This window comes from Variovorax monticola (assembly GCF_051216855.1).
Lineage (GTDB): Bacteria > Pseudomonadota > Gammaproteobacteria > Burkholderiales > Burkholderiaceae_C > Variovorax.
The window spans coordinates 111,735-998,156 of sequence record NZ_JBPJZP010000002.1 but is presented as its reverse complement, the minus strand read 5'-3'; the positions used below and the strand labels follow the sequence as shown (position 1 = coordinate 998,156).

869 protein-coding genes, 7 tRNA genes, 1 other RNA gene, 4 pseudogenes and 1 riboswitch (2 of these 882 running past the window's edge) are annotated in these 886,422 nt (G+C 67.1%); of the genes and pseudogenes, 441 read left to right on the top strand and 440 right to left on the bottom strand.

Features of this window, described 5'->3' with window-relative positions; all coding sequences use genetic code 11:
• From ACSFA5_RS10275 to ACSFA5_RS10240, 8 genes are all read right to left on the bottom strand, one after another.
• On the bottom strand, positions 1-821 hold the 5' portion of the coding sequence (locus ACSFA5_RS10275; RefSeq protein ID WP_435443911.1) for a branched-chain amino acid ABC transporter permease. 247 nt of this gene lie to the left of the window's left edge; only the first 821 of its 1,068 coding nucleotides appear in the window; it begins with the start codon at positions 819-821; the stop codon falls past the left edge of the window.
• A 13-nt stretch (positions 822-834) separates the two neighbouring features.
• Positions 835-1,818 carry a branched-chain amino acid ABC transporter permease gene (locus tag ACSFA5_RS10270; RefSeq protein ID WP_435443910.1) on the bottom strand — a complete coding sequence of 328 codons (984 nt, stop codon included), beginning with the start codon at positions 1,816-1,818 and terminating at the stop codon, positions 835-837.
• 148 nt (positions 1,819-1,966) lie between these two features.
• Complete coding sequence (locus tag ACSFA5_RS10265; RefSeq protein WP_435443909.1) at positions 1,967-2,695, bottom strand: ABC transporter ATP-binding protein; 729 nt, start codon at positions 2,693-2,695, stop codon at positions 1,967-1,969.
• 145 nt (positions 2,696-2,840) lie between these two features.
• The gene (locus tag ACSFA5_RS10260) at positions 2,841-3,608 is read right to left on the bottom strand and encodes an ABC transporter ATP-binding protein (RefSeq protein WP_435443908.1); all 768 of its coding nucleotides are present in this window, start codon (positions 3,606-3,608) and stop codon (positions 2,841-2,843) included.
• 47 nt (positions 3,609-3,655) lie between these two features.
• Complete coding sequence (locus ACSFA5_RS10255; protein ID WP_435443907.1) at positions 3,656-5,113, bottom strand: extracellular catalytic domain type 2 short-chain-length polyhydroxyalkanoate depolymerase; 1,458 nt, start codon at positions 5,111-5,113, stop codon at positions 3,656-3,658.
• A 162-nt stretch (positions 5,114-5,275) separates the two neighbouring features.
• Positions 5,276-6,463, bottom strand: a complete 1,188-nt coding sequence (locus tag ACSFA5_RS10250) for a substrate-binding domain-containing protein (RefSeq protein ID WP_435443906.1) — start codon at positions 6,461-6,463, stop codon at positions 5,276-5,278.
• A 131-nt stretch (positions 6,464-6,594) separates the two neighbouring features.
• Positions 6,595-6,882: a hypothetical protein gene (locus ACSFA5_RS10245; protein ID WP_435443905.1), complete on the bottom strand. Its 288-nt coding sequence runs from the start codon at positions 6,880-6,882 to the stop codon at positions 6,595-6,597.
• A gap of 7 nt (positions 6,883-6,889) precedes the next feature.
• Positions 6,890-8,413, bottom strand: coding sequence for a sigma-54 interaction domain-containing protein (locus ACSFA5_RS10240; protein ID WP_435443904.1), 1,524 nt, complete (start codon positions 8,411-8,413; stop codon positions 6,890-6,892).
• A 106-nt stretch (positions 8,414-8,519) separates the two neighbouring features.
• On the opposite strand from ACSFA5_RS10240, the gene ACSFA5_RS10235 reads away from it, so the two are divergent.
• From ACSFA5_RS10235 to ACSFA5_RS10215, 5 genes are all read left to right on the top strand, one after another.
• Complete coding sequence (locus ACSFA5_RS10235; RefSeq protein WP_435443903.1) at positions 8,520-9,719, top strand: cation:proton antiporter; 1,200 nt, start codon at positions 8,520-8,522, stop codon at positions 9,717-9,719.
• Between the two features lie 76 nt (positions 9,720-9,795).
• Positions 9,796-10,509 carry a TetR/AcrR family transcriptional regulator gene (locus ACSFA5_RS10230; protein ID WP_435443902.1) on the top strand — a complete coding sequence of 238 codons (714 nt, stop codon included), beginning with the start codon at positions 9,796-9,798 and terminating at the stop codon, positions 10,507-10,509.
• Positions 10,506-12,077 carry an efflux transporter outer membrane subunit gene (locus ACSFA5_RS10225; RefSeq protein WP_435443901.1) on the top strand — a complete coding sequence of 524 codons (1,572 nt, stop codon included), beginning with the start codon at positions 10,506-10,508 and terminating at the stop codon, positions 12,075-12,077. Before ACSFA5_RS10230 ends, ACSFA5_RS10225 begins: the two co-directional genes overlap by 4 nt.
• Positions 12,074-13,276 carry an efflux RND transporter periplasmic adaptor subunit gene (locus tag ACSFA5_RS10220; RefSeq protein ID WP_435443900.1) on the top strand — a complete coding sequence of 401 codons (1,203 nt, stop codon included), beginning with the start codon at positions 12,074-12,076 and terminating at the stop codon, positions 13,274-13,276. The genes ACSFA5_RS10225 and ACSFA5_RS10220 overlap by 4 nt, the downstream gene beginning before the upstream one ends.
• An 18-nt stretch (positions 13,277-13,294) precedes the next feature.
• Entirely contained in the window at positions 13,295-16,429 is a 3,135-nt protein-coding gene (locus ACSFA5_RS10215) for an efflux RND transporter permease subunit (RefSeq protein ID WP_435443899.1), read from the top strand.
• A 67-nt stretch (positions 16,430-16,496) separates the two neighbouring features.
• Here ACSFA5_RS10215 and ACSFA5_RS10210 read toward each other — a convergent pair whose 3' ends face one another.
• The 3 genes from ACSFA5_RS10210 to ACSFA5_RS10200 all read right to left on the bottom strand — a co-directional run bounded on the left by ACSFA5_RS10210 (position 16,497) and on the right by ACSFA5_RS10200 (position 19,656).
• Positions 16,497-18,020 carry a tripartite tricarboxylate transporter permease gene (locus ACSFA5_RS10210; RefSeq protein WP_435443898.1) on the bottom strand — a complete coding sequence of 508 codons (1,524 nt, stop codon included), beginning with the start codon at positions 18,018-18,020 and terminating at the stop codon, positions 16,497-16,499.
• Between the two features lies 1 nt (position 18,021).
• Complete coding sequence (locus tag ACSFA5_RS10205; RefSeq protein ID WP_435443897.1) at positions 18,022-18,558, bottom strand: tripartite tricarboxylate transporter TctB family protein; 537 nt, start codon at positions 18,556-18,558, stop codon at positions 18,022-18,024.
• 138 nt (positions 18,559-18,696) lie between these two features.
• Positions 18,697-19,656, bottom strand: coding sequence for a Bug family tripartite tricarboxylate transporter substrate binding protein (locus ACSFA5_RS10200; RefSeq protein WP_435443896.1), 960 nt, complete (start codon positions 19,654-19,656; stop codon positions 18,697-18,699).
• A gap of 149 nt (positions 19,657-19,805) precedes the next feature.
• On the opposite strand from ACSFA5_RS10200, the gene ACSFA5_RS10195 reads away from it, so the two are divergent.
• The 5 genes from ACSFA5_RS10195 to ACSFA5_RS10175 all read left to right on the top strand — a co-directional run bounded on the left by ACSFA5_RS10195 (position 19,806) and on the right by ACSFA5_RS10175 (position 23,588).
• On the top strand, positions 19,806-20,489 hold the full coding sequence (locus tag ACSFA5_RS10195) for a response regulator (protein WP_435443895.1): 684 nt from the start codon (positions 19,806-19,808) through the stop codon (positions 20,487-20,489).
• Positions 20,486-21,922: a sensor histidine kinase gene (locus tag ACSFA5_RS10190; protein ID WP_435443894.1), complete on the top strand. Its 1,437-nt coding sequence runs from the start codon at positions 20,486-20,488 to the stop codon at positions 21,920-21,922. Before ACSFA5_RS10195 ends, ACSFA5_RS10190 begins: the two co-directional genes overlap by 4 nt.
• A gap of 19 nt (positions 21,923-21,941) precedes the next feature.
• Positions 21,942-22,376, top strand: coding sequence for an RNA-binding S4 domain-containing protein (locus tag ACSFA5_RS10185; protein WP_435443893.1), 435 nt, complete (start codon positions 21,942-21,944; stop codon positions 22,374-22,376).
• 72 nt (positions 22,377-22,448) lie between these two features.
• Positions 22,449-23,255, top strand: a complete 807-nt coding sequence (locus ACSFA5_RS10180) for a PPK2 family polyphosphate kinase (protein WP_435443892.1) — start codon at positions 22,449-22,451, stop codon at positions 23,253-23,255.
• A gap of 141 nt (positions 23,256-23,396) precedes the next feature.
• Positions 23,397-23,588, top strand: a complete 192-nt coding sequence (locus ACSFA5_RS10175; RefSeq protein ID WP_435443891.1) for a hypothetical protein — start codon at positions 23,397-23,399, stop codon at positions 23,586-23,588.
• Between the two features lie 61 nt (positions 23,589-23,649).
• On the opposite strand, the gene ACSFA5_RS10170 is transcribed toward ACSFA5_RS10175, so the two are convergent.
• Entirely contained in the window at positions 23,650-24,321 is a 672-nt protein-coding gene (locus ACSFA5_RS10170) for a hypothetical protein (protein WP_435443890.1), read from the bottom strand.
• 147 nt (positions 24,322-24,468) lie between these two features.
• On the opposite strand from ACSFA5_RS10170, the gene ACSFA5_RS10165 reads away from it, so the two are divergent.
• From ACSFA5_RS10165 to ACSFA5_RS10155, 3 genes are all read left to right on the top strand, one after another.
• Positions 24,469-24,831, top strand: a complete 363-nt coding sequence (locus ACSFA5_RS10165; RefSeq protein WP_435443889.1) for a c-type cytochrome — start codon at positions 24,469-24,471, stop codon at positions 24,829-24,831.
• Positions 24,832-24,968: 137 nt separating this feature from the next.
• The gene (locus ACSFA5_RS10160; protein WP_435443888.1) at positions 24,969-26,924 is read left to right on the top strand and encodes a sensor histidine kinase; all 1,956 of its coding nucleotides are present in this window, start codon (positions 24,969-24,971) and stop codon (positions 26,922-26,924) included.
• A gap of 40 nt (positions 26,925-26,964) precedes the next feature.
• Positions 26,965-27,210, top strand: a complete 246-nt coding sequence (locus tag ACSFA5_RS10155) for an ATP-binding protein (protein WP_435443887.1) — start codon at positions 26,965-26,967, stop codon at positions 27,208-27,210.
• A 480-nt stretch (positions 27,211-27,690) separates the two neighbouring features.
• Here ACSFA5_RS10155 and ACSFA5_RS10150 read toward each other — a convergent pair whose 3' ends face one another.
• The 4 genes from ACSFA5_RS10150 to ACSFA5_RS10135 are packed head-to-tail and all read right to left on the bottom strand — an operon-like array spanning position 27,691 to position 29,354.
• On the bottom strand, positions 27,691-27,936 hold the full coding sequence (locus tag ACSFA5_RS10150; RefSeq protein WP_435443886.1) for a hypothetical protein: 246 nt from the start codon (positions 27,934-27,936) through the stop codon (positions 27,691-27,693).
• 16 nt (positions 27,937-27,952) lie between these two features.
• The gene (locus tag ACSFA5_RS10145; protein ID WP_435443885.1) at positions 27,953-28,387 is read right to left on the bottom strand and encodes a Mor transcription activator family protein; all 435 of its coding nucleotides are present in this window, start codon (positions 28,385-28,387) and stop codon (positions 27,953-27,955) included.
• The gene (locus ACSFA5_RS10140) at positions 28,384-28,821 is read right to left on the bottom strand and encodes a gp16 family protein (protein ID WP_435443884.1); all 438 of its coding nucleotides are present in this window, start codon (positions 28,819-28,821) and stop codon (positions 28,384-28,386) included. Before ACSFA5_RS10140 ends, ACSFA5_RS10145 begins: the two co-directional genes overlap by 4 nt.
• Positions 28,818-29,354 carry a hypothetical protein gene (locus tag ACSFA5_RS10135; protein ID WP_435443883.1) on the bottom strand — a complete coding sequence of 179 codons (537 nt, stop codon included), beginning with the start codon at positions 29,352-29,354 and terminating at the stop codon, positions 28,818-28,820. Before ACSFA5_RS10135 ends, ACSFA5_RS10140 begins: the two co-directional genes overlap by 4 nt.
• 337 nt (positions 29,355-29,691) lie before the next feature.
• Here ACSFA5_RS10135 and ACSFA5_RS10130 point away from each other — a divergent pair, with 337 nt between their 5' ends.
• The 3 genes from ACSFA5_RS10130 to ACSFA5_RS10120 are packed head-to-tail and all read left to right on the top strand — an operon-like array spanning position 29,692 to position 30,528.
• Positions 29,692-30,030 (top strand): hypothetical protein, encoded by a 339-nt coding sequence (locus tag ACSFA5_RS10130; protein ID WP_435443882.1) that lies wholly within the window; start codon positions 29,692-29,694, stop codon positions 30,028-30,030.
• A gap of 24 nt (positions 30,031-30,054) precedes the next feature.
• Complete coding sequence (locus ACSFA5_RS10125; RefSeq protein WP_435443881.1) at positions 30,055-30,282, top strand: hypothetical protein; 228 nt, start codon at positions 30,055-30,057, stop codon at positions 30,280-30,282.
• Positions 30,283-30,288: 6 nt separating this feature from the next.
• Positions 30,289-30,528 carry a hypothetical protein gene (locus tag ACSFA5_RS10120; protein WP_435443880.1) on the top strand — a complete coding sequence of 80 codons (240 nt, stop codon included), beginning with the start codon at positions 30,289-30,291 and terminating at the stop codon, positions 30,526-30,528.
• A gap of 2 nt (positions 30,529-30,530) precedes the next feature.
• Here the strand turns inward: ACSFA5_RS10120 and ACSFA5_RS10115 are convergent, their stop codons facing one another.
• Positions 30,531-31,508, bottom strand: coding sequence for a phage Gp37/Gp68 family protein (locus ACSFA5_RS10115; RefSeq protein ID WP_435443879.1), 978 nt, complete (start codon positions 31,506-31,508; stop codon positions 30,531-30,533).
• Positions 31,509-31,625: 117 nt separating this feature from the next.
• On the opposite strand from ACSFA5_RS10115, the gene ACSFA5_RS10110 reads away from it, so the two are divergent.
• The 14 genes from ACSFA5_RS10110 (at position 31,626) to ACSFA5_RS10045 (ending at position 43,157) form a co-directional block, all read left to right on the top strand.
• Positions 31,626-32,282, top strand: a complete 657-nt coding sequence (locus ACSFA5_RS10110) for a phage tail sheath C-terminal domain-containing protein (protein WP_435443878.1) — start codon at positions 31,626-31,628, stop codon at positions 32,280-32,282.
• A 15-nt stretch (positions 32,283-32,297) separates the two neighbouring features.
• On the top strand, positions 32,298-32,672 hold the full coding sequence (locus tag ACSFA5_RS10105; RefSeq protein WP_435443877.1) for a phage tail protein: 375 nt from the start codon (positions 32,298-32,300) through the stop codon (positions 32,670-32,672).
• A complete protein-coding gene (locus ACSFA5_RS10100; protein WP_435443876.1) occupies positions 32,669-33,028 on the top strand; it encodes a phage tail assembly protein in 360 nt (119 codons plus the stop codon). The genes ACSFA5_RS10105 and ACSFA5_RS10100 overlap by 4 nt, the downstream gene beginning before the upstream one ends.
• Before the next feature lie 157 nt (positions 33,029-33,185).
• Positions 33,186-35,207 (top strand): phage tail tape measure protein, encoded by a 2,022-nt coding sequence (locus tag ACSFA5_RS10095; protein ID WP_435443875.1) that lies wholly within the window; start codon positions 33,186-33,188, stop codon positions 35,205-35,207.
• A 3-nt stretch (positions 35,208-35,210) separates the two neighbouring features.
• The gene (locus tag ACSFA5_RS10090) at positions 35,211-36,473 is read left to right on the top strand and encodes a DNA circularization protein (RefSeq protein ID WP_435443874.1); all 1,263 of its coding nucleotides are present in this window, start codon (positions 35,211-35,213) and stop codon (positions 36,471-36,473) included.
• The gene (locus ACSFA5_RS10085) at positions 36,457-37,584 is read left to right on the top strand and encodes a phage baseplate assembly protein (protein WP_435443873.1); all 1,128 of its coding nucleotides are present in this window, start codon (positions 36,457-36,459) and stop codon (positions 37,582-37,584) included. Before ACSFA5_RS10090 ends, ACSFA5_RS10085 begins: the two co-directional genes overlap by 17 nt.
• Entirely contained in the window at positions 37,581-38,309 is a 729-nt protein-coding gene (locus tag ACSFA5_RS10080) for a phage baseplate assembly protein domain-containing protein (protein WP_435443872.1), read from the top strand. Before ACSFA5_RS10085 ends, ACSFA5_RS10080 begins: the two co-directional genes overlap by 4 nt.
• On the top strand, positions 38,309-38,701 hold the full coding sequence (locus tag ACSFA5_RS10075; RefSeq protein WP_435443871.1) for a phage GP46 family protein: 393 nt from the start codon (positions 38,309-38,311) through the stop codon (positions 38,699-38,701). Before ACSFA5_RS10080 ends, ACSFA5_RS10075 begins: the two co-directional genes overlap by 1 nt.
• Before the next feature lie 23 nt (positions 38,702-38,724).
• Positions 38,725-39,795, top strand: coding sequence for a baseplate J/gp47 family protein (locus tag ACSFA5_RS10070; RefSeq protein WP_435443870.1), 1,071 nt, complete (start codon positions 38,725-38,727; stop codon positions 39,793-39,795).
• Between the two features lie 2 nt (positions 39,796-39,797).
• Entirely contained in the window at positions 39,798-40,370 is a 573-nt protein-coding gene (locus tag ACSFA5_RS10065) for a putative phage tail protein (RefSeq protein ID WP_435443869.1), read from the top strand.
• An 8-nt stretch (positions 40,371-40,378) separates the two neighbouring features.
• Positions 40,379-41,578 carry a hypothetical protein gene (locus ACSFA5_RS10060; protein ID WP_435443868.1) on the top strand — a complete coding sequence of 400 codons (1,200 nt, stop codon included), beginning with the start codon at positions 40,379-40,381 and terminating at the stop codon, positions 41,576-41,578.
• On the top strand, positions 41,575-42,051 hold the full coding sequence (locus ACSFA5_RS10055; RefSeq protein WP_435443867.1) for a tail fiber assembly protein: 477 nt from the start codon (positions 41,575-41,577) through the stop codon (positions 42,049-42,051). Before ACSFA5_RS10060 ends, ACSFA5_RS10055 begins: the two co-directional genes overlap by 4 nt.
• A 136-nt stretch (positions 42,052-42,187) precedes the next feature.
• Positions 42,188-42,376 carry a Com family DNA-binding transcriptional regulator gene (locus tag ACSFA5_RS10050; protein ID WP_435443866.1) on the top strand — a complete coding sequence of 63 codons (189 nt, stop codon included), beginning with the start codon at positions 42,188-42,190 and terminating at the stop codon, positions 42,374-42,376.
• Complete coding sequence (locus tag ACSFA5_RS10045; RefSeq protein WP_435444089.1) at positions 42,345-43,157, top strand: DNA adenine methylase; 813 nt, start codon at positions 42,345-42,347, stop codon at positions 43,155-43,157. The genes ACSFA5_RS10050 and ACSFA5_RS10045 overlap by 32 nt, the downstream gene beginning before the upstream one ends.
• A gap of 214 nt (positions 43,158-43,371) precedes the next feature.
• Here the strand turns inward: ACSFA5_RS10045 and ACSFA5_RS10040 are convergent.
• The 6 genes from ACSFA5_RS10040 to cysS all read right to left on the bottom strand — a co-directional run bounded on the left by ACSFA5_RS10040 (position 43,372) and on the right by cysS (position 48,845).
• Positions 43,372-43,464: transfer RNA gene (locus ACSFA5_RS10040), tRNA-Ser, on the bottom strand.
• A 27-nt stretch (positions 43,465-43,491) separates the two neighbouring features.
• The gene (locus tag ACSFA5_RS10035) at positions 43,492-44,760 is read right to left on the bottom strand and encodes an aspartate kinase (RefSeq protein ID WP_435443865.1); all 1,269 of its coding nucleotides are present in this window, start codon (positions 44,758-44,760) and stop codon (positions 43,492-43,494) included.
• Positions 44,761-44,815: 55 nt separating this feature from the next.
• Positions 44,816-45,790, bottom strand: coding sequence for a tRNA lysidine(34) synthetase TilS (gene tilS / locus ACSFA5_RS10030; protein WP_435443864.1), 975 nt, complete (start codon positions 45,788-45,790; stop codon positions 44,816-44,818).
• A gap of 13 nt (positions 45,791-45,803) precedes the next feature.
• On the bottom strand, positions 45,804-46,784 hold the full coding sequence (locus ACSFA5_RS10025) for an acetyl-CoA carboxylase carboxyltransferase subunit alpha (RefSeq protein WP_116908786.1): 981 nt from the start codon (positions 46,782-46,784) through the stop codon (positions 45,804-45,806).
• Between the two features lie 16 nt (positions 46,785-46,800).
• A complete protein-coding gene (locus ACSFA5_RS10020) occupies positions 46,801-47,451 on the bottom strand; it encodes a DNA-3-methyladenine glycosylase family protein (protein WP_435443863.1) in 651 nt (216 codons plus the stop codon).
• A gap of 17 nt (positions 47,452-47,468) precedes the next feature.
• The gene (gene cysS / locus ACSFA5_RS10015; RefSeq protein WP_435443862.1) at positions 47,469-48,845 is read right to left on the bottom strand and encodes a cysteine--tRNA ligase; all 1,377 of its coding nucleotides are present in this window, start codon (positions 48,843-48,845) and stop codon (positions 47,469-47,471) included.
• 200 nt (positions 48,846-49,045) lie between these two features.
• Here cysS and ACSFA5_RS10010 point away from each other — a divergent pair, with 200 nt between their 5' ends.
• From ACSFA5_RS10010 to ACSFA5_RS09990, 5 genes are all read left to right on the top strand, one after another.
• Positions 49,046-49,636 carry a tetratricopeptide repeat protein gene (locus ACSFA5_RS10010; RefSeq protein WP_435443861.1) on the top strand — a complete coding sequence of 197 codons (591 nt, stop codon included), beginning with the start codon at positions 49,046-49,048 and terminating at the stop codon, positions 49,634-49,636.
• Positions 49,637-49,712: 76 nt separating this feature from the next.
• Positions 49,713-50,318 carry a peptidylprolyl isomerase gene (locus ACSFA5_RS10005; protein ID WP_435443860.1) on the top strand — a complete coding sequence of 202 codons (606 nt, stop codon included), beginning with the start codon at positions 49,713-49,715 and terminating at the stop codon, positions 50,316-50,318.
• A gap of 25 nt (positions 50,319-50,343) precedes the next feature.
• Entirely contained in the window at positions 50,344-50,856 is a 513-nt protein-coding gene (locus ACSFA5_RS10000; protein WP_435443859.1) for a peptidylprolyl isomerase, read from the top strand.
• 19 nt (positions 50,857-50,875) lie between these two features.
• The gene (locus ACSFA5_RS09995) at positions 50,876-51,652 is read left to right on the top strand and encodes a UDP-2,3-diacylglucosamine diphosphatase (protein WP_435443858.1); all 777 of its coding nucleotides are present in this window, start codon (positions 50,876-50,878) and stop codon (positions 51,650-51,652) included.
• Between the two features lie 17 nt (positions 51,653-51,669).
• Positions 51,670-52,461 carry a M90 family metallopeptidase gene (locus tag ACSFA5_RS09990; RefSeq protein ID WP_435443857.1) on the top strand — a complete coding sequence of 264 codons (792 nt, stop codon included), beginning with the start codon at positions 51,670-51,672 and terminating at the stop codon, positions 52,459-52,461.
• A gap of 138 nt (positions 52,462-52,599) precedes the next feature.
• On the opposite strand, the gene ACSFA5_RS09985 is transcribed toward ACSFA5_RS09990, so the two are convergent.
• Positions 52,600-55,470, bottom strand: coding sequence for a DUF349 domain-containing protein (locus ACSFA5_RS09985; protein WP_435443856.1), 2,871 nt, complete (start codon positions 55,468-55,470; stop codon positions 52,600-52,602).
• Positions 55,471-55,669: 199 nt separating this feature from the next.
• Complete coding sequence (locus tag ACSFA5_RS09980) at positions 55,670-59,515, bottom strand: DUF748 domain-containing protein (protein WP_435443855.1); 3,846 nt, start codon at positions 59,513-59,515, stop codon at positions 55,670-55,672.
• 597 nt (positions 59,516-60,112) lie between these two features.
• Here ACSFA5_RS09980 and ACSFA5_RS09975 point away from each other — a divergent pair.
• From ACSFA5_RS09975 to nrdR, 3 genes are all read left to right on the top strand, one after another.
• Positions 60,113-60,952: a lytic transglycosylase domain-containing protein gene (locus tag ACSFA5_RS09975; RefSeq protein WP_435443854.1), complete on the top strand. Its 840-nt coding sequence runs from the start codon at positions 60,113-60,115 to the stop codon at positions 60,950-60,952.
• Between the two features lie 32 nt (positions 60,953-60,984).
• Positions 60,985-61,110, top strand: a riboswitch (ZMP/ZTP riboswitch).
• Between the two features lie 41 nt (positions 61,111-61,151).
• Positions 61,152-62,396 (top strand): serine hydroxymethyltransferase, encoded by a 1,245-nt coding sequence (glyA, locus tag ACSFA5_RS09970; RefSeq protein ID WP_435443853.1) that lies wholly within the window; start codon positions 61,152-61,154, stop codon positions 62,394-62,396.
• Between the two features lie 21 nt (positions 62,397-62,417).
• Positions 62,418-62,861, top strand: coding sequence for a transcriptional regulator NrdR (gene nrdR / locus ACSFA5_RS09965; RefSeq protein ID WP_435435811.1), 444 nt, complete (start codon positions 62,418-62,420; stop codon positions 62,859-62,861).
• 7 nt (positions 62,862-62,868) lie between these two features.
• Here the strand turns inward: nrdR and ACSFA5_RS09960 are convergent, their stop codons facing one another.
• Genes ACSFA5_RS09960 through pilV form a run of 6 tightly spaced genes read right to left on the bottom strand, consistent with a single transcriptional unit; the run spans position 62,869 to position 69,594 of the window.
• Positions 62,869-63,453, bottom strand: coding sequence for a GspH/FimT family pseudopilin (locus tag ACSFA5_RS09960; RefSeq protein ID WP_435443852.1), 585 nt, complete (start codon positions 63,451-63,453; stop codon positions 62,869-62,871).
• Entirely contained in the window at positions 63,450-63,875 is a 426-nt protein-coding gene (locus ACSFA5_RS09955) for a type IV pilin protein (RefSeq protein ID WP_435443851.1), read from the bottom strand. The genes ACSFA5_RS09960 and ACSFA5_RS09955 overlap by 4 nt, the downstream gene beginning before the upstream one ends.
• The gene (locus ACSFA5_RS09950; protein ID WP_435443850.1) at positions 63,872-67,345 is read right to left on the bottom strand and encodes a pilus assembly protein; all 3,474 of its coding nucleotides are present in this window, start codon (positions 67,343-67,345) and stop codon (positions 63,872-63,874) included. The genes ACSFA5_RS09955 and ACSFA5_RS09950 overlap by 4 nt, the downstream gene beginning before the upstream one ends.
• Positions 67,346-67,380: 35 nt before the next feature.
• Positions 67,381-68,049, bottom strand: a complete 669-nt coding sequence (locus tag ACSFA5_RS09945) for a pilus assembly PilX family protein (protein ID WP_435443849.1) — start codon at positions 68,047-68,049, stop codon at positions 67,381-67,383.
• Positions 68,050-68,057: 8 nt separating this feature from the next.
• A complete protein-coding gene (locus ACSFA5_RS09940; protein ID WP_435443848.1) occupies positions 68,058-69,032 on the bottom strand; it encodes a PilW family protein in 975 nt (324 codons plus the stop codon).
• On the bottom strand, positions 69,010-69,594 hold the full coding sequence (gene pilV / locus ACSFA5_RS09935) for a type IV pilus modification protein PilV (protein WP_435443847.1): 585 nt from the start codon (positions 69,592-69,594) through the stop codon (positions 69,010-69,012). The genes ACSFA5_RS09940 and pilV overlap by 23 nt, the downstream gene beginning before the upstream one ends.
• A 169-nt stretch (positions 69,595-69,763) precedes the next feature.
• On the opposite strand from pilV, the gene ribD reads away from it, so the two are divergent.
• The 13 genes from ribD (at position 69,764) to ACSFA5_RS09870 (ending at position 85,976) form a co-directional block, all read left to right on the top strand.
• Positions 69,764-70,891 carry a bifunctional diaminohydroxyphosphoribosylaminopyrimidine deaminase/5-amino-6-(5-phosphoribosylamino)uracil reductase RibD gene (ribD, locus tag ACSFA5_RS09930; protein WP_435443846.1) on the top strand — a complete coding sequence of 376 codons (1,128 nt, stop codon included), beginning with the start codon at positions 69,764-69,766 and terminating at the stop codon, positions 70,889-70,891.
• A 44-nt stretch (positions 70,892-70,935) separates the two neighbouring features.
• A complete protein-coding gene (locus ACSFA5_RS09925; protein WP_435443845.1) occupies positions 70,936-71,613 on the top strand; it encodes a riboflavin synthase in 678 nt (225 codons plus the stop codon).
• Positions 71,610-72,764: a bifunctional 3,4-dihydroxy-2-butanone-4-phosphate synthase/GTP cyclohydrolase II gene (gene ribBA, locus ACSFA5_RS09920; protein WP_435443844.1), complete on the top strand. Its 1,155-nt coding sequence runs from the start codon at positions 71,610-71,612 to the stop codon at positions 72,762-72,764. The genes ACSFA5_RS09925 and ribBA overlap by 4 nt, the downstream gene beginning before the upstream one ends.
• A gap of 6 nt (positions 72,765-72,770) precedes the next feature.
• Positions 72,771-73,235, top strand: coding sequence for a 6,7-dimethyl-8-ribityllumazine synthase (gene ribH, locus ACSFA5_RS09915; protein WP_435443843.1), 465 nt, complete (start codon positions 72,771-72,773; stop codon positions 73,233-73,235).
• On the top strand, positions 73,232-73,786 hold the full coding sequence (gene nusB / locus ACSFA5_RS09910) for a transcription antitermination factor NusB (protein ID WP_435443842.1): 555 nt from the start codon (positions 73,232-73,234) through the stop codon (positions 73,784-73,786). Before ribH ends, nusB begins: the two co-directional genes overlap by 4 nt.
• Positions 73,783-74,988, top strand: coding sequence for a pyridoxal phosphate-dependent aminotransferase (locus ACSFA5_RS09905; RefSeq protein WP_435443841.1), 1,206 nt, complete (start codon positions 73,783-73,785; stop codon positions 74,986-74,988). Before nusB ends, ACSFA5_RS09905 begins: the two co-directional genes overlap by 4 nt.
• Entirely contained in the window at positions 74,985-75,443 is a 459-nt protein-coding gene (gene ybgC, locus ACSFA5_RS09900) for a tol-pal system-associated acyl-CoA thioesterase (RefSeq protein ID WP_435443840.1), read from the top strand. The genes ACSFA5_RS09905 and ybgC overlap by 4 nt, the downstream gene beginning before the upstream one ends.
• On the top strand, positions 75,440-76,159 hold the full coding sequence (gene tolQ / locus ACSFA5_RS09895; RefSeq protein WP_435443839.1) for a protein TolQ: 720 nt from the start codon (positions 75,440-75,442) through the stop codon (positions 76,157-76,159). Before ybgC ends, tolQ begins: the two co-directional genes overlap by 4 nt.
• A 15-nt stretch (positions 76,160-76,174) precedes the next feature.
• Positions 76,175-76,612, top strand: coding sequence for an ExbD/TolR family protein (locus ACSFA5_RS09890; protein ID WP_116908760.1), 438 nt, complete (start codon positions 76,175-76,177; stop codon positions 76,610-76,612).
• A gap of 3 nt (positions 76,613-76,615) precedes the next feature.
• Positions 76,616-77,578 carry a cell envelope integrity protein TolA gene (gene tolA, locus ACSFA5_RS09885; RefSeq protein WP_435443838.1) on the top strand — a complete coding sequence of 321 codons (963 nt, stop codon included), beginning with the start codon at positions 76,616-76,618 and terminating at the stop codon, positions 77,576-77,578.
• A gap of 99 nt (positions 77,579-77,677) precedes the next feature.
• Positions 77,678-79,408 carry a peptidoglycan D,D-transpeptidase FtsI family protein gene (locus ACSFA5_RS09880; RefSeq protein ID WP_435443837.1) on the top strand — a complete coding sequence of 577 codons (1,731 nt, stop codon included), beginning with the start codon at positions 77,678-77,680 and terminating at the stop codon, positions 79,406-79,408.
• Positions 79,409-79,491: 83 nt separating this feature from the next.
• Positions 79,492-80,721 carry a SprT-like domain-containing protein gene (locus ACSFA5_RS09875; RefSeq protein WP_435443836.1) on the top strand — a complete coding sequence of 410 codons (1,230 nt, stop codon included), beginning with the start codon at positions 79,492-79,494 and terminating at the stop codon, positions 80,719-80,721.
• Positions 80,718-85,976, top strand: a complete 5,259-nt coding sequence (locus tag ACSFA5_RS09870) for an AAA domain-containing protein (protein ID WP_435443835.1) — start codon at positions 80,718-80,720, stop codon at positions 85,974-85,976. Before ACSFA5_RS09875 ends, ACSFA5_RS09870 begins: the two co-directional genes overlap by 4 nt.
• A 19-nt stretch (positions 85,977-85,995) precedes the next feature.
• On the opposite strand, the gene dnaE is transcribed toward ACSFA5_RS09870, so the two are convergent.
• Positions 85,996-89,514, bottom strand: coding sequence for a DNA polymerase III subunit alpha (gene dnaE / locus ACSFA5_RS09865; RefSeq protein ID WP_435443834.1), 3,519 nt, complete (start codon positions 89,512-89,514; stop codon positions 85,996-85,998).
• A gap of 61 nt (positions 89,515-89,575) precedes the next feature.
• Here dnaE and ACSFA5_RS09860 point away from each other — a divergent pair, with 61 nt between their 5' ends.
• The 5 genes from ACSFA5_RS09860 to ACSFA5_RS09840 all read left to right on the top strand — a co-directional run bounded on the left by ACSFA5_RS09860 (position 89,576) and on the right by ACSFA5_RS09840 (position 94,924).
• Positions 89,576-90,367: a sulfurtransferase gene (locus ACSFA5_RS09860; RefSeq protein WP_435443833.1), complete on the top strand. Its 792-nt coding sequence runs from the start codon at positions 89,576-89,578 to the stop codon at positions 90,365-90,367.
• A 14-nt stretch (positions 90,368-90,381) separates the two neighbouring features.
• Positions 90,382-91,113, top strand: a complete 732-nt coding sequence (locus tag ACSFA5_RS09855) for a response regulator (RefSeq protein WP_435443832.1) — start codon at positions 90,382-90,384, stop codon at positions 91,111-91,113.
• Positions 91,049-92,665, top strand: coding sequence for a sensor histidine kinase (locus tag ACSFA5_RS09850; protein WP_435443831.1), 1,617 nt, complete (start codon positions 91,049-91,051; stop codon positions 92,663-92,665). The genes ACSFA5_RS09855 and ACSFA5_RS09850 overlap by 65 nt, the downstream gene beginning before the upstream one ends.
• A gap of 155 nt (positions 92,666-92,820) precedes the next feature.
• Complete coding sequence (locus ACSFA5_RS09845; protein WP_435443830.1) at positions 92,821-93,351, top strand: tripartite tricarboxylate transporter TctB family protein; 531 nt, start codon at positions 92,821-92,823, stop codon at positions 93,349-93,351.
• Between the two features lie 4 nt (positions 93,352-93,355).
• Positions 93,356-94,924, top strand: coding sequence for a tripartite tricarboxylate transporter permease (locus tag ACSFA5_RS09840; RefSeq protein ID WP_435443829.1), 1,569 nt, complete (start codon positions 93,356-93,358; stop codon positions 94,922-94,924).
• 106 nt (positions 94,925-95,030) lie between these two features.
• On the opposite strand, the gene ACSFA5_RS09835 is transcribed toward ACSFA5_RS09840, so the two are convergent.
• From ACSFA5_RS09835 to ACSFA5_RS09820, 4 genes are all read right to left on the bottom strand, one after another.
• Positions 95,031-95,954 carry a pirin family protein gene (locus ACSFA5_RS09835; protein WP_435443828.1) on the bottom strand — a complete coding sequence of 308 codons (924 nt, stop codon included), beginning with the start codon at positions 95,952-95,954 and terminating at the stop codon, positions 95,031-95,033.
• Positions 95,955-95,985: 31 nt separating this feature from the next.
• A complete protein-coding gene (locus tag ACSFA5_RS09830; protein WP_435443827.1) occupies positions 95,986-96,537 on the bottom strand; it encodes a flavodoxin family protein in 552 nt (183 codons plus the stop codon).
• Positions 96,538-96,670: 133 nt separating this feature from the next.
• On the bottom strand, positions 96,671-97,081 hold the full coding sequence (locus tag ACSFA5_RS09825; protein WP_435443826.1) for a DoxX family protein: 411 nt from the start codon (positions 97,079-97,081) through the stop codon (positions 96,671-96,673).
• Positions 97,082-97,159: 78 nt separating this feature from the next.
• The gene (locus tag ACSFA5_RS09820) at positions 97,160-97,861 is read right to left on the bottom strand and encodes a pirin family protein (RefSeq protein ID WP_435443825.1); all 702 of its coding nucleotides are present in this window, start codon (positions 97,859-97,861) and stop codon (positions 97,160-97,162) included.
• 162 nt (positions 97,862-98,023) lie between these two features.
• Between ACSFA5_RS09820 and ACSFA5_RS09815 the strand changes: the two genes are divergently transcribed.
• The 5 genes from ACSFA5_RS09815 (at position 98,024) to ACSFA5_RS09795 (ending at position 103,253) form a co-directional block, all read left to right on the top strand.
• Positions 98,024-98,977 carry a LysR substrate-binding domain-containing protein gene (locus tag ACSFA5_RS09815; protein ID WP_435443824.1) on the top strand — a complete coding sequence of 318 codons (954 nt, stop codon included), beginning with the start codon at positions 98,024-98,026 and terminating at the stop codon, positions 98,975-98,977.
• Positions 98,978-99,096: 119 nt separating this feature from the next.
• On the top strand, positions 99,097-100,197 hold the full coding sequence (locus tag ACSFA5_RS09810; protein ID WP_435443823.1) for an NAD(P)/FAD-dependent oxidoreductase: 1,101 nt from the start codon (positions 99,097-99,099) through the stop codon (positions 100,195-100,197).
• A gap of 7 nt (positions 100,198-100,204) precedes the next feature.
• Positions 100,205-101,107, top strand: coding sequence for a tRNA glutamyl-Q(34) synthetase GluQRS (gene gluQRS / locus ACSFA5_RS09805; RefSeq protein ID WP_435443822.1), 903 nt, complete (start codon positions 100,205-100,207; stop codon positions 101,105-101,107).
• A complete protein-coding gene (gene trmB, locus ACSFA5_RS09800; protein ID WP_435443821.1) occupies positions 101,104-101,886 on the top strand; it encodes a tRNA (guanosine(46)-N7)-methyltransferase TrmB in 783 nt (260 codons plus the stop codon). The genes gluQRS and trmB overlap by 4 nt, the downstream gene beginning before the upstream one ends.
• Positions 101,887-102,074: 188 nt before the next feature.
• Positions 102,075-103,253 carry an ABC transporter substrate-binding protein gene (locus tag ACSFA5_RS09795; RefSeq protein ID WP_435443820.1) on the top strand — a complete coding sequence of 393 codons (1,179 nt, stop codon included), beginning with the start codon at positions 102,075-102,077 and terminating at the stop codon, positions 103,251-103,253.
• Positions 103,254-103,444: 191 nt separating this feature from the next.
• On the opposite strand, the gene ACSFA5_RS09790 is transcribed toward ACSFA5_RS09795, so the two are convergent.
• Positions 103,445-104,347, bottom strand: a complete 903-nt coding sequence (locus tag ACSFA5_RS09790; protein WP_435443819.1) for a LysR family transcriptional regulator — start codon at positions 104,345-104,347, stop codon at positions 103,445-103,447.
• A gap of 171 nt (positions 104,348-104,518) precedes the next feature.
• On the opposite strand from ACSFA5_RS09790, the gene ACSFA5_RS09785 reads away from it, so the two are divergent.
• The 7 genes from ACSFA5_RS09785 to ACSFA5_RS09755 all read left to right on the top strand — a co-directional run bounded on the left by ACSFA5_RS09785 (position 104,519) and on the right by ACSFA5_RS09755 (position 110,700).
• A complete protein-coding gene (locus ACSFA5_RS09785; RefSeq protein ID WP_435443818.1) occupies positions 104,519-105,355 on the top strand; it encodes an ABC transporter substrate-binding protein in 837 nt (278 codons plus the stop codon).
• Positions 105,356-105,388: 33 nt separating this feature from the next.
• The gene (locus ACSFA5_RS09780; protein WP_435443817.1) at positions 105,389-106,090 is read left to right on the top strand and encodes an amino acid ABC transporter permease; all 702 of its coding nucleotides are present in this window, start codon (positions 105,389-105,391) and stop codon (positions 106,088-106,090) included.
• Positions 106,087-106,788 carry an amino acid ABC transporter permease gene (locus tag ACSFA5_RS09775; protein ID WP_435443816.1) on the top strand — a complete coding sequence of 234 codons (702 nt, stop codon included), beginning with the start codon at positions 106,087-106,089 and terminating at the stop codon, positions 106,786-106,788. The genes ACSFA5_RS09780 and ACSFA5_RS09775 overlap by 4 nt, the downstream gene beginning before the upstream one ends.
• Before the next feature lies 1 nt (position 106,789).
• Positions 106,790-107,518 carry an amino acid ABC transporter ATP-binding protein gene (locus ACSFA5_RS09770; protein WP_435443815.1) on the top strand — a complete coding sequence of 243 codons (729 nt, stop codon included), beginning with the start codon at positions 106,790-106,792 and terminating at the stop codon, positions 107,516-107,518.
• Between the two features lie 7 nt (positions 107,519-107,525).
• Entirely contained in the window at positions 107,526-108,731 is a 1,206-nt protein-coding gene (locus tag ACSFA5_RS09765; protein ID WP_435443814.1) for a pyridoxal phosphate-dependent aminotransferase, read from the top strand.
• Positions 108,732-108,755: 24 nt separating this feature from the next.
• Positions 108,756-109,427, top strand: a complete 672-nt coding sequence (locus ACSFA5_RS09760; RefSeq protein ID WP_435443813.1) for an RraA family protein — start codon at positions 108,756-108,758, stop codon at positions 109,425-109,427.
• Between the two features lie 94 nt (positions 109,428-109,521).
• Positions 109,522-110,700, top strand: coding sequence for a serine hydrolase domain-containing protein (locus ACSFA5_RS09755; RefSeq protein ID WP_435443812.1), 1,179 nt, complete (start codon positions 109,522-109,524; stop codon positions 110,698-110,700).
• Positions 110,701-110,835: 135 nt separating this feature from the next.
• Here ACSFA5_RS09755 and ACSFA5_RS09750 read toward each other — a convergent pair whose 3' ends face one another.
• The gene (locus ACSFA5_RS09750) at positions 110,836-111,747 is read right to left on the bottom strand and encodes a LysR family transcriptional regulator (protein WP_435443811.1); all 912 of its coding nucleotides are present in this window, start codon (positions 111,745-111,747) and stop codon (positions 110,836-110,838) included.
• A gap of 126 nt (positions 111,748-111,873) precedes the next feature.
• On the opposite strand from ACSFA5_RS09750, the gene ACSFA5_RS09745 reads away from it, so the two are divergent.
• The 3 genes from ACSFA5_RS09745 (at position 111,874) to ACSFA5_RS09735 (ending at position 114,993) form a co-directional block, all read left to right on the top strand.
• The gene (locus ACSFA5_RS09745; RefSeq protein ID WP_435443810.1) at positions 111,874-112,932 is read left to right on the top strand and encodes a TauD/TfdA family dioxygenase; all 1,059 of its coding nucleotides are present in this window, start codon (positions 111,874-111,876) and stop codon (positions 112,930-112,932) included.
• A gap of 34 nt (positions 112,933-112,966) precedes the next feature.
• On the top strand, positions 112,967-113,938 hold the full coding sequence (locus ACSFA5_RS09740) for a Bug family tripartite tricarboxylate transporter substrate binding protein (protein WP_435443809.1): 972 nt from the start codon (positions 112,967-112,969) through the stop codon (positions 113,936-113,938).
• Positions 113,939-114,021: 83 nt separating this feature from the next.
• Positions 114,022-114,993 carry a hydroxyacid dehydrogenase gene (locus tag ACSFA5_RS09735; protein ID WP_435443808.1) on the top strand — a complete coding sequence of 324 codons (972 nt, stop codon included), beginning with the start codon at positions 114,022-114,024 and terminating at the stop codon, positions 114,991-114,993.
• On the opposite strand, the gene ACSFA5_RS09730 is transcribed toward ACSFA5_RS09735, so the two are convergent.
• Complete coding sequence (locus tag ACSFA5_RS09730) at positions 114,990-115,712, bottom strand: Crp/Fnr family transcriptional regulator (RefSeq protein ID WP_435443807.1); 723 nt, start codon at positions 115,710-115,712, stop codon at positions 114,990-114,992. The two genes, ACSFA5_RS09735 and ACSFA5_RS09730, sit on opposite strands and share 4 nt — an antisense overlap.
• A 131-nt stretch (positions 115,713-115,843) precedes the next feature.
• On the opposite strand from ACSFA5_RS09730, the gene ACSFA5_RS09725 reads away from it, so the two are divergent.
• The 10 genes from ACSFA5_RS09725 (at position 115,844) to ACSFA5_RS09680 (ending at position 127,339) form a co-directional block, all read left to right on the top strand.
• Positions 115,844-116,434: an HD domain-containing protein gene (locus ACSFA5_RS09725; protein WP_435443806.1), complete on the top strand. Its 591-nt coding sequence runs from the start codon at positions 115,844-115,846 to the stop codon at positions 116,432-116,434.
• A gap of 33 nt (positions 116,435-116,467) precedes the next feature.
• Positions 116,468-117,235, top strand: coding sequence for a class II aldolase/adducin family protein (locus tag ACSFA5_RS09720; protein ID WP_435443805.1), 768 nt, complete (start codon positions 116,468-116,470; stop codon positions 117,233-117,235).
• A gap of 106 nt (positions 117,236-117,341) precedes the next feature.
• Positions 117,342-118,268 (top strand): LysR family transcriptional regulator, encoded by a 927-nt coding sequence (locus ACSFA5_RS09715; RefSeq protein WP_435443804.1) that lies wholly within the window; start codon positions 117,342-117,344, stop codon positions 118,266-118,268.
• Between the two features lie 77 nt (positions 118,269-118,345).
• The gene (gene tcuA, locus ACSFA5_RS09710) at positions 118,346-119,782 is read left to right on the top strand and encodes an FAD-dependent tricarballylate dehydrogenase TcuA (protein WP_435443803.1); all 1,437 of its coding nucleotides are present in this window, start codon (positions 118,346-118,348) and stop codon (positions 119,780-119,782) included.
• The gene (tcuB, locus tag ACSFA5_RS09705; protein WP_435443802.1) at positions 119,766-121,001 is read left to right on the top strand and encodes a tricarballylate utilization 4Fe-4S protein TcuB; all 1,236 of its coding nucleotides are present in this window, start codon (positions 119,766-119,768) and stop codon (positions 120,999-121,001) included. Before tcuA ends, tcuB begins: the two co-directional genes overlap by 17 nt.
• A gap of 38 nt (positions 121,002-121,039) precedes the next feature.
• Positions 121,040-121,828, top strand: coding sequence for a class II aldolase/adducin family protein (locus tag ACSFA5_RS09700; RefSeq protein WP_435443801.1), 789 nt, complete (start codon positions 121,040-121,042; stop codon positions 121,826-121,828).
• A gap of 74 nt (positions 121,829-121,902) precedes the next feature.
• Positions 121,903-122,898, top strand: a complete 996-nt coding sequence (locus ACSFA5_RS09695) for a Bug family tripartite tricarboxylate transporter substrate binding protein (protein WP_435443800.1) — start codon at positions 121,903-121,905, stop codon at positions 122,896-122,898.
• A 7-nt stretch (positions 122,899-122,905) separates the two neighbouring features.
• Entirely contained in the window at positions 122,906-123,889 is a 984-nt protein-coding gene (locus ACSFA5_RS09690) for an NAD(P)-dependent oxidoreductase (RefSeq protein ID WP_435443799.1), read from the top strand.
• Between the two features lie 36 nt (positions 123,890-123,925).
• Entirely contained in the window at positions 123,926-124,924 is a 999-nt protein-coding gene (locus ACSFA5_RS09685) for a tripartite tricarboxylate transporter substrate binding protein (protein ID WP_435443798.1), read from the top strand.
• Between the two features lie 102 nt (positions 124,925-125,026).
• Entirely contained in the window at positions 125,027-127,339 is a 2,313-nt protein-coding gene (locus ACSFA5_RS09680; RefSeq protein ID WP_435443797.1) for a glycoside hydrolase family 3 N-terminal domain-containing protein, read from the top strand.
• Between the two features lie 28 nt (positions 127,340-127,367).
• Here ACSFA5_RS09680 and ACSFA5_RS09675 read toward each other — a convergent pair whose 3' ends face one another.
• Complete coding sequence (locus tag ACSFA5_RS09675) at positions 127,368-127,715, bottom strand: hypothetical protein (RefSeq protein WP_435443796.1); 348 nt, start codon at positions 127,713-127,715, stop codon at positions 127,368-127,370.
• Positions 127,716-127,902: 187 nt separating this feature from the next.
• Between ACSFA5_RS09675 and ACSFA5_RS09670 the strand changes: the two genes are divergently transcribed.
• Positions 127,903-128,586 carry a class I SAM-dependent methyltransferase gene (locus ACSFA5_RS09670; protein ID WP_435443795.1) on the top strand — a complete coding sequence of 228 codons (684 nt, stop codon included), beginning with the start codon at positions 127,903-127,905 and terminating at the stop codon, positions 128,584-128,586.
• A 30-nt stretch (positions 128,587-128,616) separates the two neighbouring features.
• Here the strand turns inward: ACSFA5_RS09670 and ACSFA5_RS09665 are convergent, their stop codons facing one another.
• Together ACSFA5_RS09665 and ACSFA5_RS09660 are read right to left on the bottom strand one after the other, a co-directional pair.
• Positions 128,617-129,912, bottom strand: a complete 1,296-nt coding sequence (locus tag ACSFA5_RS09665) for an aspartate carbamoyltransferase (protein ID WP_435443794.1) — start codon at positions 129,910-129,912, stop codon at positions 128,617-128,619.
• Positions 129,913-129,929: 17 nt separating this feature from the next.
• Complete coding sequence (locus ACSFA5_RS09660) at positions 129,930-130,859, bottom strand: LysR family transcriptional regulator (RefSeq protein ID WP_435443793.1); 930 nt, start codon at positions 130,857-130,859, stop codon at positions 129,930-129,932.
• Between the two features lie 105 nt (positions 130,860-130,964).
• On the opposite strand from ACSFA5_RS09660, the gene ACSFA5_RS09655 reads away from it, so the two are divergent.
• The 4 genes from ACSFA5_RS09655 to ACSFA5_RS09640 are packed head-to-tail and all read left to right on the top strand — an operon-like array spanning position 130,965 to position 133,942.
• Positions 130,965-131,978 (top strand): hydroxyacid dehydrogenase, encoded by a 1,014-nt coding sequence (locus tag ACSFA5_RS09655; RefSeq protein ID WP_435443792.1) that lies wholly within the window; start codon positions 130,965-130,967, stop codon positions 131,976-131,978.
• Positions 131,975-132,667 carry an RraA family protein gene (locus ACSFA5_RS09650; protein ID WP_435443791.1) on the top strand — a complete coding sequence of 231 codons (693 nt, stop codon included), beginning with the start codon at positions 131,975-131,977 and terminating at the stop codon, positions 132,665-132,667. Before ACSFA5_RS09655 ends, ACSFA5_RS09650 begins: the two co-directional genes overlap by 4 nt.
• 43 nt (positions 132,668-132,710) lie before the next feature.
• The gene (locus tag ACSFA5_RS09645) at positions 132,711-133,688 is read left to right on the top strand and encodes a Bug family tripartite tricarboxylate transporter substrate binding protein (RefSeq protein WP_435443790.1); all 978 of its coding nucleotides are present in this window, start codon (positions 132,711-132,713) and stop codon (positions 133,686-133,688) included.
• Between the two features lie 5 nt (positions 133,689-133,693).
• Positions 133,694-133,942: a hypothetical protein gene (locus ACSFA5_RS09640; protein WP_435443789.1), complete on the top strand. Its 249-nt coding sequence runs from the start codon at positions 133,694-133,696 to the stop codon at positions 133,940-133,942.
• Here the strand turns inward: ACSFA5_RS09640 and ACSFA5_RS09635 are convergent.
• The 8 genes from ACSFA5_RS09635 to urtA form a co-directional block, all read right to left on the bottom strand.
• Positions 133,897-134,247, bottom strand: coding sequence for an alpha/beta hydrolase (locus tag ACSFA5_RS09635; RefSeq protein ID WP_435443788.1), 351 nt, complete (start codon positions 134,245-134,247; stop codon positions 133,897-133,899). The genes ACSFA5_RS09640 and ACSFA5_RS09635 overlap by 46 nt on opposite strands.
• A 232-nt stretch (positions 134,248-134,479) precedes the next feature.
• Positions 134,480-134,824: a zinc ribbon domain-containing protein gene (locus ACSFA5_RS09630; RefSeq protein WP_435443787.1), complete on the bottom strand. Its 345-nt coding sequence runs from the start codon at positions 134,822-134,824 to the stop codon at positions 134,480-134,482.
• 16 nt (positions 134,825-134,840) lie between these two features.
• Positions 134,841-136,073, bottom strand: coding sequence for a formamidase (gene fmdA / locus ACSFA5_RS09625; RefSeq protein WP_435443786.1), 1,233 nt, complete (start codon positions 136,071-136,073; stop codon positions 134,841-134,843).
• 25 nt (positions 136,074-136,098) lie between these two features.
• Positions 136,099-136,788 (bottom strand): urea ABC transporter ATP-binding subunit UrtE, encoded by a 690-nt coding sequence (urtE, locus tag ACSFA5_RS09620; RefSeq protein WP_435444088.1) that lies wholly within the window; start codon positions 136,786-136,788, stop codon positions 136,099-136,101.
• Positions 136,789-136,803: 15 nt separating this feature from the next.
• Positions 136,804-137,547 (bottom strand): urea ABC transporter ATP-binding protein UrtD, encoded by a 744-nt coding sequence (gene urtD / locus ACSFA5_RS09615; protein ID WP_435443785.1) that lies wholly within the window; start codon positions 137,545-137,547, stop codon positions 136,804-136,806.
• 15 nt (positions 137,548-137,562) lie between these two features.
• On the bottom strand, positions 137,563-138,756 hold the full coding sequence (gene urtC, locus ACSFA5_RS09610) for an urea ABC transporter permease subunit UrtC (RefSeq protein WP_435443784.1): 1,194 nt from the start codon (positions 138,754-138,756) through the stop codon (positions 137,563-137,565).
• 31 nt (positions 138,757-138,787) lie between these two features.
• The gene (gene urtB / locus ACSFA5_RS09605) at positions 138,788-139,702 is read right to left on the bottom strand and encodes an urea ABC transporter permease subunit UrtB (RefSeq protein WP_435443783.1); all 915 of its coding nucleotides are present in this window, start codon (positions 139,700-139,702) and stop codon (positions 138,788-138,790) included.
• 153 nt (positions 139,703-139,855) lie between these two features.
• The gene (urtA, locus tag ACSFA5_RS09600) at positions 139,856-141,121 is read right to left on the bottom strand and encodes an urea ABC transporter substrate-binding protein (protein WP_435443782.1); all 1,266 of its coding nucleotides are present in this window, start codon (positions 141,119-141,121) and stop codon (positions 139,856-139,858) included.
• 217 nt (positions 141,122-141,338) lie between these two features.
• Between urtA and ACSFA5_RS09595 the strand changes: the two genes are divergently transcribed.
• The 3 genes from ACSFA5_RS09595 to ACSFA5_RS09585 all read left to right on the top strand — a co-directional run bounded on the left by ACSFA5_RS09595 (position 141,339) and on the right by ACSFA5_RS09585 (position 146,552).
• Entirely contained in the window at positions 141,339-144,776 is a 3,438-nt protein-coding gene (locus tag ACSFA5_RS09595) for a hybrid sensor histidine kinase/response regulator (protein WP_435443781.1), read from the top strand.
• Positions 144,748-145,668 (top strand): response regulator, encoded by a 921-nt coding sequence (locus ACSFA5_RS09590; RefSeq protein WP_435443780.1) that lies wholly within the window; start codon positions 144,748-144,750, stop codon positions 145,666-145,668. Before ACSFA5_RS09595 ends, ACSFA5_RS09590 begins: the two co-directional genes overlap by 29 nt.
• A 113-nt stretch (positions 145,669-145,781) precedes the next feature.
• On the top strand, positions 145,782-146,552 hold the full coding sequence (locus tag ACSFA5_RS09585) for a TIGR04325 family methyltransferase (RefSeq protein WP_435443779.1): 771 nt from the start codon (positions 145,782-145,784) through the stop codon (positions 146,550-146,552).
• 27 nt (positions 146,553-146,579) lie between these two features.
• Here the strand turns inward: ACSFA5_RS09585 and ACSFA5_RS09580 are convergent, their stop codons facing one another.
• Complete coding sequence (locus ACSFA5_RS09580) at positions 146,580-147,068, bottom strand: Spy/CpxP family protein refolding chaperone (protein ID WP_435443778.1); 489 nt, start codon at positions 147,066-147,068, stop codon at positions 146,580-146,582.
• Positions 147,069-147,267: 199 nt separating this feature from the next.
• Here ACSFA5_RS09580 and ACSFA5_RS09575 point away from each other — a divergent pair, with 199 nt between their 5' ends.
• Positions 147,268-148,098 carry a substrate-binding domain-containing protein gene (locus tag ACSFA5_RS09575; protein ID WP_435443777.1) on the top strand — a complete coding sequence of 277 codons (831 nt, stop codon included), beginning with the start codon at positions 147,268-147,270 and terminating at the stop codon, positions 148,096-148,098.
• Positions 148,099-148,160: 62 nt separating this feature from the next.
• Here the strand turns inward: ACSFA5_RS09575 and ACSFA5_RS09570 are convergent, their stop codons facing one another.
• The gene (locus ACSFA5_RS09570; RefSeq protein ID WP_435443776.1) at positions 148,161-148,577 is read right to left on the bottom strand and encodes a response regulator; all 417 of its coding nucleotides are present in this window, start codon (positions 148,575-148,577) and stop codon (positions 148,161-148,163) included.
• A 162-nt stretch (positions 148,578-148,739) separates the two neighbouring features.
• On the opposite strand from ACSFA5_RS09570, the gene ACSFA5_RS09565 reads away from it, so the two are divergent.
• On the top strand, positions 148,740-149,495 hold the full coding sequence (locus tag ACSFA5_RS09565) for a transporter substrate-binding domain-containing protein (RefSeq protein ID WP_435443775.1): 756 nt from the start codon (positions 148,740-148,742) through the stop codon (positions 149,493-149,495).
• Positions 149,496-149,503: 8 nt separating this feature from the next.
• Here the strand turns inward: ACSFA5_RS09565 and ACSFA5_RS09560 are convergent, their stop codons facing one another.
• From ACSFA5_RS09560 to alaS, 3 genes are all read right to left on the bottom strand, one after another.
• Positions 149,504-150,763 carry a D-amino acid dehydrogenase gene (locus ACSFA5_RS09560; RefSeq protein ID WP_435443774.1) on the bottom strand — a complete coding sequence of 420 codons (1,260 nt, stop codon included), beginning with the start codon at positions 150,761-150,763 and terminating at the stop codon, positions 149,504-149,506.
• Between the two features lie 61 nt (positions 150,764-150,824).
• On the bottom strand, positions 150,825-151,841 hold the full coding sequence (locus tag ACSFA5_RS09555) for a 2-dehydropantoate 2-reductase (protein ID WP_435443773.1): 1,017 nt from the start codon (positions 151,839-151,841) through the stop codon (positions 150,825-150,827).
• Between the two features lie 42 nt (positions 151,842-151,883).
• The gene (alaS, locus tag ACSFA5_RS09550; protein ID WP_435443772.1) at positions 151,884-154,508 is read right to left on the bottom strand and encodes an alanine--tRNA ligase; all 2,625 of its coding nucleotides are present in this window, start codon (positions 154,506-154,508) and stop codon (positions 151,884-151,886) included.
• A 253-nt stretch (positions 154,509-154,761) separates the two neighbouring features.
• Between alaS and ACSFA5_RS09545 the strand changes: the two genes are divergently transcribed.
• A complete protein-coding gene (locus ACSFA5_RS09545; protein ID WP_435443771.1) occupies positions 154,762-155,586 on the top strand; it encodes a ferritin-like domain-containing protein in 825 nt (274 codons plus the stop codon).
• 224 nt (positions 155,587-155,810) lie between these two features.
• Positions 155,811-156,128, top strand: coding sequence for a hypothetical protein (locus tag ACSFA5_RS09540; RefSeq protein ID WP_435443770.1), 318 nt, complete (start codon positions 155,811-155,813; stop codon positions 156,126-156,128).
• A gap of 649 nt (positions 156,129-156,777) precedes the next feature.
• On the opposite strand, the gene ACSFA5_RS09535 is transcribed toward ACSFA5_RS09540, so the two are convergent.
• Together ACSFA5_RS09535 and ACSFA5_RS09530 are read right to left on the bottom strand one after the other, a co-directional pair.
• Positions 156,778-157,140 (bottom strand): hypothetical protein, encoded by a 363-nt coding sequence (locus tag ACSFA5_RS09535; RefSeq protein ID WP_435443769.1) that lies wholly within the window; start codon positions 157,138-157,140, stop codon positions 156,778-156,780.
• Between the two features lie 117 nt (positions 157,141-157,257).
• Positions 157,258-157,488, bottom strand: a complete 231-nt coding sequence (locus ACSFA5_RS09530; protein WP_435443768.1) for a hypothetical protein — start codon at positions 157,486-157,488, stop codon at positions 157,258-157,260.
• A gap of 145 nt (positions 157,489-157,633) precedes the next feature.
• On the opposite strand from ACSFA5_RS09530, the gene ACSFA5_RS09525 reads away from it, so the two are divergent.
• The 4 genes from ACSFA5_RS09525 (at position 157,634) to ACSFA5_RS09510 (ending at position 159,371) form a co-directional block, all read left to right on the top strand.
• Positions 157,634-158,023, top strand: coding sequence for a hypothetical protein (locus ACSFA5_RS09525; protein WP_435443767.1), 390 nt, complete (start codon positions 157,634-157,636; stop codon positions 158,021-158,023).
• 76 nt (positions 158,024-158,099) lie between these two features.
• Positions 158,100-158,477: a hypothetical protein gene (locus ACSFA5_RS09520; RefSeq protein ID WP_435443766.1), complete on the top strand. Its 378-nt coding sequence runs from the start codon at positions 158,100-158,102 to the stop codon at positions 158,475-158,477.
• Positions 158,478-158,747: 270 nt separating this feature from the next.
• Complete coding sequence (locus tag ACSFA5_RS09515; protein WP_435443765.1) at positions 158,748-159,059, top strand: hypothetical protein; 312 nt, start codon at positions 158,748-158,750, stop codon at positions 159,057-159,059.
• Between the two features lie 27 nt (positions 159,060-159,086).
• Positions 159,087-159,371 (top strand): hypothetical protein, encoded by a 285-nt coding sequence (locus tag ACSFA5_RS09510; protein WP_435443764.1) that lies wholly within the window; start codon positions 159,087-159,089, stop codon positions 159,369-159,371.
• On the opposite strand, the gene ACSFA5_RS09505 is transcribed toward ACSFA5_RS09510, so the two are convergent.
• From ACSFA5_RS09505 to ACSFA5_RS09495, 3 genes are all read right to left on the bottom strand, one after another.
• The gene (locus tag ACSFA5_RS09505; RefSeq protein WP_435443763.1) at positions 159,331-160,035 is read right to left on the bottom strand and encodes an SOS response-associated peptidase; all 705 of its coding nucleotides are present in this window, start codon (positions 160,033-160,035) and stop codon (positions 159,331-159,333) included. The two genes, ACSFA5_RS09510 and ACSFA5_RS09505, sit on opposite strands and share 41 nt — an antisense overlap.
• 3 nt (positions 160,036-160,038) lie before the next feature.
• Positions 160,039-160,224, bottom strand: a complete 186-nt coding sequence (locus ACSFA5_RS09500; RefSeq protein WP_435443762.1) for a hypothetical protein — start codon at positions 160,222-160,224, stop codon at positions 160,039-160,041.
• A gap of 65 nt (positions 160,225-160,289) precedes the next feature.
• Entirely contained in the window at positions 160,290-160,469 is a 180-nt protein-coding gene (locus tag ACSFA5_RS09495; RefSeq protein ID WP_435443761.1) for a hypothetical protein, read from the bottom strand.
• 65 nt (positions 160,470-160,534) lie between these two features.
• Between ACSFA5_RS09495 and ACSFA5_RS09490 the strand changes: the two genes are divergently transcribed.
• The 7 genes from ACSFA5_RS09490 (at position 160,535) to ACSFA5_RS09460 (ending at position 162,537) form a co-directional block, all read left to right on the top strand.
• Complete coding sequence (locus ACSFA5_RS09490; protein ID WP_435443760.1) at positions 160,535-160,759, top strand: hypothetical protein; 225 nt, start codon at positions 160,535-160,537, stop codon at positions 160,757-160,759.
• Positions 160,760-160,793: 34 nt separating this feature from the next.
• Positions 160,794-160,997, top strand: coding sequence for a hypothetical protein (locus ACSFA5_RS09485; protein ID WP_435444087.1), 204 nt, complete (start codon positions 160,794-160,796; stop codon positions 160,995-160,997).
• Positions 160,998-161,004: 7 nt separating this feature from the next.
• On the top strand, positions 161,005-161,349 hold the full coding sequence (locus tag ACSFA5_RS09480) for a hypothetical protein (RefSeq protein ID WP_435443759.1): 345 nt from the start codon (positions 161,005-161,007) through the stop codon (positions 161,347-161,349).
• 24 nt (positions 161,350-161,373) lie between these two features.
• Complete coding sequence (locus ACSFA5_RS09475; RefSeq protein WP_435443758.1) at positions 161,374-161,616, top strand: hypothetical protein; 243 nt, start codon at positions 161,374-161,376, stop codon at positions 161,614-161,616.
• A 105-nt stretch (positions 161,617-161,721) separates the two neighbouring features.
• On the top strand, positions 161,722-161,898 hold the full coding sequence (locus ACSFA5_RS09470) for a DUF3606 domain-containing protein (protein ID WP_435443757.1): 177 nt from the start codon (positions 161,722-161,724) through the stop codon (positions 161,896-161,898).
• Entirely contained in the window at positions 161,898-162,158 is a 261-nt protein-coding gene (locus ACSFA5_RS09465; RefSeq protein WP_435443756.1) for a hypothetical protein, read from the top strand. Before ACSFA5_RS09470 ends, ACSFA5_RS09465 begins: the two co-directional genes overlap by 1 nt.
• Before the next feature lie 88 nt (positions 162,159-162,246).
• The gene (locus tag ACSFA5_RS09460; RefSeq protein ID WP_435443755.1) at positions 162,247-162,537 is read left to right on the top strand and encodes a DUF3606 domain-containing protein; all 291 of its coding nucleotides are present in this window, start codon (positions 162,247-162,249) and stop codon (positions 162,535-162,537) included.
• Here the strand turns inward: ACSFA5_RS09460 and ACSFA5_RS09455 are convergent.
• Positions 162,526-162,774, bottom strand: coding sequence for a hypothetical protein (locus ACSFA5_RS09455; protein WP_435443754.1), 249 nt, complete (start codon positions 162,772-162,774; stop codon positions 162,526-162,528). The two genes, ACSFA5_RS09460 and ACSFA5_RS09455, sit on opposite strands and share 12 nt — an antisense overlap.
• A gap of 300 nt (positions 162,775-163,074) precedes the next feature.
• On the opposite strand from ACSFA5_RS09455, the gene ACSFA5_RS09450 reads away from it, so the two are divergent.
• Together ACSFA5_RS09450 and ACSFA5_RS09445 are read left to right on the top strand one after the other, a co-directional pair.
• The gene (locus ACSFA5_RS09450) at positions 163,075-163,248 is read left to right on the top strand and encodes a type II toxin-antitoxin system HicA family toxin (RefSeq protein ID WP_435443753.1); all 174 of its coding nucleotides are present in this window, start codon (positions 163,075-163,077) and stop codon (positions 163,246-163,248) included.
• A gap of 75 nt (positions 163,249-163,323) precedes the next feature.
• Positions 163,324-163,725, top strand: coding sequence for a type II toxin-antitoxin system HicB family antitoxin (locus ACSFA5_RS09445; protein WP_435443752.1), 402 nt, complete (start codon positions 163,324-163,326; stop codon positions 163,723-163,725).
• A 38-nt stretch (positions 163,726-163,763) separates the two neighbouring features.
• On the opposite strand, the gene ACSFA5_RS09440 is transcribed toward ACSFA5_RS09445, so the two are convergent.
• From ACSFA5_RS09440 to ACSFA5_RS09280, 33 genes are all read right to left on the bottom strand, one after another.
• On the bottom strand, positions 163,764-164,993 hold the full coding sequence (locus tag ACSFA5_RS09440) for a class I SAM-dependent methyltransferase (protein WP_435443751.1): 1,230 nt from the start codon (positions 164,991-164,993) through the stop codon (positions 163,764-163,766).
• A 143-nt stretch (positions 164,994-165,136) separates the two neighbouring features.
• Positions 165,137-165,736, bottom strand: a complete 600-nt coding sequence (locus ACSFA5_RS09435; protein WP_435443750.1) for a hypothetical protein — start codon at positions 165,734-165,736, stop codon at positions 165,137-165,139.
• Complete coding sequence (locus tag ACSFA5_RS09430) at positions 165,733-166,353, bottom strand: glycoside hydrolase family 19 protein (RefSeq protein WP_435443749.1); 621 nt, start codon at positions 166,351-166,353, stop codon at positions 165,733-165,735. The genes ACSFA5_RS09435 and ACSFA5_RS09430 overlap by 4 nt, the downstream gene beginning before the upstream one ends.
• Entirely contained in the window at positions 166,350-166,703 is a 354-nt protein-coding gene (locus ACSFA5_RS09425; RefSeq protein WP_435443748.1) for a hypothetical protein, read from the bottom strand. The genes ACSFA5_RS09430 and ACSFA5_RS09425 overlap by 4 nt, the downstream gene beginning before the upstream one ends.
• The gene (locus ACSFA5_RS09420) at positions 166,700-167,035 is read right to left on the bottom strand and encodes a hypothetical protein (protein ID WP_435443747.1); all 336 of its coding nucleotides are present in this window, start codon (positions 167,033-167,035) and stop codon (positions 166,700-166,702) included. The genes ACSFA5_RS09425 and ACSFA5_RS09420 overlap by 4 nt, the downstream gene beginning before the upstream one ends.
• 45 nt (positions 167,036-167,080) lie before the next feature.
• The gene (locus tag ACSFA5_RS09415; protein WP_435443746.1) at positions 167,081-167,494 is read right to left on the bottom strand and encodes a tail fiber assembly protein; all 414 of its coding nucleotides are present in this window, start codon (positions 167,492-167,494) and stop codon (positions 167,081-167,083) included.
• A gap of 8 nt (positions 167,495-167,502) precedes the next feature.
• Positions 167,503-168,336: a gp53-like domain-containing protein gene (locus tag ACSFA5_RS09410; protein ID WP_435443745.1), complete on the bottom strand. Its 834-nt coding sequence runs from the start codon at positions 168,334-168,336 to the stop codon at positions 167,503-167,505.
• Positions 168,337-168,410: 74 nt separating this feature from the next.
• Complete coding sequence (locus tag ACSFA5_RS09405; RefSeq protein ID WP_435443744.1) at positions 168,411-169,007, bottom strand: YmfQ family protein; 597 nt, start codon at positions 169,005-169,007, stop codon at positions 168,411-168,413.
• A gap of 3 nt (positions 169,008-169,010) precedes the next feature.
• Complete coding sequence (locus ACSFA5_RS09400) at positions 169,011-170,138, bottom strand: baseplate J/gp47 family protein (protein ID WP_435443743.1); 1,128 nt, start codon at positions 170,136-170,138, stop codon at positions 169,011-169,013.
• Complete coding sequence (locus tag ACSFA5_RS09395) at positions 170,138-170,584, bottom strand: phage GP46 family protein (protein WP_435443742.1); 447 nt, start codon at positions 170,582-170,584, stop codon at positions 170,138-170,140. Before ACSFA5_RS09395 ends, ACSFA5_RS09400 begins: the two co-directional genes overlap by 1 nt.
• Positions 170,581-171,246 (bottom strand): phage baseplate assembly protein V, encoded by a 666-nt coding sequence (locus tag ACSFA5_RS09390; RefSeq protein WP_435443741.1) that lies wholly within the window; start codon positions 171,244-171,246, stop codon positions 170,581-170,583. Before ACSFA5_RS09390 ends, ACSFA5_RS09395 begins: the two co-directional genes overlap by 4 nt.
• A complete protein-coding gene (locus ACSFA5_RS09385; protein ID WP_435443740.1) occupies positions 171,243-172,340 on the bottom strand; it encodes a phage baseplate assembly protein in 1,098 nt (365 codons plus the stop codon). Before ACSFA5_RS09385 ends, ACSFA5_RS09390 begins: the two co-directional genes overlap by 4 nt.
• 3 nt (positions 172,341-172,343) lie before the next feature.
• Positions 172,344-172,907 carry a hypothetical protein gene (locus tag ACSFA5_RS09380; protein WP_435443739.1) on the bottom strand — a complete coding sequence of 188 codons (564 nt, stop codon included), beginning with the start codon at positions 172,905-172,907 and terminating at the stop codon, positions 172,344-172,346.
• Positions 172,904-173,812: a DNA circularization N-terminal domain-containing protein gene (locus ACSFA5_RS09375; RefSeq protein ID WP_435443738.1), complete on the bottom strand. Its 909-nt coding sequence runs from the start codon at positions 173,810-173,812 to the stop codon at positions 172,904-172,906. The genes ACSFA5_RS09380 and ACSFA5_RS09375 overlap by 4 nt, the downstream gene beginning before the upstream one ends.
• The gene (locus tag ACSFA5_RS09370; protein WP_435443737.1) at positions 173,809-175,686 is read right to left on the bottom strand and encodes a phage tail tip lysozyme; all 1,878 of its coding nucleotides are present in this window, start codon (positions 175,684-175,686) and stop codon (positions 173,809-173,811) included. Before ACSFA5_RS09370 ends, ACSFA5_RS09375 begins: the two co-directional genes overlap by 4 nt.
• Before the next feature lie 105 nt (positions 175,687-175,791).
• Positions 175,792-176,076 carry a phage tail assembly protein gene (locus tag ACSFA5_RS09365; protein WP_435443736.1) on the bottom strand — a complete coding sequence of 95 codons (285 nt, stop codon included), beginning with the start codon at positions 176,074-176,076 and terminating at the stop codon, positions 175,792-175,794.
• 3 nt (positions 176,077-176,079) lie between these two features.
• Positions 176,080-176,448, bottom strand: a complete 369-nt coding sequence (locus ACSFA5_RS09360; RefSeq protein ID WP_435443735.1) for a phage tail tube protein — start codon at positions 176,446-176,448, stop codon at positions 176,080-176,082.
• Between the two features lie 30 nt (positions 176,449-176,478).
• Entirely contained in the window at positions 176,479-177,960 is a 1,482-nt protein-coding gene (locus tag ACSFA5_RS09355) for a phage tail sheath subtilisin-like domain-containing protein (RefSeq protein ID WP_435443734.1), read from the bottom strand.
• Between the two features lie 61 nt (positions 177,961-178,021).
• Positions 178,022-178,270, bottom strand: coding sequence for a DUF2635 domain-containing protein (locus ACSFA5_RS09350; protein WP_435443733.1), 249 nt, complete (start codon positions 178,268-178,270; stop codon positions 178,022-178,024).
• A gap of 12 nt (positions 178,271-178,282) precedes the next feature.
• The gene (locus tag ACSFA5_RS09345; RefSeq protein ID WP_435443732.1) at positions 178,283-178,960 is read right to left on the bottom strand and encodes a hypothetical protein; all 678 of its coding nucleotides are present in this window, start codon (positions 178,958-178,960) and stop codon (positions 178,283-178,285) included.
• Entirely contained in the window at positions 178,957-179,277 is a 321-nt protein-coding gene (locus ACSFA5_RS09340; protein ID WP_435443731.1) for a head-tail joining protein, read from the bottom strand. The genes ACSFA5_RS09345 and ACSFA5_RS09340 overlap by 4 nt, the downstream gene beginning before the upstream one ends.
• Positions 179,277-180,326, bottom strand: coding sequence for a major capsid protein (locus ACSFA5_RS09335; RefSeq protein WP_435443730.1), 1,050 nt, complete (start codon positions 180,324-180,326; stop codon positions 179,277-179,279). Before ACSFA5_RS09335 ends, ACSFA5_RS09340 begins: the two co-directional genes overlap by 1 nt.
• 68 nt (positions 180,327-180,394) lie before the next feature.
• A complete protein-coding gene (locus ACSFA5_RS09330; RefSeq protein WP_435443729.1) occupies positions 180,395-181,321 on the bottom strand; it encodes a head decoration protein in 927 nt (308 codons plus the stop codon).
• Between the two features lie 27 nt (positions 181,322-181,348).
• Positions 181,349-181,975 (bottom strand): hypothetical protein, encoded by a 627-nt coding sequence (locus ACSFA5_RS09325; protein ID WP_435443728.1) that lies wholly within the window; start codon positions 181,973-181,975, stop codon positions 181,349-181,351.
• A gap of 40 nt (positions 181,976-182,015) precedes the next feature.
• Positions 182,016-182,891, bottom strand: a complete 876-nt coding sequence (locus ACSFA5_RS09320) for a S49 family peptidase (protein WP_435443727.1) — start codon at positions 182,889-182,891, stop codon at positions 182,016-182,018.
• Positions 182,892-182,901: 10 nt separating this feature from the next.
• Entirely contained in the window at positions 182,902-184,548 is a 1,647-nt protein-coding gene (locus tag ACSFA5_RS09315; RefSeq protein WP_435443726.1) for a phage portal protein, read from the bottom strand.
• Positions 184,548-184,820 (bottom strand): gpW family head-tail joining protein, encoded by a 273-nt coding sequence (gene gpW, locus ACSFA5_RS09310; RefSeq protein WP_435443725.1) that lies wholly within the window; start codon positions 184,818-184,820, stop codon positions 184,548-184,550. Before gpW ends, ACSFA5_RS09315 begins: the two co-directional genes overlap by 1 nt.
• Positions 184,820-185,020, bottom strand: a complete 201-nt coding sequence (locus ACSFA5_RS09305) for a hypothetical protein (protein WP_435443724.1) — start codon at positions 185,018-185,020, stop codon at positions 184,820-184,822. The genes gpW and ACSFA5_RS09305 overlap by 1 nt, the downstream gene beginning before the upstream one ends.
• Before the next feature lie 9 nt (positions 185,021-185,029).
• Positions 185,030-187,033, bottom strand: a complete 2,004-nt coding sequence (locus ACSFA5_RS09300; protein WP_435443723.1) for a phage terminase large subunit family protein — start codon at positions 187,031-187,033, stop codon at positions 185,030-185,032.
• A gap of 52 nt (positions 187,034-187,085) precedes the next feature.
• Positions 187,086-187,694: a hypothetical protein gene (locus tag ACSFA5_RS09295; RefSeq protein ID WP_435443722.1), complete on the bottom strand. Its 609-nt coding sequence runs from the start codon at positions 187,692-187,694 to the stop codon at positions 187,086-187,088.
• A 172-nt stretch (positions 187,695-187,866) separates the two neighbouring features.
• On the bottom strand, positions 187,867-188,490 hold the full coding sequence (locus tag ACSFA5_RS09290) for a hypothetical protein (RefSeq protein ID WP_435443721.1): 624 nt from the start codon (positions 188,488-188,490) through the stop codon (positions 187,867-187,869).
• 241 nt (positions 188,491-188,731) lie between these two features.
• Positions 188,732-189,022, bottom strand: a complete 291-nt coding sequence (locus ACSFA5_RS09285) for a hypothetical protein (RefSeq protein WP_435443720.1) — start codon at positions 189,020-189,022, stop codon at positions 188,732-188,734.
• Positions 189,023-189,228: 206 nt separating this feature from the next.
• Positions 189,229-189,305, bottom strand: a tRNA-Met gene (locus ACSFA5_RS09280).
• 268 nt (positions 189,306-189,573) lie between these two features.
• Here ACSFA5_RS09280 and ACSFA5_RS09275 point away from each other — a divergent pair.
• Positions 189,574-190,185, top strand: coding sequence for a hypothetical protein (locus ACSFA5_RS09275; protein WP_435443719.1), 612 nt, complete (start codon positions 189,574-189,576; stop codon positions 190,183-190,185).
• On the opposite strand, the gene ACSFA5_RS09270 is transcribed toward ACSFA5_RS09275, so the two are convergent.
• From ACSFA5_RS09270 to ACSFA5_RS09180, 19 genes are all read right to left on the bottom strand, one after another.
• The gene (locus ACSFA5_RS09270; protein WP_435443718.1) at positions 190,180-191,001 is read right to left on the bottom strand and encodes a hypothetical protein; all 822 of its coding nucleotides are present in this window, start codon (positions 190,999-191,001) and stop codon (positions 190,180-190,182) included. The genes ACSFA5_RS09275 and ACSFA5_RS09270 overlap by 6 nt on opposite strands.
• 84 nt (positions 191,002-191,085) lie before the next feature.
• Positions 191,086-191,541 (bottom strand): hypothetical protein, encoded by a 456-nt coding sequence (locus ACSFA5_RS09265; protein WP_435443717.1) that lies wholly within the window; start codon positions 191,539-191,541, stop codon positions 191,086-191,088.
• On the bottom strand, positions 191,538-191,726 hold the full coding sequence (locus ACSFA5_RS09260; protein WP_435443716.1) for a hypothetical protein: 189 nt from the start codon (positions 191,724-191,726) through the stop codon (positions 191,538-191,540). The genes ACSFA5_RS09265 and ACSFA5_RS09260 overlap by 4 nt, the downstream gene beginning before the upstream one ends.
• Complete coding sequence (locus tag ACSFA5_RS09255; RefSeq protein ID WP_435443715.1) at positions 191,723-191,998, bottom strand: hypothetical protein; 276 nt, start codon at positions 191,996-191,998, stop codon at positions 191,723-191,725. Before ACSFA5_RS09255 ends, ACSFA5_RS09260 begins: the two co-directional genes overlap by 4 nt.
• Complete coding sequence (locus ACSFA5_RS09250) at positions 191,995-192,330, bottom strand: hypothetical protein (RefSeq protein WP_435443714.1); 336 nt, start codon at positions 192,328-192,330, stop codon at positions 191,995-191,997. Before ACSFA5_RS09250 ends, ACSFA5_RS09255 begins: the two co-directional genes overlap by 4 nt.
• Positions 192,327-192,896 carry a nuclease domain-containing protein gene (locus ACSFA5_RS09245; RefSeq protein ID WP_435443713.1) on the bottom strand — a complete coding sequence of 190 codons (570 nt, stop codon included), beginning with the start codon at positions 192,894-192,896 and terminating at the stop codon, positions 192,327-192,329. Before ACSFA5_RS09245 ends, ACSFA5_RS09250 begins: the two co-directional genes overlap by 4 nt.
• Before the next feature lie 11 nt (positions 192,897-192,907).
• Complete coding sequence (locus ACSFA5_RS09240; protein ID WP_435443712.1) at positions 192,908-193,399, bottom strand: recombination protein NinB; 492 nt, start codon at positions 193,397-193,399, stop codon at positions 192,908-192,910.
• On the bottom strand, positions 193,396-193,584 hold the full coding sequence (locus ACSFA5_RS09235) for a hypothetical protein (RefSeq protein WP_435443711.1): 189 nt from the start codon (positions 193,582-193,584) through the stop codon (positions 193,396-193,398). The genes ACSFA5_RS09240 and ACSFA5_RS09235 overlap by 4 nt, the downstream gene beginning before the upstream one ends.
• Positions 193,581-194,138 carry a hypothetical protein gene (locus ACSFA5_RS09230; protein ID WP_435443710.1) on the bottom strand — a complete coding sequence of 186 codons (558 nt, stop codon included), beginning with the start codon at positions 194,136-194,138 and terminating at the stop codon, positions 193,581-193,583. The genes ACSFA5_RS09235 and ACSFA5_RS09230 overlap by 4 nt, the downstream gene beginning before the upstream one ends.
• A complete protein-coding gene (locus ACSFA5_RS09225) occupies positions 194,135-194,437 on the bottom strand; it encodes a DUF4406 domain-containing protein (protein ID WP_435443709.1) in 303 nt (100 codons plus the stop codon). The genes ACSFA5_RS09230 and ACSFA5_RS09225 overlap by 4 nt, the downstream gene beginning before the upstream one ends.
• On the bottom strand, positions 194,434-194,913 hold the full coding sequence (locus ACSFA5_RS09220; RefSeq protein ID WP_435443708.1) for a RuvC family protein: 480 nt from the start codon (positions 194,911-194,913) through the stop codon (positions 194,434-194,436). The genes ACSFA5_RS09225 and ACSFA5_RS09220 overlap by 4 nt, the downstream gene beginning before the upstream one ends.
• Positions 194,910-196,325, bottom strand: a complete 1,416-nt coding sequence (locus ACSFA5_RS09215) for a replicative DNA helicase (protein WP_435443707.1) — start codon at positions 196,323-196,325, stop codon at positions 194,910-194,912. Before ACSFA5_RS09215 ends, ACSFA5_RS09220 begins: the two co-directional genes overlap by 4 nt.
• Positions 196,322-197,200: a hypothetical protein gene (locus ACSFA5_RS09210; protein ID WP_435443706.1), complete on the bottom strand. Its 879-nt coding sequence runs from the start codon at positions 197,198-197,200 to the stop codon at positions 196,322-196,324. The genes ACSFA5_RS09215 and ACSFA5_RS09210 overlap by 4 nt, the downstream gene beginning before the upstream one ends.
• A complete protein-coding gene (locus tag ACSFA5_RS09205) occupies positions 197,197-197,448 on the bottom strand; it encodes a hypothetical protein (RefSeq protein WP_435443705.1) in 252 nt (83 codons plus the stop codon). The genes ACSFA5_RS09210 and ACSFA5_RS09205 overlap by 4 nt, the downstream gene beginning before the upstream one ends.
• Positions 197,445-199,970, bottom strand: a complete 2,526-nt coding sequence (locus ACSFA5_RS09200; RefSeq protein ID WP_435443704.1) for a DNA methyltransferase — start codon at positions 199,968-199,970, stop codon at positions 197,445-197,447. Before ACSFA5_RS09200 ends, ACSFA5_RS09205 begins: the two co-directional genes overlap by 4 nt.
• Positions 199,970-200,212 carry a hypothetical protein gene (locus ACSFA5_RS09195; RefSeq protein ID WP_435443703.1) on the bottom strand — a complete coding sequence of 81 codons (243 nt, stop codon included), beginning with the start codon at positions 200,210-200,212 and terminating at the stop codon, positions 199,970-199,972. The genes ACSFA5_RS09200 and ACSFA5_RS09195 overlap by 1 nt, the downstream gene beginning before the upstream one ends.
• 19 nt (positions 200,213-200,231) lie before the next feature.
• Positions 200,232-200,543, bottom strand: a complete 312-nt coding sequence (locus ACSFA5_RS09190; RefSeq protein ID WP_435443702.1) for a hypothetical protein — start codon at positions 200,541-200,543, stop codon at positions 200,232-200,234.
• Between the two features lie 259 nt (positions 200,544-200,802).
• The gene (locus ACSFA5_RS09185; RefSeq protein ID WP_435443701.1) at positions 200,803-201,015 is read right to left on the bottom strand and encodes a hypothetical protein; all 213 of its coding nucleotides are present in this window, start codon (positions 201,013-201,015) and stop codon (positions 200,803-200,805) included.
• Between the two features lie 3 nt (positions 201,016-201,018).
• The gene (locus ACSFA5_RS09180; protein WP_435443700.1) at positions 201,019-201,345 is read right to left on the bottom strand and encodes a hypothetical protein; all 327 of its coding nucleotides are present in this window, start codon (positions 201,343-201,345) and stop codon (positions 201,019-201,021) included.
• 43 nt (positions 201,346-201,388) lie between these two features.
• Between ACSFA5_RS09180 and ACSFA5_RS09175 the strand changes: the two genes are divergently transcribed.
• The 16 genes and pseudogenes from ACSFA5_RS09175 to ACSFA5_RS09100 all read left to right on the top strand — a co-directional run bounded on the left by ACSFA5_RS09175 (position 201,389) and on the right by ACSFA5_RS09100 (position 209,769).
• Entirely contained in the window at positions 201,389-202,084 is a 696-nt protein-coding gene (locus ACSFA5_RS09175) for a S24 family peptidase (protein WP_435443699.1), read from the top strand.
• A 19-nt stretch (positions 202,085-202,103) separates the two neighbouring features.
• Positions 202,104-202,619 (top strand): hypothetical protein, encoded by a 516-nt coding sequence (locus ACSFA5_RS09170; protein ID WP_435443698.1) that lies wholly within the window; start codon positions 202,104-202,106, stop codon positions 202,617-202,619.
• Positions 202,620-202,802: 183 nt separating this feature from the next.
• On the top strand, positions 202,803-203,030 hold the full coding sequence (locus ACSFA5_RS09165) for a hypothetical protein (protein WP_435443697.1): 228 nt from the start codon (positions 202,803-202,805) through the stop codon (positions 203,028-203,030).
• Positions 203,027-203,305, top strand: a complete 279-nt coding sequence (locus ACSFA5_RS09160; RefSeq protein WP_435443696.1) for a hypothetical protein — start codon at positions 203,027-203,029, stop codon at positions 203,303-203,305. Before ACSFA5_RS09165 ends, ACSFA5_RS09160 begins: the two co-directional genes overlap by 4 nt.
• A complete protein-coding gene (locus tag ACSFA5_RS09155; protein ID WP_435443695.1) occupies positions 203,302-203,595 on the top strand; it encodes a hypothetical protein in 294 nt (97 codons plus the stop codon). The genes ACSFA5_RS09160 and ACSFA5_RS09155 overlap by 4 nt, the downstream gene beginning before the upstream one ends.
• The gene (locus tag ACSFA5_RS09150) at positions 203,592-204,005 is read left to right on the top strand and encodes a hypothetical protein (RefSeq protein WP_435443694.1); all 414 of its coding nucleotides are present in this window, start codon (positions 203,592-203,594) and stop codon (positions 204,003-204,005) included. The genes ACSFA5_RS09155 and ACSFA5_RS09150 overlap by 4 nt, the downstream gene beginning before the upstream one ends.
• Positions 204,002-204,253, top strand: a complete 252-nt coding sequence (locus tag ACSFA5_RS09145) for a hypothetical protein (protein ID WP_435443693.1) — start codon at positions 204,002-204,004, stop codon at positions 204,251-204,253. Before ACSFA5_RS09150 ends, ACSFA5_RS09145 begins: the two co-directional genes overlap by 4 nt.
• Positions 204,250-204,435, top strand: a complete 186-nt coding sequence (locus ACSFA5_RS09140) for a hypothetical protein (protein ID WP_435443692.1) — start codon at positions 204,250-204,252, stop codon at positions 204,433-204,435. The genes ACSFA5_RS09145 and ACSFA5_RS09140 overlap by 4 nt, the downstream gene beginning before the upstream one ends.
• An 8-nt stretch (positions 204,436-204,443) precedes the next feature.
• Positions 204,444-205,676, top strand: coding sequence for a hypothetical protein (locus tag ACSFA5_RS09135; RefSeq protein ID WP_435443691.1), 1,233 nt, complete (start codon positions 204,444-204,446; stop codon positions 205,674-205,676).
• The gene (locus ACSFA5_RS09130; RefSeq protein ID WP_435443690.1) at positions 205,673-206,491 is read left to right on the top strand and encodes a hypothetical protein; all 819 of its coding nucleotides are present in this window, start codon (positions 205,673-205,675) and stop codon (positions 206,489-206,491) included. Before ACSFA5_RS09135 ends, ACSFA5_RS09130 begins: the two co-directional genes overlap by 4 nt.
• Before the next feature lie 34 nt (positions 206,492-206,525).
• Positions 206,526-207,230, top strand: a complete 705-nt coding sequence (locus ACSFA5_RS09125; protein ID WP_435443689.1) for a hypothetical protein — start codon at positions 206,526-206,528, stop codon at positions 207,228-207,230.
• A gap of 112 nt (positions 207,231-207,342) precedes the next feature.
• Complete coding sequence (locus ACSFA5_RS09120; RefSeq protein ID WP_435443688.1) at positions 207,343-208,017, top strand: hypothetical protein; 675 nt, start codon at positions 207,343-207,345, stop codon at positions 208,015-208,017.
• A 3-nt stretch (positions 208,018-208,020) separates the two neighbouring features.
• Positions 208,021-208,188 carry a hypothetical protein gene (locus ACSFA5_RS09115; protein WP_435443687.1) on the top strand — a complete coding sequence of 56 codons (168 nt, stop codon included), beginning with the start codon at positions 208,021-208,023 and terminating at the stop codon, positions 208,186-208,188.
• A gap of 40 nt (positions 208,189-208,228) precedes the next feature.
• A pseudogene (locus ACSFA5_RS09110) lies at positions 208,229-208,522 on the top strand (DNA cytosine methyltransferase); the annotation flags it as partial.
• A gap of 139 nt (positions 208,523-208,661) precedes the next feature.
• Positions 208,662-209,549 carry a hypothetical protein gene (locus tag ACSFA5_RS09105; protein WP_435444102.1) on the top strand — a complete coding sequence of 296 codons (888 nt, stop codon included), beginning with the start codon at positions 208,662-208,664 and terminating at the stop codon, positions 209,547-209,549.
• Positions 209,550-209,598: 49 nt separating this feature from the next.
• Positions 209,599-209,769, top strand: a complete 171-nt coding sequence (locus ACSFA5_RS09100) for a hypothetical protein (RefSeq protein ID WP_435443686.1) — start codon at positions 209,599-209,601, stop codon at positions 209,767-209,769.
• Between the two features lie 2 nt (positions 209,770-209,771).
• On the opposite strand, the gene ACSFA5_RS09095 is transcribed toward ACSFA5_RS09100, so the two are convergent.
• Genes ACSFA5_RS09095 through ACSFA5_RS09085 form a run of 3 tightly spaced genes read right to left on the bottom strand, consistent with a single transcriptional unit; the run spans position 209,772 to position 210,578 of the window.
• Entirely contained in the window at positions 209,772-210,026 is a 255-nt protein-coding gene (locus tag ACSFA5_RS09095; protein WP_435443685.1) for a hypothetical protein, read from the bottom strand.
• A gap of 39 nt (positions 210,027-210,065) precedes the next feature.
• The gene (locus ACSFA5_RS09090; RefSeq protein WP_435443684.1) at positions 210,066-210,305 is read right to left on the bottom strand and encodes a hypothetical protein; all 240 of its coding nucleotides are present in this window, start codon (positions 210,303-210,305) and stop codon (positions 210,066-210,068) included.
• 6 nt (positions 210,306-210,311) lie between these two features.
• The gene (locus ACSFA5_RS09085) at positions 210,312-210,578 is read right to left on the bottom strand and encodes a hypothetical protein (protein WP_435443683.1); all 267 of its coding nucleotides are present in this window, start codon (positions 210,576-210,578) and stop codon (positions 210,312-210,314) included.
• 32 nt (positions 210,579-210,610) lie between these two features.
• Between ACSFA5_RS09085 and ACSFA5_RS09080 the strand changes: the two genes are divergently transcribed.
• Genes ACSFA5_RS09080 through ACSFA5_RS09045 form a run of 8 tightly spaced genes read left to right on the top strand, consistent with a single transcriptional unit; the run spans position 210,611 to position 214,280 of the window.
• Complete coding sequence (locus ACSFA5_RS09080; protein WP_435443682.1) at positions 210,611-211,480, top strand: hypothetical protein; 870 nt, start codon at positions 210,611-210,613, stop codon at positions 211,478-211,480.
• Positions 211,477-211,680, top strand: coding sequence for a hypothetical protein (locus ACSFA5_RS09075; RefSeq protein ID WP_435443681.1), 204 nt, complete (start codon positions 211,477-211,479; stop codon positions 211,678-211,680). The genes ACSFA5_RS09080 and ACSFA5_RS09075 overlap by 4 nt, the downstream gene beginning before the upstream one ends.
• On the top strand, positions 211,667-212,107 hold the full coding sequence (locus tag ACSFA5_RS09070) for an ASCH domain-containing protein (RefSeq protein ID WP_435443680.1): 441 nt from the start codon (positions 211,667-211,669) through the stop codon (positions 212,105-212,107). The genes ACSFA5_RS09075 and ACSFA5_RS09070 overlap by 14 nt, the downstream gene beginning before the upstream one ends.
• On the top strand, positions 212,104-212,643 hold the full coding sequence (locus ACSFA5_RS09065) for a DUF1643 domain-containing protein (protein ID WP_435443679.1): 540 nt from the start codon (positions 212,104-212,106) through the stop codon (positions 212,641-212,643). Before ACSFA5_RS09070 ends, ACSFA5_RS09065 begins: the two co-directional genes overlap by 4 nt.
• Positions 212,640-212,864 carry a hypothetical protein gene (locus ACSFA5_RS09060; protein ID WP_435443678.1) on the top strand — a complete coding sequence of 75 codons (225 nt, stop codon included), beginning with the start codon at positions 212,640-212,642 and terminating at the stop codon, positions 212,862-212,864. The genes ACSFA5_RS09065 and ACSFA5_RS09060 overlap by 4 nt, the downstream gene beginning before the upstream one ends.
• Positions 212,852-213,415, top strand: a complete 564-nt coding sequence (locus tag ACSFA5_RS09055; RefSeq protein WP_435443677.1) for an NADAR family protein — start codon at positions 212,852-212,854, stop codon at positions 213,413-213,415. The genes ACSFA5_RS09060 and ACSFA5_RS09055 overlap by 13 nt, the downstream gene beginning before the upstream one ends.
• Positions 213,412-213,990, top strand: coding sequence for a hypothetical protein (locus tag ACSFA5_RS09050; RefSeq protein ID WP_435443676.1), 579 nt, complete (start codon positions 213,412-213,414; stop codon positions 213,988-213,990). The genes ACSFA5_RS09055 and ACSFA5_RS09050 overlap by 4 nt, the downstream gene beginning before the upstream one ends.
• The gene (locus tag ACSFA5_RS09045) at positions 213,987-214,280 is read left to right on the top strand and encodes a helix-turn-helix transcriptional regulator (RefSeq protein WP_435443675.1); all 294 of its coding nucleotides are present in this window, start codon (positions 213,987-213,989) and stop codon (positions 214,278-214,280) included. The genes ACSFA5_RS09050 and ACSFA5_RS09045 overlap by 4 nt, the downstream gene beginning before the upstream one ends.
• Here ACSFA5_RS09045 and ACSFA5_RS09040 read toward each other — a convergent pair.
• Positions 214,253-215,557, bottom strand: coding sequence for a tyrosine-type recombinase/integrase (locus ACSFA5_RS09040; protein WP_435443674.1), 1,305 nt, complete (start codon positions 215,555-215,557; stop codon positions 214,253-214,255). The genes ACSFA5_RS09045 and ACSFA5_RS09040 overlap by 28 nt on opposite strands.
• A 225-nt stretch (positions 215,558-215,782) precedes the next feature.
• Here ACSFA5_RS09040 and ACSFA5_RS09035 point away from each other — a divergent pair.
• The 3 genes from ACSFA5_RS09035 (at position 215,783) to ACSFA5_RS09025 (ending at position 216,859) form a co-directional block, all read left to right on the top strand.
• Positions 215,783-215,856: transfer RNA gene (locus ACSFA5_RS09035), tRNA-Gly, on the top strand.
• Positions 215,857-215,930: 74 nt separating this feature from the next.
• Positions 215,931-216,215 carry a hypothetical protein gene (locus ACSFA5_RS09030; protein ID WP_435443673.1) on the top strand — a complete coding sequence of 95 codons (285 nt, stop codon included), beginning with the start codon at positions 215,931-215,933 and terminating at the stop codon, positions 216,213-216,215.
• Between the two features lie 32 nt (positions 216,216-216,247).
• Positions 216,248-216,859 (top strand): hypothetical protein, encoded by a 612-nt coding sequence (locus tag ACSFA5_RS09025; protein ID WP_435443672.1) that lies wholly within the window; start codon positions 216,248-216,250, stop codon positions 216,857-216,859.
• 13 nt (positions 216,860-216,872) lie between these two features.
• On the opposite strand, the gene ACSFA5_RS09020 is transcribed toward ACSFA5_RS09025, so the two are convergent.
• Positions 216,873-217,772, bottom strand: a complete 900-nt coding sequence (locus ACSFA5_RS09020) for a LysR family transcriptional regulator (protein WP_435443671.1) — start codon at positions 217,770-217,772, stop codon at positions 216,873-216,875.
• 110 nt (positions 217,773-217,882) lie between these two features.
• Here ACSFA5_RS09020 and ACSFA5_RS09015 point away from each other — a divergent pair, with 110 nt between their 5' ends.
• The 3 genes from ACSFA5_RS09015 (at position 217,883) to ACSFA5_RS09005 (ending at position 220,630) form a co-directional block, all read left to right on the top strand.
• On the top strand, positions 217,883-219,172 hold the full coding sequence (locus ACSFA5_RS09015; RefSeq protein WP_435443670.1) for an SGNH/GDSL hydrolase family protein: 1,290 nt from the start codon (positions 217,883-217,885) through the stop codon (positions 219,170-219,172).
• 114 nt (positions 219,173-219,286) lie between these two features.
• Positions 219,287-219,511, top strand: coding sequence for a hypothetical protein (locus ACSFA5_RS09010; protein WP_435443669.1), 225 nt, complete (start codon positions 219,287-219,289; stop codon positions 219,509-219,511).
• Positions 219,512-219,607: 96 nt separating this feature from the next.
• Positions 219,608-220,630, top strand: coding sequence for a phosphotransferase enzyme family protein (locus tag ACSFA5_RS09005; protein WP_435443668.1), 1,023 nt, complete (start codon positions 219,608-219,610; stop codon positions 220,628-220,630).
• Positions 220,631-220,648: 18 nt separating this feature from the next.
• On the opposite strand, the gene ACSFA5_RS09000 is transcribed toward ACSFA5_RS09005, so the two are convergent.
• From ACSFA5_RS09000 to imuA, 4 genes are read right to left on the bottom strand one after another with little or no spacing between them, the layout of a single operon-like run.
• Complete coding sequence (locus ACSFA5_RS09000) at positions 220,649-221,425, bottom strand: hypothetical protein (RefSeq protein WP_435443667.1); 777 nt, start codon at positions 221,423-221,425, stop codon at positions 220,649-220,651.
• Positions 221,426-221,485: 60 nt separating this feature from the next.
• Positions 221,486-224,884, bottom strand: coding sequence for an error-prone DNA polymerase (locus ACSFA5_RS08995; RefSeq protein WP_435443666.1), 3,399 nt, complete (start codon positions 224,882-224,884; stop codon positions 221,486-221,488).
• Positions 224,877-226,280 carry a Y-family DNA polymerase gene (locus ACSFA5_RS08990; RefSeq protein WP_435443665.1) on the bottom strand — a complete coding sequence of 468 codons (1,404 nt, stop codon included), beginning with the start codon at positions 226,278-226,280 and terminating at the stop codon, positions 224,877-224,879. Before ACSFA5_RS08990 ends, ACSFA5_RS08995 begins: the two co-directional genes overlap by 8 nt.
• Positions 226,249-227,055 carry a translesion DNA synthesis-associated protein ImuA gene (imuA, locus tag ACSFA5_RS08985; protein WP_435443664.1) on the bottom strand — a complete coding sequence of 269 codons (807 nt, stop codon included), beginning with the start codon at positions 227,053-227,055 and terminating at the stop codon, positions 226,249-226,251. Before imuA ends, ACSFA5_RS08990 begins: the two co-directional genes overlap by 32 nt.
• A 133-nt stretch (positions 227,056-227,188) precedes the next feature.
• On the opposite strand from imuA, the gene ACSFA5_RS08980 reads away from it, so the two are divergent.
• Complete coding sequence (locus ACSFA5_RS08980) at positions 227,189-228,322, top strand: ABC transporter substrate-binding protein (protein ID WP_435443663.1); 1,134 nt, start codon at positions 227,189-227,191, stop codon at positions 228,320-228,322.
• 39 nt (positions 228,323-228,361) lie between these two features.
• Here the strand turns inward: ACSFA5_RS08980 and ACSFA5_RS08975 are convergent, their stop codons facing one another.
• Positions 228,362-228,898, bottom strand: a complete 537-nt coding sequence (locus tag ACSFA5_RS08975; protein ID WP_435443662.1) for a cysteine hydrolase family protein — start codon at positions 228,896-228,898, stop codon at positions 228,362-228,364.
• Between the two features lie 23 nt (positions 228,899-228,921).
• Positions 228,922-230,514 (bottom strand): esterase/lipase family protein, encoded by a 1,593-nt coding sequence (locus ACSFA5_RS08970; protein WP_435443661.1) that lies wholly within the window; start codon positions 230,512-230,514, stop codon positions 228,922-228,924.
• A 185-nt stretch (positions 230,515-230,699) separates the two neighbouring features.
• Between ACSFA5_RS08970 and ACSFA5_RS08965 the strand changes: the two genes are divergently transcribed.
• On the top strand, positions 230,700-231,818 hold the full coding sequence (locus tag ACSFA5_RS08965; protein WP_435443660.1) for an MBL fold metallo-hydrolase: 1,119 nt from the start codon (positions 230,700-230,702) through the stop codon (positions 231,816-231,818).
• A gap of 16 nt (positions 231,819-231,834) precedes the next feature.
• On the opposite strand, the gene ACSFA5_RS08960 is transcribed toward ACSFA5_RS08965, so the two are convergent.
• Genes ACSFA5_RS08960 through ACSFA5_RS08945 form a run of 4 tightly spaced genes read right to left on the bottom strand, consistent with a single transcriptional unit; the run spans position 231,835 to position 235,043 of the window.
• A complete protein-coding gene (locus ACSFA5_RS08960) occupies positions 231,835-232,671 on the bottom strand; it encodes an IclR family transcriptional regulator (protein WP_435443659.1) in 837 nt (278 codons plus the stop codon).
• Between the two features lie 10 nt (positions 232,672-232,681).
• Positions 232,682-233,653: an NAD(P)H-dependent flavin oxidoreductase gene (locus ACSFA5_RS08955; RefSeq protein ID WP_435443658.1), complete on the bottom strand. Its 972-nt coding sequence runs from the start codon at positions 233,651-233,653 to the stop codon at positions 232,682-232,684.
• A gap of 20 nt (positions 233,654-233,673) precedes the next feature.
• Positions 233,674-234,300 carry a 2-hydroxychromene-2-carboxylate isomerase gene (locus ACSFA5_RS08950; protein WP_435443657.1) on the bottom strand — a complete coding sequence of 209 codons (627 nt, stop codon included), beginning with the start codon at positions 234,298-234,300 and terminating at the stop codon, positions 233,674-233,676.
• 14 nt (positions 234,301-234,314) lie between these two features.
• The gene (locus tag ACSFA5_RS08945; RefSeq protein ID WP_435443656.1) at positions 234,315-235,043 is read right to left on the bottom strand and encodes an SDR family oxidoreductase; all 729 of its coding nucleotides are present in this window, start codon (positions 235,041-235,043) and stop codon (positions 234,315-234,317) included.
• A 293-nt stretch (positions 235,044-235,336) separates the two neighbouring features.
• On the opposite strand from ACSFA5_RS08945, the gene ACSFA5_RS08940 reads away from it, so the two are divergent.
• Entirely contained in the window at positions 235,337-236,893 is a 1,557-nt protein-coding gene (locus ACSFA5_RS08940; RefSeq protein ID WP_435443655.1) for a class I adenylate-forming enzyme family protein, read from the top strand.
• Positions 236,894-236,916: 23 nt separating this feature from the next.
• Complete coding sequence (locus ACSFA5_RS08935) at positions 236,917-237,903, top strand: tripartite tricarboxylate transporter substrate binding protein (protein WP_435443654.1); 987 nt, start codon at positions 236,917-236,919, stop codon at positions 237,901-237,903.
• Between the two features lie 53 nt (positions 237,904-237,956).
• Here ACSFA5_RS08935 and ACSFA5_RS08930 read toward each other — a convergent pair whose 3' ends face one another.
• From ACSFA5_RS08930 to ACSFA5_RS08910, 5 genes are all read right to left on the bottom strand, one after another.
• Entirely contained in the window at positions 237,957-238,148 is a 192-nt protein-coding gene (locus tag ACSFA5_RS08930) for a hypothetical protein (RefSeq protein WP_116908634.1), read from the bottom strand.
• Positions 238,148-240,574, bottom strand: a complete 2,427-nt coding sequence (parC, locus tag ACSFA5_RS08925) for a DNA topoisomerase IV subunit A (protein ID WP_435443653.1) — start codon at positions 240,572-240,574, stop codon at positions 238,148-238,150. Before parC ends, ACSFA5_RS08930 begins: the two co-directional genes overlap by 1 nt.
• A gap of 34 nt (positions 240,575-240,608) precedes the next feature.
• Entirely contained in the window at positions 240,609-241,535 is a 927-nt protein-coding gene (locus tag ACSFA5_RS08920; RefSeq protein ID WP_435443652.1) for a lytic transglycosylase domain-containing protein, read from the bottom strand.
• A 14-nt stretch (positions 241,536-241,549) separates the two neighbouring features.
• Positions 241,550-243,547: a DNA topoisomerase IV subunit B gene (locus ACSFA5_RS08915; protein ID WP_435443651.1), complete on the bottom strand. Its 1,998-nt coding sequence runs from the start codon at positions 243,545-243,547 to the stop codon at positions 241,550-241,552.
• Between the two features lie 65 nt (positions 243,548-243,612).
• Positions 243,613-244,509, bottom strand: coding sequence for a LysR family transcriptional regulator (locus ACSFA5_RS08910; RefSeq protein ID WP_435443650.1), 897 nt, complete (start codon positions 244,507-244,509; stop codon positions 243,613-243,615).
• Positions 244,510-244,654: 145 nt separating this feature from the next.
• Here ACSFA5_RS08910 and ACSFA5_RS08905 point away from each other — a divergent pair, with 145 nt between their 5' ends.
• From ACSFA5_RS08905 to ACSFA5_RS08875, 7 genes are all read left to right on the top strand, one after another.
• On the top strand, positions 244,655-245,863 hold the full coding sequence (locus tag ACSFA5_RS08905; RefSeq protein ID WP_435443649.1) for an MFS transporter: 1,209 nt from the start codon (positions 244,655-244,657) through the stop codon (positions 245,861-245,863).
• 109 nt (positions 245,864-245,972) lie between these two features.
• Positions 245,973-247,196, top strand: coding sequence for an MFS transporter (locus ACSFA5_RS08900; RefSeq protein ID WP_435443648.1), 1,224 nt, complete (start codon positions 245,973-245,975; stop codon positions 247,194-247,196).
• Positions 247,197-247,219: 23 nt separating this feature from the next.
• On the top strand, positions 247,220-247,360 hold the full coding sequence (locus ACSFA5_RS08895; RefSeq protein ID WP_435443647.1) for a hypothetical protein: 141 nt from the start codon (positions 247,220-247,222) through the stop codon (positions 247,358-247,360).
• Between the two features lie 43 nt (positions 247,361-247,403).
• Positions 247,404-247,973 (top strand): class I SAM-dependent methyltransferase, encoded by a 570-nt coding sequence (locus tag ACSFA5_RS08890; protein ID WP_435443646.1) that lies wholly within the window; start codon positions 247,404-247,406, stop codon positions 247,971-247,973.
• Between the two features lie 78 nt (positions 247,974-248,051).
• On the top strand, positions 248,052-248,942 hold the full coding sequence (gene dapA, locus ACSFA5_RS08885; protein WP_435443645.1) for a 4-hydroxy-tetrahydrodipicolinate synthase: 891 nt from the start codon (positions 248,052-248,054) through the stop codon (positions 248,940-248,942).
• A 140-nt stretch (positions 248,943-249,082) separates the two neighbouring features.
• On the top strand, positions 249,083-250,174 hold the full coding sequence (gene bamC / locus ACSFA5_RS08880) for an outer membrane protein assembly factor BamC (protein WP_435443644.1): 1,092 nt from the start codon (positions 249,083-249,085) through the stop codon (positions 250,172-250,174).
• Between the two features lie 5 nt (positions 250,175-250,179).
• Positions 250,180-250,956: an MBL fold metallo-hydrolase gene (locus tag ACSFA5_RS08875; protein WP_435443643.1), complete on the top strand. Its 777-nt coding sequence runs from the start codon at positions 250,180-250,182 to the stop codon at positions 250,954-250,956.
• 68 nt (positions 250,957-251,024) lie between these two features.
• Here ACSFA5_RS08875 and ACSFA5_RS08870 read toward each other — a convergent pair whose 3' ends face one another.
• From ACSFA5_RS08870 to ACSFA5_RS08860, 3 genes are all read right to left on the bottom strand, one after another.
• Positions 251,025-251,291, bottom strand: coding sequence for a hypothetical protein (locus ACSFA5_RS08870; protein ID WP_435443642.1), 267 nt, complete (start codon positions 251,289-251,291; stop codon positions 251,025-251,027).
• Positions 251,292-251,385: 94 nt separating this feature from the next.
• Positions 251,386-251,886 carry a hypothetical protein gene (locus tag ACSFA5_RS08865; RefSeq protein WP_435443641.1) on the bottom strand — a complete coding sequence of 167 codons (501 nt, stop codon included), beginning with the start codon at positions 251,884-251,886 and terminating at the stop codon, positions 251,386-251,388.
• Entirely contained in the window at positions 251,876-253,018 is a 1,143-nt protein-coding gene (locus ACSFA5_RS08860; RefSeq protein WP_435443640.1) for a JmjC domain-containing protein, read from the bottom strand. The genes ACSFA5_RS08865 and ACSFA5_RS08860 overlap by 11 nt, the downstream gene beginning before the upstream one ends.
• A gap of 14 nt (positions 253,019-253,032) precedes the next feature.
• Between ACSFA5_RS08860 and ACSFA5_RS08855 the strand changes: the two genes are divergently transcribed.
• A complete protein-coding gene (locus ACSFA5_RS08855; RefSeq protein WP_435435689.1) occupies positions 253,033-253,557 on the top strand; it encodes an FKBP-type peptidyl-prolyl cis-trans isomerase in 525 nt (174 codons plus the stop codon).
• A 64-nt stretch (positions 253,558-253,621) separates the two neighbouring features.
• Here ACSFA5_RS08855 and ACSFA5_RS08850 read toward each other — a convergent pair whose 3' ends face one another.
• The 4 genes from ACSFA5_RS08850 to coaBC form a co-directional block, all read right to left on the bottom strand.
• Entirely contained in the window at positions 253,622-254,122 is a 501-nt protein-coding gene (locus tag ACSFA5_RS08850; RefSeq protein WP_435443639.1) for an outer membrane lipoprotein, read from the bottom strand.
• Between the two features lie 183 nt (positions 254,123-254,305).
• Positions 254,306-254,752, bottom strand: a complete 447-nt coding sequence (gene dut, locus ACSFA5_RS08845; RefSeq protein WP_435435688.1) for a dUTP diphosphatase — start codon at positions 254,750-254,752, stop codon at positions 254,306-254,308.
• A complete protein-coding gene (locus ACSFA5_RS08840; RefSeq protein ID WP_435443638.1) occupies positions 254,753-255,214 on the bottom strand; it encodes a hypothetical protein in 462 nt (153 codons plus the stop codon). It lies immediately after the preceding gene.
• Positions 255,214-256,437 (bottom strand): bifunctional phosphopantothenoylcysteine decarboxylase/phosphopantothenate--cysteine ligase CoaBC, encoded by a 1,224-nt coding sequence (coaBC, locus tag ACSFA5_RS08835; protein WP_435443637.1) that lies wholly within the window; start codon positions 256,435-256,437, stop codon positions 255,214-255,216. Before coaBC ends, ACSFA5_RS08840 begins: the two co-directional genes overlap by 1 nt.
• Before the next feature lie 124 nt (positions 256,438-256,561).
• On the opposite strand from coaBC, the gene ACSFA5_RS08830 reads away from it, so the two are divergent.
• The 7 genes from ACSFA5_RS08830 to ACSFA5_RS08800 all read left to right on the top strand — a co-directional run bounded on the left by ACSFA5_RS08830 (position 256,562) and on the right by ACSFA5_RS08800 (position 262,608).
• Entirely contained in the window at positions 256,562-258,244 is a 1,683-nt protein-coding gene (locus tag ACSFA5_RS08830) for a CTP synthase (RefSeq protein WP_435443636.1), read from the top strand.
• Entirely contained in the window at positions 258,241-258,531 is a 291-nt protein-coding gene (locus ACSFA5_RS08825) for a DUF1330 domain-containing protein (RefSeq protein WP_435443635.1), read from the top strand. The genes ACSFA5_RS08830 and ACSFA5_RS08825 overlap by 4 nt, the downstream gene beginning before the upstream one ends.
• A gap of 49 nt (positions 258,532-258,580) precedes the next feature.
• Positions 258,581-259,864 (top strand): phosphopyruvate hydratase, encoded by a 1,284-nt coding sequence (eno, locus tag ACSFA5_RS08820; RefSeq protein WP_435443634.1) that lies wholly within the window; start codon positions 258,581-258,583, stop codon positions 259,862-259,864.
• Positions 259,865-259,883: 19 nt separating this feature from the next.
• Entirely contained in the window at positions 259,884-260,162 is a 279-nt protein-coding gene (gene ftsB / locus ACSFA5_RS08815; RefSeq protein WP_435443633.1) for a cell division protein FtsB, read from the top strand.
• A gap of 136 nt (positions 260,163-260,298) precedes the next feature.
• Positions 260,299-260,913, top strand: a complete 615-nt coding sequence (gene pnuC, locus ACSFA5_RS08810; protein WP_435444086.1) for a nicotinamide riboside transporter PnuC — start codon at positions 260,299-260,301, stop codon at positions 260,911-260,913.
• A gap of 16 nt (positions 260,914-260,929) precedes the next feature.
• Positions 260,930-261,595: an AAA family ATPase gene (locus ACSFA5_RS08805; protein WP_435443632.1), complete on the top strand. Its 666-nt coding sequence runs from the start codon at positions 260,930-260,932 to the stop codon at positions 261,593-261,595.
• 56 nt (positions 261,596-261,651) lie between these two features.
• A complete protein-coding gene (locus ACSFA5_RS08800) occupies positions 261,652-262,608 on the top strand; it encodes a hypothetical protein (protein WP_435443631.1) in 957 nt (318 codons plus the stop codon).
• Between the two features lie 13 nt (positions 262,609-262,621).
• Here the strand turns inward: ACSFA5_RS08800 and hslO are convergent, their stop codons facing one another.
• Together hslO and ACSFA5_RS08790 are read right to left on the bottom strand one after the other, a co-directional pair.
• Positions 262,622-263,629, bottom strand: a complete 1,008-nt coding sequence (gene hslO, locus ACSFA5_RS08795) for an Hsp33 family molecular chaperone HslO (RefSeq protein WP_435443630.1) — start codon at positions 263,627-263,629, stop codon at positions 262,622-262,624.
• Positions 263,630-263,752: 123 nt separating this feature from the next.
• The gene (locus tag ACSFA5_RS08790) at positions 263,753-264,277 is read right to left on the bottom strand and encodes a gamma carbonic anhydrase family protein (protein ID WP_435443629.1); all 525 of its coding nucleotides are present in this window, start codon (positions 264,275-264,277) and stop codon (positions 263,753-263,755) included.
• 50 nt (positions 264,278-264,327) lie between these two features.
• Here ACSFA5_RS08790 and ACSFA5_RS08785 point away from each other — a divergent pair, with 50 nt between their 5' ends.
• A complete protein-coding gene (locus ACSFA5_RS08785; protein WP_435443628.1) occupies positions 264,328-265,140 on the top strand; it encodes a ferritin-like domain-containing protein in 813 nt (270 codons plus the stop codon).
• A 10-nt stretch (positions 265,141-265,150) separates the two neighbouring features.
• On the opposite strand, the gene ACSFA5_RS08780 is transcribed toward ACSFA5_RS08785, so the two are convergent.
• The 6 genes from ACSFA5_RS08780 to ACSFA5_RS08755 form a co-directional block, all read right to left on the bottom strand.
• Positions 265,151-265,600, bottom strand: a complete 450-nt coding sequence (locus tag ACSFA5_RS08780) for a MaoC family dehydratase (RefSeq protein ID WP_435443627.1) — start codon at positions 265,598-265,600, stop codon at positions 265,151-265,153.
• Positions 265,601-265,637: 37 nt separating this feature from the next.
• Complete coding sequence (locus tag ACSFA5_RS08775) at positions 265,638-266,630, bottom strand: Bug family tripartite tricarboxylate transporter substrate binding protein (protein WP_435444085.1); 993 nt, start codon at positions 266,628-266,630, stop codon at positions 265,638-265,640.
• 29 nt (positions 266,631-266,659) lie between these two features.
• Positions 266,660-266,788 carry a hypothetical protein gene (locus tag ACSFA5_RS08770; protein ID WP_435443626.1) on the bottom strand — a complete coding sequence of 43 codons (129 nt, stop codon included), beginning with the start codon at positions 266,786-266,788 and terminating at the stop codon, positions 266,660-266,662.
• Between the two features lie 3 nt (positions 266,789-266,791).
• Entirely contained in the window at positions 266,792-267,553 is a 762-nt protein-coding gene (locus ACSFA5_RS08765) for a DUF72 domain-containing protein (RefSeq protein ID WP_435443625.1), read from the bottom strand.
• Positions 267,528-268,436: a site-specific tyrosine recombinase XerD gene (gene xerD / locus ACSFA5_RS08760; RefSeq protein WP_435443624.1), complete on the bottom strand. Its 909-nt coding sequence runs from the start codon at positions 268,434-268,436 to the stop codon at positions 267,528-267,530. The genes ACSFA5_RS08765 and xerD overlap by 26 nt, the downstream gene beginning before the upstream one ends.
• A 66-nt stretch (positions 268,437-268,502) precedes the next feature.
• The gene (locus ACSFA5_RS08755) at positions 268,503-269,477 is read right to left on the bottom strand and encodes a tripartite tricarboxylate transporter substrate binding protein BugE (protein WP_435443623.1); all 975 of its coding nucleotides are present in this window, start codon (positions 269,475-269,477) and stop codon (positions 268,503-268,505) included.
• Between the two features lie 113 nt (positions 269,478-269,590).
• On the opposite strand from ACSFA5_RS08755, the gene ACSFA5_RS08750 reads away from it, so the two are divergent.
• A complete protein-coding gene (locus ACSFA5_RS08750; protein ID WP_435443622.1) occupies positions 269,591-270,496 on the top strand; it encodes an AEC family transporter in 906 nt (301 codons plus the stop codon).
• Positions 270,497-270,537: 41 nt separating this feature from the next.
• Here ACSFA5_RS08750 and ACSFA5_RS08745 read toward each other — a convergent pair whose 3' ends face one another.
• Positions 270,538-271,290 carry a sulfite exporter TauE/SafE family protein gene (locus tag ACSFA5_RS08745; protein ID WP_435443621.1) on the bottom strand — a complete coding sequence of 251 codons (753 nt, stop codon included), beginning with the start codon at positions 271,288-271,290 and terminating at the stop codon, positions 270,538-270,540.
• Between the two features lie 40 nt (positions 271,291-271,330).
• Positions 271,331-272,587: an MFS transporter gene (locus ACSFA5_RS08740; RefSeq protein ID WP_435443620.1), complete on the bottom strand. Its 1,257-nt coding sequence runs from the start codon at positions 272,585-272,587 to the stop codon at positions 271,331-271,333.
• A gap of 89 nt (positions 272,588-272,676) precedes the next feature.
• Here ACSFA5_RS08740 and ACSFA5_RS08735 point away from each other — a divergent pair, with 89 nt between their 5' ends.
• The 4 genes from ACSFA5_RS08735 to ACSFA5_RS08720 all read left to right on the top strand — a co-directional run bounded on the left by ACSFA5_RS08735 (position 272,677) and on the right by ACSFA5_RS08720 (position 275,953).
• Positions 272,677-273,585: an AraC family transcriptional regulator gene (locus tag ACSFA5_RS08735; protein ID WP_435443619.1), complete on the top strand. Its 909-nt coding sequence runs from the start codon at positions 272,677-272,679 to the stop codon at positions 273,583-273,585.
• Between the two features lie 67 nt (positions 273,586-273,652).
• Positions 273,653-274,351, top strand: coding sequence for a phosphatase PAP2 family protein (locus ACSFA5_RS08730; RefSeq protein WP_435443618.1), 699 nt, complete (start codon positions 273,653-273,655; stop codon positions 274,349-274,351).
• Positions 274,352-274,496: 145 nt separating this feature from the next.
• Positions 274,497-274,739 carry an acyl carrier protein gene (locus tag ACSFA5_RS08725; RefSeq protein WP_435443617.1) on the top strand — a complete coding sequence of 81 codons (243 nt, stop codon included), beginning with the start codon at positions 274,497-274,499 and terminating at the stop codon, positions 274,737-274,739.
• Entirely contained in the window at positions 274,736-275,953 is a 1,218-nt protein-coding gene (locus ACSFA5_RS08720; RefSeq protein ID WP_435443616.1) for a beta-ketoacyl-[acyl-carrier-protein] synthase family protein, read from the top strand. The genes ACSFA5_RS08725 and ACSFA5_RS08720 overlap by 4 nt, the downstream gene beginning before the upstream one ends.
• On the opposite strand, the gene ACSFA5_RS08715 is transcribed toward ACSFA5_RS08720, so the two are convergent.
• Entirely contained in the window at positions 275,950-276,876 is a 927-nt protein-coding gene (locus tag ACSFA5_RS08715) for a LysR substrate-binding domain-containing protein (protein WP_435444084.1), read from the bottom strand. The genes ACSFA5_RS08720 and ACSFA5_RS08715 overlap by 4 nt on opposite strands.
• Positions 276,877-277,024: 148 nt before the next feature.
• Here ACSFA5_RS08715 and ACSFA5_RS08710 point away from each other — a divergent pair, with 148 nt between their 5' ends.
• From ACSFA5_RS08710 to ACSFA5_RS08695, 4 genes are all read left to right on the top strand, one after another.
• Positions 277,025-278,377 (top strand): M20/M25/M40 family metallo-hydrolase, encoded by a 1,353-nt coding sequence (locus tag ACSFA5_RS08710; RefSeq protein WP_435443615.1) that lies wholly within the window; start codon positions 277,025-277,027, stop codon positions 278,375-278,377.
• 73 nt (positions 278,378-278,450) lie between these two features.
• Positions 278,451-278,894: a DUF2501 domain-containing protein gene (locus ACSFA5_RS08705; protein ID WP_435443614.1), complete on the top strand. Its 444-nt coding sequence runs from the start codon at positions 278,451-278,453 to the stop codon at positions 278,892-278,894.
• 94 nt (positions 278,895-278,988) lie between these two features.
• Positions 278,989-280,710 carry a SulP family inorganic anion transporter gene (locus ACSFA5_RS08700; RefSeq protein WP_435443613.1) on the top strand — a complete coding sequence of 574 codons (1,722 nt, stop codon included), beginning with the start codon at positions 278,989-278,991 and terminating at the stop codon, positions 280,708-280,710.
• A 22-nt stretch (positions 280,711-280,732) separates the two neighbouring features.
• Positions 280,733-281,617 (top strand): LysR substrate-binding domain-containing protein, encoded by an 885-nt coding sequence (locus ACSFA5_RS08695; RefSeq protein ID WP_435443612.1) that lies wholly within the window; start codon positions 280,733-280,735, stop codon positions 281,615-281,617.
• A 30-nt stretch (positions 281,618-281,647) separates the two neighbouring features.
• Here ACSFA5_RS08695 and ACSFA5_RS08690 read toward each other — a convergent pair whose 3' ends face one another.
• From ACSFA5_RS08690 to ACSFA5_RS08670, 5 genes are all read right to left on the bottom strand, one after another.
• Positions 281,648-282,238 carry a DUF3299 domain-containing protein gene (locus ACSFA5_RS08690; RefSeq protein ID WP_435443611.1) on the bottom strand — a complete coding sequence of 197 codons (591 nt, stop codon included), beginning with the start codon at positions 282,236-282,238 and terminating at the stop codon, positions 281,648-281,650.
• A gap of 114 nt (positions 282,239-282,352) precedes the next feature.
• On the bottom strand, positions 282,353-282,760 hold the full coding sequence (gene arfB, locus ACSFA5_RS08685) for an alternative ribosome rescue aminoacyl-tRNA hydrolase ArfB (protein ID WP_435443610.1): 408 nt from the start codon (positions 282,758-282,760) through the stop codon (positions 282,353-282,355).
• A gap of 55 nt (positions 282,761-282,815) precedes the next feature.
• Positions 282,816-284,000: an acetyl-CoA C-acyltransferase family protein gene (locus tag ACSFA5_RS08680; protein WP_435443609.1), complete on the bottom strand. Its 1,185-nt coding sequence runs from the start codon at positions 283,998-284,000 to the stop codon at positions 282,816-282,818.
• Between the two features lie 34 nt (positions 284,001-284,034).
• The gene (locus tag ACSFA5_RS08675) at positions 284,035-284,817 is read right to left on the bottom strand and encodes an enoyl-CoA hydratase/isomerase family protein (RefSeq protein ID WP_435443608.1); all 783 of its coding nucleotides are present in this window, start codon (positions 284,815-284,817) and stop codon (positions 284,035-284,037) included.
• Complete coding sequence (locus tag ACSFA5_RS08670; protein WP_435443607.1) at positions 284,814-285,557, bottom strand: TetR/AcrR family transcriptional regulator; 744 nt, start codon at positions 285,555-285,557, stop codon at positions 284,814-284,816. The genes ACSFA5_RS08675 and ACSFA5_RS08670 overlap by 4 nt, the downstream gene beginning before the upstream one ends.
• A 139-nt stretch (positions 285,558-285,696) precedes the next feature.
• Here ACSFA5_RS08670 and ACSFA5_RS08665 point away from each other — a divergent pair, with 139 nt between their 5' ends.
• Genes ACSFA5_RS08665 through ACSFA5_RS08640 form a run of 6 tightly spaced genes read left to right on the top strand, consistent with a single transcriptional unit; the run spans position 285,697 to position 292,383 of the window.
• Positions 285,697-286,599, top strand: a complete 903-nt coding sequence (locus ACSFA5_RS08665; protein ID WP_435443606.1) for an ABC transporter ATP-binding protein — start codon at positions 285,697-285,699, stop codon at positions 286,597-286,599.
• A complete protein-coding gene (locus ACSFA5_RS08660; RefSeq protein WP_435443605.1) occupies positions 286,599-287,477 on the top strand; it encodes a branched-chain amino acid ABC transporter permease in 879 nt (292 codons plus the stop codon). Before ACSFA5_RS08665 ends, ACSFA5_RS08660 begins: the two co-directional genes overlap by 1 nt.
• Before the next feature lies 1 nt (position 287,478).
• A complete protein-coding gene (locus tag ACSFA5_RS08655; RefSeq protein WP_435443604.1) occupies positions 287,479-288,516 on the top strand; it encodes a branched-chain amino acid ABC transporter permease in 1,038 nt (345 codons plus the stop codon).
• A 23-nt stretch (positions 288,517-288,539) separates the two neighbouring features.
• Positions 288,540-289,724, top strand: coding sequence for an ABC transporter substrate-binding protein (locus ACSFA5_RS08650; RefSeq protein WP_435443603.1), 1,185 nt, complete (start codon positions 288,540-288,542; stop codon positions 289,722-289,724).
• A gap of 8 nt (positions 289,725-289,732) precedes the next feature.
• A complete protein-coding gene (locus ACSFA5_RS08645) occupies positions 289,733-290,566 on the top strand; it encodes an ABC transporter ATP-binding protein (protein WP_435443602.1) in 834 nt (277 codons plus the stop codon).
• Positions 290,563-292,383 carry an AMP-dependent synthetase/ligase gene (locus ACSFA5_RS08640; RefSeq protein WP_435443601.1) on the top strand — a complete coding sequence of 607 codons (1,821 nt, stop codon included), beginning with the start codon at positions 290,563-290,565 and terminating at the stop codon, positions 292,381-292,383. The genes ACSFA5_RS08645 and ACSFA5_RS08640 overlap by 4 nt, the downstream gene beginning before the upstream one ends.
• A 19-nt stretch (positions 292,384-292,402) precedes the next feature.
• On the opposite strand, the gene ACSFA5_RS08635 is transcribed toward ACSFA5_RS08640, so the two are convergent.
• Together ACSFA5_RS08635 and clpB are read right to left on the bottom strand one after the other, a co-directional pair.
• Complete coding sequence (locus ACSFA5_RS08635) at positions 292,403-292,744, bottom strand: hypothetical protein (RefSeq protein ID WP_435443600.1); 342 nt, start codon at positions 292,742-292,744, stop codon at positions 292,403-292,405.
• Between the two features lie 6 nt (positions 292,745-292,750).
• Positions 292,751-295,372 carry an ATP-dependent chaperone ClpB gene (gene clpB, locus ACSFA5_RS08630; RefSeq protein ID WP_435443599.1) on the bottom strand — a complete coding sequence of 874 codons (2,622 nt, stop codon included), beginning with the start codon at positions 295,370-295,372 and terminating at the stop codon, positions 292,751-292,753.
• 139 nt (positions 295,373-295,511) lie between these two features.
• Here clpB and ACSFA5_RS08625 point away from each other — a divergent pair, with 139 nt between their 5' ends.
• Positions 295,512-296,507 (top strand): Bug family tripartite tricarboxylate transporter substrate binding protein, encoded by a 996-nt coding sequence (locus ACSFA5_RS08625; RefSeq protein ID WP_435443598.1) that lies wholly within the window; start codon positions 295,512-295,514, stop codon positions 296,505-296,507.
• 66 nt (positions 296,508-296,573) lie between these two features.
• On the opposite strand, the gene ACSFA5_RS08620 is transcribed toward ACSFA5_RS08625, so the two are convergent.
• Positions 296,574-297,050 (bottom strand): molybdenum cofactor biosynthesis protein MoaE, encoded by a 477-nt coding sequence (locus tag ACSFA5_RS08620; RefSeq protein WP_435443597.1) that lies wholly within the window; start codon positions 297,048-297,050, stop codon positions 296,574-296,576.
• 255 nt (positions 297,051-297,305) lie between these two features.
• On the opposite strand from ACSFA5_RS08620, the gene dapA (ACSFA5_RS08615) reads away from it, so the two are divergent.
• Complete coding sequence (gene dapA / locus ACSFA5_RS08615; RefSeq protein WP_435443596.1) at positions 297,306-298,199, top strand: 4-hydroxy-tetrahydrodipicolinate synthase; 894 nt, start codon at positions 297,306-297,308, stop codon at positions 298,197-298,199.
• Here dapA (ACSFA5_RS08615) and moaD read toward each other — a convergent pair.
• The 7 genes from moaD to ACSFA5_RS08580 are packed head-to-tail and all read right to left on the bottom strand — an operon-like array spanning position 298,186 to position 305,374.
• Positions 298,186-298,437: a molybdopterin converting factor subunit 1 gene (moaD, locus tag ACSFA5_RS08610; protein ID WP_435443595.1), complete on the bottom strand. Its 252-nt coding sequence runs from the start codon at positions 298,435-298,437 to the stop codon at positions 298,186-298,188. The two genes, dapA (ACSFA5_RS08615) and moaD, sit on opposite strands and share 14 nt — an antisense overlap.
• A 5-nt stretch (positions 298,438-298,442) precedes the next feature.
• Positions 298,443-299,738, bottom strand: coding sequence for a molybdopterin molybdotransferase MoeA (locus tag ACSFA5_RS08605; protein ID WP_435443594.1), 1,296 nt, complete (start codon positions 299,736-299,738; stop codon positions 298,443-298,445).
• Positions 299,731-300,276 (bottom strand): molybdopterin-guanine dinucleotide biosynthesis protein B, encoded by a 546-nt coding sequence (gene mobB, locus ACSFA5_RS08600; RefSeq protein ID WP_435443593.1) that lies wholly within the window; start codon positions 300,274-300,276, stop codon positions 299,731-299,733. Before mobB ends, ACSFA5_RS08605 begins: the two co-directional genes overlap by 8 nt.
• 21 nt (positions 300,277-300,297) lie before the next feature.
• Positions 300,298-301,713, bottom strand: coding sequence for a threonine synthase (gene thrC / locus ACSFA5_RS08595; protein ID WP_435443592.1), 1,416 nt, complete (start codon positions 301,711-301,713; stop codon positions 300,298-300,300).
• A gap of 57 nt (positions 301,714-301,770) precedes the next feature.
• Positions 301,771-303,093: a homoserine dehydrogenase gene (locus tag ACSFA5_RS08590; RefSeq protein WP_435443591.1), complete on the bottom strand. Its 1,323-nt coding sequence runs from the start codon at positions 303,091-303,093 to the stop codon at positions 301,771-301,773.
• A 23-nt stretch (positions 303,094-303,116) separates the two neighbouring features.
• On the bottom strand, positions 303,117-304,145 hold the full coding sequence (locus ACSFA5_RS08585; protein WP_435443590.1) for a DUF1176 domain-containing protein: 1,029 nt from the start codon (positions 304,143-304,145) through the stop codon (positions 303,117-303,119).
• Positions 304,142-305,374 carry a pyridoxal phosphate-dependent aminotransferase gene (locus ACSFA5_RS08580; protein WP_435443589.1) on the bottom strand — a complete coding sequence of 411 codons (1,233 nt, stop codon included), beginning with the start codon at positions 305,372-305,374 and terminating at the stop codon, positions 304,142-304,144. The genes ACSFA5_RS08585 and ACSFA5_RS08580 overlap by 4 nt, the downstream gene beginning before the upstream one ends.
• A gap of 136 nt (positions 305,375-305,510) precedes the next feature.
• On the opposite strand from ACSFA5_RS08580, the gene ACSFA5_RS08575 reads away from it, so the two are divergent.
• The 7 genes from ACSFA5_RS08575 (at position 305,511) to ACSFA5_RS08545 (ending at position 310,761) form a co-directional block, all read left to right on the top strand.
• Positions 305,511-305,894, top strand: coding sequence for an Mth938-like domain-containing protein (locus tag ACSFA5_RS08575; RefSeq protein WP_435444083.1), 384 nt, complete (start codon positions 305,511-305,513; stop codon positions 305,892-305,894).
• 151 nt (positions 305,895-306,045) lie between these two features.
• Positions 306,046-306,522, top strand: a complete 477-nt coding sequence (locus tag ACSFA5_RS08570) for a peroxiredoxin (RefSeq protein ID WP_007830801.1) — start codon at positions 306,046-306,048, stop codon at positions 306,520-306,522.
• A 207-nt stretch (positions 306,523-306,729) separates the two neighbouring features.
• Complete coding sequence (locus tag ACSFA5_RS08565) at positions 306,730-308,517, top strand: PhoH family protein (protein ID WP_435443588.1); 1,788 nt, start codon at positions 306,730-306,732, stop codon at positions 308,515-308,517.
• 152 nt (positions 308,518-308,669) lie between these two features.
• Positions 308,670-309,047 carry a VOC family protein gene (locus ACSFA5_RS08560; protein ID WP_435443587.1) on the top strand — a complete coding sequence of 126 codons (378 nt, stop codon included), beginning with the start codon at positions 308,670-308,672 and terminating at the stop codon, positions 309,045-309,047.
• 6 nt (positions 309,048-309,053) lie between these two features.
• Complete coding sequence (locus ACSFA5_RS08555) at positions 309,054-309,503, top strand: EVE domain-containing protein (RefSeq protein WP_435443586.1); 450 nt, start codon at positions 309,054-309,056, stop codon at positions 309,501-309,503.
• A gap of 12 nt (positions 309,504-309,515) precedes the next feature.
• Complete coding sequence (locus ACSFA5_RS08550) at positions 309,516-309,965, top strand: GyrI-like domain-containing protein (protein WP_435443585.1); 450 nt, start codon at positions 309,516-309,518, stop codon at positions 309,963-309,965.
• A 46-nt stretch (positions 309,966-310,011) separates the two neighbouring features.
• On the top strand, positions 310,012-310,761 hold the full coding sequence (locus ACSFA5_RS08545; protein WP_435443584.1) for a helix-turn-helix transcriptional regulator: 750 nt from the start codon (positions 310,012-310,014) through the stop codon (positions 310,759-310,761).
• Between the two features lie 6 nt (positions 310,762-310,767).
• Here ACSFA5_RS08545 and dnaB read toward each other — a convergent pair whose 3' ends face one another.
• The 7 genes from dnaB to ppsA form a co-directional block, all read right to left on the bottom strand.
• Positions 310,768-312,174 carry a replicative DNA helicase gene (dnaB, locus tag ACSFA5_RS08540; RefSeq protein ID WP_435443583.1) on the bottom strand — a complete coding sequence of 469 codons (1,407 nt, stop codon included), beginning with the start codon at positions 312,172-312,174 and terminating at the stop codon, positions 310,768-310,770.
• Between the two features lie 169 nt (positions 312,175-312,343).
• Positions 312,344-312,796, bottom strand: a complete 453-nt coding sequence (rplI, locus tag ACSFA5_RS08535; RefSeq protein ID WP_435443582.1) for a 50S ribosomal protein L9 — start codon at positions 312,794-312,796, stop codon at positions 312,344-312,346.
• A 12-nt stretch (positions 312,797-312,808) separates the two neighbouring features.
• Positions 312,809-313,090, bottom strand: a complete 282-nt coding sequence (gene rpsR / locus ACSFA5_RS08530; protein WP_007830781.1) for a 30S ribosomal protein S18 — start codon at positions 313,088-313,090, stop codon at positions 312,809-312,811.
• An 18-nt stretch (positions 313,091-313,108) separates the two neighbouring features.
• Entirely contained in the window at positions 313,109-313,423 is a 315-nt protein-coding gene (gene priB / locus ACSFA5_RS08525; RefSeq protein WP_435443581.1) for a primosomal replication protein N, read from the bottom strand.
• A 4-nt stretch (positions 313,424-313,427) separates the two neighbouring features.
• Positions 313,428-313,802, bottom strand: coding sequence for a 30S ribosomal protein S6 (gene rpsF / locus ACSFA5_RS08520; RefSeq protein WP_124458694.1), 375 nt, complete (start codon positions 313,800-313,802; stop codon positions 313,428-313,430).
• A gap of 116 nt (positions 313,803-313,918) precedes the next feature.
• A complete protein-coding gene (locus ACSFA5_RS08515) occupies positions 313,919-314,398 on the bottom strand; it encodes a hypothetical protein (protein ID WP_435443580.1) in 480 nt (159 codons plus the stop codon).
• A 124-nt stretch (positions 314,399-314,522) separates the two neighbouring features.
• Positions 314,523-316,916, bottom strand: a complete 2,394-nt coding sequence (ppsA, locus tag ACSFA5_RS08510; RefSeq protein WP_435443579.1) for a phosphoenolpyruvate synthase — start codon at positions 316,914-316,916, stop codon at positions 314,523-314,525.
• A gap of 193 nt (positions 316,917-317,109) precedes the next feature.
• Between ppsA and ppsR the strand changes: the two genes are divergently transcribed.
• A complete protein-coding gene (gene ppsR / locus ACSFA5_RS08505) occupies positions 317,110-317,931 on the top strand; it encodes a posphoenolpyruvate synthetase regulatory kinase/phosphorylase PpsR (RefSeq protein WP_435443578.1) in 822 nt (273 codons plus the stop codon).
• 57 nt (positions 317,932-317,988) lie between these two features.
• Here the strand turns inward: ppsR and ACSFA5_RS08500 are convergent, their stop codons facing one another.
• From ACSFA5_RS08500 to ahpC, 7 genes are all read right to left on the bottom strand, one after another.
• A complete protein-coding gene (locus ACSFA5_RS08500) occupies positions 317,989-318,792 on the bottom strand; it encodes a heme ABC transporter ATP-binding protein (RefSeq protein ID WP_435443577.1) in 804 nt (267 codons plus the stop codon).
• A complete protein-coding gene (locus tag ACSFA5_RS08495; protein ID WP_435443576.1) occupies positions 318,789-319,823 on the bottom strand; it encodes a FecCD family ABC transporter permease in 1,035 nt (344 codons plus the stop codon). Before ACSFA5_RS08495 ends, ACSFA5_RS08500 begins: the two co-directional genes overlap by 4 nt.
• The gene (locus tag ACSFA5_RS08490; RefSeq protein WP_435443575.1) at positions 319,820-320,716 is read right to left on the bottom strand and encodes a heme/hemin ABC transporter substrate-binding protein; all 897 of its coding nucleotides are present in this window, start codon (positions 320,714-320,716) and stop codon (positions 319,820-319,822) included. The genes ACSFA5_RS08495 and ACSFA5_RS08490 overlap by 4 nt, the downstream gene beginning before the upstream one ends.
• Positions 320,713-321,813, bottom strand: a complete 1,101-nt coding sequence (locus ACSFA5_RS08485; protein WP_435443574.1) for a hemin-degrading factor — start codon at positions 321,811-321,813, stop codon at positions 320,713-320,715. Before ACSFA5_RS08485 ends, ACSFA5_RS08490 begins: the two co-directional genes overlap by 4 nt.
• Before the next feature lie 38 nt (positions 321,814-321,851).
• Entirely contained in the window at positions 321,852-324,065 is a 2,214-nt protein-coding gene (locus ACSFA5_RS08480; protein WP_435443573.1) for a TonB-dependent hemoglobin/transferrin/lactoferrin family receptor, read from the bottom strand.
• 159 nt (positions 324,066-324,224) lie between these two features.
• Positions 324,225-325,781, bottom strand: a complete 1,557-nt coding sequence (ahpF, locus tag ACSFA5_RS08475) for an alkyl hydroperoxide reductase subunit F (protein WP_435435627.1) — start codon at positions 325,779-325,781, stop codon at positions 324,225-324,227.
• A gap of 88 nt (positions 325,782-325,869) precedes the next feature.
• Complete coding sequence (gene ahpC / locus ACSFA5_RS08470) at positions 325,870-326,433, bottom strand: alkyl hydroperoxide reductase subunit C (protein WP_435443572.1); 564 nt, start codon at positions 326,431-326,433, stop codon at positions 325,870-325,872.
• A 262-nt stretch (positions 326,434-326,695) separates the two neighbouring features.
• Between ahpC and bfr the strand changes: the two genes are divergently transcribed.
• From bfr to hemP, 13 genes are all read left to right on the top strand, one after another.
• The gene (gene bfr, locus ACSFA5_RS08465; protein WP_435435626.1) at positions 326,696-327,172 is read left to right on the top strand and encodes a bacterioferritin; all 477 of its coding nucleotides are present in this window, start codon (positions 326,696-326,698) and stop codon (positions 327,170-327,172) included.
• A 119-nt stretch (positions 327,173-327,291) separates the two neighbouring features.
• The gene (locus ACSFA5_RS08460) at positions 327,292-327,936 is read left to right on the top strand and encodes a PepSY-associated TM helix domain-containing protein (RefSeq protein WP_435443571.1); all 645 of its coding nucleotides are present in this window, start codon (positions 327,292-327,294) and stop codon (positions 327,934-327,936) included.
• 60 nt (positions 327,937-327,996) lie between these two features.
• Positions 327,997-328,497, top strand: coding sequence for a DUF2271 domain-containing protein (locus ACSFA5_RS08455; RefSeq protein WP_435444082.1), 501 nt, complete (start codon positions 327,997-327,999; stop codon positions 328,495-328,497).
• Between the two features lie 62 nt (positions 328,498-328,559).
• Entirely contained in the window at positions 328,560-329,366 is an 807-nt protein-coding gene (locus ACSFA5_RS08450; protein WP_435443570.1) for a DUF4198 domain-containing protein, read from the top strand.
• 14 nt (positions 329,367-329,380) lie between these two features.
• Complete coding sequence (locus tag ACSFA5_RS08445; protein ID WP_435443569.1) at positions 329,381-330,394, top strand: FAD:protein FMN transferase; 1,014 nt, start codon at positions 329,381-329,383, stop codon at positions 330,392-330,394.
• A complete protein-coding gene (locus ACSFA5_RS08440) occupies positions 330,391-331,755 on the top strand; it encodes a sulfite reductase subunit alpha (RefSeq protein ID WP_435443568.1) in 1,365 nt (454 codons plus the stop codon). Before ACSFA5_RS08445 ends, ACSFA5_RS08440 begins: the two co-directional genes overlap by 4 nt.
• A gap of 232 nt (positions 331,756-331,987) precedes the next feature.
• Positions 331,988-334,384: a catecholate siderophore receptor Fiu gene (locus ACSFA5_RS08435; RefSeq protein WP_435443567.1), complete on the top strand. Its 2,397-nt coding sequence runs from the start codon at positions 331,988-331,990 to the stop codon at positions 334,382-334,384.
• 89 nt (positions 334,385-334,473) lie between these two features.
• Complete coding sequence (locus ACSFA5_RS08430) at positions 334,474-335,154, top strand: Fe2+-dependent dioxygenase (protein WP_435443566.1); 681 nt, start codon at positions 334,474-334,476, stop codon at positions 335,152-335,154.
• 127 nt (positions 335,155-335,281) lie between these two features.
• Positions 335,282-335,554 (top strand): (2Fe-2S)-binding protein, encoded by a 273-nt coding sequence (locus ACSFA5_RS08425; RefSeq protein ID WP_435443565.1) that lies wholly within the window; start codon positions 335,282-335,284, stop codon positions 335,552-335,554.
• Positions 335,555-335,676: 122 nt separating this feature from the next.
• The gene (locus ACSFA5_RS08420) at positions 335,677-336,366 is read left to right on the top strand and encodes an energy transducer TonB (protein WP_435444081.1); all 690 of its coding nucleotides are present in this window, start codon (positions 335,677-335,679) and stop codon (positions 336,364-336,366) included.
• 22 nt (positions 336,367-336,388) lie between these two features.
• Entirely contained in the window at positions 336,389-337,105 is a 717-nt protein-coding gene (locus tag ACSFA5_RS08415) for a MotA/TolQ/ExbB proton channel family protein (RefSeq protein ID WP_435443564.1), read from the top strand.
• Between the two features lie 5 nt (positions 337,106-337,110).
• Entirely contained in the window at positions 337,111-337,524 is a 414-nt protein-coding gene (locus ACSFA5_RS08410; RefSeq protein WP_435443563.1) for an ExbD/TolR family protein, read from the top strand.
• 94 nt (positions 337,525-337,618) lie between these two features.
• Positions 337,619-337,831 (top strand): hemin uptake protein HemP, encoded by a 213-nt coding sequence (gene hemP / locus ACSFA5_RS08405; protein ID WP_435443562.1) that lies wholly within the window; start codon positions 337,619-337,621, stop codon positions 337,829-337,831.
• A 186-nt stretch (positions 337,832-338,017) separates the two neighbouring features.
• Here hemP and ACSFA5_RS08400 read toward each other — a convergent pair whose 3' ends face one another.
• Entirely contained in the window at positions 338,018-338,425 is a 408-nt protein-coding gene (locus tag ACSFA5_RS08400; protein WP_007830736.1) for a GlcG/HbpS family heme-binding protein, read from the bottom strand.
• A gap of 175 nt (positions 338,426-338,600) precedes the next feature.
• On the opposite strand from ACSFA5_RS08400, the gene ACSFA5_RS08395 reads away from it, so the two are divergent.
• Complete coding sequence (locus tag ACSFA5_RS08395) at positions 338,601-339,302, top strand: Bax inhibitor-1/YccA family protein (RefSeq protein ID WP_435443561.1); 702 nt, start codon at positions 338,601-338,603, stop codon at positions 339,300-339,302.
• Between the two features lie 45 nt (positions 339,303-339,347).
• On the opposite strand, the gene rlmD is transcribed toward ACSFA5_RS08395, so the two are convergent.
• Genes rlmD through surE form a run of 5 tightly spaced genes read right to left on the bottom strand, consistent with a single transcriptional unit; the run spans position 339,348 to position 344,304 of the window.
• Complete coding sequence (rlmD, locus tag ACSFA5_RS08390) at positions 339,348-340,796, bottom strand: 23S rRNA (uracil(1939)-C(5))-methyltransferase RlmD (protein ID WP_435443560.1); 1,449 nt, start codon at positions 340,794-340,796, stop codon at positions 339,348-339,350.
• Between the two features lie 30 nt (positions 340,797-340,826).
• Positions 340,827-341,849: a sigma-70 family RNA polymerase sigma factor gene (locus ACSFA5_RS08385; protein ID WP_435443559.1), complete on the bottom strand. Its 1,023-nt coding sequence runs from the start codon at positions 341,847-341,849 to the stop codon at positions 340,827-340,829.
• 4 nt (positions 341,850-341,853) lie between these two features.
• The gene (locus ACSFA5_RS08380; protein ID WP_435443558.1) at positions 341,854-342,759 is read right to left on the bottom strand and encodes a peptidoglycan DD-metalloendopeptidase family protein; all 906 of its coding nucleotides are present in this window, start codon (positions 342,757-342,759) and stop codon (positions 341,854-341,856) included.
• An 11-nt stretch (positions 342,760-342,770) separates the two neighbouring features.
• Entirely contained in the window at positions 342,771-343,544 is a 774-nt protein-coding gene (locus ACSFA5_RS08375; protein ID WP_435443557.1) for a protein-L-isoaspartate(D-aspartate) O-methyltransferase, read from the bottom strand.
• Position 343,545: 1 nt separating this feature from the next.
• The gene (surE, locus tag ACSFA5_RS08370) at positions 343,546-344,304 is read right to left on the bottom strand and encodes a 5'/3'-nucleotidase SurE (RefSeq protein ID WP_435443556.1); all 759 of its coding nucleotides are present in this window, start codon (positions 344,302-344,304) and stop codon (positions 343,546-343,548) included.
• A 127-nt stretch (positions 344,305-344,431) separates the two neighbouring features.
• Here surE and ACSFA5_RS08365 point away from each other — a divergent pair, with 127 nt between their 5' ends.
• A complete protein-coding gene (locus tag ACSFA5_RS08365; protein ID WP_435443555.1) occupies positions 344,432-345,418 on the top strand; it encodes an NADPH:quinone oxidoreductase family protein in 987 nt (328 codons plus the stop codon).
• An 82-nt stretch (positions 345,419-345,500) separates the two neighbouring features.
• Here ACSFA5_RS08365 and ACSFA5_RS08360 read toward each other — a convergent pair whose 3' ends face one another.
• From ACSFA5_RS08360 to ACSFA5_RS08350, 3 genes are all read right to left on the bottom strand, one after another.
• The gene (locus tag ACSFA5_RS08360; RefSeq protein ID WP_435443554.1) at positions 345,501-345,845 is read right to left on the bottom strand and encodes an H-NS histone family protein; all 345 of its coding nucleotides are present in this window, start codon (positions 345,843-345,845) and stop codon (positions 345,501-345,503) included.
• Positions 345,846-346,123: 278 nt separating this feature from the next.
• A tRNA-His gene (locus tag ACSFA5_RS08355) sits at positions 346,124-346,199 on the bottom strand.
• Between the two features lie 76 nt (positions 346,200-346,275).
• Positions 346,276-346,923 (bottom strand): YbhB/YbcL family Raf kinase inhibitor-like protein, encoded by a 648-nt coding sequence (locus tag ACSFA5_RS08350; RefSeq protein WP_435443553.1) that lies wholly within the window; start codon positions 346,921-346,923, stop codon positions 346,276-346,278.
• Between the two features lie 214 nt (positions 346,924-347,137).
• Here ACSFA5_RS08350 and ACSFA5_RS08345 point away from each other — a divergent pair, with 214 nt between their 5' ends.
• Both ACSFA5_RS08345 and ACSFA5_RS08340 read left to right on the top strand, forming a co-directional pair.
• Positions 347,138-347,386 carry a GlsB/YeaQ/YmgE family stress response membrane protein gene (locus tag ACSFA5_RS08345; RefSeq protein WP_435435604.1) on the top strand — a complete coding sequence of 83 codons (249 nt, stop codon included), beginning with the start codon at positions 347,138-347,140 and terminating at the stop codon, positions 347,384-347,386.
• Between the two features lie 86 nt (positions 347,387-347,472).
• Positions 347,473-347,805, top strand: a complete 333-nt coding sequence (locus ACSFA5_RS08340) for a hypothetical protein (RefSeq protein ID WP_435444080.1) — start codon at positions 347,473-347,475, stop codon at positions 347,803-347,805.
• 12 nt (positions 347,806-347,817) lie between these two features.
• On the opposite strand, the gene ACSFA5_RS08335 is transcribed toward ACSFA5_RS08340, so the two are convergent.
• The 6 genes from ACSFA5_RS08335 to ACSFA5_RS08310 all read right to left on the bottom strand — a co-directional run bounded on the left by ACSFA5_RS08335 (position 347,818) and on the right by ACSFA5_RS08310 (position 353,227).
• Positions 347,818-348,498 (bottom strand): histidine phosphatase family protein, encoded by a 681-nt coding sequence (locus ACSFA5_RS08335; protein ID WP_435443552.1) that lies wholly within the window; start codon positions 348,496-348,498, stop codon positions 347,818-347,820.
• Between the two features lie 117 nt (positions 348,499-348,615).
• Positions 348,616-350,529, bottom strand: a complete 1,914-nt coding sequence (locus ACSFA5_RS08330; protein WP_435443551.1) for a SurA N-terminal domain-containing protein — start codon at positions 350,527-350,529, stop codon at positions 348,616-348,618.
• A gap of 78 nt (positions 350,530-350,607) precedes the next feature.
• Positions 350,608-350,683 (bottom strand) — tRNA-Val (locus ACSFA5_RS08325).
• Between the two features lie 29 nt (positions 350,684-350,712).
• Positions 350,713-350,985: an HU family DNA-binding protein gene (locus ACSFA5_RS08320; protein ID WP_099796196.1), complete on the bottom strand. Its 273-nt coding sequence runs from the start codon at positions 350,983-350,985 to the stop codon at positions 350,713-350,715.
• Between the two features lie 230 nt (positions 350,986-351,215).
• Positions 351,216-352,313, bottom strand: a complete 1,098-nt coding sequence (locus ACSFA5_RS08315; protein ID WP_435443550.1) for a tartrate dehydrogenase — start codon at positions 352,311-352,313, stop codon at positions 351,216-351,218.
• A complete protein-coding gene (locus ACSFA5_RS08310) occupies positions 352,310-353,227 on the bottom strand; it encodes an alpha/beta fold hydrolase (RefSeq protein WP_435443549.1) in 918 nt (305 codons plus the stop codon). Before ACSFA5_RS08310 ends, ACSFA5_RS08315 begins: the two co-directional genes overlap by 4 nt.
• Positions 353,228-353,297: 70 nt before the next feature.
• On the opposite strand from ACSFA5_RS08310, the gene ACSFA5_RS08305 reads away from it, so the two are divergent.
• Positions 353,298-354,257: a LysR substrate-binding domain-containing protein gene (locus ACSFA5_RS08305; RefSeq protein ID WP_435443548.1), complete on the top strand. Its 960-nt coding sequence runs from the start codon at positions 353,298-353,300 to the stop codon at positions 354,255-354,257.
• 30 nt (positions 354,258-354,287) lie between these two features.
• Here the strand turns inward: ACSFA5_RS08305 and ACSFA5_RS08300 are convergent, their stop codons facing one another.
• Genes ACSFA5_RS08300 through ACSFA5_RS08285 form a run of 4 tightly spaced genes read right to left on the bottom strand, consistent with a single transcriptional unit; the run spans position 354,288 to position 358,734 of the window.
• On the bottom strand, positions 354,288-355,175 hold the full coding sequence (locus tag ACSFA5_RS08300; protein ID WP_435443547.1) for a DMT family transporter: 888 nt from the start codon (positions 355,173-355,175) through the stop codon (positions 354,288-354,290).
• Complete coding sequence (pgsA, locus tag ACSFA5_RS08295) at positions 355,172-355,738, bottom strand: CDP-diacylglycerol--glycerol-3-phosphate 3-phosphatidyltransferase (RefSeq protein WP_435443546.1); 567 nt, start codon at positions 355,736-355,738, stop codon at positions 355,172-355,174. Before pgsA ends, ACSFA5_RS08300 begins: the two co-directional genes overlap by 4 nt.
• 58 nt (positions 355,739-355,796) lie before the next feature.
• Positions 355,797-357,758: an excinuclease ABC subunit UvrC gene (uvrC, locus tag ACSFA5_RS08290; RefSeq protein ID WP_435443545.1), complete on the bottom strand. Its 1,962-nt coding sequence runs from the start codon at positions 357,756-357,758 to the stop codon at positions 355,797-355,799.
• 49 nt (positions 357,759-357,807) lie between these two features.
• Positions 357,808-358,734, bottom strand: coding sequence for an alpha/beta fold hydrolase (locus tag ACSFA5_RS08285; protein WP_435443544.1), 927 nt, complete (start codon positions 358,732-358,734; stop codon positions 357,808-357,810).
• A 109-nt stretch (positions 358,735-358,843) separates the two neighbouring features.
• Here ACSFA5_RS08285 and earP point away from each other — a divergent pair, with 109 nt between their 5' ends.
• The 3 genes from earP (at position 358,844) to ACSFA5_RS08270 (ending at position 361,653) form a co-directional block, all read left to right on the top strand.
• Positions 358,844-359,935, top strand: coding sequence for an elongation factor P maturation arginine rhamnosyltransferase EarP (gene earP, locus ACSFA5_RS08280; protein WP_435443543.1), 1,092 nt, complete (start codon positions 358,844-358,846; stop codon positions 359,933-359,935).
• Between the two features lie 169 nt (positions 359,936-360,104).
• Positions 360,105-360,659 (top strand): elongation factor P, encoded by a 555-nt coding sequence (gene efp / locus ACSFA5_RS08275; protein WP_028258883.1) that lies wholly within the window; start codon positions 360,105-360,107, stop codon positions 360,657-360,659.
• Between the two features lie 130 nt (positions 360,660-360,789).
• Entirely contained in the window at positions 360,790-361,653 is an 864-nt protein-coding gene (locus ACSFA5_RS08270) for an LOG family protein (protein WP_435443542.1), read from the top strand.
• A gap of 63 nt (positions 361,654-361,716) precedes the next feature.
• On the opposite strand, the gene ACSFA5_RS08265 is transcribed toward ACSFA5_RS08270, so the two are convergent.
• The 6 genes from ACSFA5_RS08265 to ACSFA5_RS08240 all read right to left on the bottom strand — a co-directional run bounded on the left by ACSFA5_RS08265 (position 361,717) and on the right by ACSFA5_RS08240 (position 368,665).
• Complete coding sequence (locus ACSFA5_RS08265; protein WP_435443541.1) at positions 361,717-362,880, bottom strand: MFS transporter; 1,164 nt, start codon at positions 362,878-362,880, stop codon at positions 361,717-361,719.
• Positions 362,877-364,268 (bottom strand): DNA recombination protein RmuC, encoded by a 1,392-nt coding sequence (locus ACSFA5_RS08260; RefSeq protein ID WP_435443540.1) that lies wholly within the window; start codon positions 364,266-364,268, stop codon positions 362,877-362,879. The genes ACSFA5_RS08265 and ACSFA5_RS08260 overlap by 4 nt, the downstream gene beginning before the upstream one ends.
• Positions 364,269-364,311: 43 nt before the next feature.
• Positions 364,312-365,298 (bottom strand): 2-hydroxyacid dehydrogenase, encoded by a 987-nt coding sequence (locus tag ACSFA5_RS08255; RefSeq protein ID WP_435443539.1) that lies wholly within the window; start codon positions 365,296-365,298, stop codon positions 364,312-364,314.
• Positions 365,299-365,324: 26 nt separating this feature from the next.
• A complete protein-coding gene (locus ACSFA5_RS08250) occupies positions 365,325-366,734 on the bottom strand; it encodes a sodium:proton antiporter (protein WP_435443538.1) in 1,410 nt (469 codons plus the stop codon).
• Between the two features lie 50 nt (positions 366,735-366,784).
• Positions 366,785-368,005: a nicotinate phosphoribosyltransferase gene (pncB, locus tag ACSFA5_RS08245; RefSeq protein WP_435443537.1), complete on the bottom strand. Its 1,221-nt coding sequence runs from the start codon at positions 368,003-368,005 to the stop codon at positions 366,785-366,787.
• A gap of 216 nt (positions 368,006-368,221) precedes the next feature.
• Entirely contained in the window at positions 368,222-368,665 is a 444-nt protein-coding gene (locus tag ACSFA5_RS08240) for an acyl-CoA thioesterase (RefSeq protein ID WP_435443536.1), read from the bottom strand.
• A 248-nt stretch (positions 368,666-368,913) separates the two neighbouring features.
• Between ACSFA5_RS08240 and ACSFA5_RS08235 the strand changes: the two genes are divergently transcribed.
• Entirely contained in the window at positions 368,914-369,465 is a 552-nt protein-coding gene (locus ACSFA5_RS08235) for a phasin family protein (protein WP_435443535.1), read from the top strand.
• Between the two features lie 119 nt (positions 369,466-369,584).
• Positions 369,585-370,343: a 3-hydroxyacyl-CoA dehydrogenase gene (locus ACSFA5_RS08230; RefSeq protein ID WP_409170320.1), complete on the top strand. Its 759-nt coding sequence runs from the start codon at positions 369,585-369,587 to the stop codon at positions 370,341-370,343.
• On the opposite strand, the gene ACSFA5_RS08225 is transcribed toward ACSFA5_RS08230, so the two are convergent.
• Positions 370,291-371,232: a YihY/virulence factor BrkB family protein gene (locus ACSFA5_RS08225; RefSeq protein ID WP_435443534.1), complete on the bottom strand. Its 942-nt coding sequence runs from the start codon at positions 371,230-371,232 to the stop codon at positions 370,291-370,293. The two genes, ACSFA5_RS08230 and ACSFA5_RS08225, sit on opposite strands and share 53 nt — an antisense overlap.
• Positions 371,233-371,320: 88 nt before the next feature.
• Between ACSFA5_RS08225 and dnaG the strand changes: the two genes are divergently transcribed.
• Positions 371,321-373,345 carry a DNA primase gene (gene dnaG / locus ACSFA5_RS08220; protein ID WP_435443533.1) on the top strand — a complete coding sequence of 675 codons (2,025 nt, stop codon included), beginning with the start codon at positions 371,321-371,323 and terminating at the stop codon, positions 373,343-373,345.
• A gap of 123 nt (positions 373,346-373,468) precedes the next feature.
• Here dnaG and ACSFA5_RS08215 read toward each other — a convergent pair whose 3' ends face one another.
• Complete coding sequence (locus tag ACSFA5_RS08215) at positions 373,469-373,801, bottom strand: hypothetical protein (protein WP_435443532.1); 333 nt, start codon at positions 373,799-373,801, stop codon at positions 373,469-373,471.
• Between ACSFA5_RS08215 and rpoD the strand changes: the two genes are divergently transcribed.
• The 3 genes from rpoD (at position 373,794) to ACSFA5_RS08200 (ending at position 378,485) form a co-directional block, all read left to right on the top strand.
• Complete coding sequence (gene rpoD / locus ACSFA5_RS08210) at positions 373,794-375,989, top strand: RNA polymerase sigma factor RpoD (protein ID WP_435443531.1); 2,196 nt, start codon at positions 373,794-373,796, stop codon at positions 375,987-375,989. The genes ACSFA5_RS08215 and rpoD overlap by 8 nt on opposite strands.
• 113 nt (positions 375,990-376,102) lie before the next feature.
• The gene (locus ACSFA5_RS08205) at positions 376,103-377,338 is read left to right on the top strand and encodes a multidrug effflux MFS transporter (protein WP_435443530.1); all 1,236 of its coding nucleotides are present in this window, start codon (positions 376,103-376,105) and stop codon (positions 377,336-377,338) included.
• Positions 377,339-377,357: 19 nt separating this feature from the next.
• On the top strand, positions 377,358-378,485 hold the full coding sequence (locus ACSFA5_RS08200) for an HPP family protein (RefSeq protein WP_435443529.1): 1,128 nt from the start codon (positions 377,358-377,360) through the stop codon (positions 378,483-378,485).
• A 138-nt stretch (positions 378,486-378,623) separates the two neighbouring features.
• Here the strand turns inward: ACSFA5_RS08200 and ACSFA5_RS08195 are convergent, their stop codons facing one another.
• The 3 genes from ACSFA5_RS08195 to ACSFA5_RS08185 are packed head-to-tail and all read right to left on the bottom strand — an operon-like array spanning position 378,624 to position 381,822.
• Entirely contained in the window at positions 378,624-379,619 is a 996-nt protein-coding gene (locus ACSFA5_RS08195) for a tripartite tricarboxylate transporter substrate binding protein (protein ID WP_435443528.1), read from the bottom strand.
• 38 nt (positions 379,620-379,657) lie between these two features.
• The gene (locus ACSFA5_RS08190) at positions 379,658-380,866 is read right to left on the bottom strand and encodes a CaiB/BaiF CoA transferase family protein (RefSeq protein WP_435443527.1); all 1,209 of its coding nucleotides are present in this window, start codon (positions 380,864-380,866) and stop codon (positions 379,658-379,660) included.
• Complete coding sequence (locus ACSFA5_RS08185; RefSeq protein WP_435443526.1) at positions 380,863-381,822, bottom strand: hydroxymethylglutaryl-CoA lyase; 960 nt, start codon at positions 381,820-381,822, stop codon at positions 380,863-380,865. Before ACSFA5_RS08185 ends, ACSFA5_RS08190 begins: the two co-directional genes overlap by 4 nt.
• Positions 381,823-381,924: 102 nt before the next feature.
• Here ACSFA5_RS08185 and ACSFA5_RS08180 point away from each other — a divergent pair, with 102 nt between their 5' ends.
• From ACSFA5_RS08180 to ACSFA5_RS08170, 3 genes and pseudogenes are all read left to right on the top strand, one after another.
• Positions 381,925-382,827: a LysR family transcriptional regulator gene (locus ACSFA5_RS08180; protein WP_435443525.1), complete on the top strand. Its 903-nt coding sequence runs from the start codon at positions 381,925-381,927 to the stop codon at positions 382,825-382,827.
• A gap of 115 nt (positions 382,828-382,942) precedes the next feature.
• Positions 382,943-383,842 (top strand): annotated as a pseudogene (locus ACSFA5_RS08175) (MBL fold metallo-hydrolase); the annotation flags it as partial.
• Positions 383,836-384,513: a DsbA family protein gene (locus ACSFA5_RS08170; RefSeq protein ID WP_435443524.1), complete on the top strand. Its 678-nt coding sequence runs from the start codon at positions 383,836-383,838 to the stop codon at positions 384,511-384,513. The pseudogene ACSFA5_RS08175 and the gene ACSFA5_RS08170, both read left to right, overlap by 7 nt.
• Here ACSFA5_RS08170 and ACSFA5_RS08165 read toward each other — a convergent pair.
• From ACSFA5_RS08165 to ACSFA5_RS08130, 8 genes are all read right to left on the bottom strand, one after another.
• Positions 384,510-385,235, bottom strand: coding sequence for an ABC transporter ATP-binding protein (locus ACSFA5_RS08165; RefSeq protein WP_435443523.1), 726 nt, complete (start codon positions 385,233-385,235; stop codon positions 384,510-384,512). The genes ACSFA5_RS08170 and ACSFA5_RS08165 overlap by 4 nt on opposite strands.
• On the bottom strand, positions 385,228-385,989 hold the full coding sequence (locus tag ACSFA5_RS08160; protein WP_435443522.1) for an ABC transporter ATP-binding protein: 762 nt from the start codon (positions 385,987-385,989) through the stop codon (positions 385,228-385,230). Before ACSFA5_RS08160 ends, ACSFA5_RS08165 begins: the two co-directional genes overlap by 8 nt.
• Complete coding sequence (locus ACSFA5_RS08155; RefSeq protein ID WP_435443521.1) at positions 385,986-386,981, bottom strand: branched-chain amino acid ABC transporter permease; 996 nt, start codon at positions 386,979-386,981, stop codon at positions 385,986-385,988. The genes ACSFA5_RS08160 and ACSFA5_RS08155 overlap by 4 nt, the downstream gene beginning before the upstream one ends.
• The gene (locus ACSFA5_RS08150) at positions 386,981-387,853 is read right to left on the bottom strand and encodes a branched-chain amino acid ABC transporter permease (RefSeq protein WP_116907984.1); all 873 of its coding nucleotides are present in this window, start codon (positions 387,851-387,853) and stop codon (positions 386,981-386,983) included. Before ACSFA5_RS08150 ends, ACSFA5_RS08155 begins: the two co-directional genes overlap by 1 nt.
• A 287-nt stretch (positions 387,854-388,140) precedes the next feature.
• Complete coding sequence (locus tag ACSFA5_RS08145; protein WP_435443520.1) at positions 388,141-389,313, bottom strand: ABC transporter substrate-binding protein; 1,173 nt, start codon at positions 389,311-389,313, stop codon at positions 388,141-388,143.
• Positions 389,314-389,482: 169 nt separating this feature from the next.
• Entirely contained in the window at positions 389,483-390,469 is a 987-nt protein-coding gene (locus ACSFA5_RS08140; protein WP_435443519.1) for a PDR/VanB family oxidoreductase, read from the bottom strand.
• A gap of 41 nt (positions 390,470-390,510) precedes the next feature.
• A complete protein-coding gene (locus ACSFA5_RS08135) occupies positions 390,511-391,287 on the bottom strand; it encodes a GntR family transcriptional regulator (protein ID WP_435443518.1) in 777 nt (258 codons plus the stop codon).
• Positions 391,284-392,399, bottom strand: coding sequence for an aromatic ring-hydroxylating dioxygenase subunit alpha (locus tag ACSFA5_RS08130; RefSeq protein WP_435443517.1), 1,116 nt, complete (start codon positions 392,397-392,399; stop codon positions 391,284-391,286). The genes ACSFA5_RS08135 and ACSFA5_RS08130 overlap by 4 nt, the downstream gene beginning before the upstream one ends.
• A 146-nt stretch (positions 392,400-392,545) precedes the next feature.
• Here ACSFA5_RS08130 and ACSFA5_RS08125 point away from each other — a divergent pair, with 146 nt between their 5' ends.
• The 4 genes from ACSFA5_RS08125 (at position 392,546) to ACSFA5_RS08110 (ending at position 397,643) form a co-directional block, all read left to right on the top strand.
• Positions 392,546-393,667 carry a 5-methyltetrahydropteroyltriglutamate--homocysteine S-methyltransferase gene (locus ACSFA5_RS08125; RefSeq protein ID WP_435443516.1) on the top strand — a complete coding sequence of 374 codons (1,122 nt, stop codon included), beginning with the start codon at positions 392,546-392,548 and terminating at the stop codon, positions 393,665-393,667.
• A gap of 36 nt (positions 393,668-393,703) precedes the next feature.
• On the top strand, positions 393,704-394,387 hold the full coding sequence (locus tag ACSFA5_RS08120; RefSeq protein ID WP_435443515.1) for a glutathione S-transferase family protein: 684 nt from the start codon (positions 393,704-393,706) through the stop codon (positions 394,385-394,387).
• Positions 394,388-394,433: 46 nt separating this feature from the next.
• Positions 394,434-395,822 (top strand): phospholipase D-like domain-containing protein, encoded by a 1,389-nt coding sequence (locus ACSFA5_RS08115; protein ID WP_435443514.1) that lies wholly within the window; start codon positions 394,434-394,436, stop codon positions 395,820-395,822.
• A gap of 198 nt (positions 395,823-396,020) precedes the next feature.
• Entirely contained in the window at positions 396,021-397,643 is a 1,623-nt protein-coding gene (locus ACSFA5_RS08110) for an Ig-like domain-containing protein (RefSeq protein ID WP_435443513.1), read from the top strand.
• 46 nt (positions 397,644-397,689) lie between these two features.
• Here ACSFA5_RS08110 and ACSFA5_RS08105 read toward each other — a convergent pair whose 3' ends face one another.
• Complete coding sequence (locus ACSFA5_RS08105) at positions 397,690-398,835, bottom strand: ROK family protein (RefSeq protein ID WP_435443512.1); 1,146 nt, start codon at positions 398,833-398,835, stop codon at positions 397,690-397,692.
• A 111-nt stretch (positions 398,836-398,946) separates the two neighbouring features.
• On the opposite strand from ACSFA5_RS08105, the gene ACSFA5_RS08100 reads away from it, so the two are divergent.
• The gene (locus ACSFA5_RS08100) at positions 398,947-400,482 is read left to right on the top strand and encodes an ABC transporter permease/substrate-binding protein (RefSeq protein ID WP_435443511.1); all 1,536 of its coding nucleotides are present in this window, start codon (positions 398,947-398,949) and stop codon (positions 400,480-400,482) included.
• Between the two features lie 72 nt (positions 400,483-400,554).
• On the opposite strand, the gene ACSFA5_RS08095 is transcribed toward ACSFA5_RS08100, so the two are convergent.
• The 6 genes from ACSFA5_RS08095 to ACSFA5_RS08070 all read right to left on the bottom strand — a co-directional run bounded on the left by ACSFA5_RS08095 (position 400,555) and on the right by ACSFA5_RS08070 (position 406,935).
• Positions 400,555-401,991: an aldehyde dehydrogenase family protein gene (locus ACSFA5_RS08095; protein WP_435443510.1), complete on the bottom strand. Its 1,437-nt coding sequence runs from the start codon at positions 401,989-401,991 to the stop codon at positions 400,555-400,557.
• Between the two features lie 138 nt (positions 401,992-402,129).
• On the bottom strand, positions 402,130-403,464 hold the full coding sequence (gene gudD / locus ACSFA5_RS08090; RefSeq protein ID WP_435443509.1) for a glucarate dehydratase: 1,335 nt from the start codon (positions 403,462-403,464) through the stop codon (positions 402,130-402,132).
• Positions 403,465-403,468: 4 nt separating this feature from the next.
• Positions 403,469-403,918, bottom strand: coding sequence for a nuclear transport factor 2 family protein (locus tag ACSFA5_RS08085; protein ID WP_435443508.1), 450 nt, complete (start codon positions 403,916-403,918; stop codon positions 403,469-403,471).
• 40 nt (positions 403,919-403,958) lie between these two features.
• Positions 403,959-404,870 carry a 5-dehydro-4-deoxyglucarate dehydratase gene (gene kdgD / locus ACSFA5_RS08080; RefSeq protein WP_435443507.1) on the bottom strand — a complete coding sequence of 304 codons (912 nt, stop codon included), beginning with the start codon at positions 404,868-404,870 and terminating at the stop codon, positions 403,959-403,961.
• A gap of 62 nt (positions 404,871-404,932) precedes the next feature.
• Positions 404,933-405,940: a Bug family tripartite tricarboxylate transporter substrate binding protein gene (locus ACSFA5_RS08075; protein ID WP_435443506.1), complete on the bottom strand. Its 1,008-nt coding sequence runs from the start codon at positions 405,938-405,940 to the stop codon at positions 404,933-404,935.
• A gap of 110 nt (positions 405,941-406,050) precedes the next feature.
• On the bottom strand, positions 406,051-406,935 hold the full coding sequence (locus ACSFA5_RS08070; RefSeq protein WP_435444079.1) for a FadR/GntR family transcriptional regulator: 885 nt from the start codon (positions 406,933-406,935) through the stop codon (positions 406,051-406,053).
• Positions 406,936-407,091: 156 nt separating this feature from the next.
• Here ACSFA5_RS08070 and ACSFA5_RS08065 point away from each other — a divergent pair, with 156 nt between their 5' ends.
• The 19 genes and pseudogenes from ACSFA5_RS08065 (at position 407,092) to ACSFA5_RS07975 (ending at position 428,892) form a co-directional block, all read left to right on the top strand.
• Positions 407,092-407,913 carry an NAD-dependent epimerase/dehydratase family protein gene (locus ACSFA5_RS08065; RefSeq protein WP_435443505.1) on the top strand — a complete coding sequence of 274 codons (822 nt, stop codon included), beginning with the start codon at positions 407,092-407,094 and terminating at the stop codon, positions 407,911-407,913.
• Positions 407,903-408,793: an SMP-30/gluconolactonase/LRE family protein gene (locus tag ACSFA5_RS08060; RefSeq protein WP_435443504.1), complete on the top strand. Its 891-nt coding sequence runs from the start codon at positions 407,903-407,905 to the stop codon at positions 408,791-408,793. The genes ACSFA5_RS08065 and ACSFA5_RS08060 overlap by 11 nt, the downstream gene beginning before the upstream one ends.
• 53 nt (positions 408,794-408,846) lie before the next feature.
• The gene (locus ACSFA5_RS08055; protein ID WP_435443503.1) at positions 408,847-409,839 is read left to right on the top strand and encodes a TRAP transporter substrate-binding protein; all 993 of its coding nucleotides are present in this window, start codon (positions 408,847-408,849) and stop codon (positions 409,837-409,839) included.
• A gap of 56 nt (positions 409,840-409,895) precedes the next feature.
• On the top strand, positions 409,896-410,390 hold the full coding sequence (locus ACSFA5_RS08050) for a TRAP transporter small permease (RefSeq protein WP_435443502.1): 495 nt from the start codon (positions 409,896-409,898) through the stop codon (positions 410,388-410,390).
• Positions 410,381-411,733 (top strand): TRAP transporter large permease, encoded by a 1,353-nt coding sequence (locus ACSFA5_RS08045; protein WP_435443501.1) that lies wholly within the window; start codon positions 410,381-410,383, stop codon positions 411,731-411,733. Before ACSFA5_RS08050 ends, ACSFA5_RS08045 begins: the two co-directional genes overlap by 10 nt.
• An 18-nt stretch (positions 411,734-411,751) precedes the next feature.
• Positions 411,752-413,332, top strand: coding sequence for a galactarate dehydratase (gene garD / locus ACSFA5_RS08040; protein ID WP_435443500.1), 1,581 nt, complete (start codon positions 411,752-411,754; stop codon positions 413,330-413,332).
• 32 nt (positions 413,333-413,364) lie between these two features.
• Positions 413,365-414,126, top strand: coding sequence for an SDR family NAD(P)-dependent oxidoreductase (locus ACSFA5_RS08035; protein WP_435443499.1), 762 nt, complete (start codon positions 413,365-413,367; stop codon positions 414,124-414,126).
• A gap of 79 nt (positions 414,127-414,205) precedes the next feature.
• Positions 414,206-415,183, top strand: coding sequence for a tripartite tricarboxylate transporter substrate binding protein (locus tag ACSFA5_RS08030; protein WP_435443498.1), 978 nt, complete (start codon positions 414,206-414,208; stop codon positions 415,181-415,183).
• Entirely contained in the window at positions 415,180-416,259 is a 1,080-nt protein-coding gene (locus tag ACSFA5_RS08025) for a lactonase family protein (RefSeq protein WP_435443497.1), read from the top strand. Before ACSFA5_RS08030 ends, ACSFA5_RS08025 begins: the two co-directional genes overlap by 4 nt.
• A gap of 63 nt (positions 416,260-416,322) precedes the next feature.
• Entirely contained in the window at positions 416,323-417,318 is a 996-nt protein-coding gene (locus ACSFA5_RS08020; RefSeq protein WP_435443496.1) for a Bug family tripartite tricarboxylate transporter substrate binding protein, read from the top strand.
• A gap of 125 nt (positions 417,319-417,443) precedes the next feature.
• Complete coding sequence (gene asd, locus ACSFA5_RS08015) at positions 417,444-418,295, top strand: archaetidylserine decarboxylase (RefSeq protein WP_435443495.1); 852 nt, start codon at positions 417,444-417,446, stop codon at positions 418,293-418,295.
• Between the two features lie 189 nt (positions 418,296-418,484).
• Positions 418,485-418,787, top strand: a pseudogene (locus tag ACSFA5_RS08010) (winged helix-turn-helix transcriptional regulator); the annotation flags it as partial.
• A gap of 215 nt (positions 418,788-419,002) precedes the next feature.
• Positions 419,003-419,353: an FKBP-type peptidyl-prolyl cis-trans isomerase gene (locus ACSFA5_RS08005; RefSeq protein ID WP_435443494.1), complete on the top strand. Its 351-nt coding sequence runs from the start codon at positions 419,003-419,005 to the stop codon at positions 419,351-419,353.
• A gap of 162 nt (positions 419,354-419,515) precedes the next feature.
• Entirely contained in the window at positions 419,516-420,091 is a 576-nt protein-coding gene (gene grpE / locus ACSFA5_RS08000) for a nucleotide exchange factor GrpE (protein WP_435443493.1), read from the top strand.
• 119 nt (positions 420,092-420,210) lie between these two features.
• A complete protein-coding gene (gene dnaK, locus ACSFA5_RS07995; protein WP_435443492.1) occupies positions 420,211-422,151 on the top strand; it encodes a molecular chaperone DnaK in 1,941 nt (646 codons plus the stop codon).
• Positions 422,152-422,260: 109 nt separating this feature from the next.
• Positions 422,261-423,400, top strand: a complete 1,140-nt coding sequence (gene dnaJ / locus ACSFA5_RS07990; RefSeq protein WP_435443491.1) for a molecular chaperone DnaJ — start codon at positions 422,261-422,263, stop codon at positions 423,398-423,400.
• A gap of 673 nt (positions 423,401-424,073) precedes the next feature.
• Positions 424,074-425,996, top strand: coding sequence for a PrkA family serine protein kinase (locus ACSFA5_RS07985; RefSeq protein WP_435443490.1), 1,923 nt, complete (start codon positions 424,074-424,076; stop codon positions 425,994-425,996).
• A gap of 47 nt (positions 425,997-426,043) precedes the next feature.
• A complete protein-coding gene (locus ACSFA5_RS07980; RefSeq protein ID WP_435443489.1) occupies positions 426,044-427,336 on the top strand; it encodes a YeaH/YhbH family protein in 1,293 nt (430 codons plus the stop codon).
• Complete coding sequence (locus ACSFA5_RS07975; protein ID WP_435443488.1) at positions 427,333-428,892, top strand: SpoVR family protein; 1,560 nt, start codon at positions 427,333-427,335, stop codon at positions 428,890-428,892. Before ACSFA5_RS07980 ends, ACSFA5_RS07975 begins: the two co-directional genes overlap by 4 nt.
• Before the next feature lie 15 nt (positions 428,893-428,907).
• Here the strand turns inward: ACSFA5_RS07975 and aroQ are convergent, their stop codons facing one another.
• On the bottom strand, positions 428,908-429,348 hold the full coding sequence (aroQ, locus tag ACSFA5_RS07970; protein ID WP_435443487.1) for a type II 3-dehydroquinate dehydratase: 441 nt from the start codon (positions 429,346-429,348) through the stop codon (positions 428,908-428,910).
• Positions 429,349-429,429: 81 nt separating this feature from the next.
• On the opposite strand from aroQ, the gene ACSFA5_RS07965 reads away from it, so the two are divergent.
• The 9 genes from ACSFA5_RS07965 to ACSFA5_RS07925 all read left to right on the top strand — a co-directional run bounded on the left by ACSFA5_RS07965 (position 429,430) and on the right by ACSFA5_RS07925 (position 436,283).
• Positions 429,430-430,104 carry a Rieske 2Fe-2S domain-containing protein gene (locus tag ACSFA5_RS07965; RefSeq protein ID WP_435443486.1) on the top strand — a complete coding sequence of 225 codons (675 nt, stop codon included), beginning with the start codon at positions 429,430-429,432 and terminating at the stop codon, positions 430,102-430,104.
• A 9-nt stretch (positions 430,105-430,113) separates the two neighbouring features.
• Positions 430,114-430,968: an aromatic ring-hydroxylating dioxygenase subunit alpha gene (locus ACSFA5_RS07960; RefSeq protein WP_435443485.1), complete on the top strand. Its 855-nt coding sequence runs from the start codon at positions 430,114-430,116 to the stop codon at positions 430,966-430,968.
• Positions 430,965-431,606, top strand: coding sequence for a glutathione S-transferase family protein (locus tag ACSFA5_RS07955; RefSeq protein ID WP_435443484.1), 642 nt, complete (start codon positions 430,965-430,967; stop codon positions 431,604-431,606). The genes ACSFA5_RS07960 and ACSFA5_RS07955 overlap by 4 nt, the downstream gene beginning before the upstream one ends.
• Before the next feature lie 40 nt (positions 431,607-431,646).
• Positions 431,647-432,753: an S-(hydroxymethyl)glutathione dehydrogenase/class III alcohol dehydrogenase gene (locus ACSFA5_RS07950; RefSeq protein WP_435443483.1), complete on the top strand. Its 1,107-nt coding sequence runs from the start codon at positions 431,647-431,649 to the stop codon at positions 432,751-432,753.
• A gap of 23 nt (positions 432,754-432,776) precedes the next feature.
• A complete protein-coding gene (locus ACSFA5_RS07945; RefSeq protein ID WP_435443482.1) occupies positions 432,777-433,697 on the top strand; it encodes an alpha/beta fold hydrolase in 921 nt (306 codons plus the stop codon).
• Positions 433,698-433,704: 7 nt separating this feature from the next.
• On the top strand, positions 433,705-434,583 hold the full coding sequence (gene fghA, locus ACSFA5_RS07940) for an S-formylglutathione hydrolase (RefSeq protein ID WP_435443481.1): 879 nt from the start codon (positions 433,705-433,707) through the stop codon (positions 434,581-434,583).
• Between the two features lie 35 nt (positions 434,584-434,618).
• The gene (locus ACSFA5_RS07935) at positions 434,619-435,113 is read left to right on the top strand and encodes a GNAT family N-acetyltransferase (RefSeq protein WP_435443480.1); all 495 of its coding nucleotides are present in this window, start codon (positions 434,619-434,621) and stop codon (positions 435,111-435,113) included.
• A 136-nt stretch (positions 435,114-435,249) separates the two neighbouring features.
• On the top strand, positions 435,250-435,678 hold the full coding sequence (locus ACSFA5_RS07930) for a TfoX/Sxy family protein (RefSeq protein ID WP_435443479.1): 429 nt from the start codon (positions 435,250-435,252) through the stop codon (positions 435,676-435,678).
• Positions 435,675-436,283: a 3'-5' exonuclease gene (locus tag ACSFA5_RS07925; protein ID WP_435443478.1), complete on the top strand. Its 609-nt coding sequence runs from the start codon at positions 435,675-435,677 to the stop codon at positions 436,281-436,283. Before ACSFA5_RS07930 ends, ACSFA5_RS07925 begins: the two co-directional genes overlap by 4 nt.
• Positions 436,284-436,296: 13 nt before the next feature.
• Here ACSFA5_RS07925 and ACSFA5_RS07920 read toward each other — a convergent pair whose 3' ends face one another.
• The gene (locus tag ACSFA5_RS07920; RefSeq protein WP_435443477.1) at positions 436,297-437,025 is read right to left on the bottom strand and encodes an alpha/beta fold hydrolase; all 729 of its coding nucleotides are present in this window, start codon (positions 437,023-437,025) and stop codon (positions 436,297-436,299) included.
• 134 nt (positions 437,026-437,159) lie between these two features.
• On the opposite strand from ACSFA5_RS07920, the gene ACSFA5_RS07915 reads away from it, so the two are divergent.
• The 4 genes from ACSFA5_RS07915 to arsH are packed head-to-tail and all read left to right on the top strand — an operon-like array spanning position 437,160 to position 439,894.
• The gene (locus ACSFA5_RS07915; RefSeq protein ID WP_435443476.1) at positions 437,160-437,477 is read left to right on the top strand and encodes an ArsR/SmtB family transcription factor; all 318 of its coding nucleotides are present in this window, start codon (positions 437,160-437,162) and stop codon (positions 437,475-437,477) included.
• A complete protein-coding gene (locus ACSFA5_RS07910; RefSeq protein WP_435443475.1) occupies positions 437,471-438,763 on the top strand; it encodes an arsenic transporter in 1,293 nt (430 codons plus the stop codon). Before ACSFA5_RS07915 ends, ACSFA5_RS07910 begins: the two co-directional genes overlap by 7 nt.
• Positions 438,760-439,191: an arsenate reductase (glutaredoxin) gene (arsC, locus tag ACSFA5_RS07905; protein WP_435443474.1), complete on the top strand. Its 432-nt coding sequence runs from the start codon at positions 438,760-438,762 to the stop codon at positions 439,189-439,191. The genes ACSFA5_RS07910 and arsC overlap by 4 nt, the downstream gene beginning before the upstream one ends.
• The gene (gene arsH / locus ACSFA5_RS07900; protein ID WP_435443473.1) at positions 439,175-439,894 is read left to right on the top strand and encodes an arsenical resistance protein ArsH; all 720 of its coding nucleotides are present in this window, start codon (positions 439,175-439,177) and stop codon (positions 439,892-439,894) included. The genes arsC and arsH overlap by 17 nt, the downstream gene beginning before the upstream one ends.
• 8 nt (positions 439,895-439,902) lie before the next feature.
• On the opposite strand, the gene ACSFA5_RS07895 is transcribed toward arsH, so the two are convergent.
• The gene (locus tag ACSFA5_RS07895; RefSeq protein ID WP_435443472.1) at positions 439,903-440,871 is read right to left on the bottom strand and encodes an AraC-like ligand-binding domain-containing protein; all 969 of its coding nucleotides are present in this window, start codon (positions 440,869-440,871) and stop codon (positions 439,903-439,905) included.
• 154 nt (positions 440,872-441,025) lie between these two features.
• On the opposite strand from ACSFA5_RS07895, the gene gnd reads away from it, so the two are divergent.
• Both gnd and ACSFA5_RS07885 read left to right on the top strand, forming a co-directional pair.
• A complete protein-coding gene (gene gnd / locus ACSFA5_RS07890) occupies positions 441,026-442,447 on the top strand; it encodes a decarboxylating NADP(+)-dependent phosphogluconate dehydrogenase (protein ID WP_435443471.1) in 1,422 nt (473 codons plus the stop codon).
• A 150-nt stretch (positions 442,448-442,597) separates the two neighbouring features.
• The gene (locus ACSFA5_RS07885; RefSeq protein ID WP_435443470.1) at positions 442,598-443,161 is read left to right on the top strand and encodes a GNAT family N-acetyltransferase; all 564 of its coding nucleotides are present in this window, start codon (positions 442,598-442,600) and stop codon (positions 443,159-443,161) included.
• A 31-nt stretch (positions 443,162-443,192) separates the two neighbouring features.
• Here ACSFA5_RS07885 and ACSFA5_RS07880 read toward each other — a convergent pair whose 3' ends face one another.
• On the bottom strand, positions 443,193-443,693 hold the full coding sequence (locus tag ACSFA5_RS07880; RefSeq protein WP_435443469.1) for a gluconokinase: 501 nt from the start codon (positions 443,691-443,693) through the stop codon (positions 443,193-443,195).
• A gap of 108 nt (positions 443,694-443,801) precedes the next feature.
• Here ACSFA5_RS07880 and ACSFA5_RS07875 point away from each other — a divergent pair, with 108 nt between their 5' ends.
• The 3 genes from ACSFA5_RS07875 to ACSFA5_RS07865 all read left to right on the top strand — a co-directional run bounded on the left by ACSFA5_RS07875 (position 443,802) and on the right by ACSFA5_RS07865 (position 449,880).
• Positions 443,802-447,044 carry an efflux RND transporter permease subunit gene (locus ACSFA5_RS07875; protein ID WP_435443468.1) on the top strand — a complete coding sequence of 1,081 codons (3,243 nt, stop codon included), beginning with the start codon at positions 443,802-443,804 and terminating at the stop codon, positions 447,042-447,044.
• Between the two features lie 92 nt (positions 447,045-447,136).
• Positions 447,137-448,393: an efflux RND transporter periplasmic adaptor subunit gene (locus ACSFA5_RS07870; protein ID WP_435443467.1), complete on the top strand. Its 1,257-nt coding sequence runs from the start codon at positions 447,137-447,139 to the stop codon at positions 448,391-448,393.
• Positions 448,390-449,880 carry an efflux transporter outer membrane subunit gene (locus tag ACSFA5_RS07865; RefSeq protein WP_435443466.1) on the top strand — a complete coding sequence of 497 codons (1,491 nt, stop codon included), beginning with the start codon at positions 448,390-448,392 and terminating at the stop codon, positions 449,878-449,880. The genes ACSFA5_RS07870 and ACSFA5_RS07865 overlap by 4 nt, the downstream gene beginning before the upstream one ends.
• Positions 449,881-449,917: 37 nt before the next feature.
• Here the strand turns inward: ACSFA5_RS07865 and ACSFA5_RS07860 are convergent, their stop codons facing one another.
• The gene (locus tag ACSFA5_RS07860) at positions 449,918-451,012 is read right to left on the bottom strand and encodes a PA0069 family radical SAM protein (RefSeq protein WP_435443465.1); all 1,095 of its coding nucleotides are present in this window, start codon (positions 451,010-451,012) and stop codon (positions 449,918-449,920) included.
• Between the two features lie 120 nt (positions 451,013-451,132).
• On the opposite strand from ACSFA5_RS07860, the gene ACSFA5_RS07855 reads away from it, so the two are divergent.
• From ACSFA5_RS07855 to ACSFA5_RS07830, 6 genes are read left to right on the top strand one after another with little or no spacing between them, the layout of a single operon-like run.
• Positions 451,133-451,729 (top strand): GbsR/MarR family transcriptional regulator, encoded by a 597-nt coding sequence (locus tag ACSFA5_RS07855; RefSeq protein WP_435443464.1) that lies wholly within the window; start codon positions 451,133-451,135, stop codon positions 451,727-451,729.
• 58 nt (positions 451,730-451,787) lie between these two features.
• Entirely contained in the window at positions 451,788-452,210 is a 423-nt protein-coding gene (locus tag ACSFA5_RS07850; RefSeq protein ID WP_435443463.1) for a thiol-disulfide oxidoreductase DCC family protein, read from the top strand.
• Positions 452,211-452,241: 31 nt separating this feature from the next.
• Positions 452,242-453,198 carry an SAM-dependent methyltransferase gene (locus ACSFA5_RS07845; RefSeq protein ID WP_435443462.1) on the top strand — a complete coding sequence of 319 codons (957 nt, stop codon included), beginning with the start codon at positions 452,242-452,244 and terminating at the stop codon, positions 453,196-453,198.
• 46 nt (positions 453,199-453,244) lie between these two features.
• Positions 453,245-454,297 (top strand): SRPBCC family protein, encoded by a 1,053-nt coding sequence (locus tag ACSFA5_RS07840; protein ID WP_435443461.1) that lies wholly within the window; start codon positions 453,245-453,247, stop codon positions 454,295-454,297.
• Positions 454,294-454,920 (top strand): DUF4166 domain-containing protein, encoded by a 627-nt coding sequence (locus ACSFA5_RS07835; RefSeq protein WP_435443460.1) that lies wholly within the window; start codon positions 454,294-454,296, stop codon positions 454,918-454,920. Before ACSFA5_RS07840 ends, ACSFA5_RS07835 begins: the two co-directional genes overlap by 4 nt.
• Positions 454,921-454,927: 7 nt before the next feature.
• Positions 454,928-455,275, top strand: a complete 348-nt coding sequence (locus ACSFA5_RS07830; protein ID WP_435443459.1) for a DOPA 4,5-dioxygenase family protein — start codon at positions 454,928-454,930, stop codon at positions 455,273-455,275.
• Between the two features lie 8 nt (positions 455,276-455,283).
• Here the strand turns inward: ACSFA5_RS07830 and ACSFA5_RS07825 are convergent, their stop codons facing one another.
• A complete protein-coding gene (locus ACSFA5_RS07825; RefSeq protein ID WP_435443458.1) occupies positions 455,284-455,940 on the bottom strand; it encodes a glutathione S-transferase family protein in 657 nt (218 codons plus the stop codon).
• An 81-nt stretch (positions 455,941-456,021) separates the two neighbouring features.
• Between ACSFA5_RS07825 and ACSFA5_RS07820 the strand changes: the two genes are divergently transcribed.
• Positions 456,022-457,239 (top strand): polyhydroxyalkanoate depolymerase, encoded by a 1,218-nt coding sequence (locus ACSFA5_RS07820; protein WP_435444078.1) that lies wholly within the window; start codon positions 456,022-456,024, stop codon positions 457,237-457,239.
• Positions 457,240-457,335: 96 nt separating this feature from the next.
• Here ACSFA5_RS07820 and ACSFA5_RS07815 read toward each other — a convergent pair whose 3' ends face one another.
• The gene (locus tag ACSFA5_RS07815) at positions 457,336-458,301 is read right to left on the bottom strand and encodes a LysR family transcriptional regulator (protein WP_435443457.1); all 966 of its coding nucleotides are present in this window, start codon (positions 458,299-458,301) and stop codon (positions 457,336-457,338) included.
• A 95-nt stretch (positions 458,302-458,396) separates the two neighbouring features.
• On the opposite strand from ACSFA5_RS07815, the gene ACSFA5_RS07810 reads away from it, so the two are divergent.
• Both ACSFA5_RS07810 and ACSFA5_RS07805 read left to right on the top strand, forming a co-directional pair.
• The gene (locus ACSFA5_RS07810; protein WP_435443456.1) at positions 458,397-459,506 is read left to right on the top strand and encodes an adenosine deaminase family protein; all 1,110 of its coding nucleotides are present in this window, start codon (positions 458,397-458,399) and stop codon (positions 459,504-459,506) included.
• 8 nt (positions 459,507-459,514) lie between these two features.
• Positions 459,515-460,492 carry a Bug family tripartite tricarboxylate transporter substrate binding protein gene (locus ACSFA5_RS07805; protein ID WP_435443455.1) on the top strand — a complete coding sequence of 326 codons (978 nt, stop codon included), beginning with the start codon at positions 459,515-459,517 and terminating at the stop codon, positions 460,490-460,492.
• Between the two features lie 118 nt (positions 460,493-460,610).
• Here ACSFA5_RS07805 and ACSFA5_RS07800 read toward each other — a convergent pair whose 3' ends face one another.
• On the bottom strand, positions 460,611-461,066 hold the full coding sequence (locus ACSFA5_RS07800; RefSeq protein WP_435435493.1) for a CBS domain-containing protein: 456 nt from the start codon (positions 461,064-461,066) through the stop codon (positions 460,611-460,613).
• Positions 461,067-461,242: 176 nt separating this feature from the next.
• On the opposite strand from ACSFA5_RS07800, the gene ACSFA5_RS07795 reads away from it, so the two are divergent.
• Positions 461,243-462,580, top strand: coding sequence for an O-acetylhomoserine aminocarboxypropyltransferase (locus ACSFA5_RS07795; protein WP_435443454.1), 1,338 nt, complete (start codon positions 461,243-461,245; stop codon positions 462,578-462,580).
• A gap of 1 nt (position 462,581) precedes the next feature.
• The gene (locus ACSFA5_RS07790; protein ID WP_435443453.1) at positions 462,582-463,388 is read left to right on the top strand and encodes an alpha/beta fold hydrolase; all 807 of its coding nucleotides are present in this window, start codon (positions 462,582-462,584) and stop codon (positions 463,386-463,388) included.
• Between the two features lie 4 nt (positions 463,389-463,392).
• Here the strand turns inward: ACSFA5_RS07790 and ACSFA5_RS07785 are convergent, their stop codons facing one another.
• From ACSFA5_RS07785 to ACSFA5_RS07775, 3 genes are all read right to left on the bottom strand, one after another.
• Positions 463,393-464,403, bottom strand: a complete 1,011-nt coding sequence (locus tag ACSFA5_RS07785; RefSeq protein WP_435443452.1) for a Bug family tripartite tricarboxylate transporter substrate binding protein — start codon at positions 464,401-464,403, stop codon at positions 463,393-463,395.
• A gap of 121 nt (positions 464,404-464,524) precedes the next feature.
• Positions 464,525-465,514: a Bug family tripartite tricarboxylate transporter substrate binding protein gene (locus tag ACSFA5_RS07780; RefSeq protein ID WP_435443451.1), complete on the bottom strand. Its 990-nt coding sequence runs from the start codon at positions 465,512-465,514 to the stop codon at positions 464,525-464,527.
• 13 nt (positions 465,515-465,527) lie between these two features.
• Positions 465,528-466,961, bottom strand: coding sequence for a M20 family metallopeptidase (locus ACSFA5_RS07775; protein ID WP_435443450.1), 1,434 nt, complete (start codon positions 466,959-466,961; stop codon positions 465,528-465,530).
• A 116-nt stretch (positions 466,962-467,077) separates the two neighbouring features.
• Here ACSFA5_RS07775 and ACSFA5_RS07770 point away from each other — a divergent pair, with 116 nt between their 5' ends.
• A complete protein-coding gene (locus ACSFA5_RS07770) occupies positions 467,078-468,016 on the top strand; it encodes a LysR family transcriptional regulator (RefSeq protein WP_435443449.1) in 939 nt (312 codons plus the stop codon).
• An 18-nt stretch (positions 468,017-468,034) separates the two neighbouring features.
• Here the strand turns inward: ACSFA5_RS07770 and ACSFA5_RS07765 are convergent, their stop codons facing one another.
• The gene (locus tag ACSFA5_RS07765; RefSeq protein ID WP_435443448.1) at positions 468,035-468,697 is read right to left on the bottom strand and encodes an NAD-dependent epimerase/dehydratase family protein; all 663 of its coding nucleotides are present in this window, start codon (positions 468,695-468,697) and stop codon (positions 468,035-468,037) included.
• A 43-nt stretch (positions 468,698-468,740) separates the two neighbouring features.
• The gene (locus ACSFA5_RS07760; RefSeq protein ID WP_435443447.1) at positions 468,741-469,133 is read right to left on the bottom strand and encodes a thioredoxin family protein; all 393 of its coding nucleotides are present in this window, start codon (positions 469,131-469,133) and stop codon (positions 468,741-468,743) included.
• A 112-nt stretch (positions 469,134-469,245) separates the two neighbouring features.
• Between ACSFA5_RS07760 and ACSFA5_RS07755 the strand changes: the two genes are divergently transcribed.
• The gene (locus ACSFA5_RS07755; protein ID WP_435443446.1) at positions 469,246-469,584 is read left to right on the top strand and encodes an Mpo1-like protein; all 339 of its coding nucleotides are present in this window, start codon (positions 469,246-469,248) and stop codon (positions 469,582-469,584) included.
• A gap of 6 nt (positions 469,585-469,590) precedes the next feature.
• Here ACSFA5_RS07755 and ACSFA5_RS07750 read toward each other — a convergent pair whose 3' ends face one another.
• A complete protein-coding gene (locus ACSFA5_RS07750) occupies positions 469,591-470,802 on the bottom strand; it encodes a YihY family inner membrane protein (RefSeq protein WP_435443445.1) in 1,212 nt (403 codons plus the stop codon).
• A gap of 66 nt (positions 470,803-470,868) precedes the next feature.
• Between ACSFA5_RS07750 and ACSFA5_RS07745 the strand changes: the two genes are divergently transcribed.
• Positions 470,869-471,303: a DUF2069 domain-containing protein gene (locus ACSFA5_RS07745; protein ID WP_435443444.1), complete on the top strand. Its 435-nt coding sequence runs from the start codon at positions 470,869-470,871 to the stop codon at positions 471,301-471,303.
• Entirely contained in the window at positions 471,300-472,724 is a 1,425-nt protein-coding gene (locus ACSFA5_RS07740; RefSeq protein WP_435443443.1) for an FAD-binding oxidoreductase, read from the top strand. Before ACSFA5_RS07745 ends, ACSFA5_RS07740 begins: the two co-directional genes overlap by 4 nt.
• A 141-nt stretch (positions 472,725-472,865) precedes the next feature.
• Here ACSFA5_RS07740 and ACSFA5_RS07735 read toward each other — a convergent pair whose 3' ends face one another.
• The 3 genes from ACSFA5_RS07735 to nthA are packed head-to-tail and all read right to left on the bottom strand — an operon-like array spanning position 472,866 to position 474,546.
• Entirely contained in the window at positions 472,866-473,201 is a 336-nt protein-coding gene (locus tag ACSFA5_RS07735; RefSeq protein ID WP_435444077.1) for a nitrile hydratase accessory protein, read from the bottom strand.
• A 29-nt stretch (positions 473,202-473,230) separates the two neighbouring features.
• A complete protein-coding gene (gene nthB, locus ACSFA5_RS07730) occupies positions 473,231-473,896 on the bottom strand; it encodes a nitrile hydratase subunit beta (protein WP_435443442.1) in 666 nt (221 codons plus the stop codon).
• Complete coding sequence (gene nthA / locus ACSFA5_RS07725; RefSeq protein WP_435443441.1) at positions 473,893-474,546, bottom strand: nitrile hydratase subunit alpha; 654 nt, start codon at positions 474,544-474,546, stop codon at positions 473,893-473,895. The genes nthB and nthA overlap by 4 nt, the downstream gene beginning before the upstream one ends.
• 70 nt (positions 474,547-474,616) lie before the next feature.
• On the opposite strand from nthA, the gene ACSFA5_RS07720 reads away from it, so the two are divergent.
• The 26 genes from ACSFA5_RS07720 (at position 474,617) to ACSFA5_RS07595 (ending at position 504,962) form a co-directional block, all read left to right on the top strand.
• Positions 474,617-475,468, top strand: a complete 852-nt coding sequence (locus ACSFA5_RS07720; protein ID WP_435443440.1) for a thymidylate synthase — start codon at positions 474,617-474,619, stop codon at positions 475,466-475,468.
• Between the two features lie 13 nt (positions 475,469-475,481).
• Positions 475,482-476,006 carry a dihydrofolate reductase gene (locus tag ACSFA5_RS07715; RefSeq protein WP_435443439.1) on the top strand — a complete coding sequence of 175 codons (525 nt, stop codon included), beginning with the start codon at positions 475,482-475,484 and terminating at the stop codon, positions 476,004-476,006.
• Between the two features lie 285 nt (positions 476,007-476,291).
• A complete protein-coding gene (locus ACSFA5_RS07710) occupies positions 476,292-476,531 on the top strand; it encodes a hypothetical protein (protein ID WP_435443438.1) in 240 nt (79 codons plus the stop codon).
• Positions 476,532-477,012: 481 nt separating this feature from the next.
• Positions 477,013-477,606 (top strand): type VI secretion system contractile sheath small subunit, encoded by a 594-nt coding sequence (gene tssB / locus ACSFA5_RS07705; RefSeq protein ID WP_435443437.1) that lies wholly within the window; start codon positions 477,013-477,015, stop codon positions 477,604-477,606.
• A 60-nt stretch (positions 477,607-477,666) separates the two neighbouring features.
• Positions 477,667-479,166 carry a type VI secretion system contractile sheath large subunit gene (tssC, locus tag ACSFA5_RS07700; protein ID WP_435443436.1) on the top strand — a complete coding sequence of 500 codons (1,500 nt, stop codon included), beginning with the start codon at positions 477,667-477,669 and terminating at the stop codon, positions 479,164-479,166.
• 67 nt (positions 479,167-479,233) lie between these two features.
• Positions 479,234-479,716: an Hcp family type VI secretion system effector gene (locus ACSFA5_RS07695; protein WP_435443435.1), complete on the top strand. Its 483-nt coding sequence runs from the start codon at positions 479,234-479,236 to the stop codon at positions 479,714-479,716.
• Between the two features lie 29 nt (positions 479,717-479,745).
• A complete protein-coding gene (gene tssE, locus ACSFA5_RS07690; protein WP_435443434.1) occupies positions 479,746-480,204 on the top strand; it encodes a type VI secretion system baseplate subunit TssE in 459 nt (152 codons plus the stop codon).
• Positions 480,205-480,214: 10 nt separating this feature from the next.
• Positions 480,215-482,035: a type VI secretion system baseplate subunit TssF gene (tssF, locus tag ACSFA5_RS07685; protein WP_435444076.1), complete on the top strand. Its 1,821-nt coding sequence runs from the start codon at positions 480,215-480,217 to the stop codon at positions 482,033-482,035.
• Complete coding sequence (gene tssG / locus ACSFA5_RS07680; protein WP_435443433.1) at positions 482,032-483,051, top strand: type VI secretion system baseplate subunit TssG; 1,020 nt, start codon at positions 482,032-482,034, stop codon at positions 483,049-483,051. Before tssF ends, tssG begins: the two co-directional genes overlap by 4 nt.
• Before the next feature lie 17 nt (positions 483,052-483,068).
• Positions 483,069-485,855, top strand: coding sequence for a type VI secretion system ATPase TssH (gene tssH / locus ACSFA5_RS07675; RefSeq protein ID WP_435443432.1), 2,787 nt, complete (start codon positions 483,069-483,071; stop codon positions 485,853-485,855).
• Between the two features lie 2 nt (positions 485,856-485,857).
• The gene (locus tag ACSFA5_RS07670; RefSeq protein ID WP_435443431.1) at positions 485,858-487,795 is read left to right on the top strand and encodes a type VI secretion system Vgr family protein; all 1,938 of its coding nucleotides are present in this window, start codon (positions 485,858-485,860) and stop codon (positions 487,793-487,795) included.
• A gap of 5 nt (positions 487,796-487,800) precedes the next feature.
• On the top strand, positions 487,801-488,562 hold the full coding sequence (locus tag ACSFA5_RS07665; RefSeq protein WP_435443430.1) for a toxin-antitoxin system YwqK family antitoxin: 762 nt from the start codon (positions 487,801-487,803) through the stop codon (positions 488,560-488,562).
• Between the two features lie 3 nt (positions 488,563-488,565).
• Positions 488,566-488,955 (top strand): DUF4280 domain-containing protein, encoded by a 390-nt coding sequence (locus ACSFA5_RS07660; protein WP_435443429.1) that lies wholly within the window; start codon positions 488,566-488,568, stop codon positions 488,953-488,955.
• 42 nt (positions 488,956-488,997) lie between these two features.
• Positions 488,998-489,204 carry a hypothetical protein gene (locus ACSFA5_RS07655; RefSeq protein WP_435443428.1) on the top strand — a complete coding sequence of 69 codons (207 nt, stop codon included), beginning with the start codon at positions 488,998-489,000 and terminating at the stop codon, positions 489,202-489,204.
• A 17-nt stretch (positions 489,205-489,221) separates the two neighbouring features.
• Positions 489,222-490,268 (top strand): ABC transporter substrate-binding protein, encoded by a 1,047-nt coding sequence (locus ACSFA5_RS07650; protein WP_435443427.1) that lies wholly within the window; start codon positions 489,222-489,224, stop codon positions 490,266-490,268.
• Between the two features lie 23 nt (positions 490,269-490,291).
• A complete protein-coding gene (locus ACSFA5_RS07645) occupies positions 490,292-491,566 on the top strand; it encodes a dicarboxylate/amino acid:cation symporter (protein ID WP_435443426.1) in 1,275 nt (424 codons plus the stop codon).
• A gap of 13 nt (positions 491,567-491,579) precedes the next feature.
• Positions 491,580-492,323, top strand: a complete 744-nt coding sequence (gene cuyB, locus ACSFA5_RS07640) for a cysteate racemase (protein WP_435443425.1) — start codon at positions 491,580-491,582, stop codon at positions 492,321-492,323.
• Positions 492,311-493,807, top strand: coding sequence for a dicarboxylate/amino acid:cation symporter (locus ACSFA5_RS07635; RefSeq protein ID WP_435443424.1), 1,497 nt, complete (start codon positions 492,311-492,313; stop codon positions 493,805-493,807). Before cuyB ends, ACSFA5_RS07635 begins: the two co-directional genes overlap by 13 nt.
• Positions 493,804-494,277, top strand: coding sequence for a hypothetical protein (locus ACSFA5_RS07630; RefSeq protein WP_435443423.1), 474 nt, complete (start codon positions 493,804-493,806; stop codon positions 494,275-494,277). Before ACSFA5_RS07635 ends, ACSFA5_RS07630 begins: the two co-directional genes overlap by 4 nt.
• Positions 494,278-494,368: 91 nt before the next feature.
• A complete protein-coding gene (gene tssK, locus ACSFA5_RS07625; RefSeq protein WP_435443422.1) occupies positions 494,369-495,709 on the top strand; it encodes a type VI secretion system baseplate subunit TssK in 1,341 nt (446 codons plus the stop codon).
• 39 nt (positions 495,710-495,748) lie between these two features.
• Entirely contained in the window at positions 495,749-496,510 is a 762-nt protein-coding gene (locus tag ACSFA5_RS07620) for a DotU family type IV/VI secretion system protein (RefSeq protein ID WP_435443421.1), read from the top strand.
• 40 nt (positions 496,511-496,550) lie between these two features.
• Positions 496,551-500,636, top strand: coding sequence for a type VI secretion system protein (locus ACSFA5_RS07615; RefSeq protein WP_435443420.1), 4,086 nt, complete (start codon positions 496,551-496,553; stop codon positions 500,634-500,636).
• Positions 500,621-501,916: a type VI secretion system protein TssA gene (gene tssA / locus ACSFA5_RS07610; protein ID WP_435443419.1), complete on the top strand. Its 1,296-nt coding sequence runs from the start codon at positions 500,621-500,623 to the stop codon at positions 501,914-501,916. The genes ACSFA5_RS07615 and tssA overlap by 16 nt, the downstream gene beginning before the upstream one ends.
• A gap of 35 nt (positions 501,917-501,951) precedes the next feature.
• A complete protein-coding gene (locus ACSFA5_RS07605; protein ID WP_435443418.1) occupies positions 501,952-503,475 on the top strand; it encodes a hypothetical protein in 1,524 nt (507 codons plus the stop codon).
• A 166-nt stretch (positions 503,476-503,641) separates the two neighbouring features.
• Entirely contained in the window at positions 503,642-504,427 is a 786-nt protein-coding gene (gene xth / locus ACSFA5_RS07600) for an exodeoxyribonuclease III (RefSeq protein WP_435443417.1), read from the top strand.
• Between the two features lie 4 nt (positions 504,428-504,431).
• Positions 504,432-504,962, top strand: a complete 531-nt coding sequence (locus ACSFA5_RS07595; RefSeq protein ID WP_435443416.1) for a hypothetical protein — start codon at positions 504,432-504,434, stop codon at positions 504,960-504,962.
• A gap of 24 nt (positions 504,963-504,986) precedes the next feature.
• Here ACSFA5_RS07595 and ntrC read toward each other — a convergent pair whose 3' ends face one another.
• The 13 genes from ntrC to ACSFA5_RS07530 all read right to left on the bottom strand — a co-directional run bounded on the left by ntrC (position 504,987) and on the right by ACSFA5_RS07530 (position 519,104).
• On the bottom strand, positions 504,987-506,513 hold the full coding sequence (gene ntrC, locus ACSFA5_RS07590; protein WP_435443415.1) for a nitrogen regulation protein NR(I): 1,527 nt from the start codon (positions 506,511-506,513) through the stop codon (positions 504,987-504,989).
• A gap of 24 nt (positions 506,514-506,537) precedes the next feature.
• Positions 506,538-507,617: a nitrogen regulation protein NR(II) gene (gene glnL, locus ACSFA5_RS07585; RefSeq protein ID WP_435435468.1), complete on the bottom strand. Its 1,080-nt coding sequence runs from the start codon at positions 507,615-507,617 to the stop codon at positions 506,538-506,540.
• A gap of 1 nt (position 507,618) precedes the next feature.
• Positions 507,619-508,125: a hypothetical protein gene (locus ACSFA5_RS07580; RefSeq protein ID WP_435443414.1), complete on the bottom strand. Its 507-nt coding sequence runs from the start codon at positions 508,123-508,125 to the stop codon at positions 507,619-507,621.
• Between the two features lie 159 nt (positions 508,126-508,284).
• Positions 508,285-509,700, bottom strand: coding sequence for a type I glutamate--ammonia ligase (gene glnA, locus ACSFA5_RS07575; protein ID WP_435443413.1), 1,416 nt, complete (start codon positions 509,698-509,700; stop codon positions 508,285-508,287).
• Between the two features lie 146 nt (positions 509,701-509,846).
• Positions 509,847-510,647, bottom strand: coding sequence for a competence/damage-inducible protein A (locus tag ACSFA5_RS07570; protein ID WP_435443412.1), 801 nt, complete (start codon positions 510,645-510,647; stop codon positions 509,847-509,849).
• Positions 510,644-511,540: an EI24 domain-containing protein gene (locus ACSFA5_RS07565; protein ID WP_435443411.1), complete on the bottom strand. Its 897-nt coding sequence runs from the start codon at positions 511,538-511,540 to the stop codon at positions 510,644-510,646. The genes ACSFA5_RS07570 and ACSFA5_RS07565 overlap by 4 nt, the downstream gene beginning before the upstream one ends.
• A 50-nt stretch (positions 511,541-511,590) precedes the next feature.
• Complete coding sequence (locus ACSFA5_RS07560; RefSeq protein WP_435443410.1) at positions 511,591-512,565, bottom strand: sterol desaturase family protein; 975 nt, start codon at positions 512,563-512,565, stop codon at positions 511,591-511,593.
• A 10-nt stretch (positions 512,566-512,575) separates the two neighbouring features.
• A complete protein-coding gene (locus ACSFA5_RS07555; protein WP_435443409.1) occupies positions 512,576-513,388 on the bottom strand; it encodes a polysaccharide deacetylase family protein in 813 nt (270 codons plus the stop codon).
• On the bottom strand, positions 513,372-514,379 hold the full coding sequence (locus ACSFA5_RS07550; protein ID WP_435443408.1) for a YncE family protein: 1,008 nt from the start codon (positions 514,377-514,379) through the stop codon (positions 513,372-513,374). Before ACSFA5_RS07550 ends, ACSFA5_RS07555 begins: the two co-directional genes overlap by 17 nt.
• Before the next feature lie 81 nt (positions 514,380-514,460).
• Positions 514,461-515,210: a pseudouridine synthase gene (locus tag ACSFA5_RS07545; RefSeq protein WP_435443407.1), complete on the bottom strand. Its 750-nt coding sequence runs from the start codon at positions 515,208-515,210 to the stop codon at positions 514,461-514,463.
• Positions 515,211-515,271: 61 nt separating this feature from the next.
• Complete coding sequence (gene ggt / locus ACSFA5_RS07540) at positions 515,272-517,008, bottom strand: gamma-glutamyltransferase (protein WP_435443406.1); 1,737 nt, start codon at positions 517,006-517,008, stop codon at positions 515,272-515,274.
• 37 nt (positions 517,009-517,045) lie between these two features.
• Positions 517,046-518,641, bottom strand: a complete 1,596-nt coding sequence (locus tag ACSFA5_RS07535; RefSeq protein WP_435443405.1) for a class I SAM-dependent methyltransferase — start codon at positions 518,639-518,641, stop codon at positions 517,046-517,048.
• Positions 518,642-518,852: 211 nt separating this feature from the next.
• Positions 518,853-519,104: a hypothetical protein gene (locus ACSFA5_RS07530; RefSeq protein WP_435443404.1), complete on the bottom strand. Its 252-nt coding sequence runs from the start codon at positions 519,102-519,104 to the stop codon at positions 518,853-518,855.
• 60 nt (positions 519,105-519,164) lie between these two features.
• Here ACSFA5_RS07530 and ACSFA5_RS07525 point away from each other — a divergent pair, with 60 nt between their 5' ends.
• Positions 519,165-519,449, top strand: coding sequence for a hypothetical protein (locus tag ACSFA5_RS07525; RefSeq protein WP_435443403.1), 285 nt, complete (start codon positions 519,165-519,167; stop codon positions 519,447-519,449).
• 375 nt (positions 519,450-519,824) lie between these two features.
• Here ACSFA5_RS07525 and ssrA read toward each other — a convergent pair.
• From ssrA to ompA, 4 genes are all read right to left on the bottom strand, one after another.
• Positions 519,825-520,211, bottom strand: a transfer-messenger RNA (tmRNA) gene (gene ssrA, locus ACSFA5_RS07520).
• A gap of 12 nt (positions 520,212-520,223) precedes the next feature.
• Entirely contained in the window at positions 520,224-520,892 is a 669-nt protein-coding gene (gene gph / locus ACSFA5_RS07515; protein WP_435443402.1) for a phosphoglycolate phosphatase, read from the bottom strand.
• The gene (gene ubiG, locus ACSFA5_RS07510; protein WP_435443401.1) at positions 520,889-521,617 is read right to left on the bottom strand and encodes a bifunctional 2-polyprenyl-6-hydroxyphenol methylase/3-demethylubiquinol 3-O-methyltransferase UbiG; all 729 of its coding nucleotides are present in this window, start codon (positions 521,615-521,617) and stop codon (positions 520,889-520,891) included. Before ubiG ends, gph begins: the two co-directional genes overlap by 4 nt.
• A gap of 128 nt (positions 521,618-521,745) precedes the next feature.
• Positions 521,746-522,396 carry an outer membrane protein OmpA gene (ompA, locus tag ACSFA5_RS07505; RefSeq protein WP_435443400.1) on the bottom strand — a complete coding sequence of 217 codons (651 nt, stop codon included), beginning with the start codon at positions 522,394-522,396 and terminating at the stop codon, positions 521,746-521,748.
• A gap of 224 nt (positions 522,397-522,620) precedes the next feature.
• Here ompA and gyrA point away from each other — a divergent pair, with 224 nt between their 5' ends.
• From gyrA to mnhG, 21 genes are all read left to right on the top strand, one after another.
• A complete protein-coding gene (gene gyrA / locus ACSFA5_RS07500) occupies positions 522,621-525,266 on the top strand; it encodes a DNA gyrase subunit A (protein ID WP_435444075.1) in 2,646 nt (881 codons plus the stop codon).
• On the top strand, positions 525,263-525,838 hold the full coding sequence (locus tag ACSFA5_RS07495; protein ID WP_435443399.1) for a DUF2059 domain-containing protein: 576 nt from the start codon (positions 525,263-525,265) through the stop codon (positions 525,836-525,838). The genes gyrA and ACSFA5_RS07495 overlap by 4 nt, the downstream gene beginning before the upstream one ends.
• Positions 525,839-525,908: 70 nt before the next feature.
• Positions 525,909-526,976, top strand: a complete 1,068-nt coding sequence (gene serC / locus ACSFA5_RS07490) for a 3-phosphoserine/phosphohydroxythreonine transaminase (protein ID WP_435444074.1) — start codon at positions 525,909-525,911, stop codon at positions 526,974-526,976.
• 29 nt (positions 526,977-527,005) lie between these two features.
• On the top strand, positions 527,006-528,130 hold the full coding sequence (gene pheA / locus ACSFA5_RS07485; RefSeq protein WP_435443398.1) for a prephenate dehydratase: 1,125 nt from the start codon (positions 527,006-527,008) through the stop codon (positions 528,128-528,130).
• 20 nt (positions 528,131-528,150) lie between these two features.
• The gene (locus ACSFA5_RS07480) at positions 528,151-529,041 is read left to right on the top strand and encodes a prephenate dehydrogenase (RefSeq protein WP_435443397.1); all 891 of its coding nucleotides are present in this window, start codon (positions 528,151-528,153) and stop codon (positions 529,039-529,041) included.
• A 1-nt stretch (position 529,042) separates the two neighbouring features.
• Positions 529,043-531,076 carry a bifunctional 3-phosphoshikimate 1-carboxyvinyltransferase/cytidylate kinase gene (locus ACSFA5_RS07475; protein ID WP_435443396.1) on the top strand — a complete coding sequence of 678 codons (2,034 nt, stop codon included), beginning with the start codon at positions 529,043-529,045 and terminating at the stop codon, positions 531,074-531,076.
• 195 nt (positions 531,077-531,271) lie between these two features.
• Positions 531,272-532,960 carry a 30S ribosomal protein S1 gene (rpsA, locus tag ACSFA5_RS07470; protein WP_187108569.1) on the top strand — a complete coding sequence of 563 codons (1,689 nt, stop codon included), beginning with the start codon at positions 531,272-531,274 and terminating at the stop codon, positions 532,958-532,960.
• Between the two features lie 75 nt (positions 532,961-533,035).
• Positions 533,036-533,362, top strand: coding sequence for an integration host factor subunit beta (locus ACSFA5_RS07465; protein ID WP_093236803.1), 327 nt, complete (start codon positions 533,036-533,038; stop codon positions 533,360-533,362).
• Positions 533,363-533,420: 58 nt separating this feature from the next.
• Positions 533,421-533,756 (top strand): LapA family protein, encoded by a 336-nt coding sequence (locus ACSFA5_RS07460; RefSeq protein ID WP_435443395.1) that lies wholly within the window; start codon positions 533,421-533,423, stop codon positions 533,754-533,756.
• Entirely contained in the window at positions 533,746-534,915 is a 1,170-nt protein-coding gene (lapB, locus tag ACSFA5_RS07455; protein ID WP_435443394.1) for a lipopolysaccharide assembly protein LapB, read from the top strand. Before ACSFA5_RS07460 ends, lapB begins: the two co-directional genes overlap by 11 nt.
• Positions 534,916-535,061: 146 nt before the next feature.
• Positions 535,062-535,382, top strand: coding sequence for a ComEA family DNA-binding protein (locus ACSFA5_RS07450; protein WP_435443393.1), 321 nt, complete (start codon positions 535,062-535,064; stop codon positions 535,380-535,382).
• A gap of 199 nt (positions 535,383-535,581) precedes the next feature.
• On the top strand, positions 535,582-536,550 hold the full coding sequence (locus ACSFA5_RS07445) for a TRAP transporter substrate-binding protein (protein WP_435443392.1): 969 nt from the start codon (positions 535,582-535,584) through the stop codon (positions 536,548-536,550).
• A gap of 89 nt (positions 536,551-536,639) precedes the next feature.
• Positions 536,640-537,173: a TRAP transporter small permease gene (locus tag ACSFA5_RS07440; protein WP_435443391.1), complete on the top strand. Its 534-nt coding sequence runs from the start codon at positions 536,640-536,642 to the stop codon at positions 537,171-537,173.
• A 5-nt stretch (positions 537,174-537,178) separates the two neighbouring features.
• Entirely contained in the window at positions 537,179-538,492 is a 1,314-nt protein-coding gene (locus ACSFA5_RS07435; RefSeq protein WP_435443390.1) for a TRAP transporter large permease, read from the top strand.
• Between the two features lie 23 nt (positions 538,493-538,515).
• On the top strand, positions 538,516-538,893 hold the full coding sequence (gene crcB, locus ACSFA5_RS07430) for a fluoride efflux transporter CrcB (RefSeq protein WP_371084130.1): 378 nt from the start codon (positions 538,516-538,518) through the stop codon (positions 538,891-538,893).
• A 90-nt stretch (positions 538,894-538,983) separates the two neighbouring features.
• Positions 538,984-541,926, top strand: coding sequence for a monovalent cation/H+ antiporter subunit A (locus ACSFA5_RS07425; RefSeq protein ID WP_435443389.1), 2,943 nt, complete (start codon positions 538,984-538,986; stop codon positions 541,924-541,926).
• Complete coding sequence (locus ACSFA5_RS07420) at positions 541,926-542,276, top strand: Na+/H+ antiporter subunit C (RefSeq protein ID WP_435443388.1); 351 nt, start codon at positions 541,926-541,928, stop codon at positions 542,274-542,276. Before ACSFA5_RS07425 ends, ACSFA5_RS07420 begins: the two co-directional genes overlap by 1 nt.
• Positions 542,277-542,358: 82 nt before the next feature.
• Positions 542,359-544,059: a monovalent cation/H+ antiporter subunit D gene (locus ACSFA5_RS07415; protein WP_435443387.1), complete on the top strand. Its 1,701-nt coding sequence runs from the start codon at positions 542,359-542,361 to the stop codon at positions 544,057-544,059.
• Positions 544,056-544,547 (top strand): Na+/H+ antiporter subunit E, encoded by a 492-nt coding sequence (locus ACSFA5_RS07410; RefSeq protein ID WP_435443386.1) that lies wholly within the window; start codon positions 544,056-544,058, stop codon positions 544,545-544,547. The genes ACSFA5_RS07415 and ACSFA5_RS07410 overlap by 4 nt, the downstream gene beginning before the upstream one ends.
• Positions 544,544-544,822 (top strand): K+/H+ antiporter subunit F, encoded by a 279-nt coding sequence (locus ACSFA5_RS07405; RefSeq protein WP_435435442.1) that lies wholly within the window; start codon positions 544,544-544,546, stop codon positions 544,820-544,822. Before ACSFA5_RS07410 ends, ACSFA5_RS07405 begins: the two co-directional genes overlap by 4 nt.
• The gene (gene mnhG, locus ACSFA5_RS07400; RefSeq protein WP_435443385.1) at positions 544,819-545,175 is read left to right on the top strand and encodes a monovalent cation/H(+) antiporter subunit G; all 357 of its coding nucleotides are present in this window, start codon (positions 544,819-544,821) and stop codon (positions 545,173-545,175) included. Before ACSFA5_RS07405 ends, mnhG begins: the two co-directional genes overlap by 4 nt.
• Before the next feature lie 36 nt (positions 545,176-545,211).
• On the opposite strand, the gene ACSFA5_RS07395 is transcribed toward mnhG, so the two are convergent.
• The 7 genes from ACSFA5_RS07395 to ACSFA5_RS07365 form a co-directional block, all read right to left on the bottom strand.
• Positions 545,212-546,234, bottom strand: coding sequence for an XdhC family protein (locus ACSFA5_RS07395; protein ID WP_435443384.1), 1,023 nt, complete (start codon positions 546,232-546,234; stop codon positions 545,212-545,214).
• 16 nt (positions 546,235-546,250) lie between these two features.
• Positions 546,251-546,913, bottom strand: a complete 663-nt coding sequence (locus ACSFA5_RS07390; protein ID WP_435443383.1) for an SRPBCC family protein — start codon at positions 546,911-546,913, stop codon at positions 546,251-546,253.
• Positions 546,914-546,948: 35 nt separating this feature from the next.
• Complete coding sequence (locus ACSFA5_RS07385; protein ID WP_435443382.1) at positions 546,949-548,163, bottom strand: vWA domain-containing protein; 1,215 nt, start codon at positions 548,161-548,163, stop codon at positions 546,949-546,951.
• A gap of 17 nt (positions 548,164-548,180) precedes the next feature.
• Complete coding sequence (locus tag ACSFA5_RS07380; RefSeq protein WP_435443381.1) at positions 548,181-549,083, bottom strand: AAA family ATPase; 903 nt, start codon at positions 549,081-549,083, stop codon at positions 548,181-548,183.
• 67 nt (positions 549,084-549,150) lie between these two features.
• Positions 549,151-549,942, bottom strand: coding sequence for an FAD binding domain-containing protein (locus ACSFA5_RS07375; RefSeq protein ID WP_435443380.1), 792 nt, complete (start codon positions 549,940-549,942; stop codon positions 549,151-549,153).
• Between the two features lie 24 nt (positions 549,943-549,966).
• Positions 549,967-552,417, bottom strand: coding sequence for a xanthine dehydrogenase family protein molybdopterin-binding subunit (locus ACSFA5_RS07370; RefSeq protein WP_435443379.1), 2,451 nt, complete (start codon positions 552,415-552,417; stop codon positions 549,967-549,969).
• A gap of 12 nt (positions 552,418-552,429) precedes the next feature.
• Positions 552,430-552,927 carry a (2Fe-2S)-binding protein gene (locus ACSFA5_RS07365; protein WP_435443378.1) on the bottom strand — a complete coding sequence of 166 codons (498 nt, stop codon included), beginning with the start codon at positions 552,925-552,927 and terminating at the stop codon, positions 552,430-552,432.
• Between the two features lie 176 nt (positions 552,928-553,103).
• Here ACSFA5_RS07365 and ACSFA5_RS07360 point away from each other — a divergent pair, with 176 nt between their 5' ends.
• On the top strand, positions 553,104-554,246 hold the full coding sequence (locus tag ACSFA5_RS07360; RefSeq protein WP_435443377.1) for a helix-turn-helix domain-containing protein: 1,143 nt from the start codon (positions 553,104-553,106) through the stop codon (positions 554,244-554,246).
• Positions 554,247-554,256: 10 nt separating this feature from the next.
• Here the strand turns inward: ACSFA5_RS07360 and ACSFA5_RS07355 are convergent, their stop codons facing one another.
• The 8 genes from ACSFA5_RS07355 to ACSFA5_RS07320 all read right to left on the bottom strand — a co-directional run bounded on the left by ACSFA5_RS07355 (position 554,257) and on the right by ACSFA5_RS07320 (position 562,086).
• On the bottom strand, positions 554,257-554,649 hold the full coding sequence (locus ACSFA5_RS07355; protein ID WP_435443376.1) for a nuclear transport factor 2 family protein: 393 nt from the start codon (positions 554,647-554,649) through the stop codon (positions 554,257-554,259).
• 92 nt (positions 554,650-554,741) lie between these two features.
• Positions 554,742-556,259 carry a M81 family metallopeptidase gene (locus tag ACSFA5_RS07350; protein ID WP_435443375.1) on the bottom strand — a complete coding sequence of 506 codons (1,518 nt, stop codon included), beginning with the start codon at positions 556,257-556,259 and terminating at the stop codon, positions 554,742-554,744.
• Positions 556,256-557,509, bottom strand: coding sequence for a Zn-dependent hydrolase (locus ACSFA5_RS07345; protein ID WP_435443374.1), 1,254 nt, complete (start codon positions 557,507-557,509; stop codon positions 556,256-556,258). The genes ACSFA5_RS07350 and ACSFA5_RS07345 overlap by 4 nt, the downstream gene beginning before the upstream one ends.
• 34 nt (positions 557,510-557,543) lie before the next feature.
• Positions 557,544-558,254: an ABC transporter ATP-binding protein gene (locus tag ACSFA5_RS07340; RefSeq protein ID WP_435443373.1), complete on the bottom strand. Its 711-nt coding sequence runs from the start codon at positions 558,252-558,254 to the stop codon at positions 557,544-557,546.
• Positions 558,251-559,018: an ABC transporter ATP-binding protein gene (locus tag ACSFA5_RS07335; protein ID WP_435443372.1), complete on the bottom strand. Its 768-nt coding sequence runs from the start codon at positions 559,016-559,018 to the stop codon at positions 558,251-558,253. The genes ACSFA5_RS07340 and ACSFA5_RS07335 overlap by 4 nt, the downstream gene beginning before the upstream one ends.
• Positions 559,015-559,986, bottom strand: a complete 972-nt coding sequence (locus ACSFA5_RS07330; RefSeq protein WP_435443371.1) for a branched-chain amino acid ABC transporter permease — start codon at positions 559,984-559,986, stop codon at positions 559,015-559,017. Before ACSFA5_RS07330 ends, ACSFA5_RS07335 begins: the two co-directional genes overlap by 4 nt.
• 8 nt (positions 559,987-559,994) lie before the next feature.
• On the bottom strand, positions 559,995-560,855 hold the full coding sequence (locus ACSFA5_RS07325; protein ID WP_435443370.1) for a branched-chain amino acid ABC transporter permease: 861 nt from the start codon (positions 560,853-560,855) through the stop codon (positions 559,995-559,997).
• Positions 560,856-560,880: 25 nt separating this feature from the next.
• Entirely contained in the window at positions 560,881-562,086 is a 1,206-nt protein-coding gene (locus tag ACSFA5_RS07320) for an ABC transporter substrate-binding protein (RefSeq protein WP_435443369.1), read from the bottom strand.
• A gap of 206 nt (positions 562,087-562,292) precedes the next feature.
• Here ACSFA5_RS07320 and ACSFA5_RS07315 point away from each other — a divergent pair, with 206 nt between their 5' ends.
• Positions 562,293-563,057, top strand: coding sequence for a FadR/GntR family transcriptional regulator (locus ACSFA5_RS07315; protein ID WP_435443368.1), 765 nt, complete (start codon positions 562,293-562,295; stop codon positions 563,055-563,057).
• A gap of 37 nt (positions 563,058-563,094) precedes the next feature.
• Here ACSFA5_RS07315 and ACSFA5_RS07310 read toward each other — a convergent pair whose 3' ends face one another.
• Complete coding sequence (locus tag ACSFA5_RS07310) at positions 563,095-563,838, bottom strand: hypothetical protein (RefSeq protein WP_435443367.1); 744 nt, start codon at positions 563,836-563,838, stop codon at positions 563,095-563,097.
• Positions 563,831-564,787 carry a LysR family transcriptional regulator gene (locus ACSFA5_RS07305; RefSeq protein ID WP_435443366.1) on the bottom strand — a complete coding sequence of 319 codons (957 nt, stop codon included), beginning with the start codon at positions 564,785-564,787 and terminating at the stop codon, positions 563,831-563,833. Before ACSFA5_RS07305 ends, ACSFA5_RS07310 begins: the two co-directional genes overlap by 8 nt.
• 108 nt (positions 564,788-564,895) lie before the next feature.
• On the opposite strand from ACSFA5_RS07305, the gene aptA reads away from it, so the two are divergent.
• Both aptA and ACSFA5_RS07295 read left to right on the top strand, forming a co-directional pair.
• The gene (aptA, locus tag ACSFA5_RS07300) at positions 564,896-566,251 is read left to right on the top strand and encodes an omega-aminotransferase AptA (RefSeq protein WP_435443365.1); all 1,356 of its coding nucleotides are present in this window, start codon (positions 564,896-564,898) and stop codon (positions 566,249-566,251) included.
• 85 nt (positions 566,252-566,336) lie between these two features.
• The gene (locus ACSFA5_RS07295; RefSeq protein ID WP_435443364.1) at positions 566,337-567,776 is read left to right on the top strand and encodes an MFS transporter; all 1,440 of its coding nucleotides are present in this window, start codon (positions 566,337-566,339) and stop codon (positions 567,774-567,776) included.
• Between the two features lie 6 nt (positions 567,777-567,782).
• Here ACSFA5_RS07295 and ACSFA5_RS07290 read toward each other — a convergent pair whose 3' ends face one another.
• Positions 567,783-569,084 (bottom strand): SUMF1/EgtB/PvdO family nonheme iron enzyme, encoded by a 1,302-nt coding sequence (locus ACSFA5_RS07290; protein WP_435443363.1) that lies wholly within the window; start codon positions 569,082-569,084, stop codon positions 567,783-567,785.
• Positions 569,085-569,134: 50 nt separating this feature from the next.
• A complete protein-coding gene (locus ACSFA5_RS07285) occupies positions 569,135-570,160 on the bottom strand; it encodes a TRAP transporter substrate-binding protein (protein WP_435443362.1) in 1,026 nt (341 codons plus the stop codon).
• A 219-nt stretch (positions 570,161-570,379) separates the two neighbouring features.
• Between ACSFA5_RS07285 and ACSFA5_RS07280 the strand changes: the two genes are divergently transcribed.
• The 5 genes from ACSFA5_RS07280 to ACSFA5_RS07260 all read left to right on the top strand — a co-directional run bounded on the left by ACSFA5_RS07280 (position 570,380) and on the right by ACSFA5_RS07260 (position 574,954).
• The gene (locus ACSFA5_RS07280) at positions 570,380-571,537 is read left to right on the top strand and encodes an ABC transporter substrate-binding protein (RefSeq protein ID WP_435443361.1); all 1,158 of its coding nucleotides are present in this window, start codon (positions 570,380-570,382) and stop codon (positions 571,535-571,537) included.
• Positions 571,538-571,680: 143 nt separating this feature from the next.
• Positions 571,681-572,562 carry a branched-chain amino acid ABC transporter permease gene (locus ACSFA5_RS07275; RefSeq protein ID WP_435443360.1) on the top strand — a complete coding sequence of 294 codons (882 nt, stop codon included), beginning with the start codon at positions 571,681-571,683 and terminating at the stop codon, positions 572,560-572,562.
• On the top strand, positions 572,563-573,426 hold the full coding sequence (locus tag ACSFA5_RS07270) for a branched-chain amino acid ABC transporter permease (RefSeq protein ID WP_435443359.1): 864 nt from the start codon (positions 572,563-572,565) through the stop codon (positions 573,424-573,426). It begins immediately after the preceding gene.
• On the top strand, positions 573,423-574,226 hold the full coding sequence (locus tag ACSFA5_RS07265) for an ABC transporter ATP-binding protein (RefSeq protein WP_435443358.1): 804 nt from the start codon (positions 573,423-573,425) through the stop codon (positions 574,224-574,226). Before ACSFA5_RS07270 ends, ACSFA5_RS07265 begins: the two co-directional genes overlap by 4 nt.
• Positions 574,223-574,954: an ABC transporter ATP-binding protein gene (locus ACSFA5_RS07260; RefSeq protein ID WP_435443357.1), complete on the top strand. Its 732-nt coding sequence runs from the start codon at positions 574,223-574,225 to the stop codon at positions 574,952-574,954. Before ACSFA5_RS07265 ends, ACSFA5_RS07260 begins: the two co-directional genes overlap by 4 nt.
• A 141-nt stretch (positions 574,955-575,095) precedes the next feature.
• Here the strand turns inward: ACSFA5_RS07260 and dxs are convergent, their stop codons facing one another.
• The 3 genes from dxs to xseB are packed head-to-tail and all read right to left on the bottom strand — an operon-like array spanning position 575,096 to position 578,153.
• Positions 575,096-576,946: a 1-deoxy-D-xylulose-5-phosphate synthase gene (gene dxs, locus ACSFA5_RS07255; protein WP_435443356.1), complete on the bottom strand. Its 1,851-nt coding sequence runs from the start codon at positions 576,944-576,946 to the stop codon at positions 575,096-575,098.
• Positions 576,947-576,969: 23 nt separating this feature from the next.
• On the bottom strand, positions 576,970-577,890 hold the full coding sequence (locus tag ACSFA5_RS07250; RefSeq protein ID WP_435443355.1) for a polyprenyl synthetase family protein: 921 nt from the start codon (positions 577,888-577,890) through the stop codon (positions 576,970-576,972).
• Positions 577,887-578,153, bottom strand: coding sequence for an exodeoxyribonuclease VII small subunit (xseB, locus tag ACSFA5_RS07245; RefSeq protein WP_435443354.1), 267 nt, complete (start codon positions 578,151-578,153; stop codon positions 577,887-577,889). The genes ACSFA5_RS07250 and xseB overlap by 4 nt, the downstream gene beginning before the upstream one ends.
• Before the next feature lie 182 nt (positions 578,154-578,335).
• Here xseB and ACSFA5_RS07240 point away from each other — a divergent pair, with 182 nt between their 5' ends.
• The 8 genes from ACSFA5_RS07240 to ACSFA5_RS07205 all read left to right on the top strand — a co-directional run bounded on the left by ACSFA5_RS07240 (position 578,336) and on the right by ACSFA5_RS07205 (position 587,117).
• A complete protein-coding gene (locus ACSFA5_RS07240) occupies positions 578,336-579,481 on the top strand; it encodes an aromatic ring-hydroxylating oxygenase subunit alpha (protein ID WP_435443353.1) in 1,146 nt (381 codons plus the stop codon).
• Positions 579,482-579,569: 88 nt separating this feature from the next.
• On the top strand, positions 579,570-580,502 hold the full coding sequence (locus ACSFA5_RS07235) for a DMT family transporter (RefSeq protein WP_435443352.1): 933 nt from the start codon (positions 579,570-579,572) through the stop codon (positions 580,500-580,502).
• Positions 580,503-580,554: 52 nt separating this feature from the next.
• The gene (locus ACSFA5_RS07230) at positions 580,555-581,463 is read left to right on the top strand and encodes a sulfurtransferase (RefSeq protein WP_435444073.1); all 909 of its coding nucleotides are present in this window, start codon (positions 580,555-580,557) and stop codon (positions 581,461-581,463) included.
• Positions 581,460-582,053 carry a DUF2796 domain-containing protein gene (locus tag ACSFA5_RS07225; protein WP_435443351.1) on the top strand — a complete coding sequence of 198 codons (594 nt, stop codon included), beginning with the start codon at positions 581,460-581,462 and terminating at the stop codon, positions 582,051-582,053. The genes ACSFA5_RS07230 and ACSFA5_RS07225 overlap by 4 nt, the downstream gene beginning before the upstream one ends.
• A 4-nt stretch (positions 582,054-582,057) precedes the next feature.
• Positions 582,058-582,816, top strand: a complete 759-nt coding sequence (locus ACSFA5_RS07220) for an ABC transporter ATP-binding protein (protein ID WP_435443350.1) — start codon at positions 582,058-582,060, stop codon at positions 582,814-582,816.
• Positions 582,813-584,075 (top strand): ABC transporter permease, encoded by a 1,263-nt coding sequence (locus tag ACSFA5_RS07215; RefSeq protein WP_435443349.1) that lies wholly within the window; start codon positions 582,813-582,815, stop codon positions 584,073-584,075. Before ACSFA5_RS07220 ends, ACSFA5_RS07215 begins: the two co-directional genes overlap by 4 nt.
• 3 nt (positions 584,076-584,078) lie before the next feature.
• Positions 584,079-584,720 (top strand): DUF3299 domain-containing protein, encoded by a 642-nt coding sequence (locus tag ACSFA5_RS07210; RefSeq protein ID WP_435443348.1) that lies wholly within the window; start codon positions 584,079-584,081, stop codon positions 584,718-584,720.
• 174 nt (positions 584,721-584,894) lie between these two features.
• Positions 584,895-587,117, top strand: coding sequence for a DUF3300 domain-containing protein (locus tag ACSFA5_RS07205; RefSeq protein ID WP_435443347.1), 2,223 nt, complete (start codon positions 584,895-584,897; stop codon positions 587,115-587,117).
• 16 nt (positions 587,118-587,133) lie between these two features.
• Here ACSFA5_RS07205 and ACSFA5_RS07200 read toward each other — a convergent pair whose 3' ends face one another.
• From ACSFA5_RS07200 to ACSFA5_RS07160, 9 genes are read right to left on the bottom strand one after another with little or no spacing between them, the layout of a single operon-like run.
• The gene (locus ACSFA5_RS07200; RefSeq protein WP_435443346.1) at positions 587,134-587,487 is read right to left on the bottom strand and encodes a RidA family protein; all 354 of its coding nucleotides are present in this window, start codon (positions 587,485-587,487) and stop codon (positions 587,134-587,136) included.
• A complete protein-coding gene (locus tag ACSFA5_RS07195; RefSeq protein WP_435443345.1) occupies positions 587,484-588,650 on the bottom strand; it encodes an NAD(P)/FAD-dependent oxidoreductase in 1,167 nt (388 codons plus the stop codon). The genes ACSFA5_RS07200 and ACSFA5_RS07195 overlap by 4 nt, the downstream gene beginning before the upstream one ends.
• Positions 588,647-590,044, bottom strand: coding sequence for an FAD-dependent oxidoreductase (locus ACSFA5_RS07190; protein WP_435443344.1), 1,398 nt, complete (start codon positions 590,042-590,044; stop codon positions 588,647-588,649). Before ACSFA5_RS07190 ends, ACSFA5_RS07195 begins: the two co-directional genes overlap by 4 nt.
• A complete protein-coding gene (locus tag ACSFA5_RS07185) occupies positions 590,034-590,399 on the bottom strand; it encodes a (2Fe-2S)-binding protein (RefSeq protein ID WP_435443343.1) in 366 nt (121 codons plus the stop codon). Before ACSFA5_RS07185 ends, ACSFA5_RS07190 begins: the two co-directional genes overlap by 11 nt.
• A complete protein-coding gene (locus ACSFA5_RS07180; RefSeq protein WP_435443342.1) occupies positions 590,389-591,525 on the bottom strand; it encodes an NAD(P)/FAD-dependent oxidoreductase in 1,137 nt (378 codons plus the stop codon). The genes ACSFA5_RS07185 and ACSFA5_RS07180 overlap by 11 nt, the downstream gene beginning before the upstream one ends.
• 52 nt (positions 591,526-591,577) lie before the next feature.
• Positions 591,578-592,372, bottom strand: a complete 795-nt coding sequence (locus ACSFA5_RS07175) for an ABC transporter permease (protein WP_435443341.1) — start codon at positions 592,370-592,372, stop codon at positions 591,578-591,580.
• Positions 592,373-592,388: 16 nt separating this feature from the next.
• On the bottom strand, positions 592,389-593,285 hold the full coding sequence (locus ACSFA5_RS07170; protein WP_435443340.1) for an ABC transporter permease: 897 nt from the start codon (positions 593,283-593,285) through the stop codon (positions 592,389-592,391).
• Complete coding sequence (locus tag ACSFA5_RS07165; RefSeq protein ID WP_435443339.1) at positions 593,278-594,348, bottom strand: ABC transporter ATP-binding protein; 1,071 nt, start codon at positions 594,346-594,348, stop codon at positions 593,278-593,280. The genes ACSFA5_RS07170 and ACSFA5_RS07165 overlap by 8 nt, the downstream gene beginning before the upstream one ends.
• A 10-nt stretch (positions 594,349-594,358) precedes the next feature.
• Positions 594,359-595,420 (bottom strand): ABC transporter substrate-binding protein, encoded by a 1,062-nt coding sequence (locus ACSFA5_RS07160; RefSeq protein WP_435443338.1) that lies wholly within the window; start codon positions 595,418-595,420, stop codon positions 594,359-594,361.
• Positions 595,421-595,605: 185 nt separating this feature from the next.
• On the opposite strand from ACSFA5_RS07160, the gene ACSFA5_RS07155 reads away from it, so the two are divergent.
• Positions 595,606-596,514 carry a LysR substrate-binding domain-containing protein gene (locus ACSFA5_RS07155; RefSeq protein WP_435443337.1) on the top strand — a complete coding sequence of 303 codons (909 nt, stop codon included), beginning with the start codon at positions 595,606-595,608 and terminating at the stop codon, positions 596,512-596,514.
• 3 nt (positions 596,515-596,517) lie between these two features.
• Here ACSFA5_RS07155 and ACSFA5_RS07150 read toward each other — a convergent pair whose 3' ends face one another.
• Positions 596,518-597,231 (bottom strand): helix-turn-helix domain-containing protein, encoded by a 714-nt coding sequence (locus ACSFA5_RS07150; RefSeq protein WP_435443336.1) that lies wholly within the window; start codon positions 597,229-597,231, stop codon positions 596,518-596,520.
• 204 nt (positions 597,232-597,435) lie between these two features.
• Between ACSFA5_RS07150 and ACSFA5_RS07145 the strand changes: the two genes are divergently transcribed.
• The 8 genes from ACSFA5_RS07145 (at position 597,436) to ACSFA5_RS07110 (ending at position 607,148) form a co-directional block, all read left to right on the top strand.
• On the top strand, positions 597,436-598,605 hold the full coding sequence (locus ACSFA5_RS07145) for an NAD(P)/FAD-dependent oxidoreductase (RefSeq protein ID WP_435443335.1): 1,170 nt from the start codon (positions 597,436-597,438) through the stop codon (positions 598,603-598,605).
• 35 nt (positions 598,606-598,640) lie between these two features.
• Positions 598,641-600,092: a M81 family metallopeptidase gene (locus tag ACSFA5_RS07140; protein WP_435443334.1), complete on the top strand. Its 1,452-nt coding sequence runs from the start codon at positions 598,641-598,643 to the stop codon at positions 600,090-600,092.
• A gap of 46 nt (positions 600,093-600,138) precedes the next feature.
• Positions 600,139-601,734: an ABC transporter substrate-binding protein gene (locus ACSFA5_RS07135; protein ID WP_435443333.1), complete on the top strand. Its 1,596-nt coding sequence runs from the start codon at positions 600,139-600,141 to the stop codon at positions 601,732-601,734.
• A gap of 66 nt (positions 601,735-601,800) precedes the next feature.
• A complete protein-coding gene (locus tag ACSFA5_RS07130; RefSeq protein ID WP_435443332.1) occupies positions 601,801-602,736 on the top strand; it encodes an ABC transporter permease in 936 nt (311 codons plus the stop codon).
• Positions 602,737-602,749: 13 nt separating this feature from the next.
• On the top strand, positions 602,750-603,649 hold the full coding sequence (locus tag ACSFA5_RS07125) for an ABC transporter permease (protein WP_435443331.1): 900 nt from the start codon (positions 602,750-602,752) through the stop codon (positions 603,647-603,649).
• Between the two features lie 7 nt (positions 603,650-603,656).
• Positions 603,657-604,685, top strand: coding sequence for an ABC transporter ATP-binding protein (locus tag ACSFA5_RS07120; protein WP_435443330.1), 1,029 nt, complete (start codon positions 603,657-603,659; stop codon positions 604,683-604,685).
• Positions 604,682-605,677, top strand: a complete 996-nt coding sequence (locus ACSFA5_RS07115) for an ABC transporter ATP-binding protein (protein WP_435443329.1) — start codon at positions 604,682-604,684, stop codon at positions 605,675-605,677. Before ACSFA5_RS07120 ends, ACSFA5_RS07115 begins: the two co-directional genes overlap by 4 nt.
• A gap of 13 nt (positions 605,678-605,690) precedes the next feature.
• Positions 605,691-607,148, top strand: a complete 1,458-nt coding sequence (locus ACSFA5_RS07110) for an N-acyl-D-amino-acid deacylase family protein (RefSeq protein WP_435443328.1) — start codon at positions 605,691-605,693, stop codon at positions 607,146-607,148.
• 6 nt (positions 607,149-607,154) lie between these two features.
• Here the strand turns inward: ACSFA5_RS07110 and ACSFA5_RS07105 are convergent, their stop codons facing one another.
• From ACSFA5_RS07105 to ACSFA5_RS07090, 4 genes are all read right to left on the bottom strand, one after another.
• Positions 607,155-607,370, bottom strand: coding sequence for a hypothetical protein (locus ACSFA5_RS07105; protein ID WP_435443327.1), 216 nt, complete (start codon positions 607,368-607,370; stop codon positions 607,155-607,157).
• A gap of 123 nt (positions 607,371-607,493) precedes the next feature.
• Positions 607,494-608,390 carry a ZIP family metal transporter gene (locus ACSFA5_RS07100; RefSeq protein WP_435443326.1) on the bottom strand — a complete coding sequence of 299 codons (897 nt, stop codon included), beginning with the start codon at positions 608,388-608,390 and terminating at the stop codon, positions 607,494-607,496.
• A gap of 107 nt (positions 608,391-608,497) precedes the next feature.
• Positions 608,498-609,394, bottom strand: coding sequence for a dienelactone hydrolase family protein (locus tag ACSFA5_RS07095; RefSeq protein ID WP_435443325.1), 897 nt, complete (start codon positions 609,392-609,394; stop codon positions 608,498-608,500).
• 121 nt (positions 609,395-609,515) lie between these two features.
• Positions 609,516-610,259, bottom strand: a complete 744-nt coding sequence (locus tag ACSFA5_RS07090; protein WP_435443324.1) for an aspartate/glutamate racemase family protein — start codon at positions 610,257-610,259, stop codon at positions 609,516-609,518.
• 226 nt (positions 610,260-610,485) lie between these two features.
• Between ACSFA5_RS07090 and ACSFA5_RS07085 the strand changes: the two genes are divergently transcribed.
• Positions 610,486-611,724, top strand: coding sequence for a D-amino acid dehydrogenase (locus ACSFA5_RS07085; protein ID WP_435443323.1), 1,239 nt, complete (start codon positions 610,486-610,488; stop codon positions 611,722-611,724).
• On the opposite strand, the gene ACSFA5_RS07080 is transcribed toward ACSFA5_RS07085, so the two are convergent.
• From ACSFA5_RS07080 to polA, 6 genes are all read right to left on the bottom strand, one after another.
• A complete protein-coding gene (locus ACSFA5_RS07080) occupies positions 611,657-613,231 on the bottom strand; it encodes a PepSY domain-containing protein (RefSeq protein ID WP_435443322.1) in 1,575 nt (524 codons plus the stop codon). The two genes, ACSFA5_RS07085 and ACSFA5_RS07080, sit on opposite strands and share 68 nt — an antisense overlap.
• Before the next feature lie 16 nt (positions 613,232-613,247).
• Positions 613,248-615,416: a TonB-dependent receptor gene (locus ACSFA5_RS07075; RefSeq protein WP_435443321.1), complete on the bottom strand. Its 2,169-nt coding sequence runs from the start codon at positions 615,414-615,416 to the stop codon at positions 613,248-613,250.
• A gap of 115 nt (positions 615,417-615,531) precedes the next feature.
• A complete protein-coding gene (locus ACSFA5_RS07070; protein WP_435443320.1) occupies positions 615,532-615,888 on the bottom strand; it encodes a DUF2946 family protein in 357 nt (118 codons plus the stop codon).
• A 146-nt stretch (positions 615,889-616,034) separates the two neighbouring features.
• Entirely contained in the window at positions 616,035-616,934 is a 900-nt protein-coding gene (locus tag ACSFA5_RS07065) for a LysR family transcriptional regulator (protein ID WP_435443319.1), read from the bottom strand.
• A gap of 13 nt (positions 616,935-616,947) precedes the next feature.
• Complete coding sequence (locus ACSFA5_RS07060) at positions 616,948-618,243, bottom strand: M20/M25/M40 family metallo-hydrolase (RefSeq protein ID WP_435444072.1); 1,296 nt, start codon at positions 618,241-618,243, stop codon at positions 616,948-616,950.
• Positions 618,244-618,272: 29 nt separating this feature from the next.
• Complete coding sequence (polA, locus tag ACSFA5_RS07055; RefSeq protein ID WP_435443318.1) at positions 618,273-621,089, bottom strand: DNA polymerase I; 2,817 nt, start codon at positions 621,087-621,089, stop codon at positions 618,273-618,275.
• A gap of 97 nt (positions 621,090-621,186) precedes the next feature.
• On the opposite strand from polA, the gene ACSFA5_RS07050 reads away from it, so the two are divergent.
• From ACSFA5_RS07050 to ACSFA5_RS07040, 3 genes are all read left to right on the top strand, one after another.
• Entirely contained in the window at positions 621,187-621,576 is a 390-nt protein-coding gene (locus tag ACSFA5_RS07050; protein ID WP_435443317.1) for a hypothetical protein, read from the top strand.
• Between the two features lie 61 nt (positions 621,577-621,637).
• The gene (locus ACSFA5_RS07045; RefSeq protein ID WP_435443316.1) at positions 621,638-622,708 is read left to right on the top strand and encodes a homoserine kinase; all 1,071 of its coding nucleotides are present in this window, start codon (positions 621,638-621,640) and stop codon (positions 622,706-622,708) included.
• A 9-nt stretch (positions 622,709-622,717) separates the two neighbouring features.
• Entirely contained in the window at positions 622,718-623,548 is an 831-nt protein-coding gene (locus ACSFA5_RS07040; protein WP_435443315.1) for a BPSS1780 family membrane protein, read from the top strand.
• Between the two features lie 33 nt (positions 623,549-623,581).
• Here ACSFA5_RS07040 and ACSFA5_RS07035 read toward each other — a convergent pair whose 3' ends face one another.
• From ACSFA5_RS07035 to ACSFA5_RS07025, 3 genes are all read right to left on the bottom strand, one after another.
• On the bottom strand, positions 623,582-625,078 hold the full coding sequence (locus ACSFA5_RS07035; RefSeq protein WP_435443314.1) for a DUF3999 domain-containing protein: 1,497 nt from the start codon (positions 625,076-625,078) through the stop codon (positions 623,582-623,584).
• On the bottom strand, positions 625,075-628,878 hold the full coding sequence (locus tag ACSFA5_RS07030; RefSeq protein ID WP_435443313.1) for a DUF2339 domain-containing protein: 3,804 nt from the start codon (positions 628,876-628,878) through the stop codon (positions 625,075-625,077). Before ACSFA5_RS07030 ends, ACSFA5_RS07035 begins: the two co-directional genes overlap by 4 nt.
• 107 nt (positions 628,879-628,985) lie before the next feature.
• The gene (locus tag ACSFA5_RS07025; protein ID WP_435443312.1) at positions 628,986-631,418 is read right to left on the bottom strand and encodes a UvrD-helicase domain-containing protein; all 2,433 of its coding nucleotides are present in this window, start codon (positions 631,416-631,418) and stop codon (positions 628,986-628,988) included.
• A gap of 207 nt (positions 631,419-631,625) precedes the next feature.
• Between ACSFA5_RS07025 and ACSFA5_RS07020 the strand changes: the two genes are divergently transcribed.
• Positions 631,626-632,603 carry a GMP reductase gene (locus ACSFA5_RS07020; RefSeq protein WP_435443311.1) on the top strand — a complete coding sequence of 326 codons (978 nt, stop codon included), beginning with the start codon at positions 631,626-631,628 and terminating at the stop codon, positions 632,601-632,603.
• Positions 632,604-632,639: 36 nt separating this feature from the next.
• Here the strand turns inward: ACSFA5_RS07020 and ACSFA5_RS07015 are convergent, their stop codons facing one another.
• Complete coding sequence (locus tag ACSFA5_RS07015) at positions 632,640-633,506, bottom strand: alpha/beta hydrolase (protein WP_435443310.1); 867 nt, start codon at positions 633,504-633,506, stop codon at positions 632,640-632,642.
• Between the two features lie 89 nt (positions 633,507-633,595).
• On the opposite strand from ACSFA5_RS07015, the gene ACSFA5_RS07010 reads away from it, so the two are divergent.
• A tRNA-Ala gene (locus ACSFA5_RS07010) sits at positions 633,596-633,671 on the top strand.
• A 190-nt stretch (positions 633,672-633,861) separates the two neighbouring features.
• On the opposite strand, the gene ACSFA5_RS07005 is transcribed toward ACSFA5_RS07010, so the two are convergent.
• Positions 633,862-634,956 (bottom strand): helix-turn-helix transcriptional regulator, encoded by a 1,095-nt coding sequence (locus ACSFA5_RS07005; RefSeq protein ID WP_435443309.1) that lies wholly within the window; start codon positions 634,954-634,956, stop codon positions 633,862-633,864.
• Between the two features lie 178 nt (positions 634,957-635,134).
• On the opposite strand from ACSFA5_RS07005, the gene ACSFA5_RS07000 reads away from it, so the two are divergent.
• Both ACSFA5_RS07000 and ACSFA5_RS06995 read left to right on the top strand, forming a co-directional pair.
• Positions 635,135-636,448: a phage/plasmid replication domain-containing protein gene (locus ACSFA5_RS07000; protein WP_435443308.1), complete on the top strand. Its 1,314-nt coding sequence runs from the start codon at positions 635,135-635,137 to the stop codon at positions 636,446-636,448.
• A 316-nt stretch (positions 636,449-636,764) separates the two neighbouring features.
• Positions 636,765-636,998, top strand: coding sequence for an AbrB/MazE/SpoVT family DNA-binding domain-containing protein (locus tag ACSFA5_RS06995; RefSeq protein ID WP_435443307.1), 234 nt, complete (start codon positions 636,765-636,767; stop codon positions 636,996-636,998).
• Between the two features lie 367 nt (positions 636,999-637,365).
• On the opposite strand, the gene ACSFA5_RS06990 is transcribed toward ACSFA5_RS06995, so the two are convergent.
• The 5 genes from ACSFA5_RS06990 to ACSFA5_RS06970 form a co-directional block, all read right to left on the bottom strand.
• Positions 637,366-638,430, bottom strand: a complete 1,065-nt coding sequence (locus tag ACSFA5_RS06990; protein WP_435443306.1) for an AAA family ATPase — start codon at positions 638,428-638,430, stop codon at positions 637,366-637,368.
• A gap of 629 nt (positions 638,431-639,059) precedes the next feature.
• Positions 639,060-639,896 carry a hypothetical protein gene (locus tag ACSFA5_RS06985; protein ID WP_435443305.1) on the bottom strand — a complete coding sequence of 279 codons (837 nt, stop codon included), beginning with the start codon at positions 639,894-639,896 and terminating at the stop codon, positions 639,060-639,062.
• A gap of 160 nt (positions 639,897-640,056) precedes the next feature.
• Entirely contained in the window at positions 640,057-642,552 is a 2,496-nt protein-coding gene (locus ACSFA5_RS06980; protein WP_435443304.1) for a DEAD/DEAH box helicase, read from the bottom strand.
• 30 nt (positions 642,553-642,582) lie between these two features.
• The gene (locus tag ACSFA5_RS06975; RefSeq protein ID WP_435443303.1) at positions 642,583-643,545 is read right to left on the bottom strand and encodes an OST-HTH/LOTUS domain-containing protein; all 963 of its coding nucleotides are present in this window, start codon (positions 643,543-643,545) and stop codon (positions 642,583-642,585) included.
• Between the two features lie 222 nt (positions 643,546-643,767).
• Positions 643,768-645,417, bottom strand: a complete 1,650-nt coding sequence (locus ACSFA5_RS06970; protein WP_435443302.1) for a hypothetical protein — start codon at positions 645,415-645,417, stop codon at positions 643,768-643,770.
• A 332-nt stretch (positions 645,418-645,749) separates the two neighbouring features.
• Here ACSFA5_RS06970 and ACSFA5_RS06965 point away from each other — a divergent pair, with 332 nt between their 5' ends.
• A complete protein-coding gene (locus ACSFA5_RS06965; RefSeq protein ID WP_435443301.1) occupies positions 645,750-646,250 on the top strand; it encodes a hypothetical protein in 501 nt (166 codons plus the stop codon).
• Positions 646,251-646,281: 31 nt separating this feature from the next.
• Here the strand turns inward: ACSFA5_RS06965 and ACSFA5_RS06960 are convergent.
• From ACSFA5_RS06960 to ACSFA5_RS06930, 7 genes and pseudogenes are all read right to left on the bottom strand, one after another.
• Positions 646,282-646,688 (bottom strand): annotated as a pseudogene (locus ACSFA5_RS06960) (IS21 family transposase); the annotation flags it as partial.
• Between the two features lie 207 nt (positions 646,689-646,895).
• Entirely contained in the window at positions 646,896-647,861 is a 966-nt protein-coding gene (locus tag ACSFA5_RS06955; protein ID WP_435443300.1) for a plasmid partitioning protein RepB C-terminal domain-containing protein, read from the bottom strand.
• Complete coding sequence (locus ACSFA5_RS06950; RefSeq protein WP_435443299.1) at positions 647,858-648,757, bottom strand: plasmid partitioning protein RepB C-terminal domain-containing protein; 900 nt, start codon at positions 648,755-648,757, stop codon at positions 647,858-647,860. The genes ACSFA5_RS06955 and ACSFA5_RS06950 overlap by 4 nt, the downstream gene beginning before the upstream one ends.
• Positions 648,754-650,265, bottom strand: coding sequence for a recombinase family protein (locus tag ACSFA5_RS06945; protein WP_435444071.1), 1,512 nt, complete (start codon positions 650,263-650,265; stop codon positions 648,754-648,756). The genes ACSFA5_RS06950 and ACSFA5_RS06945 overlap by 4 nt, the downstream gene beginning before the upstream one ends.
• Positions 650,266-650,855: 590 nt before the next feature.
• Positions 650,856-651,326 carry a hypothetical protein gene (locus tag ACSFA5_RS06940; protein WP_435443298.1) on the bottom strand — a complete coding sequence of 157 codons (471 nt, stop codon included), beginning with the start codon at positions 651,324-651,326 and terminating at the stop codon, positions 650,856-650,858.
• Between the two features lie 181 nt (positions 651,327-651,507).
• Positions 651,508-651,969 (bottom strand): DUF4124 domain-containing protein, encoded by a 462-nt coding sequence (locus tag ACSFA5_RS06935; protein WP_435443297.1) that lies wholly within the window; start codon positions 651,967-651,969, stop codon positions 651,508-651,510.
• Position 651,970: 1 nt separating this feature from the next.
• Positions 651,971-652,846 carry a restriction endonuclease gene (locus tag ACSFA5_RS06930; RefSeq protein ID WP_435444070.1) on the bottom strand — a complete coding sequence of 292 codons (876 nt, stop codon included), beginning with the start codon at positions 652,844-652,846 and terminating at the stop codon, positions 651,971-651,973.
• A 148-nt stretch (positions 652,847-652,994) separates the two neighbouring features.
• Here ACSFA5_RS06930 and ACSFA5_RS06925 point away from each other — a divergent pair, with 148 nt between their 5' ends.
• From ACSFA5_RS06925 to ACSFA5_RS06910, 4 genes are all read left to right on the top strand, one after another.
• Positions 652,995-654,752: a hypothetical protein gene (locus tag ACSFA5_RS06925; RefSeq protein ID WP_435443296.1), complete on the top strand. Its 1,758-nt coding sequence runs from the start codon at positions 652,995-652,997 to the stop codon at positions 654,750-654,752.
• On the top strand, positions 654,753-657,872 hold the full coding sequence (locus ACSFA5_RS06920; protein WP_435443295.1) for an AAA family ATPase: 3,120 nt from the start codon (positions 654,753-654,755) through the stop codon (positions 657,870-657,872).
• A gap of 168 nt (positions 657,873-658,040) precedes the next feature.
• Positions 658,041-658,880 (top strand): hypothetical protein, encoded by an 840-nt coding sequence (locus ACSFA5_RS06915; RefSeq protein WP_435443294.1) that lies wholly within the window; start codon positions 658,041-658,043, stop codon positions 658,878-658,880.
• 62 nt (positions 658,881-658,942) lie between these two features.
• Positions 658,943-660,667 carry an AAA family ATPase gene (locus tag ACSFA5_RS06910; protein ID WP_435443293.1) on the top strand — a complete coding sequence of 575 codons (1,725 nt, stop codon included), beginning with the start codon at positions 658,943-658,945 and terminating at the stop codon, positions 660,665-660,667.
• Positions 660,668-660,675: 8 nt separating this feature from the next.
• Here ACSFA5_RS06910 and ACSFA5_RS06905 read toward each other — a convergent pair whose 3' ends face one another.
• The 7 genes from ACSFA5_RS06905 to ACSFA5_RS06875 form a co-directional block, all read right to left on the bottom strand.
• The gene (locus ACSFA5_RS06905; protein WP_435443292.1) at positions 660,676-662,187 is read right to left on the bottom strand and encodes a hypothetical protein; all 1,512 of its coding nucleotides are present in this window, start codon (positions 662,185-662,187) and stop codon (positions 660,676-660,678) included.
• Positions 662,184-663,293, bottom strand: coding sequence for a DNA methyltransferase (locus ACSFA5_RS06900; protein ID WP_435443291.1), 1,110 nt, complete (start codon positions 663,291-663,293; stop codon positions 662,184-662,186). The genes ACSFA5_RS06905 and ACSFA5_RS06900 overlap by 4 nt, the downstream gene beginning before the upstream one ends.
• A 215-nt stretch (positions 663,294-663,508) precedes the next feature.
• Positions 663,509-664,498 (bottom strand): site-specific integrase, encoded by a 990-nt coding sequence (locus ACSFA5_RS06895; RefSeq protein ID WP_435443290.1) that lies wholly within the window; start codon positions 664,496-664,498, stop codon positions 663,509-663,511.
• A 2-nt stretch (positions 664,499-664,500) separates the two neighbouring features.
• Positions 664,501-664,842 carry a hypothetical protein gene (locus ACSFA5_RS06890; RefSeq protein WP_435443289.1) on the bottom strand — a complete coding sequence of 114 codons (342 nt, stop codon included), beginning with the start codon at positions 664,840-664,842 and terminating at the stop codon, positions 664,501-664,503.
• 141 nt (positions 664,843-664,983) lie between these two features.
• Positions 664,984-666,000 carry a dienelactone hydrolase family protein gene (locus tag ACSFA5_RS06885; protein ID WP_435443288.1) on the bottom strand — a complete coding sequence of 339 codons (1,017 nt, stop codon included), beginning with the start codon at positions 665,998-666,000 and terminating at the stop codon, positions 664,984-664,986.
• A gap of 11 nt (positions 666,001-666,011) precedes the next feature.
• Positions 666,012-666,626 (bottom strand): hypothetical protein, encoded by a 615-nt coding sequence (locus ACSFA5_RS06880; protein WP_435443287.1) that lies wholly within the window; start codon positions 666,624-666,626, stop codon positions 666,012-666,014.
• Between the two features lie 129 nt (positions 666,627-666,755).
• The gene (locus ACSFA5_RS06875) at positions 666,756-667,496 is read right to left on the bottom strand and encodes a hypothetical protein (protein WP_435443286.1); all 741 of its coding nucleotides are present in this window, start codon (positions 667,494-667,496) and stop codon (positions 666,756-666,758) included.
• Here ACSFA5_RS06875 and ACSFA5_RS06870 point away from each other — a divergent pair.
• Positions 667,479-667,937, top strand: a complete 459-nt coding sequence (locus ACSFA5_RS06870; RefSeq protein WP_435443285.1) for a helix-turn-helix domain-containing protein — start codon at positions 667,479-667,481, stop codon at positions 667,935-667,937. The two genes, ACSFA5_RS06875 and ACSFA5_RS06870, sit on opposite strands and share 18 nt — an antisense overlap.
• A 3-nt stretch (positions 667,938-667,940) precedes the next feature.
• Here ACSFA5_RS06870 and ACSFA5_RS06865 read toward each other — a convergent pair whose 3' ends face one another.
• The 3 genes from ACSFA5_RS06865 to ACSFA5_RS06855 form a co-directional block, all read right to left on the bottom strand.
• Positions 667,941-668,555 (bottom strand): hypothetical protein, encoded by a 615-nt coding sequence (locus tag ACSFA5_RS06865; protein WP_435443284.1) that lies wholly within the window; start codon positions 668,553-668,555, stop codon positions 667,941-667,943.
• Between the two features lie 291 nt (positions 668,556-668,846).
• On the bottom strand, positions 668,847-670,088 hold the full coding sequence (locus ACSFA5_RS06860) for a tyrosine-type recombinase/integrase (protein ID WP_435443283.1): 1,242 nt from the start codon (positions 670,086-670,088) through the stop codon (positions 668,847-668,849).
• Between the two features lie 212 nt (positions 670,089-670,300).
• On the bottom strand, positions 670,301-671,008 hold the full coding sequence (locus ACSFA5_RS06855; RefSeq protein WP_435443282.1) for an SDR family NAD(P)-dependent oxidoreductase: 708 nt from the start codon (positions 671,006-671,008) through the stop codon (positions 670,301-670,303).
• A 147-nt stretch (positions 671,009-671,155) separates the two neighbouring features.
• Between ACSFA5_RS06855 and ACSFA5_RS06850 the strand changes: the two genes are divergently transcribed.
• Positions 671,156-671,231 (top strand) — tRNA-Lys (locus ACSFA5_RS06850).
• 511 nt (positions 671,232-671,742) lie between these two features.
• Here the strand turns inward: ACSFA5_RS06850 and ACSFA5_RS06845 are convergent.
• The 3 genes from ACSFA5_RS06845 to ACSFA5_RS06835 all read right to left on the bottom strand — a co-directional run bounded on the left by ACSFA5_RS06845 (position 671,743) and on the right by ACSFA5_RS06835 (position 673,746).
• Entirely contained in the window at positions 671,743-672,252 is a 510-nt protein-coding gene (locus ACSFA5_RS06845; RefSeq protein WP_435443281.1) for a GAF domain-containing protein, read from the bottom strand.
• A 96-nt stretch (positions 672,253-672,348) separates the two neighbouring features.
• Entirely contained in the window at positions 672,349-672,552 is a 204-nt protein-coding gene (locus ACSFA5_RS06840; RefSeq protein WP_435443280.1) for a hypothetical protein, read from the bottom strand.
• A gap of 111 nt (positions 672,553-672,663) precedes the next feature.
• Entirely contained in the window at positions 672,664-673,746 is a 1,083-nt protein-coding gene (locus ACSFA5_RS06835; protein WP_435443279.1) for an acyltransferase family protein, read from the bottom strand.
• A 329-nt stretch (positions 673,747-674,075) separates the two neighbouring features.
• Between ACSFA5_RS06835 and ACSFA5_RS06830 the strand changes: the two genes are divergently transcribed.
• Entirely contained in the window at positions 674,076-674,252 is a 177-nt protein-coding gene (locus ACSFA5_RS06830) for a hypothetical protein (protein WP_435443278.1), read from the top strand.
• A 188-nt stretch (positions 674,253-674,440) separates the two neighbouring features.
• Here ACSFA5_RS06830 and ACSFA5_RS06825 read toward each other — a convergent pair whose 3' ends face one another.
• From ACSFA5_RS06825 to ACSFA5_RS06720, 22 genes are all read right to left on the bottom strand, one after another.
• A complete protein-coding gene (locus tag ACSFA5_RS06825; RefSeq protein WP_435443277.1) occupies positions 674,441-674,902 on the bottom strand; it encodes an acyl-CoA thioesterase in 462 nt (153 codons plus the stop codon).
• A gap of 2 nt (positions 674,903-674,904) precedes the next feature.
• Positions 674,905-675,435: a MarR family winged helix-turn-helix transcriptional regulator gene (locus ACSFA5_RS06820; RefSeq protein WP_435443276.1), complete on the bottom strand. Its 531-nt coding sequence runs from the start codon at positions 675,433-675,435 to the stop codon at positions 674,905-674,907.
• Positions 675,432-676,208: an SDR family NAD(P)-dependent oxidoreductase gene (locus ACSFA5_RS06815; protein WP_435443275.1), complete on the bottom strand. Its 777-nt coding sequence runs from the start codon at positions 676,206-676,208 to the stop codon at positions 675,432-675,434. Before ACSFA5_RS06815 ends, ACSFA5_RS06820 begins: the two co-directional genes overlap by 4 nt.
• Positions 676,209-676,282: 74 nt before the next feature.
• Positions 676,283-677,881 (bottom strand): ATP-dependent acyl-CoA ligase, encoded by a 1,599-nt coding sequence (locus ACSFA5_RS06810; protein ID WP_435443274.1) that lies wholly within the window; start codon positions 677,879-677,881, stop codon positions 676,283-676,285.
• Positions 677,871-678,602: an ABC transporter ATP-binding protein gene (locus tag ACSFA5_RS06805; protein WP_435443273.1), complete on the bottom strand. Its 732-nt coding sequence runs from the start codon at positions 678,600-678,602 to the stop codon at positions 677,871-677,873. The genes ACSFA5_RS06810 and ACSFA5_RS06805 overlap by 11 nt, the downstream gene beginning before the upstream one ends.
• Complete coding sequence (locus ACSFA5_RS06800) at positions 678,599-680,398, bottom strand: branched-chain amino acid ABC transporter ATP-binding protein/permease (RefSeq protein ID WP_435443272.1); 1,800 nt, start codon at positions 680,396-680,398, stop codon at positions 678,599-678,601. Before ACSFA5_RS06800 ends, ACSFA5_RS06805 begins: the two co-directional genes overlap by 4 nt.
• Entirely contained in the window at positions 680,395-681,450 is a 1,056-nt protein-coding gene (locus ACSFA5_RS06795) for a branched-chain amino acid ABC transporter permease (RefSeq protein WP_435443271.1), read from the bottom strand. The genes ACSFA5_RS06800 and ACSFA5_RS06795 overlap by 4 nt, the downstream gene beginning before the upstream one ends.
• A 34-nt stretch (positions 681,451-681,484) precedes the next feature.
• Positions 681,485-682,648, bottom strand: a complete 1,164-nt coding sequence (locus ACSFA5_RS06790; protein WP_435443270.1) for an ABC transporter substrate-binding protein — start codon at positions 682,646-682,648, stop codon at positions 681,485-681,487.
• Positions 682,649-682,697: 49 nt separating this feature from the next.
• Complete coding sequence (locus tag ACSFA5_RS06785) at positions 682,698-683,162, bottom strand: aromatic-ring-hydroxylating dioxygenase subunit beta (protein ID WP_435443269.1); 465 nt, start codon at positions 683,160-683,162, stop codon at positions 682,698-682,700.
• Positions 683,159-684,496 carry an aromatic ring-hydroxylating dioxygenase subunit alpha gene (locus tag ACSFA5_RS06780; RefSeq protein WP_435443268.1) on the bottom strand — a complete coding sequence of 446 codons (1,338 nt, stop codon included), beginning with the start codon at positions 684,494-684,496 and terminating at the stop codon, positions 683,159-683,161. Before ACSFA5_RS06780 ends, ACSFA5_RS06785 begins: the two co-directional genes overlap by 4 nt.
• A 28-nt stretch (positions 684,497-684,524) precedes the next feature.
• Positions 684,525-685,670, bottom strand: a complete 1,146-nt coding sequence (locus ACSFA5_RS06775) for an ABC transporter substrate-binding protein (RefSeq protein ID WP_435443267.1) — start codon at positions 685,668-685,670, stop codon at positions 684,525-684,527.
• 38 nt (positions 685,671-685,708) lie between these two features.
• A complete protein-coding gene (locus tag ACSFA5_RS06770) occupies positions 685,709-686,875 on the bottom strand; it encodes an ABC transporter substrate-binding protein (protein WP_435443266.1) in 1,167 nt (388 codons plus the stop codon).
• 54 nt (positions 686,876-686,929) lie between these two features.
• Positions 686,930-687,661, bottom strand: a complete 732-nt coding sequence (locus tag ACSFA5_RS06765) for an SDR family NAD(P)-dependent oxidoreductase (RefSeq protein WP_435443265.1) — start codon at positions 687,659-687,661, stop codon at positions 686,930-686,932.
• Between the two features lie 145 nt (positions 687,662-687,806).
• Positions 687,807-688,619, bottom strand: a complete 813-nt coding sequence (locus ACSFA5_RS06760; RefSeq protein WP_435443264.1) for a cyclase family protein — start codon at positions 688,617-688,619, stop codon at positions 687,807-687,809.
• 16 nt (positions 688,620-688,635) lie between these two features.
• Complete coding sequence (locus ACSFA5_RS06755; protein WP_435443263.1) at positions 688,636-689,919, bottom strand: SDR family NAD(P)-dependent oxidoreductase; 1,284 nt, start codon at positions 689,917-689,919, stop codon at positions 688,636-688,638.
• Entirely contained in the window at positions 689,916-691,088 is a 1,173-nt protein-coding gene (locus ACSFA5_RS06750; protein WP_435443262.1) for a thiolase family protein, read from the bottom strand. Before ACSFA5_RS06750 ends, ACSFA5_RS06755 begins: the two co-directional genes overlap by 4 nt.
• The gene (locus ACSFA5_RS06745; protein WP_435443261.1) at positions 691,085-692,719 is read right to left on the bottom strand and encodes an AMP-binding protein; all 1,635 of its coding nucleotides are present in this window, start codon (positions 692,717-692,719) and stop codon (positions 691,085-691,087) included. Before ACSFA5_RS06745 ends, ACSFA5_RS06750 begins: the two co-directional genes overlap by 4 nt.
• Before the next feature lie 8 nt (positions 692,720-692,727).
• Positions 692,728-693,216 (bottom strand): aromatic-ring-hydroxylating dioxygenase subunit beta, encoded by a 489-nt coding sequence (locus tag ACSFA5_RS06740; RefSeq protein ID WP_435443260.1) that lies wholly within the window; start codon positions 693,214-693,216, stop codon positions 692,728-692,730.
• A complete protein-coding gene (locus tag ACSFA5_RS06735) occupies positions 693,216-694,529 on the bottom strand; it encodes an aromatic ring-hydroxylating dioxygenase subunit alpha (RefSeq protein WP_435443259.1) in 1,314 nt (437 codons plus the stop codon). The genes ACSFA5_RS06740 and ACSFA5_RS06735 overlap by 1 nt, the downstream gene beginning before the upstream one ends.
• A 19-nt stretch (positions 694,530-694,548) precedes the next feature.
• Positions 694,549-695,541: a PDR/VanB family oxidoreductase gene (locus ACSFA5_RS06730; RefSeq protein WP_435443258.1), complete on the bottom strand. Its 993-nt coding sequence runs from the start codon at positions 695,539-695,541 to the stop codon at positions 694,549-694,551.
• Between the two features lie 14 nt (positions 695,542-695,555).
• Positions 695,556-697,067, bottom strand: coding sequence for an indolepyruvate oxidoreductase subunit beta family protein (locus tag ACSFA5_RS06725; RefSeq protein ID WP_435443257.1), 1,512 nt, complete (start codon positions 697,065-697,067; stop codon positions 695,556-695,558).
• A gap of 4 nt (positions 697,068-697,071) precedes the next feature.
• Positions 697,072-699,264, bottom strand: coding sequence for a thiamine pyrophosphate-dependent enzyme (locus tag ACSFA5_RS06720; protein ID WP_435443256.1), 2,193 nt, complete (start codon positions 699,262-699,264; stop codon positions 697,072-697,074).
• 144 nt (positions 699,265-699,408) lie between these two features.
• On the opposite strand from ACSFA5_RS06720, the gene ACSFA5_RS06715 reads away from it, so the two are divergent.
• Positions 699,409-699,882, top strand: coding sequence for a MarR family winged helix-turn-helix transcriptional regulator (locus ACSFA5_RS06715; RefSeq protein ID WP_435443255.1), 474 nt, complete (start codon positions 699,409-699,411; stop codon positions 699,880-699,882).
• Positions 699,883-699,919: 37 nt separating this feature from the next.
• On the opposite strand, the gene ACSFA5_RS06710 is transcribed toward ACSFA5_RS06715, so the two are convergent.
• The 6 genes from ACSFA5_RS06710 to orn form a co-directional block, all read right to left on the bottom strand.
• Positions 699,920-700,804: a quinone oxidoreductase family protein gene (locus tag ACSFA5_RS06710; protein WP_435443254.1), complete on the bottom strand. Its 885-nt coding sequence runs from the start codon at positions 700,802-700,804 to the stop codon at positions 699,920-699,922.
• Positions 700,801-701,598 carry an alpha/beta fold hydrolase gene (locus ACSFA5_RS06705; RefSeq protein WP_435443253.1) on the bottom strand — a complete coding sequence of 266 codons (798 nt, stop codon included), beginning with the start codon at positions 701,596-701,598 and terminating at the stop codon, positions 700,801-700,803. The genes ACSFA5_RS06710 and ACSFA5_RS06705 overlap by 4 nt, the downstream gene beginning before the upstream one ends.
• Positions 701,595-702,599 carry a 3-hydroxybutyryl-CoA dehydrogenase gene (locus tag ACSFA5_RS06700; RefSeq protein WP_435443252.1) on the bottom strand — a complete coding sequence of 335 codons (1,005 nt, stop codon included), beginning with the start codon at positions 702,597-702,599 and terminating at the stop codon, positions 701,595-701,597. Before ACSFA5_RS06700 ends, ACSFA5_RS06705 begins: the two co-directional genes overlap by 4 nt.
• Positions 702,589-703,662 (bottom strand): NAD/NADP octopine/nopaline dehydrogenase family protein, encoded by a 1,074-nt coding sequence (locus ACSFA5_RS06695; RefSeq protein ID WP_435443251.1) that lies wholly within the window; start codon positions 703,660-703,662, stop codon positions 702,589-702,591. Before ACSFA5_RS06695 ends, ACSFA5_RS06700 begins: the two co-directional genes overlap by 11 nt.
• A gap of 210 nt (positions 703,663-703,872) precedes the next feature.
• Positions 703,873-705,828, bottom strand: a complete 1,956-nt coding sequence (locus ACSFA5_RS06690; RefSeq protein WP_435443250.1) for a DEAD/DEAH box helicase — start codon at positions 705,826-705,828, stop codon at positions 703,873-703,875.
• A gap of 266 nt (positions 705,829-706,094) precedes the next feature.
• Positions 706,095-706,691 carry an oligoribonuclease gene (gene orn, locus ACSFA5_RS06685; protein ID WP_435443249.1) on the bottom strand — a complete coding sequence of 199 codons (597 nt, stop codon included), beginning with the start codon at positions 706,689-706,691 and terminating at the stop codon, positions 706,095-706,097.
• Positions 706,692-706,750: 59 nt separating this feature from the next.
• On the opposite strand from orn, the gene ACSFA5_RS06680 reads away from it, so the two are divergent.
• The 3 genes from ACSFA5_RS06680 to rsgA are packed head-to-tail and all read left to right on the top strand — an operon-like array spanning position 706,751 to position 709,376.
• On the top strand, positions 706,751-708,013 hold the full coding sequence (locus ACSFA5_RS06680; RefSeq protein WP_435443248.1) for a M48 family metallopeptidase: 1,263 nt from the start codon (positions 706,751-706,753) through the stop codon (positions 708,011-708,013).
• A gap of 34 nt (positions 708,014-708,047) precedes the next feature.
• The gene (locus ACSFA5_RS06675; protein WP_435443247.1) at positions 708,048-708,404 is read left to right on the top strand and encodes a 4a-hydroxytetrahydrobiopterin dehydratase; all 357 of its coding nucleotides are present in this window, start codon (positions 708,048-708,050) and stop codon (positions 708,402-708,404) included.
• Between the two features lie 12 nt (positions 708,405-708,416).
• Positions 708,417-709,376, top strand: a complete 960-nt coding sequence (gene rsgA, locus ACSFA5_RS06670; RefSeq protein WP_435443246.1) for a ribosome small subunit-dependent GTPase A — start codon at positions 708,417-708,419, stop codon at positions 709,374-709,376.
• A 10-nt stretch (positions 709,377-709,386) separates the two neighbouring features.
• Here rsgA and ACSFA5_RS06665 read toward each other — a convergent pair whose 3' ends face one another.
• The 8 genes from ACSFA5_RS06665 to rpsP all read right to left on the bottom strand — a co-directional run bounded on the left by ACSFA5_RS06665 (position 709,387) and on the right by rpsP (position 715,521).
• Positions 709,387-710,412 (bottom strand): hypothetical protein, encoded by a 1,026-nt coding sequence (locus tag ACSFA5_RS06665; protein WP_435443245.1) that lies wholly within the window; start codon positions 710,410-710,412, stop codon positions 709,387-709,389.
• 13 nt (positions 710,413-710,425) lie between these two features.
• The gene (hisC, locus tag ACSFA5_RS06660) at positions 710,426-711,517 is read right to left on the bottom strand and encodes a histidinol-phosphate transaminase (RefSeq protein WP_435443244.1); all 1,092 of its coding nucleotides are present in this window, start codon (positions 711,515-711,517) and stop codon (positions 710,426-710,428) included.
• Between the two features lie 16 nt (positions 711,518-711,533).
• On the bottom strand, positions 711,534-712,535 hold the full coding sequence (locus ACSFA5_RS06655; protein ID WP_435443243.1) for a CobD/CbiB family protein: 1,002 nt from the start codon (positions 712,533-712,535) through the stop codon (positions 711,534-711,536).
• Between the two features lie 52 nt (positions 712,536-712,587).
• Entirely contained in the window at positions 712,588-713,307 is a 720-nt protein-coding gene (locus ACSFA5_RS06650; protein WP_435444069.1) for a CoA pyrophosphatase, read from the bottom strand.
• Between the two features lie 129 nt (positions 713,308-713,436).
• Entirely contained in the window at positions 713,437-713,814 is a 378-nt protein-coding gene (gene rplS / locus ACSFA5_RS06645) for a 50S ribosomal protein L19 (RefSeq protein ID WP_435443242.1), read from the bottom strand.
• Positions 713,815-713,924: 110 nt separating this feature from the next.
• Positions 713,925-714,671 (bottom strand): tRNA (guanosine(37)-N1)-methyltransferase TrmD, encoded by a 747-nt coding sequence (gene trmD / locus ACSFA5_RS06640; RefSeq protein WP_435443241.1) that lies wholly within the window; start codon positions 714,669-714,671, stop codon positions 713,925-713,927.
• Positions 714,672-714,686: 15 nt separating this feature from the next.
• Positions 714,687-715,241, bottom strand: coding sequence for a ribosome maturation factor RimM (gene rimM / locus ACSFA5_RS06635; protein WP_435443240.1), 555 nt, complete (start codon positions 715,239-715,241; stop codon positions 714,687-714,689).
• A gap of 16 nt (positions 715,242-715,257) precedes the next feature.
• Positions 715,258-715,521 (bottom strand): 30S ribosomal protein S16, encoded by a 264-nt coding sequence (gene rpsP / locus ACSFA5_RS06630; protein ID WP_093124286.1) that lies wholly within the window; start codon positions 715,519-715,521, stop codon positions 715,258-715,260.
• Positions 715,522-715,701: 180 nt separating this feature from the next.
• Between rpsP and ACSFA5_RS06625 the strand changes: the two genes are divergently transcribed.
• Together ACSFA5_RS06625 and ACSFA5_RS06620 are read left to right on the top strand one after the other, a co-directional pair.
• Entirely contained in the window at positions 715,702-716,226 is a 525-nt protein-coding gene (locus tag ACSFA5_RS06625; protein ID WP_435443239.1) for a GNAT family N-acetyltransferase, read from the top strand.
• 18 nt (positions 716,227-716,244) lie between these two features.
• Positions 716,245-716,691, top strand: coding sequence for a TM2 domain-containing protein (locus ACSFA5_RS06620; RefSeq protein ID WP_435443238.1), 447 nt, complete (start codon positions 716,245-716,247; stop codon positions 716,689-716,691).
• Positions 716,692-716,694: 3 nt separating this feature from the next.
• Here ACSFA5_RS06620 and ACSFA5_RS06615 read toward each other — a convergent pair whose 3' ends face one another.
• From ACSFA5_RS06615 to hda, 5 genes are all read right to left on the bottom strand, one after another.
• Complete coding sequence (locus ACSFA5_RS06615) at positions 716,695-717,705, bottom strand: inorganic phosphate transporter (protein ID WP_435443237.1); 1,011 nt, start codon at positions 717,703-717,705, stop codon at positions 716,695-716,697.
• A gap of 14 nt (positions 717,706-717,719) precedes the next feature.
• A complete protein-coding gene (locus ACSFA5_RS06610; protein ID WP_435435335.1) occupies positions 717,720-718,364 on the bottom strand; it encodes a DUF47 domain-containing protein in 645 nt (214 codons plus the stop codon).
• A 309-nt stretch (positions 718,365-718,673) separates the two neighbouring features.
• Entirely contained in the window at positions 718,674-719,363 is a 690-nt protein-coding gene (folK, locus tag ACSFA5_RS06605) for a 2-amino-4-hydroxy-6-hydroxymethyldihydropteridine diphosphokinase (RefSeq protein ID WP_435443236.1), read from the bottom strand.
• Positions 719,360-720,985 carry a polynucleotide adenylyltransferase PcnB gene (pcnB, locus tag ACSFA5_RS06600; RefSeq protein WP_435443235.1) on the bottom strand — a complete coding sequence of 542 codons (1,626 nt, stop codon included), beginning with the start codon at positions 720,983-720,985 and terminating at the stop codon, positions 719,360-719,362. Before pcnB ends, folK begins: the two co-directional genes overlap by 4 nt.
• Before the next feature lie 17 nt (positions 720,986-721,002).
• Entirely contained in the window at positions 721,003-721,689 is a 687-nt protein-coding gene (gene hda, locus ACSFA5_RS06595; RefSeq protein WP_435443234.1) for a DnaA regulatory inactivator Hda, read from the bottom strand.
• A gap of 150 nt (positions 721,690-721,839) precedes the next feature.
• Here hda and purM point away from each other — a divergent pair, with 150 nt between their 5' ends.
• The 5 genes from purM (at position 721,840) to ACSFA5_RS06570 (ending at position 726,324) form a co-directional block, all read left to right on the top strand.
• On the top strand, positions 721,840-722,880 hold the full coding sequence (purM, locus tag ACSFA5_RS06590; RefSeq protein WP_435443233.1) for a phosphoribosylformylglycinamidine cyclo-ligase: 1,041 nt from the start codon (positions 721,840-721,842) through the stop codon (positions 722,878-722,880).
• A gap of 51 nt (positions 722,881-722,931) precedes the next feature.
• Positions 722,932-724,035 (top strand): AI-2E family transporter, encoded by a 1,104-nt coding sequence (locus tag ACSFA5_RS06585; protein WP_435443232.1) that lies wholly within the window; start codon positions 722,932-722,934, stop codon positions 724,033-724,035.
• Positions 724,036-724,154: 119 nt separating this feature from the next.
• Positions 724,155-724,715 carry an isochorismatase family protein gene (locus ACSFA5_RS06580; RefSeq protein WP_435443231.1) on the top strand — a complete coding sequence of 187 codons (561 nt, stop codon included), beginning with the start codon at positions 724,155-724,157 and terminating at the stop codon, positions 724,713-724,715.
• Complete coding sequence (locus ACSFA5_RS06575; RefSeq protein ID WP_435443230.1) at positions 724,712-725,344, top strand: DJ-1/PfpI family protein; 633 nt, start codon at positions 724,712-724,714, stop codon at positions 725,342-725,344. The genes ACSFA5_RS06580 and ACSFA5_RS06575 overlap by 4 nt, the downstream gene beginning before the upstream one ends.
• Complete coding sequence (locus ACSFA5_RS06570; RefSeq protein ID WP_435443229.1) at positions 725,308-726,324, top strand: GlxA family transcriptional regulator; 1,017 nt, start codon at positions 725,308-725,310, stop codon at positions 726,322-726,324. The genes ACSFA5_RS06575 and ACSFA5_RS06570 overlap by 37 nt, the downstream gene beginning before the upstream one ends.
• A gap of 15 nt (positions 726,325-726,339) precedes the next feature.
• On the opposite strand, the gene ACSFA5_RS06565 is transcribed toward ACSFA5_RS06570, so the two are convergent.
• From ACSFA5_RS06565 to murJ, 3 genes are all read right to left on the bottom strand, one after another.
• A complete protein-coding gene (locus tag ACSFA5_RS06565; RefSeq protein ID WP_435443228.1) occupies positions 726,340-726,768 on the bottom strand; it encodes a bleomycin resistance protein in 429 nt (142 codons plus the stop codon).
• The gene (locus ACSFA5_RS06560; protein WP_435443227.1) at positions 726,768-727,619 is read right to left on the bottom strand and encodes a SirB1 family protein; all 852 of its coding nucleotides are present in this window, start codon (positions 727,617-727,619) and stop codon (positions 726,768-726,770) included. Before ACSFA5_RS06560 ends, ACSFA5_RS06565 begins: the two co-directional genes overlap by 1 nt.
• 73 nt (positions 727,620-727,692) lie before the next feature.
• A complete protein-coding gene (gene murJ / locus ACSFA5_RS06555; RefSeq protein ID WP_435443226.1) occupies positions 727,693-729,246 on the bottom strand; it encodes a murein biosynthesis integral membrane protein MurJ in 1,554 nt (517 codons plus the stop codon).
• A 116-nt stretch (positions 729,247-729,362) separates the two neighbouring features.
• Between murJ and rpsT the strand changes: the two genes are divergently transcribed.
• Positions 729,363-729,677 (top strand): 30S ribosomal protein S20, encoded by a 315-nt coding sequence (gene rpsT, locus ACSFA5_RS06550; RefSeq protein WP_435443225.1) that lies wholly within the window; start codon positions 729,363-729,365, stop codon positions 729,675-729,677.
• A 96-nt stretch (positions 729,678-729,773) separates the two neighbouring features.
• On the opposite strand, the gene ACSFA5_RS06545 is transcribed toward rpsT, so the two are convergent.
• Positions 729,774-730,184, bottom strand: coding sequence for a DUF3579 domain-containing protein (locus tag ACSFA5_RS06545; protein ID WP_435443224.1), 411 nt, complete (start codon positions 730,182-730,184; stop codon positions 729,774-729,776).
• A 161-nt stretch (positions 730,185-730,345) separates the two neighbouring features.
• Here ACSFA5_RS06545 and ACSFA5_RS06540 point away from each other — a divergent pair, with 161 nt between their 5' ends.
• The 7 genes from ACSFA5_RS06540 (at position 730,346) to ACSFA5_RS06510 (ending at position 737,100) form a co-directional block, all read left to right on the top strand.
• Positions 730,346-731,554 carry an aspartate aminotransferase family protein gene (locus tag ACSFA5_RS06540; protein ID WP_435443223.1) on the top strand — a complete coding sequence of 403 codons (1,209 nt, stop codon included), beginning with the start codon at positions 730,346-730,348 and terminating at the stop codon, positions 731,552-731,554.
• Entirely contained in the window at positions 731,551-732,507 is a 957-nt protein-coding gene (gene argF / locus ACSFA5_RS06535) for an ornithine carbamoyltransferase (RefSeq protein WP_435443222.1), read from the top strand. The genes ACSFA5_RS06540 and argF overlap by 4 nt, the downstream gene beginning before the upstream one ends.
• Before the next feature lie 21 nt (positions 732,508-732,528).
• Complete coding sequence (locus ACSFA5_RS06530) at positions 732,529-732,843, top strand: YkgJ family cysteine cluster protein (RefSeq protein ID WP_435443221.1); 315 nt, start codon at positions 732,529-732,531, stop codon at positions 732,841-732,843.
• Positions 732,844-732,917: 74 nt separating this feature from the next.
• Positions 732,918-733,568, top strand: a complete 651-nt coding sequence (gene kynB / locus ACSFA5_RS06525; RefSeq protein WP_435443220.1) for an arylformamidase — start codon at positions 732,918-732,920, stop codon at positions 733,566-733,568.
• Between the two features lie 11 nt (positions 733,569-733,579).
• A complete protein-coding gene (gene kynU, locus ACSFA5_RS06520) occupies positions 733,580-734,899 on the top strand; it encodes a kynureninase (protein WP_435443219.1) in 1,320 nt (439 codons plus the stop codon).
• Positions 734,896-735,756: a tryptophan 2,3-dioxygenase gene (gene kynA / locus ACSFA5_RS06515; RefSeq protein WP_435443218.1), complete on the top strand. Its 861-nt coding sequence runs from the start codon at positions 734,896-734,898 to the stop codon at positions 735,754-735,756. Before kynU ends, kynA begins: the two co-directional genes overlap by 4 nt.
• 93 nt (positions 735,757-735,849) lie before the next feature.
• Positions 735,850-737,100 (top strand): SMI1/KNR4 family protein, encoded by a 1,251-nt coding sequence (locus ACSFA5_RS06510; RefSeq protein ID WP_435443217.1) that lies wholly within the window; start codon positions 735,850-735,852, stop codon positions 737,098-737,100.
• A 55-nt stretch (positions 737,101-737,155) separates the two neighbouring features.
• Here ACSFA5_RS06510 and ACSFA5_RS06505 read toward each other — a convergent pair whose 3' ends face one another.
• The 10 genes from ACSFA5_RS06505 to ACSFA5_RS06460 form a co-directional block, all read right to left on the bottom strand.
• Positions 737,156-738,340, bottom strand: a complete 1,185-nt coding sequence (locus ACSFA5_RS06505; RefSeq protein ID WP_435443216.1) for an FAD-dependent monooxygenase — start codon at positions 738,338-738,340, stop codon at positions 737,156-737,158.
• A gap of 5 nt (positions 738,341-738,345) precedes the next feature.
• Positions 738,346-738,627, bottom strand: a complete 282-nt coding sequence (locus ACSFA5_RS06500) for a DUF6587 family protein (RefSeq protein WP_435443215.1) — start codon at positions 738,625-738,627, stop codon at positions 738,346-738,348.
• A gap of 28 nt (positions 738,628-738,655) precedes the next feature.
• Entirely contained in the window at positions 738,656-740,551 is a 1,896-nt protein-coding gene (feoB, locus tag ACSFA5_RS06495) for a ferrous iron transporter B (RefSeq protein WP_435443214.1), read from the bottom strand.
• Positions 740,544-740,843, bottom strand: coding sequence for a FeoA family protein (locus ACSFA5_RS06490; RefSeq protein WP_435443213.1), 300 nt, complete (start codon positions 740,841-740,843; stop codon positions 740,544-740,546). Before ACSFA5_RS06490 ends, feoB begins: the two co-directional genes overlap by 8 nt.
• A gap of 208 nt (positions 740,844-741,051) precedes the next feature.
• Positions 741,052-741,888: an iron uptake system protein EfeO gene (gene efeO, locus ACSFA5_RS06485; RefSeq protein WP_435443212.1), complete on the bottom strand. Its 837-nt coding sequence runs from the start codon at positions 741,886-741,888 to the stop codon at positions 741,052-741,054.
• Positions 741,889-741,954: 66 nt separating this feature from the next.
• The gene (gene efeB, locus ACSFA5_RS06480; protein WP_435443211.1) at positions 741,955-743,274 is read right to left on the bottom strand and encodes an iron uptake transporter deferrochelatase/peroxidase subunit; all 1,320 of its coding nucleotides are present in this window, start codon (positions 743,272-743,274) and stop codon (positions 741,955-741,957) included.
• Between the two features lie 20 nt (positions 743,275-743,294).
• Complete coding sequence (gene efeO, locus ACSFA5_RS06475; protein ID WP_435443210.1) at positions 743,295-744,482, bottom strand: iron uptake system protein EfeO; 1,188 nt, start codon at positions 744,480-744,482, stop codon at positions 743,295-743,297.
• Positions 744,483-744,491: 9 nt separating this feature from the next.
• Entirely contained in the window at positions 744,492-745,328 is an 837-nt protein-coding gene (efeU, locus tag ACSFA5_RS06470) for an iron uptake transporter permease EfeU (RefSeq protein ID WP_435443209.1), read from the bottom strand.
• Positions 745,329-745,501: 173 nt separating this feature from the next.
• Positions 745,502-745,963: a metallophosphoesterase family protein gene (locus ACSFA5_RS06465; RefSeq protein WP_435443208.1), complete on the bottom strand. Its 462-nt coding sequence runs from the start codon at positions 745,961-745,963 to the stop codon at positions 745,502-745,504.
• A 12-nt stretch (positions 745,964-745,975) separates the two neighbouring features.
• Positions 745,976-748,843, bottom strand: coding sequence for an aconitate hydratase (locus ACSFA5_RS06460; protein WP_435443207.1), 2,868 nt, complete (start codon positions 748,841-748,843; stop codon positions 745,976-745,978).
• 145 nt (positions 748,844-748,988) lie between these two features.
• Here ACSFA5_RS06460 and ACSFA5_RS06455 point away from each other — a divergent pair, with 145 nt between their 5' ends.
• Positions 748,989-749,834 (top strand): helix-turn-helix domain-containing protein, encoded by an 846-nt coding sequence (locus ACSFA5_RS06455; RefSeq protein WP_435443206.1) that lies wholly within the window; start codon positions 748,989-748,991, stop codon positions 749,832-749,834.
• On the opposite strand, the gene ACSFA5_RS06450 is transcribed toward ACSFA5_RS06455, so the two are convergent.
• The 4 genes from ACSFA5_RS06450 to ACSFA5_RS06435 all read right to left on the bottom strand — a co-directional run bounded on the left by ACSFA5_RS06450 (position 749,740) and on the right by ACSFA5_RS06435 (position 755,038).
• Complete coding sequence (locus tag ACSFA5_RS06450) at positions 749,740-751,989, bottom strand: acyl-CoA dehydrogenase (RefSeq protein ID WP_435443205.1); 2,250 nt, start codon at positions 751,987-751,989, stop codon at positions 749,740-749,742. The two genes, ACSFA5_RS06455 and ACSFA5_RS06450, sit on opposite strands and share 95 nt — an antisense overlap.
• Positions 751,990-752,103: 114 nt before the next feature.
• Positions 752,104-752,739 carry a hypothetical protein gene (locus ACSFA5_RS06445; RefSeq protein ID WP_435443204.1) on the bottom strand — a complete coding sequence of 212 codons (636 nt, stop codon included), beginning with the start codon at positions 752,737-752,739 and terminating at the stop codon, positions 752,104-752,106.
• Entirely contained in the window at positions 752,736-753,893 is a 1,158-nt protein-coding gene (locus ACSFA5_RS06440; protein WP_435443203.1) for a DUF2827 domain-containing protein, read from the bottom strand. Before ACSFA5_RS06440 ends, ACSFA5_RS06445 begins: the two co-directional genes overlap by 4 nt.
• Positions 753,890-755,038, bottom strand: a complete 1,149-nt coding sequence (locus tag ACSFA5_RS06435; protein WP_435443202.1) for a DUF2827 domain-containing protein — start codon at positions 755,036-755,038, stop codon at positions 753,890-753,892. The genes ACSFA5_RS06440 and ACSFA5_RS06435 overlap by 4 nt, the downstream gene beginning before the upstream one ends.
• Positions 755,039-755,312: 274 nt before the next feature.
• On the opposite strand from ACSFA5_RS06435, the gene ACSFA5_RS06430 reads away from it, so the two are divergent.
• Together ACSFA5_RS06430 and ACSFA5_RS06425 are read left to right on the top strand one after the other, a co-directional pair.
• Positions 755,313-756,455: a DUF2827 domain-containing protein gene (locus ACSFA5_RS06430; protein WP_435443201.1), complete on the top strand. Its 1,143-nt coding sequence runs from the start codon at positions 755,313-755,315 to the stop codon at positions 756,453-756,455.
• A gap of 13 nt (positions 756,456-756,468) precedes the next feature.
• The gene (locus ACSFA5_RS06425; RefSeq protein WP_435443200.1) at positions 756,469-757,329 is read left to right on the top strand and encodes a hypothetical protein; all 861 of its coding nucleotides are present in this window, start codon (positions 756,469-756,471) and stop codon (positions 757,327-757,329) included.
• Positions 757,330-757,404: 75 nt separating this feature from the next.
• On the opposite strand, the gene ACSFA5_RS06420 is transcribed toward ACSFA5_RS06425, so the two are convergent.
• The 5 genes from ACSFA5_RS06420 to ACSFA5_RS06400 form a co-directional block, all read right to left on the bottom strand.
• On the bottom strand, positions 757,405-759,990 hold the full coding sequence (locus ACSFA5_RS06420) for a bifunctional aconitate hydratase 2/2-methylisocitrate dehydratase (protein ID WP_435443199.1): 2,586 nt from the start codon (positions 759,988-759,990) through the stop codon (positions 757,405-757,407).
• A 90-nt stretch (positions 759,991-760,080) separates the two neighbouring features.
• Entirely contained in the window at positions 760,081-760,632 is a 552-nt protein-coding gene (locus ACSFA5_RS06415; RefSeq protein ID WP_435443198.1) for a hypothetical protein, read from the bottom strand.
• A gap of 34 nt (positions 760,633-760,666) precedes the next feature.
• A complete protein-coding gene (locus ACSFA5_RS06410) occupies positions 760,667-761,665 on the bottom strand; it encodes an HpcH/HpaI aldolase/citrate lyase family protein (RefSeq protein WP_435443197.1) in 999 nt (332 codons plus the stop codon).
• A complete protein-coding gene (tam, locus tag ACSFA5_RS06405; RefSeq protein WP_435443196.1) occupies positions 761,662-762,450 on the bottom strand; it encodes a trans-aconitate 2-methyltransferase in 789 nt (262 codons plus the stop codon). The genes ACSFA5_RS06410 and tam overlap by 4 nt, the downstream gene beginning before the upstream one ends.
• Before the next feature lie 14 nt (positions 762,451-762,464).
• Entirely contained in the window at positions 762,465-763,451 is a 987-nt protein-coding gene (locus ACSFA5_RS06400; protein WP_435443195.1) for a malate dehydrogenase, read from the bottom strand.
• A gap of 185 nt (positions 763,452-763,636) precedes the next feature.
• Between ACSFA5_RS06400 and ACSFA5_RS06395 the strand changes: the two genes are divergently transcribed.
• The 7 genes from ACSFA5_RS06395 (at position 763,637) to gltA (ending at position 769,708) form a co-directional block, all read left to right on the top strand.
• Positions 763,637-764,395, top strand: a complete 759-nt coding sequence (locus tag ACSFA5_RS06395; protein ID WP_435443194.1) for a GntR family transcriptional regulator — start codon at positions 763,637-763,639, stop codon at positions 764,393-764,395.
• A 237-nt stretch (positions 764,396-764,632) separates the two neighbouring features.
• Entirely contained in the window at positions 764,633-765,079 is a 447-nt protein-coding gene (gene sdhC, locus ACSFA5_RS06390; RefSeq protein WP_435443193.1) for a succinate dehydrogenase, cytochrome b556 subunit, read from the top strand.
• 12 nt (positions 765,080-765,091) lie between these two features.
• Positions 765,092-765,457: a succinate dehydrogenase, hydrophobic membrane anchor protein gene (gene sdhD / locus ACSFA5_RS06385; RefSeq protein WP_093124152.1), complete on the top strand. Its 366-nt coding sequence runs from the start codon at positions 765,092-765,094 to the stop codon at positions 765,455-765,457.
• A gap of 14 nt (positions 765,458-765,471) precedes the next feature.
• Positions 765,472-767,280: a succinate dehydrogenase flavoprotein subunit gene (gene sdhA / locus ACSFA5_RS06380; protein WP_435443192.1), complete on the top strand. Its 1,809-nt coding sequence runs from the start codon at positions 765,472-765,474 to the stop codon at positions 767,278-767,280.
• A gap of 47 nt (positions 767,281-767,327) precedes the next feature.
• The gene (locus ACSFA5_RS06375; protein WP_187108365.1) at positions 767,328-768,029 is read left to right on the top strand and encodes a succinate dehydrogenase iron-sulfur subunit; all 702 of its coding nucleotides are present in this window, start codon (positions 767,328-767,330) and stop codon (positions 768,027-768,029) included.
• A gap of 29 nt (positions 768,030-768,058) precedes the next feature.
• Positions 768,059-768,373, top strand: a complete 315-nt coding sequence (locus ACSFA5_RS06370; RefSeq protein ID WP_435443191.1) for an FAD assembly factor SdhE — start codon at positions 768,059-768,061, stop codon at positions 768,371-768,373.
• A 24-nt stretch (positions 768,374-768,397) separates the two neighbouring features.
• On the top strand, positions 768,398-769,708 hold the full coding sequence (gene gltA, locus ACSFA5_RS06365) for a citrate synthase (protein ID WP_435443190.1): 1,311 nt from the start codon (positions 768,398-768,400) through the stop codon (positions 769,706-769,708).
• 160 nt (positions 769,709-769,868) lie between these two features.
• Here gltA and ACSFA5_RS06360 read toward each other — a convergent pair whose 3' ends face one another.
• Positions 769,869-771,530, bottom strand: coding sequence for a peroxidase family protein (locus ACSFA5_RS06360; protein ID WP_435443189.1), 1,662 nt, complete (start codon positions 771,528-771,530; stop codon positions 769,869-769,871).
• Between the two features lie 322 nt (positions 771,531-771,852).
• Between ACSFA5_RS06360 and ACSFA5_RS06355 the strand changes: the two genes are divergently transcribed.
• The 11 genes from ACSFA5_RS06355 to accD all read left to right on the top strand — a co-directional run bounded on the left by ACSFA5_RS06355 (position 771,853) and on the right by accD (position 784,931).
• On the top strand, positions 771,853-772,806 hold the full coding sequence (locus ACSFA5_RS06355) for a LysR substrate-binding domain-containing protein (protein WP_435443188.1): 954 nt from the start codon (positions 771,853-771,855) through the stop codon (positions 772,804-772,806).
• Between the two features lie 46 nt (positions 772,807-772,852).
• A complete protein-coding gene (leuC, locus tag ACSFA5_RS06350; RefSeq protein ID WP_435443187.1) occupies positions 772,853-774,274 on the top strand; it encodes a 3-isopropylmalate dehydratase large subunit in 1,422 nt (473 codons plus the stop codon).
• A gap of 14 nt (positions 774,275-774,288) precedes the next feature.
• Positions 774,289-774,945: a 3-isopropylmalate dehydratase small subunit gene (leuD, locus tag ACSFA5_RS06345; protein ID WP_435443186.1), complete on the top strand. Its 657-nt coding sequence runs from the start codon at positions 774,289-774,291 to the stop codon at positions 774,943-774,945.
• Positions 774,946-774,981: 36 nt separating this feature from the next.
• Positions 774,982-776,070: a 3-isopropylmalate dehydrogenase gene (gene leuB, locus ACSFA5_RS06340; RefSeq protein WP_435443185.1), complete on the top strand. Its 1,089-nt coding sequence runs from the start codon at positions 774,982-774,984 to the stop codon at positions 776,068-776,070.
• 90 nt (positions 776,071-776,160) lie between these two features.
• Entirely contained in the window at positions 776,161-777,303 is a 1,143-nt protein-coding gene (gene asd / locus ACSFA5_RS06335) for an aspartate-semialdehyde dehydrogenase (RefSeq protein WP_435443184.1), read from the top strand.
• Positions 777,304-777,472: 169 nt separating this feature from the next.
• The gene (locus ACSFA5_RS06330) at positions 777,473-780,244 is read left to right on the top strand and encodes a FimV/HubP family polar landmark protein (RefSeq protein ID WP_435443183.1); all 2,772 of its coding nucleotides are present in this window, start codon (positions 777,473-777,475) and stop codon (positions 780,242-780,244) included.
• Between the two features lie 30 nt (positions 780,245-780,274).
• Entirely contained in the window at positions 780,275-781,096 is an 822-nt protein-coding gene (gene truA, locus ACSFA5_RS06325) for a tRNA pseudouridine(38-40) synthase TruA (RefSeq protein WP_435443182.1), read from the top strand.
• A complete protein-coding gene (locus tag ACSFA5_RS06320) occupies positions 781,093-781,794 on the top strand; it encodes a phosphoribosylanthranilate isomerase (protein ID WP_435443181.1) in 702 nt (233 codons plus the stop codon). Before truA ends, ACSFA5_RS06320 begins: the two co-directional genes overlap by 4 nt.
• A 49-nt stretch (positions 781,795-781,843) precedes the next feature.
• Positions 781,844-783,121, top strand: coding sequence for a tryptophan synthase subunit beta (trpB, locus tag ACSFA5_RS06315; protein ID WP_435443180.1), 1,278 nt, complete (start codon positions 781,844-781,846; stop codon positions 783,119-783,121).
• Positions 783,121-783,966, top strand: coding sequence for a tryptophan synthase subunit alpha (gene trpA, locus ACSFA5_RS06310; protein WP_435443179.1), 846 nt, complete (start codon positions 783,121-783,123; stop codon positions 783,964-783,966). The genes trpB and trpA overlap by 1 nt, the downstream gene beginning before the upstream one ends.
• A gap of 92 nt (positions 783,967-784,058) precedes the next feature.
• Positions 784,059-784,931: an acetyl-CoA carboxylase, carboxyltransferase subunit beta gene (accD, locus tag ACSFA5_RS06305; protein WP_435443178.1), complete on the top strand. Its 873-nt coding sequence runs from the start codon at positions 784,059-784,061 to the stop codon at positions 784,929-784,931.
• Positions 784,932-785,006: 75 nt separating this feature from the next.
• Here accD and ACSFA5_RS06300 read toward each other — a convergent pair whose 3' ends face one another.
• A complete protein-coding gene (locus ACSFA5_RS06300; RefSeq protein ID WP_435443177.1) occupies positions 785,007-785,567 on the bottom strand; it encodes a YggT family protein in 561 nt (186 codons plus the stop codon).
• A gap of 49 nt (positions 785,568-785,616) precedes the next feature.
• Here ACSFA5_RS06300 and ACSFA5_RS06295 point away from each other — a divergent pair, with 49 nt between their 5' ends.
• The 4 genes from ACSFA5_RS06295 (at position 785,617) to ACSFA5_RS06280 (ending at position 789,778) form a co-directional block, all read left to right on the top strand.
• Entirely contained in the window at positions 785,617-786,261 is a 645-nt protein-coding gene (locus ACSFA5_RS06295; protein WP_435443176.1) for an LON peptidase substrate-binding domain-containing protein, read from the top strand.
• A 132-nt stretch (positions 786,262-786,393) separates the two neighbouring features.
• Positions 786,394-787,959 carry a lysine--tRNA ligase gene (lysS, locus tag ACSFA5_RS06290; protein WP_435443175.1) on the top strand — a complete coding sequence of 522 codons (1,566 nt, stop codon included), beginning with the start codon at positions 786,394-786,396 and terminating at the stop codon, positions 787,957-787,959.
• A 2-nt stretch (positions 787,960-787,961) separates the two neighbouring features.
• Complete coding sequence (locus ACSFA5_RS06285) at positions 787,962-789,233, top strand: Hsp70 family protein (RefSeq protein ID WP_435443174.1); 1,272 nt, start codon at positions 787,962-787,964, stop codon at positions 789,231-789,233.
• Entirely contained in the window at positions 789,230-789,778 is a 549-nt protein-coding gene (locus ACSFA5_RS06280; protein ID WP_435443173.1) for a M48 metallopeptidase family protein, read from the top strand. The genes ACSFA5_RS06285 and ACSFA5_RS06280 overlap by 4 nt, the downstream gene beginning before the upstream one ends.
• Before the next feature lie 19 nt (positions 789,779-789,797).
• Here ACSFA5_RS06280 and nagZ read toward each other — a convergent pair whose 3' ends face one another.
• The 22 genes from nagZ to ACSFA5_RS06170 all read right to left on the bottom strand — a co-directional run bounded on the left by nagZ (position 789,798) and on the right by ACSFA5_RS06170 (position 809,324).
• Positions 789,798-790,883: a beta-N-acetylhexosaminidase gene (gene nagZ / locus ACSFA5_RS06275; protein ID WP_435443172.1), complete on the bottom strand. Its 1,086-nt coding sequence runs from the start codon at positions 790,881-790,883 to the stop codon at positions 789,798-789,800.
• On the bottom strand, positions 790,880-791,272 hold the full coding sequence (gene acpS, locus ACSFA5_RS06270; RefSeq protein ID WP_435443171.1) for a holo-ACP synthase: 393 nt from the start codon (positions 791,270-791,272) through the stop codon (positions 790,880-790,882). Before acpS ends, nagZ begins: the two co-directional genes overlap by 4 nt.
• 13 nt (positions 791,273-791,285) lie before the next feature.
• Positions 791,286-792,059 carry a pyridoxine 5'-phosphate synthase gene (locus ACSFA5_RS06265; RefSeq protein ID WP_435443170.1) on the bottom strand — a complete coding sequence of 258 codons (774 nt, stop codon included), beginning with the start codon at positions 792,057-792,059 and terminating at the stop codon, positions 791,286-791,288.
• A complete protein-coding gene (recO, locus tag ACSFA5_RS06260; RefSeq protein WP_435443169.1) occupies positions 792,056-792,829 on the bottom strand; it encodes a DNA repair protein RecO in 774 nt (257 codons plus the stop codon). The genes ACSFA5_RS06265 and recO overlap by 4 nt, the downstream gene beginning before the upstream one ends.
• Position 792,830: 1 nt before the next feature.
• Positions 792,831-793,796, bottom strand: a complete 966-nt coding sequence (gene era, locus ACSFA5_RS06255) for a GTPase Era (RefSeq protein ID WP_435443168.1) — start codon at positions 793,794-793,796, stop codon at positions 792,831-792,833.
• A gap of 7 nt (positions 793,797-793,803) precedes the next feature.
• A complete protein-coding gene (rnc, locus tag ACSFA5_RS06250; protein WP_435443167.1) occupies positions 793,804-794,490 on the bottom strand; it encodes a ribonuclease III in 687 nt (228 codons plus the stop codon).
• Positions 794,491-794,507: 17 nt separating this feature from the next.
• Complete coding sequence (locus tag ACSFA5_RS06245) at positions 794,508-794,876, bottom strand: DUF4845 domain-containing protein (protein ID WP_435443166.1); 369 nt, start codon at positions 794,874-794,876, stop codon at positions 794,508-794,510.
• A gap of 34 nt (positions 794,877-794,910) precedes the next feature.
• Entirely contained in the window at positions 794,911-795,876 is a 966-nt protein-coding gene (gene lepB / locus ACSFA5_RS06240) for a signal peptidase I (protein ID WP_435443165.1), read from the bottom strand.
• Between the two features lie 7 nt (positions 795,877-795,883).
• Positions 795,884-797,695, bottom strand: a complete 1,812-nt coding sequence (lepA, locus tag ACSFA5_RS06235) for a translation elongation factor 4 (protein ID WP_435443164.1) — start codon at positions 797,693-797,695, stop codon at positions 795,884-795,886.
• 522 nt (positions 797,696-798,217) lie between these two features.
• Positions 798,218-799,726, bottom strand: coding sequence for a DegQ family serine endoprotease (locus ACSFA5_RS06230; RefSeq protein WP_435443163.1), 1,509 nt, complete (start codon positions 799,724-799,726; stop codon positions 798,218-798,220).
• 118 nt (positions 799,727-799,844) lie between these two features.
• On the bottom strand, positions 799,845-800,927 hold the full coding sequence (locus ACSFA5_RS06225) for a MucB/RseB C-terminal domain-containing protein (RefSeq protein WP_435443162.1): 1,083 nt from the start codon (positions 800,925-800,927) through the stop codon (positions 799,845-799,847).
• A 25-nt stretch (positions 800,928-800,952) separates the two neighbouring features.
• Complete coding sequence (locus tag ACSFA5_RS06220) at positions 800,953-801,627, bottom strand: sigma-E factor negative regulatory protein (protein WP_435443161.1); 675 nt, start codon at positions 801,625-801,627, stop codon at positions 800,953-800,955.
• A 17-nt stretch (positions 801,628-801,644) separates the two neighbouring features.
• Positions 801,645-802,319: an RNA polymerase sigma factor RpoE gene (gene rpoE / locus ACSFA5_RS06215; protein WP_435443160.1), complete on the bottom strand. Its 675-nt coding sequence runs from the start codon at positions 802,317-802,319 to the stop codon at positions 801,645-801,647.
• 10 nt (positions 802,320-802,329) lie between these two features.
• A complete protein-coding gene (locus tag ACSFA5_RS06210; RefSeq protein ID WP_435443159.1) occupies positions 802,330-802,812 on the bottom strand; it encodes a hypothetical protein in 483 nt (160 codons plus the stop codon).
• 13 nt (positions 802,813-802,825) lie between these two features.
• Positions 802,826-804,070, bottom strand: coding sequence for a beta-ketoacyl-ACP synthase II (gene fabF / locus ACSFA5_RS06205; protein ID WP_435443158.1), 1,245 nt, complete (start codon positions 804,068-804,070; stop codon positions 802,826-802,828).
• Positions 804,071-804,169: 99 nt separating this feature from the next.
• A complete protein-coding gene (acpP, locus tag ACSFA5_RS06200; RefSeq protein WP_007830471.1) occupies positions 804,170-804,409 on the bottom strand; it encodes an acyl carrier protein in 240 nt (79 codons plus the stop codon).
• A gap of 99 nt (positions 804,410-804,508) precedes the next feature.
• A complete protein-coding gene (fabG, locus tag ACSFA5_RS06195; protein WP_435443157.1) occupies positions 804,509-805,252 on the bottom strand; it encodes a 3-oxoacyl-ACP reductase FabG in 744 nt (247 codons plus the stop codon).
• 31 nt (positions 805,253-805,283) lie between these two features.
• Complete coding sequence (gene fabD / locus ACSFA5_RS06190; protein WP_435444068.1) at positions 805,284-806,237, bottom strand: ACP S-malonyltransferase; 954 nt, start codon at positions 806,235-806,237, stop codon at positions 805,284-805,286.
• Between the two features lie 52 nt (positions 806,238-806,289).
• Positions 806,290-807,267, bottom strand: coding sequence for a beta-ketoacyl-ACP synthase III (locus ACSFA5_RS06185; RefSeq protein WP_435443156.1), 978 nt, complete (start codon positions 807,265-807,267; stop codon positions 806,290-806,292).
• A complete protein-coding gene (gene plsX / locus ACSFA5_RS06180) occupies positions 807,267-808,364 on the bottom strand; it encodes a phosphate acyltransferase PlsX (protein ID WP_435443155.1) in 1,098 nt (365 codons plus the stop codon). Before plsX ends, ACSFA5_RS06185 begins: the two co-directional genes overlap by 1 nt.
• 61 nt (positions 808,365-808,425) lie before the next feature.
• On the bottom strand, positions 808,426-808,608 hold the full coding sequence (gene rpmF / locus ACSFA5_RS06175) for a 50S ribosomal protein L32 (protein WP_007830466.1): 183 nt from the start codon (positions 808,606-808,608) through the stop codon (positions 808,426-808,428).
• Positions 808,609-808,754: 146 nt separating this feature from the next.
• Complete coding sequence (locus ACSFA5_RS06170; RefSeq protein ID WP_435443154.1) at positions 808,755-809,324, bottom strand: YceD family protein; 570 nt, start codon at positions 809,322-809,324, stop codon at positions 808,755-808,757.
• A gap of 81 nt (positions 809,325-809,405) precedes the next feature.
• Between ACSFA5_RS06170 and ACSFA5_RS06165 the strand changes: the two genes are divergently transcribed.
• The 3 genes from ACSFA5_RS06165 to ACSFA5_RS06155 are packed head-to-tail and all read left to right on the top strand — an operon-like array spanning position 809,406 to position 811,908.
• Entirely contained in the window at positions 809,406-809,987 is a 582-nt protein-coding gene (locus ACSFA5_RS06165; RefSeq protein ID WP_435443153.1) for a Maf family nucleotide pyrophosphatase, read from the top strand.
• Entirely contained in the window at positions 809,984-810,754 is a 771-nt protein-coding gene (locus tag ACSFA5_RS06160) for an SAM-dependent methyltransferase (protein ID WP_435443152.1), read from the top strand. The genes ACSFA5_RS06165 and ACSFA5_RS06160 overlap by 4 nt, the downstream gene beginning before the upstream one ends.
• A 2-nt stretch (positions 810,755-810,756) precedes the next feature.
• Positions 810,757-811,908 carry an MFS transporter gene (locus ACSFA5_RS06155; protein ID WP_435443151.1) on the top strand — a complete coding sequence of 384 codons (1,152 nt, stop codon included), beginning with the start codon at positions 810,757-810,759 and terminating at the stop codon, positions 811,906-811,908.
• Positions 811,909-811,912: 4 nt separating this feature from the next.
• Here the strand turns inward: ACSFA5_RS06155 and ACSFA5_RS06150 are convergent, their stop codons facing one another.
• From ACSFA5_RS06150 to ACSFA5_RS06135, 4 genes are read right to left on the bottom strand one after another with little or no spacing between them, the layout of a single operon-like run.
• Positions 811,913-812,929, bottom strand: a complete 1,017-nt coding sequence (locus tag ACSFA5_RS06150) for a S49 family peptidase (RefSeq protein ID WP_435443150.1) — start codon at positions 812,927-812,929, stop codon at positions 811,913-811,915.
• Between the two features lies 1 nt (position 812,930).
• Entirely contained in the window at positions 812,931-813,299 is a 369-nt protein-coding gene (locus tag ACSFA5_RS06145; RefSeq protein WP_435443149.1) for a Rieske (2Fe-2S) protein, read from the bottom strand.
• A 10-nt stretch (positions 813,300-813,309) separates the two neighbouring features.
• On the bottom strand, positions 813,310-813,981 hold the full coding sequence (locus ACSFA5_RS06140; RefSeq protein ID WP_435443148.1) for an HAD family hydrolase: 672 nt from the start codon (positions 813,979-813,981) through the stop codon (positions 813,310-813,312).
• Entirely contained in the window at positions 813,974-815,074 is a 1,101-nt protein-coding gene (locus tag ACSFA5_RS06135) for an RluA family pseudouridine synthase (protein ID WP_435443147.1), read from the bottom strand. The genes ACSFA5_RS06140 and ACSFA5_RS06135 overlap by 8 nt, the downstream gene beginning before the upstream one ends.
• Positions 815,075-815,635: 561 nt before the next feature.
• Here ACSFA5_RS06135 and ACSFA5_RS06130 point away from each other — a divergent pair.
• On the top strand, positions 815,636-818,902 hold the full coding sequence (locus ACSFA5_RS06130) for an Rne/Rng family ribonuclease (protein ID WP_435443146.1): 3,267 nt from the start codon (positions 815,636-815,638) through the stop codon (positions 818,900-818,902).
• 47 nt (positions 818,903-818,949) lie between these two features.
• Here the strand turns inward: ACSFA5_RS06130 and ACSFA5_RS06125 are convergent, their stop codons facing one another.
• A complete protein-coding gene (locus tag ACSFA5_RS06125; RefSeq protein WP_435443145.1) occupies positions 818,950-819,825 on the bottom strand; it encodes a LysR family transcriptional regulator in 876 nt (291 codons plus the stop codon).
• 108 nt (positions 819,826-819,933) lie between these two features.
• On the opposite strand from ACSFA5_RS06125, the gene ACSFA5_RS06120 reads away from it, so the two are divergent.
• Complete coding sequence (locus tag ACSFA5_RS06120; RefSeq protein WP_435443144.1) at positions 819,934-821,511, top strand: MFS transporter; 1,578 nt, start codon at positions 819,934-819,936, stop codon at positions 821,509-821,511.
• Between the two features lie 6 nt (positions 821,512-821,517).
• On the opposite strand, the gene ACSFA5_RS06115 is transcribed toward ACSFA5_RS06120, so the two are convergent.
• From ACSFA5_RS06115 to hemC, 4 genes are read right to left on the bottom strand one after another with little or no spacing between them, the layout of a single operon-like run.
• A complete protein-coding gene (locus ACSFA5_RS06115) occupies positions 821,518-822,801 on the bottom strand; it encodes a heme biosynthesis protein HemY (protein WP_435443143.1) in 1,284 nt (427 codons plus the stop codon).
• Between the two features lie 6 nt (positions 822,802-822,807).
• Positions 822,808-823,905, bottom strand: coding sequence for a uroporphyrinogen-III C-methyltransferase (locus ACSFA5_RS06110; protein WP_435443142.1), 1,098 nt, complete (start codon positions 823,903-823,905; stop codon positions 822,808-822,810).
• On the bottom strand, positions 823,902-824,675 hold the full coding sequence (locus ACSFA5_RS06105; protein ID WP_435443141.1) for a uroporphyrinogen-III synthase: 774 nt from the start codon (positions 824,673-824,675) through the stop codon (positions 823,902-823,904). Before ACSFA5_RS06105 ends, ACSFA5_RS06110 begins: the two co-directional genes overlap by 4 nt.
• Before the next feature lie 17 nt (positions 824,676-824,692).
• Positions 824,693-825,646, bottom strand: a complete 954-nt coding sequence (gene hemC, locus ACSFA5_RS06100; RefSeq protein ID WP_435443140.1) for a hydroxymethylbilane synthase — start codon at positions 825,644-825,646, stop codon at positions 824,693-824,695.
• Positions 825,647-825,704: 58 nt separating this feature from the next.
• Between hemC and ppc the strand changes: the two genes are divergently transcribed.
• The 5 genes from ppc (at position 825,705) to ACSFA5_RS06075 (ending at position 839,219) form a co-directional block, all read left to right on the top strand.
• Positions 825,705-828,548 carry a phosphoenolpyruvate carboxylase gene (ppc, locus tag ACSFA5_RS06095; RefSeq protein WP_435443139.1) on the top strand — a complete coding sequence of 948 codons (2,844 nt, stop codon included), beginning with the start codon at positions 825,705-825,707 and terminating at the stop codon, positions 828,546-828,548.
• 166 nt (positions 828,549-828,714) lie between these two features.
• Positions 828,715-828,933: a hypothetical protein gene (locus ACSFA5_RS06090; protein ID WP_435443138.1), complete on the top strand. Its 219-nt coding sequence runs from the start codon at positions 828,715-828,717 to the stop codon at positions 828,931-828,933.
• Complete coding sequence (locus tag ACSFA5_RS06085; protein WP_435443137.1) at positions 828,930-837,140, top strand: glycoside hydrolase family 94 protein; 8,211 nt, start codon at positions 828,930-828,932, stop codon at positions 837,138-837,140. The genes ACSFA5_RS06090 and ACSFA5_RS06085 overlap by 4 nt, the downstream gene beginning before the upstream one ends.
• Before the next feature lie 109 nt (positions 837,141-837,249).
• Complete coding sequence (locus ACSFA5_RS06080; protein ID WP_435443136.1) at positions 837,250-837,780, top strand: hypothetical protein; 531 nt, start codon at positions 837,250-837,252, stop codon at positions 837,778-837,780.
• Positions 837,781-837,956: 176 nt separating this feature from the next.
• Positions 837,957-839,219: an MFS transporter gene (locus ACSFA5_RS06075; protein ID WP_435443135.1), complete on the top strand. Its 1,263-nt coding sequence runs from the start codon at positions 837,957-837,959 to the stop codon at positions 839,217-839,219.
• A 15-nt stretch (positions 839,220-839,234) separates the two neighbouring features.
• Here the strand turns inward: ACSFA5_RS06075 and ACSFA5_RS06070 are convergent, their stop codons facing one another.
• Positions 839,235-840,158, bottom strand: coding sequence for a LysR family transcriptional regulator (locus tag ACSFA5_RS06070; protein WP_435444067.1), 924 nt, complete (start codon positions 840,156-840,158; stop codon positions 839,235-839,237).
• A gap of 49 nt (positions 840,159-840,207) precedes the next feature.
• Here ACSFA5_RS06070 and ACSFA5_RS06065 point away from each other — a divergent pair, with 49 nt between their 5' ends.
• Positions 840,208-840,744, top strand: a complete 537-nt coding sequence (locus ACSFA5_RS06065) for a GNAT family N-acetyltransferase (protein WP_435443134.1) — start codon at positions 840,208-840,210, stop codon at positions 840,742-840,744.
• Here the strand turns inward: ACSFA5_RS06065 and ACSFA5_RS06060 are convergent.
• Both ACSFA5_RS06060 and ACSFA5_RS06055 read right to left on the bottom strand, forming a co-directional pair.
• Entirely contained in the window at positions 840,738-841,130 is a 393-nt protein-coding gene (locus ACSFA5_RS06060) for a tautomerase family protein (RefSeq protein WP_435443133.1), read from the bottom strand. The two genes, ACSFA5_RS06065 and ACSFA5_RS06060, sit on opposite strands and share 7 nt — an antisense overlap.
• Before the next feature lie 28 nt (positions 841,131-841,158).
• Positions 841,159-842,106 (bottom strand): nitrilase family protein, encoded by a 948-nt coding sequence (locus tag ACSFA5_RS06055; protein ID WP_435443132.1) that lies wholly within the window; start codon positions 842,104-842,106, stop codon positions 841,159-841,161.
• 114 nt (positions 842,107-842,220) lie between these two features.
• Between ACSFA5_RS06055 and ACSFA5_RS06050 the strand changes: the two genes are divergently transcribed.
• Positions 842,221-842,718 (top strand): winged helix-turn-helix transcriptional regulator, encoded by a 498-nt coding sequence (locus tag ACSFA5_RS06050; protein WP_435443131.1) that lies wholly within the window; start codon positions 842,221-842,223, stop codon positions 842,716-842,718.
• Between the two features lie 4 nt (positions 842,719-842,722).
• Here the strand turns inward: ACSFA5_RS06050 and ACSFA5_RS06045 are convergent, their stop codons facing one another.
• The 3 genes from ACSFA5_RS06045 to ACSFA5_RS06035 are packed head-to-tail and all read right to left on the bottom strand — an operon-like array spanning position 842,723 to position 845,831.
• Positions 842,723-843,991, bottom strand: a complete 1,269-nt coding sequence (locus ACSFA5_RS06045; RefSeq protein WP_435443130.1) for an AI-2E family transporter — start codon at positions 843,989-843,991, stop codon at positions 842,723-842,725.
• On the bottom strand, positions 843,988-844,755 hold the full coding sequence (locus tag ACSFA5_RS06040; RefSeq protein WP_435443129.1) for a LytR/AlgR family response regulator transcription factor: 768 nt from the start codon (positions 844,753-844,755) through the stop codon (positions 843,988-843,990). Before ACSFA5_RS06040 ends, ACSFA5_RS06045 begins: the two co-directional genes overlap by 4 nt.
• Entirely contained in the window at positions 844,752-845,831 is a 1,080-nt protein-coding gene (locus tag ACSFA5_RS06035) for a sensor histidine kinase (RefSeq protein ID WP_435444066.1), read from the bottom strand. The genes ACSFA5_RS06040 and ACSFA5_RS06035 overlap by 4 nt, the downstream gene beginning before the upstream one ends.
• A gap of 56 nt (positions 845,832-845,887) precedes the next feature.
• Between ACSFA5_RS06035 and argH the strand changes: the two genes are divergently transcribed.
• The 5 genes from argH to ACSFA5_RS06010 all read left to right on the top strand — a co-directional run bounded on the left by argH (position 845,888) and on the right by ACSFA5_RS06010 (position 854,839).
• Positions 845,888-847,285, top strand: a complete 1,398-nt coding sequence (gene argH, locus ACSFA5_RS06030) for an argininosuccinate lyase (protein WP_435443128.1) — start codon at positions 845,888-845,890, stop codon at positions 847,283-847,285.
• Positions 847,286-847,307: 22 nt separating this feature from the next.
• Positions 847,308-848,777 carry a rhomboid family intramembrane serine protease gene (locus ACSFA5_RS06025; RefSeq protein WP_435443127.1) on the top strand — a complete coding sequence of 490 codons (1,470 nt, stop codon included), beginning with the start codon at positions 847,308-847,310 and terminating at the stop codon, positions 848,775-848,777.
• Between the two features lie 198 nt (positions 848,778-848,975).
• Positions 848,976-850,208, top strand: coding sequence for an efflux RND transporter periplasmic adaptor subunit (locus ACSFA5_RS06020; protein WP_435443126.1), 1,233 nt, complete (start codon positions 848,976-848,978; stop codon positions 850,206-850,208).
• A 12-nt stretch (positions 850,209-850,220) separates the two neighbouring features.
• Complete coding sequence (locus tag ACSFA5_RS06015) at positions 850,221-853,394, top strand: efflux RND transporter permease subunit (protein ID WP_435443125.1); 3,174 nt, start codon at positions 850,221-850,223, stop codon at positions 853,392-853,394.
• Positions 853,391-854,839 carry an efflux transporter outer membrane subunit gene (locus ACSFA5_RS06010; RefSeq protein WP_435443124.1) on the top strand — a complete coding sequence of 483 codons (1,449 nt, stop codon included), beginning with the start codon at positions 853,391-853,393 and terminating at the stop codon, positions 854,837-854,839. The genes ACSFA5_RS06015 and ACSFA5_RS06010 overlap by 4 nt, the downstream gene beginning before the upstream one ends.
• Here the strand turns inward: ACSFA5_RS06010 and ACSFA5_RS06005 are convergent.
• A complete protein-coding gene (locus ACSFA5_RS06005; RefSeq protein WP_435443123.1) occupies positions 854,836-856,188 on the bottom strand; it encodes a hypothetical protein in 1,353 nt (450 codons plus the stop codon). The genes ACSFA5_RS06010 and ACSFA5_RS06005 overlap by 4 nt on opposite strands.
• A 184-nt stretch (positions 856,189-856,372) precedes the next feature.
• Between ACSFA5_RS06005 and ACSFA5_RS06000 the strand changes: the two genes are divergently transcribed.
• The 3 genes from ACSFA5_RS06000 to ACSFA5_RS05990 are packed head-to-tail and all read left to right on the top strand — an operon-like array spanning position 856,373 to position 858,531.
• The gene (locus ACSFA5_RS06000) at positions 856,373-856,948 is read left to right on the top strand and encodes an RNA polymerase sigma factor (protein ID WP_435443122.1); all 576 of its coding nucleotides are present in this window, start codon (positions 856,373-856,375) and stop codon (positions 856,946-856,948) included.
• A 25-nt stretch (positions 856,949-856,973) separates the two neighbouring features.
• Positions 856,974-857,735, top strand: a complete 762-nt coding sequence (locus ACSFA5_RS05995; protein ID WP_435443121.1) for an anti-sigma factor — start codon at positions 856,974-856,976, stop codon at positions 857,733-857,735.
• Between the two features lie 34 nt (positions 857,736-857,769).
• A complete protein-coding gene (locus ACSFA5_RS05990; protein ID WP_435443120.1) occupies positions 857,770-858,531 on the top strand; it encodes an SGNH/GDSL hydrolase family protein in 762 nt (253 codons plus the stop codon).
• A 20-nt stretch (positions 858,532-858,551) separates the two neighbouring features.
• Here ACSFA5_RS05990 and opgC read toward each other — a convergent pair whose 3' ends face one another.
• Positions 858,552-859,703, bottom strand: coding sequence for an OpgC domain-containing protein (opgC, locus tag ACSFA5_RS05985; protein WP_435443119.1), 1,152 nt, complete (start codon positions 859,701-859,703; stop codon positions 858,552-858,554).
• 172 nt (positions 859,704-859,875) lie between these two features.
• Here opgC and ACSFA5_RS05980 point away from each other — a divergent pair, with 172 nt between their 5' ends.
• From ACSFA5_RS05980 to ACSFA5_RS05925, 12 genes are all read left to right on the top strand, one after another.
• Positions 859,876-865,908, top strand: coding sequence for an alpha-2-macroglobulin family protein (locus ACSFA5_RS05980; protein WP_435443118.1), 6,033 nt, complete (start codon positions 859,876-859,878; stop codon positions 865,906-865,908).
• Between the two features lie 44 nt (positions 865,909-865,952).
• Positions 865,953-866,603, top strand: a complete 651-nt coding sequence (locus tag ACSFA5_RS05975) for a hypothetical protein (RefSeq protein ID WP_435443117.1) — start codon at positions 865,953-865,955, stop codon at positions 866,601-866,603.
• A gap of 37 nt (positions 866,604-866,640) precedes the next feature.
• Positions 866,641-867,039: a VOC family protein gene (locus ACSFA5_RS05970; protein WP_435443116.1), complete on the top strand. Its 399-nt coding sequence runs from the start codon at positions 866,641-866,643 to the stop codon at positions 867,037-867,039.
• A gap of 50 nt (positions 867,040-867,089) precedes the next feature.
• Positions 867,090-867,314: a hypothetical protein gene (locus ACSFA5_RS05965; RefSeq protein ID WP_435443115.1), complete on the top strand. Its 225-nt coding sequence runs from the start codon at positions 867,090-867,092 to the stop codon at positions 867,312-867,314.
• An 80-nt stretch (positions 867,315-867,394) separates the two neighbouring features.
• A complete protein-coding gene (locus tag ACSFA5_RS05960) occupies positions 867,395-867,763 on the top strand; it encodes a SnoaL-like domain-containing protein (RefSeq protein ID WP_435443114.1) in 369 nt (122 codons plus the stop codon).
• Between the two features lie 105 nt (positions 867,764-867,868).
• Positions 867,869-868,786: a LysR family transcriptional regulator gene (locus tag ACSFA5_RS05955; protein WP_435443113.1), complete on the top strand. Its 918-nt coding sequence runs from the start codon at positions 867,869-867,871 to the stop codon at positions 868,784-868,786.
• Positions 868,787-868,930: 144 nt separating this feature from the next.
• Entirely contained in the window at positions 868,931-869,620 is a 690-nt protein-coding gene (locus tag ACSFA5_RS05950; protein WP_435443112.1) for a hypothetical protein, read from the top strand.
• Positions 869,621-869,675: 55 nt separating this feature from the next.
• Entirely contained in the window at positions 869,676-871,019 is a 1,344-nt protein-coding gene (locus ACSFA5_RS05945; protein WP_435443111.1) for an MFS transporter, read from the top strand.
• 7 nt (positions 871,020-871,026) lie between these two features.
• Complete coding sequence (locus ACSFA5_RS05940) at positions 871,027-871,743, top strand: DUF2848 domain-containing protein (protein WP_435444065.1); 717 nt, start codon at positions 871,027-871,029, stop codon at positions 871,741-871,743.
• Entirely contained in the window at positions 871,743-873,089 is a 1,347-nt protein-coding gene (locus tag ACSFA5_RS05935) for an amidase (protein ID WP_435443110.1), read from the top strand. The genes ACSFA5_RS05940 and ACSFA5_RS05935 overlap by 1 nt, the downstream gene beginning before the upstream one ends.
• Positions 873,090-873,152: 63 nt before the next feature.
• On the top strand, positions 873,153-873,752 hold the full coding sequence (locus ACSFA5_RS05930; RefSeq protein WP_435443109.1) for a GNAT family N-acetyltransferase: 600 nt from the start codon (positions 873,153-873,155) through the stop codon (positions 873,750-873,752).
• A gap of 52 nt (positions 873,753-873,804) precedes the next feature.
• Positions 873,805-874,083, top strand: a complete 279-nt coding sequence (locus ACSFA5_RS05925) for a DUF2277 domain-containing protein (protein WP_435443108.1) — start codon at positions 873,805-873,807, stop codon at positions 874,081-874,083.
• A 177-nt stretch (positions 874,084-874,260) separates the two neighbouring features.
• Here ACSFA5_RS05925 and ACSFA5_RS05920 read toward each other — a convergent pair whose 3' ends face one another.
• Positions 874,261-874,467, bottom strand: a complete 207-nt coding sequence (locus ACSFA5_RS05920; RefSeq protein ID WP_435443107.1) for a thrombospondin type 3 repeat-containing protein — start codon at positions 874,465-874,467, stop codon at positions 874,261-874,263.
• A 267-nt stretch (positions 874,468-874,734) separates the two neighbouring features.
• Between ACSFA5_RS05920 and pbpC the strand changes: the two genes are divergently transcribed.
• Both pbpC and ACSFA5_RS05910 read left to right on the top strand, forming a co-directional pair.
• Complete coding sequence (gene pbpC / locus ACSFA5_RS05915) at positions 874,735-877,002, top strand: penicillin-binding protein 1C (RefSeq protein ID WP_435443106.1); 2,268 nt, start codon at positions 874,735-874,737, stop codon at positions 877,000-877,002.
• A gap of 34 nt (positions 877,003-877,036) precedes the next feature.
• Complete coding sequence (locus ACSFA5_RS05910; protein WP_435443105.1) at positions 877,037-878,482, top strand: TPM domain-containing protein; 1,446 nt, start codon at positions 877,037-877,039, stop codon at positions 878,480-878,482.
• Positions 878,483-878,500: 18 nt separating this feature from the next.
• On the opposite strand, the gene ACSFA5_RS05905 is transcribed toward ACSFA5_RS05910, so the two are convergent.
• Positions 878,501-879,394 carry a LysR family transcriptional regulator gene (locus tag ACSFA5_RS05905; protein ID WP_435443104.1) on the bottom strand — a complete coding sequence of 298 codons (894 nt, stop codon included), beginning with the start codon at positions 879,392-879,394 and terminating at the stop codon, positions 878,501-878,503.
• A 306-nt stretch (positions 879,395-879,700) separates the two neighbouring features.
• On the opposite strand from ACSFA5_RS05905, the gene ACSFA5_RS05900 reads away from it, so the two are divergent.
• Positions 879,701-880,381 (top strand): FadR/GntR family transcriptional regulator, encoded by a 681-nt coding sequence (locus ACSFA5_RS05900; protein WP_435443103.1) that lies wholly within the window; start codon positions 879,701-879,703, stop codon positions 880,379-880,381.
• A complete protein-coding gene (locus ACSFA5_RS05895) occupies positions 880,378-881,631 on the top strand; it encodes a CynX/NimT family MFS transporter (RefSeq protein WP_435443102.1) in 1,254 nt (417 codons plus the stop codon). The genes ACSFA5_RS05900 and ACSFA5_RS05895 overlap by 4 nt, the downstream gene beginning before the upstream one ends.
• Positions 881,632-881,710: 79 nt before the next feature.
• Here the strand turns inward: ACSFA5_RS05895 and ACSFA5_RS05890 are convergent, their stop codons facing one another.
• Positions 881,711-883,249: a M81 family metallopeptidase gene (locus ACSFA5_RS05890; RefSeq protein ID WP_435443101.1), complete on the bottom strand. Its 1,539-nt coding sequence runs from the start codon at positions 883,247-883,249 to the stop codon at positions 881,711-881,713.
• A gap of 21 nt (positions 883,250-883,270) precedes the next feature.
• On the bottom strand, positions 883,271-884,065 hold the full coding sequence (locus ACSFA5_RS05885) for a hypothetical protein (RefSeq protein WP_435443100.1): 795 nt from the start codon (positions 884,063-884,065) through the stop codon (positions 883,271-883,273).
• Between the two features lie 64 nt (positions 884,066-884,129).
• Between ACSFA5_RS05885 and ACSFA5_RS05880 the strand changes: the two genes are divergently transcribed.
• Both ACSFA5_RS05880 and ACSFA5_RS05875 read left to right on the top strand, forming a co-directional pair.
• On the top strand, positions 884,130-884,795 hold the full coding sequence (locus tag ACSFA5_RS05880) for an ABC transporter ATP-binding protein (protein WP_435443099.1): 666 nt from the start codon (positions 884,130-884,132) through the stop codon (positions 884,793-884,795).
• A 149-nt stretch (positions 884,796-884,944) separates the two neighbouring features.
• A protein-coding gene (locus ACSFA5_RS05875) for an NADP-dependent isocitrate dehydrogenase (protein WP_435443098.1) crosses the window boundary here: on the top strand, positions 884,945-886,422 show its 5' portion. 760 nt of this gene lie beyond the right edge of the window; only the first 1,478 of its 2,238 coding nucleotides appear in the window; its start codon is at positions 884,945-884,947; the stop codon falls past the right edge of the window.

The following is an 886,422-nucleotide window of genomic DNA, read 5'->3' as shown; positions in this document are numbered from 1 at the left end:
ATCAGCAGCACGTCGATCATGATCTCGAAGCTCAGCGAGGTGTCGGGGCCGTTGTAGCGCAGCCAGATGGCCAGCATGGCGCCGGCCAGCGTGGCGAACAGGGCCGACAGCACGGCCGCCGTGGTGCGGTACACCACCACGCGGTAACCGATGGCCTCGGCGCGAAACTCGTTCTCGCGAATGGCCTGCAGCACGCGCCCGAACGGCGAGTTCACGATGCGCAGCAGCGCGAGCACCAGCACCACGGCCGCCACGAACAGCAGGTAGTAGCACAGCAGCCGGCCGTCGAGCGACACGCCCAGGAAGGGGTCTTCCGAGAACTCGAAGCTCGGCGAGATCAGCTCGGGCATCTTGAAGGTCAGGCCGTCTTCGCCGCCGGTGAAGTCCGACAGCTGCGAGGCCAGCGTCTGGAACGCCGAGGCCACGGCCAGCGTGATCATCGCGAAGAAGATCGCGCGCACCCGCAGCGAGAACAGCCCGATGGCGAACGAGAGCACCAGCGAGACCGCCAGCGACGCGCCCAGCCCCACCGCCACCGCGCCCCAGTTGGGCCCCAGCCGCGACGCCGAAATGGCGATGCCGTAAGCGCCGATGCCGAAGAACATCGTGTGCGCGAAGCTCACGATGCCGGTGTAGCCCAGCAGCAGGTCGAAGCTGGCCACCAGCACCACGAACACCAATATCTTGGCCGCGACGCTGAGCGCCTTCACGCCCGGGAAGATGAACGGCGCGAACGCCAGCGCGATGAACAGCACCACCAGCAGCAGCGCCAGCAGGCGGCTCTTCGGCATGTCGTTGGAGAGAAGTCGTTTCAGGAACATGACGGCTTTCTCCTCAGCGGTTGGCCACGGGGTACACGCCCTGCGGGCGCCACAGCAGCACGGCGACCATCAGGAAGATGCTCGCGAACTGCGTGACCGTCGGCAGCAAAAAGCCGATGTAGTTGGTCATCAGCCCCACCAGCAGCGCGCCGATCAGCGCCCCGCCCGTCGAGCCCAGCCCGCCGATGATGATGACGATGAAGATCAGCACGTTGACCTGCGCGCCCATCTGCGGCACCAGGTTCTGCTGGAACAGCCCCCACATCACCCCGCCCAGGCCGGCCAGCGCGCTGCCCACCACGAACACGCCGACGAACAAGCGCCCGATGCGGTAGCCCAGCGACTCGACCATCTCGCGGTCCTGCACGCCGGCGCGAATGAGCAGGCCGATCTTGGTGCGCCCCAGCGTCCAGGCGAGCACGCCGAACACCACCACGCCGACGGCCACCGCGAGCAGGCGGTACTTGCTGATGGCCGCATCGCCGATCAGCAACGAGCCGCGCAGCGCTTCGGGCAAGGGCAGCGGCACCTGCGCCGGGCCCCAGATCACCTTGATGAGCTCCTCGCCGATGATCATGCCGCCCATGGTGATGAGGATCTGCTTCAGGTGCTGGCCGTACACGGGCCGCACGATGAAGCGCTCGAACGCGAGGCCGACCGCACCGGCCACGAGCATCGCCACCAGCATCGCGGGGAACACGGCGACGAGGTTGCGCCACAGCTCGCCCGAGCCGGTCCAGTCGCCCATCAGGCCGAGCACGCTGCTCGCCACGAAGGCGCCCAGCGCGATGAACACGCCGTGGCCGAAGTTCAGCACGTCCATCAGTCCGAACACCAGCGTGAGGCCCGAGGCGATGATGAAGATGATCATGCCCATCGCCAGGCCCGCGACAGTGAGGGTGAGCCAGGTGGAGAAGGAACCGGTGAGAGGGAGCGCGATGAGCGCGAGCACGGGGGCCAGAAGCAGGGGCTTCCAGTCGAGGTCGAGTGCTTTCATTGCGGCGCTACCTTTTCTTGCTCCTTCCCCCTCTGGGGGAAGGCTGGGATGGGGGCTGACGGCCCTTGCAAGGCCGCGCTGTATCGAAGGCCGCGAGCCCCCACCCCGACCCTCCCCCAGAGGGGGAGGGAGAAATACGTCGAAGACTTCATAGCGCGAGACCCAAAAGAGATTGCTGCAACTGCGCATCCGCAGAAAACGCCGCCATCGAGCCGGCATGCACCACCCGCCCGTTGTCCATCACTGCCACGTTGTCGCCCAGGCGCTGCGCGAAATTGATGTTCTGTTCGACCAGCAGGATGGTTACCCCGCTGCGCTTGAGCTCCGCGAACGCGTCGATCATGTTGTTGATCATCACGGGCGCCAGCCCCTTGCTGGGCTCGTCGATGATGAGCAGCTCGCGCGGCTCCACGATGGCGCGCGACACGGCCAGCATCTGCTTCTGCCCGCCCGAGAGCTTGCCGGCCGGGTGGTTCCAGAACTTCTCCACCGCGGGGAAGAGCTTGAAGATCCACTTCAGGCGCGTGTCGTCGATCTGCGCGGCGTTCTTCGCGCCGCGCGCGGCGAGCAGCATGTTCTCCTTCACCGTGAGGTCGGAGAAGATGCCCATGTTCTCGGGCACGTAGGCAATGCCCAGGCCCGCGATCTGCGGCGTTTGCTGCGCGGTGATTTCCTTGTCGCCGAAGCGCACCCTGCCCTGCGACGCATGCCACAGGCCCATGATGGTCCGCAGCGTGGTCGTCTTGCCTGCGCCGTTGCGGCCCAGCAGCATGGTGAGCTGGCCGCGCGGCACGGCGAGGTCGACGCCGTGCAGGATGTGGTACGCCCCGATGTGCGTGTGCACGCCTTCGAGGGTCAGGAGGTTCGAGTTGGTCATCTGTCTTGCTCCTTCCCCTTCCGGGGGAAGGTTGGGATGGGGGCAAGCGGCGCTGGCAAGGCCGCAGTGGGGTGGAGGCCGCGAGCCCCCACCCCTGCCCTCCCCCGGCGGGGGAGGGAGAAATTCAAATTCATCGTCACGCACTTCATGCAGCGGCCTCCTTCGCAACACCGAGGTAAGCCTCTTGCACCACCGGCGACGCAATCACCTCGGCCGGCTCGCCGTCCGCCACCAGCGTGCCGTTGTGCAGCACGATGATGCGGTCCGCGAGCTCGCGCACCACGTCCATCTTGTGTTCGACCAACAGGATGGTCTTGGTCTTGTCCTGCTTGAGCTTGCGGATCAGGTCCAGGATGACCGGCGCCTCGGCCGCGTTCATGCCGGCCGTGGGTTCGTCGAACATGAAGACCTTGGCCTCCAGCGCCATCAGCAGTGCCACTTCCAGCTTGCGCTGGTCGCCGTGCGGCAGGCTGGCCACGGTGGCGTGTTCACGTGATTTGAGCGCCACGTCGGCCAGGATCTGGTCGGCGCGCTCGGTCAGCGCCTTGTGGTCGCTCCAGATGCTCCACAGGTTCAGGCCGCGCCGGTGCGCACCCTCGCGCGTGGCCTGCACCGCCAGGCGCACGTTCTCCAGCACCGTGAGGTTGGGGAACAGGTTGGTGAGCTGAAAGGCCCGCCCCAGCCCCGCGTGCGTGCGCACCGAAGGCGACAGGCCCGACAGCAGTTGCCCGTCGAGCGTCACCGTGCCGGCGCTCGCCTTGAGCTGGCCCGAGATCAGGTTGAAGTAGGTGGTCTTGCCCGCCCCGTTGGGGCCGACGATGGCCGTCAGCGTGCCCGGCGCGAAGGCGCAGCTCACGTTGTTGACGGCCACGTGCCCACCGAAGCGGATGGTCAGTTCTCGGGTCTCAAGCATCGTTGGTCATTGCAGATCAAAAGTCGGAAAAGTGCGAATGAGCGGCCTCAACAGCTGCCGATCACGTAGTAGCCGGGGCCGGTCTGCTTCAGCGTGGTGGTGGCGTAGATGTTCCACAGCCCCATCGACTGGTTCGAACCGTAGGCATAGGTCAGCCCGTACAGCGCGTAGGCGCGCCCGGCGATGGTGTGGGTGTAGTTGCTCGCGGTGTAGCAGGTGCCCCCACCACCGCCACCGCTGCCTGCGGTGGTGGCGCCCGTGGCCGCGCCCGACATCGCGCCTTCCACGTTGCTCGCGTTCAGGGCCGCCACGGTCCAGCTGTAGGTGGTCGACGCGGCCAGGCCGGTGTCGGTGTAGCTGGTGGCTGCCACCGGCGCCGCGTTGACCTTGCTGCCGCCGCGGTACACGTTGTAGCCACTCGCGCCGGCCACGCCGGCCCAGCCGATCACCATGCTGCTGGCGGTCGCACCCGAGGTGCCCACGCCCACCGGCGCCGGCAGGCCGCTGCCGCCCGCGGTGCCGGTGACGCGGTCGATCATGGCCTTCATCGCCGCCATCTGCGGGCCCGACTTCTTCGCGTAGTTGGCGTTGTCGTAGCCCCACCAGTCCCAGCAGCTGTTGGTGGCCGCGGTGCTGGTCTGCGGGTAGAGCAGCACGATGTTGTTGGTGTCGGCCCAGCGGTTGTAGCCGGTCTTCTTGACGTACTGGTCGCTCACGTCGGTGTAGTTCTGCTTGCAGCCGTGCAGCACCAGGTGCACGCGGCACGACGTGGTGGTGCAGGCCTGCGGCACATAGAGCCAGCCGGTGGCGGCCATGCCGTGGCCGGTGATGAATTCCGACTGGTTGAACTCGGTGAAGGTGCCGCCGAGCGTGCCGTTGTTGCGCGGGTTCAGCGGCCCGTACAGCTGCGTGAGGATCTCGCCCGCGAGGTCGAAACCGCAGTTGTCGATGTAGGGCGCGGCGGTGGTGCTGCACGCGCCGCCGTAGTCGTCGGTGACCATCGCGTGGCCGGCGCCGACGTTGTTCTTGTAGACGACGTTGGCCGCGGGCACGAAGCTCTGGTAGTAGGTCTTCAGGTCGTCCATCACCGGCTGCTTCACGGTGTTGTCGGAGGTGCCGGAGAACAGGTACACCCTGGAGCCGCTCATGTTCGACACCGGATCGACCGTGCCGCTGGCGGCCCAGCTGTTGGTGGTGCTCACGAGCGAGGCCACCGGAATGCTGGTGCTGTGCGTCATGCAGCGCCCGGTGGCGTTGAGCACCGAGCCCTCGGCGCAGTAGTACGGCCCGCCGGCCACCACGCCGGCGCCGCGCTTGAAGGTGGCCGAATAGGCCACATGCAGCTGCACCGACATGAAGCCGCCGGCCGACAGGCCGGACACGCTCACCTCCGCCGGGTTGGCGCCCAGCGCCGGCAGCGGCACTGCCGCCGTCGCGGCATGCGTGGCCATTGCCAAGGCCGCGGCTGCGGCCATCCCCTTCCAGTTGAATCTCATCGCGGGCATCGCTGTCTCCTGTTCTTAGGTTGTCGAACGCTTGCTTGCTGACGAATCGGCCGTGGAAACGCACCCTGCGCGAACGCAGGCGCTCCGCCCGGCGGCCATCCGGGGCGAAAAAAGGGAGTGGCGCGAAGTGCGCCGCGGCTCAGGTGACGGAAGGCGCCGGGATCAGCGCTTGTTCTTGATGGGGATGTCCATCTCTTCGGGCTTGATCTCGTGCACCAGCTCCGGCACGCCCCAGGCGAACGCCGGGTCGACCTTGATCTTGAAGTGGTACATCGACTGCATCGCCTGGTGGTCTTCCTTGCGGAAGGTCATCTTTCCCTTGGGCGTGTCGAAGCTCATGCCTTCCATGGTGCTGATCAGCTTGTTGGTGTTGGTGTCGCCGTTGGTCTTCTTCAGCGCCGTCACCACGGCCATCGCGGCCGAGAAGCCGCCGGCCGTGAAGAAGTCGGGCGGCGTCTTGAATTCCTTGTAGTGCGCCGACACCATCGCGTCGTTCACCGGGTTCTTCGGCAGGCCGAAGTAGTAGTAAGCCGCGCCTTCCATGCCCGGCAGGCTCTTGTAGGCCGCCATGGCCGGCAGGATGTTGCCGCCGGTGGCGATCTCGATGCCGTAGCGCTTCAGGTCGAGGTCGACGATCTTGAACGGGTTGCCCGCGCCGGCCCACACGATCCAGATGATCTTGCGGCCCGGCTGGTCTTTGAGCTTGTCGATCAGGCGCTGCGCGCCGGCGGTGAAGTCGGTGGTGGCGGGCGGCAGGTATTCCTCGTGAACCAGCTTGGCTTTCTTCAGCGCGGAACCGAAGGCCTTCACGCCGTCGCGCCCGAATGCGTTGTCCTGCGCCAGCGTGGCCACGGTAACGCCGGCCTTGTCGACCGCCACTGCGTTGGAGATGGCGTCCTGGCTCGAATTGCGACCGGTGCGAAAGATGTACTTGTTCCACTTGTCGCCGGTGATCGAGTCGGCCACGGCGGGCTCGACCAGCAGGATCTTCTTGTATTCCTCGGCCACCGGCAGCATGGCCAGCGCCACGCCCGAAGCGGTCGGGCCGACGGCCAGCGCGACCTTGTCGTCCGAGTAGGCGGCCGCCAGCAGCGACTTGCCGAGGTCGGGCTTGCCCTGGTCGTCCTTCTCGATGACGACGATCTTCTTGCCGTTGATGGCCATGGTGCCGCCGGTGGCGTAGTCCAGGCCCATCATGAAACCGGTCTGGGTCTGCTTGCCGTAGGCCTCCAGCGCGCCGGTCTTGCTGTAGATGTGGGCGATGCGGATGTCGTTGGACTGGGCCCAGGCGGGCGCGGCGGCTGCGCAGGCGGCGAGTGCGGCCAGGGCGACGAGGTGGCGACGGTTCATTCTTTGTCTCCTGATTAAGGTGACTGAATATTGCACACATCGTGCCACGCGCTAAGCCATTGATAACAAACGTTTCTCCATTCGGGAAACGCGGGTTCGATTGAAATCAGAACACTTGTCGTGTCTGAATTTCAGTCAACTGTCTTTTTATCAGTCAGGGTTTTCGCTGAGGCTTGGCGCTCGTCTATCCACTGCTTGAATTGCCGCTCGGCCTGCATGCGGAACTCGTTGCGCGCGTGGTTGCAGGCGGCGTGGGCCAGGCGGCGGTGCTTTTGCGACCGCACGCCGCCGAGCGTCGCGTCGATCAGATGCTCGATGGTCGCCGACTCGGGCCGGCCGTGCGGCTCGTCGAAGGCCATGGGCAGGCCGCACCAGTGGCAGTGGGGGCCGAATGTGGAGCGCAAGGCTTGGATGCTCATGGGCTCCTCAGTTCTCCTGGCTCGTCATGCGCTCGTACAGCGTCGCGCGCGAAATGCCCAGCAACCGCGCCGTCGCCAGCTTGTTGCCGCCCGTCGATGCCAGCGCCGCCGCAATCGCCTTGCGCTCCAGCTCGACCACCTGCTGCGCGAGCGGGCGCAGCAGCGCGGCTTCTGCGTCGGCGTCGTGCGCGTTCTGCAACACGGCGGGCAGCTCGATCTGCTCCAGCCCCGCCTCGCGCAGGATGCGCTCCAGCTGAACGGCGTCGATGCGCTGCGAGTCGCTGCGCATGGTCACCTGCTCCAGCACGTTGCGCAGCTCGCGGATGTTGCCGCGCCAGTGCTGGCCGGCAAGCAACGCGAGCGCGTCGGGCGTGAGCTCGGGCGGGGCCTCGCCGCTGCGCAGCGCCATGTCTTCGCCGAGTGCCTCGACCAGCGCGGGAATGTCGGCACGCCGGTCGCGCAGCGGCGGCACGCGCAGCGGCAGCACGTTGAGGCGGTAGTACAGGTCTTCGCGGAACTGGCCGCGCCGCACCAGTTCCGGCAGGTCGCGCGAGGTGGCGGCGATCACGCGCGCGTCGAAGGGCACGAGCTTGTTGGAGCCCAGCGGCTCGATCTCGCCTTCCTGCAGCGCGCGCAGCAGCTTGGCCTGCAGGCCCAGCGGCATGTCGCCGATTTCGTCGAGGAACAGGCTGCCGCCGTCGGCCAGCTTGAACTTGCCTTCGCGGCCCCTGCGGTCGGCGCCGGTGAAGGCACCTGGCGCGAAGCCGAAGAACTCGGCTTCGAGCAAGGTGTCGGGCACGGCCGCGATGTTGACGCTGACGAACAGGCCCTTGGCCCGTGCGGACGACGCATGGATCGCATGGGCCAGCAGCTCCTTGCCGGTGCCGGTCTCGCCCAGCAGCAGCACCGGGCTGGTCGACTGCGCCGCGCGGCGCGCATGGCGCTTGACCTCGACCGCCGCGGGGCTGCTGCCGATGAAGCTCGCGAAGGTGTACTTCGAGCGGCGCTGGCCGTCGGCGGCGTGCTGGTAGAGCGGGTTGTTGCGCTGGCTCGCGAGCTCGCGGCGGGCATCGTCGAGGTCGCGCTGCAGCAGCGCGAACTTGCTGATGAGCGGCTGCAGCGTGGTCTCGGGCTGGTCGAACAGCACGATGCCGATGGCGCCGATCACCTCGCCCATACCGCCCTGGCGTTCTTCGCGCAGCGGAATGCGGCTGACGACGAAGGTGCCGGCCTTGTTGGTCAGCAGGTCGACCAAGATCGGCTCGCCGGTTTCGAGCACGCGCCGCATCTGCGTGTTGGGAATCACGTCTTCCACCCTGTGCCCCATGAACTGGTCGATGGACGAGAAGCCCAGCGCCGGCAGGAAGCGCCGGTAGCCCTCGTTCACCCACACGATGCGCCCGCCGCGGTCGACCAGGAACATGCCCTGGCTGATGCTGGAGAACAGATGGAACATCGAGCGCGCGGCGAGCGCGAGGATGCCCTCGGCGTCGAGGGGCAAGGCGGGCGGTGCGGTGGGAGCGGCTGGCATGGGCGGGATCGTAGCGCCCGTCCCTGCCGCGCACCGCGCGACGCACTCATGACAAACTTCGGCGCTCCGCTCCCCTTTCACTTTCAGGCCGCACGGCCCTGCCCTCATGAGCACCTCCGAGATCTTCCTGATCGCCATGCTGATCATCTTCACCGCGCCCTACCTCGTGTGGCGGCTCGGGCGCACCGAATACTTCGCGCCGCTCGTGGTGGTGCAGATCGTCACGGGCATCGTGCTCGGGCCCGGCGTGCTGGGCGCGGTGTTCCCGGAGTACTACAAGTTCGTCTTCAACGCGCCGGTGATCCAGTCGCTCAACGGCATCGCGCAGTGGGCCGTGATGCTGTTCGTGTGGATCGCCGGCATCGAGCTCGACCTGCGCAAGGCCTGGGAACACCGGCGCGAAAGCGGCGTGACCGCCGGCCTGGCGCTGGGCGTGCCGCTGCTGTTCGGCAGCGTGGCCGCGCTGGGCATGCTGGCGTTTCCCGGCTGGGTGGGCGCGAAGGCGCAGACCTGGCAGTTCGTGCTGGGCATCGGCATGTCGTGCGCGGTGACGGCGCTCCCCATCCTCATCCTGTTCATGGAGAAGCTGCAGATCCTGCGCCAGCCCATCGGCCAGCGGATATTGCGCTATGCGAGCCTGGACGACATCGCGATCTGGGGCGTGCTGGCACTCATCCTGATGGACTGGGAGCGCGTGGGCAGGCAGCTTGCGTTCCTGGTGCTGTTCGCCGTGGCGAGCGCGGGCTTTCGCTGGCTGATGGTGCGCATTCCGGAACGTGACCGCTGGTACCTGGGCCTGGTGTGGCTGGCGGCCTGCGGACTGGGTGCCGACTGGTGCGGGCTGCACTACATGGTGGGCGCATTCATCGCAGGCGCGGTCATGGACGCCGACTGGTTCGACCAGAAGCACCTCGACGGCCTGCGCCACAACGTGCTGCTGGTGGTGATGCCGGTGTTCTTCCTGAGCACGGGGCTGCGCACCAACTGGCAAGTGGGCGGCGCGGCGGTGTTCGTGGCGGCGGCCGTGCTGCTGGTGGCGTCGGTGAGCGGCAAGCTCATCGGCACGCTGCTGGCCGGGCGCATCCTGCGCTGGCAACCCGGCGAGGGCGCGCTCATTGGCTGGCTGCTGCAGACCAAGGCGCTGATCATGATCATCTTTGCCAACGTGCTGCTGGACAAGGCGCTGATCACCAACGAGGCGTTCACGGCCCTGCTGCTGATGGCGGTGGCCAGCACCATGCTCACGGTGCCGGTTGTCGCGCCCCGGCTGCAGCGGATGAAAGAGATTGTTTTTCGCACCAGGTAGCCACGGGCGAGCGCCGTGAGCCGAGGTCTTCAGCAGGCCTTAAGTAAATCAATCGTTTGATTTCATGCGTGGTGTAATGCCACGCATGAACGCGAGCGAACCCCTTCCACCCGGCCCCCAGGCCCCGCGCCGCGCACCGCGCGCCGACGGCGCCGAGGCACGCCACCGATTGCTGCACACGGCGCTTCGGCTGTTCGCGCAGAAGGGCTTCGCCAAGACCTCGACCCGCGAGATCGCACGCGAGGCCGAAGTCAACATCTCGGCCATCAGCTACTACTTCGGCGACAAGGACGGGCTGTACGCCGCCACCTTCAGCGAGCCGATGGGCGGCGACGCCAACGACCTGGTGGCCGCCTGCAAGGTGCCGGGCCAGTCGCTCGAAGACACGCTGCGCATCTGCATGGTGTCGATGATCGATCCGCTCAAGCAGGGCGAGATCGTGCGGCAATGCATCCAGCTGCACATGCGCGAGATGCTGGAGCCGACCAGCCGCTGGGCCGAAGAACTCGACCGCGAGATCAAGGGCCCGCACCGCGCCATTGCCGAGCTGCTGTGCCGCCACCTGCAGGTGGACCGCCCGGACGACGACATCCACCGCCTGACCTTCGCGATCACCGGGCTGTCGATGCAGCTCTACGTGAGCCAGGACTTCATCGAGGCGCTTCGCCCTTCGCTGTTGCGCACGCCGCGCGCCATCGACACCTGGGCCGACCGCCTCACGGGCTATGCGCTGGCGCTGGTGGAGGCCGAAGCGGCCCGCCGCAGCGACGAGAGAAAGCAAAAGAAATGAGAAGGCTCCGACTGAAACTGATCGCCACCCTCTTGCTGCCGCTGGGCATGAGCCTGGGCCTGTCGGGCTGCGCCCTGACGCGCCCGCCCGCACAGGTGCAGGCGCCCTTCCCCGCTCAATGGAACGCGCCGCTGCCGCACGGCGGCTCGCTGGTGTCGCTGGCCGACTGGTGGCGCCAGCTCGACGACCCCTTGCTGGTCGAGCTGATCGCCGCCGCGGAGGCCGCCAGCCCCAACGTGGCGAGCGCCGCGGCGCGCGTGGCCGAGGCGCGCTCCACGCGCGTGCAGGCCGGCGCGGCGCTGCTGCCGAGCCTGGACGGCACGGCCTCGGGCAGCCGCGGGGTGTCGGGGTCGTCTTTCAGTTCGAGCGGCACGGGGGCGTCCACGAGCAGCAGCACCAGCAGCACCAGCAGCACTTCTGCCGCGTCGGCCGCCCCGGTCACCACGCTGCAGGCCGGCCTGCAATCCAAGTGGGAGGTCGACCTGTTCGGCCGCCTGCGCGCCGACCGCGACGCCGCGCAGGCCAAGCAGAACAGCGCCGACGCCAAGTGGCACGACGCCCGCGTGGCGGTGGCGGCCGAAACGGCCAACGCCTACTTCGCCGAGCGCGCCTGCCAGGCGCAGCTGCGCGTGTCCGAGTCGGACGCCCGCTCGCGCGCTGAAACCTCGCGCCTCACCGAGCTGTCGGCCAACGCGGGCTTCACCGCACCGGCCGACGCCGCCCTGGCCCGTGCCAGCGCCTCCGACGCTTCGGGCCGCCTGACGCAGCAGCGCGCCCAGTGCGCGGTGCAGCGCAAGGCGCTGGTAGCCCTCAGCGGCATCGACGAACCCACGCTGGCGCAACGGCTCGCCGCCTCGCCCACGCAGCGCGCATTGCCCGCCGTGGGCAGCATCGCCAGCGTGCCGGCCGAGGCGATCTCGCAGAGGCCCGACGTGTACGCCGCCGAACTCGGCGTGGCGTCGGCCAGCGCCGAGGTGGGCTCGGCCGAGGCCGAGCGCTACCCCAAGCTCACGGTGTCGGGCTCCATCGGCCGCTTGCAGTTGCGCACCAGCGGGTTGCGCGAATCGCTGGACACCTGGACCGTGGGCCCCGTGTCGCTGACCGTGCCGTTGCTCGACGGCGGCGCGCGCCAGGCCAACACCGATGCGGCCAAGGCGCGCTACGCCGAGGCCGTGTCGCTCTACCGCGCGAACGTGCGCCAGGCGGTGCGCGAGGTGGAAGAGGCGCTCGTCAACCTCGACGCCACCGACGCCCGCACCACCGACGCCGACAGCGCGGTGAAAAACTACCAGGCCTCCTTCGACGCCACGCAGGCCCGCTACAGCAGCGGACTGGCCAGCCTGTTCGAGCTGGAGGACTCGCGCCGCACGCTGTTCGCCGCGCAGACCGCGCGCGTCTCGCTGCAGCGCGAGCGCACCGAGGCCTGGGTGGCGCTGTACCGCTCGATGGGCGGCGGCTGGAACCGCACCGCTTCCGCGTCCCCCGGTGCGTCCCCTGACGCCTCCCCCTCTTCCCCATCGTCCTCGATGACCACCCCAGCGGCCGCCCAGGTCGCGACGTCGCCATGAAAACAATGAAGCGTTCCACCCTCGTCATCGCGCTGCTGGCGCTGGCCGTCGCCCTCGCGGCGGTCTTCTTCATGACGCGCAAGCCGTCGGACAAGGCGGGTGGCTCCGCCGCCAAGGACGCGGCCCATGCGCCCAAGCCCGCGCTGACCGTGACTGTCGCCAAGCCCGAAACCACCGAACTCATGCTCACGCTCGCGGCCAACGGCAACGTGGCGGCCTGGCAGGAGGCCGTGGTCGGCTCAGAGTCCAACGGGCTGAAGCTCGCCGAGGTGCGCGTGAACGTGGGCGACGTGGTGAAAAAGGGCCAGGTGCTGGCCGTGTTCTCGCCCGAGACGGTGCGTGCCGACATCGCGCAAAGCCGCGCCTCGCTGGCCGAGGCCCGCGCCACCGCGGCCGACGCCGCCGGAAATGCCGCGCGCGCCCGCACGCTGCAGGCCACCGGCGCGCTGAGCCAGCAGCAGATCAATCAATACCAGACCACCGAGCAGACCGCCAAGGCGCGCGTCGAGGCGGCCGAGGCCGTGCTGGCCGCGCAGCAAGTGCGCGGGCGCAACACGCAGGTGCTGGCGCCCGACGACGGCGTGATCTCCGCGCGCACCGCCACGGTCGGCAGCGTGGTAGCCGCAGGCACCGAGCTGTTCAAGCTGATCCGCCAGGGCCGGCTCGAATGGCGCGCCGAAGTGACCTCGGCCGAACTGAGCCGCATCGCCGTCGGCACGCCCGCCTTCGTGGTCAGCGCCAGCGGCGCGCAAGTGCGCGGCAAGGTGCGCAGCATTGCGCCCACCGTCGATCCGCAGACGCGCGCGGCGCTGGTGTATGTCGACCTGCCCGCCGTGCAGCAGAACACCGGCATCAAGGCCGGCATGTTCGCGCGCGGCGACTTCGAGCTGGGCCGCAGCTCGGCGCCTACCGTGCCGCAAAGCGCCATCGTGCCGCGCGACGGGTTCAACAACGTCTTCCTGATCAAGCCGGACAACAAGGTGATGCAGCTGAAGGTGCAGGTGGGTCGCCGGCTGAACGACCGCATCGAGATCACCAGCGCGCTGCCCGAAGGCGCGCAGGTGGTGGTGCAAGGCGCGGGCTTCCTCAACGACGGCGACCTGGTGCGCGTGGTGGAGGCGCCTGCAGTGCCCGAGCAGCCCGCCCGGCCGGCGGCCCCTGCCCCGGCTTCCGCGGCGTCCGCCGCCGCGGTCAAGTAACCCATCAAGGAACACGCCATGAACGTTTCCGCCTGGTCCATACGCAACCCGATTCCGGCGGTGATGCTGTTCGTGCTGCTCACCTTCGGTGGGTTGCTGTCGTTCAACGCGATGAAGGTGCAGAACTTTCCGGACATCGACCTGCCGACCGTCACGGTCTCGGCGTCGCTGCCCGGTGCCGCGCCTTCGCAGCTGGAGACCGACGTCGCGCGCAAGCTCGAGAACTCCATCGCCACCGTGCAGGGCCTGAAGCACATCACGACCAAGGTGCAGGACGGCACCGCCACCCTCATCGTGGAGTTCCGCCTCGAAAAGCCCGTGCAGGAGGCCGTGGACGACGTGCGCTCCGCCGTGCAGCGCGTGCGCGCCGACCTGCCGGCCGACGTGCGCGACCCGGTGGTCACCAAGCTCGACCTGGCGGGCCAGCCGGTGCTGGCCTTCACCATCGCGTCGTCGCAGATGGACGACGAGGCGCTCAGCTGGTACGTGGACAACGACATCACCAAGAAGCTGCTCGCGCTGCCCGGCGTGGGCGCGGTCAACCGCGTGGGCGGTGCGACGCGCCAGGTGCACGTGGACCTCGACCCGGTCAAGCTGCAGGCGCTGGGTGCCTCGGCCGGCGACATTTCGCGCCAGCTGCGCCAGGTGCAGACCGAAAGCGCGGGCGGCCGCTTCGACCTGGGCGGCAGCGAGCAGCCGGTGCGCACGCTGGCCACGGTGCAGTCGGCCGACCAGCTGGCCGACATGCAGATTGCGCTCAGCGACGGGCGCCGCATCCGGCTCGACCAGGTGGCGCGCATCAGCGACACCATTGCCGAGCCGCGCGCGGGCGCGCTGCTCAACGGCAAGCCGGTGGTCGGCTTCGAGGTGGCCCGCAGCCGCGGCGCCAGCGAGGTGGAAGTGGGCCATGCGGTGCAGAAGGCGCTGGCCGACCTGCGCGTGCAGCGCCCCGACATCGAGCTGACCGAGGCCTTCAACTTCGTCGATCCGGTGGAAGAGGAATACAACGGCTCGCTGCACCTGCTGTACGAAGGCGCCATCCTGGCGGTGATCGTGGTGTGGCTTTTCTTGCGCGACTGGCGCGCCACCTTCGTGTCGGCCGTCGCGCTGCCGATGTCGGTGATTCCGGCCTTCATCGGCATGTACCTGCTGGGCTTCTCGGTCAACGTGATCTCGCTGCTGGCGCTGTCGCTGGTGGTCGGCATCTTGGTGGACGACGCCATCGTGGAGGTCGAGAACATCGTGCGCCACCTGCGCATGGGCAAGTCGCCCTACCAGGCGGCCATGGAGGCGGCCGACGAGATCGGGCTGGCCGTGATCGCCACCACCTTCACGCTGATTGCGGTGTTCCTGCCCACGGCCTTCATGAGCGGCGTGGCCGGCAAGTTCTTCAAGCAGTTCGGCTGGACGGCGTCGCTCGCGGTGTTCGCCTCGCTGGTGGTGGCGCGGGTGCTCACGCCCATGATGGCGGCCTACATCCTGAAGCCCATCGTCACGCAGGAAACCGAGCCCGCCTGGATGCGCTGGTACATGCGCGCGGTGACCTGGAGCACCCACAACCGCTTCAAGACGATGGTGATGGCCACCGTCTTCTTCATCGGTTCGCTGGCCATGATTCCGCTGCTCAAGACCGGCTTCATTCCGCCGGACGACAACTCGCAGACGCAGATCTACCTGTCGCTCGCGCCCGGCTCAACGCTGGCGCAGACCACGGCCGCGGCCGAGGAAACGCGGCGCCGCGTGATGCAGATCGCACACGTGAAGAGCGTCTACACCACGGTGGCGGGCGGCAGCGCGGGCGGCGACCCGTTCGCGAGTTTCGGCACGCCCGAGACGCGCAAGGCCACCCTCACCATCAAGCTCGACCCGCGCGGCGACCGGCCGCGCAAGCAGGTGGTCGAGAACCAGATCCGCGCCGCGCTCGAAACGCTGCCCGGCGTGCGCAGCACGGTGGGCCTGGGCGGTTCGGGCGAGAAGTACATCCTGGCGCTGACCGGCGAAGACCCGGTGGCGCTGGCGTCGGCCGCCAGCGCGGTCGAGAAAGACCTGCGCACCATTCCCGGCCTGGGCAACATCACGTCCACCGCGAGCCTGATACGCCCCGAGATCGCCGTGCGCCCCGACTTCGCGCGCGCCGCCGACCTGGGCGTGACCAGCTCGGCCATTGCCGAGACCTTGCGCGTGGCCACGCTGGGCGACTACGACCAGTCGCTCGCCAAGCTCAACCTGGCGCAGCGGCAGGTGCCGATCGTGGTGAAGCTGGAAGACTCGGCGCGCCAGGACATCGACCTGCTCGGGCGCCTGTCGGTGCCCAGCGCGCGCGGCCCGGTGATGCTGAACCAGGTGGCGTCGCTCACCATGGAAGGCGGCCCGGCGGTGATCGACCGCTACGACCGCTCGCGCAACGTGAACTTCGAGATCGAACTGTCGGGCGTGGGCCTGGGCGACGCCAAGGCGGCGGTGACCAAGCTGCCGTCGATCGTGAAGCTGCCGGCCGGCGTGCGCGTCACCGAAGTGGGCGACGCCGAAGTGATGACCGAGTTGTTCGCGAGCTTCGGGCTGGCGATGCTGACGGGCGTGCTGTGCATCTACATCGTGCTGGTGCTGCTGTTCAAGGACTTTCTGCACCCGGTGACCATCTTGTGCGCGCTGCCGCTGGCACTGGGCGGCGCGTTCGTGGGGCTGTTGATCGGGCAGAAGGCGTTGTCGATGCCCTCGCTGATCGGGTTGATCATGCTGATGGGCATCGCCACGAAGAACTCCATTCTGCTGGTGGAGTACGCCATCGTGGCGCGCCGCGACCACGGCATGAGCCGCTGGGACGCGCTGCGCGACGCCTGCCACAAGCGTGCGCGGCCTATCGTCATGACCACGCTGGCCATGGGCGCGGGCATGCTGCCGATCGCCTTCGGCTTCGGCGCGGCCGATTCGAGCTTCCGTTCGCCGATGGCGATGGCGGTGATCGGCGGGTTGATCACGTCGACGGTGCTGAGCCTGCTGGTGGTGCCTGCGGTGTTCACCTACATCGACGACATCGAGCACTGGATACGGCGCACCGTGCGCAAGCTGCGCGGGCAGCCGGCGGATCCGCATCTGGACGACGACCTGGCCGAGACGCCGCCGCCCGCGCGCGCGGCGGGCCGCACCCACTGAGCGGTATCGCAAAAAGAAAAAGCCGGATGCTGGCGGCATCCGGCTTTTGCGATGAGGGCAATGACGCTCAGGCGTCCACTTGCGCCAGCCGCTTCAGCTTGCGGTCGCTCATGCGCTTGGCCAGGCGCGGCAGCACCAGCACGGCCACCACGATCACCACCAGCGTGATCGACATCGGGCGCTGGAAGAACACCGCCGCACTGCCCTCGCCGATCGACATGGCATTGCGCAGCTGCGCTTCGGCGAGCGGGCCGAGGATCATGCCGACCACCACCGGGGCGGTCGGGAAGTCGTAGCGCCGCATCACCACGCCCAGCAGGCCGATGGCGTAGAGCAGGAACAGGTCGAACGCGCTCTGGCGCATGCCGTAGGCACCCACCGTCGCGAAGATCAGGATGCCGGCGTAGAGCTGGGGCTTCGGAATCTTCAGCAGCTTGACCCACAGGCCCACCATCGGCAGGTTCAAGATCAGCAGCATCACGTTGCCGATGTACAGCGAGGCGATCAGCGCCCACACCAGCGCGGCCGAGGTAGTGAAGAGCTGCGGGCCGGGCTGGATGCCGTAGTTCTGGAACGCGCCCAACAAAATGGCCGTGGTGTTCGACGTGGGAATGCCCAGCGTGAGCAGCGGAATCAGCGCGGCCGTCACCGTGGCGTTGTTGGCGGCCTCGGGGCCTGCCACGCCTTCGATGGCGCCGGTGGTGCCGAACTCGGCCTTGGCGTCCTTGTCCTTGGCCAGCTTCTTTTCGACCGCGTAGCTCAGGAACGTCGGGATCTCGGTGCCGCCGGCCGGAATGCAGCCGAAGGGCGTGCCGATGGCGGTGCCGCGCAGCCAGGCGGGAATGGAGCGCTTCCAGTCGCGCTTGCTCATGTGCACACGGCTCAGCTTGTTCTGTGCCTCGACGACCTTGCCTTCGTACAGCACGGCGTAAAGCACTTCGGCCACGGCGAACAGGCCGACCGCGACCAGCACGATCTCGATGCCGTCGAGCAGTTCGGGCACGCCGCCCGTGTAGCGGCCCTGGCCCGAGATCTGGTCCAGGCCCACGCAACCGGCCGCCAGGCCCACGAACAGCGCCGTCATGCCGCGCAGCGTGCTCTTGCCGAGCACGGCGCTCACCGTGGTGAAGGCCAGCAGCATCAGCAGGAAATACTCGGGCGGCCCGAGCTTGACCGCGAACTCGGCCACGAAGGGCGCGAACAGCGTGACGATGACGGTGGCAATGGTGCCGGCCACGAAGGAGCCGATGGCCGCGGTGGCAAGCGCCGCGCCCGCCCTGCCGCTCTTGGCCATCTTGTTGCCCTCCATCGCAGTCACCATGCTGGCGGTTTCGCCGGGCGTGTTGAGCAGGATGGACGTGGTCGAGCCGCCGTACATGGCGCCGTAGTAGATGCCCGAAAAGAAGATCATCGAGGCCGTGATGTCGACCTTGCCGGTGATGGGCAGCAGCATCGCCACCGCCACCGCCGGGCCGATGCCGGGCAGCACGCCCACGGCGGTGCCCAGGGCACAGCCGACCAGGCACCACAGCAGATTGATGGGGGTGATGGCGGTGGCGAAGCCCGCCATGAGTGCGTTGAAGATTTCCATGTCAGAGCCACCCTGTGGAGGTAAGGCCCGGCAGGCTGATGGCCAGGAACTGCGTGAACATCCAGAACACCGGGGCGGCGATGAGCACGCCGGTGACGAAGTCGATGGCGAAGGTGCGCGGCGCGTTCACGCCGGCCTGCCCGCTCGCGCGGCGAAGGCCCTGCACGGCCAGCACGTAGCACAGCGTGCAGCTCAGGATGAAGCCCAGCGTGGTGATCAGCGCCGCGTTGAGCAGCAGGCCGGCCGACACCCACACGAAGCCGGGCCAGTAGGCACGGTCGGCGCCGGTGGGCGCGTCGAGTTCGCGAAAGCCGCCGGTGCGGGCTTCCCACAGGATCCAGCCGCCGCAGAGCGCGAGCACCACGGACACCATCCAGGGCAGGAAGTTGGGGCCGACGCCGCCGTAGCCGGCTTCGGAAGAAATGCCGATGGCGCCGAAGGCCAGCGCCAGGCCGGTCAGCAGCACGCCGGCGCCGACGAGGGTTTGCGGCCAAACAGCCGCTTCTTGCGGCGAAACCGAGGATTCTGGAGTTGTCATTTTTTATCCTGGAGTAGGAGTACGGATGCCCCCTTCCAGAAACACCGCGGAACCGGCTTTGCCGGGCCGCAGGTGTTGCCCCCGGTAGGGGGTTGGCGTAGCGACACGAAGTGCGCGCAGCCTGGGGGCGAGCCAGATTCAGACCATGCCGGACTTGGTCATGATGGCGCGCAGGCTGGCGAAGTCGTCGTCCACGAACTTGCCGAAGGCGTCGCCCGACAGCACGGCCGGCGTCCATTCGTTCTTCTTGAGCGACTCGGTCCACGACGGGCTCTTGAGGGCGGCCAGCACCATGTCGGTCAGCGCCTTGCGCTGGTCGGCCGAGATGCCGGGCGCGCCGTACACGCCGCGCCAGTTGCCGATTTCCACGTCGATGCCCTGCTCTTTCAGCGTGGGCACGTTGATGCCCGGCAGGCGCTGGGCCGAGGTGACGGCAATGGCCTTCATCTTGCCCGCGGCGATGTATTCGGCGAATTCGCTGTAGCCGCTGCCGCCGATGGTGACGTTGCCGCCCAGGATGGCGGCGGTGGCCTCGCCGCCTCCGCGGAAGGCCACGTAGTTGATCTTGGACGGGTCGGCGCCGACCTTCTGGGCGATCATGGCCGCGGCGATGTGCTCGGTGGAGCCGCGCGAACCGCCACCCCACTTGACGCTGCCCGGGTCCTTCTTGAGCTGGTCGACCACGTCCTTCATGGTCTTGAACGGCGAGTTCGACGGCAGCACGAACACGTTGTATTCGGTGGTCAGGCGCGCGATGGGCGTGGCCTGCTCGAGCTTGACCGGCGGCTTGCCGGTGATGATGCCGCCCAGCATGACCGAGCCCATGACCATCAGCGCATTGGCGTCGGCCTTGGAGCCGTTGACGAACTGGGCCAGGCCCAGCGCGCCGGCAGCGCCGCCCTTGTTGTCGTAGGTGACGGTGTCGGCCACCTTGGCGTCGCTCAGCGCCTTGCCCAGCGCACGGCCGGTGGTGTCCCAGCCGCCGCCCGGGTTGGCGGGGATCATCATCTTGACGTTGGCAGCGGCCCGGGCCGACAGTGGCAGGGCGCCGGCGGCGGCCAGCGCTGCCAAGGACTTCAGAAAGGTATCGCGACGCATTGTGGTGTCTCCTGAAAACTGGAAGGAACTTGAAAGGAACCTGACTTGAACCTGAGCGCTATCATGCGCCGCCCCGCTGTCAGTTGGCTGTCCGCCAGACTGGGGAAAACACCGAAGAACCCACCTCCGCCTACCGTTCTGGCCCCCGTATGAAGCTGCTGCTGGTCGAAGACGACCCCTCGATGCAAATCACCCTGCAGCGCACCCTCGGGCGCCGCCGCATCGACGTGCGCGTCTGCGGCGACGGGGCGCAGGCCGTGGCCCAGTGGCGCGCCATCGAGCCCGACGTGGTGGCGCTCGACCTGAGCCTGCCCAACCTCGACGGCCTTCAGGTGCTGGCGCAGGCCCGCGCCGAAGGGCTGCGCACGCCGGTGCTGCTGCTGACGGCGCGCGGCACGGTGGGCGACCGCATCATGGGCTTGAACGCGGGCGCCGACGACTACCTGCCCAAGCCCTTCGACCTGGACGAGCTGGAAGCCCGCATCCGCGCACTGCGCCGGCGCAGCCACGGCGTCACCGGGCAGGACGCGGGCCTGAACCCGCAGGAGATCGGCGGGCTGCGCTTCGAGCCCGACAACGGCGCCATCTACAACCGGGCGGAACTGCTGGAACTCACGCCGCGCGAGCTGGCGCTGCTGAAGGCGCTGATGATGAAGCCGGGCCACGCCGTGACCAAGGAGCGCCTGTTCGAGCTGGTGTTTCCGGGCGAAGCCGACGTGCAGTACGAGGCCATCGAGGTGGTGGTGTACCGGCTGCGCAAGAAGCTCGCGGGCACCGGCGCCGTGCTTATGACCATGCGCGGGCTGGGCTACCTGCTGCGCCCGGAAACATGACCCGCGTGTCTTCGCTGCGCGCGCGGCTGCTGCTGGGCATCCTCGCGCCGATTGCGCTGTTCATCGTGATCAACAGCGTGAGCGTGTACCGCCAGAGCCTGGCCGCGGCCACCACGGCCTACGACCGCACGCTGCTGGCCTCGGCCAAGACCATCGGCGAACAGCTGGACGTGGAGGGCTACGACGACTTGGCGCAGCTGCGCGCCATCGTGCCCTATTCCGCGCTGGAGGCCTTCGAGGCCGACAACCGCAGCCGGCTGTTCTACCGGGTGTCCGCGCTCGACGGCGAGATGGTTTCGGGTTTTGCCGAGCTGCCCTTCTGGCGCGGCCGCATTCCCGACCGAAGCGCCTACGCGGCGCTGGTCGATTTCTACGACGCGCAGTTTCGCAACCAGCCGGTGCGCGTGGCGGTGCTGCTGCAGCCCGTGGCGAGCGCGCGGGGGCGCGGCATGGCGGTGGTGCAGGTGGCCGAGACGCTGGAGCTGCGCGAGACGCTGGCGCGCAAGCTGCTGGTCGACATGCTGTGGCGCCAGTTGCTGCTGATGGGCGTGATCGCGCTGGCGACCGTGTTCGTGGTGCAGCGCGCCACGCGGCCGGTGCGCGAACTGGGCGAGGCCATCGAGCGGCGCCAGGCCGACGACCTGTCGCCCATCGACGCGCCCGACGCGCCGCGCGAACTGCGCCCGCTGATCGACGCCACCACACAGGTCATGGGCCGGTTGCAGCGCTTGCTCGACCACCAGAAGCGCTTCGTGCGCGACAGCGCACACCAGCTGCGCACGCCGCTGGCGGTGCTGAAGGTGCAGGTGCAATCGGCCCAGCGCGGCGACGTGGCGCCCGAGCAGGCGCTCGGCGAAATCAGCCAGACGGTGGAACGCGCGACCGCGCTGGCCAACCAGATGCTGTCGCTCGCCAAGGTCGAGCAGTTGCGCCAGCAGCCGGAGTCGGCGACGCTCGATTTCGGCGAGGTGGCGCGCCACGTTGCGCTCGACCTGTCGCCGCTGGTGGCGGACAAGGCGCTCGACTTCGAACTGGCCATCGAAGGGCCGGTGCACGTGCAGGCCCACCAATGGATGCTGCAGGAGCTCACGCGCAACCTGCTGCACAACGCGATCAAGCTGAGCCCGGTGGGCGCGGCGCTGTCGGTGTCGGTGCGGCGCGAGGGTGACGAAGCCGTGCTCACGGTGCGCGACAGCGGCCCCGGCATCTCGCCCGAACTGCGCCAGCGCCTGTTCGCGCCCTTCTCGGCGGGCAGCGCGTCGAGCGGCTCCGGCCTGGGCCTGGCGATCTGCCGCGAGATCGTGCTGGCGCTGGGCGGGCGCATCGCGCTGGACAACCGCGAGGCCGAGGTGCCGGCCATGCAGGACGGCGCCGCACAGGTCATCGGGCTCGACGCCGTCGTGCACCTGCCGTTGTCGCGGCACAATCCGTGACCCCTACTTCCGAACAACCATGGAACGTCTGCGCATCGACAAATGGCTCTGGTCCGCCCGCTTCTTCAAGACGCGTTCGCTGGCCGCGGAGGAAATCGGCAAGAACCGCGTGCAGGTGAACGGCGACGTCGCCAAGGCCTCGCGCGAGGTCAAGTCCGGCGACACGGTGTCCATGCGCACCGGCCCGATGACGCGGACCGTGACGGTGCGCGGTGTCAGCGCCCAGCGCGGGCCGGCACCGGTGGCCCAGTTGCTGTACGAGGAAACGCCCGACAGCCTGGCGGCACAGGCGAACTTTCGCGAACTGCGCCGCGCCGGCACCGAGCCGGCACTGGCCATTGAACAGGGCCGCCCGACCAAGCGCGACCGGCGCGATCTCGACGGCGCCGTGCGGCACGCCGAGTGGGACAACCGCTGGAGCGCCTCGCTGGACGCGGATGACAACGAGCGCTGATCGCTGACCTGCAGCGGCGTTCGGATCGCTTAGGCTGTGGGCTTCCATCGTTCCTCACGGGAGTTCCGCTTCATGGCCAGCTTCAAGAAATACCGTGTCGGCAGCAAGTTCAAGCTGTCGCACGTCGACCCCGACGACACGCCCTTCTGCGAGGGCGACGAAGCCTCGCAACGCAGCGAGGTCGATGCACTGGCCGTCGAGCTCGACGAGCTGCAGGACCTGCTGCACGCCGAGGGCAAGCGCAAGCTGCTGCTGGTGCTGCAGGGCCTGGACACCAGCGGCAAGGACGGGACCGTGCGCTGGGTGTTCTCGCGCACCTCCCCGCTGGGCGTGCGTGTGACAGCCTTCAAGGCCCCCAGCGACGAGGAGCGCGCGCACGACTACCTGTGGCGCTGCCACGCCGCCGTGCCGCGCACCGGCGAGATCATGGTGTGGAACCGCAGCCACTACGAAGACGTGCTGGTGCCGGTGGTCGAAGGCTGGATCGACAAGGCCGAAGCCAGGCGCCGCTACGCGCAGATCAACGACTTCGAGCGGCTGCTCACCGAGACCGGCACGACGGTCGTGAAGTGCATGCTGCACATCGACAAGGACGAGCAGCGCGAGCGGCTGCAGGCGCGCATCGACACGCCCGGCAAGCAATGGAAGTTCAGCATGGACGACCTCGAGGTGCGCACCAAGTGGAGCGCCTACCAGCAGGCCTACCAGAACGCGCTGAGCGCCACCTCGACCGACCATGCGCCCTGGCACGTGATACCGGCCAACAGCAAGCGGCACCGCAACGTGATGATTGCGCAGTTGCTGGTGAAGACCCTGCGGCAGATGAAGCTGAAGCCCCCGCCGCCGGACCCGGCGCTCAAGGGGATGATCGTCAAGTGAGGGTGTGGGCGAGGGAACGCGGTTTCGTGTCCTGTTTGTAAAGTGCGGCTTCGCCTACGGGGTACCCTGGGGTGCGTCACTAAGCTGCACTTCGTACCGATTCAGGTGCATTTGCGCTACACACAGAAGGACTACATCAACATGAAAAAAACCATCTTCGTTCTTGCAGCTTGCCTGCTCGCTTCCACCGCTGCCTTGGCCCAGCCAGGCCCGCGTCACGGCGCCGGCCCGGGCCCGCGCTACGAACGCCCGCACCATCGCCCGCACAAGGTGTGGGTGCCGGCGCATCGCGAGCACGGCCGCATGGTGCGCGGGCACTACGTCTGGCGTTGACCGTCGGCATGCGGGGGCCTTCTTCGTCGATTGAAGGAGGCCTTCGACATGAACCGGGGACTCAGGATCGGCGGATGAGTGCCTGTGCGAGCACTCGGCACTTGCCGAACTCGCAACGCACGGCCCAGGTGCCTCCGTTGTCGCAAGGCACGTTGTAGGTTTCGTACCCCGGGCCCTTCGCCGTGAGTTCGGCGCGTGGCTGCAGGTTGCACCGGCCGGCCTTGGCCAGCGTTTCCACGTTGTAGGTGTCGATGCCCGTGCGGCGAGGCTTCACGATGACGCCGGGGTCGAAGGTGTTGCCGTAGAAGCTGTCGCGCACGTTGGCGTCGAGGTTGCGATAGCCGCGCTTGGCCATGCAATGCACGATGGCGATCTGCTGGTGTTCGGCGATCAGTTCGGCGTCGGGCCGGCCGTTCCAGTCGATGATCGCCGCGGTGATGCCGGTGTACGACGCGGCGGCAACGATGCCTTGACCGTGCACCGTGATCAGGCCGATTCCCAAGGCGGCCCACATGGCGTCGCCGGTTTCGCTGCGCGCCGTGATGCGGTTGGCTGCGACGCGGCAGGCCGCCACGTCGTTGTCGTAACGCGCCTTGTCCACGCCTTGCATGGCGACCATGGGCACATAGGCAATGCCGGAACCCGTTCCGGGCTCGGTCGGTGTCGGCGGCGGCGGGGTCGCACATCCGGCCAACACCGCAGCGGCCAACGCAATGCTCAGCAACAGCTTCATGCAATCCCTCTTCTTCTTCGCGATAGTTAACAGATTTAACCATACATCTGGTTACTCTTGAGTCACCTTGTCGCGCTCGCACGACGGCGAGCCACGTCGACAGACCGCTGCCAGCAGCTACGATCGCGCGCCAGCACCGGACCCCCTATGCACAAGAACACTCGCACCCCGCGCCTCGTCTCGCCCTTCGCGATCGCCCTGCTCCTGACTGTGGCGCCGGCAGCGCACGCGCTCGATGCCGCGGTGGAGCCATCGGCGGCCGACCTGGCTCGCAGGAACGGCTGCATGGCCTGTCACGGGCTGGTGCACAAGCAGGTCGGCCCGGGTTTCGCGCAGATCGCGGACCGCTACCGCAACGACGCCAGCGCACCGGCACGCCTGGCCGCCAAGATTCGCAGCGGCAGCGTGGGCACCTGGGGCCGGGTCATCATGCCGCAGCAGGCACAGGTCTCGCAGAGCGAGGCGCAGGTCTTGGCGCAGTGGGTGCTGTCACAGCCTTCCGCACGCTGAACTCCGCTCGCCCGAGCTTTGACATCGGCAGCAAGCGCGCCGAAACGGGACATACATCTCGATTGGTTACAGAATGCGAGGCCCAGGTTACAACGCCCGCTCGCCGGCTTTGAACATGGCCCCCACCTGAACGCCTCTTGAACTACCGCCTCGCCCCCTTCATCGCCAATGTGGTGCTCGTCCTGTCGATGGCACTGCTGGGCGCCATTGGCGCGTTCTTCGGGGGAACGGCCGGGCTGCAGCATTCGGAGGCGGTGCTGCACCTGACCCATGCCGACTGGCAGGTCGACGACTCATCGGGCTTCAGCGCCCCGCCACTCAGGCAGGACAGCAGCGCCCTGCCCCCGACCTGGCAGACGGTCGAACTGCCTCTGGCGCTGCCGATCGCGCTGCTGCGCCAGGCCGAGACGGCCAAGCCCGCCAATGCCGCCGAACCGACGCGAACGACCTGGATCCGGCTTTCCACGCGAGACCTGCCACCCGCTTCGGGCCCGCTGGCGATGTACGGCGTGCGGGTCAAGACCGACGGCACCGTTGCCGTGTATGCCAACGGCCAGCTGGTGCACCGCGCACAGCAGTCGGGTCCGCTGTGGAACAGCACCCGCAGCCCGTTGTGGGTGCCGCTGGACCACGGCACCGACACCACGCCGCCGACCGAGATCCTGCTTCGCCTCGAGCACACGCAAAGCGCCCAGGTGGCGCTTTCGTCGTTGTGGATCGGGCCTGCCGATGCGCTGCGGGGCCGCTACGGCATGCGCCAGTGGCTGCAGCAGGAACTGCCCGCGATGCTCAGCGCGGCGTTCATGGCGGTGGGCGTCTTCGCCCTGTTCGTGTGGTTCAGGCGCCGCGACGAAACGGGCTACCTGCTGTTCTTCAACCTCTCGGCCACCTCCTTCATGCGGGGGCTGCATTTTTACGTGGCCCAGCCGGTCGCCAACGACTGGTTTGCCTGGCTGACCGTCAACTCGCTCTTCTGGCTGGTGATGGTCGTGCACTTCTTTCTGCGCCAGCTGCATGGCCGGCAACTCAAATGGCTGACCCGTGGCGTGGTGGCGGCCACCACCGCCGTCGGCATCGTCACCATGCCGGGGCTGGCGATCGTGCAGAACACGCCGCAGGTGACGCCGCTGATCTACGCGGTGGCCGCGCTCATGGGCCTGTCGGTCTGCCTGGTGGGCGGCGTGAGCGCATGGCGCCGTTCCAACGAAGGGCGGTTGGTGGCGGTGGGAATCGGCATCTGCGTGCTGCTGGGCATCACCGACTGGCTGCTGCAGAACAACTTCATCAGCCCCGAAGGCTGGTACCTGGGGGCGTACACCAACGCCGTGACCTTCAGCGTGTTCGGCGCGCTGATGTACCGCCGCTACGTGCACGCCATCGGCGAGGTCGAGCAGCTCAACGCGAGCCTCGCGCAGCGTCTGCTCAAGCGCGAAGCCGAGCTCGAGCTCAGCCACCAGAAGCTGCGCGAGATCGAGCGGCTGCAGACCATCAGCGAAGAACGCCAGCGCCTGATGCAGGACATGCACGACGGCCTGGGCTCCTCGCTCGTCAGCGCCATCCGCTCGGTGGAGAGCGGCGGCATGAGCGACGACAAGGTTTCGCAGATTCTCAAGAGCTGCCTGGACGACCTGAAGCTCACGCTCGACTCGCTGGAGCCGATCGAGGCCGACCTGCTGCTGCTGCTCGCCACGCTGCGCTACCGACTCGAACCGCGGCTTGAGGGCACCGGCGTGTCGCTGCGCTGGGAGGTGCAGGAGCTGCCCGCGCTGGAATGGCTGGACCCGTCGAGCGCGCTGCACATCCTGCGCATCGTGCAGGAGAGCATCTCCAACATCCTGCGGCACACCCGCGCGACCGAGATCCGCGTGGGCACCTCGATGTCCGATGCGGGCGTGCAGGTGACGATCGAGGACAACGGGCAGGGTTTCGACGTGCAGCGCGTGACGGGCAACCCGTCCGCGTCCGGGCGCGGATTGCAGAACCAGCGGCGGCGAGCCCAGGCGATTCGGGGGATGGTGCGCTGGGAGTCGAAGCCGACCGGCACGCGGTTCGTGCTGTGGCTGCCGCTGCAGCGGGAAGCCAAGGCGGCCTAGCAGGTGGATTTTGCGCAGGCACGCGCACAGAATCGGCCCCATGACACACGACGCTCCCCTCGCCCGGCCCCACCGCCCCGGCTGGCGTCCCGATGTGAACACCGCGCGTTGCACGGGCTGTGGCTGGTGCGTCGCTGCTTGCGACCTTCACCTGCTGAGCCTTGAGGCCACAGGGTGGCGCAAGTCGTCGGTGCTGCACCATGCCGACCAGTGCACAGGCTGCAGCGATTGCGCCGTGACCTGCCCGTTTCATGTGATCACGATGCGAAAAGTCGGGGCTGCCTGAGTGTGACCGGACCCATGAGACTGAACTAACCGGGAAGATCCGGGATTTGGTCGGAAGAAGTGGGAAAGTTCAATGAAATCAGGGGTTTGGGGCCGTTCTGGCTCTCCAGGCGGCTACCGGGTTCGGACGCATGAGAAAACGCGCCCTGCGGCCTCCTGACGCGCCGCCTCGCGCCACCCAATCCGCCCCGAAAGGGCTGTTTTCATTGGAGGAACGACTCTCTCCCCTCACTGCACCGCTGGATCCGAGAGCTGCTCTTCCCCCACAACTCGTATGAACTACTACTTGTTCGACGACAGCATACGAGTTCGTCCAACCCATTGATTTAGCACGACTTTTCAATTCCATCCCCGACGCCGTCAGGAACCGAACTCGTATGTTTTTTGCCCAACTTTTAGGCAGAACTCGTATGAAACTCGTAGCTGTTTGGCCCCAAAAAAGCCCCTGAAAAGGGGCTTTTTCAATCAGGCCGAAGGACGTTTAGCGTGCTTTCTCGGCCTCGGCAAGCGCATCGCGGACCTTCGATTCCAGTTCGGACGGAAGCACAAAACTGTTGACGAAAAGGGCGTCATATCCGTGGGCGGCGTCGACCTGCTGCCATCGGTGTTTTTCGTACCGTTGGCGGCCACCCTCGAGGCGAACATCCGCTATTTCGAGAACAGTCTGATTGTCGTCAACGTGTTGGCTTTTCCCATGCGACAACCCGCCAACAAAGAGCACAAACATAGCGTTTTTCCTGGCTTCAAACGGGCTTTTTAAGTAGCCGAAAAAGGTAAGAGCGGCTCACCCGATGGCGACGGCGGATCGCATCGAACGGCTCACCGCCATCGTAGCTCGCAACGATCTCCTGATTGCGCAATTTGAGCAGAGCGGCCTGGCAGGTCGGGACATAAATCCGAGTCGCGCCGAATGCCTCGACCAGTTTGACGGTGGCATCCCGGCCCATCGCTTCGACCAGAGCCGCCCACAGCTTCGACGCACCATCGACGGCTTCGGGAAGATAGAACTCATCACCACCGAACATCTTCACCAGGTCGATCGTCGCATCGATACCGATCACCTCAACCAGCGCCCGCGCGGTCTTGGGCAACTGGTCGACATTCTCAGCCGAGCGCAACGGCGCCGTGCTGTCGAACAGACTCAGCTGCTGCCTCTTGAACGCGGGCGAATCGGTCATCGCGTGGGCGCTCCCTGCTTGCGCTGCTGCACCGCCAGCGCGGCCGTGATCGCATGCAGCTGGTCGTGGTTGCACCACTCGTAGAGATCGACGCCGAACATCTGCTTGGCGATGCCGTCTGCGTAGGTGTCGGGCTTGCGGTCCAGGCTGATCAGCTGGGCCCGGATCCGCCGCACGAGCTGGAGTTTGTCGGCGCTTGGTACCGGTCTTACACGACGCTTCGTGTCGGGCTTGGAAACGGCCTTGAAGCCCATTGCTTTGAGGTAGTCGAGCACGCTCGCGCGACCAGCATGGTCGAGGTTCTTCGAGCTGTGTACCCGGCCCTGAGTCCAGAGCATCGCGCGATAGTCGTCGTCGCTCATGCTGAGCTGCTTCTTGGCCACATGGATCCTGGCCAGGTCCGAGTTGCGGTGGTCGCGGGCAAGCTTGCTCATTCTTCTCCAGGCCTCCGCACAACGATGATGTGATCGCCCAGGCCATCGGTAGCGAATTTGACGAAACCGCGCAGTCGAAGCCAGTCGAAGGCTTCGAGGATTTCCGGATCGGCCTCACCCAGCTTTTTGACCTCTGAACCTGTGGCGCTGACGAGTCCCAAGACCGTGCGGCTCTCATCGCCCGGAACGCAGTTGCTCGAAAGCACGTTGAACATTGACTCATCGGCAATGTCCAGGGCGCGGGCGAACTCATGAGACAGAAAAAGCGCCGGCTTGTGCGCGCAAGCGAGAGTGAGGATCGCCTCGTCGAGGCGCCGCAGCAAAGGCCCATAGAGTGGGTTGTCCAGCGGGGAAAGCAGCTTGCCGCCAACCTGCCGCGGCGCATCGCTGGTGATTCGGTTCATTGCGTCGCTAAGCAATGCCACGAGGTCTGCGTTGCCCCGTTCGTCGACGGCTCGCACGCCACTCGGCGACGAGGTATCGATCGGATGTATGTCGCAGGGGTCAGTGCCGATGGTTTCAGGTGGGTTCATGGTTGCACCAGGTGGGTGAAAAGGCTGCGCTGACCGCCCGCATCGGCAGCTGCATTGCGGCACGCAGGACAAAGGTGTTTGTTCGGGCCCGTCTGGGTTGCATGCGCCTTGCAAAGAGGGCGATCGCACGTGCGCCGGGTGGTGCCAGGCCCGTCGCAAAAGAACTCGCTGGCCACCAGGCATACCTGGGCCTTGCCATCAAGCTGCACCTTCTCACCACACGGCGCGGGGAGCTTGCTGCCCCTCATGTGGAACACGCCGAGGGCCGGGGTTCGGTAGAACGGCATCAGCATCGCTCCCCACGGCATACTTCGCATCCCAACCTATGGAGACTCGAATGCCGACCATTTCCGAAATGTTCAAGCCGTACCTGATGGACTTGTTCGCTGAAGAAGCAGTCTTCGCCGACGACGGCCAATCCAAGCTCCGTGTGAGCCAGGAACTCAGCCCGCCGGTCAATGGTCGACGCTATGCGCAGTCGGTCGTGCTCGACTTCGAGGGCAAAGTGTTGGAGGAGTACTCGCTGGCGCTGGCCGCGGCCAATGTCCCTCGTCAAGACAGGATTGGTGACCGCATCGAGCAGATCGCTGTGTCGCGTCTGGCTGACTACGACCCGCAAGGCCCTGACCACGAGGCGTTCAGAATCTTGATTGACGATCGAGCGCTGGACCTTTGAGAGCCTTAACTTCTGGAGTGGACGATGACTGCATGTGCTGAATGCCAGCAGTTGAACGGAGCGGAAGCGAAGACCTCGCCGCATGCGCAACTCATGCGCACGAGCACCGTTGACCTTGGTAAGGCCAGCCACGGCCGCACCACCGGCGAGTGGCAGTATTACTTCTGCAAGATCTGCGGATCGAACTTGCTGCAAGATCTTGACGAAAAGGACTACGAGCCGACCCAGTGGTCGATCGTTCGCGAGGGCTAAGCCAACATGCCCAAGTCCACGCGCAACGCCAATCAGCTGCAGCAACTCCTGCTCGAACGCATCGAAGCGATTCCGGGTCTGGCAGGACAAGAGACCGATGTGCATCGACGCGGGGTGATCGGCATCCCCGCCGATGAGGGCGGGCCCAACTGGACCGTGCCAGTGGTCAGCGATCGCGCCACACACCGTGCCGACATTGCACGGATCATCCGGCAGCTGCAGATGCAGTTCGATTTGGAAGATTGAGGTCAAGCGGGCACCTCGTTCCATTCGCGGCCGTCGAGCTGGCGGCCTGCGATCTTCTTGCCGAAGCGTTGAATCGGTTCGTCAAACGACTTCGACGTCGCCAGCGCCGCACCATCTGTGCGGCTTCGGTCGTAAGGCGCCCACTCGCCCCACTGCTTGAACAGGAACGGCACGCCGGCCGCCACGCACTGGTCGCGCAGGCTGCGCGCCCAGTCGGGGTGCATAGGGCGGGCACGGTGCCCGCTCTCGCCGCCGACGATCACCCAGTCAACCGTTGCGGTACCGAACTCAACGTCGTCCTCAGGGTCGCCGTCGTATTCGAGCGCGCTGAACACATCAACGCCGACTTTCATGGGCACCTCGATGTTGTTGAGGTCCACCGGCTCAAGCAACGGCTCCATGCTGAGGAAGCGTTTCGCAGCCGGTATAGCCAGCAGCTTAGGAATGTCCCGGTCGGCCTCGGCCTGGTTGACGACGGTTGCACCTAGCCAGACGTTCGACCAAGGCCACTCGGGAAGCTGATCAGGCCCGCCGAACACGTCGTGCTCGCAAAGTGCCCGAGCGATCATCCCTCGCGCGTTGCCGATTCGCTTAGTCAGCAGCAGCCAGTCGAGCTTCGGCGTCGCGGCGATGAGCGCGAATAGATCGCGCCGCCATTCAGGATTCACGGCGTTGTCGAACACATCGCCCAGCGAGGCGCAGAACACGCGCTGCCGACGCCCGTGCTGCGCCTGGAAGGCCTCGTGCTGCGCGTTCCAGCGCATCGGCAAGGCCCAGTTCGCCGCGCCAGTACGAACGCGCGGCGCGCCCGTGCCCCAGGTCTCGGCGCCGTTGCTGCGCAGCACCCGCGCCGGCGTGCTTACCTCGGCGTAGCAGTGGTCACAGCCGCCGCCGCCCGTGGCGGCGTTGGAGACCTTGGTGCAGCCGATCCACGGATTGAAGGTGTGATCGGTCCATTCGATCTTGCTGTTGGCGCTCATTTTTGGCCTTTCAAAAAAGTCCCGTCGAGAGCTGCGCAATACAGCGCGAACGGCAGGTCGTAGTACGACGCCTGAAGCACGCGCGACGGGCTTCGTGCAAGGGTGCGCAGGAAGTTCTTGACGAACTCCAGCGGGAACAGGAGCGAAACAAGGGGCACCCTCGCACCGCTGCTCAATGCAGAGCGTCTGACGATGGGGTGCGGACCTGGCACGTTTACCCCGGCGGAAGAAGTCGCCGCAGGCTATGCCGCCGCAATCGCTGGCGAGGAAGACCCTGCCCGCCCGCTCAACACGCTCCCGCTCCCGAACGTGGCGCCGCCGCCGATCGCGAGCCGTTTGCTGCGCACCGAGCAGGAGTCGGCGCTGAACAACGGAGTCACCCCGCTGCAGGTCGGTCCCGGCGAGGTTGTCCAGATCGTGCGTGCGATCACGAACTACATCCTCAATCCCGGTGGCGTGAATGACATCAGTTGGCTGGATCTGACCACCATCCGGACGATGGACTACGTGGCGAAGGCCTGCCGCGAGCGCATCGAGCTGCGCTTCCCCCGCGACAAGCTCAGCGCACGCACGCCCGCAAAGGTGCGCAGCGAGCTGCTCGACGTGCTCTACAAGCTCGAGGAGCTGGAGATCATCGAAAACGTCGATCTCTACAAGGACGCGCTGATCGTGGAACGCGACAGCCAGGACCCGAACCGCCTGAACGCCAAGATACCGGTCGACGTGGTCAACGGACTGCACGTGTTCGCCGGTCGTCTCGACCTGCTGCTGTAACCCGAGGAACTCTACATGGCACTCAAGGAATACGTGGGCTCGATCAGCCTGGAAGTCGATGGCCGCGAGATCGAGGTGGCCACCGTGTCGCCGAAGACGAGCACTGGTCGTCGCCCCGTCAAGACGATGAATCGCCTGCGAACCATCGCCGGCTTCGCTCGTGGGATCACGACGCATGATCTGCGGGTCACGGCCGTGATCCCGATCGGCGGCGATGCGGTCGATTGGGAAAACATCGAGGGCGCCAAGCTCACGATCGATCCGGGCGATGGCGGACAGCGCGTGAGCTACCTCGACTGTTTCAGCACCGACGTGGGTGAGGAATACCAGGCGGAAGGCGAAGCGCGCCGCGACGTTTCGCTGGTGGCCGTGCGCAAGGTGACTGAATGAGCGCCAAGGGCATCACGCTCACGGGCACCCTGCGGCAGGGCATCGAGGTCGACGGCGTGGTGCACCGGGAGTTCGAGCTGCGGCTGCCGACGCTGGGAGACAACATCGACGCCGTCGACGAGGTCGGTGGGCACAACGGCGTGGCGGTCAGCGCCGCGCTGCTCGCCCGCCAGCTCGTGCGCCTCGGCACGCTGGATCCCAAGCTCATCACCTACGAACTGCTGTGCACGCTGCACCCCTCTGACTACAACCAGCTCGACGCTGCAGGGGGTGACCTCGAAAAAAAGCGGCAGGCCGCGCTCGCGGCCGCGCCGAATACATCCGAGTCCGCGCCGGCCTCGTCCGCGCAGGCCTGACCTGGACTGAGTCCGCCAGCGTCACCTTGGGCGATGCATTGGTGATCCTGAACGCAGCCGCCGGACGCAAGGGCCATGAAATCCCGACGACTTACGTGAGCCGGCGTCTGAAGCGCAAGCCACCCCGCACACCTCTCCGCAAGCCACCGCCCACGACATGACTCAGGATCTCCGCATCGCGCTCACCACCAGCTTGAACGATAAGCTGGTGGCACCGCTGCGGCGCGCCCTGGGTGAAGTGGAGGGCAACCTCAAGCAGATTGAGAAAGAGCTACAGAAGACGAACACGGCCAGCACGCAAGCCAACGCCACGATGGCGAATATGAAGGGTCCGCAGCAGGCCGCCAAGCAGGCGGCCGAGCTGTCACGCGAGACGCAACGCGCGATCGGGCTGGCGGAGCGCCTGCGCAGCGCCTGGACCACCACGGGCAACATGATCAAGGGCGTTGCCGCTGGCGTCGCCGCGGTGCAGGCCGCGAAGATGGTCGTGGCGCCAGCGCTGCAGCAGGCGCGCAGCTACGACCGCCAGTTGGCCGACGCGTCGAATACGGCCTTCTCCGATCGTGATCTGGCCGGCCGAAAAATGGGCATGCGGGAACTCGACGCGACAGTGCAGGCCTCTATGCGCGCGGGCGGCGGCAAGCGGGAGGACATCCTCGGCGGCCTGAACGACATGCTGGCCAGCGGGTCCGTGACGCCCGACCAAGCCAAGAACCTCTTGCCGACCGTCTCGAAGTACGCCGCCGCCGGAAATGCCAGTGTCGGCGACCTGTCGACCATAGTTGTGCGGGCGCTTCAAAACGGCTTTAAAGAGGCCGACATCCCGAAGATGCTCGATATGGCGCTGGCCGCTGGCCAGGCCGGTGGCTTCGAGCTGAAAGACATGGCCAAGTGGCTGCCTAAGTTCCTCGCATCGGCGCAGATGTCTGGCCTGAACGGCATGGACGGCTACGCGCGGATCCTCGCGTCAGCGCAGGGCTCGGTGATCACGGCAGGCAGCAAGGACGAGGCAGGCAACAACCTCCAGAATCTGTTGCTGAAGATCAATTCGTCCGACACGGCGCAGGATGCCAAGAAGCTGGGCATCGACCTGTCGGGCTCGCTGGCAGCCGCGCGCGAAAAGGGGGTGAACTCGCTCGACGCCTTTGTGAACCTGGTCGACAAGATCGCCGGCAAGGATCCACGCCTGGTGGCGCTGCGCAAGAAGACAGCCGCCGCTGGCAACGATGAAGAACGGCAAGCGTCGCTCAGCGCGCAGGCCGACATCCTGCAGGGCAGCGCGATCGGCAAGATCATTCAGGACCGCCAGGCCCTGATGCCGCTGATCGCCGAGCTGAACAAGAAGGACTACATCCAAGGTGTCAAGAAGACGGTGATGGGGGCCAATGGCCAATACGGGGACAGTAATTTCGAACTGATCTCGCAGACTCCCGACTTCAAGGTCCAGCAGAAGGAAAACGAGGAGCTGATCGCACAGACCACCGTGCTGGGCAGCGCGAACACCGCGCTGGGAAAGCTCGCCGAAGGAACCACCGACCTCTACCGGAAATATCCCGGCTATGGCGCTGCAGTCGAGGGGGTGACCCTGACGGTCAAGGCGTTGGCGGTGGCTGCCGGCGTGGCCAGCGGCGCCCTGATGCTGCTCGGAGGTGGGTCACTCAAGAACATGCTGGGCGGTTCCGCTGCCGGCGGCGCTGGTGGTGCTGCCGCAGCCGCGGCGCGCAGTGGAATCATGAACGCTTCGCCAAGTTGGACCGCGCCTGCAGCCAGCGCCGGCGCTGTGGGGCTGGGAACCGCTGGCGCCGTCATCGGCGGTACTGCGGCCGGCCTCGTGGCTGTGGGCGCCCCGATCCTTGGCGCCGGCATGTTGTTGAGCGAGCGGGCGAACAGCCAGGCGGGGCTGACCGATCGCATCGCCTCGCGCAATGCGCGCATCAGCGAACTCGGCCAGCTTGCGGACGCCTCACGCGACAACGGAGCGTCGCCAGCGTACCTGGCCAAACTTGAACAGGAGAAATCGCAACTGGAACAGGACCGCAACGCCCTGTCGCAAAAGCTTGACCAGCTGATCGCCGGCATGAAGGAAGTCGGCGCTCGCCCGATACAGGTGAACCTTGACGGGCGCGAGATCCAGTCGTCGACCAATCAACACAACAGCGCCGACGCGCGGAGGAACTGACCGGTGGCCTGGACAGACACGCTGCTCGACGCCACCTTCCGCGGTGTGCCGTTCCATTGCGCGCGCATCGGACGCGCTGGCCAGCGCTCCGTGGCGGAGCACGAATTCCCCTATGCGGCGGGCGCCGAGCTGGAAGACATGAACCTCGGCCCGCGGCGCATGCGCATGCAGGCGGTTTTCTTTGGCGAAAGCTACGAGGACGAACTAGCGCAGTTCATCGACGCATTGGAGGCGCCTGGCACCGGTGAGCTGGTGCACCCGATTCATGGCGCGATGACCGTGCTGGCTCAGTCGTGGGAAGACGAGCACGACGCGGACTTCGTCGATGGCGCGATCGTCAATGCGATCTTCATCGAGGACAGCGTGCGCGAGCTGGTGTTCTCGGACGACAGCACCTCGGCCAAGACGGATGCGATCGCCTCGGGCGCAGAGATCTGCCGCAACACGGCCGATGACGCGCTGGGCAGGTTTGTCGACGGCCTGTCATCGCTCGATGTGCCGCGCCTAACGGTCCTGACCGACGCCTTCAATCAGGCCAAAAGCTTCGTTGGTCGCATCCTGACGATCACGGGCTCGGCGGGGTTGTTGCTCAGCGCCCTCGACCCATTGCTGTACCCGCGCGCCTACGCCTCCGACTTGCTGGCCAGCGTAGACCGGGCATTCCAGGGCTTGTCGTTCGGAGGGCGCAATACCACTTACATCGGTGCCGTGGTGGCGCTCACGCCCGTTTCGGCTGCGGCCGACTTCGATCTGCTGCGCGTGCAGCTGCTGCCGTCGGCCCTCTTCGTGGTGCCGAATGTTGCGGTGCCCAGCGCCACCACGCTGGCCGACGTTGCCATCGTGCAGGCCCACGCCCAGGTGCACTGCGCCGCCGCGATCGCCGAGGCGGCCGCGGTCGTGCTTGCCGGCGAGGCTGACGTGCCGGTGCTGCAGCGCAAGGACATCGAGCAGCTGACAGCCCAGACCCGCGCCGCCGTGCAGATCGCGATCGACGCGGCGCGTGTTGCGCTGGATCCGGAGGCGCGTGGCCAGGCGAGCGCTGCGCTGGCCACCCTGGCCTGGCAGGTGCAGGAGGCCGCTCGGGCAGTGATCAACCTGCGCCCGCCGCTGGTTCACCGCGCCAGCCCGGTGTCGGGCCCGGTTCGCCTCGTTGCGCATGCCATGTACGGCACCCCCGATCGGGCGACCGAACTGAGCGCACTCAACCAGCTCGGCCGCCACGTGCTTATCGACAAGGGAGACATGCTGTATGCCTACTCCCGCTGAAGTCGAGGTCAAGATCGGCGGCAAGGCGCACCGCGGCTGGACCAACTACGAGATCGACAGCGACCTCTTTATCCCGGCCGATGCCTGGCGCGTAGGGCTCTCGAAGACCCAGATGGTGCTTCCTCCCGAGGTGGTCGAAGGCGCCAGCGTTGAGGTCCGCCTGGTGCGAGACGGAAAGCAGGACACCGTGCTCAGCGGGAGCTTGGACGATCGCGAGCTCGACGTGCATAAAGGCGGTCAGGATCTGCAGCTCAGCGGCCGCGACGGCGCCAGCGCGTTGCTCGACTGCTCGTCGGCGATCATTTCCATGCGTCAGCTCAGCCTCGACGATGTGGTGGTCAAGATCGTTCGCCCGCTCGGTGTGACGCGTATCCGCATCGACGCGGACAACAAGCTGCCGCGCGAGAAGGTCAACATCGAGCCCGGCGACAGCGCCTGGGATTCACTGCGGCGCGCGGCGGAGGCGAACGGCCTGTGGCCTTGGTTCGATCCGGACGGCACTTTGGTCGTGGGTCGACCGCGCTACGACCTGCCTCCCGTGGCCACGCTGATCCTTCGCAATGACGGCAAGGGCAACAACCTCGAACGCCTGGCAGAACGCCGCTCGATCGCGGAGCGGTTCAGCGAAGTGACGGTGCTTGGCCAGGCGCATGCCGGCGGCAGCGGCGGTGGGGAGCGCGCCGGCCGCAACAACGTGCGCACAGTGGTGCGCGACGACGGCGTGAAGCAGTACCGACCGAAGGTCGTCGTCGACCACGAGGCCATCAATGAGGAGATCGCCCGTGCGCGCGGCCGCAAGATCATCAGCGACGCCCGCCTCAAGGGCTACACGCTGACCGCCCAGGTGGTGGGTCACTACACGGACAGCGGTTTGGTGTGGACGCCCGGGCAGCGCATCGCGGTGAAGAGCGAGCCGCACGGCATCGACGGGGTGTACTTCCTGACCGCTCGCCGCCTGACCAACAACAAGCGCCAGGGCAGCATCACGACACTGACGCTGAAGGAAGACGGCGTGTGGCTCCTCGACGCTCATCCCAGTCGCCGCAAGCATCGCCGCGGCAAGAACTCGATGCCCGGCAAGGTCGTGGACCTGACAACGGGGGCCGCATGACCCCGAGCGAAATGGTGCGTCGTGAGATATCCCGTGCGCAGGCCAGCGTGCGCCAGGCATTCCGTGCAGTGCTGAAGGGTCTGACGATCTCGACCAAGATCCAGCGCATTTCCGGTGAAGGCTTGGCAGGCGAAGAGATCGAAGAAATGGAGCTGTTCCAGCACTTCGGCTTCACCTCGGCGCCGCCGGCGGGCACCGAATACATCCCGCTGCCGCTGGGCGGCCGCACCAGTGCGTCAGTGGTGATCGGCACCGAGCATGGTGACTTCCGATTTGTGCTCGACAACCAGGGAGAGAGCTGCGTCTACAACGAATGGGGCGACTTCGCTCACTTCAAGAAAGACCGCTCGATCCATGTGAAGGCGCAGGAGAAGGTCGTCGTAGAGACGAAGGTCTTCCGCGTCGAGGCGTCCGAACGCATCGAGCTGGTGTCGCCGGTATTCCTTACGCAGGCGTCGACTAGCGCCCGCTTCGAGACGCCTGTGGTTCAGGCCACGCAGCTGCTGCAGCCGCAGCAGCTGACGATCGGCGCGGTGCCTGGAGGAGTCGGTGTTGCCGTGGCCACGATGACAGGCGGAACGGTCAATTTCAACAACGTCAACTTCGGCTACCAGAACTGCACGCTCACACTCACAGGCGGCACGATCCGGCACGACAACAAGAACATCGGCAGCACGCACAACCACAACGAAACCGGCGCCGTCACCAACGGCCCCAACGCCTGATGGACGCCTGGATCAACCCTTCGACCCGCGACTACGAGCCCACCACTGCCCCCGTGGGCTCGCTGCAGCGCGATCCTGCAAACGGCCTGGCCAATGCCGCCTACCTGCGTCTGATGACGCCCTTGGGCCAATGGTTCGGAGATATCACTTTGGGCTCGCGGCTGCACGAGCTCAAGCGTCAGAAGGACACACCGCGGGTCGAGCGTCTGGCGCTGCAGTACTCCCGTGCCGCGCTCAAGCCGCTTCTGGCCGATGGTCGGGCGAAGTCGATCGAGATCCAGACGCTGCGCGTCAAGGACGCGACAGCCAGTGGCCGCTTGATGCTCGAGATCGCGATCGTCGATGCGATCGGCGCTCGCCAGACGTTTCAGTTCCCTGTTCGGGTGGCCTGACCCCCTTCAAAGAGGCTTTCGACATGGCATATCCCGTCCCCACTTTCGAGCAGACCCGCAACCGGTATCTGCAAGCCGTGGTCAATCAGTGGCCCGATGCGGCGATCGGGCCCGACAGCGACCACTTCGTGCGTGCGACTGCGGTCGCCGCTGTTGCTGAAGGCATCTATGCCCACCAGTCGTGGGTGTATCGCCAAGCCTTTCCTGATCTCGCGGACGTCGAGCTGATGGAGAAGATGGCCAACCAACGCACCATCCTGCGCAAGGCCGCCGCGGCTGCTGGCGGCGTCGTTCGCTTCTTCGGTACCGCCGGCACGCCTGTGACGGTCGGCCAGCAAGTCTTCACAGCTCAGTCGGTCTACGTTCAGGTCACGACCGCTGGCGTCATCGGCGGTGGCGGCTCCGTTGACCTGGCTGCAAGTGCGGTCGTCGCCGGTGCCGCTGGCAACCAATCGCCCAACACGTCGGCCACCGTGAATGCGCCGCCGGCGGGCATCACCGGCACGGCGACGATCCTCACGATGACGGGCGGGGCCGATGTGGAAAGCGACGACTCGCTGCTGGCTCGGCTGCTGCTCTGGCTGAGCGAAGAGGCACAGGGCGGCAACGCGATCGACTTCAAGCGCTGGGCGCTCGCAGTGCCTGGCGTGAGTCGCGCCTACGTCTTCGACTGTCGCCGCGGCGCTGGCACGGTCGATGTTGTCCCGATGCCTGTAGTCGGTCTGGCCACCGCGCCACTGCTGGCCGCGGTGCAGGCCGTGCTCGACGTGAAGCGCCCGGTCGGCATGCGCAACACGAGCCCTGTCCTGGCCTTGGCGGGAACGCCGATCGTCACAGCTGTGACTGCGTCGTTCGCGATTGCGTCGGGCTACACCTTGGCAGGTCTGTTGCCGGCATTGACGGCGGCTATCGATTCGGTCTTTGCTGCGCTGGCACCAGGCCAGACGCTGGTGCGCAACGAGCTGATCACTGCACTGATGAATGTGCCCGGCGTGACCGACGTCACGTTGGTTTCACCTGCTGCCAACGTGACAAGCTCCGTCACCTCCCTGGCCTTGGAAATCGTTACCTGCGGCCTGAAGACGCTGACCTAATCGTGAACACCCAAGACGCACTGATCGCCTGCTTGCCGCCGGAAGCCTACGAGCCCAACGCTCGTGGCGTCCGTGCGGAGGCGGCGTCGGCGGCCGTCGTGTTGGATGACGCATTCGATAGTGCAGAAGTGCTTCTCGCCGAGCATCAACCCGACCGCACCGGGCAGCTGCTCGGCGACTGGGAGCGGAACTACGCTTTGCCAGACTCGTGTATCGGTGGAGCGGATGCCTCCGCAGATGCCAGACGCTTGAACCTTCTCGCTCGAATCCGCGGCCGTGGAGACCTGTCCAGGCGGCACATGCTGGAGTTGGCAGACGGACTCGGTTACCCCAACTGCACGATCACCGAGTTTGGAGGGATGACGTGCATGGATCCCTGCGACAGCCCTGTCAACGGGGAAGATTTCATCGGTGTGTGGCGCCTCAACGTGCCGATCTCGACAGCGATTTTCCAAGCAACCTGTGAGAGCCCCTGTGACGTGCAGTTGCGCCGTTGGGGCAACACCCAGCTCGAATGCGTGATCGTGCGGCACAAGCCCGCCCACACCGTTGTGCTGTTCGGCTACGCCCCCTAAGGAAAAAGATGGACGTCATTCAGTCAAGCAACAAGCAAGTCGACAAGTTCGGTGTCGGCCTGCACGGTTTCCAGCCTGGCAACCCGACCCTCGGTGTGCTTGCGACCTATTTCAGCAACGACTGGGCGGACGCGATCCAACAGGAATTGATCAACATCATCCTGGCTGCCGGCATCGCGAAATCCGGCGCGGATCTCACCCAAGTGCTCAAGGCGATTCGCAGCAATGCGTTGCTCACCGCGACCGACACTGGCGCGGCGAACGCAGCGGTCCTCACTTTCGCGCCAGCGATCCCAGCTTTGGTCGACGGCATGGTGCTGTGGTTCAAGGCCGTAGCGACCAACACTGGTCCGACGACGCTGAACGTGAACGCTCTCGGTGCCAAAGCGGTGGTGGGTGGCTCCCATGCCGCGCTGCAGGGCGGTGAGATCGTCGCTGACGGCAAGTGCATGGTCGTGTGGAATACGGCGCTCAACTCTTTTGTACTGGTCGAATGCACCGGGGCTGCGTTGCAAGTTGGAGCCGCAACAAAGTCCCTCCACGCAGTCCAACTCGGCCAGATTACCGGCAGACTTGTGGGCTTATCTGTGTTCCCCGGCTCAGCCGTCTGGACGCGCGGGCCGACCACGAAGTTTGTGGTCTCAGAAATCTACGGTGCTGGCGGCGGTGGCGGCGGTACAGCCGCGACGGGTGCGGGCCAGATTGCCGCAGCAGGTGGAGGGGGTGGAGGCGGATATTCCATGAAACTGGTTGCGACGCCAGGTGCAACGGAAGTCGTGTCGCTCGGTGCGGCTGGGGCCGGGACTTCGGGCAACGGCATAGGCGGAACGGGCGGTACCTCGTCATTTGGCTCTTGGCACACAGCAACGGGCGGATCGGGCGGCGGTGGTTGTCCTTCGGGCGCTCAAGGCAATGTTGCAGGCGGGGCTGGTGGTGTCGGAGTCGGCGGCGACGTGAATCTTCGCGGCGGCGCAGGAGGCTCTAGTTTTGCCGCAACCGCCACCGGAGCGCTGGGTGGCGTCAGTGGCTATGGCGGGACGACCGCCAAGGGATCTGGCGGTGTGGCGGGTATTACGGGCACGAGCGCGGGCGCAGCCGGCGCAACGGGCGGTGGAGGTGGCGCCGGTGCCTTCGGCTACAACGGGGCCGGTCAGCAGGGCGGTGGGTCGGGGAGCGGTGGCTACGCAATCATTTGGGAGTACGCATGATGAAAAGCTACGCGCGAGTTGTCGGCGGTTTAGTTGTGGAGACCATCGAACCGTTTGTGATGTCGGTGCCTGCAGCCACTGACGGCGATGGCAACGAGGTCCCAGGCTTTGACCGCGAGGTGCCGATCGAAGAACGCTTTCATCCGGAGTTCGTCGCAATGTTGACGCTCATATCCGAAGGCGTGACCGTCTCGGCGGGAGACTCGTTCGATGGCACGTCTTTCGGACCGCCGCCGCCGCCACCGCTACCGCCGCCCCCAACCCAGACCGAAGTACTGGCCCAACGCGACGCGTTGCTGCGCCTCGCGACGTTGCGGATTGCTCCCTTGCAGGATGCAGTTGATCTGGACGAAGCAACGGCGCCGGAGATTGCATTGCTCAAAGCTTGGAAACAGTTCCGGGTATCGCTGAGCCGGGTGGAGCTCCAAGCGGGGTTCCCTGGTGCGGTGATCTGGCCTCAAGCGCCGGCCTGAGGGCGAAGAGAAAAAAGACAGGGCGAGTGCTTTGGGTGCGGGAACACCCGCTTCACCCGCCTCCGCCGTGATTGCGCACGGCATCAGCCGAAGACCCTGCCACCTAGCTAGGCGGGTCGATCATAGGTGGTGCCGAATGGAAGAAATGCGTTGTGGCCGTTGCAGCAAGAAGCTGGCGGTCGCGCAATATCTAAGGTTGGAAATCAAATGCCCGCGCTGCGGGACTTTGAATGTGTGGCGGGCCCAGAGCCCCACACCAGCACGCCACCGAGCGTCGAACGTTGAAAGCAACGATGGCGCGCAAAGCGGAGCTGACGCTCTTTGACAATTTGAACGACCTGCAGGCAATGCCGATGGTCAGATGGATAGGCGGGAAGCGGCGCTTGGCGCCACAGATCCTCCCGCTCTTCCCTGAGCACGGCTGCTATGTGGAGCCCTTCTGTGGGGCGGCCGCGCTCTTCTTTTTGAAGACGCCCGCCAAAGTGGAGGTCCTCAACGATGTGAACGGCGACCTGGTGCGGCTGTACCGGGTCGTGCAGCACCACCTCGACGAGTTCATCCGACACTTCCGATGGGCGCTGGCCAGCCGCGAGCTGTATGGATGGCTCAAGGCCACGCCGCCGGCAACTCTGACGGATATTCAGCGCGCTGCGCGCTTCTTCTACCTCCAGCGGCTTGCGTTCGGTGGGAAGGTCGACGGGCAGAGCTTCGGAACGGCAACCACGAGTCGGCCGCCCTTGAATCTGTTGCGCATTGAGGAGGAACTGAGCGCGGTGCATCTGCGGCTGCACCAGGTGACGATCGAGCATCTGGACTGGGCCGCCTGTCTAGAGAAATACGACCGGCCTCACACGCTCGCCTATCTCGATCCCCCGTACTGGGGTACCGAGGGCTATGGGGTTGAGTTCGGCCTTGACCAATACGCACATATGGCCGAGCTGCTGCGCACCATGAAGGGCAAGGCCATTGTTAGCGTCAACGACATCCCGGAGATGCGCCACGCGTTCGCGGGACTGACCATGAAGCGGGTGGCCATCAGCTACACGGTCGGGGCCAAGGGCCGCGGCCGGGAGCCCAGGGGCGAGCTGCTGATCAGGAACTTCTGAGTGGCTTAGAACGGCCTGTAAAGCGCGACACAATGGTCTGGTGCAGCGAGTCCGGGGTCGGACGCATGGTTACATTTCGGACGCGTAAGCCTAAATTCAGCGCCACGCGTCCGAAAGTTCAGCGCCACGCGTCCGCTTACACTGAGCGCGAGCCTGCTCCGCGTTTGCAGCGCAAAGAAAAAGCCCCTGCAGCAGGGCTGCAGGGGCTTTTGTCTGGCGGAACCGGAGGGATTCGAACCCTCGATGAGGCTCTACACCCCATACTCCCTTAGCAGGGGAGCACCTTCGGCCACTCGGTCACAGTTCCTGAAAGCAGCCGCGATTATGCCATCACTTATGCGGTCGGTTGATCGAGATCGAACGCTTTATGCAGCGCGCGCACCGCCAGTTCCATATATTTTTCGTCGATCACGACCGAAGTCTTGATTTCGCTGGTCGAGATCATCTGGATGTTGATGCCCTCTTCGCTCAACACGCGGAACATCTTGCTCGCCACGCCCACGTGGCTGCGCATGCCGATGCCCACGATGCTGACCTTGCAGATCTTCGTGTCGCCCACGATTTCGGTCGCGCCCAGCGAAGGCATCACCTTCGACTGCAGCAGGTCGATCGTCTTCGCGTACTCGTTGCGATGCACGGTGAAGCTGAAGTCGGTCTTGCCGTCCTTGCTGAGGTTCTGGATGATCACATCGACCTCGATGTTGGCGTCTGCCACGGCACCGAGGATGTGGTACGCGATGCCCGGCTTGTCGGGCACGCCGAGCACCGAGATCTTGGCTTCGTCGCGGTTGAATGCGATGCCGGATACGACGGCTTGTTCCATGTTTTCGTCTTCCTCGAAAGTGATCAGCGTGCCGGACTTGGCCTCTTCATTGATGTCGATGTCCCACGGCGTGAAGCTCGAAAGCACACGCAGCGGCACCTTGTACTTGCCGGCGAATTCCACCGAGCGAATCTGCAGCACCTTGGAGCCGAGGCTCGCCATTTCGAGCATCTCCTCGAAGCTCACGGTGCTCAGGCGGCGCGCATCGGGCTCGACGCGCGGGTCGGTCGTGTAGACCCCGTCGACGTCGGTGTAGATCAGGCATTCGCTCGCCTTCATGGCCGCGGCAATGGCCACGGCCGAGGTGTCGCTGCCGCCACGCCCGAGCGTGGTGATGTTGCCCGCGTCGTCCACGCCCTGGAAGCCGGTGATGACCACCACCTTGCCGGCGTTCAGGTCGGCCAGCACGCGCGCGTCGTCGATGCTCTCGATGCGGGCCTTGGTGTACGAGTTGTCGGTGCGCACCGACACCTGCCAGCCCGCGTAGCTGACCGACTCGACGCCTTCGGCCTGCAGCGCGATGGCCAGCAGTGCGGAAGAAGCCTGCTCGCCCGTGGAGGCCAGCATGTCGAGCTCGCGGCTGTGGGCCACGCCGGGTTTGCTGGGTGCCAGCTCCTTGGCCAGGCCGAGCAGGCGATTGGTCTCGCCGCTCATGGCACTCGGAACCACGATCATCTGGTGGCCTGCGCGCGCCCATTTGGCGACGCGCTTGGCGACATTCTTGATGCGCTCGGTCGAGCCCATCGACGTACCGCCGTATTTGTGAACGATCAATGCCATGGGTGAAATCAGAGAAAAGAAAAGGGCCGCTTGAAGGGCGGCGCCCTGCAAGCTGTCAGAGCAAAGTCTTCGGCGAGGGCGGCGCATTGTACCAATGCAGGAATTCGCCCCGCCGCTCGGCGAAGCCGGCAGCCACCTTGAGGTGGATCCGGTGGCCACGCGTGGTGCACGCACGCACCTGGTCGAGCAGCTGGTCGAGTTGCGCGGCGCTGGGCGCGCCGCCGTGCGCCTGCAGCAGCCAGTGGCGCAGCACGTTGGCCTGCCGGGCGCGCGACAGCGCTTGCAAGGCGGCGATGCGGGGCGGGTCTTCCACCGTCTGAAGGTCTTGCGCGGCGAGCTCACCCAGCAGCTGCTGGGCCTGCGCGGCATGGCGGATGCTGCGAGCGAAGGTGGTGCGGAATTGGGGCAATGCCTGCGCCAGCGCAGGAAGCAATACAGAGCGGACGCGGTTGCGGGTGTAGCGCGCATCGCCGTTGGTCGGGTCTTCGATCCACGGCAGGCCGCGTCCGGCAAGCCAGTCGCGAATGTCGGCGCCGGAGACCGCAAGCAACGGGCGGTAGATGTCCAGTCCGTTGCGTTGCGCATGCGCCGGCATGGAAGCCATCCCGGGCAGTCCTGCCCCACGCGACAGCGCCAGCAGCAAGGTCTCGACCTGGTCGTCTGCATGGTGCCCGAGCGCTACGGACTTGATGGCAGCACCACCACCCATGCGCGCCATCTCGGCAAAAGCCGCGTAGCGCGCACGGCGGGCGGTGTCTTCGGGACTGTCGCCCGGCGCATGCCGCGCATCGACGTGGTGAACCACCAGCGGCACGACCAAGCGCTCGCAAACCGACCGGCAATGCCGCTCGAATTCATCGGCCGCAGCTTGCAGCCCGTGGTGCACATGAAAGGCGACCACCTGCCCCGGCCAGCGCGCAGCACTGGCGGCCAGCAAGGCGGTCGAATCCGCACCGCCGCTGAACCCCACCGCCAGCGGCCATTGCGCTGGCTCGAACGCAGCCATGGCGCGTTCGAAAGCGGAGTTCATGGCCGGGTGCGCTTTATCTGCCGTTGTCGGCCTTGGTGTCGTTGAAGCGGCCGTAGCTCTGCAGGCGCTCGTAGCGGCGATCCAGCAGTTCCTTCGGCTTCAGGTCACTGACCTGGCGGAACGCGTCGTTCAGCGCGCGCTTCAGGAAGGCGGCCATCTGGCGATGGTCGCGGTGCGCGCCGCCGACCGGCTCGTTCACGATCTTGTCGACCAGACCCAGCGCCTTCAGGCGGTGCGCGGTGATGCCCAATGCGTCGGCCGCTTCTTGCGCCTTCTCACTGGTCTTCCACAAGATGGAAGCGCAGCCTTCGGGGCTGATCACGGAATAGATGGAGTACTGCAGCATCACCAGCTGGTCGCCGACCGAGATGGCCAGCGCGCCGCCGGAGCCGCCCTCGCCGATGATGGTGACGATGATCGGCACCTCCAGCTGCGCCATCTCGAAGATGTTGCGCCCGATGGCTTCCGACTGGCCGCGCTCTTCGGCATCGATGCCGGGGTACGCGCCGGGCGTGTCCACGAAGGTGAACACCGGCAGCTTGAACTTCTCGGCCGTCTTCATCAGGCGCAAGGCCTTGCGGTAGCCCTCGGGCTTGCTCATGCCGAAGTTGCGCGCGGTGCGCTCTTTCGTGTCGCGGCCCTTCTGGTGGCCGAGCACCATGCAGGGCACGCCGTTGAAGCGCGCGAGGCCGCCCACGATCGACAGGTCGTCGGAGAAGTGCCGGTCGCCGTGCAGCTCGACGAAGTCGGTGAAGATTTCGTTGACGTAGTCCAGCGTGTAGGGCCGCTCCGGATGCCGGGCGATCTTGGTGATCTGCCAGGGCGTCAGGTCGCTGTAGATGTCCTTGGTAAGTTGCTGGCTTTTCTTGCCGAGCTGATCGATTTCTTCAGAAATGTCGACCGCCGATTCGGTCTGTACATAGCGCAGTTCTTCGATTTTGGTTTCGAGTTCAGCAATGGGCTGCTCGAAGTCGAGGAAGGTTCGTTTCGCCAACGTCTTCTCCTGTTGTTCAATACGCGACTGGAACCGGGTCCAGTGATCGCCAAATATACCAAGTCGCCACGCTGCAATACGGGGCCCAGGCCACGGCGACGTCGCGGGCATCGCTGCGGCTGACCGGGTCGCCCGAAAAGTAGTTGACGCTGATGCCGTTGAGCAGCCCCACGTCGTCCACAGGCAGCACGTTGGGCCGCATCAGGTGGAAGATGAGGAACATCTCGGCCGTCCAGCGACCGATGCCGCGGATGGCCACGAGCTCCTCGATGATGAGTTCGTCCGCCATGTCCTTCCACGCATCGACGTGCGCCACGCCGGAATCGAAATGAAGGGCCAGGTCGACGAGGTACTCGATCTTGCGTGCCGACAGCCCGGCCGCGCGCATGTCGTCGACCTTGAGCTTGAGCACGTTGGCCGGCGTCAGCTTGCGCGGCAGCGCCACGAACTTGTCCCACACCGTCTGCGCCGCCTTCACCGAAATCTGCTGGCCGACCACGCTGCGCGCCAGAGTGGTGAACGCATCGCCGCGCGACTCCAGGCAGGCGGTGCCGAACTTCGGAATCAACCGCTTCATGACGCGGTCTTTCTTGGCCAGGTGCTTGCAGGCCTCTTCCCAGTAGTCCGGCGTGTAGATCTGAATGCTCGACTTTCGGGTGGCGGGCATGGGGTTGGTCGTACCGTTCACTGCGCGGCCGCCCAGGTCGTGCCGGTGGGTGAATCCTTGAGCACGATGCCCTGCTCCAGGAGTTCCTTGCGAATGCGGTCAGCCTCGGCGAAATTCTTCGCGGCCTTGGCGGCGGCGCGCGCGTCGATCTGCGCCTGGACGGTCGTCTCGTCGAGCTTGGTGCCCGCGCGCAGGAACGTCTTCGGGTCGTCCTGCAGGATCTGCACGCACGCGCCCAACGCCTTCAGCAAGCCGGCCTGCACGGGCGACTTCGTGCGATTCACTTCACCGGCCAGATCGAAGAGCACCGCCACCGCTTCGGGCGTTGCAAAGTCTTCGTCCATCGCGGCCTTGAAGCGTGCGGCATACGGGTCGGTCCAGTCGAGCGTCACGTCGGCGGGCGTCACCAGGTCGAGCGCCGTGTACAGCCGCTTGAGCGAGGCGCGCGCGTCGTCGAGGTGCACGTCGCTGTAGTTGAGCGGGCGACGGTAGTGCGCGCGCAGCACGAAGAAGCGGATGGTTTCGGCGTCGTACTTCTTCAGCACATCGCGGATCAGGAAGAAGTTGCCCAGGCTCTTGGACATCTTCTCGTTGTCGGTCACGATGAAGCCGTTGTGCATCCAGAAGTTGGCCAGCGGCTTGCCGGTCGCGCCTTCGCTCTGCGCGATCTCGTTCTCGTGGTGCGGGAACTGCAGGTCCTCGCCGCCGCCGTGGATGTCCAGCGTCTCGCCGAGCAGCTCGCAGGCCATGGCCGAGCACTCGATGTGCCAGCCCGGACGGCCGGGGCCGAACTCGCTGGCCCACTTCACTTCTTCGGGCTCGCTGGCCTTGGCACTCTTCCAGAGCACGGGGTCGAGCGGGTCGTCCTTGCCGTCGAGCACGGCCACGCGTTCGCCCGCGTGCAATTCGTCGAGCGACTTGCCGCTGAGCTTGCCGTAGCCGGGAAACTTGCGAACGGCGTAGTTCACGTCGCCGTTGCCGGCGCGATAGGCCAGGCCCTTCTGTTCGAGCGTGCCGATCATCGACAGCATCTGCGGGATGTAGTCGGTGGCGCGCGGCTCGTGCGTGGGGCGCTCGATGCCCAGGGCGTCGGCATCTTCATGCAGCGCGTCGATCATGCGGTCGGTCAGCGCGCGGATGCTTTCGCCGTTTTCCACCGCGCGGCGAATGATCTTGTCGTCGATGTCGGTGATGTTGCGCACGTAGGTCACGGCGAAGCCGCTCACCTTGAGCCAGCGCTGCACCACGTCGAACGCGATCATCGAGCGGGCATGGCCGAGATGGCAGTAGTCGTAGACCGTCATGCCGCACACGTACATGCGCACCTGTCCGGGATGCAATGGGGAGAATTCCTCCAGTTCACGCGACAGCGTGTTGTAGATGCGCAGACTCATGAGATTCGGAAAACGTCATTTCGCGCACGTAAAGCACGGGCGACAGACGGTGTTTTTCAGGGGTGACGGGGGCTGTGGCGGCAAGGGGTTGGACATGGCCCCTCGGCTACAATCCGGCCAAGTATAAACGGCTGCCGCCACGCAGCGTTCGGGTGTTCCCCAAGCCCGCACCCCCCATTTCCGTTCTCTGCCGAGGCTTCATGAAGCACGCCGCATTCTCCAGACTCTCCATTGCCTTCGCACTGCTGCTCGGCCTGTGGGCCTCCGCCGCGCATGCCAACGACTACGACGAGGTGAACATGCTGCTGCGCCAGGGCAAGCCCGCCGAGGCGCTGTCCAAGGCCGACACCTACATTACCGGCAAACCACGCGACCCGCAGATGCGTTTTCTGCGCGGCGTGATCCTCACCGAGCAGAACAAGCAGGCCGAAGCCATCGTCGCGTTCACGCAGCTCACGCAAGACTTCCCCGAGCTGTCCGAGCCGTACAACAACCTGGCCGCGCTGTACGCGTCGCAAAGCAAGTTCGACCAAGCCCGCGCCGCGCTCGAGCAGGCCATCAAGCTCAATCCGAACTACGCCACGGCGCACGAGAACCTCGGTGACGTGTACGCCCGCCTCGCCGCGCAGGAATACGTTCGCGCGCAGCAGTTCGCCAGCACCAACCCGAGCGTCGCGCCCAAGCTCTCGCTGATCCGCCAGATCTTCTCTACGAAGGCCGAAGCCGACGCAGCCGCGTTGCCTACGGCACCCGCCGTGCTGCGCAAGCCGGTCGGGCGCACCAGCAAGTAACTGCCGCCGCCGGCATGGGCGCGCACCGGCGCCTGCTTCGCGGCCCTCGCCTCTTCATTCGCACACGGAGCCTCACTTGACGATCCACGCCTCCTCCAGTTTCAACCTGTTCAGCCGCCGCAGCGCGCTCGTGCTGGCCGCCGCACTCACGTTCGCCGCCACGGGCCATGCACAGACGGCCGCCGCACCGCGCGTCAAGCTCGCCACCTCGGCGGGCGACATCGTGCTCGAACTCGACGCGGCCAAGGCGCCCAAGTCGGTCGAGAACTTCCTGCAGTACGTCAAGGACAAGCACTACGACGGCACGGTGTTCCACCGCGTCATCGACGGCTTCATGATCCAGGGCGGCGGCTTCACGGCCGACATGCAGCAAAAGCCCACGCGCGCGCCCGTTCCGCTGGAAGCGAGCAACGGCCTGAAGAACGACAAGTACACCGTTGCCATGGCCCGCACAGGCAACCCCGATTCCGCGACCTCGCAGTTCTTCATCAACGTGAAGAACAACGACTCGCTGAATGCGCCCAACCCGGACGGCTACGGCTACACGGTGTTCGGCAAGGTCGTGGCCGGTACCGACGTGGTCGACAAGATCCGCGGCGCGGCCACCGGCAACAAGGGCGGCATGCAGAACGTGCCCCTCGAAGCCATCACCATCAAGTCTGCTTCGCTGCTGGCGAAGTGATCATTTTCCGAAGAAGGAGTCCCTCATGAGCAACCCCCAGGTCGAACTGCACATCAAGAACCACGGCGTGATCACGCTCGAACTCGACGCTGAAAAAGCGCCGAAGTCGGCCGAGAACTTTCTCTCCTACGTGAAGAAGGGCCACTACGACAACACGGTGTTCCACCGCGTGATTCCCGGCTTCATGGTGCAAGGCGGCGGCTTCGAGCCCGGCATGCAGCAAAAGCCCACCGGCGCCGAAATCGAGAACGAAGCCAACAACGGCCTGAAGAACGACAACTACACCGTGGCCATGGCCCGCACCAGCGCGCCCCATTCGGCCACCGCGCAGTTCTTCATCAACATCTCCAACAACGGCTTCCTGAACCACACCGCGCCCTCGGCGCAGGGCTGGGGCTATGCCGTGTTCGGCAAGGTCATCAACGGCACCGACGTGGTCGACAAGATCAAGTCCGTGAAGACGGGCCGCAAGGGCTTCCACGACGACGTGCCGCTCGAAGACGTGGTGATCGAAAAGGCCGTCGTCATCGCCGAATGACGAACGGGGGCGGCTCGGCATGACCGACATGGCGAACCCGGCTTTCACCGAGTTGGTGGCGCCACCCGCGTGGCGCACCGTCGACCTCATCTCCGACCTGCACCTGCAGGCCGGCGAGCCCGCCACCTTCGAGGCCTGGCAGGGCTACCTGCAGACCACGCCGGCCGATGCGCTGATCATCCTCGGCGACCTGTTCGAGGTGTGGGTGGGCGACGATTCCGCAGCCCAGCCCGGCTTCGAGGCGCAGTGCGCCGAGCTGCTGCGCCGCACGGCGCAGCGCCTGCCGGTGTTCTTCATGCACGGCAACCGCGACTTCCTGGTCGGCCCCGCGCTCGCGGCGCAATGCGGCTTCACGCTGCTCGACGACCCCACGGTGCTGGTGCTGCACGGCCGGCGCTGGCTGCTGAGCCATGGCGACATCCTCTGCCTGGAAGACACCGAGTACCTCCAGTTCCGCGCACAGGTGCGCACACCCGGATGGCAGGCCACGTTCCTCGCGCGCCCGCTGGAAGAACGCCGCGCACTCGCGCGTTCCATGCGCGTGCAGAGCGAAGACCGCAAGCGCAACCCCTCGACCATCTGGGCCGACGTCGACACCGACGCCGCGCGCAGCTGGCTGCAGCAGGCCGGCGCCCACACGCTGGTGCACGGCCACACCCACCGCCCCGCCGACCACGACCTCGGCCACGGCCTGCGTCGCGTCGTGCTGAGCGATTGGGACGTTGCAGCGCATCCACCGCGCGCGCAACTGCTCTGTCTTTCCACCGCCGGCGCGCAGCGCGTCGATCTGCGCTAGCCGCGCCGCCGCCGCCGATGTTCAAGTGGCTGCGCCGTTTGCGCGCCCTGCCTCCGATCCCGGAGGCCGCCTGGCAGGCCGCGCTCAGGCGCTATGCCTTCCTGGGCGCCCTGTCCGAGCCAGAGAGGCAACGCCTGCGCACCCTCACGGCCGAGTTCCTGCGCGACAAGGAATTCCACGGCGCCAAGGGCTTCACCATCACCAACGAAGTGGCGCTGGCCATCGCGGCGCAGGCCGTGCTGCCCGTGCTGCACTTGAAGGGCGGGCTGAACTGGTACGACGATTTCGTCGGCATCGTGGTGCACCGCTCCGAGGTGGTGGCGCAGCGCAAGGTGATCGACGACGCGCAGGTGGTGCACGAGTACGGCGAGGTGGTGGCCGGCGAGGCCATGGACCGCGGCCCGGTCATGCTGAGCTGGGACGACGTGCTGGCGAGCAGCGTGACCACCGAGCGCGGCTACAACGTGGTGATTCACGAATTCGCCCACAAGATCGACATGCGCAGCGGCGACGCCAACGGCTGCCCGCCGCTGCCACCCGGCTTCGCGGGGCAGCGCAGCGCGCGCGAGTCCCGCGCTGCCTGGGCGTCGGTGCTGCAGACCGCCTACGCGAGATTCCGGGAGCAAACGATCATGGCGGACCGCTTCGGCGCCGAGCCGCCGTGGCTCGACGCGTACGGCGCCACATCGATCAGCGAGTTCTTCGCGGTGGCCTGCGAGGCCTACTTCGTGAGCCGCCCGAACTTTGCGCGCGACTTCCCCGAAGTGCTGGCTCTTTTCGACGAATTCTTTCTTCCTGAAAAGCCGTGAACGCACGTCCAATCTCATTTGTTTGCTATTTATTTGATAGAAAAATAGCCTTGGCCATCAACGGACCATCAACCCGTTAAACCCAAAAAAAGACGCCCCTCGGGGCGTCTTTTTCATGGCCGTTGCGTTCCGGCTTGTTTACTTGCGCAGCAATGCCTTCAGCGCGTTCTGCAGGCGGCGCGCGCTGGTGGCGTCGTGGGCCGCAGCCAGCACCTTGCCGGCGTCCTGGCCCCAGGTCTGGCCCGGTGCCGGGTCGCCACGCTTGGTGAGCAGCTTGAGCTGCAGGGCGCGGCGCGCATCGAGCTGTTCGGCGGGCGTCGGCACTTCTGCGGCCATTTCGAGGCGCAGCAGCGCTTCGGCGGCATCGTTGGCGGCAGCCGAGGGCGCGGCGCCCAGCGCTTGCGACCAGCCGGTGCGCACTGCCGGCGACACCGCGCGGCCCAGTTCCTGCACGCTCGGCAGGCGGCTGGCGTCGCGCTGCTCCCACGCGCCCAGCACCTGGGTCAGCGCTTCACCGTGGGCCTGCGCCGCCAGCTTGCGCAGCGCCATGTCGGCACGTTCGAGCGCTTCGCGCTGTGCGCGGAAGGCGGCGTCGCCGAGGCGAGGACCACGGTCTTCGAAGCGCGGCGGACGATCGCCGAAACGGTCACCGCGGTCACCACGCGCGTCGGGGCGCGGCGCACCGCGATCGCCGCCGGGACGACCCGGGCCGCCAGGGCCGGGGCGGCCGCTGTCGCGCCGGTCGCCGAAGCGGCCCGCCGCGCCGCGTGCCGCGGGTGCCGATTCGTTTTTCTTGCTGCTCGGGCGGTCATCGCCGCGCATGGCCACGACGGGCTTGGGCGCGGGCTTCGGCGCAGCGGCAGGCGCTTCGACTGCGGCGGGTTCGCCGGCCTCGTGTGCCGACTCATCTGCGCGGGCAGACGCATCGGCGCCGTCGGCGGGAGCCACCAGATCGGCCACAGCCGCGGTTGCCGCATCCGTGTGCGTGCCGGGCGAAGCTTCAGCGTCGCTCGGGCTTGGCGCCTGCTCGGCGCTTTCACCGAACTCGGCAGCGGCCTGGCCCGGGGCCTCGACCTCGGTCGCGCCGACCGACGGACCGTCGCTCGAAGCAGCGGCACGTTCGGCCTTCGGCGCGGGTGCCGGTGCGGGCGGCGGTGCCTCACCGCGCAGCGCGCCTTCCAGGCGGGCGATGGCCGTGCGGATCTTCTGCACGTCGCCACCGGCGTTGGCCGCGTCGAGCGCCTTGGAGGCGTCGAGCACGTAGCGGTCGTGATCGCTCATGGCCGACGATGCCTTTTCGCGCTCGGCCGTCTTGCGGTTGAACGCTTCGTCGATGGGGGCGCGGAAGGCGTCCCACAGCTTCTGTTCGTGGCGGCGGTCGAGCGGCACACCCTGTGCCTCGGCCTGCCAGCGTTGTTGCAGCGCCTTGACGGCGTCGATGCGCAGCATGGGCTGGGCGCCGAGCTCCACCGCCTCGGCGATCATGGCCTGGCGGCGTTCGACGCTGGCCTTCTGCGCCGTTTCGAACGGTGCGCGGGCCGCGCCGAAGGCTTCGTTCCACTGCGGCTGCAGCTCGGCGAACAGCTTCTCGCCCACGTGGCCGGCATCGCGCCAGCGGTCGGCAAATTGGTGCAGCGCGCGGTTGTGCGCCTTCAGGTCGGTGGCAGCGGCGTGTTCGGCGGCCCAGGCCTTGACCTCTTCGATCAGCGCCACGCGGTGCGCGCGGTGCTCGGCCGCATCGGCGCGGACCTTTTCGAGCCAAGCCTCGACCACCTTGTGGGCTTCGTTGCAGGCTTCGTCGAAGCGCTTCCACAGCGCGTGGTTCGGTACGCCGCCCTGGTCGGACTGCTTCCACTGGTCGCGCAGGGCGCGCAGCGTTTCCTGCATCTTGCGGCCGCCGAGGGCCTGGCCTTCGGGGCGCTTGAGCAAGCCTTCGGCCTTGGCGACGAGGTCTTCACGGACCTTGTCGGCGCTCCAGCGCTGCCAGCCTTCGAGTTCGCCGGCGGCGACCAGCGCGGCATGCACGCGGGCCTCGAGTGCGGCGTCGACCATCTTGCCGTGCTCCTTGAGCACGGCGCGCAGCGCGGCGGCGGCACCGGCGCTGGCCTTGCCGTGGCCTTCGGCGGTTTCCTGTTCGAGCTTGGCGAGCGCAGCCTGCACCGCGTCTTGCGCGGCGGCACGCACGGCCGGGTCGACCTTGGGCGCGGCGGGGCGTGCAGGCGCGGCGGCGGCCTTGGGGGCGAGGACTTCGCCGCGCGCGGCGCGCAGCTCGTCGGCCCACACGGGCACCGGCGGCAGCGGGGCCGCGGCGTCGGCGGCAGCCGCGATCGCCTGGGCCAGTGCGCCATGGAACGAATCGGACACCACCAGCAGTTGCGACTTCGAGGCATCGAGTTGCGGCGCGAACTTGGCGTCGAGGCTGGTCCAGTTGGCGTCGGCCGTGATCTCGGCGGCCTGCTGCTGCCAATGGGCCACGTCGGCGCGCAGCGATTCTTCGGCGCCCTGGGCGTCCTGCCAGCCCTTGGTGGACAGCACCTCGAAGCGCTGCGCCAGCAGCACCGCCGCTTCGCGGTGCACCTGGGCGCGGTGCTGCAGGTCTTCGATGCCCTTCACGCGCTCGGCCAGCCTGGCCTTCAGGCCGGTCAGCGGTTCGCGCGACAGCGGCGCGCCGGCCTTGGCGGCGTCGCGCTGCCAGGCCAGTGCATCGGCGATGTTGAGCTTGGACTGGCCCAGCAGGGCCTCGGCCTTTTGTGCCCATTCGACGGCCATGGCCTCCTGGCCCTTGGCGCGCTTGAGTTCGTCGAGCTTTTCGCGCAGCAGGCGCGCGGCGCCCTTGTCGCGACCGCTCAGCTCCTTGAAGACCTCCTGCATCTGCTCGGGCGCGGGGTTGCCCGCGAGCCAGTCGCGGATGCGCGCGGAACGCTCCCCGGAGGTAGGCGCGGTGAAGGCGCCGCCGGTGAGCGTGTCGAGGGCTTGAAGGTCGTTTGGCTTGGAAGAGGTAGAGGTCACTGCGCGAAATCGTTGTCTGGGTAGAGAAAGCGAAGGCGCCGGCAAAGGCCGGCGCGCATCGACATTTTCACCCACTTGCGGTTGGCCGCTGAATTTCGCCCTGAAACAGGGCGAACACGGGGTTGTGTGCGGGGAGATTAACTGACTACATGTATAGCAAGCCGGAGGAAAAAACCAAGTCCCTTCCTTTTGCTTCGCCTCACTTCATTGTCAGGCTGAGTTCTGCGCCCGGCTTCCAGTCGCTGCCGCCGGCCGAAGTGCGCACGGCACCCAGGAACAACCGCTCGCTCGGCACCTTCTTCGCGAGCAGGTAGTCGCGCACGGCCGCGCCGCGCTCGACCGCCAGCTGGCGCATCGACTCCTCGTCGACCGGCACGCTGGCGAACAGCAGGTTTTCCATGTCCTTCAGGGGCAGGTCTTTCGCCAGCCCGACGAGGTTGCGCGGCTTGGTGATGTCGGCGCGCTTGTACACGGCCGTCAGCAGTTCGGGGTACTCGGCGTCGGTGACTGGCGGTATGTCGGTGCCCGTCTGGCCGCCGCGCACCGCCACGCGGCGCTTCTCGGCATAGGTCAGCTGGCGCACGCGCTGGCGCTGGTAGGCGTCGCGTTCCTTGTCGAGGTTGGAGGTGCCGACCACCGTCATCTGCAGCGTGGGCCGGTCGGTCAGCGCCTTAGCGACCTTGTCGAGGCCTTCCTTCGCGGCGGGGCTCAGGTCGGAGCCGCCGGGCTCGAAGGTGATGGCGCTCGACTCGCCGCTCCCGCCGCCCAGGCCGCCGGTCAGCAGGCTGAACGGCGCCGTCACGGCCTTGACGATGAGGTTGACCACCGCCTTCCAGATGAGAGGGCCGATGCTGAACTGCGGGTCGTTGAGCGAGCCGCTGAGCGGCAGGTCGACGTCGATCACGCCGTTGCGGTCGGCCAGCAGGGCCACGGCCAGGCGCACCGGCAGGCTGGCGGGCGCGCCAGCGACCTCGTCGCCGAACTGCAGCTGGTTGAGCACCAGCTTGTTGGTGGCCGTGAGCCGACCGTCGGGCGCCACCTTGTAGTTGACGTCCATGCTCATCTTGCCGCGCTCGATGCCGTGGCCGGCGTAGCGCACCGAATACGGCGACAGCGGCGCCAGGTCGAGATCGCGCATCTTCGCGGTGATGTCGAGCTCGATCGGCTTGACCAAGGGGTTCAGCTTGCCGGTGATTTCCAGCGCGGCGGTCTGCTGCGCCTTGCCGCGCAGTTCAAGGTCGGCCAGCGCGGGCCGGCCGCCCTCGCCCTTCGGCGGGTTCGACGAGAACGAGCTGAGCTTGCCGGTCAACTCGCTCAGGTCGGCCGAGTAGTTGGGCTTGACGAACAGGTCGGTGAAGTCGATCTTGCCGTTGACCAGGCTCATCGGGCCGAAGTTGATGACAGGGGCGAGCCTGGCATCGGCAGCAGACACGGCCGGTGCGGCTTGCGCCGTGCTGGTGGCGGCTGCTTCCGCCGGTTTGGCGGGCTCGGGCGCGCCACCCACCATGGCCTCGGCCGACACCGGCGCGCCGCCCGCTGTCCTGGCCGGTGCCGCCCGGGTCGTGGTGGTCGTGCCGCCCGGGCCCTTGCGGGTGCTGGCGTCGCCGGTGGTGGCCGCGGCCGCGGCGTCGGCCGCAGCCTCGCCCTTCTTGGTGAGGTTCAGCAGGTTGAGCCGGCCGGTGGGATCGACGATCACGCGGGCGAAGAAGTCGGTCAGCGTGGTCTCGCGCACATCGACGCTCGGCGCCGTGTTGGGCGCCATGCTCACCTGCAGGCCGCGCAGGCTCAGCGTCTTCCAGCTCAGCAACTGGTTGGTGTCACGGTCGAAGCCTGGCGATTGCGTGAGCGACACGCTGTTGGCGCGGAAGTCGTCCAGCGCCGTGTCACCGGCCAGCTTGATGCTCATGCCCGCCGGCAGGGTGGCATAGCGCACGGTGCCGCGGTAGCTCGCGAAGGCGCGGCGGATGTCCACGTTGAGTGCGTCCGCGTAGTAGGCCTTGAAGGCATGTGCCGGGAACGACGCCACCTCGAGCCGGCCTTCGGCCGCCAGCGGCTTGAGCGCGATGTTGCCCTTGTAGTCGAAGCGGCCCGGGTCGGCCCCGCGGCCGGCGGACCCGATGCGCCCCGACACCTGCAGCGGCGAGACGACGTCGGTGTTCGGCGAGATCTTCTGGGCGTTGAGCTTGAACGCCGTGACTTCGACAGCGACCGGCGTGGCGCTCGCCTTGTCCGAGTAAGACAGGCTGCCGTTGTCGACTGCCAGCGTGCCGATGGTCAGCGCCCAGGGTTTTGTGTTGGCGCCGGGCTGCGGCGTTTCGGCCGCGGCGGGCTTGGGCGCGGCGACCTTGGCATCGGCTTCCTTCGCCCCGCCGGCGCCGGCCGGCGCCTTGAGCCAGCGCTCGAACATCCAGTGCTTCTCGTTGTCGCGCTCGATGCGCACCTTGGGGTTGGTGGCGGTGAACGAGGCCACGTTCAAGGTGTGCTTCGTCATGTCGGCTTCTGCATCGACCAGCTCGAAGCGCCCGACGCTGGCAAGCGCCGTCTTGGACTGCGTCAGCGCGAGGCCGTCGGCGGACAGTCGGCGTGCCTTGAACTTCAGGTTGGGCTGGGCCCAGGCAATGTCGATCTGCCCGCTGAGCTTGCCGTCCAGCGTGGGCTCCAGGCTCTGCGCCAAGTAGGGCGCGGCCAGCGACAGCGGCAGCGCATCGACCTCGGTCTGCACGTCGGCCACCTTGTCGGTGGCGCGACCCTTGAACTTGAGCGAGGCACCGGCAATGGCGGTGCTGCCGCTGAACTCGGCCGGTTTTTCCATCGGCCAGGTGACGCCGGTGACGTCGAAGCCGAGCGCGGTCATGTCGATGGCGGCCGCGGGCTTGACGGTTTCGTCGCGCCAGCCGATGCGCCCGCCGCTCAGGGCCAGCTTGTCGACCTGCACCTTCAGCACCGGCTTTTCAGCCGGCTTGCCCGCCGGCGCGCTGGCTGCGGCCGCAGGCAGGGGCGCGACTTTCTCGGTGGCTCCGGTCGTGGGGTCGGTCGCGAGCAGGTTGAGCTGGCCGGCCGCATCGCGTGCCACCGCCAGCTGCGGATTGACCAGGGCGATTTCGCCCAGATGGAACACCGATTCGAGCGGCCGCACGTCGGCCAGCACCAGCTTGAGCGACTCGAAACCCAGCAGGTCGCGCCCGCGCGCATCGGCCACCTTGGTGGTGTGCGCCTCGACCGTGCCGGTGATCTTCAAGCCGTTGGTGGCGCCGTGCTCGAAGGCGATCTTCAGGTCGGCGTCCAGGGTGCCCGCCTGCAGGCGCACCGGCAGGCCGCCCGGCATGTAGCCCAGGTACGGCACCAGGTCGAGGCCCTTGAACTGCACCTGCGCGTCGGTCTTGCGGCTGTCGGCGAAAGGCGTGGTGGAGGCGGCCGAGTCGAACTTGCTGCCGTTGAGCACGAAGGCCAGCTTGGGTTCGGTGTTGATGTCGCGCTTGGAATCGAGGTTGCTCAGGAACGGCACCTTCAACACGAAGTCGCGCAGCTCGTGCTTGCGCTTGACGGTCTGGTCGTCGAAGTCGACCGAGCCGCCGTTGATCGCGATGTTGTAGATGGCGAAGCGCGCGGGCTTGGCGTTCGGGTCGGACGGCGGGCCGGCCGAGAGCTTGGCCAGGATGTCGTCGATGTCGTACTTGCCGTCGGCCAGGTGCGTGAGCAGGATGGCCGGCGCGTCGACGGTGACCGTGTCGATCACCGGGGCAAGACGAAAGATGGACTGCAATTCGGCGTCGGCGTAGATGCGGGCAATGGCCAGTTGCGCCTTGCTGCCGTCGGCGGTGGCGATGCGCAGGTCGTTCAGCGTGAGCTCGAGTGTCCAGGGCTTGAAATCGATCTTGCCGACGGTGACCTGCCGGCCAAGCTTCTCGCTCGCGATCTTCTGGATCTGGCTCTTGGCGATGGGGGGCACGGCCAGCCAGGCAATGACCCAGAACGCCAGCAGAACCAGCAACGCGACGATCCCACGCCGCACCCATTTGTTTTGTTTGATCGAAGCTGCATTCATCGCGGGAGTGTGCCGCAAAGAGGTGCACCCAGAAACAAGAAAGCCCGGCGACTCGACTGAATGTCCAGTCCCCGGGCTTGATGGCGGGCACAAGACCCATGCCATCGATTCGCGCGACAGGAAGTCAATGGTTCCCACCGTGCTGGCAGCAAGAGATTGCCACCATGGTTCCTTGGACGCTGAGCCCTTGACTTGCACCTCGGGCTGCGGGACCTCGGAAAAACGCCCGACATCTCGGGCCCGTTCAGATTAGGTGGCGCACCCCTTGATTGCAAACGCGTTTTACAAAGGGGTTTCCCCTAAGCCGAAACGCCTCGAAACCATCGCCTTGCTAAGCACTCAATAGCATAACAATTCAATTCCTTATGCTTGACCCGGTATTTAGCCACGCTAGAATCCGCCCTGCTCCGACCGCCCGACGCGGCGGAGCCCCCTGAATCCGCTGCCGAATCCCAACCGGCTTGATCAGGCCACCGCGCTCCCCAACCCCCTTCACTCCATGCGCGGAGCCTGATTCGTACCAATCCAAGCGCCGCTGCCTTCACCGCTCGCCCTCACCTGCGTTGCGTTTCGGGTGCCGCACAGAAAGGAAGAGCGATGAACAAGGCGTTCGATGCCACAGCCCGCGGGCTACGGACCTTCGTGTCCGATGTGGCAGACGGCTTTTTTGAGATCACCCACAACGGGTTTGCACTGGTCGGCCTGGCCATCGTGTTCGCGGCCCTCGCCCTCGTGGCGCGGCCCGACCTGCGCCAGACCGGCGAGGAGCAACTGATGGGCTGGCTGCAATCGCGCAAGCCCGCGCCGGAAGCCACCGACCTGGAGCCGACCGCCATCGAGCGGACTACGGCCGCGAGCCCCGGCGACCTGCCCAAGCAGCAGGCCGCCGTGGCTTACTGGCTGAGCAAGAAGTACCGCGTGGCCGCCGAGCCGCTGAGCGTGCTGGTGGCCGAGGCCTACGGCATCGGCAAGCGCACGAAGATCGACCCGACGCTGATCCTCGCGATCATGGCCGTCGAGTCCAGCTTCAATCCGTTCGCCCAGAGCCAGGTCGGCGCGCAGGGCCTGATGCAGGTCATGACCCGCGTGCACGGCGACAAGTACGAAAGCGCGGGCGGCACGCTCACCGCCTTCGACCCGGTGACCAACATGCGCGTGGGCGTCAAGGTGCTGCAGGAATGCATCGCCCGCGCCGGCTCGCTCGAGGGCGGCCTGCGCTACTACGTGGGCGCGGCCAACCTCGAGGACGACGGTGGCTACGCCGGCAAGGTCATGGCCGAGCACGAGCGCCTGGTGCAGGTTGCCAATGGCCGCGCGCCGTCGACCACGGTCACGCCGCCGGGTGTGCGTGCCCAGCCGCTTCCGGTGGTGGCACCGGCCAAGCCTGAAGAAGGCGCCGAGCCTGCCAAGGTGGCCCTGCTGTCTTCCGTCTCCTGAAATTCATCTGGCCGGGTGTGGTGCGCTACACTCGACCGGTACGCGACTGGCGATAGGCGCAGCACCCGAACAAGGTGCCCCGCGCTGACGTGGAATACCACTGGGAAGCGTGCCGCCCGAGCACATCGGGCGTTCAGCCGTTCGCCTGGGCAGCCCTTGTTTGGTTGAAGAACAAGGACCTCGTCTTCAAAGGACTGCCATGTACCAACGCAATATCCTGGTCGAACAGACCGATCCCGAAATCTGGGCCGCAATTCAAGCCGAAAACGCGCGCCAGGAACATCACATCGAGCTGATCGCCAGCGAGAACTACGCCTCGCCCGCCGTCATGGCGGCCCAGGGCTCGCAGCTCACCAACAAGTACGCCGAAGGCTACCCGGGCAAGCGCTACTACGGCGGCTGCGAGCACGTCGACGTGGCCGAGCAGCTGGCCATCGACCGCGTCAAGCAGCTCTTCGGTGCCGACGCCGCCAACGTGCAGCCGCATTGCGGCGCCTCGGCCAACGAAGCCGTGATGCTGGCTTTCCTCAAGCCCGGCGACACCATCATGGGCATGAGCCTGGCCGAAGGCGGCCACCTGACCCACGGCATGCCGCTGAACATGAGCGGCAAGTGGTTCAATGTGGTGAGCTACGGCCTGGACGCCAACGAAGCCATCGACTACGACGCGATGGAACGCAAGGCGCACGAGCACATGCCCAAGCTGATCATCGCGGGTGCCTCGGCCTATTCGCTGCGCATCGACTTCGAACGCTTCGCCAAGGTGGCCAAGGATGTGGGCGCGATCTTCATGGTCGACATCGCCCACTACGCCGGCCTCGTGGCCGCGGGCGTGTACCCCAACCCGGTTCCGCACGCCGACATCGTCACCTCCACAACCCACAAGAGCCTGCGCGGCCCGCGCGGCGGCATCATCCTGATGAAGTCGCAGCACGAGAAGGCCATCAACAGCGCCATCTTCCCCGGTCTGCAAGGCGGCCCGCTGATGCACGTGATCGCCGCCAAGGCTGTCGCGTTCAAGGAAGCCATGGCGCCCGAGTTCAAGACCTACCAGCAACAGGTGGTCAAGAACGCGCAGATCGTGGCCGACACCCTCACCCAGCGCGGCCTGCGCATCGTGAGCGGACGCACCGAAAGCCACGTGATGCTGGTCGACCTGCGCGCCAAGGGCATCACCGGCAAGGAAGCCGAAGCCGTGCTGGGCGCCGCCCACATGACGATCAACAAGAACGCGATCCCCAACGACCCGGAAAAGCCGATGGTCACCAGCGGCGTGCGCATCGGCACCCCCGCCATGACCACGCGCGGTTTCAAGGACGAAGAGGCCCGCGCCACCGCCAACCTGATTGCCGACGTGCTCGAGAACCCGCGCGACGCGGCGAACATCGACGCGGTGCGCGCCAAGGTGCACGCGCTGACGAGCCGCTTCCCTGTCTACCGCTGATCGACCGGACGGCGTGACCGCATGAAATGCCCTTTTTGCGGTCATCTTGAAACGCAGGTCGTCGAGACCCGCGTGTCGGAAGACGCCGACTTCGTTCGCAGGCGCCGCCAGTGCGGCGCCTGCGACAAGCGCTTCACCACCTACGAGCGGCCCGACGTCAATTTTCCGGTCGTCGTGAAGAAGGACGGCAGCCGCGCAGACTTCGATTCGGCCAAGGTGCGCGCCTCGATGATGCTGGCGCTGCGCAAGCGGCCTGTGAGCATCGAGCAGATCGACAACGCCCTGCTGCGCATCGAGCAGAAGCTGCTGGCCAGCGGCCTGCGCGAAATCGAGTCGACCAAGGTTGGCGAACTCGTGATGCGCGAACTCAAGAAGCTCGACAAGGTCGCCTACGTGCGCTTTGCCTCGGTCTACCGCAGCTTCGAGGACGTGGACGAGTTCAGGCAGTTGCTGCGCGACATCTGACGTCCGCTCAGCCGCCGTCTTCTTTTTTGGCGGCCTTGCCGCAGACCCCGGTGCCGCAGTCTCCGTGTTGGTCCGGGTTGCAGACCCGGGCCCGCCCCGATGCCGACACCACGATCGACGCCCTGCGGCCCGTGTCGGCCTTCAGCGTGAGGCATCCGGCGGCAAAGGCGGCATGGGTGGCCCGGCGCGAGAACCCATTGCTGTCGTAGCGCACGCCCTGCGCAAAGCCGTCGCCGAGCGACGCATCCACGCGGACCCCGTCCGGCAGCCCTTCGAAGCGACGCAGCGTTGCGGGCGCGTCGGGTCCTGTGGACCCGCTCACACCGGCCACGACGGTCCAGCCCCCGGACCAATCACGGTCTGCGAGCGCAGTCACCCGCACGCTGCGGGAGCGCTGGATGGCCTCCATGCGCGCAAGGCTCAGGGCGGCATTGAAAGCCTGCGCCGCCCCCGCCAAACGCTGGTTGAGCAGCAGCGTGCGAAAGCTCGGCATGCCGATGCCCGCCAGCACCGCCACGATGGCCACGACCACCATCAGTTCCAGCAGCGTGAAGCCGCCCGCGCGCCCGGCCCTGCGTGCGCCGGCGTTCATTGCCAGCACCTGACGCGCTGCGTGCCGTCGCATCCCTTGTCGCCCGTGCTGTCGATCCAGAGGGCGCCGACCCGAGGATCGGAAAATGCGGGCTTCAGGCTCGCCGTCAGCCGGATGCAGCTGTCGATGCTGCCGCGTCCCTCGCAGTTGCCGCTCTCGATGGTGTACTTGCCCGTCGCACCGCCGCCGCCCGAATCGCCTGAATCCCCCGTGTAGTGCCGATAGCGGCCGGCCTGTGTGTAGTGCCGCTCCTGATGCTGCATCTGCTGCATCAGCGCGGCGCGGGCCTCGCTGCGCCACCCCTGGCGCACGATGTCCATGTACGACGGGTACGAAATGGCCGCGAGGATGGCGGTGATCGCAACGACCATCATCACTTCGATCAACGTGAACCCGCGCGCGCACTGCCTGGCCGCGCTCATCGCCGTGCCTCCCGCGCATCCACGACCTGGCGCCAGTTCAGGCGCCCTGCCGCCTGCGAGGTCGTGCCGCCCTCGACGGGCTGCGCCGTCGAGAATCCGCTCTTGCCGCCACGCCCGCCCGCCTGGATGACGGCCAGGCGGCGCGTGTGCGTACGGCGACCGAGCATGTCGGTGGTGCTGTACACGCTGTCCCCCAGCTGCACCACCTGGGGTGTGCCGGGCATGCCGGCGTCCGAGGGCACGCAGGTGCCGCCCTTGGACAGGCCGGTCAGGGCATTCACCGCGCAACTGCGCCCACCGTCACTGCCACATGCCGTGGCGGCAGGGATGAGCGTATTGAAGAACAGCAGTCCGTCACTCAACACGGGCTCGGCGACCACGCGCTCGCCCTTGTCGCGGGACTCGGGCAGGTCGAGATACCAGCCGCGCCGGGTGGCGGTCTTGCTGTCGAAGGCGCCGTACGAAAACGTATCGCCGGTGATGGCGAAAGGCGCCGATCCGCCGGCCAAGACAGCTCGCCGCGGCTGAAGCTGCATGCGCGCGGCACGCGACCCGATGGGCTCGCCGTTGTCGTACACGCCATAGACCGTCTGCACGCCACGGCTGGAACGACCCAGGTCATCCGGACTCACGAACTTGCCGGTGCCGAACAGCACGATCGCCCCGCCGGACGGTCCGATGCCGACCTTCGGCACCACGGTGATCGGCTGGCGCCTGGCGCCCTCGCCCCACGCGACCATCAGCGGCTGCGCCTTGAACGGCAAGACATTGCCCGCGCGCCACGGCGCATTGGCGGTGAAGGCGAACTTCCACAGATTGCCCTGCGTGTCGCCCGCATACAGGAAACGCGTGGCGCCGTCGGCGCCCGCGTAGTCGCCCGGCACGCCGAGGGCATTCACGACGGTGGTGTCCGCGGGAACCGGCAGCACGATCTTGTGATAGTTGACGTCCAGCACCCATGGGGCGTTCGCGGGCTTGTCGAGCGAGAGCAGGAACAGGGCGGTGCGTTTCTCCGGGTTGGCGTTGTTGAAGCCCGACGGCACCACGGCAAACCATCGATGCCTGGCCGGCTCGGTGCGCGTCGCGGCGGTCGTGCGGAACTTCAGGACGCGCGGCGGCTGCGTCTGGTGGCCCATGTCGGCGTCGTCCGCGCCGCTGAACTCCCACATCACGTGGCCCGCGGAAAAGTTGGCGGCGTCGCTCACGTCGAGCGCAAGGACGCCGGTGGCACCACCGCCCATGCCCGACACCAGCATGCTGCGCCATGCGCCGTCGGCCAGTTGCACGTCGGCCACCGTCGCAGACCCATCGACGAGGCTGCGAGGCACATGGTCCGGCGAGCTGTAGTCCGCCAACAGGGGAAAGAGCGCACGCGGCACATAAGCGAAAAGCTCTTCCCCTGTGCGGGCCGAGAACGCGTGGAGCATGCCGTCGTCGGCGCCGACGTACACCGCGGGAACACGGCCGCGCCGACCGTCCGCGAAGAAAGGAACCGAGTGAGCCACGCGCCCCATGACGGAATCGCGCACGCGAAAGACGCCGCCGGCAACGGACTCCTCCTTGCGCCGGTCGCCTCGCAGGTAGGCCAGCCGCTCGGGGCCCAATGCGTCGGATGCAGAGTGCTCGGCATGCGGCGTTGCGCTCAGGTGGCCCTTCGACACCGCGTCGAGCGCATGCCATTCGAACGGCGTGCCCGCGCCGGCGGAGGACAACGTGAAGATCCGCCGGCTCGCCGGATCGCGCGCCGGCACGGCCGGCCTGGCCGTGGGACTGCCGGTCAACAAGGCGCCGGCGTCCCAGTCGGGCAGATCGCCACGGCGCACGGCCCCGGTGGCAGCGTCGTAGGCCAATGGAAACGACAGCAGCGAGCCCGCTCCGCGCTGGCCGGCGGACTGGGACGCATAGAGACTGGTGCCCTCCTTCGAAAGACCAGGCGATGAGATCGCGCTGTTGTCCATGCCGCCTGATTCAGGCAACGCGGCCCGCGCCAGAGCCCTTCGCATCGCCGTCGCCATCTGCTCGGGCTCACCGGCGAAGAAGTACGTCCTGGGTTGGGGCTTGCCGTCGGCACCGATACCTTCCGCCCACTCGGCGTTGCTTTTCACATCCGGGCGGCCCAGCCCGTCGAAGGCGCGGAACGGGTTGCCATCGCCGTTGGTGTCGACGAAGCCGCCGTACTTCGCCGCGAGCGAGAGCCCGCCGCCGCGCTGCCCGGTGTCGATGACAAAGGTTCGCGCGCGCACGTCCGGGTAGTCGTCGCGAATCGTCTGGGTGTTGGCCCGATAGGCAAGCCCCGGGATGCCTGGCGCAGGCACGGAGGACAGTGCCTCGTCCTTCTCGAATGCGCCCACGAGGCGCGTCCAGACGCTGTCGTCGGGGCGGTCGTCACGCGCTGGCGCGTCCCCGATCACGACGAGGTGGTTCTTCTGGCAGCTGAGCGCCACGGGGTCCGCAACACCGCGCCCAAGGCCGGCACCTTGCAGGTAGCGAAGCGACTCGTCGTACAGCGCGCGAAGGGCGTCGGGCCGGCCGTAGGCGCCGCCGCGGCCGACACGATGGATCGCTTCGACGACACCTTTCGCCGCGCCCGGTCCCGTCTTGAAGATTCCGGTGGCGGCGTCCCATTCCGCCTGCGGGTTGACCACCTTGTCGAAGGTCGCATCGACCTTCGTCGGGCCGGTGTGCTTCATCGGCGCGAGCAGCGCACCGCCCGCAAGAGCGCCGAAGACCGAGAAACGCATGTGTTCCGAGTGCCTCTGAACGACGCCGACCGGCTTGTGATGGCCGCCCGGATACCGCAAGCACAGGTCGCCGCGTGCAACCGCTTCCTCCGGCGCGCACACCGCCACGCGCGCCAGGTACGCACCATGGCGCCGGTCGCTTCCGGGCTCGGCGCACGAGCCCGTGGCGGAAGGGCCGACGAAGATCTGCTCGCCGCAGTTGTTGAAATGAAGGGCGTCGCCCGTGGTCAACGGCGTGAACAGGTTTGCGCGCGCCTTCAGGACCTTGTCCGGAAAGTGCACGCTCCGGTAGAAGCTGGCTGGCAGTTCCGCGCGCCGCAGGACCGTTCGATCAAGCTCGTCCACGGCACGCTCGCCCCCGGTCAGCGCCAGCCGCACACCGTCGATGCCGGATGTCGCGGCCCAGTTCAACAGGTTGCCGCTCCATTGGCGGTTGCAGACGATTTCGCCACCTGCGCCTTTCGTTGCCGTGGCCTCGCGCTTGAAGTAGCCGTCGGTGCTGGCGTAGCTGTAGCAGCCCATGGCGTCCCAGAGGCCGGTGTGGCGCACCGTTGCGTCGAACTCGCCGCGGTAGGCGGCGCCGGCATTCGAGGCTTCGAGCGCCAGGTCCAGCACGACATTGGGATCGACGCGCGACGCCAGCGAAGCCAGCGGCTCGCTGGGCAGCACCGCGTCGGGCGGCGTGGCCGCTTGGGCGTGGAAGGCTGCGCAGACCGCCCAGATCGCCATGCGCGGAATTCGAATGCAACGCATTGCTTCGCCTCTCATGAGGGGCAGCCGGGACTGGCCGCCGGTTTGAACAAGGTGGTCTGCAGGACCACCTGCGTTTCTTCGCGCACGCCGTAGCCGATGGCCGTCACGCGAAAGAGATAGCGGGCACCTTCGGCACTCGCGCTCAGGAGCTGGTCGGCCTGCCAGCCGCCATGGCTGCGCACGGCCTCGACGATGTAGCGCGGCGACCTGGCCGGCAGCGCACCGGCGCGCGGGCTCGGGGCCGCGCCGCCGCTGCCGCCGCTGTCACCGAGGTAGGTCTGCCCGGTGAAAGCGCCGTAGGCCACCGACGTGCCGGCATCGGCCGAGAAGTCCGCGCTCGTCCACGCGGGCTCGCTGCCCGGCTCGACCGGCGCGCACAGCCCCTGGCGATCGCCGCCGGCACCGCACCCCGCCGCGAAGGCCGCGATGTCCCTGCTGCTGAAAAGACACAGGCGCTGGCGGATGTGGTCGTTGGGGCCGAGCACATCGCTTTCGGCGTCGAGCAGTGCGGCCTCGGCGGCCTGGAACGCCACCTCGGCGTCGCGGTCGTTGCGAGCGCCGCGCTCGCTCACGAGCGAGCTCTGTGCCGCACCGAGTGCCAGCACCGTGACGACGAGCAACATCAGCAGGACGACGATCAGAGAAAACCCGCGCGACGTGCGACGAGGGGCGCTGCTCATGCAGCGGTTCATGGCGCGGCGTCTTTCAGCGGGTTGCGCAGCATCACGGTGAACGTGGCCACGCGACGCAGGCGCCCGTCGGCCGGGGGCTTGAAGCCCAGGCCGGGAAACTCGCGGCCCAGCGGGTACAGCACCTCGTCCACCCCGCGCGGCCAGCCATTGGCGCGCGCACTGCGCGCCACCAGGCCGAAACGCAGCCCGACCACCTTGCGCCATTCGGCAGCCGCCTTGGCGGCAGACGGCGCGCGGGCTTCCAGCTGCGCGGCGTCGAGCCAGCGCTCGGGCACGCCGTCGCCGTCGCCGTCGTGGCCGTAGACGACGTTGAACACCTCGACGCCCCGCGCCAGCGGCTCCGCGCGGAAGCTGCCGTTCTCGTTGCTGCGGTACTTGCAGTAGAGCTCCGGCTCGCCGTCCGTGGCATTGGCGACGTAGAAGAAGCTCCACGCGCGGTCCGCGGACGTCTGCTTGCCCGGCATGGGACCGGGCTGGGCGAAGCCCATGCAGTCGACCATGGTGCCGTCGGGCTCGGTGGCGTCGCCGTTCGCCCGGCTGCGGCCGAAGAAGCGCACGAGCAGGGAATCGCTGCCATTGACGCCCCGGCTGTCGTGGGTGCCGTAGCTTTCGTCCTTGCCGCCCACGCGGGCGTTGCGCGCTCCGACGACGTGCAGCTCCGAAGGATCGTCCAACGCAGTGACCTGGCTCGGCAGCGAGATGGCGCCGTCTGCATCCACGCGGTCCGGCGCGTAGTCGGCGTAGCCCGCCTGCCGAACGATGCCCTTCACGACGAAGCCGGCGAACCGGAGGGTGTCTTCCACCGCCTGCGCCTCGGCGTCGGCGGTGAACAGCTGCTTGCTGCCGACGAATGCTGCCGTGGCACAGAGCACCACGACCAGCCCGAGGCCCACGGCGACCAGAAGCTCGACGAGCGTCACGCCGCGCTGGCGTGCGCGCCGAGCGGCCTCAGGAACCGGGCTGGCCGTCATCAGGCTGTCCTGGCACCAGTTGCATCACCAGGCGCGGCGGCGGGGTCGCCTTGTCGGCAACCGCCGCGCCGCGCGGCGTCCAGCCTAGCTTGACGACCACGCTGCGGCCGGTACGACTGCAGGGCCAGACATAGGTGCCGGCCGCTTCGCTAAATGGCGCCTCGTCGAAGCACACGCTGACGCGCGCATCGGGCAGCACGGCGGCGACGCGCTGCTTCCATTCGCGCAGGTCCCAGGCGGCAAGCTGCGCGGCATTGCAAGGCGCGCCCACCGTGGCGCATGACGGCCCCGTCGCCCTTGACGCCGTGCCCTCGGCCCATTGCTCGAGCAGATAGGCATTCGCGGCGTCGTTCCTTGCCGCCACGCCCATGTTCATGCGCGCCTTCTCCGACAGGTCGCGCACGAGGTTGATGGCCGCCGTGAACGTTGCCGCCTCGTTGCTCGTGCGGGCCGCCGCCAGCAGCATGCCCATGGCGCCGAGCAGCCCTGCGCTCAGCACCACGATGGAAACGAGTACCTCCACGAGCGAAAAGCCCGCGCTGAAATGCTTTCTTGAAGCCATAGACCGATGTCCTCCCTGCGCGTGTGCAACTTGGGTTGCCTCTGTTTCGCGCCATCGAAAACCGAGCCTAAGCGGGCACCGGCATCGCGGCCGGCACCGTTCGTCCGCGTTCGAATGCCGCTCGTATGATCCAGCGACACCGCTGCCAACTTCTTCCGCCCAAGCCCCCATGCCCTCTCACGAACAAGACGCCCTGCACATCGCGACCGCGCTGCGCCTGGCCACGTCGGCGCTGCTGCTGACCGATCCGAACCCGCGCGTGGGCTGTGTGCTGTGCGACGCCGGCGGCCGCGTGCTGGGCCAGGGCCACACGCAGAAGGCTGGAGGCCCGCATGCCGAGGTGATGGCGCTGCGCGACGCCGCGGCGCAAGGCCGCTCGGTCGAAGGCGCGACGGCGTACGTCACGCTCGAGCCGTGCGCGCACCATGGCCGTACCGGCCCGTGCTGCGACGCACTGATCGCGGCCGGCGTTCGCCGGGTGGTCGCCTCCCTGGCAGACCCGAACCCGCTGGTCGCGGGCCAGGGCTTCGAGCGCCTGCGCGCTGCGGGCATCCAGGTCGAGGTCGGTCCCGGCGCCGTGGAATCGCGCGAACTCAACATCGGCTTCTTCAGCCGCATGGTCCGCAAGCAGCCCTGGGTGCGGATGAAGGTGGCCGCGTCGCTCGACGGCAAGACCGGCCTGGCCAACGGCGTGAGCCAATGGATCACCGCCGAGGCCGCCCGCACCGACGGCCACGCCTGGCGCGCCCGGGCCAGCGCGGTGCTGACCGGCGTGGGCACGGTGCTGGAGGACAACCCGCGGCTGGACGTGCGCCTGGTCGACACCCCGCGCCAGCCGCACCTCGTCGTGGTGGACAGCCGCCTCCAGACACCGCTTGACGCTCACATATTCATAGCAGGCCGCCCGGTATGGATCTACGCGGCAGGCCGCGACGAAGAAAAGGCAGCGGCACTGGAAGCCCGCGGCGCCACCGTCACCTGCCTGCCCAACGCCGACGGCAAGGTCGACCTGCCGGCCCTGCTGAAGGACCTGGCGGCGCGCGGCGTGAACGAGCTGCACGTCGAATCGGGCCACAAGCTCAACGGCTCGATGCTGCGCGAAGGCTGTGTCGACGAACTGCTGGTGTACTTGGCGCCCAAGCTGATCGGCAGCGGCATGGACATCGCGAGCCACCTCCATGCCGGCGGCCCGCTGACTTCGCTGGCGGGTGTTCTGCCCCTGGAATTCAAGTCCGTGGACCTGCTGGGACCCGACCTGCGCGTCGTGGCACGCATTGCCGGAAGGGACGCGTTCTAGCGTTTACCCCGAACACCCCGCGTTCTCTGCGAAAATGCGCGGATATGTTCACCGGAATCATCACCGGCGTGGGGCGCATCGCCGCCATTCACGACCTCGGCACCTCCTCCTCCTACGGCAAAAGACTCAGCATCGCGGTGCCTGACGGCTACCTCGACGACGTCGGGCTCGGCGACAGCATTGCGCTCAACGGCGCCTGCATGACTGTCACCACGCTCGTCCCCGAGCGACAGCAGTTCACCATCGACATTTCCGCCGAGTCCCTCGACAAGACCGCCGGCCTGACCGACGAGGGCGGCCGCGTCAACCTCGAGAAGGCCCTGCGCGCCAGCGACCGCCTGGGCGGGCACATCGTCTCGGGCCACGTCGACGGCATCGGCACCGTGGCCTTCTTCGAGCCGGTCGGCGAAAGCTGGGAACTGCGCGTGCTCGCACCGCCCGCGCTGGCCCGCTTCCTGGCCTACAAGGGCTCGATCACCATCAACGGCGTGAGCCTCACGGTCAACAGCGTGAGCGACATCGCCGACGGCGCCGAGGTCAGCATCAACCTGATCCCGCACACCGTCGAGAACACCTCCCTCGGCGGCCTGAAGGCCGGCTCGAAGGTCAACCTCGAAATCGATACCGTGGCGCGCTACGTGGAGCGCATGCTCCAGGCCGGCGTGCTGGTGCCCCCTGCATCCACGCCCACATCCAAGCATTCCAAGGACACAGCCGAATGAACGCCTCCGTCACGCCGATCGGCGCCCCCCGCGCCACGCGCGCTCCCGCCTCGATCTCGCCGGTCGAGGAGATCGTGGCCGAGCTTGCCGCCGGCCGCATGGTGATCCTGGTGGACGAGGAAGACCGCGAGAACGAGGGCGACATCGTCGTCGCGGCCGACCACATCTCGGCCGAATCGATCAACTTCATGGCGCGCCATGCCCGCGGCCTGATCTGCCTGACGCTGTCGCGCGAGATGTGCGAGCGGCTGCAGCTGCCGCCGATGGTCCAGCGCAACGGCGCCAAGCATTCGACCGCCTTCACCGTCTCCATCGAAGCAGCCGAAGGCGTGACCACCGGCATCTCGGCGGCCGACCGCGCGCGCACCGTGCAGGCCGCCGTGGCGCCCGACGCCGTGGCCGCCGACCTGGTGCAGCCCGGCCACATCTTCCCGCTGCAGGCGGTGGACGGCGGCGTGCTGATGCGCGCGGGCCATACCGAAGCCGGTTGCGACCTGGCCGCCATGGCCGGCTGCTCGCCCGCCTCGGTGATCTGCGAGGTGATGAACGAAGACGGCACCATGGCCCGCCTGCCCGACCTGCAGATCTTCGCGGCCGAGCACAACCTGAAGATCGGCACCATCGCCGCGCTCATCGAGCACCGCAGCCGCGTCGAGTCGCTGGTCGAGAAGGTCGGCTGCCGCGAGATTCAAACCGCCTGGGGCGCCTTCACCGCCCACGCCTTCATCGACAAGCCCAGCCGCGGCGTGCACCTGGCGCTGGTGCGCGGCACCTGGGCGCCGGAAGACACGGTGTCGGTGCGCGTGCACGAGCCGCTGTCAGTGCTCGACGCGCTCGAAATCAACCGCTCGCTGCATTCGTGGAGCCTGGACGCCAGCCTCTCGCACATCGCGACCGAGGGCAAGGGCGTGGCCGTGCTGCTGAACTGCGGCGAAACCGCGGGCGAGCTGCTCGCGCAATTCGACGGCACCGCGCGCCCCGCGCAAGCCCCCGAGCGCGGCCGCATGGACCTTCGCAGCTACGGCATCGGCGCGCAAATTCTGCGCGAATGCGGCGTGCACAAGATGAACCTGCTGGGCACGCCGCGTCGCATGCCGAGCATGGCTGCGGGCTACGGCCTCGAAATTGCCGGCTACCTCACGAAAGACTGAACGACCATGCAAGGTGCAAACAAGGGCGAGAGCAAGCCGCTCCACGGAAAAGGACTGCGCATCGGCATCGTGCAGGCGCGCTTCAACGCCGACGTCACCGATGCGCTGGCCCACGCCTGCCTGTCGGAGCTCGAAGCCCTGGGCGTGGCCGCCAACGACATCCACCACCTGCAGGTGCCCGGCGCGCTCGAAGTGCCCATCGCCCTGCAGGCGCTGGCCGAGCGCGGCGGCTACCACGCGCTCGTGGCGCTGGGCTGCATCATTCGCGGCGAGACCTACCACTTCGAGCTGGTGGCCAACGAATCGGGCGCCAGCGTGAGCCGCGTCTCGCTCGACTACAAGCTGCCCATCGCCAACGCGATCATCACCACCGAGAACCTCGAGCAAGCCGTTGCCCGGCAGACCGACAAGGGCCGCGACGCGGCCCGCGTGGCTGTCGAGATGGCGCAACTGCTGGCCACCCTTTCATGACCGAAGACACCTCCAAGCCCCTCAAGCCCGCCACCATTGCAGGCGACAAGCCCCGCCAGTCGCGCGTCGGCCTCACCAGCACCGGCGCGCGCAAGGCTTCGGCCAAGTCCAACCGCAGCCGAGCGCGCGAGTTCGCGCTGCAGGCGCTCTACCAGCACCTGGTGGGCCGCAACGACCCGACGGACATCGACCATTTCACGCGCGACCTCGCCGGCTTTCACAAGGCCGACGCCGCGCACTACGACGCGCTGCTGCACGGTTCGATCGAAGGCGCCGAGCAACTCGACGCGCTGATCCGCCCGCTGCTGGACCGCAAGTTCGAGGAAATCTCGCCGGTCGAGCACGCCGTGATGTGGATCGGCGTGTACGAATTCCAGAACTGCCCCGACGTGCCGTGGCGCGTGGTGCTCAACGAGTGCATCGAGCTCGCCAAGGAATTCGGCGGCACCGACGGCCACAAGTACGTGAATGCCGTGCTCAACGGCCTGGCGCCGCAACTGCGTCCGCTCGAAGTGGAAACCGACCGCGCGTCGGGCAAGGCGCGTCCGTGAAGATTTCGACGCGCGCCCAGCGCATCGAACCGTTCTACGTGATGGAGGTGGCCAAGGCGGCCGGTTCGCTGGCGCGCGAGGTTGCCCACACCGACCGGCCGATGATCTTCCTGAACATCGGCGAGCCCGACTTCACCGCGCCGCCGCTGGTACAGGAAGCCGCGATGCGCGCCGTGCGCGCGGGCGCCACGCAGTACACGCAGGCCACCGGCCTCGACCTGCTGCGCGAGCGCATCAGCGGCTGGTACCGCCAGCGCTTCAACGTCGACGTGCCGGCACGGCGCATCGTCGTCACCGCCGGGGCCTCCGCCGCGTTGCAGCTGGCCTGCCTGGCGCTGATCGAATCGGGCGACGAAATTCTCATGCCCGACCCCAGCTATCCGTGCAACCGCCACTTCGTGAGCGCGGCGGACGGCAAGGCGGTGCTGGTGCCGACCACGGCCGAAGAGCGCTTCCAGCTCACCGCCGAGAAGGTCGAAACGGCCTGGACCGACAAGACCCGCGGCGTGCTGCTCGCCTCGCCGTCGAACCCGACCGGCACCTCGATCGCGCCCGACGAGCTGCGCCGCATTCACGAGGTGGTGTCGCAGCGCGGCGGCATCACGCTGATCGACGAGATCTATCTCGGCCTGTCGCATGACGACGCCTTCGGGCAGACGGCTTTGGCCATCGACGACAACGTCATCAGCATCAACAGCTTCAGCAAGTACTTCAACATGACCGGCTGGCGCCTGGGCTGGCTGGTGGTGCCCGAAGCGCTGGTGCCGGTGGTCGAGCGCCTGGCGCAGAACCTCTTCATCTGCGCGAGCACGGTGTCGCAACATGCGGCGCTGGCCTGCTTCGAGGACGCGAGCATTGCCGAGTACGAACGCCGCCGCGCCGAATTCAAGGCGCGCCGCGACTGGTTCATTCCGCAACTGAACGCGCTGGGCCTGAACGTGCCCGTGATGCCCGACGGCGCCTTCTACGCCTGGGCCGACTGCACCGGCTTCGCGGAAAAGCTCGGCATCTCGGGCAGCTGGGACTTCGCCTTCGAGACCATGAAGCGCGCCCACGTGGCCATCACGCCGGGGCGCGATTTCGGCACGGCCGAAACGGCGAAGTTCGTGCGCTTCTCCACCGCCAGTTCGATGGCGCACCTGCGCGAAGCCATCGAGCGCCTGCGCGCCATGGCAGACCGGGCGGACCACAAGGCGCAATGAGCTACGCGTTCCCGATCCGCGTCTACTGGGAAGACACCGATGCCGGCGGCATCGTGTTCTATGCCAACTACCTGAAGTTCATGGAACGCGGTCGCACCGAGTGGCTGCGCTCCCTGGGCGTCGAGCAGCGCAGGCTGCGCGAGGAAACCGGCGGCCAGTTCGTGGTGAGCGAAACGCAGCTCAAATACCATCGCCCCTCCCGGCTCGACGACGAACTGCTGGTTACAGCCGATCTCCAACAATTGGGTACCGCCTCGTTGATAATCGGTCAGCGCGTGCTATCAAAAACAGAGCAAGAGCGAACGGGCGCCGCGGCGCCTGTCTTGCTGTGCGAAGGCACGATCCGCATCGGCTGGGTGGATGCCGCCACGTTGCGTCCAGCGCGCATACCGAAACAAGTCACGGGAACCCTCGAGCGCTGCAGCGGCTCCATGACTCAACCTATCAAGCCATGAACCAAGATCTTTCCATCATCAATCTCCTGCTCCACGCGAGCTTCGTGGTGCAGCTGGTCGTGCTGCTGCTGGTGATCGTCTCGATCGCCAGCTGGGCGGCGATCATCCGCAAGTACTTCTCGCTGCGCCGCATGCGCGCGCTGAACGACGACTTCGAGCGCGAGTTCTGGTCGGGCACCAGCCTGAACGAGCTGTTCGCCTCGGCCGCGCAGAACGCCAAGTTCGCCGGCCCCATGGAGCGCATCTTCGCCTCGGGCATGCGCGAGTACCAAAAGCTGCGCGAGCGCCACGTCACCGACGCCCCCACGCTGCTCGACGGCGCACGCCGCGCCATGCGCGCGAGCTTCCAGCGCGAGCTGGACGCGGCCGAGCAGAACCTGTCGTTCCTGGCCACCGTGGGCTCGGTCTCCCCGTACGTCGGCCTGTTCGGCACGGTCTGGGGGATCATGCACGCATTCACCGGCTTGGCCGCCCTCACGCAGGTGACGCTGGCCACCGTGGCCCCCGGCATCGCCGAGGCGCTGGTGGCCACGGCCATCGGCCTGTTCGCCGCCATCCCGGCGGTGGTGGGCTACAACCGCTTCGCCCGCGAGATCGACAAGATCGCCATTGCCCTGGAGACCTACATCGAGGAGTTCTCCAACATCCTGCAGCGCAACCTGTCGGCCAACCCGGGCACGGGCGGCGCGTCGTCGGTTTCGCCGGCCAACCGCTGAGCGGAGGCGCAACGCATGCCCGCCGTTTCATCCCGGGGCCGAGGACGCCGCACGATCAACGAGATCAACATGGTCCCGTTCATCGACGTGATGCTGGTGCTGCTGATCATCTTCATGGTCACCGCCCCGCTCATCACGCCCAGCGTGATCAACCTGCCCACGGTCGACCGCGCCAACAAGCAGCCCGACAAGCCGATCGAGATCGTCATCAAGAGCGACGACGAAGTGCAGATCAAGAAAGACCCGTCCACCGGCACCGGCGGCACGTCGATCCCCATGACGCAGATCGGCGCCGCAGCCAAGCAGGCGCAGGGCGGCGACAACGACCGCCCGGTGGTCATCAGCGCGGACAAGTCGGTGAAGTACGAGACCGTGGTCAAGGCCATGAACCAGCTCAAGCGCAGCGGCGTCGAGCGCGTGGGCCTGTCCGTCACCACCACGGGCGGCAAATAAGGCATGTCGCTCGCACTGGATCGCCCCGAGTTCGCGCCGCCACCGCAGCGCGGCACGCCGCGCGCCATCGTGCTGGCCCTCATTGCGCACGGCCTGCTGATCGCCGCGCTCACCTGGGGCGTGCGCTGGAAAAGCGACCCCGACGAAGGCGCCGTCGATGCGGAGCTGTGGTCGTCCACGGTGCAGCAGGCCGCGCCGCGCCTGCAGGCACCGCAAGCCCCCACCCCGGTTCCCACGCCACCGCCGCCCGCACCTGCTCCCACACCGGCGCCCACGCCCGCTCCGCCTCCGCCTCCTCCGCCCCCGGTGGCCAAGGCGCCCGAGCCCGCTCCCGCGCCCAAGGCGCCCGACATTGCGCTGGAACGCGAGAAGAAGCTCAAGGAGCAAAAAGAGCTGAAAGACCGCGAGCTCGAAAAGCAGCAACTGCAGAAGAAGAAAGAGCTCGAAGCCAAGCAGCGCGCGGAAGACGAAGCCGACCGCAAGCAGGCTCAGCAGAAGGAACAGCAGAAGAAGCTGGCCGACCAGAAGAAGCAGCAGGAAGCCGATGCCAAGCAGGCCGAAGCGAAGAAGGCCGAGGCCGCCACCAAGCAGGCCGCCGCGGACCGCGCCGCCGCGCTCAAGCGCATGCAGGGCCTGGCGGGTGCCAGCGGCGCCGACGACTCCAAGGGCACCGCGTTGCGCAACTCGGGTCCGTCGAGCGGCTACGGCGGTCGCATTGCCGCGGCCGTGCGGCCGAACATCACCTTCCCCGATGCCGACACCGTGAACGGCAATCCGGCGGCCGAGTTCGAGGTGAGCCTGGCGCCCGACGGCACCATCGTCGGCGTGAAGCTCAGCAAGTCGAGCGGCCTGCCGGGTTGGGACGAAGCCGCCGAGCGCGGCCTTCGCAAGACCGACAAGGTGCCGCGCGACACCGACGGGCGCATCTTTCCGTCGCTGATCGTGTCGCTGCGGCCCAAGCGCTGATCTCTGCGCGCGTTGGCTCGCTGCGCCTAACGCGCAGCTAAGAAAACGGGGCCCTTCCAGGTGACTTGCACGTCACCCGGAACTCGATAATCGGGGCTCATGAATCCCAACGGCCGCATCCGCTACGGCAGCAGTCCGCTGCTCGCCAGCCCCACTCCCGTGTGGCGCAGCAAGTTCATCGTGGCCAGCATCGCCTTCGGCTTCGTGCTGCTGGCGGCCCGCGCGGCCTACGTCCAGGTCTTCAACAACGACTTCTTCCAGCACCAGGGCGAAGTGCGCTACCAGCGCACGCTGGAGCTGCCGGCCAACCGCGGGCGCATCCTCGACCGCAACGGGCTGATCCTGGCCTCCGACATGCCCGCGCCCAGCATCTGGGCCATTCCGGAAGACATCGAGCGCGACGACCCGGCCACGCAAGACAAGCTCAGGCAGGCCGCCAAGCTGCTCGGCATGCCGCTGAAAGACATCGACAAGAAGCTCGAGGACGAGGACAAGAGCTTCGTCTGGCTCAAGCGCCAGGTCGACGAGCCCATTGCCAGACAGGTGGCCGCGCTCGGCATCAAGGGCGTGTACCTGCGGCGCGACTACCGGCGCCAGTACCCCGAGGGCGAGGCCGCGGCACACCTGGCCGGCTTCACCAACGTGGAGGACATCGGGCAGGAAGGCGTGGAGCTCGCGTTCAACAAGGAGCTGGCCGGCAAGTCGGGCTCGCGCCATGTGCTGAAAGACCGGCTGGGCCACATCGTGGAAGACACCGAGGACCAGGTGCCGCCCACCGCCGGCCACGACATCCAGCTGAGCATCGACGACCGCGTGCAGTTCGTGGCGTACGAGAAGATCCGCGACGCCGTGGTCGCCAACAAGGCGCGCGCGGGCAGCGTGGTGGTGGTCGACGCCCGCACGGGCGAACTGCTGGCCATGGCCAACTACCCGAGCTACGACCCCAACGACCGCCACGCCCTCACCGGCGAGCAGCTGCGCAACCGCGCCATGACCGACGTGTTCGAGCCCGGCTCGACCATGAAGCCGATCACCATCGCCACCGCGCTGCAGTTGGGCCGCGTCACGCCCAGCACCATCATCGACACCAACCCGGGGCGCATCACCGTGTCGGGTGCGACCATCCACGACGACGAGAACTTCGGTGTGCTGACGGTGCAGGGCGTGATCCAGAAGTCGAGCAACGTCGGCGCCACCAAGATCTCGCAACGCATGTCGGCGCAGGAAATGTGGAACTCGCTCACCGCCGTGGGCATCGGCCAGAAGCCGCAGACGCCCTTCCCCGGCGCGGTGACGGGGCGGCTGCGACCGTGGAAGTCGTGGCGGCCCATCGAGCAGGCCACCATGTCCTACGGCTACGGCCTGTCGGCGTCGCTGTTCCAGATCGCGCATGCGTACACCGCCTTCGCGCACGACGGCGAGGTGATCCCGGTGAGCTTGCTGAAGAACACCGGCGAGGAGCCAGCCGGTGTGCAGGTGTTCTCGCCGCTGGTGGCCAGCGAGGTGCGCCAGATGATGCACCTGGCCGCCGCGCCCGGCGGCACCGCGCCGCTCGCGCAGACGCAGGGCTACTCGGTGGGCGGCAAGACCGGCACCGCGCACAAGCAGGTCGGCAAGGGCTACGCGAGCAACAAGTACCGCGCCTGGTACACGGGCATGTCGCCCATCGACAAGCCGCGCATCATCGTCGCGGTGATGATCGACGAGCCCGGCGCGGGCAAGTACTTCGGCGGCCTGGTGGCAGCGCCGGTGTTCAGCCAGATGGTGCAGCAGACGCTGCGCATCCTGAACGTGGTGCCAGACCTGGCCGTGGCACCGATGGCGCACTGAGCCTGCCGCCCCTTCGGGAGCGTTCGTTCGTCCACACGCTCGTTTAGGATCGTCGGCAACTCACTGTTACCGGCGCTCCAGACATGGTCGACACCCCCGAATCCACACCCGCCGTCCGCCTCGAAGACCTGACCGCGCTGCCGTACCAGCAGGCCTTGGCCGCGCACCTGCAAGTGCACGAGCCCGAGGTCTGGCGCTGGGCCGCCTCGGCCGAGGCACGCGAAGAACACGCCGCCGCGGTGCGCGCTGAACTGCTGCGCAACTCGTACCGGCTCGACGCGACGGCGCATCCCGACCTGCACGCGCACGCCCGGCTCGCGGCGCAGCGCCTGGGCGTTGCGGCGAGCATCACGCTCTACCAGGCGCGCGACGGCGCGATGAATGCCGCGATCCACTTCGTGCCGGGCGAGGCGCACATCGTGCTCTCGGGCCCGTTGCTCGAGCGCCTGCAGGGCCCCGAACTGCAGGCCGTGCTGGGCCACGAACTCGCGCACTACCTGCTGTGGGCGCGCGACGGCGGCAAGTACCACGTGGTCGATAGATTGCTGCACGCCACCTCGGCCGACCCGCGCGCCGATGCGAGCCACCTGCACGCCGCGCGCCGCTACGCCCTGTACACCGAGGCCTTCGCCGACCGCGGCGGCTGCGTCGCCTGCGGCGCGCTCGAGCCCGCGGTGAGCGCGCTCATCAAGATCGAGACCGGCCTCACGCAGGTCAACGTTGCAAGCTACCTGGCGCAGGCCGAGGAGATCTGCGCCGACCCCGCCACGCAGACGCGCGGTACCAGCCACCCCGAGGTGTTCGTGCGCGCCCGCGCGATGCGCCTGTGGACCGAGCGCCAGCACGACGCCGAAGACTGGCTGGCCACCGCGCTCGAAGGGCCGCTCGACCTGGGCACGCTCGACATGCTCGGCCAGCAGCGTGTGAGCGCGCTCACGCGCGGCGCCATCGCGCAGTTGCTGCAGCGTGCGTACCTGCAATCGGAGCCGCTGCTGGCGCATGCGCGCCGCTTCTTCCCCGACTTCGCGCCGCCCGCGTCGGCCATGCCGCCGCCCGAGCAGGTGCCCGCCGGCCTGCACGATTACCTGGCCAGTGTGCTGGTCGACTTCGTCGCAGCCGACCCCGAGCTCGACGAAGTCACGCTCGCCGCCGCGCTCGGCCTGGCCGAAGCGCTGGGCTGCGCCGAGCCGCTCGAACAACGCGTGGTGAAAGACCTGCGCTTTCCCAAGCGCAGCCTCACACGCGTGAAGCGCGACGCCACCGCCCTGCTCGACAAGGCCGCCACCCAACACCAGCAGGCCGCCGCCGCATGACCACCGCTACCGCTCCCCTCCTGCAGCTGCTCGCCACCGCCGACACCCACGGCGGCCTGCAGACCGACGACGTACTCAAGCTCGTGCTGCCGCTGCTGCGCGAAGTCTCGGCCTTGCACGAGCAAGGCAAGGTCGCCGCGCTCGGCAGCGTGTTCGCCTACCGCGTGACCGATGTGCCGGCGCTGGCCCTTGCGCAAACCGAAGGCGCGGACCCGCGCCGCAACCTCGAAGCCATCGCGCCGCTGGAGCAGCCCGCCGCGTCGGTGCTGCGCGTGGTGGGCGAAGAACGCGTCACCCTCGATGCCGACGCCGGCCTCTCGGTGGAGAACCTCGCGGTCATGGCCGATGCAGGGCCCGACGCCGTGCCCACGCGCCCCGCCTACCTGCCCGGCTACACCGCGTGGGAGCTGCGCCTGGCGCACCACGACGCGCTCGGCGACATCCTGTGCCTGGGCCAGGTGCTGGCCAGCCTGTCGTGCGGGCTGGACTTCACCGACGGTGAAGAACTGACGCGCTTCGCCGCGCACCGGACCAACCTGTTCGAACTGAACCGCCGCCTGCACCCCGTGGTGGCCGCCGTGATCTTCGAGATGACCGCGCTCGACCGCCACGAGCGCGCGCGCGATCTGCCCTCGGTGATCCGCCGGCTCGAAACCTACCGCGACCAGCCGCTGGACCTGAACCTCGGGCTGGGGCTGGACCGCATCGCCCCCGCGAAGAACGGCGCCAGCCAGCGCCGCCAGGCCATCCAGCTGCACCTGCGCGACCGCCTGTTCGACCTGTCGCGGCGCAACCGCCTGCTGTACTTCAAGCCGACGCAGGCGCATGTGAACCTCACCATCGCCAGCGTGCCGCTGGTGGTCGACATGCACAGCATCCGCGTCGACCAGCTGTGCGTGTGGGACGGCCGCTTTGCCGCCGACATCGCCAGCTGCGACCCCGTGCCGCTGGCACGCTGGCTGCGCTTCGAAGACCAGCCCTACCTGCCCGGAGCGCTCGACCGCATCCTGCAGGAGGCGCGGCGCGACCGCTCGGAATACGGCTTCTCGCAGCTGTCGCTGGTCGTCGCCTTCCTGCGCTGGCACAACCTGAAGGAAGGGGCTGCCGGCGGCGCCGAGCAGGCCGAGCGCATCGCCTCGCCGCTGCTGATGCTGCCGGTGGAGCTCTCGCGCAAGAAGGGCGTGCGCGACCAGTACCTGCTCGAAGCCGCCACCAGCGAGGCGCAGGTGAACCCCACGCTGCGGCACCACCTGCGCCAGCTCTACGGCATCGTGCTGCCCGAGACGGTGGACCTGCGCGAGACCTCCATCGCGCAGTTCCACGCCCAGCTCTCGGCGCAGATTGCGCAGAGCGAGCCCGGCGTGCAGTTGCGTCTGGTGAAGCAGCCCGAGATCGCGGTGATCCACCAGCGCGCGCGCCAGCGGCTCGAACAGTTCAAGCGCCGCGCGCGCGTGCGCACGCCGTCCGCCGTGCCGGTGGCCGCGCAAGATTTCAGCTATGCGCAGGACGACTTCCGCCCGCTCGGCCTGCAGCTCTTTCATGCGCGCGTGCGCCCGGTGCCGCTGCCGGTGCGCGACGCCGTCGGCGCGCGCCCGCAGCCGCGCGCGCCGCAAATGGCCGCCGCCGTGGCGGAAGAAACCGAGCGCACCACGCTGCAGCTGCGCGAGAGCACGGGCAACCCGTACCAGTGGGACATCGACCTCACGGCCGTGACGCTGGGCAACTTCAACCACCGCAAGATGTCGCTGGTGCGCGACTACTCGGGCCTGGCCGAAAACGACATCGCGAGCGAAGCCTTCGACCGCGTGTTCTCGCTGCAGCCGCGCCAGGTCGATGCCGAGGCGCCGCCCGCCCTGCCGCTGGCCGCGCAATGGCCGGTGGTGCAAGGCGACGCCACGCAAACCGCCGCGGTGGCGCTGGCGCGCACCGGCACCAGCTACATCATTCAAGGGCCGCCGGGCACGGGCAAGTCGCAGACCATCACCAACCTGATTGCCGACTACGTGGGGCGCGGCCAGCGCGTGCTGTTCGTCTGCGAGAAACGCGCCGCCATCGACGTGGTGTTCCACCGCCTGCGGCAGCAGGGGCTGGACGAGCTGTGCTGCATGATCCACGACTCGCAGGGCGACAAGAAGGCCTTCGTGCAGAACCTGCGCAAGACCTACGAGCAATGGCTCGAAGCCCCCGAGACGCTGACGCAGGAGGCGGCTGAGCGCACCCAGGTGCTCGACGCCATGGACCTCGACCTGCGCGCGCTGGAACGCTTCGACGCCGCCATGCGCGACGTGCCCGTGCACATCGCGGTAACGCTGCGCGAACTGGTGGCGCGGCTCATCGCGCTGAAGGCCGACGACCCCGCGCTCACGCCGTTGCAGGCCGAAGCCCTGCCCACCCTCTCGGCTTGGCGCCAGCATGCGGAGCTGGTGTCGCGGCTGCACCTGGCCGTGACCGAAAGCCTGGGCGCGCCCAGCCTGGCGCAGCACGTGTTCGCGCAGCTGGCGCCCGCGCTGCTGAAACAGGAAAAGCCGCTCGCGCGGCTGGTCGAACTCAGCGAGCGCGCCATCGACCTGAGCGGCGCGTGCCGCGATGCGCTCGCCGACGCATGGCCGCCGCTGGCCGACGACCAGGCGCTGTGGCGCGATGCACTGGCCGTGGTGGCCGACGCGCGCCGCGTGGCTGCGCTCGCCGCGCGTGGGCAGCTCACGCTGCTGGACGCCGCGCACCCGAACAGCCTGGCGTGGCGCACGGCATTGTCCGAGCGCCGCGGACTGCAGCAGGCCCTCGACGCTGCGCTGCAGCGCACCGCGCACTGGCGCGACAAGCTCTCACCCGGCGACACCGAGGCCGGCCTCGCGCAAGCCCGCGCGCAGCAAGGCTCGCTGCTGCGCTGGCTGCAGCCGTCGTGGTGGCGCTTGTCCGGTGAACTGAAGCGCCGCTACGACTTCGCCGCGCACGCCGTGCGCCCGCAGCCCAGCCAACTGTTAGAAGAACTGCTGGCCGAGCACCTCGCGCACACCGCGCTGCAAAAGCAGCTTGCGCAGATCGAGTCCGGCTACGGCTGCACCGATCCCGAGGCCTTTGCGCAGCAGTTGCAGGAGATGCGCAGCATCGACGACAGCACCAGCCTGCGCGCGGCGTTCCAGGTGCATCTGCGCACGGAAGCCGCAGGCGGCGCCAGCCGCAGCGTCGAGAAACTCGCCACCGCCGGCGCGCGCACCGACACGCTCGATGCCCTGTGGCGCGACCTGGTCCAGGACGCCGCCGCCCAGCCGTTGAACGCGCTCGAAGCGCTGGCCCGCACGCTGCGCGACCAGGCCGATGCGCTGCCCTCCGTGATCGTGCCGCTGCAGGAACTGGCCGATGCCGATCCGGCGGTTGCCGCCGCGCTGCGCACCCTGCCCCTGCCGCCCGACGCCATCGAGTTCGCGGTGGCGCGCGAAGGCCTGGAGCGCGTGTACCGCACCGAGCGCTGGCTGCCGCGCTTCGACGGCGCCGCGCTCGCGCGCCATGCGAAGCGCCTGGGAGACGCCGAACGCCAGCTGCTGGAGCGCAACGCCCGCACGCTGGCCGCCGCGGTGCGCCAGCGGTTTCGCGACCATGTGCAAAAAAGCGCCCTGCCCGCCAGCCAGCTCGACGCCGACGGCAAGCTCTTCAAGAAGAGCTACAACGCGGGCCGCCGCGAGCTGGAACACGAGTTCGGCAAGACCATGCGCTACAAGGCGATCCGCGAACTGGCCAGCGGCGACACCGGCCGCGTGGTGCGCGACATGAAGCCGATCTGGCTCATGAGCCCGCTGTCGGTGTCCGACACGCTGCCGCTCGCGGCCGACCTGTTCGACGTGGTCATCTTCGACGAGGCCAGCCAGATCCCGGTGGAAGAAGCCGTGCCCGCGCTGTACCGCGCGCCGCAGATCATCGTGGTGGGCGACGAGATGCAGCTGCCGCCGACCAGCTTCTTCTCGTCCAGCCGCGACCCCGAGGACGACACCGTGTCGGTGCAGGACGCGGACGCCGACGACGGCGACGACAGCAGCGAAGGCGACCGCATCGCCGTGGTGCTGGACGCCGACAGCCTGCTCAACCAGGGCGCGCGCAACCTGCCGGCCACGCTGCTGGCCTGGCACTACCGCAGCCGCTACGAGTCGCTCATCGGCTTTTCGAACGCGGCGTTCTACGCGGGCAACCTGTACACCATTCCGGACCGCAGCCTGCCCGCGCCCGAGCGAGGCGAAATTCTGGTGCAGTCACGCAGCCCGTCGGACGAATCGGTGGCGTCGCACGTCGACGCCCTGCTCTCGCGCGCCATCAGCTTTCACCGCGTGACCGATGCGGTGTACGAGAACCGCATCAACGACGGCGAGGCGCGCCACATCGCGCAACTGGTGCGCGAACTGCTCCGGCGCGAGACGGGGCGCAGCCTGGGCATCGTGGCGTTCTCGGAGGCACAGCAAGGCGAGATCGAGGACGAGCTCAACGCATTGGGCGCGGTCGACACCGAGTTCGCGGCCCGGCTCGAAGCCGAGTACGTGCGCGAGGAAGACGACCAGTTCTGCGGCCTGTTCATCAAGAACCTGGAGAACGTGCAGGGCGACGAGCGCGACATCATTCTGCTGAGCATCTGCTACGGCCCCAACCCCGAGGGCCGCATGCTGATGAACTTCGGCCCCATCAACCAGCGCGGCGGCGAGAAGCGGCTCAACGTGATCTTCAGCCGCGCCAAACACCACATGGCGGTGGTCTCGACCATTCGCCACGAGGCGATCACCAACGACCACAACGAGGGCGCGGCGGCGCTGAAGAACTTCCTGCGCTATGCGGAGTGCCTGTCGCGCGGCGATGCGGACACGGCGCGGCGCGTGCTCGAAAGCATGAACCCGCTCACGCGCGGTGCGAGCCCGGTGGCGCGGCACGGGCGCGCGGACGACGTCACGGTACAACTTGCCGCGGCGTTGCGCGCACGCGGCCATGCGGTGGACGAACAGGTGGGACAGTCACGCTTTCGCTGCGACCTGGCGGTGCGCGTGGACGGCAGCACGCACTACGCGCTGGGCATCCTGGTGGACACCGCCATGCATTACGAAAACCGCAACGTGCTGGAGCGCTACGTGTCGCGTCCCCGCATCCTCGATGCCTTCGGCTGGCAGGTGATGCAGGTGCTGGCCAAGGACTGGCTGCATGCGCCCGAGACCGTGCTGGAGCAGGTCGAGCAGGCCCTGGAGAAAGCCAGGGCCGACGCGGAACGCGCAGGCGCCTGACACCGAGTCCGAGGCCGGCTCAGTCGTAGACGATGAGCGCCTTGCCCGCATCCGCCTGTGCGGTCCAGCTGGCCAGCGCCGCGTCGGTCGGGAAGAACTTGGCGCGCTCGCCCAGTTGCAGCTCAACCTGCGCCCCGCCGCGCGCCATCGACAGGCGCACGGGCAGCCCCTGAATCAGGTCGCCCACCTCGGTCTGCTCCTTGCGCGGGGGAAAGTCTTTCAGCAGCCGCGCGATGTCGGGTGCCTTGCCGTTGACCGCCACGCGCAAAAACTTGCCGAAGCGGCAACGCGCCGTGGCCAGGTCCCACACCTGCTGCACCTGAAAGCGAGCCTCGAAGCCGCCGCGCGCGGGCTGCAGCTTGCCGCTGACGATGACCAGCTCGTCGTCCTTCAGCGTGTTGCGGTTGGCGTTGATGAGCGCCTCGTCGGCCGTGGCGTCGATGGACTCCGACTTGTCGTCGAGCTTGAAGATCGCCAGCCGGCCGCGCTGGCCGTTGATCACGCGAAAGTCGCTCACGATGCCCGCAATGACCTGCTGGTCGCGGCTGTCGAGCAGGTCGCCGATCTCGCGCTTGCAGAAGCGCCGCACCTCGTGCGACACCTCGTCGAACAGGTGGCCTGAAAGATAGAAGCCCACCGCGGTTTTTTCGAGAGTGAGCCGCTCCTTCACGCCCCAGGGCGTGGCGTCGACCAGGTCGGGCTCGGCGTTGGCCGAGCCGTGTTCGGCGTCGCCGAAGATGTCGACCTGCGCCGCATTGGCGGCCGTGGCGCTGGCGAAGTCGAAGGCGCGGTCGAGCGAGGCAATCAGCGACGCGCGGTTCTGCTGGATGGCATCGAACGCGCCGGCCTTGATGAGCGCCTCGACCGTGCGCTTGTTGATGCGCTGGCGGTCGATGCGCACGCAGAAGTCGAACAGGCTCTTGAACGGGCCGCCCTCCTCGCGCGCCCGCACCACGGCCTCGACCGCGAGCTGGCCCGAGCCCTTCACGGCGCCCAGGCCGTACCGAATCACCTTGTCGGTAACCGGCTCGAAGCGGTAATTGCCGCGGTTCACGTCCGGCGGCTCGAAGGTGATGCCGAAATTTTTCTGGGCGTCTTCGAACAGGAGCTTGAGCTTGTCCGTGTCGTCCATTTCCACGGTCATGTTGGCGCAGAAGAACTCGGCCGTGTAGTGAACCTTGAGCCAGCCCGTGTGGTAGGCCAGCAGCGAGTAGGCGGCCGCGTGCGACTTGTTGAAGCCGTAGCCCGCGAACTTCTCCATCAGGTCGAAGATTTCGTCGGCCTTGTCCTGCGGAATGCCGTGCGTGGCGAGCGCACCCGCGCGGAATTTCTCGCGGTGCTCGGCCATCTCTTCGAGCTTTTTCTTGCCCATGGCGCGGCGCAGCAGGTCGGCGCCGCCGAGCGAATAGCCGCCCAGGATCTGCGCGGTCTGCATCACCTGCTCCTGGTAGACCATGATCCCGTAGGTTTCCGACAGCATCTCGGCCACGGCCGGGTGCGGGTATTCCACGTCTTCGCGGCCATGCTTTCGCGCCACGAAGCTGGGAATCAGGTCCATCGGGCCGGGGCGGTACAGCGCGTTGAGCGCAATCAGGTCTTCCAGCCGCGTGGGCCGCGCGTCTTTCAGCATGCCCTGCATGCCGCGGCTTTCGAACTGGAACACCGCCTCGGTCTTGCCCTCGGAAAACAGCCGGTAGGTGGCCGCGTCCTTCAGCGGAATGTTCTCGAACGCGAAATTTTCCTGGCCCTTGTGGCGCGCGACGATGAAGTCCTTGGCAATCTCCAGGATGGTGAGCGTGGCCAGGCCCAAGAAGTCGAACTTCACCAGGCCGATGGCCTCGACGTCGTCCTTGTCGTACTGGCTCACGGCCGAGTCGCTGCCGGGCTGCTGGTAGAGCGGGCAGAAGTCGGTGAGCTTGCCCGGCGCAATGAGCACACCCCCGGCGTGCATGCCGATGTTGCGCGTCATGCCTTCGAGCTTTTGCGCGAGCTCGACCAGCATGCGCACTTCTTCTTCCTTCTCGATGCGCTGCGCGAGCTGCGGCTCCATCTCGATGGCGTAGTTGTTCTTGTCGCCGTCGATCTTTTTCTCGGGCGGGTACTGCAGCGTGACCGACATGCCCGGCTTGTTGGGAATCAGCTTGCTGATGCCGTCGCAGAACATGTAGCTCATGTCCAGCACGCGGCCCACGTCGCGGATGGCCGCGCGCGCGGCCATGGTGCCGAAGGTGGCGATCTGGCTGACGGCATTGCGGCCGTACTTGTCCTTCACGTAGTCGATCACCCGGTCGCGGTTGCCCTGGCAGAAGTCGATGTCGAAGTCGGGCATCGAGACGCGTTCGGGGTTCAGGAAGCGCTCGAACAGCAGCTTGTACTCGAGCGGGTCCAGGTCGGTGATCTTCAGCGCGTAGGCCACCAGCGAGCCCGCGCCCGAGCCCCGGCCCGGGCCCACCGGACAGCCGTTTTCCTTGGCCCACTTGATGAAGTCGCCCACGATCAGGAAGTAGCCCGGGAACCCCATGTTCAGGATGGTGTTGATCTCGAACTCCAGCCGCTCGACGTAGCGCGGACGTTCGGCGTCGCGCCTGGCCGCATCGGGGTACAGATGCGCGAGGCGTGCCTCCAGCCCCACGAACGATTCCTGGCGAAAGAAGTCGTCGATCGGCATGCGCACGCCGTCGGCGACGAAGGGCGTCGGAAAGTCGGGCAGCTGCGGCTTGTTGAGCACCAGCGTCAGGTTGCAGCGCTTGGCAATTTCCACCGTGTTGGCCAGCGCGCTCGGCACGTCGGCGAACAGCGCCTGCATCTCGGCGCTCGACTTGAAGTACTGCTCGTGGGTGAAGCGGCGCACGCGGCGCGGGTTGCCGAGAATCTCGCCTTCGGAAATGCACACGCGCGCCTCGTGCGCCTCGTAGTCTTCGCGGGCCGCGAACTGCACGGGGTGCGTGGCGACCACGGGCAGCTTCAGGCGGGCGGCGAGCTTCACCGCGGCGATCACGTGCGGCTCGTCCTCGGGACGGCCGGCGCGCTGCAGCTCGATGTAGAAACGGTGCGGGAACACGCCGGCCAGCCGCAGCGCCAGCTCGGCCGCGCGCTCTTCCTGCCCTTGCAGCAGGGGCTGGCCGAGCGGGCCGGCCTGCGCGCCCGACAAGGCGATCATGCCGCCCGACAGCTCCTCGATCCATTCGAGCTTGCAGGCGGCCTGCGACTGGCCCCGGCTCACGTTCTGCGTCCAGGCCCGAGCGAGCAGCTCGGACAGGTTCAGATAGCCTTCGGTGCTCTGCACCAGCAGCACGATGCGGGTGAGTGCGCCGGGCTCCTTGCCCAGCCCGTCGACGAACACCTCGGCGCCGATGAGGGGCTTGACCCCCTTGCCGCGCCCCTGCTTGTAGAACTTGATTGCCCCGAACAGGTTGTTCAGGTCGGTGATGGCCAGCGCGGGCTGGTTGTCGGAGGCGGCGGCCTTGATGGCTTCGTCGATGCGGTTGGTGCCGTCGACGACGGAAAACTCGGTGTGCAGGCGCAGGTGAACAAACATCGGTCCATTGTAGAAACCGTCACCCCACGATGTGGGTTGACGATCCCTACAATCGCCCCCCGTGCAAGAGATTTTGAATATCGCAGCCTACAAATTCGTAGGCATACACGACAGCCCCGTGCTGCGTGAAGACCTGCGCGCCCGCGCCCAGGCCCTGGACCTGATGGGCACCATCCTGCTGGCGCCCGAGGGAATCAACCTGTTCCTGGCCGGCGCCGCCGACGGCGTCCGGGCCTTTCTGGCCCACTTGCGCGCCGATGCGCGCTTTGCCGACCTGGAAGCCAAGGAAAGCTGGTCGCAAGCCCAACCGTTCCGGCGCATGCTGGTGAAGCTCAAGCGCGAGATCATCCGCATGGACCACCCCGCCATCCAGCCCGCAGCGGGCCGGGCGCCCGGGGTGGACGCCCCCACGCTCAAGCGCTGGCTCGACCAAGGCCACGACGACGAAGGCCGCGAGATTGCGCTGCTCGACACGCGCAACGACTTCGAGGTCGACGAGGGCAGCTTCGACGGCGCGATCGACTGGCGCATCACCAAGTTCACCGAGTTCCCGCCCGCGCTCAAGGCGCACCGCGCCGACTTCGCGGGCAAGACGGTGGTGAGCTTCTGCACCGGCGGCATCCGCTGCGAGAAGGCCGCGATCCTGATGCGCGAAGAAGGCATCGATCACGTGCTGCAGCTCGAAGGCGGCATCCTGAAATATTTCGAGCAGGTGGGCGGTGCGCACTACCACGGCGACTGCTTCGTGTTCGACGGCCGGCGCGCGCTGGCGCCCGACCTGAGCGCGCGCGCGGCCGACGCCAGCGCACGCGCGTCGGAAGATGTCGAGCTGAATCTCGGCCTGAAGCAATAACCGGCAGCCCTCTCATGCGCATCCTCCTGGTGGAAGACGAACTGGACATGGCCTCGTGGCTGATCCGGGCGTTGACCCAGAGCGGCTTCGTCGCCGACCACGCGCCCGACGCGCGCACGGCCGAGGCCTTCATGGCCGGCACCGAGTACGACGCCATCGTGCTCGACCTGAGACTGCCCGACAAGCACGGCCTGAGCGTGCTGGCCGACATGCGCAATGCCGACGACCGCACGCCGGTGCTCATCCTCACCGCGCAGAGCGCCCTGCAGGACCGGGTGCGCGGCCTGAACCTGGGCGCCGACGACTTCCTTACCAAGCCTTTCGAGCTGGTCGAGCTCGAGGCGCGCCTCGCGGCGCTGGTGCGGCGCAGCCGCGGCAAGCAGCACCCGCGCCTGCAGTGCGCCTCGCTCTCGTACGACAGCGAAAGCCACGCCTTCACCTTGCGCGGCACGCTGTTGTCGCTCACGCCGCGCGAGCAGGCCGCGCTCACCGCGCTGCTGATGCGCAGCGGCTCGCCGGTGGGCAAGTCGCAGCTGTTCGCCAAGGTGTTCACCAACGACAGCACCGCGGGGCCCGACGCCATCGAGGTGGTGCTGCACCGGCTGCGGCGCAAGCTGGCCGACAGCGACGTGCGCATCGTCACCGTGCGCGGCCTGGGCTACATGCTCGAGAGCATCGCCGATGGATCCTCGGCCCCATCAGTGCCCTCCGCGCCTCTCCCGTCCGACCTTGCCGACACCGACTGAGCCCCAGCGCTTCGGCATCCGCGCGCGCCTGCTCGCGCTGCTGCTGCCGGGCATGGTCGCGCTGCTGGCGCTGGACAGCTGGAACGACTATCACGCCCTGACCGACTCACTGGTGGTCGCCTACGACCAGAGCCTGCTCGAACCCGTGCAGGCGCTGGCCAACGGCATCGTGGTGGCCAGCGACGGCAGCGTGCGCGTGCAGGAGCCCTTCTCGATCCAGGCGATGTTCGAGTCGACGCACCTGCGCTACAAGTACCTGCACGTCGGCGTGCAGCGCATTCCGAAAGGCGAGACGCTGGACGTGAACTCGCCCGAGACCACGCTCATGGGCGTGCCGGGCCTGCCCCGTCCAGCGCAGCGCCCGCCCGACGGCACGCCCGTGTTCTACGACGCGGTGCACGAACAGCACCCGGTGCGCGTGGCCGCGCTGCGCCAGACGGTGTACGACCACGTGCACCCGGGCGTGGCCTACAGCGTGCTCGTGCAGGCGGCCGAGGGCACCGGCCCGCGCACCGAGGCGCAGGCCGAATCGCTGCGCCAGGAGCTGCTGCGCGACACGCGCATGGTGCTGGTGATGGCGCTGCTGGTGTGGCTGGGCGTGGCCTGGACGCTGCGCCCTCTGGACCGCCTGCGCCGCTCGCTGCGCGAACGCCCGCGCGACGACCTGAAGCCGCTCGACGCCGGCGGCGTGCCGCAGGAAGTGGCACCGCTGGTGGACGCGGTGAACCACCACATCGCGAGCCACCGGCGCATGGTGGCCGAGCAGTCGCAGTTTCTGGCCGATGCCTCGCACCAGTTGCGCACGCCGCTGAGCATCCTGTCGATCCAGGCCGGCTATGCCGTGCGCGAGACCGACCCGGCGCGCATGCGCGAGTCGCTCCAGGCCATCGTGGCGCAGCTGTCGCGCACGCGCCGCCTGAGCGAGCAGCTGCTGGCGCTGGCCCATGCCACCACGGAAGACGAGGTCGCGCCGGCCGAGCCGGCCGTGGTCGACCTGAACGCCATTGCGCGCGGCGTGGTGCTGCAATACCTGCCGCTGGCGCGCGAGAACGACCAGGACCTGGGCTGGGTCGACGCGCGCGGCGACACCGCCGCCGAACACGCCGACGTTCCTGACGACGACACCGACGGCACCGACGAGGCAGGCAACGCCAACGACATGGACTGTCCGCCCGTACTGCCCGTGGCCGCCAACGCCGCCGAGCTGCACGAGGTGCTCGCCAACCTCGTGCACAACGCCATCAAGTACACGCCGCGCGGCGGCAACATCACGGTGACCGTGCGGCGCGAAGCCTCCCACGCGCTGGCCGAGGTGTGCGACAGCGGCCCGGGCATTCCGCCCGAGCGGCGCGACAGCGTGTTCGAGCGCTTCCATCGCGACGCCTCCGTGGGCGCGGGTGCCGCGCACGGCGCGGGCCTGGGCCTGACCATCGCGCGCAGCTATGCGCGGCGCAACGGCGGCGAGATCGAGCTCGACAGCGCGGACATGCCCGAGAGCGCGACGGGCGGCGGACTGCGCGCCATTCTCCGGTTGCCGCTGCACGCCTTCTGACGGGCTCGCGAAGCCCGTTTTTGCAAGGGTTTCACCGGATACGGCGGTACGTGATTACACGTATTTTGAGGGTCGCCGAGGCGTTTGCGACTTCTCCGAAAGGGGATTGAAAGCCTCGATTCCTAGACTGCGCTCCTTCCCAACGAAGGAGACTTATGCAGCACCCGCTCGGTGAAAATCCGGCCTCGCACGCGCTTCGGCCCGCATCGAAATTCAAGAAAGACTACTACGGCGGCGCACTGCTGATCGTCATCGGCCTGGCCGCCGTCTATGCCGGCGTCGGTTACCGCGTCGGCGAGCTCGCGCACATGGGGCCGGGCTTCTTCCCGGTCGCGCTGGGCGCGCTGCTGGCGCTCACGGGCCTGCTGATCGCCGTGTCGGCGCGCGGCGACAAGCCCGCTGCGGGCGCCAGCGAAGAGGCCGTGTCGCACGGTCATCCGGGCGGCATGCCGGACATCCGCGGCGGCGTCTGCATCATCCTGGGCATCCTCGCGTTCCTGCTGTTCGGCGAGTACGGCGGCCTGCTGCCGGCGACCTTCGCCATCGTGTTCATCTCGGCGCTCGGCGACCGCGACAACACGCTGACCGAAGCGCTGCTGCTGTCGCTGGCGATGTGCTTCATCGCGGTGGTGATCTTCTGGTGGGCGCTCAAGTTGCAGCTCCCCCTGTTCCAGTGGGGAGGCTGAAATCATGATCGGTCAATCGCTACACGACCTGTGGTTCGGCTTCGGCGTGGCCTTCCAGGGCTCGAACCTGATGTGGTCCTTCTTCGGTGTGCTGGTGGGCAACCTGATCGGCGTGCTGCCGGGCATGGGCGCGCTGCAGGCCATCTCGATCCTGCTGCCGCTCACCTACGTGATGCACCCGGTGCCCGCCATCCTGATGCTGGCCGGCATTTTCTACGGCTCGCAGTACGGCGGTGCCATCGGCGCCATCCTGATGAACATGCCGTCGCACCCGCCGCATGCGGTGACCTGCCTGGACGGGTACCCCATGACCAAGCAGGGCAAGGGGGGCGTAGCGCTGGGGATCACGATGATCTCCTCGTTCTTCGCGGCCTCGGTCGGCATCATCGTGATGATCTTCGCCTCGCCGCTGCTGGTGCAGATCGCGTTCAAGTTCGGTCCGACCGAGATCTTCTCGATCATGCTGCTGGGCTTGCTGGCGGGTTCCACCATGTCGCGCGGCTCGCCCCTCAAGGGCGTGGCCATGACGCTCTTCGGCCTGCTGTGCGGCGTGGTCGGCACCGACGTGAACAGCGGCAGCTTCCGCTTCGCGTTCGGCCTGCCTGAACTCAGCGACGGGCTGGAGCTGGTGGCGATCTCGATGGGCCTGTTCGGCGTGGCCGACTTCCTGCTCAACGTGAACCGCATGAAGGCCATCGGCGACACCGGCACGCTCAAGCTGAGCGACATGCGCCCGAGCAAGGAAGAGCTCAAGCGCGCCTTCCCCGCCATGATCCGCGGCACCATCGTCGGCACGGTGTTCGGCGCCATGCCGGGCACGGGCCCGACCATCACCACCTTCATCGCCTACGCGCTGGAGCGCAAGATCTCGAAGACGCCGAACAAGTTCGGCACCGGCATGATCGAAGGCGTGGCCGGCCCCGAGGCTTCGGCGCACTCGAAGACGCAGGTCGACTTCATCCCGACGATGAGCCTGGGCATTCCGGGCGACGCGGTGATGGCGCTGATTCTGGGTGCGCTGCTGATCCAGGGCATCCAGCCCGGCCCGCAGCTCATCACGGAGCATCCGGACATCTTCTGGGGCCTGATCGCCTCGTTCTGGATCGGCAACGTGATCCTGGTGATCCTGAACGTGCCGATGATCGGCGTGTGGGTGAAGCTGCTGAAGGTGCCCTACAAGTACCTGTTCCCGGCCGCGATGTTCTTCATTGCGACGGGCGTGTACAGCACGCAGAACAGCCTGTTCCAGATCTGGGAAGTGCTGGTGTTCGGCATCGTCGGCGCCTTGCTGATGTCGCTGGAGTTCTCGGTCGCGCCGATCCTGCTGGGCTTCGTGCTCGGGCCGATGGTGGAAGAGAACTTCCGCCGCGCGCTGCTGCTCTCGCGCGGCGACATGACGGTGTTCGTGACGCGCCCGATCAGCGGCACCTTCATCGGACTGTGCGTGCTGTTGCTGGCCGGCGTGGGCTTCTCGGCCTGGCGCGCGCGCGGTGGGCGCAATGCGGTGATCGAGCTGCCGAAGGCCCCGCCGGGTGCGTCGCCGTCGGAAACCGTGGCGATCGGCAACGAGTAGTCCGCTCACCCCACGTGGCGCGAAGAGCGCCATGCAAAAGCTAAAGGGCCCGATGCGTCGGGCCCTTTTTTCGTCTGCGCGAACTGCGCGATCGAACTGCGCGATGTCAGACCGGCGTGGTGCCCGTGTCCGGCTCGCGCACGCCGAAGGGCTTGCCCGGCAACGGAATGAATTCGGTCTCGCCGGGCACATGCCCCATCCGCTGGGCAGCCCAGTCGGCACCCGCTTCGAGGATGCGCTCGCGCCGGCTGGAGACGAAGTTCCAGGTGATGTAGCGCGGGCCGTCGAGCGGCGCGCCGCCGATGACCATCAGCCGCGCCGCGGTGTTCGACGTGAGCACCGCGCCTCGGCCGTCGGACAGCACCGCCATGGTGTGCGCGGGAACCGGCTCGCCATCGACGCCGATGTCGGCATCGACCGCGTACACGGCCAGTTCGGGCGCGAGCGCGGGCAGTTCGAAGCGCGCGCCCGCGGGCAAGGCGATGTCGAGGTACACGGTGTGCGAGAGCGTCTTCACCGGCGAGCGCGCGCCGAAGGCCTCGCCCACCAGCACGCGCACGTCGGCGCCCTGCGCCACCAGTTCGGGAATCGCCTCGGCCGGCGTGTGCTCGAAGCTGGGCTCGGCTTCTTCGTGCGCCTGCGGCAGCGCGGCCCACAGCTGCAGGCCGTGGTTGACGTAGGTGTCGGCCTTCAGGCGCTCGGGCTTGCGCTCGGAGTGCACGATGCCGCGCCCCGCGGTCATCCAGTTGATGGCGCCGGGCAAGATTTCCTGCACGCTGCCGAGGCTGTCGCGATGCATCATCGCGCCCTTGAAGAGGTAGGTGACCGTCGACAGACCGATGTGCGGATGCGGCCGCACGTCGTGCTCGCTGCCCGGCTGTTCGGTGGCCGGGCCGAAATGGTCGAAGAACACGAAGGGGCCAACCGAGCGGCGCTGCGCCGCGGGCAGCAGGCGCCGCACCTTGAAGCCACCACCCAGGTCCTTGTCGTGCGGTGTCAGCAACTGGGTGTCTGGGGTGGTGTCGTTCACAAGTGTTCTCCGTGGGGGTGGCGGTTGCCGGTTACTTGCGCGATGTTGCCACCGTGGCAAGACGCTCGCCGAATGCCCGGGCGGTGTCGAGATCGCCCTTCGGAATCTCGGCCGAGCTCGCGTCCGACGGCGACTGCGTCAGCAGGCCGCCGTAGCCGCCCACGTAGTTCATCGAGTCGCGCGTGGCCGCCTTGTTGTTGGTCGGCAGGATGCCCATGCTGACCCAGATGCCGCTGTGCTGCATCGCCAGCGTCCACAGGTAGGTGATGGTGGTGACCTTGTCGCCGTTCATCGTCGCGCTGTTGGTGAAGCCCGCGAAGAGCTTGTCCTTCCAGCCCTGCGTGAACCAGACCTTCGACGACGCATCGGCGAACTTCTTGAACTGCCAGCTCACGCCGCCCATGTAGGTGGGCGAGCCGAACACGATCATGTCGGCCGCGCCCAGCAGCTCCCAGCCGCCTTCGGGCAGGTTGCCGTCGGCGTCGATGGCGAGCAGCTGCGCACCGGCGCTGTCCGCCACGGCTTGCGCCACGCGTTGGGTGTGGCCGTAGCCGGAATGGAAGACGACAACGATGTTTGCCATGGTGAGAACTCCTGAATGAAGGTGGGCGGCTTTTCGCGAAACACAGAGGAACCGGCTTTGCCGGGCCTCTGGTGGTGCCCCCGGCGAGGGGGGAGGAGAAGCGACACGCAGTGCGCGAAGCCTGGGGGAGAGCTTAGTTTTTATCGATGCTGAAACGGCCGGGGCCGAAGGCGGCGAACGAAAGCAGACCGCCGGCGATGGCCATGTTCTTGAAGAACTGGATATTTTGCGTCGCGTCGGCCCAGAACTTGTGGAAGAACAGCGCCGTGGCCACGGTGAAGATCGCCATGATCAGCGCCGTCCATCGCGTCTTGAAGCCGACAAGCAGCGCAATGCCCAGGCCCAGTTCCACGAGGATCGCGATCGCCGCGGCCACCTCGGGCAGCGGCAGGCCCGCCACCTTGGTGATGTAGCCGACGGTGCCCGCGAAGCCCATCAGCTTGCCGAAGCCGGCGGGGATGAACAGCGTGGCGATCAGGATGCGGCCGACGAGCGCCAGCGTGTCCTGGGCGGCAGCAAGGGGGTGGTGGGTGGTGGTTGCCATGGTTGAAAAACTCCTCGGTTGTTGAAATGAAAAGCACGAAAAATGCCGAATGCACAAGGCACCCGGCGGGGACATGGATCAGGCGGCCAGATCGAACACCAGCACTTCGGCGTCCTTGGCCGAGCCCAGCGACAGTTGCGACTCGCCCTGCAGCATCGCGGCGTCGCCGCCCACCAGCTTCTGGCCGTTCACTTCGAGCTCGCCGCGCACCAGGTGCACGTAGCTCTTGCGCGCCGGGTCGAGCGCCAGGCTGGCCTTCTCTTCGCCGTCGAGCAGGCCGGCATACAGGCGGGCGTCGGCATGCACCGTCACCGAACCGTCACGGCCGTCGGGCGAGGCCACCAGGCGCAGCTTGCCGCGCTTCTCGGCGTCGCTGAACGCCTTCTGCTCGTAGCCGGGTGCAATGCCGTGCACGTTCGGCTGGATCCAGATCTGCAGGAAGTGCGTGGTCTCGTCCTTCTTGTGGTTGAACTCGCTGTGCATCACGCCGCGGCCCGCGCTCATGCGCTGCACGTCGCCCGGCGGAATGGACTCGATGTTCCCCATGCTGTCCTTGTGGGCCAGCTCGCCCGACAGCACGTAGCTGATGATTTCCATGTCCTTGTGGCCGTGGGTGCCGAAACCGGCGCCCGCCGCCACGCGGTCTTCGTTGATCACCCGCAGGTTGCCGAAGCCCATGTGGGCCGGGTCGTGGTAGCCGGCGAATGAAAAGCTGTGGAACGAGCGCAGCCAGCCATGGTCGGCATAACCGCGTTCCTGTGATTTACGGACTTGCAACATCGTGAACTCCTTGGTGGCCCTGCCCCGTGGGGGCTGTGCGGGCCTTCTTCGCGTGCCGCGCCGGATGCGCAGCGGATGTAAAGAACTTTAGGCCCGCACCCCCTTCGGAAAGACGCCGCGGTTTGATGGCACCATTCAAATAATTTGATCAATGGAGCCGCCATGCCCAGCCCCCGCGACGTGCTGACCCCCGACGCCCTGTCGATGCTGCAGACCGTGGCCGCCACCGGCAGCTTTGCCGCCGCCGCCCGCGCGCTCGACCTGGTGCCCAGCGCGCTGAGCTACCGGGTGCGCCAGATCGAGGACGCGCTCGACGTGCTGCTGTTCGACCGCAGCGCCCGCCAGGCCAAGGTGACGGAGGCCGGCGCCGAGTTGCTGCGCGAGGCCGAGCGCCTGCTCGCGGACATCGACGCGGTGGCCAACCGCGTGAAGCGCGTGGCCACCGGCTGGGAGCCGATGCTGACCATCGCGGTCGACAGCGTGATCGCGCGCGACCCGCTGCTCGACCTGGCCACCGCCTTCTTCGCGCTCGATCCGCCCACGCGCCTGAAGCTGCGCGACGAGACGCTGCTGGGCACCATCGAGGCACTGACCAGCGGCGAGGCCGACCTGGCCGTCGGTGCCGTGATCGACGCGGCGAGCCTGACCTTCACGGCCACCGGCATCCGCAGCCGCGTGATCGGCGAGCTGCGCTTCGTGTATGCCGTGGCGCCGCACCATCCGCTGGCGCGCCTGCCGCAGCCGCTGAGCGACGCCGTGCTGCGCCAGCACCGCGCGGTGGCGGCCGCCGACTCGGCCCGCCACGGCACGCCGATGACGGTGAACCTCATGGGCGGGCAGGACGTGCTCACGGTGCCCAGCATGCAGGCCAAGATCGCGGCGCAGCTGCACGGGCTGGGCGGCGGCTTTCTTCCCGAGCCGATGGCGCGGCCGTACATCGAGGCCGGGCACCTGGTCGAGCTGAAGACCGAGCGCACGGCGCCGCTGGGCACCATGCATTGCGCATGGCGCGTGCGCACCGCGGGCAAACCGGGGCGCGCGCTCGAATGGTGGCTCGCGCAGTTCGAGCTTGAAGGCACGCGGCGTGCGTTGCTGGAGCGGCACCGGGGTCGATGAGGATGACGCAGATTCCGCGCCGCGGCGCTAAGGGTGTGCCCTCAGGCGAAGCCGCTGCCCGACCGATGTAGAGTGCAGACACATCCAACCGCATTCCTTCCAGAAGAAAAGAGTCTTTCATGACCACTCGCGCGAAAGCCAAAACGGCACAGCCGGCAAAGCCGGCCGATCGCCACCGAACCCCAGCCACCCCGCGCCACTACGCCGTCGTCGGCGCAGGCATCGCCGGGGTGGCCTGTGCCCGAACGCTGGTGCAAGCCGGCCACAAGGTCACGCTGTTCGAACGCGAGGCCACGGCAGGCGGTCGCATGGCGAGCATCGACACGGCCTTCGGCCGCTTCGACAGCGGCGCGCAGTACTTCACCGTGCGCGATCCGCGCTTCGCATTGGCGCTGGAGGCCACGCCCGCCCTGTGCAGGCGCTGGAGCGCCAACCTCGTGCGCGTGCTCGACGCCCACGGCCGCGTGGCCGAAGCCGCCCTGCCCTCGCTCGAACCGCACTGGGTGGCCCAGCCCGGCATGGACGCGCTGGTGGCCCACTGGGCCACGCCGCTGGGCAACAGCCTGGTGACCGGCACGCAGGTCACGCAGATCGAGCCCGACGCGCTCGACCCCAAGCGCTGGCAGTTGCGCACCGCGGGCGCCGACGAGTCCCAGCATGTGTATTCCGGCTTCGACGCCGTGCTGCTCGCCGTGCCGCCCTCGCGCACCCGCGCGCTGCTGGGCGACGGCAAGCTCTCGGCCACGCTCAGCCGCAAGGTGGAGCCAGTGCGCATCGCGCCGTGCTGGACGCTGATGGTGGCCTACCCCCAGGCCAACCAGCCCACCATGTCGCACCTGGGCCCGCAATGGAATGCCGCGCGCAGCACCCACCACCGCGTGGCGTGGCTGGCGCGCGAATCGTCCAAGCCCGGTCGCGAACCCATCGAACGCTGGACGCTGCAGGCCAGCGCCGCCTGGTCGCAGGAACACCTGCGCGACGCACCGTCGCGCATCGAGGCCAAGCTGCTGCGCGCCTTCGCGGAGATCACCGGCATCCATGCCACGCCCGCGCATGCGCAGGCGGTGTGCTGGAACGAAGCGCAGACGCAGGTGCCGCTGCGCACCACCCACCTGTGGGACGCCAAGGCGCGCATCGGCGTGGCCGGCGACTGGTGCACCGGCCACCGCGTGGAAGACGCGTTTCTCTCGGGCCTGTCGCTGGCACTCGCAGTGATCTGATCGCGGCATGGGGGAAGCCGGCCGCTTCGCGCCCTCGCCCACCGGGCCGCTGCATGCGGGCTCGCTGGTGGCCGCCCTTGCGAGCTGGCTCGACGTGCGCGCCCGCGGCCCGCAGGCGCGCTGGCTGATTCGCATCGAGGACGCCGACACCGAACGCTGCCTGCCCGGCATGGGCGAGCACATCCTCCAGCAGCTGGCCGCCTGCGGCCTGCTGCCCGACGAAACCCCCGTGTGGCAAACGCAGCGCACCGCGCGCTACGAGGCCGCGCTGGCCACCTTGCAGGCGCGGGGCCTGGCCTACCCCTGCGGCTGCTCGCGCAAGGACATCGGCGAGGCGCTGGCCAGGCTCGGCCAGGCACCTGAACGGCACGGCGAGCGTGTCTACCCAGGCACCTGCCGCGACGGCCTGCATGGGAAGCCCGCGCGCGCCTGGCGCTTTGCCGCTTTCAGGCTGGACGCCGACGTGCGCTGGACAGACCGCCGCCTGGGCCCGCAGCGGCAGGACGTGGGCCGCGAGGTCGGCGACTTCGTGCTGCGGCGCGCCGACGGGCCCTGGGCCTATCAACTCGCAGTGGTGGTCGACGACGCCGAGCAAGGCGTGAGCGACGTTGTGCGCGGCGAAGACCTGGCCGACAACACCGCGCGCCAGGTGCTGCTGCAGCGCGCGCTCGGTTGCCCCACGCCCGGCTACCTGCACACGCCGCTGGTGCGCGGCGCCGACGGCGACAAGCTGTCGAAGCAGAACGGCGCCACGTCGATCGCCACCGGCACGCCGCAAGCCGCGCTGGCCGCCCTCGACAGCGCCGCGCAGATGCTCGGGCTGCGCCCCGCCGCGGCCACCGATTGCGCCGCCGCCCTGGCCGCCTGGGTGCCCGAATGGCACGCTCTCTACAATTCGCGGCCCTCATGAACATTCCCGACACCGTGCCCCACGACCTCCCGCCCAGCGACGATGCGCCCGCCCCCGAAGACGGTGACAGCGGCGACAGCAGCCACGACGCGTCCAAGCCGCACCCGCTGCACCGTCGGCTGAAGAGCTTCGTGCGGCGTGCCGGCCGCACCACCGACGGCCAGGCGCGCGCCTTCGCCGAGCTGGGCCCGCTGTTTCTGCTGCCCTACGAGGCCGAGCCGCTCGACCTGGCGGCGGCCTTCGGTGGGCGTGATGCGCCGACGGTGCTGGAGATCGGCTTCGGCATGGGCGAGGCCACCGCGCACATCGCCACGGTGCTGCCCGACACCAACTTTCTCTGCTGCGAGGTGCACGAGCCCGGCGTGGGCGCGCTGCTCAAGCGCATCGGCGAGCAGTCGATCACCAACATCCGCATCTGCGCGCACGACGCGGTCGACGTGCTGGCCCACATGCTGCAGCCCGGCACGCTGGCCGGCGTGCACATCTTCTTTCCCGACCCGTGGCACAAGAAGCGCCACAACAAGCGCCGACTGATCCAGCCCGAATTCGTGACCAAGCTGGCGCAGCACCTGCGCCCCGGCGGCTACATCCACTGCGCCACCGACTGGCAGCCCTACGCCGAGCAGATGCTCGAGGTGCTGGCCGCCGAGCCGATGCTGCGCAACACGGCCGAGGCCTATGCGCCCAAGCCCGAGTACCGCCCGCTTACCAAGTTCGAGAACCGCGGCATCAAGCTGGGCCACGGCGTGTGGGACCTGGTGTTCGAGCGCGCCGCCTGAGCCAGCGCTGACCGGGGGCGGCCGCGCAAGGCGCGAAAAGGGCTGAAAGGGCTGAAAGGGCTGAAAGGGCCGCTGCATTTGAAGCCGGCGCGGCCTGCCCGGCGATTCGCGCCATCTACGCGTCCTCCGCCTTCCCCCTTGGCCTTGAAATTGCTACACTTTTTTACTACTGTTAAAGAAAGTGTCCAATGAATGCATCGCGCAGGGAATGGCTGGCGAAGACGTACGGTGCGGCGCTTTGGGGGAGCGGCATCGCCGCCATGGCAGGCCCCGCCATGGCGCAGTCCACGCGGGCAGTTCCCGCAGGCGGCGCGCCGCGCGTGGTGCTGCTGGGGCAATCGGTGCCGCTGACCGGCGGGGCCAGTGAGATCGGCAGCGCCTTCGCCGCCGGCAGCCGCCTCGCAGTGACCGACTTCAATGAACGCAACGCCGCCAGCGGCCTCCAGCTGAAGCTGCTTCAGCTCGACGACGGCTACGACGCGGCCCGCGCCGCCGCCAACGCGCGCACCCTGCTCGGCGCGAACAAGGCCGACATGCTGTTCGGCTTCGTCGGCACGGCCAGCAGCGACGCCGGCGCGAACGTGGCCACGCAGCAGGGCAGCCTGCTGTTCGCGCCCTTCGCGGCCGCCGACAACCTGCGCGGCGCCGACCACCCGAACGTGTTCCACGTGCGCCCCGGCATGATCGACGAGGCCCTCAAGATCGTGCGCCAGTGCGCCACCGTGGGGCAGACGCGCGTGGCGCTGGTGGGCGACGACGACGCCATGGGCCGCGCCGGCCTTGCGGCGGTCGAGCAGGCCATCGCCGAGCTGAAGCTGCCTGCGCTGGTCGCCACCGCGCTGGTGCCGCCGAACGGCGACAAGCTCGACGCCGCCCTGAAGGGCGTGCAGCAGAAATCGCCGCAGGCCATCGTGCTGGTGTCGCTGTCGGGCACCACGGCCAACGCCATCCGCTCGCTGCGCAAGAGCGGCTACACGGGCAACTTCATGGCCTTCTCGATCGTGGGCATCGACCCGCTCTACGCCACCCTCGGCAAGGACATCGGCGGCATCGTCATCTCGCAGGTGGTGCCCTCGCCGCGGCCTTCGGCCATTCCGATCGTCAAGGAGTACCTGGCCGCCGTGGACACCTCCGACCAGACCGCGTCGTACGAAGGGCTCGAAGGCTTCATCGCGGCCAAGGCGGCCGGCGAAGCGGTGCGCCGCGCGGGCCGCGGCTTCAACACCGCGACCCTGCAACGCACCATGACCGGCATGACCGACTACGACGTGGGCGGCTTTCGCATCAACCTGCGCCCGGGCCTGCGCGACAACGTGCGCCGCATCGACCTGATCAGCATTTCGGCGGACGGGCGCGTGCTGCGCTGACCGTCGAGCAGCAGTTCGGTCAAGCGCTGCTGCACGTAAAGGGCCGTGGCGCCGAGCAGGCGGCCCTGCAGCCAGAGCATGCGGACCGACAGCCGCGGCAGCGCCCGCGACGGGCAAGGCACTTCCTTCAAGGCCTTGAGGCGGCCCGCAGTGCGCGATGTCGACCGGTAGAACGGCCCGGTCTGAGAGGACTATCCGCTTGTATTCAGCGCGCGACCAAAGTCACAACACTCTTGCGCGAGAAGGACGATGGATGCGACAAGTGAACTGTGCTGATCGCCTTTGAAAATTGCAACGTAGTTGATCTCGGGGAGCGCTGGCGTCACCCGAACGATCGACAGCAATCCAGCATCGATGATGGGGCGCATGCACTCTCGCGGCAGAAAGCTGATGCCCAATCCTGAGACTGTCATCGCGATGATGGCGATCAGGTTGTTGCTCGGAATGGTCTTGGTCGGCGAGATGCCGAAAGATTTGAACCACCGCTCGTAGGTAAGCCCGGTGCCCGACCGGCTACCTTGTGTGAGAAGCAGGTGATTGGCCAACTCATGCACTCGATAAATTTTGTTCGCATCGAGCTGGCCGGGCTTGCACATCCAGACGTTCTCGACCTTGCCGACCGCTCGCCGCATGACGCGGGTGTCATCGGGCACTTCCGGAATGATGGCCAAGTCCAGTTCGTCTGCAAGCAGCTTGTCCCTGAGCGTTACGCTGGAATCCACATCCGGTTCGATGGCGACCCGTGGGAAGTTGTCATGTATCAAGCTGACCAGCTTGGGAAACCAGGTCATGGCCGTGAGTTCGGTCACGCCAATCCGTAAGCGGCGCTCTGTCACTTCCAGCTTTTGAAAGCGCTCGGTCGCCTGATCACGCTCACGAAGCAGACGCTCGGCAACCGCGAACATTTCTTCGCCCTTGTCTGTCAGCCTCACGCTTCGCGCCGAGCGGTCAAATATCGGAACGTCGAACAGCGCTTCGAGCTCCTGCACTCGTTTGGAAATGGCCGATTGAGTGGTGTGAAGGCGCTGGGCCGCTGGCGAGAAGCCGCCCAGCTTCGTCACCCAGTAGACAGCCTCCAGCTGTTTGAACGTCATCACAAAGCGTGCTCCTCTGCGGTGCGACCGACGCACCATGCGGGGTAATTTCCCTCAGTCTATTCCTAAAAGTTGGGCAAATTGAGTCTGAAATATCGCTTTTTCTTTTGTTAGGGCCTGCTCAGAATCCAGTCCGTTGTCAAACGATCTACTTATTCCATCGGAGTCCGAATGCTCGCCACGTTAAAGATGATGTCCCACCGCGCGCTCGCCAGTTGCCTGCTCGTCGCGCTTTGCGGGCTCGCCTCCATGGCTCACGCCAGCCGCCTCGACGACATCAAAAGCCGGGGTCATCTGGTGTGCGCCACCCTGACCGGCGCCGAGCCATTGGCGTTCCAGGATCCGAAGACGCGCCAGTACGTGGGCTTTGACGTCGACACCTGCAATGCGCTCGCAAAGCGTCTCGGGGTGACGCTCGAGCACAAGCCCATCGCCGTGGAGGCCAGGATTCCCGAATTGAGTCTGGGTCGTGTGGACGTGGTCGCCGCGGCAATGGGGTACACGAAGGAACGGGCTGCGCAGATCGCGTTCTCCGACATCCACTATCAGCTGCCCATCAAGATCATCGTTTCCAGCACTTCGGGCATTCAAGCTCTTGCGGATCTTGGTGGAAAGAAGATCAGCGCCAACAAAGGAAGCACATCGGAACAGTTCGCACGCGCCAAGATTCCAACGGCCGAAGTCGTGACCTACCAGGACGGTCCGACCGCATTTCTGGCGTTGGCACAAGGCAAGGTGCAAGGCTATGCAATCGGCCAGGCGACCGGAACCCGCTACATCGAGGACGGCGGCGGCAAGTTCAAGTTTCTCAATGAACCGTTGTTCTTCGAACCCACCGGCCTTGGCGTGAAGAAGGACGAGCCGGAGCTTCTGGGCGCCATCAACAAGGCGCTTCGCGAGATGGAAGACTCGGGCGAATTGGATGCGATGTGGAACAGGTGGTATGGCCCCTCCACGAAGTTCCAGATTCCTCGCGAGAAGAAGCTGACGCCTGTGTCTGCCTTCTGAGCGAACGCACGAAACCGTTCAAGGCTGAAAGTTGTGCCTGTTCTCGATTTCGGCGCGGTGCTTCAAGGCAAGTACCTGACCTGGCTCCTTGCCGGCGCGGTGATGACGCTCGCGTTGTTCGCAGCTGCATGGGTGGCTGGATTTGCGCTCTCCCTGCTGGTGTTGGCACTGCGTCAATCCGGCGTGAAGACACTGGGGGCCTTCTCTGTCGCGTTTGTTGCCTACCACCGAAACGTTCCTGGCCTGGTCCAGGTCTTCCTCTGGTATTTCGGAGTACCCCAGATACTGCCGGACAGCTGGCAGGTCTGGATCAACGCGCAGGGGAGTGAGTTCGTCCTCGTCTGGATCGCGCTGTCGTTGAACACGGCCGCCTACATGTCCGAAGACCTTCGCAGCGGCCTGCGCTCCTTGCCTGCGACTCAGCTCGAAGCTGCGCGGGCCATGGGCATGACCTATCTGCAAGCCATGCGCATCGTGCTTGTCCCGCAAGCCCTGCGCGCATCGCTGCCTCCACTGGTGAATCAGTCCCTGAGCCTTTTCAAGTCGACGAGCCTGGCGATGGTCGCGGGCCTCGCGGAAATGACGTATGCGTCGCGCCAGGTCGAGAACGAGAGCTTTCGAACCTTCGAAGCATTTGCCATCGCCTCTGCCTTCTACTGGTTCGGCTCGTTCGTGCTGACCTACGCAGGCCACTTCTGGAGCGAGCGTCTGAAGGCCTCTGCGAGAGCCGCATGATCGACATCTTCGAAAACTACGGAATGCTCCTTCTTGTGGGGCAATTCCCGAACGGCCCGCTGGGCGGCCTCGCGATGACGCTCTGTCTGGCGATCACAGGCCTCGCCGTGTCGTTTCCGCTGGCGGTTCTCATCGGCATCGCGCGCACGAGCCCGATCAAGGCCGTTCGAGCACCTGCGAGCCTCATCGTCCATGCGGTGCGCGGTCTGCCGGTGCTCATGCTCATTTTCTGGGCTTACTTCATCGTTCCCTTGATCGTCGGGCGCGCAGTGTCCGGAATCACCACGGTGATTTGCGCGCTGGTTCTTTATGAGCTTGCCTTCATGGGAGAGGTCGTTCGCTCGGGCATCGAGTCGATTCCCAAAGGACAGGTCGAAGCAGCCCGATCGATCGGCATGACCTACGGGCAAACGATGCGCAAGATCATCCTGCCGCAGGCGCTTGTGCAAATGACACCGAGCATCCTGAACCAGTTGATCAATCTCATCAAGAACACTTCGCTGGGCTACATCATCAGTGTGAACGAACTGACTTACGCGGCTTACCAGGTGAATGCGCAACTGCTCACCAAGCCCTTCGAGGTGTATTTGATCCTCGCTGCAACATATTTCTTGATCTGCTGGTCGTTGAGCCTGGCGGTTGGAAAACTTGAAAAATCCATCAATCAAAGGCGCCAGACGGTTCCAAGGGGTGCATGAAATGATCAGCTTCGACGGGGTCGAGAAGTTCTACGGTGACTACAAGGCCCTGAGTGGCATCACCGAGACCGTTTCAAAGGGTGAAGTGGTCGTCGTCTGCGGCCCGTCCGGATCGGGGAAGTCGACGCTCATTCGAACCATCAACCGGCTCGAACCGATCTCCGGCGGGACCATCATCGTCAACGGCCAGAACGTTCACGCGCTGAAGGTCAATGTGAACAGTCTTCGCAGCCGTATCGGCTTTGTCTTCCAGAGCTTCAATCTCTTTCCACATCTGAGCGTCCTGGACAACGTATCGATCGGCCCCGTCGCGGTCCTCAAGATCTCGGCGAGCGAGGCGCGGGCACGCGCGATGGCCCTGCTGGAGAAGGTGGGCCTTGCGGCCAAGGCCCATTCGTTTCCTCCCCAGCTCTCGGGCGGACAACAGCAACGCGTGGCGATCGCGCGGGCCTTGGCGATGCAACCGCCCGTGATGCTCTTCGATGAGCCGACCAGTGCGCTCGACCCCGAGATGGTCGGCGAAGTCCTGAGCGTCATGAAGCAACTCGCGGCAGACGGCATGACGATGATTTGCGTCACCCACGAAATGGGTTTTGCGCGTGAGGTTGCAGACCGCATCCTGTTCATGGATGCAGGAGAGATTCTCGAACGCGCAAAACCTGATGCGTTCTTCACCCAACCCGAGCACCCTCGCGCGCGCAAATTCGTCGCCGACATCCGACACGCCTGAGATCCACATGACCTACCTCGCGACTTCCCTGTCACGCATCAAGCCTTCCAGCACGATCGCAGCCACCCAGCGCGCCCGAGACCTCGCGGCGCAAGGGCGCGACGTCATCACGCTCAGCACCGGCGAACCCGACTTCGACACGCCGGACAATATTCGGGTGGCCGCCATCCGTGCAATCACGGCAGGCAAGACGCGCTATACCCCCACCAGTGGCATCCCCGAATTGCGTGATGCCATCGTCCGCAAGTTCGCGCGCGAAAATGACTTGGACTACAAGCGCGACGAAGTCATCGTCTGCAGCGGTGGCAAGCATGTCATTGCCAACGCCCTGCTGGCCACGATCAACGAAGGCGATGAAGTCATCATCCCGGCGCCTTATTGGGTTTCCTATCCTGAGCTCGTGGCGTTGTGCAATGGCAAGCCGGTCTTTGTGCCCACGACGAACGACTCAGGCCTGAAGCTGACGCCGCACGCTCTCGGGGCACACATCACGCCACGGACGAAGTGGGTGATCCTCAACTCGCCATCGAACCCTTCGGGCGCGGCCTACACACAAGAAGAACTCCGTGCCTTGGCCGATGTGCTCTTGCAGCATGAACACGTGCTGGTCATGAGCGATGACATCTATGAGCACCTCGTGTATGACGACTTCCAATACAAGACCATCGCGCAGGTGGAGCCACGGCTGAAGGCGCGCACGTTGACCGTCAACGGCGTCTCCAAGGGCTACGCGATGACCGGCTGGCGCATTGGATACGGCGCGGGTCCCGTGAAACTCATCAAGGCCATGGAAATGCTTCAAGGCCAGGTGACGTCGGGGGCCAATTCGGTCGCTCAGTGGGCGGCTGTCGAGGCCCTCGACGGTCCTCAGGACTACCTCATGCCGCGTCGCGAGGCATTCCGTCAACGGCGCGACATGGTGGTGGAGATGCTGAACGACTGCATCGGAATCGATTGCGCTCGCCCTGAAGGAGCCTTCTATGTGTTTCCCTCCTGCGTGGGAGCCTTGGGAAAGAAGACGGCCGCAGGCGTTGCGATCCAGGACGACGAAGCCTTCGCGATCGAACTCCTGAATGCAGAAGGCGTGGCGGTGGTGAATGGAAGCGCATTCGGCACGCCAGGCTACTTCCGCATTTCCTATGCATCAAGCGTCGAGCACTTGACCGAAGCGTGCACGCGAATCCAGCGTTTTTGCGCAAGCCTTCAATCCTGACCAGCGAACATCATGCAGAACTCAATGATCACCCGAGACTTCGAGCGCGTTTCCCCGGAGCTGGTCGCACAGGCTTCGGTCTTCCAAGCCGCGATCCTTGCCGATGTCGCGGGGCGCCGGGGTGCCGCGAACGGCCGCATCAAGGCACTCAGATTCGGCATGAAGCTGGCTGGCCCGGCATTGACAGTCGAGGTCCGGCCAGGTGACAACCTGATGATCCACGCCGCGATGCAACTCGCCAAACCTGGCGATGTCCTCGTGATCGATGGCAAGGGTGACTTGAGCAGCGCCCTGATGGGTACGCTCATGTTCTCGGCTTGTAAAAAGCTAGGTATCGCCGGCGTGGTGATCGATGGCGCAGCCAGAGACAGCGCGGAGATCGATGAACTTGGATTTCCGGTTTTCTGCGTCGGCACGAATCCGAATGGACCGACAAAAAACGTCGCCGGCCGGATCGGGCAGACAGTTTCCGTAGGCGGTGTTTCTGTGTGTGCGGGTGACCTTGTGCTCGCCGATGAGGATGGGGTGGTCGTTGTCGAGCGCAATCGGCTGGCGGAACTGGTACCGCTCGCTCATGCGAAGGTCGCCGATGAAGCAGCCCGCGTGAATTTGATCAATGCAGGATCTACTGCGGCGTCCTGGCTCGACAAGGCGCTGCGCAACGCAGGCGTACTCGCCGACGGGGAGTCGCTTTGACCGCCAGCAGCCAGGCAACACATGCCGGACGCGGCCGAAGGCGGGCGCTGCCCGGCGCAACATCGGAGCACGGCCGGCCGCAAGGGAGAAGACATTGAGCACCCTGCGCGCCGCACCCCTGCATGCCGCCATGCGAGCACAGGTCGACCAGCAACTGTTGCCGTGCGTTTCGACCGCGCTGTTGCGCGGCCCGGAGGTGGTCGACACGTTCTGCTACGGCATGGCCGACAGGGAAGCCGACATTGCGCTGCGCGAAGACCACATCTTTCGCGCGTTCTCCAATACCAAGTTGGTCACGTCCTGCGCCATGCTGCTGCTGTGGGAGGAACGCCGCTTCCAACTCGACGACCCGATCGAACGCCATGTTCCCGAGTTGGGCAACCGTCAGGTCCTGCGACCCCAAGCCTGCAGCATCGACGACACCGAGCCGGCGCGGTCGTCCATCACGGTCCGGCAATTGATGACCCACACGGCGGGGTTCTCTTACAGCAGCTTCGACCCGGGCAGCGTGCTGGCCAAGGCCTACACCGCCGTGAAACTCAGGCAGCCTTCCAAGCCGATGAAGGATTTCATCGCTGCGCTGGCCCCGCTGCCGCTGGCGTTCCATCCGGGTACGCGATGGGAGTATTCGATCGCCACCGACGTGCTGGGCCACCTGGTGGAGGTGCTGTCCGGCGAGCGGCTGGGCGCGTTCATGGCGCGGCGCATCTTCGAACCCCTTCGCATGGCGGACACCGACTTCGCAGTCCCAGCCTCCAAGGCCGACCGGTTCACCGCACTTTACGTAGGCGCGGACGCCGCAGACCCCACCAAACCGGGCTTGACCCGCGCCGACACCTTGCCGTACGAGGGCGCTTACCTGGAGCGCGCCGCGTTCGAATCCGGCGGTGGCGGACTGGTCACGACCCTGGGCGACACGGTGAAGCTGCTGCAGAGCCTGGTGCCCGGCGGCCCGGCATTGCTGAAGCCTGCCACCATCGAGATGATCGCCACCAACCAGTTGCCCGCAGGCATGGGGATCAGCGTTGCCAACCTGCCGCCGCTGCCCGGGCGCGGATTCAGCCTCGGCGCAGCCGTCGCGTCGACCGCTGGTCCGCTCGACCCCGAACAGGTGCCGGGCGAAGTCAACTGGGGCGGCATGGGCGGCACCGACTGGTGGTTCAACCCACGGCTCAACATCGCCGGCGTGCTGATGACGCAACGCTTCCTCGGGGCGATGGGGCCGCATACGGCCATCTTCAGGCGCGAGGCCTACCGGGCGCTCGGGCATTGACACCGAGCGTGCGCGGTACGCGGTTGCGGCCGCTCGTTGACGCGCTCAAGGCACACACAAGCCTTGTGGCGATGCAGGCGGACCGGCACAACGCACCGCGTGTAGCTGCGGGCCTGCGCCAGCAGTGCCCGTTGTTCAGCCAGCGCCGGAAACAGCTTGGAAAGGCCGATCGAAATCGCAGCACTGCTTGGCGAAGCCGACCACATCGGCAACCACGGTGCTTCGCCGGTCCGCACGATGAACGGCGGCGAAAGTGACATCCGGCACGGCCGGCGTGACACGCAGAAGCTGAAGCAATTTGGCGTCGATCATCGGTTTGAGGCACCGAAGGGGCAAATGCGCGATGCCGAGCCCACTGATCGTCATCCCGATGATCGCAACCAGGTTGTTGCTGGTCATTCGTTCCGCAGGCTCCAGTCCCGCGGACTTGAACCATTCGTCATAGAGCACACCTGTCGCCGAGCGATTGCCTTGCGTGAGCAGCCGCTGCGCGGCGACGTCGTGAACGCGAAGCCTCGCGCCGGGATCAAGCAGGCCCGGCTTGCACATCCACGCATTGCGAACGGCGCCGATGCGCGTCTTCACCAGGCGGACGTCTTCGAAGAGGTCGGGAACGACGATCAGGTCGAGCCGTTCCGTCAGCACCTTCTCGCGAAGGCTGAAGCTGTCGTCGATGTCCGGTTCGAAGTGCGCTTTCGGGTATCGACTTCGTACTGCGTCGACGAGCCGAGGCAACCACGTCATCGCCGTCAATTCGGTCACGCCGATACGCAGACGACGCTCGACGACCCCGGGCTGCTCGAACTGCTCGAGCGCCTCGTCGCGCTGACGCAGAAAGCGCTTGGCTATCAGGAACATCTCCTCGCCCTTCTCCGTCAAGCGAGCCGTCCTCAAGGTGCGGTCGAAGAGTTGCGTCGCGACCATGTCCTCGAGCTCTTGCACGCGCTTCGAAATGGCGGACTGGGTCGTTGCGAGCTTCTCGGCAGCCAGGGCAAAGCCTCCGAGCTGAACCACCCAGAAAAACGCTTCAAGCTGCTTGAATGTCATGCGGCTCTTTCATTCTAATACACGATTGAACAAGATCGAAAATTATCGCTTTTTTTTATATTAAACCTCCAGCAATATTCGCTGCAAGGCAAGCCGCCTTGCTACCAATGTCGTACGGAAAATTTCATGACCGATCACAAACCCATTCAAGATGCGAGTGCCTGGACTGCTGCCGAAGTGAACGGCGATCAAGGTTGGATCTATCGATTCACCGACGAGCAGCTCGCCGAGCTCGATGCCGCCCTGAAGAAGGTTCAGCACAAGCCGATCACCGAGATCGGCAAGGAAGATTTCCCCTTGCAGAAGACTCTGACGATGCTCAGGAAAGTGTCTGCTCAGGTCGAGGACGGTATCGGCATGGCCGTGCTTCGGGGACTTCCCGTCCTCCACTATTCAAAGGACGACGCTTCCCGCATCTATTGGGGCATCGGCCAACATCTGGGCCGGCCTGTCACGCAGAACTCCCGCGCGCACCTGCTGGGGCACGTGAAAGACGAGGGGGTCAAATACGGTCACAAGACCCGTGGCTACAACACCAACGCGAAACTCAACTTCCACTCCGACAACTCCGATGTGGTCGGCCTGCTTTGCCTGCGCATTTCGAAGACGGGAGGCGCCAGCCGCATCACCAGCACCACGTCTGTCTACAACGAAATTCTGAAACGCCGGCCTGAGCTGCTGGATCCCCTGTTCGAGGGCTTCTTCTACGACCTCAAGGGTGAACACCTGCCGGGTCGCACGCCGCTTTCCGATCATCGGATTCCGGTCTTCAGCTTGCAAGACGGCAAGCTGAGCTGCCGCTACCTGCGCAATGCCATCGAACCGGGCTTCGAAAAAAGCGGCGTTCCGGCCACGAATGCACAGGTCGAAGCGATGGACCTTTTTGACGAGCTGGCCGGCAGCAAGGACCTGTGTTTCGATTTCGAGATGGAGCCGGGCGACATGCAGCTTCTGAACAACCACGTCACCGTTCACTCACGCACGGCATTCGAGGACTACGAAGAGGAAGACAAGAAGCGTCATTTGCTGCGACTCTGGCTTCGCACCGACGTGCGCCCGCTCGCACCTGCGTTTGCGGAGAGATTTGGTCCTGGCACCGCACGCATGGGTGTCCCGGCGCCGGAAGCCTTCGGCCTCCCTGCGCGCCCGCCGCTCGCGCACGGTCTTCCCGAGATGGCGCATTGAGCCAAGAATTTCGAACAATCAGGAGACAAACCCAATGATGAAGACAATCTCGGCGCTTCTCGTTGCGACCGGCATCGCAATGCTGGGCCAGTCCGCAGCAGCAGAGGGCTATCCGTCCAAGCCCATCCGCATCGTCGTTCCGTACACAGCCGGGGGCGGCCCCGACAGCGTGGCTCGCGACATTGCCACCAAGGTCACGGCGAACACCAAGTGGAACTTCATCGTCGACAACCGGGCCGGTTCCGGCGGAAACATCGGGACCGAGAACGTGGTCAGATCGCCGGCGGACGGATACAGCCTCCTTCTCGGCCAGACAGCCCAGATCGCCATCAACCCAAGCCTGTATGGGAACCTCTCGTACGACACCCTCAAGGACCTTGTTCCCATCAGCTTCATCGGTCCCGCGCCCTTGCTGGTGGTCGTTGCGGCGGACTCGCCCTACAAGACGCTGGCCGATGTCGTTGCAGCGTCCAGGAAGCGGCCGGGAGGCATCAACTTCGCCACCTCCGGCAACGGAACAGTCGCGCATCTCATCGGCGAGATGTTTCAGAAGGACGCGGGGGTGAAGATGACGCACGTTCCGTACAGAGGCGTCTCGCAAGGCATCAGCGACGTCCTGGGCGGCAATGTGGAGCTCTACATCTCTTCGATGCCGACCCTCATCGGGTTCGTCCGCAGCGGCAAACTCCGAGCTCTTGCGGTCACCTCTCGCGACCGCGCGCCCGACCTGCCCAACGTACCCACCGTCGCGGAATCCGGCTACAAGAATTTCGAGGCCGTCAGCTGGTTCGGCGTGCTGGGGCCGGCAAAGCTTCCCGCCGACGTGGTGAGCAGGCTGAATGTGGAGATCAACAAGGCGCTGAAGGATCCGGAACTTCGAAAGAAGCTTGCATCGCAAGGGCTCAGCGTCGAAGAAGGCACGCCCGAAGCCTTTGCCAAGAGGATCCGCGAGGACCATGTGCGTTGGGGCAATGTCGTTCGCGAATCGGGTGCGAAGGTCGAGTAAGCGCCTGAGCGGACTCACCCGGTCGCAGATCTCGACGGCCTCGCATCTTCTCCGCGCGTTCACCCTCAAATACTTTGGAACTCATGAACAAGGAAAACATCGTCATCACCGAAGAAAAGGTTCATCCGGACGCCGTCGCACTGCTGAAGGACTACCGGCTTGTCTACACGGGCGCACGATTCACACAAGCGGATCTGGTTTCACTGGTCGAGAAGGAACAGCCTGTCGCAATTCTTTCCCGTTATGGAAAGATCGACGAACAGGTCCAGTCCGCCTCCAAGAAGCTGAAGGTCATCGGCCGGCACGGCGTGGGAATGGATGCAATCGATCAGGAGGCCGCCAAGCGGCTCGGCATCGAGGCCATCCCGGCTACCGGTTCCAACAGCCAAGCCGTTGCCGAGCTTGCTCTCGGGCTCATCTTGGCGTGCGCACGTCGCATCACCTGGTTGGACAAACGAATGCACGAGGGCTACTGGGACAAACAGAGCTGCATGGGCCTCGAACTCTACGGCGCCACCCTTGGTGTAGTAGGTTGCGGCGCCATCGGAGGGCGCGTCGTGCGCTTCGCCCAGGCCATCGGCATGCGCGTGATCGTTTGCGATCCTTACCTCGAAGCAGATCTTCTACCGGAAGGAACAACCAAAGTCGAACTCGACGAGCTCCTTTCACAGAGCGATGTTGTATCGCTCCACTGTCCACTGAACGCTTCGACCAATGGCATGCTGGACGCGCGTCGCCTGGCCCTGATGCGCAAAGGGGCCATCTTGATCAATACCGCGCGCGCAGGGATGTTCGACGAGCAAGCCATGCAAGAGTGCCTGCGAAACGGAAAACTTCATCTAGGGTTGGACTGCTTCGTGGCGGAGCCGTTGCCGGCGGCATCGCCGTGGCTCGATACCCCCAACGCGGTGCTGACCCCTCATGTCGGTGGCACGACCAATGGCGGCCTGCGAGGAATGGCCGTCGGTGCAGCGAAAAACATCCTCTCGGTGCTTCAGAACGAGGCAGGTCGTTCTACGCAAGTATCTTTTTCTCAGGGCAGCCCGCGCCGCTAGCCGGTGCTCACCAGCGCCTGCAGCACATCGAGCGACAGCAGCGCGATGCGCCCGTAGCCCAGCGAAATCACGCCCTCGCCCGCCAGCGCGTTGAGTTCCTTCGACAGCGTCTGCCGCGTCACACCGAGCATCATCGCCAGCGCCTCCTGCGACAGCAGCACCACGTGGCGAAGGTGCACCGACTGCGTGGCGTCGCCGCGCGCCAGCACCAGCAGGCGGTGCGCCACCCGCGCGCGCAGGCTGCGCAGCGTGGCGTCTTCCGTCAGGCCGTAGAGCATGCGCACGCGCGCCGCCAGCAGCGCGGCCATGGCGTTGGAAAAGACCACGTCGCGCATCTGCCGCGCAAAGGCCTCGGGCGGCACCACCAGCAGGTCGAGCGCCTCGAGCGCGGTGGCGTCGTGGGTGCGGGGCGACCCGTCGATCAGCGTGATCTCGCCGAACCAGATGCCCGGCTCCAGCATCGCCAGAATGGCCTCGCGCCCGTCCTGGCGCAGCGACGAAATCTTGATGGTGCCGGCCGCCAGGCCGTAGAAGCCGCCGCCCGCCGCATGCATGGGGTCGCCCTGGCGGAACACCATCGCGCCGCGGCGCACATGAATGAGTTCGGCCGCGCCCACCAGCGCATCGCGCTGCGCGCGCGGCAGGCTGGTGAACCACGGGTTGCGCTCCAGCGCGGCGCGGTGCGCGGCCGACAGGCGTGGCTTGGTGGAAGGGGGCATCTGGAAGAAGGCTCCGTCCCCCTGGAGACAGGGGTTAACGAGGGCCCTGCATTGTCAAATTTTTGACAGTTGAGCGTCAAGCCCGGGTCTACAGTGGTCGCACCCCCACGAACAAGACGAGAGACCCCAAGATGAACGCACGCGCAAGTTTCAAGAGCATGCAGGAAAGCACGCGCGAAGACTGGCAGCTGATCGGCGGCGAGTTCATGCAGTTCACCAGCGGCCTGCCGGCGCGCGTGATCAAGCACCTGCAGATCCTCGAAGGCGACTACGGCGGCTTTCCGGTCGACCGCTACACCCATTCGCTGCAGACCGCCACGCGCGCGCTGCGCGACGGCCGCGACGAGGAATACGTGGTGTGCGCGCTGCTGCACGACATCGGCGACACGCTCGGCAGCTTCAACCACCCCGACATCGCCGCGGCCATCCTGAAGCCCTTCGTGAGCGAAGCCAACCTCTGGATGGTGCAGCACCACGGCATCTTCCAGGGCCACTACTTCTTTCACCACGTCGGCCTGAACCGCGACATGCGCGACAACTTCAAGGACCACCCGCACTACGCGCGCACCGCAGAGTTCTGCGCGCTCTACGACAACCCCGCCTTCGACCCGAAGGCCGAGACGCTGCCCATCGGCGAGTTCGAGCCGATGCTGCGCCGGCTGATGGCAAGCCCCAAGCAGAGCATCTACAAGACCGCGCTCACCGAGCCCGCGGCCGCCTGACTTCGACGACAAAAGACACCAAGGACACACCCCATGAACGCCTTCTCCCAACCCGAAATCCAGAAACTCGTCTCCGCCGAAGAATGGCAACTGCGCGTCGACCTCGCCGCCTGCTACCGCCTGGTGGCGCTCTACGGCTGGAGCGACCTGGTGTTCACGCACATCAGCGCGCGCGTGCCCGGCCCCGAGCACCACTTCCTGATCAACCCCTACGGCCTGATGTTCGACGAGATCACCGCGTCCAGCCTGGTCAAGGTCGACCAGCAGTGCAACAAGATCATCGACTCACCCTACCCCGTGAACCCGGCCGGCTTCGTCATTCACAGCGCGGTGCATGCCGCGCGCGAAGACATCCAGTGCGTGCTGCACACCCACACCAGGGCCGGCATCGCGGTGAGCGCGCAGAAAGGCGGCGTGCTGCCCATCAGCCAGCAGTCGACCTTCGTGCTGGCCTCGCTGGCGTACCACGACTACGAAGGCGTGGCCTTTCGCGACGACGAGAAGCCGCGCCTGCAGGCCGACATGGGCCATGCCAACTTCCTCATGCTGCGCAACCACGGCCTGCTCACCTGCGGCAAGACCATTGCCGACGCCTTTTTGTCGATGTACACCTTCGAGAACACCTGCCAGATCCAGATCGCGGCGCAGTCGGGCGGCAGCGAGCTCACGCACGTCAACCCGAAGATCATCGACGGCGTGGGCCAGGCGATGAAGGTGCAGAGCGGCGGGCTCGGCGGCATGTTCGTGTGGCCTTCGCTGATTCGCAAGCTCGACCGCATCGACGACAGCTACAAACAATAAGACGCGTCGGTCCACGGTTTTCCACGGCTGCCAGCGCCCGCGCGACGGGGGCCGGCGGCCATTTTTTCGTCCGTGTCTGTTGGCGGGTGTGCGCGATGATGCGGGCATGGAACTGAGGCAACTGCGCTACTTCGTCAAGGTCTGCGAACTCCGCAGCATGGGGCGCGCCGCGCTCGAACTCGGCGTGGTCACCTCCGCGCTGAGCCAGCAGATCAGCCGGCTCGAGGGCGAGCTGTCGACGCGGCTGCTGCAGCGCAGCTCGACCGGCGTCACGCCCACCGACGCGGGCATGGCGTTTCTGCACCAGGCGCAGCTCACGCTGCGCCATGCCGACGATGCGGTGCGCGCCGCGCAACAAGCCCGTCTGTCGGGCCACGTGAGCGTGGGGCTGGCCCCCACCACCGCCACCGTGCTGGGCGTGCCCCTGATGCGGGCCATGCAGGAGCGCTACCCCGAGGTGCGGCTGCACATGGTCGAGGCGCTGTCGGGTCACCTCACGCAGATGCTGCAATCGCGCCAGCTCGACCTGGCCGTGCTGTTCCAGACCGACACGCCACGGCGCTGGAGCGTCACCCCGCTGCTGGACGAAAAGCTCTTCGTGGTCGCGTCGCCGACCCTGGCGCAGCGGCCCACGGGCGCCAAGGTGCGCCTGGCGCAGCTGGCCGATGTGCCGTTGATCCTGCCGAGCGGCAGCCACGGCCTGCGTGCCACGTTGACGGCGGCCTTCGCGCGGGCGCGCGTCACGCCGAACATCGTGGCCGAGGTCGACGGCCTCGCGCTGCTGATGGACGCAGTGCGCGCCGGCTACGGCGCCACGGTACAGCCCGGCGCCGCCACGGCCCGGCACGACCGCGACGACCTGGAGCTCACGCAGATCGGCGACGCCCACGTCGGCCGCCGCAACCTGCTCGTGAGCCTGTCGGACGACGAGCTCTCGCCCGCCGCGCTGGCCGCGCGCGTGGTGGTCGCGGACACCGCCCGCGCGCTGGTGCGCGAGGGCCGCTGGACCGGCGCCAGTCTTCACAAGAACTGAACACCCGTTGCCCCAATCGGCCTTTCGCGTGAAGGCCGCGCTCCCTAAAGTCTCCTGCATTCCAAGGAGACCCACGAGTGATAGACGTACTGGTTGTCGGTGGCGGCAATGCCGCGCTGTGCGCCGCGCTGATGGCGCGCGAGGCCGGCGCTTCGGTGTTGCTGCTCGAAGCCTCGCCCAAGGCATGGCGCGGCGGCAATTCGCAACACACCCGCAATCTGCGCTGCATGCACGACGCGCCGCAGGACGTGCTGGTCGAGGCCTACCCTGAAGAGGAGTACTGGCAGGACCTGCTGAAGGTGACCGGCGGCCTCACCGACGAGCACCTGGCGCGGCTGGTGATCCGCGCCTCTTCCGGTTGCCGCGACTGGATGCGCAGCCACGGCGTGCACTTTCAGCCGCCGCTGTCGGGCGCGCTGCACGTGGCGCGCACCAATGCCTTCTTCATGGGCGGCGGCAAGGCGCTGGTGAATGCCTATTTTCGCAGTGCCGAACGGCTTGGCGTGCAGATCCGCTACGACACACCCGTGGCGTCGGTGGAACTGGACGGTGACCGTTTCATGGCGGTGCGCACCGAAGCCGGCGAACGCATCGAAGCCAAAAGCTGCGTGCTGGCCTCCGGCGGCTTCGAGTCGAACCGCGAATGGCTGCGCGAAGCCTGGGGCCAGAACGAGCGCGGCGAATGGCCGGCCGACAACTTCCTGATCCGCGGCACGCGCTTCAACCAGGGCGTGCTGCTGAAGTACATGATCGCTGCGGGCGCCGACAGCATCGGCGACCCCTCGCAGGGCCACATGGTGGCCATCGACGCGCGCGCACCGCTGTACGACGGCGGCATCTGCACGCGCATCGACTGCGTGTCGCTCGGCGTGGTGGTCAATCGCGAGGCGCAACGTTTCTACGACGAAGGCGAAGACTTCTGGCCCAAGCGCTATGCGATCTGGGGGCGCCTGGTGGCGCAGCAGCCGGGGCAGATTGCATGGTCGGTCATCGACCAGAAGGCGGTCGGGCGCTTCATGCCGCCGGTGTTCACCGGCACGCAGGCCCAGACGCTCGGCGAACTGGCCCGGAAGATCGGCCTGGACGAAGCCACCTTCGTGCGCACCGTGCAGGACTACAACGCCGCCTGCCGCGTCGGCCGCTTCGACCACACCGCGCTGGACGACTGCCGCACCGAAGGCCTCACCCCCGCCAAGACGCACTGGGCGCGCCCGCTGGACACCGCCCCGTTCTACGCCTATCCCGTGCGCCCCGGCATCACCTTCACCTACCTCGGGCTGAAGGTCGACGAGACGGCGGCCGTGCGCTTCGGCGGCCGGCCCAGCCCCAACCTGTTCGTGGCCGGCGAAATGATGGCCGGCAACGTGCTGGGCAAGGGCTACACGGCGGGCGTCGGCATGAGCATCGGCACAGCCTTCGGCCGCATCGCCGGTACGCAGGCGGCGAAAGCTGCCAAAGCACCGAAGAACCTTTCGAAGAATTCCCCGGAGACCGCCCTTGCAGCAGCTCACTGATCTCGTCGCACGCGCCCGTGCGGATGCCGAGGGCTTCGGCAGCGCCCCGCCGCCGCCGCGCGTGATCCCGATCCAGTCCGCCCTGCCGCTCACGGCCAGCGAAGGCGAGGTCGCCCGCATCCTGCAGATCTGCAACGCCTGCCGCTACTGCGAAGGCTTCTGCGCCGTGTTCCCCGCGATGACGCGGCGGCTCGAATTCGGCAAGGCCGACACGCACTACCTCGCCAACCTCTGCCACAACTGCGGCTCCTGCCTGCATGCCTGCCAGTACGCGCCACCGCACGAGTTCGCGGTGAACGTGCCGCAGGCGATGGCGCAGGTGCGCATGCAGACCTACCACGACTACGCCTGGCCGCCGGCGATGGGTGCGCTGTACAAGAAGGCCGGCCTCACCGTCGCGCTGGCCTTGGCGGGCGGGCTGGCGCTGTTCCTCGTGCTGGCCGTGGCCATGTCGGGTTCGCTGCTGCACGAGCCGCTGGCGGGCAACTTCTACGCGATCTTTCCGCACAACTTCCTCGCGCTGTTGTTCGGCACGGTGTCCCTGTTCGTGGTGCTCGCGCTGGCCATGGGCGTGCGGCGCTTCTGGCGCGAGGTGTCGCCCGCGAACGACCCTGGCAATGCGCCATCGATGCCGGGCGTGCGCGGCCCCGCGAGCGCCGAGGCCGCGCACGACGTGCTGCGCCTCAAGTACCTGGGCGGCGGCCACGGCGAAGGCTGCAACAACGAAGACGACCGCTTCACGCTGTGGCGCCGGCGCATGCACCACTTCACCTTCTACGGCTTCTTGCTGTGCTTCGCCTCCACCTGCGTGGCCACGCTCTACCACTATCTGTTGGACCTGCACGCGCCCTATGCGCTCACGAGCCTGCCGGTGCTGCTGGGCACCGCGGGCGGCATCGGCCTCGTGGTCGGACCCGTCGGCCTGCTGTGGCTCAACCTGCGGCGCAACGCCGCGCACGGCGACGTGGCGCAGCGGCCCATGGACCGCGGCTTCATCGCCCTGCTGCTGCTCACCAGCCTCACCGGCCTGGCGCTGCTCGCATGGCGCGACACCAGGTTCATGGCGCTGCTGCTGGCGGTGCACCTGGGCGTGGTGATGGCGCTCTTTCTCACGCTGCCCTACGGCAAGTTCGCGCACGGCATGTTCCGCTCGGCGGCGCTGCTGAAGTCAGCGATCGAGAAGCGCCTGCCCAACCGCCTGCAACTGGGCGCCGACTGAACACAAGACCGAATCCTGCAATCGAAAGGAACCCCGCGATGACGAACCCTGGCGTGCTCCAGATCCCTTCCATGAAAGACCGCTGCTCCGAAGCCGAGTGGCAGGCCCGCATCGACCTGGCTGCGTGCTACCGGCTGGTCGACCTGTTCGGCATGTCGGACATGATGGCCAACCACATCTCCTCGCACGTGCCCGGCGAGCACGGCGCGTTCCTCATCAACCCCTACGGGATGATGTACGAGGAGATCACCGCGTCCAGCCTCATCAAGGTCGACCAGGCCGGCAACATCCTCTCGTCGCCCGACTTCGGCGAGCTGGGCTACGGCATCAACAAGGCCGGCTACGTGATCCACAGCGCGGTGCACGCGGCGCGCCCCGATGTGGCCTGCGTGATCCACACGCACAGCTGGGCCTCGATGGCGGTGTCCTCGCTCGAATGCGGCCTGCTGCCGCTCACGCAGACGGCCATGCGCTTCCTGAAGATCGGCTACCACGACTACCAGGGCGTGGTGCTCGACACCGAAGAGCAGGCCTCGCTGCTCGCCGACCTCGGCCAGGGCGAGGCCGTGATCTTTCGCAACCACGGCGCGCTGGTGGTGGGCCGCAGCGTGGGCGAGGCCTTCAACTGGATGCACCGGCTCGAGCTGGCCTGCCGCGCGCAGATCGGCGCGATGTCGTGCAACACGCCGCTGCAGGCCGTGCCGCGGAGCGTGCTCGAAGACACCTGGAACAACTACCAACCGGGCACCCGGCGCCCCTACGGGCTCATGGAATGGCCGGCGCTGCTGCGCAAGCTGGACCGCACGGACCCGGGCTTTCGCGACTGAGGCCAGCCGAAGAACGACACAGACGAGTTTCCACCGCAGTTCGCTGCGCACCGCAATCCTTCGAGGACAGAACAATGACAAGAGACAACCCCGCCTCCCTCCCCCGCCGCCGCCTCGTGGGCACTGCAGCCCTGCTGGCCACCGGCCTGGGCGCCTTGCCGCAGGCCCGCGCACAGCCGGCTTATCCGTCGAAGCCGGTGCGCGTGGTCGTGGCCTTCACTGCCGGCGGCACCACCGACATCCTGGCGCGCGCGGTGGCGCAGAAGCTGGGCGAGAAGTTCAAGCAGTCGTTCATCATCGACAACAAGCCCGGCGGCGGCGGCAACATCGGCACCGAGTTCGTGGTGCGCGCGCCCGCCGACGGCTACACGCTGATCGTCAATTCGGTTGGGCCGATGGCGGTCAACCAGACGCTCTACAAGAACATGAGCTACGACCCGCTCACCGACCTCGTGCCGGTGGTGCAGATCGCCGACGTGCCCAACGTGCTGGTCGTGCACCCCGATCTGCCGGTGAAGACGCTGGACGAATTCATCGCCTACGCCAGGGCCAACCCGAACAAGCTCAACTACGGCTCCACGGGCGTGGGCACCTCGTCGCACCTGTCGAGTTTCATGCTCAGCAAGCGCGTGGGCGCCGAGACGCTGCACGTGCCCTACAAAGGCGCGAACGCGCTCAACGACCTGCTGGCGGGCCGGGTGCAGTTCATGTTCGCGACCATCCCCTCGGTGATCGCGCACATCCAGGCCGGCAAGCTGCGCGCCATTGCGGTGAGCAGCCCGAAGCGCTCACGCTCGATGCCCGACGTGCCCACGGTGGCCGAGAAAGGCTTCCCCGGCTTCTCCGCCGGCTCGTGGTTCGGATTCTTCGCGCCCAAGGGCACGCCCGGACCGGTGATCGCGCTGCTCAACACCTCCGTGAACGAGGCACTGCCCTCGCTGCAGGCGCAGATGATCCGCGAAGGTGCCGACCCCGTCGGCGGTTCACCCGGGCAATTCGGCAAGTTCGCGCGCAGCGAGTATGAGAAGTGGAAGCTGATCGTGCACGAATCGGGCGCGACGGCCGAATGAAACGGCCATGACAGACCGCACGCCCCTTCGCATCCTGCTCTCCCCCGACGCGCAGCGGCAGACCGCCGCCGGGCTGCACCAGGCCCTGGACGGCCGTGCGCACACGCTCGTGAGCCTGGGCGAAGACGCCGACGTGGCCTTCGTCTCGCGCGACGTCACCGGGCTATCGACCAAGAACAGCGTGCTGCCGCACACGAAGGCCTTCCACGACAGCCTGCGCAACGCGGCCTCGCTGCGCTGGGTGCACGCGCATTCGGCGGGCGCCGACCGGCCCATGTACGGCGAGATGCGCGCGCGCGGGGTCGAGGTCACGACCTCGTCGGGCGCCAACGCGGGCGTGGTGGTGCAGAGCGCGCTGGCCGGCGTGCTGATGCTGGCGCGTCAATTTCCGCAGCTGCTGGCGGCGCAGCGTGCCAGGACCTGGGCGCCGCTGATCGGCGCGACGCCACCGCGCGACCTCGCGGGACAGACCGCCGTGGTGGTGGGCTGGGGCCCGATCGGGCAAGAGCTGGGCGCCTTGCTGGCGGCGCTGGGCCTGCGCGTGGTGGCGGTGCGCGGCAGCGAGGCACCCGCCGCCGCGCCGGCGCAGCACAGCGTGCCCTTCGAGCGGCTGCGCGAGGTGCTGCCGCAGGCCGACTGGCTTCTGCTGGCCTGCCCGCTGAGCGAGCGCACGCGCGGCCTGGTCGACGCGGCAGCGCTGGCTTTGCTGCCGGCCGGCGCGCGGCTGGTGAACGTGGCGCGCGGCGAGGTGGTCGACGAAACCGCGCTCATCGCGGCACTGCAGGCAGGCACATTGGCCGGCGCCTTCCTCGACGTGTTCGCGAACGAGCCGCTGCTGCCCGCGTCCCCGCTGTGGGCGCTGCCGAACGTGATCGTCACGCCCCACACCGCCGGCCACTCCGACGGCAACGAAGGGCGTGTGGCCGCCCTCTTCCTGGACAACCTGAGGCGCTGGTGCGCGGGCGACGCGCTCGTGAACCGGGTCGCCTGACAACGCCTTTCTCACAACAACACGCAGACAACCCCGATGACAAACCCACGCCCCCGATTTCTTCGCACCGGCCTCGCCACACTGTTCCTCGCCGCGGCGGCCTCGTGCGCGGTTGCCGCCGATCCCACCGGCGCTGCCGCATGGCCCACCAAGCCGATCACCCTCATCGTGCCCTTCGTGGCCGGCGGCACCACCGACATCGTGGCGCGCACCGTGGGCCAGAAGCTGTCGGAGTCGCTCAAGCAGCCGGTGATCATCGACAACCGCGGCGGCGCGGGCGGCACCGTGGGCGCGGGCATCGCGGCCAAGGCCCCGGCTGACGGCCACACGCTGTTCCTGGCGACCATCGCGCATGCGATCGCGCCGGGACTCTACAAACGCCTGCCCTACGACTTCCAGCGCGACTTCGAGCCGGTGGCGCTGGTCGCCTCCACGCCCAACGTGCTGATCGTCAACGAGAAGGTGCCCGCGAAGACGGTCGCCGAACTCGTGGCCTACATCAAGGCCCATCCGGGCAAGGTCAACTTCGGCTCGGCGGGCAACGGCAGCACCGAGCACATCTCGGGCGAGCTGTTCCGATCGATGACCGGGACCGACATCACGCACGTGCCCTACAAGGGCGGCGCGCCGATGATGGCCGACCTGATGGGCGGGCAGATCCAGATGGCCATCGAGACCAGCCCCTCGGCCTCCCCGCACATTCGCGCGGGCAAGGTCCGGGCGCTGGCGGTCACCACCCGGTCGCGTTCGCCCGCCTACCCCGGCGTGCCCACGCTCGACGAGGCCGGCCTCAAGGGCTACGACATGACCACCTGGTTCGCGCTCATGGCGCCGCACGGCACGCCCCCCGCGCTGGTGCAGCGCCTGAATGCCGAGGTGGCCCGCGCGCTGGCGCAACCCGACGTGGCGAAGCGCTTCGAAGAACAGGGCGTGACGGCCGGACACATGACGCCGCAGGAACTTGCCGCCTTCGTCGGCAGCGAGACCACCAAGTGGGTGAAGGTGGCAAAGGAGTCGGGCGCCACGGCGGAGTGAACCCCGCACGGCGCGCCGCCGTGCACCGCCGAAGAAGGCCCGCGGGCGACGCGGACACCCGCCGAACCCCGTCGGCCGGCGTTGTCTGCAGAATAGAGCGCCATGCACGTTCGAATTCCGGCCTTGACGGGCTCCGCCTCCGTTCTCCTGTCCCTCGCGCTTTTTCTTCCCCCCGCTTGCGCCGCACCCGCCACGCCCGCCCCGCCGCCTGTCGCGGCGGACCCGGCGAACACGGCGCTGACGCCCGAAGCCCGCATCGACGCGCTCATCGCGCGCATGACGCCGCAGGAAAAGGCCGGCCAGCTCAGCCTGTACGGCCCCGCCGAGATCGACACCCCCAACAACCCGCAGGCCGGCTGGCGCAACGCGCAGCAGGAAACCGCCGACGTGCGTGCCGGCCGCCTCACGGGTCTGTTCAACAATGCGGGCCTCGAAGGCAAGCGACGGCTGCAGCAGATTGCGGTGAACGAAACGCGCCTGGGCATTCCGCTGATCTTCGGCGCGGACGTGATCCACGGCTTTCGCACCATGTTCCCGATGCCGCTGGCCGAGGCCTCCAGCTGGGAGCCCGCGCTGGCCGAGCGCACCGCGCGCGCGGCGGCGGTCGAGGCCACGGCCGACGGCTTCCGCTGGACCTTCGCGCCCATGGTCGACATCGCACGCGACGCGCGCTGGGGCCGCGGCCTTGAAGGCGTGGGCGAAGACGTGTACCTGGCGAAGCAGTTCGCCGCGGCGCGCGTGCGCGGCTTCCAGGGCCCCGACCTGTCGCGGCCCGACGCGATGCTGGCCACGCCCAAGCACTTCGCGGCCTACGGCGCGGCCGAGGGCGGCCTGGACTACAACGTGAGCGACATCTCCGAGCGCACCCTGCGCGAGGTGTACCTGCCGCCGTTCCGCGCGGCGCTGGACGCGGGCGCGCTGTCGGTCATGAGCGCCTTCAACGAAATCGGCGGCGTGCCCTCCACCGCCAACCCCGCGCTGCTCACCGGCGTGCTGCGCGACGAGTGGAAGTTCAAGGGCTTCGTGGTGTCCGACTACACGGCCGACGAAGAGCTGGTGGAGCACGGCTACGCCGCCAACCCGCGCGAAGCCGCCAAGCAGGCCTTCATGGCCGGCACCGACGTGAGCATGCAAAGCGGCCTGTACATGCGCTACCTGCCCGACCTCGTGGCCTCGGGCGAAGTGCCGATGGCGCGGCTCGACGAGGCGGTGCGCCGCGTGCTGGGCGTGAAGATGAAGCTGGGCCTGTTCGACGACCCCATGCAGGGCCTGGACGGCCCGCCCGCGGCGCAGCGTGCCGAGAACCCCGCCTTCATCGAACTGGCGCGGGAGAGCGCGCGCCGCTCCATCGTCATGCTCAAGAACGACCGCATGCTGCTGCCGCTGCCCAAGGCCGGCACGAAGATCGCGCTGGTCGGCCCCTTCGCCGAAGGCACCATCGACCTGATGGGCGCCTGGAGCCTGTTCCCGGGCCAGTCGGCGCCGGTGGGCATCGACCAGGGCCTGCGCAACGCGCTGGGCGCAGACTCGTCGGTGACGGTGGTGCGCGGCTCGGGCATCGAGAGCGCGCTGCCCGGCGGCATCGATGCGGCAGTGGCCGCCGCGCGAAATGCCGACGTGGTGCTGCTGGCCGTCGGCGAGAGCCAGCAGATGTCGGGCGAGGCGCGCTCGCGCAGCGACATCGGCCTGCCGCAGGCGCAGCAGGACCTGGCCGAGGCCGTGGCCGCCACCGGCAAGCCGGTGGTCGTGCTGCTGAGCAACGGCCGCGCCATGGCGCTGAAGGGCGCGGTGCGCAATGCGCGCGCCATCCTGGTCACTTGGTTCCTGGGCGTGCAGACCGGCAACGCCATTGCCGACGTGGTGTTCGGCGACTTCAATCCCTCGGGCCGCCTGCCTGTGAGCTTTCCGCAGACAGCGGGCCAGGTGCCCTACTACTACGGCCACAAGCGCACCGGCCGCCCCTCGCCCGAGAACGCGCCCGACACGGCCTTCAAGGCGCGCTACGTGGACACGACGAACGCGGCGCTCTACCCCTTCGGCTTCGGCCTGGGCTATGCCCCGGTGCGCTACGACGGCGTCGAGCTCAGCCAGGAACGCATGACCCTGTCGGACACCCTGCGCGTGCGCGCCACCGTCACCAACACCGGCCAGCGCGAGGCCGAGGAAGTGGTGCAGCTCTACATCGCCGAGCGCGCCGCGAGCGTGACGCGGCCGGTGCGCGAGCTGAAGGGCTTTCGCAAGGTGACCGTCGCGCCGGGCGCTTCGGCGCAGGTCGAGTTCACGCTCGCGGCCGGCGACCTGGCCTTCATCGGCCGCGACATGAAGCCTGTGGTCGAGCCCGGCGAGTTCGACGTGTGGGTGGCGCCCTCGGCCGCGGGCGGCATCCGCAAGCGCTTCGTGCTGACGCGCGACTGAGCAGCGAAGGCGGCGCGGCCGCGCGGGCTCACTCGCCGCTGGTGCTCGCGGGCAGGTTCCCCGACGCCACGGGCGGCTGCACCTGCGACTCGAGCACCTCCGTCGGACGCATGCTGTTGTTCGCACGGACGGCCTCGGCCTGCACCTGCGCGCGGTCCATGCCCGACACGGGCGTGGCCACCTGCGATTCGAGCACCTCGGTCGAATGCATGCTGTTGTTCGCGCGCAGGGCGTCGGCGGCGACCGCGTCGCGCGACATCGTCGAATGCGATGCCTGCGGATAGTCGGGATCGGCAAAACCGTTGGCATGCGCGAACGAGGCGAGCACCAGCGCCGGCACGGCGGCGATGCACAGGGTTGCGGTACGGACTCTCATGGTTGTCTCCTTGAGTGATTGCGGTGTTTTCACTCTAGGACGTTGCTCTTACCGGCCTGTGAGAGGCAGCTTAGGCGCGGGTGACGGGCCACTTAGGCGCACGTGAGAGGGTGCGCCGCCGCACAGGGCGCATACTGGCCCACCCTCGCTTCACCGAGGTCTCGCACGCGAGACCCCACCCCCCTCGATGCCGGGCTACCTCCTCAAGCTGGAACGCATCGCCATCGCGGGTGCCGACGACCTCGTCATCCGGTCGCTGCTCGACCGCCAGCAGTTCTCCGACCCCTTGGGCACGGCTGCCGCGCAGGGGATCTCTTCCGCGTCGTGGCCGATGTTCGGGCTGCTGTGGCCCTCGGGCGCGCAACTGGCCGCGCGCATGGCGGCGCACCCCGTGGTGCGGGGCGCGCGCGTGCTCGAGATCGGCTGCGGCCTCGCGCTCGCCAGCCTGGTCGGCCACCGGCGCGGCAACGACATGACCGCGAGCGACTGCCACCCGCTCACCGCGGGCTTCCTGCTGGAGAATCTGCGCCTGAACGCCCTGCCGCCCATGAAGTACCGCCGCGGGCACTGGGGCATGCAGGAGACCGGCCTCGACGGCGATGTGCACGGCCTGTTCGACCTTGTCATCGGCAGCGACCTGCTGTACGAGCGCGACGCCCGGGGCCTGCTCGCCGCCTTCATCGGCCGCCACACCAGCCCCGCCGCCGAGGTATGGATCGTCGACCCCGACCGGGGCAACCGGCCGGCCTTCAACCGGCAGATGGCCGACGAAGGCTTCGGCATGCGCGAGCAGCGGCTGGACCAGCTCGCGACCGTGGACCGGCGGGCGTACAAAGGGCGGCTGCTGACGTACCGGCGCACGGACGCCTGAACGCCTGAACCTTCAGTGCCCGCGCGGGCTTCAGTCGAGCCCGTGGAACACGCTGTCGTCCGGCCCGATGTGCGAGGGCGGCGTCCATGCGGCGTCGCGCATCGAGCGGCTCACGAGCTTGTCCACGCCCAGCAGCGTGGCGAAGATCGCCATGCGCACCGGAATGCCGTTGTCGGTCTGGCGGAAGATGGCCAGGCGCGGGTCGTTGTTGAGGTCCACGCTGAGGTCGTGCGAACCGGGACGGCCGTCACGCGGCAGCGGATGCATCACAACCACTTCGGGCTTGCACGCCGACTCGACCAGCGCATGGTTGATCTCGAAGGCGTTGTCGAAACCTTCCAGCACCTCGTCGTGCGCGAAGCGCTCTTTCTGGATGCGCGTGGCATAGATGATGTCCGCGCCGGCCAGGGCCTTCGCGGGCGTGGCCGCGGTCTCGATCACGTGCCCGTTGCGGCTCGCGGCCTCGACGATCTCCGCGGGCATGGCCAGCGACGGCGGCGAGATCAGCGTGAACTTCAGCCCGCGGTACAGCGACAGCAGCTTGATGAGCGAGTGCACGGTGCGCCCGTATTTCAGGTCGCCGATCATCGCGATGTGCGCGCCGTCGACCAGCTTGCCCAGCCGCGAGAACTCGCGCTGGATGGTGTACAGGTCGAGCAGCGCCTGGCTCGGGTGCTCGCCCGGCCCGTCGCCGCCGTTGATGACCGGCACATGGGTGGCGCGCGCGAACTCGGCCACCGAGCCCTGCTCCGGGTGCCGCACCACGATCGCGTCGACGTAGCCGCTGATGACGCGGCTGGTGTCGTAGATCGACTCGCCCTTGGCCATCGACGAGAAGGTGAAGCCCGTGGTGTCGCACACCGAGCCGCCCAGCCGGCAGAACGCCGCGCCGAAGCTCACGCGGGTGCGCGTGCTGGCCTCGAAGAACAGGTTGGCCAGCACGGCGCCTTCGAGCACGCGGCTGACCTTGCGGCGGCGCGCGATCGGCTGCATGACGTCGGCCAGCTGGAACAGCTCGTCGATGGCGTCGCGGTTGAACTGGCTGACCGACAGCAGGTGGTGCCCGCCGTCGACGGCCGTGGCCTTGCGCAAGGCGCCTTCATGTGCGCTTTGCGTATATTCGGCGCGCCGACCGTCGGAGGCCAGGATTTCGCCCACGAAGCGCCGCGCGACTTCGGGCATGGCCCTGAATTCATTGGATTCGTCGGGCAGCAGCCAGGCGTCCAATGCCCTTCTTCGGCTGCCGATGCGCTCTGCGAAGGCATCGCGCGTCATGTTGAGTTGACGCATCGCGTCGCGAAGGAGCACCTGTTGCGGCATGTTCATGGGCCGCAAATATATACTCAATGCGTATATTTTGAAAGTGCCGACGAAAAAAGTTGCTTCCCTTCGCTGCGCAGCAGCGTCACCAGCCGCCGTGCCGCCGGCGACAGGTAGCCCTCCTTGCGGTAGGTGACGCCGAGGTGGCGCCGCAGCGTGGTTTCTTTCAACGGCACCTCGCGCAGCGTGCCCTCGCGCCCGGCCGCGGCCAGCGTGTGGCGCGACAGGAAGCTCAGCAGGTCGCTGCGCGAGATGAGCCGCGGCAGCAACGGGATCGAGTTGGCGTTGACCTGCACCGTGGGCAGCGGCAGCCCGCGGGACTGGAAGGCCGCGTCGAGCCACTGGCGGCTGGGAATCGGGTCCGCCGGAAGCACCCAGCGCCACTGCAACAGCGACTTCATGCCGATCTTCGGAAGGTCGAACACCGGGTGCTGCGGGCTGGCCGCCACCACCACCACGTCCTCGACGATGGAGTGCGTGACGAAGGCCGGGTCGTGCTCGGGCATCAGGCCGATCAACAGGTCGATGGCGCCTTCGCGCAGCCGCTCGCGCAGCGCCATGCTGGGCGCGACGGTGATGTCGATGCGGGTGTCGCCGGCCTCGGCCAGCAGAAGGCTGCAGACCTCGGGCAGCACATGGTCGGCGGCGATGGGCCCGCTGCCGATGCGCACGTGGCCCGCGTTGCCCTTGGCGAAATCGCTCACCTCGCGCAGCGCCTCCTCGGTGGCGCCGCGCAGCAGCCGCGCGCGCGCCAGCAACACCTCGCCCACGGCGGTCAACTGGATGCCGCGCCCCTTGCGCTCGAACAGCGCGCTGCCGAAGGCCTCCTCCAGCCGCTGCACGGCCTTGGTGAGCGCGGGCTGCGTGCGGCCGAGCTTGTCGGCGGCCTGCCCCAGGTGGCCCAGGTCGGCCACCACCTCGAAGTACTTCAGGTCGCGCAACTGAATGTCCATTCATAGCTCCAAGGAATCGTTGGATGAACATTATCGATTGGACGGAATGAATGGCGGTTTCCACAATCTGCGCCACACCGCACATCGAACCACAGCAGGAGACCCATGAAACCCACCGTCCTGGTGACGGCGCCGCAGCTTGCGAAAGCCGGCGCCGACCTGCTCGCCGAAGCAGGCGCCCGTGTCATCTACATCACGAATGCCGACAGCGCCGAGGAAGTCGAGCAGCGCATGGCGAGCGAGCCCATCGACGCGGTCATCTCGCGCACCGTGCAGCTCTCCGCCAAGGCCATCGCGTCCTGCCCCACGCTGAAAGTGATTTCCAAGCACGGCGTGGGCGTGAGCAACATCGCCGTCGATGCGGCCACCGCGCGCGGCATTCCCGTCTACGTCACGCCCGGTGCCAACGCGCAGTCTGTCGCGGAAATGACGCTGGGCCTGATGCTCGCCGCCGCCCGCCGCATCGGCTGGATGGACCGCGAGCTGCACGAAGGCCGCTGGTCGCGCGCGCAGGACGGCGTGGAACTGCAAGGCCGGATGCTGGGCCTGGTCGGCTTCGGTCAGGTCGGCCAGCGCGTGGCGCGCGTGGGCCTTGCGCTCGGCATGAACGTGGCCGCGTTCGACCCCGCCGTCGGCGACGGCCCGAGTGCTGTCGCCGGTGTGCGCATGCTGCCCTCGCTCGATGCGCTGCTGCCGCTGAGCGACGTGCTGAGCCTGCATGTGCCGCTCAACAGGCACACGCGCGGGATGCTCGGCGCGGCGCAGTTCGCGGCGCTGCCGCGCGGCGCGATCGTCATCAACACGGCGCGCGGTGAAGTGATCGACGAGCCCGCGCTCATCGACGCGCTGCAAAGCGGCCAGCTGCACGCGGCCGGCCTCGACACGATGGCCGATGAACCCCTGCCCGCCCACAGCCCGCTGGCCGCCCTGGCCAACGTGGTGCTCACGCCGCACGTCGGCGGCTCCACGCCCGCCGCGCTCGCGGGCATGGCCAGCGGTGCCGCCCGCAACGTGCTGGGCTGGCTGCAGGGCCGCCCGGCAGATCCTTCGGCCTGCGTGAACCCGCAGGTCCTTTCCTCTGGCGACCGTCTTCATCCCTCTCACGGAGTCCATGCATGACCACCCTCCTTCCATGGCCGCCCGGCTACCGCATCAACCCGCGCGCCGCCGGCCCCGAGGCCGCCGTCGTCGACGCCTTCCGCACCCTGCCCGTGGCCGCCATCGGCGACGCGATGAGCCGCAACGTGGGCACCGTCGGCTTGCGTCAATACCACGCGCGGCTCGACACGGTGCTGTGCGGCCCGGCCGTCACCGTGCGCGTGCGGCCCGGCGACAACCTGATGATCCACAAGGCGCTGATGATGGTCGAGCCGGGCGACGTGCTCGTGATCGACGGCGGCGGCGACCTCACGCAGGCCCTGGTCGGCGGGCTGATGCGCACCACCTGCATCGCCCGCGGGCTCGGCGGCCTGGTCATCGACGGCGCGGTGCGCGACCTGTGCGAGTGGGCCGAGGAAGGCATGCCGATCTTCGCGCGCGGCCACACCCACCGCGGCCCGAGCAAGGACGGCCCGGGCGAGGTGAACGTGCCCATCTCGTGCGCGGGCCTGGTCGTGCTGCCGGGCGACCTGGTGGTGGGCGACGCCGACGGCGTCATCGCCGTGCCGGCCGCGGAGGCCGCCAGCGTGCTCGAGAAGACGCGCGCGCACCTCGCCAAGGAAGAAAAGATCCGCGAGACCAACCGCGCCGGCACGGCCGACCCCGAGCGCTTCGACGCCGTGCTGCGCGCCAAGGGCCTTCCCGTCTGAACAGCGGCGCCGCGAGCACTCGAAAAAACCAAGGAGACAAGGCATGAACCGAAGAGACTTTCTGCAGGCCACCACCCTCGCCGCGCTGGCGCAGGCCGCCGGCATGGCGCACGCGCAGAACGGCTGGCCACAAAGGCCCGTGCGCCTGGTCGTGCCGTTCACGCCCGGCGGGGGCACCGACGCCACCTCGCGCCTGATCGCGGAGCGGCTCACGGTGCTGGAGCGCTGGAGCGTGATCATCGACAACAAACCCGGCGCCGCCGGCAACATCGGCCTCGACGCGGTGGCGAAGGCCGCGCCCGACGGCTACACGATCGGCATGGGGCAGACATCGAACCTCACGATCAACCCCTGGCTCTATTCGAAGATGCCCTTCGAGGCGCTGAAGGACTTCTCGCCCATCGCCGAAGTGGCCGCGCAGCCCGTGGTGCTCTCGGTGCGCGCGGATTCGCCGATGCGCACGCTGGCCGACTTCATCGCGGCGGCCAAGGCCAGGCCGGGTGAGTTCAGCATCGCCCAGGCCGGCAACGGCACGGTGGGCCACCTGGCCGGCGAGATGCTCGCGCGCCGTGCGGGCATCAAGGTGCTGCAGGTGCCCTACAAGGGCGCGGGCCCGGCCATGACCGACCTGCTCGGCGGCCAGATCGGCCTGTACTTCGGCAGCAGCGTGTCGGTGATGCCGCAGCTCACGGGCGGCAAGGTGCGCGCGCTGGCCGTCACTTCGGCACGGCGCCTGCCCGCGCTGCCGAACGTGCCCACCGTGGCGGAACAGGGTTTCGCCGGCTTCGAGGCAATGACCTGGGTCGGCCTGGTCGGGCCGGCGGGACTGCCCGCAGAGGTGGTCGCGCGCATCAACGCCGCAGTGGTCAAGGTGGTCGCCCGCAAGGACGTGCAGGACAAGCTCGCGCTGGAAGGCAGCGTGCCCGCCACCGGCACGCCGCAGCAGTTCGACGCCTACATCCGCGCCGAGCACGCCAAGTGGGGCGCGCTGATCCGCGAAGCCGGCATCAAGCTGGACTGAGCCGCATGGACAGGATCGACTGCGTCGTGGTCGGCGCCGGCGTGGTGGGCCCCGCCATCGCGATCGCTCGCGATGGCGGGGCGGTGACGGCAACGGACTTCGGCATCGAGTCGCCCGGGCTGGGCGCATCGCTTGCACCGGGCGCGCATGAAAAAACGGGCCCGAAGGCCCGTTCCTTTGCAGCACCCGAAGGTGCCGTGGCTGTGGCTTACAGGCCGGCCTGGCGCGTGAACGACACGTTGGGCTTCTTGTAGGCTTGCGGCACTTCGTCGCGGTAGAAAGCGCGGCGATCGAGGCTGGCGAGCGGGTCGTGCGCCTTGGCGACGGCTTCGGCTTGCACGGTCGCGCGGTTGGCGGTCGACGTGAAGGCTTGGGCGCCAGCGGAGGAGGCATCGCTGTACGTGTTGCCGGCGCGTGCGGCGGCAGCGGCTTGCGGTGCGACTTCGGCGCGGGTGACCGAAGAGTTCACGACGTGCACGCCGTCGTAGGTTTCTGCGTGGGCTCCGGCGGCAGCCAGGAGCGAGAGAGCAGCAGCGGCGAGGATCTTCGAGGCATTCATTTCAATCTCCTTCAGGTGTGGGTTGGTGAAGGGAAGTTTGATCCTGAAGCGCCCCAAAAAACGACTGCAAAAGGAACCGCGGCGTTCACAGGATTGAAACAATGGCGGGCTTGAAATTGAGCAGGTCAAGAGGGATTGCCCCAGCGTTTCCCAATGAAACAGCTGGGCCAGGAAGACACGAACCGTGGGCGCACGACACGGGTGAACACATTTCAAGCAGGAATGACACACCTCAGTGACTGATCATCCAGGGCCGCCTCGAAGGCGCCGACTTGGCGCCGCTGGGCGCCGTCACCGTGGCGCCGCGCTTCGAAGAAGTGCTGCAGCAGCCGCACCCCGCCGGGTGCTTGAAGCGCGCGTAGTCGCGCGAACTGCCCGGCTCGTGCCGCGCGCGCTCGTTGGTTTCCATGGCGCGGCGCGTGCCGGAGGCCATGAGCGCGAGCCGCGGCGCGGCGCACAGCACGCGCGGCGCGGCGCAGCCGCAATCGGGGCACGCGGCCGGCTCGTCGCGCAGGCCCGAAGGGCGCAGCGCCTCGAAGCCGCCGCACTGCCCGCAGGCGTAGTCGTAGGTGGGCATGCCGTGGCGTCCTTGTTCAGCGCAGGTCGTGCGACAGCGGCAGGTCGACGCTGCCGTCGAGCATCTTCACAGGGCCCAGCGCGTTGGGGTTGATGTCGAAGTCGAAGATGCCCGTGGGCAGCCACAGCGTGGCGCACGAGTTGGGCACGTCGACCACGCCGCTGATGTGGCCCTGCACCGGTGCCGTGCCCAGGATGGAATAGGCCTGCGCGCCCGAGTAGCCGAACTTCTTCAGGTACTCGATGGCGTTCAGGCAGGCCTGGCGGTAGGCCACGTTCACGTCCAGGTAGTGCTGCTTGCCGCTTTCGTCGACCGAGATGCCTTCGAAGATCAGGTAGTCGTTGTATTGCGGCGTGATCGGGCTGGGCTTGAAGATCGGGTTCTTGATGCCGTACTTGGCCATGCCGCCCTTGATGAGCGTGACCTTCATGTGCACCCAGCCGGCCATCTCGATGGCGCCGCAGAAGGTGATTTCGCCGTCGCCCTGGCTGAAGTGCAGGTCGCCCACGCTCAGGCCCGCGCCGTCCACATACACGGGAAAGAACACCTTGGCACCGCGCGACAGGTCCTTGATGTCGCAGTTGCCACCGTGCTCGCGCGGCGGCACGGTGCGCGCGCCTTCGGCCGCAGCCTTGGCCCTGGCATCGCCGGTCATCTTGCCCATGTGGGCAGTGCCTGCGAACGGCGGGTTGGCCAGGCCGGGCACGCGGTCCGGGTCGGTGGCGATGAGCTTGCCTTCGCGTTCGTTCCACATGTCGAGCATGGGCTTGTCGGGCAGGCAGCCGATGAGGCCGGGGTGGATCAGGCCCGCGAAGTTGACGCGCGGAATGTGGCGCGAGCTGGTGAACATGCCCTTGAAGTCCCAGATCGACTTCTGCGCTTCGGGAAAGTGGTCGGTCAGAAAACCGCCGCCGTTCTGCTTGGAGAAAAATCCGTTGAAGCCCCAGAGGCTGTCCTGCTTGGCGCCGATGTCCAGCAGGTCGACCACCAGCAGGTCGCCGGGCTCGGCACCCTTCACGCCCACCGGGCCCGAGAGGTAGTGCACGGTGCTCAGGTCGATGTCGCGCACGTCGTCGGCGCTGTCGTTGTTCTTGATGAAACCGCCGGTCCAGTCGAAGGTCTCGAGGATGAAGTCGTCGCCCGGGTTCACCCAGCAGGCCATCGGAATGTCCGGATGCCAGCGGTTGTGGATGTTCTCGTTCTCGGTGGGCGGCTTGGTCAGGTCGACCTTGATCAGCGTGTCCGTCATTTGCAGTGGCTCCTGGGGTTGTGGGTCAAACAGAGAGGTAGGCTTTGATGTGATCGACGTCGGTCTTGTCGCGCGCGGTCTCGTGCACGAGGCGCCCGCCCTCGATCACGAACAGCCGGTCGGCCACCTCCATCGCGAAGCTGAGCACCTGCTCGGACACGACGATGGTGATGCCGCGCAGCTTGCGGATTTCGTTGAGCGCCTTGGCGATGTCCTTGATGATCGACGGCTGGATGCCTTCGGTGGGCTCGTCGAGCAGCAGCACCTTGGGGTCGGTGACGAGGGCGCGCGCAATGGCAAGCTGCTGTTGCTGGCCGCCCGAGAGGTTGCCGCCCTTGCGGTTCTTCATGTCCCACAGCACGGGAAAGAGCGCGTAGATTTCTTCGGGAATGCGCCGTGTCTTCGAGTTCTCCAGGCCGGTCTGGATGTTCTCTTCCACCGTCAGCGTCGGAAAGATCATCCGGCCCTGCGGCACGTAGGCGATGCCCTTGGCCACGCGCCTGAAACTCTCGTCGCGCGACACGTCCTGCCCCGCCACTTCGATGCGCCCACTCTTCAAAGGCAGGATGCCCATGAGGCTCTTGAACAGCGTGGTCTTGCCCATGCCGTTGCGCCCCATGATGGCGATGGTTTCGTTGGCATGGCCCTCGAAAGAAAGGCTGTGCAGGGCCTCGCTCTGGCCGTAGGCGACGTGCAGGTCTTCGACCTTCAGCAAGATGTTGCTCATGGTTCAGTGCCCCAGATAAACGTCGATGACCTTGGGATCCGCCTGCACCTTCTCCATCGGTCCTTCGGCGAGGATCTTCCCCTGGTGCATCACGGTGACCTTGTGCGCGATCTGCTTCACGAACGCCATGTCGTGTTCGATGACGATCACCGCGCGGTTCTGGCAAATGCGCTTGAGCAGGTCGGCCGTGAGTTCGCGCTCGCGCGCGCTCATGCCGGCGATGGGTTCGTCGAGCATCAGCAACTCGGGCTCCTGCATCAGCAGCATGCCGATTTCCAGCCACTGCTTCTGGCCATGGCTCAACAGGCCGGCCTCGGTGTCCAGGCGGTCGGCCAGCCCGATCTCCTGCGCGATGGACTTCACCTTGGCCTTGACCTCGTCGTCGCACTTGAAGGCCAGCGCACCGAACACCGAGCGGCCCTTGGGGAAGGACACCTCCAGGTTCTGGAACACGCTGAGGTTCTCGTAGATCGACGGCGTCTGGAACTTGCGCCCGATGCCCAGCCGCACGCGCTTGTGCTCGGCCATTTTCGTGAGCTCTGTGTTCTTGAACTTGATGCTGCCGGCGCTGGCGCGGGTCTTGCCGCAGATCAGGTCGAGCAGCGTGGTCTTGCCGGCGCCGTTGGGCCCGATGATCACGCGCAGCTCGTTCTTGTCGATGTACAGCGTCAGGTCGTCGATGGCCTTGAAGCCGTCGAAGGACACGGTAAGGTCTTCCACCGCGAGGGCGAAGTCTGTGTTGCTCATGAGAGTGCTCCGGGTTCAGGCGCGTTGACTGCCGACGCCTTCGGGCAAGGTCGGCTCGAGGGATGCCGCAGTCGGCGCAACAGGGGTCGCGGGGGCGACCGGCGGCTTCACCGACGCCTCGCGCAACGCCTGCCGCCGCGACTTCCACCAGGGGCGGATCTTTTCTTCCCACACGCCCGCCAGGCCCATCGGGAAGGCCATCGTCACGCCGATGAAAAGGCCCGCCATCAAGAAGAGCCACAGGTCCGGAAAGCTCTCCGAAAACAGCGTCTTGCCCGCGTTCACCAGCAGCGCGCCGTACACCGCGCCCACCAGGCTCATGCGCCCGCCCACGGCGCAGAAGATCACCATCTCGATCGAAGGAACGATGCCCACGAAGCTCGGCGACATGAAGCCCACCTGCAGCGCGAACATCGCGCCGCCGATGCCCGAGAGCCCGGCCGCCAGGCAGAAGGTGAACACCTTGAAGTTGGCCACGTCGTAGCCCGAGAAGCGCACGCGGTCTTCCTTGTCGCGCATGGCCAGCAGCAGCGTGCCCAGCTTGCTGGTCTGTATCCAGCGGCACAGCAGGATGCTCAGCACCAGGAGACCCACGCAGACGTAGTACAGGATGTACTTGGCGCTGTCGGTGCGGGTGTCCCAGCCCAGCAGGGTCTTCAGGTCCGTCATCCCATTGACCCCGCCCGTATATCCCTGCTGGCCGATGATGAGCACCGTGCAGATGAGCGCCACCGCCTGCGTGATGATCGCGAAGTACACGCCGCCCACGCGGCGCTTGAACATCGCGAAGCTCACGAGCCAGGCCAGTGCCATCGGTGCCAGCACCACCAGCGCCAGGCTCAGCGGCAGGCTCTTGAAAGGCAGCCACAGCGCGGGCAGCTCGGTGATCTGGTTCCAGTCCATGAAATCCGGAATGCCGGGCGTGGACTGGATCCTGGTGGTGACCGGGTCGGAGGCTTCGAGCTTCAGGAACATCGCCATCGCATAGCCGCCGATGCCGAAGAACACGCCCTGCCCCAGGCTCAGCACGCCGCCGTAGCCCCACACCATGACGAGCCCCACCGCCACGAAGGCGTAGGTGAGGTACTTGCCCACGAGGTTCAGGCGGAAGATGTCGAGCGAGAGCGGCAGCACGACCGCCAGCAGCAGCACCAGCAGCAGCAGGCTGCCGAGCTGGTAGCGCAGGATCGAGGCCTTGATGAAATTCATCGGAACGTTCTCCAGAAGGGAATCGGGTTCATCAACGGCGCACCTTGACGGCGAACAGGCCTTGGGGGCGCATCATCAAAATCAGCACGATCAAGGAAAGCGTCAGCACCTTGGCCATCGAGCCGGTCATGAAGAACTCCGAGATCGACTGCGTCTGCGCAATGCCGAAGGCCGAGACCACGGTGCCCAGCAGGCTGGCCGCACCGCCGAAGGTGACGACCAGGAAGGCGTCGACGATGTAGAGCGAGCCCGAGGTCGGTCCGGTCGAGCCGATGGTGGTGAAGGCCGCGCCCGCCATGCCGGCAATGCCGCAGCCGATGGCGAAGGTCAGGCGGTCGGTCTTCTTCGTGTCGATGCCGGTGGCGTTGGCCATGGTGCGGTTGGCCACGGTGGCGCGCACCCGCAAACCCCAGCGGCTCTTGTGCAGCGCGATGAGCACGCCGGCCGTGACCAGCGCGGTGAGAGCGAGCACGAAGAGGCCGTTGATCGGAATGTCCAGGCCCTCGTGCGGCGTCCACGAGCCCATGATCCATTCGGGCAGCGTGGGGCTCACTTCCTTCGGGCCGATGAAGGTGCGAAACACCTGCTGCAGGCCCAGGCTCACGCCCCAGGTGGCGAGCAGCGTGTCGAGCGGGCGCTTGTAGAGGTGGCGAATCAGCAGCCACTCCACGATCCAGCCGACGATGAAGGCGAACACGAAGGCCAGGCCGATGGCGATCGGAAAGTAATACGGCATGAACGCGGGCGCCATCGTTTCGGTGACGCGCGCGGCCAGGTAGATCGAATAGGCGCCGATGGTCATGAACTCGCCATGCGCCATGTTGATGACGCCCATCTGGCCGAAGATGATCGCCAGGCCCAGCCCCATGAGCAGCAGCACCGCGAAGAGGCTCAGCCCCGCGAAGCCCTGCATGAGGCCGATGTTCATCATGTCCGACAGAGTCATGGCGAAGATTCCAGGTGTTGGGTATTGCTCCTTCCCCTTCCGGGGGAAGGTTGGGATGGGGGCGCGCAGAGCGTGCCCAGTGGTGACGCCGCTTGCCCCCACCCCAGCCCTCCCCCGGGAGGGGAGGGAGCAAGGCAGGGGGAAGGCCGCTGCTTACTGGTAGCCCTTGGGAAACGGATCGGGCTTGATCAACTCAGCCGACTCCGCCACCACCTTGAACGACCCATCGAGCTGCCCCTGCCCGATGCGCGCCTTGCTCCACAAGTGATGGTTCGCATCCAGCTTCACGTAGCCCTCGGGCGCCGTCTTCAGCTCGATGCCCGGCGAGCTGGCCACCACCTTGTCCACGTCGAAGCTGCCTGCTTTCTCGACGGCCGCCTTCCACAGCCACGGCCCGAGATACCCCGCCTGCGTCACGTCGCCGATCACCGCGTCCTTGCCGTACTTGGCCTTGAACGCAGCAACGAACTTCTTGTTGTTCTCGTTGTCCAGCGACTGGAAGTACTTCATCGACGAGTAGAAGCCCGCGAAGTTCTCGCCGCCCACGCCGGTCATTTCGTCTTCGGTCACGGCCAGCGTCAGCAGGAACTGCTTGTCGCCGGTGATGCCCGCGGCCTTGAGCTGCTTGTAGAAGGCCACGTTCGAGCCGCCCACCACGGCCGCGAAGATGCAGTCGGGCTTGGCCACCTTGATCTTGTTGATCAGCGAGTTGAAGTTGGTGTGGCCCAGCGGGTAGTACTCCTCGCCCTTGACCGAACCCTTCTGGAAGTTCTCGATGTGCTTGCGCGCGATCTTCATCGAGGTGCGCGGCCAGATGTAGTCGGAGCCCACCAGGAAGAAGGTCTTGGCCTTCTTCTCCTTCGCGCCCCAGTCCAGGCCCCAGATGATCTGCTGCGTGGCCTCTTGCCCGGTGTAGATCACGTTCTTGCTCTGCTCCAGGCCTTCGTAGAAGGTGGGGTAGTACAGCAGGCCGTTTTCTTTCTCGAACACCGGCAGCACGGCCTTGCGCGAGGCGCTGGTCCAGCAGCCGAACACCGCGGCGCAGTGGTCGTTGACCAGCAGCTTCTTCGACTTCTCGGCGAACGTGGGCCAGTCGGAGGCGCCGTCTTCCTTGATGACCTTGATCTTGCGGCCCAGGATGCCGCCCATGGCGTTGATCTGGTCGATGGCAAGCTGCTCGGCCTGGATGGAGCCGGTCTCCGAAATGGCCATGGTGCCGGTGGACGAATGCAGCTGGCCGACCGTGACTTCGGTGTCGGTCACCGCGAGCTTGGTGGTGTTGACCTTGGCCGTGGGGAACTGCCCCTGGCCGAAGCTCAGGCCGCTCAGGCCCATGACGGGCAGCGCGGCGACGCCCTGCAGCAGGCGGCGGCGGCGCAAAGCCAGGGCATCGAGAGAAAGATCGGAATCACGCGACATCAGGAAACTCCAGCAGGTTGAAGAAAGTGGGTGGGCTGCGCACCATCGAAGTGCGCTGCACGGTGCCGCTAGCACCATGGCCGGTACTTTAGAAATCACCCGCCGCGAAGCGAATACGTCATTCAACGTAGCGGCGCGCACCCGCCCTGCCCGCAGACTCGCGAGCCAGGCCACGGGGGCCATGAAGACGGGGAGCGCTTCTTGCTGTACCTGCCTCATGCCACCGCCGCCGCGAGAACCCACCATGCCACCCGCCTCCATTTCTGTGTCCGGGCAGAAGATCTTTCGCATCCGCCGCGACTACAACGCCTGGGTCGCGAACGAAACGCTGGAGGACTACGCGCTGCGCTACACGCCGCGCAGCTTTCGCAAGTGGTCGGAGTTCCGCGTTGCCAACGCGGCGTTCGGCGCCACCTCGTTCCTGGCGCTGGAGGCCATCGGCGGGGCCATCGCGCTGAGCTACGGTTTTTCGAACGCGCTGTGGGCCATATTGGTGGTGGGGCTCATCACCTTTCTCACGGGCCTGCCGATTTCTTACTACGCGGCGCGCCACGGCGTGGACATGGACCTGCTCACGCGCGGCGCGGGCTTCGGCTACCTGGGCTCCACGCTCACTTCGCTGATCTACGCGAGCTTCACCTTCATCTTCTTCGCGCTGGAGGCCGCCATCCTCGCGCTGGCGCTGCAGATGTATCTCGACTGGCCGCTGTGGCTGCTGTACTTGATGTCGTCGATCGTGATCATTCCGCTGGTAGCGCGCGGCATCACGCTCATCTCGGGGCTGCAGCTGTGGACGCAGCCGATCTGGATCGTGCTGTTCGTCTGCCCCTTCATCGCGGTGCTGGTGAAAAAGCCCGAGCTGTACGCCGACTTCACCAGCCTGGTGGGCCGCACGTCGGACAGCAGCGGCTTCGACCCGCTGATGTTCGGCGCCGCCTCCACCGTGGCCTTCTCGCTGGTGGTGCAGATCGGCGAGCAGGTCGACTACCTGCGCTTCCTGCCCGAGAAGACGGCCGCCAACCGGGGCCGCTGGTGGGCGGCGGTGCTCATCGCCGGGCCGGGCTGGATCGTGCCGGGCATGCTGAAGATGATGGGCGGCGCCTTTCTCGCGTTCCTGGCGCTGCAGCACGAGATCCCGGCCAACCACGCGGTCGAGCCCACGCAGATGTACCTCACGGGCTTTTCGTACGTGCTGCGCGACCCGGCCTGGGTGCTGGGCATCACGGTGCTGTTCGTGGTGGTCTCGCAGATGAAGATCAACCTGACCAACGCCTATGCGGGCTCGCTCGCGTGGTCGAACTTCTTCGCGCGGCTCACGCACAGCCACCCGGGGCGCGTGGTGTGGCTGGTGTTCAACGTGGTCATCGCGATCTTGCTGATGGCGCTGGGCGTGTTCGCGGCGCTGGAGCACGTGCTGGGCTTCTACAGCAACATCGCCATCGCCTGGGTGGGCGCGCTGGTGGCCGACCTGGTCATCAACAAGCCGCTGGGCTGGAGCCCGAAGACCATCGAGTTCAAGCGCGCGCACCTGTACGACATCAACCCTGTGGGGCTGGTCGCGATGCTGGTGGCGGCCGCGCTGGCCATGCTGGCGTACTCCGGCGCGCTGGGGCACTGGGCCCGCGCTTTCTCGCCCTTCATCGCGCTGGCCACGGCCATGGCGGTGTCGCCGCTGCTGGCGTGGAAGACGCGCGGGCGCTACTACCTGGCGCGCACCGACATCGACCGCTGGGCGCCGGGCCAGAGCGTGAAGTGCTCGGTGTGCGACAACAGCTTCGAGTCCGAGGACATGGCGCACTGCCCGGCCTACAGCGCGCCGATCTGCTCGCTGTGCTGCACGCTCGAATCACGTTGCCACGACCGCTGCAAGACCGACTCGCGCGCGGCCGAGCAGATGAGCGGCTGGCTGCAGGCGCTGCTGCCGCCTGCGCTGTCGGCGCGGCTGAACTTTCGGGTGGCGCACTACCTGCTGATCGCCGCCTCGCTCATTGCGCTGCTGGCCACGGTGGTGGGCGTGGTGTACGCGCAGGAGGCGCTCGCGGGCACCAGCGACTCGACCATGGCCACGGCCTTCCTGAAGGTGTTCGCGCTGCTGTCGGTGGTGGCCGCGGTGGCCGCCTGGTGGGTGGTGCTGGGCAGCGAGAGCCGGCAGATGGCGCAGGAGGAATCGAATCGCCACAACAACCTGCTGGCGCTGGAGATCGAGGCGCACCGCCGCACCGACGCGGCCCTGCAGACCGCCAAGGAAGCCGCCGAGGCCGCCAACCAGGCCAAGACGCGCTACGTGGCCGGCATGACGCACGAGCTGCGCACGCCGCTCAACAGCATCCTGGGCTACTCGCAGATTTTGCTGAAGGGCGATGCGGCGTCGCCGCCACGCGAGGCGGTGCAAACCATCCACCGCAGCGGCGAGCACATGCTGGGGCTGATCGACGGGCTGCTCGACCTGGCGCGCATCGAGGCCGGCCGGCTGCAGCTGGAGCCCGCGCCGCTGGCGTTGCCGGCCTTTCTGGACCAGCTGGTGCACATGGTGCGCCCGCAGGCCGAGAACAAGGGCCTGGCCTTCGTCTACACGCATGCGGGCCGGCTGCCGCCATGGGTGCATGCCGACGCCAAGTGGCTGCGCCAGGTGCTCATCAACCTGCTGACCAACGCGGTGCGCTTCACCGACAGCGGCACCGTCACGCTGCATGTGGATGCGCGGCGCGAGGTGCTGCGCTTCGACGTGGTCGACACCGGCATCGGCGTGGCGCCGCAGGACCACCAGCGCATCTTCCTGCCCTTCGAGCGCGGTGCGGCGGGCCGGCGGCGCGGCGAGCCGGGCACGGGGCTGGGCCTGACCATCACCGGCCTGCTGACCTCGCTGATGGGCGGCGAGCTGAAACTGGCCGCCACCTCGTCGCAGGGCAGCACCTTCAGCGTGCGCGTGTACCTGCGCGCGGTGTCCGACCCCGGCCCGCAGGCCAAGGGCGTCAATTTTCGGCAACCCGTGTCGGGCTACGTGGGCGCGCGGCACACGCTGCTGGTGGTCGACGACCAGCCGGTGCAGCGCCAGATGCTGGCCGGCATGCTCGCGCCGCTGGGCTTTGCCGTGCGCGAGGCCGCCAGCGGCACCGAGTGCCTGGACAGCCTGCGCGAAGCGCTGCCCTCGGCCATCCTGCTCGACCTGACGATGGACGACATGGACGGCTGGCAGACCGCCACGTCGGTGCGCGCCGCGGGCTTCAAGGACATTCCGATCGTCATCGTCTCGGCCAACATGTTCGAGAACCAGCCCGAGCGGCTGCGGGCCGCCGGTTGCCAGGCCTTCGTGGGCAAGCCGGTGATCGAGTCGGAGCTCATCGCCACGCTGGAGCGGCACCTGGGCATCGAATGGCTCTCGGCCGCCGACGCCTTGCCGCACGCCACCGACGAAGCGGCAACGCAGCGCCCGGCGCAGCTCGCGCTGTCGGAAGACGACCGCGCCGAGCTCATGCGCCTGGTGCAGATGGGCCATGTGCGCGGCCTGCACACCGCGCTCGACCGGCTGGCCGCGCAGTCGCCCACGGCGGCGGCCACCTGCACCTGGCTGCGCGGCATGGTCGCGCGCTTCGAACTCGACACCCTTCGCAACGCACTGGCCGAAGATGCAGACACCCCCCTCGCTCCCTTCTGAACCCGAAGGCCCGCAGGCCGAGCGCCCGGTGGTGCTGGTGGTGGACGACGCCCCCAGCAGCCTGGGCATGCTGTGCGACACGCTGGAGGCCAGCGGCTACACCGTGCTGGTGGCCGCCGATGGCGAGGCCGCGTTGCAGCGGCTGGAGCTGGTGGTGCCCGACGCGATATTGCTCGACGGGTTGATGCCCGGCCTCTCGGGCTTCGAGACCTGCCGGCGCATCAAGGCCAACCCGGCGCTGGCGCACATTCCGGTGCTGTTCATGACGGGCCTGTCGGAAACCGCGCACGTGGTCGAGGGCTTCGAGTGCGGCGGTGTCGACTACGTGGTCAAGCCCATCCGCGCGCAGGAAGTGCTGGCCCGGCTGCACACGCATGCGCGCAACGCCCGCATCACGCGCATGGCGCGCGACGCGGTCGACGTGGCCGGCATGGGCGTGGTGTTCGTCGACACGCGCGGGCGCATCGCCTGGCGCTCGCCGCAGGCCGCGCTGTGGCTGCATGCGCTGGAAGACCCGGTGGCGCCGGGGCGGCTGCCCGCCTCGCTGGAGCCGGCGCTCGTGGCGGGCGCGTCCATCGCCATCGGCACCGCCACGGGCATGCGCCTGTCGGTGCGCAACCTGGGCGCCGCGGCGCTGGGCGAGACGATGCTGCTGTTCGCCATGCAGCGCGACGGCCCGGGCGGCGCGTCGTCGGCGCGGCTGGCCGATGCGGCCCTGACGCCGCGCGAGACCGAGGTGCTCTCCTGGCTCGCCAAGGGCAAGACCAACCGCGACATCGGCGAGATCCTGGGCACCAGCCCGCGCACCGTGAACAAGCACCTGGAGCACATCTTCGAGAAGCTGGGGGTGGAGACGCGCGCGGCGGCGGCGGCACTGGCCAGCGGTATGTAACCCCTGCGGGGTAACTGCCCCTGGCCCTGCGGGGTAACTGCCCCCGGGGGTCATGGCTATAGGTCTCGAATGCTCCGGCGGCGCCCAGAATGAGGGTGCCACCGGAGACAAACATGCTCTCTAGCTTTCTGCGGTTTCCGCCCAGCGAAAGCGCCTACAGGCGCAAGTTCCTGGACAACACGGACGAGAACCTGTTCATGGGATCGTTCGAGAGCTTCGCGGCGGCCGAGGCCGGTGCGCCGCCCTCCAAGGCAGTGGGCTACGCCAACGCCGACGCGGGCGAGCTCTACAGCCCGCAGATCTATTTCTACGACTACCCCAGCCTGTTCTGGCTGGGCCGCTCCATCGATGCGGGCCTGACGCGCATCTTCGACCTGGGTGGCCACGTCGGCATCAAGTACTACGCATTCCGCCGCGTGCTGAGCTATCCCGACACCCTGCGGTGGACGGTGTGCGATGTGCCGGGCGTGGTCGAGAGCGGCCGCGTGATGGCCGTGAAGCGCGAGGCCACCGCGCAACTGGCCTTCACCACCGACTACCGCGACGCGAGCGGCTGCGACGTGCTGTATGCCTCGGGCAGCCTGCAGTACCTGCCGGTGCGCATGGACGCGATTCTTTCCGCGCTGGCCGTGAAGCCCCGGCGCATCGTGATGAACACCACGGCGGTGCACCCCGAGCGCACGATCTTCACGCTCAACAGCATCGGCGTGGCCGTGTGCCCCTACCGCATCCAGCACCACGACGAACTGCTGGCCGACCTGGCGCACTCGGGCTACAAGAAGCGCGACGTGTGGCGCAACGAGGGCAAGCCGATCGCGGTGCCCTTCGTGGAGGGCGGCGACAAGCCCTACTACGCGGGTTGCTGCTTCGAGCTGGGGGGCTGAGTCGGCGCGGTCGATGCACCCCGGAATTCAGGGAATGACGGCGGGCAGGTTCTGGTCGGCAATGTGACGCTGCTCGGGCGTGAGGGCGCTGTAGAGCGCCGACAGCGCATCGCTCAGCGCCTGCGTGTGCAGTGCGCGCTCTTGCGCCTGCGCGGCGCGCTGCTGCGCGAACTGCACGGCCGTCTGCGGGTCCGACGGTGCGGCGCCGGCCATGCCGCCGCGGCCGACGAGGGCCCACACGGCATCGGAGAAACGGTCCCACAGCGGCGACTGCGCGGGCTCGATCATCAGTTGCAGTCGCAGGTCGTAGAGCTTGTCGCGGACCTTGCCGGCAGCGGTGGCCGGCGTGGAAAGGCCGTCGCCGCTGCGCGGACTGGCGGCGCTGTCGGGCCGCGCGCCGCGCCTGCCGCCACCGCCCATGCCGCTGCCGCCACCGCCGAATTGCGCGAAGCCGTGGGTACTCACGGCAAGCAGCGCTGCGGCCAGGGCGAAGCGATGCAGGGGTCGTTTCATCATGGGGAATCCTTGGGTGAAATCGTTGCAAGAGCCGCGAAAGGCCCGCGTGCATTTCAGGCGTGCTGGCTGTCCCGCGCGTTGCGGCCCGGTAAACCCGGGGTAAAGCGAGCGGTCTTTACCTCGGTACAAACCCCGAATTCCCTGAAGGCGAAATGACAGCCCTGGCTTCTACGATGGCTCTTTCTCCCGGAGACATCCCATGAAGCCCTACCTCGCCCCGACGCTGGCCCTGACGCGCCGCGCAGCCCTTCCCCTGCTCGCGGCCCTGGCACTCGCCGGCTGCGGTGGCCTCGGCGACATTGGCGGTGGCAAGCCCGCCGACACCGACATCCACGTGTTGACCTCGGGCGGCTTCACCGCCGCCTACAACGACCTGCGCCCCGCGTTCGAACGCAGCAGCGGGCGCAGCGTGAAGACGGCCTACGGCGCTTCGATGGGCAACGCCGACGACTCCATTCCCAGCCGCCTCGCGCGCAACGAACCGGTCGACGTGGTGATCCTGGCGCGCCCCGCGCTCGACGCGCTGGTCGCGCAGGGCAAGGTGGTGGCGGGCAGCCAGGTCGACCTTGTGCGCTCGGCCATCGGCTTTGCGGTACGCAAGGGCGCGCCCCGTCCGGACATCGGAACGGTCGAGGCGCTCAAGCGCACGCTGCTCGCCGCGCCGTCGATCGCCTACTCGGCCAGCGCGAGCGGCACCTACTACGAGACCGAGCTGCTGAAGACGCTGGGCATCGAAGACCAGGTCAAGCCCAAGAGCAAGCGCATCCTGAGCGAGCGCGTGGGCACGGTGGTGGCGCGCGGCGATGCAGCGCTGGGGTTGCAGCAGGTCAGCGAGCTGCTGCCGGTGGCGGGCATCGACTACATCGGCCCGCTGCCGGCGGAAGTGCAGCGCGTGACGGTGTTTTCCGCGGGCATCGCCACCGCGTCGAAGCAGCCCGATGCCGCACGGCAGTTGATCCGCTACCTGAACTCCCCGGCCGCCGCGCCGGTCATCGCGAAGACGGGGCTGGAGCCGCTCGCGGCGCGCTGAGCACGCGCAAGAGAACAAGCCCTCCGGGCGCCCCGCGGCCTTGCCGGAAGACGGCGGCGCGCTTATCGTGCGACGGCCTCCTGGGAGTTCCCGCCCCGGGTCCTGGCTTCGGCCTCGAGGCTGGCGCACAGCGCAAAGAACCCGCTGAGTTCTGCAGCCTTGTCGAACACCGCATCCGCGCCGAGCTCGCGCGCCCAGTCGGTGATTTCGCCGGTGGCGTAGTTGGTCAGCACCACCACGCGCTGTCCGGGGCGGCACTTGCCGCTGCGCTTGACGATGCCCAGGCCCGAACCCTCCTGCAGGAACAGGTCGACCACCAGCAGGTCCCAGGCGCCAGGGTTCGCATCGAGCCAGGCGAGCGCTTGCGCCTCGGTTGTGGCGGTGCCGACCAGGTGAAGGTCGATTTCCTCCTCCATGGCGGCGATCAGCGTCTGGCGGATGTGAGGGTTGTCTTCGACGAGAAAAGTGGAAAGCGGCACGGCGTCGGGCAATTTCTGTTTGCGGAGCAAACGAGCCTACGCGAATCCGGCGCCTGACTGGTGAGCGCGCCGCGCTACATCCGGTAGGAAACAAGGAAGACGGGCGCCGTAAACTGGCGCGCCACCCCTGTCAACTTTCGCAACCCCCTTCGCTCGAACGCCATGACACAGCCTCAGCCGACCCCTGTTTCCCCCGCCCTCGTCGCTGCATTCGCGCCCGGCGGCACGCTGCGCGCCTCCATCAACCTGGGCAACCCGATCCTGGCCAACAAGGACGCCGCCACCGGCGAGCCGGTCGGCGTGTCGATCGACCTGGCGCGCGAGTTCGCACGACGGCTGGGCGTGGGCGTCGAGCTGGTGGTGTTCGAGAAGGCCGCCGCGTCGGTCGACGCGGTGAAGAACGAGAAGGCCGACATCGGCTTCTTCGCCGTCGACCCGGCGCGCAGCGAAGGGCTGCTGTTCACCGCGCCCTACGTGCTGATCGAAGGCAGCTACCTGGTGACTGCATCGTCGGCGCTGACGGACAACGCGCAGGTCGACGCCCATGGCCACCGCATCTCGGTCGGCGCGGGCAGCGCCTACGACCTGTTCCTGACGCGAGAGGTCAAGCAGGCCGACATCGTCCGGCTGCAGGGTGCGGGTCCGGCGCTGGCGGCGCTGCGTTCCGGCGAGGTCGAGGTGGCGGCGGGCATTCGCCAGTTGCTCGAAGGCGAGGCGCAGCGCGCGCCCGGCGTGCGCGTGCTGCCGGGGCGCTTCATGGTGATCCAGCAGGCCATGGGCACGCCGGCCAGCCGGGGCGCGCAGGCGCAGGCACTGCTCGCGGCCTTTGTCGAGGAGATGAAGGCCAGCGGCTTCGTCGCCGATGCCTTGAAGCGCCACCGCATCGAGGGGGCGGTTGTGGCGCCGGCTTCTTCCTGACGCTGTGTTCAGCCGCCGTAGCGCGCGACGGTGAGGCCTTCCATGTCGATCTCGGGCGCCCTGCCCCCGATCAGGTCGGCCATCACGCGGCCAGTGCCGGCCGCCATGGTCCAGCCGAGCGTGCCGTGGCCGGTGCTCAGCATCAGGTTGGGAATGCGGGTGGCGCCGATGACCGGCGTGCCGTCGGGCGTCATGGGGCGCAGGCCGGTCCAGAAAGAAGCGTCGCGCACGTTGCCGCCCCGGGGGAACAGGTCGGTCACCACGTGTTCGAGCGTGTCGCGCCGGCCCGCGTCCAGGCGCAGGTCGAAGCCCGAGAGCTGCGCGGTGCCGCCCACGCGGATGCGATCGCCCAGCCGCGTGACCGCCACCTTGAAGGTCTCGTCCATCACGGTCGATTCGGGGGCGCCGCTCGCATCGCTGATCGGCACGGTGATCGAGAAGCCCTTGACCGGGTACACCGGGAGGTCGATGCCCAGCGGCTTGACCAGCGCGGGCGAATAGCTGCCGAGCGCGACCACGTAGCGCTCGGCCGCGAAGTTGCCCTTGTCGGTGCGCACCGCGGTCACGCCCTTGGCCGCATCATGTTCGATGGCCTGGATGGTCACGCCGAACCTGAAAGTCACGCCCTCGGCCTCAGCCAGCTTGGCGAGGGCCTGCGTGAACTTGAAGCAGTCGCCGGTTTCGTCGCCCGGCAGGCGCAGGCCGCCGACGAACTTGTGCTTCACCCCCGCGAGCGCAGGCTCGTACTGAACGCAGCCTTCGCGGTCGAGCTCCTGGTAGGGCACGCCGGAGGCCTTGAGCACCGCCACGTCCTTCGAGGTGCCGTCGAGCTGCTGCTGCGTGCGAAACAGCTGCAGCGTGCCCTGCATGCGCTCGTCGTAGGCGATGCCGGTGTCGGCGCGAAGGGCCTTCAGGCAGTCGCGGCTGTATTCGGCGAGCCGCACCATGCGGCCCTTGTTGACCTCGTAGCGCGCCTGCGTGCAGTTGCGCAGCATCGACAGGCCCCAGCGCCACATGGCGGGGTCGAGCATGGGCTTGACGACCAGCGGGCTGTGCTGCATGAGCATCCACTTGACGGCCTTGACCGGCACGCCGGGCCCGGCCCATGGTGCCGAGTAGCCGGGCGAGACCTCGCCCGCGTTGCCGAAGCTGGTTTCGAGCGCGGGCGCCGGCTGGCGCTCCAGCACCGTCACCTCGTGCCCGGCGCGCGCCATGTAGTAAGCCACCGAGGTGCCGATGACACCGCTGCCCAGAATCAGGACCTGCATGAGAACAACCCTTTGAAGCCGCCGTCCAGCGCGATGGCGCCGAGGGTACAGGGCTCAGGCGCTAGAGGCCCAGCGCATCTTGCAATTGCCGTGCCGTCCAGCGCTTCGGTTGTTGCGGCCAGGCCTCGAGCAGCGCGACCATGCGCGCGTTGCGCGGCGCGCTCAGGCCGTGCTCCTGTGCGAGGCGAACGACCTCGCCGCTGAGCGAATCGATCTCGGTGCGGCGGCCCAGCGCCAGGTCGTCGGCCATGCTGGAACGCGCCTTGGCGTCGATGCGCAGCATGCGGGCCGCGACGATGCGAAACAGCCAGTCCGGCAGGCGCAGCACGCTGGGCAGGCGGCGCGCCGGCACCGCGGCCACTTGCGCGGGCGCAATGCCCGCCACGTTCAGGATGCTCAGCGCCTCGTCGATCAGCGACGCGAAGCAGCGGCGGTAGCCGCGCTGCATGAGCTCGTCGCGCAGCGGCAGGCCCGAGAGCGCGTTGACCGGGTTGTTGAGGTTGAGCATCAGCTTGCCCCACTGCACCGGCAGCAGGTCGGCGTGCAGGTCGAGCGGCACGCCGGCGCGCGCGAACACGGCAAGCCAGGGGCGCAATGCCGCGTCGTCTTCCGCGGCCAGGCGCCCCGGGGTTCCGCGGTGAAAGGCGCCCGGGCCGATCTCGGCCACGTTGTACGGGACCATGCCGGCACGCACGTTGAGCGAGGGGCCGGTCTGCGACGCGGCGGCGCAGTTGGAAATGCCGTTCTGCAGCGACACCACGGTGGTACCCGCGGGCAGCGCGAAAGCCAGCTCGCCTGCAGCCTCGGCCGTGGCGCCGCTCTTCACGCACAGCAGCACCAGGGCGGGCCGCGCGCCGGGCGGCACCTGCTCGCTCAATTGCAGCCCTGCAGCGGGCAGCTTGTGCTTTGCGCCGTCCATGTCGGTGAGCGTCATGCCGTGCGTCGCGAGCTTGTCGAGCACGCGCGGCCGGCCGACGAACGTGACGGGCACGCCGGCCGTCGCGAGGCTGCCACCGATGAAGCACCCGATGGTGCCGGCGCCCATCACAAGCACTTCACCGGGGATGTCTTCTTGCATGAAGTGCGTGGTGCGTGTGAGCGGTGGGGCCGTCGGGTGGCGTCAGGCGCGTTCTTCGACCCAGGCCTGCACCGACTGCAGCGCGGCCGCCAGGCCTGCCGCGTTGGTGCCGCCGGCCATGGCCATGTCGGCCTTGCCGCCGCCCTTGCCACCGACCTGCTGGGCCACGAAGTTGACCAGCTCGCCGGCCTTGACCTTGCCCGTGCTGTCGGCCGTGACGCCGGCCGCGATCTGCACCTTGTCGCCGTCGGCGGCGGCCAGCACGATGACGGCCGTCTTGAGCTTGTCCTTGAGCTTGTCCATGGTGTCGCGCAGCGTCTTGGCATCGGCGCCGTCGAGCTTGGCGACCAGCAACTTCAGGCCCTTGACGTCCACCGCCTGCGTCACCAATTCGTCGCCCTTGAACGACGCGAGCTTGCCCTTGAGCGCACCCACTTCGCGCTCGAGCGCCTTCACCTGGTCGAGCACCTGCGTGAGGCGGCCCTGCAGCTCGGCGGCCGGCGTGCGCAGCGTGGCGGCCACGCTGTGCACGGTCGATTCCAGGTCCTGCAGGTACGACAGCGCATTGGCGCCGGTGACTGCCTCGATGCGGCGCACGCCGGCGGCCACGCCGCCTTCGCTCACGATCTTGAACAGGCCGATGTCGCCCGTGCGGCTCACGTGGGTGCCGCCGCACAGTTCGCGGCTGGAGCCGATGTCCAGCACGCGCACGCTCTCGCCGTACTTTTCGCCGAACAGCATCATGGCGCCGGTCTTCTGCGCCGACTCCATGTCCATCACGCGCGCTTGCGTGGGCGCGTTGGCCAGCACTTCGGCGTTCACGCGCTTCTCGATCTCGAGGATCTGCGCATGCGAGACGGCGGCGTTGTGCGCGAAGTCGAAGCGCGTCTTGTCGGCATCGACCAGCGAGCCTTTCTGCTGCACGTGGTCGCCCAGCACTTCGCGCAGGGCCTTGTGCATCAGGTGGGTGACCGAGTGGTTGCGCATGGTGGCGTTGCGCCGCGCGATGTCGACCGCGGCCTTGACCGCGTCGCCGACCTTCAGCGTGCCCTGCGTCTGCGTGCCGTGGTGGCCGAACACGTCGGCCTTGATCTTCTGCGTGTCGTCCACGCCGAACTGCACGCCTTCGGCCGCCAGCACGCCCTGGTCGCCGACCTGGCCGCCGCTCTCGGCATAGAACGGCGTGGTGTCGAGCACGACGATGCCGCTCTGGCCTTCCTTGAGTTCCTGCACGGCGGCGCCTTCGACGTACAGCGCGACGACCTTGGCGTTTTCCTCGAGGTGTTCGTAGCCGGTGAAGGTGTTGCCCGCGCCGGCGTATTCGACGTTGCGGTCCATCTTGAACTTGCCGGCCGCGCGGCCCGCGGCCTTCTGCTTTTCCATGGCGGCGTTGAAGCCGGCCTCGTCCACGCTCACGCCGCGCTCGCGGCACACGTCGGCCGACAGGTCGAGCGGAAAGCCGTAGGTGTCATGCAGCTTGAAGGCAACTTCACCGGGCAGCGTCTTGGCGTCGCCGGCCAGCGCCGCGTCGAGGATTTCCATGCCGTTGGCCAGCGTTTCGAAGAAGCGTTCTTCCTCGGCCTTCAGCGTGTCGATGATGCGTTTCTCGTCGGCCACCAGCTTCGGATAGGCGTCGCCCATCAGCTTCACCAGGTCGGGCACCAGCTTGTGGAAGAACGGCTTCTTCTGGCCCAGCTTGTAGCCGTGGCGAATGGCGCGGCGAATGATGCGGCGCTGCACGTAGCCACGGCCCTCGTTCGAGGGAATCACGCCATCGGCCACCAGGAACGAGGTGGCGCGGATGTGGTCGGCAATCACGCGCAGCGAGTTGTTGCCCAGGTCTTGCTCGCCGGTTTCGCGCGACGCGGCCTTGATGAGCGCCTCGAAGATGTCGATTTCGTAGTTGCTGTGCACGTGCTGCAGGATCGCGGCCAGGCGCTCCAGGCCCATGCCGGTGTCCACGCAAGGCGCGGGCAGTTTCTTGACCGAGCCGTCGGGCTGCATGTCGAACTGCATGAACACGTTGTTCCAGATCTCGATGTAGCGGTCGCCGTCTTCGTCGGGCGAGCCGGGCGGGCCGCCGGGGATCTCGGGGCCGTGGTCGAAGAAGATCTCGGAGCACGGGCCGCACGGGCCGGTGTCGGCCATCATCCAGAAGTTGTCGGACATGTAGCGTCCGCCCTTGTTGTCGCCGATGCGCACCACGCGCTCGGGCGGCAGGCCGATGTCCTTGGTCCAGATGTCGTAGGCCTCGTCGTCCTCGATGTAGACGGTGGCCCAGAGCTTGTCGGCCGGCAGCTTGTAGACCTGGGTCAGCAGCTCGTAGGCCCAGGTGAGCGATTCGCGCTTGAAGTAGTCGCCGAAGCTCCAGTTGCCCAGCATCTCGAAGAAGGTGTGGTGGCGCGCGGTGTAGCCCACGTTCTCGAGGTCGTTGTGCTTGCCGCCGGCGCGCAGGCAGGCCTGGACCGAGGCGGCGCGCACGTAGTTGCGCTTGTCTTCGCCCAGGAACACGTCCTTGAACTGGACCATGCCCGAGTTCGTGAACATGAGCGTCGGGTCGTTGCCCGGCACCAGCGAGCTCGAGGCCACGACGGTGTGGCCCTTGGAAGCGAAGAAATCGAGAAAGGTCTTGCGGATGTCCGCGACCGTGAATGTGGGCTGGCTCATCTTTGGATTCGTCTTCTGTCGAGGGCGGCCCGGCGATGGCGACCCTGTGTCGAACCCACTGCGGCGAACCGGCCTAACTGCTTGATTTGCTTGAACAAACGATTATAGGTTTGGCCATGACGCCCGCGCCTTCCGGGGGCAAACTCGAGGCTCGGAGCGGCGCGGCTAATATGTGATCCGGCGCAAAAAACGCGAACCAAAAGCGGTCTGCGCCATCCGTACTTGTACGGACACAAAGAATCAAGGAGTTCGCATGGCAAGCCAAGAGGCGGAACAACACTGGCAGATCGAAGATCTCGATTTTTCGCGCATCGCGCTCGACAAGGTCCGCCCGGACGAAAACCTCTTCTACCTGGTGACCTCCGCTTCCTTCATAGAGAGCGGCTCCGACCTCTACACGCAGAACCTGGTCGACTTCTTCCGGGGCGACGACGAGGTCACCGACTGGCTGTCGAATCATTGGGAACTCGAAGAACTGCAGCACGGAAAGGCCCTGCGTGCCTACGTGCGCCATGTGTGGCCCGAGTTCGAATGGGACACCGCGTACCAGGGCTTCCTGAAGGAGTACGCCACCTACTGCAAGGTCGAATTGCTGGGCCCGACCCGTGCCCTCGAGATGACCGCGCGCTGCGTGGTCGAGACGGGCACCGCCACCTACTACCGAGCCATGGCGCGCAGCACGGACGAGCCGGTGCTGCAAGACTTGGCGACGCGCATCGCGACCGACGAGGTCAATCACTACAAGCACTTCTATCGCTTCTTCCGCCGCTACCGCGAGCAGGAACGGTTGAGCCGGTTCCGCGTCTTCGGCACCATCGGCCGGCGCACGCTCGAGCTCAAGAGCGAGGACGCGGACTGCGCCATCCGGCACGTGGTGCAGGCGCGCTCGCCCGACCGGGCCAGCGACACGGCCTACGTGCAGGCCCTGAGCGCGCGCATGAACAGCACCATCCGCACCAACCTGAGCGCCGGCACGACGCTCAAGATGCTGATGCGGCCGCTGGAGTTGCCGGCAAGGGTGCAAACGGTCATCCAGTACCCGATCAGGCAGTTCATGCAGCACGTGTTTCTGCGCTGACCCGACCGCACGGGAACTGCCGGGGAATGCATACAACGTACGCCGCGGATTCGCAAACAAGGGCAGAGAAAGTGACAAACCGGGACAGCCGTCCCGTTTTTTGCAACGAAAGCGTCGCTAGTATCTGCCGCTCACCCCTTTATAGAGGCGAGGCCTGAGACCTTCGGAAGAGCGGCACCGCGCTCCTGGCAAATGGGTTCGCAGCCTTCTTGCATGCGAGTCCGATGTTCGAAAACACAGCCAAGCGCGAGCAGCCCTACACCATACGACTGGACGGTTCCGACCTCTCCATTCGCGACCTGATGGAGGTGCGATTCACTTTCTTGAGACTGCTCGAGGAACACATCGGTACACCGTCGCGGGTGGTCAGGTGCTACCGGGCGTGGACCAGCCAGCTCGAATCGGGCACCGAAGCCTTGAGCGAAACACAGAAAGCCTACGCACGTGCGTGGCGGGAGGCCTGGGAACACGCGACCGGACTGGCCGCCCCGCTGCTGAGCAAGCCGCAAACGACGGCGTTCAAGTTCGAGCTTCTCAGGTGACCGTCCCAAAAAAAACCCAGCGCAGGGCTGGGTTGTGAACCTCTCGAGTGCTGTCACACACAGAGAACTCGCACTTGGAAGCGAGTCCGCAAAATCTAGAGCTTCAAAAGACAGGACCTTGTCGGACAGGGCCGACACTTCCAGATGGCGAGTTCGGCGTCCAGCGGTCCGTGCCGAACAAAGGTGTAAAAAACTGCCAACTAGTTCACGTTTCTATGAGTGTCCTACGGCCGCTGACTGTTTCTGACTGACAGGCGCGCCATGGATTCATATCGAAGATGCAGATGCTGTCACGCAACAGGGCCGCACAAAAGAAGAGCTCTCTGTTTCTCTTAGAGCGCCCACATGGGCTCCTCGAACCCGCTTCGGCGGGTATTTTTTTGCCTGGAGATTGCCGTGGCAAACCAGGTCGGTCGCGGCATGCGCCAGATGACCTGGGGCCCTAGCACACGGCCACGACACGTTGTCCCTTCTTCATGGGGACAACGTTGTGGAAAACTGTGTGTGCATTGCGTGAAAGCGTTGCCTGGCGTGGCCTGCAACGCAGTGCCTGCGAAAGAGGCACCGCGCGAAAAAATATCCAGGAACGCGAAAAATCAGGCCGGGCGATGCAGGCCGCTTGCCGAAGCGGCGCGAACGTCAGCCGTGGTCAATCACGGTCTTCGTGGTAGCGGCGATAGCTCTCGCGCCGCTCCCACTCCCGGCGGCGCCATTCGCGGCGGTCCTCGCGGTCCCATCGCGGGGCACGTTCGTAGTAGACGGGCGCCGGCTCATAGACCGGGGCCGGCCGGTAGCGCACGGGCGGCGGCGGCTGGTAGTACACGGGCGCCGGCGGCGAATAGACAGGGGCCGGCTCGTAGTACACCGGTGCCGGCTCGCTGACCACGAAGCCGGGAACATTGACGCCGATGGACCAACTCGTGCCTGCGTTTGCGGCGGCGGCCGAAAAAAGCCCACCGGCGACCATCACGCCTGCCACGGCAATTTTGAGAGTGTTTCGATGAAAGGACACGTCGTCTCCAGAAGTGCGGGAAGGGTCCCGATAGGATGACAACGCCGCACCTCCGGTCACCGCTCACATCGTTTCGGTGAAGAACGTTCCCAAATGTCACGCCGCCGTGCGTGGAGGTCATTCGCGCGAGCTGGCGATCCATTCCCTGACAAAGTGGGCGGCGCGAACACAGGCCCGCTCGAAGGCACCGTCCCAGGTCAATTGCTGCGTGATCACCAGCGCGCATTTCTGAGTGCCCCCGAGGCTCAGCTTGGCAATACCCGCATACGAGCCATGAACCGTTCTCATGATTTCGAAGTCCGCCGACCAGCCTTGGGGGAGTTCGAGGAGACAGGAAGGCGCTCTCATGATGAGCCCAGCATAGGTTCTGACGCGCCCCGAGCCCAGGAACTAAATCACAAGTATTAACAATGGTTTCTGGAATGTCATAAGTCCATGGACAGGTGCCGTACCCACCATCTTCGCAAGCTACCATCCCGAAAAACTACACGAGGTGGAGATGCCTGGCGCAAGTGAGATCGAGCGGGTCGTTGCGGCGCTGAAGACGCTGTCGGCCCAGCCGTGGCCCGAGAGCGCGCGGCTGATTTTGAAATGGAACGACGTCGCCAAGACGCTTTCGGGCGCCGGCTACGAGGCGTTCTTCCATGCGCACCGGCTGGCAAGCCGCTCCGTCTTTCGCGATGCCGCCCCGAATGCCGCGGCCATCGAACAATTGCGCGAACACGGTTTCACCGTCGTTTTGGACGCCGCCCAGGCCGGCGCCGTGTCGCCGAGCGTGCGCATCGAGGTCGGCCTCGCATGGCTGGACCTGTCGACAAGGCAGCCCGGGCGCAAGACGAGCATCGGGATGTATCAGCTCCCTGAAGACGACGGGCATTGCTGAACACGCAGACCTTTATGGAAGGCAGGGGCAAAATTGCCCCGTCGACCGAGCAACACGCGCTTGAAAGGAACAGGGCATGAAGCTCATGAATGTAGAGATGACCCACGAAAACGGCACCGACTTTGCCAGTTGGTCCACCACCGACGCCCTGCAGCCCGCGGAGGCATTCGACCGGCTCATCCGCGTTCTGGCGGAGACCCGAAAGACGATGGAGCCTGCGTTCCCCGACACGCTGCCGGTGTTCATCAAAGGCGCGCCGCAGGTCGACGGGCCCGCCTGGCAATGGTCGATGCAGCCCGATGGCGGCCTGATTCTGAACCTGCGCCATCCCGGACTGGGCTGGCTCGGATTCAGGATGCCCAACGTGGATCTCTTCCACGAGAACCTCGCCAATGTGCTCGACCAACGCAACGCGCTGCGCGCGGAGCTGGAACCGCCCGCCAAGCAGCTGTAGGCCGGGCACCGGTTGCGGTGTTGCCACGAAATGGCACGGCGCAGGCCCGCAGCGCTTGCGTCGTTCTATACTCCCGGGCTGTCGTCGTTCGCAGGCACGCGGCCGACAGACAGCCGCTCGTTGTGCATCGACGAGGCGGAAAATGCGGGTGTAGTTCAATGGCAGAAGCTCACCCTCCAGTGAAAACGCCGTCGTTTCACTGAAAGCTACGCCAAAACCTACGCCGGCAACTGCTGCTCTTCTAAGCGCTTGCTCAGCCGATACTCGGCCATGGCCCGCAAGCGCATCCCCTCCTCCGTACCTCTCCGCCGCATTGCGGTCTACGTTGATGAGCCCGAGCCCGGCTGGTTCGCTTGGGTGCTCAGCGAGGCGGATGAAGATCTTTCGACCTGGTCACAGATCGAGACCACCGACGAATGGCTCAGGAGCTACAAGGAAGCGATGGCCGCCGGTCTCGTGGCGCTGCAGGCGATGGTGGGCGACCTTGATCGCGGACCGCGCGAGGAGCCACCTGCTGAAGCAAAGAGGTCTGTCGGCACCGGCACCGGCTTCGGTTTTGGCTTCGGCGCGAAGCTACCCTGATTGCCGGCGGCGCAGTAGCATGCGCCCATGTGGAAGCCCGACAAGCCTATCGTGAGCGGCAGCAGCACGCTGTCGGATCAGGAAGCCTGGTGGCATGAGTTTGTCGCCGAGTTCCACGAGTTGTGCGGCGGTGAGGTCGACCACGAATGGCTTGTCGGGCTGGCCGGCACGCTCTACCCACTTAACGCCGACCGCGCGCCGCGAGAGACTGCCGAGGTCGCATTCATAACGTTGGGCTACGAGCCGCCGGGGTACGAGCTTGAGGAGACGCTCATTCCTCCGCCGCGGCGGCGCCGGCCGGACCTGCACTGAACGCCTCGACCGGCGCTAGCTTCAGCAGCTGCTTCGCCTCCGCGGTCGTTCCAGCCAGCCACAGGTCGACGTCCTCCGCCTCGATGACGATCACGCTGCGCTTGTCCTGCTGCTCGAACGGCAGCGGCTTCTTCGTCACCTTGTCGACCTCGGGCTTGTGCATCCTGTTCATCAGCGGGTGCGCATTGGCGTTCAGCGTCAGCATGGTGTAGCTCTCGTGCACTTCTCCGGTTTCCTTGTCGGTCCAGGTGTTCCACAGCCCAGCCAAGCCCCACGGATCGCCATCCGGCCGGCGGAACGCCCACCACTGATTTTTCCCGCTCTCCCAGTTCGGCTCGTCGAAGCTGGCGGCCGGGATGATGCAGCGCTGGCCACGCTTCCACGGGTCCTTGTAGCTGGCCTTCGCCTCGACCTCCTCGCCGCGCGCGTTGTTCGTCGAGTACGTGAGCTCCGGCTTCTTGGCGAACCAGGGAATCAAGCCCCACTGCCCGACCACAAGCTCACGCTCGTAGCCTGTCTCGTCCTTTGCGCGGCGGATGAACGGCGCCTGTGAACGCGGAAAGACCGTCAGCGGCCCCAGCAGAGGCCGACGGCTGCGCCGCTCGTCGATGCGCCAGAAGCGCTCGGCCTCCGCTGTCTCCGGGGAGATGTATCGGTTGCACATGTCTCACTCCCTTGCGCCGTCGCGCCAGCTGACCATCCGGCGCAGCTCCTGCGCGCCAGCTTCGAACGCTTCCATGTAGGTGCCGCAGGCCTCCGGCGCGGCCTTCAGCTCGCCGTAGATCCGCGCGTCGTCCTTCGACTCGATCAGCACCCAGTAGAAGTGCCCGCGCTCCTGTTCGTCAACGGTCAAGGCGATCTGGCGAAGGTGGGTCATCAGCACATTCTGAGGGACGACAGCGCACCGCTGGCCCACAGTTACCCGACCTCGTTGATGGGCTTGAGCCAGTCGACAGCGGCCTCGTCGGGCTGCATCGCTCGCAACCGCGCGTCTTGCCAGAGATCTCGCGCAACGTCTTCTAGGTCGAGGGGGTCGACGGTGTGCCACTGCTGCTGCAACCGGTGCGCGCAGGCGGCAATCCAGAGGTTCGCCGGCATGTTTTCCATGCTTGCAGTCTACTCCAAAGACTGTATATTTAACCAGTACTTTTGAAGGAGCTGCGATGCCGAAGAGAACCGTGAAGCCCCGACTTCCTTGGACGTTCGCGTTCGCCCGTGAATGGATCGATCTCGCCAATGGCCAAGCCGGGTTCGAGGATTTGGTCGAGAAAGGCCGTCACCTGCATCGCAAGAACAGGCGCAAGGACCCCCGCATGGTGGCAGCGCAGGACTTTGAGAGAGCTTTGGCACCCAAGCGCGAACTGATCCCAGGCTTCAATGCACCGTGAGCCTGAGACCCCTATCGCAGCCGAGTTGGCGACCATGGCTCGGCAAGCGGGCGAACTCGCGCCTGGCGAGCCGCTGCGGCCCACCCTGCTGGATTTCGCTGAGCAGGTGGCCGGCCGGTGCGCGCGGATCGGCGACCTGTATGGCGACTGGGACCGCAACGCGGGTGACCACATTCGTGCGGTGATGCACGATCTCCCGGCTCCCCTGCCTGCAGCGCCAGAAGACGGCAAGAGCTGAGTTTGAAATGTTTTTAGCGGACGTGACTCCCCTGATGCGCCATGGTCTGCGCCTGAAGCCTGGTGAACGCGGGGCACCGTTGAGGGTCACCGTGATGATCCGGGAATCCGACCGCGACACGAACAACTCGGCGCGCAACCTTGTGACGGCAGCGCTTTACGAGAACTGGGGGATTCCGCAAGCCCGTTCGGCCGGGCAGATCTCGGACCCGGTGATCCTGCCCTACAAGGGGCCCGGGTTCCTGATCGCTGGCATGGAACTGGCGACTGATGAGATTGACGGCACGCGCAGGCTGTTCGAGCACCGACAGGTCTGGCACGTGGTGCCGGCAGCGCTCTGCACCGACGACTGACAGACATCCAACGACAATCGTCCCATGAGCCAACCTGATATTTTTGACGACCAGATCACCATCCTCCGCGCACCGTCATGGCTCGGACAGGACGTGCACGAAGAGCGCGCGCTGCCGCTGGCACCGGGCGACTACAAAATCACGCCGGGCGAGCGCTGGACGGTCACGTCGCTGAAGACCAACGAGGTCGTCTACGACGGCATTGGGCCGGTTGAGATCCGGCGCAAACGCGTCTCCGAGTTACCCCATGCCACGGGACGCGCGTAGGAGAGCGCCGGTCATCCAGAATCGATTTTTGAGGATGGCTGGCGCCGCACTCTCCGTCGCAAGGTAGCCCTCGAGTCGGCGCGGTGCCGGCTTCTGGAGACCACCATGACAGATGACCCCAAGAAGACCGGCTTGGACCGAAAGCTGATCGCCCTCAACGAGCCGCACGAAGTGCTCTCCTGGACGAAGTCACTCGGTTGCACAGAGGCCCAACTCAGAGACGCCGTCAAAGCCGTCGGCAACTCGGCCGAGGCAGTTCGCGTCTACCTGGAAAAGAAGTGATGTCGCGCATCCGTCGGATCTCTGTCCACGTCGACGAACCCGATCCAGGGCACTTTTATTGGGTGCTCATGGAGGAAGGAGATGACGCCTCGGAATGGCGCGAGCTTGAGTCTGCGGACGAGGGCTACGACATGTGGCTCGACGCATTGCAGGCGGGGACAAAAGCATTGCTCGGGTACGCGCCCGACGAACGCATTGGCCCTCGTGAGGTCGGCGGCGACGACGAGGACGCGGCACCCGTGGGTATCCCCATCAGGTGAGCTCGCAATGGCCCTCTACGCCCTCCTGTGCGCCTGGCGAAAACTCGCTTGGTATATGCGCCTAGAGCCTCTGGTTTGAATCGACATCATGAGACATACGCCTCCCAGTGAGCGAACCCAAAACATCGCGGCGACCACTCCACAGGAGGCAAGTGCGTGGGCGAAGCACCTCGGATGCAGCGTCGCCGAATTGCGCATCGCGCTTCGAGCCGTCGGGAACTCGGTAGAAAGCGTCCGAACCTACCTCGACGCACTGAACGGGCGTGAGCCATCGCAGGCGACGACTTCCCTCCCGGCCGAGGAGCACAGCGTTGCGCAGGAGGCGCCCCCACCCGCGCAACTTCCTGTGTGGCCATCGACGCGACCCTCAATCCCCTGAGCGTCTTACGTCCGCTGCTTCGCCGGGGGCTTCTCGGAACCTTTTCAACTCAGCCCTGCCCAGCGGAGTGATGCGCAGAACTACCCCGCTGCGGCCGGTTGCGTCGCCCGGATCGGGGAGATTCGCCTCCACCAACTCAGCCGCGGCCAGCACGGCCGCGCATTCGATGTCGGACTCCTCGTGAATGGCCAAGGGAAACGACGCATTTTCGATGCGCCTCAGGAAATTCATCGGCATTGACGTTCCTCGACGGGTGGGGACGCACGAGAGTTGGGGGCAGAACTCGGATCGCCAAGGATAGCCTGCGAATGCCGAAGAAGCGCTGCAGGTGCTGGCCGGGCTACTCAAGTCTTGACGCCAGTATCTATTCACGAACCACCCACTTCGAGCCTCGCTACAGAGGGGCACCAGCCGCGAAGTATCTATTCAGGCGGCGGCATCAAGCCCCTGAAAATATAAACAAAATCGTAGATAAATCTGTTGCACGCATCAACAGTATTGTTTATACTCTACCCATGTTCAACACATGGAGGGTTTATGAAGCAAAGCGAGTTCAAACGCTCGCTGGCTTCCCAAGGGGTGACTTTCGTAGAGGGCAAAAAGCACACGAAAGCCATTCTGAACGGTAAGCAAACAGTGATGCCCCGGCATCCCAGCCACGAGATTGGCGAAGGACTCCGGAAAGCAATACTGAAACAGCTAGGTTTGTGAGAAGGGGCCCCGAGAGGGGCCACCTTCCGTTGCTTCAGAACCGATTCATACCCGAAGGTAGATATGCGATACGTTGTGAAAATCGAAAAGGACGGCGACGGCTTCATGGCCTCGTTTCCCGAGATCCCCGAAGCGCTCACTGGCGGCGCCACGCGCGAGGAGGCGCTGGATATGGCCCGTGACGCGCTCATCACCGCACTGGACTTTTACTTCGACGACAAGCGCGAGGTGCCAGTGCCGCGCAAGGCGAAGAAGGGAGAGGACGTGGTGGAGCTACCCGCGAGCGTGTGGGCGAAGGTCCTGCTGTTGAACGAGATGGTCCGGCAGAAGATCTGGCCAGCCGAACTCGCGCGCATGCTGGGCACCAGCGCGCAGGATGTAAACCGCCTGGTCAACCTGAAGTACACCTCGAAGGTGGACAGCGTGCAGCAGGCGCTCGGCGTGCTGGGCAAGCGCCTCGACTTCGACGTGGCCTGACGCGCGCGGCTGTCGGAGCGGTTTGGGGCTCGGTGCGCTTAGTTCTGCGCCGGCCGCAGGGCTTGCTGCGGGCTGAGGCCCCGCGCATAGACGTGCGAATCACTTCGCCCAGGTGTCATGACCGCGAGCATCTGCGTCGGCTTGAGCGTGCCGGCGCGGAAGCCCGCCTCATCGATCGCGTGGACTCGATCGATAAATGCTCGGTCTGACTCCGAGTCCACGTCGAAGTTGTGGCCGAAACAGCGATCGACGAATGGGTTGATGACGTTGGCAAAGCCTGCGAACACAGCAAAGTCGAACCGTTCGACCAGCAGCGGCAGCACGTCCTGCGCACGCACGCCTTCGAACCCTTCGCTCGAACAGTCCCAGTTCACAAACTCGTCTTCCTGGCGCTGCAGCACTCGGTTGTACTTATGCGCGGGCGACAGCTCGCGCCACAGTGACTGCACCTGCTCCAACGCCTCAGGCCATCGCTGGTGGCCGTTTCGACCGATCATGTCGCTGCTCACGAAGTAGCCGCGAGAGTGCAGCGCTCCTTTGATCGAGTCGAACAGCCCCTCGAGGTTGGTCACGTGGTGCAACGACTGGTTAGCCATCACCGCGGTGTAGACCTCCAGCGGCCGCCACGCATTGAAATCAGCTTGAGTGAAGACGAAGTGACTCTCGACACCGTGCGCCGCTGCATGCTGCCGGCCGCGCTGAAGCATTGCCGGGTTGATTTCCAGGCATTCAATGGTGAAGTCGCGCAGGCCCCGTTCGCGCAGTTGCTGCGCGATCCTCACTTCGGTGTCGCAGTTGCCGGCACCGACGCTGGCAAAGCTCGCAGGGCCGCCGACTCGCGCGGCAGCCTGTAGCAGGGTGTTCACATAGAACTGGTCGACAGTCTCACAGCCGCACTCGCGGAACATGGGCAACAGATACTTATCCGCCCAGTAGCCATAGATCGCGGGCAGCGCGTGCACGTCGGTCACGTCGTTGAAGCTGTTCAGCTCGCGCGCGACCTGTTGCTCATAGAGCATCTGAGGCGTGAAGCCGGCCTGAAGCGCGGTCAGATCCCGCTGCAGGGCTTCGACCTGGCTCATCGTCGCGCCGACGCGTTGGTCAGTTGCCTGCAGAGCTTCGAGCACGTTGCCGAGACGCTCACGCAGCGCCCTATTCTCACGTTCAAGGGCTGCGGCTCTCGCGTCCCCGTGCGCTCGCTCGGCATCGAGGCGCCGACGGATGGGCGCCCAAACCGGCCGTAGCGCGGCCTTCACCAGATTCTTCAACAGCTGCTCCTCATCTCGTGGCGATACTTGAGGTCTCGACTGTAGTGCAGGCAGCGCAGCGCAGCACAGCTGCCGCAGCCCAATGAGCAATGCCCCCCAGCGCGAACGCTGGGGGGCATTGGGTCGGCAGTTCGGCATCGGCACTACGGCGGCGGAAGGTGGCCGCCAAGCGGTAGCCCATAGTCGACCGGCCCAGGGTTGAGCGGCACCGGGGAGCCACGAACGGCGAAGCTGTCGACCCGACACGACGCGTAGGCCGCGCTCATGGTCTCCACCTCGGTCAGGGTGTCTGCAAGGCGTCGAGCACTTTCTTTCGGAAGTACCCCACTGGCCTCGCCGGCGTCTGCTGCACCAGCTTCGGAACCGGCGGCAGCACTACTTGGGGCGCCTCCACCACCGCGCCCGGCATCACGGGTGCAGGCGAGCACCCGGACCCGCACAGGAGCGCTGCGCTGCTTGCGATCATCAGAGCCAATTTGCGTGACAGCCTGTCCATCGAAATTCTCCTGCGCCGCGTGGCGCTTGTCGAGCTCGGCCTGTGCGGCGTCGCGTTGGTTGGTCAACTGGATCAGCCTGCGGCTGGCCTCCTCGTTCCGGGCCTTGATCGCGGCGTTCTGGGTTGTCAGGGCGAAGTCCGTCGCCTTGAACATGCGGCGGTACTCCCAGGTCGACAGGCCCAACACCACAACGAGGGCGGCGAGGATGTAGATCAGGATCGCCCTGAGGTCGGTTAGGGCGGTCATGTGTACCCCAGGGCTTTACGGGCACGCACACGGCGCGCGAGCCGGTCGTCCAGACCATTGCGCCCGCCGTTGATCCGCTCGGTCTGCCCGATGAAGTCGCCGCGATCCGCGTAGCCGTTCAGACCTTTGCGCTTCCAGAACATGGCCGCCGAGAGCGCGCCCCAGCGCGGTTGCCCCATCGCCTGCGGATCCTCCTCAAAGTTTGGGACGACAGTGCCTAGCAGCACTCGCAGTTCGTCACGCACCAGCGCATGGTTGGTGCGGCCAGTGGTCTGAATGGGACCGTGACCGGCGAACTTGCGGCCGTCGCCTGGCTGTGCATTGCCCAAGTTCCACGCCTTGAAGTTGCGATCTCCGCGGCGCAAGGTCGGCCCCCACAGCTGCGAAAAGTCGCGCTCGTAGGTCTTTTGCGCATCGGTCGGCCCCCAGATCTCGTTGGCATAGAGCAACCCGAGCGACTCGTGCCCGATCTGTGCAATGAAGTCAGCTGCGCGCTGCGGCGAGTTGATGTCGGCCAGGCCCATCGCCTCATCGAGAAACGGTGCCCAGACCTGCGCGCGCTGCATCGGGCATCCAGCCATGGCGCTGGCTAGCGTGGCAGCATCGAGCCCGATCATGGCTTCACCACCGTGACCTGCACCGCATCCGAGCCGACCTCCGTGCTGACCTGCCCGGTCTTGACCGCCTGTTTCAGCGCGGCCTCGCGCATTGCCTTTTGCTGCCAGGCCTTCGCGACTGGCAGCAGCACCAGCAGGATGAACGCCTGCAGGACGGATTTGCCTTCCGGCGACAGCTTCGGGATGAGCACGCTTGCCATGTCCCAGTGATCGAGGGCCAGCTGCAGCCAGTCGGGCAGAAACGGCACGATGGTCGCCGACATGCCAACGTACAGCGCCACACTGCGGTACCACGCAGCAACAATGTGCGCGTCGTACCAAGCGGTGAGACGCGCCTTCAGATCGATCATGGAAACCTCCGGGTCGTGGTGGTGGTCGAGGGGACAGGCGCGGCGACAACTTGCGGCTGTGCCTTCATGGCGCGAATCTCGCCTTCGATGTTTTCCATTCGAAAGCGCAGCAAGGCCTGTTCTCCGGCCAGCGTGGTGACCTGCTGATTCCCCGCCTTGACGGTGATCTGCAGCTCGTTCACATCCTTCGCCGTCTGCCCGGCGGTGAACCACGTGCCAACGATGAAAAAGGCCGCGCCGCTGAATGCGCAGATCAGACCCCACAAGGGGATCCGCAGGTCGACGAATCGGGCGATGCGGGGCTGCTCGTCCGGTTGGGTGTCTTGAGACATGGAACTCCAAGCAAAAGAAAACCCGCCGAAGCGGGTTGATGAGGGTCAGTCCGGAGCCTTGGGCCAGTCCACGGAAACGGGAAAGCCAGTCTGCAATTCCACCCGGCTCAGAGCCACGCGGTACTCTCTCCAAGCCTTCAGGGCGGCAACCTCTGCCGAAGTTGCCACGTCGAGCTCGACCGCGTCTTTCAGCGGATCCATTCGCAACGTTGCAACGGACAACAGCACGTCGCGGTCGGCGCGCGCCTTTGCAGCGAGTTGCTCAGTGGTCGGCGCCGGGGGATTCAACAAGACGGGGCGGCCGTCAGGGCCAGCCTGAATACGCTTGCCGGCCGACTGGCCGTCCAACAGCGCGTTGTATTCGTCGTCGGCAATCTCGACTGCGTCAGCCGGGATTTGATCCGGCTCGTGGATCTCGTCGTCGTAGAAGCCGCAGGTGCTCGCACTGAATTTTTTCATGTTGGACCTCAATACCCGATGGCAAACCAGTAGAAGGAATAAGCGCCATTCAGCGCCGCGTTGAAGCCGCTCAGGGCGAGGCTGTAGACCGATCCACCATTGGCCGAAGTGGTGGCATTGAACGTCGTCAACTGGGCAATGAGGATCGCAGTTGGGAACGCCAGCGGAAGCACGATGCCGGCGTTCTGGATGCCGCCCGGGTTGCTGTACAGGCCCCACTCCAGGATCAGGCCGCCGGGCAGCTTCTGGTAGCCGTTTTGCGTCTTTGTCCCCGCGAACTGTCCGAGGTTCACGGCGTGCCCTGTCTGCGCACCAGCAGCCACCTGCAGCGCCGCCCCCGTGCACTCGATCAACACGAATGCGGCTAGCGTGGCGCTGTAGATAACCTGACACCGACCGTTTGCCACGATCTCCCCGCCCTGCAGTGCGGTTTGCGCGCCGCCGACCACTGGAGTTGCACCGAGGCCGTTCACATTGAGGGTTGTCGCACCGGTGTTCGCCGCTTTGGCCTTGAACCACAGCACCATGCCGTCGACCAGGGCAGTGACTGCCGGCGCGTACGTCAACACGGCCGCGTTCGCTGCACCGGTGTCGGTCGCATAGATCAGCGCGTTGGAGCGCATCGCCGCCAAGAGTTGGTTGTAAACGGTCTTGCTCGGTGTGATGCCGGCGGCCGTCAGGATGTTCAGCAGTTCCTGCTGCATTCCGTTGAGGAAGGAGGCGCGAACATACGTCGCCGCTTGGCCAAGGCCTGGGTTGCCTTCCGTGAAGAAGCCGGGCGTGCCGGCCGCTTCCGGAGTCGGCATCACCGCTACTGCGGTTGCGTCATCGATTCCGAACATGGGTTTCTTTCATAGAGCAGACGAAGAAAAACCCGCGCGAGGCGAGTTCAGCGAGTGGGCGTGATGGCTGGGCATCACGTGTACGAGAAGATCAGCGTCGTGTGCGCGGGCATGACTCCACGCAGCGCGCACTCGAGCACGGCATTGCCCCAGGTGGCGAGTGCGTCTCCGGCGCGGCCTGTGCCGACCTGCATGCGGACCACCGTGTTCAACGGAGCGTTGACCTGCCACGCGTGAGCCCACGCGGGCCCGTTGAGCGGATCGCCAGCGCGGAGTAGCCCAGCGCGCGCCGGCAGGAAGTTCTTGATCGTGATGACATAGCCCAGCGCGAGCGCGTAGGCGATGAAATAGGGTGCCGACTGGCCGCCTACCGCGATCAGCCGCGCCACGACCTGCGCGCGCCGCTGCGCCACAGTGGGAGCCAGGCCGGCGCAGGGATCTGGCAGCCCGAGCGTCTCTTCCCACTCAGGCAGCAGCTCGAGCGTCGAAGCGGGAAACGCGTCCACCAGCAGTTGGTTCGAACGAGCGTTCTGGCGCTCGTAGATCGGGGTGAGCCCGGCCAGCAGCTTGGTCAGCGTGGCATCACCATCGCGCGGCCAGACGCGGCCACGTGGCATCAACGACTGAAGCGCCGCCAGATAGTCGGCGGCGCTGTATTGCGGTGCGCTCATGGGTCAGGGGTAGGAAATGGTCCCGCGCACCGGCAGGAAGCCCAGGGCGGTCGCGATGTTGCCGGTGGGCACGGTGATGACGAAGCCCTTGGTGCCCGAGATTGCAGCGATGGCCGACTCGATCAGCGACAGCGCTACGGTGCCGCCGGTCGGCGTTCCCTCGAGGAAGAAGACGCCGTCGATGGCGGCTGCGATCAACGCGCGCGTCACGAGGCTGGCACCCGTCAGGCCGGTGATGGTGAAGTTCACCGGAAAGGCCGTTGCCGCGCACGAATACACCAGCGCGGTGACGGGCTGCAGCGGGTAGATCGCGTTGGCCACAATGAGCTGGTCACCCGTCGCGGCCGCGGCTCGGGGTTCGCCCGTCGCCACGCCGTTCGTGCCCTGGGGAAAGCCGCCAAACGCCGCCTCGGCCTGGTCGAACATCGTGTAGACCACGACGGTTCCGTCGCCGAAGCCGAGCGGCTTGCACCAGGCGCGCGTGACGCCCGGCACCGCCTTCGCCCACTTGATGTAGTCGTCACGGCTGCCGCCCTGCGGCGGCTTCTGGTAGGCCTCCAGCATGCGCGTGCGCAGGCTGTCGTCTTGCTCAACGTCGGCGCCGCCAGTGAATGCCGTCGAGGCAACCCCGCCGGACTGGATGCCCGCGATGGCGACGCCGAGAGTCAGCACAACTCCGCTCGCGCAGTTGCCGGCCGCACCCACGAGCCCAGCAGGATCCGCTACGGCAGTCGCGGCCACGGTCACGAACCCCGTCCCGTCGACCGTCGCATTGGCGTTGGTCGTGTAGGTCTGGCCATCGCCGCGAATCAGCGGGGTGCCCACCGGCAGCAGCTTGCCGACGTCGCCCGGGAACTTCGCGCTGCCTCCAGCTTGCCCCGTCGCCTTGCGCATCACGCCCTTCAGGCCTGCCCACGCCTCCAGGAACTCATCCTCCGCCGTCCACGGCACCGCCTGCTGGGCGATCCAGTCCAGATAGCCGTAGTGCAGGTGCGAGAGGTTCGCTTGGGCCTTGCCCGTGGAACCGATGTTGGAGAAACGCAGCAGCGCGTCGGAGCCTGGCAGCGACGACTCGATGTCGCGCGCCACCAGGTTCTTCAGCTCGCTGAGCTTTGGTCGGGAGTACGGCATCAGTTGATTCCTTGCCAGACAGAGGCGAAGTTCATTGCGACGGTCGTGCCGTCGACTCGGTTGGCGACGATCTGGGCGCCGAGGTTGCTTTGGGCTACCCACGCCACGTCCACGTCGAAGCGAGCCACCACGCCGTCATCGATCAGCCACTGCAGCGACTCGACGATGTAGTCCCGGGCCCGCGTGACGGTGTCGTTCGTTTGCTTCTCGCGCGAGAGCAGCCACAGGCGCGAGCCGATGGGATAGCGCTCGCCGGCGTCGGCCCACCAGCCTCGCGGGTCGTCGGTCCCGTCTGGGATCTCGTCGTCCTCATTGGCGATGCGGTCGGTGAAGATGCTGATGAGCACCGCGGTGATCAAGTCGTCGCCGGTCTGCAGGTCAGCGCCCTGCAGCACCCAGTCGCCGCGGCCGAGCGCGGGAATCCAGACGATGGTGGTGTCGCTCATACAACCGTCCCGGAGTTGGCGCCGCCGGCGGTCACGTTAGTGACGCGCAGCTGGTCGTCGATGCGATGGCCGTTGTGGCGGATCGAGCCGCCCGTGTAGGTCACCGTCATGTTGTTGAAGCTCATCGTCCCCGCGCCGCCGGCGCCCCAGTTGGCCGCGCCACCGGCGAGCATCGTGAAGTTGAGCGTGGTGAGCAGCCCGTCGACGGTCAGGTCCTGCGTGCAGTGCACGAGCGGCGTGGCGAGCGTCACGCTGGTGTCGGCCTCTACGCGCACCGTCGGTGTGTTGTAGACCTTGATCGGCAGCCCGGCGCCGTTGATCTCGATGCCGGTGCGCTTGAGCCAGACCGACTGCCCCTGGTCGTCGTAAATCGCGACCTCGCCGCGCTTCAGGTTCTTGAGCCGCGCCTGCTGGTCGTTGGTGCCGATGATCACGCCGTTGGATCGGTCGCCGCCGACGAAGATCAAGACGCCGTGGCAGCCCGCCAGAGGGTTCGACGTGAACCCGTACTCGGCGACTCGGGGCGTGGTGTCGCGCGTTTCGAGCTCGCCAATCTGGATCTGCAGCTTCTGCACCGCGCCGGTGTCATCGGTGGTCGTGATACGGCCGCGACTGACCACCAGCTGCATGCGCCGCCACAGCTTCTGAATCTCTTCTTTCAATTTCGCACCTCATTGCCCCAGCCGATGCCCGGGTTGACCGGGATGTCGGCGAAGGTCGGCAGCTGGATGATGGGCAGCGGCAGGAATGCTTCGGGCCGCATGATGGTCAGCGCGCACGTGGTGCCGCTGCTGTCGCGGCGGTAGGCCACTTCCGTGATCAGCCACACCGCCTTCTCGTCTTCGCTGCCGCACTTCAACGTGGGCAACGACAGCGGCACCAGCGTGTTCGGCGTCCACAGCACTCCGGCGCCGTCACGCCAGCTATCGGTCACCACGTTCAGCTGCGCCGAGCGGCCGATGCGGCGGTTGGCCTCCCAGGTCACGCGCTTCTGCGCGAAGTCCAGGCCACCGCCTGGGGACTCGGAGATGATCATGCGCAGCCGGTGCCGCTTCATTCCCGGATCCTTCGCCGTGGCCAGGAGGTTGCCGCCCTCCCCGATGTCGCCCAGCACGTCCATGCTCTGCATGAAACACTGGTAGTCGGAGAAGCGTTGGTCGCTGGAGAACGTCATTGAGGCGAACTGCACGTTCTCGCCCTCGGTGAAGCCGCTGGCGGCCACGACCTGCGCGGCCTGGGCCAGCACCAGGTTGCCGTCCGGCTGGTCGTACGCCAGCAGCGCGCCGTAGCGGCACACGCGCTCGATGATCTCGAACGCCGTCTCGCCGATCATCAGGTTGAACTGCGCGACCTGCACGCCCTTGCTGCCTGGCGCCGAGACGGTGATGCCGTAGGGCTGGGCCAGCTTCTGCGCGATGCCGAGCGCGTCGGCGCCGCTGATCTGCCCGCCCGGCCATTCCGCCGAGCAGTCCACCAGGTCGGCGCAGTTGCTGCGGCCCACGATGGTCACGGCATGCTGGCCCGGCGAGATCGAATAGTTCGCACGGTCTATGTGTCCGGTCAGCACCAGGTCGTCGCCCAGCATCACTGTGCAGGCGTCGCCGTCCTGAACGACGAAGGCGTCTACCTGGCCAGGGTAGCGCTCCGTCAGACCAATTTCGAAATCCGAGGGGCAGCGCTCGATGCCGCGGGAGACGCGCACCTCGGTCCAGCCGGTCAGCTCGCGGCCGCCGACGATCAGGGTCAGGTCTTCCATCGGTTACTTCGAGAGCGCCTGAAACGACACGGGCATGAAGGCCGGGTGGCGCGGGTTGGCCTGCACGACCAGCTGGTCGGCACGCTCGGAATCTCGGTACACGCGCTGGGCAATGACCGTCGAGGGCACAACCGTCGGCGTCGTGATGGTCATCAGCTGCGCAAGGTTCGCGCCGCGCAGCGTGAGGTCTCGCACGACGGCAGTGCGCAGGCTTCGCAGCGCCTCGAACGTGGCATCGGCGCCCTGGTCGCCCGCGATCAGGATCTCGGCGTCCAGCAAGTCCGTGAGCTGCGTGCGCAGCGCCGCGGCATCGTCGAACGACGAGGGCTGATAGTCGGTAGACGCGCGGCACAGTGCCACCAGCGCGGCCCGGCGGAACAGGTCCCCGCAGCCGCTTTGCATGGTCGACATCGCCACGCCCACAGCCGACGCCGGCGTGGGCTGGCTGGGCGCGAAGATCGAAAGCGTCGTCAGCATGCGCACGGCGTCCGCCGGATCGTTCGTGGCGGCCAGCAGCGTCGCTGCCACTGCTTGCGCGGTTGCGGCGAAGTCGGTGACGCCGCTCACGAGGCGATCCCCTGCGCCGCGCTCGACAGCGCGCTGACGGCGCTGGTTACGTGCGCGCGCGCCACGGTGCCGGCGGCGATGAGCTGCGGGATTGTCGAGACGCTCGCCAGCTGGTTGCTCAGCTTGCTGACGCCGAGCGTGCGACCGCCGAAGTACCGCCCATTCGAGCCCGGCAGGGAGTTGACCATGTGCATGAGGTTCGTGGCGTCGTTGGCCAGCTTGAGTGCGGTGTTGCCCCAGGTGGTGGCGGTGCTCACGGCCATGCCCACCACCGAGGCGCCCTGCGCCAGCGCGCCGGTCACAGCTGAAGAGAAATCGCCACTGACCGCGGCATCGGCCAGGTCGGCAAACGACTTGACCGCCGAGCGCGTGTCAGCGACGACGGATGGAAAGGAGCGCTCGCCCTCCTCGATGAAGGAGAACGAGATCTCGAACACGCGCCCGTTGTCCCAGCGCTCGTCCATCGCCGAATCGAGAAGCGCAACGTTGAGCGCCCCGAGGGTCGGATGCACCAGCGTCTTCTTGCCCGGCGACTCGCAAACGGCAATCAGGCGCTCGCGCTGCGCGATGACGTCTCCGCCGCCATACCGGGCGTTCTCGACCAGAAAGCCCGTGAGCGTGATCCGGCGGGCCGCTCGGCCCATGTCTTCGACCCACACCTGGTCCTTGTACGGGTACTCGTGCACGGCGTTGCGGCGGCCCACGCGGATCTGCCCGCCGAGGACGGCGAAGGGGACCCTGCCGAACGAAGCGGGCTGCAGCCGACTGCGCCAGCCGGCGTCAGCCGCTGCGCCGTTCAGCCCGTTGCCCGCGAACAGGCCCGAGATGGTGGAGGCAGCGCCAAGCAGGCCCTGCACCTTGGAGACCGCGCCCAGCGCGGTGTTGACCTTGCCTGCAATGCTCATGGGCCCGCCATACTGGTTGCGACGGTGACAGGCACGTCCTTGCCGCTGTTGTCGCGGGCGGTGGCCTTGGTTCCCGCCGGCAGGCCCGTGAAGTGGACCTGCAGCTGCTGCTTCATCTCGGTGGCCGCCCTGGCGCGGCCAGCGGCCTCGCCATCTGCGTTCCCCGGGCGTTCGTACTGGCGCGAGACGATGGACGCCGCCTGCTGCTCATTGGTGGCCAGCTTCAGCGCGTCACCCGCCGACTTCTCGCCCCCTTGCGTCAGTTCGTGGTGCACGAAGCCCATCTGCTCCTCGAGCGTGGCCGTGCGGATGTTCTTGCCCGCCCACTTCATGAACTTGCGCTGCCGGTCGTCGTGCCACTGCGCGATGCCCACCGCCTTGCCGCCATCGCCGACGGCCGCGGTGTCGAAGTTGCTTTCCTTCTTCAGGTTGGCCGCGATGCCGATGGCCTGATCCTGCGACCAGCCCTTGTTCTTGAAGAAGTCCACGACCGTGTTGGCGGTGCCCACCTGCGACAGGTGTGGGCGCGCTTGTTCGGGGTTCATCCAGTCGTAGACCTTGCTGCCGAGCGAAAAGCCGTGCTTCTCCATCTGGTCGTTGATCGCAGTGCCAACCATCCACCCGCCACCCGCCGCAGCGCCCAGCAAGCCCAGCTTGCCGACGCCGAGGGCGGCGGCCTTCAGCAGCGAGATCTTCGACAGCGCGGCACCGGCGGCAAGCTCGGTCCCGCCGAGGCCTACATTCAGCAACGCGAAGGCCTTCACCGCCAGCGGGATCGTGGTCAGCGCCAGGCCGCCCAGCCCCAGCGCGATGTTCGTGACGCTGAGCAGCAGCGGGCCCGCCATGATGAGAGCGATGCCCACTGCAGCCGTCTTCCAGCCGCCGATGGAGTCGATGAAGTTCCCGATGCTGGTGATCGTCTTCTGCAGCCCGGCCAGCAGCGCCTTGAAGTCGATGCCGCGCACCCAGTTTGCAAAATCCTGTGCCCACTGGCCGACCTTTGCGCCGATGAGTTCGCGGTTCACCGAGATCCACTTCGTCAGGTCGACAACGAGCGGCTGCAGCGCCGGGATCAGCGCATCGCCGATGGTGTTGCGCAGGCCCTGGCCGGCGATGCTGAGGTAGTTGAGCGCCATCCCGAAGCTCTCGGCGCGCCGGATCTGCTCGGGCCCCATCACCCCGCCGAGCTCCGCCACCTTCTGCTGGTACTTCGCGATCGCGGCCGGCCCTTCACGCAGGATGGGCAGCAGCGCCTCGACGCCGAACGTGCGCGCCACCAGGCCCTGCACCTGCGGGCTCTTGATGTGTGAGATCGACACCGACAGGTCCCGAAAGGCGCGCGTCGAATCGATGGCGCCGCCGGCCGTCTTGTGGATGCTGATGCCCAGTTTGTTCATGACGGCCAGCGCATCCTGGTTGCGCCCATACAACGCGTCTTCCATCGTGTCGCCCAACGCCTTCATGCCGCCGGTGAGCTCACCCGACGACACGCCGAGCACCTGCGATGCGCCGCGCAAGGACTGCAGGTCGTTCGCCGACACGCCGATGGTGCGCGACGTGCGCGCGACCTCGGAACCGAGACGCGCCCACTGCGTCGCCAGCGCGGCGATGCCCACGATGGAGCCGCCGCCCACCAGCGCCAGCAGTGGCGCGCCGATGCGGCCGACCTGGTTGGCCGCGTCCTTCGCATTGCTCGCCACGTTGCCGATGGACTTCGCCATCTTGTCCACGCCCAGCTCGCGGCCCAGGGCCTTGGTCGACCTCCCCAGCTGGTTGATCGGCCGCGTGAGCTGCGAGAACGAGTTGTTGATCTTGCGCACCGTGGCCGAGGCCCGGTCGATCGCGGAGATCGTGATCGCGAAGGTATTGGCCATCTGTTCACCCTGCCTTGTTCATGCGCTCGGCCTGGTCGTGCCACCACGCCAGCCTGCTCCACGGCAGGGACCACGCGTCGTGCGGGCCCCAGCCGTAGTACTTCGTCAGCTCGGCGACTCGGTCTCGCCAACCGGCAGGGAGGGCTCGTTGAAACCTTCCAAAAAATCGCCCGCCTCCTTGAGGTCTCGCTGGCAGAGACCTTCGACCACCTTGCGCGGCACCTTGGCCACCAAGTGGATCAGGTTGATCACCACGCCCATGTTGGTGGTGGCGCTGGATGCTTTTTCCAGCTCGCCGGCCGTCGGCTCGCGCAGGTCGAGCTTGTCGTAGGTCATTTCGCCCAGCTTGACGGGCTTGCGCAGGGTGATGGTGATTTCGTCGTGTTCCATGATTTATTGCTCCGTGACGGAAAAGCCTTCCCACTTGACTTCGATGGTGGCGTCTTCGGCCTTCGAGGTCTGGGTATCGACGGTCCACATGTTTCGGCCGACGACCGTCTTGCCGTTGGCCAGCTCGGCCACCACGGTCACGTCGGTCATTGCGTTGAGGCTGGCGACGCTGAGGCCGCCGGCGTCACGCAGGGTTGCGGAAATGTGCGGCGCGTTCGGCGATTCCTTGTAGCCGTGCACGCCGTCCTGCCCCTTGAGGGTCTCGCGGGAGACCTTCGAAGGGTTGTATTCAAAGTCGCCGCTGACCATGTACGTGGTCCCGTCGACGGAGACATAGGCCGTCCCGGCCAGGCGGTTGGTGTCGTTTGCCATGTTGATTCCTTGGGGGATTGGGGACGCCGCTTACTGCAGGCGGAACTGGGCAAGCAGCGCGAAGATGCGCAGCTGGGCGATCAAGGTGCCGGGCCACAGCACATCGATGCGGTTCGGGTTCTGCGCGTTCTGCTGAACGATCAGGTTCAGCGCGAACAGGTCGCTGCGCTGTACCAGGCCGGCGTACTCCAGTTCCTGGTACGCCGCGATCTGGTCCATCTTGATGATGTTGGGCGTCACGATGGCCGAGCCCGCGGCGAAGCGGGTGCCATCGGCCGCCAGCTTCATGCGCGGGAACTTGCTGGTGATGCGCGTGCGCAGGAAGCGCAGCACGAACATTAGCGTGAACATCGTCTCCACCTCGAGGTAGCTGTTGTCGGGCTGGCCGAAGCTGTTCTTTTGGTAGGTCGTGATCGCGTTCTCGATCGCTACGGTGCCGTCGTCGGCAACCGTGAAGGTCGAGATGCCGTCGTACAGCAGCGTGTTGCGGTCGGTGAGCTGAAAGCGCGACTGCAGCGGGGGCGGCAGGATGCCCAGCAGCGCCAGCGTCTGCACGGGGCGGCCCGGGTCAGCGCGCACGCTGACTGCCACCTGCGCGGCGAAAGCCGAGGCCCAGAGCCACGCCGGCGTGGGGCTGTCGTTGAAGCCCATGATGGACGCGTGCTGGTCGTTGCGGCCGACGCCGAACGTGGTGAGCGCGCCCAGCGTGCCGCGGTAGGCCGCGAACACATGCCCGTAGATCTGGCTCGCCCAGCTCCAGCGGCCCACCTGGTCGCCCAGCAGCGCCTTCAGCGCATCGAGGCTGGTGGTGTCGGTGTAGGGGCACACGATGAAGTCGAACGGCTTGTCCAGCAGGTTCAGCAGCCCGGTGGTCAGGCTCGGGGCCGTGGCACCGTTCGCCATCGGCGTGATCGTCGAGCCGAAGCCGGTGGGCAGCGCTTCGCCGCCCGCGGTGCCCAGGTAGTTGAGGCGCAGGTCGATGTCGTTACCGCACGGCCCCTTGTTGATCGCCGTGAAGGTCACGGTGGCGGTCGCGGCGGCCGCAGTGACCGGCAGGTTCGGGGTAGCCGTCACGGCCGCTGCGATGGCGGTGGCAATGGCAGACGGCGCCTGCGTCGACAGGACCGGCACCGCGACACGCACGCCGGCGATGTAGAGGTACAGCGTGCCGTTCGCCGTCGGTGCAGCGGAGACCAGCAGCGTGCCGGTGGCGGCCACGGCAGCCGGGTCGTCGGCCAGCGGCAGATACCAGACCTCGCCGAAGTTGTCGTTGGCGCGGTATTTCGCCGTCATCAGGTGAAGCATCGAGCCGGGGCCGCCCACCTGCGCGGCGTCGGACACGCCTTGCGAGATGACCGGCACGTTGGCCACGCCGGTGCCCGCCGTGGTCTTCTGGCCGATGATCAGCGCGCGCTGGTTGAGCGTCGCGCTGTTGGCCATCGAGTTGTCCACCTCCGCGTAGAAGAGGGGCACACGGATGTTGGCCGGGAGATTCTGGAAGGGAAGCGTCATGGTGGCTCCTGAAAAGAAAAGGCCCGCTCAAGGCGGGCCGTTCGGATGGGGGTGGTGGCGCTCAGCTGGTGCTGCTGGCCGTGTCGGGCTTGGAGGACTTCTCGGCCTTCGCGGCCGAGGGCATGGGCAGGTCGAGCGGCGCAGGCGCCGCGGGCGCTTCGGCGGGCGGCGGATCGGCCAGGACAACGTCACCGTCACGCAGGCGGCGCTGCCAGTAGTCGGTCTCGGGCACATCGCGCCCTTCGTCGGGCAGGAGGTCTTTGAGGTCGGCGTCGCGGACCTTCATGCCGGGGGCGGCTTTCACATACATGGCGGATGGCTCCTATTGCGGAAGTTGAATGTCGAGTGCGCCCTCGTCGCGCCCGTCGGGCCCCGTGGTGCGCGGCGCCGGAAGTACGGCGTCGGGAAACGGCGGATCGGCGTAGGTGCCGCTGGCGTCGAAGGGCTGGGCAGTGTCCAGATGGATGCCCATGCTGGTGAGCGGCACGATGGCGGGCGCGGCCGGTGGCCACGGCGTCCCGGGCGGCATGACGTCCGCCGGATTGAAGCTCTCGAACATGTCCCCCGCCAGCGTCATGCGGAAGCCAGCGAGGTGCGGTCCGCCGTCGGAGGTCACCTCGATATCGGTCTGCACGCTGGTGAAGCGCTCGACCGTGCGCGTGACCCAGTAATCGGTGAGCACGGCGTTCTCCACCGCGAAGGCCAGCGCGTCGATCGCTTCCAGCGCCTCTTCAGGCGACGACTTGGAGACTTGCCCCTGCACCGTGATCGACGCCGAGGTAGTGAAGTTCGCCATGCCCTTGCCGATCGACTGCTTCTGCTCGGTCGGCGCGTTGACCAGGATGGCCGGCAGCTTCTCCTGCGGCGTGGGCCACACACCCGGCGACGCGATGGTCTTCACGCCGGCGGAGAGCGTCAGCGGCTGCAGCGCGGCCAGCACCGCCAGGCGGAGCATCCGACGCGCGAGCATCGGCTGTGCGAGTGGGTTGGTATCGGTCATGGCGTCGGTCGGTTCAGCAGCAGCTTCGCGGCGCCGTGGCCGTCGAGCTGCGTCTCGCGGATGGTGAAGGTGACACCGGTGCGCACCACCTGCAGCTGGTCGTCCTGCAGCGGCACGTGCGGGAACGCGCTGAGCCGGATCCCGAGCACGGGCGTCTCCGTCGTGACCGCCATCCCGCCGGCCAGGTCCACCTCGCGGTAGGCCTCGTCGAAGATGCCTTCGGTCGGGTACGGCGAGCCGCCCCTCGGAAGGTAGATGACCGGTTCGGCGAAGACCCCATGCACGGGGCCCAGCACCAGCGCGTCCCAGTCGACCATCAGGCGCCCGCGCGGCCGGAGAGCAGCACCTCGGGGCGGGTGCAGACGAACAGCGGGTAGGCGTAGACCTCCATCTTCCACCACATGCGACGTTGCAGGTCGGGGATGGGCAGCACGTACACCGGCTTGCCCGGAGTGTTGACCCAGTCGATCGTTTCGCCCGGCGCGTTGGCTTCGCGGAAGATGCCGGGGGCACCCACCGGGAAGAACTTGCACGACGCGTCGGGGATCTTGATCGTCGCGTTGTCGTCCGAGCCGCGGTAGTTCACCCAGGTCACGCCGGCGAAGTCGAAGCTGTCGAACGCCGCGCCCTGCGAGTTGTCGCGCAGATCCCGGGCATCGCTCCAGTTCAGGAACGTGCGGATCGCGTCCGGGTGGTTGGTCAGCTGATCGTAGAACACGTCGCCGCACAGCGCCACGACCTTCGTGGAAGCCGTGAAGGCACCCTGCGCGGCACGCGCCATCTTGCGCACGATCCCGTTGATGATCGGGCGCAGGCTGTTGGCGGTACCGGCCGACAGGTTGAACGGCGTCTCGGCGGGCTGCGCGATCTGGAACTCGTCGAACCAGTTGTAGAGGATCGAGCCGTCCTTCGGGTCGAGCACCAGGCCCTGCACCGCGGCGAGGCGCAGGTATTCCTTCGTGTACTCGACGCTGGCCAGCAGGCCGGTGGGGCCGCTGAGCCGGCGGGCGACTTCGGTTTCCACCTGCATCAGCACCGATTCCTGACCGAACTCGCGGATGCCCTGCAGCTCTTCCGCGTAGACCGTGTCGTCGTGCATCAGGCGCGGCACTTCGAAGTAGCGCATCTTGCGCTTCTCGGTCGTGCGCTGGGTGCCTTCGGCGCCGCGCTCGCTGTACGGGATCAGCACCAGCTTGCCCTGGCGCTCTTCGATAGCGAGCGCCTTGGTGCGGATCGGGTTGGAGTCGAAGATGTTCATGTTCCCCAGGCCCACGGGCTGGAAGGGGTTGCGCTGAACAGCGTCGGTGAGCGCGATCGCAGTGAACGGATCGGCGTGGAAGATGTCGAGAATATTTGCGGCGGACATGTCAATTCCTTTCGGGAACGAAAAAGCCGCCCGAAGGCGGCTGTCGCATTGAGGGTTGGATCGAGGGGTTAGCGCGGGATGATCGACAGCGCCTTGAGCTGCGCGAGGCCGGACGCGATCTGCGCGGCGCTCATGCCGGTGGGCCACACCAGCTCGGATGCGTTGACCTCGGCGTGGCGGGTGATCGCCAGCGCCGGCTTGTCGGCCAGCGTGGCGTCCTTGGTCGCGAACAGGATGCCCGCGATGGTGGCGGAGCCATCGGCCGCGCCCGGAGTCCAGGCCTTCCACTTGCCCGAGCCCGCGGCGACCGTGATCACGAAGGCATCGCCCGGCACAAAGGCCGTGCCGCCTGCGGTGATCGTGAAGCCCAGGCCGCCGCCGGCGAAGGCGACGCCGGTGGTGCCGTGGCCGACGACGGCACCGTCGGGCGTGGCCACCACGAAGTGCGTCGCATCGTCGAACTCGACGCCGTAGGCGCCGACGACAGGCGCGTAGCCCTTCGCGGTGAGCGTGCCCAGCGTGCCGTTGCCGGTGTTGGCGCCAGCAGCCGACACGACGGTCGGGTTGCCCACGGTCTGGGTGGCCGTGACGGTGAAGGAGTCACCGGCGATGAACGGCGTGCCGCCCGCGGTGATGGTGAAGCCGATGCCCAGTGCGCTGAACGGCACACCCGTGGTGCCCGTCGCAGTGCTGCCGTCCGGCGCGGTCACGGTGAAAGCCGTTGCTGCCGTGAAGGCGATGCCGTAGACACCGATCATGGTCGGCTGCGCCACCGGCGTAATGGCGCCGAAGGTGCCGTTGCCGGTGTTGGTGCCCAGCGCGGTGGCCGCCGCGGTGGCGCCCGTGGTGACCTGGCCGAGCGGTGCGCCGGCCAGCACGAGCGCGCCAGCGGCCAGCACGATGGAGTCGCGCGAGATGTGGCCGTTGGCCTCGCTGACCAAGAAGCCCGCGTTGTGGAAGGCTTCGACGAGCGGCGTTTGAGTGGGGTTGCCCATGGTGATTTCCTTTCGGGGTTCGGTGGATTACTTGCGGCGGGTCGGCGAGACCTGTGCGAACGCGCGGTCCCACGACGAGGCCGCTGCCTGCGGGCCGCTCGGGGTCGACGCGCCGCCTGCGGCGATGCCAGGGTTGCGGGCGCTGCGATGGGCATTTGCCGGCGCGGCAGTGGCTGCAGCGGGAGACGCTTCGAGCACGGCGAGCGCTTCGGCGCGGCCCATGCGGGTCTTGAACGCGAGGTTCGCGGCCAGCACCGGGTTTCCTGCAGCGGCCTTGCTGCCGAAGATCGCAGCGCAGCGGGCTTGCTCTCGCAGGCGGGCCTGGGCCGTGGCCGACTTGCCGCGCATCTCTTCATCCTTGTCGTCGCCGTCGTCGGCTTTCGCCTTGTCGTCCGCGTCGTCGTCCTTCTTGTCCGGGTCGTCGCCTTCGGCCGCTTCGTCGTCGTCGAGCTTGGCGATGCGGGCCTTGTACTCGTCGTCGGTTTCGTCGTCGCGCTTCTTGCGTTCGTCATCGTCGCCTTCGGCCTTGGCGCCCTTGGCGTTGGTGTTCTCGCGGTCCTGTTCCTTCTTGTCGTCGTCTTCCTCGGCGGAGGCCTTGGCGTTTTTGCGGGCGACGAGGCCGCCGAGATGGGCGAACGAGAGGGCGCTCGCCACCTTGCTGGACAGTTTCATGATGGTTCCAGGGGATGGTTGATCAGCCCAGCTCGGCGAGCAGGGACCGGAAAGCCTCGTCTGGTGCCATGACGGCATCAGCGAAGCCGATTCGGACGCCGGCGGCGCCCAAATAGGTGGCGGCCTGGGTGTCTCGCACCCGGGCCGTGGAAATGTTGCGGTTGCGCGCGACGGTCTCGACGAACAGGTCGCCCATCGCATCGACGTCCGCCTGGAAGCGCGCCAGCGTCGCCTTCTCCAGCGGGCTGTATTCGTTGCCGTCGGCCTTGCGCTCACCGTAGGTGATCAGCGTCACCGCGATGCCGGCCTGGGACAGAGCCTTGCTGAAGTCGACGTGTGCGCAGATCACGCCCACCGAGCCGGTGCCGCCGGTGCGCGGCACCAGGATGCGGTCGGCCGCGCTCGCGATCGCGTAGGCAGCCGAATACGCCGACTCGGTGAGGATCGCCCAGATGGGCTTCACGCCGCGGGCCGCGTAGATCGCGTCCACCAGGTCGAAGCAGCCGGACACCTCGCCGCCTGGGCTGTCCACGTCCAGCACGATGGCATGCACAGACTCGTCTTCCAGCGCCATGCTGACCATCGCGCGGATACCGTCGTAGCCCATCATTCCGCTGTACGGCCGCAGCGTGCCCAGCTTCTGCACCAGCGTGCCGGTCACCGGGATCACGGCCACGCCGGCGACGACCTCATAGCCGCGGTCGGAATCTCCGGGACCGGCAAACTCGTCGTCATCGCTCCACGCGCCGAGCTGCACCTGCATGCCGTCGGCGCGGAACAGCTTCGCGATGCCGAAGCGATCGGCCAGGGCCGACATGACGATCTCGACCTTGCCGGGCGTGATCGCGAGCGGCGTGTTGAACAGCCGCTGTGCGAGGTGGGGGTAGTTGGGTGCCATGGTTTCCTTGTCAGCGAGGCTGCGGTGCCTCTTCAGGGCGCGCGGCCTCGGCAGCGGCAACAGCGCCGATCCACTCGGGCAGCGGCAGGCCGAGATCCTTGAACTTCTGAACCTCGATCGCGCGCTGGTCGAGTACTTCTTCCCAGTCGTTGCCCTGCTCAGCGGCTTCCGCCATCAGCGTCGAGAGGCCGGCATCCATGCCCATCACGGCGCCAGCCTTTTCCTTGACCGGGTCGATCCAGCCGCGCGCCGGGCCGAGCCAGCCGCAGCGCGCATAGGCGGTCGCGGCCTCGACGAACTCAGGCGCCCCGCTCGGCAGCGGCAGCTCGCCCTTCTCCATCGCTTCCTGCAGCCAGACGGCGTACATCGGGGAGGCGAAGTTGTTGGCGAACTCGGTGCGCCGGCGCGTGAGCGTCTTCCAGGACTCCATGAGCGCTGCGCGCGCGCTGCTGTAGTTCGTCTTGCTCCAGTCCTGGGTGACCTGCTCGGCGGAGATGCCTGCTGCGGCCGCGAAGGTGCGCAGCATCTCGTGCGCAAAGTCGACAAAGCCGGTATGCGGATGAGCCGATGCGACCGATTCGATCTTCTCGCCCGGCGCCAGGGTCGGCACGCGGGCGCCCTCGAGCATCACCGGCCGCTCCTTGTGGAAGTCGCTGCGCAGCTGCTGGTACCGGCTCAGTTCATCGTCGCCGCCGTCGAGCGCATCGCCGACCAGCGCAGGGTCGTAGGGGCTCACGACGTAGGTGCCGAAAGCCGAGGCGATGGTGGCGGCCTGCAGCTCGACCCCGTAGTAGCGCGCCAGCATCTTGAAGCGCGCGATCACCGGCGTGAAGATGCCGACGCCGCGGTGCTGGCCCGCGCGGTCGCGCTCGAAGTCGAGGATGACCCGGCGCCAGCCGTCTTCATCCTCACACTCGATGCGCTCCCACGTGTTCGCTTCGACGGCGTTGTACCAGTCGTTCTGCTCGGCCCGACGAATGTGCACCGCTTGCGACACGCCGTCGTCGTCGATCTCCACGCCGCCGCGCAAGTACTTCGTGTCGAGCATGCCGTAGGGATTGCCCAGGCGATCCGGGTCGACCAGCAGAAACGAGGTGGCGTAGTCGCTGCCGCCATAGCCGACGCGCTCCGGCATCCAATACGAGACAGCCAGTGCATCGCCGTCGACCAGCTTGTGCCGCAGGCCCAGCCGGAACTGTTGGCCGATGGTGAGCTGGCGGTTCACATCGTTGTACCGCCCGATGTGTTCGGAGTAGCCGCGCCACAGCGCCTCGGCCGTGCGCTGGAATTCATCTGCCCAGACTGCATCGAATGCCTTCCCGAAGCGGTACTTCAGCGCGCGGTAGTCGGGCTTCGACGCCAGCCGCAGGTGGGTGCCCACGGTGTTGTCCAGGATCCGCATGATCCCGCCGCTGGCCCAGCCATCGTTGCGGACAAGGTCGCGGCTGCGCGCCACCATGCGATCGCGGAACTGGTTGATCTCGGCATCGGGCGACCGAATCCACGGCTGCCAATCGCCCATCTCTTGCGTCTGCCAAGACGCAGCCGTGTACGGGAACACGCTCTGGTTTGCCGGGTCGAGCGACGCCGAGCTGCGGCGGTTCGCTGGAGCGCTGGACGTCATCGGGCGCCCGCTGGAGTCGAGGATCGCGCTCATCAGAAGTACGGGCGCAGCGGTGCGCGACGGTTGATGCACTGGCCGGTCAGGCCGTCGATCTGCGTCTGCACCGCCAGGATCGCCTGCGTGAGGTCGCCGATGTTGGCCTGCGTGTAGGTGACCGAGCGCGCGCCGTCGCCCTGCGTGTACGACGCGGTCGCGACCTTGCCGCCGGCCATGAGGTCGAGGTAGGCCTTCTGCAGGGCGGCCAACTGTGCCTGTAGAGCCTCGAGGCTGATGCCATCGAGGATGCTGGTGCGACGGCGAAACATCAGGCCAGCTTCGCGATGAGGTCGTTGGGCTTGGCGGTTTCGAGCGCGGCAATGCGCTGCGCGCGCACCTTTTCCGCCACCACGCGCACGAGCGCCTCCATGGGCACCTTGAGCGTGATCTCCCCCTTGGTGATCTCGACTTCGCCCGCGAAGTTCTCGGCGTGCGTGAAGACCACCGGTCCAACCTTGATTTGTGCCATTCGTAGCTCCTACGCCAGCTTGCTGACGAGTGATTTCTTGCCCGAGGGCGTTTGCGGCGCGGGCGCGGCACCAGGTGCAGCGGGTTGCGGCACCTCGTACACGCCCTGCGGGTCGGGGACCAGCAGCACCGCCGTGTTGTCCGCGCGCTTGTTCAGCTGCAGGCCCAGGTGCACGAGACCGCAGAGCGCGGCGTACGCATAGACGCGGCAGTCGGCCGCCTCGTTCGCCTTGCCCGACGGCGTCTCCCAGATGCGCACCTTGCGGCGCCCGATCTCTTTCAGCGTGAGGCGGTCGGCGGTCAACTGCTGGAAGTAGCCGATGTCGCGATCCGCGGGGAAGTGCATGTAGCCCGGTGCCGGCTGGCCAGGGCCCGGGACGCCGAGCAGCAGGCGGGAGCGAATGGTGTCGCGCGCCGCGTTGCCGCCGATCATCACGGGCCGGTAGCTGGCCTTCGTCTTGCGGTTGGGCTTCTTCGTCGGCCATACCGGGTTGCGCTGACCATCTCGCTCCGATGCGCCCTTGATCGCCCAGATGCGCCGGCCAAGCCTCGCCTTCGCGAAGTCGTAGACCGCCTGTGTGTGGTGGCCGCCCGAGTCGTGGCACGCGGCCAGTACTTCGAACGTCCGGCCGTCGGCCCGGCGCCAGATCCTCTTCAGGTACGCATCTAGCTCGGCCTGCACCTTGGGGTCGGAGAACTCTCCTTCGATGACGTGGTAGTCCAGCGACCAGCTTTCCTCGTCGCGGCCCCAGCCGACCGTCTCGATCTCGAGGCGGTAATCCTGCGTGTCGATGCCGACCGTGATGGCGGCCACGCCGTAGGGCACCTCGGCCGCGAACACCTCGCGGCGCGTGAGCAGCGTGTCGACCGCAAGCGCCTTGCTGGCCAGCGGCCGGTGAGGCAGGCCCTGCTGCGTGTTCCACCACGACAGCTCGCGGTCCGCATCACCCTTCGCTTCGAGCCACTTGCGCGCCTGCTCGCTCGGCCGGTCCTTCTGCGACGGCGAAAACAGCTTGCCCGCTTGGAAGCCGGCATGCGTGTTGTCGAGCGGCCAGTTGCCGCAGGTCGGGCAGCGCGCGCGATACACCGCGTAGCGCCCCTCCTCCTCGTCTTCCCACCAGTCCCACACCTGGGCCACGGCCGCTTCGCTATCGCCCAGCTCCTTCCAGAGCCCTGCGTAAGCATCCAGCGGCACGTGGCGCACGTCGCAGCATTCGAAGGGCTTGGTCTGGTGCCAGCGGGTAGTGGCCAGCGCCTTCTGCCGCTCACCTTCCGACCAGGCGCTGCCACAGGCCTCGCAGTAGATCCGCGCCGTCTTGGGCAGGTGGTTGCCCTTCTCGTCCTTCTGCCACTGCACGTGCTGGAAGAACATCGGGAACATGCGGTGGCCGCAGTGCGGGCACGCGATGGTCGCGCGGCGTTGGTCGGAGTTGCCGTAGCTCTCCGAGATCGCGCACTCGTCTTCGATGGTCGGGCTGCATGCGCGCACGGACAGCGAGTTCAATGCGAACGTCGCCATCCGCTCGTCCACCAGCACCAGGGAGTCGCCCTCCTTCGTGGGCCGGTACTTGTTGATTTCGTCGGCCAGCACCACCCGGATCGGGCGGCGCGCCAAGTTGTCGGGGCTGCCCGCGCCCACCAGGCCGGCGAAGCCGCCCGGGAAGGGTTTGTAGGTCAGCGTTTCTTCGGCTCCACCAACGCGCTCCTGCAGCGCCGGCGTGGCCGCAACCATCGGCTGCAGGCGTTCCTTCGAGAACTGCTCAGCCGACTCTGCCTTCGGCTGCAGGATCAGGATCGGGCACGGGTCGAGGTGCACGTGGTAGCCGAAGATGTTCAGCAGCAGCTCGGTCTTCAGCAGCTGCGTCGCGCACATCGCGGTGATGGTGCGCACGCCGGGCTCCGTCACAGCGAGCATCGGCCCGCGCGCCACCTCGACAGTCGAGGTCTCCCAATCGCCGGACATGGCGCCGAAGCCCTTGGCCAGCTTCCGGTACTCGTCGGCCCACGCCGGCACAGACAGCCGCGGCGGTGTGGACCACCCTGCGGCAACCTCCCTCCTGAGAAGCTCAGCCTTTGCGGAACTGTCCGCTGGGCTCTCCCAGGGAGGCAAGTTGCTTGTGAACATAGGTCGTCAGGGTCTCCGCCAGTCGGTCCGCTTCTTCGATGCCCAGCTCAGCGGCGATGACCGCGGCATACCGGGTCGGCCAGTTCAGCCACGCATCGCGCGCGGAGCGGAACTCATCGAACAGAACCTGCTTCGCCAGCTCGAGGCTGATCACCTCGCCGGCGCGCTGCCGGTACTCCAGCTCTTTCAGGCGGCCCGCGAAGTCTTCCTTGTGGGCCACCGCGCGCTTGAGGCTGGCGCCCTCGGCGCTCTGCACCACCGGCACGCCGTCGACTGCCTCGGGCTCGGGCGCGGTGCGGACATTCTTCGGAGGCTTCGCTGTGTCCGCACCGGTGTCCGCAGCCTTCTTCGCGCGCGCTGCCGGTGCCGCCTTCGCAGGCGCTTCCTTGCTGTCCGCACGCGGCTTGCGCCACCCGCTCGCGACCTGCGCCGGATCGAGCTTTCCCTCGGAGTCGGCCACCAGCAGACCGCGTAATAGCGCCCGCCGCACCTGCTTCTCGTCGCAACCTTCCAGCCGCGCGAACTCGCGGCGCGTGACAGCTTCAGCCATAGGTGCGGACATCCCGTGCGGACATTGTTTTGAACTCGGGGCCGGTCGCGAAACGCGGCGCGCAATGCCCGCATGGCGGCTTGGTAGGGTAAGGACCCGTGATGTTTTTACAACACATGCACCCTTGCCCCACCTTGGTGCATCCTGGCGCCTTGGGGCTGGTCAGGGCGCCTCAGCGGGCCGTGGCGAGGGCTCGGCTCAACGTGCGCTCCATCACCCTGTTGAAGTTCGAACGCACCAGCTGCTCAGCCCTTGGCCTGTAGTCGAGGTGCTGCTTGATGGGGTGGGCATCGGTGAAGCGCACCAGCAGCTTGATGCCTGCAGGCTTGCCCTTGCCTGCGGGGGTGCGCTGCCACACGCCGTTGATCACCTCGCCGCCCTTGCCCTTCACCTTGCCCACGAACGTGTTGCCCTTGGCCTTGAGCTGCGCCAGCTTGTTCTTGGACAGGTTGCCGTACTGGTTGAGGGGCGCACCCACTGGCTTCAGCAGCGCCTTGCTGTTGAGCTTGTTCTTGCCGCCGACCTCGTATGGCTCCAGGTAGGCGGCTGCGATGTCCTTCACGTAGACCAGCGCCTGCAGGTTGTCCTTGCGCGCGCCGCGCACGCCTACCGACTTCACGGTGAAGGGCGTGGGCCGATCGAACACCGTCTTCATGGCCTCCTGCTCGCCCGCTTGGACGATCTTGGCCAGCTCGGTCAGGCCCTGCGCCGTGGCGAACGGCATCTGCTTGTACGCCAGGGCAGAGAGCCTGCGCTCCATCTGCTTCACCTCGGCGCGAACGTTGATCACGAACATGTGGCCTCGCATCCGGTGGCCGGACACGCCGCCGGCGTCCCAAGGAGAAAGGAGCTATGCCGGCGGCGGACACGGGGCGGAGGGTTGCCCACCCTACCGCTGGGGACAGAGCAGCGCGCAAGAACCGGCCGGAAGTGAATGGCGGCAGCGCGTGGTGGTCGCTCTGAATTTTTGCGCTGGGTCGACTCGCGGCCCAATGCAAAAAGCCCCATCGAAGGGGCTTCCGTGGTTGCAGGTCAGGTCAGACCGAGGGGCACATGCGCCACTGGCTGCGCACGTGCGGGCGCTCGCGCTTGGCCAGGCCCAGGGCATAGGCGCAGGCCTGCACCAGCTCCACCGGGCGGGCAGCGAGCTTCAGCACCGGCTCGGCGAACTTGGCGGGCACGCTGGCCACGAAGTCGTAGGCGAACTGGTAGACAGCGGTGCAGGCGGTCGCCACGCGGTCGTAGGCGACGGTGGCCGTGCTCGACACGAAGGCGAGCGCGGCGAACGCGAAGGTCAGGAAGCGGGAGCTGGAGCGGGTGTGTGCCATGGGAACCTCTTTGGATGTTGCCGTGGCTGCCGGCGGGAGCCCCTTGCCGTGACGGGGAGGACAAAAAGGCCGGTGGTCGGCCACGAAAGAATCTCGGAATCCCCGCGAGGGGCGGCGGCTGGGGCGTGGTCCTATGGGCCAGATCTGGCCCGGCGCTGGCGTTCAAGCAGGCGCTTCGACATCACCCAACCGGCTGTCGCCGAAAGTGGTTGCGATGGGCCGATTCGAACGGCCGACACGCGGGGTATGAACCCGCTGCTCTACCAAGCTGAGCTACACCGCGGAAACGAAAAAGCCGCCCGAGTTGCCTGGGCGGCTTTCAAGGTAGAGGCGGGATCCAATGATTCACCCGCATACGAAAATATTGCAGAGACACCTTCCCTGTCGAGGGTGGCGGCCGGCGCCGGAGCGGGGGCAGGTGTTCAGCAGAGATTCGAGGGCAGCAGCCTCAGCAGGCTGCGCAATCTCGGGACGAATTATCGCCCGGCTTGCGCATCGCGATCAAGTAGCCGCCTTGATGAACGATACTTCGCTCGAAAACCGGAGGAGAAATGCAGAACTGCTATGCGAATTGGCCCTTGATTCTCGAATACATCAAAGTCGTGCTTTCTTGGCCGCCGATGGCGGTCCTGCTCGTTTGGATTTTGCTGCCGACATTTGGAGTTCCCCTTGCTACTCTGCTAAAAAATATTCGCAAGGGTAAAGCGGCTGGCATTGAATTTGAAGTCGATCCTGAGAAGCAGCAAGGCAGCGCGCCTCCCCCACTTGTGGCCGAAGACCACTTGGGGCGAATTGCCGCCGATCCCAAAGCTGCCAAAGCAGAGATATTGAAATGGTGGACTGCAGCGGTTGCCGAGAACAACTTTCACAAAATTTACGGCACCCAGATGCGCCTCATGGAGCATTTGGCAAATCGCCCAAATGGCGCAGATTCAGAGGGAAATTTGCTACCGTTTCATCTCGAACACTTGAAGCTTGTAGAAGCTGCGAGCAACCCGATCGCGCCAGGCTATTGGACTCAATACTTCGGATTTCTACTTCACACGGAATACGTAGAGCGCGTTGCGGACTCGAACCAAGTTCGCCTTACGCCACTCGGACAAGAGTTCCTGAGATATATCAGAAGTACCTGGGGTGCATTCGCTTCGAACCGGCCTCTATAGCCCACGCAGGCGCCGCCCGATGGCAGCCCGCGCCCGCTCTACGCACTGGTCAAACCAGCAGGCCAGGCGCCGGCCCTCCTGCTGGTGGGGCACATCGCGCAGCCCGGTGCCACCGCATGGCCGGCAGATCTTGGCGCTATGTCGATTCGTGCCCTCGACCAGCTGAAACTTCGTTCCCGAGCACACAGGGCAGCGCTGAGACAGCCACCAACGGATGACCGCGACGACCTTCTCGGTGCACCGGTCACGGTCTTCCTTGACCTCGGCGCTACGGCGAGCGTCGACCTCGGCCGTGGCAGCGACCAGGTCCGCATGTGCGGCCGCGAAGGCATCCGGATCCTGCGCAGCCTTGGCTACGGCATCCCGCAGGCGCTTCAGCAGCGCGGCATCGTGCTCGCGCACCTCTGTGCGTTCCGAGCGGGTGACCGGGTCGTGCGACTGTCCCATGCCCCACGACATCGCCTGCATGATGGCCTGCGCGCGCACCTCGGGCAGCGACTTCAGTTTGCCCAGCAGCAGGCCCGTCTCGTGGAGGTTGAAGGCGAAGGCCTCTTTGGCCGCTGCGGTGCGCTGTTCCTTCGAGCTCTTGCCGCCGGGCAGGAACTGAGCGCTTGTCGCGAGGCGCAGCTTCTCGCTGGCGTCGAACTCGGTGTGCAGGCGCAGCAGCGCGCCGCCAATGCGGCTTTGGTTCCAGCCGGCCGCGATGATCACGTCGGCATCGCCTGGCCGATCTGGCCCTTCAACCCTGAGGTTCGAGCTGGTGGTGGCCGAGGTGTAAATCTCTTCGACTCCGCGTTTTTCGTCGTTGGTCAACATGGTGTGCTCCAGTAAAATCAAGGCTCTCAGGTTCGACTCACTGGAAGGCCCTGGCGCTGTGGCGGCGCTGGGGCTTTTCTCTTTTCATGCAGGTGCGGCCGCCGTGGCGTTGCGGGCCCGGTTGATGGCTTTCTCGACTGCGCGCTGGTAGGTGGCCAGGTCGATGCTGGTGCGCTGTAGGTCGTGGTATTCGTAGAGGTCGCGCACGACCTGCAGGTCCGGGCCCGTGGCGCCGATCCGGCCGGTCGTGGCATGGCGCGCCTGGGCGGCCTCAAGGAAACGCTCCACCGCATTGATGGCAGGCAGCACCTCGGGGCCCACGCCGAACTCCACCAGCACGCGCGCGGCCTGCGCCACACCGGTGATCACGCCCCAGTCCTTCCACTCGGCGCGACCGAACTGGAATGCCTCCAGCGCGTTGCGCTCGATCTGACGCAGCTGGGCCAGGCGGACGTCATCGATCACGCGCGCGCCTGCGATGGCAACGCTGACCGCATCGCCCTTCCCCCACACCTTGCGGCGGCACATCTTGCGGCTCATGGCAGATCGCCCTCGCGGTAAAAGTCGATGACGAACACCGGCTCGACGCGCACAGCGCCAGAACGATCCTCAACTTGCACCGCGGCGATGCCCTGGCGCGGACGGATGGCCAACAGGTCGGCGACGCTCTCGAACTCTCCGCCCGCCTCGTTCGTGTTGAACACAATGCTGTCGCGTGTGCTCATACCGTGTCGAACTCCGGGATGCGGAACATCAGCAGGGTCTCGTCGACGGCGTCGTCGCCAGGATCGCGGATCGGTCGCAGCATGCAGTCCGGCCAGATAGCGTGGGCATCGCGCACACCAGGATCGATATGGAACTTCGACCCCAGCGAGTGAATGAGCCATAGCTGACCGAGGACCGGATGGATTTCCCGAACCTCAAGCACTTCGACCAGCAGATCGTTGTCCATCGGCGCGCCGCGAGTCATCGCGAGGTCGCCCTTCTGGCAGTTCATGCTGTCACTCCTTCCGTAGCGCACTCGATACGCTCGCGCGCAGCTGACCGTTTGCGGCACGCTGCCTCGACCTCGTCGGCATTCGCGCCGGGGCCGCTGACCTTGCGCAGCCAGCTGGCGCACATCCAGCAGCTGCGCACCGGGATGCCTTCGACCATCACGGGCGTGCACCACTCGCTGAACAGCAGGTCCTGCACGGAAGTCGCCGGTTGGAACTTCGGCGTCAGGTCGTCGTGGCCACCGGCGCGGATCGTGCAGAAGCGCATGTGGAAGGTGCGCTTGTAGCCGGGCGGCGCAACGCAGTACGCGAGGTCTCCGGGTGTGGGTCTCATAGGTTTCCTCCAGCCACGACGGGCGTTGCGTTCAGGTGGTCGAGCGCGAGCTGCGCGGCGGCGCGGTCTCGCGGCTTGGATGTCGGGTCCGCGACGATGCGGCGCCAGTGGTGCACCTGCGAGAGGTGCGCGAGCATGAAGGCGACCTTCTTGCGCTCGCCGTCAGCGGTGCTGCTGTCGAGCCAGGCATGACAGGCGCTGCAGGCCCAGGCGCTGTAGCAGTCGTCCGCCTTGCGCGCGCCACCCTTTCCGCCGTGCTGCGCCCAGTTCGAGTGCGCGGCCACGGTGGTCTTGGGGTTGCGGTTGCAGATGCCGGCAAGCAGAAACAGGCAGGGCTTGCCGCGCGCCATGGCCAGCAGGTGCGGGATCTCGCGGCGCGGTGTCTTCGGGATGGCGGCGGAGGCCGGAGGCGCGGCGTAGGTGCCGCGGCGCGCGGCGCGCGCGATGGTGGTGGGCACCTGGTGCTCGACATGGGCCGAATCGTGCGGCGCGCCGCATGCAGCCTCACTTCTTGCTGGTGCTCGGGTGGCGGGCGCGCGGCGCTTGAAGCCGGTGCCGCGGGGCATGGGCGAGCGCTTCATCGCTGCATCGCCTCGAACTGGGCGAGCTGCGCGCGTGACGGTGTCCACTGCACGCCGTTCTCAGCGCCGTACGCCAGCAGCCATTCGATGAAACCGGCCGCCAACGTGGTGTTGAAGCTGCGCGTCTGCTCGCCGACCATCACGAAGCCCGGATGGTTCAGCGCGGGCACCAGCTCGATGTCGCCGAACCGGGCCCAGTGGTCGCGGAACTGCGGATCGTCCTTGGTCTCGTGCTTGAAGGCATCGACAAGCACGCGCTTCCACGAGATCGGCGGCAGCTGCTTGCCGAACAGTCGGCATTGCTTCGCGATGTCGTTGAGCATCGCGTGGTACTTCTCCTCCTGCAGGCGGCTCTTCGTGTCCTTGCGGCGCTTCAGGGTGAGTTCGATCGAGTGCCCAGCCTGCAGGTCGTCGGTCACCTCGGATGCGAACCATGAACGCACGACGGCCTTGTACTGCTCGGGGCTGGTGATGGTCACGGTCTTCATGGGGTTGCCTCGGTAAACAGGTCGCGCTGGCGCGCATCCGGTTTGCGCTTGGGCGTTGCGAAGAGGGAGGAGCGCCGCGTCTTGGCGCCGGCGACGGCCGCTGCGCAGCGCGGGCCGAAGGTCATGCCGCCAAGGTAGACCGGCTGGCGCAGCAGCGCGCGGTGGCAGCGGGCACAGATGGTCATGCTGCTATGCCCTCCACGCGCTGACGCAACTCCCGAATCTCGCGTTGGGCCTTCTCGGCATTGCCGTAGGCGTCCCACATGCGCAGGTTGGCCAGGCGAGCGATGTCGATGACCGAGGCCGCCGAGAGACGCGCCGCGTCCTTGTTCGGCGTGGCGCGTCGCTCGCAGTAGACCTCCAGCCTGCCGCCGCGCTCGCGCACCAGCAGCACGCCACTGGCCGGCGACGGCAAGAACACCAGCAGCTCGGGCTTCCAGATCTCGGCCGGCAAGGCGTAGTAGTGCTTCCAGACCTTCGGCGGGTGCGGGCGCAGTTGTGGCGGCCCGGCCTCGTCGCGCCACGTGACGCGCTTCCACCATTTGTCCTTCTTCGCATCGGCCTTCAGGTCAGCGCGGCTGATCTTCACCTCGACGTCAATCACGCGCAGGTCCATGGTGACCCCCAGCACGTCGCACTCGGCGCCCGTCCAGTTGCAGCGGTCTACCAGCAGCAGGCACTTGCGGGCCAGCGTCTGGCGCGCGATCAGGCTGGCGATGATGCCCTCGTTCCACTTCATGCAACCTCCGATTGCAGGTAGATCATGCGCATCTCCAGCCGCTGCGCGATGTGGTGCTCGAGCGATGCTCCCCTGCTCCACTCCCAGCCCGGCAGCATCAGGATCGAATCGCAGTCGACCAGCTGCTTGATGTCGGCGCGCATGCACGGCAGCCAGCCCGCGCCAGGATCCGGATTGATCTCGGCCGGGTTGACCACGTGCCAGCCTTCGGCGCGCAGCCGGGCGGCCTCTCGGTGGAACAGCGGGAAGTTCAGGTCGGGCTTGCCGGTCATCGGGCCCGCGATGTAGATGCGCTTCATGCCCTCTTCCTCAGACCCCAGTGGGCGATGAGCACCGCCTCGGCGCGGTTGTGATGCTTGACCAGGCTCAGTGGCGCATCCGGGTACAGTACACGCGCCTTTTCCAGCGCCTTCTTCTTGTCCGCATCGAGGCCGTAGAAGCGCTTCCACTTCTGCGGGCCGAGCATCGTGGGCTTGTAGCCCAGACACTCAAGCACGGTTTCGATGGCGCCCAGGGAGCGCATGAGCGAGCCTTGAGTTTGGACGGCGTTGTTCTTGCCGCCCATCGTGTTGACCTGCTCGAGGTACGCCTCGGCCATCTCGCCGATGGGAACGTTCTTACGGATCAATGTGACCAGCGCACGGCCGTCGATCTTCTTAGTGATCAAGCCGTCGCCGGGCAGAGGCATGGTGGGCAGGTCTTCGACGACGCACGTGCGATCGGTGACGAAGCTGATGGCGCCGGAAAGGCCGGGGTCGATGCCGATGAAGATCACAGCTCTGCTCCCTTCGAAGAGCGCGCGACGCGCACCTGGTTGGAAGGAATCGGCGTCTCCGCCGGCCAGTTGTCGAAGCGAGTGTTCTCGCCCACGTACATCAGATCGATCAGCCCCGGCTCGCCGTCCCGCAGCTTGGCCACGGACAGCTTGGCGTAGTACTTCCATTCGTCCGCCAGCGTGGGGTTGGCCTTGTAGGGCCGGTGCACGAACATCACGATGTCGGCGTCCTGCTCGACCGAACCCGAGTCCCGCAGGTCGGACAGCACCGGCATCTGGTCGACGCGCTCCTCGACCTTCCGGTTGAGCTGGCACAGCAGGAACACTGGGCACGCCAGCTCCTTGGCCAGGCTCTTGAGGCCTTTTGTGATCTCCTCGATCTGGTAGACCCGCGGCATCTTCGGATCGGTGCCGGCCATGAGCCCGAGGTAGTCCACGATCAGGCATGCCATCTTCCCGTGGCGCCGGCGCAAGCCTCGCGCGCTGGCGCGCACCTGGTTGATGTTCAGGCCGCTTCGGTCGTTGACCTGGAAGTTCACCTGTCGCAGCCGGTCAACGGCCGCCGTGATGGCCGGCCAGTCGTAGTCCTTGAGCCGCTCGCCGCGTTTGATGCGGCTGAGGTGGATGCGCGACTGCAACGACATCGCGCGGCTGACGACCTGCGCCTTCGGCATTTCCATGGAGAACATGCCGACGGCCTTGCCGCTCTGCATGCCCATGTGCACGCCCATCGACAGCGCCAGTGCCGACTTGCCCATGCCTGGCCGCGCGCCGATGACGATCAGCTCACCATCGCGGGGGCCGCCGTCGAGTCTGGCGTCCAGGTCGATCAGGCCCGTGGCCGTGAAGTCGTCGACGGCCGTGCCCTCGGCCTGCGCGTTGATGCGGTCCAGCAACTGCACCAGCCCTGCTTCCATACTCTGCCATTCGTCGGTCGTGCCGAGGTCGCAGAGACCGGTCAGCAGCGCCGCGGCCTGCTCGAGCGTCTCCTCGAACCCGACGGTGCGCTGGCAGGCCAGCTCATTGATCTCGCTGCTGGCCGACATCAGGCGCCGACGCAGCGCCATGTCGCGCACGATCAACGCGTACTGGCGCACGCTGGCCGCGCTGGGCACGTACTGCGCCAGCGAGTTCAAGTAAGGCAGGCCGCCGACCGCGCCGTCCTTGCGATCACGCTGCAGCTGGTCGTAGACCGTAAACACGTCGGCTGGCTGACCCGCGTTGAGCATGCGGCTGATCGCGCTGAACACCAGCCGGTGCTCTTGGCGGAAAAAGTCGGGCTCGGCCACCAGCGTGCCCACGCGGTCCCACATGCCGTTGTCCAGCAGCAGCGCGCCCAGCAGCGACGACTCGGATTCAGGGCTCCACAGCACCACCGGCGCCAGGAGGGATTCATCGACTCGGTCGTTCATGCGGTGGCCTCAAGGTTGGTTTTCTCAAGCACCTGCTTCAGCCCGCTGGACTTCATGAGGTACTCGATGTCGGGTTTCCAGTTCGCGTGCTCACCGCTGCGCGGCGTGCGGCCCATCAAAAAGTCGTTTTCGCGGGCCCGGAGGAAGTAGCTGCGGAACCACTCGAACGCCTCCTCGGCGGTCGTGGCGCGGCGCGTACCGTCCGGCTTGGTACTGCTCAGCACCCACTGCCAGCGCTCGCGGATCGCCTTCTCCCGGGCCTTGTCCATGACCCGGACACCCGGCAGTTCAGGCAGAACCTCGTGGTAGATCGCGACAACCTGGTCGGGGTGGCAGGTCGGCAGCCGCGCTGTCGACGAAGGAGCGTTAGCTCCTGATGTGTTTGAAGATGAAGAAGAAGATGAAGAAGAAGGGGGGGGTTCTTCGAAACCCGGGAGGGGGGTTTCGTAACCCCCCTTGACCTGCTTCGGCCTACCCCCCTTGGAACCGGCCTCGGCACCCTTGATGCCATGCTCGGCACCTTCTTTGCCGCCCGCCGCGCGGCGGTTGCGCAGGTCTTCGTCGCGCACCATGCGGCGGCTGAAGATCGTCCCGTTCTCGGCCCGGGACAGCACTCCGTTCCCTTCGAGTTCAGCGATCAGCTTGCGACAGAGGGCCGGGCCGATCTTGCAGAGGTTGCCCAGCTGCAGGGGCTCCATCGGCTTGCCATTGGGCATCGTGAGATGCCCGTACGGTTCGCCCTGGTGCATCAGGCAGTTCATCTCGTGCCAGAGCCCGCGCGCCGGCAGCGAGCAGCTCTGCAAGGCCACGTCCTTGAACCAGTCGCCCCAGTAATACTGGGACGCCGGTCGCTTGGTCTTGTCGGCTTCGGTCACGCTCTCACCGCCCTCCGTACATCCGCTTGGATGCCTGCGATCTCGCCAGCGGCCGTGAAATAACTGGCGCCCTGCTCTTCTTCGAGCTGCAGCGCGGCCTCGCGCGCGGCGATTAGCGCCTCCATCTCGTGGCGGTGCCGGTCGGCCTCCTCCCGGTCGTTCAGGTCCATGGCGATCTCGATGGCCAAGCCCTCGGCCAGGATGCGATGCTCGCGGTGGCGCGCGATCTTGCGCTGGATGGGCGTCATGCGGCCTCCGCTTCGATCTCGGGTGCTTCGAAGTCGAACAGGCTGGGCATGCTGGCATCGCGCTCGGCCGCGCGCAGGTAGTGCACCTGGTCGAGGAAGTACGCGCCGTTGAGCTCCGAGCCGCCGCCGGTGCGGCCGAGCTTGATCGCGCGCACCGGCACCGTGCCCAACCCGCAGAACGGGTCGTAGATGCGCTCGCCCTTCATGCTGTAGCGCTCGATCAGGCGGTCCACAATGTCGAACTGCAGTGGGCAGACGTGCTTCTCGACCGACCGCTTCGACTGCGCGCCGTTCAGCGTCAGCATGCGCACCACGTCGTGCCAAACCTCTCCGTGGTGGCTGCCCGGCGCCAGGCTCATGAAGTCGGACGGCAGCGCGCCGCGGCCCTCCAGCTCCTCGCCGATGCGGATGTGGAAGTCGTAGTCGTAGACGCGCGACAGGCTGAACTCGGTGAACACCTTGGCCAGCCGGCCGGGCCCGTAGCTCGCCATCTCCTCGGCCGTCAGCTGGCGGTTGCCGCTGGAGCGCCAGAACGCATGCGCGTCGACCTGCCAGCGCGCCAGGCTGTAGTCGCTCTTCGCTTTGGCAATGCGCGAGTCGGCGTAGCCCTTGGCGCGGTCGGTCTGCGGCTTGTGGAACAGCAGGATGTACTCGGGCGAGCCCACGCCCATCTTGCTGCCGTCCTTGCACATTTCGGTGTAGCCGAGGCGGTACGTCTGGTTGTTCTCCCGCACCACGTCGGTCACCACCGTGATCATCCCCATGTAGTCGAAGCCGTGCTTCACGCCGTGGAACAGCGCCTCGGCATGGAATGGGCTGACCGTGGGGATGCCGGCGCCGGTCACGTTGCCGAAGTTGATCCGGTCCTTGACGTGGCAGCAGTAGATGCGCCCCGGCTTCAGGATCCGCAGCAGCTCGGGCGTCAGGAAGTCCATCTGCGCCCAGAAGTGCGCGTTGTCCTGGGTGTGGCCGAAGTCGTTATAGCTCGGCGTGTATTCGTAGTGGTTGGCGAACGGGATGCTGGTGATGATCTGGTCGACGGAGTTCTCGGGCTGCAGCCGTGCCTCCTCGACGCAGTCGTTTTGCGCCACCGTGAACAGGTCGCTGCGGACCTCGACGCGCTGCACGCCAATGGAGCGCGCGAGCACGTCTTGCATGGCGAGCTGGTTGAGCCCGAATTTGCGAATGATGTCGGTCATCGTCTTGCCCATTTCTTCGTGCTGTGCCCACTTAGTCAGCAGGGTGCGCAGCACCTCCCGCTCGGCTTCCGTGTGCACGATGTCGATGCGCACCGCGTGAGCCTGGCCGAAGCGCTGGACCCGGTGGATGCTCTGGATGAAGTCGTTGAACTTGAAGCCGATGCCAGCGAAGATCTCGCGGTGGCAGTGGCGCTGGAAGTTGCAGCCGCTGCCGGCGATCACTGGCTTGGTGGACAGCACGCGGTGCAGCCCGTTGCCGAAGTCGACGATGCGGTCTTCGCGCTCGTCGATCGGCTGGCTGCCCCAGACGCTGACTGCCTCGGGAATGGCTTGCTGGATGGCGTGGCGCTCGTCTTCGAGGTCGTGCCAGACGATGAAGTGGTCAGCCGGATCCGCGGCCACCAACTCCTGCACCTTCGCCACGCGGGCCGGCATGCTGCCGCGCTTTTCGCTGGCGGCGGCCGACAGGCCCATGGCGACGTCGGGGATCAGCAGGCCCTGGCCGTTCTTCTCGGAGCCGGCCGCGGCATAGTCGCTCGTCACCTCGTGGTACCGGACGTCGAGCTCCGGCAGCACATAGCCCTCGTCGGAATGGCCGAGGTCGCTGGGGCGCTGGATGAACACCGCCCAGCTGGCCACCCACAGCCAGAACTCCTCTTCCTTGTGCGGGTAGAGCGTGAGGTTCCCGGCCTTCTCGCTGTCGCGCTGGAAGAAGCGCGTGAGCGCTTGGCCGGTGTCCATCACGCCGAGGTAGCCGGCGTAGTGGATCAGCTCCTTGAAGCGGTTCGGGCTCGGCGTGGCCGTGGCCACGAACTTGAACTCGACGGGCTCGAAGGCCGGTAGGAACTCCTGGTAAGTCTTGCTTCCGTAGCTGCGCAGCACGCTGGCCTCGTCGAGGCTGGTGGCGCCGAAGCGCGGCACGGTGATGTTGCCCTCGCGCACCGCCTCGTAGTTGGTCAGGTACAGCGTGGCCGGGTCGTCGATCTCGCTGTCGCGACGCACGAAGCGCATGTCGATGGCGTGCTCGCCCTGAAAGCGGGCGTCGATCTCGGCGCGAAACTCCTGGCGCACGCCGAGCGGCGCGACCTGCAGGCGGAACAGCTCGGGCCGGGCCAGGCCGATCTGACGGAAGATTTCCAGCTGGGTCGCGGTCTTGTGCAACCCGAAGCTGGCGAAGATGGCGCGCTGACCGCCCTGCACTGCCCAGCGCACGATGTCACGGGTGTGCGGCTTCAGCGCGGGGTTGATCTGTTCGAGCGGAACGTCGAAGCCCTTGAACTGGGCCATGCGAATCTTGGCGCGGAGGAAGTCGGCGTATTGCATTACGACCTCGCCTTCCGCGCGTGCGCCGCGATGCGCGTGTCAGCCTTCTTGCTGATGCCGTGCATGGTCGACAGGTCCTTGCCCGTCTTGCGCGCGCGGTCCACGTTGGCGGTGCTGGTGCGCCGCGCGTTGGCGTATTGCTGCAGCGGCTTCCAGTCGATGGGCTCGCCGGTGAAGCCGCGCGTGAACCCGTTGTTGAGGGAGCGCACGATGCGCGTGCCTGGCCAGTAGATGTCGTTCATGCTGGTGCGCTCCCTGTGGTCAGGCTTGCAGCCGCCCGTTGCGGCTCTCGTGCGCCGCGATCACCGCGCGCGCCGCTGCCAGTTCGGCAGAAAGAACGTGGCGCACCGTGAGGTCGCACCCCATCTGGTCGGCCAACCACTGCAACGGCGCAAGGCTCTGCGTGACCTGCATGAACTTGAGCAGCCGCTTCGCCCACTGCTCGCCCACGCCCGCCATGAACTTGCTCATGTAGCCGCTGCTGATGTGGATCTTGTCGGCGATGTCGCCGTCCTCCAGACCGCTGTGATGCGCTGCATTGCGCAGCGCCTGCCGGAACGTGAAGCGCCTCACGAGCGCAGCGTCCTGGTGTTCGGGGGTTGGAACCTCGCCGATCAGCGGAAGGCTGGCTTGCCAGCGCTTTCCAGCGGTTTCTTGTGGTTTCCATTCGGTAGGGTGAAAACTGCGATCCATGGTGAAAACGACTCCCATCGCTTTGGTTGAAGAAAAGGTCTTGTTGGGCCGTCCTGTCTGCGCAGCCCCCTCGCGGGGGAGTCGGCCGGTTGAGGGCCTTGCAGGAGGGCGGCCCAAGAAGGCCTCTGTGCTGGTGCGCCTACTGGCGCTCGACGTGTGCGCCCTCCTCTTCATCGAGCAGGTCCTGCCACTCGCGGTCTCCGGAGAACACGAGGAAAACGCCCACCACCGCGCCAAAGAGTGCGAACGCGGCCGCACCGTGGCGGCCGAGGTCGTAGGCCATGAAGGCGAGGTGCAGGCCCACCAGCACCAGCGCGGCGCCGAGGCAGATCTGGATGAAGGCGAAGCGCATGGCTCAGGCGCCCTCTTTCGCGGGTTCGGCCTTTGTCTCGGCAGCCACATCGGACAACGGACGCCCTTCGGGGTGTGGCCACGCCTTGTCTTTCACGCGCAGCCACTGGTGGGAAGGGAGCGTCTCCTCCACGGCAACGACTCCAGCGGAGTGCAATTCGAACTGCGCCGCGAGTACCGTCGTGGCCTTGCGGTCGCCGTAGCAGACGTTCCGGATATGCCCGACGGTCGTGCCGCACTTGTCGGCAAAGGCCTTTCGGCCGTCGTTGTCGAGCCCGAAGAAATAGGGTTTGATGTCCATGACTCGATTACATCGAATGATGAAGCTCATGTCAACATCATTTGATGTAGCCCCGGTGCTTCACTCCGGGTCTATGACCCTCAAGCTCATTCGCATCGACCGGTTGAAGCGATTCGCCAAGGAGCGAGGCATTGACGGCCCCGTCCAGCTTGGCGCCGCAATCGGGCGCAAGACCAACCAGACCAGCGACCTTCTGTCCGGCCGCGCATCGTTCGGCGAGAAGGTGGCGCGCAGCATTGAGGAAGCAGCCGGCCTGCCTTCCGGCTGGCTGGATCAAGACGAGGGCGATCGGGTCGGCAGGGCCGTGGCCCGACTCAAAGACGCGGTGCGTCAGGAAGGCACAGACGTCGAAATTCCTTTGCTCGCAACTCCGGGGTCGATGGGCATTGGCAGCGACGTCATGCCTGAAGAAGTTGTCGTCGGCCGGCTAAGCCTCTCCCCGCATTGGATCGAGAAGACGATCTCCTCATCAACGCGCCCGGAGCACCTACGCTTCATCCACGGCTACGGCGACTCGATGCAGCCGACGTTTCTAGACGGCGACGTGCTGCTGGTCGACTCGGGAGTGAACCAGGTGAAGATCGATGGCGTTTACGTGCTCGAAGCCAATGACCGGATCTACATCAAGCGCGTGCGCCAGCGTATGGATGGCGGCTTCGAAATCAGCAGCGACAATCCCAACGTGAAAACAGTCGACGTCCTCGACGGCAATACCCCGGTCAACGTGCTCGGTCGGGTGGTGTTTCTCTGGAACGGAAGGCGGCTGTGAGCCGCAAGGAGAATCGCGAGTGATCTGCCTGTCTCGGACGAGTACTGTCCTTCGCGCCGCGGCCCTGGTCGGCTTGATCGGCAACGCAGCTGCTGCTGACTTCACGCGGTGGGAGTACCGCGCAGACACGACCTCGAAGGGCACCGCCCTGTGCAGCTTGGCGACCGCCGGGGCCGACAACCAGGTAACGCGGAACATCGTGATCAAGTTGCTGGCGGGCAAGCAGACGATGAACGTCACCTTGTACAAAGCTTCTTGGCAAATTCCGCAAGCCACCAATGTGCCGGTCCAGATCGATTTCCTTGATGGCCAACCCCTGGCGCTGACCGGCTTCGGGGATGGAAAGATTGTGGACATTGAGCTGCCGAAAGACGCGACAGCCACTTTCCTCGGCCTTCTTCGCTCGAAGAAAGCTTTCCGGCTCACGTTCGACCGCGGCAACGAAGGCGCTTGGACCGCACCTTTGACAAGCGTGCAGCCGAAGCTGCGGCAGTTCGTCGCCTGCGCACAGCAGCTGACGTCGAAGCCCTTCTAGACTCCTCTTACCCCCTGCCGCCGAGCCCGCCCAGTGCGGGCTTTTTCACGTTCGCCCACGCGCTCCGTCATCCTTCGGTGAACTATTTTCGAAAACTACATCGTTTGATGTTGACGTGACGTTCATCGTTTGATGTAATTCCCTCACGCCCTGCAATTCCGCAGCGGCGACGAGGAGATGGGCATGCAAACACAACCGAGCGAGGCGCGCAGCACTGCTGGCGGCATCGCGCTGACCGCGGGGATGGACCGCGAACTGGTGGCGCTGAAGGCTGCGATGCTCGGCGCGCCGGCCACCGAGGTCGAGCGCCTGGCTTTCGACCGCGCGCTGAACGGCGCCAAGGCGACTCCCGGCTACCGCGCGCCGTCTGACCACTACGCGCTTGAACTGCAGAACCGAGGTGTTCTGTGAACGCCGCACAGATCACCCCGGGCTCCTGGAAGGCAGTGGAGTGGAGCCGCCATTCGGCCACCACGGTCAAGGCGGGCAACCTCGTCGTCGCGGAGTGCGAATCGCCCGCTGATGCGCGCCTGATCGCAACGGCGCCTGACCTGCTCGTCATCGCAACGCGCATCGAGGCCGCGCTGGTCCGCCAGGGCTGGCTGGTCGACGGCTCGTCGCCCGAATCCGAAATGCTGCGCGACTGCCGTGCTGCCATCGCCTCCGTTGCCGGGAGCGAAGCATGAGCACGCTCAGCAAGCGCGACGCGGCGCTGCTGGTGGCGGGCATCCGCAATGCGCACGTCAGCGGGCACACCATTGCCGCGCGCGCAGGCTGCGGCCAAGACTCGGCCATGGGTGGCTTCCTCGGCGGCCTGGAAAGCGTGCTGGTGAACTTCCTGCGCGTGCAAGGTTGCCACGAGGCAGCCGCCGCGATCGCACCGGCGATGAACAACGCGCCGACCGAAGCTGAGATTGCCGCATGCAACGCGCGGATCGACGGCTACCGCACTAAGGCCACCGGGAGCGCTGCATGAGCACCGTGACGCACGAATACCCGCGCGCCTACGAGGCCGCCACGAGCGTCGATCCGCTGATCCTCGCGCAAGCACTCGACCACATCGCTCGCACTGCAGCGAAGAGCCGCAGTCAGACGCGCCGCACGCGCTGGATCGAACAGCGCGCGCTGTGCGCACTGCGCGGCGATGAGTACCGCGATATCGACGTGGACCTGCCGAAAAGCGCCGGCCCCGATACGGCGGAGAAGCTGCAGCGCCGCATGGCCTGGCACATCGCCCAGAAGCACCAACTGCTCGCCGCCCTGGTGAAAGCAGAGGAGTTAGTAGCGCGTCGCTGGGGCTGCCCCGATGACGCCTCCAGCCGCGCATCGACTCTGGAAGAAATGCGCGCCGCCATCGCCAACGTTCAGGAGGGCGCCGCATCGTGATCACGCTGATCCACACCCCGCTGTCGGCGCCCGCGCGCCTGGTCGGTTCGGTCGACGCGACGCACGAGCGCTGCACGCCGTGCCCGCGCACGTTGGCCCAGGCCTTCGGCGAGACCAACGCCGGCGGCGTCATCGTCCCCATGGACGACACGGCGCGCCCGCACCGCGCGGCCGACACGGTGCTTTACATCGTGGGCCTCTTCGGCATAGCCATGGCTCTGGCCTTCAACAACTGGAGCCCGCTATGAGCCGCGCCCGCCCCCACGGCTTCCCTCACGACACGCCGGACCCCTTGGCCGCGTCCACCAGCCCCATCGACGCGCTGCTCGACCTGGTGCTGGTGTGGATCAAGGTCGCCGCCGCCTGCGCGGCCCTCGCCGGGCTGCTCGCCTTTTTCTGCCCTTCCTTACTCATCAACCTCCTCCGCTGAAAGCCACCATGTCCGAAGTACTTGAAAGACCGGCCACCACGGCCATCGCCGAATACAGCCCCACTGTCGCGGCACTCACTGATCTCCGCCAGCGCATGTCCGGCGTCGTGTACGACCTGTCGACCGGCAAGGGAATGGAAATCGCCAAGAAGGACCGTGCCGAGGTTCGCGCCCTGCGCAGTGGGTTGGAAGCCAAGCGCGTGGAGCTCAAGGCTCCAGCGCTGGAGCGCTCGCGGCTGATCGATGCGGAGGCCAAGGCGCTGACCGCAGCGCTGCTGGAGATCGAGCAGCCCATCGACGCCCAGATCAAGGCTGAGGAAATGCGCAAGGCAGCAGAGAAGGAAGCGCGCGAAGAAGCAGCGCGCAAGGAGGCCGCCGCGATCCAGGTGCGTATCGACGCCATCCGCGCATTCGCCTTCATTCCGGCGAACGTGAAGGCCGCAGGTATCCAGGTCGCCATCGACAACCTGAAAGGGGTGGACGTGTCGCTCGCCGCCTTCGGCGACCGTGCCGGCGAAGCGGTGCAGGCCAAAGCCCAGACGCTCGCCAGCATGGATGACCTGCTGGACGCAGCGCAGGAGCACGAAGCCGAAGAACAACGCCTGGCAGCCGAGCGCGAAGAACTGGCCCGCCAGCGTGCGGAGCAGGAAGCCCGCGATGCCGCTCACCGTGCGCGCATCGCTGCCGAGCAGCAGGCAGCGGCCGAGAGGCTCGCCGCCGAGCGTGCCGCCTTCGAAAAGGAACAGGCAGCGGCCCGCGCCGATGCGAAGAAACGCGAGGATGCCGACCGCGCACGACGCGACGAAGAAGACCGTTTGGCCCGCGAGGCCCGCGCCGCTGAAGACAAGCGCATCGCGGACGCGCGCGCCGCGTTGGAAGCCGAACAACGGGCAGTCCGCGAAGCGGATGAGGCCAAGGCGGCTGCCATCCGCAAGGCCGAGCAGCAGGCCGCCGACGCAGCAGCGGCAGCCGTGCGTAAGCGCCTGGACGACGAAGCCGAAGCGCGCCGCGCTGAAGAGCAACGCATAGCACAGGAAATCCGCGCCAAAGCCGAAGCCGAGGCACGTGAGGCAGACAAGGCCGCTGCAAAGCTGGCCGCAGCACAGAAGGCCGGCCCGCGCCTGCTCGAAGTAATGAAGACCGTGGTCCTGCCGTTCTTGGAAAACGATGTGGCTGGAGCCGATGTCGCAGCGGAACTCGAAGCGGTGCGCGCTGTGATCGCTGAAGGAGAAGGCGCATGAACGCCGTCACCGAACCGATGGTCCTGGAACTCGAGCCATCGCGAGAAGTGCAGGCGGCTCAAGACCATGCCGTCGCCCTCGCCGACAACTCGCCCATGTCGATGATGCTTGCCGCCCAGCGCCAGGGCGCGACCCTCGCCGACGTGCGGGAAATGATGGCGATCCATCGAGAGATGAAGGCCGACGAAGCCCGCGAAACGTTCCGCGCTGACTTCGCAGCATTCCGTGGCGAGAACGTCATCATCCCCAAGACGAAGCACGTGGACCGTGGGCGCGGCGGGTCGTTCGACCAAGCCGAGTACGACGAGGTGTGCCGCCGCCTTTCCCCCGCCCTGTCCCGGCATGGCTTCTCGTTCCGCCACGACCAGAAGTTCGGCCTCCGCCGAATGATGACCGAAGGCGTCGAGAACGACATCGGCTGGGTGTGGGTAACGTGCCACCTGGAGCACCGCAAGGGCCACGCCGAGCGCCTGGAACTGGAAGGGCCGCCCGGCGACCTGAGCGTCAACACGCCGACCCAGAACATGCAGACGACGGCGAGCTACCTCAAGCGCCAGTCGCTGCTGGCCATCACCGGCACCGCAACCGGTGGCGAGGACGACGAGGCCAAGATGCGTGGCGCCAAGAGCGAGGAAGCCAAGCGAATCGAGTACTGGAAAGAGAAGGTCGCGCTGGCGGGAACAGCGCGCGATCTGCAGGACGTTCGCCGCGACGGTACGAAGGACTTTCAGGCCGCGAGCGATTCCACGGGCTACTCCGTGTTCGCCACGGCTGTCAAAGCGCGCGCCGCGCAGCTGGAGTCCGAACATGCGTGACGTCGTTTTCCGCTGTTCCTCCATCGGCAAGTTGATGACCGAGCCCGTGCAAATCGACGAACAGTTCCGCACGCCGGAGATCGACGAGATCATCGCGAAGAAGAAACGCACCGATGAAGAAAAGGCCCTTCTCGCGCGCCTGAAAGACCAGACCCTTTCGGTCGGTGCGAAGACGTACATCCGCGAACTGGTCGCTCAAGAAATCTTCGGTGTCGACTTCGAGGTGTCGAGCAAGCAGATGGAAAAGGGAATCACCGTCGAGCCTGATTCCATCGACCTGCTGAACCGCGTCCGTGGTCTCTCTCTCTCGAAGAACACCGAGCGCCGTTCAAACGGCCTACTCACCGGCGAGTGCGACCTCTTCGACGCCGCCGCGCGCCGCGGTCACGACATCAAGTCGTCGTGGTCGCTGGCCACGTTCCCCATCGCCGTAGCGGACTGTGAAGACAGGCTGTACGAATGGCAGATGCGCGGCTACATGGCCCTTTGGAACGCCAGCGAGTGGGAGGTGAACTACTGCATCGTCGACACGCCAGAGCGCTTGGTCGGCTTCGAGCCGATGCAGTTGCACGTCGTGTCGCATGTGCCCGAACACCAGCGCATCACCACCTGGTCGCTGCAACGCGACGAGTCGAAAGAAGCCGCGATCTTCCAGAAAGTGATGCGCGCACGCGAGTACTACGCCGAGGTGATCGCTGAGTTCGATCGCACCCATGCCCCTGCGTTGATCACCGCTTAACCATTTTCACGGGCGCGCCTGGCTGGGCCATCTCCTCCTCCCTCCTCACTGCATTCCAGCCAGCGTCGCGCAAGCGGCCGCCCTCTTTCATCAACGCTCTCGAAAGGATCCCATGTTCCAACTGACCGACCCGACCACGGTGAAACTCAAGAAGGCCAGCACCACCGTCGACACGTACGAGGAAGCCGAACGGCTCACGCTCGAACTGCGCGTGCTGTGGACGACCAGCAACCGGAATCTCGACCTGATCCGCAAGGGCATGCGCGAGTACTTCTTCTGCGACCTCCGTCCGGAAGAAGAACGCGCGCAGGCTGACCTTGACTTGCCGATCGACGATCTGCCGAACCTGAAGATGCCGACATTCAAGTACCCGCAGTCCGACGGCTACGAGCTGATGGGCGCGCGCGTGGAGATCGCCCACGGGATCGATGAGACGTCCGCGATCGTGCTGCAGCTGTGCAAAGTGCACAAGTTCCAGTTCACTCCTATCGAGGGCGGCTCCGCGCACATCGAGTATTCGATCTCGTCGTCAGCCGAACTCGACAGCAACACGCTCGGGACGCTTCTGCAGTTGCAGAAGCACGAGATCACGATCACGCAGACGATGCCCGACGTCGAAGAGTCGACCAAGCCGCTCACCGAGCAAGACGTGTTCCCCGGCGCGCCGCCGAGCGATCCCAAAAAGCCGCTCACCGCCGACGATGTGTTCCTGAGTGCGCACGCTACCGGCACCGGCGACAACGACGGTGACGACACGGGCCCGACCGGCGAACCCGAGGACGCCTGACCCATGGACTTCACCGTCATCCCCATCGAGAAGGTGAAGGCCGCGTTCGAGCGCGCCCTCGCCTTGAACCCCGACCGCGAGGCAGCTGCCCGCGCCGCTGCGCAGTCCCTCGGCATCACCGTCGAGGCGGTTCGCGAGGTCGTCACGAATCAACAAACCGAAGTGGCTTGATGTGGCTCTACATTCCATCGAACTCTGCGCCGGCGTGGGCATGCTCGGAGAAGGACTGCGAGCCGGGCTCGGACATATGGGCATCGAGACTCGCGCCGTCTGCTACGTTGAGCGGGAAGCTCACGCTGCCAGCGTCCTGGCGGCGCGCATCGAAGAAGGAAGCCTGGACCCGGCTCCTGTCTGGTCCGACATGCTCACCTTCGACGCTCGCGCATGGCGCGGTGCAGTGGATTGCATCGCTGCAGGCTTCCCCTGCCAAGACCTCAGCCTTGCAGGTCGCCGTGCTGGGCTCGACGGCGAGCGCTCCGGCCTCTTCTTCCGCGTCCTCGACATCGCCGACGATTGCGATGCGTGGCTCATCGTTCTGGAGAACGTCTCAGGCATCGCTTCTGCCACCGCTGCCGTTGTGGACGAAGCCAGCGCCTCCGGCTATGCCGCCAAGCCCTCTGGAGACGGCTTTTCGGACGTGGGCATTGAAGATGGTCGCCTACTCGAGCGCGCGGCCGCCCGAGTCGTGGGAGAACTGGCCGACCGCGGGTGGCACGCGGAATGGGTCACTCTTTCCGCGTCCGATGTGGGTGCCAGCCACGGCCGCGCGCGCTGGTTCTGCATCGCTTGGCGCGTGGCCGACACCCGACTGCAACACGTCGAGCTACAGCAATGGCTTGTTCGGCCAGAACCTGCGCGAGAAGGTGACGAACTGGCCGACGCCGCAGGTTGGCACCGGCGACAACTCCCACGGACAGATCAGCGGGGATTTTCGGAACCGGATGGAGGAACTGCTGAAGCAGCCGCAGTGGAGCAGCCCGCGTGCGTCGGATGGCAAGAACGGCGGCCCGAACCAGCGGGGCAGCAAGGGCGACCTGATGTTGCCGTCGATGGCTGCGCAATGGCCGACCCCGGCGGCGAACGAGTACGAGGGAGGCGACCCGAACAAGATGCTCGAGCGCCGCGAACGGGAGCGGATGAAGGGGCGCAACGGCAACGGCTTCGGTCTGACATTGGGCATGTCAGTTGCGCAGTGGCCAACTCCTGCTGCACGGGATGCCAAGGGCACGAACTCGGAGGAGCATGCGCTTGTGACCGGCGGGGGCAGGAAGCACATGGACCAGCTGGCCAATTTCGTGGCCTATTCGCCCCAGGCCCAGCCGATCCGCGATGGGCGGGAATCCTCGCCGAGCACCCTGAACTCGCCCCGGCACTTGAACCCGCTTTTCGGTGCGTGGTTGATGGGCTGGCCTTCAGCATGGGTGATAGCCGCGCCGCACGCCTCAAGTGCGTTGGCAACGGCGTCGTGGCGCTCTGCGCTGCAGTCGCATTTGTCGAACTTGTGCGGCGAGCCCGTGGGGCCAACACGATGACGCCGGGCACCTTAGGGTACGAGGCGCTGATTCGCGGGAGGGCTGCCGCGTGATCACCGACCGCCACATGGCCCGCGTGTTCCTCACGCAGGCCCGCGCTACGCCGCATGCCGGCTGGCGCGCCACTCTGCTCGCCTGGGCGAAGAAGCGCCGTGCCGCCGGGCGCGCGGTGCGTGTGCGCGACGCGCTGCAGCTCAGTCTGTTCTCGGAGGGCGCGTGATGTCAGGCCAGATTCCAGATCGCCTTGACTTCCTGGACGCCCATGCTGACCAGCTTCATCCAGGAATAGTCGCCCGTGAAGCTGTTCATCACCCAGTTGCAGCCCTGCCTGTCAGGCTTTGCGAGTGGAGTGGGAATGTGGACGCAGAGGATGTCGCCGTCCTCGTCGTCGCCCATCTCAGCGCGTCGCGCATCGAAGCGGCGCTGCACCTCGTCGCGGATCTCTTCGCCCGTCTTCAGCTCTCGCTCACGTGCCATGGGGGTCTCCTCGCAGTAGAGCCCGAAGTATCGCGTGGCTCAGTCCTCGAGGTCGAACTGCCCCTGCAGCGTGCGAATGATCTGTGCGATATCGGCGCGGTGCGTGCCGCGGTCGGTGACCACGCGCACCGTCCAGTTCGGGCCGCCCTCCTCGGCCGAAATGCCGATGACGCCGCCGCGGTGCACATCCGTCTGTTGACCTCGAAGACCCGGCAAGGCTTCGATGCGCTGAATCAGCATCTGCTGCAGTTGTTTGGCGGTGCGGGTCGGCTTGGCCATTTCGCCTCAGAGGCTGAAGTACTCCTCGATCTCTCGCCAACCTCGCTTGAACGCGGCCGCAGGCTCATCGGCATACGAGTCGCCCATCGGCACTTTGGTGCGCACGCCATTCGCATCGGTGCTGTAAAGGTGAACAGGCCACCGGTCATGCGTGACGTCGTATCCGGTGACCACTTCGAAGGCCCGATCCCCGAACTTGCCCACCTCCACAAGACGCATCGGATTGGCCGGATTGGTTCCGCTCTTGACCGAGAACTTTTGCACGTACGACATCAGGTCACCCCTCTTGAATTGGAGCCCACAGTATGAACGCAGTCACCATCCAGCCCGTCGACGCGTGCGGCGCAGTGTGCAAGTGCATGAGCAGCCCAAGCAGCTACGCCAGCTCACTGAGCTCGTACCAGTCCGACAAGCCGCGGGCAGTAGCGGCGCACGCGCTGCGCATGCTGGAGGAAGCCCGGGGCCGCGACGTCGCCACGCACGAGAAGAACCTGCCGGCCATCGAGGCGAACAAGGCGGTGCGCGCGCGCATCGAAGCCCTGATGGCCGAGGTCGGCATGCCCACCTCGTACGCCGAGCGCGACACGAAGTCGCGCGCCCGGTACCCGAAGACCATCCGCCACGATGCCGGCTACCTCGGCGACCTGCGCCGGCACTGCCGCACCGATGACAGCTTCGATCACGCCACCAGCACCTACGAGCGGCTGAAGAAGGAATACGACGCCTATGCAGTGCGCGCCGAGGAGGAAGCCAGGCAGGCCGACGCGAAGAAGGCACGGGAAGCCGAGGCGCTGGTGGAGAAGCGCAAGGCCGACATGGAGCTGGCCACCATCCTGCTGCGGTACCAGCTGCCGCTCGAGTCCACCTGGTCGGACGTGCTGGACGCGCTTCGCGAGAAGGATCAGCGGCTGAATCTGGCCGTGGCCATGGCGCAAACGCGCGCGGACTGGTCGGAAGGTGCCTACCGTGTAAACGGCGCCCTGGGCAGCTTCAAGATCGAGACCACCGAGGATAAGGACATCGCGAACGACGTGCTGTCGTGCCTCGAAGACTTCGAAGACGGGCGTGTATTCCGTGACACCGCATGGAGCTACAGCCGGCTGTTCGCCGAGGCCGCCGACCAGCAGCTTTCGGGCGACGTGCAGAAGGCACTGCAACGCGCGGGAGACGAATGATGCAGCTCCTCGACACCTCCCCCGAGCGCGAGCGCGCACACGAGATCCAGGCCGTGCAGATGGCCGCCCAGCAGCTGGTCGACGCGGCCCGTGCGCGCGGCTTGGTGGTCACCATCACCCTCGCCCCGCAGATGCCGCCGGCGATGGGCTCCTACGACATGGTGTTCGACATCCGGGAGGCCCGCCATGGTGCCGCCTGAAGTGGTCAGCACCGTACCGGTCACGCCGGCTGCCGTGCCGATGAAAGCGCTGAGCATTCGGCAGCCTTGGGCATGGCTCATCGTAAACGGCCACAAGGACGTCGAGAACCGTACGTGGTCGACTCGTTTCCGAGGCGAGTTCCTGATCCACGCCAGCAAGGGCATGACGGCGACGGAGTATTCCGACGTGTGCAGGTTCCTGCACGCTGACCCGCGTCTCGACCACCTACTTGATGTCCTGCCGCGCGCTGTCGATCTTGAACGCGGAGGCATCGTAGGTTCGGCGCACCTCGTAGAGACAGACCTCTACCTGAAATCGCCCTGGTACATGGGTGCCATCGGCTTCGTGCTGGCGAACGCCAAGCCCCTTCCCTTCCGGCCGCTGAAGGGCGCGCTGGGTTTCTTCAACGTCGAGGCAGCACCATGAAGCGCGCCGCCCTGCTCTCGCCTTGCGGCACCTACCGCTGGACCCTCAGCCGCATGTGGGACGAACGCCCGGTGCTGCTGGTGTGCATGTTCAACCCGAGCGACGCCGATCACGAGATCGACGACCCGACCATCACGCTCGTGTGCCAAATCGCAAGCCACAACGGCTTTGGCGGCGTGGTGGTCGTGAACGCGATCCCGCTGCGCAGCTCGAAGCCCGACGACGCGGTCTACATGGTCAACACCTGGGACACGCGCCGCGCGTGGGAGGAACGCGACCGCCTGCAGGAGAACGTCGGCGTCATCCTGACCGAGGTCCAGAAGGCAGGGGCGGTGCTGCTCGCCTGGGGCGCGCTGGGCGGCCGGTGCTCGAACTGGATCTACCACGTGCAGGAAGAGATCAGCGCATCGCTGCCCGCGGGCTCGGAGATCTACTGCCTCGGCAAGACGAAGGCAGGCTACCCGAAGCATCCGTTGGCGCGCGGCAAGCACAAGGTGCCGAAGAACGCGCCACTGCTGCCTTGGAGCGCGTCATGACCCGCCCCGGCTTCGGCGCCCTCTCCAGCGCGGTGGCGCAGACCAAGGCCGCCATCTTCCGCCAGCACTTCGACCCGAAGACGCTGCGCCCCGCCGAGACCGTCAAGGCATCCATGCAGTGCATGCGGTGCCGCGGGCTCCTCACCTACACCGCCAGCGCGGTCGACGGGCGCATGACCGGTCGCTGCTCGAGCGTTGACTGCCTCAAATGGAGCGACTGAACATGCTGACCTCACACCCCGCCACACACGCCGCACCGCAACCGCTGGAACTGCACGGGCTCGACACGCCGGAGCGTGTGTGCTTCTACGAACAGGACTTCTACGTGCTGTCGAACTTCAGCAGCTTCACGCTGGCCTGGAAGACCGGCCCGTACCTGTGCCAACGCTTCGCCACCTCGGAACAGGCCTACCACTGGGAGAAATTCAATCACCTTGGCGGCGAAGGCGTTCAGCGGCTTCTCGACGATGCGACCTCGGCTCACGAGGCCTTCGGGATCGCCCAGAAGCACAAGGCCCTTCGGCGCGCCGACTGGGATGACGTGAAGGTCGATGTGATGCGCAAGATCTTGCGCGCGAAGGCTGATCAACACGAGTACGTGCGCCGCAAGCTGCTGGCCACGGGCGACCGCGAGCTGGTTGAAAACTCGTGGCGCGATGACTACTGGGGCTGGGGCCCGAACAGGGACGGTCAGAACATGCTGGGCAAGCTGTGGATGGAAGTGCGCGCCGAGCTGCGTAGCGCCGCGGTGAAGAAGGCGCACACGCGATGACCGCCACCGCATACCCGCTGACCTGGCCCAGCCAGTTCCCCCGCAAGCAGTACCCCGAGGCCGGCGCCTTCAAGACGGCGCTTCCGGCCGCCCTGAAGAACGTGCAGGGCAGCCTGCGCCTCTTCGCCGCCGACAGCGGCAAGAAGATCGACGGGCTGGTCATCAGCAGCAACGTCACGCTGGGCACTCAGAAGCCGGCCGACCCTGGCGTGGCTGTCTGGTTCACCTGGGACGGCCTGCAGGTGTGCATCCCCGTCGACCGGTACCGGACCGTCGAGGCCAACCTGCAGGCGATCCACCACATCCTCGAAGCCCGCCGCGTGGAGCTGCGCCACGGCACCCTGGCGCTGGTGCGCGCAACGTTCCAGGGCTTCGTCGCGCTGCCAGCCCCGGTCACGCAGCGGCACTGGCGCGCTGTGCTCGGCTTCCCGGCCGACGCGACCGTCAATGCCTCGATGGTGAAGGAGCGCTACCGCACGCGCGCCAGCAGCGCCCACCCCGACAAGGGCGGCACCACCGCCGAAATGACCGAGCTCAACCAGGCGCGCGACGACGCGCTGAAGGAAATCCAATGACCGCGACAGCCGCACCTACCTCCAAGCCGCAGAAGCGGCCGACGCTTTCCATCGTGCAAATCCGCCCGCTGTACCTCGGTCGCGCTGATGCCGCGGCATTCCTCGCGATCGGCGAGAGCACCTTCGAAGACCTGGTGGCGCGCGGCGAAGCGCCGAAGCCTCGGAAGGTCAGCAGGGGCCGCACCGCGTGGCTGGTCGAGGAGTTGGAAGCATGGGGCCGCGAACGACCCGAATCGGACCACCTGCCGCCCGAGAACAGCGGCTACGGCCGCGCCGGGTTGCCGGCCTGACGCCCGAGCCCTTCCAGGTGCTTGGCCAGCCGCGCCAGCCATAGGCGTCGCTCGGCGTCGTAGGTGTGCGAGTTGTACGTGCCCTCGATACCGGGCGGCATGTGGCCCAGCACCGCCTCGCCGATTTCCTTCGGGCAGCCGAGCGCCGCCAGCATCGTGCGGCTGGTCCGGCGCAGGTTGTGTGGCGTCCAGTGCGTCACCGGCAGCACGAGCCCCTCGCTCTCGCGCCGCGCCACTTTCTCGGAGTACGGCTGCAGGCTGTAGATGTAGGTCGAGAAGTCGTGCTGCGTGTACTGCTCGCCGCGGGCATCCTCGAATAGCAGACCAGACTTACCCACGGCCGCGAGACGCCGTTGAACGATCTGCAGCGCCCGGCCGATCAGAGGCACGCGCAGGTCGACAGCCTCTTCGAAGCGGGCATTCTTCGTCGCGTCTTTCGGCACCGTCCACCACCAGCCGTCTTTCTCCTCGGTGATGAGGCCCGGTCGCATGGCCAGGATCTCGGCTCCGCGCGTGCAGGTCCACAGGTACATCTGCAGCGTGTCCCGGCCGAGCTCGTGCATGTTCGGCAGCCAAGCCAGCAGCTCGCCGACCTCCTCACCGCGCAGCATGCGGCGCTGCTGCCCCTGGTGCTCACCGCCAACGATCTTGCCCTTGCTCTTGAGCTTGCCCTTCATGATAGTGGGCCACCAGTTCGGCACGTCCTGGTTGATGCGGCCCGCGTCCAGCGCGCGCGCCCAGGCAGCGCCAAGCATCGAGCGTAACTTTTGGGCCGCCGTCGGCGTAGCTTTTCGAGCCTCCAGCAGGTCGAAACAGGTGGAGCGCGTCACGGCCGCCGCAGCGGTATCGGCAAAACCCGGCTCTTCGTCCAGGAGCCTTTCCAGCGCGCGACGCGCAGCCAAGGCGCCCGCCTCGTCGCGCTCCTGCTCGATGTGGTTGGTGATGTAGTCCTGAACCAGCTTGCGCACGGTGAGCACCTCTGCGGCGGCCGGCGCCGCGGCGGCTGGCCTGCGCTGCTGGCTCTGGAAAGCCTTGGGGTCTATGCCCGCCGCGCGCTTGGTCCGCAGCGCCTCCACAGCCTCGGCTGCCTGGGAAGGGCGCATCGCTGGGAACACTCCGACCCGCGTCTGCTTCATGAGCCCCGTCCCGGGCTGCTTGTATCGATAGGTCCACGTTTTTTTCGAGACGGTCGCGACAAGTCGGAGCCCCTCGCAACCCTCCACGACAAGATGCTCACCAGGCTGAAGCGCCTTGGCGGCGCGAACGTCGAAAACCATGGACCGTATACTCCGGGCTGTCGTAGCGGCGCAGGCATGCCCGCGACGAGTGGGCCAAGCGTAGATTTCCTCAAAAACCTACGCCAAAACCTACGCTGATGTGCCAAGTGTACGCGGGGTGAGCCGGGGGATTTCGGGGTTAGCGCCCTGATCGAAAACGGTGTTTCCCTCTGTAGATCAAGCATATAGGCCAAAATCTCAATGCCCATCAACGGGTTACAGAATGCGGGTGTAGTTCAATGGCAGAACGGCAGCTTCCCAAGCTTCATACGAGGGTTCGATTCCCTTCACCCGCTCCAACAAGCCTGCGCAAGGCTCCTTGCCGGAACGCAAGCAACAGCGTTCAGACACCCCGATCACGTAGCATCCGGCCATGAGCTACACCGTCAAACTGATCGATTTTCCCGACGCGCCGGCCGATGTCATCGCCTCCGCGGAATCCCGTTTCCGCCGCGAACTCGACAAGCTGCTGGGCGAAGGCGTCGAACCCGCGCTGAAGGCGTTCGAGAACGCCAGCGAATCGAGCGCCGACGAACTCACCAAGGACGAAATCGCGCTCGCCGCCACCTGGGCCAAGGCCTACGACGCAGCGAAGACCGCAGGCTTTCGCGCGCTCGGCGAAGCCGACGAGGCGTACTTCGAGATCCGCATCGACTGACCCCGCCTTTCCCAGCCCCTCCGGAGCCGGCCATGAAACTGCTGTACGCCCTGCTGCTCTGCACCCTGCTGTGCGCGTGCGCCACGGCACCGGGCACCTCGCCAGGAACCGGAACCGATGCGGCGTCCGAAGCTGCAACCGCACGGCCCACCGGCGTGCAGTGGCGCTACACGGGCACCAAGTCCTACGAGGCGCTGAACGCCGGCCTGGGCCACAGCCATCGCTTCGAGAGCAGCATCGGCTGGGTCGACGTCTACGTGTACGACATGAAGCGCACCGACTGGCGCCCGGGTGTGGACGACACGCAGTTCGAAGAGCATTTCAAGGGCACGCTCGCCGAGGTCCAGCGGGCCGCCGCGCAAGGCGTGTACGCCAGCGCGAAGATCGGCGCCACGCGGGACGTGCGCATCGACGGCCAGGCTTTCCGTTCGATTTCCTTCCGGCTCGTGAACGCCCGGGACGGCAAGGCCTACGACTCGTTCACGTACCTCACGGCGCGCGGCGGCAGGCTGCTGAAGTACCGCATGTCCTTCAACGCGCCGGCACCGGCCAACGTGGATGCCGTTGCGCGCGAGTTCATCGAGCGCAGCCTGCGCACCGGCCCCGACACCCCCGCCGGCACGCGCGAACTGCGCAACACCTGAGCGTCGCTCCGCCCTACTTGCGCGCGGCACCCGGCAGCCTGGCCACCCGCTGCGCCAGAAAGTCCACCCACACACGCACCCGCAGCGGCTGGTGTCGGCGCGCGGCATACAGCAGGTGCAACTCCTGCACCGGGCCGGTGTGACGCGGCAGCACGCGCACCAGGCGGCCTTGCGCGAGCAGGTCGGCGACCATCCACGTGGGCTGCAATGAAATGCCGGCACCGGCGAGCACGCTGTCCAGCATCGCCACGGCGTTGTTCACGCGGTAGCGGCTGCGCACCGGCACGCTGACCGCGCCTTCGGGCCCCTGCAGCAGCACGCCGTCGTCGCCCGGCGCGTAGCGCAGGTAGTCGTGCGCCGGCAGGTCCTGCGGCTTGCGCGGCTTGCCGCGTGCCGCGACGTAGGCCGGCGAGGCGACCAGCACACGCGGCCAGGTGCCGACGTGGCGCGCAACCAGGTCGGGCGGCAGCACACCGCCCACGCGCAGCGACACGTCGATGCGCTCTTCCCGCGGATCGACGAAGCGGTCGTCCAGCACCAGTTCCAGTTCGATGTCGGGGTACAGCCCCAGGAACTCCACCGCCATCGCGTTGAGGTGCCGCTGGCCCATGGTGACCGGGGCACTCATGCGCAGCAGGCCGCGCGGCTGCTGGAGGCCTTCGCGCGCATCGGACACCGCGTCGCCGTAGTCCTCGAGCACGCGCTGCGCGCGCTCGTGAAAGCGCTGCCCCTCCTGCGTCAGGCTCAGCCCCGCCGCGGTGCGCCGCAGCAGCCGCACGCCCAGCGAGCGCTCCAGCCCCGCCACCAGCTTGCTGACGGTGGGCTGCGTGGTGTCGAGCGCGCGGGCCGCGCCCGACAGGCTGCCGAGTTCCACGCTGTGAACGAAGGCCTGGAGAGCGCGCAGGGTGTCCATGGATGTATTCGACTATGGAATGGTCTGGATGCCATTCTGCCGTCTACCCATCCAGATGGGCATGAAAGAAAGTCGAGACCTGGCCTCAACTTCTCTCAAGGACATCTTCCATGACGACACCTTCGTTCCCATCGATCCTTCGCCACGGCGCCCTCGCGCTCACCTTGGCCGGCGTGGCCGTCGCATCGGCATATCCACCCGCGTCGGCACCCGCGGCCACGTACTGGAGCCCCAGCTGGATGGCCAGCACGCAGCCTCTGTGGCACGGCGACTTCGTGCTGCCCACGGGCCTGCCCTTTCAGTTCAACCGGCAAACCGTGCGCCAGGTGGCACGCCTGAGCATCGGCGGCACGCGGTTGCGCGTGGTGATCAGCAACGAAGGCGGAACGGCGCCGCTGCACATCGGCGCGGCACGCGTGGCAAGGCATGCCGGCGGTTCGGCCATCGTCGAAGGCAGCGACCGGCCACTGCGCTTCGGCGGGCAGGCCGAGGCAACCGTGGCGCCCGGCGCACGGCGGGTCAGCGACCCGGTCGACTTCGCCGTTCCCGCGCTCGGCGAAGTCGCCGTGTCGCTCTACCTGCCGCAGCCCAGCCAGCCCGCGGGCTTTCACTTCGACGCGCGCCAGACCGCCTACGTGGCCGATGGCGACCTCACGGCCGCGCAGCGCATGCCTGCGGCGGCCACGCCCTGGCGCACGCGCGTCTACGTCAGCAGCCTGATCGTGGAAACGCCCGCGCCGCCGGCCACGGTTGTCGCCTTCGGCGACTCGCTGACCGACGGCAACGGCTCGACGCCGGGCGCCAACACCCGCTGGCCCGACGCCTTGGCCGAGCGCCTGGCGGGCCGCCACGTGGCGGTGCTGAACGCCGGCATCTCGGGCGGCCGCCTGTTGAAGGACGGCATGGGACGCGCCGGCCTGGAGCGCGCGGGCCGCGATGTGTTCGCGCAACCCGGCGTGCGCGCCATGGTCGTGATGCTGGGCACCAACGACATCGGCTGGCCCGGCGGCCCGTTCGCGCCGAGCGAACCGGCGGTGCGCGCGGAACAACTGATCCAGGGCTTTCGCGCGTTGATCGAGATGGCGCACGCCCACAACGTGCGCATCATGGGCGCCACCATCGCCCCGAACGAGCGTGCGCTGGAAGGCACGCCGCTCGAAGGTCACCATTCGCCGGACAAGGACAAGGTGCGCCAGGTCGTGAACCGCTGGATCCGCGAGAGCGGCGCGTTCGATGCGGTGGTCGATGTCGACGCGCTGCTGCGCGACCCGGCGCATCCGTCGCGCATCAAGGCGGCAATGGACTCGGGCGACCATCTGCACCCGGGCGACGCAGGCTACAAGGCGATGGCCGCGGCGATCGACCTGGAGGCCCTGCTCGGCGCGCCGGTCCAGCCCTGAAACATGGTTGAACAGGGTCGAACAGAGCCCGGTTTGAAACTGTGAAAATACTGTACATAAATACAGTATTTCCTTAAGATTGGTCGTCTCCAAGAACACCACCGAGGCGACACCATGACCACCGCCAACCCGCCTGCGTCCGCTCCGGCGCCGGCGCTTTTCTTCTCCCGCCTGCAGCAGCTGCAGACGCGTTCGCGCACGGGTCGCCTCTCGACCTGGCCTTTCAAGGTGGCCCGCGAGCCGGGCCCCGGCGACTTGCATGAAACAGACGATGTGCGCGTTCAGGCGGCGCGCGTCATCCGCACGACGGCCGAGAGTTGGTGGCCGCCTGGCTTCTGACAACGAAGTGCAGGCGTCTTACAGGGCACATCCAGGAGTCGCGCTATGGTTGGGGCTACTTCATCGACCCCGTCTTTGTCGGCCGGGTGAAAACACATGCTGACGCCACCCGACCTCGCGCACGAATCCATCCGGCAATGCCTGTCCACGGCATACGGCCTGAACAACGCGAATGCCCAGTTCCTGCCATTCGGCGCCGACGTGAATTCAGCCGCCTTTCGCGTCGATGCCCATGACGGCACCGCGTACTTCCTCAAGCTGCGCCGCGACGGTGTCGATCCATCGGTCGCCACGGTGCCGGCCTTTCTTCATCGCGAGAAAGGCATCGAGGCCGTGATGGCGCCGCTGCCGACAACAGACGGTCGGCCCAGCGTGCAAAGCCTCGGCTTCGACTGGACGCTCTACCCCTTCTTCGACGGCCCCAACGGCTTCGAGCGGGCGTTGACGGATACGCAATGGCGCGCGCTCGGCGCCGCACTGGGCGCGATCCACCGCGCCGAATTGCCCGAGGCACTTTCAGCAAGCCTCCCCAAAGAACGCTACGCCCACCACTGGCGCGAAGGCGTTCGGCGCTACCAGCGCCGGTTCATCAACGGCCTGAACGGCATGAACGGCGACGACATCGTCGAGCGTTTCTTCGCGTTCTGGGAAGAGCACGCCGAAGAGATCGACACCATCGTCTACCGCAGCGAGCAGCTCGCGTCCATCCTGCTGGAACGCCCACCGCAGCTGGTGCCCTGCCATGCCGACCTTCATGCAGGCAACGTCCTCGTGGGCGACGAAGCGCGCCTTTCGATCGTCGACTGGCGCATGGCCCTGCTCGCGCCGAAAGAACGCGACCTGATGTTCATCGGCGGCGGTGTCGGCCATGTGTGGAACCAGCCGGCGCAGGAAGCGCTGTTCCACGAAGGCTACGGCGCGGCAGACATCGACGCCGTGGCGCTGGCCTACTACCGCTACGAACGGATCACCAGGAACATCCTCGAGATCTGCGACCAGATGTTCGACGCCGCGGCCAGTGCGCAAGACCGCGCGGAAGGCCTGCGCCGGATGAAGAGCCAGTTCTTGCCGGACGACGTTGTCGCCATCGCGCACCGCAGCTACGACGCCGTGACCTGAGCTCGCCGCAGGCGCGCGTCAGATCAGCATGTCTTGCGCGTCGTCCTCGAAGCCCGCGATGGGCTGCGCCTTGGCCAGCGCCAGCCACACCGCGAACGGAATGCGGTCGAACGCGCGGTGCACCGCGGCGCGCGCCACCACCAGACGATCGCCTTCGAGCACCATCACGCCGCATTCCGCCGGCACCTCGTCGGGCGTGGCGATGCAGCGGCCCTTGGCGTCATTGCCCAGCACGTACCAGCACTCGCCGCCCAGGTCGAGATAGGCCGCGCGCTTGTCGGGCTTGCGCAGGTCGCCCAGCAGGTCGGCGCGGCTCACCTTCACCTCATGAACGATGGGATGCGCATAGGCCTCGACGCTGGTATTGCGGATCGAGAACACGTCGGGCCGCGCAATGCACCACCGTGCCTTGCCGCCCTCTTCCAGCGCCGGCAGCCGGGCGCGCAGGCCGAGACCGCGCCATGCGATGCGCCCGCCGCGCGTCATCTCGCGCGCCACGCGCTCCACCAGCGCCTCGTGCGGCGACAAGGCAGCGCGGTTCAGGGTGAGCGTGGTGGCAATGCGTGCGATGCCGGCATCGGTCACGCGCAGCGTTTCGTGGCCGTGCACGGTGCGCACGCGCGCCAGGTAGCCGCCGGCGAGCAGCTCGACCTCGATGGCGTCGCAGCAAGGCCAGCCGGCCGAGCGGTAGATCTCGCGCAGGCGCCGCGCATGCAGCTTGCCGAAAGGCACCTCGGGTGCAGGCGGCGGCCCGATGGGCGTGACAACGGGGGAGTCAAGAAGGAGTTCGGACATGTCGGGAACAGGTTAGCGAAAACTCGCGAATGGCGCGAGGCATGGAACGATCGGTTGCATTCAATGAAAGTCCCGGCTCGTGTTGCTCTGCGCCAGCCGGCCCATGAGCGGCGTCAGGTCCTTGAAGCCGGTGGCCACCAGGTGCTGCACCTTGCCGCCGTTGTCGTCGTCACGTTGCCAGGTGCCCTGCACAGCGAGCAATTGCGACTTGAGCAGCGGCTCGCGCCAGGCCTCGATGACATGGTTCCAGACGATCACGTTGACGTTGCCGGTCTCGTCCTCCAGCGTGACGAAGATGGTGCCGTTGGCGGTTCCGGGCCGCTGCCGCAGCTTGACGATGCCGCAGGCGCGCACGGTCTGGCCGTTGGCTTGCGCGCTCAGCTGCTCCGCGCTCATGAGCCGCATGCGCGCCAGGCGCGGGCGCAGCAGCGCGAGCGGATGGCGGCGCAGCGTGAGGCCGAGCGCCGCGTAGTCGCCGACGATTTCCTCGCCCTCGGTCGCGGCCGGCAGCAGCAGCGCCTGCTCGTGGATGGGCACGCCCTTGAGCAGGGCCGGCGCGCGCGCGCCCATGCCGCGGGTGGCGGTGGCGTCCCACACCTGCTGGCGCCGATGGCCCGAGAGCGCCATCAGCGCATCGGCCGCGGCCAGCGCGGCCATGTCCTTGCCTTCGAGTTCGGCGCGCAGGGCCAGGTCTTCGGTGCTGGTGAAAGGGGCTTGTGCGCGAGCCTCCAGCAGGCGCTTTGCGCCGGCCGCGCTCAGGCTCTGGATGCGGTTCAGGCCCAGCCGCACCGCGGGCTGGTTGTCGTTGCCCAGGCGATCGGCGTAGCGCACGTCGGTGCCGTTCGGCATGCGCGGGGCATCGGGCGCACGGGCTTCGAGCGTGGTGTCCATCTCGCTCACCATGACATCGACAGTACGCACTTCCACGCCATGGCGCCGCGCGTCCTGCACCAGCTGCGAGGGGCTGTAGAAGCCCATCGGCTGCGAATCGAGCAGCGCGGCAAGGAAGCAGGCGGGTTCGTAGTTCTTGAGCCAGCTGCTCACGGTGACCAGCAGCGCGAAGCTCGCGGCGTGGCTCTCGGGGAAGCCGTAGTCGCCGAAGCCGAGGATCTGCTTGAAGATGGCTTCGGCGAACTCGGCCTTGTACTCCTTCGCGACCATGCCTTTGACGAGCTTGTCGTGGAACTTGTCGAGGCCGCCCTTGCGCTTCCACGCCGCCATGGCGCGGCGCAGCTGGTCGGCTTCATCCGCCGAGAACCCGGCCGCGATCATCGCGATCTGCATCACCTGCTCCTGGAAGATCGGGATGCCCAGCGTGCGCTCCAGTGCGGGCTTGAGCTCTTCACTCTCGTAATGGATCGGCAAGCCTTTGCGCACCCGCTCGCGCTGCTTGAGGTACGGATGCACCATGCCGCCCTGGATGGGCCCGGGCCGCACGATCGCCACCTCGATCACCAGGTCTTCGTAAGTGCGCGGCTTCAGCCGCGGCAGCATCGACATCTGCGCACGGCTCTCGATCTGGAACACACCGACCGTGTCGGCGTCGCAGATCATGTCGAACACCCTCTGGTCGTCGTTGGGAACGTGGTGCATCTCCACCATCGAGCCGCGCCAGCGGTTCATGTGGTCGAGCCCGCGGCGAATGGCGCTGAGCATGCCGAGCGCGAGCACGTCGACCTTGAGCATGCCCATGGCCTCGAGGTCGTCCTTCTCCCACTGGATGACGGAGCGCTTTTCCATGGAGGCCTTCTCCACCGGCACCAGCCGCGTGAGCCTGGTGTGCGTGAGCACGAAGCCGCCCACGTGCTGGCTCAGGTGGCGCGGAAAGCCCTTGAGCCGCTGCGTCATCTCCATCCAGTGCTCGAGCTTGAGCGCGTCTTCCTTCACCCCCGCGCGTTCGCATGCCGCGTTCAGCTGCTCACCGAGCAGGGTGTCGTCGAACCAGTAGTGGTCCTTGGCGAATTCGTCGATCAGCCGTTCGTCGATGCCGATGGCCTTGCCCACGTCGCGCAATGCGCTGCGCGAGCGGTAGCAGATGACCACGGCGGCAATGGCGGCGCGCTCGCGGCCGTACCTTTCGTAGATGTACTGGATGACCTCCTCGCGCCGCTGGTGCTCGAAATCGACGTCGATGTCGGGCGGCTCGTTGCGCTCACGACTCAGGAAGCGCTCGAACAGCAGCGTGCCCTTGTCGGGGTTGATGGCAGTGATGCCCAGGCAAAAGCACACCGCCGAGTTGGCCGACGAGCCCCGCCCCTGGCAAAGAATTTTCTTCGACCGCGCAAAGCTCACGATGTTTTCCACCGTGAGAAAGAACATCTCGTACTTGAGCGAGATGATGAGTGCCAGCTCCTTGTGGACCTGCATGCAGACGCTGGCCGGAATGCCCGAGGCGTACTTTTCGACCGGATATTTGTCGAGCGCACCCTCCCACGTCTTGCGCACCAGCGTTTGCGCCGGCGTCTCGCCATTGCCGACGCTTTCGAGCGGGTACTGATAGTTCTTGCGAATTTCCTGCGGATCGAACCCGCAGCGCTCGGCCACCACCCGCGTGTTCTCCAGCATGTCGTTCAGGTACGACTGAGCCAGCAGCACACGCGAGCGCAGGTGCCGCTCGGCATTCGACTGCAATGCGAAGCCGCACTCGGCCACGGTCTTGCCTTCGCGCACGGCCGTCAGCACGTCGTGCAGCGGCTTGGTGCCGCGCGAGTGCATGTGCACGTCGCCGGCCGCCACCAGTGGCACGCCGGCGGCCTCGCCCGCCTGCACCAGCGTGACGAACCACAGGTCGTCGTCCATCTCGTTGAAAAGCTCCAGCGCCAGCCAGAGGTTGTCGCTGTACAGGGCCTTGGCTGCCGTCAGGTCTTCATGCAGCGTGGCCGCATCCACGGTCTCGCCAGGCATGCGATGCGGCACGAAGAGCACCTGGCAGTGCTGCAGCGAGGCCACGTTGCAGCCGTTCCCGCTGCCGTCCCAGCTCACGTGGTATTCGCCCTTGGGCAGTTCGGTGGTGGTACGCGCGGCGGTGATGAACTCGCACAGGTTGCCCCATCCCTGGGCGTCGTTCGCGATCACCACGAGCCTGAAGCGCTCGAAGCGGAACTCGCTGCCGAACAGCAGGCGAAAGCCGGGGTTGCGCGGAATCTTCGGCTCGTCAGGGTGCTTGCGTTCGTATTCGTCCAGCTTCGCAGGCAGGTCGCGCAAGGCCACGTAGGCGCGCACGATGCCGGCGACCGAGCACTCGTCGGTGATGGCCAGTGCCTCGTAGCCGAGCTGGTAGGCACGCTCGACCATTTGCTCGGGCGTCGATGCGCCGCGCTGGAAACTGAAATTCGTCAGGCAGTGCAGCTCGGCATAGCCCGGCAACGCCACGGTCGGCCGCGCCCGCATCTGCACCGGCAGCGCATGCACCTTGGCAGGCTGGCGCTTGCGCTCCTGTTTGTCGCTGAGTTCAGGCATAGAAGCCCTGCAGGTACCAGCGCACCTCGCCGGCAGCAAAGCGCGCGGAGTGCCGCTCGCGAAAGATCCACACCAGCCCGGCCTCGGGGCTCTGCGCGACGTAGTAGTCGCGCATGGCGGGCTGGCCGCCCTCGTCCTTGCCGCCCCACCAGCCGGTCTCCATGCGCTGTGGGCCGACGAGCCGGCTCAACGGGCCGCGGTAGCACGGGCGCTCGCCGTCCATGTCGAGCAGCAGCGGCTCGGGCAAGAGCCACGGCGGGTAGAGGGCGTCGGGTTGCGAGGCGGCGGCCTGCGCTTCCTTGCGGACCTTTTCGGGTGCCTTGGGCGCCTTGTCGAGTGACTTTTCTTTCTGCAGCGCCGGCCGCCACGCCTGCTTGCGCTCCGGCCGATGGTCGGCCTGCGCCGAAGGCACCACCACCTGCTGCGCCCCGAGCCGTACGCTGAGCCGCTCGACCATCTCGTGCAGCTTGTCGCCCTTGCGGTTGTCTTCCGGCAGAAAGCTGGTGCTGGCGCCGGCCCACGGGTCGGTTTCGAGCGTGCGCAGCTTCAGCCAGCTCACGGGCGCGGCCAGCGTGGTGAGGGCGAGCTTTTCGGACAGCAGCCGGCGCAGATGCGCCATGTCCTGCGTGGGCTCGGCCGTGCGCACGGTGAGCTGCTGGTGCGGCGGCAGGTTCACGCCGTTGAAGCGCTTCAGGTCGAGCGTCCACTGCAGCTCGAGCGCACGCGCGCCGCGCTGCCGCGCGCGCAGCCAGATCTGCAGGGCCGACAACAGCCGGTTGCCCGACCACATGAGTTCGGGCCCGGTCTGGGCCAGCGCGGGCAGCTCCAGCTTCTGCTCGAACACGTCGGGCAGCGTGAGCCAGGCGTGGCTTTCGGGGCGCAGGCCCCAGGCGGCGTCGAGCGCCACGCGCAATTCCGCGCCGAAGCGCCGCGTGAGGCCGCCGCGCGGCAGCGCCGCCACGTCGCCCCAGGTGCGACAGCCCAGGCGCGCGAGCAGGTCGAGGTGGCCGTGCGCGGCGGTCAGCGTGTCCAGCGGCAGGCCGGCCGGAATCTGCGGGGGACGGCGCTCTTCGCGCGCGAACAGGCGCAGCCGCGCCAGCGCGATCAGGCTGGTGGCACCCTGCGCGCCCAGCATGCGCGCGCCGGGCACGGGGTTGTACGCGAGCAGTTGCCGCATCAACTGGGTGCGCCCGCCCCACAGGCGTTCGCAAGCAGAGACCTCGAGCATCAGCGCCTCGTCCTGCCAGGCGACGTGGGGTGTGTACTGCAGCGCCCACCAGCCCAGCGCTTCAGGTGTGGGCAGGGCCGCGGCATCGGCGGCTCGGGGCGAATCGGGGCCGGCCGGGGTGGTGGGAGTGGTGGCCTCAAGCGACCACTGCAAGGCGATCCAGTGCATCCTGGCCTCCCTTCCACGCATCGATGCGCACCACGGTGGCCGACGTGGCCGTTGCGCCGGCGGGCACCGTGCCCTGCTGCTGCAAACGCAGCTTGCGCCGCAGCCGGGCGGCGGCCAGCAGCGCGGCCATGCGCTCGTTGCGCGCCGGCAGCATCACCGGCGCGGCCAGCGGCGGGCCGCGCCGCTTGAGGATGTGCAATTCGATCTGCGACGCATCGGCCTCGCTGCGCGAGGCGCTGATGCGCAGGCGCGCGGGCGAGGCCGACAGCGCGACCGATTCGGGCCGGCACACGAACAGCAGCAGCTCGTGCTGGGCGGCGGCCAGCTGCAGCCGCCGCAGTTCGCCCACCCGCGCCTGCGGCAGCCACGCCACGACGGCCGCCACGTCCGCGCAGCGCAGCGCCTGCTCGCATGCCCAGAGGCGCGCGGGCGCCGCCTCGCTCTTGACGCACATCAGAGACTCCACCGGCAGCCCCCGCGCCGCGAGCGACGCCCCGCAAGGCTCGTAGGGCGGTCCGATCAGCACCACCGGCCCGCCGCGCGCCTGCACGGCCTGGGCCAGCGCGGGCAGCAACAGCTGCCACACATGCGCTTCGGGCGCGGTTTGCAGCAGTTCCGTCATCGCCCCGACCGGCCAGCCGCCGCCCGGCAGTTCCGCGTCCAGCGCGGCGTGGCCGGTGGCGACGACCTGCGCATCGGCCAGGCCGAGTTCGTCGGCGTGCCAGACGCCGCGGCCCGCGGCGGCGGAAAAGGAGTCGAGGAAAGGGAGGCCCATGGTGAAGACTGTTAACTGTATTTTTATACAGTATTTCATGCACCACAAGCAAAGACCGGCAAAGATCGATTTACCCCGAAGGAACGCTGCCTTAAGATGAGTTTGTTAACACTTTGTGACTTCAACACACAAAATGATTCGTTCGATCGCCGCCGCCCTGACCGCCGTCACCGCCTTGTTCACCTTGGCACTGGCACTCCCCTCACCGGCGCAGGCGCAACCCAAGCCCATCGTCATCGGCCAGACCTACGTGAAGACCGGGCCGCTCGCGTCCCTGTCGACGGAGCCGCTGGTCGGCATTCGCGCCATGTTCACGGCGCTCAATGCCGCCGGCGGCATCAACGGACGGCCGGTCGAGCTGCGCCAGCTCGACGACGCCTACGACCCCGCCAAGGGCGCGGAAAACGTCAAGACCTTCGTCAACGAAGGCGCGGTCGGCATCCTCATGCCCATCGGCACCTCGTCGTCGGTCGGTGCGCTGAAAACAGCCAACGAACTGAAGATTCCCGTGGTCGGCCCTTACACCGGCGCGGGTCCGGTGGTGAAGTTCTCGGAGTACGGCTTTCCGGTGCGCATCAGCTTCGACGAGGAGTACAGCCGCATCGTGAACCACCTGTTCACCATCGGCCTGTCGCGCATCGCCTTCGCGCACAACGACAACCCGGGCGCGCGCTCGGCGATGGAAAGCACGCAGAAGTTCATTGCCGAGCGCGGCGACAAGATGGTCGGCAGCGTGGCCGTGAAGAACGACGGCTCCGACGCCGCCGAACGCGCGCAGGAGCTGGCCAGGCTCAAGCCCAAGGCGGTGGTGCTGTCGGCCACCAACGACGTGGCCGCGAAGTTCATCACCGCCTACCGCGCGGCCGGCGGCGAGACGGCCTTCTATTCGTTCTCTTTCCTCAACGGGCAGAAGCTGTTCCAGGACATCAGGAAGGACGCGGCCGGCGTGGTCATCTCCCAGGTGGTGCCCTACCCCTGGAACAGCGCGATGCCGGTGATTGCCGAGTACCAGGCGGCCATGAAGAAGATCGGCGCCACCGAGTTCAGCTACGCCAGCCTGGAGGGCTACGTCACGGCCAAGGTGATGGTCGAAGGGCTGAAGCGCGCGGGCGCGAACCCGACGGCGGACTCGCTGCACAAGGGCCTGGAATCTTTCAAGACGCTCGACCTGGGCGGCATTGCCGTGGCCTACCGGCCCGGCGAGCACCGCGGGCTGACCTTCTCGGAGCTGTCGATGCTCAAGGCCGACGGGCGCTACCTGCGCTGATCGGGCTTCGGGCCGGCGAGCCGGGCGGCCACGAAACGTTCAACCGGCCAGCACGATGTCGGCGGCGGGCACCGCGCGAATCGGCACGCCGAAGCTCGTGATGTCCGACAGCGTGGCGTTGTGGTGCGCGCGAATCTGCGCGCCCGTGGCGTGCGGCTTGTCGTGCGAGGTGTGCGCGTCGGCGGCCAGCACCACCTCGTAGCCCAGCGCGGCGGCGCGGCGCGCGGTGGTGTCCACGCAGAACTCCGATGAGTAGCCGCAGATCACCACCCGCTTCACGCCCTGGTCCGACAGCCAGGCTTCGAGCGGCGTGCGCAGAAACGAGTCGGGCGTGGTCTTGCGGATCTTCGTGTCGCGCGAGTCGGTGTTCAGCGCTCCGGCGAGCTGCCAGCGCTCGGAGTCGAACGCCAGGTCCACCGCGTTCTCATGCTGGACGAAGGCGACCGGCACGCCGCTCGCGCGGGCGCGTTCGGTGAGCGCGTTGATGCGCTGCATCACTTCTTGGGCTTCATGGGGACGCGGCGGGTCGTCGCACAGACCACGCTGGACATCGATGACGAGGACGGCAGTTTTCATGGCGCCCATCGTAGCCGCCCGCTTCAGTTCCAGGCACTCACCTCGAGCCGTACTTTCCCGCTGATGCCGGGCGCGGCCGGCGCGGCGCCCAGGCTCGACAGCGGCACCACGAACTGCAGCTTGCCGCCGGCCAGCTGCCTGGGGCTCATCGGCAGCGAGGCCTTGCCTGCCGTGTCGGTCTGCCAGCCGTACTTGACGCTCCAGTCCTGCGCCGCATCGTCCGGCGCGGGCGGCGAGAGCTCGATGACCAGCGTGTCGCGAAACAGCGAGCTGCCTTCGTAATGGCCGTCGAGCCAGAACTTGTTGTTGACCTGGTAGTCGGGCACGCGCACGCCCAGCGTCATGGCGTAGGCCAGTGTCGGGCGGTCCTGCTTCACGCGGGCCTTGTTGGCGAGGAACACGCTCGACAGGTAGATGGCGCGCCGGTCGGCCTGGGCGGGGTCGGTCAGTTCCTTGTGCGTGCGGCAGGCGGGCGAGTCTTCTTCCGCCACGCGCCGGCTCAGGTACCAGCGCTTGCCGCGCGGCGCGGCCAGCAGCTCGACCTGGTAGAGCGCGTCGACGTCGGCGCCCGCGGGCAGGTCGGGCGGCAGCGTGACGCCGTCGACGTCGAACCACAGGTCGACCCGCACGTCGCCGAACAGGAAGCGCACGAGGTTCTGGTAGGCCTCCTCGGAATTGACGATGCCGAAGAAGCCCGAGTGCGAGCGGTAGGTGTAGGCGGTGGCCACCGGCCGGGTCTTGCCGGCGGCATCGGTCGACCAGAGCGAGGCGTTCTCGATGCGCACCAGCCCGTCGCTGCCGTGGCCCGCGAACATGCGCGACAGGCCCTTGGCGCTTTCGTAGTCGCCGCGGTTGGAGCCGACCATGCAGAAGAATCGCTCGGGCGCAAAGGCCGTGGCCGGCAGGTAGTCCATGCGGCCGTCGACCGGCGCGGTGGCCAGGAACTCGGACATCTTGTCTCGGTTGAAGGTGTTCATCTCGTTGACCGTGAGCCAGGCCGGCACGTTGATGCCGCCCATGTCGATGCCGTTGTGCGGCGTGGCATAGGTGAACACCTTGTCGACGCAGGCGCGCGCGGCCGCGTCGCCGAGCGCGGGGTTCTGCAGAAAGGCCCGCACCACGAGCCCGCCCATCGAATGCGCGACGAGGTAGCAGCGGAAGCCGGCGCTGTCGAAGCCCGGCCCCTCGCGCAGCGCCACCAGATCGCGCACGCGAAGAATCAGCTGGCTCAGGCCTTGCGCGTACACCGTGACGTCCTTGGACTGGCCGTCGCCGAGCAGCTCGGAGCCCGCGTCGTAGTAGCGATAGATGATGACCGAGGCCGAGGGAATGCCGTCCACGTCCTTGCCGGTCTCGTCGGGCGATGGTTTCCAGTCGGGGTCGAGGATGTCCAGGCCGTTCTGATACACGCTCTGGTACTGGAAGTCGGCCAGCAGCCGCACCACGGGCGATTCGAAGACGAACTTCTGCGCGGGCGCTTCTTTCTTCACCGTGGCGCGGTACACCGTGGAGCCCAGGTTGAAGCCGCAGAACGGATCGGCCGCGGTGTCGTCGCGCTCGGCCTCGGTCATGGCGTAGCCGCGCACGTAGATGATGGGATGGCGATTGCTGCTCATGGGTCTGCCGCCTTGTCGAAGCCGATCGAGCCTTCCAGTGTGCCGAGGCGCGGGGGCGCCCGCCATACAGCGCATGGCATAGGCAAAGGCCCTGCCTGCCGAATGTTTCTAAGGCTGAAACCATTGAAGCGCCTGCCATGGCTAATCTCCCGCCATCCGACAAACACAATCAAGAAAGCTCTCCCATGGCTGACGAATCGGGCTCGCAGGGCTCCTACCTGCCGCAACTCCTGCGTCGCGGCACCGCACTGGCGGCAGCCGGCTGCGCCTTCGTGGCGGGCTGCAGCGCCGCCAGCGGCGAGGCACGCTACGACAACTCGCCCCAGTTCAAGGACGGCGGGTTCCACAACATGGCCAACCCCGACCTGCCCGCGCAGGCCAGCGCCTGGCGCATCTGGTCGCGCTTCATCGTCGGCAGCAAGGTCGACAGCGTGCCCGTCGACGCCATTCCGGTGAAGCCGCTGGACCGGGCCACGCTCGACGCGCTCGACGTCAAGACCAACCACGTGGTGCGCCTGGGCCACTCGTCGCACCTGCTCAAGCTGCGCGGCAAATACTGGCTGATCGACCCGGTGTTCAGCGAGCGCGTGTCGCCCGTGCAGTGGGCCGGGCCGAAGCGCTTTCACCAGCCGCCGATCACGCTCGAACAGCTGCCGCCCATCGAAGGCGTGATTCTTTCGCACGACCACTACGACCACCTCGACCTGGCCACCATCGAGTACCTGTCGAAGAGCGTGCAGCACTACTTCGTGCCCCTGGGCGTGCGCTCGCGGCTGGTGGTGATGGGCGTGCCGGCCGAGCGCGTGAGCGAGCTCGACTGGTGGCAAGGCGGCGAACACGACGGCGTGAAACTCACCGCCACGCCCGCGCAGCATTTCTCGGGCCGCACCCTGGGCGACCGTGACCGCACGCTGTGGGCCTCGTGGGTGGTGCAAAGCGGCGACCAGCGCATCTTCTACAGCGGCGACTCGGGCTACTTTCCCGGCTTCAAGCAGATCGGGGAACGCTTCGGCGGCTTCGACATCGCGCTGATGGAAAACGGCGCCTACGACGCCATGTGGCCCGCCGTGCACATGACGCCCGAGCAGAGCGTGCAGGCCTTCGAGGACCTGCGCGGCAAGGTGTTCTTCTCGGTGCACAACAGCACCTTCGACCTCGCCTTCCACACGTGGCACGACCCGCTGGACCGCATCGCGGACCTCGCCGAGGCGAAGAAGATCGAGCTGGCCACGCCGGTGATCGGCGAAGTGGTGACGGTGGGGCAGGCGCGCACCAACACGCGCTGGTGGGTCGGGCTGCGCTGAGCCTGCTTGTCAGGGCCTAGGCCGGATTGCGGAAATGCCGCTCGATCGCGCGCACCGTGTCCAGCAGTTGCGGGCGAACGTCCTGCATGAAGGCCTCCGGCGCCATCGAGCGTGGCCCCGCCGCGCTCAGCACCATCAGCGGCATGCCCTTTCCGACCCGCAGCGGTGAGGCGATGGCGTTCACCTCGCCGCGCCAGTCGCCGAAGGAACTGCAGCAGCCGTACTGCTCGATGTCGATGACCGCCTGACGGATTCCCTGCTCGATGCGCGGCCAGCCCGCCACGTCGAGCGTGCGGATGCGCTCTTCCAACCCGCGGCGCGCGCCCGGCTTGGCACCGGCCAGGTAGGCCCGCCCCATCGCCGAGGTGGCCAGCGGAATGCGCGAGCCGATGTTCAGCCGGATGGTGACGATCGAATCGCTGCGGCAGGTTTCCAGGTAGAGCATCGACATGCCGTCGCGCATGCCCAGCGCGATCAGGCAGCCGGTGTCGTTGGCCAACTGCTGCATGAGCGGACGGCTCACCTCCTTGGCGTCGAGCCGCGACAGCGTGGTGCCGCCCAGCGTCAGCGTGGCCATGCCCAGCCGGTAGCGGCCCGACTCCGCCACGTGGTGCAGGAAGCCGAGCTTGGTGAGCGTGTAGGTCAGCCGCGTGACCGTGGACTTGGGCAACCCGCAGCGCTCGGCCAGCTCCTGGTTGCCCAGGCGCTCCTCGCCCGAGGCGAAGCATTGCAGCACCTGCAGGCCGCGCGCCAGGGCCGTCACGAAATGCCGGTCTTCCTTGGCGTTGACCTTGCGCGCCACGTCTTCGTACTCGCCGAGCTCGCGCTTGGAATGGATTTCTGCGCGCTTCATGCGCCCGACTCTAGAGCAGCCGGGCCAGGCGCTGCGAAACGATCGCCTCGGCCTCGCGCATGATCCGCGCGACCAGTTCGGCCACGGTGGGCACGTCGTGGATCAGGCCGGCCACCATGCCGCAGCTCCAGGCGCCGGCGTCCATGTCGCCGTCGACCATCACCTTCGGGTACACGCCGCCCACGAACTCGCGGATGTCGTCGATCTGCGTGCCCGCGCCCTTCTCGCGCTCGATGGCCAGCAGGGCCTGCACGCCCGCGTTGTTCAGCACGCGCTCGGTGTTGCGCAGCGGGCGCATCACCAGCCGCGTGTCGAGCTCGGAGGCCGCGACGATGGCCGCCTTCACGTTGGCATGCACCGGCGCCTCCTGCGTCGCGATGAAGCGCGTGCCCATGTTGATGCCTTCGGCGCCGAGCGCCAGCGCGGCCACCAGGCTGCGGCCGTCGGCCATGCCGCCCGAGGCGACGAATGGAATGTCGAGCGCCTCGGCCGCGCGCGGCAGCAGGATGAAGTTGGGCACGTCGTCCTCGCCCGGGTGGCCGCCGCATTCGAAGCCGTCGACGCTGACCGCGTCGCAGCCGATGGCCTGTGCCTTGAGCGAGTGCCGCACCGAGGTGCACTTGTGGATCACCTTCACGCCGGCCTTCTTCAACTGCGGCATGTAGGGCTCGGGGCTGCGCCCGGCCGTCTCGACGATGCGCACGCCGCCTTCGACGATGGCGTCGATGTACGCCGGGTACGGCGGAGAGGCGAAGGTCGGCAGGAAGGTGAGGTTGACACCGAAGGGCTTGTCGGTCATTTCGCGGCAGCGGGCGATTTCCTTCGCCAGAAGTTCGGGCGTCTTCTGCGTGAGCCCGGTGATGATGCCCAGGCCGCCCGCGTTGGAGACCGCCGCGGCCAGCTCGGCGAAGCCGACGAAATGCATGCCGCCCTGCACGATGGGGTGCGCGATGCCGAAGAGTTCAGTGATTCTGGTTTTCATGGTGAAAGTGCTGGGAACTGTCAGTGGCTGCGCTGCGAAACAATTTCTTCCTCGACCTCGCGCAGCCGGTCCTTGCCGAAGAACATCTGGTCGTTCACGAAGAAGGTGGGCGAGCCGAAGGCGCCCTGCTCGAAGGCGGCCTGCGTGTTGGTGAGCAGCGCCTGCTTGACCTCGGCGGTCTGCATGGCCGCAAAAAGCTCGGCCGCGGGCAAGCCCGCGTCGTTCAGCGCGGTGGTCACGACCTGCACGTCGGCCATGTTCAGGCTCTGCTCCCACATGCACGAGAAGACGGTGTCGACGTAGCGCTCGAAGCAGCCGAGCGCCTGCGCCGCCACGGCACCGCGCATGACGCTCAGCGTGTTCACCGGAAAGAACGTGTTGCGGCGGAATGCCGAGAGCCCGTGCTTCGCCAGGAAACGCTGGAACTCGAGCGCGTCGTAGGCACGCTTGTTCGCAATGTCGGCGAAGGCTTCGGCCGGCGAGCGGTTGTTGGTGAGCTTGAAGAGCCCGCCCAGCAAGATCGGCACGTACTCCACCGCAGCGCCCGTGCGCGCCGCCATGGCCGGCAACACCTTGTGGCACAGGTAGGCGTTGGGGCTGCCGAAGTCGAAGAGAAAGCGCAGCTTCACGGTGTTCGTCTCGTTCATGGTCGCTCCGTTGCTCACCAGGTTTCCATCCACGGGCGCAGTTCCATCTCGTGCGTCCATGCATCGCGCGGTTGCTGGTGGATCTGCCAGTACGCCTCGCCGATGCTGTCCGGCGACACCACGCCGCCCTGCTCCAGCAGCGCGTAGCGCTCGGGAAAATTGGTGCGGATGAACTCGGTGTCGATGGCGCCGTCGACCACCGGGTGCGCCACGTGGATGCCCTTGGGCCACAGTTCGCGCGCCATGCTCTGCGCCAGCGCGCGCAGCCCGTGCTTGGCGCCGGCGAATGCGGCGTAGCCCTCGCGCCCGCGCAGGCTGGCGGTGGCGCCGGTGAAGATGATGGTGCCGCGCCCGCGCTCCAGCATGCGCCTGGCCACCTCGCGGCCCATCAGGAAGCCGCCGAAGCAGGCCATCTCCCACACCTTGAAGTAGACGCGCGCCGTCGTCTCGGTAATGCCGAAGCGCACGTTGGCGCCGATGTTGAACACCGCCACCTCGATGGGCGCGATGTTCTTCTCGATGTTCTCCACCAGCGAGACCATCTCCTCTTCCTTGCGAGCGTCGCTGCCGAAACCGTGTGCCTGGCCGCCCGCGGCTTCGATCTCGCGCACCAGCGGCTGGAGCTTGTCGGCGCTGCGCCGGGTGACGCAGGCGATGTAGCCCTCGCGGGCGAATCGCTTGGCGATGGCGCCACCGGTGGCGTCTCCGGCGCCGATCACGAGGATGGCTTTCTTGTCGTTCATGCGGTGTCTTTCGTCGGTCGGTCTGTGAATGCACGCGGGTTGCCGTGCGGCCACTTCATTCTGGGATGCCGAACTGCCGAACAGCGCATGCCGAGTGGAATTCAAAACTGCATTGCAGAACTTGGAGCTGCATGCCGGTTTGCACTGCTTCGCAAATGAAGGCGATGAGACCAGGTATGTTTTCACCAGGGAAATCCCTGCGCTCTGTTCTGCAGTGCAGTTTTCAAAAGACGCGCTTCGAGGCGCTTGCTTCATAGACTCGCCGCCATTCGACACACGGGACCGACCCAACAATGACGACCGAGACACACACCCAGCCCCCTCGGGTGCACCACCTTCTCTTGCCCTGGATCGCCGGGCAGCCGAACGCGCTGGCGTTGCGCGACGCCGGCATGTCGCTGAGCTATGGCGAGCTCGGCGCGCAGATGGACGCCACGGCGCGGCAGTTGGCCGGCGCGGGCGTGCGGGCCGGCGACCGCGTGCTCATCGTCGGGGAGAACTGCGCGGCGCTGTGCGTCGTCTTCCTGGCGCTGAGCAAGCTGGACGCCTGGACCGTCGCGGTGAACGCGCGCCTGTCCCCGCGCGAGATCGACCAGTTCATCGCGCACTCCGGCGCGCGGCGTGTGCTTTACCTGTGCCATGTCTCGCCCGAGGCGCGCGGCCACGCGCAGCGCCAGCAGGCAACGCCTTTCGGCAGCGACCTGGGCGACATCGCCATCGGCCCGCTCGCCGAAGACGTGCTGCCGGAGCCCTGCGACGCCGACCCCGCGAAGCAGGTCGCGGCCATGGTCTACACCTCGGGCACCACGGGCGCGCCCAAGGGCGTGATGCTGACGCACGCGAACCTGATGTTCGTGGCCACCTCCGCGCGCGAGCTGCGGCGGCTCGGCCCGCGCGACGTCGTCTACGGCGTGCTGCCGATGGCGCATGTGGTGGGCCTGTCGACGCAGTTCCTCGGCGCGATGTGCGCGGGCGCCGCGCTGCTGCTCGAGCCGCGCTTCGCACCGGAGGCCGCGGTGCGGGCGCTGCGGCACGACGGCGTCAGCGTGTTCACCGGCGTGCCGGCGCTGTTCGCCCGCATCCTCGAGTGGACGCGCAAGAGCGGCGTGGCCATCGAGGCGCCCGCGCTGCGCCTGATCAGCGTGGCCGGTTCGCCGCTCACGCCCAGCCTCAAGGCCGAGGTGGAACGGGAATTCAGGTTGCCGCTGCACAACGGCTACGGCTTGACCGAGACCGCACCCACCGTCGCGCAGACACGGCTGGACACGCCGCGCGAGGACTGCGCCGTCGGCCCGACCATTCCGCGCGTTGAGCTTCGCATCCAGGCCCTGGGCGGCGCCAGCGTGGAACCCGGCGAAACGGGCGAGCTGTGGGTGCGCGGACCCGGCGTGATGAAGGGCTACTACCGCAGCCCCGAGCTCACCGCGGCCGTGATCGATGCGGCGGGCTGGTTCAACACGGGCGACCTTGCGCGGCTCACGTCCGACGGCGCGCTGTTCATCTCCGGGCGCACCAAGGAGCTGATCATCCGCTCGGGATTCAACGTCTATCCGCTCGAGGTGGAGCAGGTGCTGAACGCGTACCCGGGCGTCGTGCAATCGGCGGTCGTGGGGCGCGAGGCCGGGCACAACGAGGAGATCGTGGCCTTCATCGAAACCAGGGAAGGCGTGCCGATCGACGACGCGCAATTGCGCGCGCACCTGCGCGAGCACCTGTCGCCCTACAAGCAGCCCAGCGAGATCCGCGCCATGGCGACGCTGCCGTCGGCACCCAACGGCAAGGTGCTCAAGGGCGTGCTGAAAACGCTCACGCAAACACCTTTGCCCTTGCCTTTGCACACCGCGCCATGAACACCCTCACTTCAAGCACTCCCATGCGCCATCGCCCATTTCGAAACTTCACATTCACGCTCGCCAGCCTTGCTGCCGTCGTCGTTTGCGGCTCGCAGGCTCTCGCGGAGGAAAAGCCGAGCGCCTATCCCTCGCGGCCCATCAAGATCATGATCGGCTTCGCCCCGGGCGGCTCGACCGATGCACCGATGCGGGTGCTCGCGGAAAAGGCGGGCGCCATCCTCAAGCAGCCCATCGTCATCGAGAACAAGCCCGGTGTCGGCGGTACGATGCCCGCGCAGAGCCTGCAGTCGGCCGCACCGGACGGCTACACGCTGGGCATTGCCTCGGCCGGGGTCTATCGGCTGCCCTACACCAACGACATCAAGTGGGACCCGGCCAAGGACCTCAGCTATGTGATCGGCCTGACCGGCTATGCCTTCGGCATCGTCGTGCCCGCGAACTCGCCGATCAGGACCTTGAAGGACTACGTGGCGCACGCCAAGGCGAACCCCGGCAAGCTGACCTACAGCACGCCCGGTATCGCCACCACCAACCACCTGACGATGGAGCAGCTGTCGCGCCTGTACAAGATCGAGCTCAACCACATTCCGTACAAGGGCAGCGCCGAATCGCTGCAGGCCATCGTGGGCGGCCAGGTCGACTCCGCGGCGGAGACCTCCGCGTTCGTGCCCTACGTGGATTCCGGAAAGCTGCGGCTGATCGCCGTGTGGGGCGACAAGCGCATGGCGCGCTACCCCGACGTGCCCACGTTGAAGGAAAGCGGCGCGAACATCGTGCAGACCTCGCCCTGGGGGCTGGTAGGCCCCAAGGGGCTGGACCCCGCCATTGCCAGCAGGCTGCACGACGCCTTCAAGCAGGCGATGGAGACCAAGGAATTCAAGGAAATGCTGGCCCGCTACGAGATGGAGCCGGACTACAAAAGCGGCAAGGACTATCGCGCTTTCGCCGTGGATGCGATGAAGCGCGAGAAAGAGATCCTCGACGCGCTGGGCCTGTCCCGCAAGTAGGGGGCGGCCGGGGCCGGGCACCGCGTGGCGAAGGGCTCGCCACGACGTCTTGCCTACCCGCCGCGCTCCTTGCGCTCGCGGGCGCGGCGCACCTGCCGCGTCTCGTTGGCCTGAGACGCGATGCGTTCCTTCTCGCGCTTCTTGGCGGCCCGCTTCTCCCGCATGCGCTTGCCCAGCACGTAGCTGCCGAGGCCGGTGACCACGGCGATGAAGAGCCCGATGACGCTGACGTCGATACCGCCCATCACAGCACCCGCACGACGCCGGTCGGCTTGAAGCCCAGGTCGGCCGCCTTGCCCTTGCGCGCGCGGTTGCCGCGCGCGTTGTTCAGCGTGCGGATCTCCAGCGTTTCCTCGCGCTCCTTGGCACCGCGCCCGATGCCTTCGATGCGCACGCTGCGCGTGTAGGCCGCCGCGCCCGCGAGCGTGTCCTTGGGCTCCAGGTCGATCAGCGTGAGGCCGCGGCCGCCCTTGGGCAGGCTCTTGAGCTCGGCGATCTCGAAGGTCAGGATGCGCCCGCCCGTCGAGGCGCAGGCCACGTGCGTGGCCGCGGGCATCGGCTCGGCGCCGCTCGCGCCGCCCACCAGCGAAGGCCGGCACAGCTGCTCGCCCTCGCCCACGTCGATGAAGGCCTTGCCGCCGCGCTGGCGCGACATCATGTTCTCGACCGTGGCGATGAAGCCGTAGCCGCCGGTGTTGGCCAGCAGCACGCTCGCGCCCACCGGGCCGGCGAAGAAGTGCGTGACGTGCGTGCCGCTGTCGAGTTCGATGAGCGTGGTCACGGGCTGGCCGTCGCCGCGCGCGCCGGGCAGCGAGGCCACGGGCACGGTGTAGACGCGCACGCCCTTGTCTTTCGACGAGCCGAACACCAGCAGCGTGTCGACGCTGCGGCATTCGAAGGCGCCGTAGAGTGCGTCGCCCGACTTGAAGCTGTACTCGGGCGTGGCGCCCTTCTCCGCGCTCGCCCCGTTCGCACCGTTCGCACCGCTGGCCGCGGCCTTCTCGCTGGCCCAGCCCTTCTGCGCCCGCACCCAGCCCTTCTGCGACACGATGACGGTGACCGGCTCGTCGACCACCTTCACCTCGGCCACGGCGCGCTTCTCGGCCTGGATCAGCGTGCGGCGCGGGTCTTCGAAGGTCTTGGCGTCGGTTTCGATTTCCTTGATCAGCAGGCGGCGCAACGTGGCCGGGCTGCCCAGGATGTCCTCGAGCTTTTTCTGGTCTTCGCGCAGGCCCTTGAGCTCCTGCTCGATCTTGATGGCCTCCAGCCGCGCCAGCTGGCGAAGGCGGATTTCAAGAATGTCCTCGGCCTGGCGTTCGCTGAGGCTGAAGCGCGCCATCAGCGCGGCCTTCGGGTCTTCCGCCGCGCGGATGATGGCAATCACCTCGTCGATGTTCAGCAGCACCAGTTGCCGGCCTTCGAGGATGTGCACGCGCTCCAGCACCTTGTTCAGCCGATGGCGCGAGCGCTTCTCGACGGTCACCTGGCGGAACGCGATCCACTCGGTGAGCATCTGGCGCAGCGACTTCTGCGTCGGCTTGCCGTCGATGCCCACCATGGTGAGGTTGATCGAGGACGAGGTTTCCAGCGAGGTCTGCGACAGCAGCGTGGTCACGAACTCTTCCTGGCTGATGCGCGAGGTCTTGGGCTCGAACACCAGGCGCACGGCCGCGTCCTTGCTGGACTCGTCGCGCACCACGTCGAGCACCGACAGCATCGCGGCCTTCAGCTGCGTCTGGTCGGCGGACAGCGCCTTCTTGCCGGTCTTGACCTTGGGGTTGGTGATTTCCTCGATTTCTTCGAGCACCTTCTGCGTGCTGACGCCCGGCGGCAGCTCGTTCACCACCAGCTGCCACTGGCCGCGCGCCAGCTCTTCGATCTTCCAGCGCGCTCGCACCTTGAGCGAACCGCGGCCGGTGCGGTAGGCGTCGGCGATGTCGCTGGCGTTGCTGATGATCTGCGCGCCGCCGGGGTAGTCGGGGCCGGGCACGATGGCCAGGAGTTCTTCTTCGCTGAGCTCGCCGTTCGACTTGATCAGCGCCACGCAGGCGTCGGCAATCTCGCGCAGGTTGTGGCTCGGGATTTCGGTGGCCAGGCCCACGGCGATGCCGCTCGCGCCGTTGAGCAGCGTGAAGGGCAGGCGCGCGGGCAGCAGGCGCGGCTCTTCGGTGCTGCCGTCGTAGTTGGGAATGAAGTCGACCGTGCCTTCGTCGATCTCGTCGAGCAAGAGGCTGGTGATGCGCGCCAGGCGCGCCTCGGTGTAGCGCATGGCCGCGGCGCCGTCGCCGTCGCGGCTGCCGAAGTTGCCCTGGCCGTCGACCAGCGGATAGCGCTGCGAGAAGTCTTGCGCCATGCGCACCAGCGCGTCGTAGGCGGCCTGGTCGCTGTGCGGATGGAAGCGGCCCAGCACGTCGCCCACCACGCGCGCGCTCTTCACGGGCTTGGCGCCCACCGTGCCGTTGGTGCCGCCGAAGCCCAGGCCCATGCGCGACATCGAGTAGAGAATGCGCCGCTGCACCGGCTTCTGGCCGTCGGACACGTCGGGCAGCGCGCGGCCCTTGACCACGCTCAGCGCGTACTCGAGGTAGGCGGTTTGCGCGTAGTCGGCCAGCGTGAGGGTGGTGTCGCCGTCGGTGGGGCCCGCAAGGTCGAGCGGAGGTTGGGAATCCATCGTCTGTCGTTTCCGGAAGATTGCTGTTGCTTGTTTATTCGGTCATGGCCACCGAAGGCGAGCCTGTCAGGGAGGACACGGGCACTTCGGGCATGTAGGGAGAGGTCGGCACGGCGGACGGGTCGGGCATCGAGGGCATGGCGGGCAACTGGGTCGGCCGCTCGGGCGGCATGTTGCCGCGGCCCACGGCGCCGCCCATTTCCATGCGCACGCGCCCGGGCGACTTGCCGCCGACGGCGGCGGCGCCGCCGCTGCGCCCGGTGACGCCGGGCTTGAGGTACGCATAGAGCTGCAGCACGGTCTGCACGTAGTTCTGCGTTTCCTTGTAGTTGGGAATCTTGTTGCCCGCGCGCTGCACCGCGCCCTCGCCCGCGTTGTAGGCGGCCAGCGCGAGCTCGATCTGCCCGGGGAACATGGCGATCAGGTCGCGCAGGTAGCGCGAGCCGGCGGCGATGTTGATGCGCGGGTCGAACAGCTTCTTCTCGATGGTCGTGCGCTTGTCCGCCGACACGCCGTAGCGCTGCGCGGTCGCCGGCATGAGCTGCATGAGGCCCATCGCGCCCTTGGGCGACACGGCCTGCGCGTCGAAGCCCGATTCGGTGGCGATCAGCGCCTGCAGCAGTTCGTAGTCGATGTCGTGCTTGTTCGACGCATCGCGCAGCGCCGCCTTGGCGCTCTTGTAGCTGGGCGAGGCCTCGAACATGGCTAGCAGGGTCTGCGACGCGGGCGGCACCTTGCCGTCGAGCCTGCGGCCGCCGCGCGCGAGCGGTGAAATGCCCTGGGCGGTGTCGAAGCTCTGGCCGCCCCTGAAGAAGATCTGGTAGCGCTCGTCGATCTTCTCGGCGGCGAAGTGCGCCACGCCCTTGCCGTCGACGTAGCCGTAGATGTCAGCGGCGCGCGCGAGCCCCAGCTGTGCGCACAGCAAAAAGGCCAATAGCAACGAACGCTTGAAAGCTGACATGCGTGGTGGGGGGGTCAAACATCGATGTCGACGTCGTCGGCGCGCAACTCCATGAGCTCGCGCCGCGCCGCCGCTTCGCCCTTGCCCATGAGCTTGGTGATCTCGCCCTGGGTGGAGGTGAAGTCGAACCGGCCCAATTGGACCTGCATCAGGCGCCGGGTGTCTGGATTGAGCGTGGTTTCCCACAATTGTTCCGCGCTCATTTCGCCCAGGCCCTTGAAGCGGCTGATGCTCCAGGCGCCTTCGCGCACGCCGTCCTTGCGCAGCTTGTCGAGCGTGGCGGTGAGTTCGCCCTCGTCCAGCGCGTAGACCTTGGAGGCCGGCTTCTTGCCGCGCGCGGGCGCATCGACCCGGAACAGCGGCGGCTTTGCGACATACACGTGGCCGGTATCGATGAGCTTGGGGAAGTGCCGGAAGAACAAGGTCAGCAGCAGCACCTGGATGTGCGAGCCATCCACGTCGGCATCGCTCAGGATGCACACCTTGCCGTAGCGCAGGCCGCTCATGTCGGGCGTGTCGTCGGGGCCATGCGGGTCGACGCCGATGGCCACCGAGATGTCGTGGATTTCGTTGTTGGCGAACAGCCGGTCGCGCTCCACTTCCCAGGTGTTGAGCACCTTGCCGCGCAGCGGCAGGATGGCCTGGCTTTCCTTGTCGCGGCCCATCTTGGCGCTGCCGCCGGCAGAGTCGCCCTCGACCAGGAACACCTCGTTGTGGCTGATGTCCTTGCTCTCGCAATCGGTCAGCTTGCCCGGCAGCACGGCCACGCCGGAGCCCTTGCGCTTTTCGACCTTCTGGCCGGCGCGCTGGCGCGTCTGCGCGGCCTTGATGGCGAGTTCGGCGAGCCGCTTGCCGTAGTCCACATGCTGGTTGAGCCACAGCTCCAGCGCGGGGCGCACGAAGCTGGACACCAGGCGCACCGCGTCGCGCGAATTCAGGCGCTCCTTGATCTGGCCCTGGAACTGCGGGTCGAGCACCTTGGCGCTGAGCACGTACGAGGCGCGCGCGAACACGTCTTCGGGCAGCAGCTTCACGCCCTTGGGGAGCAGCGAATGCAGCTCGATGAAGCCCTTCACCGCGGTGAACAGGCCGTCGCGCAGGCCGCTTTCGTGCGTGCCGCCGGCGCTGGTGGGAATCAGGTTGACGTAGCTCTCGCGCACGGGCTGGCCGTCTTCCGTGAAGGCCACGCACCAGTCGGCGCCCTCGCCTTCGGCGAAGTTGTCGGCGTTCTTGTCGGCATGGCCAGCGCCTTCGAACAGCGGAATGACCGGATCGCCGTTGAGCGTCTGCATCAGGTAGTCGCTGAGGCCGCCCTTGTAGAGCCACTGCTGGCTGTCCTTGGTTTTCTCGTTGGTGAGCGTGACGCTCACGCCGGGCATCAGCACGGCCTTGCTGCGCAGCAGGTGCGTGAGCTCGGCCATCGGCAGCACGGCGGTCTCGAAGTACTTGGCGTCGGGCCAGGCGCGCACGGTGGTGCCCTGCTTGCGTTCGCCGGCTTCGAGCTTGCGGATTTCGAGCGCCTCGATCACGTCGCCGGCGCTGAAGGCCAGCCTGGCGACCGAGCCTTCGCGGTGCGAGCTGACTTCGAGCCGCTTGGACAGCGCATTGGTCACCGACACGCCCACGCCGTGCAGGCCGCCGGAGAAGCTGTAGGCGCCGCCCGAGCCCTTGTCGAACTTGCCGCCGGCGTGCAGGCGGGTGAACACGAGTTCGACCACGGGGGCATTTTCTTCGGGGTGCATGCCGAACGGAATGCCGCGGCCGTCGTCTTCGATGCTGACCGAGCCGTCGATGTGCAGCGTGACCTTGATCTTCTTGCCGTAGCCCGCCAACGCCTCGTCGGCGGCGTTGTCGAGCACTTCCTGAATGATGTGCAGCGGGTTGTCGGTGCGGGTGTACATGCCCGGGCGCTGCTTGACGGGTTCGAGGCCCTTGAGCACGCGGATGGAGCCTTCCGAGTAGCCGGAGGGCGCGGACGATGAGCTGGGAGGAGTCTTGGGGGGAGTCGCCATGGGGGCGGATTGTAGTCAGTGGCGGGGAAATAACTGGATACCCATACAGGAAACGTCCAGCCACCCTACGCCTTGGGCATCGACAGATGGGCGCCCAGGAAGTCGATGAACGCCCGCAGCTTGGGCGACGGATGCCGCCCCGAAGGCCACAGCACACCCAGTCCGATGGTGTGGGGCCGCACCTGGTCGGCCAGCACGCTGCGCAGCCGCCCGGCGGCCAGCGCCTCGCGCACGCTGAAGTCCGGCAGGCAGGCGATGCCGCGGCCGCGCAGCGCGAAGCACAGGCGCGTCTCGATGTTGTTGCAGACCATGGACACCGGCGGCCTGCACTCGCTGCCGTCGGGCAGGGGCAGAAGGGGCCACACCTCGACCTTGCCGGTGGCCGGATAGCGGTAGTGCAGGCAGGCGTGCATGGCCAGGTCGGCGAGCGAGGTCGGGGTGCCGTGGCGCGCCAGGTAGTCCGGCGAGGCCACGAGCAACTGCGAGAACGCGCCGAGCCGCCTGGCGGAGAGCCGCGAATCGGCCAGCTCGCCGGTGCGCACCACGGCGTCGAAGCCTTCCTCGATGACGTCGACCAGCCGGTCGCTGAAGTCGAGGTCGAGCGCGATGGCCGGGTGCTCGCGCATGAAGTCGGCCAGCACCGGCAGCACCAGCGAGCTGACCAGCGGCAGGCTCACGCGCAGCTTGCCGCGCGGCGCGCCGGCGGACTGCGACAGCTCCTGCTCGGCGGCCTCGATCTCGGCCAGCACGCGGCGGCTGCGCGCCAGGAACAGCGTGCCTTCGGCGGTGAGCGTGATGCTGCGCGTGCTGCGGTGGAACAGCCGCACGCCCAGCCGCTCTTCGAGCCGCGCCACGCGCTTGCCTACGGCGGACGCGGACACGCCGAGCGCGCGGCCGGCGGTGACGAAACTACGCGTTTCGGCCACCTGGATGAAGACGGTGAAGCCGCTGAGGCTGTCCATGCGAGGGCTCCATTGCGGACTTCCATGTCCGTATTGAGCGGAACTGTAGCCCCCTTTTTCCGGAGTCGGCTTGTTCCTATCGTTATCGCCATGTCATTCACCCCCAAGAACTCTCCTTCTTTTTCTTCCACGCGGGAGGCCGTCCATGCGTGAGCACCACACCCCTGGACGCGCCGAACCCCGGCTGCCTTTGCCCGGCCTGCTCGCGCTGGCGGCGGCAGGCTTCATCACCATCCTGACGGAGGCCATGCCGGCCGGCCTGCTGCCGCAGATCGGCGCGAGCCTGGACGTCGCGCCCGCGCTGGTCGGCCAGTTGGTGACGGTGTATGCCATCGGCTCGCTGGTGGCGGCGATTCCGCTGGTGGCCTTCACGCGCGGCTGGCGGCGCAGGCCTTTGCTGCTGACGGCGATCGGCGGCTTCGCGATCGTCAACACGGTGACTGCCCTGTCGCACGACTACGCGCTGACGCTGGTCGCGCGCTTCTTCGCCGGTGTGTTCGCCGGCCTGCTCTGGGCGCTGCTGGCCGGCCAGGCGGCCCGCATGGTGCCGCCTTCGATGCAGGGCCGGGCCATTGCCGTCGCCATGCTGGGCGCGCCGCTGGCGCTGTCGCTGGGCATTCCGGCCGGCACGCTGCTGGGCAGCGGCGTGGGCTGGCGCCCGGCGTTTTTGACCATGTCGGCGCTCTCGGTGCTGCTGCTGGGCTGGGTGCGCTGGCAGGTGCCCGACTTTCCGGGGCAGGAAGCCGGCCGCCAGCAGAGCGTGCGGCGCGTGTTTCTGCTGCCGGGCGTGCGGCCGGTGCTGGCGGTGATGCTGGCCTTCGTGCTGGCGCACAACATCCTCTACACCTACATCGCGCCGTTTCTCGCGCACGCCGGGCTGGGCGAGCGGGTCGAGCTGGTGCTGCTGGTGTTCGGCGGGGCGTCGCTGGCGGGCATCTGGGCGACGGGCCTGCTGATCGACCGCTGGCTGCGCGAGCTGGTGCTGGCCGCCACCGCGGGCTTCGGGCTGGCGGCGCTGCTGCTGGGCGCGGTGACCGGGTCGCCAGCGGCGGTCTTCGTTGCCGTGGGCGTCTGGGGCGTGGCGTTCGGCGGGGCGGCCACGCTGTTCCAGACGGCGTCGGCGCAGGCGGCAGGTGATGCGGCGGACGTGGCGCAGTCGATGGTGGTCACGGCGTGGAACATCGCCATCGCGGGGGGCGGCCTGATCGGCGGCGTGCTGCTGCAGAGCCGGGGCGCGGGTGTGCTGCCCTGGTCGCTGGTCGTGCTGCTGGTGCCGGCGCTGTGGCTGGCCTGGCGGGCCTGCGCGCATGGTTTTCCGCGCGCCCGGGCTGTCGCGGGCGTGACTGCGCAGTGAGCCCGGCGGCTTTGATGCGCCGAGCGCATCGAAACGCCGCCGACAAATCATCAATGGCTGTGGCCGCCAGTGCGGCTGCCACAGCCTGCAAGTCGCTACATTCGACGCCATGCAAGCGCCCGCCTCCACCCTCTCGATCAAGCAAGTCCTGCTCTGCGGGGCGATGATCGTCACGCTCTCGATGGGCATCCGCCACGGCTTCGGACTCTGGCTGCAGCCCATCACGCAGGCGCAGGACTGGAGCCGCCAGACCTTCTCGTTCGCGCTGGCCATCCAGAACCTGTCGTGGGGCATCTTCGGGGTGTTCGCGGGCATGCTGGCCGACCGCTTCGGCGCGTTTCGGGTGCTGATCGGCGGCGCGGTGCTCTACGCGCTGGGCCTGTTCGGCATGGCGCATTCGCCCACGCCGCTGCTGTTCACGCTGAGCGCGGGCGTGCTGATCGGCGCGGCGCAGGCCGGCTCGACCTACGCGGTGATCTACGGCGTGATCGGGCGGCAGATTCCGGCCGAGCGGCGCTCCTGGGCCATGGGCGTGGCGGCGGCGGCCGGCTCGTTCGGCCAGTTCCTGATGGCGCCCATCGAAGGACGCCTCATCGGCCACCTGGGCTGGCAGACCGCGCTGGCGGTGTTGGCGGTGCTGGTGCTGGTGATCGTTCCGCTGGCCTTCGGCCTGCGCGAACCCAGAACGGCGGCGCTGGCCGGACACCGCGAGCAATCGGTGCTGCAGGCGGTGGGCGAGGCCTTCCGCTACCCGAGCTTCGGGCTGCTGATGGCAGGCTACTTCGTTTGTGGGTTCCAGCTGGCGTTCATCGGCATCCACATGCCGACCTACCTGCGCGACCGCGCGCTGCCGGCCGAGGTGGCGGGCTACGCGCTCGCGCTGATCGGGCTCTTCAACGTGTTCGGCACGTACACGGTGGGGTTGCTGGGGCAGACGCTGGCCAAGCGCAAGATCCTCGCGGCCATCTATTTGGCGCGGGCGGTGGCGATCGCGCTGTTCCTGCTGGCGCCGATTTCGCCGATGAGCGTGTATGTGTTCTCCGCCGCCATGGGCTTTTTGTGGCTGTCGACGGTGCCGGCCACCAACGCCATCGTGGCGGGCATCTTCGGCGTGGCGCATCTGTCGATGCTCAGCGGCTTCGTATTTTTGAGCCATCAGGTCGGCTCGTTCCTGGGCGTGTGGCTCGGTGGCTACCTGTACGACACCACGGGCAGCTACGACATCGTCTGGTACATCTCGATCGCGCTGGGCGTGTTCGCCGCGCTCATCAACCTGCCGGTGAAGGAAAACGCCATTGCACGCGGCCCGCAGCCGGTGGGCGCCGCGGGCTGATTGCGTCTACAAAGAACGTGACCATGACACCGCGCCTGCGCCGACACATCACGAACGCCGGCTGCCTTGCCGCCGCGCTGGTGGTGCTGGGCGGCGTGTTCGCGATGTATGTGCATCCGGACTTCCTGGTGACGCTGGCCGACCAGATCTGGTCCTGTTTTTGAGCCTTTTACCCTTCTTACGCACGCTGGACGTGCGCATCACGCTATGAAAGATATAGCACCCTCCCACGCGTCGGCCGTGCCCTCCGAATGGCTGGTGCGCTGGTCTCACCTGCTCGCCCCCGGCACCACCGTGCTCGACGTGGCCTGCGGGTCCGGGCGGCACATGCAGTGGTTCGCCGGGCGCGGGCATGCGGTGACCGGGGTCGACCGCTCGCCCGAAGCCCTGGCGGCGGCAGGCGTGTTCGGCGGCACGGTCGTGGCGGACATCGAAGCCGGCCCCTGGCCTTTCACCTGCCAGGCATTCGGCGCGGTGGTCGTCACCAACTACCTCTGGCGCGCGCGCATGGCCGACATCGTGGCCGCCGTGGCCCCGGGCGGCGTGCTGCTGTACGAGACCTTCGCCGCGGGCAACGAAACCGTCGGCAAGCCTTCGCGGCCCGACTTCCTGCTGCAACCCGGCGAGCTGCTCGCAGCCTGCGCGGGCCTGCGCGTGGTGGCGTACGAGGACGGCTTCGTGGCCGAGCCGGCACGCTTCGTCCAGCGCATTGCGGCCGTCCGCCCTGCCGCACCCGGCGCCGGCCAACCCGAGCGCCACCTGCTGAAGGGAAACTGAGGGCGCTGCTGCGGCGGCCTGACAGGACGCCGGAGTAAGTAGAATCGGCGCTTTCGTCCACCGACAAAGAGATTCCCCTTGGAGCAATTGACAGGCAGCATCGTTGCGCTCGTCACGCCGATGCACGACGACGGCAGTGTCGACTACCCCGCCTTGCGGCGGCTCATCGACTGGCACATCGAAGAAGGCACCGACTGCCTCGGCGTGGTCGGGACCACCGGCGAATCGCCGACGGTCGACGTCGAGGAGCACTGCGAAATCATTCGCGTGTCCGTCGAGCAGGCCAAGGGCCGCGTGCCCGTGATGGCCGGTTGCGGCGCCAACTCCACCAAGGAAGCCATCGAGCTCGCCAAGTTCGCCAAGGGCGTGGGCGCCGATTCGCAACTCCAGGTCGTGCCCTACTACAACAAGCCCACGCAAGAGGGCCAGTACCAGCACTTCAAGGCCATCGCCGAAGCCGTGGGCGACCTGCCCATCGTGATGTACAACGTGCCCGGGCGCACCGTGGCCGATATGGCGCACGACACCGTGCTGCGCCTGACGCAGGTGCCCGGCATCATCGGCATCAAGGAAGCCACCGGCAACATCGAGCGGGCCCAGTGGCTCATTCGCGATGTGCCGAAGAACTTCGCCGTCTACTCCGGCGACGACCCGACCGCGGTGGCGCTCATGCTGTGCGGCGGCCAGGGCAACATCAGCGTCACGGCCAACATCGCGCCGCGCAAGATGCACGAACTGTGCGTGGCCGCGCTGGCGGGCGACGTGAAGCGGGCCATGGAGATCCAGTTCGAACTCATGCCGCTGCACCGCAACCTGTTCGTCGAGCCCAACCCGATTCCCCTGAAGTGGGCCATGGCCCGGCTCGGCCTGTGCGGTGGCACGCTGCGCCTGCCGCTCACCGAACTCGGCGAAGCCGCCCGTCCGGCCGTCGAAGGCGCCCTGCGCGCCACCGGTCTGCTGAAGGGTTGAGAGCGCCCTCCCCCCATTCCGGACCTGCTTTTTTCCCTGGCCGCAACAAGGTTAAGCAACCTTTTGCCCGAACTGTGCTCAGAGATGGCGGGCACTGCGGCCCATAGATTGACCGAACCATTCCAACAAGGAAGACGACGTTGAAGAACCTTTCGCAACTTTCGCGATATGCATTGCTGGCCACCCTGGTTGCCAGCCTCGCCGCCTGCTCCGTCCTCGAGAGCGACAAGATCGACTACAAGAGCGCCGGCAAGGCCCCGACGCTCGAAGTCCCCCCTGACCTGTCCCAGCTCACGCGCGACAACCGCTATGCGGTACCCGGCGGCGCCGTCACGGCCAACGCCTACCAGGCCGGCATTGCCAACGCACCGGGTGTGCCCACCGCCGTGAGCGCCCTGGGCGACGTGCGCATGGAGCGCGCGGGCACGCAGCGCTGGATCGTCGTCAACCGCGCCCCCGACCAGCTCTGGGACCCGGTAAAGGACTTCTGGCAGGAGAGCGGCTTCCTGCTGACCACCGAGCAGCGCAACCTGGGCATCATGGAAACCGACTGGGCCGAGAACCGCGCCAAGCTGCCGCAGGACATCATCCGCGGCACGCTGGGCAAGCTGGTCGATTCGGTCTACTCGACCGGCGAGCTCGACCGCTTCCGCACCCGCCTGGAGCGCACGCCCAACGGCACCGAGATCTTCATCAGCCACCGCGGCATGCAGGAGGTCTACAACAACTCGCGCCAGGACCAGACCGTGTGGCAGCCGCGCCCGAGCGACCCTGAACTCGAGACCGAATTCCTGCGCCGCCTGATGGTCAAGCTCGGCGTCTCGCAAGAGCAGTCGAAGATCCTGGCCGCCACCACCGCGCCGACCAAGACCGCCACCATCGCCAAGGTCGGCAACCAGCCGGTCGTGCAGATCAGCGAAGGCTTCGACCGCGCATGGCGCCGCGTCGGCCTGGCACTCGACCGCACCGGCTTCACCGTGGAAGACCGCGACCGCAGTGCCGGCCTGTACTACGTGCGCTACGTGACGCCGAACCCCGACAAGAAGGAGCCCGGCTTCTTCGGCAAACTGTTCAGCGGTTCGCCGAAGGACGAAGCACCGATCAAGTTCCGCATCTCGGTCAAGAGCCAGGGCGAAGCCACCACGGTGTCGGTGCTCAACCAAGCCGGCGCGCCGGAAACCTCGGCCAATGCCGAGCGCATCGTCAAGGTCATTGCAGACGACCTGAAGTAACCCGCATGCTCCGCTTCCGAAGCCTCGGCAGCGGCAGCACGGGCAATGCCGCGCTGGTCGAATCGACCAGCGCCGGCCGCACCTCCCGGCTCCTGGTCGACTGCGGCTTCGGCCTCAAGCAGCTCGACCTGCGGCTCGCGCAAGCGGGCCTTGTGGCTGGCGACATCGATGCGGTCTTCGTGACGCACGAGCACGGCGACCACATCGGCTGCGCCCATTCGCTGTCGCGGCGCAACCGCATTCCCGTCTGGATGAGCGAAGGCACGTGGCTCGCCACAGGCGGGCGCGATTTCGAAGGCCTGCTGAACCTGGCGCGCGACGATGCCGAATTCGCGGTCGGCGACATCGGCGTGCAGCCCTTCACCGTGCCGCACGACGCGCGCGAGCCGCTGCAGCTGCGTTGCACCGACGGCAACCGCACGCTCGGCGTGCTGACCGACCTGGGGCATTCCACGGCCCATGTGCTGGCCCGCCTGAGCGGCGTGCATGCGTTGCTGCTGGAGTTCAACCACGACAGCGACCTGCTGGCCAACTCGGCGTACCCGTCGTTCCTGAAACATCGCGTGGGCGGCAACTACGGGCATTTGTCGAACACGGCGGCTGCTGAAATCGCGCGTGCCGTGCTTCACGACGGCCTGCGGCATGTGGTGGCGGCGCACCTGAGCGAGCAGAACAACCGGCCCGAGATCGTGCGGCGCCTGATGGCCGATGCGCTGGGCGGCGACGAGTCCGAGATGCTCACTGCAACCGCCGCCGAAGGCTCGCCCTGGCTCGACGTGTGAGCTGAATCCGCACCACGAAAAAAAGCCGCCTCATGGCGGCTTTTTTCTTGGCGAACGCCGGGCAGCTGCTACTGCTTGGGCGCTTCGTTCTTCTTCGCGGCCTCGGTCGCTGCATTGGCGGCATCGAGTGCCGACGAGGCGCCCGGCGCCGGTGTGGCAGCACCCGAATCGGTCGACGGCGCAGTCATCGGTGCAGCAGGCGCTGGTGCGGGTTCGGTCACGGGCGCAGGAGGCGGCGTCACAACCGCCGGCGCGGCGTCCTCCTTCTTTCCGCAGGCGACGAGCGCGGCAGCGGCAATCAGCGAGGCAACCAGGACGGACGTTGACTTCTTCATGGAATCTCCTTTGGCGATGAATGTCTGGAACCAAAAAATTCTAGACCTGCATCACCGCTCGATTGTGTCTGGCCGCCGGATTCGCGGCATTGGCTTACAAGCCCAGCGTCGATGCTGCAAAGGCAGGTCGTGCGAGGCGCCAGCACTCGTCGATGGCCTCGCGCAGCGCGCGGCGCGACTGCGCATCGGTGCCGCTCACGCCCCTGCCGCGCTCGGGGTCGATGCGATGCACGAACCACGTGGGCGTCCAGATGGCGCTGGGCACCTCGGCACCGGCAACCCTGCCGGTCGCACGGCATTCGATGATGTGGTCCCACATGCGGCGCCACGGCATGAAGCGCGCATGCGTGCGCTCCAGCACGTCGAAACGCTGCGCGAGCAGCACGAAACGCCGCCCGCTGACAGACCAAGCCTGCAGCGCCTCGATGCTCGCACGCTCGCCCAACGGCCAATCCGCGAAATCGGGGTCGCTGAAGACGATTTCTTTCCAGCCTTGTCGCGCCGCAGACGCCAGCGCGCTGCGCAAGACGGCATCGAAGGCTTCTGGGCCGTCGAAACGGCCCTCGGCCAGTAGATCAGCTTCGTCACTCGGCATGAAGCCAACCTGACTCGCACCACTCGCCCAGCAAGCCGCGTGCGCCTTCGCTCGCGCGGGCCAGTTCGCGCGGCCCGAGCGCGCGCTGGTCGGCCAGTCGGCGCATCAGCGTGGCATCGGCACCGCCCGCGCGAAAGCTCTCGCCGTTGATGTAGATGTGCCGCGTGTCGTAGAGCATGCGCGTTCGCCGGTCGAGCACCACGCGCTGCGTGGCAGCGGGCAGCTCGCCGCCTTCGTCGAACCACACGTTGGCCTTGGGCTCGGTGAGCGATTCGCCGAGCGCGCGCTCGACGGCATCGGGGTCGCGCAGTGCGGCCTCGACGGCCTTGCGCGCGAAGTCCTGCAGCGCGGCCGGCATGCGGGCCGGCGCATCGACGGCGGGCTGCGCCGGATCGCGGTAGCGGGCCAGTTCGGCGGGCCCGGCGTCTTCCAAGTCTTCCGAGTAGGCCTGCGCCATGCGGGACAGCAGGTCGGCCCCCATCTCGCCCACCGCGGACGAGCGCAGGCCGATGGAGCACGTCATGCAATCGTCGCCGACGGCCACGCCGTCGTGGGCGTACTTGGGCGGCAGGTACAGCATGTCGCCGGGCTCCAGCACGAAGGTCTGCTCGGGCTCGAAGTTCTGCAGGATCTTGAGCGGCACGCCGGGCTGCAGGCTCAGGTCGCCCTGCTTGCCGATGGACCACTTGCGGCGCCCCTGCGCCTGCAGCAGGAAAACGTCGTAACTGTCGAAATGCGCGCCGACGCCGCCGGTGTCGCTCGCATAGCTGATCATCAGGTCGTCCAGGCGGGCGTCGGGCAGGAAGCGAAACTGCCGCAGCAGGTCGTGAACGCCCTCGTGGTGCAGATCGACGCCCTGCACCAGCAGTGTCCAGGCGGGCTGTTTCAGCGGGGGCAAGGCGCGGCGGGCGAGCGGCCCGTGCTTGAGCGACCAGCCGGACTTGCCATGCCGGATCAGGCGCGACTCGACCTCTTCGCGCTCGGCCAGCGCAAACAGCGCGTTGCGCTCGATCGGTGGCACCATGGCGGGAATCGCCTGGCGAACGAGCAAGGGTTTTTTCTGCCAGTGCCGCCGCATGAACTGCGCGGCGCTCAGGCCGCCGAGCAACGGCAGCGGTTGTGTAATCTCCATGGGAGAATTCTGCAATGGAAATCTCTGAACAATGCGTGGTCGGCTTGACCTGGACCATGAAAGACACGCTCGGCGACGTGCTGGACGTGCTCGACGAACCGGTGGACTTTCTGGTCGGGGGCGACGATCTCTTCGACGTGATCGAGGCCGCCCTGCAGGGCCATGAGCCCGGCGCCCGGGTGCAGCTGCAGGTGGAACCCGAGCAGGGTTTCGGCGACTTCAACGACCAGCTGCTCTTTCTGGAGCCCCGTTCGCTCTTCCCCGCGGACACCGAAGAAGGCATGACCTTCGACGGCTCCGCCCTGCCCAAGGGCGTGAGCGACACCATCCCCAAGGACACGATCTACACGGTGGCGGAAATCTACCCCGACCACCTGGTGCTGGACGGCAACCATCCGCTGGCGGGCATCGCGATCCGGCTCGACATCACGGTGCGCTCGGTGCGCGAAGCCACCGAAGAGGAAATCGGCCGTGGTTCGGCTGGCACCGGCTTCTTCAAGGTGGCGCCCATGGCGCCGGGCAACCAGACGCTGCACTGAGGCGCAGCCGAGCCAGCAAAAAGCCGGGCAAGCCCGGCTTTTTTGCGTCTCGAAGAACGAGCGGCTACATGCGCGAAATCTGGCCGTTGTCGATGCGCACACGGTCGCCGATGCGCAGGTCGCCCGGGCTCTGTACGTCGAAGGCGCGGTAGCCGCCGCGATCGGTCTGCACCGACACGCGATAGGTTTCATAGGCACGCGGCCCGTTCTGCTGCGCCTCGATGGTGTTCCCCAGCAAGGCCCCACCCACGATGCCCAGCGCGGTGGCCGCGGCACGGCCGTTGCCGCGCCCGAACTGGTTGCCCACCACGCCACCGATCACGCCACCGGCCACGGCGCCGCCGCCGCTCGTACCGGTGCCGCCGGTTTCGCTGCGCAACACCTCGATGTTGGCGACATGGCCGTATTCGACGTAGGAAGCTTCCTGGTACTGGATCGCCCGCGGGGGCGCCTGATACGGGTAGCGCGAGGTCTGGTAGACCGGCGCGGGGGCCACGCAAGCCGTGAGCGTGGCAACGGCCAGCACGGAAGCAGTGACGGAAACGAAGCGCATTGAAATCTTCATGTTGAGAGGCTCCTCGGATAGAACGGCGCACGAAGAATGCGCCTGCGTGTGACTAACGCCCCAGCCGCTGCCGCGATGACGCAGAACACACACTGAAACCTTCGAGGCCCGCGGGCCTTCGCAGTTCCGTTCTTTACCGCTCGGACACTCAGGTCCCCTTAAGGATCGGGGTAGCTGAAACGCTCAGTGCTTGCCGGTGGAGCCGTAGCCGCCTTCGCCGCGTTGCGTAGGTGCAAATTCTGTGACCACCCGAAACTGCGCCTGCACCACCGGCACGATCACCAACTGTGCAAGCCGCTCCATCGGCTCCAGCACGAAGGGCGTGTCGCTGCGGTTCCAGGCGCTGATCTTCAGTTCGCCCTGGTAGTCGCTGTCGATCAGGCCGACCAAGTTGCCCAGCACGATGCCATGCTTGTGGCCCAGGCCCGAGCGCGGAAGGATCAGCGCGGCATAGGCCGGGTCGGCCAGGTGGATCGCGATGCCGGTGCCCACCAGCTGCCAGCCGTTGGGCGCCAGCGTGATGGGCGCATCCAGGCACGCCCGAAGGTCGAGGCCGGCGCTTCCGGGGGTGGCATACGCGGGCAATTGATCCACCATGCGCGGATCGAGGATACGGACGTCGACTTTCACTTACTTGCTGCCTTGCTTGTGTTGCTGTTCTCTTTGCTTGCGGGCCGCGTCCTCTAGCACCTGCTGCCACTTGGCGATGCCCGGGGTGAGCTTCACGCCCTTCAATTTGCTGGCGAACCAGACCGCCACGCCCAGCAGCAGGACCAGCGCGCTGATGGGCACCCCGATCGACCACAGCACCAGCAGCACCAGCGCGGCCACGCCGCCCAGCACCTTGAGCGTCGTCGGGTCGAAGGCGCCCGGCCGGGACCTGGCCACTTCGCCGTTGGACGCGTCACCGCGCTGCTGCATGGCGGCCGTCACGGGACCGGGCTGGTTGGGCAATGTCGTGATGCCGACGTCGAGCCCGGGCTCGCCTTCCTTGGCCGCGCGCTTGGGGAGCAGCGCCTGCGCCGACAGCCGCTCGACATAGCGGGCGAAGTCGCCGTTGGGCGGCGTGTTCCATTGCGGATTCAGGTTCATCAGACTCTCCAGTCGGTCAGTCGGGCTGCAATTTCGGTCATCAGTTCGCGCGCCAGCGTGAGCTTGGGCGCGCGCGGGAGCTCGCGCACGCCGTGGGCATCCACCAGCAGCAGCGCGTTGTCGTCCTGCCCGAAGGTCAGCGGGCCGATGTTGCCGACCAGCAGCGGAATGCCCTTGCGCTGGCGCTTGGCCTTGGCATGTTCGACGAGGTTCTCGCTTTCGGCGGCAAAGCCCACACAGAAAAGTTGCTTCGCCAGCGCCCGCTCGCTGCGCGCCACGGTCAGCAGGATGTCGGCGTTCTCGACGAAGTCGAGCACCGGCGTCTTGCCGCTGCCGTCTTTCTTGATCTTCTGGTCGCTGTGGGTCGCCGGTCGCCAGTCGGCCACAGCCGCTGTTGCTACAAAAATGCTAGCGAACTCCGCAGCACGGACGGTCGCATCGAGCATGTCCTGTGCCGAAACGACGTCGACGCGCGTCACGCCGCGCGGGGTCGGCAGGTGCACCGGCCCGGCCACCAGCGTGACTTCAGCGCCGGCCTCGCGGGCCGCGCGGGCAATGGCAAAGCCCATCTTGCCGGACGAATGGTTGGTGATGCCGCGAATCGGGTCCAGCGCCTCGAAGGTCGGGCCCGCAGTCACCAGCATCTTCTGGCCCGACAGCAGCTTGGGGCTGAAGAAGGCGGTGATGTCCTCGAGCAGTTGCGCCGGCTCGAGCATGCGTCCGTCCCCGGTTTCGCCGCAGGCCTGCCAGCCGCTGCCCACGCCCAGCACGGTGGCGCCGTCGGCCTCCACCTGCCTCAGGTTGCGCTGGGTGGCGGGATGGGCCCACATCTCGCGGTTCATGGCGGGTGCGATCAGCAGCGGACTGCGCTCGCTGGGGCGTGCCAGGCACATCAGGCTGAGCAGGTCGTCCGAGCGGCCCTGCACCAGCCGCGCAATGAAGTCGGCGCTGCAGGGCGCCAGCACGATCGCATCGGCCTCGCGGCTCAGGTTGATGTGCGGCATGTTGTTGGGTTCGCGCGTGTCCCACTGCGAGGTGTAGACGGTGCGCCCCGAGAGCGCCTGCATGGTCACCGGGGTGATGAACTGCTCCGCCGCCTCTGTCATCACGACCTGGACGGTGGCCCCGGCCTTCACGAACAGGCGGCACAGCTCGGCCGATTTGTAGCAGGCGATGCCGCCCGTGAGGCCCAGGACGATGTGTTTGCCGGCGAGATCTTGCATGGGCCGTATTGTTGCTCATGGGCCATGAAGCTTCGCGCAACAAGCCCTCGGCCCGAAGTGTCGCGAAGGGCACATCTATAATCGCAATTTCCCACTGCCCGGATTCATCACGTCCGGAACTGGCATGACCAAATTTGTCTTCGTCACCGGTGGTGTCGTCTCTTCCCTTGGCAAGGGAATCGCCTCCGCCTCGCTCGCCGCGATCCTCGAATCGCGCGGCCTCCAAGTCACCCTCATCAAGCTCGATCCGTACATCAATGTCGACCCCGGCACGATGTCACCGTTCCAGCATGGTGAGGTGTTCGTCACCGACGACGGCGCCGAGACCGACCTCGACCTCGGCCACTACGAGCGCTTCATCAACACGCGCATGCGCAAGGCCAACAACTTCACGACCGGCCAGATCTACAAGAGCGTGCTCGAGAAGGAACGCCGCGGCGACTACCTCGGCAAGACGGTGCAGGTGATTCCGCACATCACCAACGAGATCCAGGAATACATCAAGCGCGGCGCCGGCATCGGCACCTCGCACGAAGTGGACGTGGCCATCGTCGAAATCGGCGGCACGGTCGGCGACATCGAGTCGCTGCCCTTCCTCGAAGCGGTGCGCCAGATGAGCCTGCGCAACGGCCCGAACAACTCGGCCTTCGTGCACCTGAGCTACGTGCCCTGGATCGCCGCCGCCGGCGAGCTCAAGACCAAGCCGACGCAGCACACCGCCAAGGAACTGCGCGCCATCGGCATCCAGGCCGACGTGCTGCTGTGCCGCGCCGACCGCCCGATTCCCGACGACGAGCGCGCCAAGATCTCGCTGTTCTCCAACGTGCCCGAATGGGGCGTCATCTCGATGTGGGACGTGGACACCATCTACAAGGTGCCCCGCATGCTGCACGAACAGGGCCTGGACGGCCTGATCTGCGACAAGCTGCGCATCAACACCCCGCCGGCCAAGCTGCAGCGCTGGGACGACCTGGTGTACGAGGTCGAGCATCCGCAAAAGGAAGTGTCGATCGCCATGGTCGGCAAGTACGTCGACCTGTCGGACAGCTACAAGTCGCTGAACGAGGCGCTGCGCCACGCCGGCATGAAGAACCATGCGCGCGTGAAGATCGACTACATCGACTCCGAGACCATCACCACGCAGGACGTCTCGCGCCTGGCCAAGTACGACGCCATCCTGGTGCCCGGCGGCTTCGGCCAGCGCGGCGTGGAAGGCAAGATCTCGGCGGCGCGCTTCGCCCGCGAAAGCAAGGTGCCCTACCTCGGCATCTGCCTGGGCATGCAGGTGGCCACCATCGAATACGCCCGCCACGTGGCCGGCCTGAAGAACGCCAACAGCACCGAGTTCGACCCCGAGACGCCCACCCCCGTGATCGCGCTGATCACCGAGTGGAAGGACGCCGACGGCACCGTGAAGAAGCGCGACGAGAAGTCCGACCTCGGCGGCACCATGCGCCTGGGCGCGCAAAGCTCCGACGTCACGCCCGGCACGCTGGCGCACAGCATCTACGGCGACGTGGTCACCGAGCGCCATCGCCACCGCTACGAAGCCAACGTCAACTACCTCGACGAACTGCGCAATGCCGGCCTCGTGATCTCGGCGCTCACGCAGCGCGAGCACCTGACCGAAATCGTCGAGCTGCCGCAGGACGTGCACCCCTGGTTCATGGGCGTGCAGTTCCACCCCGAGTTCAAGTCGACCCCGTGGGGCGGCCACCCGCTGTTCAACGCCTTCATCAAGGCGGCGCTGGAGCACAAGGACAAGGGCGCGGGCAGCGCCGGCAAGTCGCTGAAAGCCGTGGCATGAGCAGCGGTTACGTCATCGCCCATGTCGAGGTGACCAACCCGACGCAGTACGAGGACTACAAGAAGTGGTCGAGCGTGGCCATGCAGGCGCACGGCGCCGAAGTGTGCGTGCGCGGCGGCCAGGTGCAGCCGCTGGAAGGCGACTGGCAGCCCACGCGCGTGGTCGTGCTCAAGTTCGCCAGCTTCGAGAAGGCCAAGGCCTTCTACGAAACGCCCGAGTACCTCAAGGCGCGCGAAGCGCGTGCCGGCGCCGCGATCATGAACATGATCGCCGTCGAAGGCCTCTGAGCCCCGTTCATTTATTCGCCCAAAGAGAACCGAAAGAGAAAGACAAAAGATGAGTGCAATCGTTGACATCGTCGGCCGCGAAATTCTCGACAGCCGAGGCAACCCCACCGTCGAGTGCGACGTGCTGCTCGAGTCGGGCACCATGGGCCGCGCGGCCGTGCCCTCGGGCGCATCGACCGGTTCGCGCGAAGCCATCGAGCTGCGCGACGGCGACATGAGCCGCTACCTCGGCAAGGGCGTGCTCAAGGCAGTGGAGAACATCAACACCGAAATTTCGGAGTCGGTGCTCGGCCTGGACGCCAGCGAACAGGCCTTCCTCGATCGCACGATGATCGACCTGGACGGCACCGACAACAAGGCCCGCCTGGGCGCCAACGCCACCCTGGCCGTCTCGATGGCCGTGGCCCGCGCCGCGGCCGAAGAGTCGGGCCTGCCGCTGTACCGCTATTTCGGCGGCATGGGCGGCATGCAGCTGCCGGTGCCGATGATGAACGTCATCAACGGTGGCGCGCACGCCAACAACAGCCTCGACCTGCAAGAGTTCATGATCATCCCCGTGGGCGCCAAGAGCTTCCGCGAGGCCGTGCGCTACGGCGCCGAAGTGTTCCATGCGCTGAAGAAGATCCTGGGCGACCGCGGCATCAGCACGGCGGTGGGCGACGAAGGCGGCTTCGCCCCCAGCGTCGAAAGCCATGAAGCAGCGATCCAGCTGATCCTCGAAGCGATCGACAAGGCCGGCTACACGGCAGGCGAGCAGATCGCCCTGGGCCTGGACTGCGCGGCCAGCGAGTTCTACAAGGACGGCAAGTACGTGCTGTCCGGCGAGAACCTGTCGCTGTCGGCCGAAAGCTGGACCGACATGCTCGCGACCTGGGTCGACAAGTACCCGATCATCAGCATCGAAGACGGCATGCACGAAGGCGACTGGGACGGCTGGAAGCACCTGACCGAACGCCTGGGCAAGCGCGTGCAGCTGGTGGGCGACGACCTGTTCGTCACCAACACCAAGATCCTGCAAGAGGGCATCGACAAGGGCATTGCCAACTCGATCCTGATCAAGATCAACCAGATCGGCACGCTCACCGAAACCTTCGCCGCCATCGAAATGGCCAAGCGTGCGGGCTACACGGCCGTCATTTCGCACCGCTCGGGCGAAACCGAAGACAGCACCATCGCCGACATCGCGGTGGGCACCAACGCCGGCCAGATCAAGACCGGCTCGCTGTCGCGCTCGGACCGCATCGCCAAGTACAACCAGCTGCTGCGCATCGAAGAAGACCTGGGCGACATCGCCGTGTACCCCGGTCGCAGCGCGTTCTACAACCTGAAGTAACGCCAGGACGCCACGCGCCATGCGCGCCCGCCTCGTTCCACCGATCATCCTGCTGCTGCTGCTGTCCATCCTGCAGTGGCAGCTGTGGAACGGGCGCGGCAGCGTGCGGGACGTGGGCCAGCTGCGCACCAAGCTGACCGACCAGAAGGAAGCCAACGCCAAGGCCGCGCTGACCAACGACCGCCTGAACTCCGAGGTCAACGACCTCAAGGACGGCCTCGAGATGGTCGAAGAACGCGCGCGCGCTGAACTGGGCATGGTCAAGCCGAACGAAGTGTTCGTACAGATCGCGCACTAGGATGCTCGGCAGTCTTCGCGTATTTCGCATACCTTCGCGGGACACCGCGGAACCCGCTTTGCCGGGCCGCTGGTGTCGCCCCCTCGAAGGGGGTGGGCGAAGCGACACGAAGTGCGCGTAGCCTGGGGTGAACCTTATTCTCGAGCTTCTCTCGGCTCCCGCATTCCTGCTGTGGGGCTCTCCTGTCAGCTGGCTCGAATTCGTCGCCGCCGTGCTGGCACTTGCCATGGTCGGCTGCAACATGCGCGAGATCCACTGGGGCTGGCCGCTGGCCATCGTCAGTTCGCTGCTCTACGTGGCCGTGTTCGCCAAGGCGCGCATCTACGGCGACGCGTCGCTGCAGGTCTTCTTCGCTTTCGTGGCCCTTTGGGGGTGGGCGCAATGGCTGCGCGGCCACCGCGCCGACGGCAGCGCGCTGCAGGTGAGCCGGCTCTCGCCGCGCGGCATCGCCCTCGCTCTGGCCGCCTGCGCCTTCGCATGGCCGGCGGTCGCCCTCTTCCTGATCTTTTTCACTGACACCGACGTGCCCTGGTGGGACGGCTTCGCCACTGGGCTGAGCCTGGTCGGGCAGTTTCTGCTCGGGCGCAAGTTCATCGAGAACTGGTTGATCTGGCTGGCGGTGAACGTGGTGAGCGTGGGGCTCTTCATCCACAAGGGCCTGTGGCTCACCGTGGGGCTGTACGCGGTGTTCGCGGTGCTCAGCGTGGCCGGCTACCTGGCATGGCGGCAGCGCATGCCGACCCCCCGGTGAAGAAGGCGGTGCGCGCATGACGCCCACCCTGCCGACCGGCTGCGTCATCGCGCTCGTGGGCGCCGAGAGCACCGGCAAGACCGAGCTGGCCCGCGCCCTCGCGCAGCGCCTGCAGGAGCGCGGCACACCTACCGCGCTCGTGAGCGAGTACCTGCGCGAGTGGTGCGAGCGCGAGGGCCGCACGCCGCGCCCCGACGAGCAGCAGGCCATCGCCGAAGAACAGACCCGCCGCATCGATGCCGCGGCTGCCGCAGGCGTGGTGGTGGCCGACACCACCGCGCTCATGACGGCGGTCTACAGCGAGCAATTGTTCGGCGACACCACGCTGTACGACGGCGCGCTGGCGGCGCAACGGCGCTATGCCATCACCCTGCTCACCGCGCTCGACCTGCCCTGGGTGGCCGACGACATGCGCGACGGCCCGCACGCACGCCAGCCGACCGACACGCTGGTGCGCGCCGCGCTCACCGGCGCCAGGCTGTCGTTTGCCGTGGTGCACGGCACGGGCGGCGAGCGCCTGGCCAGCGCATGGAACGCCATCAACTCGATCGCCGGCAACGAGGGCCGCGCGCGAGGCCGGCTCGATGCGAAGCCCGCCTCGTGGTCATGGCCTTGCGAGAAGTGTTCCGACCCGCAATGCGAACATAAGCTCTTCAGCGACCTGATCGCGCGCCGCGACTGACGAGCCACCGCGGCTGTCGCGCCGCATCGCGCCCGCGCCCTTTCACCGGAAACCCGATGCACATTTCGACCGCCGCTTTCGCCGCCCTGCTGCTGGCATCCGCCCCCGCCATCTCAGCCCCCGTCGCCGCCACCGTCGAGAACGGCACCACGACCACCGCCTGCGCCGAGGAAGACAACGTGTCCCTCACCCTGCGCGGCGAAGGCATCCGCCACATGCGCATCGAGGCGCTGCAGCCCGACTACCTCGACAAGATCGGCAACGACGTCACCGCACCCGACTTCTCGGGCTGCAACTTCGACGGCGGCGCGCACCCCACCGACCCGGCCCATCGCTTCAGGAAGCGCACGGTGGTGCTCATGGACAACGCCCAGTGGCGCATCGTCGGCATGACGCTGCCGACCTTCTGGCGCGCACAGCGTGTGCCCGTGCAGGTGGGCAAGCGCAAGGACAGCGGCTTTCACCTGCTGCAGGTGTTCAGGAAGCAGAACGGCAAGGCGCTCGAGGCCATCGTGCTTTATCCGTCCGACGGCTACTGGCGCCTGAAGCCGCTGCCCGACGCGCGCTTCGGCGACGGCGTGTACGGCTCGTCGTTCCTGCTGGGGCCGGTGGAGGCGGCGGCGCGGCCGGTGGTGAACATCGCGTCGATCCGCATCGTGCCCCGGCCGCTGGCCATTCATGTGCGCTTCACGGACGGTGGCAGCGCCGTGGCCCGCGTCGACGAAATCAGCCGCAAGCGCACCGCGCTCGACGTGACGTTCTCCAAGCCCACCGCCAGCGCCCAGCCCTTCGCGGTGCTGCGCTCGATGTACGTGACGCCCGACAACGCCGACGTGAGCGAGGTGCGCTGGCAGGCTTCGCCGCAAGCCGCGCCGCAGGTGCTGCCCTTGCCCGAGGTGAAGACCTTGCAGGCCACGCAGGTGCGCTTCGGGCGCAGCCTGCCGTCGAAGCACAACACCAGCGCGCCGGACATCGCGTTCGGCGGGTTCGACGACGCAGCGCGTCGAGACTGAACGCGCCCGCGTTCTACTGAACGATCGGACTGCCCGGAATCTGGTCCGTCGGCGGCCTGAAGATCTGCGCCGCATCGACCGCGTCGAAACGGTACTGCTTGCCGCAGAAGTCGCAGCCCACCTCGATGTCGCCGCGCTCGGCAAGGATGCTGTCGGCCTCTTCCACGCCCAGCCCGCGAATCATCTGCGCCACGCGCTCGCGCCCGCAGGTGCACGCGAAGTGCGGGCCCATCAGGCCGGCCTGCGGCTCGAAGCGCAGCAGCTTTTCTTCCCAGAACAGGCGGCGAAGAATGGTCTCGATGTCCAGCGTCAGCAGTTCGTCGCGCGTCAGGCTGGACGCGAGGATCGAGATGCGGTTGTAGTCCTCGTTCAGGCCGATCTGGTCTTCGTTGGCCTGGTCGTGGTCTCTTTGGGAAGTGCCCGACGTGCCTTCGAGGTTGCCCTCGCCCTTCACCGGCAGGCGCTGGATCAGCAAGCCCGCGGCCACCTTGTCGTCGGCCGCGAGCACCAGCGTGGTGTCGAGCTGCTCGCTTTGCAGCATGTAGTGCTGCAGCACGTCGCTGAGCTTGCCCAGCTTCTCGCCCTCGTCGCCGAAGAGCGGCACCACGCCCTGGTAGGGCGTGACACCGGGCAGCTTGTCCTTGGGGTCGAGCGTGATCGCGCAGCGGCCCTTGTTGTTCACGTTGACCATGTCCGGCAGGTGCGCATCGGCCGGCAGGTCACCGATGACCTTGGCGGTGGCGCGCAGGCTCAGGTCGGGCTTGGCCTCGGCCACGGCCACCTTCACCGGGCCGTCGCCGAAGATCTGCAGGATCAGCGCACCGTTGAACTTGATGTTCGACTGCATCAACGTGGCAGCGGCCGCCATCTCGCCCAGCAGTTCGGCCACGGGCGGAGGGTAGGGGCCGGTGGAGGTGTTGGAGGCGCGCCGCGCAAGGATCTCCTGCCACGCATCCGTCAGGCGCACGATCATGCCGCGCACCGGCAGGCCATCGAACAGGAATTTGTGCAGCTCGCTCAAAACATCATCTTTCTTCAATCAGGCCGTCTTCACGTGGAATACCGCGGAACCGGCTTTGCCGGGCCGCTGGTATTGCCCCCTGAAAGGGGGTAGGAGGCCACACGAAGTGGGCAAGCCTGGGGGTTAGCCAATTTTCTTCAGGCCCTTCGCGAAGCGATGGGCGTTCTCGACGTAGTGCTCGGCGCTCTGGCGCAGGCGGGCAGCCGCCGCGTCGTCCAGGGTGCGCACCACCTTGGCCGGCGAGCCGATGATGAGGGAGTTGTCGGGAAACTCCTTGCCCTCGGTCACGACGCTGCCGGCGCCAACGATCGAGTTGCGGCCGATCTTCGCGTTATTCAAGATCACGGCCTGGATGCCGATCAGCGAGTTGTCCCCCACCGTGCAGCCGTGCAGCATCACCTGGTGGCCCACGGTGACGTTGTCGCCGATGGTCAGCGGGCAACCGACGTCGGCATGCAGCACCGACAGGTCCTGCACGTTGCTGTTGCGCCCGATGGTCAGCGTCTCGGTGTCCCCGCGCAGCACGGCGCCGAACCACACGCTCGCGTTGTCCGCCAGCCTGACGTTGCCCATGACCTGCGCGCTGTCGGCCACCCATGCACCTTCGCCCAGTTGGGGAGCCATGCCGTCGAGTTCGTAGAGCGCCATTGTTCTTGTCTCCGGGAATGTCAAAGAAGGTCAAAACTAGAATTGTAGGGATGCACCCCCGATTGAGCGCGCTCGCCGCGCTGCGCCTGACAGATCCCGACGAAAAAGTGGCCGCTACGCGCGCCGCTGCTGCGTTGTCCGCTACAGATTCAATAGCAACCGACGTCCGCATGCCGGGCGACGACATCGGCGTGCCGGGTCGCCCCGAAAAGCCGCTGCGCGTGGCCGCCACCGCCGTGCAGAAACGCTCGCCCTTCACCCCCGAGGGCCGCGCGGCGCTGATCCATTCGATCTGCCACATCGAGTTCAACGCGATCAACCTCGCGCTCGACGCCGTGTGGCGCTACGACGGCATGCCCGAGGCCTATTACCGCGACTGGCTGCGCGTGGCCGACGAAGAGGCGCTGCACTTCACGCTGCTGCACACGCACCTGCAGGACATGGGCCACCGCTACGGGGACTTCCCCGGCCACGACGGCCTGTGGAACATGTGCGAGAAAACCAGGGACGACGTGCTCGCGCGCATGGCGCTGGTGCCGCGCACGCTGGAGGCGCGGGGGCTCGACGCCACGCCGCTCATCCAGGCCAAGCTCAGGCGCGTGAACACGCCGGACGCGCTTCGCGCGGTCGAGATCCTGGACATCATCCTGCGCGACGAAGTGGGCCATGTGGCCATCGGCAACCACTGGTACCGATGGCTGTGCGACGGCGCAGGCATCGACGCCGAGGCGACCTACCCCGCGCTGGTGGCGCGCTACGACGCGCCGCGGCACAAGCCGCCGTTCAACCTCGAGGCGCGCGGGCGGGCGGGGTTCAGCGCCGAAGAACTGCGCCAGCTCTCGGCAACCCAAGGCAAGCCCTGACGACGCCTGCCTAGGCGGCAGCCCGCGCGTGCACCACCAGCTTCGGCGTGAAGTACTGGAGCACCTCGCCGCGCTGGTTGCGCGTCTGGCAGCGCATCGTCACCATCGCGCGCCCGGGCTTGGAGCGCGAGGGCGTGATGTCGACGACCTCGCTGACCACGTGCAGCACGTCGCCGGGCCGCGTCGGCTTGGGCCATTGCAGCTCGCCGCCCGAGCCGATGATGCCGTCGGCCAGCGGAATGCCGCTCTCGACCAGCAGCTTCATCGTGAGCGCCGCCGTGTGCCAGCCGCTCGCGGCCAGACCGCCGAAGAAGGTGCTCTTCGCGGCCTCTTCGTCGGTGTGAAAAGGCTGCGGGTCGAACTGCTGCGCAAAGGCCTTGATCTGCGCCACGTCGAGCGCGTGCTCGGCGCTCTGGAAGCGGTCGCCGACCTTCAGGTCTTCGAGGTACAGCTTGTCCATGGAGGGTCTCCTTGAGGTTGCATCGGCGTGAGCAGCCTCAATCGGCCTTGATGCCCGCCGACTTGATGATGCGGCCGTTGCTCTCGAACTCGCTGGCGATCTCCCTGGCGAACGCTTGCGGCGTGCCGCCGGTCGGCACGTTGTCGGTGGCCGTGAGCTTGGCGCGCAGTTCGGGGCTGGCCAGCGCCTTGTTGATCTCGGCGTTGTACTTCGCCACCAGCGCAGGGGGCGTGGCGGCCGGCGCGAACACGCCGAACACCGAGTTGATGTTGGCCGCCTTGTAGCCCAGCTCGGCCAGCGTGGGCACCGCGGGCAGGCTCTCCAGCCGGGCCGGCGCGCCCACGGCCAGCGGGCGCAGCTTGCCCGACTGGATGTGCGACGACAGCGTCGGGCTCGCGTTGGTCGACAGAATCTCGAACTGCCCGCCGATGGCGTCGTTGAGCTGCTGTCCGCCTCCCTTGTACGGCACGTGCGTGATGTCCACGCCCGCCACCGCATGCAGTTGCTCCAGCACGATGTGGCCCAGCGACGCCGGCCCCGACGTGGCCCAGCGCACCGCGCCCGGGTGCGCCCTGGCATCGTCGATCAGCGCCTTGAAGTCCTTCGCCTTGCTGGCCGGCGTGGCGATCAACAGCACGGGCGAATACATCACGCTGGCCACCGGCGCCACGTCCTTCAGCGGATCGAAAGGCAGCTTGCCCAGGTGCGGGCTCAGCACCAGCGGGCTGATGGCCGAGAAGCCCAGCGTGGCGCCGTCGGGCGCGGCCTTGGCGACGGCGTCCATGCCGATGGCGCCGCTGGCACCGGCACGGTTGTCCACGATCACGGTGGTGCCCATCTGCGCGGCCAGGCGGTCGCCCAATGCGCGGGCGACCACGTCGCTGACGCCGCCGGCCGGATACGCGACGATGAGGCGCACGGTCTTGGGAACGGCCTGGGCGTGGGCGCCGGAGGCGGCGCAGAGCGCGGCGGCAGCCAGGAGTCGGGTCGCCGTGCGGCGCGAGTGCTTCGAAGAGGCCAGGAAATTCATGTCGGTCGGTTGCGGTTGCTTGGGTTGCATCAGTCCAGCTGCAGCTTGCGCGCCTTGATCAGCCTGGACCACTTCTCATTGTCCGCCTTGACGAAGGCCGCGAACCCGACAGGGCCGAGCGAATGCACCTCGGCGCCCGCGTCGATGAGGAGCTGCATCGGTCATTGATTCTTCAGCAGGCGCTGCAGGGTCAGCGCGTTGCCGACCGCCTCGCCGCCCGCCGTGTTGTCGAGGATGCACCAGCACTGGGCGCCCTCTTCCTTCGCGCGCCGCAGCCGCTTCGCAAGCAGCGCCAGCAACTCGTCGTCGTAGGCCGACCAGTAGCGCCGCGGCGAACCGTGCAGCCGCAAGTAGACAAGGCCCGGCCAGCCACCGGGTGCCGCAGCCTCGTCGAACAGCACCGGGTCTGCCAGCACACGCGCCACCTGAAAGCCCGCGAGCAGTCCATCGACCTGCGGCATGAACCAGCTGCGATGGCGCGGCTCCAGCACCACCGCGCCCGGATGCCTGCGCCGCAATGCCATGAGAAACATGCGCACCACCGTGGCGTCGAACGCCAGGCTGGGCGGCAACTGCGCGACCAGCGCACCCAGCTTGTCGCCGAGCCCCTCGACCTGCGCGGCAAATTCCTCGAACGCGGGCATCGCATCGACCAGCCTGCATTCGTGTGTCACCGCCTGCGGCAACTTGACTGCGAAGCGAAACCCCGAGGGCGTGCTCGCGGCCCAGCGTTCATAGGTTTCGCGCCGGTGCGGCCGGTAGAACGAAGTGTCGATCTCGACCGCGTCGAAGCGCTGCGCGTAGCGCTCCAGGTGCGAGCCCTCGGCCGCGAACGCCGGCCACAGCGCGCGCGGCAGGCTCCAGCCGGCGCAGCCGATGCGCCACGGTTCGGGAGGATCAGCCGCGCGGATGGTGTTTGGCATGCAGCTGCTTCAAGCGCTCGCGTGCCACGTGCGTGTAGATGGTGGTCGTCGAGATGTCGGCGTGCCCCAGCAGCAGTTGCACGGCGCGCAGGTCGACGCCGTGGTTCAGCAGGTGCGTGGCGAAGGCGTGGCGCAGCGTGTGCGGCGACAGCGGCACGTGGATGCCGGCGGTGGCCGCGTGCTTCTTCACGATGATCCAGAACATCACGCGCGTCATGCCCGCGCCGCGCGCCGTCACGAACAGGTCGGGCGTCTGCTGGCCGTCGAGGATGGCGGGGCGCGACTCGTCGATGTAGCGCTCGATCCAGCGCCGCGCCTCGCCGCCAAAGGGCACCAGCCGTTCCTTGTTGCCCTTGCCCAGCACCCGCAGCACGCCGTCGTTGAGGCTCATGTCGATGGCCTTGAGCCCCACCAGCTCGCTCACGCGCAGGCCGCTGGCGTACATCAGCTCCAGCATGGCGCGGTCGCGCAGGCCGAGGGGCGTCTCGACGTCGGGCGCGTTGAGCAGGTCGTCCACCTGTTTTTCAGACAGCGTCTTCACCGAGCGCGGCATCTGCCGCGCCGGCATGAGCCGGATGGTCGGGTCGGCCACCACGTGCCGCTCGCGCAGCGCCCAGCGGTAGTAGCGCTTGAAAACCGTGAGCCGGCGGTTGGCCGAAGTGGCCTTGCCCTTGGTGGACAGGCGCGCGCCCATGTAGGCCTGCACGTCGGGCTCCAGCGCGGCGGTGAGCGCGGCGCCGCCGCGTTGCTCGCGCAGCCACTGCGCGAACAGTGCCAGGTCGCGGCGGTAGGCGGCCAGCGTGTTCTTCGACAGCCCGTCCTCGAGCCAGAGGGCATCGATGAAATCGTCGATGTCGGGTGTTTGCGTGGCGGCCTCGGTCATGCGATGCAAGATAACAAAAGAAAAAGCCGCCCGGCATGCGGGCGGCTTTGCGGTGCGCGAAAAACCTCAGTCGAGCTTGAGGTTCTGCTTTTTCACCACGTCCTTGTAGACCTCGTACTCGGCCTTGATCTGCGCGGAGAACTGCTCGGGCGTGTTGGCCACGATCAGCGAGCCGGTGTCCTCGATGCGCTTGCGCACCGCCGGCTCTTCCACGGCCTTCTTCACGCCCGCGCTGATCTTGTCGACCACGTCTTTTGGCAGGCCCTTGGGGCCGAGGATGCCGTAGTACGCCATGCGGTTCACCGGCTCCAGGCCCACCTCCTTGAACGTCGGCACGTTGGGCAGCGCGGCCAGGCGCTGGGGCGCGGACACCACGATCGGGATCAGCCGGCCGCTGGTGATGAAGGGCATGGCCGAGGGGATGTTGTCGAAAATGATCGGCACCTGGCCGGCCACCACGTCGTTCAGCGCCGGGCCCGCGCCGCGGTACGGAATGTGCGTGACGAAGGTGGTGGTCAGGCTCTTGTAGAGCTCCATCAGCAGGTGGCCGATGCCGCCCGTGCCCGACGACGCGTACGAGTACTTGCCGGGGTTCTTCTTCAGCTCGGCCACGAACTCCGCGTAGTTCCTGGCTGGGAAGCTCGGGTTCACCGCAATGATGTTGGGCGTGGCCGCGATGTTGATGATCGGCGTGAAGTCGTTGATCGGGTCGTACGGCGTCTTCGGGTTGATGGCCGGGTTGGCCGCCGTGCTCGACACGGTGGCGATGCCCAGCTTGTAGCCGTCGGGCGTGGCGCGCGCGGTTTCTGCCGCGCCCACGATGCCGCCGCCGCCGGCGCGGTTGATCACCACCACCGGCTGGCCGAGCACCTTGCCGAGCGGGTCGGAGATCACGCGCGCCACGATGTCCGTCGTGCCTCCCGGTGCGAACGGCACGCTCAGCTCCACAGGCTTGTTCGGGTAGCCCTGTGCAAAGCTCTGGCCCGCGACCGCGACCAGTGCGGCGCCCCCCACCAGCGCGCTCCATTGACGACGTTGCATCGATAACTCCTTGGATTGTTTGATGTCGAAAAACGAAGCCCGGATGCTAGCGTCCGAAGGCCGCTTTCCATGCTGTGGAATACCCACGGTCCGTCCGGTTTATCCTCGAAGCGGTGAACTACGCGCAGCTGCTCTTCCCCGACTTCTCCCTCATCGCCATCGGCTGGCTCCTGTGCCGCTACACCGCGCTCGACCGCCGCGTGTGGGACCAGGTCGAGAGCCTCGTCTACTACTTTCTTTTTCCGGTGCTGCTGTTCCACTCGATCGTGCGCAGCCCGCTGGACTTCGGTGCGACGTCGAACCTGCTGACCGCGGGCCTGTGCATCGGCGCGTGCGGCATCGCCATGGCCTATGCCCTGCCCTTCGTGCCGGGTATCCGCTCGCACATCGACCGGCGCGACCATGCGGCCAGCACGCAGATCGCGTTCCGCTTCAACTCGTTCATCTGCCTGGCGCTGGCCGAGCGGCTGGCCGGGGGCGAAGGCCTTCTGCTGATCGCGGTGCTGATCGGCGTGTGCGTGCCCCTCTTCAACATTGCGGCCGTGTGGCCGATGACGCGCCATGCGAATACCGGTTTCTTGCGGCAGCTGGTGCGCAACCCGCTGATCGTCGCGACCGTGGCGGGGCTGCTGACCAACGTGCTGGGCTTCACGGTGCCGGGCTGGGCCACGCCGACGCTCACGCGCATCGGCGCGGCGTCGCTGGCGCTGGGGCTGCTCGCGGCCGGCGCAGGCATGAAGTTCTCGACGCTGGGCACGGGCAAGGTGCTGGCGGTGTCGGTGCTGTCGATCCGCCACCTGTTCCTGCCGCTGGTCGCCTGGGGACTGGTGCATGCGCTGCGGCTCGATGCGACGCAGGCCGTGGTGCTGATGGCCTTCTCCGCGGTGCCGACGGCGTCCAGCGCCTATGTGCTGGCCGCGCGCATGGGCTACAACGGGCCGTACGTGGCGGGGCTGGTGACGCTGTCGACGCTGCTGGGCGTTCTGAGCCTGCCGTTCGCGTTGGCGTTGCCGCGATAGGCATCCGCCGCGGGTCGCTCAGCGGCCAGGCGCCTGCCTGCTCAACCGCGCTGGAACACCGCCGGCACCGCCGACGCCAGCATCGCCACGCCGGACGCGGTCAACAAGCTCAGCACCAGCTTGCGGAACCTGGCCTCGCTGATGCCGATGTACAGCCGCGCGCCCAGCAGCACCGGCACCGCGACGGCCACGGCAACCAGCCCCAGCAGCGGCACGGTGGCGCGCGAAATGCTGCCGCTGGCCAGGTGGATCGCGAACGCCACCATCAGCATCGACAGATTGAAGTTCTGGATGACGGCACGCTGCGTGTCGCGCTGGAAGCCGCGCAGCGTGCACCAGAGCGTGGGAATGGTCCCCGAGAACCCGCCGATACCCGCCATCGCGCCGCCGATGGCACCGGCCACTCCGTCGGCCACGCGCCCGCCGAAAGCCAGCTTCGGCAGGTGCTGCGACATCAGCATGGCCGGACACCACAGCACCAGCAGCACGCCGAGGCACAGCTTGAAGACCACGAGGTCGAGGTGCGGCAGCAGCCACACGCCGAAGGGCACGCCGACCAGGCCGCCGAGCACGAAGGGCCACAGGATGCTTTTGTCGAAGGCCCGCCGCACGGTGAGCGCGGCGATCACCTGCCCGGTCAGCGCCCCGAACAGCGCGAGCAAGGCGGCCAGTTGCGGCTCCAGCGTCCAGGCCCAGACCGACATGGCGACCAGCCCGAACGCAAAGCCAGACAGGCCCTGCACGAACCCCGCCAGCACCGCGCCGGCGATCACATAGACATACAAGGCTTGCATGCGGCCGATGATATCGGCCGCGCTTCGGGTGAAAGCGGCGTCAGGCCGAGGCCGGCACCAGCGCCGTGCGGCGCACGCGGCGCACGTTGAAGGCGCTCGCAATGAGCACGCCCTGCACCAGCGCCAGGCCGACGATCACGCTCGTGTACTGGCCTGCGTCCATCAGCCGGCCGAACACCAGCGGCGCCACGGCCTGGCCGATGTCGAGCCCCGCATACACCACGCCGTACACCCGCCCGGTGGCATTGGGCGGTGTGGACTTCTTCACCAGCAGGTCGCGCGATGGCCCCGCGATGCCCGAGACGAAACCCATGGCACCGAACAGCACGGGCACCACGATCGGCGGAAAGTCCGCAAAGGCCAACACCAGCGCCAGCGTGGCCGCAATGCCGAAGCCCGCGCCCACGATGCGCTCGCAACGCGACGGGTCCGAAGCCAGGAAGCCGCCGAACACCATGCCGACCGCGCTGGCCACCATGTAGACCGTGAGGCACACCGCCACCAGCGCCACCGGCACCGCATGCAGGTGGCCCGCGGCGACCGGCGCGAAGGTCTGCACCACGCTGATCACCGCGGCATAGAAGAAGAAAAAGCCGAAGCACATCCACACGGCCGGAATGCGCAGAAAGTCGAAGTCGCCGCCGGCCGGCGCGTTGCCGCCCTGCCCCGTGGCCTTGTGCACCGCGGCCGCGTCGAGCGACAGCACGCTGCGGTACACCCACAGCACCAGCAGCACCACCAGGGCCACGACGCCTGCCGAGGCCAGCGCCACGCGCCATGAGTAGGCGATGGCGATCGGCACCACGAAGGCCGGCGCCAGCGCCCAGCCCAGGCTGCCGGTGATGCCGTGCACGCTGTAGGCATGGCCCAGCCGCGTGGGCGCGACCTTGCGGTTGAACAGCGTGTAGTCCACCGGGTGGAACACGCCGTTGCCGATGCCACCGACGACCGCGCTCAGCAGCAGCATCCAGTAGCTCTGCGCCGCCGCATAGCCGAAAGCCGCCAAGCCCAGCGCGCCCAGGCCCACGAACAGCACCGGGCGAGGGCCCAGCTTGTCGACAATGAACCCAGAGGCCGCCTGCACGATGCACGAGACCACGAAAAACACGGTGAGCACCGCGCCCAGCTCGACATAGCTCACGTTGAACGCGTCTTTCAGCCAAGGGAACAGCGGCGCCAGGATGAGCTGGCTGAAATGGCTGACCGCGTGGGCCAGGCCGACCAGCCCGATCAGCTTGGCGTCGGTGCGCAAGGTAGTGGGCGGAACGGCAGTCGAAGAAGGGGACGAAGAGGACATGGATTGCTACAAAAAACCGGAGCGGGCACCGATGCTATGCGGCGGTGGCGCGGCAGAATGGCGATACAGCGACAACATTTGTCGAAACCATGCCAAGCGACGCTCCTCCCTCCTACGCGACCGCCACAACCGCAGACACCGCCGCAGCGCCTGCCGCTCGGAGCGCGCGCGGCACGGTGGCCGCCCCCGCGCACAGCGTCGGGCCGCTCACGCCCCACCTCTACGCCCCCGACGCGGTGCGCCCGCTGCGCGCCAAGGAGCACTTCCTCACGGCCGACACGCGGGTCGAGCTGCACGAGCACCCCTGGCCACAGCTGACGTTCTCCACCCGCGGCGTGATCCGCCTGAGCACGCAGGACGGCAGCTACATCGTGCCGCCTTCGCGCGCGCTCTGGGTGCCGGCCAACATGCCGCACAGCATCACGCTGATCGAGGACGCGGAGCTGCGCACCGTCTACCTGCACGCCTGGATCGCGCCGACCTGGGAGAAATGCGAAGTGCTCGAAATCAGCCCGCTGCTGCGCGCGCTGATGCTGGCGCTCGACACCACGCCCGACGGCCTGCCACCGGCCGACCCGCATGCGCCGCAGCGCGAACGCATGATCGCGCCGCTGCTGGTCGACGAGCTGGAGCGCGCCACGCAGATCCGCATCGACGTGCCGCTGCCCACGGACAAGCGCCTGCGCCAACTGTGCGAGGCGCTGCTGCGCAATCCGGCCGACCGCGCCACGCTGGCCGAGCGCGCGGCCGCCATCGGCGCCAGCGAGCGCACGGTGGCGCGGCTGTTCCGCGACCAGCTCGGCATGAGCTGGCAGCAATGGCGCCAGCAGGCCGTGATGGCGCACGCGTTGCCGCTGCTGGCGCGCGGCATGGCCGTGAGCCAGGTGGCGGCCGCCAGCGGCTACGCCACCGACAGCGCCTTCTGCGCGATGTTCAAGGCAGCCACGGGCCGCTCACCGACGTCGTTCCAGCATCGCAAGCGCCCTGCCGCCGCCTGACCCGGCGGGGCTTCGGGGGCGAGCCATGGCGGGCCGCCGCGCTCTGGCAAGATCGCCCACCGACACCATGCACTCACAGATCCCCCTGCACATGGCGCCCGACGCCGGACCACCCACGTGGACCGCCGACATCTGGCTGCGCATGCGCCGCCACTTCCTGCTGAAGGCAGTCGGCACCACGGTCTTCACGTGGATCTTCTTCATCGGCTACTTCCACCTGCTGCGCAACCCGGCCTTTCCGGTCACGGTGATGCCGCTGACGGCGCTGGACCACCTGATTCCGTTCCAGCCCTACACGCTGGCCGCGTACCTGTCGCTCTGGCTGTACGTGGGCGTGGCGCCCGGCTTGCAGCTGACCTTCAAGGAGCTGGTGGTCTACGGGCTGTGGATCAGCGGCCTGTGCCTCACGGGGCTGGGGCTCTTCTATGCGTGGCCCACGCAGATCCCGCCGCTGCCCATCGATGCGTCGGGCTACCCCGGTTTCGCGATGCTGCAGGGCGTGGACGCTGCCGGCAACGCCTGTCCGTCGATGCATGTGGCGGTGGCCATCTTCACCGCGATTCGGGTGCACGACCTGTTGCGCCGGGCCCGCACGCCGGCCTGGCTGTACTGGATCAACTGGCTCTGGTTTGCCGCCATCGCCTATTCGACGCTGGCGGTCAAGCAGCACGTGGTGCTGGACGTGCTCGCCGGTGCGCTGCTGGGCATGGCCTTTGCGTTGCCCTCGCTGCGCTGGCGCCCGGGAAGGTACGCGGGGCAGCGTTAGCAAGGGGGATGTCCCTCAGGAGCGAGCGGATATCATCGGCAATCATTGATAACACTCACCACTGGCCGAGGAAGGGATCGACTCCATGGCACGCCCTTCAGGGGCGGCAATCGATTCGGCGGCACATGACGACAGGCATCGCACGATGAGTTCGCTGAAGGAATTGCAGGACCTGATCCACGAGAAGTACGGCATCGATCCGTCGAAGCTCGACCCGCATGCATCCATGCGGGAAACCGGCGGACTCGATTCGCTGGCGCTCGCAGAATTTCTCTTCGCCATCGAAGACCATTTCGGCATCACCATGCCCGACGAAGACGCAAGCATCGACACCCTGGCCGAACTCGCGCAGCTGGTCGACAAGGTGCGGGCCGCGAAAACCGTGTGAACCACGCCGTCGCAGTCACCGGTCTGGGCGTCGTGGCGCCGCATGGCGACGAGCCCGGCGCGCTGTTCCAGGCCCTGCTGCAGGGCCGCTCGGCCATCGGCCCCGTGTTTCCCGAACTGCCCAAGCCGGCCGCGGCCGCCACGGCGGCTTTCGACGAGACCCGCTGGTTCACCAAGCTGCAACTGGCAGGCGTCGACCGCGTGAGCCAGCTGGCCGTGGCCGCTGCCGACATGGCGATGCGCGACGCGGGCCTGGCGCCCGGCCAAACCGACGCCGACCCCGAACGCATCGGCGTTTTCTGCGGCTGCGGCATGGGCGGCGCGGCGGCGCTCGAAGCGGCCTACCGCGGCAACGGCCGCGTGTCGCCGCTGACCATCCCGGCCTTCATGCCGAATGCGCCGGCCGCCCACGTGGCCATGCGCCTGGGCGCGCAGGGCCCGGTGCTCACCTATTCCGTGGCCTGCGCCTCGTCGTCCGCCGCCATCGCCGAAGCGGCCAAGGCCGTGCAGCGCGGCGAGGTCGACATCGCCATTGCCGGCGGCAGCGAAGCGCTGATCGTGCCCGGCGTGGTCGTGGCCTGGCAGGCCATGCAGACGCTGGCCACCTTCCAGCCTGGCGAAGCAGCCGGCGCGGTGCGCCCGTTCGCCGCCGACCGCAGCGGCTTCGCACTGGGCGAAGGCGCGGCCTTCCTGGTTCTCGAATCCGCCGAGCGTGCCCGTTCGCGCGGTGCCCGCAGCTACGCCACGCTGGCCGGCTGGGGCCTGAGCAGCGACGCCACCCACCTCACCAAGCCCGATGCCCCGGGCCAGGCACGCGCCCTGCGCGCTGCGCTGCGGCAGGCCGGCCTGCAGCCGCGCGACGTGGGCTACTGCAACGCGCACGGCACGGCCACGCGCATCGGCGACGTGGTCGAGCGCAATGCACTGGCCGACGTGTGGGGCGACGACCTCGACGCGCTGCGCGTGAGCTCGACCAAGGCCTTGCACGGCCACCTGCTGGGCGCGGCCGGCGCCATCGAGGCGCTCATCACCGTGCTGGCGCTGCACCACCGTCAATTGCCGCCGAACGCCCACTGCACGGAGATCGATCCGGCCTGCCAGATGAACCTCGTGGCGCCCGGGGACACCGCGGCACCGTCGCTAGCGGCCGCCATCAGCAACTCGTTCGCCTTCGGCGGCACGAACTCCGTACTGCTGTTCCGCCGGCCGGACTAAGCCTGTTGCGATTGCGATTGCGATTGCGCTTGCGGCTCGGCCGCCGTCGCCCGCAGCCACGCCACGAAGGCGCCGATCAACGGATCGTCGGTGCGGCTGGGCGCCACGAACACGCTGTAGCCCCGGCTCGACGGCGCCCGGTGCGGGCAGGCCAGCACCAGTTCGCCGGAGCGCAGTTCACGCTCGACGAAATACGCTGGCACCAACCCCACGCCGAGGTCGGCGCGCACCGCAGCAATCAGCGTAGAGAACAGGTCGAAGCGGTGCCCCGCCACCAGGTTGTCCGGCGCCTGCGCGTGCGCGGTCTGGGCAAACCACTCCTCCCACGCGCCCATGCGGGTGCGCAACTGCAACAGCGGCGCGGCGCGGAAGTCGCCCCGCGCCATGACCGTGCGCCCCTTCGCCTGCGGCGAGCACACCGCCACGCACGACTCACCCATCAACGGCAGCGCGTTCGCACCGGGCCACACCGCGTCGTCGTACTGCACGCCCACGTCGAACGGCATGTCTTCCATGTAGAGGTGCGTCGGGAACACCTGCAGGTGCAGGCTGCAGCCCGGATGCTGCGCGATGAATGCCGGCAGCCGCGGCATGAGCCAGCCCTCGGCCAGCACCGGCACAGCGCCCACCAGCAGGCGCAGGCCGTCGGTGCGCTGCGCCATCGCTTCCAGCGTGTGGTTCTGCAGGCGCAGCAGGTCGCCCGACACCTGCCCGTGGTAGCGCCGCCCCGCCTCGGTGAGCTCGGTGCCGCGCGCGGTGCGCTGCACCAGCCGCACGCCGATCTGGCCCTCCAGCAGCCGCAACTGCTGGCTCACCGCGCTGTGCGTGAGGCACAGTTCCTCCGCGGCCTTGCCCACGCCATGGTGGCGGGCCACCGCGTCGAAGATCAGCAGCGCGCGGGTGCTGGGAATGTGGCGGCGCATGGTGGCCATGAGGGTCTGTTCGTTAGAAAAACTGACAAAGCGGAAGATTAAACCAGAGCAGGCAACTAGCACAGCCGCAAGAATTGCTGACGACACCGCGTCGTCGGCGCGTTCCTTTCCGTCTCACTCTCAAGGAATTCTCCTCACCATGTCCCGTCCAGCGTCTCTTCGCCTCGCCCCGATCGCTTTCGCCCTGGCCGCCGTCGCCGGCCTCGCCCATGCCCAGACCGGCTCCGTCGCCGCCGCGCCTACGCAGGTGCGCCCCGACGTCGACAAGGCCTACACGCAGCTGATGGCGTCCCCCGCCATCCTGAAGCTGCTGGACGCGGTGAAGGCCGACCACGAGCGCTCGGTCGAAGACCTGAAGATGCTCACCGAGATCGAGGCCCCGCCCTTCAAGGAACAAAAGCGCGCCGAAGCCTTCCTCGCACGCATGAAGGCGCTCGGCCTCACCGACGCGAAGATCGACGCCGAAGGCAACGTGGTCGGCCTGCGCAAGGGCACGGGCAATGGGCCCAAGCTGCTCGTCTCGGCGCATCTGGACACCGTGTTCCCCGCCGGCACCGACGTGAAGGTGAAGGAGCGCGACGGCAAGCTCTACGCGCCGGGCATCTCCGACGACACGCGCGGCCTGTCGGTGCTGCTGTCGTGGCTCAAGGTGCTGAACGACAACAAGGTGCAGACCGTGGGCGACCTGCTGTTCGTGGGCAACGTGGGCGAGGAAGAGCTGGGCAACCTGCGCGGCATCAAGGCAGTGTTCCGCGACAACCTGGACATCGACGGCATGGTCGGCCTGGAGCCCGCGCCCGATGGCACGGTGCTGATGCTGGGCACGGGCAGCCACCGCTACGAAGTGACCTTCAAGGGCCCGGGCGGCCACAGCTTCGGCGCCTTCGGCCAGGTGCCCAGCGCCATCCACGGCATGGGCCGCGCGATCGCCAAGATCGCCGACGTGCGCACGCCGACGTTTCCCAAGACGACCTTCACCGTGGGCACGGTGGGCGGCGGCACTTCGGTGAACACCATCGCGCCTGACGCGCGCATGGCGGTGGACATCCGCTCCGACGAAATGGCGCCGCTGCTGGAAACCGAGAAGAAGATCCTGGCCGCCATCGACGAAGCGGTGGTGGAAGAAAACAAGCGCTGGAACGTGAACACGCTCAGCGTGAGCACCAAGCTCATCGGCGACCGTCCGGGCGGCCGCACGCAGTCGGACACGGTGATCGTCGAGGCCGCCACGCGCTCGAACGCGGCCTTCGGCCACAAGACGCTGCTGACCGGCGCCAGCACCGACGCCAACGTGCCGATGTCGCTGGGCATCCCGGCCATCATCATCGGCGGCGGCGGCAAGACCGGCGGCTTCCACGCGCTCTCGGAATGGATCGACGTGACCGACGGCTGGAAGGGTGCGCAGAACTCGCTGGTGACGGTGCTGGGGCTGGTCGGCGTGCAGGGCACCACCACGCCGCTGCTCGAGAAGCGCCCCGTGCGCACCAAGTAATCGGGGCACCGCGGGGGCCCGAGTCCGGGGCACTCTCCGTTATGCTGGTGGCCGCTTCTCAAGGAGACCCACCATGCATGCTCGCTCCACCCTCATCGCCCTGGCCCTGCTCGCAGCGGGCGCCTCGGCGCAGGCCAACAACCTGCTCGACCAGCTGAAGGAAAAAGCCGGCGAGGCAGCCAGCGCCAACTCGCAAGGCGGCTCCGCCGGCGCCTCGTCGCTCGGCAACCTCGGCTTCAAGATGCCGGCCATCGGCGCCGGCACCATGGGCAATGCGGCCGGCGTGCTGCAGTACTGCGTGAAGAACAACTACCTGGGCGGCGACGCGGCCTCGGTCAAGGACAAGCTGCTCGCCAAGATCACCGGCCAGAAGCCGCAGGAAACCGGCTTCGCCAGCGGCGCCAAGGGCCTGCTGAAGGGCGGCGACGGCCAGACGCTGAACTTCAAGATCCTGTCGTCGAAGGTCAAGACCAAGGCCTGCGACTACGTGTTGAAGAACGCGACCTCGCTGATCTGATTCCGCCCCCGCTCCCTCGCTTTTCAGCATCGCTCCCGCGCGGCGCACCGCGCATGTGCCTGCCTGTTTCTTCTCCGTGCGCCCGCAAACGTTCATGACCCCGGCTGCCCCCTCCTCTTCCCTTCGCCAGCGCCTCGCGCGCTGGGTTCCCTGTCTCGCCTGGCCGCGCCCCTCCGCCGCGCTGCTGCGCAACGAGGCCATGGCCGGCATCACCGTGGCGCTGATGGTCATTCCGCAAGGCGTGGCCTACGCCGCGCTGGCCGGCATGCCGCTGGTGACGGGCGTGTACGCGGCACTGTTCCCGGCGCTCATCGCGGTGATGTTCAGCTCGTCGCAGCGCCTGTCGGTCGGGCCCACGGCGCTCACCAGCCTGCTGGTCGGCGCCTCGCTCGCGCCGCTGGCGGTGGCGGGCAGCGCCGAATGGGTGGCGATGGCGGTGTGGCTCACGCTGATGTCCGGCACCATCCAGATCGTGCTGGGCGCGGGGCGCTTCGGCTGGCTGCTGCGGCTGGTCAACTCGCCGGTGCTCATCGGCTTCACGCAGGGCGCGGCGGTGCTGATCGCCATCTCGCAACTGCCCGCGCTGCTGGGCTTCACGGGGCGCACCATTCCGCAGGTGCTGCAGGGCGGCCCGCTGCCCGACCTGGTGGCCATCGCCTTCGGCCTGGGCAGCGTGGCGGTGCTGTGGCTGGGCAAGCGCCTGCTGCCGCGCTTTCCGACCACCATGGCGCTGGTCGCCGGTGCGGCCGCCATCAGCTGGGCGGTCGACTACGCGCTGCGCGGCGGCGCGGTGGTGGGCAGCCTGCCTTCGGGCCTGCCTTCGCCGTACTGGCCCGGCCTGCTGCCGCTGGGCACCTTCAGCGCGCTGGTGCTGCCGGCGCTGATGATCACGCTGGTGAGCTTTCTGGAAACCGCGTCGAGCGCCAAGGTCGACAACGCACGTGCCGGCACGCTGTGGAACGAAAACCAGGACCTCATCGGCCAGGGCCTGGCCAAGCTGGCCTCGGGCTTCACGGGGGCCTTCCCCACCAGCTCGTCGTTCTCGCGCTCGGCCATCACGCTGTATGCGGGCGCGCAGACCGGCTGGGCCACGCTGTTCAGCGTGGCGGTGGTGGCCGGTGCGCTGCTGTGGCTGATGCCGCTGCTGTACCACGTGCCGCAGGCGGTGCTGGCGGCGGTGGTGGTCACGGCCATCCTGGGGCTGGTGAAGCCCGCGAGCTTCAAGGCGCTGTGGCGCGTGTCGCGCATCGAGGCCGGCATTGCCTTCGGCACCTTCGTGCTGACCATCGCCACCGCGCCCAGCATCTACTGGGGCGTGCTGGGCGGCCTGCTGGCCAGCATGGCGCACTACATGTACCGCCACCTGCACCCCCGCATCATCGAAGTGGGCCTGCATCCCGACGGCAGCCTGCGCGACCGCCACCTGTGGAAGCTGCCGCCGCTGGCGCCGCACCTGCATGCGCTGCGCATGGACGCGGAACTCGACTTCGCCTCGGCCTCCACGCTGGAACGCGCGCTTACCGTGGCGCTGTCCGAGCGGCCCGAGCTCACCGACGTGTGCCTGTTCGCGCAACCCATCAACCGCATCGACATCACCGGCGCCGAGGTGTTCGGCTCGATCCGCCGGATGATGGAGTCCAAAGGCGTGCGCCTGCACCTGAGCGGCCTGAAGCTGCCTGCCATGCAGGTGCTGGAACGCGCCGGCCTGCTGGCGCCGGGGCCCCTGCTCTTCAGCTACCGCACCGACGGCGAGGCGCTCGCGGCGCTGATGCCGCGCATCGACGTGCCGGTGGCCGAAGCCGAAGCCACGCACTGAACCACACGCACCGCGTGCGCCCATGAAGACCACCATCGAAGAACTGGTCGCCTTCCGTACGGTGGTGGACGCGGGCTCCATCACGGCCGCGGCCGACCAGCTCGCGCAAACGGTCTCGGGCATCAGCCGCGCGCTGAGCCGGCTCGAGCAGAAGCTGGACACCACGCTGCTGCGCCGCACCACGCGCCGGCTCGAGCTCACCGAGGAAGGCGCGGCCTTTCTTCAGCGCACGCGCGCCATCCTCGATGCCATCGACGACGCCGAAGAGCAGATGGCCGCGCGCCGCCAGCAACCCGCGGGGCGGCTGCGCGTGAACGCGGCCTCGCCCTTCATGCTGCACGCCATCGTGCCGCTGGTGCCGGAGTTTCGAAAGCTCTGCCCGCAGATCAGCCTGGAGCTGGACACCGACGACCTGACCATCGACCTGCTGGAGCGGCGCACCGACATCGCCATCCGCATCGGGCCGCTGCGCGACTCCACGCTGCATGCGCGCCCGCTCGGCACGCACCGCCTGCGCGTGCTCGCGAGCCCCGCCTACCTGGAGGCGCACGGCAAGCCGCGCAAGGTGGCCGAGCTGGCCGAGCACGCGTTGCTGGGCTTCACCCAGCCCGAGTCGCTCAACCGCTGGCCGCTGCGCGGCGTGCATGGGGACGAATGGAACATCGCGCCCACGGTGGCCGCGTCGAGCGGCGAAACGCTGCGCCAGCTGGCGCTGGCCGGCGTGGGCATCGCGTGCCTGTCGGACTTCATGACGGGCGCCGACCGGGCGAGCGGCGCGCTGGTGCAGGTGCTGGCCAAGGACACGGCGGACGTGCGCCAGGCCGTCAACGCGGTGTACTACCGCAACACGCAGCTGTCGGCGCGCATCACGTCGTTCCTGGATTTTCTTTCGCAGCGCATGACCTGAAGGGCACGGCCTCACGGCCTGCCCACGGCACTACTGCGGCTGCTTTGGCGTGAAGCGCTCCACCGCGGCCGACGCGATTTCGTAGCCACTCACGCCCATGTCCGCCGAGTTGAAGCGCGCCGCCTTCAGCGTGCCGCTGACGTACACCGTGTCCATGGCATGCAGCCCCTTGACGGGCGCAGGCGCGATCACATGCACGATCTGGTTGGCAGGCGGCGGTGGTGTGTGGATGCAGGCGCCGAAGTACGGCACCAGCAGAAATTCGCGAATGCCGTCCTGCGAGGCGTCCAGCGGCACCACGAAGCCAGCGAGCCTGGCGGCCTTGCCGTCGAGCGCCACGTTGACCGGCGCGTTGTCCCAGACGGCGCGCATCTCGTCGAGCAACTGGATCGCGCGCGGGTCGTTGTCGCGCAGCGCCTCGAGGCTGATGTTGCGGTAGCGCTTGGTGGGGTCCCAGCTCTTGGGAACCAGCTCTTCCCACTTGAGCTCGGTGGTGGCGGTCGTGGCGGTGGCGACGTTGCCCGCGCCCTGCGCCGACCCCGGGCCGCACCCGGCCAGCAGCGCGGCGGCGGTGGCCAGGACAAGCGCCGACAGCACCACGGCGGGAAAGAACCTTCTCATTGCCGCGATTGTGCTTGCGCGACATGTCAGACCTGCAGGGCAGGGTCTTTGGTACTCATTTCATCCCAGATTGCACAGATTCGTTGCAACGCGCCAAAAAGCCGCATGCCGGGCTCAGTCCTGCACCCGCCCGCGCAGGTTCTTGATCTGCGAGCGCTGGCTCTTGCCTTCGAGCCGGCGCTGCTTCGAGCCGTAGGTCGGCTTGGTGGCGCGCCGCACGCGCGGCGGCGTGGCCACGGTGTCGATCACCGCCTGAAGGCGCGCGAACGCGTCGGCGCGGTTCATCTCCTGCGTGCGGTGCTGCTGCGCCTTGAGCACGAACACGCCCTCCTGCGTGATGCGGCTGTCGCGCAGCGCGAGCAGCCGCTCCTTCACGTCGTCGGGCAGCGAGCTGGCCGGAATGTCGTAGCGCAGGTGCACCGCGCTCGACACCTTGTTGACGTTCTGCCCGCCCGCGCCCTGCGCCCGGATGGCGCTGATCTCGACTTCGTCGGGATCGATCAGGAGGGGTGGGCGCAGCATGCCCGCAAGTGTGCCCTGAACGCGGGCACACGCGGGCACACGCGGGCACATGCGCTCAGACGCGCTCGAACACCGCCGCAATGCCCTGCCCGCCGCCGATGCACATCGTGACCAGCGCGTAGCGCCCGCCCGTGCGGTGCAGCTCCGCAATGGCCTTCGTCGTGATGATCGCGCCCGTCGCACCCACCGGATGGCCCAGCGAAATGCCCGAGCCGTTGACGTTCACCTTGGCAGGGTCGAAGCCCAGTTCCTTGATGACCGCGCAAGCCTGCGCAGCGAAGGCCTCGTTCGACTCGATCACGTCGAAGTCGCTCACCTTCAGCCCCGTGCGCTCCAGCACCTTGCGCGTGGCCGGCACCGGGCCGATGCCCATGTACGCCGGTTCGACGCCGGCGTGTGCATAGCCGACGAGGCGTGCAAGCGGCTTCAGTCCCAGCGCCTTCACGCGGCCGCCCTCGGCCAGCACCACGGCGGCCGCGCCGTCGTTGATGCCCGAGGCGTTGCCGGCGGTGACCAGACCGTCCTTCTTGAACGCAGGCTTCATCTTCGCGAGCGTCTCGACGGTGGTGTCTGCGCGCACGTGCTCGTCGGTGTCGAACAGGACCACGCCCTTGCGCGTCTTCACCTCGACCGGAACGATCTGCGCCTTGAAGCGGCCCGCGGCAATGGCCGCCGCCGCGCGCTGCTGGCTGGTGGCGGCCAGCTCGTCCATATGCTCGCGCGTGATGCCGTAGCGCGCGGCCACGTTCTCGGCCGTGATGCCCATGTGGATCTTCTCCCACGGGTCGTGCAGGATGCCCAGCATGTAGTCGACCAGCACCGCGTCGCCCATGCGCGCGCCGTAGCGGGCCGAAGTGTCGAAGTAAGGGCCGCGGCTCATCGATTCCGAGCCGCCGCCGATGGCGATGTCGCAGTCGCCCAGCGCAATGGCCTGCGCCGCCGACACGATGGCCTGCAGGCCCGAGCCGCACAGGCGGTTCACGTTGAAGGCCGGCGTCTCGACGGGGCAGCCCGCGTCGATGGCGGCCACCCGGCTCAGGTAGGCGTCCTTCACGTCGGTGGGAATCACGTTGCCCATGACCACGTGGCCGATGGCGTCCGCCGCCACGCCGCTGCGCTCGATGGCGGCCTTCACGGCGGTGGTGGCCAGCTGGGTGTTGGGCACGTCCTTCAGCGCGCCGCCGAAGGTGCCGATGGCGGTGCGGGCGGTGCCGACCACGAAGATGTCGCGTGAGGTCATGAAGGGATCTCCTGAGTTTGAAAAAAGAGCGGATTCAGCGGCCGGTGAAGGCGGCCGGTTTCTTGTCGAAGAAGGCGTCGAGGCCGATGCGGAAGTCGTCGGTGGCGGCGCAGGCCTGAAAGGCGGCCGATTCGGCATCGAGCTGGCCCGCCAGGTCGCGCCCGAGCGAGCCGCGCATCAGGCGGCGCAGGTGGCCCAGCGCCACGGTCGGCCCCTTGGCCAGCCGGTGCGCGAGTGCCAGCGCTTCGGCTTCGAGCTCGGCGGCGGGCACCACGCGGTTGACCAGGCCCATGCGCTCGGCGGCGGCTGCGTCGTAGGTGTCGCCGAGCATCGCGATCTCCAGCGCGCGGCGCATTCCCACCAGCCGCGGCAGCGCCCACGAGGCGCCCACGTCGCAGCTGGTGCCGATGTTCACGTAGGCCAGGTTGAAGCGCGTGCCCTCGGCCGCGAGCACGAAGTCGGCCTGCAGCATCAGGCTCAGGCCCGCGCCGGCGGCCACGCCGTGCACCTGCGCGACCAGCGGCGCGTCCATCGCGTCGAGCACGGTCAGCGCCTCGTGCAGCGGACCGATCAGGTCGGCGGCGCCCTGCCGGGGATCGGCGCTCAGCACGGCCAGGTCGCCGCCCGCCATGAAGCCCTTGCCCGCCCCGCTCATGAGCACGGCGCGCACGCCCTTGTCGGCGGCCAGTTCGCGCACGGCGGCGAGGAAAGCGTTGGCCATCGGCACGTCGATCGCATTGAGCGCGCCCGGCCGGTTGAAGCGCAGGGTGGCCACCGCGCCGTCGCGGCCCAGCAGCAAAGGGGCGTCTGTGGTCATGCGGTCTTTCCTTTTTGCGTGGCGGGCTCGCGCGGCGCCTGAACGGCCACGGGGACAGCGGCAACAGCAGCGACAGGGCGCTGCAGCACGCCGTTGAGCAGCAGCGCGATGCCCTGGTCGGCGATCTGGTCGGGCGTGAGGTCGCCGTCGGGCCGGTACCAGCGGCCGATCCAGCTCAGCGCGCCGGCCAGCATGAAGGCCGCCATCTTCGGGTCGCACGGCGCGAGCGAGCCTTCGGCCACGCCGTCCTCGATGAGCCGGCGGAACTGGCCGTCGATGCCGGCCTTCAGGCGGCGCAGCTCTTTCTTCAGCGGCGCGGGCAGCGGGTCTTCGCCGATGCGGATCACGCACATGCCGAAGTCCTGCGTGACCACGCCCGAGTAGATGCGCATGCAGGCCTTCAGCTGCTCGATGGCGCTGCCGCCCGCGGCGCGCACCTCGCCGATGCCGGCATGCATGAGGTCGAGCGCGGTTTTCACGCACTCCAGCAGGATCTGGTCCTTGTTCTCGATGTAGTAGTACAGCGTGGGCTTGCTCACGTTCAGCCGCTCGGCAATGTCGTCGAGCGAGGTGGCGTGGAAGCCGCGCTCGTTGAAGAGCTGCGCGGCCGTCTGCAGCACGGCCTGGCGCTTTACCTCGCGCTGCTGGGCGCGCTTGACGGCGGGTGCCCAGGGCGAGGAAGCGGATGCGGATGCAGGTCCGGGCATGGACGGCGTGGGGGCGGTGGCGGAACGGGGCATGGGGTTTGTGCGGGCGGGGAAAGTCCGGATGCCGCCGGATGCGGCGAACAGGGACATTACCCGCCAGTAGGAATTTTACGGACCAGTAGCTTTTCTGGTTCTGGACACAAACCCTGACCTTACAACCACGCACTGAGCCATGCCTGACGCGCCCCCAGCCGAAGCCGCAGTTGCAGCCGCACTTGCATCTGCCGCATCCGTTGCACCCGTGCTGCAGGTCGATGCGCTGACGCTGGCGTTCGGTGGCGTGAAGGCGCTGACGAATGTCGGCTTCGGCGTGGCGCCCGCCTCGATCACCGCGGTGATCGGGCCCAACGGCGCGGGCAAGACCTCGCTGTTCAACACCATCTCGGGCTTCTACAAGCCCCGGCAGGGGCGCGTGCTGTTCCAGGGGAACGACATCACCCGGCTGCCCGCACCGAAACGCGCCGCGCTCGGCCTGGCGCGCAGCTTCCAGAACATCGCGCTGTTCCGTGGCATGACGGTGCTCGACAACATCAAGCTCGGCCGCCACGCGCACCTGAAGACCAACGTGTTCGACGCCCTGTTCTACCTGGGCCGCGCGCGCCGCGAGGAGGCCGAGCTGCGCCGCGACGTGGAGGAGCGGATCATCGATTTCCTGGAGATCGACCACATCCGCCACGCCTCGGTCGCCGCCCTGCCCTACGGCCTGCAGAAGCGCGTGGAAATGGCGCGCGCGCTGGCCATGCAGCCCCAGGTGCTGATGCTGGACGAGCCCGTGGCCGGCATGAACCGCGAGGAAACCGAGGACATGGCGCGCTTCATCCTCGACGTGCGGCGCGAATGGGGCATCACGGTGCTGATGGTGGAGCACGACATGGGCATGGTGATGGACCTGTCGGACCACGTGGTGGTGCTCAACTTCGGCCAGGTCATTGCGCAGGGCACGCCGTCGCAGGTGCAGGCCGACCCGGAAGTGATTCGCGCGTACCTGGGCGCGGGCGACGTGGGCGAGCTGCGGCGCAGGCTGCGCGGCGAAGCGGCTGCCGCAGGGCCGCACACAAAGGCGCAGGTGACCTGATGGATTGGCCCTACCTGTTCGAGATCTCGCTCACCGGCATTGCCGGCGGCGGGTTATATGCGCTCGCGGCGCTGGCCTTCGTGCTGGTCTACAAGGCCACGCGGGTGGTGAACATCGCCATCGGCGAAATGCTGATGGTCGGTGCCTACCTGTTCTTCACCTTCGCCGCGAGCTTCGCGTTGCCGATCTGGCTGGCGGTGCTGGGCTCGGTGATCGGCACCGGCCTGCTGGGCGCGGTGATCGAGCGCACCATGATCCGTCCGCTGCTGGGCGAGCCGCCGATTTCGGTGTTCATGGTGACGGTGGGGCTGGCGTCGATCCTGGTGGGGCTGGTGGAAATCATCTGGACGGCCGACCAGCGCCGACTGCCGGAGTTTCTGCCGAACACGCCGGTGATGATCGGCGAGGCTTTCCTGGCCCCGAAGATCGCCTACGGTGCGCTGGTCGCGGTGGTGCTCATCGGCATGGTGCTGCTGTTGTTCCGTTTCTGGCGCGGCGGCGTGGCGTTGCGGGCCACGGCGTCGGACCAGGCGGCCGCGTATTCCATGGGCATCAACGTGCCGCGCGTGTTCTCGCTCGCATGGGTGGCCTCGGCCATGATCGCGGCGGTGGCCGGCATCGTCGTCGGCGCCATCGGCGGCATCTCGTCGTCGATGGGCGTGTTCGGTTTGTCGGTGCTGGTGGTGGTGATCGTCGGCGGCCTGGACAGCGTGCTGGGCGCGCTGGTCGGGGGCGTGTTCATCGGGCTGGTGGAGGCGCTGGCTGGGTCTTACCTCGGTGGCGAATACAAGCTGCTGGCCACCTTCATCGTGCTGGTGCTCGTGCTGATGGTGCGGCCGTACGGGCTCTTCGGTACGCACGAGATCGAAAGGCTCTGAGATGCGCATCGGCACCCTCAAGCAAAGCTACATCGCCGACGCGGCGCTGTTCGATTCGCGCACGCAGAAGGCATGGCTCGGCATCGGCGCGGCGCTGCTGGTGCTCTTTCCGTTCATGGCCAGCGACTACTGGCTGTACCTTGCCTGCCTCGTCGCCATCAACGTCGCGAGCGCAACGGGCCTCAACATCCTCACCGGCTACACAGGCCTCGTCAGCCTGGGACAAGCCGCCTTCATGGGCCTGGGCGCCTACACCGTCGCCATCATGCAGACGCGGCTCGGCACACCGTTCCTGCTGAACATCCTCGCGGGTGGTTTCGTCGCCATGCTCGGTGGGTTGATCGTGGGCATTCCCTCGCTGCGCGTGAAAGGTTTGTACCTGGCCATCGCGACCATTGCGGCCTCGTTCATCGCGCACTTCCTGTTCGCCAACCTCAAGCTCACGGGTGGCACCACCGGCATCTCGCTGCCGCCCGCGCAACTCTTCGGCCTGCCGCTGGACACCTCGTTCCGCCTCTACTGGGTGATCGTGCCCGTCATGCTGCTGATGGTGCTGGGTGCCGCCAACCTCTTTCGCACCCGCGTGGGCCGCGCCTTCATCGCCATTCGCGACCGCGACATCTCGGCCGAAGTGCTGGGCATTCCGCTGCTTCGCTACAAGCTGCTGTCTTTCGGGCTCTCTTCGTTCTATGCGGGCGTGGCCGGCGGGCTGTGGGCGTACTTCTTTCGCGTGGTCACGCCCGAGAGCTTTCCGCTGCTGATGTCGATCTTCTTTCTCGCGGCCATCATCGTCGGCGGCATGGGCACCATCCTCGGCGGCATCTTCGGCGCGGTGTTCATGACCATGGTGCCCGAGCTGCTCAAGCTCGTGGTCGACCTGCTGCCCGGCGGCAACGAGATGACCGTGTTTCTGTCGCCGGTGCGCACCGTCGTCTTCGGCCTGCTCATCGTCGGGTTTCTGGTGTTCGAGCCGCACGGGCTCGCAGAAGTGTGGCGGCGCATACGCCGCTTCTTTCATCTATGGCCGTTCCGCAACTGAGCCCATTCCAACAGGAGACAAGCATGCCCAAGACACACAAGAAGCTTTCCAATCACCGCCGCGCCCTGCTGATCGCGGCGGGCCTGGCCGCCGTCGTGCCGCTCGCCCATGCGCAAGGCACCGAGGACATCGTCATCGGCGGCTCCATTCCCATGACCGGCGTGTTCGCCTTCGCGGGCGTGGGCATCAACGCCGGCATGGCCGACTACGTGAAGATGGTCAACGACGCGGGCGGCATCAAGGGGCGAAAGCTGCGCTACGTGCCGGAAGACACGGGCTACAAGGTCGACGTGTCGGTGGCGGCGTTCAAGAAGATCACCAGCCAGAACAAGGTCAACCTCTACTACGGCGACTCCACCGGGTTCTCGAAAACCATCAACCCCGAGCTCGATCGCAGCGGCCAGATCCTGATGGCGGGCGCATCGTTCGCCACCGAGCTCAACGACCCGTCCAAGTACCCCAACCAGTTCCTGGTGGGCCCCGACTACACCGAGCAGATCGGCATCCTGCTGCGCCACATCGCCAAGGAAAAGCCGGGCGCGAAGGTGGCCTTCGTGTACTCCGACTCGGAGTTCGGGCGCGACCCCATCGAGGCCAGCGAAGCCGCCGCGAAGAAGCTCGGCCTGACCGTGCCCGTGAAGCTCATGACGCCGGCGGGCAGCGTCGATGTGTCGACCGAAGTCATCAAGCTGCGCCGCGCCGCGCCCGACTACACCATCTTCCACGGCTACATCCTCGCGCCCATTCCCGAGTTCGTGCAGCAGGGCAAGCAGATGGGCATGACCAGCAAGTGGATGGGCACCTTCTGGACCATGGACAGCTCCACCGTCATGAAGATGGGCGAAGCCGCCGACGGCTTCATGGGCGTCATGCCCTACCGCTACTACTACGACACCTCGGCCAAGGCGCCGATGCTCGACAAGATCCGCGCGCTGCGCCCCGAGTACCAGAGCACGGCCTACACGCAGGGCTTTCTCACGGCCATGCTGTTCACCGAAGCGGCCCGGCGCACCCTGGACGCCGGCAAGCCGCTGGACGGCAAGAACCTGAAGGCCGCGCTCAACACCATCAAGGACTTCGACACGGGCGGGCTCATCGGCACGCCGATCACCATCAAGGGCAACTCGATTCCGGTGGGCCGTGTGTACAAGGCCGACATGAAGGCGCAGAAGATGGTGGCGGCGTCCGACTGGATTGCACTGAACTGACACCCGCCATGGACGCGCGCGCGGCACCTGCAGCAGATCTTGTGCTGGAGGTCAACAACATCGAGGTGGTCTACAACAAGGTGGTGCAGGTGCTGCGCGGCCTGTCGCTGGCCGTGCCGCGCGGGCAGATCGTGGCGCTGCTGGGCAGCAACGGGGCGGGCAAGTCGACCACGCTGAAAGCGGTGTCGGGGCTGCTGGCGCTGGAAGACGGCGAGGTGGAGGCCGGGCGCATCGTGTTCGACGGCGCGCCGACCGCGCAGCTGGCGCCGCAGCAGCTGGTGCGGCGCGGGCTGAGCCATGTGATGGAAGGCCGTCGCGTGTTCGAAGACCTGACGGTGGAAGAGAACCTGGTGGCCGCCACCTATGCGCTGACCGAGCGCGGCGGCCCCGCGCCGTCGCGCGACTTCGACGACGTGTACGCCTATTTCCCCCGCCTGCACGAACGCCGCAAGGGCCTCGCCGGCTATCTCTCGGGGGGCGAGCAGCAGATGCTGGCCATCGGCCGCGCGCTGGTGGCGCAGCCCAAGCTCATCCTGCTGGACGAACCCTCGCTGGGCCTGTCACCCAAGCTGGTGGAGGACATCTTCACGATCATCGCGCGCATCAACGCCGAGCGCGGCACGTCGATGCTGCTCGTGGAGCAGAACGCGAGCGTGGCGCTGGCCATCGCACACACGGGCTACATCATGGAAAGCGGCAAGGTGGTGATCGACGGCAGTGCCGAGCGTCTGGCGGCCGACCCCGACGTGCGCGAGTTCTACCTGGGCGTGGGCGGCAGCGGCGAGTCGCGCAGCTTCCGCGCGCTCAAGCACTACAAGCGCCGCAAGCGCTGGCTGTCATGACGACGAACACGCTCCCCTCATTGACGCTGCCGCAGATGCTGCGCGCGCAGGCACGGCTGCAGCCCGGGCGCATCGCCATCCGGCAGAAGGACTTCGGCATCTGGCATCCGCTGGACTGGGCCGGCTACCTGCGGCGCGCCAGCCACTTCGCTCTGGGCCTGCATGCGATGGGCCTGGGAACGGGCGCGCACCTGGGCGTGATTTCGGAGAACCGCGTCGAGTGGCTGCTGTCGCAGATGGGCGCGGGCCTGATCGGCGCGGTGACGGTCGGCGTGTACCCGACGAGCCCCAGCAACGAGGTGGCCTACGTGGTGGGCCATGCGGACATCGAGGTGCTGGTCTGCGAAGACCAGGAGCAGACCGACAAGGTGCTGGAGGCCATCGACCAATTGCCGCGGCTGCGCAAGATCGTCGTCATGGAGACCAAGGGCCTGGCCAGCTACCCGCCAGCGGTGCGCGAGCGCATCGCGACCTTCGCGCAGGTCGAGCAGGCCGGTGCGGCGGCGTTCGCGCGCGACGGCATGGCCGTGATCGATGCCGCGCTGCAGCGCCAGACGCTGGCCGACATCGGCTTGATGATCTACACCTCGGGCTCCACCGGCAAGCCCAAGGGCGCGATGATTTCGTACCGCAACATTCGCGGCGTGGTGCCAGGCATCGCCGAGCGGCTGGCGCTGGACGGCGACACCACGCACCTGTCGTACCTGCCGCTGTGCCACGTGGCCGAGCAGATGCTCACGGCCTTCGTGCCGGTGTACCTGGGCTCGCAGGTGAACTTCGGCGAATCGATACGCACCGTGCAGGAAGACCTGCGCGAAGTGGCGCCCACCATGTTCCTCGGCGTGCCGCGCATCTGGGAGAAGCTGCATGCGGGCATCAGCATCAAGATGCAGGAGGCCGGGCCCGTGCAGCGCGCGATGTTCGTCCGCGCGATGGCCGCGTGCGCGCCGCTGGCCGAGAAGCCGCGCGCCGCATGGACGCTGGCCGAGCGCGGGCGCTTCGCCCTCGCCTACTGGACGGTGCTGCGCGCGCTGCAGAACTTCATCGGCCTGCGCCGCGCGCGCGTTGCGCTGACCGGTGCGGCGCCGATTCCGACGGACGTGGTGCGATTCTTTCGAACGCTGGGCGTGCCGCTGGTGGAGGTGTACGGCCTGACCGAATCGACCGGCATGATCGCCGGCCACCGGCATGACGCGGTGAAGATCGGCACGGTCGGCGAGCCCACGCAGGGCACCGAGCACCGCATCGGCGAGGCGGGCGAACTGCTGGTGCGCGGCGACATGGTGTTCGAGGGCTACTACAAGAACCCGGAGGCCACGGCCGCGTCGGTCCGCGACGGCTGGCTGTACACCGGCGACGTGGTGCGCGAAGACCACGGCCAGCTGCGCATCGTCGACCGCCTGAAGGACATCATGATCACCGCGGGCGGCAAGAACCTCACGCCCTCGGAAATCGAGAACACCATGAAGGGCAGCCCTTTCATCAAGGAGTGCATCGTGGTGGCGGACGGCCGCAAGTTCGTCGGCGCGTTGCTGCAGATCGACTATGAAACCGTGGGCAAGTGGGCGGAGGCGGCGCGCATTTCGTTCACGCATTTCCGCTCGCTGGTGGAAGAACCCCGCGTGCGCGTGCTGATCGACGCGGAAGTTTCAAAGGGCAACGCCAAGCTGGCGCAGGTGTCGCAGATCCGCCGCTTTCATCTGCTGACCAAGGAGCTGGACCATGACGACGGCGAGGTCACGGCGACCATGAAGGTGCGCCGCGCCAGCATCTACCAAACCTACGCCGGCGAGATCGAGGCGCTGTACAGCGCCTGACCGGCTTCGCGCGGCTTGCTTATTCGCCGCGCACGGGGCGGGCCCGCACGTCGGTCACGTCATCGGCGGGGCCGATGGCGATGGGGCTGCGCACCGATTCGCCGCGCGCCCGTGCGTTGACGACATCGGCCGCCTGGGGCTCTGCGGGCTGTGCCGCATGGCGAAACCTGTCGAAGCCGGAGCGCGGGTTGAAGCGCCCGCCCATCGAGGCGACCCACGGGGTCACGGGCTTGCCCGTGAGACGCCCCCAGGCGTAGCGCGTGCCCCACACGGCCGCCAGCAGCATGACCACCACGGCCAGGCTGGCCGCAAAGACCAGCCCCACGAGCAGAAGAATGACCCGAAAAATGAAGTTCATCATTCCAGCTTAGGCCGAAGCCGCCGCCGTTGGTTCCCCGGCCTTGGAGAACGAGAACTTTCCCGGCGACTGGATCGGGTCGGTGTTGACCTCGATCGTGTCCTTCGGCCCGAAGCTGCCGTCCAGCAGCAGCTTGGAGAGCGGGTTCTCGATGCGCTGCTGAATGGCGCGCTTCAACGGACGCGCACCGAACACCGGGTCGAAGCCGACCTTGGCAATCTCGGCCAGCGCCGCGGGCGACACCTGCAGGCCCAGGTCCATCTTCGCGAGGCGCGCGGTCAGCACCTTCAGCTGGATGCCGGCGATCGATTCGATGTTCTTCGCGTCCAGCGCATGGAACACGACCGTCTCGTCGATGCGGTTCAGGAACTCGGGGCGGAAGTAGTTCTTCAGCTCGTCCCACACCGCCTCCTTGATGTCTTCCGAGGGCTGGCCCACCATGGCCTGGATGATGGGCGAGCCGATGTTGCTCGTCATCACGATCACCGTGTTCTTGAAGTCCACCGTGCGGCCCTGGCCGTCGGTGAGGCGCCCGTCGTCGAGCACCTGCAGCAGCACGTTGAACACGTCGGGGTGGGCTTTCTCGACCTCGTCGAGCAGCACCACGCTGTAGGGCTTGCGGCGCACGGCTTCGGTGAGGTAGCCGCCTTCTTCATAGCCCACGTAGCCCGGCGGCGCACCGATCAGGCGCGCGACCGAATGCTTCTCCATGAACTCGCTCATGTCGATGCGGATCAGGTGGTCTTCGCTGTCGAACAGGAAGCCCGCGAGCGCCTTGCACAGCTCGGTCTTGCCCACGCCCGTGGGGCCGAGGAACAGGAACGAGCCCGTGGGGCGGCTCGGGTCGCTCAGGCCCGAGCGCGAGCGGCGGATCGCGTTGGCGACCGCACCGATGGCCTCGTCCTGGCCGACCACGCGCTCGTGCAGCTTGTCTTCCATCACCAGCAGCTTGTCGCGCTCGCCCTGCATCAGCTTGGCGACCGGAATGCCGGTGGCGCGCGCCACGACCTCGGCGATTTCTTCCGCGCCGACCTGCGTGCGCAGCAGCGTGGGGGCGCTCGACTTGCCCTTGCTGGCTTCGGCGTCCTGCGCTTCCTTCAGGCGCTTCTCGAGCGCCGGCAGCTGGCCGTACTGCAGCTCGGCGACCTTGTTGAAGTCGCCCTTGGCGGTGGACTCCGCAATCTGGAACTTGATCTTGTCGATGTCCTCGCGCACCTTGGCGCTGCCCTGGGCCTGCGCCTTCTCGGCCTGCCAGATCTCGTCGTAGTCGGCAATTTCCTTCTGCAGCTTGGCGATCTCGACCTCGATCAGGCCGAAGCGCTTCTGCGAGGCTTCGTCCTTCTCGCGGCGCACGGCCTCCAGCTCGATCTGCAGCTGGATCAGGCGGCGGTCCAGGCGGTCCATGACCTCGGGCTTGGAGTCCATCTCGATCTTGATCTTGGCCGCGGCCTCGTCGATCAGGTCGATGGCCTTGTCGGGCAGGAAGCGGTCGGTGATGTAGCGGTCGCTCAGCTCGGCCGCGGCCACGATGGCCGGGTCGGTGATGTCCACGCCGTGGTGCACCTCGTACTTTTCCTTCAGGCCGCGCAGGATGGCGACCGTGGCTTCCACGCTGGGCTCGCCCACGATGATCTTCTGGAAGCGGCGCTCCAGCGCGGCGTCTTTTTCGATGTACTTGCGGTACTCGTCCAGCGTGGTGGCGCCCACGCAGTGCAGCTCGCCGCGCGCGAGCGCGGGCTTGAGCATGTTGCCCGCATCCATCGCGCCCTCGGCCTTGCCGGCGCCGACCATGGTGTGCAGCTCGTCGATGAAGACGATGGTCTGGCCTTCGTCCTTGGCGAGCTCGTTCAGCACGGTCTTCAGGCGCTCCTCGAACTCGCCGCGAAACTTGGCACCGGCCAGCAGCGCGGCCATGTCCAGCGACAGCACGCGCTTGCCCTTGAGCGACTCGGGCACCTCACCCGAGACGATGCGCTGCGCCAGGCCTTCGACGATGGCGGTCTTGCCCACACCGGGTTCGCCGATGAGCACGGGGTTGTTCTTGGTGCGGCGTTGCAGCACCTGGATGGCACGGCGGATTTCCTCGTCGCGGCCAATGACGGGGTCGAGCTTGCCGCGGCGCGCGCGCTCGGTGAGGTCGGTGGTGTATTTCTTCAGGGCCTCGCGCTGGCCTTCGGCGTCGGCGCTGTTCACGCCCTGGCCGCCGCGCACTGCGTCGATGGCCGCTTCGAGCGACTTGCGCGTCATGCCGTTCGAACGCACGAGATTGCCGATGTCGGCCTTGCTGTCGGTCAGCGCCAGCAGGAAGAGCTCGCCGGCAATGAACTGGTCGTTGCGCTTGATGGCCTCCTTCTCGGTGGCCTGCAGCAGCTTGCCCAGCTCGGTGCCGACCTGCACGCTGTCGGCACCCTGCACCTGCGCCAGCTTCTTGATGGCTGCCTCGGCCGCCTGGGACAGGCCGGGCACGTTCACGCCTGCCCGTTCGAGCAGCGCGCGCGGGCCCTCGCTCTGGCGCAGCATCGCGACCAGCAGGTGGGCCGGTTCGATGTAGGCGTTGTCGTTGCCCAGCGCAAGCGTCTGGGCGTCGCCCAGGGCTTCCTGAAATTTGGTGGTGAGTTTGTCTTGTCGCATGGTGGTGTTCCTGCATCCAAAATAGGGCCGTTCGGGCACGATTCAAGGTTGCCAGCAACGCTGGCGCCGTGGGCACGGGTATTGCACAAGATCCGTTTCCCTGCCCGTAGGCATTTCTCTCTCTCGAATGGAGTCGATCATGGTTTTTTCAATGCAGCGCGTTCAACCGGTGCGCCGGGCGATCAGCGCCGGCCTCTTTCTAGCCGCCCTGGGCCTGTCGGGCCTTGCGCAGGCGCAAAGCGGCACGCCCATCCGCCTGCTGGTAGGGTTTCCGGCCGGCGCGGGCACCGACGCCATCGCGCGCACCCTGGGCGAGAAGCTCAAGGACGTGCTGGGCGTGCCGGTGGTGGTCGAAAACCGCGCGGGCGCGGGCGGGCAGATCGCCGCGACCGTGCTGAAGTCGTCGCCCGCCGACGGCCATACGCTGCTGCTGTCGCACGACCACACCATCTCGATCCTGCCGCAGGTCATCAAGAACCCCGGCTTCAACCCCGCCACCGACTTCGTGCCCGTGGCCGGCTTCGCCACCTTCGCCAACGTGCTGGCCGTCTCGGGCGGCACGCCGGCCAAGACCATGGACGAGTACGTGAAGTGGGTCCGCACGCAAAAGGGCGGCAAGGAAACCATCGGCATTCCGGCGCCGGCCTCGATCCCCGAGTTCCTGGTGAAGATGATCTCGGACAAGTACAAGATCGACGTGCAGCCCGCCCCCTACCGTGGCAGCGCACCCATGACGGCCGACATGCTGGGCAACCAGATCACCGCGGGCATCGCCTCGGTGCCGGACTTCATTGAGAACCACAAGGCGGGCAAGGTGCGCATCGTGGCCTCCATCGGCGCCAGGCGCCAGGCCGTGATTCCGAACGTGCCGACCTTCACCGAACTGGGCTTCGCGAACCTGGACGACCTGCCCTACTACGGCATCTTCGCGCCGGTGGGCACGCCGCAGCCGATCATCGACAAGTACGGCGAGGCGCTGCAGAAGGTGCTGGCCATGCCCGACGTGAAGCAGAAGCTCACGGCGATGGGGTTGACGGTGGGCTACGAGTCGCAGGGCCAGTTCGCGGGGCGTGTGCGCACGTACACCGCGGCCTGGGAAAAGATCATTCAGGGCAGCGGCTTCAAGCCCCTGTGATGTCTTGCTCCCTCTCCCCTCGGGGAGAGGGTTGGGGTGAGGGCTCGCGGCCTTCGCCAGTGCAAGTCAGGCATTCGGGGCGCTGATGCCCCAGCGCGCAAGCGCCGCGTCGTCGGCCACGCGCGCATCGACCCAGCGGGCGCCTTCGGGCGTTTGCTCCTTCTTCCAGAACGGCGCCTGCGTCTTGAGGTAGTCCATCAGGAACTCGCAGGCCTCGAAGCTCTGGCCGCGGTGCGCCGACACCACCGCCACCATCATGATCTGGTCCAGCGGCTGCAGCAGGCCCACGCGGTGGATCACGCGCGCACCCAGGATGTGGAAGCGCCGGTGCGCCTCGTCGATCATGGCCTCGACGGCCTTCTCGGTCATGCCGGGGTAGTGCTCCAGCTCCATCGACGCGACGCTGCTGCCGTCGTTGCGGTCCCGCACAGTGCCTACGAAGCTGCAGACCGCGCCCACGCGCTTGTCGCCGGCACGCAACACGGCGATCTCTTGCGAGAGGTCGAAATCGGCTGTCTGGATCGAAACACGTGCAACGCTCATTTCCGAATTGTGGCACCGCGCTAGACTGCGACGATGCCTTGCCTCGCCACGCCGTCCACAGTGCTTTCGCACACTGGAAGCGGCCGCGCGGGCCAGGGCAGCAAAGCCAAAAAACCAAAGCTCGTCTGACCGGAGCCGAGGTTCCGTCGTCGGATGAGCGACGGAACCTGCCAAGGTTTTTGGCCCCCTCATGGGTTTCGCGCGCATCCGACGGTGGTTCTTTTTCCATCGGTCGATTCCTGAAAGGAAGCCCGCGTGCCGCAACAACTCCATCCCCCCGTCCCTGATTTCTCAGGCTTCTGGGTCGCCCTCGTCACTCCGTTCCGCGACGGCGCGGTGGACCATGACGCCCTCGCCGCCCTGACCCGGCGCCTCGCCGCCGACGGCGTGACCGGCTTCGTGCCCTGCGGCTCCACCGGCGAGGCTGCCGCGCTCGACGAGGTCGAGCAGTTGGCCGTGCTTGACACCGTGCTGGCCGCGGCCGACGGCCTGCCGGTGGTGATGGGCATTTCGGGCTACCACCTGGGCAAGGCCACGGCCTGGGCGCGCAAGCTCTGCGAGCGCCCGCTGGCGGGCCTGCTGGTGGCCGCGCCGCACTACATTCGCCCGTCGCAGGCCGGCCTGCTCGAATGGTTCCGGGCCATTGCCGACGCCAGCACGGTGCCGGTGCTGGTCTACGACATCCCCTACCGCACCGGCGTCACCATCGCCCGCGACACGCTGCTGGCGCTGGCCGCGCACCCGCGCATTCGCGGCATCAAGGACTGCGGCGGCGACATGGCCAAGACGCGCGCCGTGATCGCCGATGGCCGGCTGCAGGTGCTGTCGGGCGAAGACCACCAGATCTTCAGCACGATGGCCGAAGGCGGCGTGGGTGCCATCGCAGCCAGCGGCAATGTGCAGACCCGCCGCTTCGTGCGGCTGGTGCGCCTGTTGTCGGAGAACCGGCTGGCCGAGGCCCGCGCCGACTGGCAGGCCTTGCAGCCGCTGGTGGACATGTTGTTCGCCGAGCCGAACCCCGGCCCCGTGAAGGCGGTACTGGCGCACGCAGGCGAAATGCACGACGAGCTGCGTTCGCCGATGACGTGCGCGTCCGACGGCCTGCGCGAGCGCCTCGTGGCGCTGAGCGCCCTGCTCAGCCGCCCGTGACGGGTGGAAAGAAGGCGACCTCGCAGCCGTCGTGCAGGGCTGCGGACTCGTCGCTCATGGCCTGGTCGAGCGCCATGCGCACCGCCTTGCCTCGCGCCAGCGCGGTGGCGTAGACGCCGCCCCGGGCGATGAGTTCGTCGCGCAGCGTGGCGAGGGTTTCGGCTTGCGTGTCTACGCTTTCGCCGCTGCGGGCAAGCGCCTCGCGCACCGAGGCGAAATAACGGACCTGGACTTTCATTCGATTCAGCCGAGCAGCGAGGCGAAGGGAATGAAGTTCACGGTGTCGCCCGACCTGATCGTCTGTCCGGCCGGGTTGTCGACCACGCCGTCACCCCAGACCATCGAGGTGAGCACGCCCGAGCTCTGGTTGCCGAACAGTTCGAGCCCGCCCGCCGCGTTGCGCCGCGCACGCAGGAACTCGCGGCGCTTGTCGGCGCGCAGCCAGTCGAAGTCGGCACGGATGCGCACCGGCTCGAGTGTCACGCGCGTGGCACCCTGCAACGTCAGCACAAAGGGGCGAACCAGCATCAGGAAGGTCAGGAAGCTCGACACCGGGTTGCCCGGCAGACCGGTCACATGGCACGCGCCCTGCCCATTGCTGCGCGCGATGGAGCCGTAGGCGAAAGGCTTGCCGGGCTTCATCGACAGCGACCACAGCTGCAGCTCGCCGAGCGACTGCAGCGCGGCGCGGATGTGGTCTTCCTCGCCGACGGACACACCGCCGGTCGTGATGATCAGGTCGCTGCTCTCGGCCGCGTCGCGCAGCGCCGCGATGGTGGCTTCGCGGTCGTCGGGCACGATGCCCAGGTCGTTCACCTCGCAGCCCAGGCGGTGCAGCAAGGCGCGCATGAAGAAGCGGTTGGAGTTGTAGATGGCGCCGGGCTTCATGGCGTCGGGCGCCACTTCGCCAGGCATCACCAGTTCGTCGCCGGTGGAGAGCATGGCCACGCGCGGCTTGCGCGCCACCTGCAGCTTGTGGAAGCCGACGCTGGCGGCCAGGCCGAGCGCGGCGGGCGTGAGGCGTTCGCCCCGCTTCAGCACCACATCGCCCGACGCCACGTCTTCGCCCGCGCGGCGCACCCATTGGCCAGCCGCCGGAACGATGGCGATGCGAACCGAGCCCAGGCTGCCTTCCTTCGGCGTGGCGGCGGTGTCTTCCTGCATGACGACCGCGTCGGCGCCCTCGGGGATCTGCGCGCCCGTGAAGATGCGCGCCGCGGTACCGGCCGCGAGCGCCGTGCCGACGGTGCCCGCGGGAATGCGCTGCGTCACGGCCAGTTCGGCCCCCGGCGCGGCGCAGTCGGCCACGCGCACGGCGTAGCCGTCCATCGCGCTGGCGTCGCGCGGCGGCACGGTCAGGCCGGACACGAGGTCCTGCGCCAGCACGCGGCCGTCGGCCTCGAAGGTGACGACGCTCTCGGCGGGCAGCGTCGGCTGCGCCCGGGCGAGCAGCGCGGCGACGGCCTCGTCGAGCGGCATCAACGGCGGGCGCAACGAAGAAGCGGCGAACGGGACGGGAGAAGCAGGTGTGTCAGCCATGGTGTTCGGGGTTGTATTCGAAGCGGTCGCCGCTGTCGATCAACCACTTCGCAATGGCCTCGGCGTCGTCGAGGTCGAAAAGCGGGCGCTCGGTGGGCACGGGCAGGCCGGCCGGGTCGTCCGTGGCCACAGCGGTGACGAAAGGATCGTCGGTGTAGAGCGCCGGGCGCGACGGCTCGTCGCCCTCGGGCCGGCGCCAGACTTCGATCTTCAGCACGTCGCTGTGCCGGAAGCCCTCCACCAGCACCCAGTCGGCGGACGGGTGCACCTCGGCCAGCAACTGGTGCACGTTGAGCTCCACGGGAAATTCGAACTCGCGCATCACGGCCAGCCGTTTGTCGGACGCCACGACGACCTCGAAGGCGCCCGCCTCCCGATGGCGGTACGTGTCCTTGCCCGGATGGTCGATGTCGAACTTGTGGTGCGCATGCTTGACCACCGAGACGCGTTGCCCGAGCCGCTTGAGCGCGGGAATCAGGCGCTCCAGCAGCGTGGTCTTGCCCGCGCCCGAGTAGCCGGCGAAGCCGACGACCTTCATGCGGGAGCCCGCCGGACGCGATCAGTCACAGTTTTGCGCGATGTAGGCCTTCACGGCCTCGGCGTCGGCCGGCAGCTTCACGACGCGCTTGGGCAGGGCCTCGATGCCTTCGAACCGCTTCGGCCGCTCGGGCTCCTGGCCCAGCGCCTCGACCAGCGTGGCGGCGAACTTGATCGGCAGCGCGGTTTCGAGCACCACCATCGGCACGCCGGGCGCGAGCTGCTCGCGCGCGGCCTTCAGGCCGTCGGCGGTGTGCGGATCGACCATCGTGGCAAAGCGCTTCTCGGTGTCGCGGATGGTCGCCAGGCGGTCGGCGTGCGTGCTGCGGCCGCTCTTGAAGCCGAAGCGCCCGGCGGCCTGCTTGAACGCCGGGTCGGCGCTCAGGTCGAAGCTGCCTCGCAGGCCCAGGTCTTCCACGAACAGCTGGCGCAGCCGGTCGGCGTCGCGACCCACCAGGTCGAACACGAAGCGTTCGAAGTTGCTGGCCTTGCTGATGTCCATCGACGGGCTGGAGGTCTCGTGCGTGTCGACCGCGCCGCGCACACGGTAGATGCCGGTGCGGAAGAACTCGTCGAGCACGTCGTTCTCGTTGGTGGCGACCACCAGCGTCTGGATAGGCAGGCCCATCATGCGCGCCACGTGGCCCGCGCAGACATTGCCGAAGTTGCCCGAGGGCACGGTGAAGCTCACCGGCTTGTCGTTGCTCGCGGTGGCCTGGAAGTAGCCGGCGAAGTAGTAGACGACCTGCGCCAGCAGCCGCGCCCAGTTGATCGAGTTGACCGTGCCGATGCGGTACTTGCGCTTGAAGCCCAGGTCGTTGGACACCGCCTTCACGATGTCCTGGCAGTCGTCGAACACGCCGGTGATGGCGATGTTGTGGATGTTCTCGTCCTGCAGGCTGAACATCTGCGCCTGCTGGAACGGGCTCATGCGGCCGTCGGGCGAGGTCATGAAGACGCGCACGCCCTTCTTGCCGCGCATGGCGTACTCGGCCGCGCTGCCGGTGTCGCCGCTGGTCGCGCCCAATATGTTGAGTTCCGCGCCGCGGCGGGCCAGTTCGTACTCGAACAGGTTGCCCAGCAGCTGCATCGCCATGTCCTTGAAGGCCAGCGTGGGGCCGTTGGACAGGGCTTCGAGGTACACGCCGTCCTCGAGCTCGCGCAGCGGCACGATCTCGTCGGAGCCGAACACCTCGGCGGTGTAGGTCTTGGCACAGATCGCCTTCAGGTCGGACAGCGGAATGTCGTCGATGTAGAGCGAGAGGATCTCGAAGGCCAGCTCGGCGTAAGGCAGCGCGCGCCACCTGGCGAGCGTGGCGGTGTCGACCTGCGGATACTCCGCTGGCAGGTAGAGGCCGCCGTCGGGCGCGAGGCCCTCGAGGAGGATTTCGCAAAAGCGCTTGCGGTCGGGGTGGCCGCGGGTGCTCAGGTAGTTCACACGATGGTCCTGTGGGTCCGGTTCAATGCTCGATGGGTGAAGTTGGCAAGCTGCCCCTCAGGACAGCTCTTCCTTGCGGATGCGAACGATGGGCTCCAGCACCGTGGGCAGCGCCTGCAGCTCGGCCAGCACGTCGTTGACGGTGCCTTCGCGCGCATCGTGCGTGAGGATGATGAGGTCGGTCTGCGTGGAGCCTTCGCCGCCCACTTCGTCGGCTTCGCGCTGCAGCACGGCGTCGATGCTGATGCCGGCGGTGGCCAGCAGGCCCGTCACCTTGGCGAGCACGCCGGCCTGGTCGGCCACGCGCAGGCGCAGGTAGTAGCTGGTGACCACCTCGGTCATCGGCAGCACCTTCAGGTCGCTCATGGCGTCGGGGTGGAAGGCCAGGTGCGGCACGCGGTGCGCGGCGTCGGCCGTGTGCAGGCGGGTGATGTCGACCAGGTCGGCAATCACGGCGCTGGCGGTGGGCTCGCTGCCTGCGCCCTTGCCGTAGTACAGCGTGGTGCCGACGGCGTCGCCGTGCACCACCACCGCGTTCATCGCACCTTCGACGTTGGCCAGCAGGCGCTTGGACGGCACCAGCGACGGATGCACGCGCAGCTCGATCCCCTGGGCGGTGCGCTTGGTGATGCCCAGCAGCTTGATGCGGTAGCCGAGCTGTTCGGCGTACCTGATGTCCTGCGCGGCGAGCTTGGTGATGCCCTCGATGTGGGCCTTGTCGAACTGCACCGGAATGCCGAAGGCGATGGCGCTCATCAGCGTGACCTTGTGGCCGGCGTCGACGCCTTCGATGTCGAAGGTCGGGTCGGCTTCGGCGTAGCCCAGGCGTTGCGCTTCCTTTAGCACGGTCGCGAAGTCCAGGCCCTTGTCGCGCATCTCGGACAGGATGAAGTTGGTGGTGCCGTTGATGATGCCGGCCAGCCACTGGATGCTGTTGGCCGTGAGGCCTTCGCGCAGCGCCTTGATGATCGGGATGCCGCCGGCCACCGCGGCCTCGAAGGCCACCATCACGCCCTTGGCGTGCGCGGCCGCGAAGATCTCGGTGCCGTGCACCGCGAGCAGCGCCTTGTTGGCCGTGACCACGTGCTTACCGGCCGCAATGGCTTCGAGCACGAGCTGCTTGGCAATGCCGTAGCCACCGATGAGTTCGATGACGATGTCGATGTCGGGGTTGGCAATGACTTCGCGTGCATCGGCGACCACCTTGACACCTTCGCCGGCCACTTCGCGGGCGCGGGCGGTGTCGAGGTCGGCCACCATGGTGATCTCGATGCCGCGGCCGGCGCGGCGCTTGATTTCTTCCTGGTTGCGCTGGAGCACCTTGAAGGTGCCGCTGCCGACCGTGCCTGCGCCGAGCAGGCCTACTTGGATGGGTTTCATTGGAAAAGTCGCGTTCAGGGCGTTCATGGTTTGGATGGGGTGGTGGACGGTGCGCCCACGATGCGGCTGACGTAGCGCGGCAGGCTCCAGGCGCCACCGGCAAAGCCACGGCACATGCCGTCGCCCGTTGCACCGGTGCGAACGAAGTCGCGGCCGTCGAAGTGCCAGGTCTCGCTCGACCAGCAGTCGCCCACGCCGCGGCCCTTCATGGAGGAAGTGACGCTGGCGTCCTTGTCGTCGAAATCGCCGTTGGCCTCGAGGGCTGCCGGCGCATAGGGCGGCTTGTCGTTGGCGAGCCAGAGCAGGCTCGAATAGTTGTACGCCCCCATGCCGCAGCCCAGGGACAGCAGCAGCTTGCTGTCGGTGAGGCGGTGGACTTGCAGCGACTTGGCGTTGACGTCGTCGCTGTTGTTGCACTGTTCCTTGATGTCGCCGAGCTTCAGCGTCGGGAAGATGCGCGCGGCCAGAGCGTCGTCGCCGGGGCGCGCCTTGGGGGGCCGCACCACGTTCACGACCGGCACCGGCACCGCTGCAAGCACGGACGATTCGGGCTTGCTGCCGCGGCGCACCAGCGCGCCCGGCGTGCCGACGCGGCCCTGGGCCTCGTCCATCTTCAGCAGCACGGCGTTGAGGCCGGCAAGGGACAGTGTCCATTTCCGGTTGCCGCCGGCGGTGAGCGTGGCGTCGTCGCTCTTCAGAAGTTCCGGCAGGACGGTGCGGACCTGGCTGTCGTCGAGGCTGGCAGGACTGCCCTGCAAACCGGACACGGTGGCCTTGCCGACCTTGAAGCGCAACGCGCCCTTGACTTCGTCTTCGCCGCCGGTCTGCAGCTCGATGTCGAGCGTGGTGCCGGGGCCGGCCTTGCGGGTGATGAGCATCGACACCGGCTTTCCCTCACCGCTGTCCGGCTGATAGCCGGCGGCGCGGCAGGTGCGCGTGTTGTCGCAGCCCAGCTCCCAGTCGTTGTGCGAAAAGGAAACGGGCGCCGTGTCGGCGGCGGCTGCAGACAAGGCTGCGAGCGACAAGGCGGCAGCGACGCAGGCGGATCTCATGAGCCCGTCTTGCGGCGCGCGCGGTACTGCTCCAGGAACTTCGCGATGCGGTTGATGGCCTCGCGCAGATCGTCCTCGTGGGGCAGGAACACGATGCGGAAGTGGTCGGGGGTGGCCCAGTTGAAGCCGGTGCCCTGCACCAGCATCACGCGGGTTTCCTTCAGCAGCTCGAGGAAGAACTGGCGATCGTCCTCGATCGGGTAGACCTCGGGGTCGAGCCTGGGAAACATGTAGAGCGCGGCGCTGGGCTTGACGCAGCTCACGCCCGGAATGGCTGTGATGAGTTCGTAGGCCAGGTCGCGCTGGCGGCGCAGGCGCCCGCCGTCGCACACCAGGTCGTTGATGCTCTGGTAGCCGCCCAGCGCTGTCTGGATGGCCCACTGACCCGGCACGTTGGCGCACAGGCGCATGTTCGAGAGCATGTTCAGGCCCTCGATGTAGTCCTGCGCACCGCGCTTGTCGCCCGACACCACGAGCCAGCCGGCGCGGTAGCCGCAGGAACGGTAGCTCTTGGAGAGCGAATTGAAGGTCAGAGTGAGCACGTCGCTCGACAGGCTGGCGATGGCGGTGTGCTTGACGCCGTCGTACAGCACCTTGTCGTAGACCTCGTCGGCGAAGATCACCAAGCCGTGCTCGCGCGCGATGGCCACGATGTTCTTGAGCAGCGCGTCGGAATACAGCGCGCCGGTCGGGTTGTTCGGGTTGATGACCACGATGCCCTTGGTGCGCGGCGTGATCTTGGCCCGGATGTCGTCCAGGTTGGGCATCCAGCCGTTGGCCTCGTCGCACAGGTAGTGCACCGGGGTGCCACCCGACAGGCTCGTGGAAGCCGTCCACAGCGGGTAGTCGGGGGCCGGCAGCAGCAGCTCGTCGCCGTCGTCGAGCAGCGCGTTGGTGGACATGGCGATCAGCTCGCTGGCGCCGTTGCCCAGGTAGATGTCGTCGAGGGTGACCCCCGTGATGCCCTGTTTCTGCGTCTCGTGCATCACCGCCTTGCGCGCGGCGAAGACCCCCTTGCTGTCGGAGTAACCTGCCGAATTCGGCAGGTTGCGGATCATGTCCTGCTGGATTTCCTCGGGGGCATCGAAGCCGAACACGGCCAGATTGCCGATGTTGAGCTTGATGATCTTCTGGCCGTCCTCTTCCATCTGCTTGGCGGCGTCCATGATGGGGCCGCGGATATCGTAGAGAACGTTGGCCAGCTTGGCCGATTTCTTGAGCTGCTTCAAAGGGCCCTCCCGGGCGCGGGTTAACGGGTTGCTTGCTCGGAGTTGCAGTCCCGGCGGGCTGGCTCCGAAAAAAGCCCTTGCGGGCCTCGTGACGCTGGGGAAAACCTATAATTTGACCACAGTTCCCAGTGCACCGATGAAGCTCCAGCCCGACAAATCCGACGCCCAATCCCTCACCGCACACGGCCCCGGCTGGGTGGCCATCAACAATGAAAAAGTCGAGGGCAGCGTGGTGGTCGGCTCGCGCGGCGAACGATTCGAATGGAATTGTTCGAGCTTCGACCAGCTCGGTGCCGAACATTTCGCGCAGCTGGCGTCGCTGGGTGCCGAGTTGATCATCTTCGGCAGCGGAAACCGCATCCGCTTTCCCCAGCCTTCCTGGCTGCAGCCCCTGATGGCGCAACGCACCGGCGTGGAGACCATGGACACCGCGGCAGCCTGCCGAACCTACAACATCCTGGCCGGCGAAGGCAGGCATGTGATTGCCGCTCTGCTCGTCGAGAGTCCGGCCGTTGGCTGAGGCAGGCGTTTTCGGGGTAAAATACTAGGTTGCGAACAGGCCCGCTACCCCAAAGTTAGCAACGACCAATCCTTCATTCTTCGAGCAAGCCCCGTCTGAAAACGGTGCGAGAGGGCTCGGAGAGCTGAATCTAACGGAGAAAACAAGTTTCATGGCGATCGTTGTCAACAAACCCATTCCTGAATTCGACGCCAACGCCACGGGCGGCCTCAAGGTCTCGAATACTTCGCATCTCGGCCACGTGCTGGTCATGTACTTCTACCCGAAAGATAACACTCCGGGTTGCACGACCGAAGCGATGCAATTCCGCGATCGCTACAAGGACTTCGAAAAGGCAGGCGCCACGGTCTTCGGCGTGTCGCGCGACAACATGAAGTCGCACGACGAGTTCAAGGCGAAGCTCGAACTCCCGTTCGAACTCATCGCCGACACCGAAGAAAAAATGTGCCACATGTTCGGCGTGGTCAAGAACAAGATCATGTACGGCAAGAAGGTCAAGGGCATCGAGCGCAGCACCTTCCTGATCGGCGCGGATGGCATCCTGAAGGCCGAATGGCGCGGACTCAAGGTCCCGGGCCATGTGGACGACGTGCTCAAGGCCGTCAAGGCCCTCAAGAAGGCTGCCTGAGCATTGCACCGGGCGCCGGCAGGTTTTGCGCCGCGACGTGGGGAATGCCCCACGCGGCGCGTAAAGAGCCTGCGGCGCGTCATCCGGGGTGTGCATAATGGCTTCATGCCGTTGAGCTCCACGACCGCATCCCCCGAACAAAGCCGCCTTGGCCAACAGGCGGCTTTTTCGTTTTCTGGTTCCCACTTTCTGCGAGCGACCTGACCCATGCCATTGCCTCCCGCCCCCACGAAACGCGCTGCATTGCTCTCGCCGGACGCGATCGACGCGCCCGCACGGCCCTCGCACAGGGGTTCGCGCCGCGCCGGCGATTCGCGCGCCGAAGCCTCCGCGCAGAGCGGACCGCAGCCGCTGGAGCTGTTCGACAACCTCGGCACCGAAGGCGGCGGCAGCAGCGAAACCGCACGCCCTCCCCGTCGCGCCAAATCGAAACCGGTCTCCGCGCCCGTGCCCGTCACCGCGCCGCAGCAGCCGCCCGCCGCCATCCAGGTCGAGACCAAAGTCCCCACGGCGGCGCCCGCGGTCCAAGCGCCCGCCGCGGCACCGCAAGGCCCGGCACGCCCCAAGCGCAGCAAATCCACCGGTCCTGCCAAGCTGTTCGTGCTCGACACCAACGTGCTGCTGCACGACCCGATGTGCCTGTTCCGCTTCGAGGAGCACGACATCTTCCTGCCGATGATCGTGCTGGAAGAGCTCGACGGCCACAAGAAAGGCACCACCGAGGTCGCGCGCAACGGTCGCCAGACCAGCCGCACGCTCGACGCGCTGGCCGGTGCGCAGGACGCGGACATCGACAAGGGCCTGAAGCTCGACACCACCGGCCACCGCGAAGCGGGCGGACGGCTGTTCTTCCAGACCGCCCCGCTCGACTACTCGCTGCCGATCAGCCTGCCCCAGGGCAAGGCCGACAACCAGATCCTCGGCGTGGTGCACGCGCTGCGCGACGAGTACGCCAAGGAACGCCCAGGCAAGCCGAAGCAGGAAGTGGTGCTGGTGTCCAAGGACATCAACATGCGCGTCAAGGCGCGCGCACTGGGCCTGGCCGCCGACGATTACCAGAACGACAAGACGCTGGAAGACGGCGACCTGCTCTACGCCGGTTCGCTCGCCCTGCCGTCCGACTTCTGGACGCGCCAGAGCAAGACGGTCGAAAGCTGGCAGAGCGGCATCAACACGTTCTACCGCATCAGCGGTCCGATCGTGCCCAACCTGTACATCAACCAGTTCGTCTTCTTCGAGGCGCCGGGTGAACCGAGCATGTACGCGCGCGTCACCGAGATCCGCGACAAGACCGCGGTGCTCAAGACGCTCAAGGACTACAGCTCGGCCAAGAACGCGGTGTGGGGCGTGAACACGCGCAACCGCGAGCAGAACTTCGCGATGAACCTGCTCATGGACCCGGACATCGACTTCGTCACGCTCACCGGCACGGCCGGCACCGGCAAGACGCTGATGGCGCTGGCTTCCGGCCTCACGCAGGTGCTGGACGACCGCCGCTACACCGAGATCATCATGACCCGCGCGACCGTGAGCGTGGGCGAGGACATCGGTTTCCTGCCCGGTACCGAAGAAGAAAAGATGGGCCCCTGGATGGGCGCGCTCGACGACAACCTCGAGTTCCTGGCCAAGGGCGACGGCGGCGGTGCCGGCGAATGGGGCCGTGCGGCCACCAACGAGCTGATCCGCAGCCGCATCAAGGTCAAGAGCATGAACTTCATGCGCGGGCGCACCTTCCTGAACAAGTACGTGATCATCGACGAGGCGCAGAACCTGACGCCCAAGCAGATGAAGACGCTGATCACGCGCGCTGGCCCGGGCACCAAGATCATCTGCATGGGCAACCTGGCGCAGATCGACACGCCGTACCTCACGGAAGGTTCCTCGGGCCTGACCTTCGCGGTCGACAAGTTCAAGGGCTGGCCGCACGGCGGGCACATCACGCTGGCGCGCGGCGAACGCTCTCGCCTGGCCGACTTCGCGAGCGACGTGCTCTAAGCCGCTTGCCTCGAGGCCGACAAGGCCCGCGCACGCTCCCCGGAGCGGCGCGGGCTTTTTTTCGTCTGCGGCGACAGGCTACTGACAAGACGTTGTCAGGAGGCGGATCGCACCATGGGGACTCCTTCAACAGACACGAAAGAGAGCCCTTCATGCAACAACAAAACGCCATCAGCTGGTTCGAGATTCCCGTTGCCGACCTCGACCGCGCCCAGGCCTTCTATGAAACCGTGCTGGCCCGCAAGCTGCGTCGCGAAAACATGGGCGGGGACGCGCTGGCTGTGTTTCCCTATGAGAGGCCCGCCACCGGCGGCGCCCTGCAGGCCGGCGCCAGCGCCACCGCACGCGCCGGCAGCAGCATCCGCATCTACCTGGACTGCATGCCCAGCATCGACGCGGTGCTCGCGCGCGTCGAGGCGGCCGGCGGTCACATCGTGGCGCCCAAGTCCGCATTGCCGCCGGGCATGGGCTTCATCGCCCACATGCGCGACACCGAAGGCAACGAAGTCGGCCTGCACGCGCTGGACTGAGCGGCCATGGCGCAACGCAACTGGATCGCCGTGGCCAGCGCCGAGCATGCGCGGCGCGGCCGCGACCACCGCCCGCTGGGCTTCATGCAGGTCGGCCACGGCAAGCAGGCACCGCTCAGGCGGCTTTCAGCGGGCGACCGCGTGGCCTACTATTCGCCGGCCACGGTGTTCAGCGGCACGGACAAGCTGCAGAGCTTCGTGTCGATCGGCATCGTGCAGCCCGGCATGCCGTACGAATTCGACGTGGGCAACGGCTTCGTGCCGTGGCGCCGCGACGTGGCCTATGCGGCGTCGCACGAAGCGCCCATCGCGCCGCTGATCGAACGCCTCGCGTTCATCGAAAACCCGAAGCAATGGGGCTACAAGTTTCGCTTCGGCATGTTCGACATCACCGATGCCGACATGCAACGGATCGCCGAGGCCATGAAGGCCGACCTGAAGATGCTCGCACTGTGAGAAAGAGAAAAGATGGAACCTACCCGCCAACACCACGACGCCTTCCAGGTTGCAGGCATCACGGTGCGCACCACCAACCAAGAGGAAAGCGACCCGGCTACAGCCCGCATCGCGGCGCTGTGGCGGCGCTTCTTCGGCGAGCAGACCTACGCATCGACGCCGCACCGCACCAGTGACACCCGGATCTTCAGCGTCTACTCGGCCTACGAATCGGACGCGCAGGGCGCGTTCGACGTCACGGCGGGCGTCGCTGTTTCAGACGGTGCGAACAGCGTGGCTGTCGAGGCCGGCGACTACCTCGTGTTCACCGGCCAGGGCGAAATGCCGCACATGGTGATCGCCACCTGGCAGCGCATCTGGCACTATTTCGAGACGCACCCGGACGTCGCGCGCAGCTACCGCAGCGACTTCGAAGCCTACGAAGGACCGGACAAGGTCGCGATCCACATCGGAGTTTCATGAGCATCGAGAAGACCGACGGCAATCTGGAATTCACGGGCCCACGCTGATGCGCCGCGCCGATCGCCTCTTCCAGCTCGTGCAGCTCATCCGCGGCCGCCGACTCACGACGGCCGCCTTCCTGGCGCAGCGCCTGGAGGTGTCCGAGCGCACCGTGTACCGCGACGTGGCCGACCTGCAGCACCAGGGTGTGCCGATCGAGGGCGAAGCCGGCGTGGGCTACCGGCTCGGCGCGGGCTTCGAACTGCCGCCGTTGATGTTCACGCAGGACGAGGCCTCGGCGCTCGTGGCCGCGGCGCGGCTTGCACAGAGCTGGGTCGATCCGGCGCTGGCGCGCGACATCGAGAGCGGGCTGGGCAAGATCCTGTCGGTGCTGCCGCCGGCCGCGCGTGTCTCCGCGGAGGCGCTGGCGCTCTACGCGCCAGCCATGGGCCTGGACGACGCCCTGCGTGCGCGGCTTCAGACGCTGCGCGAGGCCGTGCAGTCGCACAACAAGCTGCGGCTGCATTACCGCGATGTGTCGGGCGATGCCAGCGAGCGCACCGTGCGACCGCTCGGCTGCTTCTACTGGGGCAAGGTGTGGACGCTGTCGACCTGGTGCGAATTGCGAAACGACTTTCGCGGCTTTCGCGTGGACCGCATGGATGCGATCGACGTGCTGCCCGAGCGCTTTCGCGACGAACCGGGCAAGACGCTGCCCGACATGCTGCGCCAGTTGAAGGCAGAAACCTCGCAGGGAAAGATCGTGCCGCTCAAACCGCCGGGCGCGCCGCCGTGGTCGGGCAGCAGCGCCGGCTGAGCAAGCTCAGTACTGGTCGTTGTTGCTGTAGCCGACCAGGTTTTCGAACTTGGTGATCGGCTTGAGAAAGGCCAGCTTGATGGTGCCGGTCGGGCCGTTGCGGTGCTTGCTGATGATCACCTCGGCCACGCCCGGCTCCTTCGACTCCTTGTTGTAGTAGTCGTCGCGGTAGATGAACATGATGATGTCCGCGTCCTGCTCGATGGCGCCGGATTCGCGCAGGTCGCTCATCATGGGACGCTTGTCGGTGCGGCTTTCCACGCCGCGGCTGAGCTGCGACAGCGCGATCACCGGGCACTTCAGTTCCTTGGCCAGCATCTTCAGCCCACGCGAGATTTCGCCCACGGCCGTGGCGCGGTTCTCGTCGCCCGAACTGCTGGTCGACATGAGCTGCAGGTAGTCGACCACGATCAGGCCGAGGCGCCCGTACTGGCGCGCAAGCCGGCGCGCGTTGGCGCGCAGCTCGCTGGTCGACAGGCCCGGCGTCTCGTCGATGTGCAGCGACACGGTGCGCAGCTTCTCGATGGCTTCGGTCAGGCGCGGCCACTCTTCGTCGCTGAGCTTGCCGGTGCGCAGGTGGCCCTGGTCGATGCGCCCGATCGAGCCCACGATACGCACCGCGAGCTGCGAGGCGCCCATTTCCATCGAGAACACCGCCACCGGCAGTCCCTCCTCGAGGGCCACGTGCTCGGCGATGTTGATCGCGAGCGAGGTCTTCCCCATCGACGGACGCGCGGCCAGTACGATCATGTCGCCCGGCTGCAGGCCCGAGGTCATCTTGTCGAAGTCGTGAAAGCCGGTGCGAACGCCCGTGATGTCGTTCGGGTTCTCGGCCATTTCCGTGACGCGGTCGAGCAACTCGACCACCAGCGCATCCATGCTCTGGAAGCCCTGCTTCATCCGCGTGCCTTCTTCGCCGATGTTGAAGATCTTCTGCTCGGCTTCGTCCAGGATCTTGTCGACCGCCTTGCCCTGCGGGTTGAACGCGTTGGTGGCGATCTCGTCGGCGGCGGAGACGAGCTTGCGCAGGATAGAACGCTCGCGCACGATCTCCGCATAGCGCCGGATGTTGCTCGCGCTCGGTACGTACTGCGCCAGCGAATTCAGGTAGACCAGCCCGCCGATCTCGTCGGCCTTGCCGATGTTCTGCAACTGCTCGTAGACGGTGATCACGTCGGCCGGCTTGCTGGCATTGATCAGCCCGCCGACGGCGGCGTAGATCAGCTTGTGTTCGTGGCGGTAGAAGTCGCCGTCGACCAGCAGGTCGCCCATGCGGTCCCAGGCGCCGTTGTCGAGCAGCAGGCCACCGAGCACGCTCGATTCGGCCTCGATGGAGTGCGGCGGAATGCGCAGCTTGGCAACTTGGCGATCGGCCGACGGGTCATTGTCGGCATAGGAAAAAACGGCGGACATGGACTTCCCTTGCAACCCTGCATGCTAAGCCGCGCACGCACCCGCGTGTGTGGACAAGGTTGTGAATAAACGGTGATCTTCCGGTGCAATCGACTGGACAACTGCGACGCACAAAAAGAAAAGCCGCCCGAAGGCGGCTTTTGCTGCAGCGCTCAGGCGCTGTGAACGATCAGGCGGTTTCGCCGTAGACCGTCACGTTGATTTCGACCACCACGTCGGTGTGCAGCGAAACGCTCACGGTGCTGTCGCCAACGACCTTGATCGGGCCGTTGGGCAGGCGCACTTGCGCCTTCAGAACCTTGTAGCCTTGCTTGTTCAGCTCTTCGGCGATGTCGCCGTTGGTGACCGAACCGAACAGGCGGCCGTCGACGCCGGCCTTTTGCGTCAGCTTGATGGTCGTGCCACCGAGCTTTTCGCCTTGGGCTTGCGACTCGGCCAGCTTGGCGGCCGCAGCCTTTTCGAGTTCGGCGCGCTTGGCTTCGAATTCGGCCTTGTTGGAGGCGGTCGCGCGGCGGGCCAGGCCCGTCGGGATCAGGAAGTTGCGTGCGTAGCCGTCCTTGACCTTGACGATATCGCCCAGGGCACCGACGTTGACAACCTTGTCAAGAAGAATGATTTGCATGGTCTCGACTCCTTAGACGCGGTGCTGGTCGCTGTACGGCACCATGGCCAGGAAGCGCGCGCGCTTGATGGCGGTGTTCAGCTGGCGTTGGTAGATCGCGCGGGTGCCGGTCAGGCGTGCGGGAATGATCTTGCCGTTTTCGCTGATGAAGTCACGCAGCGTGTCGATGTCCTTGTAGTCGATTTCTTCGACGCCAGCGACGGTGAAGCGGCAGAAGCGCTTGCGCTTGAACAGCAGCGACTGGGTGTTGCGCTTGGGGCGCTTGTCTTTGTTGAATTTCTTGAACGTGGCCATGATGGACCTCTCGAAAAATTAATCTTGCTGGAAGTCCTGCACATGCAGGACCGGATGCTTGCCGTTGCCCGGTGTCGCGAGAAACCCCTGAAAACGCCAGAGACTTCCCATCGACTGCCTTGCGAGCCGTTCGGCGATGGCGCCGAAGGCAACGGCCTTGAGGGCCGCCTTCACCTGCCTGGGCTTTCCTGCCTCCTGGAGCGTCGACTCGTGTTCGAGCTTCAGGTCGATGGCGGGCAAGCCGGCTGGGGTGTATCGCAGGACTCCGATTTCGGCAACCGAGGCGGTCAGCAACAGCTGATTGACCCCCGTTGCCGCAGCGGCGGCACTCACACCATCAGTTGTTGTTGGCGGCGTATTCGGCCTGCTGAGCCTTGCGGGCTTCTTCGCGCTCGACCGTCTTCATCATCGACGAAGGACCGGTGTCGGCCTTCTTCTTCTGAACGGTGAGGTGACGCAGCACGGCGTCGTTGAACTTGAACGCGTGTTCGAGTTCACCCATCACGGTTTGCTCAGCTTCGATGTTGACGCACAGGTAGTGGGCCTTGTTGAGCTTGTTGATCTGGTAAGCCAGCTGACGACGGCCCCAGTCTTCGACGCGGTGGATCTTGCCGCCGCCGGCCGTGATCAGGCCCTTGTAGCGCTCCAGCATTGCCGGAACTTGTTCGCTCTGATCCGGGTGGATCAGCAAAATGATTTCGTAGTGACGCATGGCACTCCTTGTGGATTCTTCCGAAGAAGAGAAAAAAGCCACCCGCAGCGTCTGGCGCAGTGTGGCAAGGGAAAGCCCACGATTATAGCCCTGAATCCGGCCTACCGGCAAGGTGCTCAGTCGTTGAGCGCCTTGTCAAGCGCGGCGGCCTTCTCGGGACCGACGGCCGCTCGGATCTTCGGTGCCAGCGCGACCAGGTCCTCGTAGCTCCCGGTGCCCTCGACCTGCAGGTTCAGCCGGAAGCCCATCAGGCCCAGGCTCCCGGTGAGCTGCGTGGCGATGGGATAGGCGTCCTTGTAGCGCTGCTGGTTGCTTCGCCCGGTGCTGGCGGGCACCGTCGCTGGCGCGGCCACGGGACTCGCCGGGTAGATCGCGGCATCGGACGGCCCCGAGGCAACCCCGCCCACTGGCGCGAGCACGCCGAGTTCGACCATCCGATCGATGTCCTCGCGCGAGATGCCCATGCCGGCGGCCAACACGTCGTCGAGGGAGCGCTTGCCGTCGAAAAGAATGAATGCCGAGCGCTGGCGCGGCGACAACGGGACCGAGCGGTCCTTCAGGGCCTGGTGGCCGGCGGGCGTCTTGACAAGAATCATGGTGGTCTTCCCTTCCGGGATGCGCCCGTGAGTCTCACCAGTCTGGCATCAATTACGCATTTTGTTTCAAAAATGCCCGCCGACAGCGGGAATCCCCCGATGGGGATTTCCGCCATCAGTGGCTTCAGCGCTTGGCGAGCTGCTGCCAGGTGTCGATCACGCTGTCGGGGTTCAGCGAGATCGATTCGATGCCCTCATCGGCCAGCCACAGCGCGAAGTCGGGGTGGTCGCTGGGGCCCTGGCCGCAGATGCCGACGTACTTGCCCTGCGCCTTGCAGGCCTTGATGGCTTGGCTCAGCAGCGCTTTCACCGCCGGATCGCGCTCGTCGAAGTCGGCCGCCAGCAACTCGAGGCCGGAGTCGCGGTCCAGGCCCAGCGTGAGCTGGGTCAGGTCGTTCGAACCGATCGAGAAGCCGTCGAAGAACTGCAGGAACTCGTCGGCCAGGATGGCGTTGCTCGGCACCTCGCACATCATGATCAGCTTGAGCTCGTTCTCGCCGCGCTTCAAGCCATGCTCACCCAGCAGCGTGGTCACGCGCTCGGCCTGGCCCAGGGTGCGCACGAAGGGCACCATGATCTGCACGTTGACCAGGCCCATGTCGTTGCGCACGCGCTTCAAGGCTTCGCACTCCATGGCGAAGGCCTCGCCGAAGTCGGCGCTCAGGTAGCGCGCGGCACCGCGAAAGCCCAGCATCGGGTTTTCTTCTTCGGGCTCGTAGCGGCTGCCGCCGATGAGCTTGCGGTACTCGTTCGACTTGAAGTCCGACAGACGCACGATGACCGGCTTGGGCCAGAACGCGGCGGCAATGGTCGCAATGCCTTCGGCCACCTTGTCGACGTAGAACGCACGCGGCGAGGCATGGCCGCGGGCCACCGATTCCACGGCCTTCTTCAGGTCGTTGTCGACGTTCGGGTAGTCGAGGATCGCCTTCGGGTGCACGCCGATGTTGTTGTTGATGATGAACTCCAGGCGGGCCAGGCCCACGCCATGGTTCGGCAGCTGCGCGAAGTCGAAGGCGAGCTGCGGATTGCCCACGTTCATCATGATCTTCAGATCCACCTCGGGCATGACGCCGCGCTGCACTTCGGTCACTTCGGTTTCGAGGAGACCGTCGTAGATGAAGCCGGTGTCGCCTTCGGCGCAGCTCACGGTGACCAGCGTGCCTTCCTTCAGCAGGTCGGTTGCATCGCCGCAGCCGACCACGGCCGGAATGCCGAGCTCGCGCGCAATGATGGCCGCGTGGCAGGTGCGACCGCCGCGGTTGGTGACGATGGCGGCGGCGCGCTTCATCACCGGTTCCCAGTTGGGGTCGGTCATGTCGGTGACGAGCACGTCGCCAGCCTGCACCTTGTCCATTTCGCTGATGCTGTGCACCAGGCGGACCGGGCCGGTGCCGATCTTCTGGCCGATGGCGCGGCCTTCGGCCAGCACGGTGCCCTTGCCCAGCAGCTTGTAGCGCTGCTCGGCCTTGCCCTGCTGCTGGCTCTTCACCGTTTCGGGGCGCGCCTGCAGGATGTAGAGCAAGCCGTCGGTACCGTCCTTGCCCCACTCGATGTCCATCGCGCGGCCGTAGTGCTCCTCGATCACCAGCGCGTACCTGGCCAGTTGCTCCACGTCGGCGTCGCTCAGCGAGTAGCGGTTGCGCTGCTCGGCCTTGACGTCGGTGGTCTTCACCAGCTTGCCGCTGGCCTTCTTCTCTTCGGGCGTGGCGAACTCCATCTGAATCAGCTTGGAGCCCAGGTTGCGGCGGATCACGGCGCGCTTGCCTGCGCGCAGCGTTGGCTTGTGCACGTAGAACTCGTCGGGGTTCACGGCGCCCTGCACCACGGTCTCGCCCAGGCCGTAGCTCGACGTGATGAACACCACCTGGTCGAAGCCCGATTCGGTGTCGATGGTGAACATGACACCGGCAGCGCCGAGGTCGGAGCGCACCATGCGCTGCACGCCGGCCGACAGCGCGACCACGTCATGCTCGAAGCCCTTGTGCACGCGGTAGCTGATGGCACGGTCGTTGTAGAGGGAGGCGAACACCTCCTTCATCTTGTGCAGCACGTCCTCGATGCCGACCACGTTCAGGAAGGTCTCCTGCTGGCCCGCGAACGAAGCGTCGGGCAGGTCTTCGGCCGTGGCGGAAGAACGCACGGCGAACGACGCCTCGGGGTTGCCCGCGCTCAGCGTGGCATAGGCATCGCCGATGGCTTTTTGCAGGTCTTCGGGGAAGGGCTGGTTTTCGACCATGGCGCGAATCTCGGCGCCGGCCGTGGCCAGCGCGCGCACGTCTTCGGTGTCGAGCGCGGCCAGGCGCTTGCTGATCTTGTCGGCCAGGCCGTCGTGGGCCAGGAACTGGCGAAATGCATGGGCCGTGGTCGCGAAACCGGTGGGCACGCGCACGCCCTGCGGCAGCTGCGAAATCATTTCGCCGAGGCTGGCGTTCTTGCCGCCAACCGCCTCGACGTCGGTCATTCTCAGGTTTTCAAACGGTACGACCAGGGCGGTCGCGTCGAAAAGTGCAGACATGGGGAAGCTCCAGAAGTTGAAACCGGTGCCGCATGCAGACGGCGCGGCACGATCGTTGTCGTTGCTTTGGGTGCCGGCGCGGTGTGCATGGAAAGAAATGGGGGGATTGGGAAAGCGGACTCCCGATAATGGCCCGGATTGTAGGCGTGGCAAGGTCGCGCGCGCCGCAGGACAAGGCCGCAAGAGCAACACCATGCATACACGCACTGTTTTCTTCATTTCCGACGGCACCGGCATCACGGCCGAGACTTTCGGCAACGCCGTGCTCGCCCAGTTCGAGATGAAGCCGCGCCACGTGCGCCTGCCCTTCACCGACACGGTCGACAAGGCCCACCAGGCCGTGCGCCACATCAACCACACGGCCGAACTCGAGGGCGTGCGCCCCATCGTTTTCACCACGCTGGCCAACATGGACGTGCTGGAAGTGATCGAGACCGGCTGCAAGGGCATGCTGCTGGACATGTTCGGCACCTTCGTGCGGCCGCTGGAAATCGAGCTGGCCATGAAGTCGAACCACCGCATCGGCCGCTTCAGCGACGTCAGCAAGAGCAAGGAATACAACGACCGCATCGCCGCGATCGACTTCAGCCTGCAGCACGACGACGGCCAGAGCAACCGCGACCTGGAAGGCGCCGACGTCATTCTTGTGGGCGTGAGCCGCAGCGGCAAGACGCCGACCTCGCTCTACCTGGCCATGCAGCACGGACTGAAGGCGGCCAACTACCCGCTGATTCCGGAAGACTTCGACCGCCGCCAGCTGCCGCCGGCCCTCATCCCGCACCGCAAGAAGATGTTCGGCCTGACCATCCAGCCCGAGCGGCTCAGCGAGATCCGCAACGAGCGCCGCCCCAACTCGCGCTACGCCAGCCTGGAGAACTGCCGCCACGAGGTGAGCGAGGCCGAGGCGATGATGCGGCGCGGCGGCATCCGCTGGCTGTCGACCACCACCAAGTCGATCGAGGAAATTGCGACGACGATCCTGCAGGAGCTGCGGCCAGAGCGGCTCAACTACTGAGATTGATATCTTTTGGATAGCACACTACGCACGGCGGACGTGCGTAGTGGCAGCAAATCATCCAAAAAGATACTGGACGGTGCCGTCCGCGCTCATGACGGGCTGGCAAGGCGTGCCCCAGACTGATTCGATCAGCGCCGGCTGCAGCACCTCGGCCGTCGGCCCCTGTATCAGCCCCGAACCGCCACCCAGCACCACCACCTCGTGCGCATAGCGGCGCGCCAGGTTCAGGTCGTGCAGCACCGCCACCACGCCCACGCCGCGCGCGGCCCAGGCGCGCAGCAGGCGCATGGCCGAGTGCTGGTGCGCAAGGTCGAGCGCCGCGGTCGGCTCGTCGAGCAGCAGCCAGCGGCTCGCGCCGTCGGGCCGCGAATGCCACAGCTGGGCCAGCGCGCGCGCCATGTGGGCCCGCGCCTTCTCGCCGCCCGACAGGGTGTTGAGGACGCGCGGCGCCAGCGCCGCCACGTCGGTCAGCGCCATGGCCTCTTCGACGATCGCGTCTTCGTCGCGCCCGGGCGCGCGGCGGTGCGGGTAGCGCCCGATCGCGACGATCTCCTGCGCCGTGAAGTCGAACGCGACCGCGCTTTCCTGCGGCATCAGCGCCCGGCGCAGCGCCAGTGCCGGCATGCCGTACGCCGCCAGCGGGCGCCCGTCGAGCGTCACGCTGCCCTGCGTCGCCACGCGCTGGCCGGCCAGCACCGACAGCAGCGTCGACTTGCCCGCGCCGTTCGGACCGAGGATGGCCGTCACCCGGCCGGGCGCCAGGTGCACGGAAGCGCCGGCCAGCAGGACCTTCTCGTCGATGCGGACTTCGACGTCGGCGCACGCCAGCGCCATCGGGTCGCGTGGGGCGCCGGTCATATGCGCCCCTTGAAGCGACGCAGCATCCACAGGAACACCGGCACGCCGATGAACGCGGTGAGCACGCCCAGCGGCAGTTCGGCCGGCGCCATGGCCGTGCGCGCCACAGTGTCTGCCGCCAGCACCAGCGCGGCGCCCAGCAGGGCCGAGGCCGGCAGCACCACGCGGTGATCGGGCCCCGCCACCATGCGCACCCAGTGCGGCGCAATCAGGCCGATGAAGCCGATGATGCCGGTCGTCGCCGTCACCGCCCCCACGGCCACGGCCGTGACGACGATGGCACGCCGCTTGACCCGCTCGACGTCGACGCCCAGCAGCGCCGCCTGCGCCTCGCCCAGCGCGATGGCGTTCAGCGGCGCGGCCAGGGAGCGCGCCGCCAGGCACGCCAGCAGCACCGCTGCGGCCACCAGCAGCACCGCGCTCCAGCGCGCCCCGCCCAGGCTGCCCAGCAGCCAGAACTGCAGGCTGCGCAGCTGTTCGTCGGTGGCCATCACGCTCAAGAAGCCCAGCCCTGCGCCCGCCAGCGCATTGACCGCGATGCCGGCCAGCAGCATCAGCGCCATGCGCGTGCCGCCGTCGCTGCGCGACAGGCCGTAGATCAGCAAGGTCACCGACAGCCCACCGCCGAAGGCCATCAGCACCAGCGTCCAGCTGCCCAGTGTGCGCGGCAGCGCCGGCCAGAGCCACGCGCCCAGGACGATCGTCACGCCCGCGGCCAGCGCCGCCCCGCTGCTGATGCCCACCAGCCCCGGGTCGGCCAGCGGGTTGCGAAACAGCCCCTGCATCAGCGTGCCCGCCATGCCGAGCCCCGCACCCGCCGCCACGCCGAGCACCAGCCGAGGCAGGCGGATGTTGAGGAACACCAGGTGCTCGGGCGACTTGTCGGCGCCCTGCCCCAGCGTCGTCAGCACGTGCCACAGCTGCGGCAGGCTGATGGCATACGCGCCCGACACCGCGCCCAGCAACAGCGCTGCGGAAAGCAGCAACGCACTGCCGCCCAGCACGGCGCGTGCGGAAAACCGCTGGCTCATGCCACGGCTGCCAGGAACTTGTCGTGCAGCTCGGCAATGGACGCCGGCGTGCGCGGGCCGAAGCCCAGCAACAGCAAGGCGTCCTGCGTGATCAGGCTGCGCCTCTTGAAGGCCGGCGTGAGCGCGAGCTCGGGCCGCTGCCAGAACTTGTCCACGCCGCCATGCGCATCGATGCTCTGCGTGCTCGTGAGGATCACGTCGGGTGCGGCGCTGGCCATGGCCTCGGCCGTCATCGGCCGGTAGCCCTGGAAGCCGCCAAGCGCATTCACGCCGCCCGCGAAGCCGATCACCGCATGCGCGGCGGTCTTCTCGCCGGAGACCTGCGGGCTGGCGCTGTGCGACAGCACGAACAGCACGCGCGGCTTGCGGCCCTTCGAGGCCGCCACGCGCTGCTGCACCTGGCTCCATTCGGCATCGAGCCTGGCCTGCAGTTCGCGCGCCTGCGGCTCGCGCGCAGCGGCGCGGCCCACGGCCTGCACCTTGCGCTGCACCTCGGCCCAGCTGTGGTCGGCCTCGATGATCTCGACCTTCACGCCCGCGCTGCGAACCTGGTCGAGCACCACGGCCGGGCCCGACTCGTGGGTGGCGATGACCGCGTCGGGCTTGAGCGACAGCAGGCCCTCGGCCGACAGCTGGCGCATGTAGCCCACCTTGGGCGTGGCACGCGCGGCGGCCGGGTAGAGGCTGGTGGTGTCGGTGCCGACCAACTGCCCTTCGGCGCCCAGCAGGTACACCACCTCGGTGATCGCGCCGCTGACGGTCACGAGCCTGGGCAGCTTCGGCTGCTGCGCGAACAGCGACAGCGCGGCGGTGCCGAGCGACGAGGCGCCCAGCAGGCGCAGCAGGTCGCGGCGTTGCGGACAACGAATGTTCATGGCGTGCAGGTCGCTCATGGGACCTGCGCCGCGGGTTGCAGGCGCGGCAGCATCCTCACGATGCGGCGCCATTCCTCGCGCTCGGGCATGCCGGGCTTGCGCGCGCCGAAGAACATCGCCATCAGTTCGCCGGTCGGGTCGAAGGCCTCGACCGAAGTGACGACGCCGTAGCTGGTCGGTTTTTGCACGATCCACACGCTGGCGATGCGGTCTTCGCGCATGTGCAGGTTGAAGCCCGGGTCGAGCACGTTGAGCCAGCGCATCGGCGGCGCGCCCTCGCCGTGGCCCTTCATTTCCATCGGCTCGATGCGCACCACCGGGCCCGAGTGAATCTGGATGCAGCCCGGACTGGCGACGAACACCATGATCGGCGTGCCGTCGAACGAGGCCTCCTGCAGCAGCCCGCCGATGGCGCCCGGCTCGGCGCGCTGCGTGAACTCGCCTTCGGTCAGGCGAAAGCTCTGCTGGCGCTCCACGCCGAACTTGTTCAGCAGGCCGAAGAAGTCGTGCGTGTCCTTCATGCCGCGCCAAGCTGCGGCGAGGCCCGCGGTGTCGATGGCGCTGTCCTCGCGCGGCGCGGCCTTGGCTTCGGCGGCCGCGAACAGCACGGGCTCGTCCGGCGCGGTGTGGCTGTCGACGACCGACTGGAACGCGTCACGGTCGGTGGCGTCGCGCACGAAAATCTTGTGCACGGCCACGCCCTGCGCATCGAAGAACTGCAGGCTCAGCGAAGGCGGCACGCCCGGGTTGGCCGCCGCCTCGCTCACCGCGAAGCCGGCGTGCCAGCGGCTGAAGAACAGCCGCAGGTCGATGGCCTCGCCCAGCGCGATGCCCATCGCTTCGCTGCCCGACACCTTCTCGTAGACGCCGGTCTTCTCGTGCACCGTGGTCTCGTTGCGCGTGAGCGCGAGCACCGGGCCGCAAAGTTCGAGCGCCTGCAGCAGTTCGACCCACGGGCCGCGCAGCCGCGTGGCGCGCAGGGGCTGGTCGTGCATGCCGGTGTGCGCGGCCGCGGCCGCGCCTTCGGACAAGCCCATGGCCGCGGCGGCGTCCTTGTGGCGCATGCCCTTGGCACGCAAGGCCGCAAAACTTTCTCGGATGTCGGGTGGGTTCATCGGTTTTCCTTTGGTGTGGGCAGGGCGGTGGGTGGCAATCAGAAGTCCGCCACCAGCGACACGTTGAAGCTGCGGCCCGGCTGGGTGTAGGCGTCGCGGATCGTCGAGCTCTGCGTCAGGCCGCGCACGTCGCTCCACATCCAGTAGCGCTTGTTGGTGAGGTTGGTGACCGACGCATTCAGGCGCAGGTCCTTGCGGATGCGCCACTGCGCGCTGATGTCGAAGGTGGTGGCCGCGGGCGTTTGAAACTGCGTGCCGGTCGTGACTTCGGCGGCGTCGATGTCCGACCACTTCTTGCGCGCGTGGTTCACGGCATCCAGGCGCACGCTCCACACCGGCGCCTGGTACTTGATGCCCACGCTGGCCTTGCTCGGGTCGATCGAGTTGAGCGGCCGGTTGTTGGTGCGGTCGCGCCCGCGCGTCTGGCCGTAGGCGAAGGGCACGGTGAAGCCGTTGCTGTTGTCGGTGAAGTCCAGTTCGCCCTTGAACTCGAAGCCGCTGATGCGCGCGCGCCCGATGTTCACCGACTGGAAGGTCGCCGGGTTGGTGCGCGAGCCGAACACGCCGCCCACCTGGCGGTCGTTCTCGATCAAGTCCTTGTACTCGCCGGTGAATACGGCCACGTCGTAACGCAGCACGCCGGTGCGCCCGCGCGTGCCGACCTCGATGTTCTGGCTCTTCTCAGGCTTCAGGTTCGGGTTGGGAATCGTCTTGTAGCCCGAGATCACGTTCTCGAAGAAGTTGTTCACCTGGAACGCGTTGGGCGCCTTGAAGCCCGAGGCGTAGTTGCCGTACAGGCTCCACTGCGGCGTGGCGCGAAACAGCACGCCCAGCTTGGGCGACACGGCCGAACCCGAGAGCGACACCGCCTGCGCACCGAAGCCGGCCTGCTTCGCGTCGAGCGAGAAGCGGTCGAAGCGGATGCCCGGGGTGATGCTCCAGCGGTCGTGCATGAACTCGTCCTGCACGTAGAAGGCGGACGAACTCTCGCGCGTGTCGGGAAAGCGCTTGAGCGGATAGCTCTCGCCGGCCGGCGGCACCAGGCCGGTCTGCAGGTTCTCGACGTTGGTGCGCGTGTAGTCGAAGCCGTAGGTGATCTTTTGTGCCCAGTCACCCATGCGCACCGTCTTGTAAGCCTGCAGGCCGAACTGCCAGGTGCTCTCGTCGTAGGTCACGTCGCGCGTGCGGTCGGCGGCGGTGTAGCGGTCTTCGTAGATGAACTCGCGCGACTTGGCCTTCTGGTAGCTCACCACGGCGAGCAGGCTGTCGGCCATCACCGAGTTCACGCGCAGCCGGCCGTCGTAGGTGAAGCGGTCGCGTTGCAGGTCGGTCTTGGCGTTCAGGCCGACGACCGAGGTGGAGGCATACGGCGGCTTGGCCACACCCGACAGCAGGTCGTAGCGGCTGGTCTTGTCGACATGCTCGAAGGTGAAGCCGTGGCGCTGGTCGGCGTTGGGCGTGAGGATCACCTTGGCCAGCAGCGCCTTGTTGCGGTCGCGCTCGGGGTTGGGCGTGGTGCGGTCGACGTTGGCGGCGTTGTTGCCGCCCATGTTTTCCAGCTCACTGGAGCGGCCGATGTTGGCCGAGATGAGCCACTGCAGCGTGTCGTTGGCCTTGCCCGCGAGCGTGGCGCCGCCCCGGGTGCCGTTGTCGTCGCCGCTGTAGCCGAGGGTGGCGCTGCCGCCGAAACTCTTGCCGTCCTTCAGGTACGACGCCGGGTCGCGCGTGATGAAGTTCACCAGGCCCGCAAGGCCGTCGGAGCCGTACAGCGCGGAGGCCGGGCCCTTGATGATCTCGATGCGCTCCACGAGGCTGATGTCGAAGTAGTCGCGCCCGAACGCGTTGGCGCTGAACACGTAGCTGCGCGGCGTGCGAATGCCGTCGGTCAGCATCAGCACGCGGTTGCCTTCCAGCCCGCGGATGTTGAAGCCCGCATTGCCGTCGCGCCCCGTGCTGCCTTGCGCCAGGCCGAAGCGCGCCGGGGCGCGCTTGACCGACACGTTGGGCAGATCGCGCACGGCGTCGCGGATGTCGGTGATCTGCCTGGACTCGATGTCGTCGCGGCCGACGACTTCGGTGCTCACCGGCAGGTCGTCCCTGGCCTGCTCCGAGCGTGAACCACTCACCACCACTTCGTTGAGCGCGGCCACGCGCTGGGCCCACGCGGGTGCCGCGAGACCGAGCCCGGAGGCGATCAGGCAGGGCAACAGCGCAAGGCGAGGGGAAGAACGGCGGTTGGATTTTGCGGCCACGAAAAAAGGTCCAGAAAACAGTTGAAGAACTGCTTGCTGGACCTTCACGCGCAGGCGGTTGCGCGGGGTGACCTGGCTGGCAAAGAGGGCCCCGACGCTGCAGGACCCGAGCCTTTTATTGTATGAGAATAATTCTCATCTACACAACTTAAGGCTTACTTATGCTGGGGCCGATGTGCGAATCAGATGGTCGAACGCACCGAGCGCCGCCTTGGCGCCGTCGCCGGCCGCGATGATGATCTGCTTGAAGGGCACGGTGGTCGCGTCGCCCGCCGCGAACACGCCGGGCACCGAGGTCTGGCCGCGTGCGTCGACGATGATTTCGCCGTGCTTCGAGAGCTCGACCACGCCCTTGAGCCAGTCGGTGTTGGGCACCAGGCCGATCTGGATGAACACGCCTTCGAGCGCCACCGTCTTCAGTTCACCCGACGCACGGTCCTTGTAGACCAGGCCGTTGACCTTCTGGTCGCCGGTGATTTCGGTGGTCTGCGCGTTGGTGAAGATGTCGACGTTCTTCAGGCTCTTGAGCTTGCGCTGCAGCACGGCGTCGGCGCGCAGTTGCGTGTCGAACTCGATCAGCGTGACATGGCCCACGATGCCGGCCAAATCGATGGCCGCTTCGACGCCCGAGTTGCCGCCGCCGACCACCGCCACGCGCTTGCCCTTGAACAGCGGGCCGTCGCAGTGCGGGCAGTAAGCCACGCCCTTGTTCTTGAACTCGTGCTCGCCGGGCACGTTGATGTTGCGCCAGCGCGCGCCGGTCGAGATGATGACCGTCTTGCTCTTGAGCGAGGCGCCGCTTTCGAGCTGCACTTCGATCAGGTCCTTGCCCTGCACCAGCGCCTTGGCGCGCTGCAGATTCATGATGTCGACGTCGTAGTCGCGCACATGCTCTTCGAGCGCGTGGGCGAACTTCGGCCCTTCGGTTTCCTTGATCGAGATGAAGTTCTCGATGCCCAGGGTGTCCAGCACCTGGCCGCCGAAGCGCTCCGAGGCCACGCCGGTGCGGATGCCCTTGCGGGCCGCGTACACCGCGGCCGCCGCGCCTGCGGGACCGCCGCCGACGATCAGCACGTCGAACGGGTCCTTGGCGGCGATCTTTTTCGCTTCGCGTTCCACACCGCTGGTGTCGATCTTGGCGAGGATTTCTTCCAGGCTCATGCGGCCCTGGCCGAACTCCGTGCCGTTCAGGAACACGGTCGGCACGGCCATGATCTGGCGTTCCTTCACTTCGTCCTGGAAGGTGCCGCCTTCGATCATGGTGGCGCGGATGCGCGGGTTCTGCACCGCCATCAGGTTCAGCGCCTGAACCACGTCGGGGCAGTTGTGGCAGGTGAGCGAGACGTAGATCTCGAACTCGAAGTCGCCGTCGAGCGCCTTGATCTGGTCGAGCACGGCCTGCTCGACCTTGGGGGGGTAGCCACCGATCTGCAGCAACGCAAGGATCAGCGACGTGAATTCATGGCCCATCGGCAGGCCGGCAAAACGCGGCCCGTGGTTTTCGCTCGGGCGGTTGACCGAGAACGAGGGCTTGCGGTGGTTGTCGTCGCGGCTTTCGGTCAGCTTGACCAAAGGGGACGAATCGGCGACGTCCTTCAGCAGCGACAACACTTCGCCCGAGGCCTTGCTGTCGTCGAGGGAGGCGACGATTTCGATCGGCTGCGTGGCGCGTTCGAGGTAACTCTTCAATTGGGCTTTGGTGCTTGCGTCGAGCATGACGGACTCTCTTTCGATAACTGAAAACTATCAACTGGGGACAAAAAAGCCCGGGGCCTTGTGAGCGCCGGGCTTTCGCGCGAGGCGCTTAGATCTTGCCGACGAGGTCGAACGACGGTGCGATGGTCTTGTCGCCGTCATTCCACTTGGCCGGGCAGACTTCGTTCGGGTGGGCGGCGGTGTAGACGGCTGCCTTGAGCTTGCGCAGGGTTTCCTTGACGTCGCGGGCGATTTCGTTGGAGTGCACTTCGGCGGTCTTGATGATGCCGTCGGGGTTGATCACGAAGGTGCCGCGCAGTGCCAGGCCTTCTTCGGGGATGTGCACGCCGAAGGCGTTGGTCAGCGTGTGGGTCGGGTCGCCCACCAGCGGGAACTTGGCCTTGCCGACGGCCGGCGAGGTGTCGTGCCAGACCTTGTGCGAGAAGTGCGTGTCAGTGGTCACGATGTAGACCTCTGCACCCAGCTTCTGGAACTCGGGGTAGTTGTCGGCCGCGTCCTCGACTTCGGTCGGGCAGTTGAAAGTGAAGGCCGCCGGCATGAAGATCAGCACGGACCACTTGCCCTTGAGCGTCTCGTTGGACACGTCGATGAACTTGCCGTTGAGGTAGGCCTGGGTCTTGAAGGGCTGGACTTGGGTGTTGATCAGGGACATGGTGATTCCTTGGATGCTGCGAGTGGACAAAAATAAGTGCGAGCCATGAGTATAGCTACCAAATAAGACAAACCAATAGCAATGAACTATCAATTGCATCGGTGCGAGCTATGAAAAACAAAGGCGCCGCTGCCTTCGCTTCCTGCTCGAATACGAACGTGTATCACCCTCGTACGCATGCAGACCGACTGCGCAGGGGAATGCTTGCGCGGGCCCTGCGAGGACCCGGACAATCCTGTCTTTCAGAACAAGGAAAACGATCATGAAGGGCGACCCCAAGGTCATCGAACATCTGCAGGCGCAGCTCAAGAACGAGCTGACGGCCATCAACCAGTACTTCCTCCACTACCGCATGCTCAAGCATTGGGGTCTGGACAAGCTGGCGAAGAAGGAATACGAAGAATCGATCGGCGAAATGAAGCACGCCGACAAGCTGATGGACCGCATCTTCATGCTCGACGGCCTGCCGAACCTGCAGGACCTCGGCAAGCTGAACATCGGGGAAGACGTGCCCGAACTGCTGCGTTGCGACCTCGGCGCCGAAACCGGCGCGCAGGCCACCATCAAGGACGGCATCCAGCACTGCGAACTGGTGCGTGACTATGTCTCGCGCGACCTGCTGCAAGAAATTCTGGACGACACCGAAGAGCACATCGACTTCCTGGAAACGCAAATCGACCTGGTCGACCGCGTCGGCCTTCAGAACTACCTGCAATCGCAGATGGGCGAGCTCGAATAAGCAAGGCTTCACCAGCCAGTGCAACGGGACTTCGGTCCCGTTTTTTTATTGCTTTACGTAACTTAACGCTCCCCGAATAACAGTCATTCTCATTCGCACGGATAAAATCCGCGCCTTCGATGACTGCCACCCGACCCGACAACCGCCGCCGCTCCTACTGGCTCAAGACCCTGCACGAATGGCATTGGGTCAGCTCGGCGATCTGCCTGATCGGCATGATCCTGTTCAGCGTGACGGGCTTCACCCTCAACCATGCCGGACAGATCGAGGCCAAGCCCGCCATCACGAAGCTGAGCGGCACGATCGACGAACCGCTGCGCGCAGCACTCGAAAAGCTGCTGCCCGCCGCCAAGGCCCAGAAGGGCAAGGCCCCGCTGCCCTCCGAGCTCCAGGCATGGGTTCAAAGGCACTGGGACATCGGCACCGCCGGGCGTGAGGCCGAGTGGTCGGACGACGAAATCTATCTCTCGCTCCCCCGCCCCGGCGGCGATGCCTGGCTCCGGCTGAGCCTGGCCGACGGCGAGATCGAATACGAGCGCACCGACCGCGGCTGGCTCTCCTACTTCAACGACCTGCACAAGGGCCGCAACACCGGCACCGCGTGGAGCTGGTTCATCGACATCTTCGCGGGCGCCGCGCTGGTCTTCTCGATCACCGGGCTGTTCATTCTCAAGATGCACGCGGGCAACCGCCCGCTCACCTGGCCGATGGTGGGCATGGGCCTCGTCATTCCGGTGCTGCTCGCGCTGCTGTTCATTCATTGATTCATCGATCCAGGAAAGAGGTTTCCCGTGCACGTTCGCTATCCCCTCGCGCCGCTGGCCATGTCGGCGCTGTTCGCAGCGCCGGCCTTCGCGGCCGGCCTGGCCGTCAACATCGAGATTCCGCGGCTGAACGCGTCCGAGTACCACCGCCCCTACGTGGCGACCTGGATCGAGCGCGCCGACAACACGGTCGCCGGCACGCTGGCCGTGTGGTACGACGTGCGCACCAAGACCAACAACCCCGAGGGCGAAGGCACGAAGTGGTTGAAGGACATGCGCCAGTGGTGGCGCCGCGGCGGGCGTGAGCTCGCGGTGCCGGTCGACGGTGTCACGGGCGCCACCAAGCCCGCAGGCAAGCACCAGCTGAGCTTCACCGAAGGCACGGCGCCGATGCCCAGGCTCGCGCCCGGCGCCTACAAGCTGGTGGTGGAAGCCGCGCGCGAAGTCGGCGGCCGCGAAGTCGTGAGCATTCCCTTCCAGTGGCCGCCGACCGCCGCTGCGCAACCGACCGCGACCGGCAAGGAAGAGCTCGGCGAGATCAAGCTCGAACTCAAGCCCTGATCGCCCTCCCGCCGAACGCCCCTTACCGCCCGCTGCTGCCTGCTACATCAAGGACCTCTCTCATGAACCACTTTCCCCTGCGCGCCACCGCCCTCGCCATCGCCCTGTCGGCCGCCTCGCTGGCGCAGGCGCACAACGCCTGGCTGCTGCCGTCTTCCACGGTCTTCTCCAAGGCCGACACCGTGAGCGTCGATGCCGCAATCTCCAACGACCTGTTCGTCGCCAACCACGCGGCCATGCGGCTCGACGGCCTGCAGATCACCGCGCCCGACGGCAGCACCGTCAAGCCCGAGACCGAAGCCAAGCTCAAGCAGCGCAGCGTGTTCGACGTGAGCGTCGCGCAACCCGGCACCTACCGCATCGCGGTGATCAACGCCGGCGCGTTCGCGAGCTGGAAGGACAAGGCCACCGGCCAGACCAAGCGCGCGCGCGGCACGGCCGACACCATTGCCAAGGAGGTTCCGGCCGACGCGCAGGACGTGACGATCAGCCAGTCGTCCGGCCGTGTCGAGACCTTCGTCACGGTCGGCAAGCCGTCGGCGCTCAAGCCCACCGGCCAGGGTCTGGAACTGATCGCCGCCGGCAGCCCTACCGACCTGGTCAAGGGCGAGAAAGCCACCTTCACTTTGAACCTCGACGGCCAGCCCGCCAAGGACCTCGAAGTGACCGTGACGGCAGGCAACACGCAATACCGCGACAAGCTCGAAGAGGTCAAGGTCAAGACCGACGACAAGGGCCAGTTCAGCGTGACCTGGCCGGCTGCCGGCATGTACTGGCTCGACGCCAGCACCAAGGACACCAAGACCACGGTGCCGCAAGCCAAGGAGCGCCGCCTGAGCTACGCGGCCACCCTTGAAGTGATGCCCTGAGGCAGCCGGGCACCTTGGGCCTTTCGTTCAGCACCTGGCGCGCTGGCGGCTACGCCAACGCGGCCGTGCCGCGTCCCGCCGATCCCGCCACCCTGCAACAGCTGGGCGGCGAGACCATGGGCACCACGTGGTCGCTGCGCTTCGACAACCCGCGCATGTTGCCGCTGGCGGACGTGCGCGGCAGCGTCGAGTCGGCGCTGGCCCGCGTGGTCGCGCAGATGAGCCACTGGGAGCCGGACTCGGACATCGGCCGCTTCAACCGTGCGCCCGGCGGCTCGCGCCACAAGCTGCCGGCGGAATTCGCGGAAGTGATGCGCTGCGCCGCCCGCTGGGCGGAAGCGAGCGACGGCGCCATCGACCCCACCGTCGGCCCATTGGTCGCTTGCTGGGGCTTCGGCCCCGAAGCGCAAGATACACGAGATGGCGGCCTGCCCGATGCACAGGCGCTGGCCGCCGCGCGCGCGCGCACCGGCTGGCCGCGACTGGCTTTCGATGCGGCAGACGGGTCGCTGCTGCAGCCGGGCGGCTTCACACTCGACCTTTCAGGCATCGCCAAGGGCTTCGCGGTCGACCACGGCGTCGACGCGTTGCGCGCCCTCGGCCTGACCGACCTGCTTTTCGAGATCGGCGGGGAGCTGCGAGGTGTCGGGCGCCGCCCTGGCGGCCAGGCATGGCAGGTGTTGGTCGACGGCGATGCAGCTTCGTCGCAGCGCATCGCGCTGGCCGACATGGCGATCGCGACCTCGGGCGACCGGTGGCACCAGCGTTCGCATGAAGGGCGCCGCTGGTCGCACACCATCGATCCGCGCACGGGCGAGCCCGCCGCGAATGCGCCGGCCAGCGTGACCGTGCTGCACCACGAATGCATGCAGGCCGACGCATTGGCGACGGTGTTGACGGTGCTGGGTCCGCAGGCCGGGTTCGACTTCGCGCAGCGCCACGAGATCGCCGCGCTGTTCATGAGCCAAGGCGACGCATCGCCCGCGGCACGCACCACGCGTGCGTGGCCCGCACCGGCCAAGGCATGAACGACAGCGCGTGGCGCGCACTGGGCGCGAGCTCGACCGTGGTGGCCTACGCGGCGCTTTGCGCGTCGGTCTATGCGCGCGCGCGCAGGCAGCGGGCGGTCGCCGCGCGCGACGCCGCCGAACTCTCGGCAGGCGGCAACGAGCCCCCTGCCCTCGTGCTGTTCGCCAGCCAGACCGGCCAGGCCGAAGCCATCGCCTGGCAGACCGCCCGGCAACTGAGCGCCGCCGGCACGCCCGCGCGCGTCATGGAACTGAACGCGCTCGACGCAGCCACGCTGGCGGGCGCGAAGCGCGCGCTGTTCATCGCGAGCACCTACGGCGAAGGCGACGCGCCGGACGGCGCCAGCGTGTTCGCCGAGCAGGTGATGGGGACGTTACCCGCGCTGCCCTCGCTTCGCTATGCCGTGCTGGCACTGGGCGACCGCCAGTACGCCCACTTCTGCGGCTTCGGCCGGGCGCTCGACGAATGGCTGCATGCGACGGGGGCGTTGCGCGAGTTCGATAGCATCGAAGTCGACAACAGCGACCCCGCGGCTTTGGCCGCCTGGCAGGCCCGGTGGGGCGGCACGCCGGGGGAAAGCGCGCAGGAAGTGCCGGCCGCCGCATTCGCGCAATGGCGCATCGTTGCGCGCGAACAGCTCAATCCCGGCAGCACCGGCGCACCCGCCTTTCACCTGGGGCTGGTGCCGCAGAGCGGTGCCATGCCGCACTGGGCCTCCGGCGACCTGGTGCAGGTCAGCGTGGCCAGCGACCCCACGCACCCGCGCGACTACTCGATCGCATCGCTGCATACCGACGGCGAGCTGCAGTTGCTCGTTCGGCAGGAGCAGCACCCGGACGGCACGCTGGGGGCCGCGTCGGGCCTGCTCACGTCCACGCTCGCCATGGGCGACACCGTCGCCTTGCGCCTGCGGCCGCATCGCGGCTTCCGCCTGGACGGCAACGAGGCGCGGCCGCTGATCCTCGTCGGCAACGGCACCGGGCTGGCCGGCCTGCGAGCGCATCTGCGCGCCCGCGCCGCCGCGGGCAGGCACGACAACTGGCTCGTGTTCGGCGAACGCCAGGCAGCGCATGACTTCCTCTACCGCGAGGAAATAGAGGCCTGGCAGGCCGATGGCGTGCTGCAGCGGCTGGACATGGTGTTCTCGCGCGATCAGGCGGAACGTTTCTACGTCCAGCACCGGCTGTTGCAGTCTGCCGACATCTTGCTGCAGTGGCTGCGCGATGGCGCGGCCGTCTACGTCTGCGGCAGTTTGCAGGGAATGGCTTCCGGTGTGGACGCGGCGCTGCGGCAGGTTGCAGGGGAGGCTTTCGTTCGCGACCTGAAGGCCAGCGGCCGCTATCGCCGTGACGTCTACTGAGCCCTGAAGTACCCGTTCAGTTGCGTGTCAGCAACAAACCAGGCTTAACTTTAGGATTAATACAACGTTGCTGTGCGCTCTCGTATTGAGAAACAATATCATTCGCACCGATTTGCAAAAGCTTTGTAGATCGACTCACCCAGCCAGTCCGCCCGCTTCTCCCGCAAGAACGCCGCCGTCGAGACATCGCCAGTCGAGTCCTAGCCGCCGCCCCCTTTCGGAGAAGAATTCCATGGCCTACATCAAAAGCCGCAAACACGCCGTTGCGCGCGCAGTTCCACACCTTTCCGGCGCTGCAGCCGCCACGCTGATGGCCCTTGCGGCTCCAGGCGCCTTCGCCCAGTCGTCCAACGCGCTGCCGGAAGTCAGGGTGCAGGACTCCGCCGTCACCAACGACTACAAGACCGACACGTCGGCCAACCCCAAGTTCACGGCCCCGCTGGTGAACACGCCGCAGACCATCCAGGTCATCAAGGACCAGATCATTCGCGACCAGGGCGCGACCACGCTGACGGAAGCGCTGCGCAACACCCCCGGCGTGGGCACGTTCTTCCTCGGGGAAAACGGCAACACCAACACGGGCGACTCGGTCTACATGCGCGGCTTCGACAGCTCGAGCGCGATTTTTGTCGACGGCATCCGTGACTTGGGCTCCGTGTCGCGTGACGTGTTCAACATCGAGCAGATCGAGGTCGTGAAGGGCCCGTCAGGCACCGACGTGGGCCGCACCTCGCCCACCGGCTACATCAACCTCGTGACCAAGAAGCCCAAGCTGGAGGACAGCTTCCTGGGTTCGCTGAGCTTCGGCAGCGCGAGCTTCAAGCGCGGCAGCGTCGACTGGAACAAGTCGCTCAGCAGCGCCAACGGCATCGGCGCGGCGTTCCGCCTGAACGCCGTGACCGAAGACGGCGGCGTGGCCGGGCGCGACATGGTGAAGAACAAGCGCACGGCCATCGCCCCGTCGCTGGCACTCGGCCTGAACAGCCCGACGCGCATCTTCCTGGACTATCTGCACGTCAAGCAGAACAACGTGCCCGACGGCGGCGTGCCTACCATCGGCCTGCCGGGCTACACCACACCGGACGCGACCGCGATCAACCGCGGCCAGGCCCGCCGCACGTACCTGAATTCCGCGGCACGCGTGGACTCGAGCAACTTCTACGGCACGAGCTCGGACTTCGACAACGTGACCGCGGACATGTTCACCGCGCGCATCGAGCACGACCTGACCCCCGACATCACGCTGCGCAACACCACGCGCTACGGCAAGACCTCGCAGGACTACATGCTCACGTCGTTCATGGGCGGTGGCCTGACGTCGACCAACGGCGTGGGCGCCTTGCCGGCGGCCAACGCGGGCTACCTGAACACGGTCATCCCGACGCTCCCGGCAAGCTGGACCGTCACGCGCAACCTGCCGACCAACAAGGACCAGGAAAACACGATCTTCACCAACCAGACGAGCGTGTCGGCCAAGTTCAACACGGGCAGCGTCGGCCACTCGTTCAACGGCGGCGTCGAATTCATCCGCGAGACGCAGCGCGCCAACAACTTCTATGCCCCGGGCTTCGCCAGCGTGGGCACCACGCTGGCCGCCGCCGGTTCGTGGCCGGCCGCCAACCTGTACAACCCGAATCCGTACGTGAGCGGCTACAACCGCATCGCCAACGGCACGGGCTCGGACGGCAGCACCGACACCATCGGCCTCTACGCCTTCGACACGCTCAAGTTCAACGAACAGTGGCAACTGACCGCCGGCCTGCGCTACGACCACTACTCGACCACGTACAACGCCACCGCGCTGACGCTGGCACGCACCGGCAACGGCCCGCAGACAACGACGATCACGCCGACCAACCTGAAACTGTCGGACAACCTGCTGTCCGGCAAGATCGGCCTGGTCTACAAGCCGACGGAAAACAGCAGCGTCTACGCGGCCTACGGCACGGCCGCGCAGCCGCCGGGCGGCGCGAACTTCCAGCTGGCCGCCAGTGGCACCGGCAACAGCGCCGCGCGCACCGACTTCCTGCCGCAGAAGGCAAAGACCTACGAACTCGGTACCAAGTGGGACGTGCTGAGCAAGCGCGCGGCCCTGACCGCTGCGCTGTACCGCACCGACGTCAGCAATGAAGTCGTGCAGGACAGCGTGACCACCAACTACTACCAGACCGGCAAGAAGCGCGTGCAGGGCATCGAGCTCGGCGCATCGGGCGCGTTGACCGAAAACTGGGGCGTGAGCACCGGGTTCACGACGATGAACACCCGCGTGCTGAGCGGCCCCTCGGTGTTGGCCGACGGCTCCACCGCCCTCGCCTACACGCCGAAGAAGGCTTTCACGCTCTGGACCACGTACCAGCTTCCGTTCGGCCTGACCCTGGGCGGCGGTGCCCGCTACAACGGCAAGCTGCAGCGCGGCAGCGACGGCGCGGTGGGTACACCGGCGTATGTCGACTCGTACTGGGTGTTCGATGCGATGGCGTCATACCGCATCAACAAGAACGTCGACATCCAGTTCAACGTCTACAACCTGTTCGACAAGGACTACGTGGCGGCGATCAACAAGAGCGGCTACCGCTACACGCCGGGCACGCCCCGCTCGTACAAGGTCACCGCGAACTTCGCGTTCTGATCGTTTCGCGCACCGTTCCCGCCCGGGGCGGTGCCACACTCGAGCCCCGGCCCGCGCCGGGGCTTTTCTGTTTGCGGAGTTCCTGAAAAATGATGCTGCATGTGCCCGATGTGCTCAGTCCCGCCCAGGTGCGCGAGATGCGCGCCACGCTCGACGCGACGAACTGGGTCGATGGCCGGGAGACGGTTGGCGACCAGGGCGCGCAGGTCAAGCGCAACCGGCAGTTGCCCGAACAATCGCCCGTGGGCCGCGAACTCGGAGCCGCGGTGCTCGCCGCGCTGGCCCGCAACGCGCTCTTCTTTTCGGCGGCACTGCCGCTGCGCTTCGTGCCGCCCCTGTTCAACCGCTACGAAGGCGGCGAGCACTACGGCGTGCATGTCGACGGCTCGGTGCGCACGCTGCCAGGCAGCGGCCAGCCATTGCGCACCGACCTGTCGTGCACCCTCTTCCTGTGCGAGCCGGAAGACTACGAAGGCGGCGAACTGGAGGTGATCGACACCTACGGTTCTCACGAGGTCAAGCTGCCGGCCGGCGACCTCATCCTGTACCCGGCGAGCAGCCTGCACCGCGTGCACCCCGTGACCCGCGGGGCGCGGGTGTGCTCGTTTTTCTGGCTGCAGAGCATGGTGCGCAACGACCAGCAGCGCAGCATGCTTTTCGAGCTCGACCAGAACATCCAGAAACTGCGCGCCCGCCTGGGTGAATGCGAAGAAACGGTCGCCCTGACCGGCCACTACCACAACCTGCTGCGGCTCTGGTCGGAGGTCTGAGCGCGCGGTCCGGCAGGCCGCGAACGCCATTGCAGGATCCGGTAACAGCATAGTGATTGCAAATGCGATGGATTCTTATTTATAATCGGTCACTTCCAACAGCCAGCCAACTGCCGCTTTCACCGCCATGATCGTTTGCGTCTGCCGCCGAGTCTCCGACCGCGAAATCGCACGCCACGTGCGCGCGGGCATGACTTTCGACGAAGTCCAGTTCGAACTCGGCGTGGCCACCCAATGTGGCCAGTGTGAATGCTGTGCGCGCGATATCGTCGCGCAGTGCAGCGCTTCTCACCCGGTCGCCGCCCTGAATTGCGAAACGGGCCCGAGGGCGATCCAGCTTGCCAACTCCATCAAGGAAAGCAAGGCATGGAACTCGTCTCGGCACTCGGCGGCAGCCTGATCCTGGTCGCCGGCTCGGTCTGGTGGATTTTTCACAAGTGATGCAAGCGACGCACGCTGCGTCCTCGTAGCGGTTTTGCTGCAATCGGGGCACCTTTCAGGTTGCCCGCACTCGAATGGTTGATCGTGTCTGACCGCTTTGCCCCTCCCCCCTCCTTTCTCGGCCTTTCCCGCAATGTGGTCATTGCGGGCAGCGTCATCCTTTTTCACGGGGCCGCGCTCTGGGCGCTGCAAAGCGGATTGCTGCGCCGCGCCGCCGAAGTGGTGATTCCAGTCGAAATACTGAGCCAGTTCGTCGAGCCGCCCAAGCCGAAGGCAGACCCGCCGCCTCCGCCCCCACCGCCGCCTCAACCCAAGGTCGCCAAGGCGCCGCCTCCGCCGCGTCCCCAGGCCATTCGGGAGCCGAAACCGACTCCGGCGCCGCAGGCGCCCGTGGGTGTGACGGAACCGCCGCCGCCCGCCGCGCCACCGGCACCGCCCGCGCCGCCGGCCCCCCCCGCACCGCCGCCTTCGCCTCCAGCGCCCCCCGCGGTGTCGCTGCCGTCGAGCAACGCCGACTACCTTCAGAACCCGAAGCCGGTCTACCCCGCCATGAGCAGGCGGCTCGGCGAACAGGGCAAGGTCATCGTGCGGGTACTTGTGGGCGTCGATGGCACGCCCAAGGGCGCGGAAGTCAAGAAATCCAGCGGTTTCGATCGGCTCGACGAGGCGGCCGTGGAATACATCATGAAATGCCGGTTCGTGCCCGGCAAGATCAACGGCGTGGTGCAAGCCATGTCCTATGACGCCCCCGTCAACTACGTGCTGAACTAATTTTTCTCTGGAGCAACTTCGTATGGATTCCCAATTTGGCTTGATGAACGTCTGGAACCAGGGCGACTTCGTGACCAAGGCCGTGGCGGTGCTGTTGATCGGCATGTCGCTCGCGTCCTGGATCGTGATCATCGTCAAGGCGCTCGACGTCATTCGCTACAAGCGCCTCGCCAAGAACTCGCAAGACTTCTGGCACAGCGAAGACTTCGCCACCGCGCTGAACAAGCTCGGCAAGGACGACAGCAACCCGTTCCGCGCGCTGGCCCTCGAAGGCCGCGAAGCCGCAGCGCACCACCGCAACACCAAGGTGCACCTGCACGACACGCTGGACGTGAGCGACTGGATCACGCGCTCCCTGCGCAACGGCATCGACGCGTTCACCGCGCGCCTGCAGACGGGCCTCGCGATCCTGGCTTCGGTGGGCTCCACCGCCCCCTTCATCGGCCTGTTCGGCACGGTCTGGGGCATCTACCACGCGCTCATGAGCATCGGCTCGGCCGGCCAGGCGACCATCGACAAGGTGGCCGGCCCGATCGGTGAAGCACTGATCATGACGGCGCTCGGCCTGGCCGTGGCCATTCCGGCGGTGCTGGGCTACAACGCGCTGGTTCGCGGCAACAAGTTCGTGCTGACCAAGCTCAACGCCTTCGCGCACGACCTGCACGCTTACTTCGTGACCGGCGCCCGCGTTCAGAGCGGCGGCAGCGACGCGATCGTGGTTCCGCTCAAGAAGGGCTGAGCATCATGGCTTTTGGAACACAAGACGAACCCGATGAAGTGATGAACGAGATCAACATGACGCCGCTGGTCGACGTCATGCTGGTGCTGCTCATCATCTTCATCATCACCGTGCCGGTGATGAAGCACGCCGTCAACATCGACCTGCCCCGCGCCACCAGCGAGCCCGAGCAGCCGAAGCCGCAGAACATTTTGTTCAGCGTGACGGCAGACGGCACCTACTACTGGAACGAAGACAAGATCGACGACAGCGCGCTGCCCGCGCGCCTGGCCGCAGAAGCCGCCAAGGAGCCGCAGCCCGAGTTGCATATCCGCGGCGACAAGGCCGTGCGCTACGAGCGTGTGGCCAAGGCCATGTCGGAAGCGCGCGAAGCCGGCGTGCGCAAGATCGGCTTCATCACGGAGCCTGATGCGAAGTGACCTGAATCGCGATCAAAAAAAAGTTGATCGCGACGATTGACTTTTTATTGCGAATCATTATCATTCAGTCATCGCTTCGATAAGGGAACTCCAGATGCCAGCCACTCCGAATGCCTTTTCTGTTCTGAACCATCCTTCGCTCGACCAATCGGGTGGCGGCCATGCGTCCATCCAGGCAACGCGTCCGGCTCCGCAGGTTGAAAGCACCGAGCTTCTGAAAGGAAGCAAGACCGTCGGCATCATGCACAACGGCTCCCTGTACCGGCTTCAAGCCACCAAACTCGGCAAGCTGATCCTGACCAAATAGGTCGTCGTTCAGTTCGCCCCTCCCGAGCAAGTTTCATCGTGGGGCGACTCAAGGAGATTCATCTCCGAAGGGTCGTTTTTTGCTAGCCAACGGTTCGCCGACTAGCCAAGCTTTTTTTCACGCTGAAGCATCCGAAAAGAAAACGCCGACCTCGAAGTCGGCGTTTTGCTTGGTGCGGCGTAAAGCTCAGAGGCCGAGTGCGGCAATGCCTGCCTTGGCGATCTGTGCGTCTTCGTTCGACTTCACGCCGCTCACGCCAACGGCGCCGATCACGTGGCCGTCCTTCACGATCGGCACGCCGCCTTCGAGCAGGCCCTGCACTTCGGGCGCCGTCAGGAACGCGGTGCGCCCGCCGTTGATGATGTCTTCGTAGACCTTGCTCTCGCGGCGGCCCATGGCGGCGGTGTGCGCCTTGGCCGGTGCGATGTGCGAGGACAGCGCAGCGGCGCCGTCCAGGCGCTGCAGCCACAGCAGGTTGCCGGCGTCGTCCGAAATGGCGATGGTCACGGCCCAGTTGTTCTTCAGGGCCTCGGCTTCGGCCGCTGCGGCAACGGCCTTGACATCGGCGAGTTCGAGGAATGATTTGGTCTTCATGGTGTGCTCGGGTTGCGTAAAACCCGACAGCATAACGGCCACGCCGCCAGCAGTGCCTTCGCGCCGGTGCCAAGCTTGGGAACAAGCTGCATGCCGTCTTTACCGGCACCCGCTCTTGCAGCCCCCTAGAATGCGCCCCAACTGCGTCTTCGCAGCAACCACAGGAGCTCCGGCCATGAACGACCGCGTTACCACCCTAGACACATCCACTGGCTACGGCCAGCCGCTGGCGCAGGCGGAACGCCAACGCGTGCTGCGCAACACCTACTGGCTGCTCGCGCTGAGCCTGCTGCCCACCGTGCTCGGCGCATGGGTCGGTGTCAGCACGGGCCTCACGCGCTCTCTTACCGGCGGACTCGGCCTCATCGTCTTCCTCGGCGGCGCGTTCGGCTTCATGTTCGCCATCGAGAAGACCAAGAACTCCGCCGCCGGCGTACCGGTGCTGCTGGGCTTCACCTTCTTCATGGGCCTGATGCTGTCGCGCCTGATCGCGATGGTGCTGGGCTTCAAGAACGGCTCCGAACTCATCATGACGGCCTTCGGCGGCACCGCTGGCGTGTTCTTCGTGATGGCCTCGCTGGCCACGGTCATCAAGCGCGACCTGTCGGGCATGGGCAAGTTCCTGTTCGTCGGCGCGATGGTGCTGATGTTCGGCGCCGTCATCAACATCTTCGTCGGTTCGAGCACCGGCATGCTGGTGATCTCGGTGGCTGCCATCGGCATCTTCTCGGCCTACATGCTCTATGACCTGAAGCAGATCATGGACGGCGGCGAAACCAACTACATCACCGCAACGCTCGCGTTGTACCTGGACTTGTTCAACGTGTTCCAGAGCCTGCTGGCCCTGCTGGGCATCTTCGGCGGCGAACGCGACTGAGCGGACCCGCACCCACCATTCAAAAGAGCCCCGAGGGGCTCTTTTTCATTCCAGCTCGAAGACCGCGATCGACTCGACGTGCGCCGTGTGCGGGAACATGTTCACCACACCGGAGAACGTGCAACGGTAGCCCCCCTGGTGCACCAGCAGGCCGGCATCGCGTGCCAGCGTCGACGGGTTGCAGCTCACGTACACGATGCGCTTGGGCGGCGTCCAGCCGTCGGTGCGCAGTTCAGGCTGCAGATGCAACTCGGACAACGCTTTGGCGAGGGCGAAGGCGCCTTCGCGCGGCGGGTCGACCAGCCACTTGTCGGCGCTGCCGTCGGCCACCAGCATCGCTGGCGTCATGTCGAACAGGTTGCGCGCTACGAAAGTTGCATGTGACAACGCACGGCGGGCGGGCGTTGCGGGCTGATTTCGCTTGAAGTTGTCGGTGGCGCGCGCCACCAACGTGTCGCTCCCCTCGATGCCCAGCACCTCACGCGCCCGGCTCGCCAGCGGCAAGGTGAAATTGCCCAGGCCGCAGAACCAGTCGATCACGCGCTCGTCCGGCTGCACGTCGAGCAGGCGCAGCGCCTTGCCGACCAGCGCCCGGTTGATGTGCGGATTGACCTGCGTGAAATCGGTGGGCTTGAACGGCATCGTGACGCCGAACTCGGGCAGCCGATACGCCAGCGGCACGCCACTCTCCTCCAGCAGCTTCACGGTGTCCGGGCCCTTGGGCTGCAGCCACCACTGAACGCCTTCGTTGCCGGCCGCAAAGGCCTTCAACCGCTCTATGTCGGCGCCCGACAGCGGCTCGAGGTGCCGCAGCACCAGCGCGATGGTGCCGAGCTTCGTGCTCTCGGGCGCGTCGCCGCAGGCCAGTTCGATCTGCGGGCAGGTCTCGCGCGCGTCCATCGAGCCGATCAGCGCGCGCAGCGGCATCAGCATCTCGCTGATCTGCTTCGGCAGCACCGGGCACACCTGCATGTCGGCCAGGTAGCGGCTCTTGCGCTCGTGGAAGCCGATGAGCACCGTGCCCTTCTTGACCACGTGGCGCACCGAGAGCCGCGCGCGGTAGCGGTAATGCCATGCAGGTCCCTCGAGCGGGCGCAGCACGTTCTCGGGGCGTACCTTGCCCAGATGCCACAGGTTGTCTTCCAATGCGCGCTGCTTCACGGCCACCTGGGCGCCCGGGTCGAGGTGCTGCATCTTGCAACCGCCGCAGGCGCCGGTGTGCAGGCCGAAGTGCGGGCAGCCGGGACGCACCCGCTGCGACGACTCGCGGCGAATGGCCGTGACCGTGCCTTGCTCCCAGTTGTTCTTGCGGCGGTTCACGTTGAACTGCACCTCCTCGAAAGGCAATGCGCCTTCGATGAACACGACCATGCCGTCGGCCTTGTGGGCGACACCCTGGGCGTCGAGGTCGAGCGATTCGACCTGCAACCACTCTTCACCAGGATTCGCGGGGACTTTCGCGGGGGTTTTGTTTTCTTCGATGGGTTCCGTCATGCCCCGATTGTCTCAGCGTGGCCGGCTCCGCTAGAACAGCGCATCGCGACCGACGCCAGAGCGCGCCAGTTGACGCCGCATCTTGGCCAGTGCCTCGTTCTGGATCTGCCTGACCCGCTCGCGCGTGAGGCCCAGGCGCACGCTCAGCACCTCGAGCGTCTCTGGCTCGCGGTCGTGCAGGCCGTAGCGGCCTTCCAGCACCTCGCGCTCGCGCGCATCGAGGGCATGCACCCATTGGTCGAGCAGGCGCTCCACCTCGTGCGTGTGCGTCACGCCGGTCGGGCTGCCCTGCTCGTCCTCGGAGGCCACGGTGTCGGCGAGCGTGAAGCCATCGTCGCCGCGCGCATCGCCTGCATCCAGCGAGCGCGGCGCTTCGGACAGCGCCAGCAGATCGGCCACGGACTGCACGTCCCGTCCGAGCAGCGCGGCAATGTCTTCCACGCGCACGCCGTCGGGCCGGTGCACCAGAAATTCCGCGTCGCCTTCGAGGGTGCGGCGCGCGCGCAGCACCTGGTGCAACTCTCGCACCACATGCACCGGCAGCCGGATCGCCCGGGCCTGCGTCATGACCGCGCGTTCGACGGACTGGCGGATCCACCAGGTCGCATACGTCGAAAAACGAAAGCCGCGTTCGGGTTCGAACTTGGTGATGGCGTGCATCAAGCCGAGATTGCCCTCCTCGATGAGGTCCGACAGCGGCACGCCACGTCCCAGGTAACCCTTGGCGATGTTCACCACGAGCCGCAGGTTGTGCTCGATCATCGACTGGCGTGCAGCGAAATCGCCAGCTCGCGCGGCGCATGCGGCCTGGTACTCCTGCGCGGGTGTGAAGAGCTCGGTGCGCCGGACCTGGCGCAGGTAGATGGTCAGCGCATCCGCGCCTTCGCCGCCGATCGGCTCGCTCAGGGCACCACGAGGCGGTGCGATGTCTGTTGCCAGCGGATCGGCCGCTGCGTCGACGGAAGCGGCGCTCTCGTCGGAAGGGTCCCTGCGGCTGCCCTTGCCCGCCGACCCGCGCACAGGCAGCGTGCGACGGGGGCGAGGGGCAGCCATGGCATCACCGGCCGGGGAGGTAACGCGAAGGATCGACGGGCTTGCCCTGGCGGCGGATCTCGAAATGCAGCTTCACCCGGTCGGCGTCGCTGTTGCCCATTTCGGCGATCTTCTGGCCCTTCTGAACCGACTGGTCTTCCTTCACGAGCAGCGTCTGGTTGTGTGCATACGCCGTGAGGTAGGTGTTGTTGTGCTTCAGGATGATCAGGTTGCCGTAGCCACGCAGACCGGCACCCGCATAGACCACGCGGCCGTCGGCGGCGGCCAGCACCGGGTCGCCCGCCTTGCCGCTGATGTCGTAGCCCTTGTTCTTGGCTTCGTCGAAACCCGCGATCAAGGAACCGCTCGCGGGCCAGATCCACCCGAGGTCTTCGTCACCCGAATTGCCGCTGCCCGGGGCCGACGGCGACGCCGTGATCGGTGCCGGTGGCTTGACCGCACTGCTGGCCGGTGCCGCAGGCGCCAGCACTGCTGGCGGCGTCACGGGCTTCGTGGTCGCGCTTTCGGAAGAAGGCGCACTGGCCGGCGGCGCCACGGCAACGGCCGTTCCACCCGGCGGGATCACGCGCAGCACCTGGCCGACTTCGATGAGGTCGGGGTTGTCGATGTTGTTCCAGCGGACGATGTCCTGCCAGCGTTGGCCCGTGTCCGCGCCGATGCGGCGGATGGTGTCGCCGGGGCGCACCGCGTAGTAGCCGGGCTTGCCGTAATTCTCGATGCCTGCCAGCGGCTTGCCGTTGGCGTCCGTGGTGATGGGCGGGCCGCCAGGCACTGTGGCGCTGGGGGCGCGCGTCATGGTGCCGCGGTCTTCGACCGGTGCCGGCCCACGCGGTGTGGAACAGCCCGCGATCACGAGCACAAAGGCCAACGTGACGCCAGCGAACCAACTCCGATTGCCAAAACCCTGCATGTGTTATTCCTTCAAGCGATGCCTGATTTTAGGGGGACAAAGTGAACCGCCTCAAGAATGAGACGCTCCAGTCCCCGGGGGGTCTTGTCGATGACGACGAGGGCCTGCCCACCGCTGGCGGAATGTGTCGGAGCCACGATGCGGCCCCCCACCGCGAGCTGGTCGATCCAGGCTTGCGGAACGGCTTCGCCGCCCGCGGCAGCGATGATGCCGGCGTAGGGTGCGCCCTTCGCGTAGCCGACCATTCCGTCGCCCAGCATCAGGTGCAACGTGGCCAGGCGGAAGGGCCGAAGGTTCAAGCGTGCCCGCTCGTGCAGGCCGCGCAAACGCTCGATGCTGTAGACCTCGGAGGCCACGTGGTTCAGCACAGCGGCCTGGTAGCCGCAGCCGGTGCCTATTTCGAGCACTCGGCCCAGTTTGTCTTGCGGTTTTCCGGCCAGCGCGGGCGCGCCCAGCAGGAGTTCGATCATGCGGGCCACCACGCTGGGCTTGGAGATGGTCTGCCCGAGCCCGATCGGCAGGCTGGTGTCTTCGTACGCCTGGTTGACCAGCGCGCTGTCGACGAAACCGTGCCGGTTCACCGCGCCCATCGCACGCAACACGCGCGGATCGGAAATGCCCTGGGCCGCGAGCTTCTGCACCATGCGCGCGCGCACAGCGTCGGAGGCCATCGAAGGCGTGGACGGCACCATCGGCTTGGTCGGCACTGCAGGCATGCGCCCGCGCGTGGCGGCCGAGGCGGTGGGTGTCAGGCGAACGGGAAAACTGGGCCGCTGGGTGGCCATGTCAGTTGCCGAACCGGGCCACGGTCTCGCGCCATTGGCCGAGGTTGGCGTGGTCGGTCAGATCGATCTGCAACGGCGTCAACGCAATATGACCAGCCGCGGTGGCGTGGAAGTCGGTGCCCTCGCCGCTGTCCTTGGCGCCACCGGCGCCGGCGATCCAGTACATGGTCTCGCCGCGCGGGCTGTCCTGCGTGATCACCTTCTCGGCAGCGTGCCGGCGACCGAGCCTGCAGACCTTGACGGGCTTCAGTTCGTCGAAGGGCTTGTTCGGAACATTCACGTTGAGCAGGAACGCCTCGCCGTCCAGCATGCGCTCGCGCTCGATCTGCTGCACCAGACGCCGCGCCACCTGAGCAGCCGCGTCCACGTGGGCCCAGCCCTTTTCGATCTGCGAGAACGCAATGGCGGGAATGCCGAACAGGTAAGCCTCCATGGCCGCTCCGACGGTGCCCGAATAGATGGTGTCGTCGCCCATGTTGGCGCCATTGTTGATGCCGGAAACCACCAGGTCTGGCCGGTAGTCGAGCAGGCCCTTGAGTGCGATGTGCACGCAGTCGGCCGGCGTGCCGGTCACGTAGCGAAAACCGTTGTGGGCTTCGCGCACATAGAGAGGTGCGGCCAGGGTCAGTGCGTTCGACTTGGCGCTGTTGTTGTGCTCGGGGGCAATCACCTCGACATCGGCGATGTCCTTGAGTGCGTCGTGCAGTGCGACGATGCCCGGCGCCTGGAAGCCGTCGTCGTTGGAAATGAGTATCTTCATGGTGTCCTGGATCGCTCGGATTGTAGGCGTCGGGTGCGTCGCAGCAGGGACAAGCCAGCCTCGACGCGCCGCCTATCATCGCCCGCATTCATTGCCCCCACCCGACTCACACGAAGGAGACTCGAGCATGCACGCATGGCTTTGCGAAAACCCCACCGGCGTCGACGCGCTGACCTGGAAGGAACTGCCGACACCGACGCCGGGCCCGGGACAGGTACTGATCGAAATCAAGGCGGCGAGCCTGAATTTTCCCGATCTGCTGATCGTGCAGAACAAGTACCAGATGAAGCCGCCCCTGCCCTTCGTGCCTGGCTCCGAATATGCGGGCGTCATCCAGGCGGTCGGCGAAGGCGTGACGCACCTCAAGGTCGGCCAGAACGTGGCCTGCCTGTCGGGCACTGGCGGGTTCGCGACGCATACGCTGGCCCCCGCGGCGCTGTGCATGCCGCTGCCCGAAGGCTTCGGACACGTCGATGCCGCGGCCTTCATCATGATCTACGCCACCTCGTGGCATGCATTGATGGACCGCGCGCAACTCAAGGCCGGCGAAACCGTGCTCGTGCTCGGCGCGGCCGGCGGCGTGGGCACCGCAGCCATCCAGATTGCCAAGGCGGCTGGCGCCAATGTCATTGCGGCGGCATCCACAGATGAGAAATGCGAACTTTGCCGCTCCATTGGCGCTGACGCGACGATCAACTACACGACGCACGCGCTGCCCAATGGGTTTCGCGATGCCGTCAAAGCCGCGACCGACGGCAAAGGACCGGATGTCATTTACGACCCGGTCGGTGGTGACTTTGCAGAGCCGGCGTTTCGCTCGATCGGCTGGCGCGGGCGCTATTTGGTCGTCGGTTTTGCGTCAGGCCCCATTCCGTCGTTGCCATTGAATCTGACGCTGCTGAAAGGCGCTTCCATCGTGGGCGTGTTCTGGGGTGATTTCGCGCGGCGCGAGCCCAAGGCCAATGCGCAGATGATGGCCGAATTGGCCCAGTGGTATGGCCAGGGAAAGATCAAGCCGGTGATCGACAGCACCATGCCGATGGCCGAATTGAAGGCGGCATACGCCCACATGGGTTCGCGCGGCGTCAAGGGAAAACTCGTGATGGTGAACTGACCTTGCCAGGTCGACACCCAATAAAAAAGCCCGCATGAGCGGGCTTTTTTATTGGGCACTTGCCCAAGAGTCCGGCAGGCACTTACTTGATTTCGTAATCGGTCAGCGACTTGCCTGCAGCCAATGCCTCGGTCACCCAACGCGGCTTGCGGCCACGGCCACCCGACCAGGTTTCGCCCGTCGGGCCACGGTATTTGGCAGCTGCTTTGATGGGTGCAACGCCTGCTGCGCGTTTGACGGCACCCCCGCGGCCGCCCAGTTTCAAGTCGGAAGCCGTCAATCCGTATTCGGCAATCTTCTTGCGAAGCTCTTCGATCACACCGGCGCGCTCTTGGTTGCGCATGTCTTCGGCTTGCTTGCGCAATTGCGCAATCTGCTCGTCATGCTTCTTGATCTGGGAATTGATATCGGCGAGGGTCGAAGCCATTGTTGGACTCCAGAAATTGAAAACGAGCGGATTTTAATTCAATTTACATTTGTAGCAAGCGTGACGCCTGACAAAAAAATTGAATCCGCATTGCGTTGATGCAACAACTCGCAACATGAGCGCACCACCTTGGGCGCTTATATGCGGATGAAGACGGGAAAAAGGGAGAGGAGCACGCAACCCGAAGAAGCGGTGGCTCGGAAATGACAACGCCGGGGCAAGCCCGGCGGTGCAAACCTTTGAACGCTATTTAGCAATAGCCTAAAGGAAATATTTTTTGGGGTGGCTGATGGGACTCGAACCCACGACGACCAGAATCACAATCTGGGACTCTACCAGCTGAGCTACAGCCACCGTAGAGCCTCCGATTGTAGCGTTAAAAATCCCGGTTTTGACAGCCCCCGTTAAAACACGAGGCTTGAATGCCACATCAACCCGCCACCAGAGGTCCGCTCAACGTCGACGTCACGCCCTCCAGGATCTTGATCGACCCGTCGGGCCGCTCATGGGTGCCGATCAGCAACCCGCTGGCAATGGCGTGTGCGCGAAGCGCATCGACGATCTCGTCTCGCCCCGGCGCTTCGGAGAATTCCGGCGTCTGCGCCAGCGCGAACAACTGGAACGCGTAGCGATGCACCCCGTGGCCCGGGGGCGGGTCGGGCGGCAGCCACGCTGCCTGCAATGCCGAATTGCGGCCGACATGCAGGCCCACACCGTCATTGCCCTGGCTCGGAATCGACGCTTCTGTCAGAGAACCTCCTTCCAGCGGAAGATCGACCACGATGGCATGCACAAGCGGCTTGGGCGTGGGCGAATCGGCATCCTCGACGATCAACACCAGCGACGCCGTTCCCACCGGCAATCCCGCCCACCGCAACGGCGGAGAAATGCCCTCGCCGTCAGGCGCGTCGGCCGTGCAGCGAGCCGGAAGCGGCGCGTGGTCTGCGAACGCAACGCTCGTGAGGTCGATCGATGCCATGCCCTCGCGCATGCCGAGGGTGTTGAAGACGATCTCGTCCAATCCAGCACGCACACCTTGCAGCGCGTGACCAATGACGTCAGGCAGTTTTTCCAGCATGGTCGAAGGTGTACCCCGGCGCCGCAGCTGCGCCTGTAGGACGCCGCGCAGCCTCGGCGTCACGCCGACGGGCACGGGTTCCCGCCCCCTCGTTCCATCGGCATTCGAGGGCATCCGCACCCAAAGTGCTCCGCTATCATCCAAGCGACCCGCGCAGGCGGGCATGAGGCCCTCCCTCTCGCCACTTCCACTTCACCACCAAAGGAATTTCTTCATGAGCATCGTCTGGACTATCCTGATCGGTTTCGTCGTGGGTCTTGTGGCGCGTGCCGTCAAGCCGGGCGACGACTCCGCGGGCTTCATCGTCACCACCCTCATCGGCATCGCGGGCTCCTTGATCGTCACGTACGTCGGGCAATCGATGGGGTGGTACACCGCAGGCCAGGGCGCAGGCTTCATCGCATCCGTGCTGGGCGCGATCGTGCTGCTGGTCCTCTACGGTCTCATCAAGCGCAAGAGCTGATGGCCTCGCGGTCGCGCCGCGTCACGCGGGCGGCCGCTTCTGCTGACTCGCCGCGCCGCGTCAAGCGGGCGGCCACCACGGATGCCGTGCCTCGCAAGCCGCGCGCCAAGCATCACGTCTATGTGGTCGAGCTCGATGACCGCGTATGGAACAACGGCCGCTTCAGGCGCGCCAATCCCGACTACCAACTCGGCAAGCCCTTCGTCTATGTCGGCATGACCGGCCTGGACCCCGACATCCGCTTCGACAAGCACAAGGCCGGCATCCAGGCCAACAGCTTCGTGCAGGCCTTCGGCCTGCGCCTGTTGCCCGCGCTGTACGAACGCTACAACCCGATGACCTACGAGGACGCACGCCTGATGGAGGTCGACCTCGGCATCGCGCTGCGCAAGGCGGGATACGGGGTGTGGCAGGCCTGAGCCGCGAAGCCTTCAGGCGTAGGTGACCCAGTCCTCATACGCCGGACCGTCCAGATGCGGCAGCGTGTTGTAGGTCACGAGCATGTGTCTCTTGGGCGTGAAGGCGAACTCCGTCACCGACGAATTGCGGATGCGCAGGTTGAGTTCGATTGTCGTCTCGGCGCTCGTGCCCAGCACGTGGCCGACCGCCGTGCTGATGGGCCCGCCGCTCGACACCACCAGCACCTTCGCGCCGTGGTGCTTCTCACGCACGTGGTCCAGGGCCGTCGTCACGCCCGCCAGGAAGTCGACATAGCCAGGCATCCCGATCGGCGCCGTCCGGCCCTGCATCCACGCGCCCAGGCCCTCGCGCAGCAGCCGGAAGTGATGGCGGTACATCTCGGGCGAATCGGGCTTTTCGAGCTTGCCCTCGTGGATGGTGGCAATGAGCGCCTCGCTGTCGTACTCGTTGAGTCCGGGCCATGGCAGCACGCCGTCGCTCGCCAGGCCCAGGCCCAGGCCCTCGGCAATGCCTTCCCATGTCTGTCGATGGCGCTTCAGGGTGCCAGTGATGACGGCGTCGAAAGTCATGCCGCGCTCACGCCAGTACGCGCCCAGACGAACCGCCTGCCGGTGCCCGAGCTCGCTCAGGTTGTCATAGTCCGCAGCGCCGAAACTGGCCTGCCCGTGGCGCACGAGATAGAGGGTTCCCATGCGGGCGATTCTGGCAAGAAGCGCGGGCCTCGCTTGTCCCTCGGGCGACCAGTTCGCGCGTCCCAATGAAAAAGCCCGAGCCATCGGCTCGGGCTTTTTCGCGAAGGCGGCTTTGGATCAGCGGCCTGCGGCAACAGGCAGCGTGTCCGCCGGCTTCGGCACCAGGATCTCCGCCTTGAAGCGATCCTTCAGCATGCTGTAGTAGGCGGCGTCCTCCGCAGCGGCCACCGACTGGCCCACCTGCGCCTGTTCCTGCTTCGCGAGATCGGGCGCCGGGGGCGTGCGCGGCACGACCTTGGTCACGCGAACCACGGCATAGCCTTGGGCGCCGAGGTCCACGCCCACGAGCGTGGGCAGCTTGGCGGCGTCGGCACGCAGCGCGGCGTCGATGACCGGCAGCGGCTGCGATTGCGCTTCGCGGCGCGACACCGTCATCGGCGCGCCGAAGGTCGCACCGTCGGCCTTGGCTGTCCACGCCGCGAGCTTCGCCTCGCCCTCGGTCCTGGCGAGCACCGCGGCTCGTTCGGTCACCAGCTGCGCGCGGATCTTGTCCTTCACGTCGGCCAGCGGCACCGGATGCGCCGGGGTGAACTGCGTCACGCGGCCCGACGCGAGCTGACTGGAGCCGACCTCGATCGCCTCGGTGTTCTGCTTGCGCTGCAGCGAGTCGGGCGCGAACAGCGCGCTCAGGAAGTTGCGGCTGGCCAGCGGGCCGGTGGCGCCCGGTGCGGGCGTGCGCGGCACATTGGCGGCCGTCTGGATCGTGAGCTTGAGCTTCTCGGCCGCGGGCTTGAGGCTGTCGGGCGTCTGGTACACGGCATCGGTAAATGCCTCCGCGGCCTTCGCGAATTCCTGCGTGGCCTGCTGCGCGCGCACTTCGCTCTCGATGGTGGCACGCACCTTCTCGAAAGGCGGCACCACGGCGGGCTTGATGTCGGTCACTTCGATGATGTGGTAGCCGAATTCGGTTTCGACGATGCCGCTGATCTCGCCCTTCTTGAGCGAGAACATTGCGTCTTCGAAAGGCTTGACCATTGCACCGCGCGTGACGAAGTCGAGGTCGCCGCCCTTCTCCGCCGAACCGGTGTCCTGCGAATTCTTGCGCGCCACGTCGGCGAAGCTGGCGGGCGCCTTCTTCACTTCGGCCAGCAATTGTTCGGCCTTGGCCTTGGCCTTTTCGCGGTCGGCAGCAGGCATGCTGGCCGGCGCGGTGATCAGGATATGGCTCGCGCGGCGCTCTTCCTTCGTGCCGAAGCGCGCCGTGTTCTGCTCGTAATAGGTCTTGAGATCGGCGTCGCTCACTACAAGGTTCTTCTTGGCGGCCTCCAGGTCGAGCACGAGGTACTCGATGCTGGCCTGCTCGGGCGCCTGGAACTGGGCCGTGTGGTCCTTGTAGTAGGCCTCGATGTCGGCGTCGCTCACCGTCACCTTCGACGCGAAGCTCTCGGGGCTGAAGCGGGCCACCTGGATCTCGCGGCTGTCGTAGAAGGCGTTGATGGTGGTGGCGGCCAGCGCGGGCGTCGTGAAGGCCGTGCCCGAAACGCCCAGCAGCACCTGCTGCGTGGCCATCTCGGAGCGCACGCCCGCTTCGTACTGCTCGGGGGTGCGGCCGGTCACGCGCTGAAAGGCGTCGCGGTCGAACTTGCCATCGGGCGTACGGAACGCCGCCAGGCCCGTGTCCTGCGCGAAGATGCGCGACAGGCGATCTTCGGACACCGACATGTTCGCCTTGGCGGCCGCAGCGACCAGCACGCGGTCGCGCACCATGCGCTCCAGCGTGGCGTACCGCAGGGCGTCGGAGTCGAGCACCGTCGGGTCGATGTTGGGCGACTGCTGGCGAATGCGATCTGTCTCGACGCGGTGCTGCTGGTCCCACTCGGGCTTGGTGATCGGCTGGCCATCGACGCGGGCCACCTTCTCGTCGCTGCTGCCCTGGTAGCGCTCGACACCGAAGAGCACGAACGAGGGAATGATCAGCAAGAACAAGAAAATCATGACGATCTTGTTGTACTTGCGGAAGAAATCAAACATGCTTGAACACTCTTTTTCGACGGATGTCGGACGGCAATAAAAAAGGCGAACTTGCGGTTCGCCTTTGCATCGGGTGGGTGGTGGGTGCTGAGGGGCTCGAACCCCCGACCTACGCCGTGTAAAGGCGGCGCTCTACCAACTGAGCTAAGCACCCCACCGGGAATACGCTCCGAGTCTAACGTCTTAGTTCAGCGCGTCTTTCAGCGCCTTGCCCGGACGGAACTTCGGAATCTTGGCAGCCTTGATTTTAATCGCCTCGCCGGTTCGGGGATTTCGGCCGGTGCGGGCCGCGCGCTTGCCTACTGCGAAAGTGCCGAAACCGACGAGCGAAACCGAGCCGCCTTTCTTGAGCGTGGTACGAATAGCGCCGATGGTGGATTCGAGCGCACGCGTTGCTGCTGCTTTGGAAATATCGGCGTTCTTTGCGATGTGCTCAATCAGTTCGGTCTTGTTCACAAGGGCCCCTTGTAGAAAAAAAGTTGGTCGGCTTCCGTCAGCTGCGACCCGGCCGCGATGTGTGCGACTCAAGAACCTGGCAGGCCTGACGCCTCGGCAGCGCACTGCCATCGAGGATTACAACCACTGGTCTGCAGGGTGTCAATAAGACACGAGGCCATGCAGATCAGCGGAGCGCGCGATTCTAGGGGCGTTTCGTGAAGCGTTTTTTCGCAGTGGCCCAAAGCGGTTCAGAGTGCTTCGGCAATCGCCTTGCCGAGGTCGCTGGTGCTGGCCGTCCCACCGATGTCCGGGGTGCGCGGTGCGCCGCTTTGGGGCGCGAGCACCCGCTCGATGGTCGAAAGAATGGCATCGTGCGCCTGCTTGTGGCCCAGGAACTCCAGCATCATCGCGCCGCACCAGATTTGCCCGATCGGGTTCGCGATGCCTTTGCCCGCGATGTCGGGCGCCGAGCCGTGCACCGGTTCGAACAGCGAGGGCGTGGTGCGCTCCGGGTTGAGGTTGGCGCTGGGCGCGATGCCGATGGTGCCGGTGCACGCGGGGCCCAGGTCCGACAGGATGTCGCCGAACAGATTGCTCGCCACCACCACGTCGAAGAAGTCGGGCCGCTGCACGAAGTGCGCGGTGAGGATGTCGATGTGGAACTTGTCCAGCGTGATGCCCGGATAGTTCCTGGCCATTTCCACCACGCGCTCGTCCCAGTAGGGCATGGTGATCGAGATGCCGTTCGACTTGGTGGCGCTCGTGAGGTGCTTCTTGGGTCGCGACTGCGCAAGCTCGAAGGCGAACTTCAGCACCCGGTCGACGCCCACGCGCGACATCACGGTTTCCTGCACCACGATTTCGCGCGGCGTGCCCTGGTACATGCGCCCGCCGATGCTCGAGTACTCGCCCTCGGTGTTCTCGCGCACGATGTACATGTCGATCTCGCCGGGCTCGCGCGGCGTGCCGTCGCGGCGCACCACGGGCGCGATGATGCCGGGCATCAGGCGCGCGGGACGCAGGTTGATGTACTGGTCGAACTCGCGCCGGAACATCAGCAGCGAGCCCCACAGCGACACGTGGTCCGCGATCTTCTCGGGCCAGCCGACCGCGCCGAAGAAGATGGCGTCGTGGCCGCCGATCTGGTCCTTCCAGTTGTCGGGCAGCATCTGGCCGTGCTTCTCGCAGTAGTCCCAGCTGGAGAAGTCGAAGTGGTCGAACTTCAGGTCGATGCCGAATTTGCTGGCCGCCGCTTCGAGCACGCGCAGGCCCTCGGGCGTGGTTTCCTTGCCGATGCCGTCGCCGGCGATGACTGCAATTCGCTGTGTGCTCTTCTGGGTGCTCATGGTGCGGCTCCTGCGTGTGCTTGTGAGGGGGATGAAAAGAAGCTCAGCGCCTCGGCGAGCAGTTCGTCCGGCGCTTCTTCGGGAACGTAGTGGCCGCACGGCAAGGCACGACCCGACACATCGGCCGCGCGCTCGCGCCACAGCGCCAGCACATCGAAGGCCTTGCCCACCGCGCCATGCTCGCCCCACAGCACGCGCAGCGGCTGCACCAGTTGCCGGCCGGCGGCGATGTCGGCGCGGTCGTGCACGAGGTCGATGGTAGCGGAGGCGCGATAGTCCTCGCAGATGGACTCGGCCGTGCCCGCGATGCTCGCGCAGCGCTCGTACTCGGCCAGTACCTCGGGCGCGAACGGCGCGAGCCCCGCATGCCGCCCGCCCATCACGCTGCGCACGTAGCGCACCGGGTCGGACGCGATCAACGCTTCGGGCAGCGGCGGCGGCTGGATCAAGAAGAACCAGTGCCAGTAAGCTTTGGCGAAGGCCTCGGAAGTTTGTTCGTACATCGCGAGCGTGGGCGCGATGTCGAGCAGCAGCATGCGCTCCACCACTTCGGCGTGGTCTGCCGCCAGCCGGTGCGCCACGCGCGCGCCGCGGTCGTGCGCCAGCACGCCGAAGCGTTCGAAGCCGTGGTGGCGCATGGCGGTGAGCGCATCGAGCGCCATTTCCCGCTTGCTGTACGCCGCGTGCTCGGCGTCGGCCGCCGGGCGGCCCGAGTCGCCGTAGCCGCGCAGGTCGACAGCGACCACGGTGAAGCGCTCGGCCAGCGCCGGCGCCACACGGTGCCAGATCGCATGCGTCTGCGGGTGACCGTGCAACAGCAGCAGGGGCGCGCCACGCCCGCCGATGCGGCCATGGATGCGCACGCCGTTGCGCTCGATGCCGAACGGGGGAAAGGAAAGAAAAGAGGCTGTCACGGAACGATTGTGCGTTGCACCCCGGCGATCATCAAGCAACAATCAGCCAATTCATACTTTCTATTTCGGCATGAATCCTCCATCGATGGACCGCGGTGACCTGGCCCTTGTGGTCGCCATTCGCGACCAGGGCAGCCTGGCGGGCGCGGCCGCGACGCTCGACGTGGTGCCTTCCGTCGTCACCAAGCGGCTCGGCGCGCTGGAGGCACGGCTGGGCCAGCGGCTGTTCGAGCGCACCACGCGCCGGCTCAGCGTCACGGCCGAGGGCGAGGCCGTGTGCCTGCATGCGCGAACGCTGCTCGACGGCTTTGCCGCGCTCGAAGGCGAGCTCGGCGAGCGGCAGAACGAACTGGCCGGCACCGTGCGCCTGGCCGCCACCTTCGGCTTCGGCCGGCGCTGGCTCGGGCCGGCGCTGGCCGCCTTCCAGGCGCGCCACCCTGCCCTGCAGATCGACCTGATGCTCACCGAGCAGCTGCCCGACCTCGGCGCCGAAAGCTATGACGGCGCCGTGTGGCTCTGGGCCGTGCAGCAGCGCCATGCGGCCGACTGGGTCTCGCGGCGCATCGCGCGCAACCAGCGCGTGCTGGCCGCCTCGCCCGCTTACCTGGAGCGCCGCGGCACGCCGGCCAGCGTCGAGGCGCTGGCGTCGCACGACTGCCTGGTCGCGCGCGAGAACGGCGACGCCGGCCCGCGCCAGCATGCGCTCTGGACCCTGCGCCATGCGCGCGACGGCAGCACGGCGCGGGTGCGCGTACAGGGCCCGCTGGCCAGCAACTCGGGCGAGATGGTGCGCGACTGGTGCCTGGCCGGGCACGGCGTCATGCTGCGCAGCCTGTGGGACATCGCGCCGCAACTGGCGACCGGCGAACTGGTGCGCCTGCTGCCGCACTACGCCATGCCGGAAGCGGACATCCACTGGGTCGCACCCTGGCGCCCGAAGACGCCGCGCCGCGTGCGCCTGCTGGTCGACCACCTCGTGGAACAGTTTCGCGGCGAGCCCTGGAAGCCGGGCAAGGCCGGCGCGCGCTGAACGTGGGTCGCGAAAAAATCAGGCCGCCGCTCAGCGGCCGCTGCGCACCACGAGGCTCACGCCCGCGGCGGTGAGCGCAATGCCCAGCACTGTCACCCACGTGATCGGCTCCGAGAACAGCAGCCACGCCATCACGGCCGTGCAAGGCGGCACCAGGTACAGCAGGCTGGTCACGGCCGTGGCCGTGCCGCGCTGAATCAGCATGTAGAGCAGCGAGCTGCCGCCCAGCGACAACGCCAGCACCGACCACGCCATCGCGCCGCCCGAATAAACGTTCCATTCGATGCCCTGCGACTCCATCGCCGCGAACGGCAGCGTGACCAGCAGCGCCGCCGCCATCTGCACCGCACTGGCACTGCGCACATCGCAGGGCGCGACGAAGCGCTTCTGATAGAGCGTTCCGGCCGTGATGGACACCAGCGCCATCACCGCCAACCCCATCGTCAGCGCATTGACCTCGGCGCCCTGCCCGAGCTTGCGCGACACCACCAGGACCAGCCCCGCGAAACCCAACGCGAGCCCGCCCCACTGCCGCCCCGAAATGCGCCCGCCGTTGAACGACAGCCACACCGCCGTCAGCACCGGCTGGATGCCGACCAGCAACGCCACCAGCCCCGCGCCCATGCCGGCGTGCACCGCGGCCCAGACGCCGCCGAGGTAACCCGCCTGCATCAGCACGCCGGTGACCGCCAGGTGCCCCCACTGCGCGCGCGCCTTCGGCCACGCGACCCGGGCCAGCGCGACCCACAGGCCGAAGCACGCCAGCGACAACGCATAGCGCACGGCAAGGAACTTGAGGGGTGGCGCATACGGCATGCCGTAGCGCGCGACGATGAAGCCCGTGCTCCAGATCAGCACGAACACCGCCGGCATCGCCCGCAGCCAGCCTGCGTGGCGCGCCTCGGCGGCGGCGCTCATTTGGTGCGGGCCCGAATCTCGGGAATGGCCTTCTGCAGGTAATAGACCATCGACCAGACGGTGAGCACCGCCGAGATCCAGATCAGCCACTGGCCCCACAGGCCGGTGTCGATCACCTTGAACAACTGTCCGTCATAGAGCAGGAACGGAATGGCCACCATCTGCACGGTCGTCTTGACCTTGCCGATCATGTGCACCGCAACGCTCTTGCCGGCGCCGATCTGCGCCATCCATTCGCGCAGCGCCGAGATGGCGATCTCGCGGCCGATGATGATCAGCGCCACGAACACATCGGCGCGCTGCAGGTGCACCAGCACCAGCAGCGAGGCGCACACCAGGAACTTGTCGGCCACCGGATCGAGGAAGGCGCCGAAGGCCGAGGTCTGGTTGAGCTTGCGCGCCAGGTAGCCGTCGAGCCAGTCGGTGGCGGCGAAGACGATGAACATGACCGTGGCGATCAGGTTGCGCATCGGCTCGGCGATCGGCAGATAGAACATGCCGACGATCAAAGGGATCGCGACGATGCGCGTCCAGGTCATGATGGTCGGTAGGGTCCAGAACATCTCTTGATTGTGTCATGGTGGCATTAACCCTCGACCGCAGGTCTTGCCCTCTTCGCCGTCAGTGCAGCGCCTTGTAGATCTCTTCCGCCAGCTCGGAGGCGATTCCCTCCACCGATGCGATGTCTTCCACGCTCGCCGCCGCCACGCCCCGGATGCCGCCGAAGCGCTGCAGCAACCGCGCGCGCCGCTTCGGCCCGATGCCCGGAATGTCCTCGAGCTGGCTGCCGCCGACGCGCACCTTCGCGCGCTTGGCCCGCATGCCCGTGATGGCGAAGCGGTGCGCCTCGTCGCGAATCTGCGCCACCAGCATCAGCGCGGCCGAGTCCTTGCCCAGGTAGACCTTCTCGCGCCCGTCGGCGAACACCAGCTCTTCGAGCCCGACCTTGCGGCCCTCGCCCTTCTCGACGCCGACGATCAGCGACAGCGGCAGGCCAAGCTCGCTGAACACCTCGCGCGCCATCGACACCTGGCCCTTGCCGCCGTCCACCAGCACCAGGTCGGGCATGCGCAAGGTGCGGGCCTTGGGGGGCGCATCGCTGCCTTCGCTCTCGGCGTCGCCCGGCGGCAGGGCCTCGGTCTCGGCGGCCATCGCCTCGGCCAGCTTGCCGTAGCGGCGGTGCAGCACCTGGCGCATGGCCGCGTAGTCGTCGCCGGGCGTGATGCCCTCGATGTTGTAGCGGCGGTACTCGCGGTTCTGCATCGTGTGGTGCTCGAACACCACGCACGAAGCCTGCGTGGCCTCGCCAGCGGTATGCGAGATGTCGAAGCACTCCACGCGCAAGTCGTCCAGGTCGTCCGATGCCAGCTCCAGCGCATCGGCCAGCGCGCGCGTGCGCGCCTGCTGCGAGCCCTCTTCGGCGAGCAGCCGGGCCAGCTGCAGCTTGGCATTGGTCTCGGCCATCTCGAGCCAGTGCCGGCGCTGCTCGCGCGGCTGGAACACCGCCGTCACGCGCGCGCCGGCCTGCAGCGAAATGGCCTCGATCAGCTCGCGGCTCACCTGCTCGCTCAGCACCAGCGTGGCAGGCACCGGCACGTCGATGTAGTGCTGGGCAATGAAGGCCTCGAGCACCTGCACCTCGATCGGGTCGGCGGCGGCGGGCGTCTCGCCGTCGTCGTCGTCCAGCTCGCCGTGATGGATCTGCGCCGCGTCTTCCACGTGCACCGGAAAGTACGGCCGGTCGCCCAGGTGCCGCCCGCCGCGCACCATGGCCAGGTTCACGCAGGCCTTGCCGCCCTGCACCTGCACGGCCAGGATGTCCACGTCCTTGTCGGACGCGATCTCGATCGACTGCTGGTGCAGCACGCGCGAGATGGCCGACATCTGGTTGCGCAGCTCGGCCGCCTGCTCGAACTCGAGCTTCTCGGCGTGCGTGGTCATGCGTTGTTCGAGCTTGGACAGCACGAGCTGCGTGTCGCCCATCAGGAAGGCCTCGGCACTGGCCACGTCGTGCGCATAGTCGTCGGGCGCGATGTGGCCCACGCACGGTCCGCTGCACCGCTTGATCTGGTACAGCAGGCACGGCCGCGTGCGGTTGGCATACACCGTGTCCTCGCAGGTGCGCAGGCGGAACACCTTCTGCAGCAGCTGGATCGATTCCTTCACCGCCCAGGCGCTGGGGTACGGACCGAAGTAGCGGTGCTTCTTGTCGACGGCGCCGCGGTAGTAGGCCAGCCGCGGAAACTGGTGCGACGCGATCTTCAGGTAGGGATAGCTCTTGTCGTCGCGAAACAGGATGTTGTAGCGCGGCTTGAGCGTCTTGATGAGGTTGTTCTCGAGCAACAGCGCCTCGGCCTCGGAGCGCACCACGGTGGTCTCCATGCGCACGATCTTCGAGATCATGTGGCCGATGCGGGTGCCGCCGTGGCTCTTCTGGAAGTAGTTGGCAACCCGCTTCTTGAGGTTGCGCGCCTTGCCCACATAAAGCACCGCGCCGGCCGCGTCGAAGTAGCGGTAGACGCCCGGCAGTTGCGGCAGGGCCGCGACTTCGCTGAGCAATTGATCGGAATGCACGTCTGACATGGCGGCTATTGTGGCGCGCGGCGCGAAGGCCCTGCGCCGTGGCGGACCGTCACGCCTTGACGGCTTCGACGGGGGCGGCCACGGCGCCGGTGACGGGGCCGGTGACGGGGCCAGTGACGCGGCCCATGAATGCCAGGATGCGCCGGCTCACGTCGACGCCCTCCTCGTGCAGCACCCAGTGCCCCGCACCTTCGATGCGCTGCAGCTCGCCCTGGTCGCACAACGCGATGCTGGGCGCGGCCATCTCGATGCCGAGCGCCTCGTCCTGCACGCCCCACAGCAGCAGCGTGGGCATTGGAATGCGCACGCCGGCATGGATGCGCGAACGGTTGCGCATCAGCGCGCGGTACCAGTCGAGCATGGCGGTCAGTGCGCCGGGCCGGCGCCATGCCTCGCGGTACAGCGCCAGCTCGGCGTCGGAAAAGGCGCCGGGCCGGCTGCTCTTCGTCAGCACCCGCGCCAGCCCGCGAAAGCCGTGGCGGCTCAGTAAACGTTCGGGCAGGCGCGGAATGCGGAAGAAATGCATGTACCAGCTGCGCAGGCGCTGCCGCCCGGCCGACATGTGCCGCAGCATCACCGCCAGGTGCGGCGAATTGACGATGACCAGCCGCTCGACGAGTTCCGGGTTGCGTGCCGCCACGCGCCAGCTGACCGCACCGCCCCAGTCATGGCCGAGCAGCGTCACCGTGTCGCGGCCCGTGCTGCGGATCAACGCGCAAACGTCGTCGGCCAGCGTCTCGAGGTCGTAGGCGTCCACGCCCCGCGGCTTGTCGCTTTCGCCGTAGCCGCGCTGGTCGGGCACCCAGACGCGGTAGCCCGCCGCGGCCAGCGCGTCGATCTGGCCGGCCCAGCCGCGCCAGAACTCAGGAAAGCCGTGCAGCAACAGGGCCACCGGACCGTCGAGCGGGCCGGCCTGCACCACATGAAAACGAAGGCCATTGGCCTGGACGAAGGTGTGCTCGCGAGCGTCGCTCATCGTGCAGCCCTGAGCAGCGGCTTCTGCGTCTTCATGGTCTCTCTCTCCGGTGTTTGTTGTGCCGGCCAGCATAGCTGGCACCTGGCAGAACACGGGCACACTCGCGGCCATGCAATCCAGGCGATGGGACATCTTCTGCAAGGTCATCGACAACCACGGCGACCTCGGCGTGTGCTGGCGGCTGGCCTGCCAGCTGGCCATGCTCGGCGAGCGCGTGCGCCTGTGGATCGACGACCCGGCGGCGCTGCGCTGGATGGCGCCTTCGGACCATGACGGCGTGCAGGTGATCGACTGGCGCGATTCGGTTGCCGTGCACGCAGCCGTGTCGGCGCCAGCGCCCGACGTGCTGGTCGAGGGCTTCGGCTGCGAGCCGGCGCCGGCGTTGGTCGCGCACTTTGCCGAAGCGCCGGGCGGCGCCTGGATCAACCTCGAATACCTGTCGGCCGAGCCGTACGTCGAGCGGCTGCACGGGCTGCCTTCGCCGGTCTTCAACGGCCCGGGCGCGGGGTTGAGCAAGCGCTTCTTCTATCCGGGCTTCACGCCCGCCACCGGCGGCCTGCTGCGCGAACCCGGCCTGATGGAACAGAGGGCGCGCTTCGACCGCGCGCCGTGGCTGGCCGCGCAGCAGATCGCATGGACGGGCACTGAGCGGCTGGTCTCGCTGTTCTGCTACGAGCCGCCCGCGCTGGCCGCGCTGCTGGAACAGTTGACGCAAGGACCCGAACCCACCCGCCTGCTCGTGACGGCGGGCCGTGCCACGCAGGCGGTCCAGGCTCTTTTTCCAACTGAAAACCCTGCAACACGGACGCCAGTCGTGCGTGGTGCGCTATCAATTTCATACCTGCCGTATCTCACGCAGCCCGACTACGACCGCCTTCTGTGGGCCTGCGACCTGAACTTCGTGCGCGGGGAAGACTCCTGGGTGCGTGCGCTCTGGGCCGGCGCCCCGTTCGTCTGGCAGATCTATCCGCAGGACGACGACGCGCACCACGCCAAGCTGAACGCCTGGCTCGGCTGGCTCGGCGCCCCGCCCTCGCTGCGGCTTTTTCACGACGCATGGAACGGCGTCGGCCACACCCCGCTGCCGCCGCTGCAAACGCAGGGCCCGTGGCACGAAACGGTGCTGAATGCCCGCACGCGGCTGCTGGCGCAAAGTGACCTGGTCACGCAACTGCGGGAATTGATCGCCCAAAAAAGCTAAAATAGCGGGCTTTGCGGATTTCGCCCGGATCTCGACGATCCGAGATGCTCTCCGCGAAACCTGCTCAACCCGCCGTTAGACCTGTACCGCGGGGCCAGACAAACCGGCAAATGTCGAAACGTCGCCGATGGCCCCGTGCACCGAGCGGCCAACATCCAGAGACCCTGTTATGAAAATCGCTCAAGAAATCCGCGCCGGCAACGTCATCATGCACGGCAAGGACCCGATGGTCGTCCTCAAGACCGAATACAGCCGCGGCGGCCGCAACTCCGCCACCGTGCGCATGAAGCTCAAGAGCCTGATCGCCAACTTCAACACCGAAGTGGTCTTCAAGGCCGACGACAAGATCGACCAGATCGTGCTCGACAAGAAGGAGTGCACCTACTCCTACTTCGCCGACCCGATGTATGTGTGCATGGACACCGAGTACAACCAGTACGAAGTCGAAGCCGAGAACATGGGCGACGCCCTGAACTACCTCGAAGACGGCATGGCCGTCGAAGTGGTGTTCTACGACGGCAAGGCCATCTCGGTCGAACTGCCGACCAGCGTCGAGCGCGAAATCACCTGGACCGAGCCGGCCGTCAAGGGCGACACCTCGGGCAAGGTCATGAAGCCCGCCAAGATCGCCACCGGCTTCGAAGTGCCCGTTCCCCTCTTCGTCGCGCAAGGCGACAAGATCGAAATCGACACGCGCACCGGCGAATACCGCAAGCGCGTCTGAGCCCCCGAGGCTCCGTCCTCACCGCTGACCACCACCCCCGAAAGAGGCTCCGCAAGGAGCCTTTTTCGCTGTCTGGGCACGCGGTTTGCAACGCTGCACAATCACTCGTGTACTCCTGTCTGGTTTTCTCATGAACAACACGCACAACCTTCACGACAAACGCCTGGCCGATGCCTGGGCCACGCTGCACTCCCATGCCGACAAGGGCCTGCCGCTCGACCCCGATCCGTCGCGCATCGCCTTCGCCGATCCGGAGTTTTTGCTGCGCCGCGAAACGCGCGGCATCCGCATGCAGCTGGAGCTGATGAAACCCGACCTCGAGCAGCGCGCCCACGGCATCGAGAACACGGTGGTGGTGTTCGGCAGCGCGCGGTTCCGCAGCGAAGAAGACTCGGCCGCCATGATCGCGCAGGCCGATGCGGCCGGCGACGCCGTGGCCTCCGACCGCTGGCGCCGGCTGGCGCGCAACTCGCACTACTACGAGAAGGCGCGCGCCTTCGGCAAGCTGGTCGCGCAGTACAGCAACGACAAGGAGCCGCAGGACAAGCTCTTCGTGTGCACCGGCGGCGGCCCCGGCATCATGCAGGCCGCCAACCGCGGTGCGCACGAAGGCGGCGGCCTCTCGGTCGGCCTGGCCATCGCGCTGCCGATGGAAGAAGAAGCCAACCCCTACGTCACGCCGGCGCTGAGCTTCAAGTTCCACTACTTCGCCATTCGCAAGATGCATTTCATGATGCGTGCGAAGGCATTGGTGGCGTTCCCGGGCGGCTTCGGCACGCTCGACGAGCTGTTCGAAGTCATCACGCTGGTGCAGACGAAGAAGTCGAAGCCGGTGCCCATCGTGCTGTTCGGCTCGGACTACTGGAAGCGGATGATCGACTTCGACTTCCTGGTCGACGAAGGCGTGATCTCCCCGGGCGACGTGAAGCTCTTCGAGTACGTCGACGCGCCCGAAGACGCATGGACCGCCATCAAAAGCTTCTACAAGCTCTGAAGCCGGGCTGAATTCATCGGCGCTGCCGTCCCCGGCCGGACGCAGCGCCGGCCCGAAGCCTTGTCAGACCTTCAGGCCCCAGGTGGCGCGCGCGCCGAGCGCCACCACCCCGCCCACCACCCAGAACACGCCGCCGATGCCGATCACCGCGCCGAGTGAGCCGAACAGCATCGGCATCGCGACGCTCGACGCATTGATGGTCATGAGCCGCAAGCCCAGCGCCTCGCCGTGGCGCGCATGCGGCGTGATCTGGTGCAGCATGCTCATCACCATCGGCTGCACCGCGCCCAGCGCGAAGCCCAGCACCACCGAGCAGGCGCCCATGGCCAGGGCCGAATCGAGCAGCGGGTAGACCGAGAACACCAGCGCCGTCACCAGCGACGAACTCAGGATCACGCTGCGCTCCGAGGCGCGCGAGGCGATCACCGGCAGCACGATGCGAATGAGGGCCGCCGCAATGGCGAAGGCGCCGAGGATCGAGCCGATCACCGAGGCGCTGATGCCCCGGTCGTGCCCCAGCACCGGCAGCACGAAGGCATGCACGTCCCAGCTCGACGACTGCAGCCAGTTCACGAACAGCAGGCGGCGGAACATGGGCTCGCGCAACAAATCCCATGCGCGCGTGGGCACGGCGCCCGCCACCGGCGCGACAGGCGGCGGCTCGTGCGCGCTGCGCGCGAGCAACCAGCACAGGATGGGCAGCGCCGCCATCACCGCGAAAGAGATGCGGTACGCCAGCATGTCCGCAGGTGCGCGCCCCGCGTGGTCGATCAGCATGCCGGCCAGGAACGGCCCGACGAAGTTGGCCACCGCGGGCGCGATGGCGAGCCAGCTGAAGACGCGCTTGAGCTGCGTCGGGTTGGTGGCCGAGCGTCCCACATGCCGCTGCAACGCTATGACCGTTGCGCCCGTCGCGCCACCGGTCAGCAAGGCCGCCAGGCACATCACCGGGAAGATCGGGAAGATCACCACGAGCCCCGCCCCTGTCACCGCCGCAATCACCGACAGCCACAGGGGCCGCTTGAAGCCGTACCGGTCGGCAAAGCGCCCGGCGGGCAGGGCCAAAAACACCTGGGTCAGCGCGAACAAAGAGATCAGCACGCCGACCGCCGCCGCGCTGTAGCCCTGCTGCAAGGCCAGCAGCGGCGTGGCCAGGCGCATGCCGGCCATGGTTGCGTGCAGGCACACCTGGGCGCCGATCACACGCAGCAGTTCGGAGCCTTTCACGGGGTGTCTTGGCCCTCGGTATCGGTATCGGTATCGGTGCTGGCCGTGGTCGGCAGCAGCGCCTGCGACTGCGCCTCGGGCAGGGCCTCGACCTTGCGCAGCGCCAGGCGCATCTGCTTGGCGCGCGTGTCTGCCTTGTCGAGCGTGTCGGAGGCCTTGGCCACCTGCTCCTTGATGCGCGCGACCCATTCGCCGTAGCGCTCGAACTCGGTCTTGACCGCGCCCAGCACCTTCCACACCTCGGAGGCCTGGCGCTCCAGCGCCAGCGTGCGAAAGCCCATGTGCAGGCTGTTGAGCATGGCCAGCAAGGTGGTCGGGCCCGCCAGCGTCACGCGGTGCTGGCGCTGGATGGCGTCCATCAGGCCCGGCCGGCGCAGCACCTCGGCATAGAGGCTTTCGACCGGCAGGAAGAGGATGGCGAAATCGGTGGTGTGCGGCGCGGCCAGGTAGTTGTCGGCAATCGACTTGGCCTCGGTGCGGATGCGCGCCTCGAGCGCCTTGGCGGCCTGCTCGGCGCCAGCGGCGTCGGCGCGCTCGTGCGCGTCGATCAGGCGCTCGTAGTCGTCGCGCGGAAACTTGGCGTCGATGGGCAGCCACACCGGCGCGCCGTCGTCGCCGCGGCCCGGAAAGCGAATCGCGAAGTCCACGCGCTGCCCGCTGCGCGGCTTGGTCTCGACCTGCTTGGCGTACTGGTCGGGCGTGAGCACCTGTTCGAGCAAGGCTTCGAGCTGCACTTCGCCGAACACACCGCGCGTCTTCACGTTGGTCAGCACGCGCTGCAGGTTGCCGACGCCCACCGCCAGCGTCTGCATTTCGCCGAGCCCCTTGTGCACCTGCTCCAGCCGGTCGGCCACCTGCTTGAAGCTTTCGCCGAGCCGCGCTTCGAGCGTGCTCTGCAGCTTCTCGTCGACGGTCTTGCGCATCTCGTCGAGCTTGGCGGCGTTGCTCTGCTGAAGCTGCGCGAGCTGGGTTTCCATGGTCGATCGCACCTCTGACAGGCGGCGCGCATTCGAGTCGCTCAGGCCCTGCAGCTGCGTGTTGAGCGTGTCGGCCAGCGCTTTCTGCAACGACGCCAGCTGCAGCGAGAACGCGTCGAGCTGCGCGTTCTGCGTGCGCGTGGCTTCTGCCCCCTGCTGCACCAGCGCGCGCTGGAAGGTGGCGAAGGCCTGCGCGGTCTCCTGGCGCGCGCCGCGCGAGCTCTCGGCGATTTCGTGGCGCAGTTCGCGCTCGGTGCGTTCGCTGGCGGCGCCCATCGTGGCCAGCGCGCGCAGCAGGTCGCTGTGGTCGGGGGCGGGCTGCCGACGTGCGAGCAGCCAGATCACCAGCACGAGCTGGATGACCGCGAGCGCGGCCAGTCCGATGAGGATCAGGTCGGTATAGGAATCCAAGGTCGTGGGGCGGTGCCGCTGCTTGCTGTGATGTTGCGTGCGTTTACTTGCTTGCCGGCGGAACAGGCGTCACAGGGGTCAGCGGGCCCTTGCCGCCGAAGTACGCGATGAGGTTGTCCGCCGCCAGGTCGGCCATGGCGCGGCGCGTGGGCACGGTGGCGCTCGCGATGTGCGGCGTGAGGACCACGTTGGGCACGCTCAGCAGGTCGGGGTGTACCTTGGGCTCGCCCTCGAACACGTCCAGCCCCGCGGCGGCGATGCGCTTCTCGCGCAGTGCCACGGCCAGCGCCGCGTCGTCGACGATGCCGCCGCGCGCAATGTTGACGAGCGTGGCGCTGGTCTTCATCAGCGCGAGCTCGGCCGCGCCGATGGTGTGGTGCGACGCCGCCGAGTACGGCACCACCAGCACCACATGGTCGGCCGTCCTGAGCAGCTCTTCCTTGCTCGCGTAGCTGGCCTTGCATTCGGCCTCGAGCGTGGCGTCGAGCCGCGAGCGGTTGTGATAGATCACCTTCATGCCGAAGCCGTGCGCGCCGCGCTTCGCGATGCCCTGTCCGATGCGCCCCATGCCGATGATGCCGAGCGTCGAGCCGTGGATGTCGGAGCCGGCGAACATGTCGTAGCTCCACTTCTGCCACTTGCCCGCGCGCAGGAAGTGTTCGCTCTCGGTGATGCGGCGCGCGGTGGCCATCAGCAGCGCGAAGCCGAAGTCGGCCGTGGTTTCGGTCAGCACGTCGGGTGCGTTGGTGCCGAGCACGCCGTGCGCGGCCATCGCGTCGACGTCGAAGTTGTTGTAGCCCACGGCCATGTTGGCGCACATCTTCAGGTCGGGGCAGGCGTCGAGCACGCCGGCGTCGATGCGCTCGCTGCCGGTGGTGAAGGCACCCTGCTTGCCTTGCAGCTTCGCAATCAGCTGTTCCTTGCTCCAGCCCTCGTCGGCCTGGTTCGACTCGACATCGAAATGCTGCGATAGGCGCTCGAGGGTCTCGGGAAAGATGGCGCGCGCGACCAGGATCTTGGGCTTGCTCATGATGTTGTCTCTGCTCGGAAAGTGGATCAGCGGAAGAAGAGGAAGGTGGTCACGACGAACAGCGGGACCAGGATGGACACCGACCACGCCATGTAGCCGAAGAAGCTCGGCATGCGCACGCCGCGGCTCTCGGCGATGGCCTTGACCATCAGGTTGGGCGCGTTGCCGATGTAGGTGTTGGCGCCCATGAACACCGCGCCGGCAGAGATGGCGGCCAGCGTGCTGGCGTAGGTGGTCATCAGGGCGGCCGGGTCGCCGCCGGCGGTATTGAAAAACACCAGGTAGGTCGGCGCGTTGTCCAGGAACGAGCTCAGCACGCCGGTGGCCCAGAAGTACATGGCGGGATCGGGCTGGCCATCGGTGCGCGTCACGGCCGAGACGATGGCGCCGAACGGGCCTTGCGTGCCGGCCTTGAGCATCGCGATCACCGGAATGATCGTCAGGAAGATGCCCGCGAACAGCTTGGCCACTTCGGCCATGGGCTCCCATTCGAACTGGTTGTCGGCATGGACCTTGGGCGCGGTGAGCTTGTACGAGACCACGGCGATCAGCGCCAGCCCCAGGTCGCGCACCAGGCCGGGCAGGCCGACCTCGGTGCCGAACACGTCGAAGGCCACGGGCGACTTCCAGAAGCCGCTGAGCAGCACCAGCGCGACCACGCCGCCCAGCAGCCAGAAATTGGCCGCGCCGTCGAAGCCCAGGCGGCGGGTGTCGGGCGTGGGGTCGGCCGGCAGCACGCCGTCCTTGCGATGAAAGTAGCGGTCGATGGCGTAGAACAGCGCCAGCAGCACCGCCAGGATGAAGAGCGTTTCGAACAGGATGTTCTGCGCCGTCCAGAAGAAGCCCACGCCCTTCAGGAAGCCCAGGAACAGCGGCGGATCGCCCAGCGGCGTGAGCGCCCCGCCCGCGTTCGACACGATGAAGATGAAGAACACGATCACGTGCACCTTGCGCGGCCGGTTGTCGTTGGCGCGAATCAGCGGACGAATCAGCAGCATCGAAGCGCCCGTGGTCCCCATGAAGCTCGCGAGCACCGCACCCACGGCCAGGATCGCGGTGTTCAGGCCGGCCGTGCCGCGCAGGTTGCCGCGAATGTGGATGCCGCCCGCCACGGTGAACAGCGCGGTCAGCAGGATGATGAACGGGATGTACTCCGCCAGCAGCGCATGCACGAGCTGCACGCCGGCCACGCCCGCGCCATACGTGGCGGCAAACGGCAGCAGGAACGCCAGCGCCCAGGCGGCCGATATCTTGCCGTAGTGGTGGTGCCAGAACGAGGGCGCGAACAGCGGCAGCAGCGCGATCGACAACAGGATGCCGGCGAACGGCACGCCCCACAGCGGCGAAAGTTTGCCTCCGTCGAAATCGGCAGCCGAAGCCAGGGCGGGAAGCAGCGCCAGCGCAGCGGCCGCGCTCAGTCGAATCGTTTTTTGCATGGGGGGCTGTACCGTACCAGACCGGGGCGCGGTGCGGGGCAGTACAGCCGTCAGCCTGCAGGTTGTTCGATCTCGAAGACCTGGCGCAGATAGGCCAGGTATTTTTCGTCGTCGCACATGTTCTTGGACGGCGTGTCCGACAGCTTGGCCACCGGCTGGTCGTTGCAGTGGATCATCTTGATGACGATCTGCAGCGGCTCGCAGCCCAGGTCGTTGGTGAGGTTGGTGCCGATGCCGAAGGCCAGCTGGCAGCGCCCGCGGAACTGCTGGTAGAGCTCGATGGTGCGCGGCACCGTGAGGCCGTCGCTGAAGATCAGCGTCTTGGTGCGCGGGTCGACCCGGTTGGCGATGTAGTGCGCGAGCATGCGCTCGCCCCACTGGAACGGGTCGCCGCTGTCGTGGCGCGCGCCGTCGAAGAGCTTGCAGAAGTACAGGTCGAAGTCGCGCAGGAAGGCGTTCATGCCGTACACGTCCGACAAGGCGATGCCCAGGTCGCCGCGGTACTCGCGCGCCCAGCTCTCGAAGCCGAAGATCTGGCTGTCGCGCAGCCGCGGGCCGAGCGCCTGGCAGGCCTGCAGGTATTCGTGCGCCATGGTGCCCAGCGGAATTAGGCCCAGCTTCATGGCATAGAGCACGTTGCTGGTGCCCGCGAGCTGCGGCAGCCGCGCGCCCGGCTCGGACTGCGCCGCGGGCGAAGTCACGGCGCCGAGCCGGCCGGTCAGGGTGCGCAGCACCTCTTCATGCCAGTCCTTGGAAAAGCGCCGGCGCGTGCCGTAGTCGGCGATCTTCAGGTCGGTGAGGCCTTCGTCCTGCAACTGCGAGATCTTGGTCTCGAGGCGGCGGCGGCCTTCTTCGAGGTCGGGCTTCTTCTGCGTATTGCGAAAGTACACCTCGTTGACGATGGCCAGCACCGGAATCTCGAACAGGATGGTGTGCAGCCACGGCCCCTTGATGCGGATCTCGAGCTCGCCCGAGGGCTGGGGAATGATGTTGATGTACTTCTCGTTGAGCCTGAAGAGGCCGAGGAAGTCGACGAAGTCGCTCTTGATGAAGCGCATGGAGCGCAGGTAGGCAAGCTCGGCGTCGCGGAACTGCAGCGAACACAGGCTGCGGATTTCGTCGCGGATCTGGCCGGCGAACTGCGCCAGGTTCACGCCGGGGTTGCGGCACTTGAAGCGGTACTCGACGCGGGCCCCAGGGAAATGATGCAGGACCACCTGCATCATCGTGAACTTGTAGAGGTCGGTGTCGAGCAGGCTGTGAATGATCATGGTGCTGGGCGCTGTGCGCAGGCGATGCGGAGTCTCAAACTTTCGGCGGCCGCTCGATTATCACGGGGTGCGTCGGCATGTGCCTGCGGGGGCGGAACAGCATGTCCTGCCGGCAGGGCATCAAGGGCAAGGTCAGGGAGCAATGGGGCAAGCTGTAGGACGACGATTTAGACGCCATCGCCGGCAAGCGCGACCCGCTGCTCGTTGGGCGTCGAATCAGACCCGAAGCGAATCGACCACTCGCTGCAGCGCCTCGGGCAGCGGCACCGGGCGCTGCGTGGCGCGGTCCACGTACACGTGCACGAAGTGGCCCTGCGCTGCGGCCGCGTCGGAGCCTTCGGCGAACAGCGCGATCTCGTAGCGCACGCTCGACCGACCGGCCTGCGCCACGCGAATGCCCGCCTCCACGGTCTGCGGGAACGCGATCGGCGCGAAGTAGTTGCACTGCGTCTCCACCACGAAGCCGATGGTGTGGCCCTGGTGAATATCGAGCGCGCCGCGTTCGATGAGCAGCGCGTTCACCGCGGTGTCGAACCAGCTGTAGTACACGACGTTGTTGACGTGGCCGTACATGTCGTTGTCGGCCCAGCGCGTGGGGATGCTGCGAAACGCGCGGTAGCTGCTGCGCGCGTGCGGAGTGGGTTTGGTGGGGGCGCTCATCGCGCGGCATTCTGCCAGCGGCAGCGGCGCTTGACGGCCACCTTGAAGACAGTCGGACGCGCCCGCGCACGGCCCGTTTTCTGGGCAGGCGGCCAAATTTAGAAGACAGGTTCTAAATTGCTGCACAGCAGCAAAAACCCCTTGATCGCAAAACTCAGCTGCCTATACTTGAGGCCATGCTGCAGCGCAACATAGACGGCGAGACAGCGCAACGTGACCCGACCACTCAATCCTTCTGGAGATACCCAATGGCCCTGACCGCTGACCAAATCCTCGCCGCCCAAAAAGCCAGCCTCGAAACCCTGTTCGGCCTGACCACCAAGGCTTTCGAAGGTGTTGAAAAGCTCGTCGAACTGAACGTGACCGCTTCCAAGGCCGCCCTGGCCGAAGCCCAGAGCACCGCCCAGGCCGCCATGAGCGTCAAGGACGCACAGGAACTGCTGACGCTGCAAGCCAGCCTGTTCCAGCCCCTGGCCGAAAAGACCGCCGCCTACAGTCGTCACCTGTACGACATCGCCCAAGGCACCGGCGCCGAATTCTCCAAGGCTTTCGAAGCCAAGGCCGCTGAAGCCCAGCAAGCCTTCGTCGGCCTGGTCGACAGCGCTTCCAAGAACGCCCCCGCCGGTTCGGAAACCGCCGTCGCCGTCATGAAGAGCGCCGTGGCTGCCGCCAACAACGCCTTCGAATCGGTTCAAAAGGCCGTCAAGCAAGCGTCGGACGTCGCCGAAGCCAACTTCAATGCCGTGTCGTCGCAAGCCGTTGCCGCTGCGAAGACCGCGACCGCTTCGCGCAAGCGCTGAGCCGCCGACCACCACCAGTTGTCTCCTTGGGTCCTCACGGATCCAATTCAGGGCCCCATCCTCGGATGGGGCCTTTTTTTTGGCTTCGATAATGACGGCCTCATCTCAGGAGACTTTCAATGCAGATCGACGGCAAGGTTTTTATCGTGACCGGTGGCGCTTCGGGCCTCGGCGAAGGCACGGCGCGCATGCTGGCCGCCAACGGCGCCAAGGTGGTGATCGCCGACATGCAGGCTGACAAGGGCGAAGCCGTTGCCAAGGACATCGGCGGTGTGTTCGTCAAGTGCGACGTGAGCCAGGAAGCCGACGGCCAGGCGGTCGTGGCCGCTGCGCAAAAGCTCGGCAAGCTGATGGGCCTGGTCAATTGCGCCGGCATCGCGCCGGCCGAGAAGACCGTGGGCAAGAACGGCCCGCACGCGCTGGCGGTGTTCAGCAAGACCGTCACGGTCAATCTGATCGGCAGCTTCAACATGATCCGCCTGGCGGCCGACGCCATGGGCAAGAACGAGCCCGAATCCACCGGCGAGCGCGGCGTGCTCATCTCCACTGCCTCGGTCGCGGCTTACGACGGCCAGATCGGCCAGGCCGCCTACAGCGCCTCCAAGGGCGGCGTGGTCGGCATGACGCTGCCCATCGCGCGCGACCTCGCACGCAGCGGCATCCGCAACATGACCATTGCCCCCGGCATTTTCGGCACACCCATGCTGTTCGGCATGCCGCAGGACGTGCAGGATGCACTGGCCGCCAGCGTGCCCTTCCCTTCGCGCCTGGGCACGCCCGAGGACTACGCCAAGCTGGCCAAGCACATCATCGAGAACGACATGCTCAACGGCGAAGTGATTCGTCTGGACGGAGCGATTCGACTGGCTCCCCGCTGAGCTCACCCTTCGGTGGCTTCACGCTGCCGGTGCGGTCCAGGCGCTCGTAGTTCGCGATCACCTGGGCCCCCAGCAGCACCAGCGTGGCCGCGATCTCGAGGCTCAGCAGCACGACGATCGCCGTGGTCAGCGAGCCGTAGACCACGTTCACCTGCGACAGCGTCGAGAAGTACCAGATCAGCACCCGCCGCGTGGCCTCCCACAGCAGCGCTGCCGTCACCCCGCCCAACAGGGCATGGCGCAGCGACATGCGACCGGCCGGCATCACGAGGTAGAGCGAGGTCAACATGAAGATCTCGCCGCCCAACCCCAGCAGGTAGAGCAGCAGGCCCGAAATGCCCGACAGCGACCAGCTGCGCCCCAGCAGGTCGACGCTTTCCTGCCCCACCAGCTGCAGCGCCCCCGACACCAAGGTGACCAGCAGCAGCCCGACGCACAGGCACAGGATGTAGACATAGGGCATGGCCACCGACACCAGGAAGTGGCGCTTGTGGTCGGCCTTGCGGTGGTGAAAGATCACCGCCATGGCGCTTTCGAGCACGCTGAAGGCCAGCGAGCTGAAGAAGATCATCGTCACCAGCAACACCGGGCCCAGCACGTCGCGGTGGTCCAGGAAGCTCGACAGCTCGGCCACGATGGCCTTCGACTGGCCCGGCAGCAGCCATCCGAGGTACTGCCCGATGGTGCGCAGCAGCTCCGCTTGGTCGATGACGTGCGACAGCGCAATCACGCTCACGATCAGCAGCGGCACGATCGACAGCAAGGCGTAGTAGGCCACCGCGCCCGCGAGCAAAAGCCCCTGGTTGGCGCGAAATTCCTTGAGCGCTTCCCAGCCGAATCGCAGGGGGTGGCGCAGCACCGGAGCGGCGTGTTGCAGAGGGTTGGGCATCGTCGTGCGTGGAATTCGGACGCTTTCAGTATGCCGTCGGCCCGCAGGCATGCCGCCGCTTGCGTATGATTTGCCGCTCTTCGCCTACATGACCATCCCCGCTTCATTCATCCAGGAACTCATCGCGCGCGCCGATGTGGTCGAAATCGTCGGCCGCTATGTGCAGTTGAAGAAGGCCGGCGCCAATTTCATGGGGCTGTGTCCGTTCCACGGCGAGAAATCGCCCTCCTTCTCCGTCAGCCCGACCAAACAGTTCTATCACTGCTTCGGCTGCGGGGTGCACGGCAACGCCATCGGCTTTTTGATGGAGCATGCGGGCATGGGCTTCGTCGAGGCGGTGCACGACCTGGCCGGCCAGTACGGCCTGCAGGTGCCCGAGGACGACGCCTCCCCCGCCGAGCGCGCCCGCGCCGCCACCCAGCGCCAGAAGCAGGCCACGCTGACCGACGTGCTCGAAAAGGCCGGCGACGCCTACCGCAAGCAGTTGCGCCAGGCGCCCGGCGCCATCGAATACCTCAAGGGCCGCGGCGTCTCGGGCGAGGTGGCCAAGCAGTTCGGCATCGGCTATGCGCCGGCCGGCTGGCGCTCCCTGGCCAGCGTGTTCCCCGACTACGACGACCCGCTGCTCGCCGAAAGCGGGCTGGTGATCGTCAACAACGAGGAAGGCCAGCTCAGCGAAGCCGAGGCCAAGCGCTACGACCGCTTCCGCGATCGCGTGATGTTCCCCATCCGCAACGTGAAGGGCGAGTGCATCGGCTTCGGCGGCCGGGTGCTGGGCGACGAAAAGCCCAAGTACCTGAACTCGCCCGAAACCCCCGTGTTCAGCAAGGGCCGCGAGCTCTACGGCCTGTACGAAGCCCGGGCCGCCTTCCGCGACCGCGGCTATGCATTGGTGACCGAGGGCTACATGGACGTGGTGGCCCTGGCCCAGCTCGGCTTTCCGAACACGGTGGCCACGCTGGGCACCGCGTGCACGACCGAGCACGTGCAAAAGCTCTTCCGCTTCACCGAGTCGGTGGTGTTCAGCTTCGACGGCGACGCCGCCGGCCGTCGCGCCGCGCGAAAGGCGCTCGACGGCGCCCTGCCCTACGCCACCGACGTGCGCAGCATCAAGTTTTTGTTCCTGCCGGCCGAGCACGACCCCGACAGCTTCATCCGCGAGCACGGCGCCGAGGCCTTCGCCCGCTTCGTCGCCGAAGCCACGCCGCTGTCGCGCTTCATGCTCGAGGCTGCCCGCGAAGGCTGCGACCTGACCACCGCCGAAGGCCGCGCGCACATGACCAGCAACGTGCGCCCGCTCTGGGGCGCGATGCCCGACGGGGCGCTCAAGCGGCAACTGCTGAGCGAAATTGCAACGCTGGTGCAACTCGACGCGCCAGCGTTGTCGGACCTGTGGGCGTCCACGCCCGGCCCGCGCAAGGCCGGCGGCGCGCCCGCGCAGCAGCGCTATGCCGAGCCCGGCGGCTACGACGGCGGAGGTGGCGACGACCACTACCCCGACATGCCCCCGCCGCCGCAGGAGTACGACCCGTCGCGCTATGAAAGCGATAGCAAGCCCAAGTTCCAGCCGCGCAAGTTCGTCAAGGGCAAGCGCTGGGGCGGCAAGTTCGAGGAACCCATCGAGCCCCTGCGCGGACGCGGCGCCCCCCCCAGCCGCCCGGACGTCGCGGTGCGCCTGCTGCTGTCGAACATGGCGCAGTGGGACGCGCTGTCGCACGAGCTCCACGTGATGCTGTGCGAGCTGCCCGGCACGCACGGCGCGCTGTTCACCTGGCTGGACAGCCAGTTGCACGAACATGGCGTGCAGCCCTGGGCGGCGCTGCGCGAAGGCATGCGCGAAATGGATTTCGAAGCCTTGGCCGAGCGGCTGATGTCGGTGTCCGAAGCCGGCCCCGCGCCCGATGGCGAGGAGGCCCAGCACCTGGCCGAAGCGGCGCGCGAACTTGCCAGCGTGCTCGACTTCATGCTCGACGACCGCCTCAAGGCCCAGCAAAGCGAAGCCATCGCCGCCGTCGGCAAAGACCCGAAAGCCCTGGAGCGCTACAAGGCGCTGGAGACCCGGCGGCTCGAACTGCGGGCACGCATTCGATCCTCTGGTGCAGACACCACTTGAAATTTTCGCAACGGGCTATAATGTAGGGCTTCGCAACTGGCGAAATTAGGCAAGAGCGACAGCAGCACCTCCGGGCCGACCCTCAGCGCAACGCACTCCACCGGTAAATTCCGGCGGAAAGGGTCAATAACCGCAAGGACTGCACACCAAATGTTCGCCCGACATCTTGTCTGTTGAGGAATTAATTCCTCTTTCCCAATTGTTTTTAGTCCGTGCCTGTGCACGGGCTGTGGTGGCGCCGTCCGTGTGACGGTGCGCCTGTGATTTCGCTTGTCTTTTCTTTCCGTAACGAGGTCGTATGCCCAGTTCAAAGAAGCCTGCTCCTTCACTTGCCAAAAGCGTCGCCACCAAGCCCGCAGCAGAAAAACCGTTGAAAGCCGGCGTCAAGCCAGCAACTAAGACGGGTGCCGTCGCATCCAAAGCGGCAGCCGCAACGAAAGTGAAAACCGTGCCCACGAAATCGACCTCTCTCGACGATCCCAAGAAGGCAGCCGCCCCGGCCGCCAAGAAAGTCGGCCGCCCGCCGAAGGCCGCCGCTGCAGCCGGCGCCGCCGCACCCGCCACCGGCGCCAAGCGCGGCCGCAAGCCCAAGGCCGACAAGGACGCGCCCGAGAACGACATCGACCTGTCGGACATCGAAGAAGACATTGCCGGTGACGAACCCGTCGCGGCCACGACGACCGAAGAGAAGGTCAAGCCGCTGCGCATGAAGATCAGCAAGGCGAAGGAACGCGCCTTGATGAAGGAGTTCGGCCTCGACGAGACCGTGCTCTCCGAAGAAGACCTGGCCAAGCGCCGCTCGCGCCTGAAGACCCTGATCACGCTGGGCAAGACCCGCGGCTACCTCACGCACGGCGAAATCTCCGACCACTTGCCCGACAAGCTGGTCGACGCCGAGACCATGGAAGTCGTGGTCACCATGTTGAACGACATGGGCGTGGCGGTGTACGAGCAGACGCCCGACGCCGAGACCCTGCTGCTGAACAACACCGCGCCCACAGCCACCACGGTGGAAGAAGCCGAGGAAGAAGCCGAAGCGGCCCTGTCCACGGTGGACAGCGAATTCGGCCGCACCACCGACCCGGTTCGCATGTACATGCGCGAAATGGGCACGGTCGAGCTGCTGACGCGCGAAGGCGAAATCGAAATCGCCAAGCGCATCGAAGGCGGCCTGATGGCCATGATGGAAGCCATCTCGGCCTCCCCCGCCACCATCGCCGAAATCCTGCGCCTGGCCGCTGAAATCCGCGAAGGCAAGGTCGTCATCTCGACCATCGTCGACGGCTTCTCGAACCCCAACGAGGCCGACGACTACGTGGCCGAAGAAGACTTCGACGAGTTCGACGAGGAAGACGACGACGACGGCAAGGGCGGCTCCAAGGCCCTGACCAAGAAGCTCGAAGAACTCAAGAACGAGGCGCTCGCGCGTTTCGACCGCATCGCCGGCATGTTCGAGAAGGTCCACAAGATCTACGACAAGGAAGGCTACGGCACGCCCGCGTACGTCAAGGCCCAGGAAGGCCTGTCCGAAGAGCTGATGACCATCCGCTTCACGGCCAAGACCATCGAGAAGCTGTGCGACCTGGTGCGCACGCAGGTCGACGACGTGCGCAAGAAGGAGCGCGAACTGCGCCGCATCATCGTGGACAAGTGCGGCTTCCCGCAGGAAGAGTTCATCCGCGACTTCAGCGGCTACGACAAGAACGGCAACCGCATCGCCTCGAACCTGCTGAACCTGAAGTGGGTCGAGAAGCAGGCCGCCGCCAACAAGCCCTGGAGCGCCGTGCTCGCGCGCAACATTCCGCCGGTGCAGGAACTGCAGCAGCGCCTGGCCGACATCCAGTCGCGCGTGGTGGTGCCGCTGACCCAGCTGAAGGACATCAACAAGCGCATGAACGAAGGCGAGTCGTCTTCGCGTGACGCCAAGAAGGAAATGATCGAGGCCAACCTGCGCCTCGTGATCTCCATCGCCAAGAAGTACACCAACCGCGGCCTGCAGTTCCTGGACCTGATCCAGGAAGGCAACATCGGCCTGATGAAGGCGGTCGACAAGTTCGAATACCGTCGCGGCTACAAGTTCTCGACCTACGCCACGTGGTGGATCCGCCAGGCCATCACCCGCTCGATCGCCGACCAGGCGCGCACCATCCGCATCCCGGTGCACATGATCGAGACGATCAACAAGATGAACCGCATTTCGCGCCAGCACTTGCAGGAGTTCGGCTTCGAGCCCGACGCCGGCATCCTGGCCGCGAAGATGGAGATTCCGGAAGACAAGATCCGCAAGATCATGAAGATCGCGAAGGAGCCGATCTCCATGGAAACCCCCATCGGCGACGACGACGATTCGCACCTGGGCGACTTCATCGAGGACAGCAGCAACACGGCGCCCATCGAAGCCGCCATGCAGGCCGGTCTTCGCGACGTGGTCAAGGACATCCTGGACAGCCTCACGCCGCGCGAAGCCAAGGTGCTGCGCATGCGCTTCGGCATCGAGATGAGCACCGACCACACGCTGGAAGAAGTGGGCAAGCAGTTCGACGTGACCCGCGAACGCATTCGCCAGATCGAAGCCAAGGCGCTGCGCAAGCTGAAGCACCCGAGCCGCAGCGACAAGCTGCGCAGCTTCATCGACACCCTGTAATCCGGGTTCGCTGAAGCCAAAGCGCCCGCCTTGCCCCTCACCCGGGCGGCGGGCGCTCTCTTTTTTGCAGACGAAACAACCACAACCGCAAGTACAACGGAGCTGTCTTTTCCATGAATCCCGACGCAGACAAACTCTGGAAAGCCCCGCGCTGGGCGCTTGCCGTGCTGCTGGCCGTGCTGGGCATGCTCGGGCCCTTTTCCATCGACACCTACATCCCGGCCTTCTCGGGGATTGCGCAGTCGATCGGCGCGACGCCGGCCGAGATGCAGCAGACGCTCTCGGCCTACCTGTTCGGCTTCGCCTTCATGAACCTGTTCCACGGCGCGCTGTCGGACAGTTTCGGGCGCCGGCCCGTGGTGCTGTGGGGCCTGGCCGTGTTCACCCTCGCCTCGCTGGGCTGCGCGCTGTCGCAGAACATCACGCAGCTGGTGCTGTTCCGCGGGCTGCAGGGGCTGTCGACGGGCGCGGGCATCGTGGTCTCGCGCGCGGTGATCCGCGACATGTTCCCGCCCGCCGAGGCCCAGCGGGTCATGAGCCAGGTGACGATCTATTTCGGCGTGGCACCGGCCATCGCCCCCATCGTGGGCGGCTTCCTGTTCGTGCACGCGGGCTGGCACGCGGTGTTCTGGTTTTTGGTGGCGGTGGGCGTGGTGCTGTTCGCGGCCAACTACAAGCTGCTGCCCGAGACGCTGCACAAGGACCACCGCCAGCCGTTCCAGGTGCGCCACCTGATGCGCGGCTACCGCGACCTGTGCTCCGACCCGCGCTTCCTGCTGCTGGCATTCGCCAGCGGCGTGCCCTTCAATGGCATGTTCCTCTATGTGCTGGCCGCGCCCGCGTTCCTGGGCGACCACCTCGCGCTGCAGCCGCAGCAGTTCTTCTGGTTCTTCCTGCTGACCATCGGCGGCATCATGTTGGGCGCACGCGCCAGCGGTCGCATGGCCGGCAAGGTGGCGCCCAAGCGGCAGATCCGCGACGGCTTCCTCATCATGCTCGTGACCTCGGTGGTCAACGTGGTGGCCAACTTCTTCTTCGACGCGCACGTGGCGTGGGCGCTGTGGCCGCTGGCGGTGTTCGCCTTCGGCTGGGCGCTGATGGTGCCGGTGGTCACGCTGCTGGTGCTCGACCTGCATCCCGAGCGCCGCGGCATGGCCTCGTCGCTGCAGGCCGTGATCGGCTCCACAGCCAACGGCGTGGTGGCCGGCGCCATCGCGCCGCTGGTGATGCATTCGACGCTCGCGCTCGCGCTGACCTCGCTGGGCATGCTCTTGATCGGCCTGGTCGCCTGGGTGTGGCTGCACGGCCGGTGGCCCGAAATCGGGCGGCTGGTGGCGCACGAAGGCTGACAAGGGAGCGCACGCGGCAATGCGCTTCGATGCATTCCTGGCCCACGCGCGCGCCTGGCTGCCGGGCCGCACCACCGTCGATGCGCGTGAACGTGTGCGCGCCGTCGCGGGTGCCGGGCTCGGCCTGCTGGTCACGGCGCTGCTGTCGCATTGGCTCGCGGGCCCGCTGCATGCCAGCGTCTGGCTGATCGCGCCGCTGGGCGCCAGCGCGGTGCTGCTGTTCGCGGTGCCGGCGAGCCCGCTCGCGCAACCCTGGGCGGTGATCGGCGGCAACACCTTGTCCGCGCTGGTCGGCATCGCCTGCGCCAACTGGATTCCCGAGCCCGCCACGGCAGGCGCGGTGGCGGTGGCCCTGGCCATCGGCCTCATGTTCGGCGCACGCTGCCTGCATCCGCCCGGCGGTGCCGCGGCGTTGCTGGCGGTGTTGACCCACACCACGCAGTTCTCGTCCGCCCTCTTCCCCTTCTTCACCAACTCGCTGCTGCTGGTGCTGGCGGGCGTGGCCTACAACTCGCTGACCGGGCGCCGCTATCCGCACGTGCAGGTGGCACGCGCGCCGGCGGCCGACGCACGCTTCAGCCAGGCCGACATCGACGCGGTGCTGGCCCGCTACAACCAGGTGCTGGACATCAGCCGCGACGACCTCGCGTCGCTGATCCAGCAGACCGAACTCGAGTCGTACCAGCGGCGACTGGGCACGCTGCATTGCGCGGACATCATGTCGCCGGCGCCGGTGTCGGTGGAGTTCGGTACGCCGCTGCAGGAGGCCTGGGCGCTGATGCACGAGCGCCGCATCAAGGCCCTGCCCGTCATCGACCGCACGCGCTGCGTGGTCGGCATCGTCACGCAGGCCGACTTCTTTCGCCAGCTCGACCTGCAGCACCACGAGGGCATCGCGGGCAAGCTGCGCGACCTGATCCGCGCCACGCGCACCGTGATGTCCGACAAGCCCGAGGTGGTCGGGCAGATCATGACGCGCCAGGTGCGCGTGGCCAGCGCCGACCGGCCCGTGGTCGACCTGGTGCCGCTGTTTTCCGAGGGCGGGCACCACCACATTCCGATCATCGACGGCGAGAAGCGGCTGACGGGAATGATCACGCAGTCGGATTTCGTGCGGGCGTTGTACCGCGCGGTAGGACCGGCGTAGGGCCTTTGGTATTTCTCCCTCCCCTCCCGGGAGAGGGTCGGGGTGGGGGCACGACGGCGTCCACTGCAACGCAGCGCTTCATCGAAGGCCGCTTGCCCCCATCCCTGCCTTCCCCCGGGAGGGGAAGGGGCAAGACATTCACTCCAGGACGACGTTCGCCTTCTTCACCAACGCCGCGTAGCGCGCCGCCTCGCTGCGGAAGTACGCCGCCGCCTGCTCCGCAGTCGTCGGCTTGATGACGTTCCCCTGCTTGTCCATCGCCTCGCGCACCTCGGCGCTCGTGAACGCGGCGGCCACAGCGTCGTGCACGCGCTGGATGTCCGCCGCCTGCATCTTCGGCGGGCCGATCACCGCGAACCAACCTTCGACCGCGTAGTTCGGCAGCCCCTGCTCCGCGATGGTCGCAATGTCGGGCGCAGCCGGCGACCGGGTCGGGCCGCACAAACCGATGGCGCGCAGCGCGCCGCTCCTGATGTGCTGCTGCACCGCCGGCAGGGCCACCACGCCCATCTCGACCTGCCCGCCGATCATGTCCGTGACCATCGGGCCGGTGCCCTTGTAGGGAATGTGCCGAGCCTTCACGCCGGCCTCGTCCATGAACATCTCGCCGGCCAGGTGAATGATGGTGCCGTTGCCCGACGAGGCGTAGTTGTAGCCGCCGGGTTTGGCGCGCAGCAGCGCCACCAGCTCGGGCACGTTCTTCGCGGGCAGCTTGGGGTTGGCCACCAGCACCAGCGGCGTGGCACCGACCACGCTGATGGGCGTGATGTCGTTGATGGCGTCGAAGGGCATCTTCTTGAACACCGCCGGGTTGATGACATGGTTGTTCGACACCATGCCCAGCGTGAACCCGTCGGGCGGCGCCTTGACGATGGCCCCCGCGCCGGTGATGCCACCCGCGCCGGGCAGGTTCTCGATCACCACCGGCTGGCCGAAGGCCTTGCCGAGCGCCACCGAGGCGGCGCGCACGATGGTGTCGACGCCCGAACCCGCACTGATCGGCAGGATGAAGCGAATGGGTTTGTCCGAACCCTGCGCCAGCGCGGGGCACGCGGCCACGGCGGCAGCGCACGCACCGAAGCCCAACACAGAGCGGCGGTTCAAGCGGCTCATCGAGGAAAGTTTCTGGGTCATGGTCTTGTCTCTCTTTATGTTTTGAAGAATCTCAGGGCTCAGGCCACCGCGGAATCGGCATGCAAGGCGTCCACCTGCTCGCGCGCATAGCCCAGCTCGGCCAGCAGCTCGCGCGTGTGCTCGCCGAGCGTCGGCGGATGCAGCCGCACGCCGAGCCGGTCGCCGCCCAGCGTGATCGGGAACAGCGTGGTCTGCGCCATTTCGCCGGCGCGCTCGCCGTCCGGCAGTCGGATGTCCGCGAGCCCGCCGGTGGCCTTGAGGTGCGGATCGTCGTACAGGTCCTGCGGCCGCACGATCGGCGCGAAGGGCAGGCCCCTGGCTTCGAAGATCGCCGACAGTTCCGCCGCCGACCGGTCGGCCAGGCGCACGCGCAGGTCGGCCAGCAGCGTCGGGCGCATCCGCACGCGGTCGTTGTTGGTGAGCAGCGCCGGGTCGGCCTTCAGGTCGGCGAAGCCCAGCGCGTCGCAGAAAGTCTTCCACTGCGCGTCGCTCACCGCAGCCAGAAAGATCTGCTCGCCGTCTTTCACGGTGAACACGTCGTACAGCGCCCAGGCCGAGATGCGATCGGGCATCGGCGCGGCCGCCTGCCCCGTGATGGCGTACTGCAGCATGTGCTGGCCGACCAGGAACACGTTGTTCTCGAACAGCGCCGACTGCACCTCCTGCCCCTTGCCGGTCTCGGCGCGCTGCATCAGCGCGGCGATGGCGCCGATGGCGCCGAACATGCCGCCCATGATGTCGTTCACGCTGGTGCCCGCCCGCAGCGGGTCGCCCGGGCGGCCCGTCATGTAGGCCAGCCCGCCCATCATCTGCACCACCTCGTCGAGCGCGGTGCGGTGCTCGTACGGGCCGGGCAGAAAGCCCGTGTGGTTCACGTACACGAGGCGCGGGTTGAGCTTGCCGAGCGCGGCGTAGCCCAGGCCGTACTTGTCCATGGTGCCGGGCTTGAAGTTCTGCGCCACCACGTCGGCCGTGGCGCACAGGCGCAGCGCGGCCTCCAGGCCCTGCGGGTGCCGCAGGTCGAGCGCGATGCTCTTCTTGTTACGGTTGAACATGGGGAAGAAGCCCGCGCCCGCGCCCAGCAGGTGCCGCGTGCGGTCGCCGTCGATGGGCTCGACCTTGATCACCTCCGCGCCCAGGTCGGCCAGCACCATGCCGCAGGTCGGGCCCATCACCATGTGCGTGAACTCGACCACGCGGATGCCGGCGAGCGGCAGGCGCTTTGCTTCGGTGGTGGCCGTGCTCATGCCGCGACCCCTTCCGAAACCGCGACGGGGACTGCGAACGTCTTGGGAAAGCCCGCGCGCCACACCGTGCCCTGCAGCATCTCGCCTTCCAGCCACCCGGCCACGCGAGCGCGCAGCTCGAGCAGCTTGGGCAGGTCGACGCCGGTGGCCACGCCCATGCTCTCGAGCATGAAGACGAGGTCTTCGGTGTCGACGTTGCCGCTGGCGCCGGGCGCATGCGGGCAGCCGCCGATGCCGGCCAGGCAGGCGTCGAAGCGCGTGATGCCAACCTCCAGCGCCGCGTACACGTTCGCCAGCCCCATGCCGCGCGTGTCGTGGAAATGGCCGCACCACAGCCGGTCGCCCGCGATGCGCAGGGCGCGCTCGAACAGGCTGCGCACCATCGCCGGATCGGCGTAGCCGACGGTGTCGGCCAGGCTCACGCGGTCGGCGCCCGCATCGAGCAAAGCCTGCATCAGCCGCAGCACCTCGTCGGGCGCGACATGGCCCTGCAGCGTGCAACCGAAAGCCGTGCCCACGCCGCCGTCGATCAGCGTCTTGGAGCCCGCCGCGTCGCGCGCCGCGCGGATGCGGGCCACCTCGGCCACCACCTCGTCGGGCGTCTTGCGCAGGTTGGCCAGGCTGTGCGCATGGCTGGCCGAGAGCGGCACGATCACCAGGTCGGCCTCGCCTGCAATGGCACGCTCCGCGCCCTTGAGGTTGGGCACCAGCACCGAGGCGAAGAGCCCCGGCAGCGTCTTCGCGAAGGCCAGCAGTTCGGCCGTGTCGGCCAGTTGCGGGAGCAGGTGCGCGGGCACGAACGAGCCGACCTCGATCTCGCGCTGGCCTGCGGCGTGCGCGTCGCGGATCCATTCGAGCTTGCGGGCGGTGGGCAGCACACGGGCGATGCTCTGCAGGCCGTCGCGCAGGCCTACTTCGCGAACGACCGCACGCGGCGGCAGGAAGGCGTGAATCAAAACTTTGTCTCCGTCGTGGGGGGGTACGGCGTGAATATTAGAAGTTCCGATCTGGTCCAGAAGGTATATTTTGGAAGCCAATAGCTTCCAGATCGGAACACCATGCGCGACCTCGACCTCACCACCCTGCGCCTGTTCGTTTCCGTCTGCGAAACCCGCAGCATCGCGCGCGCCGGCGAGCAGGCCAGCATCGTCGGCTCGGCCATCAGCAAGCGGCTGGCGCAGCTGGAAGACGCAGTGGGCACGCCGCTGCTGCTGCGCAAGCGCCGCGGCGTGGTGCCGACGCCGGCCGGCGAAACCCTGCTGGAACACGCCCGCGCCATGCTCGGCAGCGCCCACCGCATCGAGCGCGACATGGCCGCCTATGCCGGCGGCGCGCGCGGACATGTGCGCATCCTGGCCTCGGCCTCGGTCATGGCCGAGTCGCTGGCCGAAGACGTCGCGGGCTTCCTTCAAGACCCGGCGAACCGCAACATCCGCGTCGACATGGAGGAGCGCGTGAGCCCGGAGATCGTGCGCGGCATCCGCGAGGGCAGTGCCTCCATCGGCCTGTGCTGGGACGCCGCCGACCTCGACGGGCTGGAGCGGCGCAGCTACCGCAGCGACCACCTGGCCATCGTCGCGCACCCCTCGCACCCCGTGGCGCGGCACGACGCCGTGAGCTTCGCGCAGGTGCTCGACCACGAGTTCGTCGGCATGCCCGCGCTGAGCGCCGTGCAGCTGATGCTCGCGCGCGAGGCGGCGGTGGCGGGCAAGCCGCTGGTGTACCGGGTGCTGGTGTCCAACTTCGACGCCGCGCTGCGCGTGGTGCGCGCGGGGCTGGCCATCAGCGTGGTGCCGGCGGAAGTGGCGCGGCCCTTCACGGACGCCTTCGGCCTGCGGCTGATGCCGCTGACCGACGCCTGGGCACGGCGGCGCTTCGCGATCTGCTTTCGCGGCGGGGCGGCGCTGTCGCCGTCGGCGCAGCTGCTGGTTGCGCACCTGGAGCGGTGCGCCACGGACTGAGCTGCATTCGTCCGGAATCAGAAACTATCCATTGCCCTGGAGGCGGTTTTTATTTCAGTTCCCGCAACCTAGCATCGGCGCACTGTCACCCTTCATCGCACACCGAAAGACCGCCATGTTCCGCAGAGCCCTTCTCTCCACCGCCGCCCTCACCGCCTTCACCGCACTTGTGAGCCTCGCGCCGCTGGCGCAAGCCGCCCAGCCGCTCCAGCTCGACGTGTACAACCCCGGCACGAAATCGATGTTTCCGGTCTCCTCCGACATCGTCACCGGCCAGACCGACGCCGTGCTGATCGACGCGCAGTTCCAGCGCAACGACGCCGAGGCGCTGGTGCAGAAGATCAAGGCCACCGGCAAGAAGCTCACCACCGTCTACATCAGCCACAGCGACCCCGACTACTACTTCGGTCTCGACGTGGTGCAGGCCGCCTTCCCCGACGCGAAGATCGTCGCCACGCCGCAGACCGTGGCCGCCATCCAGGCCTCAAAGGACGGCAAGCTCGCGCACTGGGGCCCGATCCTGAAGGACAACGCGCCCAAGGCGCTGGTGGTGCCCGAAGCATTGGTCGGCGACAGCCTGACGCTCGAAGGCCGCAAGATCCAGGTCGTCGGCCTCGACGGCCCCACGCCCGAGCGCACCTTTGCGTGGATTCCGTCGCTGAAGGCCGTGGTCGGCGGCATTCCCGTGTCGGCCAACATCCATGTGTGGGTGGCCGACACGCAAACGCCCGCATCGCGCCGCGACTGGGTCAAGACCCTGGACCGCATCAGCGCACTGCACCCGAAGACCGTGGTGCCCGGCCACTACCTGCCGAACGCGAACGGCTCGGCGCCGTACACGGTGGCGTCGGTGAAGTTCACGCGCGACTACCTGAAAGCCTTCGAGGTCGAAGCCACCAAGGCGAAGGACTCGGCCGCGCTCATCGCCGCAATGAAGAAGCGCTACCCCACGCTGCAAGACACCTCGTCGCTGGAACTCGGCGCCAAGGTCGTCAAGGGAGAAATGAAATGGCCGCAATGAACGACACCGCCAAGGCAGGCGCCACGCTGCACTACATCTTCGACCCGCTGTGCGGCTGGTGCTACGCCGCCGCGCCGCTGGTGGCCGCGGCACGCGGCGTGCCGGGCCTGGAGGTCGCGTTCCATGGCGGCGGCATGATGACCGGCGCCAACCGCCGCGCCATCACGCCGCAGTGGCGCGAGTACGTGATGCCGCACGACCGGCGCATCACCGAGATGACGGGCCAGCCTTTCGGCGAGGGCTACTTCGAAGGCCTGCTGCGCGACACCGGCGCGGTGATGGATTCGGAGCCGCCGACCACCGCCGCCCTTGCGGCCGAGTCGCTGCGTGCGGGTGGCGGGCTGGACATGGTGCACCGCCTGCAGCAGGCGCACTACGTGGAAGGCCGCCGCATCGCCGATGCCGACGTGCTGGCCGCGATGGCCGTCGACATCGGCTTCGACGCCGACGCCTTCAAGGCCGAATTCGCGCGGCTGTCGGGCGAGGCGACCGCGCAGCACATCGCAGACAGCCGCCAGCTGCTGCAGCGCGCAGGCGGCCAGGGCTTTCCGACCTTCGTGCTGGTGCAGGCCGACGGCCGTGCCAGCCGCATCGACGCAGGCAACTGGCTGGGCCGCGCCGACGACTGGAAGGCGCACCTGGCAAGCCTGCAGCAGCCCGTCTAGCGCGCAACGCCCAGCAGCCGGTCGAGCACCTCGGGCTGCGTGCGCAGGGTCGAGGCCTTGTCGGTGTGCACGATGGTCCCGTGGTCCAGCACCACGGCCTCGTCGGAAATCGCCAGGATCGCCTGCGGGTGCTGCTCCACGACGATCGCGGCCAGCCCCTCGTCCTGCGTGATGCGGCGAATGGCCCGCAGCAGCTCTTCCACGATGATGGGCGCGAGCCCTTCGAGCGGCTCGTCGAGCAGCAGCAGCCTGGGGTTGAGCACCAGCGCGCGGCCCACGGCCAGCATCTGCTGCTCCCCGCCCGAGAGCTGCGTGCCCAGGTTGGTCTTGCGCTCGGCCAGGCGCGGGAACATCTCGTAGACGCGCTGCGCGTTCCAGGGATTGGAAGTCGCTCCAGGCCTGCCGGGACGCTCCACGGCCGTGAGGTTCTCGTGCACCGTGAGCGACTTGAAGATGTTGCGCTCCTGCGGCACCCAGCCGATGCCGGCCGCCGCGCGCTGGTGCGGCGCCAGCTTGTGCAGCGCCTGTCCGCCCAGCGCGATGGTGCCGCCGTGCTGGCGCGTGGCGCCCGCGAGCGTGTTGATGAGCGTGGTCTTGCCCGTGCCGTTGCGGCCCAGCAGCGCCAGCGTCTGGCCCTCGCCGAGCGTGAAGGCCACGTCGTGCAGCACCACGGCTTCGCCGTAGCCGGCGCTCAGGTTTTCTATGCGCAGCAACTCAGACATGGGCGCTTTCTCCATGGCCCAGATAGACCTCTTTCACCTTCGGATCGTTGGCGATGGTTTCGGGATCGCCTTCGGTCAACAGCGTGCCGTTGACCAGCACCGTCATGCGCGTGGCGAAACTGAATACCAGGTCCATGTCGTGCTCGATGAGCAGCACTGACACGTCGGCCGGCAACGCGGCCACGGTCTGCAGCAGCTCTTCGCGCTCGCCGGCAGGCACGCCCGCCACCGGTTCGTCGAGCAGCAGCACGCGCGGCTCGCAGGCCAGTGCGATGGCGATCTCGAGCAGCCGGCGCTTGCCGTAGGCCAGGTGCTTGACCTGCTGCTTTGCCACATCGCTCAGATGGAACTGTTCGAGCAGTTGCGTCGCACGCTCGGCCACCGCCGTGCTGGCGCCGAGCGGGCGCCACCACTGCGCACCGACGCCCTGGTGTTGCGACACCACGAGCGCCAGCGTTTCCAGCGGCGTCATCGAGTCGAACAGCTGGTTGATCTGAAAGGTGCGCACCAGCCCGCGCGCCACGCGCTTGTGCGGCGCCAGGTTCGTGATGTCTTCGCCCAGCAGCGTGATGCGGCCTTCGCTCGGCGTGAGCACGCCCGTCAGCTGGTTGATGAGCGTGGTCTTGCCCGCGCCGTTGGGGCCGATCAGCGCATGGCGGGCGCCGCGCTTCAGGTCCATCGTCACGTTGTTGGTGGCGGTGATGCCGCCGAAGCGCATCACCAATCCGTGGGTCGAAAGCACGGTATCTGTCATGCCGCACCGCCCTTCTTCTTGCCACCGCCGAACCATGTCCAGGGCTTGAACAGCCGTTCGCGCCCCACGAGCACCAGCAGCACCAGGATCAGCCCGATCCAGAACATCCAGTACTGCGGCGTGACGGCCGACAACCAGGTCTGCAGCAGCTTGAACACGATGGCACCCGCCACGCCGCCGTACAGCCAGCCCACGCCGCCGATGACCAGCATCAGCAGCACGTCGGCCGAGCGGTCGAAGGCCAGCACGTCGAGCGATGCGAAGCCGGTGGTCTGCGCCAGCAGCGCACCCGCGGCACCGGCAATGCCGGCCGCGATGGTGTAGACCGTGGCCAACCGCGCCACCACCGGAATGCCGATGGCCATGGCGCGCAGCCGGTTGTCGCGAATGGCCTTCAGCGTGGCGCCGAAGGGCGAATGCACCAGCCGGCGCATCAGCAGGAACAGCACCAGCATCACGGCCAGCGAATACCAGGCGGCCGTGCGGCCGTACAGGTCGAATTCGAACAGGCCGAGCACCGGCCCCATCACCACGCCCTGCAGGCCGTCGGCGCCGCCGGTGAGCCAGTCCAGCTTGTTCGCGAGTTCGAGCAGCAGCAGCGCGGTGCCCAGCGTCACCATCAGCCGCGTGAGGTCGCTGCCGCGCAAGACGGTCACGCTGGCGACGAGGCCCAGCACGGCCGACAGCACGGTCGCCACCACCAGGCCCACGGTCGGGTCGGGCATCACGAGCTTGGCGAACAGCGCCGCCGCATACGCGCCGAAGCCGAAGAAGGCCGCATGCCCCAGCGACACGATGCCGGTGTAGCCCAGGATCAGGTCGAGCGACATCGCGAACAGCGCGACGATGGCGATCTCGTTGACCAGCAGCGAGTGCGAAGGCATGACGAGCGGCAGCGCAAAGGCTGCGGCCCACACCACGAATTCGATCGGGCGCCAGCGTGACTTGCGCAGCAGGGCCGACTGGAAGTCGGCGGTGGACGGCGCGCTCATCAGCGGCCTCCCTTGCGCGTGAACAGGCCCTGCGGGCGCCACATCAATATCAGGATCATCAGCAGGTACACCGTGAAGGCGCCCATCTTCGGAATGAAGTACTTGCCCGCCACGTCGGCGATGCCCAGCAGCAGCGCCGCCGCGAGCGGCCCGGTGATCGACGAGGTGCCGCCGACCGACACCACGATCAGGAAATAGATCATGTACTTGAGCGGAAAGGTCGGGTCGAGCCCCAGAATCTCCGCGCCCAGCGCACCACCCAGGCCTGCCAGGCCGGAGCCCACGGCGAAGGTCAGCAGGAACACGATGTTCACGTTGATGCCCAGCCCCGCCGCCACGCGCGGATCGTCGACAGCGGCGCGCAGGCGGCTGCCGAAGCGGGTCTTCGACAGGATGAGCTGCAGCACCACGGTGAGCACGGCGCACACGCCGATGATGAACAGGCGGTAGTGCCCCATGCCCAGCATGAAGGCGCCGTCGCCGATCTCGGTGCGCCCGCGCAGCCACTCGGGCAGCTGCACGTTCTGCTGCGAGGAGCCCACGAAGTAGTCGATGGCCGCCACCGCCATGAAGGCGAGGCCGATGGAAAACAGCACCTGGTCGAGGTGCGACTTGCCGTACATGGGCCGGTAGAGCGTGCGTTCGAGCAGCGCCCCTGCAAGGCCGACCACGATGAACGCGAGCGGCAGGCAGGCCAGGAAAGGCAGGCCCAGCTTCTGCATCGCGAACACCGTGAGGTAGCCGCCGGCCATGGCAAAGGCACCGTGCGCGAGGTTGATGAAGTTCATCAACCCCAGCGTCACGGCAAGGCCGACTGCCAGCACGAAGAGCAGCATGCCGTAGGCGATGCCGTCGAAAAGAATGGTCAACATGTCAGTGTTTCAGGAGCTTGTTGCGGCTCGCAGTGGGTTCTGGGGCGCTTTTGTCTTGCACGAGTTGCTGTTCGGGGCGGGTGAACAGGCCGCCGGGTACTCCCCTCCGCGAATGTCCCCCGCCTTCGGCTCCTCCTTTATTTCGCTGCGGGGAGCACCCGACGCCCTGTTCACCCGGGCACGCTGTCGGGTCGTGGCCGATCAACGACCGCGGCTGACAACGATCATGCCGGCGGGGTGATCGCGCCCCGAATGCCCTCTCAGTCTCCGACCTGCAGCGAAGAAACCTACTTCGTCTTGCCCGGATCCTTCACGCTCTTGATCACGTCGAACTCGACGTTGTAGAGCTGGCCGTCCTTCTTCTCGACCTTGCGCAGGTACACGTCCTGCACCACGTCGCGGGTCTGCGCGTCGATCATCATCTGGCCGCGCGGGCTTTCGAAGACCTGGCCCTTCATCGCGGCCAGCAGCGCGTCGCCGCCGCCCTGGCCCTTGGTGGTCTTGAGCGCTTCGTAGATCACGCGCATGCCGTCATAGCCGCCCACGGCCATGAAGTTGGGGCGCAGCTTGGGGTTGGCCTTCTGGAACGCCTCGACGAACTTCTTGTTCATGGCCGAGGGGTGCGCCGCCGAGTAATGGTGCGAGGTGACCACGCCCAGCGCGCCGTCGCCCATGTCGTTGAGCTGATCGTCGTCCGTCACGTCGCCGGTGGCGATGAGCTTGATGCCGGCCTTGTCCATGCCGCGCTCCAGAAACTGCTTCATCACCGCCGCGCCCGCGCCCGAGGGCACGAACACGAACAGCGCGTCGGGCTTGGCGTCGCGCACCTTCTGCAGGAACGGCGCGAAGTCGGGGTTGCGCAGCGGCACGCGCAGCTTGTCGATCACCTTGCCGCCGTTGAGCTGGAAGCGCTCGCTGAAGAACTTCTCGGCGTCGTTGCCCGGGCCGTAGTCGGCCACCAGCGTCACGACCGTCTTGATGCCGTTCTTCGGCGCCCAGTCGCCCATGGGCACCGACACCTGCGGCAGCGTGAAGCCCGAGCGAATGATGTAGGGCGAGGCCTCCGTGATGCTCGAGGTGGCCGCGGCCATCACGAGCTGGGGCGTCTTCGACTGGGTGGCGATGGGCGCCACGGCCAGGGCCAGGGGCGTCAGGCCGAAGCCGGCCAGCACGTTGACCTTGTCGTTCACCACCAGTTCCTGCGCCAGGCGCTTGGTGACGTCGGGCAGGCCGGTGTCGTCCTTGACGATCAGCTCGACCTTCTTGCCGGCCACGGTGTCGCCGTTCTGGGCCATGTACAGGCGCGCGGCGGCTTCGATCTGGCGGCCGGTGGAGGCCGACTGGCCGGTCATCGGCAGGATGAGGCCGATCTTGAACTTGTTGTCCTGGGCGCTGGCCAGCGACATTGAAAGCGCGAGCGCCGACAAGGCGGCGGTCTGGATGAGATGGCGTCTTTGCATGTTTTTTCCTTCAGGGACAGAACGCGAAACCGGGGCTATTTTCAACACTTTGCAACATTCTGCGGAGCAGGCATTCACCTACCCGGCCCCTCTCGCGGGCCTTTGTTGCGCGATCAACAAATGAACTGCGCGATCATCGCGCAAGGTGGCTGGGGCTGCGCTTGCGGCGTCAGCTGTCGGCGCGGTACGCCGAGTCGAGCGTGAGCGTACCCACGGCGCGTGACACGCAGGCGCAAATGCGCGTGGTCGACGCTTTTTCGTGCTCGCTCAGGAACACGTCGCGGTGGTCGATCTGGCCGTCGACGGCCAGCACGTCCATGGCGCACAGGCCGCATTCGCCGCGCTTGCAGTCCCACAGGGTCTGCACGCCGGCGGCGTCCAGCGCTTCGAGCAGCGTGCAGTCGGCCGGCACGGTGATCGTCAGGTCATGGCGGGGAATGCGCACCTGGAAGGGCTGGGTGGCGTAGCGCCCGCTGCTGCCGAAGGTTTCGAAGCGCAGGTCTTCGATGGGCCGGCCGGCCGCGTGCCAGGCGCGCTTGAGCGCTTCGAGCATCGGCACCGGGCCGCAGGTGTAGAGCTGGCCGCTGGGCGGCAGCGCGGCAATGGCGGCCGCGAAATCGATGGGCGCCGAGCCTTCGTGGGCCGAGACGCCCTCGCCCAGTGCGCTCCGCAGTTGCGAGAGATAGCCGAACTCGCCCGCGTGGCGCGCGCCGTAGAGCATCTTCACCGGCACGCCGCTGCGCTTTGCGTGCGCGCCCAGGCGCTGCGCCATCAGCACCAGCGGCGTGATGCCGATGCCGCCCGCCACCAGCAGGTAGCCGGGCGCGGACAGGTCGAGCGCGAAGTGGTTCTGCGGCGCGCTCACCTGCAGGCGATCGCCCACCGACAGTTGCCACATGGCGAGCGAGCCGCCACGGCCGTCGTCGAGCCGCTTCACGGCAATGCGCCAGCACTGGCCGTCGCCCTCGCCGACCAGCGAGTACGAGCGGGTCTGCACCTTGCCCTGCGCCGTCATCACCTGCACCTGCAGGTGGGCGCCGGGTTCACAGGGGCCGGCAAAGCCGCCGTCGGGGCGCAGTTCGAACTCGCGCACGGTGGGCGTCACGTCGCGCAGCGCCACGACCTGCGCCTGCATCCATTGAAGATCGCTTTTCATCGGGGAAACACCAAAGACGAAGAAGGGAGAAAGACGGCCGCTCAGCCGCGGCGGCGGATCAGTTGCACGCCCGGCAACGGGCGCTGCTCGGCGCTCGGCGTGCCGTGCAGCGCCTCGCGCAGGTTGCGCCGCGCAATGCGGCTGTGCTCGCGCATCAGCGCCTCGGCGCGCGAGCCTTCGCCGGACTCGATGGCGTCGAGCACCTGCAGGTGCTGGTCTTGCGCGATGACGAGCATGTCGCGCGCGGCGGGCGAATTGGCCTGCACGATGACGAAGCCCGAGGGCGAGGCGAACGGCAGGTTGACCACGCGCTCCAGCTGCTGCGCGATGACGGGGCTGCCCGCCATTTCGCACAGCAGCGCATGAAAGCGCTCGTTGTGCGTCACGTAGCGCGAGAAGGCCGCGTCGTCGAGCGCGGGCTCGCGCAGCAGCTCGTCGATGCGCTGCAGGCAGGCACGCGCCTCGCGCAGCACCACGGGCGCCGCGCCGCGCTCGGCCGCGAGCCGCGCGACCAGGCCTTCGAGCGTGCCGCGCAGCTCGATGGCGTCGGCCACGTCGCGTTCGGAAAACGTGCGCACCGCATAGCCGCCGTTCGGCAGGGCTTCGAGCAGGCCTTCCTGCTCCAGCCGCATCAGCGCCGTGCGCACCGGGGTGCGCGACACGCCGAGCTGTTCGGAGATGGCCACCTCGGCAATGCGCGCACCGCCGGGCAGCTCGCCCGCCAGGATCATTTCGCGCAGCCGCAGCTGCGCCTTCACGCCCTGCGAACTGCCGCTGTCGCCGGGCTCGGCGGCGCTGGAAACTGCCGCGACCTTCATGCGGCCTGCTTCTGAACGGCGTCGACGGGACGGATCGGAATCGCGGTGCGCGCGGGCTTTTCCTTCTCGACCATGCGGTCGATCAGCCGGCGCGCCCACATCGACCCGGCATCGATGTTGAGGTTGTAGAACTGGTGGTCGGGGTGGTCGTCCATGGCCTTTTGCTGGGCCTCGAGCACCAGCTCGTCCTCGCGGAAGATGCCGGCCACGCCCTCGCGCAGCTCGTGCGTGAGGCGCTGCTCGCCGATGCAGTAGTTGCGCGAGAAGGCCCAGAAGTACAGGCAGGTCTTGTCGGTCTCGGGCGTGATGGTGTTGAGCACGTAGCCGTTGACGCCCTTGCTGCGGTCGCCGGCATCGTCGCCCTTGGGCACCGCGCCGCTGCCCGCCTCGGCCACGCCGACGTCGATGTTCACCGTGCACGGGCCTTCGAAACGAATGATCTGCCAGCGGTCGACCTTGCCCGTGTAGCCGCGCGCATGGCGGATCTGGCCGCCCCAGAACGGCGGCGGGTCGATGTTTTCCATCCAGCGCGTGACGGTGGCCGATCGGTCGCCGTGCGTGGCCACGAAAGGCGCCTCGGCCACCTCGCGGTTGCCGATGGACGAGCCGTGCACGAAGGTCTCGTGCGTCAGGTCCATGAGGTTGTCGACCACCAGGCGGTAGTCGCAGTGGACGCGGATCATCTTGCCGTCGCCGGCCCAGGCCGGGTCGTCGTTCCAGTGCATGTCCGGAATGAGCGCCGGGTCGGCCTTGGCCGGATCGCCGGGCCAGATCCACACGAAGCGGTGCTTCTCCACCGCCGGAAAGCTGCGCACGCAGGCCGAGGGGTTGAGCGTTTCCTGGCTCGGCATGTGGGTGCAGCGGCCCTGGCTGTTGTAGACCAGGCCGTGGTAGCCGCAGACCAGCTCGTCGCCCTCCAGGCGGCCCAGCGACAGCGGCATCAGCCGGTGCCAGCAGGCGTCTTCCAGCACGGCCACCTGGCCGTCGGTGCGGCGGAACAGCACCACTTTCTGGTTGCAGATGGTGCGCGGCAGCAGCGCGTGACGCACTTCGACGTCGTAGGCGGCGGCATACCAGGCATTCAATGGAAAGGCAGTCGTGGGCGTTTTCATGAATACCCAATGTATACAGAAATCGCCGAATTTCCAGTGAAATGTGGCTTTTTCAGGGTAAACACTGAGCCTTCTGTATACGCTTACCTTCGCCTTGAAGGCGCTACGATGCCTTTCGTTCCCCCCAAATCAAGACGGAGTCATCCATGTCACAGCACGTCGCATTGCCCGCCCGCTACGACCACGTGGGCAGTTTCCTGCGCCCGAAGTTCCTGCTCGAAGCCCGCGAGCAAAAGGCCAAGGGCGAGATCACGCCCGAGCAGCTTCGCCTGGTCGAAGACAAGGCCATCACCGAGATCGTGAAGTTCCAGGAAGACATCGGCCTCAAGAGCATCACCGACGGCGAGTTCCGCCGCACGTACTTCCACATCGACTTTCTCGACCAGCTCGGCGGCGTGAAGACCGACATCCCGGTCACCATCCGCAAGCCCGACGGCACCGAGGAACTGGCCCCGCCCGCGATGCGCGTGATCGACAAGGTTCGCCACATCAAGGACATCCAGCTGGCCGACTTCCAGTACCTGAAGAGCCAGGTCGCCGCAGGCAACACGCCCAAGGTGACCATTCCCTCGCCGACCATGCTGCACTTTCGCGGCGGGCGCGCCGGCATCAGCAAAGAGGCCTACCCCGAGCTCGACCCGGCCTTCTACGACGACGTGGCCAAGGCCTATGGCGACGAGTTGCGCTCGCTGGCCGCGGCCGGCTGCAACTACGTGCAGATGGACGACACCAACCTGGCCTACCTGTGCGACGAGCACATGCGCGAAGCGGCACGCAAGCGCGGCGACGACCCGAACGAGCTGCCGCACCGCTACGCCGCCTTCATCAACAAGGTGGTGGCGCAAAAGCCGCCCGGCATGCTGCTGGCCATGCACCTGTGCCGCGGCAACTTCAAGAGCACGCATGCCGCCGCCGGCAACTACGAGCCGGTGGCCGAGGCGCTCCTGAAGGAAATGGACCTGGACGCCTACTTCATGGAATACGACGACGCCCGCTCGGGCGACTTCAAGCCGCTGCGCTTCCTGCCCAAGGGCAAGACCGTGGTGCTGGGCCTGGTGACCACCAAGTTCGGCCAGATGGAAGACAAGGACGAGCTGAAGCGCCGCATTGACGACGCCGCCAAGTACGCCTCGCTCGACCAGCTGGCGCTGTCGCCGCAATGCGGCTTCTCCAGCACGGTGCACGGCAACAACATCGCGGTGGAAGCGCAGCGCGCCAAGCTGCGCCTGGTGGTCGAGACGGCACAGGACGTCTGGGGCTCGACCTGATGCGTTGAGGGCCGGTTTCTGGTGAAGTCGCACCCCATGACGACAACCCTCTACTCCGGTCCCCTCAGCATGTTCGGCGCCAAGGTCGAGATCGCGGCACGCGAGAAAGGCGTGCCCTTCGACCTCGTCATGGTGCCCTTCACCACCGACGACGCCTACGAGCCCAAGCATCCCGAGGTGCTGCGCGTGAACCCGGTGAAGCAGCAGGTGCCCGTGTGGGTCGACACCGCAGACGGCGGGGTGTCGCTGTTCGACTCGACGCAGATCTTCGAGTACATCGAAGACCGCTACCCCGGCCCCGCGCACCTCGCGCTGTGGCCGCAGGGCATTGCCGAGCGGGCCCGTGCGCGGCAGCTGGAGCAGAAGTCGGACGAGGTGTTCTTCCCGAAGGTCATCAGGCTCTTCGGCCTGCAGCACGACATGAAGGGTGCCGCCGCGTTGACGGCCTGCGCCGGCTGCGCACGCTTCTACGAAGAGTTGGAAGGGCTGCTCGCCACGCGCGACTACTTGGCGGGCCCCTATTCTTTCGCCGACATCGCCTTCTACATGGCGTGCGTGTTCGCCGACCGCAAGGGCGCCGGCATGACCGGTGCCACGCCGCGCCTGCTGGCCTGGCGCACGCGCGTGGGCGAGCGGCCGGCCGTGCGCGCGGTGGTCGACCCGATGATGGCGTTCCTGGCCTCGCACGGGCGCGGCGTGCCGGCCTTCCTCGAGCGGTGAGGGGGTTCGGCGGGGCCGCGGCGCCACGCTGAGGCATCATCGACCCATGCCTATTGCAAGCGCCTCGCGGTTCGACTGGCTGCCCTCGCCCTCGCAGCATTTCCTCGTCGTCACCTTCGCACTGCTCGTCTACGTGCTGACCACGCGCGCGCGCCGCGAGCAGCGTGCGCCCACCACGGCCATCGCCTGGGTCATGGGGCTGGTGCTGATGCCGTACTTCATCCTGCCGATGTACCTGCTGTTCGGCCAGCGCAAGCTGCGCCCGGCGGGCTCGCCCCGCCCGCCGCGCTCGGTGCCGCCGGGCCACTGGGCCGCCGACCTGATCGAGAGCTTCGGCCTCGCGCCGCCGGGGCGTTGCGCCATCCGCATGCATGCCGACGGCGAGGCCGCGCGCGAAGCGCTGTGGCAGGTGATCGACGGCGCGCGCGAGCGCATCGACGTGTGCACCTTCATCATCGGCAACGACGCGCTCGGCCACGCCGTGCTCGAGCGCCTGGCCCAGCGCGCGCGCCAGGGCATCAAGGTGCGCGTGCTGCTCGACGGCTTCGGTGCGCTCTCGCTGCCGCGCCATCACTTCGACCGGCTGCGCGCGGCCGGGGGCGAGGTGGCTGTGTTCCGCCCCTTCTTCAGCCTGCGCCGCATCGGCCCGCGCAACCTGCGCAACCACCGCAAGTTCACCATTGCCGACGACGGCTGGCTCTGGTCGGGCGGGCGCAACCTGGCGGGCGAATACTTCACCGGCAACGACAAGCACCCCCAGGCCTGGCTCGACCTGTCGTTCGACCTGCGCGGCAGCGTGGCCGCGGCCGCCGCGCGCCAGTTCGACCACGACTGGGCCTCGGTGCGCCCGCGCAAGGCGCGCGCCATCGCGTGCGACGACGTGCCCGAAGGCCCCGGCACGGCCATGGCCCAGTTCCTGCCGAGCGGCCCCGACCAGACCGAGGACACGGCGCACGCGCTGCTGATCGACGCGTGCTTTCGCGCCGAACACCGCGTGCTGGCCATCACGCCCTACTTCGTGCCCGGCGACGGCCTGCGCGACGCGCTGCGGCTGGCCGCGCGGCGCGGCGTGCAGGTGACCATCGCGATGCCCGCGGTGTCGAACCACCGCCTGGCCGACTTCGTGCGCGCCCGCGCCATGCGCGACCTGGCGCGCGCGGGCGTGAGCTTTCGCATGCTGCCCTTCATGGCGCACGCCAAGGCGGTCGTGGTCGACGATGAACTGGCGATGTGCGGCTCGATCAACCTCGACCTGCGCAGCCTGCTGCTGAACCACGAGGCGGCGGTGGTGTTTTACGACGCCACAGAAATCGACTGGCTGGCCGAGTGGATCGAGACCACCGCCTCGGCCGGCGAGCCCTACCGCGCGCGCCGCCCCGGGCTGATGCGCGACCTGGCCGAAGGCCTGCTGCTGACGGTTGCTTTCCAGTTGTAATCTGAGTGCGCAAATGCAACGCTTGTGCAACAAACAGAACGCGTTCACTACAATTCCCACCGGTTCCGGTAGTTGACCCCGGCCCGGGGTTAACCGATGCGAGCCTTCTTCTCGCTGCGCGCACTGGCAAGCGTGGTGCTTCCAACGCTGTTCGCGCTGTGTGGAATGACAGCCGCTTTCACACCCGCCCATGCCGCCATGGACGACATCGGCCGCGCGGCGCCCAGCACGCACCGCCTGAAGCTCATCGTCGACCCCGAGCTCGCCGCCGGCATCGGCCCCGCCGAAGCCGGCCGCCGGCTTGCGCAGTACGTGGCCGACGTCAACACGGTGTTCACCCGCGAAACCGTGCGCAGCTTCGTCTTCGACCCCACCACCGACCTGCAGCTGGTGCCGCCCGCCGCCGCGCCGCAGTGCGCCCACAACGGCCTGGTCAACGGCGAAGTGGTGGTGTGCATCGGCAAGTCCACCCGCGGCTACAGCCACGGCGGGCTGTCCACCAGCTGGACCTTTCCGCAGAAGGGCGTGGCCTGGAACCTGAACTGGGTCGCCATCCATGACCCCCTGCGCCTGTCGCGCGCGCCCAGCGCGGGGGTGCCCGAATCCACCGAAAAAGACTACCTCGGCCGCCAGCTCAAGACCCTGCTGCACGAACTGGAGCATGTGTTCGGCGCCGGCGCGGGCGAGTACTACAACGGCATTGCCGTGACCGACACCACCGGCGTGGCGCCCGTCGTCGACCTGGCCCTGGCCAACGACAGCGACCGCTACTGGTGGACGCGCCAGCACTGGCGCCTCGACCCGCTGCTGGGCACCGTGTTCGAACAGCGCCGCGACCCGGCCGCCAACCGCATCGCGACGCTGGACATGATTCGCTTCACGCCCGGCACCAAGGCCAACATCGACACCGACTGGACCGACTGGCCCAAGCTCGGCAGTTCGAAGTTCATGGCGGCCACCACCGGCACCCAGGTGCGCGTGACCGACCGTGACACCGGCGCCGCACTGCCGGGCGCGCAGGTGTCGGTGTGGCGCAACCCCGGCGTGGGCAAGCCGCTGGTGATGCTGGTGACCGGCGTGGCCGATGCGTCGGGGCGCTTCGTGTTCGACTGGGACTGCGGCTTCAGCTGCTTCGCGGTGGGCAAGTCGACGCTGCTGGTGAAGGCGCATGCGCAGAACCGCGCGCCGGGCGCGAGCTGGTTCACCATCTTCGATGCGTTCGAGCAGAAGGCCGTGCAGGGCCAGCCGATGTTCACCATCGACCTGGCGCTGGGCGGCATCGACGTGACGCCGCCGACCGTGTCGTTGGCTGCGCCGTCCACCGCCACGGTGGGCCAGCCCACCGTGATCGCGCCTGCGGTGGTGGACAACGTGGGTGTGTGGGGCGTCAAGGTGCTGGGCCGCGACAGCATTCCGATCTGCACCTTCACCGCCCCGCCCTACACCTGCAGCTGGACGCCGACGAGCGCGGGCATGCAGACGATCCGGGTCATCGGCGTGGACGCGGCGGGCAACACCGCAGTGGCGTCGGCCAACATCATCGTGAACCCGCCGAGCCTGGCAACGCCGCCGGCCGTGGCGATGACCGCCCCGTCCGACGCCGCGGCGCGCGCGCCGGCGCAGCTGGCGGCCAATGCCTCGGCCAACGTGGCGGAACTGAGCTTCATCGTCGACGGCAAGACCGTGTGCAGCCTGCAGGCCGCGCCCTTCTCCTGCCGCTGGACGCCCAGCGCAGCGGGCTACGCGAACATCGAGGCGCGCGCCGTGGATGCGGCCGGCAACGTCGCGAGCGTGTCCGCACTGACACGTGTGAACCCGTAGCGCCGCAGCGCCACGGCCTTTCGTGCAGGCCTTGGCGAGACCTCGCTCAGGCCTTCTTCGCCTTTTTCGCTTTCGGCAGTGCCGCCTTCTCTTCGTCGGCCATCGGCACGTTCGTGAAGCTCACGTTGCCCAGCCCCGTGCCGATGGTCAGCACGCCCCAGTGCTTCACGTCGCGCATGAAAGGCAGCTCGCTCAGGCCCTGCACCACGGCGTCGTTGTGCATCAGCACCAGCATCGGGTCGGCGCCCAGCGTCAGCATGCGGCGCCACACGGCGGTCGGCAGGTGGAAGGCATGGCTCTCCCAGTCGCCCGGCAGGTTCTGCGCGCCGCGCGCGATGGAGCCGTCGGGGCGAATGAGCCCCGGGCAGCCGATGCCGACGAAAGGCGCGAGCCGGATCTTCTTGCGCTCGCTGTAGCGCACCATGTCCATCAGCATGTCCGCGATGTGCTCGACCATGAAGCTGCGGTTCGGCCCCTCGTCGGCATGGCGCCATTTCACGCGCCGCACCACCTCCGCGCGCGAGAAATCCGGCGCCTTGCGGTAGCGCGTCTTCACGACGCCGCAGCGCACATTGGTGCCGCCGATGTCGACCGCCAGGATGGCGTCGTACTTGCGCAGCAAGGCCGGCGGCGTGAGGTGCACCCAGCCGATCAGGCCGCCGTCGTCCACGTTGTGCGAAAGCCGGCCCAGCTGCACGTGCAGGCCGAGCTCTTCGAGGATGGCGCCCGTCTGCAGCACGGCGCGCTCGCCCACGTCGCTTTCCGGGAAGCCGCCGCCGATGACGATGCGCTCGACCTTGTTCCACGAAGGCTGGCGCAGGAAGCGCTGGATCACCGAAGCCAGCTCCTCGGTGAACTCCTCGATCACGCCGTGCATCACGTCGCCGGCCTCGGAGTTTTTCTTCGCGGCCAGCACGCGGTCGAGCTGCTTCTTGCTCAGGTCGCGCGAGTGCATGTCGCCCCATGGGTCGGTGCCGCTCTTGCGGCGGCGCTTGCGCCAGCGCTCCAGCAGTTCCCTGAACGCGGTCTGGCTCGCCTGGTCGCCGACGAAGCCGTCCTTGTCGCGCAACTGCAGGCTGTAGCCCTCGACGTGCACGCCGGGGAGTTCGCGCAGGCCGTGCACGTCCGCGGCGGGCAAGGGGTCGGGGCGCTCTTGTGGAGCGGCTTCGGGCTTTGCGGGTGTGGACTTCATGAAACAGGATGATGCGCGCCCCACGCACCCGGGCGCATCGGTAGCGCGCACGACGGCGTGTAGGAGATTGGCGGGTACGCCGAACGGGATGTTGTCTATAAACTGCCCGCGATGCACCTGCCTCGCTGCCTCCGGTACCTTGCCCTGCTGCTCTCGCTGGCGCTGTGCGGCACACCTGCTGCAAACGCCGCCGACGACACCCTGCGCGTGGGCTCCAAGCGCTTCACCGAGTCGTACATCCTGGCCGAGCTGCTCGCGCAGACGGCCGCGCCGCACACCGCGTCGCCGCCTGTGGTGCGTCAGGGCCTGGGCAACACGGCCATCGTGTACGAGGCGCTGCGCTCGGGCGCCATCGACCTCTATGCCGAGTACACCGGCACCATCGCGCAGGAAATCCTCAAGGGCCAACCTGCGGACACGCGCGAGGCGATGAACGCCGCGTTGGCGCCGCTGGGCCTGGGAGTGGCGATTCCCCTGGGCTTCAACGACGGCTATGCGCTGGCGGTGCGCGCCGCCGATGCCGACAAGCTCGGGCTGCGCACGCTGAGCGACCTGGCGAAGCACCCCGAATTCAAGCTCGGCCTGTCGAACGAATTCATCGGCCGCGCCGACGGCTGGAAGGGCCTGGCGGCGCGCTACGGGTTCACCCAGGTGCCCAGCGGCCTGGACCATGGCCTGGCCTACGACGCGGTGGCGGCCAAGCAGATCGACGTGATCGACATCTACACCACCGACGCGAAGATCGACCACCTCGGCCTGCGCGTGCTGGAAGACGACAAGAAGTACTTTCCGCGCTACGACGCCGTGGTGCTCTACAAGCTGGACCTGCCCACGCGCCTGCCGCAGGCCTGGGCGGCATTGAAGACGCTCGAAGGCAAGGTCGACGAGCACGCGATGATCGCGATGAATGCACGCGCGGAACTGCAGAGCGTGCCCTTCGATGCGATTGCGCGCGATTTCCTGGCAAGCACCGGCAACGGCGGGAAGGCGCAACCGCAAGAGGCACGCCGCGGCTTCCTGGCCAAGCTGTTCGGCCCGGACCTGTGGAAGCTCGCGCGGCAGCACTTGCTGCTGGTGGCGTTGTCGGTGGGCATCGCGATACTGATCGGCGTGCCGATCGCGATCCTGGTGTTCCCGCATGTGCGAGTGCGCGCCGTGGTGCTGGGCCTGGCGAGCCTGATGCAGACGGTGCCGTCGCTGGCCCTGCTGGCGGTGCTGATCTCGATGCTCGGCGCCATCGGTGCCCTGCCGGCGTTGATCGCGCTCACGCTGTACTCGCTGTTGCCCATCATGCGCAACACGGTGACAGGCCTGACCGAAGTGCCCAACGGATTGCGGATGGCCGGCACCGCGCTCGGCATGACGCCACCGCAGAGTCTTGCGCTGGTGTTGCTGCCGCTTGCGTTGCCCACGTTGCTGGCGGGTGTGCGAACAGCCACGGCCATTGCCATCGGAACCGCGACCATCGCGGCCTTCATCGGCGCGGGCGGTTTCGGCGAACGCATCGTGACGGGGCTGGCCTTGAACGACCGCGAGCTGCTGATGGCGGGTGCGTTGCCGGCTGCGGCGCTGGCGTTGATCAGCGAAGGGGTCTTTGAACTGATCGAGTTCCTGATGCGCCGCAGCCGCAGGGCCCCGGCGGCTTAGACCTTCGCGAAGGCGAGCACACGCAAAAAAGCCCCCGGGCGGGGGCTTGCGAAACCTGGCGCCTCGCCAGGCTCAGGCCAGCGTGTAGGCCGTCTTCACCGTCGTGAAGAACTCCTGCGCGTACTTGCCCTGCTCGCGTGGGCCGTAGCTCGATCCCTTGCGGCCGCCGAACGGCACGTGGTAGTCCACACCGGCCGTCGGCAGGTTGACCATCACCATGCCGGCCTGGCTGTGGCGCTTGAAGTGGGTGGCGTACTTCAGCGAGGTGGTGGCGATGCCGGCCGAGAGACCGAACTCGGTGTCGTTGGCCGAGGCCAGCGCCTCTTCGTAGTTCTTCACGCGGATCACGCTCGCCACCGGGCCGAAGATCTCTTCCTTGTTGATGCGCATCGACGCAGCCGATTCGCTGAACAGCGCGGGCGAAATGTAGTAGCCGTCGGTCTCCAGCTTCAGCAGCTCGCCGCCGGCCGCCAGCGTGGCGCCTTCGCCCTTGCCGATGGCGATGTATTCCATGTCCTGGTCGAGCTGCGATTTCGACGAGACGGGGCCCACGTCCGTGCCCTGCGCGAGCGCGTCGCCCACCTTGATCTTCGCCATGCGTTCCTTCATGGCCGCGATGAACTTCGGGTAGATGCCCTCGGTCACGATGAGGCGGCTCGACGCCGTGCAGCGCTGGCCGGTCGAGTAGAACGCGCTCTGCACGCTGAGTTCGACGGCCTGCGCCAGGTCGGCGTCGTCCAGAATCACCTGCGGGTTCTTGCCGCCCATTTCGAGCTGCACCTTCTTGTGGTGGGTGACGCACTGGATCGCGATGTTGCGGCCCACGCCCACCGAGCCGGTGAAGCTGATCGCATGGATGCCGGGGTGCTTGACCAGCGCCTCGCCGATCACGCTGCCGCGGCCCATCACCAGGTTGAACACGCCAGCCGGAATGCCCGAGCGGCTGATGATTTCGCTCAGGGCCCAGGCGCTGCCCGGCACGAGGTCGGCGGGCTTCAACACCACGCAATTGCCGAAGGCCAGCGCGGGCGCGATCTTCCAGGCAGGAATGGCGATCGGAAAGTTCCACGGCGTGATGAGGCCCACCACGCCGACCGGCTCGCGCGTGATTTCCACGCCGATGTTGGGTCGCACCGACGGCAGCACCTCGCCCGACAGGCGCAGGCACTCGCCCGCGAAGAACTTGAAGATCTGGCCCGCGCGCGCGGCCTCGCCCATGCCTTCGGCCTTGGTCTTGCCTTCTTCACGCGCCAGCAGCGTGCCCAGCTCTTCCTTGCGCGCGAGGATCTCGGTGCCGATCTTGTCGAGCGCGTCGGAGCGCGCCTGGATGCTGCCCGTGGCCCAGGCCGGGAAGGCTGCCGTGGCGGCCGCTACCGCAGCGTCGACGTGGGCGGCGTCGCCCTGCGTGTACTGGCCGAGCACGTCGGACAGGTTGCTCGGGTTGATGTTGGCGCTGTAGCTTGCGCCGGCACGCCATTCGCCTGCGATCAGGTTGTCGAAGTTCTGCATGTTGTGTTCCTTTCAGTGCGATTCGCAAAGGGGCTGTTCATTCTGGGAATACCGCGGAGCCGGCTTTGCCGGGCCGCTGGTATTGCCCCCGGTAGGGGGTAGGAGGCCACACGAAGTGGGCAAGCCTGGGGGCGAGCTTTATCTGACCATGCATGGTTTCTTGTTGTCGAAGGTCCAGTTTGGAATCAGGTACTGCATCGCCTGCGCATCGTTGCGCGCGCCCAGGCCGTGCTTCAGGTACAGCTGGTGCGCCTTCTCGACCTCGGCCATGTCTAGCTCCACGCCAAGGCCGCCGCGCGTGGGCACCTTCACGAATCCGCCCTCGATCTGCAACGGTGCCTTCGTCAGGCGCTGGCCGTCCTGCCAGATCCAGTGCGTGTCGATGGCCGTGACCTTGCCGGGCGCAGCCGCCGCCACGTGCGTGAACATCGCGAGCGACACGTCGAAGTGGTTGTTCGAATGCGAACCCCAGGTCAGGCCCCAGGCCTGGCACAGCTGCGCCACGCGCACGGAGCCCTGCATCGTCCAGAAATGCGGGTCGGCGAGCGGAATGTCGACCGACTGCAGCGACAGGCTGTGCACCATCTCGCGCCAGTCGGTGGCGACCATGTTGGTGGCGGTGGGCAAGCCGGTGGCGCGGCGGAACTCGGCCATCACCTCGCGGCCCGAGAACACGCCTTCGGCGCCGCACGGGTCTTCGGCATAGGCCATCACGCCGTGCAGGTCGCGGCACAGGCGAATGGCGTCCTGCAGCAGCCAGCCGCCGTTCGGGTCGAGCGTGACGCGCGCCTGCGGAAAACGTTCGTGCAGCGCGCGGATGGCCTCGACTTCTTCCTCGCCGCGCAGCACGCCGCCCTTCAACTTGAAGTCGGTGAAGCCGTAGCGCGCATGCGTGGCCTCGGCCAGGCGCACGATGGCCTCGGGCGTCATGGCCTCTTCGTGGCGCAGGCGGAACCAGTCGTTGTCGGCGTTCGGGTCTGTCTCGTACGGCAGGTCGGTCTTCTTGCGGTCGCCCACGTAGAACAGGTAGCCCAGCATCTGCACCGCGTCGCGCTGCTGGCCTTCGCCGAGCAATGCGGCCACGGGCACCTCGAGGAACTGGCCCAGCAGGTCGAGCAGCGCGGCTTCCACGGCCGTGACCGCGTGGATGGTCACGCGCAGGTCGAAGGTCTGCTGGCCGCGGCCACCGCTGTCGCGGCCGGCGAAGGCGCTGCGCAGGCTGTTGAGCACCGCGTTGTGCCGGCCGATGGGCTGGCCGACGATGAGGCTGCGCGCGTCTTCCAGCGTCTGGCGGATCTTCTCGCCGCCGGGCACTTCGCCCACGCCGGTGCGCCCCGCGCTGTCCGTCAGGATCAGCAGGTTGCGCGTGAAGAACGGGCCGTGGGCGCCGCTCAGGTTCATGAGCATGCTGTCGTGGCCCGCGACGGGGACCACGCGCATGGCGGTGACGGTGGGGGTCTGGCTTGTGCTCATGGGATCACACGCGAACGGCCTGGCGGGCCAGCAGCTTCCAGCTGCCGCCCTGCTTCTGCCACACGCCCAGGATCTTCAGCGCGACCTTGCCGGGCTTGCCCGCGTCGTTGGTGTCGGCCGCGAGCGAGTGGCGCACGATGGCGGTGTTGGCGTCGACCACCTTGATGGTCTGCTCGGTGATGGCGATGGTCACGAAGTCGGACTTGCCGTCCATCAGGTCGGCGATGAAGCTGGCCTTGGTGTCGACCTTGCCGGCGGAGTGGCCGTAGCTCAGGTCGTCGGCCACCAGCGCGCCTAGCGACGCGGCGGTCGGGTCGATCATGGCGATGCGCAGGCGCTCGGCGGCGGCGGCCACCTCGGGTTGCGCCGAGGCGGTGCTGCCCGCGGGCATCATCGCGCAGCCCGAGAACATCGCGGCCGCGGCGGCCACGAGGAAGAACTTCTTGATGGACATGGTGTGTTGTCTCCGTTGTCGTTGTTCTCGCCGCGGCGGCTTACTGCGGGCCGAGCGCGTCGATCAGCGCCTTGAGCTGTTCCACTTCGGCGGGCTTCAGGTCGGTGAGCGGCGCGCGCACAGGGCCGGCGTCGTGGCCCACGATCTTCGCGCCCGCCTTCACGATGCTCACGGCGTAGCCCGGCACGCGGTTGCGCAGCTCCAGGTAGGGCATGAAGAAGTTCTTCAGCAGGTGGTGCTGCGTGGGCAGGTCGTCGGCGGCGACGGCCTTGTAGAAGTCCATGGCGGTCTTCGGAATGAAGTTGAAGACGGCCGACGAATACACCGGCGTGCCCATGGCCTTGTAGGCCGCGGCATAGACCTCGGCCGTGGGCAGGCCGCCCAGGTAGGCGAAGCGGTCGCCCATGCGCTGGTAGATGGCGACCATGGCCTCGATGTCGCCGATGCCGTCCTTGAAGCCGACCAGGTTGGGGTTGCGCTCGGCCAGGCCGGCCAGGGTTTCGGGCTTCAGCCGGCTGGAGGCGCGGTTGTAGACGATCACGCCGAACTTCACGCTCTTGCACACGGCTTCCACGTGCGCGGCCAGGCCTTCCTGGCCGGCTTCGGTGAGGTAGTGCGGCAGCAGCAGGATGCCGTGCGCGCCGGCCTTCTCTGCCGCCTGCGCGCACTGGATGGCAAAGCGCGTCGGGCCGCCGGCACCGGCAATGATCGGCACCACGCCGCGGCAGGTGTCCACCGCGGTCTTGATGATGCCGGGGTACTCCTCGCCGGTCAGCGAGAAGAACTCGCCCGTGCCGCCGGCCGCGAACAGCGCGCTCGCGCCGTAGGGGGCGAGCCATTCGAGGCGCTTGACGTAGCCCTGCGCATTGAAGTCGCCGTTGCTGTCGAAGTCGGTCAGCGGAAACGAGAGCAGGCCGGAGCCCATGATGGTCTTGAGTTCTTGGGGGTTCATGGGGAAGAGTCCTGTGAAGATTTGAAGAATGAATGAAAGGGGTGGAGGCTGGAAGGGGCCGCTCAGTCGAGCTTGACGTTGGCCTCTTTGATGACCTGCGCCCAGCGCGCACGCTCCTTGGCGAAGAACTGGTCCTGCTCGGGCGAGGTCATGGTCACCACCTCGGCGCCCTGGCCCGCCAGGCGGGCACGGATGTCGGGCGTGCGGATGATGCGCACCAGTTCGCGGTTGAGCCGCGCGACCACCGCGTCGGGCACGCCGCGCGCCGCGACCACGCCCTGCCAGGTGCCCGACTCGTAGCCGGGCGCGCCCTGCTCCGCGATGGTCGGCACGCTGCCGATCAGCGGCATGCGCGTGGCCTTGGACACGGCAATCAGCTTGAGCTTGCCCGCCTGCACCTGCGGATAGGTGGCGAGCATGCCGTTCATCAGCACCTGCGTCTGGCCCGAGACGGTGTCGAGCACGGCCTGCACGCCGCCCTTGTAGGGCACGTATTCCCACTTGGCGCCGACCTTGCGCTGCAGCTCGATGCCGGCCAGGTGCGCGGTGCTGCCGCTGGCGGTGACGGCGAAATTGAAGTCGCTTTTCTTCGACAGCTCGACCAGTTCCTTCAGCGTGTTCGCCTGCACCGAGGGGTGCACCACCAGCAGGTGCGGCGAGTAGGCCAGCATGGCCACGCTGCGCAGGTCCTTCGACGGATCGAACGGCAGCTTGGGGTACAGCGACGGGCTGATGGCCAGCGCGCCCAGGTCGCACAGCATGAGGGTGTAGCCGTCGGCCGGCGCCTTGGCCAGCAGGTCGGCGCCCAGGTTGCCGTTGGCACCCGCACGGTTGTCGATGATGACCGACTGGCCCAGCGCCTCCGACAGCGGCTGGCTGATGGAGCGCGCAATGATGTCGGACGAGCCGCCCGGCGGGTACGGAACGATGAGCTTGATCGGCTTCAAGGGCCAGTTGGTGCCCGCGCCTTGCGTGCCCTGCGCTGCTTGCGCGAGGGCCCGCACGGGCAGGCTTGCGGCCAGTGTCGTGGCGAGTGCTGCGCCCAGTGCGCCGCGTCGGTTGATGCTCATGCTGTCTCCTGATTGTTCGATGAAGTCGCGGCCTCGCCCGTCCCACCGGGTGAGTTATCAGTCATCGTACAACTAGAAAAACAACTTGTCCAGATTGGCGGCCAAGAAATTCAGCGAACAGTCGAATGGGGGTTGTCGGGCGAAGACGACGCTGGCGCGCCCTGACCGGCCGCGGCGTCGGCCTTCGCTTTCTGCTGCGCGGCTTCCTGCGCCATGCGCAGCCGCTCGCGGCTGTTGGTCAGGTGGATGCGCATGGCCGCGCGCGCCGACTCGGGGTCGCGCCGCGCGATGGCGGCGTAGATCTCTTCGTGCTCGCGGTTCACGCGGCTCAGGTAAGGCGCCCCGCCGCCCTCGTGCGTGCGAATGGCGCTGATGCGCGTGCGCGGAATCAGCGTGGTGCCCAGGTGCCGCATGATGTCCGCGAAGTACGGGTTGCCGGTCGACTGCGCGATCTGCAGGTGGAAGCGAAAGTCGGGCCCCACGGTGTCGCCGGCCACGGCCACGTTCTTCTCGAAGTCGTCGAGCGCCTGGCGCATGGCCACGAGCTGTTCGTCGGTGCGGCGGGTCGCGGCAAGCCCGGCCGATTCGGTTTCCAGGCTGATGCGCAGTTCCAGCACGGCCAGCACGTCGACCGAGGCCGCGATTTCGCCCGGATCCAGGCGAAACACCCCGCCGGAGCGCGGCTGCAGCACGAAGGTGCCCACACCGTGCCGGGTCTCGACCAGCCCGCCGGCCTGCAGCTTGGACAGCGCCTCGCGCACCACGGTGCGGCTCACGCCGTAGGCCTGCATGATGGCCGACTCGGTCGGCAGCTTGTCGCCCGGGCGCAGCGACTGGTTGCGGATCTTGTCGCCCAGGTCGTCCACCAGCCCATGCGCCAGGCCCCGGGCACGCGGGCGCGGCCGGCCCACGAAAGCGACACCCGCCCCGGCGCCCCCGGCGGCTTCTGCCGGCGCTTCTGATACCGAGGGATTACCCGCAATCGACTGAACCATGGCCACGATGATAATCCCCCACTAGTTGTACGACAACAGATAACTCATCACTCAATTCCTTCGACGCCGTCTTTCCACGCCCTGCGGCGACACCGGCTGCCGGCCCGACGGCAAGCAGCCTGACCACATCACGAAACTCTCAACGGACAAGCAACGATGGACGCTTCGAACCAAAAACTCAACCGGCTGCTGCTGACCGGCGCGGCCGGCGGCCTGGGCAAGGTACTGCGCGAGCGCCTCAAGCCTTATACAGAGGTGCTGCGCCTGTCGGACATCGCGTCGCTGGCGCCGCCCGCCGATGCGCACGAGGAAGTCGTGCCCTGCGACCTGTCGGACAAGGCGGCCGTGCATGCACTGCTGGAAGGCTGCGACGCCATCGTCCACCTGGGCGGCGTGTCGGTGGAGCGGCCTTTCGAGGAAATTCTCGAAGCCAACATCAAGGGCATCTTCAACGTCTACGAGGCTGCGCGCCGCCATGGCGTCAAGCGCGTGGTGTTCGCCAGCTCCAACCACGTGATCGGCTTCTACAAGCAGAGCGAGCACATCGACGCGCACGCCGCGCGCCGGCCCGACGGCTACTACGGCCTGTCGAAGTCCTTCGGCGAGGACATGGCGCAGTTCTACTTCGACCGCTGGGGCATCGAGACCGTGAGCATCCGCATCGGCTCCTCGTTTCCCGAGCCGCTCAACCGCCGCATGATGAGCACCTGGCTGAGCTACCGCGACCTGACGACGCTGATCGAGAAGTCGCTCTTCACGCCCGACGTGAAGCACACCATCGTCTACGGCATGTCGGACAACCGCGACGTGTGGTGGGACAACAGCGCCGCCGCGCACCTGGGCTTCGTGCCGCAGGACGGCTCCGAAGTGTTCCGCGACAAGGTCGAGCAGCAGCCCCCCGTGGCACCGACCGACCCGAACGCCGTCTACCAGGGCGGCGCCTTCACCGCGCAAGGGCCGTTCGGCGATGCCAGCTGAACTCGTCCTCGACGCGCGCAACGGCACCGGAGAAAGCCCGGTGTGGCATGCCGGGGAGCAGGCGCTGTACTGGGTCGACATTCCGGCGCGCACGCTGAACCGCTGGCATGCGGGCGAAGGCCATGCAAAGTGGACGGCGAACGAAATGATCGCCTGCATCGCCCCGCGTGCCGACGTGCCCGGCGAATGGATCGCCGGCATGGAAAGCGGCCTCTTCTCGCTGAAGCCGCAGGCCGGCGGCACGCTCGCCGCGACGTCGTTGGCACCGGTCGAACACGCAGCGCCGGCCATGCGCTTCAACGACGGCCGCTGCGACCGCCAGGGTCGTTTCTGGGCCGGCACCATGCTGCTGGACATGGCGGCGGGCGCACGTGTCGGCCGCCTCTACAGCCATGGCAAGGGCGACCCCAAGGCAACCCAGCGTCTCGACGATTTCATCGTGCCCAACGGCCTGGCCTTCAGCCCCGATGGCCGCACGATGTACCTCTCCGATTCGCATCCCACGGTGCAGGCCGTATGGGCCTTCGACTACGACACCGACAGCGGCACGCCAAGCAACCGCCGCCTGTTCGTCGACATGAAGCCCCTGCCCGGGCGCCCCGACGGCGCGGCCATGGACACCGACGGCTGCTACTGGATCTGCGGCAACGACGCGGGCCTGGTGCACCGCTTCACCCCTGAAGGCCGGCTGGACCGCTCGCTCGAAGTGCCGGTGAAGAAGCCCGCCATGTGCGCCTTCGGCGGCCCGGCGCTCGACACGCTGTTCGTCACCTCCATCCGACCCGGCGGCATCGACCTGTCGGACCAACCACTGGCCGGCGGCGTGTTCGCGCTGCGGCCCGGCGTGCAGGGCCTCGCGGAGCCCGCTTTCGGCAGCTGACCCTGTTGTTCATCCGCTGCGTTTTCTTTTCATCCACCGAGGAGCCATCAAAAATGAAATCACTACAAATGAAGAAGCTGTCGGGCCTGATCGCGATCGGCCTGATCGCCCTCACGGCAAGCAACGTCACCATGGCGCGAACCTTCCGCTCCGCCGAGGTGCACGCCAAGGACTTCCCGACCAACCAGGCGGTGAAGTTCATGGGTGAAGAATTGTCGAAGGCCACGGGTGGCAAGGACAACATCAAGATCTTCGCGGACAGCTCGCTGGGCTCGGAGAAGGACACGGTCGAGCAGGTGAAGATCGGCGCGCTCGACATGGTGCGCGTGAGCAGCGCGTCGTTCCACGGCATCGTGCCGGAGTCGGTCATTCCGTCGCTGCCCTTCCTGTTCCGCGACATCGAGCATTTCCGCAAGGCCATGTACGGCCCGGCCGGCGACAAGGTGCTGGCAGCGTTCGAGAAGGCCGGCTTCATCGGCCTGTGCATGTACGAAAGCGGCGCGCGCTCGGTGTACGCCAAGAAGCCGATCAAGTCGGTCGCCGACATGAAGGGCCTGAAGATCCGCGTGCAGCCGTCCGACCTGATGGTGAGCCTGGTGAGCGCCACCGGCGCTTCGCCCACGCCCATGCCCATCGCCGAGGTCTACACCGGCCTGAAGACCGGCCTGGTGGACGCCGCCGAGAACAACTACCCCTCGTACGAAGAAGCCAAGCACTTCGAAGCCGCGCCGGTCTACTCCGAGACCATGCACGTCATGACGCCCGAGGTGCTTGTGTTCTCCAAGAAGATCTGGGACACGCTCACCAAGGAAGAACAGGTCGCGATCCGCAAGGCCGCCAAAGACTCGGTGCCCTACTACGTGAAGCTGTGGGAACCGCGCGAGAAGGACGCCAAGGCGGCCGTCATCAAGGGCGGCGCCAAGATCGTCGCGGCCGCAGAGATCGACCGCAAGGGCTTCGTCGAAGTCGAGAAGCCGGTGTGGGACAAGTTCGCGACCACGCCGGAGCAGAAGGCGCTGGTTCAAGAGATCGTCAACATCAAATGAGGCCCACGGTCTTGCGCCCTCCCCCGAAGGGGGAAGGGGCAAGGCAGGAAATTCATATGCACTTGCTGACCCACTTGAACGCACGGCTCTCCCGCTGGGCGATGTACGTCGCATGCGTGTGCCTTGTCGGCCTGCTCGGCGTCGTCGTCTACGGCGTGGTGCTGCGCTACGTCTTCAACGACGCTCCGCCGTACGTCGAGCAGGTCGCGCTGCTGCTGGTGATCTCGGTCGCCATGTTCGGCGCTTCCGCCGGCGTGCGGGACGCCGGCCACATCGGCCTCGACTCGCTGGTGAAGGCGCTGCCGCCGAAGCTGCAGTTCTGGTGCAAGGCGCTCGTCTATGTGCTGACCATCGGCTTCGCCGTCGCATTGTTCGCAGGCGGCGCCGAGATGGCCGCGTCCACGCGCGAATCGACGATTCCCACGCTGGGCATGTCGGAGGCCGTGCGCTACGTGCCGGTTCTCTTCGCGGGGGTGTTGATCACCCTCTTCTCCATCGAGCACCTGGCTGCTCAGTTCACAGGCCAGAAGGTCGTTCCATCATGGCATTGACAGTGCTCTCGCTGAGCTTCGTGCTCTTCCTGCTGCTCGGCATGCCGGTGGCCTTTGCCATCGGCCTGAGCTGCCTGGCCACCTTCGCGTTCGAGGGCCTGCCGTTCGAGACCGCCATCCAGATGATGGTGTCGGGCATGAACGTGTTCTCGTTCCTGGCCATTCCGTTCTTCATCTTCTCGGGCGAGCTGATGCTGCACGGCGGCATCGCCGACAAGATCGTGGCCTTCGCACGCAGCCTGGTGGGCCACTGGAAGGGCGGCCTGGGGCTGGCCAACGTGGTGGCATCGACGCTGTTCGGCGGCGTCTCGGGCTCGCCGGTGGCCGACACCTCGGCCATGGGCGGCGTGATGATCCCGATCATGAAGCGCGAGGGCTACAGCGCGGCCTATGCGGTGAACGTGACGACGCATGCGTCGCTGTCGGGCGCGCTGATGCCGACTTCGCACAACATGATCATCTATGCCTTCGCCGCGCAGGCCGCGGTGGGCACCATCGACGGGCACATCATCAAGGGCGTGTCCATCGGCGACCTGATGTTCGCGGGGCTGATCCCGGTGTTCTGGATCATGGTGTGCATGCTGGTGGCCGCCTACTGGCAGGCCGCCAAGCACGGCTACCCGAAGCGCACCGACGGCAGCACGATGGTCGAGCGCTTCCCCGGCTGGGGCATGGTGGCCAAGACCTTCCTGGCCGCGATTCCCGGCCTGATGGTGATCGTAATCATCCTGGTGTGCGTGATGAAGGGCGTGGCGACAGCCACCGAGGCGGCGGCCATCGCGGTGACCTACTCGTTGCTGCTCACGGTGGTGGCCTACCGCACGATGACGCGCGAGAAGCTGTTCAAGTCGCTGGCCAAGGCCTCGAAGACCACCGGCGTGATCCTGCTGCTGATCGGCGTGTCGAACATGCTGCGCTACCAGATGGCCTACCTGGAGATTCCGGACGCCATCGAGACGGTGCTGCTGGCCGCGACTTCGAGCCCCTGGCTGATGCTGCTGTACATCAACATCATCCAGATCTTCCTGGGCATCTTCCTGGACATGGCGGCGCACATTCTCATCACCACGCCGCTGTTCCTGCCGCTGGCCATCCAGATGGGCGTGGGCCCGGTGCAGTTCGGAATGATGCTGCTGCTGAACTGCGCGCTGGGACTGGTGCATCCGCCGGTGGGCACGGTGCAGTTCATCGGCTGCGCCATAGGCAAGATATCCATCGGGGAGGCGACGAAGACCGCCTGGCCCTACTATCTGGCGATCTTCATCGCCATCACCCTGGTGACCTACGTGCCGGCCTTCTCCACCTGGCTGCCCACGATGCTGACCGGCCACAAGGTGCTGTAAGCAACAAAGGTCCTCACGATGAGCAATGCCGTCCCCGGAGCCTCGCCGCTCTACATCCGCATCCACGCCAACGACAACGTGGCCATCGTCGCGAACGACGGCGGCCTGAAGGCCGGCGCGGTGTTCGCCGACGGACTGGTGCTGGCAGACAACGTGCCCCAGGGCCACAAGGTGGCGCTGGCCGACCTGGCCGAGGGCGACGCCGTTCGCCGCTACGACGTGGTGATCGGCTATGCCCTGAAGGCGCTGCCGCGCGGCAGCTGGGTGCACGAGCGCGTGATGCGCATGCCGACCGCGCCCGGGCTCGACGGCCTGCCCATCGCCACCGTCAAGCCCCCTGCCCTGCCCCCGCTCGATGGCTACACCTTCGAGGGCTACCGCAATGCCGACGGCTCGGTGGGCTCGCGCAACATCCTGGCCATCACCGAGACCGTGCAGTGCGTGGCCGGCGTGATCGACTTCGCGGTGCAGCGCATCAAGGCCGAGTTGCTGCCCAGGTACCCGAACGTGGACGACGTGGTCGGGCTGGCCCACAGCTACGGCTGCGGCGTGGCCATCGACGCGCCCGACGCCATCGTGCCGATTCGCACGCTGCGCAATATCAGCCTGAACCCGAACTTCGGCGGCGAGGTGATGGTGGTGAGCCTGGGCTGCGAGAAGCTGCAGCCCGAGCGGCTGCTGCCACCGGGCAGCATTCCGATCGTCGACCAGCGCGGCGAGCCGCAAGCCGATGCGCCGCTCGACGTGGTCTGCCTGCAGGACGACGAGCACATCGGCTTCATGTCGATGATCGACGCCGTCATGCGCCAGGCCGAGGTTCACCTGGCGCGCCTGAACGCCCGCCGCCGCGAAACCGTGCCCGCCAGCGAACTGGTGGTGGGCGTGCAGTGCGGCGGCAGCGACGCCTTCTCGGGCGTCACCGCCAACCCCGCCGTGGGCTTTTGCACCGACCTGCTGGTGCGCGCCGGCGCCACCGTGATGTTCTCGGAAACGACCGAGGTGCGTGACGGCATCGACCAGCTCACCTCGCGCGCGTCCACGCCCGAAGTGGCCGCGGCCATGATCCGCGAGATGGCCTGGTACGACGCCTACCTGGAGAAGGGCCGCGTCGACCGCAGCGCCAACACCACGCCCGGCAACAAGAAGGGCGGCCTGTCGAACATCGTCGAGAAGGCGATGGGCTCCATCGTGAAGTCGGGCTCGGCGCCCATCACCGACGTGCTCGCACCCGGCGAGAAGGCCACGCAGAAGGGCCTGATCTACGCGGCCACGCCGGCCAGCGACTTCATCTGCGGCACGCTGCAGCTGGCCGCGGGCATCAACCTGCATGTGTTCACCACCGGCCGCGGCACGCCCTACGGGCTGGCCGAAGTGCCGGTCATCAAGGTGGCCACGCGCAGCGACCTGGCGCGCCGCTGGCACGACCTGATGGACGTGAACGCGGGCCGCATCGCCGACGGCGAAGCCAGCATCGAGGACGTGGGCTGGGAGCTGTTCCGCCTGATGCTCGACGTGGCCAGCGGCCGCAAGAAGACCTGGGCCGAGCACTGGAAGCTGCACAACGCGCTGGTGCTGTTCAACCCGGCGCCGGTCACCTGACACACACCCACACACCCACCCGGAGCAACGACATGGAAGACCTCAAGGACAAGACCGCCCTCGTCACCGGCGCCAGCACCGGCATCGGCGCGGCGGTGGCCATCGCCTTCGCGGCGCGCGGCATGCGCGTGGCGGTGCACTACAACAGCTCGGTCGCCGAAGCCAACGAGGTGGTCGAGACCATCCGCGCGGCGGGCGGCGCGGCGGTGGCCGTGAAGGCCGACGTGCGCGACACGGGCGCCATCCGCGACTGCGTGAAGCAGACGGTGGACGAGTTCGGCCGCATCGACGTGCTGGTGAACAACGCCGGCAGCCTGGTCAAGCGCGTGCCCATCGCCGAGTTCGACGACGCGCTGTTCGACGAGGTGATGCACATCAACGCGCGCTCGGTGCTCGCGTACTGCCGCGAGGTGGTGCCGCTGATGCGCGCGCAGGGCGGCGGCAACATCATCAACGTGACCTCGGTGGCGGCACGCACCGGCGGCGGTCCGGCCGCGTACCTGTATGCGGGCGCGAAGGGCTTCGTGAGCACGGTCACGCACGGCCTGGCGAAGGAACTGGTGGGCGAGCGCATCCGCGTGAACGCAGTGGCCCCGGGCGTGATTCAAACGCCCTTTCAAGACCGCTTCTCGACGCCCGCGATGCTGGAGAACTTTCGCGCCGGCATTCCGATGGGCCGCCTCGGCACGCCCGAGGAATGCGTGGGCGCCTTCCTGTACCTGGCCTCGGAGCAGCTCTCGGGCTACGTCACGGGCCAGGTGCTCGAGGTGAACGGCGGGCAGTACATGCCCTGACGCGCAAGGACAGCGAGGAAGCCCGAAGAGGAAAAAACCCGGGGCTGCAGGATCAGATCAACAACGGAGACAAGACATCATGAAAAGAAGCCAATTCGTTCGCGGCGTGGCCGCCCTCTCGGCCACCGCGGCCCTGTCGCTCGGCCTGGCCGCACCGGCCGCCGCGCAAGCCGAGTTTCCGAGCCGCACCATCGAGCTGCTGGTGCCCTACCAGCCCGGCGGCGGCACCGACGGCCTGGCGCGTGCCTTCTCGGAGGCCAGCCGCAAGCACACCTCGCAGAGCATCGTGATCGTCAACCGCCCCGGCGCGGGCGGCGCCATCGGCTGGACCGAGGTCATCAACGCCAAGCCCGACGGCTACAAGCTCGCGGTGCTCACCGTGGAACTGCTGACGCTGCCGCACCTGGGCCTGGCCAAGTTCAACTACGACGACTTCCAGCCCATTGCGCAGCTCAACGCCGACCCCGCCGCCATCACGGTGAAGGCCGACGCGCCGTGGAACACCATCGAGGAGTTCCTGGCCGCCGCGAAGAAGTCGCCCGAGAGCGTGCGCGTGGGCAACTCGGGCAACGGCTCGATCTGGCACCTGGCGGCCGCGGCCCTCGAGGACAAGACCGGCGCCAGGTTCGGCCACATTCCGTTCCAGGGCGCCGCACCCGCGGTGCTGGCGCTGCTGGGCGGCCACATCGAGGCCGTGGCGGTGAGCCCGGCCGAGGTCACCACGCACGTGCAGGGCGGAAAGCTCAAGGTGCTGATGGTGATGGCCGACAAGCGCGTGAAGGGCTTCGAGAAGGTGCCCACCGCCAAGGAGCGCGGCATCGACCTGTCGATCGGCACCTGGCGCGGCCTCGGCGCGCCGAAGAACACGCCGCCCGACGTGATGGCCAGGCTGCGCGAGATCACCGCGAAGACCGCCGCCGAGCCGCTGATGCACGAGGTGATGGACAAGCAGAACCTGGGCTACGTCTACACCGACGGCGCGGTGTTCAAGGAAACGCTGGCCAAGGACAACGTGTACTTCAAGCAGCTCATCACCAAGCTGAACATCAAGCCATGAACCTTCCCTCCGTGAAAGCAACGGTGGCGTCGCTGTTGTGCCTGGCCGCCATCGGCCCGGTCTCGGCCGCGACGTGGGTCTACGTGGCCAACGCCGACAGCCAGGACATCTCGGTGCTCGAGCTCGACCGTGCCCAGGGCACGCTCAAGCCGGTGCAGACGCTGAACGTCGGCGGCACGGTCATGCCGATGGTGGTGAGCCGCGACAAGCGCGTGCTGTACGCCGCGTTGCGCTCGCAGCCGTTTCGCGTGACCGCGCTGGCGATCGACGGCGCCACCGGCCAGCTGCGCAAGCTGGGCGAGGCGCCGCTGGCCGACAGCATGGCCAACATCGACCTGGACGCCACCGGCAAGTGGCTCTTCGCGGCCTCCTACCAGGGCGGCAAGATCTCGGTCAACGCCATCGGCAAGGACGGCGCGGTGGGCGCCATCCAGCAGCTGATACAGACCGGGCCGAACGCGCACGCCATCCATGCGGACGCGAGCAACCGCTTCGTGCTGGCCACCAGCCTGGGCGGTGACAACGTGTCGAGCTGGCGCTTCGACGCGGACAAGGGGCTGCTGTCGCCCAACGATCCGCCGTTGACGAACACCGTTGCCAAGTCGGGCCCGCGCCACTTCGTGTGGGACAAGGCGCAGCGCCACGTCTACCTGCTCGACGAGCTCGATGCCGCGCTGCACGTGTACGCCTGGGACGCCGCGCGCGGCACGCTCAGGCTCGAACAGAGCACCACCACGCTACCCGCCGGCTTCACCGGCAAGCCCTGGGCCGCCGACCTGCACCTGACGCCGGACGGGCGCTACCTGTATGCGTCGGAGCGCACGTCGAGCACGCTGTCGGCCTTCAAGGTCGACGTGGCCACGGGCCAGCTGCAGCCGCTGGGCCAGACCCCGACCGAGAAGGGCCCGCGCGGCTTCGCGATCGACGCGACCGGGCGCTACCTGATCGCCGCGGGGCAGGAATCGAACGGCATCTCGCTGTACGCCATCGACGCCGACACCGGCGCGCTGGGCAAGCCGCAGCACCTGGACGTGGGCAAGAACCCGAACTGGGTCGAGATCGTCGACCTGCCCTGACCGGGCGCGGCCCACAACGCCATCCCACCGAACACATCGAATCGAACCCAAGGAGACATTCACATGCAACGCCGCACCCTCATTCGCACGGCCCTGGCCGCTTCATTGGCCACCGGCCTGCCGGCCGCCTTCGCGCAGAGCAGCAACAACTGGCCCACGGGCAAGGCCATCACCTACCTCGTGCCCTTTCCGGCCGGCGGCACCACCGACGTGCTGGGCCGGCTGATCGCGCAGAAGCTCGGCCCGGTGCTGGGCACGAGCGTGATCATCGACAACAAGGGCGGCGCCGGCGGCAGCGTGGGCTCCGAAGTGGGCTCTCGCGCGGCGCCGGACGGCTTCACGCTGGTGGGCGGCACCGTCAGCTCGCACGCGATCAACGTGAGCCTGTACCCGAAGATCGGGTACGACCCGCAGAAATCGTTCGCACCGGTCACGCTCATCGGCACCAACCCGGTGGTGCTGGTGGTGAGCCAGTCGAGCCCCTACAAGACGCTCAAGGAGGTGATTGCCGCGAGCAAGACCAAGTCGGGCGGGCTCTCGTCGGCCTCTGCCGGCACCGGCACCTCGCAGCACCTGGCGCTGGAACTGCTGGCCTTCAAGTCGGGCGTGAAGTTCACGCACATTCCGTACAAGGGCAGCGGCCCGGCCATCCAGGACGCGATCGGCGGTCAGGTCGACATGATGTTCGACACCACGGTGGTGGCGGGCCCGCACATCCAGAGCGGCAAGCTGCGCGCCATCGCGGTCACGTCGGCCAAGCGCCTGCCCTCGATGCCCGACGTGCCGACGGTGGCCGAGTCCGGCGTGCCGGGGCTGGAGAACTTCGAGGTGGCGTCCTGGCAGGCGATCTTCGTGCCCGCGGGCACGCCGGCGCCGGTGGTCGACAGGCTGCACACCGAGATCCGCAAGATCCTCGCAACGCCCGAGATGCAGGACAAGCTCAAGGGCTTCGGCATGGAACCGGCCGACCTGAACACCACGCAGATCGCGGCCTTCCAGAAGGCCGAGGTGGAAAAGTGGGCGCAGGTGATCAAGGCGGCGGGGATCAAGCCGGACTGATTTTTGGCTGGGGGGCGCTTTCCGAAGGCATCGGGTCACCCGAACCAAGGGAAGCTTCCTACGCCCCCCACGGGGAGCGCTTTATAGAATGCCCCTCCAAATCCAGAATTCCAGGCCCTCCCCACGTGTCCGACCGCTCCGCTGTACTGCCCCAATACCTGTTCCCGAAACAGGCACTGACCAATTTCGCCGGCTGGGTCGCGGGCAAGGAGCGGGGGGCCGTCACGACGTGGATCATCCGGCGCTTCGTGGCCAAGTACGACGTGAACATGGGCGAGGCGCTCGAGTCGGACATCCATTTCTATAAAAGCTTCAACCAGTTCTTCACGCGCGCGCTCAAGCCCGGCGCGCGGCCACTGGCGCCGGCCGACCTGGTCTGCCCCGTCGACGGCGCGATCAGCCAGTTCGGCGCCATCGAGGGCGACCAGATCTTCCAGGCCAAGGGCCACAACTACACGACCACCGCGCTGGTCGGCGGTGACGCCACGCTGGCCGCCAAGTTCTCGCACGGCAGCTTCGCCACGCTCTACCTGAGCCCGAAGGACTACCACCGCATCCACATGCCCTGCGACGGCCGGCTGGTGCGCATGATCCACGTGCCCGGCGAACTGTTTTCGGTGAACCCGACCACCGCGCGCGGCGTGCCCGGGCTCTTTGCGCGCAACGAGCGCGTGGTGTGCGTCTTCGAATCGGCGCATGGCCCGTTCGTGCTGGTGCTGGTCGGCGCCACCATCGTCGGCAGCATGGCCACCGTGTGGCACGGCGTGGTCAACCCGCCGCGCGTGGGCGAACTGCGCGAGTGGCGCTACAACGACCAGCAGATCGACATCCGCAAGGGCGACGAGATGGGCCGTTTCTTGCTCGGCTCCACCGTCGTCATGCTGTTCCCCAAGCCGCCGATGGCGTTCAATTCCGACTGGTCGCCAGGCCGCCCGATCCGCCTGGGCGAAGCCATGGCCGACTACGCCGAACCGTGACCCAATTTTGTGAAGCTTTGCCCCACAACCCGCATGCAGCGTGCGTGGGCAGCTATAAAACTAGTAGCATCGTCTTCCTTTGCGCTATAGTCGCCGGCCAACGAAACGGTCCGTAAACCACCACAAGAAAACGAAACACCGGCCGGCCCCCAGGCTGGTGGCTCGCCCAGCTTCGAGGAGATGATGTCGATGAGTACCAAGGAAAACGCAGCTGTCAGCCAGTTGCTCGCCCTGCTCGAAGCCCGCTACGCGCTGCGCGTGCTCTGGGCGCTGCGCGACGGCCATGCCCAGACTTTCCGCCTGCTGCAGGACAGCGTGGGCGGCATCACTCCCAACACGCTGAACACCCGCATCAAGGAACTGCGCGAGGCCGGCCTCGTCGGGCACGGCAGCGACGGCTACAGCCTCACGCTCAGCGGGCAGGACCTGCTCAAGCGCCTGTCCGACCTGCAGGCCTTTGCCGGCAAATGGCAGTTGGGTCAGATCAAGAAGGCGGCGGCTCCGGTGCCTGCCGCGCAACCCTCGGCGCCGGCCGCGTCCGCTGCGGTCGAACCTGCCGCCCCCGCGGCGGCGCCTGTTCCCACGCCCGTGCCGCCCGCCGACGACACCGGCACCCGCTGACAGACGACAGGCCGGCTGCGCCCGGCCTCGGTAAACTCCGCGCCTTCGATTCAATTTCACACCCATCGACGCAAGGAGCGTTTCCCATGCCTACCACCCCCTCCGGCCTGCAATACGAAGACACCGAAGTCGGCACCGGCGCTGAAGCCAAGTCCGGCCAGCACGTGCACGTGCACTACACCGGCTGGCTCTACAACGACAGCGTGCAAGGCGCCAAGTTCGACTCCAGCCGCGACCGCAACGACCCGTTCGCTTTCTCGCTGGGCGCGGGCCAGGTCATCAAGGGCTGGGACGAAGGCGTGGCCGGCATGAAGATCGGCGGCAAGCGCACGCTGATCATTCCCGCGGCACTGGGCTATGGCGCCCGCGGCGCCGGCGGCGTGATTCCCCCGAACGCCACGCTGAAGTTCGACGTCGAGCTGCTCGACGCCCACTGAGCCCCCCTGACATGGCTCGAAGGCCCGATTCCGGGCCTTTTTCATGTCCGGGCGGCCCTGAAGCGGCTCTTTTGGCCGCATTTTTTCGCTTGAAATGCCCCGGGCCAGCCCCAAGTGGCTGGCTATCGTTTGTTTTTCCGGCTCACGCCGGTTCTTTGAAAAATGACTGACCCGCAACAATCCGCACAGAATTCGCAAATGCTGCAAGGCGAGCCCAGCCCCGAAGAACTGGAGGCCGCGCAAGCCGCCAATGAAGCCGATGCCCTCGCCGCCCTGGCGCAGGCGCAGGGCGAACTGGCTGCCCTGCAGGCAAAGAACACCGAGCTGGCCGACCAGTACCTGCGCGCCCAGGCCGATGTGCAGAACGCCCGCCGCCGCGCCGACGACGAGATCACCAAGGCCCGCAAGTTCGCTGTCGAAGCGTTCGCCGAGAGCCTGCTGCCGGTGACCGACAGCCTCGAAGCCGGCCTCGCGATCAAGGACGCCACGCCGGAGCAGATCCGCGAAGGCGCCGAAGCCACGCTGCGCCAGCTGAAGAGCGCGCTCGAACGCAACAAGGTGATCGAAGTGGCCCCGGCCGCCGGCACCCGGTTCGACCCGCACCAGCATCAGGCCATTTCAGTGGTGCCTGCGCCCGAGCAGGAACCCAACACCGTGGTGAGCGTGCTCCAGAAGGGCTACACCATCAACGAGCGCGTGCTGCGCCCGGCGCTGGTGACGGTCAGCGCGCCCAAGTGAGCGGATCGCACCCGTACACAAGATTCCCACAGGAAATCCCCGCTTCATCCCCTTGAATCGCGCCGGGTTATCCACAAGTTCATAACAACATATTTTTCAGGCTTTCAGGAGTAAAGAACATGGCAAAGATCATCGGCATCGACCTCGGCACCACCAACTCGTGCGTGTCGATCATGGAAGGCAACACCACGCGTGTGATCGAGAACTCGGAAGGTGCTCGCACCACGCCGTCGATCGTCGCGTACCAGGAAGACGGTGAAGTGCTGGTCGGTGCCTCGGCCAAGCGCCAGGCCGTCACCAACCCCAAGAACACGCTGTACGCGATCAAGCGCCTGATCGGGCGCAAGTTCGAGGAAAAGGAAGTGCAGAAGGACATCGACCTGATGCCCTACACCATCGCCAAGGCCGACAACGGCGACGCATGGGTCGAGGTGCGCGGCAAGAAAATGGCCCCGCAGCAAGTCAGCGCCGACATCCTGCGCAAGATGAAGAAGACCGCCGAAGACTACCTCGGCGAAACCATCACCGAAGCCGTGATCACGGTGCCGGCGTACTTCAACGACGCCCAGCGCCAGGCCACCAAGGACGCCGGCCGCATCGCGGGCCTGGACGTCAAGCGCATCATCAACGAGCCCACCGCTGCAGCCCTGGCTTTCGGACTGGACAAGCACGACAAGGCCGATCGCAAGATCGCCGTGTATGACCTGGGTGGCGGCACCTTCGACGTGTCGATCATCGAAATTGCCGACGTCGACGGCGAGAAGCAGTTCGAAGTGCTGTCGACCAACGGCGACACCTTCCTGGGCGGCGAAGACTTCGACCAGCGCATCATCGACTACATCATTGCCGAGTTCAAGAAGGACCAGGGCGTCGACCTGAGCAAGGACGTGCTCGCCCTGCAACGCCTCAAGGAAGCCGCTGAAAAGGCCAAGATCGAGCTGTCGAACAGCGCGCAGACCGACATCAACCTGCCGTACATCACGGCCGATGCATCGGGTCCGAAGCACCTGAACATCAAGCTCACGCGCGCCAAGCTCGAGGCCCTGGTCGACGAGCTGGTCGAGCGCACCATCGCGCCCTGCCGCCTGGCCATCAAGGACGCCGGCATCAGCGTGAGCGACATCAACGACGTGATCCTGGTCGGCGGCATGACCCGCATGCCCAAGGTGCAGGAAAAGGTGAAGGCCTTCTTCGGCAAGGAACCGCGCAAGGACGTGAACCCCGACGAGGCCGTGGCCGTGGGCGCCGCCATTCAAGGGCAAGTGCTCTCCGGCGACCGCAAGGACGTGCTGCTGCTCGACGTGACCCCGCTGTCGCTGGGCATCGAGACCATGGGCGGCGTGATGACCAAGATGATCGTGAAGAACACGACCATACCGACGAAGTTCGCGCAGACCTTCTCGACCGCCGAAGACAACCAGCCGGCCGTGACCATCAAGGTGTTCCAGGGCGAACGCGAAATCGCTTCGGGCAACAAGGGTCTGGGCGAGTTCAACCTCGAAGGCATTCCGCCGGCATCGCGCGGCACGCCGCAGATCGAGGTGAGCTTCGACATCGACGCCAACGGCATCCTGCACGTCGGCGCCAAGGACAAGGGCACCGGCAAGGAAAACAAGATCACCATCAAGGCGAACTCGGGTCTGAGCGAAGACGAGATCCAGAAGATGGTGAAGGACGCCGAGCTGAACGCCGAAGACGACAAGAAGAAGCTCGAGATCGTGCAGGCGCGCAACCAGGGCGAAGCCATGGTGCACAGCGTGAAGAAGTCGCTGGGCGAACATGGCGCGAGCCTGGAAGCCGCCGAGAAGGAAGCGATCGAAGCCGCGATCAAGGACGTGGAAGAAGCCCTCAAGGGTGAAGACAAGACCGCGATCGAGGCAAAGACCAACACGCTGATGACCGCCAGCCAGAAGCTCGGCGAGAAGATGTATGCCGAATCGCAGGCGGCCGCTGCCGGTGCCTCGGCCGCTTCGGGCCCCGGTGGCGCGGAAGCTGCTGCACACGCACAGGCCGACGACAACGTGGTCGACGCCGAAGTCAAGGAAGTCAAGAAGGGCTGATCCTCAGCCCCTTGCACAAGGCTGGAACACCTGAAAAGGTGCTCCAGCTTTTCTCGCTTCCGAGCTACCCGAGTTCCTGCTGCTTCCCTGACCTGTTGAGCGACCTGCCATGGCCACCAAACGCGACTATTACGAAACCCTCGGCGTTCCCAAGAACGCGAGCGACGAAGAAATCAAGAAGTCTTATCGCAAGCTTGCGATGAAGCACCACCCTGACCGCAACCACGGCGACACCAGCAAGGACGCCGAGGCCAAGTTCAAGGAGGTGAAGGAAGCGTACGAAATGCTGTCCGACGGACAGAAGCGCGCGGCCTACGACCAGTACGGCCACGCCGGCGTCGACCCCAACATGCGCGGCGGCCCCGGCGCGGAAGGCTTCGGCGGCTTCGCGGAAGCCTTCGGCGACATCTTCGGCGACGTGTTCGGCGGCGCCCGCGGCGGGCGGACCAGCAGCGGGCGCCAGGTGTTCCGCGGCAGCGACCTGAGCTACGCGATGGAAATCACGCTCGAGGAAGCCGCGGAAGGCAAGACCACCGAGATCCGCATCCCCACCTGGGACGAGTGCGACACCTGCCACGGCTCGGGTGCCAAGCCCGGCACCAAGCCCATCACCTGCACCACCTGCCATGGCGCGGGCGCGGTGCAGATGCGCCAGGGCTTCTTCAGCGTGCAGCAGACCTGCCCCACCTGCCACGGCAGCGGCAAGATCATTCCCGAGCCCTGCACCGTGTGCCATGGCCAGGGCAAGATCAAGCGCAACAAGACGCTCGAAGTGAAGATCCGCGCCGGCATCGACGACGGCCAGCGCATGCGCGTCACGGGCAGCGGCGAGCCCGGTGTGAACGGCGGCCCGCCGGGCGACCTGTACATCGAGATCCGGCTGAAGAAGCACGAGATCTTCGAGCGCGACGGCGACAACCTGCACTGCGTGGTGCCGGTGAGCATGACCACGGCGGCGCTGGGCGGCGAGATCAACATACCCACGCTCAAGGGCGCCGCGGCCATCGACATTCCCGAAGGCACGCAAAGCGGCAAGCAGTTCCGCCTGCGCGGCAAGGGCATCAAGGGCGTGAACTCGAGCTACCCGGGCGACCTGTACTGCCATGTGCGTGTCGAAACGCCAGTCAAGCTGACCGAGCACCAGCGCAAGGTGCTGAAAGAGCTCGACGAGTCGCTCAAGAAGGGCGGCGAAAAGCACAGCCCGACCGACAAGGGCTGGTTCGACAAGGCGAAGGAATTCTTCAGCTGATTTGAGCGTTCCGCCCGCCCGGCACCAGATGCGTGCGGGAATCTCTCAAGCCCTGAGTCTCTGTGCGCATGTCTCGCCACAGAATCTCAGGGCTTTTTTGTCTGAGGCGCACACCTTAAGGCCAATCGCCTCAGCGCAGCACGCGCATGGTGCCCGACGCACCAAGGTGGCCCGCGCGCCTGCGACATCCGCGCTCCTTTCCCACGCGTACATGCGATGAGCGCCTATCGGTGGCTGGCCTAGGGATTGCTCTTATATTTTTTAGCATGGAGCAATAAACCAAAAAGGCGGATCGCGCGTTATTCAGGAAAGAGCGGATTTTTATTGGGCAGAGACGTCCAATAGGAAACTTGTTTGTTGGAAAAACGCCGGGTCCACCCCGACTTTCTATATATGCATTTCACCCGGGTGATAATTCGCACAGGCAGCCGAATAATCTAGCTCAAATTTCGTTAAATGTTCCCGATTTCGTGAAACTTTACGCACAGCCGCCGCCCTAAATAAATAAAACATTTGCCGGGTTCGTTCTTTGCTTTATCCTGATTGTTAGCAGATTGTTGTAGGGGAGTTTTCCACCGCGTGCAGCGGGGATGCACACCTTTTTAATGGCGCGCATTGCCTTTGCTGCAGGCTCCGGGGCCAAAAGCCCCACTGACCTGATGGAGGCGTGACCATGGATGTGATCAGCAACTTTGCCGCCCGCTACGAGCGCACCCGCGAGGAAGTCATCTCGCTGCAGGAGTACCTGGACACCTGCAAGCGGGACCCCACGGCCTACGCCTCCGCCTCGGAGCGCATGCTCAAGGCCATTGGCGAGCCCCAACTGGTGGATACCCGAAACGACCCACGTCTTTCGCGGATCTTCGCCAACAAGGTCATCAAGATCTATCCGGCATTCAAGGAGTTCTATGGCATGGAAGAAGCCATAGAACAGGTGGTGTCCTATTTCCGCCACGCCGCGCAAGGGCTGGAAGAAAAGAAGCAAATCCTTTACCTGCTGGGACCGGTCGGCGGCGGCAAGAGTTCGATCGCGGAGCGCTTGAAGCAGCTCATGGAACACGTGCCGTTCTACGCCATCCAGGGCTCGCCGGTCAATGAATCCCCGCTCGGACTGTTCGACACGACCGAAGACGGCGAGATTCTTGAAAAGGAATACGGCATCCCCCACCGCTACCTGAACCGAATTCTCTCGCCCTGGGCCGTCAAGCGGCTCGAGGAGTACGGCGGGGACATCCGCCAGTTCAAGGTCGTCAAGCGCTTTCCGTCGGTCCTGCGGCAGATCGCCGTGGCCAAGACCGAGCCGGGCGACGAGAACAACCAGGACATTTCCTCGCTGGTCGGCAAGGTCGACATCCGCAAGCTCGAAACCTATGCCCAGGACGACCCGGACGCCTACGCCTACTCCGGCGGCCTGTGCCTGGCCAACCAGGGGCTGCTGGAGTTCGTGGAAATGTTCAAGGCGCCCATCAAGGTGCTGCACCCGCTGCTGACCGCCACCCAGGAAAGCAACTTCAAGGGCACGGAAGGCTTCGGCGCCATCCCGTTCGACGGCATCGTGCTCGCCCACAGCAACGAGAGCGAGTGGAAGGCCTTCCGCAACAACAAGAACAACGAGGCTTTCCTCGACCGGATCTACATCGTCAAGGTGCCGTACTGCCTGCGCGCCTCGGAAGAAATCAAGATCTACGAGAAGCTGGTGCGCAACTCGTCGCTGGCCCAGGCGCCCTGCGCCCCGGGAACGCTGCGCATGATGGCCCAGCTTTCGGTGCTCACGCGGCTGAAGGAGCCCGAGAACTCCAGCACCTTCAGCAAGATGCAGGTGTACGACGGCGAGAGCCTGAAGGACACCGACCCCAAGGCCAAGTCGATCCAGGAATACCGCGACTACGCGGGTGTCGACGAAGGCATGAGCGGTGTATCGACGCGCTTCGCCTTCAAGATCATTTCCAAGGTCTTCAACTTTGACAGCTCCGAAGTCGCCGCCAACCCGGTGCACCTGATGTACGTGCTCGAGCAACAGATCGAACGCGAGCAGTTCGCCCCCGAGGTCGAGCAGAAGTACATCAGCTACATCAAGGAACTGCTGGCGCCGCGCTATGCCGAGTTCATCGGCAAGGAGATCCAGACCGCGTACCTCGAGAGCTACAGCGAGTACGGCCAGAACATCTTCGACCGCTACGTGACCTACGCCGACTACTGGATCCAGGACCAGGAGTTCCGCGACGTGGACACCGGCGAGGTGTTCGACCGCGCCTCGCTCAATGGCGAACTCGAGAAGATCGAACGCCCGGCGGGCATCGGCAATCCGAAGGACTTCCGCAACGAGATCGTCAACTTCGTGCTGCGCGCGCGGGCCGGCAACAGCGGCCGCAATCCGGCATGGACCAGCTACGAGAAGCTGCGCTCGGTGATCGAGAAGAAGATGTTCTCCAACACCGAAGAGCTGCTGCCGGTCATCAGCTTCAACACCAAGAGCAGCGCCGACGAGCAGAAGAAGCACGAGGACTTCGTGACGCGCATGGTCGAGAAGGGCTACACCGCCAAGCAGGTGCGCCTGCTGTGCGAGTGGTACCTGCGCGTGCGCAAGAGCTCATAGCGACACCGGTTTCGTTCCTCTTTTTTGCAAGGAGCTTTGACACCATCGTGGCCATCCTGCAGCAGATCATCGACCGCCGCCTGTCGGGCAAGAACAAGTCCATCGGCAACCGGGAGCGCTTTCTCCGGCGCTACAAGGGGCAGATCCAGGAGGCGGTGCGGCGCGCGGTGAGCGGGCGCAACATCCGCGAACTGGAGCAAGGCGAAGACGTGACCCTGCCGCGCCACGATGTGTCCGAACCCGTGTTCGGCCACGCCCGGGGCGGCGACCGCGAGTACGTGCACCCGGGCAACCAGGAGTACCTGAAGGGCGACCGCATCAAGCGCCCTGAAGGCGGCAGCGGCAGTGGTTCCGGCAGCGGCGAGGCCGGCGACAGCGGCGAAGGCGACGACGACTTCGTCTTCCGACTGACGCGGGAGGAGTTCATGCGCGTGTTCTTCGACGATCTTGCGCTGCCGCACCTCATTCGCACGCAGATCGCCGACGTGCCCGAGTGGAAGAGCCACCGCGCCGGCTTCACCAGCGACGGTTCTCCCAACAATCTTCACGTGGTGCGCTCGATGCGCGGGGCGCTGGCACGGCGCATCGCGCTGGGCGGTGAGCCACGCAGGGAGCTCAAGCGCCTCGAAGCGCACCTGCTCCACCTGCAGCACCATCCGCAAGCGGCAACGGCCTTGGTCCAGAAGGAGATCCGCGAGACCGAGGAGCGCATCGACGAAATGCGCCGCACCATGCGGCGCGTGCCGTACATCGACCCGATCGACCTGCGCTACCGCAACCGTGTGAAGACGCCGGTGCCCAGCGCCAAGGCCGTGATGTTCTGCCTGATGGACGTGTCGGGCTCCATGGACGAGGCGCGCAAGGACATGGCCAAGCGCTTCTTCATGCTGCTGTACATGTTCCTCACGCGGCACTACGAGACCATCGACCTCGTGTTCCTGCGCCACCACACGCAGGCGCAGGAAGTGACGGAAGAAGAGTTCTTCCACGCCACCGAGACCGGCGGCACCGTGGTGTCGAGTGCGCTGGTGCTGATGGACGAGATCATCAAGGCGCGCTACCCCAGCGGCGAATGGAACGTGTACGGCGCGCAGGCCAGCGACGGCGACAACTGGCACCAGGACAGCGGGCGCTGCCGCGAGCTGCTGGTAAACGACATCCTGCCGGTGGTGCGCTACTACGCCTACGTGCAGGTGGCCGAGACCGAGCAGAACCTGTGGCAGGAGTACGCGCAGCTCGAAGGCGTGCAGCCCAACTTCGCGATGCGCAAGGTGTCCGACGCGCAGGACATCTACCCGGTTTTCCGCGACCTGTTCAAGAAGGAAGGGGTCACGTCATGAGCACCATCCTCACCTCCGACACCCTCGACACCGCTGCCGGCCCTCCCCGGCTGGAGCGCCTGCCCAGCCCTTCGGACTGGACCTTCGAGCTCATCGAGACCTACCACACCGAGATCGCGAAGACCGCCAGGGGTTTCGGGCTCGACGTGTACCCGAACCAGCTCGAGGTGATCACGGCCGAGCAGATGATGGACGCCTACGCCAGCGTGGGCATGCCCATGATCTACAGGCACTGGTCGTACGGCAAGCAGTTCATCGCCACCGAGAAGAACTACAAGCGCGGCCACATGGGGCTGGCCTACGAGATCGTCATCAACTCCGATCCGTGCATCGCCTACCTGATGGAAGAGAACACCATGGCCATGCAGGCCCTGGTGATCGCGCACGCGGCCTACGGCCACAACAGCTTCTTCAAGGGCAACTACCTGTTCCGGATGTGGACCGACGCTTCGTCCATCATCGACTACCTGGTCTACGCGCGGCACTACATCGCCGAGTGCGAGGAGCGCCACGGCGTCGACGCGGTGGAAGAACTGCTCGACTCCTGCCATGCGCTGATGAACTACGGCGTGGACCGCTACCGCCGTCCGCAGAAGCGCTCGCTGGCGCAGGAGAGCGTGCAGCGCGCGGACCGCGAACGCCACATGCAGCAGCAGGTCAACGACCTCTGGCGAACGCTGCCCAAGCGCGCCGAGCAGGCGGCCGAGTCCGATGCCACGCGCCGATTTCCGTCGGAGCCGCAGGAGAACCTGCTGTACTTCATCGAGAAGAACGCCGCGCTGCTCGAACCCTGGCAACGCGAGGTGGTGCGCATCGTGCGCAAGATCGCGCAGTACTTCTACCCGCAGCGCCAGACCCAGGTCATGAACGAAGGCTGGGCGACCTTCTGGCACTACACGCTGCTCAACACCATGTACGACCGCGGGCAGCTGGCCGACGGCTTCATGATGGAGTGGCTCAGCTCGCACACCGGCGTGATCTACCAGCCGCCCGTGGGGCACCGCGCGTACAGCGGCATCAACCCCTATGCGCTGGGCTTTGCGATGTTCACCGAGCTGCGCCGAATCTGCGAGAAGCCCACCGAGGAAGACCGCCGCTGGTTCCCCGACTTCGCGGGCACCGACTGGGTCAAGACGCTCGACTATGCGATGCGCAACTTCAAGGACGAGAGCTTCATCGGCCAGTTCCTGAGCCCCAAGACCATGCGCGACTTCCGGCTGTTCTCCATTCGCGACTACCAGAGCGAATCGGAACTGCAGGTGTCCGCCATCCACGACGACAGCGGCTACCAGGCGGTGCGCGAATCGCTCTCGCGGCAGTACGACATCAGCAGCCGCGAGCCCGACATCCAGGTGTGGAACGTGGCCACCCGCGGCGACCGTTCGCTCACGCTGCGCCACACGCAGCGCAACAACCTGCCGCTGCACGACGGCGCCGAAGAGGTGCTCAAGCACGTCGCGCGGCTCTGGGGCTTCGACGTGCACCTGGAGAGCATCGACAGCGCCGGGCGCATCAGCCGCAGCTGGAAGGCGGCGGCGCCCAAGCAGCAGTACTAGCCAGTCCGGGAGTCGTCAGGGCACCAGCGCTGCAATGGCCAGCGTGTAGCCCTTCACGCCCAGGCCCACGATGATCCCGCGCGCGGCAGGCGAGATGTACGAGTGGTGACGGAACTGTTCGCGCGCATGCACGTTCGAGATGTGCAGTTCGATCAGCGGCACGCTCGCGCCCTTGATGGCGTCGTGCAGCGCGATCGATGTGTGCGTGTAGGCGCCGGGGTTCATCACCACGCCCAGCATGGTGCCCGCCGCCACTTCGCGGCCGGCTTCCTGGACCCAGTCGATCAGCACGCCTTCGTGGTTCGACTGGCGGCATTCGATCTCCACGCCGAGCCTGGCGCCCGTGTCCTTGCACAGGCGCTCGACGTCGGCCAGCGTGTCGCGTCCGTACTGTTCGGGCTCGCGGGTGCCGAGCAGGTTGAGGTTGGGGCCGTTGAGGACGAGGATTTTCTTCATGATGAATCAGGGTCGAAGCGGAGGCGGCCAATTATGGTCTTGCGGCCACCGGGCGGGCGCCGCGCATGCGAAGCTCTCCCCATGATGAACACAGACACCCCGCCCGTCTGGCACCCGGTCGCCCCCTCGGCCGACCTGCGCCCCGGCGCCAACATCGTGGCCGGCTTCGCCCAAGGCCAGGAACTCGCGCTCTGGCGCGCCGCCGACGGCAGCCCCCAGGCCTGGGAGAACCGATGCCCGCACCGCAGCGTGCGCTTCACGCTGGGCCAGGTGATCGAGAACCGCCTGGCCTGCGCGTACCACGGCTGGGAATACGCGGCGGGCAGCGGGCAGTGCACGCGCATTCCGGCGCACCCGGACATGCAGGCGCCGCGCAATGTCTGCGCGAAGACCTTCAGTGCGGTGGAGGCGGCGGGGATGCTGTGGGTCCGGCTGTCGCCCGAGACCCCGGCGGCACCCCCGGCACTGGCCGATGCCGTGCCCGCTGGCTGGCATTTCTGCCGCACGCTGACGGTGCGTTCGCCCGCCGGCACCGTGCGCGAAGCGTTGGCGCAACGCGGCTTTGCAGCCGATGCGACAACAGGCGCCTGGCGCGGCAAGCTCGACGGCGTGAACACCGTCGCCCTGGTGCTCGATGCACAGCCCCGCCTCGCCTTCATCCACCTCTGGACCGACGCAGCTCCCCACTCCGGCGCACTGAAGACCCTGCACACGGCAGCCCGCAGCTTGCGCAGCGACATCGAAGCCCTCGGCTGAAAGACCCCCATGCCCTTCGTCACCGACGACCCCAACATGCTGGACGACTGGCTCGTCCTCGGACCCGCCGTGCCGGCACCACGCACCACCCGCCTGCTCGGCGAGACCGTGCAACTGTGGATCGATGCTGACGGCACGCCCCACTGCCGCTTGCAAGACCAGCCGCTGACAGTGCAGTCGCGCTACGGCTATCTCTGGGTCTGCCCCAGCGGCCGTCCGGCACGCGCCTTGTTCGACTTTCCGGAATACAGCGAACCTGGCCGCCGCACCATCGACTGCGGCGGCATCGGTGTGGCGGTGTCCGGCCTGCGCGTCGTCGAGAATTTCCTGGACATGGCGCACTTCCCCTTCGTGCACGCCGACTACCTCGGCAAGGTGCCGCACACCGAGGTGGCGAAGTACAACGTCGAGGTCGAACCCGCCACCGGTGAGATCTGGGCCACCGACTGCCGCTTCTGGCAGCCACGCGCTTCGGCCGCGCACGACACGGGCAGCGAGGTGCTCTACAAGTACCGCGTGATGCAGCCCTTCTCGGCCATGCTCTACAAGTCGAGCTTTCGCGCGGGTGCGCTCGACGCCATTGGCCTGTTCCTGCAGCCCGTGGACGACGAACACGTGATTGCCCACACAGTGCTGGCCTGCTACGACGACGATTCGAGCGACGCCGCGCTCATCGCCTTCCAGCACACCATCTTCGGGCAGGACAAGCCGATTCTGGAGAACCACGCCTTCAAGCGCATGCCGCTCGAAGGCCGCGCCGAGACGCCCACGCGCGGCGACACCTCGTCGGTCACCTACCGGCGCTGGCTGCGCGAGCGCGGCATGCGCTTCGGGGTGCTGCAAGCTGCAGGGGCCGCCCCATGATCAAGCTCTACGACTACCCGCTGTCGGGCAACTGCTTCAAGGTGCGGCAGATGCTGGCGTGGCTGGACCTTTCGCATGAGACCGTGCCGGTCGATTTCTTTCCAGGCCGCGAGCACAAGTCGGCCGCGTTCCTGGCGAACGTCAATCCGCTGGGCCAGCTTCCGGTGATCGACGACGACGGCTTCGTGCTGCGCGATGCGCAGGCCATCGTGGTCTATCTCGCGAGCCGCTACGACACGCGGGGCCACTGGTACCCGGACGACGCGAAGCTGCGCGGCCAGGTCGCCATGTGGCTCGCCACCGCCGACGACATCACCCGCACCGCCTCGGCCGCACGGCTGCACGACGCGTTCGGCTACCAGCACCTGGACATCGACGCCTGTCGCAGCGGCGCACGCGCGGTGTTCCGCCTGCTCGACGACCACCTCGCCGAACAGGCCAGCGTGGGCCTTCGCTGGCTGGCCTTGGCCCCCGAGCCGACCGTGGCCGACCTCGCCTGCTTCCCTTACGTCGCCCTGGCCGGCGAAGGCGGCATTTCGCTCGACGAATTTCCCGCACTGCGAAACTGGGTCTGGAATTTCCGCCACCTGCGCGGGTTCATCGGCATGTCGGGTATCTTCCTGGCTCGCACCGCCTGAGAATGCCCCTTTCTTCCGCCCTCTGAACACCCCCAACACCATGAAAACCAAAGCTGCCGTCGCCTGGAAATCCGGAGAACCGCTCACCATCGAAACCGTGGACCTCGAAGGCCCCAAGTTCGGCGAAGTACTGGTCGAGATCAAGGCCACCGGCATCTGCCACACCGACTACTACACGCTGTCGGGCGCCGACCCCGAAGGCATCTTCCCCGCCATCCTCGGCCATGAAGGCGCGGGCATCGTGGTCGACGTGGGCCCCGGCGTCACCACGCTGAAAAAGGGCGACCACGTCATTCCGCTGTACACGCCGGAATGCCGCCAGTGCAAGTTCTGCCTGAGCCGCAAGACCAACCTGTGCCAGCTCATTCGCGGCACGCAGGGCAAGGGCCTGATGCCCGACGCCACCAGCCGCTTCAGCCTCGACGGCAAGCCCATCTTCCATTACATGGGCACCAGCACCTTCAGCAACTACACCGTCGCGCCCGAGATCTCGCTGGCCAAGATCCGCGAAGACGCCCCGTTCGACAAGGTCTGCTACATCGGCTGCGGCGTGACCACCGGCATCGGCGCGGTGCTGTTTACGGCCAAGGTGGAAGCGGGCGCGAACGTGGTGGTGTTCGGCCTGGGCGGCATCGGCCTGAACGTCATTCAAGGCGCCAAGATGGTGGGCGCCGACAAGATCATCGGCGTCGACCTGAACCCCGAGCGCGAGGCCATGGCCCGCAAGTTCGGCATGACGCACTTCATCAACCCCAAGACCACCGAGAACGTGGTCGACGCCATCGTGCAACTGACCGACGGCGGCGCGGACTACAGCTTCGAATGCATCGGCAACACCAAGGTGATGCGCCAGGCGCTCGAATGCACGCACAAGGGCTGGGGCCGCAGCATCATCATCGGCGTGGCCGAGGCGGGCGCGGAGATCAGCACGCGTCCGTTCCAGCTGGTCACCGGTCGCAAGTGGGAAGGTTCGGCCTTCGGCGGCGCACGCGGACGCACCGACGTGCCGAAGATCGTCGACTGGTACATGGAAGGCAAGATCAACATCGACGACCTGATCACGCACACCATGCCGCTGGAAGACATCAACAAGGGCTTCGACCTGATGAAGCGCGGCGAGTCCATCCGCGGCGTGGTTCTCTACTGACACCAAGCCAGGACGCACCGGCCATGACCCGCATGGAACCCCTGCACAAGATCGAGGCCGGTGTGCTCGAAGTCGCGTACTTCGAAACCGGCCCCGCCGACGGCCCGCCCGTGCTGCTGATGCACGGGTTTCCCTACGACATCCACGCGTATGCGGAAGTCGTGCCCCTGCTGGCCGAGCAAGGGTGCCGCGTCGTCGTGCCGTACCTGCGCGGCTATGGCGCCACGCGCTTCCTGAGCGACACCACGCCGCGTTCGGGCGAACAGGCCGCGCTCGGCGCCGACCTGCTCGCGCTGCTCGACGCGCTGAAGATCGAACGCGCGGTGCTCGCCGGCTACGACTGGGGCGGTCGCGCAGCCTGCGTGGTCGCGGCGCTGTGGCCGGAACGCGTGGCGGGGCTGGTGTCCTTCAACAGCTACAACATCCAGAACATCGCGAAGGCGATGGAGCCGGACACGCCTGCCAACGAGCACAGCCTCTGGTACCAGTACTACTTTCACAGCGAGCGCGGCCGCGCCGGCCTTGCGAAAGACCGCAAGGGGCTGACGAAGCTGCTGTGGAAACTGTGGTCGCCGACCTGGAAGTTCGACGACGCCACCTTCGAGCGCAGCGCCGCCGCCTTCGACCACCCCGACTTCGTCGACGTGGTGATCCAGTCGTACCGCCACCGCTTCGCCCTCGCGCCAGGCGACGCGGCCTACGCCGACATCGAACGCCGGCTCGCGGCCCAGCCGACCATCGCGGTGCCCACCATCACCTTCGACGGCATCGACGACGGCGTGCGCCCGCCGGCCGAGGCCTCGGCCCATGCCCATCGCTTCAGCGGACCGCGCTCGCACCGGCTCGTGCCGGGCGTGGGCCACAACATGCCGCAGGAGGCGCCCCGCACCTTTGCGGATGCCGTGCTCGAACTGGTGCCGGCCCTGCGCGACCAGACCCCATGACCCACCCATGACCGACCACACCCCCCAGACCCTTTCCGAGCACCACGCCTTTGGCGGCGTGCAGAGCTTTCACGAACATGCGTCGCAGGAGATCGGCCTGCCGATGCGCTTCTCGGTCTACCTGCCACCGCAGGCCGCGCACGCACGCGTGCCCGCCCTGCTCTACCTCGCGGGCCTGACCTGCAACGAAGAAACCTTCGCGGTGAAGGCCGGCGCACAGCGCCTGGCCGCGAGCCTGGGCATTGCGCTGATCGCACCCGACACCAGCCCGCGCGGCGCGGCGGTGGAAGGCATTGCCGGCGCCAGGGACAGCTGGGACTTCGGCATCGGTGCCGGCTTCTACCTCGACGCGCTCGCCGAGCCGTGGACCGCGCACTGGCGCATGGAAAGCTGGATCGTCCATGAACTGCTGCCGCTGGTGGCGCAGCAGTTCGCCATCGACGGCGACCGCATCGGCATCTTCGGCCACTCGATGGGCGGCCACGGCGCGCTCACGCTGGCGCTGCGGCATCCGGGGCGCTTCAAGTCGGTGTCGGCCTTTGCGCCCATCTGCGCGCCCACGCAGTGCCCGTGGGGCGAGAAGGCCTTCGCCGGCTACCTGGGCGAGCCGGGCGCCGACCGCGCGCAATGGCTGGCGCACGACGCCAGCGCGCTCATGAAGTCGCAGGTGACGGCGCCTTACCCGCAGGGCATCCTGATCGACCAGGGCCTGGCCGACAAATTCCTGGCCCAGCAGCTGCACCCCGAGGTGTTCGAAGCCGCCTGCTTCGCCGCCGGCCAGCCGCTCACGCTGCGCCGCCATGCGGGCTACGACCACGGCTACTACTTCATCCAGAGCTTCATGGCCGACCACATCGCGCACCACGCGCAGACGCTGCACGCCTGACCGGCAACGGCGGTGCGGGCCGTATCATGAGCCGCATGTCCGCCGCCCAGATTCCTGCCTTCCAATTGCGATCGCGCGAAGGCGGCACCGAAGAGAACATGGTGCTGGCCGGCATCTGGCGCCGCGCCTGGATAGCGGCCAACCGGGGCGCCGCCACCGTCGAACCCATCGCCCATTGGCTGCAGCGTGTGCAGGCCGAGTTCGGACCGCCGGCCGACGTGGTGCTGGCCGAGCGTGAAGGCCAGGTGCTGGCCTTCATGGTGCTGCTGGGCCGGCGCGAATACGTGGCCCAGCTGTTCGTCGAGCCGCACCTGCGCAGCCAGGGCCTGGGCAAGGCGCTGCTCGACGAGGCCTGCGTGCGCATCCCCACCGGCTGGCGGCTGCACGTGGCGGTCACCAACACGTCGGCGCAGCGCTTCTACGAACGTTATGGCCTGGAACGCGGCACGGTCGACCGCCACCCCACCAGCGGGCGCGAACGCATCGCCTACCATTGGTCACCCTCGCGCCCGCCGTGGCGCGTGGGTTGACCCTCTCTTGTTTTTTCGCCCCATGCGCATCGACCACATCGCACTCTGGACCACCGACTTCGAACGCTGCAAGCGCTTCCATCGCTGCGGCGAGCGTGGGGCTCGACCGGAACGGAAACCGCATCGAGGTCACTGAATGAGCGCCTTCGTCGACAGCCTGCAAGAAATCTTCGAGCGCTTCGGGCGCATCGCGCCGCGCCGCATGTTCGGTGGGCATGGCATCTTTCACGAGGGCCGCATGATCGCGCTGGTGATCGGCGACACGCTCTACCTGAAGTCCGACGCCGAAAGCGCACCGCACTTCGACCGCCAGAACCTGCCGCCCTTCACGTACATGCGCCAGGGCAAGGCCATGCCCATGTCGTACCGGCAAGCCCCTGCCGACCTGTTCGAAGACCGCGAGGAAGCCGCGCTCTGGGGCCGCCGGGCCTACGAGGCGGCATTGCGTTCAGGGCAGCCACCCAAGCCGAAGAAGTCTCCCGCTGCGAAAAAAGCAGCCGCCAGAAAATCGCCCGCAAAGAAAGCCGCAGTGAAGACAAATCTCAAGAAAGCAGCCTCCCGGTGAGCGACAACCCCCATCTTCCGCCCCTGCCCGAGCGCGAACAGATCGCGCTGCTCGAACCCTTCGAGGGCCTCGGCCTGAGAGACATCGTCGTCGTTGCCACGCAGCAGGATGCCGAACACGCCGCCGCCGCGCTGCTGGCCGCCGGCATCGCGGGTTTCGACACCGAATCGAAGCCCACCTTCGCGAAGAACGAGGTGTCGGGCGGCCCGCACGTGGTGCAGTTCTCCACGCGCGACACGGCCTGGCTGTTTCAGCTGCACCGCACCGAATGCAACCCGGTGGTGGCCGCGCTGATTGCCTCGACCGAACTGCGCAAGGTCGGCTTCGGCCTGTCGGGCGACCTCACGCTGATTCGCAACCGGCTGAACATCGAGCCGGGCGCGGTGTTCGACATCGACACCGAATTTCGCCACCGCGGCTACCGCAAGTCGGTCGGCGTGAAGGCGGCGGTGGCGCTGGTGTTCAACCGCCGCTTCATCAAGTCGCGCAAGGCGACCACCTCGAACTGGGCCAACCGGCAGCTCACCGAGGCGCAGATCCGCTACGCCGCGAACGATGCCTATGCGTCGATCCGCGTGTACGACGCGCTCTTCAACAGCAACTGAGCGGCCTGCCCGTTCAGTCGCGACCCGCCTCGAGAATGGCCTGCGCCAGCCGCAGCGGGTTCGAGAAGAACATCTCGTGGCTGCCGGGGCACGCCACCAGCCTGAACAGGCCCAGCCGCTCCGACAGCCGCGGATGCCACGGCAGGCTGTGCGGCAGCGCCGTGTCCTGCTGGCAGTTGACGTAGGACTTGCCCAGCGCCAGCGCCGCCAGCGGCTGGCTCAGGCTGATCTTGTCGGTGAAGGTGCGGTACGGGTGCGGGTTGAGCTTGTCGTAGGCGGCCTGCGCCATAGGCAGGTCGGCGTCGTTGATGAAGGCCTCGCGCCAGATCTCGAAGGGCAGCGTCACCGCGTTGGCGTTCGCGCCGGCAATGGCATCGAACATCGTCACGTAGTGCGGCGGCACCATGTCGTTGAGCGACTCGCCGTCCAGCGGCACGAAGGCGTTGATGTACACCAGCCGCTTCAGGCGCGGCGCAATGCGGTCTGCCACCCCCGAGATCACCATGCCGCCGTAGCTGTGGCCCACGAGGCGCACCTGCGTGAGATCGTTCTGCTCGATGTAGCGAACAGCGGACGCAATCGCGTCTTCCAGCGTGGTGGTGGTGCGGTTGTCGCCGGGGTTGTTGCCCGCGAGCGTGGGGCAGTGCACGGTGTGCCCTGCTGCGCGCACGCCGTCTGCCACGGCTTCGATTTCAGCGCCGGTGTGCCACGCGCCGTGGACGAGAACATAGGTGTCGGACATGGAGTCTCCTTCGTTGTGACGAAGACAGACTGTAGGAACGGCGGCCCGCCGCGGATGGCCGATGCCCGCCAGCCCGATGGCCGATTCGTGACAGCGACTTTGCTTCAATTCAATTATTCAACGATACTTGAAATATGGAAGAAAACGACGTTGTGCGCTCGCTGGCCGCCTTGGCGCAGCCCATCCGCCTTCGGGTGTTCCGCGCGCTGGTGGTGGCCGGGCCGGCAGGCCTCACGCCCGGCACGCTGACCGAACGGCTGGAGGTGTCGGCCACGAGCCTGTCGTTTCACCTCAAGGAACTGATGAATTCGGGTCTGGTCTCGCAGGAGCGGCAGGGGCGCAACCTGGTGTACCGGGCGGCCTTCGAGCAGATGAACGGCCTGCTCGCCTACCTCACCGAGAACTGCTGCCAGGGCGAACCCTGCGCCGCCGGGTGCCCGCCGGCATGCTGACCGCCGTCGCGATCTTCGTGTTCACGCTGGTGCTGGTCATCTGGCAACCGCGTGGCCTGGGCATCGGCTGGAGCGCCTCGCTGGGGGCCGTCGTCGCGCTGCTCTTCGGCGTCGTGCACCTGACGGACATTCCCGTCGTCTGGGGCATCGTGTGGAACGCGACCGCCACGTTCATCGCGGTGATCGTCATCAGCCTGCTGCTCGACGAGGCCGGCTTCTTCGAATGGGCGGCGCTGCACGTGGCACGCTGGGGCAACGGGCGCGGGCGGCTGCTGTTCGCCTTCATCGTGCTGCTGGGCGCGGCCGTGTCGGCGCTGTTCGCCAACGACGGCGCGGCGCTGATCCTCACGCCCATCGTGATGGCGATGCTGGTCGCGCTCGGGTTCTCGCCCGCCGCCACGCTGGCCTTCGTGATGGCCGCCGGCTTCATTGCCGACACCGCGAGCCTGCCGCTGATCGTGTCGAACCTGGTGAACATCGTGTCTGCGGATTTCTTCAGGATCGGCTTCAACGCATACGCCTCGGTCATGGTGCCCGTGAACATCGCGGCCGTGCTCGCCAGCCTGCTGGTGTTGATGCTCTATTTCCGCCGCGGCATTCCCGCGCGCTACGACATGAAGCAGTTGAAGGCGCCGGCAGAGGCGATCCGCGACCTTCACACTTTCCGCGCAGGCTGGGTGGTGCTGGCACTGCTGCTCGTCGGCTTCTTCGGGCTGGAACCGCTGGGCGTGCCGGTGAGTGCGGTGGCGGCCTTCGGCGCAGTGGTCCTTCTTTGCGTGGCGGCGCGGGGTTCGACGATCAGCACGACGAAGGTGCTGCGCGGCGCGCCCTGGCAGATCGTCGTGTTCTCGCTGGGCATGTACCTCGTGGTCTACGGGCTGCGCAACGCGGGGCTGACCGGTCACATCGCCTCGCTGCTGAATGTCTTCGCGCAGGGCGGCGTCTGGGGCGCGGCCATGGGCACGGGCTTCCTCGCGGCGTCGCTCTCCTCGGTGATGAACAACATGCCGACCGTGCTGATCGGTGCGCTGTCCATCGATGCGTCGGGCGCCACGGGCCTCGTCAAGGAGGCCATGGTCTACGCCAACGTGATCGGCTGCGACCTCGGCCCCAAGATCACGCCCATCGGCAGCCTGGCCACCCTGCTCTGGCTGCATGTGCTCGCCAGGAAGGGCATGGCCATCGGCTGGGGCTATTACTTCAAGGTCGGCATCGTGCTGACCGTGCCGGTGCTGTTCCTGACACTTGCGGCACTGGCGCTTCGACTCAACCTCTCCCTGCCATGAACGACATCAAGATCTATCACAACCCCGCCTGCGGCACGTCTCGCAATGTGCTCGCGCTGATCCGCAACACCGGCGACGACCCCGTCGTCATCGAGTACCTGAAGACGCCGCCGGACCGCGCCACGCTGACACGGCTGATCGCGGCCATGGGCGTGCCCGTGCGCGAGGTGCTGCGCCGCAAGGGAACGCCGTACGACGAACTGGGTCTCGACGATGCGAAGTGGACCGACGAGCAACTCATCGGCTTCATGCTGCAGCACCCGATCCTCATCAACCGGCCGATCGTGGAAACGCCGCTGGCCACGCGCCTGTGCCGGCCGTCCGAAGCGGTGCTCGACATCCTGCCGCGCCCGCAGCAAGGTGCGTTCACCAAGGAAGACGGCGAAGCCGTCATCGACGCGAAGGGCCAGCGTGTCGCCAAGCCCTGAACTTCCGAACATCGACGCGGACAACTTCCGCCAGCCTGAGCTGCACCACCTGCTGCCCACGGCGCGCGCCACGCACGCACCACGCATCCTGCTGCTGTACGGCTCGTTGCGCGAGCGCTCCTACAGCCGGCTGCTGACCGAGGAAGCCGCGCGCCTGCTGCAGGCCCTTGGCGCCGAGCCGCGCATCTTCGATCCGAGTGGCCTTCCGCTCCCCGACGCCGAACCCGAAGACCATCCAAAGGTGCAGGAGCTGCGCGAGCTCGCGCAATGGGCCGAGGGCATGGTGTGGACATCGCCCGAACGACACGGCGCGATGACCGGGATCATGAAAACGCAGATCGACTGGATTCCGCTCGCAGTGGGTTCGTTACGGCCCACGCAGGGCAAGACGCTCGCGGTGATGCAGGTGTCGGGCGGCTCGCAGTCGTTCAATGCGGTCAACCAGCTGCGCGTGCTGGGCCGCTGGATGCGCATGGTCACCATCCCCAACCAGTCGTCGGTGGCCAAGGCCTTCCTGGAGTTCGACGACGACGGGCGCATGAAGCCTTCGCCTTACTACGAGCGCGTGGTCGACGTGATGGAAGAGCTGGTGAAGTTCACGTTGCTCACGCGCGACTGCGCCGACTACCTGGTCGACCGCTACAGCGAACGGCGCGAGAGCGCGCAGGCGCTGTCGAAACGGGTCGATCTGCGCAGCATCTGAGCGCGCGCTCAGTGCCGCAGCAAGCGCCGCAGCTCGCCGGGCGTCGCACCCAGGTGCCTGCGGCACTGCCGCACGAAGTGCGAGGCGTCCGCCAACCCCACGCGAGCGCCGATCTGCGCGATGCTCAGCCGGTCGAAGCGCGCATCGGCCAGCATGCGCCGCGCCACCTGCATGCGGAAGTCCGCCAGCGCGGTCGCAAAGGTGGTGGCGCTCGCACCCTCCGCCAGGCAGCGATGCAGGCTGCGCTCCGACATGCCCAGCCCGCGTGCCACGCCCGCCGCCGTGAGGCCGGGTTCGGCATGCCGCTCGCGCGTGGCGTCGAGCACGCGGCGGCGCAACGCGGCGCGGCCTTCGCTCGCGGGCTGCAAAGGCCCCTTTCCGAGCGCCAATGCCAGCAGGCCGCCCAGCTGGTCGCACAGCAACGCAGCGGGCAACGGCGGCTTTGCGGCCACCTGCGGCGTCAGCTGCTGCACGAAGGCGCTCAGCACGGCGCCCCACCCCGCCTGCGCGTCGATGCGGCGCGCCACCTGGTCGCCGGCATCGGGCAGCCAGGCGTCGACCCAGGCGGTCGGCAGCTCGAGCGACAAGGTGTCGGCCGATTGCAGCAAGTGAAATTCATACAGCCGGCGTGAATCGACCAGCACCGCGTCGCCCGGCAGCAGCCGCGCGCAGCGCTCCTCTTGCACCGTGACCCAGGGCGAATCGGTCTTGCACAGCAGGTAGTAATAGTTGTGACGGCTGTGCGCAATGGCGCGCCGCGTGCGGTAAACGTCCTGCGCGCTGCCGCGCACCTGGTTGACCACCAGGGGGCCGAGCGGCGCCGACTCCAGCGTGGCGCCGAAGCTGCCGCCCGCCCTGCTGGTCACGTCCATCTCCAGGAAGCCCTCGCAGACCGCGCCCACCCAGTAGTCCAGCCGCTGCGCGGGCGGCACGGCGTCGGTGGACCAGCGGTGGAGAGCATCGATGGCTTGGCTCATGCGCGACGAACATACCCAAGCCGTGCCCGCTTGCCAAGCGGGTATAGACCATCTCCCACGGCGGGGCGCCGCTTACACCGGCAAAATGACCGGCGAACCAACCCGTGCGCGGGGCATTCCGGCGCACGCACATGAAAGAAGGGCAAGACGGGTCATGAGCAACAAAAGCGATTTCGGACTGATCGGACTGGCAGTGATGGGCCAGAACCTCGTGCTGAACGTGGAAAGCCGCGGCTTCCAGGTCAGCGTCTACAACCGCACCGAGGCGACCACCGAAGCCTTCGTGGCCGCGAACCCCGGCAAGAAGCTGGTGGGCGCCAAGACGCTCGAAGAGTTCGTGCAGAGCCTGGCCAAGCCCCGCAAGATCCAGATCATGGTGAAGGCCGGCGCACCGGTCGACCAGGTCATCGAGCAGCTCATTCCGCTGCTGGACAAGGACGACATCGTCATCGACGGCGGCAACAGCCTCTACACCGACACCGAGCGCCGCGACGCTTACCTTTCGAGCAAGGGTCTGCGCTTCATCGGCGCGGGCGTCTCGGGCGGGGAAGAAGGCGCGCGCAAGGGGCCTTCGATCATGCCGGGCGGCCCGCTCTCCACCTGGGAGGTGATGAAGCCGATCTTCGAGAGCATCGCGGCCAAGGTGGACGGCGAGCCCTGCGTCATTCACATCGGCCCGGGCGGCGCCGGCCACTACGTGAAGATGGTGCACAACGGCATCGAGTACGGCGACATGCAGCTCATCTGCGAGGCCTACAGCCTGTTCAAGGCCGCGGGCTTCACCACCGACGAGATGGCGGCCATCTTCAACGAGTGGAACGACGGCGAGCTGCAGAGCTACCTGATCCAGATCACCGCCAAGGCGCTGGAACAGAAAGACCCCGAAACGGGCAACCCGATCGTCGACATGATCCTGGACAAGGCCGGCCAGAAGGGCACGGGCCAGTGGACGCTGATCAACGCGGCCGAGAACGCGGTGGTCATCAGCACCATCAACGCCGCCGTCGAGGCGCGCGTGCTGTCGTCGCAGAAGAAGGCGCGCGTGGCCGCCAGCAAGGTGCTGCAGGGCCCCAAGATCGCGCTGTCGCTGGAGAAGAAGGCGCTGGTGGCCAAGGTGCACGACGCGCTGTATGCGTCCAAGGTCATCAGCTACACGCAGGGCTTCGACCTCATCAAGACGATGGGCGACAAGAAGGAATGGAAGCTCGACCTGGCGAGCATCGCGTCGATCTGGCGCGGCGGCTGCATCATTCGCGCGCGCTTCCTGAACCGCATCACCGACGCCTTCCGTACCGACCCGGCGCTGAACAACCTGATGCTCGACCCCTTCTTCAAGGACCTGCTGAACCGCACGCAGCAGAACTGGCGCGAGGTGGTGGCGCTGGCAGTGAGCAATGGCATTCCGGTGCCGGCCTTCAGCGCCTCGCTGGCCTACTACGACAGCTACCGCACCGAGCGCCTGCCGGCCAACCTGCTGCAGGCACAGCGCGACTTCTTCGGTGCGCACACGTACGAGCGCACCGACAAGCCCGAAGGCCAGTTCTTCCATACCGACTGGCCCGAAGTGATCGGATAACTTGTCTCTCCCCCAGGCTGCGCGCACTTCGTGTCGCTTCGCCAACCCCCTTCCGGGGGCAACACCTGCGGCCCGGCAAAGCCGGTTCCGCGGTGTTCGCTGGAAGGGATCCCCGTTTGACCGGCGGCGGCGCTCGTGGCACAACGCGCCATGTCCTCACCGCAGCCTCATGACTACCCCAACCACTTGGTCGAGGACTGGCAACTGAGCGACGGCACGCCGGTGCGGATCCGCCCGATCCGTGCCGACGACCTGACCCTGCACACAGCCTTCGTGGCGGGGCTGTCGAGCGAAACGGGCTACCACCGCCTGCTGTCGCCGCGCAAGCCGCAGCCCGACGAGCTGTGGCGCATGACCCATATCGACTACCAGCACGAGCTGGCCCTCATCGCGACCACCGAGGTCGACGGCCGTGAACAGCAGATGGGCGTGGTGCGCTATGTGCGCGGAGAAACGCCCGAAACGGCGCACATCGCCGAGTTAGCCGTGGTCATCGCCGATGCATGGCAGCACCAGGGCATTGCCTCGAAGCTCCTGCGCAAACTGATCGATGCGGCCCGGGCGGCCGGCGTGAAGCAGCTGGCGGACATCACGCTCTACGACAACCTCGGCATGCTGGCGCTGGCGCGCAAGCTGGGGTTCAAGCTGCAGCGCGACACGGGCAACAGCAACGTCACCCGGCTTTCGCTTTCGCTGGATTTGCCTGCACGCTGAGGCCTCCCGCTCACGGCCACACAAAAACAACTCAGCCAGCAACAAGCCAGGCTTGGACCTGCGCCACGGACTGCCCCAGCGGCGCGGTCGCATCCACCGCCAGCACACCCGTCTCACCGACAGGCGATTCGAGCGTCGCGAACTGATTGGCCACCAGGCTGGCCGGAAACATGTGCTCCCCCGCCCGAGCCGCCACACGCCGTTCGGACTCCGCCCGCTCGATCGCCATGAACACGAACCGCAGCCCCGGTGCCGCCGCACGCAGCTGCTCGCGGTAACTGCGCTTGAGCGCCGAGCAGGTCAGCACCGCCCCCTGCGGGGCATCGGCCAGCGTGCGACCCAGCGTGGCCAGCCAGCCGGCACGGTCCGCATCGGTCAACGCAATGCCCCGGCTCATCTTCTCGACATTGGCCGGCGGATGGTGGTCGTCGCCTTCTATGAGCGGCAGCCCGAGGGCTGTGGCCAGCGCCGCGCCCAGGCTCGACTTGCCGCATCCCGACACGCCCATCACTACCAGCCAGACCCTGTCCATATGCACCCTTTTGGTAAAGCGCCACACGCAAAAAACGGCGCCAGCAAACTTAAATCTACTTCCTTATGATGCGACAGCTTTTTCCGTCGAAAGCAGAGAGTCCCGCCCATGGTTCAGCTCGCATTGCGTCGCCCGTACACATTCATCGTGATGGCGATGCTGATCGTGCTGGCCACGCCTTTTGTCCTGGCGCGCATGGCCACCGACATCTTCCCGGAAATCAACATCCCGGTGGTCAGCGTCATCTGGAACTACACCGGCCTGCCGGCCCAGGAAATGGGGCAGCGCATCTCGGGCCAGGTGGAGCGCGGGCTCACCACCACGGTGAGCGACATCGAGCACATCGAGTCGCAGTCGCTCGCCGGGGTGTCGATCATCAAGGTGTTCTTCCAGCCCACCGCCAACATCGAGATGGCCATCTCGCAGGTGGTGGCCTCCATGCAGGCGCAGGTGCGGCAACTGCCGCCGGGCATCACGCCGCCGCTGGTCATCAAGTACTCGGCCTCCAGCGTGCCGGTGATCCAGCTGGCGCTGTCCAGCCCCACACGCTCTGAAAACTCGCTGTTCGACGCCACCGTCAACCAGCTGCGCCCGCAGCTCATCACGGTGCCGGGCGCGGCCATTCCGTTTCCGTACGGCGGCAAGAACCGGCTGATTTCGGTCGACCTCGACACCCAGGCGCTGCAGGCGCGCGGCCTGTCGCCGGCCGACGTGGTGAACGCCGTCAACACGCAGAACCTGATTCTTCCCTCGGGCACGGCCAAGTTCGGCGGCACCGAATACAACGTGAAGATGAACGGCTCGCCCGACGCCATCGCGGGCCTGAACGACCTGCCGGTGCGCACCGTGAACGGCGCCACCACCTACCTGCGCGACGTGGCCTACGTGCGCGACGGCTTCTCCCCGCAGACCAACGTGGTGCGCCAGGACGGCGTGCGCGGCGTGCTGCTGTCGGTGCTGAAGAACGGCGGCGCCTCCACGCTGGACATCGTGTCGAACATCCGCGCCATGCTGCCCATCGCCGCGCAGACGATGCCCGAGGACATCAAGATCACGCCGCTGTTCGACCAGTCGGTGTTCGTGAAGGCGGCGGTGAAGGGCGTGGTGTTCGAGGCCATCCTGGCCGCCGCGCTCACCGCCGCGATGGTGCTGCTGTTCCTGGGCAACTGGCGCAGCACGCTGATCATCGCGCTGACCATTCCGCTGTCGATCCTCGCGTCGATCCTGGTGCTGTATTCGCTCGGCGAAACGCTCAACCTCATGACGCTGGGCGGGCTGGCGCTGTCGGTCGGCATCCTGGTGGACCAGGCGATCGTGACCATCGAGAACATCGAGCGGCACCTGCACATGGGCACGCCGCTGAAAGAATCCATCGAGGTGGGCGCGGGCGAAATCGGCTCGGCCGCCTTCGTGTCCACGCTGTGCATCTGCATCGTGTTCGTGCCGATGTTCTTCCTCTCGGGCGTGGCGCGCTTCCTGTTCGTGCCGCTGGCCGAGGCGGTGGTGTTCGCCATGCTGGCCTCCTACCTGCTCTCGCGCACGCTGGTGCCCACGCTGGTGATGCTGCTCATGAGCGGCTCGCATGGAAGCGGCCAGGCACCGGCCGAAGGCGCGAAGCAAAGCCCGCTGCAGCGCCTGTACCGCGCCTTCGACCGCCGCTTCGAGCGCGTGCGCCGCGCCTACACGCTGGTGCTGTCGGCGGTGCTGTCGAAGCGGGCCGGGTTCATCGGCCTGTTCCTGGGCTTCTGCCTGCTGTCGTGCCTGCTGTACCCCGCGCTGGGCCGCGACTTCTTCCCGACGGTGGACGCCGGCCAGATCCGCCTGCACCTGCGCGCGCCCACGGGCACCCGCATCGAGGAAACCGCGCGCCTCACCGACCAGGTGGAGGCCGCCATCCGCGAGCTGGTGCCGCCGGACCAGCTCGAGACCATCCTGGACAACCTGGGCGTGCCCAACAGCGGCATCAACCTGTCGTACAGCAACGCCGGCACCATCGGCACCTTCGACGGCGAGCTGCTGCTGTCGCTGAAAGAGGGCCACCGGCCGACCGAGCACTTCGTGTCGGTGCTGCGGGCCGAGCTGCCCCGGCGCTTTCCGGGCATCGAGTTCTTCTTCCAGCCGGCGGACATCGTCACGCAGATCCTGAACTTCGGCCTGCCCGCGGCCATCGACGTGCAGTTCAGCGGCAACGACATGGCCGGCAACGCCGCCCGCGCCGCCGAGCTGACCAAGGCGATCCGCCAGATTCCGGGCGCTGTAGACGCCCATGTGCACCAGCGCCTGGACGGCCCCGCGCTGAGCCTGCAGATGGACCGCACGCGGCTGCAGCAGTACGGGCTGACGGCGGCCAACGTGGGGCAGAACGTGCTCATCGCGCTGTCGGGCAGCTCGCAGACGGCGCCGGCCTTCTGGCTGAACCCGGTGAACGGCGTGGTCTACAGCATCGCGGTGCAGACGCCGCAGTACACCGTCGATTCGCTCGACTCGCTGCTGAACATTCCGGTGGGTGCGGGCGCGGGTGCGGGCGCCGGCGGTGCTGGCTCTGGCGCGCAGCAGTTGCTCGGCAACCTCGTGACCACGCAGGCCGACCGCCAGCCGGCCGTGATGTCGCGCTACAACATCGCGCCGGTCATCGACGTGTACGTGAGCGTGCAGGGCACCGACCTGGCCAGCGTGGCCTCGAAGGTGCAGAAGCTGGTCGACGACATGCGCCCCAAGCTCTCGCGCGGCAGCCGGGTCGAGGTGCGCGGGCAGGTGCAGACCATGCAGTCGTCGTTCGTCGGCCTGGGCGTGGGGCTGGCGATGGCCATCGTGCTGGTGTACCTGCTGATCGTGGTCACCTTCCAGTCGTGGATGGACGCGGCCATCATCATCACCGCGCTGCCGGCCGCGCTGGCGGGCATCGCATGGATGCTGTTCATCACCGGCACCACGCTGAGCGTGCCGGCGCTCACGGGCGCCATCATGACCATGGGCGTGGCCACGGCCAATTCCATCCTGCTGGTGTCGTTCGCGCGTGAACGGCTGGCCGCGGGCATTCCGCCGCTCTCGGCCGCGCTGGAAGCCGGCGCCACCCGCATCCGCCCGGTGCTGATGACGGCGCTGGCCATGGTCATCGGCATGATCCCGATGGCGCTGGGCCTGGGCGAAGGCGCCGAGCAGAACGCGCCGCTGGGCCGCGCGGTGATCGGTGGCCTGATCTTTGCCACGGTGTCGACATTGTTTTTCGTGCCCGCGGTGTTCGCGGGGGTGCACAGTCGGCTTGCGCACCGCCGGGCGGCACGCGAATCCTTGCAACAGCACCAGCTGCCACAACCGCCCGCAACCGGCGCAACGCCCCAGGAGAACTAGGACTTGACCCCCACGCTCATTCACTCCGTGTATTCGCTGCCCCCCGAGGGGGCCGCCGCTCGCCTTGGGAGCGGCCCGGCGCCGAGCTGGTCATGACGCAGCAACGCCATTCGGCATTGGCCATCCACCCCATCGCCGTCGAAGAGGGCGAAGGCGAACTGTTGCGCCGCCGGCAGATCGTGCGGCGCACGCGCTGGCTGGTGCTGATCGTCCTGGTGCTGCTGGCGCTGGGCGCGGCACGCACCGTGTTCGTGCGCATGGCCAATGCCCGCGCGCTCGAAGCCGGCACCACCGAGCGCGCCAAACAGTACGTGCAGACCGCCCTGCCCCGCACGCCCACCGCCGGCCAGACGCTGGCGCTGCCCGGCACGCTGCAGGGCTTCGTGCAGTCGCCCATCGCGGCGCGCGCCAGCGGCTACCTCAAGCGCTGGACCAGGGACATCGGCAGCCGCGTCGAAAAGGGCGAACTGCTCGCCGAGATCGAGACGCCTGAGATCGACCAGCAGCTCTCGCAGGCCGTGGCCGCGCGTGCGCAGGCGGCCTCGGGCCTGGCGCTCGCGCAGAGCACCGCCGAGCGCTGGGAAGCGCTGCGCAAGAAAGACGTGGTTTCGCAGCAAGACCTGGACGAACGCCGCGGCGCCGTGGCGCAGGCCACCTCGAACGTGGCCGCGGCCGATGCCAACGTGCAGCGCCTGAAGCAGACCGAAGGTTTCAAGCGCGTGGTGGCGCCGTTCGCGGGCGTGATCACGCGGCGCAACGTCGACACGGGCGACCTGATCGACGCCGGCGCGGGCGGCGGCGCCGGGCGCGCGCTGTTCCTGCTGGCGCAGACCGACCCGCTGCGCGTGTACATCAACGTGCCGCAGGCCTACGCCCAACTCGTGAAGACGGGCCAGCCGGTGGTGGTGACGCAGGCCGAACTGCGCGGCCAGAGCTTCAAGGGCGAGGTGGCGCGCACGGCCGGCGCCATCGACGCGACCACGCGGATGATGCAGGTCGAGGTGTCGTTGCCCAACAAGGACGGCGCGCTGCTGCCTGGCGCCTACGTGCAGGTGTCGCTGCCGCTGGCGGCCAGCCGCACGCTCACGGTGCCGTCGAACGCGCTGCTGTTCCGCGCCGAGGGCACGCGCATCGCGGTGGTCGGCGCGCAGGGCCGCATCAACCTGCGCCCCGTGACGCTGGGGCGCAACTACGGCGAGAACGTCGAGGTGATCGACGGGCTCGAAGGCACCGACCGCATGGTGCTGAACCCGTCCGATTCGCTCGCCGAAGGCGACGTGGTGGCGGTGGCGCCCGACGCGCCGCCGGCCGCGGCCAAGGGCGCCGCGCCGAAGAAGGAACCGGCGTGAGGCTGCGACCGCCGGCGGCGGCGAAAGTGGGCGCCGTGACAGCGCTCATTGCGCTCATCGCGGGCTGCGCCGTCGGCCCCGACTACAAGACGCCCGACACCCCCCTGCCCGTCAGCTGGAAGCTCGAGGAGCCCTGGCGCGTGAGCGCGCCCAGCGACAGCGCCGACAAGGGCCCGTGGTGGCAGCGCTTCGGCGACGCGCAACTCGACACCCTGCAGGCGCAGGCGATGGCCGGCAGCCCCACGCTCACGATCGCCAATGCACGGCTGGCACAGGCCCGTGCCGCGCTGGCGTCGAACGCAGCCAGCCAGTACCCGCAGCTGGGCCTGGGCACACGCGCATCGCGCCTGAAGATTTCCGCCAACCGGCCGCTCACCAACTACGCGACCTCCAATGCATCGACCGTGCAGAACGACTTTGCGCTGTCGCTCAACGCCAGCTACGAGCTCGACCTGGCCGGCCGCGTGCAGCGCACCGTCGAAGGTGCGACGGCGTCCGCGGAGCAGTCGGCCGCCGACCTGGCCAACACGCGGCTGCTGCTGAGCGCCGACGTGGCCAACAACTACTTCAACCTGCGCTCGACCGACGTCGAGCTCGACGTGATCTCCCGCTCCGTCGGCCTGCAGCGCCGCGCGCTGGAGTTCGTCACGGCGCGCCACGACCTGGGTGCCGTGTCGGGCCTCGACGTGGCGCAGCAGCAGGCGCTGCTGGAAACCACGCTCACCCAGATCGACGTGCTGAAGAAGCAGCGCGCGCAGTACGAGCACGCACTGGCCACCCTCATCGGCACGCCGGCGCCCAATTTCGCGCTGGCGGTGGACCTGCGCGAGATCCGCCCGCCCGCCGTGCCGCTGGGCGTGCCTTCGGACATGCTGCAGCGCCGGCCCGACGTGGCGTCGGCCGAACGCGCCATGGCCGCGGCCAATGCGCAGATCGGCGTGGCCACCGCGGCCTTCTACCCGAGCTTCATGATCTCGCCGACGCTGGGCGTGGACAGCCGCGTGATCGAGTCGCTGTTCAACGGCCCCAGCCTGCTGTGGTCGGTAGGCGTGTCGGCCACGCAGGTGCTGTTCGACGGTGGCCGTGTGCGCGCCAATGTCGACTTTGCCAAAGCCGGCTACGACGCCACCGTGGGCAGCTACCGCCGCACGGTGCTCACTGCCATGCAGGAGGTGGAGGACGGCATCACCGGGTTGTCGGCGCTCGACAGCGCCACCACGCAGGCGCAGGCCGCCGTGACGGCCGCGCGCCGCGTGCTCGACATGGCGACCAGCCGCTACGAAGGCGGTGCCTCGACCTACCTCGACGTGATCACGGCGCAGCAGTCGCTGCTGACGGTGGAGCGCCAGGCCGCGCAGCTGCAGGGGCAGCGGCTGCTGACCTCTGTTTTCCTGGTGAAGGCGCTCGGGGGCGACTGGTGCGGGGCCGGCGACACGGCGGCCGGCTGCCACCTTCAGGGGATGGTCGGCCTGGCCAAAAGCCAGTAGCAGCGCGCCGCCGAACTGACCAGAGCAGAAACAGGCTTCAGAACAGGCTGCCCTGCCCCACCGCCCCCGGCGGCCGGAAGGCGGTGACGTCCAGCGGAATGCGCTCCCGGTTGAAGCCGATGCGGCTCGTGGCTTTCATGAAGCGCTGGTTGATCAGGTCGGCCCACAGGCCCGAGCCCTTCATGCGCGTGGCGAAATCGGCGTCGTAGTCCTTGCCGCCGCGCATGTCGTGAATGCGCGCCATGATGCGCTCCGCCCGCTGCGGGTAGTGCAGCGCGAGCCACTCCTTGAAGAGCGGCGCCACCTCCCACGGCAGCCGCACCACGGTGTAGAAGGCGCTGCGCGCACCGGCCTCCCAGGCGGCTTCGAGCACCTGCTCCATGTCTTCGGTGACGAACGGAATCTGCGGCGCCACGCTCACGCCGACCGGCACGCCCGCGTCCACCAGCGTGCGGATGGTGCGCAGCCGCCGGTGCGGCGCCGCGGCGCGCGGCTCCAGCTTGCGCGCGAGTTCACCGTCGAGCGTGGTCACGGTGATGTACACGGCTGCCAGGCGGTCGGCGGCCATGGGCGCGATCAGGTCGAGGTCGCGCTCGATGGCGCTCGACTTGGTGACCAGCGCGAACGGATGCCGCGTTTCCCGCAGCAGCTCGACGATGGAGCGCGTGAGGCGCAGCTCGCGTTCGATCGGCTGGTAGCAGTCGGTCGCGGTGCCGATGGCGATGTAGCTCGGCCGGTAGCTCTTGCGCCCGAGCTCGCCGCGCAGCACTTCGACGATGTTGCGCTTGGCGATGAGCTTGGTCTCGAAGTCCAGGCCGGGCGACAGGTTCAGGTAGCTGTGCGTGGGGCGCGCGAAGCAATAGATGCAGCCGTGCTCGCAGCCGCGGTACGGGTTGAGCGAGCGGTCGAAGGAGATGTCGGGCGAGTCGTTGTCGTTGAGCACCGACTTCACGTCCTCGAAGCGCACCTCGGTGGCAAGGGGCTGCAACTCGCCGGCTTCGGCCACGCCTTCTTCGAGCGTGCCCCAGCCGTCGTCGAAGGCGTTGCGCTCGTCGCTGGAAAAGCGATGCGCCAGCCGCGTGGCCGCACCGCGGCCCTTGATGGCGTGGATGGGAATCTGGGCAGCGGGCATGGCAACTCCTGGGCGGCTGGATTTACTGTTTATTCATACAGTATTCCACCGATCCACGGTTGTTGCCGACTTTTCTATTTCTCTATTGACAGAAATTTCGCAAATCCTAAACTCGACGCCATGGAACTCACCGACATTCAACGCAAGTTCGTCCTGCACTGGGGCGAAATGGGCTCCATGTGGGGCGTGAACCGCACCGTGTCGCAAATTCACGCCCTGCTCTTCGCCCACGGCAAGCCGATGAACGCCGAAGAGCTGTCCGACACGCTCGGCGTGGCGCGCTCCAACATCAGCAACAGCCTGAAAGAGCTGCAGGCCTGGAACCTGGTGCGCATCACCCACACGCTGGGCGACCGCCGCGACTACTTCGAGACCAGCGTCGACGTGTGGGAGCTGTTTCGCACCGTGGTGCGCGAGCGCAAGGAACGCGAGTTCGACCCCACCGTGCGCGTGCTGCGCGAACTGGTGTCCAGCCCCGACTTCCAGAAGGAGCCGGCCGACGCGCAGGACCGCATCCGCTCGACGATGGAGCTCATGGACAAGCTCGCCACCTGGGCCGACGAAATGCTGCGGCTGTCGCCCGGCACGCTCGACAAGGTGCTGACGCTGGGCGCCAGCGTGCAGAAGTTCGTGCGCGGCGATGCGCCCGCGGCGAGCAAGGGCAGCGACAAGGGCGAAGACCCGGACGCCCACCACGCCAGCCTCCCCATGATCTGAGCCCTTTTTTTGTCCTTTAATTTCTGTTCTGACAGAAATATCGAGAATCAAGAACACCATGACCCATGCCACCGCGCCCGCCTACCCGCTGACTATCTATTTCGACGCCAGCTGCGCCATCTGCAGCACCGAGATGAACCACATGAAGGCGCGCGATGCGGCGGGCCGGCTGCAGCTGGTCGATTGCTCCCCCACCGCATTCAGCGCCGGACCGGCCCCGCGCGATGCGCTGATGGCGGCCATTCATGTGTCGGATGCCCAAGGCCGCGTGTTCGTCGGCGTGCCGGCGATCCGCCTCTGCCGCGCGGCGGTGGGCCTGTCCAGCGGCGGCTTCCTGCTCGACCTGCCGCTCGTCGCGCCGCTGGCCGACCGCGCCTATGCGCTGCTGGCACGCAACCGCTACCGCATTCCACGCTGGCTGGCCGCCAGGCTGGCGGGGCGCGTGGCGCCTTCCTGTGACGACGGCAACTGCCGCCTCTGAGAACCGCCGAAGCACCAGCAAGGGAATCGCCATGCCCACTGTTTTCCAGACCGAGCTCCGCATGCCCCACGAAACGCCCGTGCCTGCACCGACGCACCACGCCGGCGCCCCCATCACCGCCCAGGACACACAGCACTACTTCACCGAAGTGGCGCTCGACTACAGCGCCTGGAGCCCAAGCTACAACATGCATTTCGGCTACTGGCGCGCCGGGCTGAACCCGCTGCGGCGCGAAGGCATGCTGGTCGAGATGAACCGCGTGATCGGTCGCGCGCTGCGGCTCCCCGAGGCAACGCAAGGCGCCGCACCGCGCCGCTGCGTGCTCGACCTGGGCTGCGGCGCCGGCGCCACCGCGCGCACGCTGGTCGGCGACGACCGCTCGCTGTACGCCGTCACCGTGACCAACGTGCCGGTGCAGAACCGCATTGCCGCCCGGCTCGACGCCGCCGCGGGCGTGGCCGACCGCATGGCGCACCTAGAGGCCGACTACACCCGCACCGGCCTGCCCGCCGCGCAGGCCGACGGCGCCTGGGCCGTCGAAAGCGCCTGCTACGCCGACGGCACCGCCAAGGCCGGCTTCGTGCGCGAGGCCGCGCGCCTGCTCAAGCCCGGCGCGCGCCTGGCGGTGGTCGACGGCTTCCTGCTGCGGCGCGAACCTAGCCGCATCGCCGGCTGGCTGCACCGCCTGTGGGCCGACAGTTGGGCCGTGCCCACGCTGGCCGTGCGCGACGACTTCGTCGCGGCGTTGCGCGCGCACGGCTTCGAGGACATCGAGGTCAAGTCGCTGCGCTGGCGGGTGGCGCCCAGCGCGTTGCACATCCCCGTGCTGGCCACGCGCTTCACGCTGGCCGAGCTGTGGAAGGCGCGCGGCCGGCTCGGCCCCTGGCGGCGCAAGCACATCGTGGCGAGCTATTGCGCGCTGGCGCTGGGCATGTTCTGGCGCGACTTCGACTACTGCATGGTCACTGCGAAGCGCAGCGCCGATTGAACGAACCACACAAGCACACACAACGAAAGAGGAGAAGAGGCTTCCCATGCGCAACGACACAACGGAAGAAAGCAGGTTCTCGGGGCTGACGCCCATCGAGCAACCGGTCAACGACATGCAGGACGCGCCCCGGCGCCGAATGCCCTTCGCCTGGTTCTGGCCCATCCTGGCCGGGGCGCTCGTCGCGCTGGTGCTGCGCATCGTCTTCAGCGGCGGGCCGGGCCACCGCTTCTCGCCGATGCTCGGCGCCTTCGTGTACTTCGTGCCCGCGGTGTGCGGCGCGGTCACGGTGTACATGGCCGAGCGCATCGAGCGGCGCAGCTGGGGCTACTACCTCTGGGCGCCGTGGGTGGCGACCGCGCTGTTCGTCGCCGGCACGCTGGCCGTGTTCATCGAGGGGATCATCTGCGCCATCGTCATCGTGCCGCTGTTCGCGGTAATGGGCAGCGTCGGGGGGCTGGCGATGGGCATCGTGTGCCGCATCACCAACTGGCCGAAGCCGGCCCTCTACGGCTTTGCGCTGCTGCCCTTGCTGCTCGGCGGCATCGAGCCCCAGCTGCCCAACCCCGACCAGTTCTCCCACACCTCGCGCACCGTCTTCATCGCCGCGCCGGCCGAGCGGGTGTGGCATGCGCTCAACGAGGCGCGCGACATCCGTCCCGACGAGGTCGGCGACGCGTGGGCCTTTCGCATCGGCGTGCCGATGCCGCTGTCCGGCGTGACCGTCGAGACGCCAGAGGGCCGCGTGCGCCAGGTGCAGTGGCAGAAGAACGTGCACTTCGAAGAAGTCATCACCGAGTGGCAGCCCGGGCGCCTGCTGAAGTGGCGCTATCGCTTCGCGCCCGAGTCCTTTCCCGCCGGCGCGCTGGACGACCACGTGATGATCGGCGGCCAGTACTTCGACCTGCGCGACACCAGCTACACGCTGACCCCGCGCGAGGGCGGCACCGAACTGCGCATCGACGTGTCGTGGCGCCTGAGCACACGCTTCAACTGGTATGCGGACCGCGTGCTGCAAGCCCTGCTGGGCAACGGCTCGGAGAACATCCTGCGCTTCTACAAGGCGCGCAGCGAAGCCGCTGCCGTGGCGGCCGGATGACGCAACCCGTGTTCCAGCAGGTGCTGGGCCCCGCGTGGGAGCGGCTGGGCGACGTCGTCAGGCGGCATTACGCGATGGCGCCGTTCTCCGACGACCACGTGTGCGTGCGCGGCGTCATGAGCGAGGTCTGGCACGCGCCCTGGGCCGCTTTGCTGATGCCCTTCGGCCGGCTCTTCGGTGCGCTGGTGCCGCACGCGGGCACCGACATACCGATCGAGGTGCACTACCGCTGCCACCCCGACAACGCCAACCTGTACTGGAACCGTGTTTTCCACTTCTCCGGCCAGCCGCACTTTCACTTCCGCTCGCACATGGAACACGACGCGGGCCGAGGCAGCGAGGTGATCGAGTACGTGCGCTTCGGCATCGGCATGCGCCTGGGGGTGAGCGCGGAAGAAGGCGCCCTGGTGTTCCGCGACCTGGGCTACATCTGGCGCATCGGGGGCCTGCGCGTCCCGCTGCCGCTGGGCCTGTTGCTCGGCACCGCCTACGTCGAGGAGCGCCCCGATCCACGCAGCGCCGAGCACTTCACCATGAAGATGCGGCTGCGCCACCGCTGGTTCGGCGACGTGTTCCGCTACAGCGGTCGTTTTCACCTGGCCCCACGCTTGGGGCCACAATGAACGCACCATGCCGCGCCGACCTGAAAACCTCCACTCGCAATACCACGCCCACGTCTATTTCGCGCCCGCCACGCTGGCGCAGGCCCGTGCCCTGTGCGAGCGCGCCGGGCATGAACTGATGGTGGTGGTCGGGCGCGTGCACGAGCGGCTGGTGGGGCCGCATCCGCACTGGAGCTGTCAGCTCGCCTTCGACGCGGCCGAGTTCGACCAGGTCATCGGCTGGCTCGACGGCAACCGCGACGGCCTCGACGTGTTCGTTCATGGCGTGACAGGCGACGACTTTGCCGACCACACGGCGCATGCCATGTGGCTGGGCGAGGAAAGCGCGCTCGATCTGCGGATGTTCAGGCACTAGAACGAGAACTAGAACTCGGCGTCGAGCTCGTCGATTTCTTCGGGCTCCTTCTTCGCCTCGGCCACCCATTCCTTCATGGCAGGCAGCTCCATCACGCGCTTGCAGTAGGCCGTGCAGGTGCTGTCCAGCGCCACGTCGTAGCTCAGGAAGCGCGTGACCACCGGCGCGTACATCGCGTCGGCCATGCCCGGCTGCTTGCCGAACAGGAAGGGCCCGCCGTAGGCCTTCAGGCATTCGCGCCAGATGGCGACGATGCGGTCGATGTCGGCCTGCGCGCGCGACCACACCTTGAAGTTCTTGAAGTGGGCCTTGATGTTCATCGGCAGCGCGCCGCGCATCGAGGCGAAGCCCGAGTGCATCTCGCCGCAGATGGCGCGGCAGTGGGCGCGCGCGGCCACGTCGTCGGGCAGCAGGCCGGCCTTGGGCTTGATCTCGTTCAGGTACTCGCCGATGGCCAGCGTGTCCCATACCTTCACGCCGCCATGCTGCAGCGAGGGCACCAGCATGGAAGACGACAGCAGCAGCATCTCGGCCTTCATGGCCGGATCGTCGGGCGGGATGACCTTCTCGCTGAAGTCCAGCCCGGCCAGCCTGCACATCAGCCAGCCGCGCAGCGACCACGCGCCGTAGTTCTTGCTGCTGATGGTGAGAACGGGTTTGGCCATCGGGAAGCTCCTTGGTCGTTGCAGCACTGCGTGCAAGCGCCATGCCATGCGGCTGGCCCGCAACTTGCCTGCACCATGTTCATGCTGTACCGGGCCTATCAGAACCAAGCCGACCTGCTCTCACCGGCGCGCCTGGCGGCGCAATTCCTGGGCAAGGCCCTCTGGCAGGACGGCACGGAGCGCACTCCGGTGCGGCGCATGGCCGCCCAGTTCGAGGTGTTCTCGCGCATGCGGCTCACCCACACGCGGCCGCCCTACGGCATCGACAGCGTGCCGGTCGCCGGCGTCGATGTGGCCGTGCACGAGGAGACGGCGCTGGTGTCGCCCTTCGGCACGCTGCTGCATTTCAAGAAGGACATCAAGGCGGTGCACCCGCCCGTGCTGCTGGTTGCACCACTCTCGGGCCATTTCGCCACGCTGCTGCGCGAAACCGTGCGCACCTTGCTGCACGACCACGACGTGTACCTGACCGACTGGCACAACGCGCGCGACGTGCCGCTGTGGCACGGCGGCTTCAGCCTGGACGACTACACGCTGCAGCTCATCCAGTTTCTGGAGGCCATCGGCCCGGGCGGGCACATGGTCGCGGTCTGCCAGCCCTGCGTGGCCGCGCTGGCCGCCACCGCGCTCATGGCCGAAGACGACAACCCGGCCACGCCGCGCAGCCTGACGCTGATGGCCGGCCCGGTCGATTGCCGCATCAACCCGACCGGGGTGAACGTGCTGGCCACCAGCAAGCCCATCGAATGGTTCCGCCGCAACCTCATCAGCCATGTGCCGTGGCCGCATGCGGGCGTGATGCGGCGCGTGTACCCGGGCTTCCTGCAGCTCTCGGCCTTCATGAGCATGAACCCCGAGCGGCACAAGAAGCAGTTCCAGGACATGGTCACGCACCTGATCGAGGGCGACCTCGAAAAGGCCCGCACCATCGGCACCTTCTACGACGAGTACCTGGCGGTGAACGACCTGCCGGCCGAGTTCTACCTGGAGACGGTGGAGCGCGTGTTCCAGACCTACGACCTGCCGCGCGGCGTGCTCACCGTGGGCGAGCGCACCGTGAACCCCGCCGCCATCCGCCGCACCGCGCTGCTGACGGTGGAAGGCGAGCGCGACGACATCTGCGCCGTGGGCCAGACGGTGGCGGCGCAAGACCTGTGCACCAACATTCGCCCGTACCTGAAAACGCACCATCTGCAGGCCGGCGTGGGGCACTACGGCGTGTTCAGCGGCAGCAAGTGGAACGCGCAGATCTATCCGCGGGTGCGAGAGACGATCTACGCTGCGGCCGAATTGCACTGATCGCGCTGTTGCGCGTGTTTCAGCTGAAGGTGGCGGCTGAGGTGGTCACAGTTTGTGACCACGCTTCACGGTCTCACATCGTCGAGCGTCACACGCCTAACGCCGCCCCCGCGTGCCCTTGGTCATGCGCCTCAAGCTCAACTCGCCGCCCTGCGGCAGCTTGTCGCGCAGGTAGGCAATGAGCTCCTGCGCCACCACGTTGCGCATCGGCCCCGGCAGGTAGGCCAGCACCACGCGGCGCTCGATGCGCGGCTTCAGCAGCGGCACCACCACCAGCTCGGGGTCGCGCAGCGACGAGGTGTACAGGCGCGGCATCAGGCCCAGCGCCTGGCCGCTGCGCACCAGCGCATAGAGGGTTTCGGAATAGCTCACGCGGTACGGCTCCGCGCCCTGTGCGAACTGCGCGCGCGCCGGATTGCCCAGCGCCGGCATGCTGCCGCTTTCGAACAGCACCAGCCGCTCGCGGCCAATGGCCTCCCAGTTCGCGTCGCCGGCCGCCGCCAGCGCATGGTCGCGCCGCACCACCAGCACCAGCGGGTCGCGGAACAGGTCGATGCAGGTCAGTCCGCCCGGCGGCTCGGTGATGGCGGCCACCGCCATGTCGATCTGGCCGCTGCGCAGTTCGGCCAGCAGCGTGTTCGACGGGGCGTCGCGCCAGGCCAGCTCCACCTCGCGCTGGCCACTCTTCAGGAACTCGCTGGCCGCGGCCGTCACGCGCGCGCTGGCGGAGGGAATGACGCCGATGCGCACGAACGCCCTGCCCCGCTGCACCGTGCTCTCGATGTCGCGCAGCGCCACCTCGAAGGTGTTGACCAGGAAATCGGTGCGCGCCAGCACCTCCGCGCCCACGGGCGTGAGCTCCAGGCGGTGGGTGGAACGCGTGAGCAGCTCGGCGCCCAGCAGCTTTTCCATCTGCTTGATGGCGTTGCTCAGGGCTGGCTGAGTGATGGCCAGCCGCTTGGCCGCGCGGCCGAACTGGCCTTCTTCCACCAGCACCGAAAAGAACTGCAGCTGGCGCAAGGTGAGCGCACGCAAGGGCAACGGTAGCGGCAAGGCGGCCATCGGCACTCCCGGTTGCTTCGGTTATTGATTCAGTGAATCAAATTATAGAAATTCAAAATTTTCTTTATGGGGCCGCCGTTACTAGACTGGCCCGCATGACCAGCTCCACCCCTGCACTTTTGACGCTGGAAGCCTTCCTGCACGCGATACCCAAGGTCGAGCTGCACTGCCACCTGTTCGGCACCGTGCGCCACGAGACCTTCAAGCAGCTCAACCTGCGCGCCGGCGCACCGCTGGCGGCCGACGAGATCGATGGCTTCTACACGCGCGGCGAAAAACCGGTGGGGGTGCTGCGCGTGCTGCGCGCGCTCGACGCCCAGCTGGTGCGCAGCGCCGGCGACCTCTACCAGCTCACGCTCGAGTACCTGCAGGACGCGGCCTCGCACAACGTGCGCCACGCCGAGTTCTTCTGGAATCCGACCGGCACGGTGCACGGCTCGGGCATTCCCTACGCCATGGCGCAAGGCGCGATCGTGCGCGCCATTCAGGACGCACAGCAGGAGTTCGGCATCGCCGGGCGCCTCATTGCAGCCATCGACCGCGAAGCCAGCCCCGAGGCGGCCGTGGAGATGGTGGAGTGGGTCAAGGCGCACCGCTGCGACGAGGTGATCGGCATCGGCATCGACTACCGCGAGGTCGACCGGCCGCCCGAGCTGTTCACGCAGGCCTATGCCGCGGCCTGCAAGGCCGGCCTGAAGACCACCGCGCACGCGGGCGAGTTCGGCATGCCCTGGACCAACGTGCGCACCGCGCTCGACGTGCTGCAGGTTGACCGCATCGACCACGGCTACACGGTGGTCGACCAGCCCGACTTCGCGCGCCAGTGCGCCGAGCGCGGCGTGCTCTTCACCGTGGTGCCCACCAACTCGTACTACCTGCGCACGCTGGCGCCCGAGCGCTGGGCGCTGGACCACCCGATTCGCCGCATGCCCGGCCTGGGCCTGCGCATCCACCCCAACACCGACGACCCGACGCTGCACAAGGTGACACCCACAGAGGCCTGGCTGATGATGGTGCGCGACTTCGGCTTCGGCCTGGACGACCTGCGCGGCTTCATGCACAACGGGCTGGACGGCGCCTGGATCGACGACGCGCAGCGCCGCGAATGGCGCACGCAGTGGAGCGAGGCCTTCGATTCGCTGCGCGCGCGCCTGCACACCGAACCCGTTCCTTCCGCCCCTCCTGCCCCTCCCCCCCTCGGATGACTCCCGCCATGAACACCCCTCGACGCCTGCTCCTTGCCACCGCGCTCTGCGCCTGGCTTCCCGCCGTGGCCTTCGCGCAGGCGTGGCCCACGGCCAAGCCCATCACGCTGATCGTTCCCTACACGGCTGGCGGCAGCGTGGACGTCAACGCGCGCCTCGTGGCGCAGCGGCTCGGCGAGCGGCTCAGGCAGTCGGTGGTGATCGAGAACGTGAGCGGCGCGGGCGGCGCCATCGGCGTGGCCAAGGGGGTGAACGCATCGCCCGACGGCTACACGCTGGTGGTCGGGCCCGACAGCGCCATCGCCATCGGCAAGCTGGTCAACCCGACGGCCTTCCGCTTCGATCCGCTGAAAGACCTGGCGCCGGTCGGCCTGCTCAACACCGCGCCGATGGTGCTGGTGGCGCGCCCCGGCCTGGAGGCGCAGACCTTCGCCGACTTCGTGAAGCTCGCGAAGGCAAAGCCCGGCAAGTACAACTACGCCACCTCCGGCGTGGGCACGGTGCTGCAGCTCGCCATGGAACTGCTGAAGGAGCGCAGCGGCATCTTCGTGACGCACGTGCCCTACCGCGGCGGCGCGCAGATCGCCACCGACGTGATCGGCGACCAGGTCGACCTGGCGATGCTGGTGAGCACCAGCGCCATTCCGCATGTGAACGGCAAGCGCCTGAAGGCGCTGGGCATCACCAGCAGCAAGCGGCTGGCCGCGTTGCCCAACGTGCCCACCTTCGACGAGATGCCCGGCCTGAAGGGCTTCGACATGGTGAGCTGGACGGGCATCTTCGCGCCCGCGAAGACGCCGCCGGCCGTGGTGGCGCAGATCAACCAGGCGCTGAACGCGGTGCTGCAGGAAGAAGGCGTGCGCACCAGGCTGATGGAACAAGGCGCGCTGCCGGGCAGCGGCACCCCGGAGAGCTTCGGTGCATTCGTGCAGGCGGAGTACGCACGCAACCAGAAGATCGTGCAGACCGCCAACATCAAGGAGTAAAAAGCCCGCCCGCAGCCTACGCGCACTGCGTGTCGCTTCTCCTACCCCCCCGCCGGGGGCAACACCTGAGGCCCGGCGAAGCCGGTTCCCCGGTGCTTCTGGAACAGACCGGGTCGGGTCAGCCGGTCTTGCTCTCGTCTTCCGCCGGCCAGTCGCGGATGTAGGCCTTGAGCATCTTGTTCTCGAAGTTCTGGCTGTCGACCACGGCCTTGGCCACGTCGTAGAAGCTGATCACGCCCATCAGCATGCGCTTGTCCATCACGGGCATGTAGCGCGCGTGGCGCTCCAGCATGATGCGGCGGATTTCGTCGAGGTCGGTTTCCAGCGTGCAGGTGACGGGGGCGTCGTCCATGGCCTTGCGCACGAGCGTGGTGCCGACCTGGCCGCCGTTGTTGACGATGGCGACGATCACTTCCCGGAAGGTGAGCATGCCGACCAGGTCGCCATGCTCCATGACCACCAGCGAACCGATGTCCTTCTCCGCCATGGTGGTGGCGGCTTCTGCCAGCTTGTCGTCTGGTGTGATGGTGAAGAGCGTATTGCCCTTCACGCGAAGGATGTCGCTGACTTTCATCGTGTGCTCCTCTCGGGACTCAATCTCGGCTATCTCTGGGCTGGGTCGGCGGCGTGCCGTTTTTGAATATAGCCCACAATCGGCGCCGACCTGCACGCCCCTGTCGCGCACGCATGAATTGCAGACGTAACGGGGCTTTGCGAAGCGACCCCAGAGACAACAGAGAAAGGCCCTGCATGCCCGGATATTCCGACCCCGGTTTCGACACCCTCGCGCTGCACGCCGGCGCCTCGCCCGACCCCGCCACCGGCGCGCGGGCGGTGCCGATCCACTTGACCACCTCCTTCGTCTTCGAGTCCAGCGACCACGCCGCCGCGCTGTTCAACCTGGAGCGCGCGGGCCACGTGTACTCGCGCATCAGCAACCCGACAAACGCGGTGCTGGAGCAGCGCGTGTCGGCGCTCGAAGGCGGCATCGGCGCCATCGCCACGGCCAGCGGCCAGGCCGCGCTGCACCTGTCGGTGGCCACGCTGATGGGCGCGGGCTCGCACATCGTGGCGAGCACGGCGCTGTACGGCGGCTCGCAGAACCTGCTGCACTACACGATGCGCCGCTTCGGCATCGACACCACCTTCGTGAAGCCCGGCGACTTCGACGGCTGGCGCGCCGCGGTACGCCCCAACACCAAGCTCTTCTTCGGCGAGACCGTGGGCAACCCCGGCCTGGACGTGCTCGACATTCCCGCCGTGAGCGACATCGCGCACGAAGCCGGCGTGCCGCTGCTGGTGGACTCGACCCTCACCTCGCCCTACCTGATCAAGCCCTTCGACTGGGGCGCCGACCTGGTCTATCACTCGGCCACCAAGTTCCTGTCGGGCCACGGCACGGTCATCGGCGGCGTGGTGGTCGACGGCGGCAGCTTCGACTGGGAAAAGGCATCACGAAACGCTGCCGATGGCAGCGCGGGCAAATTCGCCGAGCTGACCCAGGCCTACGACGGCTTCCACAACATGGTGTTCAGCGAAGAAAGCACGGTCGGCGCCTTTCTGCTGCGCGCCCGCCGCGAGGGTCTGCGCGACTTCGGCGCGTCGATGAGCCCGCACACGGCCTGGCTGATCCTGCAGGGCATCGAGACGCTGCCGCTGCGCATGGAGCGCCACATCGACAACACGCAGAAGGTGGTCGAGTTCCTGGCCGCGCACCCGTTCGTGTCGCGCGTGGGGCATCCGCTGATCGAATCGCATCCGAGCCACGCGCTCGCGAAGAAGCTGCTGCGCCACGGCGCGCGCGGCGCGGGCGCGGTGTTCAGCTTCGACATCAAGGGCAGCCGCGCGCAGGGCAAGGCCTTCATCGAGGCGCTGAAGCTGTTCAGCCACCTGGCCAACGTGGGCGACTGCCGCAGCCTGGTGATCCACCCCGCGAGCACCACGCACTTCCGCATGACCGACGAGGCGCTGGCCGGCGCGGGCATCTCGCAGGGCACCATTCGCCTGTCGATCGGGCTGGAAGACCCGGCCGACCTGATCGACGACCTGAAGCGTGCGCTGAAGGCCGCGGAAAAGGTGGGCGCCTGACATGAACTACACCGTCAACGGCCACACCACCTACTGCTACACCGCCGGCAAGCCCCTCGATGCAGCCAAGCCCACCGTGGTGTTCATCCACGGCGTGCTGAACGACCACAGCGTGTGGATCCTGCAGAGCCGCTGGTTCGCCAACCACGGCTGGAACGTGCTCGCGGTCGACCTGCCCGGCCACTGCAAGAGCGAAGGCCCGCCGCCCGCCAGCGTGGAAGACGCGGCGCAGTTCGTCATTGCACTGCTCGATGCCGCCGGTGTCGACAAGGCCACGCTCATCGGTCACAGCTTCGGCTCGCTCATTGCGCTGGAAGCCGCCGCGCGCGCGCCCGGGCGCATCACGCACCTGGCGATGGTCGGCACCGCCTACCCCATGGCGGTGTCGCCCGCGCTGCTCGACGGCGCGCTCAACGATCCGCAAAGCGCCATTGCCATGGTCAATACCTTCTCGCACTCGATGATGGCGCCGCCCCCCTCCTCGCTCGGCCCTGGCACGTGGCTGTACGGCAGCTCGCGCGCGCTCATGCGCCGCGTGCTCGCGAGCAACCGCGAGGCCAATGTGTTCCACATCGGCTTCAAGGCCTGCAACGACTACGCCAACGGCGAAGTGGCGATGGAGAAGGTGCAGTGCCCGGTGCTGTTTTTGCTCGGCGACGCCGACCAGATGACACCGCCGCGCGCCACCAGATTGCTGGTGGGCAAGGCTCGCAACGCCAAGGTGGTGACGGTGCAGGCCGGCCATTCGCTGATGAGCGAGGCGCCCGACGCGGTGCTGTTCGCGCTTCGCGACTTCGTCGCCGCGTGATGGCTCAGTCCACCGAGATGCCCGCGCGCGCAGCCTGGATGCGGTAGCGCGCAATCTCGGTTTCCGTTTCCTTGCGGAAGGCTGCCGCGCCGAGCGCCACCGGCTCCATGCCTTGGGCGCGCAGCGCCGCCTGCACAGCGGGGTCGCCCATGGCGGCCGTGACCGCACTCGACAGGGTTTCCAGCACCGGCGCAGGCGTTCGGCCCGGCGCGGCCAAGCCGAACCACGCCTCGAACGTGGCTTCGCGCAGGCCCTGCTCCGCCAGCGTGGGCACCCATGGCAACGCCGCGGATCGCCCGGCGCCCAGCACGGCGACGGCGCGCAGCTTGCCCGCGGCGACCTGCGGCGCCAGCGCGCCGGCCACCTCGATGCCCAGTTCGACATCGCCGCTGTTCAGCGCCACCAGCAGCTGGCCGGTGGTGCGGTACGGAATGGGCTGCAGCTGCACGCCCGCGGCCAGCGCAAACATCTCGCCGGCCAGGTGCGGGCCCGAACCCGCGCCGAAGGTGCCGTAGCGGACGCCTCCCGGGCTGGCCCTGGCGGCCGCGATCACCTCGCGCAGCGAGTGCCACGGCGTGCCCTGGCCCACGACCAGCGCCAGCGAAGTGCGCGCCACGATGGCGATGGGCGCCAGGTCGCGCGCCGGGTCGTACGGCAGCGTCTTGCGCACCGCCGGGTTCACGCTGAAGCTGGTGGAGCCCGACAACAGCAGCGTGTAGCCGTCCGGCGCGGCCCGCACCACCTGCCGGGTGCCCACCACCGTCGCGGCGCCCGGCCTGTTGTCGACGATGACTGGCTGGCCGAGCCGCTGCGACAGGCTCTGCCCCAGCACACGGGCCACCATGTCGCTGCCACCGCCCGCCGAGAACGGCACCACCACGCGGATGGGTCGTTGCGGCCAGTCGGCCTGCGAGGGCGCCGACGACTGCGCGCCCGACGCCGCCGTGATGCACAGGAGCAAAGCGGGCAGCACGGCATGGAAAGCGCGAAAGAAGCAGGGAGCGATCTGTTTCATGACATCGGCATCGGGCCGGACAACCGGCCGCGGGCACTGCCGTGGCGGCAATGAACGACGTTCCAGTTTGCCCGATGCGTCCGGCCTTCGCGGTCACGGGGTCCGCGCTCGCATGCCCTTGCTACTCGGCGGCAATGCCCGCCCGGTGCGCCAGCGCACGGTAACGCGAGATCTCGCCCTCCATCTGCGTGCGGAAGGCCGCCGCGCCGATGGCCACCGGCTCCATGCCCTGCGCGCGCAGCTGCGCCTGCAGCGCGGGGCTGCCCATGGTCGCGGTGGCGGCGCGGGTGAGCTTGTCGATCACCGGTGCGGGGGTGCGCGCCGGCGCGGCAAAGCCGTACCAGGCGTCGAAGGTGGCGTCGGGCAGGCCCTGCTCGGCCAGCGTGCGCACCTCGGGCAGCATGCTGGAGCGCGTGGCGCCCACGATGCCCAGCGCGCGCAGCTTGCCCGAACGCACATGCGGCGCCACCGAGGCCACGGTGTCGATGCCCACCTCGATCTCGCCGCCGATCACGGCCATCGCGCCTTGGCTGCTGCCCTTGTACGGAATGTCCTGCAGCTGGATGCCGGCGGCCAGTGCCAGCAGCTCGCCCGCCAAGTGCGGGCCCGAGCCCGAGCCGAAGGTGGCGTAGCGGATGCTTTTCGGCTTGGCCTTGGCGGCAGCGACGAGCTCGGCCACCGAATGCCACGGCGTGCCCTTGCCCACCACCAGCACCAGCGGCGTGCGCGCCACGATGGCGATGGGCGCCAGGTCGCGCACCGGGTCGTAGGGCAGCTTCGCGCGCAGCGCCGGGTTCACGCTGTAGCTGGTCGAGCCGGAGAGCAGCAACGTGTAGCCGTCGGGCGCGGCCTTGGCCACGGCGTCGGTGCCGATGATGGTGGCGGCGCCGGGCTTGTTGTCGATCACGATGGGTTGGCCCAGGCGCTCCGACAGGGTCTGCCCCATCGCACGCGCCACGATGTCGGTGCCGCCGCCCGGCGGAAACGGCACGACGAGCTTGATGGCGCGCTCGGGCCAGGCGTCTTGCGCGAACGCGGGGGCGTGCGCGCCCAGGACGGCGCAGGCGCCGAGCAGCAGGCCGAACGTGCGGCGGGAGACGAAGGATTTCATGGGCGTGTGCGTGTCAGGAGGTTGAAGAAGCGGAAGCGGTCGTCGAGATTCGTCCGGCGGCCCACGGCGCAAGGCCGGGCTCACCCAGGTCCCAGTACAGGCCGGCCATGATCCGCAGGCCCTCGCGCGCCAGCGGCGCGAGCAGGTGCTCGTTGGGCGCGTGCTGCGCGCAGGCAGGGTACGAATGCGGCACCCACAGGGTCGGCAGGCCCAGCACGTCGGCGAACACATCGTTGGGCAACGAGCCCGCGAGGTTGGGCAGCAGGTCGAGCCGCTGACCGCTGCTCTGTTCGATGGACCGGCGCGCCCAGCCGACCCAGGGGTTCTGCACATCGAGCCGCGTGGCCGCCCCGGTCAGCGTGACGGCCACCTCGACCTGCCCGAAGCCGTGCGCATCGAGGTGCGCGCGCACGATCTGCTGCAGGTCTTGCCACGGCGTGCCGACCACGAAGCGCAACTGGCAATGCGCCACGGCCTCCGAAGGAATGGCGTTGACCGGCCGCGTGGCCGAACCGGCGCCGAGCGCCAGCACCTCGATGGTGTTCCACGCCACCAGCCGCTCGGCCGGGCTCAGGCCGGGTTCGCCCCAGCCCTCGTCGACCGCGGGGTCGTCCGCGCCGCCGCCGATGGCGATGTCGGCCAGCGCGTCCCGCACGGCCTGCGTGACCGGCGGCGGGCGCAGGGCGTCGACAAGGATGCGGCCGTGCGCGTCCACCAGCGAGGCCACCGCGTGGCTGATCACCGTGCCCGGGTTGGCCAGCACACCGCCCCAGTTGCCCGAGTGGTAGGCGCGCGGCCGGGCGCGCAGCCGAAGGCTGAAGTTGACCGCGCCGCGCGAGCCCAGGAACAGCGTGGGCCGCTCGGCGCTCACGCGCGGGCCGTCGCTGGCGAGGAACAGGTCGGCGCGCAGCTTGTCGCGCTCCTGCGCGCACACCGCATGCAGGCCGGGCGAGGCGGCCTCTTCGCCCATTTCGACGAGCCACGTCATGTTGTAGCCCAGGCGTCCGCCGCGCGCCTCGATGGCGGCGGCCAGCCCGCCCAGGTTGATGCTGTGCTGACCCTTGTTGTCGGCCGTGCCCCGCCCGTACCAGCGCTCGCCGCGCACGGTGAGCGCCCACGGTGCCAGGCCCTCGTCCCACTGGGCGTCCTGCCCGCTCACGACGTCGCCATGGCCGTAGGTCATGACCGTGGGCAGCGCCGGGTCTTCGACGCGGCGCGCGATGAGGAAGGGGCCACCGCCGGGCACCGGGTTGGCAACGACCTCGCCAGTGAAGCCCAGCGCCGCGAGCGGCGGCATCAGCTCTTCGCGCAGGTAGGCCTCGAGCGCGGGTGTGGCGGCGCCGGTGTCGCTTTCGGTGCGAAAGGCGATGCGGCGCTGAAGGTCGGCGAAGAAGCCGCCACCGTCGAAATAGGCCGTGGCAGCGGCCAGGCTGTGGGTGCGTTGCATGAAGGGTGTCCTTGTCTGTCTGTCGGGTGCAGCAAGTACAAGGCCTGAAGGCCGATGCTTCCAGCATCGTTTTGGCAAGCTACCATTGCTTTCAAGGCAACACCCATCCCAAGCGCATGACACTCCCGCTTCTCAGCATCCCGATGCGCCACTTCCTCGAAGTGGCGCGCAGCGGTTCGGTCAACCAGGCGGCGGCGAGGCTGTTCGTGGCGTCGTCGGCGGTCAGCCGGCAAATCGCCAAGCTCGAAGACAGCCTGGGCACGCCGCTGTTCGAGCGGCATGCGCGCGGCATGGCGCTCACGGCCGCGGGCGAGCGGCTGGCGGCCCACCTGCGCAATGCGCAGCTCGACATCGAGCAGGTGGTCGAGCAGGTGCGCGACCTGGGCGGGCATGGCGCACGGCGCATTCGCATGGCCTGCACCGAAGGCTTCGCGGGGCACTTCATGCCGCTGGTGATGCGCAGCTTCGAACAGGCGCACCCGGGCTGCCAGCTCGAGCTGCACGTGGGCTCGCCCGACGGCGTGAGCGCACTGCTGGCGCGCGGCGAAACCGACATCGCGCTGAAGTACGTGGTGGCGCCGGAGCCCGGCCTGGCGGTTGCGCACACGGCCACCGCGCCGGTGTATGCCGTGCTGCGGCCCGACCATCCGCTGGCGCGCCAGCGCGTGGTGTCGGTGGCCGACGCGGTGCGCTACCCGCTGGCCGTGGGCGACAAGGGCGTTACCGCGCGCCAGCTGTTCGACCAGGCCTGCAGCCTGCAGGGGCTGCGGTACCACGCGATCTTCGTGAGCAACTTTTCGTCGGTGCTGCTGCCGCTGCTGCGCACGCCCGACGTGATGCTGTCGGGCCATCTCACGGTGATGCACCTGATCGAAGCGGGCACGGTGGTGGCGCGGCCCTTTGCCGAGGCGCCGCTGCAGCAGCGCCAGTTGCAGGTGCTGGCGCTCGAAGGCCGCACGCTGCCGCCGCTGGCGCAAGCGTTCGTGAAGCACCTGGTAGGTGCCATGGCCAGCGCAGGCCGGCGCAAGCTGGGGCGGGCGCGCGCCGACGCCTGAACCCCGCGATGAAAAAGCTCAGCCCAGCGCGTTGATGTCCGCCGGGTCGAGCAGCTTTTTCGGCGCGCCGTTGCGCGCCACGGCCAGCATGGCGCGGCCGACCTTCTCGGTGGTCGTCACCTTGTTCGGCCAGAGCCGGTACGCCAGGCTCAGCAGGGGCGACAGCACGACGTAGATGCCGTCGTACAGCGGCGTCTTGGAGCGCACGCCGTGCAGCGGCTGGATGACGCCGGGGCGGAACATGTACGCCCCCTTGAACGGCAGGCGCAGCAAGGCGTTTTCGGTCGCGCCCTTCACGCGCGCCCACATGCTGCTGCCGCGCTCGCTGCTGTCGGTGCCGGCGCCCGTCACGTAGGTGAAGGTCATGCCCGGGTTGAGCCGCGCGAGCACGGTGGCGGCGGCCAGCGTCAGGTCGTAGGTGATGCGCTTGTACGCGGGCTCCTTCATGCCGACCGAGGACACGCCCAGGCAGAAGAAGCAGGCGTCGAAGCCCTGCAACTGCGGCTCGACGGCGCTGTAGTCGTCCATGTCCTTGTGCACCAGGTCGCGCAGCCTGGCGTGTTGCTGCCCCGTGCCGTTGCGCCCGACCGCGACCACGCTCTGCACATCGGGTGCCAGCAGGCACTCGCGCAGCACGCCCTGCCCCACCATGCCGGTGGCGCCAAAAATCAGGATCTTCATGAAGGGTCCGCCGCGAGAGGTGAGAGGAAGGAAAGGAAAAGGGTCAGACCGTGAAGACGGCCGGCTTCTTGTTCAGCACCGCCAGCAGCAGGTCGACGTCGAGGCTCGATGGCTTCGGCGGCTGCAGCGCCGACAGCATGCGCGAGAGCGTTTCCGCGTGCGGCAGCAGCGGGCCGAGAAAGCGGGTGCCGTCGGCGCCCGCGACCAGCAGGGTCGGGAAGGTCTCGACGTCGAAGGCGTCGGCGATGTCGGCATGGTCTTCGATGTCGACCCACGCGAAGCGCAGTTGCGGATGCGCGCGCGCCACCTGTTCGAGCAGCGGCCGGTAGTCGCGGCAACTGCCGCACCATTCGGCGCACAGGCACACGACCCACAGCGCATCGCCGGCGGGGTCGGCGGATGCCGGGGCGTTGGGGGTGCTTGAAAGAGCGCTCAAGGTCGATGCGTCCAGGGAGTGATGGAAGGGCCGGATGGTGCCGGCGCGAGGTCGTGGCTATTATGGACAAGGCCCCCGCCGCGGGGGCTCCAGGTCACAGGAGACTCGCACGATGAACACCACGACCGCCCCCGAATCTGCAGTCGATCCGCGCCGTTTCAAGCGCTTTGCCGAGTTCTATCCGTTCTACCTGACCGAGCACGCCAACCGCACCTGCAGGCGGCTGCACTTCGCGGGCTCGACGATTTCGCTGCTGTGCCTGCTGGCACTGGTGGTCACGCTCAACCCGTGGTGGCTGCTGGCCGCCCTGGTGGCGGGCTACGGCTTTGCCTGGGTCGGGCACTTCGGGTTCGAGAAAAACCGGCCGGCGTCCTTCAAGCGGCCGCTGTACAGCTTCATGGGCGACTGGGCGATGTACCGCGACATCTGGCTGGGCCGCGTGAAGATCTGAGTGCTACTAGATCAATAGCACGTCACCCAGTCGCAACGTGCGTAACGGGCCTTTTTGCCACAGATCTTCGAGTGGTTCGGCGCGCGGCATCATCAGTTCCCTGAGCAGCGGTTCGATGGAAGTGGACGGATCGGCCAGCAGCACGTAGCGCGGGTCCCGGCCTTCGGGTTCTTCGGCCAGCGGCGCGATCCAGTCGAGCGCCACCAGCGTCTCCAGCACCGGCGCCAGCTGCAGCGCGTCGACCCGCATGTGCGTCACCAGCTCGGCCGCGCCCATGCCCTTGGCCGGCGTGGCCCGCGCGCGCGCCAGGTGCTGCAGCGATTCCATCGCCAGCTGAAGCGGCCAGCCCGCCGTGCCGCCGCGGCGCGCCACGCCCGTCAGCAGGCTCGGCAGGTAGGCGGCGATGACCGCGCCCAGCAGCACGATCACCCAGGCCACGTAGATCCACACCAGAAGAATCGGAAAGGTGGCGAAGGCGCCGTACACCACCGAGTAGGTAGGCACCAGGCTCAGGTAGTACCCCAGCACGCGCTTGGCGATCTCGATGGACGCGGCCACGAAGAGGCCGCCCGCCCAGGCGTGCGACCAGCGCACGTGGGTGTTGGGCACGTAGTGGTACAGCGCGGCCATGCCGGCGCCCAGCAGCAAAAATTCGAGGCTGTCGAAGGCCAGCTTGACCATGGCACCGCCCACCACGTCGCGCGACGCCGCGAACACGTACGAGGTGGTCGACAGGCTCACCGCCAGGATCAGCGGGCCCAGCGTGATGGTGGCCCAGTAGATCAGCACCCGCTGCGCGAACGGCCGCGGCGTGCGCACGCGCCAGATGTTGTTGAGCGTCTTGTCGATCGTGAGGATCAGCGCAATGGCGGTGATCAGCAGCACGATCAGGCCCGCGATGCCCAGCCCGCTGGCCTTGCTCGCGAACTGGTTCAGGTAGCCGAGCACCTGGCGCGAGATGTTCTCGGGAATCAGGCTCTCGACCAGCCAGCGCTGCAGCCGGCCCTGCATCTTGGCGAACATCGGGAACACGGTGAACAGCGCCAGCGCCACCGTGAAGAACGGCACCATCGCGATGGTGGTGGTGAAGGTCAGGCTGCTGGCCGTGAGGCCGAGCTTGTCTTCGCGAAAACGCTCGCCCAGCACCGCCGCGGTGTTGCGCCAGGGAAAGCGAGAAAGATCCCTCCAGAGTTGCCTGCGATTCATGGCGGCTATCATGCCATCCGCTCTTTTCCATCGCGTCCGCCACCGACCGCGCGCCCCCTTCTTTCCTGCCGCCCCGACGTGTACGCCCCAACGCTCCCACCCTCCTCCGTTCGCGCGACCCGCTGGGCCGCCGTGGGCAGCCTCGTCGGCCTCATCGTGCTGGGCCTGGCCTGGGAGCTGTGGCTGGCGCCCTTGCGCCCGGGCGGCTCGCTGCTGGCGCTGAAGGTGCTGCCGCTGGTCGTTCCGCTGGCGGGTCTGTACAAGAACCGCATGTACACCTACCGCTGGGTCAGCCTGATGGTCTGGCTCTATTTCACCGAAGGCGTGGTGCGCGCCTGGAGCGACACCCGCGGCGTGAGCCAGGTGCTCGCACTCGTCGAGGTGCTGCTGTGCCTCGTGCTGTTCGCGGCCTGCGCCTGGCACGTGCGGCTGCGCCTGCGCCACGCCAAGACCGCCGCTGCCGCTGCTGCCGCTGCTGCCGCTGCCCGCCCCCTGGAGGCTTCCGCCCAATGACCACTGCATCCCTGATCGAACAACTGCGCGCCATCGTCGGCGCCGCGAACGTGCTCCACGAGGGCGACCTCACTGCCTACGAACAGGACTGGCGCAAGCGCGCGCGCGGCAAGTCGCTGGCCGTGGTGCGGCCCGCCACCACGCAGCAGGTGGCCGACGTGGTGAAGGCCTGCGCCGCGGCCGGCACGGCCGTCGTTCCGCAGGGCGGCAACACCGGCCTGGCGGTGGGCTCCATTCCCGACGAGAGCGGCACGCAGGTGGTGCTGAGCCTGCAGCGCATGAACGCCATTCGCACCATCGACGGCGCCAACCTCACCATGACGGTGGAGGCCGGCTGCATCCTGCAGACGCTGCAGGAGGCGGCCGAGAAAGCCGGCTTCCTGTTCCCGCTGAGCCTGGCGGCCGAAGGCAGCTGCACCATCGGCGGCAACCTGGCGACCAACGCGGGCGGCACGCAGGTGGTGCGCTACGGCAACACGCGCGACCTGTGCCTGGGCCTGGAAGTGGTCACGCCGCAGGGCGACATCTGGGAAGGCACCAGCGGCCTGCGCAAGGACAACACCGGCTACGACCTGCGCGACCTGATCGTGGGCAGCGAAGGCACGCTGGGCGTCATCACCGCCGCCACCATGAAGCTCTACCCGCTGCCGGCCGCGCAACTCACTGCCTGGGCCGCCGTGCCTTCGCTGGACCACGCGGTCACGCTGCTGGGCCTGGCGCACAAGCACCTGGGCTCGGGCCTCACCGGCTTCGAGGTGATGGGCAAGTTCGCGCTGAGCCTGGTCGACAAGCACATGCCGCAGCTGCGCGTGCCCTTCATCGCCGACGAGGCGGTGCCTTACTGCGTGCTGCTGGAGAACTCCGACAGCGAATCCGAAGACCACGCCCGCGCGCGCTTCGAGGCGCTGCTGGAGACCGCCTTCGAAGACGGCTGCGTGAGCGACGCGGTGGTGGCCGAGAACCTCACGCAGGCGCACCAGCTGTGGCACATCCGCGAGAGCATTCCGCTGGCGCAGGCCGAAGAGGGCCTGAACATCAAGCACGACATCTCGATTCCGGTGTCGCGCATTCCGGCCTTCGTGGCCGAGACCGACGCGCTGCTGCAGCGCGAGATCGCCGGCGTGCGGCTGGTGAACTTCGGCCACCTGGGCGACGGCAACCTGCACTACAACGTGCAGGCGCCGGAGAACATCGACACCAAGGCCTTCCTGAAGAACGAGGAAGAGCGCATCAACACGCTGGTGTACGACGCGGTCGAGAAATTCGGCGGCTCGTTCTCGGCCGAGCACGGCGTGGGTTCGCTCAAGGTCGACAAGCTGGAAAAGCACAAGTCGCCGGTGGCGCTGGAGATGATGCGGGCCATCAAGCGCGGGCTGGACCCGAAGAACACGCTGAACCCGGGGCGCGTGATCCGGGTCTAGGGTCTGCTGCATTGCTCCCTCCCCTTCCGGGGGAGGGCTGGGGTGGGGGCACGCGGCGTATCCATTGCCGCTGGCCCATCCACCGCCGCTTGCCCCCATCCCAACCTTCCCCCGGAAGGGGAAGGAGCAAGACAATACCACTCAGCCGGGAAAGTCTTCGCCCCGCAACTCGATCGGCTGCCCATGCGGCGTGCGGTCCGCCGCATGGTCCCAGGCATGCCGGTAGCGGGCGAGTTCGTCGCCCGAGCTCGCGCCCTTGCGCGCCACCAGCGTCTCCAGCGCCGCCAGCCAATGCCGGTAGTAGGTCTCGCCCGTGTCCGGATCGCCCGCGGCCTGCGCGGCGGCGATTTGCGCGGCCAGCGTCTGTGCCCACTCGGGCCAGGTGAACAGCCCGCGTTCGTGCAGCGCCAGCGTCATCGCGAAGGCCTGCGCTTCCCATGGCGCGCCGAAGACGGGCCCGTCGGCATCGCACGGCATGCCGGGCGACAGGGGCAGGCGGTCGCCGTTCACGCGACGGCCTCCAGGTAGCTTTCCCACGCATCGACCGACACCGAGAGGTTCTGGCGCGGCACCGTGTCGCCCCAGAGCTCGGCCTCGCCGAAGGCCACCGTGTAGAGCCACTGCGGCTGCTCGCCGAGCCCCTGTGCATTGGCGTCGGCGAACACGTGCGCGCCGTGCACATGCATGACGGTGCCGCGCTTGCCCTGCACGTAGGCGGGCAGCCGCGTGTGATGGTCGACCTTGCCGAGGTGTGTGCGCACCGCTTGACCGACGGCGAAGCGTGCCGGACCCGGCGCGGGGCGCTGCGTCGGCGAGCCTTTCGCCAGCACGGCCGGCACGTGGGCCGCCTGCAGCACGCGTGCGACAGGCGCGGGCACGTGGCGCATCTCGCCACTGGCAACCTCGTCCGCGAAGACCTGCCCGCGCTGCAGCATCAGCTGCTCGAGCGCGCCGAGCCAGATCTGGTAGTAGCTCAGGTCGCGGTAGTCGGGCAGCGTCTCGCGCACGGCGCGGCTCGCATCGATGTTCCATGACCCCGTGGCACCCATGGCCAGCACGAGCGCCAGCACGCGCGGCTCCCAGCCCGCATGGAACAGCTCGCCTTCGGGCTCCGGCACCACCTTGCCGAAACCGGGTTGGCCGCCAAGGTCGGCCTTGGTGTCGTAGCTCATGCAGGGCTCCCCTGTTTCGCGGGAGCCTGCGCCAGCCGCGTGCCGATCATCGAATCGCGCGAGACCAGCGCGGCAAGCGCGTCTTCGTCCAGTCCCTCGGTGCCTGCGGGCCGCTGCGGAATCACGAGGTAGCGCACCTCGGCGGTCGAGTCCCACACGCGGATGCGCGTGGCCTCGGGCAGCGTCACGCCGAAGTCGGCGAGCACGCCACGCGGGTCTTTCACCACGCGCGAGCGGTAGGGCGCGCTCTTGTACCAGGTGGGCGGCAGGCCCAGCACCGGCCAGGGGTAGCAACTGCACAGGGTGCACACGACCATGTGGTGCAGCGCGTCGGTGTTCTCCACCGCTACCATGTGCTCGCCTTGGCGGCCCGTGTAGCCGAGCGAGGCGATGGCCGCGGTGGCGTCGGCCAGCAGCCATGTGCGAAACGCCGGATCGACCCAGGCCCGCGCCACCACGCGCGCACCGTTGCGCGGACCGATGCGGGTCTGGTAGGTATCGATCAGCGCGTCCAGCGCGGCGGGGTCGACGTAGCCCTTTTGCGTCAGCACGCTCTCCAGCGCGCGCACGCGCAGGTCCATTTCGCCGAGTTCGCTGTGGCCATGGCCAGAGTCGTGGTCATGGTCGGTGTGGGGGTGGTCTGCGCTCATCCGGCCATGCTACGCCGACGCACTTAAAATTCGAAGGCCCCGCCCGAAGCCTCCCAAGCCCCCTTCTGCCATGACCTCCACGCCGTCCACGCCCGCCCGCCCCGTCCGCTCCCAGTACGAAGACTTCATGCGCCACGTCGACACCCACGGCGTGTTCAAGAGCGACCGCACCGGCACCGGCACCAAGAGCGTGTTCGGCCACCAGATGCGCTTCGACCTGAACGAGGGCTTTCCGCTGGTCACCACGAAGAAGGTGCACCTGAAGTCCATCATCCAGGAACTGCTGTGGTTCCTGACCGGCTCCAGCAACAACAACTGGCTGAAGGAACGCGGCGTCAGCATCTGGAACGAATGGGCGCGCGAAGACGGCGACCTGGGCCCCGTGTACGGCGTGCAGTGGCGCAGCTGGCCCACGCCCGACGGCGGGCACATCGACCAGATTTCCGAGGTCATCAAGACGCTGAAGAGCAACCCCGATTCGCGCCGCATCATCGTGAGCGCATGGAACGTGGCCGAGCTGTCGAAGATGGCGCTGATGCCCTGCCACGCCTTCTTCCAGTTCTACGTGGCGCCGCCGCAGGCCGAGGGCGAACGCGGCAAGCTGAGCTGCCAGCTCTACCAGCGCAGCGCCGACATCTTTCTGGGCGTGCCCTTCAACATCGCGAGCTACGCGCTGCTCACGCACATGGTGGCGCAGCAGTGCGACCTGGACGTGGGCGACTTCGTGTGGACCGGCGGCGACTGCCACATCTACAGCAACCACGCCGAGCAGGTGGCGCTGCAACTGAGCCGCACGCCCTACCCGTACCCCACGCTGAACATCAAGCGCAAGCCCGCGTCGATCTTCGACTACCAGTACGAAGACTTCGAGGTGCTCGACTACCAGCACGGCGACGCCATCAAGGCCCCCGTGGCGGTGTGAGCGGAGCCCCTGCATGAGCACGCCGCGCATCAACCTCATCTTCGCCCGCGCCGCCAACGGCGTCATCGGCGCGGACAACACCATCCCCTGGCACCTGCCCGAGGACATGGCGCACTTCAAGCAGCAGACGGCCGGCGCACCCGTGGTCATGGGCCGCAAGACTTGGGACTCGCTGCCGCCGCGCTTTCGCCCGCTGCCGGGCCGGCAGAACATCGTGGTCACGCGCCAGGCCGACTGGCAGGCCGACGGCGCGCAGCGCGTGGGCAGCCTGCAGGAGGCCTTCGCGCTGTGCGAGCAGCAGCAACAGCCCGCGGACGTGTGGGTCATCGGCGGCGCGCAGATCTACGCCGAGGCCGAGCCCCTCGCGCACCGCGCGGTCGTGACCGAGCTTGCGCGCGACTACGAAGGCGATGCCCACGCACCCACGCTCGATGCCACCGTGTGGCGCGAAACGCAGCGCGAGTCGCATGTCTCCGCAAAGGAAGGCCAGGCCTTCAGCTTCGTCACGTACGAGCGGGTCGCCTCCCCCCGCCGATGAGCGACGACGGCGCCCGACGAAGAGGCGCTCTTCATGACCGGCACGGCGCGCCCCACCACCGATGGCCGGCTCGAGGTAGACATCCACGGGTGTTCGACGGCATCGACCCGGTGCACCGGCACATCGTGATGCCCGACACCACCGCGTGGCCGGCGCAGTCCCGAAACTAGGTCTTCGGTACACGCGCAAAGGCCTGCGCGCCGCAGGGGTTACGCCGCGTTTGGACAGTGCTAATTGTTTGTGCGCACAATGTCCTGCACGCCCTCAACCCCAAGGAGAAGGCTCATGTCCATGGAATTTCTTCGGGTGCTCTCCGAGCAGAAATTGCCACACGTGATTCACACGCCGGCAGACATCGACAGGCTGCGCGTGCTGCGTGCGGCAGAGTTGGTGACAGCCTTCATTCCACCGTCGGACCGCGCACCCGGTTCGCGCGCAATCCATCAGCTGGCCCAGGTCGAATCGATCACGGTGAAGGGCCAGCTGGCCCTGAACAAGGCCACCTCGGCGTTCATCGAACTCTGAGACGAACCGCGGGCGCGTTCCGCGCTCTTCGCCGCGCGCTCGGCTGCGCACTTCAGCCCCACATTTCGACCCGCCCGCATCGCCCCGGCCACACGGCCGACGGCCGCGATGCGCGCGCACTCCCCATCCCGCTTTGCACCGTCCGCGCGCTCCTGCGCGCGGCACCGCCTGCCGCCTTGTCCCTGTCACAGGACTTTGGTCCTATGGGCCCGGCCAAACCTGGCCGTAATTCGTGACAAATTTCATTTAAATGTAAGTTTATAAACCGGAGAGCCTTGTTTTTATTGGATTTTCTCCGTGTTCATGGGAGCACTACCCAATTCAGGGGATTGTCCTTAAATATCTCCATTTGTATCTTTCGTCAGCTTTTGATGCATGCCGGGACAGCAACGGCAAGGGATCGCGCGCCGCCGAGACGGCGAAGAGCATCGAAAACTTCAACGTGTTTTCCTGTCAATTCAACCTTTTCTGAGAGCGAAAAATGTCGAACAGCCTGCAAAACTGGGTGGGGCGCAACCGCCCGCCGCGCGTCCAGATCACCTATGACGTCGAGATCGGCGACGCCACCGAGAAGAAAGAGCTGCCCCTGGTCGTGGGCCTGCTGGCCGACCTGTCGGGCCAGCCCGCACAGGCGCTGCCCAAGCTCAAGGAACGCCGTTTCATCGAAGTCGACCGTGACAACTTCGACGAAGTGCTCGGCAACATCGCCCCGCGCCTGGACCTGTCGGTGCCCGACACCATGAAGGGCGAAGGCAACCTGAAGATCGAACTGAACTTCGCGGAATTCGGCGACTTCCACCCTGAAGCCATCGTGGGCAAGGTGCCCCGCCTGGCCAAGCTGCTCGAAGCCCGCCAGCAACTGCGCGACCTGCTCGCCAAGCTCGACGGCAACGACGAACTCGACGACCTGCTCGAGCGCGTGGTGCAGAACAGCGCCGACCTGAAGACCGTCCAGACCCAGGCCAAGGCCGAAGCGGGCAGCGCACCGGCACCTGCCGCCGCCGAGCCCGCAGCCGCCGCGCATGCCGCTGCGCAACCCGAATCGTCCCCCGAAGCCGAAGCGCCGGCTGCGTGATCAACCACGCCGGACGCAGCCCGCATGGCGCGACCCGGCAATTCCTGAATGGTGACAAATATGGCCAATAAATCCAAAGCCGCCGAAGCCGGCAGCGCAGCAACCACGGTCACGACCAGTGACATGGGCCTGCTCGACAAGATCGTCTACGAGGGCAACATGACGACCGAGCCGTCGCAGGGCGCCTATGCGAAGAAGCTGATCGGTCAGCTGGCTTCGCAGATCCTCGACGAAGGCATGAAGACCAGCCCCGACAAGGGCGTGGTCACGCTGATCAACGAGCGCGTCGCCGAAATCGACCGCCTGCTGACCGAGCAGCTCAACGCGATCCTGCACGCCCCCGAGTTCCAGGCCCTCGAAGGCTCCTGGCGCGGCCTGCACGACATGGTGTTCGGCACCGAGACCGGCTCCAACCTCAAGCTGCGCCTGCTCAACGTGAGCAAGAAAGACCTGCTCAAGGACCTGGAAACCGCCGTCGACCACGACACCAGCGTGCTCTTCAAGAAGATCTACGAAGAGGAATACGGCACCTACGGCGGCCACCCCTACTCGCTGCTGATCGGCGACTACTACTTCGGCCGCCACCCGCAGGACATCGCCCTGCTGGAGCGCATCTCGCGCGTGGCCGCTGCCGCGCACGCGCCCTTCATCGCCGCCGCCGCACCCGCGCTGTTCGACTTCAAGTCGTTCACCGAGCTGGGCATTCCGCGCGACCTGTCCAAGACCTTCGAGAGCGCCGAGCTCGCCTCGTGGCGCGCCTTCCGCGAATCGGAAGACTCGCGCTACGTGTCGCTGGTGCTGCCGAGCTACGCGGCTCGCCTGCCGTACGGCGCCAAGACGATTCCCGTGGAAAACTTCAACTACGAAGAAGACGTGGACGGCACCGACCACGGCAAGTACCTGTGGGCCAACGCGGCTTACCAGCTTGGGCTGCGCATCACGCAGGCGCACGCCATGTACGGCTGGACCACAGCGATCCGCGGCGTCGAAGGCGGCGGCAAGGTCGACGGCCTGGTGGCCCACGCCTACAAGACGGACGAAGGCGACATCGCCCTGAAGCCGCCGACCGAAGTGACCATCACCGACCGCCGCGAAAAGGAACTGAGCGACCTGGGCTTCATCGCCATCGTCAATTCCAAGGGTTCGAACACCGCGGCCTTCTTCGGCGGACAGACCGTGAACAAGCCCAAGGTGTACGACAAGGACTCGGCCAACGCCAACGCGGCCGTCTCCGCGCGCCTGCCCTACATCCTGGCGGCCTCGCGTTTCGCGCATTACCTGAAGGTGATCGTGCGCGACAAGATCGGCAGCTTCCAGACGCAGGCCGACATGCAGAAGCACCTGAACAACTGGGTGGCGAACTACGTGCTGGTGAGCCCCTCGGCGCCGCAGGCCATGAAGGCCAAGTACCCGCTGAGCCAGGCGCGCGTGGACGTGACCGAAGTGCCGGGCAAGCCGGGCTCGTACCGCGCCATCGCCTTCCTGAAGCCGCACTTCCAGCTCGAGGAGCTGTCGGCGTCGATCCGCCTGGTTGCCGACCTGCCGGCCGCCGCCGCCTGATCGCGCCGCGCGAGCGCCTTTTCTCTTTTTCGTTTTACGTCGACATACCGACCGAAAGAAATCTCACATGCCTATTTATCTCAAGATCCCGGGCGTCACCGGCCAAACCCAGATCGAAGGTCACAAGGACGAACTGGAAGTCCAGAGCTTCCAGTTCGGCGCCGGCCTGGCCGTGACCGCGGGCACCTCCAACCAGGAGCGCACCTCGGGCAAGCCCAGCTTCTCCGAAATCACCGTGACGCGCACCAGCGACTCGGCCACGCCCCAGCTGCTGCAAAAGCTCGCCGGCGGCGAAGTGCTGGCGGGCGACACCGTCATCACCTTCCCGCGTGAAGACAAGAGCGGCCTGCTGCCCCTGATGGTCGTGACCCTGACCGACGTGATCCTGAGCGGCATCTCGGTGTCCAGCGGCGGCGACGTGCCGCAGGAAAGCGTGTCGCTGAACTACGCGGTCATCAAGGTCGACTACACCAAGCAGAAGGAAGAAGGCGGCCAGGAAGGCATTGCGCCGTTCGGCTGGGACCTGTCGAAGAACATCGCGGCCGCCTGAGGGCCCGACGCTCACGCCCGGCGCCCACCGTGTCCGAACTCGTCAAAGGGAGCGTGGCTCCCCTGTTCGACCGGCTGGCGTCGGCGCCGCACGGGCACGCCCGTGACGCCCATCTCGAGACCATGGCGTCCCTGCAGGACTCCATCGGTCGCGAGCTGCGCCAACTTTTCAATACGCGCTCGCCGCTCTCGGCGGGCGACTATGCCCAAGGCAACGGCACCGTGCTGGAGTACGGCATTCCCGATTTTTCTTCTTTCAGCGCGCAGAACGCCGCCGACCTCCAGCAGCTCGCGGGCGTGCTGCGCCTGGCCGTGCAGCGCTACGAGCCGCGCCTGTCGGACGTGAGCGTGCAGGTCAGCGCCACGCCGCACCGCCACGAGGTGGCCCTGGTTCGCATCGGCGCCCAGGCGCGCGCCGGCCTGGCGCTGCGCCGCGTGGACTTCGAGATGCTGCTCGGCGCCCCGGACAGCCTGATGAAAGTCGCCTGACGTGTCCGACATCCAGCACAGCGAGCTGCTGCAGTACTACAAGCGCGAACTGTCCTACCTGCGCGGACAGGGGGCCGACTTCGCCCAGCGCTACCCCAAGGTCGCCTCGGGGCTCTCCCTGCACGGCGGCGAATCGCTCGACCCGCACACCGAACGGCTGATCGAGTCGGTGGCATTTCTTTCAGCGCGCGTGCACCGCGACCTCGACCAGGAATTTCCGGACGTCGCCAGCGCGCTGCTCGACAACCTGTGCCCGTCGCTGGTGCAGCCGCTGCCCTCGATGTCGGTGGCGCAGTTCGAACTCGACCCGACGCAGGGCAAGGTCACGGCGGGCTTTCGCGTACCGCGCCACACCATGCTGAACGCGCGCGCTGCCCGCGAACCGTCCGCGCAGGCGCAAGGCGCGCCCTCGCAGGAGTGCCGTTTTCGCACCGCCTGGGACACCGTGCTGTGGCCGCTGCGCATCGCGCACGCCGCCATCGACGCCGACGCCGTGCTGCGCCTCACGCTCGAATGCACGGCGGACGCCGACTTTTCGGAGCTGGACATCGACAGCCTGCGCATCCACCTGCAAGGCGACTGGATGACCACCATGCCGCTGTACGACGCGCTGGTGTCGGGCATGAAGTCGCTCGGCGTGGTTCCCGAAGGCGACATGCTGCAGATGCTGCCGGCCGACGCCTGGCGCGAGGTCGGCTTCGCCGAGGGCGAAGAAGTGCTGCCGCAGCCCGCCAACGCGCAGCCGGCCTACGGCCTGCTGCAGGAGTACTTCGCGTTTCCGCGCAAGTTTCATTTCTTCGACCTGCAGCACCTGCGTTCGCGCCTGGGGCGCGGGCGCCGCTGCGAGCTGGTGTTTCAGCTCGACCGGTTCGCGCGCGCGCTGCGCCACTTGGACGCCGACAACTTCCAGCTCGGCTGCACGCCCATCGTCAACCTGTTCCCGCGCGTGAGCGAGCCGCTGGTGATGGACCAGCGCCACTACGAATACCTGCTGGTGCCCGACCGGCAGCGCGACGCCTCCACCGAGGTGCATTCCATCGTGTCGGTGGTCGCGTCCGACCCCGATGCCGACAAGCCGGTCGATGTGCCGGGCTTCGCCGCACTGGGCCATGTGGACGGCCACGCGAGCGGCCATGGCGGTGGCCCTGCCGACGGCGCGCAAGGCCCGGTGTTCTGGGCCGCGCGGCGCGAGCCCTGCCTGCGCCACAACATTCCCGGCACCGACGTCTTCCTGTCCTTCGTCGACCAGCGCAAGACGCACAGCCGGCCCGCGCAGCCCGTGGTCTACGCGCACCTGCTGTGCACCAACCGGCGCCTGGCCGAGCAGGTGCCCGTGGGCGCGCGTCTGCTCGCCGAAGGCCCGCCGCAGCCCACGCGCGTGCGCTGCCTGTACGAGCCCACCGCGCCGCGCGACCCGCCGCTGGGCAGCGAGACGCTGTGGCGGCTGGTGTCGCTGCTCACGCTCAATCACCAGTCGCTGGTGGACGGCTCCACCGGGCGCGAGCAGCTGCGCGAGATGCTGCTGCTGTTCGCCTCCGACAGCCGGCGCGACCATGCGCAGATCCGCGGCCTGGCCGGGCTCTCGGCGCGCGGCGTCACCGCCCACGTGGGCACCGAAGCCTGGCGCGGCTACTGCCGCGGCACCCAGGTCACGCTCGAGTTCGACGACGACGCCTTCGTCGGCGGCTCGCCCCTGCTGATGTCGGCCGTGCTCGCGCGCTTCTTCGCGATGTACACCTCGATGAACTCCTTCGTTCGCCTGGTGGTGCGCAGCGGCGAAGAAGTGCGCAAGCAGTGGCCGCCGATGACCGGCCGCCAGGTCGTGCTGTGATCGAACGGCTCACCGCCCGGCCGCAGGACTTCAACCTGTTCCAGGCCATCAGCCTGCTCGAGCGCGCCGCGCCCGACGCCGTGCCCGTGGGCCGCGCCCAGGGCCCGCGCGAGCGCGAGGCGGTGCGCGTGCGCGCCTTCGTGTCGCTGGCCTTCGAGGCCAGCGACGTGCGCGAGGTCGGCACCCACGCCCCCACCGGCGAGCCCTTCACGCTCAGCACGCCCACGCTCTCGCTGGGCGGCAGCGGCGGCCCGCTGCCGATGCCGTTCACCGAAATGCTGCTGGAGCGCCGGCAGCGGCGCGACCTGGCGACCGAGGACTTCCTGGACATCTTCAACCACCGCTTCCTGGCGTTCCTGTACCGCAGCCGGCGCAAGCACCATGTGGCGCTCAACCCGCTCTCGCCCTCGCGCTCCACGCTGGCCTCCACGCTGGACGCGGCCAGCACGCTGGGGCTGCGCGCCGGCGAGCGCGCGCCCGACGGCTCGGCCCTGTGGCTGCGCCACGCGGGCCTGCTGGGCGGCGCGCCGCGCGGCATGACCGGCCTGCTGGCGCTGCTTCGCGAGCGCCTGGGCGTGCAGGTGCAGGGCACGCAGTTGCGCGGCGGCTGGCTCGCGCTGGAGCCCGACGCCCCGGCGCGGCTGGACCGGCGCACCCCGCTGGGCGGCGGCGCGGTGCTCGGCCAGCGCGTGTGGGACCAGGGCGCGGGCATCCGGCTCGTGTTCAGCGAGCTGAGCCCGCAGCGCCTGAGCGGCCTGCTGCCCGGCGGCGCCGACCATGGCCTTGCCAGTTGGCTGGTGCGCCGCTTCGTCGCGCAAGACCTGCAGGTCGAGACCGAACTGCGCCTGGCGCCCACCGCGCGGCGCAGCAGCGTGCTGGGCGCGGGCAACCCGATGCGCCTGGGTTGGACCTCGTGGATCGCCGGCCCCGCATTCCGGGGCGCACTGCCCCCCATCCGACACACCCTGGCCAACGACGCCGCCACCGGCACCGGCACCGGCGCGCACCGCGCCTGACCCGAACACCTCCCCTTATGGACATCGACATCCGCACCCTGCTCGGCCGGCTCAACCCGGAATGCAAGCGCGCCATGGAACAGGCCGCCGAACTGTGCGTGCAACAGACGCACTACAACGTCGACCTGGAGCACCTGCTGCTCAAGCTGGTCGACAACGAGGCGCCCGACCTGCGCCTGGTGTTCGGCCGCTTCGGCCTGCGCCCCGACACCGTGCAGGCGCAGCTGCAGAAGTCGCTGGACACCTTCAAGCGCGGCAACGGCCGCACGCCGAGCCTGGCGCCCGACTTCGCGCCGCTGTTCCAGGAGGCCTGGCTCATGAGCTCGATGCTGCTGGGCCAGCAGCACATCCGCTCGGGCACGCTGATGCTGGCGCTGCTCGAAGTCGACCGCCTGCGCGGGCGCCTGGTGGACGCCGCACCCGCCCTGCTGCAGGTGCCGCGCGGCACCCTGCGCGACGAGCTCGCCAACCTGCTGCAGTCTTCGCCGGAAGACGCGGCCGCCTCGGCCCTGGCCGCCGCGCCGCCGGCGTCCGGTTCGGCCCCTGCCGCGACGCCGCAGCGCCCGGGCGCTGTGCCACCCTCCACATCCGCTCCCGGCACCTACACCGACACCGGTACCGGTGCGCCATCGCTGCAGATGCCCACCGCGCGCCGCGGCAGCTCGGCCACCCCTTCGCTCGACCAGTACACGGTGGACATGACGCAGCTTGCGCGCGACGGCGCGATCGACCCCATTCGCGGGCGCGACGGGGAAATCCGCCAGATCATCGACGTGCTGCTGCGCCGCCGCCAGAACAACCCCATCCTCACCGGCGAGGCCGGTGTGGGCAAGACGGCCGTGGTCGAAGGCTTCGCGCAACGCGTGGTGCAGGGCGACGTGCCGCCCGCGCTGCGCCAGGTGTCGGTGCGTTCGCTCGACCTGGCGCTGCTGCAGGCGGGCGCGGGCGTGAAGGGCGAGTTCGAGAACCGCCTCAAGTCGGTCATTGCCGAAGTCAAGGCCTCGCCCACGCCGGTGATCCTGTTCATCGACGAGGCCCACCAGCTCATCGGCGCGGGCGGCGCCGAAGGCCAGGGCGACGCGGCCAACCTGCTCAAGCCCGCGCTGGCGCGCGGCGAACTGCGCACCATCGCCGCCACCACCTGGGCCGAGTACAAGAAATACGTGGAGCGCGACCCGGCGCTGGCGCGGCGCTTCCAGGTGGTGAAGGTCGAGGAGCCGAGCGAAGAAGTCGCCATCGACATGCTGCGCGGCATGGTCGAGACGCTGGAGCAGCACCACGGCGTGGAGATCGTGGACGACGCCGTGCGCGAGGCCGTCAAGCTCTCGCACCGCTACATCACCGGGCGCCAGCTGCCCGACAAGGCCATCAGCGTGCTGGACACCGCCTGCGCGCGCGTGGCCATCGGGCAGAACGGCATGCCGGCCGAGCTCGAGTCGGCGGTGCGCGACATTGCCGCGGCCGAGAGCGAGCTGCGCGTGCTGCGCCACGCGGCCGCCACCGGCGCCGACGCGCAGGAGTCCACAGACGCCATGGCCGTGCTGAACACCAGGCTCGGCACGCTGCGCCAGACCCACAAGCGCCTGTCCGACAAGGTTGCGGAAGAGCGGCACGCGGTGATGGAAATCGTGGCGCTGCGCCGCAAGATCGCCGACAGCATGCGCGACGACGCGCCGCCGCCCGACGAGGAAAACGACCCCACGCTGCTCACCGCCGCGTTGCGCCGGCTCGAAAAGGGCCTGGAGGCGCTGCAGAGCGACGAGCCCATGGTGCCGGTGTGCGTGGACGGCGTGATGGTGGCGCAGGTCATCTCCGGCTGGACCGGCATTCCGGTCGGCAAGATGATGACCGACGAGCTGCACACGGTGCTCAACCTGAAGGAAAAGCTCGCCGAGCGCGTGGTCGGGCAGGACGACGCGCTGGACGCCATTGCGCGGCGCGTGCGCACCTTTCGCGCCGACCTGGACGACCCCGGCAAGCCCGTGGGCGTGTTCATGCTGGTGGGCCCCAGCGGCGTGGGCAAGACCGAGACCGCCTTCGCGCTGGCCGACCTGCTGTACGGCGGGGAGCGCAACGTCATCACGGTGAACATGTCGGAGTTCCAGGAGGCGCACACCGTCTCCAGCCTGAAGGGCGCGCCGCCCGGCTACGTGGGCTACGGGCGCGGCGGCGTGCTGACCGAGGCCGTGCGCCGCCGGCCCTACAGCGTGGTGCTGCTCGACGAGATGGAAAAGGCCCACCCCGACGTGCTGGAGCTGTTCTTCCAGGTGTTCGACAAGGGCACCATGGAAGACGGCGAAGGCGTGCAGATCGACTTCAAGAACACGCTGATCCTGCTCACGTCCAACGCCGCGCAGGACGTGATCACGCAGGCGTCGCAGGGCGGGCGCAGGCCCGACCCCGAGGAACTGGTGGAGCGGCTGCGCCCCGAGCTGCTCAAGCAGTTCAGCCCCGCCTTCCTGGGCCGGCTGGCGCTGGTGCCCTACCACCACCTGGGCGACGGGCAAATCCGCACCATCGTGAACCTCAAGCTCGGCAAGCTGGCGCGGCGCTTCGCGCTGAACCACCACGCCACCTTCACCTGGGACGCCCAGGTGGAAGACGCCATCACCGCGCGCTGCACCGAGGTGGACAGCGGCGCGCGCAACATCGACCACATCCTGGCGCATGCGGTGCTGCCCGAGCTGTCGCGCCAGGTGCTGGAGCGCATGTCGATGGCCGCCGCGTTCCATGCGGTGCACATGGGCATGGACGGCGACGGCAGCTTCGTCTTCGGCTTCGAACCGGCCGCGTTGAGCCGATGACCATGCGCGAGGGCTTCACCCAGCACGGCGCGTTCCTCACGGTGAGCACCGTGCTCGCGCCGGACGAACTGCTGCTCGACGCCTTCCAGGCCACCGAGGGGTTGTCGCGCCTGTTCGCCTGCACGCTCACCATGCGCGGGCACTCGAACGAGCTGGACGCCGACGCGCTGATCGGCAGCACGGCCACCGTCGCGCTGCAGCGCCCGGGCAAGGAGGCGCGCTACTTCAACGGCATCGTTTCGCGCTTCAGCTACATGGGCGGCAACCGCCACTTCGCCACCTACACGCTCGACCTGGTCCCGCGCATGTGGCTGCTCACGCTGGGCCGCGACCGCGTGATCTACCAGAACCTGAGCGTGCCGGAGATCGTGCAGAAGGTGCTCGGCGAATACGACGTGGCGTGCCGCGCGGTGCTGGAAGGCGCCTACCCGTCGCTGGACTACTGCGTGCGCTACGACGAGACGGCATTCGACTTCGTCTCGCGGCTCATGGAAGACGTCGGCATCTTCTACTTCTTCACCTTCGGCGACGGCACGCACACGCTGGTGCTGGCCGACAACAACTCGGCGTACGCGCCCTGCGAGCATGCGCCGGCGCTGACGGTGCTCAACGGCGACGACGACCCGGCGCACACCCACGCGGTGACGCGCTTCGCGTCGGACGCCCGGCTGGTGACCAAATCGCATGCGCTGGACGACTACGACTTCCTCACGCCCGACACCAGCCAGCTGCTGCAGCACGACGGCGCCAGCGGACGCGGCCTGGACTACGAATTTCCGTCGCGCGTGGCGCTGTCGGCCACGCAGGCGCGCGCGCGCCTGCGTTCGGACGCGCACCAGGCGGGCAGCCGGTCGGGGCGCGGGGACAGCCATTGCCACTACCTGTCGGCGGGCACCACCTTCGCGCTGCAGGAACATCCGCGCGAGACGCTCAACGTGCAGCACGTGGTGCACAGCGTGCGGCACCACGCCGAGCAGGAGCACTACAGCAACAGCTTCGAGACGCTGCTCCCGGCAACGGCCTTTCGCCCGCCGCGCATCGCGCCGCGCCCCACGGTGGCCGGCAGCCACACGGCGGTGGTCGTCGGGCCCGCGGGCGAAGAGGTCTGGACCGACGCGCACGGCCGCGTCAAGGTGCAGTTTCCATGGGACCGCGAGGGCAAGCGCGACGACCGGAGTTCCTGCTGGGTGCGGGTGTCGCAGATGTGGGCCGGCGAAGGCTGGGGCGCGCTCTTCTTGCCGCGCATCGGCCACGAGGTGATCGTGAGCTACGTCGACGGCGACCCCGACCGGCCGCTGGTGTCGGGCCGCGTCTACAACGGGACGCACGCCACGCCGCTGCCGCTGCCGGCGAACTCGTCGCGCAGCACCCTGCGCTCGCATTCGCTGCGCGGCGCCGCGGGCAACGAGCTGGCCTTCGAGGACAAGCTGGACGCCGAGGAGCTCTACCTGCATGCGCAGAAAGACATGCGCGTGGAAATCGAAAACGACCTGTCGACCACGGTGATGGCCGGCAACGAGACCCACACCGTGAGCAAGGGCGACCGCACCGTGTCGGTCGCCACGGGCAAGGAAACCCACTCGGTGAAGGGCACGCGCGCGCTGGAGGTCACGGGCAACGAGACGCACGTCAACAAGGCCGACTTCACGCAGACCGTCACCGGCAACTACGAGCTCAAGGTCACGGGCAACCTGGTGATCGACGTGACCGGCACGCTGCTCATCAAGTCGGCCCAGACGCTGGATCTGAAGGCCGGCACCGACCTGGGGGCCAAGGCCGGCGTCAACCTCAAGGCCGAGGCCGGGGTGGCACTGTCGGCCAAGGGCGGCGCCACGCTCACCAACGAGGCGCCCTCGATCAGCAGCAAGGCCTCGGGCATGAACGCCGTCGAAGGCGGCGGCATGGTCACGATCAAGGGCGGGTTGGTGAAGATCAATTGAGCGCCATGGCACTTCCCTCTTTTCCCGCTCTTCCCTCCGTGGCCGCCCTGCCGGCCCTTGCGGCGGCCGACCTCGCCGCCGTGCCCCGGGCCGTGGTGCGCGAAGCCCTGGACGGCGACGGCCGCACGGCGGTGCGCGCGTCGTTCCTGGGCGACCTGGCGCACGGGCCGATGCAGGTGTTCTCGGCCGCCGGCACGCCCGCCATGGAGGCCCATTACCAGGCCGGCCTGCCGCACGGCGCCATGCGCCTGTTCGATGAGCGCGGCCAGCTGCTGCAGGAAACGCAGCGCCTGGGCGGCCTGGCCGAGGGCGTCACGCGCGGCTACTACCCCAGCGGCAAGCTCATGCAGACGCAGCAGCATGTGCACGGCACGCTGCACGGCGAAGCCGTGACCTATGCCGAGTCGGGCGACGTCACGGCGCGGCTGCGCTACGCGGCCGGTCGCCTCGAAGGCGAGGCCAGCTACTTTCACGAGGCACGCCTGGTGCGGCGCGAGCACTACCGCGCCGGACTGCTCGAAGGCGAGGTGCGCGACCACCTGCCCGGCGGCGGCGTGGCGCAGTCGTCCACCTTCGTGGCCAACGTGCTGCACGGGCCGCTGCGGCGCTTCTGGCCCAACGGCCAGCTGATGGAAGAAATTTCCTACCGCAACGGCAAGCCGTACGGCACGCCGCGCCGCTTCGACGATGCGGGCCACGAGCTCGTGCAGGCCGCCGCAAACCCGGGCTTCATGAAGAGCCTGGAAAAACTCGTGCGGGGGGCCTGAGTCATGGGCATGAACGTGTGCATGGGCGCCTCGCTGCAATGCAGCTTCGGCGCCGCGCCTTCCAGCCTCGTGGTGCTGCCCGCCAACGCCGTGCTCACCAGCGGCGTGCCGGCGGCCACCATCATGGACAACAAGCCGCTGGCCAACATCATGCCCTTCGGCACCTGCAACAGCATGTCGAACCCGATGGTGGCCGCCGCCACCGCCGCCGCGCTCGGCGCCTTCACACCCATGCCCTGCATCCCCGTGACCGCCGCGCCCTGGGCGCCCGGCTCGCCCACGGTGCTGCTGGGCAACATGCCCGCGCTGCAGAACAGCTCCAAGCTCGCCTGCAACTGGGGAGGCGTGATCCAGGTGGTCGTGCCGGGGCAGTTCACTTCGATGGTTCCCTGACCCCCGGTCGCTCCCATACCCATGTCGCAATACGTTTTCACGATGAGTTCTCGCATGGTCGCCATCACGGTGACCTGCGTGGTGCTGCTGTGCGCCCTCCTGTTCCTGATGGGCATCGAGATCGGCAAGCTCCTGGCGCCCACGCCCGCCGTCATGGCGCCGGCGCCGGTGCAGCCCGGCTCGCCTGCGTCGCCCCCCCTTGCGCCCGCGCCGACCGCCGCGTCGGCTCCCTCTGCCCCTACCCCATGAAAAAACTGACTCCACGCATGTCGAACTCCACCCGACACCTCGCGGGCATGCGCAGCGCGCTGCGGCGCCTGGCCCTGCCCTCCCTGCTGGCGCTGGCCGGCCTGTGCACCGCCCCGACGGCCGGCGCGGCGGGCGAACGGCCCATGGCGCAAGGCCTGCTTGCCACGCCCGCTGCAACCGCCACCGCAACCGCACAGGTGGTGGCGCTCGCCGCGCCGGCAGCCGCAGCCGCGGCCGTGGGTGCGCCGGCCGAGGCACCCGCCACCCCATCCGCTCCCGTCGCCCCCGTCATGGCCAACGGCCTCGTGCGCGTGCCCGACGGCCGCCTGCTCGCGCCCGACATCGCCCGCATCGTGATGCGCGGCGAGTTGGTGGTGGCCATGCTGAAGGTCGACACGCCGCCGTTCTTCTTCTTCGACGACAAGGGCCAGTGGACCGGCCTCGAAGTGGGCCTGGCCCAGTCGCTCGCCAAGGAGCTGGGCGTGAAGCTGCGCTTCAACCGCGAGGCCGGCACCTTCAACGCGGTGGTCGACCTGCTGGCCAACGGCCAGGCCGACCTGGCCATCAGCAAGCTGTCGCGCACGCTGGCGCGCTCGCAGACCATCGCCTTCAGCGACGCCTACCTCACGCTGAACCACTCGCTGATATTGAACCGCGTGAAGTTCGCGCAGCTCTCGCACGGGCGCCCGCTGCCCGAGGTGATCCGCAACTTCAACGGCAGCATCGGCGTGATCGCCAAGTCGTCCTTCGCGGACTACGCACGCACCAACTTCCCGCACGCCAAGGTGCAGGAGTTCGCGACCTGGAACGAGGTGCTGGTGGCCCTGCACAAGGGCGAGGTGGTGAGCGCCTACCGCGACGAGTTCGAGGTCAAGCGCGTGCTCAAGGCCGACCCCACCGTGTCGCTGGTGCTGCGCACCGTGACGCTGAAGGACCTGGAAGACACGCTGGGCATCGGCGTGGCCGTGACCGACACCACGCTGCTGGCCTACGTCAACCAGTTCCTCGCCCAGCGCACCGAGAAGCTGGACATCCAGAAGGTGCTGCAGGCACTCGATCGCTGAGCGTCACCGCACACACACCCATCATGAATTCCTCCAAGTTCTACGCCTTCGTCCTCAACCCCTGGGTCGTCATCATCAGCCTGGGCGCGGGCGTGGCCTTCGGCATGCTCGTGCCCTCGCTGGCGACCAGCCTGGGCTTCGTGGGCGACATCTACGTCGACCTGCTGAAGATGATCACGCTGCCCTTCATGGTGTCGGCCGTGATCTTCAGCCTGCAGCGCCTGTTTCGCGACGGCGGCACCGCCAGCCTGCTGGGCCGCGTGGCGCTGGTGTTTCTCGCGTTCTCGGCGTTCGTGGCCATTGCCGGCGCGGCCACGCTGCTGATTCTTCGCCCCGGCGAGAACCTGCCCAGCAGCACCATGCAGACCTTCGGCCAGATCGTGGGCGGCGACCTGAGCGCGAGCGACACGGCCATGAACCTGCGCGGCGTCGACGAGGTCAAGAAGAGCGCCAGCTTCTCCGACCTGCTGGTGAGCCTGGTGCCGGCCAACATCTTCTCGGCGCTGGCCAACGGCGACACGCTGAAGACGCTGGTGTTCGCGCTGCTGTTCGGGCTGGCGGTGGGGCATGTGCCCACGCGCATCTCCGACGGGCTCACGCAGGCGCTCGAAACGGTCTACCACGCCTGCCAGACGCTGATGCACTGGCTGAGCTATCCGTTGCCGGTGGTGCTGTTCTGCATGAGCGCGGCGCAGCTCGGCAAGACCGGCATCGAGCCGCTGCGCGCGATGGGCGCCTTCGTGATGGCATTCCTGGTGGTGTCGGTGCTGCTGCTGGCGGTGGCGTGCGTGATCATCTGGAAGCGCTCCAACGGCACGCTGGGGCAGACGCTCAACGCCCTGCGCGGCCCCTTCGCCCTGGCGCTGGCCACGCGCAGCAGCGCCACCTGCATGCCGATCATGATCGAGAGCCTGGTGGCGCGGCTGGGCTTCGCGCGCTCGCGGGTGGAGCTGCTGGTGCCGCTGACGGTGTCGCTGCTGCGCATCGGGCCGGTCGTGTACTACGTGTGCGCCACGCTGTTCATCGCGCAGATCTACGGGCGCTCGCTCTCGCCGGTGGAAATCGGCATCGTGCTCACCTCGTCGGTGCTCGCGGGCTTCGCCTCGGCGGGCATGACGGGGCTGGTGACGGTGTCGCTGATCGGCATGACCTGCACCTACCTGGGCCTGCCCTTCGAGGCGGCGTTCATCCTGTTCCTGGCGGTGGACCCGGTGTGCGACATGCTGCGCACGCTGGTGCTGGTCATCGGCAACACCGCGGCGGTGGCGGTGGTCTGCCCGCGGCCCCTGAAGATCTAGGGAGCACACACGCATGTCACGCATCGGTGTCCTCGGCGGCATGGGCCCATCGGCGACGGTGGACTTCATGGAGAAGATCATCCAGCTCACGCCCGCCACGCGCGACCAGGACCACCTTCCGGTGATCGTGGCGAACCTGCCCCACGTGCCGGACCGCTCCAGCGCCATCCTCGGCACGGGGCCCGACCCGCTGGCCGCGCTGCTCGCGGGCATCGGCGTGCTCAACGACATCGGGGTGGGCGTGATCGCCATTCCCTGCAACTCGTCGCACCACTGGTATGCGCAGATGGCCGCGCACAGCCGCTCGCCGGTGATCCACATCGCGCAGTCGTGCGTGGCGGCCATCGCCGCAGGGCCGCACGACCGGGCGGCCCGCGTGGCGGTGCTGGCCACGCGCGGCGCGCTGGCCTCGGGCTTCTACCAGCAGGCGCTGCGCGAGCGCGGCATCGACTTCCTGGTGCCCGACGCCGCCACCGGCCAGGAGCATGTGGACGCCTGCATCCGCGCCGTGAAGGGCGGCGACGTGCCGGGCGGCGCGGCCGCGTTCGAGCGCGCGCTGCAGGCGCTGGCCGCTACCGGCGCCACGGCGGTGATCATGGGCTGCACCGAGCTGCCGATCGCGGCCAAGGCCGCGCAGGCCGCATGCACCGGCAAGCTCACGGCCCTGGCGCTGATCGACAGCTCGCTGGAGCTCGCCCGCGCCACGGTGGGGTTCGCGCTCGGCAAGGGGTGGAACAAGTCGGCATGGGTTTCCTGACGCGCATGTCCCACAGCCTGCTCGCCCTGCTGCTGTGCATGGCGGCGGGCGCCGTGGCGGGCGTGTATGCGCCGGCGGTGGGCGACGTGGCCTACGTGGCGGCGCAGGTGTACCTGTCGGTGGTGAGCATGGCGGCCATTCCGCTGCTGGTGGTGGCCACCTTCTTCGGCCTGCGCCAGACCATGGGGCTGCCGTTTCCGGGGCGCCGCATCCTGATGATCGCGGGCTTCGCGCTGCTGCTGGTGGTGGCCTGCGCGGCCACCGGGCTGGCACTGGGCTGGGTGAACGCGCCGGGCGCGCACCTGGACGCCGAGTCGCGCGCGCACCTGGGCGAGCTGGTGCAGAAGGCCGGCGACGGCGGCGACACCGAGATGCGGCTGCACGACAGCAGCACGCAGGCCACGGCCATCGAGAGCCCGCGCGCCACGCTGCTGCCCGACAACTTCTTTCGCGTGCTGGCGGAGGGCCGCTCGCTGGGCATCCTGTCGTGCTCGCTGCTGTTCGGGCTGGCCTTCGCCGCGCTGGCGCGCACGCAGCACGCCGCGCTCAACCACATGTTCGAGGGCATCTACCGCACGCTCGAACTCATCATCGCGCGCGCCAACATCCTGCTGCCGGTGGTGGCCTTCGGCATGTCGGCGCATGTGCTGTCGCAGACCGACGCGGTGACGATTCGCGCCATGAGCGGCTTCCTGCTGCACTTCATGGCACTGGCCGCACTGCTGGGCGCGGGCGCCATCGCGGTGATCCACCGGCGCGGCAGCCTGCCGCTGGCCGACGTGCTGCAGCACCTGAAGACGCCCATGCTGGTGAGCCTGGTGTCGTCGAGCACCACCGCCAGCATTCCGCACACCATCGAGGCGATGAGCGCGCGCCTGGGCTTCAGCCGCGGCATCGTGGAGCTGGTGGTGCCCACCGCCTCGGTGTTCCTGCGCGCGGGCTCGGCGCTGTACTACGTGCTGCTGGCGCTGTTCGTGGCCAACCTGTACGACCGCACGCTCAGCGCGGCCGACATCGGCATGATCGGCACCGGCGCCACCATCGCGGCCTTCGCCTCGGCGGGCAACAACAGCCTGACCAGCGTGGGCTACGCGGGCATGGTGCTGTCGCTGCTGCAGCTGCCCATCGAGGCGGCGCTGGCGCTGTTCCTGGCCATCGACCTGATCTGCGAGGGGCCGCGCAACCTGCTGACGTTGCTGGCCAGCTGCGCGCTGATCGCCATCGTGTCGGCCGGCCTGCCGTCGGAGCGCGCCGCGCCCGAGGCGCACGCCGCGCCCGTGCAGCCGCTGCGCTTCGTGCTCACGCGCGGGCACATCGCGCTGCTGGCGGGCGGCAGCGTGCTGGCCTGCCTGCTGATCGTGCTGATGGGCATTGCCGTGGGCGCGCGGCAGGCGCAGCCCGCCGCCACCTATGCAGCCGCTGCAGCCTCTGCCTCCGCCGCATATTCCGCCCCCGGCGCGCCAACTTCTGGACTCTCGCGATGAACCGCACACCCACCTTTTTTCGATGGATGGCCGCCTTGGTGCTCGCCACCCAGCTGGCCGCCTGCGGCAGCCTGCTGCCCAAGGGCACGCGCGTGGACTGGAGCGAGCTCACGCTGTCGGCCGCGCCCGGCGCCAACCAGAACAGCCCGGTGGCGGTCGACGTGGTGATGGTGCTCGACGAAGCCATGATGGGCCGCCTGGCCGAGCTCACGGCCGCCAAGTGGTTCGGCGCGCGCGCCGACCTGCAGAAGACCTTTCCGCAAAGCCTGTCGTACCGCTCGTGGGAGCTGGTGCCGGGCCAGACGATTCGCGTGCTGCCCGAGGCCTTCGGCTCGCCGCGCGTGGCGGCCGTGCTGGTCTTTGCGAACTACACCTCGCCCGGCGCGCACCGCGTGCGGGTGGAAGACCTCAAGGGCGCCGTTGTCGCCCGTTTCGACATTCAAAGCTTCGACGTGTCCACGGTCCGCTGAACGCCCGCCGACAACCGCTGAACCCACGCCGAACCAACCGGACCCCGCCCAGTGAACCCCGACCTCTTTCTTCTTCGCGCGAAAGCCCGCCATGTCTGACGCGCACCGCGCCGCCCCCATCACCGAACGCGTCGAGTGGCATGAAGGCATGCTGCTGTCGCCGCAGCACTTTCAGCAGTTCTCCGCGCGCATGGACTCGCTCGTGGCCTGGCAGACGCTGGCCGCGGTGCCTTTCAGCTGGGGCGTGCGCCGACTGGTGTTCGACCAGGGCCTGCTGCCCGCCGGCCTGCTGCGCGTGCTGGTGCTGGAGGCCATCCTGCCGGACGGCACCGCCGTGCAGTACGCGGCTGCCGACCCCACGCACGGCGCGCTGGAACTGTCGCTCGCGCCGCATGCGCAGCAACTGGCCGACGCGCCGCTCGACATCTACCTCACGCTGCCGGTGAGCGGGCCGCCGCGCCACCGCGCCGCCACGGTGCGCTTTCGCTCGGTGGCCGCGGCGCCGGTGGAAGACGCCGTGTCGGACGCCGAGCCCGCGAACATTCCGCGCCTGCTGCCGCGCCTGGCGCTGGCCGCGGGCGCAGTACCGCCCGGCACGCATGTGCATTTGCGCCTGGGCCAGGTGTTCAAGGACAACGAGGTGGTCAAGCTCGGCGACGCGCAACCGCCGCTGCTCGAGGTGGCGCGCGACAACCCGCTGTGGACCCAGGCCGCCGGGCTGCTGGGCCAGTTGCGCGGCAAGGCGGCCTTCGTCGCCAAGCAGACGGCCGTGCCCTCCTCGCGCGTGGACGACCGCCTGGCGCACCTGGAGCTGAAGGATCGGCTGCGCAGCCTGCTGTCGGGCCTGCCGCATGCCGAGGCGGTGCTGCGCACGCCGCACCTGCACCCGCTGCCGATGTACTGGTCGCTGTGCGCGCTGCTGGCCTCGCTGAGCCTGTTGCGTCCGGGCGGCCTGCCGCCGGTGCCGATGGACTACGACCATGCGGACCCGTCGCGCGTGTTCCAGCCCCTGCTGCTGGCGCTGCACGACGCGGTGTCCGAGGTGAGCCAGGCCTACCGCGAGCACAAGTTCGAGTTCAGCCGCGGCGCCTTCGAGACCACGCTGCAGCCGCAGTGGCTGGCCGGCACGCGCATCGTGATCGGCCTGCGCGGACAGTCCGACAAGGACCTGATGGCGTGGATGGACAGCGCCATCGTGGGTTCGCAGTCGACCTACCCGTCGCTGCGCGAACGCCGCGTGCTGGGCGCGGTGCGCCGGCCCATCGACTCGGCCGACGAGCTGGGCCTTCGCCCCGGCTCGGGCTACCTGCTCTACGCCATCCAGACCCAGGCCGCGCTGACCGTGGCCGGCGAACGGCTCGTGATCGCCAACGCCAACGAAGGCGCCACCGCGCAGCCGCCGCAGGAGATCGTGCTCTTCGTCAAAGAGTGACGGCACGAACGACCCGAGGCAAGAAAAAAGATTTCCACCATGGCACGCAACCTTCCCGACCTTGCGGTCGACGACCACATCACCAAGCAGTTCCGGGCGTTCTACGACGAGATCGTGAAAGCCCGCGACCGCACGGCCGAATCGCGCGAGACCGATCCCGACGCGGTGGCGCAGGCGCTGGCGCGCCACCTCGAAAACCTGCTGGAGCTGCAGTCGCTCGAGTCGCGCCGCGAGAGCTCGCGCTTCGAGCTGGAGAACGTGGCCGACGCGCGCTACCTGAAGGCCGCGCTGGCCGACGAGGTGCTGCTGCACACGCCCTGGGTCGGGCGCGAGCGCTGGACGGCGCACCTGCTGGAGTCGTCGCTGTTTCGCACCAACATCGCGGGCGACCTGGTGTTCGGCCGCATCGAGGAGCTGCTGTCGGGCCGCGAGCCGTCGCGCCGCGACATCGCGCGGCTGTATCTCTTTGCGCTGGCACTGGGCTTCCAGGGCAAGTACCGCGGCAGCGGCGAGGAAGCGCGCCTGCTGGGCTACCGGGAGGAACTGTTCCAGTTCGTCTACCAGCGCCCGGCCGATTTTTCGGGCCGCGACCGCGTGGTGTCCGAGCGGGCGTATGCAAGCACGCTTTCGCACATCGCACCGCGCAAGCTGCCCACGCTGAGCCGCTGGACGGTGATGTTCCTGCTGAGCGCCGCCGCGCTGCTGGCGGTGTCGGAGCTGCTGTGGCTGTGGCAGTCGTGGCCGGTGCGCCAGGTGCTGCAGCCGGGCGCGGTCGATGCGCCGGGGAGCTACCCGCGATGAACCACGCCTGCCGCCTCGTGCGCCCCCGGAGGACGCCGTCATGCTGACCGACCAGCTCTTTCTTTTTTCCATCGCCGTGCTCACGCTCGTGGTGCTGCTGGTGCTGGGCATGGTGCTGTACTTTGCAGCGCGGCGCTCGCACGCCAAGCCATCGAGCGACCCGAAGGTCGCGCGCATCCGCTTCGACTCCCTGCGCAGTTCGTTCCGCCAGGCGGTGGAGCTGATCGAAGGCAACATCGCCTCGCGCGCGGACCGCTACGGCATTCCGTGGATCATGCTGCTCAACGAGGGCGACGACCACCGCCAGCTGCCCATCGAGCAGTCGGGCGTGGCGAGTGCGCTGAGCACCGAGTCGGCCTCGGCCGCGGCCACGCAGGGCATTTCGTGGCATTTCTTCGACCGCGGTGTGGTCATCGACATCCAGGGCGCCTACCTGGGCTCGCCCGACGACGACGACGCCTCCGAGAAGCCGTGGGACGAGTTCCTGGGCATGTGCCGCGCGTACCGGCCGCAGCGCCCGTTCGACTCGGTGGTCATCACCATTCCGGCGGCGCTGCTGCTGGACGACAGCACCGACGGGCGGCTCGAACTCTCCAAGCGCGCCAAGCTCGCGCACCGCCGCCTGTGGCTGGCGCAGAACCGCTTCGCGATGCGCTTCGCGGTGTACGTGCTGGTCACCGGCGCCGAACAGCTCGAAGGCTTCAGCGCCTTCGCGCGCGCGCTGCCCGAGCCGCTGCGCGCCAGCATGCTGGGCTGGTCGTCGCCGTACGACCTGTCCACCACCTACCAGCCGGGCTGGGTCGACGAGGCGGTGGGCACCCTGGTGCGCACGGTGTCCGACGTGTCGGCCGAACTCTTCGCCACCGACACCGCGCCGCAGGGCGCAGGCCCGCAGCTGCTGCTGCCTTCGCGCATCGAGACGCTGCGCGGCCAGCTGCAGCTGTACGTCGACGAACTGATGCGCCCGAGCGCCTATCACGAGCCCTTCTTCTTCCGCGGCATCTACCTGACGGGCGACAGCGGCGAGTCGGCCCAGGCCATTGCCACCATCGACGCCGAGCGCGACACCTACGGGCGCCAGGAGCCGGGCAGCGGCGACCTGATCGCGCAGCTGATGCGCCAGCCGGCGTTCCTGCGCGACCTGTTCGAGAAGAAGATCTTTCTCGAGTACGGCCTCACGCGGCCGTCGCGCACGCAGACGCTGGCGCGCCCGGTGCTGCACCGCGCGCTGCGCTGGACGGCGATCGTGTTCCTGTGCGGCTGGGGCATCGGCCTGGTGGTGGCGACCTGGCAGCTGCACCGGCACAACGGCACGCTGGTGTCGGCGCTTTCCCAGCTGCAGCACGACGCGCAGTACCGCATGCGCGCGCAGCAGCGCGGCGAGCCGGTTCCATCGGCGTGGTACCGCAACAAGGCGCTGTCGCTGCTGGCCATGAACGAGCGGCTGCGCACGGACGGCACCTACTCCTTCTTCATGCCCGGCTCGTGGCAGGTGTTCGACGACCTGAACGAACGCGTGATCGAGCGCATCGAGCGCGAGTTCGGCGACATCGCCGTGGGCACGCTGCGGCGCGAGCTGATGGCCCGCGTGAGCCAGCTGAGCGGCGTGGAGCAGGACGAGGCGACCGGCGAGTTCATCGTGGGCGCCAGCTGCGGCCTGCCGCCGAGCTTCAGGACGCTGGGCGACGCGCCGCGCAAGAACGGCCTGCTGGTGGAAGACCAGCCCGAGTTCGGCGCCCTGCAGCGCTACCTGGGTTCGGCCGAGCAGCTCGACACCGCGCTGCAGGCGGTGGAACGCCTGCGCCAGCCTTCTACCGGCAATGCGGAAGACCTGCGCGTGGCCGTGCGCTACGCGCTGGGCGCCGAGCTGCCCGCCGACCTGGGCCGCAACCTGCGCTACTTCCGACAGGCGGCCGAGGGCCGCGCGCTGTCGATTCCGCTGGCGCCCGTGCAGGCGGCGCTGCGCTGCGCGCTCGACAAGGGCACGGCGCAGCTGGACACGCGGCTGTTCGTGGGCAACGAGCTGCTGGTGTCCGAGCAGGCGCTCGCGCGGCTGCTGCCGTCGCTGGCCGGTGGCGGCACGTTCGCGCGCACCACCGCCAGCTACCGCGAAGTGATCGCCGCCATCAAGGACCAGGAAGACCTGGTGGCCTCGGGCAAGGGCGGCTGGATGCGCCAGCCGGTGCTGGTGCTGGGCGCCTCGTACGACCGCACGATCGCGCGCATCGAGCAGAACCGCCTGCTGGGGCAGGAGCCGGCCGACGCCGTGCGCGCCCGTGCGCAGGATGCGTTCCAGAAGTTTCGCGCCGAGTTCAACCTGCGCTTCGGCGGCGCGCAGCCCGGCCTGGTGTGGCAGGACAAGGAAGGCCGCTTCGCGCTGGCGAGCGAACGCATCGCGCTGCGCGACGCGCTCACCGCGCTGCTGGCGCAGCCCTTCATGGCCGCGGCGCGCGACCGCGACCTGCCGGGCGCCCCGGGCGGGAACTTGCGCTCGGCCGCCTCGTGGGACCTTGCGCGGCTCGACCAGGCGCTGGCCATCGGCGACGTGCGCAAGCGCTACATGACCGAAGGCATGCTGGCCTTTCCGCCGGCGGTTCGCCCCGGCATCGAGAGCGCGCTGAACGCCCACTTCGCGCAGCTGGTGGTCGACCAGGTGGCCGAAGCCGCGACCGGTGCCGGCGACGGCCTGCGCGCCGCCTCGGGTGCGCTCACGGCCACCGACACGCAGGCCGCGGCCTATGAAGCCTCGCGCCAGCGGCTGGCCAAGGTGCAGGCGCTGCTGTACGAGATGGGTGCCGGCGCGCGCGCCGACGACCTGCGCGCGATGATGTCGCGCGACGCGCTGCAGCGCCTCGAAGGCGTGGACGAAGCCTTCACTCAGTCGGAGCTGTACGCCATGCGCGGGCGCGACTTCCAGGGCTGGCGCGGCGAGCGCGGGCCGATGCTGGCGGCCTTCGGCGTGTCGGACGCGGGCTCGCTCGCGGCCTACCTGGGCCAACAGTTCAGCCGCACGGAAACGCTGGGCAAGCTGGCCGACAGCTACACCGCGGCGCTCGACGGCGCGGGTGCGGGCTCGGTGCTAGCGCAGCGCTGGCAGGCGATCAACCGCGACCTGGAGCGCTACCGGCTGAAGAACCCGAACAGCAGCCTGCTGCTGCTGGAGCAGTTCCTGGGCACGACCGGCGCCGAGATCGACCGCGACACCTGCGCCGCCAAGCTGGCCGGCAAGGCGCCCGCGGCACGCATCGGCGACTACTTTGCCGATCGCCACCAGCAGATCTACAGCGCGCTGCTGGCGCGCTGCTACGAACTGCAGTTCGGCGACCAGCAGGAGCTGTGGACGCAGTTCTCCACGCGCTTCAACCGCTCGCTGGCGGGCCGCCACCCGTTCGGCGCGGCAACCGGGCGCGCCTTCGACCTGGCCGAGCCTGCGGACGTGAACGACCTGGCACGGGCCTTCGACCCGCTGGCGCGCGCGCTGAAGGAAAGCCGCACCGAAGGCGGCCCGCGCACCGCGGCCATGCCGGGGGCGGCCGCGCGCCGCTTCGCCGAGCAGTTCGGCCGTGCGCGCGACTTCCTGCTGCCGCTGTTCCCCACCGAGGACGGCGCCGTGCCGGGCTACGACCTGAGCGTGGACTTCCGCGTGAACATGCCGGCGGAGATCGAGGGCAACAAGATCATCGACTGGTCGCTCGAGGTCGGCGACCAGGTGCTCAGGCAGCGCGATGCGCCGCGCACGCTGCGCTGGGAATACGGCATGCCGGTGGCGCTGGTGCTGCGCATCGCGAAGGACTCGCCGCTGGTGGCGCGCGCCGACGCGCAGCAGCCCGCGCTGCTGACCGACGGGCAGACCGTGAGCTTCCGCTTTGCGGACCCGTGGGCCCTGTTCACGCTGGCGCAGCGCCAGCGCGAAGGCGACGCGGGACAGCGCCCGGACGGCCGCTCGCAGCTGCTGAAGTTCGAGTTTCCGCTGGTGGCCCAGTCGGCCGGCGACACCGCGCAGATGCCTGCCGGCGGACGCGCGCGCGTGTTCCTGCGCCTTGCGGCGAGCCCCGCAGGCAAGAAGACCGCGCTGGTCTGGCCCGCAGCTTTCCCCACCCGCGCTCCCGAATGGAACACGCCCTGATGGCCGCCCTGCTCGCTCCCCTGAACGCCGAAGCCGCCGACGGCTTCGCGCCCGACCTGGCGCCCTTGCTGGCGCCCTTCGTGGCGCCGCTGGACACCGACGGCCCCGCCGGTCCGGCGCTGCGCTACGACCCGGTGTACGCCCGCATCCGCGACGCGCGCCTGGAAGAAGACGCCAGCCTGCCGATGGGCGAATGGACCCGCCCGCTGAAAAAAGCCGACTGGCGCACCACCGAAATGCTGTGCGCCGAGCTGCTGCAGCGGCGCAGCAAGGACCTGCAGGTGGCCGCATGGCTCACCGAGGCCTGGGTGCATCGCCACGGCATCGACGGACTGATCGCGGGCGCGCACCTGCTGCAGGGGCTGGCGCGCGACTTCTGGCAGGACGTGCATCCGCGCATCGAGGACGGCGACGCGGACATGCGCGCGGCCACGTTCATCTGGGCCAACGACACGCTCGCGCAGGTGCTGCTGATGCGCGTGCCGCTGCTGGCGTGGGCCGATTTTTCTCCGCCGTTCATTCACCTGGGCGACTGGCAGCGCGCGCTGACCACCGAGTACGGCGCCGGTGCCGGTGCCGCCGCGGGCGCGGCCAAGGCGAAGTCGAAGGCGAAGGAAGTGGCCGAGGAGCCGAGCGCACAGACCGTGTCGCGCCAGGACATGCTGGACCACGCGGCGCGCGACCTGGATGCGCTCGCCGCGCTGGACGACCGCATCGCACGGGCGGCCGAGGCCTGGCGCGAGCTGACCGCGCTGCTCGACGAGCGCCTGGGCGCCGATGCGCCCAGCCTGTCGAAAGTGGCGGAGATGCTGGCCCGCATGCGCCAGGCCCTGCGCAGCCTGCTGCAGGAGCGCGACCCGCGCGACAAGAAACAAGCGGCCCCTCTGGCCGTGCTGCCGGCGTATGCGGCGGCGAACGCATCCACGCACAGCGCGACCTCGATGGAAGACCACGACATGAGCCAAGCCACCCCTCCCCTCGTTTCTCCTCTCGCTTCTCCTCTCGCTTCTTCGCCCCTCGCCCCTTCTTCCGGGCCGGGCGCCCTGCCGCAGGCCGCGGCGAGCGGGCGCATCGGCAGCCGCGCCGAGGCCTACCAGCTGCTGGAGCTGGCCGCCGCCTACCTGCTGCGCGAAGAACCGCACAGCCCCACGCCCTACCTCGTCAACCGCGCCGTGGCGTGGGGGCGCATGCCGTTGCCGCAGCTGATGCAGGAAGTGCTGCGCGAGGACGGCGACCTGAACCGCTACTTTTCGATCATCGGTGTGCGGCAGGACGCCTGAACGCCATTCCTTTCTTCTCACACGCTTTCAACGACATGGCCACCTCCACTCCCCTGTTCATCGCGCTCTCGAGCGCCAAGTTCACGTACAAGTACGACGTTCTGTGGGCCGAGCTGCCCGCGCCCGAGTTCAACATCAAGACCAAGGCCTGGCTCAAGCTGCTCGGCAAGCTGATCGGCGGTGTGTCCAGCAAGGAGCGCAAGGCGCTGGCGCAGGAGTTTCTTCAGTTCCTCTACGTCTACAAGCAGACGCTGGAGAAGCTGACGCGCGGCACGCACTCGCCCGAGCCGGCGCAGGTGATGCAGAAGATGAACGACTTCAACGCCGAGTACAAGCGGCAGTTCGGCGCCCTGCTGGACATGCCCTTGCTGCGGCTGCCCAGCGAGCTCGCGTCGATCGCGGACAAGATGGTCGTCAACGCCGTGCGGCGCGAACTCATCGTGCGCAAGAAGCAGCTGGTGAAGTACTGGATGGACGGCTTGCGCGACTTCCCCGAGCACAAGGACGACGTGTCGCTCATGTTGCAGTACATGGGCAACAACGAGCCGGCCAAGGTGCGCGTCTTTCTGGACGTGCTGTGCAAGGACCTGACCAAGATCAGGTTCAACGACCCGCGCCCCTGGCTGCAGACCAGCAGCCAGGTCGAGACCGGCCTCATGCGCGGCGGCGAAGACGGCAAGTTCGGCAAGGTGACCTGGACCAACGACGAGTTCAAGAAGGCCGTGAAGGCGGAGGTCTCGGCCGGCTACGGCGTGAAGGCCTCGGGCGAATGCGTGCTCGAGATCACCGGACTGCGCGCCGAGTTCAAGGCCGACGCTTTCGTGGGCGTTTCGGCCAGCGCCGAAGGCGAGGCCACCTACGTGAAGGGCAAGGGTGTCGAGGTCAAGGCCAGCGTCGAGGCGATGGTGGGCGTGAAGATCAAGGTGCAGGCGAACATCGACGTGGCCGACATCTTCCTGATCGAAGCCAGCGCAGAGGCCTTTGCCGGCGCGATGGCCTCGGCCGAGGTGGAGTTCGTCGCCACGGTCGACGGCGTGAAGCTGGACATCAAGGCGGAGGCCTTCGCCGGCGCGCGCATCAAGGGCGAGGCGTCGCTGTCGCTGCGCATGTGCGGCTACGACATCATCAAGGGCACGGCCAAGGGCTCGCTGTCGGTGGGCGTGGGTGCCTCGTTCGGGCTGGAATTCGAGTCGAGCGCCTTCGGCGGTTCCAAGCTCGGCATCGAGGCGGACGTGACGGTGGGCGTGGGCGCCGGCGGCGGTGCAGAAGTCACCGTGTACCAGGACAACCTGGGCCGCGCCTTCAATTCGCTTTTCTACTCGGGCTACCTCACGATGCTCGGCCGCTCCGGCGAGCGCGACACCTGGCGCACCTACTTCCGCGACCTGGAAGACAACCAGCTCCTGTTCGAGCGGGCCGACAAGATCATCGACGAGGCACTCATCGGCTGCTACATCGAATACCAGACGTACTTCACGCAGCTGCAGTCGTGGAAGCAGATGGAGGCGCTGTCCTGCTTCAAGGCGAACAAGGCCATTCCGGGTGTGATTGCGCTGTAGGGGGGGCACGCCGGCAGCGCGCAAGGTGCGTGCCGACTGATACAAGTCAGGGCCCGGAGCGCGGCAGAATGTGAAGCGGACTCCCTTTCGCGGGCGCGGCCGGCCAGGCCTTGCGCGCCAGCGGCCCGCGCCACACTGACAGCCACCGCAGACACTTGCCCACCCCATGAAAATAGCCACCTGGAACGTCAACTCCCTCACCGCGCGCCTGCAGCATGTGCTCGACTGGCTGGCCGCCAACCCGGTCGACGTGCTCTGCCTGCAAGAGCTGAAGATGACCGACGACAAGTTCCCGCTCGAGGTGCTGAAGGCCGCGGGCTACGAGGCCGCGGTGTTCGGCCAGAAGACCTACAACGGCGTGGCCATCCTCAGCCGGGCGCCGGTGCGCGACGTGGTGAAGAACATCGGCGGCTTCACCGACGAACAGTCGCGCGTGATCACGGCCACCGTCGAGACGCCCTCGGGCCCGCTGCGGGTGGTGAACTGCTACTTCGTGAACGGCCAGGCACCGGACTCGGAAAAGTTCATCTACAAGCTGAAGTGGCTCGACGCGCTGCACGACGCGTTGCGCCAGGAGCTGGCGGCGAACCCGAACCTGGTGCTGCTGGGCGACTTCAACGTCACGCCCGAGGACCGCGACAGCTTCGACCCCGTGGGCCTGAAGGAAACCATTCACCACACGACCGAGGAGCGCAACCATTTCAAGGCGCTGCTCGAACTGGGCCTGACGGACAGCTTTCGCATGTTCGAGCAGCCCGAAAAAAGCTATTCGTGGTGGGACTACCGCATGCTGGGCTACCAGAAGAACCGCGGCCTGCGCATCGACCACATCCTGGTGAGCGAGCCGCTGGTGCCGCGCGTGAAGGGCTGTGTCATCGACCGCGTGCCGCGCAAGTGGGAAAAGCCCAGTGACCACGCGCCCGTGGTGCTCGACCTCGCGCTGGAGGCCTGAGCCCATGACGGCGCTCACCCGCGTCGGCGGCCGTCTTGCAGTGGTGGCCGTGGCCCTTGCCATGTCGGCCTGCTCGCTGCTGAAACCTTCGGAGAAGGCGGCGGAAGGCGGCACGGAAACCGCTGCCACCTCGCCCACCGGCGAAGACGCGACCAGCGAGCGCAACGTGCCGACGGTGCGCCTCATCACCGCGCAGACGCCGGCCGTGCGCACCTACCGCAAGATCGGCGCGCGCCACATCTACAACAAGTACGCCAGCCGCATCTACAAGGGCAAGATCCCGCCGCTGGTGTATGCGGTGGTGGTGGTCGAGACCGACATCGATGCCAATGGGAAGGTGATGAACGTGACCTTCAGCCGCACGCCCAGCCATGCGCCGGAGGTGGCGCCGATGATTGCCGAACTGATCAAGGCCACCTCTCCCCTGCCCAGCCCCGGCAAGCTGGGCGGTCACACGTACGTGGACACCTGGCTCTGGGACAAGAGTGGAAACTTCCAGATCGACTCACTCACGCTCGGCCAACGAAGCCGATGACAAAAGGCCCTTGCGGGCCTTTTGTCATTCGATCCCGAGTTCCTGGATCTTGCGGGTGATGGTGTTGCGGCCGATGCCGAGCTTTTGCGCAGCCTCGATGCGGCGCCCTCGCGTGTTGGTCAAGGCAGTGAGGATCAGCCGCGACTCGAAGCGGCGCGAGAGCACGTCCCAGACATCGGTGCGGCCGGCCGCCAGCAGGGCCTGGGCTTCGACCTCGAGGCCGCTTTCCCAGCTGCTGACGCCCGTGGGCGCCGCTTCGGCGTGTTCGGACGAGGCCGGGAGCACATGCGCGATGTCGCGTTCGCTGCCCGCCGGCAACGCCGGCGCCTGGAATACCGCTGCAGGGCTTGCGGCTTCATGCGCATGGACCTCGGGCGCCGAGACCGCCATCACCTCGGGCGGCAGGTCTTTCGATTCGATCAGTTGGGCCGGCGCCATCACGGTCAGCCAGTGGCAGATGTTCTCCAGCTGGCGCACGTTGCCCGGAAAGCCGAAGGCCGCGAGCTTGGCCAGCGCCGGATCGGAAATGCGCTTGGGCTCCACGCCGAGCTGGCGCGCGCTCACCTGCAGGAAGTGGCGCGTGAGCGCGGGCACGTCTTCGCCGCGTTCGCGCAGCGCCGGCAGGCGCAGGCGGATCACGTTGAGGCGGTGAAACAAGTCTTCGCGGAAGCCGCCGATCTTGACGCGCTGCTCCAGGTCCTGGTGGGTGGCCGCGATGACGCGCACGTTGGCCTTGACCGAGTTGTGGCCGCCCACGCGGTAGAAATGGCCGTCGCTCAGCACGCGCAGCAGGCGCGTCTGCAGGTCGAAGGGCATGTCGCCGATTTCGTCGAGGAACAGCGTGCCGCCCTCGGCCTGTTCGAAGCGGCCGCGGCGCATGGTCTGCGCGCCGGTGAAGGCGCCGCGCTCGTGGCCGAAGAGTTCGCTCTCGAGCAGGTCCTTCGGAATGGCGGCGGTGTTGATGGCGACGAAGGGGCCGTTGGTGCGCGGCGAATGCTTGTGCAGCGCGCGCGCGACCAATTCCTTGCCCGAGCCCGATTCGCCGGTGATGAGCACCGTGACGTTGCTTTGCGAGAGCCGCCCGATGGCGCGAAACACGTCCTGCATGGCGGGCGCCTGGCCGAGCATTTCGGGCGCGGCGACCATGCGCTCTTCGGCGACTTCCTCGCGCTGGCTTTCATCGACGGCGCGGCGGATGAGTTCGACCGCGCGCGGCAGGTCGAAAGGCTTGGGCAGGTATTCGAAGGCGCCGCCCTGGAAGGCCGAGACGGCACTGTCGAGGTCGGAGAACGCCGTCATGATGATGACGGGCAGGCCGGGGTGCTTGGCCTTGATCTTGTCGAGCAGGTCGAGCCCGGAACCGCCGGGCATGCGGATGTCGCTCACCAGGACCTGGGGGCCTTGCTGTTCGTCGTCGGCGGCCTGCTCGAGTGCGGCGAGCACCTCGCGCGTGTTCGTGAAACTGCGCGTGGGCAGGTCTTCGCGCAGCAGAGCCTTCTCGAGCACGAAGCGAATCGATTGGTCGTCATCAACTATCCAGATCGGCTTCATGCATCTCCTTGTTGCCGTGCTGCGCTAGGGCAGCGGTATCAGTATCTTGAAATCGGTCCGGCCCGGGACGCTGTCGCACTCGATCACGCCGTGATGCTGTTGCACAAAAGTTTGCGCAAGCGTCAGTCCCAGCCCTGTCCCGCCTTCCCTGCCCGAGACGAGCGGATAGAAGATGCGGTCCTTGATCGTGTCCGGCACACCCGGTCCATTGTCGATGACATGCAATTCCAGTGCCAGTCGATACCACTGCTTGTTGAAGATCACCTGGCGGGCCACGCGCGTCTTGAAAGTGATCTGCGCATCGCCCGCCGCGCGGCGCTCGGACAGCGCCTGCGCCGCGTTGTGCGCGATGTTGAGCGTGGCCTGGATGAGCTGTTCGCGGTCGCCGCGAAACTCGGGAATCGACACGTCGAAGTCGCGCTCGATGTGCAGGTCGCGCGGAAACTCCGCGAGGATGACCGAGCGCACGCGCTCGCACACCTCGTGGATGTTCACGTCGCCCACCACGTGCGGGCGGCGGTGCGGCGCGAGCAGGCGGTCGACCAGCGTCTGCAGCCGGTCGGCCTCGTGAATGATGACCTGGGTGTATTCGATGAGGTCGCGCGACTCGACCTCCATCTGCAGCAGCTGCGCCGCGCCGCGAATGCCGCCCAGCGGGTTCTTGATCTCGTGCGCGAGGTTGCGGATGAGCTCCTTGTTGGCCTGCGCCTGGTCGATGAGGCGCTCTTCGCGGTCTTGCCGCACCTGGTTTTCGAGCGGCGACATCTCGATGATGAGCTCGCCCTTCTTGTCGCCGTGCGCCAGCGTGACCTGCACCGGCATCAGCTCGTGGTTGACGCGGCGCAGGAAGGCCTCGTAGCGCAACGTTGCAAAGTCGTTGCTGGCAGCACCGTCGATGGCGGTGCGAAGCACCTGGGGCTCATGGAAACATGCGCCGAACTGCGAGCCCTCGAGGGTGCGTCGCGAGGTGCCCAGTGCGTCTTCGAGGCCTGCGTTTGCGAACAGCACGGAGCCGTTGCTGTTGACCACCGCGATCAGCGTGGACAGCAGGTCGAAGGACTGGAAGCGCGGATTGGCGCCGTTCGCCTTCTTCCCGAACACCATGTTATTGCGGCTGCTTTGCAGGCAGGCGTCCGATTTCGCGGCGGATGCCGGCAATGTCGCTCTCGTTGCGCGCCAGCTCGGCCTTCATTTCGGCGACGCGGTCCAGGTACTTCTGGTAATTGCGGCCTTCGCTGCCCTGCTTCTCGGGCTCGCCGTTGTTGTAGTCCTTCTGCAGCTCGGCCTGGCGGGCCTCGGCCTTCCTGAGCTCGGCCTCGAGCACCGTGCGGACCTCGCCGTCGCGCGCGCGCTGGTCGACGCCTTCGACACGCGGGCTGCCGGCAGGGGCGCGCGCCGCGGACGAACCACCCGACGACGCAGCGCCCCCACCCGAGGGCTTGGTGCCCTGCACCACCGTGACGTTACCGCCTTCCAGCGGCTTGCAACCCTTTTGCTGGGCCACGCTCGCGTTGTTGGTGTATTCGTTGCCGCAGCGCCAGACGCGTTCCTGCGCGAGCGCCGGCAACGCGAACAATGAACCGGCCAGGAAAATGAGGGGAGCAGTCTTCATGTGTATCGGTAGAGGGGCGCGACAAAGGCGCATTTTCATGCAATTCGACGACACCGGTGACCAGATGTTCCGCACCAAGACAAAAGGACGGCCAAGGCCGTCCTTTTGTCTTACTTCCCCTCGGAAGACCGAGGGGAATGGCTGCTTTCGAGCGAGCGATTACAGCGAGTAGTACATGTCGAATTCGACGGGGTGCGTCGCCATGCGGAAGCGCGTGACTTCCTGCATCTTGAGCTCGATGTACGCGTCGATGTACGAGTCGGTGAACACGCCACCCTTGGTGAGGAACGCACGGTCCTTGTCGAGGTATTCCAGGGCCTGGTCGAGGCTGTGGCACACGGTCGGGATCAGCGCGTCTTCTTCCGGCGGCAGGTGGTACAGGTCCTTGCTGGCGGCTTCGCCCGGATGGATCTTGTTTTCCACGCCGTCGAGGCCGGCCATCAGCAGCGCGGCGAAACCGAGGTACGGGTTCATCAGCGGATCGGGGAAGCGCGCTTCGACGCGGCGGCCCTTGGGGTTGGCCACGAACGGGATGCGGATCGAGGCCGAGCGGTTCTTGGCCGAGTAGGCCAGCTTCACCGGGGCTTCGAAGCCCGGCACCAGGCGCTTGTAGCTGTTGGTGCCGGGGTTCGTGATGGCGTTCAGGGCACGGGCGTGCTTGATGATGCCGCCGATGTAGTGCAGCGCGAAGTCCGAGAGGCCTGCGTAGCCGTCGCCTGCGAACAGGTTCTTGCCGTCCTTCCAGACCGACTGGTGCACGTGCATGCCGGAGCCGTTGTCGCCGACGATGGGCTTGGGCATGAAGGTGGCGGTCTTGCCGTAGGCGTGGGCCACGTTGTGGATCACGTACTTCTGCAGCTGGACCCAGTCGGCGCGCTGGACCAGCGTGCTGAACTTGGTGCCGAGTTCCATCTGGCCGGCGTTGGCCACTTCATGGTGATGCACTTCGACCGGAATGCCGAGGGCTTCGAGCACCAGGCACATTTCCGAGCGCATGTCCTGGAAGCTGTCGACCGGGGGCACCGGGAAGTAGCCGCCCTTGACTGCCGGACGGTGGCCGGTGTTGCCGTGTTCGTATTCCTTGTCGGTGTTCCACGAGGCTTCTTCGGAGTCGATCTTCACGAAGCAGCCCGACATGTCGTTCTTCCAGCGAACGCCGTCGAACACGAAGAATTCGGGTTCCGGACCGAAGAAGGCGGTGTCGCCCAGGCCCGAAGCCTTCATGTAGGCCTCGGCGCGCTTGGCGAGCGAACGCGGGTCGCGCTCGTAGGCCTTGCCGTCTGCCGGATCGATCACGTCGCAGGTCAGGATCAGCGTCGTTTCTTCGAAGAAGGGGTCGATGTTTGCGGTGTTCGGGTCGGGCATGAGCTGCATGTCCGAGGCTTCGATTCCCTTCCAACCAGCGATGGACGAGCCGTCGAACGCATGGCCCGAGGTGAATTTGTCTTCATCGAAGTGCGACACGGGCACGGTGACGTGCTGTTCCTTGCCCCGGGTGTCGGTGAAGCGGAAGTCGACGAACTTGACCTCGTTTTCCTTGACGAGCTTGAGTACATCGGCGACGGTCTTTGCCATCAGTTTCTCCTGAGTTGGATGGTGGTTAGGAATACAGGGACGAGGGATGCAGTTTCTGTGCCATTGTCACCTCACCGGATGAGGCTTTGGCGAACGCTGCAATCCCCAAATACAGGCAAGATTTCACCAGTGTGGTGCAGACGACATTAACGCACCAATTCGGGACCAAGCTTGGCATCGAAAACGTGCAAGCCTTCGATGAGCTGGGCATAGGCCGCATCGAGCAGGCCGGGGGCGCCCTTGACGCCCAGCTCGATATGACGCCCGTACTGGGGGTGATCGACGCTCGGCAGGCTGAACACCTTGACGCCGGCGTGCTGGTCTTCGATGGCTTGCATGAGCGGCGTCAGGGTGGCTTCCATGGCACCGAAAACGATCACCGACTTCTCGGCGACGGCGTTTCGGGTGAACAGATCGGCGTAGCGGCCGTCGAGCACGGACTCGACCATCGGCCACGCCATGACCGGGAAGCCCGGCACGAAATGCACGTCGGCAACGCTGAAGCCCGGAATCTTGTTGTACGGGTTATGGATGAGCGTGGCACCCTGCGGAAACACGCCCATGTTGAGCCGGTGCACGTTGTCGGACCGGTCGGGCTCGTAGGGCACGCCCTGCTCGCGCGCGGTGTCCTGCATGCGCTCGCGAATCAGCAGCTCTGCCTCGGGGTGCAGCGCCAGCGGCATGCCCAGCGCCTTGGCGGCGCACTGGCGGGTGTGGTCGTCGGGCGTGGCGCCGATGCCGCCGGTCGAGAACACGATGTCGCCCGAGGCAAAGGCACGGGCGAGCGCGGCGGTGATGCGCGCCGGCTCGTCGCCGACGTATTCGGCCCAGCTGAGCTGCAGGCCGCGGGCGGCGAGCAATTCGATGACCTTGGTCATGTGCTTGTCGGCGCGTTTGCCGGAAAGGATCTCGTCGCCGACGACGATGAGACCGAATGCGCGTGTCATGGTGAACCCCATTGAGAAAGAGCGGCCTTGTTGGCCTGAGCGGCCTCGAGCGCCGGAGTGCCGCCGGCGGCCGACGCCGCAGCCACCTCGGCCACCGCGCGCTGGGCCCGCAACTGGCCGAGCGCGTCGAGGCAGTAGTGGGCGAACCAGAGCGCCGAAAAGGCAAAGACCAGTGTGTAGATCCAGATGGCGATCGGCACCAGCACGAAGAAGGCGGCCGCGAACAGCAGTCCCGACGCCCAGACAAGGCTGGGTGCGGCGCCCAGGTAGCCGCACAGCACGCCGATGCACAGCAGCGGCAGCCGGTGCGCGCGCAGCAGCGCGGCGCGCTCCTCGGGGCTGGCATGGTCGGCCAGGGCGTCGAAGCTCATCACGCGGTAGGTCAGCCAACCCCAGATGAGCGGCGGAAGAATCAGCACGAGCGGCGGGATGAGCCACAGCGGCATCGACACCACCAGGGCAATGAGCGCGAGCAAGGTGACACCGAGCGACCGAAGCACGCTGCCGAAAAAGGAAGCGCCCTTCTTCTGCTCGAGCGAGGGGAAGCGCCGCTCGGCGACCAGCTTGGTGAGTGCCGGCGCCATGAAGCCGGCCACGATCAGCAGGCAGAGCACCACGATCAGCGGCGTGGCGGCAAGCACCACGACCAGCGGCGCCAGCATGGAAGTGACATCGCCCGAGAACAGCCGCCCGATCCAGGCCCAGAAGCTCGACAGCAACGGCCATGCATCGAGCGCACCGCGCGTCCAGGCCACCGACGCTTCCCAGTAGAAATAGCCGAGACCGGCGGCCAAAACCGCCATCAACGCCAATGGCAGCAACGACAGCACGATCACGCGCGGCAGCATGCAGTAGGCGACCGCGCGCCAGAAGGAATCGAGGAGCAGGCGCATGAGGCAGCGAGGATAACGCCTGGGGCAGGCCGTTCAGGGGCCGGAACCCCTCAGCCGCGCCCGACCATTCGCTTCAGGCCCAGCCACTGCTGTGCCCAGAAGCCACGGCCGTAATCGCGCACGCGGCCATCGACGCCGGGCTCGACCTGGTCGCGAATGCCAGTGGGGTCGTAGCGGTTCTCGAAGTTGGCGGTGCGAAACATCATGTCCCACCACGGCAGCAGCACGCCGAAGTTGTGGCCGCCGAGCGTGCTCCTGCCGTTCGATTCGTGGCCCAGCCCGATGCTGTGGTGCAGCCGGTGGAAGCGCGGGCTGATCCACAGCCGCTCGCCGAGAGCACCGAAGCTCAGCCGCAGGTTGGCGTGCTGCAGGCTTTCGCTGAGCTGCGTGAACGCGACAAAGGCGATGAACTGCCCCGGCGCCACGCCGATCAGCTGCGCCACGACGACGATCAGCGTGTCGTGGACGATGTCGTCGAGCAGGTGGTTGCGGTCGTCGCTCCACATGGTCATCTGGCGCTGCGAATGGTGCAGCGAGTGCAGGCCCCACCACCAGTTGAACTGGTGCTGGCCGCGGTGGATCCAGTAGCCCACGAAGTCGAGCACCACCAGGTAGATCGCGAAGGCGAGCACCGGCACGTCGGTCACGCCGGGCCACACCTCATCGAGGTGGAAAGTGCCCCATCCGGCCGTGCGCAGGCTGCCCATGGCGTCGTCGAAGAAGGGCTGCAGCGTGAAGAAGATGGCCAGGCGGAACAGGCCGAGCCGGTGGATCAGCGTGTAGAGCACGTCGATGCGGATGGCCTGGCGGTCGACCACGGGCTCGACCGAACGCCAGCGCTGCAGCGGGCCGATCACCGCGATCAGCACCACGATCTGGAGGGCGCCGACCAGCAGCCAGCCGGTGGCGTCGAAGGCGTCCTCGGTCCAGCCGCCAAGGCCCACCGCGAAGACCAGCGGCTGCACCACGGCTTCGAAGAACCAGCCCTGCAGCGTGGAAAAAATGTCCGTCAACCAGTCGATCACGACAGAAACCTCAAGGATGGGATGCGATCCAGGCGCGGAAGTCGGGGTGCTGGCGCAGGGTTTCGAAGCAGAAGCCCTTGGCCTTGAGGCCGACGATCAGCGGTTCGAGATTGGCCGGCGCCCATGGGTCCTTGCGCGACCAGATGCCCAGGTGCGCAAGCAGGATGTCGCCGGGGCGAATGGTGTCGAGCGCCTGGGTCAGCAGCCTGGCGTTGCTGAATTTTTCGCTCGGCAGCTCGTCGCCCAAGAAGCCCGCGGGCGCCCAGCCGGCGTACTTGTAGCCACAACCCTCGGCGGCGGCCAGCAGCGCAGGCGAGGTCTTGCCGCCCGGTGCGCGGTACAGGGGCAGCGGCTCCTTGCCGGTGATGGCGGCCAGCCGGTCGGACGACTTGCGGATGTTGGCGCAGTACTCGGCGGCGGTCCAGGTCGATTCCTTGCCGTCCTGCGGACCGGCCGAAGGCTTGATGCGAAAGCTCGGCGGCGTGCCCTTGACGTCGGCGCGCCAATAGGCGTGGTCGTAGGTGTGCGAGCCGAACTCGTTGCCCTCGGCCGCCCTCGCCTTCCACCACGGCGCCCACTGGTCGTCGAGGCTGTCGCCCTCGGTCTTGGTGCGCTCGGCGGCGGCGAAGAAGGTGACGCGCACGTTCTGCCGCTTGAGCACGTCGGCCACCAGGGGGGCGATGCCCATGTGGCCGGTGTCGAAGGTCAGGTAGACGGGCTTTTCGCAGGTGGCCGCGCCCTGGGCCGCCCACGCGCCGGGAACGACACTTGCGGCCATCAGCAGCGCGAGGGCTGCGCCGACGCGCTTACGTGCGCTTGCCATGGTCCAGCGTCCACACGCCGTGCGGCGAACGGCCCACGTTGACCTGGCGCACGACCTTCTGCGAGACGAGGTCGACCACGCTGAGCTTCTTGGCCCAGCGCGAGGTCACGTACAGCGTCTTGCCATCGGCCGACACGTCCATGCAATCGGGGCCGCCGGGCACCGAATAGCTGGCGACCACCTTCAGGGTGGCCAGGTCGATGCGGCTGATGGTGTTGGCCACGCGGTTGCTCACGAACACCGTCTTGCCGTCGCCGGCCGAGCGGAAGGCGTGGGCGCCCTTGCCGGTGGGGATCTTGCCGACCAGCTTGGGCTCGGCGCCGGCCACGTCGAACACCTGCACGCCGTCGCCGCCGGTCAGGCCGACCAGCAGGGTCTTGTCGTTGTGCACGCCGAAGATGTCGGCCGGCATCGCACCGGTGGCGGTGCGCCACTTGACGGTTTGCGTGGGCAGGTCGACCGCGATCATCTCGTCGCTGTCCTGCATCGTCACGTAGGCGATGGTGCTGGTGTTGTCGATCCAGATGTGGCTGGGTGTCTTGCCGCTGGCGATGCGCTTGGCCAGCTTCAGGTCCTTGCCGTCCCAACGGTACACGTCGACGTGGTTCAGGCGGTTGCCCGCCGTGACGAACCACTTCATGTCGCGCGAGAACTGCAGCTGGTACGGATCGATGATGCCGTACACCACGCGCTGCACCGTGGCCGTCTTGGGGTCGAGGAAGGTCAGCGAATCGCCGGCCGAATTGGCCACGATGACCGACTTTTCGTCGGGCGTCATGTAGAGGTGGTGCGGCTCCTTGCCGGTGGCAATGCGCTGCTTTTCGGTCCAGTCGACCGGGTTGATCACACTCACGCTGGCGTCCAGCGAATTGAGCACGAAGATCGGCGGTGGTTCGGCCGGTGCTGCGGTTGCGGTGTGTGCCGCCAGGACCGTCAGACAGGAAAAAATCAGGGCCGCGAAGCGGCTGTTCGGTCGAGCAGGAAGTCGCAAGGGGAGGTTCCGGAAGAGAGCTTGCGATCTTAACGATCCGGCCTTAAGGCTGGCTGACGGGCCGGGCGCTCTTTCTCTCCCCTATTTCGGTGGTTTGGCGGGTTTAGAAGGCGCACGCAGCGCCGCGACCTCTTCGGCCGTGAGCCAGCGCCACTGCCCCGGCGCCAGTGCCTCGGGCAGCGCCAGGTCGCCGATGCGCGAACGGTGCAGCCCTTCGACCCGGTTGCCGACCGCGGCCAGCATGCGCTTGACCTGGTGGTACTTGCCTTCGGTCAGCGTGAGGCGCAGGTGCAGCGGGTTGTCCGATTCGCAAGCGGCGGCGCGCACGGGCTTGGGGTCGTCGTCGAGCACCACGCCGGCCAGCAACTTCGCGATCTGCGCCTCGTCGACCGGGTGCTTGGCCGTCACCTCGTAGACCTTGGGCACGTGGTGCTTGGGCGAGCCCATCTTGTGAATGAACTGGCCGTCGTCGGTCATCAGCAGCAGCCCGGTGGTGTCCTGGTCGAGCCGGCCGATGGCCTGCACGCCTTGCACCGCGCCCTTGTTGGGGCGCAAACGCAGCGGCGACGGCAGCAGCGTGTAGATGCTCGGGTAGGTCGAGGGCTTCTGCGAGCACTCGGTGCCGGCCGGCTTGTGCAGCATCAGGTAGGCCTTCTCGTGGTACGCCCACGCGGTGCCCTGAACGGTGAAAAGCAGGCCTTCGGGGTCGAGGTCGGCGAAGGGGTCGGTCACGGCCCGGCCGTCGATGGCCACGTGGCCTTGCTGGGCCAGGCCCGCGCAGACGCGCCGCGTGCCGAAGCCCTGGGTGTAGAGAATGTCTTGCAGGTGCATGGGAAATGAAAAAAGCGGTCGAGCCGACAAAGGCACGACCGCCTTCAAGTGTGCCGCAGGTTCAGTAGCCTGCCGCCAGGCCCGTGTTGCGGCGCGGATCGTTGGCGCCATAGAAGCGGTTGGCCCCCACCGGCTTGCCGCCCAGCGAAGGCGCGCCCACGATGATCGCCGCGAGGTGGTTGGCCGGTTGCGGCACGCCCAGGTTGTGGCCCATGTCGGTCAGGATCTTTCGCGTGTCGGGACTCAGCGCGAAGATCTCGACGTTGGTGACGTCAGGCAGCCATTGCTGGTGAAAGCGCGGCGCATCGACGGCTTCCTGCACGTTCATGCCGTAGTCGACCACGTTCAGGATGGTGTGCAGCACGGCCGTGATGATGCGGCTGCCGCCTGGCGTGCCGACCACGAACACCGGCTTGCCGTCCTTCGACACGATGGTCGGGCTCATCGAACTCAGCGGGCGCTTGCCCGGGGCGATGGCGTTGGCCTCGCCCTGCACCAGGCCGTACATGTTGGGCACGCCGATCTTGGAGGTGAAGTCGTCCATCTCGTTGTTCAGCAGCACGCCGGTCTTGGCGGCCGTGACCTTCGCGCCGAACCAGTCGTTCAGCGTGTACGTGACGGAAACGGCATTGCCCCACTGGTCGGTGATCGAGTAGTGCGTGGTGTTGCTGCCTTCGTGCGGCGCGACGCCGGGCTTGATGTCCTTCGACACACCGGCCTTCTTCGGGTCGATGGCCGCGCGGATCTTCTCGGCGTAGCCCTTGTCGAGCAGGCGGTCCATCGGGTTCTTCACGAAGTCGGGGTCGCCCAGGTAGCTGTTGCGGTCCACGTAGGCGTGGCGCATGGCCTCGATCTGGTAGTGCACCGACTGCGCCGAACGGAAACCCAGGTCCTTGAGCGGGTAGCCCTCCAGGATGTTGAGCATCTCGCAGATGATCACGCCGCCCGAGCTCGGTGGCGGTGCCGACACCACGCGGTAGCCGCGGTAGTCGCACTCCACGGGCGCGAGTTCGCGCGTCTTGTACTGGTCCAGGTCGGCCTGCGTGATGATGCCCTTGCCGGCCTGGCTCGACGCCACGATGGCATTGCCGACCCAGCCCTTGTAGAAGCCGTCGGTGCCCTTGGCGCTGACCTCTTTCAGCGTCTTTGCCAGGTCCTTCTGCACCAGCTTCTGGCCGACCTGAAAGGGCTGGCCCTTGTTCAGGAAGATGGCGCCCGAGACCGGGTCTTTCTGGAAGTCGGCGGTGGCGGTCCAGAGCATGTCGATGTCGCCCTGCTCCAGCGCGAAGCCCTTGTCGGCCAGCTGGATCGACGGGGCGATCAGGTCGGCGCGCTTCATGGTGCCGTACTTCTCTCGCGCGTACTCCATGCCCGATACCGAGCCCGGCACGCCCACGGCGAGGTGGCCGTTAGTGCTCAGGCCCTTGACGACGTTGCCGTCCTTGTCGAGGTACATGTTGGCCGTGGCGGCCAGCGGTGCCTTCTCGCGGAAGTCGAGGAAGGTCTTGCGGCCGTCGGCCAGCTGCACGGTCATGAAGCCGCCGCCGCCGAGGTTGCCCGCGGCTGGGTACACCACTGCCAGCGCATAGCCCACCGCGACCGCTGCGTCGACGGCATTGCCGCCGCGCTTGAGCACGTCGACGCCGACCTTGCTGGCCAGGTGCTGCGCGCTCACGACCATGCCGTGCTCGGCCGCGACGGGCGCCTGCGACGCCGCGTGGGACGCGCCGGCGGCCGCCAGCGCGAGCACCGCCGCAGCGGCGGCGCGCAGGTGGGGGGTCCAGTGAATGGGTTGCATGCGGGAGTCTCCTCTGTGGTCGATGAAGAATGAAATGTCAGGCGGTGAGCAAGGCCTTGCGTCGCAAGGAAGCCAGCGCCAGCGCAACTTGCTGGCGGGCGAATTCTTTCACCTCCGACGGGTCGGTCAGTGGTTGGTCGTTCTTGACGAAGCGCAGGCGACCGTCGCGCACTTCGGCTTCGAGGTGTTCGGCCAGCGCATCGTGCGAGCGCGTGCCGTCGAGCTGCCCCAACAGGCTGCGCTCCAGCGGCGACAGTGCCACGGACTCGTGCCACTGGTTGCATGCGCTGGCTGTCGTGCCCGCGCCCAAGGGCAACGTCGGCGCGCTTCGCACCGCGGGCAGCGCCTGGGGCAGGCCGGACACCGCAGCGGCCACGGGCACCGGCGAGCGACGGATGCGCAGGGCACCGAGGATCAGCAGTTCCTCGAGCATGGCCATTACAACGGGCTCGGCGCTGGCGGGCGATTCGTCGCAGAGCCCGGCCGCGGCTTCGATCAAGGCTTGCGGCGACATCGACGAGGGGTAGCTGGCATCCAGCAACCGGGCCACCGCCTTCTGCACCGGCAGCCCCGGCGTGACCTTCAGGCCGCGAATGGCATTGCAAGGCTGCGCTTGCGCATCGCGCGTGAATGCGCCGCCGTCTTCGGGGGTGAACACGCCTGCGAACTCGAGCGCACGAAGGCGAGCGGGGTCCAGCCTGTAGCGAACGCTCTCGGCGTTCGCCTGCTTGACCAGCAGCGTCTGACGAAAGGTGCGGTTGACCAGGAAGTCGAGGTACTGCTCCATCAGGACCTGGCTGCCGCCGCATTCGCGCAGCAGCGGGTCGCGCACCTTCTCGCCGTAGTTCTGCACGAACATGGTCGAAGGCTCGGCGTCGCACAGGTAGGCGAGGCCGTGGGCGTCGACACGGGCGACGAATTCCTTGAAGTAGCACGGCGCGTTGCAGGGCTCGAGGAACTCGTGCATCAGGTACGAACTGCTGGCGCTGCGCACGATGGGCATCGCCTCTTCGAGCGTTTTCTTGAGCACGCTGTCGGGGCGCGCCGATTGCTCCAGGAACTCCAGCATGCCGCGTGCGTACGAGAGCTGTTCTTCCGGCGTGTCGCGTGGCCCGCCGCGCAGCATCATGGCGTCTCGCACGATCTCACGCGCCTTCCAGCCGGGGTACACGTTGTAGCTGACGTAGGCCACGCCGTTCGGCGCCAGGTTCTGCGAGCAGATGCGCAGGATCGCGTCCTGCACGGGTCCCGGCACCCAGCTGTACACACCATGGCAGACGATGTAGTCGAACTGGCCGAAGGAAGCGTCGATGTCCGCGATGTCGAATGCTTTCAGTTCGATGTTCCGCACTCCCGCATGCCCGATGGCCGCCACGCCGTGTGCGACCTGCACCGGGGACAGGTCGACGCCGACGGCTTGGGCCTGCGGGTGGCGCGCCGCGAAAGGAATCAGGTTGCCGCCAGCAGCGCAGCCGAGTTCGAGCACGCGAGCTTTGGACGGGTCGGGCGCATCGAGCCCGAAGAGGAAGGCCAGCGTTTCCAGGTGCTCCATCGCCGATTGGGGAAACGGGTGCGAGTCATAGGGCACTTCGTTGTAGTAGCGGGTCAGCGTGGAGGTCAGGGTATCCGGCACGGGTGTCCTTTTTCGGGATCTGGGCGGGCGCATACGGCTTGCGCGCGGCGTGGTGCAGCGAGACTTGCAGCGACTGCAACGCGACAACGCTGGGCGACTATAGCCTTGGGTTGAAGCGAAAAAACGTTGGCCTGTGCGGTGCTTCGCGAACAGGCGCATAAAAAAAACCCAGCCATTCGGCTGGGCTTGAAAGCCTATCTGCTGGCATGCATCAAGGCCCCCGCACAGGTTGACCAGCGGGGGACGGTTTACCCGTCAAGGAGAAATTTGAAGGCAAAGGCGCGAGCACAGTGAGAATGACAGGGCGCAGCCAACGCGCGGCCGCGTCCTCGGGCCACATGGCACGCAGCCGCTCGTCGCGCCACAGGTCTCTTGCGACGTCTTCCAGTTCGACGACGTCCACGGTGTGCCACTGCCGCTGCAGCCGGTGCGCACAGGCGGCGATCCAGAGTGTGGCGGGCATGGTTTGCATGGGCATAGTCTACTGTATATTTGTACAGTCTTTTCAGCAAGGAAATCCGCAATGCCTGCTACCGAGGAAACCACCGGCCCGACCAACCATGCGGTTCAGGAGGCCCTGGCCTGGATATTGAAATTCGCTCATGCGTGGCAAACCATCGAGCCGGCGCCGGGAAGGCTGAGCATCGACGGCTTCATCATCTGGGGGCCGGTACTCTACGAAAAGCACAAGCGCGAAGACCCCGTGCAGCTGGCGCGACAACTGTTCGGTAATCCGGGAAGCTACTTCCGCTATCTCTACCCTGACCGCGAACACGGGGCAACGATCCCCGGTCTTAGAATGGCCTGATGAATTGGCGCACACTGCTTCCGCTTGCCTTGGTCCTCACTGGCTGCTCTACCCCTCCCAACGAAGTCACGCAGATCCGTGAAGGCGTCCTTAGGGCCGTGACCTATGTCCAGGCTGCGGATTATTGCGACGCAAGAAGCAAGACACCGCGTTGGCTCGGCAAGGCACAGGCCGAACAGGGCATCCTGTTCCAGTGCAATTGAACATCCGAGGTTTGCGAAACGGGCGCTGAACAGCGCTTGATGATGTGCACGCCTTCACTCGGCCGGTCGATGGGCTCGAGTGTCGTCGGTTTGAAGGGAAAAGCATGCGACCACACACCGTGGTGGTACCCATGGCGGGCCTCACGTTCAGTGAGACCCTTCCGCAAGAATGTGGTGGAGCTGGGGGGATTTGAACCCCCGTCCGCAAGCCTTCATCGCGCAGTTCTACATGTTTAGTGATCTGATTTAAGTCTCGCTTCCTGAGTCGCGCAGTCACACGCTAAACCGGACGCCAGCACCCTATTTTCTCGCCTCGACCCAAGGTACCCGGATCGAAGCCAGCCCATGTAATTATCTTTGCAGCCGGGAGGTTTCAGATTGCTCTGTCACCCCCTTGCCCAGCCCATCGGCCTGCTGTTGCAAAGCTCACTGGCAATTAAGCAGCGAGTGCGAAACGTTCGTCGTTTGCAGTTAGTTTGTTTGAATCTGTTTTACGAGCGCATTCAGCTCGACATGCCCCGCTGCGACTCCGAACCCACGTCGAAACCAGTGCAGCCCCAAGAATCCTATTTTAGGCGCTATTGAGCAACTTCAACAGCTCCAGGGGCGAAGAGATTGAAGCATCTGCCTTCCATCGCGTCGAATCTGCCTGCGTTCCCATGTAGCCATAGGTAGCCGCGACCGTCCGCATGCCCGCGGCGCGCCCCGCGACGATGTCGCGCTCATCGTCGCCGACGTAGATGCAAGCTTCCGAAGGCACGCCGAGGCGGCGAGCAGCTTCATGCAAAGGCTCGGGATGCGGCTTGGCGAACGGGGTGGTGTCGCCACTCACCACCGCGCCGGCACTCGCGAAGAGCGCCATGGCGCGCGTCAGTGGATCGGTGAAACGCATCGACTTGTTGGTAACGACACCCCAAAGCAGGCCCTGTTTTCGCAACGCGTCGATCAAGGCTTCAACGCCGTCGAACACTTGCGTGTTGAGCAGCATGCGGCGCTCATAGGTGACGAAGAACTCCTCGCGCAGTTCGTCGAAATCGGGCGATTCCGGCGTGATGCCGAACGCCACGCCCAGCATTCCCCGCGCACCGGCGCCGGCCATAGGCCGATAGCGCTCGAGTGGGTACGACGCGAGGCCGCGATCGGTGCGCATCTTGTCAACAGCCGTGCCCAGGTCGGGCGCACTGTCGATCAGCGTACCGTCGAGGTCGAACAACACGGCCCGCGTCGTTGCTCCCGTCATCCTTGCGACTCCGGCAAGGCGGCCTTTTGCGTCGCGAACATGTAATTGACGCTGGTATCGCCACTGAGCCAGTAGCGCCGGGTCAACGGGTTGTGTTCCAAGCCCCGGGTGTGCCGCAGGTCCAGGCCCGCAGCGCGGCAGTAGCCGGCAAGCTCGCTCGGACGGATCAATTTCGCGTACTCATGGGTTCCACGCGGCAACATGCCCAAGACGTATTCGGCGCCCACGATCGCCAGCATGAAAGCCTTCAGGTTGCGGTTGATGGTCGAAAAGAACACCCACCCGCCCGGCTTCACCAACGTAGCGCAGGCTTGAATGACCGAGGCCGGCTGCGGCACATGCTCGAGCATCTCCATGCAGGTGACGACATCGAAGCTGCCTGGCTGCTCGGCAGCAATGGCCTCGGCGCTGATCTCCCGGTACTTCACCCCTCGCGTGCCAGCCTCGATCGCATGCAGTTGCGCGACCTTGAGCGCCTTGCCTGCGAGGTCGATGCCCAGGACATCCGCGCCTTTGCGCGCCATGGAGTCAGCCAGGATGCCTCCGCCACAACCTATATCGAGCACACGACGCTGTGAGATCGGTGCAATACCTTCAATCCATTCAAGGCGTAATGGATTGATTTCATGCAGTGGGCGGAATTCGCTCTCCAAATCCCACCAACGATGTGCGAGCTCTGAAAACTTGGCCAGTTCGGCCGGGTCTGCATTCACATTTTCTGTCATGCAGCGATTATGAAGCGAGCAATGCCTGTCGAACATTGCATCGGCTTTGACAAAGGTCGCTCGTCAATTCGACGCCCATAAAAAAACCCCGCCTAAGCGGGGTTTTCACGGTCGATGGAATCGATCGATCAGTTGGCGCGGGTGCCAACCACTTCGATTTCCACGCGACGGTTCTTGGCGCGGCCTTCCTTGGTGCGGTTGTCAGCCACTGGCTGCTTCTCGCCCTTGCCTTCGGTGTAAACGCGGTTGCGTTCGATGCCCTTCGAGACCAGGAAGGCCTTGACGGCTTCGGCGCGACGCACCGACAGACGCTGGTTGTAGGCGTCCGTACCGATCGAGTCGGTATGGCCCACAGCGATGATCACTTCAAGGTTGACGCCACGGATCTTCTCGACCAGATCGGTCAGCTTGGCGCGACCTTCAGGCTTGAGGACCGACTTGTCGAAGTCGAAGAAGGCATCGGCAGCGAAGGTCACCTTCGAAGCAGCGACTTGTGCCGCCGGTGCAGGAGGCACCACGCCAGGAGCGGGAGCAACAGCAGCCGGAGCAGCCGGAACCAGAGCGCCGTCGCAACCGGCAGCAGCCGTAGCAGGCGTCCAGTTGGCATCGCGCCAGCACAGTTCATTGGTGCCGTTCTTCCAAACCAGTTCGCCAGTGCCGTTCTGCCAGTTGTCGATCGTAGGACCGCCGTCCGCAGCGGTGACACGGGTCTGCGCGCCGGCGGCAGTGGCGAGCGCAGCGACTGCAAACATCATCGCCACTTTATTCAGTTTCTTCATGGTTCTCCTCTTGGGGAAAAAGCCGCAGCCGCGCTGCGAATCAAGGACGCTTTAAGTGACCACCACCCAAAACGTTGAGGCGATTGTGCCATAGGGTCTTTGGCAAACAGGCCGCCGGGCACCCCGGAAGCGTAAGACGGAGGCGGAATAGGCGCCTTGTGTTGCGGCGTTGCGACACCCCTCACAGCGTAAAATTTCGCCTTCCTGCCGCCAGCCACTCGCTCATGACCTCCTTCGCAAAAGAAACCCTGCCCATCAGTCTCGAAGAGGAAATGCGCAGCAGCTATCTCGATTACGCCATGAGCGTGATCGTGGGCCGAGCGCTTCCCGATGCGCGGGACGGCCTCAAGCCGGTGCACCGGCGCGTGCTGTTCGCCATGCACGAGCTCAACAACGACTGGAACCGGCCATACAAGAAGTCGGCCCGTATCGTCGGCGACGTCATCGGCAAGTACCACCCGCACGGAGACCAGTCGGTCTACGACACCATCGTGCGGCTGGCCCAGGATTTTTCGATGCGCCACATGCTGGTTGATGGCCAGGGCAACTTCGGGTCGGTCGACGGAGACAACGCGGCCGCAATGCGCTATACGGAAATTCGGCTGGCCAAAATTGCGCATGAAATGCTGGCCGATATCGACAAGGAAACGGTCGACTTTCAGGACAATTACGACGGCTCGGAAAAGGAGCCGAAAGTTTTACCGAGCCAGTTGCCCAATTTGCTGGTCAATGGCTCGGGCGGTATTGCGGTCGGCATGGCCACCAACATCCCGCCGCACAACCTGAATGAGGTCGTCGACGCCTGTCTTCATCTGCTGCGAAATCCCGAAGCCAGCATCGACGAACTGATGGAAATCGTGCCCGCGCCCGACTTCCCCACCGCCGGCATCATCTACGGCATCAACGGTGTGAAGGACGGCTACCGCACAGGTCGCGGCAAGGTCGTGATGCGCGCCCGGTGCCACTTCGAGGACATCGACCGCGGCCAGCGCCAGGCGATCATCGTGGACGAGCTCCCCTACCAGGTCAACAAGAAGACGCTGCAGGAGCGCATGGCCGAGTTGGTGCACGAGAAGAAGATCGAAGGCATCAGTCACATCCAGGACGAGTCCGACAAGTCGGGCATGCGCCTGGTGATCGAACTCAAGCGCGGCGAAGTACCCGAGGTCGTACTGAACAACCTCTACAAGCAGACGCAGCTGCAGGACACCTTCGGCATCAACATGGTGGCGCTGGTCGACGGCCAGCCCAAGTTGTGCAACCTGAAGGACCTCATTCAGGTCTTTCTGCAGCACCGCCGCGAAGTGGTCACGCGCCGCACCGTCTTCACGCTGCGCAAGGCCCGCGAACGCGGCCATGTACTCGAGGGCCTGGCAGTGGCGCTCGCCAACATCGACGAGTTCATCCGGATCATTCGCGAATCGCCGACGCCGCCCGTGGCCAAGGCAGAGCTGATGACCCGCAGCTGGGACAGCAAGCTGGTGCGCGAGATGCTTACGCGTTCACGCGCCGATGGCGGCGTGATCAACGCCGACGACTACCGCCCCGACGGCCTCGAGCGCAACTTCGGCATGGGTTCCGACGGTCTCTATCGCCTGTCGGACACGCAAGCCCAGGAAATCCTGCAGATGCGCCTGCAGCGCCTGACCGGCCTCGAGCAGGACAAGATCGTCGCGGAATACAGGGAAGTCATGTCGGAAATCGACGACCTGCTCGACATCCTGTCCAAGCCCGAGCGCGTCTCGATCATCATCGGCGACGAACTCGGCACCATCCGGCAGGAATTCGGCCAGACCAAGTTGGGCGCACGCCGCAGCCAGGTCGAGCACAGCGCGTTCGACCTGTCGACCGAAGACCTGATCACTCCGACCGACATGGTGGTCACGCTCTCGCACAGCGGCTACATCAAGAGCCAGCCGCTGGGCGAATACCGCGCGCAAAAGCGCGGCGGCCGCGGCAAGCAGGCCACGGCGACGAAGGAAGACGACTGGATCGACCAGCTCTTCATCGCCAACACGCACGACTACATCCTGTGCTTCTCCAACCGCGGCCGGCTCTATTGGCTCAAGGTGTGGGAAGTGCCTGCGGGCTCGCGCGGTTCGCGCGGACGGCCGATCGTCAACATGTTCCCGCTGCAGGAAGGCGAAAAAATCAACGTCGTGCTGGCGCTGACCGGCGAAAAACGCGTCTTCCCGGCCGACCAGTACGTGTTCATGGCCACGTCGATGGGCACCGTCAAGAAGACCGCGCTCGACGAGTTCAACAACCCGCGCAAGGGCGGCATCATTGCCGTCAACCTTGATGAAGGCGACTACCTGATCGGCGCCGCGCTCACCGACGGCAAGCACGACGTGATGCTCTTCAGCGACGGCGGCAAGGCCGTGCGTTTCGACGAGGAAGACGTTCGTCCGCTGGGCCGCAATGCACGCGGCGTGCGCGGCATGTCGCTGGACCCCGGACAGGGTGTGATCGCCATGCTGGTGGCCGAGGACGAGCAGCAAAGCGTGCTCACCGCCACGGAAAATGGTTACGGAAAGCGCACAAGCATTACGGAATACACCCGACACGGCCGGGGAACCAAAGGCATGATCGCGATTCAACAGAGTGAGCGCAACGGCAAGGTCGTTGCCGCCACACTCGTGCATGCGGACGATGAGATCATGCTCATCACCGACAAGGGCGTGCTGGTGCGCACCCGGGTTGCCGAAATTCGCGAATTGGGTCGCGCGACGCAAGGCGTCACGCTGATCGGGCTCGACGAAGGCGCCAAACTCAGCGGACTACAACGTATCGTCGAAAACGACGCGAACGGCGAAAGCGAGCCGGACGCGGACGATACTTCCTCATCTTCAACGGAGAATCCTCAGTGAAAAAAATCAAACTCGCACTTCTGACGGTCGCCCTGGCAGGCAGTTCCATGGCCGCAATGGCCCAGGACAAGGCAACGCTCATCAAGCAGTTCGTCGACATCCAACGCCCCGGCATTGAATCGCTGGCGCGCGGCCTGGTCGAGCAATCGAGCGCTCCGATCGCACAAGCGGGTTCGCAGTATCTTCAGACGCAAGTGCCTGAAGCCAAGCGTGAATCGGCCGCCAAGGCCGCCGATACCGAACTGAAGAAGTACTTCGACGACGCCTACCCGATCGTTCGTGACAAGGCCATTCAACTGGCACCGGGCGCCCTGACGCCGCTGCTCGAGCAGAACTTCAGCGAAGATGAACTCAAGCAACTGCTGGCCTGGATCAACTCGCCGCTCAGCAAGAAGTACCAGGAACTGAACCCGAAGATGCAGACCGCATTGACGGAAAAGCTGGTGACCGACACGCGCGCCACCATCGAACCCAAGATGCGCGCGCTCGACGAAAACGTGGCCAAGGCACTGGGTGCCCCGACCGAAGCCCCCGCTGCCAAGGCACCCGCCAAGGCTCCAGCCAAGAAGTAAAAGCAACGTGACCCAGCAGCAGACGCCGGCCGGCAAGCGCCCCTACAACTTCTCGGCCGGTCCGGCTGCCATGCCGGAGGCGGTGCTGCAACGCGCCGCCTCCGAGATGCTCGACTGGCAGGGCAGCGGCATGAGCGTGATGGAGATGAGCCATCGCGGCAAGGAATTCGGTGCGATCTGCACCCAGGCCGAAGCCGACATCCGCACGCTGCTGGCCATTCCCTCGAATTTCCACATCCTGTTCATGCAGGGTGGCGGGTTGGGCGAGAACGCCATCGTGCCGCTGAACCTGTCGCGCGGCAAAACCGCCGACTTCGTCATCACTGGCAGCTGGAGCGTCAAGTCGCACAAGGAAGCGCAGCGCTACTGCACGGCGCGCGTGGTCGCGACAAACGCCGACGACCAGCACACGAAACTGCCCGATCCCGCGACCTGGCAGCTGTCGAAGGACGCCTCGTACGTGCATGTGTGCTCCAACGAGACGATCAACGGCATCGAGTTCCAGCAATTGCCCGACCTGGCGGCGCTTGGCAGCACGGCCCCGCTGGTCATCGATTTTTCGTCCCATGTGGCCTCGCGCGGCGTCGACTGGTCCCGCGTGGGCCTGGCCTTCGGTGGCGCCCAGAAGAACCTCGGCCCGGCCGGCCTGACGATCGTGGTCGTGCGCGACGACCTGCTCGGTCATGCGCTGGAGATCTGCCCGAGCGCGTTCAACTACAAGACGGTGGCCGACAACAACTCCATGTACAACACCCCGCCGACCTGGGGCATCTACATGGCGGGGCTCACGTTCCAGTGGCTGCTTGCGCAGAAGGAAGGCGACCTGACGGGCGTGGCTGCCATGGAGCACCGCAACATCGCCAAGGCGAAGCTGCTGTACGAATTCATCGACGGCTCCGACTTCTACGCCAACCGCATCGACCCGAGCTGCCGTTCGCGCATGAACGTGCCCTTCTTCTTGGCAGACGAAGGCCGCAATGAAGCGTTCCTGGCCGGCGCGCGCAAGGCAGAACTGCTTCAGCTCAAAGGCCACAAGTCGGTCGGCGGCATGCGAGCAAGCATTTACAACGCCATGCCGATGGCAGGGGTGCAGGCCCTCGTGGGCTACATGCGAGAATTCGAGCGATCGCACGCCTAGTCGCGCGCCCCGCTCAGTTGCTCGCACCGATGACCGATTCCGCACCCACACCACCCTCTTCTTCCGCCGACAAATCCGAAGGCCTGTCCGATCTGCGCGTGCAGATCGACTCGCTCGACCAGCGACTGCTCAGCCTGCTCAACGAGCGGGCCCACGTGGCCGAACTGGTCGGCGAGGTCAAGAAGCGCGAGGGCACGCCCTTCTTCCGCCCCGACCGTGTGGCGCAGGTCATCGACAAGATGCAAAAGAGCAATGGCGGTCCGCTCAAGGACCTCCATGTCGCGGCCATCTGGCGCGAGATCATGTCGGCCTGCCTGGCGCTCGAATCGCCGCAGCGCGTGGCGGTGCTGGGCCCCGAAGGCACCTTCTGCGAACAGGCCGCCATCGAGTATTTCGGCGGCGCCGCCGACCTGGTCTATTGCGCCAGCTTCGACGAGGTTTTCCACGCCACGGCGGCGGGCAGCGCCCAGTACGGCGTGGTCGGTGTCGAGAACTCGACCGAAGGCGTCGTCACCCGTTCGCTCGACCTGTTCCTGCATTCACCCACCCATGTCGTCGGCGAAGTCAGCCTGCTGGTGCGCCATCACCTGCTGCGCAGCAGCAACTCGCTCGAAGGCATCGAGGCCGTGCTGGCCCACCCGCAGGCGCTGGCGCAGTGCCAGACCTGGCTGTCCAAGCACCTGCCGAACGCCGAGCGACGCGCCGTTTCGAGCAACGCCGAAGGCGCCCGCCTCGCGGCCACCAACCCGGCCTGGGCCGGGCTGGCCGGCGAACGCGCAGCCACCCGCTTCGGCCTGCACATCGTGGCGCACGCCATCCAGGACGACTCGTACAACCGCACCCGCTTCTCGGTGATCTGCCTGCCGCAGACGCTGGCCATGCCGCCGGCGTCGGGGCGCGACTGCACGAGCCTGATCGTCTCGGTACCGAACCGCCCTGGCGCGGTGCACGACCTGCTGGTGCCGCTGAAGGCCAACAACGTGTCGATGACGCGCTTCGAGTCGCGCCCCGCGCGCACCGGCCAGTGGGAGTACTACTTCTACATCGACCTCGACGGCCACCCCTCGCAGCCCAACGTGGCCGCGGCGCTGGCCGAGCTGCGCGGCCTGTGCGCCTTCTACAAGGTGCTGGGCGCGTACCCCGTCAAGGCCTGATCGGCAGGCAGACAGACAGCATGTTCGAACAACTGGGACTGATCGGCTGCGGCCTGATGGGCGGCTCCTTTGCGCTCGCGCTCAAGCGCGCGAAGCTGGTGAAACGCGTGGTGGGCTACAGCAAGTCGCCTTCCACCACCGAGCGAGCGAAACAACTCGGCGTGATCGACGTGGCGGCGCCCTCCGCGCTGCTCGCGGTGTCGGGCGCCGACATCGTGCTGCTGGCCGTGCCGGTGGCGGCTTCGGAAGCCACCTTCAAGGCCATTCGCCACGGCATTTCGGCCGACACGCTGGTGATGGACGTGGGCTCGACCAAGGGCGACGTGATCGAGGCGGCGCGCAACGGTCTGCAAAAGCAGTTCTCGAGCTTCGTGCCGGCCCACCCGATCGCGGGCAAGGAACTGTCGGGCATCGAGCACGCCGAGGCCTCGCTCTTCACCGGCCGCCAGGTCGTGCTGACACCGGTCAAGACCACGCTGCGCTCCAACGTGCAGCGCGCCTCGCAGGTGTGGAGCGGCATCGGCGCCCATGTGCTCACCATGACGCACGAGGAGCACGACGCCGCTTTCGCCGCCGTGAGCCACCTGCCGCACCTGCTGGCCTTCGCCTACACCAACGCCATCGCCGCCCAGCCCCAGGGCGACCGCTTCCTGCGCCTCGCGGGGCCGGGCTTTCGCGACTTCTCGCGCATTGCCGCCAGCGACCCTGTCATGTGGCGCGACGTGCTGCTGGCCAACCGCGAACAGGTGCTGCAGCAGTCGCAGGCCTTTCGCAAGGCGCTGGAAGAGCTCGAGGCACTGATGACCGCGGGCGACCTGCAGGCGCTGGAGCAATCGATCGCCGCTGCCAGCAAGACCCGCGCGGCGTGGAAGCCGGCCGCCGGCACGTCGTCGCAGCAACAGGACAACTGACATGTTCTCGACGGCTTTCCTCGACCTCCCGCCGCTGGCTGGCGCCGCCGGCACGGTCCGCCTGCCGGGCTCCAAGAGCATCTCCAACCGCGTGCTGCTGCTGGCTGCGCTGGCCAGCGGCACCACGACGGTCCACGACCTGCTCGATTCCGACGACACGCGCGTGATGCTCGACGCCTTGCGCGCGCTCGGTTGCGGCATCGAGCCGAACGGAAACACGCTGCGCATCACCGGCCTCGGCGGCCAGCGCAAGCCCGACGAAACACTGCTGCCGCTGTTCCTCGGCAATGCCGGCACCGCCATGCGCCCGCTGACCGCGGCGCTGTCGCTGCTGGGCGGCGAATTCGAGCTCAGCGGCGTGCCGCGCATGCACGAGCGCCCGATCGGCGACCTGGTCGACGCGCTCACGCAGCTCGGCTGCCGCATCGACTACCTCGGCAACCCCGGCTATCCGCCGCTGCGCATCCACCCGGTGCCGCACGGCGAACTGGCGCTCGACGCGCCGATCCGCGTGCGCGGCGACGTGTCGAGCCAGTTCCTGACCGCGCTGCTGCTGGCGCTGCCGCTCGCGGCGGGCAGTTCTGCCCCTTCGGCGGGACGCGACATCGTGATCGAGGTGGTCGGCGAGCTGATCTCCAAGCCCTACATCGAGATCACGCTGAACCTGCTGGCGCGCTTCGGCATCCAGGTGCGACGCGACGGCTGGGAGCGTTTCACCATTCCCGCCGGCAGCCGCTACAGCTCGCCGGGCGATATCCACGTGGAAGCAGATGCCTCGTCTGCTAGCTATTTCATAGCGCTGGGTGCAATAGCGACGGGCGTAAACGGCAAAAATGGCATCCGAATCGAGGGTGTGGGCGCCGATTCGATCCAGGGCGACATCCGCTTCATCGACGCGGCCCGCCAGATGGGCGCCGAGATCGACAGCGGCCCGAACTGGCTCGAAGTTCGCCGCGGCGTCTGGCCGCTGAAAGCGATCGACCTCGACGCCAACCACATCCCCGACGCCGCGATGACGCTGGCCGTGATGGCGCTCTATGCCGACGGCCCGACCACGCTGCGCAACATCGCGAGCTGGCGCGTGAAGGAAACCGATCGCATCGACGCGATGGCCAACGAACTGAAGAAGCTCGGTGCCTCCGTCGAGTCCGGGCCCGACTTCATTCGCGTGCACCCGCTGGCGCAAGCCGATTGGCGAGCCGCGAGCATCCACACCTACGACGACCATCGCGTGGCCATGTGCTTCTCGCTGGCGGCGTTCAACCCGGCGGGCGTGCCGGTGCGCATCCTCGACCCGCACTGCGTCGCCAAGACCTTCCCCGACTACTTCGAGACCCTGTTCTCGGTGGCCGAAGCCACCGGGCTGCCGGTGATCTGCATCGACGGCCCGACCGCCTCCGGCAAGGGAACGCTGGCAGCTGAAGTGGCACGCCTGCTGGGCTACCACTACCTCGACTCGGGCTCGCTCTACCGCGTCACCGGCCTGGCCATGCGGCGCGCCGGACTGAGCGCCGAGTCCCGGCACGAGGCGCAAATTGCCACCCTTGCCGCTGCCCTGCCCCTGCAGTTCACCGAGGGCAAGGTGCTGCTCGCCGGAGAGGATGTCAGCGAGGACATTCGCACCGAAGCCGCCGGCATGGACGCTTCGCGTGTATCGACCCTGCCGGCCGTTCGCGAGGCGCTCCTGGCCCTGCAGCAGCGCTTTCGCCGGCTGCCGGGCCTGGTGGCCGACGGACGCGACATGGGCACCGTCATCTTCCCCGAAGCAGCGCTCAAGGTGTTCCTCACGGCCAGCGCCGCCGAGCGCGCCGAACGGCGCCATAAGCAGTTGATTTCAAAGGGTATTTCGACTACACTCGACAGTCTTCGCTCCGACTTGGAAGCACGTGACGCCAGGGACTCTTCCCGCAGCGTCGCCCCTCTGAAGCCGGCGCAGGATGCCCGCCACCTCGACAACTCCCGGCTGTCCATCGAGCAATCGATCGATACGGTGCTGAACTGGTGGCAGCAAGTACAGCCTTTCAAGTCCTCTTGAAAGGCTGGCGCCAGACGGAATTCCGGAAGGCGCATACCGCTCCAGCAGGCTCCTTCCGCGCGACAGCGCACCGGCCTGCTGGTTGTTCAACGAACCCGGGCTCACGCCCACAAAACCGCCGTCTCCAGATCCACAGCAGCCGCACGCAATTTCGCATTAGCGCCTGCCAACCCTGCCTGACGGAAGGAACCATACATGTCTGAATCTTTTGCCGACCTATTCGAAGAGTCCCTGAAGCGTTCCGAAATGCGCACCGGCGAGGTCATCACGGCCGAAGTCGTGCGTGTCGAACACAACCACGTCGTCGTCAACGCCGGTCTGAAGTCCGAAGCGTATGTGCCGATCGAGGAGTTCAAGAACGACAAGGGCGAACTCGAAGTCCAGGCCGGCGATTTCGTTTCCGTTGCCATCGGCAGCGTTGAAAACGGCTACGGCGACACCATCCTCTCGCGCGACACCGCCAAGCGTCTGGCTTCGTGGCTCGCTCTGGAGAAGGCCCTGGAATCCGGCGACTTCGTCACCGGCACCACCAGCGGCAAGGTCAAGGGCGGCCTGACCGTTCTGGTCAACGGCATCCGCGCGTTCCTGCCGGGCTCGTTGATCGACACGCGTCCCATCAAGGACCTGACCCCGTACGAAAACAAGACCCTCGAATTCAAGGTCATCAAGCTCGACCGCAAGCGCAACAACGTCGTGTTGTCGCGTCGTGCCGTGGTCGAAGCCAGCATGGGCGAAGAACGCGCCAAGCTGATGGAAACCCTGAAGGAAGGCGCTGTTGTCCGCGGCGTGGTCAAGAACATCACCGAATACGGTGCGTTCGTGGACCTCGGCGGCATCGACGGCCTGCTGCACATCACCGACATGGCATGGCGCCGTGTCCGCCACCCGAGCGAAGTCGTTCAGGCCGGCCAGGAAATCACCGCCAAGATCCTCAAGTTCGACACCGAAAAGAACCGTGTCTCGCTGGGTCTGAAGCAAATGGGTGACGACCCGTGGATGGGCGTTTCGCGCCGCTACCCGCAATCGACCCGCCTGTTCGGCAAGGTCACGAACATTGCCGACTACGGCGCGTTCGTCGAACTCGAACCCGGCATCGAAGGCCTGGTGCACGTCTCCGAAATGGACTGGACCAACAAGAACATCGCTCCGAACAAGATCGTCTCGCTGGGCGACGAAGTCGAAGTCATGGTCCTCGAAATCGACGAAGACAAGCGCCGCATCAGCCTGGGCATGAAGCAGTGCAAGGCCAACCCGTGGCAAGAGTTCGCGCAAAACACCAAGCGTGGCGACCGCGTCAAGGGTCCGATCAAGTCGATCACCGACTTCGGCGTGTTCGTGGGTCTGGCTGCCGGCATCGACGGCCTGGTTCACCTCTCGGACCTCTCGTGGAACGAAACCGGCGAAACCGCCGTTCGCAACTACAAGAAGGGCCAGGAAGTCGAAGCGCTCGTGCTGGCCGTGGACGTCGACCGCGAACGCATCAGCCTGGGTATCAAGCAGCTCGACAGCGACCCGTTCACCACGTTCACCACCGTGAACGACAAGGGCCAGATCGTGACCGGCAAGGTCAAGACCGTGGACGCCCGCGGCGCTGAAATCGACCTGGGTGAAGACATCCTCGGCTACCTTCGCGCCAGCGAAATCTCCCGCGACCGCGTGGAAGATGCTCGCAACGTGCTGAAGGAAGGCGACGAAGTCACCGCCATCGTCGTGAATGTGGATCGCAAGACCCGCAACATCCAGCTGTCCATCAAGCAGAAGGACATGGTCGACGAACAAGGCGCCATGGCCAACCTGAGCCAGCAGTCGGCACGCGAAAACGCGGGCACGACGAGCTTGGGCGCCCTGCTGCGCGCCAAGCTCGACAACAGCGACAACAAGTAAGCTGAGTCCGGAGACAGAGCAGGCCCCAGGGGGCCGCTCTGTCTTTTTTTTCGTCCACGTTTTTGTGTTTGGCCCATGACCCGCTCAGACCTCGTCGAAGAACTTGCAGCGCGCTTTGCGCAGCTCACGCACCGCGATGCCGAATACGCCGTCAAGACCATCCTCGACGCGATGAGCGACGCGCTGGTGCGCGGACACCGCATCGAAATCCGTGGCTTCGGCAGCTTCTCGGTCAACCGGCGTCCGCCGCGCATCGGGCGCAACCCGCGTTCGGGCGAGAGCGTGCAGATTCCCGAGAAACGGGTGCCGCACTTCAAGCCCGGCAAGGCGCTGCGCGAAGCGGTCGACGCAAAGACCGCGGAACTCGATGCCGGCAAGGAAGCCAAGGCCCGCAAGGCCTGACACGCAGACGATTCGAAATGACTGCAAACGTAGAATGCGCCCGGCAACGGGAACGGCTATGAAATACCTCCTGTGGCTGCTCAAGGCAGCCATTTTTTTTACGCTCTTCGCTTTCGCGCTGAACAACCAGCAGGACGCGACCGTCTACTTCTTCTTCGGCACCTACTGGCGCGCTCCCCTGGTGCTCGTGGTGCTCGCGGCATTCGCCGGCGGGCTCGTCGTGGGCGCGCTGGGCATGCTGCCCGGCTGGTGGAAACACCGCGCCGCCGCGGCACAGGTGCCCGCGACGCCCGAAGCCCAGACACCGACGCCATCGACCGCCGCGGCCGCTCCCGCTGCGGCGCCTTCCATCTCGGTCACCGACCTTCCCGCCGTACGTCAACATGGACTTTGATCCCAGCTGGCTGCTGATCAGCCTGCCCGTCGCCTTCGTGCTGGGCTGGCTCGCATCGCGCTTCGACATCCGGCAACTCAAGCTCGAGAACCGCCAGGCCCCCAAGGCCTACTTTCGCGGCCTCAACTTCCTGCTCAACGAGCAGCAGGACCAGGCCATCGACGCCTTCATCGAGGCCGTGCAGAACGACCCCGACACGCAGGAGCTGCACTTCGCGCTCGGCAACCTGTTTCGCCGACGCGGCGAGTACCAGCGCGCCGTGCGCGTGCACGAGCACCTGCTCGGTCGCGGCGACCTGAGCCGCGCCGACCGCGAGCGCGCCCAGCATGCGCTGGCGCAAGACTTCCTGCGCGCCGGCCTGCTCGACCGCGCCGAGGCCGCGCTGCAGAAGCTCGAAGGCACGCGCTACGAGAACGAAGCGCGGCTCTCGCTGCTGGCCATCTACGAACGCTCGCGCGAATGGACGCAGGCCGCCGACGTGGCGCAAAAGCTCGACGAGTCCGACCAGGCCAGCTACAGCACCCGGCGCGCGCACCACCTGTGCGAACAGGCGACCGAGCACGTGGCCTCCGGCGACCTGCCCGGTGCGGCCGGGCTGCTCGCCCAGGCCGTCGCGCTCGCGCCGCAGGCGCCGCGCCCCGCCATCGACACGGCCAACCTGCAACTGCGCAACGGCGACGCGGCCGCGGCCTTCGACACGCTGGTGGCGCTGAGCGGCACCGCCCCGCTCGCGCTGCCGCTCTACGCCGCCGCACTGCAGCAGGCCGCCGTGGCCGCGCACCGCGAAGCCGACGCCCTCGCACTGCTGCAGCGGCGCTATGTGGAGTCGCCGTCGATCGACGTGCTCGAATCGATGATCGCGCTCGGCGGCACACCGAGCGCCACGGCCGAAGACCCGCAGCCCACCCCGCGCGACGGCTACATCGCGCACCTTGCGCAACAGCCCTCGCTGGTGGCGGCATCGCGCTGGCTTGCAGGCGAACGCTTCGAGCACGAGCAGTTCCACCCGCAGGTGCAACGCGCGCTCGACCAGGCCACGCGGCCGCTCATGCGCTACCGCTGCGCGGCCTGCGGTTTCGAGGCGCACCAGTACTTCTGGCACTGCCCCGGCTGCCAGGCATGGGACAGCTACCCGCCGCGCCGCGTCGAAGAACTCTGAGAACTCCGATCACGCTTCTGAACAATGGTCACGTGGGCGCCGAATATGCTTTCGCGCGTCAACGCCCCGTTTCCTGCTCCCGTTGAGCGCGGGCCGACGTTCTTGTCGGCTGTCAGTCACATCAACCAATCAGGGAGTAAAAAATCATGTTCAAGAAAATCCTGGCCGCAACGGCCATGCTGTTCGCCGTCGTCTCCTTCGCCGCGGTCGACGTCAACAAGGGCACGGCCGCCGACCTCGACGGCATCAAGGGCGTCGGCCCCTCGATGTCCAAGCGCATCCTCGATGCGCGCAAGGAAGGCGAGTTCAAGGACTGGCCCGACCTCATGCAGCGCGTGAAGGGCGTGAAGGAAAAGAAGGCCGAGAAGCTGTCGGCCGAGGGTCTCACGGTCAATGGCCAGAGCTTCGGCAGCGCAGCATCCGCCAAGCCGAAGGAGGCAAAGGCAGCCAAGGCAGCCAAGCCCTGATGCCGACCTGATCCCACCTGCATCGATGCAAAACAAAGCCGCCTTCGGGCGGCTTTTTCATGCGCGAAGCACAGGCATCTCGCATGCGTCACATGTGCCGCGCCCCCACGACATGGCAGGGAAATGCCTCAGGAAGTGGCCCGGAATTTGCACGTATGCTGCCTTTCATTCTGCTTTCACTACATTCCGGAGCGCGTCCATGAATCACAAGTTCGGCATTGCCCTGGCGGGCCTCACCCTCGGCGCCGCAGCCTTCGCGCAGACCAAGTGGGACCTGCCCACCGCCTATCCGGCCACCAACTACCACACCGAAAACATCACGCAGTTCGCCAAGGACGTGGACGCCGCCACCGGCGGCAAGGTGAAGATCACGGTGCACGCCAACGCGTCGCTGTTCAAGGCGCCCGAAATCAAGCGCGCCGTGCAGAGCGGCCAGGCCCAGGCCGGCGAGATCCTGCTGGCCAACTACGCGAACGAAAACCCGATCTACGCGCTCGACGGCGTGCCCTTCCTGGCCACCACCTACCCCGAGGCGCGCAAGCTGTACGACGCATCGAAGCCCGCCATGGAGAAGCTGCTCGCGGCGCAGGGCATCAAGGTGCTGTTCGTGGTGCCGTGGGCACCGCAGGGCATCTACTCGAAGAAAGAGATCAGCTCGGTGGCCGACCTGCGCGGCATCAAGTGGCGCGCCTACAGCCCGGCCACCGCCAAGCTCGCCGAGCTGATCGGCGCGCAGCCGGTGCAGATCCAGCAGGCCGAGCTCAGCGCGGCCATGGCCACGGGCGTGATCGAGAGCTACATGAGCTCTGGCTCCACCGGCTACGACACCAAGACCTACGAGCACATCAAGAACTTCTACGACACGCAGGCGTGGATCCCGAAGAACGCGATCCTGGTCAACGCCAAGTCCTTCGACGCGCTCGACCCCGCCGCCAAGGCCGCCGTCACCAAGGCCGCGGCCGAGGCTGAAGTGCGCGGCTGGAAGACGGCGCAGGAGAAGAACGACGAGTACAAGCGCCTGCTGGCCGAGCGCGGCATGAAGGTGCACAAGCCCTCGCCCAAGCTCGACGCCGACATGCGCCAGGTCGGCGGCATCATGCAGACCGACTGGCTGAAAGTGGCCGGTGCAGACGGCGCCGCGATCGTGGATACGTACAAGAAGAAATGATGCGGCCCCCACGCTCATCGCTTCGCGTAGCGCTGCCCCCCGAGGGGGCGCAGGCCCCCCTTGGGGCGGCCCGGCGGGAGGCCTGACCCATGCGCCGCTTCCTCGACCGCCTGTACGACGGTGCGGGCGCGCTCGGCGCGTTCTGCGTGTTCCTGATCTTCGTGCTGATGATCCTGGCCGGCGTGGGCCGGCAGATGAACTGGCACGTGAGCGGGCTCAACGACATCGTGGCGTGGCTGTGCGCCGCCGCTGCGTTCTTCGCGATGGCGCACGCCTTTCGCCACGGCGACTTCGTGCGCGTGACGCTGCTGCTCGACGCGGTGCCGCCCAGGGTGCGCCGCGTGCTCGACGTGGTGTGCCTGCTGATCGCCGCGGTGTCGGTCGCCTACCTCACCTACTGGGCCACCAGCTTCACTTATGAAAGCTACGAGTTCGCCGAAATGGCAACCGGCCTGGTCGTCATTCCGATCTGGATCCCGCAATCGACCTTCGTGATCGGCTGCTGGCTGCTGCTGATCGCCATGATCGACGAGCTGGTCGGCGTGGTGCGCGGCGAGAAGCCGAGCTACCAGCGCGCGATCGAAGAGCGGCACGCCGCCGGCGACTTCTCCTCCGACGTCTGAACCCCATGATCGAAACCCTTCTCATGGGCGCGCTGCTGCTCGTCATCATGCTGGTGCTGCTTGCGGGCGGCGTGTGGATCGCGATGACGCTGGCCATCGTCGGCTGGGTCGGCCAGGCCTTCTTCACCAATACGCTGCCGGGCAAGAACCTGTTCTCGGCCTTCTGGGAAAGCAATGCGAGCTGGGAGCTCGCGGCGCTGCCGCTGTTCATCTGGATGGGCGAGATCCTGTTTCGCACCAAGCTCAGCGAAGAAATGTTCGAGGGCCTGCGCCCCTGGCTCAACCGCGTGCCCGGCCGGCTGATGCACACCACCATCATCGGCTGCGGCGTGTTCGGCTCGGTCTCGGGCTCGTCGGCCGCGACCTGCGCGACCATCGCGAAGGTCGCGCTGCCCGAGCTCAAGCGCCGCGGCTACGACGAAAAGCTGGCCATCGGCTCGCTCGCCACCGCGGGCACGCTGGGCATCTTGATTCCGCCGTCGATCACGATGGTGGTGTACGCCGTGGCGGCCGACGCCTCGATCATCCGCATCTTCCTGGCCGGCTTCCTGCCGGGCTTCCTGTTGATGCTGCTGTTCTCTGGCTACATCGCCTGGTGGAGCCTGCGCCATCCGGACAAGGTGCCGCCGGCCGATCCGCCGACCACGTTCATGGAAAAAATCCGCCTGTCGGGCAACCTGATTCCGTGCGCGCTGCTGATCGTGTTCATCGTGTGGGTGCTGGTGGCCGGCTGGGCCACGGCCACCGAGTGCGCGGCCTTCGGCGTGCTGGGCTCGCTGGCCATCGCGGCCTACGGGCGCAGCCTGACCTGGAAGAACTTCAAGGACGGCATCATGGGCGCCACGCGCACCAGCTGCATGATCATGTTCATCCTGGCGGGCGCGGCTTTCCTCACCAAGACCATGGCCTTCACCGGCATTCCGCGCGAACTGGCGGAGTGGGTCGACAGCATGCACCTGTCGCCCTACGCGCTGATCGGTGCGCTGGTGGTGGTGTACCTGGTGCTGGGCACGGCGCTGGACGGCATCTCGATGATCGTGCTGACCAGCGCGGTGGTGCTGCCGATGATCCAGAAAGCCGGCTTCGACCTGGTGTGGTTCGGCATCTTCATCGTGCTGCTGGTCGAGATCGCCGAGGTCACGCCGCCCGTGGGGTTCAACCTGTTCGTGCTGCAGAACATGACGGGCAAGGACAGCAACGTGATCGCGAAGGCGGCGATTCCGTTCTTCTTCTGCCTGGTGCTGTGCATCGCGCTGATCACCTTGTTCCCGAGCATCGTGACGATCCTGCCCGACCTGATCATGGGCAAGGAGAAGTAGCCGGCCTGCGGATAATCGGCGCCATGCTGCTGAACGCCTTCGTCATCTGCCTCGCCGCCTGCGTCGGCGCCCTCATGCGCTGGGGCTTCGCCCTGTGGTTGAACCCCGGCGGCGTGCTGCCCTGGGGCACGCTGGCGGTGAACCTCATCGGCGGCTACCTGATCGGCGTGGCGATCGGCGTGTTCAACGGGCTGCCGAACATCGACCCCGCGTGGCGGCTGATGGTCATCACCGGGTTCCTCGGCACGCTGACCACCTTCTCCAGTTTCTCGGCAGAAATCGTCGGCATGCTGATGACCGGGCGGCTCGGCCTGGCCCTGGGCACGCTCATGCTGCACCTGGGCGGCTCGCTGTGCCTCACCTGGCTGGGCTTTCGCACGGTGCAGGCTTTCTCGGGCTGAGCATGACAAGCGCGTTGCCCCCAAAACAGCCTTATGTCTTACGGTTATAGATAAGGCTTTCCATAGGGTCGGCCGATAGAATCACCCCCAATGCCCCTGGTCTTTCTCGTCGCACTCCCCTTTATCGCCAGCGTGCTGGCCGCGTTGATGCCGTCCAACGCGCGCAACAGGGAGTCGACCCTCGCGGGCCTCGTCGCACTGGGCTGCGCCATCCAGGCCGCATGGTTCTTTCCGCAGATCGCGCATGGCAATGTGCTGCGGCAAGAAATCGAATGGCTGCCGGCCCTCGGCCTGAACCTCGTGTTCCGCATGGACGGCTTCGCATGGCTGTTCTGCATGCTGGTGCTGGGCATCGGCGCGCTGGTGGTGCTGTACGCGCGCTACTACATGTCGGCCTCCGACCCGGTGCCGCGCTTCTTCTCGTTCTTCCTCGCGTTCATGGGCGCAATGATGGGCGTGGTGCTCTCGGGCAACCTGATCCAGATGGTGCTGTTCTGGGAGCTCACCAGCCTCTTCTCGTTTTTGCTGATCGGCTACTGGCACCACCGGCGCGACGCGCGGCGCGGGGCGCGCATGGCACTCACCGTCACCGGCGCGGGCGGGCTGTGCCTGCTGGCCGGCGTGCTGGTGCTCGGGCGCATCGTCGGCAGCTACGAGCTCGACGAGGTGCTGGCCTCGGGCGACCTGATTCGCGCGCATGCGCTCTACCCCGTGGCGCTGGTGCTGGTGCTGCTGGGCGCCTTCACCAAGAGCGCGCAGTTCCCGTTCCACTTCTGGCTGCCGCGCGCCATGGCCGCGCCCACGCCCGTGTCGGCCTACCTGCACTCGGCCACGATGGTGAAGCTCGGCGTGTTCCTGATGGCGCGCCTGTGGCCCGTGCTCTCGGGCACCGAGCAATGGTTCTGGCTGGTGGGTGGCGCGGGCGCCATCACGCTGCTGCTGGGCGGCTTCATCGCCATGTTCCAGCGCGATCTGAAGGCGCTGCTGGCCTACTCGACCATCTCGCACCTGGGCCTCATCACGCTGTTGCTGGGCCTGAACAGCCCGCTCGCGGCCGTGGCGGCGGTGTTCCACGTGATGAACCACGCGACCTTCAAGGCGTCGCTCTTCATGGCGGCCGGCATCATCGACCACGAGACCGGCACGCGCGACATCCGCAAGCTCAGCGGGCTGATGCGGCTCATGCCCATCACCGGCACGCTGGCCATCATCGCCAGCGCCTCGATGGCCGGCGTGCCGCTGCTCAACGGCTTTCTGTCGAAGGAAATGTTCTTCGCCGAAACCGTGTTCATCCAGGCCACGCCCTGGGTCGACTTCAGCCTGCCCGTCATCGCCACCATCGCGGGCATCTTCAGCGTGGCGTACTCGGCGCGCTTCGTGTTCGACGTGTTCTTCGGCCCGCCCTGCGGCAACGACGTGCCCAGGCACCCGCACGAGCCGCCGCACTGGATGCGCGTGCCGGTCGAGCTGCTGGTGCTGGTGTGCCTGGTGGTGGGCGTGGCGCCGGCATGGTCGATCGGCCCGCTGCTCGCGGCGGCTGCCACGCCGGTGGTCGGCGGCACGCTGCCCGAATACAGCCTGGCCGTGTGGCACGGCTTCAACCTGCCGCTCATGATGAGCTTCGTGGCGCTGGTGGGCGGCGGTGCGCTGTACCTGCTGCAGCGCCGCCAGCGCGCGCGCGGCGGGCTGGAGAACACGCCGCTGCTGCACCGCTTCGACGGCCAGGCCATCTTCGAGCACCTGCTCGCGCTGCTGAGCGAGGCCGGCCGTCGCAGCCGCCGCCTGTTCGGCACGCGCCGCATGCAGTGGCAGTTGCTGCTGCTGGTGCTGGTGGCCGTGGCGGGCGCCGCCGCGTCGCTGTGGGCTTCGCCCGCCGCACCCGGCACGCGCGAGCTGCTGCCCTTCTCGCCGATGTTCGCCATGACCTGGGTCATCGGCGGCACCTGCGCGCTGGCCGCCACCTGGCAGGCCAAGTTCCACCGGCTCGCGGCACTCATGCTGGCTTCGGCCGCGGGCCTTGTGTCCTGCGTGACCTACATCTGGTTCTCCGCGCCCGACCTGGCGCTGACCCAGTTGGTGGTCGAGGCGGTGACCACCGTGCTGATCTTGCTGGGCCTGCGCTGGCTGCCGATGCGCAGCAAGGACGTCATCCAGCCCGCGCGCGCGCGGCTGCGCCCCTGGGGCCGGCGCGGGCGCGACCTGCTGGTGGCCACCATCGCCGGCGCCGGCATGGCGGCAATCGCCTGGGCCATGATGACGCGCACCTTCCCGCAGAGCATCTCGCCCTTCTTCCTGGAACGCGCCCTCACAGAGGGCGGCGGCACCAACGTGGTCAACGTGATGCTGGTCGACTTCCGCGGCTTCGACACCTTCGGCGAAATCACCGTGCTGGGCATCGTGGCGCTCACCGTGTACGCGCTGCTGCGGCGCTTTCGCCCCGCCATCGAATCGATGGCATTGCCGGTGCAGCAGCGCCTGCAGGTGGACGACGGCAGCAGCGACCTGCTGAACCCGCGCCGCGCCACCGACACCGCCGTCGGCTACCTGATGGTGCCGGCCGTGCTGGTGCGGCTGCTGCTGCCGCTGGCGGTGCTGGTGTCGGTGTATTTCTTCATGCGCGGCCACAACGCGCCGGGCGGCGGCTTCGTCGCGGGGCTGGTGATGTCGGTGGCGCTGGTGCTGCAGTTCATCGTGTCGGGCACCGAGTGGGTGGAAGAGCACCTGCGCATCTATCCGCGCCGCTGGATCGCCATCGGCCTGCTGCTGGCGCTGGCCACGGGTGGCGGTGCGGTGGTGATGGGCTACCCCTTCCTGACCACGCACACCGCGCACCTGCACCTGCCCGTTCTTGGCGAAGTGCACGTGCCCAGCGCCCTGTTCTTCGACATCGGCGTGTTCGCGCTGGTGCTCGGCGCCACCATGCTCATTCTTACGGCCCTGGCCCACCAATCGGTGCGAAGCCACCGCTGGGCCGACGAGCAGTCCGAAAAGGAAGCCCTGGCCGCGGCCGAAGGCGCGGAGGGCGCGCACTGATGGAAATCGTGCTCGCACTCGCCATCGGCGTGCTCACCGGCTCGGGCGTGTACATGCTGCTTCGCCCGCGCACCTTCCAGGTCATCATGGGCCTGACGCTCATCTCTTACGGCGTCAACCTCTTCATCTTCAGCATGGGCCGCCTCAAGGTCGACAGCGAGCCGGTGCTCATCAAGGGTTTCGAGGCCACGCTGGCCAACACGGCCGACCCGATGCCGCAGGCCCTGGTGCTCACGGCCATCGTGATCGGCTTCGCCATGACGGCCCTGTTCCTGGTGGTGATGATCGCCTCGCGCGGGCTCACCGGCACCGACCATGTGGACGGTGAAGAACGGCAGGAAGCAGAATGAGCGACGCACGGCCGCCCGAAGGCGCGGGCCCCCGTGAGGGGGTTGGCGAAGCACACGCAGTGGCAAGCCTGGGGGTGGGCCGATGACCGAAATCTTCCACCTGCTCGACGAACTGCTCGAGTTCAGCATGCCGCACCTGGTGGCGGTGCCCATCCTCGTGCCCATGCTCACGGCCGCGCTCATGCTGCTGATGGGCGAGAACCGGCGGCGCACCAAGTCGGCCCTGAGCGTGGTCTCGGGCCTGATCGGCCTGCTGGCCGCGCTGGCGCTGCTGCGCTGGGTGAACGCGGCCGACACCGGCGGCGGCCCGGGCTCCATCGGCGTGTACCTGCCGGGCAACTGGCGCGCGCCGTTCGGCATCGTGCTGGTGGCCGACCGGCTCTCGACCATGATGGTCGCGCTCACGGGGGTCATCGCCTTCGCGGCGTCGATCTATTCCACCTCGCGCTGGGACCGCGCGGGCGTGCACTTCCATCCCCTGCTGCAGCTGCAGCTGATGGGCCTGAACGGCGCCTTCCTCACCGGCGACCTGTTCAACCTGTTCGTTTTCTTCGAGGTGATGCTCGCGGCCTCCTACGGCCTGCTGCTGCACGGCTCGGGGCGGCTGCGCGTGCAGGCGGGGCTGCACTACATCGCGATCAACCTGGCAGCCTCGTCGCTGTTCCTGATCGGCGCGGCCATCCTCTACGGCGTGACGGGCACGCTGAACATGGCCGACCTGGGCGTGCGCATCGCCGAACTCGCGCCCGGCGACCGCGGCCTCGTGCATGCGGCGGCGGCCATCCTGGCGACGGCCTTCTTCGCCAAGGCGGGCGCGTGGCCGCTCAACTTCTGGCTGGTGCCGGCCTACAGCGCGGCGGTGTCGCCGGTGGGCGCGGTGTTCGCGCTGCTGACCAAGCTGGGCATCTACACCATCCTGCGGCTGTGGACGGTGCTGTTCGCGCCCGACACCGGCGACTCGGCCGCCTTCGGGCAGGTGGCGCTGATCGGCATCGGGCTGGCGACGCTGTTCGTCGGCGCCATCGGCATCGTCGGCACGCAGCGGCTGTCCAACCTGGCGGGCTTCAGCGTGCTGGTGTCGGCCGGCACCCTGCTCGCGGCGGTCGGCCTGGGCCAGCCGGCCGTGTGGGCCGGTGCGCTGTATTACCTGCTGAGCTCCACGCTCGCGGTGAGCGCTTTCTTCCTGCTGATCGACATGATCGAGCGCTGGCGCAACGCGGGCATGAGCGTGGCGCCGCACGAGGCCGCGGGCAATGCGCCCTACCTGACCGAAGACCTGCGCGTGCTCTCCGACGTGAACCTCGACGACGAGGCCCAGGCGCTCTACGGACGCGCCATTCCCGCGGGCGTCGCCTTCCTGGGACTGAGCTTCATGGGCTGCACGCTGCTGCTCGCGGGGCTGCCGCCGCTGTCGGGCTTCGTCGGCAAGTTCGCGATGCTGTCGGGCCTGCTGGGCACCGACGGGGTCGGCATCGCGGGCTGGAGCTTTCTTGCGCTGCTGATCGTCTCGGGCTTCCTGTCGCTGATTGCGCTGAGCCGCACCGGCATCCGCCATTTCTGGACGCAGCCCCACGCCACCATGCCCTCGCTGCCCGCGCTGGAGGTGCTGCCCGTGGCCGCGCTGCTCGCGGCCTGCGTGGCGCTGACCGTGTGGGCGGAGCCCGTGATGCAGCACGCCAAGGCCACGGCGGAGGGCCTGAAAACGCCCACGGCGTACCGCAATGCCGTGCTCGGCGCAAAGCAGATTCCCAACCCCGTGAAGAAGGAAGCACCGGCCCCATGAAGCGCCTGATTCCTTCCCCGCCGCTGTCGGTCGCGCTGTTCGTCGTCTGGATCCTGCTCGAGCAATCGCTGGAGGCCGTCACCCTGCTGTCGGCCGTGGTGCTGGCCATTGCGGTGCCGCTCATCACCAAGGGCCTGCGGCCCGCCACCGTGCGCATGCGCCGGCCCGGCGTGGCGCTGCGGCTGTCGTTCCTGGTGACCTTCGACATGCTCAAGTCGGCGTACGACGTGGCCCGGCTGCTGCTTACCCGCCGCACCTCGCACATCCAGGCCGCCTTCGTGCAGATTCCGCTGGACATGCGCGACCCCAACGGCCTGGCCGTGCTTGCGATGATCATGTGTCTCACGCCCGGCACGGCCTGGGGCGAAGTGTCGTTCGACCGCAGCGTGCTGCTGATCCACGTGTTCGACCTGGCCGACGAAGCGGCCTTCGTGGCGCTGATCAAGCAGCGCTACGAACGCCCCCTGATGGAGATCTTCGAGTCATGACACCCATCCTTTTCTGGGCCTTGAAGTTCGCGCTTTTTCTGCTGGCCGTGGCCATGCTGTGCGCGCTCTCGCGCCTGCTGATCGGGCCCACCGCGCAAGACCGCGTGATGGCGCTCGACTGCCTCTACATCAACGGCATGCTGATGATGCTGGTGCTGGGCATCATCTACGCGAGCAACGTGTACTTCGAGGCGGCCTTGCTGATCGCGCTGTTCGGCTTCGTGGGGTCGACGGCCATCGCCAAGTTCCTGCTGCGCGGGGAGGTCATTGAATGAACGATTTCATCGTGGGGCCGCTGCCGCTGTGGGCCGAGATCATCACCGCCGTGTTCGCCGTGCTCGGCGCGGCCTTCGCGGCCATCGGTTCCTTCGGGCTGGTGCGGCTGCCCACCTTCTTCCGGCGCATCCATGCGCCCACGCTAGGTGCGACGGTGGGCGTGTGGTGCATGACCATCGCCACCATCGTGTACTTCTCGGTGCAGGGCTTCAGCCTGTTCCTGCACGCGGTGCTGATCGTGCTGTTCATTGCGCTCACCGCGCCGATCACCACCATCTTCTTGATGCGCGCGGCGCTGTTCCGCGAACGGCAAAAGGGCGGCAACGTGCCGCCGCAGGCCAAGTCGGGTTGACCGGTCGACGCGCTGAAACGCTGAAGCGCCGCGCGTTCAGCTCGGCTGCAGCTGCTGCATCTCCTTGGCGCGTGCCACTTCTACCTCGCGCGGCAGCGTCACCGCGTTCTTCACCGCAAGAATCTCCGCCATCACGCTGACCGCGATCTCCGGCGGCGTCTTGCTGCCGATGTAGATGCCGATGGGCCCGCGCAGGCGCGCGAGCGACGCATCGGTCTGCTCGAAGTGCTCGATCATGCGGTCGCGCCGCGCGTCGGCATTGCGGCGCGAGCCGATGGCACCCACGTAGAACGCCTCGCTCTGCAGCGCCTCGAGCAGCGCCAGGTCGTCGAGCTTGGGGTCGTGCGTGAGCGCCACCACGCAGCTGCGGCGGTCGGGCCTGAAGGCCAGCACGGCGTCGTCGGGCATCTCGGTGGTGATGTGCACGCCGGACAGCGACCACGCGGTGCGGTACTCGGCGCGCGGGTCGCACAGCGTCACGGCGAAACCGCTGAACTTGGCCATGGTGGCGAGGTATTCGGCCAGCTGGCCGGCACCGATCAGCAGCATGCGGTACTCGGGGCCGAAGGTGTTGGTGAGCTCGGTGTCGTTCACGGTGAGCTCGTCGGGGGCCGTCGCCTGCGCGAGTTGCACCGTGCCGGTGGCCAGCGTCACCGTGCGCTTCATGAGCTTGCCCTGCTCGAGCTGCGCCAGCAGTGTGTCGAGCGCATCGGCGTCGGGCGCGTATTCGAGCAGCAGCTCCAGCGTGCCGCCGCAGGGCAGGCCGAAGCGATGCGCCTCGTCGGCGGTGATGCCGTACTTCACGAGCGCGGGCGGCGCGCCCAGCGGCACGTCTTCGCCCTTGCCGTGGGCATGGCTGTAGCGCGCGATGAGGTCGTCCTCGATGCAGCCGCCGGAGACCGAGCCGACGACCGCGCCGTCCTCGGCCAGGGCCATGATCGAACCCACGGGCCGAGGCGACGAGCCCCAGGTGCGCACGACAGTGGTCAGCAGCGCGCGCTTGCCGGCACGCCGCCAGTCGCGCAGCGTGCGCAACACCATGACATCGAGGTTTTCCATGGCGCGGGCCGCTTGTTCAGGCCGCGTCGCCGGGGGCGGCGGGTGCGTCCTGGTCGCCGTCCTTATCCTTCTTGCCCAGGCCGATCTTCTTCATGAGGCCGGACATCATGCCGGCCTTCTCGGCCGGCGCTTCGGCCTCTTCAGCAGCCGCGGGCGGCGGGCCGTAGCGGCGCTGCATCTCGGCGTCGAAGCGCTTGAAGAAATCGTCGGCGGTCGACTTGGCGGCGCCGTCGATCAGGCGCTGGCCGAGCTGGGCGATCTTGCCGCCGACCTGGGCCTGCACCGTGTAGTCGAGCTCGCAGCCGGCGCCCGGCGTCGCGGCTGCGGCTTCATGCGCGAGCGCGGCATCGGCCGGCGCTTCGCCTGCGGGCGCTGCATCGGCCAGCGGCTTGAGCGAAACGCTCGAAGACCCCTTGGCGAACCCCGCCACGCCGCCCTGCCCCTCGAAAGTCAGCTTGTAGCCGTCGGGCGCCACGATGTCCGACAGCATCACCTTGCCGCTGAACTTGGCCGACACCGGGCCGATCTTGAGCGCGAGCGCGACGCTGTAGGTGTTCTCGCCCGTGAGCTCGAACTTGTCGCAGCCGGGAATGCACTTCTTTAGCGTTTCGGGGTCGTTGAGGGCTTCCCAGGCTTGTTGTTGCGTGACGCCGAGGCGGCGGTTTCCGAGCATTTCCATGGTGGGTTTCCTTTTTTGTCCTTGCCGGCAGCGTGCTATCTGCCGGACCGCATCAGGGCAGCCAGGCTCGCGGCCAGCTGTTCCAGTGCGCTGAGATTGTGAACCGCGAGCATCGCGTCGGCATGGCGGTGCAGCACGCCGGCCCCACGGGCCAGAGGGGCGTAGCCGTCGAAGCGCAGCAGCGGGTTGAGCCACAGCAGACGGCGCGAATGGCGCTTGAGCCACAGCAGCTCGTGTTCCAGCACGGCGGGCTCCCCCGTGTCGAGCCCGTCGCTGATCACCAGCACCAGCGTGCGGCGGCCGGTCAGGCGGCGGGCATGGGTTCGGCGCAGTTCGCCCAGTGAGTCACCCAGCCGGGTGCCGCCGGCGAAATCGTCGATGGCCAGGCTGGCCGCACCCAGCATGGCGTCGGTGTCGGCCAGCCGGAAGGCGGGGGTCAGGTCGGTCAGGCGGGTGCCGAAGGCGAACACGTCGCGCCGGCCCGCGCGGCGCGTGGCCGCATGCAAGAAGGCCAGCAGCAGCCGCGCATAGCGCTCCATGGAGCCCGACACATCGACCAGCACCAGCAGCGGCAGGGGCTGCTCGCGCCGGGCCAGCCGGGGCAGCCGAAGGATTTCGCCGCCGGTGCGCGCCGCCTCTTGCAGCACGCCGGGCCAGTGCATGCGCGCATGCTGACGGCCCGCGTCGCCGGTGGGGCGCAGGCGGCGCGACGGCACTGCGGGAATCGGCAGCGTGACGTCGCGGGCCAGCCGCTCGACCAGCCGGTACTCCGACGCGCCGAGCGCGTTGAAGTCCGCGTGCTGAAGGCGCTGGCGGTCGCTCGCCGTCATGGCGGAGTCGAACTCGACCTCGTTGTCGGGCTTGGCTTGTTCGGTCGGCCTGGCGGCATGGCGCGGCGCAGTCAGCGCCTCGCGCACGCGCGGCCGGCGCTTCGAGGGCTCGGCCTTGCCTTCGGCGCTCGGAAGCATCTGGGCGAGCAGCTTGTTGGCCAGCTCGGGGTCGCGGAACCAGGCGTCGAACAGCTCGCGAAACACCATGCGGTCTTGTTCGCGGCTCACCATCACGGCCTCCATCGCGGCGCCCAGGTCGAGCTTGTCTTCCACGCCCACCAGCGTGGCGGCCTCGGCGGCCAGCGCGATGCGCATGGCGTCGGTGCGCACACCCGCGCGGCGCAGCGCCCGGCCGAAGGCGGTGATGTTGCCGGCGAGCTTGCCGCTGCGGACGTCGCCGAGTTGCGGAATGCCGGCCATGCGCACGCCTGGCGCACTCAGCGCGCGGCCGGCTCCTCGGGCCTGAGCAGGTCCGACGCCAGTTCCAGCGTGAGCGCGGCCACGTCGTCGCGCTGCTTGAACAGGATGCCGGCGGTGTCGACCACCACCTCGGGGTCGAGCTCCACCGTGTCCAGCGCAATCAGCGCCCTCGCCCACTCGACGCTCTCGGCAATGCCGGGTGCGCGCTGGAAGGCGTTGACGAAAGGTGCCTCGCGCAGCCGCGCAACGAAGGCGGAGACCTGCGCCGACAGCTTCTCGCCGGCCTGCGGCACCTGCGCGCGCACGATGGCCAGCTCGCGCTCGCGCTCGGGGTAGTCGAGCCAGTGGTACAGGCAGCGGCGCTTGACCGCGTCGTTGAGCTCGCGCGTGCGGTTGCTCGTGAGGATGGTCACCGGCGGCACGACCGCGCTCACCGTGCCCAGCTCGGGAATGCTCACCTGGTACTCGCCCAGGTATTCGAGCAGGAAGGCCTCGAAGGGCTCGTCGGCGCGGTCGACCTCGTCGATCAGCAGCACGGCGCCGGGCGCGGGCGTTTGCAGCGCCTGCAGCAGCGGACGGCGAATGAGGTAGTGCGGCTGGTAGACCTCGGCCTCCACGTCGCGCGCCGCACCGGAAGCCTCGGCCGCGCGCATGTGCAGCAGCTGCGCGGCGTAGTTCCATTCATAGAGCGCTTCGCGCTGCTCCAGCCCGTCATAGCACTGCAGGCGCAACAGCTCGCGGTTCAATGCCTTCGACAGCGCCTTGGCCAGCTCGGTCTTGCCGACGCCGGGCTCGCCTTCGAGCAGCAGCGGGCGCTGCAGCTTGAGCGCGAGAAACACGGCGGTGGCCAGGCGGCGGTCGGCAAAGTAGCCGGCCTGCACCAACCCGTCTGAGAGGGAATCGATGGTCGGAAAGATCATGGCGCAGCGTAGCGGAAGACGCGAAGGTGTCGCGCCTTCCGGCGTCCGTTGGTGAGCCCCGGTTTGTTCAGCCCAGGGCCTTGGTCACCGCGCGTTGCGTCAGCACGCTGATCAGGTTCGCGCGGTAGGCGGCCGAGGCATGCAGGTCGCTGTTGAGGTCGCTCGCGTCGATCTTCACCGCGGCAGCCGCCGCTGCGGTGAAGCTCTGGTTGAGCGCGTCTTCCAGCCCCTTGTGCCGGAACACACCGTTGCCCGCGCCGGTGACGGCCACGCGCACGCCGCTGTCGTACTGCGCCAGGAAAATACCGACCAGCGGAAAGTGCGAGGCCTTCTGGCGCAGCTTTTCGTACACGGCGCGCTTGGGAATAGGGAAGCGAATGGCTGTGATCAGCTCGTCTTCTTCCAGCGCCGTGGTGAACAGGCCCAGGAAGAAATCGTCCGCCGCAATCTCGCGCTTCGACGTGACGACCGTGGCGCCCGTGCCCAGCACCGCGCTCGGGTAGCACGCGGCCGGGTCGTTGTTGGCCACCGAACCGCCAAGGGTGCCCATCGCGCGCACCTGCCGGTCGCCGATGCGCGAGGCCAGGTCGGCCAACGCCGGGAAGGCGGCTTTCACGTCGGCGTGGTTCGCCACGTCGAGGTGGCGCGACATGGCACCGACGGTGAGGCTTGCGCCGTCTTTCTTGATGCCCGTGAGCTCGGCGATGCCGCTCAGGTCCACCAGTTGTTCGGGCGCCGAGAGCCGCAGCTTCATCGACGCCAGCAGGGTCTGGCCGCCGGCCAGCGGCTTGGCGCCGGCGGCAACGAGCTTGGCCGCATCGGCCACGGAGGCGGGCCGTTCGAGTGTGAAGGCGTACATGGTGCGTGGTTCCTTCTTTGTTGTTCAGGGTGCGGGACGGCCTTGGGTGCTGGCGGCGAGCGCCGGCTGCTGGGGCATCGCGTCTTGCGCAGCGCTGCCGCTGCCCTTCTGCATGGCTTCCCAGACGCGGCTGGACGATGCGGGCATGTCGAAGTCTTTCACACCCAGCGGCGCCAGCGCGTCGAGCACCGCGTTGATCACGGCCGGCGGCGAGCCGATGGCCCCCGCCTCGCCGCAGCCCTTGGTGCCCAGCGGGTTGTGGGTGCACGGGGTGCACACGGTGTCCAGCTTGAACAGCGGAAACTCGGCCGCGCGCGGCATGGCGTAGTCCATGAAGCTGCCCGTGAGCAGCTGGCCGGTCTCGTTGTCGTACACGCAGTTTTCCAGCAGCGCCTGGCCGATGCCCTGCACAAGCCCGCCGTGCACCTGGCCCTCGACGATCATCGGGTTGATGATGGTGCCGAAGTCGTCCACCGCGGTGAAGCGGTCGACGCGCACCTCGCCGGTCTGCCGGTCGATTTCGACCTCGCAGATGTAGGTGCCGCCCGGAAAGGTGAAGTTGGTCGGGTCGTAGAAGGCGGTTTCGTTCAGGCCCGGCTCCAGCTTGTCGAGCGGGTAGTTGTGCGGCACGTAGGCCGTGAGCGCCACCTGCGCGAACGGAATCTTCTTGTCGGTGCCCTTGACCGTGAATTCGCCGTTGGCGAACTCGATGTCGGCGTCGCTCGCCTCCATCAGGTGCGCGGCGATCTTCTTGGCCTTGGTCTCGATCTTGTCGAGCGCCTTCATGATGGCCGCGCCGCCCACCGAGATGGAGCGCGAGCCGTAGGTGCCCATGCCGAAGGGCACGCGGCCGGTGTCGCCGTGCACCACGTCGATGTTGTCGACCGGAATGCCCAGCCGTGCCGCCACGACCTGCGCGAAGGTGGTCTCATGCCCCTGGCCGTGGCTGTGCGAGCCGGTGAACACCGTCACGCTGCCGGTCGGGTGCACGCGGATCTCGCCGCACTCGAACAGGCCCGCGCGCGCACCGAGCGCGCCCGCGATGTTCGACGGCGCGATGCCGCAGGCCTCGATGTAGCTCGAGTACCCGATGCCGCGCAGCTTGCCCTGCGCCTCGCTGGCCGACCGGCGCGCCGCGAAGCCGTCGACCTCGGCCAGCACCTGCGCCTTGTCCATGCAGGCGTGGAAGTCGCCGGTGTCGTACTGCAGCGCCACCGGCGTCTGGTAAGGAAAGGTGGTGATGAAGTTGCGCCGGCGAATTTCGTCCTGTCCCAGGTTCATTTCCCAGGCGCAGCGCGACACCAGCCGCTCCAACAGGTAGGTGGCCTCGGGTCGTCCCGCGCCGCGGTAGGCGTCGACCGGCGCGGTGTTGGTGAACCAGGCATCGACCTCCACGTAGATCTGCGGCGTGGCGTACTGGCCGGCCAGCAGCGTGGCGTAGAGGATGGTCGGCACCGCGGTCGAGAAGGTCGACAGGTAGGCGCCCAGATTGGCGTCGGTGTGCACCCGCATCGCGAGGAACTTGCCCTGGCCGTCCATCGCCATTTCGGCGTGGCTCACGTGGTCGCGGCCGTGCGCGTCGGACAGGAAGCACTCCGAGCGCTCGGCCGTCCACTTGATGTTGCGGTTGAGCTGCTTGGCCGCCCAGGTCAGGCACACGTCCTCGGCGTACAGGAAGATCTTGGAGCCGAAGCCGCCGCCCACGTCGGGGGCGATCACGCGCACCTTGTGTTCGGGCAGGCCCAGCACGAAGGCCGTCATCAGCAGGCGTTCGACGTGCGGGTTCTGGTTGGACACATACAGCGTGTAGTCGTCGGTGCCGCGGCTGTAGCTGCCGATGGCCACGCGCGGCTCTATGGGGTTGGGAATGAGCCGGTTGTTGACCAGATCGAGCCTGGTGATGTGCGCGGCCGTGGAGAACACGTTGTCGACCGCCGCCTTGTCCCCCAGCACCCACTTGTAGCACTGGTTGTCGGGCGCCTCGTCGTGCAGCGTGACGCCGCTGGCCTTCTTCGCGGCGTCGGCCACGCTCACCAGCGCGGGGTGCACGTCGTAGTCGACCACCACCGCCTCGGCCGCGTTCTTGGCCTGCTCCACCGTCTCGGCCACCACCATGGCGACGTGGTCGCCCACGTAGCGCACCTTGTTGATCGCCAGGATCGGGTGCATCGGCTCCTTCATGGGGGTGCCGTCGGGGTTGTTGATGAGCCAGCCGCAGGGCAGCCCGCCCATCTTGCCCTCGATGTCCTTGCCGCTGAAGATGCCGACCACGCCGGGCATCTTCATGGCCTCGGCGATGTCGACCGACTTCACGGTGGCATGCGCGTGCGGCGAGCGCAGGAAGACCGCGTGGCTCTGGTTGGCCAGCGTGATGTCGTCGGTGTAGTTGCCCGCGCCGGTCAGGAAGCGGTAGTCTTCCTTGCGCCGAAGCGCCTCGCCGATGTGGGGAAGGTTGGAGAAGTCGGAGGCACCCATGATGCTGCTCCTTCAGGCCGAGACGGTGGCTTTGACCGGGGTGCCCGAGGCCATGGCCTCGCCGCCCATCTTCACGGCCTTCACGATGTTCTGGTAGCCCGTGCAACGGCACAGGTTGCCGTCGAGCAGCTCGCGGATCTCCGATTCGCTGGACCTGGGATGGTGGGTGCACAGGTCGATGGCGCTCATGACCATGCCCGGGGTACAGAAACCGCACTGCAGGCCGTGGCATTCCTTGAATGCCGCCTGCATCGGGTGCATGGTGCCGTCGGCCTCGGCGATGCCCTCGATGGTGGTGATGTCGGTGCCGGCCGCCTGCGCGACCAGTATGTTGCACGACTTGACCGCACGGCCGTTCACATGGACGGTGCACGCACCGCACTGGGCGGTGTCGCAGCCGACGTGGGTGCCGGTGAGGTGAAGGTGCTCCCGGATGGCGTGGACGAGAAAGGTGTTGGGGGGAGCGTCGACCGTGACCTGGCGGCCGTTGACCTTGAAAGCGACCTGCATGTGGCTGTCTCCGTGAAAGGTGATGGCTGGTTCAGCGGCGCATCTTGCTGCCGACCCTCCGACCCATCCTAGGCAAAAACCCTTGACACTTGCACAGACCGCGGGAAATTCTCAAAATGAAACAGCTTGCCAATCGGCGAGCGACCCAAAGCAGCCCACGCGCGAACCCACACACGATGCCCGTCTCTCTTGTTTCGCAGGCGCCAGAGCGCGCCGTCGCCATCGCCAAGGCACGCCGTGAGCTGATCGACGGCGAACCGGCCCCGGCCCGGGCCGAGGCCAGCGTCGACTCCTGGATCGCCCGTTCCTGGCAGCGCTGCCTGCAGGCCGGCTGGCGGCCGCAGAACCGGGTCAGTTTCGACCCGGTGAGCCAGGCCAACAGCTGCGACATCGTCGAGCGCAACCGGGCGCTGATCGCGGCGGCACGGCCGGTGATCGAGCGGCTGTCGCGCGCCATTGCCGACACCCGCTATTTCGCCATCCTGACCAACGCCCAGGGCATCGTGGTCGACGTGGGCAACCTGCCCGACGGCACCGACGCCGCCAGCCGCTATGCGCGCGACATCGGGCGCATCGGCGTCGACCTGTCGGAGCGCGCCATCGGCACCAGCGCCATCGGCACCGCGCTGGCCGAGCAGGAATCGGTGTGGCTGCACCGCGGCGAGCATTTCTTCGACGACACCAGCGTCTTCAGCTGCGCCGGGGCGCCGCTTTTCGGCCCCCGTGGCGACTGCATCGGCATGCTCGACCTGAGCGGCGTACAGGTGGTCGAACGGCCCGAGCTGCGCCACCTGGCCACCCTCAGCGCGCGCAGCATCGAGAACACCCTGGTGATGCACGAGCCGTGCGAGCTGCTGCTGCACCTGGCCTGGCCGGGCAGCGCCAGCAGCGAGGCGACCGAGGGGCTGCTGTGCATCGACGCCGCCGGCCATGTCGCAGGCGCCAACGCGGCCGCCCGCCAGATGCTGCACCAGCCGCTGACGCACAGCGAGCAGGCGCTGCACTTCAACGACCTGTTCGCACTGCCGCTGCACATGATGTTCGACGCGGCCCGCAGCGGCGATGCGGTGCTCGAGGTGCCGCTGTGGTCGGGGCTGCGGGTGCAGGTGCGCCCCCACGGCGGTGGCAGCCGCCGTTCGCCGGAGGTGCCGGCCGCCGACGCCCGGCCCCGCCTGCGCGACGTGGAGACCGCGCTGATCCGCAAGGCGGTGGCCGATGCCCGTGGCAACGTGGCGGAGGCGGCGCGGGCCCTGGGCATCAGCCGGGCGACCGTCTATCGCAAGCTGTGGCGCGGCCGGCCCGCGGGCGCCGCCGACTGAGCGCCGCCGGTCAGGCGCCGACCGGCACCTTGTCGAGGAAGCCGGTCACCGAGCGCAGCTTGCCCGCGTCGATCTGCGCGAAGTCCGTGCCCTGGATCAGGTCTTCCGCTCCGCTGGGCCCCAGCGTCCACGAGAAGCGCACATGGTCGCCATGCGCGTCGGCCTTGCCCAGCAGGTTGAAGCGAAAGCCCGGGTAGCGCTGGTGCACCGCGCCGACCAGCGCGTGGATCTGCTCGCGGCCGCTGGCCTGCGCCAGCGGGTCGACGTAGCGGGCGTCGGCGGTCCAGGCGGCTTCGATCAGTTCGGCGCGGCGCGCGGCATCGGTCTCGTTCCAGACGGCGATGTAGTTTTGGGCGATATCAGTGGCTTCGCGTGCTGCGGCATCGTGTGCGGCGGTGTTCATGGTGACGATTCCTTCATCGGGGTTCGACCCGCAACATCGCGGGGTGAAGGCATGGTCGCGCCGCACGCGATGCGCGTCGATGACGTGGCAGGTTACGCGCCGGGCGACGAAGCAGCCTGTGCGAGGGCGTTCATCGACGCATCCGCGTCCAGCGGAAATACCGGCCGGCGCACCTTGCCGAACGGGAACAGGCTGTAGTCCGAACTGGTCACGCCGGGGCTGTCGCATTCCACCAGCGCGGCCGACATCGGCTCGAACACCGGACGGCAGTACATGCGCGACTTCAGCAGCAGGAAGCGCTCGGCGCGCGGGTCGAGCCCCGCGCACTCGAACACACCGATGTCCCACGGCTCCTGCGTGCGCTCGGTCACCACGATGCGCGCCGCGCCGATGTCGAACAGCACGGTGCGGCCCATGCTGCTGCGCTGGCCGGTGTAGGTGGGGCCGGTGATGACGTACTCGCCGTCGCCGATGCTGCGCACCGTGCCGGTCAGGCGCACCGGCGTCTTCGACAGGCCGATGCCCGCGAGCGACACCTTGTTGCCCAGCGCGACCGTCACCTCGGCCCCCTCGCCCGCCGCGATCAGCTCGGCCACGACCTCGGGGTCGCACAGCGGCCCCACGCCGATGCCGTACAGCCCCTGTGCCAGCGCCTCCTGCAGCACGTCCATGGTGTCGCAGCTGCCGCCCGACATGCAGTTGTCGCCATGGTCGAGCAGCAGCACCGGGCGCGCGGCGCCATGCGCGAGGAGCTTGGCGCGCGCAACCGAATCCGCCAGCGGTTCGCTGCGGTAGATGAAGGCTTCGCGTTCGTTCCACATCTGCGTGGCGATGCGGTCGGCCGTGGCCTGCGCGCGCTCCGGCGATTGCGCGTCGACCACGACCACGCTCATGCAGGGCGCCGCGATGTCCGACAGCGAGAAGCCCGCCAGGATCGACACCGCCAGCGACTCCGACGCTTCGGCCGCCTGCGCCGCCTCGATGGCCCGCTGCATCGCGCCGGTGAACGAGGCGCTGCGCAGCGTGTGCGCCATCAGCGACAGTTGCCGCCAGCGCATGTGCGGCTGGCTGCGCCCGGCCAGCAGGTCGAACAGCAGCCGGCCCGCATGCGCGCCGGTCTCGTACATGTCGATGTGCGGATAGGTCTTGAAGCCGACGATGACGTCCGCGTTGCCGACCATCTCGGGCGTGACATTGGCGTGCAGGTCCAGCGCCACACCGATGGGCACGCCCGGCGCGGCGGCGCGCAGGCGCACCAGCAGGTCGCCCTCGCCGTCCGTGCTGTTCTGCGCCACCATCGCGCCGTGCAGGTCGAGCAGGATGGCGTCGCAGCCCGGCGCCGCGTCGACGATGCATTGCGTGAGCGTGGTGTAGGCCTGCGCGTGCACCGGCCCGCTGGGGTTGGCCGAGGCCGACACCGGCGTGACCAGCGTCGCGCCCGCCGCTTCGGCCAGGTCGATGAAGGCCGACATCGCGGTGCGCATGCCCTTGTTGTCGGCGTACGCCTGCGCGCCGAAGGTCGGGCCGTCGGGCCCGAAGGCCGCGAGCGGCGTGGGCACGGGCGAGAAGGTGTTGGTCTCGTGGTTGAGGCGCGCGATCAGCACTTTCATGCAACGACTCCCGCGCTTTGCAGCATCGCCTGCAGCAGCACGTTGCAGCCGGCTTCGAGGTGGTCGGGCTGCGCGTCCTCGATCTCGTTGTGGCTGATGCCGTCCAGGCAGGGCACGAAGATCATGGCCGCGGGGCACACGCGCGCCAGGTACACCGCGTCGTGGCCCGCGCCGCTGATCACGTTCATCCAGCTCAGGCCCTGCGCCTGCGCGGCGTCGCGCACGGCGGACACCAGCTTGGGCGTGAAAGGCTGCGGCGGAAAGTACACGACCTGCTCCACCGTGGCGGCGACCTTGCCCTTGGTGGCGATGCGCTGCACCGCCGCTTTCAGTTCGGCGTCCATGGCCGAGAGCACCACGTCGTCGGCCGCGCGCAGGTCGACGCTGAGCTTGACGCGGCCCGGGATCACGTTGCGCGAGTTCGGATAGTTGTCGATCCAGCCGACCGTGCCGCGCGCATGCGGCGCGTGCGAGAGCGCGATGCGGTTCACTTCGATGACGAGCTCCGACGCGGCCAGCAGCGCGTCCTTGCGCAGCTCCATCGGCGTGGGGCCGGCATGCGCTTCCATGCCCTGCACCACCACGTCGTACCAGCGCTGGCCGAGCGCGCCCTCGACCACGCCGATCACGCGCTCGTTGGCTTCCAGCACCGGGCCCTGCTCGATGTGCGCCTCGAAGTACGCGCCCACCGGCGACGCGGCCACCGATGCCGGCGTGCTGCCCGCATAGCCGATGGCCTGCAGCGCATCGGCCACGCTGACGCCCTCGGTGTCGCGCTGCGCCAGCGCGTGCTCCAGCGTGAAGGCGTCGACGAACACGCCCGAGCCCATCATCACGGGCACGAAGCGCGAGCCCTCTTCGTTGGTCCACACGGCCACCTCGATGGGTGCTTCGGTCTGCACCTTCGCGTCGTTCAGGCTGCGCACCACTTCCAGCCCGGCCAGCACGCCGTAGTTGCCGTCGAACTTGCCGCCCGTGGGCTGCGTGTCGATGTGGCTGCCGGTGGTGACCGGGGGCAGCGTGTTGTTGCGCCCGGCACGGCGCGCAAAGATGTTGCCGATGGCGTCCACCCGCACCTCGCAGCCCGCCTCGCGCATCCAGCGCGTGAACAGGTCACGGCCCTGGCGGTCGAGGTCGGTCAGCGCAATGCGGCAGACGCCGCCTTTTTCGGTGGCGCCGAGCTGCGCCAGTTCCATCAGCGAGTTCCAGAGCCGCTGGCCGTCGATGCGGAGTTCGGTGTGTGTTGTCATGATTGTGCGAATGAGAGAAGAAGTGCGCTGGGCCTCAAGCAAGCCCCACGCCCAGGTAGCGGTCTTTCACTTCGTGGTCGGCCACGAAGTCGGCGTTGGCGGCCTCGTGCACGATCACGCCCTGCTCCACGATGTAGTGGCGGTCGGCCAGTTGCACGCAGACCTCGAGGTTCTGCTCGACCAGCAGGATGGCCACGCCGGCCGCCTTGATGGTCTTGAGCTGCGCGACGATTTCCTCCACGATCACCGGCGCCAGGCCTTCGACCGGCTCGTCCAGGATCAGCAGGCGCGGGTGGTTCATGAGCGCGCGGCCGATGGCCAGCATCTGCTGCTCGCCGCCCGAGAGCTGCCCGCCGCCGTTGCGCCTGCGCTCCTTCAGGCGCGGAAAGATGCGGTAGATGTCGTCGAGCTGCCAGGGCGATTCGCGCCGCTGGCCGAGCAGCAGGTTTTCTTCCACCGACAGCAGCTTGAAGACGCCGCGGTGCTCGGGCACCAGGCACACGCCGCGCTGGGCAATGCGGTGCGGCGCCTGACCCGCCACGTTCTCGCCCTGGAAGCGCACGCTGCCGCCGGTGGGCATGACGGCGCCCGCAATGCTCTTGAGCGTGGTCGACTTGCCCGCGCCGTTGCGGCCCAGCAGCGTGACGAGTTCGGCCTCGGCCACGGTCAGCGTCACGCCTTGCAGCACGTGGCTCTTGCCGTAGTGGGCGTGCAAGCCTTCGACTTCGAGGATGTTGGTGCTCATGCCTTGCCCCCCGTGATCATGTTGCCCAGATAAGCCGTGCGCACGCGCGCATCGGCGCGGATGTCGCCCGGCAGCCCCTCGGCCAGCACGCGGCCCAGCTGCATCACGGTCACGGTGTCGGAGATGTCCATCACGATGTTCATGTTGTGCTCGATCAGCACCACGGTGTGCGCGTCGCGCAGGCCGCGAATCAGTTGCTTCATGTCGTCAAGGTCGTCGATGCCCATGCCCGAGGTCGGCTCGTCGAGAAAGATCGCCTTGGGCCGTGCGGCCAGCGCCATGCCCACTTCGAGGCGGCGCTGCTGGCCGTGCGACAGCACGCTGGCCGGCGTGTCCGCCAGCCGCTCGAGGCCTACGCGTGCCAGCACCTCGGCCACCGTGTCGGCGCAGGCGCGCTCGCCCACCGGCGCGCGCCAGCAGTTCATGGCCTGGCGCGGCGCAACACCCTGCGCCGCAACGCGCAGGTTCTCGCGCACCGACAGGCTCGCGAACAGGCTCGTCACCTGGAACGACCGCGCCATGCCGCGCTGCACGCGCTGGTAGTCGGGCTCGCCGGTCACGTCGTGGCCGTCGAACAGAATGCGCCCGCCGGTGGTGGTGCCGGTGCCCGTGAGCATGTGGAACAGCGTGGTCTTGCCCGCGCCGTTCGGCCCGATCACCGAGTGCACGGTGTTGCGCCGGATCTTCAGGTCGACCCCGCCCAGCGCGGCGAACTTGCCGTAGTGCTTGGTGACGCCGATGGCTTCGATGAGAACGTCGCTCATGCCTTTTCTCCTTGCGACACAGGCTGCGCAACCGGCGCCTTGCTTGCAGGCACGGCCTTGCGGAACACGCGGCGCCAGGCGCTCTCGCCCAGGCCCCACAGCCCGCGCTGCATGCCGATGCTCACGCCGATCAGCAGCAGCCCCAGCAACAGCAGCCAGCGCGGCCACAGCGTGGAAAGCCAGTCGGCCAGCAGCACGTAGAAGGCCGAGCCCAGCACCGACGCGAACAGGTTGCCGGTGCCGCCGATCACGGTGATGACCAGGATCATCTCGCTCGTGTGGTACTCCGCGTTCGACAGCGGCGCGATGCCGGTCATCATCGCGTGCAGGCCGCCGGCCAGGCCGGTGACGGCGCCCGAGATCACGAAGGCCAGCAGCTTGAAACGCTTGAGGTTGTAGCCCACCGCGGCGGCGCGGTCCTCGTTGTCGCGAATGGCCAGCAGCGTGCGGCCGAAGACCGAATCGGTCACGCGCAAGAGCAGCGCGAACGCGATGAGAAAGATCACCGCCACGAAGGCGTAGTACTTCCACGGCGTGTCCATGAAGGCGGGGCGCGGCACGTCGAGCAGGCCGTTGTCGCCGCCCGTGAGGCCCGAGGCGGTGTACGCCACGAAATAGAACATCTGCGCGAAGGCCAGCGTGAGCATCACGAAGTAGGTGCCGCGCTGGCGAATGGCCACCCAGCCGACCACCGCCGCGCCCAGCGCGCCCATGGCCACGGCCGCGAGCAGCGCAAGAGGCATCGGCACCTGCAGCCGCGTGAGCAGGATCGCGATGGTGTAGCTGCCCAGCCCGAAAAAGATGCCCTGGCCGAACGACAGCAGGCCGGTGTAGCCCAGCAGCAGGTTGCAACCCACGGCGGCAAGCCCGTAGATGAGCACCTCGCTCGCGAGCGAGCCCGAGCGCAGCACCAGCGGCAGGCCCAGCGCCACGGCGAGCGCCAGGAGGAACGAATATTTTCTTGGCATGGCGTGGTTCATCCTCTGCGGCCGAGCAGGCCATGCGGGCGCAGCAGGAGCACGGCCCCCATCGCGACGTAGATCATCAGGCTCGCGCCGGGCGGCCAGATGGTGCTCATCAGGCTCTGCACGATGCCGATCAGCAGCCCGCCGACCAGCGCGCCGCCGAAGCTGCCGAGCCCCCCGATCACCACCACCACGAAGGCGACGCTGAGCGCCTCCACCCCCATGAACGGCTCCGCGCCGCGAATGGGCGCGGCCAGCACGCCGGCCAGCGCCGCCGTGGCAGCGCCCAGCGCGAACACCAGGCTGAACACGCGGAACACGTTGATGCCCAGCAGCGACACCATCTCGGTCGATTCGCTTCCCGCGCGCACCGCGCTGCCCAGGCGCGTGCCTTCCAGCACCCACCACAGCAGCACCGCGAGCACGGCGGTGAAGCCGATCACGAACAGCCGGTACTTCGGATAGACGAAGTCGCCCCACATCACCACGCCCTGCAGCAGGTCGGGCGTGGGCACGCTGTTGCCCAGCGGGCCCCAGAACACGATGACGATCTCCTGCACCGCGAGCGCCAGGCCCACCGTCACCAGAATGTGGAACTCGTGCGGCTTGGCGTACACCCGGCGCAGCAGCAGCTTCTCGGCCAGCCAGCCCAGCGCGCCCACCACGAGCGGCACCACCACCAGCGCGGCCCAGAAGTTCAGGCCCCACTGCATGGCCTGGTAGCACAGGTAGGCCCCCAGCAGGTAGAAAGCCCCGTGCGCGAAGTTCACGAAGCGCAGCAGGCCGAACACGATGGACAAGCCAACGGCCAGCAGGAAATACAGCATGCCGATGCCGATTCCGTTGATGGTCTGGAGCAGGTAGACGGTCATGGGCGCGTCGGTGTCCGTTGCGGTGTCAGGCCAGCTTGCAGCCGGTCTTGTCTGTTGCGAGGAAGGACTTGCCCGAACTCACCACGTCGACGTAGTCGGCCGGGTTCGCCATCTTCGACTTGGCCTTGCCCTTGAGCAGGTAGTAGTCCTTGATGACCTGGTGGTCGGCCTTGCGGATTTCTTCCGTGCCGGTGAGGCCGTCGTACTTCATGCCTTCGAGCGCGGCGATCACGGCCTTCTGGTCGACCGTGCCGGCCTTGACGATGCCGTCGATCAGGATCTTGGTGCAGATGTACGAGCCCGCGAGGCTGTAGTTGGGCACGATCTTGAGCTTGTCTGCCGTGCGCTTGACCAGGTCCTTGTTGAGCGGGGTGTCGGCCGTATGCCAGTACTGCGCGCCGAAATAGACGCCCTCGCACAGGTCCGCGCCCAGTTCGTCGAACTGCTCCAGCCCCGAGGCCCAGGCCATGAGGATCGTCATGTTCTTGTGCATGCCGAAGCTCACCGCCTGGCGCAGCGCGGCCGACGACTGCGCGCCGAAGTTCAGCAGCAGCAGCACGTCGGGCTTGGCCGCCATCGCGTTGGTGAGGTAGCCGCTGAATTCCTTCTCGTTGAGCGAGTGGTAGCTGTTGCCCACGTGCTCGATGCCCTTCTCCTGGAAGATGTTCTTGGCCGCGCTCAGCAGGCCGTCGCCGAACACGTACTGCGGCGTGATGGTGTACCAGCGCTTGGCCTTCGGCATCGAGGCGATCAACGGGCGCACCGTCTGCTCGATGGCACCGAAGGTGGGCACCGACCAGCGGAAGGTGGCGGGGTTGCAGTCCTTGCCGGTGATTTCATCGGCGCCCGCGGTGGTGATGAACAGGCCGCCGGCCTTCTCGGCCTCCTTGCCCATGGCCAGCGCTTCGGACGACAGGATGCCGCCCGCGAAGAACTTGGTGCCCTGCTGCTGCGAGGCTTCCTGCACCTTGCGCACGGCGGTGGCGGGCTTGCCCTCGGTGTCGAGCACCGTGTAGGCCAGCGGGCGCTTCAGCACGCTGCCGTACTGCTCGATGGCCAGCTTCATGCCCAGGTCGGCGTACTTGCCGTTGGCCGCGAAGGCGCCTGACATCGGGACCGGGCAGCCGAAGCGGATGGCCTCGGCCGATTGCGCAAAGACGGAGCGGCTCGCCAGGAGCGAGGCCGGGGCGGCCGACAGGGCGGCCAGCTGAAGAAGGTGTCTGCGTTGCATGGGGTTCTCCGGTCGTGGTGGGAAGTAAGGAAAAGAGGTGCCTGCGGGTGCCGGCAAATTTAAGCGGATAAATCGGATTAATATGCTGGTAAAAACCCGCAAGCAAGCCTTGTGCCTGTCGCCAACCCGAGCTCGCCAATGACGCCGTTTAAGATCGCCCGCTGTTGCGCATCCCGCGCATCTCCCGATGGGCATGGAGCGTTTCAATGAGAGTGGGGCAGAACCGCCCGAAGCGGCAAAAGCTCTCGGACGTCATCGTCGAAGACGTCAAGCGCTGGATCGTGGCGGAGCGCAAGCAGCCCGGCGACCGGCTGCCGAACGAGAAAGAACTGATCGAGCTCTTCGGCTATTCGAAGAGCACGGTGCGCGAGGCGCTGAAGGCGCTGGAGGTGCGAGGGCTCATCGCCATTCGCACCGGGCCCGGCGGCGGCGCGTACCTGCAGCAGGTGTCGGTCGACCATGCGTCGGAGCCGCTGCGCAACTTCTTGCACTTTCACCACCTCGACGGGCACCACATCTACCAGCTGCGCAAGGTGCTGGAGCCCGAACTGGCGGTGAGCGTCATCGGCAAGCTGACGCCCGAGCAGTTCGAACGGCTCGAAGACAACGTGCGCCTGTGCACCATCGAGCCGACGAACGACGACGAGCTGCGCATCCAGCGCGAAGCCGAGCTCGCGTTTCACACCATGCTGGCCGAGAGCTGCCCCAATCCGGTGCTTTCCTTCATGTGCCGCTTCCTGAACGACCTGCTGCGCGACCTCGTGGTCTACAAGAAGGCACTGGACCACCACCACTTCGGCGAGACCAACGTCGACTATCACACCCAGCTGCTCGCGGCCTACCGCAAGGAAGACGCGGCCGAGGTGCACCGGCTGATGTCCGAGCACATGGTCGATGCGGAGCACCACATGCACGAGATGGAAGCGCACATCGGGGCGAAGCATTTGCTGCTGCCGAGCGGGCAGAGGTAGAGCCCTCGGGCGCATCACCGCAATCGGTGAAGAATTTCTAGTAATAAAGCAGCTCTTCGCCGTCGTAGTCCCTGAGATGGAGTTCACCGCGGTCGGACACCCCCATGAGCCAGGGATGGACAGATTGGATGGCCAGCAGGCTGTTGTTGGTCCAGCGGTAGCGGCTCATTCCTTGGTACTCGCCACGGCCATCGCAGCAGGCGAAATTCGCGGACCAATAGGTGATCCAGAAATAGTGCTGCCCGTAGCCGCTCCATCTTTCCCACGAGCTGAAGGCAGGCATGCCACCGGTCCGGCCGGGGGCATGGAAGTAACCTTCGACCTCGGCCGCGCTGGCCTGCCGAAGGCGCCTTGTCGGGATGACGCTCACATCGCGGTGGGGCAAGGAATAGATCGCAATCGAAGGGTCTTGCGCCAGCGAGTCGACGCTCAGCGCATCGATCTGGGCATGGCTGCCGAGGATGGTTGCGTTGGTGGTCAGCAGGGACAGCAAGCTTGAATCGGTGATGCTGCGCGCCATGTCATGTTCGGTCACGTCGAGCGGCAGCAGTGCGAGCTGGCGGTTGCCGCCCGCACCGTGCCATTCGATGTTGTAAGCAAGCTGGCGGTGCAGGTAGGCCTTGATGACCTGCAAACGCAACTGCTCCGGCGCCAGCGGGGGGCATGGCGCGCGGCAGGTTTCGACCTTGATGGCCTCGACGATCTTCGCGCGGTGCGACCAGATTCCGCCGATGGCCAGCATCAGGCCCAGCAAGACGATCGCCACTCGAAACTCACGCATGCGCCTTCTCCAGACATTCCTGAAACGCCAGCACCGCCCGCGACGGCTTCGGTGACCTGCGCAGCAAACTCACGAACCGGCACGCATAGTTGAAGCGCGCCGGCAGCACCGCCTTCATCAGCCCGCGCTGCTCGAACACCTTCGCGTAGTGGTCGGGCAAGAACCCGAGGAAGCGCCCCGAAAGAATCAGCGTGGCAATCGCCTCCTGGTCGAAGCCCGTGGCCTTGCGCGACAGCTTGGCGCGGTGGCTCAGTTCCATGTTCGGCGAGTGGTAGCCCAGGCCCGCGAAATGGTGCTCGCGCAGCTTCGCCCACGTGAGCTTCGCGTGGCTGGCATCGAACAGCGGATGCCCCGCGCCGCAGTACAGCAGCATGGTCTCGTCGAACAGGTCGGCGTACACCAGGCTCTTGGAGGCGCGGTGCGCCGGAATGATGCCGATCTGGAAGTTGCCCTCCAGCACGCCCTGCTCGATGGCGTTGATCGACCCGACGTGCAGCGCCAGGCTCACCTCGGGCGCCATCTCGGTGAAGCGCGCGATCGCCTCGCCAATGCGCGCGCGGGGGTTTGTGGCCGTCTTGTCGAACACCGCCACCTCCAGCTGCCCGCCCATGCGGTTGTGAATGTCGTCGATGCTGCCGCGAAAGGCGTCGACCGAGGCCAGCAGGCGCAGCGTCTCGTCGTACACGCGCTGCCCTTCGGCGGTGAGCGCGAAGCCCGCGCGCCCGCGCCGGCACAACACCAGGCCCAGCCGCGTTTCCAGGTCTTTCACATGGCGGCTCACGGTGGAGGTGCCGATGTTCAGCTCCAGCTCGGCGGCCGCCATGCCGCCGCAGTCGACCACGCTCTTGAACACCTTGAGCAGGCGCAGGTCCATGTCGCTGAGCTGCCCCAAGACGGCGCGGTTTCGCGTGCCGGCGGCACCGTTCTGGGCCTTTTCTTTTACTTGCATGAATCGTCAAGTGAACATTGATATTGCGCCATTCTCCACACTGAAGGCTGTGCGAACAATCGGCACACCTCATCACCCCCTTCGGAGCCCGCTCGTGCGGGAAGCGCCATGACCCTTGCCACGCCCGCCCTCGAACCCACGCCCACCGTGCGCACCGACGCTGCCTGGCTCGAAGCGCACTGGATGCCCTACACGGCCAACCGCAGCTTCAAGGCCGATCCGCGGATCATCGTGGAGGCCAAGGGCGCCTACTTCACCGACATCGACGGGCGCAAGATCTTCGACGGCCTCTCGGGCCTGTGGTGCTCGGGCCTGGGCCACGGCCGCCCCGAGATCACCGAGGCGGTGAGCCGCCAGATCGCCAAGCTCGACTACTCGCCGGCCTTCCAGTTCGGCCACCCGCTGTCGTTCGAGCTGGCCAACAAGATCAAGGAACTGACGCCCGCCGGCCTGGACTACGTGTTCTTCACCGGCTCGGGCTCCGAAGCCGCCGACACCTCGCTGAAGATGGCGCGCGCCTACTGGCGCACCAAGGGCCAGGCGAGCAAGACCCGCCTGATCGGCCGCGAGAAGGGCTACCACGGCGTGAACTACGGCGGCATTTCGGTCGGCGGCATCGGCGCCAACCGCAAGCTCTTCGGCCAGGGCGTGGAAGCCGACCACCTGCCGCACACGCAGCTGGCGTCCAACGCCTTCACGCGCGGCATGGCCGACCACGGCGCCGACCTGGCCGACCGCCTGCTCGACATGATCGCGTTGCACGACGCGTCGAACATCGCCGCCGTCATCGTCGAACCCTTCTCGGGCTCGGCCGGCGTGGTGATTCCGCCCAAGGGCTACCTGAAGCGCCTGCGCGACATCTGCACCGCCCACAACATCCTGCTGATCTTCGACGAAGTGATCACCGGTTTCGGCCGCTGCGGCGCGCTCACGGGTGCCGATGCCTTCGGCGTGACGCCCGACATCATGAACATCGCCAAGCAGGTGACCAACGGTGCGCAGCCGCTGGGCGCAGTGGTGGCGAGCAAGGACATCTACGACACCTTCATGGCCGCCGGCGGCCCCGACTACATGCTGGAGTTCCCGCACGGCTACACCTACGGCGCGCACCCGGTGGCCTGCGCCGCCGGCATCGCCGCGCTCGACGTGCTGCAAAAGGAAGACATGATCGGCCGCGTGCAGACGCTGGCGCCGCATTTCGAGAACGCCGTGCACAGCCTGAAGGGCAGCAAGCACGTGAGCGACATCCGCAACTTCGGCCTGGCCGCCGGCATCACCATTGCCGCGCTGCCGGGCGAGCCGGCACGCCGCCCATACGAGATTGCGATGAACTGCTGGAAGAAGGGCTTCTACGTGCGCTACGGCGGCGACACCATCCAGCTCGCCCCGCCGTTCATCTCGGAGAAGGCGGAGATCGACCGCATGGTGAACGCGCTGGCCGACGCGCTGGCCGAGACGGCCTGACCCTCGGACCCTCGAAGGGACCGCGGCTTGATCGAAGCCCCGGTCCTACAGGCGGCGCGCCGGCCGCCTTCCAATAATCGACGGCATGACGGTACTGCGCAGCGACATCCCCGCCCGCCTGGACCGCCTGCCGTGGTCTCGCTGGCACTGGCGCGTGGTGATCGCGCTGGGCGTGGCCTGGATCCTCGACGGGCTGGAGGTCACGCTGGTGGGCTCCATCGGCGCCGTGCTCGAGCGGCCCGACACGCTGGGGCTCACGGCCGGCGAGATCGGCCTTACCGGTTCGGTGTACGTGGCGGGCGCGGTGGTCGGCGCCCTGCTCTTCGGGCGACTCACCGACCGGCTGGGACGCAAGAAGCTGTTCCTGGTCACGCTGGTGGTCTACACCATCGGCACGCTGGCCACGGCCTTCTCTCGCGACTTCGCCTTCTTCGCGCTGTGCCGCTTCGTCACGGGGCTGGGCATCGGCGGCGAGTACGCGGCCATCAACTCGGCCATCGACGAACTCATTCCGGCGCGCGTGCGCGGGCGCGTGAACCTCGCCATCAACGGCAGCTTCTGGATCGGCGCGGCGCTGGGCGCCGGGCTCAGCCTGGTGCTGCTCGACGCGCGCGTGCTCGGCCCGGCGTGGGGCTGGCGCGCGGGCTTCGCGCTGGGCGGGGTGCTGGCGGTGGCCATCCTGCTGGTGCGCCGCGATGTGCCCGAAAGCCCGCGCTGGCTCATTGCGCACGGCCGCGCCGAGGAGGCGAAGCGCATCGTCGAGCAAATCGAGGCGCAGGTCGAGGCACAGCACGGCCCGCTGCCCGCGCCGCAGGGCCACGTCACCTACACCGACGCGCGCCAGACCAGCCCTTCGATGCGTGAAGTGGCGCGCGTGCTTTTCAAGCGCTACCGGCAGCGCAGCGTGGTGGCGCTCGCGCTGATGGTGTCGCAGGCCTTTTTCTACAACGCCATTTTCTTCACCTACGCACTGGTGCTCACGCGCTTCTATGCCGTGCCCGAAGCCAGCGTGGCGCTCTATATCTTTCCGTTCGCGCTCGGCAACGTGCTGGGGCCGCTACTGCTGGGCCCGCTTTTCGACAGCCTGGGCCGGCGCAAGATGATTTCGCTGACCTACGTGCTCGCGGGCATCGGCCTGGCGGTCACGGGCTGGGCCTTCATGAGGGGCTGGCTCGACGCGCGCAGCCAGGCGCTGTGCTGGTCGGCGGTGTTCTTCCTCGCATCGGCGGCGGCAAGTTCGGCGTACCTGACAGTGAGCGAGGTGTTCCCGCTGGAGATGCGGGCCATGGCCATCGCGATCTTCTATGCGGTGGGCATGGGCGCGGGCGGCTTCGCGGCGCCCCTTTTGTTCGGCCTGCTGATCGAGACCGGCAGCCGCGGCGCGGTGATGGTGGGCTACGGCATCGGCGCCGTGCTGGTCATCGTGGCAGGACTGCTGGCCCTGCGCTATGCGGCGGACGCGGAGCGCAAGCCGCTGGAGGAAGTGGCGCCGCCGCTCGCCTGCGAAGACGGTGGCGAGCGCTGACCGACTTCAGAGCGCGCAGGTCCGGAAACCGAAGAAACCGTCGTCGCGCTCCGGCAGTGCAAAGCCGCGGCGGCGCGGCGATCTCAGCCGTGCACGCGTCGCGAAAGACGCACCGCGCAGCACGCGCGCCAGGCCGAAGGCGGCCGCCGGATCGAACTCGCCACCGGCACTCCACGGATCGGCCCGGTACCCCGGCCACGGCTGCAGCGTGCCTGCTGTCCACTCGTGCACGTCGGCCCAGCGGAAGCCGCGCCGCGCGGCGGTGTGCGCCGCAATTTCCCACTCGACCTCGGTCGCGATGCGCCGGCCGGCCCAGCGCGCCCACGCATCGGCCTCCCACCAGCTCAGGTGCACCGCGCTGTGGTGTCCGGCCGCGCGCACGGTCGCGCCAAAGCGCTGCTGCAGCACCGAGCCGCCCGTGCCGTGGCGCGCCACGCCGATCTGCTCGACATGGCGCGGCCCGCGCCGCCCCTCGGTCTGCGCCGAGAGCCAGCGCCAGCCTTCGCTGCGCCAGAGTTCCTCGCGGTCGTAGCCGCCGTCGTCGACGAACTCGATGTACTGGTTCCAGGTGACGGGCTGCGCGTCGATCTCGAACTCGGGCACGTCCACCCGGTGCGCCGCGCGTTCCTGCGCGAAGGCGAAGCCGCTCTCGGGCAGGCCCGGTTCCCAGCGCGTGGAGGGCAGCAGCAGCGGCTCGCGCGTGACGGCGATGGGCGCCTGCTCGATGCCCAGGGGCAGCCCCAGCGTCTGGGCCATCACCACGAACTGCTCGCCGCGCAGGTCTTCGTGGAACAGCGCGAGCCGGTAGAAGTACAGGCCCGCATCGGTCTCGGCCGCATGCTCGAGCAGCTCGAGCGTGCTCTCCAGCGTCTCGAGCAGGTAGGCCTTGGTCTGGCCGAGGTCGGGCAGGTCGGGCGACCAGCGCCTGCCCGGGGCGCTGTGCGCCGGGTTCCACCAGCCGTCGGCACCGGGGTCGATGGCTGCAAGGCGCGTGGGCCGCACGGGGCAGTCGACGCCGAAGGCGCGCTGCGTGTTGCGCCCGATCCACCATTCGGCGAACCAGCCGATGTGGCCGGCCAGCCAGACCGGGGGCACCACGCCGTCTTCTTCAGGCACAGGTGGCATGGCGAGGGCTTCGGCCCCCAGCGCCTGCTCGTAGAGCGACAGCAGATGCAACGTGTGATTGCGTGCGTCGATCAGCGCGAGCGACAGCAGTTCGCGGCCGGCGCGGTGCATCTCGAGCGAATCGATCGAATGCGCCAGCCCGAGGGCACCGGAGGGCGTCGAAGGAGGCGGGCGTGAAGACATGGCCGATTATGGCGACCGGCCGGCGGCGCCGGAATGGCGGCGAAGCAGGACTACGTGTTCTGGTCGGCCAGGAATTTCGACCAGTCGCCGTAGACCTTGCGCCACTCGGGGTTGCTGTTCTTCAGTTCCGCGTAGATCTGCTGCGCCGACTTGTAGGCCGCTTTCATCACATCCGGCGGAAAGGGCCGCAGCCTGGTGCCCGAGGCCACGAGCTGCTTGAGCGCAACCGGGTTCCTGGCGTCGTACCTGGCCGTCATCGCGATGTTGGCCTGCGCGGCTGCGGCCTCGACGATGGCCTTGTACTCGGCGGTCAGGCCTTCCCATGCCTTGGTGTTGATGTAGAAGTCCAGCTCGAGGCCGCCTTCCCACCAAGCGGGGGAGCCGTAGAACGGCGCAATGTGGTTGAAGCCGGACTTCTGGTCGTCGTACGGACCGATCCATTCGAGGCCGTCGAGCGTGCCCTTTTGCAACGCGGCATACAGCTCGGTGTCGGGGATCGATTGCGGGATCACGCCCAGGGGTTGGAGCACCTTGCCGGCGAACGGGTTGACGCGGAACTTCAGCCCCTTCATGTCGGCGACCGACTTGATCGCCTTGCGGAACCAGCCGCCCGTCGGGGCGCCCGTGTTGCCGCCAGGCAGATTGATGACGTTGTACCTGGCGTAGAACGCGCGCATCAATTTCAGGCCGTTGCCTTCGTACATCCATGCGTTCTGCTGGCGCGTGTTCATGCCGAAGGGCACGGCGCAGCCCAGGCAGAAGGTCGGGTCCTTGCCGTAGAAATAGTACGGCGCCGTATGGGCCATTTCGACCGATGCGTTCTGCACGCCCTCCAGCACGCCCGACCCGGGCATCAGTTCGCCGCCGGCATGCACCGAGATCTGGAACTTGCCGCCCGTCATATCGCTGACGTTCCTGGAGAAGGTCTCGGCGGTGCCGAAAATGATGTCCAGCGACTTCGGAAAACTCGACACCAGACGCCAGCGAACCACGGCTTGCGCATGCACGGCGGGCGCAATGCCGGCGGCCAAAACACCGGCGATGCCCGCGTTTTTGATGAGGGAACGACGATCCATCGATTTTTCTTCGGGCTCTTTTAAAAACGAAACGCGGCGTGTGGCTGCGTCGGGGACTTGGGATGCCCAAGTCTTCTGGATTGCAAAAACGCAATGGCAGGCGGCCGGCACGGGTTTACCCTGCGGTCGCACCGGCACCACGCGGACTGCCTGGTGCTGCGGGCGAAGCATAAAATGTTACCCCGCTTTCACCATTTCAACCAACGAGACACCCCAAAGATGCGCCGTTCCACTTCTTTCAAACCCGCCTTGCTCGCCCTCGTGGCCGCCACCGCTTTCGGCAGCGCCCAAGCCGCCGACATCAAGATCGGCGTGGCCGCCGCGCTGTCGGGCGGTGCCGCCCAATACGGCTCGGCCATTCGCAACGGCTTTCAGCTCGCAGCCGACGAGATCAACGCCGCCGGCGGCATCAATGGCGACAAGATCGTGCTGACCATCGAGGACGAGCAGGGCAAGAAGGAAGACGCCATCAACGTCTTCAAGAAGCTGATCTTCCAGGACAAGGTCCTGATGACCTTCGGCCCCACGCTGTCGAACTCGGCCCAGGCGGCCGACCCGATCGCGCAGGCCTCCAAGACGGTGGCCTTCGGCACGTCGAACACGGCCGACGGCATCACCTCCATCGGTGACTACATCTTCCGCAACTCGGTGACCGAAGCCGACGTGCTGCCCGAGACGCTGCGCGTGGCCATCAAGCACGCCAACGTGAAGAAGGTGGCGGTGCTCTACGGCAACGACGACGTGTTCACCAAGAGCGGCTACGACAACTTCAAGAAGGCCCTGGAAGACCTGAAGCTGCCCGTGACCACGACCGAGACCTTCGCCAAGGGCGACGTCGACTTCAAGGCCCAGCTCACCAAGATCAAGGCCACCAACCCCGACGCCATCGTGCTGTCCGCCCTGCTGGCCGAAGGCGCCCCGGTGATGGTGCAGGCCCGCCAGCTCGGCCTGAACGTGCCGATCATCGGCGGCAACGGCATGAACTCGACCAAGATCTTCGAGCTGGCCAAGGGCAGCTCGGACAACCTGTACGTCGGCAGCCCCTGGTCGGCCAGCAACGCCACGCCGGAGAACACCAAGTTCCAGAAGGCCTACAACGACAAGTACAAGGCAGCGCCCGACCAGTTCGCCGCGCAGGCCTACGACGGCCTGTACGTGGTGGCACAGGCGCTCAAGGGCGTGAAGCTCTCCGGCAACCTCACCAACGACCGCACCGCCCTGCGCGACGCGCTGCCCAACGTGAAGTGGACCGGTGCCACCGGCGCCTTCGCCTTCACGCGCGCCAAGGACAAGGCCGGCAAGCCCGCCGGCTACGACGCGCAGCAGCAAGCCATCGTGAGCGTCACGAAGGGCACTGCGTTCGTGATCGAGAAGTAAGCAAGGCCGTCGCCTCGCTTCTTCGGTGGCGGGCCGCGCGGCCCGCCATGCCTCTCGCCCCTGGCGCAGGACTGCTGACTGCGCCGTTTTCTTTTTTGATTTGCCGCAACGCCTTCCCGGTTGCGGCCTGACGGAAGCCCATCGTGCTCGATCAGCAGCTTGTCAACGCCTTGTCGCTGGGGTGCGTCTACGCACTCTTCGCCCTCGGCTTCACACTCATCTTCGGCGTGCTCGGCGTCATCAATCTCTCGCACGGCGCGGTGTTCATGGTGGGCGCCTACGCGGCGGCCGAATTCATGCGCGTGTCGGGCATGCCGCTGTGGGTCGGACTGCCGTTCGCCTTCGCGTTCTGCGGCGTGCTGGGGTTCCTGATCGACGTGCTGGTGCTCAAACCGCTGCGCAAGCGAAACGCACCCCACCTGATTCCGATGATCGCCACCATCGGCGTGGCCATCATCCTGAACAACGGCATCCAGGGCATCTTCGGCGCGGAGAACCTGCGCTTCCCGGCCGGCACCATTCCCGACGACGCGCTGGTGTTCGCGGGCATCCACGTCACCGTGCTCGAACTGGGCATCGTGCTCGCGTCGTTCGTGCTGATGGGCGTGCTGATGCTGTCGCTGCAGCGCACGCAACTGGGCCGCGCGCTGCGCGCCATTGCCGAGTCGCCCAAGGCGGCGTACCTGGTGGGCGTGAACGTCGAGGGCCTGTTCTTCCTGACCTCGTTCGTGGCCGCCGGCCTGGGCGGCGTGGCGGGCGTGCTGATCGGCCTGTATTCGAACGCTCTCTTCCCTCTGATGGGCCAGCCGATGCTCGAGAAGGGCATCGCAGTCATCATCCTGGGCGGCATGGGCGACATTCGCGGGGCGCTGCTCGGCGGCCTGTTCCTCGGCTTCGCCGAGGTGCTGTCGGTGGCCTACGTGGGCTCCAACATGCGCGACGCGGTGGCCTTCGGCCTGCTGTTCCTCGTGCTGCTGGTGCGCCCCAAGGGCTTGTTCGGCTCGCTGAAGGAGCGCAAGGTCTAAATGGAAGCCCTCGACAATTTCTGGTCGGTCTACAGCAACCTGGTGCTCTCGCTGGGCATCAACAGCCTGCTGGCGCTCTCGATCTGGCTCACGCTCGCCTGCGGCATGCTGGCCCTGGCCAATGCGGCCTTCATGGGCATCGGCGCGTACACCGCGTCGATCCTCACCCTGAGCTACGGCGTGCCGTTCCCGGTGGCCATTGCCGCGGGCATGGCGGCACCGGCGCTGGTGGCCTTCGTCATCGGCAAGCCGACGCTGCGGCTGTCGGGCGTGTACCTGGCCATGGCCACGCTGGCCTTCGGCGAGGTGGTGCGCATCGCCATCCTGAACGCCGAGTCGCTCACGGGCGGCGCGCTGGGCCTGAACGGCATTCCGCAATCGACCCAGTGGTGGCACGTGGCGCTGGCGCTGGTGCTCGTACTGCTGGTGCTGTGGCGCGTGCGCCGCTCCAAGGTGGGCCGCGCCTTCGAGGCCATCAAGGAAGACGAGACCGCCGCCGGCCTGATGGGCATCGACGTGGCGGGCCACAAGATGCTGGCCTTCGTGCTGGGCGGCGCCATCGCCGGCCTGGCGGGCACGCTGAACGCGCACCTGACCTTTTTCATCGGCCCGGCCGAGTACGGCTTCAACCGCGCGGTCGACATCCTGACGATGGCGATCCTGGGCGGCATCGGCGGCCTCACCGGCCCGGTGCTGGGCGGCACCATCCTCACGCTGCTGCCCGAGATGCTGCGCGGGCTGGGCGCCTTCCGCCTGGTGGTCAACGGCTTCATCCTGGTGCTGATCGTGCTGTTCCTGCCCAAGGGCATCTGGGACCCGGCGCGCATCCGCCAGTGGTTCGCACGCAAGGGGAGCGCGGCATGAGCGACAACACGCTTTTGACACTGAAGAACGTGTCGCGCCACTTCGGTGGCCTCAAGGTCCTGCAGGACGTGAGCCTGGACATTCCCAAGGGCGGCATCTTCGGGCTCATCGGCCCGAACGGCGCCGGCAAGACCACGGTGTTCAACCTGATCACCGGCCTGCTGCCGACCACCAGCGGCACCATCCATTTCGAAGGCCAGGACCTGGCGGGCCGCAAGCCCTTCCAGATCACCCGTGGCGGCATTGCGCGCACCTTCCAGAACATCCGCATCTTCAAGGAGATGTCGCTGCTGGAGAACGTCACTGTCGGCATGGACGCCAAGCTGCGCTACGGCTCCTTCGGCCTGCTGGCCGGCTCGGGCCTGTTCCGCAGCGAGGAGAAGCGCGCGCGCGACCGTGCGCGCGAACTGCTCAGCTGGGTCAAGCTGGACCACAAGGCCAACGACGTGGCCGACAACCTTTCGTACGGCGACCAGCGCAAGCTGGAACTCGCGCGCGCGCTGGCCACCGAGCCCACGCTGCTGCTGCTCGACGAGCCGGTCGCCGGCATGAACAGCACCGAGAAGAGCGAACTGATGGTGGAGATCGAGAACATCGCGCAGCGCGGCTTCACGGTGTTCATGATCGAGCACGACATGCGCTTCGTGATGGGCCTGTGCCAGCAGATCGCGGTGCTGAACTTCGGGCGCATCATCGCGCGCGGCGGTCCCGAGCAGATCCGCAACGACCCGCAGGTGATCGAGGCCTACCTCGGCCGCGAAGACGACGAAGCCACGAACGACCAGGAGGCCGCCGCATGAGCGCCGCGACGACGAACCCCTTGCTGAAGGTGCAGGACCTGAAGGTGTCCTTCGGCCACGTGCAGGCCGTGAAGGGCATCGACTTCGAGCTGCACGAAGGCCAGATCACCACGCTGGTGGGCGCCAACGGGGCCGGCAAGTCGACCACGCTGCTGGCGCTGTCGGGCCTGGTGAAGAAGGCTGCCGGGCGCGTGACGTTCGCGGGCCAGGACATCACCGGGCTGTCGCCGCACAAGATCGTGGCCGGCGGCGTGGTGCAGGTGGCCGAAGGCCGCGCCACGCTGACCACGCTGACGGTGCGCGACAACCTGGAGCTGGGCGCCTACACGCGGCGCGACGGCGCGGCCGCGCGCGTGGCCGACCTGGAGCGCATCTACGCCCTGTTCCCGGTGTTGAAGGACCGGGCCGACGGGCTGGCAGGCAACCTGTCGGGCGGCGAGCAGCAGATGCTGGCGATCGGCCGCGCCCTCATGGCCAAGCCGCGCGTGCTGCTGCTGGACGAGCCCTCGATGGGCCTGGCGCCGATCATCGTGCAGGACATCTTCCGCACGCTGCGCGAGATCAACAAGCAGGGTCTGACGATCTTCCTGGTGGAGCAGAACGTGCGCCAGGCGCTGAAGATCGCGGACCGGGCGTATGTGATCGAGACGGGATCGATCGTGCTGTCGGGCACGGGGCGCGAGCTGCTGGGCAATCCGAAGGTGCAGGACGCGTACCTGGGCAGCTGAGCCGGCTGTCTTTTCTTTCTCCCTCCCCTTCCGGGGGAGGGTCGGGGTGGGGGCACACGGCCTTCAACGCCGCGCAGCTTTGGAGGCCGCTTGCCCCCATCCCAGCCTTCCCCCGGGAGGGGAAGGAGCAATACCGGAAACTCAGGCGCGGCCGAAGCGGTCGGCGATGGACTTCTCTATGCCGGCCGCATCGAGGCCGATGCCCGCCAGCAGCTTCGCCGGATCGCCATGCTCGACGAAACGGTCGGGCAAGCCCAGCTGCAACACCGGCTTCTGCACATTCGCAGCCTGCAGCGCCTCGAGCACCGCACTGCCCGCGCCACCCATGACGGCGCCCTCTTCCAGCGTGACGACGGCATCGTGCGTGCCCGCCACCTTCAGCAGCAGCTCGACGTCGAGCGGCTTGGCCCAGCGCATGTTGACCACCGTCGCGTCGAGCGACTCTGCGGCGCTGAGCGCGGGGTACAGCAGCGTGCCGAACGCAAGGATCGCGATGCGCTTGCCCTCGCGGCGCACCTCGCCCTTGCCGAACGGCAGCGCGTCGAGCGTGAGATGCGGCGTGACACCGGCGCCCGCGCCGCGCGGGTAGCGCACCGCCACCGGGTGGTTCTGCGCATACGCGCTGGACAGCAGTTCGCGGCATTCGCGCTCGTCGGCCGGGCAGGCGATGCTCATGTTCGGAATGCAGCGCAGGAACGGAATGTCGTAAGCGCCCGCGTGCGTGGCACCGTCGGCACCGACGAGGCCCGCGCGGTCCAGCGCGAACACCACCGGCAGGTTCTGGATGGCCACGTCGTGGATCAGCTGGTCGTACGCGCGCTGCAAAAAGGTCGAGTAGATCGCGACCACGGGCTTGAGCCCCTCGCACGCCAGGCCGGCCGCGAAGGTCACCGCATGCTGCTCGGCGATGCCGACGTCGTAGTAGCGGGCAGGAAAGCGCTTCTCGAACTCCACCAGCCCCGAGCCTTCGCGCATCGCGGGCGTGATGCCCACGAGCCGGCCGTCTGCCGCCGCGGTGTCGCACAGCCACTGGCCGAACACCTGCGTGAAGGTCTGCTTGGCCACTGCGGTCGACTTGACAAGCCCCACCTGCGGATCGAACTTGCCGGGGCCGTGATAAGCCACCGGGTCGGCCTCGGCCAGCTTGTAACCCTGGCCCTTCTTGGTGACCACGTGCAGGAACTGCGGGCCCTCGAGGTGCTTGAGGTTTTCGAGCGTGGGCACCAGCGAGTCGAGGTCGTGGCCGTCGATCGGGCCCACGTAGTTGAAGCCGAACTGCTCGAACAGCGTGGCCGGCACGACCATGCCCTTGGCATGCTGCTCCAGGCGCTTGGCCAGCTCGAACAGCGGCGGCGCGTTGCGCAGCACGCTCTTGCCCACGTTCTTGGCGGCGGCGTAGAAGTTGCCGCTCATCAGCTGCGCGAGGTAGCGGTTGAGCGCGCCCACCGGCGGGCTGATCGACATGTCGTTGTCGTTCAGGATCACGAGCAGCTTGCAGTCGCACACGCCCGCGTTGTTCAGCGCCTCGAAGGCCATGCCGGCCGTGAGCGCGCCGTCGCCGATGATGGCCACGGTGTGGCGCTCTTCGCCCTTCTGCTTGGCGCCCATGGCCATGCCCAGCGCGGCCGAGATGCTGGTCGACGAATGGGCGGTGCCGAAGGTGTCGTACTCGCTCTCGCTGCGCTGCGGAAAGCCCGAGATGCCCCCGGCCTGGCGCAGCGTGGGCATGCGCTCGCGCCGGCCCGTGAGGATCTTGTGCGGATAGGTCTGGTGGCCCACGTCCCACACCAGCCGGTCGTGCGGCGTGTTGAACACATGGTGCAGCGCCACCGTGAGCTCGACCGTGCCGAGGTTGGAGCTCAGGTGGCCGCCGGTGCGCGAGACGTTGTCGAGCACGCAGGCGCGCACCTCGTCGGACAGCTGGCGCAGCTGGGCCCGGTCGTACTTGCGGATCGGTGCGGGGTCGTGGAGTGTGGGAAGCAGCGGAGCCATGGGGAGGTTTGTTCTTTTCTCGGTCAGCGGTCGCGCTCGACCACCATGTGCGCAAGCGCGCGCAGGGCCGCGGTGTCGGCCAGGCCGCTTCGGGCCAGCGCGGCGAGCGCGTCGGCCAGCAGTTGCCGGGCCTGTGCACGCGCGCCGTCCAGGCCCAGCAGCGAAACGTAGGTGGGCTTGTCGGCCGCGGCGTCCTTGCCGGCGGTCTTGCCCAGGGTGTGCGAGTCGGCCACGACGTCGAGGATGTCGTCGACCACCTGGAATGCGAGGCCGATGGCCGCGCCGTAGTCGCGCAGCGCCGCCAGCGCCGTGGGGGTGACATGGCCGCAGGCCGCGCCCATCTCCACGCTGCCCTGCAGCAGCGCGCCGGTCTTCAGGCGGTGCATTTCGCGCAACTGCGCTTCGTTCAGCGCAACGCCCACGCTGGCCAGGTCGATCGCCTGGCCACCGGCCATGCCCTGGCTGCCCGCGGCGCGCGCGAGCAGGCGGCACAGCAGGGCCTGGGTGGCGGCGGGAATCTCGTCGTCCTCGGGGGCCAGCAGCTCGAAGGCCAGGGCCTGCAGCGCGTCGCCGGCCAGCAGGGCGTCGGCCTCGCCGAACTTCACGTGCACCGTGGGCTTGCCGCGGCGCAGCACGTCGTTGTCCATGCACGGCAGGTCGTCGTGCACCAGCGAATAGGCGTGGATCAGTTCGGTGGCGCAGGCCGCGCGCAGGGCAGCGGCGGCGTTGCCGCCCACCGCCTCGCTGGCGGCCAGCACCAGCAGGGGCCGCAGCCGCTTGCCGCCGTCGAGCACGGCGTAGCGCATGGCGTCGCCCAGCAGCACGGGGGCATCGACGCCGACCCAGCGCGACAGCGCGGCTTCGACGTTGGCGAGGTGGGGTTCACTCCAGCCGGCGAGGGTCGTTGCGTCCCAGTGGGATGAATTCATCGTGGTGGCGCTCATTCGGCCGTCCAGACCTTCAGGCTGCCCGCGTCGAGCACCTTGATCTGGTCTTCGACCGCCTGCAGCTTGTCGCGGCAGAAGGCGAGCAGCGCGGCGCCGCGCTGGTAGCTGCCGAGCAGCCGGTCGAGGGGCAACTGGCCCGATTCGAGTTCCGCCACCAGTTGTTCCAGCTCCTGAAGCCCGGCTTCGTAACTGGCGGGCAACGAGCCCGTATCGGGCGTGGCCGCCGGGCTGGACGTGGAAGGAGAAGGCACCTTGGGCATGCAAGCGAAACGTGGGTGAAACCGGGCATTTTAGGGCGGGCACCAAATCAGGGGCCCCCGGGTACAATGCGAACTTCTCTCGTTGACGCTGTCAACACACTCTTCGGGCCGTTGAACCTTCCTGGCGGCGCCTTCCGTTCCTTCCTCTTTTTCTCCCTGTGGGGAGCTTGGTCAGGTCCTCCATGTCTGATTTAAGTCTTCAACTGCAGCAGGCCACGAGCCAACTTCCAGTTTCCGCGTATTTCGACGAGGCCCTGTATGCCCGCGAAATGCAGAACCTTTTTGCGCGAGGGCCCCGCTACGTCGGCCATCGCCTGGCCGTGCCCGAAATGGGCAACTTCCACACCCTGCCCCAGGAACACCAGGGCCGCGCGCTGGTGCACACGCCCAAGGGCGTCGAGCTGATCTCCAACGTCTGCCGCCATCGCCAGGCCCTGATCCTTCGCGGCCGCGGCCAGCTCGACAACCAGGCCGGCGGCAACATCGTGTGCCCGCTGCACCGCTGGACCTACGCCGCGAGCGACGCGCGCACCACCGGCACGCTGATCGGCGCCCCGCATTTCGACCACGACCCCTGCCTGAACCTGCACAACTACCCGCTCACCGAGTGGAACGGTCTTCTGTTCGAGAAGAACGCCGACGGTTCGGGTCCCGACGTGGCGGCCGACATGGCGGGCCTGGGTCCGCAGGCCGACCTCGACTTCTCGGGCTACGCGCTCGACCGCGTCGAGCTGCACGAGTGCAACTACAACTGGAAGACCTTCATCGAGGTCTACCTCGAGGACTACCACGTGGGCCCGTTCCACCCGGGTCTGGGCAGCTTCGTCACTTGCGACGACCTGCGCTGGGAGTTCAAGCCCCGCTATTCGGTGCAGACGGTGGGCGTGGCCAACCGCCTGGGCCGCGCGGGCAGCCCGGTCTACCAGAAGTGGCAGGAGCAGCTGCTCAAGTACCGCGACGGCAAGCCGCCGAAGTACGGCGCCATCTGGCTGACCTACTACCCGCACGTGATGGTCGAGTGGTACCCGCACGTGCTCACGGTGTCGACCCTGCACCCGGTGAGCCCGACCAAGACGCTCAACATGGTCGAGTTCTTCTACCCCGAGGAAATCGTCTCCTTCGAGCGCGAGTTCGTCGAGGCCCAGCAGGCCGCCTACATGGAAACCTGCGTGGAAGACGACGAGATCGCCGAGCGCATGGACGCCGGGCGCCGCGCGCTGATGCTGCGCGGCGACAACGAGACCGGCCCGTACCAGAGCCCCATGGAAGACGGCATGCAGCAGTTCCACGAGTGGTACCGCGTGGCCATGCAAGACGCCGCCGCGTGACGGCCGCCTTGCTGCCCGCCGCGAGACACCATCCAGCAAGTCCCGGGGCGACCCGGGCACGTTTTTTCCCCTTCATGAAGTAGAGACGATGCAAGCGCTCTGGATGGTGCTCGGCGCCTTTTTGTTCGCAACGATGAGCGTGGTCGTGAAGATCGCGTCAGCATGGTTCAACAGCGGCGAAATGGTGCTGGGGCGCGGCCTCATCGGCATCGTGTTCCTCTGGCTGCTGGCGCGCAACCGCGGCGTGTCGCTCGCCACCCGGTACCCTGGCATGCACGCCTGGCGCAGCACCATCGGCGTGATTTCGCTGGGCGCCTGGTTCTATGCCATTGCCCACCTGCCGCTGGCCACCGCCGTCACGCTGAACTACATGAGCAGCGTGTGGGTCGCGGCCTTTCTAATCGGCGGCGCATTGCTGGCCTGGGTGCCGGTGCCCGGGCGCGACGGCCGCGTGGAGCGCCCGCCGCTGCAGGGCACGCTGGCGATGACCGTGCTCGCGGGCTTCGTGGGCGTGGTGCTGATGCTCAAACCCACGGTGAACGGCAACGAAGGCTTCGCCGGCATGCTGGGCCTGCTGTCGGGCCTGACGGCCGCCTTCGCCTACATGCAGGTGGTGGCGCTGTCGCGCATCGGCGAGCCCGAGCTGCGCACGGTGTTCTATTTCGCGGTCGGCTCGGCCGTGGCCGGGGCCTTCGCCACCGCGGCCACCGGGTTTTCAGGCGGCAGTTCGTGGACATGGCAGCACGCGCTGTGGCTGCTGCCGATCGGTCTGCTGGCCGCCCTGGGACAACTCTGCATGACCCGCGCCTACGCCACCGCCAAGACCCAGGCCGGCACGCTGGTGGTTGCCAACCTGCAGTACTCGGGCATCGTCTTCGCGGCGTTCTACAGCGTGGTGCTGTTCGACGACCGCATCGACGCGGCCGGCTGGGGCGGCATGGCGCTTATCATCGCCAGCGGTATTGTTGCAACTGTGTTGCGACAACGGGCGGTGCCCAAGGCGCCGGCGGAAGAACATTGACCCCTTGCGCCTCGCGCGCATCGACCAGCGAAGGACACACGCCATGAACGCCATCTTCACCACCCTCCTCAGCGTCGAACAACTCCAGCAGCTGCAAGCAGGCGACACGCCCTTCATGGTGTTCGACTGCACCTTCGACCTCATGAAACCCGAAAGCGGCGCACAGCAATATGCCGCCGCGCACATTCCGGGCGCGCACTACGCCAACCTCGACACCGACCTGAGCGCCAGGCACGGCGTGCCGGGCGCCCACGGCGAAGTGGTCGTGGCGCAGGAAGACGGCGTGCCCGCCTCGGGCGGGCGCCACCCGCTGCCCAGCCGCGAGAAATTCGCGCAGTGGCTCTCCAGCGTCGGCTTCGCCAACGGCATGCAGGCCGTGGTGTACGACCGCAACGGCGCCAACTACTGCGGGCGCCTGTGGTGGATGCTCAAGTGGATGGGCCACGACGCCGCAGCCGTGCTCGACGGCGGCCTGCAGGCCTGGCAGGCCGCAGGCGGCGAGGTCACGGGGCGCGAGGAGCCCGCGCGCTTCCAGTCGAACTTCGTCACGGGCGAGCCGCTTGCGAAACTGGTCACCACCGACACCGTGGTGCGCCGGCTCGGCCAGCCTGACCAGAACCTGATCGATGCGCGCGCCGGCGCACGTTACCGCGGCGAGGTGGAACCTCTGGACCCGATTGCCGGTCACATCCCCGGGGCCCTCAACCGGCCCTTCGCCGAGAACATCGGTCCCGACGGCAAGTTCAAGCCGGCATCGCAATTGCGTGCCGAGTTCGAGTCGCTGCTCGCGGGGCGCGATGCGGCGAGCGTTGTCCACCAGTGCGGCAGCGGCGTGAGCGCCGTGCCGAACCTGCTCGCCATGCAGATCGCGGGGCTGGGGACGACCGCGCTCTATGCCGGCAGCTGGAGCGAATGGAGCAACACGCCGGGGCTGCCGACCCGGCAAGGCGCGCAACCATGACATTGACGAATCGACGAGGCCGCACCCTTGGCCGCACCACCGGTCTCGCACTGGCCGCCGCGTTATTCGCGGCCGCCCCGTTCCTCGCCGCACAGGCCCAGCAGCAGCACGCCCACGTGCACGGACAGCTCAAGCTCGACGTGGCCATCGACGGCCCCACGGTGGTGATCGACCTGGAATCCCCGCTCGACAACATCGTGGGTTTCGAGCGTGCCCCGAAGACGGACGCCGAGAAGAAGGCCGTCGAAGAAGCCGTCGCCCAGCTGCGCGCGGCCGACAAGCTCTTCATCGTCGACCCGGCCGCCAACTGCAAGCTCGGCCCGGTCGACCTGCGCTCCGGCGCGCTGGGCCTGGGCAACCCCGACCCCAGCGAGCCCGCCGGCCATGCCGATCTCGACGCCACCTTCTCCTTCAACTGCACCAACGCGGCCGCCGCGAAGTTCATCGACGTGAACCTGTTCACCGCGTTCAAGGGCCTGCGCCAGATCGACTCGCAGATCGCCTCCGCACAAGGCCAGTTCAAGCGCCAGCTGAAGCGCCCGGCCGGCGCGCAAGCCGCGCAGCCCGCCCGCCTGAGCTGGGGCAAGTGACACTGTGAGCACCGCCGTCCCCGAGGCTGTGACAGCCGAGACGTCGCCCCTGCGCGTCGTGCTCGCCGCCGAAGCGTTGCGCTTCACATGGCCCGGCGTGAAGACGCCGTGCATCGACATCGAGGCCTTTCGCATCGCCGCCGGCGAATCGGTGTTCCTGCACGGCCCGAGCGGCTGCGGCAAGAGCACGCTGCTGTCGCTGCTGGCCGGCGTGCTGGTGGCCGACGAAGGCCGCGTCACACTGCTGGGCCACGACTGGTCCAGGCTCTCGGGCGCGGCGCGCGACCGCAGCCGCGTGGCGCACGTGGGCTACATCTTCCAGCAGTTCAACCTGCTGCCCTACCTGAGCGTGCTCGACAACGTGCTGCTGCCCTGCCGCTTCTCGGCAAGGCGCGAGGCGCAGGCCGCGCGCAACGGCAGTTCGCGCGAGGCCGCCGAACACCTGCTCGACCAGATGGGCCTGGACCGCAACCTGTGGAAGCGCCAGGCGCTGCAGCTGTCCGTGGGCCAGCAGCAGCGCGTGGCCGCGGCGCGCGCGCTCATCGGCCAGCCCGAAGTGGTGATTGCCGACGAGCCCACCTCGGCGCTCGACGAAGACCGGCGCGAAGCCTTCCTGGACGTGCTGCTGACCGCCTGCGTGGAGAACCGCAGCGCGCTCGTGTTCGTGAGCCACGACCAGCGCATCGCGCAGCGCTTCGCGCGCCATGTGCTGCTGCCCGAGATCAACCGTGCGGCGACGAGCGCCATGGCGGTGGACGCATGACGGCTCTTTTTTCCATTGCATGGCGCAGCGCCTGGAACCGGCGCTTCACGCTCGCGCTCACCGTGTTCTCCATCGCGCTGTCGACCTTCCTGCTGCTGGGCGTGGAGCGCATCCGCACCGAGCTGCGCGAGAACTTCGCGTCCTCCGTGTCCGGCACCGACCTGATCGTGGGCGCGCGCACCGGCTCCACGCAGTTGCTGCTGTATTCGGTGTTCCGCATCGGCGCGGCCACCAACAACATCTCGTGGAAGAGCGTGCAGGCGCTGCAGGCGCACCCGGGCGTCGACTGGGTGGTGCCGCTGTCGCTGGGCGACTCGCACCGCGGCTTCGCGGTGCTGGCCACGTCGCCCGAGTACTTCACGCGCTTTCGCTACGGCGACAAGCAGTTGCTGAAGATGCGCGAAGGCAAGCCCTTCAGCGAACTGTTCGACGCGGTGGTGGGCGCCGAGGTGGCCGACAAGCTCGGCTACCACGTGGGCCGGAAGATCACGCTCGCCCACGGCAGCGGCGAGCTCAACGTGGCCGAGCATGCCGACAAGCCCTTCACCGTGGTCGGCGTGCTCGCGCGCACCGGCACGCCGGTCGACCGCACGGTGCACATCGGCCTGGCCGCCATGGAAGCCATCCACCTCGAATGGGTGGGCGGCGCGCCGATGCCGGGCGTGCACATTCCGGCGGAGCAGGTGCGCAAGTTCGACCTCACGCCCAAGAACGTGACGGCCGCGCTGGTAGGCCTGAAGAACCGCGCCGCGGTGTTCGGCGTGCAACGCTGGATTTCCACCTACACCGGCGAGCCGCTCATGGCCATCCTGCCCGGCGTGGCGCTCGACGAGCTGTGGAGCGTGATCGGCATCGGCGAGAACGCGCTGCTGCTGATGTCCGCGCTGGTCGCGCTGGTGAGCCTGGCCGGGCTGGTGTCGGTCGTGATGGCCGGCCTGAACGAACGCCGCCGCGAACTCGCCGTGCTGCGCGCCGTGGGCGCGGGCCTGCGCCATGTGCTGGCGCTGCTGGCGCTCGAAGGCGCCATGGTCACCGTGCTGGGCGTGGCCTTCGGCGTGGTGATGGCGGTGCTGGGGATCGCCCTGCTCTCGCCATGGCTGCAGGCGCAGTTCGGACTGACACTGAGCCTTTCCGAACCTACACTGAACGAATGGCTGCTGATGGCCAGCTTGCTGACCGCCGGATGGCTGGCAAGCCTGCTGCCCGGCATCCGTGCCTATCGCCTCTCTCTTGCCGACGGCCTCTCGCCGAGGATCTGAACCATGCCCATCGCACACGCATCGAACTCCTCCAAAGCTTTCACGCGGCTTTCAATGATGATTGCCGGTGCCGGCCTCGCCGCCGCCGCCTGGGCCGCCGAGCCCGCGGCCAAGGACACCACCGCCGCCAACCCGCTGGGCGGCAAGTCGGCAGCCCCTGCAGCCGCCGCCAAGCCCGCCACCGGCCAGGCGCGCCAGATCACCTGGGAAGAGCTGGTGCCCAAGGACTGGGACCCGGCCAAGGAGTTCAAGGGCATGGACCTGAGCGCGCTCGACGACGGCGACCCGCGCGCCAACGAGCTGCTCATGAAGATGCAGGAGGTGTCGAACAACGCACCGACCAACCCGTCGATGAACGGGGTGGAAGTCAAGATACCGGGCTTCATCGTGCCGCTCGAGGAAGCCAAGGGCGAGGTCACCGAGTTCCTGCTGGTGCCCTATTTCGGCGCCTGCATCCACACACCGCCGCCGCCGGCCAACCAGATCCTGCACGTGGTGCCGCAAAAGGGCGCCAAGTTCCGCGCCATGGACACCGTGTGGGTCACCGGCAAGCTGCAGACCCTTCGCAACGACTCGATGATGGGCGTGAGCGGCTACCACGTGAGCGCCGCCAACGTCACCAAGTACACGGGCGGCTCCAAGTAGGGAGCGACTGCCTGTAGCCCGCGGCCTCCCGGCCGTGTGGCTGTGCGCCGACAGCGTTGACGGCGCATTGCCGACACAGTCGGTTGCATCCGCGGCGCAGGCTCTGTCATCGCCTGCCGCTGCGCACCGTTGAAAGAGTTCCGGGCCCGACGCCGGCGTCCTCATGGAACTCCGATGACAAACAACAACTTCGCCCCCCGCCTGCTGACCGTCTCGCTGTGCATCGGCGCACTCGTGCTCGCGGGCTGTGACAAGACCCCTGGTACGCCCACCGCGGCCGCCGACCTGGCGACCACGATGCCCGCGCCCTCGGTGCCGCAGACGCCGGCCGCTGTACCCGCGGCGCCCATGCCCGTGGCCTACACGCCGCCCTCGGCCGAGCAGCTCTACCAGCTGGTCGCACCCATCGCGCTGTACCCCGACAAGCTGGTGGCCCAGGTTCTGGCCGGCGCCACCTACCCCGGGCAGATCACCGCCGCGCACGACTGGCTCGGGCAGAACCGCACCCTGAAGGCCGGTCCGCTGGCCGACGCGGCCAACCAGCAACCCTGGGACCCGAGCGTGAAGTCGCTCACCGCGTTCCGTCCCGTGGTCGACCAGATGGCGGGCAACATCCCGTGGACCACGGCGCTGGGCCAGGCCTACTACAACGACCCGGCCGACGTGATGAACGCGATCCAGGTCATGCGCCAGCGCGCCTCGAAGGCGGGACGGCTGAAGAACAACGACAAGCTGCGTGTGGCCAGCGCCTCGGTGCCGCAGAACTACGCACCGTCGCCCGACATGCAGCCGGTGTACGTAGGCCCGGCCATCATCGAGCCGCCGCCGCAATACATCACCATCGAGCCGGTGCAGCCCGACCTCGTGTACGTGCCGGCCTATGACCCGCAGGTGATCTACGGCGTGTCCGAACCGGTGTATCCCGGCTATGCGTATGCGCCGCCGGTGCAGGTGGCGCAGGGCTACAGCGGCGGCCAGCTGGCCGTGGCTGGCGTGCTCGCCTTCGGCACCGGCGTGGTGGTGGGCAGCGCACTGGAGCGGCACGGCTGGGGCTGGAACGCATGGAACATGAACTGGGGCGGCCCGCGCGGGCGGGACCGCGACGGCGATCGCGGGGCCCCGCAGAATTTCGCGCGCCCGGCCGTGGTCTACAACAACAGCACCTACGTGTCACGCTCGACCACCGTGATCAACAACGTGAACGAACGCACTGTCTACAACAACAATGGCGGCGCACGCGGCGGCATGCCGCCCAACTTTGCGGCAGGGCCCGCCTTCGCGCAGCAACAGCAGGCGCAACAGCAGCAGGCTCAACAGCAACAAGCGCAACTGGCCCAGCAGCAGCAGCGTCAGCAACAGCAACAGCAAGCGGTGATCGCGCAGCAACAGGTCCAGGCGCAAGCCCAGCAACAACAAGCCCAGCAGCGCGCCCAACAGCAACAGCAGCAAGTCCAGCAACAGCAGGCTCAGCAACAAGCCCGGCAATTGCAGGTGCAGCAACAGCAGGCGCGCGATCAACAGCAGCAAGCGCGACAGGCACAGATGCAGCAGCGCCAACAGCAGGACCCACAGCAGCGCGGCGGCAACCCGCAAGGGCAGCCGCAGCAGGCGTTGCAGCAACAGCAACAGCAACAGCAGCAGCGCCAGCAACGACAGGCCCAGCAGGAACAGCAACGCCAGCAGCAACAAGCTCAGGCCGAGCAGTCTCGCCGCCAGCAGACGCAGCAACAGCAACAGCAAGGCCAGCAACAGGCGCGTGATCAGCAGCAGCAGCAGGCCCAGCAGCGCGCGCAGCAACAGGCACAGCAGCAACAAGCCCAGGCCGAGCAGTCACGCCGGCAGCAAGCGCAGCAGCAACAACAAGGTCAGCAACAGGCACGCGACCAACAGCAGCAAGCACAGCAGCGCGCGCAGCAACAGGCGCAGCAGCAGCAAGCCCAGCAGCAGCAACAGATCCAGCGCCAGCAACAACAGCAGCAGGCGCAGCAACAGCAGGCTCAGAACCAGGCGCGGCAGCAGCAACAGGCGCAGCAGGAACAGATGCGCCAACAGCAGCAGGCGCAACAACAAGCCCAGCAAGCCCAGCAAGGCCAACAGGCACAACAGCAGGCGGCACGGGCGCAACAGCAACAGCAGCAACAGGCGATGCAGCAGCAACGCCAGCAACAACAGGCGCAGGCCGAGCAGCGCGTGCAGCAGCAGGCGCAACAGCAACAACAGCAGGTGCAGCGCCAACAGCAACAGGCGCAGCAACAACAGCAGCAACAGCAGCACCAGCAACAACAAGCGCAGCAACAGCAGGCCCAGCAGCAACAGCGCCTGGCGGCCGCTGCAGCAGCCGCGCAGCCAAGGCGCCCCCCGGGCCACCCGGGCGAGCCGGGACAACAGCCTCAGTAAGGTCGGGCTGCGCGGCCTACAACGCCGCGGTCACGATGATCTCGACGCGCAGATCGGGCGCGGCCAGCCGGGCTTCGCAGGTGGCGCGGGTGGGCATGGCATCGGCTGGAATCCACGCCGCCCAGGCGGCATTCAGGCCGGCAAAGTCGCGATCGATGTCCTGCAGCCAGATCTGCACCGACAACAGGCGCGACTTGTTCGTGCCCACGCTGGCGAGGTAGCCGTCGATCTTGGCCAGGATGTCGGTGGCCTGCGCCTGGGCATCGCCGCTGCGGTCGTTCGCGGTGACGCCCGCGACGTACACCACCGAGTTGTGCACGACGATGCGTGAAAGGCGTGCGTTGGAGTCGTGGCGCTGGATGTCGCTCATGGTGTGTTTCCTTGCTGGATGGGTTGGGCGGGTTGAAAGGATGCGGCTTTTCGACGCGCGAAGCGGTCGACGGCGAAGGCTTCGATGGGCAAGGTGCTGCGCCCTTCGGTGACGAGTTCGGCAACGATTTGCCCGCCGATCGGCCCCAGCGCGAAGCCGTGCGCCGAAAAGCCGAAGGCATGCACCAGGTTCGGCGCCGCGCGGCTCGGGCCGATCACGGGAATGCCGTCGGGCATGAAGGCCTCCACGCCGGCCCACGCGCGGTTGACGCCCAGCGGCTTCAGGTGCGGGAACAGGTCGGTCACGGTGCGCGCGCTGCGGGCGAGTTTCGGCATGTCGACGATGCCGTGGCGCGCGGCCAGGTCGGCGGTGCAGCGCAGGCCGCCGCCGATCAGCACGGTGCCGTTCGCGAACTGCTTGAAGGACAGCGCCCGGCCCGTCGCGCCCAGCACCGGCGTGACGAAGGGCGGCGCGCGGTGCGTGATCATGAGCATCAACCCGCCCCCTTCGACCGGCACCGCGTCGCCGGCCTGCGCGGCAAGCGCGCCGGCCCATGCGCCCGCGGTGTTGACCAGGTGCGTGGCGTCGAAGCTGCCGCGCGTGGTCTCCACATGCCAGCGGCCGGCGCGATGGTCGATGCGTTCGACGCGCGTCTCTTCATGCACCCGGGCGCCCGCACGCTGGGCCGCGAGACGGAACGCGGTGACGGCGCGGTATGGCAAGGCATGGCCGTCGTCGCACGCCCAGATGCCGCCGGCCACATGCGGTGCGATGGCGGGCACGAGCTCGCGCACCTGCCGGGCATCCACGATTTCTTCATGCTCGAAACCGAGCGCGTGCAGACGCGCCACGTCGGCGCGCAGCGTCTGCAATTCGTCGTCGGTCTCGGCCACCTTCAGCTGGCCGCTGGGCGCGAAGCCCGCGTCGTCGCCGACAAGATCGGCCAGCCGGTGCCACAGCGCGCGCGATGCCAGCGCAAGCGGAATCTCCGCGACATGGCGGCCCAGCGTGCGCACGCCGCCTGCGTTCACGCCGGAGGCATGGCGGCCGCAGAACTCGGCCTCCAGCACGATGACCGCTAGGCCGCGACGCGCGAGGTGCAGCGCGCTCGACAGGCCGTGCAGGCCGCCGCCGACGACGATCGCGTCTGCCGAGCGCTTCACTCCGCGCCCGCGAGCTCGCCCAGCGAAATCGGTTTGATCGGTGGCCGGATGCGGTAGTAGCCCACCTCGGCCGGCGTCACGCCGCGCGCGTCGGCGATCAGCTCGGTCACGGTCAGGCCGCACTGGCGCCCCTGGCACGGGCCCATGCCGCAGCGCCCGAAGGCCTTCGCCTGGTTCGGGCCGTCGCAGCCGAGCGCCACGAACTTGCGGATGTCGCCGGCGGCGACTTCCTCGCAGCGGCACACGATCACGTCGTCGGCCGGAATGCGATTGGCTTTCTTGGGCCGGTACAGCGCGTCGAGGAAGGGGCGAATGCGCAGGTGGTCGCGCAGTGCCGTGCGAACCGGCACGGCACGCCGGTCGCGTTCCTCGACCGTGATTCGCCCGAGCCCCTGGAGCGCTCCGAGCGCCGCGAGCTCCCCCTGCAACGCCGCCGCCAGCGCGCCGCCGATGCCGAGCCCATCGCCGGCGACATGGATGCGGGGCACGTCCAGCGCACCCCAGGCGTCCGCCTCGGGCCGCCAGCATAGCTGCGCGTCGTCCCATGTGTGCCTGGCCCGCAGCGACCAGGTGAACTGCGTGTTCGGCACCACGCCGTGGTGCAGCAGCAGGGTCGAGGTCTCGATGCGATGCGCCTTGCCGCCGACGGTGAAGCGCAAGGCTTCAACGCCTTCCCCGCCTTCCCCACCCTCCCCGCCTTCCGCGGCCAGGTCCTCGGCACCGGTGTGAAAAGGCACGCCGGCGCGCTTGAGCACGCGCATGAGCGACAGCCCCTTCTTCAGGTAGCGCCAGCCGGCCAGCGCGCCGCCGAGGTGCGAGAGCGCGCGCCGGTAGTCCGCCATCGAGGTCGTGTCGACCAGCGCGCGAATGGGCACGCCGGCGCGCACGTACTGCCAGCCGAGCAGGTAGAGCAACGGACCGCAGCCCGCAAGCACCACGGGCTCGACCGGCACCACGTCGGCGCTCTTCAACAGTATCTGCGCGGCGCCGGCGGTGAGCACGCCCGGCAGCGTCCAGCCCGGGATCGGGAACGGTCGCTCCATCGCGCCCGAGCAGATCACCACGCGTTCGGCCTGCAGCGTCGCGGTCGCGCCGTCGCGCAGGTAGTGCACCGCACCCTCGGGCGTGACCTGCCAGACGGCCGCGCCGGTGAGGTGCCGTGCTCCGCTGGCGGCAAAGGCCTCGGCGAGCGGACGGCCCGCGGCGTAGTCCGGCCCGAGCAGGTCGACCCGGCGCGCCGGTGCCTCGGTGATGGCGCGATAGATCTGCCCGCCCGCACCGCGCTGCTCGTCGAGCACGACGACGCTGGCGCCGAGCCGCGCGGCGACGATGGCGGCCGACATGCCGGCCGGACCGGCGCCGACGATGGCGATGTCGCAAAGTTCATTCGACATGCGCGGCCTCCCCGGCAAGCACGCCGCCCGAGGCGTCGAGCGAACGCAGGCCTGCTTGCGTATTCACCCGCATGCCCTCGGCCACCGCGACCAGGCAGCTCTGCCGGTTGGGTTGGCCGTCGATCTCGACCAGGCAATCGAAGCACGCGCCCATCATGCAATAGGGGGCGCGCGGCGCCCCGCTCACCGGCGTGGTGCGGAAGGTCGAGACACCGTTGGCGAGCAGGGCCGCGGCCACGCTGCAACCGGCCGGCGCCTGCAGCGCACGGCCGTCGAAATGCAGGGTGACCACCGGCTCGCCGCGCGGCGAAGTGCCGGCCGGAACCAGGGAACGAAAGCGGACATCAGTGGGCATGGTGGAAGGTCTCGTTGCCGTTGAGGAAGCGGTCGCCGCTGAAGGATTCGATGCCGGCCGGCACATCGCTGCCGGCCTGGCCGGCGATCCACGGCGCGATGGAGAACGCATGGTTGGCCGCCAGCGTCACGCCGCTGTGGCAGGTCACGACGAAGGCGCCGGGGCACTGCGTCGACGCCTGGTAGATCGGGAAGCCGTCGGGCGTCATCACCCGCAGCGCGCCCCATGCGCGCACCAGGCGCAGGCTTTGCAGCACCGGAAAGCTGCGCACACCGCGGCGCGCGATGGTGGCGAGCACGTCGGCGGTGGTGCCGTCGTCCAGGCCGACGTCTTCCAGCGAATCGCCGAGCTGGATCGTGCCTTCGTCGGTCTGGCGCACGTACGTGGTCGGATGGTCCAGGAAGCGCGCCACACGCTCGCCCACCAGCACCTGGCCGCGGTTGGGCTGCACCGGCGCATGCAGGCCGACGTGCGGCGCCAGCGCGCGGTTGCCGAGGCCGGCCGCGAGCACCACGCGCGGCGCATGCCATGTCGCAGCCTCGGTCTCGACCTCGAAGCCGTCGGCCGACGGCGCGACCCGCGTCGCACGGCTGCCCTGCGCAAAACGCACGCCGTGATGGCGGCAGGCCGCATGCAGCGCGCGCAACAGCTTCAGCGGATTGGCATGGCCGTCCATCGGCGAGTAGCTCGCGCCCGCGACCCCGGGGCCGACGGCGGGCAGCCGGGCCGCGAGCGACGCATGGTCGAGCATCTCGAAGGGGTAGTCGCCGCCGAGCGCGACGCGGATGTCGTGCATGCGCGCCTGGCGCGCCTGCAGCTCGTCGTCGGTGAAGCAGAAATGGAAGCCGCCGGGCTGGCGCAGTTGCACGTCGATGCCGCTGTCCGCTTCCAGCGCGGCGGCAAGCTGCGACCATTGCGTGGCCGACCTCATCGACCAGCGCGCATACGGCGTCATGTCGAAGCCCTTGCCCTGGACCCAGACGAGCCCGAAGTTGCCGCGCGAGGCGCGAAACGCGTCGTCGCCCTCGTCGAGCACGGTCACGCGGGTGCCGCGGCGCGCGGCGCCGTAGGCCAGCGCGGTGCCGACCAGGCCGCCGCCGACAACGATCAAATCACTTGTGTTCATGGAATGCGAGAAAAAGGAAATGCCCGGTGCAGGGCAGACGGACAGCGCGCGTTCAGCCCTTGCCGATCAGCACGCGGTCGAGCCCGACGAGGCGGTCGAGCAGCACCATCAGCACCACCGTGCCGACGATGAGCACGGTCGACACCGACGCCACCAGCGGGTCGATGGTCTGGGCGATCTGGTTGTACATGGCGACCGGCAGCGTCGTGGTGCCCGGCGTGGCGACGAAGACGGTCATGGTGAGCTCGTCGAAGCTCTGGATGAAGGCGAGCATCCAGCCGCCCACCACGCCCGGCAGGATCAGCGGCAGCACGATGCGGCGGAACGCGGTCGCGCGGCTCGCACCGAGCGAGAGCGCGGCGCGCTCGGCATCGCGGTCCAGCCCCGTGGCCGAGGCCAGCACCAGCCGCAACGCGTAGGGCATCACCACCACGACATGCGTCAAGGCAAGCCACACGAACGACCCCGACACACCGATGGTGGTGAAGAAGCGCAGGAACGCCACGCCCAGCACCACATGCGGAATCATCAGCGGCGACATGAAGAAGGCCGAGAGCACGCCGCGCCCCGCAAAGCGGTAGCGAACCAGCGCCAACGCAGCCGGCACCGCGAGCACCACCGCGACCGTTGCGCTCGCCAGGCCCAGCCACAGCGAGAGCCAGAACGCGTTGACCAGCTCGGTGGCGCCGCCGATGGCGCGGAACCAGCGCAGCGAGAAACCGTCGGTCGGCAGCGAGATGTAGCCCTTGCCGGTGAACGACACGAGCACCACCACGACCAGCGGCGCCAGAATGAAGGCGATGAAGACCGTGTGATAGATGAGGGAGAGCAGTCCGTTCTTGCGCATGGGGTGCCTTTGTGTCTCAAGCCTCGAAGACCTGCGCGTAGCGCCGCTCGAGCCAGCGGTTGAAGCCCGCGATGACGATCACGTTGGCGATGAGCAGCAGGATCGCGATCGACGCGCCCAGCGGCCAGTTCAGCGTGCTCAGGAACTCGTCGTAGGCGGCCGTGGCCACCACCTTGAGCCGCCGCCCGCCCAGGATGGCCGGCGTGGCGAAGGCCGAGGCCGCCAGCGCGAACACGATGATCCCGCCCGACAGGATGCCCGGCAGGATCTGCGGCAGGATCACCCGCCGGAACACCGTGAAAGGCGCCGCCCCGAACGAGAGCCCCGCGTTCTCCACCTGCGGATCGAGCTTCTGCAGCGAGGCCCACACCGAGATCACCATGAACGGCATCAGCACGTGCGTGAGCGCGATGACCACGCCCGTCATGGTGAACAGCAGGCGCACCGGCTCGTCGGTGAGGCCCAGCGCCCGCAGGCCCGCGTTGATGAGCCCGTTGTTGCCCATGAGGATGGCCCAGCCCAGCGTGCGCACCACCACCGACACCAGCAGCGGCCCGAGGATGACGATCAGGAAGATGCCGCGCCACGGCGCCTTCATGCGCGACAGGATGATGGTCTCCGGCACGCCGAACAGCACCGACAGCAGCGTGACCGCCAGCGCCAGGCCGGCCGTGCGCAGAAAGATCTCGTAGTAGTACGAGTCCGAGAAAATCTCCAGGTAGTTGCGCGCCGTGTAGTCGGGCAGCACGCCGCGCGTGCCGTCGAACGCGTGGAACGACAGCAACGCCGTGAGCGCGAGCGGAATCACCAGCAGCCCGAGGAACAGCAGCAGCGCCGGCGCGCTGAGGAACCAGGGTGCCGCACCGGCACCGGCACCGGAAGCCGCGCGTGGGACGGTGGCGGCCTCAGCCATGCGCGGCCTCCGTGTCCAGCAGGCGCAGGTCGTCGTCCAGCCAGTGCACCGCGACGGCTTCGCCCTCGGCCGGCGGCACCTCGCCGATGTTGGGATGGCTCACGCGCATCGGCCCGAGCGCGCTGTCGACCTCGACCAGCCAGTGGTTGCCCAGGAAGAGCCGCGTGCGGATGGTGGCGGGAATGCCGTCGGCAGCCGACGCCGGTGCCAGCCTCACCTTCTCGGGCCGCACGTAGACGTTGACCTCGCGCGCGAGCGGCTTCTCCTGGTGCGGCACGTGCAGCAGCGAATTGCCCACGCGCACCTCGCAGCAGCGCGCGTTGCGGGCTTCGACCACGCCCTTCAGCACGTTGGTCTTGCCGAGGAAGGACGAGGCGAACGCCGACTCGGGCCGCTCGTAGGCCTCGTACGGCGTGGCGAGCTGAACGATGCGCCCGCCGTGCATCACCGCGATGCGGTCGCTCATGGTCATGGCCTCGACCTGGTCGTGCGTGACCAGGATCGTGGTGATGCCCAGGTGCCGCTGGATGCCGCGCAGCTCGACGTGCATGTCCTCGCGCAGCTTCGCGTCGAGGTTGGACATCGGCTCGTCGAGCAGCAGCACCTCGGGGCGCACCGCCAGCGCACGGGCGATGGCCACGCGCTGCCGCTGGCCGCCCGAGAGCTCCTTCGGGTAGCGCTTGCCCAGGCCCGGCAGCCGCACGAGATCGAGCGTCTCGTCGATGCGCTTGAGCTTCTCGGCGCGCCGCATGCCGCGCATCTCCAGGCCGAAGCCGATGTTGTCGGCCACCGTCATGTGCGGAAAAAGCGCATAGCTCTGGAACACCACACCCATGCCGCGCTTCTCGGGCCGCATGCCGGTGATGTCCGCGCCGTTCAGGCGGATGCGTCCGCGCGTCGGCTCGACGAAGCCCGCCACCATCTGCAGGGTGGTGGTCTTGCCGCAGCCCGAGGGGCCGAGCAGCGAGATGAACTCGCCGCGCTCCACGTCCAGGCTCAGGCTTTCCACGGCGCTGAAGTCGCCGAAGGTCTTGCCGAGCCGATCGAGTTGAAGAAAGGTCATGCGTGCCTGCTCAGCGTTCGACGGTTCGGTTCCAGCGGTTGGTCCACTCGGCGCGCTTCTCGTTGACCACTGGCCAGTCGGTGGGCAGCAGCCTGTCGATCTGCGCCTTGCCGTACGGCACCTTGGCCGCGACCGCGGGCGTGAGCTGGGTGGTGGCGTTGGCCGGGCCCCAGCCCTGCGTGTCGGCGAGGATGGCCTGCACCTCGGGCGTCAGCAGGTAGCTGACGAAGGCCTGCGAGAGTGCGGGGGCGGTGTTCTGCGCCACCGGGCAGGCGGCCGTCAGCAGCGCCGGTGCGCCCTCCTTCGGAATCACGAACTGCACCGGAAAGCCCGTGTCCTTCAGCGCCTGCACGCGGCCGCTCCCCCACACGGCCAGCAGGATGTCGTTGTTCTGGAACAGCTCGGTCATCTTGCCCGGCGAAGGCTCCCACGCCAGCACGTTGGGGCCGACCTCGCGCGCCATCGCCGTGAAGCCCGGGTCGATGTTCCTGTCGCCGCCCTTGCGCAGCTTGGCGAAGGTCAGCAGCGTCTGCAGCCCGTAGGTGTTGCTGATCGGCGGAATCGCGATCTTCTGCTTGAAGCGCTTGTCGGTCAGCGCTTCCCATGAATCCGGCGGGGGCAGGTTGGCCTTCTTGAAGGCCTCTGTGTTGTAGGCGATGCCGGTGGCCACGATGCCGATGCCGACCGCGCTGTCGGTCATGCGCGCGACCGGGTACAGGTCCTTCAGCACCGGCGGGTTGCCCAGCTTGTCGCAGAAGCCGAACTGCACCGCCTGGTACATCGGGCCGTCGTCCAGCAGCACCACGTTGAGCTCCTGCTTGCCCTTTTGCGCCTGCAGCTTGGCCAGCGTGTCGGTCGAGTTGCCCGGCACGTAGACGATCTTGACGTTGTGCTTCGCCTCGAACGCGGGAATCAGCTTCTCCTTGAAGGCCTTCTCCGTCGACCCGCCGTAGGAGCCGATGTAGAGCGTGGTCGGCTGGGCCGACGCGGTGTGCACCGCGCTCAGCGCGCCGAGCGCCAGCACGGTGGACAGCGCCGCGTTCACGGTCGAGGAAACGGGACGAAGCATCATGGGATTTCCTTAGTTGCGCACCAAAAAGTCGGGGTTTTCCCTATAGTGATGCGTTTTGCTTATGGCGCACCACAATGGGTCCTGCGGTTCGTTTCACTCGCAGAACGCAGATTAGCGACGCGACCGCCGGCTGAACAATCGTTTTTTTTCGGAAGGCCATAACATTCACGTATGGAGTTCACCACATGAAAATTCGTCAGCTCGAGGCCTTTCGCGCCGTGATGCAGTGGCAGACCGTGACGCGCGCGGCCGAGTCGCTGCACGTGTCGCAGCCCGCCGTCACGCGGCTGGTGGCCGACCTGGAGGAAAGCGTGGGCTTCGCGCTCTTCCTGCGTGTGCGGGGGCGCCTGCAGCCCACCGCGGAGGCCGAGGCGCTGAGCGAGGAGGTCGAGCGCTCGCTGATCGGTATGGAGCGCATCGCACGAACCGCCGACGAGATAAGGGCCTTGCAGCGCGGCGCGCTGCGCATCGCCGCGGCGCCCGCGCTGGCGCTGTCTTTCCTGCCGCGCGCCATCGCGGGCTTCCTGGCCGGGCACAACGACATCCGGGTGTCGCTCGCCAATCATTCGTCGCGCACGGTGGTGGACCTGGTGGTGAGCGAGCGCTGCGACGTCGGCTTCGTCATCCTGCCGATGAGCCACTCGAGCACGCACGGCGAGCGGCTGATCTCGACCCGCATGGTGTGCGTGATGCCGAGCGACCACCGGCTCGCGAAGAAAAAGCTGATCCGCCCAACCGACCTGAGCGGCGAGCATTTCGTTTCGCATCCGCAAGCGCTCGAATCGCGGCTGCACATCGACGCGCTGTTCGCGTCCTACGGCATCGAGCGCAAGCTGCAGGTCGAGACACAGGTGTCGGCCGGCGTCTGCGCGATGGTGGCCGCGGGGCTCGGCGTGTCGCTGGTGGACCCGATCACCGCGCTGGAGTACGGCGGACGGGGCCTGACCTTCCTGCCCTTCGAGCCGGTAATGGTGACGGAATTTTCCGTGCTCACGCCGGCGCGCAGGCCGTCTTCATTGCTGGTGAGCGCCTTCGTCGACCACGTGCGCAAGTTCGCGTTGGCGGAACTGGACCCGAGGTTCGTGAGCGCCTGACGCTCAGCCCTTGCCGCCGCGCGGCGTCTTCTTCGGCGCCGCCAGCTTGCGCAACGGCTTCAGCGCAGGCGCCTCGCGCGCGGACTGCATGTGCTCGCTCTCGCCGATCGTCATGCCGATGATGCGCGCGAGCTGCCGGCTCACGCTCACGTACGCATGGCCCAGGCGGCTGTCGAAGTACAGCGAGTCGCCGCGCGCCAGGCGCACCACCTCGCCGTTGTCGAAGTGCACGTCGATCTCGCCCGACAGCACATAGGCGAATTCCTCGCCCGCGTGCCGCACGAAGTCTTCCGGCCCGTGCACCTGGCGCGCGTGCACCGTGCCGACGATGGGGCTCATCTGCTTGCCCGCCGCGGTGGTGCCCAGGAACTCGTAGGCAATGGCCAGCCCGCGGTACACCACACCCTTGCCCGCGCGCGTGACCACCGGCCCGTCGAGCTGCGCGGGCTTGACGCCGGCGCCCGCGAACATCGCGTTCATGTCCATGTCCAGCGCGCGGCCCAGCGCGGTGAAGTTCTCGTACCCCAGCGCCAGTTGCCCGCGCTCGGCGCGCGAGATGGTGGTGATCGACACGCCCGAGCGCTCGGCCAGTTCGGCCAGCGTCCAGCCGAAGCGCTTGCGCGCGGTGCGCAGCCGATGGCCGAAAGTGGTGCGGTCCAGGGTGGGCGGCTGCTCCCTGGGCCTGGCGGCCGGCTTGGTCCCTGTGTGTGGATTCACGCGCGTCTTTCTCTGGTGGTGCAGGCAGATTCTGCCAGTGCCGCGCGCGCGCCATCCCTGCCGACCCGCGTGACGCGGGCGCGGAAATTGCGTATACGCAAATTGCGTGAACGCAAATTTCACCGAGACGGTGCACCATGGTTTCCCCTTGGAGCCCCTTATTTAATTTGCGTATCCGCAAAATTGTTCCTACACTTTTCGCCGATGACTTCTACAACACCCACACCCATCGTGGCCGACTTCCTCGTGATCGGCGGCGGCATTGCCGGGGCTTCGGCGGCCCACTGGCTGGCACCGCATGCCCGCGTGATCCTGCTCGAGCGCGAGTCCCAACCCGGCTACCACTCCACCGGCCGCTCGGCCGCCCTGTTCATGGAAAGCTACGGCACGCAGCAGGTGCGCGCCCTCACCATGGCGAGCCGCGCCTTTCTCGAGCACCCGCCCGAAGGCTTCGCGGAACACCCGTTGCTCACGCCGCGCGGCGCCATGATGGTGGCGGGTGCCGACCACATGGCAGAGCTCGAAGCCCACTGGGAGGTGCTGCGCGCCATGGACACCGGCGCCTCGCGCCTGAGCGGCGAGCAGGCGCGCCAGATGGTGCCGGTGCTGCGTCCCGACCAGGTGCTGGGCGCGGTGTACGAACCCGACGCCGCCGACATGGACGTGCACGCCATCCACCAGGGCTACCTGCGCGGCATGCGCAAGGCCGGCGGCAAGCTGGTGTGCGATGCGGGCGTGACGGCCATCGAACGCGTGGGCGAACTCTGGCGCGTGACGGCCGGCGGCGCCGTGTACGAGGCGCCGGTGGTGCTCAACGCGGCAGGCGCCTGGGTCGACACCGTCGCGCGCATGGCGGGCGTGCCGCCGCTGGGCATCGAGCCGCGCCGCCGCTCGGCCTTCATCTTCGCGCCGCCCGAAGGCGACAGCGGCGCCAACGTGGCGCAATGGCCCATGGTGTTCGGCGCCGACGAGGGCTGGTACATCAAGCCCGACGCCGGCATGCTGCTCGGCTCGCCGGCCAACGCCGACCCGGTGGAGCCGCAGGACATCCAGCCCGAGGAGATGGACATCGCCATCGCGATGCACCGCATCGAAGAGGCCACCACGCTCACCATCCGCCGCCCCACGCGCACCTGGGCCGGCCTGCGCTCGTTCGTGCCCGACGGCGACCTGGTGGGCGGCTTCGAGCCCGGCGCGCCCGGCTTCTTCTGGGTGGCGGCGCAGGGCGGCTACGGCATCCAGACTTCGGCCGCCATGGGCGAGGCCTGCGCGGCGCTGGCACGCGGGCTGCCGCTGCCCGAGCGCATCGCCAGCTTCGGGCTCACGGCCGAGATGCTCGGCCCGCAGCGGCTGCGCGCGGCCACCGCCGTCTGATCCGTTCACCAGAACATCCTTCACGAGAGCCCCCCATGCGTGTCTTCAGTGCCTCCCTCGCCACCGAAACCAACACCTTCGGCCCGATGCCCACCGGCATCGCCTCCTTCAAGGACCGGGGCTACTTTCCTGCGGGCCAGCATCCCGATGCATTGACGCTCTATTCGGGCCCGCTGTGGGCCGCGCGCATCCGCGGCAAGGAAAAGGGCTGGACGCTGCTCGAAGGCATGGTCGCGGGCGCGCAGCCCAGCGGCATCACCACGCGCCACGCCTACGAAACGCTGCGCGACGAAATGCTGAACGACCTGCGCGCGGCGCTGCCGGTCGACATGGTGCTGCTCGGGCTGCACGGCGCGATGGTGGCCGACGGCTACGACGACTGCGAAGGCGACATGCTGGTGCGCGTGCGGCAGATCGTCGGGCCCGACGTCATCGTGGGTGCCGAGCTCGACCCGCACAACCACCTCACGCCCGCGATGGTCGCCAACGCGAACGTGATGGTCTCCTTCAAGGAGTACCCGCACACCGACGTGCTCGAACGCGGGCTGGAGCTGGTCGACATCTGCGCCGCGGCGGTCGAAGGCAAGGTCAGGCCCGTGGCCGCGATGGTCGACTGCGACATCATCGTCACCGTGCACACCTCGCGCGAGCCCGCGCGCAGCTTCGTGCAGCGCATGCAGGCGCTCGAAGGAAAAGACGGCGTGCTGTCGGTCTCGCTCACGCACGGCTTCTCGTGGGGCGACGTGCCCGAGATGGGCACCAAGGTGCTGGTGTACACCGACGGCGACCAGGCCAAGGCCGACGCGCTCGCGCGCCAGCTGGCCGACGAGGTCATCGCCATGCGCGACGGCCTCACGGTGAACTACCCGGGCATTGACGCCTCGCTCGACGAGGCACTGGCCTTCGACGGCGGCCCGGTGGTGCTGGCCGACGGTGCGGACAACCCGGGCGGCGGCGCGGCGAGCGACTCCACCTTCATCCTGCGCCGCATGCTGGAGCGCGGCATCGCCAACGCGGCGCTGGGGCCGATGTGGGACCCGATTGCGGTGCGCATCGCCTTCGACGCGGGCGTGGGCGCCAAGCTGCAGATGCGCATCGGCGGCAAGATCAGCCCGCTGTCGGGCGACCCGCTGGACCTGGCCTGCACCGTGAAGGCGCTGCAGCACGACCTGGTGATGACGGGCCTGTCGAACACTCCGACGGCCATGGGCGACTGCGCGCTGGTGGAGGTGGCGGGCATCGAGATCGTGCTGATCACGCGGCGCAACCAGGCCATGGGCACCGACCTGTTCACGCAGCTGGGTTGCGACCTGGCCGCGAAGAAGATCGTCGTCGTCAAGTCGTCGCAGCATTTCTATGCGTCTTACTCGAAGGTGGCGAAGCACGTGATCTACGCCGGCGCACCCGGCGCCGTGACGCTCGACCTCACCACCCTGCCCTACCGAAAAGCGCGCCTGCCCAAGTGGCCGATCGGCGTGGCGGCCTGATTTTTCTTCTGCTTTCTTTCGCCCCCACCCGACCGGAGAACCGACGATGAAACGACGAACGCTTGCCGCCCATGCCGCCATGGTTGCCCTGGCCTTTTCGGCTGCCTGTGCGGTGAGCCTCCCGGCGCTCGCGCAGACACCGCCCAAGACCCTGAAGGTGGTGGCGCATGCCGACCTGAAGATCCTGGACCCGACCTTCACCACGGCCTACATCTCGCGCAACTTCGGCTACATGGTGTACGACACCCTGTTCGCGCAGGACGCCGCCGGCAAGCCGCAGCCGCAGATGGTCGAGAAGTACAGCACCTCGAAGGACGGCAAGCAGTGGAGCTTCACGCTGCGCCCGGGCCTGAAGTTTTCCGACGGTGCCGCCGTGACCTCGGCCGACGCGGTGGCCTCGCTGCAACGCTGGGCCGCGCGCGACAGCCTGGGCCGCGCCATGACGGCGGTCGGCGCCGAGTGGAAGGCCACTGACGTACGCAGCTTCACGCTCACGCTGAACGAGCCCTTCGGCATGGTGCTCGACGCGCTGGCCAAGCCCTCTGGCTTTCCGCCTGTGATCTTGCCGGAGCGCATCGCCAGGCTGCCCGCCACCGCGCCGCTCACCGAGGTGCTGGGCTCGGGCCCCTTCATCTTCAAGCGCGACGAATGGGTGCCGGGCAACAAGGCGGTGTTCGTGCGCAACCCCAACTACGTGGCGCGCAGCGAGCCACCGAGCGGCCTGGCCGGCAGCAAGAAAACCACCTTCGACCGCGTCGAATGGCTCTACCTGCCCGACGCCAACAGCGCGGTGTCCGCGCTCAAGCGCGGCGAGGTCGACCTCATCGAGCAGCTGCCGCCCGACTACATCGCGCCGCTGCGCGCCGACACCGGCGTGAAGATCGGCGCGTTCGGCACCTACCAGGGCTTCCTGGTGATGAACCAGCTGCACCCGCCCTTCGACAACCCGAAGGTGCGCCAGGCGCTGCTGCAGGCCGTGAACCAGGAGCGCTTCGTGGCGGCCATGGGCTTTCCGCTGGACATGCGCATGGCCTACTGCGCCACCTACTTCATCTGCGGCAGCCCGAACGACACGGCCGCCGGCGCCGAGCCCTACCGCAAGGCCGACGTGGCCAAGGCCAAGCAGATGCTCGCGGCCTCCGGCTACAAGGGCGAGAAGGTGGTGCTGATGGTGCCCAGCGACGTGCCCTACCTGAACGCCGAGGCGCTGATGGCCGCGCAGACCATGAAGAGCATCGGCATGAACGTCGACGCGCAGAGCATGGACTGGGCCTCCATCGGCGCGCGCCGCGCCAAGCGCGACGCGGCGGACGCGGGCGGCTGGAACATGTACGTCACGGTGGGCGGCGAGTTCGATGCCAACTCGCCCATCGCCAACGCCTACCTGGGCGCGGCCTGCGGCAACACCCTGCCCGGCTGGCCCTGCGACAAGCCGCTGGACGAACTGCGCACCGCCTGGCTGAAAGAGACCGTGCCGGCCAAGCGAAAGGAGCTGCTCGACGCCTTCCAGCGCCGCGCCTACGAGGCCGTGCCGTACATCAACGCAGGCCAGTACTCGGCCGCGTTCGCCGCGCGCGCCAACCTCAAGGGGCTGGACAAGCTCTGGGCCGGCATGCCGACGGTCTGGATGCTCGACAAGTAGCCCGCCCCGCGTCGCTACAGCCAGCCAGCCAGAAGACCGCCAGCCACTCAGTTCAAGGGCACCGCCATGGGCTACATCCTTAGACGCTTTCTCTCGACGCTCCCAGTCATGGCGGTGGTGGCCGTGGTGGTGTTCCTGCTGATCCACCTGTCCCCGGGCGATCCGGCCGCGCTCATCGCGGGCGACCTCGCCACCACGGAAGACATCGAGAAGCTGCGCGCCGCGCTCGGGCTGAACCTGCCGCTGTGGCAGCAGTTCGGGCTGTGGGTCGGCAAGCTGTTCACGGGCGACCTGGGCACGTCCATCTTCACGCAGATGCCGGTCACGCAGCTGCTGGGGCAGCGGCTGGCGCCCACGGTGTCGATCGCCGCGCTCACCATGCTCATCACGCTGGTGGTGGCGGTGCCGCTGGGCACGCTGGCGGCCTACCGCGCGGGCAGCTGGATCGACCGGCTGGTGATGCTGTTCGCGGTGCTGGCCTTCTCGGTGCCGGTGTTCCTGGTGGGCTACCTGCTGGTCTACAGCTTCGCGGTGCAGCTGCCGTGGTTTCCGGTGCAGGGCTATGTGCACTTCGGCGAGAGCCCGTTCGAGTGGCTGCGCTCGCTGGTGCTGCCCTGCGTGAACCTGGCGCTGGTGTACATCGCGCTGGTGACGCGCATGACGCGCGCCACCGTGCTCGAGGTGCTGCACGAGGACTACATCCGCACGGCGCGCGCCAAGGGCCTGGGCGTGCTGGCGGTGCTGGGGCATGCGCTGCGCAACGCGGCCATTCCCATCGCCACCACCATCGGCGCGGGCATCGCGCTCCTTATCGGCGGCGTGGTCGTCACCGAGACGGTGTTCGCCATTCCGGGCGTGGGCCGGCTCGTGATCGACTCGGTGCAGCGCCACGACTACCCCGTGATCCAGAGCGTGCTGCTGCTGTCGGCGGGCGTGTACGTGCTGATCAACCTGCTGATCGACCTGAGCTACCGCCTGTTCGACCCGCGCATCAGCTACTGAAGAGCCCCACGCCATGTCCACGGTACTTCCCTTGAACACGCTCGACACACCCGACGCCCCGGCCGACGAAGCCCCTTTCGTGCCGCCGCGCTGGCGCTGGGTGCGCAAGCACCCGACGCTGATCGTCGGCGCGCTGCTGCTGATCGCGGTGGCCCTGCTGTCGCTGGCCGCGCCGTGGATCGCCACGCACGACCCGCAGGACATCGACCCGCTCGCGCGCATGCAGACGCCGTCGGCCGAGCACTGGTTCGGCACCGATGCGCTGGGCCGCGACGTGTTCAGCCGCGCGGTGTGGGGTGGGCGCGTGTCGATGATCGTGGGCGCCGCGGTGGCGGTGCTGGCCACCTTCGCAGGCGTCGCGCTCGGCCTGGTGTCGGGCTTCGTGCGCTGGGCGGACGGCCCGATCATGCGGGTGATGGACGGTCTCATGGCCATCCCGGGCATCCTGCTGGCCATCGCGCTGATGGCGGTGACGCGCGCCAGCCTGACGACAGTGATCGTCGCCATCACCGTGCCCGAGATTCCGCGCGTGGTGCGGCTGGTGCGCTCGCTGGCGCTCACCTTGCGCGAGCAGCTCTATGTGGAGGCGGCGCACGCGGTGGGCACGCGGCTGCCGATGATCTTGATTCGCCACGTGCTGCCGAACATCGTCGCGCCGCTGGTGGTGCAGGCCACCTTCGTGGCGGCCGCCGCGGTGCTGACCGAGGCCGCGCTGTCGTTCCTGGGCGTGGGCGTGCCCTCGCAGACGCCGAGCTGGGGAAACATGATGGCCGAGGGCCGCAACTTCGTGACGGTGGCGTTCCACATCATCCTGTACCCGGGGCTGCTGCTGGCCGCCACGGTGCTGGCCATCAACCTGCTGGGCGACGGGCTGCGCGATGCGCTCGACCCGCGCCTGGCGCGGCAACTGTGAGCGCGCCATGAAGCCCATGTCCCACATCGCACTGGCGCCCGGCGAGCCGCTGCTCGAAGTCGACAACCTGCGCACCCACTTCCACACGCTGGCGGGCGTGGTGCGCTCGGTCGACGGTGTCTCCTACACCGTTCGCGCGGGCCGCACGCTGGGCGTGGTCGGCGAGTCGGGCTGCGGCAAGAGCGTGACGGCGCTCTCCATCCTGCGGCTGGTGCCCACGCCGCCGGGCCGCCACATGGGCTCCGTGCGCCTGCGCGGCACCGACCTGATGCAGCTGAGCGAGCGCGAGATGCGCCAGATTCGCGGCAACCGCATCTCGATGATCTTCCAGGAGCCGATGACCTCGCTGAACCCGGTGCTCACGGTGGGCCGCCAGATTGCCGAGACGGTGCAGCTGCACCAGAAGGCCAGCCGCGCCGATGCGATGCGCCGCGCGGTCGAGATGCTGCGCGTGGTGCAGATCCCCGAGCCCGAGCGCCGCGTGAACGAGTACCCGCACCAGCTGTCGGGCGGCATGCGCCAGCGCGTGATGATCGCGCTGGCCCTGGCCTGCAACCCCGAGGTGCTGATCGCCGACGAGCCGACCACCGCGCTGGACGTGACCATCCAGGCGCAGATCCTGGACCTCATCAAGCGGCTGCAGCAGGAGCTGGGCATGGGCGTGGTGATGATCACGCACGACCTGGGCGTGGTGGCCGAGAGTTGCGACCGCGTGGTGGTGATGTACGCGGGCAAGAAGGTGGAAGAAGCCGACGTCATCGACCTGTTCGACCGCCCGCTGCACCCCTACACGCGCGCGCTGATGGCCTCGATGCCCGCGATGAACACCGCGAGCACGCGGCTCACCGAGATTCCGGGGCTGGTGCCGGCCGCGCACGAGCTGGGCCGCGGCTGCGCCTTCGCGGCGCGCTGCAGCCATGCGCGCGAACGCTGCCGCGCCGAGACGCCCAAGCTCACGCAGCAAGGCGGCGACCACGTGGTGGCCTGCTTCGCGGTCGAAGAACACTGGGCCGGTGCCGAGGAGATCGCCGCATGACGAGCGTTGCAACACCACTGCTGCAGGTGCGCCACCTGCGCAAGCACTACATCTCGCCCAAGCGCTGGCTGCGGCCGGCCAGGCCGGCGATTCAGGCGGTCGACGGCGTGTCGTTCTCGGTCGCGCGCGGCGAGACGCTGTCGCTGGTCGGCGAGTCGGGCTGCGGCAAGACGACCACGGCCAAGTCGGTGATGCGGCTGGTGGAGCCGACCTCGGGCTCGGTGGAGCTCGAAGGCAAGGAGCTGCTGACGCTGTCGGCCGAAGACATGCGCATGCGCCGGCGCGACCTGCAGATCATTTTCCAGGACCCGTATGCCTCGCTGAACCCGCGCCTGACGGCGGGCGACATCGTGGCGGAGCCGTTGAAGAACTTCGGCATGGGCGCGGCGGCCGAGCGGCGCGAGCGCGTGCAATGGCTGTTCTCGCGCGTCGGGCTGCGGCCCGAGGCTGCTGGCAAGTACCCGCACGAGTTCTCGGGCGGCCAGCGCCAGCGCCTGGGCATTGCGCGCGCGCTGGCGCTGAACCCGAAGCTCATCGTGTGCGACGAGCCGGTGTCCGCGCTCGACGTGTCGGTGCAGGCGCAGGTGGTGAACCTGTTGATGGACCTGCAGGCGGAGTTCGGCATCGCCTATCTTTTCGTGGCACACGACCTCGCGGTGGTGCGCCACATCAGCCACCGCGTGGCCGTGATGTACCTCGGGCACATCGTGGAGATAGCCGACCGCAACACGCTGTTCTCCGCGGCGCGGCATCCGTACACCGAGATCCTGCTGTCGGCCGTGCCGGTGCCGAACCCGCGCACGCCGGCGCGCCGCATGCTGCTGCAGGGCGATCCACCGAGCCCGGCCAATCCACCTTCGGGCTGCCGCTTTCACACACGCTGCCCGATGGCGCAGGCCGTGTGCAAGGAGCAGACACCCGCGCTGAGCGAACGTCCCTCGTCTTCCAGCGGCGGCAATGCCAGCCACTGGGTCGCTTGCCACTTCCGTTGAAAGCACCTCACCGATGACCGACAAGACTCCCCACTACGACCTGCTGATTCGCGGCGGCACCGTGATCGACGGCACCAAGGCGCCGCGCTTCGATGCGGACGTCGGCATCACCGCCGGCCGAATCGCCGCCATCGGAAAGCTCACGGGCCACACGGCCGAACAGACGATCGACGCCACCGGCCGCATCGTCGCGCCCGGCTTCATCGACTCGCACACGCACGACGACCAGGCCGTGCTGTCGCAGGCGCAGATGCCGTTCAAGGTGTCGCAGGGCGTGACCACCGTGGTGGCCGGCAACTGCGGCATCAGTGCCGCGCCGCTGCGCACGGACATGGACCTGCCCATGCCTTTGAGCCTGCTCGACTCACCCGCGGAAGGCCGCTTCACGACCTTCGCCGCCTACCTCGACGCGCTGCGCGCCACGCCTTCGTCGGTGAACGTGGCGGCCATGGTCGGCCACTCGACCCTGCGCGCCGTCGTCATGGCCGACCTCGACCGGCCCGCGAACGACACCGAGATCGCCGCCATGCAGGCGCTGGTCGAAGAGGCGATGCAGGCCGGCGCCATCGGGATGTCGACCGGCACCTTCTACCCGCCGGCCGTGAAAGCCACGACCGAGGAAATCATCGAAGTCGGCCGCCCCCTCACATCGCGCAAGGCGCTGTATGTGACGCACATGCGTGACGAAAGCGACCGCGTGATGGCGTCGCTCGAAGAAACCTTCCACATCGGCCGCGCGCTCGGCATTCCGGTGGTGGTGTCGCACCACAAGGTGCAGAACACGCAGAACTTCGGCAAGACCAAAGTCACGCTGCCCTTCATCAAGGAGGCCATGCAGCACCAGTGCATCGGGCTCGATTGCTACCCCTACACGGCCGGCTCCACCATGATCCGCACCGACCGCGGAATGATGGAGGGCCGGGTGCTCATCGCATCGAGCGTGCCGCACCCCGAATGCGCAGGGCGCGACCTGAAGGACATCGCCGCCGAATGGGGCGTGTCGGGCGAAGAGGCGGCCGTTCGACTGCAGCCCGGCAGCGCCATCTATTTCATGATGGACGAGGACGACGTGCAGCGCATCCTCGCGTTCGACGAAACCATGATCGGCTCCGACGGCATTCCGCTGGGCGACAAGCCGCACCCGCGTCTGTGGGGCACCTTTCCGCGCGTGCTGGGCCACTACAGCCGCGACGTCGGGCTGTTCCCGCTGGAGACGGCGGTGTGGAAGATGACGGGGCTCACGGCACGCAACTTCGGCCTGCACGCGCGCGGCACGCTGAAGCCGGGGCACCACGCGGACGTGGTGATCTTCAACGCCGCGACAGTGCGCGACACCGCGAACTACGAAACGCCCACGCAGCCTGCCGAAGGCATCGATGCGGTGATCGTGAATGGGGCGGTGACCTGGCGCGACGGTGCGCACAGCGGGGCGCGCAACGGGCAGGTCATCACGCGGCGCGAGGCCGACTGAGCGGAATCAATCCGGGGCGTTGATGACGCGGTCGAACTCTTCGTCGGCCGGCACGTTGTCGGCATCGAGCTCGCTCGCATCCGTCAGGTCGATGCCGGTTTCCTCCGACAGGTCGTCGGAGCCCTCGTCCTCGGGCTCTTCGAAATCATCGACGGGCGTGTTGTCTTCTTCGTCGTCCTCGGACGATGCGGCGGCGCGCGCGGTGGCGTCGATGTTGTTCATGATCGGTTCCTCGGCTGATGGCTGACAGGCCCCCAATGGTGCGCCTGTTTCAGCGGTTGCGGCTCATCCGGCACGCAGCGTCGGTGTCGGAAAGTTTCCCGCCTCGGGGCGGGTTTTCGCGTGTCAGTCCTTGTGCACGTGGCCGTGCTCGCCGTGGCCCGGGTCGTCGTGGCCATGTTCGTGCCCGTGCTCGCCGTGCGCAAGGCGGCTCACTGCCGTGACGAGCACGATGCCCGCGACCAGCCACAGGATCTGCGCGGCGGTCTGGCGCGCCGGCAGGCGCTTTTGCAGCTGCGGAATCAGGTCGGCCAGCGCCACGTACACGAAGCTGCTGCCGGCCAGCACCAGGAAGTAAGGCAGCCAGCTGTGCAGCTGGTCGACCAGCCACCAGCCCACGATACCGCCCAGCGCGGTCATGGTGCCGGCGAGCGACACCTTCACGAGCGCGGCGCGCTGGTCGGTCGAGCTCTGGCGCAGCACGACGAGGTCGCCGATGTGGTGCGGTATTTCGTGCGCCAGCACCGCGAGCGCGGCCACCAGGCCCAGGCGCATGTCGGCGGTGAAGGCCGAGGCGATCAGGATGCCGTCGCCGAAGCAGTGCACGCTGTCGCCGGTGAGCACGGCCCAGCCGCCGGTGCGGGGGCCCTGGTCGGGCGCGTGGGAATGCGCTTGGCCGGCGTGGTGGTCATGGCCGTGCCCTTCGTTCCCGCTCTTGTCGTCGCCGTGGTGGTGCTCATGCCCGTGGTGCCACAGCTCGGCCTTGTCGAGCAAAAAGAAGAACACCAGCCCGAACAGCAGCACCCCGAACAGCAGAGCGGGTTCGATGCGGCTTTCGAAGGCCTCGGGCAACAGGTGCATGAAGGCGGTGGCCAGCAGCGCGCCGGCCGCCAGGCTGAGCAGGTGCTGCGGGTTCACGCCGCCGGAGCCGTTGCGCACGCCCACCTTCAACAAGAGGGCCGCGAGCCAGACGCTGCCGATGCCGGAGACCAGGGTCGCCGCGATGATGACTATCAAATTCATAGCTGCTTGCGCAAGAGGGACGGCCGATGTGACCGTGATCCGTTCATAAAAAGAGAAAAGGCCGTCATTCGACGGCCTTCGGCGGGGGTGGCTACAGGGCGCCGGGTTCAGGCGACGCCATTGGCTTTGAACCAGGCCGTGGCGCGTTGCCAGCCGTCGTCCGCCGCGCTCTTGATGTAGCTGGGGCGGTAGTCGGCATGGAACGCGTGGCCTGCTTCGGGGTACACGACGAAGCTCGATGCCTTGGCCGCCGGAGTCCCATTGGCCAGAGCAGCTTTCATCTTATCAACCGTGTCAAGGGGGATGCCCTGGTCTTTTCCGCCGTACAAACCGAGCACCGGCGCCTGCAGGCCGGCGGCCACGTCGATCGGGTGTTTCGGCGTCAGTTCGCTGGCCTGGCCGACCAGCCGGCCATACCAGGCCACGCCGGCCTTGACCTTGCCGGTGGCCGCATAGAGCCAGGTGATGCGCCCGCCCCAGCAGAAACCGGTGATGCCGGCCTTGCCGATGTCGCCGCCGTTGGCCTTGGCATAGGCCAGCGCGCCGTCCAGGTCGGCCAGCACCTGCGCGTCGGGCACCTTGCTGACGATGTCGGCCTGCAGCTTCGGGATGTCGGTGTAGCCGCGCGGGTCGCCCTGTCGCGCGTACAGCTCGGGGGCGATGGCCAGGTAGCCGAGTTGGGCGAAGCGGCGGCAGGTGTCGGCGATGTACTCGTGCACGCCGAAGATTTCCTGGACCACCAGGACGACGGGCAGGCCGGTCTTGCCGGCGGGCGCCGCCGCATACGCGGGCACCTCGAAGCCATTGACGGTGTACTTGATGGGGCCTGCCTTCAGGCCCTCTGCCGAGGTGGCGACGGCGGTCTGCGCCACCACCGGCATGACGGCGGCGGCATAGCCCACGCCGATGGCGGCCTTCAGCGCGGTGCGGCGCGTGGCGCCCTGCGCGGTGCTCTCGCCGGGGCGAAGCGAATCGAAGTCGGAACGGCGGTCGTCGAGGGACATTGAAGAGGCTCCATTTGGATCGGCGAAAAAGACACGAGGGGCGTGGCGCTGAAAAACGCACGCCGCAATGTAGGCCAAATTCGCCGGCGGCTCGATGTCCCGAAATTCGGTGGGGTCGGCGTCAACCCCGGGAGCCGTACGCGCGGCGTGCCAGCGCGGCCGCCAGCACCTGCGCCGGATCGACCAGGTCGAGCCCGGCCACGGCGGCCGAGCCCTGCAGGCCCAGCGGCACCTCGGTGCAGCCCATGATGATCGTCACGGGCCCATGGCGTTCGGCCAGCCGCAGCGCCACGTCGGAAAAGCACTGCGCGGCCAGCGGCATGTTGCCGGCCTTCACGCCTTCGAAGATGCCGCGCGTGATGATGCGGCGCTCGTCGGCCGACGGAATGTGGCAGCCCAGCCCGGCCTCGGCGAGCGCCTGCTCGTAGAGACGCACGCGGTAGGTGCCTTCGGTGGCCATCAGCGCCACGTCGCCCGCGCCCTGCCCGGCCAGTTGGCGCGCGGTTTCGCGCGCCATGTGCAGCAGTTCGACCTGCGGAAAGCGCTCCTGCAGGCTGGCGTGCCAGGCATGCGCGGTGTTGCACGCAATGGCCACCGCCCGGCTGCCCAGCGCGGCCAGGCGGCCCAGCGCCTGCAGCATCGGCTCCAGCGGCTGGTGCGCGCCCTGCGCGGTGGAGGCCAGCGCGTCGGTCCGGTCGGGCACGGGCACCTGCGCCAGCCAGTGCTCTGGAAAGGACTGGTCGCGCACCGGCTCGCCGCGCGCGCGCATCTGCTGCGCGCAGGCCTGCACGAAGAGCCGGACGAAGTCGGCGCCCGCCGCGGGGCCCATGCCGCCCAAGATACCCACTACGTTTGTCGGAGCCATCGTTCTTTCTGTTTCAGGAATACCGCGGAAGCGGCTTTGCCCAGGTCGACGGCACGGTCGGATCGAGCACCGGGCCAGTGTAGGGAGGCACACCGCAAAGCGACAATTCCAATTGAAGCCCGGCCCATACCCAAAAGTCATGGGCTGGCGTTCTTTTGGCATTTCCGCGCGGCGCGGCGCGAACCTACAGTCACGGCTGTCGTCTCAAACTCCGGAAAGTCGCTCCATGCATGTGTGTGTGCTCGGTGCCGGCATCGTGGGCCTGGCCACCGCCTGGCAGCTCGAACGCCAGGGCCATCAGGTCACCGTGATCGACCGCGCCACGCCCGGCGCGGGCGCCAGCGGCGGCAACGGCGCGCAGCTCAGTTATTCGTACGTGCAGCCGCTGGCCGACCCGTCCATCTGGAAGCAGCTGCCCAGGCTGCTGCTCTCGCCCACCTCGCCGCTCAAGCTGCGCCCGCAGCTCGATCCGCTGCAGTGGCGCTGGGGCATGGCGTTTCTCGCGGCATGCAACGCCGGGACTTCGCGCGACACCACGGCCCAATTGCTCATGCTGGCCGCATCGAGCCGCACGGAATTCGAGGCGATGCGCGCCGACATCGCGCCCGACTGCGACTTCTCCGCCACCGGCAAGCTGGTGCTGTATGCCAGCGCGGCTTCGCTCGAAGGGGCGCGCGCGCAGCTCGACCTGCAGCGCGCCATGGGCAGCGCGCAGCGGCTGGTGACGCCGGACGAATGCATCGCCATCGAGCCCGCGCTGGCGAGCTACGGCGCGCAGATGGCCGGCGCGGTGTACACGCCCAGCGAATGCGCGGCCGATTGCCTCAAGGTGTGCACCGAGCTGATGCAGGCCCTGAGCGCGCGCGGCGTGCGCTTCATGCTGGGCACCGACGTGCACGGCTTCGCGCGCAGCGGGAACCGCATCGCGGCGGTGCGCACCGGCAAGGGCGGCATGGAGAGCGACGTGAAGGCCGACGCCTTCGTCATGGCGCTGGGGTCGGCCTCGCACAAGCTCGGGCGCGCGCTGGGCGCCTACCTGCCCGTGTACCCGCTCAAGGGCTACAGCATCACGGTGGAGGTCGACCCGGCGCCGGGCGCCGCACCGCGCGTGAACGTGACGGACAGCGCGCGCAAGGTGGTGTTCGCACGCATCGGCTCGCGCCTGCGGGTGGCGGGCATGGCGGAGCTGGTGGGGCATGACGTGCGCATTCCGGCCGCGCGCATCGAGACGCTGGCGGCCGCGACGCGTGCGGTGTTCCCGCAGGCGAGCCACCTCGAGGAACTGCATCCCTGGACGGGCATGCGGCCGGCCACGCCGAAGGGCCTGCCGATCATCGGGCGGCTGCCGAGCGCGCCGTCGAACATGCTGTTCAACACGGGGCATGGCGCGCTGGGCTTCACGCTGGCCTTCGGCTCGGCGAGGCAGATCGCACTGGCGCTGGCGCCTTCCACATCGACGTCCTGAGCTTGCGGCCGAGGCGCCGCCAGCCGATCACCATGCCGGTGAGGCTCAGCGCCGCGCCGCCGAGGCTTGTGGCGACGAGCAGCACGTCCCACAGCGGGCGGTGATTCAGCAGCGGCAGCCAATCCCAGCTATGCAGCATCGCGAACAGCCAGCGGCTCAGGCGCCGCCTGCTGTCGGAGCGCCCGAGCACGGCGCCGGTCTGCGGATCGATGTGCACCCAGGTCGCTTGGGCATCGCCGAACACCACGCGCCAGATGGGCAGGGGCTTGTCGGTGCCGCCGGTCATGGTGTGCGACTCGCGCGTGTAGTAGTGGCTGTCGTGGGCGGTCAGCACGTCGATGCGCTGCACCGCGTCGGGCAGCAGGCGCGCGACGGCCGTTCGCAATGCGTCGGGGTCGAACTGGTACTGCTGCGCGCTGACGGCATCACGCACCATCGGACGGCCGCTGGCTGTGCTGCCAAGCACCAGCGTCTGTCCTGCCGCGCGCACCCAGCGCAGCTCGCGCACGTCACTGCCGGTGGCGGCCAGCAAGGTCGCGGGCGCCGCGTCTTGCGCGCAGACGGTGAGCGGCCCGCCATTCATCGCCTCGATGCGCAGGGCCGACGCGCCGCTGTCGAATACGCGCCATGGGTTCATCGACATCAGGCCGCTGAAGATCCACGTCAGCGTGACCAGTGCGAACAGCAGTCCGGTGATGTGATGCCAGCGCATCATGAAACCCTGGTACGGCGAACGCGAGCCGCTCTTGTAGGTGCGCCCGAAGCGCCAGCGACTCACGCCCACCACGGTGCCGGTCAGCGCAACGGCGATGCCGATGATCGAGAGCCAATTGACAATGTCCGCCCAGTAGCGGTCGAGCCCGGTGCCGCGCAGCGGGTACAACCAGTGAATCCAGGCCCCGGCATAGTTCCAGAGCCGCTCGGCGCGCGGTGCATCGCGCACCACCTCGCCGGTCTTGCCCGACACGTAGAGCCGGGTGGCGTCGGCATCCGCCAGCTCGACCACATGCAGCGGACGGTGCGCATCGAGCCCGCGCGAATGGGTGAAGGCGTCTTCGCCGATCGTGCCTCGGTAGTCGAGCGGCACGCCGGCGCCGGCGTAGGCCTGCGCGCTGGCGAGCACGCGGGCGCGATCGACCTCGCTCAGCACGGTGCCTGTCACGGCATCGACAACGATCACGCCGCTGCCCGGCGACGGCCGTCGCTTGCCGGGCGGGGCTTCACGCAGCGGCGTCGCAAGGTACACCGCGTGCCCGCCGCTGGCGGCAGCCAGCCGCAATTCCTGCAGCGGCCCTGAGATGCCGGCCGCATCGAGCGCCTGCCACGGCGCCAGAAGCGGTGCCGAAACGTCGAGCCGTGGCAGGTGCTGCAGCCGCTCGGCCTCGGTGAGCTTGGGGTAGCCCACGTACATCATCACCACACCCGAGACGAACCACATCGCGAAGAAGGCGCAGACGACCACGCCCAGCCAGCGATGGGTCAGGAACAACCAGCGTTTGGCATGCACGGCACATCTCCCCGGGCTAGAAGGTCACGCGCAGCGACACATCGGCCGTGCGCGGCGCGCCGAGATAGGCGAAGGTGCTGCCGACATTCGCCGCGTAGACGCGGTCGGTGGCATTGCGGATGCGGCCCACCACCGTGACGGAGCGGTTCACCTTCCAGCTCAGCCCCAGGTCGAGCAGCGTGTAGCCCGGCCAGTCGATGGTGTTGGCCGCGTCGGCATACACCTTGCCCACATGGCGCACGCCCACGGTGGCCTGCAGGCGCGGCGTGAACGCATACGACATCCAGAGGTTGGCCACCACGGCCGGCGTGTTGGTCGGCGTGCGGCCGGCGAGCGACACGCCCGCCTGCGTGAATCGCTCGTAGCGCGCATCCACGTACGTGAGGTTGCCCTGCAGCGACCACTGCGGCGTGGGCTGCAACCCGAGCGCCAGTTCCACGCCTTTCGACGACTGCTCCCCCACCAGCACGGTGAGCGCGCTGTTGTTCGGGTCTTGCGTCGCGATGTTCTTGCGGCGGATGCTGTAGGCCGCCAACGTGGCCGTGCCCTTGCCCTGCCAGAAGTCGAGCTTGCTGCCGACCTCCACCTGCCGGCCGGTGGTCAGCTCGCTGTTGTTGCGCACATCGGCGAACGAGGCGGTGGAGAGCACGCCCGAAGGCGGGTCGGCCGCCGTTGCGTACTGCGCATACAGGTTGGCGCCGGGCGCGAAGTCCCACACCAGGCCGATGCGGCCCGTCGTCGGCTTGTAGCCGCGATAGAAGGTGGCGGGGTTCGACGCATCCACCGTGCGCCGGTTGACGAGATCGAGGTCGATGCGCTCGTGACGCAGCGCCGACACGAGGTGCAGCGACGGCATCAGCGCCGTGCGGTTTTCAAGATAGAGCGCGGCGGTCGTGACCTTGTTGTTCCTGTCGGGTCGAAAGCCCGGCGTCATGCCCGGCACCGCGAAGAACTGCTCCGTGGCAAACACATAAGGATTGACGGTGCTCACCGTGCCCGAGAGGCTGTTGGGAAAGCGCGTCTGCCGGTTCACGCTGTAGTCCAGGCCGAAAGACCAGTCGCTCTTCAGGCCGGCAAGCCGCCCCTTGTAGATGCCCTCGACGCGGTTGCCCCACACGTCCTGGTCGTGGCGCTGCAGCAAGGCGCTGGAGCGGACGACCGCCGTGTTGGCCGGGTTGTAGCGATAGCTCTCGACATTGCGGTAGTCGCGCAGCGCGTCGTAGGCATAGAAGGTGTTCTTGAACTGCAGCGCATCGCTCACCTGCCATTCGGTGACCGAGCGCAGCCATTGCACGCGCTGCGCGTAGAGGCCATCGCTGCTGTTGTAATTCTTGAAGCGGATGCCGCGATCGATGCGCATCGTGCCGGCCACCGGGTTGAGCACGGGCGTGCCCCAATAAGGGCGGTCGACGTTTTCGTCCTGGTATTCGTAGGCCAGTGTGTGCTTCAGCCCGCCGCCCAGGTCCGAGAGCAGCGAGGCAGCCAGTTGCGTCGACTTGTTCTTCGTACCGTCGGTCCAGCCGTTGGCATCGCGGTGGTTCACGTCGATGCGCACGTAGTGGCTGCCCGCGCCGCCATCGCCCGCGATGCGACGGTTCAGTCCGAACGAGGCTTCCTTCAGGTTCTGCGTGCCCAGCCGCAGTTGCGCTTCCGCGAAGTCGCTGCGCTCGGCCGTCTTGGTGATGTAGTTGATCGAGCCGCCCAGCGCGCCCGAGCCGAACAGGAAACTCGACGGCCCGCCGATGGCCTCGACGCGATCGTAGATCCAACTGTCCACCGGCCGCGCCGCAATCGCGTATTGCACATTGATGCCATTGAAGAGCTGGCTGATCGAGCCACTGCCGAAACCCCGGTAGCTCACGCCGATGTTGCCCGGTGCATCGTGCGCGGTCACGCCCGGAATGGCACGCAAGATTTCTTGCGTGTTCTGTGCACCGCGCGCGTCGATCACCGAGCGATTCACCACCGTGACGGATGCCGGCGTCTCGCGCGGCGTGAGGCCCAGCCGGCTGGCGGTGTCCGAAGGGGTGTCGAGGTCGAGCCGGCCGTTGGCGCTGGGCGCGTCGTCGGCCACTTCGATCTGCGGCAACGAGTGCGCAACCGCCTGTTGGGCGTGAGCAGGCGCGCAGGCGGCGCCGAACAAGGCGAAGAGCCCCAGTGTGGGGGCAGAAGGAATACGGGGCATGGAATCTCTCTTGCAGCGGCGCGTGCGAAAAGGAATAGGCAGCGCCAGCCGCGGAACGACCGAAAACCCACCGCGCAGCCGTTTCAGGCCACGTGAGGTGGAAGAAGAACGGGGTTCAGGAAAGCGTGGGTGGCCCGCGCGCCGGCAGCGGCGAGGCCGTGGCTGCCGCGATGCGGGCAGCGGGAATCGATTGAAGCGCACGGCCCAGCGGCAGTGGTGTGGGCAGCGTCACCTGCGCTGCCGAGGGCGGCGGTCCCGAGAGCATGCACAACGGGCAGTCCATCGCGGCAACGCCCATCTCGGTCGGACCATCGTCGCCCTGCACGATGACCTTGATGGAACCGCTGGCGGAACACACCAGTTCCATCGACTGCGGGCTCACAAGGGGCGATGCACCCGCGACGAGCACCGAGGCCATGAACCACGCCAGCACCAGACGGTGCAACAGGCGGAGGGTTCGTGGGAAGTGCATGGCCGCGAATTATGGCGCGCTCCAACGAACGGCATGGAAGGTATCCGGCTTCATTCCAGAAATACCGCGGAACCGGCTTTGCCGGGCCGCTGGTATTGCCCCCTGCAAGGGGGTTGGAGGCCACACGAAGTGGGCAAGCCTGGGGGTTAGCTTTGTTCTATCGCTTCGCGCATGCACCGCGTGATGCCGCGCACCGCCACCGAATCGGGCTTGGCGGCAAAGCGCAGCGCGCGGATCGGCACCGGAATGTGCGGCTCCAGCGTGAGCACGTCGACCTTCTCGTGGTCCGCCGAGCGCGCCGTGCAGCCGTCGACCAGCGCCACGCCGATGCCGTGGTGCGCCATGGCCAGCGCGGCGTGGTAGGTCTGCACCGTCACCACCGCCTGCTGGAAACCCACGCCCGCCTGCCGGCAGGCCTGGCTCAGGCTGGTGCCCACGGGGTCGCGGCTGTCCAGGCCGATCACCGGCCGGTTGATCAGGTCGTGCAGGGCGACCGAGCCGTTGCGCACCAGCGCGCGCGGCAGCAGGCCCTTGGGCGCGATGCACACCATGCGGCTGTCGGCCAGCGTCTCCTGCGTGAGCGAGGGATGCACGGCCGGGCTGAACGCGAAACCCACGTCGGCCTCCTGCAGCAGCAGCGCCGACATGATCTGCGGCGAGTGCAGCGACTCGACCGTGATCTTGTAGCCCGGATGCTTCTCGCGAAAGGCCTTCAGCGCGCGCGGCAGGATGTCGTAGCTCAGCGCCAGCACGCTGAGGATGCGCAGCTCGCCGGTGTCGCCCGCGGTGCGCAGGTTGGCCGCGAGCCGCTGCACCTCGTCGAGCTGCGCGAACAGCCGCTCGATGTGCGGGTACAGCGTGAGCGCCTCGGTGGTCGGCGTGAGCCGGCCCTTGGCGCGCTGGAACAGCGGAAAGCCCAGCTGCAGCTCGGCGTGCTGCAGCGTGCGGCTCACAGCCGGCTGCGTGATGTTGATGAGCCGCGCCGCCGCGCTCACGCTGCCCGTGAGCATGATCGCGTTGAAGACCTCGATGTGGCGCAGGCGCATCGTGTGCAGTCGGTCAGTGGCCGGTCTTGCCTTGCGCAATGTCCATGATCAGGCGCGTGCCCAAATACAGGCGCGGCTCGATGGAATCGACCAGCACGTATTCGGCATCGGCCGAGTGCGCGCCGAAGCCCTGCAGGCCGAAGCGCTCGATGACGGGCGCCTTGGTCTTCAGCGCCGCGAAGGCCGCGTCGGTGCCGCCGCCGGCGGCCTTGTCGTCGGCGCCCAGCGGCAGGCCGAGTTCGTCCTTGTAGATCTGCTGCGCATGGCGGGCCATGGCGCGCGAGGCGTCGGTGGCTTCCAGCGGCGGACGGCGGCGCTCGAACTTGAGCTCGACCTTGGCCTCGGGAATCAGCTGCTTCTTCACGCGCTCGTTCACCTGCTGCTCGATGCGGTCGTAGTCGCTGACCTTGAGCACGCGCACGTCGGCACCGGCGGTGGCGCTGGCCGGAATCACGTTGCGGTTGCTGCCCGATTTGGAGATGGTCCAGTTCATCTTCAGGCCCGTGGCCGGGTCGGACAGGTCGCGCATCTGCAGGATCTGGTGCGACAGCTCGTACAGCGCGTTCACGCCCAGCTCGGGCGCGGAGCCCGCGTGTGAGGCCTTGCCTGCGACGTGCAGCGTGACCGAGGCGATGCCCGCGGTGGCCAGCGAGAGCTTGTCGTCCTTCACGTAGGCGCCCTCGAAGGACATGACCGCGTCGTGCTCCGCGCCCATGCGCGTGATGAGGGCACGCGCGCCGGGCGAACTGATTTCCTCGTCGCCGTTGATCAGCACGGTGAGCGTGCCGTAGTCCTTGAACTTCATGGCCTGCAGCATCGACACGATGTGCGTGATGACGGCAATGCCCTGCTTGTCGTCGGCAATGCCCAGGCCGTAGGCCTTGTCGCCCTCGATGCGGAACGGCTGCTTGTTCAGCATGCCCACGGTGTAGACCGTGTCCATGTGTGCGATGAGCAAGATCTTCTTCTTGCCCGTGCCCTTGAAGGTGGCGCGCACCACGCGGCCGATTTTCTCGGGCGTGTCTTCCATGCGGTAGGCCTCGGCGCTCGGGTCGATCAGCTCGACCTCCCCGCCCAGCGCCTTGAACCTGGCGGCGATGAGGTCGGAGATCTTCTCGAGCCCGTCGAGGTCGCGGCTGCCCGATTCGATGGAGACCAGCTCCTTCAGCGTGTCGAGCAGCGCGGGCTTCTCCTTGGCGGCGAGCGCGGCGATGCGGGCGTCGGGGGCGGCGAAGGCGTTGCCCACAAAGGCGGCGCAAACAGCGGCACAGGAGGCGGCGAGCAGGAACTGGCGGTGCGGAAGTTTCATGGGCATGTGTGTGTTTCGTTGTCTCTTCTTCAGTGCGCCTTGTCCCAGTTGGGACCGACACCGATCTCGGCCAGCAGCGGCACCTTCAGCGCGGCCACGCCGGCCATGAGACGGGGGATTTCGGTGCGCACCCATTCGACCTCTGCCTCGGGCACTTCGAACACCAGTTCGTCGTGCACCTGCATGATCATCCGGGTGCCGCGCCTCTCTTCGTCAAGCACGTTCTGTACCTTGACCATGCTCAGCTTGATCAGGTCGGCCGCGGTGCCCTGCATGGGCGCGTTGATGGCCGCGCGCTCGGCGCCGCCGCGGCGCGGGCCGTTGGGCGAGTTGATCTCGGGCAGGTACAGGCGACGGCCGAACACCGTTTCCACATAGCCCTGCTCCTTGGCCAGCGCCTTGGTCTCGTCCATGTAGGCCTTCACGCCTGGGTAGCGCGCGAAGTAGCGCTCGATGTACGAGGCCGCGGCCTTGGTCTCGATGCCCAGGTTGCGCGCCAGGCCGAAGCTGCTCATGCCGTAGATCAAGCCGAAGTTGATGACCTTGGCGTAGCGGCGCTGCTCGCTGGACACCTGCTCGGGCGTGCTGCCGAACACCTCGGCGGCTGTGGCGCGGTGCACGTCGATGCCTTCGGTGAAGGCGCGCAGCAGCGACGCGTCGCCGCTGATGTGCGCCATGATGCGCAGCTCGATCTGCGAGTAGTCGGCGCTGGCGATCACGCTGCCCGCCGGCGCCACGAAGGCCTCGCGCACGCGGCGGCCTTCGGGCGTGCGGATCGGGATGTTCTGCAGGTTGGGGTCGTTGCTGCTGAGGCGGCCGGTGACGGCCACGGCCTGCGCGTAGTGCGTGTGCACGCGCCCGCTGCGCGGGTTGGCAAGCTGGCCGAGCTTGTCGGTGTAGGTGCCCTTGAGCTTCGACAGGCCGCGATGCTCCAGGATCTTCGCGGGCAGCGGATAGTCCTCGGCCAGCTTCTCGAGCACCTCTTCGTCGGTGCTGGGCGCGCCGCTCGGCGTTTTCTTGACCACCGGCAGGCCCAGCTTGGTGAAGAAGATCTCGGCGATCTGCTTGGGCGACCCCAGGTTGAAGGGCTGGCCCGCGATGTCGTAGGCCTCCTGCTCCAGCGCCATGATGCGCGTGCCGAGTTCGTGGCTTTGCGCGGCCAGCGTGGGTGCGTCGATCAGCACGCCGTTGCGCTCGATGCGGTAGAGCGCTTCGCTCGAATCCATCTCGAGCCGGTACACGAAAAGCAGCTTCTCGTCCTTCTCCAGCTGGGGCCACAGCGTGTTGTGCACGTCCAGCGTCTGGTCGCTGTCCTCGCACGAGTATTCGGCTGCCTTGGCGATGTCGACCTGGCTGAACGAGATCTGGTGCACGCCCTTGCCGCACAGGTCTTCGTACGAGATGCCGCTGCGGCCCAGGTGGCGCTCGGCCAGGCTGGACAGGCCGTGCGGCTTGTGCACTTCGAGCACGTAGCTCTGCAGCATGGTGTCGTGCGCGTAGCCCTGCACCTCGATGCCGTGGTTGGCGAACACGTGGCGGTCGTACTTGATGTGCTGGCCGAGCTTTTTCTTCTCGCCGTTTTCCAGCCACGGCTTGAGCCGGGCCAGCACCTCGTCGATGGGCAGCTGCGCGGGCGCGTCGGGGTAGTTGTGCGCGAGCGGAATGTAGGCCGCCTCGCCCGGCGTGACGCTGAAGCTCACGCCGACGATCTGCGCGACCATTTCGTCGAGCGACGTGGTCTCGGTGTCGACGGCGGCGAGTTCGGCGGCTTCGAGCCTGGCGAGCCAGGCGTCGAATTGCGCCCAGGTGGTGATGGTGTCGTACTTGAGGTTGCTCGCGGGGGCGGCGGCTTCCAGCGCGTCGAGCTCGGAAGGTTCGTCGAACAGGCCGCTCTGGTCGCTGTTGCCCTTCGAGGCCGACTTCTTCTTCAGGTTTTCCTCGATGAGCTCGGGCGGCACTTCTTGCGCCTCGAGCCCCTTCACGAGGCTCTTGAAGCCGAACTTCTCGTAGAAGGGCTTCAGCTCGGCGGTCTGCGGCGCGCTCACGGGCAGCGCGTCGAGCGACGGCAGGCCGGTGACGTGGCCTTCGAGATCGCAGTCGGTGCGAATGGTGACCAGGCGCCTGCTCAGCGGCAGTTTGTCGAGGGCCTGGCGCAGGTTCTCGCCGGCGGCGCCCTTCACCTCGGCGGCGCGTTCGACCAGGGCGTCGAGCGAGCCGTATTCGAGCAGCCACTTGGCCGCCGTCTTCGGTCCGACCTTGGGCACGCCGGGCACGTTGTCGACCGTGTCGCCCACCAGCGTCTGGTAGTCGACCATCAGCGTAGGCGGCACGCCGAACTCGGCCGTCACGCCGGCCACGTCGCGCCGCTTGCCGTTCATGGTGTCGATGATGGTGATGTGTTCGTCCACCAGCTGGCTCAGGTCCTTGTCGCCGCTGGACACGATCACTTCGACGCCCTGCGCGGCGGCGATCTTGGCCAGCGTGCCGATGACGTCGTCGGCCTCCACGTCGGGCACGGTGAGCACCGGCCAGCCGAGCAGCCTCACCACTTCGTGGATGGGGTCGATCTGGCTGCGCAGGTCGTCGGGCATCGGCGAGCGGTTGGCCTTGTACTCGGGGTACCAGTCGTCGCGGAAGGTCTTGCCGGGGGCGTCGAAGATGCAGGCCGCGTAGTCGGCGCGCACCTCGCGGCGCAGCGCGGTCATCATGTTGATCATTCCGCGGATGGCGCCGGTCGCCGGGCTCTTGGGGTCGCCGGGCACGGCCCGCAGGTCGGGCATGGCGTGGAAGGCGCGATAGAGATAGCTCGAGCCATCGACGAGCAGCAGCGTTTTCTTGTCGGTCATCGGGGCATTTTGCCGTGCGCGAAGCAGCATCCAGAACCACGACGGCGCAAGGTGGCAACCGACGTGCCGAAACCGGGGGCGCGCCTACAATCAGAAGATGCCTAGCTCCACACTCCTGGTCGCCCGCCGCATCCTGCTGGCGCTGGCTTTCATAGCCCCCCTTGCCGCGGTGACCGCCGTGCACGCGCAGCAGCCCGCGCCGGCTGCGGCATCCGCCTCGGCCACCCCGGCCCAGCCGCTACCAAATCAGGAGCAGGGCAACCCCGACGGCCGACGCAACCAGAAGGTGGAGAACCTGCACACCGAAGACAGCGGCGCCTCGGTCGACGAGGTTCGCTACGGTGGCCGCACGCAGAGCATCAACGTCAAGCCCAAGTCGAACGTTCCGGGCTACGAGGTGCTGCCGGCCGACCAGGCCACGGGCCGCCAGGGCTCGTCGGAAACGGGCGCCAACGGACCGCGCGTGTGGAACGTGATGAAGTTCTGATGGCCGTGCGTTCTTCCGCTTTCGTCTTCTCCCCCGCCGCAACGCCGCGCTGAGTACCCCCATGGCAGTCTTTACCGAAGTCGGTTTCGGCGAGGCAGACGCGCTCGTCCAACGCCTGGGCCTGGGCCCGCTGCGCGAACTGCGCGGCATCGAGGGCGGCATCGAAAACACCAACTATTTCGCGACCACCGAGTCCGGCGAGTTCGTGCTGACGCTGTTCGAGCGACTGAGCGCCGAGCAGCTGCCCTACTACCTTTGCCTAATGAAGCACCTGGCCAGCGCCGGCCTGCCGGTGCCTGCCCCCGTGGCCGGCCCGCCTGCCGTCGAGAAGGGCAAAAAGGGGCAGATGGCACTGCCTTCCGCCGCGTCCTCCGATGCCGACTGCGACCTGCTCCACACGGTGGCCGGCAAGCCTGCGGCGGTGGTGCTGAAGCTCACGGGCCGCAGCGAGCTCGCCCCCGGCGCCGCGCACTGCGCCGAGCTGGGCGCCATGCTGGCGCGCATGCACCTGGCCGGGCGCGACTACCCCCGCAGCCAGCCCAACCTGCGCGGCCTGCCCTGGTGGAACGAGACGGTGCCCGTGGTGCTGCCGTACATCGCCGAATCGCAAGCCGCCCTGCTGCGCGCCGAGCTGGCCTACCAGAACCACGTGGCCGAGTCTTCGGCCTACGCGGCCCTGCCGCGCGGCCCGGTGCATGCCGACCTGTTCCGCGACAACGTGATGTTCGCGACCGGCGCCCACGCCGATGCAGATGCCGCGCCCCGCCTGACCGGCGTGTTCGACTTCTACTTCGCCGGCACCGACACCTGGCTGTTCGACCTGGCCGTGTGCCTGAACGACTGGGCCATCGACCTGCCGAGCGGCCGGCACGACGCCGAACGTGCCGACGCCTTGCTGTCCGCCTACGAAACCGTGCGCCCGCTGAATGCTGCCGAGCGCGCCCTGCTGCCCGCGATGCTGCGCGCCGCGGCGCTGCGCTTTTGGATCTCCCGCCTGTGGGACTTCCACCTGCCGCGCGAGGCGAGCATGCTCACGCCCCACGACCCCACGCACTTCGAACGCGTGCTGCGCGACCGCGCGTCCCACCCGCATGCCATGGCCCAGGCGCTGGCGCCCGCCCTGGCTGCCTGACCCTCACACATGAAACTCAACCTCGTGCCGGCGCGAACCGGCGCCGTCTGGGTCCGTCTCGGGCTCAAGACCTTCTGGCGGCAACCGCTGGCCTTCATCTCGCTGTTCTTCCTGCTGATGGCGGTCATCTCGACGCTGTCGATCGTGCCCATCCTCGGCAGCCTGCTGGCGCCGGGCCTGGTGCCGTTCATGACGCTGGGGCTGATGGTGGCCACCTCGGTGGCCTACACGGACAACGCCGAAGGCGTCGGCCGCGCGGGCGACACGCAGCGGCCCACGGGCTCGGCGATGTTCGTGGCGGTGTTCACCGCCATGCGCACCGAATGGCGCTCGCTGGTGGTGCTGGGCGTGATCTCGGCGGTGTACTTCGTGCTGGCCGTGCTGGCGACCACGGTGGTCGACGGCGGCCAGCTCGCCCGCGCCTACCTGCTGGACGACCCGCTCACGCCCGAAATCGTTGCCAGCAGCGACTTCCAGGTCGCCCGCATGCTGCTGATGTGCCTGAACCTGCCGCTGTCGCTGGCCATGTGGCACGCCCCGGCGCTGGTGCACTGGCACCGCGTGGCGCCGGTGAAGAGCATCTTCTTCAGCATCGTCGCGCTGTTTCGCAACTTCGGCGCCTATGCGCTGTTCGGCATTGCGTGGTTCGGCGTGTTCCTGATCGCCGGCATCGGCATGGGCCTGGTCGCCACCCTGCTGATCGGCGTGGGCGCGCTGGGCTCGGGCGGCGCGGCGCTGGCGGTGGGCAATGTGCTGATCGTCGGCACGGCGCTGGTGCTCGCGGCCATGTCGCTGAGCTCGACCTGGTTCACCTTCCGCGACACCTTCGAGCCGAACTGAGGCCGAACTGAGCGGACCCGCCCGGCCTTCCGCTCAGCCGGGCGGGCTCGCCGCATCCTTGCGCAGGCTCGCGAACAGCGACCACGCCATACCGGCCAGCAGCAGCAGGCCGACACCCAACGCCCCCCACAGCCACCATTTGCGCGACGGTTCCTGCGCGGGAAGCGGCGCCTGCACCGCCGACGCGACCGCCGCGGCGACGGCTGCCACGGGCAGCGAGACGGTCGCATCGTCGGCCACCACAGGCTTGTCCGCGGCGTAGCCCGGAATCAGCGTGGACAGCGCCAGCGGCGCGCCCGGCACGCTGCCTTCGACCGCATTCGCCTCGGGTGCGGCGCTCCACGCCAGCGCGAACGGCGCCGCGCCCTGCGCCAGGAACACCAGCGTGCGTGGCACGGCCCCCACCGCGATGGTCGGCGGCGTCGCGCCCAGCACGCTCACCGGGCCCGAGGTGCGCAGGCGCAGCCGTGCATGCACCACGCCGTCGAGCGCCAGCACCGGCGAGCGCGCCTCGCCGCCGGCCTGCGCCAGGCGGTACACCACAGCGTCGACCAGCGGCGCCTCGTCCGGGCCTTCGGTGCGCACCACAGGCCGGCGCTGCTGATGCCGCAGGGCGTAGAGCGGGTTGCGCGGCACCGGCTGCGGCGGCACCGCCGAGGCGGGCGCGGGGTCGCGCAGCCCCGAGACGCTCACCTGCGCCAGCGTGTTGATGTCCGCCAGGTCGATGCGCAGGCTCTGCACGGGCAGGCCGCGCGGCAGCAGGTAGTCGCAGTAGTCGGTGGCGCAGCGCTCGGGCTTGAGCACGGCGGACCATTCGATGGGCGCGACGGGCTCCACCTCCTGCACGCTGTCGATGCCCACGCCGGTCAGCACCGCGCCGTGCGCCGGATCGCTCCAGCGCAGGCGCAGGAAGCGCGCGCGCACATTGTTCAAGTCGACCGCGAGGCGCTCGATGGTCTGGCCGCCGTGGGCGAGCCTGATCAATTGCTCTTCGCCGCCCACCGGGCGCCACTGGCGCAGGTCGTCGTTGGCTTCCAGTCGGAAGGCGAACAGGCCGCGCGTGTCGGGCGCGATGTCGAACCGGGCCTGCAGCAGGCTGCCCTTGACCTGGCTCACGTCGATGAGCCACGGCGTCGCGCCGTCGGCCTTGGCGGCAGCCTTGGAGGCGAGCGCCAGCGAGCCGTCGGCCCGCACCGTGAACGCCAGCGCCGTGTCGCCCGAGGCAGCGGCGGCGGCGCCCGGCAGCGCAAAGATCGGCACATTGCGCGAGGCCGTCTGCGGCGCGGCGGCTTCGTTGCGCAGCCAGGCGTAGGGCACGGCGTGCCCGGCGGCGTTGCGCACCCGCAGGTCGCGCAAGTCGGCATACGCCGCGCGGCCGTAGACGGCCAGCGGCAGCGTGAGGCGGTGGTATGGGCCCGCGCCCTGCAGCGCGATCGGCGCGGTGGTCGCGGGTTGTGCCACGGCGAATCCGCTGGCCGCGGCCACCAGCGCCACGCCTGCGCGAACGGTCCACATCGACGGCGCGCTCATGCCGCACCGCCTTCGGCCGGCGCATTCGACGCCTCTTCCTTCTTCGGCGGCACTGGCGCGAAATAGCCCACCAGCAGCAGCAACGCCCCTACCGCAATGAACGACACGATGCGGAACAATCCGCCCCGGTCGGCCAGCTCCACGAAGAACAGCTTCAGCACCACCACCCCGAGCAACGCCGCACCGGCCACCCACAGCGTGCGCACCCGGCGCGAGTGCCCGAGCACCATCGCGACCACGCCGCAGACCGCCCAGGTGATGGACAGCGCCGCCTGCGTGAGCCACGAGGCATACAGCGCATCGAAAGCCCATGCGACACCGGCGTAGTGATGGCAGGTGCGCAGCACCATGCCGGTGAGCAGCGCCAGGCCGGTGAAGCCGGCCGCGCCCTTGACGACCATCGGTTCCACGCGCGAGAACGAGCCCGGCGGCAATGCGCGCCACCAGAGCACCAGCGCGAACAGCACCAGCCACTGCGCCAGCTCGAGCGGGTTCAGCAGCGGCACATAGGGCAGCGGCGACGCATCGCCCGGGCTGACCGCGTTGGTCACCCACACCCACGCGAGCAGGTACACCGCCACCGGCGTGGCGGCGAACTCGAGGTAGGCGCCGCGGAACTCCGCGAGCGGCCAGCGCTGCAGCAGCACGCGCGAACGCAGCGCCCACAGCACCAGTGCCGGCACGATCGCCCAGCCCAGCAGTTGCCAGCTCGACCACTCGGCACCGACCCGGCCCAGCTGCCATTGGCATTCGCGCGCGGCCAGCAGCAGGAAGAGCCAGAAGCCGGCGACGTGGAACGGTGTCAGGGCCGAGGCATCGAACCACCGCTTCTGCGCGCGCAGCAGGCGCAGGTGCCACACCAGCGCCAGCGGCCACGCCAGCCAGCCCAGTGCGCTCGACGGCACGTAGAACAGCGTGGCGCCACCCGCAATGCCGAAGGCCGCGATCAGGCCGAACGCCGGCAGCGTGGCGAGCGTCGACTTGCCGAGCTGCGCCCAGTCGCGGCGGTGCGCCACGACGGCGGCCAGCACCGAGGTGACAAGCACCACGGCCATCGCGCCGACGGGAATGTGGCTCGCAAGGCCCTGGCGGTTCAGCACGCGCACGCTTTCGTCGAGCATGCCGAACAACCACCAGCCGAGCCCCCAGACCACCGGCACCCACAGCACCACCGGGTTGGCGCACCAGGCATTGGTCCAGCGCTTGCGCGCCGTGCCGGCCGGCTCGCTTGTGCCTGAAAGATACGAGCGCGCCTCGTCGCGCAGCCAGTCGCCCGCCAGCAAGGCGGCCAGCCCCAGCACCACCGGCGTCCAGAACCCGAGGTGCGCAAAAGCCGGGCGCGCAGTGCCCGCATCGTCCGCGGCGCTGATGCCGAACGCCACGGCGGCAACGACCTGCAGCACGCCCGCCAGCGCCGCGAGCGGGAAATGCGCCATGCGCAACCCGACCCACAGCACCGCCAGGGCCGTCAACGGCCACAGCAGTGCGGCCTGCGCCAGGGTCAGCTGGAACAGCATCGCCAGGTGCAGCAGGCCCACGCCCGCGAGCACGCCGACCACATTGCCCGGCGACCATACCGGCTGCACGCCGCGCGCCAATGCCGCACGGTGCGCCTGCAGCATCGACCAGCCGGCGCTGCCGAGCACGCTGAGCGCGATCAGGCAAGCCACGGCCGCACCCTGCCAGCCGCTTTGCAGCACCTTGCCGTCGACCACCTCGCCGGTGCTGTGCAGCGTGGCGATGAAGCCCGCCACCGCCAGCGCCTGCATGCCGAAGCTCACGTACGTCAGCGGCAGCAAGGCGAAGCGGCTCGCCACGGCGAAAGTGGCCGAGGCCAGCACGGCCGTGGCCGCTGCGGCCCAGGGCGGCGTCCACCACTGCCACAGCAGCAGCGTGAGCGCGGCCATGCCGAGCCAGGGCAAGGCAACACCGGCCATGGCCTCCACGCCCTTGCCGTCGTCCAGCCTGGCGCGGCGGTGGATGGCCCACATCGCGAAGGCGCTCACGGCCACCAGCACCGGGCCGATGACGGAGCCTTCGAGCAGCGGATGCCCCGGCGCGGCATCGAGCCCCGTGGCTTCCAGCAGCTTGAGCACCGCTCCGGCAAACACCAGGAACGAGAACGCGCGCGCATAGGCGCGCTGCTGCCGCGCGCCCAGCCAGTACATGCCCGCCGCCTCGACGGCCCAGGCCGCGCCGGTCCACTGCCCTTCGAGGCCCAGCGGAATGGCCAATGTGCCGAAGATCACGCCGACGATGGCGTAGGCCTCCGCCAGCAGCGCCAGGCCCTTGGGCTGCGTGGCGAACACCAGCCGGCCCAGCACCAGGTAGAAGGCCGACAGTGCCATGGCCGAGAACGCGGCGCCGTAGTCCCACGGGCGCATCAGCAGCACCTGCATGCCGAACGCGACCATTGGCGTGCCGAACACCAGCGAGCTGTCGACCCGGCCCGCGCGGCGCAGCGTGTCCAGCGCGCGGCTGGCCAGCGGCTGCGCGGGCTGCACCGGCGCGTCGAACAGCGTGCGGCGCGCGAACAGCAGGCCGATGGCGGTGAACAGCAGGAAGAACACGACCAGGAAGGGCTGCACCGTGGCGAACTGGTCGTCGGTGTAGTACTTGTGCGCCCAGCCGGCCGCCAATGTGAACATGCCGACGAAGCCGATCAGGTTCAGCACGCGCCAGGCCTTGAACCAGGCGATCAGCACGATGCCGACGTCGAGCACCAGCAGGTAGGTGAAGAGCCCCACCGGCTGGTTCGATCCGGTCGATGCGAGCACGGGCGCCGCGAAGCCTTCGAGCGCGGCCACGATGGCCAGCAGGGGTGCGTTCTGCAGCACGGCCAGCGCGGCGCTGAGCACCGCCACGCCGAACAGGAAGGCGAAGCCGATGCTCGCCGGCAGCAGGCCGCTGAGCTTCATGGCCGCGAGCGTGGTCAGGTAGAAAACGCCGATGCCCGCGCCCTGAAGGATCAGCGCGTAGCCCGCGCGCTTGTGTCGCAGCAGCCAGCCCAGCACCAGCAGGCCCGCGCCGACCAGCGCCACGGCCGCGTAGCGCAGCTCGATGGGCACGGTGACGCGCTCGGCCGTGTAGCGCAGCAAAAAGGCCAGCCCCAGGAACAGGATCAGCACGCCCAGCTTGACCAGCATGTTGCCGCCGAAGATCAGGTTGGCGAGGGGTGCGGGCAGGCGGTCGCGCAACGGGACCGGCGGCGGTGGGGGCGGCGGGGGTGGGCGGCGAACCGGCGGCGGTGCGGCAACCGGCGGCTGGGCCGCCGGGACGACAGGCGCCGGCTGCGTCGGCGCGGCGGCGGGCGCTTCTGCCGCGGCCTCCTCCTTGGCCACGACCGCAGCGGCCTGCATCCGCGAAAGGCGGGCTTGCGCGATCTCGGCGGCCCGGCTTTCGAGCGTCGCCACCGGGAGCGACGGCGCCTCGGCGAGCGGCGTGCGTGCCATCGAGGTGGCGAGGTCGCCGGAAGCGAGTTCGGGAATGACGGCGCCTTCAGGCTCGGCCTGCGCCCCTTGCAACAGCCGGCGCTCGAGCGAGGCGACCCGCTGCTCCAGCTCCGACACGCGCTGCTGAAGCTTCAGCATGCCGCCGCCCGGGGCCGGCGTGGCGGCGACCGGCGCTGTGGTCGCGTCCGCCGTGCGCTCAGCCTCGGTGCGATGCGGTTCGGCCTTGTTCTTCCTGCCGAACATCTGCGGCAGCGCGAACGCACCGACCACCGCGAGCACCAGCGCCACGGGCACCGACTGGAACAGCGCACCGATGAACAGGCCGGCAATGATGCCTATGAACCACATCCCTGACTCCCCTTGTTTGGCGAGTGCGGAGTGTACGGTGGTTCGGGGCAAATAATGCCGGTTACGCGCGTCCTGCCTACGTAGTTCGCTATAGCTTTAGTAGCAGTTCAGATCGGCGTGAGCTTGGCCACCGACAGCGCCAGCCACTTCACGCCGTGCCGCGCGAACTTGACCTGGGCGCGCGCATCGTCGCCGGTGCCTTCCAGCGCGGTGACCGTGCCTTCGCCGAACTTGTTGTGGAACACCTGCATGCCCGAACGCAGGCCGTGCGCGGGCGCGGTCTTCTGCGGCGGCACGGGCGGGCTGGCGAAGGTGTCCTTTTCGCGGCTGGTGCTTGCGCCGCCGTAGGCGTTGCCGCCGCCATAGGCCCCTGCCCCGCCGCGCGTGCTGCCGTAGCCGCCGCCGTAGCCGAAGGCCGAGGGCGCAAAGCCCTGGTTCTTGGGCGTGAGCCACTTCAGCGCGCCCTCGGGCAGCTCGTCGAAGAAGCGGCTCTTGACGTTGTAGCGGGTCTGGCCGTGCAGCATGCGCGTCTGCGAATGGCTCAGGTACAGGCGCTTGCGGGCGCGGGTGATGGCCACGTACATCAGGCGGCGCTCTTCCTCGAGGCTTTCGAAGTCGCTCATCGAGTTCTCGTGCGGGAACAGGCCTTCTTCCATGCCGGTGATGAACACGCAGTCGAACTCCAGGCCCTTGGCGGCGTGCACCGTCATGAGCTGAACCGCGTCCTGCCCGGCCTGCGCCTGGTTGTCGCCCGATTCGAGCGAGGCGTGCGTGAGGAACGCGGCCAGCGGGCTCATCGTTTCGCCGGTCTCGGCGTCGGGCGCAAGCGGCTCGTCGACCACCGGGCGGGTCAGGTCGATGCCCTGGCTCACCGGCGACTGGCGCAGCTCGTCGCCCGGCAAGGCCACGGCGTCGCGCCCGAAGCCTTCCTGCGTGACGAAGCTTTCGGCTGCGTTCACCAGTTCGCCCAGATTCTCCAGCCGGTCGGCGCCTTCGCGGTCGGCCTTGTAGTGCTCGACCAGGCCGCTGTGGTCGAGCACCAGCTCGATGATCTCGCGCAGGCTCACGCCCTGGGTCTGCTCGCGCAGCACGTCGATCTTGGCGACGAAGCCCGTCAGGTTGGCGCCCGCCTTGCCCCCGACCGCGCTGACCGCGTCGTGCAGCGAGCGCCCGGCCGCGCGCGACGCATCCTGCAGCGACTCGAGCGTGCGCGCACCGATGCCGCGCGGCGGGAAGTTGACGACGCGCAGGAAGCTGGTGTCGTCGTCCTTGTTCTCCATCAGGCGCAGGTAGGCCAGCGCATGCTTGATTTCGGCGCGCTCGAAGAAGCGCAGGCCGCCGTACACGCGGTACGGCACCGAGGCGTTGAAGAGCGCCGTCTCGATCACCCGGCTCTGCGCATTGCTGCGGTAGAGCACTGCCATCTCTTTTCGGTCGAAGCCGTCGCGCACCAGCTGGCGCATTTCCTCGACCATCCACTGCGCCTCGGCCAGGTCGGTGGGCGACTCGTACACGCGCACGGGCTCGCCGGGGCCCTGGTCGGTGCGCAGGTTCTTGCCCAGGCGCTTCTTGTTGTGGCTGATGAGCTGGTTGGCCGAGTCGAGGATGTTGCTGTAGCTGCGGTAGTTCTGCTCCAGCTTGATCTGGTGGCGCACGTCGAACTCGCGCACGAAGTCGGCCATGTTGCCCACGCGCGCGCCGCGAAAGGCGTAGATGCTCTGGTCGTCGTCGCCCACGGCGATCACGCTGGCGTGCGCGCCCGGCGTGAACTGACCGCCGACAGTGCTGCCCGAAAGCATCTTGATCCACGCGTACTGCAGGCGGTTGGTGTCCTGAAACTCGTCGATCAGGATGTGGCGAAAGCGCCGCTGGTAGTGCTCGCGCACCGGGTCGTTGTCGCGCAGCAGCTCGTAGCTGCGCAGCATGAGCTCGCCGAAGTCGACCACGCCTTCGCGCTGGCACTGCTCCTCGTACAGGCGGTAGAGCTCGACCTTCTTGCGGTCGTCGTCGCTGCGCGCTTCGATCGCGTCGGGGCGCAGGCCGTCTTCCTTGGCGCCGGCGATGAACCATTGCGTCTGCTTGGCCGGAAAGCGCTCGTCGTCCACGTTGAACTGCTTCATCAGGCGCTTGATGGCCGAGAGCTGGTCTTGCGTGTCGAGGATCTGGAAGGTCGAAGGCAGGTTGGCCAGCTTCCAGTGCGCGCGCAGCAGGCGGTTGCACAGGCCGTGGAAGGTGCCGATCCACATGCCGCGCACGTTGACGGGCAATATCGCCGTCAGCCGCGTCATCATTTCCTTGGCCGCCTTGTTGGTGAAGGTCACGGCGAGGATGCCGCCGGCGGACACCTGCCCGGTCTGCAGCAGCCATGCGATGCGGGTGGTGAGCACCCGCGTCTTGCCGGAGCCCGCGCCTGCCAGGATGAGCGCGTTGCCTTCGGGCAGCGTGACCGCGGCGAGTTGCTCCGCATTCAGGTTCTGGAGCAGCGGCATGTCCGAATGATTCGGGGAGTGGGCGTCAGCCGCGGGATCGTTAAACAACATCCCACGATTGTAGAAACCACCGCGTATGTGGGTCATACGAGGAATTGGAAGACCCGCCTGCACGAGACCGCGTAGACTCAATCACCGGGCCCAAGTATCTTGCGCCCGGTTTTTTTGTGGGCGTCTTCCTTGCAGGACGCACCGCGAAAACCGGCCGGACCAAGCGCTCTTTCGTTTCTCTCAACGATTCCTTCCTGGAGCCTGGTCATGCAGATTTTCGATTACGACAACATTCTTTTGCTCCCGCGCAAGTGCCGCGTGGAGAGCCGTTCCGAGTGCGACACCAGCGTGACGCTGGGCGAGCGCAGCTTCCGCCTGCCGGTGGTGCCGGCCAACATGAAGACGGTGGTCGACGAGTCGATCTGCCTGTGGCTGGCGCAGAACGGCTACTTCTACGTGATGCACCGCTTCGACCTCGACAACGTGCAGTTCGTGAAAGACATGCAGGGCAAGGGCGTGTTCGCCTCGATCTCGCTGGGCGTGAAGAAGCCCGACTACGACACCGTCGACACGCTGGTGGCCGAGGGCCTGGTGCCCGAGTACGTGACCATCGACATCGCGCACGGCCATGCCGACAGCGTGAAGAACATGATCGGCTACCTGAAAGAAAAGCTGCCCAGGACTTTCGTGATTGCCGGCAACGTCGGCACGCCCGAAGCGGTGATCGACCTGGAGAACTGGGGCGCGGACGCGACCAAGGTCGGCATCGGCCCGGGCAAGGTCTGCATCACCAAGCTCAAGACCGGCTTCGGCACGGGCGGCTGGCAGCTGTCGGCGCTCAAGTGGTGCGCGCGCGTGGCGACCAAGCCGATCATCGCGGACGGCGGCATCCGCGACCACGGCGACATTGCCAAGAGCGTGCGCTTCGGCGCGTCGATGGTCATGATCGGCTCGCTGTTCGCGGGGCATGAAGAGTCGCCGGGCAAGACGGTCGAGGTCGACGGCGCGCTGTTCAAGGAGTACTACGGCTCGGCCAGCGACTTCAACAAGGGCGAGTACAAGCACGTCGAGGGCAAGCGCATCCTCGAACCCGTCAAGGGCAAGCTGGCCGACACGCTGGTCGAGATGGAGCAGGACGTGCAGAGCTCCATCAGCTATTCGGGCGGCCGCGCGCTGATGGACATCCGCAAGGTCAACTACGTCACGCTGGGTGGCGACAACGCGGGCGAACACCTGTTGATGTAAGCCCTGGGCCGCCCGCGCCAGGGGCGGCCTTGCCGGTCAGGCTTCCAGCAGTTGCACCGCGTGCCGGTGCAGTGTGTGGGCCGGATCGGCCAGCGCGTCGACCACGCCGAAGTGGTCGAGCCCCGCAAGCACCTCGCACACCGGCACGGTGTTGCGGCCCCACGCGTCGCGGATCATCGCGTTGTGGCGGATGAACTCTTCGCTTTCCTCGCCGCCGGCAACCGCATAGAGCTGGCCGCGCTTCGGCGCCGGCCACAGCGCCGGGCTCGCACGCAGGGCATCGGCGTCGGTGAGGTTCAGCGTGTGCTCCAGGAACGGCGTGCGCTGCAGCGGGCGCAGGTCGTACAGGCCCGAGATCGACAGCGCATTGCGCACCAGTTGCGCGGGCAGGTCGGGCGCGACGGCTTTCCAGTCGCAGGCCAGCAGCGCCGCCGCCATGTGCCCGCCGGCGGAATGGCCCGCGACCGTGATGCGCGAAGGGTCGCCGCCGTACGCCGCGATGTGGCGCCAGGTCCATTCGAGCGCGCGCACCATCTGCAGCAGGATGCCGGGCACCGTCACGGGCTGCGCGGGCGTGCCAGGGCACAGCGCGTAGTTGGGCTGGACCACGCAGATGCCGCGGTCATTGAACGCGGGCGCGATGAACGAGTGGTCCTTCTTGTCCATGGCGCGCCAGTAGCCGCCGTGGATGAACACCAGCACCGGCGCGTCGGGCACCGGCGCGGGGAACACGTCGAGCGTTTCGTTGACGCCGTTGCCGTACGGCAGGTCGATGCGGGCCGGCAGGCTGTCGCGCGCGGCGGCCGAGTCGCGGGCCCAGCGCGCGAAGTACGCGGGGTGGTCTTTCACCCGTGCGAGGTTGTTGTACATGCCTTCCAGCCAGGCGGGGTCGAACGAGGCCATGCAGTTTCTGCTCCGTGTTTCGCGAGGCGCGCATCTTGGCACGACGGTGCGTGCCAAGACCGCGGTTCTGCGTTAAATTCGCGGGTGTCGGGGGGGTAGCTCAGCTGGGAGAGCGCCGCGTTCGCAATGCGGAGGTCGTGAGTTCGATCCTCATCCTCTCCACCACCTAGCCTGCCGTAAGTCGTTGATTTAGAACGAAAACCATCAATGGTATCGCAGTTCAAATACAACAGCAACTTACACAAACTCCGCACTAGCAAGCGCCGAGTGCCAGTCGCTTAGACGACGCGGCTTTCAGTATCGGCGAAGCGAACCGCGATAGCTGACAGTGCGGCGCCGCCGTTGCCCACTCCTTCTAGGGTTTGACTGGCTTCGCCTTGCGGCCAGAAGGACGCATTTCAGTGCCGGCCTCGCGCAGTAGCTCCGAGACTCGACTCTTGCTCATCCGATACCGCTTGCACAGGTCGTCCAGCGACTTGCCCTCGCCCTCGTAGGCTGCCTTCATTTCGGTCAACGAGACCTCCGTTTTCTGTCCATTCGTGTCGCCCTTCGGGGCTGCTGGCACCGGCGGCCTCGCAGGGCTGGCGCTGCGCATCGCCGCAGCACGAGCCAGAAGCTGCTGGCGTTCGGCTGCGGGGATGTTCGAGGGGATCATGATTTTCCGTGGGCTGACCTTCACGGGCACGAAGCCTTTGCCCGGCACCAGCGGAAACACGGAGTACTGCCAGTTCCTCGCTCCATCTCGCGTGTCGACCATGCGCCGCAGAAGGTGCTGACCAGGCTGGAGCTTCGTCGCCTGCACCTTCTGGTTCGCGGCTGCGAGTTCGACAACGGTTGGAACCACCTTCACCTTCGTCGGGTTGAGCAGGAGGCGGCTGCGGGGCTTCTCGGGCGTGGTCTGCTTGCCTGTGCTGGCGGCCTTCAAGGCCACTGTCTTGTCGGCGCCGCGGGCGTTCTGCGGGGCGTTGCTGGGCTTCATCGAATGCAGCCACGCCATGAGATCGGTGACGAACCAGCGGACAGAGCGCCCAACATTGATCGGCTCAGGGAACCCCGACGCCGGGTCGGCCCGCAGCTTGTGTAGACGCTGCCGGCTGAAGCCAGTGATCTCGCACGCGCCCTTCGTGTCGACGGTGACTGCCGTCACCTTAGAGGTGATGGTCGCAGGTTCGCGCGAGCCGTTCGAGTTCTTAGTCTCTTTTTCCATAGTGCACCCGATTTCGCGCATGGCGACCCTATTCCAACTACGCTTTGATTTTAGATTGGCGCTTACCCAGCCGTCGTCGATACGGTCCGCGTCAAAAGCTCCGAAAGATGACTGGCCTCTACGCAAGCGCATTGCGGCGCAGAAGATGACCCACCAGCGGATCGACCGTTTTGCCGCGCACAGACCCGCCACACCTGCCACGTTCTGAACAACCGAACCTGCCGACCTCTTTGCCGGATGCATCGGTGGGGCTTGCGGATGCATCTATGAGGGGATTAGAGCCATTTTGCGACCGCGCGGCTGGGTTTCCGCAAGGCGTTGGCGGCGCCGCAGTGGCAAATCGTCATTGGCTATACCAGTCAACATTTGTTCGCAATTTAGCAGTCGTCACCACCAACCACAGTAGACCGCTGTAACTGCCATGTTCGCCACTCCGCCCCATCGACCACAGCCGCAGACCGCCGCCACCAGGCTAGGCCGCCCAGCCGTAGACCGCCACCACGACGACAGTCCGCCCAGCTTCATCACAGCCTCATCAGTTCAACTTCTAGACAGTGGAGCCGGCGCCATTGCCGCCGCCACCGCTTTGCCGAAGGCAGGCCACATACACATCGACCGCGTCAAAGCCTCGGCTGCCTTCGACCACAAGCCTCTTGGCGACCTGCTGGAGAAGACGCACCCCGACTACGGCAGCTATGTCATTGCCTCCGAGGCAGTGGGTACCGAACAGAAGCGCAAGTACGACTCGCCTGACTATTTCTACGCTCGCTCGACCGAACTGAGAGGTGGTCGCGCGTATGAACTCCTGCTCGACTGCTGCCCGCCGAAGCAGTTGCAAGGCCATAACTTTTTCGGCCACGCGGATGTTGCCGACTACATCTACACCTGCCTGGACCTTACGGCGCAGCGCTACAAGCAGACGGTAACGGCCGAGCAGCGTGCTGCTTGGCGCGGCGGGCAGACGAAGGTTCACTCGCTGCACCTCTGTGGCAACTTCGGCTGCGAGGAGCACATGAAGCTGCCGATCATTAATGCCATTGACCAGAACAACGCAGGCGGCAAGCACCGCGACTGGGAAACCTGCCTGGCGCTGGGCTTTGGCATGCAGGGGCGGTCGCAGTACCACACCCTCACCACCTACGACAAGGCCATGCTGCTGAGCATCGACTGGCCTGAGCGCGGCCCGCTGCAGGAGCAGATCATGCAGATGGCCAAGCGGTCGCTGCGCTTTGAAATCAAGATCTACTCGCAGTGGCTTCGCACCCATGGCGTGGACGACAACGGTCGCGTCTGGCTGCAGAAAACCTACAAAGGCCCGAAGCCGCTGAAGAGCCTGATGTACGCGATGAACTGGGCCTACGTCGACATCGACGCGCTCTACTTCAGCTTGCTTAAGAGCTACAACATCACCAACGCCATCCAGCGACAGCTCACCGAGGAGGAGCAAATCGGCCTGAGCAAGGGTGCCAGGCGCGCCTACCTGCTATGGCTCGCCGGCCATGATCTGAAGAATGAATATGGCCGCAGCACCGTGCACAAGTACAAGTGGGAGATCTGGGACAAGTTCAGCGTTGACATCAAAGCCAGCCGACCCCCTGACCGGTTGCCGCTCGTTGACCTGGGTGAATTGCTGGTGCCTGGGAACTTGCTGGCGATTCCCGACTGGGCCTACGGCACGCCGCGCTACTGGGCGCCGGGCACAAGCATCGACCAGCTCGGCCTTGGTGGCGTGTAGCGGACTTTTGAGCGAGTGAGTGTGGGGGGCGGGGTGCGGGGTGCGGGGCTTAGCGCGTGCCGCCTCGCCGTTGCCCGGCCGCAGGGCTCAGCACGACGTTCGGGTGTGCTCAACCGCGGCGCTGAGAGACGCATTCCCCCTCGCTTTTCCAGGCCGCGCGTTTCCGCCCCTATGGGAGGCTCAGGCGCCTCGAAAAAAACCATCTTCGAGCCTAACTCGTTCGGGGGGGCGCGGTTCGAGCCGCCGCATCAGTGCTGCCCCTCCTCAATTTGCTGATACGCAACGTATAGCTTCAGATGGAAAGGGCTCGGACATCATGCATCGGCTGGGAAAGTGGGGGAATTCCACGGGCCTGCGGCTGCCCGCATCCGTGATGGAAGCCGCAGGGCTTGAGGCCGGTGACTACGTGTACGTGCGCCTGCTCGACACCGGTGACATCCGCGTTCGGCCCGTGAAGAACGCACAGCCTGCCCACCCGCTGGCGGCTGATGGGGAGATCGGCACTGCAGAGATCGCGGTGCCCACTGCGGCAGTGGTGACGACGTGGTGACCCTGCTGCTTGAACTGCTGGACTCCCAGCCGCCTGGTCGCATGTGGATCATTGGCCAGACGCCGTCGCGTGCACTGTCCGACGTGTTGAACGTGGCGCTGCGGGCCTTGATGTTGTTTGGCCCCTTGACCTGTTGTTGAGACCGGGCGCTGGCAGGTCGGTCGTCTGCCACCCCGGTCATCTGGCGGGAATTCCAAGGGCCTGCCAGCGCCAAACCCCAAGGTCATTACGGATGACTACCAGGTGATCCAGAGCGCATGGTCACGACAGCGGAATGCGTGCCGAACTGCCGGCGTTGGAACGTCTCGGTCATTCATGATGCCGATTGCATGGATTGCATGGATTGCATGGATTGCATGTGGTCGCGTCAAAGCGGCGAGGGCGAGACGGCGGTCGACTCATCCTCATCGTTATTCCAAAACACTGCCGCCGCTTCCTCATCGAGCTTTCTTTGGCGTGACGCCGCCGCCAGCGCCTCGGACTCCATAACATCTTTCAGGTCGCGCGAAACCATCGCTTCAGTTAATGCAAGCGCAAAGGCGATCTCCTTGTTGGATTTCTTTTGAAGCTTCATCTTGCCGACCAGAATCTTCCGTTCGAGTCGCGCAGTAGCCTCGGGGTCAAACGTCCCTTCGCTCACATGCGGATGAACCTCGATGCCGTAGTCCATTTTGTCCTCCAGGCAGGTCTGCCAGAAAGATGCGCATCGCGGCATCACATCCGAGTCATCGAGGCGCTGCCGATTTATCACGCATCCTGTTCCATAGGTGCCAGGTGCGGCAGCATCAATAGTCAACGAGATCGTGGACGACGTCCGTTCCTCGTTCATGAGCCTGCCAGATGAGAGCCCTTCCATAAAGAGCGCTATGACCGTGTTTCGACGACTCAAGAGTTTGGCCCAGGACTCGACGGCGTCCCGTGCGTAACGATCCAACTGCCCTCTTTTCGTAAATACCGCGACGTCGTCGATGAGCACGACTTCGCAGTCAGCGGGGATGGATTTCTCAAAAACCTCTTGACCCTCGACAGTGTCCAGCTCCATCGGGTCGTCTCGCGCGAGGGTGCGCTGGTAGATCGTCAGGTTCTTGCTGGCCGTTTCCCTTTCGTTCTCATCGAACGTTTCGAGGACCTTGGAGAAGCGGAACTGGTCCGACTCCGGATCACCAGAGCCGGACAGCACCCAAACCTTGCAGGGGCGATTGACGGCGAAGGGGCCGAGATCGCGGCCGGCCGCGAGCGAGCAAGCAAGGACGACTTGGAACCAGCGCGGGTTGACGCCGGGCTCGACGAGAAAGCGCGCGACGCTGTGTTCGCGAATCATCCCCTCAAGCAACGGGTTGTGCCCGGTGATCCGAATCGACAGGAAGTCCCTCACTGAAATCGGGCGCACCTTCTCCATGTTCTCGTAGATATCTCTAATTGCGGTCGGCATCGGACACTCCAAAAGAAAGCCATCCCCTGGAAACCGTCGAAGAAGTGATCGACGGCAAGAACAAGTTCGGAGATGCCCAGCGGTGCCAGTTCGGGGTATGACCGCCCGCGAGCAACTCGATAGGTCGTCAAGGCAAAGGGAAGGCGCGCGCACGCAACGACCCAAACGACTCAACGCATTGCGCGCGGAGTCGTGCAAGAGGCAGTAAGCCTCATGCTGCAGTCGACAGACCGGGTTTGGGGTTGTGTGGGAGCCAGTGGCAAGAAGGTAGGGAAACGCACCGTATGCCACCAGTACGACAGAGCATGTAGAACATGCATCACGTCGGTTAGGAACTCAATGTAGCCGACAAATTCTGCCCTGTCTAGTGCCAGGGCTTGCTCCGCTCGGTCGACATTTGTGCAAGGCCTGCCGCGAACGTGTGACGCCCGGCTCAGGCCGCTGCTGCTAGCTGGGAGGACGGCGCACTCGTTGCTTATGTGCCGGTCGAGGCAGCGAAATGATGAGCCTGCCGCTCGGCCTTTCTGAAACCTTGTCGCTGGGCAACAGCGTGCTGCAGCCCCTGTGGTTGGTGAATGCGGGTCGCCACTTGTTATTAGGACGGATCATTTGACCGGCATGATGTGGGGTCAGCCGCCCGCGCCATGTCCGCTTACGCCAGGCCATAGGGCGTGCGGAAACACGTCAAGCTCGACGTCTGTGTCTGAAGGTCCTAGTAGGGTGACCTTCATGGAGTTGTTTCCATCTTCAGAAGCAGTGACCACGGAGTCGCCCGCGCTGCCCGGAAACAGGAAGTCGGCCGGGAAGGCGCCGGCCGCAACCGTTTGGCCATTGAAGTCAAGAGGCCGCCAGTCAACGGACTGAAATCGTGGATGGATGCTCAGTACCGCATGGACTTCCGTGAATTCAATTTGCCTGCTATCTATTTCAATGAAGGTGCCTTCCGGAACACGGAAGCTAAAAGAGAAGTGATCGGTCTTCTTGAGAACGGCGCCAAGATTCGCCATGATTGCCCTTGTCAGCCCACCTTCCAGCGCCACCGCCATGATCAGTTGGCCAAGAGGATGCTCGATGCCTGGCCCGTGCGCAACGACATCGGGATCGACGCGGAGGCGGGCGGATTCGTCAGAGCTGGAGCGAAGCGTCAAGGACGCCTCGCGCAGTGGAAAACCAACATCTGCCACCGTGCCGCCCTTGAGCTTGCCGAACAACGCCTGCCACTTGAAGTGCTGCGCCTCCCCGAATGTCAGGAGCGTGATGTCATCTTTTTTCGCCTTCTTGTATACCTCTCGCGTGAAACCTGATTCGGAGACGAGAACTGTCTTGGCGATGGGGAGATCAGCGTGTTTGGCACGCATCTCGCGGTACCACTCGATGGTCGCCTTCCTCTTTCCTGCTGTGCACTCGACCCCGACCAGGACCTTGTGACTGCCGACGACCTCTTCAATAACGATGTCGACCTCCACAGGGCTACCCGTGTCTCTATCCTGAAGAAAGCGAGATTCCGTGACCGTGCCCCCACGCGATAGGTGACCTTGGATGGCGCGGACAAGGCGCTGAAAGGCGTTAGAACGTGCTGGCACGACGTTCAACTTCACGGAGTTCGATTGGGGGCAAGGCTAATTCCTACTTGGCGCTTTTGGGTGCGAGCGTGAAATTTGCCAGCAAGCGCTCCGGCGTCAGATTTTCATGCTCCAAGAGCTGCTGCGTCCGCTTCGCATCCAGCGTTTCCAACGACGCTGCTGCCGCCTTGATATAGGACCGAACGGCATCTTTGAACGCGGGAAGCGTATCGAGGGTAATGACCCTGGCAGTCGGATGCGGCGTAGCGGCTGCCTCGAACGTTCTAGAAGGATGAACAAGAACCGCGATGGCGGTACACGATTGGTCGTACCTCTTGCCAAACCAGTTCATAGAGCCGCTGAGTTGGTTGGCGTAGGTCTTGGTGACTGTATCAACCGTCGCCCCGCTCTTGCACTCGATGACGAAATACTGCAAGTTGCCCACCGCCCAGAGAACGTCGGGACCGCTATTGAAATCGATTTCGGGCCGTTGAGCCAAGAAGCCCAAGAACTCTGCCAACTGCTGCATGGCAGCCTCAAATGTGTTCGCATTGCCCGGCGCAAAATTCAGCTCGTCCAGAATGCCATTGATATGCACCAGCAGACTATTGGCCTTCCCTTCGTAGGCTCGAAGCTTCCAGGCTGCGTTCCTTGCTTGAATCAGGTCCTTCGCCTTCAGTTTCTCGTAGTCAACCCCGTCGAGGGGACGCGTCACACGGCGATTGACTTCGAGAGCGGCCTTTAGAATCTGCTGCGCCTCAACACCATCGGTGTACTGGACGTATTCGGCAAGCTGCCACTTGAGCCACCCGATGGTGTAGTTGTTCTCCTCTGCACTTGCGGTACGGATCACGTCCTGCAGGGCTTGGCGAGCTACTTTGTAGTTGCGAATGGATGCGGCGTCGAATGCGGCCCGCTGAGCGACAGCAATCGATCTGATGTTGCCTTTGTCCGGGTATGTGAGATTCGCAACCGCCTCGCGCGCAACCTTCTTCCACTCGGAGCTTTGATTCAAGCAAACCTCGATTGCTTCATCAAGCTCGCCGATTCCGCCTTCCAATTGGCCCGCGACCTCCAGAGATTTTTCGATCTGAGCGCGGGTCGCAGGTGAGAACAACTGCTTGGCATCCATGAGGAACATCGTCTTGATCAGCGATGCCCCCATCAAGAGCACAACGCAGTAGTCATCGTTGGCCCGAATCCCTCGCCCCATACCCTGCTCAATCCGCTGGATTTGCTTGGCAACAATGTGTCGACTCCCCGCCAGCATATTGGTCTCGATGCGTTCGTAAAGACGTCGAGCTTGCGGAAGACCGTCGAGCACCAAGATGCGACATGCTGAGCCCGGGAGATCGATGCCGTCGTACTTGTTGACCATCACGACAAGGCCAACATGCCCTTTCTTGAGTTGATCAACAGCGTCCTCAAGATTTGCGGCGGTTACGACGAGGTCCGCGACGTCCTTCCAAAACGTCACTCGAAAATCGGAAGGGACGATGACGACCGTGTTGTAAATCTTGGATTTCTCTTTGAGGAACTCCTTGATCTGCTTCTCGGACAGCTCGGGATCTATTTCTTGCGGCACAAGAATCATGCGATCACCGATGTCGTTGGCGACGTTGGGCGTGATGTGATCCACGACCATTTCCGGTCTCGCGTTGAAATCGGAAACCAGTATCGAGTCGTCTGAGAGCGTGGCCGTCAAGAAGATGCGTCGTTTGGCGTCAGTGAAAGAGGGAATCGCTTCGATGGGCAGACATCTTGGCGAAATTTCCAGCTTGCTCCCGGAGATGACGCAGCGGCTTTGATCCAGATGGTTCTTGATGAGCGGCCAGTTGAACTTGATCTTGTCGTCTTGCCGATGCTCGGTCATGATTTTTGCGACCTGAGTGCTCTTGGCATGCCACGCCCAGAACGGGACAAGCATTTCTGTGTCCGGTGCACCATCCTCCAACTCCAGGAGTTTCGTGTCGTTCTGCGCGAGCAGATCATCACGAAACAGCTTGAGAACTTCCGCATAGATCTCGTGCCCACTGTCCACGCTCAGGGTGAACTGACTCTCCGTTGTGGCCAAACAGGCATGGGCATCGTCGATGAGCACGACACCAAGTGGAATTTTCGTCCCAGTGTCCGTCGTACCGAACACCGAGAGCCCGTTGACCAGATGGAAGATGTTCGTGACCAGGATCGCCTTTCCTTGCAGGAAGGCGCCGCTGGTATGGTCAGTCGTCACAGAAATTCCCATGTCGGCCGCCTCTTTGAGCACCTGACGGGTAAGGTATTTGTCGGGGGTTACATAGACTGCTGGCCCGACACCTTCATTAAGACAGCTCTTGAGCATGAGCAGCCCAACAATCGTCTTGCCGCCGCCCGTGTTCATTTTGACAACAAGGTCCCTGTCGTTTCGGCGTGACATCCAGCGTTCCCACACCTGAGACTGAACGTCGCGCGGGTACTTGTACTTCGGATCTTTGTCCGGGAGCAGATTGAATATCTCCCGTGGGCTGACTTCCTTGTCTACCAAAGATTGACCACTTAGCTTGCCGAGGTTGAGAGGCATTTTTTCCTTTTATGGAAGTGATGGCATCGGTCATGCCCTGCGAGATCGCGCAGACATCGACCCGAGCGGAAGAATACGTGCGCTGGACTGTAGCGGCTGCGTGAGGCTTTGGAATTCTGTGCGGCCCGGCATTTGCGCGGAGCCTTGAATGCGCCGTATCGTGAACTGTCTTGATTCGTGCAGCACCTGCCGCCAGGTCGTACAGCCGTAACGCTTGAGGGTCTGTTCAGGATGCATGAGGTTCATCTGCTCGATGACCTGGCCGAGGTCTGCCCAACCGTCGACAGCCAGCGCCGCTTCGGCCGCACGCAGATGCCGCACGATGCCGCAGTTCGGCCAGTCGACCGTGCCATCCGGGTAGATGCCATCGAACAGCAAGTCGGTATACGCGGGGCTCGCCACGAATGCCCCCGTGGCGCTGCGGGCTTGATCCATGGTGATCGCCCATTGACGCAACTCGGCGTAGTGGCCATCGACCTTCGCCATTCCAACGTCGATGTACGCGTCCGCGTCATGGCACCCAGTTTCAGACCAGATGTCGAATCGTTCAAGGAAGTGATGCACGAGTTCGTTGCGCAGCGCGACGAGTTCTTTCAGTCCCGCCACGACGCGTTCGTAGTCTTCTGGCTGTAGTGCCATCCGTGTCTGCATGCGGAACCAGATGCGCTGGGAGTCGACTGGCTCGCACTCGGGCTCGACCATGTCCGGCGGCTCCGGCTGCAGGTAGGTCCCGGTCAACTCGGCGACCAACTGTCCGAGCGTCATGCGCGAAACGACTTCACCGCGCTTCTGTAGGATGGCCATCAGTTCATCGGAAGGGCCGGTGATCTCGAAATCAACGGCCAGCGCCTTCATCAAGCGTTCGTACTGCTGAAGACGGATCAGACAACGCCCGAGTTTGCGCTGGACCTCGCGCTGCAGTGTCGAAACTGGCTCAACTGGCCTCTGCTCGACGGTCAAGTCTTGCCCTGGAATCTGTAGTTCGATGCTCATGCCCTCTTTCATGAGTTTGCTTATAGGCCTCGCCTTCGCCTCTGAATGCCGCCGCTAGTACCAGCCTCGCCCCATCTACCCGAACAGCATGCATTCGACCTCGTGCCTACCTCGCCGCCACCGACTATCTGCATCAGCACCGAGGCTCACTGGTATCGCGGACTCGGTCGCTATCGGCAAGCATCTACAAGGGCTGATTGGCTGGATTTTCCAACTCGCGCGTCAGGGTGCCACAGTTCGCCGAGAACGCGGCGACTTAAGGGCCACCACCTTCTCGAAGAACATCGTCCCGTGGTGCATCGGCATGCCCTCGATGCTCTGCATCCGACCGCTGCCATGCGCGTACCGGATGCCGTTCGTGATCACGACTGCGACGCCCATTTCCTTGAGTTCGTCGAGCAGTTCTTGAACATCGCGTGCAAGCGCGGACTCTTCAATGGGCTCCGCGACCGTGTCGAGTCCCTTCACTTGCTCGCCGAACGGTCCTGTGCTGAACTGAAGCAGTTCAACGTACTCTTGGAGCGCTTCACCGATGCGACTGACCTCGTCTGCCTCTTCCCCTCGCAGGCTTTCACCCATGATGCGGTGCCACATGTGTGTCTGCTTCAACGCACGCAGGAACACGGCGCCGTCTTGGATGCGAACCCCAGTTCCTTCCGACTTCTCTGGCGGAAGCAAGGCGTTCGGATGTGCCAAGCCGAGCGCGTCGGACAGTTTGGGGATAACCGATTCGTGGGCGTAGGCGTACTTCAAGGCGCGTTGCACCACATTGAGCGGCAGCTTCGCCAACAACGCGAGCTGTTTCGGTGTCAGATTGACCTCGCGCATCGCGCCCTCAAGCGCGTCCTTGTTGAATGGAAGAACGTTTTCGGCATCTTCAGCCGCCGTCATGATGCGGCCGAGATGGTGCGTCGCATCGAGGCCCGTCAACCGACGTAAGCGCGCAAGGCGCTTGAGCAGCCCGTTCAGTTGCTCGACGGACAGGCCACCAGGCACCAAGTCCCCGTCAGTGTTCGACATCCAGCCTGGTGTTAACTCGATGGGCCCGTTGTCCGAGTCAAAGCGCAGCACGCCATCGACGGCAGTCGCTTCGGGGGTTCCGCGGAAGCTATCAAGCACCGGCAGCAACTCAAGGTCTCCCCAGCACGTCAGTTGGTCTCCAGTGTTGACTTGGCGCACCTGCGGGCACAGGTAATACTCAGGTGCCAGGGTCATACAGCGCAGCGAGTTGAGCACCATAAGGCCCGGGTGGGAGTATTCCAGTGCACGAGTCAATCGCTCGCAGAACACTCGCAACTCGGTTGGCGGCAGAACGCCCATTTCAGCCTTTGCCTCGGTGCCGACAAAGCGGCAAAGCTTGAATTGCAACCACGGCGCGGTAGGGTGCTCCAGCTCGACGAAAAGCATCTCCGAGCTGAAGCTGAGCGTGCAAAGCGAGACGGCAGTCGTTGTTGGCCACTCGCTGGCCACCACCTTGAGCAGCCGGTCTGTGGCTTCCGACATCGTCGGGAATGTTTCGACGGCGAGGTAGAGCCCGCCGTCCTTGACAGCCTGTAACCCATAGACCACATGCTGCAGCTCGGCGTCGCCGAACGGCAGGCTCGCCTGCAGGGTGCGCATCCAGTTCGGCTGGTCGCAGACACGAGCAAGTGCTTCCAGCGCGTTGGTGTATTTGATAACAACGCCATGGGCCGCCAGTGCTGCGACCAGTTTTCGGGCGACTAGTTTGGAATCAGCGAGCTTGTGCAGTTCGACCGAGCGGCACACGTTCTGGGCCGCAGTATCAGACAGGGTCGTACCGCGGGCGGCAATGAACTCGGACAGCCGCGCAGCTTGGTCGACAACGGGAAGAGAAGAAATAATCGAAGCCATGGGCTTCCTCCGAAGGTTAGACCTGCGGAACTCGCGGTTGGCGCTGCGCATTGCCGTGCGAGTCCACAGTGGACCTCACGGTAGGAAATACTCATGGCCGCCTGAGCGGCTGGTGTCGTTCGCCGGATTTTGCCGTGCCGCTTTCGCGGTGCGCAACTGACAGGCCCCGGGGTGACCTGGCGGAATTTTAGCTACGAGCTTGGGGGCCGTGTCAAGATGTTTCGCGGGCAGGCGCAAAATCGATACTCGCCTCCACCCCGAATGAAACGACCTTTACTTCAAGGCGCAGATTCGCAACTGGTTGCTCCAAGATATTGCCGTCATCAGTTTGTTTGACCTCGAATATTTTTAGCGCCAGCAAATGGAAAGTCGAATCCCCGGAAAATCCGACGACGATAGATGCCCTTTCAAAAATCTTCCCCTCCATCAAAAGAAAACATTCGATGCCAGAAGCAAAAAATATGAGCTATGCCGAGATCCAGAACCGGATCAAAGGCATGGATGCTGAACGTGCGGAGCTTGAGACTGCGCTTCAAGCCAAGCGTGGCGAGGAAATCAAGGTTCTCGCTGACGGATACGCGAAGAAGCTTCAAGCAGGAGGATTTTCGATCTCCGAGGGCATTAAGGCATTGGCACCATACGACACAGCAACGGCCAAGCGCTCGGGCACTGCGCCGCGTCCGCCGCGCGAGGTTGAAACTGGCACGACGTACAAGAATCCCGAAACCGGTGAGACATGGAAGGCCGGAGCGAAGGGCCGCGTTGTCGGATGGCTTCAGAGGCAGATCGATGCCGGCAAGCGCGCTGCATCCTTCGCAACAAATGCAGTCTAACTAGGTCGCTTTGCCTCAGTTGTTAAATGGGGCGCATCGAGCGCTTCAGGCGCCGTGCATAGCGTCGATACCGCTCGCAGAACTTGGGCTATAGCGGTAGTTCGGCTGCCCGGGCTGGGCCGCGACGTGCTCCTCCCACAGCATGAGTGTCACGCCCTTGCGCCGCAGCTCCTGGTGCACGCGGCCGTAGTCAGGCTGCACGTAGTGCGAGGGACGGTCCAGTCAGCCTTGCACGACTCAGCGCTCCGGCGCCGCGTCGCCCAGCGTTTGAACGGTGGGCCAACCCAGGCCCGCGACGCTGGCAAGGCCAACGTACTTGGCCATGACGCCCTTGGAGATGCCGAGTGAAGCCGCGATCCGTTCATCGGAGAGGCGGGCTTCGAGCTTGAGACAAAGGACGTCTCTGATCTTGCGCATGTTGATCCTTGGTGCGGGCAAGCCTGTCTCCGGAAGAAGTCGGAGACAGGCTACCCGCATGGGGTGTATGAAATGCGCAACACCAACACACGGACATACGGTAGCGTTCCGCTACCTTGATCGTTGATTCCGGACCATCTAGAAGTCGGCCCCGTTGAGCCCGGAATCACCGATCACGTTCGCGCGGAATTCCCGGTTACGCTGCCCCGGAGTACCCAGATTCAGATACTAAGCACGTTTGCTTGATCTTCGTTCAGTTTCTTCAGGCGATAGCGCAGATTGCGAGACCTGCGTGATCTCGCTAATGCTCTGGAACTCTTTCAAGTACTCAGGCCGATTCTCGGCGAGCCATCGCACTACCGGCGCACAGTCCAGCCACGCGCTTAAAAAGCGCTTGATCACCGTCAGCAGCAGCACGTCTGGCCCGAAGCTGTCTTCCACAGCTCTGACCTGACTTTGAAGTACCGCGATCTCTCGTTCCAAGCGGGCCATGGATTCAACGGAAACGGAATCGTCGTTTGCGGCGGTGTTTGCGACCAGCAGGCTCGGAGGTGTGTTCAACAGCATCGCGTCGGCGAACACCGTGGCGAAATTGTTCTGCCCGATCATTAACTCGGCTGCTTCGATTTGCCGTACCGGCTTCATCCGCCTGAGTATTGCAAACAGCTTAGCTGGGCAAAGCTTGTCCTCAAGCAACTCTGCTGCTTCATCACAAATGCCGTCAAGCATCCGAAATCGATTCCGAATGGTTGACGGCGAGAGATTGAGCGTCTTGGCCAGCCGTTCCGCAGGGAGCCCGCTCTCAATCGCCGCGACGATCATCTTGTGGGCTTGAACGGGTGTTTGCTTGTTGAGCTGCTTGTTGTAGGTGTAAGTATCATCGTCAGTCGCGATAAGACACGAGACTTCTTTCGCGCCGAGTTGCTTCAACGCCTCGATTCTCAAGTGGCCGTCCATCACGAAATACCGCCCCTTGCGGCTCGTATCTGGAAACACGGCGGGAGGCTCCACCAAGCCGATCTCGCTGATGGATGCGACGATCTGCAAGAACGCGACGCTTTCCTTGACAAGTGGGCGCAGCGTTTTGAGATACACGAGGTCCTGCAGCGGGACGACCACGCAGTCTTTCAGGAACGCCGTTCGGGTACGCGTTGCCTTGGTGCTGGCCTGCTCGGGTGTGGCATCAGTGTTCATGACCGCTCTCCCGACGCCATCCGCTCGTTGAGCAATACGGGTAGCGAATCCAGCTTGTGGGAACGCAGGATCGAGACAAATTGCTTGTTCCTCAAGATGTCCTTGAACGCCTGCATGGCGAATATCAATCGGTCGTGTGTGAATTCCGCTCGCTTCGCGGCAAGCCTCTGGTTTTCTGCTTCCCGTTCAAATATGCGTCTCAACTCCAGAGGTGTCAGCTTCTTGCGCTTGCCCGCACGACCCAGCGGCGCATTGCCGATGGATTTTGCGCGCTTCGCTCGCTGCTCTAACAGTCGGCGCAACACAGACAGCTTTCTTCCCTTGAAGCCCTGTTCATAGGCGTCGGACAGCAAGTCCTGAATCTCGGCGCCGCTGCGCGCAATGGTCGTCGCCATGCTCAACGGGATCATTCCGGTCTCCACCGCCGCCAGCAGCTTCTCTTCACCCCGCTCCAGCAAGCCGTTGATCATGTTGACCCATGAAGGCGTCACTCCAATCTTCTCGGCGATCTGGCTGTCACTAAAGCCGCGTTGCTTGAGACTCCCGACTTCGCGCATGAGGTCGATGGGGCGGTGCTGCACTCGTGCAATGTTTTCCACCAGACTCATCAGCATGCATTCCTCCTGCGATGCATCCGTCACGAACGCTGGAATCTCTTGTTGATTCAAAGCCTGAAACGCCTCCAAGCGGCCTTGTCCGCAAATCAGGTCGTAACGCACCGAACCATCTCTCATGGACTGTCGACTCAGCATGATCGGGCGCTTGAGGCCTACAGCCTGGATGTTTTCGACCACGCGCCGATGCTGTTGCCGGTTGCGTGTTCGAGGGTTCAACACGTGAATCAGATGGATGGGAATCATCTCCACGCTTTCATGAGTCGTCTGAGCATCAGTCATGCGGCTTCCTTCCAACTGCAGCGTGCAGCAAGTTTGTCAAGCACTTCGAGGGTATCGAATCGGTAGCTGTCGATGAGGCCTGGGTTTTCTTCGGTGACACGCACGGGCCATGCCGCCGTGTCGATGCTCGGAATAAGGTAGTAGTCCCTTGGCTGGGCGTTGACGCTGTCCATCCGGACCGCAATCGTGATGTCGGGCCGCAGACTGGAGTCGAAGCGAACGCGCCAACGAAGCATTCCTGCAGGCGTCGATTGGCATCGCACGACAACCACGGACGCCGTCCATTCATGGTTGATCGTCAACAAGTCCGTGATCGGGTTGCGTTGGACGACCGCACCTACAGCTAGCAGCCGGTCAATCACTCGTTGCGTCACGTCAGGTCGCCAGCGCCGAAGTTCTCGATTGATTTCAAGATAGCGGTAGTCCCTGTCCGGCTTAAAGCCGACGAGCGCGTAGGCCGCTATCAGACCGCCGAAACGAGAGCGATAAATCGTGCTCGATGGCATGCCCTCCTGCTCATCAATGATGAGTCCGGACAGCGTACCGCTGCGCTCTAGGAGTTCGCGAAGCAATGCCAGCATCTGCGCGTCGTCAAAACGACGAGAACGAGCGACGATGATCTCGCGTGCCTTCTCGAACAGCGCCTGCGATACGATTCCTTGGAATGCGCCATCGCAACGGATCCAGAATTCCGGGGCGTTGCGAACTCTCTCCTGTTTGAGCTTGAACGATTGGCGGTTGTAGACGTTGTTGCCGATGTATTTTTCGTTGGTGAGGATCTGATGGACCGTACCGCGCGTCCATGCCCGCCCTAGGTCTGTAAGCAGTCCTTCGGCGTTCAGCGTATCGGCAATGGCGCGTTCGGGCCTCTCATACTCAATGAAATCGCGGTAGATGCGATGTACGACGGTGATTTCTTCGGGTGGCCCCGGAACCAGGATGACACGATCCGTCTGGATGCTCTTGTGTTCACCAAATCTCAACGGGCCTTTAGAAATGCGGCGCTCGTCGAGCAACTCGCGGCGTAGGCCATATCCTGGCGTACCCCCTTGATGGAAGCCCAATCCCACGAGATGGCATTGACCGATGAAGACCTTGGTGGACAGCACTCGGCTGTACTCGCCATCCATCCACCGTTTGAAGTTCTTCACCACCGTCGACATCGGCTTGCCGTCATTGTCGAATGGCTCGGCGCAATAGGAGATGGGCACGCCTGCCTTGGTGCAAAGGTACTCGTAATGCGCGCTTTCGTCCGTGTTCTGGAATCGGCCCCAGCGACTGACGTCGTACACGAGGACGCCCTTGAACGCAGCGCGACCACTTTGTATGTCAGCGATGAGTCGGCGAAACTGTTCTCGGCCCTCCGTATCCAGTCCACTCTTACCCTCGTCCGCATAGGTGATTACGACCACCATGCCATGCTTGGCAGCGTAGTCGTTGATTGCCTCGGACTGGTTGTCCGTTGAGTAACGCTGGTGATCCGTGGACATGCGCACGTATGCAGCCACTGGAATCAAACCGTTTGCGTCGTTTGTCGCCGCACGTTTTCTTTTCGGAGCCAAACCAATCTCCTGTCGGTCGGGTTGGCCGGCACGAGTCAGTATGGTTGGCGGGATTCGGTTTTCAAGCACCCTGCGGGAGGCTTGGTTACGAATTGTCAGGTGCCCGAAGCCGGCAAGATCCGTACAGCGAACATGGAAAGCTCAGCCGTCACGTACCAAATACCCGCCGACCCGCAAAATTCCAAGCGCCTGTGCAACATCAACTTGGGCAGGCCACAGACCGCGAACTCTTTCCACGCTACCCTGCGCGCCTCGGTCAGCACAACGACCAACCGCGCGGCGCAGCTACACATGTAGCGATACGGTGCAGTTATCGCTACATTGCCATAGCAACATCTGAATCGAACTACGACCCTATTTGACCGCTAGGCCTATGGAGGATACCGAATTTGCAGATTGTGTCGCGCGCGGAAGCTGCCCAGCCGAGCGAAACGCCGCGCATCTTCACCGCCCCCCCCAATGCGGCGGCGCGGTGACATCCGCCGAGAACGCAACCAAGAATGGTCGTCGACGCAACCTCGTAATCTCGGCCTCGATCAAGAAAATGGATATAGAGACGCGTAGATCATATGAGCTACTTGGTAGTCAATCAGGTGCTTTCCGTGCGCATATGAAGTCACCACCCTCTGGATTTCAATTGGAGAGAAAGAGAACTTAGCTGGCAGCTTAAGCTTGCGCTTTATGGCGCTGTCCGCAGAGTTGCATTGCTCGCAAATGACGGTAGGTTCAAAGCGAGCAGCAAACCATTTTCCCCCTGCGTGGTCATGGTGCTCGTGATAGCCACCGGCCCAACCGGGGCGGCTTATTTCAGGCTTGTGAGGATAGAGGGTCGTCCAACGCAGAATTTCAAACTTAGTCCGCAGGCAACTCGGGCAGCGCCAGTCCTCCGGAAGGCGGGCGTAGATCCTGCGGCAGTGCGCGCCGTCGAATGCCCGAAAGTCCTCAATACTTGGTCGTTTGGCGACGAGGTTATGTAGTAAGACCGCCTCCCTGTAGGCGTCCTTCACTTGAGTGCCTCGACACGAAAAACATCGCCCGTTAGCAAAAAATTGCAGGTCACCGTTGGCACAGCGGCAAGCGATACTTCCGTTTGACATGGCTTTAACTCCGGTACTCCTCCTTGACATGACTATTCATTCATCAGAACGCTGGACGCCTTTCTGACCGTCGCGATATAGGCATGACAAATCAGCATTTGAGATCGAAGAATCTCTTGCGAATTTGATACAGCCGTACTTCTGCCTCTGCTCGCGCCTTGGCGTCTGAACTGCCGCCTCCACCTTCGAGCATAGGCAACTGGCGGTCAAGCTTCGCGCATTCCGCTTGATCCTGAGACGGCAGCCGCACTCGACGGCGTAGCACCTCCATCTCGCTGCGCGACTTTCCGGTCAACGGTTTCAGAGCGTCGTCGAACGCATTGTTCGTCTCTGCGCGCCGCACTTCTACTCCCTTACGGGATTGCCCCGACATCTTGTCCACACCTTGATTGGGCGTTGCGTCGATGACCTTCGCTCCCACACAAGGAGAATCCGAATAGGCGACGCGGCCATTCATCTCGCAGCGGTAGACCGGGGGCGCCGCTGATGCAATGCAAGAGACAAAGAGACATGAGAGCGCGACCAGCCGGCTCACGGTGTAGCTGGAGCCCATGTCAAGCTATCGACCGGACACCCCGGCACGACGGATACTGAGAGCATCCCCAAAACTGCCCGCCAGCATTCGCACCCTTCTTGGCAATACGCTTGACCATCCCTGAGCCACATGCAGGGCACACAGCTTCGCTGGCCGCGACACCAGGTGCACTCGGTGATACGGGCGGGTGCAACCTGTCGGCAGCATCGACACGCGAAGATAGCGATTGCCGCGCTTGTCTGATCAGGCCGAACAATCGATGCCCATCCACCAGCTTGACATTGCGGCCATCGGCAAAGGCCTTGGCATCCTCGCTGAAGCTGCCTGAGGTCACCACGAACCCGCCTGTAGCACCCTTCGCCGCCATCACGCCGTACAGCTCGCGCACCACGTCGACGCCAACCTTATAGGCCTTCCACTGCTTGCACTGGACGAGGAATTTCTCTGTGCCCTTCGAGAGCACGAGGTCCACGCCGCCATCTGCCCCGCCACCACCGGTTTCGGAGACACCGAAGCCTTGCAGGCGAAAGGCCTCACCGACCAACATCTCGAACTCGCGCCACGACATTCCGTCGAGCACATCGGCCCCCTTGGCCTGTGCGGCATTCGAGATTAGGGCTCGGCGCTGATGGCGCCGCCATGCCGAAACTCCTGCACCGCCGAGGCAGATCAGCGGCACCACATACTGGCCGAAGCCTGCCAGTGCGGCTCCCATCGAGCGGGCAATCAAGTCACCCATCTGGCCTGGCTGAAGTGCGACCGCCGTTGGCGGCGCTGCCAGCCTGTGCAAGAGCACGTAGCTGATCGCCGCGAGGACGATGCCGGCCCACCATGGCAGCAGGGACACCAGATCCATCAGATCTTCCGCAGGACTCGTTTTCTGTCTTCTAGCCAAGTTTCCCTCCACTGCAATCAAGCTTACTGTTGCCGAGCGATTTGCAGATGTCGTCCTCAAATTTTTTTGCCGCGGCACTGCGATAGTAACTTTTTGCTACCATGCGGCCAAGAATCAAGAATGCGTCAGCCACTGCACGGGAGGCAATGTGCCCATTTCTATCCGGGACGTCGAAGGCGTGCTGCAGGCGCGCTCGCTCGCGAATCCATCGCTGGAGGCGTTGAAGCCCAACGATCAATCGTATCGTGCACTCCTTTTCCAACCTGCGGGGCCAATCCTGGCAGATGACACTCGCATCGGTCCGCTTGACCTAGCTTATGCTGATAAACAGGCGACGAAGTTTCTAGAGCTAGCGACAACTAAGGGACACCATCTTGTGGTCACCCCAGAGTACTACCTCCCCATCGAAACTCTTGTGAGGTGCGTTCAGGGCAACACATTTCCTGCAGTCGGCGCCCTCTGGGCACTCGGTTGTGAAAGCATGACGCCGGCACAGCTCCAAAAATTTGAAGAAGACTGCACGGGGTATTGCGATGTCATCTTTGACAAAGACACGGCCGCCGCCGTGCAGGGAATTTATTTTGATCCAGTAGCGTACTGCTTCGTCACCAAGGACAACGGGGGCGAGGATCGTCGAGTCGTCCTTCTGCAATTCAAGACCATCTCGTCACGAGACTCACACTTTTTTGAGAATAAAAACCTTCGCTGCGGCAACGTCATTTATCAGTTTAAGGGCGAAGGCGAAATACTCGCCCTCTCGACGATCATTTGCTCTGACGCATTCAACGTCGCACTAGACGAAAAGATTCGCAGCAAGCTGGCGCACTTCGCCACGCTTCTTCACATCCAGCTCAATCCAAAGCCAAGACACGTCGACTACCTTCGGTACCGGATTGACACATTTAGCAAGAACAAGGATCTGAACAACTGCGACATCGTCTGTTTGAACTGGGCAGAAAACATGGTCCAGTACGAGGCACCCGCTGGCAAGCACGAATCGTGGAAAAACGAGAGCGGCTCGGCCTGGTACATCTCCGAACATCGCTGCTCGTCAAATGACGACGAGGTCGAAAGCAACGAACGCCGCGGTCTTTACTACTCGAGGCATGTCAAGCATCGCCACGTGCTCCATTTTCATTTCAGCGCTGCAGCGTTTGAGTTGACCGTCGCAAAGCTAGTTCAGGTTGGATCCTACCTTCACGATAACCATCTTGGGCCGAAGCTGGATGCCCGATATAGCTGGGACGATGAGCATAAGGAATGGGAACCGAACGAAGAATGTCCAGATCCAGGATTGTCTAAACTTTTCGCGCTTACGCCTCACGTGGAGGAGGCTTTTGCAAGCCTAAAAGCCGTTAGCAGCCGACTGCACGTTGAGCGTGCGATTGCGCTGTCATGTGGCCTTCTGACAAGCAAGGTGAACTGGTTCAAGGCGAATGAGCTTGATGCTTGCAAACTAGGTGAGGACGAAATTGTGCGCCGCGCAACCCTTTGCCTTGATCGTGACAATTCAGCGCGCGAGGGTCGTGAACGTCGAATGAAAAACGTTGCCGCACTTAATATCGTCCTCAGCACCCAAAAGCTCCCGCCTCAGATTCGCGACCTCACTGGCGGAGGCGCCCGAGTCATGTGGCAGGCCGGATCACCGAACACCAACGTATACAAGCACGGCTCGCAACCTGCCCTTGTCGCCTACCTGGGAATGGACCCCAGCCCTGATACCGTGCGCAACGTGAGTGACGCGGCATTCGAGCTTCTGCGTTTTGAGAACGACGACAGCCACAAGCACCGCATCGCGGTCTGCTATCACACGATAGATGGAAAGCCTGAGTTCGCGAACGTCCGGCAACTTACCGACATCACGCACGGCGGTGGCAGCGCAGCGTCCATCACCGAGGGTGTCTAAATGCAAGAACTTCAATCGGCCCGCAAGAAAGTCATCGACCTGCTCGGTGAAGTGAAGGATGTGGAGGACGCAGTGGTGCGCGCTGAACGCCACCACGATGGGAAATGCTACGCCGTCGCATACGTCGATCTTGCCGACAATGTCGTCGGTCGCGCTGGCGAGCTTCACGCCTTTCAGGAGCGCATTCTCGGTGAAGACTTCTTCGGCACGCCGGGCGACCTGCGCTGGAACAAGTACCTCTATATCGTTGCTGGTCCGAAATCGCTTGGCCAAGATGGCTTTGAAAAGGCGAAGGCGGCGATTGAGGCGGACAGTGAGTACGCTCGTAAACGAGTAGTTTCCGAAGAGGAGCTTGATGCTCTGCTCGGTGCTGCGCAGCACTTCACTCCAAGCACTGCCGGCAAAGACTTCAATGTGGTCGGCGAATGGGAGACGCGCCTCGCCGCCGCCAATCTGGATGAACTGCTCGACCGTCCCACCCGCAAGGACGTCGTGGAGCGGATCGGAACCCAGTCGGCCAAACGCGTGGCCGTTGCAGACAAGACACTAACTCTCAACCCAATCGACTCTCCACTAACCAAGAAGTGGCTAGCGTCCATTTCAATCGACAAATTTCGCCCCATTCACGACGGCAAGTCCTACACCTTCGGTCAAGTCACACTTATCGTTGGACCCAACGGCACTGGCAAGACCTCGCTGCTTGAGGCTATCGAGTACTTTTACTGCGGTCACAACCGTAGGCAGGGGAATCCAGGCTCTCCAAAGATTTCCGGGGCGCTAGTGGGGGACCTTAAGCCGTTGCTAGCCTCCGCCGAATCGGGACGCATCAGAGCGCGCTGTCTGAGTTGGTACAACCGCGATGAACGGTTCGCGAAGTCGATTCTGGGCGCATTCACCCGGTACAACTTCCTCGATACAGACGCGGCCTTCAGACTTTCAACGGAACTTGAACCATCTGAAATCCCGGATGATTTAAGCCGGCTGATCGTGGGTGCGGATGCCTCAACGATTTGGGACTATCTCAACAAGATCGCGCCCGAGATTGAGACGGCTTATGAGCGAACAATGGTGAAGGTCGATGAGCTTCGCCAAAAACACGAGATTGCTCAGAAGGAGCTTCAGGACTTACAGAGCCGGCCGTCCAGTGGTAGAGCGCTGACGGAAGCTTTTCGCGCCGCGCTGAATGCGCTTGGATGGAAAGCGCCCAGACAATCAACGGCTCTCGCAACGGAAGCCGAAGCGAACGGTCTTCAGGAAGCAATCGGCCATCTTCAAACTGTGCAGGCCGCGGGTTTAGGCGCGGTATCTTTAGACGCAATCGCCGAGCGCAGTCGAATAGTTGAGTCGGCACTGGCCCGGGCCCGACCACTGGAAGCCGACCGGATTCGGTATGCGCAAGAAGCAAAGCGATTCGCTGACCAAGCGTTGGAAAGTGACCGCGCAACGATGGCGCTAGATCGTTGGCTGGTCTATTTGAATAGCGGCTTCGCCGCCGCCCATGCTAGCGTCGCTAAGGCTAAAGAAGAGGCCAATATAGCGCTGAGCCGCCTCGGCGTGTATGCAACTGGTGAGGTCCCTGAGGTACCCCAAGAGTACGCGTCCACACCACTGGCTTCCGCCCTCAGAGAGGCAAATCTCAACGTTCAGCAGACCATAGTGCAGATCTCTAACTTGGAGAAGCTTTCTGCCAGCTTCGGCAGAGCAGCGTCTGCGCGTGCACAAGCAGCACGCCAACTCCAAGCGGCTGTGCAAGCCTCGTTCGATGCAGGTCATCCGAAGGATGACTGCCCTGTCTGCCGCGCGAAGTACGCGGCCGAAGATCTCGTCGCCATAGTCGGCCGAATCACCCAAGGGCTTGAACAGTCAAGCGAACTTACTGAGGTTACCGATCAGCTTGTTGGAGCTCGGGAACAACTGGAGTTGCTGCAAGGCTGGGTACGGTTTTTTCTGTTCTTACAGCGAATCGCCGAAGCGATCAACTTGGCATCAAACGCTGTCTGCGCCGATATCCCCGCTCGTCTGATAGAACTGAGAGCCGAATCGGCCAAGGCCGCATCTGAACTTGCCACGGCAAACAAGGATTGGGTGCGAGTCAACAGCTCCGGTCTGAGCGCAAATGAACACGACGTCCTCCATAGGACGATCTCCGCGATTCTGCATTCGCCTGAGTTGGAGTTGGATGCGACTGCCATCGACAGACGCCGCAACGAACTTCTTGAGGCAACGGCTTCGTTTCGAAAGCTTGAAGCCGAGAATCTTGAGCTGTCCAACCTCGCTGCGAGAAAAGTTGCGGACGAAGTCAAAGAAGCTAACTCCGAGGAATGGAACACGCGCGCGCAACAAAACTCCGGCATGGAGTCTCTGGTAGCGATGCGCGATGAAATCGCGTCGATCCAAAGTCGAGTTCGTGCCTTGCACGGCCTTCTGGACATCAGTGGCAGCACATCGCTTGCTGATTCGAGTTTAGGGGTGCTTGGCGCTACTCGAGCTCATTTAGAGGCGATTGAAGCGGTAAAGATCGAAGGCTCGGCGTCCGTCAGTATTTCGGAGCTCATCCTCCGCATTGAGCAACTGGGGAAGGACTTGAAGCGCGCGTCAGCGAGGAAAGAGAACTATCAGGCCGCCAAGGAAACATTAGAGCTCCTCCTAGCCGAATGCTCTCTTGAACGCGCGACAAAAGAATCGTTGGAAGCTATTGGCTCGGAAATCAATAGAATATTTAGTCGCATCCATGCGCCAAACGAGTATGACTATGTTGGGCACGACGATGTACTCCTCCAAACGTCGGCTTCGCACGAGACTCGTACACTCGAGCAGATTAGCACCGGGCAGCGGGCCGCTTTCGCGTTATCAGTTTTTTTGGCGTTGAACCGCAATGCCGTATTCGCTCCACCGATTATTATGATTGATGACCCAATCGCGCATATCGATGACCTCAATGCGCTGTCGTTCCTCGACTATTTGAGGGATCTGGTTGTTAACTCGAATCGACAAATTTTCTTTGCGACCGCGGATACCCGAATCGCTGCTCTATTTTCACGAAAATTCAGCTTCTTGGGCGGCGCATTTAAAAAAATCGCACTGACGCGTGAACCCGTCGAAGGGGCGGTCAATGTATAGGAGCGTAGTCGTCATATTTGCGACTCAAAAACTTCTCGTTCAAAGATTCCTCGTCATTTCTTTCTCGGCTTCGCCGCGAAGCCCAGCCGTATAGGGATGCTCAGGCCGAAGGTCAAAATCATTCCCGCTCTCGTGTTTGAATAACAACATCTCAAGCAAAATCCCCTAATGACGTCGCCACTTCCAACTGCTACGAATATCTCGCTCCGAGAATCCGGTTACGACGAGTACTGGCTTCAGAAACAAATTAGTACTAATCCAAGTTGTCTCGGCCTAGGTCAATTGGAACTTGCTGCCAACGAGCGACGACAAAGCACAGGAGGCAGGCTCGATTTGTTGCTTGTTGATGATGATGACAAGTCAATGTATGAGGTGGAACTGATGTTGGGGGAGACTGATGAAACTCACATTATTCGTACAATTGAATATTGGGACTATGAACGCCGGGTTTGGCCCCAAAGAAAACACTACGCCGTAATCGTTGCGGAGCGGGTCAACCGTAGGTTTTTTAATGTAATTCACCTGCTAAGCAACGCAATACCGATCATTGCCATCCAAGCGTCCCTTTTGGATGTTAATGGCCAAAAATGTCTCTCTTTTACGCGAATTCTTGATATTTATGAAGAGATAGAGGACGGGACCACAACTTCAGGCCTTGTGAATCGAGATTTTTGGATGAAGAAGGCTTCTTGGACGCTTGAAACCGCGGATGTTCTCCTGGCCATTGCTAAGGAAGTACTGCCAAGTTCTCAACTAAACATGGTCAGAAATTATCTTGCACTTTCGGGAGAAAGAAACTTCGCTTGGATCAAACAACGAAGCAATGAAAAATCTTTGTTTGAAGTTCGTATCGCGGAAGCGCAAGCTGAACACGCAGTTCAGCTTATGGACTCGGCCGAGTTAGTTGCAACGCACACACAGGGCGCCCTTAAAGTAACAGTGTCGCTAAAAGCGGTGAAAGAGAATTTGGACACGTTTAGAAAGCTTATAGCTTTGGCGGCCAACTAAACAATGCTAGCTGGAGAAACGGCGAAGCCTCTTCGGAGCAGGTCGCTACACTCACGAAAAGGATGATTTTGTCGCATATTTCTGCCGGTCAGTTGGCCAAATCACTCGAACGGCTGCAGGCATTCCATGCCTTCTTCGGCGTGACGTTCCTATCCATGAAGCAATCGGGCGTGGGCGTTGGGACGCCTACGACTTGGGGAAGCCAGCAAGAGGAGGCGCTTCTTCGGCAGTATTTTTCGCCCGCCGGCGCCCCTCCTGGGAAGCCGTACTGCGTTCCATTTGGCCGGAAGGATCCGGAAACTTGGTTCTGGAAGAACACGAAGTACTCCGGGGGGACGCTGCAGCGCGCCCGCACAACCGACAACTACAGCGCAGCTCTAGAGCACCCTAGCGTAAAGGAGTGGTCGTTCACCAAGGACTACCTCGACGAACTCGAAGCCCTCCTTCCCTTGCGAACTGACGGCAGAAAAGAACGGATCCCTCTCTTCGACTTGGCAGCGTGGCTCTATCGTCACGACGAGTTGCCCGAGTCGCTGGATGAGGTGGAGAAGAAGTTCCGCACAGAATTCAACATCAATGACGGCGAATACAGGCAACTTTTTGACGCCACTCGGCCGCCAGAGACGCAGTATTTTTCGCCCCTTGCAGTGTCGGAAGATGAGCTCGCGCCGCTGATACATGGCGTGCCCCCTGGCCCCTCAATGATGGGCCGTTCGGAAGCAGATCTCGTCCAGCACCTAGAGAACTGGGTCACCAACGAAGAAGGGTTGACGCTGCCGTTGGGATTCGTCCAAGCCTTTTACGGCGCCCTAATCGTCCAGCGCTTCGTTGTGCTCGCAGGCCGTCCAGGCACAGGGAAAACCGCGTTTGTCCGTGCTTTTACGGAAGCACTTAGTCGATTCTTCGCAAACTCTGTCTCGTTAGTCGAGGTCAGCGTAGGTAGCGACTTTTCAGAGGCCGACGTCCTGGGCTACGAAAAAATTTCCGGAGGCCTCGCAGCAACTGAACTGAGCCGGAAACTTTTTCTTTCAGAACGGCCGCGCGACATCTATGTGGTACTACTTGACGAGATGAATCTTAGTCAGGTTGACCATTATCTTGCACGACTGCTTCCTGCTATTGAGAGCGATGCGAAAGTAGAACTGCCTGGGCACGGGTCTCCCAGTCCGTTCCCACCCGACGCGTTCGTTGTAGGGACTGTCAATTCTTTCTTGGAGGAGTCCACGCGGATGCCTCTAAGCAGCCCCGTTAAACGCAGGTCCAACATCGTCGAGATGCCAAACGCGCTTGGCGAAATCGTCACAGGCGCCGACAGGGGGAGATTCGACAAGTCATGCATTGACCTCCTGAAACAAACGAAGGCCCGCATCGCCAAGCGCGCCAAAGAAGGCTTTTCGAGTGTGCTGGACTCTTTCCGGATCCAACGTCTGGATGCGGCTCTGACCGCTGGTTCCGATGTGCGCGCGGCAGCCTTCGGAGATGTGCTCTGGGGCATCTGTCAAATTTGTGCCAACAGCGAGATGACATCCCTGACTTTCGGCCTTGTGCAGGACGTGCTCGACTACGTCGCCATATCTGGCCGCCCCTCGAAGGTTGCCTTGAGCGAACAGATTGCTCAGAAAGTCGTTCCCCAGCTCAGTGGTCCTGCGAGCGTTGCCGAGGAGTTGCTGGCTTATGTGACCGACGCGGAAGCAGGTACGGGTGAATTCTCGTCTGCGATTTCTGCGTTGCAGGCGTTACTCAGGACTAAGGATCTTGGAACGGGGCACGTCTTGTTCAGGTACTGACAACGTTTTTAGGCGACACTGCCACAGCTTGACTTCAAGACATCGCGTACATAGCGATGAACCGCCTCCATACCATTGGACTCTTGAAAGTGGCTCGCGCGTATGGACATCTCAAGCAATGTATTGCCGCCCGAGGCAATGACATTTGTCGTGGGAGAGAAGCCTGGGAAGATGATGCCCCCAGAGTTCGTTCCATAGCTATTCAGATAGCCCTGCATCTCGAACAGATCGGCCTGTGTGGCACGGTTCCCAGCGTGGTCAAGCTTGAACTTCGCATCTAGCAGGAGCGCTCGGCAAGTGGTTAAGCTTAAGAGCACGACATCCGGGCGCTCATTCGCAGGCCTCGACGTTGCGTCGCGCCAAGAGCCGAGTACGCCCTTTGGAAGTTTGGTATCGAAGTACAGGAGCCACTCTTCGGATTTCATCGACCAGCCCTGAGGGGCGCGTTTGCGCAAGTCCTTGTCATCAGAAAAATATTCGAGACCGAGAGCATTGCCCACAACGTGTGCAACAAACGTCTGATACACGTCCCAAACGTCTCTGACGTTCGCGCGAATGGACCTCGCGTAGTCCATGCTGTCTGCGATGTCGGCCCCGTACTCTGCTTGCAGGTCTCGCATGTGGCCGTAACGGCGATCTGTGCGCTGAATTTCCGTAGGTAGCACGGACGTAGGCATTGCACGGCGCTGAATGGAGATGTTGCGGAACAACGAGAGGTTGAGAAGCTCGTTTGTTAAGTCGCTGAAACTGAACACTTCTTCTCGGACGGGTGAGGCGACTACCGTGGCGAGGTCTTGACACTGATTTCTCAGCATGCACAGGAACGCTGCCATTTGTGCATGTTCCGCAAGCTCAGACTGGCGCGCCTTCGAGTTGACCACCACGCGTGAGGGCCAGTAGTTTTCTCCACTGATCTGGACTGGGCCGTTATCAGCGCGTTCCAGCAAATGCCGCCTTTCTCGCAACAGTCGGCTGGTCTGCGCCACTAATAGCCCCTTGCTCCGCAGCGACACCTCGCTCATCCGAACAATCCTCGTTGCAGGGCGTGCGTCTATGGAGCGCACAAGCCGCTCAATCTGGGGAAGCCTATCGCGCAACCATGCGTAGTGAATCTGCGGCAGCCGCACCTTTCTCGTGGCACCGCTGGCCGCCATATAGGTGAATTGACGCCTGTAGCCGAGATATGAACTAGCGCATACCTCCGCCATAGACCGAACCTCGCCCCACGTTGCTTTGGCGGTGCGAGTTTGAAAGTCGTAGGCGTATGCCACGCCAGCCACTTGGACACTCAGGCGATGGAAGCCGACCTGGTTCGTCAGGTCGATACTCCAGACCGCGAGCTTTGCCTCCTGATGCCAAGAGACGGGAAGAGGTGCGTCGTCAAGTTCCACTATCGGTCGGCTTGCGGCAAGAACCGAGCCGAGCACCGCGCCTTCCAATACTTCGACGTTCGAGGAGCCTAGAGACAGCTCAAACGCTATCCCGCCTTGCTCCAAACGAACGACAGGGACTTGGCTCACGCAGCAGCCTTGGCGGTCGCAAGTTCACCGAATTCTTTGCGAATGCGCTGTGCCGCAAACTCTGCGTACTTCGGCTTCAGCTCGATACCAACGGCCTGGCGGCCATTGGCCAACGCACTCACCATGGTCGTGCCAGAGCCAACAAATGGATCAAGCACAGTGCCCCCCTCTGGACAGCCACAGAGTAAGCAACGGTCAACCAGCTCTCGCGGATAGGGAGCGAAGTGTGATCCCGGATTCTCGGGCCTCGCAACAATCTTCCAGACATCTTCCTCGCCAGCAAGTGCTTCGCGATTGAAGTAATACTTGGGGCCCTTGGAAAAGATGAAAACGTTCTCGTGCGTCCGCCAAGGTCGGTCATGAGCCGTTGGCTCTGGCAGTGTGCCCGGCCTCTGCCAGATCACCGCACTGCGTAGCGTCCATCCGTCTTCTTGCATAGCCAAGGCAACACGCCAAGGAATGCCTATTAGCGACTTGCGTGGCAAGCCGAGGCCTGGCCCGTCAACGGCCCGCAGATGCTTGCGCATCATGTTTCGGCCGTTGTGCTTCCCATCCGCCCCATGAGGCTTGCCCTTAGCGGAGTAATACGTGTCGCCGAGGTTCAAAAACAGCGTGCCATCCTGCGCGAGCACTTTCTTAAGATTACTAAAAACGCGCACCATGGCCTGTACGTAGCCTTCAATTGTCGCCTCGTGACCAATCTGTCCTTCGACCTCATAGTCGCGCTGCCAATAGTAGGGAGGGCTTGTGACCACACAGTTGACGCTCTCGGCAGGCAGACTGGATAACGCGACGTTCACATCGGCATTCAGAACACTCCAGTAAAGTTCTTCGCGCGTCGCTCCCGAAAATACACGGAGCCCTTCGGGCTCAGAAAGAATTGCGGTCGCCTGTTCGAGGGACTCAGGCTCCTCCGGCACCTCTGGCGAAGCAGCAGTTTCCGCCCCACACATCCGAATAACCGCACTCTCGGGGACACGCACCTGCCCTTGCGAGCCGATGCGAAAAGACACCAATTCGCCGTTGCGGATCAGGCGACGCACAGTGCTGAGAGAGACTTTGAGGTGGGCTGCAACTTCCTTCAGGGTAAGGTTAGATTCAATCATTGGTATACCGCGACCTATACGACGGCGAGAAGTGTTCAAACATGTTCATTTGTTGTCATTATGGCGGCACTTTCCGTAAGCGAAAAGCAAAGAGTTCTGCGCGTTTTCCAGACGTGACTTGAGGGCTGCCCTAGGCCACCTCAACCGCGTTGATAGCTGGACGCGGATAGGCTGACAGCACGGCGCCGCGAATCTTTCTTTGGCCTCGCAGAATGTCATAGCAAGCTAGGAATCTTGCGTTTGGCTACGGGCCGGATGTACTTGGCCAGCGTCACGTCCGACTTGTGGCCGGTCTGCTCGCGTATCTGCCACGGCGCCATACCGACCAGCGCCGCCTCCGTGCAGTAGCCCGCCCGCAGGCTGTGACCGGAGACCAGCTTGGTGGCAGTGGCCCCGTGCACGCGCTTCACGGAGCGCTTCACAACCAGCGCCACCGACTGCGATGAGAGCCCCTTGGTGCCGACCAGATTGCCGTGCCGGCTGACCCAGCGGAACACCGGGCCACGGTTGATGCCCGAAAGCGCCAGCCATTCGTCGAGCGCAACCACCGGACACCGTTCACTGTCCTTCGCATGCGGAATCCACACGGTGCGCCCAACGCCCTCTTGGTCCGTCTTGGATCGAGGCAGTCTGATTTCCCTTCCCCCCTCGAAGTGCGTGATGTCCTTGCACTGGATCGCTACCAGCTCGGAGCGCCGCAACGCCCCTGCGAAACCGATCAGCAGCAACGCCCGGTCACGCGCCGCCTTCAAGGGCTTCTGCCTGTTCACCATGACCAGCATTTCCAGCAGATCTGTTTTGACGAGGGCCTTCACGCGCCGCTGCGCCACGCCGAAGGTGCGCCGGATGCCTTGCATGGTGCGCTTGACCAGGCGATCCATGACGGGCGACTTCAGCCCTTGCTCGGTGTGCCCCTGATGGATGGCGATCAATCGCCGCTGGATGGTGGCGATTGCGTGTGCCCCCGCGAACGCTGCGACGTAGTTGGCCACCATCTGCGGTGTGGCTGGTATCTTGCCGCCGTGCAGGCGGAAGTGCTTCAGGTCTCCCGCATAGGCTCGTCGTGTCGCCGCCGACTGGGCCGCAGCGGTGAAGCCATCGACCGCCAGAGATGTCGGCTCAAACGCCGTGGGCGGTGCTGACCCGAGCGCACCGCACGCGGTGGGCGTGAGCGAGGAACGCTTGAGTGATGCTTTGCCACCCACGATCAATACTCCTCTGGCAGCAAGAGTGTCGTCGCGGACCTTTTTCGGTCATCGCCCACCGCTTCTGTGATAACCCAGATCACAACATACGCCACGAGAAAGGAGCTGATCACGCGGGCTCCTGACATGACAGCCTCATCGTTGGACTTCGCATCTTCCGGGTCCACGCCGCCCCAGTCGCCGTGCTGATGCCGCGACAGCAGCGCAGCGGGGAAGACAGCGTGCGTCTCCAGGTGGGCGAGCACCGCCGGCGTTGCGACGATTTGGCCGAGATCGAACAGCGGCTTGTTGGATTTGAGAGCTTGAACACCCTGCGCGGGCACAGGCACTTTGTCATTCGACATGAGAACTCCTTGGGTTGAGGTTGATTTCCGGAAGGCTCAGAAACGAAAAAAGCACGCCGGCCGCACCTGATGGCGCGAGCGGCGTGCTCTGCGAGGTATGCCGTAGCTGACTACGACAGTGATGGGACTGGCGTTGCTACATCAGTCGTTCAACAAATACTTCTGGAAGTGCGCGAGCCAAAGGTCGTAGCCGACGCGCTCCTTGTCGCGGTGGCCGCTCATGTGGCCGCGGAACTTGCAGGAATCGCGCATCGCGGTGTAGCCCTCCGGCGTCCCGGGAAACTCCTGGCCGGTGGCGTCCAGCACGAACTTGTCAGCAGTGCGGGTGTTTGCGCATTTGCTGGTGTTTTCTGCGCCAGCTCTTCGCAGGCGCCACGGCCCGTCGAAGTCGTGATATTCATCCGGGATGATCGTGATCTCCGCATCCCCACCGCGCGCATTCATCCACGTGACCTGCCGCTCGCACTCCTTTGCCAAAGCTATATCGTCTCGCTCTCCGTGGATGATGAGGAACGGGATCTTCTTGAACCTCTCTATCGTGTTCTTCTCGATGCAGGACGGGTAAATGGCAACGACGGCATCGAAGTCGCGCAGCTTGCCCGCCTGCTGTTTGACGATCTGCCCGATGTAGGGGCGCACGACATTGATCGCCGACGCCCCCGACATGCTCTCCCCCATGTAGCCGATCTTGGCATTCGCCCAGTCGGGCATCGCACCGAACGTTGCTGCAGCCACCATGGCATCAATGGCCATGTTGAAGCCATCAAGTCCTTTGGTGCGGCCCGTCGAAAGATCGGCCGGCGTGCCACTGGACTGGCCGCGCGCCGCAAAGCTGTCGAGGACTACCGCGTTGATGTTGTGCTCCATCAGGAACCGCGCAAAGTCGCCGTGCCGCTTATCCAAGCCGCCGGCGTTGCCGTTGAGGATCACCAGCGCCTTGCGGCTGCCATCCTTGGCGCGGCCCACGTAGGTTGGAATCTGGATCGGGGCGCACTTGAAGCTGGGCGTTTGCCAGAAGCCCGAGCAGTTGTGGCCGGGGATGTAGGACTGCTCCAGGCCGGTAGGCCTGAACGTGATGTCCTGCTGCGGCGCCTGAGCGTGCGCCGTGAAGGACAGCGCGATAAGTAGCGAGGCGAAGATCGAGGCAAGTTTATTCATGGGGATGCTCCTCACTCTCCGAGGTCCGACGTAACGCGAATGCGGCCGGCGGCATTGCCGGTAACCAAGTGGATGCACTCGTCGCGCTTGAGCTTGTTGCTGAAATCGATGCGCCGCGATCCAAAGTCGCCATGCAGGAACAGGCTCTTTCCAGCCTGCCGCGTGATCCACTGCACGTCCGCCAAGGCCAGGCGGTCGAAGGAGTTGTAGTTGCGAAGCACCGGCAACACCATCAGGTAGTCGGTGATGTCCAAGTTGGCGGACGAGTTCAGGAAGGTCACCTCGCCTTTCTCGTGGTCGACCACCACGCCAAGGAACGCCCGCGCCTGCACCTGGCCCAGCCAGTTGAAGACAAACAGACCAAGCGGCACCGTCGCATACAGACTTGCCGGAGCCTTCTCGTAGAACGCCCAGACGATGGCGCAGTAGCCGACAGCCAACACGCCCGTTTCCAAGATTGCGCGCCAACTGTTGCCCATGTCGAAGATGCGGCGCACCTGAGGTCCGTGCGCGTACTGCCGCTTGAAGCGTAGGAAGTGAATTGTGCTGAACACCAAAAGGACAACCGCCGCCGCCATCGCGGCCAGGAACATGTTGTCGTCGCTTTCTCGTTTTCTGTTTGCCATATAGACCTTGTTTGGCCGCCTCATGCCGACGTTGATGTGTTGAAGGCGCTGTGAGGGACGTCCGCGACCATGGCCCGTGCTTGCGAAAGGCTGGGCGGACTGGGGATTGATGAACCGACTTTGGCCGGCTCACGGGCACGTCTGGCGCGCCTCCTGCAGGGCCTTGTCCTGCCACTCCTCTTCTTCGACCGGGGAAAGGGGCCGGAACTCATGGTTGTCGCGCTCGGCTTCCTGCATGCGGTCCTCTTGAAGCGCGTCGAAGGCCTTGTGGGCTTGCGTTAGCTTGGCTTCGATGCAGGCGTTCGGTGCAACGGCCGGCGCCGGTGGTGCAGCTACGTTGTCTCGGACCGGACTCTGTCGGTAGCGGTACGGAATCTTGTTGGCAGTCACGAAACTCTGGAAATCGTGCTCCAAGGAGTCGACGAACGGATCGACGCCGGCAACCTTCACGACGAACGTGTCTTTGCCGTCCGCTGTGGACTGGATGCTGTAGTCGGTGCCGCGTGCAAAGGTGCTGCTCGTGGGCGCGGTGATGGTCAGCTTGCCCGAGCAACTGAACTTGTGGGCATCGCCGTCATAGCCGTTTTGCACGACGTCGTGGATATCGACTTTCAGGGCCTGGCCGTAACGCTCGATTTCCGACTTCATGCGAGCAACGTCGGCGGGCTCGATGGCCTCAAGCGGATCTGAGAAAGCTTGCGTGGCCGCCTTGATGAACTCGTCCGAGAGGATCGTTCGGGCAACGGACGCGGCCTGCTGTGAGGCGCAATCGGGCGGCTTGGAGCTGCAGCCCACCAGTAGGAACAGGCTGGCAGTCAGGGCCAGCGCGTCTCCCAAGCCGGTTTGCCGGATGTGAAGTTTGTCCTTCATGTTTTCTTTCTGTTGTTTGAATCACTACTCGTTGTTTCTGAAGTTTGCCAGAATCATACGAGTAGTGTGTTTACGGAAGTGGCCTGGGACAGAAAACTGCGCGCAATGCCGCGTGAGCCCTCCCGTCCGAAAAAAGATCTACAAACGAATGCCGACGCTGCCGTGGACGCAGCGACCAAAGCGGAAATTCACAAGATGAGTGTTCTTCTTGGTCAAACCGTCCGCGCACTGCGCCATGACCGAAAGATGACGCAGGCGGACCTCGCCACCTATGCCGAACTCGATCCGAACTTCATCGGCTTCGTGGAACGCGCCGAGCGGCGCATCACGCTGTACAACGCCTGGCGCATTGCGGGCGGGCTCGGTATTTCTCTAGCCGAGCTGGTGGCCCCGCTACCAACGCGCAAGCCTAAGGCAGCCAAGAAGGTAAAGCGGGCCTAGGGCCTACTTGGTCGCTGACTTTCCGGCCTTGCCTGCGGCCTTCGCTGAGACCTCGATGTAGTAGATCGGCGACTTCGGCGTGATGAGCCGCTGGATCTCCGTGGTCACTTGGTACTTCGGCTCGATCCAGTGCGCTGGGTCGATGATGTAGTGGAAGGACTGGGTCTTCTCCGTGGCCCTGACGTGATGCCACAAGACCCAGCGGCCAAACTGTTTTGCAGGGTTGTATTCCGCCGTGATGAGTGCCACGTCCGGCAGTGCATCGATGGTCGAGCACTCTTTCTCCTCTGCGTTGAAACCGTACTGTCGCAAGATGGCCACGAGCATCGGCGCATACGGCCAGTCGGGGGCATGCGGTGCGAGACCCTGCTTGATCGCGTCGGTCATGATCGTGTCCAGCGACTGGCGCACGATTATCGCTATGCAGGACATGCCGTCGTCCAGGCGAATTTTTGGCTCCATTTCGACGCGGGTGAAGGGCGACACGAATCCGGCGGGAAGGCCAGTTTCGGCGGTGGTATTCGCAATGACGACCGCGGGCTTCGCCGTCTTGCCTGCGACGGTGGTGGAATTCGCGGCTTTGGTTACGACTGCGGTCTTGGGGTTGGCGGTGGCCATGGTTCTTAGCTCCTGAGTGAGATTGAAGAAGCGAGCGCCCATGCAGCGGCCCGACCTGCCAGCCGATGGCTGTGGAAGGGATGCGAAGAGGAGAGGGAGAAGGTCTGCGAGATTGAGGCTCAAGGCCTCAGGTCTCGTCTTGCTGCACTGCTGTGCGCTCGGTCAAAACCTGGCTTCGGCAAGCGAAAACAGCGCTTTGACAACCAAATCATAGCCGCCTGCGACCGCTGGGGGTGACCAAATAACTTTGCCAGGCAGCGACGAAATCGTCGCACCGGAAAGGGGAAAATGCTACTTTTTCGGGTCTTGCTCTGCCGCGGGCTTGGTCTCTGGGCGCAAGCAGTACTCCGCCCATGCATCCATCATCACGCGGCGCCGGTCCAGTCGCGTTGTACGGAGATATGCGGCCTCAGTTTTGTCGCCAACGATGTGCGCCAAGGCCGCTTCGGCCAACTCGCGCGGAAAGTCGGTTTCATCCGCCGCCCAGTCTCGGAAGGTAGAGCGCATACCATGGGGCACAGCTTCGAGGTCCATCCGCCGCATCACGTTCAGCATGGTCATATTCGAGATATGCGTGCCATGCTTGATGCCGCGGAAAACGTACTTCTCGTCGGGCAGATGCGCAATGCCCTTGATGATGTCCACAGCGCGCTGGCTTAGAGGCACTTCGTGAATTCGCTGACCCTTCATGCGCTCAGCAGGGACCGCCCAGACCTTGCCTTCGAGATCGAATTCATCCCATTGCGCCCCGATCACCTCGCCAGTGCGGCTAGCAGTCAGGGTCAGGAACTCCAGCGCCCGAATGCCCATGCCGTCTTTTTGCTTACGCATATCGCACAGAAACGGCGCGATCTCGCGATGGGGAACGGCTGGATAGTGCACAACCTTGGCGACCTTGCTCGGCTTGGGCAACAATTCGCTGAGGTAAGCAGTCCAGCGGGCCGGGTTTTCTGAACTCCGATAGCCATTGACGGCGGCCCAGCCCAGGATGCGCTCGATCCGCCCGCGAAGCCGCGTGGCAGTTTCCGTCTTGCTGCGCCAGATCGGTTTCAGCACTGCCATGACCGCATGCACATCAACATCCTTTACGGGGAGCGAGCCCATCTTGGGGTAAGCGAAGTGCTCCAGGGACTGGCGCCACTGATAGATGTGCTTCGCGTTCTTCCAATCCTCTTTGTGGGCTTCGATGTACTCGTCGGCACACCACTGAAACGTCTGTTCGATGGCCGTGTTCTGCCGGGTCTTCTCGCGTTCGCGCTCGACCCTGGGGTCGACGCCCTTTTGAACGAGGCTGCGCTGCCGCTGCGCCAGCTCCCGAGCGTCGGCCAAGCTCAAGCTATTGATGCTGCCCAAACCCAAGGTCTGTGGCTTGCCGTTGTGCGTGTATCGAAATAGGAAGGATTTGGAGCCCTGCGGCGTCACCTGAAGGTAGAGACCTCCTCCATCGGCGATCAGCCTCGGGGTGTTGGGTGTCGCGCTGGGCTGGGCATTCTTGATCTCAAGGGCGGTCAGTCGATTTAGTTCTCGGGCCATGGTGTTAGTCAATACAGATTGACTTACGGATCAAGTTGCACTGCGGAGGGCGTTTGGGCGACATTCTGCGACACGGTACCAATACTGTTGCTGTACGGTACTTGCGAAGCGGACATCCTTTGACCCCGGACGGCCATACTCGTAGCTCATCCTCTCCACCAATCGACACCCGAAAGGCCTTGGCATCCGCCAGGGCCTTTTCTTTTTCAGACTCAGGCGTCCAGCGCCAGGTGCTGCCCATGCAGCGCGGCCGCTGCGGGCGATGCCAGAAAACCGATGGTCTGCGCCGCGACCGAGGTCGAGACCCACTCCGCGGGGTTCGCGTCGGGCATCGCCTGCCGGTTGGCCGGCGTGTCGAGCACGCTCGGCGCCACGCTGTTCACGTTGACGCCATGCGGCGCCGACTCGGCCGCCATGGCTTCCACCAGGCGCTGCAATGCGCTCTTCGACGCGATGTACGCGGCCATGGCCGGCAGGCCGCGCGCCGCGACCTTCGCCGTCACCGCGATGACGCTGCCCGCGCGGCGCTCGATCATCGAGGGCAGCACCGCCTGCGTCACGGCAACGAACGACCATGCGTTGAGGTTCATCATGCGGTCCCAACTCGCGCGGGTGAGCGCATGCGTCGCCTCGCCCATCTCGAAGCCGCCCGCGATGTGAACGAGCGCATCGATGCGGCCGAAGGACGTGAGCACCTGTTGCGCGAGGCCTGCCATCTCCGGTGCCGAAGTCACGTCGCCCGCCAACAGCAGGTGCTGCGAGTTGTCGAGGCCCGGAAAAACTTCGGTGAGCCGGCCTGCGTGGTGATCGACCAACGCAAGGCGCGCGCCCTGTGCGAGGAAGTGCTGGGCCACGGCGCGGCCCAATGCGCCCGCGGCGCCGGTGATCAAGACATGGGGCGTGGTGCTTGCGTCGCTCATCGAAATTCTCCTGGTTGAACCTGCTCGAGGGCGGTGCCCGTCAGTGATGATGAATCCTAACGGCGCGACTGCAAATTTTCTGGACGTGCTCAAAAACTGGGATATACTCATGGTCTTGCCAGATAGCAGCAAACGCTGTCTAAGCAAGGGCTCTTAGCTCAGTTGGTAGAGCAGCGGACTCTTAATCCGTAGGTCGAGTGTTCGAGTCACTCAGGGCCCACCACCAACACTAGGAACTGTGCGGTCTCCGCGCTATTTCTTCAGGAGCACTGTTCCGCAATCGCAGAACGTGTTCCGCAAATAGAAAAACCTCCCGTCGAAAGACTGGGAGGTTTTTTCTTTTGTGCGATCGGTTCAGCGTACCGCGCGGCTGTCGCTCAGGTCGATGCGACCGGCATGGCCTGCGCCCTCGACAAAGGAAGTCAAGCCCTGAGAGGCAGGTTGCAAGCGCTGGCGGTTCACACGACCATTCAGCCTCGGCGCTCTGTATGCGGAATGCTGCGAAAGGCGCCCAGGCGTGAAGCTGTTGACCGTCGAGATCCGCCACAGATCGATGGAGCCACTTGGCAATGGTCGATAGAGGCTGACGGCAGCTTGGTATTGAACCTCCGCCGTCCGGGGCTCTGCTTTCGAATGCCGGACGTGGATCGCTTCCCCAACAACCTGGCGAACGCGATCGACCGACGGAACGCGCTGCGTGCGGAGTTAGACCCGCCCGCAGCCTGAGCCCCCCCCTAGGCTGGGTCGACTTCCGACGTGTTGGCGACTGCCGACGGATACGGGGGTATGTAGCCGCCCAAAGCCAGAAAGCTCGCGACGCTCAGCATCAGCTCGATGTTCACCTGCTCGGGGTCACGTGGCACCACGTCGTAGTGGCACAGCGTGCCGAGAATCGTCCCAAAGCTGTCCATCACCGGAACCCCGCAGTAGGTCAACACTTGCTCGCGGGCGGGATGGGAAGCCAAACGAGCGTCCACCAAGGCGTTGGGCGTGAGAAAAGGCTGGCCCGACTCGCGCACGTAGCAGCAGTAGGTGGCCGTGTCCGGCACCTCGGCTGCGGTCAGGACTTCGGGGTTCTCGCGGTCGTAGTGAATCACCGCATTGGCCTTGCCGTTCTCGAAACGCCAAATGCCGATGAAGCGATAGTCGGTTCGCTTGAGCAGCAACGCCAATGCGTCGCGAACACTCTCGCCTCTGACCTTGACGGCAAAATCAGCAAAAGCTCGACTGAGTTCTGAATCCATGGGCTGTCGTTTGAGTGAGGCCAGACGGGTGCCTGACCAAGTCGGGATTTTGACATGCAGCTTGACTGGATCGAGCCGGCGACGCCGGAGCCATGGTCATGAGCGGCGCCTCACTCCCTCCCGGTACAACAAGCCACCCACCTCGCCGAGCGCCACCCAGTCATCCTCCGTGAGGCGATCACGCGCCAAGTCCATCCAGGCAGCGAGATTGGCAAGGGCGTCGTCCAGCCCTTCTGTGCTCTGCTGGATGTTGAGCAATTCCGCTCTCTGCTGGAAGATCTGGATGGTGGGGTGAATCATCCGGGGACTGTGCACTCAGCCAACGAGGGAAGCAAGAAGCCAACCTCGTCTTCACAGTCGCTCATCGCAATCGGTTCACGCCCTGCGCGAAAAGTGGGCCGTTGGAAGGCTTCAGCGTTGATTCGAGCCTAGCGCCAGTTCTGGCGCGTAGGCAACCTCCTTCACCTCATTCCTGCGTCCCGGAGCAAGCCGCTTTGAAAGAGCGATTGCGGGCTTCTCGATCCATCGATGGATGACGTAGGAAGCAAGCAGCACCGATGGCACGTAGAGCGCGAACTTCAGGGGCAGCTTACCGTGCGGTGTGTAGCTGAAGACCAAGGTGGAAACCGCCGTGTGAATCGCATACATCGGATACGAGATTTCACCCAAGAAGCTTGCCACTCGCCCTCGCAGAAAAGGTATCGAGTTCCTGTACACAAAAACAACGCCGAAGATCGCAGCCGCCAGCACGAATGACAGGAGCGGTGTGCCCCAGGTGGTGAAAAGCCGTATCGGGCCCATCATGAAAACGCAACCTGAAACGAGCAAGCCGAGCCACATGTCGCCAGCGCTGATCCGGCCGGTGAAGTGCAAGGACACGAAGAAGGCGCCGAACATGAAGGGGAGCATGGTCGCCGCGAAACCGATGTCGCCGGTCCACGCCGGGCCGAGACCTGGGAACCTAAAGGCGAACATCGCCACAAGGATGAGGAAACCCAGCGCCAGCCTGTTTATCGATGTCCACGAGCCCCGCGAGATCCACAGGATGGCGGCGCAGATCAAATAGAACTTGATCTCGATCTGAAGGGTCCAGACGACCGGCTGGGGCATGGCGTGCGGCGGTTCCCATAGCCCCCCGACGAGCGAAATCATCAAGAAGTACAGCCGCACCATGTCGAAGTTCGCGGCGTAATTTCCAACCACGATCCCCACCGCGACGTGCAGCAGACAACACACCGCAAAAACCGGATAGAGGCGCAGTACGCGGCGAATCAAGAACTCGCGTGCCGAGGTCGATCCAAGGGCGATCGGCGTCACGAAACCACTGATCAAAAAGAAGACGGCTACCGCCGCCCCGCCGATGAAGGCAGAGACCTCAAATCGGAAATCGCCCGGCACTGTGTACGTGTTCGAAATCACGAAATGCTCAAGCGCAACTGCGCAGGCGGCTACACCCCGGAGCCCATTGAGGGCGTCAATCCGTTTTTTGTCCATTTTTTCTTCTAGAGGCGTGTGCCTCCCACCGGGCGCAATGATAAGTACTCGATCAAGAGCGACTTTCCTCAACGGAACCGTCACCCGCGTCGGCGTGCTGCTAGCAGATGGTACCGGCGGTGCCGTGTTCGTCAAAGCTGCGCGGACGCATTGCGAACCCAGCTTTCAAGGGCACGCGTCAAGCTCCCGGGGATCGATTGTTTGTTCATGCGGGAATCTTTCACAGTTTTTTGTCTGGCCTGGAAAGCCTGATCGGCATTGATGTTCGAAGGCCACGGAATGAGCGGCGCCGGTCGGTATGAATACAAGCGTGAGCTATATTTCCTCTCATGGAAAACGCGTCAGACATAGGCAAACCCACGGTACCCATCGACCTGATCGGGCCGGATCACTGGCCGCGCGCCAGGCGCGGCGGCGGCCGGGCAACCAAGTTGCTGCTTGCCGTCGTGGGCGGCATTGCAGCCGCGGGCGTGATCGCCTACCGCTTCTTCGGCGTGGGACGCTGATACACCATCGCCCTCACCCCGCCCCTTCCCCTCTTCAACGCAAAGAGCCCGCTGTCCGAAAGACAGCGGGCTCTTTTCATGGGCCTGGCAACGTCACGGCCACGCCCGTCGAAGAGAAGACCACCCCTGCGAGGTGCCCGACGCGGCGCAAGACGCTGCGGGCGACAAGCCGGCGTCCTGACCCCAGCTCAGCCCAGCGCGGGCGTGTTGCGCAGGACGGCCGCGCGCAGGTCGTCCGGAATGGCAACCGAGCGATGCGTCTCGAGCGACGTGGTCACGATCACCTGCGTCATCTGCATGCGCACCTCGCCGGTCTGCGCGCCGAAGCAGCGCACCGCCAGCGTCATCGAGCGCGAGCCCAGCCGCTGCACGCAAAGGCCGAGCACCACCGGGTCGCCCATGCGGCTCACGGCGCGGAAATCGACGTCGAGCTTCACGGTCGGCAGGCCGATGCGGCGCTGCGCCACCAGCCCGTGGTAGCTGAGCCCCAGGCCTTCGTTGACCCAGTCCTCGACCAGCCCGTTGAGCATCACGAAGTACTGCGGATAGAAGACGATGCCCGCAGGGTCGCAGTCCGAAAAGCGGATCAGCCGCGGCCGGCGGAACTCGCCGCTGGCCGCTGCAAGGTCGACATGGCTGGCTTCGCTCATCGTCAGCCCTCCTCGCCCGCGGGCTCTCCGCGCATCACGTGCACGCGCAGCAAGCCGAGCTGTGTGTGCATCTGCTTGACCGTCTTCATGTCGAGCCCCGAGAACATCTCGAGGATCCATTGCTCGTGCTCGCTGGCCATGGTCTCGAAGGTGCGGCGGCCCACGGGCGTGAGGCTCACGATCCACGCACGGCGGTCGTCGGGGCTGGGCGCGCGCGCCACCATGCCTTCGCGCTCGAGCTCGTCCGTCAGGCCCGTGACGTTGCCGCCGGTCACCATCAGGTAGCGCGACAGCACGCGCATCTTCAGGCCGTCCTTGTAGCGGTAGAGCTGCGCCATGTAGTCGAAGCGCGCAAGCGAAATACCGAAGCGCTCGCGCAGCCGGCGGCGGATCTCGGCCTCGATCTGCGTGGTGCTGGCCAGCATGCGCAGCCAGAGCTTGAGCATCGCGTGGTCTTCGTGACCGGCGCGCCCCTCGTGCCCCAGCTCTTCGGCATCGCTCAGCACCGCATGCGAAGCGTCGTTGCGTGTCATGTCACCTCCCCCCCTGAAACCGAGATCGACTGCCCGGTGACCGATGCGGCGCCCTCACCGCACAGCCAGCGCACGGTGTCGGCCACTTCCGACGGCTGCACGATGCGCTTCTGCGGGTTGACGCTGGAGAACTCCGCCAGCGCATCGGCTTCGCTGCGCCCGGTCTTGCCGACCACGTTGGCCACGCTGTTGCGCAGGATGTCGGTGTCGGTGTAGCCGGGGCACACGGCGTTCACCGTGATGCCCTTGCGTGCCACCTCCAGCGCCAGCGAACGCGTGAGCCCGACCACGCCGTGCTTGGCCGCGGTGTAGGCCGCCACGTAGGCGTAACCCTTCTGCCCCGCCGTGCTCGCGATGTTGACGATGCGGCCCCAGCCGGTGTCGAGCATGTCGGGCAGCGCGGCTTGCGCGCACACAAAGCCGCCCGTGAGGTTGACCGACAGCATGCGCTGCCAGAGCTCGAACGAGGTCTTGAGAAACGGCGCGCTCTCGGCCGCGCCCGCGTTGTTCACCAGAACGGCAATGGGGCCGCGCGCGGCGCGGGCTTCGGCGAAAGCCGCCTGCACCGCCTCGGGGTTCGCCACGTCGGCCGTGGCCACGCCGTGCCCGTTGCCCGCGAGCGTGTCGGCCACGCGCTGAAGCGCCTCGCGGTCGCGGCCCAGCAGCGTCAGAACGGCGCCCTCGGCGGCCAGGGTGCGGGCGATTTCGGCGCCGATGCCGCGCGCAGCGCCCGTGACGAGTGCGTGGCGGCCAGTCAGTGAATTTGAGTGCATGCCTGAATGTTTTAGTTCTGAATCATTTTAGCGGCATGCGTCGGCCCGGTTTGTGAGCGCATGAAACGCGTTCTTCAGCTGCCCGAGCCCCGCGCGGGCCGACCGTCCCATGTCTGCGGCCCCACGCCGCGCTCGCGCAGCTTGAACTTCTGCACCTTGCCGTTCTCCGTGCGCGGCAGGTCGGCCAGCAGGTCGATGTAGCGAGGCACGGCGAAGTACGGCAGGCGGCCTTCGCAGAAGCGCGCGAGCTCGACGGGGTCGATCGCCACGCCCTCGCGCGCCACCAGTGCGGCCATCACCTCGTCCTCGGCCAGTTCGGAGCGCACCGGGTACACCGCGCACGAAGCCACCCCCGGGTGGCTCAACAGCACCTGCTCCACCTCGAACGACGAGATGTTCTCGCCGCGCCGGCGGATCGCGTCCTTGATGCGGTCGACAAAGCGGAACGCGCCGTCGGCATCGCGCACCACGCGGTCGCCGGTATGGAACCAGAGGTTGCGCCAGGCCTCGACCGTCTTCCCGGGCATGTTGAAGTAGCCGCTCGCGAAGGCATAGGGCTCGTCCGCGCGCAGCAGCAGTTCGCCGGCCTCGCCGGGCGGCAACGCGGCATCGTCTTCATCGGCCACGCGCGCCTCGAAGCCCGCGCGCAGCCAGCCCATGACACCGCCGCGCGGCGAATCGGGCGCGGTGGCGATGGCGAAGTTGGTCTCGGTCGAGCCATAGCCTTCCAGCAGCGCCACGCCCGTGCGCGCCTTGAAGGCAACGCCTGCGGCCGAGGGCACGCCCGGCCCGAGCCCGGTGCGCACGCGGTGGTCGCGTTCGCCCTCCCCTTCGGGCTGCGCGAGCAGGATGGGCACCATCGCGCCCAGCAGGTAGACCACGGTCGCGCCGCTGGCACGCATGGCCGGCCAGAAGCCCGACGCGGAGAAGCGCGACTCGAACACCACCTCGGAGCCGGTCAGCGCCGCCTGCGCGAAGGTGTTCAGCGCGTTGATGTGGAACAGCGGCAGCGTGGTGCACAGCACGTCATCGGCGCCCACGCCGAGCACTTCCGCGCTGTTCACGCCCCACCAGAAATACTGCGCGTGCGGGCAGATCACGCCCTTGGCCGGACCGGTGGTGCCCGAGGTGTACAGGATGGCCAGCGCGTCGCCGGGCTGCACCGAAGCCGGCGCGACGGGCTCGCCGCCTTCGGGGTACGGCACCACGCGCACGCCGGCAGGCGCTGGCCATGACGCCGCCTGCGCATCGCCGACCACCCAGACCTCGCGCAACGCGGTGCGCCCCAGGTCGGCCGTAGAGAGCCGCTCCAGGAACCCCGCCTCGATCACCAGCAGCTTCGCCTCGCTGTTGGCGAGGAAGTATTCGATCTGCGGCCCCATCGACGCCGAGTTGATGGGCACCACCACCGCGCCCAGCCAGCCCGCGCCCAGAAAGCTCTCGAGAAACTCGATGCGGTTGCCGCACATCACCGCCACGCGGTCGCCGCGCGCCACGCCGGCTTGCGCCAAGGCGCCGGCGCGAACAGCCGCCGCCTGCGCCGCATCGCGGTGCGCCCAGGTGCGCCCTGCGATGCGCAGCAGCGCGCGCGACCCGAACAATGCGGCCTGGCGCTGCAGCATGGCCGGCAGCGTGCGCTGCGCGGGCGGCACGGCGCGCGGGTCATTCGTCATCGTGCGTGCCTCCGCCCAGGTAGGTCGCCTGCACCCGCGGGTCGCTCGCCAGTTCGGCCGAAGCGCCCGACAGCGCGATTTCGCCCGTCTCCAGCACATAGCCATGGTCGGAGCTTTCGAGCGCGGCGCGCGCGTTCTGCTCCACCAGCAGGATCGACACGCCGTCGTCGCGCAGCTTGCGCACGATGGTCAAGATGTCGCGCACGATCAGCGGCGCCAGGCCCAGGCTGGGCTCGTCGAGCATCAGCAGGCGCGGCGCCGACATCAGCGCGCGACCCACCGCCAGCATCTGCCGCTCGCCGCCCGAGAGCGTGTCGGCGCGCTGCGAGCGGCGCTCGGCCAGCCGCGGAAAGCGGTCGTACACCGACTGCAGCTGCCGCTTCATCGCATCGCCGCGCAGCCGCCTGGCATAGGCGCCGAGCTGCAGGTTGTCGAGCACGGTGAGTTCACCGAACAGCTCGCGCTTCTCGGGCACCAGGCACAGGCCGCGCTCCACGCGCGCCTCCACGTCCAGCCCCTGCAAGTCTTCGCCTTCGAAGCGCAGCGTGCCCTTGCACGGCAGCAAGCCCATGGCCGCGGCCAGCAGCGTGGTCTTGCCCGCGCCGTTCGGGCCGATCACCGAGATGATCTGGCCCGGCTGCAGATCCAGCGACACACCGCGCACCGCTTCGACCTGCCCATACGACACATGCAGGTCCCCAATCTCCAGCATCGCGGTCATACAACGCTCCCCAAATAAGCCGCCTGCACACGCTCGTCGGCGCGCACCGCCGACGGCACGCCCTCCACGAGCTTGGAGCCGAAGTTCATCACCACCAGCCGGTCCACCAGTTTCATCACGAAGTCCATGTCGTGTTCGACGATGAGGATGGTCACGCCCTCTTCGCGCAGCTTGCGCAGCAGGTCGCCGAGCGCCATCTTTTCCTTGCGGCGCAGGCCGGCGGCCGGCTCGTCGAGCACCAGCAGCACCGGGTCGGCGGCCAGCGCGCGCGCAATCTCCAGAATGCGCTGCGTGCCCAGCGGCAGGCTGCCCGCGAGTTCGTGCGCGCGGTCGCCCAGACCGATGCGGTCGAGCTGGCGTTGCGCCTCCTGCAGGATCTGGCTTTCTTCCGCGCGGTCCAGCCGCAGCCCCGCCTTCAGGATGCCCGAGCGCGTGCGCGAATGCGCGCCCAGCGCCACGTTGTCGAGCAGGCTCATGCGCGGGCGCAGCTTCACATGCTGGAAGGTGCGCGCCAGGCCCAGCCGGGCCACCTGGCGCTGCGCCATGCCCGCGATGTCGTGGTCCAGAAAGCGCACCTGGCCCGCGCTCATCGGCAGCGTGCAGGTCAGCAGGTTGAACATGGTCGACTTGCCCGCGCCGTTCGGCCCGATCAGCCCGACGATCTCGCCGGCCTTCACATCGAAGCTCACGTCGTTCACCGCCACCAGTCCGCCGAAGCGCTTGACCGCACCGTTCACCGACAGCACCTGCGCACCGCGCGCGGGCAGCGTGCGGTTCGCCAGCGGCGCGACCGGCGCGGCGTCATGGCGCGACGGCACCGGCGTGGCGCCACGCCGGTGCGTCCAGCGCCGCGTCCATCCGCGCAGCAGCCCCATCACCCCGCCGCGCGCAAAGTGCAGCAGCAGGATGAAGAGCGCGGCGAAAGCCACCGCCTCCAGTTGCCCCGCGCGCTGCGTGAGCAGGGGAAGCACGTCCTGCAGGCCGTTCTTCAGCACCAGCACCAGCGCGGCGCCCACCAGCGCGCCCGCCAGCTGGCCAAGCCCGCCGGCCACCGCCATCAGCAGGTACTCGATGCTCGCGCGCACGTCGAAGGGCGAAGGGCTCACGAAGCGGTTCATGTGCGCATAGAGCCAGCCCGCCAGCCCCGCGAACAGCGCCGCCGTGACGAACAGCGACAGACGCACGCGGTACGCATCCGCCCCCACGCTCGCCAGCAGCGTGGCACCGCCGCGCAAGCCGCGAATCGCGCGGCCCGGGCGCGACTGCAGCAGGTTGTGGCTGAACAGGCAGGCCAGCCCGACGATCACCCAGATCAGGTAGTACATGGCGCGCGGCTCGGCCAGCGACCAGCCCGCGACCTGCAGCGCCGGAATGTTCGACAGGCCCGTGTGGCGCCCGAGCGCATCCACGTTGCCGAACAGCATCGCGATCGACAGTCCCCACGCGATGGTGCTCAGTGGCAAGAAGTGCCCGCCCAGGCGCAGCGTGAGCATGCCGATGGCCAGCGCCGACAGGCCCGTGAGCAGCAGCGCGAACAGCAGCCCGATCCACGGCGACATGCCCTGCGTGGTCGTGAGCCAGGCCGTGGCGTACGCGGCAATGCCCACGAAAGCTGCCTGCCCGAACGAAGTGGCGCCGCCCACGCCCGTGAGCAGCACCAGCCCCAGCGCCACCAGCGCGCCGATGCCGATGTCGTTCAGCAGCGATACGGTGAAGCTGCCCGCCACTGCCGGCACCAGTGCCAGCACGGCGATCACCGCGGCGATCCACGCCATGCGTGTGCGGTTCGAGTTCATTGGTCCACCTCGTCTTCTTCCTCTTCGGCGTGCGCGACCATGAAGGAGCGCAGCATGAGCACCGGAATCAGCAGGCTGAACACGATCACGTCTTTCAGCGCGCCGCTCCAGAACGAGGCAAAACTCTCCACCACGCCGACCGCGAGCGCGCCCACCGCCGTCATCGGGTAGCTCACCAGCCCGCCGATGATCGCGGCCACGAAGGCCTTCAGGCCGATGATGAAACCCGAGTCGTAGTACATGGTCGTCACCGGCGCGATCAACACGCCGATGAGCCCCGCCAGCAGCGAGGCGCAGCCGTAGGCCAGCAAGGCCGTGCGCACCGGCCGGATGCCGACCAGCCGCGCGCCCACCCGGTTCACCGCCGTGGCACGCAGCGCCTTGCCGGCCACCGTGCGCTCGAACACCAGAAAGAAAAGCCCGCTCAGCACGATGGCCGCCCCCACCATCAGCACCACCTGGCCGCTGACCGTGAAGCCGTCGCCCAGCGTGAACACGGCGCTGGTGAGCGGCGTGGTGCGCGAGCCTTCGGGCCCGAAGAACAGCAGGCCCAGGCCCGACAGAAGAAAGTGCAGCGCCAGCGACACGATCAGCAGCACCAGCACCGACGCATCCGCGATCGGCTGGAACACCACCCGCGCCAGCAGCGGCGCGATAGGCACCACCAGCAGCACGGCCACCGCGATGTGCACCGCCACCGGCACGCCGGGCCGCGCGGCCATCCATGCGAGCACGCACGGAACGGCCGGCAGCACGCCCCACATCAGCACCGCCTTGGGAACCCGCCTGGCCTCGCCGCGCCGCAGCAGGCTGCCGACCTCGGTGGCCAGCGCCAGCGCGGCCAGCACGGCCACCATGCCGATGGTCGGCGGCACGCGGCCGGTCTCGAAGGCCGCCAGCGTCAACGCAGCAAAGGCCGCGATGTCGCCGAACGGAACGAACACCACCCGCGTGACGGAAAAGATCAGCACCAGCCCGAGGCCGGCCAGCAGATAGACGGCACCGTTGGCCAGGCCGTCGGTGAGAAGAATGAGTGCCACGTCCCATGTCATCGCGCGGCCCTCCTGAAAAGCAAAGGCGTGCGGTTCAAGGTGCGAGCTTCCATTGGCCGTTGTCGAGCTTGACGATCACCCGGGCGCGTTCGTCCACGCCGTACAGGCTGCCGGGCTTGAAGGTGTACACGCCGTGCGTGCCCACCACTTCCTTGGTACTGAAGATGGCGTCGCGCAGCGCCACGCGGAACTCGGGCGTTCCCGGCTCCGCCTTCTTCATGGCGCGCGAGGCGGCGTCGGCGAACACCAGCCAGCCGTCGAACGAGTAGGCCGAGAAGGCGTCGCTGGTCGGTGCGTTGTTGACCTTCTGGAACACCGCCCGGAACTCGGTCGCGATCTTCTTGGTCGGGTAGCCGTCGGGCAACTGCTCGGCCACGATCACCGGGCCGGTGGGCATCAGCGCGTTCTGGCCGGCGGCGCCGACCACGCGCACGAAGTCGGGGTTGATCAGCCCGTGCTGGCCGTACACCCCGCCCTTGAACCCGCGCTCCTGCAGCGCCAGGAACGGCAGCGCGCCCGGCGTGCCGGCGCCGCCGGTCATCACCGCGTCGGGGCGCAGCGCCACGATCTTCAGCACCTGGCCCGTCACCGAGGCGTCGGCGCGCGCATAGCGCTCGTTGCTCACCACCTTGATGCCCGCGCCGGGCGCGGCCTTCATGAGCGCGTCGTACACCAGGTCGCCCCAGGCGTCGGTGAAGCCGATGTAGCCCACCGTCTTCACGTTGTTGCGCTTCATGCGCTCGACCACCGCGTCGATCATCAGCTGCGTGGGCTGCGCCACCGTCATGACCCACGGGTTCTCGGCCGGGTCGAGCAGGATGGGCGTGAGGCCGATCATCGGCGTCTTCGCGTCGCGGCCCACCTGCGCCATCGCGATGGCGGCCGGCACGCCCGAGGTGCCCATCAGCACGTCGACCTTTTCTTCTTCGACCAGCTTGCGCGCGTTGCGCCCGGCCGTGGTCGGGTCGGAGCCGTCGTCCAGCACGATGAGCTGCACCTTGCGGCCGTTGATCTCGGGCTTGTAGGCCAGCGCCGCCTGCATGCCCTTGGCGTAGGGCACGCCCAGCGAGGAGTTCGGCCCCGACAGCGACACGCTGAGGCCGACCTTCAGGTCGGCCGCCAGCGCGCTCGCCACACCACAGGCGGTCAGCGCCGCGGCGAGTGCGCCGCGTGTCAAGGTCTGCAACAAGCTCTTCATGTCGTAGCTCCGGTGAGGATGGTTGGAATGGTTGGGATGAACAGGTAACTCAGATGAACAACTGGATGGCCGGCAGCGCACGCGCCGCGTTGAGCAGGTCGATGCGCTTCTCCCGGATGCGCCAGCCGGCAGGCGTGCGAACCAGGTGATGGCGGGCGGTGCCGCTCAGCAGAACCTGGTCTTCGCCGCGTGCCTCGACGTAGAGGAAGGGCGTGCGCAGGCGCACCTCGTCGGCACTCTCGTCCTCGATGCGCGAGGGCTGCAGCACATGCTGGCTGTGGCTGGCCGGATGCTGAGAATGCGCGCGCGGGTTCTTCAGCCGCTCCACGCGCAGCCGCAGCAGCAACCGGTCTTCGTAGGCCAGCGAGTTGTGCGAGAACGGGTCGGCCTGCGCCGCGCCGAGCAGCGGCACCCAGTAGTGGCCGTCTTCGGCGAACAGGGCCAGCCATTCGTCCAGGCGCCGCTCGTCGAGCAGGGCCGCCTCGTGGGCGACGACATCGCGCGGATCGTTCATGGCGCGACCTCCGCGCCCGTACCCATGGGGTTGGCCATCGATTTCGCCCAGGCGCGGAACTGGTTGCGCATCAGCAGCTCGTTGGTGCCGTTGGTGGTAACCGTGGCCTGCTGCGTCTCGGCCGCATCGTGGTTGCGGTGCAGGCTCACCCATTCGTTGCCGCCCGCGCGCAGGCCCTGCTGGATGCTCTCGAACAGGTGCACGTCGTCGTGCGCCACCACCGACATGGGCGAGAACACGAGGCGGTTGTAGCTCATGGCGCGCTCGAACAGCAGCGCGGGCGCGCCGGCCGCCCTGAAGCTCCAGGCCTCGATCAGCGTGCGGTTGGCCGCCAGCGGGCGGATCACGCGAATGGCCTGCGGCGAACCCTTGACCGACAGGCTGGGGTAGAAGACCGAGTTCTGCGGCGAGCGCTGCAAGATGTCGGTAGCGCGCGCCTCGCCGTGCGCGGCGCGCATCGCGGCCTCGTACTCGGGCAGCTGTGCGTAGTTGGAGTGGATGCTGAAGTTCACCCCCAGCACGCTGTGGCCGTTGGCGAACACGCGCCCGCCCATCTTGTCGAAGAATTCGTAGCCCGAACCGAAGGGCAGTATCTGTTCCATCGCCATCGGCTTGGGGTCGGTGGGCGCATGGCCTTCCCACAGCGCCTCGGCCGCCTTGGTGGCCGACTCGTGCGTCGACATCGGGTGCACCGTGTCGTTGATGTTCTCCAGGTACATCTTCCAGTTGCAATGCACGATGTTGCGCAGCACGCCGCCGCCCACGGCAAGCCTGCCTTCGGGCGAGCGGTCGACCATGTTGTCGATGGCGCCCAGCACCTCGCCGAAGTAGTCCTCGAACGCAGGGCCGGTGTCGGACAGCCGCACGAACACGAAGTCACGGTACACCTTCACATGCTTCACCACGGACAGCCCCTGCCCCGATTCGCAGGCCTTGAGCTGCGTGCCCTCGTAGCCGGCCTTCAGCGGCACGCCGAGCGGCGCGCCGTCGAGCTTGTAGGTCCATGCGTGGTACGGGCAGCGAAAGAAGCGCCCGGTGTTGCCGCTTTCGTCCGTGACCAGTTGCGTGCCCTTGTGGGCGCAGCGGTTGTAGAGCACATGCACCGCGCCGTCGGGCTGGCGCACCATGAGCAGCGGCCGCCCCGCGATGTCCTGCGTGACGAAGTCGCCGGGCTCGGGCACCTGGCTCGCATGGCCCAGAAAGACCCAGGTGTTGGCGAACAGCCGCTCCTGTTCCAGCGCGAAGATTTCATCGCTGAGGTACAGGTCGCGGTGGACACGGTCGTCCCGAACCAGCGCCGCGACAAGATCGGGGCGATTGCGGTAGGTGGTCATGGCGGTGTGCTCGGTGACTGGTCGACGACTACGGCACCAGCTTCCACTGGCCCTTGGTCATCTGCACGATGACCACGCCGCGCTGGTCGGAGCCGTAGCGGTCGTCGGGCTTGAAGGTGTACACACCGTGCGTGCCCACCAGCTCCTTCGTGCTCACGATCGCGTCGCGCAGCGCCGTGCGGTACTGCGGCGTGCCCGGCTCGCCCTTGGTGCGCGAGGCCGCGTCGGCCAGCAGCAGGTAGGCGTCGTAGGTGTACGACGAAAACGCATCGGTCGGCACCGCGCCGTTGACCTTCTGGTAGGCGCTGCGAAAGCCCATCGACACCTTCTTGATCGGGTTGCTGTCGGGCAGCTGGTCGGCCACCAGCACCGGCCCGCTGGGCACCTGCAGGCCTTCGATGGAGGCACCGCCCACGCGCACGAAGTCGGCGTTGATGAGGCCGTGGGTGCCGTAGATCTTTCCCTTGTAGCCGCGCTCGGCCAGTGCCAGGTAGGGCAGCGCGCCGGGTGTGCCCGAGTTGCCGGCGAACACCGCGTCGGGCCGTGTCGCGACGATCTTCAGCACCTGCCCGGCCACCGACGAATCGCTGCGCGCGTAGCGCTCGTTGGACACCACCTTGATGCCGGCGGCGTCGGCGCTTTTGACTAGCGAGTCGTAGGCCAGGTCGCCCAGTGCGTCGGAAAATCCGATGAAGGCCACGGTCTTCACACCCGACTTCTTCATGCGCTCGACCACCCCCGCGACCATGAGCGGAAACGGCTGCGACACGGTGACGGTCCACGCGCCTTCGGGGCCGGCGATGGTCACCGGCGTGGGCGAGATCAGCGGTGTGTTCAGCTCGCGGGCCACCGCGGCGATGGCCATGGCGCCGGGCACGCCCGAGGTGCCGATGAGCACGTCGACCTTGTCTTCGGTCACCAGCTTGCGCGCGTTGCGGCCGGCGGTGGTCGGGTCGGAGGCGTCGTCGAGCACGATCAGCTGGACCTTGCGGCCTGCGATTTCAGGGTGCTCGGCAATCGCTGCGCGAATGCCCTTCTCGTAGGGAATGCCGAGCGCGGCCACCGGGCCCGACAGCGAGCTGATGAAACCGATCTTCAGGTCGGCCGCCAGGGCCTGCGAACTTGCCAGCGCAAGCACCGTGGCGCCGAGGATGTGGGTGAGTTTGTTCTTCATCTCAGGTTTCCGTGGTGTTTGTCATGCCGGGCTTGTGCTCAAGGCACCAACTTCCACTGACCCTTTTCCAGCTTCACGACAACACGCGACCGGTCATCGGAGCCGTAGCGATCCGTCGGCTTGAAGTTGTAGACCGAGTGCGTACCGACCAGCTCCTTGGTGCTCACGATGGCATCGCGCAGGGCCACGCGGAACTGCGGCGTACCCGGCTCGGTCTTGGTGGCCAGGGCGCGCTGCGCGGCGTCGAGGTAGATCAGCCACGCATCGAAGCTGTAGGCCGAGAAGGTGTCGGTGGGCGCTGCGCCGTTGGCCTTCTGGTAGGCGGCGCGGAAGTCCATCGATATCTTCTTCATCGGGTTGGTGTCGGGCAGTTGCTCCGCCACCACCACCGGGCCCGTCGGCGCCAGCAGGCCTTCGACCGACGGACCGCCCACGCGGATGAAGTCGGGGTTGATCAACGAATGCATCCCGTAGATCTTTCCCTTGTAGCCGCGCTCGGTCAGCGCCAGGTACGGCAGCGCGCCCGGCGTGCCCGAGGCACCGGTGATCACCGCGTCGGGCTTCAGCGCCACGATCTTCAGCACCTGGCCGGCCACCGACGAATCGCTGCGCGCGTAGCGCTCGTTCGACACCACCTTGATGCCGGCCGCCGGCGTCGACTTCATCAGCGCGTCGTACACCAGGTCGCCCCAGGCGTCGGAGTAGCCGATGTAGGCCACCGTCTTCACGCCGGCCTGCTTCATCTTCTCGACCATCGCGCCCATCATCAGTGGCGCGGGTTGCGGCAGCGTCACCATCCATGCGCCCTCCTCGCCCGCCAGGTCGGCGTTGGCGATGGAGATCAGCGGCGTCTTCGTTTCACGCGCCACCCCGGCAATGGCCAGCGAACCGGGTGCACCGGCTGTGCCGATGATCACGTCGACCTTGTCCTCCTCGATCAGCTTGCGCGCATTGCGCGCGGCCGTGGACGGGTCCGACGCGTCGTCGAGCTGGATCACCTGCACCTTGCGCCCGCCCACCTCCGACTTGTAGACCAGCGCGGCCTTCATGCCCTTGTCGTACGGAATGCCGAGCGACGAGACCGGTCCCGACATCGACGTGATGAAGCCGACCTTCAGGTCGGCGGCCCACGCGCCCGCGGCGCTCAACGCGCCAAGACCCGCGGCAATGGCCGCGAGGGTGCGAATTCGGTTCATGACTTTCATGGCGATGCTCCAGAGTGGTTTGGATGAACGTGCGTGAGGAAAGCAAAAAAGAAATCAGAGCGCCAGGCTGCCGACGCTGGTGCCGCCGCAGACATACAGCACCTGCCCAGTGACAAAGCTGTTGTCGGCGTCGGCAAAGAAACGCACGGCGCGTGCCACATCGGCCGATTCGCCCAGGCGCTTGACCGGCACGGAAGCCGCGAGCGCGCGTTCCTTCTCGCTGCCGGCTTCGACCACGTCGTAGAACATGTCCGTGCGAATGGGCCCCGGGGCCACCACGTTCACCGTGATGCCGTCGGCCGCCAGCTCCAGCGCCCACGTGCGCGCCATGCCGAGCATGCCGGCCTTGGTGGCCGAGTAGCTGGTGCGCGTGGCCAGGCCGAGCGCGGCGCGCGACGACAGCAGCACCACGCGACCGAAGCGTTGCGCACGCATGGCGGGCAACGCGCCTTGCACCAGCTGCACGGCACAGCCCAGGTGCAGGTCGACCAGCGCGTCGAGGTCGGCCAGCTTCACGTCGGGCAACAGCGCGGCGCGGATCACGCCGGCGTTGTGCACGAGGGTGGTCGGCGCAAAACGCGCGACCAGTTCGCGCACGGCCTCGCCCGTGGCGTCGCGGTCGCTCAGGTCGACCTCGATGCTGTGCAGCTTCGGATGGTCGATCTCGGCCTTGCGGCGCGCGAGCGACACCACCTCGTAGCCCTGCGCGAGCAGGTCTTCGCAGATCGCCTTGCCGATGCCGGCGCTGCCGCCGGTCACTGCAGCCACCTTCGGCACCGCGCTCATGCCCGCGCTCCCCGCATGGCCCCCTCTCCCGCTTGCGGGAGAGGGTTGGGGTGAGGGTGACCCCCGTGGCCGTCGCAAGCACCCTCATCCCCCGCCTTCTCCCGCACGCGGGAGAAGAAGCCCAAGCCAATACCGCCGCAGCGCGTCATAGCGAAGCTCCCACCAAAGCCAGCACACGCAGCGGACTGCCGCTGCCCTTTTCGATCTTCAACGGCGGGCAGATCAGCACCGCGCCCGCAGGCGGCAGCAGATCCAGATTGGCCAGGCACTGCAGCCCATAGCGCCCCGCGCCATGCATGTAGTAGTGGCACGGATACGGCGGCCGCAGGTGATAGCCCTGCCCGGCATCGGTGCCGATGGCCTCCGAGCCGAAGCCCAGCACATCGCGCTGCTCCACCAGGAAGCGCACGGCCTCGGTGCTCGGCCCTGGCGTGTGCTGCCCGGTCTCGTCGAAGTTCTGGTAGGCCTCCGGGTCGCTGCGCTTGGACCAGTCGGTGCGCATCAGCACCCACGCGCCCTTGGGGATGCGGCCGTGCGCGGCCTCGTAGCGCTCGATGTCGGCCACGCTCAGCAGGTAGTCGTCGTTGCCCTGCACCTGCGCCGAACAGTCGATCACGCAGGCCGGCGCCACGAAGTTCTGCACGGGAATGGTGTCCACCGAGTTGTTCGGCAGGTCGCGGCCCGAGATCCAGTGGATGGGCGCATCGAAGTGCGTGCCGGTGTGTTCGCCGCACGAAAAGTTGTTCCAGTACCAGCCTGGTCCGCGCTCGTCGTACTTGGACACTTCCTCGATGCGGAAGGGCCAGCACTGGCCCATCTCGGGCGGCAGCGCGATCTGCGGAAACTCGGGCGTGAGCGTCTGCGTGAGGTCGATCACGCGGATGCGGCCGCTGGCCATCGCGGTCACGAGGCCGCCGAGTATTTCGGCGGCGGAGGTCAGTTCGTTGGTTGTCGTCATCGTGTGGCTCCTGTTCTCAGCCGCCTGCGGCCAACTCGCGTTCGAGCACCTTCGGGTTGTCGCGCCAGCGCTCCAGCCACTCCTGCGCCACGTCGCCCGGGTACACGTCTTCCACACCATCGCGCAGCGCCTTGACGATGACGTTGGCCAATGCCGTGGGTGCCAGCTTGGGCGGCGGCGTGTGCTGGTTCCACTCGTCGTCGATGGGCCCCGGAAACACGTTGATCACGCGGATGCCGGCCGGCCGCATCTCGGCGCGCAGGCACTGCGCGAGCGAATGCGCCGCAGCTTTCGATGCGCTGAAGGTTCCGTGCGGCGGAAAGTTGCTGAGCGCGTAGATCGACAGCAGGTTGACCCACGCCGTCGCACCCGTCGCGCCGTCGGCCGAGCGGCCCTTGAGCGCGGGGCCGAACTCCTGCGCCAGGCGCAGCAGGCCGAAGTAGTTGATGTCCATCTCGGCCTTGGCCACGTCGGTGCCGCGACGCGCGCCGATGCCGAAGGTGCGGTGCACCTCGGCGTTGTTGATCACGATGTCGACCTTGCCGCCGATGGAACCCGCGAGCTCGGTCACCTGGCGGCCGTTGGTCAGGTCGAGCGGCACCAGCGTGACCTGCGGCAGCGCGGAGATGTCCTCCAGGCCGTCGCCCATCTTCTTCCAGGGCTCGGCATGGCCGACCCAGACGATGTCGGCGCCGGCCTTCACCAGCGCGCGCACGATGGCCTGGCCGGTCTCGGTCTTGCCGTCGGTCACCAGCGCCTTGCGGAACTTGGGGTCGCTGGTCATCTCGCGCAGCATCTTGTCGTCGGCCATGTGGGGACTCCCTTCATTCGGAAAACCAATGAGAACGGCCTGGCCGGAGCGGTCGAGCCTTGCACCGACACGGACGCGCGGAAGCGTGTCCCCGTCCGGATGCCCGCGGGTGGGCGCATCGTCCACCTCGCCGTGCAGGTGGACCATGAGCGTGGGGCCCACATCCAGATGCACCAGCCCCAGCCGCCAGGGCAGCCGTTCGCGAAAGAACAGGTCGTTGCTGTGGTGCAGCGTGGTGCTGCCCAGCAGTTCGCCCTCGCCGCTCTGCGCACGCCAGCGCAGGGCGGCCGACAGGCATTTGTGGCAGACCTCGCGCGGCGGGTACTGCACGGTGCCGCAGTCGTCGCAGGTCTGCAGTTCGAAGCGGCCTTCGGCAGCCGCCGCCGTGAGGCCGAGCGCCACGCGGCCGCGCGCGCCGGGCGGCAGGTTCATCTGCCGGGTGCGCAGCACCGGGTTCTTGCGCGGGGGGCGCATCAGGGGCATGGTCATGCGGATCTCCCGAGGATGACGGCGCCTGTGCACAGGCAGCGGTCGTAGGTCACCATGCCGAAGCCGGCGACGAGGCCCAGCTGTGCGTCGGGCACGGCACGCGGGCCTGCTTCATCGGTAAGTTGCCGGATCGCCTCGACCATGCCGAGGAACCCGCCTGCCGCACCGGCCTGCCCGGCCGAGAGTTGCCCGCCGCTGGTGTTGTTCGGAAAGCTGCCGTCGAAGGTCAGAGTGTGCGACTGCACGAAGGCCGGGCCCTCGCCCTTCTCGCAGAAGCCCAGGTCCTCGAACTGCATCATCGCGATGACGGGATAGTCGTCGTAGGTCTGCACGAAGTCGAGCGCAGCGGGCGGCACATCGGCCTGCGCATAAAGGTCGTCGCGGTCCTTGCGCCAGCCGCCCTGCACCATCACCGGGTCGTCGGCATAGGCGTTGTGGCGTTCGATGGCACCGCGAATCACCACGTGCGCCAGGCCCAGGTCGCGTGCACGCTCTTCGCTCATCACCAGGAAGGCCTCGGCACCGGCGCAGGGCATCACGCAGTCGAACAGGTGGATCGGATCGGAGATGGGGCGTGCCGCCATGTACGCGTCGAGCGTCAGTGCCTTCTTGAACATCGCATTCGGGTTGCCGAGCGCGTTGGTGCGCTGGTCCACGCAGATGCGGCCGAAGTCTTCGCGCTTCGCGCCGTAGGTGCGCATGTAGTTGGCGGTGATGAAGGCGAAGATCGAGTTCGGTCCGCCCGAGCCGTAGGGGTAGCTCGCGTCGCGCGCGAAGTTGCTGAAGCTGCCCAGTGTCTGGCGGAAGGAGTCGACATGGTTGGTGTCCGCGCCCACGCAGGCCACGATGTCGGCATCGCCCGCCTGCACCGCGCGCGCGGCGCGGCGCAGGCACATCACGCCCGACGCCCCGCCCGTGGGCACATGGTCGAGCCAGCGCGGCGACAGGCCCAGGTGCTGCGTGACGCCCACCGCCGTGTCGGGCGCGAGCGAGAAACTGCTGAGGCACAGGCCGTCGATCTGGTCCTTCGGCACGCCGCTGGCTTCGACCAGCGCCTGCACCGCCTGCCCGATGAACCAGTGCGCGGTGCGGGTGGAATAACGCACGTACGGCACGGTGACGGGCACCGCGACCGCAACGCCTTCGTAGGAGAGCCGTCGTGCCGTCATGCGTGCCCCGCCTGTCTTTTCTTCATGGCGCGTGTGTCGATGCAGTGACCCTGCCCCGGCAGCGACTGCGCCATTTCGCGCAGCTGGCCGCGCTGGATCTTCTGCGACGGCGTGAGCGGCAGCGCGTCGACGAAGGCCACGTAGCCCGGCGCCTTGTAGTAGGCCAGCTGGTCCAGCGCGTGCTGGACGATGCTGGCCGCGGTTTGCGCGGGCTGCGAGGCGTCCGCGTCTTCGCGCATCACGATGCAGGCCAGCACCTCGTCGCCGCGCACCGCATCGGGCGTGGCGGCCACGGCCGAAGTCTTCACGGCGGGGTGCTGGTTGAGCACGCTCTCGACCTCGACGGCCGAGATGTTCTCGCCGCTGCGGCGGATCACGTTCTTCTTGCGATCCACGAAGAAGAAGTTGCCCTCGGCGTCGCGGCGCACCAGGTCGCCGGTGTGGAACCAGCCGTCGGCCCAGGCTTCGCGCGTGGCCTCTTCGTCTTTCAGGTAGCCGGAGAAGAAATGGCGCTTCGGGTCGTTGCCGGCCGAGCGCACCAGCAGCTCGCCCGGTGCATCGACGCCGACCTCGCCACCGTCCTCGCCCACGAGGCGGATCTCGACGAAGTCTTCCTGCCGCCCGAAGCAGCTCGTGCCCACCAGGCGCGGCTCGCGGTTGGCCATGATGCAGGCGGCGGCGCCGGTTTCGGTCATGGCCCATGCCTCGACCAGCGGAAAGCCGAAGCGCGCTTCGAAGGGCGCATGGTTCTTGCGGTCGACGCCGGCGCCGAAGCCCCAGCGAATCGCATGGTCGCGGTCGGCCGCCGACGCGGGCGCCGACAGCAGCATGGCCGGCATCACGCCCAGGTAGTGTGCGACGGTGGCGCCGCTCTCCTTCGCGCTGGCCAGCCACGTCTTCGGGTGGAAGCGGTCCAGCTGCACCAGGCAGCCGCCCGCGACCAGCACCACCATGGTGGAGAACGCCATCGCGTTCATGTGGTTGAGCGGCAACGGCGTGATGACGCGCTCGGCGTCGGGGCGGATGCCGCACACGCCGTCCAGCGCGGCATACCACTCGCCGGCACGCAGGAAGTAGGCGTTGCCCAGAATGCAGCCCTTGGGCCGGCCGGTGGTGCCCGAGGTGTAGAGCAGGCCGCATTCGGTGTCGTCGCCTACGGGTTCATGGGCGCGCGGCGCGGGTGTCTTCGCGCTCGGCACCGCATCGCCGGGGCCCATGGTCTCGAAGGCCACGCCCGCCTGCGCCGCCGCGGCGTGCAGGTCGGCCGCGCGGCCCGGCAGCGTCACGGCCAGGCCGATTTCGCTGTGGCCGATCAGGTAGACCAGTTCGGCCGAGCGCATGTCGGCGTTGATGGGCACCACGCTCGCGCCCAGTGCGTTCAGCGCGAGCCAGTGGAAGAGGAAGGCGGGCCGGTTCTCCAGCAGCAGGCCGACGCGGTGGCCATGGCCGTAGCCCGCTTGCGCATAGGCCGCGCGCAGGCGCTCGACTTCGACGGCCGCTTCGCCCCAGCGAATGGCGCCGGCTGCGATGCCGTAGGCCGCGGCGGTCACCGATTCGGTGAACAGGAACTCGGCCTGCGGCGTGCGCTTGGCAGTCGCCGCGAAGACCTGGTGGACGGTGTCGTGTGCCATCTCGTCCTTCAGATGAAAAGCTGCACCGCCGGCAAGGCCGCGTCGCAGTTGAGCAGGTTCACGCGCTTGAGCGTCATGCGCAGCGCGCCGTCGTGCACGGCAAGGTGATGAAAGAAGGTGCCCACGTAGAACTGCAGCTCGTCGCCCTGCGACTCGGTGTAGTGGAACGCGGTGCGCACCACGAAACGGTTGGCCTCGGCGTCGAACTGTTCGACCACCGGCACCTGAAGCAGGTGGTGGCAGCGGCTGGGCGGCTGCTGCGAAAAAGCGCGCGGGCTCTTCAGGCGTTCGATGCGGAGGTCGCGCAGCAGCTTGTCTTCGTACAGGTGCGAGGTGTGGTTCAGGCCGTCTTCCTGGTCGGGCACCAGCGGAATCCAGTAGAAGGCGTCGTCGGTGAAGAGCGCGTTCCAGTCTTCATAGCGGCGCGTGTCGAGCAGGTGCGCTTCGTTCACGACGAAGTCGATCAGTTGCTGGCGGGTGACGTCGGTGCCGGTCATCACATCGTCTCCGTCATGCGCTCGACCCAGCTGCGGTACTGGTTGCGCATCGGCAGCTCGCTGGTGCCGCCAGTCGTGATTTCGCCGCCCTTCAGCTCCGACGCGTCGTAGTCGCGGTGCAGGCTCACCCACTCGTTGCCGCTCGCATGCAGGCCGGCCTGCATGCCGCGGTAGGCCTGCAGGTCGTCGTGCCCCACCACCGAAAACGGCGAGTTGATGAGCCGGTTGTACATGGTCGTGCGCTGCAGCAGTTCGGGCGGCGCGCCCTTCAGGCGGAAGGTCCAGCTCTCGATCAGCGTCTTGTCGGCCGAGATCGGCTTGACCACGCGAATCGCCTGGATCGCGCCCTTGATCGTGAGGTTCGGGTAGTACACCGTGTTGTGCCGCGCCATGCCCAGGATCTGCGCCGTCTTTTCCTCGCCGTAGCGCGCCTTCATGGCGTCGTCGTAGGCGGGAATTGCCTTGTACTTGCTGTGGATGCTGAAGTGCACGCCCGTGAAGCTGTGGCCGTGGTCGTACGTGCGAATGCCCATGTCCTCGAAGAACTTGTAGTCGGACATGAAGGGCACGAACTGCTCCACCGCCATGGGCTTGGGTTCGTCGGCGGGCTTGTCGGCCCACATGCGCTTGGCGGTGCCGGCCGAAGACTCGTGCGCCACCATGGGGTGCATGGTGTCGTTGAGGTTCTCCACGAACATCTTCCAGTTGCACTGGTGAATGAAGCGCAGGCAACCGCCAGCGATTTCGAGCTCACCTTCGGGCGATCGGTCGGCCATGTTGTCGATGGAACTGAGCGAGTCGCCGAAGTACTCGTCGAAGTCGGGGCCTGCGTCGTTGATCTTCACGAAGATGAAGCCGCGGTGGCTGCGCACATGCGCGAGCGTGGTCAGGCCCTTGGCCGACTCGCACTCGTGCAGGGCGGTGTTCTCGTAGCCGGTCTTCAGCGGAATCGCCAGCAGCGCGCCGTCGGTCTTGAAGGTCCAGGCGTGGTACGGGCAGCGAAAGAACTTGCCGGTGTTGCCGCACGGCCCGTTGACCAGCCGCGAGCCCTTGTGGGCGCAGCGGTTCATCATGGCGCGCACGCTGCCGTCGGTGTGGCGCACGACGATGAGCGGGCGGCCCGCGATGTCGTTGCTGATCCAGTCGCCGGGCTTGGGCAACTGGCTCTCGTGGCCCACGTAGTTCCAGGTGTTGGCGAAAAAGTGCGTCTGCTCCAGCTCGAACAGTTCCTGGCTGGTGTACAGGTCGCGGTGCACGCGGTCTTGCTGCACCAGCGCGCGCACGGCGTCGGGGTTGTCTCGGTACGAGGTCATGGGGGCATGGCTCCTTGCTTCAGAGGTCGAGCACCAGCCGCTCGCCCTTGGCGCGCGAGATGCAGATCTGGATGACGTTGCCCTCGGCCTTCTCGCGGGCGGTGAGCACGTAATCGCGGTGGTCGATCTCGCCCTCGATCACGGGCACCGCGCACACGCCGCATTCACCGCGCTTGCAGTCGAACATCGGGTCGCAGCCGTTCTCGATGAGACAGTCGAGGATGCTCTGGTCGGCCGCCACGGTGAAGCGTTGGCCCGACTGGGCGAGCTCCACCTCGAAGGGCTGGTCGCCTTCTTCGGCGACCGGCTCGGTGAACAGCTCGAAGTGCACGCGGTCGTGGTCCCAGCCGCGTGCCTGGGTGCAGGCGAGCACGGCATCGAGCATGACCTTGGGGCCGCACACATACAGGCGGTCGCCGGCGGGCACGCCGTCGAGCAGCGCGTCGATGTTCAGCGGTGCCCCGGCTTCGGCGTCGGCGTGCACGCGCAGGTCGTCGCCCAGCAGCGCCTGCAGCTCGGGCAGGAAGGCCATCAGGTCGCGGCTGCGGCCTGCGTAGTGCAAGCGCACGGGGGCCTCTTCGGCGCGGCGGCGTGCGGCCATGGTGGCGAGCGGCGTCACGCCGATGCCACCGGCCACCAGCACGGTACCGCCGGGGCCGGTGTGCAGGGGAAAGTCGTTCTTCGGCGCCTCGACGGCGAGCGTGTCGCCCTCTTTCAGCTGCTCGTGCATGAAGCGCGAGCCGCCACGGCCTTCGGCTTCCTTGCGTACGGCGATCACGTACTCCGCCGGCGCGTTGGTGGCGTTGCGCGCGGTGGCGAAGTTGACGAGCGAATAGTGGCGCCAATCGGTCTTGCCGTCGGGCAGCGACACCTGCACGCGGATGTGCGCGCCGGCCGCGAAGCCGGGCAACGGGCGGCCGTCTTCGGCACGCAGGCGCAGCATGCGGATCAGCGGATTGAGTTCGCGCACTTCGGCGACGCGAAGCGGGAGCGTGGCGGTGGGAGCGGTCATCGTGCGTTGTCTCTTCAGGCCAGTGCGTGCTGCGCCAATGCCGCCTGCAGCTTGTGGCCGTGTTCGTCGGCGAGCGCCGCGTCGCGCAGTTCGCGCAAGGTGGCGGGCGCAAGTGCCGCGCCGGCGCGCTCGAAGGCGCGCATCAACGTGTCGTAGTTGCGAATGCCGCGCTCGTGCGTGTCGCTGTAGCCCTTGACCAGCCGCTGGCACTGGGCCAGCTCCACGGCGAGTTCGGGGTTGCGCTGTGCGGTGGCGGCGATGCGCTGCAGCCATTCCTCGATGCGGCGGTTTTCTTCGGCATAGCGCATGGTGGACAGGCGCCAGCGCTTGCAGGCGGCCACGGCGCGCAGCATGAGGTAGCCGCGCAGCGAGCTGGTCCGGATCACGCGGCCGTGCTGCGTGAAGCGCTCGACGAGCTTCTTGGGCAGCGTCGATTTCATGAGCCAACGGCCGATGCCGCCGGGCAGCGTCTCGCAGATTTCCTGCAGGCGCGGGTGCATGTATTCGTTGATGGCCAGCACCTGGCCGGGCTGTACGCGCGCCTCGTCGCGCACGCGCTCGAAGCGGGTCGCGCGGGTCTTGAGGGCGGCCACACGGGCAGTGTCCTCGTAGGACATCCAGAGCGCCAGGTGGCGCGCGGTTTCGCGCAGCAGGCGGTGGTCGCCCTGCGCCGGCAGCGCCGCGACGGCGGCCGAGCGGTCGAGGTACAGGCCGGCGTAGGCCACGTCCTGGTAGTCGATGAGGCGGCGCACACCTTCGAGCAGGAAGTCTTGCGCCTGCGCAGGAAAGTCGCGTTGCACGCGCTCGACCAGCGCGCGCACGGCGGGGTGGCGCGGTTGCGGCGCGGGGGTGGCGAGAGGGGCCTCCACCGCCGGCTCGCCATCGTCGCCGGCTTGCGCACGGGCGAACGCCGCACCGAAAGCCTTGAGGCTGGGCTTCACGCCCACGCCGCCGCGCTCGACGGTCGCTTCGAACTGCGCGCGGCTGAACGGCAGCACGCCCGAACCCGCGAGCGCACCGAAGAGCACGGCGCTGATCACGCTGCCCGAGGCCTCTGCCGCCTTCTCCATGTCGAAACGGATGAAGCGCTTGGCGGCCTTGGCCGTGTGCGCGAGCAGTTGGGTGCTGTCGACGCGGCCATCGCCTAAAGCGCTCTTCTCGGCAATGGAGAAGACGCGGTGCGTGGAGGCGATCAGCGTGGTGCGGTCATTGGTGACGAGTCCACGCTGCACCGCGCGGCCGGCTTCCATGAGCTCCGATGCGAGCACTACATCGACATCGCCCGGTAAGGGCATCAGCGCCAGCACGGGGCGGCCACCGTCCGCTTCGGCCTGCGCCGTCGGGTACAGCTCGACGTAGTAGATGGTGGCGCCGGTGCGCTGCGCCACGCCCGGCACCGAGGTGGTCTGGGCCACGTAGCCGTTGGCTTCGCCCATGTCGACGATCCAGTCGGCGAGCACGCCGCCGCCCTCCCCGCCCATGGCGAGGATGGCGATCTTGAGGGGCTGTGGCTTGTTGTTCGTCATCGCTTCAGAAGGCATAGGCGTCGCGGCGGCGCGCTTCGCCGCGCTGCAGCCAGCCGATGACGGCGGCGCGCACACGTTCGCGCAGCACGTCCCAGCGGTTGGGGTTGCTCACGATCTGCGCCTTGTAGAACGAAGGGCACAGCACGGCGGCATGCGACACCTCGCCGCACACGCCGCAGCCCACGCAGCTGTCGAGCACGGTGGCCACCGGGTCGGTGCGCAGCGGATCGGGGTTGGGCTTGATCGACAGCGACGGGCAGCCCGACAGGCGGATGCACGAATGGTCGCCGGTGCAGGTGTCCGAATCGACGCCGAACTTATCGCGCACCATGCGCTTGCCGTCCGCGATGGCCTTGCGCACCAGCGGCTTCTCGCGGCGCTGCTTGTTGAGCATGCACTCCGACTGGGCGATGAGGACCTTGGGGCCCTTGGTCTTGGTGGTGAGCGCATCTTTCAGCGCGTCGCGCATGCCGGCCACGTCGTAGGTGCGGCGCAGCGTCTTCACCCATTCCACGCCCACGCCGCGCACGGCACGCTCGATGACGTGGCCGGTGCTTCGCGTCTTGTTGACGGCATGCGACGACAGGATGTCCTGCCCGCCGGTGGCCGAGGTGTAGTTGTTGTCGACGACGATGGTGAGGTTGTCGCTCTTGTTGAAGACCGCGTTCGCCACGCCGCTCGTCAGGCCGTTGTGCCAGAAGCCGCCGTCGCCCATCATCGAGATCGCGCGCTTGCCGGCGGGTGCATTCAATGCGGAAGCGCCTGCACCGCCCAGGCCGTAGCCCATGGTGGTGTTGCCGATGTTGAAGGGCGGCAGGATGGAGAACAGGTGGCAGCCGATGTCGGCGCTCACGTGGTGCGCACCGAGTTCGCGCTCGACCAGTTTCATCGCGCTGAAGATCGGGCGCTCGGGGCAACCGGTGCAAAAACCGGGCGGGCGGGCATGCACGACCTCGCCGAGCGCGGTGGACGGCACGGCCGGCTCGGGCGCGGCATCGACACCGATGGCGGCCACTTCCTTGAGTGCAATGACCTTGCGCACCGGCTGCGGCACGGGCAGCGGCGCCAGGCGGTCGTAGCGCTCGCAGAAGGTGCGCGCGCCTTTCAGCAACTCGGACGATGTGTACTCGCCGGCTACGGGCAGCATGTCCTTGCCGTGCAACGCGGTGGTCGAACCGGCCTGGCGCAGGATGGTCGCGAGGTTCTGCTCGACGAAGTTGGGCTGACCCTCCTCCACGATCATCACCGCGCGCTTGCCTTCGCAGAAGCGGATGACTTCGCTCTCGATGACGGGGTACGCCACGTTCATCACGTAGAGCGGCACCTGCGTGTTGCCGTACACGTCGGCCAGGCCCAGGCGTTCCAGCGCGCGCAGCAGCGTGTTGTAGCTGCCGCCCTGCACGATGATGCCGATGTCGTCGGCGTCCTCGGAGAAGAACTCGTTGAGCTGGCGCTCCTCGATGAAGCGCACGGCCGCGGGCCAGCGGTCCTTGATCTTCTCCTGCTCGTGCACGAAGCTGGCAGGCGGCAGCACGATGCGGCTCACGTCGCGTTGCGGGTTCTCCAGCGCTTCTTTCAGCGTGAACTTGGCGCGCTTGTTGTCGCCGGCGATGAAGTGGCCGTGCACATGGCACGCGCGGATGCGCAACTGGAGCATCACGGGCGTGTTGCTGGCTTCCGAAAGATCGAAGCCCTGCTTCACCGCATCGACGATGCTCGGCAGGTTGGGGCGCGGGTCGAGCAGCCAGATCTGCGACTTCATGGCGAACGCATGGCTGCGCTCCTGCATGATGGACGAGCCCTCGCCGTAGTCCTCGCCCACGATGATGAGCGCGCCGCCGGTCACGCCGCCCGAGGCGAGGTTGGCCAATGCGTCCGATGCGACATTGGTGCCCACGGTGGCCTTGAAGGTGACCGCGCCGCGCAGCGGGTAGTTGACGGAGGCGGCGAGCGTGGCGGCGGCGGTGGCTTCGCTGGCGCTGTTCTCGAAGCGGATGCCCTGCTCCGCGAGGATGTCCTGCGCATCGGCCAGCACGTCCATCAGGTGCGAGATGGGCGCGCCCTGGTAGCCGGCCACATAGGACACTCCCGACTCCAGCAGGGCCTTGGTCACCGCCAGAATGCCTTCGCCACGGAAGACATCGCCTCCGGAAAGCCGCAGTTTCTTGACTTCTTCGACGAACGAACGCTCAGCCATGTGGGTCCTTGTTGTCTATCGTGGGAGGATGCGCTTCAGCTGCCACATCATGCTTTCTATAATGTTGACAAATGAATGTATCCACAATCATGAATTACCCTAGACATGCAAACAGCGTGCCCGCCTCATGCACCGGGTGCGTTCATGGCTGAGCCGACGGAACCGCACCGCTTCGTCGACGACTACCTGCCCGCGCTGCTGGCGCAGGCCAGCCAGCTGATTTCGTCGGAGTTCCACGAGGTGGCGCGGCAGCAGGGCTTCTCCATCTCGGAGTGGCGCGTGATGGCCTCGCTCGCGGGCAGCGACGCGGTCAGCATCGGCCAGCTTGCGCAGGTGACGGTGACCAAGCAGCCCACGGTGACGCGGCTGCTGGACCGCATGGAAGCACGCGGACAGGTCGAGCGCCTGCCCCATGAAAGTGATCGCCGCATCACGCTGGTGCGCATCACGCGCAAGGGCTTGAAGGCGGTGGAGCACCTGATGGAACTCGCACGCGAGCATGAGCGGCGCGTGCTCGAACCCTTCGGCCTGCGGCGCGCCGAAGAGCTCAAGCAGACCCTGCGGCAGATGATCGACCTGCACGTGCATGTGCCGGTGGGGGAGCCGGAGGAAGACTGACCCTGCGGCCTTGTTGCCCGCTCGCTGGTTCGCTAGATCAAGGGCGGGGCACGAGGACTGCGCGGCCGCGGTGGCCTCGCTGCGCGATCCAGTCGAGCGCGCGGGCCGCATCGGCGAGCGCGAAGGGTTGCACCGCCAGGTGCAGTCGCCCGTCGGCCAGCCTTGCCAGCAACTCGGGCGCGGCGGCGCGGCCCGCTGCTTCACGCCGGAACATGTTGAGCGGCAGCAGCGCCACATCGCGTTGCAGGAAGTGTGCAATGTCCAGCTGCAGCGTCGGGCCGGCGGTGTAGCCGACCAGCACGGCGCGCCCGCCGGCACGCACGGCGGGCAGCACCTTCGCGAGCACATCGCCGCCCACGGTGTCGACGAGCAAGTCGGCGCTGGCAGCGGCAGGCGGCTCGGCGCTCGGATCGACCGCCGTCACCGTGCAGCCGGCGTCGCGCGCGAGCTGCATCGCGAGCGAGCCGACGGCGCCGCTCGCACCGGTCACCAGCACCTGCTCGCCGGGCTGCAGCTTCGCGACCTCGTGCAGCGCCACCCACGCCGATGTGCAGGGAGAAAAGAACGCGGCGCCCAAGGCCATCGGCACGTCGTCGGGCAGCATGCCGAGCGCTTCGTCGGGCGCGTCGATCAGCTCGCTCCAGGTGCCGTCGAACAGCGTGCCCAGTCCGCTGCCGCGCAGCCACACGCGCTGGCCGGCGTCGTATCGCCCGCTCGCGATGACGACGCCCGCTGCCTCCACGCCCGGCGTGTAGGGCAGCGGCGGATGGCGCAGGAAGCTGCCGCGCCACACGGTGCGGTCGATGTGCCCGACCGTCGCGGCCTCCATGCGCACCAGGGTGCGGCCCGGTCGCGCCACGGGGTCGGCAACGTCTTCGAGCACGGGCACGGCGTCGAAGCCGTGGATGCGCACGGCCTTCATGGCAGCGCCTCCAGAAAGTCGAGCACGGTGCGCGCGAAGACCTCGGGCAGCTGGTCGGGCAGCGGCACCATGCCGCCCTCGATGTCGACGATGCGCGCGTGCGGCAGATGATGCTGCAGCTCTTGCGCATGCGGCGCGGCGAACGGGTCTTCGGTGGCGCGCACGATGCGCGTGGGCTGCGTGACATGGCCGATGCGGTCTTCCATGCGGTAGGACGCAACGGCACGGTGCCCCTCCTCCACGCGCTCGACCTTCAACGCGTCGCGCACGAAGGCTTCGAGCAGGTCGGGCCGGCCCGGCGGATAGAAGCCCTGGCGCTTTTGCCACAGCGCGGCGAGGTGCGAGCCGTCTTCGCTGGGCGCGACTTCGTCGATGGGCGGGCGTTGTGCCCGCGCGCGGCGAAAGGCTTCGTCGGTGTACGGCGTCGAAGACAGCACGAGGCTGCGCACGCGATCGGGGAAAGCCGCCGCAAGCTCGATGGCCACGACACCGCCCGTGTGATGGCCCACGACGTCGGCCTGCGCGATGTTCAGCGCGTCGAGCAGCTCGCAGGCCGCGCGCGCCCATTGCGCGATGCTCGCGGGCACGCCGCCATCCGCGGAGTCGCCGAAGCCGGCGGTGTCCATCGCAATGGCGCGGCGCCGCGCGCCGATCAGCGGCAGCACGGCGCGGTACTCGGCCCAGCTGCGCGGCGACTGGTGCAGCAGCAGCACGGCGGGCGCCTGCGGATCGCCGCAGGCCGCGTAGTGCACCTGCCCCACCGACAGGTCGGCGAAGGCGCGGCGGATGCTCATGGCAGCGTCTCGCCGGCGGGTGCGCGCCACAGGCCCGCATGCCGCAGTTCACCGAGCGTGCGCGAGAGCACGTCGCGCCGGTAGGCTGCAATGTCGCGGCCGGCGTAGTCGTAGAAGCCGCTGCCGCTCTTCAGGCCGAGCCGCCCTTCCTCGACCATGCGAGCGACGATGGCCGGCGCGGTGTAGCGGACCTTGTCGAGCGACGCCGACATCTCGCGGCTGGCGTGGTGCAGGATGTCGCAGCCGCCGAAGTCGATGAACTCGACCACGCCGAGCGCGGCGAAGCGAAGGCCCAGGCCGTAGCGCGTGGCCTTGTCGATTTCCTCGGCAGTGGCGGCGCCCTCCTCGATCATTCGCGCAGCTTCGTTCATCACCAGCGCCTGCAGGCGCGGCACGATGTAGCCGGGCGACGCGCCGCAGACCACGGGCAGCTTGCCGATGGCCTCCATCAGCGCCTTGGTGCGCGCCAGCACGGCAGGGTCGGTGCCGGGGTGGCAGCTCAGCTCGACCACGGGAATCACATAGGCCGGGTTGAGCCAATGCATGTTGAGAAAGCGCTCTGGCAGCCGCACGAACGCGGCCAGCTGCGTCACGAGGATGCTGCTGGTGGTGGACGTGAGGATCGCGTTGTCGCGGCAGTGGCGGTTGATGTGCGCGAAGGCCTCGCGCTTGGCGTCGATGGTTTCGGGCACGCCTTCGAACACGAGATCGGCCGCGGCGAGCGCCTGCGGTGCAGCGGCTGCGTCGACGAAATCCACGCGCGCCGCGATGCGTTCGATCTGCGAGGCATCGATCACGCCGAGCTGCGCCAGGCCGGACAGGCTGGCCTCGATTTCCGCCTTCGCCTCGTCGCGCAGGCGTTGCCATGCCTCGCTGCTGCGCTGGCGCAGGTCGATCAGCGAGATGCGGTGGCCCGCATACGCGAACGCGATGGCGATGCCGCGCCCCATGCGGCCCGCGCCGACCGCGGCGAAACGGGGCAGCGCGGCGTCATTCGCCATCGTGCAGCCTCTGGCGCAACTGGGCCGCGCTCAGGTCGGCGAGGCCCAGGCTCTCGAAGGTGCGCGGCCCCTGTCGCAGGTCGCGGCCCAGGAAGCCGCCGACGATGGCCAGCAGGCCGTGCGCGATGGGCGCGTCGACGCCCGCATGGCGTGCCGCCGACGCGAGAAACGCCAGGCCCAGCTCGGTGTCTTCGGTGATGTAGCGGTGCGTGTGCAGGTCGATGTTCTCGCGCCAGTCGCCCGACTTCACGAGCTGCTTGTGGGCGTCGCCGTACATCCAGCGGTCGTTGTCGTAGTGGTCGGCCAGCGGATAGTGCGGCGCGCCTTGGCCGAAGGCTTCCCGCACGGCGATGCGCTCCTGGTCGAGGCGGTCGGTCACGTCGCGCACGGCGCGCTGCGTGCCCTCGTTGTGAATGTCCCAGCGCTCGAAGTGCTGCAGCGGCGCGGCGTTCATCACCATCAGCGGCGGGTGGATGACGGGGCCGGCGTTCATGAGCGCGCCCGACAGCGCGTCGCCGCAGCCGTGCACGGCCGGGTAGGCACGGCGAATCACCTCGATGGCCTGCGCCTCCTTGCGCGCCGGATAGACGCCCGTGGGCAGCCGGATCGCGCGGATGGTGACGTTCACCTCGCGCTCGCCGTGCTTGCGCGCCAGGTAGGGCAAGGTGCCGGTCTCGGCCCAGGCGACGTCGGCGCGGCTGCCGGCCTGCTCGACGGTCTTGGCCATCACGTAGCTGCCAAAGGTGCCCGGGGGCAGGAACACGACCTGGCCGTCGACCAGGTGCGGCGCCATGGCGAGCGCGATGTCGTGCTGCGCGATGGCGGGCGTGGGAATGACGATGAGCTCGGCGCCGTTGAGCGCCGCGCCGATGTCGGCGGTGGCCAGCGCAATGGGCACCTCGCGCGTGCCGCCAGCGTCTTTCAGCGTGATGGCGCCGGCTTGTACGAGCGGTGCGAGCGCCGCGGCATCGCGGCGCCACAGGCGCACCTCGTGGCCGGTTTCAGACAGGTCGGCGGCAGCCGCATAGGCGCCATGACCACCCCCAAGAATCGCAATTTTCATGTCGAAAGTCGAAAAGCAGGTGTCGATGAACCGGTGGCCGCAGGACGGACCCGGGGAAGCAATGCGCTATTACATTACTTTTCATCGATTCAGGTGTCAATCAAATTCGACGACACCGGCCTGCTCGGAAACCCGAAATGAAAAAAGCCCGCGTTCGTGAGAAGCGCGGGCTTTCAGGGGCGAAGCGGCTGTGGGGCCGCTCGCGGGGGATCAGCGCGTGGGCTTGAAGGTGCGCTTTTGACCTTCACGGGGCACGAACACCTTGCCCGGGCCGCCATGGCCTGCGCCATTGCCGCGGGGCGCGAAGCCCTCACGCGGTGCAAATCCTTCGCGGGGTGCAAAGCCTTCACGCGGTGCGAAACCTTCGCGGGGAGCGAAGTCGCCGCGGCCGCCATGGTTGCTGCCGCCGCGCGGGGCGCTGTCGCCCCAGCCCGGCTTGCGACCGAAGCCGCCGCCGTTGTTGCCGCCCTCGTCACGGCCGCCGCCGAAACCGGCGTTATGACCGCCACCGCCCTGGCCGCCGAAGCCGCCGCCACGGGGTGCCGGAGGACGCGAACCACGGTCGTTGAAGCCGCTGGCGCCTGCATAGTTGCCGCCGCCGTTGCCGCCGCCGAAGCCGCCGCCATTGCCACGCGGAGCGCCGCCGAACTTGCGGTCGCGCGACTGGGTGTCGCCACGGCCACCGCGGTACTCGCCCATCGGCGGACGCGATTGCGGCATGCGCTGTTGCGGCTCCAGGCCGGCAACCACTTCAGCCTTGAACTGCTGGCGGCTGTATTGCTCGATGTCCATGATCTTGCGGCGATCGCGGAACTCGGCAAAAGTGATCGCCAGGCCGTCGCGGCCTGCACGGCCGGTGCGGCCGATGCGGTGGGTGTAGTCCTCGGCCTTCATCGGCAGGCCGAAGTTGAAGACGTGGGTGATGGTCGGCACGTCGATGCCGCGGGCGGCAACGTCGGTGGCCACCAGGATCTGCACCTGACCTTGGCGCAGCGCCATCAGGCGGCGGTTGCGCAGGCCCTGGCTCAGGGCGCCGTGCAGTGCCACGGCGCTGAAGCCGTCTTGCTGCAGGTCGGCGGCGAGGCCGTCGCACTCGACCTGCGTGCTCGCGAACACGATGGCCTGGTTGATGGTGGTGTCACGCAGCCAATGGTCGAGCAGCTTGCGCTTGTGCTGGCTGTTGTCGGCCCAGTACAGCGACTGCTTGATGTTGGCGTGCTTTTCCTGCGGGCTGTCGATGGTGATGCGTTGCGGCTCGCGCATGACGCGCTGGGCCAGCTGCTGGATGCGCGGCGCGAAGGTGGCGCTGAACATCATGGTCTGCTGGCGCTCGATGGTGAGCTGGTTGACTTCGGCCAGGTCGTCGGAGAAGCCGAGGTCGAGCATGCGGTCGGCTTCGTCGACCACCAGGAACTTGACCTGGTCGAGCTTGAGCTGCGACGAGCGTTGCAGGTCGAGCAGACGGCCGGGCGTGGCAACCACGAGGTCGGCGTTCTGCAGCTTGGCGATCTGCAACTGGTAAGGCATGCCGCCCACCACGTTGGCGATGCGCAGGCCGCGGCAATGCTTGACCAGCTCGATGGCGTCGTGCGCGACTTGCTGCGCGAGCTCGCGCGTCGGGCACAGGATCAGGGCGCCGGGGGTGGCGGCCTTGAAATGACGGGTGTTGGTCGGGTCCTTGCGCTTGGGCTTCTTCGGCACGGCTTCGCCGCGGGCGGCGGCTTCGGCAGCCTGGCGCTGGAACTCGGCCTTGGCTTCGGCTTCTGCTTCGGCCTGGCGCTTGAGCAGCGTGTGCAGCACGGGCAGCAGGAAGGCGGCGGTCTTGCCCGAACCGGTCTGGCTGGAGACCATCAGGTCGACGAAACGGGCCTTGCCGTCCTGGCCGGTTTCACCGCCCATGGCGAGAGGGATCACCTTGTCTTGCACGGTGGTCGGCTGGGTGAAGCCCAGGTCGGCCACGGCGGCGATCAGTTCAGGGGCGAGGCCCAGGCGGACGAAGCCGTTGGGCAGAGCGGGTTCTTCCACTGCGGCCACTTCGGGAGCGGCTGCGTCGAGCGCCTCGAGAATGGGCGCCTCGGACACGGTGTCCACAGGAGCGGTGAATTCGTTATGAATGGAGGATTGCACAGGCGCGAATTCGCCCTGCGCTTCAAAAGCGTCGGTCATGAATATCAATCTCAAACGCGAGCGCTGCCGTAGGCGGCGCCCCGTTGGTGGTTAAAAACATCAACCATCCAACGACATTCAACTTCGGGCTGACGCCTGAGGCTGTGGCCCTTTTTGATCAGCGAATGCGATCGGGCGCGGTGTGCAAGATAGGGAGATGCAAGAGACGCTGGCCGGGCTTGAAATACCTGCCCGATCAGCGAAGCCTGCGATTATGGCACGGACTCGGGTTTTTACCTAATCCTTTGTCCGCCGACTTGGTTAAGTCAGTCGGTCAGTTTCAGGAACGTCTCGCGGTAGTGCGCCAGTTCCTCGATGGACTCGTGCACGTCGGCCAGCGCGGTGTGCGCCTGCTGCTTCTTGAAGCTGCTGTAGGCACTGGGTTTCCAGCGCTTGGCCAGCTCCTTCAAGGTACTGACGTCGAGATTGCGGTAGTGAAAGTACGCCTCCAGCTTGGGCATGTACTTGACCAGAAAGCGCCGGTCCTGCCCGATGGTGTTGCCGCACATGGGCGAGCCGCTGCGCGGGATGTACTTGGCGATGAACTCCAGCAACTGCTGCTCGGCGGCGGCTTCGTCCAGCGTGGAGGCCTTCACCTTGTCGATCAGGCCGCTGCGACCGTGGGTGCCCTTGTTCCAGGCGTCCATGGCGTCGAGCACGGCGTCGCTCTGGTGAATGACGAGCACGGGGCCGTCGATGCGCGGCGTGAGGTCGGGGCCGGTCACGACGACGGCAATTTCGAGCAGGAACTCTTTTTCGGGGTCGAGGCCGCTCATTTCGCAGTCCAGCCAGACCAGGTTCAGGTCGCTCTTCTTCAGGGTGGGCACGGCGGCCGGGGGTGTCGGGGCTATGGATTCGGGCATCGCAGGATTGTCGTCGAAGGCCTGCGGCCCCAGATACCGAGGACTAAACTCGCCGCTCCATGTCCTATTCGCTCATCTTCACCATTGCCTTTGCGGTTGCGCTGGTTGCGGGGCTCCTCGTGAAGTTCTGGCTGGCCTCGCGTCAGGTGCGCCACGTGGCGCAGCACCGCGGCACGGTGCCGCCCGCCTTCGCGCAGACCATCACCCTCGCCGCCCACCAGAAGGCCGCCGACTACACCATCGCCAAGGCGCGCTTCGGCCTGATCGAGATGGCCTGGAGCGCGGCGCTGCTGCTGGCCTGGACGCTGCTCGGCGGGCTCGATGTGCTCAACAAGCTGCTGCTGTTGTGGATCGGCGGCGGCATGGTGCAGCAGTTGGTGCTGCTGGGTGCCTTTGCATTGATCGGCGGGCTGCTGGAGCTGTCCTTCACGCTGTGGCAGACCTTCCGGCTCGAGGAGCGCTTCGGCTTCAACAAGATGACCTGGAAGCTCTGGCTGGCCGACACGCTCAAGTCGACACTGCTGGGCGCCGTGATCGGCCTGCCCATTGCCGCGCTGATCCTCTGGCTCATGGGTGCGGCGGGACCGCTGTGGTGGCTCTGGGCCTGGGGTGCGTGGATGGGCTTCAACCTGCTGCTGATGCTGATCTACCCGACCTTCATCGCACCGCTGTTCAACAAGTTCAAGCCGCTGGACGACCCCACGCTGAAGGCGCGCGTCACGGCGCTCATGAAGCGCTGCGGCTTCGCGGCCAAGGGCCTGTTCGTGATGGACGGCAGCACGCGCAGCGCGCACGCCAATGCCTACTTCACCGGCTTCGGCGCCAGCAAGCGCGTGGTGTTCTACGACACGCTGCTGCGGCAACTGAACGCCGGCGAGGTCGAAGCCGTGCTCGCCCACGAGCTGGGCCACTTCAAGCACCGCCACATCGTCAAGCGGCTCGTTGCCATGTTCGCGCTGAGCCTGGCGGGCTTCGCGTTGCTGGGCTGGGTGTCGACGCAGGTGTGGTTCTATGCCGGGCTGGGCGTGCAACCCAACCTGGCCGCGCCCAACAGCGCGCTGGCGCTGCTGCTGTTCATGCTGGCGGTGCCGGTGTTCGGCTTCTTCATCGCGCCGCTGCCCGCCCGCCTGTCGCGCAAGCACGAGTTCGAAGCCGATGCCTATGCCGTGGCACAGACCAGCGGTGCCGACCTGTCGGCTGCCCTGCTCAAGCTCTACCAGGACAACGCCTCGACGCTCACGCCCGACCCGTTGTTCGTGAGCTTCTACTACTCCCATCCGCCCGCTTCCGAGCGCCTTGCGCGCATGACGGCACCGGCGTGATGCATTCACTTTCCATTTCTTCGCGAAGCCCCTCATGAGCAGCATGTTCAATCCCAAAGACTGGAAGAACCTTCCCGCACGCAAGGCGCTGAGCGCCACCGAAATCGTGGCCGCCCTCGCGCGCCTCGACGGCTGGAAGCTCACCGGCGACGGCGCCGATGTCGCCATCGAAAAGACGTTCACTTTCGCCAACTACTTCGAGACCATCGCCTTCGTGAATGCGCTGGCTTTCGTGGCGCACACGCAGGATCACCACCCCGACCTGTCGGTGCACTACAACCGCTGCGTGATGCGCTTCAACACACACGACGTGGGCGGACTCTCGGTCACCGACTTCGACTGCGCGCGCCAGGCCGACGCGCTGGTCGCGAGCCCTGGTCCTGCCGCATGAGGGGCCGCGCCCTTGGCTAAGCCGAGCCGCACCGCCGCCTCCGCAGCATCCGCTGCCGGCAAGACGCTGAACGACGGTCTCGTTGTCGCCAGCCACGGGCGTCACTGCCTGGTCGAAACACCCGCGGGCGAGCGCCTGATCTGCCACCCGCGCGGCAAGAAAAGCCAGGCCGTGGTCGGCGACCGCGTCCTCTGGCAGGCCAGCGAGGACGAAGGCACCATCGAACAGGTGCTGCCGCGGCGCAACCTGTTCTACCGGCAGGACGAGATCCGCACCAAGTCGTTCGCGGCCAACCTCGACCATGTGCTGATCCTGATCGCCGCCGAGCCGGAGTTCTCCGAGCATCAGTTGGCACGCGCACTGATCGCGGCGCAGGCCGAACGCATCACGCCCATCATCGCGCTCAACAAGAGCGACCTGGTCGAGCCCTTTGCGCGCGCCTGGGCCAAGCTGGCGCCCTACCGGCGCATGCACCACGGCGTGCTGCCGCTGTCGCTGAAGGCTTCGGGCGAGGCCGACTACGCCTCGCTGATGAAGCTGCTCGCAGGCAAGTGCACGCTGGTGCTGGGCCCTTCGGGCTCGGGCAAGAGCACGCTGACCAACCTGCTGGTGCCGGGCGCCACCGTGCTGACGCAGGAAATCTCGCAAGCGCTGAATTCGGGCAAGCACACGACCACGAGCACCACCTGGTACTGGATCGACGAAGCCCGTACCACCGGACTGATCGATTCGCCGGGCTTCCAGGAATTCGGCCTGAACCACATCGAACCGATGCAGCTCGCCGGCCTGATGCCCGACATCGCCGAACACATGGGCGACTGCAAGTTCTACAACTGCACCCACCTGCACGAGCCGGGCTGCGGCGTGATCGCCAACGTGGGGGCGGCCAACGAGACGGGCAACGGCATCAGCCCGAGCCGCTACAAGATCTACGGCGAGCTGTTCGCCGAGCTGAGCCAGAAGCGCTACTGAAGCGCCGGCTTCAGCCGAGCCAGACGCGGTAGGACTTCCAGGTCGGGTCGAAGGCCAGGTCCAGCGTCACCGGAAGGTCCATGTCCTCCTGCAACGACTGCGCATGCGCGATCGCCGCAGCGGCATCGGCCACCTGGAAGTTGACGGTACGCACGCCCTCCTCCAGCACCACGTGCGTGCAGCAGCCCGCCTCGTGCGTCTGCAGCAGCGCGGTCAGCCGGTCTTCGTAGACACGGGCCGCTTCCAGTTCTTCGCCCGACTCCACCGGAATCGCGGCCGACAGGCGGTGGCCCAGGTCGGCGCGGCCCAGCAATGCGCCGGCCGTGTCGTTGCGCATCACGACCATTTCGATCTCGCTGCCGTCCTCGGCTTCGCGCGTGGCGGTCAGGCCCGCCCAGGCGTGCTCGCCCGTGGGGAACACACCGGTGTGGCCGAGTTCGTCGCGCCAGCAGGCGTCGAACACCGGCACGAAGTTGTCGAGCGACACGCCGTCGAAATCCGCGCTGTCGCCAGCGTCGACATAGTCGACCGGGCCGACCTTCACCGCCGTGTCGTACTCGCCCAGGATGTGGTCGAGCATGATGAGGCTCATGTGGCGCGCGTGGTCCCGCATGTCCATGGGAATGGGCTTGGCGAAGCCGATCTCGAGCGCCACGAGGCCGTCGTACGGCTCGTGCTTCACCAGGATGTCGGCGCTCGCCAGCTCGAAGTCGCTCATGCGAATGCCGAAGCCCTGGCCCGTGCGCTGACGGAAAGCCTCCACCTCGACCTGCGGCAGTGCCGGACTGCTCTGCGCCAGCGCCATCACATCGTCGAAGTCGTCCATCGAGCCGTGGGCCGTCAGCACGAGCTTGAATGCGGGCGGCTCGCCGGCCACCTCGGCGGCCAGTCGCGGAAACAAGGGCTGCAGCAGGGCATTCAGTGCCGGTACCAGTTCGTGGCCGGGCAGAGTGCGAAGGCTGTCGAGCTGGGCGCTCACCGCTTGCCAGAAGCTTGCGCAGGCCGCCGAGCGCGGGTCGGAGTCATGGGTCGGCATGGCCGGGGTTCCTTCAAAGATGGGGGCCGAGGATGTCCTGCAGCCGCTGCACCAGCGTGCTGCATTGCTCGCGGGTGCCGATGCTGATGCGCAGGTACTGCGCGATGCGCGCCTGCTTGAAATGCCGCACCAGCACGGCGCGCTCGCGCAGCAATGCAGCGAGTTCGGCGGCGTCGCGCCGCGGATGGCGCGCAAAGACGAAATTGGCCTGCGAAGGCAGCACGTCGAAGCCAAGGTCCTCGAGCTGAAGGCACAGGCCTTCACGGGTGTCGACGATCTTGTCGCGCGTGCCGCGGAACCAATCCTCGTCGTCGAGCGCGGCCACCGCGCCGGCGGAGGCCAGCCGGTCGATCGGGTAGGAGTTGAAGCTGTCCTTCACGCGCACCAGGGCGTCGATCAGGTGCGCCTGCCCGCAGGCGAAACCGACCCGCAAGCCCGCCAGCGAATGCGCCTTGGAGAGGGTCTGGACCACCAGCAGGTTCGGATATCTGTCGATCAGCGGCAGCGCGGTTTCGCCGCCGAAGTCGATGTACGCCTCGTCCACCAGCACCACGCGCTCGGGGCAGGCCTGCAGCAATTGCTCGATGCGCGACAACGGCTGGCCGATGCCCGTGGGCGCGTTGGGATTCGCGATGACGACGCCCGCGCAGCGCTCGCGGGCCCGCGCCGCAAGGGCGTCGATGTCGATGCGCAGGCCGTCGTCCACCGGTTGCAGCGCGCAGTCGATGCCGTACAGCTGCGCATAGACCTTGTAGAAGCTGTAGCTCACATCGGGCATCAGCAGCGGCGCTGCCTGCTGGAAGAACGCGAAGAACGCGTGCGCGAGCACCTCGTCGGAACCGTTGCCCGCGAACACCTGGTCGGCCCGCAGGCCGTACCGCCGCGCGACGGCTTCGCGCAAGGCGAGCGAGGTCGGGTCCGGGTAGCGCTCCAGCCCGTGCTCCGCCGCGCGACGGATCGCCTCGACGGCCACCGGCGACGGCGGGTAAGGGTTCTCGTTGGTGTTGAGCTTGACGAGGTTCTCGATGCGCGGCTGCTCGCCGGGCACGTAGGGCTCGAGCGCGCCGATGCGCGGGCTCCAGAAAGCCGGCGTTGCGGATGTCATGAAATTCTCCTGCGGCTCAGCCCAGCAGGCGAGCCAAGGTCAGCAAGGCCAGCAGCACCATCCACATGACGACCGAGCGCCAGACAAGGCCCACGACGCTGCGCAGGTGGCCGGGCTCGGGCTCGCGCCCCGGGGTGCTGCCGCTGTCGATACGGCGGCCGTCGGCCATCGATTCGCCGGCCTGCGCGCGCGACAGCGGATCGGTGACGGGAATGGGACTCAGCGACCCACCGCCCAGGCGCACGTTGACCGCGCCCGATGTCGCGGCAAGGATCACGCCGTCGTTTTCGTTGGGAAAGCGCTGGGCGTCGTTTCGCCAGCAGTCGATGGCCTCCTCGAAGCTGCCGACCACCGCGAAGCCCAGCGCCGTGATGCGCGCGGGAAGCCAATCGACCGCATGCCAGGCGCGCCCGGCGGCCTCCTGCACCGCCATGCTCGACGGCTGCACCACGGCGCCGTTCTTGTGCGTCCAGTAGCGCGAGACGAATTCGCTCATGCGGTAGAACACGGCGCCCGCCGGCCCGAGGCCGATGGCCGCAATGATCGAGAACCACGCCAGCACGCCGAACACATGGCGGTGCGCGGCGATCACCGAATGCTCGATGACGTGGCGCACGATCTCGCTGCGCGGCAGGTCAGCCGCATCGACACCCTGCCAGTGCGCGAGCAGCGAGCGCGCGAGCGGCTCGTCGCCCTCGTCGAGCGCGTCGCGGATGTCGGTGAAGTGATGGCTGAACTGCCTGAAGCCCAGCGTGACGTAAAGCACCGCGATGCTCCAGAGCACCGCGAACGGCAGGCCGAGCGTGAGCACCAGCAGCCAGTGCACACCCAGAGACAAGAGTGTGGGCACGAAGACCGCGAGCCCCCAGGCGATCCATCCGTGATGCGGCTTGCCCGCGTCGAAATTGCGGCTGGTCCAGCGCGTCCACGCCAGGACCCCGCCGTACACGGGGTTGTGCGGGCCCAGCGGCCGCACCTGCTCGATCAGCAGCGCGCACAGGATGGCAAAGAAGCTCATCCTTCGATGATAGCGAGAGCGCCTGAAGATTCGGGCCCTCCGCGCAAGAGACTCAGGCGGCGAGGAAGCGGTAGAGATTGCGCAGCATGCCCGCGGTCGCGCCCCAGACGAAGCGCTCGTCGGGCCCGTCCTGGTAGGGCATCGAATACCACTCGCGCTTGCGGCCGTCCACCGCGCTCACCGAATGGCGGCGGTGGTTGGCCGGCTCCATCAACCAGGCCAGCGGCACCTCGAAGGCATGGGCCACTTCGTAGGGGTTGATGGTGAGCTCGAAGTCGGGCTGCACCAGCGCGACGACCGGCGTCACGATGAACGAGGTCACCGTGGTGTAGGTCGGAAGACTGCCGAGCACTTCGATGAACTGCGCCGACAGGCCGACCTCTTCCCATGCCTCGCGCAAGGCGGCGGCCGAAATGTTGGCGTCTTCCGGGTCGACCCGGCCGCCCGGAAAAGCCACCTGGCCCGAGTGATTGGACAGGTGCGTGGTTCGCTCGGTGAGCAGCACGGTCGCGCCGCCGGGGCGCTGCACGATCGGTACCAGCACGGCGGCCTGCGCGGGCGGTCGGTCGATCATGCGCGGCTCACGCCTGAGCTCGGGCTCCCACGCGGGCGGCGCGTCGAAGCGCGCGCGCAAAGCCTGCGCCGTCAACTGGTTGGCCGCCACTGCAGGCAGGCCGTCGCTGCCGTCCACGAACGGCGCCTCGCGCGGATCGAACTGCAGCAGCGTGGGTGGCACCACGGCATTGATGGGTTCGAGGGGAGCGGGTTGCATGGCGGCGGTGGAGGAGAAAGAAGTCAAGGGGCGTCGAGTAGAGCGTAAAAAAGCCAGGCTGTCTTTTTGTGCGGAGCACCAATGCAAAAAGCCGCCAGAGCGGCGGCTTTTCTTGCACGACAGGACTGCTTATTTGGCAGCGGCCGTCGACTTGCTCGGCAGCTTTTCCTTGATGCGTGCCGAACGGCCGCTGCGCTCGCGCAGGTAGTACAGCTTGGCGCGGCGCACATCGCCGCGGCGCTTGACTTCGATGCCGGCGATCAGCGGGCTGTAGGTCTGGAACGTACGCTCCACGCCTTCGCCGCTGGAGATCTTGCGCACGGTGAAGCCGCTGTTCAGGCCACGGTTGCGCTTGGCGATCACGACGCCTTCGTAGGCCTGCACGCGCTTGCGGGTGCCTTCAACGACGCTCACGCTGACGATGACCGTGTCGCCAGGCATGAAATTGGGGATGGTTTTGCCGAGGCGGGAAATTTCTTCCTGCTCGAGGGTCTGGATGAGGTTCATGATTTCCTGATAGTCGATCGTGCCGGGCTACACAAAGGGCGCCTGGGTTTTCATCGGATGAACCGGCGAAAAACCCGGCGCGGCCGGGCAGAGGATCGGGGAACCCAGGATTATAGCTTTTTTTTCAGCGCAGCCTCATCGGCCTTGGCAAGGCGCCCCGCCGCACGGGCTGCGTCTATCAGTTCAGGACGCCGAGCGGCCGTGATCGCCAGGCGCTGGTCGCGCCGCCAGCGCTCGATCTGCACATGGTGGCCCGACAGCAACGGCGCCGGCACACCCAGTTCGTTCCATTGCTCGGGCCGTGTGTAGTGCGGGCAGTCGAGCAGCCCGTCGAGGGCGGGATTGAAGCTGTCCTGCACGTGGCTGGCTTCGTCGCCCAGCACCCCCGGCTGCAAGCGCGCGACCGCATCGAGCAGCGCAATGGCCGCGATCTCTCCGCCGGAGAGAACGAAATCGCCGAGGCTGATCTGGTGCGTGACGCGCGTGTCGATGAATCGCTGGTCGATGCCCTCATAGCGGCCGCAGACCAGCACCGCGCCCTCACTGGCAGACCAGTGCTCGACCGTCGCGTGCCGCAGCGCCTCGCCGATAGGGGAAAACAGCACGACCGGCGCGCCGGTGCCGCGGGCCGCGAGCGCTGCATCGAGGCAGGCCGACAGCGGCTGCGCCATCATCACCATGCCAGGGCCGCCGCCGAACGGGCGGTCGTCCACGCGCCGGTAGTTGCCTTGGGCGAAATCGCGCGGATTCCACAGCACGACCTCGACCTGCTTCGACTCGTAGGCGCGGCGCGTCACGCCGCCGGCCATGAAAGGCGCGAACAGTTCGGGAAACAGCGTGAGGACGTCGAAGCGCATGCGCGCAGTCGCCGGTCAGTATTCGGGTTGCCAGTCGACCGTGATCAGGCGGCCGGACAGGTCGACCTTGTCGACGAAGACCGAAACGAAAGGCACCATGCGCTCGATAGCCTTGCCGTCTTCTTCGGCAGCGAGCACCAGCGTGGTCTGCGGACCGGTGGCGAGCAACTCGCGCACCTCGCCGAGCACGACGCCTTCGCGGTTGACCACCGACAGGCCGATCAGGTCGACCCAGTAGTACTCGTCGTCGCCGGCCGTTGGAAAGCTGGAGCGCGACACGAACACGCGCGCGCCGCGCAGCGCTTCGGCCGCGTTACGGTCTGGCACATCGTCGGACGTGGCGACGATGCAGCTGGAATGTTCTTTGGCTTCGCGGATCGCGAGCCGGAAAGCGGCGCTTGCCGAGGCCCCGGGGGCCTGCAGAAACCATCGCTTGGAAGAAAAAAGCGCCTCGGGTTGGGCGCTGTGGGGCAGGACCTTGAACCAGCCCTTGATGCCCCATGCATCGGCGATGCGCCCTACTTCAATCGCGTCCGCCGGCAATTCGGCGGTTTCGAGTGCGGGCAACATCGCCGTGCGGGACGGGTTAGGCCGCCGCCTTGGGTGCTGCCGAAGCAGCTTGCTTGATGATGCGCAGAACGGTGGGCGAAGCTTGTGCGCCGACGCTCTTCCAGTAGGCCAGGCGGTCCTGGGCGATACGGATGCTTTCTTCGTTTTCCTTGGCGGTCGGGTTGTAGAAACCCAGACGCTCGATGAAACGGCCATCGCGGCGAACGCGCTTGTCCGACACGACGATGTTGAAGAACGGACGGCCTTTGGAGCCGCCGCGGGAAAGTCGAATGACGACCATGATTTATCCTTGGGTGGTCAGCAGGCCTTATGGATGAAGAAGAGGCCCGCTCACAATGTTCTTCCAGCGTCGAGACACGCGACATGGCCACCCGGCCAGCGACACGCTGAAAAGCCTGCGATTATAGCCCGACACGCGTTTTCTCCGAATTCCGGCTTCGCGCCACCTGTTTTCATCCGCATGCCCCTCACCATCCGCCCCAGCCGCGACGAAGACGTTGCGGCCGTCACGGCCATCTATGCCCACCACGTGCTGAACGGCACCGGCACCTTCGAAACAGAGCCTCCCTCCCCGGCTGAAATGGCCATCCGGCGCGCCGACGTGCTGGGCAAGAATCTGCCGTACCTGGTCGCCGAAGAAAACGGCGAAGTGTTGGGTTTTGCCTACTGCAACTGGTTCAAGCCGCGCCCGGCCTACCGTTTTTCGGCCGAAGACTCGATCTACATGTCGGAGTCGGCGCGCGGCAAGGGCCTGGGCGCGAAGCTGCTGGCGGCGCTGTCGCAAGCGGCCGAAGCAGTGGGGGTGCGCAAGCTGATCGCGGTGATCGGCGACTCGGCCAACGCCGGCTCCGTCGGGGTGCACCGCGGCCAGGGCTTCACCCACGTCGGCGTGCTGAAGGACTGCGGCTGGAAGTTCGGCGAATGGCGCGACGTGGTGCTGATGGAGAAGGTGCTCGGCGAAGGCAGCACCACCCAACCCGAATGACCTTTGAATGACACCCGAATGAAAAACAAGACCACCGCCGCATGGCTCACGTTCCTGGGCGGCCCGCTGGGCCTGCACCGCTTCTACCTGCGGGGCATCGGCGACTGGCTCGGTTGGCTGCTGCCCATTCCGACGGCACTGGGCGTGTACGGCATCGAGCGCGTGCGCATGTACGGCGTGGACGACGGCCTGAGCTGGGCGCTGATTCCGTTGCTGGGATTCACCATCGCGGGCTGCGCGCTGGCGGCCATCGTCTACGGCCTGATGACGCCCGAAAAGTGGAACGCGCGCTTCAACGCAAGCGCTGCGCCGGACGCCAAGCCGGGCCAGACCAACTGGTTCACCATCGGCGCGGTGGTGATGTCGCTGTTCTTCGGCAGCACGATCCTGATGGCCAGCATCGTGTTCAGCTTCCAGCGCTACTTCGAGCATCAGATCGAAGAAGGCCGGAAGATTTCACAATAGCGATCAGAACAGCTGGATGCTGATCCAGTAGGCGATCGCGGCCACGAAGGCCGAGGCGGGAATCGTGAAGATCCACGCCCACACGATGTTCCCCGCCACGCCCCAGCGCACCGCGCTCGCGCGCTGCGTGGAGCCCACGCCGACGATGGCGCCCGTAATGGTGTGGGTGGTCGACACCGGAATGCCCAGCGCGGTGGCCAGGAACAGCGTCAGCGCCCCGCCCGTCTCGGCGCAGAAGCCGCCCACGGGCTTCAACTTGGTGATCTTCTGGCCCATCGTCTTCACGATGCGCCAGCCGCCGAACATGGTGCCCAGCGCAATGGCCGTGTAGCAGCTCACGATGGTCCACAGTGGCGGCGTGGCGTCGCTGGCCGAGGCATAGCCGGTGGCGATCAGCAGCATCCAGATGATGCCGATGGTCTTTTGCGCGTCGTTGCCGCCGTGGCCGAGGCTGTAGGCCCCGGCAGACACCAATTGCAGCCGCCTGAACCACCGGTCCACCCGCGACGGCGTGGCACGCCGAAAGCCCCAGGCCACCGCGATCATCATCATCGAGCCCAGCGTGAAGCCGAGCAGCGGCGACACGAAGATGAAGGCCACCGTCTTCCAGATGCCCGAGGCCACCAGCCCGCCGGTGCCGGTCTTGGCGATCACCGCACCCACGATGCCGCCGATCAGCGCGTGCGACGAACTGCTCGGAATGCCGTAGTACCAGGTGACGAGGTTCCAGCTGATGGCGCCGATGAGCGCGCCGAACACCACGTGCACATCGACCACGCCCGGCTGGGCAATGCCCTTGCCCACCGTGGCCGCCACGCTCAAATGAAAGACGAAGATCGCGATCAGGTTGAAGAAGGCCGCGAACACCACGGCCTGCCCCGGCTTGAGCACGCCGGTGGAGACCACCGTCGCGATCGAATTGGCCGCGTCGTGGAACCCGTTCATGAAGTCGAACAGGATCGCGAGCACGACCAGCACTATCACCACCCAGAGGGCGACCTGAACCGTTGCCATCGGTTGCTACCGGCTCAGGAGTTCTCGAGGACGATGCCCTCGATCACGTTGGCCACGTCTTCGCACTTGTCGGTGATCGTTTCCAGCAGCTCGTAGATCGCCTTGAGCTTGATCACCTCGCGCACATCGGGCTCCTCGCGGAACAGCTTGCTCATGGCGCTGCGCATCACGCGGTCGGCGTCCGATTCGAGGCGGTCGATTTCCTCGCAGGTCTTGAGCACCGCTTCGGCCACCGCCGGATCGGCGATCTTGCCGAGGAACTTGACGGCGTCCTTCAGGCGGTCGCAGCACTTCACGCTCAGGGCCGTGAGGCGCACGATCTCGTCGGTCATGTGGCGCACGTCGTACAGCGCCATGGTCTCGGCCGAGTCCTGGATCAGGTCGGCCACGTCGTCCATCGTGTTGATGAGCTTGTGGATCTGCTCGCGGTCGATGGGCGTGATGAAAGTCTTGTGGATCAGCCGGTTGACGTCGTGCGTCACACGGTCGGCCGCGCGCTCGGCGTTGTCGACATCGCGGTTGTACTGCTCGCGCAGGTGCACGTCGTTGTAGTTGGCGACGAGTTGCTCGAAAGCCCTCGCCGCCTCCACGATGCGGTCGGCGTGCTGGTTGAACATCTCGAAGAAATTGCCCTCGCGGGGCAGCAGCTTGCCGAACATGGAAACTCCTGGGGTGCGCCACAACCACAACGGTGTGACGCCTTCATGAAAAACCGCCGAAGTTTAACGGGCATGGCGCCCCGGCCCGCACGGACCGGCTTTTGGAGCGCTGCGCGCGCGGTGAACAGGTCGCGCAGCAGGCCACCCGCCGCGCCGGTCATGGTGCCGACCAGGATCACGATGACGGCCGGCAGGCGCCGTTCCTCGGCCACCCGCGCACCGTGATGGCGAAAGGCCCGAGCCCCGGCGCGTCGGACACGGCGAGCGCGTGCGGCTACGGCTACGGCTGCGGCTGCGGCTACGGCTGCGTCAGACGATGCGCTTGACCACCTGGCCCGTGACGCGTGCAAGTGCCGCGCGCGGTACCTTGTCGGGGGCGATTTCAGCCAGCGGCTTCAGCACGAAGGCGCGCTCGCGCATGCGGGGGTGCGGCAGGGTGAGCGTGGGCGTGTCCATCACCGAATTGCCGTGCATCAGCAGGTCGAGGTCGAGCGTGCGCGGTGCATTGGGGAACGGCCGTTCGCGGCCGGCCTGCGTTTCCAGGCGCTGCAACGCCACGAGGAACTGCTCGGCATCCAGGCCGGTGCGCACGGCCACCACGGCGTTGACGAAATCGGGGCCTTCGGCCTCCACCGGTTCGCTGCGGTAGAGCGACGAACGGGCCGTCACCTGGGTGCGCTGCAGCGCGCCGATCGCGGCCATGGCCGCCTTCACGGCCGCCTCGGCATCGCCCAGGTTGGCGCCGATGGCGACAAAGGCCTGCACGGTCGGGTAGTCCTCGCGCGGACCGCGCGGACCGCGCGGGCGGCTCGTGGGGGCGCGGGCAGGTGAGCGGCGCGCGGGCGGGCCGCTTCGGGCGCTGGCCGCGGGGGGCTTGCCTGCGGCGCGCGACGGTGCGGGCTTGCCTGCATTGGCGGGCTTCGCGGGCTTGCTCACCTTCGCAATGGCCTTGGCCGAGGGGCTTTTCTTGCCGCCGTCAGGACGGTCGGGCGCGCTCATTCGCCAGCGGCGTTGCCGCCGCCCTCGCCACCGCCGTCACCTGCAGGCCGCGGCTTGCGGCGGCGCCGGCGCTTGCGCGGTGCGGCAGCCTCGCCATCGGGCGGCACGGCGCCGCCTTCGCCTTCGCCCTCTTCCTCCAGGTCCGCATCAGCGCCGTGTGCCTCGCCCGGCCGCGCGACCGGTTCGTTGCGCGGCTTGGGCGGCGGGTTGTCGCGCACCCGCACGCGCTGGCGCACCTTCTGGTCTTCGCGCACCTGCTCCAGCAGGTCCTGGCGGCGCACGTCGTCGGCGGTGCTGAATTCCTGCCACCACTCGGCAATGGCCTCGCTCACCTCGCCCACGTCGGCACGCAGGCGCATGAAGTCGAAGGCCGCGCGAAAGCGCGCCTGCTCGACCAGGCTGTGGGGCGTGGAGCCGGTGCGCTTGTCGAAGCGCGGCTGCATCATCCAGATCTCGCGCATGTCGGCGGCCAGCTTGCCGCGGCCCGACACGTCGCCGATGCGCGAATTGAACACGTCGTCGATGGCGTCCTGCAGCGCCGGGAACGGCGGCTGCGCTCGCTGGCCGTGGCGGCCTTCCTGGCGCTGGGCCCAGCCGTCGCGCACGTCGGCCCACAGCACGCAGGCCAGCAGGAAGCTGGGCGCCACGGGCTTGCCTTCGCCCACGCGGCGGTCGGTGTCCTGCAGGGCAGCCTTCACGAAGGGCTGGTCGGCACGCTCGACCACCACGTCGAGCAGCGGATAGATGCCGCGCGCCAGCCCGAGCTTGTTGAGCTGCTCGATGGTCGCGATGGCATGGCCGGTCTGCAACAGCTTGAGCATTTCGTCGAACAGGCGACTCTGCGGCACGTCGGCCAGCAGCTTGCTCGATTCGATCAGCGGCGCCGCCGTCTTGGCTTCCATCTTGAAGCCCAGCGCGGCGAGCTTGGCCGAGAAGCGGATGGCGCGAATGATGCGCACCGGGTCTTCGCGGTAGCGCGTGGCCGGGTCGCCGATCATGCGCAGCGTGAGCTTCTGCGCGTCCTTGATGCCGTTGTGATAGTCGACCACCACCTGGTTGGCCGGGTCGTAGTACATGGCGTTCACGGTGAAGTCGCGGCGCGCCGCGTCTTCGTCCTGCGGTCCCCAGACGTTGTCGCGCAGCACGCGGCCGCTGGCGTCCACGGCGTGCTTCATGCTTGCGAGTTCGCCCTTGCTGGTGCGCTCGTTGCCCGCCACCTGCTCGGCGGCCGTGTTGTCCATGTAGGCGCGGAAGGTCGAGACCTCGATCACCTCATGCTCGCGCCCGCGGCCGTACACCACGTGCACGATGCGAAAGCGCCGTCCGATGATGAAGGCACGGCGGAACAGCGACTTGACCTGCTCGGGCGTGGCGTTGGTGGCCACGTCGAAGTCCTTGGGGCGCAGCCCCAGCAGCAGGTCGCGCACCGCCCCGCCCACCACATAGGCCTCGTACCCCGCCTGCTGCAACGTGGTGACCACGTTCTTCGCGCGTTCGTCGACCAGGGCCGGATCGATCCCGTGAACCTCCGCAGGCACCTCCTGGCGCTTGCCGAAGCGGCTCTTGCCCTGTGTGCCGCCGGCGGATTTGCCGAGCAGCTTGTCGATGAATTTCTTGATCATTGTTTGGTTGGAAGCTCTTATTCGTTCTCAAGCATGGAGCGGATCAGCGGAATGGTGATCGCGCGTTGGGTCTGCAGGGCATAGCCGTCGAGCTGCGTGAGCAGCTCCATCAGGTTGCCCAGGTCGCGGCTGAAGCGGTGCAGCATGTAGTCGAGCACGTCGTCGGACAGCATCACGCCGCGCGCATCGGCGGCCTGGCGCAGCACCGCGCGGCGTTCGCTTTCGCTGAGCACCTGCAGGTGGAACACATGGCCCCACCCCAGGCGGGTGCGCAAGTCTTCACGCAGCGCCAGGTCGGCCGGCGGCAAGGCGCCTGCGGCCACCACGCCGCGCTGCAGGGTCTGGGCGTTGACGAACCAGTTGAAGGCCGCGTGCTGTTGCACCGCGGTGTAGAGGTGCACGTCGTCGAGCAGCACGGCACCCCAGCGCTCGTCGAACTCGGGCGGCTCCAGCAGGCCGGCGTGCAGCCAGCCCACGCTGGCGCCCTGCTCCCTCAGTGCGACACGCACCGATTCGAGCAGATGGGTCTTGCCACTGCCGCTTTCGCCCCACAGGTAGGTCGGCACCGGCGAGTGCAGCGCGGGGCTGCCGGCGCCGCCCACCCACACTTGCAGGTGGCGCAGCGCCGCCTCGTTGGGGCCGGCAAAAAAGGCGTCGAAGCTGGGGCCCGTCGCAATGCCGATATCGAGCGCGAGCTGTTTCATCCCGGGAAGGTTCATGGAGGGGGCCGCGAGGGCCCTTAAAATCGTGAGGAATTCTATCGGTCCGGCCAACATGGTTACCGGCGCCCCCTTTAGTTCCTCCTCTTCGCACACTTTCGCGTCCTTTCGCGTTCTTTCCGACCCCGACTCACCATGACCTCCCCTACGCCCACCCCGCTCAGCTACAAGGATGCCGGTGTCGACATCGACGCAGGCGACGCCCTGATCGACCGCATCAAGCCGCTGGCGAAGAAGACCCTGCGCGAAGGGGTGCTGGCCGGCATCGGCGGCTTCGGCGCCCTGTTCGAGGTGCCCAAGCGCTACAAGGAGCCGGTGCTGGTGAGCGGCACCGACGGCGTGGGCACCAAGCTCAAGCTGGCCTTCGAATGGAACATGCACGACACCGTCGGCATCGACCTGGTGGCCATGAGTGTCAACGACGTGCTGGTGCAGGGTGCCGAGCCCCTGTTCTTCCTGGACTATTTCGCCTGCGGCAAGCTGGACATCGACACGGCGGCCGCCGTGATCGGCGGCATCGCCCGCGGCTGCGAGCTCTCGGGCTGCGCCCTGATCGGCGGCGAAACCGCCGAAATGCCCGGCATGTACCCTGCCGGTGAATACGACCTGGCGGGCTTCGCAGTCGGCGCGGTCGAAAAATCGAAGATTCTCACGGGCCAGAACGTCAAGCCCGGCGACGTGGTGCTGGGCCTGGCCTCGGCCGGCGTGCATTCCAACGGCTTCAGCCTGGTGCGCAAGGTGATCGAACGCGCCGGCGCCGACCTGCCCGCCACGCTCGACGGCAAGCCCTTCCGCGAAGCCGTGATGGCGCCCACCCGCCTGTATGTGAAGCCCGTGCTCGAGGCGCTGGCCAGGCATCCGATCAAGGCACTGGCCCACATCACCGGCGGCGGCCTGCTCGAGAACATTCCCCGCGTGCTGCCCGAGGGCACTGCCGCCCACCTGACCAAGGGCAGCTGGCCGCAGACCGAACTGTTCGCCTGGCTGCAGAAGGTGGCCGGCATCGACGACATCGAGATGAACCGCACCTTCAACAACGGCATCGGCATGGTGGTGGTGCTCGACGCGGCCGAAGCCGCCGCCTGCGCCGCCACGCTGCGCGCGGCCGGCGAATCGGTGTATGAAATCGGCGTGATCGCCGCGCGCGGCGAAGGCGCCGCGGTGATCGTCGGCTGAGCGCCGGCTGCTCCGTCCCCACGTCCTGAGCAGAGCAACCGACACCCCCGGATGGCCAAGAAGCCGCAACCCATCACCTCCGCCGCGATCCCGACGAGCTCCACAGGCCCCGTCCAACGCCCTACCGCCTCGCGCGGCGTGATGGTCGCCAGCTACCTGCTGATGCTGGCGGCCCTGCTGCTGGTGATGTGGGAGCACCTGCTGCCGGGGTTGCTGTGCGTGTGCATCGGCTTCCTGGCCACGCGCTGGTTCGCGCGTGTGCTGACCGGCGGCCTGCTGCGCGTGCCGGCGCTCGGGAAACGTCCCGACCGCGTCCAGGGCTGGGCCCATGTGCTGGCCGTCATCCTGGTCCTGCTGGGTCCGATCGCCCTGGTCACGCTGCTGCTGTCGCAGGCGCGCGAGTACATCGTCGACGCACCCGACCAGTACCGGGAGCTGCTCGACTACACGGCGCGCACCGTGCTCGAGCTGCGCTCCAAGCTGCCGGTCGAAATTGCAGCCTACCTGCCCGAGGGCGCGGCCGAAATCCAGCGCGTGATCGCCAATTACCTGCGCGCGCAGGCCGGCTCGCTGGCCATGGCGGGGCGGGCCTGGCTGCACGGGCTGCTCTTTTCCTACGTGGGGCTGATCGTCGGGGCGCTGGCGGCGGTGTCGCATGCGGCGCCGCACCGCCGGCCGCTGGCCGAGCAGTTGCACCAGCGCGTGCAGACCTTCGGCGAGGCCTTCGGCCAGATCGTGGCGGCCCAGTTCTGGATCGCGGCCTTCAACACGCTGCTGACCGCCATCTTCCTGCTGTTCATCATGCCGATGTGGGGCGCGCACCTGCCGTACACCCCGGCGCTCATCACCCTGACCTTCCTGGCCGGGCTGGTGCCCATCGTCGGCAACCTGGTGTGCAACTCGGTGATCACGCTGGTGGGGCTGTCGGTGTCACCGGTCACGGCGCTGGCCTGCCTGATCTTCCTGATCGTGATCCACAAGGCCGAGTACGTCATCAACGCCAAGGTGGTGGGCGCGCGCACGCAGATGAGCGTGTGGGAGCTGCTGGCCGTGATGTTCGTGGCCGAGGCGGTCTTCGGGCCGGCGGGGCTGGTGGCGGCGCCGCTGTACTACGCGTACCTGAAGAAAGAACTGCAGGCGGCGGCGCTGGTCTGACCGGGTTTCGGGCGGTAATGTCCGGATCTGATCGGTTCCGGTCCGTCCCCGAACGGACCATGGGCTGGTAACGCAGAAGAATAGGCGGCATCATTCACTCTGCCTCAGCGAGACCCGCCATGAAAGCCTGTCTGATTGTGATCGACGTGCAGGAGTCGTTCCGCCAGCGCCCCTACTGGGACACGCGCCTGGCCACCCCCTACCTCGCCGAACAGAATGCGCTGATTGCCGGCTGCACCGCCGCCGGCGTGCCGATCGTGCGGATCTTCCACTCCGACGGGCCGGCCGACGCCAGCAACCCGTTCGCCGTCGAGTCGGGCCATGTGCGCCCCCTCGAAGGCCTGGCGCCTTTCGAGGCCGCGACCACCTTCACCAAGCGCCGCCATAGCGCGCTGGTCAATACCGGGCTGGACGTCTGGCTCACGCAGAACGGCATCGGCCGGCTGATCGTGAGCGGCATCCGCACCGAGCAGTGCTGCGAAACCACCGCGCGCCATGCCTCCGACCTGGGCTGGGAGGTCGACTACGTGACCGACGCCACGCTGACCTTCGACATGGTGCAGCCCGACGGCCGCCCGCTGCCGGCCGCCGACATCAAGGCCCGCACCGCCACCGTGCTGCAGGGCCGCTTCGCCACCCTGTGCAGCGTGGCGCAGGCGCTGGAACGGGCCGCGGCATGACGGCGTTGCGCGTGCTCATACTGGCCTTCGATGGCGTCGAGGCACTCGACTTCGCCGGCCCCTTCGAGGTGTTCACCACCGCGAGCCGCGTCGCCCAGCGCATGCAGCCCGGCAGCGCGGCGCCTTTCGACGTGGCCTCGGTCGCGCAAGCCGCCGCCGGCCAGCCCGTGCAGGCCCGCGCCGGACTGCAGCTGCTGGCCAGCCACACGCTGGCGAACAGCCCGCAGGCCGACGTGCTCGTCGTTCCCGGCGGCGTGGTCGATGCGCCCCTGGCCAGCCCCGGCACCCTGCGCTGGATCGCCGACCAGGCGGCCGGAGCGCAGGTCGTGGCCTCGGTCTGCACCGGCGCCTTCCTGCTGGCCGCCAGCGGCGTGGTGACCGACCACGCCGTCACCACGCACTGGGAAGACATTGCCGACCTGCGCGGGCAGTTCCCGGCGCTCGACGTGCGCGAGGGCGTGCGCTGGGTCGACAACGGCCGCATCGTGAGTTCGGCCGGCATCAGCGCCGGCATCGACATGAGCCTGCACCTCGTGGAACGGCTGGCCGGGCGCGCGCTGGCCGAGCGCACCGCGCGCCAGATGGACTGCGCATGGAACCGCAACCCCGTCACCCCCCCGTCCGCGTAGTCTTCGCGCTGCTGCCCGGCAGCCTGGTGCTCGACTGGGCCGGCCCGGCCGAGGCGCTGCGCATCGCCAACCAGCGGCTGCGCGCCATGGGCCAGCCCGAGCGCTTCGCGATCGAGTTCGCCAGCCCGCGGCCCACGTCCATCGGCTCGGTCGGCGTGGCGCTGGCCGGGCTGTCGCCGTTGCCCACGCAGTGGGACGGCCCGGGCTGGGTGGTGCTGGTCGGCCTGCCCGGCGACACCATCGCCATCGACACCCCCGAGGCGCAAGACCTGCTGCACTGGCTGCGCGGCCTGCGCTTCGAGCGCGGGCGGCTCGAGCTGGTGACCATCTGCGCCGGTGCGCTGCTCGCCGCGCACGCCGGTGCGCTCGCGGGCCGGCGCGCCACCACGCACCATCACCACCTGGCTGAGCTGCGCGCGGTGGAGCCGCGCTGCGACGTGGTCAGCAACCGCGTGTTCGTGATCGACCCACCGCTGTACAGCAGCGCGGGCGTGACGACCGGCATCGACCTGGTGCTGCACCGCATCGCCGAGCTCTGCGGCGAGGCGCTCGCGGCGCAGGTCGCGCAGACCATGGTGGTGGCGCTGCGCCGCGGCCCCGACGACCCGGAGCTGTCGCCCTTTCTCGCCTACCGCAACCACCTGCATGCCGCGCTGCACCGCGTGCAGGACGCGGTCAGCGAGCAGCCGCAGGCCGACTGGAGCGTGCCGCGCATGGCGGACGTGGCGCACACCTCGGCGCGGCACCTCACGCGCCTTTTCGTCGAGCATGCGGGCGTGGCGCCGCTGGCCTATCTGCGACGGCTGCGGCTCGCCACCGCGCAGCTGGCGCTGGCCTCGGGCGCGAGCGTGACGCGGGCGGCGGAGCAGTCGGGCTTCGGGTCGGACACGCAGTTGCGCCGCGCGTGGCACCAGTTCGGGCTGCCGGGTTCGCCTTCCGGGGCGAACCAGGCGCTCAGCGCCCGCGGCGCGGCCTGCTGAAGGGCATCAGGCTCTTCAGGAGAGGTCGCTGCAGAAGCGCAGCACATGCCCGTCGGGCTCGCGGATCGCGAACTCGCGCAGGCCCCAGGGCTGGGACACCGGCGGCTCGACGACCGTCACGCCGCGCTTCACATAGGCCGCGTGCAGGCCGTCGATGTCCTTGCCCACGTGGATCACGATCTCGCCGCGCCAGGGCCTGGCGTCGCGCGCGGCGCATTGCCACAGCCGCAGGTAGACCGGGTCGCCGTAGCTGCGGTCGCCCTTCTTCACGCGGGCGTAGCTGGGCGGTTCTCCGGCGATGAAGTCGAGCTCGAAGCCCAGCACGTCGCGAAACCAGCGCGCGGCGCGCGACACGTCCGACACCGGCAGCACCGGCTGCACGCCATGGAATTCATGCAGGGTGCCCAGGTCGGGCGCCGGGCTCACACCGGCCTTGGCGTTCATCAGCGGGCCATTCGACGCAATGTGGCGACGCGCTCGGCGATCAGGTCGATGTCCAGCGCGTCCTCGGCCTTGGCCAGGTAGGTCTCCAGGTCGCGCACCGCCTGCGCGGTGTTGCCCTGCTCGGCATGGGCGATGCCGCGGTCGCGGTACTCGGCCCAGGCGCTGGGCAGCAGCACGACGAGGCGGTCCTGCACGGCGATGACGCGCTGCCAGTCTTCCTGCGCCTGGTGCACCTCCTTCAGGTTGCGCAGCATGCGCCCGATGATCTCGCGCGAGCCGGCCGGCTGCAGGTACAGGCCCAGGGGCACGTCGAAGTCGCCGACCAGGCCGTTGCTGCGCTTGTAGGGCTCCAGCCGCTCGCCCAGTTCCTCGCGCGAGAGCGACTTGCCGGTGAACGGGTCGATCACCACCTGGCCCTTGGGCAGCGTCACCTTCAGCATGAAGTGCCCCGGAAAGCCGACGCCGCGCGCCTGCAGGCCCAGGCCCTGCGCCAGCTCCATCCACAGCACGGCCAGCGAGATTGGAATGCCGCGTCGGGTGCGCAGCACGGCGTTCAGGTAGCTGTTGTCGGGGTCGTAGTAGTCGTTGACGTTGCCGCCGAAGTTCAGGTCGTTGAAGAAGAACTGGTTCAGGGCGCGCAGCCGGGCCAGCGGTGCGGCGTCGGGCGGCAGGCGGCGCTTGAGGCGGGCCAGCAGCTGGTCGACGTCGCCGAGCACCTGCTGCACGTCGAGCTCGGGGTACTCGTCCTGCGCGAGGCTGGCGGCGGCTTCGAGCAGCGGAAAGTGATCGTCGCTGCGCACCAGCGATTCGAAATACTCCAGTGCGGTGGGAAGCTGAAAGCTGAACGTCATGTGTCTTTGTAGAGGAGCCCGCCCGGAGCGTCAAGGCGGGGGCGGTGCATGTTGCCAGCGCCCCCGGGCGCTCTCAGCGGCGGATGAAGCTGCGCAGCCGCACGCCCACCGCCGCCAATACGGCGAAATAGAGCAGCGCGGCACCGGCGATGAGCGCGGCGAGCAGGCCGATGCGCAGCAGGCGCTGCTCGCGCAGGCCGACCCAGTCGAAATGCTGCGAGCCCCAGGCCAGCAGCGCCGCCAGCACCAGCGTGCCCGCCAGCACCTGCAGCGCGAACCTGCCCCAGCCGGGCTCGGGCTTGTAGCTGCCGCGGCGCACCAGGCCGACCAGCAGCCAGGTCGCGTTGACCAGCGCACCGATGGCAATCGTCAGGGTCAGCGCCGCATGCTGGAGCACCGGCACAAGGAAGATATTGAGGACCTGGGTCAGGACCAGCACGCCCACGGCGATCAGCATCGGCGTGCGGGTGTCCTGCTTGGCGTAGTAACCGGGTGCGAGCACCTTCACGGCCACGATGCCGACCAGCCCGACGCCGTAGCCCATCAGCGCCAGGGTGGTGCGCCCGACGTCCTCGCCGGTGTAGGCGCCGTTGTGGAACAGCACGGCGACCAGCGGCCTGGCGAACAGCAGCAGCGCGACGGCGCAAGGCGCGGACAGCAGCACCACCAGGCGCAGGCCCCAGTCGAGCAGCGACGAATAGCGGGCGTCGTCCCTGGCGGCGCGCGCGCCGGCCAGCTGCGGCATCAGCACCACGCCCAGCGCCACGCCCAGCATGGCGGTGGGGAACTCCATCAGCCGGTCGGCATTGGTCACCCAGGTGACGCTGCCCACGGCGAGGTGCGAGGCGATCTGCGTGTTGATGAGCAGGGAGATCTGCGCCACGCTCACGCCCAGCAGCGCCGGCAGCATCAGCTTGAGCACCTTGCGGGTGGTCGGGTCGGTCCACGCGGTGCGCAGCGCCTTGAAGCTCGCACCGATGCGCGGCATCAGCCCGAGCTTGCGCAGCGCCGGCACCTGCAGGGCCAGCTGCAGCACCCCGCCCACCAGCACGCCCACGCACTGGGCATAGATCGGCTCGATGCCCCAGCGGCGAAACAGCGGCGCGCCGACCGAAATCGACAGGATCAGCGCGATGTTGAGCAGCACCGGCGACGCCGCCGGCACCGCGAACTTGCGCCAGGTGTTCAGGACGCCGCCCGCCAGCGCCACCAGCGACATGAAGCCGATGTACGGGAACATCCAGCGCGTCATGACCACGGCCGCGTCGAAGCCCGGCAGCCCGCTGGCCATGGCCCATACCAGCAGCGGCGCCCCGGCCACGCCGGCCACGCACACGACCACCAGCGTCCAGGTCAGCAGCGTGGCGACATGGTCGATCAGCTGCCGGGCGCCCTCCTCGCCGGCTTCTGTCTTGCGCGCAGCCAGCACCGGCACGAAGGCCTGGCTGAAGGCCCCTTCGCCGAACACGCGGCGAAACAGGTTGGGAATGCGAAAGGCGACGTTGAAGGCGTCGGTCAGCGCGCTGACGCCGAAGATCGAGGCGAACAACACGTCCCGCACGAGGCCCGTGATCCGCGATGCGAGGGTCAGCAGGGAGACGGTGGAGGCGGATTTGAGCAGTGACACGGGGGCCGAGTGTAGGCCCCGTCAGATGCCCAAACGGGCCGAATTGGGGAAATGGCCAACCCAGCCTATAATGGAAGGCTTTGCTGCATCATCCTCAGACACCTAAGGAATAAATCATGGCATCCGCCAAGCCCAAGAAAAAGAACCCGCGCCTCGCCTCCGGCCGCAAGCGCGTCCGCCAGGACACCAAGCTCAACGCTGCGAACACCTCGCTGCGCTCCAAATACCGTACCGCGGTCAAGAACGTCGAAAAGGCTGTTCTGGCTGGCGACAAGACCAAGGCAAGCGAACTGTTCGCGAAGGCCCAAAGCATCGTCGACACCATCGCCGACAAGGGCATCTTCCACAAGAACAAGGCAGCCCGCGACAAGAGCCGCCTGTCGGCCAAGGTCAAGGCCCTCGCCCTCGCGCCTGAAAAGGCAGCCGCCTGACATCTGTCAGGCAAGCCCGGACCGGAATTCTCCAGTCCGCCGTTTGATCGGGGTGCGCTGCAGCAAAGTGTAAAAAACCGCCTTCGGGCGGTTTTTTCATGGGCGTTCGGTCTTGGGTTGCTCGACGGGAATGACCGGGGCGACAGGGTCGGAGCGCACCACGGCAGCCACCGCGGTTTGCGCGGCCTTCGGCATGGCCGGTGCGGGGGGCGCGGGCGACACCTCGGACACCTGCAGGTCGTTGTCCTTGGCGAAGTTGACGCAGAAGTCCCATGCCATGGGTTCGGCGTCGCGCAGGTCGCGGTTGACGATCACGCACTTCACGCCGTTGATCGAGGTCGGCACGCACCACGGGGAATAGCTCAGGTAGCTGCCCGGAAAGGCACCGCCGGGACGGAAGGAGCTCATGACGCCGGCAAGGCGCTCGGCCCAATCGCTCGGGCGAAAGGTCCGGCCATCCTTGGTGATGCCCTGGATGAAGATTTCTTTGGCGGTAGGGGAAATCATCGTTGATTGAGGCGACCGGAACAGGTGCTGCGGTGCAGCAAGCGATTCTATCCGCGCCACTTTTTGCATCCTGAACATGGGGCATTGCTGTGATGCGCAATCCTCAACGAAGCCGTCAAATCGCGCGCCTAGAATTCGCGTTCCCTTACTGGAGATACCGAATGAGCGCCACTGCCCAGCCCACCTCGCCCCACGTCATGAACACCTACGGTCGCCTGCCGATCGCGCTGTCGCACGGCCAGGGCTGCCGAGTCTGGGACACCGCGGGCAAGGCCTACATCGACGGCCTGGGCGGCATTGCCGTGAACACACTGGGCCACAACCACCCCGAACTGGTGCCCGCCCTGCACGACCAGCTGACCAAGCTGATCCACAGCTCCAACTACTACCACGTGCCCGGCCAGGAGCAGCTCGCCGCCAAGCTGGTCGAGCTGTCGGGCCTCACCAACGTCTTCTTCTGCTCCACCGGCCTGGAAGCCAACGAAGCCGCCCTGAAGCTGGCCCGCAAGTTCGGCCACGACAAGGGCATCGAGCGCCCCGAGATCGTGGTGTACGAAGCCGCCTTCCACGGCCGCAGCATCGCCACCCTGTCCGCCACCGGCAACCCCAAGGTGCAGGCCGGCTTCGGCCCGCTGGTCGAGGGCTTCGTCCGCGTGCCGCTGAACGACATCGAGGCGCTGAAGAAAGCCACCGAAGGCAACCCCAACGTGGTCGCCGTGTTCTTCGAGACCATCCAGGGCGAAGGCGGCATCCACCCGATGCGCGTCGAGTACCTCAAGCAGGTGCGCGCCCTGTGCGACGAGCGCGACTGGCTCCTGATGATCGACGAGGTGCAGTGCGGCATGGGCCGCACCGGCAAGTGGTTCGCCCACCAGTGGGCGGGCATCCTGCCCGACGTGATGCCGCTGGCCAAGGGCCTGGGCTCGGGCGTGCCCATCGGCGCCGTGGTGGCCGGCCCCAAGGCCGCCCACATCTTCGGCCCCGGCAACCACGGCACCACCTTCGGCGGCAACCCGCTGGCCATGCGCGCCGGTGTGGAAACCATCCGCATCATGGAAGCGCACAAGCTGCTCGACAACGCCGCCACTGTCGGCGCCCACCTGAAGGCCGCGCTGGAACGCGAAATCGGCGAGCTGCCCGGCGTGACCGACATCCGCGGCCAGGGCCTGATGCTGGGCATCGAGCTCGACCGTCCCTGCGGCGTGATCCTGAACCGCGCCTGCGACGCCGGCCTGCTGCTGAGCGTGACGGCCGACAAGGTGATCCGCCTGGTGCCGCCGCTCATCCTGAGCATTGCCGAGGCCGACGAAATCGTCGCCATCCTGGCGCCCATCGTCAAAAACTTCCTGTCGGAGCCTGCCGCCCAATGACGACCGCCACGACAACGACCACGCAGGCAGCCACGCCCGCCGCCATCCGGCACTACCTGCAGTTCTCCGACCTCACGGCCGACGAGTACACCTACCTCTTCGACCGCATGGCGGTCATCAAGAAGAAGTTCAAGACCTACGAAAAGCACCAGCCGCTGACCGACCGCACGCTGGCCATGATCTTCGAGAAGGCCAGCACGCGTACCCGCGTGAGCTTCGAGGCGGGCATGTACCAGCTCGGCGGCAGCGTGGTTCACCTGACCACCGGCGACAGCCAGCTGGGCCGCGCCGAGCCCATCGAGGACAGCGCCAAGGTCATCAGCCGCATGGTCGACATCGTGATGATCCGCACCTACGAGCAGACCAAGATCGACACCTTCGCGGCGCACTCGCGCGTGCCGGTCATCAACGGCCTGACCAACGAGTTCCACCCGTGCCAGATCCTGGCGGACATCTTCACGTACATCGAGCACCGCGGTTCCATACAGGGCAAGACCGTGGCCTGGGTCGGCGACGGCAACAACATGGCCAACACCTGGCTGCAGGCGGCCGAGATCCTGGGCTTCACCGTGCACGTGAGCACGCCCAGCGGCTACGAGGTCGACCAGTCGATTGCCGGCATCCGCTCGGGCGACAGCTACAAGGTCTTCAAGGACCCGATGGAAGCCTGCCGCGGCGCCGACCTCGTCACCACCGACGTCTGGACCAGCATGGGCTACGAGGCCGAGAACGAGGCCCGCCGCAAGGCCTTTGCCGACTGGTGCGTCGACGAAGACATGATGCGCATCGCCCAGCCAGGCGCCCTGTTCATGCACTGCCTGCCCGCCCACCGCGGCGAGGAAGTGCAGGCCGAAGTCATCGACGGGCCGCAGTCGGTGGTGTGGGACGAGGCCGAGAACCGTCTGCATGCGCAGAAAGCGCTGATGGAGTTCCTGCTGCTCGGCAGGCTCTGAGCGCCTGAAAGCAGCCGCCGCATGTCCGATTGCCAGCAATGCGGCGCCTGCTGCGCCAGCTACCGCGTCGACTTCAGCGTGCACGAGCTCGACGACAACGGCGGCAAGGTGCCCTGCGGCCTGGCCGTCGAGGTGAACGACGCCATTTGCCGCATGCGCGGCACCGACCACACGCCCATGCGCTGCGCCGCCCTCACCGGCAAGATCGGCCAGGCCGTGGGCTGCGGCATCTACGAGTGGCGCCCCAACCCCTGCCATGAACTGCAGGTCGGCAGCGACGCCTGCGAGCGTGCACGCGCCCGGCATGGCCTGCCCGCGCTGACTTCGCTGCACTGACCGGTTCAACTCGTCACCTGGTGTGTTGGAAATAACCGACACCACGACCCCTCGGCCGGCGCTAACTTCGCGCCATGGCCTCTCCACACTCGCAACGCATCTGGGACATTTCGCCGCCCGTGCATGAAGGTACGCCGGTCTTTCCCGGCGACACGCCCTACCAGCAGCGCTGGGCGGCGACCATTTCGCCGGGCTGCCCGGTGAACGTCAGCGAGATCAAGCTCTCGCCCCACGTCGGCGCGCATGCCGACGCACCGCTGCACTACGACCCCGAGGGCCAGACCATCGGCCACGTTGACCTCGCGCCCTTCCTAGGCCCCTGCCGCGTGATCCACGCGATCGACAAGGGAGCGCTGATCGAGTGGGAGCACATTGCCCATGCCATCGACAGCCGGTTGCCGCCGCGCGTGCTGGTGCGCACCTACACCACCATGCCCGTGGGCCAGTGGGACCCGCAACTCGCGGCCTACGCGCCAGAGACGGTCGAGCGCCTCGCGGCCATGGGCGTGAAGCTCATCGGCATCGACACCGCCAGCATCGACCCGGCCGACAGCAAGACGCTGGAAAGCCACCAACGCATCCGCCGCCTGGACCTGCGCGTGCTCGAGAACCTCGTGCTCGACGACGTGCCCGAAGGCGATTACGAACTCATCGCGCTGCCGCTGAAGCTGGTCAGCGCCGATGCCTCCCCCGTGCGCGCCGTGCTGCGCGAACTCCCTCGCTGAAACCCTCCACCATGACGACCCTTGCAGACTGCCGCGCGCTCGACGCGCAAGACCCGCTGCGCGCCCTGCGCGCGCAATTCACCATCCCCGCCGACGTGCTCTACCTCGACGGCAACTCGCTCGGCGTGATGCCCACGGCCGCGCCCGCGCGCATTGCCGAAGTGGTGACCCAGGAATGGGGCCAGGGCCTGATCCGCTCGTGGAACACCGCGAGCTGGTTCGACCTGCCGCAGCGCCTGGGCGACAAGGTGGCCCGCCTCATCGGCGCCGCGCCCGGCGAAGTGGTGTGCACCGACAGCACCTCGGTCAACCTCTACAAGGTGCTTTTCGCGGCGCTGTCGCAGCAGAAGGAAAGCGGACGCAAGCTGGTGGTGAGCGAGCGCAGCAACTTCCCGACCGACCTGTACATCGCCGAGTCGCTGTGCCGCGAACGCGGCTTCACGCTGAAGCTGATCGACGCGAGCGAACTGCAAGGCCCGGACACGGTGCTGACCGACGACGTGGCCGTGCTGATGCTGACGCACGTCAACTACCGCACCGGCGCCATGCACGACATGAAGGCCGTCACCGCTGCCGCGCATGCCGTGGGCGCGCTCACGGTGTGGGACCTGGCGCACAGCGCGGGCGCCGTGCCCGTCACGCTGAACGACAGCAACGCCGACTACGCGATCGGCTGCGGCTACAAATACCTGAACGGCGGCCCCGGCGCGCCGGCCTTCGCCTGGGTGAACACGAAGCACGCTGGCCAGTTCGAGCAACCGCTGTCCGGCTGGTGGGGCCACGCGGCGCCCTTCGAGTTCACGCCGCACTACCGACCTGCCCCGGGCGTGGGCCGCTACCTGTGCGGCACGCAACCCATCATCGCGCTGGCCGGGCTCGAATGCGGGCTCGACACCGTGCTGGCCGCCGAAGCCTTCAACGGCGCGAACGGCGAGAACGGAGCCATGGCCGCGCTGCGCACCAAGTCGCTCGCGCTCACCGACCTGTTCATCCGGCTGGTCGAAGAGCGCTGTGCAGGCCAGGGCCTGTCGCTGGTCACGCCGCGCGACCATGCACAGCGCGGCTCGCAGGTCTGCCTGAGCCGCAAGAACCCGGAAGATCCGCAAGGCGGCTCGGGCGCCTACGCCATCGTGCAGGCGCTGATCGCGCGCGGCGTCATCGGCGACTTTCGCGCCGGCGATTCGCAGATGCCCGACATCCTGCGCTTCGGTTTCACGCCGCTGTACATCGGCTTCGAGGACGTGTGGAACGCGGTGGAACATCTGGTGCAGGTGCTCGAAACGGGTGAGTGGCAGCGCGAAGAATTCAACCGCAAGAACGCCGTGACATGAGCACCGACAAGAGCCCCGAGCGAAGCCCCGAAAGCATCGTCCACGAAGAAAAGGCGCAGCTCGACTTCAGCAAGTCGATGAGCTACGGCGACTACCTGCACCTGGACGAGATCCTCCGCGCGCAGCACCCGCTTTCGCCGGCGCACGACGAGTTGCTCTTCATCGTGCAGCACCAGACCAGCGAGCTGTGGATGAAGCTCATGCTGCACGAGCTGCGCGCCGCCATGACCTGCATCGCCGAAGAAAAACTGGCCGATGCCTTCAAGATGCTCGCGCGCGTGAGCCGCATCATGGAACAGCTGGTGAGCGCATGGACCGTGCTGTCGACCATGACGCCGCCCGAGTACACCGCGATGCGCCCGTACCTGGCCAACTCCAGCGGCTTCCAGAGCGCGCAGTACCGCTGCATCGAGTTTTCGCTGGGCAACAAGAACGCCGCCATGCTCAAGCCGCACCAGCACCGGGCCGACCTGCTCGCACAGGTCGAGGAGGCCTACCGCGCACCCTCGCTGTACGACGAGTCGCTGCGCCTGCTGGCGCGCCACGGCGTGCCGGTGCCGGCCGACCGGCTGGAGCGCGACTGGACGCAGCCCTACGCATCGAGCGAGGGCGTCGAGGCCGCATGGCTCGCGGTCTACCGCGACCCGCATGCGCACTGGGACCTGTACCAGCTCGGCGAGAAGCTCACCGACCTGGAGGACGCCTTTCGCCTCTGGCGCTTTCGCCACGTGACGACGGTCGAGCGCGTGATCGGCTTCAAGCGCGGCACCGGCGGCACGGGCGGCGTGAGCTACCTGCGCAAGATGCTCGACGTGGTGCTGTTTCCGGAGATCTGGAAGATTCGCACGGACCTGTAGCCAGGTCGCGCAAACGCCCTCATGAACCTGGGGTGGCACGGATTGCCCCGTCGAAGCAAAGCGCTACAGTTTTGCAAACCACGGAGACCCAGCATGAACGACACCCGGTTCACACCCGATGAGCTCTCCACCCTTCGCGAACACGGCATCGTGCTGTTCGCCAACCGCGTGATCTTCGACGCGCAGGCGCCGATGACCGAGTTGCAGATCGACGCCGTGCAGGCGCGCTGCGCGGGCCCGATCCCCGAAGCGCTGCGCACGCTGTGGAGGACCACGGCGGGCGGCCGGCTCGACTACGACCTGTCGCTCGAGATGAACGGCAACCTCGAAGCCATCAGCTGGAGCGAGCTGTTCTGGAACGGCAGCGACGGCTACCACGACCTTCAGGGCTGGATCGACCACGAGCTGGAGCTGGCCGGGGAAGCCGCGCGGGACAACGGCACGCCGTGGAGCGGCAAGCTCACGCATCTTCCCTTCGGCGGCTTCGAGTACACCGACCGCATCTACGTGGTGGTGGAGCCCGGCGGCGAGCAGGGCCAGGTGGTCGCCTGGAAGAAGGGCCTGCCACCGGCCTGGACGCATGCGCTGCACGAAGACAGCGTGAACACCATCGCCGCCGACGTGCACGGCGCGCTTGCAGCGCTGCACCTCGACGAAGATCCGCTGGCGCCCACGAGCGACTATTTCTCCGGGCAGACGCTGCTCGAATACCTGGACGACCGGCACGAGGCACACGGGCTCGACCTCGACCTGATGGACCGGCTGGTCGCCTTCTACAGCCGCGCCGTGGTCGACTGGCGCACGCCGCTGGCCGAGGGCACCCTGCGCCACCATCCATCGCTCGCGCGCGTGGCCTTGAACCACGCCATCGGGACGGACGATGCCGAGCTGGTTGCCGCGCTGGCCGCCGCGGGCGTGGGCTTCGACGGGCCGCAGCAAGGCAGCGCGCTGGCCACCGATGTGGCGGTGGGGCACGGCGCCTTTGCCGCGGCCGCCGCGCTGGTGCGTGCGGGCGCCCCGGTGGCGGCCGACGCCTTGGGCAGCATCGACGGGCAAATCTCGCCTGAGCTCACGAAGGCGTTGCTGGACAACGGCGCGGAGCCCAGCGTGGCAGCCATCGTGAAGTGCGCGGCATGCGGTGCGCCCGCGAGCGCGCACCTCATCGCGGAAGCCTGTGCGAAAGCGGGCATCGACGTGCCGCCCGCTTTCATCGAGGACCGCGACGCGATGCTGCTCGACCTGGAAAGCACGCTCGCCAAGATGCAGAAGGGGGCCTACAGCCACTACCTCGGACAGGAAGGGATCGCGGAGCGCATCGAGCATCTTCAGACCTTCCGGCTCTGAGATCTTCGATTCGCTGTGCGTCGAGGGTGCTGTTCAGGGCGCGCTCATCTTTCGCTCAGCCGCCGTACAACCAAGGCTGGTCGAGCAGCCTTGCGCCGAACACGCGCATCGCCATGTCCCGGCCCAGGCGCACAGCGCCCGTCGCATGGAAGATCTCGCCGTTGCGGCGCGCCCGCGCCTGTACCTGCGCGTTGCGCGCCCAGCGCGACTCGGCATAGCGCGCGAACGCGGCCGGCACCTGGGCCGCGCCGCCATCGCCGAGTGCATCGGCCAACGCCACCGCGTCCTCGATCGCCATGCCCGCGCCCTGCGCGAGGTACGGCACCATTGGGTGCGCCGCGTCGCCCACCAGCGCCACACGCTCGTGCGCCATGTCGGCGGCGCGGGTCATGGGCGCGCGGTCGCCGAGCGACCATGCGCGCCAGCCGGGCATCGCGTCCAGCAAGGCCTGCAGACCCGCGCAGCTGCGGCCCATGGCCTGCTTCAGCGCGGCGATGCTGCCGGACTGGTCCCAGTCGCGCGCATCGCCTGCAGGTGCCGATTCGGCGATCACCACCACGTTGAGCCACTCCCCGCCGCGCACCGGATACGCCACCGCATGCAGCCGCGGGCCGAGCCAGACATGGACCTGCGTGCGGCGCAACGCGGCGGGCAGGCGCGACTGCTCGACCATGGCGCGCCAGGCCGTGTGGCCGGTGACGCGGGGCGGCTCGTCGGCAGACGGCGTGTCGAGTTGCCGGCGCACCAGGCTCCACAGGCCGTCGGCCCCGACGATCGCTTCGCCTTCCCAGGCGCGCGCGTCGGTGCTCGAGAGGCAGACGAGTTCGTCGCCGGTCTCCACCTGCTGGATGCGGGCAGAGGTGACCAGGGTGCCGTTGCCCCGTGCGCGCACGGCGTCGAGCAGCAGGCCGTGCAGGTCGGCGCGGTGCACGCAAAAGTAAGGCGCGCCGTAGCGCTGGCGCATGGTGTCCCCGAGCGGCATGCGCGCCAGCTCGGAGCCGGTGTCGGCGCTGTGGACCACCAGCGCATCGGGCTGCGCCGCGATGGCCGCGAGCCCCGCGCCCAGGTCGAGTTGCTGAAGACGCCGCGTGGCGTTGGGGCCGAGTTGCACGCCGGCGCCGATTTCCCCGAAGACTGATGCCTGTTCGAAGACGTCGGCGCGGTGGCGTCGACGCGAAAGCGCCAGCGCGGTGGCCAGCCCCCCGATGCCGCCGCCGGCGACCAGGATGTGCGCGGGCATCGGTCTCAGCGGCTGCGCGTGTGGGGGGTGGCCTGGCCGGCTTCCGGTTGCTTCAGAGGGGCCTTGGGCGCGCAGCTGCCGCAGCTGTCGCACGAGCCGCAGCCCGAGGTCTTGGCCAGCGAGGCCGCCAGCGCCTTGGCGCGCTCTTCGTCGACCCAGCCCGCGCGTTGCGAGCCCGCCGCGAGCTTGCGCGCGGCGCCGCGCCGCCAGCCCGCGGGCATCCAGCGCCAGACCGCGTAGAACGCGGCCGCCGCGACGATCAATCCGACGATCAGTTGCTGTGCCATTGCTTGTTTAGCCCTTTCGCTGTCGCTTTTAACCCGCGCCGAGTGCCACCGCAACGCGGTAGGTGATGAAGCAGGCGCCATAGGCCAGCGCGAACAGGTAGCCCGCCATGATCCACACGTACTTCCACGAACCCGTCTCGCGCTTCACGGCCGCCAGCGTGGAGATGCACTGCGGCGCGAACACATACCAGACCAGCAGCGACAGCGCTGTTGCCAGCGACCAGCTGCCCGCGATCAGCGGCTCGAGCTGGCCCGCCACGTCGTCGCCGGTGGAAGACAGCGCGTACACCGTGCCCAGCGCCCCCACCGCCACCTCGCGCGCCGCCATGCCCGGCACCAGCGCGATGGAGATCTGCCAGTTGAAGCCGATGGGCGCGAAGATGTGTTCGAGCCCGCGCCCGATCATGCCGGCCAGGCTGTACTGGATGGCCGGCCCCGTCGCGCCTTCGGGCGGCGACGGAAAGGTCGAGAGGAACCACAGCAGGATGGTCAGCGTGAGGATGATCGTGCCCACGCGCTGAATGAAGATCCACGCCCGCTCATAGAGGCCCAGCGCCAGGTTGCGCGGGTTCGGCCAGCGGTAGGCGGGCAGCTCCATCAGCAGCGGCGAATGCGAGGTGTTGTCCCGAAAGCGCTTCATGACCCAGGCCACGGCCATGGCCGAGACGATGCCGAACACATACAGCGCGAACAGCACCATGCCCTGCAGGTTGAACACGCCCCCCACGGTGCGCGCCGGAATGAAGGCCGCGATGAGCAGCGCATACACCGGCAGCCGCGCCGAGCAGGTCATGAGCGGCGCGATCATGATGGTCGTGATGCGGTCGCGCCAGTTGCTGATGGTGCGCGTGGCCATCACGCCCGGAATGGCGCAGGCAAAGCTCGACAGCAGCGGAATGAACGAGCGGCCCGACAGCCCCACGGTGCCCATCACGCGGTCGAGCAGGAAGGCCGCGCGCGGCAGGTAGCCCGAGTCTTCCAGCGCCAGGATGAACAGGAAAAGAATCAGGATCTGCGGCAGGAAGACGATGACGCCGCCCACGCCCGCGATCACGCCGTCGACCAGCAGGCTCTGCAGCATGCCCTCGGGCATGTGCGCCTTGAGCAGGCCGCCGAGCGCCTCGGTGCCGGCCTTGATGGCGTCCATCGGCACGTTGGCCCAGCTGAACACGGCCTGGAACATCAGGAACATGGTGACGGCCAGCACCAGCATGCCCCACACCGGGTGCATCACGACACGGTCGATGCGGTCGCTGGTGGCCAGGCTGCCGACCGGCTCCGTCACCGCCAGGCCCAGAATGCGGCGCACCTCGCGCTGCGTGGCCAGCACGTCGTCGAGCCCCGGCGCCTGCCAGGGCTGCGGCGCGGCGGCGGCCACGGGGGTGTCGAGCGCTTCGAGCAGGGCCTTGGCGCCGCCGGTGTGCACGCCCACGGTCTCGATGACCGGTATGCCGAGTTCGCGCGACAGCACGGCCGTGTCGACCACGATGCCCTGCTTCTTCGCCATGTCGGTCATGTTCAGCGCCATCACCATCGGCAGGCCGAGCCGCCGGGCTTCGAGCACCAGCCGCAAGTTCAGGCGCAGGTTGGTGGCGTCGGTGACGCACACCAGCAGGTCGGGCAAGGCTTCCTTGCTCTGGCCGGTGACGACGTCGCGCGTGACGGCCTCGTCGGCGCTCAGCGCATTCAGGCTGTAGGCGCCCGGCAGGTCGAGCACGAACACGCGGCGGCCGGAGGCGGTGCGCAGCGTGCCTTCCTTGCGCTCGACCGTCACGCCTGCGTAGTTCGCCACCTTCTGGCGGCTGCCGGTCAGCAGGTTGAACAGCGCGGTCTTGCCGCAGTTGGGGTTGCCCAGCAAGGCGATGCGCCCTGGCTGCGCGGTGGCGGCAAGGCGACCGGGGCCCTGGATGACGGCTTCAACCATGGTGGGCGGCTCCCGGCACAACGTGGATCAGCGCGGCCTCGTGGCGGCGCAGGGCGAAGGTGGTGTGGCCCAGTCGAACCGCCAGCGGCTCGCGGCCGGGGATGCCGCTTGCGACGATGCGCACCGCCTCGCCCGGCACGAAGCCGATTTCGGTCAGTCGCAGCACGAGTTCGCGGTCATCCGCGCCCTCGGGGCGGGCCACGTCGAGCACGGTGGCCCACTGGTTGTTTGGAAGCTGGTCGAGGCGCAGGGCGGCGGATGCCGGCACTGCGCCGAGGTCGTTGGTTTGCACGGTGAAGAGGGCGCCAGGAATATCGGGCACGCCAGTAAGCAATACCCGGATGCTAGCAATTCTCAATCGCACAAACCTGACCAACCCCGCAAAAAAGGAGGCTGCAAGGCCAGAAACACCGAGGAACCGGCTTTGACGGGCCTTTGGTGTTGCCCCCGGCAAGGGGGTTGGAGAAGCGACACGAAGTGCGCGAAGCCTGGGGGCGAGCCTAGTTCAGGCCGAGCATGCCGCGCAGTTTCGACAGGTCTTCAGCCAGCGTGTTGACCCGCCCGGCCAGCAGCTTGCGGTCGCGTTCGGTGAGCTTGGCGTAGGTTTCGAAGCCGCCGTCGGCCGTCCTGTACTTGGCCAGCGTGTCGAACACCACCTTGAAGTTGGCGTCGGTCTTGTCCGAGAAGGCCTTGTTGTCCTTCGCCACCAGCGGGCGCAGCAGCTCCACGATCTTGAAGGCGCCCTCGAAGTTCGACTGGAAGTCCCACAGGTCGGTGTGGCTGTAGCGGTTCTCCTCGCCCGAAATCTTGGTGGCGGCCACCTCTTCCATCAGCACCGCGGCGCCGCCCACCACCTTCTCGGGTGGAAAGGTCAGCGCGACCAGGCGCTTCTGCAGCTCGAGCACGTCGGTCAGCAGCTTGTCGGCCACGGGGTTCAGGTCCTTGGTGCTCTTTTGCGTCCACAGGCCGTACTCGATGCGGTGGAAGCCGCCGAAGGCCGGGTCCTTCTCGGCCTTCTCGTGGTCGTCGGCGCGCGAGTCGATCGCCTTGTCGAGGTCGTTGAACAGCTCGGCCACCGGCTCGATGCGCTCGTAGCTCGTGCGCGTGGGCGCATACAGCTTCTTCGCCTTCTCGATGTCGCCGGCCTTCACCGCGGCGGTGAAGGCGCGCGTGTCCGCGGCCAATTTGCGCACGTTCTCGGCCACGTAGATCTTGTAGTCGGAAATCGGTCCGACCAGTTCGAGCGGCGACACGGCGGCCTGCGCGCCCACGGCATGGAGCCCGGCGAAGCCTGCGACGAAAGTGGCGAGAAAGTGGCGGCGGAACTGCACGTTCATGGATCTCCTGAAGGTTCGAGGTCGTGAAAAAAATGGAGTGTGGGCGGCGCGGGGAGCGCGTGCCGATCAGGCAGCCAGCAGCGAACGGCCCAGCCAGTCCTGCGCGTCCTTCACGCCCGGCAGCGTGAAGAAGAAGCCGCCGCCGATGGGCCTGATGTATTCCTCGAGCGGCTCGCCGTCCAGGCGCTTCTGCACGGCGATGAAGCCGTTCTCCAGGTTGGCCTGGTAGCAGATGAACAGCAGCCCCATTTCGAGCTGGCCCGACTTGGTGACGCCGTTCGAATAGTTGAAGGGCCGGCGCAGCATCAGGTTCTTGTCCGAGGCCCTGGTGCGCGGGTTGGCCAGGCGGATGTGCGCGTCCATCGGCGTGGCCTTGCCTTCGGGGTCTTTGCTGTAGTCGGGCACGTCGTGCTCCGTCTTGCCGCCGTCCATCGGCGCGCCGGTGGGCTTCATGCGGCCCATGATGGCCTCCTGCTCCTGCAGCGGCGTGCGGTCCCAGCGCTCCACGAAGTTGCGGATGATGCGCACCGCCTGGTAGCTGCCGCCCACGGACCACGCCGGCTCGTCGCCGCCGGGTTGCACCCACACGATGCCGTCCATGAGCGTGTCGTCGGCCGAGTCGGGGTTGGCCGACCCGTCCCTGAAGCCCAGGAAGTTGCGCGCGCTCTCCGAAGGCTTGCCGGGCACGGCCGGAATGGGCGGCACGGTGCCCTCCTGCTTCCAGTGCAGCACCAGCAGGTCGGGCGTGTTCTTGATGATGTCGCGCAGCGCGTGGATGTTGGTGTCGGGCGTGTTGGCGCAGAACTGGATCGACAGGTCGCCGTGGCACAGCGCGGCGTCCAGCGCGTCGTTCGGGTGGCGCTGCATCTGGCTCAGGCGCACCGGCTTCTTCTTCGCGAGGCCGAAGCGCTCGTCGAACAGCGAGGTGCCGGCCGATACCGTCACCGTCAGCCCGTCGGGCTGCACCACCGGCCCGAGGATGCCGGAGCCCGCGGGCGGCAGCTTGGGGTCGGGGTCGGCCTGCGGGCCGCCCTGCGTGAGGAAGGCGATGCGCTCGGTGAGCGTGCGGAACAGGCGCTCCAGGTCGGCGCGGTTCTCGGCCAGCACGAAGAACGAGGCGATCATTCCGGCCACCGGGCGCGGCGTGACGATGCCCGCCTGGTGCTTGCCGCGATAGGGCACGCGGTCTTGCGTGTGGGTGCTCTCGGGCGCGTCGGTGACCTGCGCGCCGCTGTCGGGCACACCCGCCGCTTGGGCCGCACGGGCCGAATGGGCCGCTGCAGCGAGGCCTGCGAATGCCACGCCGGCGGCGCCGAGCATGCGGCGGCGATGCGGGGATGCGGGTTGCCCTTGGGGGGCGAGGGTTTCGTTCTTCGACTTGTCCATGAGGGGTTCTTGCTCTCGACTCATTCCAGGCCGAGCGCGGCATTCACCTTGCCAAGTTCCTCGGCCAGTGCGCGCACGGGTTCGGCCAGTGCCTTTCTTTGCGCCTCGTCCAGCGGCGCGGGCTTGAAGCCCTCGTCTTCGCGGTAGGGCGCCAGCGCGGCGTCGAAGGCCGCGAAGCGCGCGTCCACGCTCTTCTGCTGCGCGGGCGCGGCCTTCACCAGCAGCGGCTGCAGCAGTTCAGCAATTTTTTTCGTGCCTTCATAGGTGCCCTGCAGGTTCACCAGCTCGGCATGGCCGTAGTGGTCTTCGCCGCCGGCGGGCAGGTTGTCGGCCACGCGGCGCAGCAGCTTCGAGGCCGAACCGGCCAACCGCTCGGGCGGCATGTTCAGCGCGCGCAGGCGCTCCTTCAGCACGCCGATGTCGGCAAGCAACTTCGCGACCACGGGCGCCAGCGGCTTCAGGTCGTTCTGGCTGTACAGCGCGTACTCGATGCGGTGGAAGCCGGTGAAGCCCGCATCGGCTTCGCGCTTCTCGAAGTAGTCGGCGCGCGCGTTGATGCGCGTGTCCAGGTCGGCGAACAGCTCGGCCATCGGCTCGATGCGCTTGTAGGCCTGGTGCGCCGGCGCGTACAGCGCCCTCGCCTGCGCCAGGTCGCCCGCCTTCACCGCGTCGGCCAGTGCGCGCACCGCGTCGTCGAGCGAGCCGGCCTCCAGCCGCAGGAACACCTGGTACTCGGCCAGCGCGCCCACGTAGTTGACCAGAGACGGCCGCGCCGCCTCGGCATCGGACGCGGCCGAGGGCGTCACGCGCAGCGTGCCGCGCGGGTTGCTCAAGAGGCCGCAGGTGATGGCGAACTCGCCCGGCGGCAGCTTCACGGTCATGGTCTGCGAGAAGCCCGGCGCGATGTTCTCGCGCTCTTCCACCACCATCACGCCGTCCAGAATTTCCCATTCCAGCGCACGGTTCGACTTGTTGACGATGGTGAAGGTGGTGCGCCCCGCGGGCACGGTGATCTCGTTGGGGTCGCAGGCGTTGCCCTGGATGGTGACGGTCACGGCGTTGTCGGCGGCCTTGGCCGGCGCCTTCCTGGCCTCGTTCGAGGCGTACCAGAAGGCGGCGAGGCCGGCCACGACCAGCAGGGCCGACGCGGCCACCGCCACGCGCAGGAGGGTGGACGAAGGGGCTTTGGATTCGGAAGAAGAAGACATCGAGGGGTTTCAGCCGGCCGCGGCCGCGCGTGGCGCCGCGGCAGGGGCCGGGCGCAAAAAGAAGAACAGGGCCACGGCCAGGAAGGCCAGGTACACGATGACTTCGCCCACCACGGGCGCAGCCTGGTAGCCCAGCAGGCCCGAGAGCACGGCGCCCACGGAGCTGTCCATCGGCAGCTTCTCGCTCATGTCGAACACCACCGCCTGCAGGTGGTTCCACACGCCGCCCTCGTGCAGCTTGCGCAGCACGCCGGCCAGGAGGCCCGCGGCCACCAGAAGAATGAACAAGCCCGTGTAGCGGAAGAAGCGGCGCAGGTCGAGCCGCACGCCGCCCGAGTACAGGCCCCAGCCGATCGCCACCGACACGGCGATGCCGGCCAGCGCGCCCACGGGCGCCTCCCAGCCGCTGCTCTGCTGGAACACGGCCAGCAGGAAGAACACCGACTCCAGGCCTTCGCGCGCCACGGCGAGAAACACCATGCCGATGAGCGCCCAGCCCTGCCCGTCCGCGCCCCGGGTGAGCGCCTTGTCGATGGAGGCCTGCAGTTCGCCCCTGATGGAGCGTGCGGCCTTGCGCATCCAGAACACCATCGAGGTCAGCATGACCACGGCGATGAGCCCGACCACGCCCTCGAACAGCTCCTGCTGCTTCTGCGGAAACTCCGCCGCCAGCAACTGCAGGCCGGCGCCGGCGAACAGCGACAGCGCGGTGGCCAGCAGCACGCCGACCCACACCGCGGGCATCAGCGCGCCGCGTCCGCTTTGCTTGAGGTAGCTGGCAACGATGCCGACGATCAGCGCGGCTTCGATGCCTTCGCGCAGCATGATGAGAAAGGGAATGAGCATCGGCTTCGGGAGTCAGGGCAGAAAAAACCCTCCGGAGCCGGCACGTTCAGCAGCGCTTGGCGTTGGCTCCACGGAGGAGCGAACGAGGATAACCCATCAAATAAGAAACGTTCTCATTTAGGGCCTTTTCTTGCCGAATGGCAATGATTGCCCGGCCCTCGCCCACGGACCGCTCAGACGGCGAGTTCGACGATGCGCGCGCTGATGGCGTCGCCGTCGATCAGCAGTTCGGCCACCGCGATGGGCAGGGTGAATCGGCGCGGCCCCGCGCTGCCGGGGTTCACATACAGCACGCCGCCGCGTTCCTCGATCTTCGGCTTGTGCGAATGGCCCGAGACGACCACGCGCACGCCGGCGGCGGGCGGGTCGATGTCAAGTTGGGCAAGGTCGTGAATGGCGTACAGCTGCACGCCGCCGAACGCCACGCGCTCGGTCTCGGCGATGCGCTCGGCCCACGGTTCGCGGTCGTTGTTGCCGCGCACCACCGTCAGTGGCGCCATGGCGCGCAGCGCGTCGAGGATGCCGGCGTTGCCGATGTCCCCGCCGTGCACGATGAAGTCGCAGCCCTGCAGGGCTGCCACGGCCTGCGGGCGCAGCAGGCCGTGGGTGTCGGAGATGAGCCCTACGCGGAGCAAAGGATCAAGGGATCAAGCGGCCAGCAGTTGCCGCAGCACGAACGGCAGGATGCCGCCGTGCTGGTAGTAGTCGACCTCGATCGGCGTGTCGATGCGCAGGCGCACCGTCACCTCCTGGTGCGTGCCGTCGGGGCGGTGCACGACGAGCTTCACGTCCATCTGCGGCTTGAGTTCGCTGCCGATCACCACGTCGATCTTCTCGTCGCCGGTGAGGCCCAGCGTCTGCCACGAATCGGCGCCGCGGAACTGCAGTGGCAGCACGCCCATGCCGACCAGGTTGGCGCGGTGAATGCGCTCGAAGCTGCGCGCCACCACGGCCTTGATGCCCAGCAGCTGCGTGCCCTTGGCGGCCCAGTCGCGCGACGAGCCGGTGCCGTACTCCTCGCCGCCGAACACCACCGTGGGCACGCCCTGCTCGATGTACTTCATGGCGGCGTCGTAGATGAACATCTTCTCGTTGCCCGGCTGGAAGCGCGTCACGCCGCCTTCTTCCTGCGTGCCGTTGGCGTCCGGCGGAATCATCAGGTTCTTGATGCGCACGTTGGCGAAGGTGCCGCGCATCATCACGTCGTGGTTGCCGCGACGCGAACCGTAGCTGTTGAAGTCCGCCTTGGGCACGCCGTGCGCCTTGAGCCAGATACCCGCGGGCGAGCTGTCCTTGATGGAGCCGGCCGGCGAGATGTGGTCGGTGGTGATCGAGTCGCCGAACAGCGCCATGATGCGCGCGCCCTTGAAGCCGGCGTCGGTCGCGTGCGGCTTCATCTTGAAGCCCTCGAAGAACGGCGGCTCGGCGATGTAGGTCGAGGTGGGCCAGTCGTACACCTGGCCCTCGGTGCCCTTGATGCTGCTCCAGAACTTGCCCGGGTCGGTCTTGACCTTGTCGTAGTTCGCTCGGAACGACTTGGCGTTCATGGCAAAGCGCAGGTTGTCGTCGATTTCCTTCGGCGTGGGCCAGATGTCGCCCAGGTACACGTCCTTGCCGTGCTTGCCCTTGCCCACGGGCTGGGTCATCAGGTCGACCATCACGTTGCCGGCGATGGCGAAGGCCACCACCAGCGGGGGCGAGGCCAGGAAGTTGGCCTTCAGGTTCGGGTGGATGCGCGCCTCGAAGTTGCGGTTGCCCGAAAGCACGGCCGCGCCGATCAGGTCGTTCTGGGTGATGGCCTCGTTGATCTCGGGCGTCAGGTCGCCGGCGTTGCCGATGCAGGTGGTGCAGCCGTAGCCGGCCAGGTAGAAGCCGAGCTGTTCCAGGTACGTGAGCAGGCCGGCCTTCTCGAGGTATTCGGTGACGATGCGCGAACCCGGCGCCAGCGAGGTCTTGATGTGCGGCTTGACCGTGAGGCCCGCCTCCACCGCCTTCTTGGCCAGCAGCCCGGCGGCCAGCATCACGCTCGGGTTGGAGGTGTTGGTGCACGAGGTGATGGCCGCGATCAGCACGTCGCCGTTGCCGATGGTGACCGCGCCCTGGGGGGCGCTGGGTGCCGTGGCGCTGGTGTGCGCGGCTGCCTTGGTCGAGCGGTTGGCCACCATCTCGACCACGTCGCGCGGCGCACCGGCGGGCGGTGCGGCGGCTTCGTCGTCGCTGCCCTGCGTTGCCGTCACCAGCGGGTAGCGCAGCTTGAGCTTGTCGGCCGGCTGGTTGAAGCCGTTGGCGTCGTTGGGCTTGCTATAGAGCTCCGAGAACTTGGTGGCCAGGTGGCCCAGGTCGATGCGGTCCTGCGGGCGCTTCGGGCCGGCCAGGCTGGGCGACACGGTGCCCAGGTCGAGGCGCACGATCTTGGTGTAGTCGATGTCGCCGGGCGCCGGCATGCCGTACAGGCCCTGCGCCTTGTAGTAGGCGGCGAAGCGTTCGACCTCTTCCTTGGTGCGGCCGGTGCCTTCGAAGTAGGCCACGGTCATGTCGTCGACCGGAAAGAAGCCCATGGTCGCGCCGTATTCGGGCGCCATGTTGCCGATGGTCGCGCGGTCGGGCACGGCGATGGACGCGGCGCCGGGGCCGAAGAACTCGACGAACTTGCCCACCACCTTTTCACCTCGCAGGATGGCGGTGACGTACAGCACCAGGTCGGTCGCGGTCACGCCTTCGCGCAGCTTGCCGGTGAGCTCGAAGCCCACCACGTCGGGCGTGAGCATGTAGACCGGCTGGCCCAGCATGGCTGCTTCAGCCTCGATGCCGCCCACGCCCCAGCCGACCACGCCCACGCCGTTGATCATGGTGGTGTGGCTGTCGGTGCCGACCAGCGAGTCGGGGTAGTAGGTGGGCACGTCGGCCTTGTCGTGCGGGCTGGTGTACACGCCGCGCGCAAAGTATTCGAGGTTGACCTGGTGCACGATGCCGAAGCCCGGCGGCACGACGCGGAAGGTGTCGAAGGCCTGCATGCCCCACTTCATGAACTGGTAGCGCTCGTTGTTGCGCTGGAACTCCAGCTTCATGTTCAGGTCGAGCGCCTTGGGCGTGCCGTAGTAGTCGACCATCACCGAGTGGTCGACCACCAGGTCGACGGGCACCAGCGGTTCGATGGTCTTGGGCGACTTGCCCAGCTTGGCGGCCACGCTGCGCATGGCGGCCAGGTCGGCCAGCAGCGGCACGCCGGTGAAGTCCTGAAGCACGACGCGGGTGACGACAAAAGGAATTTCGTCGGTGCGCTCGGCGTTCGGCGCCCAGTGCGCCAGTTCTTCGACGTGCTTGGGCGAGACCTTCTGCCCGTCGCAATTGCGCAGCACCGATTCGAGCACGATGCGGATCGACACGGGCAGCCGGTCGATGGTGGGGTACTGCTTGGCCAGCTCCTTCAAAGACCAGTACTTGCCGGACTTGCCCGATGCGGTCTTGAAGGTCTTGAGGGTGGACGCAAAGGCGTGTGCCGGTGCTTTGGCCATAGGGAAACTCCTGTGTGTTCGTGGAAGCTCCCAAAGGATAGCGGGGATCAATGTCAGCTGTTGTAGTCAGGTAACTGAACTCGCAGGGCGTTCATGACCTGGGAGGTCATGGCGCGTGGCCGCCACGGCGCCAGAATGCGGCTCCATGAGCACCCCCCGCCCCCATCCGGCCAAGACCGCCCAGCCCGGCGCGCGCGACCCCTTCGGCGCCCACCTGCGGCACTGGCGCACCCACCGCCGCCTGAGCCAGCTCGACCTGGCGCAGGAAGCGGACGTGTCGACCCGCCACCTGAGCTACGTGGAAACCGGCCGCGCCGCGCCCAGCCGCGAAATGGTGCTGCGTCTGGCCGAGCGGCTCGAGGTGCCGCTGCGCGAACGCAACGCCCTGCTGGTGGCCGCCGGCTTCGCGCCCATGTACCGCCAGCGCTCGCTGGACGACCCGGCCCTGGCGGCCGCGCGCCGTGCGGTCGACCTGGTGCTGAAGGGCCACGAGCCCTTCCCCGCGCTGGCGGTGGACCGCCACTGGAACCTGGTGGCGCACAACGCGCTGGTGCCGATGCTGATGGAAGGCGCCGCGCCCGAACTGCTGCGCGCGCCCCTCAACGTGCTGCGCCTGAGCCTGCACCCCGAGGGCGTGGCTCCGCGCATCGCCAACCTCGCGCAATGGCGCACCCACCTGCTCGAACGGCTGCAGCAGCAGATCGCCGCCACGGGCGACGCCACGCTGCAGGCGCTGCACGACGAACTGGAGGCCTACCCCGCGCCCAAGGTGAGCCACGACGCACCGGCCATCGACACGGCGCTGTCGGCCGTGGCGGTGCCGTTCCAGCTGGTCACGCCGAACGGGGTGCTGAGTTTCATCAGCACCATCACCATCTTCGGCACGCCCGTGGACGTCACATTGCAGGAACTGGCGGTGGAGTCGTTCTTTCCGGCCGACGAGCAGACGGCCGCGGCGCTGACGGCACTGGCGGCGCGGTCGAGCGGCTGAGTTGCGCACGCGGCTGCGCCGGGCCCTCGAAGTCGTCCACCTGGATCACCTTGTCGGCCGCCTTCAGGTAGGCCAGCGCCAGCGCCGGGTCGGGCGCCGAGCGGGCCGCCGCTTCGAGCGAGTTCGTTCGGCGCAGCACCTTGTTGAGCGCGGCCGTCGTGTCGCCGAGCCGCGCACCCAGTTCCATCGCGTGCATCAGGTCGCGCAGGCCGCCCGCGGCGGGTTCGCTGAGGTCGGGGGCCAGGCGCGCGACGGTGCGCGGGTTCTTGCGCAGCAATTCGGCCAGTTCGAGCAGTTGCACGTCGCGCAGCGGCGCCAGGTGCGAGGTGCCTCGCAGCACCAGCGCGCCGAGCACGCGGCGTCCGGCCGTCGGCAGGTTGGCATACAGGTCGCGCAGGATCTTGCCGGCCTCGTCCAGCTGCAGGCGAATCGCGGCCCGTGCGAAAGGCAGCATCTCGGGCGCCGCGTCCACGCGGTAACGCCAGATGCATGAGCTGGCCAGGTAGAGGTGCGCCAGCACGTCGCCCAGCCGTGCGGACAGCAGCTCCATTCGCTTGAGCTTGCCGCCGAGCAAGCCCATGGCCAGGTCGGCCGTGAACGCGTACCTGGCGCTCATGCGCGCCAGCAGCTTCGCCTCGTGCAGCAGGTCTTGGGGCGGCTCGCCGAGCACCGGCGCGCCGAACACGCTGTGCCACAGGTTCGCCGCCACGTGCTTGCCGTGCGCGATGAGGGCCTTGCCCAGCGCGGTCTCGTCGTTGGCCTGCACAGCGGCCATTTCGTCGAGCACATGCGGGTGGCAGCGCACCGCTCCCTGGCCGAACACGATGAGCGCGCGCGTGAGGATGTTTGCGCCCTCCACCGTGATGGCGATCGGCGCCTGCCGGTACGACACGCCCAGCAGGTTCGACGGGCCGGCGATGATGCCCTTGCCCCCGAGGATGTCCATGCCGTGGTTGACCGCGCGGCGCCCCGCTTCGGTCAGCTGCACCTTCAAGATGGCACTGGCCACGCTGGGCCGCTCGCCCTTGTCGAGCGCAGCGGCGGTGAAGCGCCGGGCGGCATCGGTTGCATAGAGCTCGACCGACATCCGAGCGATGAGCCCCGCCACGGCATGGAACCTGCCCACCGGCATGCCGAACTGCTCGCGGATCTGGCCGTAGCCGTTGCTCACGTACAGCGCGGTCTGCTGCATCGCCGAGCCCAGTGCCGGCAGCGAAATGGCACGGCCCGCGGCCAGGCATTCCATCAGCATGCGCCAGCCCTGCCCGACCTGCTTTTCGCCGCCGATGATCCACGCCATCGGCACGAACACCTGCCGGCCGTGGATGGGGCCGTTCATGAAGGCGCTGTCCATCGGGCGATGGCGCCGGCCGATCTCCATGCCTTCGTGCGGCACGGGAATCAGCGCGCAGGTAATGCCCAGCTCGCGCTCGCCTTCCGGCCTGCTTTCGTCGACGGCATGGAAGGCCAGGCCCACCACGGTGGCGACCGGGGCGAGCGTGATGTATCGCTTGTCGAAATCGACCAGGAAGCCTCGCGTCATGCGCCCGTTGAATTCGCGCTCGACCACCACGCCGCGGTCGGGAATGGCGGCCGCGTCGGAGCCTGCGTAAGGCGAGGTCAGGCCGAAGCACGGCAGCTCGCGGCCGTCCGCCAGGCGCGGCAGGTAGTGGTCTTTCTGTGTGTCGGTGCCGTAGCGCAGCAGCAACTCCGCGGGGCCGAGCGAGTTGGGCACCATCACCGTGACGGCGGTCGCCGTGTTGACGGTGGCGATGCGCGTGACCACCGTTGCATGCGCAAAGTGGCTGAAGCCCAGGCCGCCGAAATCTTCCGGAATGATCATTCCGAAGAAGCGCTTGTCCCGCAGGTGGCGCCACACCTCGGGTGGCAGGTCGCGCGCCTGGTCGATGGCGTGGTCGTCGAGCATGCGGCAGAGGTCGCGCACCTCGTGGTCCAGGAACGACTGCTCGCGCTCGGTGAGCTGGTTCGGCCCCACGGCGGCCAGCGTGTCGAAGTCGGGGTTGCCCGCGAAGAGCTGCCCTTCGAAACCGACGGTGCCGGCTTCCAGCGCGGCGCGCTCGGTGTCGCCGAGCGGCGGGAGCGCCTTCGAGAAGGGCTGCATGGCCCATCGACCGATGAGTTTCGCCAGGGGCATGGTCGTCTCCTTGCGCGACAGTGGTCGCGAATGGAGATCATTCTTGGAGCCTGTCGCCCGCCGCGCGGGCCGGTCGAGGGCCTCCCTGCGTGTCGGACAGGCGCGATCAGCCGATCAGCGCTTCCTGGGCATCTGCCCCGTCAGGGGGCCGGAAGGGGCCGCAGCGGCCGGCACAGCCGCAGTCGGCGCCGTGCCCGGGTCTTTCCAGCCGTACGCCACATAGCGCCGGATCACCAGGCAGCCCGGCGGCGAGTCGACCAGCGAGACCGACGAAGTGGGCTCCCTGTCGTCGGTGTACACGGCGAAGTTGGGCAGCAGCCGGGTCATCCTGTAGCCGGCCAGCTCCTGCTGCGCGACGCTCTCGCAAGTGAAGGGCGCCACCGAGATCCGCTCCGCCGACACGGTGCAGGTGCCGCTGTCGTCGGGAATGGCCGTGATCGACGCCGCCACGCCGGCGTTCGGGTACTGGATGCCGATGAGCGAGAACATGGGCCCCGCGTCCGGGCGCTTGCGGTCCCAGTCGAGCAGCACGTCGTGGCTTCGGCTGCCCTGCACCGTGAGCGCGGACAGGCGCGAGATGGCAGGCAGGCAGCGCTTGATGCCCACGCTGGTGGCGGCGCGCGTGAGCGTGTCCTGCGCCGCCGCCGGGGGTGCCTGCGGCACCAGCACGCCTTGCGCGAGGGCGGTGCCGGCGGCGGCCCCGGCGAGTACGGCGGGCAGCAGCCGCTGAAATGTCTGGGTGGGTTTCATTGCGCTCCTTGCGCATAGAGGTTCTCGATGGCCGCCGTGTAGATGCGCACGTTCTCCTCGCCCTCGGGGGCCAGCGTGGCGATGAACCGGCGTGCGCGCTCACGGTAGGCCGGCAGATCGGCGTCGTGCTCGGCAAAGGCGCGCCGCAGCGCCCGCCCGCCCTCTTCGCAGTCGAAGCCGTGGTAGCGGTAGCCGCAGCCGCCGATGAGGTGCGAGTTGTGGATCAGCGGGTAGCCGCCGTACAGGGCTTCGTAGTAGAGGTAGTTCTGCGCGTTCTCCCAGTGGTGCGCAAAGACCGCGTCGATCTTGCCGGGCATCACCTGGTACACCGGAAAGCGCCCTTCGAAGCTCGCCAGCCCGTGCTGCACGACGCTCAGGCTCTGCGCAAAACCGACGAACAGCGGTTTCTCTTTCAGGTGGAAGCTGTTGTAGACCCACATCTTCTCGATCAGGCGCGGCTGCGCGCGGTGCGCCGCCTCGCAGCCGAGCATGGGAATGAAGCTGGTCTTCACCAGGCAGATGTTGGGCTCGAAGATGGCCACGCGCCACTGCGTGCGGCCGGGCACGTAGGCGAAGGCGGGGCCGTCCGGCGCGCGGGCCATGGCGCGCTCCAGCACCATCGGGCTCCAGAGGTGCGGCATCAGCCGCACCGGCGCGCGGAAGGTGGCCTCGAAGTAGGGCTTGCACGCGCTTTCGTACTCGGGAATGGTCCAGACCTCGTCGTAAGGGGCACCGGAGATCAGCAGGCCGTGCGGCTTGTCGAAGATCATGCGTTCGACGTCGATCACGTAGTCGTTGCCCACGCGCATCGAGACGATCTTGCCGCCCCTGTCGCGGAACGCCACCGACCATTCGCGCGCCAGTTGCGCGCTCATCTCGATCATGAGGTCGAGCTGCTCGCCTGCAGCGGCCATGTCGATGACGGGCACCGGCGAATCGGCGAGGAAACCGGTGGCGTCCGCGGGGCCGCCGTCGCCGCCGCCCGCCACCAGCACGGCGCTTTGCACGCGCGGCGAACGCAGCAGCAGCATCACGAGGAACAGGCAGTTCTGGTAGACGCCGTTCTCCCACAGGCTCTGCTCGCCTTTGCGGATGAAGATGGAAACGCCGACCTTGAGCCTGGCCGGCATGGCGGTGCGTGCCGTTTCGCTCATGCCGCGCTCCCTTTGTCGGCACGGAACGCGGCATTGCCGCCCACGAGGTGCAGCAGGCGCTGTGCATAGCCGCCGACGTTCGCGGGGCTGAGGGGGTCGACCGCATCGAACACACGCCGCGAGCGCGCGCGGTAGTCGTCGAGTTGCGCGTCGTGCATGCGCACGGCCTGCAGCAACTGCCGCGCGCCGGCGGCAATGTCGAAGTCGGGGTAGTAGTAGCCGGCCTCGCGCAGCCAGGGCGAGTTGTGCACCAGCGGGTAGTTGCCGTACAGCGCATCGAGGTAGCTGTAGTTCTGCTCGTTCTGCCACTGGTGCGAGACCACCGCGTCGGCGAACTGGACCATGAAACCTGCGAAGTCGTTGCGGCCGTGGAACGTCGCCTTGTGCTCGCGCACCAAATCCAGGGAGTTCGCCAGGTACAGCATGGTCGGGTGGTCCTTGATGTGCAGGGTGTTGAGCACCTGCATCGAGGCCACCGCGGCGGGTTCGGTCCGGTAGGCGCCGTCGCAGATCAGCATCGGCACGCTGCTGGACTTCACCACCGAGATGTTGGGCTCGAAGATCGCCACGCGAAACCCCGGCTGCACGGGCGTGCGCGGCGCATAGCCGAAGCGCCAGCCCGCGGTTTCGACCTCCGCGATGCGCCGGTCCAGGAACTGGGGCGACCAGAGGTAAGGCACCTCGAACACGGGGCAGCGGTGCAGCGTGCGCATCATCGGCGTGAACACCTCGTCCTTGGGCAGCAGCCACACCTCGTCGCAGCGGTCGGGCCGGCTGAAGTGGCCCTTGTCGGTGAACACGATGGGCTCTGCCAGCGCCACGAAGGGCTGGCCGACACAGTGGAAAACGACACGGCCGCCGCAGGCGCGAAAGTAGGAAAGCCATTGCACGTCGAGCGCGCCGGCCATCTCGATGACCACGTCCAGCGCATCGGTCAGGTCCCGGGCGCGCCCGAAGGCCAGACCCATCGCGCTCAGGTCGACCTGGGGCGGCATGGCCGGCTGATCACCGGCGTCGACCAAGGTCACAGATTCGACGAATTCGATGCGTTGCAGCAATTGGGCCAGGAACAACACGTTCTGGCCCATGCCGTTTTCCCAGATGTTCTGGCCGGCGTGGGTGAGGACAGAGATTCCAATTCGCATGGTCGCGGAGTGTGAACCAAAAAAAGGAACACGCGCAATTCGCCAATGCATTGCGATGACCTGGCTCCCCGATGAAAGCGCCGGCTTGTTGCGCCAACTACGCCCGAAGAAATAGCTTTTTGCCACCTGCCGCTGCGCCTACACTTTTGCGGTCGCAGGCAGGCATTGCAGCTTGCCGATTCAAGAATTCGCCGGCCGGAGAAATTTGAATTGCCACCGTTTCAATTCAATCCGCCCCATCGCCGCCATCAATTAACAATTGCAAAGCAATGAGATGAATTCTGCAGCCAGGCTTCGCGTCGGCATCACCATCGGCCTCCACCACGAGGCCGAATCCCTGTGGAACAACGGCATCAAGCAAAACGCCGTGTTCCTCGCGGAGGCGCTGAAGCATTGCCCCGCCGTCGAGTCCGTGGTGCTGGTCAACACCACCGCCACCCCCGTCACCCCCGCCCTGCCGTGGGACCAGGCACGCTGGCCCACCCTGGACTTCGAAGCGGCCAAGGACAGCGTGGACGTGCTGATCGAACTCGGCGGCCAAATCGATGCGGCGCAAACCGACCACCTCAAGCGCTGCGGTGCGCGGCTGGTGTCGTACTGCTGCGGTTCCGAATACGTGCAAGCCATGGAGTCGGTGCTGTTCGACAGGCCGCTCTGGGGCTCCAGCCTCTTCGTGAACCCGCGCTACGACGACATCTGGATGGTTCCGCAGGTGGCGCACATCAACCAGCCGTACTTCGAGGTGCTGCGCCGCGCCGAAGCGCGCGCCGTGCCTTTTGTGTGGAGCCCGGTGTTCCTGGACGAACGCACCCGCGCCATGCCCGACGCAGGCGTCTACCAGCCGCGCAGCGGCCCGCGCAGGCTCAGCGTCATGGAGCCCAACATCGACGTGGTGAAGTTCTGCCTCTACCCGGTGCTCATCGCCGAGCTGGCGTATCGCGCGCGGCCCGAGGCCATCGAGCTGCTGCAGGTCACCAACGCCGAGCGCATGGCCACGGGCAACATGGAGTTCATCTCGCTGATGAACCAGCTCGATCTGGTGCGCCAGCACAAGGCCGTGTTCCTGGGCCGGCACGAGACACCCGTGTTCCTGGCGCAGAACACCGACATCGTGGTCTCGCACCAGTGGGAGAACCCGCTCAATTACTTTTATCTGGAGACCTGCTGGCAGGGCTACGCACTGGTGCACAACGCGCACCTGTGCGCCGACCTCGGCTACTTCTACGAGGGCAACGACGTGGCCGGCGGCTGCGCGCGCCTGCTCGAGGCCATCGACACGCACGATGCGCAGGCGCAGGCGCCGGCCTACCGGGACCGCCAGCGCGGCCTGATCGCACGCTACCTGCCCGGCAACCCCGCAACCACCGCGGTCTACAACGCCCTGCTGCTGGCGCTCCTGCAGCGCCCCGCTCGATAACCGGACCTTTTTCATGCTCGAACCCGCCGCCCTCCCCCGGTTCTTTCCCGTGATCGTCACGCCGAGCCACGACGGCAAGTTCTTCCAGAACTACGTCGCGTCGATGATGAACTTCGCCATCGAGGCCGAGCGTGCCGGCATGCGCCTGCAGGTGCTGTTTCACCAGGGCGAAAGCCTGGTGACCCGGGCGCGCAACAACTGCGTGGCGCAGTTCCTGGCCAACCCGCACTGGACCCATCTGTTCTGGATCGACGCCGACATCGGGTTCTCCGCGCAGGCGGCGTTCCGGCTGCTGCTGGCCGACTACGACATCGCCGCCGGCGTGTACCCGCTGAAGCGGGACAACTGGCCCTCCGAGGGCGTGCCTGCGGGCACCACGCGCCAGCAGTTCGACGCCACGTTCACGCGCTACACGGTCAATGCAAAGGCGTCGCCGGCCAGCGGGAAGGTCGAACTCGACGTGCAACCCGACGGCTTCATGAAGATGACCGAGGCACCGACGGGCTTCATGGCCATCAAGCGCGGGGTGTTCGAACGGCTGATGGCGAGCTACCCCGACTTGCGCTACGTGCCCGACGGCATCGGCGACGCCGACCTGGGCCTGCACTACCGCTTCTTCGACGTCATGGTCGATCCGCAGACGCGTCGCTATCTCTCGGAAGACTATGGGTTCTGCCGCCTGTGGTCGGGGCTGGGCGAGTCGGTCTACATCGACGCCAACTCGAACCTGACGCACCAGGGCGCCAAGCTCTACGGGGGCGACTTCGCCAGCTCCCTGTTGACCTCGCTGCCGCATGCGGTGGGCGGCCCGGTCGGGGCCGCCATGGTGCTCAAGGGCCAGGAATATCTGAAGGCCAACATGCCGCCGGCCTGAGTGGCCGGCACAGGCCAGCGCCCAAGAAAAAGCCCCGCAGAGCGGGGCTTTTTCATGGGCAGGGCGCCGGGCGGATCAGCAGGCCGCTGCGGTTTCGCTCACCTTGTAGTCGTCGATCTTGTCGAAGTTCAGGTACTGATAGATCTGCGCGCTGGAGGCATCGAGCACGCCCGTGGCGGCCATGTACTCTTCCCTGGTCGGGATGCGCCCCAGGCGCGAGCAGATGGCGGCCAGTTCGGCCGAGCCGAGGTACACGTTGGTGTTCTTGCCCAGGCGGTTGGGGAAGTTGCGCGTGCTGGTCGACATGACCGTGGCGCCTTCGCGCACCTGCGCCTGGTTGCCCATGCACAGCGAGCAGCCCGGCATTTCGGTGCGGGCACCGGCATTGCCGAACACGCCGTAGTGGCCTTCTTCGGTGAGTTGCTGCGCGTCCATCTTGGTGGGCGGTGCGATCCACAGCTTGACCGGGATGTCGCGCTTGCCTTCGAGCAGCTTCGATGCGGCGCGGAAGTGGCCGATGTTGGTCATGCACGAACCGATGAACACTTCGTCGATCACGGCACCGGCCACGTCGCTGAGCGTCTTCACGTCGTCGGGGTCGTTCGGGCAGGCCACGATGGGTTCGTGGATCTCGGCCAGGTCGATGTCGATGACGGCGGCGTAGTCGGCGTCGGGGTCGCCCTGGAGCAGTTGCTGGTCGGCCAGCCAGGCTTCCTGGGCTGCGATGCGGCGGGCCAGCGTGCGGGCGTCGGCGTAGCCTTCGGCAATCATCCACTTCATCAGCGTGATGTTGCTGTTGATGTACTCGGCGATCGGCTCCTTGTTCAGGTGCACCGTGCAGCCGGCGGCCGAGCGCTCGGCCGAAGCGTCGCTCAGCTCGAAGGCTTGTTCCACCTTCAGGTCGGGCAGGCCTTCGATTTCGAGGATGCGGCCCGAGAAGATGTTCTTCTTGCCTTGCTTGGCCACGGTCAGCAGACCCGCCTTGATGGCGTACAGCGGAATGGCGTTGACCAGGTCGCGCAGCGTCACGCCGGGCTGCATTTTGCCCTTGAAGCGCACGAGCACCGATTCAGGCATGTCCAGCGGCATCACGCCGGTGGCGGCCGCGAAGGCGACCAGGCCGGAACCTGCCGGGAAGCTGATACCGATGGGGAAACGGGTGTGGCTGTCGCCGCCGGTGCCGACAGTGTCGGGCGTCAGCAGGCGGTTGAGCCACGAATGGATCACGCCGTCGCCCGGACGCAGCGACACGCCGCCGCGGTTGGCCATGAACTCGGGGAGTTCGTGGTGCATCTTGACGTCGACCTTCTTGGGGTACGCCGCCGTGTGGCAGAACGACTGCATCACGAGGTCGGCCGAGAAGCCCAGGCAAGCCAGGTCCTTCAGCTCGTCGCGCGTCATCGGGCCCGTGGTGTCCTGCGAGCCGACCGAGGTCATCTTGGGTTCGCAGTACGTGCCCGGACGCACGCCGGTGCCTTCGGGCAGGCCGCAGGCGCGGCCGACCATCTTCTGCGCGAGCGAGAAGCCCTTCTTGGTGTCGACCGGGCTGGTCGGCAGGCGGAACAGCGTCGACACGGGCAGGCCCAGCGCTTCGCGCGCCTTGGTGGTGAGGCCGCGGCCGATGATCAGCGGAATGCGGCCGCCGGCGCGCACTTCGTCGAACAGCACGTCGCTCTTGACGGTGAACTCGGCGATGACCTTGCCATCCTTCAGCGCCTTGCCTTCGTAGGGGCGCAGTTCGACCACGTCGCCCATGTTCATTTGCGCCACGTCGAGCTCGATGGGCAGTGCGCCCGAGTCCTCCATGGTGTTGTAGAAGATGGGAGCGATCTTGCCGCCGAGGCAGACGCCGCCGAAACGCTTGTTGGGAACGAAGGGAATGTCTTCGCCGGTGAACCACAGCACCGAGTTGGTGGCGCTCTTGCGCGACGAACCCGTGCCGACCACGTCGCCGGCGTAGGCCACGAGATGGCCGCGCGCGCGCAGGTCTTCGATGAACTTCACCGGGCCGCGCTTGCCGTCTTCTTCGGGAACGATGCCGGGGCGCGCGTTCTTGTGCATCGCCAGCGCGTGCATCGGGATGTCGGGACGCGTGGTGGCGTCAGGTGCGGGCGACAGGTCGTCGGTGTTGATTTCGCCAGCCACCTTGAAGATGCTGACGGTGATGCTCTGCGGCACTTCGGGGCGGCTGGTGAACCACTCGGCATCGGCCCAGCTTTGCAGCACGCCCTTGGCGTGGACGTTGCCCTTGTCGGCCTTTTCCTTGACGTCGTGGAACTGGTCGAACATCAACAGGGTTTTCTTCAGGCCTTCGGCCGCCACAGCGCCGACTTCAGCGTCGTCGAGCAGGTCGATCATGGGGCTGATGTTGTAGCCGCCGAGCATGGTGCCGAGCAGTTCGGTGGCGCGGGCGCGCGACAGGAACTCGCTCTTCTCGGTGCCGTGGGCCACGGCCGCGAGATAGCTCGCCTTGACCTTGGCGGCGTCGTCGACGCCGGCGGGCACGCGGTAGGTGAGCAGATCGAGCAGGAAGGCACCGTCTTTGGCGTTCGCGCTCTTCAGGAGCTCGATGGCTTCAGAGGTCTGCTTCGCGCTCAAGGGCAGCGGCGGGATACCGAGCGCGGCGCGTTCGGCAACATGGTCAACGTAGGCTTGCAACATCTTTTTTTCTCCGGAAACTGGTCTGACGGGCGAGCGAGGCGGCCCCAGCGGTCAAGCAAGAGCCGCGCCGCGCCCCGTTGGTCGGTACGCTTACTTCGCGCCGTCCGCACCTTCGAAAAGGGCCTTCGGCGGGTTCTTCTTCATTTCGGCGGCGAACGCGACTTGCGCGTCGGTCTGGCATTCGTCGGCAATGCGCAGGCCGGCCTTCTGGTTCATCAGCATCGACTTGTTGCCGAGCTGCAGCCACATGGCGCCGGCACGCGGGTCTTCGAGGCGGATGGCCCCGGTGCGGCTTTCGACCGGGTGCATGCGGAACTTCTGGCCCTTGGTGCTGATGTTGAAGAAGCCGGGCTTCTTCTCGTCGGGCGTCACGGTCACGTCGGCGCCGAGTTCGCACTGGGCCTTGCCGATGGACACGCGCTGGGCAACGGCCAGGTCGGCGTCGGTGAGCACGATGTTGGTGTCGTCGCCGATGGGGGTGACTTCCTCGACAGCCTTGGCCGCCTTGCGGGTGACCTGGCGCTTGGGAGGCGCCTTCTTGGCGTCCGCCTTGGCTGCGGGCTTGGCGGGGGTGGCGTTCTGCGCCATGGCGGCGAACGGCAATGCCAGTGCAACAGCGGCGATCAGGGCAATTTTCTTCATGTAGGGGTTTCCTTGAGGCTGGGTTCGGATGGTTTCAGGAGGCCGCGAATGCAAACCAGGCTTTCGCCTCGGAGGGCAATGCGCGCCCTGTTGCGTGGGCGCGCGTCAGAACTTGCCAGAAATGGCGATAACTCGCGCGGTCGTGCAATGTGCCATCAATTTGTGTCGGTGCCCAATCGGCGGCTGCCGCCTTTACAAGGATTTTTGTGGCAATTTGAATCTGCGACTCGTCGGGCGCGAAGGCCTCGAGGATCGGGCGAATCTGGTTCGGATGGATGCTCCACATGCGCGTGTAGCCGAATTCGGTCGCCGCCCTGCGGGCCGCGGTGCGCATGGCATCGGTGTCGTTGAATTCGGTGACCACGCAGTGCGAAGGCACCTTGCCCCAGGCATGCGCGGCCGATGCGATGGCCAGCTTGGCGCGCACCACCAGCGGGTGGCTGAACTGCCCTGCCGCGCCCATGCCGTCGGCCGGAATGGCGCCGGCGTGCGCCGACACGAAATCCATCAGGCCGAAGCTCAGGGACTGCACGCGCGGATGAGCGGCGATGTCGAAGGCGTTGTGCACGGCCAGCGGCGATTCGATGAGCACGTGCAGCGGCAGCGCGGCGGCATCGGCCGCGTCGAGCGCCGCGACGGCCTGCAACACGTCGGCCACCGACTCGACCTTCGGCACCATCAGGTGGCTCAGGCGCTCGGCGGCACGGCCCGCGATGGTGATCACGTCGCCGACGAACGCCGGGTGGTCGACAGGATGCACGCGCACGCCGACACGCATGCCGGGCGCGGCGGCCAGCGCGAGCTCGGTGACGAGCGCGGCGTGCTCAGACTCGCCGCCCACGGGGGCGCCGTCTTCGCAGTCGAGGGTGACGTCGAACACGCAGGCACCGAACTCCTGGGCCATTTCGGCCTGGAGCGCGAGGCTCTTCCTCATGCGCGCTTCGACGCCGCTGTAGTGGTCGCACACGGGCAGCGTCACGGCGCCGGCCTGCGCGCCCAGCAGCACCTCACCGGGGTGTACGGCTTTCGTCATGCTGCGTTCTTCTGCGCCACGATGAACATGCGCGGAAAGGCCAGCAACCGCTTGCCGTCGGCGCGTGCCGGACAGGCCTGGTTCACGCGGCGTTCGTATTCGGCCAGATAGCTCGCCTGCAGTTCGGGCGACAGGCGGTCGACGAAAGGCTTGAGCCCCGTGCCGCGCACCCATTCGACGATGGACGCGGCATCCGCCATGCGGTGCTGATAGATCGTGTGCCAGACGTCGACATTGGCAGCCTGGGGCGCCAGCAGGTCGTAATAGCCGCCCAGCGGCAGCAGCTCGGTGCGCAGCTTGTCGGCATTGCCGATGGGCTCGGCCCAGGGCGCTTCGGCCGCCACCGCGCGCATCAGCCGGTGCGTGGGCTCCTGGCGGTTGTCGGGCATCTGGATGGCGAGCACGCCACCCGGGGCCAGCGCGTCGAACAGGCGCGGGATCAGCGTTTCGTGATCGGGCACCCATTGCAGGGACGCGTTGGCGTAAATGAGATCGGGCGCTTCTTCTTTCGAACGCGGCGCCCAGGTCGCGATGTCGCTCAACTCGAAGCGCGCCTGCGGCAGCCGCTCGCGCGCACTGACCCGCATGGCTTCGGAGTTGTCGGTCCCGACGACTTGCGCCGCCGGGAACCGCTTGACCAGCAGCTCGGTGGAATTGCCCGGTCCGCAGCCGAGGTCGACCACGCGGGCCGCCCCGGTGAGCGGCACCCGCGCCAGGAGTTCCTGTGCGGGCCGGGTGCGCTCGTCCTCGTAGCGACGGTAGAGCGCGGGATTCCAGTCGAGCATGCGGGCGGGTTCGCTCAGATCAGGTGAGCGACGCCGGCTTGCTCGCCTTGCAGCTCTTCGAGGGTCTTGTTGATGCGTTCCTGGCTGAATGCGTCGATCTCGAGGCCTTCGACCAGCTTGTACTCACCGTTTTCGCAGGTGACGGGGAAGCCGAACATGGTGTCCTTCGGAATGCCGTACTGGCCGTCCGACGGGATGCCCATGGTGACCCACTTGCCGTTGGTGCCCAGGGCCCAGTCGCGCATGTGGTCGATGGCGGCGTTGGCAGCCGAGGCAGCCGACGACAGGCCGCGCGCTTCGATGATGGCCGCGCCGCGCTTGCCGACGGTCGGCAGGAACGTGTTGGCGTTCCATTCCTGGTCGTTGATCAGCTTGGCGACGCTTTCGCCGTTGATGGTGGCGAAGCGGTAATCGGCGTACATCGTGGGCGAGTGGTTGCCCCACACGGTGAGCTTTTCGATGTCGGCCACGGCCTTGCCGGTCTTGGCGGCGATCTGGCTGGCGGCACGGTTGTGGTCCAGGCGCAGCATGGCGGTGAAGTTCTTGCGCGGCAGGTCGGGCGCGCTCTTCATGGCGATGTAGGCGTTGGTGTTGGCCGGGTTGCCGACCACCAGCACCTTGACGTTGCGGCTGGCGACGGCATTCAGGGCCTTGCCTTGCGCCGTGAAGATGGCGCCGTTGACGGCCAGCAGTTCGGCACGTTCCATGCCGGGGCCGCGGGGGCGCGAGCCGACCAGCAGGGCGTAGTCGGCGTCCTTGAAGGCGGTCATCGGGTCGCCGTGGGCTTCCATGCCGGCCAGCAGCGGGAAGGCGCAGTCGTCGAGCTCCATCATCACGCCCTTGAGCGCCTTCTGGGCCTTCTCGTCGGGGATTTCGAGCAGCTGGAGGATGACCGGCTGGTCTTTGCCGAGCATTTCACCGGATGCGATACGGAACAACAGGGCGTAACCGATTTGACCGGCGGCACCGGTGACGGCAACGCGAACGGGCTTTTTGCTCATGGGAAGACTCCAGAAGGTAGTGAAAACGGTGTTGGCGCTCTCGTGGGGCGCCAGGGGTCCTGCGGGACGAAATACCTTCCCGCAGCGCGAGACCCGCAATATTTTAAGCCGATTCAATGAGGGCCGTCTTATGTCTTATATAAGATATCCTCCGGGGGCCTGCCAAGGCGCACCCCACCGCTGCCATGAACACGCCCACCACCCTCGACGAGCCCACGACGCCGTCCTTCAGTCCGCTCTACCAGCAGATCAAGACATTGATCCTGCAGAGCCTGCAGGCGGGCGAGTGGAAGCCGGGCGAGCCGATCCAGAGCGAAATGGACCTGGCGGCGCGCTACCGCGTGAGCCAGGGCACGGTGCGCAAGGCCATCGACGAGCTCGCGGCCGAAAACCTGGTGGTGCGCCGCCAGGGCAAGGGCACCTTCGTCGCCACGCATGCCGAACAGCACGTGCAGTACCGCTTTCTGAAGCTCGTGCCCGACGCGGGCAACCCGAGCACCGAAGGCCCCGCGGTGCGCACCATCGTCGACTGCAAGCGCCTGCGCGCCTCGGCCGACGTGGCGCGCGCCCTGGGCCTGCGAACCGGCGATGCAGTGCTGCAGGTGCGCCGCGTGCTCGCGTACGGCGGCGTGCCGACCATCCTCGAAGACCTGTGGCTGCCCGGCACGCCCTTCAAGGGCCTCACTGCCGAGCGGCTGCGCGCCTGGCCCGGCCCGATGTACGCGCTCTTCGAGACCGAATTCGGCGTGCGCATGGTGCGCGCGGAAGAAAGAATTCGCGCCGTTCTGCCCGATGCCGAGCAGTCGCAACTGCTAGCCGTGCCCGCCCAGATGCCCCTGCTGAGTGTGGAACGTGTCGCACACACCTACCATGACATGCCGATGGAGCTGCGCCGCGGGCTCTATCGCACCGATACGCACCACTACAGGAACCAACTGGGCTGAGCCGATGCCGTCGACCAAGAACGCCGAAACCTGGCATGCCAACTTGCGCACACAAGCTGTGCGGCGTGCTACGAAGTCAATAGCATCCGACTGCAACGGTGCGCCGCCGCGTGCGCATCCGCTGCCCGATGGTGCATTGCAATAGAATTTTGCGTTGTTTGCATTTCCGCATAAGAAACAAAAGCGTTCGCTCTCAGAACAAGCCACAAGTCTCCAAGCCACGAAAGCACTTTCCCCATGACAGAGCTTGCAACTCCCCCCAGGCCGCCGCGCCGCGAATTCCGCAACATCAACGCCTTCACCGATCTCAGGACCTACCGGCTCCCACCGGCGGGCATCGTGTCGATCCTGCACCGCGTGAGCGGCGTGATCATGTTCCTGCTGCTGCCGTTCATCATCTGGATGTTCGACACCTCGCTGTCATCCGACTACTCGTTCGCTAGGTTCAAGGGTGCCTTCAACGCAGGCATCGGGTTCGCTCCGGGGTGGTTCTTCAAACTGGTGGCGCTGGCGCTCATCTGGGCCTACCTGCACCACTTCATTGCCGGGCTGCGCCACCTCTGGATGGACGTGAGCCACGCTGCGGTCACCAAGGAATTCGGTCACAGCTCTGCCCTGGTCACGCTGTCCCTGAGCATCCTGCTCACCGTGGTGCTCGGCGCCAAGTTGTTCGGCTTTTACTGAAAAGGAGCCCCCATGTCTGTGAATTACGGCTCCAAGCGCATCGTCGTCGGCGCGCACTACGGTTTGCGCGACTGGCTCAGCCAGCGCATCACGGGCGGCCTGATGGCGCTCTTCACGATCATCCTGCTCGCGCAACTGATCTTCTCGCGCGGCCCCATCGGCTACGACTTGTGGGCCGGCATCTTCGCCGCGCAGTGGATGAAGGTGCTGACGTTCTCCGTCATCGTCGCCCTGCTCTATCACGTGTGGGTCGGCATGCGCGACGTGTGGATGGACTACGTCCAGCCTGTCGGCATCCGTCTCGTGCTGCAAATCTTCACGATCGTCTGGCTGGTCGGTTGTGCGGGTTGGGCCATTCAAGTGCTCTGGAAGATCTGACCTCACATCCCACCATGACCTACACAAAAGAACAAATCACCAAGCGCAAGTTCGACGTCGTGATCGTCGGTGCCGGCGGGTCCGGCATGCGCGCCTCGCTGCAATTGGCACGCGCCGGCCTCAACGTGGCCGTGCTGTCCAAGGTGTTCCCCACCCGTTCGCACACCGTCGCCGCGCAAGGCGGCGTGGGCGCATCGCTGGGCAACATGAGCGAAGACAACTGGCATTACCACTTCTACGACACGATCAAGGGCTCCGACTGGCTCGGCGACCAGGACGCGATCGAGTTCATGTGCCGTGAAGCCCCCAAGGTCGTGTACGAGCTCGAACACTTCGGCATGCCGTTCGACCGCAACCCCGACGGCACCATCTACCAGCGTCCGTTCGGCGGCCACACGGCCAACTACGGCGAGAAGCCCGTGCAGCGCGCCTGCGCCGCGGCCGACCGCACCGGCCACGCGATGCTGCACACGCTCTACCAGAAGAACGTCGAAGCCCGCACCCAGTTCTTCGTCGAATGGATGGCGCTGGACCTCATCCGCGACGACGAAGGCGACGTGGTCGGCGTGACCGCGCTCGAAATGGAAACCGGCGACCTGCACATCCTGCAGGCCAAGACCGTGCTGCTGGCCACCGGCGGCGCGGGCCGCATCTTCGGCGCGTCCACCAATGCCTTCATCAACACCGGCGACGGCCTGGGCATGGCGGCGCGCTCGGGCATTCCGCTGCAGGACATGGAGTTCTGGCAGTTCCACCCGACCGGCGTGGCCGGCGCGGGCGTGCTGCTGACCGAAGGCTGCCGCGGCGAAGGCGCCATCCTGCTCAACAGCAACGGCGAACGCTTCATGGAGCGCTACGCCCCCACCCTGAAGGACCTGGCGCCGCGCGACTTCGTGTCGCGCTCGATGGACCAGGAAATCAAGGAAGGTCGCGGCTGCGGTCCCAACAAGGACTACATCCACATGAAGCTGGACCACCTTGGCGCCGACACGATCCACAAGCGGCTGCCCTCGGTCTACGAGATCGGCATCAACTTCGCCAACGTCGACGTCACCAAGGAGCCGATCCCGGTGGTGCCGACCATTCACTACCAGATGGGCGGCATTCCGACCAACATCAACGGCCAGGTCGTCATCCAGAAGGGTGAGGAAAACAGCGCCGTGGTGAACGGCCTCTATGCCGTGGGCGAATGCTCCTGCGTGAGCGTGCACGGTGCCAACCGCCTGGGCACCAACTCGCTGCTCGACCTGCTGGTGTTCGGCCGCGCGGCAGGCAACCACATCGTTCAGTTCAACGACAAGCTCAAGGAACACAAGACGCTGCCGGCCAACGCCGCCGACCGCACGCTGCAACGCCTGAACGAGCTCGAGGACAGCACCGCCGGCGAGTACGCGCAGGACGTGGCCGGCGAGATCCGTGCGGTCATGCAGCAGCACGCCGCCGTGTTCCGCAAGCAGGCCTCGATGGACGAAGGCGTGGCCAAGATCGCCGCCGTGCGCGAGCGCGTCAAGGCGATCGGCCTGAAGGACAAGTCCAAGGTGTTCAACACCGCGCGCATCGAAGCACTGGAAGTCGACAACCTGATCGAAGTGGCGCAGGCCACCATGGTCTCGGCCGCCGCCCGCAAGGAGTGCCGCGGCGCCCACACGGTGGAAGACTACGAGCGCCCGTCGGACGATCCGGTCGCACCGCTGGGCCGCGACGACGCCAACTGGATGAAGCACACGCTCTGGTACAGCCAGGACAACCGCCTCTCGTACAAGCCGGTCAAGCTGCAGCCGCTCACCGTGGCCTCGGTTCCGCCGAAGGTCCGCACGTTCTAAGCCACGGCTAACCGTCAGCCAAGTAAAAGCATCACAAGGTCACCACGATGAAGCGCACATTCCAGATCTACCGCTACGACCCGGACAAGGACGCCAAGCCCTACATGCAGACCATCGAGGTCGAACTCGACGGTCACGAACGCATGCTGCTCGACGCACTCATGAAGCTCAAGGCGCAGGACCCGACGCTGTCGTTCCGCCGCTCGTGCCGCGAAGGCGTCTGCGGCTCCGACGCGATGAACATCAACGGCAAGAACGGTCTGGCCTGCCTGACCAACATGAACACGCTCAAGGGCACGGTCGTGCTCAAGCCGCTGCCGGGCCTGCCCGTCATTCGCGACCTGATCGTGGACATGACGCAGTTCTTCAAGCAGTACAACTCGATCAAGCCGTACCTGCAGAACGACAACGTGCCGCCCGAGAAGGAGCGCCTGCAGTCGCCCGAAGAGCGCGAAGAGCTCGACGGCCTGTACGAGTGCATCCTGTGCGCGAGCTGCTCCACGAGCTGCCCGAGCTTCTGGTGGAACCCCGACAAGTTCGTGGGCCCGGCCGGCCTGCTGCAGGCCTACCGCTTCATCGCCGACAGCCGCGACGAAGCCACCGCCGAGCGCCTGGACAACCTGGAAGACCCGTACCGCCTGTTCCGCTGCCACACGATCATGAACTGCGTGGACGTGTGCCCGAAGAACCTGAACCCCACCAAGGCCATCGGCAAGATCAAGGAATTGATGGTGCGCCGCGCCATCTGAGCCCTGATTCATTGCCTAGAGACGCCACCATGCAAACCGCCGCCGACTCCGACCAGCCGCTCAGCGAACGTGCGCTGAGCAAGCTGAAATGGCGCTGCCGGCGCGGACTGCTCGAGAACGACCTGTTCATCGCCCGCTTCTTCGAGCGGCACGAATCCCACATGACCAACGGTCAGGCGGGAGCGATGGAGACACTGATGGACCTGTCGGACAACGACCTCCTCGACCTTCTTCTGCGAAGAAAGGAGCCCGAGCCCGAATGGGCCGGGGCCGAGGTGGTCGCATTGCTGCTGCTGATGCGCACCGACGGCGCGCAGCGCCCCGTCATCTCTCCTTCGTCCTGAATCCACCTCTGAAAGTAAACCGAAATGAAAGCATCCGATACCAAGGCCACGCTGTCGTTCAGCAACGGCGGCGACAGCGTCGACCTGCCAATCTACAAGGGCACCGTGGGCCCCGACGTGATCGACATCCGCAAGCTGTACGCACAGACCGGCATGTTCACGTACGACCCGGGCTTCATGTCGACCGCCGCCTGCCAGTCGGCCATCACGTACATCGACGGCGACAAGGGCGAGCTGCTGTACCGCGGCTACCCCATCGAGCAGCTCGCGACCAACTGCGACTTCCTCGAAACCTGTCACCTGCTGCTGTACGGCGAGCTGCCCGACCAAGCCAAGAAGGAAGACTTCACCAAGGTGGTGACGAACCACACCATGGTGAACGAGCAGATGCAGTTCTTCCTGCGCGGCTTCCGCCGTGATGCCCACCCGATGGCCATCATGACCGGCCTCGTGGGCGCCCTGTCGGCCTTCTATCACGACAGCACGGACATCAACAATCCCGAGCACCGCGAGATCGCCGCGATCCGCCTGATCGCGAAGATGCCCACGCTCGTGGCCATGGCCTACAAGTACACGATCGGCCAGCCGTACATGTACCCGAAGAACGACCTGAGCTATGCAGGCAACTTCCTGCACATGATGTTCGCCACGCCGTGCGAAGAGTACAAGGTGAACCCGGTGCTCGAGCGCGCGCTCGACCGCATCTTCATCCTGCACGCGGACCACGAGCAGAACGCCTCGACCTCCACGGTGCGCCTGTGCGGCTCGTCGGGCACCAACCCGTTCGCGGCCATCGCGGCCGGCGTGGCCTGCCTGTGGGGCCCCGCCCACGGCGGCGCCAACGAAGCGGCGCTGAACATGCTGTACGACATCCAGAAGGAAGGCGGCGTCGAGAAGATCGGCGAGTTCATCAAGAAGGTCAAGGACAAGAACTCGAACGTCAAGCTCATGGGCTTCGGCCACCGCGTGTACAAGAACTACGACCCGCGCGCCAAGCTGATGCAGGAAACCTGCAACGAAGTGCTGACCGAGCTGGGCCTGGAACAAGACCCGCTGTTCAAGCTCGCCAAGGAACTCGAAAAGATCGCCCTGGAAGACGAGTACTTCGTGTCGCGCAAGCTGTACCCGAACGTCGACTTCTACTCGGGCATCGTGCAGCGCGCCATCGGCATCCCGGTGCCGCTGTTCACCGCGATCTTCGCGCTGGCCCGCACGGTCGGCTGGATCGCCCAGCTGAACGAAATGATCGGCGACCCCGAGTACAAGATCGGCCGCCCGCGCCAGCTGTTCGAAGGCTCGCCCAAGCGTGACGTGAAGCCGATCTCGGCCCGCTGAGCGGCTTGCGCCCACGCCCGAAGCTGTCTTCGGGCCCATGCCAGTCAGTCGCGCACTGACTGGCATTTTTTTTGTTGAATATTTGCTGTGTGCGGAGCGCTTTAGCTCGCGCGCAAGGCGATGGCTTGGCAGATGGCGTCTTAGAAGGCCTTTTTGTTGTTCAGGCGTTGGACGGGTCGGCAAAATGCAACAGGCTGCGCACCACGAGCGGTGCGTCGGCGGGCAACATGGGCGTCCAGCCCGCAGGCGCCGCATTGAAGAACGACTCTTCGTCGGCATCCAGCAAGCCGTAGAACACCTCGGCAACGATGCGGCCACCGACCCAGCCCAGTTGCGACTTTGCACCGACGCCGGTCAGCAACTCGTCTTCGCTGAATTCCTTGTGGCCGTGCAGCGCTGCAATGGGCGCTTGCGCTTCCGCAAGGATGTAGAACCACAGCGGCGTGGCGTCGTCGAAGACGGAGGCAATCCGCTGGAACCTGAACGTGCCGTCCTTGGCGCCGGGCTTGCGGACAACCAACTGCTCCTTGTGAAGCACTTTGCAAGGCAAGCCCGCTGCCAGCAACGCGGCAGCCACGGCCTGGCCGCTCGCGATGCGGTAGCTGTCGCCGCGCAGCAGGTTCAGCAACGCCAGCGACGGACGGGGCGGCGTGACCTCGGTGTCCGGCAACACGGCGGGCTTGATCATCTCGCTGGCCTGCTCGGCCGTGCCGTCCCCGGCCACCTGGGAACGCGGCAGCACACCCAGCGGGTCGACCAGGGTCGGGTCGAGCTTGTAGGCAAACTGCAGCCGAAGTGCACCGTCCGGCTCGGTGCCCGCCGCGGCGTTGCGAGGCTCGACCGGCGGCACCATGGGCAGGGTAGACGGAAAAAAGCGGCCCCAATCGTCGATCACCTGGTTGTTGGTGATCGGGTCGAACCCGAGGAGGCTATCGGCACCGGCCGTCGGGGTGGGGTCGTTGCTGGCAGGAAAGATGCTGAATCGGTTCTTCAGTCCGGCGTTCATGCGGTAGCCGGTGCGAACGCCCGAATGACCGAAACGGTAGGCCGCCGCCACGAACTCGCGCGGCAGGTTGTCGCGCTTGTTCGGCGTGTACAGCGCGTAGTTGAGCGCACGTGCCGTCGGCGTGCGGTGCTGCAGATCGCCAAGCACTTCCGCGTGCACGATGCGCGGAAGAAAGTCGTCGATCAGCAGGCGCTGATAGGTCCAGCGCACCTCGTTGCGCGCCGATGGGAACAGCCGGTGCGGCACGCTCCAGGTCGAAGGCGAACGCTTCTTCAGTTCGTCGACCACGGCGTTGTGGTACTTGATGAAAGCGAGCTGCAACTGGCTCACGATCGAGTTCTCGTCGTTGCGTTTGTCCCCGATGATGGCGCGGCCGTTCGGGTTGCGCAGCAGGTCGCGCGCAGCGGCGGCTGTCGCGCCAGAGGAGGTGTCCGGCGAATCGTCCTTGAACAGCAGCTTCTCGCCCGCCGGGTCGTACATGAATGGCTGGGCATCGGGTCCGTCGCCGTAGAGACAGTCGAGGTCGAAGCGCGGCGTGCGCAGGTTGGTGGGTGTGCTGCCGCTGGCTGGATCGAGGGTCGACGTGCTGTCGAAGGTCAGGTCGTGGTCCACGAACTGCCCGAAGTAGGTGTAGCCCGCCGGGACCAGGATGTTTTCCTCCGGATCCGGTCCGTCCTTCACGGTGTCGACCTCGCCTTTCATGTCCGCCGCCAACCTGGCGAGCGCCTGAGGGTCGTAGCTGACTGCGCGCAGCGGCAGCAGCGAGGTGAAATCCTGGACGCGTCTGCCAACGACGCCGTGGCCCATGTCACTCATGATGAATTCCTCGGAATATCGACTGAGGGATCTCGCACCGCGCCGGATGCGCGAGCGAGGCGGTGGAATTTGTCTTGCGTCGAAACAGCGCTTGCGAAAGGCCGCCCCTGGACGCTGGGTGCACGGCCGCTCTCGGACAGGCATTGGAGACCCGTGGCCGAACTGCGTCCATAGCGCGAACGGCCTACGGAATCCGGTAGGAGCGTCGCTCGTCGCCAGCCGGCAGCAATGCCATCTCATATCGCGATGGCATCTCGGTGAAAACAATAAGAAAATAGCCAGCTCATCGCCAGACGCGATGCCCAAGCCCTGATCCAGTCCCATGAGCACGTCCGAACGCAACTTTGCACGCCGCATCGACCTCACGTCGTTGCAGCTGTTCGTGGCCGTGTGCGAGCTGGGCAGCATCGGCCGCGCGGCGGAGCGCGAGTTCATCGCGGCGTCGGCCATCAGCAAGCGGCTGTCGGACCTCGAAGCCACGCTGGGCACCACGCTGCTCTACCGCCATGCGCGCGGTGTCGACCTGACGCCGGCCGGCGAAAGCCTGCTGCACCACGCGCGCTCGGTGCTCTACAGCCTGGAGAAGATGCAGGGCGAGCTCAGCGAGTACGCGGACGGCGTGCGCGGCCACGTGCGGGTGCACGCGAACATTTCGGCCATCGTGCAGTTTCTGCCGGAAGACCTGGGCGTGTTCACGCGAGCGCACGAGGCCATCAAGATCGACCTGGAAGAGCACCTCAGCAGCGAGGTGATCCGCGCGGTGCAGGAGGGCGCGGCCGACCTCGGCGTGTGCCACGTGGCCGGCGGCGCGGGCGAGCTGCAGAGCCTCTCGTACCGGCACGACCGCCTGGCGCTCATCGTTCCGACGGGCCATGCACTGGCACCGCAGGGCGCCATCGACTTCATCGATTCACTCGATTTCGACCACGTCGGCCTGCACACCAACAGCTCGATCTACGTTGCCATGCACGAGGCGGCGCTGAACGCCGGTCGCAGCGTCAAGCTGCGCATCCACGTCACGGGCCTGGACGCCATGTGCCGGATGATTGAAAACGGCCTGGGCATCGGCGTGATGCCGCATCGCGCCTTCGAGTTGATGCAGAACGGCATCGGCCGCGGCCTCGTGAGCGTGGCGCTCAACGACGCCTGGGCGGCCCGCGAAATCCGGCTGGTGGCGCGCGACTTCTCCACGCTGCCGGTGGCGGCGCGCTCGCTGGTCAACCACCTGCACGCTGCCGCCGACTCGGCAGGCGCCACAGAACCACTCGCGGCCTAGACCGCGGACAGACAATCCATTTCCCCACGAAAGACAAGAGACCGACATGGCACGCACGCTCTACGACAAGATCTGGGACGAACACGTCGTCCACACCGAGGAAGACGGCACCGCGATCCTCTACATCGACCGCCACCTGGTGCACGAAGTGACCAGCCCGCAGGCGTTCGAAGGCCTGCGCGAGGCCGGCCGAAAGCTCTGGCGCATCAGCTCGATCGTGGCCACGGCCGACCACAACACGCCGACCACCGGCTGGGAGCGCGGCTATGAAGGCATCGCCGATCCGACCAGCAAGGAACAGGTCACCACGCTGGACAAGAACATTGCCGAATTCGGCTCCGCCGCGTTCTTTCCGTTCCTGAGCAAGCGCCAAGGCATCGTGCACGTGATCGGCCCCGAGAGCGGCGCGACGCTGCCGGGCATGACGGTGGTGTGCGGCGACTCGCACACCTCCACGCACGGCGCGTTCGGCGCACTGGCGCACGGCATCGGCACCAGCGAGGTGGAGCACGTCATGGCCACGCAGACGCTGCTGGGCAAGAAAGCGAAGAACATGCTCGTGAAGGTCGAGGGCAAGCTGCCCCTGGGCTGCACGGCGAAGGACATCGTGCTGGCCATCATCGGCAAGATCGGCACCGCCGGCGGCACGGGCTACACCATCGAATTCGCGGGCTCGGCCATTCGCGACCTGAGCATGGAAGGCCGCATGACGGTCTGCAACATGGCCATCGAAGCCGGCGCGCGCGCCGGGCTGGTGGCCGTGGACGAAAAAACCATCAGCTACGTCAAGGGCCGCCCGCTCGCGCCCACCGGCGTGGAATGGGAGCAGGCCGCCACCTACTGGCGCACGCTGCAGTCCGACCCCGGCGCCGCGTTCGACGCCGTGGTCGAGCTCGACGCCACGCAGATCCCGCCGCAGGTGACCTGGGGCACCTCGCCCGAAATGGTGGTCGACATCAACGGCCGCGTGCCCGATCCCGACAAGGAAAAGGACGCCAGCAAGCGCGGCGCCATCGAACGCGCGCTGGTCTACATGGGCCTGGAACCCAACAAGGCGATGAACGACATCTTCATCGACAAGGTGTTCATCGGCTCGTGCACCAACAGCCGCATCGAGGACATGCGCGAAGCCGCTGCCGTGGTGAAGAAGCTCGGCCAGAAAGTGGCGAAGAACGTGAAGCTGGCGATGGTCGTGCCCGGCTCGGGCATGGTGAAGGAACAGGCCGAGCGCGAAGGCCTCGACCTCATCTTCAAGGCCGCGGGCTTCGAATGGCGCGAGCCCGGCTGCTCGATGTGCCTGGCGATGAACGCCGACCGGCTTGAGCCCGGCGAGCGCTGCGCATCGACCTCGAACCGCAACTTCGAAGGCCGCCAGGGCGCTGGTGGCCGCACCCACCTCGTGAGCCCGGCCATGGCCGCCGCCGCCGCGGTGCATGGCCACTTCGTCGACGTGCGCACCTTCGCCTGATCTGGAGACATCACATGCAGAAATTCACCGTGCACAAGGGCCTCGTGGCGCCGATGGACCGCGAGAACGTCGACACCGACGCGATCATTCCGAAGCAGTTTCTCAAGTCGATCAAGAAGACCGGCTTCGGCGTGAACCTGTTCGACGAATGGCGCTACCTCGACGCCGGCTTTCCGGGGCAGGACCCGGCCAGCCGCAAGCCCAACCCCGACTTCGTGCTGAACCAGCCGCGCTACGCGGGCGCCTCGGTGCTGCTGGCGCGCAAGAACTTCGGTTGCGGCTCGTCGCGCGAACACGCGCCCTGGGCGCTCGACCAGTACGGCTTTCGCGCGATCATCGCGCCGAGCTACGCCGACATCTTCTTCAACAACAGCTTCAAGAACGGCCTGCTGCCGATCGTGCTGCCCGAAGCCCAGGTGGCGCAGTTGTTCGACGAGGCGCTGGCCTTTCCGGGCTACGCGCTGACCATCGACCTGGAGCGCCAGGTGGTGGTGAAGCCGGACGGCGGCGAGCTGGCGTTCGACGTGCAAGCGTTCCGCAAGTACTGCCTTGTCAACGGGCTGGACGACATCGGCCTCACGCTGCGCCACAAGGACAAGATCAAGGCCTTCGAAGCCGAGCGCCTGGCCCAGAAGCCGTGGCTCGCGCATACGATGCTCGCCAACGCCTGAGCGCGCCCTCTTCACTCTCTTCAACATACGACAAAAATGAAAATTGCAGTTCTCCCGGGTGACGGCATCGGCACCGAAATCGTGGCCGAGGCCGTCAAGGTGCTCGACGTGCTCGACCTGAAGTTCGAGATGGAGTCGGCGCTGGTCGGCGGCGCGGCCTACGAGGCGCACGGCCATCCGCTGCCTGAAGCCACGCTCAAGCTCGCGAAGGAATCCGACGCGGTGCTGTTCGGCGCGGTCGGCGACTGGAAGTACGACAAGCTCGACCGGCCGCTGCGGCCCGAGCAGGCCATCCTGGGGCTGCGCAAGAACCTCGGGCTGTTCGCCAATTTCCGCCCCGCCATCTGCTACGAGCAGCTCGTGGACGCGTCGAGCCTGAAGCCCGAGCTGATCTCGGGCCTGGACATCCTGATCATTCGCGAGCTGACCGGTGACATCTATTTCGGTCAGCCGCGCGGCCGCCGTATCGCGACGGACGGACATTTCCCTGGCGCCGAGGAAGCCTTCGACACAATGCGCTACTCGCGCCCCGAGGTCGAGCGCATCGCCCGCGTCGCCTTCGAAGCGGCCCGCAAGCGCAGCAAGCGCGTGACCAGCGTGGACAAGGCCAACGTGCTGGAGACCTTCCAGTTCTGGAAGGACATCGTCACCGAGGTGGGCAAGGAGTACCCCGACGTCGAGCTCGACCACATGTACGTCGACAACGCGGCCATGCAGCTGGTGAAGGCGCCGAAGAAGTTCGACGTGGTGGTCACGGGCAACATGTTCGGCGACATCCTCTCGGACGAGGCCGCGATGCTCACCGGCTCGATCGGCATGCTGCCCTCGGCGTCGCTCAATGCAAGCAACCAGGGCCTGTACGAGCCCAGCCACGGCAGCGCGCCCGACATTGCCGGCAAAGGGGTTGCCAATCCTTTGGCTACAATCCTGTCCGCTGCCATGATGCTCCGCTTCTCACTCAACCAACCCGAGGCTGCCGACCGAATCGAGTCGGCGGTGAAGCACGTGTTGGCCTCCGGGCTGCGCACGGGCGACATCTGGTCGGAAGGCACGAAGCGCGTCGGCACCCGCGAAATGGGCGACGCGGTCGTAGCAGCGATCACCAAAAAGACGATTACCGGCTAACCGCAGCCCGCTTCGTCACGCCCCTCCCCGGCTCGACGAGTCGGGGGCAAGAAAAGACAGATTTTTTCTTTTTTCAAAGGGCAAATGGAAATGGCGAACGCATCTCAACCTCTGGTCGGCCTCGTGGGCTGGCGCGGCATGGTCGGCTCGGTCCTGATGGACCGCATGCAGGCCGAAGGTGACTTCGGTCTCATCGAACCGGTCTTCTTCTCGACCTCCAACGCCGGCGGCAAGGCCCCCGCGATGGCCAAGAACGAAACCGCGCTGAAGGATGCGAACGACATCGACGCACTGAAGAAGTGCGACATCGTCATCACCTGCCAGGGCGGCGACTACACCAGCGAAGTCTTCCCCAAGCTGCGCGCCGCTGGTTGGACGGGCCACTGGATCGACGCCGCCTCCACCCTGCGCATGCAGGACGACGCGGTCATCGTGCTGGACCCGGTCAACCTCCCCGTGATCCAAAACGCGCTCACCAACGGCGGCAAGAACTGGATCGGCGGCAACTGCACCGTGAGCTGCATGCTCATGGGCGTGGGCGCCCTGTACAAGGCAGGCCTGGTCGAATGGATGACCAGCATGACCTACCAGGCAGCATCGGGCGGCGGCGCGCAGCACATGCGCGAGCTGCTGACCCAGTTCGGCACCCTGAACACCGAAGTGCGCGCCCTGCTGGACGACCCGAAGTCGGCCATCCTCGAGATCGACCGCAAGGTGCTGCACAAGCAGCAGAACCTGAGCGCCGCTGAAACCGCCAACTTCGGCGCCCCTCTCGGTGGCTCGCTGATCCCCTGGATCGACAAGGACCTGGGCGACGGAATGTCCAAGGAAGAATGGAAGGCCGGCGCCGAAACCAACAAGATCCTGGGCCAGGGCGCAGGCTTCGGCACCGCCGCCGTGCCGGTCGACGGCTTCTGCGTGCGCATCGGCGCGATGCGCTGCCACAGCCAGGCGCTGACTTTCAAGCTCAAGAAGGATGTGCCGGTCGCCGACATCGAAGCGCTGATCGCCGCCGACAACCCGTGGGCGAAGGTCGTGCCGAACACCCGCGAAGCGACTGTGAAGGACCTGACGCCGGTGGCGGTGACGGGCACCATGAACATTCCAGTCGGCCGCATCCGCAAGCTGGCGATGGGCCCGGAGTACGTCGGCGCCTTCACCATCGGCGACCAGCTGCTGTGGGGTGCCGCAGAACCGCTGCGCCGCATGCTGCGCATCCTGCTCGAAGCCTGATATGGGGTGCTCAGCGCCTTTTGAAACATGAATTGTTGCCAGATGGCAACACTGCATGTGATCGTAAGTATGCGCGCACTGGGTAGAACGGGCGCAGTGCCTTGTCAGTGTCCAATGATGATGCTAACGTCCTCTTACAAATTCTGGGCCTGAGCCGCCCCCTATCAGCATGACAAGACATCTGTTACCCGCGGCCAGCCCATCGGCCGTTCACCTGCCCCTGCCTTCGAATGGCTGGCGCCTTTCCATCCTGGGTGCCGCGGCAGCTGTGGCGCTGGGCCTTGCCAGCGCCGACGCCAGCGCCTTCACGCTCGGTCAGCTGAAGGTGCAATCGGCGCTGGGAGAGCCGCTGCGTGCGGAGATCGACGTGACCGAAATGGCCGCCAACGAGGCGGAGGGTCTGAAGATCAACATCGCGACCGCCGAAGCCTTCAAGAGCGCTGGCGTTCCGTACAACGCGGCCCTCAGCGACGTCAAGGCGACGTTGCAGCGTCGCGCCGGCGGCCAGTACGTGGTTCGCCTGAACGGCAACCGCCCGCTGAACGACCCCTTCATCGATCTGCTGCTGGAAGCCAACGGCGCGTCGGGCCGCATCGTGCGCGACTACACCGTGCTGCTCGATCCACCGGCCACGCGCCAGGCGGCCACGAGCACGCCGGCCGCGCCCATCGCCCCCCAGATTGCCACGCCCGTCGAGCGCGCTACCCCCGCGCCGCGCGTCAGACGCGAGCGCGCCGCACCGCCGGTCGCGACGGCGCCCTCGGCGCCTGCCGCAGCCCCGGCGCCCACTCCCTCACCCGTCACCGCAGCCGCACCGGCCCGTGCCAGCGGCGGTGGTGGCGAGCAGGTCACCGTGCAGCGCGGCGACACCGCGAGCAAGATCGCCGGCGCCCACAAGCCAGCCGACGTGTCGCTCGACCAGATGCTGGTGGCGCTCCTGTTGGCCAACCCCGACGCGTTCGTCGGTGGCAACGTCAACCGCATGCGCGCAGGCGCCGTGCTCGACCTTCCCGGCGCAGCAGAAGTCTCGGCCGTGACGCCCGCGGAAGCGCGCCGCACGGTCACCGCGCAAAGCCGCGACTTCGGGTCATACCGCCAGCGCCTGGCAGAGAACGCACCGACCGCGAACGTGGCGGCTGCCAGTCGCAACGCCTCGGGCAAGCTGCAAGCCAATGTCGAAGACCGCAATGCTGCGGCCAGTGCCCCCGACAAGCTCACCATCTCGCAAGGCAGCGCTACCACCCGTGCCGCCGACGAGAAGGTTGCGCAGGCACGCCAGGCGCAGGACAGCAGCAACCGCGTGGCGGAACTGTCGAAGAACATCGATGACCTGAACAAGCTCAAGACCGCCACAGGCGCAGGCACGGGCTCGTCGGCACCTGCCGCGGCGTCCACCCCGCCGGCCGCCCCAGGCATTCCGGTGCCAGCGCCATCCACCAGCGCGACGACGGCGCCCGCAGCCGCCAGCCCCGCGCCAGTTGCGGCTGCACCGGCACCCGCTGCAGCCCCTGTGGCCGCACCCGCCGCGCCCACGCCTGAAGCGACAGCCGTTGCGCCTGTGGCCGCTGCCGTCGCGGCAGCCGCCACGCCGTCGGCCGCCGACGCCGCTGCCGTGCCTGCAACGGCTGCAGCCAGCGCCGCAGCAGCCACACCCGTGACACCTGCGCCGGCCGCCAAGAAAGTCGTCGCAGCGCCGCCGCCCCCGCCGGAACCCACCTTCCTCGAAGAACTGCTCGACAACCCGTTGATGCTCGCCGGTGGCGCGTTGATCGCGCTGCTGATCGGCTTCCTGCTGTACCGTGTGCTGGGTCGCCGGCGCGAGGAAATGAGCGAAAGCGTGTTCCTCGAAAGCCGCATCCCCAAGGATTCGTTCTTCGGCGCCAGCGGCGGCGAATCGGTCGACACCAAGAATCGCGGCGACTCCACCGTCTCGTCGCTGTCGTACTCGCCCAGCCAGCTCGATGCGGGCGATGTAGACCCCGTGGCCGAAGCCGACGTCTACCTGGCCTACGGCCGCGACCTGCAGGCCGAGGAAATCCTGCGTGAAGCGCTGCGCCTGAACCCGGACCGCACCGCCATTCACCTGAAGCTGCTCGAAATCCATGCCAAGCGCCGTGACGTGCGCGCTTACGAAAGCCTGGCTACGGAAGTGCACAAGCTGACGGGCGGCACCGGTTCCGACTGGAACCGCGTGGTCGACATGGGCAAGGACCTCGATCCCGGCAACCCGCTGTACGAATCGGGCGCACCCCGCAGCGGTGGCGCCAGTGCCGCCGAAACGGCCGCCTTCGCAGGCGCCCTGGCCGCAGCGGCCAAGCCGGTTGCTGCACCGCCCGCCACGCCGCCGGCCGCTTCGGCACCGCCCGCGTTCGTGCCGTCTGTTGCACCGCTGGACTTCGACCTCGACCTGATCGCGCCACCGCCCCCCGCACCTGCGCCCGCCCCGGCCCAGAGCCACGCACCGGTCGGCGCCAGCCTGCCGAAGTCGGCCTACGCACCCGCTCCGACGACGGCGCGCCCCGCTGCTCCGCTGTCGAACGGCCACCTCGACACGCCTGTCGATCTCGAGAACGATTTCGACACCGCCCCCGGCGCACTCACTGCCAACACCCTGCCCGGTTCGCTGAGCGACGTGGACAACACCCGCCCCGCCATGCTGCGCAATGCACTGCCGGCCGACTCGGGCTTCATCGAGTTCGACATGAGCGCGCTGGCCGGCCTGCCCGCTGCCCGCCCGGTCGAAACGACGCGACCTTCGCCGGTCTCGCACGATGACGACGACGGCGACGACAGCCCGCATGCCGTCAAGCTCTCGCTTGCACGCGAACTGCAGGCCATCGGCGACGTCGAAGGCGCCCGTTCGCTGGTCGAGGAAGTCGAAGCCGAAAGCGCCGGCGACCTGAAGACGCAGGCGCGTCAACTGCTCGCCGAGTTGCGCTGAGCGGTTGTTGCGGTCCCTGTTCCTGAATTCGTGAGGCTGGCGCTCGGCATCCGCTACAACGGGCAGGCGTACGAGGGCTGGCAGAGCCAGCGCTCGGGCCGCACAGTGCAGGACAAGCTCGAAGCGGCCCTCACGAAGTTCACCGCGCAGCCTCCGGGCACCATCGGCACGCTGTGCGCAGGCCGCACCGATGCCGGTGTGCATGGGCTCATGCAGGTGGTTCACTTCGACACCACCATCGAGCGCGACCCTTTCTCCTGGATGCGCGGCACCAACCGCTTTCTGCCCGACGACATCGCGGTGCAGTGGGCCCAGCCGGTGCCCGACGAATTCCATTGCCGCGCCAGCGCCCTGGCGCGCCGCTACCTCTACGTGCTCTCGCAATCGCCCGTGCGGCCCAGCCTCGATACGGGCAGGGTCGGCTGGTCGATGCACGCGCTCGACGGCGATGCCATGCGCGCGGCCGCCGCGCTGCTCGTCGGCCGGCACGACTTCAGCTCGTTCCGCGCATCGGCCTGCCAGGCGCGCTCGCCGGTCAAGGACCTGCGGCGCATAGCGATCACGCGCGTCGGCGACGGCGAACGCTGCCGCTGGCATTTCGAGTTCGAGGCCGACGCCTTCCTGCATCACATGATCCGCAACCTGATGGGCTGCCTGGTGCGCATCGGCCGGGGCGACGAGCGCGTCGAATGGATATCCGAGGTGCTCGCGGCGCGCAGCCGCAAGGTGGCGGCACCCACGTTCTCCGCGGACGGCCTGTACTTCGTGGGCCCGTTGTACGACGCCAAGTGGGGCCTGCCAGCCGAGGCCACGCTGCAGGCCGGCGGGGCTCCGTATGATGGCCCGCCATGACCGCGCCCACCCCTCCCCGCACCCGCATCAAGATCTGTGGCCTGACGCGTGAGGCCGACGTCGATGCCGCGGTCGATGCCGGCGCCGACGCCATCGGCTTTGTCCTGTACCCGAAAAGCCCCCGCGCCGTGACGGCCGAGCGGGCCGCCGAACTGGCCTCGCGCCTGCCGCCCTTCGTCACGCCCGTGCTGCTCTTCGTGAACGAGGACGCTCCCACAACCATAGCGGCACTCGCACATGTGACGGGCGCGATCGCTCAATTTCATGGCGAAGAATCGCCCGCACAGTGCGAAGAAGCCAGCGGGCCCGGGCGCTTTCGTTACATGCGTGCCGCGCGCATTCCCCTGGGGGCTGCCGGGGCCGGCTTCGACCTCGTAAAATACGCGTCCGATTACTCCCACGCCCAGGCCATCCTGCTCGACGCCCATGTCGAAGGTTATGGCGGTGGCGGCAAGGCTTTCGATTGGTCACTTCTTCCACCCGCCGTCGACGCTCACCTCGTCTTGAGTGGTGGGCTCACACCTGCAAACGTGAGCGATGGCATTCGCATACTGCGGACACGCTGCAAGTCGCTGTCCGTTGATGTGAGCTCGGGCGTCGAAATCGACGGCCCGGGAAACAAGGGCCTCAAGGACGCCGGAAAGATCCGGCAATTCGTCGCCGCAGTCAGAGCCGCCGACGCGTCCTTCTCCAGTTAGCCGCCGCATCCCGATCGTTTGTCGGGCTGCGGCCCACCGATCGAGAACCATGCAAAGTAACTACCAGCAACCCGATGCCACCGGCCACTTCGGCAACTACGGCGGCACCTTTGCGAGCGAAACGCTCACCCACGCCATCAACGAACTGCGCGACGCGTACGCGAAGTTCAAGGACGACCCGGCCTTTCTGGCCGAGTTCCACTACGAGCTGAAGCACTTCGTCGGACGCCCCTCGCCGGTCTACCACGCCGCGCGCACCAGCCGCGAGATGGGCGGCGCGCAGATCTACCTGAAGCGCGAAGACCTGAACCACACCGGCGCGCACAAGATCAACAACGTGATCGGCCAGGCGATGCTCGCACGCCGCATGGGCAAGCCCCGCGTGATCGCCGAGACCGGCGCCGGGCAGCATGGCGTGGCGACCGCCACCATCTGCGCGCGCTACGGCCTCGAATGCGTGGTCTACATGGGCAGCCAGGACGTGAAGCGCCAGAGCCCCAACGTCTACCGCATGAACCTGCTCGGCGCGACCGTGGTGCCGGTCGAGTCCGGCAGCAAGACGCTGAAGGACGCGCTCAACGAAGCCATGCGCGACTGGGTCACCAATGTGGAAGACACCTTCTACATCATCGGCACCGTCGCCGGCCCGCACCCCTACCCGACGATGGTGCGCGACTTCCAGAGCGTGATCGGCACCGAATGCATCGCGCAGATGCCCGCCATGCTCGCGGCCGACGGCATCACCGGCGAAGCCGAGGGCAAGCAGCCCGACGTGGTGGTCGCCTGCGTGGGCGGCGGCAGCAACGCGATGGGCATCTTCCACCCCTACATTCCGTTCGCGGGCACGCGCCTGATCGGCGTCGAGGCGGCGGGCGAAGGGCTGGACAGCGGCAAGCACTCGGCCTCGATCCTGCGCGGCAGCCCCGGCGTGCTGCACGGCAACCGCACCTACCTGCTGCAGAACCAGGACGGCCAGATCACCGAGACCCACAGCATCAGCGCCGGCCTCGACTACCCGGGCGTGGGCCCCGAGCATGCGTACCTGGCCGACATCGGCCGCGCGGAGTACGTCGGAATCACCGACGTGGAGGCGCTCGAGGCCTTCCACTACCTGTGCCGGACCGAGGGCATCATCCCCGCGCTCGAATCCAGCCACGCCGTGGCCTACGCCATGAAGCTCGCCAAGACCATGCGCCCTGACCAATCGATATTGGTGAACCTCTCCGGCCGCGGCGACAAGGACATCGGCACCGTGGCCGACCTGTCGGGCGTCGATTTCTACGACCGCCCCTCGATGCGCGGCCTGAGCGTGAAGGGAGGCAAGTGATGAGCCGCATTGCCGCTACCTTCGACGCGCTGAAAAAAGACGGTCGCCGCGCCCTCATTCCGTACGTCACCGCAGGTTTCCCCTTCGCCGACATCACGCCCGAGCTGATGCACGGCATGGTCGAAGCCGGCGCCGACGTGATCGAACTCGGCGTGCCCTTCTCCGACCCCATGGCCGACGGCCCGGTGATCCAGAAGGCCGGCGAGGCCGCGCTGGCACTGGGTGTGGGCATGACGCAGGTGCTGGCCATGGTGGCCACCTTCCGCCAGAAGGACACGAGCACGCCCGTGGTGCTGATGGGCTACGCCAACCCGGTCGAGCGCTACGACCTCGTGCACGGCAAGAAGGCCTTCATCCGCGACGCGGCCGCGGCCGGTGTCGACGGGCTGCTGGTGGTCGACTACCCGCCCGAGGAATGCGAAGCCTTCGCCGCCGAGCTGAAGGAAGCCGGCATCGACCTGATCTTCCTGCTCGCCCCGACCAGCACCGACGAGCGCATGGCCCAGGTGGCGCGCATCGCCAGCGGCTACGTGTACTACGTGTCGCTCAAGGGCGTGACCGGCGCCGGCCACCTCGACACCGAGGCGGTGGGCCGCATGATTCCGCGCATCCGCCAGCACGTGAGCATTCCGGTGGGCGTGGGCTTCGGCATCCGCGACGCGCGCACGGCGCAGGCGGTCGGTTCGGCCGCCGATGCCGTCGTGATCGGCACCAAGATCATTCAACTCATCGAAGACCAGCCGCGCGAACGCGTGGTGCCGGCGGTGCGCGAATTCCTGGCGGGCATCCGCGAGGCACTCGACGCGTTGCCCGCGGCTACCCCTAAAAACACGGCTGGCCGATAATCGCCGTTGCCTCGCCCCCAACCCCTCTTCCTCATGCGGGAGAGGGGAGCTAAGTGTCAGGAAGGCATCCTTCCTGAGAAATTCGGAGTCCCATGAGCTGGCTTGAAAAACTGCTACCCGCCAAGATCGCACAAACCGACCCGTCCGAGCGCCGCCAGGTGCCCGAGGGTCTGTGGATCAAATGCCCCGCCTGCGAGACCGTTCTGTACAAGACCGACCTCGAGCACAACCAGAACGTCTGCCCCAGCTGCAGCCACCACCACCGCATCGGCGCGCGCGCACGGCTCGACGCATTTCTCGACCCCGAAGGCCGCTACGAACTCGGCCAGGAAGTGTTGCCCGTCGACGCGCTGAAGTTCAAGGACAGCCGCAAGTACCCCGAGCGCCTGAAGGAAGCCCTGGAGAACACCGGCGAGACCGACGCGCTGGTCGTGCTGGGCGGCTCGGTGCACAGCATCAACGTGGTCGTGGCCTGTTTCGAATTCGAATTCATGGGCGGCAGCATGGGCAGCGTGGTCGGCGAGCGCTTCGTGCGCGGCGTCGAGACCGCCATCGAACAGAAGGTGCCCTTCATCTGCTTCACCGCCACCGGCGGCGCGCGCATGCAGGAAGGCCTGCTCTCGCTGATGCAGATGGCCAAGACCAATGCGTCGCTCACGCGCCTGGCGAAGAAGGGCCTGCCCTACATCAGCGTGCTGACCGACCCGACCATGGGTGGCGTGTCGGCCGGCTTCGCGTTCGTGGGCGACGTGGTGATCGCCGAGCCCAAGGCGCTGATCGGCTTTGCCGGCCCGCGCGTGATCGAGTCGACCGTGCGCGTGACGCTGCCCGAAGGCTTCCAGCGCGCCGAGTTCCTGCAGACCAAGGGCGCCATCGACTTCATCAGCGACCGCCGCGCGCTGCGCAAGACCATCGCCAGCACGCTGGCCATGCTGCAGCGCCAGCCGGCCGACGCGGTCAGCTGAGCGAGAGCGAACACGGCAAAAGAAAAGGGCCCGGGTGCATTGCACCCGGGCCCTTTTGCTTGTGCGTGTTCAGGCTCAGAACGTCAGTTGGTAGGCGAGCACCAGCAGATTGCTCAGCACGATGGCAACGATCTGCAGCACGACGATGGCCGCCAGCGGCGCCAGGTCGACCCCGCCGATCAGCGGAATGAAGCGGCGAAACGGCCGCACCAGCGGCTCGGCCAGCCGAGAGATCAGGTCGAGCAGCATCGGCGAGGCGTTCGGAATCCAGGAGAGCACCGCATAGACCACCAGCAGCGCGGTCAGGCCGGACACCGCCAGTTGCATCAGCCCCACCAGCGACACCAGCGGCAGCGTGGCGATGTGGCCCAGGTTGCCGATCAGCAGCCACAGCAGCAGGAACTTCACCATCACCAGCAGCCAGGCCGCGATCAGGCTGGCCAGGTCCCAGCGCTTGACCGACGGCACGATGCGCCGCAGTGGCAGCACGATCCAGTCGCTGATGGCGAAGATGAAGCGCCCCAGCGGGTTGCCGAAAGGCACCCGGTGGTACTGCATGTAGAGGCGCAGCAGGCAGGCGCCGCCGAGCAGGCCGACGATCACGTCGAGGAGGAACGAGGGAATCTGATAGAGCATGAGGCGCAGCCGTGAACGGAATGCGATGATAGCGAGGCAAGGTTCTTCGATGACGACACAACCCCTTTTGCATTCACTGCCATTGTTCCCGCTCGGAACGGTCCTGTTCCCGGGCGGTCTTCTTCCGTTGCGCATCTTCGAGGTCCGCTACCTCGACATGATCGGCAAGTGCCGCAAGGCCGACGTGCCCTTCGGCGTGGTCACCCTCACCAGCGGCGCCGAAGTGCGCAAGGCCGGCGCTGAAGCCGAAAGCTTTGCCGCCGTCGGCACGCTGGCTGAGATTCGCGAGTTCGAGTCGCCGCAGAGCGGCCTGCTGCAGATCGAGTGCGTGGGCACGCAGCGCTTTCGCATCCGCACCACCGAGCTGCAGAAGCACGGCCTGTGGGTCGCCGAGGTGGAGGCCGTGCCCGACGACATCGCTCTCGAAATCCCCGGCGACCTGAAGCACACCGCCACGGCGCTGCGCCGCCTGATCGACACGCTGGAGGAGCGGCGCCACGCACAAGGCGACTCGGTGCGGTTGCCCATCGAGGCGCCCTACAGGCTCGACGATTGCGGCTGGGTGGCCAACCGCTGGTGCGAGCTGGTGCCGATGCAGGCCGAACTGCGCCAGCGCCTGATGACGCTCGACAGCCCGCTGATGCGGCTGGAGCTGGTCAGCGATCTGCTCGCACGCACGGGCATCACTGAATAGCTTGCTACATTTTTTGTAGCGTTTGGCGCAGGATGGACGGGCGTTAGGCCCCCTTTTTATTCAAATTCGATGGGCTAAAATGCTCAGCCCCGCGCACGCTCCCTGTTGCGCGCCATGCGCCACCCGCCCCCCATGTCCGATCACCTGACCCCCCACACCCCCACGCCCGCAGCGGCACCGGCCGCCACCGTGCCCGCCGTCGACGACAACAAGCTCATCGCCGAACGCCGCGAAAAGCTCAAGCTGCTGCGCACCGCGCAGGCCGAGGGCAAGGGCGTCGCGTTTCCCAACGACTTCAAGCCGGGCCACCGCGCCGCCGCGCTCGGCGAGGCGCATGGCGCCACCGAGGCCGAAGCGCTCGAGGCGCAGGCCGTGGCCGTCAGCGTGGCGGGCCGCATGATGCTCAAGCGCGTGATGGGCAAGGCCAGTTTCGCGACCCTGCAGGACGCCACCGGCCGCATCCAGCTGTACGTCACGCGCGACGCGTTGGGTGAAGAGGCCTACGGCGAATTCAAGCGCTGGGACCTCGGCGACATCCTCGGCGCCGAAGGCACGCTGATGAAGACGAAGACCGGCGAGTTGTCGGTCAAGGTCACCAGGCTGCGCCTGCTCACCAAGAGCCTGCGCCCCCTGCCCGGCGACTTCTACGGCATGGCCGACCAGGAGCAGAAGTACCGCCAGCGCTACGTCGACCTGATCACCGATGAGTCGGCCCGCGTGCGCTTCACCGCGCGCAGCAAGGCCGTGAGCGCGCTGCGCGAGTTCATGGTGGCCAACGACTTCCTCGAAGTCGAGACGCCCATGCTGCACCCCATTCCGGGCGGCGCGAACGCCAAGCCCTTCAAGACGCACCACAACGCGCTCGACCAGGAAATGTTCCTGCGCATCGCGCCCGAGCTGTACCTGAAGCGCCTGATCGTCGGCGGCTTCGAGCGCGTGTTCGAAATCAACCGGAGCTACCGCAACGAGGGCATCTCGGTGCGGCACAACCCCGAGTTCACGATGATGGAGTTCTACGCGGCCTACTGGAACTACCGCGACCTGATGGACTTCACCGAAACGCTGATCCGCACCATCGCCGACAAGGCCGTGGGCACGCAGCAGCTCACCTACGGCGGCAAGCCGGTCGACCTGACCCAGCCCTTCGAGCGCCTGACGATCCGCGAGGCCATCCTGAAGCACACCGACGCCGGTGAGGGTGTCGACGACAGCGCCTGGCTCGTCGCCGCCCTGCGCAAGATCGGCCTGAGCGAAGAAAAGGACAAGCTCTCGCAGCGCAGCCTGGCCAGCCTGCAGGTGATGTACTTCGAGGAAACCGTGGAAGAGAAGCTCTGGCAGCCGACCTTCATCATGGAACACCCGACCGAAATTTCACCGCTGGCGCGCGCCAACGACGATCGCCCCGAAGTCACCGAGCGCTTCGAGCTTTACATCACGGGCCGCGAATTCGGCAATGGCTTCAGCGAACTGAACGACGCCGAAGACCAGGCCGCACGCTTCAACGCGCAGGTGGCCGCCAAGGACGGCGGCGACGACGAAGCCATGTTCTACGACCACGACTTCGTGCGCGCGCTCGAATACGGCATGCCGCCCACCGGCGGCTGCGGCATCGGCATCGACCGGCTGATGATGCTGCTGACCGATTCGCCGAGCATCCGCGACGTGATCCTGTTCCCCGCGCTGCGCAGGGAATCTTGAGCATGCCGTCACCGTCGTCGCTGCCGACGATCGGCATCGACTTCGGCACCTCCAATTCCGCCGTGGCCTGCCGGGTCGACGGCGTGGCCCGCTTGCTGCCCATCGAAGGGTCGGCCACCACGCTGCCCACCGCGATCTTCTTCAACGCCGAAGACCGCACCACGCATTTCGGCCGTGATGCCGTCGCCCAGTACCTGTCGGGCACCGAAGGCCGGCTGATGCGGTCGCTCAAGAGCCTGTTGGGCAGCGCGCTGATGCAGGAGAAAACGGCCGTCTATGACGGCCTGGTGAGCTTCGAGGACATCATCGCGCGCTTCCTGCGCGAACTGGCAGTGCGCGCCGGCCGCGAGCTCGGCCAGTTGCCCGAGCGCGTGGTGATCGGGCGGCCCGTGCACTTCGTGGACGACGACGCCAAACGCGACGAGCGGGCCGAAGAAAGCCTGCGCATCGCGGCGCGCGCGGCGGGTTTTCGCGAAATCGCTTTCCAGCTCGAACCGATTGCCGCGGCCTTCGACTACGAGCAGCGCATCGTCAAGGAGTCGATCGTGCTCATCGTCGACATCGGCGGCGGCACCTCCGACTTCACCGTGGTACGCGTCGGGCCCGAGCGCGCCGCGCGCGACGACCGCAGCGACGACGTGCTGGCCACCAGCGGCGTGCACATCGGCGGCACCGACTTCGACCAGCGCCTGAATCTCGAGCGCGTGATGCCGCACTTCGGCTTTCGCCACCACGGCCCGCAGGGGCGCGAGGTGCCGAGCAAGGTGTTCTTCGAGCTGTCGTCCTGGCACCTGATCAACTGGCTCTACGCCGCCAAGGCAGTGCGCCAGGCCAAGGACCTGCGCACGAGCTACAGCGACACGCGGCTGCACGACCGGCTGATGGCCGTGCTGGAGGAGCGGCACGGCCACCGCATCGCGAGCGCGGTGGAAGCGGCCAAGATCGATGCCTCGGTGAGCGACGCGGAAACGTCCATCGACCTCTCTTGCGCCGAAGCGGGCCTCGTGGCGTCGCTCTCCCCAGCCGACATGGCGCAGCAGCTGGCCACCCCGCTGGAAAACGTGATCGCGTGCGCGCACGCCTGCGTCAAGCGCGCGGGTTTGCGCAGCGGCGACCTCGACGCCATCTACCTCACCGGCGGTTCGTCCGCGCTACGGCCGTTCCAGCATGCGCTGCGCAAGAGCTTCGTCGGCGTGAACCTGGTCGAAGGCGACCTGTTCGGCGGCGTGGCCACGGGCCTGGCCTGCGCGGCCCGCACGCAGCGCCGCGCATGAAGTACCTGGCGGGCTATCCGGCACCGTTGCTGGACCAGGTCCGCCAGCTGGTGGCCGAAGACAAGCTCGCTGCGCTGCTGACCCGGCGCTACCCCGACGGTTCGCACACCGTCCAGACAGACCGCGCGCTGTACGAGTACGTGAGCGAACTCAAGAGCGAGTTCATGCGCAAGGCCGAACCGCTGTCCAAGGTGATGTTCGACAACAAGCTGCACGTGATCCGCAACGCGCTGGGCACGCACACCACGGTGTCGCGCGTGCAGGGCGGCAAGCTCAAGGCCAAGCGGGAGATTCGCGTGGCCAGCCTGTTCAAGGGCGTGCCGCTGGCATGGCTGCGGATGATCGTGGTGCACGAGCTGGCGCACATGAAGGAGCGCGACCACGACAAGGCGTTCTACTCGCTGTGTTCGCACATGGAGCCGGACTACTCGCAGCTGGAGTTCGATCTGCGGCTGTACCTGACGCACCTGGACACGGGCGGCGAGCGGCTCTGGACCGCAGCAAGCTCAGGCATCGAGCCACCTGCCCCCCCTTCCCGGCAATAGCCGGGCCGCGAGGGCCGCCTCAGATGTCCATCGTTCGCCTGGCATCGCGGTAGGCGCGCGAAGCGACAAGCGAAGACCAATCGGCTGCAACATCCCGCGGCAGCAGCGCCTGGCGACGCGCCTCGCCGATCGCGTCCGGCACCCACCGTCCGGCGTGCGCCGCCGCATCGAAACCGTCGAGGAACTCGTCGAGTGCAAGCCCCTCCCCGATGCTTTGGTTGCACAGCATGGCCAGGTCGCAGCCGGCCTCGAGCGCGGCCAGCGCCGCATCGGTGTAGCTGAGCAATTCACCGTCGATGTAGCGGCCTGCCTCCATGCTCAGGTCGTCGCTGAACACCGCGCCGTCGAAGGCAAGGCGCTGGCGCAGGATCGCCTGGAGCCACTTCGGTGAAAACCCCGCGGGCCGCTTGTCGACCTTCGGATAGATCACATGGGCCGGCATCACCGCGGTGAGCGTGCCGGCGAGCCAGTCGTAAGGCCGTGCGTCGTCACTCAGGATGTCCTTGAGCGCGCGCTTGTCGACCGGGATCTCCACATGCGAGTCGGCGGTGACGAAGCCGTGCCCCGGAAAGTGCTTGCCGCAATTGCGCATGCCCCTTTGCAGCATGCCGTGCATGACGCTCTTGGCCAGCAGCGCCACCACGCGCGGGTCTCGGTGAAAGCTGCGGTTGCCGATGACGCTGCTGCCGCCATGGTCGAGGTCGAGCACCGGCGCAAAGCTGAAGTCGACGCCGCAGGCGCGCAGCTCGCCGGCCAGCACCTGCCCGGCGGCCGTTGCGGCCTGGGTGGCACGCATGGCGTCGCGCATCCAGAGTTCGCCCAGGGCGCGCATCGACGGCAAATGCGTGAAGCCGTCGGTGCGAAAGCGCTGCACGCGGCCGCCCTCGTGGTCGACGCAGATCAGCAGGTCGGGCCGGATCGCCTTGATCTCGGCGTTGAGCGCGGTCATCTGCGCGCGGTCCTGCCAGTTGCGGGCGAAATGGACCACGCCGCCGACCCGCGGGTTCGCAAGGCGCCGGCGGTCGGCAGCGTCGAGTTCCGTGCCTGCCACGTCGATGATGAGCGGCGAATGCAGGGCGTGGGGGCGATCGGGCCCGGGGGTCATAGCTTCTCCACCACCACGAAGCTCGCGGCGTATTCGGTTTCGTCGGTCACGGTCACATGCGCGGTGAGGCCTTGCGCCTCGAACCACGCCTTCAGCTCGCCATGCAGCACGATGATGGGCTTGCCGCTGCGCAGGTTGGCGATCTCGCACAGGCGCCAGCTCATCGGCATGCGCATGCCCATGCCGATGGCCTTGCTGAAGGCTTCCTTGGCGGAAAAGCGGGTGGCGAGGTAGCTCAGGCCGCGTTGGGGCCAGCGTGCGCTGCGGGCCTGCCAGACGGCGAATTCGGCGTCGCTCAGGACCTTGCGGGCAAAGCGTTCGCCCTGGCGCTCGAAGGTCGCGGCGATACGACGCAGGTCGCAGATGTCGGTGCCAATGCCGTAGATCATGCGGCGCCGGCTTTCACTGCGCCTCGCGGATGCAACGCAGGTAGTCGCGCGTGGCGCCCGTGTAGCCCAGCTCGAGCGCATCGGCCACGAAGGCGTGGCCGATCGAGACCTCCTGCACGCCCGGCACGGCGCGCAGGAAGGCCTTGAGGTTGTCCCGGCTCAGGTCGTGGCCCGCGTTCACGCCCAGGCCCGCGGCCAGCGCCGCACGTGCGGTGTCGGCGTAGCGCGCCAGCACGGCCTGCGCGTCCGGCGTGCCGCGCGATGCGGCGTAGCCTTCGGTGTAGAGCTCGACGCGGTCAGCGCCCACGGCCTTGGCCGCGGCCATCATCTCGGGGATCGGGTCCATGAACAGGCTGACGCGCACGCCCAGCGCCCTGGCTTCCGCGATCAGCGGGCGCAGGCGCTCGGCGTCGTCGGGGAAGGTCCAGCCGTGGTCGCTGGTCGACTGGGTTTCGCTGTCGGGCACGAAGGTGGCTTGGTGCGGCTTCAGCGCGCGCACGAAGTCCATCAGGTTCTGGAAGGGGTTGCCCTCGATGTTGAACTCGACCGCCGGCCAGTCGGTGGCGAGCAAGGCCGAGAGGTCGCTCACGTCGTGCGCGCGAATGTGGCGCGCGTCGGGTCGAGGGTGCACGGTGATGCCCTGCGCGCCAGCGGCCAGGCAGGCCTGGGCGGCCCTCACCACGCTCGGAATGCCCAGGTGGCGCGTGTTGCGCACCAGGGCGACCTTGTTGAGGTTGACGGACAGCGAGGTGATGCCGACATGGTCGGCGTGGCCTGGAGTGCTCATAGTGCTTGCAGATCTCTCATCATTTGCCGCGTGCGCAGCGTGGTCACGCCGCAATGGTAGTTGAGCAAGGCACGCAGCTGGTTGCGCAGGGCGCTGTTGCTGCCGGCGTTCATGACGGCAATTTCACGCAGCGTGGCGGTGAAGGGGGTGCGGTCGTCGAGCACGTCCTGCAGCGCCTGCCAGTCGGCGCCGGCCAGCGCGGGTTCGCCGTCGACCGCCTGGCGCAAGCCGGCCTCGGGCACGAGGCTGTAGCGCGTGGCGGCGTGGAGGGGCTCCAGCGTCAGGGTCTGCACGTCGAGCGACGGCAGCAGGCCCACGCCGCGCAGCAGCAGCAGCTCGAACGCCCGCAGCGCGGCCGCCTGTGTGGCGGCCTGGGCGCCGGCATGGTCGCCCGCCAGCACCTGCACGACGCCCGCATAGGCGTCGAACAGCGCCTCGTGCGCATCGTCGCGCGCCAGCAGGCGCAGCAGCAGCTCGTTGACGTAGTAGCCCGACAGCAGCGCCTCGCCGGTCGGCATGACGTGCCCGCCCATCCATTCGGCGCCCTTGAGCGTGCGGATCTCGGCGTCGCCGCCGTAGTTGAGCTGTAAGGGCTGCAGCGGCAGCAGCACCGGACGGAAGTTGGAACTCGGCCGCTTCGCCCCCTTGGCCACCAGCGCGATGCGCCCGTGGTGTCGGGTGAAGACCTCCAGGATCAGGCTCGACTCGCTCCAGTCGTAGCGATGCAGCACATACGCCGGTTCGTGCGAAACGCGGTGGGCGGCGGCCACTTCATTCGTAGCCGAAGGAGCGCACGCGGGCTTCGTCGTCCGCCCAGCCGGAGCGCACCTTCACCCACAGTTCGAGGAACACCTTGGCGTCGGCCAGTTTCTCCAGCTCGACGCGGGTTTCCATGCCGATGCGCTTGATGCGCTCGCCCTTGTCGCCGATCACCATGGCCTTGTGGCCGTCGCGCTCCACCACGATGGTGGCGGCAATGCGCAGCAGGCGCTTGTGGCCCTTCTTCTGGGGCGGCTCTTCCTCGAACTTGTCGATGATGACGGTCGAGGTGTAGGGGAGTTCGTCGCCCGTCAGGCGAAAGAGCTTCTCGCGCACCAGCTCGCCGGCGAGGAATTTCTCGCTGCGGTCGGTGAGCTCGTCCTCGGCGTAGAACCAGGGCTGCTCGGGCAGGTACTTCTCGCAGATGCCGAAGACGCGCTCCACGTCCTTGGCATTCTTGGCGGACATCGGCACGAACTCGGCGAAGGCGTGCTTCGCCTGCATGGTCTGCAGCCACGGCGCGATGTCGCCTCGGCGGTGCACGTTGTCCAGCTTGTTGGCCAGCAGCACCGTCGGGATGTCCTTGCCGAGCAGCTTGAGCACGCGTTCGTCGGCCGGCGTGAAGCTGCCCGCCTCGACCACGAAAAGAATCAGGTCCACATCGCCGACCGCGCCCTGCACGGTCTTGTTGAGCGACTTGTTCAGCGCGTTGGCATGCAGGGTCTGGAAGCCCGGCGTGTCGACGAACACGAACTGCGTGGCGCCCCGCGTGCGCATGCCCGTGATGCGGTGCCGCGTGGTCTGCGCCTTGCGCGAGGTGATGCTGATCTTCTGGCCGACCAGTGCGTTGAGCAGCGTCGACTTGCCCACGTTGGGCTTGCCGACGATGGCGATGAGGCCGCAATGTTGAGGGCCGCTTGCGGCTGTATCGCCTGCGGTGTCTTCGGGTCCCGCTACGGGATTAATAGCATCGTTCATTCTGATTTCACGCGGCGCCGCGTGCCTTGATGCGGATCAACATGGCGGCGGCTGCCGCCTGCTCGCCAGCGCGGCGCGAGCCGCCGATGCCGCGTTCGCGAAGGCCCAACTCGGGCACTTCGCACTCGACATCGAAAGTCTGCTTATGGGCAGCGCCCAGTGTGGCGGCCACGCGGTACGCCGGCAGCTTCATTTTGTGACCCTGCAGCCATTCCTGCAATTCGGTCTTCGGATCCTTGGCCGCGGCGTCCATGCGCGGGTTGATCTCGACCGCCTCGTAGAGTCGGCGCACCAGCGCTTCGGCGGCCGTGAAGCCGGCGTCGAGGTAGACCGCACCGATCAGCGCTTCGAGCGCATCGGCCAGGATCGACGGTCGGCTCGGCCCGCCGGAGCGCGCCTCGCCCTCCCCAAGCTTCAAGAGCGGCGACAGCGCCAACCCGACCGCCAGGCGGTGCAGGGTGTCCTGCTTGACGAGGTTGGCGCGCACGCGCGACAGGTCGCCCTCGGGCAGCGCCGAGAGCCGGATATAGAGCAGGTGGGACACCGCCAGGTTCAGCACCGAGTCGCCGAGAAACTCGAGGCGCTCGTTGTGGTCGGACGAAAAACTGCGGTGCGTGAGCGCGAGCTGGAGCAGCCGCGGGTCGGAGAAGGTGTGCTGGAGACGCGCCTGCAGCGCGACGAGGCTGCCGTCCACCTTTTTGAGCGCCGCGTTCAGCGGGACGCGCCCTTGTACTTGAGGGTCAGGTAGGCCGGGCCGAACAGGGGAATCTCTCGCTCGTACGCATACGAGACAACCACCTTGTCGCCCACCTTCTTGATATCGAGGTCCTTGCCGCTGACCGACTTGAAGTCGTCGATGGCCTGGGCCCGGTCGAAGATGGCGCGCACTTCGGGCACGGTCGTGCCTTCCTTGGCCTTGTTGGCGGCCTTGTCGATCGCCTGCCATTCGATCAGGGTCGGAATGACCTGCGCGACGACGATGCCCGTGCACGCCAGCACCACCGCGACGAACACCAACCCGATGAACGAAATGCCGCGCTGTTGCGCAGCACTGCTGCGAACCGACCGATGTGTTCTCATGCCCTCTTACCCCTCGAACAATGCTGATGATTGCTTATTGAAACGGACCGATGCGACCCAGATCGCCGAAGTTCATCCAGACAAAGAACGCCCGGCCCACGATGTTGTTGTCGGGCACGAAGCCCCAGAAACGCGAGTCGGCCGAATTATCGCGGTTGTCGCCCATCATGAAGTAGCTTCCGGCGGGCACCTTGCAGACCACGCCCTCCACCGAATAGCGGCAGTTCTCGCGGCCCGGGAAGTCGCTGGCGCCGGGCACGAACGACGGTGCGGCGTCGTCGTTCAATATCTTGTGCTGCTTCTCGCCCAGCTTCTCGTCGTACTGCTTGAGCAGGCGCATCGATTCACTGTCGAGGTAGTCGGCTTCGGCCTGCTTGGACACCGGCTTGCCGTTGATGGTGAGCTTCTTGTTCAGGTAGGCCACCTCGTCGCCCGGAAGGCCGACCACGCGCTTGATGTAGTCCATGCTCGGCTTGGGCGGGTAGCGGAACACCACCACGTCGCCGTGCGCCAGCGGCGTGCCGCCGGTGATCTTGGTGTTGATGACCGGCAGGCGCAGGCCGTAGGTGAACTTGTTGACCAGGATCAGGTCGCCGGTCAGCAGCGTGGGCATCATCGAACCCGACGGGATCTTGAAGGGCTCGTACAGGAACGAACGCAGCAGGAACACCACCAGGATCACGGGGAACAGGCCGGCGGTCCAGTCGAGCCACCAGGGCTGCATCAGCAGCCGCTCGCTGGCCTTCGCGTCGGCGGTGTCGACCTGCTTGATGCCCTGCTCGGCCAGGCGCGCGTTGCGCTCGGCCAGGGACGCGTCCAGCTTGGCGGCCGCGTGCAGCCGCTTCGGCAGGAAATAGAAGCGCTCGGCCACCCAGTAGAGGCCGGTGATCACCGTGGCCAGGAACAGCAGCAATGCGAAGTTGCCTTCGATCGCCCCGAAGTACCACGAACCGACATAGGCAGCGAAAGCCGCGAGGACCAGGGAGGTGATGAATGCCATTTTTCGATCAGTCTTCGACTTGCAGAATCGCGAGGAAGGCCTCTTGCGGGACCTCGACGGAGCCGATCTGCTTCATTCTTTTCTTGCCCGCTTTCTGCTTCTCGAGCAGCTTCTTCTTGCGGGAGATGTCGCCGCCGTAGCACTTGGCCAGCACGTTCTTGCGAAGCGCCTTGATTGTCTCACGCGCAATGATGGTGACCCCGATGGCCGCCTGGATCGCCACGTCGTACATCTGGCGTGAAATGATCTCGCGCATCTTCGCCACCACGGCCCGGCCGCGGTACTGCGACTGGCTGCGGTGCACGATGATGGACAGCGCATCGACCTTCTCGCCGTTCAGCAGGATGTCGACCTTGACCACGTCGGACGCGCGGTACTCCTTGAACTCGTAGTCCATCGAGGCGTAGCCGCGGCTCACCGACTTCAGCTTGTCGAAGAAGTCGAGCACGATCTCGCCCAGCGGCATCTCGTAGGTCAGCATGACCTGGCGGCCGTGGTAGGCCATGTTCAGCTGCACGCCGCGCTTCTGGTTGGCCAGCGTCATCACCGAGCCCACGTATTCCTGCGGCATGTAGAGATGCACGGTGACGATGGGCTCGCGGATTTCCGACATCCGGCCGACGTCGGGCATCTTGGACGGGTTCTCGACCATGATCACTTCGCCGTCGTTGCGCACCACCTGGTAGACCACGCTCGGCGCGGTGGTGATGAGGTCCTGGTCGAACTCGCGCTCCAGGCGCTCCTGCACGATCTCCATGTGCAGCAGGCCGAGAAAGCCGCATCGAAAGCCGAAGCCGAGCGCCTGGCTCACCTCGGGCTCGTAGCGCAGCGACGAATCGTTGAGCTTGAGCTTTTCGAGCGCGTCGCGCAGCGAGTCGTACTCGCTCGCTTCGGTCGGGTACAGGCCGGCGAACACCTGCGGCTGGATTTCCTTGAAGCCGGGCAAGGCCTCGGTCGCCGTGGCCGCTGCGCCACCGGTGCCGGGCCTGATCAGCGTGACGGTGTCACCGACCTTGGCCGCCTGCAACTCCTTGATGCCCGCGATGATGTAGCCCACCTCGCCGGCTTCGAGCGAAGGGCGCGGCTCGTTGCCGGGCGTGAACACGCCCACGCTGTCGGCGTTGTACATCGCGCCGGACGCCATCATCTTGATGCGCTCGCCCTTGACGAGCCGGCCGTCGACCACGCGCACCAGCATGACGACGCCGACGTACGCGTCGAACCAGCTGTCGACGATCATTGCGCGCAGCGGGCCGTCGGGGTTGCCGCGCGGCGCGGGCATGCGGGCGATGACGGCTTCGAGAATCTCGTCGATGCCGACGCCGGTCTTCGCCGAGCAAGGAATCGCGTCGGTCGCGTCGATGCCGATCACGTCTTCGATTTCGGTGCGTGCGTTGTCGAGATCCGCATTCGGCAGATCGATCTTGTTGAGCACCGGAATCACCTCGACGCCGAGGTCGAGCGCGGTGTAGCAGTTGGCGACCGTCTGCGCTTCGACGCCTTGCGATGCGTCGACGACGAGCAGTGCGCCTTCGCATGCCGACAGCGAGCGACTCACTTCATACGAGAAGTCGACATGGCCCGGCGTGTCGATCAGATTGAGGTTGTAGACCTGCCCATCGAGTGCCTTGTAGTGCAGCGCGGCGGTCTGCGCCTTGATGGTTATCCCACGCTCTTTTTCGATGTCCATCGAGTCGAGCACCTGCGCTTCCATGTCGCGTTCCGCGAGGCCGCCGCAACGCTGGATCAAACGGTCTGCGAGGGTCGACTTGCCGTGGTCGATGTGCGCAATGATCGAAAAATTTCTGATGTGATTCATCAACGGGAACGTTTAAGTACTTGAATTGGCTCAGCCGCAGAGTGCGACGGGCAAGAAAAAAGGGCGCGTCTTCTGGAGACGCGCCCTGAACCAACAAGCAATGGCAACTGCAGTAGTTGGAACTTCATTGTAGGCAAAAAGGGAGACACGTACATCCGGGAACAGGGTCCAAAGGGGTCGTTGCAGGTCCACAACATCAAAGATATAAACAGGTTATCAACAGGATCGGTGGAGCACTTGCTGAACAACTTGTGGGCGATCTGTGGAGCACCGGTGGACTGCTGTCTAACATCTCGCATCGTGAAGGTCATGGCACTCCTTATGCGCTGGCAGACCATCAAGAGCGACCTATTCTACCAAAATCCGTCCTTAGCCTCTTTAAAAGTTAGCTTTCACTAACAAATATCAAGACTTTGGTGGCTCAAGATTTTTTTCACTGGTCACATCAGAACGTCGTAAACAGCTCAAAAAAACGGCCCCAAACCCGACTGCCGGGTGGGGCCACTTGACGCCGGCGCCAGATCAGCGTGCGGGCCTGATCAAGGCGTACTGCGCCCAATCGCCCCGGCGGAACAGCACGCTGAGCGCCTTGCTCTTGTCCGCCTTGCCGACCACGGACTCGAAATCCCGCGCGTTCGACACCTCGGCGTTGCCCACTGCCAGGATGATGTCGCCCTCGCGCAGGCCGGCACGGGCTGCGCCTTCGCTGGCGGCGTCGACCTTCACGCCACCCTTGATCTTGAGTTCCTTCTTCTGCGCATCGGTCAGGTCGCTCACGGCCAGGCCCAGCGACTTCGCCGCGGCAGACGCCGGCGGCTTGGGCGCCGGCTCGTCGCGATCGCTCGCGCGCTTGGCGGGCTTGTCGGCTTCGATCTCGGCGATGGTCACGCTCAGGTCGCGCGAGGCGCCGCGGCGAAACACCGTGAGCGTGCTCTTGGTGCCGGGCTTGGTGTTGCCCACCAGGCGCGGCAAGTCGCTCGGCTTCTCGATGGCCTTGCCATCGAACTTGGTGATCACGTCGCCCGGCTCCACACCGGCCTTCTCGCCGGGCGAACCCGCCTCGACACCACGCACCAGCGCGCCCTGCGCCTTGCCCAGGCCGATGGCTTCGGCCACGTCCTTGGTGACCTGGTCGATCTGCACGCCGATGCGTCCGCGCGAAACGCGGCCCGTGGCGCGCAGCTGGTCGCTCACACGGATCGCCTCGTCGATAGGAATCGAGAACGAGATGCCCATGAAGCCGCCCGAGCGTGAATAGATCTGGCTGTTGATGCCCACCACCTCGCCGCGCATGTTGATCAGCGGCCCGCCGGAGTTGCCGGGGTTGATGGCCACGTCGGTCTGGATGAACGGCAGGTACTCGCCCGTGTCGCGCTGCTTGGCACTCACGATGCCGGCCGTGACGGTGTTCTCGAGGCCGAAAGGCGAGCCGATCGCCATCACCCATTCACCGACGCGCAGCCTGGAGATGTCTCCGACCTTCACCGCGGGCAGGCCCGTGGCCTCGATCTTCACCACCGCCACGTCGGTGCGCTTGTCGGCACCGACGATCTTGGCCTTGAACTCGCGCTTGTCCGGCAGCGTGACCATCACCTCGGAGGCGTCTTCCACCACGTGCGCATTGGTCATCACATAGCCGTCTGCCGTCAGGATGAAGCCGGAGCCGACTCCGCGCGGGCGCTCTTCTTCCTGGGGCTGTGCCGGCTTGCTCTGCTTCGGGCCCGAGCGTGGCTGGCCCGGCTGACCCGGTTGCCCCGGTTGACCCGGAATGGGCTGGCCGAAGAAGCGGCGGAAGAACTCCTGCATTTCCTCGTCCATCTCGCCGTTGCCGCCGCGCTGGGCGACTTTCTCGACGGTGCGGATGTTGACCACTGACGGGCCGACCTGATCGACCAGGTCGGTGAAATCGGGCAGCGTGCGTGTCTGTGCGTGGGCCGATTCCACCGGCAGGAAACTCGCGCTCGCTGTCAGCGCGAGCGCGACAGCCAGCAGACCGGAACGGAGCTTGTGTCCCTCGACTTTGAAGATCATCGGTTTTCTTTCAAAAGAACAGAGCGGCTGGAAACAATTGTTGTGAGTCTGCGCTGCGTGCTTGGTTCAGCGCAATCGGCAATGGCGCTCAATTGGCGCTTATCGCGACCCATCTCGGTCAGCGCGTGCGCGCAAGACTCTGGGCGAATGCGTTGAGCGTCTGCTGCGGCACTTCACCGACGGCAGTCAGCCACCAGTCGCTGGCCGGCTCGGGCAAGCGGCGGCGGATGGCATTCGTGGCCCCGATTGTCAGCACGCCATCGCGCGGAGCACGCGCCGCGTCGTACCGTTCGATGAAAAGCGATACCGAGGCCAAGCCGTCGGAGAAGGTCCACTGAACGGTGGTCGCATCCTGTTTCGGCTTGTCGCTGCTGTCGCCGGTCGCCGTCGGTCGGCGGAAGAAGCTGCGAGGCTTGAATCCGGCCACGGGCGTCTTGAGCGCCCAGCCCTCGTCTTGTGCATTGCTGCGCTCGAGTTCCAGCTTTTCGACGCGGTAGCCCGAGGTGTTGGCCATCATCTGCGAAAGCGCCTGCGCCTTGACGGGAGCGTCGAGCTGCAGCTCGGAAAACGCCGACTGCTCCACCACGCGCGAATCGCTGTCGAGCGTCTGCAGCTTCACCACGAGGCCCGAACGGCGCTCGCTCCAGATGCGATAGCCGAAACGCAGCGCGTCGTGCGGCACCAGCTGCACCACGTCGGCATCGAAGCCCGCCACGCGGTCCTTGCCGATGGCACGCACGTCGTAGAAGTCGCCGATCGACACATCGGGCTTGTCCGGCAGATTCGGGAACAGATCGAGGTTCTCGCGCTTCTCGACCTTGACGACCTTCGCTTCCGGCAGGAAGGTCATGACGTTGCGATTGCGCCGGAAGGTGGAGCGTTGCGGCCCTGACAGGGCCTCGATGCGCTCGATCTGGTGCTCGCCGTCACGCACATGCCAAATGCGCGCGCTCGACAGGTCGCCGCCCGGCGCCGACACCACGAAGGTGCCGATGTAGTTGCGCTGCCGGGCACCCGCATGCATGCGCTGCAGCCACTCGGTCACGCTCATCGCCGGCGGCTCGTCCGTCTGGGCCGTTGCCGCGGGGCTCTTCGCATTCGCGGCACCCGACCGAGTCTGCGCGGGCGCTGTCTGCGCCATGCACAAGGCAGCAAATACGAGCACGCAGGCGCGTGCGGAGATCGGCATCTGAACGGTCATTGCGAGCGGCTGCGGGCGCGCGCGGTCAGCGCGTCGGTCCCTCGAAGGTGGCGTTGCGCAGGAAACCGGAAGGCATTTGCGAGGCACCGCCGGCTTGCTGGTGCGCTTCGAGCAACTGGTCGAGGCGCGGATCGCGCAACATGACCTGCGGGTTGCCGTTGCCCACGATCACGCGGGTCGGGGTGAGCGTGCCGGTAGCAGGCTGGTCGCCGCTGACGGCCGCCGCTGCCAGCACCGAGTTCACCGCCGGTTGCTGTTGTTGCTGCACCGACGCCATCTGGGCACCGGCTTGCGGCACCGCCCCACCGTTGCCCACCAGCGTCCAGCCGATGGCGGCCACTGCCATCAACGACGCGGCGCCGGCCACCAGCTTCCAGCGAAACACGGGCTCGTTCGCCGCTTCCGCCCTGCGCTGAGCCGGCACTGCCAACGGCGCGGCAACCGGCGCCGCCGCGGGAACGGACACCACGGGCTCCGCAGCCAGCCGCTGCTGAAAACGCGCGAGAAACGCCGAACTGTCGCTGCACGGCGCATGCGAGCCCGAGCGCAGCACATCGCCCGCCACGTGGTACGCCTGCCATGCCGCGCGCGCCTCGCCGCCGGCGCAGACCGATTCGATCGCCTGCGCGAACGCCTCGCCCTGCAAATGACCATCCGCAAGTGCGGACACCTGTTCACGAACCGTCATCGTCTGATTCATTTCATTCACCTGCTTGCTTACCAACGCTTGCCGGACTGGTTGTCCAACATGGGTTTGACCCTGGCCGAAATGGCCTCGCGCGCGCGGAAAATACGCGAGCGCACCGTGCCGATCGGACAATTCATGACCTCGGCGATCTCTTCGTAACTCATGCCCTCGATCTCGCGCAGCGTCACTGCTTGCCGCAGTTCAGCAGGCAGGGCGTCCATGGCAGCCTCGACAGCGCTGGCGATTTCATTCGCCGCCAGGATGGATTCGGGGGTTTCGTCGGTGGTTGGTTCGTTTCCAGGACGGTAAGTTTCATCGTCGTCGTCAGAAGACGGCCTCAGGGCCGCCTCGGAGACAGTCGGATCGCGCTTCATGTCCACGAGCGCCTTCTTGGCCGTATTGACAGCGATCCGGTAGAGCCAGGTGTAGAACTGCGCATCGCCGCGAAATTGGTGCAGCGCGCGATAGGCGCGAATGAAGGTTTCCTGGGCGATGTCCTCGACCAGGTCGACATCGCGCACCATCCGCCCGATCAGGCGCTCGATGCGGCGCTGGTACTTGATGACCAGCAGTTCGAAAGCCTTCTGATCACCCGCGACGGTGCGTTGGACCAGCTGAAAGTCGACCTCGCCCGGACGCGGTGCCCCTGCGGGCGCCTCGGTCAGGCCGGAATCCGGCGGCACGGGCGGCGGAGAAGTGGTCATCGACGAAAGTTCAGGGCGCGTCGGCGGGGGCCGTCGCGCGCCAGGCATCGCCCGCAGGCGTTGTGGACGGGGCGCGCGAATATACAGCACGGCGCACATCGCGCCAGCGCTCGGGCATGGCCCGCTGTTCGACCCAGACCCAACGCCGGGCACGGGCAGGCTCACTGAGCCGAAGCAGCATCAAGGACTGAAAATCGAGCGCCACCAGCACCCGGGCGGCATGCACGCCCCGGGACGCATGGGCACCCGTCAGCGACCAGTGCAGGCCGTCGAAATGCAGGACACCCGCGCCATCGCGCCGCAAGCCGAAGCCCGCGGCGACGCCGGAGAACACGACACTGAAAACCAGCAGCAGCTGGCGCCATCCCCCGCTATCGATCAGATAGCAGGACGCGCCCGCACAACTCGCGCCAAGGGCCCAAAGGACAAGGAGAATCCGGGTGGCGCCACGCGAGCGCCCCACCGGATAAGTCACCGACGGTGCGCTGTGCATGAAAGAGCAATGCTCAAGCGCGCTTGAACACCAGCGTGCCGTTGGTGCCGCCGAAGCCGAAGTTGTTCTTGACCGCGACATCGATCTTCAGATCGCGCGCCTCGTTGGCGCAGTAGTCGAGATCGCACTCCGGATCCTGGTTGAAGATGTTGATGGTCGGCGGGCTCTTCTGCTCGTGCAGCGCAAGCACGGTAAACACCGATTCGATGCCGCCCGCGCCGCCCAGCAAGTGGCCGGTCATGGACTTGGTCGAATTCACGACCAGCTTCTTCGCGTGATCGCCGAACGCCAGCTTGACCGCGTTGGTCTCGTTGAGGTCGCCGATCTGCGTGGAAGTGCCGTGTGCATTGAGGTACTGGACCTGATCGGCATTGACCCCGGCGTTGGCCAGCGCCATGACCATCGAACGGCGGGGGCCATCGACGTCGGGCGCGGTCATGTGATACGCATCGCCGGTCAGGCCGAAGCCCGCGACTTCCGCGTAGATCTTGGCGCCGCGCGCCTTGGCGTGTTCGTACTCTTCGAGCACTAGCACACCGGCACCCTCGCCCAGCACGAAGCCGTCGCGGTCCTTGTCCCACGGACGCGAAGCCGTGGCGGGATCATCGTTGCGCGTGCTCAACGCGCGAGGCGCGGTGAAACCGCCGATGCCCAGCGGAGAGATGGTCGACTCGGCACCGCCGGCGATCATCACGTCGGCGTCGCCGTACTCGATCATGCGAGCGGACGTGCCGATGGCATGAAGACCGGTGGTGCAGGCCGTGACAACCGCGATGTTCGGGCCCTTGAAGCCGTACTTGATCGAGACGTGACCGGAGATCATGTTGATGATCGACGCCGGCACGAAGAACGGCGACACGCGGCGCGGGCCGCGAGCGACCAGTTCGCCGTGCGTCTGTTCGATCATCGGCAGACCGCCGATGCCCGAGCCGATGTTGCAGCCGATGCGCACGGCTTCTTCATAGGACAGCGCTTCGCCGGTCGGCAGTCCGCTGTCCTGCACCGCCTGCATGGCGGCGGCGAGCCCCAGATGAATGAAGCGGTCCATGTGACGCGCTTCTTTCTCCGAGATGTATTGGGTGATGTCGAAACCCTTGACCTCACCTGCGAACTTGCAGGCGAAGGCGGTTGCATCGAACGCGGTGATGTTCGCAATGCCCGACTTCCCGGCCAACAAGTTGGCCCAGGATTCGGTTGCGGTGTTTCCGACAGGAGCGATGCAACCGAGTCCGGTCACGACGACGCGGCGTTTGGTCATGCCGGCAAACCTTTCTGGAAGCGCTGAACACTTGCCTGTCGGCGCGTGCGGTTCAAAGAAAAACCGCCGGCCGCAGTTGCAGTGTGGTCAGCTGGCCTGTCAGGCCTTTTGATTCTTGGTGGCGTAGTCGACGGCGTTTTGCACCGTGGTGATCTTCTCGGCGTCTTCGTCGGGAATCTCGATGCCGAACTCGTCTTCGAGTGCCATGACGAGTTCGACCGTGTCGAGCGAGTCCGCGCCGAGGTCGGCCACGAAGGCCTTTTCATTCGTCACTTGAGACTCTTCCACGCCGAGTTGCTCGGCGATGATTTTCTTGACACGTGCTTCGATATCGCTCATTTGGTTCCCTCTGAGGGTTGTAAGTAATCTGTGGATTTTAGCCGGGCGCATTGTGGCATTTGCCGTGCACCCGGTACGGGAAAAGATTGCGCCTTGCGGCTACATGTGCATGCCGCCGTTGACGTGCAGCTCTTGCCCCGTGACGTAGGACGCCTGGGGCGATGCGAGGTAGGCCACCGCGTGCGCGATGTCCGCCGGCTTGCCCAGGTGGCCCAGCGGGATCTGCTGGAGCAGCGCCTGCTGCTGGGCTTCGGGAAGGCTGGCCGTCATGTCGGTTTCGATGAAACCGGGCGCGACGCAGTTGACAGTGATGTTGCGGCTGCCGAGCTCGCGGGCCAGCGCACGGGTCATGCCCGCGACACCGGCCTTGGCGGCGGCGTAGTTGGCCTGTCCAGCATTGCCGGACGCACCGACCACGCTGGTGATGCTGATGATGCGGCCATAGCGCTGCTTCATCATCGGGCGGATCACGGCGCGCGAGAGGCGGAAGACGGCCTTGAGGTTGGTGTCGAGCACCGAGTCCCAGTCGCTGTCCTTCATGCGCATGGCCAGCGTGTCGCGCGTGATGCCGGCGTTGTTGACCAGCACGTGGATCCCGCCGTAGGCCTGCACGATCTCGTCGATCAGGGCCTCGACGGCTGCACCGTCGTTCACGTCGAGCGCACGGCCGCGGCCGTCGAAGGCGCTGAGCGCCGAGGTGATCTTGGCAGCGCCGTCGTCGGTGGTGCCGGTTCCCACCACCTTGAGGCCGCGCTGGGCCAGCTCCAGCGCAATGGCCGCGCCGATGCCGCGCGTTGCGCCGGTGACCAGGGCGACTTGCCCTTCGAATTTGGGAATGCTCATAAAGAAAAAAGTATCGAGGCCTTGGCGCCGGTCAGCCGGCGAGCGATTGTCGGGTGTCCGCGAGCGTGGCCGGGTCGTACACCGACGCGGCCTCCAGATCGGGGGCGATGCGCTTCACCATGCCGGCCAGCACCTTACCGGGACCGCACTCGATGATGGAGGCTACACCGCGCAGTTTCAAGGCCTGCACGCTCTCGACCCAGCGAACCGGGCCGGCGGCCTGGCGCACCAGGGCGTCGCGGATGCGGTCTGCATCTGTCTCGACAGCAACGTCGATATTGTTCAGCACGGGAATCAGAGGCGCTGCCAGCTTGATTGAAGCGAGTTTTTCGCGCAGCGCCTGCGCCGCAGGCTTCATGAGGCTCGAATGGAAAGGCGCCGACACAGGCAGCAACAGCGCACGCTTGGCACCGCTGGCCTTGAGCAGTTCGCAGGCCTTGTCGACTGCGGCCTTGCTGCCGGCGATCACGGTTTGCATCGGGTCGTTGAAATTCACGGCCTCGACGATTTCAGCGCTGCCCACACCAAAGCTGGCCGTGGCTTCGGCGCACCCCGCCACCACCTTGCCCGACTCCATGCCGAGCACCGCGGCCATCGCGCCGACGCCCACAGGAACCGCCTGTTGCATCGCTTGCGCGCGGAAACGCACCAGCGGCGCCGCCTGCGAGAGCGTCAGCACGCCCGAAGCCACCAGCGCCGAGTATTCGCCGAGCGAATGACCGGCCACGACAGAAGGCGTTGCCCCGCCTTCGGCGAGCCAGGCGCGCCAAACGGCGACGCCGGCCACAAGCATCACGGGCTGGGTGTTGGTCGTGAGCGCCAGTTCTTCCTTGGGACCGTTCTTGATCAGCGCGCCGATGTCTTCATTCAGCGCATCGGAGGCTTCACGCAGCGCTTCGGCCACGGCAGGGTGATCGCCCCAGGCGTCGAGCATGCCGACCGCTTGCGAGCCTTGACCCGGAAAGACAAAAGCAAAGGATTTCATTTTGGATGTGTCGTCTGGAATGCAGCCACCCTTTTCGGGCCGCCGCAACGCACTACAGAGTCAGGAGCACCGCGCCCCAGGTGAAGCCGCCGCCCACGCCTTCGAGCATGAGCGTTTCACCCTTCTTCACCTTGCCGGAACGCACGGCTTCGTCGAGCGCCAGCGGAATCGAGGCGGCCGAAGTATTGCCGTGCTCGTGCACCGTAACGATCAGCTTCTCGCGCGGCAGCTTCAGCTTTCTGGCCGTGCCTTCCATGATGCGGATGTTGGCCTGGTGCGGAATGAGCCAGTCGATGTCGGCCTCGGTCTTGCCGGCCTTCGCCAGCGTGGCTCGCGCCGCTTCTTCGAGCACGCGAACCGCGAGCTTGAAGACCGCCGGTCCATCCATATGCAGCAGCGGCGTGCCCAGCACGTTGCCGCCGGACACATGACCGGGCACGCAAAGAATGCCGACGTACTTGCCGTCGGCATGCAGGTCGCTGGCCAGGATGCCGGGCTCTTCGCTGGCTTCGAGCACCACCGCGCCGGCGCCGTCACCGAACAGCACGCAGGTGGTGCGGTCGTTGAAGTCGAGGATGCGGGAGAACACTTCCGCGCCGATCACGAGCGCGCAGCGCGCGGTGCCGGTGCGGATCATCGCGTCGGCGACGGTCAGCGCATAGACGAAACCGCTGCAGACAGCCTGGACGTCGAACGCAGGGCAGCCGGCGATGCCGAGCTTGTGCTGAAGGATGGCGGCCGACGAAGGAAACACCATGTCGGGCGTCGAGGTCGCGACGATGATCAGGTCGACCTCGCTGGCCTTGCGACCGGCGGATTCCAGGGCATGCCTGGCAGCCTCGACGGCGAGATCGCTGCTGGTGACATCCGGCGCGGCGAAGTGCCGTGCGTGGATGCCAGTGCGCTCGATGATCCACTGATCGGAGGTCTCGATGCCGCGCGCCGCCAATTCCTTGGCGAGGTCGTCGTTGGTCACGCGGCGTGGGGGCAGGTAGCTGCCGGTGCCGGTAATGCGTGAATAAGGAGTCATCAAACGTGAAGGGCCGTCGCGTCGACCGGCGCCGCCGGTTCCTGCCGCGCGAGCAAAGGCGCGGCGTGGGCGATGCGGGCCCGCACGCGATCGAGCAGGTTGTTGCGAGCGGCATCATAAGCGCGATCCAGCGCATGCCCGAAAGCCACTTCGTCAGCCGAGCCGTGACTCTTGAACACCAGGCCGCGAAGCCCCAACAGCGCGGCGCCGTTGTACCGCCGGTGATCCAAGCGGCTTTTAAAGGCTTTTAGAACTGGGTAAGCAACAATTGCCGCCATCTTGGTGAAGACGTTTCGCGAGAATTCGACGCGAATGAACTCGCCGATCATCGAAGCCACGCCTTCGCTGGCCTTCAGCGCGACGTTTCCAACGAAGCCGTCGCAGACGACGATGTCGGTCGTGCCCTTGAAGATGTCATTGCCTTCCACGTTGCCATAGAAGTTGAGATCTTTGGAGTTGGCAGCCGTACGCAGCAGTTGACTCGCTTTTTTGATCGTTTCGCTGCCCTTGATGGCCTCTTCGCCAATATTGAGCAAGCCGACCGAAGGCGACTCGTTGCCCGTCAGCGCCGACACCAGGGCCGAGCCCAGCACCGCGAACTGAAGCAAGTCTTCGGCATCGCAATCTACATTCGCGCCGAGGTCGAGCACGGTCGTTGCTCCACCCTTGGCGTTCGGAAGCTGCGGAGCGATCGCCGGGCGATCGATGCCATCGAGCGTCTTGAGCAGGTAACGCGCAATCGCCATGAGGGCACCGGTGTTGCCGGCGGAGATGGCGGCCTGTGCGGCGCCGTCCTTGACCTGCTGGATCGCGACGCGCATTGAAGAGTCTTTCTTCTTGCGCAGTGCGATCTCGATGGGGTCGTCCATGCCCACCACTTCGCTGGCAGCAACGATGCGGGCACGCGGATGCGCGGTGAAGCCCGCCATTGCGGCCGGCGCACCGACCAGCAACAACGAGGCTTCGCTGTGCCGCTCGAGAAACGCACGACAGGCCGCGAGCGTGACACGCGGCCCATGATCGCCCCCCATGCAATCCACGGCGAGCGTGATTGCAGAAGGCGCAGCGGTGATTTCGGGGGGAAAAGGCGTAGCCATCAAAACAAAGGCCCGACGCTACGACAGAAGTAGCTTCGGGCCTTGGCCTTGGAATGCGAGATCAGGCTTCGGACTTGTTCTTGAGCACCTGACGGCCACGGTAGAAACCGTTGGGGCTGATGTGGTGACGCAGGTGCGTTTCGCCGGTGGTCGGCTCCACGGCGATGCCGGGCACGACCAGCGCATTGTGGGAACGGTGCATGCCGCGCTTGGAAGGCGACTTCTTGTTTTGCTGGACGGCCATGATGGCTCCTGGACTGTGATGTGAGTGAAAGGATGCGGGCTCAAGCGGTGGCAATGCAGCGACATGTATGGAATGTCCTTGCCTGCATTGCTGCTCACGGCGGCGCGCGCGAAGCCCATGATTATAGCCCAGCCTGAGCGAAAGGGCTAGCCGCCCTCTTTGGGACCATTTTCTGGCTTGCGCGAGCGCAACCCATCGAGCACCGCGAAGGGGTTCGGCTTGGCTTCTTCGGCGGCCTGGAAGTCCTCGTCGCTGGACGACAGCTGGACCGGGACGGGGCAGACGTCATGCACAGGCATGACAGGAATTTCCATCAGCAGTTCGTCTTCGATCAACGTGTGGAGGTCGAACTCCCGGCTCAGAACGAGCAAATCTTCATCGGAATCGTCGTCCTGGGCCTCCGCAGTGGCCTCGTCCGCCACGAAACGGAACCAGCGGTCCGCGAAGATCTCGGTGTCCACGGGAGACAGGCAGCGCTGACACACCAGCGGCACGACGGCTTCGGCCTCCAGGTGCATCCAGGGCACGGGCTTGCCGTCTGCACCGGGGCGTTCTTCTCCGCTGGCGGTCCAGCGAACCACGGCATCGGGTGCCGGTGCAGCCAGTTCAGCGACCAGGCGTACATAGTTGGGAACCGGGTCGGCGGCTTCCAGGGTGGCGGCGGCGGCGGTGAAGCCGGGCACATTGAGCCGTTCGGGGGCAAATTCTCTCTTCATTCGCGCCAGTCTAGCGCGCCGGACGCCTCGCCGGCTTGGGGCAAGCCTGAGAGTGCGGGCGGCTCACGCACAATCGTCGCCATGCAACGCCCTGTGATCCTCGCCTCGACCTCGCGCTATCGCCGCGAGCTGCTGACCCGACTGCGACTGCCCTTCGACGTGCAGTCGCCGGAAGTCGACGAAACCCCCCTGCCCGGCGAAACGCCGCACGACCTGGCCGTGCGCCTGGCGCTGGAAAAGGCCAACGCCGTGGCTGCACGCTTTCCGCAAGCCGTGGTCATCGGTTCCGACCAGGTGGCCGACCTGGCCGGCGAGGCGCTCGGCAAGCCTGGCGACCATGCCCGCGCCACCGTCCAGCTGCGCCGCATGCGCGGCCAGACGCTGGTCTTCCAGACGGCCGTGGCCGTCGTGTGCCACGCCACCGGCTTCGTGCAGCGCGACATCGCACCCGTGCGCGTGGTGTTCCGCGACCTGACCGACGCCGCCATCGAACACTATCTGCAAGCCGAGCAACCCTACGACTGCGCCGGCAGCGCCAAGAGCGAAGGCCTGGGCATCGCGCTGCTGAGCGCCATCGACAGCGACGATCCGACCGCGCTGGTCGGCCTGCCGCTGATCCGCACCTGCCGGATGCTGCGCGACGCGGGGGTCGACCTGCTGTGACACAAGCCAAAGGCAAGCTCTATCTCGTGCCCGCGCCGCTCGACTTCGGCTGCGACGTCCAGGCCCCGCTGCAGGACGCCCTGCCGCTGGGCACGCTGCAGACGGCCGCCGGCATCACGCACTGGATCTGCGAAAACGCGAAGTCCGCGCGCGCCTATCTGAAACGCATCGACGCCGTCGCGCCGCTGGCTGCTCCCTTGCAGGCGCAGGCCATCCAGGAACTGCCGCGCGAAGTGCACAAGAAGGGCGATCACGCCGGCCAGTTCGACGCCCGCCCCTTGATGACCGCCGCACTCGAAGGCCACGACATCGGCCTGCTCAGCGAAGCCGGCATGCCGGCGGTGGCCGACCCCGGCTCGTCGGTGGCACGTGCCGCGCATGAACTGGGCATCGAGGTGGTACCGCTGACCGGCCCGGTCTCGCTGCTGCTGGCGCTGGCCGCCAGCGGATTGAACGGCCAGAACTTCGCCTTCGTCGGCTACCTGCCGCAGGACGCGGTCGAGCGCCAGACCCGCATCCGCGAGCTCGAGGCGCTCGCGCTCAAGTCGGGCCAGACGCAGCTGTTCATCGAAACGCCCTATCGCAACGCGGCGCTGCTGCAGGCGCTCGTGCAGACCTTGCAGCACAACACCCGGCTCGCGGTGGCGCGCGGACTGACGCTCTCGAGCGCCCACGTGCGCAGCGAGACCGTGAAATCCTGGCGTGCCACCAAGCCACAAGGCACGACAGACGAGCGCCTGCCCGCCGTGTTCGCAATCGGCCGCTGAGCATGCTGGCCGTCACCGCAAGCACGCGCTGGGCGTCGCGCACGCAGTTCTTTTCCGCCGGCTTCATCTTCGCGACCTGGGGCGTGCACGTGCCCACGGTCAAGGCGCACTACGGCATCGACGAGGCGCAACTCGGCCTGGCGATGCTCGCGGCCGGCGCGGGCGCGATGATCGGACTGACCAGCGCGGGCCGATGGCTCGGCCGTTACGGACCGCGCCGCGTGGCCGGCCTGTGCGGCTGCATCTACGCACTGCTGCTGGCCGGCCTGATCGCGATGCCCGGCTACGCCGCCCTGCTCGGCCTGCTGGCCGCCTTCGGCCTCGTGACCAGCGTGTTCGACGTGTCCATCAACACCGAAGCGGCGCAACTGGAGCTGCACGGCGGAACCCCGCTGATGAGTGGCATGCACGGCATGTTCAGCCTGGGCGGCATGGCCGGCGCGGCGAGTGGCAGCGCGGCGCTCGCCGCCGGTCTCGGTGCGCAGGCGCACCTGCTGATCGTCTCCGCGGTGATGGTGCTGGTCGTCGCGTTCGCCTCGACGCGCATGCTGCCCCGGCCGGCCACCAGCGGCGCCGCCGAGGCCAACCACGGCTTCCTGGTGCCGCGCGGCGTGCTCGCCGTGCTGGGCGTGCTCGCCGCGCTGGGGCTGATCGCCGAAGGCGCCATCTACGACTGGAGCGTGCTCTACATGCAGCAGGAAGTCGGCAGCCCGCAGCAGCAGGCCGCGCTAGCCTACGCGAGCTTTTCGGCGGCCATGGCGGCCGCGCGCTTCGGGGGCGACGCCATGCGTGCGCGCTTCGCGCCGGCTACGCTGCTGCTCGGCAGCGGCCTGCTGGCGGCCGCTGCCATGACGCTGGTGCTGAACACCGAGCTGCCCTGGCTGGCGCTGGTCGGCTTCGCGGGCGTGGGCGTGGGGTTCGCGAACGTGGTGCCGATCCTGTTCTCGGCCTCGGCAAAGGTGCCGGGCGTCGAGCCGGCACGGGGCATTGCTTCCGTGTCGGCCGTGGCCTATGTGGGGTTCATGGCCGGCCCGGCGGTGATCGGGCTACTGGCGCGGGCGACCTCGCTGACCGCCGCGCTCTATGTGGTCGTGGTCTTCGCCGCGGCGCTGGCGGCCTGCGCGCGCTATACGGGCAGCAGCGAAGACAAGTGAGCGATCAGCGCAGCGCGGGCGCGGTGTGCATCAGGCGCACCGTGGTTTCGGCCATGGCGGCACCGAACTTCTTGGCCAGCTTCTCGGCCACGTTGTCGCGCCGCGTGTAGTCGATCACCTCTTCGGCCTTGATCACTTCGCGGGCCACGTAGTCGACATTGCCCAGTTGGTCGGCCAGGCCGTATTCGACTGCTTGCTCGCCGCTCCAGAACAGGCCGCTGAACAGGCCGGGCGTGTCCAGCTTCAGACGGTCGCCGCGGCCGGTCTTGACCACGTTGATGAACTGCGCGTGGATCTGGTTGAGCATCGTCTGCGCATGCGCGCGCTGCGCGTCGCTCATGGGGCTGAACGGATCGAGGAAGCCCTTGTTCTCGCCGGCTGTCAGCAGGCGGCGCTCGACGCCGACCTTTTCCATCACGCCGGTGAAGCCGAAGCCGTCCATCAGCACGCCGATGCTGCCGACGATGCTGGCCTTGTCGACGAAGATCTTGTCGGCGGAGGCCGCGATGTAATAGGCCGCCGAGGCGCAGGTTTCTTCGACCACCGCGTACACCGGCTTCTTGTACTTGGCCTTCAGGCGCTTGATTTCGTCGTTGATGATGCCGGCCTGCACCGGGCTGCCGCCGGGCGAGTTGATCAGCAGGATCACGCCCTTGGCGCCTTCGTCCTCGAAGGCCGTCTTCATGGCGGCCACCACGAACTCGGCGCTCGCGTCCCCGCCATTGGCAATTTCGCCCTTGATCTCGACGACGGCCGTGTGCGACGTGGTCTTGGCCGTGCTCGGCGCGCCGCGCGACAGCGCGAACCAGGCCAGAAACACGAAAAAGGCGAGCCAGGACACCCGCACGAAGGTCTTCCAGCGGCGCGAGGCCTTCTGTTCGTTCAGTGCGGCGAAGGCCAGCTTTTCGAGCGTGGCGCGCTCCCAGCCGGGACGTTGCGTGGGATCTTTGGCCATGTTCTTGGGGGGCGCCGGCTCAAATGGTTCGAACCCTTCGGGTTCTGTTCGGGTCGGGTCGGTCATGTCAGAAGCTCAGGGGGTGGAGGTTCCAGTCAGTATGCCAGTGCACCACGCCGTCATGCTCGCTCAAGGCGATCTTCACCAGGCCGCCGCGGCAGGGGCCGCCCGCGCATTCGCCGGTGTCGGGCCGGTAGACCGCGCCGTGCGTGGCGCATATCAGCCATTGCCCGGTGTCGTCGAAGAAGCGGTCGGGCTGAAAGTCCATCTCCATCGCGACATGGCTGCACCGATTGAGAAACGCATGCGGCTGCCCCTCGAAACGCACCGCGAAGGCGCGGCAGGTTTCGCCGCCGTGAACCACATCGAAAGGCACGGCCCGGCCACCTTCGACCAGGTCCGCGGCATTGCACAGCGGGATGCGTTCTTCGCCCATGACGAAATTCTCAGGCGTTGTCGAGGAGCCACGCCTGGAGGTCGGCGATGGAGTGCGCCACATGCAGCGGCTTGAACTCGTCGAAGCTGGCGGGCTCGTGAGCGCCGTAGCTCACGCCCACGCCGGCGGCACCGGCGTTCTGCGCAAGCTGCAGGTCGTGCGTGGTGTCGCCGATCATCAACGTGCGCTCCGCGGTCACGTCGAGCTCTTCCATCAGCTCCAGCAGCATGCGCGGATGCGGCTTGCCGAAGGTTTCGTCGGCCGTGCGCGAGGCCTCGAAGCGGTCGCGCAGCGCCACCGACTTGAGGGCTTCATTGAGCCCGCGGCGCGACTTCCCCGTGGCCACCGCCAGCTTGTGACCGCGCGCGCGCAGGGCGTCGAGCATCTGCAGCACGCCGTCGAACAGCACCAGGTCGTCCTGGTGCTGCAGGTAGTGATACCGGTAGCGCGCGCCGAGCTCGGGGTATTTTTCCTTCGGCACATCGGGCGCCGCGCGCGCGAGCGCCTCGGCCAGGCCCAGGCCGATGACCCAGGCAGCGTCGTTCTCGCTCGGCTCGGCGCCGCCGACATCGACCACCGCCGCCTGGATGCAGCGCACGATCAGGCGCGTGGAGTCGTACAGGGTGCCGTCCCAGTCGAAGGCGATCAGGTCGAAGCGAAGAGGTCTGGAAGATTCAGTCATGGGCGGTGGATGTGGGATGTTGGGCCAGCGCCTCGAGGGCGGCGGGCGGCATCAGCGCGTGCAGCTCGGGCGGCAGGTCGGCCTGCAGCGCCATGCGTTCGCCGCCGGCCGGATGGTTGAACTGCAGCCGCCAGGCGTGCAGGAACATGCGCTTGAGCCCGAGCTTTTGCAGCGCGCGCTGGCGCTCGAACTCGCCGTACTTGTCGTCGCCGGCAATCGGATGGCCGGCCGACGCGAGGTGAACGCGGATCTGGTGCGTGCGGCCGGTCTTGATCGTGACGGCCAGCAACGACAGCGGCGTGGCATCGCCCGGCAGCGCGAGCCGCGCGAGCACCCGCACCAGCGTGATGGCGCGCATGGCGTCCGGGTGGTCCTTGGCGACCACGCGCACGCGGCGCTCGCCGGCGCCCGCACCGGAGCCGTCGGGCAGCAAATACTTGGCGAGCGGCGCGTCCAGCACCTTCTTGTTGGCGGGCCACGCGCCCTCGACCAGCGCCAGGTAGGTCTTGCCGGTCTCGCGCTCGCGAAACTGCTCCTGCAGCGCGACCAGCGCGCTGCGCTTCTTGGCGACCAGCAGGATGCCGGAGGTTTCACGGTCCAGCCGGTGCACCAGCTCCAGAAACCTGGCACCCGGGCGCGCCGTGCGCAGTTGCTCGATCACGCCGAAGCTCACGCCGCTGCCGCCATGCACGGCCACGCCGGCCGGCTTGTCCAGGGCCAGCACCGCGTCGTCTTCCAGCAGCACCGGGAACTCGCGCGCCGGCGCGGGCGGGGTGGCGCCCTCTTCCGCGCGCGCCGAAATCCTGATCGGTGGCAGCCGCAGCACATCGCCGGCCTCGATGCGGGTGTCGGCCTGCACCCGGCCCTTGTTGATGCGCACTTCGCCCGACCGGATGATCCGGTAGACGTGCGTCTTCGGCACGCCTTTCAGATGGCGGAACAGGAAGTTGTCGAGCCGCTGCCCGGCGGATTCGGCATCGACCGTGAGGAATTTGATGGCCGAAGACGGCGCCACGGTTTCATCCGGGGCTTTTGGGTCTGAGGGATTTGGAGCAGCCGAAGGGCCCTGCTTCGCACCTATAATGTTTTTCACCAGCGCGGTCATGTAAGTGCTTGATTAGACAGAAGTTTAGTCCACTGCCATCAAACACCCAGGACCACGCTGTGAGGTCGATGCCGCTTCGGCGCCCAGCTGCAAACCCCGCGCAATTGCGCAAAGTGGCAGAGCAGGCGCCCAAGTCAAGCCGACACCCACGAAACACCGATACGGAATACCCAGCCTGCAGCTGATTCAGCTGCAGGCGGATCGAAGCGAGTCCCTTGTTGTGTTGATGCTGCTGATTCAAATTTGCCTGCGCTGGCCCGCCTGGTTTCGACCAGCGGCCTCAGGCATTGAACTATCGGTAGCGCGCGCCACCCTTGCGCAACCAGCTATCAAAAAGATAGCTACTCAACACCGAATCTGGCTCGCGCCCATCCACGCGCCCCCACCCCGGCTGTCTTCTTGAGTTAACGCTCGAGAGGCCTGCTCGCGCCTGGCGCGGCAGTCACAGCATCCGGGGCCCAAGCGGCAATTCCCTGGTTTCGCGGGCGTCGTCCGTGCATCGTTGGCCCTTCAAGGGCCGGTAAACGATACATATAAGGACAACGCATCATGAAGCGGATGCTGATCAATGCCACGCAAGCTGAAGAGCGGCGCCTGGCCATCGTCGACGGGCAGAAACTGCTCGACTACGAAATCGAAATCGAAGGGCGCGAACAGCGCAAGGGCAACATCTACAAAGCGGTCGTGACGCGCGTCGAGCCTTCGCTCGAAGCCTGTTTCGTCGACTACGGCGAAGACCGCCACGGCTTCCTGCCGTTCAAGGAAATCTCCAAGCAGTATTTCGCCGAAGGCGTGTCGGCCAGCCAGGCCCGCATCCAGGACGCGATCCGCGAAGGCCAGGAACTCACCGTCCAGGTCGAGAAGGAAGAACGCGGCAACAAGGGCGCGGCCCTCACCACGTTCATCTCGCTGGCCGGCCGCTACGTGGTGCTGATGCCCAACAACCCCCGCGGCGGCGGCGTTTCGCGCCGCATCGAGGGTGAAGACCGGGCCGACCTCAAGGAGGCGATGGACCAGCTCGAATACCCCAAGGGCATGAGCATCATCGCGCGCACCGCCGGCATCGGCCGCTCGGCGCCCGAACTCCAGTGGGACCTGAACTACCTGCTCAAGCTCTGGGGCGCCATCGACGGCGCGGGCAAGGGCGGCAAGGGCGCCTTCCTGATCTACCAGGAATCGTCGCTGGTCATCCGCGCCATTCGTGACTACTTCAATCACGACATCGGCGACATCCTGATCGACACCGACGACATCTACGAACAGGCGCAGCAGTTCATGGCGCACGTCATGCCCGAGCATGCCGCCCGCGTGAAGCGCTACCGCGACGACGCGGCGCTGTTCAGCCGCTTCCAGATCGAGCACCAGATCGAGTCGGCCTACGCGCGCACCGTGCAGTTGCCCTCGGGCGGCGCCATCGTGATCGACCACACCGAAGCACTGGTTTCGGTCGACGTGAACTCGGCCCGCGCCATCAAGGGCGGCGACATCGAGGAAACCGCGACCCGCACCAACCTCGAAGCCGCCGACGAAGTGGCCCGCCAGATGCGCCTGCGCGACCTGGGCGGCCTGATCGTCATCGACTTCATCGACATGGACGAGTCGAAGAACCGCCGCGAAGTCGAAAGCCGCCTGCGCGACGCACTGCGGCAAGACCGCGCCCGTGTGCAGTTCGGCTCGATCAGCAAGTTCGGCCTGATGGAAATGAGCCGTCAGCGCCTGAAACCGGCGCTGAGCGAAGGCTCGTCGATCCCCTGCCCCCGATGCGGCGGCTCGGGCCATATCCGCGACACCGAATCGAGCGCGCTGCAAATTCTGCGCATCATTCAGGAAGAGTGCCTGAAGGACAACACGGCCGCCGTGCACGTCCAGGTGCCGGTCGAAGTGGCCTCGTTCCTGCTGAACGAAAAGCGCCCCGAAATCGCCAAGATCGAGCTCAAGCAGCGCGTCACCGTGCTGATGGTGCCCAACAAGACGCTCGAAACGCCGAACTACAAGCTCGAACGCCTGAAGCACGACGATCCGCGCCTCGACCACATCGAAGCCAGCTACAAGATGGCCGACGAGATCGAAGACCCGACCGCCGTCACGCGCCGTTCGCAGGAGCCCACCAACAAGCAGACGCCGGTCATCAAGGGCGTGCTGCCCGACGCACCCGCGCCGGTGGTGCCGCCCAAGCCGGAAGCCGTGCGCGCGCCTGTCGCCGCCGCACCCGCGCCGGTGGTCGCACCGCCCGTGGTGAGCGCACCGGTGCCGGCACAGACCGGCTTCATGGGCTGGATCAAGAACCTGTTCGGCGGCACGCCGGCACCTGCTGCGGCACCCGCGCCGGCAGTGATTCCGGTCGAGCCTCCCAAGCCCCGTCGCGACGGCCGCCCGGGCCGCGATGGCGAAGCGCGCGGCGCACGTGACGGCGAACAGCGCCGTGGCGGACGCGGCGAAGGCCGTGGCGGCGAGAGCCGCGGCGGTGAAGGCCGCAGCGAAAACGGCGCACGTTCGGGCGGTCGCGACGGCGAACGCCGTGGCGGACGCGGCGGCGAGCGTCGCGAAGGTCGTGAGGGCCGTGAAGGCCGCACTGCCGAACTGCGCGCCGACGGCACCAGCGGGCCGCGTGAAGCCCGCGAACCGCGCGAACTGCGTGAACCCCGCGAGCCGCGTGAAGCGCGCGCACCGCGTGAACCCCGCGAAGGCGAGCAACGCCGCGGTGGTCGCGGCGAGCGCCGCGAAGGCGAAGGCCGCGAAGGCCGCAACCTGCCCGCGGAAGCCCTCGACGGCAACGTGAACCCCGAAGCCCAGCAACTGGCACCCGGCGCGGGCGAAGAAGGCAACGTGAACGAGCGCGCACCCCGTGCCCGCCGTGAACGTGGCGACCGCGCGGAACGTGGCGGCGAACGCAACGGCGACAACAGTGCGCCGCGCGAACGCAGCGCTGAAGCCGGCGAAGGCGCCGCACCCGGCGAACGTCCGCCGCGCAACGGCCGCGACGCACCGCGTGGCGAACGCAGCGACCGCAACGACGGCCGCCGCGAACGCCGCGACGAGGCGCCACAAGCCGAAGCCGACGCCCGTGGCGCCGAAGCCGCGGCAGCCGATGTCGATCAAGGCAACGACGCCAATGGCAACAACGAGCAGGCACCGCGCCGCGAAGGTGAAGGCGACGCGCGCCGCGGCCGTTCGCGTGACCGTTACGGCCGTGACCGCCGCGAACGCGGTCCGCGCGACGAGAACGAAGCCGGCGCGGCCAACGCACCGGTCGCGCAAGGCGTGCTCGGCGTCATCGCTGCGGAAGCCGTGGAAACGGAACACGCCCCGGCCGCCCGCCAGGAGCCCGTGCAGCAGGTGTCGGAACGCTTCGAAGCGGTTGCCGTCGCAGCGCCGCAAGTGCGTGAACCCGCACCGCAGCAGCCTCGCGCCGAACACCCGGCACCCGCACCGGTGCAAGCGCCGGTCGTGGCACCGGTCGTGATCGAAAGCGCCAAGGCACCTGCCGCCGCGCCCGCAGCCGCACCCGCACCCGCAGTTGCCAATGGCCGCGCGCTGCCCAAGGTCCAGTCCTTCGAACTGCCGCTGGGCGAACTCGCGCAGATCGCCGAGAGCTCGGGCCTGCAATGGGTCAACTCGGATGCCGACCGCATCGCGCAAGCGCGCGCCGCGATCGCCGCCGAGCCGAAGCCGGTGCATGTGCCGCGCGAACGTCCGCCCGTGGTGTCGGTCGAAGAAGGCCCGCTGGTGCTGGTGGAAACCCGCCGCGACCTCGGCGCGATGTCGCTGCCGTTCGAGCAACCCGCCGCCGGCACGGAGCAGCAACGCACGCTCTGAGCAGCACACGCTCGCAACTGAAAACGGCGCCATTCGGCGCCGTTTTTTTATGCCTTGTCGAAGGCTGTCAGATCCGGAAGGTCCGGCATTGCCAGGACCAGCTGGCCGAACCGGCAGGCGCATTCCGTCTTGCCGGCTTCGCTCCAGATCAGCGAGAAATCCACGCTCGGCAAGCTCGGCAGGCCGTGGCGGCCATCGACGATCTTCATCCAGGGCTCCACCTCCTCGCGCGTGAGCACCGTCACGGCCAGCCCTGCCAGCACGGCGGCGCGAATGCCGTGCGGGCTGGCCGACGTGAAAACCACGTGCCAATCGGCCGCGGCGGCGTCCAGCGCTGCAGCCGCCACCTCCCGGTGGACGCAGGGCTTCGGAAAAAAGGCCAGCGGCAGCGAAGCGCCGGCAGGCACCTCGAACGTGTCGGCCGCCGCCCACACCAGCTGCGTGCGCCGAATTTGCGTGCCTTCCGTGCAACCGGGCGGCGACATCACCACCGCCAGGTCGAGCTCGCCCGTGCGGACCATCGCGCGCAGGTCGAGGTGCATGCTCACGCTGACTTCCATGCGCGTGGCCGGAAATGCACGGGCGAACTGCGAGAGCAGGGGCGCCAGCCGGTCGCCCATGAAGTTGTCCGGCACGCCGAAGCGCACCACGCCCGAAATGGGCGACGGCTGAAAGCGCAGCGTCATCGCATCGAGCGTGTCGAGGATCTGCCGCGCATAGCGAAGAAAGTCTTCGCCGTCCTCGGTCACGGTCAGGCGGCGTGTCGTGCGATGCAGCAGCGGCCGGCCCACCTGCGCCTCGAGCTTGCGGATCTGGTGGCTGATGGCCGACTGCGTCAGGTGCAGCCGTTCGGCAGCGCGCGTGAAGCCGCCTGTTTCCTTGACGGCGACGAAGGCGCGCAGCAGTGAGGGGTCGAAATCCATGGCCGACGATAAATGATGGTGGCTAATTAATCTCAGCAAATTAAATCATTTCTGTCATGAAGGGGGTTTCCACAGAATCGCCCGAAACCGATTCTGAAAGCCTCCTCCATGTTTGTGTCCCCCACCGGCAAGAACCGCGTCGCGCTGGCCGCGATCTGCCTCATCGCCTTGATGTTCGGCCTGGAAATTTCCAGCGTGCCGGTCATCCTTCCCTCGCTCGAAACCGCATTGCACGCCGACTTCAGCGACATGCAGTGGGTCATGAACGCCTACACCGTCGCCTGCACCACGGTGCTGATGGCCGCCGGCACGCTGGCCGACCGCTACGGCCGCAAGCGCATCCTGGTCGCGTCCGTGGTGCTGTTCGGCCTGACCTCGCTGGCCTGCGGGCTGGCGCCGAGCGCGCAGGTGCTGATCGCCAGCCGCTTCCTCCAGGGCCTGGCGGGCGGCACCATGCTGATCTGCCAGCTCGCGGTGCTTTCGCACCGGTTCCCCGGCGGCAAGGCGCGCAGCCGGGCCTTCGCCCTATGGGGCGTGGTCTTCGGCATGGGGCTGGGGTTCGGGCCGATCGTCGGCGGCGCGATCGCGGCGCTGACCGGTTGGCCCTGGGTGTTCCTGGTCCACCTGCCGCTGGCCGCGGTCGCCCTGGCCCTGGTGCTTGGCAGCGTGCAGGAGTCCAGCGACCCCGACGCGCAGAAGCTCGACCTGCCCGGCATCGTCACGCTGTCGCTCGCGGTGCTCGGCCTCACGTACTTCATCACCCAGGGCCCGGCGCTCGGCTTTGCCAGTCCGACGTCCCTCGGCGTGCTGGCTGCATCGGTTGCGAGCTTCGCCCTCTTCGTGTGGGTGGAGAAGACCCACCCGCATCCGATGTTCGATTTTTCGGTCTTTCGCATCCGCAACTTTTCGGGCTCCCTCGTCGGCTCCATCGGCATGAACTTCAGCTTCTGGCCGTTCATGATCTACCTGCCGATCTACTTCCAGGGCGCCCTCGGCTACGGCGCGGTCACAACGGGCACCGCGCTGCTGGCCTACACGCTGCCCACGCTCGTGCTGCCGCCGCTGGCGGAGCGGCTGTCGCTGCGCTACCGGCCCGGCGTGGTCATTCCGTTGGGCCTGTTCGTCATCGGGCTCGGCTTCATGGCCATGCGCCACGGCGCCGGCATGGCCGGCGCGAGCTGGGTGACCCTGCTGCCGGGCTGCCTGCTGGCCGGCATCGGGCTGGGCCTGACCAACACGCCCGTGACCAACACCACCACCGGCTCGGTGCCGGGCACGCGCGCGGGCATGGCCTCGGGCATGGACATGAGCGCGCGGCTGATCACGCTGGCCGTCAACATCGCGCTGATGGGCTTCATCCTGCTCGAAGGCATTCATGCGCATCTGCGCGGCGCCTTGGCGGCGTCGCTCGATGCGCAGCAGCTGCACGCGCTGGCGCAGAAGATCGCGGCGGGCAGCTTCGCGTCGCTCGCCGAAGGCTTTCCGGCGCTGTCGCAGGCGGACCCGACGGGTGCCGTCGTGCATGCGGCGCTGGTGCGCAGCTTCAGCTGGGTGATGCTCTACGGGGGTGTGGGCGTCTGGGTGCTGGCCGCCGTCAGCTGGCTGATCTTCGGCAGCGGCAAGCCGTCGGTGGAACAGCCATCGCAGCCATCGGGCGCGAAGGCCCGAGGGCCCGCGTGCCCGTGAAGCCGCTCAGCTGTTCTCGACCTGCGCCGCGCGCTTCCAGGCCTCGGCGGCCTGCGCGGTGTCGTCGCGGTCTTCGGCCAGCTGGGCCAATGCCAGCCAGGCGCGGCGGTACAGCTCGGTGTCCTGCAGGCCCAGGCCGGCCTGCGTCAGCAGCTGCTGGGCCTTGCCCCAGAGCTGGCGCTTCATGCATGCCATGCCCGCGAGGTACTGCAGGTTGGGGTCGCGCGGGTTGTTGCGTTGCGCGCTCTCGATGCGGGCGAGCCAGTCGGCATCCACCGAATCGAGCCCCGCCTCCAGCGCGCGCGCCAGCTTCACGCGCAGGGCGTCGCCCAGGCCGCGCGGGTTGGCCACCATGCGCTCCCAGGCCGGCAGCAGCCAGCCGCGTGCCAGCGCCAGGTCGCCGCGCAGCGCGACCATGCGTTGCGCCGCATGGATCGCCACCTCGGGCATCCCGCGCTCGTTGGCGTCGAGCTCGGTCCAGGCACGCAGCAGCTGCGCCGGGTCGTGCGCGCCCGACAGCAGCTCGGTCGCCAGGCCGCGCACGATGCTCTGTGCCGCGGCTTCGGAGAACGCACGGTGCTTGGCCAGCAGCCGCGCGGTTTCCAGCGCTTCGAGCGTGCGACGGTCCTGACGGGCCGCCTTGAGCCGCAGGCGCAGGGCCAGCGTGCGGCGTTGCGCGCCCTGCGGGAGTTCTTCGAGCCTTGCCAGCGCCGCGGCGGCGTCGCGGTCTTCCAGCGCCCAGCGCGCGGCGCGCAGTTGCACACCTTCGCGCGTCTCGGGGCTGGACAGCGTGGCGCGGTCGGCGCTTTCGTTCAGGGCCTGCTGCAGATGCGCGTCGCGCGCCGGCTTGTCCTGCAGGGCTTGCGCGCTCTCGGCCGCCAGCAGGTGCGACAGCACCCGCACCTGCTGCGCCTGCGGCAGGCTGGCGCCGAGCGCGGACAGCGTCTTTTCCTGCGTGAGCGCGGCTTGCGCCGCCTTGCGCGCGCGCGAGAAGCGGCCCGAAATGAGCTGCACCATCGCATCGAGCAACGCCGCGTGCAGCGTGCGCTCTTTTTGCTGCAGCCGCCATTGGCGCGCCTGCTTGGGCAACGAGAACAACGCCGCCAGCGCGCGCAGCGCCGAGTGCAGCAGCACGAAGGCCACCAGCAGGATCACCAGCACGAGGTTGAGCGACAGATCGACGCGCCAGGGCGGCCAGAACACGGTGATCGTGCCCTGGTTGTTGCCTGCGAACAGGGCGACCGCCGCGGCAACGGCGAACAGCGCAAGGAGCCAGATTGCTGCGCGCATTACCGGTCAGCGTCCTGCTGCGGCGGTGGTCAGCGCGGCGAGCGTGTCGTCGATGCGCACTGCCTCGGTCGTCTTCACCTGCGCCTGCAGCTGCTGCAGCAGCGTGGCGGCGGCCTGGGTGCGGCGCGACGCGGGGTCGAAGTAGCGGTTGAGCGACGCCGTGACCTGCGACAGCTCGCTGCGCGTGGCGTCCATCTGCCGCGACAGCAGCGACAGCCGCGCGTTGAGCAGCTTGAGCTTGAGGTTCTCGCGCAGAAAGTACGACTGCTCGGGCGCCAGCAGGATGGCCTCGGGGCTCTGGATGCGGCCCACGCGCACCAGCGAGCGCGCCTCGCCGCGGATGGTCAGCAGCACGCGGCGCCACCAGGGCGCATCGGCGGGAATCGGCTCGGCCTGCCAGGCATTGGTGCCGGTGCCGCGCACGGCCACCGCGTTGAGCGTGGGCAGGTCGTCCACGCCGCGCATGAGTTCGTCGAGCTTCTGCAGCGCCTCGGCGTTGTCGGTGCTGGCGCTGCTGCGCAGGCGATCGGCGTCGCGCTGCATGGCACGCTGCAACGGTGCCAGTCGGGGCTGGGCGGCGCGCGAGATGCGCACGTCGCCGGCTTTCAACGCGGCCAGCAGCGGCTCGACGCTGCCCGTGACCTGCGCCTGCTGCAGCGCCAGGCGCACGGCCGACTCGATGTCGACCACCAGGTTCTCGTCGCGTGAACGCGAAAGGCTTTGAATGAGTTCCTCGAGCTGCGAGCGCTGCAGCGCGACTTCGGCCACGCGGGTTTCGACCAGCGCCACGCGGGCCGAGGCATCGCGCACCGTGTCGCTGGCCTGGCGCGCCAGCGTGCGGGCTTCCATCGACTGGGCCAGGGCATCGGCGCTCTGGCGCGCGAGCTGCTCCTTCATGCCGCTGACCCGCTGCCACAGCGCGATGGCCATCAGCAGGGCCACCACGGCCACGAGTGCGATCAGGCCGAGCCCGAGGCGCGACAGCAGCAATGCTCCGGCGGCCTTGGCGGCCGGGGTCTGGTGCGGTGCCACGGGGACCGGTACCGGCGCGGCGGCGACGGTGGCGGAAGAAGAAAGATCGTCTGACGGGGACGCGGCACTCATGCGAGGGATTCTATCGACGCGACCAGTGCGTCCTGCAGCGGTGTGCATACACGCAACGCCCCGAAACCCGCGGCCCGCGCGGCTTCGCCGATGCGTGCATGGGTGGCGACGGCGCTGGCGGCATGCCAGTCGGTGCCGGGCATCGCGCGCTGCAGATTGCCGATGGCCTCCGAGCTGCTGAAGAGCCAGATCGCGCGGCCTTCGGCGCCGTCGACGGCGAGCCGGCGTTGCGCGGCGTCCAGCAGCGGCGGCAGGCGGCGGTAGGCGACCACGGTGTCGCGCCCGCCGCCCGCGGCCTCGATTTCGTTCGCGAGCCAGTCGCGCCCCGTCGGGTGCCCGGCTTCATCCCCACCGCGCACGATCAGCACGCGCACGCCGTCGGACACCTGGGCCTGCACGCGCTCCCACAGCGCCTCGGAGTCGAAACGCGTGGCCTCTGGCGGCGGTGCGTCGATGAATTCGGGCGGCACGCCGGCGCGAAGCAAGGCACGCGTGGTGCCGGGGCCGGTGGCCCAGAAGCGGTGGCCCGCCAACGACACAGCGGCGTCGCGGTGCAGAAAGAAGTGCTCGACGGCCGTGGCGCTCACGAACATCAGCGCCGCATGGTCGACCAGATGGCGCCATGCGCTGCGCAAGGGCCCGGCATCCGCCACCGGCGCGATCGCGATGAGCGGCAAGGCCACCGCGTCCAGCCCGGCCGCGCGCAGGTCGTCGACCCATTGCTGGGCCTCGCGGGCCGGCCGCGTGACGATGACGGGGCGGGTGGTCATGCGATGACCACGGTGGTTCAGTGCGCCCCGGCGTCGCGCAGCAGCATGGCGGCGCGCTCGCCGAGCGCATCGGCCTGGGCGAAGTCGCCGGCCAGTGCGAGCGCGTGCACCTTCACCAGCGGCGCGGTGCCTTCCGGGTCGCCCCAGGCCGCATCGATGCGCAGCGCGCCATCGGGCTGCCAGCGGGCGTGCGCCGCGAGCGGCATCGAGCAGCTGCCGCCCATCGCGCGGCTCACCGCGCGCTCGGCCGAGGTCGACAGCCAGTCGCCCTGGTGGGCCAGGGACTTCAGCAGTTCGATGAGTTCGGCGCGGTCCGCGCGCACCTCGATGCCCAATGCGCCCTGCCCCGCGGCAGGCAGCATGGTGTCGGGGTCGAAGGCCACGCGGATGCGGTTTTCCAGGCCCAGCCGCTTGAGCCCGGCCGCAGCGAGCACGATGGCGTCGTACTGCCCTTCGTCGAGCTTGCGCAGGCGGGTGTCGAGGTTGCCGCGCAGCGGTTCGATGCGCAGGTCGGGCCGCAGCGCGCGCAGCAACACCACGCGGCGCAGGCTGGAGGTGCCGACCACCGCGCCCTGCGGCAGCTCGTCGAGCGAGGCGTAGCGGTTGGACACCAGCGCGTCGCGCGGGTCTTCGCGTTCCAGCACGCAGGCCAGCGCGAAGCCTTCGGGCAGGTCCATCGGCACGTCTTTCAGCGAATGGACGGCAATGTCGGCGCGCCCTTCTTCGAGCGCAAGCTCCAGCTCTTTCACGAAGAGCCCCTTGCCGCCCACCTTGCTGAGCGAGCGGTCCAGGATCTGGTCGCCGGTGGTCGTGAGGCCGAGCAGGCTCACCGTGTGGCCTCGTTCTTGCAAAAGCGCCTGCACGTGTTCGGCCTGCCAAAGGGCCAGCCGGCTTTCGCGCGTGGCGATCACGATATTGCTCAAGACCGTTCCCAAAAAGTACAAGTTTGCAAACCGCCGGAATGCTAGCATGTTGCGCCGCAGCAACGCAGACGGCGCACCCATTCAAGAAGTCCAGGACAAACACCGAATGAAAGCCAGCAAGACCCCTGCCCCCCCCAAGCGCCGCCAGGCCGAAGACCAGCCACTGATCGACGACATCCGGCTGCTGGGCCGCATCCTCGGCGATGTGATCCGGGAGCAGGAGGGCGACGAGACCTATGCGCTGGTCGAGAAGATCCGCACGCTGTCGGTGGCCTTCCGCCGCGATGCCGACCAGGCCGCCGACCGCGCGCTGAAGAACCTGCTCAAGGGCCTGAGCGCCGCCGAAACGGTGCGCGTGATCCGCGCCTTCACCTACTTCAGCCACCTGGCCAACCTGGCCGAAGACCGCCACCTGATCCGCCGCCGCACCGAGGCCGAGCGCGCCGGCGAAAGCGCCGACGGCGACCTGCAGACCGCGCTGGCCCGCATCCGCAAGGCGGGCGTGAAGCCCGACGAAATCGTCGCCTCGCTGGCCCACAGCTACGTGTCGCCCGTGCTCACCGCGCACCCGACCGAAGTGCAGCGCAAGAGCATCCTGGACGCCGAGCGCGTCATCGCTCAGCTGCTCACCGTGCGCGACGAGATCCGGCTGCGCCAGGGCGCCTACGCCGGCGGAAAAGACGCGCTCACCCCGCTCGAGTTCGCCGACAACGAAACCCAGATGCGCACGCGCGTCACGCAGATCTGGCAGACGCGCCTCTTGCGCTTCTCCAAGCTCACCGTGGCCGACGAAATCGAGAACGCGCTGAGCTACTACGAGGCCACCTTCCTGCGCGAGATTCCGCGCGTGTACGCCGATCTCGAAAAAGCCCTTGCGCAAGGCGGCCACACCCCCTCGGTCGCGACCTTCCTGCGCATGGGCCAGTGGATCGGCGGCGACCGCGACGGCAACCCCAACGTCACCGCCGAAACGCTCGAATACGCCCTGGGCCGCCAGTGCGAGCTGGCGCTGCGCCACTACCTCACCGAAGTGCATTACCTGGGCGGCGAGCTGTCGCTGTCGGCCACGCTGGTCGACGTGTCGGTCGAGATGCAGGCGCTGGCCGAGCGCTCGCCCGACACCAACGAGCACCGCAAGGACGAGCCCTACCGCCGCGCACTCACCGGCGTGTACGCGCGCCTGGCCGCCACGCTGCGCGAGCTCACCGGCGGCGAGGCCGCGCGCCATGCCGTCGCGCCGCAGAACCCGTATGCCAAGGCCGAAGACTTCCTGGCCGACCTGCGCACCGTGGCCGAGTCGCTCGAGGAAAAGCACGGCAACGTGCTCGCCGCGCCGCGCCTGCTGCCGCTGATTCGCGCGGTCGAGGTGTTCGGCTTTCACCTGGCCACGGTCGACCTGCGCCAGAGTTCCGACAAGCACGAGGCCGTGATCGCCGAGCTGCTGGCCACCGCGCGCATCGAGCCCTCGTATGCCTCGCTCGCCGAAGACGCCAAGCAGACGCTGCTGTTGCGCCTGCTCGACGATGCCCGTCCGCTGCGCGTGCCCGACGCCGACTACTCCCCGCTCGCCAGGAGCGAGCTGGCCATCTTCGTCGCCGCGCGCACCGCGCGTGCCCGCTACGGCGCGGCGGCCATCCGCCACTACATCATCAGCCACACCGAGACGGTGAGCGACCTGCTCGAGGCGCTGCTGCTGCAAAAGGAAGTGGGTCTGCTGCGCGGCGCGATGGACAGCAACGCGACCTGCGACCTGATCGTGGTGCCGCTGTTCGAAACCATCGAAGACCTGCGCAATGCCGCGCCGATCGTGCGCGCCTTCTATGCGCTGCCGAACATCCAGGCGCTCATCGAGCGCTCGGGCGCCGAGCAGGACGTGATGCTCGGCTACAGCGACAGCAACAAGGACGGCGGCATCTTCACCAGCAACTGGGAGCTGTACCGCGCGGGCATCGCTTTGGTGTCTCTCTTCGATGAGCTCAACAAGAAAAAGCCCAACCCCATTCGCCTGCGCATGTTCCACGGGCGCGGCGGCACGGTGGGACGCGGCGGCGGCCCGAGCTACCAGGCCATCCTGGCGCAGCCGCCAGGCACGGTGCGCGGGCAGATCCGACTGACCGAGCAGGGCGAAGTCATCGGCTCGAAGTACGCCAACCGCGAGATCGGCCGGCGCAACCTCGAGACGCTGGTGGCCGCCACGCTCGAAGCCACGCTGCTGCCGCAGGGCAAGTCGGCGCCCGCCACCTTCCTCTCGGCCGCGGGCGAACTGTCGACCGCCAGCATGGCCGCGTACCGCAAGCTGGTGTACGAGACCCCCGGCTTCGGCGACTACTTCTTCGGCTCCACGCCGATCCGCGAAATCGCCGAGCTCAACATCGGCTCGCGCCCCGCCTCGCGCAACCCCAGCCACAAGATCGACGACCTGCGCGCGGTGCCGTGGAGCTTCAGCTGGGGCCAGTGCCGCCTGACCATTCCGGGCTGGTTCGGCTTCGGCGCGGGCGTGGAGCAGTTCCTGGCCGCCGCCGGCACCGCCGCGGCCAGAAAGGAACGCGTGGCGCTGCTGCAGCGCATGTACGAGCAATGGCCGTTCTTTCGCACGCTGCTGTCGAACATGGACATGGTGCTGGCCAAGAGCGACCTCGCGCTGGCCTCGCGCTACGCAGAGCTGGTGACCGACCGCAAGCTGCGCCAGAAAGTGTTCTCGATGATCGACGCCGAATGGCACCGCACGTCGGACGCGCTCACGCTCATCACCGGCGCCAAGCAGCGGCTCGAAGGCAATGCCGAGATGCAGCGCTCGGTGCGCCACCGCTTTCCGTACATCGACCCGCTGCACCACCTGCAGGTGGAGCTGATGCGCCGCTACCGCGCGGGCGACGGCGGCGAGCGGCTGCAGCGCGGCATCCATATCTCCATCAACGGGGTGGCTGCGGGGCTTCGCAACACGGGTTGATCTGCGTCAACTCCAGCAGCTAAAGGACGCCTTGTGCGTCCTTTCCTACATGTTCTGTCCGCAATGAGGAACCCGTAAGGTCAATTAAACAGGTACGGTCGGGCACGTTCACAACAGTTCTCGCAATCGCGCGGCAGCTCGAAGTTGTTACAAGGAGCCCGTTGCCATGCCAGTCCCGCAGTCACTCACCCATTCGCAGATCGACTTCGTCGGTAACGACGTCGAGGCGCTCGCCTCGCACATGCGCCATTGCGCGCGCGCCCACGGGCGATGGTTCTCGCTGCGAAGCCACATGCAGCGGGTGCGCGCACTCGCCGCGGGCCGCATCGTCACGATGGCCTGCGTGGCCGTGGTGTTGGGCATCGGTCTCTTCGCCATCGCTTGAGCGCCGCAGCCGCCGTCGACCGCCTCCAGGGGCTGAGTTCATACGCCCGGGCGCTGCTTCTGGGTCCCCATGACCCGGTAGCCCCTCCGATTCGCGCCGAGCTCTTCGGCATCCAGCGCTTCGAGCAGCACGGGCGCAGCCTTGCCCGCGCTCAGGTGGTCGAGAAAGACGACACCCACCGCGCGCGCGAGGGCGCACCCTTCTTCCCGCGCGTGGACGAGAACCTCGAGTCGCTGCGCAACGCCTTCGACTACATCGCGCTGATCTCGCTCAGCGGGCGCTACGTGTCGCCCGCGGCCGAATGGCTGCTCGACAACTTCCACCTGGTCGAGGCGCAGCTCCAGCAGATTCACGACGGCGTGCCGCGCAGCTACTACGCGCGCCTGCCCAAGCTGGTGGCGCCGCCTCTGGCGGGCCTGCCGCGTGTCTACGGCATTGCCTGGGCCTACGTGGCCCACACCGACAGCGTGCTCAACCAGGCGCTGTTCACGGCCTTCCTCAACGCCTACCAGGAGGTCGACGAACTCACGCTCGGCGAGCTGTGGGCGTTGCCCACCACGCTGCGCGTGGTGCTGCTGGAAAACCTGCGCCGCGTGGCCGAGAGCATTGCCGAGAACAAGGTCGCGCGCGAGATCGCGCATGCCGCGTGGGACGCCGCGCCGCACCTGTCGTCGCAGGACCTCGACGTGCTCTACCGCGCGCTGCAAAGCCACGGCCTGCAGGGCAGCTACCTCACGCAACTGTGGCAGCGCCTGCCCGTCGAGCACGGCGAGGACATGCCCGCGCTGGTGCGCTGGACCGAACAGCACTGTCCCAACGGCCCGGCGCTGATCGGCGACGCGCAGAACGCGCAGGCCGCCGCCAACCTCACGGTCGGCAACATCATCACCACGCTGCGCATGATCGGCCAGGTCGAGTGGAGCGACCTGATCGAGCCCGTGAGCCGTTCGCTGCGCGTGCTGCGCGAGCTGCCCAGCTTCGCCAACGAAAGCGAACTCACGCGCCAGCAGATCACGCACGCCATGGAGCAGGTGGCGCGCACCAGCGAGCGGCCCGAGCGCGAGGTGGCGCAGGCCGTGGTTCAGCTCGCTGCCAGTGCACCGGCCGACGACGCCGACGCCGAGACCGACCGTGCCGACGGCACCGCCGGCTACTACCTCTTCGGCCAGGGCCGCCCCGCGCTCGTCGCGGCGCTGCAGGCCAGCGACAGCGCGGCCCGTGCCAGCCGCACCGTGCGCGCGCCGCCGCCCCGGCAGGCACGCGGCCACCGCGGCTGGCGCCTGCCCGTCTACATCGGCTCCGTGGCGCTGGGCACCGCGCTGCTGCTGGCCGCCGTGGTGCACGGCCTGCCGCACCGAGGCGACTGGACCACCGTGCTGGCGATGGCGCTGCTCGCATGGCCCGTGTCGGAAGCCCTGCTCTCGCTGGCGCAACGCATCATGGCCGAGTCGGTGCGCGTGCAGGCGCTGCCGCGGCTGGACTTTGCCAACGGCATCCCCGAGCGGCACCGCGCGCTGGTGGTCATGCCCACGCTGCTGGCTTCGGTGGCGAACAACGCGCAGCTGGCGCACCGGCTCGAACTGCACTGGCTCGCCAACCGCGAAGACCATGCGCAGTTCGCGCTGCTGACCGACTGGGCCGACGCCGCGCAGGCCTCGCTGCCCACGGACGGCCCGCTGCTGGCCGACGCGCTGCAGCGCATCGCCGCGCTCAACGCCAGGTACCCCGTGGTGCCTGATGCCGCGCCGCGCTTCCTGCTGCTGCACCGCCCGCGCAGCTGGAGCGACACCGAACAGCGCTGGATGGGCTGGGAGCGCAAGCGCGGCAAGCTCGAAATGCTGGTGCGCCTGCTCGCGTCCGGCGACGCCAGCGGCTTCCTGCCGCTGGCCGACGGCCTGCGCCTGGCCGGCGGCCGCACGCCGTACGTGCTGACGCTCGACAGCGACACCGGCCTGCCGCCCGGCGCCCTGCGCGACCTGGTGTCGATCGCCGCGCACCCGCTCAACGCACCCGAAGTCGACATGCAAAGCCGGCGCGTGGTCGCCGGCTTCGGCATCCTGCAGCCGCGCATCGTCACGCCGTTTCCCATGCAGAACGAGCGCTCCTTCTTCCACTGGGTGTTCGCGGGCCAGTGCGGCCTCGACCCCTACGGCAGCGGCGCGTCCGACATCTACCAGGACGTGTTCGGCAGCGGCTCCTTCACGGGCAAGGGCCTGCTGAACGTGCGCGCGCTGCACGCCACGCTCGACCGCCGCCTGCCCGACGGCGCCGTGCTCAGCCACGACCTGCTCGAAGGCACCGTGGCGCGCTGCGCGATGGTGAGCGACGTGGTGCTGGTCGAAGACCATCCGCACCACGCCGGCGTGTCGGCCTCGCGCGTGCACCGCTGGGTGCGCGGCGACTGGCAGCTGCTGCCGCTGATGTGGCGCGCGCGCCGCTTCGGCCTCGACGCGCTGGGCCTGTGGAAGATGGCCGACAACCTGCGCCGCTCGCTGGTGGCGCCGGCGTCGCTCGCGCTGCTGGTGCTGGTGATCTTCACGCAGGCCATGCCGCTGGGCTGGGCGCTGGCGGCCGTGGCATCGGCCCTCACGCTCGGGCCGCTGCTCGGCGCGCTGGCCGGACTGGTGCCCACGCGGCGCGCCATCGAGCTGCGCCACTTCTTCGACGTGGGCGCGGTCGAGCTGCTGCGCGCCATGGCCGGCGCGGCATGGCAGTTCGTGCAGCTCGCGGCGCAGACCCGGCTGCTGCTGGACGCCTGGTTTCGCGCGACGTGGCGCCTCGTCGTCAGCCGTCGGCATCTGCTCGAATGGACCACCGCGGCGCAGGCGCAGGCGCAATCGAGCCAGCGCCTGCTGCCCTTCCTGCGCAACGCCGCAGCCAGCAGCGTGCTGTGCCTTGCACTCGCCGTGGCCGCGCACTGGAGCGCCTACCCGGTCATCGGGGCGCTGCTGTTCGTGCTGTGGGCGCTGGCGCCGGTCGCGGCCTGGTGGAGCAGCCGCGTCGAGGCGAAGCCGCCCGAGCCGCTGAGCACCGAGCAGCGCGGCTACCTCGAGAAGATCGCGCACGACACCTGGCGCTTCTTCGAGCACGTGGTGGGCCCCGACGACAACCACCTGCCGCCCGACAACCTGCAGCTGGAGCCGCAGCCCACCATTGCGCACCGCACCTCGCCGACCAACATCGGCATGTACCTGCTGGCGACCTGCTGCGCGCGCGAGTTCGGCTGGATCGACACCGCCGCACTGCTCGCGCGCATCACGGCCACGCTCGACAGCGTGGACCGCATGCAAAAGCACCAGGGCCACCTGTTCAACTGGTACGACACGCAGACGCTGAAGCCGCTGCCGCCCGACTACGTGTCCAGCGTGGACAGCGGCAACTTCGCGGGTCACCTGGTCGCCGTGGCGCAGGCCTGCCGCGCATTCGCCGCGCAGGGGTGCGAGGCGCACGAGGCGCCCGCGCTCGAAGCCCTGGCCCGACGCTGCGACGCGCTGCACGACGGCATGGACTTCAGCGGCCTGTACGACCCCAAGCGCCACCTGTTCCACATCGGCCTGCGGGTCGAGGAGAACGTGCTCGACGCGAGCTACTACGACCTGCTGGCCTCCGAGTCGCGCCTGCTGAGCTTCCTGGCGATCGCCAAGGGCGACGTGCCGCGCCGCCACTGGATGGCGCTGGGCCGGCCCTTTCTGCTGGTCGGCTTCGAGCCCAGCCTGAAGTCGTGGTCGGGCTCGATGTTCGAGTACGTGATGCCCGCGCTGGTGATGTCCGAGCCCACCAACGGCCTGCTGCAGGTGGCCAACACCGCCGCCATCGCCGAGCAGCAGGCCTTCGGCCGCGCGCAGAACCTGCCGTGGGGCGTGTCCGAGTCGGCCTACTTCGCGCAGGACCACTCGCTGGCCTACCAGTACTCGCCCTTCGGCGTGCCGCGCCTCGCGCTGCGGCGCACGCCGCCCACCGACCGCGTGGTGGCGCCCTATGCCAGCGCCATGGCCGCGCCGTTCGGCCCCGTGGCGGCGGTCGCCAACCTGCAACGGCTCGAGGCGCTCGGCGCGCGCGGCGAGTTCGGTTTTCACGACGCGGTCGACTTCACCGCCTCGCGCCAGATCGAGGGCCAGGAATTCACCGTGGTGCGCAACTTCATGGCGCACCACCAGGGCATGTCGCTGGTGGCGCTGTGCAACGTGCTGTGCGCCGACGCGCCGCGCCGCTGGTTCGGCAGTGCCGCGCTGGTGCAGGCGCACGAGACGCTGCTGCACGAGCGCACGCCGCGCCAGATCATCGGCAGCGCCGACCCGCGCACCCCGCCAGAGCCCAGCCAGGCCGAGCTGGCGCCGCTGTTCCAGCCCCGCACGGTCGACCCGATGGCGCCGGGCTTCCAGCCCACGCACCTGCTGTCGAACGGCCGCTACACCGTGGCCCTGCGCGCCAACGGCGCCGGCGTGAGCCGCTGGCATTCGTTCAACGTGACGCGCTGGCGCGACGACCCGCTGCGCGACAGCTACGGCACCTTCTTCTTCGTGCGCGACGTCAGGCCCGAAGGCGAGGCCCAGGCCTTCACCTCGCTCACGGCCCTGCCCGCGCCGGGCGCCGACTGGCGCTACCGCACCCGCTTCCTGGCCGACCAGGTGCAGTTCGACGCCACCGGCCCCGGCCTGCAGGTGCGCACCACGGTGCTCATCAGCCCCGAGGACGACACCGAGCTGCGCAACATCACGCTGCACAACTCGGGCACGGAAACGCGCACGCTCGAACTGGTGTCGTACTTCGAGCCGGTGCTGTCGAACCCCAAGGCCGACGAGGCGCACCCGGCCTTCGCCAACCTGTTCGTCGAGTCGCGCTGGGAACCCGCATGGCGCGCGCTGCTGCTGTCGCGCAAGCCGCGCCTGCACGGCGACGCGGTGGTGGCCGCCGCGCACTTCCTGGCCTCGGCGGACGCCACCGTGCTGTCGATCGACTGCATGACCGACCGGCGCGCCTTCATCGGGCGCAACCGCACGCTGGCCGACCCCGCGCTCGACGCCCAGCCGCTCACCGCACGGGGCAAGCAGGTCAACGGGCTCGACCCCATCGCCTGCCTGCGCGTGCGGCTGTCGATTGCGCCGGGCACCACGGCACGGCTGAGCTTTGCCACGGCGGCGGACGACAACATCGAGGCGCTGATGCCCGGCATCGACCGCTACATGCAGCCGATGCACGTGGAGCGCGCCACGCGCATGGCCGCCACGCTGGCGCAGGTGCGCCTGCGCGACCTGAGCATCGCGCCCGCGCAGAACCTGGCGCTGCAGGACCTGACGACCATCCTCACCTACACCACGCCGCGCGTCATGAGCGACCGCGGGCTCATCGACCTGCGGCAGATCTGGCGCTTCGGCATCTCGGGCGACAAGCCCATCGTGCTGGTGCACATCCATTCGATGATCGGCATGGGCCTGATCAACACGCTGCTGCGCGCCCAGCCCTGGTGGGGCTTCGGCGGCGTGGCGTGCGACCTGGTGGTGCTCAACAGCGAGCCCAATTCGTACCTGATGCCGCTGCAGCGCGAAATAGAAGTCCTGCGCGCGCGCGTCATGCAGCAGACGCAGAACAGCTTTCCGCGCAACGACACGGCCGGCTTCTACCTGCTGCGCGACCAGGACGTGGTGCCCTCGGAAAAGGCCGCGCTCTCCAGCCTGGCGCGCGTGGTGTTCACGGCCGACGGGCGCCCGCTCGAAGTGCAGGTGGCCGCGCTGCACGAGGCCCGCCACGACCCGGCCACCGCCGCCGCCGCCGCCGACGAGGGGGCCACGCCGAGGGGCGTTCCCCTTCTGCCGCGCGCGGCCACGGCGCCGCCGAACAGCGCGCCCGACGGCGACTTCGACGCCGGCACCGGCGAATACCGCTTCGAAGTCGGCATGGACCGGCGCACGCCGCGGCCCTGGGTCAACGTCATCGCCAACGCGGCCTTCGGCTTCCAGGTGTCCGAATGGGGCACGGGTTTCACCTGGGCCGGCAACAGCCGCATGCACCAGGTCACGCCGTGGTCCAACGACCCGGTGCAGGACCCGGCCTTCGAGCACTACCTGCTGCAGGACCTGGGCTCGCGCGAGATGCTGCCGCTGACACCCGCAGGCGGCACCACCGCCGGCGCGCGCCACCGCGTGCGCCACGGACAGGGCTACACCGTGTTCGAGCACCAGGCAGGCGCGCTGGCGCTGGAAACCACCTTCTTCGCGGACCGCGACGAGGCCGTCAAGCTCGTGCATGTGCGCGTGCGCAACGAAGGCACCGGCGCACGCCGCCTGCGCGCCCTGGCCATGGCCGAGTGGCAGCTGGGCGACGCGCGCGGCACGCGGCGCACCGTGCGCTGCTGGAAGCCCGAAGACCAGCCGGCCGTGTTCGGCGAGCAGCGCGAATCGGGCGCGGGCTTCGGCGGCACCACGGCCTTCCTGATGCTGGCGGGCCTGCAGGGCGCCACCACCGGCGCCACGCAATGGACCTGCGACCGCAATGAATTCTTCGGCGGGCGCGGCGGCGTCGAAGTGCCCGACACGCTCGCGCGCCGCGCCGGCAGCGGGCTGGACGCCTGCGCGGCCATCGGCGGCGAGTTCGCCGTGGCGGCCGGCGACACCGCCAGCTTCACCTTCGTGCTGGGCCACGCCGACAGCGCCGAGGCCGCGCTGGACCTCGCGCACCGCTGGCGCCAGCGCGACGTGCCCGCGGCGCTGGCGCAGGTGCGCGGCTTCTGGGACGAACTGCTCGGCCGCCTGCAGGTGCGCACGCCCGACCCGCTGTTCGACGCGCTGGTCAACCGCTGGCTGGTCTACCAGACGCTGGCCTGCCGGCTCTGGTCGAAAGCGGGCTTCTACCAGGCCGGCGGCGCCTTCGGCTTTCGCGACCAGCTGCAGGACGCAATGGCCTTTGCACTGACCGACCCGGGGCGGCTGCGCGATCAGATCCTGGTCAATGCGGCGCGGCAATTCCCCGAAGGCGACGTGCAGCACTGGTGGCACATGCCCGGCGGCGCCGGCGTGCGCACGCATTTCTCCGACGACCTGCTGTGGCTGCCGTACGCGGCGGCGCATTACGTCGAGGTGACGGGCGACGCCTCGCTGCTCGACGAGATGGCGGGCTTCATCGAAGGCCCGGCCATTCCCGACGGCGCCGAAGACGCCTACTACGCGCCGCAGCGCAGCGGCCAGATGGCCAACGTGTTCGAGCACGGCGCGCGCGCCATCGACCGCAGCCTGAAGACCGGCGTGCACGGCCTGCCGCTGATGGGCACCGGCGACTGGAACGACGGCATGAACCGCGTGGGCAACGAAGGCCGCGGCGAATCGGTGTGGCTCGCCTGGTTCCTGTGCAGCATGGTCTCGCAGTTCGCGCCGCTGGCGCAGGCGCGCGGCGAACACGAGCGCGTGGCGCGCTGGACGGCCGCGCGCGCCGGCTGGATCGCCGCGCTGCACGACGCCGGCTGGGACGGCGAATGGTTCCGCCGCGCCTTCTTCGACAACGGCGCGCCGCTGGGCTCGGCCACCAACGACGAATGCCGCATCGACCTGATCGCGCAGGCGTGGTCGGTGCTGTCGGGCGCCTCGGACGATGCCCACACCGGCCCTGCGATGGCGTCGGTGAAGAAGCTGCTGCACGACGAACCGGCCGGGCTGCTGCGGCTGCTGACGCCCCCGTTCGCCAACTCGACCAACAACCCCGGCTACATCCAGGCCTACCCGCCCGGCGTGCGCGAGAACGGCGGGCAGTACTCGCACGGCGCGGTGTGGGCGCTGATGGCCCAGGCGCTGCAGGGCGACCATGAAGCGGCGTGGCAGAGCTTCGAGGGGCTGAGCCCGGCCCACCGCGCGCGGCACCCCGAGCGCGGACCGGTCTACGAGCTGGAGCCCTACGTGATGGCGGGCGACGTGTACGGTGCCGCGCCGTACGTGGGCCGCGGCGGCTGGAGCTGGTACACCGGCTCGGCCGCGTGGCTGCACCGCGCCGCCGTCGAGACCCTGCTGGGCCTGGCCGTGAAGGGCCGCCAGCTCGCGCTGACGCCGCGCGTGCCCGCACACTGGCCGGGCTTCGAGATCGCGCTGCGGCTCGGTGCGCGCCAGCTCACGCTGCAATGGGGCCATGTGGAAGGCGCCGCAGCGCCCACGCACCACCTGGCGGTGGGCGAGTGGATCGACTGGCAGGCGCTGCCGGCCGATGCGGTGCTGCGCGTGGGATGAGCCGTGCGCGGTGCGGTGCGGGCGGGCGCGGGTGCAGGCTGGCCCTAGACTCGCAACCCCACCCGCCCCAGCAAGCTCGCGCCGCAGCGCGGAGCGCGAACGCCAATTCATGAGCACCAAGATCCAGTTCCGCCGCAAGGTCATCGTCATCGTCCTGCTGTGCGTGGCCGTCGGCGGCGGCGTCGTGCGGCACTACGCCACGCCCGGCACCACCGCGCGCGACATCGGCACGCTGCTGATGGTGCTGTGGGTGCCGATCATCGGCAACGTCATCGCCTGGCTCGTCAGCAAGCGACCGCGCCGTGCGCCGCGCGCGGCCGCCGTGGCGCCGCCGAGCTTCGACACGGCCGGCGCCTTCACGCCGCATGCGCGCGTGGCGCTCACCTTCCGCAAGCCCGGCCTGCCCTCGCAGGACGTGCCCGTTGCCCCGGGCGAATACCGCTGCGCGCTGGTGGTCGACAAGGAAGGCTTTTCGGCGCGCTGGGTCGTGCCGCCGGGCGAGCCGCTGGAGCGCGGCAAGCCCGCCGTGCTGGACGTGCAGTTCCTGTCGCCGGCGGTGGCGCTGCCGAAGTTCGCGCAGGGCGCGACATTTCGCGTGCTGATCGGCGAAGCCTTCATTGCCGACGGCCGGGTGCTCTGACGGCCATCGCCATCGAACGGATGGCACGGGGCAGCAAAGCCGCGATTGTTCGCCCCTGGGAAACTGACTACTGCTGGCAGACCCCTTTGTCGCCAAGGCGACGGCTCGCACACTCCAATGCCCTCTCACCGGCATTGGCGCGTGCATGCACCGCCACTGCGCCTCAGGACAGTCCCATGATGAATTCCCCCAGCAGCAACCCGTGCGCCGACGACCTGGCGGTGGCCTCGCCCGCTGCCACGTCGGTGGCCACGCCGGCGTCGGCCACGCGCTCGGCCTGGCTCGCCGTCGGCTCCATCGCCGTCGGCACTTTCGCGATGGTCTCCACCGAGTTCATGCCCATCGGCCTGCTGACCGACATCGGGCGCGGGCTCAACGTGTCCGACGGCACGGCCGGGCTGATGGTCACCATGCCCGGCGTGCTGGCCGCCTTCGCGGGCCCGGCGCTCATCGTGGCTTCGGGGCGGCTCGACCGGCGCACCGTGCTGATCGCGCTCACCACCTTGCTCATCGCGTCGAACGTGCTCGCCGCGTTCGCGCCCAACTTCGCCACCATGCTGGTCGCGCGCCTGCTGCTGGGCCTGTGCGTGGGCGGCTTCTGGACCTTTGCGCCGGCCGCCGCCACGCAGCTGGTGCCGCATGCCTCGCAGGCGCGCGCCATGTCTTACGTGCTGGCCGGCGTGTCGGCCGCCACCGTGCTGGGGGTGCCGGCCGGATCGTTCCTGGGCACGCTGTTCGGCTGGCGCGCGTCGTTCGCCGTCACCGGCGCTCTGGCCGCGGTGGTGCTGCTGGTGCAGCTGTGGCTGCTGCCCGCGATACCGCCCGCGCGCGCCATCGGCGCACGCGACCTGCTCACGCCGCTCACGCGCCGCATGGCGCAGGTCGGCCTGCTCGCGGTGCTGTTCTTCATTGCCGGCCACTTCGCGGCCTACACCTACCTGAAGCCGCTGCTGCAGCAGGTGTTCGGTCTGGCGCCGAACGCGGTGTCGACGCTGCTGCTGGTCTACGGCGCGGTGGGCTTCGTGGGCACCTTCATCGGCGGCAGCCTGGTGGCGCGCAGCGTGCGCGGCACCACCCTGCTGGCGGCGCTGCTGCTGGCCACGGCGCTGCTGCTGTCCACGCTGATCGGCACCGGCTTCGTGCCGGGCGCCGTGGTGGTCGTGATCTGGGGCGTGGCCTTCGGCCTGATTCCGGTGGCGCTCACCGGCTGGATGATGGAAGCCGTGCCCGACGCGCCCGAAGCCGGCCAGGCCCTGCTGGTGAGCGGCTTCCAGGTGGCGATTGCCGCCGGCGCGCTGATCGGCGGCGTCACGGTCGACAGCTACGGCATCTCCAGCGCGATGGTGCTCAGCGGCGTGCTGGTGCTGATCGCCGCGCTGATCGTCGGCACGCTGGGGCGCGCACCCGGCGGCGCGCCGGTGGGTGTGATTCCGGAATGACCGCTCAGCGACGCCTCAGCGGCGGCCGGGCTTGCCGGCCGCCACGATCGCGTCGAGCACCACGCGCAGGGCCTTGTTGACGGGCTTGTCGCGCCGGATCACCACCGCCAGCGTGCGGTGCATGCGCGGGTTCAGCCGGCTGGTTTTCAGCCCGGGGTGGGCGCCGCGGCCCGCCATCGACATGCCGGGCACGATGGCGCAGCCGAGCCCCGCGGCCACCATCTCCTTCATCGCCTCGACGCTGCCGAGCTCCATCACCGGCTGCGGCTGAAGGCCCTCGGCGGCGAACCACCGGTCGACCAGCTTGCGCGTGTTGGCGGCGGGCTCGAACAGCACCAGCGGCAGGCCGGCCAGGTCGGCGGGCGACACCCTGGCCTTGAGCGACGACCCGGCCACCGGGCCGATGGCGACGAACTCGTCGTCGAGCACCCGCATCGCCGTCAGCGAACGCCCCGCCGCGGGCAGCGTGACCAGCGCGAGGTCGAGGCTGTTCTCTTCCACCTTGCGCGCCTGGTCCTCGGTGTTGCCGGTGCTCACCACCACGCCCAGCCCGGGGAACTGTTCGCGCAGCGTGCGCACCACCCCCGGCAGAAAGTGCAGGCAGGCCGTCGCGCCCGTGCCCAGCCGCACGCGTCCGGAGACGCCGCTCGCATGGTCCGCGAGCGCGTCGATGGCGTTCTCCACCGCGCTGTCGATGTGGGGCACGTGGCGCAGCAGCTCCATGCCCGCGGGCGTGGCCTGGGCGCGCTTGCCGACCCGCTCTATCAGCCGCACCGACAGCCGCCGCTCCAGCTGGCGCACCTGCAGGCTCACGGCCGGTTGCGACAGGCCCAGCCGGTCGGCCGCCGCCGAGAAGCTGCCCGTTTCGATGACCAGCCCGAAGGAGCGCAGCTGGTCGAGGTTGAGTGTCTTGTCCAAAGTATTTCTTATGCGCCGAATAGGTGAACGAAGCTTCACTTATCGACAGTGCGTCGTCAAGATCGGGGCCATGCCATCGCCAAGCCTCCAACCCGCTGCTTCCACCGTCGTCCAGATCGCCGACGCCGAGCCCCGCCACATGGCCGCCGTGCAGGCCATCTACAGCCATTACGTGCTGCACGACCTGTGCTCCTTCGAGGAACAGGTGCCCACCGTCGAGCAGATGCAGGCGCGCCGGGACGAAGCAACGGCACGCGGCCTGCCCTACCTTGTGGCTACGAAAAACGGCGAGGTGGTGGGCTATGCGTATGCCACCCCCTACCGCGCGCGCTCCGCCTACCGGCACACGGTGGAAGACTCGGTGTACGTGGCACAGGGCATGCACGGCCACGGCATCGGCCGCGCGCTGCTGCAGGGCGTGATCGGGCGCTGCACCGACAGCGGCTTCACGCAGATGGTGGCGTGCGTGGGCAACAGCGCCAACGCGGGCTCGCAGGGGCTGCACGGCAGCCTGGGGTTCGAGCGCGTCGGCGTGCTGCGCGACGTGGGCTTCAAGTTCGGGCAGTGGGTGGACACGGTGCTGATGCAGCGCGCGCTGGCTCACTGAGCCTCGTTGTCCGACCACTCGGGGCTGTAGCCCCCGAGCGTCGGGTGGTACATCTCGTCGCCCGAATGCTGGGTGAACTCGACATTGAGTCGGTCTTCCCGCAGCCCGAGGATGTCGATGCAGTCGCGGCACAGTACCTTGGCCACCTCCAGCCGCAACTCGGCGGAGCGGCCGCGGCGGATGTCGCACATCAGCACCGACACCTCCTCAGGCTCACCGTCGACCATGCGCCAGACACCGCCCTCGCCCGTCTCGCGGATGGCGATGCTGATGCGGCGAATGTCCACGCTCATCAGCCGTGCGTAGGTTTCGCTGAGCTGTTTCGCGAGGCGTTTCTTGTCGGCCACGGGGTGGCGGCCGTTCACGTCGAGCTGGAGATAGGGCATGGCAAAAGACTCCGGTGGGGTCGGTGCGTTATCGGGGCAGGGCCTGGCCGCCACGGTAACCCAGCATCGCGTCGTACAGGTCGGTGCGACGGTCGCGGTGCAGGTCGTTGAAGGGGTTCCAGATGGGTGCGCTGCGCGCGGCGCCGAGGTCGATATCGGCATAGAGGATGGTGTCTTCGTCGGGCCCCGCGATGCGGCCCACTGGCCAGCCATTGGTCCCCGCGATCAGCGAGTTGCCCATGAAGCCCGCGCCCCGCTCCTGCCCCACGCGGTCGGCCGTGGCGATGAACACGTTGTTCTGGTGCGCGGCCGCGATCGTCAGGTACGCCGGCATGCAGGTGCCGCTCGCGTCGTACAGCGGCGGCGGCGTCCACACCCAGCCGGTCGGTATGCAGATGATGTCGGCGCCCCGTTGCGCGACGATGCGCGACGCCTCCGGAAACCAGATGTCCCAGCACACGAGCAGGCCGATGCGGCCGATCTTGGTTTCGAACACCGGATAGCCCTCGTTGCCCGGCGTGAACCAGAGCTTCTCGTTGTTCCAGAGGTGCGTCTTGCGATAGCGGCCGATGTAGCCCTCGGGGCCGACGAGCACGGCGGTGTCGAACAACTGCAGGCCGTCTTGCTCGACGAGGCAGCCGACGATGTAGACGTCGTGCTGCGCCGCGAACGACACCCAGCCCTGCACGGTCGGCCCGCCGGGCACGGGCTGCGAATGCGCATAGGCCTCCTCGCGTCCGCTGAAGCAATAGCCGGTGGTGGCGAGTTCGGGCAGCACGATGAGCCTGGCCCCGCTCTCGACGGCGGCCGCCAGGCGCTGCCGCACGGCCTGCGCATTGCGCTCGAGGTTCTCCACGCCCACCTGCGGATCGAACTGCACGACGGCCACGCGCACGGGGCTGGCGCGCAGGCCCGGGATGGCGTCGGCACTGATGGGAACGGCAACAGCGGATGGAGAGGACTCGGGTAGCTTCATGGCGATCTGTCTTTCAGGTTTTAATATAAAACCAGATCGATCCTAGCCATTCCAGTTTTACTTTGCAACCCAACTGGCATTCACGGTCTACACTCCCTCACCGAAGGAAAAGCCATGGCCCAGAGAAAAAGCCTGAAGAACGACGCGTGCCCGATGGCCCGCGCGCTCGACATCGTCGGCGACCAGTGGTCGCTGCTCATCGTTCGCGATGCCTTCGACGGCATGAAGCGCTTCGGCGAGTTCCAGCAGAGCCTGGGCGTGGCGAAGAACATCCTGGCGGACCGGCTGAAATGGTTGGTGCAGGAGGGCGTGCTCGACCTGGTGCCCGCATCGGACGGCTCGCTCTACCAGGCGTACGTGCTGTCGGCCAAGGGCAAGGCCCTGTTCCCGGTGATGGTCGGGCTGCGCCAATGGGGCGAGGCGCACCTGTACGCCAAGGGCGAGCCGCATTCGGTGCTGGTGGAGCGCGACAGCGGCAAGCCGGTGCCGAAGATCGCGCTGCGCACGCGCGACGGGCAGCCGCTGGACGCAGACCTGACCTTCGTGAAGAAGCTGCCGCCCAAGGCGCAGAAGACGGCCAGCAAGGCCGACCCGAAGTCGCCGCCCGGCTGAAGCCCTACTCTCCCAGCAGTTCCCCGATCGGCTGCAGGTCTTCCACCCGGTCGCAGATCGCCTTGATCACCATGGTGATCGGAATGCCCAGCAGCAGGCCCCAAATGCCCCACAGCCAGCCCCAGAAGATCACGCCGACGAACACCGCCACCGGGTTCATGCGGCTGGTGCGGCTGGTGAGCCAGGGCATCAGCAGGTTGCCGATGAGCGTGTGGATGGCCAGCGACACGCCGCCCACCACCACGCCCATCTGCAGGCTGTTGAACTGCAAAAAGGCCACCAGCCCCGCGGCCACAAGCACGATGACCGAGCCGATGTACGGAATGAGGTTGGTCACGGCCGCGATGATTCCCCACACGGCCGCGTTCTCCACCCCGATGACCCAGAACGCCAGCCCCGTCGCCACGCCCACGACCACGCTCACCAAAATCTGCACCAGCAGGTAGCGCTCGATGTTGCGCGTGATGTCGTCCAGCACATGCACCGTGACCTTCTTCTTCTGCAGGCTGGACCCGGTGATCTTGATGAGCTTGCGCCGGAAGGTGTCGCCCGAGCACAGCGCGAAGTACGTGAGAAAGGCCACCAGCGTGAGCTGCCCCATGGCGCTGAGCAGGCCGACGGTGCCGGTGAGCAGGTAGTCGCGCACGTTGAAGCCGGGCCGCTCGATGATGACGCGCGCCACGCCGCGGCGCGAGGCCACGCGCTCGGAGTTTTCCTCGGCCGCCTTCTCCAGCTGCGCGGCGGCCTGCTGCACGCTTTCGAGCGGGGTGGCGCTGGCACCCTTGTCGCGGCGCATGGCCAGCCCCAGCTTCTGCGCGGCCACGGGCAGCGCGTCGAGCAGTTGCGAGGCACTGCCCGACAGCGAATAGCCGGTCCAGCCGAGTCCACCGAACAGGCCCACCAGAATGACTGCCGCGCCGATCCAGCGCGGCATGCGCAGGCGATGCAGCATGTCGACCAGCGGCGACAGCGCATAGGTTAGCAGCAGGCTCAGCATCAGCGGAATGAACACGGCCTGGCCCCACTGCAGCGCGAACACGCTGGCCAGCACGGCGAGCACCACCAGCGAGGCGCTGCGCACGTCGACCGGCATGTGCAGCAGCATGCGCTCGCGCGCGGGGGCGGGCGGCTCGGGCGCCAGCACCTCGGGTTCGGGCACGGGCGCGGGTTCTTCCGCGGCGGCCAAGTGCGGTTCGGCGGCCGGCGGCTCGCCGCCCTCGGTGTGGCGCTGCAGCACGTCGGCGGCCGCGCCGTCTTTCTTGTCGTCGGTCATCGCGCGTCCTTCAGCACTTCGCGCACGGCGGCGAGTTGCCGGCGCGACACGGCCACGGGCTCGGGAATGGCGTCGAGCCGCAGGGCCCAGCCGTCCGCGTCCTCGCCGTCGTCGTATTTCTCCAGCGCACGGATGGCCGAGCGCGCGACCAGCGCGTTGCGGTGCACGCGCAGGAAGCGGTGGGGGTAGCGCTCCTCGAACTCGTTGAGCGAGCCGTCCAGGATGTGGCTGCGCGTGGCGGTGCGCACGGTGAGGTACTTGTATTCGGACTTGAGGTACAGCACCTCGGACAGCGGCACCCGCTCGGCGCGGCCGCGGTCCTGGATGAGCACGGTTTCCGGCGCATCGGGGACCGCCGGCACGGCCGGTGCGGCCTGCACCGCACGGCGCTCCTTCAGGAAGCGCTCGGCCTTCTGCAGCGCCTGCTGCAGCCGCTCGGCGCGCACGGGCTTGGTGAGGTAGTCGACCGCGTCGAGCTCGAAGGCCGTCACCGCGTGCGTGGCGTGCGCGGTGACGAACACCACTGCGGGCGCATCGGGCCGGCTGCGCAGCGCGCGCGCCACCTCGATGCCGTCGACGCCGGGCATGTGCACGTCGAGCAGCACCAGGTCGAGCGCCATGGTGGCCAGGTGCTGCTGCGCCTGCGCGCCCTGCGAGGCCTCGGCCACGACCTCGGCGGCGGGCGAGGTGCAGTCGCGCAGCAGGGTGCGCAGGCGGGAGCGCGCCAGGGCTTCGTCGTCAACGATCAATGTCTTGAGGGTCATGATTCAGCGGGGATGGCGATGCGCACCCGGTAGTTTTTCTGGTCCATGCCGGCGCTGAACTGCATCTGCATGTCGTGCAACAGGCGCAGCCGGTCGCGCACATTGGCCAGCGCGATGCCGTGGCCGCGCGGCAGCGGCTCGTCGGCCCAGCGCAGCGGCGGCAGGCTGTTGACCACCTCGATCACCACCATGGAGCCGCGCCGCTCGGTGCGGATGCGCAGCTTGGCGCCCTGGGGGCTGGGTTCCACGCCGTGCTTGATGGCGTTCTCCACCAGCGGCTGCAGCAGCAGCGGCGGCAGGCGGGCGCTGCTCGCGGCGGCGTCCAGGTCCCAGCGGATGCGCAGGCGGTCGCCGAAGCGCACCTGCTCGATGGCCAGGTAGCGCTCGGCCAGCGCGATCTCGTCGGCCAGCGTGCCCGATTCGCCGGGGTCGGCCAGCGCCTGGCGGAACAGTTCGGCCAGGTCTTCGAGCATGGTCTCGGCCTTGGCCGGCTCCTCGCGCACCAGCGCAATGGCGCTGTTGAGCGTGTTGAACAGGAAGTGAGGGCGAATGCGCGACTGCAGCTCCTCCAGCCGGGCCGTGGTCGCCGCGGGCGTCTGCCCTCGGGCGCGCAACACCATCGCGGCCATCACCAGTCCGGAGAACAGCGCGCCGGTGAGCGCGCTGGCCAGCCACGGCGCGCTCGCCAGCACGCCCGTCAGGCGCAGCAGGCCGCAGCCGTACAGCGCCGCCAACGCGCCCAGCACGGCACCGGCCGTGTATTGCCATGGCTTGGGCAGGCGCCGCAAGGGTTTCTTGAGCCCGCAGGCCGCCACCAGCCACAGCAGCGTCGCGGGCAGGGCCGCGCCGGTGACGGTGGCCGTCTGCACCAGCCAATCGCCGGGGCCGGACACCACGAACAGCGTGGCAATGCCGACCACCGCCTCGACGAACACCACGGTGCGCAGCACCACCCCGATCTGGCAGGCGTCGAAGATGGAAGGCTCGGCGCGCAAGGGCGCACGCGTCTTTTCCGAGGACGACGAGGACGGGGGGGTGGGCATGGCGTTGGCCGATAAAATCGCCGGGTTGCGCATCGCAGACATCTGATCCATCGGGTGACCAACCCATTATTGCCTCCTGGACGGCTCCCATGACCCAAAACCAACTCGACAAGAAATCCGAAGCCTGGTCGGCCCTGTTCTCCGAACCCATGAGCGACCTCGTGAAGCGCTACACCTCCAGCGTCTTCTTCGACAAGCGCCTGTGGCAGGCCGACATCGAGGGCTCGCTGGCCCATGCCGGCATGCTCGCCGCGCAGGGGATCATCGGCGTGCAGGACCACGCCGCGATCGAACGCGGGATGGCGCAGATTCGCGCCGAAATCGAATCCGGCGCCTTCGAGTGGAAGCTCGACCTCGAAGACGTGCACCTGAACATCGAGGCCCGCCTGACCCAGCTGGTGGGCGACGCCGGCAAGCGCCTGCACACCGGGCGCAGCCGCAACGACCAGGTCGCCACCGACGTGCGGCTGTGGCTGCGCGGCGAGATCGACCTCATCGGCGACCTGCTGGTCGAGCTGCAGAAGGCATTGGTGGACATCGCAGAGAAAAACGTCGAGGTGATCCTGCCCGGCTTCACCCACCTGCAGGTGGCCCAGCCCGTGAGCTTCGGCCACCACATGCTGGCCTACGTGGAAATGTTCAGCCGCGACGCCGAGCGCATGGGCGAAGTGCGCCGCCGCGTGAACCGCCTGCCGCTGGGCGCCGCCGCGCTGGCCGGCACCAGTTACCCGCTCGACCGCGAGCTGGTGGCAAAGACGCTGAACATGGACGGCGTGTGCCAGAACAGCCTGGACGCCGTGAGCGACCGCGACTTCGCCATCGAGTTCACCGCCGCGGCCAGCCTGTGCATGGTCCACATCAGCCGCATGAGCGAAGAACTCATCTTGTGGATGAGCCAGAACTTCGGCTTCATCCAGATCGCCGACCGCTTCACGACCGGCTCGTCGATCATGCCGCAGAAGAAGAACCCCGACGTGCCCGAGCTGGCGCGCGGCAAGACCGGCCGCGTGGTCGGCCACCTGATGGCGCTGATCACGCTCATGAAGGGCCAGCCCCTGGCCTACAACAAGGACAACCAGGAAGACAAGGAGCCGCTGTTCGACACCGTCGACACACTCAAGGACACCCTGCGCATCTTTGCCGAGATGATCGGCGGCATCACCGTGAAGCCCGAGGCCATGGAAGCCGCCGCGCTGCGCGGCTACGCCACGGCCACCGACCTGGCCGACTACCTCACGAAGAAGGGCCTGCCGTTTCGCGACGCGCACGAAACCGTGGCCCACGCGGTGAAGGCCGCCACCTCGCACAAGGTCGACCTGGCCGAGTTGCCGCTGGCCGTGCTGCAGCAGTTCAACCCGAACATCGAGAAGGACGTGTACGACGTGCTGAGCCTGCGCGGCTCGCTGAACGCACGCAACATCCTGGGCGGCACCGCGCCGGTACAGGTCAGGGCGCAAGTGGCCCGCCACCGCGCGCGCCTGGGCTGATTGCGCCAGCGGCAGCCGCACCGTGTTCTATGCCATCCCGCTCGAAAACAGACCGAGCTGGCGCAACCCACCTTGGATGACGGTGCTGCTGATCCTCCTGAACATGATCGTGTTCTGGGGGCCGCAGCGCAGCGAAGACAACGGGCGCGAGCGCGCCTCTCGTTACTACGTGAACAGCGTGCTGCCCCAGCTGGAGCTGCCGCCGTTCGTGGAATGGCTCGAAAAAACAGACCCCCAGCGCGGCAAGGCAGCCCGGCGCATGCTGCCGCACACCGAGGCCTACCCCAGGCTGCTCGAAGGCCTGCAGAACGACAGCAAGTTCCTGCGCAAGCTGCAGGCCGACGAAGTCGTCACGCCCGCGAACCCGCGGTACGACGAATGGAAGCGTGACCGCCGGCAGTACGAGTCCCTGCTGCCCGCGCCCTTCACCGAGCGCTGGTCGCAGAGCTACGCCGCCGACGCCGAGTTCAAGCCCTGGACCTGGATCACCGCCGCCTTCCTGCACGGCAGCACCGGCCACCTGCTGGGCAACATGCTGTTCCTGTTCCTGTTCGGCTTTTCGGTCGAGCTGGCGCTGGGACGCGGCACCTACCTGGCGTTCTATCTGCTGGGCGCCGTCGGTGCCTCGCTGCTGGCCGGCTGGGCCTATGCCGGCAAGGGCACCTACGGGCTGGGCGCCTCGGGCGCCATCTCGGCGCTGATGGGCATGTACGCGGTGATGTACCGCCTGAAGCGCATCCGCTTTTTCTACCAGCTGTTCTTCTATTTCAACTACGTCACCGCACCGGCCCTGCTGCTGCTGCCGGCATGGATCGTCAACGAGCTGATGCAGCACCGGCTGGGCGGCCAGGGCATCGCCTACATGGCCCACCTGGGCGGCCTGCTGACCGGTGCGGCGCTGATGGCCGCCGCCCTGCTGCTGCGCCGCGTGCAGGCCCCCGAGACCGCCGCCGCCCCCGAACCCGACCACTTCGACGCGCACGTGGCCGCGGCCCAGAAGCACGGCGCGGCGATGAATTTCGACAAGGCCTGCGCCGAGTGGCGCGCCGCCGCCGCCCTGCGCCCCGGCGACACCGACACGCTGCGCGCCTGGTTCCACACGGCCCGCCTGCAACCCGCGAGCGACGACTTCCACCACGCCGCGCGCCGCATCTTCCGCCTGCCCGCCACCGAGCCGAACACGCTCGCCCTGCAGCACGCCAGCTACAAGACCTACCTCGACCAGGCCAAGCCCGGCGCGCGCCTGAAGCCCGACGACATGGCCCGGCTGGCGCGGCGCTTTTCGCGCATCCGCCAGTTCGACGACGCCGACCGGCTGTGCACCATCCTGCTGAAGACCGCACCCGAGCATCCCGAACTGGCCGACACGCTCTCGGTGTGCGCCAACGGCCTGCTGCATGCGGGCCAGCGCGACAAGGCCATCGGCCTGCTGCCGCACCTGTTGCGGCTCGCGCCCAACGACATGGTCACGCGCGCGCTGCAGCGCGCCTGAAGGCGGCACGCAGACGGCTGCGGCCGTCGACGTCACGGGGCTGTCACGCCATGCCCACGCCATGCCCACACCATGGCACTGCACTTGCAGTAAACAGCGTGTAAAGCCACCCCCGCCGCCGAGCCCTCGTTGAACTTGAGGGCGCTCACCTGCTCCATTTGGGGCGATCCCCGCTTCCCTACCTCCATAACCTGTCTGATGCCTGACCAAACCCCCTCCCGCTTCGCCCTGCTGTGTACGGCCATCGCCATCGCCGCGCTCGCAGGTTGCTCGCGCACCAGCGTGGAGACGCCCGGCACGTCCAAAGCAGCAGCCGCACCACCCAAGGAAGTCGGCACCGTCACCCTGAAGCACGAGACGCTGGCCCTGAGCACCGAACTGCCCGGGCGCACCATGGCCCCGGTGATCGCCGAGATCAGGCCCCAGGTCGGCGGCATCCTGAAGGAGCGGCTCTTTACCGAAGGCTCGCAGGTCAAGGCCGGCCAGGTGCTCTACCAGCTCGACCCGGCGCCGCTGCAGGCGGCCCACGCCAGCGCGCAGGCCGGCGTTCGCAAGGCCGATTCGGCCCTGGCCGCCTCGCGCACCGTGGCCCGCCGCAACGCCGAACTGGTGAAGATCGACGCCATCAGCCGCCAGGTGTTCGACGAATCGCAGGCCACCGAGCAGCAGGCCGAGGCCGACCTCGCCGTGGCGCGCGCCGCCGAGCAGACCGCGCGCATCCAGCTGGGCTACACGCGCATCACCTCGCCGATCACGGGCTGGGCCGAACTGTCGAGCGTCACGCCGGGCGCGCTGGTCACGGCCAACCAGGCGGCGGTGATGACCACCGTGCAGCAGCTGGACCCGATTCACGTGCACGTCACCCAGTCGAGCAGCGAGCTGCTGCGCCTGAAGCGCGAGCTCGCCAGCGGCCGGCTGCAGCGCGCGAGCGACGCAGAGGCGCGCATCCAGCTGGTGCTGGAAGACGGCAGCAAGTACCCCTACCCCGGGCGCCTGACGTTCAGCGGCGTCACCGTCGATGCCGGCACCGGCAGCGTCACGCTGCGCGCCGTGGTGCCCAACCCCGACAAGCTGCTGATGCCCGGCATGTACGTGCGCGCCGTGCTGCAGGAAGGCGTGAACGCCACCGCCCTGCTGGTGCCGCAACAGGCCGTGACGCGCGCGCCCGACGGCAGCGCCTCCACGCTGGTGGTCGACGCAGAGAGCAAGGTCGCCAGACGCGCCATCCATGTCGGCCGCGCGGTCGGCACGCGCTGGCAGGTGCTCGACGGCCTGGCCGCGGGCGACCGCGTGATGACCGAAGGCTCGCAGCGCGTGAAGGTGGGCGACAAGGTGAAGGTGGTCGACCTGGGCGCCAAGGCCGCGCCCGGCACGGTGGCCAGCGCACCGCCCGACGCGGCCGACGCCGCCACCAACCCCGTGGCGCGCTGAGGACCGACCGACATGGCGCAGTTCTTCATCGACCGTCCCATCTTCGCGTGGGTGCTTTCCATCGTCGTCATGCTCGCGGGGCTGATGGCGATCCGCACGCTGCCGCTGGAGCAGTACCCCGACATCGCGCCGCCGCGCGTGTCCATCAACGCCACCTACACGGGCGCTTCCGCCAAGACGGTGGAAGACTCGGTCACGCAGGTCATCGAGCAGCAGATGAAGGGGCTGGACAACCTGCTGTACATGCAGTCGACCAGCAACTCGTCGGGCGTGGCGCGGCTGTCGCTCACCTTCAATGCGGGCACCAGCATCGACGTGGCGCAGATGCAGGTGCAGAACAAGCTGCAGCAGGCCATGTCGCGCCTGCCGCAGCAGGTGCAGAGCCGCGGCGTCACCGTGACCAAGGGCGGCAACGACTTCCTGATGATCGTGTCGATGTACTCCGGCGACGGCAGCGCCTCGGCGGTGGACGTGGGCGACTACATCTCCAGCAACCTGGTGGACATCATCAGCCGCATCGACGGCGTGGGCGAGGTGCAGACGCTGGGCACCGGCTACGCCATGCGCCTGTGGCTGGACCCCGACAAGCTGCGCAAGTACGCGCTGATGCCCTCGGACGTCAACAGCGCCATCACCGCGCAGAACGCGCAGGTGTCGGCCGGCCAGCTGGGTGCGCTGCCGGCCAATGCGCAGCAGCAGCTCACCGCCACCATCACCGCGCGCAGCAAGCTGAAGACGGCGGAGCAGTTCGAGAACGTGGTGCTGCGCGTTGCGCCCGACGGCGCCGTGGTGCGCCTGAAGGACGTGGCCCGCGTGGAGCTGGGCGCGGAAAACCTCACGGTGCGCTCGCAGCTCGACGGCCGGCCCGGCGCGGGCCTGGGCGTGGTGCTGGCCGACGGGGCCAACGCGGTGCAGGTGGCCGAGGCGGTGAAGGCCAAGGTCGAGGAGCTCAAGCCCCTGTTCCCCAACCAGCTGCAGACCTTCGTGAGCTACGACACCACGCCTTTCGTGAGCGCGTCCATCGACGAGGTGGTCAAGGCGCTGCTGGAGGCCATGCTGCTGGTGGTGCTGGTGATGTACGTGTTCCTGCAGAACATGCGCGCCACGCTCATTCCGGCGATTGCGGTGCCGGTGGTGCTGCTGGGCACCTTCGGCGTGCTGTCCATCGCGGGCTACTCGATCAACACGCTCACCATGTTCGGCATGGTGCTGGCCATCGGCCTGCTGGTGGACGACGCCATCGTGGTGGTGGAGAACGTCGAGCGCGTGATGCATGAAGAGGGCCTGTCGCCCAAGGAGGCCACGCGCAAGTCGATGGCCGAGATCACGCCCGCGCTGGTCGGCATTGCGCTGGTGCTGTCGGCGGTGTTCATCCCGATGGCCTTCTTCGGCGGCTCCACGGGCGTGATCTACCGCCAGTTCTCGATCACCATCGTCTCGGCCATGGCGCTGTCGGTGTTCGTGGCGCTCACGCTCACGCCGGCGCTGTGCGCCACGCTGCTCAAGCCGGTGAAGAAGGGCGAGCACGCGGTGCCGCGCCGCGGCCTGCCGGGCCGGGTCGACCGCTTCTTCGCGGCCTTCAACCGCGGCTTCGACAAAAGCGCCGACCGCTACGAAGGCATCGTGGGCGGCATCGTGCGGCGCGGCAAGCGCAGCATGGTGGTGTACCTGCTGATCGCGGGCGTGATGGCGCTGCTGTTCCTGCGGCTGCCCACCTCCTTCCTGCCCGACGAAGACCAGGCATTCCTGCAGGTGCAGGTGACCTTGCCGCCGGGCGCCTCGAATGCGCGGCTGCAGCCGGTGGTCGAGCAGGTGCAGCAGTATTTCGGCAAGCAGGCCGAGGTGCTGAGCGTGAACGTCATCACCGGGCAGAACGGCGACCAGAGCTCGGCGCGTGCCTTCGTCAAGCTGAAAGACTGGGCCGAGCGCACGGGCACCGGCCAGTCGGCCGCCGAGCTGACGCGGCGCGCCAACAAAGACTTGTCGACCATCCGCGACGCGCGCGTGTTCGTGCTGCTGCCGCCGGCGGTGCGCGGGCTGGGCGCCAATGCGGGTTTCAACTTTCACCTGAAGGACATCAACGGCCTGGGCCACGACGCGCTGGTGAAGGCGCGCGACCAGGCCATCGAGCTGCTGGGCAAGCGGCCCGAGGTGGTGAACGTGCGCAGCAACAACCTGGACGACACGCCCGAGTTCGCGGTGGACATCGACGACGCGCGCGCCGGGGCACTGAGCCTGGCCACGTCCGACATCGACAGCACGCTGTCCAGCGCCATGGGCGGCACCTACATCAACGACTTTCTGGACAAGGGCCGCGTGAAGCGCGTGTACATGCAGGGCGACACCGACTTCCGCATGCTGCCCGCCGACATCGACCGCTGGAGCGTGCGCAACAGCCTGGGCCAGATGGTGCCGTTCCCCGCGTTCTCCAGCTCGCGCTGGAGCTACGGCTCGCCGCAGCTGCAGCGCTACAACGGCAGCCCGAGCTACGAGTTCGTGGGCGACGCGGCCCCCGGCGTGAGCTCGGGCGACGCCATGGCCGCGGTGGACGAGGTGATGAAGCAGATGCCGCCGGGCATCGGCTACGAGTGGACCGGCGCGTCGTTCCAGGAACGCCTGTCGGGCGCGCAGGCGCCCATGCTCTACGCCATTTCGATCCTGTTCGTTTTCCTGTGCCTGGCCGCGCTGTACGAGAGCTGGTCGGTGCCGTTCTCGGTGATCCTGGTGGTGCCGCTGGGCATCGTGGGCGCGCTGCTGTTCACCAGCTTCCGGGGCCTGAGCAACGACGTGTACTTCCAGGTCGGCCTGCTGACCACGGTGGGGTTGTCGTCGAAGAACGCCATCCTGATCGTGGAGTTCGCCAAGCAGTTGCAGGAGCAGGGCAAGGGCGTGGTCGAGGCCACGCTGCAGGCGGTGCGCCTGCGGCTGCGGCCCATCCTGATGACCTCGCTGGCCTTCGGCTTCGGCGTGTTGCCGCTGGCGCTGGGCACCGGCGCGGGCGCGGGTGGCCGCCAGTCGATCGGCACCGCGGTGCTGGGCGGCATGGTGGTGGGCACGGCGCTGGGCATCTTCTTCGTGCCGCTGTTCTTTGCACTGATTCGCGGCTGGTTGGCGGGGCGGCGCAAGCCGCAGCCCCAACCCGAGGCCATTGCAGGCACCACGGCCGAGCAGGGAGCCCACCGATGAAGCGCGCCCTCCCCCTTCGCTCTGTCACGCTCGCGGCCGTCGCATGCGTCGCGCTGGCCGGCTGCATCAACCTTGCGCCGACGTACACGGCGCCGGCGTCCCCGGTGCCGCAGGCCCTGCCCTCCTCCGGCGCAGACGGCGCGGAGGCCCCGACGCCGCTCGACGTCGGCTGGCGCAGCTTCTTCGTCGAGCCCCGGCTGCGGGGCACGATCGAACTCGCGCTGGCCAACAACCGCGACCTGCGCGTGGCTGCGCTCAACATCGAGCGCGCACGGGCCCAGTACGGCATTGCGCGCGCCGGCCTGTTCCCCACGGTGGACGCCGGCGCGGGCGGCAGCCGCTCGCGCACGCCGGGCAGCCTGTCGAACAGCGGCGAGCCGCGCATCGCCTCGCAGTACAGCGCCGACCTGGGCCTGACGAACTACGAGATCGACCTGTTCGGCCGCGTGCGCAACCTGAGCGAGGCGGCGCTGCAGAGCTACTTCCAGACCGAGGCCACGCAACGCAGCACGCAGATCAGCCTGGTCGCTGCCGTGGCCACCGCGTGGCTGCAACTGGCCGCCGACGAACAGCGCCTGCAGCTGGCGCGCAACACGCTGGGCAGCCAGCGCAAGTCCTTCGACCTGATCGAGCGCAGCCACCGGCTGGGCGCGCAGTCGGGCCTGGCGCTCGCACAGGCGCAGAGCACGGTCGACGCCGCGCGCGCCGACGCGGCGGCGTTCGACAGCCAGGTCGAGCAGGCGCGCAATGCGCTCACGCTGCTGGTCGGCGCCACGCCGCCGGCCGAGTTGCTGCCGGTGGTGCCGTTAGCGGCCGCGTCCGACACGGCGCAGCCCGCCGCAGCCGCGCAGCTGCTGGTGCCGCCGCCCGGCCTGCCGTCGAGCGTGCTGCAGCGGCGCCCCGACGTGCTGGCCGCCGAGCACGCCCTGCGCGCGAGCAACGCCGACATCGGCGCCGCGCGCGCCGCGTTCTTTCCGCGCATCGCGCTCACCGCGTCGGCGGGCACGGCGAGCAGCACGCTGTCGGGCCTGTTCGCGAGCGGCAGCAAGGCGTGGAGCTTCGCGCCTTCGGTCAGCGTGCCGATCTTCGACGGCGGCGCCAACCGCGCGAACCTGCGCGTGGCCGAGGCGCAGCAGAAGATCGAGCTCGCCACCTACGAGAAAGCCGTGCAGACCGCCTTCCGCGAAGTGGCCGACGCCCTGGCCGAGCGGCGCACGCTGGCCGAACGGCTGGCCGCGCAGCGCTCGCTGCTGGGGGCCACGTCGCGCAGCTTCGCGCTGTCGCAGTCGCTGTTTCGCAGCGGCGCGAGCAACTACCTCGACGTGCTCGACGCGCAGCGCGCGTACTACGCCGCGCAGCAGACGCTGATCGGCCTGCAGCTCACCGAGCAGACCAACCGGCTGTCGATCTACAAGGCGCTGGGCGGGGGCTGGAAGGAAAGCTAGGCCGAGGGCGCGTGGGTTGCCGTGGCGGTGGCCGCGGCGTCGGCGGCAGGCGCCGGGCGCAGCAGCCAGCGCACTTCCTGCGTCTGCTCGCTCTCCGGGTAGCGCGCTTCCATCGTGGCCAGGATGGGCTGCGCCATGTCGGCGCGGCCCAGGCCCTGCACCAGCGCGCGGGCGGCCAGCTCGTAGGCCTGGGGAATGGTCTCGTGGCCGCGAAAGCGCTTGTCGAAGCCAGAGATCAGCGCCAGCGTGGCGTGCGCATCGCCGCCGCGCCACTCGGCGCGCGCCATGGCGATCACCAGGGCCGCATCGTCGAGCGCGAAGGCCTTGTCCCGCTCCTTGCACAGCTTGAAGACCTTGAGCGCCTCCGACGACAGGTCGCGCCGCATCAGCAGCGCAATGAAGCGCCGCGCGTGGTCGAGCAGGGTGGCGCTCTTGTCGGGCATGAGCGCCAGCACGCGGTGGTAGCGGCGCTGCGCCGCCAGGTCGTCCGACGCGGCCGTGCGCTGCGCCTCGTAGGCGGTGCCCAGCGCGGCGGGCAGGTCGCCCTCGGTGACGAGCTGCGCCACCTCGGCGTCGATGCGCTGCGCGGCGATCTGCTCGGGCGTGCGGCGCTCCGCCGGGCCGCCGCCGTCGAGTTCGCTGCCCGCCACGGCGTCGAAGCCGAAGGCCTCGTGGTGCTGGAACATCACGTAGCCCAGCAGGCTGGCCATCACCCAGCCGAAGTAGATGAAGGCGAAGTTGACGATCGGCAGCACGATGCGCCCGTCGAACATCGGCAGCACCAGCTGCAGCGCCACCTGTGCGCCGGTGCTCAGCAGGAACAGGAAGAAGCACAGCAGCGCATACGGCCAGCCGATGGTGCGCATCGCGTCCATCACGTGGCCCGGGTTCATGGCCTGGAAGAAGCTGCCCGACTGCACCAGCACGATCACCGCCGCCGGGAAGGTGAACGACATGACGAACAGGCCGACCGTGCCCAGGATGGGCGCGTAGTACGCGAGCCAGCCGATCAGCACGGCCTGCACCAGCGAGATGGCGAACAGCTTCCACGGCAGGTAGGTCCATTCGTCGCTGCCCTGGCGGCCGAAGTCGGCCGAGTCGCGGATGCCGCGCGCGCCCAGCGCAATGACCTTGAAGCCGTAGCGGCTGGCCGCCAGCATGATGCCGATCTCGATCAGCGCCAGCGCCAGCGCGTCGGGCAGGAAGAAGACGCCCTCGAACAACAGGCTGCAGAACGACAGCACCAGCCCGTAGGCCAGCGGCCGCATCTGGAAAGGAAAGGCGAAGAAGCTGTTCAGGCGGTGCCAGAACGGCGGAGGCGGCGGGAGCGAGTCCCGGGTGGCGAGCATGGCGGCGCCTGCTTTCTGTAGGTGTTGGTCGGCGGCAGTGCGGTGCGCCCCGGCGTTTCGCGCAGGAGTATACGTTTGCAACTTAAGTTGACGAATGTTTCAGCCACGGCTTCGCATACCCTGAATCCGACCGGCGGCAGCGCCCGTATATCTGGCATGCGCACCGATGCCCGACAATCCGCGGATGACTGCACCCAGCCCCGACGCCGAACTGATGGCGCTGATCGACAGGATCGGCCATCGCGACGAAGCCGCCCTGCGCCAGCTCTACGACCGCACCTCGCCCAAGCTGATGGGGCTGGCAATGCGCGTCGTGCGGCAACGCGAATGGGCCGAGGACGTACTCCAGGAAGCCTTTTTGACGGTCTGGCGAGTCGCCGGCGACTATCGCTCGTCGCTCAGCCCGCCGCTGGCCTGGCTGGGGCTGATCGTGCGCAGCCGGGCCCTCGACCTGTTGCGCCGGCGCACCGCCGACCGGGCGCAGCTGACGCAGGAATTCGACGAGCTCATGGCCGACCAGATGGAGTCGGATGCGCCCGACCCGGTCGACACGGCCGACGCCAGCGAGCAGGCCTGGGCGCTGCACCAGTGCCTGGCCCAGCTCGAAGGCAAGCAGCGCGAGGTGGTGAGCCTGGCCTATCTGCGCGAAATGAGCCACGGCGAACTGGCCGAGCAGCTCAAGCTGCCGCTGGGCACCGTCAAGACATGGATCCGGCGCGGGCTGGAAAAACTTCGCGTCTGCATGGGACGCTTCGCTTGACGGTGATGAAGAAGACAGGCCTGCCATGAAACTCACTGCCCACCCCGAACTGCTCGAACTCCTTGCCGCCAGCCACGCGCTCGGCACCCTGCGCGGCGGCGCCCGCCGCCGCTTCGAAGCCCTGGCCCGCGAACAGGCGCCGGTGCGCGCCGCCGCGCTGGTCTGGCAAGGCCGGCTCGCCAGCATGACCGAGCTGCAACCCTCGGTCGTGCCCGACCCCGCCGTGTGGACCCGCATCCGCAACATGATCGACGCCGAGCAGGCCAAGGCCGCCATCGAGCGACAGCGCGATGCGGCCAACGCCCGCGACGCCGCCCGGCCGCAACCCGGCGGCTGGCTGCGCAGCCTTGCCCTGTGGCGTGGCGCCACGGCGGCCGGCGCACTGGCCACCGTGCTGGCCGTGGTGGTCGGGCTCAACCTGCGCGACCAGCTGCAGAACGCGCCAGCGGTGCAGTACGTCGCCGTGCTGTCCGACGACCAGTCCGCCGCGTCGATGCTCGTGACCTTCGACCCCAAGAAGAAGCAGCTGTCGCTGCAGCGCGTGGGCAGCTACAGCGAGGGCGCCGACAAGTCGCTGCAGCTGTGGGCCCTGGCGCCCGGTGTGGCGCCGCGCTCGCTCGGCGTGATGGACAAGGCTCCGGGGTTGCGCCTGGCCGCCTCGGAATCCGACGTGCATGCCGTGCCGACCCTGGCCGTCACCCTCGAGGCCCGGGGCGGCGTGCCGCCGGGCAGCGGCCCCAAAGGCCCGGTGGTGTTCAAGGGCGCCTTCATCGAGAAGACAATCTAGGCTTCCCAATTTGCCTGCCTTTGCGATGCCTTCGATGAAAACCGCGTTGGCCGCGGCCGCGCTGATGGTGGCGGCGCTGGCCGCGCACGCGCAGTCCGCTTCTTTCTTTCCCCAGGAATCCGAGACGGCCGCCGCCGAGGCTGCGTCCGCCCGCGACTATCTGGCCGCCAAGGAGCGCTGGCACAACGAGCTGGCCGCCTTCGCGCGCGCCGACCAGGACCGCTTTCCTTCGCCCGGCGGCGTGGTGTTCGTCGGCAGTTCCACGGTGCGCATGTGGACGCGCCTTCAGCAGGACTTTGCGCGCGTGCCCGGCGGCGTGGTCAACCGCGGCTTCGGCGGCTCCACGCTGAACGACTGCAGCCTGTTCGCACGCGACCTGGTGGTGCGCTACAAGCCGCGCCAGGTGGTGGTGTATGCGGGCGACAACGACCTGGCCGAAGGCCGCACGCCGCTGCAGGTGCTCGACAGCTTCGCCCGCTTCGCCAACGCGGTGCGCGCCGAGTTGCCCGACACCCGCATCAGCTTCGTGTCGGTCAAGCCCAGCCCGTCGCGCGAGCAGCTCCTGCCGCAGATCCGCGAGACCAACCACGTGGTGTCGGCCTACCTGAACCTGCTGCCCAACAGCGAGTACATCGACATCTACACACCGATGCTGGGCGCCGACGGCCGCCCGCGGCCGGAGCTGTTTCGCGGCGACAAGCTGCACATGACCGACGAAGGCTACCGGCTGTGGCACGCGGTGATCGCACCGCACCTGCCGAGCATCGCGCCGGCGCCGACCGCCTCGCTGCCTTGACCTGACCGGGCCGACCGGACTCAGGCCTGCGTCGGCTGTGCAGGCCGCGTCGGCACGTCGTCCGCCGGCGGCTGCACATCCGCCCCGCGCGTGAAGCGCGCCACCACGTACATCCCGGCAAACACAGCCACCAGCAGCAGGCCGTCGCCCCACCAGGGCCGCGCGGTCTGGCTGTCGCCGTAGAAGGCCAGCACCAGCAGCACCGCCACCAGGTGCGCGCAGAACACCGGCAGCGAGGCCGAGCCCATCGCCTCCAGCCAGTGCATGCGCGGCAGGCGGCGCATCAGCCAGGGCCCGAAGCGCACCGCCAGGATGCCCAGCGCCAAAAGGTTCACCAGCCGCAGCGGGCCCAGCTGCCACTTGTCGAACAGCAGGTTCAGCTCCACGTCGCCGCCGAACGGCGCCTGCCCGTTGATGCCGTGATGCCGCCAGTACAGCCCGTACAGCGCGACGCCCGCGGCCAGCACCAGCAGCCACCACGGAAAGCGCAGCGGCTTGGCCTCGGGCCCGTTGCGGGTGGCGCCGATGCACAGCCCCGCGAACCACAGGAACTGCCAGGCGTAGGTGTTGAACGCGCCCATCTCGTGGAACGGCACCGGCACGCCCAGGTGGTGCACGGCCAGCCCGTAGACCCATTCGCTCAGGCCGAACTGCGCCGCGGCCCACACGGTCGCACTCACCGCCATCACCCAGCTCCAGCCGTGGCGCATGGCGAAGGCCAGCACCCACGGGCTCAGGAGCATGAAAAAGATGTACATCGGCAGGATGTCGAGCAAGGCCGGCTCGTAGACCAGCAGCAGCCCGTAGAGGAAGCCGTCGCGCGGCTCGGCCAGGTAATAGGACACCAGGTTCTTCACCGCCGGCTGGTCGATGTGCAAGCCCAGCGCCGCGATCACCGTGAACAGGAACAGCAGGATCGCCGCCTGGCACAGATAGACCTTCACCACGCGCCGCCAGAAGGCCTTGCGCATCGAGTCCACCCCGCGCGCAAAGCCGATGCGGCTGTACACCAGCCCGGCCACGAAGGCCGACAGCAGCACGAAGCCCTCGGCGGCCGACACGAAACCGAAGGGCTGGCCCAGCGGGTCGGTCAGTCGGGTGGGCAGGTGGGTGACGGTCATCAGCACGAGCATCAGCCCGCGCAAGGCGTCTATTTCCCAGTAGCGTTTCATCGGTCGGCGGCGAGGTCTTGGTGGCGGTCCGCGCGGCGCACGCAAGACAGCGCCCGATTGTAAGAAGAGTGGCGTAAGCCGCGACCGCAACCGGTCGACATATGACCCTTGGCACTGCCGAAGCGTCGTGCAAATCGGCTACGCTGCGCGCTGCCCCAAGGAGGAGTTCCCCGTGACCCGTTTCGTTCCCACATGGCTCTTTGCCGCCGGCGTGCTGCTGGCCGGCCCGAGCTTCGCACTTCAGATCACCAGCCTGAGCCCCCAGGGCGAGGTGGCGCGCGTGCGGCAGATCGTCGCCAAGTTCGACCAGGCCGCCGTCAATTTCGGCGACCCCAAGGCCCCCGCCCCACTCTCGGTGAGCTGCACCGACGCGCAAGCCGGCAAGGGCACCGGCCGCTGGACCGACGCCAAGGCCTGGGTCTACGACTTCGAGAACGACCTGCCCCCGGGCGTGCGCTGCACGGTCACCCGCATCCCCGGCTTCAAGCCGAGCGCGGGCGGCGAGCTGACCGGCCCCGAGCGCTACCAGTTCAACACCGGCGGCCCGTTCGTGCGCAACTACATGCCGGGCAGCTACAGCCGCATCGACGAACAGCAGATGTTCATGCTGGAGCTCAACGGCGCAGCCACGCTGGACAGCGTGCGCCAGAACATCTGGTGCGCCGCCGACGGCGTGGGCGAGCGCATTCCGGTCAAGCTGCTCGAGGGCGACCAGCGCGCCGGCCTGCTGAAAGCCTTCGGCCGCGACAAGGCCGCCGAGAAAGATCCGCTGCGCTTCGTCACCCTGCAATGCAACCGCACGCTCACGCCGGGCGCCAAGGTGCAGGTGGTGTACGGCAAGGGCGTCGCCACGGCCTCGGGCGTGGCCAACAACGTGGAACGCCGCCTCGAGTTCCAGGTGCGCGAACCCTTTGCGGTGTCGTTCACCTGCGAGCGCGAGAACGCGCAGGCCGCCTGCCTGCCGCTGCGCCCGATGCAGCTGGAGTTCAACGCCCCCGTCACGCGCAAGCTGGCCGCGCAGATCCAGCTCAAGGGCAAGGACGAGACCGTCAAGGCCCAGCTCACCAACGAAGGCGGCACGCAGAGCGACGACGACGTGGTCAACGGCGTGTACTTCGGCCCGCCGCTGGCCGAGAGCTCGCAGTTCAGCATCGAGCTGCCCTCCAAGTTCGAGGACGCCTCGGGCCGCCCGCTGGCCTCGCCTGGCACCTTTCCGCTGAAGGTGGCGACCGGCATGATGCCGCCGCTGGCCAAGTTCGCCGCCTCGCCCTTCGGCGTGGTCGAGCGCCTGGCCGAGCCCGGCGTTCCGGCCATGATGCCGGTGACCGTGCGCCGCGTGGAACCGCAGCTGATGGTGCAGGCGCTCACGCCCGGCAAGGTGAGCGACATGAATCCGAAGACCGACGCGGACATCATCGCGTGGTTCCGCAAGGTGCGCCGCTACGACAGCTACAGCATCTCGCGCGAACAGGCGCGCAAGGACGTGAAGGGCGCGCTGCCCCCGGTCATCGACAAGGACGACCGCACCTCGCTGCAGACCCGCATGCTGTCGCTGCTGGCCGGCCAGCCGGGCGTGAAGGCGCTGGACATGCCCAAGGCCGAGGGCGGCGACCCCCGCCCGTTCGAAGTCATCGGCATTCCGCTGACGCCCGGCTTCCACGTGCTCGAAATCGCCTCGCAGAAGCTGGGCGAAGCCCTGCTCGACGAGCGCTACGCCGCCGGCCGCACGATGTACGTGCGCACCACCGCGCTGGCCACCAACCTGGCCGTGCACTTCAAGCTGGGCCGCGAGAACTCGATGGCCTGGGTCACCACGCTGGACAAGGGCAAGGTCGTGGCCGGCGCCGAAGTGCGCGTGTCCAGCTGCGACGGCAAGGCCGTGGCCACCGGCACCACCGACGCGAACGGCATCGTCATGCTGAACGGCGTTTCGCCGCAGGCGCCGTCGTGCAACGGCCCGAACGAGTACGAGCAAGGCGCCTGGTTCGTCAGTGCCCGCGCCAAGGACGACAAGGGCGTGGAAGACCTCGCCTTCACCTGGAGCGACTGGCAGCGCGGCATCGAGCCCTGGCGCTTCAACGTGCCGACCAACCTGCAGCCCGAGCCCGACCGCATCGCCCACACCATCTTCGACCGCACGCTGCTGCGCGCCGGCGAAACGGTGTCGATGAAAAGCCTGATCCGCACGCAGACCAGCAAGGGCTTCGGCCTGCCGGAGAACCGGCCCGACACGCTGGTCGTCACGCACACGGGCAGCGGGCAGCGCTTCACGCAGCCGCTCAAATGGCGCAAGACCGCCACCGGCGGCCTGAGCGCGGAGAACACCTTCCCCATTCCACCCGCCGCCAAGCTCGGCGTGTACGAGGTGGTGCTGCGATCCGGCCCCGGCAAGGACGCCAATGGCGACAGCGAGGGTGAAGGCGACGGCGACGAAGGCGGCGGCAATCGCAGCTTCAGCACCGGCACGTTCCGCGTCGAGGAATTCCGCCTGCCCGTGCTCGAAGGCCGCATCTCGCCCACCGAGAAGAAGCCGCTGGTGGCAGCGACCAGCGTGCCGACCGACGTGCAGATCAACTACGTGGCCGGCGGCGGCGCGGCCAACCTGGCGGTGCGCGTGTCGGCCATGGTGCGCGGCAAGGCGCTGAGCTTTTCCGACTACGACGCCTTCAGCTTCAACCCGCCGCGCGCCACACAGGGCGACGGCAGCGAGGCCGCAGCGCCTGCGTCGGACTCGAACACGGGCGAAGAAGACCTCAACAGCGTGAACGACACCCGCGTGATCGCCGACAAGCTGCCCGTGACCCTGAACAAGGACGGCGCCGGCAAGGTCATCGTCGACAAGGTGCCCAAGGTCAAGTCCGCGCGCGAGCTGCTGCTCGAAGCCACCTACGCCGACCCCAACGGCGAGGTGCAGACCATCCGCAGCACGCAGACGCTGTGGCCCGCATCGGTCATTGCCGGCATCAAGACCGAAGGCTGGGTCTCCACCAGCCAGAAGCTCAAGTTCCAGGCGCTCGCGCTCGACCTCACGGGCAAGCCCCAGGCCGGCGTGACGCTCAACGTGCGCGCCGTGGCGCGCATCACCACCACCAGCCGCAAGCGCATGGTGGGCGGCTTCTACACCTACGACAACAAGACCGAGACCAAGGACATCGGCACCGTGTGCAGCGGCAAGAGCGATTCGCGCGGCCTGCTGCTGTGCGAGTCGGAGCTGAAGGAGGCCGGCGAAGTCGAACTCATCGCCAGCGCCACCGACGGCGAAGGCCGCGAAGCCAAGGCCGTGAGCTCGGTCTACGTGACCAAGCAGGGCGAGCTCTGGTTCGGCGGCGAGGACAACGACCGCATCGACGTGCTGCCCGAGAAGAAGAGCTACCAGCCCGGCGAGGTCGCCAAGTTCCAGGTGCGCAGCCCCTTCCGCTTCGCCACCGCGCTGGTGGCGGTGGAACGCGAAGGCATCATCGAGACGCACGTGGTGCAGCTCGACGGCAAGGACCCGACGGTCACCCTGCAGGTCAAGCCCGAGTGGGGCCCGAACGCCTACATCAGCGTGCTCGCGCTGCGCGGGCGCCTGCGCGAAGTGCCGTGGTACAGCTTCTTCACCTGGGGCTTCAAGTCGCCGCGCGACTGGTGGACGGCCTTCTGGTACGAAGGCAAGGAATACGTGGCGCCCACCGCCATGGTCGACCTGAGCAAGCCGGCCTACCGGCTCGGCATGGCCGAGATTCGCGTCGGCACGCGCGCCCACCAGCTCGACGTGACCGTCACCAGCGACAAGCCCAGCTACCCCATCCGCAGCAAGGCGCAGGTCACCATCACCGCCAAGCTGCCCGACGGCAAGCCCGCAGCCGGTGCCGAAGTGGCGCTGGCCGCGGTCGACCAGGCCCTGCTGGAGCTGATGCCCAACGACAGCTGGAACCTGCTCAACGCCATGCTGCAACGCCGCAGCTGGGGCGTGAGCACCTCCACCGCGCAGATGGAAATCGTCGGCCGGCGCCACTACGGGCGCAAGGCCGTGCCCGCGGGCGGTGGCGGCGGCAAGGGCCAGACACGCGAACTGCTCGACACCCTGCTGGTGTGGAACCCGAAGGTGGTGCTCGACGCCAACGGCCAGGCCGTGGTGACGGTGCCGCTGAACGACGCGCTCACCACCTTCAAGATCGTGGCCGTGGCCGATTCGGGCACCAGCCTGTTCGGCACCGGGCAGGCCAGCATCCAGGCCACGCAAGACCTGCAGATCATCAGCGGCCTGCCGCCGCTGGTGCGCGAAGACGACCAGTTCCGCGCCCAGATCACGCTGCGCAACACCACGCAAAAGCCGATGAAGGTGGAAGCCACGCCGCGCGCCACCCTGCTCACCCTGGAGCCGCAGACCGTGGACATTCCGGCCGGCGAAGCGCGTGAAGTGACCTGGACCGTGACCGCGCCCGCGCAGCTCGCGCAGACCCGCGCCGAAGCCATCCTGTGGGAAATCGAGGCCAAGGACACCCTGGGCGGCGCACGCGATGCGCTCAAGGTGCGCCAGCGCATCGTGCCCTCGGTGCCGCTCACGGTGCAGCAGGCCACGCTGGTGCAGCTCGACGGTCCGTTCACGCTCGACGTGGCGCCGCCGGCCGACGCCCTGCCCGGCCGCGGCGGTCTCAAGCTGGCCCTGCAACCCCGCCTGGCCGAAGGCCTGCCGGGCGTGCGCGACTGGTTCGCCAACTACCCCTTCATCTGCCTCGAACAGAAGACCAGCAAGTCGGTCGGCCTGCGCGACGCCAAGATGTGGCAGGGCGTGCTCGCAACGTTGCCCACCTACCTGGACAGCGACGGCCTGGCCAACTACTTCCCGCCGCGCGACGGCGAAGCCAACCGCGGCAGCGACATCCTCACGTCGTACCTGCTCGCGGCGACGCACGAAGCCGCGCAACTCGACCCCGCCTTCGCGCTGGCCGACGACCTGCGCGCGCCGATGGAGTCGGGCCTGATCGCCTTCGTCGAAGGCCGCATCACGCGCGAGTTCTGGAGCCCGCGCAAGGACCTGGACGTGCGCAAGCTCGCCGCGCTCGAGGCGCTCTCGCGCTACGACAAGGCCAGGGGCAGCATGCTCGGCAGCATCACCATCGCGCCGAACCAGTGGCCCACCAGCGCGGTGATCGACTGGCTCAACATCCTGAAGCGCGTGAACGACGTGCCGCAGCGCCAGCAGCGCCTGGACGAGGCCAACAACGTGCTGAAGGCGCGCCTGTCCTACCAGGGCACCAAGCTGATCTTCAGCACCGAGCAGGACGACTACTGGTGGTGGCTGATGACCAACGGCGACGTGAACACCGCCCGCCTGCTGCTCAGCGTGATGGACGATCCGGCCTGGAAGGACGACATCGGCAAGCTGGCCAACGGCTTCATCGGCCGCCAGCAGAACGGCGCCTGGCACACCACCACTGCCAACCTGTGGGGAGGGCTGGCGCTGGAGAAGTTCAGCAAGGTGTTCGAGAGCACGCCGGTGGCCGGCATCACGGCCGCCACGCTGGGTGCCGTGAAGGCGCAGGTCGACTGGAGCCGCGTCGAGCGCGTGAAGACCAGCGACGCGGCCGGCGCACCGAACCAGACCACCATGTTCGGCGCGCCCGCATCGCCGGGCAACCTGAAGAACAACACGATGTTCCTGCCCTGGGCTGCATCGGCATCGGGCGCACCGGCGCGCGACACCCTGCTGGTCACGCAGCAAGGCACCGGCAAGCCGTGGCTCACGCTGCAGTCGATCGCCGCCGTGCAGCTGAAGGCGCCGTTCGCGGCCGGCTATGCGCTCAAGAAGACCATCACGCCGGTCGAGCAGGCCACGCCGGGCAAGTACACCCGCGGCGACGTGCTGCGCGTGAGCATCGAGGTGAACGCCAGCGCCGACATGACCTGGGTCGTCATCAGCGACCCGATTCCGGGCGGCGCCACCATCCTGGGCGGCGGCCTGGGCCGCGATTCGCAGATCGCCACGCAGGGCGAGAAGAAGAGCGGCGCGGGCATGCCGGCTTTCGAGGAACGCAGCTTCGAGGCCTTCCGCAGCTACTACGAGTACCTGCCCAAGGGCGTGGTGAAGATGGAATACACGGTGCGCCTGAACAACGTGGGCGACTTCGCGCTGCCGCCGAGCCGCGTCGAGGCGATGTATGCGCCCGAGATGTTCGGCGAGACGCCGAATGCGCGGGTGAAGGTGGAGGCGGCGAAGTAAGCCGCGGTCCACGAATGACAAACTGAACAAAAGGGAGAACACACATGGGACTGGCCATCAGCGTCGGCACGCTTGCCGACTTTCTGCAAAACGACCCCGAAGGCGCTGAGTGGTTCGAGGGCGACTTCGAGATCGTGAACACCGTGCTGGCGGCGGCAGGCCTGCCGCCGCACGTCGAGCCGCGCGAGCTGCCGCCGCTGGATTCGCGGGCCTCGCTCGACGGGTTTCCGTATTCGTTCATCCACCACCTGCGCCGCGCCTATGCGCATTGCGTGGTGTCGCCGGGCTGGACGGCCACGTCCGTCGAAGAAGGCGTCGACCCGTCGGAAGACCCGGCCGTGCAGGAAGCGCTCGACATCGCGGAAAGCCACCTCATCTGCCATTCGGACGCCGAAGGCTTCTACGTGCCGATCGAGTTCGACGAAGTGCTGTTCTCCGAATCCGAGTCGGAAGAAGAGGCGCTGACCGGCGGCATGCTCGGCTCGTCGTACCGGCTGCGCGACGAGCTGGTGCAGGTCGCGCCCGCGCTCGGCATCGCACTGGCCGACGGGCAGCTGTCGGACGCGGAAGCGGCGCGCATCGGCGCGCTGGGCCAGAGCGACGAAGGGCTGTACCGCGAGTACGAGGCGTGGCTGCTGCTGTATGAAATGGCGCGGCTGAGCATCGCGCACAAGACGGCCATCGTCTTCTCTTGATCGTCGCGAACCGACCGCACCTGAGCGCACCCGCCCCATGACGACCCGCCGGCTGGCCACCGTCACCCTGCTGGTGCGCGACTACGACGAAGCCATCCGCTTCTTCACCGAGGCACTGCGCTTCGCGCTGGTCGAAGACACGCCGCGCGGACCGGGCAAGCGCTGGGTGGTGGTCGCGCCCGCGCACGGCGCGGGCGCCGCGCTGCTGCTGGCCAAGGCCGTGACCGACGAGCAGGAGGCCGGCATCGGCAAGCAGGCCGGCGGCCGGGTTTTCCTGTTCCTCCACACCTCGGACTTCGCTGGCGACCATGACCACATGGTGTCGCACGGCGTGCGCTTTCTCGAAGAGCCGCGCCACGAGCCGCATGGCACGGTGGCAGTCTTCCTGGACCTCTGCGGCAACCGGTGGGACCTGATCCAGCCGAGCGACGCATGACTTGCAACCGCATCTTCTTCGCCGGCAACCTCTCCACATGGAGCCCCGCAATGGCCTACCTGCTGCCCCTGCTTTTTTTGCTTCCCCTGGCTGCCGTGGTGGTCTTCGGCGGCTATCTGCTGCGTGCGATCCTGCCCCGGGAACATGCGCTGCAATCGCGGCTCACTCACGACGCCATCGCGAACTACGCCAGCCTCGCCATGAAGAACGTGAAAGGCATCCTCGGCGTCCTCCTGGTCATCTACTTTCTGGTTGTCGGCTTTCTCTACGGCTGACCGCGCCGCAGGCAGTGCCGAACGCCCTGCGGCGCACGCATCGGCCTAAACTGCCCTCCCCTCTTCTTCAGGAGAAAGCCATGACCACGATGGAAATTGCGAACCAGCTCGTCGCGCTGTGCCGGCAAGGAAAGTTCCAGGACGCGAGAGCGCTCTACGCCGACGATGCCGTGAGCGTCGAGGCGGGCGCGCCGCCCGGCGGCCAGCGCGAGGCGGTCGGCCTGGCGGCCATCGAGGCCAAGGGCAAGTGGTGGAGCGACAACCACGAGGTGCACTCGGCCAAGATCACCGGCCCGTGGCCGCACGACGACCGCTTCATCGTCGCCTTCGAATTCGACGTGACCATGAAGCCCACGGGCCAGCGCTTCACGATGGAAGAAGCCGGGCTCTACACGGTGAAGGACGGGGCCATCGTGCGCGAAGAGTTCTTCTATTCGATGGGCGGCTGAAGTCCGGCGCGTGCGGCGGCGGTTGCGGCAACCGCGGGTGCCGGCACACCTCGCACGGCACACTCCCCGGCACGACCCCCCGCAAAATGCCCCGCAGGTGCCCTCATGAACACACGATTTGTCGAAGCCTTCCTCTGGGCCGCCAGGCTGGGCAGCTTCCGCGCGGCCAGCGACCGGCTCCACATCACGCAGGCGGCGGTGTCCAACCGCGTCGCCTCGCTCGAAGAAGACATCGGCGCGCGCCTGTTCGAGCGCGACGCGCGCGAGCTGCGGCTCACGCCGGTGGGCGTGCGGCTCATGGACTACGGCGAGCGCCTGCTCGAACTGCGCCGCGAAATCGTTTCGCTCGGCCGTCCGCGCGACGACCTGCTCGGGCTGGTGCGCATCGGTGCCATCGAGACGGTGGTGCACACCTGGCTGCTGGGTTTTCTGACCAACCTGCGCTCCACCTACCCCGGCATCGAGGTGCAACTGACCTCCGAGACCACGCTGGCCCTGCACCGCGGCCTGCGCGAAGGGGCGCTGGACATCGCGCTGCAGACCGACCACATCGCCGGCGCGGGCATCGTGAGCACGCCGTGCCTGCCGATGCCCATGGGCTGGGTCGGCCCGCCAGGCGCCGAGGCGACGCAGATGGTCGACCAGCTGCTGCGCCAGCCCGTGCTGACCATGAGCCCCGGCTCGCAGCCGCACGAGGCGTTGAAGAACCTGTACCGCGCGGTGGGCATTCCGCTGGGCAAGGTGCACTGCGTGAGCTCCATCTCCGCGCTGGCGCGGCTGGTGAAGTCGGGCTTCGGCAATGCGCTGGTGCCGCTGCCGCCGGTGTATGAATACGTGGCCAGCGGCGATGTGCGCATCATCGAATGCGATGCGCTCATCTCGCCGCAGCGGCTGGTGGTGAGCCATCTGGAGGCGGCCGACTCCGACGCCATCCGCCTCGTGGCCGAGCTGGCCTGCCGGGCGTCGGACCAGTTCACGGCCTCGGCAATCGCACCAACCTGGAACGGCACTTCAGAGGGTTAACCCTCGAAATCGTGCATTTCCGCCCCACGAAGGGGCCAGTAATTCTTGTGCCAGTGGCCCACAAAAACTCGTTTGTGACAGCGGCACCCTGCGACGGAAGATCGCGCCTTCAATTTTCGAAGGCCCGCCCGCTCTTCCGTCGCCATGACCACCCTCGCTTCTTCTGCTCTTCCTGACACCGACGCCGCAGCCGTCAACGGCCTGCTGTTCGTCGCCTCCGACGTCGACGCCGCCGACGACGCCGACTTCAACCGCTGGTACGACCGGGAACACGTGGAAGAGCGCGTGCGCATTCCGGGCTTCTTGTCGGGCGCGCGCTACTCGTCGCTCGAAGGTGGGCGCAAGTACCTGGGCCTGTACCGCACCGAATCGCTGGCGGTGTTCCGCTCGGCGGGCTACCGCGCCGCGTTCGAGAAGCAAACGCCGTGGTCCATCGCCAACCTCGACCGCATGCGCCAGCCGATGCGCCGCGTGTGCGCCGTGCGCGCCGTCACCGGCTTCGGCAGCGGCAGCCATGCGGTCGTGCTGCCGCTGCCCGTGGCCGCCGATGCCGAAGCGCTCACGGCCCACGCCGCGCGCGTGGGCCGGGCGCTGGCCGAGCAGGCAGGCTTCGTGCAGTCGTACCTGCTGGTGCCCGACACCGCGCTGAGCACGCCGCTGCCGCGCGAAGCCACCGAAGGCCGCGTGCTGCAGCCGATGCTGGTGGTCGAAGCCAGCAGCACCGGCGCCGCGCGCACCGCGCGCGCCACGGCCGCCGCCGCCTTCGACACCGACCCCGCCACCGGCTGGCTGCTCGCGCTCGGCTGGAAGCTGGGCGCGGCCGAGCTGCGCTGATCTTTTTTTGCCTTTCCGCCTTGTCCTTCCGACTTCACCGAACAAAGGTATTCCGATGACCGAACATGTTCTTCCCGCTGCGGCCCCCGCAGCCAAACCCGGTGCAACCGGCGCACCAGGCACGACCGGCTCCCCGAAGATGGGCCGCCTGGCCATGGCCAGCTCCATCGGAACCACGCTCGAGTGGTACGACTTCACGGTCTACAACATCATGGCCGCGCTGGTCTTCAACGCGGTGTTCTTCCCGTCGTTCGACCCGCTGACCGGCACCATCCTGGCCTTCTCGACCTATGCGGTCGGCTACATCTCGCGACCGCTGGGCGGCGTGGTGTTCGGCCACCTGGGCGACCGGCTGGGGCGGCGCTTCGTGCTGGTGGCCACGCTGGTCATCATGGGCATCTCCACCGGCCTGATGGGCCTGCTGCCCACCTACGCCACATGGGGCATCTGGGCGCCCGTGGCGCTGGTGGCGCTGCGCTTCGTGCAGGGCGTGGCACTCGGCGGCGAATGGGCCGGTGCGGTGCTGCTGTCGATGGAACACGGCAAGCCCGACGAGCGCGGACGCAACGCCTCGTTCACGCAGGTCGGCCCTTCGTGCGGCACGCTGATCGGCACCGGCTTCATCGCCATCGTGTCGGCCTGGCTGAGCCCGGAAGAATTCCAGGCCTGGGGCTGGCGCCTGCCGCTGATCTCCAGCGTCGCGCTGGTGCTGTTCGGCCTGTGGCTGCGCCGCGGCGTGGACGAGACGCCGGTTTTCCTCGAAATGGAACAGAAGAAGGCCACCGCCAAGACGCCCATCAAGGAAGTGTTCACGCAGCACTGGCGCAGCCTGCTGGTGGCCGGCGGCTCGCGCATCGGCTCCGACGTGCTGTACGCGCTGGTCGTGGTGTTCACACTGACCTACGTGACGACGGTGCTGCACCTGTCGCGTCCGCTGGCGCTCACCGCCACGATGATCGGCGCGGCCTGCAACGCCATTGCGGTGCCGTGGTTCGGCAGCCTGTCCGACCGCGTCGGGCGCCGCCCGGTCTACATTGCCGGCGCGCTGCTGGGCATGGTGTGGGCCTTCGTGTTCTTCGTGCTGATGGACAGCGCGCACCCGGTCGCCATCTGCGCGGCGGTGGTGGTCGGCCTGCTGATCCACGCCATGATGTACGGCCCGCAGGCCGCCTTCGTCACCGAGCAGTTCCCCGGCCGCGTGCGCTACGCCGGGGCTTCGCTGGCCTACACGCTGGCCGGCATCGTGGGCGGCGGCTTCGCGCCGCTGATCATCGCGAGCCTGTTCAAGTCGTGGGGCAGCACGCTGGCCGTGTCGCTGTACGTGGTGGCCGCACTGAGCCTGACGCTGATCGCCCTGGTGGTGGCCCGCGAAACCGCCAAGCGTCCGCTGGAGACCTGAGATGAGCATGCAACGACTGAACTTTGCGTGCGAGCGCCTCGCCGCCGACGGCACGCGCTCCACCGCCCTGCACACCGTGGCACCCCGCGCGCTGGTGGTGGCGGGCTGGACCGGCCGCGACGTGGCGGCCATCGAGCACCACATCGAGGAACTCGCGGCCATCGGCGTGCCGCGCCCGTCGAGCGTGCCGCTGTACTACCGCGTGGCGGCCCAGTTGCTGACGCAGTCGCCCGACATCGAGGCGCTGGGCGACCAGAGCTCCGGCGAGGCCGAGCCTGTGTTCTTCTTCTCGCAGGGCGAGTGGTGGCTGAGCGTGGCCTCCGACCACACCGACCGCAAGGTCGAGAGCTACTCGGTGGCCGTGTCCAAGCAGATGTGCGCCAAGCCCGTGGCCGACACGGCGTGGCGCTGGGCCGACGTGCAGGCACACCAGGACGGCATCGAACTGCACTCGCGCATCCTGGAAGACGGCCGCTGGATCGACTACCAGCGCGGCACGCTCGCATCGATCCGCCCGCTGGCCGCCCTGCGCGACGGCATGCCCGGCGTGGGTGCCGCACCCGAGGGCCTGTTCATGACCTGCGGCACGCTGGGCGCCTTGCCCAACGCCAAGGGCGAAGGCATCCGCCCCGCCACGCAGATGGAAATCGAACTGCACGACCCGAAGCTGCAGCGGCGCATCGTGCATCGCTACGCCGTGCAGGCACTGCCGGTGGTGGCGTGATGAACGGCGACGAATTCACCATCGCCGCCCTGCGCGCACGCATCGCGCGCGGCGAGCTCTCGCATGAAGCGCTGATCGACCGGGTGCTGGACGCGGCAGCGCTGCCCGCCGCCGAGCACGTGTTCACGCGGCTCTACGCCGACGGCGCCCGCGCCGCGGCGCGCCATGCCGACGCGGCCCGCAAGGCCGGCATCGAACTCGGCGCGCTGGCCGGCCTGCCCGTGACGGTGAAAGACCTCTACGACGTGGCCGGCGAGACCACGCTGGCGGGCTCCGCCGTGTGCGTGGGCGAACCGGCGGCCCTGCACGATGCCGTGGCCGTGGCCCGGCTGCGCACCCGGGGCGCGGCCATCGTCGGCAAGACCAACATGACCGAGTTCGCGTTCTCGGGCGTGGGCATCAACCCGCACTACGGCACGCCGCGCAACCCGGCGGATGCGGCCACGCCGCGCATTCCGGGCGGGTCGTCGTCCGGCGCAGCCGTGTCGGTGGCGCTGGGCCTGGCGGTCGCTGGACTGGGCTCGGACACGGGCGGTTCCATCCGCATTCCGGCCGCGCTGTGCGGCCTGGTCGGCTTCAAGAGCACGCAGTCGCGGGTGCCGCGCACCGGCGCCTTCGAGCTGGCGCGTTCGCTCGACACCGTCTGCGCCATGGCGCGCTCGGTGGAAGATTGCCTGACAGCGGACGCGGCGATTGCCGATGCACCGCTCGCCGTGCGCCGCCGACCGCTGCAAGGCATGCGCCTGGCCGTGCCGCGCACGCTGATGTTCGACGACATCGAGCCCGCCGTGGCGCATGCCTTCGACCGCGCGCTGCAGGCGCTGTCGGCCGCGGGCGCGCAGATCGTGGACATCACGCTGGCCGAACTCGCGGAGATCGCGACCGTCAACGCACCCGGCGGCTTCTCGCCCGTGGAGGCCTCGGCCGTGCACCGCGAGCGTTTCGCTGCAAGGCGCGACGGCTTCGACGCCCGCGTGGCCGCGCGCGTCGCGCTGGGCACCGAGGTGCGCGCCGCCGACTACATCGCCATGCAGGACCGTCGCCGCGACTGGACCGGCCGCATCGAACGCGCCATCGAAGGCTTCGACGCGCTCGTGTGCCCGACCGTGCCGATCGTGGCGCCGCCCATCGCGGCGCTGGCCGAGGACGCGGCCTTCTTCAAGGCCAACGGCCTGCTGCTGCGCAACACCTTCGCGATCAACCTGTTCGACGGCTGCGCGTTCAGCCTGCCGTGCCATGCGCCGGGCGAACTGCCGGTGGGGCTGATGCTGTCTTCGGTGCGCGGCGACGATGCGCGCCTGGCCGCCGTGGCGCTGGCCGCCGAGCGGGTGGTGCGGCCCGCCTGAAGCACGGGCGGGCCGGCGGTATCCGGTGGCGGCGCCATGCCGCCATCGGCTATCTTCCGCTTCATGCCCTTCACGCAACCGCATCCCCCGACGCAACCTTCACTGTCCGGCCCTCGGCTGGTGCTGCGCCCGCTGCTCGCGTCCGACGCGGCGGCGCTCGTCGAAGCCGCCGCGGACGGCGAGCTCTGGAACCTTCCGTTCACCGTCGTGCCCTCGGCCGACACCGTCGATGCCTGGATCGGCAACGCCCTCGCGGGCCAGGCCGCGGGCACCGTGATGCCCTTTGCCACGGTGGTGCGCGAGACGGGCCAGGTCATCGGCTCCACGCGCTTCTGGAAGATCGACCGCACCAACCGCAAGCTGGAAATCGGCAGCACATGGATCGGCGCGTCCTGGCAAAAGACTTTCGTGAACACCGAGGCCAAGTTCCTGATGCTGCGCCATGCGTTCGAAGAACTGCAGTGCGTGCGCGTGCAGTTCACTACCGACGAGATCAACGCGAAGTCTCGCGCGGCGATCCTGCGGCTGGGCGCCAAGCAGGAGGGCATCGTGCGGCACGAGCGGATCATGCCGGACGGGCGCAAGCGCAACTCGGTGCGCTTCAGCATCATCGACGACGAGTGGCCGCAGGTGAAGCAACAGCTGCAGGAGCGGCTTCGCTAGACTGGGCGGTGCAGCGCACGCATTGCGCTTCATGTCGAAACGGAGAGCGCCCATGTGCCGCAGCATCAAGACCCTCTACAACTTCGAGCCCCCTGCCACCGAGCAGGAAGTTCGTGCGGCCGCGCTGCAGTTCGTGCGCAAGCTCAGCGGTTTCAGCGTGCCTTCGCGCGCCAACGAAGAAGCCTTCGAGCGCGCGGTCGACGAGGTGACGGCCACTGCCGCGCGGTTGCTCGCATCGCTGGTGACCACCGCGCAGCCTCGGGATCGCGAGACCGAGGCCGAGCGCGCCAAGGCCCGCAATGCGGTGCGCTTCGGCAATGCTGTGGGTTGATGTTGCCCCGTGCTGTTCGGGGCTGAAATCAAGGAGGAGCGAAGCGGGGGACATTCGCGCAGGGGAGTACCCTGCGGCCTGTGCACCCGCCCCGAACAGCAGCCGCGCGAACAGACGAAAAAAAGCAAAAAAGCCACGAAGCACTGGGCTTCGTGGCCTTGCATCCGAACGCAGTGATCAGTTGCGGTTCGGATTGTTCGGGGCGCGGTCGTAGCGATTGGGCACGCCGTCTCCGTCACGGTCGCGGTCGGCACGGTTGGGCACGCCATCGCGGTCCCGGTCGCCGTAGCCTCCGCGCGGCGGCGGTGGGCGGTCGTAGGGCACGGCCACGCAGCCCGCGAGGAAGGCCGATGCGGCCAGCAAGATCGCCAATGTCTTCGTCATGTGAGTTCTCCTTGGAGTGTTCGTGGAACCGGGCATCGCCTCCTGCGAGTCGGTATCTGCATTGAAGGCCACGCCCGTACGCTTCGGGTTTCGGGATGAAAGCCCTTGCGTGAAGTTCGTTACCGTGTGTGCAGCCTGATGCGAACTTTGGCGTGAAGTTTTCTCCCGACGAGGCAGCCTTCGGCCCGTCCCCAGGTAGGCGCGGTTCCCGTGGTGCATCGCAGAGAATGTCGGCGGCCCCCACTTCCGGACACGAACCTTTTCCCGATGCAGCTCGCGCCCTTCCTTCCCACCCGCAAGACCCTCGCCTCGGCACTGCTGGCCGCGGCCTGCATGCACCCGGCCGGGGCCATGGCGGGGTTCGTGAGCTTCGAGGACGTGAAGCGCGACTTCCGCTCGTCCGACACCGCCGTGCTCGACCGCAACGGCGAACTGCTGCAACGCGTGCGCACCGACGCCACCGTGCGGCGCGGCCAGTGGACCGCATTGGCCGACGTGTCGCCCGCGCTGCGCACGGCCATGGTGCTGAGCGAGGACCGGCGCTTCTACGAGCACAGCGGCATCGACTGGCGCGCCGTGTCCGCGGCCGCGTGGGGCAACCTGTGGAACACGCGCACACGCGGCGCGTCGACCATCACCATGCAGCTGTCGGGCCTGCTCGACGACGACCTGCGCCGCAACTCGGGCGGGCGCAGCTTCACGCAGAAGATCGGCCAGACGGTGGCCGCCGCGCAGCTGGAGCGCAACTGGCGCAAGGACCAGATCCTCGAGGCCTACCTCAACACCGTGCCGTTCCGCGGCGAGATCGTCGGCATCGACGCGCTTTCGCGCACGCTGTTCGGCAAGGCGCCGAGCGGGCTCGATGCACGCGAGGCGGCCGTCGCGTCGGCGCTGGTGCGCGCGCCCAATGCCAAGCCCGCCGTGGTGGCGCAGCGCGCCTGCGAGGTGCTGCGCGTGATGGAGCCGCAGCAAAAGGTCGACTGCGAGGCGCTGGACATGTTCGCCAGCGCGGCGGTGCAACGGCGCGCCTTCGATGCGAATGAAGGCATTGCGCCGCATGCCGCGCGCCGGGTGCTGCGGGAGATCCGCGACGCGGATGCGGGGGCGGTCCCCACCCCGGCCCCCCCTTCCCAGAGGGGAAGGGAGAAGGACAAGGACGCCGGGGTCAGGACGACCTTGCGCGCGCCGCTGCAACGCTTTGCGCTCGACACGCTGCAGCGCCACCTGCGCGAGCTGCGCGCACGGCATGTGGAAGACGGCGCGCTCGTGGTGCTCGACAACGCCACCGGCGAGGTGCTCGCATGGGTCGGCTCGTCGGGCCCGTTGAGCCAGGCCGCCGAGGTCGACGGCGTGACCGCGCTGCGCCAGCCGGGCTCCACGCTCAAGCCGCTGCTCTACGGGCAGGCCATTGCCGAGCGGCGCATCACGGCGGCCTCGCTGATCGAGGACTCGTCGGCGCAGATCAGCACGGCCAGCGGCCTCTACATTCCGCAGAACTACGACCGTCGCTTCAAGGGCCCGGTGTCGGCGCGCACAGCGCTGGCCGCCTCGCTCAACGTGCCGGCGGTGCGCACGCTGGTGATGGTGTCGCCCGAATCGTTCGCGCGTGAACTGCGCGCCGCCGGCCTGCCATTGCGCGAAAGCGGCGACTACTACGGCTACAGCCTCGCACTGGGCAGCGCCGAGGTCTCGTTGCTGTCGCTCACCAACGCCTACCGCATGCTGGCCAACGGCGGGCGCTACGGCACGACCACGATGACGGTGCGCACGGGCGCAGCGGCCGAGAAGGCAAAAGCGGCCGCGCCGCCGCTGCTCGATGCACGCGCCGCCTTCATCGTCGGCGACATCCTCTCCGACCCGAACGCGCGCACGCGCACCTTCGGGCTGGACAGCATTCTGTCCACCCGCTTCTGGACCGCCGTGAAGACCGGCACCAGCAAGGACATGCGCGACAACTGGGCCGTGGGCTGGTCGCAGCGCTACACGGTGGGCGTGTGGGTGGGCAACGCCAGCGGCGAATCGATGTGGGACGTGAGCGGCACCAGCGGCGCCGCGCCGGTGTGGGCCGAGGTGATGCGCTTTTTGCACGCGCGTGAACCTAGCCGCGCGCCCGTGCCGCCGCCCGGCCTGGTCGAGGCGCGCGTAGAGTTCGGCCCCGGCGCCGACGGCGCCCCGCTCGAAGCGGCGCGCGCCGAATGGTTCCTGCAAGGCACCGAGCAGCCGCTGTTCGCGCTGGACACCGGCATGGCCGCAGACGCCGGCTTCGCGCGCATCACCGCGCCGTCGGACGGCACCATCATCGCGGTCGACCCCGACATTCCGCCGCTGCGCCAGCGTGTGCGCTTCGAGTCCGAAGGGCGCGGCGTGCAGTGGCGCATCGACGGCAAGCACTTTGCGCGCGGCAACAGCGCGCAGTGGCTGCCCTGGCCGGGCCGGCACGTGATCGAGCTCGTGGACGCCGCCGGCAAGGTGGTCGACCAGCGCCGCATCGAGGTGCGCGGCGCGGGCGTGGTGACGAAGAGCGCACAGCGCTGAAAAGAACAAGGCACTACAAGGGAGGGATGCGCGAATGAATGCTCGTCGATGGCCGGCAACGGCACTGGTGTGGCTGTCCCTGTGCCTTGCGCTGCTGGCGTGGGCCGTGCCGGCGCAGGCCAGGCCGGTGCCGGTGCCCGCCATGCAATCGCGCGTGGTCGACCTCACGAACACGCTGAAGGCGGACGAAGCCGTCGCGTTGCGCGGCGACATCGCCACCCTCGAGGCCCACACCCAGGCGCAGCTTGCGGTGCTGATCGTGCCGACCACGGGCGAAGACACCATCGAGCAGTACGCCACCCGCGTGTTCGCGCAATGGAAGCTCGGGCGCAAGGACGAGGACGACGGCGTGCTGCTGCTGGTGGCGCTGAAGGACCGCAAGATGCGCATCGAGGTGGGCACCGGGCTGGAAGGCACGGTCACCGACATCCAGGCCGGCCGCATCATCGACCGCGAAATGGCGCCGCGCTTTCGCAACGGCGACATCGCCGGCGGCGTGCAGGCCGCGGTGCGGGCACTGTCGCAGCTGATCGATCCGCGCACGCTCACGCCGCCCGTCGACACGAGCGAGCAGGTGCCGATCGACGTGACAACCGACAGCGCGCCCCGGCCAGCCTCGCGGGGCGCCCATGTGACGCCCGAAGGCTGGGCGCTGTTCGGCGTGCTGGCGTGGAGCCTGGGCGTGGGCGTCTGGTACGGCCGCGGGGTGGCCGGCAACGCACGCGGCCGCGCGGCGGTGCAACAGGCACCCCGCAAGCGCAAGGGCAAGCTGCAAGGCAAGGCCCGGCGCCCCGAGCTGCTGGCCGAAGCCGTCGCGTCGGTCACGCCCGACGCACCGCGGCGCAAGCGCAGCTGGCGCGTGGCACTGGCCTTGTTGGGAGCCGGTGCGGCGGGCGGCGCCGTGGCGCTGGCCAGCCCGGTGATGGCGGCCTTCCTGGCCACGCCGGCCCTGGTTGCCGGCGGTATCGGCTACGCCTGCGGGCGCTGGCGCACGGTGAGCTATGTGGTGGGCGGCATCGGGCTCGCGATCGCGGGGCTGGTCGCCCTGGCGTTCACGCTCGGCGCGGAGCGTTTCTGGTGGGGCTTTCTGTGGGCCATGGGCATCGCCGGCGTGTGCCTGTTCGCCACGGTCATCGTGGTGTGCATGCGCAACACCTGGCAGCGCAGCGTGCCGGGCTTCACGGTGCGCCTGCTGGTCGTGGGCGGCATCTGCGTCTTCATGGTGTGGGTGACACGCCCGGGCGCGGTGCCCGACGAGACCTGGATTCCCGCGGCGCTTGCGACCTTCATCGCGCTGCTGTTCGGTTTTCTGCCGTACGGCGGCGGGAGCGGTGGCAGTGGCGGCGACGACGACAGCGGCTGGAGCAGCAGTTCTTCTTCGTCGTCCTCTTCTTCGTCTTCTTCGTCCTCTTCCAGTTCGTCCTCGTCGTCCGGCGGCGGCGGCTCCAGCAGCGGCGGCGGCGCCTCGGGAAGCTGGTAGTTGCGGGGCGTCAGGGCGTCATGACGCCCGGAACACACCCAGCACGTAATCGACGAAGGTCTTGATCTTGGGCGAGTTGCGCCGCGCGGGCAGGTACACCAGGTTGATCTCCTGCGGCTTGAGCGCAAGCGAGGCCAGCACCGGCACCAGCAGGCCGGCGTCGACCTGCGGCTGCGCCAGCGACACCGGCAGCAGCGCAATGCCGCGGGCCGACAAGGCCAGCTGCAGGGTCAGCTCCAGGTCGTCCGACTGGCACACGCTGTCCACGCGCACCCGGTGGGTCCGCTCGAGCGTCGTGAGATGGACTTCCCGCTTGCGGCCCTCGGCTTCGCCCGACAGGAAGGCGTGCGAGGCCAGGTCGCCCAGGCTTTGGAGCGCGGCATGCGACGCCAGGTACAACGGCGCGGCGCACAGCATCAGCGGCTCGTTCTTCAGGTGGCGCGCCACCAATTCGTCGCAGCCTTCGCGCCCGCGCCGGATGGCCACGTCGGCTTCGTCGCGCACCAGGTCCGCGCGGTCGTTGCCGGTTTCGACCCTCACGTCGAGTTGCGGGTAGGCACGCATGAAATCGGGCAGGTGGCTGGTCAGCAGTTCGCGGCCGTAGTAGTGCGGCACGGCGATGCGCAGCCTGCCGGTGACGGCGCCTCCGCCCGCGGACAGGTTCAGCATCACGTCGTCGAGGATCGTCAGCACATGCTGGGCCGCCACCAGAAACTCCCGGCCCTCGTCGGTCAGGCCGAAGCGGGCGGCGCCGCGGTGCAGCAACTGGTGGCCCACCGTGGCTTCCAGCCGCTGCAACTGGCGCGATGCGGAGGCCTTGGGCACGTTCAGAACGTCGGCCGCGGGCGTCAGTCCGCCAAGCTGGGCGGCCTTGGTGAAGAGCCGCACGTCCGACAAAGAAAAGTCCTTCATTTCAACTTCTGGGGGCGCCGTTTTTCCGCGTTGGGGGTGATTGGGAAGTCGCTCACGGGTTCGCAAGTGACCTTTAGTTTCATTTTCAGCCAGTCAGGCAATAATTAGTAACAATTGGTGAACGTTTCCCCAAATCCGGGAAAAGTTCACTTTTTCATGACTTTTGTTTGAAACCGGCTTGTGCATTCCTGCGAACAAAGGTTTGCAGATCTGTCGCGCCGCTGCACCGGCCACCACCGCACCGCGGGTCCGGGCTTTGCAATGGCGGCAGAATTCGTCCAATCATTGAATGAATAGGCCTTTTTGATGCTCGCCCAAGCACCCCGCACCTCCCTGGCAGACACCGCCGCCGACAGCATCCGGGCAGAAATCTCCGCCGGGCGCTGGGCGGTCGGCTCGCGCATTCCCATCGAGCCGCAGCTCGCGCAGTTGCTGGGCGTGAGCCGCGGCACCGTGCGCGAAGCGGTCAAGACGCTGGTCTCGCGCGGGCTGCTCGAAGTGCGCCAGGGCTCGGGCACCTATGTGCGCTCGGGTTTCGACCCCTCCTCCAGCCTGCAGAAGATGCGCCTGGCCAGCCTGCGCGACCAGTTCGAGGTGCGCCGCGCGCTCGAGGTGGAAGCCGCGCGGCTGGCCGCCGTGCGCCACACCGCGCGCGACCTGCGCCGCCTGCACACCCTGCTCGACAAGCGCGGCGTGCCCGGCGCGGACGACAACGGCGCGGCTTTCATCGAGCGTGACCTGGCCTTTCACCTGGCCATCGTCGATGTGTCGGGCAACCTGGCGCTGGCCGAGACCTGCCGCTTCATCACGGGCTACATCAAGGAAACCATCGCCAGCACCATGGGCACGGTGCTGCCCGAGCCCGACGAGGCCGCGCACCGCGCCATCGTCGAAGGCATTGCCAGCCGCGACCCCGATGTGGCGGCCGCGGCGGTGCGCGCGTTCATGGCGCCGATGATCAACGCACTGGCGCTGGGCACGCCATGACCTCGGCCACGATTTCTTCCTCCCCGTCCTCCCCCTCCTCCACTGCCGCGTCGGCACACGGCCCCCAGGGCCTGGCGCGCCGCATCCTGCTGGGCGCCAGCGTGGTGCTGATCGCCTTCAACCTGCGCCCCGTGTTCGCCAGCCTGTCGGTGGTGTTGCCCGAGATCATCCAGGCCACCGGCCTCTCGGCCACCGCCGCGAGCCTGCTGACCACGCTGCCCATCCTCTGCCTGGGCGTGTTCGCGCCGCTGGCACCGGGCCTGGGCCGGCGCTTCGGCACCGAGCGCACGCTGCTCGGGTGCATGGTGCTGATCCTGGTGGGCACGCTGCTGCGCGGCACCGGCAACATCCCGCTGCTGTTCCTGGCCTCGGCCATCGCGGGCAGCGGCATCGCGGTGTCGAACGTGCTGCTGTCGGGCCTGGTGAAGCGCGACTTCGCCAGGCAGGCCGCGCTGATGATGGGCCTGTACACCATGGCCGTGTGCGGCGGCGCGGCCAGCGCGGCGGGGCTCACGGTGCCCATCGAGCATGCGCTGGACGGCGGCTGGACCACGGCCCTGGCCGTGTGGGCGCTGCCGGCCGCGCTGGTCACGCTGCTCTGGGCGCCGCAGGCGCTGGCACGCAAGCCGGTGGCCAGCGAATCGGGCTTCACGGTGCGCGGCCTGTGGCGCGACCGGCTGGCCTGGCAGGTCACCTTCTTCATGGGCCTGCAGTCCGCCCTCGCCTACATCGTGATGGGCTGGCTCGCGCCGATATTGCGCGAGCGGGGGCTGGGCAGCGAGACCGCGGGCTACGTGGTGTCGCTGTCGGTCATGACGCAGGTCGTCACCTGCCTCGTGGTGCCGGCGCTGGCCGTGAGGCTGCGCAACCAGCGCGGCCTGTCGGTGGTGCTGGCCATGCTCACGGTGGCGGCCATGCTCGCGATGCTGTTCGCGCCGCTCGGCGGCGTGTGGGCCTGGGCCGTGCTGCTGGGCATCGCGCAGGGCGGCACCTTTGCGCTGGCGCTCACCATGATCGTGCTGCGCTCGCCCGACTCGCACGTGGCCGCGCACCTCTCGGGCATGGCGCAGGGCGTGGGCTACATGGTGGCGGCCTTCGGCCCGCTGCTGGCCGGGCTGCTGCACGGCTGGACGGGGAGCTTTCGCGCCTCGTCGTGGCTGTTCGTCGGCCTGGGCATCGCGCTCGTCGTCGCAGGCCTGGGCGCCGGCCGCACGATGCACGTGGGCACGACGACCGTGCCCCGCCGATAGAAGCTGCTGCAGGTACGTTTCGGCCAGCAGCGCCCGGCAGGCCGCGCCGACCGGCAGGTTGCAAGGGAAAACGGTGGGTTCAAGGCTGCAGCGCCATCGCGGCCGGCAGCCGCGTCCATGGCAGGTCGGCCGGGTCGGCGGCCATCGGGCCCGGCGCCTTGGCCACGAGGATGGTGCTGGCGATGGGCGCGAAGTCGGCGCGAAAGTGCACCGAGCTCTTGTTGACCAGCACCTTCATCGCCTCGGGCTCGATGCCCACGTAGCGGAAGAACTCGCGGTCGAGCATCTGGCTCTTGCCGCTGGCCACGGCAATGCGCACGCCCTCGATCTCCAGGCAGGCGCTCAGGCCCAGCGACACCGTGCCGCCGCGCGACATCGGCCCCTTGCCCTGCACCTGGCCGTCGCTGAGCGCGGTCACGGTGAACAGGCCTTCGACCGGCACATCGCTGAACTGGCCGCCCCAGGTGGGCACCGAGGTGCCGAGCGCAATGCGAATCTGCGCGCCCACGCCGGCCTCGTGCGCCGCGGCCGCGGCCGCCGGGTCGAACATCAGGCCGAGTGCGACCTGGCCCGGGTAGCGCTTGCCCGCGCCTTCGGCCAGCAGCGCATGCAGCATGCCAGTGGTGTTGCTGTCGGCGCCCGCGCCGGGGTTGTCCTGCGTGTCGGCGATGACCACCGGCTGGCGCGCGCCCTCGGCCAGTTCGAGCGCGCGCGCCACGGCCACGCGAGGCTCCAGCACGTCGAGGCGCCATTGCGAGCGCGGCTGGTCGATGCGCTCGTACAGCGCGGCCACGGCCGCACCGGCGTCGTCGCCGTAGCCCCACACCACCGGTCCGCATTCGGCGATGTCGGCGGCCGGGAAGCCGGTGGCAAAGCTCAGCACCGCGTCGTGCCGCACGTCGAGCTCCTTCAGCAGCGCGTACACCGAGGCGGCCGGCTCGATCATGGTCGACTGCACGTTCAGCGGCAGCAGGAAACTGAAGCGACGCGCATGCAGCGGCTCGCGCGAACCGCGCGCCATGCGGCGCTCCAGCAGCGTCGCGGCCAGGCGGCCGGTGTCGGCCATGTCGATGTGCGGGTAGGTGCGGTAGGCGGCCAGCGCATCGGCCTCGGCCAGCATCTGAGCGGTGATGTTGCCGTGCAGGTCCAGGCTCGCGACGATGGGTACGTCGGGGCCCACCAGCGTGCGGATGCGCGCAATCAGTTCGCCTTCGGGGTCTTCGAGGTGCTCGGTCACGGCCGCGCCGTGCAGGTCGAGGTACACCGCGTCGATGCCGCCGTCGGCCAGCGCCGCGGCCAGGTCTTCGGTGATGGCGCCGGAGATGCGCTCGAAGGCGTCTTCGGTCACGTGCGCCGAAGGCGTGGCGCCGGCCCATGCGGAAGGCACCACCGACCAGCCCTTCTCGCGCGCCGCGTCGATGAAGCCGCCGACCGGAATGTTGCGCCCCGCATAGGCCTCGACGATGACCGCGCCGCGCCGGTACGGCGGAAAGCTGGAGCCCGCGTTGAACGCGGCCCAGTCGGCCTTGCTGGGCGCGAAGGTGTTGGTCTCGTGCTGGAAACCGGCGATGAAGACTTTCATGGATTCCTTGTCGTGGGCCTCGTCGGCGATCAGCATCTTGGGAGAATTCTTCGGTGCCTACTGCGGTCCGCCGCAGAAGTCCGCGCGCTCGGTGGTCTTCGCGGTGAAGCGGATGCGCGTGGTGGTGGCGGCGCGCTGCGGCTCGTTCTGCGGCCACTCGCTTTGCAGCCACGTGTACTGCCAGCCGTAGGGCGCGCCGGGTTTCGCGGCCTCGCCGTACACGATGCGCAGGCTGCCGTTGCTTTCGTCGTGGCAGTGCTTGGAGGTCTTGTAGTCCTTCTCGCTGAAGCAGGCGCGGATCATCTTGAAGCAAGAGAAGGGAATGGCTTCATGCAAGGCCTTGCCGCCTTCGAGCGGCACGAAGTCGGCGGTGTCGAACGAGGCGCCGCCGCCCGAGTACATCTCCGACACGGTCTGCAGCACGGCCACGGCCCACCTGCCTTCGGCCAGCGGGTAGAGCGCGGGCGCGAGCGACAGGCGCATGTCGCGCTTGTCGCCCGTGTCGCTCGCGGTGCCGCTGTCTTCTTTCTTGAGGGAGCTCGCGTAGCCCGAGAAGTCATGCAGCCGGTCGAGCTGCCAGCCCTTCGCGTCGGTGGTGCGCTTCACGCGCGCCATGGCCAGAGGCTCTGCCGAGAGCACCACGTAGTCGGCCGGCGTGGCGCCGCGCGGGCGGTACAGGCCGAGCTGCTGCACGTCGCAGGGCTGCGGCAGCAAGGCGCACAGGCGGGTGCGCCATTGCAGGTCGAGCGCCTCGGGCTTCTTCACCGCGTCGAACACCTGGGCCGACGGCGCGGCGAACACGGGCACGGCGAACAGCGATACGAGGAGACCGGCGGCGAGCAGCTTTTTCATGGAGCCGAATGGTAGCCATCCCTTGTCGTTCGCGTGCGGCTGCTTGATAGAGTCGGCCCCGACCATGAACCCTTCGTTCCCTTCGCCCCCCCTGCCCCCCATCCTGCGGATCGACGCGCTCGGCTTCGCCTACCCCGGCCAGCCGCCCATCGCCTCGAACTGGACCGCCGCCATCGGCCCCGGCGTCACGCTGCTGTACGGCGACACGGGCAGCGGCAAGAGTGCCCTGCTCCAGGTGATGGCGGGCACGCTGGGCGCCACCGGCCGCCTCACCGTGGCGGGCGCCAGCCTGGCCACCGCGCCCGAGGCCTACCGGCGCAACGTGTTCTTCGTCGACCCATCCACCGACCGCTTCGACCAGGCCACCGTGCACGAATGCACCGCCGCGCTGCGCAAGGGCGACGCGGGCTTCGACGATGCGCGATGGCAGGCGCTGGTCGAAGGCTTTTCGCTGACCCCGCACCTGGCGAAGTCGATGTTCATGCTGTCGACCGGCTCCAGGCGCAAGGTGTGGCTGGCCGCGGCACTGGCCTCGAGCCGCCCGCTGGTGCTGCTCGACGAGCCGGCGGCCGCGCTCGATGCGGGGTCGGTGCGCTGCCTGTGGCGTTCGCTGGGCGAACTGGTGCAGGAGGGCGCGCGCACTGGCCAGCACAGGGCCTTCCTGGTGGCCAGCGCCGAGCGCATCGACACCGTGCCGCTGGTGGCCACCCTCGCCCTGCCGCTGGCCTGATCCGCCATTGACAGCGACCCCCATGGGGGTGTTAGGCCCTTCGGCGGACCGAACCGGCCGCCGACGGGTGACAATCGGCGGTTCCGGCGGTTTGATCCCGCCAGAAGTTCCAGCCAACCCGACAACTCCAGTTTTACGGAAGCCAGCGCATGAGCTCGAAGCAACCCACCATCGTCTACACCCTCACCGACGAGGCGCCCCTGCTGGCGACCTACGCGTTTCTGCCCATCATCCGCGCCTTCACCCAACCGGCCGGCATCGACGTCACCACGAGCGACATCTCCGTGGCCGCCCGCGTGCTGGGCGAGTTCCCCGAATTCCTGAGCGACGCGCAGAAGGTGCCCGACAACCTCTCCGAACTCGGCAAGCTCACGCTGCAGGCCGACGCCAACATCATCAAGCTGCCCAACATCAGCGCGTCGGTGTCGCAGCTCAAGGCGGCCATCAAGGAACTGCAGGGCAAGGGCTACAAGATTCCCGACTACCCCGAGAACCCGACCACCGAAGAGGACAAGGACATCCGCGTGCGCTACAACAAGTGCACCGGCAGCGCGGTGAACCCGGTGCTGCGCGAGGGCAACTCCGACCGCCGCGCACCCAATGCGGTGAAGGAATACGCCCGCAAGAACCCGCACAGCATGGCCGATTGGAGCCAGGCCTCGCGCTCGCACGTCTCGCACATGCACGGCGGCGACTTCTATCACGGCGAAAAGTCCATGACCCTGGACCGCGCGCGCAACGTCAAGATGGAACTGATCACCAAGAGCGGCAAGACCGTGGTGCTCAAGTCCAAGGTGGCGCTGCTCGACCGCGAGGTCATCGACTCGATGTTCATGAGCAAGAAGGCGCTGCTGGCCTTCTATGAAAAGGAGATCGAGGACGCGCACAAGACCGGCGTCATGTTCTCGCTGCACGTGAAGGCCACCATGATGAAGGTCTCGCACCCCATCGTGTTCGGCCACTGCGTGAAGATCTTCTACAAGGAAGCCTTCGAGAAGCACGGCAAGCTGTTCGACGAGCTGGGCATCAACGTCAACAACGGCATGGTCGATCTGTACACCAAGATCGCCGCGCTGCCGCAGAGCACGCAGGACGAGATCAAGCGCGACCTGCACGCCTGCCACGAAGGCCGCCCCGAGCTGGCCATGGTCGACTCGGCCAAGGGCATCACCAACTTCCATTCGCCCAACGACGTGATCGTGGACGCTTCGATGCCCGCGATGATCCGCAACGGCGGCAAGATGTGGGGCGCCGACGGCCGCCTGAAGGACGTCAAGGCCGTGATGCCCGAATCGACCTTCGCCCGCATCTACCAGGAGATCATCAACTTCTGCAAATGGCACGGCGCCTTCGACCCCAAGACCATGGGCACGGTGCCCAACGTGGGCCTGATGGCGCAAAAGGCCGAGGAGTACGGCTCGCACGACAAGACCTTCGAGATTCCGGAAGACGGTGTGGCCAACATCACCGACCTGGACACCGGCGAAGTGCTGATGAGCGAAGACGTGGAGCAGGGCGACATCTGGCGCATGTGCCAGGTCAAGGACGCCGCGATCCGCGACTGGGTGAAGCTGGCAGTGAACCGCGCGCGCAACTCCGGCATGCCGGTGGTGTTCTGGCTGGACGC

Bases quoted from the DNA above. Each gene is read 5' to 3' on its own strand.
- ACSFA5_RS08150 (WP_116907984.1), bottom strand. From the start codon at position 387,853: ATGTTGACCATTCTTTTCGACGGCATCGCCTACGGCATGCTGCTCTTC.
- ACSFA5_RS07355 (WP_435443376.1), bottom strand. From the start codon at position 554,649: ATGAACACCGCCGCACACGATGCCGCAGCACGCGAAGCCACTGATATC.
- ACSFA5_RS08350 (WP_435443553.1), bottom strand. From the start codon at position 346,923: ATGCTGGAAAAACTGCCTGACGTCATTGGTCACGCGCTGCAAGGTGTG.
- ACSFA5_RS09270 (WP_435443718.1), bottom strand. From the start codon at position 191,001: ATGTTGACCAACGACGAAAAACGCGGAGTCGAAGAGATTTACACCTCG.
- ACSFA5_RS06075 (WP_435443135.1), top strand. From the start codon at position 837,957: ATGATGAATTCCCCCAGCAGCAACCCGTGCGCCGACGACCTGGCGGTG.
- ACSFA5_RS10215 (WP_435443899.1), top strand. From the start codon at position 13,295: ATGAACGTTTCCGCCTGGTCCATACGCAACCCGATTCCGGCGGTGATG.
- ACSFA5_RS08115 (WP_435443514.1), top strand. From the start codon at position 394,434: ATGCCTATTGCAAGCGCCTCGCGGTTCGACTGGCTGCCCTCGCCCTCG.
- ACSFA5_RS08375 (WP_435443557.1), bottom strand. From the start codon at position 343,544: ATGGCCACCCAGCGGCCCAGTTTTCCCGTTCGCCTGACACCCACCGCC.
- ACSFA5_RS08415 (WP_435443564.1), top strand. From the start codon at position 336,389: ATGGATTCCCAATTTGGCTTGATGAACGTCTGGAACCAGGGCGACTTC.
- ACSFA5_RS09080 (WP_435443682.1), top strand. From the start codon at position 210,611: ATGAACGCAGTCACCATCCAGCCCGTCGACGCGTGCGGCGCAGTGTGC.
- tssK (WP_435443422.1), top strand. From the start codon at position 494,369: ATGTCTGACGCGCACCGCGCCGCCCCCATCACCGAACGCGTCGAGTGG.
- ACSFA5_RS10200 (WP_435443896.1), bottom strand. From the start codon at position 19,656: ATGCGTCGCGATACCTTTCTGAAGTCCTTGGCAGCGCTGGCCGCCGCC.
- ACSFA5_RS09430 (WP_435443749.1), bottom strand. From the start codon at position 166,353: ATGATCGGGCTCGATGCTGCCACGCTAGCCAGCGCCATGGCTGGATGC.
- ACSFA5_RS07910 (WP_435443475.1), top strand. From the start codon at position 437,471: ATGCTGACCGCCGTCGCGATCTTCGTGTTCACGCTGGTGCTGGTCATC.
- ACSFA5_RS08855 (WP_435435689.1), top strand. From the start codon at position 253,033: ATGGAAATCTCTGAACAATGCGTGGTCGGCTTGACCTGGACCATGAAA.
- ACSFA5_RS08770 (WP_435443626.1), bottom strand. From the start codon at position 266,788: ATGCAGCTCCTCATCGACGCGGGCGCCGAGGTGCATTCGCTCGGCCCT.
- ACSFA5_RS08740 (WP_435443620.1), bottom strand. From the start codon at position 272,587: ATGTCCTCTTCGTCCCCTTCTTCGACTGCCGTTCCGCCCACTACCTTG.
- ACSFA5_RS07425 (WP_435443389.1), top strand. From the start codon at position 538,984: ATGCCCCTGGTCTTTCTCGTCGCACTCCCCTTTATCGCCAGCGTGCTG.
- lepB (WP_435443165.1), bottom strand. From the start codon at position 795,876: ATGGCATTCATCACCTCCCTGGTCCTCGCGGCTTTCGCTGCCTATGTC.
- ACSFA5_RS07530 (WP_435443404.1), bottom strand. From the start codon at position 519,104: ATGCCCGCCACACTCTGGATCGCCGCCTGTGCGCACCGGCTGCAGCGG.
- ACSFA5_RS08140 (WP_435443519.1), bottom strand. From the start codon at position 390,469: ATGAAAAGCGATCTTCAATGGATGCAGGCGCAGGTCGTGGCGCTGCGC.
- ACSFA5_RS09250 (WP_435443714.1), bottom strand. From the start codon at position 192,330: ATGAGACCCACACCCGGAGACCTCGCGTACTGCGTTGCGCCGCCCGGC.
- ACSFA5_RS09215 (WP_435443707.1), bottom strand. From the start codon at position 196,325: ATGAACGACCGAGTCGATGAATCCCTCCTGGCGCCGGTGGTGCTGTGG.
- ACSFA5_RS10145 (WP_435443885.1), bottom strand. From the start codon at position 28,387: ATGACCGATTCGCCCGCGTTCAAGAGGCAGCAGCTGAGTCTGTTCGAC.
- ACSFA5_RS09405 (WP_435443744.1), bottom strand. From the start codon at position 169,007: ATGAGCGCACCGCAATACAGCGCCGCCGACTATCTGGCGGCGCTTCAG.
- ACSFA5_RS07775 (WP_435443450.1), bottom strand. From the start codon at position 466,961: ATGCAACGCACCCACAGCCTGGCCGCTGCCACGGCCTATTTCGACGGT.
- tssB (WP_435443437.1), top strand. From the start codon at position 477,013: ATGTCGAACAGCCTGCAAAACTGGGTGGGGCGCAACCGCCCGCCGCGC.
- ACSFA5_RS08105 (WP_435443512.1), bottom strand. From the start codon at position 398,835: ATGAAGTCCACACCCGCAAAGCCCGAAGCCGCTCCACAAGAGCGCCCC.
- ACSFA5_RS08500 (WP_435443577.1), bottom strand. From the start codon at position 318,792: ATGACCGGCGCCCCACGCGACCCGATGGCGCTGGCGTGCGCCGACGTC.
- hda (WP_435443234.1), bottom strand. From the start codon at position 721,689: ATGAAACAGCTCGCGCTCGATATCGGCATTGCGACGGGCCCCAGCTTC.
- ACSFA5_RS07020 (WP_435443311.1), top strand. From the start codon at position 631,626: ATGCAGATTTTCGATTACGACAACATTCTTTTGCTCCCGCGCAAGTGC.
- ACSFA5_RS09075 (WP_435443681.1), top strand. From the start codon at position 211,477: ATGATGCAGCTCCTCGACACCTCCCCCGAGCGCGAGCGCGCACACGAG.
- ACSFA5_RS07920 (WP_435443477.1), bottom strand. From the start codon at position 437,025: ATGTCCGACACCTATGTTCTCGTCCACGGCGCGTGGCACACCGGCGCT.
- ACSFA5_RS07395 (WP_435443384.1), bottom strand. From the start codon at position 546,234: ATGGAAAACCTCGATGTCATGGTGTTGCGCACGCTGCGCGACTGGCGG.
- ACSFA5_RS06885 (WP_435443288.1), bottom strand. From the start codon at position 666,000: ATGAATAAACTTGCCTCGATCTTCGCCTCGCTACTTATCGCGCTGTCC.
- ACSFA5_RS08640 (WP_435443601.1), top strand. From the start codon at position 290,563: ATGACGACGAACACGCTCCCCTCATTGACGCTGCCGCAGATGCTGCGC.
- ACSFA5_RS08230 (WP_409170320.1), top strand. From the start codon at position 369,585: ATGCAGATCGACGGCAAGGTTTTTATCGTGACCGGTGGCGCTTCGGGC.
- ACSFA5_RS08730 (WP_435443618.1), top strand. From the start codon at position 273,653: ATGCACTCACAGATCCCCCTGCACATGGCGCCCGACGCCGGACCACCC.
- ACSFA5_RS08995 (WP_435443666.1), bottom strand. From the start codon at position 224,884: ATGCCTGAACTCAGCGACAAACAGGAGCGCAAGCGCCAGCCTGCCAAG.
- ACSFA5_RS07030 (WP_435443313.1), bottom strand. From the start codon at position 628,878: ATGTGGTTCATAGGCATCATTGCCGGCCTGTTCATCGGTGCGCTGTTC.
- ACSFA5_RS06815 (WP_435443275.1), bottom strand. From the start codon at position 676,208: ATGCACTCAAATTCACTGACTGGCCGCCACGCACTCGTCACGGGCGCT.
- tssA (WP_435443419.1), top strand. From the start codon at position 500,621: ATGGAACACGCCCTGATGGCCGCCCTGCTCGCTCCCCTGAACGCCGAA.
- ACSFA5_RS08110 (WP_435443513.1), top strand. From the start codon at position 396,021: ATGGACGACATCGGCCGCGCGGCGCCCAGCACGCACCGCCTGAAGCTC.
- ACSFA5_RS07050 (WP_435443317.1), top strand. From the start codon at position 621,187: ATGCCTAGCTCCACACTCCTGGTCGCCCGCCGCATCCTGCTGGCGCTG.
- ACSFA5_RS09255 (WP_435443715.1), bottom strand. From the start codon at position 191,998: ATGAACTGCCAGAAGGGCGACCTCGCGATGACTCGCGGCGCGCCGATG.
- ACSFA5_RS09750 (WP_435443811.1), bottom strand. From the start codon at position 111,747: ATGACATTCAAGCAGCTTGAAGCGTTTTTCTGGGTGGTTCAGCTCGGA.
- ACSFA5_RS08625 (WP_435443598.1), top strand. From the start codon at position 295,512: ATGGTTTTTTCAATGCAGCGCGTTCAACCGGTGCGCCGGGCGATCAGC.
- ACSFA5_RS08920 (WP_435443652.1), bottom strand. From the start codon at position 241,535: ATGTCAGCTTTCAAGCGTTCGTTGCTATTGGCCTTTTTGCTGTGCGCA.
- trpA (WP_435443179.1), top strand. From the start codon at position 783,121: ATGAGCCGCATTGCCGCTACCTTCGACGCGCTGAAAAAAGACGGTCGC.
- ACSFA5_RS08430 (WP_435443566.1), top strand. From the start codon at position 334,474: ATGATGCTGCATGTGCCCGATGTGCTCAGTCCCGCCCAGGTGCGCGAG.
- ACSFA5_RS09000 (WP_435443667.1), bottom strand. From the start codon at position 221,425: ATGTCCGAACTCCTTCTTGACTCCCCCGTTGTCACGCCCATCGGGCCG.
- lepA (WP_435443164.1), bottom strand. From the start codon at position 797,695: ATGAATCACATCAGAAATTTTTCGATCATTGCGCACATCGACCACGGC.
- rpsF (WP_124458694.1), bottom strand. From the start codon at position 313,802: ATGCGTCACTACGAAATCATTTTGCTGATCCACCCGGATCAGAGCGAA.
- ACSFA5_RS06540 (WP_435443223.1), top strand. From the start codon at position 730,346: ATGAGCGCCACTGCCCAGCCCACCTCGCCCCACGTCATGAACACCTAC.
- ACSFA5_RS09515 (WP_435443765.1), top strand. From the start codon at position 158,748: ATGGCCCGCAAGCGCATCCCCTCCTCCGTACCTCTCCGCCGCATTGCG.
- ACSFA5_RS09175 (WP_435443699.1), top strand. From the start codon at position 201,389: ATGACCCTCAAGCTCATTCGCATCGACCGGTTGAAGCGATTCGCCAAG.
- ACSFA5_RS06245 (WP_435443166.1), bottom strand. From the start codon at position 794,876: ATGAGAACACATCGGTCGGTTCGCAGCAGTGCTGCGCAACAGCGCGGC.
- ACSFA5_RS08450 (WP_435443570.1), top strand. From the start codon at position 328,560: ATGAACCACTTTCCCCTGCGCGCCACCGCCCTCGCCATCGCCCTGTCG.
- ACSFA5_RS05995 (WP_435443121.1), top strand. From the start codon at position 856,974: ATGAAACTCACTGCCCACCCCGAACTGCTCGAACTCCTTGCCGCCAGC.
- ACSFA5_RS08045 (WP_435443501.1), top strand. From the start codon at position 410,381: ATGGCATTGACAGTGCTCTCGCTGAGCTTCGTGCTCTTCCTGCTGCTC.
- ACSFA5_RS06845 (WP_435443281.1), bottom strand. From the start codon at position 672,252: ATGGATTCAGAACTCAGTCGAGCTTTTGCTGATTTTGCCGTCAAGGTC.
- rplS (WP_435443242.1), bottom strand. From the start codon at position 713,814: ATGAACCTCATCCAGACCCTCGAGCAGGAAGAAATTTCCCGCCTCGGC.
- ACSFA5_RS08960 (WP_435443659.1), bottom strand. From the start codon at position 232,671: ATGAAGCGCGCAGAAATCCATTCCAAGCGCGAGCTCGGCGAGTACGAA.
- pheA (WP_435443398.1), top strand. From the start codon at position 527,006: ATGACCGATTCCGCACCCACACCACCCTCTTCTTCCGCCGACAAATCC.
- ACSFA5_RS05940 (WP_435444065.1), top strand. From the start codon at position 871,027: ATGCAACGACTGAACTTTGCGTGCGAGCGCCTCGCCGCCGACGGCACG.
- ACSFA5_RS07820 (WP_435444078.1), top strand. From the start codon at position 456,022: ATGCTGTACCGGGCCTATCAGAACCAAGCCGACCTGCTCTCACCGGCG.
- ACSFA5_RS07555 (WP_435443409.1), bottom strand. From the start codon at position 513,388: ATGGCAAGCGCACGTAAGCGCGTCGGCGCAGCCCTCGCGCTGCTGATG.
- ACSFA5_RS07475 (WP_435443396.1), top strand. From the start codon at position 529,043: ATGTTCTCGACGGCTTTCCTCGACCTCCCGCCGCTGGCTGGCGCCGCC.
- ACSFA5_RS06005 (WP_435443123.1), bottom strand. From the start codon at position 856,188: ATGCTCGCCACCCGGGACTCGCTCCCGCCGCCTCCGCCGTTCTGGCAC.
- ACSFA5_RS08745 (WP_435443621.1), bottom strand. From the start codon at position 271,290: ATGCAAGCCTTGTATGTCTATGTGATCGCCGGCGCGGTGCTGGCGGGG.
- ACSFA5_RS08805 (WP_435443632.1), top strand. From the start codon at position 260,930: ATGACGCCCACCCTGCCGACCGGCTGCGTCATCGCGCTCGTGGGCGCC.
- ACSFA5_RS07075 (WP_435443321.1), bottom strand. From the start codon at position 615,416: ATGCCCCGTATTCCTTCTGCCCCCACACTGGGGCTCTTCGCCTTGTTC.
- ACSFA5_RS10155 (WP_435443887.1), top strand. From the start codon at position 26,965: ATGACACACGACGCTCCCCTCGCCCGGCCCCACCGCCCCGGCTGGCGT.
- ACSFA5_RS07100 (WP_435443326.1), bottom strand. From the start codon at position 608,390: ATGAATTTGATAGTCATCATCGCGGCGACCCTGGTCTCCGGCATCGGC.
- pgsA (WP_435443546.1), bottom strand. From the start codon at position 355,738: ATGTTCTGGACCCTACCGACCATCATGACCTGGACGCGCATCGTCGCG.
- ACSFA5_RS09520 (WP_435443766.1), top strand. From the start codon at position 158,100: ATGAAGCTCATGAATGTAGAGATGACCCACGAAAACGGCACCGACTTT.
- ACSFA5_RS09990 (WP_435443857.1), top strand. From the start codon at position 51,670: ATGTTCAAGTGGCTGCGCCGTTTGCGCGCCCTGCCTCCGATCCCGGAG.
- ACSFA5_RS06455 (WP_435443206.1), top strand. From the start codon at position 748,989: ATGAGCACCCCCCGCCCCCATCCGGCCAAGACCGCCCAGCCCGGCGCG.
- ACSFA5_RS08300 (WP_435443547.1), bottom strand. From the start codon at position 355,175: ATGAGCGCCGCCGCCGAGGCGCGCCACGCAGGCTGGCTGCGGGCGATG.
- ACSFA5_RS05885 (WP_435443100.1), bottom strand. From the start codon at position 884,065: ATGAAAAAGCTGCTCGCCGCCGGTCTCCTCGTATCGCTGTTCGCCGTG.
- ACSFA5_RS09745 (WP_435443810.1), top strand. From the start codon at position 111,874: ATGACCGATCACAAACCCATTCAAGATGCGAGTGCCTGGACTGCTGCC.
- ACSFA5_RS06130 (WP_435443146.1), top strand. From the start codon at position 815,636: ATGAAGCGGATGCTGATCAATGCCACGCAAGCTGAAGAGCGGCGCCTG.
- ACSFA5_RS09150 (WP_435443694.1), top strand. From the start codon at position 203,592: ATGAGCACCGTGACGCACGAATACCCGCGCGCCTACGAGGCCGCCACG.
- ACSFA5_RS07200 (WP_435443346.1), bottom strand. From the start codon at position 587,487: ATGAGCGACATCCAGCGCCACGACTCCAACGCACGCCTTTCACGCATC.
- ACSFA5_RS09475 (WP_435443758.1), top strand. From the start codon at position 161,374: ATGAGCCAACCTGATATTTTTGACGACCAGATCACCATCCTCCGCGCA.
- ACSFA5_RS08235 (WP_435443535.1), top strand. From the start codon at position 368,914: ATGGCCCTGACCGCTGACCAAATCCTCGCCGCCCAAAAAGCCAGCCTC.
- ACSFA5_RS08495 (WP_435443576.1), bottom strand. From the start codon at position 319,823: ATGAGCCAGCGGTTTTCCGCACGCGCCGTGCTGGGCGGCAGTGCGTTG.
- ACSFA5_RS09735 (WP_435443808.1), top strand. From the start codon at position 114,022: ATGAACAAGGAAAACATCGTCATCACCGAAGAAAAGGTTCATCCGGAC.
- ACSFA5_RS06785 (WP_435443269.1), bottom strand. From the start codon at position 683,162: ATGAACGATCCGCGCGATGTCGTCGCCCACGAGGCGGCCCTGCTCGAC.
- ACSFA5_RS06585 (WP_435443232.1), top strand. From the start codon at position 722,932: ATGGCCAAGAAGCCGCAACCCATCACCTCCGCCGCGATCCCGACGAGC.
- ACSFA5_RS08680 (WP_435443609.1), bottom strand. From the start codon at position 284,000: ATGACCTCACGCGACATCTTCGTGGTCGGCACCGCCCGCACCGCCATC.
- ACSFA5_RS07370 (WP_435443379.1), bottom strand. From the start codon at position 552,417: ATGGGTGCCTCCGACTTCTCCAACCTTCCCCACATCGGCGAGGCGCTT.
- ACSFA5_RS07325 (WP_435443370.1), bottom strand. From the start codon at position 560,855: ATGACCGTCTACCTGCTCCAGACCATCAACGGAATCGGCATCGGCATG.
- ACSFA5_RS09375 (WP_435443738.1), bottom strand. From the start codon at position 173,812: ATGAGCATTGCAGGCAAGGTCAACACCGCGCTGGGCGCGGTCTCCAAG.
- ACSFA5_RS10210 (WP_435443898.1), bottom strand. From the start codon at position 18,020: ATGGAAATCTTCAACGCACTCATGGCGGGCTTCGCCACCGCCATCACC.
- ACSFA5_RS07240 (WP_435443353.1), top strand. From the start codon at position 578,336: ATGTCTGATTTAAGTCTTCAACTGCAGCAGGCCACGAGCCAACTTCCA.
- ribD (WP_435443846.1), top strand. From the start codon at position 69,764: ATGCCCTCTCACGAACAAGACGCCCTGCACATCGCGACCGCGCTGCGC.
- coaBC (WP_435443637.1), bottom strand. From the start codon at position 256,437: ATGCAAGATCTCGCCGGCAAACACATCGTCCTGGGCCTCACGGGCGGC.
- ACSFA5_RS09695 (WP_435443800.1), top strand. From the start codon at position 121,903: ATGACAAGAGACAACCCCGCCTCCCTCCCCCGCCGCCGCCTCGTGGGC.
- ACSFA5_RS09010 (WP_435443669.1), top strand. From the start codon at position 219,287: ATGACCACCGCCAACCCGCCTGCGTCCGCTCCGGCGCCGGCGCTTTTC.
- ACSFA5_RS06610 (WP_435435335.1), bottom strand. From the start codon at position 718,364: ATGTTCGGCAAGCTGCTGCCCCGCGAGGGCAATTTCTTCGAGATGTTC.
- ACSFA5_RS06935 (WP_435443297.1), bottom strand. From the start codon at position 651,969: ATGGGCTCCAGCTACACCGTGAGCCGGCTGGTCGCGCTCTCATGTCTC.
- garD (WP_435443500.1), top strand. From the start codon at position 411,752: ATGAGCAATGCCGTCCCCGGAGCCTCGCCGCTCTACATCCGCATCCAC.
- ACSFA5_RS06545 (WP_435443224.1), bottom strand. From the start codon at position 730,184: ATGATTTCCCCTACCGCCAAAGAAATCTTCATCCAGGGCATCACCAAG.
- urtA (WP_435443782.1), bottom strand. From the start codon at position 141,121: ATGTCGCGTGATTCCGATCTTTCTCTCGATGCCCTGGCTTTGCGCCGC.
- ACSFA5_RS06355 (WP_435443188.1), top strand. From the start codon at position 771,853: ATGAGCACGTCCGAACGCAACTTTGCACGCCGCATCGACCTCACGTCG.
- ACSFA5_RS10135 (WP_435443883.1), bottom strand. From the start codon at position 29,354: ATGAACCCACCTGAAACCATCGGCACTGACCCCTGCGACATACATCCG.
- ACSFA5_RS09295 (WP_435443722.1), bottom strand. From the start codon at position 187,694: ATGGCTGAAGCTGTCACGCGCCGCGAGTTCGCGCGGCTGGAAGGTTGC.
- ACSFA5_RS08650 (WP_435443603.1), top strand. From the start codon at position 288,540: ATGCCCAAGACACACAAGAAGCTTTCCAATCACCGCCGCGCCCTGCTG.
- tssH (WP_435443432.1), top strand. From the start codon at position 483,069: ATGGACATCGACATCCGCACCCTGCTCGGCCGGCTCAACCCGGAATGC.
- ACSFA5_RS06650 (WP_435444069.1), bottom strand. From the start codon at position 713,307: ATGCAACCCGCTCCCCTCGAACCCATCAATGCCGTGGTGCCACCCACG.
- ACSFA5_RS08195 (WP_435443528.1), bottom strand. From the start codon at position 379,619: ATGACCCAGAAACTTTCCTCGATGAGCCGCTTGAACCGCCGCTCTGTG.
- ACSFA5_RS07170 (WP_435443340.1), bottom strand. From the start codon at position 593,285: ATGGCTGAGGCCGCCACCGTCCCACGCGCGGCTTCCGGTGCCGGTGCC.
- ACSFA5_RS08410 (WP_435443563.1), top strand. From the start codon at position 337,111: ATGGCTTTTGGAACACAAGACGAACCCGATGAAGTGATGAACGAGATC.
- ACSFA5_RS07040 (WP_435443315.1), top strand. From the start codon at position 622,718: ATGAAACTCAACCTCGTGCCGGCGCGAACCGGCGCCGTCTGGGTCCGT.
- ACSFA5_RS08655 (WP_435443604.1), top strand. From the start codon at position 287,479: ATGCGCATCGGCACCCTCAAGCAAAGCTACATCGCCGACGCGGCGCTG.
- gluQRS (WP_435443822.1), top strand. From the start codon at position 100,205: ATGGGGGAAGCCGGCCGCTTCGCGCCCTCGCCCACCGGGCCGCTGCAT.
- ACSFA5_RS09785 (WP_435443818.1), top strand. From the start codon at position 104,519: ATGCTCGCCACGTTAAAGATGATGTCCCACCGCGCGCTCGCCAGTTGC.
- ACSFA5_RS08565 (WP_435443588.1), top strand. From the start codon at position 306,730: ATGCCATTGCCTCCCGCCCCCACGAAACGCGCTGCATTGCTCTCGCCG.
- ACSFA5_RS08225 (WP_435443534.1), bottom strand. From the start codon at position 371,232: ATGCCCAACCCTCTGCAACACGCCGCTCCGGTGCTGCGCCACCCCCTG.
- ACSFA5_RS07850 (WP_435443463.1), top strand. From the start codon at position 451,788: ATGACCCATGCCACCGCGCCCGCCTACCCGCTGACTATCTATTTCGAC.
- ACSFA5_RS09820 (WP_435443825.1), bottom strand. From the start codon at position 97,861: ATGTTGCAAGTCCGTAAATCACAGGAACGCGGTTATGCCGACCATGGC.
- folK (WP_435443236.1), bottom strand. From the start codon at position 719,363: ATGAGCGCGCCCGACCGTCCTGACGGCGGCAAGAAAAGCCCCTCGGCC.
- ACSFA5_RS06710 (WP_435443254.1), bottom strand. From the start codon at position 700,804: ATGAAGGCCGTGCGCATCCACGGCTTCGACGCCGTGCCCGTGCTCGAA.
- ACSFA5_RS08945 (WP_435443656.1), bottom strand. From the start codon at position 235,043: ATGAACGACAAGAAAGCCATCCTCGTGATCGGCGCCGGAGACGCCACC.
- ACSFA5_RS06360 (WP_435443189.1), bottom strand. From the start codon at position 771,530: ATGAGTGACATGGGCCACGGCGTCGTTGGCAGACGCGTCCAGGATTTC.
- ACSFA5_RS07190 (WP_435443344.1), bottom strand. From the start codon at position 590,044: ATGTCGAATGAACTTTGCGACATCGCCATCGTCGGCGCCGGTCCGGCC.
- ACSFA5_RS08330 (WP_435443551.1), bottom strand. From the start codon at position 350,529: ATGTTTGATTTCTTCCGCAAGTACAACAAGATCGTCATGATTTTCTTG.
- ACSFA5_RS08100 (WP_435443511.1), top strand. From the start codon at position 398,947: ATGCACCTGCCTCGCTGCCTCCGGTACCTTGCCCTGCTGCTCTCGCTG.
- ACSFA5_RS09720 (WP_435443805.1), top strand. From the start codon at position 116,468: ATGAACGCCTTCTCCCAACCCGAAATCCAGAAACTCGTCTCCGCCGAA.
- ACSFA5_RS09815 (WP_435443824.1), top strand. From the start codon at position 98,024: ATGCCCAGCCCCCGCGACGTGCTGACCCCCGACGCCCTGTCGATGCTG.
- ACSFA5_RS07870 (WP_435443467.1), top strand. From the start codon at position 447,137: ATGACGCAGCAACGCCATTCGGCATTGGCCATCCACCCCATCGCCGTC.
- ACSFA5_RS09840 (WP_435443829.1), top strand. From the start codon at position 93,356: ATGATCGGTCAATCGCTACACGACCTGTGGTTCGGCTTCGGCGTGGCC.
- ACSFA5_RS09115 (WP_435443687.1), top strand. From the start codon at position 208,021: ATGGACTTCACCGTCATCCCCATCGAGAAGGTGAAGGCCGCGTTCGAG.
- ACSFA5_RS07305 (WP_435443366.1), bottom strand. From the start codon at position 564,787: ATGCAAGTAAAAGAAAAGGCCCAGAACGGTGCCGCCGGCACGCGAAAC.
- kynB (WP_435443220.1), top strand. From the start codon at position 732,918: ATGGCCTCTCCACACTCGCAACGCATCTGGGACATTTCGCCGCCCGTG.
- ACSFA5_RS08460 (WP_435443571.1), top strand. From the start codon at position 327,292: ATGACTGCCACCCGACCCGACAACCGCCGCCGCTCCTACTGGCTCAAG.
- ACSFA5_RS06890 (WP_435443289.1), bottom strand. From the start codon at position 664,842: ATGTCGAATGACAAAGTGCCTGTGCCCGCGCAGGGTGTTCAAGCTCTC.
- hemC (WP_435443140.1), bottom strand. From the start codon at position 825,646: ATGCTAGCATTCCGGCGGTTTGCAAACTTGTACTTTTTGGGAACGGTC.
- kdgD (WP_435443507.1), bottom strand. From the start codon at position 404,870: ATGAACCCCCAAGAACTCAAGACCATCATGGGCTCCGGCCTGCTCTCG.
- ACSFA5_RS10235 (WP_435443903.1), top strand. From the start codon at position 8,520: ATGAGCACCTCCGAGATCTTCCTGATCGCCATGCTGATCATCTTCACC.
- gph (WP_435443402.1), bottom strand. From the start codon at position 520,892: ATGACGGGAGCAACGACGCGGGCCGTGTTGTTCGACCTCGACGGTACG.
- ACSFA5_RS07750 (WP_435443445.1), bottom strand. From the start codon at position 470,802: ATGATAGCCGCCATGAATCGCAGGCAACTCTGGAGGGATCTTTCTCGC.
- ACSFA5_RS06150 (WP_435443150.1), bottom strand. From the start codon at position 812,929: ATGACCGACCCGACCCGAACAGAACCCGAAGGGTTCGAACCATTTGAG.
- ACSFA5_RS08980 (WP_435443663.1), top strand. From the start codon at position 227,189: ATGATTCGTTCGATCGCCGCCGCCCTGACCGCCGTCACCGCCTTGTTC.
- ACSFA5_RS06860 (WP_435443283.1), bottom strand. From the start codon at position 670,088: ATGGCCCGAGAACTAAATCGACTGACCGCCCTTGAGATCAAGAATGCC.
- ACSFA5_RS09235 (WP_435443711.1), bottom strand. From the start codon at position 193,584: ATGACCATCTGTGCCCGCTGCCACCGCGCGCTGCTGCGCCAGCCGGTC.
- ACSFA5_RS05950 (WP_435443112.1), top strand. From the start codon at position 868,931: ATGACCACCCTCGCTTCTTCTGCTCTTCCTGACACCGACGCCGCAGCC.
- ACSFA5_RS08305 (WP_435443548.1), top strand. From the start codon at position 353,298: ATGAATCCTCCATCGATGGACCGCGGTGACCTGGCCCTTGTGGTCGCC.
- ACSFA5_RS07945 (WP_435443482.1), top strand. From the start codon at position 432,777: ATGACCCGCATGGAACCCCTGCACAAGATCGAGGCCGGTGTGCTCGAA.
- ACSFA5_RS07815 (WP_435443457.1), bottom strand. From the start codon at position 458,301: ATGGCCGCCTTGCCGCTACCGTTGCCCTTGCGTGCGCTCACCTTGCGC.
- ACSFA5_RS08905 (WP_435443649.1), top strand. From the start codon at position 244,655: ATGCGTGAGCACCACACCCCTGGACGCGCCGAACCCCGGCTGCCTTTG.
- ACSFA5_RS08765 (WP_435443625.1), bottom strand. From the start codon at position 267,553: ATGCCAAACACCATCCGCGCGGCTGATCCTCCCGAACCGTGGCGCATC.
- ACSFA5_RS08890 (WP_435443646.1), top strand. From the start codon at position 247,404: ATGAAAGATATAGCACCCTCCCACGCGTCGGCCGTGCCCTCCGAATGG.
- ACSFA5_RS08075 (WP_435443506.1), bottom strand. From the start codon at position 405,940: ATGAGCATCAACCGACGCGGCGCACTGGGCGCAGCACTCGCCACGACA.
- kynA (WP_435443218.1), top strand. From the start codon at position 734,896: ATGAGCACCGACAAGAGCCCCGAGCGAAGCCCCGAAAGCATCGTCCAC.
- ACSFA5_RS10240 (WP_435443904.1), bottom strand. From the start codon at position 8,413: ATGCCAGCCGCTCCCACCGCACCGCCCGCCTTGCCCCTCGACGCCGAG.
- ACSFA5_RS10105 (WP_435443877.1), top strand. From the start codon at position 32,298: ATGGCACTCAAGGAATACGTGGGCTCGATCAGCCTGGAAGTCGATGGC.
- ACSFA5_RS07670 (WP_435443431.1), top strand. From the start codon at position 485,858: ATGCGCGAGGGCTTCACCCAGCACGGCGCGTTCCTCACGGTGAGCACC.
- ACSFA5_RS10180 (WP_435443892.1), top strand. From the start codon at position 22,449: ATGGCCAGCTTCAAGAAATACCGTGTCGGCAGCAAGTTCAAGCTGTCG.
- ACSFA5_RS07435 (WP_435443390.1), top strand. From the start codon at position 537,179: ATGATCGAAACCCTTCTCATGGGCGCGCTGCTGCTCGTCATCATGCTG.
- ACSFA5_RS10035 (WP_435443865.1), bottom strand. From the start codon at position 44,760: ATGGCATTGATCGTTCACAAATACGGCGGTACGTCGATGGGCTCGACC.
- ACSFA5_RS06010 (WP_435443124.1), top strand. From the start codon at position 853,391: ATGAAGCGCGCCCTCCCCCTTCGCTCTGTCACGCTCGCGGCCGTCGCA.
- ACSFA5_RS09975 (WP_435443854.1), top strand. From the start codon at position 60,113: ATGAACAAGGCGTTCGATGCCACAGCCCGCGGGCTACGGACCTTCGTG.
- ACSFA5_RS06625 (WP_435443239.1), top strand. From the start codon at position 715,702: ATGCCCCTCACCATCCGCCCCAGCCGCGACGAAGACGTTGCGGCCGTC.
- ACSFA5_RS06500 (WP_435443215.1), bottom strand. From the start codon at position 738,627: ATGGCACAGCAACTGATCGTCGGATTGATCGTCGCGGCGGCCGCGTTC.
- ACSFA5_RS06445 (WP_435443204.1), bottom strand. From the start codon at position 752,739: ATGAAACCCACCCAGACATTTCAGCGGCTGCTGCCCGCCGTACTCGCC.
- nrdR (WP_435435811.1), top strand. From the start codon at position 62,418: ATGAAATGCCCTTTTTGCGGTCATCTTGAAACGCAGGTCGTCGAGACC.
- dxs (WP_435443356.1), bottom strand. From the start codon at position 576,946: ATGGCTCCGCTGCTTCCCACACTCCACGACCCCGCACCGATCCGCAAG.
- ACSFA5_RS07440 (WP_435443391.1), top strand. From the start codon at position 536,640: ATGCGCCGCTTCCTCGACCGCCTGTACGACGGTGCGGGCGCGCTCGGC.
- ACSFA5_RS07095 (WP_435443325.1), bottom strand. From the start codon at position 609,394: ATGTCCCTCGACGACCGCCGTTCCGACTTCGATTCGCTTCGCCCCGGC.
- ACSFA5_RS07260 (WP_435443357.1), top strand. From the start codon at position 574,223: ATGAGCGCCGCGACGACGAACCCCTTGCTGAAGGTGCAGGACCTGAAG.
- ACSFA5_RS09015 (WP_435443670.1), top strand. From the start codon at position 217,883: ATGACGACACCTTCGTTCCCATCGATCCTTCGCCACGGCGCCCTCGCG.
- ACSFA5_RS08900 (WP_435443648.1), top strand. From the start codon at position 245,973: ATGCAAGCGCCCGCCTCCACCCTCTCGATCAAGCAAGTCCTGCTCTGC.
- ACSFA5_RS06950 (WP_435443299.1), bottom strand. From the start codon at position 648,757: ATGACTGATGCTCAGACGACTCATGAAAGCGTGGAGATGATTCCCATC.
- ACSFA5_RS10170 (WP_435443890.1), bottom strand. From the start codon at position 24,321: ATGAAGCTGTTGCTGAGCATTGCGTTGGCCGCTGCGGTGTTGGCCGGA.
- pilV (WP_435443847.1), bottom strand. From the start codon at position 69,594: ATGGCTTCAAGAAAGCATTTCAGCGCGGGCTTTTCGCTCGTGGAGGTA.
- ACSFA5_RS08335 (WP_435443552.1), bottom strand. From the start codon at position 348,498: ATGGGAACCCTCTATCTCGTGCGCCACGGGCAGGCCAGTTTCGGCGCT.
- ACSFA5_RS09050 (WP_435443676.1), top strand. From the start codon at position 213,412: ATGACCGCCACCGCATACCCGCTGACCTGGCCCAGCCAGTTCCCCCGC.
- ACSFA5_RS06800 (WP_435443272.1), bottom strand. From the start codon at position 680,398: ATGAACTCGAACCGCACACGCATGGCGTGGATCGCCGCGGTGATCGCC.
- ACSFA5_RS08095 (WP_435443510.1), bottom strand. From the start codon at position 401,991: ATGCAGAACTTCGACAACCTGATCGCAGGCGAATGGCGTGCCGGCGCA.
- dnaJ (WP_435443491.1), top strand. From the start codon at position 422,261: ATGGCCACCAAACGCGACTATTACGAAACCCTCGGCGTTCCCAAGAAC.
- ACSFA5_RS10140 (WP_435443884.1), bottom strand. From the start codon at position 28,821: ATGAGCAAGCTTGCCCGCGACCACCGCAACTCGGACCTGGCCAGGATC.
- ACSFA5_RS06780 (WP_435443268.1), bottom strand. From the start codon at position 684,496: ATGACCACCTACCGCAATCGCCCCGATCTTGTCGCGGCGCTGGTTCGG.
- ACSFA5_RS08255 (WP_435443539.1), bottom strand. From the start codon at position 365,298: ATGAGCAAGCCCAAGATCCTGGTCGCGCGCGCCATCTTTCCCGAGACC.
- efeU (WP_435443209.1), bottom strand. From the start codon at position 745,328: ATGCTCATTCCCTTTCTCATCATGCTGCGCGAAGGCATCGAAGCCGCG.
- ACSFA5_RS09940 (WP_435443848.1), bottom strand. From the start codon at position 69,032: ATGACGGCCAGCCCGGTTCCTGAGGCCGCTCGGCGCGCACGCCAGCGC.
- ACSFA5_RS09630 (WP_435443787.1), bottom strand. From the start codon at position 134,824: ATGCCCACCTACGACTACGCCTGCGGGCAGTGCGGCGGCTTCGAGGCG.
- ACSFA5_RS06725 (WP_435443257.1), bottom strand. From the start codon at position 697,067: ATGACGAACAACAAGCCACAGCCCCTCAAGATCGCCATCCTCGCCATG.
- ACSFA5_RS10185 (WP_435443893.1), top strand. From the start codon at position 21,942: ATGGAACGTCTGCGCATCGACAAATGGCTCTGGTCCGCCCGCTTCTTC.
- ACSFA5_RS09395 (WP_435443742.1), bottom strand. From the start codon at position 170,584: ATGAGCGACACCACCATCGTCTGGATTCCCGCGCTCGGCCGCGGCGAC.
- ppsA (WP_435443579.1), bottom strand. From the start codon at position 316,916: ATGTCTGCACTTTTCGACGCGACCGCCCTGGTCGTACCGTTTGAAAAC.
- nusB (WP_435443842.1), top strand. From the start codon at position 73,232: ATGACCGAAGACACCTCCAAGCCCCTCAAGCCCGCCACCATTGCAGGC.
- aptA (WP_435443365.1), top strand. From the start codon at position 564,896: ATGACCCTTGCCACGCCCGCCCTCGAACCCACGCCCACCGTGCGCACC.
- ACSFA5_RS06565 (WP_435443228.1), bottom strand. From the start codon at position 726,768: ATGAACGCCAAGGCCGGTGTGAGCCCGGCGCCCGACCTGGGCACCCTG.
- ACSFA5_RS05905 (WP_435443104.1), bottom strand. From the start codon at position 879,394: ATGAAGGACTTTTCTTTGTCGGACGTGCGGCTCTTCACCAAGGCCGCC.
- ACSFA5_RS07800 (WP_435435493.1), bottom strand. From the start codon at position 461,066: ATGAAAGTCAGCGACATCCTTCGCGTGAAGGGCAATACGCTCTTCACC.
- ACSFA5_RS07840 (WP_435443461.1), top strand. From the start codon at position 453,245: ATGCGCAACGACACAACGGAAGAAAGCAGGTTCTCGGGGCTGACGCCC.
- ACSFA5_RS06760 (WP_435443264.1), bottom strand. From the start codon at position 688,619: ATGACGACAACCAACGAACTGACCTCCGCCGCCGAAATACTCGGCGGC.
- ppsR (WP_435443578.1), top strand. From the start codon at position 317,110: ATGCATACACGCACTGTTTTCTTCATTTCCGACGGCACCGGCATCACG.
- ACSFA5_RS08950 (WP_435443657.1), bottom strand. From the start codon at position 234,300: ATGAACGAGACGAACACCGTGAAGCTGCGCTTTCTCTTCGACTTCGGC.
- ACSFA5_RS06040 (WP_435443129.1), bottom strand. From the start codon at position 844,755: ATGACCCTCAAGACATTGATCGTTGACGACGAAGCCCTGGCGCGCTCC.
- ACSFA5_RS06820 (WP_435443276.1), bottom strand. From the start codon at position 675,435: ATGACACGCAACGACGCTTCGCATGCGGTGCTGAGCGATGCCGAAGAG.
- ACSFA5_RS09155 (WP_435443695.1), top strand. From the start codon at position 203,302: ATGAGCACGCTCAGCAAGCGCGACGCGGCGCTGCTGGTGGCGGGCATC.
- ACSFA5_RS10085 (WP_435443873.1), top strand. From the start codon at position 36,457: ATGCCTACTCCCGCTGAAGTCGAGGTCAAGATCGGCGGCAAGGCGCAC.
- ACSFA5_RS07045 (WP_435443316.1), top strand. From the start codon at position 621,638: ATGGCAGTCTTTACCGAAGTCGGTTTCGGCGAGGCAGACGCGCTCGTC.
- ACSFA5_RS07140 (WP_435443334.1), top strand. From the start codon at position 598,641: ATGCGTGTCTTCAGTGCCTCCCTCGCCACCGAAACCAACACCTTCGGC.
- ACSFA5_RS07825 (WP_435443458.1), bottom strand. From the start codon at position 455,940: ATGGCCAAACCCGTTCTCACCATCAGCAGCAAGAACTACGGCGCGTGG.
- ACSFA5_RS07790 (WP_435443453.1), top strand. From the start codon at position 462,582: ATGAACTACACCGTCAACGGCCACACCACCTACTGCTACACCGCCGGC.
- ACSFA5_RS07780 (WP_435443451.1), bottom strand. From the start codon at position 465,514: ATGAAATCCTTCGTCTCCCGCCGCACGTTCGGCCTGCTGCTCGGCGCC.
- ACSFA5_RS07415 (WP_435443387.1), top strand. From the start codon at position 542,359: ATGACCGAAATCTTCCACCTGCTCGACGAACTGCTCGAGTTCAGCATG.
- rpsT (WP_435443225.1), top strand. From the start codon at position 729,363: ATGGCATCCGCCAAGCCCAAGAAAAAGAACCCGCGCCTCGCCTCCGGC.
- ACSFA5_RS05990 (WP_435443120.1), top strand. From the start codon at position 857,770: ATGAAAACCGCGTTGGCCGCGGCCGCGCTGATGGTGGCGGCGCTGGCC.
- ACSFA5_RS06110 (WP_435443142.1), bottom strand. From the start codon at position 823,905: ATGAGTGCCGCGTCCCCGTCAGACGATCTTTCTTCTTCCGCCACCGTC.
- ACSFA5_RS10070 (WP_435443870.1), top strand. From the start codon at position 38,725: ATGGCATATCCCGTCCCCACTTTCGAGCAGACCCGCAACCGGTATCTG.
- ACSFA5_RS09125 (WP_435443689.1), top strand. From the start codon at position 206,526: ATGACCGAGCCCGTGCAAATCGACGAACAGTTCCGCACGCCGGAGATC.
- ACSFA5_RS09055 (WP_435443677.1), top strand. From the start codon at position 212,852: ATGGAGCGACTGAACATGCTGACCTCACACCCCGCCACACACGCCGCA.
- ACSFA5_RS09555 (WP_435443773.1), bottom strand. From the start codon at position 151,841: ATGCAAGAAGACATCCCCGGTGAAGTGCTTGTGATGGGCGCCGGCACC.
- ACSFA5_RS08345 (WP_435435604.1), top strand. From the start codon at position 347,138: ATGAGCATCGTCTGGACTATCCTGATCGGTTTCGTCGTGGGTCTTGTG.
- ACSFA5_RS10255 (WP_435443907.1), bottom strand. From the start codon at position 5,113: ATGCCCGCGATGAGATTCAACTGGAAGGGGATGGCCGCAGCCGCGGCC.
- ACSFA5_RS07385 (WP_435443382.1), bottom strand. From the start codon at position 548,163: ATGGCCGGCATTCCGCAACTCGGCGACGTCCGCAGCGGCAAGCTCGCC.
- ACSFA5_RS07615 (WP_435443420.1), top strand. From the start codon at position 496,551: ATGCTGACCGACCAGCTCTTTCTTTTTTCCATCGCCGTGCTCACGCTC.
- ACSFA5_RS07120 (WP_435443330.1), top strand. From the start codon at position 603,657: ATGAAGCCCATGTCCCACATCGCACTGGCGCCCGGCGAGCCGCTGCTC.
- ACSFA5_RS10265 (WP_435443909.1), bottom strand. From the start codon at position 2,695: ATGACCAACTCGAACCTCCTGACCCTCGAAGGCGTGCACACGCACATC.
- ACSFA5_RS08285 (WP_435443544.1), bottom strand. From the start codon at position 358,734: ATGAGCGACGCTCGCGAGCACACCTTCGTCCAGGCCAATGGCCTTCGT.
- ACSFA5_RS07165 (WP_435443339.1), bottom strand. From the start codon at position 594,348: ATGACCTTTCTTCAACTCGATCGGCTCGGCAAGACCTTCGGCGACTTC.
- glnL (WP_435435468.1), bottom strand. From the start codon at position 507,617: ATGGTGTTCGGGAAGAAGGCGAACGGCGCCAATCCGCGCTTCCAGTCC.
- xseB (WP_435443354.1), bottom strand. From the start codon at position 578,153: ATGCCCAAGGTGCCTTCTCCTTCCACGTCCAGCCCGGCGGCCACGCCC.
- ACSFA5_RS09470 (WP_435443757.1), top strand. From the start codon at position 161,722: ATGACAGATGACCCCAAGAAGACCGGCTTGGACCGAAAGCTGATCGCC.
- ACSFA5_RS07285 (WP_435443362.1), bottom strand. From the start codon at position 570,160: ATGGATCGTCGTTCCCTCATCAAAAACGCGGGCATCGCCGGTGTTTTG.
- ACSFA5_RS08030 (WP_435443498.1), top strand. From the start codon at position 414,206: ATGAAAAGAAGCCAATTCGTTCGCGGCGTGGCCGCCCTCTCGGCCACC.
- ACSFA5_RS07235 (WP_435443352.1), top strand. From the start codon at position 579,570: ATGCAAGCGCTCTGGATGGTGCTCGGCGCCTTTTTGTTCGCAACGATG.
- ACSFA5_RS07880 (WP_435443469.1), bottom strand. From the start codon at position 443,693: ATGGACAGGGTCTGGCTGGTAGTGATGGGCGTGTCGGGATGCGGCAAG.
- ACSFA5_RS10050 (WP_435443866.1), top strand. From the start codon at position 42,188: ATGGAAGAAATGCGTTGTGGCCGTTGCAGCAAGAAGCTGGCGGTCGCG.
- ACSFA5_RS06510 (WP_435443217.1), top strand. From the start codon at position 735,850: ATGAACGACACCCGGTTCACACCCGATGAGCTCTCCACCCTTCGCGAA.
- ACSFA5_RS09265 (WP_435443717.1), bottom strand. From the start codon at position 191,541: ATGAGCCGCAAGATGTGCCGCCGCAAGGTGTGGGGGAAGGGCGATGCG.
- gyrA (WP_435444075.1), top strand. From the start codon at position 522,621: ATGACCTCCTTCGCAAAAGAAACCCTGCCCATCAGTCTCGAAGAGGAA.
- ACSFA5_RS09635 (WP_435443788.1), bottom strand. From the start codon at position 134,247: ATGAATGCCTCGAAGATCCTCGCCGCTGCTGCTCTCTCGCTCCTGGCT.
- ACSFA5_RS09020 (WP_435443671.1), bottom strand. From the start codon at position 217,772: ATGGACACCCTGCGCGCTCTCCAGGCCTTCGTTCACAGCGTGGAACTC.
- ACSFA5_RS06395 (WP_435443194.1), top strand. From the start codon at position 763,637: ATGAACACGCCCACCACCCTCGACGAGCCCACGACGCCGTCCTTCAGT.
- ACSFA5_RS09665 (WP_435443794.1), bottom strand. From the start codon at position 129,912: ATGAACATGCCGCAACAGGTGCTCCTTCGCGACGCGATGCGTCAACTC.
- ACSFA5_RS07605 (WP_435443418.1), top strand. From the start codon at position 501,952: ATGGCCACCTCCACTCCCCTGTTCATCGCGCTCTCGAGCGCCAAGTTC.
- orn (WP_435443249.1), bottom strand. From the start codon at position 706,691: ATGCCCGAATCCATAGCCCCGACACCCCCGGCCGCCGTGCCCACCCTG.
- ACSFA5_RS07015 (WP_435443310.1), bottom strand. From the start codon at position 633,506: ATGGCCTCGTTCGACCCCGCCTGGCTGGAAGGCATGTACAACAACCTC.
- ACSFA5_RS06720 (WP_435443256.1), bottom strand. From the start codon at position 699,264: ATGGCTGAGCGTTCGTTCGTCGAAGAAGTCAAGAAACTGCGGCTTTCC.
- ACSFA5_RS09765 (WP_435443814.1), top strand. From the start codon at position 107,526: ATGACCTACCTCGCGACTTCCCTGTCACGCATCAAGCCTTCCAGCACG.
- ACSFA5_RS07545 (WP_435443407.1), bottom strand. From the start codon at position 515,210: ATGCACCTGCAAGACATTCTCTACACCCAGGGCTTCGGCACGCGGCGC.
- ACSFA5_RS09345 (WP_435443732.1), bottom strand. From the start codon at position 178,960: ATGACCGATACCAACCCACTCGCACAGCCGATGCTCGCGCGTCGGATG.
- ACSFA5_RS08800 (WP_435443631.1), top strand. From the start codon at position 261,652: ATGCACATTTCGACCGCCGCTTTCGCCGCCCTGCTGCTGGCATCCGCC.
- ACSFA5_RS10060 (WP_435443868.1), top strand. From the start codon at position 40,379: ATGGACGTCATTCAGTCAAGCAACAAGCAAGTCGACAAGTTCGGTGTC.
- ACSFA5_RS06105 (WP_435443141.1), bottom strand. From the start codon at position 824,675: ATGACCACCCGCCCCGTCATCGTCACGCGGCCGGCCCGCGAGGCCCAG.
- ACSFA5_RS05920 (WP_435443107.1), bottom strand. From the start codon at position 874,467: ATGACGAAGACATTGGCGATCTTGCTGGCCGCATCGGCCTTCCTCGCG.
- ACSFA5_RS08965 (WP_435443660.1), top strand. From the start codon at position 230,700: ATGGCTGACGAATCGGGCTCGCAGGGCTCCTACCTGCCGCAACTCCTG.
- gudD (WP_435443509.1), bottom strand. From the start codon at position 403,464: ATGAGCACAAGCCAGACCCCCACCGTCACCGCCATGCGCGTGGTCCCC.
- ACSFA5_RS10165 (WP_435443889.1), top strand. From the start codon at position 24,469: ATGCACAAGAACACTCGCACCCCGCGCCTCGTCTCGCCCTTCGCGATC.
- ACSFA5_RS07665 (WP_435443430.1), top strand. From the start codon at position 487,801: ATGGCACTTCCCTCTTTTCCCGCTCTTCCCTCCGTGGCCGCCCTGCCG.
- ACSFA5_RS09575 (WP_435443777.1), top strand. From the start codon at position 147,268: ATGAAGCCCTACCTCGCCCCGACGCTGGCCCTGACGCGCCGCGCAGCC.
- ACSFA5_RS06050 (WP_435443131.1), top strand. From the start codon at position 842,221: ATGGCCCAGAGAAAAAGCCTGAAGAACGACGCGTGCCCGATGGCCCGC.
- ACSFA5_RS08085 (WP_435443508.1), bottom strand. From the start codon at position 403,918: ATGTCCATCAAGAAGTTCTTCCTCGTGGCCGCCGCGGCCGCGATGTTC.
- pcnB (WP_435443235.1), bottom strand. From the start codon at position 720,985: ATGATCAAGAAATTCATCGACAAGCTGCTCGGCAAATCCGCCGGCGGC.
- pncB (WP_435443537.1), bottom strand. From the start codon at position 368,005: ATGATCATTCACAGCCTGCTCGACACCGACCTCTACAAGTTCACGATG.
- ACSFA5_RS09530 (WP_435443768.1), bottom strand. From the start codon at position 157,488: ATGAGAGCGCCTTCCTGTCTCCTCGAACTCCCCCAAGGCTGGTCGGCG.
- ACSFA5_RS07085 (WP_435443323.1), top strand. From the start codon at position 610,486: ATGCATGTGTGTGTGCTCGGTGCCGGCATCGTGGGCCTGGCCACCGCC.
- ACSFA5_RS07710 (WP_435443438.1), top strand. From the start codon at position 476,292: ATGTCCATGGAATTTCTTCGGGTGCTCTCCGAGCAGAAATTGCCACAC.
- ACSFA5_RS05965 (WP_435443115.1), top strand. From the start codon at position 867,090: ATGGCCTACCTGCTGCCCCTGCTTTTTTTGCTTCCCCTGGCTGCCGTG.
- pbpC (WP_435443106.1), top strand. From the start codon at position 874,735: ATGCAGCTCGCGCCCTTCCTTCCCACCCGCAAGACCCTCGCCTCGGCA.
- acpS (WP_435443171.1), bottom strand. From the start codon at position 791,272: ATGATCTACGGCATTGGCACCGACATCTGCGACCTGCGTCGTATCGCC.
- ACSFA5_RS08055 (WP_435443503.1), top strand. From the start codon at position 408,847: ATGAAATCACTACAAATGAAGAAGCTGTCGGGCCTGATCGCGATCGGC.
- ACSFA5_RS06170 (WP_435443154.1), bottom strand. From the start codon at position 809,324: ATGAAGAGAGAATTTGCCCCCGAACGGCTCAATGTGCCCGGCTTCACC.
- ACSFA5_RS06730 (WP_435443258.1), bottom strand. From the start codon at position 695,541: ATGACCGCTCCCACCGCCACGCTCCCGCTTCGCGTCGCCGAAGTGCGC.
- ACSFA5_RS09660 (WP_435443793.1), bottom strand. From the start codon at position 130,859: ATGGACATTCAGTTGCGCGACCTGAAGTACTTCGAGGTGGTGGCCGAC.
- ACSFA5_RS09355 (WP_435443734.1), bottom strand. From the start codon at position 177,960: ATGACGCTTCCCTTCCAGAATCTCCCGGCCAACATCCGTGTGCCCCTC.
- ACSFA5_RS06580 (WP_435443231.1), top strand. From the start codon at position 724,155: ATGAAAGCCTGTCTGATTGTGATCGACGTGCAGGAGTCGTTCCGCCAG.
- ACSFA5_RS06955 (WP_435443300.1), bottom strand. From the start codon at position 647,861: ATGAACACTGATGCCACACCCGAGCAGGCCAGCACCAAGGCAACGCGT.
- ACSFA5_RS07810 (WP_435443456.1), top strand. From the start codon at position 458,397: ATGACCAGCTCCACCCCTGCACTTTTGACGCTGGAAGCCTTCCTGCAC.
- era (WP_435443168.1), bottom strand. From the start codon at position 793,796: ATGAACGATGCTATTAATCCCGTAGCGGGACCCGAAGACACCGCAGGC.
- ACSFA5_RS07930 (WP_435443479.1), top strand. From the start codon at position 435,250: ATGAGCGCCTTCGTCGACAGCCTGCAAGAAATCTTCGAGCGCTTCGGG.
- purM (WP_435443233.1), top strand. From the start codon at position 721,840: ATGACCTCCCCTACGCCCACCCCGCTCAGCTACAAGGATGCCGGTGTC.
- ACSFA5_RS06830 (WP_435443278.1), top strand. From the start codon at position 674,076: ATGGAAAACGCGTCAGACATAGGCAAACCCACGGTACCCATCGACCTG.
- ACSFA5_RS08695 (WP_435443612.1), top strand. From the start codon at position 280,733: ATGAAGACCACCATCGAAGAACTGGTCGCCTTCCGTACGGTGGTGGAC.
- ACSFA5_RS07160 (WP_435443338.1), bottom strand. From the start codon at position 595,420: ATGATGCTTCGTCCCGTTTCCTCGACCGTGAACGCGGCGCTGTCCACC.
- mnhG (WP_435443385.1), top strand. From the start codon at position 544,819: ATGAACGATTTCATCGTGGGGCCGCTGCCGCTGTGGGCCGAGATCATC.
- ACSFA5_RS07335 (WP_435443372.1), bottom strand. From the start codon at position 559,018: ATGAGCGACGTTCTCATCGAAGCCATCGGCGTCACCAAGCACTACGGC.
- sdhC (WP_435443193.1), top strand. From the start codon at position 764,633: ATGACAGAGCTTGCAACTCCCCCCAGGCCGCCGCGCCGCGAATTCCGC.
- ACSFA5_RS06970 (WP_435443302.1), bottom strand. From the start codon at position 645,417: ATGGCTTCGATTATTTCTTCTCTTCCCGTTGTCGACCAAGCTGCGCGG.
- ACSFA5_RS07070 (WP_435443320.1), bottom strand. From the start codon at position 615,888: ATGCACTTCCCACGAACCCTCCGCCTGTTGCACCGTCTGGTGCTGGCG.
- ACSFA5_RS08155 (WP_435443521.1), bottom strand. From the start codon at position 386,981: ATGAGCGCGCCGTCCACCGCCGACTTCCAGTCGGCCCTGCTGCGCAAG.
- ACSFA5_RS09025 (WP_435443672.1), top strand. From the start codon at position 216,248: ATGAAACTGCTGTACGCCCTGCTGCTCTGCACCCTGCTGTGCGCGTGC.
- ACSFA5_RS07650 (WP_435443427.1), top strand. From the start codon at position 489,222: ATGTCGAACTCCACCCGACACCTCGCGGGCATGCGCAGCGCGCTGCGG.
- ACSFA5_RS07785 (WP_435443452.1), bottom strand. From the start codon at position 464,403: ATGAAACAGATCGCTCCCTGCTTCTTTCGCGCTTTCCATGCCGTGCTG.
- ACSFA5_RS10055 (WP_435443867.1), top strand. From the start codon at position 41,575: ATGATGAAAAGCTACGCGCGAGTTGTCGGCGGTTTAGTTGTGGAGACC.
- crcB (WP_371084130.1), top strand. From the start codon at position 538,516: ATGCTGCTGAACGCCTTCGTCATCTGCCTCGCCGCCTGCGTCGGCGCC.
- ACSFA5_RS10230 (WP_435443902.1), top strand. From the start codon at position 9,796: ATGCCACGCATGAACGCGAGCGAACCCCTTCCACCCGGCCCCCAGGCC.
- ACSFA5_RS06265 (WP_435443170.1), bottom strand. From the start codon at position 792,059: ATGAGCACTCCAGGCCACGCCGACCATGTCGGCATCACCTCGCTGTCC.
- ACSFA5_RS10190 (WP_435443894.1), top strand. From the start codon at position 20,486: ATGACCCGCGTGTCTTCGCTGCGCGCGCGGCTGCTGCTGGGCATCCTC.
- ACSFA5_RS07185 (WP_435443343.1), bottom strand. From the start codon at position 590,399: ATGCCCACTGATGTCCGCTTTCGTTCCCTGGTTCCGGCCGGCACTTCG.
- ACSFA5_RS06560 (WP_435443227.1), bottom strand. From the start codon at position 727,619: ATGACGTTCAGCTTTCAGCTTCCCACCGCACTGGAGTATTTCGAATCG.
- ACSFA5_RS09400 (WP_435443743.1), bottom strand. From the start codon at position 170,138: ATGCCGTACTCCCGACCAAAGCTCAGCGAGCTGAAGAACCTGGTGGCG.
- mobB (WP_435443593.1), bottom strand. From the start codon at position 300,276: ATGAAGGTCGTCGGCTTCGCCGGCTACTCGGGCGCGGGCAAGACCACG.
- plsX (WP_435443155.1), bottom strand. From the start codon at position 808,364: ATGGCTACGCCTTTTCCCCCCGAAATCACCGCTGCGCCTTCTGCAATC.
- ribH (WP_435443843.1), top strand. From the start codon at position 72,771: ATGCAAGGTGCAAACAAGGGCGAGAGCAAGCCGCTCCACGGAAAAGGA.
- ACSFA5_RS08400 (WP_007830736.1), bottom strand. From the start codon at position 338,425: ATGAAGACCAAATCATTCCTCGAACTCGCCGATGTCAAGGCCGTTGCC.
- ACSFA5_RS09670 (WP_435443795.1), top strand. From the start codon at position 127,903: ATGCCGGGCTACCTCCTCAAGCTGGAACGCATCGCCATCGCGGGTGCC.
- ACSFA5_RS06980 (WP_435443304.1), bottom strand. From the start codon at position 642,552: ATGCCTCTCAACCTCGGCAAGCTAAGTGGTCAATCTTTGGTAGACAAG.
- ACSFA5_RS08865 (WP_435443641.1), bottom strand. From the start codon at position 251,886: ATGCCGAGTGACGAAGCTGATCTACTGGCCGAGGGCCGTTTCGACGGC.
- trmB (WP_435443821.1), top strand. From the start codon at position 101,104: ATGAACATTCCCGACACCGTGCCCCACGACCTCCCGCCCAGCGACGAT.
- ACSFA5_RS06300 (WP_435443177.1), bottom strand. From the start codon at position 785,567: ATGCTCTATCAGATTCCCTCGTTCCTCCTCGACGTGATCGTCGGCCTG.
- ACSFA5_RS10175 (WP_435443891.1), top strand. From the start codon at position 23,397: ATGAAAAAAACCATCTTCGTTCTTGCAGCTTGCCTGCTCGCTTCCACC.
- ACSFA5_RS08560 (WP_435443587.1), top strand. From the start codon at position 308,670: ATGCAACAACAAAACGCCATCAGCTGGTTCGAGATTCCCGTTGCCGAC.
- ACSFA5_RS06805 (WP_435443273.1), bottom strand. From the start codon at position 678,602: ATGACCGCGATGCTGGAGATTGGGGACCTGCATGTGTCGTATGGGCAG.
- ACSFA5_RS08725 (WP_435443617.1), top strand. From the start codon at position 274,497: ATGAGTTCGCTGAAGGAATTGCAGGACCTGATCCACGAGAAGTACGGC.
- ACSFA5_RS07250 (WP_435443355.1), bottom strand. From the start codon at position 577,890: ATGAGCGCCACCACGATGAATTCATCCCACTGGGACGCAACGACCCTC.
- ACSFA5_RS08130 (WP_435443517.1), bottom strand. From the start codon at position 392,399: ATGAAAACGCCCACGACTGCCTTTCCATTGAATGCCTGGTATGCCGCC.
- tolA (WP_435443838.1), top strand. From the start codon at position 76,616: ATGTCGCTCGCACTGGATCGCCCCGAGTTCGCGCCGCCACCGCAGCGC.
- ACSFA5_RS06865 (WP_435443284.1), bottom strand. From the start codon at position 668,555: ATGGCCACCGCCAACCCCAAGACCGCAGTCGTAACCAAAGCCGCGAAT.
- leuC (WP_435443187.1), top strand. From the start codon at position 772,853: ATGGCACGCACGCTCTACGACAAGATCTGGGACGAACACGTCGTCCAC.
- ACSFA5_RS06230 (WP_435443163.1), bottom strand. From the start codon at position 799,726: ATGATCTTCAAAGTCGAGGGACACAAGCTCCGTTCCGGTCTGCTGGCT.
- ACSFA5_RS09890 (WP_116908760.1), top strand. From the start codon at position 76,175: ATGCCCGCCGTTTCATCCCGGGGCCGAGGACGCCGCACGATCAACGAG.
- fghA (WP_435443481.1), top strand. From the start codon at position 433,705: ATGACCGACCACACCCCCCAGACCCTTTCCGAGCACCACGCCTTTGGC.
- ACSFA5_RS06690 (WP_435443250.1), bottom strand. From the start codon at position 705,828: ATGACCGACGCTTTTGAAGCGCAGGGCGAATTCGCGCCTGTGCAATCC.
- ACSFA5_RS08875 (WP_435443643.1), top strand. From the start codon at position 250,180: ATGCTCCGCTTCCGAAGCCTCGGCAGCGGCAGCACGGGCAATGCCGCG.
- ACSFA5_RS06115 (WP_435443143.1), bottom strand. From the start codon at position 822,801: ATGCGCGCAGCAATCTGGCTCCTTGCGCTGTTCGCCGTTGCCGCGGCG.
- ACSFA5_RS08020 (WP_435443496.1), top strand. From the start codon at position 416,323: ATGCAACGCCGCACCCTCATTCGCACGGCCCTGGCCGCTTCATTGGCC.
- sdhA (WP_435443192.1), top strand. From the start codon at position 765,472: ATGACCTACACAAAAGAACAAATCACCAAGCGCAAGTTCGACGTCGTG.
- ACSFA5_RS09595 (WP_435443781.1), top strand. From the start codon at position 141,339: ATGCCACCGCCGCCGCGAGAACCCACCATGCCACCCGCCTCCATTTCT.
- ACSFA5_RS09995 (WP_435443858.1), top strand. From the start codon at position 50,876: ATGACCGACATGGCGAACCCGGCTTTCACCGAGTTGGTGGCGCCACCC.
- ACSFA5_RS09420 (WP_435443747.1), bottom strand. From the start codon at position 167,035: ATGTCTCAAGACACCCAACCGGACGAGCAGCCCCGCATCGCCCGATTC.
- lapB (WP_435443394.1), top strand. From the start codon at position 533,746: ATGGACTTTGATCCCAGCTGGCTGCTGATCAGCCTGCCCGTCGCCTTC.
- ACSFA5_RS08755 (WP_435443623.1), bottom strand. From the start codon at position 269,477: ATGCAACGTCGTCAATGGAGCGCGCTGGTGGGGGGCGCCGCACTGGTC.
- ACSFA5_RS09795 (WP_435443820.1), top strand. From the start codon at position 102,075: ATGAATGCATCGCGCAGGGAATGGCTGGCGAAGACGTACGGTGCGGCG.
- ACSFA5_RS10095 (WP_435443875.1), top strand. From the start codon at position 33,186: ATGACTCAGGATCTCCGCATCGCGCTCACCACCAGCTTGAACGATAAG.
- ACSFA5_RS08860 (WP_435443640.1), bottom strand. From the start codon at position 253,018: ATGGAGATTACACAACCGCTGCCGTTGCTCGGCGGCCTGAGCGCCGCG.
- ACSFA5_RS06570 (WP_435443229.1), top strand. From the start codon at position 725,308: ATGGAACCGCAACCCCGTCACCCCCCCGTCCGCGTAGTCTTCGCGCTG.
- ACSFA5_RS05910 (WP_435443105.1), top strand. From the start codon at position 877,037: ATGAATGCTCGTCGATGGCCGGCAACGGCACTGGTGTGGCTGTCCCTG.
- ACSFA5_RS06900 (WP_435443291.1), bottom strand. From the start codon at position 663,293: ATGATTGAATCTAACCTTACCCTGAAGGAAGTTGCAGCCCACCTCAAA.
- ACSFA5_RS09845 (WP_435443830.1), top strand. From the start codon at position 92,821: ATGCAGCACCCGCTCGGTGAAAATCCGGCCTCGCACGCGCTTCGGCCC.
- ACSFA5_RS09305 (WP_435443724.1), bottom strand. From the start codon at position 185,020: ATGGCACAAATCAAGGTTGGACCGGTGGTCTTCACGCACGCCGAGAAC.
- ACSFA5_RS08570 (WP_007830801.1), top strand. From the start codon at position 306,046: ATGGCGATCGTTGTCAACAAACCCATTCCTGAATTCGACGCCAACGCC.
- serC (WP_435444074.1), top strand. From the start codon at position 525,909: ATGCCGGAGGCGGTGCTGCAACGCGCCGCCTCCGAGATGCTCGACTGG.
- ACSFA5_RS07340 (WP_435443373.1), bottom strand. From the start codon at position 558,254: ATGAGCACCAACATCCTCGAAGTCGAAGGCTTGCACGCCCACTACGGC.
- gpW (WP_435443725.1), bottom strand. From the start codon at position 184,820: ATGTTTCGCCGTCGCACCAGCATCCTCGATGGCATCAGCCTCGAGGCT.
- dnaK (WP_435443492.1), top strand. From the start codon at position 420,211: ATGGCAAAGATCATCGGCATCGACCTCGGCACCACCAACTCGTGCGTG.
- ACSFA5_RS08455 (WP_435444082.1), top strand. From the start codon at position 327,997: ATGTCGGCGCTGTTCGCAGCGCCGGCCTTCGCGGCCGGCCTGGCCGTC.
- ahpF (WP_435435627.1), bottom strand. From the start codon at position 325,781: ATGCTCGACGCAAGCACCAAAGCCCAATTGAAGAGTTACCTCGAACGC.
- ACSFA5_RS09565 (WP_435443775.1), top strand. From the start codon at position 148,740: ATGACACAGCCTCAGCCGACCCCTGTTTCCCCCGCCCTCGTCGCTGCA.
- uvrC (WP_435443545.1), bottom strand. From the start codon at position 357,758: ATGTCAGACGTGCATTCCGATCAATTGCTCAGCGAAGTCGCGGCCCTG.
- ACSFA5_RS07885 (WP_435443470.1), top strand. From the start codon at position 442,598: ATGTCCTCACCGCAGCCTCATGACTACCCCAACCACTTGGTCGAGGAC.
- ACSFA5_RS06415 (WP_435443198.1), bottom strand. From the start codon at position 760,632: ATGAAGAAAATTGCCCTGATCGCCGCTGTTGCACTGGCATTGCCGTTC.
- ahpC (WP_435443572.1), bottom strand. From the start codon at position 326,433: ATGTCCCTGATCAACACCCAAGTCCAGCCCTTCAAGACCCAGGCCTAC.
- ACSFA5_RS05925 (WP_435443108.1), top strand. From the start codon at position 873,805: ATGTGCCGCAGCATCAAGACCCTCTACAACTTCGAGCCCCCTGCCACC.
- ACSFA5_RS08665 (WP_435443606.1), top strand. From the start codon at position 285,697: ATGCCTGACGCGCCCCCAGCCGAAGCCGCAGTTGCAGCCGCACTTGCA.
- opgC (WP_435443119.1), bottom strand. From the start codon at position 859,703: ATGAAACGCTACTGGGAAATAGACGCCTTGCGCGGGCTGATGCTCGTG.
- ACSFA5_RS08485 (WP_435443574.1), bottom strand. From the start codon at position 321,813: ATGAACCCACCCGACATCCGAGAAAGTTTTGCGGCCTTGCGTGCCAAG.
- ACSFA5_RS10205 (WP_435443897.1), bottom strand. From the start codon at position 18,558: ATGACAACTCCAGAATCCTCGGTTTCGCCGCAAGAAGCGGCTGTTTGG.
- ACSFA5_RS07225 (WP_435443351.1), top strand. From the start codon at position 581,460: ATGACATTGACGAATCGACGAGGCCGCACCCTTGGCCGCACCACCGGT.
- kynU (WP_435443219.1), top strand. From the start codon at position 733,580: ATGACGACCCTTGCAGACTGCCGCGCGCTCGACGCGCAAGACCCGCTG.
- ACSFA5_RS07950 (WP_435443483.1), top strand. From the start codon at position 431,647: ATGAAAACCAAAGCTGCCGTCGCCTGGAAATCCGGAGAACCGCTCACC.
- ACSFA5_RS07955 (WP_435443484.1), top strand. From the start codon at position 430,965: ATGATCAAGCTCTACGACTACCCGCTGTCGGGCAACTGCTTCAAGGTG.
- ACSFA5_RS06060 (WP_435443133.1), bottom strand. From the start codon at position 841,130: ATGCCCTATCTCCAGCTCGACGTGAACGGCCGCCACCCCGTGGCCGAC.
- ACSFA5_RS07805 (WP_435443455.1), top strand. From the start codon at position 459,515: ATGAACACCCCTCGACGCCTGCTCCTTGCCACCGCGCTCTGCGCCTGG.
- ACSFA5_RS05900 (WP_435443103.1), top strand. From the start codon at position 879,701: ATGCTCGCCCAAGCACCCCGCACCTCCCTGGCAGACACCGCCGCCGAC.
- efeB (WP_435443211.1), bottom strand. From the start codon at position 743,274: ATGGACAAGTCGAAGAACGAAACCCTCGCCCCCCAAGGGCAACCCGCA.
- ACSFA5_RS06995 (WP_435443307.1), top strand. From the start codon at position 636,765: ATGCATCGGCTGGGAAAGTGGGGGAATTCCACGGGCCTGCGGCTGCCC.
- cysS (WP_435443862.1), bottom strand. From the start codon at position 48,845: ATGAGTCTGCGCATCTACAACACGCTGTCGCGTGAACTGGAGGAATTC.
- ACSFA5_RS09450 (WP_435443753.1), top strand. From the start codon at position 163,075: ATGAAGCAAAGCGAGTTCAAACGCTCGCTGGCTTCCCAAGGGGTGACT.
- rimM (WP_435443240.1), bottom strand. From the start codon at position 715,241: ATGTTGCCCGCACTCGAAACCGCCGAATTGCCGGCGGACGCGATTGAA.
- ACSFA5_RS06775 (WP_435443267.1), bottom strand. From the start codon at position 685,670: ATGAAGAACAAACTCACCCACATCCTCGGCGCCACGGTGCTTGCGCTG.
- ACSFA5_RS07595 (WP_435443416.1), top strand. From the start codon at position 504,432: ATGACGGCGCTCACCCGCGTCGGCGGCCGTCTTGCAGTGGTGGCCGTG.
- ACSFA5_RS09590 (WP_435443780.1), top strand. From the start codon at position 144,748: ATGCAGACACCCCCCTCGCTCCCTTCTGAACCCGAAGGCCCGCAGGCC.
- ACSFA5_RS09540 (WP_435443770.1), top strand. From the start codon at position 155,811: ATGTTCGAAAACACAGCCAAGCGCGAGCAGCCCTACACCATACGACTG.
- ACSFA5_RS05930 (WP_435443109.1), top strand. From the start codon at position 873,153: ATGCCCTTCACGCAACCGCATCCCCCGACGCAACCTTCACTGTCCGGC.
- argH (WP_435443128.1), top strand. From the start codon at position 845,888: ATGACCCAAAACCAACTCGACAAGAAATCCGAAGCCTGGTCGGCCCTG.
- ACSFA5_RS08660 (WP_435443605.1), top strand. From the start codon at position 286,599: ATGGATTGGCCCTACCTGTTCGAGATCTCGCTCACCGGCATTGCCGGC.
- ppc (WP_435443139.1), top strand. From the start codon at position 825,705: ATGAAAGCCAGCAAGACCCCTGCCCCCCCCAAGCGCCGCCAGGCCGAA.
- ACSFA5_RS07875 (WP_435443468.1), top strand. From the start codon at position 443,802: ATGGTTCAGCTCGCATTGCGTCGCCCGTACACATTCATCGTGATGGCG.
- ACSFA5_RS06220 (WP_435443161.1), bottom strand. From the start codon at position 801,627: ATGAATCAGACGATGACGGTTCGTGAACAGGTGTCCGCACTTGCGGAT.
- ACSFA5_RS08025 (WP_435443497.1), top strand. From the start codon at position 415,180: ATGAACCTTCCCTCCGTGAAAGCAACGGTGGCGTCGCTGTTGTGCCTG.
- ACSFA5_RS08315 (WP_435443550.1), bottom strand. From the start codon at position 352,313: ATGAGCACCCAGAAGAGCACACAGCGAATTGCAGTCATCGCCGGCGAC.
- ACSFA5_RS07960 (WP_435443485.1), top strand. From the start codon at position 430,114: ATGCCCTTCGTCACCGACGACCCCAACATGCTGGACGACTGGCTCGTC.
- ACSFA5_RS08145 (WP_435443520.1), bottom strand. From the start codon at position 389,313: ATGCAAAGACGCCATCTCATCCAGACCGCCGCCTTGTCGGCGCTCGCG.
- rpmF (WP_007830466.1), bottom strand. From the start codon at position 808,608: ATGGCCGTCCAGCAAAACAAGAAGTCGCCTTCCAAGCGCGGCATGCAC.
- ACSFA5_RS10075 (WP_435443871.1), top strand. From the start codon at position 38,309: ATGGACGCCTGGATCAACCCTTCGACCCGCGACTACGAGCCCACCACT.
- ACSFA5_RS07180 (WP_435443342.1), bottom strand. From the start codon at position 591,525: ATGAACACAAGTGATTTGATCGTTGTCGGCGGCGGCCTGGTCGGCACC.
- ACSFA5_RS05895 (WP_435443102.1), top strand. From the start codon at position 880,378: ATGACCTCGGCCACGATTTCTTCCTCCCCGTCCTCCCCCTCCTCCACT.
- ACSFA5_RS06125 (WP_435443145.1), bottom strand. From the start codon at position 819,825: ATGGATTTCGACCCCTCACTGCTGCGCGCCTTCGTCGCCGTCAAGGAA.
- ACSFA5_RS08690 (WP_435443611.1), bottom strand. From the start codon at position 282,238: ATGAGAAGGTTCTTTCCCGCCGTGGTGCTGTCGGCGCTTGTCCTGGCC.
- ACSFA5_RS09435 (WP_435443750.1), bottom strand. From the start codon at position 165,736: ATGACCGCCCTAACCGACCTCAGGGCGATCCTGATCTACATCCTCGCC.
- ACSFA5_RS07465 (WP_093236803.1), top strand. From the start codon at position 533,036: ATGACCCGCTCAGACCTCGTCGAAGAACTTGCAGCGCGCTTTGCGCAG.
- ACSFA5_RS07005 (WP_435443309.1), bottom strand. From the start codon at position 634,956: ATGCATCCGGCAAAGAGGTCGGCAGGTTCGGTTGTTCAGAACGTGGCA.
- efeO (WP_435443212.1), bottom strand. From the start codon at position 741,888: ATGAACGTGCAGTTCCGCCGCCACTTTCTCGCCACTTTCGTCGCAGGC.
- ACSFA5_RS06280 (WP_435443173.1), top strand. From the start codon at position 789,230: ATGAAGTACCTGGCGGGCTATCCGGCACCGTTGCTGGACCAGGTCCGC.
- ACSFA5_RS09740 (WP_435443809.1), top strand. From the start codon at position 112,967: ATGATGAAGACAATCTCGGCGCTTCTCGTTGCGACCGGCATCGCAATG.
- ACSFA5_RS09060 (WP_435443678.1), top strand. From the start codon at position 212,640: ATGACCCGCCCCGGCTTCGGCGCCCTCTCCAGCGCGGTGGCGCAGACC.
- ACSFA5_RS08555 (WP_435443586.1), top strand. From the start codon at position 309,054: ATGGCGCAACGCAACTGGATCGCCGTGGCCAGCGCCGAGCATGCGCGG.
- ACSFA5_RS09095 (WP_435443685.1), bottom strand. From the start codon at position 210,026: ATGGCACGTGAGCGAGAGCTGAAGACGGGCGAAGAGATCCGCGACGAG.
- ACSFA5_RS06790 (WP_435443270.1), bottom strand. From the start codon at position 682,648: ATGAAGAGCTTGTTGCAGACCTTGACACGCGGCGCACTCGCCGCGGCG.
- ACSFA5_RS06705 (WP_435443253.1), bottom strand. From the start codon at position 701,598: ATGAGCATCCGCCGCGCCTTCGCCGACCTGTCGGTGGGGCAGGTGCAC.
- ACSFA5_RS06915 (WP_435443294.1), top strand. From the start codon at position 658,041: ATGACGTCGCCACTTCCAACTGCTACGAATATCTCGCTCCGAGAATCC.
- ACSFA5_RS09180 (WP_435443700.1), bottom strand. From the start codon at position 201,345: ATGAGCTTCATCATTCGATGTAATCGAGTCATGGACATCAAACCCTAT.
- rpsA (WP_187108569.1), top strand. From the start codon at position 531,272: ATGTCTGAATCTTTTGCCGACCTATTCGAAGAGTCCCTGAAGCGTTCC.
- ACSFA5_RS10270 (WP_435443910.1), bottom strand. From the start codon at position 1,818: ATGAAAGCACTCGACCTCGACTGGAAGCCCCTGCTTCTGGCCCCCGTG.
- ACSFA5_RS06210 (WP_435443159.1), bottom strand. From the start codon at position 802,812: ATGCACAGCGCACCGTCGGTGACTTATCCGGTGGGGCGCTCGCGTGGC.
- ACSFA5_RS09485 (WP_435444087.1), top strand. From the start codon at position 160,794: ATGGCTCGGCAAGCGGGCGAACTCGCGCCTGGCGAGCCGCTGCGGCCC.
- ACSFA5_RS06765 (WP_435443265.1), bottom strand. From the start codon at position 687,661: ATGAGCGCGGTGCCGAAGGTGGCTGCAGTGACCGGCGGCAGCGCCGGC.
- ACSFA5_RS07350 (WP_435443375.1), bottom strand. From the start codon at position 556,259: ATGAAAGTGCTGATCGCGCGCCTCAACCACGAGACCAACACCTTCTCG.
- ACSFA5_RS09980 (WP_435443855.1), bottom strand. From the start codon at position 59,515: ATGAATGCAGCTTCGATCAAACAAAACAAATGGGTGCGGCGTGGGATC.
- ACSFA5_RS07125 (WP_435443331.1), top strand. From the start codon at position 602,750: ATGTCCACGGTACTTCCCTTGAACACGCTCGACACACCCGACGCCCCG.
- leuB (WP_435443185.1), top strand. From the start codon at position 774,982: ATGAAAATTGCAGTTCTCCCGGGTGACGGCATCGGCACCGAAATCGTG.
- ACSFA5_RS08200 (WP_435443529.1), top strand. From the start codon at position 377,358: ATGCGCTTCGATGCATTCCTGGCCCACGCGCGCGCCTGGCTGCCGGGC.
- parC (WP_435443653.1), bottom strand. From the start codon at position 240,574: ATGGATTCCCAACCTCCGCTCGACCTTGCGGGCCCCACCGACGGCGAC.
- rpsR (WP_007830781.1), bottom strand. From the start codon at position 313,090: ATGGCCACGTTCAAGAAATTCAACAAAGACAAGCGCCCCAAGCGCAAC.
- ACSFA5_RS10220 (WP_435443900.1), top strand. From the start codon at position 12,074: ATGAAAACAATGAAGCGTTCCACCCTCGTCATCGCGCTGCTGGCGCTG.
- ACSFA5_RS08935 (WP_435443654.1), top strand. From the start codon at position 236,917: ATGCGCCATCGCCCATTTCGAAACTTCACATTCACGCTCGCCAGCCTT.
- ACSFA5_RS07280 (WP_435443361.1), top strand. From the start codon at position 570,380: ATGCGCCGTTCCACTTCTTTCAAACCCGCCTTGCTCGCCCTCGTGGCC.
- eno (WP_435443634.1), top strand. From the start codon at position 258,581: ATGAGTGCAATCGTTGACATCGTCGGCCGCGAAATTCTCGACAGCCGA.
- ACSFA5_RS06840 (WP_435443280.1), bottom strand. From the start codon at position 672,552: ATGATTCACCCCACCATCCAGATCTTCCAGCAGAGAGCGGAATTGCTC.
- ACSFA5_RS07060 (WP_435444072.1), bottom strand. From the start codon at position 618,243: ATGAAACTTCCGCACCGCCAGTTCCTGCTCGCCGCCTCCTGTGCCGCT.
- ACSFA5_RS06615 (WP_435443237.1), bottom strand. From the start codon at position 717,705: ATGGCAACGGTTCAGGTCGCCCTCTGGGTGGTGATAGTGCTGGTCGTG.
- ACSFA5_RS09455 (WP_435443754.1), bottom strand. From the start codon at position 162,774: ATGCCGATGAATTTCCTGAGGCGCATCGAAAATGCGTCGTTTCCCTTG.
- ACSFA5_RS09465 (WP_435443756.1), top strand. From the start codon at position 161,898: ATGTCGCGCATCCGTCGGATCTCTGTCCACGTCGACGAACCCGATCCA.
- ACSFA5_RS09315 (WP_435443726.1), bottom strand. From the start codon at position 184,548: ATGAGCGCGATCCTCGACTCCAGCGGGCGCCCGATGACGTCCAGCGCT.
- ACSFA5_RS09580 (WP_435443778.1), bottom strand. From the start codon at position 147,068: ATGATGAAACGACCCCTGCATCGCTTCGCCCTGGCCGCAGCGCTGCTT.
- ACSFA5_RS06755 (WP_435443263.1), bottom strand. From the start codon at position 689,919: ATGACCATGCCCCTGATGCGCCCCCCGCGCAAGAACCCGGTGCTGCGC.
- ACSFA5_RS06655 (WP_435443243.1), bottom strand. From the start codon at position 712,535: ATGAGCTTCTTTGCCATCCTGTGCGCGCTGCTGATCGAGCAGGTGCGG.
- ACSFA5_RS06875 (WP_435443286.1), bottom strand. From the start codon at position 667,496: ATGAAGGACAAACTTCACATCCGGCAAACCGGCTTGGGAGACGCGCTG.
- ACSFA5_RS09585 (WP_435443779.1), top strand. From the start codon at position 145,782: ATGCTCTCTAGCTTTCTGCGGTTTCCGCCCAGCGAAAGCGCCTACAGG.
- ACSFA5_RS08775 (WP_435444085.1), bottom strand. From the start codon at position 266,630: ATGAATTTCCTGGCCTCTTCGAAGCACTCGCGCCGCACGGCGACCCGA.
- asd (WP_435443184.1), top strand. From the start codon at position 776,161: ATGGCGAACGCATCTCAACCTCTGGTCGGCCTCGTGGGCTGGCGCGGC.
- ACSFA5_RS09185 (WP_435443701.1), bottom strand. From the start codon at position 201,015: ATGCGCTTCGCCTTCATCCAGATCTGCCTCGGCGCCGCGCTGGTGCTG.
- ACSFA5_RS09640 (WP_435443789.1), top strand. From the start codon at position 133,694: ATGGACAGGATCGACTGCGTCGTGGTCGGCGCCGGCGTGGTGGGCCCC.
- xerD (WP_435443624.1), bottom strand. From the start codon at position 268,436: ATGACCGAGGCCGCCACGCAAACACCCGACATCGACGATTTCATCGAT.
- ACSFA5_RS08360 (WP_435443554.1), bottom strand. From the start codon at position 345,845: ATGGCTTCGACCCTCGCCGATATCAATTCCCAGATCAAGAAGCATGAC.
- ACSFA5_RS09285 (WP_435443720.1), bottom strand. From the start codon at position 189,022: ATGGCACACACCCGCTCCAGCTCCCGCTTCCTGACCTTCGCGTTCGCC.
- leuD (WP_435443186.1), top strand. From the start codon at position 774,289: ATGCAGAAATTCACCGTGCACAAGGGCCTCGTGGCGCCGATGGACCGC.
- ACSFA5_RS09645 (WP_435443790.1), top strand. From the start codon at position 132,711: ATGAACCGAAGAGACTTTCTGCAGGCCACCACCCTCGCCGCGCTGGCG.
- ACSFA5_RS08895 (WP_435443647.1), top strand. From the start codon at position 247,220: ATGACACCGCGCCTGCGCCGACACATCACGAACGCCGGCTGCCTTGCC.
- ACSFA5_RS08710 (WP_435443615.1), top strand. From the start codon at position 277,025: ATGTCCCGTCCAGCGTCTCTTCGCCTCGCCCCGATCGCTTTCGCCCTG.
- ACSFA5_RS05970 (WP_435443116.1), top strand. From the start codon at position 866,641: ATGACGACCCGCCGGCTGGCCACCGTCACCCTGCTGGTGCGCGACTAC.
- ACSFA5_RS07330 (WP_435443371.1), bottom strand. From the start codon at position 559,986: ATGCCAAGAAAATATTCGTTCCTCCTGGCGCTCGCCGTGGCGCTGGGC.
- ACSFA5_RS07450 (WP_435443393.1), top strand. From the start codon at position 535,062: ATGTTCAAGAAAATCCTGGCCGCAACGGCCATGCTGTTCGCCGTCGTC.
- urtB (WP_435443783.1), bottom strand. From the start codon at position 139,702: ATGACTCTGTCGGACATGATGAACATCGGCCTCATGCAGGGCTTCGCG.
- ACSFA5_RS09425 (WP_435443748.1), bottom strand. From the start codon at position 166,703: ATGATCGATCTGAAGGCGCGTCTCACCGCTTGGTACGACGCGCACATT.
- efp (WP_028258883.1), top strand. From the start codon at position 360,105: ATGAAAATCGCTCAAGAAATCCGCGCCGGCAACGTCATCATGCACGGC.
- ACSFA5_RS09040 (WP_435443674.1), bottom strand. From the start codon at position 215,557: ATGGTTTTCGACGTTCGCGCCGCCAAGGCGCTTCAGCCTGGTGAGCAT.
- ACSFA5_RS09955 (WP_435443851.1), bottom strand. From the start codon at position 63,875: ATGAGCGCGGCCAGGCAGTGCGCGCGCGGGTTCACGTTGATCGAAGTG.
- ACSFA5_RS09200 (WP_435443704.1), bottom strand. From the start codon at position 199,970: ATGCAATACGCCGACTTCCTCCGCGCCAAGATTCGCATGGCCCAGTTC.
- ACSFA5_RS09770 (WP_435443815.1), top strand. From the start codon at position 106,790: ATGATCAGCTTCGACGGGGTCGAGAAGTTCTACGGTGACTACAAGGCC.
- gnd (WP_435443471.1), top strand. From the start codon at position 441,026: ATGAGCAACAAAAGCGATTTCGGACTGATCGGACTGGCAGTGATGGGC.
- ACSFA5_RS08850 (WP_435443639.1), bottom strand. From the start codon at position 254,122: ATGAAGATTTCAATGCGCTTCGTTTCCGTCACTGCTTCCGTGCTGGCC.
- ACSFA5_RS07975 (WP_435443488.1), top strand. From the start codon at position 427,333: ATGAGCACCATCCTCACCTCCGACACCCTCGACACCGCTGCCGGCCCT.
- trpB (WP_435443180.1), top strand. From the start codon at position 781,844: ATGCAAAGTAACTACCAGCAACCCGATGCCACCGGCCACTTCGGCAAC.
- ACSFA5_RS10120 (WP_435443880.1), top strand. From the start codon at position 30,289: ATGCCCAAGTCCACGCGCAACGCCAATCAGCTGCAGCAACTCCTGCTC.
- ACSFA5_RS07965 (WP_435443486.1), top strand. From the start codon at position 429,430: ATGATGAACACAGACACCCCGCCCGTCTGGCACCCGGTCGCCCCCTCG.
- ACSFA5_RS08930 (WP_116908634.1), bottom strand. From the start codon at position 238,148: ATGGGCGGTATCGACGTCAGCGTCATCGGGCTCTTCATCGCCGTGGTC.
- ACSFA5_RS06140 (WP_435443148.1), bottom strand. From the start codon at position 813,981: ATGACTGAATCTTCCAGACCTCTTCGCTTCGACCTGATCGCCTTCGAC.
- ACSFA5_RS06920 (WP_435443295.1), top strand. From the start codon at position 654,753: ATGCAAGAACTTCAATCGGCCCGCAAGAAAGTCATCGACCTGCTCGGT.
- ACSFA5_RS07290 (WP_435443363.1), bottom strand. From the start codon at position 569,084: ATGTCTTCACGCCCGCCTCCTTCGACGCCCTCCGGTGCCCTCGGGCTG.
- rlmD (WP_435443560.1), bottom strand. From the start codon at position 340,796: ATGACGGAACCCATCGAAGAAAACAAAACCCCCGCGAAAGTCCCCGCG.
- ACSFA5_RS08545 (WP_435443584.1), top strand. From the start codon at position 310,012: ATGCGCCGCGCCGATCGCCTCTTCCAGCTCGTGCAGCTCATCCGCGGC.
- ACSFA5_RS06975 (WP_435443303.1), bottom strand. From the start codon at position 643,545: ATGAGCATCGAACTACAGATTCCAGGGCAAGACTTGACCGTCGAGCAG.
- ACSFA5_RS08590 (WP_435443591.1), bottom strand. From the start codon at position 303,093: ATGAAACCCATCCAAGTAGGCCTGCTCGGCGCAGGCACGGTCGGCAGC.
- urtC (WP_435443784.1), bottom strand. From the start codon at position 138,756: ATGAATTTCATCAAGGCCTCGATCCTGCGCTACCAGCTCGGCAGCCTG.
- ACSFA5_RS08915 (WP_435443651.1), bottom strand. From the start codon at position 243,547: ATGGCGACTCCCCCCAAGACTCCTCCCAGCTCATCGTCCGCGCCCTCC.
- ACSFA5_RS10130 (WP_435443882.1), top strand. From the start codon at position 29,692: ATGCCGACCATTTCCGAAATGTTCAAGCCGTACCTGATGGACTTGTTC.
- sdhD (WP_093124152.1), top strand. From the start codon at position 765,092: ATGTCTGTGAATTACGGCTCCAAGCGCATCGTCGTCGGCGCGCACTAC.
- ACSFA5_RS09165 (WP_435443697.1), top strand. From the start codon at position 202,803: ATGCAAACACAACCGAGCGAGGCGCGCAGCACTGCTGGCGGCATCGCG.
- ACSFA5_RS09335 (WP_435443730.1), bottom strand. From the start codon at position 180,326: ATGTCCGCCGCAAATATTCTCGACATCTTCCACGCCGATCCGTTCACT.
- nthA (WP_435443441.1), bottom strand. From the start codon at position 474,546: ATGAGCGCAGACCACCCCCACACCGACCATGACCACGACTCTGGCCAT.
- ACSFA5_RS09680 (WP_435443797.1), top strand. From the start codon at position 125,027: ATGCACGTTCGAATTCCGGCCTTGACGGGCTCCGCCTCCGTTCTCCTG.
- ACSFA5_RS09240 (WP_435443712.1), bottom strand. From the start codon at position 193,399: ATGAAGACCGTGACCATCACCAGCCCCGAGCAGTACAAGGCCGTCGTG.
- ACSFA5_RS06425 (WP_435443200.1), top strand. From the start codon at position 756,469: ATGCTCGAACCCGCCGCCCTCCCCCGGTTCTTTCCCGTGATCGTCACG.
- alaS (WP_435443772.1), bottom strand. From the start codon at position 154,508: ATGAGCCAGCCCACATTCACGGTCGCGGACATCCGCAAGACCTTTCTC.
- ACSFA5_RS08955 (WP_435443658.1), bottom strand. From the start codon at position 233,653: ATGAAAACCAGAATCACTGAACTCTTCGGCATCGCGCACCCCATCGTG.
- argF (WP_435443222.1), top strand. From the start codon at position 731,551: ATGACGACCGCCACGACAACGACCACGCAGGCAGCCACGCCCGCCGCC.
- ACSFA5_RS09135 (WP_435443691.1), top strand. From the start codon at position 204,444: ATGTCCGAAGTACTTGAAAGACCGGCCACCACGGCCATCGCCGAATAC.
- ACSFA5_RS06745 (WP_435443261.1), bottom strand. From the start codon at position 692,719: ATGGCACACGACACCGTCCACCAGGTCTTCGCGGCGACTGCCAAGCGC.
- ACSFA5_RS07525 (WP_435443403.1), top strand. From the start codon at position 519,165: ATGCCTGCTACCGAGGAAACCACCGGCCCGACCAACCATGCGGTTCAG.
- tssC (WP_435443436.1), top strand. From the start codon at position 477,667: ATGGCCAATAAATCCAAAGCCGCCGAAGCCGGCAGCGCAGCAACCACG.
- ACSFA5_RS07265 (WP_435443358.1), top strand. From the start codon at position 573,423: ATGAGCGACAACACGCTTTTGACACTGAAGAACGTGTCGCGCCACTTC.
- ACSFA5_RS07565 (WP_435443411.1), bottom strand. From the start codon at position 511,540: ATGCGCCTGCTCCTCGATTCCTTCTGGCGCGCGGTCGCCTACTGCATG.
- ACSFA5_RS09790 (WP_435443819.1), bottom strand. From the start codon at position 104,347: ATGACGTTCAAACAGCTGGAGGCTGTCTACTGGGTGACGAAGCTGGGC.
- ACSFA5_RS10150 (WP_435443886.1), bottom strand. From the start codon at position 27,936: ATGTTTGTGCTCTTTGTTGGCGGGTTGTCGCATGGGAAAAGCCAACAC.
- ACSFA5_RS07720 (WP_435443440.1), top strand. From the start codon at position 474,617: ATGACCTCCACGCCGTCCACGCCCGCCCGCCCCGTCCGCTCCCAGTAC.
- ACSFA5_RS07090 (WP_435443324.1), bottom strand. From the start codon at position 610,259: ATGGCTCCGACAAACGTAGTGGGTATCTTGGGCGGCATGGGCCCCGCG.
- cuyB (WP_435443425.1), top strand. From the start codon at position 491,580: ATGTCACGCATCGGTGTCCTCGGCGGCATGGGCCCATCGGCGACGGTG.
- ACSFA5_RS07390 (WP_435443383.1), bottom strand. From the start codon at position 546,913: ATGGAAATGCTCGGAAACCGCCGCCTCGGCGTCACGCAACAACAAGCC.
- nthB (WP_435443442.1), bottom strand. From the start codon at position 473,896: ATGAGCTACGACACCAAGGCCGACCTTGGCGGCCAACCCGGTTTCGGC.
- ACSFA5_RS10020 (WP_435443863.1), bottom strand. From the start codon at position 47,451: ATGCCCGCCACCCGAAAGTCGAGCATTCAGATCTACACGCCGGACTAC.
- ribBA (WP_435443844.1), top strand. From the start codon at position 71,610: ATGAACGCCTCCGTCACGCCGATCGGCGCCCCCCGCGCCACGCGCGCT.
- fabD (WP_435444068.1), bottom strand. From the start codon at position 806,237: ATGAAATCCTTTGCTTTTGTCTTTCCGGGTCAAGGCTCGCAAGCGGTC.
- ACSFA5_RS08120 (WP_435443515.1), top strand. From the start codon at position 393,704: ATGACGACAACCCTCTACTCCGGTCCCCTCAGCATGTTCGGCGCCAAG.
- ACSFA5_RS07770 (WP_435443449.1), top strand. From the start codon at position 467,078: ATGACACTCCCGCTTCTCAGCATCCCGATGCGCCACTTCCTCGAAGTG.
- ACSFA5_RS07645 (WP_435443426.1), top strand. From the start codon at position 490,292: ATGAATTCCTCCAAGTTCTACGCCTTCGTCCTCAACCCCTGGGTCGTC.
- ggt (WP_435443406.1), bottom strand. From the start codon at position 517,008: ATGCAACCCATTCACTGGACCCCCCACCTGCGCGCCGCCGCTGCGGCG.
- ACSFA5_RS08190 (WP_435443527.1), bottom strand. From the start codon at position 380,866: ATGAGCACGGCCACCACCGAAGCAAAGCGCCTGCCGCTCGCCGGCATC.
- ACSFA5_RS08180 (WP_435443525.1), top strand. From the start codon at position 381,925: ATGCGCGACCTCGACCTCACCACCCTGCGCCTGTTCGTTTCCGTCTGC.
- ACSFA5_RS08825 (WP_435443635.1), top strand. From the start codon at position 258,241: ATGAGCAGCGGTTACGTCATCGCCCATGTCGAGGTGACCAACCCGACG.
- ACSFA5_RS09290 (WP_435443721.1), bottom strand. From the start codon at position 188,490: ATGTTCGTGATCAACGTTCGCGCCGAGGTGAAGCAGATGGAGCGCAGG.
- ACSFA5_RS06990 (WP_435443306.1), bottom strand. From the start codon at position 638,430: ATGCCGACCGCAATTAGAGATATCTACGAGAACATGGAGAAGGTGCGC.
- ACSFA5_RS09560 (WP_435443774.1), bottom strand. From the start codon at position 150,763: ATGCAGGTCCTGATTCTGGGCAGCGGTGTCATCGGCACCTCGGTGGCT.
- surE (WP_435443556.1), bottom strand. From the start codon at position 344,304: ATGAAGATACTCATTTCCAACGACGACGGCTTCCAGGCGCCGGGCATC.
- ACSFA5_RS08705 (WP_435443614.1), top strand. From the start codon at position 278,451: ATGCATGCTCGCTCCACCCTCATCGCCCTGGCCCTGCTCGCAGCGGGC.
- ACSFA5_RS07915 (WP_435443476.1), top strand. From the start codon at position 437,160: ATGGAAGAAAACGACGTTGTGCGCTCGCTGGCCGCCTTGGCGCAGCCC.
- ACSFA5_RS09870 (WP_435443835.1), top strand. From the start codon at position 80,718: ATGACCACCGCTACCGCTCCCCTCCTGCAGCTGCTCGCCACCGCCGAC.
- ACSFA5_RS06155 (WP_435443151.1), top strand. From the start codon at position 810,757: ATGCTGGCCGTCACCGCAAGCACGCGCTGGGCGTCGCGCACGCAGTTC.
- ACSFA5_RS06370 (WP_435443191.1), top strand. From the start codon at position 768,059: ATGCAAACCGCCGCCGACTCCGACCAGCCGCTCAGCGAACGTGCGCTG.
- ACSFA5_RS09005 (WP_435443668.1), top strand. From the start codon at position 219,608: ATGCTGACGCCACCCGACCTCGCGCACGAATCCATCCGGCAATGCCTG.
- ACSFA5_RS10045 (WP_435444089.1), top strand. From the start codon at position 42,345: ATGGCGCGCAAAGCGGAGCTGACGCTCTTTGACAATTTGAACGACCTG.
- ACSFA5_RS09385 (WP_435443740.1), bottom strand. From the start codon at position 172,340: ATGGAAGACCTGACCCTGATCGTCGGCGGCCGCGAGCTGACCGGCTGG.
- ACSFA5_RS09225 (WP_435443709.1), bottom strand. From the start codon at position 194,437: ATGAAGCGCATCTACATCGCGGGCCCGATGACCGGCAAGCCCGACCTG.
- ACSFA5_RS08435 (WP_435443567.1), top strand. From the start codon at position 331,988: ATGGCCTACATCAAAAGCCGCAAACACGCCGTTGCGCGCGCAGTTCCA.
- ACSFA5_RS08070 (WP_435444079.1), bottom strand. From the start codon at position 406,935: ATGGTTCAGTCGATTGCGGGTAATCCCTCGGTATCAGAAGCGCCGGCA.
- ACSFA5_RS06225 (WP_435443162.1), bottom strand. From the start codon at position 800,927: ATGACCGTTCAGATGCCGATCTCCGCACGCGCCTGCGTGCTCGTATTT.
- ACSFA5_RS08440 (WP_435443568.1), top strand. From the start codon at position 330,391: ATGAACGACAGCGCGTGGCGCGCACTGGGCGCGAGCTCGACCGTGGTG.
- ACSFA5_RS07360 (WP_435443377.1), top strand. From the start codon at position 553,104: ATGCCCGTCTCTCTTGTTTCGCAGGCGCCAGAGCGCGCCGTCGCCATC.
- ACSFA5_RS07695 (WP_435443435.1), top strand. From the start codon at position 479,234: ATGCCTATTTATCTCAAGATCCCGGGCGTCACCGGCCAAACCCAGATC.
- ACSFA5_RS08975 (WP_435443662.1), bottom strand. From the start codon at position 228,898: ATGAAAACTGCCGTCCTCGTCATCGATGTCCAGCGTGGTCTGTGCGAC.
- ACSFA5_RS06295 (WP_435443176.1), top strand. From the start codon at position 785,617: ATGACGACACAACCCCTTTTGCATTCACTGCCATTGTTCCCGCTCGGA.
- ACSFA5_RS09065 (WP_435443679.1), top strand. From the start codon at position 212,104: ATGAAGCGCGCCGCCCTGCTCTCGCCTTGCGGCACCTACCGCTGGACC.
- dnaG (WP_435443533.1), top strand. From the start codon at position 371,321: ATGACCATCCCCGCTTCATTCATCCAGGAACTCATCGCGCGCGCCGAT.
- ACSFA5_RS08385 (WP_435443559.1), bottom strand. From the start codon at position 341,849: ATGGCTGCCCCTCGCCCCCGTCGCACGCTGCCTGTGCGCGGGTCGGCG.
- ACSFA5_RS07375 (WP_435443380.1), bottom strand. From the start codon at position 549,942: ATGTACGCCTTCACACTCGAACGGCCCGCCTCCGTGGCCGATGCGGCC.
- ACSFA5_RS09850 (WP_435443831.1), top strand. From the start codon at position 91,049: ATGGATCCTCGGCCCCATCAGTGCCCTCCGCGCCTCTCCCGTCCGACC.
- ACSFA5_RS09875 (WP_435443836.1), top strand. From the start codon at position 79,492: ATGGTCGACACCCCCGAATCCACACCCGCCGTCCGCCTCGAAGACCTG.
- ACSFA5_RS06000 (WP_435443122.1), top strand. From the start codon at position 856,373: ATGACTGCACCCAGCCCCGACGCCGAACTGATGGCGCTGATCGACAGG.
- ACSFA5_RS08550 (WP_435443585.1), top strand. From the start codon at position 309,516: ATGGAACCTACCCGCCAACACCACGACGCCTTCCAGGTTGCAGGCATC.
- ACSFA5_RS10000 (WP_435443859.1), top strand. From the start codon at position 50,344: ATGAGCAACCCCCAGGTCGAACTGCACATCAAGAACCACGGCGTGATC.
- ACSFA5_RS08270 (WP_435443542.1), top strand. From the start codon at position 360,790: ATGAACAACACGCACAACCTTCACGACAAACGCCTGGCCGATGCCTGG.
- ACSFA5_RS09365 (WP_435443736.1), bottom strand. From the start codon at position 176,076: ATGGAACACGACGAAATCACCATCACCCTGCGCAAGCCCGTCAAGCTG.
- gltA (WP_435443190.1), top strand. From the start codon at position 768,398: ATGAAAGCATCCGATACCAAGGCCACGCTGTCGTTCAGCAACGGCGGC.
- ACSFA5_RS07405 (WP_435435442.1), top strand. From the start codon at position 544,544: ATGACACCCATCCTTTTCTGGGCCTTGAAGTTCGCGCTTTTTCTGCTG.
- ACSFA5_RS08050 (WP_435443502.1), top strand. From the start codon at position 409,896: ATGCACTTGCTGACCCACTTGAACGCACGGCTCTCCCGCTGGGCGATG.
- ftsB (WP_435443633.1), top strand. From the start codon at position 259,884: ATGCGCGCCCGCCTCGTTCCACCGATCATCCTGCTGCTGCTGCTGTCC.
- glnA (WP_435443413.1), bottom strand. From the start codon at position 509,700: ATGGCAAAGACCGTCGCCGATGTACTCAAGCTCGTCAAGGAAAACGAG.
- urtD (WP_435443785.1), bottom strand. From the start codon at position 137,547: ATGAGCAACACAGACTTCGCCCTCGCGGTGGAAGACCTTACCGTGTCC.
- ACSFA5_RS07130 (WP_435443332.1), top strand. From the start codon at position 601,801: ATGGGCTACATCCTTAGACGCTTTCTCTCGACGCTCCCAGTCATGGCG.
- ACSFA5_RS06740 (WP_435443260.1), bottom strand. From the start codon at position 693,216: ATGACCGGCACCGACGTCACCCGCCAGCAACTGATCGACTTCGTCGTG.
- ACSFA5_RS09880 (WP_435443837.1), top strand. From the start codon at position 77,678: ATGAATCCCAACGGCCGCATCCGCTACGGCAGCAGTCCGCTGCTCGCC.
- ACSFA5_RS06185 (WP_435443156.1), bottom strand. From the start codon at position 807,267: ATGACTCCTTATTCACGCATTACCGGCACCGGCAGCTACCTGCCCCCA.
- ACSFA5_RS07620 (WP_435443421.1), top strand. From the start codon at position 495,749: ATGGCACGCAACCTTCCCGACCTTGCGGTCGACGACCACATCACCAAG.
- ACSFA5_RS08060 (WP_435443504.1), top strand. From the start codon at position 407,903: ATGCCAGCTGAACTCGTCCTCGACGCGCGCAACGGCACCGGAGAAAGC.
- ACSFA5_RS09810 (WP_435443823.1), top strand. From the start codon at position 99,097: ATGACCACTCGCGCGAAAGCCAAAACGGCACAGCCGGCAAAGCCGGCC.
- ACSFA5_RS07365 (WP_435443378.1), bottom strand. From the start codon at position 552,927: ATGCAGGTCGCTTTCAAGGTCAACGGCCGCCAGGTCACGGTCGACGCT.
- ybgC (WP_435443840.1), top strand. From the start codon at position 74,985: ATGAGCTACGCGTTCCCGATCCGCGTCTACTGGGAAGACACCGATGCC.
- grpE (WP_435443493.1), top strand. From the start codon at position 419,516: ATGACTGACCCGCAACAATCCGCACAGAATTCGCAAATGCTGCAAGGC.
- ACSFA5_RS07025 (WP_435443312.1), bottom strand. From the start codon at position 631,418: ATGTTGTTTAACGATCCCGCGGCTGACGCCCACTCCCCGAATCATTCG.
- rplI (WP_435443582.1), bottom strand. From the start codon at position 312,796: ATGCAAATCATTCTTCTTGACAAGGTTGTCAACGTCGGTGCCCTGGGC.
- ACSFA5_RS07035 (WP_435443314.1), bottom strand. From the start codon at position 625,078: ATGAGCGCGCCGTCGATGTGGACCGTTCGCGCAGGCGTGGCGCTGGTG.
- ACSFA5_RS10245 (WP_435443905.1), bottom strand. From the start codon at position 6,882: ATGAGCATCCAAGCCTTGCGCTCCACATTCGGCCCCCACTGCCACTGG.
- ACSFA5_RS09085 (WP_435443683.1), bottom strand. From the start codon at position 210,578: ATGTCGTACGTGCAAAAGTTCTCGGTCAAGAGCGGAACCAATCCGGCC.
- ACSFA5_RS06020 (WP_435443126.1), top strand. From the start codon at position 848,976: ATGCCTGACCAAACCCCCTCCCGCTTCGCCCTGCTGTGTACGGCCATC.
- ACSFA5_RS09760 (WP_435443813.1), top strand. From the start codon at position 108,756: ATGATCACCCGAGACTTCGAGCGCGTTTCCCCGGAGCTGGTCGCACAG.
- ACSFA5_RS09775 (WP_435443816.1), top strand. From the start codon at position 106,087: ATGATCGACATCTTCGAAAACTACGGAATGCTCCTTCTTGTGGGGCAA.
- ACSFA5_RS10115 (WP_435443879.1), bottom strand. From the start codon at position 31,508: ATGAGCGCCAACAGCAAGATCGAATGGACCGATCACACCTTCAATCCG.
- earP (WP_435443543.1), top strand. From the start codon at position 358,844: ATGCAATCCAGGCGATGGGACATCTTCTGCAAGGTCATCGACAACCAC.
- dnaB (WP_435443583.1), bottom strand. From the start codon at position 312,174: ATGTCCGCCGTTTTTTCCTATGCCGACAATGACCCGTCGGCCGATCGC.
- ACSFA5_RS10080 (WP_435443872.1), top strand. From the start codon at position 37,581: ATGACCCCGAGCGAAATGGTGCGTCGTGAGATATCCCGTGCGCAGGCC.
- ACSFA5_RS08785 (WP_435443628.1), top strand. From the start codon at position 264,328: ATGCACCCCCGATTGAGCGCGCTCGCCGCGCTGCGCCTGACAGATCCC.
- ACSFA5_RS09070 (WP_435443680.1), top strand. From the start codon at position 211,667: ATGGTGCCGCCTGAAGTGGTCAGCACCGTACCGGTCACGCCGGCTGCC.
- fabF (WP_435443158.1), bottom strand. From the start codon at position 804,070: ATGACCAAACGCCGCGTCGTCGTGACCGGACTCGGTTGCATCGCTCCT.
- tam (WP_435443196.1), bottom strand. From the start codon at position 762,450: ATGCTCGACTGGAATCCCGCGCTCTACCGTCGCTACGAGGACGAGCGC.
- ACSFA5_RS07000 (WP_435443308.1), top strand. From the start codon at position 635,135: ATGTTCGCCACTCCGCCCCATCGACCACAGCCGCAGACCGCCGCCACC.
- ACSFA5_RS08830 (WP_435443636.1), top strand. From the start codon at position 256,562: ATGACCAAATTTGTCTTCGTCACCGGTGGTGTCGTCTCTTCCCTTGGC.
- ACSFA5_RS08170 (WP_435443524.1), top strand. From the start codon at position 383,836: ATGGCCGCAATGAACGACACCGCCAAGGCAGGCGCCACGCTGCACTAC.
- ACSFA5_RS09415 (WP_435443746.1), bottom strand. From the start codon at position 167,494: ATGAAAAAATTCAGTGCGAGCACCTGCGGCTTCTACGACGACGAGATC.
- ACSFA5_RS07380 (WP_435443381.1), bottom strand. From the start codon at position 549,083: ATGATCTTTCCGACCATCGATTCCCTCTCAGACGGGTTGGTGCAGGCC.
- ACSFA5_RS06120 (WP_435443144.1), top strand. From the start codon at position 819,934: ATGTTTGTGTCCCCCACCGGCAAGAACCGCGTCGCGCTGGCCGCGATC.
- acpP (WP_007830471.1), bottom strand. From the start codon at position 804,409: ATGAGCGATATCGAAGCACGTGTCAAGAAAATCATCGCCGAGCAACTC.
- ACSFA5_RS07460 (WP_435443395.1), top strand. From the start codon at position 533,421: ATGAAATACCTCCTGTGGCTGCTCAAGGCAGCCATTTTTTTTACGCTC.
- ACSFA5_RS08365 (WP_435443555.1), top strand. From the start codon at position 344,432: ATGCACGCATGGCTTTGCGAAAACCCCACCGGCGTCGACGCGCTGACC.
- ACSFA5_RS09925 (WP_435443845.1), top strand. From the start codon at position 70,936: ATGTTCACCGGAATCATCACCGGCGTGGGGCGCATCGCCGCCATTCAC.
- ACSFA5_RS08675 (WP_435443608.1), bottom strand. From the start codon at position 284,817: ATGACCACAGACGCCCCTTTGCTGCTGGGCCGCGACGGCGCGGTGGCC.
- hisC (WP_435443244.1), bottom strand. From the start codon at position 711,517: ATGACATCCGCAACGCCGGCTTTCTGGAGCCCGCGCATCGGCGCGCTC.
- lysS (WP_435443175.1), top strand. From the start codon at position 786,394: ATGTCCGATCACCTGACCCCCCACACCCCCACGCCCGCAGCGGCACCG.
- ACSFA5_RS07320 (WP_435443369.1), bottom strand. From the start codon at position 562,086: ATGCAACGCAGACACCTTCTTCAGCTGGCCGCCCTGTCGGCCGCCCCG.
- ACSFA5_RS06855 (WP_435443282.1), bottom strand. From the start codon at position 671,008: ATGAGCGACGCAAGCACCACGCCCCATGTCTTGATCACCGGCGCCGCG.
- ACSFA5_RS08990 (WP_435443665.1), bottom strand. From the start codon at position 226,280: ATGCACTGGATCGCCTTGCAGTGGTCGCTTGAGGCCACCACTCCCACC.
- ACSFA5_RS08205 (WP_435443530.1), top strand. From the start codon at position 376,103: ATGAATCCCGACGCAGACAAACTCTGGAAAGCCCCGCGCTGGGCGCTT.
- ACSFA5_RS06680 (WP_435443248.1), top strand. From the start codon at position 706,751: ATGTCCTATTCGCTCATCTTCACCATTGCCTTTGCGGTTGCGCTGGTT.
- ACSFA5_RS06435 (WP_435443202.1), bottom strand. From the start codon at position 755,038: ATGCGAATTGGAATCTCTGTCCTCACCCACGCCGGCCAGAACATCTGG.
- ACSFA5_RS06430 (WP_435443201.1), top strand. From the start codon at position 755,313: ATGAATTCTGCAGCCAGGCTTCGCGTCGGCATCACCATCGGCCTCCAC.
- ACSFA5_RS07175 (WP_435443341.1), bottom strand. From the start codon at position 592,372: ATGCGCAAGAACGGACTGCTCTCCCTCATCTATCACACGGTCTTCATC.
- ACSFA5_RS06880 (WP_435443287.1), bottom strand. From the start codon at position 666,626: ATGGCAAACAGAAAACGAGAAAGCGACGACAACATGTTCCTGGCCGCG.
- ACSFA5_RS06045 (WP_435443130.1), bottom strand. From the start codon at position 843,991: ATGACCGACGACAAGAAAGACGGCGCGGCCGCCGACGTGCTGCAGCGC.
- ACSFA5_RS09120 (WP_435443688.1), top strand. From the start codon at position 207,343: ATGTTCCAACTGACCGACCCGACCACGGTGAAACTCAAGAAGGCCAGC.
- ACSFA5_RS07135 (WP_435443333.1), top strand. From the start codon at position 600,139: ATGAAACGACGAACGCTTGCCGCCCATGCCGCCATGGTTGCCCTGGCC.
- hemP (WP_435443562.1), top strand. From the start codon at position 337,619: ATGCCAGCCACTCCGAATGCCTTTTCTGTTCTGAACCATCCTTCGCTC.
- ACSFA5_RS08910 (WP_435443650.1), bottom strand. From the start codon at position 244,509: ATGGACAGCCTCAGCGGCTTCACCGTCTTCATCCAGGTGGCCGAAACG.
- ubiG (WP_435443401.1), bottom strand. From the start codon at position 521,617: ATGACAGAAAATGTGAATGCAGACCCGGCCGAACTGGCCAAGTTTTCA.
- ACSFA5_RS07855 (WP_435443464.1), top strand. From the start codon at position 451,133: ATGGAACTCACCGACATTCAACGCAAGTTCGTCCTGCACTGGGGCGAA.
- ACSFA5_RS09460 (WP_435443755.1), top strand. From the start codon at position 162,247: ATGAGACATACGCCTCCCAGTGAGCGAACCCAAAACATCGCGGCGACC.
- ACSFA5_RS09715 (WP_435443804.1), top strand. From the start codon at position 117,342: ATGGAACTGAGGCAACTGCGCTACTTCGTCAAGGTCTGCGAACTCCGC.
- fabG (WP_435443157.1), bottom strand. From the start codon at position 805,252: ATGAGCATTCCCAAATTCGAAGGGCAAGTCGCCCTGGTCACCGGCGCA.
- ACSFA5_RS07755 (WP_435443446.1), top strand. From the start codon at position 469,246: ATGAACACCACGACCGCCCCCGAATCTGCAGTCGATCCGCGCCGTTTC.
- ACSFA5_RS07315 (WP_435443368.1), top strand. From the start codon at position 562,293: ATGAGAGTGGGGCAGAACCGCCCGAAGCGGCAAAAGCTCTCGGACGTC.
- ACSFA5_RS09505 (WP_435443763.1), bottom strand. From the start codon at position 160,035: ATGTGCAACCGATACATCTCCCCGGAGACAGCGGAGGCCGAGCGCTTC.
- ACSFA5_RS09725 (WP_435443806.1), top strand. From the start codon at position 115,844: ATGAACGCACGCGCAAGTTTCAAGAGCATGCAGGAAAGCACGCGCGAA.
- ACSFA5_RS07410 (WP_435443386.1), top strand. From the start codon at position 544,056: ATGAAGCGCCTGATTCCTTCCCCGCCGCTGTCGGTCGCGCTGTTCGTC.
- ACSFA5_RS10225 (WP_435443901.1), top strand. From the start codon at position 10,506: ATGAGAAGGCTCCGACTGAAACTGATCGCCACCCTCTTGCTGCCGCTG.
- rpoE (WP_435443160.1), bottom strand. From the start codon at position 802,319: ATGACCACTTCTCCGCCGCCCGTGCCGCCGGATTCCGGCCTGACCGAG.
- ACSFA5_RS06575 (WP_435443230.1), top strand. From the start codon at position 724,712: ATGACGGCGTTGCGCGTGCTCATACTGGCCTTCGATGGCGTCGAGGCA.
- ACSFA5_RS06055 (WP_435443132.1), bottom strand. From the start codon at position 842,106: ATGAAGCTACCCGAGTCCTCTCCATCCGCTGTTGCCGTTCCCATCAGT.
- ACSFA5_RS08635 (WP_435443600.1), bottom strand. From the start codon at position 292,744: ATGATGAACTTCATTTTTCGGGTCATTCTTCTGCTCGTGGGGCTGGTC.
- ACSFA5_RS05890 (WP_435443101.1), bottom strand. From the start codon at position 883,249: ATGCTGATCGCCGACGAGGCCCACGACAAGGAATCCATGAAAGTCTTC.
- ACSFA5_RS09495 (WP_435443761.1), bottom strand. From the start codon at position 160,469: ATGCCGGCGAACCTCTGGATTGCCGCCTGCGCGCACCGGTTGCAGCAG.
- ACSFA5_RS09320 (WP_435443727.1), bottom strand. From the start codon at position 182,891: ATGGCACCCAACTACCCCCACCTCGCACAGCGGCTGTTCAACACGCCG.
- ACSFA5_RS08940 (WP_435443655.1), top strand. From the start codon at position 235,337: ATGACGACCGAGACACACACCCAGCCCCCTCGGGTGCACCACCTTCTC.
- ACSFA5_RS09260 (WP_435443716.1), bottom strand. From the start codon at position 191,726: ATGAGCACACGCGACAGCATTGTGTTCAACACGAACGAGGCGGGCGGA.
- ACSFA5_RS08005 (WP_435443494.1), top strand. From the start codon at position 419,003: ATGCCTACCACCCCCTCCGGCCTGCAATACGAAGACACCGAAGTCGGC.
- ACSFA5_RS06450 (WP_435443205.1), bottom strand. From the start codon at position 751,989: ATGCCCCTGGCGAAACTCATCGGTCGATGGGCCATGCAGCCCTTCTCG.
- ACSFA5_RS07655 (WP_435443428.1), top strand. From the start codon at position 488,998: ATGAGTTCTCGCATGGTCGCCATCACGGTGACCTGCGTGGTGCTGCTG.
- ACSFA5_RS06910 (WP_435443293.1), top strand. From the start codon at position 658,943: ATGATTTTGTCGCATATTTCTGCCGGTCAGTTGGCCAAATCACTCGAA.
- ACSFA5_RS07580 (WP_435443414.1), bottom strand. From the start codon at position 508,125: ATGAAGACTGCTCCCCTCATTTTCCTGGCCGGTTCATTGTTCGCGTTG.
- ompA (WP_435443400.1), bottom strand. From the start codon at position 522,396: ATGAAGAAACTGAATAAAGTGGCGATGATGTTTGCAGTCGCTGCGCTC.
- ACSFA5_RS08605 (WP_435443594.1), bottom strand. From the start codon at position 299,738: ATGGCTGACACACCTGCTTCTCCCGTCCCGTTCGCCGCTTCTTCGTTG.
- ACSFA5_RS05880 (WP_435443099.1), top strand. From the start codon at position 884,130: ATGAACCCTTCGTTCCCTTCGCCCCCCCTGCCCCCCATCCTGCGGATC.
- ACSFA5_RS08780 (WP_435443627.1), bottom strand. From the start codon at position 265,600: ATGGACAAGCTGTACCTCGAAGACCTGAAGGTCGGCGACCGCTTCCAG.
- nagZ (WP_435443172.1), bottom strand. From the start codon at position 790,883: ATGACCCCCGGGCCCGATCGCCCCCACGCCCTGCATTCGCCGCTCATC.
- feoB (WP_435443214.1), bottom strand. From the start codon at position 740,551: ATGGTTGAAGCCGTCATCCAGGGCCCCGGTCGCCTTGCCGCCACCGCG.
- ACSFA5_RS07715 (WP_435443439.1), top strand. From the start codon at position 475,482: ATGAGCACGCCGCGCATCAACCTCATCTTCGCCCGCGCCGCCAACGGC.
- ACSFA5_RS08575 (WP_435444083.1), top strand. From the start codon at position 305,511: ATGAAGCTCCAGCCCGACAAATCCGACGCCCAATCCCTCACCGCACAC.
- xth (WP_435443417.1), top strand. From the start codon at position 503,642: ATGAAAATAGCCACCTGGAACGTCAACTCCCTCACCGCGCGCCTGCAG.
- ACSFA5_RS09825 (WP_435443826.1), bottom strand. From the start codon at position 97,081: ATGGCAACCACCACCCACCACCCCCTTGCTGCCGCCCAGGACACGCTG.
- ACSFA5_RS09195 (WP_435443703.1), bottom strand. From the start codon at position 200,212: ATGAACGACATCTACTGGCCAGGCACGCGCATCGTGCGCTCCCTCAAC.
- ACSFA5_RS09730 (WP_435443807.1), bottom strand. From the start codon at position 115,712: ATGCCCCCTTCCACCAAGCCACGCCTGTCGGCCGCGCACCGCGCCGCG.
- ntrC (WP_435443415.1), bottom strand. From the start codon at position 506,513: ATGAAGCCGATCTGGATAGTTGATGACGACCAATCGATTCGCTTCGTG.
- arsC (WP_435443474.1), top strand. From the start codon at position 438,760: ATGAACGACATCAAGATCTATCACAACCCCGCCTGCGGCACGTCTCGC.
- bfr (WP_435435626.1), top strand. From the start codon at position 326,696: ATGAAGGGCGACCCCAAGGTCATCGAACATCTGCAGGCGCAGCTCAAG.
- ACSFA5_RS07740 (WP_435443443.1), top strand. From the start codon at position 471,300: ATGACCACTGCATCCCTGATCGAACAACTGCGCGCCATCGTCGGCGCC.
- ACSFA5_RS07210 (WP_435443348.1), top strand. From the start codon at position 584,079: ATGCCCATCGCACACGCATCGAACTCCTCCAAAGCTTTCACGCGGCTT.
- ACSFA5_RS08620 (WP_435443597.1), bottom strand. From the start codon at position 297,050: ATGAGCGTTGCACGTGTTTCGATCCAGACAGCCGATTTCGACCTCTCG.
- imuA (WP_435443664.1), bottom strand. From the start codon at position 227,055: ATGGGCCTCCCTTTCCTCGACTCCTTTTCCGCCGCCGCGGGCCGCGGC.
- ACSFA5_RS08515 (WP_435443580.1), bottom strand. From the start codon at position 314,398: ATGATTCTTGTCAAGACGCCCGCCGGCCACCAGGCCCTGAAGGACCGC.
- ACSFA5_RS06750 (WP_435443262.1), bottom strand. From the start codon at position 691,088: ATGACGGCACGACGGCTCTCCTACGAAGGCGTTGCGGTCGCGGTGCCC.
- ACSFA5_RS08125 (WP_435443516.1), top strand. From the start codon at position 392,546: ATGTCACAGCACGTCGCATTGCCCGCCCGCTACGACCACGTGGGCAGT.
- ACSFA5_RS06795 (WP_435443271.1), bottom strand. From the start codon at position 681,450: ATGACATGGGACGTGGCACTCATTCTTCTCACCGACGGCCTGGCCAAC.
- ACSFA5_RS06400 (WP_435443195.1), bottom strand. From the start codon at position 763,451: ATGAGCAAAAAGCCCGTTCGCGTTGCCGTCACCGGTGCCGCCGGTCAA.
- ACSFA5_RS09650 (WP_435443791.1), top strand. From the start codon at position 131,975: ATGACCACCCTCCTTCCATGGCCGCCCGGCTACCGCATCAACCCGCGC.
- ACSFA5_RS07065 (WP_435443319.1), bottom strand. From the start codon at position 616,934: ATGCGCCTGCGCCACATCGAGGTCTTCAACGCGATCATGCTCACGGGC.
- moaD (WP_435443595.1), bottom strand. From the start codon at position 298,437: ATGAAAGTCCAGGTCCGTTATTTCGCCTCGGTGCGCGAGGCGCTTGCC.
- ACSFA5_RS07835 (WP_435443460.1), top strand. From the start codon at position 454,294: ATGACGCAACCCGTGTTCCAGCAGGTGCTGGGCCCCGCGTGGGAGCGG.
- glyA (WP_435443853.1), top strand. From the start codon at position 61,152: ATGTACCAACGCAATATCCTGGTCGAACAGACCGATCCCGAAATCTGG.
- ACSFA5_RS08585 (WP_435443590.1), bottom strand. From the start codon at position 304,145: ATGAGATCCGCCTGCGTCGCTGCCGCCTTGTCGCTCGCAGCCTTGTCT.
- ACSFA5_RS08490 (WP_435443575.1), bottom strand. From the start codon at position 320,716: ATGAGCGACCTGCACGCCATGAACATTCGTTGTCCGCAACGCCGCGAC.
- ACSFA5_RS08645 (WP_435443602.1), top strand. From the start codon at position 289,733: ATGGACGCGCGCGCGGCACCTGCAGCAGATCTTGTGCTGGAGGTCAAC.
- ACSFA5_RS06375 (WP_187108365.1), top strand. From the start codon at position 767,328: ATGAAGCGCACATTCCAGATCTACCGCTACGACCCGGACAAGGACGCC.
- ACSFA5_RS06810 (WP_435443274.1), bottom strand. From the start codon at position 677,881: ATGACGAATGACCCGCGCGCCGTGCCGCCCGCGCAGCGCACGCTGCCG.
- ACSFA5_RS08840 (WP_435443638.1), bottom strand. From the start codon at position 255,214: ATGAACCTGAATCCGCAATGGAACACGCCGCCCAACGGCGACTTCGCC.
- ACSFA5_RS06715 (WP_435443255.1), top strand. From the start codon at position 699,409: ATGGCTGAGCCGACGGAACCGCACCGCTTCGTCGACGACTACCTGCCC.
- ACSFA5_RS09490 (WP_435443760.1), top strand. From the start codon at position 160,535: ATGCCGAAGAGAACCGTGAAGCCCCGACTTCCTTGGACGTTCGCGTTC.
- ACSFA5_RS07895 (WP_435443472.1), bottom strand. From the start codon at position 440,871: ATGAGCCAAGCCATCGATGCTCTCCACCGCTGGTCCACCGACGCCGTG.
- ACSFA5_RS06530 (WP_435443221.1), top strand. From the start codon at position 732,529: ATGTCCGATTGCCAGCAATGCGGCGCCTGCTGCGCCAGCTACCGCGTC.
- ACSFA5_RS05935 (WP_435443110.1), top strand. From the start codon at position 871,743: ATGAACGGCGACGAATTCACCATCGCCGCCCTGCGCGCACGCATCGCG.
- ACSFA5_RS07295 (WP_435443364.1), top strand. From the start codon at position 566,337: ATGACGGTACTGCGCAGCGACATCCCCGCCCGCCTGGACCGCCTGCCG.
- ACSFA5_RS05955 (WP_435443113.1), top strand. From the start codon at position 867,869: ATGAACACACGATTTGTCGAAGCCTTCCTCTGGGCCGCCAGGCTGGGC.
- ACSFA5_RS09690 (WP_435443799.1), top strand. From the start codon at position 122,906: ATGACAGACCGCACGCCCCTTCGCATCCTGCTCTCCCCCGACGCGCAG.
- ACSFA5_RS05960 (WP_435443114.1), top strand. From the start codon at position 867,395: ATGACCACGATGGAAATTGCGAACCAGCTCGTCGCGCTGTGCCGGCAA.
- ACSFA5_RS06330 (WP_435443183.1), top strand. From the start codon at position 777,473: ATGACAAGACATCTGTTACCCGCGGCCAGCCCATCGGCCGTTCACCTG.
- ACSFA5_RS09360 (WP_435443735.1), bottom strand. From the start codon at position 176,448: ATGGCAAACGACACCAACCGCCTGGCCGGGACGGCCTATGTCTCCGTC.
- ACSFA5_RS08670 (WP_435443607.1), bottom strand. From the start codon at position 285,557: ATGCCCCGTTCCGCCACCGCCCCCACGCCGTCCATGCCCGGACCTGCA.
- ACSFA5_RS08395 (WP_435443561.1), top strand. From the start codon at position 338,601: ATGAACGACCGCGTTACCACCCTAGACACATCCACTGGCTACGGCCAG.
- ACSFA5_RS05945 (WP_435443111.1), top strand. From the start codon at position 869,676: ATGACCGAACATGTTCTTCCCGCTGCGGCCCCCGCAGCCAAACCCGGT.
- ACSFA5_RS07735 (WP_435444077.1), bottom strand. From the start codon at position 473,201: ATGCCGTGCGATGCCGACGGGCCCGTCTTCGGCGCGCCATGGGAAGCG.
- ACSFA5_RS07205 (WP_435443347.1), top strand. From the start codon at position 584,895: ATGACAAACAACAACTTCGCCCCCCGCCTGCTGACCGTCTCGCTGTGC.
- ACSFA5_RS06700 (WP_435443252.1), bottom strand. From the start codon at position 702,599: ATGGCGAATGACGCCGCGCTGCCCCGTTTCGCCGCGGTCGGCGCGGGC.
- ACSFA5_RS09140 (WP_435443692.1), top strand. From the start codon at position 204,250: ATGAGCCGCGCCCGCCCCCACGGCTTCCCTCACGACACGCCGGACCCC.
- ACSFA5_RS09855 (WP_435443832.1), top strand. From the start codon at position 90,382: ATGCGCATCCTCCTGGTGGAAGACGAACTGGACATGGCCTCGTGGCTG.
- ACSFA5_RS09410 (WP_435443745.1), bottom strand. From the start codon at position 168,336: ATGTTCGGAATCGATGACGCAACCGCAGTAGCGGTGATGCCGACTCCG.
- ACSFA5_RS06145 (WP_435443149.1), bottom strand. From the start codon at position 813,299: ATGGGCGAAGAACGCATCCCGCTGTGCAATGCCGCGGACCTGGTCGAA.
- ACSFA5_RS07270 (WP_435443359.1), top strand. From the start codon at position 572,563: ATGGAAGCCCTCGACAATTTCTGGTCGGTCTACAGCAACCTGGTGCTC.
- ACSFA5_RS09340 (WP_435443731.1), bottom strand. From the start codon at position 179,277: ATGGTCGACTGGGACGCGCTGGTGCTGGGCCCCGTGCATGGGGTCTTC.
- ACSFA5_RS07570 (WP_435443412.1), bottom strand. From the start codon at position 510,647: ATGACACGCGCATTCGGTCTCATCGTCGTCGGCGACGAGATCCTTTCC.
- ACSFA5_RS09960 (WP_435443852.1), bottom strand. From the start codon at position 63,453: ATGAACGCCGGCGCACGCAGGGCCGGGCGCGCGGGCGGCTTCACGCTG.
- ACSFA5_RS06035 (WP_435444066.1), bottom strand. From the start codon at position 845,831: ATGCGCAACCCGGCGATTTTATCGGCCAACGCCATGCCCACCCCCCCG.
- ACSFA5_RS07310 (WP_435443367.1), bottom strand. From the start codon at position 563,838: ATGCGTGAGTTTCGAGTGGCGATCGTCTTGCTGGGCCTGATGCTGGCC.
- ACSFA5_RS09205 (WP_435443705.1), bottom strand. From the start codon at position 197,448: ATGACGCCCATCCAGCGCAAGATCGCGCGCCACCGCGAGCATCGCATC.
- ACSFA5_RS08735 (WP_435443619.1), top strand. From the start codon at position 272,677: ATGCCAAGCGACGCTCCTCCCTCCTACGCGACCGCCACAACCGCAGAC.
- ACSFA5_RS06440 (WP_435443203.1), bottom strand. From the start codon at position 753,893: ATGAGCGAAACGGCACGCACCGCCATGCCGGCCAGGCTCAAGGTCGGC.
- ACSFA5_RS09480 (WP_435443759.1), top strand. From the start codon at position 161,005: ATGTTTTTAGCGGACGTGACTCCCCTGATGCGCCATGGTCTGCGCCTG.
- ACSFA5_RS07115 (WP_435443329.1), top strand. From the start codon at position 604,682: ATGACGAGCGTTGCAACACCACTGCTGCAGGTGCGCCACCTGCGCAAG.
- ACSFA5_RS07635 (WP_435443424.1), top strand. From the start codon at position 492,311: ATGGGTTTCCTGACGCGCATGTCCCACAGCCTGCTCGCCCTGCTGCTG.
- ACSFA5_RS09130 (WP_435443690.1), top strand. From the start codon at position 205,673: ATGAACGCCGTCACCGAACCGATGGTCCTGGAACTCGAGCCATCGCGA.
- accD (WP_435443178.1), top strand. From the start codon at position 784,059: ATGAGCTGGCTTGAAAAACTGCTACCCGCCAAGATCGCACAAACCGAC.
- ACSFA5_RS07765 (WP_435443448.1), bottom strand. From the start codon at position 468,697: ATGAAGATCCTGATTTTTGGCGCCACCGGCATGGTGGGGCAGGGCGTG.
- ACSFA5_RS06065 (WP_435443134.1), top strand. From the start codon at position 840,208: ATGCCATCGCCAAGCCTCCAACCCGCTGCTTCCACCGTCGTCCAGATC.
- ACSFA5_RS09685 (WP_435443798.1), top strand. From the start codon at position 123,926: ATGACAAACCCACGCCCCCGATTTCTTCGCACCGGCCTCGCCACACTG.
- ACSFA5_RS07845 (WP_435443462.1), top strand. From the start codon at position 452,242: ATGCCCACTGTTTTCCAGACCGAGCTCCGCATGCCCCACGAAACGCCC.
- ACSFA5_RS07630 (WP_435443423.1), top strand. From the start codon at position 493,804: ATGAACCGCACACCCACCTTTTTTCGATGGATGGCCGCCTTGGTGCTC.
- ACSFA5_RS09945 (WP_435443849.1), bottom strand. From the start codon at position 68,049: ATGAGCAGCGCCCCTCGTCGCACGTCGCGCGGGTTTTCTCTGATCGTC.
- ACSFA5_RS07345 (WP_435443374.1), bottom strand. From the start codon at position 557,509: ATGACAACACACACCGAACTCCGCATCGACGGCCAGCGGCTCTGGAAC.
- ACSFA5_RS10100 (WP_435443876.1), top strand. From the start codon at position 32,669: ATGAGCGCCAAGGGCATCACGCTCACGGGCACCCTGCGGCAGGGCATC.
- ACSFA5_RS08135 (WP_435443518.1), bottom strand. From the start codon at position 391,287: ATGAAGGTCGCGGCAGTTTCCAGCGCCGCCGAGCCCGGCGACAGCGGC.
- ACSFA5_RS09675 (WP_435443796.1), bottom strand. From the start codon at position 127,715: ATGAGAGTCCGTACCGCAACCCTGTGCATCGCCGCCGTGCCGGCGCTG.
- ACSFA5_RS05975 (WP_435443117.1), top strand. From the start codon at position 865,953: ATGGGACTGGCCATCAGCGTCGGCACGCTTGCCGACTTTCTGCAAAAC.
- ACSFA5_RS09030 (WP_435443673.1), top strand. From the start codon at position 215,931: ATGAGCTACACCGTCAAACTGATCGATTTTCCCGACGCGCCGGCCGAT.
- ACSFA5_RS07145 (WP_435443335.1), top strand. From the start codon at position 597,436: ATGACTTCTACAACACCCACACCCATCGTGGCCGACTTCCTCGTGATC.
- ACSFA5_RS08160 (WP_435443522.1), bottom strand. From the start codon at position 385,989: ATGACAGATACCGTGCTTTCGACCCACGGATTGGTGATGCGCTTCGGC.
- ACSFA5_RS07155 (WP_435443337.1), top strand. From the start codon at position 595,606: ATGAAAATTCGTCAGCTCGAGGCCTTTCGCGCCGTGATGCAGTGGCAG.
- ACSFA5_RS08065 (WP_435443505.1), top strand. From the start codon at position 407,092: ATGGACGCTTCGAACCAAAAACTCAACCGGCTGCTGCTGACCGGCGCG.
- ACSFA5_RS08165 (WP_435443523.1), bottom strand. From the start codon at position 385,235: ATGTCTGAGTTGCTGCGCATAGAAAACCTGAGCGCCGGCTACGGCGAA.
- ACSFA5_RS07985 (WP_435443490.1), top strand. From the start codon at position 424,074: ATGGATGTGATCAGCAACTTTGCCGCCCGCTACGAGCGCACCCGCGAG.
- ACSFA5_RS07795 (WP_435443454.1), top strand. From the start codon at position 461,243: ATGCCCGGATATTCCGACCCCGGTTTCGACACCCTCGCGCTGCACGCC.
- ACSFA5_RS10010 (WP_435443861.1), top strand. From the start codon at position 49,046: ATGAAGCACGCCGCATTCTCCAGACTCTCCATTGCCTTCGCACTGCTG.
- ACSFA5_RS09655 (WP_435443792.1), top strand. From the start codon at position 130,965: ATGAAACCCACCGTCCTGGTGACGGCGCCGCAGCTTGCGAAAGCCGGC.
- tilS (WP_435443864.1), bottom strand. From the start codon at position 45,790: ATGAACTCCGCTTTCGAACGCGCCATGGCTGCGTTCGAGCCAGCGCAA.
- ACSFA5_RS10250 (WP_435443906.1), bottom strand. From the start codon at position 6,463: ATGAACCGTCGCCACCTCGTCGCCCTGGCCGCACTCGCCGCCTGCGCA.
- ACSFA5_RS08970 (WP_435443661.1), bottom strand. From the start codon at position 230,514: ATGAGCAGCAATCGCCATCCCATCATCTACGTGCGCGGCTACGCCATG.
- ACSFA5_RS06090 (WP_435443138.1), top strand. From the start codon at position 828,715: ATGCCAGTCCCGCAGTCACTCACCCATTCGCAGATCGACTTCGTCGGT.
- ACSFA5_RS08715 (WP_435444084.1), bottom strand. From the start codon at position 276,876: ATGCGCCGCCACATTCCCAGCACCCGCGCGCTGCTGATCTTCGACGCG.
- fmdA (WP_435443786.1), bottom strand. From the start codon at position 136,073: ATGACGGACACGCTGATCAAGGTCGACCTGACCAAGCCGCCCACCGAG.
- ACSFA5_RS08035 (WP_435443499.1), top strand. From the start codon at position 413,365: ATGGAAGACCTCAAGGACAAGACCGCCCTCGTCACCGGCGCCAGCACC.
- ACSFA5_RS06835 (WP_435443279.1), bottom strand. From the start codon at position 673,746: ATGGACAAAAAACGGATTGACGCCCTCAATGGGCTCCGGGGTGTAGCC.
- ACSFA5_RS10260 (WP_435443908.1), bottom strand. From the start codon at position 3,608: ATGCTTGAGACCCGAGAACTGACCATCCGCTTCGGTGGGCACGTGGCC.
- ACSFA5_RS08700 (WP_435443613.1), top strand. From the start codon at position 278,989: ATGACCCCGGCTGCCCCCTCCTCTTCCCTTCGCCAGCGCCTCGCGCGC.
- ACSFA5_RS07105 (WP_435443327.1), bottom strand. From the start codon at position 607,370: ATGAACAACATCGACGCCACCGCGCGCGCCGCCGCATCGTCCGAGGAC.
- ACSFA5_RS06735 (WP_435443259.1), bottom strand. From the start codon at position 694,529: ATGACCTCGTACCGAGACAACCCCGACGCCGTGCGCGCGCTGGTGCAG.
- ACSFA5_RS06320 (WP_435443181.1), top strand. From the start codon at position 781,093: ATGACCGCGCCCACCCCTCCCCGCACCCGCATCAAGATCTGTGGCCTG.
- ACSFA5_RS08425 (WP_435443565.1), top strand. From the start codon at position 335,282: ATGATCGTTTGCGTCTGCCGCCGAGTCTCCGACCGCGAAATCGCACGC.
- ACSFA5_RS09090 (WP_435443684.1), bottom strand. From the start codon at position 210,305: ATGGCCAAGCCGACCCGCACCGCCAAACAACTGCAGCAGATGCTGATT.
- ACSFA5_RS06460 (WP_435443207.1), bottom strand. From the start codon at position 748,843: ATGGCCAAAGCACCGGCACACGCCTTTGCGTCCACCCTCAAGACCTTC.
- ACSFA5_RS07935 (WP_435443480.1), top strand. From the start codon at position 434,619: ATGTCCGCCGCCCAGATTCCTGCCTTCCAATTGCGATCGCGCGAAGGC.
- ACSFA5_RS06770 (WP_435443266.1), bottom strand. From the start codon at position 686,875: ATGAAAGTCATGAACCGAATTCGCACCCTCGCGGCCATTGCCGCGGGT.
- ACSFA5_RS07110 (WP_435443328.1), top strand. From the start codon at position 605,691: ATGACCGACAAGACTCCCCACTACGACCTGCTGATTCGCGGCGGCACC.
- ACSFA5_RS09950 (WP_435443850.1), bottom strand. From the start codon at position 67,345: ATGGCGATCTGGGCGGTCTGCGCAGCCTTCCACGCCCAAGCGGCCACG.
- ACSFA5_RS06420 (WP_435443199.1), bottom strand. From the start codon at position 759,990: ATGTTGCAAGCCTACGTTGACCATGTTGCCGAACGCGCCGCGCTCGGT.
- ACSFA5_RS09245 (WP_435443713.1), bottom strand. From the start codon at position 192,896: ATGCCCCGCGGCACCGGCTTCAAGCGCCGCGCGCCCGCCACCCGAGCA.
- ACSFA5_RS07480 (WP_435443397.1), top strand. From the start codon at position 528,151: ATGTTCGAACAACTGGGACTGATCGGCTGCGGCCTGATGGGCGGCTCC.
- arfB (WP_435443610.1), bottom strand. From the start codon at position 282,760: ATGCTGCGCCCACCCCTCCTGATCGATCCCGACGAAGTCGAGATCAGC.
- ACSFA5_RS08250 (WP_435443538.1), bottom strand. From the start codon at position 366,734: ATGCAAAAAACGATTCGACTGAGCGCGGCCGCTGCGCTGGCGCTGCTT.
- polA (WP_435443318.1), bottom strand. From the start codon at position 621,089: ATGACCGACAAGAAAACGCTGCTGCTCGTCGATGGCTCGAGCTATCTC.
- ACSFA5_RS06080 (WP_435443136.1), top strand. From the start codon at position 837,250: ATGAGCACCAAGATCCAGTTCCGCCGCAAGGTCATCGTCATCGTCCTG.
- ACSFA5_RS06505 (WP_435443216.1), bottom strand. From the start codon at position 738,340: ATGCCCGCGCACATCCTGGTCGCCGGCGGCGGCATCGGGGGGCTGGCC.
- ACSFA5_RS06825 (WP_435443277.1), bottom strand. From the start codon at position 674,902: ATGAGCGAAGCCAGCCATGTCGACCTTGCAGCGGCCAGCGGCGAGTTC.
- ACSFA5_RS09230 (WP_435443710.1), bottom strand. From the start codon at position 194,138: ATGAAGTGGAACGAGGGCATCATCGCCAGCCTGATCGCGCGCCAGACG.
- ACSFA5_RS07445 (WP_435443392.1), top strand. From the start codon at position 535,582: ATGAATCACAAGTTCGGCATTGCCCTGGCGGGCCTCACCCTCGGCGCC.
- rpsP (WP_093124286.1), bottom strand. From the start codon at position 715,521: ATGGTCGTCATTCGACTTTCCCGCGGCGGCTCCAAAGGCCGTCCGTTC.
- dnaE (WP_435443834.1), bottom strand. From the start codon at position 89,514: ATGTTTGTTCACCTGCGCCTGCACACCGAGTTTTCCGTCGTCGACGGC.
- ACSFA5_RS09545 (WP_435443771.1), top strand. From the start codon at position 154,762: ATGGCAAGCCAAGAGGCGGAACAACACTGGCAGATCGAAGATCTCGAT.
- ACSFA5_RS09275 (WP_435443719.1), top strand. From the start codon at position 189,574: ATGCAGAACTGCTATGCGAATTGGCCCTTGATTCTCGAATACATCAAA.
- ACSFA5_RS10125 (WP_435443881.1), top strand. From the start codon at position 30,055: ATGACTGCATGTGCTGAATGCCAGCAGTTGAACGGAGCGGAAGCGAAG.
- ACSFA5_RS08790 (WP_435443629.1), bottom strand. From the start codon at position 264,277: ATGGCGCTCTACGAACTCGACGGCATGGCTCCCCAACTGGGCGAAGGT.
- ACSFA5_RS09330 (WP_435443729.1), bottom strand. From the start codon at position 181,321: ATGGGCAACCCCACTCAAACGCCGCTCGTCGAAGCCTTCCACAACGCG.
- ACSFA5_RS06015 (WP_435443125.1), top strand. From the start codon at position 850,221: ATGGCGCAGTTCTTCATCGACCGTCCCATCTTCGCGTGGGTGCTTTCC.
- ACSFA5_RS09045 (WP_435443675.1), top strand. From the start codon at position 213,987: ATGACCGCGACAGCCGCACCTACCTCCAAGCCGCAGAAGCGGCCGACG.
- ACSFA5_RS06695 (WP_435443251.1), bottom strand. From the start codon at position 703,662: ATGAAAATTGCGATTCTTGGGGGTGGTCATGGCGCCTATGCGGCTGCC.
- tolQ (WP_435443839.1), top strand. From the start codon at position 75,440: ATGAACCAAGATCTTTCCATCATCAATCTCCTGCTCCACGCGAGCTTC.
- ACSFA5_RS07215 (WP_435443349.1), top strand. From the start codon at position 582,813: ATGACGGCTCTTTTTTCCATTGCATGGCGCAGCGCCTGGAACCGGCGC.
- ACSFA5_RS08870 (WP_435443642.1), bottom strand. From the start codon at position 251,291: ATGAAGAAGTCAACGTCCGTCCTGGTTGCCTCGCTGATTGCCGCTGCC.
- ACSFA5_RS06285 (WP_435443174.1), top strand. From the start codon at position 787,962: ATGCCGTCACCGTCGTCGCTGCCGACGATCGGCATCGACTTCGGCACC.
- clpB (WP_435443599.1), bottom strand. From the start codon at position 295,372: ATGCGACAAGACAAACTCACCACCAAATTTCAGGAAGCCCTGGGCGAC.
- efeO (WP_435443210.1), bottom strand. From the start codon at position 744,482: ATGTCTTCTTCTTCCGAATCCAAAGCCCCTTCGTCCACCCTCCTGCGC.
- ACSFA5_RS09510 (WP_435443764.1), top strand. From the start codon at position 159,087: ATGTGGAAGCCCGACAAGCCTATCGTGAGCGGCAGCAGCACGCTGTCG.
- ACSFA5_RS06165 (WP_435443153.1), top strand. From the start codon at position 809,406: ATGCAACGCCCTGTGATCCTCGCCTCGACCTCGCGCTATCGCCGCGAG.
- ACSFA5_RS08380 (WP_435443558.1), bottom strand. From the start codon at position 342,759: ATGCAGGGTTTTGGCAATCGGAGTTGGTTCGCTGGCGTCACGTTGGCC.
- ACSFA5_RS07660 (WP_435443429.1), top strand. From the start codon at position 488,566: ATGGGCATGAACGTGTGCATGGGCGCCTCGCTGCAATGCAGCTTCGGC.
- ACSFA5_RS07860 (WP_435443465.1), bottom strand. From the start codon at position 451,012: ATGCCCGCTGCCCAGATTCCCATCCACGCCATCAAGGGCCGCGGTGCG.
- ACSFA5_RS09350 (WP_435443733.1), bottom strand. From the start codon at position 178,270: ATGTATGTGAAAGCCGCCCCCGGCATGAAGGTCCGCGACGCCGACCTC.
- ACSFA5_RS09830 (WP_435443827.1), bottom strand. From the start codon at position 96,537: ATGGCAAACATCGTTGTCGTCTTCCATTCCGGCTACGGCCACACCCAA.
- trmD (WP_435443241.1), bottom strand. From the start codon at position 714,671: ATGCGCTTCGACGTCCTCACGCTGTTTCCCGAACTGTTCGCGCCTTTC.
- ACSFA5_RS10195 (WP_435443895.1), top strand. From the start codon at position 19,806: ATGAAGCTGCTGCTGGTCGAAGACGACCCCTCGATGCAAATCACCCTG.
- ACSFA5_RS06665 (WP_435443245.1), bottom strand. From the start codon at position 710,412: ATGCCGACCCATGACTCCGACCCGCGCTCGGCGGCCTGCGCAAGCTTC.
- ACSFA5_RS06410 (WP_435443197.1), bottom strand. From the start codon at position 761,665: ATGACGAAAGCCGTACACCCCGGTGAGGTGCTGCTGGGCGCGCAGGCC.
- ACSFA5_RS06675 (WP_435443247.1), top strand. From the start codon at position 708,048: ATGAGCAGCATGTTCAATCCCAAAGACTGGAAGAACCTTCCCGCACGC.
- ACSFA5_RS06620 (WP_435443238.1), top strand. From the start codon at position 716,245: ATGAAAAACAAGACCACCGCCGCATGGCTCACGTTCCTGGGCGGCCCG.
- aroQ (WP_435443487.1), bottom strand. From the start codon at position 429,348: ATGAAGAAAATCCTCGTCCTCAACGGCCCCAACCTCAACCTGCTCGGC.
- ACSFA5_RS08240 (WP_435443536.1), bottom strand. From the start codon at position 368,665: ATGAGCGCCCCCACCAAACCCACTCCGCACGCGCGCAGCAGCTACCGC.
- ACSFA5_RS07420 (WP_435443388.1), top strand. From the start codon at position 541,926: ATGGAAATCGTGCTCGCACTCGCCATCGGCGTGCTCACCGGCTCGGGC.
- ACSFA5_RS09700 (WP_435443801.1), top strand. From the start codon at position 121,040: ATGACGAACCCTGGCGTGCTCCAGATCCCTTCCATGAAAGACCGCTGC.
- ACSFA5_RS09370 (WP_435443737.1), bottom strand. From the start codon at position 175,686: ATGGCCAATACCTTCGCGATCACGATCTCCGCGATCGACCGGGCCTCG.
- ACSFA5_RS07830 (WP_435443459.1), top strand. From the start codon at position 454,928: ATGCCGCGCCGACCTGAAAACCTCCACTCGCAATACCACGCCCACGTC.